This is a genomic window from Microbacterium natoriense (assembly GCF_030816295.1).
Taxonomy (GTDB): Bacteria; Actinomycetota; Actinomycetes; order Actinomycetales; family Microbacteriaceae; genus Microbacterium; species Microbacterium natoriense_A.
Map to the genome: position 1 here is coordinate 3,511,994 of NZ_JAUSXV010000001.1, position 679,392 is coordinate 4,191,385.

The window sequence follows — 679,392 nt, forward strand, 5'->3', positions numbered from 1 at the left end:
GTGATCATGGTGATCCTGATGCTGCTGCTGCGCTCACTGCTCGCGCCGGTCCTGCTCATCCTCACCACGGTGCTGTCGTTCGGCACCGCGCTCGGGGTCTCGGCACTCGTCTTCGACGGCGTCTTCCGCTTCCCCGGCGCGGACCCCGCGGTACCGCTCTATGGATTCGTGTTCCTCGTGGCACTCGGGATCGACTACAACATCTTCCTGATGACGAGGGTCCGCGAGGAGTCGCAGCGGCACGGCACCCGCGACGGCATCCTGCGCGGCCTCTCGATCACGGGCGGCGTGATCACCTCGGCCGGTCTCGTCCTGGCGGCGACCTTCGCGGCGTTGTCGGTGATCCCGATCCTGTTCCTGGTGCAGCTCGCGTTCATCGTGGCATTCGGCGTGCTGCTCGACACCTTCGTCGTCCGCTCGCTCCTCGTGCCGGCACTCGCCCATGACATCGGCCGGTGCATCTGGTGGCCGTCGAGGCTGTGGCGCTCGGGCGACGAGTGAACTCAGACGGCGAGCCTCCGGCGTGCTCGCGCGCTCCAGCGTCCGCCGTCGTGCGCGACGTCGATCGGATGCCGGAACGCCGCGCTGATGGTCTCCGAGGTCACGACGTCCGCGACGGCGCCCGCAGCGAGCACGCGTCCGTCTGAGATCACCATCGCGTGGGTCGTGCTCTCGGGGAGCTCTTCGAGGTGATGCGTCACGAGCACCGAGGCGACCTCTGGTTCGCTCCGGGAGAGGTCGTCGATCGTCTCGAGCAGCTGCTCGCGCGCGGCGACGTCCAGGCCGGTCGTGGGCTCGTCGAGCAGGAGGAGGGCCGGAGAGGCGGCGAGCGCACGCGCGATGAGCGAGCGACCGCGCTCGCCCTGCGACATGGTGGGCCAGTGCGCATCGCCGCGGTCGCCGAGGCCGACCAGAGCCACGAGCTCCGCGGCACGACGGCGCTGGGGATCCGTCGGCTCCCAGCGCATCATCCGCTCGATCGTGCCGGTGAACCCGGTGAGGACGACGTCGAAGGCTGTGAGATCGGAGCGGATCGGATGCCGGGGGTTCACATGCCCGATGTGCCGGCGCAGCTCCTGGAGGTCGACGCGCCCCAGTCTCCTGCCCAGCACGTCGACCGTGCCGGAGGTGGGATGACTCTGCGCGCCGCAGAAGCCAAGGATGGTGCTCTTGCCTGCGCCGTTCGGGCCGAGAAGCGCCCAGTGCTCTCCCGCCCCGACCTGCAGATCGATGCCGTGGAGGATCTCTCTGCCGTTTCGACGGAACGAGACACCGTCGAGCCGCAGCACGTCGTCGCTCATGCCAGTGCGTCCTTGAGCTCGAGCAGATGGTCACGGCTCTCCGCTCGCGCAGCATCCGCGTCGCGCGCGATCACCGTGTCGGCAAGCCGCACGTGCCGGCGATGGTCCTCCGCGCCCCCGAAGTCCACGCGGATCCGGAGCATCTCGATCATGGTCTGCCTCAACCGAGGCGTCAGGCCATCGAAGAGGTCGAGCAGGATCGGATTGTGCGCTGCCGCGATGATCGCCCGATGGAACGCGGTGTCGGCGTCGACGTGCTCCTCGATCGAGGCGACGGCGGCGGCGCGGTGCTCCAGCGTACGACGGATCGCTCGGACGTCGGCGGCGGTGCGGCGGGTCGCGGCGAGAGCGGCCGCCTCGGACTCGATCGCGATCCGGGCCTCGATCACGCTGACGATGTCGGCGCGGCGGAGCACCGCGTCCCAGTCCTCGGGCGCATCGAGAGCAGTCACGAAGACACCGGCGCCCTGGCGACTGGCGAGCACCCCACGGCCGGCGAGCTGCCGGATCGCCTCGCGCACCGTCGACCGGCCGACTCCGAGCTGCGGAGCGAGGGTCGTCTCTCCCGGCAGCTTCTGGCCGAGCTGCCATTCGCCGGCGCGAATGCGACCGAGAAGCAGATCGGCGGCCTGATCGGCGAGCGGAGTGCGGTGGATCTGTGGCATGTCCTCGAGTATAACTTGTCAACTTGTCTGAGGAGTTGATACCGTCTTCACCCATGAGCTCCCGCCCCTTCCCTACCCTGTCGACGCCAAGCGGCCCCGTGCCCTCCGACGCCCCGAGCTGGAACCGCCAGCGCGGCTCCCAGATGCCCTCGCACCGCTACCTCTCCGCCCACGACCGGGTCCCGCTTCCGCTGACAGACCGGATCTGGCCGACACGCCGGCTCACCCAGGCGCCGCTGTGGGTGCCCGTGGATCTCCGCGACGGCAACCAGGCTCTCGCCGAACCCATGGATCCCGCCAGGAAGAGGCGCTTCTTCGAACTCATGGTCGCCATGGGGTACAAGGAGATCGAGGTCGGATATCCCTCCGCATCGCAGACCGACTTCGACTTCGTCCGGCTCGTCGCCGAGAGCGACATCGCTCCCGACGACGTCACGATCGTCGTGTTCACCGCGGCGCGGCGCGATCTGATCGAACGCACGGTCGCCTCGATCGACGGCATCCGCAATCCCGTGGTCATCCACGTCTACACCGCGACAGCGCCGACGTGGCGCGATGTCGTGCTCGGCCGCTCGAGAGACGAGCTGAGGCAGCTGATCCTCGCGGCGGGAGAAGACGTGCTCGCACTCGCCGGAGACCGGCCGAACGTGCGATTCGAGTTCTCGCCCGAGGTGTTCAACCTCACGGAGCCCGACTACGTCCTCGACCTGTGCGACGCCATGACCGCGCTGTGGGATGCGACACCCGAACGACCCGTCATCCTGAACCTCCCCGCCACCGTCGAGATCGCCACGCCCAACGTCTACGCCGACCAGATCGAGTACATGCACCGCAACCTCGCCCGACGCGACGGCGTGATCCTCTCGGTGCATCCGCACAACGACCGCGGCACGGGCATCGCGTGCGCCGAGTTGGCCGTGCTGGCAGGAGCGCAGCGCGTCGAGGGCTGCATCTTCGGCAACGGCGAGCGCACAGGCAACGTCGACATCGCGACTCTCGCGCTCAACCTGCACGCCCAGGGCGTCGATCCCAAGATCGACTTCTCCGACATCGACGAGATCCGGCGGACCGTCGAGTACTGCAACGGCATCGAGGTGCATCCGCGGCATCCGTACGTCGGCGATCTCGTGCACACGGCCTTCAGCGGCACCCACCAGGACGCGATCCGCAAGGGGTTCGCGGAGCACCGGGCGCGTGCGACCGCCGAGGGCGCAGATGAACGCGACCTGGCCTGGCGGGTTCCGTACCTGCCGATCGATCCCGCCGACCTCGGCCGCGGCTACGAGGCGGTCATCCGCGTGAACTCGCAATCGGGCAAGGGCGGCATCGCCTATCTGCTCGAGACGGAGTACGGGGTCGAGCTGCCCCGGCGGTTGCAGATCGACTTCGCGCGCCGGGTGCAGGAACACGCGGATGCCGTCGGCGATGAGCTGTCGGCCGCAGAGCTGTGGGCGCTGTTCGAGAGCAGCTACCTGCTCGGGGCACGAGGGCCGGAGCTCGTGCACTACCGCATCGACGACGAGCAGACGGAGGTCACCGTGCGCGTGGACGACGCCGAGCACTCGCATCGGACCGACGACCTCGGCCCCGTCGAGAGCCTCGTGTCCGCTCTCGCAGCCGCCGGAATCGCCCTCGAGGTGCTCTCCCTGCATCAGACGAGCGTCGGCTCCGGTGCCGGAAGCGACGCGCTCACTCTGGTGGAGTACCGCAGCGCGGCGGCGGTCGGGTGGGCCGCGGGCCGTGCGCGATCGGTGCTAGAGGCGAGCTTCGCGGCCGTGATGCGGGCGGGGGCTCATGTCGCGGGAGTCGGGGTGGCGTGAGGGGAGCCGGGGTCTGGCGGGGGCGGCGTCGGAGGGGAGACGTCGTGCCCCGCTGGGGGCTGGGTCCGGTGGAGGGCGCGGATGTCGTGCCCTCGCGTCCCCATCGGCCACTCGACGCGCCGCGGGTTCTGTAGGCGGGGAACGTGGAGAGGGAGGGCGGCGCGTCGAGCCTCCGGCCGACGGGGCCCCTCTGTCGAGGGAGACTAGACGTCCGAAAGGGGCCGCCTCCGGCGACCCCTTTCGGACGTCGTGCCCTCGACAGGATTCGAACCTGCGACCTGCCCTTTAGGAGAGGGCTGCTCTATCCTGCTGAGCTACGAGGGCCTGCAACAAGCTTAGAGGAATCCCGGCGACGTTCCGCGGCGGCGGCGGCTGCTGCGGCGGCGGCATCCGGTATCTTCGGGTTCGTCGGCGGCATCCGCCGTTCGACGACGACCAGGAGGACGACGATGACAGATCCGTCGAGGCCAGAAGACCACAACCCCTACGCTCCGCCGCCCGCCGGCGAGCCCGTCGTGCCACCGGCAGCGGCGCCTCAGGAAGGGCCCCCGCCCGCGTACCAGCCGCCGGCGGCTCAGCCGCCGCAGTACCCGGCAGCGCAAACGCCTTCGTATCCCGCCGCCCAGCCACCGCAGCATCCCGGAGCGGCCTACCCCGGCGCCCCTGGCGCCGGCCCGCAGTCCGCGCCACCCGCAGCCAAGAACTCGGCCAAGGCCTCGAGCATCATCTCGCTCGTGGCCGGGGCCGTCTCGATCTTCCTGCTGCCGTACATCGCCGGCATCGTCGGCATCGGCACGGGCGTGACGGCGATCCGCATGAACACTGCGGCGAAGAACTCGGGCAGCGGGTTCAACGGCGCTTACACGGGCATGGCCATCGGCGGCATCGTCCTCGGTGCACTCGGCATCGTCCTGAAGCTGGTCCTCGACATCGCGCTGCGCTGAGCGACCGGATCACGCCGCGAGAGCGAGATACGGCTCCCACCGGGGATCGCTGCGCTCGCTCCCCCGCACCGTCCACGACGTCCCGTGCGGGGGACGCGGCGTGAACCGCAACTCCCAGTGCATCTCCTGGGGAGTGCGGTTGCTCTTGACGTTGTTGCAGCGCAGACAGCAGGCGACGAGGTTCTCCCAGGAATCGGCTCCTCCGCGCGACCGCGGCAGAACGTGATCGATCGTCGACGCCGCCTTGCCGCAGTAGCCGCACCGGTGGTTGTCGCGACGCAGCACCCCGCGTCGAGTGACCGGCACCCGCCTGCTGAGCGGCACGCGGACGTACCGCGAGAGGATGATCACCGCCGGCCTGTCATAGACGCCGTGACTCCCCCAGACAGGATCGTCATCGACCCGCTCGATCACCGTGGCCTTGTCGTTCATGACCAGGACCAAGGCTCTCTTGAAAGACACGATCGCAAGCGGTTCGTATCCGGCGTTCAGGACCAGTGTGCGCATTCGTCATCCTCTCGATCCGCCGGGACGGCTTCCCGGCACTCTCGACTCACACGAGGCCGCGCAATCGGCAGAGCGATCGCAGGGACGAAAAAAGGCGCCGTCTTAGAGACAGCGCCTTGCACGCACGGCAGCACCGTGGCGTCCCTGCGGCCGATGCTGAAGGACGTGACGACCGAGGGCATCCATGGTGCGGATGCTCGGTATCTGTTCCATCAGCCTCTCCCGTCAGTGCGACAACGGGAACAGGCTAACCCATTCCCCTGTGGACTGGGCGAAACTCCGGGTGAACGCTCTGAGGCGTGTCCGCGACGGATGCCAGGGATCAGCCGGCGTTGGCGGCGAGCCAGCCGATCGGCTCGACCAGCGTGCCGTTGATCTTGACCTCGAAGTGGAGGTGGTTAGCGGTCGAGTGGCCCGTGCTGCCGACGAGCCCGATGAGCTGGCCCGCCTCGACGGTCTGGCCGACCTCGACCTGACGCGTGCCATAGGTCATGTGGCCGTAGGTGGTCGAGACGCGCTGTCCACCCACCACGCTGTCGATCACGACGCCCACACCGTATCCGTAATAGCTCTCGGAGGAGACGCGGACCACACCGGCGGCGGCGGCGTAGATCGGGGTGAGAGCGGGGCACACCATGTCGGCGCCGTTGTGACCGCTGCCGAGGGTGCGGCTCACGTTGTACGATCCCTGCGGCAGCGGGTAGCGCACCTCGCCGGAGCCGGGCGACACCAGGGCGTATTTGCTGATGTCGAAACCAGTGGACGCGGACGCGGTGGACGCCGCGGCAGCCGCGCGCGCTGCGGCGGCCTCTTCCGCCTTCTTCTTCTCGATCTCTTCAGGCGTCGTGGCCGTGAAGGCCCCGTGCACGAGGGGGGCGGCCGTCGCCTCGGACGCCACGATGAGGGACTGGGCGTCGACGGCGGCGAGCTGCTGAAGGGTCGTCGCCTCTTCGGCCGGCTTCGACTGGGCGTACGCGGGAAGGGCGATGGCGGCGACGAGAGCGCCCACTGCGCCGAAGATCGCGACGGAACGGAGCGGCTTCATGACGCTTCGGGCCGGTGTGCGAGCGCCCGTACGACGGGCGACTGCGCGGTCTTCGGTTGTGTTCGCGGGCGATTCGATGTCTGCGGCCAAAATCATGTCCTCCAGGGCCTGCACGCTCGGGTAGCGCTGGCTCGTCGGCACTCTGCTTCTCGTGGCACGAATGTAGCTCGGGGTACTTTGTGCGTTTTCACCGCGAAGACGACGAGCCTGAAAGGCGACCATCGCGGGTAACCGCCAGCGGGCTTCTTCGCTGGCGACCTGTCCGAGGTTACCGGAAGATAACGATCGTGTCACCCTGCAAAGCTGTTAATCGCCGGGGAGCAGGTTCGCGGAGGGGTCGAAGGTCAGGCGGGTTCTCCGACGAGGAAGATGTGCGAGGCCAGTTCGACGGGAAGCTCGAGCCCTTCTTCCTTGCCTTCCATCTGGATGAGGACGTACCCCTCGTTGAAGCGGTAGTCGCCCTTCGCTCCGGGCATGACGCCCGCATCGCGCAGCTGCTCGAGCAGTTCCGGATCGACCTGCGCAGGCTCGGCGAGACGGCGCACAGTGCCCTCGATGGGTTCGCCCGCCGCAGTCAGCTTCTGCACGAGACCGATGACGCCCTCGTCGAACGTGCGTGCGGGCAGGTCCCCGAGCTGGTCGAGACCGGGGATGGGGTTGCCATAGGGCGACTCGGTCGGATGACCGAGGAGTTCCACCAGCCGCCGCTCGACCTGCTCGCTCATCACGTGCTCCCAGCGACAGGCCTCTTCGTGGACGTATGCCCAGTCGAGCCCGATCACGTCGGAGAGCAGGCGCTCGGCGAGACGATGCTTGCGCATCACGTCGACGGCCTTGCGCCGCCCTGCGTCGGTGAGCTCCAGCGTGCGGTCTTCGGACACGACGACGAGTCCGTCGCGCTCCATGCGGCCCACGGTCTGGGACACCGTCGGACCCGAGTGCCCGAGACGCTCGGAGATGCGCGCCCGCAGCGGCACGATGTTCTCCTCCTCGAGTTCGAGGATGGTGCGGAGGTACATCTCCGTGGTGTCGATCAAGTCGGTCATCTGGCCCTCCGGGTCTTCTTAGGCAAGCCTACATTCCTGCAGGGACATCGGCGCGTCACGCGGCGAAACCCCGCCGGCCGCGCACCCTAGAATCGACCCATGGCGATCGAGATTCCCCGTGACCTCCTGCCCGCAGACGGCCGCTTCGGATGCGGCCCCTCGAAGGTGCGGCCGGAGCAGCTCGATGCGCTCCTCGCCGCGGGGGCGAGCGTTCTCGGCACCTCGCACCGCCAGGCGCCGGTGAAGAACCTGGTCGGGAGCGTTCGCGAGCAGCTCGCGGCCCTCTTCCGCCTTCCCGACGGCTACGAGATCATCACGGGCAATGGCGGCTCCACGGCGTTCTGGGATGCTGCGGCCTTCGGCCTCATCGAGAAGCGCAGCCAGAACCTCGTCTTCGGCGAGTTCGGCGGCAAGTTCGCGTCCGCCGCTGCAGCACCCTGGCTGCAGGCCCCCGACGTCCGCAAAGCCGAGCCCGGATCGCGCGTCGCGGCCGAGATCGTCGACGGCGTCGACGTGTACGCATGGCCGCACAACGAGACCTCAACCGGCGTGTCCGCCCCGATCGAGCGCATCGCGGCGGCAGGTGCGCTCACCGTCATCGACGCCACGAGCGCGGCGGGCGGCATCGACTTCGATGCCGCGCAGGCTGACGTCTACTACTTCGCACCGCAGAAGAACCTCGGATCCGACGGCGGCCTGTGGTTCGCCGCCGTGTCCCCCGCGGCGATCGAGCGGATCGAGCGTATCGCGGCATCCGACCGCTACATCCCCGAGTTCCTCAGTCTGAAGAACGCGGTCGACAACTCCCGGCTGAACCAGACGCTGAACACTCCGGCGCTCACGACGCTGCACCTGCTCGACAGCCAGCTCCGTTGGATCCTCGCAGGCGGCGGGCTCGAGTGGGCCGCCGCCCGCACCGCCGAGTCCTCCGGTGTGCTGTACGACTGGGCGGAGGCCAGCCCGGTCGCGACGCCGTTCGTCGCAGATGCGGCGCACCGCTCCCCCGTGGTAGTCACGATCGACTTCGATGAGACCGTGGATGCCGCTGCTGTCGCGAAGACTCTGCGCGCCAACGGCATCGTCGACACCGAACCGTACCGAAAGCTCGGCCGCAATCAGCTGCGGGTGGCGACGTTCGTCTCCATCGAACCTGACGACGTGCGTCAGCTCACCCGCTCCCTCGACTACGTCCTGGGGAACACCGGCGCCTGACACGCGAGCGTGCCGCAGGGCTCCCCACGGCACGCTGTCGGCGCTTCTTCGCGTGCCGAACGATCAGCGCAGCTGATTCACGCACCGGATCCCGCATCCGGAGAGCGGGTGCTCCGAGGCGCGTCCCTCCCGCACCCGCGGGCGGGGCGCGCCTGCTGTCAGGTGGCTGACGGGAGGTCACTCCTCGTCGTCGGAGTCCCTCGCGGCAGCGTCCGACTCGTCATCGTCGGAATCGTCGTCCTCAGACTCGTCATCGTCGGAATCGTCGTCATCAGACTCGTCATCGTCCGACTCGTCGTCGTCGAAGCCTTCATCGTCATCCGACTCGTCATCGTCATCGTCCATTACGGCCGAATCGTCGAGCTCATCGATGTCCACGCCGTCGAGATCACCCGCGTGCAGAGCGCGCGGCTCGTCACCGTCGAGCAGGTCGTCGTCGATGTCATCATCGTCGTCGTCGTCGTCGTCGAGATCATCGTCGTCGAGACCCTCCGCCTCAGCCGCGACGAGATCGTCGAGCTCGTCGGCGGCGGCAGCTGCGGCCTGCTCGGCAAGCTCCACCTGATGGGCGCGGTATTCGGCGAGCCGCTCGGCCCATGGCACCCACTCGGGCGCCAGCAGCGCCCCGTCACCCGGGAGCAGCTCGACCTCGAGAACGGTCGGCTCCTCGTCGTCGACGCGGGCGACCGTGACGGTCCAGTACCAGCCGGGGTACCCGGGCAGGCGGTTCGCGAAGCGCAGCGACACCGAGCCGTCGTCTTCGAGCAGGTAGCCCGCGGCAGGGCCGATGGACGAGGCCGGCGTGATCTCACGCAGCGCGTTCAGCGCGAGATCATGAGCATCGAGGAGACGCTGGTCGGCGTCAGGCGTCGAGGTCATCGGCGACCTTGCGCAGGACGGCCGCGATCTTGCGGCTGTGGCTGGAGGAGGGGTACCGGCCGCGGCGCAGATCTGCGCCCATTCCGTCGAGCAGCTTCACGAGATCCTCGACGATGATCGCCATGTCGTCGGCCGGCTTGCGCTTCGCCTTGGCGAGACTCGGCGGTGCCTCGAGGACGCGCACCGACAGCGCCTGCAGGCCCCGCTTGCCGTCTGCCACACCGAACTCCACGCGAGCGCCCGCCTTCACCGCCGTACCCGCAGGCATGGCTGATGCGTGCAGGAAGACGTCCTGACCGTCATCGGTGGCGATGAAGCCGAAACCCTTGTCTTCGTCGTAGAACCTGACCTTGCCGGTGGGCATGGGAGAAACCTCGCTGAGTCGGTGTGGAGATATGGCGCGCTCGAACGGAGCACCCTCCTCAAGCCTAGCGGTCGCCGACGCACTAGGCTGAGAAGGATGAGCACGCCGACTTCAGAGCCCGAGATCCGCAGGGTGGACCGCATCCTCGCGTTCACTGCGCTCGGCCTCATCGCCGCCTCGATCCTCGGATTCGTCTCGATCATGATCGGCACCGCGAACGGCATGGACGAAGCAGCCTTCGCGGAAGGCGCCTGGCCGTTCATCGCGAGCATCCTGTACTGGGGTCCTCCGCTCGCCTTCGTGCTGATCGTCACGCTGCTCATCATGAGCTTCGTACGGAAGGGTCGCGCGGCATCGCGATCCTGAGGAATCACACATGAGCACGCACGCCCGACCGCTGGCCGAATGGCTGGCCGCGGCGAGCGATGACGAGCTGATCGCCCTCCTCCGAGCCCGCGGGATTCGCCCGGACGTCGGCTGGCAGGACTTCTTCGACGCCGCAGAAGCGCTTCTGGAGCCCTCGGCCCTGAACCGCGTACTGCCGACGCTCACATCCGCAGAGGCCTCGGCGCTCTTCGCAGCCGCCTCCGGAGCTGATGCCGGACGGCAGCGAACCGCGCTCATCGCGCTCGGTCTGCTGCAGACCGACGGAGCGCCCTTTCCGCCTGTGGCGGCCGCAGTGCGCGACCGCCCGGTTCCGCAACGACCGCAGGACAGCATCCCCCGCGCCTCGACGGAGGATGCCGCGGCGCACGCCGCCGAGCGCGCCCTCACCACGGTGGCTGCCGTCGCCGATCTGCTGCTGCATGCGCGAGACAAGCCGTTGACACTTCTCTCCGGGGGCACCGTGAGCGCCGGAGAGAAGAAGCAGCTGGCCGAGAACGGCATCCCGGCGGAGTCCGTCGACTCCCTCGTCCAACTGGCGGTCGACGCAGGCCTCGCCGCCGCCGACGGAAAGCGCATGGGCACGACCGCCGCCGCAGAGCAGTGGCTGCGTTTCTCGGTGGCGGAACGCTGGAGCGCGCTCGTCGGAGGCTTCCACGACTCGATGCCGCGCGGCATCCGCTCGCCCTCCGGCGGCTGGACTGCACCATCCGCGTGGCCCTCGGCCTATCCCTGGGACCCGGCCTGGCCCGAGCGCAGCGCCGCGTTGCGCGAACGCGCCCGGCTGCTCGCCGTCATCGCGGACGACGGATCGGAGCCCGCCTGGTCGGCGCCGATGCGAGCAGGGGCCGAGCCCGACGCCCGCGAGCTCACCGCGCTTCTGCCTGCGGAGGTCGACCGGATCTTCCTCCAGAACGACCTCACGGCGATCTCCCCCGGACCCCTCGCCCCCGCTCTCGACGTGCGACTGCGCACGATCGCCGATCGCGAATCCGCAGCTCAGGCTTCGTCCTACCGGTTCACCGGCGAGTCGATCGCCCGCGGCGTCGTCGCCGGCGAGACGGAGAAATCGATCCTCGACTTCCTCAGCGGGATCACTCTGACAGGCATCCCTCAGCCGTTGCACTATCTGGTCACCCAGACCGCGCAACGTCACGGACTGGTACGGGTGTCGACGGATCTGGAGACGGGCCGGACGCGCATCGACAGCGTCGATCAGAACCTCATCGAGGCGATCGCCGTCGATCAGGCGCTAAGGCCCCTGGGGCTCACGAAGCACGTCGGGTCGATCACCTCGCGCGTGGGGCGCGACACGGTCTACTGGGCGCTCACCGATGCACGCTACCCGGCGACGCTGGTCGACGAGAACGGACAAGCCATCGCAAGCGACCGGCATCCGCTGGCCCCCTCGGCCACACCGTTCCCCGACTACTCGGCGCTGATCGGAGCCCTGCGAGCGCATCAGGGCCCAGACGCGGATGCCGCATGGCTCGACAGAGAACTCGATGCGGCCGTACGAGCGCACGCCGTGCTCAAGGTCGTCGTCGGGATGCCGGACGGATCGACCAGAGAGCTGATCATGGAGGCCACAGGACTCGGCGGAGGACGTCTGCGCGGCAGGGACCGGGCCGCCGACGTGGAGCGGACGCTTCCCGTGTCCAGCATCCGATCCGCCACCATCGTCGCGCAGTAAACTGGACAGCTATGTCTGATGGCCCTCTGATCGTCCAGAGCGATCGCACAGTCCTGCTCGAGGTCGCCCACGCGGATGCCGAGAGCGCCCGCCACGAGCTCGCGATCTTCGCCGAACTCGAACGCGCCCCCGAGCACATCCACACCTATCGGATCACCCGCCTCGGCCTGTGGAACGCCCGAGCCGCGGGACACACCGCTGAGGACATGCTGGATACCCTCGAGCGCTGGTCGAGGTTCCCGGTGCCGCCCTCGGTGTCCGTCGACCTGCGCGAGACGGTGAACCGCTACGGGCGCCTCGTGATCGAGCGCGACGACGAGGGCACCCTGATCCTGCGCTCCAGCGACCCGGCCGTGCTCACGCAGGTCGCGAACAACAAGCGCATCCAGCCGCTGCTGATCGGGCATCCGGCCCCGGACGTCTACGCGGTCGATGCCTGGGCGCGCGGCCAGATCAAGCAGGAGCTGCTGAAGATCGGCTGGCCCGCCGAAGACCTCGCCGGGTACACCCCGGGCACCCCGCACGAGATCGATCTCGACGAGGACGGCTGGCAGATCCGGCCGTACCAACAGGATGCCGTCGACGCGTTCTCGAAGGACGGCTCCGGCGTCGTGGTGCTTCCCTGCGGCGCGGGAAAGACGATCGTCGGAGCAGGTGCGATGGCGGCGACAAAGACCACCACCCTGATCCTCGTGACCAACACCGTGTCGGCGAGGCAGTGGCGAGACGAGCTGCTCAAGCGCACCTCGCTCACTCCGGAGGAGATCGGCGAGTACTCGGGCCAGGCCAAGGAGGTCCGGCCGGTCACGATCGCCACCTATCAGATCCTCACCGCGAAGCGGAAGGGCGAGTACGCGCACCTCGCACTGCTCGACGCCCTCGACTGGGGACTCATCGTCTACGACGAGGTGCATCTGCTCCCCGCCCCCGTGTTCAAGCTCACGGCCGATCTGCAGGCCCGTCGACGCATCGGCCTGACAGCCACGCTGGTGCGCGAGGACGGGCGCGAGGGCGACGTCTTCAGCCTCATCGGGCCCAAGCGCTTCGACGCCCCATGGAAGCAGATCGAGGCGCAGGGCTTCATCTCCCCCGCCGCCTGCTACGAGGTGCGCGTCGACCTGCCGCCGAGCGACCGGCTCGAGTACGCGGCGGCGACCGACGACGAGCGGTACCGCCTGGCGGCATCCGCCCCCGCGAAGATCGACGCGGTCAAGGAGCTCATCGCGAAGCATCCGGACGAGCGGATCCTCGTGATCGGCCAGTACCTCGACCAGCTCGACACCCTCTCGGAGGCGCTGGACGCGCCGCAGATCACGGGTGCGACGCCGGTCGACGAGCGCGAGGAGCTCTACCGGCAGTTCCGCGTCGGCGAGATCCAGCTTCTCGTCGTCTCGAAAGTCGCGAACTTCTCGATCGACCTCCCTGAGGCCTCGGTCGCGATCCAGGTGTCGGGTTCGTTCGGCTCGCGGCAGGAGGAAGCCCAGCGGCTCGGGCGGCTGCTGCGGCCCAAGCAGTCGGGTCACACCGCCAGCTTCTACACGCTCGTGGCGCGCGACACGATCGACCAGGACTACGCACAGAATCGACAGCGATTCCTCGCCGAACAGGGGTACAGCTACACGATCATGGACGCCGACGCGATCGCCGCCTGACACCCCCGACCTCGCCGCTCCGGCAGATAATCAGCATCTGCATGTGCGAAGTCACCATAATGGGGACATGACAGCTGCCCGCATCCTGGTCGTCGATGACGAACCGAACATCCGCGACCTGCTCTCCACGGGTCTCAGCTTCGCCGGATTCCAGGTGAAGACGGTGGCCAACGGCGCCGCCACCATCTCCGCCGTCCTCGAAGAGGAGCCCGACCTCATCATCCTCGACGTGATGCTGCCGGACATGAACGGCTTCAGCGTCACCAAGCGCCTGCGCGGCGCCGGCTTCACGGCCCCGATCCTCTTCCTGACGGCCAAGGACGGCACGGAGGACAAGATCGAGGGGCTCAACGCCGGCGGTGACGACTATGTCACCAAGCCGTTCAGCCTCGACGAGATCGTCGCCCGCGCTCAGGCGATCCTGCGCCGCACGATGCAGGCCGACGAGGAGTCGATCATCCGGGCAGGCGAGCTGTCGATGGACCAGGACACGCACGACGTCCAGGTCGGCAAGGAGTCGATCGAGCTCAGCCCGACCGAGTTCAAGCTGCTGCGCTACCTCATGCTGAACCCGAACCGGGTGCTGTCGAAGGCGCAGATCCTCGACCACGTCTGGGAGTACGACTTCAACGGCGACGCCGGCATCGTGGAGAGCTACATCTCGTACCTCCGTCGCAAGATCGACCCGCACACCGAGGAATCGGTCATCCAGACCAAGCGCGGCTTCGGATACATGCTCAAGGTCGGCAAGTAGCCACCGCCCCGCACAGACGTCGACCATGGGAGGACCGCATGGCGCACAAGCCTGACGCGGTCACCCGCTGGTGGCAGGGCATCAGCCTGCGCGCCAAGGTCACGGGCGTCACCGTGGGTGTGCTCGCCCTGGGCCTGCTGGTGGCGGGCCTCGGGACCGCGCCTTTCCTGCGCAACTCGCTGATCGACAACATCAACGCGCAGTTGACATCGCTGGCTTCGACGGACCTCGTCTCGCGCTACTTCGACGTGACCGCCTCGGGCGACGAGACCGTCTACACGCAGACCGACACGCCTCGGGACTTCTCGTTCGCGATATACGACCCTGTCACCGGGGTCCTCCAGGCCACCGCCGGGAGCGCGAACGGCGGCGACACCCCGCTCTTCCCCGCCAGCTATTCGCTTCAGGAGGCCGTGGCGAATCAAGACGTGATCATCCCGCTCGAGGGGACGAAGGGCACGAGCTTCCACGCGGCCGTCGCGAACGCGCAGGGCTCCGGCGGCGGAGCGGTGCGCATCCAGCTGGTCGCCATGCCGCTCTCCGCAGCGGACCGCATCATCAGTCAGTACTTCGGCATCTACGTCACGGTGGCGCTCGTCACGATCGTGATCGCGGCCCTCCTCATCCGCGGGCTCGTCACCCTGACCTTCCGTCGGCTCGGCCAGGTCGAGTCCACCGCCATGTCGATCGCGGCGGGCAACTTCAGCCAGCGGCTGACCGACCTCGAGCCCACGACGGAGGTCGGCCGGCTCAATGCGGCGATCAACGCGATGCTCGACCGCGCCGACCATTCGCTCGCCCAGCGCGACCGCACCGTGCGCCACATGCGCCGTTTCATCGGCGACGCCAGCCACGAGCTGCGCACGCCTCTCGTCAGCGTCCGGGGCTACGCCGAGCTGTATCGCATGGGGGCGATCAAGGGCGAAGAAGACACGGCACGCGCCATGGAGCGCATCGAGAAGGAGGCGATCCGGATGGGCGTGCTCGTCGAGGACCTACTCGCCCTCGCCCGACTCGACGAGGAGCGCGAACCCGAGATCACGTCGATCGACCTGCGCCCTGTCGCCCGCGACGCTGCCCTCGATGTGCAGGCGGCTGCTCCGGGGCGCACCGTGACCGTCGTCGACAAGACGCTCGAAGCGCCTCTCACCGCTCCCATCACACGCCCCGTGCTGCCGTCGCCCGCCCCCTCGTCCACTGCGCGCGGCCTCTCCCGGGCATCACTCGCGCGGCTGCGCCGCCGTGCGCGCAACAGCGCGCCCGAGATGCCGGCGATCGACTTCAGCGAGGTCGAGGACGTGCCGGTGCGCACACCGCCGATCGTGCTGGGCGAGGAGAACAAGGTGCGACAGGTCGTCGCGAACCTGCTCGGCAACGCACGCCGATTCTCACCAGACGAGAGCCCGATCGAGATCGTCGTCGACGCCGACCGCGTCCGCGGCACCGGGAGCATCGCGATCGTCGACCACGGCGAGGGAATACCACCGCAGATCCGCGATCAGATCTTCGAGCGCTTCTGGCGAGCGGACACCTCGCGAGCACGCGAGACCGGCGGATCGGGCCTCGGACTCGCAATCGTCGCCTCGATCGTGAAGGCCCTGCACGGCAGCGTCGCGGTGACCGAGAGCCCCGGCGGAGGTGCGACGTTCACGGTGACGTTCCCGCTCGCCCCCTCGCGCGCGACTCCCGAGCACCTTCTCGAAGACACCCAGCCCCTCGAGCCGCTCGAGCTCTGAGACCTCCCCTGCACATCGGCGGCACTTCGCCGATTGTGCACACCTCGTGGCGATCGGAGCGGAGAGAGCCGATGCCGGCCTCCGCCCTTCTCTAGCGTCGGAACCCACAGATCGAAAACCTCGCAGATCAAAGGAGTTCCCATGTCCGTCTTCACCGTCGACACAGAAGCCGTCGCCACCGCGCAGGGCTCGACCCGCGCCACCATGGAGCGGCTGCAGAGCGAGTCCGCGACTCTGATGGCTCAGCTCACGCAGCTCGAGTCGTCGTGGTCGGGTGCCGCGTCGGTCGCGTTCCAGAACTGCGCGCAGCAGTGGCGCGGTGCCCAGCTCCACGTCGAGCAGGTCCTCGAGTCGATCGGCACCGCCCTCGGCGGAGCGGCGACGCAGTACGCCGACGCCGATCAGTACTCTGCGAGCCTGTTCCGCTGACCCCCCGAAAAGCAGAAACGCCCCGGCCGGAGCCGGGGCGTTTCTGTCTACTGAACTCTGGGTTCCTGAGCCGGGGCCCCGCGCCCGGAGGCTCCGGGCAGCGCGCTGGCGCTGTCTGGAGTGGGGCGTGGGGATCGAAGGATCAGAAGTCCATGCCGCCCGACGGGTCACCCATCGGAGCCGAAGCCTTCTCGGGCTTGTCGGCGACGACGACCTCGGTGGTGAGGAAGAGGCCGGCGATCGAAGCGGCGTTCTGCAGAGCCGAACGCGTCACCTTGGCCGGGTCGATGATGCCCGCGGCGAACATGTCGACGTACTCGCCGGTCGCGGCGTTCAGACCGTGCCCCGACTCCAGCCCGGCGACCTTGTTCGCGACGACACCCGGCTCGAGACCGGCGTTGAGAGCGATCTGCTTCAGCGGAGCCTCGATCGCGACGCGGACGATGTTCGCGCCGGTCGCCTCGTCGCCCGTGAGCGAGAGAGCGTCGAGGGCCTTGGTGCCCGACTGGATCAGCGCGACGCCACCACCGGGGACGATGCCCTCCTCGACGGCTGCCTTCGCGTTGCGGACGGCGTCCTCGATGCGGTGCTTGCGCTCCTTGAGCTCGACCTCGGTCGCCGCACCCGCCTTGATGACGGCGACGCCGCCGGCGAGCTTGGCGAGACGCTCCTGCAGCTTCTCGCGGTCGTAGTCGCTGTCGGTGTTCTCGATCTCACGACGGATCTGCGTGACACGACCCTCGATCTGGTCTGCCTCACCGGCGCCCTCGACGATCGTGGTCTCGTCCTTGGTGACGATGACCTTGCGTGCACGACCCAGCAGGTCGAGCGTGGCGTTCTCGAGCTTGAGGCCGACCTCTTCGGTGATGACTTGACCACCGGTGAGGATCGCGATGTCCTGCAGCTGCGCCTTGCGGCGGTCGCCGAAGCCGGGAGCCTTGACGGCGACCGACTTGAAGATGCCCTTGAGCTTGTTCAGCACGAGGGTCGCGAGAGCCTCGCCCTCGACGTCCTCGGCGATGATGACGAGCTCCTTGCCGTCCTGGATCACCTTGTCGACGATGGGCAGAAGGTCCTTGATGTTCGAGATCTTCTGGTTCGCGATCAGGATGTAGGCGTCCTCGAAGACCGCCTCCTGACGCTCGGGGTCCGTCACGAAGTACGGGTTCAGGTAGCCCTTGTCGAAGCGCATGCCCTCGGTGAGCTCGAGCTCGGTGCCGAAGGTCTGGGACTCCTCGACGGTGACCACGCCTTCCTTGCCGACCTTGTCGATCGCCTCGGCGATGAGCTCGCCGATGGCGGGGTCAGCAGCCGAGATCGATGCGGTCGCGGCGATCTGCTCCTTCGAGTCGATCTCCTTGGCGCTGGACAGCAGCTCCTCGGTGATCGCGGCGACGGCCTTCTCGATGCCGCGCTTGAGCGAGATGGGGTCGGCGCCGGCCGCGACGTTGCGCAGGCCCTCGCGGACGAGTGCCTGAGCGAGGACGGTGGCGGTGGTGGTTCCGTCACCTGCGACGTCGTCGGTCTTCTTGGCGACCTCCTTGACGAGCTCCGCGCCGATCTTCTCGTACGGGTCGTCCAGCTCGATCTCCTTGGCGATGGACACACCGTCGTTCGTGATCGTGGGAGCGCCCCACTTCTTCTCGAGCACGACGTTGCGACCGCGCGGGCCGAGCGTCACCTTGACGGCGTCGGCGAGGATGTTGAGGCCGCGCTCGAGGCCGCGGCGGGCCTCCTCATCGAAAGCGATGATCTTTGCCATGAGTTTTGTCGTCCCTCCTGGACGTAGACGTTGGGTTTAGCACTCAGAGTGAGAGAGTGCTAACGCCATTCTGGCACTCGACACCTTCGAGTGCAAGCCGCCGGAGAGGGAGACGGGCACCGCCTCAGGGCGCCGGCGTGTCCTCAGGGGCGGCCGGAGCAGAACTTACGCGGTCGAGGCCGATGACGACGGTCATCTGCTTCTGGTCGGTGGTGTTCTGATCGGCGTAGAAGTCGCTCTGCTCGACCTCTGCCCCGCCGAGGAGGTTGGCGAGTCCGATCGCCGCCAGCTCGTCAGCTGCGTCGACGTAGTACACCGTCGTCGTGGAGAAATCCTGGCTCGTGCTGTCGCTGGCGAACACGATGCCCGCCGGCCAGCCGCTGTTGATCAAGGTGTCGCGCATCTGCGTGTCGAGCCCCTCGTCGGTCGTCGCGTTCAGGATCACGACCGAATAGCTCGTGTCGACCACGCCGGTCTCGATCGGCGTGGGAGTGGAGCTCGGCACCGCCTCGGGGAACAGGCTGATGCGCCCCATGACCACGAGAGAGCCGAAGATGCCGCCGATGATGAGCACGAGAGCGGCCACGAACGACCACAGCAGAACGACCCAGCCGTTCATGCCCGGAGCCTCGGCACGGTGCGCCCCTACTCGTCCAGTCGAACGGGGGACGTCATCGAATCGGTCTCGAGTGGGCTTGGACACCCCTCGATGCTAGCCGACGAATCCTGGAGACCGTGTGGAGCGCTGGAACGCCCGGGCGTCGCGGATGCGACGGAGTCGGGCGACCAGCATCGGGTCGTATCTCAGCGCCTCTTCCGAGTCGATGAGGCGGCCCAGCAGCTGGTAGTAGCGTGCCGCGCTCATTCCGAGCTGGGCGCGGATCGCCTCCTCCTTCGCGCCGCTGTGCCGAGGCCACAGGGTCTCGAGCGCGAGGATGGCGCGGTCGCGCTCCGTCATCTCACCCAGCATGGGAACAGACTAGATCGCCGTGGCGTGCATGCCTGCGCGCCACTCCCATCGGCGCCCGAGCGGGTCGGATGCCGCGCGCACCGCACCGTCGAGGGCGACGACGAATCCCGGCCAGGTCGCGGCGTCGACCGCGGGTTCCCATACATCCAGGAGCCCTGGTGGATCGATCGTGATCCATCGGGCGGGCAGCCCGCGGATGCGCTCGACGAGCGCCGTCCTCGGCTCGCGCGGGATGTGCACGAGCACACCCGGCGTCGTGATCACGAGAGTCGCGTCGGCGGGCGCCGAGCGCGCGAGCGCGTCGACTTCGGCGAGCGCGTCGCCCGCGATCAGCAGGGGCGGATCGGATGCCGCGATGTCGAGTGCCGCGGTGAGGCGCTGCTCGCGCCCCTCCTCCCCCGGCCACACGAGTCCCTGCAGCCAGCGCCGGTCGCGGTCGTCAACCGCATCGAGAGGCGTGAGGTCGATGCCGGCGCGCCACACGACTCGCGGCAGGCGCATGGGCGGCAGGGCTCCCGTGACGACGCTCTCCAGCACCACCGGCGACGGGCCCGATTCCGGATCGAGCGTCCGCCGCACAGCGCCGGCCGCATCGATGAACCGGTACGAGTAGCGGTCGGGGTACAGGCACAGCCCTGCCGACGCCCCGATCTCCAGCAGCGCGATCGGCCCGTCGATCTCGCTGAGGACCGGGAGCAGCGGGGAGAGCCGCAGCGGCTCGTTGGTCTGCAGCCGCCTCGCCGTGCACTCGGCGACGATGTCGTCCGCGTGTGCGAGCACGAAGTCGCGCCACGCGCCGAAGCCGTCCAGGCCTGCCCCGAGCATCCGGGTCACGGCGAACACCAGCGGCGGCTGTCGCCTGTTCTCGGGTATCCGTTCGATAACCCGACTGACCGCATCATCCGCGGCGACGCCGCGCGCCCACTCGGCGTACAGTTCGCTGCGCCCTGGCGCCTCCTCCTCGGCGAAACGCGCGTATCGTCGCTGCACGGCATCCGTCATCCCTCCATTCTCGTCGCACTGCGCCCGGTCACAGGCAGACGCGAGAGAATGGGTCCATGTCGTACAGCGTGGACAAGACCGAAGAACAGTGGCGCGAAGAACTCGGCGCCGATCAGTACGCAGTGCTGCGCCAGGCCGCGACCGAGCGTGCATGGACCGGCGAGCTGCTCGACGAGAAGCGCGCCGGGCTCTACACCTGCGGCGCGTGCGGTGCCGAGCTCTTCAAGAGCGGTACGAAGTTCGACTCGGGGTGCGGCTGGCCGAGCTTCTACGAGTCGATCCGCCCCGAGGCGGTCGAGCTCATCGAGGACACGAGCTTGGGCATGTCGCGCACGGAAGTGCGCTGCAGGAACTGCGGTTCACACCTGGGCCACGTCTTCCCCGACGGCTTCGGCACGCCCACCGGCGACCGCTACTGCATGAACTCGATCGCCCTGAACTTCACGCCGGACGCCGAGTGAGCGCGCTCGAGGCGGTCCGCTCTCGCCAGTCCTGGTCGAAGGTCACCGAGCTCGCACCGGGCCGAGAGGAGCTCCTGCAGCTCGTTGCGGCCGCCGGCCGGGTCGCCGACCACTCCTCGCTGCGGCCCTGGCGCCTGATCGAGCTCCGCGGTGCGGATCGCGAAGTGCTGGGCGCTGCGATCGCGAAGGCCGAGGGCGACTCGTCTCCGTCATCGAAGCCGCTGCGCGCCCCGCTCCTCATCGCCGTGGTCGCGAGCTACCGCAAGAGCGAGAAGGTTCCGCGGTGGGAGCAGGAGGCCGTGGCCTCCGGTGTCGCGCACACGCTGAGCCTGCTGCTCGACGAGGCCGGCTGGGGCGTGCTGTGGCGCACAGGGCACTACACGCGCTCGAAAGCCGTCGCCAAGGCGCACGGCCTCGGCAAGGATGAGGAGCTGCTCGGCTGGCTGTACGTCGGCGGCAAGCCCGCCGGCAAGCGTCCGGGCCGCCGCAAAGCTGTCGACGCCCGTCGTCTTCTGACGCGACTGCCGAATCCCGAGAAGGCGTCAGCGAAGGCCGACAAGCCTTCCAAGAAGTCCAAGAAGAAGAAGTAGCCGCTCAGCCGCCCAACGCGGCGAGGAGATCGGCGAAATGATCGAGGTCGTCGGCTGACCACACGCGCAGACGCTCGCCGAGTCGCTCCTCGTAGCGCGCCCGCGCGGCGGCGACCCGCTCCTGAGCGAGGTCGGTCGCCACGAGAACCCGCGCACGGCGGTCATCGGGGTCACGGACGCTCTCGACCAGCCCCAGCTCCTCGAGCTGGCGCACCTGGCGGCTCACCGCCGACTTGTCGGTCTGCAGGCGCTCGATGATCGCCCCCGCAGAGGTGGCCTTGCCGGTCGCGATCGACGTCAGAACCTGGTAGCCGAGCGGCTGCAGGTCGGGATGCACGGTGACTGCGGCTTCACGCCAGCTCACACGGATACGCGCGAAGAGTCCGGCGAGCTCGTGCTCGACCCTGGCGACGGCGAGATCGAGATCGGACGGTTCTTCGGTCATGCTCGCCAGTGTAGAGCGCGTCGCCTCAGGCCTCGGCCAGAAGGCGGAACACCTTGGACGCCGTCCTGATCTCGTCGGCGGTCAGCTCGCCGATCACGGCGCGCAGGCGCAGGGCGTATTCGCCCCGCACCTGCGCGAGCACGGCTCGCGCCTTCGGCGTCACCGTGAGCACCCGCAGGCGGCCGTCGCGATCATCCGGGCGCGACTCCAGAAGGCCGTGGCACTCCAGCATCCGCACCTGACGACTGATGACCGACTTGTCCATCTCGAAACGCTCGGCCAGCTCGTGCGCGCTCGACGCCCCTGCACCGTCGAGGAAGGTCAGCAGCTTGTAGCCGGCCACCTGCAGCTCGGGGTCGACTCGGGCGGCGGAGTCCTTCCACAGCAGCCGGGCCTTCGCGAAGATCAGGTTCAGCTGGCCCTGGAAATCCGCCAGGGCCGCATCGACGTCCGACGGCATCGCGAGTTCCGAAGTGGACATGTCAGCGCCGCGAGGACCCGGCGCCGATGACGCCGATGGTGCCGGTCGAGGCTCCCATCTCGGCCTCCGCGACCTCGATCGCCGACTCCTCCGCCTGCTCCAGCAGCTGCTCGGCGGCGTTCTTGGTCGACAACGGCTTGTTCTTGATGAACGCGATCGCGATGATCGCGATCAGCGCGAGCGGGATCGCGATGATGAACGCGTCGGCGATGCCGTGGCCGTACGCCCCCTCGACGATCGCGCGGATCGTGTGCGGCAGCTCGCCGACCTTCGGCACGTCGCCCGAGGCGAGATGCTTCAGAGCGCCGATCTCTTCGGGTGTCGTCGGCGTGAAGCCGGCGAGCGCGTCGGTGATGTAGTTCGCCACGCTCGTCGAGAGGGTCGCCCCCATGACGGTCACGCCGATGGTGCCGGCGATCGTGCGGAAGAAGTTGACGTTCGACGAGGCGGCACCCAGCTGCTGCGGAGCGGTGTCGTTCTGCACGATGAGCGTGAGGTTCTGCATCACCATGCCGAGGCCGGCTCCGAGGATGAACATGAACGTGGCGACGAGCGGGAACGGGGTGTCGTAGCGCAGCGTCGCCATCAGGGAGACGCCGACGGTGGTCAGCACGGAGCCTGTGAGCATCCATCCCTTCCACTTGCCGAAGCGGCTGACGAGCTGGCCGATGATGATCGACGCACCCATCTGCCCGATGATCATCGGGATGGTCATGAGGCCGGACTCGGTGGGCGTGGCGCCACGGGCCAGCTGGAAGTACTGCGCGAGGAACACCGAGGTCGCGAACATCGAGACGCCGATGGCGATCGAGGCGATGACCGACAGGGTGAAGGTGCGGTTGCGGAACAGCGACATCGGCACGATCGGTTCCTTGACGAAGAACTCGACGGTGATGAAGGCGGCGATCGCGACGCCCGCGGTGACGGCGAGCATGATGCTCGTCGAGGAGTCCCAGTCGAACTGGCTCGCCGCCCATCGACACCCAGATGAGCAGGGTCGAGACGCCGACGGCGAGCAGCACGATGCCGAAGTAGTCGATCGACACCTTGGTGTCGCGCTGTGGCTTGGGCAGGTGCAGGGTGAACTGCAGCAGCACGAGGGCGAGGATCGCGAAGGGCACGCCGACGAAGAAGTTGGAGCGCCAGCCCCAGACGTCGGTGAGGAGTCCGCCGAGCAGCGGGCCGCCGATCGTGCCGAGGGCCATGATGCCGCCGACGACGCCCATGTACTTGCCGCGCTCGCGGGGCGAGATGATGAGGGCGACCGCGATCATGACGAGCGACATGAGTCCACCGACGCCGATGCCCTGGATCACACGGACGGCGATCAGCATGTTGGTGTCGGTCGAGAAGCCGGCTATCACCGTGCCGACGGTGAAGATGACGAGCGAGAGCTGCACGAGGATCTTGCGGTCGACGAGGTCGGCGAGCTTGCCCCAGATCGGGGTGGAGACGGCGGTCGCCAGCAGGCTCGCGGTGATGACCCAGGTGTACTGGGACTGGGTGCCGCCGAGGTCGGCGATGATGACGGGCATCGAGGTCGACACGACGGTGCCAGAGAGCACCGCGACGAACATTCCGACGATGAGGCCGGAGATCGCCGTGAAGACCTCGCGCGCCGAGCGCGCGGTCTCGAGGGGCGTGGAAGAAGTGGTGGTCACAGTGGAAGACTCCTGCGTAAATAGTTGATCTCCATCAACCATACGCCATTAGTTGCAATAAGGCAACTATCGATGCAGGTCAACCATTCTTGCGGTGCCCACGCCGTCGCGGAACCGCCACGACGACCGAGAGCACGGCGACGACGATCATCGTGATCAGCTGCCACAGCTGCGGGCCCGCTTCGGCAGGCCAGAGCAGATCGATGATGACGGATGCCGTGAGCTGCCCGAGCACCGATCCCAGCCCCATCAGCAGCACCCCGGTGTGCGCCACGATGAAGGCGCCGAGGAGGATGTATGCGAAGCCGAGGAGACCTCCCAGATACAGCCAAGGCTCGGGAGGCGGCGGCTGCGCCGGCCCTCGGAGCACGACGCTCACCCCTGCGGCGACCGCGAGGGCGATCACTCCGCCGACGAAGCTCATCAGCGTGGCCGCCATCGGCGACTGCACCCTCTGGGCGAGCCGCCCGTTGGCCGCCGCCTGCCAGGCGATGCCAACCCCGGCAGCGAACGGCAGCAGCAGCATCCACAGCGGCGCAGAGGCGAGCACGTCACCGGAGAGCGAGATCGCGACCGCCGCGAGGGCGAAGACTCCCCCGAGCACGCGTCCGACCGTCACGGCGACGACACCCGCAGGGCCGACGCCCAGCCGATCGAGCACCAGGCCGTGCAGAGCCTGACCCGCCACGACTCCCACCGTGAACAGCGACACCCCGAGCACTCCGGCAGTGATCCCCTGCGTGGAGACGGTGAGCGCGCCGCACGTTCCGCCCAGGAGCATCCAGAACGGGATCGTCCGTCCGCGCACTCCTCGCCACAGCCGCGCAGCACCCTGCCTCGCCGAGGGGATGCACGGGATGACCACGATCAGGATCAGAAGTCCCACCGCGAAGGATATGAAGCCCGCCACGATCCCGTTGCCGACCTCGACGCCGAGGACGCCGTTCACGCGCGCCTGCACGGCCGTCATGACCCCGATCGCCACCGCGCCGCCGAGCGCGACGGGGGCGGGCAGCGGGCGCTTCTCGATCACCTCTCGACCCTAGCCGAGCGGCTGTCCGCGGCCAGGACCCCGAACCGAGGAGCTTCTGGTCGCCCAGGGGGCGCAGGTCGTGTTCGCAGGTGCCACGCCCCGGCAGCACATGGACTGGATGCAGACCGTCGACCAGACCGGATGGCCGCACGCGATGGTGATCACCGTGCTGTCGGAACGAGCGATATCCGAGGCCCTGGCAGTGATCGGCGCACTGCGTTCCGCGGGCGTGCGGGTACTGGCGGTCACCCAACCAGGCTCGCGGACGATCGCGCGTGCGCTGGGCGTCGCGGACGCAGCGGCCCGTATCGGCGTCCGTCACAACACGGCCCGCAAGTACCTCGCTCGGATCAGGGACAAATACACTGCGGCTGGCTACCAGGCTCGGACGAAGCTCGAACTCGCCCGCCTCGCGTACGACGAAGGCTTCCTCATCCGCTGACTCCCGCTCCTGACGCGACGAAGGCTCTCACCCCAGGGGTGAGAGCCTTCGTCGTGTCAGCCTCGGATCAGCTCATCCGACGGCGGGCGATGATGAGCACTGCCGCACCCGTGAGCAGAGCAGCCGCGCCGGACAGCACCCAGATGCTGTTCAGCTCGCCACCCGTGCTCGCCAGGCCGGTGGCCACGACGGGCTTGACCGTCGGCACCTGGGCTGCGGCGTCAGCACTCTCGACTGCTGCCCCACCAGGGGTCACCGCCGAGGCGGACGCCGTGTTGGTGATCGCGTCGCCGGTGAGGTCTTCCGCGAGCACGGTGTAGACCGTGGTGCAGGTGACGCTCGCGCCCGGACTCACAGGTTCGGCCGGGCAGGTCGGGTCGGCCAGGTCGCCCTTGCCGCTGAAGGATCCCTCATCGATCGCGATCTCACGGAGATCGATGTTTCCCGTGTTGGTCACGACGAAAGAGTAGGTGACCTTCTGACCGACCTGCGTCGCCTTGGCGAGGTCGGCCGTCTTCACCAATGCGAGAGACGGGGCGGCGGGATCGACCGTCGCGCTGGCCTCATCATCGGTGTCGTCCGTCGCTCGGTCGGAGATCGTCACGGTGTTGGTCACGGGTTCGCTCCCGGCCACGACGACGTCGTACACGAAGGTCGCGCTCGCCCCCGCGGCAAGACCCACAGGGCGCTCGCCCTGCTCCTCGCCGAGGTCGACGAGATCGTAGGCCTCGATGTCGCCCGTGATCTCCTCGCCGACAGCGGGCTCGCTCGCGCCCAGCCCGTCGACCGAGACCAGGGTTCCGCCCACGGCGAGCTCGTCCGACAGAGAGACGGTGTCGCCCACGGCCATGTCGTCGGGGCCGTTGTTGGTGACGGTCACCGAGTAACGCACGATCGCGCCGTCTTCGAAGACGGGTGCGCCCACGACGCTCTTCGAGACTGCAAGGTCGTAGTCGCACATCACCCAGTCGAATTCGACGAATGCGGCGAGCGCAGCACCGCTCTCGGCATCACGGTTCTTGTCCAGACCGAGGGCGCTGATCAGTGCGTCGTCGGCAGAGTAGCTGGCGCCACCGCCGCCACCACCGCCGACGAAGTAGCCGGTCGTGGCGTTGCCGACCTCGCCGTCGGTCGCAGCGCCGCCACCACCGCCGAAGTACCCGCCGCCGCCGGCTCCGCCGGCGTCCGCGAAGTTGTCTGGACCGCCGTTGCCGCCCAGCAGGGAGGATCCGGCGAATCCGTTCCAGTCGAACCCGGGCAGTTCGGCGTCGGTCTGGCTGCGCGGGTTCGTTCCCGCCGCGCCCCCGACGGTCGAGCCGCCCTGGCCTCCGCCGGGCGCCGTCTGGACATCCTCGAGCACGCCTTCGTCCTGCCCGTTCTGGCCGTTGCCTCCGGCATAGACGAATCCGCCGTCGAGCGCGACCCCGCCGCCGAGGGCGAATCCACCGTCGCCACCGCTGCCGAAGTCCGCGGTGTGACCGCCACCGGTGCCGCCGCCACCGCCGGCGAGGAGCAGCAGCTCACCACCGAGGCTGACCTCGCTGTATCCGCCACCGCCTGCACCGCGGTGGGTGCCGGCGCCGCCGACGCCGCCGCCAGGCAGGCCCGCTGCGCCTCCGTTGGCACCGGCGCCGCCCACCGCGCCGGTGAGCGTCTGCCCCGCCTGCACGGCGAGCCTCGCGCTGAAGAGCGCTCCGGAGCCGTTCGGGCCACGAAGATCGCCAGGGTCGCCCTCGGGATCCGGCTCCGTGTCGCCAGCGGAGACCGCGCTGCCGCCCGGCGCTCCCGCGACGCGCACGTCGACGGAGCACACGCCGTCGGGCACGACCTGCGTGAATGCCCCCGCGCGCGTGATCGTGGTGAGTTCGGCATCCGCTGCAGGCGCCGCCTGGGCGGCCATCGGAACCAGGGCCGGGACGATCAGCATCGCCATCGCGCCGCTGAGCAGGAGCGGTGTCCGGGCTCGATTGGTGGTTCTCGGATTCAGGTCTGACATTCTTCTCCCTCTTGGTGCACGCGCGCACCAGCGCCATCTGCCTGGGGAAGGCGGTGACGAGGCGCTGGGGTCGCGCTCACAATCGCATGTGGCTCGAGCGCGGCCTTGCTGGAGTCACCGCCGCACTCGTGTCATTTGTAAGGGCTGAGAACCCCGTCACTGCGGGCGGCGGCGAAGATGACCCCCTAAGGAGGTCATCTTCACGCGACGCGTCACTTGACCCGGGCTAATCTGTCTGCATGTGCGCGAGCTACGGGCTGGATCCCCGGTTCACCGACGACGAGCTCCTGGCCGAGGCCGATGAGGCCCTGCTGGAAGGTCTGCGAGAGTGGGCCGCGGCCAACGCCGGCGAGACACTGCGGCCCACAGGCAAGAACCTGCGCAACCTCAGCCCCATCGTCGTCGATGACGGCGGCGAGGCGACGCTCGAGCCGGCGTGGTGGGGCTTTCTCGTGAACGGGGAGCCCGCGAAGTTCCCGTCGATCAACACCCGTTCGGAGCGACTGCAGGAGCGGCCGGGCGCGATGAAATCGCGGGCGCTGGTCCCGGCGACCGGGTGGTACGAGCTGAAGAAACCCGAACGAGCGTGGCACGAGTTCGGGCTCGACACCTCAGCCCTGTTCGGCATGGCCGCTGTGACCCAGCGCGGCCGGACGGCCGACGGCCAGTGGTTCACCTGCTACTCGATCGTCATGCGTCCGGCACCGGCCCATCTGGCAGAGGTCCACGATCGGATGCCGGTGCTCATCCCCACCGCCTTCGCCCGCGACTGGCTGAGCGCGCAGGGCGACCGCGAGCTCATCGACGAGGCGCTGCTGGCCGCGGCCTCCCTCGACGACCGAGTGGTCACGGTCCCCCGCGCGGATGACAAGGGCGCCGAGCGGCTGTTCTGAGGATGGATGCCGCAGATCTGATCTCTCTCGCCGCGGAGCGCGCCGACGAGCTCCCGGGGGCGACGCGCGAGAATCCCTTCGGCCCGGAGTGGGACGTCTACAAGGTGCGCGGGCGCGTGTTCCTGCTCATCCCGCTCGACGGCACGGGTCGCGTGACTCTCAAGTCCCACCCCGATGATGCGATCGCTCTACGGGAGGCCTTCGCCGACATCGCGCCGGGGTACCACATGAACAAGAAGCACTGGATCACGCTGACGCCCGGCCCGACGCTCGAGACGGGACTGGTGGCCGAGCTCGTGACCGAGTCGTATCTTCTCGTCGTCGAGAAGCTGCCTCGGGCCGTGCGCCCGGTCGATCCGGAGCTCTTCGGGCGCCCTCCATCCTGACCGTGTGGGGGTCGGCCATGACCCCCACGTCACTTTTCGCCTCCGAGATGCACTTCGTCTATGACGGAGCTCCTGATGCCTCCGAGAACAGTGGAGGTGCGCGGTGCGGAAAGACCGTGTCGATGTGCGGCGAGTGCGCCGCGCAGCAGTCGTCGAGGAGTTCGTCATGCAGCGCTCGCGAACGGTGCAGCTGCTGCGGGACGAGCTCGGCCTCGATGTGGTGCACGTCGGCGGATCGCTGCGGCCGTTCGTGGCGTGGTTGCAGCGTACGGACCGGACGCGCTGGCCGCACCTGCTGATCCTCGATCTGCCTGCCGATGCGGAAGCGCTCCGACAAGTCGAGGTGATCAGCGCACTGCGCGACGCCGGCATGCGGGTTCTCATCCTCTCGTCGTTGCGCTCCCGGCACACCGCCCGGCACGTGATCTCCATCGGCATCGACGGCATCGTGTCGACGACCGACAGCGAGGAGATGTTCGTGTCGGCGGCGGAGAGCGCGCTTGCAGGCAGGCTAACGATCACGGCGCGCGCACAGACCGCCATCCATGGGCCTGCCGATGCTCCGCAGCTCAGCAGACAGGAGGAACGCGCACTCGCTCTGTACGCCAGCGGACTGTCGATAGCCGACGTCGCCGATCGCATCGGAGTCAAGCAGGACACGGCGCGAAAGTACCTGCAGCGCGTCCGGACGAAGTTCACCGTCGCCGGCCGTCCCGCTCGCAGCAAGCTCGACCTCGCCAGGATCGCGTGGGCCGACGGCTACATCATCTCCGAGACGGAATGGTCGAATCGTGCCGCGGCAGGAGACCGCTGACAGCAGTCGGGTTCCTTCTTGACCCCCGGCGGGGGTCAAGAAGGCAGAACCTTCGATCGAATCGATCGAGGGTTCCTGTCCGTCGCGCGACGCGATCCCCGGCCCCGAGGGGAGGTGGTGCCGGGGACGGCGTCTCACCGGGCGAGATCGTCGCGGGAGAGGCGCTCCTCGGAGTCGATCGCTCCGCTGCGACCCGTTCAGATTGGCGGGTGGACCGTGCGAACGGTGAGAAATCCGCAGTTCTGACCCCCAAATGGGGCCAGAACCCGACTGTGCGTCACGGACTCCCGCCGCGCCGCCGACGCTGATCGCGATCGCTCTGCACCGCGTCGCTTCAGACACAGGTCGCACCCGTCGGTGCCGGAGTCCGCGCGAAGGGGGCGTCGCCTCTCGAGCCGCCTCCCCGCGCGCATGGCCCAGGACGAGGGGCGCCTCCGAAGGCGAGTCCTCTACCTCGCGTCTATCATTGGCTGTGTATACCGGTATGGGGGGCTCGATTCGCGTGGAGGATCCTCGAAGCGACGCCGAGCTGCTCCGCGAACTTCGCGACGGACAGCGCGAGGCGTACGTCATCCTGTGGGAGCGTCACATCGGCGCGGCTCTGCGCTACTCTCGCCGGCTGCTCCCCTCTCGTGCCGAGGATCTCGCCTCGGAGTCGTTCCTCGCGATCTATCAGCAGGTGACGACGAACGGCGGCGGACCCGACTTCGCGTTCCGGTCGTATCTCAAGGCTGTGATCCGCAACACTGCGATCCGCTGGCGCAAGGAGGCCAGCCGATTCGACGACACGGTGGAGGCGGATACGGTCGACTTCCGCGATGCGCTGAGCCTGGTCGAGCGGGAGTCGAACGCCAACGAACTGCTCGGAGCTTTCCAGGACCTCCCTGAACGCTGGCAGAAGGTGCTCTGGCTGTCCGAAGTCGCAGACGTCGCACGCCCGCAGATCGCCCGCGAACTCGGCATCAAGCCGAACGCCGTATCCGCGCTGCACCGCAGGGCGCGCACGGGCCTGAAGGTGCAGTGGTTGACCCGGCAGGTGCCGGCCCCCCTGCGCGACGACGAGTCCCATGCCGCGCGCCTCCTCCCCCGGTACCTGTCGGTCCCCGACGATCCGGACGTCAGCGTCGAGGTCACGACGCATCTGGAGAACTGCATGATGTGCAGCGATCTTCTCGTCGTCCTCCGTACCGACGCACGGCGTCTGCAAGGCGTCACGCTGTCCGCGGTCGGCTTCGGCGCACTGGGCGTCGCTCTTCCTGCCACCAGCGCACTCGCACCGGGAACGGCCGTGGCCGCAGGTGCACTCCTCACCGGCGCCGGAGCAGGCATCGCGAGTCTGCTCGCGGGCGGCGTCGGCGTCCTGGCAGTCGGCGGGATCCTGCTCGGCTCCTTCCTCGTGCACCCGGGCGAGGCCGACGGGGCACCGCTCACCGATGCGAGGAGCAGTGTCGCGACGGCCTCCCCCGCCCCCGGTGGGCCATCCACCGGCCAGACGGGTGCGACCTCGCCACCCTCGACGACCGCTCCGGCGCAGCCGGATCCACCCCGACTCGGGCGATGGAACTCCGATCCCGGCATCGAGTCGGTGGACCTCGTCGATGATCCGGACGCGTTTCCGGGCTACCCGACGCGGCCTCAACCTGCGACGCAGCCGGTGGCCGATCCGGGCGATGATCCGGATGCCCCGCTGACTCCCGGTGTGACGACTCCGGCGGCGTCCGCCGGCTACATCGCCCCCGCGATCGCGGGCACCGCGACACCGGGATCTGCCGTCGCCGTCGAGCTGAACGGCCGACGTTACACGCCCGCCGTCGGCGACGACGGCAGCTGGTCCTTCGATCCGCGTGGTCTCGAGCTGCCGGCGGGAACCTACGACTATCAGGTGTGGGCGGATGACGGGACGACGCAGTCCACGGCCACCATCGGCTCGTTCACGATCGAGTCGCCGGCCGTCAAGGGATTCGAGGACATCACCGGCAACTGGGACATGCAGGTGACGGAGGCGAGCACGACCGGACTCGTCATCGACGTCACAGGTCCGGCGAACGGCACGATCTCTGTGTCGTCGATGACGGGCCACACGGCGGTCATCACTCTGGACTCGGCCGGACACGCGGTCAAGCGGCTGCGGATGAACTCCCGTGGCTGGTACTGGTTCTACTTCCGAGCCCTCGATGCGGACGGGTACTGGGGACCCGCCTACGAACATCCTCTCGACGTCTACGACCCCGAGATCATCTTCGATCCGTGGGGACCGTCGCCAGAAGAGATGATCTTCGAGTTCGTCGACCCGTAGACCCGTAGTCCGCCGATCGGGGGATGCCGGAGCACCCGAGATGGGTACCTGAGGAGGACGCGCCCGGCGGATGCCCACGCCTAGCGTGGAGGCATGATCACAGCTGAAGGCCTCACGAAGCGATTCGGAGACAAGACCGCCGTCCAGGACGTGTCGTTCACCGTCAAGCCCGGAAGCGTCACGGGCTTCCTCGGACCCAACGGCGCCGGCAAGTCCACGACCATGCGCATGATCGTCGGCCTCGACCGCCCGACCTCGGGTCGTGCGACCGTCGGCGGTCGCGAGTACCGCAGACTCCGCGCCCCGCTGACCGAAGTCGGCGTGCTGCTCGACGCCAAAGCCGTGCACACCGGTCGCACCGCCCGCAACCATCTGCGGGCGATGGCGGCCACGCACGGCATCCCCGCGTCCCGCGTCGACGAGGTGATCGACCTGGCAGGCATCGGCCCCGTCGCCCGCAAACGCGCCGGCAAGTTCTCACTGGGCATGGGGCAGCGACTCGGCATCGCCTCCGCCCTGCTCGGCGACCCGCACACCCTGATCCTCGACGAGCCGGTCAACGGCCTCGACCCCGAGGGAGTCCGGTGGGTGCGCCAGTTCGTACGGCACGCGGCCTCCGAAGGACGCACTGTGCTGCTGTCGAGCCACCTGATGAGCGAGATGGCGCAGACCGCCGACCACGTCATCGTGATGGGACGCGGCCAGGTCCTCGCCGACGCGCCTCTCGAAGAGCTCGTGCGCGCCTGGACAGTCAACACGGTGCGCGTGCGGACGCCGCGCGCTGCCGATCTGGCAGCGGCGGTGGGCGGCCCGGCCGTCGAGATCGTGAGCACCGCCCCCGATCTGCTCGACATCGTCGGCCTTCCGGCCGCGCGCATCGGAGACCTCGCCGCCGAGCGCGGCATCCCCCTGCACGAGCTGACCCCGACCACCGGATCGCTCGAAGACGCCTACCTCGCGCTCACCGGCGATTCCGTCGAGTACCGCACCAAGGAGATCTCATGACCATCCAGGCCCCTCCCCTCACCCGACCGCGAGTCGACACGGGTCACCGCCCCTCCTTCCCGCGTGCACTGCACGGCGAGTGGATCAAGCTCGCCACGCTGCGGTCGACCTGGTGGTCGATCGGCATCGTCGCCGTGCTCACCATCGGGATCGCCGTGCTGATCGCTCAGGCGGTCGAACAGCCCGGCTTCGATCCGATCCAGGCCGTCGTCATGCCGATCCAGTTCACGATGCTGCTCGCGGGCATCCTCGGCGCCATCTCCGTCACCGGCGAGTACTCGACCGGGATGATCCGCTCCACTCTCGCCGCGAATCCAGTACGTGGGTCGGTCCTCGCGGCCAAGGCCGCCGTCATCGCCCTGTTCATGTTCGTGTCGTCCCTGGTGATCTTCTTCGCGGCGGCTCTCGCCGTCACAGCGGTCGTCGCATCGCGTGACCAGAGCATCGACTGGTCCGAGCCGTCGGCATCCGTCCTCCCTGTCGTCGTGTCGTCCTTGGCGATGGCAGTGTTCGCGCTGATCGGAGTGGCGTTCGGTTTCATCCTCCGCTCGGGCGCGGGGGCGATCGCCGCCACCGTCGGCCTGCTGTTCGTGCTGCCGATCGTGGCGAACTTCTTCATGCTGGCCGGAGAATCCTGGGCCTGGGTCACGGACGCCGCCGGCTACCTGCCGGTGGCGGCAGCACAGAGTGCGATCCTCACCGAGAATGCCGCTCTGGACACGCCTGTCGCCTACCTGACGCTGGGCGCCTGGGTGATCGCGGGAATGCTCGGCGCCTGGGCCGTGCTGCGCACGCGTGACGCGTAGAGTCGCTCCGTGAGCAAGCCGCGCAGCCGCAGCGCCGTCGCCCTCGAGGACGACGGTCTGCGGCTGCCGCGTCCCCCCGGGGTGTTCCGGAGGTTCTGGGCCCGGCATCCGCTGTTCGGCGACATCCTGATCGCTCTCTTCTGCCTCGTCCTGTCGCTGACGCCGGTGCGGGCCGGCGAGCACGATCTCCCCGAGCCGACCGCGATCCTGCTGGCGGTCCTCGTCCCGATCTCCGTCGTCGCCGCTTGCGGAACCCTGCTGCTGCGCCGACGGCATCCGCTCGTCCCGTTCGTCGCTGCTTTCCTCGCCGAGGCGTTCTTCCTCTTCCTCGGGGCGCCCGGCGGCACGCCCATGGTGACGGTGGCGGCATACTCTCTCGCCGTCTACGCCTCGAGCCGCGCCGCATGGCTGGGGCTCGGAATAGGCCTGGGCGCCCTCGCAGCTCTGTCGGCAGCGCTCATGGCGGTCGGGACGATCACTCTTCAGATGGCCGCGAACGGTCTCATCGGCAATCTCGTGGTCGGGCTGATCGGCGTGCTGATCGGCATCAACGTGGGCGGACGCAAGCGCTACCTGGCCGCGCTCATCGACCGATCCCGGCAGCTGCTCATCGAGCGCGATCAGCAGGCGCAGCTGGCCGCCGCCGCGGAGCGCGCCCGGATCGCCAGAGAGATGCACGACATCGTCTCGCATTCGCTCACCGTGATCGTCGCGCTCTCAGAGGGTGCGGCGGCGACGTCGGATGCTGCCCGGGCCCGCGAGGCCGCGACCGCCGCTGCCGCCACCGCCCGCTCGGCGCTCGGAGAGATGCGATCGATGCTCGGCGTGCTCCGCGACGACGGCGCCCCCCTCCCCCTGTCGCCGATGTCGGCGCCGACGCCGCACGACACCGTGATGAACGCCCAGCGGGCCGGGTTCCCGGTCAGCCTCTCGAGCACCGGGGGAACGACGTTCGGCCCCGGCGTCGAGCACGCCGTCGCGCGCATCGTTCAGGAGGGAGTGACGAACGCGATCCGGCACGCGCCCGCCGCGACCGCGATCGCCGTGCGGCTCGAGCGGTCCGCACGCGGAGTCGTCGTCGAGATCGTGAACGACGGAGTCGGCGATGCGAGCGGCCCGTCGGGCTTCGGCCTCAAGGGGCTCGCCGAGCGCGTCGCGCACGTGAACGGCGACATCGAATACGGGCGCACGGAGGTCTCGCGGTGGCGGCTGCGCGCGACGATCCCCGGTGGCGAGCCCGGCGTGGAGCAGGAACTGGAGCAGTCATGACAGAACAGATCAGGATCCTTCTTGTCGACGATCAGGAGCTCATCCGGCTCGGGTTCCGCATGGTCCTCGAAGCCGAAAGCGATCTGGTGGTCATCGGCGAGGCGAGCGATGGTCGCGCGGCGATCGCACAGGCCGGAGCCTTGCAGCCCGATCTCGTCCTGATGGACATCCGGATGCCGGGGCTCGACGGCATCGCCGCGACAGAGGCGATCGTGCGCGAGCATCCGGGAACGCGGGTGCTCGTGCTCACCACCTTCGATCTCGACGAGTACGCGTTCGGCGCGATCCGCGCGGGGGCGAGCGGGTTCCTGCTCAAAGACGCGCAGCGCCACGAGATGATCTCCGCGGTGCGCGCCGTGCATCGCGGAGATGCCGCGCTGTCACCGCGGATCACCAGGATGCTGCTCGACCACGTGTCCTCGCGGCTGCACACGCCGGCACCCGAAGGCGCCGAACTGCTCGAGACGCTCACCGACCGCGAGCACGACGTGTTCCTCGCGATCGCGCGGGGACTCAGCAACGCCGAGATCGGCGAGACGCTGTTCGTGTCCGAATCGACAGTCAAGACGCACGTGAGCCGCGTGCTCGCCAAGCTCGGTGCGCGCGACCGCATTCACGCCGTCATCCTCGCGCACCGGCTCGGCTACGGCGACGACTCGCCGGCGGGCGCCTAGCCTCGAGCGGGAGTCCACTCCGAGACGCGGTCGAGCGCGGCGATCTCATCGGCTGTGAGCTCGAGGCGCGCTCCGGCGAGCAGATCGGGCACCTGGTCCACTGTGCGCGCGCTGGCGATCGGGGCGACGACCGTCGGCTGCGCACGGAGCCAGGCCAGCGAGGTCGCGGCGATCGATGCGCCGTGCGCTGCGCCGATCTCCTCGAGCGAATCGATGATCCGCAGGCCCGCCTCGGTCGCGTACTTGGCGGCGCCGGTGGCGCGCGGAGACGACTGATCGGCCGCATCCGTGGAGCGGTACTTGCCCGTCAGGAAGCCGCTCGCGAGCGAGTAGTAGGGAACGAGTCCGAGACCGAACTCCTCGGCCACGGGGATGATCGTCTCCTCCACGTCGTTGCGGTGCACGAGGTTGTAGTGCGGCTGCACAGCGACCGGGCGTGCGACGCCCAGACGGTCCGCGATCTCCACCCACTCGCGGATGCGGTCGGCGCTGTAGTTCGACACGGCGACGTGGCGAACCAGGCCGTCGGCCACCAGCTGTCCGAAGGCGGCGACGGTCTCCTCGAGCGGAACGGTCTCGTCATCGAAGTGCGCGTAGTGGAGGTCTATGGCGTCGACTCCGAGTCGTGCGAGCGATGCCTCGGCCGCCGCGCGCACGTTCGATGCCGAGAGACCCCTGAAGTCGGGGTGCTGACTCACCTTCGTCGCGACGACGACGTTCTTCGGCGTGCGCGAAGCGAGCCACTCGCCGATGATCGTCTCGCTCTCGCCACCGTGGTTTCCGGGCACCCACGCGCTGTAGGCGTCGGCGGTGTCGATGAAGTCGCCGCCTCCGGCGACGAACGCGTCGAGGACGGCGAAGGAAGCATCGCGGTCGGCCGTCCAGCCGAACACGTTGCCGCCGAGAGAGAGCGGGAAGACGTCGAGATCACTGTTTCCGATGCGGGTCATGCTCGGGACAACGTGCGGATGGTCCCGCTGCATTCCCCGGATGACGCCGTATTGCGGATCCGTCGTGGAGCCGACTACGGGATTCGAACCCGTGACATCCTGTTTACAAGACAGGTGCTCTACCAGCTGAGCTAAGTCGGCGGATGCCACCAGCATAGCGATGGTGGCGGGGCGCCCTGAAACCCGCTCCGACTACTGCGCGGGAGTCTCGGTCGGCGTGGGAGTGGGAGTGGGCGTCGCCTCGTAGTACGCGTCGCTGGCGACCGTGAGCACGAACTGCGAGAACTCGGTGGCGTCGTCGAGCGCACCCACGTACTGCTCGCCGTTCACGACCACCATCGGCGCCGACGTCAGAACGAGCTCATCCGATCCGACCAGCGGTCCGGCGAGTGCGCGGTTGGTTGCTTCCTTCGCCCAGGCGACGTAGTCCTGATCCTCGATGCACGACTTCACGTCCTTGGCGTTGCTCACGCCGACCGCTACTGCGGCATTCGCGAGGTCGGCATCACTGCGTCCGTCGCTGTTGATCTCCGGCTGGTCGTCGAGCAGATCGTGATTGAAGGCGTAGAACTGATCAGGCGAGTGCGTCGCGACGCACGCGGCCGCAGCTGCGGCGCGGAGCGAATACTTCGTGCCGTTGGAGCTCGCCGTGAGGAGCGCGACCGGGTGGTACGTGACGGTCGCCGCGCCCTCGGTGATCCAGTTCACCAGCTGGCGTGCGTTCGCGCGCTCGAAAGTGCCCGCGTCGGGCGACAGGTAGTCCACGTAGATGTGGATGTCGACGGCGTTCCCCGTCGCGGTGGGCTCAGGCGTCGCCGTCGGCTCGGTGGCGGCGTCTGTGGGCTCGGCGCTGGGCGTCGCGGGAACCTCGTCGGACGACGCGGTCGCCGAGATGTCGGAGATGAGGATGCCGTCGCCATCCATCCCGCTCGGGGAGAGCTGCGGCTTGGTCACCTGCGCCGACACCGCAAGGGTCACCGCCGTGCCGATCGCACCGACGGCGACGATCGCCACCGCTCCGATGATGATCCGTCGCATCAGACGCGCCCTCGACTGCTGGGCGTGCACCTGCTGTGCCTTCTCCCGCACGGCCTCGCGCGAATTGCGAGGGGTGGGGACGTTCGGCGTCTCGTCGCTCGACATCGTTCCTCTTGCCGTCTCACGGGGGCAGGGTGGCCCCGGACGCCGCTCGACGCGGCGAACGCCGCGAAACGCGGCCGGGTTCGATGCTAGCCAGACAGTCTGAGAAATACCCAGGTGCGACGTTTACCGATCGGCGTCTGCTCTGCCATACTGAACCCGACCCAATGATGGGTCACGGCGGGTGCTCCCCGCCGCTCTATCACTACGGATCGTCCGGCACGTACCTGCCGGTGAAGGAGAAACACAATGGCATCTGTCACTTTCGATGACGCCACCCGCCTGTACCCCGGCGGCACCCGTCCCGCCGTGGACAAGCTGAACCTCGAGGTCGCAGACGGCGAGTTCCTCGTCCTCGTCGGCCCCTCCGGTTGCGGTAAGTCCACGTCGCTGCGCATGCTCGCAGGTCTCGAAGAGGTCAACGCCGGCCGCATCCTCATCGGCGACCGCGACGTCACCGACGTGCCCCCGAAGGACCGCGACATCGCGATGGTGTTCCAGAACTACGCGCTGTACCCGCACATGACCGTCGCCGAGAACATGGGCTTCGCCCTCAAGATCGCCGGCGTCGGCAAGGAAGAGCGCGCCACCCGCGTTCTCGAGGCCGCCAAGCTGCTCGACCTCGAGGAGTATCTGACCCGCAAGCCGAAGGCGCTCTCGGGCGGCCAGCGTCAGCGTGTCGCCATGGGCCGCGCGATCGTGCGTCAGCCGCAGGTGTTCCTCATGGACGAGCCGCTGTCGAACCTCGACGCCAAGCTCCGCGTCCAGACCCGTACGCAGATCGCATCGCTGCAGCGTCGTCTGGGCGTCACCACCGTGTACGTCACGCACGACCAGACCGAGGCGCTCACCATGGGCGACCGCATCGCGGTCCTCAAGGACGGCCTGCTCCAGCAGGTCGGATCGCCGCGCGACCTGTACGAGAAGCCGAACAACGTCTTCGTCGCAGGCTTCATCGGCTCGCCGGCCATGAACCTGTTCGCCGCAGACCTCGCCGACGGCGGCGTGAAGTTCGGCACCGAGATCGTCGCGCTCGACCGCGACACCGTGGGCCGCGCGAACGGCTCGCAGGTCACGGTGGGCGTTCGCCCTGAGGACATCACCGTCGGCCCCGCCGACGGCAAGGGCCTCTCGGTCGTCGTCGATCTGGTCGAGGAGCTCGGCGCCGACGGCTACCTGTACGGCCACACGGAGATCAACGGCAAGCGCGCCGACCTCGTCGCACGCGTCGACGGTCGCAGCCACCCGAACGCGGGCGAGACCGTCACCCTGGCGGCGAACGCGGGCCACGTGCACGCCTTCGACATCGAGTCGGGCGAGCGCCTGAACGACAAGCCGGTGGTCTCGGCTTCCTGAGTTCTGCAGCATCGCGGCGCGGGTCGACCTTTCTGGTCGTCCCGCGCCGCGTCGTTTCCCCCGGCATCCATCACTTCAGGAGAACCATGCAGGACGCACTCCGCATCACCGCCAGCACGGTCGACCCTGGTCTGCTGACGCTGCCCTGGTCGACGACTCTCGCGAAGTGGCCGTCCGAGCAGATCGTGTCGCTGCCGAAGGGTCTCTCCCGGCATCTCGTGCGCTTCGCCGACCTCTCGGGTCGGGTGGTGGCGGTCAAGGAGACGACGGACGAGATGGCCAAGCGCGAATACGACATGCTCGGAAACCTCGCCCGCCTCGCCGTCCCCTGCGTCGATCGAGTCGCGGTGATCGCCGGACGGACGGATGCCGCGGGCGATCCTCTTCCCGCTGCTCTCGTGACCTCGCATCTGCGCTTCTCGATGCCGTACCGCGCTCTGTTCACGCGCGTCCTCCGCCCCGACACCGCCACGCGTCTCGTCGATGCGCTGGCTCTCCTGCTCGTTCGTCTGCACAACGTCGGCTTCTACTGGGGCGACGTGTCGCTGTCGAACACGCTCTTCCGTCGAGACGCCGGCGCCTTCGCGGCCTATCTCGTCGACGCCGAGACCGGCGAGCTGCACGAGGAGGGGCTCACCGACGGACAGCGCGCATACGACCTCGACCTCGCACGAACGAACATCGCCGGCGAAGTCATGGATCTCGCCGCAGGCGGCAGGCTCGAGCGCGGCGTCGATGCGATCGCGATCGCCGACGGCATCGTCTCCTCCTACCGCTCCCTGTGGGCCGAGCTCACCGCGCAGGAGTCGTTCTCGGCCGCGGAGACCTGGCGTATCACCGAGCGGGTCGAAAGGCTGAACGCTCTCGGGTTCGACATCGACGAGATGTCCATGTCGACCACGTCCGACGGCACCGTGGTCGAGATCCAGCCGAAGGTGGTCGACGCGGGTCATCATCAGCGCCGGCTGATCCGGCTGACGGGCCTCGACGTCGAGGAGAACCAGGCCCGTCGTCTGCTGAACGACCTCGACGAGTTCCGCGCTCGCTCCACCAAGCAGTGGGCCGACGAGGAGATGTACGCGCACGAATGGCTCACGCGCGTCTTCGAGCCCGTGGTGCGGGCGATCCCCTACGACTTGCGCGCCAAACTCGAGCCCGCCGAGGTCTTCCACCAGGTGCTGGAGCACCGCTGGTACCTGTCGCAGAATCAGGGGCGGTCCGTGCCGCTCGCCGAGGTGCTCACCAGTTACATCAACGAGGTGCTCCGGCACCGCCGCGACGAGGCCACGATCATGGGGCCGCCCACCGAGACCATGAGCCTTCCCGTGATCACGGGCGTGACCCCCGTGGCGGATGACGACGAGGATGTCGACTGGCGCGACCTCGTCTGAGCGGGCGTACGACGACCGAGAAGAGCCGGCCGAGATCCCTCGCGGCCGGCCCTTTCCCGTCAGCTGATCAGAGCTCGCTGTGCGCTTTTCGGCGTCTGATGAGGAACATCGCCCCGAGCAGCACGGCAGTCACCGCTACGGCGGTCAATCCCACCGGGAGCGCGCTGCCGGTGCTTGCCAGGCCAGTCACGGTCGGAGCGGTCCCGGCCGGCTGCTTTTCGACCGCGACGGTCTGCGCCGCGTCGTCGATGTCCTTGTGCTCGGCCATCGGAGTGCCAGATGCCGTCGAACCCGTGTAGAGCGTCTCGAACGCGACGAGGGACTCGCCCGCATAGCCGTTCGGCACGGTGAACCTGACCGCGATGCTGCCACTCGTCGAGGTCGGAGTGAAGGACGCCGTCGCCGTGATGCCGGTGGCGGAGCCGTCGGACCTGCGCATGAGCTCGCCCGACACGGTGTACTCGATTCCTGGGGTCAGCCCGGTGTAGGCGATCGTGTCGATCACCGTGCCGCCGTTCCAGGCCAGGGTGTGATCCTGGTCGGCGCTGTCGAGCAGGGTGGTGCCGATCGCCGGCATGACCGGCTGCTCCTCCAGCGTGACCGTCTGGTTCACGTCGTCGATGTCCTTATGCTCGGCCACCGGAGTGCCCGTCGCCGTATCACCCGCATACAGCGTCTCGAACGCGACCAGCGCCGCGCCCGCATAACCCGACGGAACCGTGAAGGTGACGTCGACCGTCCCTGCCGCAGAGGTCGGTGTGAACGTCGTCTGACCCGTGATTGCGGTGGACGAGCCATCGGACTTCACCATCAGTTCACCCGACACCGTGTACTCCTGACCCGCGGTCAGACCCGAGTAGGAGATCGTGTCGACCAGCGACCCGCCGTTCCACGCGAGAATGTGATCCTCATCTGCAGCATCCGTCAGCGTCGTGCCGATCTCCGGAACCGCCGCTGCCGCCCAGGTGCCCGACGCCGCGGCGGAGGTCGTCGCGGTCGAGGCCGCGACGAGGATCTGCGACTGACGGTGCGAGGCGGCGGTCGGTGTGGTGCTGCCGACCTCCGGCGTGGAGACGACGAGGCCCGTGCCGTCGGCGCCGGCCACGGTCGCCGTGACCGTCGCAGAGCCGGCCGCCGCGACCCCCCGCAGGTCGAGATAGACCTGCTGTCCGTCGACCACCGCGTTCGGATCGATGGGGTCGCCCGCGGCGTCGGTGAACGCGTACGCCGGGTTCGAAGCCACACCAGCCGTCGCCTGGTTGGTGGAGACCGTGAACGGGCCCACGAGCGTCCCTCCAGCGCCGGGTGCTGCCGGACCTGCGACGGAGACGTCGATGTCCGCGGGCGCCGGAGGCGTCGCCCCGGCGTTCGCGTGCGCACCGTTTACGAGGTGCCAGTAGACGGCTTCCGAATTCGGCGAGGCCCAGTCCCAGCTGGCGTCGAACGTCAGGTCTGTGAAGCGCCAGATGGCGTACTGCGCACCCTCGATCGCGTCGTTGAGCGTGAGGCCGGGTGCGCCGGCGGCGATCGCGAGATCAGCAACTGAAACCGACGGATAGGCGTGGGTGACGATCCAGTAGACCTTCGCCTGGATGGCAGGATCGGTGAAGTAGTTCGACCCCAGATAGCTCGAGAAGTCGCCGATCACGGCGCTCGTGCTCGGACGCAGACTGACATCGTGCTCGATGCAGTACGCCCAGTAGTCTGCTGTTCCGGGATTGCCGGTGTCCGCGGGCACCGGAATGTACACCGGTGTGATGTGCGTTCCCCCGCCGACGGAGGGCCCCACCCACACCGCGTCTCCCGGTGCGATGTCTGTGGCCGCGGAAGCCGACCCCGCAAATGCGGAGGGCACGACGGCGGCGACGGCGAGCAGGAGCGCGGCTGCCGCCCGCCCCATCCTCGTCGGGCGCGACGATACGGTCTTGTTCACGATTGGTTCCGCTTCCTTCTCCCATGCGCGCAGGCTGACGCCGCGCTCCCCCAGAAGACTCCCCTCGTATCGAGTCCCCTGCGATGCCCAGTCTGGAAGCGGTGCGGAGGGCGAGCAATGCCCGCACCGTTCTTGACCCCTCCGAGGGGTCAGGAAGACGCCTGCCCGTAATGGACGCCGGCGTTCCCGGGCACACGAAAGGCCTGATGCGGTTCTCGGCGGAGAGCCGCATCAGGCCTTTGGATCGTGATCAGTACCCGACCGTGAACCGCTCACGATGGTGGTTGCCCTGCTCGATCTCGTCGACCACGGCGACCGCGAAGTCTGCGCCGGAGATGTACGACCTGCCCTCGGCGTCGCGGACGAGCACGTCGCCGCCGTCGCGGTAATGCCCGGTGCGCTCGCCCTCGGCCCACGGACCGAACACCTCGGCGGGGTGCACGAAGAACCAGTCGAGGCCGGCGTCCGTCGCCTCGAGCATCGCGAGCGAATCGATGCCGACCTGCGCCTCGTGCTTGTACTCCTCGGGGAAGCCCTGGTCGAACAGGCGAGGCCCTCCGGCGGCGACGAGGCTTCCGCCGGCGCCGCCCACCACGCCGAGACGCGTGGAGGTGCCGCTGAGCAGTTCTGCGACGTCGGTCACCGCTTCGAGGGCTCTGTCCGTCATGTCGCCCCGCGGCGAGAGCGCCGAGACGACCGCATCCGCGCCGGTCAGCGTGTCCGCGAGCGGTGTGAGGTCGAGGGCCGAACCCTGCACGTACTCCGCCCCGATGACCTGGTCGGACGGGAGCGAGCGAGACACGGCGACGACCTCGTGCCCGCGGCTCACCGCCTCGGCGACGATGTGACGACCGGCATAGCCGGTCCCTCCGAGAACGACGATGCGGGTCATGACGTGCCTTCCTACTTCTTTGCGTTGCGGACGGTGGAGACCTGATACAGCGCGACCGAGGTGGCGATGCCGGCGTTGAGCGACTCGGTCGCCGCGGAGATCGGGATCGACACGATCTGATCGCAGGTCTCGGCGACGAGACGCGAGAGCCCCTTGCCCTCGGAACCCGTGACGATCACGACAGGACGATCGGCGAGCTGCAGCTCGGGCAGGAGCACATCGCCGTCGCCGTCGAGCCCCAGGACGAACACGCCCTGCTTCTTGAACTCCTTGAGCTGCGTGGTGAGGTTCACGGCCAGCGCCACCGGAACCCGCGCTGCTGCGCCGGCACTGGTCTTCCACGCTGCCGAGTTCACGCCCGCCGAACGACGCTGCGGCAGGATGATCCCGTGTCCGCCGAAGGCGGCCGTCGAGCGGATGATCGCACCGAGATTGCGGGGGTCCGTGATGCCGTCGAGTGCGACGAACAGAGGCACCTGGCCCTTGTCGATGACCGCTTCGAGCAGGTCCTGCGGGTGCGCGTACTCGTACGGCGGAACCTTGATTGCTACGCCCTGGTGCACGCCGTCGAACCCGGCCATGCGGTCGAGCTCCTGACGGGTGACCTCGAGCACGGGGATGCCGCGGTGCGTCGCGATCGCGAGCATCTCCTTGGTGCGGTCGTCCATCTCCACGCGCTGAGCGATGTAGAACGCGGTTGCGGGGATCTTCGCGCGAAGCGCCTCGAGCACCGAGTTTCGGCCCGTGACGATCTCGGTGTCCGTGGTGTTGTCCTTCGCCCGAGCCGAGCGGTTCGGGTTGCCGCCCGAGTTCCGCTGCTGACCCGGCCTGCCCTTGCCGCCGGCGGCGGCGAAGCGCTCGGCTGCGGCCTTGCGCTTGCCGGCCGGGTGCCAGGCGCGGTCCTCCGCCTTCGGAGTCGGTCCGCGTCCCTCGAGCGCCTTGCGTCCGAGTCCACCGGTGCCCTTGCTGGGCCCCTTCTTCTTGCCCTTGCCCGCTGAGGGGTTGCCTGGCTTAGCCATCGATACTCCAATGAGTTCCGGCCGGAGTGTCCTCCAGCGTGATTCCTGCGGCGGCGATCGCGTCACGGATGCGATCCGCCGCCGCCCAGTCCTTGTCAGCGCGCGCCTGCGCACGCTGGGTGATCATCGTCTGCACGAGAGCGTCGAGAGCGGATGCCGCAGCCCCCTCGTTCTCGGCTCCCCCTGGCCCATCGTCCAGGCCGAGCACGCCGACCATCGCGCGTACTTCATACAGCGCCCGCTCGGCGGCCGCATCGTCTCCGTCGTCGATCGCCTGGTTGCCGCTTCGGACGCGGTCGTGCAGCACGGCGAGGGCCTGCGGCACTCCGAGGTCGTCATCCATCGCGCGACCGAACTCCTCGGGGAGCAGGGGGATGTACTCCCACTCCTCCGCGGGCGCCTCGAACCGGGCGCGCCGATCCTCGTTCCGCTCGGAGGCTCGTTCCGCGCGCTCGAGGAAGGTCCGGATGCGGCCCAGTGCGGCCTCCGCCTCCGCCCACGACGACTCGGTGAGGTCGAGGCTCGAACGGTAGTGCGCGGCAGCGAGCGCGTAACGCACGACCTGCGGATCGTGCGCCTTCAGCACGTCTGCGGCGAGGGTGAAGTTGCCGATCGATTTCGACATCTTCTGCCCGCCGACGGTGACCAACCCGTTGTGCACCCAGTACTGCGCGAAGCCGTCGCCGGCCGCGCTCGACTGGGCGAGCTCGTTCTCGTGGTGCGGGAAGCGCAGGTCGAGACCCCCGCCGTGGATGTCGAACTCCGCACCGAGGTAGCGCTTGGCCATCGCCGAGCACTCGATGTGCCAACCCGGGCGGCCCGTGCCCCACGGCGAGCGCCATGCGGCGTCGGCCGGCTCATCCGCCTTGGCGCCCTTCCAGAGAGCGAAGTCCTGCGGGTTGCGCTTGGCACGGGGATCGGCGTCTTCCGCCGGTTCCATCGCATCGATGGACTGGTGCGTCAGCGAGCCGTACTCCGGCCATGAACGCACGTCGAAGTACACGTCGCCCGAGCCGTCCGACGCGGGATAGGCATGGCCGCGCTCGATGAGCGTCGTGATGATCTCCTGCATCTGCGGCACCGAGGCGGTTGCCCGCGGCTCATAGGTCGGCGGAAGGATGCCCACGGCGGCATATGCCGCCGTGAACTCCTGCTCGATCCGGTAGGCCAGCGCCCACCATGGTTCGTCGGGGGTCGCGTTCGCCAGGGTCTTGTCATCGATGTCCGTGACGTTGCGCACGAATGTGACGCGTCCGTACCGCAGAGCGAGCCAGCGCCGGAGAAGATCGAAGCTCAGCGCCGCCCGCACGTGGCCGATATGCGGGCCGGACTGCACGGTGGGTCCGCACACGTACATCGTGATGTTCTCGGGGTCGAGAGGCACGAAGTCGCGCAGGGTCGCAGCGCGGGTGTCGTAGAGGCGGAGTGTCACTGCTCAAGACTACCGGGCGACCGCCCGCGAAGCCTGGGCACGCCGCTTTGCTACGCACCCGGGTCGTGTGCGTGCTCAGTCGACCGGAAGGACACGTCCGGTCTGCACGCCGAGGACGCTCTTCGCGTACGCCTGACCGACCCGGTGCGAGGACACCGGAATGAAGCCGGGGAACGAGGAATGATACGACGGCGCATCCGCCAGCACAGAGGGGCTGACGGCGTTGATGCGGATGCCGCGCGGCAGCTCAGGAGCTGCTCCGAGGACGAATGCCTCGAGCGCGCCGTTGGCGAGAGAAGCGGCGACCCCTGTGGCGATCGGCTCCCTCGCGAGGATGCCGCTGGTCAGAGTGAAGGACCCGCCGTCGCGGACGTGGGGCGTCCCGATCCGCACGATGTCGAGCTGCGAGAGCACCTTGCCGCGGAACGCCGACTCGTACGCGTCGCGTCCGAGCTCGCCCAGCGGCGCGAACGGCACGCTCCCGACGGCGGCGATAACGGCGTCGACGGTGCCGACCTCGGCGAACAGGCGCTCGATCGACGCGGGATCCGTCACGTCGACCTGCGTCCGGCCGCTGCGGGACGCGGCGACGATCTCGTGCCCTTCCAGCGCGGCGGCCGCTGCCCGCCCGACGTGTCCTGTCGCTCCGATGATGAGGATCTTCAACTCGACTCCTTCTTCCGTGGTCACCCCATCAGGCAACGAGGCGACACGGCGGGGCATTCCCGCGAGGCGACGTCGAGGTCAGACGGGGACGACCATCGCGATCGCGGTGACCGAGATCCCTTCGCCCCGACCGGTGAAACCCAATCCGTCGGTCGTCGTGGCCGTGACCGACACCGGCGCTCCGAGTATCTGGGTCAGCACGGCCTGCGCCTCAGTCCGCCGCGGGCTGAACTTGGGCCGGTTCCCCTGGAACTGCGCGGATACGTTGCCGATCGCGAAGCCGTTCTCGGCGAGGATCTCCCGGGTGCGGGCGAGGAAGACGGATGCATGTGCACCGGCGTACTCGGGGTGGGCAGTGCCGAAATGCTCGCCGATGTCGCCGAGACCCGCCGCTCCCAGCAGCGCATCGACGATCGCGTGGGCCACGGCGTCGCCGTCGGAGTGTCCCGACAGGGGCTGCTCCCCCGGCCATTCGAGGCCGGCCAGCCACAGATTCCCCTCGCCGCCGAAGGCATGCACGTCGGTGCCGATGCCCACGCGCGGCAGCGCGGGAGCGAGAGCAGCGGCGGACGCGGCGAGCAGGTGCCGCGCGCGCTCGAGATCGGACTGCGTGGTGATCTTGAACCCGCGCTCGGAGCCGGGGATCCGCTGCACCGGGTGCCCTGCCGCGGCGAAGAGCGCTGCATCGTCGGTGTATTCGACACCCGCTTCGCCCGCCGCCGCATACGCCGACTCGAGAAGCGCGCGCGGGAACCCCTGCGGGGTCTGCGCGGCGGCCAGCTCGGCACGGTCGACGGCGGCGACGATGGCCTCGCCGTCGACCCGCTTCAGAGTGTCGACGACCGGGAGCATGGGGAGCACGCCGGTGCCGTCGTCGACCGCGTCGACGACGGCGTCGATCACGGCGGGCGGGATGTGAGCGCCCTGGCGGCGTCGTGCACGAGCACCGTGTCGATGTCGCCCCACAGCGCGGTGATCCCGGCCTTCACCGACTCCTGGCGAGTCGCACCGCCCGTGACGACACGGGCGAGATCGGCGCGGTCACCCGCGGCCGCGCGCAGATCGCTCTCGGCCTGCCCTTCGAATCCGGACGGGGCGACGACGACGACCTGCATGGGCGCCGCGGCGAACACGCCGTCGAGCGCATGGCGCAGGATCGAGCGGGCGTCGATGCCGACGAACGCCTTGGGCGCTCCGCCGGCCAGGCGGGTGCCGGACCCGGCGGCGACGACGATGATCGCGGTGTGCGGAACGGGAAGCATGCACACACGCTACCGGGCGCACGAAAAAGGCGGATGCCGAAGCATCCGCCTTCTCCAGGATCTTGAGCTCTCAGCGCGCAGGGCGCGGCGCTCAGGAAGCGAGGACCTCGTCGAGCAGTGCGCCCGCCTTGTCCTCGTCGATCTTCTCGGCGAGAGCCAGCTCGGAGATGAGGATCTGGCGAGCCTTCGCCAGCATCCGCTTCTCACCCGCGGACAGACCGCGGTCCTGGTCACGACGCCAGAGGTCGCGGACGACCTCGCTCACCTTGATGACATCGCCCGAGGCGAGCTTCTCAAGGTTCGCCTTGTAGCGACGCGACCAGTTGGTGGGCTCCTCGGTGAACGGCGCACGCAGAACCTCGAAGACGTGATCGAGGCCCTCCTTGCCGATCACATCGCGAACGCCGACCAGGTCGACGTTCTCGGCCGGAACCTCGATGATCAGATCGCCCTGGGTGACGTTGAGCTTCAGATACTTCTTCGCCTCGCCCTTGATGATGCGCTCCTTGACCTCGATGATGGTCGCAGCGCCATGGTGCGGATAGACGACTGTTTCGCCAACCTCAAAAAGCATAAAAACGTGTCCTTTCGGCAACCTCAAGGATACCACAGGGGATATGCGCTAAGGTTCGCGCCCCTGCGTCCGGGAGTCGCGCGCCCGTACCCATAGAATGGATGCGGATATCCCGCCGGACCTCAGGAGGACCAGTGAATTCGCGCCTCGTCGCAGCTGCTGCCGTCAGCGCCCTCGTGCTGCTGGGCACGACCGGATGCACTTTCATCTCGCCCCAGGCGACGACGATCAACTACTCGGCGTCCGACGGCGTGAACGTCTCCGATGAATCCGGCCCTGTCGTCGTCCGCAACGCGTTCATCGTCGCGAACGAAGACGGCTCTGTGGGCAACTTCGTCGCCGCGATCGTGAACCCGAGCGACGAGAAGGCCACCCTCACGATCACGGTCGAGGGCATCGACCCGATGGCCGTGACGGTGCCCGCAGGCGGAACCGTGAGCCTCGGCGCCGACGAGGCTCCGCTGCGTCTCGTCGATCTCGACACGATGCCTGGCGCCACGGTCGAGGTGCACTTCCAGTCGGGTGACAGCTCGGGCGTGAAGGCCAGCGTCCCCGTGCTCGACGGCGCCCTCCCCTACTACGCCGATCTGGTGCCGTCGGAGGAGAAGCCGAAGCCCACGGCCACGCCGGAGCCGACTCCGACCGACACCGCAGCTCCCGCGCCGTCGAACTGACCTCATACGAAGAAGGCCGGCACCCCGAGGGGTGCCGGCCTTCTTCACGTGCGGCCTCCGGGCCGGCCTGGAGGGGTCAGCCCTCGAAGCGGTAGCCGAGACCCCGCACGGTCACGAGCATCACGGGCTCACCCGGGTTCTGCTCGATGCGCGAGCGGATGCGCTTGATGTGCACGTCGAGCGTCTTGGTGTCGCCGAAGTAGTCGCTCCCCCACACGCGGTCGATCAGCTGCCCGCGCGTGAGAACGCGGCCCGAGTTGCGCATGAGCACCTCGAGAAGCTCGAACTCCTTGAGGGGCATGTTGATCTGCTCGCCGTCGACCGAGACCGTGTGGCGGTCGATGTCGAGAGAGACGCGTCCGCCGTCGAGCACGCGCTCGTCGAGCTCGCTGTCGGCCTGCACCACGCGGCGCAGCACGGCGCGCATGCGCGCCAGCAGTTCTCGCGAAGAGTACGGCTTGGTGATGTAGTCGTCGGCGCCGAGCTCCAACCCCACGACGATGTCGACCTCCGAGTCCTTGGCGGTCAGCATGATGATGGGCACGGCGGAGGTCGAGCGGATCTGGCGGCACACCTCGGTTCCCGGCATACCCGGGAGCATCAGGTCGAGGAGGACGATGTCGGCCCCGCGCTCCCTGAACGCCGCGAGCGCGCCGGGTCCGTCTTCGGCGATCTCCACCTCGTATCCCTCTCGGCGCAGCAGGTACGCCAGCGGGTCGGCGAGGTCGGGCTCGTCTTCGACGAGAAGGATGCGGGTCATGCTGTCTCTCCGTTTCGGACGCGAGCAGCGACGGCCGTCTTGGCCGCCTTCTTCTCGCGCTTCTTCTTGCGCTTCTTCTCCTTCTTGCCCTCGCCTGCGACCGGCGAGTCGATGCGGGGAAGTCGGACGGTGAAAGTGGATCCACGACCGGGGCGCGACCACAGCAGCACCTCGCCGCCGTGACGCTGTATGGCGTGCTTGACGATCGAGAGGCCGAGCCCGGTACCACCGGTGCGGCGCGAGCGGGCTTCGTCTGCGCGGTAGAAGCGCTCGAAGATGCGCTCCCGGTCGGCCTCTGCGATGCCGATGCCCTGATCGGACACGGCGATCTCGACGAGGTCTCCGTCTGCCCGCACGCCGATGCCGACGCGGGATCCCTTCGGCGAATACACGATCGCGTTCGCGACGAGGTTGCCGATCGCCTCGATGAGGATCTGCGCGTCGCCGCGCACCCATACGCCGCGGTCGCCGCCGCGGGCGAGATCGACTCCGGCGGAGTCGGCCTGCACCGCGTGGGCTTCGATCGACGCCGCGATGACCTCGTCGATCGACACCGGGCGCACGTCGCCGAGCCCGTCGTCGGCCTGCAGGCGAGAGAGGCTCATGATGCGCCCCGTGAGCTGGCCGAGCCGGGCGGCCTCCGCCGAGATGCGGGCGGCGAAGATGCGCACCTGCGCGGGGTCGTCGGCGGCCGACTCGATCGCCTCGGCGAGCAGCGTGACCGCGCCCACCGGCGTCTTCAGCTCGTGGCTGGTGTTCGCCACGAAGTCGCGGCGCATCTGGTCGAGACGTTCCTGCTCGGTGACGTCCCGGATGATGAGGAGCGCCATACGAGGGCTGATCACGCTGGCACGGGCCGAGACGAGCCGCGGGTCGAGGCTCAGCCCTCCCCTGGTGATGCGCAGCGACTCGGTGGCGGTGCCGCCCGTCGCGCGCACGCCGCGCACCAGCTGGCGCAGCTCGGGGTTGTCGAGCGTCGAGCCGACCGAGATGCCGAAGCGGGCAGCCGCGAGCGACGCCGCCAGCACGAGGCCGGAGGTGTCGATGACGCACGCGGCGTCATCCATGCTGCCGAGCACATCCGTCACGCCCTCAGGGACGATCGTCGAGGTCTCCTCGTCCAACCGCGCCCGCGCCCGGTACGCCCAGACCACGACCAGCGAGAGCGCGATGCCGATCAGCAGGCCGATGGCGAGCGAGATCAGAGCGATCTGGGGCAGGGTCATGCCTCAAGAGTAGAGTGCGTTCACCTGCGCTCCGGCGGGTTTCCGGTGCTCGGCGGCATCCCGCGAAGTACTATTCACGTGCTGGGCACCGTTCGTTAACCTTCGGGGCACACAATCGCATCGGGCCTGTGCGGAGCGCGGCCCTACCCTCTCGCGGACCTTTCCGACGAGATCCGAATGAAAGGTTGCGCCCACCATGCGCGAAGTCTTCCACCAGTCCCTCGAGGACCTGCAGAACCGCCTCGTGGAGATCGCGGACCTCGTCACGGTCTCGATCGACAAGGCGACCCGCGCGTTCGCCACGAGCGACGTCGCGCTCGCCGAGGAGGTCATCGCAGACGACGCGAAGATCGACGAGCTGGCTGTGGCCCTCGACGAGCAGGCCATCGAGATCCTCGCCCGCCAGCAGCCGGTCGCCCGCGATCTGCGCATCGTCGTCACGGCGCTGCGTGTCAGCGCCTCCCTGGAGCGCATGGGCGACATGTCGGAGCACATCTCCCAGCTCGCGCGCCTGCGCTTCCCCGAGCGGGCCGTCCCGAAGGGCCTCAAGGGCACCTTCACGAAGATGGGCGAGCTGGACGTCGAGATCGCCCGCACGCTGTCGGCCCTGCTCCGCACGCAGGATCTGCGACTCGCCGACGCGATCCGCAACACCGACGACGACATCGACGAGCTGCACGCCAGCGTGTTCGAGAAGGTCCTCAGCGACAACTGGAAGGGTGAGGCGACCGCGACGGTCGACGCCACTCTGGCCAGCCGGTACCACGAGCGCTTCGCCGACCACGCGGTCGCGGTGGCCAAGAAGGTCGTCTACCTCGCCACCGGCGACTGGCACGTCGACGAAGAGGACATCGCCCTCGCCGTCGAGCAGCAGGAGCTCGGTCAGCAGGAGCACGGGCACGCCTGAACCCCGGCCTGATACGCAGAACGGGGCGGATGCTGTCAGCATCCGCCCCGTTCTGCGTATCGGCTACTTCTTGCCCTGCGCGGCGACCGCTGCCGCGCCGGCGGCCGCGGCCTCAGGGTCGAGGTAGCGACCGGGTCCGGTCGGGACGTTGTCGTCGTCGAGTTCGTAGACCAGCGGGATGCCGGTGGGGATGTTCAGCTCGGCGATGTCGTCGTCGCTGATGCCCTCGAGGTGCTTCACCAGGCCGCGCAGCGAGTTGCCGTGCGCCGTGACGAGCACCGTCTTGCCGGCCTCCAGGTCGGGGACGATCGCGCTCTCCCAGTACGGCAGCAGGCGGTCGATCACGAGCTTGAGCGACTCGGTGCGCGGAACCTCGCCGTCGATGCCTGCATAGCGCGGGTCGTTCACCTGGCTGAACTCGCTCGCATCGTCGAGCACGGGCGGCGGCACGTCGAACGACCGACGCCACAGCTGGAACTGCTCGGCGCCGAACTCCTCGAGCGTCTCGGCCTTGTCCTTGCCCTGCAGCGCACCGTAGTGACGCTCGTTGAGTCGCCATGAGCGGGTCACCGGGATCCACAGCCGGTCGGCGGCGTCGAGGGCGATGTTCGCGGTCTGGATGGCACGGCTCAGCAGCGACGTGTGCAGGACGTCGGGAAGGAGGCCTGCCTCGGCGAGCAGCTCGCCGCCGCGCTGGGCCTCGGCCTTGCCCTGCTCGTTCAGGCGGACGTCCACCCAGCCGGTGAAGAGGTTCAGTTCGTTCCACTCGCTCCGGCCGTGGCGGAGCAGGATCAGGGTGCGGGTCATGGTCCCAGCTTATCGACAGAGGCGTCGGCCGCTCGGCCTGGGCGTCCTGGGCAGGGCGAAGGACTGCAAGGATTGACATATGGCGTCATCTCCCCTCGGCAGGCCCACGCGCGGCACCACGGGGACGAACCGGCTGCGGCGCAACGACCGCTGGATCGCGGCATCCGAACCCTTGCGCACCGCTGCCGACCCCCTCGTCGTCGACCTGGGGTACGGGGCGAGCGGCGTGACCGCCTTCGAGCTCGCCGCCCGGCTCCGCCGGATCAGGCCGGATGCCGAAGTGCTCGGTCTCGAGATCGACCCCGCTCGGGTCGCGCTCGCCACATCGCAGCTCGAGGAGGTCAGGGCGGGCAGGACGCCATTTCCCCCGGATCTGAGGGTGTCTTTCGCTCGCGGCGGTTTCGAGGTGCCTCTTCCGACAGGACGGCGGGCAGCCGTCATCCGCGCCATGAACGTGCTGCGCCAGTATGACGAGTCCGAGGTCGCAGGGGCCTGGCGCACGACGGCGGCACGGTTGGCGCCGGGGGGTCTGCTCGTCGAGGGGACGTGCGACGAGATCGGTCGCATCTCCAGCTGGGTCGACGTCGGACCCGACGGTACGCCGGTGCGCTTCACGCTCTCGCTGCGGCTCGCCGACCTCGATCGGCCCGGCATCGTCGCCGAGCGGCTGCCGAAGGCGCTGATCCATCGGAACGTGCCCGGGGAGCGCATCCACGCGCTGCTCGTCGACCTCGACCGGGAATGGGAGCGCGCCTCACCTCTGTCCGCCTTCGGCGCGACCCAGCGCTTCCTCGCCGCAGTCGCGGGGCTCAAGGCTCAGGGGTGGCCCGTGCAGGGCGGCCGGACGCGGTGGAAGCTCGGCGAGCTCAGCCTGCCGTGGGACGCGGTGGCGCCGCTCGCCTAACCGCGAGGATCGGGGGCGGAGGGGCGTCGCGAAAGCCGAGTGAGTCGAGGGATGTCGGCGGTCGCGCCGGCGTCCGCAGGCACGATCACCTGCTGCGCTGCGGCGATGTCGCCTTCGGCCGTGCGGACGACGAGGTCGCCCTCCGGTGCACGTCGCGACAGGATCGCGAGTGCGATCGGGCCGTCCTCGAAGTGCCGTGCCACGGACGTGATGTGCCCGAGTTCGTCGTCGCCGAGGAGCACGGGATCCCCCGGCGCGGGGAGGACCGCATCGCTGCCGTCGAGATGCAGGGCGGCGAGCCGCCGTGGCGGATGACCGAGGTTGTGCACCTTCGCAACGGTCTCCTGGCCGCGATAGCAGCCCTTGCTCAGGTGCACGGCGGTGCGGATCCAGTCGGATTCGTGCGGCAGCGAGCGATCGTCCACTTCCGCGGCCCATCGCGGGCGCCACGCCGCGACGCGGAGAGCCTCGGCGGCGAGCAGGCCCGCGAGCGATTCGACAGGCGTCGACGCGGCGAGCGCCGCAGCAGCATCAGCCGTCACGACGGCGACCCGCCACGCGAGGGCCGAACCGGGGTGCTCGGCGACCTCGGCGTACTGATGCCCGCCCGCGCTCACCCGCTGCCAGGGGTCGCTCCACACCAGGGCGACGCCGTGAGGAGCGGATGCCGCCGCGCCCGCGAGCTCGGCCGCCGAACCGCCGTCGACGAAGCCGATCAGCTGCAGGTCGTCGCGGACCGCGACCGTCGCCTGGGTGCGGAACTTCATGCGGGTGAGCCAGGCGGCCAGCGGCTCGACGTCCGCGGCGTCCGCGATCAGCCAGGTCGACGCGCCGTCGTCGAGAACGGCCGCAGCGTGCTCGACGCGTCCCTGCGGGTCGAGAACCAGAAGCTCCGTGCTCTCGCCCGGGGCCAGGTGACCGACGGCCTGCGAGGTGATCGAGTCGAGCCAGCCGAGTCGTTCGGGGCCGGCGACCTCGATCACGGCACGGTCGCCGAGCGGAACGAGCGCCTCAGCCGCAGCGAGTCGACGCTGCTCGCGGAAAACGTCGCCGAAGTGCGAGATGACGCCGTCGCTCGAGACGGCGCCGTCGATGTCCGCGAACCCGGCCATCAGACCCTCGCCAGGCGCGCCGAGGCGTGCGAGCGCAGCTGCGTGCCGAGCGCGGCGATGTCCCACGCCCAGAGCAGGTGGTTGTCGACCAGGCCGTACATGCGTGATGCTGCGCCGTAGGCCTTGCCGCCCGCCGGACGCACGATCGCATCGGAGGCGATGTCGACGCGCGGACCGTTGATCTCCCCCAGGTACAGCTCGAGGGTGCCGTCGGCGTGCGCGAGGGACACTTCGAGAGGGAAGCCCCCCGCGGTGCTGCGCAGCGCCTCGACGTCGTGGACGTCGCGGATCACGGTGGGGGCGGTGGGAGGAAGCAGAGCGGGACCGGCATCCGACTCCCCCGCAGGACGCGACAGGCGCCAGAATCCGCTCTCCGCGACCAGGGGAACGGACGCTGATCCGTCATCGCCGACGAACGTCGCAGTGGCCGCGTAGTTGAGGAAGGGGCCGCCGTCGTGGCTGAAGCTCACCCGATGCGTGAACTCGCCCTGCAGCCGTTCGTCGCCGACGGGGTAGTCGATGACCCCGGTGCCCTCCCAGACGCCGATCAGCCAGGAGAGAGGGGCGAGGTCTGCGGGAAGATCCGCAGGAAGCTCGAGCATGCGCTCAGCGCTGGCCGCGGAAGAGGTTGCGCAGCACCACGACCGAGACGAAGGCGATCGAGAGGCTCGCGAGACCCAGCAGGCCGATGAAGAAGAATTCGAGGGCGACGAGATCCATGCCTCCAGCCTACCCCCCGAATGCGGGTGGTCAGGCGGGGATGAGAGCGGCGAGGCCGAACCCCGTCGCGATGAGCCCGGTCAGCACGAGGGCGCCCGTGACACTGCAAGCGACCCGGAAGATGAATCCCTGCGTGCTGCCGTACCAGAGCTGTACGGCGAACGAGAGCAGTACCAGACCGCCGAAGACGACGAGCATCCACGAGACGCGCCACTCCTCCGGGACGAACACTCCGACGGCGATCGAGGCGAGGAATGCCACGGCCCACACGACGAAAACACCGACGAAGGCGTTGCGCGGGGCGAGTGCGGGTTCCGACATGTCTCCATTGTCACCTATCCGGTGCCGGTATCATTGCGTCACGGCGACATCCGTCGGCCGAGAGGAGAGCGTGTGGCCCAGGTGCTGGCGTTGACCAACGCTCCGATCACGGAGCTGGTGCTCCCCGCGCTCGAGCTGCTCAGCCACGGCGTCCGCCAGATTCCCGCGGAGCCTGCTCAGCTCGTGAACGCCCCGGAGTACGACATCGTGATCGTGGATGCGCGGACCGACCTGGTCGGGGCGAAGTCGCTGTGCCGGCTGCTGCGTGCCGCGGGGCAGGATGCTCCGCTGCTGCTGGTGGTCACGGAGGGCGGCATGAGCGCGGTCTCGGGCGAATGGGGCATCGACGATGTGCTGCTCGCCACGGCGGGACCCGCCGAGATCGACGCGAGGCTGCGGCTCGCGCTCGCTCGCCACGAGGCGGCGGCAGAGCCCTCCCGCGTGCAGGCGTCCGGCGTCACGATCGACGAGCAGTCGTATTCGGCCAAGCTCCACGGTCGCCCGCTGGATCTCACGTACAAGGAGTTCCAGCTCCTGCACTTCCTCGCGACCCACCCCTCCCGTGTCTTCACCAGGGAGCAGCTGCTCAGCGAGGTGTGGGGGTACGACTACTTCGGCGGCACGCGGACGGTCGACGTGCACGTGCGACGACTGCGCGCCAAGCTCGGCGATCAGGAGCAGATCATCGGCACCGTGCGCAACGTGGGCTACCGCTTCAACGTCTACGAGGACGAGACCGTCGCATCGCGGTAACGGAACCGCCGCCGTTCACACACGTGACACCTTGCGGTGCTTAGATGTACCCCATGATCGATCCCGCACTCGCCGATGCAGGTCTCGGTGACGCCGAAGACGACGACTTCGATGCCGTCGAGGCCCCCGACGCTCTGCTCCCCGACCACCGCTACCTCGATCGTGAGCTGAGCTGGCTCGCCTTCAACCAGCGGGTGCTGGAGCTCGCGGAGGACCCGAGTCTTCCCGAACTCGAGCGGGCGAACTTCCTCGCGATCTTCGCGAGCAACCTCGACGAGTTCTTCATGGTCCGCGTCGCCGGACTCAAGCGCCGCATCATGACCGGCCTCGCCGTTCCCACGAACATCGGCCGTTCCCCCGGGGACGCGCTCGCGGACATCTCTCGCGAGGCGCACGCGCTGCAGCTGCGTCATGCGGATGCCTGGACCAGCAAGGTGCGCCCCGCTCTGGCGGATGCCGGCATCGAGATCACCGACTGGGACGCTCTGACGACAGACGAGCGAGCCGCGCTGTCGGAGTACTTCCAGGCGCAGGTCTTCCCCGTGCTCATGCCGCTCGCGGTCGACCCCGCCCACCCGTTCCCGTACATCTCCGGCCTGTCGCTCAACCTCGCGATCCGCATCCGCAACGCCCGCACCGGACGCCAGGAGTTCGCGCGCCTCAAGGTGCCGCCGATGCTCCCCCGCTACGTCGAGGTCCGCGGAACCAGCAAGATCACGCGATTCATCCGGCTCGAGGATCTGATCGCGAACCACCTCGGCGATCTGTTCCCCGGCATGGAGGTGCTCGACCACCACGCCTTCCGCCTCACCCGCAACGAAGACATGGTGATCGAGGAGGACGAGTCCGAGAACCTCATCCAGGCCCTCGAAGCCGAGCTCATGCGACGCCGCTTCGGCCCGCCGATCCGACTCGAGATCACCGACGACATGGACGACCTGACCCTCGACCTGCTGGTGCGGGAACTCGACATCACCGACCAGGAGGTCTACCGCCTCCCCGGTTCGCTCGACCTGCGCGGTCTATTCGACCTCGGGCGGATCGACCGCCCCGATCTTCGCTACCCGCCGCACCTGCCGACCACCTCGGTGTCGTTCCAGCCGGGAGACAGCAACTCCCGCCCTGACATGTTCAAGGCGATCCGCAAGGCCGACGTGCTCGTGCACCACCCGTACGAGTCGTTCACGACCAGTGTCGTCGCCTTCCTCGAGCAGGCGGCCCGCGATCCGCACGTGCTCGCCATCAAGCAGACCCTCTACCGCACCTCGGGCGACAGCCCCATCGTGCAGGCGTTGATCGACGCCGCCGAATCCGGCAAGCAGGTGCTCGCGCTGGTCGAGGTGAAGGCCCGTTTCGACGAGGCGAACAACATCGTCTGGGCCCGCAAGCTCGAAAAGGCAGGCGTGCACGTCGTGTACGGTCTGGTGGGCCTGAAGACGCACTGCAAGCTCGCTCTCGTGATCCGCGAGGAGGACGGGATGCTGCGTCATTACTCGCATATCGGCACCGGAAACTACAACCCGAAGACGAGCCGGATCTACGAGGACTTCGGTCTGTTCACCGCGGACGCGCAGGTCGGCAAAGACCTCACCCGCCTGTTCAACGAGCTCAGCGGCTACGCGATCGAGAAGAAGTTCAAGCGTCTGCTCGTCGCGCCGCTCCACCTGCGCAAGGGACTGATCCGACAGATCGACCACGAGCGCAAGAACGCCGAGGCCGGCAAGCCCGCCAGCATCCGCATCAAGGTGAACTCGATGGTCGACGAGGAGATCATCGACGCGCTGTACCGTGCGAGCGCGGCGGGCGTGAAGGTCGAGGTGTGGGTGCGCGGCATCTGCAGCCTGCGCACCGACCTCGAGGGCATCAGCGACAACATCACCGTACGCAGCATCCTCGGACGCTATCTGGAGCACTCCCGCATCTTCGCCTTCGAGAACGACGGCGACCCGCAGGTATACATCGGCAGCGCCGACATGATGCACCGCAACCTCGATCGCCGCGTCGAGGCCCTCGTGCGCGTGACGGATCCGAGCCACCTGCAGGAGCTCCTGTCGTTCTTCGACCTCGCGATGGACCCGGGTACGAGCTCGTGGCACCTCGGTGCCGAGGGCGTCTGGTACCGCCACGCCGAGGACGCCGAGGGCAACCCCCTCGTCGACCTGCAGGATAAGACCATGGGGTTGATCCAGCGGCGGCGCCGCGCACGGGCGGTGCGATGACCTCGACGACCGGCGCGGCCCCCGAGCGCGCGAAGCGAGAAGACCAGGCGTCGCGCGCCAAATGGACGGACAAGGCCGTGTACGCGGCCGGGGCCGTCGTGTGGCGCATCGTCGACGGGAAACTGCGGATCCTGCTGATCCACCGTGGCAAATATCGTGACGTCACCCTGCCGAAGGGCAAGGTCGATCCCGGCGAGATGCTCGCCGAGACGGCGGTGCGCGAGGTGCACGAGGAGACCGGCATCCGCGTGGTCCTCGGCGTTCCGGTCGGAGTCAGCCGCTACCACATGGCCTCGAACAAGCAGAAGGTCGTGCACTACTGGGCGGCCGAGGCGACGGACGACGCGATCCGGGAGTCGACGTTCGTTCCCAACCGCGAGATCGCGGCACTCGAATGGGTGAGCCTCAAGAAGGCCCGCGCGCGGCTGAGCTACCCCGTCGATCTCGAGATCATCGACTTCTTCCAGAATCTCGTCGACGACGGTGTCCTGCGCACCTTCCCCGTGATCGCGCTGCGGCACGCGAAGGCGCTTTCGCGCTCGGACTGGGAGGGAGCGGATGCCGCTCGCCCGCTCGCCGAGCGGGGGCGCCGGCAGGCCAAGTCGATCGTCGGCCCGCTCCGCGCCTTCGGAGTCAGACGGATCGTCACGAGCGACGCGGTGCGGTGCGTCGACACCGTCGTCCCGCTGTCGCGTGCGCTGGGTCGCAAGATCACTCAGACCACGAAGATCAGCCAGGATTCGTGGGACGACGACGCAGCTGACCTGCGCTCGGTGATCGGCCGACGGGTGAGAAGCGGCAAGGCGGCGGTCGTGTGCAGCCACGGCCCGGTGCTTCCCGGCATCCTCTCGGAGCTCGCGCTCGCCACCGGCACGATCCACGGCTCCTACATCGACAGCGCCGCCGATCTCGAACCCGCCGCGTTCTCGGTCGTGCATCTGTCCGCCTCCAACCCGGGCTCCGGGATCATCGCGATCGAGACGCACATCCCCAAGGTATGACCCTCGCGGCGGAGGTCCCGCTCGGGCGACGGCGTGCTCCGATGCGCCTCAGGCGCGCCGGCAGGCGAATCCAGAGAGACGTCCGTCGTTCACCTTCCGTTCACCTGACCGGGAGAATCTCGTTAACCGCCGCGCATAGCGTCACTGTGTGCCCTGCACCGGGCCCATTCCCATTCCCGATCGAACGGATCCACAGTGAAGATCTCCCGCATCGCCCGTATCGGCGCCATCGGCGCCGTCGCTGCCCTCGCTCTCGCCGGCTGTGCCGCGAACGAAGGCGGCACCGGCGGTTCCACCGACGCTCCCTCTTCCGAAGCCGCCCTCTCGGGCTCGCTGGTCGGCTCCGGCTCGTCGGCGCAGCAGGTCGCCATCCAGTCGTGGACGGCGGAGTTCCAGAAGACCAACCCTGACGCCGTCATCGAATACGACCCCGCAGGCTCCGGCGCCGGACGCGAGTCGTTCCAGCAGGGCGCTGTGAACTTCGCCGGCTCCGACCGCGCGTTCAAGACCGACGAGATCTCGGCCGGCGGCTTCGGCGCCTGTGTCGACGGCTCGGACCTCGTCGAGGTCCCCGCGTACGTCTCGCCGATCGCGATCGTCTTCACGCTCGACGGGATCGACTCGCTCGACCTCGACGCCGAGACCATCGCCGGCATCTTCGCCGGCAAGATCACCAAGTGGAACGACCCGGCGATCGCCGCCACCAACGACGGCGTCGACCTCCCCGACCTCGCCATCTCGCCGGTGCACCGCTCCGACAAGTCGGGCACCACGGGCAACTTCACCGACTACCTCGCACAGACGGCTCCCGACGCATGGACCTTCGGCAGCGTCGAGGAGTGGCCGGGCGAGCTGGGTGGCGAGTCCGCCGAGAAGACCTCGGGCGTCGCGAACGCCGTCAAGGGCGGCCAGGGCCTCATCGGCTACATCGACTCCTCGCAGGCCGCCGACTTCTCGGCTGTGAACGTGAAGGTCGGCGACGAGTTCGTCGGTCACTCGGCCGAGGGCGCTGCGATCACGCTCGACGCCTCGACGGTCGAAGAGGGCCGCACCGAGGGCGACCTCGCATTCGCGATCGACCGCACGACCACCGAGAAGGGCGCATACCCGGTTCTGCTCGTCAGCTACCTCATCGCCTGCGCCGAGTACGAGGACGAGAACGTCGCCGCTCTGACCAAGGCGTTCTTCACCACCGCCATCAGCGCCGAGGGCCAGGACGCCGCCGCGACCAACGCCGGCAGCGCCCCGATCTCGGACGATCTGCGCACCAAGGCGCAGGCCGCGATCGACCTGATCAAGTAATTCCTGTGGACGGTGTCCGGGGTGCGATCCGCTCCCCGGACACCGTCTGTCCGCACCCGATACCCGATCCATCGAGCAGGAAGCAGCTCCAATGACAGCCACGACAGTGGAGGCCAAGGCTCCCATCGTCGCGAAGAGGCGCGCGGGAGACATCTGGTTCTCCGGCACGGCGGTCGCCGCCGGCTCCATGATCATGATCACGCTCGCCGCGGTCGCGATCTTCCTCATCGTGCAGTCCATCCCCGCCTTCACCGCCGACAAAGAGACCGCGTCGCTGCTGACGAGCAACTTCTGGGACTACGTCGGTCCGCTTCTCTTCGGCACCCTGTGGGCCGCCCTGCTCGCTCTCGTGATGGCCGTGCCCCTGTCGCTCGGCGTCGCACTCTTCATCACCCACTACGCGCCGCGCAGGCTCGCGCAGACCATCGGCTACATCGTCGACCTGCTCGCCGCGGTGCCGTCTGTGGTCTTCGGCCTGTGGGGCATCTTCGTGCTCGCCCCCGCTGTCCAGCCGGTCTACGTCTGGCTGAACGCCAACCTCGGCTGGATCCCGTTCTTCGGCGGCGTCGTCTCCCCGACCGGTCGCACGATCATGACCGCAGCGATCGTGCTCGCGGTCATGGTGGTGCCGATCATCACGGCCATCTGCCGTGAGATCTTCCTGCAGACACCACGCCTGCACGAAGAAGCCGCCCTGGCCCTCGGGGCCACCCGGTGGGAGATGATCCGCATGGCCGTGCTGCCGTTCGGCCGCTCCGGCATCGTCTCAGGCGCAATGCTCGGCCTCGGTCGTGCGCTCGGCGAGACCATGGCCGTCGCCATGGTGCTCTCGGTGAGCAAGACCATCACGATCGAGCTGCTCACCTCGGCGAACCCCTCGACGATCGCCGCGAACATCGCGCTCACCTTCGCCGAGGCCTACAAGACGAACATCAACGTCCTCATCGCGACGGGTCTCATCCTCTTCGTCGTGACCTTCGCCGTGAACGCGATCGCGCGGTGGTTCGTGGACCGCCGCAAGGAATTCTCGGGAGCGAACTGACATGACCACTCTCGCCCCCGAAACACCGCTCACGATCTCCACGTCGCGCGCCCCCCTGTCGTCCGGCCATCTTCCGCGCTGGGCGCCCTGGGCGCTCCTCGGCGTGTCTCTCCTCATCGCTGCGGCGCCGTTCGGACTGTCGGCCGCAGCATCCGGCTCCGAGTTCAACATCGCGGGCAGCCTCATCGTCGGCGCCCTGCTGTACCTCGTCATCATCTACGTGACCTCGCGGATCGTCGAGGGGTCGCGCAAGGCGCTCGATCGCTTCGTCACCGGCATCGTCACCTCGGCGTTCCTCATCGCCATGGTCCCGCTCGTGTCGGTCGGCTGGACCGTGATCTCGAACGGCATCGCGCGCATCGATCCGCTGTTCTTCAACTCGTCGATGCGCGGTGTGCTCGGCGAGGGCGGCGGAGCGCTGCACGCCATCATCGGCACGCTGATGGTCACGCTCGCCGCGACAGTCATCTCCGTCCCGATCGGTCTGATGACCGCCGTCTATCTGATCGAGTACGGGCAAGGCACGCGGATGTCGCGCATCATCACCTTCCTCGTGGACGTGATGACCGGCATCCCCTCGATCGTCGCCGGTCTGTTCGCCTATGCGGTGTTCGCGCTGATCTTCGGACCGGGCGTGCGCATGGGCATCATGGGCTCCGTCGCGCTGTCGGTGCTGATGATCCCGGTCGTCGTCCGCTCCACCGAGGAGATGCTGCGGCTCGTGCCGAACGACCTGCGAGAAGCGTCGTACGCCCTGGGTGTGCCGAAGTGGCTCACGATCGTCAAGGTCGTGCTGCCGACGTCGATCGCGGGCATCACGACCGGCATCATGCTCGCGGTCTCGCGCGTCATCGGCGAGACCGCGCCGCTGCTGCTCACCGCCGGCTTCACCGACGCGATGAACTACAACCTGTTCAGCGGTCGAATGCAGACGCTTCCCGTGTTCACGTATTCGCAGTACGCCTATCAGGGCATCCCCGCCGAGGCCTACGTCGACCGCGCCTGGGCTTCCGCCCTCACCCTGATCGTCATCGTCATGGTGCTGAACCTCGTCGCGCGCTTCGTCGCCCGAGTGTTCGCCCCGAAGACCGGCCGCTGAGCCACAACCCGAAGGATCATCCTGTGTCCAAGAGCATCGAAGTCAACGACCTCAACGTCTACTACAGCGACTTCCTCGCCGTCGAGGGCGTCTCCCTCGACATCGAGCCGCGCAGCGTCACCGCGTTCATCGGCCCCTCGGGCTGCGGCAAGTCCACATTCCTGCGCACCCTCAACCGCATGCACGAGGTCATCCCCGGCGCCCGCGTCGAGGGCCAGGTGCTGCTCGACGGCGACGACCTGTACGGTCCGTCCGTCGACCCGGTGACCGTCCGCCGTCAGGTCGGCATGGTCTTCCAGCGCCCGAACCCGTTCCCGACCATGTCGATCCGCGAGAACGTCCTGGCCGGCGTGAAGCTGAACAACAACCGCATCACGAAGTCGGATGCCGACGCGCTGGTCGAGAAGTCGCTGCAGGGTGCGAACCTGTGGAACGAGGTTAAGGACCGCCTCGACAAGCCCGGATCCGGCCTCTCCGGCGGTCAGCAGCAGCGTCTGTGCATCGCCCGCGCGATCGCCGTCTCCCCCGACGTGCTCCTGATGGACGAGCCGTGCTCGGCCCTCGACCCGATCTCGACCTACGCGATCGAGGAGCTCATCGGCGAACTGAAGAGCGAGTACACGATCGTGATCGTGACGCACAACATGCAGCAGGCGAGCCGCGTCTCCGACAAGACCGCGTTCTTCAACATCGCCGGCACCGGCAAGCCCGGCAAGCTCATCGAATACGGCGACACGACCAGCATCTTCACGACCCCGAGCGTTCAGGCCACCGAGGACTACGTCTCCGGCCGCTTCGGGTAACGGCCGGGGGCTTCCCCTGCAGCACTTCTCGTGTGAAAAGTCGGAGTCTCCCGACGACACGCCGGTGGCGGATGCCACGGCACGGCGTGTCGGCCCGAGGCTCCGACTTTTCGCGCACGGGGTCGGCTCGCAACTCCTCCTGCACAACAGACGCGAATCGCGTCTTCTCCCCCGCTCCCGACTGCCATGCGGGTCACCTCGAGCAGACGACCACGGCGCCGGGCAGACTCACGGGATGTCCTTCCGCACCGCCGTCCACGCTCTCACGGCCGAGGGCGGCATGGCACGCACCCATACCCTCCTGGCGATGGGAGTGACCGCGCGCGAACTGAGCAGAGCCCGCGAAGCCGGCGAGATCGTGCGACCGCGTCAGGGACTGTACGCGCTTCCCGCCACCTCTCCGCAGGAGTTTCACGCAGCCTCTCACGGCGGTATTCCCGCCGCGGGCACGGCAGCGCGACTGCACGGCCTGTGGGTGCTCGACGACGACACGATCCACGTCTGGATGGGTGCTGAGGGACGCCGGCTCAGCGCTTGCGAGAACTGCTGCCTGCATTGGTCGGCGGGCCGGCCAGAAGCGGGGAACCTGCCGTCGATTCCGCAGACGCTGCTGCAGATGCTCCGCTGCGGCGGTGAGGAGTCCTTCTTCGCCGCGCTCGAGTCGGCGTTGAGGCAGCGCCTCCTCAGCGATCATGATCGAAGCCGTCTGCGTTCCGAATTGCCGCGTCATCTGCGCTGGCTGCTCGACTTCGCGCGCGAGGACGCCGACAGCGGCCTCGAGTCGATCGTCCGCCTCCGGCTCCATCGCTTGGGGATCGATGTGCGCACGCAGATCGTCATCCATGGAACCGGACGCGTCGATCTCCTCATCGGCGATCGGCTGCTCATCGAGATCGACGGCAAGCAGAACCACGATGGCAGGGCCGAGCGACACAAGGATCTGATCCGCGATGCCTTCTCCGCGATCTGGGGCTACGAGACTCTGCGCTTCGACTTCGCCATGGTCATCTACGAATGGGACCTCGTCGAGCACGCGATCGTCGCGAAGATCGCCGCGGGCGCGCACCTCTGGCCGCGCAGCTGATCCTCGGGGCCCCAGCCTCGACTCCGCCACACGATGTCGCGCCCCTGGGATGCCGCGAAGCGGTGCGAAAAGTCGGAGTCTCCCGACGACACGCCGGTGGCGGATGCCACGGCACGGCGTGTCGGCCTGAGGCTCCGACTTTTCGCGCACGCGGGGCCGGGGACGGGGCGGGCGCGCCGTGCGGGGCCGGGCGGGAGCGCCTCAGTCGCGCGGCGAGAGCAGGTAGGCGTTGAGCTCGGCGGTGAGGACGTGGTCGACGGGCAGGGACTCACCGTCGACGGTGGTGATCGGAGCGGCGAGGCGCACACTCGAGACCAGCCACGCGGCATCCGCCTTCGGCAGTTCGGCTACAGGGATCTCCGCATATCCGACCTCGAACCCGCGCGCGGAGAGGTGCTCGTAGACGCTCAGCTGCGTGGTGCCGTGCAGGATTCCGCCGTTCGGCGCGGGCGTCACGAACCGGTCGCCGACGCGGAGGATGAGCGACGCGGTCGGCGCCTCGAGCACGAATCCGTCGCTGGAGAGGAAGATGGCGTCATCCGCCTCCCTGCGATGCGCTTCGCGCAAGGCGGCCATGTTCACGGCGTACGAGAGCGTCTTGGCGCCCAGCAGAAGCCAGGGCGCCCGTTCGGCGACGTGCAGATCGTAGCCGCGGTCGAGCGTCACGACGCGGATGCCGTCGACCCGAGCGGCGGTGAAGTCGGATGCCGGCGACGCCGTCACCCAAGCCGTCGGGGTGGGTCCGTGCTCGACACCGCGGCTCAGGATCAGTTTGATGACCCACTCCCCCTCGCCGCACTCGGCCGCGGCGACCGCGATCGCCTGGAGCCACTGCTCCTGATGCGGCACGGGCAGATCGCACAGCCGCGCGGAGTGCGCCAGGCGTTCGAGGTGCGGAACGACCTCTTGCGCGTGCGAGTCGACCACACCGATCGACTCGAACACACCGTCTCCGCGCTGAGTGCTGAGCTCGCCGACGCTGAGAGCCGGAGCGGCGGCATCCACCATCGTGAACGTGCCGGAGAAGTCCGCCCGTTCCTCGAAGGCGGCCACGGGATCGATCATCAGAGCAAAGCGCCGGGTCATGTTCCGAGCCTAGAGGTCGGGAATAGCCTCGGCATGATCGCGTTACAATTGAGTGGCCGGGCCGCATAACCCCGGGCTCCAATTTTTGCCGCTGCGAGCGGCCTTCCGCCGAGAGGCGTTCTTGCGGCCCGGTCTTTCCATGTCCGGCTCGGTAGTGTCGTCGGACTCAGACCAGGCCGTCGATGCGCCACAGGACTGCGCTTGCCGACAGGTCCTGCGCGAAGGAACTGAGCCGCAGCGCCCGCGTGGTCAGCTCGCTCGCCCGCCGAGGCTCGGTCGCCTCGTAGTCGTCAGCCACGTGCGTCGCGCCGGACGCCTGCACGCGGCAGAAGGCCGCAGCCCGGTCGAGGGCCACGGCGAAATCTCCGCGGAACGCGCCACGAAGGATCGTGTCGATCAGCACGACGAGCTCGTCGGGGTCGGCAGGCACCGGAGCGCCGGCGACGACGGCATCCGGTGACGCCAACTCGACCCGCCCGCGCTCGTACAGCAGCGCAGCCGTCTGGGGATCGCTGTGGATCGCGAGCTGCAGCACGTACAGGCGCCAGAGCGCTCCCGGGAGTGTGCGCGAGGGAGCCTTCGACCACAGTTCCGCGATCTCGTCGATGCCGTGCTCGGCTGTGAAGGCGACCAGACGGTCAGCGCTCGCACCGCTGTCGTCCGCGCGGACACGGGTGAGCAGAGCGGATGCAGTGGCATGCGCGATCCGCGTCTCCTCGGCGGGGTCGTGCGAGCCGACGATGTTGTCGAACGCCGTGGTCGGTCGGCGGATCGGGCGGTGGTGCTCAGGCATCACACCAGGGTACGCGCGTTGCGAGGAGTCAGGCCGTGGGGATGACGATGAAGGGGTCGGAGCTCGGCCGTCCCGTCGGCGATCCGCCGTCCGGCTCGAGCGTCACCGCGATCGCATCGCCCGGTCGCATCTCGCCCTTCAGCTCGGCGATCGCATGGCCGCCCTCGACGGAGAAGGTACCGGCGGAGACGGCTCCGTCGCCCCGAACGAACCAGAGCTCGTAGGTGTGGCCGTCGGCGGGAGCGGCGATGTCCTCGGTGACCAGCACCGCTCTGCCCAGCGAGGCCGACCAATGGGCGATCGCGGTCCCTCCCCCGTCGAGCGAGACGGAGGCCTGTTGCGCATCGTCCGAGCCCTCGATCTGCTCGAGAGCGACAACCGGAGCCGGACGGTCGAGGATTCCGTTCACAACGACGGTTCCCACCCCGATTCCGACGAGAAGCACGATGCAGGCGGCGAGAACGAAGAGAAGTCGGCGTCCTCGACGGCTTCCTGCAGGCGTGCTGTCGATGTCCGACGAGGAGGGAGATGGTGCAGCCGGTTCGGCGACGCCGCTGGTGCTCAGAGTCCCGGAGCCGGCGTCTCGGTCGTCGTCTTTCTGGATCGGGCGCGCCGACCCGCGAGGCGCCTCGACATCGGCGATCGGTGTCTCCCCGTCGGCCTGGGGAGTCTCTGCGATGCGGGCGAGCAGTGCGGAGCGGATGCCGTCGGGCGGAGACACCGGCTCGACAACCGAGGCGAGAGCAGCTGCGGCATCCGCGTCGTCTCTTGCCACGCTTCGCCATTCGGGGTGAACGGCCAGCGCCGCGCGGAACCGGCGCTCTTCGTCGGGCGACAGCGCGTGCAGCGCCGCCCCTGCGGAGAGCTCCGCGAACTCCTGCTCGTTCATGCCGTCACCCCCATCGCGCTGCGGAGACGAATCAGTCCGTCCCGCATCCGCGTCTTGATCGTTCCCAGCGGCGCCCCTACGAGCACCGCGATCTCGTTCTGACTGTATCCGCCGTAGTAGGCGAGGACGAGAGCCTCCCTCTGCGCCTCGGGAAGCCCCGCCAGCGCATCGACGACCTTCTCACCCTCGATGCCCAGTTCCACCTGTTCCGCGACGCTGTCGTGCGCCACCCCGATGTCCTTGAGCCCCGCTCGCACATCGCGATCGGTGCTGGACTGCGAGGCGCGGACCCTGTCCACTGCCCGGCGGTGGGCGATGGTCATCACCCAGCTTCTTCCCTGTCCTCTGTTCGGAGCGAAGCGGTCAGCGGATTGCCAGATCTCCAGGAAGACCTCCTGCAGCACCTCTTCACTCTGAGAGCGGTTGACGAGCACCCGCAGGATGAGACCGAACACGCGGGAGGACATCATGTCGTAGAGCCGGGCGAAAGCGCTCTGATCACCCGAGGCGATGCCGACGAGGAGATCGGCGACGGCGTCGCGCGCCGTGCCGTCCTCCGGTACGTCAATCCCGTCGATGACCATCTCCACCAGCATGCCGCATCCCCTCACGATCCGTTGCAGGCGTCACCCGAAGGTGAAGGAATAGACCTGCACACCCGCGGGGATCTCGAGTGTGAACGACCCTGCGGCGACCGCATCGGCCTGCTGCAGACCGTACGACCGCGGCGTCCCGTCGACGCGGATGCTCTGCTCCGGGCCGTTCTCATCGCGTACGATCACCTCGCCCTCTCCCGCGACGACCATCCGCACCTCGGCGGCGTGGTAGTTCAGCCTGATCCTCGCGCTGCCTTCCGTGGGAGTGGCGAACTGCGTCTCGACCGTCCACTCGCCGTCGAGGGCGAAGCTGTCATCGGGTTGCGCTTGTGGGAACGAATACTCGTGAGCGCCCGCGCGATACGCCGCCTCGCCTCCGAAGTTGACGTCCTTGGACGAACCGAGGAAGGTCTCCCTCGTGGTCGACCCCACGTCGGGCGTCTCATCGACGACGTCCGTCGCGCCCGGCAACTGCACATCGGGATCGGCGTCTTGGAGCAGTTCGCGGATCAGCTGCTCTGTGGCGGCGTAGTTGCCCTCGCCGAACGAGATGTGCCGCACCGTGCCTTCCGCATCGATGAGGTAGTGCGCCGGCCAGTACCTGTTGCGATAGTTCGTCCAGGTGGCGAGGTTGTTGTCGAGTGCGACCGGATATTCGATTCCGAAGTCGGCGATCCCCGCGGCGACGTTTCCCGGGTCCTTCTCGAAGGCGTATTCGGGCGAGTGGATGCCGATGACGTCCAGCCCCAGGTCACGGTAGGTCTCATCCCAGGCGACGACGTGCGGGAGAGAGCGCTGGCAGTTGATGCACGAGTACGCCCAGAAGTCGATGAGCACGACTTTTCCGCGCAGGCTCGCCAGATCGACGGCCTGGCCGTCAGGAGTGTTGAGCCACTGCTCTATGCCCTTTATCGACGGCGCCGTGCCGCAGGATTCGAGCTCTTCTGCGCCGTTGGTGCACTTGTCGAGGTCTTTGTTCTCGTCGGTGACCAGTCCGCCGAGATCGAGGGCGTCCGACACCTCCTCCGAGTCCGCGAGCTCCTGCTGCAACGGAGAGGTGTAGTCCGGAAGCAGACGCTGCAGGGCCTGCGGCACGTTGAAGACGAGCCCGACGGCGAGAGCGATCATCGCGATGCCTGCGGCGATGCGCAACGCGCGCTCCTTGGAGCGGAAGGCGCGGATGCGCTCGATCACTCCCCGCCCAGCCAGCGCGAAGACGAGGAGCGGCACAGCGACTCCGATCGCGAACGACACCGTGAGCGCGATCGTGCCGAGACCGATCCGCCCCGTGGACCCTGCGACGATGATCGCGGCGAGCACCGGACCTGCGCAGGGGACGAAGACGGCGCCCAGGGCCAGGCCCACACCGAATCCGCTTCCCCGGTTCTTCACCTCGCGCTGACCGAAGCGTTGGAAGGGCCGTTCCAGAATTCGCTCGAGCCTCGGCACGATCAGTCCCGTGCCGATGATCACCAGCACCGCGATGCCGACCCAGCGGATGATGTCCTGCGGCAGGTTCAGCAGCCCGAGAAGAAGCGAGCCGCCCAGCGTCACGAGAGTGAAGCTCAGGACGAGTCCCGCGATCACCAGGTACGGCCGGCTGCGCTTCGCCGGCACGACTTGTCCGTCGAACTTCGCCGACTGGGCTCCCCCGGTCAGGAAGATGACCGGGAGCACGGGCAGGATGCACGGCGAGATTCCGGTGATGAGCCCGCCGAGCAGGCCGATGATGATCAGGTCCATGAGGTCCTCGCTTCTTGTCCTCTCCTGTTCGCGTCCGACCGCCGGACGGATTGGATTCAGGGATTTCCCATCCGATGCGTCGGGGGCTCCGAACAGAGGTCGACGCCACGGAGAGGCCGTGGCTCAGTTCTGAAGGAGCTCGAGATGTTCAGCACCAAGAAGAAGGTCACTGCGGCACTCACCCTCACGCTGGCGAGCGCATTCCTGCTGTCCGCGTGTTCGATGGGCGGTGCCCCTGCTGCGGAGTCGCCGAAGCCGTCGGCTGCCGAGTCGTCTGAAGCGACACCGGAGACGATGGACCCGGCCGCGAACCTCATCGGCCCCGGGTGCGCGGCGTACGCGGAGGCTGTTCCGGACGGCGCCGGTTCGATCCAGGGCATGTCGCAGGACCCGGTGGCGGTCGCAGCATCCAACAACCCGATGCTCAAGACGCTCGTCGCTGCGGTGAGCGGGCAGCTCAACCCCGACGTGAACCTCGTCGACACCCTCAACGGCAGCGAGTTCACCGTGTTCGCGCCGGTCGACGACGCGTTCGCGAAGATCGATCCCGCCACGATCGAGGCGCTCAAGACCGACAGCGCGACCCTGAGCTCGATCCTCACGTATCACGTGGTGCCCGGTCAGATCGAGCCCTCCGACATCGCAGGGATGCACACCACGGTCCAAGGAGCCGATCTCGAGGTCACCGGCAGCGGGGACGACTGGATGGTGAACGACGCCAAGATCGTCTGCGGCGGCGTGCAGACTGCGAACGCCACGGTGTACCTCATCGACACCGTGCTCATGCCCCCGGCCCAGTGAGGCGGGGTGCCGGGCTGGGGAGCTCGGCGATCTCGCCCATCGGGGGATGACGGCGAGAGGGATAGAGTGCCGTCGGCGACCCTCGTGTCGCCGACGGCACTTTTCACTCCCACTAGACTGGAACGACACGGGCCTCTAGCTCAGTTGGCAGAGCATCGGACTTCAACAAAATAGGAGCGCCTCGGGGGAAACTTCGAGGATGACACCACTCAAAGTCGGGGAACCCTCGCTGGGAGACCAGTTGGCAATCCCGAGCCAAGCCGGACGCGAGTCCGGAAGGTGTAGAGACTGGACGGGTGGCACCTACAGCGAAAGCCATGGTGAAGGGACAGTCCAGACCACGAACGCCCTTCGGGGCGGCGGCGAAAGCCGAAGTGGCAAGTTAATCCGCGGGTCGAGGGTTCGAGCCCCTCGGGGCCCACCGTGAAGAGCAGGATGTCGGCACCGGCAGCTAGGTTTCGATCCATGAAACGCTGCGGAACATGCGGTGTCAGCAAGCCGCTCGATGAGTTCAATCGGAAGAGTTCGAGCGCCGACGGGCGTCAAGCCGTGTGCCGGGACTGCAATCGAGAATCCTCTCGTCGCTACTACGCGCGAAATCGCGAGCATCACATCGCCGTGATCCGTGCGCGCACCAGGGCGCAGCAGGCGGCGAGCATTTCCTTCGTGTCCGAGTACCTGTCCGCGCATCCGTGCGTGGACTGCGGCGAAGCGGACCTCCGTGTTCTGGACTTCGATCATCGCCCCGGCTCACCCAAGCGAGACGACGTGATGCGGCTCGTGCGCAACGGCCACAGCATCGCCGTCATCACGAGCGAGGTCGAGAAATGCGATGTGCGATGCCGGAACTGCCATGCGATCGTCACCTACGCTCGCATGGGGGCGAACTGGCGGTCGGCCGCGTGTGAAGCTCAAACAGCTGAATGATCCGCGGCGCGCGCGCGATGCCGACGCACGGCGGCCCGGTTCGCGCAGCGGACAGAGCAGAACCGCTGTCGGCCGTTCCGGGTCACGTCGACCACGACGTTCGTGCACGGTGAGGCCTCACAGCGCGACAGGCGATCCATGCCGCGCGTGACCAGGTGCAGTGATGTTCCGACGTTGATGACCGCTCGCAGAACGTGCGGCAGCGACTGCACGTCGTCGCGGTAGTGCAGGTGCCAGCCTTCACCATCGTGATCGGTGAGCCGCGGGTACGCGCCCACCGATGCCATCTGCAGGTTGAGCATCTCAGCCCGCCGCGCCGGATCGCTCTCGTCCACGATCCGCAACCAGTCATCGATGACCTCGCGGACCTGCGCGTGATCGTGCGGCTCGGGCGGGAACACCATCGTCATGCCGCCGTCGAGCGTTCGCGCCTCGATCCCGTCGCGGTCGGCGGGCCAGTCGTTGGCGAGGGATGCGGCCAGCAGGACCGCATACTCGCCGTAAGGGTTGAGATGCATAAGGCCATTACATCACGCTGGACACATGACCGCATTGCATACCCGCCCGATCCCCCACCAGGCCACCGCCGCGCACGAGCATGCATGGTTGGTCGAGTCGAGGCATCCGACGAGCGAAGGCACGGTGCTCTACGTCCGTTGCGGAGGTTGCGGCATCCGCCGCGTCGACGTGCAACAGCATCCGATGGCTCCGCCGACTGCGCTGAGCCGCCCTCTCACTCCGTGAGCTCTGCCAGTGTCCGAACCGTGCGCAGGTTGCGCGCGGTTCCTGCCACTCCCAGCGCTTTGTCGAGCACGGCCTTCGTGAGCTTCGAGCTGTGCACACCCGCCTCGGCGTAGTCGATCCAGAGGTCATCGCCGACGAGAGAGATCCTCTCCCCCGGCAGCAGCCGCTGCTCGAGCGCCTCGATCGCACCCGGCGCGGCAGGGCCCTCGAGGAACATCACGTGCAGGAGCTTGTCGGCCGCCGCATCCGGGAACGGGTTCTCTTCGAGGGCCGCGACCAGCTCGGCGTGGGTGCGCGCGATCACCGGCGTATCCACTCCGAAGGCAGCAGCGATCAACGCTCGCACCTCGGACCGGGCGCTGTCGATGTCTCCCGGGTCATCGCAGATGATGTTGCCGCTCGCGATGAAGGTCGACACCCCCGTGAGCGCAGTGCGCTCGCTCAGCAGCGTGCGCAGCTCGGCCATCGGGACCCGGTTGCGTCCACTGACGTTCACCGCGCGCAGCAGCAGCGCGCAGCGCTCAGAGGTCATGCCTCCGAGCTCTCGACGAGCTCTGCCCCGGCGTGTGCAAGCTCGGCAAGAGCGGCCTCGCTGGGCTCGGGGGCGACACCCGCGATGAGGTCGGTCAGCACTCGAACCCGCACGCCGTGCGCGAGCGCATCCAGTGCGGAGGCCCGCACGCAGTAGTCCGTCGCGATGCCGACGACGTCGGCGCTCAACACGCCCGCCTGCGCGAGCACCGCGCTGACGGTGCCGCCGGCATCCGTCACGCCCTCGAACATCGAGTAGGCGGGCTTCCCCTGTCCCTTGCGGACGTGGTGGGTGACGGCGTCGGTCACGAGCAGCGGGTCGTAGTCGGCTCCGTCGGTGCCCTCGACGCAGTGCACCGGCCAGGTGTCGACGTAGTCGGGGTTCTCGGCGAAATGCCCGCCGTTGTCGCCCGTCGCGTCGTGCCAGTCGCGCGAGGCGATGATCACCTCGTAGTCGGCGGCGTGGACCTCGAGGAAGGCGGACACGGCGGATGCCACGGCATCTCCGCCGGCGACGCCCAGGGCGCCGCCTTCGGTGAAGTCGTTCTGGATGTCGACGATGAGAAGCGCTCTGCTCATGCTTCGAGCGTACGCCCGGACGGGGCCATTCCGGGGGAAACCAAAAGGCCCCGTGATCTTCATCACGGGGCCTGCTGGAGCCGCTTGTCAGAATCGAACTGACGACCTTTTCATTACGAGTGAAATGCTCTGCCGACTGAGCTAAAGCGGCGCGATCTCCGATATTACATGGTTCGGAGCGTGCTCGCGAATCGAGCCGAGGTCACTCGCAACGCAAGCCGTCTTCGGGCACCGTGCCGTCGACGAGGTAGGCCTCGACGGCGCTGTCCACGCACGTGTTTCCCTTGTTGTACCCGGTGTGGCCCTCGCCGACGCGGGTGATCAGAACGCCCTCGTCGAGCTGTCCTGCGAGCGATTCCGACCACTCGTAAGGCGTCGCCGGGTCGTTCGTCGTCCCGACCACGACGATGGGAGCCGCGCCCGTGGCGTGGATCTCTCCGCGCGTTCCCGTCGGCGGGTACGGCCACACCTCGCAGGAGTCAGGGCCCTCCCAGTACGGGGCGATCGTCGGCGCGCCCTCGGCGATCTTCGCCTTCTGGGCGGCCTCGGCGTCGGGGTCGTCCTCGACCGGATAGTCCATGCAGTTGTATGCGCGGAACGCCTCGCTGGAGTTGTCGGTGTAGGCCCCGTTCTCGCGGCCGTTGTAGAAGTCGGCGAGCACGAACGCCGTCGACGGGTCGCCCTGGAGCGCCTCGTCGAGCGCCTGCGTGAGGTACGACCAGCTGTCTTCGGAGTAGAGCGCGGCGATGATGCCCGTCATGAGGGCATCGGCGCCCAGCATCCGTCCGTCGCCGTTCTTGAGCGGCGTCGCGTCGACGCTCGCGAGCAGCGCTCCGAGATCGGTCATGGCCTCGTCGACCGTGCCGCTGAACGGGCAGTCACCGGAATCGAGACAGCTCTGCATGTAGGCGCGCAGTGCCGATTCGAAGCCGAGCGCCTGCGTCGTGCCGACCTCGAGCCCGGAGACCGCCGGGTCGATCGCACCGTCGAGCACCAGGCTGCCGACGCGGTCGGGATACAGCTCGGCGTAGGTCGCACCGAGGAAGGTGCCGTAGGAGTAGCCGAGATAGTTGAGCTTCTTGTCGCCCAGCACCGCGCGGATCAGATCCATGTCGCGCGCCGAGTTGATCGTCGTGATGTGCGGAAGGATGCCTCCGCTGTTCGCGTCGCAGGCCTCGGCGAACTTCTTGTGGGCATCGAGCAGCTCGGCTTCCCATTCCGCCGATCCTCGCGGCGAAGACGGGATCGAGTACAGGTATTCGTCCATGTCGGCCGCGTCGTAGCACTTCACGGCGGTCGATCGGCCGACCCCGCGCGGGTCGAACCCGATCACGTCGAAGTTGTCGATCAGGTCCTGGCCGACCGCGAACGTGAGGCTGTCGTGGATGAGATCGTAGCCGCTCGCGCCCGGCCCGCCGGGGTTGGTCAGCAGAGAGCCCTTCGCGGTACCCGAGGCCTGGTGGCGTACCACGGCGAGGGTGATCTCGCCGTCGGCAGGGTTCTCCCAGTCGAGCGGAGCGGTCACCTCCGTGCAGTCGAGGCCGGCGCCGCAGTTCTCCCACGCGAGCGCCTGCCCGTAGAACGGAAGGAGGTCGTCGGCGACGCCGTCGGTGTCGGGCGCGTTGGTCGCCGAAGGCCTCTGCTCGGGGATCATCGAGTACAGGCAGCCGGTCAGGGCGACGGATGCCGCGGCGAGGCCGGCGATCACCGACACGGCGCGGCGAAGGCGAGAAGTCGGTCGAGTGTTCACGGGGTCCTCCCGCTCGTGACAGTCACGAGCAAGCTCTCCAGGGCGAGCAGTGGTGCGACGTTGCGCTCCAGCGACTGGCGCGTCTCGGCAAGGTGATCAAGTACGACAAGAGTACGGGTCTGCGACCAGGCATCGGCGAGCGAACTCAGCTCGGCGCGAAGCTCGCGGTTGATCAGATCTTCTGGGCGTCCGAACTGCAGCATCACGACGTCGCGGAACATCGACTGCAGATCGGTGAGAACGCGGTCGATGCCGTCGCGCAGACTGCGCGTGGCCCGCTTCTTCTGATCATCTTCGAGAGCCGACAGCTGCGACCGCAGCGCGGGTGGCACGGCTTGGCCTTCGGCGACGCCGACCGTGCGCAGCAGAGATGCCCGCTCCGAGGCGTCGCGTTCGGCGGTGAGAGCCTTCGCGTCTTCGGTCGCGGCCTGGATGATCTGCCCCGCGACCTCGACGGCGTCGCCGACTCCGCGCACCCCGATGACGGAGCGGAGCGTCTGATCCCGGCGACGGCGGGCCGCATCATCGGTCGCGAGCCGCTGCGCCATGCCGATGTGTCGTTGCGCGTGGCGCGCCGCCTGCTCGGCGACCTCCTCGTCGACTCCCGTGCGCAGGCTGATCAGCCGCGCGACGTCGGCGACATCGGGCTCACGCAGTCGCAGCGAACGGACCCGCGAGCGGATGGTCGGGAGCAGATCGGCTTCGCTCGGAGCGCACAGGATCCACACGGTCTGCTCCGGCGGCTCTTCGAGGGCCTTCAGCAGCACGTTCGAGGTGCGCTCGACCATGCGGTCGGCGTCTTCCACGACGATCACGCGGTACCGGCCGGCTGAAGGAGCGAAATACGAGCGCTCGACGAGCGAGCGGGCCTCGGCGATCGTGATGATGACCTTGTCGGTGCGCAGCGCCGTGACGTCGGGATGAGTGCCCGCGAGCACCTGGCGCATCGCCGCTTCATCGTCCGGTCGATCGGCGACCAGCGCGGCCGCGAAGGCGTACGCGAGGGTCGACCGGCCCGACCCGGGAGGGCCTGTGATCAGCCACGCATGCGAGAGAGCCGCGGGATCGGATGCTGCGTCGCGCAGCGTCTCGACCGCGGCATCCTGCCCCCAGACATCGCCCCACGGGAATGCGGCGGCGACGGTCTGGGTCATGCACCCAGCGTAACCTGCGGGACGGACGTCGCCTCTCGCGGGAAGCTGCGCCCGTGCGGGCGTGGTCCGCCACCACGTTGCTGACGCGCCACCCCGCTTGCGACGTCGAGAACATGGTGGCGTGTGAAGAACGTGATGGCGTGCCGAAACAGCTGGCGGCCGGGACCGGGCGTTGCGACCCGCAGGCGCCCGTCTCAGCTCAGGAGCGCTTCGACCCGGGCTCTGATCGCGGCGGCGATGTCCTCGACGGATGAGTCCGCGTCCAGCACGAGGAACCGCTCGGGTTCGGCGTCTGCAAGGGCGAGGTACGCGTCTCGGACGCGACCGTGGAACTCGGCCTTCTCGGCTTCGAGACGATCGAAGGGCTTATCGGCCGAGTCCAGTCGTTCGCGGGCCGCGGCAGGGTCGAGGTCGAGCAGCAGCGTCAGGTCGGGCAGCGCACCCTCTGCAGCCCAGAGCGACAAGTCGCGGATCTCGGTGCCGTCGAGCACGCGACCTGCTCCCTGGTACGCGACCGAGGAATCGAGGTAGCGATCCTGTAGCACGATCTCGCCGCGTTCCAGCGCGGGGCGGACGACCGTCGCGACGTGGTGCGCGCGATCGGCCGCGTACAGCAGTGCTTCCGCTCGCGGTGCGATGTCGCCGCGGTGGTGCAGCACGATGTCGCGGATGAGCTGGCCGACCTCGGAGCCGCCGGGTTCACGCGTGCGGACGACGGTGCGTCCGGCATCCGTCAACCAGTCCGCGAGCAGGTTCGCCTGCGTCGTCTTCCCCGAGCCGTCTCCACCCTCGAGCGTGATCCACGAACCGCGGCTCGGCGTCACGAGCCGGCTTTCGCCGCAGCGTTGGCCGCACGCGTCGCTGCGGCCTTCTTGGCCGCCGCCGAGCGGGCCGCGGCCTTCTCGGCATCCGTCGGCGCCTTCTTCGCAGCCGCCTTCTTGGCGGGAGCCTTCTTCGCGGGAGCCTTCTTGGCTGCGGCGCCGCGCTTGGGGGCCGGCCCCTTCGCACGCTTGTCAGCCAGCATCTGCGCCGCGATCTCGAACGTGATGTCGGTGACCTGCTGGCCCCGCGGGATCGTGACGTTCGTCTCGCCGTCGGTCACGTAGGCGCCGAAGCGCCCGTCGCGGATGCGGATCGGCTTGCCGCTCACCGGGTCTGCCTCGAACTCGGCGAGCGCGCTCGACGCACGACGAGAGCCGGCGCCGTACTTCGGCTGCGCGTAGATCTCGAGGGCCTGTTCGACTGTGACGTCGAAGATCTGGGACTCGCTCTCGAGGGAGCGGGAGTCGGTGCCCTTCTTCAGGTAGGGACCGTACCGGCCGTTCTGCGCGGTGATCTCCTCCCCCGATTCGGGGTCCTTGCCGACGACCCGCGGCAGGCTGAGCAGTTGCAGCGCGGTCTCGAGGTCGATCGTGTCGACCGACATGGAGCGGAACAGCGAACCTGTTCGCGGCTTGGGGGCCGCTTCCTTCTTCGCGCCTCGCTTCGGCTTCGGGGCCTCGACGACCTCGCCCGTGGTCTCGTCGACAGCCGCGTCGTCGGAGACAGGGTCGTTCTCCTGCACATACGGCCCGAATCGGCCGTCCTTGACGACGATGATCTTGCCGTTCTCGGGGTTCTCGCCGAGCACGCGGTCGCCAGCGACCGGAGCATCGATGAGCTCCTGCGCCTTCTCGGCGGTGAGCTCGTCGGGAGCGAGGTCTTCGGGCACGTTGACGATGCGCGGCTTCTCGTCGGGCGCGTCGGGGTTGGCCACCTCGAGGTACGGCCCGTACTTGCCGAAGCGAAGGGTCGCGGTCTCGGTGATCGGCGTGGAGTTCAACGCCCTGGCGTCGATCTCTCCGAGGTTGTCGACGACCTGACGCAGCCCGACGTGTGAGTCGGATCCGTAGTAGAAGGACTTGAGCCATTCCACGCGCTTCTGCTCGCCTCGGGCGATCGCGTCGAGGTCGTCTTCGAGAGCGGCGGTGAAGTCGTAGTCGATGAGATCGGCGAAGTGCTCCTCGAGCAGACGTACGACACTGAAGGCCAGCCAGGTCGGCACGAGGGCCTGCCCGCGCTTGGTGGCGTAGCCGCGGTCGATGACGGTGCCGATGATGCTGGCGAACGTGGACGGACGGCCGATGCCGTGCTCTTCCAATGCCTTCACCAGCGACGCCTCGGTGTAGCGGGGCTTCGGAGTCGTGCGGTGGCCCTTGGCCTCAGCATCCGACATCCGCAGCTCGTCGCCCACGGCGACGATGGGCAGCGACTGGTCGTCCGACGCGTCCTGCGAGTTGCGCTTCTCGTCACGTCCTTCTTCGTACGCCTCGAGGAAGCCCTTGAAGGTGTAGACGGTTCCGGATGCCGTGAACTCGACGTTCTGCCCGGCGGCGTCGACCGCGATCGTGACCGTCGTGGTCTCGTACTTCGCATCTGCCATCTGGCTGGCGACGGTGCGCTTCCAGATCAGGTCGTAGAGACGCATCTCTTCACGATCGAGCTGGGAGGAGACGGATGCTGGGGTGCGGAACTTCTCGCCCGACGGACGGATCGCCTCGTGGGCCTCCTGCGCGTTCTTGCTCTTCGACTTGTAGACGCGCGGCTTGAGCGGCACCGCGCTGTCGCCGTACAGCGATACGGCCTGACTCCGCGCCGCCTGCACCGCTTGGGTGCTCAGCGCCGTGGAGTCGGTGCGCATATAAGTGATGTACCCCTTCTCGTAGAGGCGCTGGGCGACGCTCATCGCCTGCTTCGCGCTCATCGAGAGCTTGCGGCCTGCCTCCTGTTGCATCGTGGAGGTCGTGAACGGGGCGTAAGGGCTGCGCGTGCCGGGCTTCGCCTCGACCTTGGTGACCGTGCCGACGCCGGTCGCCTCGACGGCGTGCGCAAGGGCTGCCGCCTTCTTCTCGTCGAGGATGACGACGGCCTTCTTCAGCTTTCCGAGGTCGTCGAAGTCGGTGCCACGGGCCAGCTGTCCGCCGTCGACGCGCACCAGACGGACCTTGAAGGCGGAGGCCGATGACGCGAGAGCCTCGACGTCCCAGTACTCGGCCGAGACGAACGCCATGCGCTCGCGCTCACGGTCGACGATCATGCGAGTGGCTGCAGACTGGACGCGTCCGGCGGAGAGGCCGGTCTTCACCTTGTACCAGAGAACCGGCGAGACGTCCCAGCCGTAGAGACGGTCGAGGATGCGTCGGGTCTCCTGCGCGTCGACCAGGTCGATGTCGAGTTCGCGGGTGTTGCCGACCGCTGCCTGGATCGCGTCCTTGGTGATCTCATGGAAGACCATGCGCTTCACAGGGACCTTCGGCTTCAGCGTCTCGAGCAGGTGCCAGGCGATCGCCTCGCCTTCGCGGTCCTCATCAGTGGCGAGCAGGAGCTCGTCGGCGCTCTTCAGTGCGCGCTTGAGCTCGGCGACGGTCTTGGTCTTGCGGTCGGAGACCACATAGTAAGGATCGAAGCCGTTCTCGACGTCGATCGAGTACTTCCCGTAGGCCTCCTTGTCGGCGGCCGGGATGTCCTTCTTGTCTGCGAGGTCGCGGATGTGCCCGACCGAGCTCAGCACCTCGTAGCCGTCGCCGAGGTACCCCTGAATAGACCGCATCTTCGTCGGGGACTCGACGATGACGAGTTTCTTGCCTTGAGCCAAGGGTGCATCCTTTCTTCGAAGCACACCATACACACCACTGTGACGGGCCTGCCGCAGTGATCCGTGTACGAGCCGCCGTCAGTTCCCCTCGGGTGGCCCTGCTCGGGCTCGGGAGACGGCAGCCAGTCCAGCGTACGCCGCCTCGACCTGCACGGTCGCCACGAAGCCCTCGAGCACGCAGCCGGTGAGCGAGGCTCCTGAGGCAGCGGCGACCCTGGCGGCGAGCACGCAGGGGTCGTCAGATGCGGCGATCGCGCCGCTCGCGGCATCCGCCGCCGCCAGGGCCGCCGCATCCGCCGCACCGGCCGCGCGCTGTGCGGTGACGGCCGCTCCGCCGACCGCCGCGAGACCGATCGACAGCGCCCCGGCGACGACGAGGACTCCGGCGGCGAGCGCCGAGCCCGCCATCAGAGTCCTCCGCTGAGCGCGCAGCTCGACGCTCGCATCGGCAGCGTGAGGAGCCCGCCGATCGCGATGTCGACGCTCGCAGTGACGCAAACCAGATCGCCCTCGCTACGGCTGCTGAGGCCCGCACCGGGCACCGCTGCCGCGACCACTCCCGATGCGGCATCCGCCCCCTCCCCTCGTCCGAGGAGGCGCGCGGCGTCTGCCGCTGCGTCTTGCAGCGATACCTGGCGCGAGGCCGCGCCGAGGGCGCCCGCGCCGAGCAGGAGCGTGAGGACGACGGCGGGCAGCGCGAGCGCGAGCTCGGCCGCGACCGATCCTCTGTCGCACCCGACGCGACGGCGCATCATGAGACCGTGAGAGCCCGGCGCACCATGTCGGTGAGGATGCCTCGCACCTCGTCGGAGCGCAGGACGAAGACGAGGGCGCCTGCGAAGGCCACTGCCGCCATGGTCGTGATGACGTACTCGGCGGTCGCTGCCCCGGTGTCGTCTCCGAACAGCTGTGCGGCACGACGGCGGGTGAGGGTGGGGATGGTGTTCATGGTCGTTCCTTCTTTCTTAGGTGGGTGGTTCCGGTCGGTTACAGCGGGAGGGAGGTGGAGGTGATCACACTGAGGAGCAGCGGAGCCACGCCGAGCAGCATGAAGGCCGGCAGCGTGCACACGCCCAACGGGATCAGCAGGCGAGTCGAGAGAGCTGCGGCCCGCATCCGTCCGGCGATGCGAGCTGCGTGCCGATCTTGGGCGGCCGATGCGCGCAGCAGCTCGCCCGCGGGAACACCGGCGGCACGAGACAGCTCGAGCACGGTGTCGATGCGCTCTCGTCCGCCGTGCCGCGACGCCGGGCTCTCGGCGACCAGGCGCAGCGCGCGCTCGACCGAGGCCCCGCCGGCCAGCGCCACCGCGACCAGCTCGGCCTGCATGCCCGGAGTGCCGGGGGCGGGCTTCGCGCGATCGAGCAGCCTCTTCGTCCACATCCGCGCGGCGAGCATGAGCAGGAGTCCCAGCACCACGCATACGGCGCCGATCGGGTTGCCCACGATCACGCTGATCGTGTCGAACCCGAGTGCGAACCCGAGCAGGAGCCCGGCGAACGGCATCAGCAGCAGAAGCCGCGCGGTACCCGCAGGCTCCGCCAGCGCGATGCGCACATCGTCGGCGGCCGAGGCCGCGTCGCGCAGCGTTTCGGCGATCATGCGCAGCACCTCTGCGAGCGGCGCACCGACCGTCGTCGCGATCTCCCAGGCGGCGGCGAGATCGAGCCATGCTCCACCCTCGGCTTCGATCGCGGCCGTCAGCAGCATCCCCTCCTGCGCGCGGGAGACGACGGCTGCCGCATGGGCATCGCCGGTCTCGGCCAGGTGCTTCCAGGCGACGAGCGGCACCGCTCCGGCCTGAAGCAGCACAGCGAGGGTCTGCACGCTGGTCGCGGCATCCGCCGCCCCTTGGTCGACTGCGGCGCGACGACGCAGCCTCACCACGGCTGCACCTCTTCGATGCCGAGCCGGTCTCCGACCAGGGTGAACCGCCCCGCCTGGGCGATGCGGCGCGTGCCACCGGGTGCCCGCGCCAGGTGCAGCACGATCGTGAACGCGCTGACCACCTGCCGGGCGAGAGCCGTCGCGTCCATCGCGGCGAGCGCACCGAGCGCTTCGAGCCGGGCTGGCACGTCGAGCAGACCGCTGGCATGGAGCGTGCCGGCTCCCCCGTCGTGTCCGGTGTTCAGAGCGGTCAGGAGTTCGCGCACCTCTTCGCCCCGGCACTCGCCGACGATCAGCCGGTCGGGCCTCATGCGCAGAGATTCGCGGACGAGCCGCGCGAGGCTGATCCCTCCGGCGCCCTCGAGGTTGGCCTGTCGCGCCTCCAGCGCCACGTGGTGGGGATGGCGCGGTCTCAGCTCGGCGACATCTTCGATCGTGACGATCCGCTCCGCCGTCGGCGCCTCGGACAGCAGCGCCGACAGCAGGGTGGTCTTGCCCGTACCGGTCCCTCCGGTGATCAGGATGTTCGCCCTCTCGCCGACCAGCTGCAGGAGCCACGCCTGCTGTCGAGCGTCGAACGCGCCCAGCGCGGCGAGCGCGTCGAGATCGGCCGCGCGCACCCTCGGGATGCGGATCGACAGCGCGGTGCCGGAGGTCGACACCGGCGCCAGCACGGCGTGCACGCGGATGCCCGACTCGAGCCGTACGTCGACGCACGGAGCCTGATCATCGAGGTGCCGCCCGCCGAGTCCCACGAGCGCGACGGCGAGATCGCGCACCTCGCGCTCTGATGCCGCCCAGTCGGTCACCGCTTCGGCACCGTGGCCGCGGTCGATGAACAGACCGGCGGCGCCGTTCACGAAGATGTCCGTCACCTCGTCGTCTGCGCAGTGCACGGCGAGCGGGCCGAACGCGGGATCGACGGTGAGCGGTGCGTTCGTCTGGGCGAGGTCAGGGCCTTGCCCTCGAGGTCGGATGACGAAGGACTCGGGCATGCCCTGACGGTAGGCGGATGGACTCTCACGGCGTCAGGAGATCGGCCGCGAATCCCCCAACGTGTGCACAACTTCTCATCGAGACCGATTGTGCAGGCCGAGCCCGGGGACCGCTCCCACATGGAGAAGGGCGGCACCTCGCGGGGGGAACGAGATGCCGCCCACGGCGGCTGCCGATCGGGGGAATCGGGCGCGCCAAGGCCGGAATGAGAATTCGGCTGTGGTCGAGTGTACGCAAGGCGACCGTCCTGACAAAACCCACAGCACTACCTACTTTCGGCAGTATGCGACTCCCGCGCCCGAGACTAGATTGGCGCCTGCCGGGGCCCGATCTCCTCGTGGTCCGGCGCGCACGACACCCCATCGCCGCAAAGGAGCGCCTGCCGATGAGCAGCCAGATCGATCATCTTCTCGATGAGACCCGTCAGTTCCCGCCGTCCGAGGAGTTCGTGGCGCAGTCCATCGCCTCTCCCGCGCTCTACGAGCGCGCCGCCGCAGATCGCGAAGGATTCTGGGCCGACCAGTCCCGCGAACTCTTGCACTGGCACAAACCCTTCACGCAGGTCCTCGACTGGTCAGCACCGCCGTTCGCGAAGTGGTTCGACGACGGCGAGCTGAACGTCTCGTACAACTGCCTCGACCGGCACGTCGAGGCGGGCAACGGCGAGCGGATCGCGCTGCACTGGGAGGGCGAGCCGGGTGACTCGCGCGCCATCACCTACGCCGAGCTGACCGACGAGGTCAAGCGCGTGGCCAACGTCCTGCAAGGTCTCGGCGTGGGTCAGGGCGATCGCGTCGCGATCTACCTGCCGATGATCCCCGAGGCGATCGCTTCGATGCTCGCTGTCGCGCGGCTCGGCGCCACCCATTCGGTCGTGTTCGGCGGGTTCAGCGCCGACAGCCTGCGCTCACGCATCGACGACGCCGGGGCGAAGGTCGTGATCACGGCAGACGGCGGCTACCGCAAGGGCAAGGTGTCGCCCCTCAAGCCGGCGGTCGATCAGGCGCTCGCCGACCGCGGGGAAGGAGAGCAGCAGACCGTCGAGCACGTCCTCGTCGTCAAGCGCGGCGGCAACGAGGTGGAATGGAACGACGATCGCGATCTGTGGTGGCACGACGTGGTGCCGACGGCATCCGCCGATCACGAGGCGCAGCCGTTCCCCGCTGAGAACCCGCTCTTCATCCTCTACACCTCGGGCACGACCGGGAAGCCGAAGGGAATTCTGCACACCTCCGGCGGATACCTGACTCAGGCCGCTTACTCGCACAAGTACGTGTTCGACCTGCACCCCGAGACCGACGTCTACTGGTGCACGGCCGACATCGGCTGGATCACCGGACACAGCTACGTCGCCTACGCCCCGCTCGCGAACGGCGCCACCCAGGTGCTCTACGAAGGCACGCCGGATGCTCCTCACCCCGGTCGCTGGTGGGAGATCATCGAGAAGTACAAGGTGTCGATCTTCTACACCGCCCCGACCGCGATCCGCTCGTTCATGAAGATCGGGCGGGCGGTGCCGAACAAGTTCGATCTGACGTCGCTGCGCGTGCTCGGCTCGGTGGGCGAGCCCATCAACCCCGAGGCGTGGATGTGGTACCGCGAGGTCATCGGCGCGGGCAAGACGCCGATCGTCGACACCTGGTGGCAGACCGAGACCGGCGCCATGATGGTGTCGGCCCTCGCGGGTGTGACCGCCACCAAGCCGGGATCCGCTCAGGTCCCCCTTCCCGGAATCTCGATCGATGTGGTCGACGAGTCGGGTTCAGAGGTCGGCAACGGCAACGGCGGGCTGCTCGTGATCACCGAGCCGTGGCCCAGCATGCTCCGCGGCATCTGGGGAGACCCCGAGCGCTACAAGGAGACCTACTGGGAGAAGTTCGAGGACCAGGGCTACTACTTCGCCGGAGACGGCGCGCGACTCGACGACGACGGCGACCTGTGGCTGCTCGGACGTGTGGATGACGTCATGAACGTCTCAGGGCACCGGCTCTCGACCGCCGAGATCGAGTCATCGCTGGTCGCGCACGAGGCGACAGCAGAGGCCGCTGTGGTCGGGGCGTCCGACGAGACCACAGGGCAGGCGGTGGTCGCCTTCGTCATCATCAAGGAGAGTTATCTCGCCGAGCACGATCCTGCGGGCCTCGCACAGCAGCTGCGGCTGTGGGTCGGTGAGCAGATCGGCGCGATCGCCCGCCCCCGCGACGTGTACGTGGTCGGCGAGCTGCCCAAGACGCGCTCGGGCAAGATCATGCGGCGCCTGCTGCGCGATGTCGCGGAGGGACGAGAGGTCGGCGACACCACGACGCTCGCCGACACCGCGGTGATGAGCATCATCTCGGCGCAGGTGAAGTAGCCGCCACCGCTCGACCACCGGTCGTCGAGCGAGCGAAGCGAGACGAAACGCCTCATGTTCCGTAGAACATGAGGCGTTTCGTCTGGATCTCGGATGCCGTCAGGCGAGGATGAAGGTGACCTCGACCTCGACCGGGCTGTCGAGCGGCAGCACGGGAACGCCGACGGCCGCACGCGCGTGCCGACCGGCGTCGCCGAAGATCTCGCCGAGCACGGTGCTGGCGCCGTTGATGACGCCGGGCTGGCCGGTGAAGTCGGGAGTGGACGCCACGAAGCCGCCGACGCGAAGCACACCGGCGATGCGATCGAGGCCTCCGGCGGCATCTGCGGCGGCGGCGAGGGCGTTCAGCGCACAGGTGCGAGCGTAGAGATTCGCGTCTTCTGCGGAGACTTCGGCGCCGACCTTGCCGGTGGTCGGCAATGATCCACCGGAGAACGGGAGCTGTCCCGAGGTGTAGACGAGGTCGCCGTGGACGACCGCGGGAACGTAGGCCGCGACGGGCGCCGCGACGGCGGGCAGCTCGATGCCGAGCTCGGCGAGACGATCGGAGATGGTGGTCATGCCGCACCGCCTTCGAACTGGCGAGCCGCCTCGGCGGCGGCCGCGAGACCCGCGTTGGCCGAAGAATCCGCGACCACGGGGCGCTTGAAGTAGGCGACCAGTCCGCCCTCGGGTCCGGTCACGACCTGCACGAGCTCCCAGCCCTGCTTGCCCCAGTTGTTGAGGATCGCAGCCGTGTTGTGGATCAGCAGGGGCGTGGTGAGGTATTCCCACGTGGTCATGGCACTCCTATGCGCGGTCGGTCCGTCGAAAGCGGTTACTCAGGGAACTCCCTTACGATCAAGCGTATGCCCCAAAAGAATCGCACGGTGAAGAGCGTGCTCGGCGGCCTCGTCGGGCTCGTCGGCCTCAGCGTCGTCGCCGGACTCCTCGTCACGGCCAGCGTCACCCCCGTCCTCGCAATGACGGGCATCACCGGTTCGACCGCCTTCTCGCTCTTCGAGAAGCTGCCGGAGAACCTCAAGGTCAACGCTCCGATGGAGCAGTCCACGATCTACGCCACAGGGACCGACGGCAATCCCGTCGCACTGGCGTCGTTCTACGAGCAGAACCGCGTCCCGCTGAACTTCGACCAGGTCGCTCCCGTGATGTTCGACGCGATTCTCTCCAGCGAGGACAAGAACTTCTACTCTCACGGCGGCGTGAACCTCGGCGCGACGATCAAGGCCGCGTTCGGCAACGTGGTCGGCTCCACCGACCGCGGCGCCTCGACGATCACGCAGCAGTACGTGAAGAACGTGCAGATCCAGGAGTGCGAGCAGAACGTCGACACCTCTTCTAAGAACGCCGAGAACTACGACGCGCAGGTCAAGAAATGCTGGAGCGACTACGCCGTCGCCACCGGCAGCGAGGGCATCGAGCGCAAGCTGCGGGAGATGCGCTACGCGCTGCAGATCGAGAAGGACTACTCGAAGAACGACATCCTGCTCGGCTACCTGAACATCTCGAGCTTCGGCGGGCAGGTCTACGGCATCGAAGCCGCAGCCAACCGCTACTTCTCGACGACGGCTGCGAACCTCACCCTTGCGCAGGCGGCGACGATCGCCGGCATGGTTCAGGAGCCGAACACGCTCCGCATCGACCTGCCCAACGGGACCTGGACCGATAAAGACGGCGTTGCGCACAACAGCGCAGCCGACGGCTATGCAAAGACTCTCGAGCGCCGCAACTACGTGCTCGAGCGCATGCTGATCGACGGCAAGGTCACCCAGGCCCAGTACGACGAGGCCTACGCGACGCCCATCACACCGGCGATCAAGACGACGACGCAGGGCTGCACCACGGCCGGCGACAACGCGTACTTCTGCCAGTACGTGAAGTCGGTCATCGAGAGCGACCCTGCGTTTGGCGACAGCGTCGAAGAGCGCCGCGCCAACCTCCGCCGCGGCGGCATGCAGATCTATACGACGCTCGATATGCGCGTGCAGCAGCCCGCGATCGATCAGGTGCACGCACGGGTTCCTCAGACCATCCCCGGCATTCTCGTGGGCGGCACCGGCGTCTCGATCGAGACCAGCACGGGACGCATCCTTGCCATGGCACAGAACACCGCGTTCAACGAGACCACGACCGCCAATCTCGCCGCCGGTGAGACCTCTCAGGTCTTCGCCGCCGACAAGGCGCACTACGGCAGCACCTACGGCTTCGAGACCGGATCGACATACAAACTGTTCACCCTGCTCGAGTGGCTCAACAAAGGTCACTCGGTGAACCAGGTGCTCGATGGTCGTATCCGGACGATCAGCCCTTTCACGGCATGCGGCGAGAAGGTGACGAACAAGGAAAAGATCAACAACTTCGGCAATGGCGGCGGTTCGATCAGCAGCGTCGCCCGTTTCACCGCGCAGTCGCTCAACACCGGCTTCCTGGCGATGGCGCAGCAGCTCGACCTGTGCGACATCAACGAGGTGGCCAAGAGCCTGGGCGTGCACTACGGAAACGGTGACGACATCACCGTCGGCGGCACGAGCGCCAACACCTCGCCCAACGCTCCGTTCCCCTCCGTGCTGGGGTCGAAGAGCGTCGCTCCCCTGCAGATGGCGGGCGCTTACGCCGCCGTGGCCAACAACGGCATCTTCTGCGAGCCCAAGGCAATCGACCGCGTCGTCGGCAGCGATGGCCAGGACCGCAAGATCCCTGACACCACATGCACGCAGGTGCTTACGCCCGAGGTGGCCGCGACAGCAGCGTTCGCCCTGCGCGGCGTGATGGAGGGCGGCACGGGTGGCCAGGCCAAGCCCAACGACGGCATCCAGGTGATCGGCAAGACGGGTACCGCCGAGAAGGAGCACACGATGCTCATCGAGTCGAGTACCAAGGTCACGACCGCCGTCTGGGTCGGCAACATCGACGGACGCCAGAACCTCAGCCGGTTCCGCAACGGCGATGGCACGCCACTCAACAACATTCGCTACGGTCTGGCCCGCGCCATTCAGACCGCCGCGAACGCCACCTATGGCGGCGACCCGTTCCCGAAGCCGGATGACAAGCTCACGAAGCAGGTCATGGCCGATGTGCCGAATGTCGTCGGCCAGACCATCGAGCAGGCGACGGCGACCCTCGAAACTGCCGGCTTCACCGTCGCTGTCGGCGCCCCGGTCGACAGCGACCAGCCGACGAACATCATCGTCGCGCAGGACCCGTCAGGCCAGGCAGCCACCGGGACGACCATCACGATCTCGCCGAGCAACGGAACCGGCGCGACGATCCCGGCCTCCGTGATCGGCGAGTCGAAGGCGAACGCGCAGAACACCCTGTTCGGTGCCGGGTTCACCTCGATAGCGTTCGACAACTCGTGCAACCCGCCGAACGCGAAGGTGGCGACGACCGATCCCGCCGCAGGCACCGCCGCGAACAAGAGCACGACGATCCAGATCACGTGCCAGTGACCTCGATCCGCTCGGCCCACCCGGCCCTCATCGCGCTCGGCGCGGTGGGGGCCGCTGGCGCTGCCGCCGCGGTCTGGGGCATCGGCATCGAGCGCTACCTGTTCACCGTGCGGGAGGCGACGGCATCCGCTCTCGCTCCCGGCTCGATGCCCATCAAGGTGCTGCACATCTCCGACGCGCACATGGCTCCCTGGCAGCACCGCAAGCAGGATTGGCTGGCGTCACTGGCGCAGCTGCAACCGGATCTGATCGTCAACACCGGCGACAACCTCGGGCATCGTGACGGGCTCGAGGGAATCCGTCGGGCGTTCGAGCCCTTCGCCGGCATCCCCGGCATGTTCGTGCACGGGTCCAACGACGTCACCGAGCCCTCGCCGCGCAACCCGCTGCGGTACTTCTCGGGTCCCTCGAAGAAGCACCACAAGGCCCCCGAACTCGACACCGCCGCAATGGACGCGTTCTTCACGGACGAGCTCGGATGGACCGGTCTGAACAATACGGCCGCCCGCCTACAGGTCGCCGGCAACACTGTCGACTTCTTCGGCGTCGACGACGCGCATCGCAACTGGGACCGCCTCGACGATCTTCCCGCCGCGATCGATGCTCTCGGCCCTCGTCCTGACGGAGCCTCGGTCATCGGCGTGACGCATGCGCCGTACCAGCGGGTGCTGAACAGGTTCGTCGATCTCGGTGCCGAGGCGATCTTCGGCGGCCACACGCACGGTGGCCAGGTGTGCCTCCCCGGCTTCGGCGCGCTCGTGGCGAACTGCGACATCCCGCTGAAGCAGGCCAAGGGGCTCAGCACCTGGACCCATGATCACCGCACCGTGCCGCTGAACGTCAGCGCCGGCTGCGGGCACTCGATCTATGCGCCGGTGCGCTTCGCCTGCAGGCCCGAAGCGACATTGCTGACGCTCACGGCGCGATGACGCAAACGCCGGCAGACCGCGAGCCCAGCGCCCTGCCGCTCGGTGGCTACTGGCTCGGGTTGCTGTTCGCCGGCGTGCCCGCACTCTTCGCGAGTCGCATCGTCTACTCGGTGACTCTGCCGTCCGGACCCGATGTCGGGCTGGCCGACAGCATCCTGACCGCGGTTATGCTCTGCGTGCCGCTGATCGCGGTCGTCGCCTATTACCGCTCCGCCCGCCGATGGGGGTATTCAGCATCACTGGCGCTCGCGGCGCTCGTGGTCCTGCTCATCTGGGCCGGCACCGCTGTGGCTCTCGTGATGAACTCGTTCGGCGAGATGTCTCTCGAGAGCCTCGACCCGGAACCGGTCGCCGTGGCCCGCGACCTCTCCGAATCGTTGCTCAGGGCAAGCGCCTGCCTCCTCACAGTCAACGCGGCCTGTGCCCTTGCTCTGAACGCCGAGGACTGGCCCGGCCGTGCCGCGCGCGTCCTGTTCATCGCTTCAGCGTCGCTCTGGGGAATGCTCATCGCCCTTCCCGTCCTCGTCGCGATGCTGACCGGACGGTGAACACGATGCCCTCTCCCCCGATTCGCCCTTTCCCCCTCCTCTCTTGTAGACTCGGAGGGTTGCAAAACGGGGTGTGGCGCAGCTTGGTAGCGCGCTTCGTTCGGGACGAAGAGGTCGCAGGTTCAAATCCTGTCACCCCGACCAGTAACACCGGAAGGCCGCCCTCAGGGGCGGCCTTCTCTGTACCGGGATGTGTGAGAGGAGAACGTGGCGATGAGCTCACGACGACGCTTCGTCCGCATCGCGACGATCGCCATCGGCGTTCCGTTCCTCGCCGTGATCGCCTTCCTCGCCCTGACTCCACGACGCATCGAGGAGCGCATCCCGAACGTGCTCGACCTGGTGCTCGCGACCGCGCATCGACTCGGCTGGACGTCTCTCGATTTCATGACCCTCGAGATCCTCGCGAACGTTCTCGTGTTCATCCCGGTCGGCATAATCGCCTACGTCTTCGCACCGCGCAGACTCCGGTGGCTGGCGCTGCTGGCGGGTCCTGCAGCATCCGTGTCCATCGAACTCGTCCAGCTGCTCGCGCTGCCGAACCGGGTCCCTTCGATCGCCGACGTCGCCGAGAACGTGCTCGGGGCGACGATCGGCGTCGCCCTGTGCGCACTGGCGAGCAGAGTTCTCAACTCCCCCGCATCCGCATCTCCTACTCTGGAAACATCATGACTACGCCTGCCCTCGTCGCCTTCGACCTCGATGACACGCTCGCTCTCTCGAAGAGTCCCATCAGCCCCCGCATTGCCGAATTGCTGCGTGCCCTGCTGCACCGGGTCGAAGTCGCGATCATCTCGGGCGGCAACGAGGCCCAGTTCCGCACACAGGTCATCGCTCAGCTCGGAGAGACGGACGCCGCCGCGCTCGGCCGCCTGCATCTGCTCCCCACCTGCGGCACACGCTACCTGCGCCACGACGGCACCTCGTTCGCACCGCTCTATGCGCACGATCTCACCGACGACGAGAAGACGAGAGCACTCACCGCACTGCGCGAGGAAGCCGATCGGCTCGGGCTGTGGGAGACGGAGCCCTGGGGCGAGATCCTCGAGGACCGCGGCTCACAGATCACGTTCTCGGCCCTCGGGCAGAAAGCCCCGGGCGACGCCAAGCACGCATGGGATCCCAGCGGCGCCAAGCGTCTGACTCTGCGCGACGCCGTCGCGGCCCGCGTACCCGACCTCGAGGTGCGCGCCGGCGGTTCGACGTCGATCGACATCACCCGCGCGGGCATCGACAAAGCCTACGGTATGACGCAGCTGGCCGAGTTCACCGGCATCCCCCTCTCCTCGATGCTGTTCTACGGCGACCGTCTCGATGAGGGCGGCAACGACTATCCGGTGCTCGCCCTCGGCGTGCCCTCGGTGGCGGTCGACGGCTGGGAAGACACGGCCGACAAGCTCGACGAGCTGCTGAAGGCCCTCTGAACTCGTAGGGGCCTCGACCTCTAGCATGGCGTCATGGATGCTCTGCTCATCGTCGTCATCACAGCCGCCGTCGCGAGCATCGCGTGCTGGGTGCTCTCTCTGATCACCCGAGACACCTCATGGGTCGATCGCGCATGGTCGATCGTTCCTGTCGTCTACGCCTGGATCTTCGTCGTCGGCGGGTTCGCCCGCGGCGACGGGTCGGCCCGCATCGTGGTCATGGCCGTGCTGATCACCGCCTGGGGCATCCGCCTCACCGCGAATTTCGCGCGCAAGGGCGGCTACACGGGCATGGAGGACTACCGCTGGGCGATCCTGCGCAAAAGGATGAGGCCTTGGCAGTTCCATATCTTCAACCTGCTGTTCATCGTCGGGTACCAGATGACGCTCCTGGTGCTCATCACCCTGCCGGTCGATCTCGCCGCGCGGCACCCGAGCGCATTGACGATCTGGGATCTGCTGTTCGCCGCCGCGTTCATCTTGTTCCTCCTGGGCGAGACCGCGGCCGACCAGCAGCAATGGAGCTTCCACCAGCGCAAGAAGCAGGCGGGAGGGGTTCTCCCGCCCGGCTTCGCCACTCTGGGGCTGTTCCGCTACAGCCGCCACCCCAACTTCTTCTTCGAGCAAGCCCAGTGGTGGGCGCTGTACGCGATCGGTGCGACAGCGGCGGTGGCCTCCGGAGCCGGTGCACTCGGCGTCGTGAACCCGACGGTCGTCGGCCCCGCGCTGCTGTCAGTGCTCTTCATCGGCTCGACGATCTTCACCGAGTCGATCACGGCGTCGAAGTACCCCGACTACGCGGTCTACCGGCGCACCACATCGATGCTGGTGCCCTGGCTGCCACGCCGGGCTGCATCCCGAGACGCCTGACGGCTCTCCTGCCGGATCAGCGCGCCGCGATCTCCGACACCGAACGCGACACCGGCACCAGTCGGGTGAGCTGCGTGACGTGCGTGGGCTCGAGTTCTGCGAGGGACGAGACGCCGAGCAGGCGCATGGTGCGCTCGATTTCGCCGCGCAGGATCGCGATCGTCCGGTCGACTCCCTCGCGTCCGCCGGCCATCAGGCCGTACAGGTATGCCCGGCCGATGAGCGTGAAGTCCGCGCCGAGCGCGACCGAGGCGACGATGTCGGCGCCGTTCATGATTCCGGTGTCGATCATGACGGTGAAGTCGCCGCCGACCGCTTCGCGGACCTTCGGCAGGAGGTGGAACGGGATCGGCGCACGATCGAGCTGCCGCCCGCCGTGATTCGACAGCACGATGCCGTCGACACCGGCGTCTTTCAATCGCAGCGAGTCCTCGACGTTCTGCACGCCCTTGATCACGATCTTGCCGGGCCAGAGGTCGCGGATGACGGCGAGGTCGTCGTAGCTGATCGTGGGATCCATGGCGGCGTCGAGCAGTTCGCCGACGGTGCCGCCCGTGGTGCTGAGCGAGGCGAACTCCAGCTTCGGAGTGGTGAGGAAGTCGTACCACCACCACGGCCGCGGAATCGCGTTGACGATCGTGCCGAGGGTCAGCTGCGGCGGGATGCTGAACCCGTTGCGCTTGTCGCGCAGACGCGCACCGGCGACCGGAGTGTCGACCGTGAAGTGCAGGGTGTCGAAACCGGCTGCCGCAGCGCGCCGGGTGAGCTCGTAGGAGATCTCGCGATCGCGCATGACATACAGCTGGAACCAGTTCCTTCCTGGAATGGGTCCCTGAGGCTCTCGAAGGGTGACGGCCTTGACGCCCTCGATAGACGTCGTGCCGAGCGTCGACAGGGTGAACGGGATGCCGGCAGCGGCCGCGGCTCCCGCGCCAGCCACCTCGCCCTCGGTCTGCATGAGGCGGGTGAAACCGGTCGGCGCGATGCCGAAGGGCAGCGCCGATGGTCCGCCGAGGATGTCGACGGAGGTGTCGACATGAGGCGCCGGTCGCAGGATGCCGGGGTGGAACTCCACGTCCTGGAAAGCCTGGCGGGCGCGTGACAGCGACAGCTCTCCCTCGGCCGCACCGTCGGTGTAATCGAAGGCGGCCTTGGGCGTGCGACGCTTGGCGATCGTGCGGAGGTCGGCGATCGTCAGGGCGGCGTCGAGACGGCGCTTCTTGCCGTTCAGCTCGGGCTTCTTGAACTTCATCAGTTCGAGCAGCTCAGCGGGATTGGGTACCTGGCGCTGGACCATGGCGCTCCTTCAGTGCGTGGTGGGGGTTTCTCGGGTCAGGCCCGTGGCGGTGTAATAGCCGGTGATGTGGCGTCGGACCAGAGTGCCGGCGACCTCGGCCTCGCCGGCGTCGACGGCCGAGACGATCGCGCGGTGCTCAGCCCGCAGGTGGGCGGCCATGGCCTCCCAGTCGACGACGGATGCCGCTCCCGCCTGCACGTAGGATTCGATCGCCGTGCGCAGCCCCGCCATCATCGCCGAGATCACAGAGTTGCCGCTGGCCTCGGCGAGGGCGAGGTGCAGCTGCGCATCGAGGGCGAGGAACTCCTCTGGCGCGAGACCCTCTGCATCCATCGCATCCAGCAGACGGTGGACGGTCGACGTGTCTCGATCGACGGATCGCGCCAGCGCGGTCACGACCGCGTCTTCGAGCACGAGTCGCGTCTGCACGACGTCGGTCAGCGGGAATCCCTGAGCGGCAACCTGGAGCCTCAGCAGGGCGGACATGCCACCGGAGGGTGTGGCGATGACGATCGCCCCGGACTGCGGTCCGGAACCGGTCGCCGTGCGGATGAGACCCATGACCTCGAGCACCCGCAGCGCCTCGCGGACGCTGGAACGGCCGACGCCGAGATCGGCTGACAGGTCGCGCTCGGAGGCGAGACGGTCGCCCGGTCCGAGCCGGCCGGCGAGAAGGTCGCGCTCGATGTGCTCGAGCACGATGCGCCATGCACGGCGCTGCTCCGGCATCCGCTCCCCCTCGACTCTGTGGTCTGACCACAGTAGCGTGTGTGGTCAGACCGCGCAACAGTCTCTGGTCATTGAGCGAGCGCAGCGAGACGAAACGCGCGATCGACCGTACGACAGAAGTCGAGAGAACGGTTCCGCGTTTCGTCTCGTCGCTCCGCTCCTCGCTCAACGACCGGGCACGGGACAGGCTGCCGTACCCGTCGGCGCGGGTTGGCGGGCTCAGCCCAGGCGGCCGCCGGACTCCTGCAGGTAGCACGAGCCGCAGAGCGACTCGTAGGTGGTGACCTCGGGGGCTGCCTCACCCTCGGCACCCTCGTCGATCGCGACCTGGTCGCCGTCGAAGACGAAACGCCCTCCGACCACGCGGCCGTTGAACACGGCCTTGCGGCCGCAGCGGCAGATCGTCTTCAGCTCCTCGAGCGAGTGGGCGATCGCGAGCAACCGCGCCGAGCCGGGAAAGGCATGCGTGAGGAAGTCGTTTCGGATGCCGTAGGCGATCACCGGGATGCCGTCCTCCACCGCGATGCGGAAGAGGTCGTCGACCTGGGCTGGCGTGAGGAACTGCGCCTCGTCGATGAGCAGGCACGCGATGTCTTTGCCCTCGGCGTGCTCGGCGAAGAGCACTCTGGCGTCAGCATCCGCCTCGACCAGGAAGTCGACCTCTCGCGTCATGCCCAGACGGCTGGAGATCTCGGATGCGCCCTTGGTGTCGATCGCGGGCTTCGCGAGCAGCACGTGCTGGCCGCGCTCTTCGTAGTTGTACGCCGCCTGCAGCAATGACGTCGACTTGCCCGAGTTCATCGCTCCGTAGCGGAAATAGAGCTTGGCCACGATGCGGTCAGGCGTTGATGCCGAGGACCTCGGCGGTGGCCGCGGTCGAGGTCGCGGCTGCGGCAGCATCCGCATTCAGCTTCTTGCCGAACGTCGGAATGAGAGAGCGCAATTCCGGCTCCCAGCTCGGGTACTCCTTCGGGAAGCACTTCTTCAGCAGATCGAGCATGATCGGCACTGCCGTCGACGCGCCCGGCGATGCGCCCAGAAGGCCTGCGATCGAGCCGTCGGCCGAAGAGACGACCTCGGTGCCGAACTGCAGGATGCCGCCCTTCTTCGGGTCCTTCTTCATGACCTGCGCTCGCTGACCGGCGTCGATGAGGGTCCAGTCCTCATCCTTCGCGGTCGGCATGAAGGTGCGAAGGCTATCGACCTTCTTGCGATGGTTCTTCAGCAGCTCGCTGACCAGGTACGTGATCAGGTCGGGGTTCGCGAACGCGACCCGCAGCATCGGCCACAGGTTGTGCGGGCGCACCTGGGTGACGATGTCGAGCATCGACCCCTTCTTCAGGAACTTCGGGCTGAACGTCGCGAACGGACCGAACATGAGCGACGATTCGCCGTCGACGACGCGGGTGTCGAGGTGCGGCACCGACATGGGCGGAGCGCCGACCGACGCCTGCGAGTACACCTTGGCCTTGTGCTGCGCGACGACCTTCGGGTTCGTTGTCTTGAGGAACTGGCCGCCGATCGGGAAGACGCCATAGCCCTTGATCTCGGGGATGCCCGAGCGCTGCAGCAGCTTCAGCGCCCAGCCGCCCGCGCCGACGAAGACGAAGCGCGCCTTGATCTGGTTCGGGGTGTGACCGAGCGTGTTGCGGTAGCTGAGCAGCCAGCCGCCGTCCTTCTGCTTCTTGAGGTTCTTGACCTCGTGGTTCAGGCGCAGATCGACACCCGAGGCCGTGAGGTGGTCGAAGAGCTGGTGAGTGAGGGCACCGAAGTCGACGTCGGTACCCGCGGGCACGCGGGTGGCTGCGAACGGCTCGCCCTTGCGGCGCTTCTGCATGAGCAGCGGCGCCCACTTGTTGATGACGCGAGAGTCTTCGCTGTACTCGATGCCCTCGAACAGGGGCTGCTTCTTGAGCACCTCGTAGCGGTCCTTGAGGTACGCCACGTCCTTCTCACCGCGCACGAACGTCATGTGCGGAGTCGCGTTGATGAACGTCTTGGGTTCGTCGAGCACACCCTTCTCGACGAGGGACGACCAGAACTGGCGGCTCTGCTGGAACTGCTCGTTGATGCTCACGGCCTTGGCCGGGTCGAGCGGCTCGCCCTTCACCTGCGGCATGTAGTTCAGCTCGCACAGGGCGGCGTGACCGGTGCCGGCGTTGTTCCAGGGGTTGGACGACTCCTGCGCCACATCGGAGAGCCGCTCGAAGGCGACGATCTTCCAATCCGGCTGCAGAGCGTGCAGCAGCGTACCCAGGGTGGCGCTCATGATGCCACCGCCGATCAGGACGACATCGACGTTTTCAGTCACCGCACCATTCTAGTTCGAGGGCACAGCACGACCGACCACGCCCACGGGCGCCACCAGAGCGGATCCGCATCGGGCGGATGCGCTCCGGCTATGACAGTCAGAGGGTGACGCTCAGACGGTGACGCTCAGGCGCTCCGCGAGGATCTCCGCGATCTGGACCGCGTTCAGCGCAGCGCCCTTGCGCAGGTTGTCGTTGCTGATGAACAGCACGAGACCCTTGCCCTCGGGTGCGGACTGGTCTGCACGGATGCGGCCGACGAAGCTCGGGTCCTTGCCTGCGGCGTACAGCGGCGTGGGGACTTCTTCGAGCTCGACTCCGGGAGCAGAGGCGAGGATCTCGGTCGCGCGAGCGGGCGTGATGTCGTTCGCGAACTCGGCGTGGATCGAGAGCGAGTGGCCCGTGAAGACCGGGACGCGCACGCAGGTGCCCGCCACGCGGAGGCCCGGCAGCTCGAGGATCTTGCGGCTCTCGTTACGGAGCTTCTTCTCCTCGTCGGTCTCGTTGTCGCCGTCGTCGACCAGGTTGCCCGCGAACGGGATCACGTCGAAGGCGATGGGAGCGACGTACTTCTCGGGCTGCGGGAAGTCGATGGAAGAGCCGTCGTGCACGAGACGGAGGGTGTCGCCCTGAGCGAGCACGCCCTCGACCTGGCCGAGGAGCTCCTGTGCGCCGGCGAGCCCTGAGCCGGAGACGGCCTGGTACGTCGACACGATGAGCCGCTCGAGGCCGGCCTCGGCGTGCAGCGCCTTGAGCACCGGCATCGCGGCCATCGTGGTGCAGTTCGGGTTCGCGATGATGCCCTTGGGGCGATCGTCGATCGCGTGCGGGTTGACCTCGCTGACCACGAGCGGAACCTCGGGATCGTTGCGCCATGCGCTGGAGTTGTCGACCACGACGGCGCCGGCCTCGGCGAAGCGCGGGGCATACGCGCGGCTGGCTGTCGCACCGGCGGAGAAGAGGGCGATGTCGATGCCCGCGGCATCCGCCGTCTCGACGTCTTCGACGATGACGGTCGCTCCCCCGAACTCGATCGCCGTACCCGCCGAGCGCGACGACGAGAACAGCCGCAGCTCACGGATCGGGAACGACCGCTCGGCGAGAATCTCGCGCATCACGGTGCCCACCTGGCCGGTGGCGCCCACGATGGCGACGGAGAGTCCTGAGTCGGAGATGCGGGTCATGAGGTTTTTCCTTGGCGTCGAACGAAAGCTGCGTTGCGAGACGCGAGGCGCGACGTCGGGGTGCGGATGCCGCGCCTGGCGCCGATGTCAGGGTTTCGGTGAGTCTACCGTGCCGCGAACGGCGCCTGGGTCGTGGTGACGACCCTCAGCGACCGGTGCCGGCGTGCACAGTCGCCTCGGCCTCGCCGTCGAGCCCGTACGCGGTGTGCACCGTGCGAGCGGCGTCAGCGAGGTCGGAATCGCGCAGCACGACGGAGATGCGGATCTCGGAGGTCGAGATCATCTCGATGTTGATGCCGGCATCCGACAGCGCTTCGAACAGCGTCGCGGAGACGCCGGAGTGGGTGCGCATTCCCGCACCGACCACCGAGAGCTTGCCGATCTGATCGTCGTGCACGAGGCTGGCGAAGCCGACCTCGGTCTGCTCACCCGCGAGAGCCTTCAGCGCCGCCGGAGCGTCCGCCTTCGGAACCGTGAACGAGATGTCGGTGCGCCCGGTCGCCGACACGTTCTGCACGATCATGTCGACGTTGGCGCCGGACTTCGCGACGATCTTGAAGATCTCTGCGGCCTTGCCCGGCACATCGGGGACTCCGGCGACGGTGATCTTCGCCTGGCCGAAATCGGTGGCGACGCCGGCGACGATCGGTTCTTCCATGGCTGCTCCCTTGGATTCGCGAGGGTTCTTCATGCCCTCGCCCAGAACGTAGGTGCCCTCGGACGACGAGAACGTCGAACGGGCGTGGATCAGGACGCCGTGACGGCGTGCGTACTCGACGGCGCGGATGTAGAGCACCTTGGCGCCGTTCGCGGCGAGCTCGAGCATCTCTTCGCTCGAGACGTGATCGAGCTTCTGCGCCTTCGGGATCACGCGGGGGTCTGCGGTGAAGATGCCGTCGACATCGCTGTAGATCTCGCAGACGTCGGCGTCGAGGGCCGCCGCGAGCGCGACGGCGGTCGTGTCGGAACCGCCGCGGCCGAGGGTCGTGATGTCGCGGGTGTCGCGGTTGAAGCCCTGGAAGCCGGCGACGATGACGATCGCCCCCTCATCGAGAGCCTCGCGCAGGCGCACCGGGGTCACATCGACGATGCGCGCGGCGCCGTGCTGCGAGTCGGTGATCATTCCGGCCTGGCTGCCCGTGAAGGAGCGTGCTTCGAATCCCATCGAGTGGATCGCCATAGCGAGCAGCGCCATCGAGATGCGCTCACCGCTGGAGAGCAGCATGTCGAGCTCGCGCGGGGCGGGGATCGGCGCGACCTCGTTCGCGAGGTCGAGCAGTTCGTCGGTGGTGTCGCCCATCGCGCTCACGGCGACGACGACGTCGTGACCGGCGCGACGCGTGTCGACGATGCGCTTGGCGACGCGCTTGATGCTCTCTGCGTCGGCGACGGAGGAGCCGCCGTACTTCTGCACGATGAGGGCCACGTTCACTCCCTGGGATGTCGGGCGGATCCGCCCACGCTTATTCTACGGAGGCTGCGTATGCGTCGATGCGCATGTGACGGTGGGCGGGCGTGACGGCGGGGGCTGCGGGCCCGAGGGCGAACGGGTGCGCGGCGTCGCGCGTCAGGGCGCGGGCGGCAGCGGTGCCGGAGCGGATGCTGTGGGGCGGAGCCGTCCGCCGGTGCCGGCGAACCAGCATCCGGCGATGATCAGCGGGAATCCGATCAGGAGGCCCGGTGTCAGCGGCTCGGCGAGCACGATCGCGCCGAGGATGATCGCGACGACCGGATTGACGTATGTGAACAGCGGGGCGCGCACCGGCCCCACCTCGCGGATCAGGGCGAAGAACACCAGGAACGCGACGGCCGTGCAGATCACCGCGAGCGCGAGCATCGCTCCGATCGACGGCAGAGTGGGCACCTGGTGCTGGGTGAGCAGGCCGATGGGCAGATACAGGATGCCGATCATCATCAGCGACAGCGTGATCGTGCCGAGCGAGGGCACGTCGCCGAGCTTGCGAGCGACGATGAACGGCGCGATCGCGTAGAGCACGGCGACGAGCAGGACTTCTCCGGCCGCGAGCAGGCTCACATCTCCGCCGAACAGTCCGGGGCCCGCGACGACGATCGCGACGCCGATGAAGCCGATCACCAGGCCGATCGCGCGAGCCGGGCGAAGCACTCCCCTGTCGCCGCCCCCGAGGGCGATCAGCGCCGCGAACAACGGCACGGTGGCGACGAGCAGTCCCGTCATACCCGAGGGCAGGGTCATCTCGGCGTGCCCGAGCAACACGAAGGGTCCGGCCATCTCGACCAGTCCGAAGGCGAGCACCCAGGGCCACATCTTGAGCGCAGGCCGCAGCGCCCCGGAACGGATCGCGAAGGGCAGCAGCAGGAGGGCGGCGATGAGAGTACGGCCCGCGACGATGGCTGGAGGCGAGAACGACTCGACGGCCACACTGATGAACAGGTACGGAACGCCCCACAGCAGGCACATGGCCGCGAAGAGCAACCAGCCTCGGCGCGTGAAGCCGGACTGCACGATCACAGGACGCGCCGGCCCTCGAAGGCACGGCCGAGGGTGACCTCGTCGGCGTATTCGAGATCGCCGCCGACGGGGAGTCCGGATGCCAGTCGGGAGACCGTGATCTGCATGGTGGTCAGCAGGCGGCTGAGGTAGCTCGCGGTCGCCTCGCCCTCGAGATTGGGGTTCGTCGCCAGGATGACCTCCTGCACCGTTCCGTCGGCCAGGCGCGTCATCAACTGGGCGATGCGCAGATCGTCGGGACCGACGCCCGCGATCGGGCTGATCGCCCCGCCGAGCACGTGGTAGAGGCCGCGGAACTCCCGGGTCCGCTCGATCGCCGCGACGTCCTTCGCGTCCTCGACGACGCAGATCAGGGCGGGGTTGCGCCGAGGATCACGGCAGATCGCGCACCGGTCCTGCTCGGCGACGTTGCCGCACACCTCGCAGAACCGCACGCGCGTGCGGATGTCGGAGAGGAGCTCGGCGAGACGCGCGACATCGAACGTCGGCGTCTGCAGGATGTGGAACGTGATGCGCTGTGCCGACTTCGGTCCGATGCCGGGGAGCCGGCCGAACTCGTCGATCAGCTCTTGGACGATTCCGTCGTACATCAGGAGAACCTCGTCGGGGGCTCGTAGGGCTCTTCGCGCACGAAGGTCGCGCCGAGCACCTGGCGGATCACGGCCTCGCCGTAACGCTGCACTCCCCCTGCCGGGGTGCGCTCCGTCAGCACCGGAGCGGACTGCGGGCGGGCCGGCGCAGAAGGCGCAGGGGCGGATGCTGTCGCCGGAGTGGATGCTGTCGCCGGAGCGGATGCTGGTGTCGAAGCCACCGCCCGAACAGAGGCCGCCGGAGCGGAGGGCACGGCAGCCGGCTCGTATGCGGGATCGTATGGCGGCTCGTCGTCGAAGTACGGCGGTTCATCGTCGAAGGGCGGCGCATCGTCGACGACGACAGAGGCAGGCTGCGCCGCGGCCTGTTCGCCACTCCGCGGGGCGGCCGGGGCGGAAGCATCCGACCGCACGGCGGTGCCCGACGGGAGCGAGGTCTCCGGCGCAGACGCGGAACCCGAACCCGCAGACGTGCTGACAGGCACGCCGGATTCCGCGCCTGCAATCGGTGCAGATTCGGCGCTGGGCTCCGCCGACCGCCCGGAAGTCGCGGCAGTCGGCATGGCCGCCGGTATCGACGCGACCGCCCACTCCGTCACGGGCGCTGAAGACTCGGAACGGGACTGCGGGCGGGGAGACCGCGCTGACGCAGGCTCCGATGTGGAGGGCGCGTCACCTGTGGAGGGCGCGGACGCCGAGGGCTGGCGCGGTGCGCCCCCGGCCGGCATCGGGGCCGGACGGTACTTCACCTTGATGCCGAGCTCGTGCTCGATCGCGGTGCGCAGGTGATCGGATGGCCCGGAACCCGGGACCGTGCCCTTGAACTTCTGGACGTCGTGCTGGCTCGTGAATCCGAGCGTCAGTACCTCGCCTTCGGTGTCGTACGCGAGCGGCTGAACCGCGGTCGCCAGCAACCATGACGTGCGGCTGATGTCTTCGAGGCGCTTGAGGATGGCCGACCACGACGCCGAGATGCGGTCGAGCGTCACCGGGCCGGAGGGGGCCGGTGCCGGTGCGGGCGAAGCGGGTGAGGGCTCACCGGACGCGGATGCCGGAGCCGTCGACGAGGGAGTCGCGGCAGGAACGGCGCGTTCCGTATCGGTCGCTGCGCTCCCTCGAGGGGCGACCGGAGAGGTCACAGGCGAGGCAGCAGGCGCGATGACGGCAGGCGCTGTGGCCGGAGTCGGGGCAGGATCAACGCGTTTCGTCTCGGTCGCTGCGCTCCCTCGCGGGGCGACCGGCGCGGCAGCAGGCGTGGCGACCGAGGAGGTGACCCCAGAAGAGGCGACAGCAGGCGCGGAGGAGGCATCTGCTCCCGAGGCGAGCACTCGCGCGACCAGCAGTTCCAGATGCAGGCGCGGCGACGTGGCCCCCGACATGTCGTCGAGCGCGGCGCTCACGATGTCGGCTGTGCGCGAGAGCCGCGCACCTCCGAAGACCGCCGCCTGCCCGCGCATGCGCTCGAGCTCATCGGCGGCGACACCGCGCAGAACGGCGGCGGCACCCGCCCCCACGGCGGCGATGACGATGAGGTCGCGCAGCCGCTCGAGCAGGTCGTCGACGAATCGCCGCGGGTCCTGACCGGTCTGCACGACCTTGTCGATCGCGGGGAACGCCGCGGCGGCATCGCCGGCAGCGAGCGCGTCGACGATCTCGTCGAGCACGGTCGCGTGGGTGTACCCCAGCAGAGAGACTGCGCGCTCGTACTTGACCTCGACGACGTCGGAACCTGCGGGCGAATCGGAACCTGCGATCAGCTGGTCGAGCAGAGACAGGGTGTCACGGGGAGAGCCACCACCGGCGCGCACGACGAGCGGCAGCACGCCCTGCTCGACGACCACGCCCTCTTCGGTGCACAGCTTCTCGACGTACTCGAGCATCGCTGCCGGCGGCACCAGCCGGAACGGATAATGGTGCGTGCGCGAGCGGATGGTGCCGAGCACCTTCTCGGGCTCGGTCGTCGCGAAGATGAACTTGACGTGTTCGGGCGGCTCTTCGACCAGCTTCAGCAGGGCGTTGAATCCCTGCGGCGTCACCATGTGAGCCTCGTCGAGGATGAAGATCTTGTAGCGATCACGGCTGGGGGCGAAGGTCGCCCGCTCGCGCAGGTCGCGGGCGTCGTCGACGCCGTTGTGGCTCGCGGCATCGATCTCGACCACGTCGAGCGATCCGCCACCGGCGCGTGAGAGCTCGACGCAGCTCGGGCAGGTGCCGCAGGGCACGTCGGTCGGACCTTCGGCGCAGTTCAAGCACCGCGCGAGGATGCGCGCCGAGGTCGTCTTGCCGCAGCCGCGAGGGCCCGAGAAGAGGTACGCATGACCGACCCTGTCTCCGCGCAGCGCGGTCATCAGCGGATCGGTCACCTGGGACTGCCCGATCATCTCGCCGAAGGACTCGGGCCGGTAGCGGCGGTAGAGGGCTGTAGTCACCATGACAGCCTACGGCGTGCCGCCGACGTTGCGGTCGGCCCGGGAGACGACAGTTCCCACCACCTCGCCGAAACCCCTGGTCGGCGCCGACACCCCGCCCTTGTGGCGTTGCTGAGACGGGGTCTCGGCCACAGGACGGGGTCTCGGCGACATGGCAGGTCAGTCGATCGGGTCAGCCCCGATGATCGGGATCGCGGTCGTGATGACGGGGACGGATGCCGACAGCGGCGTGCCGTCCTCGCGCAGCGCGTCCTCGAACTGGCGCAGCGTGGGACGGCCGGGGATGACCGGACCCTGGTCTGCGAGCGGGACGACCAGGGGGTCGCCCGCGACGGCGATGTAGGCGTCTCCGCGCACCGTGAACGGCACCGGTTCCCCCGAGCGCACCTCGACCGTCAGCGCGCCGCGGGTCACCGTGACCTGCACGGCCGAGCCCTGCCACTGCAGCGGGAAAGACAGCCTCGGCCAGTCGGCGGGAAGGCGCGGATCGAAGCTGAGCTCCCCCGCGTAATCGCGCATGCCGCCGAACCCGCTCACCAGCGCGGTCCACACGCCGCCGGCCGATGCGACGTGCACACCGTCTGCGGCGTTGTGGTGCAGGTCGTGCAGGTCGACGAAGATCGACTGGGCGAAGTACTCGAGGGCGAGATCCTGGTAGCCCACCTCCGCCGCGAGGATCGACTGGACGACAGCCGACAGGGTCGAGTCGCCCGTGGTCAGCGGGTCGTAGTAGTCGAAGTCGGCGCGCTTCTCCTCAGCGGTGAAGTGGTTGCCCTGCAGGAAGAGCGCGAGCACGACGTCGGCCTGCTTGAGCACTTGGAAGCGATAGATCACGAGCGGGTGGAAGTGCAGCAGCAGCGGGCGCTGCGAGTCGGGCGTGTGGGCGAGATCCCACACCTCGCGCTCGAGGAACAGCGAGTCCTGCGGATGGATGCCGAGGGCTTCGCTGTACGGGATGAACATCGCCTCGGACGCCCGCTCCCACTCGTCGGCCTCCTCGGGGCGGAGCCCTGTGCGCTCCACGAGCCGGGCGAAGTCCTCCGGGTGCCTCTCCGCGATCTCGTGCACGACCTTGGCCGCGTAGCGGAGGTTGTAGCGCGCCATCACGTTCGTGTACAGGTTGTCGTTCACGACCGTCGTGTACTCGTCGGGGCCGGTCACGCCGTGGATGTGGAACGTCGAGATGCCGTCGACATCCGCTCGGTTCGTCACATCCCTCGAGGTGCGCCAGAATCCGAGGGTCGCCCACAGCCGGGCGGTCTCGATCGCGATCTCCGCACCCTCGCGGCGCAGGAACTCCTCGTCGCCGGTCGCCCGCACGTACTTGCCGAGCGCGAAGCTCACGTCGGCGTTGATGTGGTATTGAGCCGTTCCCGCCGCGTAGTACGCCGAGGCCTCTTCGCCGTTGATCGTGCGCCACGGGAACAGGGCCCCCGCCTCGTTCAGCTGCGCCGCACGTCGCCTGGCGGCCGGCAGCATCAGCACCCGGGCGCGGAGCGCGTTGCGCGCCCACTGCGGCGACGTGTAGGTGAGGAACGGGAGCACATAGATCTCGGTGTCCCAGAAGTAGTGTCCGCTGTAGCCGGAACCCGTGACGCCCTTGGCCGCCACTCCGGTGCCGTCCGAGCGGGCGGAGGCCTGCGCGAGCTGCAACAGGCACCAGCGGGTCGCCTGCTGCAGATCGTCGTGGCCGTCGATCTGCACGTCGCTGCGCTCCCAGAACTCCGCGAGCCATTCGGCCTGGCGCTGGAACTGCACGTCGACGCTCTCGACCACGACCCTGTCGAGGGAGCGGCGGCAGCGGTCGACGAGCTCCCGCGGCGGCACGCCGCGGGAGGTGTGATAGCTGACGAGCTTGGTGACCGTGATCGGCACGCCGGCCTTCGCCTGCACACGGAACACGTTCTTCGCGATGTCCGCCTCGATCAGGGTGCGGGCGCTGTACTCGTTCTCGGTCTCGATGACGTGATCGGCGACGACCGCCACCGTCATCCCCGATGCCGCGACCCGATACGACAGAGCCGAGCGGAGGCCGTCCTGCCAGTGCTCGGCGGGCTGGAGCACGCGGTCGGCGATCTTCTCTGCCTTCCGCGGGTCGAACCCGGCTCCCTGGGCCTCGACGGGCGTGCCGGCGTAGACGCCCGCGCCGTCCTGACGGTTCAGCAGCTGGCAGCTGATCGTCACAGGGGCGTCGGAGTTCTCGACCACGACCTCCAGCCTCAGGACGGCCAGATGCCGCTCGGCGAAGCTGACGATGCGTTCGTCGCGCATGCGCACGCGCTTGCCAGACGGCGTCTCCCACACGACGACGCGCTCGAGCACTCCCGTGCGCATGTCGAGGGTTCGGCGGTACTCGCGCACGTCCGCATCGTCGAACGAGATCGGCTCGTCGTCGACGTACACGCGCATGACCTTGGCGTCAGGGGCGTTGACGATCGTCTGCCCCACCTCGGCGAAGCCGTAGGCCTGCTCGGCGTGGCGGATGGGCCAGGTCTCGTGCAGGCCGTTGATGAAGGTGCCGTGCTCGTGCGCGCCGCGGCCCTCGATGTGGTTGCCGCGGAGCCCGAGGTAGCCGTTGCCGACGCCGAACAGCGTCTCGCCGACCCCGTCTTCGGTGTAGCGCGTCTCGATCAAGGCGCCAGGGGTCGACGGGGAAGCGGTCGCGGTCGATCATGCGGTCTCCTCGGAGTCGGATGCGGAGTCGGATGCGGTCAGGAAGGCGTCGAGATCGTTCACGACCACGGTGGCGCCTGCGGCGCGCAGCGCATCGGCGCCGGTGCCGCGGTCGACGCCGACCACGGTGGCGAAGCCGGCGGCGGCCGCGGAGGCCGCTCCGGAGGTCGCGTCCTCGACAGCCGCGCTGAGCTCGGGGTCGACCTCGAGCGCGGCGGCGCCGGCGGCGAACATGTCGGGGGCGGGTTTCGATGCGAGCCCGTCGTTCTCGGCGACCACTCCGTCGACGACGACGGAGAAGAACGAACGGATACCGGCAGCGGCCAGCACCTCCTCGGCGTTCTTGGAGCTGGAGACGACGCCGAGCGGCACCCCGGCCGAGCGCAGCTTCTCGAGGAGCGCGAGCGAACCGGGATAGGGGGCGATGCCCTGGCTGCGCAACGAGGCGGCGAAGGCGGCGTTCTTGCGATTGCCGATGCCGCAGATCGTCTGTGCCTCGGGCGGATCGTCGACGCTCCCCCACGGCACCTCGACGTTGCGGCTGTGCATCAGGCTCGCGACGCCGTCGTAGCGCTTCTTGCCGTCGACGTAGTCGTAGTAGTCGGCATCCGTGTAGGCGGGCTCGATCTGCCAGGCGGCGAAGACGTCGTCGAAGACGGCCTTCCACGCTCGCATGTGCACCTCGGCAGTGGGCGTGAGCACACCGTCGAGATCGAAGAGCACGCCCTCGGCGCCGAGCAGATCGGGAAGAGCGTCAGGCACAGGAACCTCCGGGAGAAGGACGAGGGGGGTTCGGCACCTCTCCGTGCCACGGTGCAAGCGTAGTCGCGCGGCGCGTGCAGAGGTAACCCCATGTGGTCACATGAAGGGCGGCCCTACGCCCGGCATCCCCACCACTTTCGCGACCAGCCTCGCTGCGCGGTCACATGAGTGGCGACTTCGTACCCCGCATTCCACCACTTCTGTGACCGACCCGGCCGCGCGGTCGCGCCTCAGGCGAGCATCCGCGAGTCGACCCCGCCTCACGCGCAACCGCCCACTGAACGCAGTCGCACCAGTGGCGGAGGCACCATGCCGCGCGATCAGAGCAGCGAAGCCGTCTGGCGCGCGATCTGCAGCTCTTCGTTGGTCGGCACGACGAGCACGGTCACGCGCGAGGCATCGGTCGAGATTCTGCGGATTCCGCGCTCTCGCGCCGTGTTGCGGTCGTGATCGATCACCACGCCGGCGAAGCCCAGTGTCGCCATAGCCTCCGCACGCACGGCTGCCGCGTTCTCGCCGACCCCCGCCGTGAACGAGATGACGTCCACCCCGCCCAGCTGAGCGATGTACGCGCCGGCGTATGCGCGCAGCCGGTGGACGTAGACGTCGAAGGCCAGCGTCGCAGCGGCATCCCCCTGCTCTCGCCCAGCGAGGATGTCTCGCATGTCGCTGCGCCCGGCGAGGCCCTTGAGCCCGCTGCTCGTGTTCAGAAGCGCGTCGAGATCGTCGATCGAGAGGCCCGCACGGCGGGAGAGATGCACCAAGGCTGCGGGGTCGATGTCGCCCGACCGCGTGCCCATGACCAATCCCTCCAGCGGAGTGAGCCCCATCGAGGTCTCCACCGAGCGGCCGCCGTCGATCGCGGTGACCGAAGCGCCGTTACCGAGATGGAACACGAGCTGGCGCAGCTCGGAGAGATCGCGATCGAGGAACGCGGCGGCCGACTCGCTCACGTACTGATGGCTGGTGCCGTGGAACCCGTAGCGACGCACCCGGTGCTCGCGGGCGAGTTCGGCGTCGATCGCGTAGGTGTATGCGGCGGGCGGCAGCGTCTGATGGAACGCCGTGTCGAACACGGCGACGTGGGGCACGTCGGGGAACACAGCTCGTGCCGCGACGATACCCGCGAGGTTGGCGGGGTTGTGCAGCGGGGCCAGCACCGAGAGCTCCTCGATTTGGCGCTCGACGTCGTCGTCGATGAGGGTGGGAGCGAAGAAGCGCGCCCCGCCGTGCACGACGCGATGCCCGACGGCCACGGGCGGATGCTCCTCGAGCGAGGGCCCGTGTTCTGCGAACTGCTCCAGCATCACCGCGAAGGCGGCATCGTGATCGGCGACCGCGCGCTCGGAGGGGTACGTCGCATCGAGCATCGTGACGACGGCATCCGTCCCTGCCTGTGGTCGCACCTTGTGCTCGACCGGGCTGAGGTCCTGGCCGATCCGCTCGATCAGACCGTTCGCGAGCTCGTGCTCGTGCTCGATGTCGATCAGGCTGTACTTCAACGAGGACGAACCGCTGTTGATGACGAGGATGGCGCTCACGATTCCTGCCCCTGTGCCTGGATGGCGGTGATGGCCACGGTGTTCACGATGTCGTCGACGAGAGCGCCGCGCGACAGGTCGTTGATCGGCTTGTTGAGTCCCTGCAGCACCGGCCCGATCGCGACGGCGCCGGCCGACCGCTGCACCGCCTTGTACGTGTTGTTGCCGGTGTTGAGATCGGGGAAGACGAACACGGTCGCGCGGCCGGCGACCTCGGATCCGGGGAGCTTCGCCTTGGCGACGGCCGCGTCTGCGGCGGCGTCGTACTGGATCGGCCCTTCGACCAGCAGCTCGGGCGCCCTCTCGTGCACGAGTGCGGTCGCCGCCCTGACCTTGTCGACGTCGGCTCCCGTTCCCGACTCCCCCGTCGAGTACGACAGCATCGCGACCCGTGGTTCGATGCCGAACTGCCGAGCGGTCGCCGCCGACGAGATCGCGATGTCGGCGAGCTGCTCGCTGGTCGGGTCGGGGATGACCGCGCAGTCGCCGTATACGAGCACGCGGTCGGCGAGCGCCATCAGGAACACGCTCGACACGACGTTCACGCCCGGTTTCGTCTTGATGATCTCGAACGAGGGACGGATCGTGTGCGCGGTGGTGTGCGCGGCACCCGAGACCATGCCGTCGGCGAGCCCGAGGTGCACCATCATCGTGCCGAAGTACGAGACGTCGGTGACGGTGTCGGCGGCCTGAGCGAGAGTGATGCCCTTGTGCGCTCGCAGCCGCGCATACTCGGCGGCGAAGCGCTCGACCATGGCGGGGTCGTTGGGGCTCAGCACCTGCGCCGCGCCGATGTCGACCCCCAGCTCGACCGCCCTCGCACGGATCGCCCCCTCGTCGCCGAGGATCGTCAGGTCGGCGACCTCTCGGGCGAGCAGCGTGGCCGCAGCCTGCAGGATGCGGTCGTCGTCGCCCTCGGGGAGCACGATCCGCCGTCGATCGGCGCGGGCGCGCTCGATCAGCCCGTACTCGAACATGAGCGGCGTGACGACGGTCGACTCGGCGAGGCCCAGCTGCGTGGTGAGATCGGTGATGTCGACGTGCGCCTGGAAGAGACCGAGCGCACGGTCGTAGCGGGTGCGCGACTCGGGCGAGATGCGGCCACGGGCGTTCATGACGCGGACGGCGGTGTCGTAGGTGCCGAGATCGGTCGTGATGATCGGGGCGGTGGAGGCGAACCCGTCGAGGAGCTGCACGATGGGCTCCGGCAGCGGGAACGGACCGTTGAGGATGATGCCCGCGACGCGGGGGAAGGTGCCGGAGGCATCGGCGAGGAGCGTCGCCAGCAGCACCTCGGTGCGGTCGGCGGGGATCACGACGACAGCCTCCTCGGTGATGCGCGGCAGCACGTTCACCATCGACATGCCGGCGACCACGATCGTGAGAGCCTCGCGGTCGAGCCGGTCGGGATCGCCCTTCAGGAGCCGGCCGTCCACGGCCGCCAGGATGCCGCGGATCGAGGGCGCCACGAGCGTGCGGTCTTCGGGGATCGCCCACACCGACATGTCGCGGGCGGGACGCACGGACGCCACCGCGGCGGAGACCTCGGCGAGCGCATCAGGGGCCGCCCGATTCACGATGACCGCGAAGAGCTCGGCGCGCTCCGCTTCGAGCTCCGCGAGCGCGAGGGAGGCGATCTGGCCGACGGCGGATGCGGTGCGCGCCGTCGTGGTGCCGAGCTGCTCGGCCTGCCGCTGCTGGTCTCGGCCGGAGAGCACCAGCAGCACCGGGGCCCCGAGGTTCGCGGCGATGCGCGCGTTGAATCCGAGTTCGGCGGGGCTCGCGACATCGGTGTAGTCGCTGCCGACGATCACGACCGCATCGCACTGGGCTTCGACGGCCTTGAAACGAGCGACGATCGTCGACAACGCGCGGTCGGGGTCGTCTCTCACGTCGTCGTAGCTCACGCCGACGCAGTCGTCGTAGTCGAGCTGCACGCCGTCGTGGGCGAGCAGCAGTTCGAGGATCTCGTCGCGCTCCACCACCGACCGGGCGATCGGGCGGAACACGCCGACTCGCGGTGTCACCCGCATGAGCGCGTCGAGCACTCCGAGCGCGATCGTCGACTTGCCGGTGTGACCTTCGGCCGAGGTGATGTAGATGCTCCGCGCCATGGGTTCAGCCTAGGCGGCCCGGCCCTGCGACGCTCCCGTCGCACGTCGTGCCGCCGTCGCGGGATTCCTCAGCGTTCCGGTCGCAGTTCGCGCCGCCGACTGGCTGTGCGAGCGGCAGAAACTGCGCCCGGAAGGCCTGCGGGGGCTCAGCATCCGCTCGTCAGTGCGTCGACCACGGCCGCCGCGTCATCCTGGTACCGCGAGTAGTAGTCGGCATCGGTGTTCACCTGCACGCGGTGGATCGCGTGCGAAGGCGGCAGCTGCGGCCAGTCGGGCAGGGTCGAGAGCTTCCGGTAGAACAGGGTGGCCGCCGTCGCGGGGTCCATCCGCTCTTCGACGCTCCCCCACCAGTCCTGCTGCTGGAACAGGCCGATGCTCGTGGTCCGCGAGCCGTCCGGGTTCGTGAAGCCCGTCGTCTCCCAGTCGCCGTAGTCGATGTTGCGCAGACTGCTCTCGCCCATCGCGGTCATCACGCCGAGGATCTGCCCGTCCCTCCCGAAGCCGAGAGCGGATGCCGTCGTCATGATCGCTGCGGCGTTCTGCAGCTGCTCACCGCTCCAGCCCTCGATGTCGGCCTCGGCGAGTTCGGCGGGGTCGGCGGCGCAATAAGTCGGCGCCGCCATCAGCTCCGGCGCCCAGGATGCCAGTCCCGGCGCCGCGAGCACCGCGACGCCCGCGACGACGGCGACCACGGCGGCGGACACGCCGACGCGACGCAGCATCCGGCGCCTCTGCATCCGCTTCCGCGCCCGCTGCCGGCTGCTCGGCCGCCTTCGCCTGCTCACGGCCCGGCGCCGACGCGCCGTCATTCCCGTCGTGGCGCGCGTCGAGCGGCGAAGGCGGCGAGACCGCCCCCGATCGCACCGAACAGGTGCCCCTGCCAGGAGACGCCTGCACCGGCCGCGAAGACCCCGGTGAGCATGGTGGCACCGTAGACGCCGATGACCACGAGCGCGACGATCGCGTAGAGGACGCGGTGCGCGACCCGCCCCGGTGCGAAGACCCGTGCGACGAGATAGCCGAAGTAGCCGAACACGAGCCCGGAAGCCCCGACCGTCAGCGTCCCCGGGGCGTTGACCGCCCAGGTGCCGACCCCGCCGATCACGACGATGATCCCCGTCACGGCCCAGAACCGACGTGCGCCCTCTGCCGCGACGAGACAGCCGAGCACGAGGAACGGCACGGAGTTGCCGATCAGGTGCGGCCAGCTCGCGTGCAGGAGCGGAGCGAACAGGATGCCGACCAGACCGGCCGGATCCCAGGAGCGGATCCCGAAGCCGGAGAAGGACCCGGGCAGGATGCTGTCAGCCAGTTGCACGGCCCACATCACCGCGAGCAGGGCGATCGGCGCACCGAATCTGCGGAGTGCGCTCGGCGTTGCCTGCTGCTCGGTGACGGTCACGGGTCGATTCTTCCAGGGGCGTCTGTGAGTCCCTCGACAGGCTCAGACGCCCACAGGCGACAGGCTCGGAAACCCGTGGGCAAAGAAAATGACCCTCCGCGCACCCAGCAGAGCCCGGTTACCCTTGCTGCGTTTCCGCCCTGGGGGAATTGGCCTGGATGCCGCCACGCGGAGAGCCGTCGACAAGTCTAGCCGATCCCGGGACCTGCTCTTTGACAGACTGGGGAAGCCATGGACCTGCCGACGACCTCCGCCCCGCTGCTCGGATGGACGTTCGACGGGACTCTGCGCACCTATCAGACCGAGGTGCTCGAGCGGATCCCCGTGGGCACGGTCGGTCCTCTGCATGTCGTCGCCCCTCCCGGCTCGGGGAAGACGCTGCTCGGTCTGCTCCTCGCGACGCGGGAGGGCGATCGCGCTCTCGTGCTCGCCCCCACCGTGACGATCCGTCAACAGTGGGTGCGCACGGCGGAGTCCTTGGCCCCGACGCCGGCGAGCGTGTCCGACGACCCGGAGCGCATCTCGGACCTCACCGTGATGACGTACCAATTGCTCAGTGTGACGGGAGACGGCTCGCCCTTCGACGATCTGGCGAGGGCCGTCTGGGCCGAGGAGCTCATCGCGACCGGCCGCACCGAAGCGGATGCCGCGACCTGGCTCGCCGAACTCGCCGTCGACAGTCCCGCCGCCTACCGTTCGGGCATCCGCAGCCGGGTCCGCCGGCTGCGCAGGCGATTTGCCCGACGCAACCCCGACGAACTCGCCCGCGTGCTGCACCCGAATGCCGTCGCACTCATCGACCGGCTCGTCGACGCCGGCGTCCGCACCGTGATCCTCGATGAGTGCCACCATCTGCTCGATCACTGGGCTCTCGTCGTCGCCTATCTGGCCGGACGGATCCGCGAGCGAGGCGGATCGCCGCGATTGATCGGGCTCACGGCGACGCTGCCCTCGCCCGACGACGAGGCGGAGTACGAGAACTACACCCAGCTCCTCGGCGAGGTCGACTATGAGGTACCGACTCCGGCCGTCGTGAAGGAGGGCCATCTCGCCCCTTACCGCGACCACGTGATGGTGATCGAGCCGACGCCGGCCGAGATCTCGTTCATCCGTCACCACGAGGAACGGCTGCACGACCTCGTCATGCAGCTGCTCACCACCCCCGACGCCGTGTCGTACCTCGAGAGGCAGTTGCAGCCCGAAGACGAAGACGAGGACGAGCCGGGTGCAGGCGCGGAGGCCCTGCTCGAGCGCGCCTTCGCGAACGACTTCCCGCTGACGCGCTCGTGCGCGGTGGTGCTCCGGGTCGTGCAGCCGCAGCATCCGCTGCTCGCCGCGATTCCGCCTCTGCTGCTGGACCGCTGTACGAGCGAAGACCTGCTCATCGTGCTCACCCGTTTCGCCCAGACCCGACTGCTCGGGAATCCGGATGCGCATCGCCAGTGGGACTACGTGCGCCGCGCCCTCGCCGACTTCGGATACATGCTCACCGACCGGGGGCTGCGCCGCGGACGCGATCCCCTCGACACGACGCTCGCCTACTCGGCCGCGAAGGATCATGCCGCCGTGGAGATCCTCCGCCTCGAGCTCGAGTCCGAGGACGCCGACCGCGTCCGCGCGGTCGTGGTCACCGACTTCGTCGAGCACGGCAACAGCCGCGGGATGATCGGGGATGCTGCGGCAGGCGCATTGCGCGCATTCGAACTCCTCGCCGCCGACCCCGTGACGGTGAGGCTGAACCCGGTGCTCGTCACCGCGCAGCATCTGCGGGCCTCGGCAGGGGATGCCGCGGATCTCGCCGCAGAGCTCACCGACCTGCTCGCCGAACCCGTCCTGGTGCGGGAGGGCTCCGGCCCGACGCGCGAAATGCGCGGCCCCGGCATCGGGAGCGGACGGATGGTCGCCGCGCTCTCCGAGTTGATCCGACGAGGCCGGATCAGGCTCCTGGTCGGCACCCGCGGGCTGCTCGGCGAGGGCTGGGACTGCCCGGCGGTGAACACCCTCATCGACCTCACGGCCGTCGCGACCTCGTCGGCCACTCAGCAGCTGCGCGGACGCACGCTGCGTCTCGATCCGGAGTGGCCGGACAAGGTCGCTCACAACTGGTCCGTCGCATGCCTCATTCCCTCGCAGGTCGACCTGGACGACACGACAGAGCCGCGACGGCTCCGTCGCAAGCACTCCCATCTGTGGGGGCCGAGCGCCGACGGGGACGGCAGCATCGTCAGCGGTCTCGGACACGCGCTCCCGCCGTCCGCCATGCAGGCGTTCGACCGCGTCCTCGACAAGGACCCGGCCGCGTCCGTCGCCGACGTCGAAGCGTTCCTCGCCGAGAGCCGGCCGACGCGCACGCAGACGCGGCGGCAATGGCACATCGGCGAGCCGTACCTCTCTCACGAGCGCGAAAGCGTGAGGATTCAGCGCGTCCCGCACGCGCCGCTGCTGCACACCGCTCGGGCGGCCGGCGCCGGCTCCATCGGCGCCTTCATCACGGGCACGGCGATCGCCGGAGGGCTCGTCGCGCTGGTGGACGTTCTCGGCGCCCTGAGCATCCCGCTCGTCGGCGGCCTCGCACTCGCGCTCCTCTGCGGTGTCGGGGCGGCCGTGGCCGCCGCGGTGCCGGTGCTCGGTCGGGCGTTGCGCGATCGTCGCAGACCGGCCGAGGTGTACCGGAACGCGGCGGTCGCGATCGCGCGCACCCTGCATGAAGCCGGCCGGATCAGTCCGATCGACGAGTCAACGATCCGTGCCCTCCGCCAGGACGGTGATCGTGTACGCATCGAAGTGGGCGGAGAGCAACGGGATCGGGCGATGGTCGCCGACGCCGTCGAGGAGCTGTTCGGACCGGTGCGCACACCCCGGTTCCTGCTGCAGACCGGACGCGCGGAATCCGGCAGGATGCGCCTGTCCGAGCGCATCGCCGACCGTCTCTCCCCCGGGCGGACGCTGCTCCCCATCCCCCGCGCGATCGCCCGACGTCGAGCGGACGCCGAACTCCTGCACCGGCACTGGCAGCGCCTGATCGGCCCGTGCGCGCTGCACGAGTTCCAGGGCGCAGCGGGCCTCGCGCTCCTGCGCGTCGCACGCAGCAGCGAGGGCCGCCTCGACGGGACCGAATCCCGCACCCGAATCTGGGGGTGACACGCACCCGATCGGGTTACGATCGGTTCACGCGCGCACCGCTGCGCCCACGCGAGAGGCAACGCATGTCAGAGATCTCCCACTCGTCTCCGATGACGGCCGATCAGTTCGCCGCGCGGACCGACGCGATCGCCGCCTCGATCAGCCAGGTCATCGACGGCAAACCCGAAGCCGTGCGCAGCGCCCTCATCTGCCTGCTCGCCGAAGGGCATCTGCTCATCGAAGACGTGCCGGGCGTCGGCAAGACCATGCTCGCCCGTGCCCTCGCGGCGAGCATCGACGCGACGGTCCGCCGCATCCAGTTCACCCCTGATCTGCTGCCGGGAGACGTGACAGGGGTGAGCGTCTACAACCCCGTCGACCAGGAGTTCGTGTTCAAGCCGGGTGCCGTGTTCGCGCACATCGTGATCGCGGACGAGATCAACCGTTCCTCCCCCAAGACCCAGTCGGCGCTTCTCGAGGCGATGGAAGAGGCCCAGGTCACGGTCGACGGCGCGACCCACATGCTGCCCGAGCCGTTCCTCGTGGTGGCGACTCAGAACCCGCTCGAGATGGAGGGCACCTACGCGCTGCCCGAAGCACAGCGCGACCGTTTCATGATGCGGATCTCGATGGGCTACCCGGATGCCGCTGCCGAGGCCCTCATGATCCGGCAGCGCGACACCGTGAATCCGCTCGCCGGCGTCGCGGCCGTCACCGACGCGGCGTCGGTCTCGGAGCTCATCGCCTTCGCCCGCTCCGTGCACGTCGCCCCGGCGATCGAGGAGTACACGGTCGCTCTCTCGCAGGCGACCAGGGCCGACCCCAGTCTGCACCTCGGCGCGAGCCCCCGAGCCACCCTGCAGTTGATCCGTGCCGCCAAGGTGCGGGCCGCGCTCGACGGCCGCGACTTCGTGATCCCCGACGACGTCTCCTCGCTGCTGATCCCCGTCTTCGCGCACCGTCTGCTTCCGGCGCGGGGTGCACACCGAGCTGGAGCCCAGCCCGTCGAGGCCGCGCTGCGGCAGATCGCGGTGCGCGTGCGAGTCCCGGTCGCCGCACGCGTCTGAAGCGGTCATCTCATGCGACGTCGACGTGCCCTCACCTTCCGAGGCACCGGTGCGCTGCTCGCGGGCATCGGCTGCCTGATCGCGGCCAACCTCATCGGCGCGCCGATCCTCGTCTACGTGGGCATCCTGCTCGTCGCGGTCACGCTGATCGCGTTGCTCGTCGTGCGGCTTCCCCGTCGCAGCGGCAGCGTCGCGCGTCAGATCTCCACCGACCTGCTCACGGTGTCCGAGACCTCGCTGGTGACGGTGCGATTCGACCTGCGAGCGCTGCGGGTCCCCCACGGTCTCTGGCGCGATGTGCTGCCGGACGCTGTGTCGGGTGATGCGGCGGGCGAATACCCGGGCGAGGACGGGCGGCTCAGCTATCCGATCACGGGCGTTCGGCGCGGGGTCTGGGCGATCGGCCCTCTGATGCTGCGGACGGTCGATCCTTTCGGCCTCGCGCAGCGCGAGCAGAGTTTCGGCGAGACGCGCACGATCACCGTCGTGCCTGAGGTCTTCGCCCTCGCCCCGCTGGCCGTCAAGGTGGGCGCCTCGGGCGGCACGGCGCACACGTCGTCGAGCCGACTCGGGCAGGGCAGCGACAACCTCTCCCCGCGTCGCTACGTCTCGGGGGACTCGATGCGCCGCATCCACTGGCGGGCCACTGCGCACCGCGGACAGCTTATGGTCCGGCAGGAGGAAGAGGAGTCCAGCCCCGACGCTCTCGTCATCCTGGATCGGAGCTCCCCTCGTTGGGAGAATCCCGGCGACGACGCGGATCCCGCGTTCGAGGCGGCGGTGTCGCTGTGCGCCTCCGTCGCCGTGCACCTGGTGCAGGAGGGCTACGGCGTCGACGTGATCGACAGCGCGGGCAACGCGCTGGGCACTCTGCGTGGACACGAAGACGACCGCGAAGGGCTGCTCGTGGCGCTCGCGATGGTGTCGCCCCGGGGCGGTGCGCGAGACATCACCACGCTCGTCGGCGGCACGCCACCCGGCCCCCTCGTCTACATCACGGGAGCCCTCGATGAAGACGGCGCCGAGACCCTGCGTCCGGCCGGCGCCGCGGCCGCCATGCTGTTCGCCACGGGGCTCGGCGACGGCGCCGCACAGGCCGCCGCCCGCCGTGGGTGGCGCGTCGCCACACTCGGCGCCGACGTCGCCGACGCCTGGGCCGAAGCCTCTCCCGAGGGGATCGGAGTCGGCGATGTCCCGCACTGACACGATCGCCGAGCCGGCTGCAGAGGCCGCACAGACGCTCGATGCGCTGGTCGCACTGGGCTCGAGTGGACCGCGACGGCGCCGACGGCCGCCCACCCTGAGCTGGCATGGTGATGACGAGCGCCACGAGGCGTTCTTCGCCCCGGCTGTGCTCGCGACGGCATCCGCTCTCGTTGCGCTGTGGCCCTACACCTCGGTGATCTCGCCCGGGACATGGTCGTTCACCGTCCTCTCTGTCGTGCTCACGGTCGCGCTCGTGGGTTTCGGAATGCGCATAGCGCTGCGCTACCGACCCATGTGGGTCCGCGAGCTCTCGGCCCTCGTCGCACAGGTGCTCGCCTCGATCGGCGTGGTGACGCTGCTGGTCGCCGGCGACACCGCCGTGTTCGGACTCGTGCCCACGCCCACCTCCCTGAGGATGTTCGAATCGCTCACCGCGACGGCCTGGGAGCAGGTGGTCTTCGGATCGGCGCCCCTCGACAGCACTCCGGGGCTCCGCCTCCTGATGGGTGCCGGATTCGCGATCCTGACGATCCTGCTCGATCAGCTCATCGCGACACGCGGAGCCGTGCTCGCGAGTCTGCTCGTCGCGGTGGTGGGCGCGGTCCCGATGATCGTGACGCTCGGCGAAGCCAACGTCGTCTGGTTCGTGCTGCTGGCGATCGTCGTGCTCCTCCTGTTCCGCAGCACGGCCCGCCGTCACCCCGATGCACCGCGCCGAGACTCGTCCTTCACCGCCATCGCAGCGGGAGCCGCGGCCGTCGTGGCCGCTCTCGTCGTCGCCCCCGTCGTCCCGGTGTCGGCGACGCTGGCTGGCAGCGGCATTGGCGTCACGGTCGACGCCTCGTTACGCCTGGGTGAAGACCTGCGCCAGCCGAACCCGGTCGAGGTGCTCACGCTCGCAACGAGCGGCAAGACCGCCCCTTACCTGCGCCTGACGACGCTGTCGGACTTCAACGGCCGCACCTGGGTACCCGATCGCGGTGAGCTGCAGTCGACCAGCACCGGCTTCGGCCCTGCGGAATGGGGCGAGGATGTCTCGGTCGCCGAGCAGACCACGTCGATCAGGGTGCTGCGCATGTCGAGCTCGTGGCTGCCGGTGCCGTATCCGGCCACGAGCGTGCAAGGCGTGGGGGCCGCGTGGATGGTGATGCCCGAGAACCGCACGCTCGTCTCGCGCAACGCGGATGCCGTCGGCAACGACTACACGGTCGCGTCCTCGAGCATCACCCCGTCGCTCGAGCAGATCCGGGCACTGTCGGCAGCGGAGACGTCCGCCGCCGACGACGAGGTCGAGCTACCCGAGATCATCGCGCAGACCGCTGCGGAGGTCACGGCCACGGCGACGACGGACTACGACCGGCTGATCGCCATGCAGAGCTGGTTCCGCACGCAGTTCATCTACTCGCTCGACACTCCGGTCGAGGAGGACTTCGACGGCACCGGGGCGCAGGCCGTGGCGAAGTTCCTCGAGGTGCGTTCGGGCTACTGCGTCCACTTCGCCGGAGCGTTCGCGCTCATGGCGCAGAGCCTGGGCATGGAGACCCGCATCGTCGTCGGCTATCTGCCCGGCACACGCACGCAGGAGAAGCGCGGAGACGAGGCCGTCTACTCGGTCTCCAGCGATCAGCTGCACTCCTGGCCCGAGGTGCTGTTCCCCGGCATCGGGTGGGTGCCGTTCGAACCGACCGCGACGCTGGGCACGCCGACGGCCTTCTCTTCCGCCGCGACCTCCGGAGGAACAGGAGGCTCGGCCACGCCCGCGCCGACCACACGGCCCGACGACGAGGAGACCCCGGCTCCCGAGGTCGATCGGAACGACGCCGGCGGCGGCGCGACGGGTGCCGACGGACTGCGGCGTCTGGACCCGACGCCCGTGGTCCTCGGCGGCTTCGGTGTGCTGCTGATCGTCCTGCTGCCGATGCTCATCCGCCTCGCGGTCCGTGCGATGCGGCTCGGACGAGCGCGCCGTGGAGACGCGGGAGCGGCTTGGACCGAGCTGCGTGCGACCTTGATCGACTTGCAGATCGCGGTCTCGGATGCCGATTCGCCGCGTCGACGAGCCCGCGGGCTCGTGACGGAGAACGGCGTTGACGTGCAGGCGATGAAGACGCTGACGGATGCCGTCGAGCGGGCGAGCTACGCGAGATCGGCCGAGCCGGCCGATCTCGCGCCGGCGCTCGGAGACGTGCTGCATCGTCTGCGCGCGAGCGTCGACCGGCCCGCGCGAGTCAGAGCGCTGCTGATGCCGAGGTCACTCGTCGCCGGACGCGCCGGTGACGCTCCTCTGCTGGCCTGACTCCTGTCGCTGTGGTCAGGCCGGCGTGCCCGGTGGTCAGGCGGCGTGCGCGGTGCAGCGCACGGCCTCGCAGGACTCGCATACGACGGCCTGAGTCTGGCACGAAGGATCGGGGCAGTTGGCCGTGCGTTTCGTCGCCGCGCCGCATCCCGCGCACACCCCGATGACGGCGGCATGGTCGGAGAAGTCCATCGAGCGGCGCTTGTCGAAGACGTACAGCGATCCCTCCCACAGGCCGTCGTCGCCGTACTGCTCTCCGTAGCGGACGATGCCGCCCTCGAGCTGGTACACCTCGCCGAACCCCCGGGAGGTCATCAGGCTCGACAGCACCTCGCAGCGGATCCCTCCGGTGCAGTAGGTCACGACGGGCTTGCCTTTGAGGTCGTCGTAGGCCCCGGAATCGAGCAGCGACACGAAGTCGCGCGTGGTCTCGGTATCGGGCACCACCGCGTTGCGGAACCGGCCGATCTGCGCCTCGAGCGCGTTGCGGCCGTCGAAGAAGACCACCTCGTCGCCCCGCTCGTCGATCAGCTCGTGCAGAGCCTCCGGGGTCAGCCGGGTGCCCCCGCCGACGACGCCGTTCTCGTCGACCTGCAGTTCACCCGGTGCGCCGAACGACACGATCTCGTCGCGCACTTTGACGCTGAGCTTGGGGAAGTCGAGGCTGCGGCCCTCGGCATCCACTCCGGTGCCCTCGCTCCACTTGATGTCGGCGTCTTTGAAGGGCGCGTATCCGCGGAACTTGCGCACCCACTTCTTCAGCGTGATCACATCGCCGCCGAGCGTGCCGTTGATCCCGTCCTTCGAGATGAGCAGACGCCCGCGGAGCCCGAGCGATTCGCCGAGGTCGCGCTGCCACAGCCGGATCGCCTCGGGATCGGCGAGCGGGGTGAAGACGTAGAAGAGGATGATCTTGGGTGTTGCCACCCAAGGATTTTACGCGGTGCGCAGTTGTGAGATGAGCGGGTTGCGGTCTTCGCGATCGGTGATGATGCCGGAGACCTCGTCGAGGGAGAGCACGGGGAAGCGCGAGACCGCACCGATCTTCTCCGCGCTGCCGAGCACGTAGGTGTCGGCGCTGCGCGCGGCGAGCGCACGCTTGGTGACCGCATCATCGAGCTCTCCTGTGGTGAGTCCGTGCTCGGGGTGGATGCCGGTGACGCCGACGAAGAGGACGTCAGCGGCGAGCCGGGCTATCGATTCCTGCGCGAGGGCTCCTCCGACGACCGCCGAGTGCCGGCTGAGCTCGCCGCCGATCATGATCACTCGGGCTCTCGAGCTCTCCATCGCGGCGAGCGCGACAGCAGGGCTCGGCGTGAGGACGGTGACGTCGTCTGGGAGCATCCGCGCCATGGTCAGCGTCGTCGTGCCCGCATCCAGGATGATCGTGGATGCCGGCCGGATCAGCGCGACCGCCGCTCGGGCCACACGGTCCTTGCTGTCGGTGGCGATGCCCAGTCGCTGGGCGACGGGCGCGTCTGCCGCGGGCATCGGCAGGGCGCCGCCGTACACGCGGATGCATCGGCCCTCATCGGCGAGTTCGCGCAGATCCCGGCGTATCGAGTCCTCCGAGATGCCGAGGTCGGCGGCGACGGCCTTGGCCACGACTCTGCCGTCGGCGGCGAGCAGAGCCATGAGGTGTTCTTTGCGTTGCGCGCTCAGCATCTCGTTTCTTCCCGTTCTTTCATGTTGTTGCACGGTTAACGCTACAGTGTCCGACATGAACAATCCACTTCTCATTCTCATCGCCGGCCCCTATCGCTCCGGCACCGGCGGAGACCCCGTCGCGATCGCGCGCAACCTCGAGCGCCTCGAGGAAGCGGCGGCGCCTCTGCACCGCCTCGGTCATGTCCCGATGATCGGCGAGTGGGTCGCGTTGCCGACGCTGCGCGGCCTGACACCGGGCGAGACCGGGCAGTCGGACGTCATGTACGACGTCGCGGCCCGACTGCTGCAGCACTGCGACGCGGTACTCAGACTTCCCGGCGCCTCCTCGGGTGCCGACAACGACGTGAAGATCGCCCGCGAGCGCGGCCTGCCCGTGTACTTCTCGCTGGATGAGGTTCCCGCGGCCTAGGCCCATGTCAAAGGACGCCCGGGCGATCGGATAGACTGTTCAGGTTGTTCCTTGGTGACGTGTCCGAGCGGCCGAAGGAGCACGCTTGGAAAGCGTGTGTTGTGCAAGCAACCGCGGGTTCGAATCCCGCCGTCACCGCCAAACGTCAAACGGCCCTCGCGAAGCGGGGGCCGTTTGACGTTTATCTGATGCTGTGGGATTCGGGGAGGACCGAGCGCAGCGAGGACCGGAGTCCCGCCGTCACCGCCAAACAGATGAAGGGTCTCCGCGCCAGCGGGGGCCCTTCATCTGTTTTTTGAGTGCTGGGGAATTCGGGGAGCCCTGAGCGCAGCGAAGAGCGGAGTCCCGCCGTCACCGCTGCACAGATGAAGGGCCCCCGCGCCGACGGAGGCCCTTCGGCTGTGTCAGACCCGCGGCAGTCGCAGCGTCACGAGCTGGAACGGACGCAGCGCCAGCCTGATGCCATCGGCATCCTGACTCGTCAGGGCGGCCCGTTCGATCTTGCGCTCGAGCAGGTCCACCTCGCTGGCGTCACCGCTCGGGAAGCCCACGGTGACAGTCGCCTCGGCACGACGCCCGAGGGCCTCGTACAGTCGGACGACGACGTCGCCGCTGCCGTCTTCGGCGAGCTTGACCGCCTCGACCACAACGCCCGGGTGGTCGATCGAGACGAGAGGCTGCACATCGTCGGCACCCTCGATGCGGCGCTCCGCGAGGTTCGTGCGGTATCCCTCGGCGATCGCGTCGACGAGCTCGCCGCCGATGACGATGCCCACCTCGAGATGGTGCCGGCCCTGGTCCTGCTGCGGATCGGGGAACAGCGCCGCCCTGACGAGCGAGAGCCGCACGGTCGAGTACGTGCCGCCCGTCTCACGCGGGTGCCGGGTGATGTCGTGGCCGTAGGTGGAGTCGTTGGTGACCGCGACGCCGAAGTCGCTCTCCCCCACTCTGACCCACCGATGCGCCACGGTCTCGAAGCGCGCAGCATCCCACGAGGTGTTCGTGTGGGTCGGACGCACGATGTGCCCGAACTGGATCTCGGAGGCGGCGTGATCGGTGTGCACGTCGACGGGCACGCTGAGCTTGAGCAGCTTCTGCCGCTCGTGCCAGTCGATGTCGACGGCGAGCTTCAAGGTCCGCGACCCCTCATCGAGGCGGATGCTGTGCACCAGCGTCGATGCTCCGAATGAGCGCGAGATCACCACGGCCCCGTCGACGACCTCCATGACGTCCACGTCGAGGAGATCGGTGACGTTGCGGCGGTAGTGCTCGTCGATGTCCCAGGCGTCCCACTGCGTCGGGGTGTCCCGGTGCAGCTGGAAGACACCGGCGCTCTGCCCTGCGGGCACGACCTCGCGGCCGCTCGCCAGGTCGACGATCGACGTCAGCGCACCCCGCGCGTCGATCGTCGCGCGCACGAGCCCGTTGTCGAGCACGAACCCGCCGTCCACGGCGACCGGTTCGACGGGAGCGACGGCATCCGCCTCGCCGATCGCCAAGGCGCCGACCGCGGCATGCCGGTGCGGGGCCGCATTGGCCACGAGGCTGCGCGTGCCCTCGCCGACCAGCGCGAGCAGCGAGTCGGTGATGATCTGCTCGAGCTCTGCGGCGATCGCCGCGTAGTTGCGTTCGGCATCCTGATGGACCCAGGCGATCGACGACCCCGGCAGGATGTCGTGGAACTGCTGGAGGAGCACGAGCTGCCAGAGGCGCTTGAGCTGCTCGGCCGGGTAGGCGCGTCCGGTTCGGACCGACGCCGTGGCGGCCCAGAGCTCGGCCTCGCGGAGCAGATGCTCGCTGCGACGGTTGCCCTGCTTGGTGCCCAGCTGGCTCGTGTAGGTGCCGCGGTGGAACTCGAGGTACAGCTCACCGCTCCACACCTCGGGCGACGGGTACTCGGTCTCAGCCTGCTCGAAGAACGCCCGCGGCGTGGAGTGCCGGGCGATCGGCGATCCTTCCAGCGACGCCGCGCGCTCGACCTGCGCAGCCATCTCTCGGGTCGGCCCGCCCCCGCCGTCGCCGTAGCCGTACGGCAGCAGCGAGAGCCGGGCACGTCCCTTGTCCTGGAAGTTCCGCTGCGCGTGCGCGAGATCGGCCTGCGACGCATCGGAGTTGTACTTGTCCACCGGAGGGAAGTGCGTGAACACGCGCGTGCCGTCGAGTCCCTCCCAGAGGAACGTGTGGTGCGGCATCCGGTTCGTCTCATTCCAGGAGATCTTCTGGGTGAGGAACCACTTCGATCCTGAGGCCTTGATGATCTGCGGAAGAGCACCGCTGTACCCGAAGGAGTCGGGCAGCCAGACCTCAGGGGTGTCGATCCCGAACTCTCGGAGGAAGAACCCCTTCCCCTCGACGAGCTGACGAGCGAGGGCTTCGGAGCCCACCATGTTCGTGTCCGACTCGACCCACATGCCGCCGACCGGAACGAAGCGTCCTTCGCGCACGCGCTCGACCAGACGCTCCCAGATCTCCGGGTAGCGCTCCTTGATCCAGGCGAACTGCTGCGCTGACGAACTGGCGAACACGACGTCGGGGTTCTCGTCCATCAGCGAGAGCACGTTCGAGAAGGTCCGCGACACCTTGCGGGCCGTCTCGCGCACAGGCCACAGCCAGGCCGAGTCGATATGCGCGTGACCGACGGCATGCAGCACATGTGCGCTCGCATGTGCTGGGCTCGCCAGCACCGCCCGCAGCGCCTCGCGACCCTCTGCCGCCGTGCCCGCGACGTCATGCGGGTCGACGAGGTCGATCATCCGATCCAGCGCCTGCACGATCTCCGCCCGTCGTGGAGACGAGGCATCCAGTTCGGCCACGAGTCCGCGCAGGATCACGGTGTCGTCGAGCAGGGACTCGACGGTCAGGTCGCGCAGGGCCACATCGACGACGCGGAGCACGTAGACCGGATCGACACCGGCGGTCTCGGGGTCGCCGAGGTCGGTGGGGTCGAACGTGAAGATGCTGCCCACGTCGGGGTTGGAGGCCGCCTCGAGCAGCACGTCGATGCGGCCGTCCGGCTGGACCGCCGCGGCCACCGTGTTGTTGAACGGCGAGATGCCCTTGATCGGATTCCCGTCGAGACCCCAGACGAGAGCCTCGGCCTGGAAGCCGCTCTGTCCGGCCGTGAAGCCGAGGTCCACGACGAGCTCTGCCCGGGTGCCGTCGGGAAGATCGCCGGATGCCGTGCGCCACTCGGTCGGGATCTCCCCGCTGACACGGAACCAGGTCGTACCCCAGGGGCGCCCCCACGGGGCTCCGACTGCGGTGGGCGCGTAGTCAGCCCGGAGTGCATCGGCGAAGGGCACCGGCTCCCCCGGCACCTCCCAGGCGCGAACCTCGAGCGGGTGGCTCAGCCGGTGACGCGCCGGACGGAGGCGCTCGCGGATGAATCGGTCGATGCGCATCTCGATGAGCGCGGTGCGGTCGTGCATGTGTGGTGCTTTCTGGATCGTGGGGTTGTGCGCGGAGGTGAGGATCAGCCCTTGACGCCGCCGGCCAGCGCGAAGCTGCTGCCGGAGAGGCGCTGCACGAGCAGGTACAGGACGAGGATCGGCACGGAGTACAAGGTGGCGAACGCGGCGAGCTGCCCGTAGGCGACGGCGCCGTGGTTGCCGAAGAACGTGAAGATCGCGACGGCCGCCGGCATCTTCTCCGAGCTGAACAGCAGGACGAACGGGACGAAGAAGTTCCCCCACGCCTGTGTGAACACGAAGATGAAGACGACGCTGATGCCGGGGCGCATGAGCGGCAGGACGATGGTCCACAGCGCCCGCATGGCGGAGGCTCCGTCGACCCATGCGGCCTCCTCGAGCGAGACCGGCACCGAGTCCATGAAGTTCTTCAGCATCCAGATCGCCATGGGCAACGACGTCGCGGCCATGAAGAGGATCACGCTGACCTGCGAGTCGAGCATCTTCAACTGCACGAAGAGTGCGTACACCGGCACCATCATGGCCGTGATCGGCAGGCACGAGCCGAACAGGACCGAGTACATGAAGCCGCGCTGGAAGCGCGAGTTGTGCCGCGAGAGCGGATACGCGGCGAGCACGCCGACGACGACGGTGATGAGGGCCGTGCCGAACGAGATCAGCGCCGAGTTCCACAGCGGCAGCAGCGTCATGGACCAGTCGAACACCGAGACGAAGTTGTCGAAGGTGAGGCTCTCCGGCACCGAGATCGACACCGTGGCCGACGGGGACACCGCAGAGAACACGATCCACGCGATCGGCACGAGGAACACGATCCCGATCACGATCAGGACGGTGTTGGCGAGCCACGTCGAGCGGCGCTTCGCGGGAGAGGCGACGGAGATCCGCTGGCCGCGCCCGACGACGGGGCGGACGAGTGCTTCAGTGGCGGTCATCAGTCGACCTCCGGCTTGAGGATGCGGATGTAGAAGATCGCGAAGATCGCGCCGAGCACGAGAGTCACCGCGGCGATCGCCGTGCCGTAGCCGATCTGGGAGTACTGGAACGCCTCCTGATAGGCGAGGACGGGAAGGGTCGAACTCGATACGCCCGGCCCTCCCTTGGTCATCACCCAGATGAGACCGAAGGTCCCGAGCGTCTGCAAGGTGGTGAGCATCAGGTTCGTCGAGATCGAGCGGCGGATCATCGGGATGGTGATGAGGAAGAAGCGCTGGGCGGCGTTCGCGCCGTCGATCTGCGCGGCCTCCATTACCTCGGGCGGCACCTCGTTGAGAGCGGCTCCGTAGACGAGCATCGAGAAGGCTGTGCCCCGCCAGACGTTGGCGAGGATGACGGCGAACATCGGGTACTCGATGAGCCAGCTCACCGCAGGGATACCGACGGCCTCCAGCAGCGCGTTGAGCGTCCCGTCCTTCGAGAAGTAGGCGTAGAGGGCGAAAGCGGCGACGATCTCGGGCATCACCCAGGCGACGACGACGAGCGCGCCGACGACGCTGTTGACCGACTTCGAGCCGATGCGCATGAGCGCGGCGACGCCGAGGCCCAGCACGTTCTGACCGATGATCGCGGAGAACAGCACGAAGACGACCGTGAGAACCAGCGCCGTCCAGAAATTCGGGTCGGTGAACAGCGAGAAGTAGTTCTCGAGTCCGACGAACTCGGGCTTCGCCGCCCGATAGCCCGTGAGGGCTCGGTTGGTCAGCGAGCCCCAGATCGCATAGATGATCGGCCCGAGCAGGAACACGACCAGCAGCACCACGGCGGGCAGCAGCGGGACGGAGCGCATCAGGTCGCGGAAGCGGGCGCGCCGCCCGGGCCCGGTATGCACCGGGACCGGGCTGCGCGTTGCGGAGGCGGAGGTCACTGCGGGTTTCCTACTCGACCTTGTCCGTGCCGACGATCTGGGTGAGCGCATCGTCGTAGGTCTTCGCCGCGTCCTCGGGTGTGGCTTCTCCGGTGATCACCGATTCGGTCGCCTGCTGAAGCGCGCTGGTGATCTGCGAGTAGTCCGGTGTGGTCGGACGGAAATGCGTGTACTTCACGAGGTCGGAGAAGAACGCGAACGTCGGGTTGTACGAGAGGTACGCGTCGTCGGTCGCGACGTCCTCCCGGACGGCGATCTGACTGTTCTCCGTGTCGTACTTGAGGGAGTTCTCCTGGTTCAGCGCCATCGCGATGAAGTCGAAGGACGTCTGCGGATGCTTCGTCTGAGAGCCGACCGCGAGAGTCCAGCCCCCGGACATCGACGTGTAGCCGGGGTCGCCGCCGTCCTGCGTCGGCATCTTGGCGAGACCGATCTTGTCCTCCCAGCCGTCCCAGGCGCCGTCGCCGCTGATCCAGCCGCCGGGCAGCCACGATCCGTCGATCGCCATGGCGAGCTTCCCCTCGGGCAGCAGCTCGGTGGAGACGCGACTGCCGATGGTCGCGTCGAGGGCGAGATCGAGCGGAGTCGCCAGATCGTTCTTGTAGAGCGTGTCGTAGAAGCCGAAAGCGTCTGTAAGGCCCTTGGAGCCCACGGCCCACTTGTCGGAGTCGGCGTCGTACAGGGTGGACTCGGTGCCGTAGAGCAGCATCTCGAGCCCCTGCATCGACGTCTGCTCACCGGCGCTCTTGCTGCCGTAGATGTTCAGCGGGATCAGGTCGGCGTTGTACGCCTTCACCGCTTCGGCGGCGTCGAGGATGTCCTGCCACGAGGTGGGCTGCCAGTCTGCGGGGAGTCCTGCCGCGGCGAAGATCTCCTTGTTGTAATAGATCGCGCGGGTGTCGGTGCCCATCGAGACGCCGTAGGTGCTGCCGTCTCCACCGAGCCCCGCCTCCTTGGCGGCGTCGTAGAACTGGTCCCAGTCGTCCCAGTCGGCGAGGTAGTCGTCGATCGGGAGCAGATAGCCGGCGGCGGCGTCGGAGCGCAGCTGGAACGTGTCCTCGTAGATCACGTCGGGTGCGGTGTCGGGCGAACCGTTCATCAGGGCGAGCTTCGTGAAGTACTCGTCCTCGGACTCGATCGGCTGGAGCTTCACCGTCACACCGGGGTTGGCGGCCTCGAACTCGGGTTTGACCTTCTGGAAGAGGTCGTCGAGCTGGTGGAACGCGGACGTCATCTGATAGGCGACCGTGATGGTGCGGTCTCCGCTGTCGGACGTCTCCGCGTCCCCGGACGCGCTGCATCCCGAGAGGACGACCGCGCCGACGGCGATCGCGCCGATGGCGGCGAGTGGCTTCGTTCGCATCTGCTTTGCTCCTTTGCATGCGGACCTCGCTGTTGAGGCCCTCAGACGGATAATCCTATCAAATGGGATAAATAGGTCGATACGACCCTATAACAGTTCCGTCACAGAACGCTATGCCGTTCGGCGATGACGGCAGACCGCCGTCAGTGGCTGATCATGAGCCGCGACGCCCGCGCGGTGAGCGCGTCATCGAGTACGAGGCAGGCGGCCCCCACAGCGGCGGAGTCCGCGCCGATCTGCGAAGGGCGCAGAAGCACGGGCTCCGTGGAGGTGCTCACCGCGGTGGTGTGCACCCAGTGGTCCAGCACTGGGAAAAGCCGCTCACCGAGCCTCGACCACGCGGGACCCCCCAGGACGACGATGCCGAGATCGAGGAGGTTGTTCACCTCGACGATCGCCGTCGCGAGATGCCTCCCTGCGCGCTCCAAGGCCGCAAGCACTCCCCCGTCGCCGGCGGCGGCCAAGGACGACAGCAGCTCGAGCTGCCTCCGCGCATCTCCCATGTCGCTCGGCGGAGTCGCCCGCTCCGCCTGGGCAAGGAGCATCCGCGGTTCCATGATCACTCCGATGCAGCCGCGCGATCCGCAGGTGCAGACCGGCCCCTCGGGGTCGACGACGATGTGCGCGATATTGCCGGCGTTGCCAGTCCTGCCGTGCACCGGCGCCCCCGAGACGGAGAGCCCGAGCCCGAGTCCGGCGCCGTAGTAGAGGAACATCGCGTCGGCGAGCTCTTGCCCTGCATCGAACCACTGCTCCCCGACGACGGTCGCCACGACGTCTTTCTCGAGCAGCGTCGGCAGCCCGCTGACCCTTTCCAGCTCCTTGCGCACCGACACGTTGTGCCAGGCGGGCAGGAGCGGCGGATTCAGCAGGCGACCCGCGTCACGGTCGAACGGCCCCGGTGCCGCCACACCGATCCCGAGCACGCGCTCGGCGGGAAGGCGCGCCTCGACGATGAGTTGTCGGACGCTGTCTCCCAGACGGCCCACCAGTTCATCCGGCGACGCATCGGCGCCCCCGGGGGTCTGCTCGGTCCGAGCGACCACAGCGCCGGCGGCATCCACCACCACCACGGTGTCGACGGCCGGATCGAGATGCACGCCGACCGCGTAGCGCGAATCCGACCGCAGCGCGAGGAGCGTCCGGGGCTTTCCGGGCCCGGAGATGACCTTGCCGGTCTCCTCGATCAGCCCCTCGTTGGCGAGTCGGCGCGTGACATTGCTGAGCGTCTGCGTCGACAGGCCCGTGCGTTCGGCGAGTTCGCTGCGGCTGAGCCCTTCCTCGGACCGGCGAATGAGGTCGAAGACGAGCGCCTGGTTGTAGACGCCGACAGCAGGGAGGTTCGACCCACGCTGCATATCCCGCTCCTCACCCGTGCGCCTCCATCGGCGCGTTGATGTTCATGATCGCCGCGCAGCACGGCAACGGTCAAACCCGGCCCGCGAGTTCGGGTCCGCAATGGACGCCGGCAGATCAGCCGAACGCGACACCGTAGCTCTTTCCGCCCGGCGCCGTTGGCAGCTCCACCATTCCCAACCGCTCGTAGAAGGCCGCGGCCCCCGTGTTGTCGGGATCCATGCCGAGGTGCAGCCCTGGCACTCCCCGTCGCTCGAGCTCGGCGAACAACGTCTCGATCAGCCGGCGCCCGAGCCCCTGACCCTGCGTCTCCGGGAGCAGATCGATATGCAGGTGCGCCGGATAGGCCGCCGTGTTCTGATCCGCTCCGGGACCGCGGGTGTAGCCGTACTCGATCATGCGCTCCTCGCGCGTGCGGGCCTCGGCCGGCCGTGGATATCGCGCGTGGAATGCGGGCCACCACTCGTCGCGGAACCACGTGTAGAACGCGTCGGTGTCCTCCGTCGCGACGATGTAGCCGATCGCCCGTCCGTCGTCGGCCTCGACGATCCACGCGAGATCGGGGTGGCGTTCGACGTACGGCACCGCGAAGAGATCCCCCCACAAGGAGTCGTCGGAGAGGATGCCGGTGGCATCCTCTCCGGCATCGGCCGTCTTGAGACAGATCTCGTACATGGCGGCTCGATCACTCGGGCGATAGGGACGGATGATCGGCATCTCAAGCTCCTCGGGGCTGTGACGAAGTACGGATGCCGCGCACCCACGGCAGCATGCCGGCGGCCAGGAGCAGCACCACGGCCGAGCCGACGAGTGCACCCCCGAGAGTGTCTGTGGCCCAGTGCACCGACAAGAACGTGCGCGACAGGGCCATCGCGATGATCCACACGGCACCGGCGACGGCCGTCCACACCCGGGGGAACAGGACCCAGACGACGAGGGCGATCGTCGCAGCGTTCGCTGTATGCCCCGAGGGGAATGATCCGAAATCGCTCACCACGATCATGTCGTCAGGACGCGCGCGGCCGAACAGGTGCTTGAGGATCTGCACGGCCCCTGCGCTGGCCGCGAAGCAGATCGCCGCGAACACGGCCGCGCGCCAGCGCCCGGCGAGGAGCAGAATCGTGATGGCGAGCAGAGGAACCCCGAGGATCGCGATCCATCCGCCTCCGATCGCATTGAGCACCAGGGCGAAGTGCACCATGGCGTCAGCGCGATGGGCGGACACGAACTCGTTCCACCATGCGTCGAAGGCGGGCGGCTCGGAGAAGCCGAACACGATCAACGCGCCCAGCACCACCGAGGCGGTGAGCAGACCGGCCCCCCAGCCCCATAGCATCCGTCGTCTCATCGCTCCATTCTCCCTATTTCAGGGTGCGAGCATGCCGACCGTGCGCGGACGCACGATCAGCCACAGGGACAGCAGGCCGATCACGGCACAGCCCACCATGACCGAGGCCATGGTGGTCGCGGTGATACCGGCGCCCTTCGAGATCCAGCCGACCACGGGCGAGATGAGGCCGGCGACGCCGAAGTTCGTCGCTCCGATGACGGAGGCCGCGGTGCCCGCCGCTTTGCCGTGGCGGTCGAGGGCGAGCACCTGCACGTTGGGGAACGTGAAGCCGCACGCCGTCATGAACACGAACAGCGGGATGACGGTGCCCCACAGTCCGAGGCCCAGCTGATCGGTGACGATGATGGCGACGCCCGCGAGCAGCAGGACGGCGGTCGAGTAGGCCATGACCCATTGCGGGCCGAAGCGCGCCGCGAGCCGCGAGGCGAACTGCACGCCGGTGACGACGCCGAGGGAGTTCACGGCGAACAGCAGGCCGTACTGCTGGGCGTCGAGTCCGTGCGTCTGCTGGAACAGGAACGGCGAGGCCGACAAGTACGAGAACAGTCCGGAGAAGGTCATGCCGCCGATGATCAGCACGCCGATGAAGACGCGATCCGAGAACACCGAGCGGTACCGCTGCAGGACCGTGGCCCCGCCCTTGTCCTGCCGTCGAGCGGCGGGGAGGGTCTCGGGGATGAACACGATCGTCGAGATCAGCATGATCACGCCGTAGACGGCGAGGAACACGAAGATCCCTCGCCACGGCATGAGCGTCAGCAGCCACGAGCCGATCAGCGGCGCCGCCACCGGCGCGACGCCGGAGACCAGGGCGAGGCGCGAGAGCATCACGACCAGCCGGCGGCCGCCGAAGAGATCGCGGACGACGGCCATCGCCACGACACCGCCGGCTGCGGCGCCGACGCCCATGAGCACGCGTGCTCCGCTGAGCAGCGGCAGCGTCGGCGCGAGGGCGGCTGCAACGCTCGCCAGGACGTGCAGGGCCGTCACGACGATGAGCGGAATGCGCCGCCCGACCTTGTCGCTCAAGGGGCCCACGACGAGCTGGCCGAGGGCGAAGCCGATCATGGTTCCGGTCAGGGTCAGCTGGATCGCCGCCGCCGAGGTGTCGAAGTCCTTCTCGAGCACCGGGAACGCCGGAAGGTAGAGGTCGATCGTGAACGGGCCGAGAGCTGTGAGCGCGCCCAGCAGCACGATGTAGAGGATGCGGCGCCCGTTCGAGATCGAGTCGCCGGGGTGCAGCATGATCGGCGCGGTCGCGGGGTTCGAGCCGAGAGTGCGGATCGCGCCGGTCGCCGAGGGCACGCGGATGCTGCCGGTGGCAGTGCGTTCGGGAACGGTCAGGAGGGGATCGGTCGTGGGCGCGTCAGACACAAAGAGCTTTCAGAAGAGGAGCGGATGCCGTCGAATCGATTCGACTGAAGCATCCATGTTACCGCGATCGTACGACCTCACATGCGCCGGTCTGACAGATGTCGGCTCAGAAGACAGATGTCGGCCGAGATGACGGATGCCGACCGACATCCGTATTCTCGGCCGACATCCGTATCGGCGCAGCTCAGCGCGTGATCTTCGCGAGTCCCTGCTCGACGTCGGCGATCAGATCGTCGACGTCTTCGATGCCGACCGAGAGGCGCACGACGTTCTCGGGCACGGCGAGTTCGGTGCCGCGCACCGAGGCGTGCGTCATGTCAGAGGGGTAGCCGATGAGCGACTCCACTCCCCCGAGCGACTCGGCGAGCTGGAACAGCTCGGTCGACTCCGCGAAACCGCGCGCGGCATCCGCTCCTCCGGCCAGAGCGAGCGAGAGCATCCCGCCGAATCCGCTCATCTGGCGGGCGGCGATCTCGTGACCGGGGTGTGAGGCGAGCCCCGGATAGTAGACGCGCTCGAACTCCGGGCGCCCCTCGGCCCACTCGGCGATCGCCTGTGCGTTCGCGGAGTGCTGGCGCACCCGTACCGCGAGAGTCTTGATGCCACGGGTCGTGAGCCATGCGTCCATGGGCGCCGACACGGCGCCCACCGCGAACTGCTGGAACTTGACCTGCTCGTACAGACTGTCGTCGCCGAACACCACGGCGCCGCCGAGCACGTCGGAGTGTCCGCCGAGGTACTTCGTCGTCGAGTGCACGATGAGATCGGCGCCCAGCGCGAGCGGCTGCTGCAGCGCCGGCGAGGCGAAGGTGTTGTCGACCACGAGCACGGCCCCGGCGGCCTGGACGATCTCGGCGATGGCCGCGATGTCGACGATCTTCAGAAGCGGGTTGCTCGGGGTCTCGACCCAGACGATCTTCGTCTCGGGCCGGATCGCCGCGCGCAGCGCGTCGGCATCCGACATCTCCACGGTCGTCGTCGCGACTCCCCACGGTGCGAACACCCGGGTGAGGAGACGGTAGGTGCCGCCGTAGGCGTCGTTGCCGATCACGACATGGTCGCCGGGCTTCAGGATGCCGCGCAGCAGCGCGTCTTCGGCCGCGAGCCCCGAGGCGAACGACAGTGCGTTCTCGGCGCCTTCGAGCGCCGCGAGCTGCGTCTCGAGCGACGACCGCGTCGGGTTGCCCCCGCGGTTGTACTCGAAGCCGTTGCGGAACCCGCCGATGCCGTCCTGCACATGCGTGGAGGCCTGGTGGATCGGCGGAATGATCGAACCCGTTGTGGGGTCTGGCGCCTGCCCGGCGTGGATGGCTCGGGTGGCGAATGCGTGATCGGACATGTCTTTCAGACTACGTCCGCACCCGCCACCCGAGATCCAGGGTTACGCCGGTGGTCAGCCCTTCGTCGATCCCGCGAGCAGGCCGCGCACGAAATACCGCTGCAGCGAGAAGAACACGATCAGCGGAATGATGATCGACACGAAGGCGCCGGCGGTGAGCAGGTACCAGTCGTTTCCTCGCGTACCGGTGATCTCGGCCAGCAGCTTGGTGATCGGTGCCGCCGCCCCGTCCGCGAAGACGAGGGCGACGAGCAGGTCGTTCCAGACCCAGAGGAACTGGAAGATCGCCACCGATGCGATCGCCGGCATCGTCAGCGGCAGCACGACCCGGAAGAAGATCTGCCCGCGTGATGCGCCGTCGACGCGTGCGGCCTCGATGATCTCGCCGGGGATCTCCGACATGAAGTTGTGCAGCAGGTAGATCGCCAGGGGCAGCGCGAACATCGAGTGCGCGATCCAGACCTGCGCGTAGCCCTGCGACGCCCCGAGCGGCGTCGTGATCTGGAGGCCGAACAGGTTGATTCCGCGGGAGAACGAGCTGAGCAGCGGCACCAGGGCCATCTGGATCGGCACGATCTGCAGCGCGAACACGAAGATGAACAGCGCGTTGCGGCCCTTGAAGTCGATCCATGCGAAGGCGTATGCCGCCATCGAGGCGATCATCAGAGGGATCAGCGTCGCCGGAATCGTGATGGCGATCGAGTTCACGAACGACTCGATGATCGTCAGCTGCGTCGTGCCCGATTTCAGCACCTCGACGTAGTTCTCGAGCGTCACCTGCGGGTTGGCGAAGAACTCCCCACCAGCCGCTGGAGGAGATCTGGTCCTTCGGACGGAACGACGAGATGAACAGCCCGAGGGTCGGAATCGTCCACAGCACCGCGATGATGATCGATGCGATCGATGCCCAGGGGCGCGAGAGCCGCTTGCGGGCGCGCCCTGCGGAGGCCTCGAATCCGCCCCCGGTCGTGATCGCCCGTGTGCTCTGCGAATCGGTGGTCGCTGTGGCCATCATCGGATCTCCCGCTGCTTCTTGATCTGCCGGGCGTTGTAGATGACGATCGGCAGCACCAGGATGAACAGGATCACCGACAGCGCCGCGCTGCGCCCCGCCTCGAACTTGGAGAATTGGGTGTACATCTCGTTCGCGAGCACGCTAGTGCCGTAGTTTCCGGCGGTCATCGTGCGCACGATGTCGAACACCTTCAGCGAGGCGATCGAGATGGTGGTGAGCACCACGATCAGCGCAGGACGGATCGACGGCACGGTCACCGACCAGAACCTCTCCCAGGCGTTCGCTCCGTCGAGCTCGGCCGCTTCGAGGAGCTCCATGGGAACGCCCTTGATGGATGCCGAGAGCACGACCATCGCGAAGCCGGTCTGCACCCAGATAAGCACGACGATCAGGAACAGGTTGTTCCACGGCTCGTTCAGCAGCCACTGCTGCGGGGTGCCGCCGAACCACACGAGGATCTGGTTGAGCAGACCGATCTGCTTGAACTCGCCGCCGCGGTACTCGTACATGAAGCGCCAGATGATGCCGGCGCCGACGAACGAGATCGCCATCGGCATGAACACGAGCACCTTGTAGATCTTCTCGCCGCGGGTCCTGTCGATGAACACCGCGTAGGCGAGGCCGACGAGCGTCGAGACGAGTGGCACGAGGAGCACCCAGATGATCGAGTTGACCACCGAGGTAATGCCGTCGGACTGCGTGAAGATCCAGATGTAGTTCGTGAATCCGACGAACTCCTTGCCCGTCGAGTTCCAGAACGAGGAGTACATCGTCTGGATCGACGGCAGGATCAGGCCGACGAGCAGCAGCAGCATCGCCGGCGCCATGAAGGCGACCAGCTGGATCAGATATCCCGCACCGTCGCGGGACCTGTAGTCGAGGAAGAAGAACACGGCGCCGACCAGGACGGCCACGCCCATCGCCCAGTAATACGACTGGAAGAACCACATCACCGCGAGCGGGATGAGAAGGCACATCGCAAGGCGGATGCCGGTGTACAGGGCTCCCTTGCGCGGAGCGATGTCCACGAGGAGCAGGATGATGGACACGACCACCGCGAAAGCGATGACGACGGCCACGGCCTGGAGGATCGGCGGAAGTGTGCCGATCCATTTGAAGAACAGTTGCGCGGTCACGGATTCCCCTTCATGACGCAGTGCGGAGGATCGGGTCCGCGCGGCATTGCGCGGACCGCGGAAGAAAGAGGGCCGCCCCGCGGGGCGGCCCTCTTCACTCGATCAGCTGGAGGGCCAGCCGGTCTGGATCTGCGTGAGCACGTCATCCGTCGACGCGCCGTTGACCCAGTCGACCATGCCCTTCCAGAAGGTTCCCGCGCCCACTGCGCCGGGCATCAGGTCGCTGCCGTCGAACCGGAACGTGGTGTCCGGGTCCTGAAGGATCTTGATGGTCTCCTGCAGGATCGGGTCCTTCGCGTTCTCGGGGTCGAGACCGTTGTTGGCGCTGGTCACACCGCCCAGGCTGACGCGGCTGTTCGCCCACTCGGGGCTGGACAGGTACGCGAGCACCTTCTGCGTGGCCTCGGACTCGCTGAACGCTCCGACGATCTCGCCACCACCGGTGACGGTCGTCTCGTCGGCGGTCTTGCCCGGAAGCATGAACGCCCACACGTCGCCGTCCTCGGAGATGTTCGTGCCCTTCGGGTAGAAGCCCGAGAGGAACGACGCCTGGTGGGTCAGCGCGCACGATCCGTCGGCGACCTTCGGCGCGACATCGCCGAACGCGGTCGAGTTGATCGAGCGCACGTCGCCGAAGCCGGCGTTGACGTAGCTCGGGTTCAGCAGGATCTGACCGACCGAGTCGAATGCGCCCTTGATCGCGGGGTCGGTGAACGGCACGTCGCCGGCGACCCAGTTGTCGTAGACCTCGGTGCCCGAGGTGCGCAGCACGTAGTCCTCGATCCAGTCGGTGCCCGGCCAGCCGGTGGCCGTGCCGGACTCGAAGCCGGCGCACCACGGTGCGGTCCCGGTCTTCGACTGGATCGTCGCGGTCAGCGCGTTCAGCTCGTCGAGCGTGGTCGGAACCTCGACGCCCCACTCCTTGAACTTCGCCGGCGAGTACCAGATCCAGCCCTTGACGTTCGCCATCAGCGGCGCGCCGTAGAAGGTCCCGTCGACCGTGCCGTACTTCACCCAGTCCTCGGTCCAGTACTCCTTCGCGTTCGCCTCGACGTCGGCCGGGGCCGGCTTGAGGTAGTCGCGGCTGGCGAAGTCGGCGAGTAGACCCGGCTGCGGGAAGATCGCGATGTCGGGCGGGTTGCCGCCCTGTGCGCGGGTGCCGAGCTGCGTCTCGAAGTCCTGGCTGCCCTCGTACTTGATGGTGATGTCGTTCTCCGCGGCCCAGTCCTTCCAGGACTCCTGGAGGAGCTTCGCCTCGTCGTCGACGATCGTTCCGTAGATGGTGACGGTGCTCGAGTCGCCACCGCCGTCTCCACCGCCTCCGCCGGGTGCGCCCGGTGCCCCACAACCCGCCAGCGCGACACCCGCGACTGCCAGGAATGCGAGCGGCACCAGCCGCCGTGAACGCTGTGACAGACCCATGTGGTTCCTCCTCTTCGAGTAACTGTCCCCAAGTCTCGGCGCCCCTCAGCGACGCGATCGGGAACCGATTCCAGGCCAACCTACCGGCGGCCCCACCCCCGGCACAATGCCTCAGGGTCACAAGTTCGCATCCTCTTCCACGATCGGGCGCGTTCCTTTGGGAGCGCTCCCTCGGCTTTGGTGTGGAACCGGTTCCCTTCTGCGCCCGCGCGCACTACGATGTCCAACGGCATACGTCGCAGAAGGTCGAGGAGGACCGGATGAGCACGATCGCGGACGTCGCGGCACGCGCAGGCGTGTCGAAGGCGACTGCGAGCCGCGCCCTCAGCGGTAACGGATACGTCTCGGAGGCGACCCGGAAGAGGGTGACGGATGCCGCGACGGAGCTGCTGTATGTCGCGCACTCCTCGGCGACCAGCCTCGCCACCGGGCGCACGCAGACCGTGGGCGTGATCATGCCGGCGGTCGACCGCTGGTTCTTCTCCGAACTGCTCGCGGGCATCCAGGAGGCGCTGTTCGACCTCGACTACGAACTCGCGCTGTACGGCATCCGCGAGGGCACGACGACCAGGGATCGGCTCTTCGACACCGTCCTCCCCCGTCGGCGCTTCGACGGGATCATCGCGGTCGGCATCCAACCCAGCGCTCACGAGCTCGAGCGCCTGCAGCGATCGGAGCGCCCGCTCGTGAGCGTGGGTCCGTACAGCGAGGGGTCGAGCGCCGTCTCGATAGACGACGCGGCCGCGGCCCGCATCGCCACGGAGCACCTCATCGACCTCGGCCACACCGATATCGCGTTCATCGGCGGGGCGCCGGATGCGGCGTCGCTGAGCTTCGGCGATGCGCGGCGCGCCGACGGTTATCTCGAAGCGCTGCGCGCGGCGGGCCTGGCCGACGCCGCACGGCTGATCGACGCCGGCCCGACCATGCCCGGAGGATACGACGCGGCTGTGGAGCTGCTGGGAGACCGACGCCGGCGCCCGACGGCGATCGTGGGGGTGTGCGATGAGGCGGCGATCGGCGCCACCATCGCCGCACGCCGGCTGGGCATCTCCGTTCCGGCCGAGCTCAGCGTCGTCGGCATCGACGACCACCAGCATGCGGCGATGTTCAGCCTCACGACGATCAGGCAGTCGCCCCGCGAACAGGGGCATGAAGCGGTGAGACTTCTGCAGGAGCAGATCGAGAGGCCGGATGCCGGCATCGAGCGGGTGGTGACGGCATCCGCTCTCGTGGTGCGCAACTCGACATCCGCACCTCGTCCCTGACGCTGCCGGAACGCACGAAGGCCCCGGGAGAACCCGGGGCCTTCGCAGAAGCGTCAGACGAGATTACTTGAGGGTAACCGTCGCGCCGGCCTCTTCGAGAGCAGCCTTGGCCTTCTCGGCGGTCTCCTTGTTGGCGCCCTCCAGGACAGCCTTGGGAGCGCCGTCGACGACACCCTTGGCCTCGCCCAGGCCGAGCGAGGTGAGCTCGCGGACGACCTTGATGACCTGGATCTTCTTCTCGCCAGCAGCCTCGAGAACGACGTCGAACGAGTCCTTCTCCTCCTCGGCCTCGGCAGCGCCTGCGCCACCAGCGGCACCGGCGACGGCGACGGGGGCAGCAGCGGTGACCTCGAACTTCTCCTCGAACGCCTTCACGAAGTCGTTGAGCTCGATGAGGGTCAGACCAGCGAACTGCTCGAGCAGCTCTTCGGTGGTGAGCTTCGCCATGATTTATCTCCTAGATAGATGGTTTTTGTAGAACGAGAACGCTGGTCGCTTACGCGGCCTCTGCGGTCTCCAGCTTTTCGCGAAGAGCGTCGATGGTGGCGGCAGCCTTGCCCATCGTCGCCTTCATCATGCCCGCAGCCTTCGCCAGCAGAACCTCACGGCTCTCGAGCGCGGCGTACTTGTTGACCTCGTCGGCAGAGAGGGCGTTGCCCTCGAAGATGCCGGACTTGATCACGAGAAGCGGGTTGGCCTTGGCGAAGTCACGAAGAGCCTTGGCAGTGGCGACGAAGTCACCGTGCACGAACGCGACGGCCGACGGACCCTTGAGGTCGTCGTCCAGCGCGGTGATGCCTGCCTTGTTGGCGGCGATCTTGGTCAGCGTGTTCTTCACCACGGCGTACTCAGCGTCCTGACGGATGCTGTTGCGCAGCTCCTTGAGCTGGGCAACCGTCAGACCGCGGTACTCGGTCAGCAGAACGGCGGACGAGTTCTCGAATGACTTCGTGAGCTCGGCAACCGATGCATCCTTCTGCGCCATGGTCACTCCTTGGTGTGTACGAGGCGCCTCACGGAGGTGAGACGCCGCCTCGACCACTCGCTCTGAAAATGAGAAGAGCTCCGGCGCAAGCGCACGGAGCTCTGAAAGTTCGTGACACCTGCGCGGGCCCCTGCATTGCAGAGCTTCGATCACCATGTGCTTGCGCACACGACGACGACCAGCGGTCTTCGGTTGCATCCACTGTACCTCACGGCCTCCCCCGTCCCCAAATCCGGGCTGCCGCCCTCCCGCCCGCCCCGTCCGTCCGCCCGTCGAGTTCACGTGCACTCGCCGACCGCACGGCTTGTTGACGCGAAGAAGCCGTGCAGTCGGCGGCAAGGCGTGCGCTCGGGGACGGACGGCGCTCACGACCCCGGCCGGCGCTCAGGGTGCCGCGATACCGAAGGACGCCAGCCTCGATTCGAGCGCTCGCGCGGTCTGGATGTGCGGCGCCTCCCAGCGTGCGAAGCGCCACTGGGTCGTGCCGCGTATCCAGTCTTCTCGCCGCTTCTCCTCGAGGAGCACCTGCTCCAGCGGCTTCCCGGAGCGCAGAGCTTCATCACGGTACTTCCCCTGGCCGTCGAACTCGCCGAACACCCTGATGCCCTTCAACCCGAAGTCGACGAAGTACCGCGAGCCGCCAGGTCCGTCGACGGGCACCTGCAGCTCCGGCGGCTCGAACCCGAGCCGGAACAGCTGAAGCCTGCTGACGCTCTCGCCCGGCAGCTGCGCGCGGCCATCCGCGAAGTCGCTGACCCAGCGAGCCTGCCGGATGCCTCGAGCACTTGGTGCGGCATCGAGACGCTCCTGCATTCCTCCACGCCATGAGGTGACGGCATCCAGATCCCACTCCCATCCGCGCGCGGCCATCTGCCTTTCCGCGGCGTCCGCCACCGCCACGGCTGCCTCCACCGGAACCACGCGGATCAGATCGAACACGGTGCGAGCGAGACTCGTGCATCGGATGCCGTCGATCACGTTCACATCATCCGGGCCCAGCGCCGCCACATGCCGGTGCACATCGGGCGAACTCGAGATGCGATGTGGGGCGTCGGTCGTCATGTGGACCCGGGTCAGCCGCATCCCCCAGAGCGGGAGACGCCACAGCACCGCTGCCGATGAGTGCGACATGACCCCAGGACCGCGGGAGTCGCGCGCCACCGCGATGACGTGCACGCGGTGCTTCTCCTCTTCCCACAGCGCCTTGCGCTCGTCTGCCGCGATGAACCACCCTCGACGGATCTGATGAAATGCACCTCCCCGGATGGCATTCGCGATCCTGCGATCCGTCCAGCCGTTCAGGAGGAGGTCCGCCCGTGATCGCACGAGATGTTCGAGTGTCGGAGCCGTCGTTCCGTTCATGCGCCTCATGTTGCGTTCGTCCACGCCCGCACCGTTCGTCACCAGGGCAGAATCACCGAAAGATGTGGAAGATCCGCTGCTCCCCTCGTTTGTGCAGGAGGAGTCCAGGGGTCGGCGCGCTCACCGAGTGCACTGCTTGTCGCCGAACGCACGGGAACCTGGCGTCAGGATTCCGTGCGTTGGGCGAGTGGACGTGATCTCGACGCGTTCCTAGCGGCTGCGGATGCCGCACAGCGGCGTGTATGGGACGGGAGGGTCGGATGCCGGGGTTAGGGTCGAAGGGTGAATCCCGAACTCCAGGCGCGCATCGTGGCGGACTCCCGCGACCGCGTCGCGTGGATGCGTGCGCGCTCGCGCGGGATCACGGCGACCGACGTCGCCGGACTCACCAGCGAGAACTCGATCGCGCGTGCCGCAGACTCCAAACTCGGCGGCGGGCCGCGCTTCGGGGGCAACGCCTACACCGATCACGGGCGTCGCCGTGAGCCCGAGATCGCCGCGTGGGTGGCGGCGACGCATGGGATCCTGCCCTCATCAGCCCTGTTCCGGGCCGAGGTCGAGCACCGCCATCTGGCCACACCGGACGGAATCGCGGTCGACGCCGACGGGCGCATCCGGCTGGCCGAGATCAAGACGACGAACAAGCCGTTCCGCGGCATCCCCCGCACCTACCTCCGGCAGGTCTGGTGGCAGCAGCACGTGCTCGGCGCCGAGCGCACCCTTTTCGTGTGGGAGGAGCACGTCGACTTCGCTCCCGTGCACGATGAGCCGAAGTGCGTGTGGATCGACCGCGACGACCGTGAGATCGGCAAGCTCGTCGGCCTCGCGACCGCCCTGATCGACGAGCTCTACCGCCGCACCACCGGCCAGGCCGTGCCGACAAGAACGGCGGATGCCGCAACCAGCCGCCGTGAGCAGCTCCGCGAGCGCGACGCGTTCCGGGCCTTGGCGCTCGCGGACTGAGCACGCACCAAACATCAGCTGCACGCTGCGCCGAGGCCCGCCAGGGTCATCGTCAGGGTCTTGGTCTGCGAGGAAGACACCCAGTTCGTCCCCGCCACATTCGTTACCTTGAATGTCGTCGTGCTGCCGAGAAGATTGGTGACCAGACTTTCGAGGAGCGCCTGAGTCAGGGTGACCGAGTGCGTGTACGGGCCCGTTCCTGTCGTCGTGACCCCCGCCACCGTGCTGGTCTTCGTCGAGGAGCTCGCGGTCAAGGTGCTCTTGGGCCCGCTAGCGGGCGCCCACGCATAGGCGGACACCCATGTGATGGTGACGCTCTGGAACGTCAGGAACAGAGGCGGGGCGTTCGCGACCGTGCACGTCATGTTCGTCGGGCTGGAGAGTGTCGACGCCGTGAACGTCCCGGCCCCGAACTCCGAATCGGCCCACGCGGCGTCCGTCCGCTGCACACCCGGGGCCGCATTGCACCCGATGAGCACCGCGAGAACCGCGAGTGCCGCGATCAGGCGCCGGCGCCTCATGACTCCTCCTCGTCGTGCGGGCGTCGTCGACGCGCGAGGAGGAGCAGGCAGCCGAACAGCAGCAGCACGCTGCCTCCGCCGAGCACCCAGAAGACGACCGGCGGCATCCCTGTCGTCGCGAGCCCCCCGTCCTCGCCGATGACCACCGACTCGCCTGCCCCCGTGGCGTGGACGAGCACATCTGTGCGCCCGCCTTCATCGCCCGCGGCGAGCGCGATCGAGAGCCGGACATGCGCAGTCTCCGTGTCCGCCATCCGGGTGAGGACGACCTCGGCGCCGTCGCGCGGCAGACTCCAGTCGGATCTCAGCACGGTCTCACCGCCGGGGCATCCGCTCGCCGCCCAGGGCTGCATGCACAACGTCGCGTCGACGACGAGCTCCGCATCTCCTGTCGCGCTCACGCCGATCGTGACGGTGCCGGGATCGGGAGCATCCGCGCTGACGGCGACGTCCCACTGCACGGGCTCGCCCGGAAGCAGCGAGCCCGCGGCATCCCAGTCGGCCACCGACACGAGTCGCAGAATCTGTCCTTGGACGACCTGCGTCGTGGACGCGGCCCATGCCGGCTGCGCCGACAACGCACCGAACGCGACCAGCCCGACCAGCAGGAGCGCGCGTTTCATGGCGCCCCCTTCTCTCGGGGCCAGAACGCCCACACCACCAGTACCGCCGCGGCGATCGTGATGCCGCCCAGCACGAACGGGTTGCCCATGCCGACGATGACCGTGGCGATACCCGCGACCGAGAACAGCACGATCCGACCGGATGTCACGGTGTACGGCGCGGGATCCTCGACCGCGTTCGCGTCGCCCTTCATCGTGATGACCCGCTCGCCCGGGATCGAGCCGTCGCCGATCGAGGTCACACGGTGCGTGACAGGCAGGTCACCGGCGCGGTCGACGGTGATGACATCGCCGATCTCGATCTCGGAAGCCGGAATCCGCTGCACGACGGCCACGGACCCGGCGGGTATCGTCGGGGACATCGAGCCGGTTTTGAACATGATCAGAGTGATCCCCGCGGTGTAGGCGAGGATCACGAGCACGATGCAGATCACGCCCCCGATAGCCGCGATCCACAGCAGCACGTCGGCGAGAAGCTTCGCGAGCCCGCGACGACGAGGAGCGGATGCCGTCGGCGCCTCCTCGGCGCGCAGTTCCCTCCTCGTCATCCCGGTCGTCGTCATCGCCTCTGCTCCCGCGCTACGAGGAGGTCGCCACGAACGACCATTTCGCGGTCAGGCTCGTGCCCTGCGCAGCGGTGTTCGCCCCCGTGGGCAGCGTCACCGCGAAGCAGTAGTTGAGCGCCGTGCCGCCGTTGGCAGCGAGAGCGCGAGGCGCAGACGACCCTACGGTCAAAGCGGCGTTCGCCGGCAGGCCGGTGGCATCGCCGCCCGTGAACGTCGTGCTGTCACAGGTCGTCGTGCTGGCCACGGTGCGCACGCCGTACGTGAGGTACTGTCCCAAACCGGCGTTGTTCAGAGGGTCGGCGACGAGCTGCAGCGTGCCAGTGGTGGACGAGGCGATCGTCTTCACACTGAACAGCACGTACACGGTGTCTCCGGGCGTCATCGCCGCAGCGGTCGCGGGCAGCTGGAACGCGAGCGATGCGGGCGCGGCCGCCGTGTTGTGCTCGGCGAACGCACCGCCGTTGACCGACCCGACGATGCCGAAGCGGCTTGCGGTGAACGTGCCCGATCCGAACTCCGAGTCGTTCCATGCAGCGAGGGTCGCCGCCGCCCCCACGCCGAGGACGAGCCCGCCGGCGAGAAGGGCCCGTATCCGCCGGGAGCGCAGCCGCTTCGCGTCTCTCGACTGTCTGCGGGTGTGCATCTCAGCCTCAGTTCGACGTCGCCGCGAACTCCCAGACGCCGGTCGCCGTGCCGCCCTCTGTGAGACCTGCGCCGGCTGTGGCGATGATGCAGATCTTCTGCGCGACGCCGGGGTCGGGATCGACAGGTGCCGCAAGGGTGAACGTGGATCCGGCGGTCGACGCGCTGAGGCTCGTCCCCGAGAGCAGCAGCGTACCGCCGGTGGCCGAACTGTCGCAGGCCGCGGCCGCGCCGATCGCGTAGATCGCGTACGAGATGTTCGCAGCATTGGCACCTGTGCCGGACTCGAGCGACGTCGTGACGACGGCACCGGTGGTCGTCGCCGCGTCGAGACGCACCCAGAACGGCGCGTACACGACGTCGGTGGGCGAGAGGTTGTCGAAGTCGGTGGAGAAGGTCACATCTGCGGCCGTGCCTGCCGTGTCATGTTCCGCGTACGCGGCGCCGTCGATCGACCCTTCGAGGTTGAACGATCCCGCCGTGAACGTGCCGTTCGCGAACTCCGAGTCGTTCCACACCGCGAGTGTGACCGCCGTACCGATGCCGAGCACGAGCCCGCCCGCGAGAACCGCGAGGACCTTGCGCTGAGTTGCCGTTGTACCCATGTGATTTCCCCCTCAGGAAGTCCGATGATCGAGGCGGAATGCATCTGGGAACGGCCACCCCCTCACGTGACCGGCACCCGCTCTCGTTCCACATCATCACCCACTCGACGTCCACCCACAAGGCCTTGCGCATCACGATTGCATACCCGATATCCCGATATAACTATGACGCGCCTCCCCGTCATCGGCGTCGGTCCTGCCGCAGCACCCGCCGCGCCTCGGCGGCGATCTCGGCCGCGACGACGTCGAGCAGGGCCGACCGCAGGTTCCACTGCTGCCAGTACAGCGCGACCTCGAGCGTCGGCCCCCCGAGCGGCACGAGCTCTGCGGAATCCTGCAGCACGGGCACCATCCCCCACCCGAGTCCCAGCTGCACCGCGAGGGCGTAGTCGTGCGAGGCGGGCACGTAGTGCCGCGGAACACCCTGATGCGTCACCCCCATGGACTCGAGCCATTCGTGCTGCAGGGCATCGCGGCGATCGAAGTCGACGAATGGCGCGCGGTGCAGGGCCTCGACGGTGACACCGTCGCGGAACCAGCGATCGACGTAACCCTGCTCCGCCATCGCCCGATACTCGAGCACGCCGAGCGGCGACACCGAGCATCCGGCGACAGGCGTGCCCTCGCTCGTGACCGCCGCCATGACGGCGCCCGATTCCAGCAACCGTGCGGTGAAGTTCTGATCGTCGCGGTGCAGGTCGACGTCGATCGCGTGAGAGGCCGACAGTCGGGCGAGCGGCGCGAGGAACCACGTCGCCATCGAGTCGGCGTTGACCGCGAGCGGGATGCTTGTGCGGGCCCCGTCCGCTTCGAGCCCCAGGCCCGCGAGGGCATCGTGCTCGAGCAGGGCCATCTGCCTGGCGAACCGCACGACGGCCTCTCCCGACTCCGTCAGCTGCGCGGGCTTGGAACGCACGACGAGCACCCGGCCGAGCTGCTCCTCGAGCGCCTTGAGCCGCTGGCTCACCGCGGACGGAGTGATGGCGAGCCGCCTGGACGCCGCATCCAGGGTGCCCTCGTCGGCCACTGCGGCGATGGTCGCGGCGAGTTCTGGATCGATCTTCACATAAGCAATGCTAATGCTGCTGAAGAAATCATCGCTGGTGCTGTTGACTGATCCTTCCTACCGTGGGAGACATGCTCACCGCTCTCGCCGGTCTCGGACTCGGCCTCTCCCTCATCGTCGCGATCGGCGCGCAGAACGTGTTCGTGCTGCGCCAGGGCATCCGCCGAGAGCATGTGCTGGCGGTCGTGACGATCTGCGCCCTGTCTGACGCGGTGCTCATCATCGCCGGCGTCGCCGGTCTCGGCTTCCTCATCTCGGCCGCACCTTGGCTCGTCGTCGTGGCCCGCTGGGCGGGCGCTCTGTTCCTGCTCTCCTACGGCGTCCTCGCCGCTCGCAGAGCGTGGCGAGGCGGAGAGGAGCTCGAGGTGGATGACACGGGCGCCGCGGCATCCGCTCCCGCGGCATCGGCCGCCACCCTCACCCGCACCCGTCTCGCGCCGGTGATCCTGACGACCCTCGCCCTGACCTGGCTGAATCCGCACGTGTACCTCGACACGGTGCTGATGCTCGGATCCATCGCCGCGACGCACGGCTCCGAGAGGTGGCTCTTCGCCGCAGGGGCGGTCGTCGCCAGCATCCTCTGGTTCAGCGCCCTCGGGTTCGGCGCCCGCTACCTCGGCCGCTGGCTGCGCACCGAGCGCTCGTGGCGCATCCTCGACGCGGTCATCGCCGTCGTCATGATCTCCCTCGCTGTGACGCTCGTCGTCCCGGTGCTCGGCGCCTGAACCCCGACCGCCGAAGGCACTCCGATCACCGGAACAAGCGGACGATCTCGTCCATCCGCGCCTCTTCCAGGGCGGGATCGAGACGCTCATGCCGTTCGAGTTCGCTGACGCCGTGAAGCATCGACCACAGCAGTTCCGCACGCACTGTCGCGTCTGCCCCGCCACCGGCACTGCGTCGCATCACCTCGAAGCCGTCCCGCAGCACCTGTGGCGTCTGCTCCGCGGCGAACACGATGCTCGTGAGCGCCGTCGACATCGCCTGGTAGACCGCGGCGTTGCATCGCGCGAACCGAAGGTAGGCGTCGACCACGCGCGGCAGAGCGTCGTCGGATGACGCGGATGACGCCTCCTCGAGATCATCCAGCAATCGCGAGAAGCCGTCGAGCACGACCCGTTCCACCATCTCCTCGCGCCCGCGAGGAAAGTGCTTGTAGAGCACCGGCTGGCTGAATCCGATCACGTCGGCCAGTCGGCGTACGGTCACCGCAGTCCAGCCCTCGTCCTCGGCGATGCGGCGCACCGCCGCGACGATGCGCTCTTCACGTTCGGCGAAATCGGAGGCTTGCGTCCTTCGGCTCATGCAGCTAGGTTAGCAGCGCTAACCATTAGCACTGCTAACTATAGAACGGGACTCATCATGGACATCGTCTTCACCATCGCAGCCATCCTCGGCATCCTGAGCGTAGCTGTGATCTTCGGCACGGATGTGCTCGCCGCCGCCGTCCTGCGCAGCGCGTACGCCGACGTCGACGACCGCACGCTCGTGCAGTCGGCAGGGCGCGGTCACTACTACGGTGACCGCCGCCTGCCTGCAGCGGGGATCACGGGCGTCGTGATGTCGGTCGCGGCCTGCGTTCTGGCGTTCGCGGGAGGCTCGCCGACGGCGGGCGTCCTCGCCGCCCTCGCCGTCGCCCTGCTGCTGGTCTGGCTCGTGCTCTTCGCCCGCATAGCGAAGCCGATCAACAAGACTCTGACGGACGCCGCCCTGGCGGACGTCGTTCCGGCGAACGCACGAGTGCTGCAGAGACGATGGGAGTCGATCATCGACGTCCGGGCGGTGCTGCAGGGTCTCGCTCTTCTCGCGATGTGCGTGTCGCTCGTGGTCTGATGAGAGCGGGGCTCAGGACCCGTCGAGAGGGCGCAGTATCCGTTTCAGGAACCGTTGCGTCCTCTCTTCGCGCGGAGCCTCGAAGATCCGGTCCGGAGCCCCTTCCTCGACTACGACCCCGCCATCCATGAAGAGCACGTGATCTGCGGCCTCGCGCGCGAAGTTCAGTTCGTGCGTCACGACGACCATGCTCCAGCCCTCGTCCGCGAGTTCCTTGATCACGAGGAGCACTTCGCCGACGAGCTCCGGATCCAGTGCGCTCGTCGGTTCGTCGAACAGCAGCAGATCGGGCTTGAGAGCGAGCGCCCGGACGATGCCCACGCGCTGCTGCTGCCCGCCGGAGAGCTGATGAGGCCGAGCATCCGCCTTGTCGACGAGGCCGACCCGTTCGAGGAGCGCGTGCGCCTCCGCGACCACCTCATCCCTGGGGCGCCGCTGCACCCGCCACGGCCCCTCGATCACGTTCTCGAGCACGGTGAGGTGCGGGAACAGGTTGTGGTGCTGGAACACCATGGCCGAGCGGTCACGCAGGGCGAATCGCTGCTTCTGGGTCACTTTCGCCGAGAAGTCGAGCTCGGGGCCGCCGTCGACGGCGATCACGCCGGCGTCTGGCGTCTCGAGGCCGTTCAGCGAGCGCAGCACGGTGGTCTTGCCCGACCCGCTAGGGCCGATCAGCACGACCACCTCGCCGCGGTGGAGGGTGAGGTCGATCCCTCGCAGCACCTCGTTGCGGTCGAAGCTCTTGTGCAAGGCGGTCGCCGCGAGCAGCGGCGCCGATCCGTCAGTGCGCGACACGGCTGTCGAGCCTCCTCTCGATCAAGCCCTGCCCGGAGGAGAGCACCAGGCAGATGACCCAGTAGACGAGTGCGGCGGTGAGGTACACGACCATCACCTGATATGAGGCGGAGGCGATCTGCTGCGCCACCCGGAACAGCTCGGTCACGAGGATCGTCGAGGCGAGCGAGGTGTCTTTCACGAGCGAGATGAACGTGTTCGACAGGGGCGGCACCGACACCCGTGCGGCCTGCGGAAGGATGATCCGCGTCAACGTGCGGGAACGGTTCATGCCCACCGTGTATGCGGCCTCCCACTGCCCCTTCGGCACCGACAGGATCGATGCGCGCACGATCTCTGCACCGTAGCCGCCGACGTTCAGCGACAGCGCGATGATCGCGCTCGGCCACGGGTCGATCGTGAGACCCACCGCGGGCATGCCGTAGAAGATCACGAACAGCTGCACGAGCAGAGGCGTGCCGCGGATGACGGAGATGTAGAACCTTGCGATTCCCGAGAGCACCGGGTTCACCGAGATCCGCATCAGAGCGATCCCGATCGCGATCACGAGCCCGAGGGCGAAAGAGGCGAGCGTCAGTGGAATGGTGCCCAGCAGCGCCCCCAGAGCGATCGGCCCGAGGGAGTCCAGGAACAGCTGCCAGGCATCCATCCGTCGAATCTACTCGGAGACGTCCTCGCCGAAGTACTTCTCGCTGATCTCGGCGAGCGTGCCGTCGGCCCTGAGCTCCTCGAGGGCGCCGTCGACAGCCTCGACGAGGGCTTTCTTGTCCTTCGTGAACGTGAAGGCCTGCTTGCCCGCGTCGTCGGTCTCGGCGGCGATCTTCAGTCCGGTCGGGCCGTCGGTGGTCTCGTAGTCGAGGAAGGTGAGCTTGTCGTTGATCGTGGCATCGACGCGGCCCTGGCGGAGCAGCGCAACGGCCTGCGACCATCCTTCGACGGCCTCGACCTTGGCGCCCGACTCGACGGCGAGGTCGTTCCAGTTGCTGGTCAGCGACTGAGCCGAGGTCTTGCCCTCGAGGTCGGCGAAAGAGCTGATCGAGTCGTCGTCCTCGTTGACCACGATCACGCCGGGCGAGACCGTGTAGGGCGTGCTGAAGAGGTAGCTCTTCTCGCGCTCGTCGTTGATCGTGACCTGGTTGGCGATCACGTCGAAGCGTCCGGCGTCGAGTCCTGCGAAGATCGCATCCCACTGCGTCTCCTGGAACTCGACCTTCAGGCCCAGCTTGTCACCGACGGCCTGGATGATCTCGACGTCGTAGCCCGTCAGGTCGCCGGTCCCGTTGTCGCCGTGGAAGCTGAACGGGCGGTACGTGCCCTCGGTCGCGACGGTGAGCGTGCCGTCTTTCACGAGGCCGAAGTCGGACCCGGACTCGCTCGAAGAGCTGCTCTCGGCGGGGGCGGTGGAGCCGCTGCAGGCGGTGAGCGCCGTTGCGGCGAAGATGAGCGCCGTGACGGCGATGAGACGACGGGACATGTGAACCCTCCTGGGGTGTGGGATGTGCGCGAGTGCTGTGGCGCGCGGAACTCATTCACAGTACGCGGTTCCGGCCATGGGACCGCCCCCGATGACGCCGGGTTTCGCGGATGACGGGGAGAACGTGAAAGGCCCCCGCCGCGGCGGGGGCCTTTCGGTGCGATGCCCTACAGGGTCGCTGGAGTGCCGAAGCGTCAGATGGCGTTGACATCCAGCGGGATGCCGGGGCCGAACGTGGTCGACACGGCGCCCTTCTGGATGTAACGGCCCTTCGAGCTCGACGGCTTGAGGCGGACGATCTCCTCGAGAGCTGCGTCGATGTTCTCGTTCAGCTGCTCGGTGGTGAAGGATGCCTTGCCGACGACGAAGTGCACGTTGGCGTGCTTGTCGACGCGGAACTCGATCTTGCCGCCCTTGATCTCCTCGACGGCCTTGGCCGTGTTGGGGGTCACGGTGCCGGTCTTCGGGTTCGGCATGAGTCCACGCGGACCCAGGACCTTTCCGAGACGACCGACCTGGCCCATGAGCTCCGGGGTGGAGACGGCCGCGTCGAACGCGGTCCAGCCGCCGGCGACCTTCTCGATGAGCTCGGCGCCGCCGACCTCGTCGGCGCCCGCGGCGATCGCAGCCTCGGCCGCGGGGCCGGTGGCGAACACGATGACGCGAGCGGTCTTGCCGGTGCCGTGGGGCAGGATGACGGTGCCGCGCACCATCTGGTCTGCCTTGCGGGGGTCGACGGCGAGCTTCAGCGCGACCTCGACGGTCGAGTCGAACTTCGCCGAGCCGGTCTCCTTCGCCAGGGCGACAGCCTCAGCGGGAGTGTAGAAACGGTCTGCCTCGATCTTCTCGGCGGCAGCCTTGTAAGCCTTGGACTTCGTAGCCATGATTATTCTCCTCAGCCCTCGACCGTGATGCCCATGGAACGGGCGGTGCCGGCGATGATCTTCGAGGCGGCCTCGATGTCGTTCGCGTTCAGGTCGGCCTGCTTGGTCTCGGCGATCTGACGGACCTGGTCCTTGGTGATCTTCGCGACCTTGACGGTGTGCGGGGTCGCGGAGCCCTTGGGGACGCCTGCGGCCTTCTTGATGAGCTCCGCCGCCGGCGGGGTCTTCAGGACGAACGTGAAGCTGCGGTCCTCGTAGACGGTGATCTCGACGGGGATGACGTTGCCGCGCTGCGACTCGGTCGCGGCGTTGTACGCCTTGCAGAACTCCATGATGTTGACGCCGTGCTGACCGAGCGCAGGGCCGATCGGGGGCGCCGGGTTGGCTGCACCGGCGTTGATCTGAAGCTTGATCAGGCCGGTCACCTTCTTCTTGGGTGCCATTTCCTCTTCCTTTCATCGAACAGATGCCGATTGCATCCGCTCTCCCGCGGGCCCGGCTTCTCCGGACCGCGGTCGTCCGCGCACGCCGAGGGCGCGCACAAACCAGACAAGTCTACCTGATCCTGCATCCTTCGCTCGACCTGCCGCCCGCGCGCGCGACCACTTGCACGATTCGGGCACAGTTGCACGACCGAGCAGCCGGAAAGGTCGTGCAGGTGATCCCGGATAGTGCAGGTGATCCCGGAGGGGCGCGCCGCATACGCGAGAACGGCCACCCCCGGAGGGGCGGCCGTTCTCGTGAGACGTGATGTCAGATCATCTTGGTGACCTGGTCGAACGACAGCTCGACCGGGGTCTCGCGCTCGAAGAGCGAGACGAGGACCGTGAGCTTGCCGCTCTCGGGCTTGATCTCGCTGATCGAGCCGGGAAGGCCTGCGAACGAGCCCTCCTTGATCGTGATGGTCTCGCCGATCTCGAAGTCGACCTCGGCGGGCAGCGGGCGGGCGACGGCGACGCCGCCCTTGGCTGCGATGTTCTTGGCGGTCGGGACGTCCTTGACCTCGACGAGCGCCTTCAGCATGTTGAAGGCCTCTTCGAAACGCAGCGGCGTCGGGTTGTGAGCGTTGCCCACGAAGCCGGTGACACCGGGCGTGTGACGCACGACAGACCAGGTGTCTTCGTTGAGCTCCATGCGCACCAGCACGTAGCCGGGGATGCGCACGCGGTTGACCATCTTGCGCTGGCCGTTCTTGATCTCGACGACGTCCTCCATCGGGACCTCGATCTGGTAGATCTCGTCCTCGACCTCGAGCGTCGACTTGCGCTGCTCGATGTTCGCCTTCACCTTGCGCTCGAAGCCGGCGTACGAGTGGATGACGTACCACTTGCCCGGCAGCATGCGCAGATCGGCGCGGAAGGCCTCGTAGGGATCTTCCTCGGCGTCGTCGTCGGGCTCAGCGGCGTCTGCGGCGTCGACAGAGGCCTCGACCTCGTCGACCACGTCGGCCGCCGCAGCGATCTCCGCGACCTCGGCAGGATCGAGCACGGGCTCGTCCTCGTCGCCGTTCACGTCGGGGCCGTCGTAGGGGGCGACCTGCGAAGCGGCAGCCGCCTCGAAGTCTGCCGCTTCCTCAGCCACAGAATCATTGAGGACTTCAGCGGCAGCCTCAGACTCAGCCGCTTCGTCCAGGTTGAGAGCGTCGTTCACGATCGCGTCCGCCTCCGGGTCGTCGATGTCGATGTCGTCGTCTGCGCCATCCTCGTCGGCATCCTCATCCTCGATGTGGATCGCGACGTGCTCTGCCGAGGTGACCGAGAACTCCTCTGCGGCGAGCACGTTGCCCTCCTGGGCCTCGTCCTCCTCGCTGGACTGCTCTGCAGCGGTCGCCCAGTCGGCGTCGTCGGAATAGCGTTCAGACACGTTTTTCTTCTCCATGTGTGCGGCCGGGGCCGCGGTGGCATCAGGTGCCCGGAACCCCGAACACCACGTGCGTCAGCCACGCGAACAGGGTGTCAAGTCCGTAGACGATGCCCATCACGATCAGGACGAAGACGAGGACCACCGCGGTGAACTTGATCAGCTCCTTGCGGGTCGGAGTGACGACCTTGCGAAGCTCAGCGATGACCTGGCGGAGGAACAGTGCGATGCCTCCGAAGAACCGGGCGAAGAAGTTGCGCTTCTTCTCTCGGGTGGCACCGGTCGCGACGACCTCGCCACGCGGTTCTTCCTGATCCATCCTGAATGTACCTTTCGTGTGCCAGCGATGCGCTGACGCGCAGGGCGGACAGGAATCGAACCTGCAACCTGCGGTTTTGGAGACCGCTGCTCTGCCAATTGAGCTACCGCCCTAGAGGCCAGATGACCTCGGGTTGGTCGTCTGCTCCCGTTCCCCGAACCCGGATCTGTCGAACCGGGGCACAGCGAAAGATTGCAGACAACAACTGCTCCACCAGCATACGGCATCTGCGGGACGCTCTCGAACCAGGGGATCGAAATGCGCAGTTGTTAGGCTCGGGGGCGGGCGAAAGCCGGGAGGGAGCGCACGTGAGCGCTGAGGTGCAGCAGTTCCAGGTCGACCTGCGCGGCGTGGTCGACCTGCTCAGCCGGCACATCTACTCGAGTCCGCGGGTGTACCTGCGCGAGCTCCTGCAGAATGCCCGCGACGCCATCACGGCGAGACGCGAGGTCGACGGCGCCGGTGGCCGGATCACGATCACCCCTCTCAGCGACGCCTCAGGCGAGTTCGTGCTGCGCGATGACGGCGTCGGCCTGACCGCCGCAGAGGTCGCCGACCTGCTCGCCACGGTCGGGCGGTCGTCGAAACGAGACATCTTCGACATGCCGCGCAGCGACTACCTCGGACAGTTCGGCATCGGCCTGCTCAGCTGCTTCATGGTCGCCGACACGATCGTCATCCGCTCCCGCAGCGCCCGCGGCGGTGCTGCGGTGGAGTGGACAGGCAGTGCCGACGGCACGTTCCAGGTGGTCGAGCTCGACGAGGAGCTGCCGATCGGCACCAGCGTGCACCTCGTGCCGCGTTTCGATGCCGACGACCTGCTGCGCCCCGCCGCCGTGCGCGAGCTCGCCACGACGTTCGGCGAGTTCCTGCCCGTGAGTGTGACGATCGACGCGCCGAGCGGCGCGGTCGACGTCACTCACCCCGCACCGTTCCTCGGAGCCGACCCCGACGAGGTCGCACAGTACGGACGCGAACTGCTCGGGGCCGGCCCACTCGATGTGATCGAGCTGTCTGAGCCGGCCACGGGAACACGCGGCGTCGCCTATGTGCTGCCCTTCGCTCCCCCGCCCGGCGCCCGTCAGGCCACGCGCATGTATCTGGGGCGCATGCTGCTCTCGGAGCGCGTCGACGACGTGCTGCCGGAGTGGGCGTTCTTCGTTCGCGCCGTGATCGACTCGACGGGTCTCGCACCGACGGCGAGCCGCGAATCGCTGGTGGAGGACGCAGCGCTCGAGCGCGTCCGCGAGCAGCTGGGAGCCGGCATCCGGCGCTGGGTGCTCGAGCTCGGTCTCACCGAGCCCCACCGGCTCGCGCAGTTCGTCGCGATCCACGAGGTGGGCTTGAAATCACTCGTTCGGCATGACGAGGAGCTCGCGCGGTTCATCACGCGCTGGCTGACCCTCGAGACCACACACGGGACGATGCGCGTCGGCGAGCTCGTCGAACGCTATCCGCACGTGCGCTTCGCCGCGACCGTCGACGAGTTCCGTCAGGTCGCCGGCATCTCCCCGGCATCCGAGATCCTGGTCAACGGCGGCTATCTCTACGACGCCGACCTCATCCGCATGCTCCCCGAACTCCATCCCGAGGTGACGGTCGAACAGGTCGACGTCACGGGAGAACTCGACCGGCTCGATCCCCCGCCGCTCGACGACCGCGACGCCGCGGTGGCGCTCGAATCCCGCGCCGGCGACGTGCTCGCGGCATCGGGCTGCACGGTGGTCGTCCGCTCGATCGATCGCCCCGACCTCGCGGGTCTCTATGTGGCCGATCCCGAAGTGCTGCGCACGATCGACCGGCGCCGTACCCGGGGTGTGACCGGCTCGCTATGGGGCGGCGTGCTCGATCGCATCGACAGCTCCCTGTCCGCAGCGCGAGACGACGATCTCCGTGCGCGGCTCTGCCTGAACTGGTCGAACAGAGTCGTGCGCGCACTCGTGCGCGTCCAGGACGACGCCGTCTTCGCGCGGACGGTGCAGTTGCTCTACATCCAGTCGCTGCTCGCGGGACATCACCCGCTGAGCGACGCCGATCGTGCGCTGATGACCAGCGCGCTCACCGACCTCGTCTCGCTCTCCGCCGGCATCGAAGGGGACGCCGTTCCCTTCGACACACTCTGAAAGGCCCGTGATGGCACGACCGAAGAAGCGCTTCCCGCAGCTGCTCGAAGAGATCGACCGCACCCCGTGGGGCCCCGCGGAGCAGGCGCTCGTCGCCGAGGCCGTCGCCTTGGCGCTCGAGATCGGCGACGAGCAGCTCGAGTACCAGGCGCGCATGCGCCAGACCGCCTCGGCCAACATGGGCGGCGCGACAGATGTGATGCTGAACTCGTTCGCGTGGTGCCTCGCGCATCACGACGCCGACCCGCAGCGCTTTCCCGCCGACCTCGACAACGGCGGCGCCGATCTGATGTGGCAGTTCAAGTGGATGGCCTCGGCCCTGCGCTCCTCTCCCGCGTTCTCGGGTGAGCAGATCTCGGCGGTCCTCGACGATATGGAGTCGCACTACCGGGCGGCAGGGCTCGGACTCAGCGGCGTGCTCACGGCGCGCTTCGAGGACGCCTGGGATGCCGGACGCATCGACGACGCCGAAGCGCTGCGTGTGCAGCTGGAGGCCACCCCTCGCGACGAGCACAGTCACTGCGACGCGTGCGGCCGCAGTCAGTTCGCGGGATTCTTCGCGGACACCGACCGGGATGCCGACGCCATCCGTCTCGTCGAGGAGATGATCGAGGGCGGCTTCTCCTGCGGTGAAGAGCCGGAGCACGCCCTCTCCCGCGTGCTGCTGCCGTATCTGCGGGCCGGACGCTTCGATGAGGCGAAGAGCGCCCACCTGCGCAGCTACCGACTCGCCAAGGACAATCCCGACAATCTGCGCATCGTCGCGAACAACATCGTGTTCACCGCGCTGACCGGCAACGAGGCGCGCGCGCTCGCCCTCATCGAGCGCCACATCTCCTGGCTCGCCCACGACGGTCTCAACGTCGACGCGCATTTCGCGGCGTTGTCCGCTTTCGCGGTCGCCCTCGACCGCGTGACGGCCACCGGGCACGGCAGCACCCCGGTGCGTGGTGCCGATGCCGCCGACCTGGTGTCTCTGTTCGGCGAGCATGACGGGCCGTGGAGCGCCGAGGACCTCGCCGGCGCGTGCTGGGATGCCGCCGAACGCATCGGCGCGGCCTTCGACGAGCGCGACGGGACCTCCGGCCATGCCCGATCGCTCGAGCGCATGCGCGCTCTGGCGTCGGAGCAGTACGACGTGCCGATCCGCTCCGACGCGTTCGTGGCCGCGCCGGCGGCATCCGTGCCGCTCGACGCCGACGGCTGGTTCCAGCGGGCGAGCGATCTGGCGCAGTACGGCGCGGAGAAGGAGACTCTCGCGGCCCTCCCCCGCGCCCTCGAGGTCGACGATCCGGCGAAGCGGGCGCAACTGCAGTCCATGCGCATCGGCATCCTCGTCGCCCTGGACCGTGCCGAGGAGGCTGCGGAGCTGCTGCCGGCTCGCATCGGAGCGCTCCGCGAGGCCGGGCTCGAGGCCCAGGCCGACCTCGAGTCGCGACTGGGTCTGGCCACTTTCGGGCTGAACACACCGGAGGCGGCGGAGATGCTCGAACAGGAGCTCACGGCATCCGACTCCCTGCCCGCGTGGTCTCGCGGCGATCTCGCCCTCAGCCGCGCCTCTCTGCACCTCATGGCCGACGAGCCGGGTGCGGCGCTGGATCTCGTCGAGCACGCCGCTCGGCACTTCACGGAGGCCGCCGACGCGCGCCTCGTGAACACCACGACCCTCGTCGCGCTGTCCTCACTGCTCAGCGCAGGCGACGTCGATGCGGCATCCGCTCTGCTCGACCGCTTCATCGAGCAGGACGACCTCAGCACGGGCCATCGCGCACGGGCTCTCTCCATGCGCGCACGAGTGCGCGGAGGTGGCGATCGATTCGCCGAAGGTGCGACCGACGCCGACGAAGCCTGCCGCCTGCTCGCCGGGCTCGGCGCCACGTCGGCCCTCGCCTCGACGCATCTGCTCGCCGGTGCACTCTGGGAGGACGCGGGCGATCCCGAGCAGGCCGTAGCCCGCTACCGCGTGGCCGCGCGGTTCGCGGAACAGGACGGCGATGACGCCACGGCGGTGAACTTCCGTCTCGCTCGAGGCATGCTGGCTGCAGGCGACGCCGAGGAGGCCGCAGAGCTGTTCGGCACGGTGCTCGACCAGGAGGAGCAGTCGGAGGTACCCGCGGGTTCCCGCGCCATGACCGCCTCGATGCTCGCTCGGGCGCTGACCGCGTCGGGCGAGTTCGGGCAGGCGGTGGGCGCCTACGGCTACGCGGCCGAGCTCTTCGGGGAGGCCGAGCAGCACGCCGATCAGGCGCTGGCGCTGCTCGAGCGTGCGAAGATCCTCGCCCGGTTCGACGAGCACGAGGACGCGATCGAGATGCTCGAGTCCGCCGCTGACGCCGTACGCAAGGACCCTGAAGCCGTCGGCACTCTCGCAGACGTGCTGCACAACCTCGGCCAGGCCTATGGCGGGCAGGGCGACGAACGCGCCTTCGCCCTGTTCGACGAGGTCACAGCCCTCGCCCAGCAGCACGACGCCGGCTGGTTGCTCGCCGACGTCACCGACTCACGCGGACGTGCACTGGGCGCACTCGGTCGTATCGACGAGGCGGTCGCTGCGGCGCTCACCGCGGCCGACGGCTTCTCCGCTCTCGGCGACGAGGGATCCGCGGGGGGTTCCGAGCTGTACGCCGCGAGGCTCCTCAGCGGCAGCGAGCGCGAAGCCGACGCGGTGCCCGTGTACCGCGCGGCGCTCGATCGGGCGGCGCAGTTCCCGCCGCTGCGCGAGGTCGCAGCTCTCGAGCTCGGCACCGTCCTTGAGTCTCTCGGCCGCCACGGCGAAGCAGCAGAGGTGCGCGCCCTGCTCGACTGAGCCAGCATGCCTCGTTACGATCCGGGGGGGGCGACACGCCAGATCGGGGGACGAAACGTGGAATTCGTCCCCCGATCTGGCGTGTCGGCCCCGGAAGTGGTGTGTCGGGATCGTCCCAGAACAGGAAGGAGGGGACGGATGCCGCGGCATCCGTCCCCTCCTTCCGTACGCGATCAGGCGACGCGGATCAGCTTCTTGTTGACGAACTCGTCTGCGGCCAGCAGCCCCATCTCACGTGAGGTGCCGCTGCGCTTGACACCCCCGAAGGGCAGTTCGGGGCTGTCGGCGAGCACCACGTTGACGTAGACCATGCCCGCGTCGATGTTGTTCGCGACGCGCTCTGCCTGATCGGCGTCGGTCGTGAACACATAGGAGCCGAGACCGAACGAAGTGTCGTTGGCGATCGCCACGGCCTCGTCCTCGCCCGCGGCGCGGTAGACGACCGCCGCGGGGCCGAAGAGCTCCTCGCGGTACACGTCCATGTCTGCCGTGACGTCGGCGAGCACGGTCGGGGCGAAGAACGCTCCCTCCCGAGTGCCGCCGGTCAGCAGCGTCGCGCCCTGCGACACCGCGGTGTCGATCTGCTTCTGCAGATTCTCCGCTGCGGCCAGCGAGGAGAGCGGGCCGAGCACCGTGTCCTCCTGCGTCGGGTCGGTCGCCGTCACGGCGGCGAGAGACGCGGTGAACTTCTCCACGAAGGCGTCGTACAGCTCGTCGGCGATGATGAAGCGCTTCGCACCGTTGCACGACTGGCCGTTGTTGTCCAGACGCGCGTCGACGGCCGCCTGCACCGTCGCCTCGAGATCGTCGGTGGACAGCAGGATGAACGGGTCGGATCCGCCGAGCTCGAGCGCGACCTTCTTCAGGTTGCGTCCGGCCACCTCGGCGACGGCGGCGCCCGCGCGCTCCGAACCGGTCACCGACACGCCCTGCACGCGCGGGTCGGCGATGATCGTCGCGGACTGCTCGTTCGTGGCGTACACGTTGACGTAACCGCCGTCGGGCAACCCCGCGTCACGGTAGATCTCCTCGAGCAGCGCCGCCGACTCGGGGCACTGCGGAGCGTGCTTGAGGATGATCGTGTTGCCGAGAACCAGGTTGGGACCGGTGAAGCGCGCGACCTGGTACGCGGGGAAGTTCCACGGCATGATGCCGAACAGCACGCCGAGGGGTGCGCGACGGATCACGGCGGTGCCCTCCCCCAGGATGTCGATCGGCTGGTCGGCGTTGATCTTCTCGGCGTTGTCGGCGTAGAACTCGATGATGTCGGCTGCGAAGTCGACCTCGCCGACGGCCGCGGCCAGCGGCTTGCCCATCTCGCGCACGATGATCGCTGCGAACTCGTCGCGGCGGGCGCGGTGGCCCTCGGCGATCCGGCGGATCACGGCCGCCCGCTCGGCCACGGGAGTGCTTCCCCAGACGGATGCCGCGGCGTGTGCGCGCGCGATGGCGTCGTCGATCTGCGCGTCCGTGAAGGTGTCGTAGGTGGCCACGGTCTCGCCGGTGGCGGGGTTGATGACTGCGTAGTCGGTCATGTCATGTCCTCTCATTGCGTTTCGTCTCGCTTCGCTCGCTCAACGACCGGGCGGGGTGCGTTTCAGCGCGCTCAACGACCGGGCGGGATCTCAGCTGACCGGGATCAGCGTGTACTTGGTGGACAGGTACTCGTGGATACCCTCGAGACCGCCCTCGCGCCCCACGCCGGACTGCTTCACGCCGCCGAAGGGGGCGGCTGCGTTCGACACGACGCCCACGTTGAGACCCATCATGCCGGTCTCGAGCTTGTCGATCATCCGCTGTCCGCGCTGCAGGTTCTCGGTGAACACGTACGACACCAGTCCGTACTCGGTGTCGTTGGCGAGGCGCACGGCCTCATCCTCGTCCTCGAACGTCGCGATCGCGAGCACGGGGCCGAAGATCTCCTCGCGGAGGATGGCGGAGCCTGCGACGACGTCGGTGAGCACGGTCGGCTCGTAGAACGTGCCCGTGCCCTCGAGGGCCTTGCCACCCGCGAGCAGAGTGGCGCCGCGGTCGACGGCGTCGCCGACGAGCTCGGCGGCCTTGGCGACGGCATCCGCATCGATGAGCGGGCCGATCGCGACGCCGTCCTCGGTGCCGCGGCCGATCTTCATCGCGTTGACGCGCTCGGTGACTTTGCGCCCGAACTCGGCCGCGATGTCCTTGTGCACGATGAAGCGGTTGGCCGCCGTGCAGGCCTGGCCGATGTTGCGGAACTTGGCGGCGAGCGCGCCCTCGACAGCCTTGTCGAGATCGGCGTCCTCGAACACGACGAACGGCGCGTTGCCGCCCAGCTCCATCGACACGCGCAGCACGCCCTCGGCGGCCTGCGCGATGAGCTTGCGGCCGACCTCGGTGGAACCCGTGAACGAGAGCTTGCGCAGACGGGGGTCGGCGATGATCGGAGCAGACAGCGCGCTCGAGCGCGAGGTCTGCACGACGTTCACGACGCCCGCCGGAAGATCGGCCTTCTCCAGCAGCGAGGTGAAGAACATCGTGGTGAGGGGCGTGAGCGCCGGGGGCTTGATCACGACCGTGCAGCCGGCGGCGAGAGCCGGGGCGATCTTGCGCGTCGCCATCGCGAACGGGAAGTTCCACGGCGTCACGAAGAACGACGGACCCACGGGGCGCTGCGACACGACCATGTGGCCGGTGCCCTCGGGGTTCAAGCCGTAGCGACCGGCGATGCGCACGGCCTCCTCGCTGAACCATCGCAGGAACTCGCCGCCGTAGCCGACCTCGCCGCGTGCTTCGGCGAGCGGCTTGCCCATCTCGAGGGTCATCAGCAGCGCGATGTCCTCCTTGTGCTCCTGCACGAGGTCGAAGGCACGGCGGAGGATGTCGCTGCGCGTCCGCGGCGCAGTGGCCGCCCACGACTCCTGTGCCGCGACAGCGGCGTCGAGGGCGCGGATGCCGTCGGCCGGGGTGGCATCGGCGATCGTGCGGATGACCGCTCCGGTCGACGGGTCCTGCACGTCGAAGGTCGCGCCGGTCTCGCCGTCGACCCACTCGCCGCCGATGAAGAGGCCGGTGGGGATGCTGTCGAGCAGAGCCTGCTCTGTCTGAGTGCTCATGGGTTCTCTTTCTGTGAGTGCGTGCGGGGGTCAGCGACGGCGCAGGCTGGGCGGGGCGTCCGCGCCCAGCGTCTCGCCGCGGAAGAAGGCGGGTCGGCGGATCGCCTGCCACACCATGATCACGATGCCGACGCCGATGATGCCGACGCCGAGCACGAACACGAGGCCGACGCCGCCGATGCTCGACCCGCTGCCGTAGGCAGGGTCCATCGAGTCGATGAGGGTCGTCACGAACAGCACCGCGAGGATGGCGCCGCCGACGAGCGGGAACAGGAAGGTGAAGAAGAAGCTGCGAGCCGAATCGAACCACTGCCTGCGGAAGTACCACACGCACGCGAAGGCGGTGAGGCCGTAGTAGAAGCAGATCATCATGCCCAGCGACAGGATCGTGTCGGTGAGGACGTTCTCGCTGACCAACCGCATCACGGCGTAGAAGGCGGATGCCACCACTGCCGAGACGATCGTCGAGTACCCGGGGGTGAAGAATCGCGGGCTGACCCTGGCGAACTTCTTCGGCAGGGCGCCGTAGTGCCCCATCGCCAGCAGGGTGCGGGCAGGACCGACGGCCGTCGACTGCAGCGACGCCGCCGAACTCGACAGCACGGCGAGCGAGACGAGGAACGCCAACGGGCCGAGGATCGGATCCGACAGCGCGAAGAACACGTTCGCCGAGATGTCCTCGTTCGCGAGGCCGTACTCGCCCGTGCCGACGCCCGCGAACATGATCAGGCCGATCGCGAGCAGCAGGTACAGGGCCACGACCACCACGACCGTGACCATGGCGGCACGGCCCGGGGTCTTCGCCGGGTCCTTGGTCTCCTCGTTCATGGTGAGGACGACGTCCCAGCCCCAGAAGATGAAGATCGACAGCGACAGCCCTGCGGCGAAGGCGCTGAACGACGGCACTTCGAACGGGTTGAACCACGACCACGAGAACGCGGTGGGCTCGGGGGCGTCGCCCGAGACGGCCTTGACGATCGCGACCGTCGCGAAGACGATGAGCACGAGCACCTGGAAGCCGACGAGGACGTACTGGAACTTCTGCGTGGTCTGCATGTCGCGGTACGACACCAGCGTCGCGCCGAGCATGAAGAGCAGGCACACGAACACGTTGATGAACGGGTTGAACGCGAGGTCCGCGATCCCCGGGTTGCCACTGACCTGGGCGATCAACAGGAAGAGGAACTCGACGGCGATGCCGGCGAGATTCGACAGCACGATGACGGTGGCGGCGATGAGGCCCCATCCGGTCATCCAGCCGATCCACGGGCCGAACGCCCGCACTCCCCAGGTGAACGAGGTGCCCGAGTCCGGCATCATGCGGTTGAGCTCGCGATAGCCGAAGGCGGTCAGGAGCATCGGGATGAATCCGACGAGCATGATCGCGGGCACCTGCGTGCCGACGACGGCGACCGTCGGTCCGAGCGACGCGGTGAGCGTGTAGGCCGGGGCGATCGTGGAGACGCCGATGACGACTGCTCCGACGACGCCGACCGCCCCTGCGCTCAGTCCTTTCTGGGAGATGCCGGTCGTCACACCGGATTCGGGCTCCGTCGCCCGGTTCGAGCTGCTCATCAGCGGACTCCTGCTTCGGCGCGGGTGCGCGGGACGACGATCATGGGTACGGGCAGTTCGTGCAGCATCTTCGCTGCGGTGGAGCCCAGGAACAGACGACGCGGCTGCGCCAGTCGGCTGGAGCCGACGAGCACGACCTCCCCGGGGAGCCACGAGAGATTCGCGACCGCATCCTCGACGGTGTCACCAGGGGCCTCTTCGACCTCGGCCTTCAGTTCGTCGGGCAGAAGGCCCTGTGCCACGGTCAGCACGTCGTGGGCGTGCTGGTCGCCGACCAGGCGGATCGCGCCCGTGTCGAGACCGGGTGGCACGTCGAACGGCACGAGCGACACCAGACGCAGCCCCACCTGGGATTCGGTCGCGATCGCGGCGGCCTCGTCGAGGAGGTTGTCGGCACCGGCTCGGTTGCCGACGGCGGCGGTCACTCGCGGCAGGACGTGGTCATCCTGGTCTGCGGTGCCGGCGGGTGCGAGGGCCACGGGGATGGTCGAGGAGTGCAGCAACTCGGACGCCACGCTTCCGAGACGGTGACGGCCGAAGATGCTGCCGCTCGCCGTGCCGATCACGATCAATCGCGCGTCGAACTCCTCGCCGGCGGCGATCAGCCCCTCGGCGAACGAGTCACCGAAGCGCACATGCGCGGTGCGGGTCAGTTCCTGCGGCAGCCGGACGACGGCATCCTCGAGCCACTCCTTCGCCTGGCGGCGGATGTGATCCTCGTATGCGCGCTCGGGAGGCACGGCGGCGCTGCGGGTGCCCTCTGAGGGGAGCACGATCACCAGGTGCAGCACCGCCCCAAGGCTGCGCGCGAGCCGCGCGCCGAGGGCCGCGGCATCGGCCCCGGCATCCGTCGCCGTGTAGCCGACGACGATCGCGCCGGCCATCAGCCTGCGTCGCGGCTCGAGGCCACGATGTTCGATGCGGCGAGGTGACCCATGCGGATCGCGCCGTCGACGTGCTGGTAGCCGGCGCCGGCCAGGTCGCTGCAGGCGAAGTGGATCGGCCCGACGGGCGTGCGCAGATCGGCGCCGTAGCGGTGCAGACCGCCCATGTCGAAGCTGGCGGCGTATGCGCCGCGGGTCCACTCCTCCGTGCCCCAGTCGCTCTCGTAGTACACGACCGGGTTCTTCGCCTCCGGACCGTAGTAGTGCGACAGCGACTCCAGGATGCGCTCCTTGCGCTCCTCGGCCGTGAGGGTGAACACGTCGTCGGCGTTCTGGTCGGACACGAAGCCGACCAGGGTGCCGCGGTCGTCGCCGTGGTTGGTGTTGTCGTACGCCTCGTGCACGAGCTCGTACGGGCTGAACGCGGTCGCACTCAGGCCGCTCTCACGCCAGAACGGCCGCTCGTAGACCGCATGGACCTTGATCACGAAGCCCATGGAGATGTGCTGGTGCATCTGGTGCTGGCGGCGCGGGAGCGCGGGCACGAAGGAGATGCGGTTGTAGAGCACGGGCGCGAACGCGAGGATCGCGTATCGCGCCTTGACGGTCATCTCGTCGGTGGTCGCAATCACGAACTGGGTCCCTGAGCCTGTCGAAGGGTCGGACCATTCGAGCGTGCGCACCGGCTGGTTCAGGAAGACGTCGTCGCCGAGACGCTCGGCGAGCAGCACCGGGACCTGCTGCAGACCCCCGACGACGCGCTTGTCGAGGATGAAATCGGCGTCGACGAGGTTCGAATAGGAACCGGCGGATGCCGCCATCAGCAGCGACTGCAGCAAGGAGAACGCGTGCGTCGGCTTGGTGAGCATGGCGGAGCCCGTGGCGAAGGCGAGGTTGCGGACGGCCTCGTCGTCGTCGGTCTGCTGGCGCAGCCACGCGTCCCACGTGATCGTGTCCCACTCCTGGGCTCTCGGGTGCGCCCACGGCTGGTCGGGGTCGATCTCTGCGACCATCGCGTCGAGCAGCGAAGTGATCTCGGCGATGACCTTCTCGGTCTCGGCGGACACGGGGAACATCTCACCGGTGAAGCGGTGGGTCTGCCCGTCGGGGCCCACGTAGACGCTGTCGCCGTCCCGATAGCGGCTGTACGTCTCGAGACCCAGCTCCTCGATCGTGTCCTTGAGCGCGTCCTGGTCGGGAGACACCCACTGTCCGCCGATCTCGAGCATGGCCCCGTCGATGACGTCGGTCCACAGGCGTCCGCCGACGCGGTCTCTGGCTTCCAGCACGGCGACCGACAGGCCGGCTCTGCGCAGGTCGTTGGCGGCCGTGGTGCCTGCGGCACCGGCGCCGATGATCAGTACGTCGCGAGTGATCTCAGTCATCGTGCAACTCCTTTGTCGTGAAGAGAATGTGCCGGCCGCGACTCGAAATCCCCCGACACGAGTCGCGGCCGGACGTCTTGATATCGGCTCAGAGTGCCGAAAGTGCCGCTGCGACGACGTCGACGCCCTCGTTCAGGAGGTCGTCGCCGATCGACAGCGGAGGCAGGAAGCGGATGACGTTGCCGTAGGTGCCGCACGTGAGGACGATCACGCCCTGCGCGATGCACGCCTTGGCGACGGCCGCGGTGAGCGCGGCATCCGGAGCCTTTGTCTCGGGGTCCACGAACTCGGCCGCGATCATCGCGCCGTGGCCGCGGATGTCGCCGATGCGGGCGTCGCTCTGCTGGATCGCCGCGAGACGGGTCTTGAGGATCTCGCCGATCTCGCGGGCGCGCTCGATCATCCCGTCGTTCTCGAACACATCGATCGCGGCGAGCGCCGCGGCGCAGGCGATCGGGTTGCCTCCGTAGGTGCCGCCGAGACCACCGGAGTGCGAGGCGTCCATGATCTCGGCGCGGCCGGTGACCGCGGCCAGCGGAAGACCGCCCGCGATGCCCTTGGCCGTCGTGATCAGGTCGGGCTCGATGCCGAAGATCTCGCTGGCGAACATCGCACCGGTGCGGGCGAATCCGGTCTGGACCTCGTCGGCGATGAAGACGACGCCGTTGGCGCGGCACCAGTCGACGATCGCGGGGAGGAATCCGTCGGCGGGGACGATGAAGCCGCCCTCGCCCTGAATCGGCTCGATGATGACGGCGGCGAGGTTGTCGGCGCCGATCTGCTTCTCGAGCTGGAGGATCGCGCGGGCCGCAGCCTCAGCTCCCGTGAGTCCGTCGCGGAAGGGGTACGACGCGGTGGCGCGGTACACCTCGGGTGCGAACGGGCCGAACCCGCTCTTGTAGGGCATCGCCTTGGCGGTCAGCGCCATGGTGAGGTTCGTGCGGCCGTGGTAGCCGTGGTCGAAGGCCACGACGGCCTGGCGGCCGGTGTGCTTGCGGGCGATCTTGATCGCGTTCTCGACCGCCTCAGCGCCGGAGTTGAACAGCGCGCTCTTCTTGGCGAAGTCGCCGGGGGTGATGCGGTTGAGGGCCTCGGCGACCTCGATGTACGACTCGTACGGCGAGATCATGAAGCAGGTGTGCGTGAACTGCGCTGCCTGAGCGGCGACGGCGGCCGCGACCTTCGGGTGCGCGTTGCCGACCGTGGTGACCGCGATGCCGGATCCGAGATCGATCAGCGAGTTGCCGTCGGCGTCGACGACGACTCCGCCGCCGGCGGCGACGGCTGCGACGGGGACGGTGTGACCGACGCCGGCGGCGACCGCATCCGCCTTGCGGGCGAGGATCTCGGCCGAACGGGGGCCGGGGAGCTCGGTCACGAGGCGACGCTCCTGCGGGAGGTCGGGTCCGCCGAGGGGAACTGCAACAGCTGCGGTGTCGAGGAGTGCCATGTCCGCGAGCGTATGCCGCAGCACTTCCTCCACGCATTCGCCGCTCTGTACAATCTTGATCAGAGATTCACCGATGTGTACAACCAAGGAATACATGCCTGACACCGATCACCCCACGCTGCGCGCTCTGCTGCACCGGCGCGATCTCGACCTGACGCTCGTCTCCGATGAGCAGGCCCTGCCATCGGGCGCCCTCGATCGTGAACTGCGCTGGGTGCACAGTTCGGATCTGGCCGACCCGACGCCGTTCCTCTCCGAAGACCTGGCGCTGCTGACCACCGGCACGCAGTTCGACGTCGACACCGAGATCGACGTGTACGTGCGCCGACTGTCGGATCGAGGCGTGCTCGGCCTCGGCTTCGGCACCGAGGTGCACCGCTCCGGAATCCCCGATGAGCTCCTCGCAGCGTGCGACGCACACGCGATGCCGCTGTTCGAAGTGCCGTACCGCACGCCCTTCATCGCGGTCGCGCGGGCACACTCCGAGGCGATCGCAGCGCAGGCCTACGCGCGCCGCTCCTGGGCCCTCGACACGCAGCGCGCTCTCGCCCTGGCCGCTCTCCGTCCGCACGGGCTCGACGCGACGATCTCAGAGCTGGGTCGCAGGCTCGACGCCTGGACGGGCATGTACGACGCCGCCGGCGCTCTGCGGTTCGCTCACCCGCGCGACGGCCTCGACCTCGAGACCCTCGCTCTCCTCGGCGAGCGCGTGATGGAGGTGCTCACCCGGGGCCTCGAGGCCGGGCAGGCCCTCACGATCGGCACTCAGACCTTCATGCTGTTCACCGTGGGGCGCGGGGGCCACCTGCGCGGGGTGATCGCGCTCGCGCTCGACGCCCTCGACCCCGAGGCCCGCACCGTGGTCACCTCGGTGATCGCGATGGCCGGCCTCGCGCTCGAGCAGAGCGAACAGCTCGCGCGGAGCCGTCGGCGTCTGCACACGCAGCTGCTCGGATCGCTGCGAGATGACGATCCCTCCTTAGCCCGGCGGGTGCTCGGCAGCATCCCTGCCGCCCCGGTGGTGGTGGCGGTGGCCGCCGATGCGCCCGCGGGGCCCCTCGTCGACTGGTGGGAGCGCCGGCGCTCCGAGCACGGCACAGCGTCCTTCGTGGCGGAGACCGACGATGGCGTGGTGATCTGCGTGTCGGCCGGCGACGAGGCGCTGTTCGACGAGGTCGCCGCGCGTTTCGGCATCCGCATCGGCATCTCCGCACCGGAGCCGTACGACGCCTTCTCCCGCGCACACGCGCAGGCCCTCACCGCGCTGCGGCAGCAGGGGAACTCCGCAGCCGTCCGCTACGCGGATTCGGTGGGCTCGAGCATCCTCAGCGCTCTCGCGACCGACGAGGCGCGCGTCGTGGCCGAGTCGAGACTCGCGCCGCTGCGTGCGCACGATCAGCGGCACACCGGAGACCTCGAGAAGTCGCTTCGCACGTGGCTCGAACACGATGCCAAGGCCGAGTCCGCCGCTGCCGCGCTCGGTGTGCATCGGCACACCCTGCGCTCGCGGATCGCTCAGGCCGGCGGGCTGCTGGGAATGGACCTGGCCTCGTTCCCCGCCCGTGCTGAGGTGTGGACGCTGCTGCAGACCGCCAGAGACTGAGTCGTGCTCCCCCGGGCCGAGGGGAGTTCACCCACGCCTGTCGAGCTCCTCGAGCAGCGCGGCCACGGTGCCGTGGTACTCCGGGCCGTGACCGGGGAAGATCCGCGACTCGGGCAGGCCGCGCAGCGTCTCGAGGCTTCGCCTGGTCTGCGGCGCATCGTCGCTGAACGGCGCGAGGCGTGCCCCCGCTGCACCGGTGAGCACGTGACGGGTGGTGATGGCGTCTCCGAGGAAGAGCGCCTCGACCTCGGCGACCCTGATGGCCGCGGACCCCTTCGTGTGGCCGGGGATCGAGATGATCTCGGGGCGACCGGGCAGATCGAGGACGTCGCCGTCGGCCATCGCGGTGACCACCTTCGGATGCGTCTTGCGCAGCGCTCCTCGGCGCAGTCCCTTCCAGATGAAGCCGAGCGACGGGCCGAGACGCCAGGCGTCGGGCTTCACCCCTCGTGCAGGAACCGCGCCCGTGGCCAGATCTGCGTCGGGTTCGAGCACATGCACCGGAATGCCGTGGCGCGAACGAAGCTCTTCGGCGATGCCGATGTGATCGTCGTCTCCGTGGGTCAGCACGACACCGCGGATGTCGGCGATGTCGCGCCCGACCGTTGCGAGGGCCTTGCGGAGGATGCCGAGGTCGCCGGAGAGTCCGGCGTCGATGAGAGTCACGCCCTCATCGGTCACGATCGCGTGGATGGCGATGATGTCGTCGCCGATGCGGAGGATCTGAGCTGTCATGTTGGCTACGATACATAGCCTTGATGGCTACAGTCAATAGCCATATGCTGGAGTCATGCCCGCCCCGCAGAGAGTCAGCGCCGAGACGCTCGTCACCGCCGTCCGCTCCATCGCGGAAAAGGACGGAGTGGATGCCGTGACGATGAGCGCCGTCGCAGCCGCGGTCGGGGTGCGCGCACCGAGCCTCTACAAGCGCGCCTCCAACCGTCATGAGCTGCTGCGGCTCGCCGCTGACGACGTCGCCCGTGAGCTCGGCGAAGAGATCGCCGAGCTCTCCCGGCGGGTCGACGACCCCCGCGAACTGCTCGTCGGGACCGCCCGCGCCCTGCGCGGCATATCTTCCCGCTCGCCGAAGGTCACCACTCTGCTGTTCTGCGCCCCTGCCCCGCTCGCGGGCCCTTCGCCGGAGCTCGTCGCGCCGCTCATGGCCACCCTGCTCGCCGCGGTCACACGGCTCTCCCCCGAAGACCCGCTCTCGGCCGCACGCACGCTCACGGCGTGGGCGTACGGCTTCAGCACCATGGAGCAGAACGGCGGTTTCCGTCAGGGCGGCGATGTCGACGCCGCCTTCGAACGCGGTCTCGACATCGTGCTCGCCGGCATCGGCGCCTGAGCCGGCTCTCGATGTTCCCGTCGCAGAAAGTCCCGGTATTCGGCGGCGATACCGGGATCTTCTGCGACCGGAACGCGCCCGAGGAGACGGCGCTCACACCGGGGCGTGCGCCTCGAGGAACTCGTACACGTCGGTGGTGTCGACGCCAGGGAAGGCGCCGGTAGGAAGAGTCGCCAGCAGGGTTCGAGGGGTCTTCACGTTCGGCCAGGAGTTCTCGCGCCACCGCTCCTCCAGGTCGGCCGGAGCCCGTCGGCAGCACACCTCGACCGAGTGCTTCGACACTCCGCGATGCGGGGTGTCGCGACCGACGAACCACTTCGTGTCGTCGAAGCGCACGCCCACGCTGACCGAGTGCAGCCCTTCGCTCGACGCCTCCACTCGGGCCGTGCACCAGTACGTGCCGTTGCCGGTGTCGGTGTACTGGTAGTAGGGATTGAAGCGGTCGTCCTCGTCGAACACGACGCGACTCGTCCATCGACGGCAGCACATCTGCCCCTCGATCGCGCCGAGCCTGTCGGTCGGGAAGTTGACGTCGTCGTTCTCGTAGGCCTTGGTGATCGTGCCCGACTCGTGCACCTTGAGGAAGTGCACCGGGATGTCGAGGTGCCGGGTCGCGAGGTTCGTGAAGCGATGCGCGGCCGTCTCGTACGACACGGAATAGGCGTCGCGGAGATCCTCGATCGAGATCGCCCGGCGGCTCTTCGCCTCTTTCAGCATAGGCACGACGTGATCCTCGGGGATCAGGAGCGCTCCGGTCAGATAGTTCGTCTCGACGCGCTGGCGCAGGAACTCGGCATAACTGCGCGGTTCGGAGTGACCCAGCATCCGGCTCGACAGCGCCTGCAGCACCGAGGTGCGCGCATCGCCCTTGGCCTGCACCTGGCTGGAGAGATAGAGACGCCCGTTCGCGAGATCCGCGACGCTGCGCGTGGTCTGCGGGAGGTCGGGTGCGTAGTGCAGCGTGAAACCGAGATAGGCGGCGATCTCGGATGCCGCGCGCTGGGTCAGTGGTCCGCCCGAGTGCCCGACCGCGGTGAGGATCTCGGATGCCTTGGCCTCGAGATCTGCGAAGTGGTTGTCCTGCCGGCGCATGAGGTGCCGGAGCTCCACATTCGCCCGCCTCGCCTCTTCCGGCGTGGCGGCACGTTCGTCCTTGAGCCGGTCGATCTCGCCGTGCAGGGCGAGCAGAGCCTTCAGGGCGTCCGTCGGGAGGCTCTTCGCGATGCGGAACGGCTCGATGCCGAGGGACTGGAACGTCTGCCCCTTCATCGCACGCTCGAGCGCGATCTCGATCGCGCTGCGCTCGTCGAGAGGCTCGCCCTCCAGCAGCGCGTCGATCGACACGCCCAGGGCGCGGGCGATCGCCTGCAGCTGCGTGAGCTTGGGCTCGCGCTTGCCGGTTTCGATCATCGACATCTGGCTCGGGGCGCGATCCACCGCCGCCGCGAGGGCGTCGAGGGTCATGCCGCGAGACGTGCGCAACTGACGGATGCGGCGGCCGATCGTGAGGGCGTCGGCGTCTTCTTCGACGAAGGAAGCGGTCATGGCCGTGATTCTGTCACAGAAACAGAATTTTGATCAATCTTCACACGCCGTTTGGTCGGTCGAGGTGCGGAAGTTCACCCAGAGTGGTGTTCAAGCCACCCGGCGTCGAGGCCGGATCGACCGAAGAAAGGACTTCTGATCATGAGCACTCCCACCATCACCGCACCGATCCAGACGGCGCAGCAGGGGCCGGCGATCGCAGTCACGGGCCCGATCCGCGAACGCTACGACGAGGTCCTCACGCCCGAGGCCCTCGCGTTCCTCACCGAGCTGCACCACCGATTCGGCGGACGTCGCCACGACCGCCTCGCCGACCGGATGCGACGCCGCTTCGAGATCGGCAACGGGCACGACCCCCGGTTCCGCGACGACACCGCGCACATCCGCGAGGATCGCGACTGGCGTGTGGCCGGCGCGGGCCCCGGCCTCGAGGACCGCCGCGTCGAGATCACCGGCCCCACGGACCCGAAGATGACCATCAACGCCCTGAACTCCGGTGCGAAGGTCTGGCTCGCCGATCAGGAGGACGCGACGAGCCCCACGTGGCAGAACGTGATCGAGGGACAGCTGTCGCTCAGGGATGCGATCCGCGGCGAGCTGTCCTACACCGCCCCCGCATCCGAGACGGGTCCTGGCAAGGAGTACCGCGTCACCGCCGAGCGCACCCCCACGATCGTGATGCGTCCTCGCGGATGGCACCTGCCTGAGAAGCACATCGACTTCACCGATCGCGCGGGCCGGCGGATGTCGGCATCCGGTTCTCTGGTCGACTTCGGCCTCTACTTCCTGCACAACGCTCAGGCGCTGATCGACGCGGGCCGCGGACCCTACTTCTACATCGCCAAGCTCGAGTCGAGCGAGGAGGCGAAACTGTGGGACGACGTGTTCTCGTTCGCCGAGGAGTACGTCGGCATCGCCCACGGCACGATCCGCGCGACTGTCCTGATCGAGACCCTGCCTGCGGCCTTCGAGATGGACGAGATCCTCTACGAGCTGCGCGACCACTGCGCGGGCCTGAACGCCGGGCGCTGGGACTACATCTTCTCGATCATCAAGAACTACCGCGGTCGCGGCGCACGCTTCGTGCTGCCCGACCGCAGCGAGGTCACGATGACCGTGCCGTTCATGCGGGCCTACACCGATCTGCTCGTGCAGACCTGCCACAAGCGGGGCGCCTACGCGATCGGCGGCATGAGCGCATTCATCCCGAACCGGCGCGACCCTGAGGTGACCGCGCGGGCGATCGAGAAGGTCTCCGCCGACAAGAAGCGCGAGGCCGGCGACGGCTTCGACGGCACCTGGGTGGCCCACCCCGATCTGATCCCCACCGCGCAGGCGGAGTTCGACGCCGTGCTCGGCGAGCGGCCGAACCAGGTCGATCGTCAGCGCGACGACGTGCACGTGACGGCATCCGATCTGCTCGATCTGCACATCGGGCGTCCGATCACGGCACGGGGCGTGCGCGACAACGTGTCGGTGGCGATCCGCTACCTGGAGGCCTGGCTGCGGGGCCTGGGAGCCGTGGCCATCGACAACCTCATGGAGGATGCCGCGACCGCCGAGATCAGCCGCTCGCAGGTGTGGCAGTGGATCCACCAGGACCGGACGACCGAAGACGGCACGGCGATCACACCCGAGTACGTCGAAGGCCTCATCCGCGAGGTGCTCGCCCAGGCCACCCGTTCCGCGGGCGACCGTTTCGAGGATGCAGCGGAGATCTTCCGCGAGGTGGCGCTGCGCGAGGAGTTCCCCGCTTTCCTCACTCTCGGCGCCTACTCCCGGTACCTCACCGAGACCGACTGACCGCTCACCGACGACGAAGGACCTGACATGACCCAGTACGAGAACGACATCGACGCGATCCAGACGCTGAAGGACGCGAACGGCTCTGCATGGCGAGCCATCGACCCCGAGTCGGTCGCGCGGATGCGGGCGCAGAACCGCTTCCGGACAGGACTCGAGATCGCGCAGTACACGGCCGACATCATGCGCCGCGACATGGACGACTACGACGCCGACTCCTCTGTCTACACCCAGTCGCTCGGGGTGTGGCACGGCTTCATCGGGCAGCAGAAGCTCATCTCGATCAAGAAGCACCTGAAGTCGACGAACAAGCGCTACCTGTACCTCTCCGGCTGGATGGTCGCGGCGCTGCGCTCCGAGTTCGGCCCGCTCCCCGACCAGTCGATGCACGAGAAGACGGCCGTCCCCGCCCTGATCGAAGAGCTCTACACGTTCCTCCGCCAGGCCGACGCACGCGAGCTCGACCTGCTGTTCACGCAGCTCGATGCGGCTCGTGCGAGCGGCGATGAGACCGCGATCGAGTTCATCCAGTCGCAGATCGACAACTACGAGACCCATGTGGTGCCGATCATCGCCGACATCGACGCAGGCTTCGGCAATCCCGAGGCGACGTACCTCCTCGCCAAGAAGATGATCGAGGCCGGCGCGTGCGCGATCCAGATCGAGAACCAGGTCTCCGATGAGAAGCAGTGCGGCCACCAGGACGGCAAGGTCACGGTGCCGCACGAGGACTTCATCGCCAAGCTCAACGCGGTCCGCTACGCGTTCCTCGAGCTCGGCATCGACAACGGCGTCATCGTCGCCCGCACCGACTCGCTCGGCGCCGGTCTCACCCAGAAGCTCGCGGTCACCCGTGAACCCGGCGATCTCGGCGATCAGTACAACTCGTTCCTCGACGTCGAGGAGATCTCGGAGGCGGAGCTCGGCAACGGCGACGTGGTCATCAAGCGCGACGGTGCGCTGCTGCGGCCGAGGCGCCTGGCCAGCAACCTGTACCAGTTCCGCCCGGGGACCGGTGAGGAGCGCGTGGTCCTCGACTGCATCACGTCGCTGCGCAACGGCGCCGATCTGCTGTGGATCGAGACCGAGAAGCCGCACGTCGAGCAGATCGCGGGCATGGTCGACGCGATCCGCGAGGAGATCCCGAACGCGAAGCTGGTCTACAACAACAGCCCGTCGTTCAACTGGACGTTGAATTTCCGTCAGCAGGTGTACGACCTGCTCGCGGAGCAGGGTGAGGAAGTCTCGGCGTACGACCGCGACAAGCTGATGAGCGTCGAGTACGACGACACGGAGCTCGCGCGGCTCGCCGACGAGAAGATCCGCACGTTCCAGCGCGACGGATCGGCCCGCGCGGGGATCTTCCACCACCTCATCACGCTCCCGACGTACCACACGGCTGCACTGTCGACGGATGACCTCGCGAAGGGCTACTTCGGCGACGAGGGGATGCTCGCCTACGTCAAGGGAGTCCAGCGCCGTGAGATCCGCGGCGGGATCGCGACGGTCAAGCACCAGAACATGGCCGGAACCGACATCGGCGACAACCACAAGGAGTACTTCGCCGGTGACGCCGCTCTCAAGGCGGGCGGCCAGCACAACACGATGAACCAGTTCAACTGACGCCCCCGGCGAACCCAGCCGGTCCCCGCGAGCCCCTCGCCCCACCAGGGCGAGGGGCTTCGTCATGCCTGTGGATAACTCCTGCGGGCCGTCGACGGCCGCACGTACTCTGCTGGCATGACCGATATCGTCGCTCCCCGGGAGACCAGGAGCATCCGCCGCACCGTCGGCATCGTGCTCCTGATCGTCGCCGCTCTGACGACGGTCCCCGCTGCCGTCGCCGGTATCGCCGAGGCTACGCTGATCCCCGACAGGGCGCCGCCCGAGGCGTTCCTGCTGCCGGGGCTCGCGGCGTGGCTGATGACGTACACGTGGTGGTTCCACGCGGCGCTGATCGTGATCGGCATGATCCTCGTGTTCGAGGCGCCGCGAAGAGCCTGGGCCGCGCTCCTCGGCGTCGCAGTCTCGGTCAGCTGGGTCGTGGCGATGGTGTTCCTGATCACCTCCGGCATGCTGTTCCCGCAGGGGGCATAGCCTGGAGGCATGAGCGACGTCTGGGCCGGGATCGCCGGCGAGTTCCTCCACCTCTATCCGCGCGGATGCCGGATCCTCGCGGTCGCGGGAGCGGATGCCGCTCGCTCCCGTCGCGCCGCGGACGACCTCGCCGAGGCGCTGCGCGCCGCGGGTCAGGAGGTGCGGCGCGTGCACAGCGCCGACCGAGACGAGCAGGCTCTGCGCGACGACGTGGTCTCGCCGTTCCGCGCCGCGCAGGAGCCCGCGGTGCTCGTCGTCTCGGGCCCTGGCATCCTGCTCGGCGCCACCGCTCGCGGAATGTGGAACTTCGCCGTGTGGCAGCTCGAGGGTGATGAGCCGCCGCACACGGTCGCCGATGCGATCGTGGACATGACAGACCCCGACGCCCCGACGCGTCGCTTCGCGGACTACTGCGCGGCGCCTGCGGCCTGGGGCGCCTGACTCAGCGGAACGACGCCGCGACTGAGCCCCGGTGGTAGTCGAACACGATGCTCGTGCGCGTCGAGGCGACGCTCGACTGCGCCGACAGGTGCTCGAGAACGAACTCGCGCATCTCCGAGGAGTCGGCCACCGCGATGTGGAGCAGGAAGTCGTCGTCGCCGCCGAGGAAGAACAGCTGGATCACCTGCGGCAGCACGCGTACCCGCTCGGCGAACTCGACGATGCTCTCGCGTCGCCCGCTCGGGCGCAGTGTCACGCCGATGACCGCTTGGAGGCCGGCGCCCAGCATCCGCTCGTCCACGCTCGCGTGGAACCCGGTGATGACGCCCCGCTCGAGAAGCGATCGCAGGCGCGCGTGGGCGGTCGACGGAGCGACGCCCAGGGTGCCCGCGAGCTCGGCATTGGTCATGCGACCGTCAGCCGCGAGCAGACTCACGATCCGGGCGTCGATCGGGTCGAGCGCGGGGGCTCGCAGAGTATTCGGTCCGGGGGCTTGCGAAGGCATCTCCATCCGAACGATTATTCAGGATTCGACCGCCGGGCGAATAGTCTTCAGCGAATCTTCCCGTGAGCCGACGTTTCTGCGATCCTGACTTCACCGCCATCATCTCAGGAGGATCGATGAAGATCGCCGTGCCCACCGAGGTCAAGAACAACGAGAACCGCGTCGCGCTCACCCCCGCCGGCGCCGACCGCCTCGTACACGAGGGGCATCGCGTGCTCGTGCAGTCGGGCGCAGGGCTCGGCTCCGGCATCGCCGATGACGACTATCACGCCGTCGGCGCGGAGATCGTCGCCACCGCCGACGAGGTCTGGCACGATGCCGAGCTCCTCATCAAAGTCAAGGAGCCGATCGCTCAGGAGTACGGCTTCCTGCGCCCTGATCTCACGCTCTTCACGTACCTTCACCTGGCCGCCGACCGCGCCCTCACGACCGCGCTCGTCGAGGCCGGCACCACGGCCGTCGCCTACGAGACCGTGCAGCTGCCCGACCGCAGCCTCCCGCTGCTGGTGCCGATGAGCGAGATCGCCGGCCGCCTCTCCGTCACGATGGGCTCGTATTCCCTGCTGCGCTCGAACGGCGGCCGCGGCATGCTGCTCGGCGGCATCGCGGGCGCCCCGCGTGCGAAGACCGTCGTGATCGGCGGCGGCGTCGCGGGCGAGCACGCCGCGGCGAACGCTCTCGGTCTCGGCGCGCAGGTCACCGTCATCGACATCTCGCTGCCGCGCCTGCGCGAGCTCGAGCACCGCTACGGCGGCGCTCTGCAGACCCGGATGTCCAGCCGATACGACATCGCGGAGGAGCTCGCCACGGCCGACCTCGTGATCGGCTCGGTGCTGATCCCCGGTGCTGCGGCCCCCAAGCTGGTCACCGACGCCATGGTCGCCGCGATGAAGCCGGGGTCTGTGCTGGTCGACATCGCGATCGACCAGGGCGGATGCTTCGAAGGCTCCCGTCCGACCACGCACGACGATCCGACCTTCGCCGTCCACGACTCGATCTACTACTGCGTCGCGAACATGCCGGGCGCGGTGCCCGCGACCGCGACGAGGGCGCTCACCAACGCGACGATCCCCTACGTGTCGGCGATCGCCGGCAAGGGCTGGGAGCGCGCAGCATCCGACGATCCGGCCCTTGCGAAGGGCCTGAACGTCCACGGCGGCCGCGTCGTGCTCGAGGCTGTCGCCCGGGCGCACGGCCTCGCCGCCTGAGGACTGCGTCACGCTCGCGGCGACGGCCGTGCCCGAGATCGGATGCTTCGTTACAGCCGTGTTTCGTCTTTCTCTTGCGCGGCGCGTCGCCGCGGTGATGGAGATGTGACGCCCCCGTAAAGTCCCTGCCGCACGCCCGGAACACCTCCCCCCTAGCGTGGCCGATACGCGAACCAGCGTGAAGCGCCACCCTACGGAGGTCTGCCATGGCAACATCCACCGACACCCTGCGCACGATCGATGCGGCATCCGGGGCCCTCGCCGAGCGCCCCGGCCGCTGGCTCGACGGCTGGAACGCCGAGAACGGCGAGCAGTGGGAGTCGCAGGGCCGCGCGATCGCGAAGCGGAACCTGGGCTGGTCGATCTTCGCCGAGTTCCTCGGCTTCGTGATCTGGCAGCTGTGGAGCGTCGTCGTCGTCATGCTCCCCGCCGCCGGATTCGCCCTCACCAGCGGCGAGCAGTTCTGGCTCATCTCGCTGCCGACACTCGTCGGCGCGACTCTGCGCATCCCCTACACCTTCGCGGTGGCCCGCTTCGGCGGCCGGAACTGGACGATCGTCTCCGCCGGCCTCCTGCTCATCCCCGCCGTCCTGCTGGGCATCGTCGTCCAGCATCCGGAACTCCCCTTCGGCGTCCTGCTCCTGGTCGCCGCGCTCGGCGGAGTCGGCGGAGGCAACTTCGCAAGCTCCATGGCGAACATCACCTACTTCTTCCCGCAGAAGGAGAAGGGCTGGGCGCTCGGCTTGAACGCGGCCGGCGGCAACCTCGGCGCCGCTGTCGCGCAGTTCACGGTGCCGATCGTCGTCACTCTCGGGGCTGCGGGCACGCTGAACCTCAGCCTCGCCGGCTGGTTGTGGGTGCCGCTGATCCTGCTCGCGATGTGGGGCGCGTGGCGGTTCATGAACAACCTCTCGACGGCGAAGACCGACTTCGCGGGGGTCGCTGCGGCCCTCCGAGAGAAGCACCTGTGGATCATGGCGTTCCTCTACATCGGCACCTTCGGCTCGTTCATCGGGTTCGCCGGAGTCTTTCCGAAGCTGATCGCCGACCAGTTCCCCGAGTTCTCCACACTCTCGATCGGCACCGCGAGCGTCGGGCTGGCGTTCCTCGGCGCGCTGACCGGATCGCTGGCCCGCCCCTACGGCGGTCGGCTCGCCGATCGCATCGGCGGCGCCCGGATGACGATCGCCGCGTTCACGTTGATGATCGCCGCGACGGTCGCGGTGATCCTCACTCTCCCACTGCACAACTTCTGGCTCTTCCTCGGCCTGTTCCTGCTGCTGTTCATGGCGACGGGCATCGGCAACGGCGCGACGTACCGCATGATCCCCTCGATCTTCGCCGCCCGGGGCGCGGCACAGGCTGGTACCGAGCACGCGGTGTCCACTCAGCGCCAGGGTGCGGCCGCCGTCGGGATCATCTCGGCTGTCGGCGCATACGGCGGATTCCTCATCCCGCAGGTGCTGAACGCATCGCAGGCCACCACCGGCCGGTACGACTCCGCGTTCTGGGGCTTCGTGGTCGCTTACGCCGCGATGGCAGCGGTCACCGCCGTGATCTATCTCGTGCCGCGGGCGTCGCTCGACCGCCGGATCGTCTGAGGGCGTGCGCGTGTCGCCGCACAGAATCGTGCTGATCGGATTCGGGCCGGTCGGCGCACGGTTCGCGGAGGAACTGCTGCCCGCGGTCGAAGACGGCCGAGTGGACCTCACGATCGTCGGCGCCGAGTCGCACGATCCCTACAACCGGATCATGATCGCGGAGTACGCCGCGGGTGAGATCGAGCGCGAGTCGCTCACGACCGCGGTCGCCGCCGACTTCACCGCGGCCGGTGCCTCGGTGCTGCGCGGTCGACGGGTGACGCTGATCGACCGCGAGGCATCCGTCGTCGTGCTCGACGACGGATGCCGACTCCCCTACGACCGCGTCGTGCTCGCCACCGGCGCCAGGGCGAATCTCCCCGCGCTGGACGGGATCGACCGCCTCGGACCCGACGCCTCCGGGCTCGATCACGCGCTCACCGAGGGCGTGTGCGCCGTGCGCAGCCTGGAGGACGCGGAGCGTGTCAAAAAGGTCGTGGATGCCGGGGGCCGCGTCGTGATCCTCGGCGCCGGTGTGCTCGGGATCGAGTTCGCGCTGCTGCTGGCCGCAGCCGGTGCGATCCCCCGGCTCGCCCACTTCGGACCGATCCCGATGCCTCGGCAGCTAGACCGGGGCGCCGCCCACGTGCTCGCGGGATCCCTCGATCACGCGGGGGTCACGGTCGTCCCGCACATGCGCGCGGAGGGCGTCGTCGTCCGCGAGGTCGACGGCATCCGCTCGTTCCGAGCTCTCGTCTCCAGCGACGGCAAGCGCATCGAGGGCGACCTGCTGGTGCTCTCCTGCGGTGTGCAGGCGCGCACTGAACTCGCGGTCGACGCCGGTCTCCGGGTCGCTCGGGGTGTTCTCGTCGACGACCGGCTGCGCAGCTGGACCGACCCTCGGGTCCACGCCATCGGCGACGTCGCGCACCTCGCCGACCCGATCGTCCACGCGCATGAGCGCGAGGTTCCCGGTGGCCCCTCCGGGCTGATCGGTCCCGGCTGGCGCCAGGCGGACTGGCTGGCTGCGGCGATCGTCGCCGAGCTGGGGGGTCTGGAGGTCGAGCCGTTCGCCGAAGAGGTGCCCGGGGTCGTGCTCGTGAAGGCGAGCCAGGTCGATCTCGTGTCAGCCGGCGATGTGCAGGCCGACCCCTTCGCGCCGACGCCGGTGGGTGAGAAGCCACGCGAGGTCGCGCTGTGGGCCGATCCGCAGCACGGCACCTACGTGAAGATGACGACGACCGACGGTGTGCTCGACGGCTTCGTGGCGGTGGGGATGCCGCGGGCCGCCGCCGAGCTGGCCGTGCTGTACCAGCGACGAGGCGAGCTTCCGAGCGACCGATCACTGCTGCTGCGGCTCGATGCGGCCGAGGCGGCCCTTCCCGTGCCTCTGGGACGCGAAGCCACGGTCTGCATGTGCAACGCCGTCACGGCCGGCCAGATCGAGGACGCGGTGACCGAGCACTCCTGCACGAGCGTGGAGGACGTCGGCAGGTGCACCCGGGCGGGTACCGGATGCGGTGGTTGCCGTGCGCGGATCGCAGATATGCTGACCGCTCTGGAGGTCGCCCCCGCATGACCGACACGCACTGCCCGTACTGCGCGCTGCAGTGCGCCATGACGCTCACCGCGACCCCCGGCGAGCGCCTTCCCGTCGAGGTCGCCGGTCGCGATTTCCCCACCAACCGGGGCGGGCTCTGCAAGAAGGGCTGGACCTCTGCCGAGCTGCTCGGCAGGGCCGACAGGATCACCTCCCCGCTCGTGAAGCAGGCCGACGGGACCTTCGTCGAGGCAGGCTGGGCGGAGGTCCTCGACCGCATCGCCGCCGCCGTCACGCGACTGAAGGCCGAGAGCGGCCCCGACGCGATCGGCGTGTTCGGCGGTGGCGGCCTCACGAACGAGAAGGCGTACCAGCTCGGCAAGTTCGCGCGCATCGCGCTGGGCACCCGCCTGATCGACTACAACGGGCGCTTCTGCATGTCTTCCGCGGCCGCGGCCGCGAACCGCGCCTTCGGCCTCGACCGGGGTCTGCCGTTCCCGCTCTCCGACCTCGACACGGCCGACGCCGTCCTCGTCCTCGGCTCGAACATCGGCGACACCATGCCGCCGTTCGTGCAGCACCTGCAGGGAGCCAGAGGCCGCGGCGGGCTCATCGTCGTCGATCCGCGGCGCTCGACCACGGCCCGGCTCACCGAAGACGGCGCGGGGATGCACGTGCAGCCCGTCCCGGGGACGGACCTGGCACTCCTGCTCGGCATCGCCCACGTCGTCGTGGCCGAAGAGCTGTACGACCGCGACTATCTCGACGAGCGCACCGTCGGCTTCGAGGCTGTTCGACGCTCGGTGTCGTCGTGGTGGCCGGCCCGCGCGGAGTCCGTCACCGGGGTTCCTGCCGAGACGATCCGCGCCGTCGCGCACCGTCTGGCCGGTTCCTCTTCGGCGTACATCCTGACCGGGCGCGGAGTCGAGCAGCACGTCGACGGCACCGACACCGCGACGGCCGCGATCAACCTCGCCCTCCTGCTCGGCCTCGTCGGGCGCCCTGGGTCCGGATACGGCACGCTCACCGGGCAGGGGAACGGGCAGGGTGGCCGCGAGCACGGTCAGAAATCCGACCAGCTGCCCGGCTATCGCAAGATCATCGATCCGGCCGCCCGCGCTCACGTCGCCCGCGTGTGGGGTGTCGACCCCGCGATCATCCCCGGCCCCGGACTGCCCGCGGTGCAGCTGCTCGAGCGATGCGGAGCTGCCGACGGAGTGCGGATGCTGCTCGTGCACGGGGCCAACGTCGTGGTCTCTGCGCCGGACGTGTCGCAGGTGCGCGCCGCACTCGGGCGGCTCGACCTCCTCGTCGTGAGCGACTTCTTTCTGTCGGAGACGGCGCAGCTCGCCGACATCGTGCTCCCTGTGCTGCAGTGGGCCGAAGAGGACGGCACCATGACGAACCTCGAAGGCAGAGTCATCCGCCGTCGCCGCGCCGTCGATCCGCCTCCCGGAGCCCGCAGCGAGCTGTGGATCATGCGCGAGCTCGCCGAGCGGCTCGGCGCCCCTGGTACCTGGTCGCTCGACCCCTCCGAGGTCTTCGACGAGCTCGCCCGCGCGTCGGCCGGCGGCATCGCCGACTACTCCGGCCTGTCGCACGCGCTGCTCGACACCGGCGTCGAGGCGCACTGGCCGTACCCGGCCGGTTCCACCGGCACTCCGCGGCTGTTCCGCGAGCGCTTCGGCCACGACGACGGCCGCGCGCGTCTGGTCGCGGTACGAGCGCGTCAGCCGGAGACTCCGCGAGGCGCGGAGCTCAGCCTCATCACCGGCCGCCTGCTCGCGCACTACCAGTCGGGCACGCAGACCCGAAGAGTGGCAGAGCTGAACGACCTGCACCCGCGCATCGTCGCCCAGCTGCATCCCCTGACCGCGCGCGACCGAGGTGTGGCGGAGGGGTCCCGCATCCGCCTGTCGAACTCCCGCGGCGCGCTCGAGGCCGATGTCGAGCTCACCGACGGCATCCGCCCCGACACGGTGTTCCTGCCCTTCCATTACTCTGGAGCGGAGAGTGCGAATCTGCTCACGAGTGCCGCGACCGACCCGCACAGCTCGATGCCGGAGTTCAAGAATGCCGTGGTCACCGTCGAAGCGATCCGGGCCGGCGCCGAGTAGCATTTGACGTGTGACCGAACGCGCACCTCTCTCCCGCAAACTGTCCGCAATCGCCGAGTCCGCGACTCTGAAGGTCGACGCCAAGGCGAAGGCCCTGAAGGCCGAGGGCAAGCCCGTCATCTCGTACGCCGCCGGCGAGCCCGACTTCGCGACGCCGCAGTTCATCGTCGATGCCGCGGCCGAGGCTCTCGCCGACCCCGCGAGCTATCGGTACACGCCGGCCCCTGGCCTTCCGGCCCTCCGCGAGGCGATCGCGGCGAAGACGCTGCGCGACTCGGGCCTCGAGGTCTCCCCTGCCCAGGTCATCGTCACGAACGGCGGCAAGCAGTCGGTCTACCAGGCCTTCCAGGCTGTGGTGAACCCGGGCGACGAGGTGCTGCTTCCGGCGCCCTACTGGACCACCTACCCCGAGGCCATCCGCCTCGCCGACGGCACTCCCGTCGAGGTGTTCGCCGGCGCCGACCAGGAGTACAAGGTCACCGTCGAGCAGCTCGAGGCCGCCCGCACCGAGCGCACCACCGTGCTCGTGTTCGTGTCGCCCTCGAACCCGACCGGCTCGGTGTACACCGCCGAGGAGACCAAGGCCATCGGCGAGTGGGCCCTCGAGCACGGCATCTGGATCGTCTCCGACGAGATCTACCAGAACCTCACCTACGAGGGCGTCAAGGCGACCTCGATCGTCGAGGCCGTGCCGGACGTCGCGAACCAGACCATCCTCGTCAACGGCGTCGCGAAGACCTACGCCATGACCGGCTGGCGCGTGGGCTGGATGGTCGGCCCCGCAGACGCCATCAAGGTCGCAGGAAACCTGCAGTCGCACCTGACCAGCAACGTGAACAACGTCGCCCAGAAGGCCGACGATCGCCGCGCTCAACGGCCCGCAGACCGAGGCCGAGCAGTTCCGCGAGGCGTTCGACCGCCGCCGTCGGCTGATCGTGTCGGAGCTGTCGAAGATCGACGGCCTCGTGGTGCCGAACCCGCTCGGCGCGTTCTACGTGTACCCCGACGTGCAGGGCCTGCTCGGCCGCACCTGGGGCGGCGTGACGCCGACCACATCGCTCGAGCTCGCCGACCTCATCCTCGACCAGGCCGAGGTCGCGGTCGTCCCCGGAGAGGCCTTCGGCCCGTCCGGTTACCTCCGCATGTCGTACGCGCTCGGCGACGACCAGCTCCTCGAGGGCGTGCAGCGCCTGCAGCGGCTGTTCTCCGCCTGACGCGTCTCGTCGCTTCGACTCGATGATCGCTCGATGACCGGAACTCCGGTCGTCGAGCGATCAGAGCGAGACGGGACGCTGCGAGATCCGTCAGTCCTCGGGGTGGAAGCCGATCAGCCAGCGGATGCCGTAGCGGTCGACGACTGTTCCATCGAAGTCGCCCCAGGGCCGCTCCTGCAGCGGGTCGATGACGCGTCCGCCCGCGGCGAGCTGGTCGAACCAGCTGGTGAGGGTCGTGGCATCCGCGGTGCCGAGCAGCGACAGGAACATGCCGGCCATCTGCACGGCGTCGTCGTCGGCTCCGGCATCCGCTCCGGCGATCTCGACGGGACCTGCGAGCTGGCCGTGCGCGATCGCGTCGCCCGGGCCGTCATGGCGACCGGCTACCGCGTAGTCGAGCAGCTGAAGCTCTCCGCCGAAGACGGCCTGATAAGAGCCCAGCGCCTCGGCGGCGTTGCCGGGGAACAGCAGGTAGGGGATGAGTCCGCTCATGCCGCGAGTGTACGCCGGGCTAGAGCTCGACGCCCACGAGCACGGGCTCTGGCTGCAGGACGAGACCGAACTCCGAGTGCACGCGGCTCTGGATGAAGCGGGCGAGTTCCGAGACCTCCGCCGCGCTCGCTCCGCCGCGATTCGTGAGGGCGAGAGCGTGCTTGGTCGAGACCGAGGCACGCGAACGCGGCAGCTTGAAGCCCTTGCGGATGCCGGCCTGCTCGATCAGCCAGGCCGCGCTGACCTTGACCTCGGCACGCTTCTGCATCTGCACCGGCTGCGGGACCAAGCCGTCGTACGACGTGAGCGGGATCACGGTGACAGCGTCGAGGTCGGGTGTCACCGGCCACTGCGGGCACTCGGGCGGCAGCGCCCTGGCGACGCTCTCCGGCACGATCGCGTTCTGGAAGAACGAGCCGACGCCGTGCGTGTCAGGATCGTTCGCGTCGAGCAGCATGCCCTTCGATGCGCGGGTCGAGAGGATGCGCTCCCGCACCCAGCTCAGCAGCACCGGCTCATCGCTCTCGAGGCCGAGCGCGCGACGCAGCTGCGCGCCTCGCACCACGCGCTCCCCCGCCACGGCGAGGTCGACCGTGATCGAGAGGATCACGGCTCGGCGCTGCGGCTCGCTGCCGTAGTGGTGTTTGAACACCGAGGTGCGGAATCCGAGTCCGAGGTCGGATGCCGGCACGGTGACGATCTCGGACGTGTGCTCATCGAGCAGCTCGACCTCGGCCAGGGTCTCCTGGATCTCCTGGCCGTACGCCCCGATGTTCTGCACGGGGGCGGCGCCGACCGTTCCCGGGATGCCGCTCATCGCCTCGAGCCCCGCGTAGCCGTGCTGCACAGCGTAGGCGACCAGGTCGTCCCATCCGTGCCCGGCCTGTGCGCGCAGGCGGATGCGACCGGGGTGCGGAGAAGGCAGCTCCTCGATGCCTCGCGTGAGCACTCGGATCACGGTGCCCTCGAACGGCTCGTCGCCGACGAACAGGTTCGACCCGCCACCCAGGACGAACCAGTCGTCTCCCCGCGCCCAGACGTCCTGCAGCGCGTCGACCAGTTCGGCGGTGGTGTTCGCCTCGAGCATGCGCTCGGGCGCCGCGCCGGTCTGCAGCGTCGTGAGCGCGGACAGGCGGATCGGCTCGACCTCGCGCATCAGATCGCGACGCGCAGCTGCGCTTTGACGAGCACGGTCGCCTCGCCGAAGGTGACCTTGAGGTCGATGCGCGCAGCGGTCTCGTCGACGGCTCCGACGGTCGCGAGGACGTGGACGTCGGCACCGCTCTCAGGATCGACGACGACGGGCTTGGTGAATCGCACGCCGTAGTCGAGGATGCGAGCGCTCGGGTCGAGCGCCGCGACGACGACGGACGAGGCGATTCCCATCGTCAGCATGCCGTGCGCGAGCACTCCGGGCAGTCCCACGGCCGCCGCGACGTCGTCACGGTAGTGGATGGGGTTGAAGTCTCCCGAGGCGCCTGCGTACCGCACGAGCGACTCCCGGGTCAGATGCACGGTGCGCTCGGCGACCACGTCTCCCACGGTGAACGACATCAGGAGGCCCCTTCTTCCGAGCCCACCAGCAGCACGCTGGTGGCCGTCACGACGTGGCTGCCCTCGGCATCCGTGATCTCGGCCTCGCTCGTGATCATGGCGTTCCCGCCCATCATGCGGATGCCGGTGACCTTCAGACGGCCGGTCAGTTCGTCACCCGCGACGATCGGCCGCGTATAGGCGAAGCGCTGCTCGGCGTGGATCGTGCGCGCCAGCACGATGCCGGAGTCCGGCTCGGCGAGCAGCTGCTGCAGGGTGTGGTCCTGGATGACCATCGCGAACGTCGGCGGCGCAACGACGTCGGCGAAGCCTGCGGCGCGCGCGGCGTCCACGTCGGTGTGCTGCGGGGCGTCGGCGAAGACGGCGCGAGCGAACTCGCGCACCTTCTCACGTCCGACCAGGTACGGGGCGGTCGGCGGGTATTCCCGGCCGACGAGATCTTGGTTCACTGCCACCCCTCGATCCTACTTTCCCGAACCGACCGGCCTGTCTACTTCTGGGTCCCTGACCCTGCCGAAGGGCGGCCTTTGATCGCCTTCATCGCCATCTGCGCCGCGATGACGACGAGGTATGCCGCGAACAGGATGTTCCCCGTGAGGGGATCGATCAGAGTCGCGAGCCACGCGCCGAGCGCCGTGGTCGTGCACGCCGAGACTCCGATGAGCGCGGCCGCCACGAGGTCGACGTTGTGGTTGCGCAGGTTGCCGATCGTTCCGGACAGTGCAGTCGGGATCATCATCAGCAACGAGGTGCCCTTTGCGACGAGGTCGCTGGTGCCGAAGGCGATCATCATCGCCGGAACCACGATCACGCCGCCGCCGACGCCGATGAGGCCCGCGATCACACCGGTGGCGACGCCGAGCACGACGAGCGATATCCCGCTCAGCCAGTTGAGGTCGAAGTCGGCGTCGCGGGAGGGGATCACCAGGAAGAGCGTCACGATCACGACGAGGAGGAAGATCACGAACGCCCATCGCAGCACCGTCTGCGAGATCTTCGGCAGCAGCCGCGTGCCGATCTGCGCTCCGACCACGGATCCCGCGGCGAGGATCAGCGCCGGAACCCAGGCGACCGAATCGTGCACCGCATAGGAGATCACGCCCACCGTGGCCGTGGGGATGATCGCCGCGAGCGACGTGCCTGCTCCGAGGCGCTGGTTGAAGTGCAGCAGCAACACGAGCAGCGGCACGATGACGGTGCCGCCTCCGACTCCGAAGAGTCCGGAGAGAAGACCGGCGACGAGGCCGATCCCCACGAACGATGCGTAGGCGCGAGGCCCTCGGCTCAGGCTCTGGACGTCACTCACCGTTTCAGCCTACTCGCGGGCAGCGCTCGCCCCCGGATGCGGGTGAACCCTGGGACTGGGTGCCATTGTGTGCGACACTGGATCGCATCGGACGCCGGCGTCCGCAGACCCGGATCGAAGGAGATCTCATGGTTCGCAGTTCCTACCCCGACGTGGAGATCCCCGACGTCTCCATCCACGAATTCCTGTTCGGAGACCTCGATGAGTCGCGGCTCGATGCCATCGCACTGGTCGACGGCATGAGCGGCGCCACCACGACCTATCGGCAGCTTCTCGGGCAGATCGACCTGTTCGCCGGCGCCCTCGCCGCGCGCGGCGTCGGCGTCGGGACGAAGGTGGGCGTGCTCTGCCCGAACGTCCCCGCTTTCGCGACCGTGTTCCACGGCATCCTGCGAGCAGGGGCGACCGCGACGACGATCAACTCGCTGTACACCGCCGACGAGATCGCGAACCAGCTGACCGATGCCGACGCCACCTGGCTCGTCACCGTCTCTCCTCTGCTCGCCGGGGCACAGGCCGCGGCCGAGGAGCTCGGGATCGAGGCGGATCACGTGATCGTGCTCGACGGCGCCGAGGGGCACCCCTCGCTCCCCCAGCTCCTCGGAGAGGGGCACAGCGCCCCAGCGGTCTCCTTCGATCCCGCGACCCACATCGCGGTGCTCCCCTATTCCTCCGGCACCACGGGACGACCGAAGGGAGTCATGCTCACCCACCGCAACCTCATCGCGAACGTCTCCCAGTGCCGCTCCACGATCTCTCTCGCCGACGACGACCGCGTCCTCGCTGTGCTCCCCTTCTTCCACATCTACGGCATGACGGTGCTGCTGAACTTCGCTCTGCGCCAGCGTGCAGCTCTCGTGACGATGCCGAAGTTCGACCTCGTCGAGTTCCTGCGTGTGGTGCAGGAGCACCGGACCAGCTGGGTCTTCATCGCTCCCCCGATCGCAGTCGCCCTGGCGAAGCACCCCCTCATCGACCAGTACGACCTGTCGGCGATCAAGGTGATCTTCTCCGGCGCCGCGCCTCTCGACGGCACCCTGGCCACGACCGTCGCGAACCGGCTGGGCTGCGTGGTGTGCCAGGGGTACGGAATGACAGAGACGAGCCCGGTCACGCACGCCATCCCCTACGACCGCCCCGACATCGACCGCTCGTCCGTGGGCATGCTGCTCGCGAACACCGAAGCGCGGCTCCTCGCCGAGGACGGCGCCGACGTCGAGGTCCCGGCATCCGGCGCCAGCGAACCGGGCGAGCTCCTCATCCGCGGGCCGCAGGTGATGCAGGGCTACCTCAACCGTCCAGACGCGACTCAGGAGATGCTGGACGCCGACGGCTGGCTGCACACGGGTGACGTGGCGACCGTCACCCACGACGGGGTCTTCCGGATCGTCGACCGCCTCAAGGAGCTCATCAAGTACAAGGGCTACCAGGTCGCCCCCGCCGTGCTCGAGGCGGTGCTGCTCGAACACCCGTCCATCGCCGATGCCGCCGTGATCGGCACACTCGACGACGACGGCCAGGAGGTGCCGAAAGCGTACATCGTGGTGCAGCAGGGCGCCGAGCTGGATGCGGATGCCGTGATGGCCCACGTCGCCGCGCATGTCGCGCCACACGAGAAGGTGCGTCAGGTGGAGTTCATCGGCGCCATCCCGAAGTCGGCCTCGGGCAAGATCCTGCGCAAGGACCTGCGCGCCCGCGCGTGATCGCACGACCGACTCCCCAGGCGCCAAAGACGAAGCCCGCCACCTCCGAGGAGGTGGCGGGCTTCGTCGTACGCTGGGCGCTTACTCGGACTTCTCCTCGGCAGCAGCCTCGACGGTCTCCTCAGCGGGAGCCTCGGTCTCGGCGACCTCAGCCTCGGGAGCCTCCTCGACAGGAGCCTCCTCGACGACCTCGGCCGGCTTCTCAGCCTTCTCGGCCTTCGGAGCGGAAGCCTTCTTGGTCGACTTCGCCTTCGGGGTGACGGGCTCGAGGACGAGCTCGATCACTGCCATGGGCGCGTTGTCGCCCTTGCGGTTGCCGATCTTCGTGATGCGGGTGTAGCCGCCCTCACGGTCGGCGACCAGCGGAGCGATCTCGTTGAACAGCACGTGAGCGGCGTCCTTGTTGGAGCGCAGCACCGTCATCGCACGACGACGCGCGTGCAGGTCGCCGCGCTTGCCGAGCGTCACGAGACGCTCTGCGAGCGGACGCAGGCGCTTCGCCTTGGTCTCGGTCGTGGTGATCGACTTGTGGGTGAAGAGCTGCGCGGCGAGGTTGGCAAGCAGCAGGCGCTCGTGGGCGGGGCCGCCTCCGAGGCGGGGACCCTTGGTGGGCTTGGGCATAATCGTCTAACTCCTGGTCAGGAAAGGTCGGGTATCAGAAGGACTCGTCTTCGCTGCCGCCGTAGAAGTGGGCGCCGTCGAAACCGGGCACCGAATCCTTGAGCGACAGACCGAGCGAGATGAGCTTGTCGCGCACCTCGTCGACCGACTTCTGGCCGAAATTGCGGATGTTCATGAGCTGCGTCTCCGAGAGGGCGACGAGCTCCGAAACGGTGTTGATGCCCTCGCGCTTCAGGCAGTTGTACGAGCGCACGGACAGGTCGAGGTCCTCGATCGGCATCGACAGCTCGCTGGAGTTCACAGCCTCCACCGGTGCCGGGCCGATCTCGATGCCCTCAGCCTCGACGTTCAGCTCGCGTGCGAGGCCGAACAGCTCGGTGAGCGTCTTCGCAGCCGAGGCGACGGCGTCGCGGGGGCTGATCGACGACTTGGTCTCGACATCGAGCACGAGCTTGTCGAAGTCGGTCCGCTCACCGGCACGAGTCGCCTCGACACGGTAGCTGACCTTGAGGACCGGCGAGTAGATCGAGTCGATCGGGATCTGACCGGCCTCTGCGTACTCGTTGCGGTTCTGCGTCGCCGAGACGTAGCCACGTCCACGCTCGATGGTGAGCTCGAGCTCGAACTTCGCGGTGTCGTTGAGCGTCGCGATGACGAGCTCGGGGTTGTGCACCTCGACACCGGCCGGAGCCGAGATGTCGGCGGCGGTCACTTCGCCCGCACCGGTCTTGCGCAGGTACGCCGTGATGGGCTCGTCGCGCTCGCTCGAAACGACGAGCTGCTTGATGTTGAGGATGATCTCGGTGACATCCTCCTTCACGCCGGGGATGGTGCTGAACTCGTGCAGCACGCCGTCGATGCGGACGCTGGTGACAGCGGCGCCGGGGATCGACGACAGCAGGCTGCGACGAAGCGCGTTGCCGATCGTGTATCCGAAGCCGGGCTCCAGAGGCTCGATGATGAACCGGCTCCGGTTCTCGACGATCTTTTCCTCGGTCAGTGTGGGACGCTGTGCAATAAGCACTCTGTGTTCCTTTCGATCACATGCCCGCTATATGACATGTGGTGGGGTGAGGTCTTGAGTTGTGACGTTGCCGTCGGGCCCGCAGCCCTGGCGCGATGCCCCGGGGCGGGCAGTGAGTCGCCCGCCCCTCACAGGGCGAGCGACTCATGGAGCCTGATCAGACGCGGCGGCGCTTCGGCGGGCGGCATCCGTTGTGCGCCTGCGGAGTGACGTCCGAGATCGAGCCGACCTCGAGGCCGGCGGCCTGGAGCGAGCGGATCGCGGTCTCGCGGCCGGAGCCCGGACCCTTCACGAGGACGTCGACCTTCTTGACGCCGTGCTCCGCAGCCTGACGGGCAGCGGACTCGGCAGCCATACCGGCGGCGTACGGGGTCGACTTGCGGGAGCCCTTGAAGCCCACGCCACCCGACGATGCCCAGGCGATGACGGCGCCGGACGGGTCGGTGATCGAGACGATCGTGTTGTTGAACGTCGACTTGATGTGGGCCTGGCCCAGCGCGATGTTCTTCTTTTCCTTGCGGCGCGGCTTGCGCGCGGCGGCCTTGGGTGCAGCCATGAAAGTGTTCTCCTAGTCCCTGGGGCCGCTGCTTAGCGGGCCTTCTTCTTGCCGGCGACGGTGCGCTTCGGGCCCTTGCGGGTACGGGCGTTGGTCTTGGTGCGCTGACCGCGGACCGGGAGACCACGACGGTGGCGGATGCCCTCGTAGGAGCCGATCTCGACCTTGCGGCGGATGTCTGCTGCGACCTCGCGGCGCAGGTCACCCTCCACCTTGTAGTTGCCTTCGATGTGATCGCGAAGTGCGATGAGCTGGTCGTCGGTGAGGTCCTTCACGCGGATCGACTCGTCGATCTCGGTGGCCTTGAGGATCTCGACCGAGCGGGTACGGCCGACGCCGTAGATGTAGGTAAGGGCGATCACCACGCGCTTGTCGCGCGGGATGTCAACGCCGGCAAGACGTGCCATGCGGTTCTCCTGGATGTTGTGGAGGTGTGGAGCAGGATCGGTGCTCGGGCCTCCGCCCCGAGGTGTCCCCCACTCGCGTGGGATCTGATCCTGCCGTTGTGTATTGAGTTGTGAGTCGGATCTGTGCTGATCAGCCCTGGCGCTGCTTGTGGCGCGGGTTGCTCTTGCAGATCACCATGACGCGGCCGTGGCGGCGGATCACCTTGCAGTGATCGCAGATGGGCTTGACGCTGGGATTGACCTTCATGATGTGTTCCTGTTCGCTGTCTTCACCGGGCAGGCAGGGATGCCTGGGGTGTTACTTCTCGACCGATCAGCGGTAGCGGTAGACGATGCGCCCGCGGGTCAGGTCGTAAGGGCTGAGCTCCACGACCACGCGGTCCTCGGGGATGATGCGGATGTAGTTCTGCCGCATCTTTCCTGAGATCGTTGCCAGAACCTTGTGTCCGTTGGTGAGCTCAACGCGGAACATCGCATTGGGCAACGCCTCGGACACGACGCCCTCGATCTCGATGACACCGTCTTTCTTAGCCATAGCCTCGCTGACGCTTCTGCAGACCGGTCGATCTGCGGTGGGTGATTTGGATTGCGGTGCCGCACCGACTCAGACACGCCGAATCAAGGCACAAGGCACCAAAGATCTATGATATCCGACGGCGCCGGTTCCAGCAAGCTGGGGCCGGCGCCGTCGGCGGAGATCACTTGGCGGAGTCGTCGCCCTCTGTGCCGGTCGTCGCCGCGCCGGCCTTGGCGAGGACGTCCTCGAGCTTGGTGATCTCTCCCGCGTTCAGGTCGAGACGTTTGCCGTTGACCTCGACGGTCGGAGTGCCCTTGATGTCGTGGCTCGTGGTCTGCGATGCGACGAAGTTCTTGTACGTGCCGTCCGCGATGCAGTCCGCCGCTGCGCCGGCGCCCGCCTGGTCGGCGAGCGAGGCGAGCTCGTCGTCGCTCAGGCCGACCGAGTTCTCCTCGGGCTGATTGGCGAACAGCGAGTTGAAGAACGTCAGCGCAGCGTCCGGAGCTTCGGCGGCCACGCAGTACATCGCGCTCGCGGCACGGGTCGAGTACTTCGTGTTCTGCGAGTACCGATCGAGGATCGAGACGGGGTGGATGTTCAACGTGATCGCGTCGTTCGCCGCGGCTGTCTGCAGCTGCTCGCCGTACTGCGTCTCGAAGGTGCCGCAGATCGGGCACATGAAGTCGACGTAGGTGTCGACCTCGTCATCGCCGGTGCCGAATGTGATCGCACCCGTCTCCTGGTTCACGATCGCGCTCTGCGGTGCGGTGCCGGGGCCGGTCGCCAGCGAATTCGCCCACCACACGGCTGCTCCGATGGCGACCAGTACGACCACCACGGCCGTGGACACGCCGACGACGAACCAGTTCGTGCTCTTCTTGGCGACTGCCATTGCTTTCCGATCTGTCGAGGCTCACGCGCGTGAGTCCGGCCTGAAGTCTTCGGGTGTATGCACACCCATGCAACCATTCTGCCTGGTCTTTCCTATGCAGTGGTTGTGTTCGTCTCAACCCGCGAGATGACCCGCATGCCGCCTGTCTAGGCGATGGGAGTGGGGACGACGCCGAAGGGTGCAAGGCCCGCGGCTCCGCCGTCCTCGGCAGTCAGCACCCAGATTCCATCGGCGTGCACCGCGACGCTGTGCTCCCAGTGCGAGCCGTCGGAGCCGTCGATGGTCGAGACGGTCCAATCGTCGTCTTCGACGAAGGTCTCCTCACCGCCGGCGGTGACCATCGGCTCGATCGCGAGAGCCAGGCCCGGCTTGATCTCGGCGCCGGGGTCGGGCGTGCGGTAGTTGAAGACGCTCGGCGCTTCGTGCATCTTGCGACCGATGCCGTGGCCCACGTACTCCCGAAGGATCCCGTAGGTGCGCCCCGAGACCTCCGAGACGCCCTGCGCCTCGATGTACTCCTGGATCGCTGCGCCGAGATCGCCGATGTGCGAGGCGGACGCCATCGCGGCGATGCCCGCCCACATCGACCCCTCGGTCACGCGCGAGAGCTCCTGCCGCCGGGCGACCAGCCCGGCATCCGCCTCGCCGGGAACGATGAAGGTGCGGGCGCTGTCGCCGTTCCATCCCTGGAACTGCGCTCCCCCGTCGACGGAGACGATGTCGCCGGCCTCGAGCACCCGGTCGCCCGGGATGCCGTGAACGACCTCTTCGTTCACCGAGACGCAGATCGTGTGGTGGTATCCGCGCACGAGCTGGAAGTTCGACTCGCCTCCGCGCTCCAGGATGATGCGGTTCGCCTCGGTGTCGAGCTCGAGAGTCGACACTCCAGGCCGGATGAGCGGAGCCACGGCATCAAGCGCCGCTGCTGTGATCAGCCCCGGCTCGACCATCGACCGCAGCTGTGCCGGGGTCTTGTAGATCGAACGACGGAACATCTCAGACGGCGACGCGGAGACCGCGTGCGTCGAGAGCGGCGAAGATGCGCTCGGTGATCTCGTCGAGGCTGCCCACGCCGTCGATGGTGTCGACGATGCCGCGGGGACCGTACACCGACAGGATCGGGGCGGTCTCGTTCTCGTAGATGTCGAGACGGTGCGCGATCGCCTCGGGGGTGTCGTCGGTACGCCCCTGCTCGGTGGCGCGAAGCGCGAGACGGGCGATGCTCTCTTCACGCGGCACGTCGAGCAGGATCACGGCGTCGAGTGACTCGCCACGCCCTGCGAGGAACTCGTCGAGGTGCTCCACCTGGTGGGTGTTGCGAGGATACCCGTCGAGCAGGAAGCCTGCTGCCGCGTCGTCCTGGGAGAGGCGGTCGCGCACGATCGCGCTCGTCAGCTCGTCGGGGACGAGGTCGCCCGCCTCGAGGATCGCCGTGACCTGCTGGCCGAGCTCGGTGCCCTCTTTGATGTTGGCGCGGAAGATGTCACCGGTCGACACCACCGGGATGCCGAACGACTCCGCGATGCGCACGCCCTGCGTGCCCTTGCCGGAACCCTGCGGGCCGACGATGAGGAGACGAGCGGATGCAGTCATCGGAGGAGCCCTTCGTAGTGACGCTGCTGCAGCTGCGCATCGATCTGCTTGACCGTCTCGAGTCCGACGCCGACGATGATCAGGATCGACGCACCACCGAACGGGAAGTTCTGGTTGGCGCCGACCGTCGCGAGGGCGATGAGCGGGATGAGGGCGATCAGACCCAGATAGATCGAGCCGGGGAGCGTGATGCGGGTGAGCACGTAGTCGAGGTACTCGGCGGTGGGCCGACCGGCGCGGATGCCGGGGATGAAGCCGCCGTACTTCTTCATGTTGTCGGCGACCTCGACCGGGTTGAACGTGATCGCCACGTAGAAGTACGTGAAGCCGATGATCAGCAGGAAGTACGCGAGCATGTAGATCGGGTGGTCGCCCTTGGTGAAGTTCGTGGTGATCCAGGTCACCCACTCCGCCGGCGTCGAACCGTCCTGCGGCGTGTTGAACTGGGCGATCAGCGCCGGGATGTACAGCAGCGACGACGCGAAGATCACGGGGATCACGCCCGCCATGTTCACCTTGATCGGGATGTACGTGTTCGTGCCGCCGTACGTGCGGCGTCCGACCATGCGCTTGGCGTACTGCACGGGGATCCGTCGCTGCGACTGTTCGACGAATACGACGAGTCCCATCACGACGATGCCGACTGCGATCACCATCAGGAAGATCTCGAAGCCCTTGGTCTGCCAGATCAGGGACATGGCGCCGGGGAAGGTCGCGGCGATCGAGGTGAAGATGAGCAGCGACATGCCGTTGCCGATGCCGCGCTCGGTGACGAGCTCGGCGAACCACATGATGAGGCCGGTGCCGGCGGTCATGGCGATGATGATGAGCAGCTGCGCCCACCACGCCTCGTTTGTGAGCAGGGTCTGGCAGGCGGCGACGTCGGTGTTGCCGAAGAGCTGACCGCTGCGCGCCACCGTGACCAGCGTGGTCGACTGCAGCAGTGCCAGAGCGATCGTGAGATAACGCGTGTACTGGGTCAGCCTGGACTGTCCGGCCTGACCCTCCTTGTGCAGCGCTTCGAAGTGCGGGATGACGACACGCAGGAGCTGCGTGATGATCGTCGCCGTGATGTACGGCATGACGCCCAGCGCGAAGATCGACAGCTGCAGCAGCGCGCCACCCGAGAAGAGGTTGACGAGTCCGAGCAGTCCGTCGGTCCCGTTGTTCTCGGCAAGACATGCCTCGACGTTCGGGAAGTTCACGAATGGAGCCGGGACGTTGGATCCGAGGCGGTAGATGGCGACGATCGCCAGGGTGAAACCGATCTTCCGACGCAGGTCGGGCGTGCGGAAGATCCGCGCGATGGCGCTAAACAAGGGCGTTCCTCCTGAAAAGGTTGCCAATCCCGAGAGATGGCTGAAAGACCAGGGTAACTCAAAAGAGGGGCCGGATTTCTCCGACCCCTCTTTCGCAGTGGTTACTTGACGGTTCCGCCCGCGGCCACGATCTTCTGCTCGGCAGAACCCGAGACCTTGTCGACCGAGACGGTGAGCTTCACGGCGATGTCGCCGTTGCCGAGAACCTTGACCTTCTCGTTCTTGCGAACGGCACCCTTGGCGACCAGGTCGCTGACGGTGACGTCGCCACCGGCGGGGTACAGCTCCGCGAGCTTCTCCAGGTTCACGACCTGGTACTCGACGCGGAACGGGTTCTTGAACCCGCGCAGCTTCGGGGTGCGCATGTGCAGAGGCATCTGCCCACCCTCGAATCCGACGCGAACGGTGTTGCGAGCCTTGGTGCCCTTGGTACCACGACCGGCGGTCTTGCCCTTGGAGCCCTCACCACGACCGACACGGGTCTTCGCGGTGTTGGATCCGGGGACCGGACGCAGGTGGTGCACCTTCAGGACGCCCGGACGGGAAGCCGGAGCATCCTTCTTCGGAGCGGCCTTCTTGGCAGCAGCGGTGTCGGCCTTGGCGGAGGCAGCAGCCTTCGCGGGAGCCTTCTTCGCGGCAGGCTTCTTCTCGGCGGCAGCCTTGGGCGCTGCAGCCTTCTTCGGGGCCTTCTCGGCCTCGACGGCTTCGTTCTTCTCAGCCATTAGTCGATCTCCTCAACCTTGACGAGGTGGGCGACAGCGCGGACGTAGCCGCGAGTCTGGGCGTCGTCAGGGCGGACGGTGCTGTCACCGATGCGCTTCAGACCGAGCGAACGCAGCGTGTCGCGCTGGTTCTGCTTCTCGCTCACCTTGGACTTGATCTGCGTGACCTTGAGCCGGGCGGCCATCAGGCACCTACCTTCTGTGCAGCGAGAGCCTCGGCCTCGGCACGGACGAGACGCGCAGGTGCGACCTGGTCGAACTCGAGGCCACGACGCGCGGCGACCGCACGGGGCTCCTCGAGCTGCTTCAGAGCCGTCACCGTGGCGTGCACGATGTTGATCGTGTTCGACGAGCCGAGCGACTTCGACAGCACGTCGTGGATGCCGGCGCACTCGAGCACGGCGCGCACGGGACCACCCGCGATGACACCGGTACCGGCAGCAGCCGGACGGAGCAGGACCACACCGGCGGCCGCCTCACCCTGCACGGGGTGCGGGATCGTGCTGCCGACGCGCGGAACGCGGAAGAAGTTGCGCTTGGCCTCTTCGACGCCCTTCGCGATCGCGAGAGGTACCTCACGGGCCTTGCCGTAGCCGACGCCGACCAGACCGTTGCCGTCGCCGACGACCACGAGAGCGGTGAAGCTGAAGCGACGACCACCCTTCACGACCTTCGACACGCGGTTGATCGTGACGACGCGCTCGAGGAACTGGTTGTCGCCGCGGTCGCGGGAGTTGCGGTCACGACCGCCCTGGTTGCGGTCACGGCCACCGCGGCGGCCATCACGCTGATCGCGAGTCGGCTCTGCCTGCGTCGTGCCGGCAGCCGTCTCGGAAGTGGCAGCAGCCGCTTCGGTCACTTCGTTCTCCTTGTTGTCACTCACAGTGCCAGGCCCCCTTCACGAGCGCCGTCGGCGATGGCGGCGACGCGACCGGCGTAGCGATTGCCACCACGGTCGAACACTGCCTCGGAAACGCCTGCGGCCTTCGCGCGCTCGGCGACGAGCTCGCCGACCTTGCGGGCCTTGGCGGTCTTGTCACCCTCGAACGAGCGCAGGTCGGTCTCGAGCGTCGAAGCCGACGCCACGGTGTGACCCTTGCTGTCGTCGACCAGCTGCACGAAGACGTGGCGGGCCGAGCGGTTGACGACGAGACGCGGACGCGACTCGGTGCCCACGACCTTCTTGCGAAGGCGGGCGTGACGACGCGCGCGGGCGTCAGACTTTGACTTGAGAGCCATGGTTACTTACCACTCTTTCCGGCCTTGCGACGCACGACCTCGCCGGCGTAACGCACACCCTTGCCCTTGTACGGCTCGGGCTTGCGGATCTTGCGGATGTTCGCAGCTGCCTCGCCGACAGCCTGCTTGGAGATACCGCTCACGGTGAGCTTGTTGGTGCCCTCGACCGTGAAGGTGATGCCGGCGGGCGGGTCGATCAGGACCGGGTGCGAGAAGCCGAGGGCGAACTCGACCGCGCTGCCCTTCTGGGCGACGCGGTAACCGGTGCCGACGACCTCGAGACCCTTGGTGTAGCCCTGGGTCACGCCGATGATGTTGTTGTTGATGAGCGTGCGGGTCAGGCCGTGAAGCGACCGCGACGCGCGCTCGTCGTCGGGACGAGTGACGAGAACCTGGTTCTCCTCGACCGCGACCTCGATGGGGCTGGCCACCGTCAGGGTGAGCTCACCCTTGGGGCCCTTCACCGCGACCTCACGGCCGTCGACCGAAACGGTCACGCCCGCGGGAACATCGATGGGAAGTCGTCCAATACGCGACATTTCGAATTACCACACGTAGGCGAGAACTTCTCCGCCCACGCCCTTCTGCTCAGCCTGACGGTCGGTGAGAAGACCGGAGGAGGTGGACAGGATGGCCACGCCGAGGCCGCCGAGAACCTTGGGAAGCTCCGTCGACTTCGCGTAGACACGAAGGCCGGGCTTCGAGACGCGCTTGATGCCGGCGATCGACCGCTCGCGGTTCGGGCCGTACTTCAGCTGCAGCGTGAGGTTCTGTCCGACGCGGGCGTCAGAGGTCTCCCAGCCCGCGATGTAGCCCTCCTGCTGGAGGATCTCGGCGATGTGCGTCTTCAGCTTGCTCGACGGCAGAGTCACGGAATCGTGGTGCGCCGAGTTCGCGTTGCGCAGACGGGTCAGCAGATCTGCGACCGGGTCTGTCATTGTCATGTGTGTTTTCCTTTGTTCATGAGGTTCCGGCTGTCGTTACACGACAGACGGCCTGCGATGACACGCAATCTTCAATTGTACGGCACCGCGAAGGCGATGCCGGACGCTTCGACAGGCTCAGCGACCCGCTGGGTCCCTGAGCCTGTCGAAGGGCTTACGCCTGGGCGTCGTCCGAGCGGAACGGGAAGCCGAGTGCGCGCAGCAGGGCGCGGCCCTCGTCATCCGTCTTCGCGGAGGTCACGACGGTGATGTCGAAACCGCGAACCCGGTCGATCTTGTCCTGATCGATCTCGTGGAACACGCTCTGCTCCTGGAGACCGAAGGTGTAGTTGCCGTTGCCGTCGAACTGCTTGTCCGACAGACCGCGGAAGTCGCGGATACGGGGCAGGGCGAGCGAGACCAGGCGGTCGACGAACTCCCATGCGCGGTCACCGCGAAGGGTGACGTGCGCACCGATGGGCTGACCCTCGCGCAGCTTGAACTGTGCGATGGACTTGCGCGCCTTGGTGACGATCGGCTTCTGACCGGTGATCTTGGTGAGGTCGTCGACCGCACCATCGATCACCTTGCTGTCGCGAGCTGCCTCGCCGACACCCGTGTTCACGACGACCTTGACCAGGCCGGGGATCTGCATGACGTTCGCGTAGCCGAACTGCTCCTGCAGAGCCTTCTTGATCTCAGCGTTGTACTTCGCCTTCAGGCGGGGCTGCACCTTGACAGCCTCCGCAGCGTCAGTCGTTGCCATCAGAGGTCCTTACCGCTCTTCTTCGCGTAACGCACGCGGACGGTGCGCTTGACGCCGTCCTTGGTCTGCTCCTCGACCCGGTGGCCGACCTTGGTCGGCTTCTTGGTCGAGGGGTCGACGACTGCGACGTTCGAGATGTGGATGGGAGCCTCGACGGTCTCGAGGCCACCCGTCTTGGTGCCGCGCTGCGTCTGGCCGACGCGCGAGTGCTTGGTGACGTAGTTCACACCCTCGACGATGATGCGGTTCTGCCCGACAAGGATCTCGAGGACCTTGCCCTGCTTGCCGCGGTCGCCGCCCTTGGCCTGGGTGCGGCCGGTGATGACCTGAACCAGGTCGCCCTTCTTGATCTTCGCCATGATCAGATGACCTCCGGTGCCAGGGAGACGATCTTCATGAACTTCTTGTCACGAAGCTCACGGCCGACCGGGCCGAAGATACGGGTGCCGCGGGGCTCCCCGTCGTTCTTCAGGATCACGGCGGCGTTCTCGTCGAACTTGATGTACGAGCCGTCGGGACGGCGCGTCTCCTTCTTGGTGCGGACGATGACCGCCTTGACGACGTCGCCCTTCTTGACGTTGCCGCCCGGGATCGCGTCCTTGACGGTCGCGACGATGGTGTCGCCCAGGCCCGCGTAACGGCGGCGCGAGCCACCGAGAACGCGGATCGTGAGCAGTTCCTTCGCGCCGGTGTTGTCGGCGACCTTGAGGCGGGACTCCTGCTGAATCACTTGGCCTTCTCCAGAATCTCCACCAGACGCCAGCGCTTGGTGGCGCTCAGCGGGCGGGTCTCGTTGATGAGGACCAGGTCGCCGATGCCGGCGGAGTTGGTCTCATCGTGCGCCTTGACCTTCGAGGTGCGGCGGATGACCTTGCCGTAAAGCGGGTGCTTCACGCGGTCCTCGACCTCGACCACGATGGTCTTGTCCATCTTGTCGCTGACGACGTAGCCACGACGCGACTTGCGGTAGCCACGGGCATCCACATCGCGCACGTCGTGTGCGGCGTGCTCAGCCTCGACAGCGGCTTCCTTCTTGGTGGCCATCACTCAGCCTCTTCCTTCACGGCGTCGTCGGCGGCATCCGCCTTCTTCGCCTTCGACTTGGTCGCCTTCTTGGCCGGAGCCTCGACCGGAGCAGGCGTCGCACGGATGCCCAGCTCGCGTTCGCGGATCACGGTGTAGAGACGCGCGATGTCGCGCTTGACGGCGCGGATGCGGCCGTGGCTCTCCAGCTGGCCGGTGGCCGACTGGAAACGGAGGTTGAACAGCTCCTCCTTGGCCTTGCGCAGCTCCTCAACGAGGCGCTGGTCTTCGAACGTGTCGAGCTCTGCCGGAGCGAGCTCCTTGGTGCCGATCGCCATTACGCGTCGCCCTCCTCGCGCTTGATGATGCGTGCCTTGAGCGGCAGCTTGTGAATTGCTCGGGTCAGTGCTTCACGAGCGAGCTGCTCGTTGACACCCGCGACCTCGAAGAGGACACGGCCCGGCTTGACGTTGGCGACCCACCACTCGGGGGATCCCTTACCGGAACCCATTCGGGTCTCAGCCGGCTTCTTGGTGAGCGGGCGGTCGGGGTAGATGTTGATCCACACCTTTCCACCACGCTTGATGTGACGGGTCATCGCGATACGAGCGGACTCGATCTGACGGTTGGTCACGTAGGCCGAGGTGAGCGCCTGGATGCCGTACTCGCCGAACGACACCTGGGTGCCGCCGGTGGCGTGGCCATCACGCTTCGGGTGATGCTGCTTGCGGTACTTGACCTTGCGGGGAATAAGCATCAGGCAGACGCTCCTTCTGCGACGGGGGCCTCGTTGCGCGGCGCGCGGCGGCGGTCGCCACCACGGTCGTCACGACGGGCCTTCGGTGCGTTGGCCTGCTCGCGAGCAAGCTCCTTGGCGGTGAGGTCGCCCTTGTAGATCCAGACCTTCACGCCGATGCGGCCGAAGGTGGTCTTCGCCTCGTAGAAGCCGTAGTCGATGTTCGCGCGCAGCGTGTGCAGCGGCACACGACCCTCGCGGTAGAACTCCGAACGGCTCATCTCGGCGCCGCCGAGGCGGCCGGAGACCTGGATGCGGATGCCCTTGGCGCCAGCGCGCTGCGCGCCCTGGAGACCCTTGCGCATCGCGCGACGGAACGCCACACGAGCAGACAGCTGCTCGGCGATGCCCTGGGCGACGAGCTGAGCGTCGGCCTCGGGGTTCTTGACCTCGAGGATGTTCAGCTGGATCTGCTTGCCCGTGAGCTTCTCGAGGTCGCCGCGGATGCGCTCGGCCTCGGCGCCACGACGACCGATCACGATGCCCGGGCGGGCGGTGTGAATGTCGACGCGGACGCGGTCACGGGTGCGCTCGATCTCGATGTTCGAGACACCGGCGCGGTCGAGCTGCGTCTGCAGCAGACGACGGATCTTGATGTCCTCGGCCACGTAGTCGGCGTAGCGCTGACCCTTCTTCGTCGAGTCCGAGAACCAACGAGAGACGTGATCAGTGGTGATACCGAGGCGGAAGCCGTACGGGTTTACCTTCTGTCCCATTACTTGCTCGCCTTCTTGTTGCTGTCGCCTGCGGCAGCCGGAGCGGCCTCGGGCGTCGAGAGCACGACCGTGATGTGGCTCGTGCGCTTCTTGATCTGGAAAGCGCGACCCTGTGCACGGGGCTGGAAACGCTTGAGCGTCGTGCCCTCGTCGACGTACGCGTTCTTCACGTACAGGTCCTGCTCGTCGAGGTACTCGCCGTCACGATCCGCCTTGACCTGCGCGTTGGCCATGGCCGACGCGACAAGCTTGTAGATCGGCTCACTGGCGCTCTGCTGTGCGAACTTCAGGATCGCCAGAGCCTCCTGGGCCTGCTTGCCCTTGATGAGCGCGACGACACGACGAGCCTTCTGAGGGGTCACGCGGATGTGCTTCACGCGTGCGATCGATTCGACCATTAGCGGCGCCGCCCCTTCTTGTCGTCCTTCTCGTGGCCGCGGAAGGTGCGGGTGGGCGCGAACTCGCCCAGCTTGTGACCGACCATGGTCTCGGACACGAACACAGGAATGTGCTTGCGTCCGTCGTGGACCGCGATCGTGTGACCCAGCATGGCCGGGATGATCATGGACCGGCGAGACCAGGTCTTGATGACGTTCTTCGTGCCGGCTTCGTTCTGCACGACCACCTTGCGAAGCAGGTGCTCGTCGACGAAGGGGCCCTTCTTAAGACTGCGAGGCATCTTCTCTTACTCCTACTTGCGCTTCTTGCCGGCGTTACGACGACGCACGATGTACTTGTCGCTTTCCTTGTTGGCGTGGCGGGTACGACCCTCAGCCTGACCCCAAGGAGTGACGGGGTGACGTCCACCGGAAGTCTTGCCCTCACCACCACCGTGGGGGTGGTCGACCGGGTTCATCGCGACACCACGCACGGTCGGGCGGACGCCCTTCCAGCGCATGCGGCCGGCCTTGCCCCAGTTGATGTTCGACTGCTCGGCGTTGCCGACCTCGCCGATGGTCGCGCGGCAGCGCGCATCGACGTTGCGGATCTCGCCCGAGGGCAGACGCAGCTGGGCGTAGGGGCCGTCCTTGGCGACGAGACGGACGGATGCACCGGCCGAACGCGCCATCTTCGCGCCGCCGCCGGGGCGGAGCTCGATCGCGTGGATGACGGTACCCGTCGGGATGTTCTTCAGCGGCAGGTTGTTACCCGGCTTGATGTCAGCCGAGGGACCCGACTCGATGATGTCGCCCTGCTTCAGCTTCGCCGGCGCGAGGATGTAGCGCTTCTCGCCGTCGAAGTAGTGCAGCAGCGCGATGCGCGCGGTGCGGTTGGGGTCGTACTCGATGTGAGCGACCTTGGCGTTGACACCGTCCTTGTCATTGCGACGGAAGTCGATGACACGGTACTGGCGCTTGTGGCCACCACCGATGTGACGGGTCGTGATGCGGCCCTGGTTGTTACGACCACCGGTCTTCGAGAGCGGGCGCAGCAGCGACTTCTCCGGCGTCGATCGAGTGATCTCGGCGAAGTCAGCCACCGACGAGCCGCGACGGCCCGGGGTCGTGGGCTTGTACTTGCGAATAGCCATTATTTGTCCTTATCCCCCGGGTCAGCCGACTGCCGTGAAGATGTCGATGGTGCCCGACTTGAGGGCCACGATCGCGCGCTTGGTGTCCTTGCGCTTGCCGGTGCCGAAGCGGGTGCGACGGGCCTTGCCGACGCGGTTGATCGTGTTGACCGATGCGACCTTGACGCCGAAGATCTTCTCGATGGCGAGCTTGATCTCGGTCTTCGAAGCGCGCGGGTCGACGAGGAAGGTGTACTTGCCCTCGTCGATGAGTCCGTAGCTCTTCTCGGACACGACCGGCTTCAGGATGATGTCGCGCGGGTCCTTGTTCAGGGCCGTCTGGAGAACAGATGCCTGCTCGCTCATGCGGAGACCTCCTGGTTGGCGCCGGTCTTGGAGGCGATGAAGCCCTCGAGAGCGGCCTGGGTGAAGACGATGTCGTCGGAGACGAGCACGTCGTAGGCGTTGAGCTGGTCGAACGTCAGCACGTGCAGGTTCGACAGGTTGCGAATGCTCTTCAGCGTCACGTCATCGTTGCGCTCGATCACCACGAGGACGTTCTTCGACGAGACGACGTTGGTGAGGAAGCTCACCGCGGTCTTGGTCGAAGGCGCACCGTCGATGCCGAAGGACTCGATCGCGTGGATGCGGTCGCCGCGGAAGCGGTCGCTCAGCGCGCCCAGCAGGGCGGCGGCGATCATCTTCTTGGGGGTGCGCTGCGAGTAGTCGCGCGGCTTCGGGCCGTGCACGATGCCACCACCGGTCATGTGCGGCGCGCGGATCGAGCCCTGACGGGCGTTACCCGTGCCCTTCTGCTTGAAGGGCTTGCGGCCTGCACCGGAGACCTCACCGCGACGCTTGGTCGAGTGGGTGCCCTGGCGCGCGGCAGCGAGCTGCGCGACGACGACCTGGTGGATCAGCGGGATGTTCGTCTTGACGTCGAACAGCGCGGCGGGAAGCTCGATCGAGCCAGCCTTCTTGCCGTCTGCCTTGAGGACGTCGAGCGCGAGAGTCGAGTCAGCCATGATCAGGCACCCTTCACTGCGTTGCGGACGTAGACGATGCGGCCACGAGCACCGGGGACGGCGCCCTTGACGAGCAGCAGACCCTTCTCGATGTCGACGGCGTGCACCGTGAGGTTGAGAACGGTCACGCGCTCGCCACCCATACGGCCGGCCATGCGCATGCCCTTGAAGACGCGGCTCGGGGTCGACGATGCGCCGATGGAGCCGGGCTTGCGGTGGTTGCGGTGCGAACCGTGCGAAGCCGAGACGCCCTTGAAGTTGTGACGCTTCATGACACCGGCGGTGCCCTTGCCCTTGCTGGTGCCGACGACGTCGACCAGCTGGCCGGCCTCGAAGGTCGCGTCCACGGTGAGCTCCTGGCCCAGCGAGTAGTCAGCGGCATCCGCGGTGCGGATCTCGGTGACATGGCGACGCGGCGTGACGCCGGCGGCCTCGAAGTGGGCGGTGAGGGGCTTGTTCACCTTGCGCGGGTCGATCTGACCGTAGGCGATCTGAACAGCGTTGTAGCCGTCCTTCTCGGGGGTGCGGATCTGGGTGACCACGTTCGGCGCGAGCTCGATGACGGTGACGGGAACGAGCTTGCCGCTCTCGTTCCACACCTGGGTCATGCCGAGCTTCGTGCCGAGCATGCCCTTGGAAATCTTTGCGTTGATGTCAACCATGGCGGACCTCAGAGCTTGATCTCGATGTTGACATCAGCGGGCAGGTCGAGACGCATCAGCGAGTCGACGGCCTTGGGCGTCGGGTCGACGATGTCGATCAGACGCTTGTGGGTGCGCATCTCGAAGTGCTCGCGGCTGTCCTTGTACTTGTGGGGCGACCGGATGACGCACACGACGTTCTTCTCGGTCGGAAGGGGCACGGGGCCGACGACGGTTGCGCCCGCACGGGTCACGGTGTCGACGATCTTGCGTGCGGACGTGTCGATGACCTCGTGGTCATACGACTTCAGGCGAATGCGGATCTTCTGTCCCGCCATTGTCTGCTCTCTCTCTTTAGGCGTCTTACCGTCCGGGGCCGGGTGACCCTGGGGCATTGGACGCACGATGGCGCTGATTTCGCGCCAGGCACTACGGACGACTCCGGAGAGTCGTTCTGCGCACCACTGTTCTGCTGTCATCCCGCACGTCTTGCAACGGACGGATGCCGACCCTCCGTCACGCATGACGGAGCCTCTGCGAAGAGGTGTCGGGGATGTCCTGCCATCCGCGGCCTAGGTCCCTGCGCTGCATCTCTTGCGAGACGACGCCGCCTATGCACTGCCGTGATGGTGATCCGGCACGCGGAGCGCGCCGAAATGTCGAACCTGTCTATTCTGCCATGCCGGATTTCACTTGTGCAAACCCGGGCGTGTCGCGCTTCCGAGAGCGCCGCGCCGAAGGCGCTGCGGCAGGGTCAGAAGAGCGGGGCGAGGCATCCCCATGCCTCGCCCCGCTTGGGGAGGGCGTCCAGTGCGAGGGGGCGCACCGAACGCGAGGAGGGCAGCGTGAAGGGACGCCGCTCCCCTCGTTCGAGGGCGCGGCGAGAGACCCGCCGCGCAGGCAGGGAGTAGCCGAGGTGCGCAGAGCGCACGCATCGCACGATGATCCCCAAGATCGTTCCCCAGTATCGAACGCGGGTGCCCCGCGTGTCGTCGGAACGTCGAACCCCTTCGACGTTCCCGGCCGTAAGATCCCCAGACGGCCAGAAGTCATTCTACGGGATGATCGCCGAGGAACGCGATATCGGGCGACGGAATACCGGGTCTCAGTCCCCGCGCGCGGATATGAGACGAGCGGCGGCCCTTCCCTGAGGAAGGACCGCCGCTCGGAGTGCGTGCGAGGGACTACTCGTTTCCGACGGCCTTGTCGGCGCCTTCGCGGATCTCGTCGATCTTGTCCGCCGCACCAGGTGCGATCTTCTTGGCGAAGTCGGCGACGCCGTCGAGCACCTTGTCGCTGACGTCCTCAGCCTGCTCGCTCTTGACCGCCTCTTCGATCTTGTCCTTGTTCTGCTCGAAGAGTTCCTTGCCCTTGTTGACGGCGTCCTCGATACCCATGTGAAAATCCCCTTCTGAGGTGTGTGCTGCCGGCCGACGGGCCGACAGCACTCATTCTGCATCGTCGCACCGGTATACGGAACCCCGTGCGTCGTTTGCGACACCGAGTGTCATCCAGTGGGAAGCACAAAGGGGCCGAGCCCGAAGGCTCGACCCCTTTGCGAAGGAAGCAGATGCTTACTTGATGATCTTCGTGACCGTACCGGCGCCGACGGTGCGTCCACCCTCACGGATGGCGAAGCCGAGGCCCTCCTCCATGGCGATCGGCTGGATCAGCTCGACCGTCATGTCGGTGGTGTCGCCGGGCATGACCATCTCGGTGCCCTCAGGCAGCGAGATGACGCCGGTGACGTCGGTGGTGCGGAAGTAGAACTGCGGGCGGTAGTTCGTGTAGAACGGGTTGTGACGGCCACCCTCGTCCTTGGACAGGATGTACGCGGTGCCCTCGAAGTTCGTGTGCGGGGTAACCGAACCCGGCTTCACGATGACCTGGCCGCGCTCGACGTCCTCGCGCTTGGTGCCGCGGAGGAGCAGACCACAGTTCTCGCCGGCCCATGCCTCGTCGAGCTGCTTGTGGAACATCTCGATACCGGTGACCGTGGTCTTGACGGTCGGACGGAGTCCGACGATCTCGACCTCGGAGTTGATGGCGAGCGTGCCACGCTCGGCGCGGCCCGTGACGACGGTGCCACGACCGGTGATCGTGAAGACGTCCTCGACGGGCATGAGGAACGGCTTGTCGCGGTCGCGCTCCGGGTCCGGAACGCTGTCGTCCACGGCCTGCATGAGCTCGAGGATCTTCTCGGTCCACTTCTCGTCGCCCTCGAGCGCCTTGAGCGCCGAGACCTGCACGACGGGAGCGTTGTCGCCGTCGAAGCCCTGGCTCGAGAGCAGCTCGCGGACCTCGAGCTCGACGAGCTCCAGGATCTCCTCGTCGTCGACCATGTCGCTCTTGTTCAGCGCGACGAGCAGGTAGGGAACGCCGACCTGCTTGGCGAGCAGCACGTGCTCACGCGTCTGAGCCATCGGGCCGTCGGTGGCGGCGACCACGAGGATCGCGCCGTCCATCTGTGCGGCACCGGTGATCATGTTCTTGACGTAGTCGGCGTGGCCGGGAGCGTCAACGTGCGCGTAGTGGCGCTTCGGGGTCTCGTACTCGATGTGCGAGATGTTGATGGTGATTCCACGCTGACGCTCTTCCGGCGCCGAGTCGATGGAAGCGAAGTCGCGCTGCACGTTGGTCGCGGACGGGAACTTGTCAGCAAGCACCTTCGAGATCGCTGCGGAGAGCGTGGTCTTGCCGTGGTCAACGTGACCGATGGTTCCGATGTTGACGTGCGGCTTGGTCCGCTCGAACTTGGCCTTAGCCACTTGGTCCTCCTCAGGACGTCGTGTAGAGGTGACCGGGCACTGGATTGCGACCGGTTCTCTACGGGTTAGGTTCTCAGTTTAGTAGAGAGGGAATGTGAAGTTGTAGGGGACCTGGGAGCCGGGCCGGAACCCGGCTCCCAGAAGTGTTACTCGCCGCCCTGGTGCTTCTGGACGATCTCGTCGGCCACTGCACGGGGAACCTCAGCGTAGCTGTTGAACTCCATGGAGTAGACGGCGCGGCCCGAGGTCTTCGAGCGCAGGTCGCCGATGTAACCGAACATCTCGGACAGCGGGACGTGTGCACGGACGACCTTGACGCCTGCGGCGTCCTCCATCGACTGGATCTGGCCACGACGCGAGTTCAGGTCGCCGATGACGTCGCCCATGTACTCCTCCGGAGTACGCACCTCGACGGCCATCAGCGGCTCGAGCAGAACGGGGTTCGCCCGACGCAGAGCCTCCTTGATACCCATGGAGCCGGCGATCTTGAACGCCATCTCCGAAGAGTCGACGTCGTGCGCGGCGCCGTCGACGATGGTCGCCTTGACGCCGACGATCGGGTAGCCGGCGAGGACGCCGACGTTCATCGCGTCCTGGAAACCGGCGTCGATCGAGCCGATGTACTCACGAGGGATGCGACCACCGGTCACGGCGTTCACGAACTCGTAGGTCTTGTCGTTGTCGAGCTCGAGCGGCTCGATGTTGAACTGGATCTTCGCGAACTGACCCGAACCACCGGTCTGCTTCTTGTGCGTGTAGTCGTGCTTCTCGACGGCCTTGCGGATCGTCTCGCGGTACGCCACCTGCGGCTTGCCGACGTTCGCCTCGACGTTGAACTCGCGCTTCATGCGATCGACGAGGATGTCGAGGTGCAGCTCGCCCATGCCCTTGATGGTCGTCTGACCGGTCTCGGGGTTGAGCTCGGTGCGGAAGGTCGGGTCCTCCTCAGCGAGCTTCTGGATGGCGACACCCAGCTTCTCCTGGTCGGCCTTGGTCTTCGGCTCGATCGCGACCTCGATGACAGGCTCGGGGAACGTCATCGACTCGAGGACGACGGGCGACGTCGGGTCGGTCAGCGTGTCACCGGTGGTGGTGTCCTTCAGACCGATGACGGCGTAGATGTTGCCCGCGGTGACCGAGGGGACCGGGATCTCCTTGTTGGCGTGCATCTGGAAGATCTTCCCGATGCGCTCCTTCTTGCCCTTGGTCGAGTTGATGACCTGGGCGCCGGAGTCGAGCTGGCCCGAGTAGACGCGCACGTAGGTCAGGCGACCGAAGAACGGGTGCACCGCGACCTTGAACGCGAGAGCCGCGAACGGGTCGTTCGCGTCGGGGTGACGCTCGATGATCGTGTCGTAGTCCTTGGGATCGTGCGCCTCGATCGAGCCCACGTCGAGCGGGTTCGGGAGGTAGTCGACGACCGCGTCGAGCATCGGCTGCACACCGCGGTTCTTGAACGCGGAACCGCAGAGCACCGGGTAGATCTCGGATGCGACGGTGAGCTTGCGGATGGCGCCCTTGATCTCGGCGACCGTGAGCTCCTCACCGCCGAAGAACTTCTCGAGCAGAGCGTCGTCGGTCTCGGCGACGGTCTCGAGGAGCTGCTGACGGTACTCGTCGGCCTTGTCCTTGAGATCGGCCGGGATCTCCTGGATCTCGTAGGAGGCGCCCATGGTGACGTCACCCTTGGCATCGCCGGCCCAGACCAGCGCGCGCATCTCGACGAGGTCGATCACGCCGATGAAGTCGTTCTCCGCGCCGATGGGCAGCTGGATGACCAGCGGCTTCGCGCCGAGGCGATTGATGATGGTGTCGACGGTGAAGTAGAAGTCCGCGCCGAGCTTGTCCATCTTGTTGACGAAGCAGATGCGGGGGACGTTGTACTTGTCGGCCTGACGCCACACGGTCTCGGACTGGGGCTCGACGCCCTCCTTGCCGTCGAAGACGGCGACAGCACCGTCGAGGACGCGGAGCGAGCGCTCCACCTCGACCGTGAAGTCCACGTGACCGGGGGTGTCGATGATGTTGATCTGGTTCTTGTTCCAGTAGCAGGTCACGGCGGCAGACGTGATCGTGATGCCGCGCTCCTTCTCCTGCTCCATCCAGTCGGTGGTCGACGCGCCGTCGTGCGTCTCGCCGAGCTTGTGGTTGACGCCCGTGTAGAACAGGATGCGCTCGGTGGTGGTGGTCTTGCCAGCATCGATGTGAGCCATGATGCCGATGTTCCGAACCTTGCTCAGGTCGGTGAGCACGTCTTGTGCCACAGGAGTGTCCTTATCTTTTTGGCAGTCGTACTGCGAAGAGTGGGGTGCCCGCCCCCGGCGAGTGGCCGGGGGCGGGCGAAGCTGTTACCAGCGGTAGTGAGCGAACGCGCGGTTCGACTCGGCCATCTTGTGCGTGTCCTCGCGGCGCTTGACCGCGGCGCCGAGGCCGTTCGACGCGTCGAGGATCTCGTTCTGCAGACGCTCGGTCATCGTCTTCTCACGACGACCCTTGGCGTAGCTGACGAGCCAGCGCAGCGCGAGGGTGTTCGCGCGGTGCGGCTTGACCTCGACCGGCACCTGGTAGGTCGAGCCACCGACGCGGCGGCTCTTGACCTCGAGGGTGGGACGGACGTTGTCGAGCGCCTTCTTCAGCGTGGCGACGGCATCCTGGCCGCCGTTCTTCGCCTCGACGCCCTTGAGGGCGTTGTAGACGATCGACTCGGCGAGGGACTTCTTGCCGTCGACGAGGATCTTGTTGACCAACTGGCTGACGATCGGAGCGCCGTATACCGGGTCGTTGACGACGGGACGCTTAGGTGCGGGACCCTTACGAGGCATCTAACTCAACCCTTCTTCGCACCGTAGCGGCTGCGAGCCTGCTTACGGTTCTTGACGGCCTGGGTGTCCAGGGCGCCACGGACGATCTTGTAACGCACACCGGGGAGGTCCTTGACACGACCGCCGCGGACGAGCACCAGCGAGTGCTCCTGCAGGTTGTGGCCCTCACCGGGGATGTACGCGGTGACCTCGGTCCCGTTGCGGAGCTTCACACGAGCGACCTTGCGCATCGCCGAGTTCGGCTTCTTCGGGGTGGTGGTGTAGACGCGGGTGCAGACCCCGGCCTGCTGCGGGTTCGACTTCAGGGCGGGCGCCTTGGTCTTCGAGACCTTGGGCGAGCGACCCTTGCGAACCAACTGCTGAATGGTTGGCACGTTCTCTCCTCATAGTGCTGCACGGTGACAGCGTGATGGATTCACATCAGACCCACCGGCGCGCCGGAACCGACGTGCTTTTGTGGTGGTGGGTATGCCGTGGGGGCGGACCGGCAAGGTGCCGACGCCCAGCGCGCACGTCAAGACGTGCACACACCTGATCAAGTGTAATGCCGCGTAACGTGGCGGTCAAATGGATCAGCGCAGATCGCGGATCCGCGCCGCCACCGATCCGCTCTCCCCCGTCCGCCGTTCGGCGGTGACCGCGATGATCAGCAGCACGGCGCCCATCACCGCGAGCGTGATCCACCACGGCATCGACTCGATCCCGCGACCGATCTGCACCGAGAACACGAACACGTTCTCGATCGGGAGCACGATGAGGCCGATCAGGAAGGGTGCGGCGAGCCGACCCCTCGAGCCGACGAGGATGGCGGCGAGTGCGAGGACCATCACCAGGATCGCCCGCCAGGTGAGCGGATCGGTGAACGTCGACACGATCGACGCGCTCATCATCGTGACGATGCCCGGCGCGAGCAGCGCCCAGGAACCGGTCCAGCGACCGGGCCAGCTGTCGAGCGTGGGCCTGCGCTTCGACGGGCTCAGCGACCCAGGGGTGAGGCTCGGCGACCCAGGGGGGAGGATCGGCGACCCAGGGGTGAAGTTCAGAGCTCCGGCGATCAGCAGGAATGCGCCCAACGGGAGCGAGAACCACTCCACTCTCAGGTCGCGCGGACTCCACGCCACGACGGCGGTCACGAACGCGATCGCGAACAGGAACCAGACCGGCGGCATCAGAGTCGCCCTGCTGCGGAGAGTGGACGCCGTCGACACGACCGCGAGCAGATAGGCGAGCATCAGCGCCCACATGGCCCAGATCGAGAACCAGTCGCGCTCGATCGCGAACCACGTGCCCGCGGCGAGCGCAAGAGCCGCTGGAGCCCCCAGCCACCGGCTCGACTGCAGGGGCGCGCTGTCGGAGGTTCTGCGGATGCCGCGGCCTGCGAGCATCAGGGCCAGAGCCGCCACCGCGCTGGCCCCGAGGCACGCCAGGAAGAGACCGGCGCCGCGGAGCGAGGGGAAGTCCCATCCGAGACCGATCCTGATGGCCTGGATCGTGCCGACGCTCGCCGCGAGGCCCGCGGCGAGCAGGGTCGGGGTGCGCAGCATCCGCAGCCGGCGCACGCGCCCCGCCGCTTCGCTCCGCCCGAAGAAGCGCGCGAGTGCGAGCAGCAGCCAGCCCGCCGCGAGCAACCCGCCCACGCGCCACGGAATCGAGGTCTGCCCCGCCGGGTCGGGCTCGACGACCGCGACGATCGCGAGCAGCGGTCCGATCGCGACGACCAGGCCTGCGGCGTACAGGGCGACCGCGCGCGCTCCACGCAGAGTCAGGAGCACGGCGACGAGCGCTGCGCCCAGAGTCGGCGGCAGCAGATACGCCTCGAGCAGGTCGACGCCGATGAGGCCCCACACGCACCACAGCGCTCCGGTGAACGCGGCTGCCGAGACCGCCCACGCATACCGGCGTCCGGCGAACAGCGCGGCGGCCGCGGCGCCGAGACCGAGGATCAGCAGCACGAGGAATGCCGTGCCGAGTCCGGCCGCATCGCGCCAGAGCGCGAGGAGGATCGCGATCGCGCCGGTCAGCAGCGACGACGCTTCGATCGCGACCCGCGCGGCGTCGGCAGCGCCGACGGCGTGACCTCTCTCGAGCAGTGCAGCGCGTATCAGCGGCGTCGCCGGCAACGCCAACGCCACCAGCATCGCGATGATCGGCAGGGTCACCGGAGAACCGCTCGACGGCAGCAGCTGCGCGCCCAGGCACACGATCACGACGGCGAGAGTCGGGACCAGCATCCCCGCGGCCATCGTGCGCACGGTGACCGTGAGACCGGGACGGCGCGTGACCAGCAGCGAGACGGCCAGCACGAACATCAGCCCGGTGGACAGGGCCGTCCAGCCGCTGCGCTCGACGACGACCTGCAGGACTCCGATGCCGAACGGCACCGCCGAGACCACGAGCACCGTCTGCCATGCCCGCGCCCCGATGCGGGGCAGGTAGGTGGCCGCGATCGCGACGGCGAGACCCGCGGACGCCGTCAGACACAGCTGGGCGATGCCGTCGACGCCGCTCTCGCCGAGCGCGGTGGAGACGAGCGTCAGCGCGAACGCGAAGCCGACTCCGACGTACACGAATCGCAGCCGGGCCGGGAGCACACCGGCCAGGACGGCGAGCGCGAGAAGCGTGCCGACGCCGGCGAGCGGGACGATCGACGGCTCACGCCAGGCGATGACGGCTGAGGCGATCAACGCCACGTGTGCGGCGACGATCAGAACGATCCGAGTGCCGGCAGCCGAGACCCTCACGTAGCGGAGGACCAGGGCGACCACGACGACAGCGACGGCGAGCACGGCCACAGACACGGGCAGCGGCAGCACCTTCGCGCAGCCGAGCACCAGAACGGCGGCGGCCGCCATGACCGACGACACACGAGCGGGGGCGGTCGCGAGCGAGCGGATGCTGTCACGTCGCCGCGCGAGCGCACTGAACACGGCGAGCCCCGTGCTGACCGCGGCGAGACCGACGATCAGGCCCCATTCCATCGCTCCGCCCGTGACTTCCGCGCGGGGACTCCGCTGCATCACCTCGGTGATCGCGACCACGCCGTTCAGCGCGGCGAAGCCGAGCAGGACCAGAGCCGGGAGAGCCAGCACGGCGAACGAGCCGCCGACGACGAACCCGCGCGGCACGGTGCGCGGAAGCGGAACGACGGCCCCGACGAGAACGAGGGCGACTGCGGCCGCAGCCGGGATGATCGCGAACATCCACGACACGTCGACCGAGGCCGCGCCCGCGAGGGCGTACACCGCCAGCACGACCGCCGCGGAGCCCGCACCGCCTGCCCCGATTCCCCAGAGCGGTCCGAGCATCCGCCGCGACGCGATCGTCGCGTGCGCCGCCATCAGGACCAGGAGGCCTGCGGCCGTCAGCAGGAACGGCGTGAAGCTGCCGCCGATCCGCCACAGGAGCACGAGCGCGACGAGCGCGCTGATCAGCTGCAGCGCCGTGAGGGTGATCTGCTCGACCCTCGGCGGACGCAGCCACTCGATGAGACCGGCCGCAGCGTAGGCGACGCCGATCGCGCCGAGCACGGCCCAGAGCGGTGCGCCGACACCTGCGCCGATCATCGCGGGCACGAGCGACAGGGCGACGAGCGAGGTCCACTGCCAGATGCGGATGCCGCGGGCGAAGCTCGCGAGCAGCATGACGGTGCCCGCGACAGCCGTCGCCGCCGCGGAGGTGAGCCAGGGGTCGATCTCCGGAGCGGCGAGTTGGGCGACTGCGTGCACGTCCAGTCCGCCGAACACGAGCCCGAGCCCGCCGACCGCCTCGGCCGAGAAGCGCAGGCCCCGTCGCGACAGCAGCCAGGCTCCGCCGAGGAACAGCAGGGTGATGAGTCCGACGATGACGCCGCGCAGCGCCTTGTCGGCGAGATCGGGGTTGAAGTAGGTGAACACGATCGCCGCGACGGCGAAGAGCCCGGCCCCCGCGGTGGCCAGCACGGACTGCAGCGTCGCGCTGCTCTGCGGGGCCGATGCGGATGCGGTCGCCGGATGCGAACCGCGCGGTGCCGACGACGGAGTCTGTGATGAGGCCGTATGCGGGCGGGGAGCCGCTCCGACCGGTGCGAGCGGGATGACGGGCAGGCGTCGCAGCAGCTCGTCACGGGCGCGCAGCGCGTTCGCGGCGGCGACCGAGGCGTTCCACACCTCGATCGCGACGGGACCGCGGAAGTCGGAACCGCAGCGGGCGCAGCATCCGTCTGACAGCATCCACTGGCACACCGGGCAGTTGGCGTCGTCGAGCAGCTGCCGGGCGACCGACTCGCCCCAGGTCGATACCTGCGTCGTCGTCATCACGGCTCCTGTCCGTCGGGCACCCAGCGCAGGATGTCGCCCGGCTGGCATTCGAGCACTCGGCAGATCGCGTCGAGAGTGGTGAAGCGCACGGCTTTGGCACGACCGTTCTTGAGGACGGCGACGTTGGCCGGGGTGATTCCGATGGCGTCGGCGAACTCCTGCACGCTCATCTTCTTGCGGGCGAGCTGCACGTCGAGGTCGATCACGATGGGCATCAGACGACCTCGGAGAGATCCTGCTCGAGCTCGAGCGCCTTGCGCAGGAGTCCGCGGAGCACGACCACGAGCAGCGCCAGCGCCGCGCTCACCACGACCCCGAGGACCGCGAGGAGCGTGAGCGAGAGCGACACCGCCCGGCTTGCGACGATCACGATGTACGAGGCGAGGATCAGCACGCCTGCCGAGATGAGCGCGGCGAGGATCACGTCGACATAGCGGAAGGCCTCGACGCGGAAGATGCGGTCGGCCTGCACGAGGGAGAGCAGGAACCAGATGCACACCAGCGTGACCTCGACGAGGCCGAGGAAGACGACCGCCCCGATGATGCCCGGGATCTCGAGCTGGGCGACATCGGGGTTCCGGCTGGCGGTGATGCGGGCGACTTCGGGGATCACGAGGACCTGACTGGCCACGAGGAGTCCGAGCAGGACGAGGATCAGCACCTGGAGGATGACGGTGACGCGAGGCTGCATGACGACCCTATCGATCAGCAATGGATATCTATCGAAAAACGATAGTGACTGTGCCGGCGCGGATGCTGCGGATCGGCTCTTCTCACAGCGGATCCGCAGGTCGGATGACCTCGGCCGTGGGGCCCGGAACCTCACGTCGGGTCGTCGTCCTATGCTTGCCAGGTGATGCAGCGCACTCCGCGGGTCGCCGTGCTCGGCCCGGTGAAGGTCGCCGCGGCCGACGGCATCCCGCTCGACATCCCCGGCGCGACGTCGCGCGCCCTCCTGGCGTCGCTCGCGCTCGGCGGCGGCGCATCCCGCAGCGTCGACGCGATCGCCGCCGACGTGTGGGGCGACGACCTGCCCGCAAATCCGCGCGGAGCAGTGCAGACCCTCGTGTCCCGGCTGCGTTCCCTGGCCGGAGCCGACATCATCCGCAGCGACGCGATCGGCTATGCGCTCGGCGTCGCCGTCGACAGCGACCTCGCGATCGCGAGAGACGCGGATGCCGCCGCCGCGCGTCTCCCGGAGGGCGATGCGGCGCGACTGCCGCTGCTGGAGCACGCCCTGTCGCTCTGGCGCGGAGAGGCGGGGGCGGATCTCGCCCACTCCCCCGTCGCGCTCGACCTCGCAGCCGCCGTGAGCGCACTGCACGATCGCCTCCGCGCGGCGCGCTCGCGCTCGCTCATAGTTCTCGGCCGCGCGGCCGACGCGATCCCGGCGCTGGCCGCTCTCGCCGACTCGAAGCCATACGACGAGGAGGCGCACGCTCAGCTGATGACGGCTCTCGTCGAGGCCGGGCGCGAGCAGGAGGCACTGGCCGTGTTCGCGCGGCTGCGGACCCGACTGCGGGATGATCTCGGCTCTTCTCCGAGCAAGGACACGAGCGCGTTGAACGCCCGCATCCTGCGCGGCGACGAGGCGACTGCGCCCGCGCGGGTGCGCATCGGGCTGCAAGCCGCTCCGAACGAGCTCATCGGCCGCGATGACGACGTCGAGCGCATCGAGGCACTGCTGGCGACCAGCCGGCTCGTGACGATCCTGGGCCCGGGCGGCCTCGGCAAGACCCGGCTGGCGCAGGCGGTGGCGGCGGCATCCGACGCGCCGGTCGTCGCGGTCGTCGCCCTGGCCGGCATCCGCGCCGATGCCGACCTGGAACCCGCCATCGGGGCGGCGCTGGGCATCAGCGAGAGTTCTGCCGGCAGCCGGCTGTCCGACGCGCGATCGCAGCCCGACCTGCGCACCCGCATCGTCGCGCTGCTGGGCGAGCGACCGGCGCTGCTCGTTCTCGACAACTGCGAGCAGATCATCGACGCGGCCGCGGCCTGGGCCGCCGACATGCTCGGCGCAGTGCCGACGCTGCGGATCGTCACGACCAGTCGGACGCCCGTCGCGATCGCCGCCGAAGCGGTGTACCCGCTCACCGCGCTGAGCGCGGGCGACGGCGAGGGCCCGGCGGTGCGGCTGTTCCTCGAACGGGCGCGTGCGGCGCGCCCCGACGCGAGACTCGACGGAGCGACCGTCGCCCGGCTCTGCGACCGCCTCGACGGACTGCCTCTTGCGATCGAGCTCGCCGCCGCACGCGTGCGCACCATGACCGCCGAGCAGATCGAGTCTCGCCTCGAGAACCGCTTCGCCCTGCTGACGAGCGGCGACCGCGCCGCGCCCGAACGCCATCGCACCCTGCAGGCTGTGATCGAGTGGAGCTGGGACCTGCTCGACGACGACGCCAGGAACGCGCTCGTCCGGTTGTCCCTTCTTCCGGCAGGCTTTTCGACGGTCTCGGCGTCAGCAGTGCTCGGCGAGAGCGCCGTCGACGACCTGCTCGACCGGCTGGTCTCCCAGTCCCTGCTCGCGGCGACCGATACCGGCACGGGTGTGCGGTTCCGCATGCTGGAGACGGTGCGCGAGTTCGGCCTGGCCCGGCTTGCAGCCTCGGGCGCCGAAGACGACGCGTGGCATGCCGTGCTGGCATGGGCAGGCGGCTTTTCCCGGATGCCGGGGGCTGCGCTGTTCGGCGAGTGCGCGCCGGTGCGCCCCGACGTTCTGGCAGAGCTGAACGCCGAGAACGACAACCTGGTCGCGGCGCTGCGCTACGCCGCAGAGAGCGGACTTTCCGCCGATGTCGTGCGGATCTTCTCTGCGCTGATGTCCGCGTGGGTCGTGCGCGGCGCGTTCACGGAGTTCTTCGGATTCACACCGATCGTGATCGCGGCGCTCGACGGGCTCGACCACGACGCGGTGTCCGCCGATCTCCTCGTGAGCGTCCTGCTGCCGTGCGGGCTGATGGCCCTCGTCGGCGAGGACCCGCGTGGGCTCGGCGCCATCAGCCGCCTGCGCCGCATCGCCCGCACGCCCGGCGTGATCTTGAGCCCAGCCTTGGCGGCGCTCCTGTCGGTGACCGTGCAGGTGTCGCGTCCGGAGCGGATGATGGCGGTCCTGCGGGCGTTGCGCGAAGAGCCCGAACCGGCCGCGCGCCTGGTCGGAGAGTTCCTCACCTCGCAGACGGCCGAGAACACCGGCGACACCGTCACGGCCGCTTCGTCGGCGCAACGCGCCTGGGAGCTGGCAGGAGAGATCGACGACCGGTGGATCGGCACGCTCGCGGCGAGCGCGGCGGCACAGGTCGCCGGCCAGTCGGGCCATCACGCGGATTCTCTCGTCTGGCTCGACCGTGCCCGACGCAGCGCCGAGGGTTTCGACGTGTCGGAGGAGCAGGTGCAGCAGGACTGGACGCGAGGCATCGCTCTGCTCGGCCTCGGCCGCCTGGACGAGGCCGAGAGCGTCTTCGAAGACGTGTCCCGTACGGCCGAGCTCACCCAGCAGGGGGTGGAGTACGCGGCGCTGGGCTGGTTCGGCCTCGCGGAGGTGGCGCGCACACGCCGTGACCTCGAGGGGGCGGTGGCAGGCTATCGACGATCTCTGGCCGGCTTCCCGTCGGGCGATCAGCGCGCCACCCCGTGGTACCTGGTGCTGCTGGCGACCCTCATCACGGCCTCGGTCGCCGACGAGCTGCTCCCCGCTGCTGACCTCGCGCGGTGGGCGAACCGCCTGCGGACACGGACCCTGGCTCTGCACCGTATGAATCCGACCTACGTCGACCGACCGGTGATCGGCACAGCGCTGGCGGGCTGGTCGTCGTGGGCGCTGACCACGCCGACCGAGCAGGATCGCGGTCTGCGGGGGCTGGCACTGGCCGAGCTTCTCGGCGCTCGACAGGATCTGCCGAGCCTGTCGCTCACGGCGCTGTTTGCACAGGCGCGAGGAGTGGTCGGAGCCGAGGCCGTCGCCGCGGCGCGCGCCGCGGCATCCGCTCTGCCATCCGAGCAGCTCGTCGATGAAACGCTGCGCGTGCTGACGCATCGAGTCCCCGGCCGCTGAGACCCCCGGGTTCGCGTCGAGACCCCCGGCTGGCGGGGTGCGCAGCAGGGGGTCTCGACGACAGAGCGGGGCTCGGCGGAACGGTGGGAGTCAGGCCCGGCGCATGTACGCCCGGACCGTGAGCGGGGCGAAGATCGCGACGATCACCGCGGCGCCGAGGATCGAGATCCAGGCGTCCGCTCCGAACACGCCGTTGTTGACGAGGTCGCGGACAGCGGTGACCAGGTGCGACACCGGATTCACGTTCACGAAGCCCTGAAGCCAGCCGGGCATGGTGTCGACCGGCACGAAGGCGTTCGACAGGAACGTCAGCGGGAACAGCACGAGCATGGAGATGCCCTGCACGCTCGACGCCGTGCGCGCGATCACTCCGAAGAAGGCGAAGATCCAGCTGATCGCCCAGGAGCATCCGATCACGAGCAGCCCTGCCGCCACGACCGCGCCGATGCCTCCCTCGGGGCGCATGCCCATGATGAAGCCCATGACGAAGGTGAGAGTCGTCGCGATCGCATAGCGGAGGGTGTCGGCGAGCAGCGCACCGGAGAGCGGTGCGATGCGCGCGATCGGCAGCGAGCGGAACCGGTCGAACACGCCCTTGTCCATGTCCTCCCGCAGCTGGGTGCCCGTGACGACCGAGGTGGTGATCACGGTCTGCACGAGGATGCCGGGGATGATCACGGGCAGGTACGACGCGACATCGCCCGAGATCGCCCCGCCGAAGATGTAGGTGAACATCAGCGTGAAGATGATCGGCTGAAGGGTCACGTCGAACAGCTGCTCTGGCGTGCGGCGGATCTTCACGAGTCCGCGGTAGGCCATGGTGAGCGTGTTCTGCACGCTCTGGCCGAGGCTGGTGCGGTTCTTCAGATGGCGCTCGGATGCCGGGACGATCATCCTGGCCGTCGAGGGCGCCGTGGCGATGGCGGTCATGCGTGCACCTCTTCCTTCTGTGCGTCTGCGTCTTCGCCGACCGTGGCCGGCTTTCCGGTGATGGTGAGGAACACCTCGTCGAGCGTCGGCTTCTGGACACTGAGCTCGGTGACCCGGATGCCGCTCTCCCGCAGGGTGATCAGGAGATCGGCGATACGGTTCGGGTCGGCCATCGGCGCCGTGATTCGCGCGGCCTCAGGCGAGAGCGTGCCCCGCACGCCCAGCATCCGCTCGATCGCGGTGAGCGCGTCAGCCGTGTCGGCGGCGTCCTCGAGACGCAGCTGCAGGCTCGAGGCTCCCACCGACGCCTTGAGCTCGTCGCTCGTGCCTTCGGCGACGACCTTGCCGTGGTCGATCACGGCGATGCGGTCGGCGAGCTGATCGGCCTCGTCGAGATACTGCGTCGTGAGGAGGACGGTCGAGCCGGTCGCCACGAGCTCGCGGATCGTGTCCCACATCTGGCCGCGTGTGCGCGGGTCGAGGCCCGTGGTGGGCTCGTCGAGGAAGATCAGGGGCGGCTGCGCGATAAGGGATGCGGCGAGGTCGAGGCGACGGCGCATGCCGCCCGAGAAGTCCTTGAGCGGGCGTCGGGCCGCCTCGGCGAGACCGAAGCGCTCGAGCAGCTCCTCCTGCTTGCTCTTGGCCTCACTGCGGCCGAGGCCGAGCAGCCGGGCGAAGATCATGAGGTTCTCGGTCGCCGAGAGCGTCTCGTCGACCGAGGCGAACTGCCCTGTGACGCCGATGAGCTGACGGACGATCTGCGGGTCTCGCACGACGTCGTAGCCGAAGATGCGGCCCGAGCCGCCGTCGGGTCGCATGAGGGTCGCGAGCATGTTGATGGTCGTCGTCTTGCCGGCGCCGTTCGGGCCCAGGACTCCGTAGACGGTGCCGGTCTTCACTCGGAGGTCGACGCCGTCGACCGCGCGGTTCTGTCCCGAACACCTTCACGAGTCCATCGGCCTCGACGGCCCAATCTGCGTTGTGATTTGTCATGGGGACAGCATCCGCTTGCCCGCTTGCACGACGCTGTCGCGGCGCTGTCGCCCGCTGTCAGGCGCCGCCCTACGATGAAACCGTCAGACCGAGTCGGGGCCGAAGGGCGAGTCGAGCGACTCGGTGAGCTCCGCCAGCATCGCCTCGATCTGGGGCTCGACGTGCTGCGAGATCGCCGCCTGGATGTGCAGGCGGTGTCGGAGCATCAGCCCGCAGATCTCCCGGCCGACCATGTTGGCGTACTCGTCGGCGAGGGCCACCTCCTGCCGGAGCGCGGCCTTCGCCTCGTCGCTCAGGGGCGGCAGCGGCGGCAGCTCCTCGGCTGCGTCATCGGCCATCCCCGCGATCGTGAACAGGAACGGCGCACCGGGCACCGGATCAGGATCGAGCGGGAGTCCGTCGAACTCGGGGTCGAGGTTCTCGGCCGGCCGGTAGCTGCGCGCCCTGTTGCGTGCGGCCTGCTGGTCGAGCTCGCGCTGCAGCATCGGCAGATTCCGCGCCGTGTACTCGGCGACCGCGCTGTCGACGATCGCCTTGATGCGGGTGGAGAGCCCGTGCTGAACCCCGTGCGGCGTGTTCGACGCGATGCCCGCTGCCGAGAGCACGGGGGAACCCAGGCAGCGGCGGCACGGCGCGACGCGACCGCGGTGGGTTGCCGGCTCCCAGCGCGGCACCCAGCGCAGCCAGGCCTCCACGGCCTGGTCGACCTGCGTCTCCAGTGAGCGCTCCACTCCTCAAGCGTAAGGCGCGCCGGGCGTGTCGTGCGCGATTCGCCGCGTCACTCGTCGCCGTGTTCCTCCCACGGCCAGCGCGGATGCTGCGCTCTGGTGCGCCGGAGCGCCACCCCGCTCCACGAGGCGACGGCGGCGGACAGCACCAGCACGGCACTCGCGCCACCTCGTACCAGGTCGCCCGCGACTGCGGTGGAGACGATCAGATCGCCGGTGCCCAGCAGCACCGCGATCCAGACGGCAGCCAGATGGACCAGCCCGGTGAGGATCGCGACGGTCGGAACCGAGAAGAACGACGGCCGCGCCGGACGCACCGCGAACCAGAGAGACAGGGCGAAGACCCCGACTGCTGCCGCCATTCCGATGATCCCCGGACCCTGACCGAGGTCGGTGACGGCGATGATGTCGGCATCGGTCGCGAAGCTCAGCGCCCCCAGACCGAAGACGGCCAGGGCGAAGAACCCGATCGTCGCGAGGGCGAGGGCCAGCAACGCAGAGACCCCCGCGGACGGCGGTCTGCGGGGGTCTGGCGAGGACATGCGAGTCTCAGCGGGCGAGCGTCGGGCCCGCCTCGAGCGTGCGCTCGTACTCGCGCTGCGCCTCGGCGTTCAGCTCGGTCTTGCGAGCGCCGCTGCGGGCGACCCAGGCGCCGAACCAGATCGTGAGCTCGCGCCCGAAGACGAACGCGGCGATCGCGAGCGGCGCGAGCAGCTGCTCGTTCACGAGCTGAGCGCCCTCAGAGGCGGTGAGCCGCCAGAACGGTTCCTGGACGAGCTGCCCGAGGATGTGGCCGCCGTAGGCGATGACTCCGACGATGATGCCGAAGATCACCCAACGACCCCACTTGCCGCGGTTGATGAAAGCGCCCAGCAGCCAGAAGCCGAGGTAGAAGACGACGACCGGCACCCAGAACCCGAAGGTCGTCAGTGGTGCGAGGGCCGCTTCTCCGAGGTTGTCGGCGGTCACGTCGCCGGCCAGCGCTCCGAGACCGAGGATCGTGCCGAGGTAGAGGATCGCGAAGGAGAGAGCGGCGAGCAGGCCGATCGCTCCGGCGGTGCCGCGGTTTCCGCGCTCACGCGGCGGCTCAGGAGCCTGCACGAAGATGGGCTGCTGCTGCAGCGGCACGACGATCGGCGTCTCGGCGGGCACCGGTTCGGATGGCACGATGCGTGTCTCGGTGTCGTCGGCCGTCGAATAGGCGTTGTCGGCCATCGTGGACTCGCTGTGCGAGACCGGAGTGTCGAGCACCGTGGTCTCGTCGTCCTGTGCCGCGATCTCGTTCAGCGCCGGAGTCGAGAACGTACCGGGGTGGTCGCGCTCGGCCTCTTCGAACGCGGCGAGATCGGCGTCGGCTGCGGCCGTCGCATCGGCGTCGCCCGCGGGTGCCTTGTCGGCGTCTTCCGCTGCCGTGTCTTCCACGGTTTCGGGGGTCTGGCCCGGCACCGCCGCGCTCGCCGCTGCGGCCGCGTCGAGACCGGCGTTCGCGCTGTCGACGACGTCGTTCACGTCGGCCGGCTGCTCGTGCTTCGGAACCTCGGGGTCACTCATGGGGTGCGCCTCTCATCGGATGTGATCAGTGCGAGGGTACCGCCGCGCGTTCGAGCGCCGTCGGAGGCGTGCCGACGTGTCGCTGAGCCCGGCGCGGATCAGGGCAGGATGCTGCGCATCCCCTCTCCGACGAACTGCGCCATCGCGGGCACGATCGGCAACGCGAACCACACCAGCCCGACGATGACCCCGGCGCACAGCATCCCCGCGATCCAGCTGATCGCCAGATTGCGTCCCCCCACTCGTGCCATGCCTTCACGCTACGGCTGCTCGTCCACCCGGGACGCACGCAACGCCGGGCGATGTATCAGTCGTGCACCATCGCGGGCGACGAGGCGTCCTCGGCGATCAGCTCCGGCTGCCCGGCGCCGTCGGCGGACACCGACCACACTCCCCCGTCGACGCCGTAGGCGACGGTGTCGTCGTCGATCCACGCGGCCTGATCGTCGACGTTGCGGTCCTCGGCAAGCGGCGTCTCCTGCATGGTCGCGAGATCCAGCACGTACAGCCGCCACGGATCATCGACGCTGTCGTTCACACGCTTCTTGAAGACGATCCTCGTGCCGTCGGGCGACAGCGACGGACACTCGACATTCTCACGCAGGGCGGTGGCAGACCACTCGCTCACGTCGCCCTCGACGAGGTACGTGGTCCCCGCCGTGGAGACCGTCGCGAAGAAGGTGTCGTCGTCTTCCGCGAACGTCACACCCCAGTAGTTGACGTCGACGCGGTGCACGCGCTCACCGTCGATGTAGAGCGGGATGCCCTCGAGGGAATCGACGATTCGTCCGGTGTCACGGTCGTAGATGCCGGTCCGCGTAGAGAAGTTCGTGCCGGCGTAGTTGTCGCCCGTGACGAAGACGGTCCAGGCCACCATCCGGCCCGAGGGCGAGACGCGAGCACGCGTCGGCACGCCGCTGTACGTGAAGGTCTCGGTCGGCGTGAGATCGGCGTCGAGCACCTCGACCTTGGTCGTCGGCTTCAGGCTGCCCTCGACGCTCACGCACACCGCGGTGTCACCAGCCGCGTAGAAGCGATTGCATTCGAGTCCCGTTCCCGTGCGCCCCGGGGCTCCGCCTCCGTCCTGCAGCACGACGGAGCCCTCGGAATCACGGACATAGAGTCCGTGGTCGGTCGCAGGCACGACGTCTCCGGCGGCGTGCACCCTGTCTCCGCTGCGGGCCACGGCGTAGAGCGAGTAGCCGATCCCGACGCCGGCGAGCACGAGCGCCGCGGCGCCCACGAGCACGACGCGCTTCCTCATCGATGTCACGCGAGCTCCTCCGCAGGGTGGCGATCGGGACGGATCAGCACCGCGGCCGCGATCAGCACCGCGAGGAGCGCGAGTGCAGCGGCGGCGAATGCGGCCGTCATGCCCCAGAACGTCCACGCCGCGCCGAACATGATCGCCGCGAACAGTCGACCGGTCGCCTGACCGGTCTGCAGCAGGGCCATGCCTCCCGCGCGCCGCTCGCGGGGAATACGGGGACCCGCGAGCGCCATCAGCACGCCGTCCGTCGCCGCGTAGAAGACGCCCAGCAGCGCGAGCATCAGCACCAGCAGGAACGGACCGTCGATAGGCAGCAGCAGTGTCGAGTACGCGCCGATCAGGGCGAGGTTGCCGAGCAGGAACGGCAGTCTCCGGCCGATCCGATCGGCTAGACGCCCCATCGGCACAGCCAGCAGGAGATAGACCAGAGCGCTGCCGAGCGGAAGCAGCGGGAAGAACGCGGCATCCAGCTGCAAGCGCTCCTGGAGACCGAGGTAGAGGAAACCGTCGCCGACCGTCGCGAGGCCCAGGATCGTGGCCGCGATCAGGAGCCGGCGGAAGACCGGCTCGCCCAGGATCCGCACGGTCTCGCGCAACGTGGGCCGGGGAGCACCGACGGGCATGGAACTGCGACCGGGCACGAAGGCGATCAGCACCAGCACGCCCAGGCTCGCGACGCAGAAGCTGACGATGAAGACCGCGTCGAAGGCATCCGCCAGCATCCACAGCAGTCCGAACGCGGCGAGTGGACCCAGCAGCGCACCCGCGGTGTCCATCGCGCGGTGCACGCCGAAGGCCCGCCCCTGGTGCGCGTCGTCGACGGAGAGGGAGATCAGTGCGTCGCGTGGAGCGGTACGGATGCCTTTTCCGATCCTGTCGACCGCGAGGGTCGCGGACAGCGCCACGGTCGAGGCTCCCGCGAGCAGGAGGAACGGCTTGCAGACCGCGGACAGTCCGTAGCCGATGCCGGCCACGAGCTTGTGCTGCGACCAGCGGTCGGCGACGTGTCCGCCGAGCAGGCGCACGAAGGCCGTGACGCCGTTGTACAGACCATCGAGGAAACCGAAGGCGAGCGGGGTCATGCCCAGCCCGATGACGAGGTACAGCGGGAGTACCGCCGTGACCATCTCCGAGGAGAGATCCGTGAGCAGGCTCACGACTCCGAGTGCGATCGCGGTGCTGCCGACTCCGGCCGCGCGGCGGCCCACCTGAGGGTGGACCGCCGCGCCGCCTTCGTCCTGCCGCGCTTTGCTGCCGGCGAGATACATGTCGTCAGTGGCAGGTGATCGTGCTGGTGTCGGCCACTGCACCGCCCACGGCGATGAGCTTCGTCGTCACCGAGGAGTCGGTGAAGTCGAGCTGCAGCACGCCGTACTTGTCACCCACGCGCTTGACGCTGTTCGGCTTGACGTTCTCGTAGCCGGTCAGGTTCACGCCGCCCATGCCGGCGACGATCTCGACCGTGCCGTTCGCCGCTGCCGCACCCGTCGCCGACTGCGGAGCGAAGCGCTCGTAGTCGTGATCGTGGCCGTTGATGACCAGTTCGACGCCCGCGTTCGCCATGAGTCCCCAGACCTCATCTGAGACGCCCTCGTTGCCGTGGGTGCCGGAGGTGAAGGCGGGGTGGTGGTAGTACGCCACGGTGCACTGCTTGGTGCTGGCGGCGAGATCGGCCTTGATCCAGTCGATCTGCGCCTGCTCGTCGAAGCGGTTGGAGTTCAGCGCGATGAAGTGCCAGTTGCCGTAGTCGTAGCTGTACCACATCTTGCCCTGCGGGGTCGCGCGGGCGCCGAAGTAGTCGCGGTACGCCTTCTCGTCGCCCTTCTCGGTCTCCTCGTTGTAGTCGGTGTCGTACGACTCGTGGTTTCCGGGCACCGGCCAGGTGTTGTTCTTGAACTTGCCCCACGACTTGTCGTAGTTGTTCATGAAGTCCTCGAAGTGGCCGTCGTCATAGGCCATGTCGCCCATGGTGATGTAGAAGGCGGGGTTCAGGGACTGTGCGAGCGTCGCCGTGGCGAAGTGCTGGCAACCGGAGCTGGGCGCCGAGCAGCCCGTGCCCGCGATGTCGCCCGCGCCGACGACGCGGAACGTCGTGCCGCCGGGGTTGCCTCCGTCGGTGCCGGCCGTGCCGTACGCCTCGACCTCGAACAGCGAGTAGCCGTAGGCGGTGCCGCGGGCGGTGCCGTAGATGCGCAGGTAGCGGCCGGTGCCGTTCAGATTCGTGAACTCGTCGGTGCCGCCGTTGCCCGCCGCTTCCGTGGCGAGCGTGCTCCAGGTGGCGCCATCGGCCGACATCTCGATGCGGTACTTGCTCGCATAGGCGGCCTCCCACTTCAGCACGACCTTCGAGACCGCGGCTCCGGTGCCGAGGTCGATGCGCACCCACTGCGGGTCCACGCCCTCGACGCTCGACCACCGGGTGGTCGCGTTGCCGTCGACGGCCTTCGCGGCTTCGAAGCCCGTGCCCTCGACCGTCGACGCCGTGACCGGCTTGTTCTTCGAGATCAACGCGGCGGTACCCGGCGTCGTGGTCGGGGTCGGAGTAGGGGTCGATGTCTGCGTGGGTGTCGGGGTCGGGGTCGGCGTGGAGCCTCCGCCGGTGCCTGCCGTGCCGTAGACCTCGGCTTCGTAGAGGGAGTAGCCGTAGGCGGTGCCGCGTGCGGTGCCGTAGATGCGGAGGTAGCGGCCGGTGCCGGTGAGGTTGGTGAACTCGTCGGTGCCGCCGTTGCCTGCGGCTTCGGTGGCGAGGGTGGTCCAGGTGGTGCCGTCGTTCGAGGTCTCGATGCGGTATTTGGAGGCGTAGGCGGCTTCCCATTTCAGGACGACCTTGTTCACGGTGGAGCCGGTGCCGAGGTCGATGCGCACCCACTGCGGGTCCACGCCCTCCACGCTCGCCCAGCGGGTGGTCGCGTTGCCGTCGACCGCCTTCGCGGCTTCGAAGCCCGTGGCCTCGACCGTCGACGCCGTGACCGGCTTGTTCTTCGAGATCAACGTCGCCGTGCCGGGGTTCTGCGTCGGAGACGCCGTCGGCGTCGGAGAAGACGTAGGGTTCGGGCCGCCGATCTCATCGAGCGGCCAGCGGGGCGTCGGGTTCGACGGGATGCTGAAGGCCTCGCCGTAGACCGACCAGTTCAACGGGGTGTCGAGGTTGAGGTTGCCCGCGCGGAGCCACACCCGCTGAGCCGTCTCGATGCGCGTGACGTCTTCGTGGGCCGCCTCCTTCTGCATCTCGATGACGCGAGCGTCGAGGAAGGCGTTGAGATACGTCGTCTCGTTGCCGCCCTCCGCCGGTGTCTTGGCCTTCTTCCTCGCCTCGGTGCGGATGTCCTGCATGCCGTCGAAGCCGTGCACGACCGCGGCGTCGTAGTAGATGAACTGGCCCAGTGCGCCGATCTTGTCGCTGAGTCCGAGATCGACCGAGGGGTCGAAGTACCATTCGCGGGTCAGGTCGCGCTGCGCACGCTGGAACGCGGCTTTGGCGCCCTCCGCCTTCCACGCCGCCTCATACGCGGACCCGAGACCGGCGTGCGAGTCGGTGCCGTCGACGCTGCGCAGCGCGGGGAGGTACTTCGCCAGCCCGTTGCTCGGGTACTTCTTCGTGTACCGCTCGACGAGCTCCAGCATGTCGCTCGTTCCCGAGGTGAACCCGATGATGCCGCCGGTGTAGCCGCGCCCGTCGTCGATGTCCTCGATGTAGTCGTACCGGTTGTACCAGTCGAGGACCGAGTTCTCGGCCGAGGTGACGATCTCCTGCGCGATCTCCCGCTTGACCGGGTCGCGCAGGCTGACGGTGGTGGCTGCCTGGGCTGAGGTGGCGATGAGGCCGCTGAGCGGTATCACGATCGCAGCAGCCAGCAGAGCCAGCAATGGTCGACGTTGACGCATGATTCCTCCGTGAGGGTTGGGGGGTAAAGAATGTTTAGGAAAGATTCTTTACGAAGAGTTATACCGGAGGAACGTTCGTCACGCAATGGGCGGATGGCGCGGTTCTCCTGCCGTTCATCTGCGCTGCAGGTCTGTAGCATGCGGAGTACCCGACCATGAGACATCGAGGACATCGTGCCCACTCCCCCGACCGGAACCAGCGTCGTCCGAGCCATCAACGCCCGTGCCGCCCTGCGGCTGCTTCTCGACCGCGGTCCCTTGAGCCGTCCCGAGATCGCGGCCCTGCTCGCGGTGTCGAAGCCCACGGCCTCGCACCTGCTGACACAGCTCCGCGAGAGCGGCCTCGTCAAGAGCGACGGCAATCGCGACGGGGCCGTCGGACGCGCGGCCGAACTGTTCAGCGCGAACGAGACCGCGGCGTACGCCGCCGCCATGGATGTCACTCCGGAGCGCACGGAGGCCGTCGTGATCGACTTCGCGGGCTCGGTGATCGGCGCTTTCTCCCTCGACACGCAGGACGGTGTCGAGGTCGACCCCGCCGCGCAGGTGCAGCGCGCCTTGACCGGCGCGTGCGCGGATGCCGGCATCGCCGCAACCGCTGTCCGCAGAGTCGTTATCGGCATCCAGGGCGCGATCGATCCGACATCCGACCGCCTGCGCTTCGCCGCGCATCTGCCCGGTTGGCAGCGGCCGGGACTCACCGTCGCCCTGCAGGACAGCGTCGGCGCTCCCGTCGACATCGAGAACGATGTGAACCTCGTCGCGATCGCCGAACGTGCGCACGGTGTCGCGACCCGCGACGACAGCTTCGTCGAACTGTGGGTGTCGGACGGCATCGGCATGGGGCTGATGTTCGGAGGACGCGTTCATCGCGGCCTCACGGGCGGGGCCGGCGAGATCGCCGAGCTGCCGGTGCCCGGCGCGCCCGTGCCGCAGGAGACGAACGAGTTCGGGGCGAGCGGCATGCAGGCGCTCGCCGGCGCACCTGCGCTCGGCCGCGTGCTGGCCGAGCACGGGTTCTCGGCCGACACTGCGGTCCAGGCCATGACAGAGGCGGTCGCCGCCGGCGGCGACGGCGCAGCATCCGCCCTCGACGAGATCGCCTCGCGGCTGGCACTCGGCCTCTCGGCGGTCGTCGCGATCGTGGATCCCGATCTCATCGTGCTCGCCGGCGACATCGCGCTGGCCGGCGGCGAGCGGCTGCGCAGCCTGGTGCAGCATCACCTGCACGCGACCGTCGTCGCCCGCCCTCCGGTGCTGCTGTCGAGCCTGGACGGCAACCCGGTGCTCGACGGCGCATTGCGACTCGTGCTCGAGCGCGTGCAGGACGAGGTTCTCGACACCGTCAGCGGCGGCCAGTCGAAGCCGGCGGGCGACGACTGACCGCGATCGCGGAGATCAGCCCTTGGTCGCGCCGGCGGTCAGCCCGCCGACGATGTACTTCTGCAGGAACAGGAACAGGATCATGACCGGGACGGCCGCCATCACCGCGCCGGCCGAGAACGCCGACCAGTCCGCGTAACGCGGGTTCGCGACGAGCTTCGTGAGCCCGACCACAAGGGTCTGCTTGTCGACGTCGACGAGCATGATGCTCGCGATCACGTACTCGTTCACGGTTCCGATGAACGACAGCAGCGCCACGACCGCCAGGATCGGAGCGACCAGCGGCAGGATCATCGTGAAGAAGATGCGCGCGTGACCCGCACCGTCGATGCGCGCCGCCTCGTCGAGCTCGATCGGCAGCGTGTTGAAGAAGCCGTACATCAGGTAGGTGTTCACGCCCAGCGCTCCACCGAGGTACACGAGGATGAGGCCGGTGTGCGTGTTCAGGCCGATGGCCGGGAACCAGTCGCCCAGCGTGGTCATGAGCAGGAAGATCGCCACGACCGCGAGCAGCTGCGGGAACATCTGCACGACGACGATCGTCACGAGTCCGACACGACGGCCCGTGAACCGCATGCGCGAGAACGCGTAGGCGGCAAGCGCGCCGATGAACACGGTCGACGCACCCGTGATCACCGCGATCAGGAGCGTGTTCAGGAACCACAGGCCGTAGGGGTTCTGCGGGTCGCTGAGGATGCGCACGTAGCTGTCGATGCCGATGGCCGAGAACAGCTGGTTCGACCCGGTCAACGTGCCCCGCGGGTTCAGCGAGGCCGACAGCACGTACAGCAGGGGGAACAGCGCGAACGCGCTGACCACGATGGCGACGAGGTGACGCCATCCGGTGTCGGCGAACCACTGTCCGAAACTGCGCTTGCGCGGGGCGAGGAGCTGCTCGTTCGTGACGGTGCGGGCGGTGCTCATCAGTTCAGCTCCTCGAGTGCCTTGGTCTTGCGGAAGCTGATGATCGAGATCGTCGCCACCACGATGAAGATCAGGATGGTGAAGGCGGAGGCCAGACCGTAATCGCGGTTCTGGCCGGTGAAGGCCACCTTGTAGACCATCGAGATGAGGATGTCGGTGTGCCCGACCGGGATGTTCACGTCGTCGAAACGGGGTCCGCCGTTGGTGAGCATGTAGATCAGGTTGAAGTTGTTGAAGTTGAACGCGAACGACGAGATCAGCAGGGGCGCGACCGTCACCAGCAGCAGCGGCAGCTTGATGCGGCGGAAGATCTGCCACGGGTTCGCGCCGTCCATGACGGCCGCCTCGTTGACCTCGGAGGGGATGCCCTGCAGCGCGCCCATGCACACGAGGAACATGTAGGGGAAGCCGAGCCACAGGTTCACGATCAGCACCGACACCTTCGCGAGCGTCGGATCCGTGAGCCACGGGATCTCGGCGCCGCCGAAGATCACCTGGTTGATGAACCCGAAGCTCTCGTTCATCATGCCGGCCCAGACGAGGGCGGAGAGGAAGGCGGGGAACGCGTAGGGCAGGATCAGGATGATCCGGTAGCCGTTGCGGAACCGCATCCTCGTGTTGTTGAAGACCAGGGCGAGCAGCAGGCCGAGGAAGAAGGTGGAGGCCACGGAGACGAGGGCGAACACGAACGTCCAGATCGTCACGGAGATGAGCGGACCGCGGATGGACTCGTCGCTGACCGCGCGCACGAAGTTGTCGAAGCCGACCGTCGTCTGCCAGCCGGGCAGCAGCTGCTCGCCGTCGTCGGCGGTGAAGGCCCCGGTGCCGAGATCCGAGTACACGGTGCCCGTGTCGGAGTCGGTGATGGTGTCGGCATCCGCGTCGTACTCGAGCGTCGAGATGTACAGGTACCCCTTCTGACCGTCAGGGGCGCGAAGGCTGCCGTCGTTGGGGTCGTCGCTGAAGGGCACCGACAGCTTCTCGAGCTCGGCCGACAGCGTGAACACCTTGGCGAGCGGAAGCGTGGTCCATCCATCGGTGGCGACCGCCTGACCGCCCTCGAAGTCGGCGTCGACCTCCTGCAGAGGCTGTTCCGCGGTGCCGAGCAGGGCGTCACCGGAGTCGGGGTCGGTGACGAGAAGGCCGTAGGTGCCGAACTGCTCGACGACGGTCACGGGGTATGTCGGCGAGTCCTCGACGCGTTCCTGTGCAGACGCGAGCAGCGAGGAGATCGCCTGATCCTTGGTGCCGTTGTGTCCGGTGCCGTAGTTGGTGAAGCCGATGTACCCCGTGTAGAGCAGGGTGAACACCTGGAAGATCACGAGGAAGATGATGCCGGGTGTGAGGTACTTCGCCGGGATCATCTTGCGGGAGAAGTAGATCCAGTTGACGAGCACGGCGACCACGACGACGACGCCGAGGATCAGCCACTCCTGATGCGTGAAGAGCACGTACGCCGCGTACAGTGCGATCGCGTCGACGACGGCGAGCAACAGGATCTTCAGCAGAGTCCAGCCGATCGGCGCGGATGCCGCTTCGGCGATCTTCGCGGCCTGACGCTGGCGCTTGGTCGGAGGAGCCGTGGGCTCGGCGGTGTCTGTCATCTCGTCCCCGTCGTGGAGCTGCCGGGGCGGACGGCTGCGTCCGCCCCGGCAGGTGGTGCTGGTGGTGTCTTACTTGATGGCCGCGGTCACGTCGTCGACGAGCTTCTGCCACGTCGTCTTCGGGTCCGCACCGTTGATGATCGCAGCCTCGGCCACGCCCCAGAACTGCCACACCGAGCCCATGGCCGGGATGGCCGGCATCGGAACGGCGTCGGCGCCGACGGCCTGGAAGCCGGCGATGATCGGGTCGGAGGCAGCCTCGTCTGCAGCAGCCGTGAGTGCGGGCAGGACGTTGCCGGCCTTGAACAGCTCGAGCTGGACGTCCTTCGTGCCGATGTAGTTCACCAGGAAGTCGTTCGCAGCGACCTTGTTCTTGGACTCGGCGCTGACGAAGAAGCCCTTGACGCCGGCGAACGGCGACGCGGTCTCACCGGTGGGGCTGGGGACGGGGTCGATCGCCACGTTGATGCCCGCGTCGACTGCGGCGCCGACGTTCCACGGACCGGTCAGCCAGAAGGCCGCCGTGCCGTCGAGGAACTGCTGCTTGGCGATCTCGCCGTCGACGTCGGTGTTGAGGTTTCCGGTGCCGTTCTTGCCTTGGGCGGCGAGCCAGTCGGCGAAGGCGAAGCCGCCCTCGCTGCCGAGCTGCAGGTCAGCCGAGTCGTAGCTGCCCGAGTCGTCGGTGCCGAAGACGGGGGCGCCGAATGCGGTCTGGAACGGATACAGGTGGTACGGGTTGCCCTCTGCGCCCTGTTCGACGACGAACTTGCCCTTGGAGATCATGTCGTCGAAGCTCGTGGCGGCCGCCGGAACGAGGTCGGCGTTGCGCAGCACGGCGATGTTCTCGACCGCGTAAGGAAGCATGTAGACGGTGCCGTCGTAGGTCGCGGCCTGGAGCGCGACCGGGAGGTAGTCGGACGCCGAGTCGCCGAGTTCGAGAGGCGCGACGACGCCGTTGGTGGACAGCTCGCCCAGCCAGTCGTGCGCGCCCATGACGATGTCGGGGCCCTTGCCGGTCGGGACCTGCTGGATGAAGTCGTCCTTCATGTCGTCGACGGACTTGCCGACGAGTTCGACCTTCACACCGGTCTTCTCCTCGTAGGAGTCAGCGGCGCCCTGCAGCGCGTCGACGCGCTCGGAGTCGACCCAGACGGTCAGGGCGCTGGCGGCGTCGTCGCCCTTCGAGTCGTCGTCGCTGCTCCCGGTGGAGCAGCCGGCGAGCGTCAGAGTCGAAACCATGGCGATCGCGCCGAAGGCGGCGATGCCCCTCTTGTTCACCTTCATTGGTGTGAGCCTCTCTCAGTGCGTGTGGCCTGCAGGACTGCAAGCGCTTACAGTATGCACCGACATCAGCCTGATGCGCAATGGAAGTCCGTGTCGATACCAGACTGTGACCGCATGCGAGTACATGCAACAAGGTGAAAGCGCTTCCAAGACTGCGCGGAAATGGGCGGGTCGCTAGACTTTTGCCATGGCTGACAGTTCCTTTGACATCGTCTCGAAAGTGGATCACCAAGAGGCAGAGAACGCCCTGAATCAGGCCCACAAGGAGATCGAGCAGCGCTACGACTTCAAGGGCACCGGTGCGTCGATCGCGTGGAGCGGCGAGCAGGTGCTGATCATCGCGAACACCGAGGAGCGCGCGAAGGCGGTGCTCGACGTGTTCCAGTCGAAGCTCATCAAGCGCGGCATCTCCCTGAAGAGCCTCGACTCGGGCGAGCCCTTCGCCAGCGGCAAGGAGTTCCGCATCGTCTCGAGCCTCAAGGACGGCATCTCCTCCGAAAACGCGAAGAAGATCGGCAAGCTCATCCGCGACGAGGGCCCCAAAGGCGTGAAGAGCCAGATCCAGGGCGACGAGCTGCGCGTGCAGTCCAAGAGCCGCGACGACCTGCAGGCGGTGATCGCATTGCTGAAGGGCAGCGATCTCGACATCGATCTGCAGTTCATCAACTACCGCTGAGGCGGGCTCGATCGGCAGGGAAACCGGCCGGATGCCGCGGGAACAGTCCGCGGCATCCGGCCGGTTCTCGTTTTCCCCACCTGCGATCGAATACTGATATACGGGTTTAGTTCGGAAAGACTGGGTACGTCGCATCCGGAGCGACAGACGATGTGTCTCGTGCATGATGCGCTGTCGGCTCAGCGCTGCGATCTCTGATCGCGGTTCACGCCTTGTGGGGACCGGGCCGGCTGACAGCTCCGTGCAATGCATCGACCATGGTCGGCGGGCGCCCCCTACGCTCGCCGACCACGGAAACATTTATTACGAACCATCTGGGAAATCCCCTGCCGCAGGACTCGTGTTGGCAATGCAGCGCACTTCGTGATGTAGTTGCCATCCGGGCGATTCATGGGGAACCCGGATATGGACATGCAACTGGGGGCGATCCATGAATAGAAGAGGACTGGGGTCCGGGCGCGGCGAGACGAAGCAGCTGCTCGCCGAGGAGGTCTTCGCGCATATCGCGTCGCAGATCGTCGACGGCACACTCGCGCCTGGGCAGCGCATCCGCGACGTCGAAGTGGCGGACGAGCTGCACGTGTCGAGGACGCCGGTCCGCGAGGCGCTGCAGCGCCTGGAGCGCCTGGGCATGGTGACGATGTACCCGAGCCGGTACACCGAGGTCACGGCGGTCACACCCGAGGTCGTCGCGCAGACGCTGGAGTTCGCCGGCTACCAGGCGGGAGTGACCACGCGCATGGGACTTGCCAGGGTCGACGACGCCGAGCGCGTGCATCTCGCCGGACTCGTGGAGGAGATGTACGCGGCGCAGGGCGGAAGCGACATCTCCCGCACTCGTTGGGCGGTGTTCTCTTATCTCAGCGATCGCTGCGACAATGCGCAGCAGCGATCCCTGATCCAGGACGCCGGCATCACCCTGTTCCGCAATCTGCGGGACTGGGATGTCCCGGAGGACGACCGGCAGCGGATGCAGCAGATCTATCGCGACTTCCGCGACGCCGTTCTCGACGGCGATGGCGACCGGGCCGAGCTCCTCGCCCGCGCGATGCACTACGTCTGATCGGCAGCCGCCCACCCGCGCACCCAGCGGTCGAGCCTCGCGTAGGCCTCCTCGCGGGCCTCGTGCCGTGAGAGGAACACGTCGTGAAGGGCGCCGTCGATGCGCTCGACCGTCACGGTCGGACCGAGTTTCAGCGCCGCCTTGGCGATGTCGTCGACGACCAGCACCGTGTCGGCGGACGTGAGATCGGCCGACCATCGGGTCGGTGTCGCGGAGCGCGCCGACAACAGCACGCACACCGGCACGGCGATCGAGAGGCCGGCCGCGACTTTCGCGTGTCCGGCCAGGATGGCGCGGAACCACCCGGCGTGCACCGCCATGGTCTGCACCGGGCGCCAGGCCAGATTCACGTCCACCGGATCGTCGGGATCGGCGACTTCCTGCTGTGCCCGCGTGTAGAAGCCGAGATCGACCTGTGGTGCGGCCTCGAGAGGACGCAGCCGCGCCTGAAGTTCGGCCATCGGCGTGATCAGCGGACGGACCGACGCCACCTGGAACTCCAGCCACGGACTGTTCAGGATGACGGCATCGGCGGCGCCAGGGTGCCGCGAGGCCCACAGGCTCAGCGTGAGTCCGCCGGTCGAGTGCCCGAGCAGGACCAGACGACGGCCGGATGCCGTCCCTTCGGAGCCGCGGCCCATCGCCACGAGAGCCGCTTCGATGTCCTCGTCGTAGGTGGAGAGATCAGTGATGTAGCCGGGCGTCTGCCCCTGACGCAGGCTGCGGCCGTACTTGCGCAGGTCGAGAGCGAAGAACCGCGCACCGCGCGCTGTCCAGAAGCGGGCGAGGCGCTTCTGGAAGAAGTAGTCCGACCAGCCGTGCACATAGAGCACGTCGACATCGTCGAGCGGGCGCCGCCTTGTCAACGGGTTCCTGAACCTGCCGAAAGGTCTGTCCCACCAGCCGGACTCAGTCGGCAGCGCTCTGACCAGCGTCGCGACCACCGGGCCTTCGTGATCGTCTGCGAGTTCGAGCGTCCGCTGCGCGAACTCGTCGCCGAGGACGTCGGGGATCCACTCAGACATGCGGCCAGGCTAGCCGACCGCGATCACTCCCCGCGGGAGACCCGCACCATCACGTCGCGCGGGACGACCTTGACCCGTGCGCGCTCCTGTGGGGCGCCCAGCGCGATCTCATGCTCGTCGAGTCGGTGCCAGCCCTCGAGGTCGGTCCACTTCACGCCACGCTCCTCCAGGAGCGCGGTCACGGAGTCCTCGGAGGGATCTTCAGGCTGCCACCAGGAGCCCTGGTCGTTGATGATGTGACGGACAGTCTCCATGGCGTCGGACTTGGTGTGGCCGATGAGGCCGACCGGTCCGCGCTTGATCCAACCGGTCGCGTAGATGCCGGGAACGCGCTGGTTCGAGTCCTTCGCGAGGACCTGACCCTCGCGGTTGGGGATCACGCCGTGCTTCTTGTCGAACGGCACACCGGGCAGCGGCGAACCGAAGTAGCCGATGGCACGGTAGAGCGCCTGCATCGGGACCTCGCGCAGCTCGCCCGTGCCGATCGCGCCGCCCTGACCGTCGGGCTGTGTGCGCTCGTAGACGAGGGCTGCGACCCGGCCGCTCTCGTCGGTGCGCACCTCGACCGGACGCGCCCAGAAGTGCAGGTGCAGTCGACGGGATGCCGTACCGCCCGCGTTGTTCACGGAGTCGCGCTTGCGCCACGACTGCAGCACGCGATCGATGACCATGACCTGTTTGTTGCTGGCGACGGCATCCTTCGACGCCTCGTCGTAGTCGAAATCCTCGTCGTACACGACCATGTCGACGTCGCGCAGTTCGCCGAGCTCGCGCAGCTCCAGCGGGGTGAACTTCACCTGAGCGGGCCCGCGTCGACCGAACACGTGCACATCGGTGATCCGGCTCGCCGAGAGCCCCTCGTACACGTTCTCGGGCACCTCGGTGACAAGCAGATCCTCCGCGTGCTTCGCGAGCATCCGCGCGACATCGAGGGCCACGTTGCCGTTGCCCAGCACGCCCACGGATTCGGCGTCGAGCGGCCACTCGCGCGGCACGTCGGGGTGGCCGTCGAACCAGCTGACGTAGTCGGCCGCGCCGTAGGAGGCGACCGCGTCGATCCCGGGGATGTCGAGCGCGGTGTCGCGGATCGCGCCAGTCGCGAAGATCACCGCGTTGTAGTGCTTCTTGAGATCGTCGAGCGTGATGTCCTCACCGAAGCGCACGTTGCCGAACAGGCGGATGTCGCCGCGGTCCAGCACGTCGCGCAGAGCCGTGATGATGCCCTTGATGCGCGGGTGGTCGGGGGCGACGCCGTAGCGGACGAGCCCGTAGGGCGCGGGAAGCTGCTCGAACAGGTCGATCGACACGTCGAACTTGCGCTCGGCCTTGAGCAGGATGTCGGCGGCGTAGATGCCGGCGGGGCCTGCGCCGACGATGGCGAGTCTGAGCTTGGTCATGAGGGTCCTTTCCTCACGCTGCGCGTGCGCGCGGCGGCATGGGGTCAGCGGGAGCGCTCGGCCAAGGACTCGGCGAAGCGGGTGAGTGCTTCTCGCACCGTGCCCTTGGGCAGCGGGGCGAGCGCGTCGATGGCGTCGCGGGTCCAGGTGAGGGGCGAGCTCGAGGGTCTTCTGCGTCGAGCCGTGATCGCGCAGCTCGGTGAGCGGTCCGTCGAGGATCGAGGGGTCGGCGCCGTCGGCGATGCGCGCGACTCCGTCGTCGATGCGCGCCGCGAGTTCGGCGGATGCCGCGTCGGGCTCGGCCTTCAGCAGCAGGTAGGGCATGGTCGGCACACCGGCACGCAGATCGGTGCCCGGCACCTTGCCGGTGTCCTCTGGCTTCGCGGAGAGGTCGATCACGTCGTCGAGGAGCTGGAATGCGACGCCGATCTTCTCGCCGTAGACCCGCATCGGCTCCTCGTACTCGCTGGGCGCATGCGAGAAGATCACGCCGGCCTGCGTGGCTGCGGCGATCAGCGAGCCGGTCTTGTCGGCGAGCACCTGGATGTAGAACTCGATCGCGTCGTCACCGGGCTGCGCGCCGAGCGTCTCGTGCATCTGGCCGAGGACGAGCCGCTCGAAGGTGTCGGCCTGCAGGCGGATGGCCCGGTCGCCGTGACGGGCCATGAGCTGGCTGGCACGGGAGAACAGGATGTCGCCCGTCAGGATCGCGATGTTGTTGCCCCACACGGTCTGCGCGGCGGGAACGCCGCGGCGCCGATCGGCGCCGTCCATCACATCGTCGTGATACAGCGAGCCGAGGTGGGTGATCTCGAGCGCCTTGGCGATGTCGATCACGGCATCCGTGTTGCCCTCGCCGAGCTGAGCGGCGAGCAGGGTCAGCACGGGGCGGATGCGCTTGCCTCCGGCCTCGTAGAGGTAGCGGCTGGTGACGTCCGCGAGCGGGTCGGCGACGCGCACATCCTCGGCGAGCCCCGTCTCGACGAGCTCGAGCCCGTCCTCGATGGAGCGGGCGACGCGGCGCGCGGCCGGGCCGATGAAGATGCGGTCGCTGAAGCCGAGACGGCTCGCCAGTCGCGAACCCGGGGCGATGGGGCTCGAAGTCACGGATCCAGCCTACCTGGGTGCGATCACTCGGGCTTGCGGGCCCGGTGCAGGGCGACGATGCCGAAGGACAGGTTGCGATACGCCACGTCGGTCCAGCCCGCCTCGCGGATCCATGCCGACAGAGCGCGCTGGTCGGGCCAGTCGCGGATGGACTCGTTCAGATAGTCGTATGCATCGCCGTTCGTGCCCGCGACGCGCGCGACGCGGGGCAGCACCTGAGCGTTGTAGAACCGGTAGGCGCCGCGGAAGAGCTTGCCCGGTGGCGTCGAGAACTCGTTGATCACGAGCCGCCCGCCGGGCTTGGTGACGCGGAAGAGCTCGCGCAGCGCCTTCTTCGGGTCGTTCACGTTGCGCAGCGCGTATGACATCGTGACGGCGTCGAACTCGGCGTCGCCGAAGGGGAGGTTCGTGGCATCTGCTTCGACGAACGACAGATTGCGCATGCCGCCGTGTCGGCGCTGGCCCTCTGCGAGCATCCCGGGCGAGAAGTCGGCCGCGACGACCTCGGCGCCGCTGCGGGCGAGGGAGGCCGACGACGAGGCCGTGCCCGCACCGAGGTCGAGGATGCGCTCCCCCGGCTTCGGGGCGACGGCGCGCGTCGTCGCGGCGCGCCAGAGCGCGTCATTGCCTACCGTCATGGCCGTGTTCGTGCGGTCGTAGCCGGCCGCGACCTGGTCGAACATGCCGCTGACGCGGGCGGGGTCCTTGCCGAGATCTGCGCGATTGGGCTCTGTCACGCCTTCAGTCTAGGCGGGCCTCGCTGGACGCTCCCCCGCCTAGGCGGGTCGGTCGAGGCCGAGGGCGACCAAGCGGTCGAGCCAGACATCCGCGGTGGCATCGTCGAAGGGCGGGAGCTGTTCACGCACCTGCTGCTCCAGCTCGAGCGCCAGCGCTTCGAGGTGGGTCATGATGTCAGCCGGGTAGCCGAACTCGGCACTGTGCTGCGCCCACTCGTCGCGGTCGTCGACCCAGGTTCCCCGCTCGCCCACCACGCGGACGACATCGAGATCCATGTCGACGCCGGTCGCGAGCAGCGGATCGTCCGACCAGCGCACATCCCACCCCAGGTCGATGTAGATGCGCATGCCCTTGGGATGATCGCGGTTCACCGTGAGCGCGTAATCCTGCCGGCCGGCGGGGATCAGGGTGACGTTGGGGCTCCAGGTCGTGAACTCGCGCCCCGGCCGCGCGCTGTGCCATCCGACCGGCTGGCCGATCCAGTCGCCCCACTCGTCTGCGCCGAGGTAGACGCACTCGTGCCGCCAGTGCGGCGAGTCGTCCCATTTGCGCCACTGCGTGATCATCTCGGTTCCGGGTGCGGGACGTCCGTCGCTCATGCCTTCAGCGTACGTTCCCGTGCCGGAATCGCGATCTCGCCTCGAAGGTAGGCTGGAAGGGTGAGCACGAGGCTGGTCGTGGAGACCCGCGAGATCGACCCGGTCGAAGACCTTCTGGCGTACGCCGACCCCGCTGTACCCCTGGCGTGGCTGCGCCGCGGCGACGGCATCGTCGCGGTGGGTTCCGGCACCGTCGCCGAGATCCGGGTTCCTCCTGGCGAAGACGTCGCACGCTCGGCGATCATCGCCTCGGCCTGGCAGGAGCTCGTGCGGGACGCCGAGATCGACGACCCGCTGGGCCTCCCCGGCACCGGCCTCATCGCATTCGGTGCGCTCACGTTCGATGAGGACTCGAGCGCCGACAGTGTGCTCCTCGTCCCCTCCACCGTCATCGGGCGCCACCGCGGGCGCAGCTGGCTGACCCGCATCCGCTCCTCCGATTCCGACGCGTCGCATGTGGCGGATCCGCAGACCTACGGCCCGCACTGGGCGGGAACCGTCGGCCCCGGCGCACAGAGCCCCCAGGGGTATCAGGACTCGGTGCGCGGCGCGCTCTCCCGCATCGCCGACGGCGAGCTCAGCAAGGTCGTGCTCGCGCGCGACCTCACCGGCAGCATCCCCGCCGGGTCCGATCTGCGCCGACTCGTGCGCGCCCTCTCGAGCGGCTACCCCGACACCTGGGCGTTCGCGGTCGACGGATTGATCGGTGCGAGCCCCGAGACGCTGGTCACCGTGCAGAACCGCACGGTGACGGCCCGCGTGCTCGCGGGCACGATCGGCCGCGGACCGGATGCCGACGCCGACACCGTCGCCTCGGCCCACCTCGCATCGAGCACGAAGGATCTCGATGAGCACGAGTACGCCGTGCAGAGCGTGCTCGCCTCGCTGCGCCCGCACACGCGTGTGCTGGCAGCGAGCGAGCAGCCCTTCCTGCTGAAACTGCCGAACCTGTTCCACCTCGCGACCGATGTCGAGGGAGAGCTCGCCGAGGGCGAGTCGTCGCTCGACCTGATCGGCGCGCTGCATCCCACCGCCGCGGTCGCCGGCACCCCGACCCCTGCGGCGATCGCCGCTATTCGCGAGCTCGAGCCCTTCGACCGTGGCCGCTATGCCGGGCCGGTCGGCTGGGTGGATGCGTCGGGCAACGGCGAGTGGGCCATCGCGCTGCGCTGCGCCCAGTTCACCGCCGGCGCCGAGGACATCGCGGTCACGGCCTATGCGGGTGCGGGTATCGTCGCCGGGTCCGACCCCGAGTCGGAGCTGCTGGAGACGCGGGTGAAGTTCCGCCCGCTCGTCGACGCGCTCGCCTGACGCCTAGGACCGCAATGGTCGTTGAGCGAGCGAAGCGAGACGAAACGCGCTTCTCCGGCCCGCGCCACGGGATTGAAACCGCGTTTCGTCTCGGTCGCTGCGCTCCCTCGCTCAACGACCACGGGGGCGACGGGCCTCAGCTGGCGGCGAGGCGCTTCTTCTCGGCCGCCACGTCGAAGTCCGCCTTCGGCCACTGCGGGTCGATGTCTTCGAGGGCCGCGAGCAGCAGCTCCTGCACCGCGAGCCGGGCGTACCACTTGGCGTTCGCCGGAACCACGTGCCAGGGCGCGACCTCGGTCGAGGTGCGCTCGAAGACCGTCTGATACGCGGCCATGTACTCGTCCCACAGCAGCCGCTCGTCGACGTCGCCCGGGTTGTACTTCCAGTGCTTGTCCGGCCGCTCGAGCCGCTCCATGAGGCGTTCCTTCTGCTCGTCGCGGGAGATGTGCAGCATGACCTTGACGATCCGGATGCCGGATGCCGCGGCATCCGCTTCGAACTGATTGATCGCCGCGTATCGCCCCTCGATCTCCTCCGGCGCCGCGAGTCCCCGCACTCGTCCGATCAGCACGTCCTCGTAGTGTGAACGATCGAACACCCCGATGAACCCGGGCTCCGGCAGGCGCTTCGCGATGCGCCAGAGGAAGTCGTGCGAGCGCTCCTCGTCGGTCGGCGCCTTGAACGCGGTGAGCGAGACGCCCTGGGGGTCGACCCCGCCGACGACGTGACGCACGATGCCGCCCTTGCCGGCCGAGTCCATCGCCTGCAGCACGAGAAGCACCGCGTCCTTGGCGACGCCGGCGCGGCTCTCGGCGAACAGTCGCTCCTGCAGCTCGTTCAGGTCGTCGAGCCCGGCCGCGAGAGCGCGGGCGCCCTCGGCTTTGCCACCGGAGAACCCCGGCTTGCTTTCAGGGTCGACATCGGCGAGACGGAATCCCTCACCGACCTGCAGCTCGCGTGTCCAGGCATGTGCGTTCATGCACACATCATGCCAGTCAGCGCGGCAGCGGCACCTCGATCAGCTGCCGCCCCGCTGCAGGCGTCGTGAGCACCTGATCGAGAGCGGCCCTGGTCGTCACGCGGTGGTAGGCCCAACCGTAGGCGAGAGCGAGATGCTCGAGGTGCACGTCATGCGGAGTGTAGAAGGCGCGATCCAGGTCGGCTGGCGGAGCGGATGCGGCGACCTCGAGGCCGTCGAAGATCGTGCCGCCACCGTCGTTGCCGACGATCACCTGCAGCCGGGGCTGCGGTTCGTCGGGCGGCAGCAGCAGTGCGCCGACGTCGTGCAGGAAGGCGAGATCTCCGAGCAGCACCCGGGTGATGCCCTGCGCGCCCTCGGCCTGCGAGGCCGCAGCGATGCCGGTCGCCGTCGCGATGATCCCGTCGATGCCGGCGAGTCCGCGGTTCGCATGGACGGGCACCTTCTTGCCGCCGAGCACCGAGTCGGCCACGCGGACGAGGCGCGAAGACCCGAACACCAGCCGGTCGTGCGGCCATGTCGCCCGCCACACGGCGTCGACGAGCAGCTCGCGGTAGAGCGGGCGGCGCACCGCCTCGAGTTCGGCCTGCACGGCGTCGCGACGCGCGGTGAAGTCCTTGGAGGCGAGCCCGTCGACGTCCGGAGCGCGCTCGCTGAGATCGACGGCGAGAGCGGCGGATGCCGCCATCCATGCGCCGAGCCACTCGCGATCCGCCTCGCCGGGCGCGACCGAGACGGATGCCGCTGGCGTGGTCCGTCCGTTCAGATCCAGCGCCTCTCCCCCACGACGCACCGCGATCACCTCGACCTCGGAGCGGGAGAGCAGGCGGGCCGCTTCGCGGCTGAGGGTCGGGTGCCCGAGCACCACCGCGCGTTCGATCCGTCCGCCCAGCGCGGGGTCGTTCAGCAGCGCCCGGTATCCGTGCACGACGCGGCGTCCGAAGCGCGCCCCGCTCACGATCTCGGCGATCAGCGGCCACGAACCCTGGTGCGCGATCTCCTCGGCGTCGGCACCGGCGTCAGCCCCGGCGATCACGACGGTGCGCGGTCCCTGCTCGAGCACCCTCGCGGGCTCGGCGACGCGCAGGGGCACGGAGCCGGGTTCGACCTCGAAGAGCGGCACCGTTCCCGACAGCGGCTCACGCGCGGGCAGGTTCAGATGCACGGGGCCGGCGACGCCGGGCAGTCCGCCCTCGGCATCCGCTCCGCACGCCACCGACACTGCACCGGCCGCGAGACCCGACCAGTCCCCGTCGCCCGGCACGGGCGCGTCGAGCGACAGGCGCACGAACGGCGTGAACACCCCTGGTTGGATCGTCGCCTGATTCGCCCCGACACCGCGCAGTTCGGGCGGCCGATCGGCGGTGAGGAGCAGCAGCGGGACGCCGGCGTGAAAGGCCTCCATCACGGCAGGGAGCAGGTTCGCCACGGCGGTTCCCGAGGTGCAGACGACGGCCGTCGGAGCGCCGGTCTCGCGCGAGAGCCCGAGGGCAGTGAAGCCCGCGACCCGCTCGTCGATGCGCACGTGCACGCGGAGCAGGCCGCGTCCGTGGAAGTGCACCGCCGCGAGGGCGAGTGCCTGGGACCGGGATCCCGGCGAGAGCACGAGATCGCGCACGCCGTGCGCGATGAGGTCTGCAATCAGGGAGGCCGCGGCATCCGTCGCCGGAGAAGCCCTCACGGACGCGCGTCCGGGGCGTCGCCCTCGTCCTCGAGACGCGCGAGCTCGGCCTCGAGCTCGGCGATGCGAGCGTCCTGTTCCTTCTTGTCGATGCTCCGCAGGAACGCGGGGTCGTCATCGGGTGCGTAGGGCCGCGCGTCCTGGTCATCGGCGCGCCGGCGTCCGATCGTGAACCAGAGGATCCCGCCGATCACCGGGACGACGATGACGATCGCGATCCACACGCCCTTGGGCACGCCGCGGTGCCGCGTCGCCGGCTGCACGGCGCAGTCGACGATGCTGAACACCCAGAACACGGCGGCCAGAAATCCACCGACGATCAACAATCTCGCCACCCTTTCAGTGTAGGCGCGTCACGACGCCCGGGGACCGCGTACCCCGCGTTGTTAGACTGCGCGGATCATGCCTCGCCCGCAGCTCTCGCACCGGACCGAGCGGATGCTGATCGTCAGGGTCGCCATCGCTCTCGGCCTCGCCGTGCTGCTCCTCGTGGGAGCCTGGTCGAACTCCCATGGCGAGAGCCGCGCAGGTTCCGCCCTCTGCCTGGCGTCGGGCGTCTCGGCGAGTTCGGTCTCCGATCATCAGGAGATCGCGGCGACCGACACCGCCATGCCGGACGCGGGCCTCGTCGGCATCTGCGCGCTCGTCGTCTTCCTGCTGGTGCTGGTCGCGCTGCGGCTGCTCAGCCCGCGGACGGCGTTCTGCCTCGGACGGAACGCCGTCGCATCCGCTTCTCCTCGCGCCGGCCCCACGACGTTCCCGCCTGCCCTCACTCTCGCGCAGCTCTCCCTCTCACGGACCTGATTCCGGGCGCTCCGCGCTGCCCCGATTCACTCACCCCTGTGTCTGGAGACCCCATGAAGACCTCGTTCAAAGCCGTCATCATCACCATCGCCGTCATCGTCCTGCTCGCCCTCGCCGCCATCGTCTACGCCATGAACCAGCAAGCCCAGAAGCCCACCGGAGACGGCGAAACCGTCCGTCCCGATTCGCACGTCCTCGACGAGGGAGGAGCGGATGCGGTCACCCTCGTCGAGTTCCTCGACTTCGAGTGCCCGTCGTGCGGGCAGTTCTTCCCGATCGTGGAGGACCTGCGCGAGAAGCACGACGGCGACATCACGTACGTCGTGCGCTACTTCCCGCTGCCCGGCCACATCAACTCCACCCAAGCCGCGCTCGCTGCGGAGGCCGCGGCTCAGCAGGATCGCTTCGAGGACATGTACCGCACCCTGTTCGAGACGCAGCAGCAGTGGAGCGGGCAGCCGACCGAGACACCCGAGGTGTTCCGGACGCTCGCCGAGGACCTCGGTCTCGACATGCCCGCCTACGACGCGGCGATCGCGGATCCGGCCACGCTCGAGCGCGTCCTCTCCGACAAATCCGACGGAGAGGCCCTCGGCGTGCAGAGCACCCCGTCGTTCTTCATCGACGGGGAGCTGCTCGAGCTCACCGCGTGGGGCGACCTGGAGACCGCGATCGAGAAGGCGCTCCAGGACTAGGCCTCGACGGCGACCGGCTGCCCTGCCACGCCGAGCGTCTCGCGCAGCGTGGCACCCTCCTCGTACGACGTGCGGTACGTTCCGCGTTCCTGCAGCAGCGGGATGACCCGGTCGGTGAACTCGTCGAGACCGTGCGGAGTGAGGTGGCCGACGACAGTGAACCCGTCGGTCGCCCGTTCCTGCACATAGCGGTCGATGTCGGCGGCGACCTGGTCAGGCGTGCCGACGAAGGTGTGGTTCGCGGTGAGCCGGATGATGAGATCGCGGATGCTGAGCTTCTCGGCTTCGGCGACCTCGCGGAGCTTGGCGATCCGGCTGCGCACCGCCGCGTGCCGGTTCGCGAAGCCCTGCGCCGACTCGGCCCCGGTGTCGGGCTCGACGTCGGGCAACGGTCCGTCGGGATCGTAGCCGCTGAAGTCGCGGTTCCAGACCTGCTCGAGGTAGGTGATCGCCGTCTCCGGGCGCACCTGGGCGAGAGCGATCTCGCGCGAGCGCTCGCGCGCTTCCTCCAGAGTGTCTCCGAGCACGAACGACGCCGCGGGGAGGATCTTGAGGTCGTCCTCCTGACGCCCGACCGCAGCGAGGCGTCCCTTCACATCGCGATAGAACTCCTGCGCATCCTCGAACTCGGTGTGCAGCGAGAAGATCACGTCGGCGTGCGCGGTGGCGAAGTCGCGGCCGTCGGCCGAGTCGCCGGCCTGCACGATGAGCGGGCGATGCTGCGGCGATCGCGGCACGTCGAACCGCGCGTCGATGTCGAACAGGTCGCTGCGGTGCGCGACCTGCTCGATCGCGTCCCGGCGCAGGAACTCTCCGGTGTCGGCATCCGCGAGGATCGCATCGTCACGCCACGACGCCCACAGCCGCTTCGACAGCTCGGCGAACTCGGCGGCCCTGCGGTAGCGGTCGCCGTGGTCGAGGAACCCGCCGCGGCGGAAGTTCGCCCCGTGGAACGCGTCGGAGCTGGTCACGGCGTTCCACCCGGCACGGCCGTTCGAGAGGTGGTCGAGGGTCGCGAGTTGGCGGGCGAGCTCATAGGGCTCGTTGAAGGTCGTGCTCAGCGTGCCGACGAGCCCGATGTTCTCTGTGACCGCGGCCAGCGCGGCGAGGATCGCCAGCGTGTTCGGGCGCCCGAGCACGTCGAGATCGTGGATGCGGCCGCGGTGCTCGCGGAGGCGCAGGCCCTCCGCCAGGAACAGATAGTCGAACAGCCCCCGCTCGGCGTTGCGTGCGAAGTACTCGAACGACGAGAAGTCGATCTGGCTGCCTGCCGTGGGGTCGGTCCATACGGTGGTGTTGTTCACGCCGGGGAAGTGCGCGGCGAGGTGGATGCGACGGCTCATGCGGAGACCTCCTGTGCGGCGAAGCGACTGGACCGGAGCGGCAGGCCCAGACGCTGCCGCAGAGTGGGCGAGGCATCGTCGTCGTGCAGGATGCCGGCGGCGCGCGCCACCGGGATCACCTGCTCGGTGATCGCGGTGAGATCGGCCGGCAGGCGAGCCGGGCGCAGGCGGATGCCGTCGACTCCGGCCGCGGCGAGGGTGCGGATCTCGTCGATGATCGTGGCCGCCGTGCCGATGGCGATGTGGGCATCGGTGGCGATCGGCGCCCGTTCCTCCAGGCGATCCCAGGCCTCGACGGCGGCCGCTTCAGTCGCCTCGATCAGCACGAGAAGGTCGGCGAACACGCGCAGCCTCTCTGGTTCGTCACGCACCTCGGCGGCGGCCTGCTCGACCTCGGCGACGATCACCGCCGCCTCCTCGGCGCCGCCAGGGGTGATGAACACCACGTCCGCGTGCTCCGCGGCGAACCGGTGCGGGATGCTCTGATGTGCCAGGGCGGTGATCAGGGGCTGACCCTGCGGCGAGCGCGGCACGATAGAGGCGCCGGTGATCGAGAAGAACTCCCCCTCGAAATCGGCGTTGTGCACCCGTTCCCGATCGAGGAACCGGCCCGACTCGACGTCGCGGATGATCGCGTCGTCCTCCCAGGAGTCGGCCAGGCGACGGATCGCGTCGACGACCTCTCCAGCCTCGCGGAACGCCGCCTGCCACGCGGGGTCGTCCTCGACGTGGCCGGAGGCGGGGAACCCGACGGGTCCGTCGCCTCGCCGGCCGAAGTTCGCCCGCTCCTGCGGAGAGGAACCGGCGACGATGCGGGCACCGGCCCGTCCGAGGCTCGCGTGATCGAGGGTCTGGAGGCCCGTCGCCAGGTGGAACGGCTCGGGATGCGTCGTGGTCACCGTGGGGATCAGCCCGATCCGACGGGTGAGCGGCGCGAGGAACGACGCGACGAGCAGTGCGTCGAGCCGTCCGCGCACGCGGTCGCGGCGGATGCCGGCATCTGCCTCTGCGGTCCGCCCCTCGAGCGTGAGCGCGTCTTCGATCGTCGCGAACACGACCCCGGCGTCGTCGGCCGCGCGCACCAGGTCTCGCCAGTATCCCGCCGTCGTGAGCTCGGTCGGCCTCGCCGTGGGCTCGCGCCATGCGGCAGGGTGCCAGCCCGCTCCGTCGAGCGCGACGGCGATGTGCACCTTCTCAGTCATCTGTGGTTCCTTTCGATCACGAGGACGCATGTCCCGCGAGGGTCTTGTCAGCCCGCGAGCACGCGGTCGTCGACGGGCGTGCGCACCGCGAGGAAGGTGGTGTGCCGACGGAGGGTGAAACCGAGACGCTCGTACACGCGGATCGCACCGATGTTCGCCGCCGCCGCGTGCAGCAGGGCGCGGTCGCCGCGCTGCTGGATGTGGAAGGCCACGTCGAGCACGAGCCTCGAAGCGATGCCCTGCCCGCGGTGCTCGGCATCCGTGGCGACCGCGCTGATCTCGGTCCATCCCTCCGGATGCAGCCGCTCCCCCGCCATCGCGATCAGTCGCCCCTCGCGGCGGATGCCGACGTAGCGACCGAGCTCGTGCGTACGAGGGCGGAACGGCCCCGGCTGGTTGCGCTCCACCAGCGCGAGCATCTCGGGCACGTCATCGGCGCCCAGCAGCACCGCCTCCTCGTCGGGCCGAGGGCGCAGAGCATCCGTCTGCACGAGCTGCACGCCCGCACCACGACCGAGCTCCTGCCACCCCTCGGGAAGATCCGGGTCCGCACCTGATATCCCGATCTCCTCACCCGGACCGACGAGTTCGGTGAGCGCCTGCCACACCCTCGGGTGCTCCCAGGTGCGGACCGCGACGAACGGCGCGACCTCCGAGGGGTAGCGCCGAACGAGGTCGTCGCCGATCGCGAAAGACGAGTGCGGCCCCGTGAGCGCATGCCACGCGGGGTTGTCGAGGACGTCGTCTCCTGGTGCCGTGTGCGACATGGGATCGTTCCGTTTCATCGAGTGTCGAGATGGGTGTCCCCACGTTAGGAGCACACCGTCGGGTCAGGGGCCGCCAACAGCCGACTGTGTCGCCTCATGACCGAACACGTCGGCGCGTAACGATCGGCGTCGGTCTTTGACCACGCGCGTCAGCGCATGACCACCGGCGCCCGCGGCACCTCGGGGCGGTGAGAACATCGCCCATCGGCATTCCGCCGCCCCCTCGCTGCAACCACGGAAGGAGCCCTGTCATGCCCGCCACGCCCACATCACGCTCGACGATCGTCCGCTACATCGCGTCGAGGCTCGGCCAGTCGCTGATCGTGCTCTGGGCGGCGTACACGGTGTCGTTCATCGTGCTGTATGCGCTGCCGAGCGACCCGGTGGCCCTGCTCGCCGGCGGCGACGCGAGCGATGTGACGCCGGAGCAGCTCGCCGAGCTGACCGCGCAGTACGGCCTCGACAAGCCGCTCGTCGTGCAGTACCTCCTCCGCCTCGGCGGAGTGCTCCGGGGTGACTTCGGCACCTCGATCGCGACCGGACGCCCCGTGTCCGAGGTCATCGGCGAAGCCGTCTCCCCCACTCTGCAGCTCGTCGGGCTCGCCTTCCTGATCGCCGTGCTCGCGGGCGCCGGTCTCGCGGTGCTCGCCACCTATGTGCGAGGGCGCGCACTCTCGACCTTCCTGCTGGGCCTGCCGCCTCTCGGCGTCGCGATCCCCTCGTTCTGGTTCGGGCTGATGCTCATCCAGTGGTTCTCGTTCCAGCTGCCACTGTTCCCGGCGATGGGCGACAAGAGCGCCGTCTCGCTCGTCCTGCCGTCGATCGCCCTCGCGCTGCCGACCGGCGCCATGATCGCGCAGCTGCTCTCGAAGAGCCTGGCCACAGCCCTCGGCGAGGCCTACATCGACACCGCGCGGGCGAAGGGCGCCGACCGTCGTCGAGTGCACCTGCGACATGCGCTGCGCAACGCGGCCCTCCCCGCCATCACGATGACCGGCCTGATCGTCGGTCAGCTGCTCAGCGGCACGGTCGTCACCGAGACCGTCTTCTCACGCCCCGGCGTCGGCCGGGTCACGGCATCCGCGGTGCAGCAGCAGGACATCCCCGTCGTGCAGGGCATCGTGCTGTTCGCGGCCGCCGCCTTCGTTCTCGCCAACCTCGCGGTCGATCTCGTCTACCCGCTGCTCGATCCGCGCATCCAGCTGACGGCGGCACCGCGCCGCCGCCGTCAGACCCCCGTCCCCACGCACGCTGAGGCCCCCGTGGCCGCGGAGGCCGCCACCGACTTCGACACCGACGCCGTACTGGAGGCAGCACGATGAGCGAGACCACCGCCCTGCTGCCCCACACCGCACAGCATCCGGTCGACGGATTCGGTGCGACGGCGGGCGACCGCTTCCAGGACGCGGTCGCCGACCGCGCATCCCGCGCCGCCGCTCGACCGACGTGGACGAGCAGGTTCGGCTGGTTCGCCCGGCGGCCGGCAGCAGCGCTCTCCCTGCTCTGGCTGCTCGTCGTGATCGTCGCCGCGCTCTGGCCGAGCGTCATCGCGCCGGGCGATCCGCTCGTGGGCGTGCCCGCGGAGAACCTGCAGGGGCCGTCGGCGGCGCACTGGTTCGGCACCGACCAGATCGGCCGCGACCTGTTCACGCGCGTCGTGCACGGCACCTCGCTCACCATCAGCGCGGCGTCGATCGCCGTGGCCGTCGGCCTCGTCGTCGGCTCGGTGCTGGGCCTCGTCAGCGGTTTCGCCGGCGGCAGGACGGATGCCGTCATCATGCGCGCCGCCGACGTGCTGCTCGCGATTCCCGGGCTGCTGCTGTCGCTCGCGATCATCACGGCTCTGGGCTTCGGCACCGTCAACGTGGCGATCGCGGTCGGCATCGCCAGTGTGGCGTCGGTGTCGCGCATCATGCGCTCCGAAGTCATAAAGGTGCGCAGTTCCGCGTACATCGAGGCCGCACGCGCCTCGGGCAACGGGTGGCTGCGCGTGCTCCTGCGGCACGTGCTGCCGAACTCCACGGGGCCGGTGATCGTGCTCGGAGTGCTCGAGTTCGGCGGCGCGATCCTCGCGGTGTCGGCGCTGAGCTTCCTCGGCTACGGCGCCCCTGCTCCCGCGCCCGAATGGGGAGCGCTCGTCTCCGGCGGCCGCGACTTCCTGCGAGGCGCCTGGTGGCTCACGACGCTCCCCGGCCTCACCATCGCCCTCACCGTGCTCGCCGCCAACCGGCTGGCGCGAGGGCTCGACGACGAAGGGACGGGCAGACGATGAACGCCCTGCAGCCTCTGCTCGAGATCGATTCGCTCTCGGTCGCCTACCGCACCCCTCGCGGCAGCATCGACGCGGTGCGGGAGGTGAATCTCTCGATCGGCGAAGGAGAGACCGTCGCGGTCGTCGGCGAATCGGGATCCGGCAAGTCCACGACCGTGCACGCGATCATCCGGCTGCTTCCGGATGCGGCACGCATCACCCGCGGATCGATCCGCTTCGAGGGCGCCGACCTCGCGCGAGCCTCGGGTTCGGCGCTGCACGCCGTGCGCGGACGACGGATCGGGTTCGTGCCGCAGGACCCGACGGTGAGTCTCAACCCGGTGCAGCGCATCGGCGTGCAGGTCGCCGAGGTTCTCCGGGTGCACGGGCTCGCCGATCGCCGCAGCAGCGCACGGCTCGCGGTCGAGGCGCTCGAGCGGGCAGGCCTGCCCGACGCCGCCGTGCGCGCGCAGCAGTATCCGCACGAGCTCTCGGGGGGAATGCGTCAGCGTGTGCTGATCGCGATCGCCATCATCGCCGACCCTCGACTGATCATCGCCGACGAGCCGACCAGCGCGCTCGACGTCACGGTGCAGCGGCAGATCCTCGATCACCTCGACGAGCTCAAGCGCGAACGCGGCTCGAGCCTGCTGCTCATCACGCACGATCTCGGCGTCGCCGGCGACCGTGCCGACCGCATCGTCGTGATGTCGCAGGGTGAGATCGTCGAGCAGGGCACTCCCGAGCAGGTGCTGCTCACGCCCCAGCATCCGTACACCCGGCAGCTGATCGCCGCGGCACCCAGCCTGAACGCGCGCGGTGCCGGAGCCCATCGCGAGCCCTCACCCGAGGCGAGGCGGTCTTCGCTCGTGCTGCAGGGGCGGCCCGGCGATCCGTTCGCGGAGCGCGAGGCGGAGACGGCGGCTCTCGATGCCCTGGCCTCCTCCGTCGTCGATCCGGTTCTGCGCGTGGAGCGGCTCGTGAAGGAGTTCGCGCTTCCCGGTGCGGCTCGCGGAGTGCAGCGCGCGGTGGACGGTGTGAGCTTCTCGATCGAACGGGGCCGCACCCTGGCCCTCGTCGGCGAATCCGGATCGGGCAAGACCACGACCGCGCGACTGGCGCTGCGCCTGGCCGAACCGACGTCCGGCGCCGTGCTGATCGACGGCGTCGACGTCACTGGGCTCCGGGGGTCCGCCCTCCGCCAGCTGCGCCGCCGCATCCAGCTCGTGCAGCAGAACCCGTACGCCGCTCTCAACCCGCGTCTGAGCATCGAGGCGATCATCACCGACCCGCTGCGGGCGTACCGACTCGGCACGGCCGCACAGCGCCGACGCCGGGCCGCGGAACTCGTCGACGTCGTGGCCCTGCCGTCGTCGGTGCTGCAGCGCAGGCCGTCGGAGCTGTCAGGCGGCCAGAGGCAGCGTGTGGCGATCGCGAGAGCGCTGGCCATCTCGCCCGAGCTCCTGGTTCTCGACGAGCCGGTCTCGGCGCTCGACGTCTCGATCCAGCATCAGATCCTCGAGCTGCTGAGCGGCATCCAGCAGGAATTCGGGCTCAGCTATCTCTTCATCTCTCACGACCTCGCCGTCGTGCGCCAGATCGCGCACACCGTCGGTGTGATGCAGCGCGGACGACTGGTCGAATCGGGCACCGCCGATGAGGTCTTCCAGAACCCGCGCGCCGAGTACACCCGCACTCTGCTCGACGCGATCCCCGGTCGCCTCACGACCGCCCTGTAACCCCCGCACCCGCACCCGCACCCGCACCCGCACAAGGAGTCTTCATGAACCGCACCCGCATCATCCTCGTCGCCGCGCTGGCGGTGACGACCGGACTCGTCCTCAGCGCCTGCGCCGGCGCCGCCCCAGCCGGCACCTCCGACTCCGACGCCGCAGCGACCCCCGTCGACGGCGGAGACCTCACGTTCGCGATCGCGAACGACCCGATCTCGCTCAACCCGTCCGGCATCGGCTCGGGCAACGACACCTGGTACGTGACCCGCCAGCTCGTCGACTCGCTGCTCTACCAGAACCCCGACACCGGCGAGCTGGAACCGTGGCTCGCGACCTCGTACACGGCTAACGACGACGCGACCGCGTTCACGTTCGAGCTGCGCGACGACGTCACGTTCTCTGACGGCACGCCGTTCACGGCGGCGAACGTCAAGGCGACCTTCGACGACATCATCGCAGCAGGCGCTCTGAGCCAGTCCGTGAGCAGCTTCGTCGGCTACCAGGAGACGAAGATCATCGACGACGACACGGTCGAAGTCGACTTCAGCACCCCGAATGCCGCGTTCCCGAATTCGACGGCCGCGGTCGGCCTCGGAATCGTCGGAGACGCCACCCTCGCGGTGCCCTTCGCCGAACGGGCGGACGGGAAGTCCGTGGTCGGCACCGGCCCGTTCACGCTCGACACGTACACGAAGGATGTCGAGACCGTACTCACCGCACGCGACGAATACGCCTGGGCGCCGGAGGCGCTCGGCAACGACGGTCGCGCCCACCTCGACACCGTGACGTTCCAGATCGTGCCGGAGGCGAGTGTGCGCACGGGGAGCCTGACCTCGGATCAGGTCGACGTGATCGGCGGCGTGCAGCCGAACGACGTGCAGACCCTCGATGATGCCGGGTACCCGCTGGTCTCACGAGGGAACCCGGGCATCAGCTTCGGCCTGTCGTTCAACCTCGCGCGTCCCGTCGTGTCCGACATCGCGGTGCGCGAGGCCATCTCGACCGCCATCGACCCGAAGGTCGTGCGCGACACCGCGCTGAACGACCTCTTCCACGTGGCCACGAGCGCGCTCGCCAAGAACACCCCGTCGTGGGCTGACGAGAGCGAGCACTTCTCCCACGACCCGGACCACGCATCCGAGCTGCTCGACGAGGCGGGGTGGACCGAGGGCGCCGACGGCATCCGCACCAAGGACGGCCAGCCGTTGACCCTCCACCTCGCCTGGATCACGAACTTCGGCCCCAACCAGACGTCGCTCGAGCTGATCCAGCAACAGCTCAAGGCCGTCGGCATCGACGTCGTGCTCGAGGGCAGCACGGTTCCCGAGTTCCTCGAGAAGCAGGCCTCCGGCGACTTCGACATCGTCTGGGGCAACCTGTCTCGTGCGGACGGAGACGTGCTGCGCACGCAGTACTCGGTGGCGACGACCAAGCTCAACATCGACGATCCCGAGCTCGAGGCGCTGCTGCAGGGCCAGCTCGCCGCGGGTGACAAGGCGGCGCGCGACAAGATCCTCGCCGAGGCGCAGGCCCGAATCGCGAGCCAGTACTACCAGATCCCGGTGCACGAGCTCACCTCGATCCTCTCGACGCAGTCCTCCGTGCACGGCGTGTCGTTCGGCGCCGACTCCCGGCTGGATTCTCTCGTGGGCGCGTGGAAGGACGCGAACTGATGACCGAGCAGAAGATCATCGACGCCGGTTTCACACTCGCCGGAAACTACCCCGAGGCCGACCCGGTGGCCGGTCTCGAAGAGACGTTGCAGCTGTTCGAGTTCGCTGAGGAGATCGGCCTGCAGGTCGCCGGCATCCGCCAGCGCCACCTCGAGCGCGGTGTCTCGTCGGCGCTCACGTTCCTCGCAGCCGCGACCCAGCGGACCCAGGCGATCCGCCTGGAGACCGCGGTGGTACCGCTCGGCTACGAGACGCCGTTCCGGCTGGCCGAGGACTTCGGCACGGTCGACGCGCTGTCGAAGGGGCGGCTCAACGTCGGGGTGAGCTCGTCCGCCCCGCACGGGGCGCTGCTGCGCCACCTCGGCCGCCTGGAGGAGGACGGCGACATCGACGCCTATGTGCTGATCTCCCGGTTCCTCGAGGCGCTCGAGGGTCGCGCGCTCGGCGAGGACATCTACACCCCCTACGGCCCGCAGACGCCGCGCGTGCAGCCGCACATCCCGGGGCTGCGCCAACGGGTCTGGCTGGGGGGCGGCTCGGCGCGCTCGGTGCGCTGGGCGGCTGAGCAGGGTCTGAAGCTTCTGCTCGGCAACATCACCTCTGCCGACAACGGCGACGCGTTCGAGACCGCGCAGCGCGTGCACATCGACGACTACTACGCGCATTTCGCGGGCCCCGGCGAGCCGGCTGTCGGCGTGGAACGCGTGATCCTGCCGATCGACAGCGCGACTGCCGATCAACGCGAGCGATACACCGCCTTCGCCGACAGTCGCCACGAGCGCACGACGCAGCCCGTGAACGGGCATGTCTTCCAGCGCGACCTGTTCGGCACCGCCGACGAGATCGTCGATCGTCTGCTCGCCGACCCGGCGATCGACGGACGCACAGAGCTGCGAGTCGCCCTGCCCTATGCCCTCGCACTGGAGGACTACCGGCAGATCCTCTCCGACATCCGTCATGCCGTCCTCCCCCGCCTCGGCTGGGCGCCGACAGCATCCGCTCTCGCAAGCAGCAGCCCCGTGAGCACCGCCGCCTAGACCACCGCCGTACCCACCAAGGAGCACACAATGAGTTCACGACTTCGCATCGGCGTCGCCCTCGACGGCGCCGGCTGGCACCCCGCCGCCTGGCGGGAGCCGTCATCGCGGCCCGCCGAGCTGTTCAGCCCCGACTACTGGGTCGACCTCGTGCGCATCGCCGAGGAGGGCCTGCTCGATTTCGCCACCATCGAGGACTCCCTCGCCCTGCAGTCCTCCGAGCGCAGTGGCCCCGACGACCGCACCGATGAGGTGCGCGGCCGGCTCGACGCGCTGCTGATCGCCGCGCGGGTATCGCCGGCGACCTCGCACATCGGTCTGATCCCCACCGTCACGACCACGCACACCGAGCCGTTCCACGTGTCGAAAGCGGTCGCGACTCTCGACTACACGAGCGAGGGGCGCGCCGGCTGGCAGGTCAAGGTCTCGGGCCGTGCCGACGAGGCCGCGCACTTCGGCCGCCGGGAGCACCCCGGCACCGAAGTCTCCTGGGGCGATCCGGCGTTCGATGTCCTCGTCGCGGAGTTGTTCGACGAGGCGGCCGATGCGGTCGAGGTCGTGCGTCGGCTCTGGGACAGCTGGGAGGACGACGCCGAGATCCGCGATGTCGCGACCGACCGCTTCCTGGATGCCGACAAAGTGCACGAGATCGACTTCGAGGGGCGGTGGTTCAGCGTCCGTGGCCCGTCGATCACGCCGCGTCCGCCGCAGGGGCAGCCCGTCGTCGCCGCCCTCGCGCACGCCGAGGTTCCCTACCGCCTGGCCGCGCGTGCGGCCGACGTGGTCTTCGTCACGCCGACGGATGCCGCGCACGCACGCGCGATCCTCGACGATGTCGGCGCGGCGGCGACAGCCGTGAGCCGAGAGGGATCGCCTCTGCAGGTGTTCGCAGACATCGTCGTCTTCCTCGACGAGCGCGACGGCGAGAGCGCCGCCGACCGCCTGCGCCGTCTCGACGCCGTGGGCCGACCGCTCACGAGCGATGCCCGGATCTTCACCGGCTCGGCATCCGAACTCGCCGACGTCATCGCAGAGTTCGGTGCCCTCGGCTACGACGGAGTCCGCCTGCGGCCCGGCGTGCTCACCGATGATCTGCCGCGCATCGCCGGCGATCTCGGCGCGGAGCTGCGTGCTCGCGGGCTCTTCCACGACGCCTACGAGGCCGACACCCTGCGCGGCCTGCTCGGGCTGCCCGAGAACATCCCCAGCCGCTACGCGGCCGTCTGACCGAACCGGAGGAGAACGACATGACCACCAGATCACGCAAGCAGATCATCCTCGCCGCGTATGTCGGCGGGGTCAACGAACACACCCTGTGGGAGCACCCGGATGCCGGGAGCCAGATCGACTTCTCGACGTTCCGGCACGTGGCCCAGACGGCCGAGCGGGGCCGCTTCGACTACTTCTTCCTCGCGGAGGGCCTGGCACTGCGGGCGCGCGCCGGACGCATCTTCGAGCACGACATCGCCGGCCGCCCCGACACCCTGCCGGTTCTCGCCGCGCTCGCGGCCGTCACCTCGCACATCGGACTCGTGGGCACGCTGAACGCGACGTTCAACGAGCCCTACGAGCTGGCCAGACAGATCGCCAGCCTCGACCACCTCTCCGGTGGCCGAGCGGGGTGGAACGTGGTCACCTCGTTCGACGCGTTCACGGGCGCGAACTTCCGACGTGGCGGTTTCCTGCCGCACAGCGAGCGCTACGTGCGCGCCGAGGAGACGGTCGCGACGATCCGTCGGCTGTGGGACTCGTGGGCCGAGGACGCGATCGTCGCCGACAAGGCCTCGGGCGAGTTCCTCGCCGATGCCGACGCCGGAGCATTCGTGCAGACGAGCAGTCAGTTCGACATCGCCGGCCGCTTCACGGTGCCTCGCAGCCCCCAGGGCCGACCGGTCATCGTGCAGGCGGGCGTCTCACCCCAGGGGCGCGACTTCGCGGCATCCACCGCCGACGCCATCTTCTCGCCCTACGCGACTCTCGCGGAGGGCAAGGCGTTCTACGCCGATATCAAGGAGCGGGCCGCCCGGTTCGGCCGAGGCCCGGAGGAGATCAAGATCCTCCCGGCCGCCGGATTCGTGCTCGGTGATTCTCAGACGGATGCCGAGGAGAAGGCTCGGCACATCCGCGAGCAGCAGCTGACCGACAAGACCATCCAGGTCACGTTCGAGCAGGTGTGGAACCGCGACCTGTCGGCGTACGACCCCGACGGACCGCTGCCCGACATCGATCCCGACCCGGAGGCGGCGCCCATCATCCAGGGCCGCGCCTTCGTGTTCCAGGATCGGTTCGAGACGGTGCGGAAGTGGCGGGAACTGGCCGATGAACGCGGCCTCACACTGCGCGGGCTCGCGCACGAGGTCTCGGGCAAGGCCGCGTACGTCGGCACCGCCGCGCAGATCGCCGATCAGCTCGACGCCTTCGTGCAGGAGGACGGCGGAGATGGCGTCGTGATCGGATCGCATATCGTGCCGGCCGGTCTCGACGAGTTCGTCGACCAGGTCGTGCCGCTGCTGCAGGAGCGCGGTTCGCTGCGCACCGACTACGAGAGCACGACGCTGCGTGACAATCTCGGGCTTCCGGTTCCCGCACGCGACGCCGAGCTCGCCGGAATCGAGGCCGTGCGATGACCCTGCAGGCCGAGGTCGACACGCACGACGACTTCGCTCAGGAGTGGGAGGCCTGGCATCAGACGCACGAGAAGAAGCGCGCGGACCCGCACGGCTTCCTCGCCGTCACGGGCCTGTTCTGGCTGACCGACGAGCCGACCAGGGTGCCGGGGCTGCCCGGCCTGTGGAGCACCGGGGTGGACGGGCCTGTGGTCGAGCTCGGGCCCGGCGAGGCGCTGCGGTTCGGCGAGACGCCGATCAGCGGAAGGCACGGATTCGGGCCGATCGCGGAGCGCGACGGCATAACGGTCGCGTTCGACGGAGGCGTGGTCGAGATCGCCAAGCGCGGCGGTCTCGACATCCTGCGTCCGCGTCGCGCCGACTTCCCGTTCCTGCGCTCCTACGACGGGACCAGCGTCTTCACGGCCGACCCGAAGTGGCGGATACCGGCGAGGTTCGTGCGGTTCATCGCGCCGCGGGCGATCGAGGTGGGAGCGGCGGTCGACTCGCTGGCGCACGTGTACGACTCGCCAGGCTACGTCGAGTTCGAGGTCGACGGCGAGACGTTCCGGCTGCTCGCCTTCCCCGGGTACGCCGCGGGCTCGCTGTTCGTGCTGTTCACCGACGCGACGAGCGGCGTCACGACCTACAAGGCGAACCGCACCGTGACGATCGAGGTGTCCGACGAGAGCGACGAGACCGTGATCGACTTCAACCGGGCGGTGAACCTGCCGTGCGCGTACACGGACTTCGCGACCTGCCCGCTGCCGCCGGCCGAGAACCACCTGCGCATCGAGGTCGTCGCCGGCGAGAAGACCCCGACGGCGAGGGTCGAGGGCGTCGTCTCCGACGCGGGGATCGTGCCTGCGGCATCCCCCACCATCTGAGCTCTCGCTTCAGCTGTCGTCCCGAGTGCGCGTTTGTCGTCGCGTTTCGGCCCACGCCCCGAGGTGCGTGTCCTGGTCGCCTGCCACCTGAAAGGCGGCATCAACACGCACCTCGGCGCCGTGGCAGAGGCGCCCGCGAAGCTGCACCACATCCTCACCTCCCACCACGCCCCGAGGTGCGCGTCATCGTCGCCTCCCACCGGAAAGGCGGCACCAACACGCACCTCGGCGGGCGAAGGACGGGCGCTCAACGGACGTCAAAGTCCCCCCTCTGCGCCCACGCCCGAGGTGCGCGTCATCGTCGCCTCCCACCGGAAAGGCGGCATCAACACGCACCTCGGGCGCCATGCCGGCGCGAGCATGCTCGTGCGAGGGAGGGTCGACTCAGAGATCCAGCCCGAAGGCCAGCAGGTCGAGGAACCGGCCCGGCTCGACCTCGATGCGGTGTTCGCGCTCGTGCAGTCGGCGGAATCCGAGCTTGGCGTACAGCGCGTGGGCGCCGAGCATCTCCGGGCCGCTGTTCATCACGACCCGCTCGACGCCGCGCTCCTCCGCGAGCGCGATGACGTGCCGGGTGAGAGCTTCTCCGATGCCTCGGCCGCGCGCCGACGGCGCCACCGCGAGCTGCCGGAAGTCGAGTTCGCCCTCTCGCGCGAGTTCCGACAGGCGTTCGCCCGGACGCGGGACCCACACCGTGCCTATGATCGCGCCGGCGGCGTCTTCTGCGACCCAGACATCTCCAGACTCGACCCGCGCGGCGACGTCTCGCAGTGAGTGCAGGTACGCCGGCGACAGCTCGGAGTAACTCGAGCTGTACGCCTCTTCGGTGACCTGTCCGGCGACGTCGTAGTCGTCGGCCGTCGCGATCCTGATGACGAGGGTCTGCGGTGCAGCGGATGCCGTCATGAACGGGCCGCCTCGAGCGGCCGTTCGGCTGCGGCGTCGAGCCCCCACACCTCGGCGAGCAGCTCGAAGGAGCGCACACGGTCGCGGGGATCGTGCGTGATCGTGGTGACCAGCAGCTCGTCGGCCGCAGTCACGCGCTGCAGCGTCGCAAGCCGTTCTGCGACAGCATCCGGATCCCCGACGAAACGGGTATCGAGGCGATCGGCGACGACGTCGAGCAGGTCGGGCTCGAACGGTTCGACGAGCGCATCTTCGGGGCGGGGATAGGCGATGGCGCCCTGGCCGGCGCGGATGCTGTGCACCCATTCAGCGTAACCGCGCCCGATGCGTTCGGCGTCGGACGCGGTGTCGGCGACCAGCACATCAGCCGAGACGATCACGCGCGGCTCTGCGAGCGCACCGGGACGGAACGCACGACGGTACGCGTCGACGGCGTCGAGCACGAAGCTGCCCGCGACATGGTAATTGGCGCCGAAGGGCAGCCCGAGGCGTCCGGCGAGCTCAGCGCTGATGCCGGCGGTGCTGCCGTGCAGCCACACCTGGATGTCCTGTCCCTCGGCCGGGGTCGCGTGAATCGGAACACCCTCGGGTGCGGCATAGTTGCCGTCGATCAGGGCGAGGATGTCGAGGACGTCCTGCTCGAAGCGGTCGGCGTCGCCCGCCGTGCGGCGCAGCAGACGCGCCTGAGCGGTGAAGCGTGCGGCGTCGAACGCGAAGGGCTTCGCCGCAGGCAGCAGCAGCCCGTCGACCACGCGAGCTGCGCCCGCGGCGGGAGGTGGCGTCGCGGCGGCACCGCTGGAACCGGAGCGTCCGATGCCGAGATCGAAGCGCCCCGGATGAAGAGCGGCGACGACTCCCGCAGCCTCGACGACCTGGAGGGCCGCGTAGTTGCCGATGATCGTCGCTGCGGTCCCGATGCGGATGCGCTCGGTGGCCGCGGCGATCGCGGCGAGCAGCACATGCGGAGCCGACCCCGCCACGCCGGGGTTCAGGTGATGCTCCGCGAGCCAGAACCGGTGATATCCGAGATGCTCGGCGGCACGCGCGAGTTCGATCGTGTCCCGCAGCCCCTGCCCCGGGGTCGACCCTTCGCCGAACGGGGAGAGATCGAGGATGCTGAGTGGCGTGCGGTCGGTCATGTCTGTGTCCTTCTCGGTGGCATTGTTGCGGGGAGGCGGCGGCGGGAGGAGAGCAGTGCGGACCGGCGCCCCTCACGCCGGCCCGCACCATCCGCTCAGGACTTGGGCAGCCCCTGCGGGTTGACCTCGGACTTCTCGATCCCCTCGGAGTCGAGGCCCCAGGCATCGAGGAGCTCGGAGTACGTGCCGTCGGCGATGAGCTGGTTGAGGACGATGCTGACCGGCTCGATCAGCCCGTTGCCCTTCGCCGTGCCTGCGGCGATGCTGGCCGCGAGCGGCCAGCCACCGGGGACGATGCCGACGAGTTTGGTGTCACCGGTCTCGCGCGCCGCCCACGCGGAGGTGGCGTTCGGGCCGAAGGTGACGTCGACGCGACCTGACTGCAGGGCGAGGACCGATGCCGCGTAGTCGTCGTAGTACTGCAGCTCGGCGGGCGCCTTGCCATCGGCCTCGAGCTCTTCGTTCCACTTCAGCAGCACCTGCTCCTGGTTGGTGCCGGAGCCCACGACGATCTTGAGGCCCGAGATGTCGGCGGCCCCCTCGATCTTCTCGATGTCGCTGTCGGCCTTCACGTAGAAGCCGAGCAGGTCCTGCCGATAGCTCGCGAAGTCGAAGAGCTCCTTGCGCTCCTCGGTGACCGTCACATTCGAGGTGATCAGGTCGTACTTGCCGGATTGGATGCCGAGGGGCCAGTCGGCCCAGGCCACGACGACCGGGTTGTACTCCAGGCCGAGTCCTTCTGCGATCAGGCTGCCGATGTTCGGCTCGGTGCCGGCGGGCAGCGTCTCGCCTTCCGGCACGTACGCGAGCGGCGGCACGTAGGCGGCGACCGCCACGGTGAGCTTGCCCGGCTCGATCGGCTCGAAGCCGCTCTTCTTGAGCGCCTCGACGGCTTCCGGGACGACGTCTCCCTCGATCCATTCGATGTCGTCCGCCGAGACGTTGGCCGATGTCGCCGCAGGTGTCGGCGTCGCGTTGTCGGCGACCGCCTCGGCCGGACGGTTGAGGGTGACGGCGGCCACGACGCCGACGATCGCGATGACCGCTGCCGCGGCCACTCCGATCGCGACGCCCTGCTTCTTGCTGAGTGCCATGTGAATCTCCTTGGTGAGTGGTGCTGCGGCGCCTGCTGTCAGGCGCCGCGTCGGGTCGTGCGGGTCAGCCCAGAACCTTGGCCAGGAACTCCTGGGTACGCGGATGCTGGGGAGCGGTGAGGACCTCGGCGGGCGGGCCCTGTTCGACGATCACGCCGCCGTCGAGGAACACCACGCGATCGGCCACCTCACGGGCGAAGCCGATCTCGTGGGTGACGATGATGAGCGTCGTGCCCAGCTGGGCGAGATCGCGGATGACGTCGAGCACCTCTCCGACGAGCTCGGGGTCGAGTGCGCTCGTCGGCTCGTCGAACAGCAGCACCTTCGGCTTGAGCGCGAGGGCCCTGGCGATCGCGACGCGCTGCTGCTGGCCGCCGGAGAGCTGACGCGGATAGGCGTCCGCCTTGTCGGCGAGTCCGACCCGGTCGAGCAGGCCGAGAGCCAGCTCACGGGCGTCGTCCTTTGTCAGCCGCTTGAGGGCGATCGGCGCCTCGGTGACGTTCTCGAGCGCCGTGAGGTGCGGGAACAGGTTGAAGTTCTGGAACACGATGCCGACCTGCGTGCGCCGCCGGAGGATCTCGCGCTCGTGCAGTTCGTGCAGCTTCTCGCCGCGGAGCTCGTAGCCGATCAGCTCGCCGTCGACCGTGACCGATCCCCGGTCGACGCTCTCCAGGTGGTTGATGGTGCGCAGCAGCGTCGACTTGCCGGAGCCGCTCGGTCCGAGCAGGGCGATCACCTCGCCGGGCCTCACGGTGAGATCGATGCCGGACAGCACCTCGACCCCGCCGTAGCTCTTGTGGACGTTGTGGATCTCGACGAGTCCGCGGGTGGCGGTCTCTGCGACGACGGTGGTCATCGGACTTCCTTTCCTGCAGAGGCGACGACGGGCGCGGCATCCGCTCCCCCTGCTGACGGCGGGGCGTCTCCCAGCCGCGCCCACTGCACACGGATCCAGTGCCGAGCCTGCTGGAGCGGGGTCGGCGGCAGTGCACGCACGGAGCCGCGGGCGAAGTGCCGCTCGATGTAGAACTGCGCGACGCTGAGGATGGTCGTGATGATCGTGTACCAGACCACCGCGACGAGCAGCAGCGGGATGACCCGGCTGTTGCGGTTGTAGATGACCTGCACGGCGTAGAACAGCTCGGGGATCGCGATCACGAACACGACCGATGCCCCCTTGACCAGGCCGATCACCTCGTTGGTCGCGTTCGGGATGATCGAGCGCATCGCCTGCGGGAGGATGATGCGGAACAGCCGCCGGGCCGCCGGGATGCCGAGGGCCGCCGCGGCCTCCTGCTGGCCGTGGTCCACCGAGATCAGCCCTCCGCGGATGATCTCGGCCGAGTACGCGGCCTGATGCAGGCCGAGCCCGAGGATCGCCGCCGCGAAGGCGCTGATGAGCTGCACAGTCGGGAACTCGACGATCCAGAAGTCGGTCGTGAAGGGCGTGCCGAGTCCGAGCGTCGGGTACAGGTAGCCGAGGTTGTACCAGACGATGATCTGCACGACCAGCGGCACCGAGCGGAAGAACCAGATGTATCCCCACGCGGCCGAGCTCAGCAGGGCCGACTTCGACAGCCGCCCGAGCGCGATGATCGTGCCGAGCACGAAGCCGACCACCGCCGAGACCGCCGTGATCGACAGCGTGTAGCCGATGCCGATCAGCACAGGGCCGGAGAAGAAGTACTCGGCGAACGTGCCCCACATGTAACGGTCGTTCGTGACGAGGCTCCAGGCGAACTGGGCGACGGCGAAGACGATCACCGCGGCGATCGTCCACCGCCACCAGTGGCGGGTGTGCACCACGGTCACGGCGCCGAGATCGACCTTCGTGCGGTTCTCGACGGGACGGTCGATCTCGGGATCGACCGGGGCGCCGACGGGCGGAGCGGCGGTGTCAGTCATGATGATCCTCGTGTTCCCCGCAGCGCCCGGTGCGCCGCGTGAAGCCAAGCTAGGGTCATCCGCGCCGCCCGTCCCAGCCGCGATTCACACGTCGCAACCGGCCGACGCACGCCGTAACCGAGAGGCTCGCCCCGTAACACGACGAGGCGAGCGGTCAGGCGTTCCGGAGGATCTGGTCGGTCACCCTGACCGAGAAGTACAGGGCGTCGACGGGGATGCGCTCGTCGGCGGCGTGGAACTCGCCGAACACGTCGAAGTCATCGGGCACGCGCAGGGGCACGAACCCGTAGCCGCGGATGCCGAGCTGAGCGAGGTGCTTGTTGTCGGTGCTCGCGGGCAGCAGATACGGAACGACGAGACCGCCGGGATCCTCCGCCGTGATCGCGTCCTGGAGGACATCGAGCAACGGTGCGTCCAGGGGCGATTCGATCGCGGGAACCGGACGCCCCCAGGCGATCTCGACGTCGTCGCCGACGATCCCCGCCAGCTCCTCGTGGAGCGCGGCATCGGCCCCCGGGAGCACCCGGATATCGAGGCGCGCGATCGCCTCGGCGGGGATCACGTTGGTCTTGCCGCCCGCGGCGAGCACGGTGGGTGAGACCGTGTTGCGCGCCGAGGCGCCGACCAGAGACGCGACGAAACCGAGGGTCTCGAGCTCGGCGTCGAGGTCGGCTGCGGAGAAGCGGATGCCGCGGTGTCGCCCGAACACGTCGAGGAAGCGGTTCAGGGCGGGAGTGCGCACGACGGGGAACTCGTGCTCCCCCACCGCCGTCACCGCACGAGCGAGGCGCACGACGGCGTTGTCGGGGGTCGGCCGCGAGCCGTGCGCGGCATGACCCCGAGCCGTGATCGTGGCCCAGGTCACGCCCTTCTCCGCCGTCGCGACGAGGTAGGCACGGCGGTCGTCGGCGAGCGGAACCGAGAAGCCGCCGACCTCGCTGATGGCCTCGGTCGCACCGGCGAACAGCTCGGGACGGTTGCGGACGATCCAGCGCGCGCCCCACACTCCCCCGGCTTCCTCGTCGGCGAAGAACGCGAAGATGAGGTCCCGTCGGGGCACGATGCCCTGTCTCCGGTACTCGCGGGCGATCGCGAGGATCGTGCCCGCATAGTTCTTCATGTCGACCGCGCCCCGCCCGTACAGGACGCCGTCGTGGATCTCGGCGCCGAACGGCGGGTGGGTCCAGTCGGCCTCCGCCACAGGCACGACATCGAGATGCGCGTGCACGACCAGGGCACCGGCATCCGGATCCGACCCTGCCAGCCGTGCGACCACGCTCGCCCGGCCTGCCTGCGGCTCGACGAGTTCGACGCGGTAGCCGACCTCCTCCAGCATCTCCTTCACGAACAGCGCAGCGCGGGTCTCGCCGTCGCCGATCGTGGCGGCCTCGCCCGTGTTCACACTGTCGATGCGGATGAGCGCTCGGATGAAGTCGAGGGCCTCGTCTTCGAGAGGAGTGGTCATCTCGGGACTCAGTGCTGGTGCTCTGCGCGCGCGTCGCCCGCGAGCTTGAAGGCGAGCCGGCCGTGCGCGTAGCCGCCTCCCGCTCGGATCGCCGTGGCCACCCAGGCCGCCTCGGCGAGCTCGGCTTCCGTGGCTCCTGCTCGCACGGCGTTCTGAGAGTGACCGTCGATGCAGTACACGCACTGGGTCGTGATCCCGACGGCCAGCGCGATCAGCTCACGGTACTTCAGCGGGATCTCCCGGCCCTCCGTGGCGAACACGGCCTGATCGAAGGCGGCGAACGCGGCGAGGATGTCGGGCGTCTCGTTCTTGTAGACGCGGGTGAAGGTCTTGTCTGCGGCGCGATCGAAGTAGTCGGACACGTGCTCTCCTCAGGATTTCTGGCCGCGCGGGCGCCCGGCGCTCCCTCACGGTAACCGCGGCGAGGAGAGCGGATGACACGCGATGACGCGGATCGTCATCCCGCGTCTCGGAGCGTCTTCGACGATCGTTCATTGCGTCGCATGTCGCCAGGTTGCACGACGGCCCACCGTGCCACCCCCAGGGGCGAGACTCGTCGCATGGCAGATGTGATCGGCACGGGGACCCTGCTGCGCGACCGCTACGGCGTCGACGCGGATGACGAAGCGCTGCACCTCGACGACTCCGGCACGATCCGGGGTCTACTGGCCCACCATTCGGTGCGCGCGTTCGAGCGGCGTCTCGTGTCACCGGCGATCGTCGACACTCTGATCGCGGCGTCGCAGTCGGCGTCGACCTCGTCGAACCTGCAGTCGTGGAGCGTGGTGGTCGTCCGCGACGAGGCCCAAAAGAGCGCGGTGGCCGCGCTGGCCGGCGATCAGCAGTTCATCCGTGAGGCGCCGCTCTTCCTCGTGTTCGTCGCCGACTGGGCCCGGGGAGCGGCGATCTCGCGCAGCCGCGGCGAGGCGTCCGAGGGCATCGACTACTTCGACAGCACACTCGTCGCGACCATCGACGCCGCGATCGCGGCGCAGAACGCGGTCGTGGCCGCCGAGTCGCTCGGTCTCGGCGCCGTCTTCGTCGGCGCGGTGCGCAACCGCCCCGACGAGCTCTCCGCGCTGCTGGAGCTGCCGGACGCGTCCTACCCGGTCGTCGGCGTCGCGGTCGGCTGGCCTGATCCTGCGAACCCGGCGCGGGTCAAGCCCCGCCTCCCGCAGTCGGTGGTCCGCCACGACGAGCGGTACTCCCCGGCATCCGTCGACGACCTCGCCGACTACGACGACGCCCTTCGGGTCTTCAACGAGTCGCAGGGGCGGACAGGGAGCTGGCTCGATGCGGTGGTCGCCCGCGTGCGCAGTCGATCAGCGCTGCACGGGCGTGAACGGCTGCGCAGCATCCTGTCTTCCCGCGGACTGCCCTCGGCATGAGCGGCGGGGCCGCGGTGACGGAGTGGATCGCCCGGAGCCCTGCGCTCGAAGGGCAGTCTCCGCCGCTGCTCGAGCGAGTGTGGGCGAGCACGCTGCCCGAGCTCTCACGGCCGGTCGCGTCGGCGCACACCCCGCGACCGCGGCTGTTGACCCTGAACGAGGAGATCGCGCGTGAGCTGGGTCTCGCTGCGGAGTACCTGCGATCGGATGCAGGCATGCGCTTCCTCACCGGCGAGGCGTACGATCCGGGATCGACGCCGGTCGCGCAGGTGTACGCGGGGCACCAGTGGGGTGTGTACAAGCCGATCCTCGGCGACGGCCGCGCCGCGCTCCTCGGCGAGCGTCGCGACCGCCAGGGGCGTCTGCGCGACGTGCATCTGAAAGGCATCGGCCCCACGTCGATGTCGCGGGTGGACGGCTTCGCCACTGTGGCGCCGATGCTCCGCGAGTATCTGATGGGCGAGGCGATGCACGCTCTCCGGGTCCCCACGACCCGCGCGCTGGCCGTGGTCGCGACCGGCGCGCCACGCGAGCTCGACGGGGTCGTGGCGCCGGGAGCGGTCCTCGCACGCACAGCGGCGAGCCACATCCGCTTCGGCTCCTTCGAGTACGCCCGCGCGCACGACGACCCCACGCTGCTGCGCCGCCTCGCCGATCACACGATCACCCGCCACCACCCGCACGCGGCGTCCGCCGAGCATCCGCATCGGTCTCTCCTCGACGGCATCGTCGAGGCCGTGGCTGCTCTGACGGCCGACTGGATGAGCCTCGGGTTCGTGCACGGCGTGCTCAGCACCGACAACGTGCTCGTCTCGGCGGAGACCATCGACTACGGCCCTTGCGCGTTCCTCGACGAATACGAACCGGGGGCGCACTTCAGCTCGATCGACCGGTTCGGCCGATATGCGTACGATCAGCAACCCGCCATCATGCGTTGGAACCTCGAGCGATTGGGCGACGCGTTCGCGCCGCTGCTCGCCGATGATGCGGATGCCGGCGAGCGGATCGCTCAGGAGATCGTCGCGTCGTTCGACGCGCGCTACCGCGTTCATCGTGGGCGGGCGTTCCACGCGAAGCTCGGTCTCGATCACCGGGTCTCCCCCGCTGTCGCGTCGGATCTCGCGGACGACGCGCTCGCGCTGCTCGCCGAGCATGCCGTCGACTTCACCGGGTTCTGGCGCGACCTGGCGGCCGCCGCGGACGGCGACGAAAGGCCGCTGCGCTCCCGCTTCCTCGGCCCCGTCGCAGAGCTCGACGGATGGCTGATCCGCTGGTCGTCCCTCGATCCCGATGCCGACCTCATCCGGGCGGCCAACCCCGTCTACGTTCCCCGCAACCACATCGTCGAGGAAACCCTCGAGGCCGCCACCGCAGGCGACCTCGAGCCCTTCGAGCAGCTGCTCGATACGCTCCGCGATCCGTACACCGAACGGACCGGCGGCGAGTACCGGCGCTTCGCCCTGCCCGCCCCTGAGGGAGCCGCGCGCCACATCACCTATTGCGGGACGTGATCGACGACCGGATGCGCCGCCTCAGTCCATCGGGATGAGGATGATCCGATCGTCGCCATCGCCCGGATCTCCGCGGCCATCCGTGTTGTTCGTCAGCATCCAGACCGCGCCCTCCGCGACCAAGACGTCTCGCAGCCGCCCGAATCGGCCGAAGTAGTCCTCGGTGCTCGACGCGAGATCGTCGAGCGGCACGCGACGCAGCCGCTCTCCGCGGAGGTTCGCGATCAGGATGTCCGAACCGGTCACCGCGATTCCGCTCGGGCTCGCCTCAGAGGGTCGCCACTGCTGCACGGGATCGATGAAGTCGCCATCGCCGGCGGTCCCTTCGACCTCCGGCCAGCCGTAGTTGCCGCCCGGTTCGATGACGTTGAGCTCGTCCCAGGTGTCCTGCCCGAACTCGCTCGCGTACATCATGCCTTCGGCATCCCACCCGATGCCCTGCGGGTTGCGATGGCCGTAGCTGTACACCGGCGAATCCGGGAAGGGATTGTCTGCCGGGATGCCTCCCTCGGCGGTGAGACGCAGGATCTTGCCCGACAGCGCCTCGACGTCCTGCGCGCTGTCGCGCTCACCTGCGTCGCCCGTCGTGATGTACAGCATCCCGTCAGGTCCGAATGCGATGCGCCCGCCGTTGTGGTTCGACGCGGACGGGATGCCGTCGATCACGCTGGTGGGCTCCCCCAGCGAGAGCTCGCCGGGCTCACCGAGAATCGTCCTGCGCTCCACGCGGTTCTCGTCCACGCCCGTGACGTAGGTGAAGAGCTCGTCATCGCGCACGGCCAGACCGAGCAGCCCTCCCTCGCCGCCGGGCGCGACGCCGTCGATCACTCCGACCTCGTGCCGCTCACCGTTCTCATCGAACTCGAGCACTCGGGCGCTGTCGCGTTCGCTGACGAGCAGAGCGTCGCCGTAGAACACCATCGACCAGGGGGTGTCCAGCCCGTCGGCGAACGTCACGGGAGCGGGTGCGGACGCCGAGACGACCGGGGCCTGCGGCGTACAGGACGTGAGCAGCAGTGCGGATGCCGCGGCGAGCGCCCCCGTGATGATCGATCGTCCCCGCGTCCGTCTCCCGCTGGTTCTTGTCATACCCCCATCCAACGCGTGCGGTCGGCGTGACGGAAGAGCCTTCGCGGCCTCTCGACGTAACCTGGCATCGACACCCGAGGACTCACGGCACGAGGAGGACACGTTGACCGCCATCACTATCCGGCCGATCTCACCGTCCGACGCGGGCGAGGTGCTGACGCTCCAGCGCGCCGCCTTCGTCTCGGAGGCGCAGATCTATGCAGATCCCGACCAGCCGCCGCTCACGCAGTCACTGCCCGAGCTGGAGGCAGAGTTGCGCACCGCGAAGGGCGTCGTCGCCGTGCTCGACGGAAGGATCGTCGGCGCGCTGCGCGCCCGTGAAGGCGACGGTCTGCTGCAGATCGGCAGGATCGCGGTCGCCCCCGACGTCCAGGGCGAGGGAATCGGAAGGCGGCTGCTCGACGCGATCGAGGACGACACCGACTGCGAAGAGGCCGAGCTGTTCACCGGCAGCCTGAGCGAGGCGAACATCGCGCTGTACGAATCGTGCGGATACCGCGAGACGGAACGCATCGACCAGGGCGACGGCACGGCGCAGGTCTTCATGCGCAAGCGGCTGCGCTGAGCGGCATCCGCCATCGCTACGCTGGGCGCATGATCGAGGAGCGCTCCCCCGCGACGGGAATCCTCGCCGTGCTGCGACGGATACCGGCCACGCTGTGCATGGTCGCCGTGATACTGGCGGTGGGCGTCGTCTCTCGCGGACTCTGGGCTCCGTTCGAAGACGCCGACCTGTTCGAAACCATCGCCTACGGTCTCCCCGCGTTCAGCGAGGGCAGATGGTGGACGCCCCTGACCGGCACGTTCTTCGTGAACCAGCCCTGGGTCTACGTGTTCACGATCTCCGGTTTCTGGGGCATGGCCTATCTCGAGTTCCGTCGGGGAGCAAGAGCGGCGCTCGCCTACTACTGGGTCGGACAGCTCTTCGCGATCCTCGCGACCGCCGCGCTGCTCCTGATGCTCTCGCAGTTCGAATGGGAGTGGGCGCAGACCCAGGCCGCCGCTCTCGATGTGGGGGCGTCCGGCGGCACGATGGCGTGCATCGCCGCCGCAGTCGGCCTGTTCCGCCCGCCATGGCGCGTGCGCGGCTGGCTCGTGCTGCTCGGCTTCGTGTTCATCGCGATGCTGTTCTGGGGTGCGATCGCCGATCTCGAGCATCTGCTCGCCGTGCTGCTCATCCTCGCCGTCGATCGGACGCTGCGTGTGCGCCGCACGACCGTGCGCGAGCAACGGCTCATCGCGGTGATCGCGGTGCTCGTCCTGGGTGCGATCGAGATCATCACGATCCTGGTGCCCACCGACGGCCCTTTCGGCCCGACTTCTCCCGCCTCCGGCGGCTTCATCGACCTGGCGATCGATGTCGTCGTGATCGCCGTCCTCGTGAGCGGACTCCGCAGAGGTCGCCGCTGGTCATGGGTCCTCGTCATCCTCCTCGGACTGTTCAACATCCTGGTGGCCGCGCTGGTGCTGACCTTGATCACCCTGACCAGCCAGACCCAGGTGGATCTGCGCTGGGACGGCGAGACCGAGCTCGCTCTCGCGAACGGATTCCTCTGGCTCGTCCTGCTCGTCTACCTCGTCTGGGTGCGGCGCGCGTTCCGGGCGAGGCGCCGGTCAGGGATCGGCATGTCACCGGCCCCGACCGTCGAGGACCTCACGGCCGAGCTGCGCGCGCACGGCGGCGGAACGCTGTCGTGGATGGCGACCTGGGAGGGCAACAGCTACGCCCGTACCAGCGGAGGGATCGTCGCATATCACCGTCGGAACGGCGTCGCGCTCGCGCTCGCCGATCCCGTCGGACCTGCCGAGACTCGGGCCGCGGCGGTGCAGGAGTTCGTGCACGCAGCCGAGCAGGCGGGCCTCATCCCCTGCTTCTTCAGCGCCGACGATGCGACGCGTGCGGCTGTGCCGTCGGGCTGGCGCAGTCTCGTGGTGGCGGACGACACGATCGTGGATCTGCCGGGTCTGACCTTCACCGGCAAGCGCTGGAACTCCGTGCGGACCTCGTTGAACAAGGCCGGTCGTGAGGACATGACCTTCCGCCTCACCCACCTCAAGGCCGAATCGTGGGGCGTGCAGCAGCAGCTGCGCGCGATCTCGGAGGCCTGGGTCGGCGACAAGGACCTCCCCGAGATGCGCTTCACGCTCGGCACGCTCGAGGAGGCGGAGGCGCCGGAAGTGCGTCTGGCGTTGGCCGTCGCACCGAACGGCGACGTCGACGGATTCCTGTCGTGGCTGCCGATCTACGGCGAGCACGGCGTCGTGCGCGGCTGGACGCTCGACCTCATGCGGCGCAGGGACGGCGGATTCGGTCCCGTCATGGAGTACCTCATCGCCTCATCGGCGCAGCAGTTCTCCGACGAGGGGTGCGAGATCATGTCGCTCTCCGGCGCTCCGCTCGCCCACGACTATCCCCCGGACGCCGGAATGATCGCGGCACTGAGCGAGCGGCTCGCCGAGGCTCTGGAGCCGGTATACGGCTTCGGCTCGCTGCACCGCTTCAAGCAGAAGTTCCACCCGCGCTACGAGACCATGTACCTGCTGTTCCGCGACGAGAGCGATCTCGCCGCGATCGGCGGGGCGTTGACCAGGGCCTTCCTGCCCGACGCGACGCTGCGGCAGTTCGCAGGTGCAGGCCTGGAGCTGGTGCGCGGGACGCGCGACTGAGCGGTTCAGATGTCGCGAGGCCGGCGGCGCATCTGCTTGACATCGGTGCGACGCTGCTTCGCCTTGAGCCGTCGCTCCTTCGACCCGCGGCTCGGCTTCGTGGGTCGACGCGGGGGCGCCGGCGGCCGGAGAGCCTCGGCGATCAGCGCGGCGAGACGCTCTCGCGCAGCGTCGCGGTTGCGCAGCTGCGCCCGGTGCTCGGATGCCGCGATCGTCAGCACGCCGTCGACCAGCCGCCCGCCGAGACGCTCGAACAGTCGCTGCCGCTGCGCCGGAGACAGTGCCGATGAGGACGCGGCGTCCCAGACGAGCTCGACACGCGAGTCCGCCGTGTTGACGCCCTGCCCGCCGGGCCCGGACGACCGCGAGAACCGCCACGACAGCTCGGACTCGGGGATCACGACCCCGACCGAGACCCGTAGTCCTGGGCGGTGAGAAGCAGGCATGGGTCCATCATCCCCGACAGGAGGTGCGCATGGATCGTGTGGACGCGACGGCGGGAGTCGAACCCGCAACGCCTTCAGTTATGAGCCGAGGCCCGGGACCGCCCGGATCGCCGCGATGATGACCCCGACGCTACCGCGCGGATCGGGCTCTGGCCAGGAGCGTTGCCTGGGATAACGCTATGAGTCCGGCGATGACCGCGACCGTCACCCGACGACATCCGGCGCCGGAGCGTCGAGGGCGCGCAGCATCCTCTCCACCGCCTCGCGGAGTTCTGCACGCCACGGCTCGGGGAATGTCGTGGTGTACTCGACGCCCTCGGGTATCCACAGCAGCGCGTACATGGCGTCGCGCCAGTCGGACCCGCCGAAGGGCCAGCGGGTGCGCTGTGCGTCCTCTGCCGTCGCGCCCTGCGACCAGACTCCGAAGCGCTCCTGCATCTCGTCCAGGGGCAGGTCCATCACGGCATCCGCCTCGACCTTCTGCGGCGACCAGGAGGAGGCGACAAACACCCGCTCCTCGATCTCCTCGGGGGTGATCGGCCTCCTCGCGAACAGCACGCGCGTGTGCTCCACCGTCTCGATGCGATCGACGCGGAAGGTGCGCCAGTCGTCTCGATCGAGATCCCAGCAGAGCAGGAACCACTTTCGTCCGGCGGGAGCCAGCGCGTGCGGCTCGACCCGGCGGATGCTCTCGACTCCGACCCCGTCGACGTACCGCAGCCGCAGACGCTCCGTGTCGCGGGTGGCGAGCGCGATCTCGCCCAGGACCTCGGGCGAGACGACCGGGGCGTCGCCGATGCGCGGAGGCTGCACGGACTCCGCGAGCGCGTTCACCCTCCGACGCAGCGCCGAGGGCAGCACCTGCTCGAGTTTGGCGAGGGCGGTGAGCGTGACCTCGGCTCCCCCGACGAGCTGCTGGGTCGCGGCCACGCGCAGCCCGATCGCCATCGTCACGGCCTCGTCGTCGGTGAGCAGCAGCGGAGGGACCGCGCTGCCCGCCTCGAGCCGGTACCCGCCGGCCGCACCGGGCGTGGACTCGACACGGTATCCGAGGTCGCGCAGCCTGTCGACGTCGCGCCGCACGGTGCGCTCGGTGACACGGAGCCTGCTCGCAAGCTCCGTGCCGGGCCAGTGCCGGTGCGTCTGCAGCAGATTGAGCAGGGCGAGTGCGCGGGACGTGGTGTCGGACATGTCTCAAGAGTCCCAGATATTGCGGACAGTATCTGTCCTGGTTGCCTTCTAGCTTCGAGTCATGGCAACTGAACCCATCATCGAAACCGAGGGCCTGACCAAGGTCTTCACCGTCAAGAAGACGTCGGTCGACGCGGTCACCGATCTCTCCTTCTCCGCAGCACGCGGCGAACTCGTCGCGTTCCTCGGCCCCAACGGCGCCGGCAAGTCCACGAGTCTGCGGATGCTGACGACGTTGATCCCTCCGACGTCGGGCACGGCACGGGTGGTCGGGCACGACATCCGCACCGACCCAGCGGGAGTCCGCGCCCGCATCGGCTACGTCGGCCAGCTCACGAGCGGCAGCTTCTCCCAGCGGGTGCGCGATGAGCTGATCAGCCAGGGGGCTTTCTACGGCATGTCCAAGCGCGACAGCGCCCGCCGGGCCGATGCGCTCATCGAGTCGCTCGACCTCGGCTCCTTCGCCACCAGGACGGTGCAGCAGCTCAGCGGCGGGCAGAAGCGCCGTCTCGACATCGCGCTCGGGCTCATGCACGCCCCGCCCCTCATCTTCCTCGATGAGCCGTCCACGGGCCTCGACCCGCAGAGTCGGGCGAATCTCTGGGATCACATCCTCGACCTGCGCGCTCAGCACGGGACGACCGTCTTCCTCACCACTCACTACCTCGAAGAAGCCGACCGTTACGCAGAGCGGGTGATGGTCATGGACAAGGGTCGAATCATCGCCGACGACGCCGCCGCAGCCCTGAAGGCGACTCTCGCGGGAGATGTGCTGACGTTCGGCTTCGCCGACGAGGCGGATGCGGCGCTCGCTCGCTCCGTCGTCGCGACCCTGAGCACCGCCGCGGTCTCCCTCGACGGAGACTCGGTGTCGCTCGCGGTGCCGGAGGGCGATCGCCTGCTTCCGGTGATCGTGCGGGAGCTGGACGCCGCAGGCATCCTCGTCCGCCGCGCGACCGGGGTTCCGCCGACCCTCGACGACGTGTTCCTCGCCCTCACCGGTCGCACGCTGCGCGAAGCCGGCGAGGGTTCATCCGACGCCGCATCCGAGACCACCCCCGAGATCGAGACCACCCAGACAGGAGTCCTCTCATGACCACCACCGACACCCTCGTACGTCCGAACCTCACCAGGGACACGAAGAACGTGCTGATCAGGGAGCTCAAGCCCGTGCTCCGAGATCCCTTCACGCTCATCTTCAGCCTGCTCCAGCCGCTGGTTTTCCTCGGCCTGTTCGCGCCGCTTCTCGTGGGCAGCTCGGGTCGTCCAGCCGACGAGACGCTGGCGTGGTTCGTGCCGGGAGTGCTCGTGATGATCGTGCTGTTCGGCACCGGCGCCACCGGATCCAACCTGCAGTACGAGATGATGACCGGCTCGCACGAGCGCACCCTCGTCGCTCCGCTCGCCCGCTCATCGCTGCTGGTCGGCCGTGCACTCAAGGAGATCGCGCCGATCGTCGTGCAGGCGCTCGTGATCTCCGCTCTCGCCTGGCCGTTCGGCTTCGCGATCGATGTGCCGGGGCTCATCGTCGGGCTCGCACTGCTCGCCGTGTTCGGGGTGGGGCTCGGCTCCCTCTCGTACTCGCTGGCGCTCGCCACCAAGGATCGCGAATGGCTGTTCTGGGGCGTGCAGCAGGCACTGATCTTCCCGTTGCTGATCCTGTCGGGCATGCTGCTGCCGCTCGACGAGGGACCGGGGTGGATGCGCGCGGTCGCGTCGGTGAATCCGGTGAACTGGGTCGTTCAGGCCGAGCGGGCGCTGTTCGCCGGCGATCTCGGCGACGTCACGGTGCTGTGGGGCTGGGTCGCCGCCCTCGCGGTCGCGGTCATCGGGATCACGGTCGGCGTGCGCGCCATCCGTCGCAGCAGCTGATCGAGCCCAGCCTTGCACCCGCGCCTCCCGTCCCGGATAACGGGCGGGAGGCGCGAGTGCTGCGAGTTCGGACCTATGCGGTGCGCAGCTGCGGGTAGAGCGCCTCGATCGGCGCGCTGAGGCCGGCCTTGAGCTGCACCGAGGTTTCGTCGGCGAGGACCTCGTACTCGCCGCGCTCGGTGGCGTCGAGAACCGCGCCGACGAGGTCCGCCGGGTCGGTCTTCGGGTCGTCGACGTGGGCCGCCATCGCCGTGTCGACGTAGCCGACGTGCACTCCGACGACGTGGACGCCGGCGGGCGCGAGCTCGAGGCGGAGGGAGTTCGTCGCGGACCACAGCGCGGCCTTGGTGGCGCTGTAGATGCCGCCGACCGCGAACCAGGCGAGCGCGGAGTGGATGTCGATGATCGCCGCACCCGGGCGTCCGGAGAGCAGCGGCGCATAGGCACGGGCGAGGAAGAGCGGGCCGAGGAAGTTCGTCTCCACGTTCCGGCGGATGTCCTCGTCGGAGTGCGTGAGGATGCCGGCCGAGGGCACGGATGCGCCCGCGTTGTTGATGAGCACGGTCACGTCGGGGGCGGCCTCGACGACCGCGCTGATCGAGGCGGGGTCCGTCACGTCGAGAGCAAGGGGCACGACACGGTCGTCGTTCCATTCGCGCGGGCTGCGGGCCGTGGCGTACACCTTGGCCGCTCCGCGCGCCAGCGCCTGTTCGACGAAACGGGTGCCGATGCCCCCGTTCGCTCCGGTGATGAGGACGACGGCGCCGGTGAGTGAAGGCATGAGCGGATCTCTTCTCTTGTTGCGACAATGGGTGATGAGGAATCGCGTAAGCGACTCAACTCATAACTGAGTCAATTCAGTTTCTATTCCCAGAGTCCCTGATCCCCAGAGATCGCTCAGCGCCGGATCGAGTCGTGGAACGGATTCGGCTCGAGCGTGTAGTCCGTCGAGGCGTCCGACCAGGTGCCGAGCCCCGGCGCACGGCGCCGATCGCGCACCGCGGCCATGGCACGTGTCGCCGGCACTCCGAAGGCGAGGGCGGCGCGACCGCTCAGGGTGCGGTCGTCGCGCCCGAGGACGCTCGCCCGGTGCCACGCGGCCTTGACCGCTCCCCCGCGCCCGTACCGCACGGGTCGCGCCGGAAGCGCGCCCGCCCGTCGTTGCGCCACCAGTTCCTCCACCCGCTGCCACCAGGTCGACTCGGACTCGGGGTGGAAGTAGTTGTCGCGCAGCCAGTTCGGATGCGGATGCCGGAACCGCCCCGCGATGACCTCGCTCCGCCCGCCCAGCAGACCGCTGCCGACGAACACGGTGTTCAGCAGCGACTTGCTGACCCCGAACGAATCGAGGGCGATCACCGGCACGCCGAGCGCTACCGCCTCGATCGCCGCGGTCGAGCTCACCGTCACAAGGCCCGCGGCCGTCGACAGGGCGTCGGCCATCGAATCGTAGGAGACCACGAGATTCGACGGCCTCCTGCCCTCAAGCAGGTCGATGTAGGCGTCGTGCTCGAGATGCGTCTCGGCCTCGCCGGGCCGTGAGCGCAGCTTCACGACGACCCGACGGTTCGGATCCGCGTTCGCCGCCTTCACCAGGGTCGCCGCGATCTCCGCCCGCTCTTCGCGCTCCATCGGCACGAGCGCCTGCGAGGCGAACACCAGATCCGTGGCCGGTGGTCGGAGCACCTGGCCCGCCGAGCGCTCAGCGACGAGAACCCCGCGCGCCCCCGCGGAGCGGACGAGCTCGGGCGACAGCATCCGCGCCCTGGTCTTCGCGAACGGCAGCGTGGCGAGGGCCGTGGGCACCTGCACCCCGATGCGACGGCCGAGCTCTTCGAACGCCCACTCCTCCCGATGCGAGTGCACGACGAGCAGGTCAGCGTGCCGCCGGTACTCGAGCGCTCCGCGTTGCGCGGGGATCGCCATACCCGGGAGCCCCGCGACCGTGACAGGCCGTCGGGACAGCGTGTCGATCACGCGTCCCATCAGACGCACGAACGGGCCACGGCCGGCGAGCAGGACGACATCGGGGCGCTGAGCCTCGAGCCACGGACCCGCTTCGCGGAACGCGATGCGCGACACCGACGACGCGTCGAGCCCTGCGCCGGCGAGCGCAGTGCGCTCCTGCGCAGCGCTCGCCGTCAGCGGCGTCTTCACCAGCAGCAGATGCGCACGGATGCCGGGCACGCTGCCGAGCAGGGATGCCGACCATTTGACGAACGAGTCGGCATCCGCGACCGCGACGACCCGCAGCGGCTCGCTCATGCCGGAACGCGACGCAGCTTCGCCATCGGCGCGCGCTCGCTGTCGAACACGCGCTTGACTCCGTCGCCGAGCGCCTTCTCGATCACGCGGATGTCGCGCACCAGGTGCTCGAGCCCCGCGGGCTCGAGCGAGGCCGCATGATCGGAGCCCCACATCGTGCGGTCCAGCGTGATGTGCCGTTCGACCGCGACGGCGCCGAGCGCGACGGCGGCGAGGGAGATCTGCAGGCCACGCTCATGACCGGAGTACCCGACCGGGATACCGGCGTAACGATCGCGCAGCGTGGAGATCACGCGCAGGTTCGCCTCTTCCGGCTCCAGCGGGTACGTCGAGGTCGCGTGCATGAGGACGACACGGTCGGTGCCCAGCGCCTCCAGCGCTCGGTCGATCTGCTCGATCGTCGACATGCCCGTCGAGAGGATGATCGGCTTGCCCGTCTCACGCAGGCGGACCAGCAGCTCGGTGTCGGTGAGGCTCGCCGAGGCGACCTTGTGGGCGACCACGTTCAGGTCCTCGAGGAAGTCGACGCTGGGCACGTCCCACGGCGAGGCGAACCAGTCGAGGCCGAGCATGGTCGCGTAGTCGCCGATCTCGATGTACTCGTCGCGGCCGAACTCGACACGACGGCGGTAGTCGAGGTAGCTCATGGTTCCCCACGGCGTCTCGCGCGGCACGTCGCGCATGTGCTCCGGCGTGGAGATCTCCGGCGTGCGCTTCTGGAACTTCACGGCGTCGGCCCCCGCCCGCGCGGCCACGTCGATGAGCTTCTTGGCGATCTCGACGTCGCCGTTGTGGTTGAGGCCGATCTCGGCGATCGCATAGGCGGGATGGCCGCCGCCGATCACGTGCGATCCGATGCTGACAGTCATGATTCCTCCGGTCGTCGAATGCCTTCTCTCCTGGGTACGCGCCGAGAGTGAACATCGCGCGACGCCGGGGTTACCGGAGCGCGTCAGCTCGACAACACGCGTTCGACCAGTTCGCGAACAGCTCCCCTACCGCCCTCGCGGGACAGCACGGCCCTCGCCTCCGCGATCACGAGCGGATGCGCGTTCGCCACTGCGACCGGCCAGCCGACGATGCGCATGGCAGGCAGGTCGTTCACGTCGTTGCCGAGGTAGGCGACGTCGGCGAGGTCGAGGCGGTTCTCGGCGGCCCAGGCACGCAGGGCTGTCGCCTTGTCGTCGATGCCGTGCAGCACCGGCACCTGCAGCTTCTCGGCGCGCGCGCGCACCACGGCGTTCACCTCGGTCGAGAGGATCAGCATCGGCACTCCAGCCTTGCGCAGCAGCGCGACCCCCATACCGTCCTCGCGGCTCACCTGCACGCGCTCTCCGCCGTCCGCGTCGATGATCGCCGTGTCGTCGGTGTGGACTCCGTCGAAGTCGGTCACGACCGCCTTCACCGGGATGGGATGCTCCGCCTCGTGCAGTGCAGCGAGGGAGCGGGCGATGCGCAGCTGCTGCTCGTCGTCGATCTCGATCGCCGTCCACTCCGGGACTTCTGCGATGGCCGTGCGGCCGAAGAACCGATGCCCGCTCTGGCGGAACCCGGCCGCCGAGAACACGTAGAACGCGCCGGTCTCGAGATAGTGCGGTTCGCGGTCCTGGCGCCGAAGCCGGTACGCGGCGTCGTGATTGATCGCCAGTGCCGCGCCGTCGGCATCCCTCCGCCAGAGGAATCCGTAGGTCTCGAACGCCGAGAAGACACTGTCGGCCTCGCCATTGCGCACCTGCGCGACCGCCGCGGCCAGGGCGTCGGGCGGGATGAACGCTGAGGTCGCCTGCAGGAAGGCGATCACGTCGACCTGTTCTCCTGCGGAAGCGAGCTCGTCGAGAGCATGCATGATCGCGCTCTCGGACGTCGCCGTGTCCCCGGAGATCTCCGCAGGGCGGCGGATGACACGCGCGCCTGCGGCCGCGCTGACTCCGGCGATCTCGTCGTCGTCGGTCGACACCACGACGAGATCGATGCCGTCGGCGGCGAAAGCCGCGCGCACCGCCCTCGCCACGAGAGGCACCCCGCCGACCTTCTGCACGTTCTTTCGCGGCACCTGCTTCGACCCGCCGCGCGCGGGGATGATCGCCACTGTCGTCATCGTCCTCGTATCGCCTTCCATGCTCGTCCAGCCCGACGTCTGACGCCGAGCGCGGTCAGCCGCAGCTCTTCGGCCCGTCCGATGCCGCCCGCCGGCCGGAGCGCGCGCTGCACCGGAGTCGGCGCGGGGGCGCCTGGTAGACGCAGCGCGGCCAATCGTGCGGGCCCGAAGTAGCGATCGCGCTCGGTCTGCTCCAGCGTTCCGAGCAACCGCTCGGCCCGAGGGCGCAGGTGGGCGGCGATCTCGGGCTGCATCGCGTATCCGACCGCATCGACGAGGAGCTGCAGCGCCCCGACATCCGTCCACCTGCCGTCCGTACGGGTGAGTGCGTCGACGATCGTGGCGGGTATCCGATTGCTGTTCTCGAAGGGGGTGAGGCGGGAGAGCACAGTTTCGTTCCCCGCCGATCCGATCTCGCGCCCCTGCAGGGCGCGGACGGTCGGGAGAGCGGTGGAGAAGCCTGCGACCACCGCAAGCGCGTCGAGACGTTCGGCGAGGAGCTCCGCGGCGAGCGGGCCCCGGTACTCGACGAACTCGACGTCGTGGAACGCGGCCCTGCTCCGAAGGGCATCCGTGAACCGAGGCGGCGCAGAGGGGTGGGGCTTGAAGACGATGCGCTCCGGCGACCAGGAGACTGCGCGATCGATCATCTCGACCTGCATCGCCACCTCCTCGGTCTCGGTGGCGAGTCCGAGCGCAGCCAGGTACTGGCCGAGGACGAGCACGGTCGACGAATCCGTGTCGAGCGATTCGCGATCGGCCGTCTCATCGGCCGTCTCGGCGAGCGCCGCGCCGAACAGCGCGGCCGGCACCGGCACCGCGGAAGCCAGCGGCGATCCAACGAGCGGCGTCACGCCCGGCACCACGTCGGCGTAGACCACACGCACGATGCGAGCGGCGATCGTGTGCGGCAGCTTCACCCGCATCGGCGAGTAGGTCATCAGGCCATCGCCGACGATCGTGACGGGCGCTCCGGGGAACAGCGTCATGAGGGTCCGAGCCGGTGCCACCTGCGGGCTCTGCACGAACAGCTCGACCTCTCCCCGATCGAGACTCCACGCCCTGGTCAGCAGACGCTCGAGCACGGGCAGGTCGGCGTCGCGCGGCCTCCACGAACTCGGATGCGTGGCTCCCAGCAGCTCATCGAGGTCCTCGATGCGGTCGAACCGGTCGCGCAGCGACCGCAGGGCGGGATCGGTGCGGATGCTGCGGCTGATCTCGGGTATCCGCGACGAGGTGAACGGCACGAGCACCCGCTCGCCCCTCGTGCCGAGCAGACCGCCGTCGATCGCCGCCGCGGCAGTGGCAAGCCCATAGGCGCTGTGCACCGCGAAGATCTGCGTCATGCGCGACTCCTCGCCCTGCGCAGCAGCGGTGCGAGCACACGGCGGCGCGGTCCGTCCAGACGTCCGACGACGGCATCGACCTCGTCGACGGGCAGGCGGCCCAGCAGCTCGCGGATGCCCGACCGCATCTCCCCTCGCAGCGAGGGCGTCATCCGTCGCGCACGCACGAGGTGCCGCGAGCTGAGCGCGAGCACCGTCCAGGTGGCCTTGGGCAGGAATCGCCCCGCATCGGCATCCGCCTCGACCACGTCGATGACTTCTCTCATCGCACGCACGAAATCGAGCTGCCGCCGATCGCGCACCTGGGTGAGCGAGGTGGGGACACCGCGACGGTACAGCAGAGCCGGCGCGTCGACGACGGCGAACGACTGCGCCTGCAGATGCAGCCGCCAGATCCACGGTCGGTCCTCAGCCGTGAACAGGCCGGGCGAGAAGCCGGCGAGGCCCTGGTCGATGACCCGGCGGTGGAACATCCCGGCCCAGGCGAACGGGTAGTCGACCATGGTGGGCTCGTGCTCCGGAAGAATCGCGTCGCGCGGGGAGGCGACCCGTTCGCGCCACGGGAACGGTGCGCGTTTCACCATCCGCTTCGTGCCGGTGACCGTGACGTGGTCGGTGCGCACGAAGTCGCAGTCCAGTTCGCGCAGCCTCGCGGAGAGCACCTGCAGCCGCAGCGGCTGCATCCAGTCGTCACCGTCGAGGAAGCAGAAGTGATCTCCGTCGACGTGGTCGAGTCCCTGGTTGCGCGCACTGGCGAGCCCGAGCGGGCGAGGATTCGTCAGCACGACGGCGTCGTCGAAGCGATCCGCGTAGCGGCGCATCAGCGCACCGGTGTCGTCACGCGAACCGTCATCGATCATGATGACCTTGAGGGCGGAGGTGTCCTCGAACTGCCGGGTGAGGGTCTCCAGCGTGGTCCCGATGTACGGGCCGGCGTCCTTGGCGGGGACGATGACGGTCACAAGTGGCGTACGCATGGTGCCAGGGATGGTCGCACGCGTTCGTGGCCGATCGGGGACGACGAGGTGAACGCCGGGTGTCCTCGCCCTGGTTCCCAGGTCGATCGGCGACGATGGACGCATGCCGCACCCGCACCGCCCCTCGTGGAGACCCGTGCTGCGCCATGGCTCCGACGTGCGCTGGCTCACGGCGCGGTCGTGGACGAACCGTTGGTATCCGCAGGGCGTCGACACCGGCCTGTTGCAGGGGCGGCGGATGCTGGCGATCAGCTGGTTCCGGCAGGATCGGAACCGCACGCACCTCGCCTCACGGGTCTCATTCATCGACCTCGCCCGTCCGCGGCGCTTCGACGTCGCGCTCGCGATCGAAGGCGACGACGGGGCGCTCGAGCCCGCGCGGATCCACGTCGGCGGGCTCGCATGGTTCGGCGATCGGCTTTTCGCCGCCGCGACCAGGCAGGGCGTCTGGGAGTTCGATCTGGCCGGCGTCCGACGTGTCCAAGGGACGACCGCACGACGCCTGACCGGCGGCTCCCGCTCGAAGACGCTCGTCGCCGTGCGCGCCCGCGAGCATCCGATCGATCTGCGCTGTTCGTTCGTCGGGCGCGTGTTCGATGAGGCGGGGCGTTCGCTGCCACGTGTGCTGATCGGCGAATTCCGCTCAGGCGAGGAGGGCCGGATCGGGGAGTTCGAGCTGACTGCGCACGGGTTCGCTCCGGTCCGAGAGTTCACCCCAGGTGTCCGTCATATGCAGGGCGCGGCGCTCTGGGGACAGGACATCCTGATCTCGCAGTCCGACGGCCTGCGGCCGGGTGCGCTGTGGCGCGGGAGTTTCGGCGCAGTCGAACCAAGCGCGACGGCACTGCCCGCGGGGTGCCAGGACCTCGCGCTCGACCCGCACCTTGGCATGCTCTGGTCGCTGGGTGAGCACCCGTGGCACCGAGTCGTACGCGGCGTCCCCTTCGCTACGCTGGGAATCGGAGAGGATCGCGCATGACCGCTACACGACAGCGCCTTGCAAGGCGCGCGATCACGGCTCTGCTCGTCGGCCTGATATGCGCCCTGCCGCTCACCGGATGCTTCGTGATCCCGCTCATCGACGACCGATCGCCCTTCGACGATCCGTTCGGCACCAGCACGACCGACGTCGCGAACGCGCTGCCCGTCGTTCAGGAGGCTCTCGAACTCGTCGACACACAGGACGGGCTGTGGCGATACGAGGTCCTGCGCGGGCAGGGGAACTGCGAAGGCGCGTGCGATCTGCACGTCGAGGTGCGCGTCGTCCCCTCCGGCATCCTCTCTGCATATCCGGAGGTCGATCTTGAGAGCGACCCTTCGCTGATCATCGTTCCCGAGCAGGTGCTGCGCGATGTGCTCGTGGCCGTCGTCCCGGCCGCGGAGCAGCAGCGGGTCGATGTTCGTGTGGTGCCGGGCAACGGCGACGCCGGCAGCAGCGATCTCGGCGACGCAGCCGATGCTCTGTTCGGGCCGCTTCCCACCGATGGGCTCTCCGAGGAAGCGTTCGAGGTCGACGTGAACCACTCCGATGAGGTGTCGGTCAACGCGAACACCCGGGATCAGCAGAATGTCCTCGAAGCGATGGGATTGGCCTGACTGCGGACGCTGCCGCGCCCAGGCGAAAGTAGACTGAAAGAGTGAAGCCCGCACCGATCCTCGTCTACTCCGTGCTGCGGTTGCTGGCGTTCCTCCTCCCGCTCGCGATCCTCTGGTACTTCTTCCCGATCTTCCGCGAGCTGTGGTGGCTGGCCGTGATCTTCGCCGCGCTCATCGGTGTCAGCATCTCGATGCTGTTCCTGCGCGCGCCGCTGTCCGAGGCGTCGGCCGACCTCTACGAGCGCCGGCGCACCCGCACCACGACGGGCCAGGAGGACGCCGAGGCCGAAGACGAGGTTCTCGACAAGGACGCCGAGGCCTGAGCCCCGGCGTCAGCCGACGAACGCCCAGAACAGCGCGCCGGCGTACAGCAGCGCCGCGAGCGAGGTCAGCGCGAGCGCGATGACGAGTTCCGCCGGCTTGCGGTACGTCCACACGATCAGCAGTGCGGGCAGGGCCGCGAGCAGGGCGAGCAGCGCGATCCACGCGATCGGGAAGAGCAGCGCGAGCAGCACGGCGATCACGAACGGCGCGAGCACGAACAGCGTGAACAGCACCTGCGTCGCGCGCTTGCCGATCAGCACCGTGAGGGTGCGCTTTCCCACCAGGCGGTCCTGATCGATGTCGCGGAGATTGTTGGCGAGCAGCACTGCGCACGCGAACAGCCCCGCGGCGATCGCCCCGAGCCACGCCTGCTGCGGCAGCGCGAAGATCTGCACCCACGTCGTTCCCAGTGTCGCGACGAGGCCGAAGAAGACGAACACGAAGACCTCGCCGAGGCCGAAGTAGCCGTACGGGCGCTTGCCGCCGGTGTAGAACCACGCGGCGATGATGCACACGGCGCCGACCGCCAGCATCCACCACTGCTGAGTGCGGATCACGATCGCGATGCCGACCAGCGCGGCGAGCGCGAAGAACACCAGTCCGATGATCAGCACCGTGCGCGGCCTCACGCGACCCGACGCGGTCAGTCTCGCAGGACCGACGCGGTGGGCGTCGGTGCCGCGGATGCCGTCGCTGTAGTCGTTCGTGAAGTTCACGCCGATCTGCAGGAACACCGCGACCGCGAGACAGGCGAGCGCGATGACCCAGTGGAACTCCGGCCCGGTGCTGCGGGCGGCTCCGGTGCCGATCACGACCGGCGCGATCGCGAGCGGCAGCGTGCGCAGACGGGCGGCGCCGATCCAGTCACGGGCCGTCACCGGGCCCGCCTCGACGATCGGCTTCTTCGCCGGGTTGCCGCTCGTGCGGGTCGCCGTACGAGTGCTCTTCTTCTTGCTCGCGCTCTTGTTCTTGCGCTGTGAGGATGCTGCCACGGAGGAATCCTAGTAGGCGTGGCTTTGCGGGCCGCGTTCAGTCCTCGATCTCGAACGGCATCCGTTCCGGAGGAGAACTCGCGTTCAGAAGGAGGAATCCGCGCAGATCCTCCTCCACACCGCGAGTTCTCCTTCCGAACGAGCGCGGCGGATACGACAGCGGGTGGCTTAGCGCCGGGTGAACGTCGCGTGGGTGACGCCGCTCTCGGCCACCTCATTGCGGACGGCGTAGTCGTTCTCGAGCCCACGCAGGCCGTCCCAGATGCGTTCGCCGCTGCCGATCACGAGCGGGGCGACTGCGAGGTGCATCCGATCGATGAGCCCTGCGCGCAGGAACTGCCGCACGACGTCCACGCCGCCTCCGATGCGCACGTCCCCGTCGCCGGCGACTGCGGTCGCCTTCGCGAGCGCCTCCCCCGGCGTCGCCTCGACGAAGTGGAAGACCGTGCCGTTGGCGAACTCGATCGACGGTCGCGCTGTGTGCGTCAGGACGAAGACCGGCACGTGGAACGGCGGCTCATCACCCCACCATCCCTTCCAGTCCGGCTCATCGCCGTGCTCGTGCAGGCCGAACATGCCGGCGCCCATGATCTCGGCGCCGACCTCTTCGAAGTACGCGGCCGCGTAGTCCTCGTCGAGCCCGGTCGTCCCCTCCCCGGAGGAATCGCCGAGCACCCGGGCACGGAAGGTACGGGTCGACACGTAGGCGGCGACGAGGCGGCCCCAGTCGTCTCCGAAGGGGTTCTCTGGGGTCTGGTCGGTGGTGGTCGCGAATCCGTCGAGTGAGACGTTGAGGTCGGCGCGAACGGCCATGATGCTTCTCCTTGCCGTGGAGTCAGAGAGCGGGCTTGGTGTCTTTGCCGTCGAGCCACAGGGTGTCCGAGGCGTCGGCGTGCGCACCGTCGGTGCCGACGTGCTTGGCGCTGATCTGCGGGCCCTTGGTGATGACGTGCACGAGAGCCATTCCGTATCCGCGCGAGAGGTCGTAGTCGGCCTTCAGCCACTCGAGAATCGGAGTGGCTTTGGTCTGCGGACCGAACCCCTTCTCGGTGGCGAGGTCGACGAACTGGCGGGGTGTGAGCCCGGTCTTGGTCTCGATGTTGTCGAGGTATGCCTGGAACGACATGCTTTCTCCTGTCCTATGCCTGCACTGAGCGTGCCGATTCGTCCTCGTCGAGGAACGTCTGGATGATCGTGGGGGATGCGTGGATGCCGATGAGTCGCAGCATCCCGTCGCCGACGTTCGTGAAGCGATGCGGCACGAACGCGGGCCCGGTGGCGGTGTCACCCGCCTCGGCGAGGAAGGTGTCGTCACCGACCGTGATGCGAGCGGTGCCCTCGAGCACCACCCAGGTCTCAGAGTATGGGTGCCAATGCAGTCCTGGGCCCTGACCTGGCTGGTTCTCGACGTAGAAGTACGAGACATGCGCGCCGTGCTCTGCGCCTTCGAACTTTCGGCTGAGGCCGGTGCCGATTCGGATGTCGGCGCCGGCGACGACCGATGCGGGAAGCGGTGTCCTGTTCATGCCACCAGTCTCGACAGCCGCACGATGAGTCCCTAGAGTTTCGATGTGGGTCGAAACATGCCGATCGAAGGCGTCGAGCATCCCGATCACCGGGTCGAATTCGAACTGAGCCCTGGCGACATCCAGGCGGTGCGGTTCGGCATCTCCCCTGGCCATGAACTCGCCCATGCCGTGCGGGTGCTGCTGCGTCCGGCGCAGCATCCGCTGCAATGGGGCTGGCTGCGCTCGGTGCGCGAGAACCTTCCTCGCGACAGCTTCGCGGTGCTCGCCGCCGTGATCGGCGACGACGGCTACCTGCCCGACTTCCTCACGGCGACCGCGAGCTGGGAGATGACCCCGGAAGCCGAACTCGACGCCCGCGTGCGGCGTCGCTCGATGGCATGCGGGTCGACTTCGGCAAGATGGTTGTGCGCTCGACGGGTGCACGACGGCAGGCCCTGCGCGAGATGCAGGAGCACCCGACCCGGGCGCGGGCGATCATCGCGGACGCCTGGTCGGAGGTGTGGGAGGCCGCGCTCGCACCCGCGTGGCCCCAACTCGAGCGCATCCTGCGCGCCGACATCGTCGTGCGTTCGCGCGCGATCGCGACCGGGGGCATCGCCGGCATGGCGGGTGATCTGCACCCGAAGGTCGGCTGGGGCGACGGCGCCGTGCGCGTGTCGCTGCGGCGGCACAGCGAGCAGGTCGACTGCCGCGGCAGCGGTCTCGTGCTGGTTCCCTCGGTCATGTCCTCGTGGGGTTGCATGGTGCTCACCGAGCCGCCGGCGCAGCCGACGCTCTTCTACCCCGCCCGCGGGGTCACAGCGGGATGGGCTAAGGACGCGATCGAGATCTCCGCCGCGCTGAGCGCATTGCTCGGTCCCGCCCGAGCGGAGATCCTGCTCGAGGCCGGCAATGCGCGCACGACGTCGCAGGTGGCGAAGGATGCCGGCATCGCGGTCTCGACGGCATCCCACCACCTCACCGTGCTCCGTGGCGCGGGTCTGGTCTCTTCGGAAAGAGACGGCGCCCGAATGCTGCACCTGCGCACGCCGCTCGGCGAGGCGTTGGTCGGCGCGACCCTGTGACGAAAGGTCGCCTACCCGTGGCGGCGAAGAAACTCGATGACAGCGCGCCCCGCGGCTTCAGGCTCTTGCTCCAGCGGGTAATGACCGGAGTCCTCGAGAACGACACCGGTCACGTCCTCGGCGAAGAGACGGACGCCGTCGGCGACGGCGGAGCGAAAGCGAAGCGTCCGCCGAGCGCGAGTACTGGCGCGGCGACCTGATCGGAGACGAGCGCACGGACATCTCCGAGGTCATCGCTGCCGGTGCGGTAGTAACCGAGGCCGGCCTCCAGAACGCCCGGTGCGGAGTATGCCTCGATGTATGACCGGACTGTGTCGGGATCGAGCCCCGCCGGACCCGCGCTCTGCTCGAGGAACATGCCGTAGTACGCGGCTTCACGCCCGGGGACGAGCTGTTCGGCGAGACCGATCGTGCGATTGATGGGCCCGTGCCAGGTCGGGTAGTGGCTTCGACCCGGCTCAGGAATGTGGATGTCGATCCCGGGAAGGATCTCTTCCTCGACGACCAGGGCGGTCACCGCGGAAGCCAGCTCGGCGGCGAGAATCACGGCAACTGTGGCGCCCCAGTCATGACCGATCAGCGCGAACCGCGTGATCCCCCGCTGAGCGAGCATGTCTTTCAGCCAGTGCGCAAGATCGGCCTTGCGGAAGCTCGTGGCTTGAACGGGCTTCGCGCCGAGACCCGGCAGCGTGATCGGCACCGCGGCGAAGCCCGCCTGATCCAGAAGGGGGAGCAGATGCCGCCAGTGCGCCTCGGTGACGGGCCAGCCGTGCAGCAGCACGACCGGTAGACGGGATGATCCTGCAGTCATCGTTCTATGATGCCCGCATCCTCGGGCGGCGATCGAGGTCGTCATCCTGAAAGCCGCCGCCGTCACGCGGAGCGCCGGGCAGGAACGCCTATGGAGTGTTCTCGACCGGGATGATGGGCCGATGCTCGTAGTAGGTCTGCAGCACGACGGTGGTGCGCGTGCTGACATTGGCTTCCAGCCGGATGTCGCGAACCAGCTCCTCCAGGGCGCGCGGCGACGGAACCCGGACGAACAGCATGTAGCTGGCGTCGCCGGCGATCGAGTGACAGGCTTCGATCGCCTGCAGATGCTCGAGCAGCTCGGGGGCGTTGTCGGGCTGAGCGGGATCGAGCGGAGTGATCTCGATGAAGGCGGACAACGGGGTGCCCACCTGTTCGGGGTCGACGACCGCCCGGTAACCCGTGATGACGCCGCGGGTCTCGAGGCGCTTGAGTCGCGACTGAACGGCTGACACAGAAAGCCCGACGGCGTCGGAGAGCTGGGCGAGTGTGGCGCGCCCGTCGCGCGAGACCGCGGCGAGGATGGCGCGGTCGACAGAGTCATCCATACATGGAATAATATCGGGAGAACCCGGCTATCACCGGAATATTTCCTGCATTTCATGATCGGAGGTCCCGATGTCCCTCACCACCACTCACAGCAACGCTCTCATCGGCGAACCCGAGGTCGTCGAGGACGCGTCGACTGCTGAGCAGTCCGCCGCCTGGGCCCAGCTCAAGGACGCCGCGATCGCGATTCGCGAGATGCAGATCAAGGACGGCTCGATCCCGGACGCTTCGCTCCCCACGCCCACTCCGGGCATCGCTGACGCGCTGTCCGGAGCCTCCGGGCGCGGGGGCCCCCGCTCAGCGACCCATGAGAAGGCCCGCCAGCTCGTCTCCGCGATCATCTCCGGCATCCGCGCGCTCTCCCCTGCCTTCCCGCACGACGCCGAGTATCTCGCCGCGTCCATCGTGGACTTCGAGCGCTGGGCGGACTCCGGCTTCGGCGTGCCCGACTTCCTCGACTCGCTGATCGCGTTCCAGCCGCAGCAGCACCGCGTCGACGGCATCCGTCACCTCGTCGTCTTCCCGATGTACACGCAGAACGGCTCGAGCGACCGCCTGGTCGAGGCGCTCATCGTCGAGACGATCTGGCCGGAGTTCATCGGCGCGCTCGAGGCGGGCGACTACGGCAACAAGCTGTTCGTCTCGCTGCGCCTGATCGACTTCACCCCCGGCTACGACACGAACTCTGCGGTGCTGTTCCCCGAGACCGTCGCGATGCGCGAGATCCCCTCGTTCACGTGGGGAGCGATCTTCCAGGACCGCGAGGCCGCCCGCTACCGCCGCGTCGTGCGCGCGGCGTCCGAGATCACCAACCTCGAGCTGCCTGAGCGCGCCGCGGCGATGCTCGACGACCAGGCGCTGACCGAGCGTGCGTTCGTGATGTGGGACATCATCCACGACCGCACGCACATGCGCGGAGACCTGCCGTTCGATCCCTTCATGATCAAGCAGCGGATGCCGTTCTTCCTCTACTCCCTCGAAGAGATGCGCTGCGACATGACCGCGTTCCGCGAGTCGGTGAAGATCGAGCGCGCCCTCGCGGCGCGCATCGAGGCCGGCGAGGAGCTCACGGCGAGCGAGCAGGAGATGCACGACCACGCCGGGCTGGTGCAGTACGCCGTGATCTTCGACCGGATCTTCCGCTTCGCGATCACGGGCAACCGCACGCGCAACTACGACGCGGTCGGTGGACAGCTGCTGTTCGCCTGGCTGCACCAGCGGGGCGTGCTGCACTGGACCGACACCGCCCTCGCATTCGACTGGGACAACGTCCCCGACGCGGTCGTCGCGCTGGGCGACGCGATCGACGACCTGTACTGGCACTCGATCGACCGCCCGAAGGTCGCGCACTGGCTCGCCGCCTACGAGCTCGTCCGCGGCACGCTCACCCCGCACCCGGCATCGCAGTGGGCTCGCGGTCTGAGCGACGAGATCCTCGCCGGAGCCCCCAAGGGCTACACGGATGCGGTGATGGACGACGAGTTCCCGCTGTCGATGTTCTTCGAGACCCTCGACAAGAAGATGAAGCCCGTCATCGAGTCGACCGTCGGCATCCGCGGAACCGACGACTGAACCGCTCCCCTGCCCACGTCACGCCCACGGGCGAGCGTGACGTCTCGCGGAGGATGTGACGGGCATCGGAGATATCCCAGGGAGACCTCCGAAGCCCGTAACATCCTCCGCAGTGCGTGACACCCTTGAGGAGGAACCCCATGAACGCTGCAGGGCGCACGATCGTCCTCGCCGGAGCGACGAGCGACGCGGGACTCGTAGTGGCCTCCCGCCTTCTGACCGCCGGTGCGCGCGTGGTCGCGACCGGCCGCTCTGCCGGGCGCCTCGAGCCGCTTCGCGAGGCAGGCGCTCAGGTCGAGGTCGCCGACGCGACATCTCTGGAGTCGATGGCTGGGTTGGCTGCGCGCCTCGACAGTGTGGACGCCGTGATCCCGCTGGTCGGCGGGTGGCGCGGAGGAGGCGGCCTGTCGGGGCAGACGGATGCCGACTTCGACGCGCTGATGCCTGCGCTCCAGGCAGTTCGCGCCACGAGTCGCGCATTCAACGGTGCCCTGCAGGCCTCGGATGCCGGCCGGTTCGCGATCGTCTCGTCGTCTGCCGTCGCGCGACCTCTGGCCGGCGGTGCGAACTACGCCGCGATGAAGGCCGCGAGCGAGGCCTGGACGCGGTCGGTCGCGCACGGATTCGCGAAAGCTGCTCGGGATGGGCAGGAGCCCCTGCGGGCGGCATCCGTCGTGTTCCGAGTCAAGGCGCTGGAACCGGAGGCGCTGGCCGCCGCCGCCGTCGCTCTGTGGGACACGGACGCCGCCGAACTGAACGACACCATCATCGAGCTGTAGGCCCGCGCTCACGCGCCGGCGGCGAGCAGGCGGTCGGCCGCGGCCCGCACCCGGCCGCGCAACTCCTCCGGGGCCTCGATCACGGTCGCGCCGTCGACAGCCGCGATCACGGCAGGCAGCCAGTCCAGCCTCTCGGCGCGGATGTCCGCGCGGTGCCAGCCCACCTGCTCGCCGGCGAGAGGGGTGAGCCTCGCGACGGACTCCGGCAGGTGTCGCCTGATCTCCTCGTGCTCGGCCCGGATGCGCAGCACCACATGCCACCGGTAGTCGGCATCAGCGAAGCCCTCGACCAGCCGCGCAGCGGCATCCCGCGGCTGCGCAGGGACGGGGAACGTCTCGACCAGCGCACGGGCGGTGCGGATGCGGTCGACGCGGAAGACTCGCTCGGCGGCGCGCTCGAGGTCGAGTCCCACGACGTACCAGCGGCCGCTCCGGGCGACCAGGTCGTACGGGTGCAGCACTCGCCGCGACGGCTCGTCAGCAGCGTTGCGGTATCGGATGTCGAGGGCTCGGCGCGTGCGCACCGCGTCGGCGACCGTGAGCAGGATCGACGCATCGGGTACGTCTTCTGCGGCCGGCTCCCGAACCACGGTGCCGGCGAGCAGTGCATCCAGGCTCCGGGTTGCCGTAGGCGGCAGAGACCGCACGATCTTGGCGAGCGCGGTCCGCGCCGGGAGCGTCTCCCCCTCGTCGGTGGACTGCGCGCGGAGCAGGCTCAAGGCGACAGCGACCGCTTCACCCTCCTCGAGCATGAGCGGTGGCACGCGGTACCCGGGCGCGATGCGGTACCCGCCGTAGCGCCCTCGCACCGACTCGATCGGAATCTCGAGATCGATCAGCTGTGTCACGTAGCGGCGGACGGTGCGCTCTCCCACGCCGAGGCGCTCGGCGAGCTCGGCCACCGTGCGGGTCTGGCTCGACTGCAGCAGCTCGAGCAGCTGCAGCACACGGCCTGTCGTCCCCGTCATGAGTCCTATCATCTCGCAATACCGGACAGAATCAGCCCGGTATCTTTCCTAGCCTTCTGACGGGCTCGAGGTCCCGGGCCGAACATCACAAGGAGAGAAACCATGCAGCTTGCCGCCACCCGCATCATCACCGACGACGTGGATCGTCTGGTGGACTTCTACGAGCGCATCACCGCCCTGAAGGCGGTTCGACTGCATCCGCTGTTCGCGGAGCTGCGCACGGCATCCGCGACCCTCGCCATCGCGAGCTCCGCCACCGTGCCTCTGCTCGGCGAGAACGCCGCGGAGGCCGGGGCGAACCGCTCCGTGATGCTCGACTTCCTCGTCGAGGACGTCGACCACTCGGCGTCGTCTCTGCGATCGGTCGTGACCGAGTTCGTCAGCGGCCCCGCTGACATGCCATGGGGCAATCGCTCTCTGCTGTTCCGCGATCCGGATGGCAACCTGATCAACTTCTTCTCGCCGACGGGCGCCGAGGCGAGGTCGCGATTCGAGCGCTGAGGGCGACGACGACGGCGACGGCGACGGCGACGAAGATCGTGGCAGTCTGAGACGACGGATGCTGCGGCGTCCAGTCACGTCTACACCGAGGAGTCCGATGAGCGACAGCGCCGAGACCCCGGCCATCTCCCGCCGCGCGCAGAGCGACCGGCTCAAGGAGCGCATCTATCTGGCGTTCGTGGCCCTCGCCGTGGTGCTCGCACTCGGATCGCACGAGGTCACCGCGGCCGATGCACTGACGACGCTCGCCGTGACGACCCTGGGCACCCTGCTCGCGGTTCTCGTCGCCGACGTCATCTCGCACATGATCATGACCGAGCGCACCATGACCCGCGGCGAATTCGCGCACGCCGTCTTCGCGAGCTTCGGCGCGCTGTCAGCCGTCGCCGTACCCGTGGTCGCGCTGCTCATCGCGTTGATCGGATGGTGGTCGACCACGATCGCGCTGCGCGTCTCGGCTGCGGGGCTCATCCTGTCGCTCGTCGTGATCGGATTCGCCGGCATCCGGCGCGTGCCGATGACCTGGTGGCAGCGCCTCCTCGCGCTCGGCGCCGAGGCGATCGTCGGACTCGCCGTCGTCGGGCTGCAGACGCTCGCCCACGGCTGATCAGGCGCGGTCGTCGCCGGGAGCCTCGATGCCGTCCGCTCCCGCCCTGCCGCCACGCGCCGACACCGGGTCGATGGGCGCCGAAGCGCCAGACGGCGCTGCCTCGAGGGAGGGCGAGGCAATTGCATCCACCTCCCCCTCCCCCGCTTCTTGGGCCGGTGCATGCGCGTAGAGGTCGGTGAGCTTGCGGTACGAGCGGGTCAGGAAGGCGAGGCCGCCCGCGACGACCATGATGAGACCGGCGAACAGGCAGATCAGCGCGATGCCGCGCGCCTCTCCTTCGCCCAGCAGCCACCCCCACTGCCGGTTGCCCTCGGGGCTGCGCATGTACGGGATGATCAGGAACTCGGCGATCGGCGCGATGAGGAAGGCGGTGACCGGAGCGGCCGCAGCTTCCATCGCGGCGGCGACCCCGAACACGCGGCCCTGCCGGTCGAACGGCACCACTTTCTGGATGATCGTCTGCTCTGCGGCCTCGGCGGGCGGCACGAGAGCCATGTACATCCACATGCCGATCACGTACAGCGGCCACCACTCGCGCAGCATGAACACCGCGCCGAGCAGACCCATCGCCATGACGATGAGAAGCAGCGTGCGCATCGGTTTGGCTCCGAGCCCGAACTTCGCCACGAGCCCGCCGCCGATGAGGAATCCGGTCGAGGCGAAGGCCAGTGCAAATCCCCATGTCTGCGCGTCGAAGAGAGTGAGGCCGTAGGGGTCCATGAGCGCCATGTAGACGCCGCCGATGAGGTTGTTGAACGTCGAGAAGATGATCAGCGCGAACAGCCCTGGCGCCAGCCTGATCGCCTTCACGCTGCCTCGGAAGTCGAGTGCGCTCGACGCAGTGGGGTCGGGTTCGGGTGCGCCCTCGGGGATGCGGATGAACAGGAGGTGCACGAAGGTCAGCGCCATCGCGGCGATCGCGATCGCGAGGGTCCAGCCCATGCCGAGAAATCCGATCGAGAGGCCGGAGAACACGCTGGTCACCAGGAACGCGAGCCCCTGCACCGTGCCGACCAGTCCGTTCGCGTTCGCGCGCTTGTCTTCCTCGACCAACAGCGTGACCGTGGTCGACAGCGCGATGTTGCGCAGCTGCTCGATCACGCCGCCGAACAGGATCACGAGGGCGAAGAGCCAGAACCACGGACCCCCGAGGTCGAGCAGCGCGGCCTCGGGCTGCCAGAGGTACAGGACCCCGGCGACGAGGAACGCGGCGGCCGAGATGACACTCGAGAGCAGCATGACGGTGTGCTTGCGGTGACGGTCGACGATGGTGCCGAAGATCATGGCGAAGAACGCGATGAACAGCATGTACGCGCCGCCGATGATGCCGGTCGCGAGCACCGACCGGGTCTCGATGTACACCCAGAACGTGAGGGCGAACCAGAGGAAGCTCGTCGTCACGTTGGCGATGAGCGTGTTGAGGAGGACGTTCGTGAACGCCGTCTTCGCTGCGGTGCGCTGCATGATTCGAGGGTAGGCGGGGCCGCCGACATCCGGTAGAGCCCGTTGCGGCGGATCGCGCGGGCGGCGAGCCCAAATAGACTTGGGAAGTGAGCATTCAGCATGACCCCGCGATCCGGGGATTCGCCAGCGACAACTACTCCGGCATCCACCCCGATGTCCTCTCCGCGATCGCGGCCGCCAACGGGGGCCACCAGGTCGCCTACGGCGAAGACGCCTACACGGCGCGCCTGCAGGAGGTCTTCCAGTCGCACTTCGGTGAGACGGCGCAGGCATTCCCGGTCTTCAACGGCACCGGCGCGAACGTCACCGGCCTGCAGTCGATGCTCCCGCGTTGGGGCGCGGTGATCGCGGCGTCCACCGCGCACATCAACGTCGACGAGGGCGGCGCCCCCGAGAAGATCGGCGGCTTCAAGCTGCTCGCCGTGCCGACCGACGACGGAAAGCTCACCCCCGAGCTCGTCGACCGCGAGGCCTGGGGCTGGGGCGATGAGCACCGTTCGCAGCCGCTGGTCGTCTCGATCACCCAGTCGACCGAACTCGGCACCCTGTACACGGCGGAAGAGATCAAGGCGCTCGCCGACCACGCGCACGAGCACGGCATGAAGCTGCACCTCGACGGCGCGCGCATCTCGAACGCGGCGGCTGCCCTCGACCTGCCGCTGCGCGCATTCACGACGGATGCTGGTGTCGACGTTCTCAGCTTCGGCGGCACCAAGAACGGTGCGATGCTGGGTGAGGCGATCGTCGTGCTGAATCCCGCCGCGTCCGACGGCCTCATCTACTCCCGCAAGTTCAACATGCAGCTCTCGTCGAAGATGCGCTTCGTGTCGGCGCAGCTGATCGCTCTGCTCGAGGGCGACCTCTGGCTGCGCAACGCGCAGCACGCGAACGCGATGGCCCAGCGCCTGCGCGGCGAGATCGACGCAGGCATCGCCGACGGCTCGATCACGGGCGTCGCCTTCACGCAGCCGACGCAGTCGAACGGCGTGTTCGCGACCCTCCCCGACGGTGTGGCCGACCGGTTGCGCGAGAAGTTCCGCTTCTACGACTGGGATGCCGCGCGCAACGAGGTCCGCTGGATGTGCGGCTTCGACACCCAGGAGGAAGACGTCGACGCGTTCGTCGCCGAGTTGTCGCGCCTCACCCGCGCCTGATCTGATTCAGCCCTCCGCGGTGCGGGTGTCGACTTCGTAGACGTCAGACGGGGTGTTGCGTAACTCATATACGCAGAAGCGAGTCGGTGATCTCCACGCTCGACCCAATCGAAAATCGGAGCTCTCCGGCACCATCGTTCCAAATCGAGGTCACGATCACATGAATCGTTTCGCTGAACTTTGACACCGACACCTTAGAAAGGTTCGCTCGATACATCTCGACGAATCTCCGGGACTCGTTCCCCCAGGTCACTCTCACGGTACCCGCGACTTCATCCCAGGAGACCGTGGCCACATCACCGTCTCTGACTGTGGCTTGCACTTGGAGTTGCCAGGGCTCCTGGGTCTGCTGTAGGAACAGGTGACAGTTCCAGTTAGGCCGCGAGGGCCAGGTTCTTGGTCATGATGGTCTCGAACTCGACCGGTGTCAAACGGCCCAGTCGGGGTTGCCGGCGTCGCCGATGGTAGGTCCGCTCGATCCAGGTCACGATCGCGATGCGTAGGTCCTCCCGAGTGGTCCAGACTCGGCGGTTGAGGACGTTCTTCTGCAAGAGCGAGAAGAAGCTCTCCATGGCGGCGTTGTCGCCGCATGACGCGACTCTGCCCATCGATCCGAACAGGCGGTGACGGGTCAGAGCGGGCCGGAACCTCCGGCTGCGGAATTGAGACCCGCGGTCGGAGGGCGCCACGCAGCCAGCAACGTCCCCGCGCATCGCGACGGCGTTCTCGAGAGCCTGGACGGCCAGGCTCGACTTCATCCGGTCGCTGATCGAGTAGCCGACGATCCGACCCGAGAAGACGTCCTTGATCGCGCAGAGGTAGAACTTGCCCTCAGCGGTCCAGTGCTCGGTGATGTCGGTCAACCACAGCTCGTTCGGTGTCGCCGCGGCGGACACGTGCCGGGACCGCCCTTTCTCGTCGGTGACGATGCAGAGATCGTCGTGCACCGCGGGGCCAGCTTCTTACCGTTCTTGCCCCGCTTCTTGCCGAACGCGCTCCACCAGCCATTCGCCGACGTGATCCGCCATGCGGTCCGATCCGACATAGACTCGCCGGCGTCGCGGGCCTCGTCCGCGAGGAGACGGTGGCCGAACTCCGGATCGTCGCGATGCGCGTCGAACAACGCGTTCGCCCGATACGCCTCGTCCAGTTCCCGGTCGGCGACAGGGACAGCGAGCCAGCGGTAGTAGGGCTGACGGGAGAGCTTCAATACCCGGCACGACACCACCACGGGGATCCCGTCAGCGGCGAGCTCTTTCACGAGCGGGTAACTCATTTTCCCGGCAAATGCGCCTGCGCGAAATACGCCGCAGCCCGCCGCAGCACCTCGTTCTCCTGCTCCAGCAGACGATTCCGCTTCTTGAGCTCGCGCAGCTCCACCGCTTCCGTGGTCGTGGTGCCGGGCTGCTCCCCGGCATCGACCCGAGCGGTGCGCAACCAGTTGTCGAGAGTGCCGGGATGGATCCCGAATTCTTTCGCGATCTGCGCGATCGTCACACCAGGTTCACGATTCTTCGCGACCCCGATCACTGAATAGGCGCGACTCGAATGACTCAGTTCAGTCGCCGAATCCTTTGATTTCATACTTATCCCGTCCACTGGCTGCAGGTTGGGACGATTGTCTTCCCATCCTTGCGGTTCAACGACTGGGGACAGACCAGGGGTCTGCGCCACGGCACCCCTGATATTCGACTGCGCCTTCACTCACTCAGCCATTGAATACGTCGTCGCTAAGAGGAGGGCCACTCTGCACCGGGTTGCCCGCCAGCACCCATCGCACGGATTTCACCCAGTCTTCCCAAAAGTTCCCAAGTTCAGCAGAGCTGACCGACGCTCTCAGGATAGATACAACATCGGCGACCTGATTGGCACCTCGGCGGTTTGCGAATCTCCAAAGATACTCGGTCATAGCGAGGAAGGCTTCGGCGCGGCTGAGCTTGTCGACCTGGGTTTCCAGCTCTCTCCGCGCTGTAGGAATCTCGAACACTCTGGCTTCCCCGACCCACCACTGACCAGTCGGGTCTGACCCTGACTGTGGTTCGTTGCCCGATGCAATCCAATCCAGGCTTGCGAGCCAATCGAACCATGATGCAGGGTCGGTCGGATAGCCATCGAACGAAACATCAGTATCCCCCAACAGGGTGAGCAAGTCATTTCCGTCAGCCCGGTTCGCGAACCGCCACACGAACTCAGACATCACACGCGCAGCCTCTCGAATCGAGATTCGAGCATCATCGTGGGATGGCATTAATTCCTGCATTAGTGATTTCACCGTTTCTGACTTCAGCCCAAATTTGGCTCCCGTTAGGCAGCGTACTTCGGTACGTCGTAAGCGAAGACCCGTCGGCGAGATACTTCACGAACGGCGAGTTTTCAGGCTTGATTATCCCCTGAATTAGCTGACGGTTCGCGAATGTATCCCACGAAGTGGCCCGGCGCATCACGGAAGATGTGCGATACGTCTTCGCCTGTTTCAGGCCCCACAGGGTGGGACTGTAGGCCCGAATCCGCGCCACCCGTGCTTGTCGAATTATGTCGGTCGAAACATCACCTAAGCCGGTTGTCGCAGCTGCAATGACACCTATCACGCTCATCGGAAGAGCCCCGCCGACACATGAATCACTCACGGGATGAACACCACCCCTATGCGCGGAACTCCACTGACAGCAGCCCTTCATTTCTCCCCGGTGCGTCATGGATGTGGTAATGCGGACTTCGCCGCGGGGAGGCCGCATAGCCGTCTCGAACGCTGCGACGACAGATGAACTAGGTGTGAGCGTCAGAGCACAACTCGCCGCAGTGCGTCCCAGTCTCCTCATATCCCCCGCCACCGGCGGCGCTCTTGCAGGGCGTACTCATCGGGACAAGTAGCCCCTCTGAGCTCGCGCATCCTCGAGCGACAACTCATGGATAGGCGCGGTACCGCCCTGTTCACACAACACTGCACCGCCTGCATAGAAACTCTTGTCAAAGGGTCTGATACCTAAAGCGGCGCAGTATTCTTCAAGCAGCTGCGGAGAGAACCGGTCGACAACACGTCGATTCTTATACGAATCCACATCCTCGAACGACAAAGTCTCACCATGCGCTTCAAACCTCCACCGACCGGAGGACTCCTGAGATACCGACACCGAGCGCACGTAGTTCAATACTCCGGATTTGACAGGTCGTCCGAAGACCTCCAACTGCACCACGCCAAATCTCTTGGGAGGTGCGGCTCCTTCGTCTGAGGACACATACGTGGCTACAACTCCGTCAACATCGAGTCGCTGCGAAAGGTAGCCCACCCACGAGGCATGGTCACCCCCCTTGGCACCACAATCCACGGTTGCGGTCCACTCATTCCCATCGGTGCGCAACAGAAGCCGACGAGGATAGGCGCCGAGCGTTAGAGGTTCAAGCAGACGCGCGTTCTCTTCCAGCCCTCCCTCAACAGGCCGGGCTTGAGCAGACCGTCCAAGTTCTGTCGACCAGTCCATCCACGCTGCCACGAGGGCATCGACTGGAGCACGTACGAAGCCAATGGAGGAAGTAATGGGAGCAAGGCGCTCATCTAGTAGGGTCATGCCGTCCTAAGGAACGATGAAGAGGTTGACAATACCATTGGGGTCGTTAGCGAGCAAACGGTCTGAGTGAGCCGGGCCACGTCCCGACGTGGGAACGTCATACTCCTCGTAGTACCTCCGCCCGTTCAGGGTATATTGCAGGTCAGGACGGTTCACGCCGACCCTGTCGCCGGAGATGTTAACTTGCTGCTGGTTGACTCGCAGGTCAGTTGCGCCGCTAGCGCGCAACGACTCAATGCGGCTTTGAACGAAAGCATTTTGACTGACGCTTCCCCCCACTGGGCGATTCAACGGAAGCGCGAACGGAGCGGCGGGGTTCACGGCGACATCCTGCGGGAGCCGAACCAGAGTGGGGGTTCTTGTGCCGGTGGCAGTGCCGACACCTCCGATTCCTATGCCCACGCCGATGGTGAGTAGTGGTACGGCGGGGCGCAGCACGCGGTCGATGCTCTGGCTCGCGTTCCACCAGTCCTCGGCCCATTTGGGCCCTTTCTTTACCTGCTGCTCTGCGAATGCTCGTCCGCATGCCTCGTTGATAGCGACCTGTGCCGGATTCATCCCGACTTTCATGTCGGTGGCGCAGTTGATAGGCCGTGGTTTAGGCGCTGGCACGACATGTGGCTGGGACGGCCCACAGGGGTCATAGGTGTATCCGCAACCGGGCAGTGAGTCATGTGCGGCGGAGATAAAGGTCCCAGAGCGAAGCGCGGGTGCCCTCATCGGTCGAACAGGGGACGCACCACCAAATTTCGACCCAGTTCGCTTTCCCGCGGTCTGATTTGCGTTCGTGTTCAGCGTGGTCGTAGCCGCCTTCACGAGCGCAGATTTAGTCATCTTGGCAGCGACGCTCTTGCCACCGTCTACCATCGGCATTGCCTTGATGACGTATCCGAGGTCATCGCTGAACGAGACTGGTGTGTTCTCGATGTAGGCATATCGGTTCAGCGACTGAGGGCGTTCGAGGAGGCCGCGCCATTCGTCGGGCTGGACCCAGGAACCTGTCCCCGTGTCGTAGTCGCGGGCGTAGTAGTTGTCCAGGCCCAAGGTCGGGTCACCTGGCTGCTGGTCGTTTCCAACGAGGCTGGACCATCCCGTGGACTCGTAGTTCGCACCCCCGAAGTCCGCGTAGTCGACGAGGTCGGTAATCTGTCCATCCGCTCCCGCGGTCGCGGTCGCGTTGCGCTGGTCACCGAGAACCCACTCGTTCCCGTACGTACCGTCCTGGAACGCGACGGCCCCGTACGGGTCGCGGTACAGGTCCGTGGCCCCATGCAGGTCACTGGATGTCGCGGCGGGGTCGAATCCGTCCCAGACCGTGCCGGTCGTGTTCGTCCCGTACTCGGTCTGGTCGGTCATCGAGGTGCGTCGGTCGAGGCCGTCGTAGGCGTACGATGTGGAGCGCCCATCGGCCTGCGTCGACAGGAGACGCCCCGCGGGGTCGTGGACGTACGAGGTCGACTGACCGTTCACCGTCTGCGACGCCCTGTTCCCGGCCCCGTCGAATCCGTACGACGCGGAGCCAGCGCCGGCACCTGTCGTCGTCATCGCAGTCAGCTGCCCGGCGGCGTTGAACTGCGCTGCCAGCTCTGAATCGCCCGCGGGGGTGCCGGTGGTCGTCACGCTGGTGCGGTTGCCTGCCGGGTCGTACCCGTACTCGTTGACTTCGCCGTCGGAGGCGGTCGACGACGCGAGCCGCCCGACCCGGTCATACGTGTACGTGTGCTCGAGCACCTCCGGCACGGCGGCTGCGGGCACTGGAGCCGCTGGTGCCTCCGCAACGGGCTCTTCACTGCCCGGGGTCCCCGGCGTCTCCGGTTCGGTGAGGTCGGGACCGGTGATGGTGCGGACCGTGTCGGTGACGTTCCCCGCCGGGTCGTAGTCGTAGTCGTACTGCAGTGAGGCACCCGCAGGGACCGGGGACACCGGCTCCGGGAGCGTGCGACGGTTCAGGTAGTCCCATGTCTTCACACACGGCTTCTGTCCACCCGCCGCCGGGATATCCCGGTCCGCGTAGTAGTCGGATGCCGCGCACTGGTCGGTCGTCATCTGCAACGGCACCACCGGCTCCGGTGCGACCACCGGTGCAACCTCGGGCTGCGGGGTCTCGTGCCGCACCTGCGTGACCCGACCTGTCAGGTCATACGCGACGGACGTCGTGACCTGGTTGGGCCGGGTGACACCGGTGAGCCTGTTGTTCGCATCCCAGGTGTACCCGAGGTCCCCGTCCGGGGTGGACTGAGTGACCGGGTTCCCGGCATCGTCGAACGTGTACGCGGTCGTCGCACCATCGGGGTACGTCAGCGACTCGCGAAGGCCCGCCGCCGTGTATGTGGAGGTGAGGGTGTTCCCGTGGGTGTCGGTCTGCTCCAAGAGCCTTCCGACCTCGTCGTACACCCACCCGGTGGTGCCGGTGGGGTCGTCCATCACGATGGGCTGCTGCTCCCCGTCGTACTGGAACGTTACGTCACCGTCAGCGCGAGTCAGGGTCTTCACGTCGCTGCGTGCGTCGTACGTGTACGCCGCGACCAGACCCGCGGGGTTCGTGACTCGGGCCACCCGCCCCGCCTCGTCATACGCGGTGGTCGTGGTGATGCCGGTTGGTCCGGTCTCCCCGGTCGGGCGGCCCGCCGCGTCGTATGTGAACGACGTGACCGCATCGAGCGGGTTCGTGACCTTTTCGAGCAGACCAGTCGCGGTGTAGGCGTACGCGGTCACGAGATTGGTGTCGGAGCTGTTGTCCGCGTTCGCGTCGAATCCTTCTGTGACCTCGACGAGTTGGCCGGCTGGGTCGTATCGGAAGGCGGTGACTTCTCCCACCGGGCTGGTCGTGGACGTCTGGCGTCCCGCATCGTCGTATGCGTAGCTGGTGACCGCGCCGAGCGCGTCCGTGGACGAGGTGACGCGGGAGGCCTTGTCGTACGTGTAGGTCGTAACCGCGCCGAGGGGGTCCATCTCGGAAAGCAGTCGCCCGGCTGCGTCGTAGGAGTACTCGGTACGTGCTCCGCCGGGGGCGATGATGGCCGTCGCTTGGCCGTTGCGGTCGTACTCGATACCTGTGACTCGACCGTCCGCATCGGTGATTGATGTGATGCGGCCGGCGGGGTCGTAGGTGAAGCTCGTGACTGCACCGGTCGCATCCGTTTCGGCCAGCACCTGGCCCGCGGCATCCACGTCGTACAGGGTCGGGTTGCCGTTGCGGTCAACCGTTCCGACGAGGTACCCATCGACGTCATACAGGTACTTCGTGACGAAGCCTGCCGGGTCGGTGATCTTCGTGACCCGGTCCATGAGGTCGTACGCGTACGTCGTCTTCTCACCGGCGCTGTCCGTCTCGGAGACGACGCGGCTCGCGCTGTCGTACGCCACTTCCGAGGAAACACCGGTCGCATCGGTCGTCGCCGTAGGGCGACCAGCTGTGTCCATGTCGAATGCGGTCGTCGCTCCCAGCGGGTCAACGGTGGACGTCTGCAGCCCGGTCTCGTCGTAGGTGCGCTTCCACTCCCCACCGTTGGGGTCGACGATGCCGACTGTGTTGTAGGTGTCGTCGAGTAGGAACTTGGTGGTTCCGCCCTCGGGGTCTGTCGTTCCGGTCAGGTTGTCTTCCGCATCGTAGGTGAACGACGTCGCCCCGCCTTCTGGGTCAGTGACCGTGACCAGACGCGCCATCGAGTCCCACGCGTACGCGGTCACGGCCCCGGTGGGGTCGGTCGCAGACGTCAGCTGTCCGTTTGCGTCATACGCGTACGCCGTGACCCCGCCCTCGGCATCGGTCGACGCGAGTAGCCGGTCAGCAGCATCCCACCCGAACGACGTGACCCCACCTGACGGGTCAGTGACGGAGGTGAGTCGGTTGCCTGCGTCGTACGCGAAGGTCGTCACCCGTCCCAACGGGTCCATGGAAGTGACGAGGTTGCCTCGAGCGTCGTACGCGTAGGTGGTCGCGGAGCCGGAAGGGAGGATGCTGCGGGTCAGGTCCCCGGCTGTGTCGTACTCGAACCGGACCGTGGTGCCATCGGCCTGCTGAACCTCAGTAATGAGCCCACGGGCGTCGTAGACGCTCGTCTCTGTACGCTCCCCATCGAGGTCGGTGACCGTGGCGACATCACCGTCGGCGGTGTAGGTGTACTCAGTGACGGCACCTGCCGGGTCGGTCTCCGTCGTCAGGTTCCCGTCGCCGTCGTAGTCGTAGGTCCACGTGCGGCCGGCCTCATCGGTGTGAGACTCCACTTCGCCCGTGGACGTGAATGCCCATTTCGCCGTCTCACCAGCAGCGTTCGTGATACCCGTGATGCGCGAGCTGTCATCGAACTCGAAGACTGTCTCCTGGCCTTCGTTGTCCGTGTATGTAGTCTCGCCGTCTCCGTACTCGAACGTGCGGACGTTCTGCTTCGCATCCAGCTGTTTCGTCACACGACCCGCGCCGTCATACTCGTTCACGAGATAGGTGACGCCGTTCGGGTCGACCGCGGTCAGCATCCGATGTGCCGCGTCGTAACTGAACGACCGGCTCGTCCCGTCCGGGTACGACATCGAGACAAGGTCACCCGTGGCCGAGTACGCGAGTCCCCAGACGCGACCATCCGGGAGGGTGAACCCCGTGATTCGCCCCACCCCGTCGTTCGTGACCGTGATGGTCTGGCCCGCGGCATCCGTGACCGACGTGAGCGGAGTGAACTGATGCACGTTCCGGTCCGCCGGCCCGTATGTCAGAGTCGTCGCGTTGCCCTGCCGGTCGACATGGCGGACGAGCTCGCCGATGCCCCAGACATCCGCCGCGTCGAACACCCACGTCTCACCTGTGTCGCTGTCCAGCCGCAGTTGCCCTGCGCCGGCTTCCGCGAGCGTGAGCCCGAGACCGTCTTCACCCTCGTATCCCCCGTTCCCGTCGGGTGTGAACACGAACGACGCACCGTCACCCCGCACGACCATGACCGAGTCGTCGTCAAAGCGCTGCGCCCTGGCGCCGAGTCCGAACGTCCACCCCGCGCCCACGCGAGACAGCCTGCCGTCCTGAGAGTTATAGACCAGTGATGCGCCGATGCTGCTCTCTCCAGGGCCGGTGAGGTCGAAGAGCGGGAAGGACTCGACGAGGTTTCCCGTCGAGAACGACACAGGGTCGGCACCGTAAGTCTGATAGTTCTGATAGCCGAGTTGCCGCCAGCGCGCGAGTTCGGCCTGCGACGGCGGTGACGGCCAGCCGCCCACGACCGGGTCGGTGCAGTCGAACCCCGCACCCTCCAGATACCCGCCGAGGCTGCGGAAGGCGCCATCGACGATGCTGAGGAACCCGTTGTCGATAACGGGGCGGTCGAAGTTGTGGTCGAGGAACAGCGTCTCAATATGTGCATACGCGCCAGGAAGACCCGCATACGCAGTGAAAGGGAAGTTCGCGTCGGACGGCTTCGCATTCGCCGGCCGGCCCGTGTAGGTCGGCATGTGGGTGAGGAACGAATCCCGGAGCGCGTTGTCAGCTCCGGAGCCGCGGGAGTACCCCATGGTGCCGCCGTTGCTGGCAGTTCCCCAGGCGTTCCCCTGGTTGGTTGCGAAACCGAATCCGACCGTCGCGACCGGATTCGCCGCTGCGGCGACACCCGTACGCGTCGCTCGGGACACGAACGGAACCCCAGGCGGACGAGTGACGACGACCTGCGCGTTGCACTGCAGGGCCAGGTACGCGCTCAGCCCCTCCACGAGATTCCAGTTGTACGGGAATTCGGTCGCCGGGGACGGAGTGGTCACGATGCCTTCGTCGTTGTCGGGGTCCAGCACCACCACAGGTCCCGGCGGAACAGGGAACGGGGTGCCGATCACCACGAACTGCGACAAGTGCGTGGACTCGCCCTTCACCGTCTTCGTCTCCGCATCGAAGTACGACGGCAGCTCCGTCCACGCCTCATCCGGCGTCGACCGGGTATAGATCTTCAACGTAGAAGGGGAAACTCCCGTCTCCTCTACCCGCCCCATGTCGACATCGAACTCGAGGCTGATACCCGGGATGACGTCCTTCACCACCGGGCCATGCTCGGGGTCCTCATCCGGAACGTCGATGAGCTCCGCCGGGAATGACGTCACCATCTCGCCTGCAGCGTCAACGGCGACGATCTCGATCGGGTCACTCACCACGATGCCGGAGGTATCGACGACCGCAGACCGGCGCGCCTGCACCTCCGAAGGCGCTTGCGTGAGTGTGAGCGACACGGGGCTCTTCACGTCGTGCCCAGAGAACACCGCATTCACCCCGAGATCGTCCGACGAAAGCTCGGCGCTCTCACCCGGCGTGAGATCGGATTCCGCCGCTTCCTTGACCGACGTCGCTACGGACAACCCGCCCGGTACAGCCGGCGGCGCATTCGACGACGTCGGTTCTGGCACCGGCGACTCCGAGGGGTCCGCGTCTTCAGGCTCGCCGTTCGCGTTGAGCCCCGCGGCGGCATAGACGCGCTGCAGCACCTCGTTGCGGGCCGCTTCCATAAGCTGAGCCGGCGTCATCGGAGCCGGCGCCACCGCTCCAATGCCGAGTACAAGCGCCGCCGCCGTCGAGGCGGCCAGCGAACGGAACCACATCAGAGCTCAGCCTCAGCCGGCGCTGCGTCGTCGCTCGGTTGTGCCGACTTCCGACGCCGCCACCACCACAGGCCCCCGCCGGCAACAAGAAGCACCACGGCGAGGATCACGAGACCCCACGCGATCATGCCACCGGTGATCGCGAGATCATCGATCCGCACCACGCACGCTGCGAGCTCCGCCGCATCCGACACCCCGTTCGCGTCAAAGTCCTCAGAACCGTCTGCACACGTACGAGCGCCGCAGATCACGAACTCGACCCAGTCACCGATACCGTCACCGTCCGCGTCCTCGCGGGAATTCGAGCAGGTGTCCGTGTCGCAGACGAGGCGCTCCGCGAAATCGGGGATGCCGTCCTTGTCCGCATCCTTCGTCACCGACGCGCACGTCGCCGAATCACACGAGAGGACCTCAGTCCAGTCCGGGATGCCGTCGGTGTCGCGGTCCTCCGTACCGTTCGCGCACGTCGCTGTTCCGCACACCTCACGCTCGACGACATCCGGAATCGTGTCTGAATCCGCGTCCTTCTCCGTCGCCGCTGATGCAGCGACAGACGCGGTTGTCGGCGCAGCCGCCGCCGCAGGAGAAACCCAAAGGAGCCCACCCAATGCAACCGCCACAAGAACTGAAGCTGCCGTCCATCGACGCAACGATGCCATCACGAAGTCCCCCCGGAATCGCCGACCCGGCTCATTCGGCGACGGGTTCAGGTGTCACTGTGGCGTACGACACCGAATCAGCGCAAGCGTTACCAGCAAAGAAGAGTGATAGCGAGCGAACTTCGAGATTTCGCGTAACGAATGCGGGATTGCAGACTCTTTGCGGTAGCGAGCAGCCCGTCCCGACCATGACGAGAGACGTGTCGCTCGCACATTCCGTTTGGCCAGGAGTCGCCGAAACGGTCTCGGCGACCGGGATGGCTACCGCAGCAGCCCGAGGTTCGCGAGCGCCTGTCGGATAAGAGTCCCGCGGCCGCCTTCCATCTCGGCGGCGACGGCATCCGACCCTGCCTCCTCGGGTGTGAACCAGGTCACCTCGAGAGCGTCCTGACGCGGCTCGCACGTGCCGGTGACCGGCACGACGTAGGCGAGCGACACGGCATGCTGACGGTCGTCGTGATAGGCGCTGACCCCGGGGATGGGGAAGTACTCGGCCACCGTGAACGGCAGCGGCTGCGGCGGCAGCAGCGGGAACGCCATGGGGCCGAGATCGTTCTCGACGTGCCGGAACAGGGCGTCGCGGATCGTCTCGCCGAAGCGCACCCGACCGGAGACGATCGTGCGGGTCATCTCGCCCATCGGTGTGGAGCGCAGCAGGATGCCGATCTCGGTCACGACGCCCGAGCCGTCGGTGCGCACAGGGATCGCCTCGACGTAGAGCATCGGCAGGCGGCGCCGTGCCTCCTCGAGCTCGAACTCGCTCAGCCAGCCCGGATTCGATCCCGGCGCGGGTGTCGCCGCGGCGTAACCGGCGAGACCGTCGTCATCGGGCTCGGGATCAGGATCAGGTGTGCGGACCGCCATGTGTCCTTTCTACCAGGCAGGATGGAGGAGTGAGCGAGAACCTGACGATCGACGACACCGCGACGCTCTGGTCGACGCAGGCCACGGAGCGGATGCCGCTGCTGGTGCTGCTGCACGGCTACGGCGCCGACGAGAACGACCTGTTCGGACTCGTCCCGTACCTGCCGGAGGGCATCGCCGTGGCATCCGTCGCCGCTCCCCTCTCCCCTCCTTGGCCGATGCCGGGCCGATCCTGGTATCCGATCGAGGGACTCGACGGCCGCGACGCCTCGCACGTGACGGCCGCCGCCGAGGCGTTGCTGCGCTGGCTCGACCAGACCGGAGCCGAGAAGATCGCCCTGCTCGGCTTCTCCCAGGGCGGTGCTGTGTCGGTGCAGGCTCTGCGGCTGGCGCCCGAGCGCATCAGTGCCGCGATCGTTCTCAGCGGCTACGCCACCCCTGGCGATCTCCCACGCGATCCCGAACTGCAGGAGCTTCGCCGTGCGGTCTTCTGGGGACGCGGCACGCACGACGACGTGATCCCCCCTGAGCTCATCGCCCACACGGCCGACTGGCTGCCCGCCCACTCCGATCTCTCGGGTCGGGTCTACACCGGCCTCACGCACAGCATTTCGGAGGAGGAGCTGCGCGATGTGACGCAGTTCCTCACCAGGTGGCTGGACGGCCTGGCCGACTGAGGGGAGTCAGCGCCTGGCTCCCGGAACGTCCGCGTCGAGCCACACCAGACGGTGATCGCTCGACGGGAACGGATACGTGCCGGTCAACGCCGACAGCGGGTCGCCGGAGGCGGGCCAGAACACACCGGAGTCGAGGATGCGGATCTGCCGACTGGGCAGCACATAGTCCACGCGCAGGTTCCCGGGAGGCTCGGAGAAGTCGGCGGTGTCCTGTCTCGGGTCACCGAGATGGGCTGCGTTCACACCGCCCTGGAGTTCCGCCGCTTCTGGGGCGCCGACGCTCGTGGGCACTGAGCCCGTGTTGATCTTCGGATTCTCGAGCAACTGGTGGATGGCGCCGGCTGTCGAGTCGCCGTCGTTCGGGTCGGCGTTCTGGTCGCCCGCGATGACGAACAGCGAACCGCCCTTCAGCCCTCCGGTCCGACCCGCGTCGTCGGCGATGTAGGCCGCCGTGCGGCCGCCGGTGACGTAGTCCGCCCAGAACCGGATCTCGTCGTGATTGCGGTTTCCGTTGCGATCCTCGGCTCCGTCGAAGGTCGGCGGCGTCGGATGCGACACGAGGAAGTGCACGGTCTTGTTCTTCGAGACCCGGATCGGCACATCCCAATGCGACTTGCTCGACAGCGGCAGCTGCTCGAGCTCGTCGGGCGAGTACCAGTCGCCCGACGCAGCCGTCGCGGGGTCGTCGGGCAGCAGCGCACCAGGCATGTCCGCCCAACGGAAGTTCTGGAAAGTGCGGATCGCGGCCTCGTCGATCGGCAGTTTGGAGTAGACGGCCATGCCGTACTGCCCAGGGAAGAGCCCGAATCCCCAGGCGTCATCGCCTCCGCCGATCCTTCCGTCGTTGTTGAGGTCGAAACCGCTGGGCACTCCCGTATTCACGGGCGCGGTGTATCGATAGGGGTACTCGACGGGCGCCGCGTCTCCGTGCGGCACGGAGAGGTAGTTGTCCTGGAACAGGCGCAGCGCCTCGCCACCGGCGACGTAGTCGAACTCGTTGATGAGCAGCACGTCGGGGTTCGCGCGCTGGATGATCTCGGCGACGGCATCCGCCTGCGCGTTGCCGGGCGCTGACAGATCGCTGACGAGGGCGCCCTCGGCTCCGCGGTTGAGCGAGGCGTTGAACGTGGCGAATCGCACGTCACCCGCGGTGTCCCCGGCGCTGCCGGCAGACGGAGCAGAGGAGGCGAGCGCCGGGGCGGCCGCGGCCATCCCGGCCGCGGTGAGGAGCAGTGCGGCGATTCCGGCGGTGCGCACGCGGCGATGCGTTCTGATCATGCAGCCACGCTAGACCCGGCAGGTGACGACCGGGTGAACGATCTCGGTGCATCGGATGCCGTCGGCTCAGCCTGCGGACCGATCGTCAGGTTCGTCGGCCGGCGCGGCATCCGATTCCTGCTCCCGCCCACCCTGTGCGAGTCGCGATGCCGCCACGGCGAAGGCGATCATGACGACCGTGCCGAGAGCGATGCCGAAGCCGATGCCCAGCGCCATGTTGTCGAGTGCCACACCGAGCGCCACGCCGACTCCCATGCCGATCGAGAGCCCGGTGCCGAAGCCCACCCGCCGCATCATCTCGCCGGAGCTCGGGTTGTCGTGTGCCATGCCTCCACGGTAGGTGCTGAAGGTCTCGCGGGTATCCCCCGCAAGGCGGATCATCCGCGACACGCCCGGGTTGCAGGCTCCGCTCCGGACGGGTAGCCTCGTGGAGTCCTGTCCGCCGTGTCTGGAAGTCCTTTGATCTGATCCGTCGCCTCCGCGCCCCTTTTTTCGCGCGCTGACCCGACGATCGCCGACTCCACGGCCACCCTCCCTGTTCCGGGAACCCCTCGATACTCCGGGGGATCGGTGTCAGTGCACCCTCGCACTCGACAGGAGACACTCATGTCATCACCCACCCTTCACGCATCGGTCGTCCTCGACCGCCTCACCTTCACCTGGCCCGACGGATCGACTGCGCTGAGCGAGGTGTCCGGATCGTTCGGAACCGGACGCACCGGGCTCGTCGGACGCAACGGCGCCGGAAAGTCCACACTGCTGCGCCTGATGGCCGGCGATCTCACTCCGACGTCGGGAGTCATCACGGCGACCGGTGAGATCGCCTATCTGCCGCAGCGGTTGACCCTCGACGTCGAACGACGCGTCGCCGAGCTCCTCGGGGTCGCGCCGGCACTCGACGCTGTCCGCGCGATCGAGGCCGGCGACGTTGACCCCGGCCATTTCGACGCCGTGGGAGACGATTGGGACATCGAGGCGCGAGCCGAGGCGTCCCTCGCAGAAGCCGGCCTCTCCCCCGACTTCCTCGATCGCCGGGTCGGGGAGTTGTCCGGCGGTGAGGCCGTGCTGGTGGCGATCGCCGGCATCCGTCTTCGCCGCGCACCCATCACCCTGCTCGACGAGCCCACGAACAACCTCGATCGCGATGCCCGCGCGAAGCTCGCGGCGATGGTCGAGTCGTGGAGAGGCGCCCTCGTCGTGGTCAGCCACGACCTGTCGCTGCTCGAGCTCATGGACGACACCGCAGAGCTGTACGGCAGCGAGCTGAGCGTGTTCGGCGGCCCCTACTCGGAGTGGCGGGCGTGGCTCGATGCTGAGCAGGATGCCGCGAAGCAGGCCGAGATCGCCGCGAAGCAGGTGCTCCGCAAGGAGAAGCGCCAGCGCATCGAGGCGGAGTCGAAGCTCGCGACCCGCGCGCGGATGGCGAACAAGGCCGAGGTCGAGAAGCGGGTGCCGAAGATCGTCGCACACGGACGGAAGATGGCGGCGGAAGTCTCGGCCGGCAGATTGCGCGTCGAAGTCGGGGCGAAGGAGGACGCCGCACGGTCGGCCCTCGACGAAGCGGGGCGCCGGGTGCGCTCCGACGCCTCGATGAAGATCGAGCTGCCGGATCCTGGCGTCTCGCGGGCTCGCCGCATCGCGACGATCGGCGACGCCGAGCGCTCGTGGGTCGTCCAGGGTCCCGAGCGCGTGGCACTGATCGGGCGCAACGGCGCCGGCAAGACGACGCTGCTCGAACGGCTGGTCGGGAGCGCCGCCCTCGGAGAAGAGCATCCGGATCGGATCGAATCCGCGGATTCGACCGAGCCGGGCGCTCAGGGCCGAGAGATCGGCACGGATGCTGTCGCGCACACCGCACAGATCGGCTACCTGCCGCAGCGCGTCGACGGCCTCGACGAGGCCCGCACCGTCTTCGAGAACATCTCGGATGCGGCACCTCAGGTGCCGGAGAAGGAACTGCGCAACCGGCTCGCGCGGTTCCTCATCCGCGGCGCGACCGCAGAGCGACCGGTGGCGGCCCTGTCCGGCGGCGAGCGCTTCCGCGTGGCCCTGGCGAAGCTGCTGCTGAGCGATCCGGCCCCGCATCTGGTCGTGCTCGACGAGCCGACCAACAACCTCGACATCGACACCGTCGATCAGCTCGTCGAGGCGCTGCGGGCCTACCGCGGAGCGGTGCTCGTCGTGAGCCACGACGACGCGTTCCTCGCCCGGCTCGATCTCGACCTCACACTCGAGATCGATGCCGAGGGGGCCCTCCGCGCTGTCTGACCGGCACCGCGCGGCCGGACCGGGATCGATTCCCGGTCCGGCCGCGCAGCCCCTCCTCCGGCTGCGCCCTCCCCCTTCATCCGACCGCGCCTCACCCGAACGGCACTGCCCACCACGGCACCGCCCCGACCTCGACGTGCCGCAAGGAGCCGTCGGATCCGAGCACACGGAGCGAGTCGGGCTGCCACGAGTCCGGCTCGGCCACGATCACGGCCGTGGTCCCCGACGGGCCCGTGACCGCCCGCAGAGCGTCGGCCCCCATCTCGACCGTGTCGACGATCTCGCCCGTCGCGACCGACACGCTGCTCACCAGCCTCCGATCGGCGTTCACCGATTCGCGATGCTGCACGAGGACGTATCCCGACCCGAACCCTGCGGGCGACGCCGTCGCCTCTCCTGAAGAGGCCTGGGCTCTCGCCTCCTCGAGCAGCGCCTCGATGTCGTCGTGGTCGACATCGCTGAAGTCGCCCTCGATGAACTGCCCTGTCTCGAGCATCACGCCCAGAGGCGCCGCCTCGGAGACCGGGAGTATCTCCGCATCGACCAGCTCGGTGCGACGGACCGTGCGGCCGTCGGCCGACGTGATCACGAGCGCGCGTCACGACTCACAGCCTCCGCGATCGTCTCGATCTCGACCGTCGTGCCATCCGCGCCCCGTGCCGTGTCCACGAGACGCGTGAGGGCGGTGGTGTCGAGGAGCGCCGTGGCACTCAGCGCACCGCGCCAGCGACCCGCGACAGCGGAATCCGCCGGAGACGCCGCCGACGTGCCGACGGGGATCTGCATCACCGCACCCGAGCCCGTGAGAGCCACCACCGAGTTCGACTCGGCATCGAAGCCGTAGGCGGATGCGGCGAGCACCGCGTCAGCCCCGATACCTGCCACGCCTGTCCCCTCGGCGACGATGCCGCCGGTCACCGCGTCCAGGATCACGAGCCCGTCGTCTGTCGCGACGTAGACGAACGTCGAGTCGCCCGCGAGTGCCGCGGCATCACTGCCGAGGTCGTCGTTCAGGCGCTGATCCCAGAGCGTGTCGCCGTCGGAGAGCCGGATCGCCGCCGCTCGATGCTGGAACATCGGCTCGCCGAATCCCGGGCGGGAGTTGTCGGCGTAGACGACGATCGCCACCTCCTGCTCGTCCATGCTGATCACCGCCGCTCCCGGCAGGATCTCCAGGTCCCGCATCGGCGGCGCGAGCGCTGACGTCACGACGATGATCAGGCCGCCGATCAGCACGGGGGCGAACAGGAAGCCGAGAAAGCGGAATCGGATGCGCTGCCGCACCTTGTGCGGGTCGTGCGGTTTCCGGGGCGGAACCGGCGTCGATCCCAGGGGAAGAACCGTGCTGCCGTTCAGCACGTACCCTCGCGACTCGTTCGTGTTCATGATGTCAGCATCCCGTCGCAGCCGTTCTCCCGATCACGGGTTTCGACGCACCGTCGCAACCGCTCTATAGGCTGGCCGTCATGAGCGCGCCCACCGATCTCTCTCCCGAGGCGCCGGCCGTGGAGTCGGGCCGGGCGCGGCATCCGCGCGCTCAGGTGATCGCACAGGCCTGGATGGAGCTCGGGGCATCCGTCGCCCCGCTGAGCAACGGATCGGGGCGCCCCCTCGCCCGCACGTCGAAGTTGATCCTCGATCCGCTGGTGATCAGGCCTCTGCAGAACCCGGGACTCGCCGCCGGGACGCTGACGGACGATGCCGCGGTCGAGCTTCGGGAGCGCATCCGCGCAGCCGGCCCAGATCTCTCGGCGGCGGCCGCCTGGTTCCTCGAGTTGAAAGCCGCGCGGCGTCGGCTGCGCATCACCGACGGCAATCCGCAGGAGAAGTACTTCCAGCGTTGCTACGAGCTTGCCCGCACCGCGGGCTCGCCCGCCGCGGATGCTGTGGCCGTGGCCGCCGGGGCCGTGTCGGAGATCGCTCAGTCCTCGGGCGGCTCCCTGCTCGCCCGAGTGCGTCAGCTGCTCGCAGACGAGGAGCACGCGGCGGTTCTCGGCCGAGAACTCGATGACGCCTGGCGCCGGCGACCGGCGTCGATGACGCCGCCGGCACCGGCCGAGACCGTCGCCGCGGCGCTCGACGAGTGTCCTACCGGCGAAGGCTCCGCTGCGTTCGACGCCCTCGTCGCCGGAGCGGCGGGAACAGCCTCGGGCGCCGGACTCGCCGGCGAGGGGATCGCACAGGGACTCGGGCTCACCCGGCATCCGCTTCCTCCCCTGCCCCGGATCGGCGAGACGGCCTCGAAGCGCGACCTGCCCCTGCCGTTCGACCGCTCCATCTTCGAACGCCTCTTCGCGGCGCTCTCCGGAGGAGTGCCGCCGGACCTCGCCGTCGACGCCGAGGGGCTGCTCTCCGAGGAGATCGTCCGGTCCGCGCGCGTGTGGCAGCTCGGCGAGGAGGAGGGCCGCGTCGCGATGCTTCTGGGCGCAGAGGCGAGCAGCGCTCTCGAGGAGAACGGCCCGGCGCGACCGACGGCGGCGCACCGGCTGCTCGCGGCGCGCTGGCACCGCGAGGCCTACGTGCGGCGGGCGCTGCGGCTGCCCGCCGATCTCAGCGGTGTGCCGGCCGCCGTCGTCGACGACGTGCGCGCCGTGCGCCGCGGCTATCTGCGCCGGCTCTGGGTGAGGCTGCACGGCAGAGAGCTGCGCGATCAGCGCGTCGAGGGTCGTGACGTGTGGGATCTCCTCGACGGCGTGCTGCGGTCGGTCGTGATGGATCAGCGCCAGCGCCTGAAGACGGCCATGACCCGCGGGGCCGACAATCGGGAAGCGACGGAGGCCGCATGAGCGTGCAGATCCGTGTGCAGGGAGACGCCGTGCGCGTCTCTTCGTCCGAGGCTCTCCCCGATCGGATGCCGTATCTCGTCGCCCTCGTCGAGGTCGCTGGCGGGCTGCTGCACTGGGATCCGACGGAGCACATCGACCTGCCGGACGCGGATGTCGACGACCTGCACGCAGCGACCGGCTGGCTCGCGGAGATCTACGGGCAGGAAGTGGCGGATGCCGTCGGCCAGGGCGCCGACGCGACGCTGCCTCTCGGCGACGGCGATCCGGCCATCGTCGACGCCGTCCTCCGGTTCGGGCATCTGGCCTGGGCGCGGGCCTGGTGGCCTGCCGGAGCCCGGTTTCCCGCCCTCGACCCCGCGCTGCTGGCCGCCGAGGCGGCGGTGACCGCGCACGATGTCGAGCACCTCCTCGACGATGATCGGGCGATCGAGCGGGCGCTGGCGGATGCCGCGGACGCCCCCTCGGCGCTGGCTGCCCTTCCTCCGGCCTTCGCCGCGGAGGCTGAACGGCTGCTGTCGACGCTGACGGACCTCTCCGAGGACTACGGAGTCGCGCTCGAATCCGCAGAGCCCGTCGCTGTCCGCGAGGACTGGGCCCTCGCGGCGAGCGGAGTCCACGATGTCCGGGAAGGGGTCGAGATCGCGTCCGGCCGCGCCACGGTGAGATGGAGCGACGTGCCCGCGCAGACCGTGGATGCCGAAGCCGAGGCTCGGTGGGTGATCCGTCAGCGTGCCGGCGCCGCTGTGCTGCGCGTCGAGGCGGCGGCCGTCGATTCCCCGCTCGCAAGCCGCTCACTGATCGCTCGATTCGGTCCGGCGGAGCTCGGCGTGGAGGTGGTGCTGCGGCGCGAGACGACGCTGTTCCAGGGAGAGGCCGAGGTCCCCGCATCCGCTCTGTTCCTCCCTTCGGCCGAGCACACGCTCTGGGTACGCGACCCGGTTCTGAGTCCCGAAGACGACGGTGCCTCCGATCCGCACGACGCTCGCGAACAGGTGCTCTCCTTCGCGGCCACGCGGCTGCTCTCGCCCGCGGCATCGCTGGCAGAGCGCACGGCCGGAGCCCGGCGGTGACGTCTCCTGAGGAACGGCCCCCGAGCGCCGTGCTCGGTCGCATCCCGGCGACGCCGCGATGGAAGCCCGGACGCGACAAGAACAACGAAGCGGCGATGATGCTGCACGCCGGGCGCGTGGACGAGGCCGCTGCCCTGCTCGGCGAGGTCGTGGCGCTCACCCGCGTCGCCGACGTCGACGGCGAGGGGCTGGACATGCGCGCCAGGGCGCTGCTGAACCTCGCGGCGGCGCACGAGTTCCGAGGCGATCTGGTCGAGGCTCTGCGCACCGCCGATGAAGGCCTCGCCGCAGCATCCGAGGCTCTCGAGCTGATCGGCGACGAGCGGGCCACACGCACCGTGCAGCTCAACGGGATGCTCGCGAGGGCGCAGACGCTGACGCAGATGGATCGTCTGGACGACGCCCTCGCCGGCATCGACGACGCCGAAGCGCTGCTGGACTCCGAGGGCCTCGACCAGCGCGAGCTCCTCCAGTTCTCCGTGCACAACGCGCGCACCGCGGTGCTGATCGTGACCGGGCGACTGCAAGAGGCGGACGACGAGGCCCAGCGCGCGCTCGCGGTCGCGCTATCCGTCGGACCTGCTCTCTCCGGACACGCATACGCGAACCTCGGCGTGATCGCACAGCGCACCGGAGACGACGAGGCGGCGCGCGAGTACCTGCAGCTCGCGTATCGCGCGCAGGAGCTCTCCGGCGATGCCACCAGCCGCCAGCATGCGGTGGAGAACCTCGCTCGCGCGGCCCTGCAGGAGGGGCACATGCGAGAGGCGGAGGAGGGCTTCCGCAAGGCCGCAGAGCTCGCGCAGCAGATCGGTCTCACGACGCGGCTCGCCGCGAGCAGGACGGGCCTCGCGGCGGTGCTGCTGCAGTCGGGACGGGCAGGAGCCGCGGCGAAAGCGCTGCGCACCCTGCTGGACGAACTCGATCCGGATGCGGCCGTGCACGAGCGACTCGAGGCGTACTCGTTCCTGGGCGACGCGGAGTCGACGCGCAATCGCTACCCGGCGGCCGACGACGCCTACAGGGCCGCCCTCGACCTCGCCCGATCACCGCGCGACCGCGGCAGGATCAACCTGCGCCGCGCCGAGATGCACGCCGAGTGGGCGTCGATGTCGATCACCCCTCGCTCACGACGCGCCCGCCTCGAGAAGGCACGGGATCTCGCGATCCCCGTGCTGCTCGTCACCGAGGCACTGCGCGACGGATTAGCGCCCGGGGGCACCCGCGAGCGCTGGAGCCTGCAGGTGGCCGCCCCTGCGCGAGAGCTCGCGTTCCGTCTCGCACGCACGCTCGGCGACTCGGCGCTGCTCTTCCAGCTCGTCGAGAACGCTGCAGCCTCCGTGACCCTGCAGGCGAGTGCCGCGGCAGACACCGCCGTGATCCTCCCCTTCGAGCGTCCGAGCGGCCCTCGTGATGACGTGTGGGAGCGCGATGAGCTCCCCGCGGCCGCTGCGGGGCTGGTCGGTGGCGAAGGCACGGCGTCCGTCCGCTTCGCCCCGCCACCGCGGGTCGTCGCCGTGCCCGGCGGCGAGCCGGTGCTCGACGAATGGATACGCACGGCCGAGGCCGAGTACGGCATCCCTCTGCGCACCGAGACGATGGTGCCGGCGTGGTGAACGGCTGGCGCGATCTCACCGACCTCGGTGCGCCGTTGCCCCTGGCCCGCACCGAAGGAGCAGCGGTGCTGGTCGACCTGCCGGAGGGGCAGCGCCCCGTCGCCCGGCTGCGCTTCGTCGACGGGGACGACCTGTTCGTCAGCTGGGTCTGGGAGCATCAGCGCAGCTCGCCGAGGATGACCCTGATCGGACGGGAGCTCGTGACGCCGGCACTCGATCGGCTCGCCAGAGCGCTGCCCTCGCCGCTGCCGGGCGAGAGCGGGATCGACGCCCTGACCAGGGCCCTCACGCGTGGCGACCTCGTCGACCCGGATCGCGAGCAGGAGCTCGCCGGCCTGCTCACCTCGGCGCTGATCCCGCAGTGGCTGGGCGCGGAGCTCGATGCGCTCGAAACGGCCGGACTGCGCCCCCACCTGCGCATCCAGTTGTCGCCGTCGACCGCGCAGCTGCCGTGGGAACTACTGAGCACGTCGGGCCGAGAGCGCGGCATCGACATGGCCGATGCATCCGTTCTGCTGCCTGCCACCCTGCGCAACGATCCGTCGAGGACGGTGTCGCCGTGGTCGCCCCTGTCACCCGTGGCGACCGCGCTGGACCCGGCGGTTCCCGGCTTCTCGGCCACGAGCGAACTGGGAAGCGTGCTCGGCGAGGTCGCGGCCGATTCGAGCCTCGCGCGGGCCGTCGACGACCTCGGCACGCGGCGCCTGCCGCGCGGCGAGGCATTCCGCCGGGCGGACATCGACCGACTCGCGCTGGCTGAGGCGGTCGCGGATGCGGGGCGGCTTCTGTACGTCGGGCACGTCACCGCCTCGACACACGCTCTCGACGCGCGGCTGCATCTGTCCGACGGTGCGGACGCCCCCGGTACGACCCCTCCCGTCGGATCGCACCGTCCGTACTCCGCCGCCGAGATCGCGCTGGGCGGAGCGGGCCTCCCACCGCTGCGCGCTCCGAACAGGGTGGCGCTGATCGCCTGTGATTCGGGCACCGATCTGCGTTTCGCAGAGCCCACCGGGCTCGTCGCGGCGTTCCTGCACCGCGGCGCCGAGTACGTCACGGCCACTCGATGGACCCTGCCCACCGAAGCGGGGCTGCGCCGTCTCGTCCCTGGTCTCGGCGATCGGGCCGAGGGGATGCTGACGGATGCCGTCATCGCGGTGAATGCCGCTCACGAGTCGGACGACCCGATCAGCGCGCTGGGCGCGTGGCAACGCGATCAGCGCAGACTGTGGACGTCGACCGGAGACCCGCGTCACTCCCCGATCATGTGGGGCGCGTTCGCGACGGCCTGGGCTCCGGAGCCGGTGCGGCTCTGACACCGTCTGGTGCCCTCAGACGCGCTTGCTCCGCATCACCCCTCGTGTGCGCGAGCGCGGGAACTCGCCCCTTCTTTCCGACAGAGTGAGTCATCGGGACGGCCCACCAGGGGCAGGATGGAGTCATGAACCCTCTCGTGCGCCCGCGGAACGACCGCGTCATCGCCGGTGTCTGCTCGGCTGTCGCCCGGCGCTTCGGCATGAAGGCCTCCACCGTCAGACTGCTCAGCGTGATCCTGGTGCTGTTCGCCGGGCTCTCGCTGTGGGCCTATGTGCTGCTCTGGGTCGTCATCCCGAACGAGTGAAGATCGATACGTGGCCGAAGTGAGGCGCTGGCCTCTGCAATATGGACGCGCCGCTGTCATCGGCGACCGTCACCTGAGCCGATCGTGCCAGGGATGGCCGGGGAGCGTCGGTTCCAGGGCATCCTTAAGCCAGGATCGACGCCGCGCGTCGAGGTACGGCATCGTGGCATCGAAGTCTGACGCGTCTTTGTCCCGCAGTCCCTTCGCCTTGTACAGCAATTGAATCTCAGGCTGCAGATATCGGATGCCGTCCCGCTCCCAGAGAGCGTCGGCCATCGGCATCCGAATGCTGGTCTCGCGTTTGTACTGCCACTGCTGCGCCGTTCCCGGGCTCAGCAGGATGTCGTATTCCCACGGGTCTGAGGCGCTGCGACGCGTCCAGAGCTGTCCGCACCCGTCTGGCAACTCTGCCGTGTCGTCGGACGCTACGGGCCGGAGCGCCCCGGAGAACGCGGCCCACAGGTCGATCCGCTCGTGCGCATGCGTGCGCAGCATCGACAGATCTGCTCGCAGGACGCCCGCATCGATGTCGTCATGAGGTCGCTCCACGCCCGTGAACGCCTCGAGCGCCCAGCCGCCGGCGATCCACCAGACGCCAGGATAGCCTGCGAAGAAATCGCGGACATCGCTCGGCGTGCGCGGTAACCACCGCCCGTACAGACGTGTGAACTCGGCTTTGTCCATCCCGTCACGCTATCCGAGCACGCAACCCCGCTGCGCCCGCCGCGGCTGCCCAGAGGAGGGCGGCGCCGTTGCAGCGCACCTATCGCGTTGCTGGCCTGCGGGGAGGCCGATGCAGTGCAGTCCGCCCGAGGAGCCGATGTCCGTGCATTGGCCCATGATGGAGGGATGGGTGATGTGCTCGATCGGTTCACTCCCGCCACGCAGGACTGGTTCCGGGGTGCTTTCAGCGCACCCACACCGGCGCAGGCAGGCGCGTGGCAGGCGATCTCCGCCGGCAAGCACGCCCTCGTCGTCGCGCCCACAGGCTCGGGCAAGACGCTGTCGGCGTTCCTGTGGGCGATCGACAGCGTCTTTCGCGAGCGGATGCAGATCACGGATGCCGCCCCGAGGAAGGATGCCTCGCGCACCCGCATCCTCTACATCTCGCCGCTGAAGGCGCTCGGCGTCGACGTCGAGCGGAACCTCCGTTCTCCACTGATCGGCATCGGACAGTCCGCCCGCCGTCTCGGCGTGACCGCCCCGAGCGTCACGGTCGGCGTGCGCTCGGGCGATACGACGTCGAGCGACCGCCGCAAGCTGGTCGCCGACCCGCCCGACATCCTCATCACCACTCCCGAGTCGCTGTATCTGATGCTCACGAGCCGCGCAGGCGAGACGCTGCGCGACGTGCACACCGTGATCATCGACGAGGTGCACGCGGTCGCGGCCACCAAGCGCGGGGCCCACCTCGCGGTGAGCCTCGAGCGCCTCGACGCGTTGCGCAGTGCGCGCGGCGCACAGGCTCCCGCCCAACGAATCGGCCTGTCTGCGACTGTGCGGCCGATCGACGAGGTCGCGCGCTTCCTCGGAGGCTCCGCGCCCGTCGAGATCGTGGCGCCTCCCGCATCCAAGACGTTCGAACTCGGCGTGATCGTACCGATGGACGACATGACCAACCCTCCCCCGCCACCGGGCGTCACAGCTCCTGTCGACGGCGAGCCGGCGGAGTACTCCGAGGTGACCGGCTCGGTGTGGCCGCACGTCGAGGAGGCGATCGTCGACCGCATCCTGCAGAACAACTCGACGATCGTGTTCGCGAACTCCCGCCGCCTGGCCGAGCGGCTCACGGGGCGTCTGAACGAGATCTACTCCGAGCGCAACGGCATCGCGCTGCCCGAGGCGTCGGTACCGGCCGCGATGATGGCGCAGGCCGGAGCGACCGCGGGCGCCGACCCGGTGCTCGCGAAGGCCCACCACGGCTCGGTCTCGAAGGAGCAGCGGGCGCAGGTCGAGGAGGAGCTGAAGTCCGGCATCCTGCGCTGCGTCGTCGCGACCAGCAGCCTCGAACTGGGCATCGACATGGGCGCCGTCGATCTCGTGATCCAGGTCGAGGCGCCGCCGTCCGCGGCGTCGGGTCTGCAGCGGGTCGGCCGCGCCGGACACCAGGTCGGCGAGATCAGCCGCGCCGCGCTCTTCCCCAAGCACCGCGGAGACGTGCTGCACACCGCGATCGTCACCGAGCGGATGCTGGCGGGCAAGATCGAGGCGATCCAGGTGCCGCGCAATCCGCTCGACATCCTCGCGCAGCAGACCGTGGCCGCAAGCGCACTCGGCGAGATCAGCGTCGAGGAGTGGTTCGAGACGGTTCGGCGTTCGGCGCCGTTCCAGTCGCTCCCGCGCTCGGCATACGAAGCCACCCTCGACCTGCTGGCCGGGCGCTTCCCCTCCGACGAGTTCGCCGAGCTCCGACCCCGTCTCATCTGGGATCGCGACGCCGGCACGCTGACGGGCAGGCCGGGAGCGCAGCGCATCGCAGTCACCAGCGGCGGCACGATCCCCGACCGAGGACTGTTCGGGGTCTTCGTGGCCGGCGAGACCACGGGGGCGCGCGTCGGAGAGCTCGACGAGGAGATGGTCTACGAGTCCCGGGTGGGCGACGTGTTCACCCTCGGTACCACGAGCTGGCGCATCGCCGAGATCACCCACGATCGCGTGAACGTGATACCCGCCTACGGCCAGCCGGGCAAGGTGCCGTTCTGGCACGGCGACGGCATCGGCCGCCCGTTCGAGCTCGGCGAGGCGCTGGGCAGGTTCTCGCGCGAGGTCTCCGCGGCGACCCCCGAGAAGGCGGCGCAGCGACTGATCGAGGCGGGTCTCGACGAGCAGGCCAGGGCGAACCTCATGGCGCACCTGACCGAGCAGCGCGAGGCCACCGGGACGCTCCCGACCGACCGCACGCTGACCGTCGAGCGCGGCCATGACGAGGTGGGCGACTGGCGAGTCATCCTTCATTCCCCGTACGGCATGAAGGTGCATGCGCCATGGGCGCTGGCGATCAACGCGCGCGTGCGCGAACGACTCGGCGTCGAAGGATCGGCGGTCGCGAGCGACGACGGCATCATCGTGCGCATCCCCGACGCCGACGCCGAGCCACCCGGTGCCGAACTGTTCGTGTTCGATCCGGACGAGCTGGAGCAGCTCGTCACGGACGAGGTGGGCGGGTCGGCCCTGTTCGCCTCGCGGTTCCGCGAGTGCGCGGCCCGATCGCTGCTGATGCCGCGCATGAACCCGAACAAGCGGACGCCGCTGTGGCAGCAGCGGCAGCGCTCCGCCCAGCTTCTCGAAGTGGCGCGCCGGCATCCGACCTTCCCGGTCATCCTGGAGACCCTGCGCGAGGTGCTGCAGGACGTCTACGACCTGCCGTCGCTGCGGCGCCTCGCCACCTCGATCGCCGACCGGCGGGTCCGTCTCGTCGAGACCGAGCCCGCCCAGCCGTCGCCCTACGCACGCGACCTGCTCTTCGGCTACGTCGGGGCGTTCATGTACGAGGGCGACTCGCCTCTCGCCGAGCGCCGCGCGGCGGCGCTGTCGGTCGATCCGGCACTGCTGGGCGAGCTTCTCGGCACGGTCGAGCTGCGAGAGCTGCTCGACCCCGACGTGATCGCCCAGTTCGAGCGCGAGGCCCAGCGACTCGACCCAGAACGCCACGCACGAGGACTCGAGGGGGTGGCCGATCTGCTGCGGATGCTCGGGCCGCTCGACGCGGCCGAGGTCGGCGCCCGCCTCGAAGAACCTTCCGAGGCGCGGGACCACCTCGACGCTCTCATCGCCGCACGCCGCGCGATCCCCGTGACGATCGCCGGGGTTCCGCGGATCGCCGCGATCGAAGACGCCGGCCGCCTGCGCGATGCGCTGGGAGCCGCTCTCCCCACCGGCATCCCCGTCGCCTTCCTGGAACCGGTGGCCGATCCGCTCGGCGATCTCGTCGCGCGGCATGCCCGCACGCACGGACCATTCACGACGGATGCCACAGCTCTCCGATTCGGCATCGGAACCGCTGTCGCGCGGCACACGCTGCAGCGCCTGGAGCAGGCCGGACGGATCACGAGCGGATACTTCCTGCCCACGGCCGCAGGCTCCGCCGACGATCTCGAATGGTGCGACACGGAGGTGCTCCGGCGGCTGCGGATGCGCTCGCTCGCCGCGATCCGCGGGTCGGTCGAGCCGGTCTCCCCTGAGGCCTACGCGCGGTTCCTGCCCGACTGGCAGCATCTCTCCCGGCCGCTCGAAGGACTCGACGGCGTGCTCACGGTGATAGAGCAGTTCGCAGGCGTGCCCATCCCGGCGAGCGCCTGGGAGTCGCTGGTCCTCCCTTCGCGAGTGCGTGATTACACCCCGGCCATGCTCGACGAGCTCACCTCCTCGGGCGAGGTCGTCTGGGCCGGCAACGGCTCGCTCCCGGGACGAGACGGGTGGGTGTCGCTGCACCCGGCAGACCTGGCCCCTTTCACGCTGCCCGAATCGGATGCCGAGATCGGCGACGATTCGCTCGAGGAGCAGCTGCTCGCAGCTCTCGGCGCGGGAGGCGCGTACTTCGCCGCCCAGCTCAAGGAGATGACCGGAGCCGAGAACGAGCAGTCCGTGCTCGAAGCCCTGTGGAGTCTCGCCTGGTCGAGCCGCGTGACGAACGACACCTTCGCGCCGATCCGTTCGCTGCTCGCTGGCGGTTCCCAAGCCCACAAGGTGACCCGCCGCGCCCCGCGCACCCGCACCTATCGCGGCGTCTCGCTCGCGCGCACCGCACCCCGCCCGACATCTCTCGGTGGGCGGTGGTCGCTGCTTCCGGCGCTCGACGCTTCGACCGGCTCATCGGCCCAGGATGCGGCGAGGCGCGCGACCGTCACCGCGGGGCTGCTCCTGGACCGCTACGGCGTGGTCACGCGCGGCGCGGTGCAGGCCGAGGGCGTGCCCGGCGGCTTCGCCCAGGCGTACCGCGTTCTCGCCGGATTCGAGGAGGCGGGGCACTGCCGCCGCGGATACGTGATCGAGCGACTGGGGGCTGCGCAGTTCGCGGCATCCGCCACCGTCGATCGCCTCCGCACGTTCGCGGGTCTCGCCGACCCGCCCCCGCGGCACGCAGTCACCCTCGCCGCGACAGATCCCGCGAACCCGTACGGCGCCGCGCTCGGCTGGCCCCGCCGCGACGGCGTCTCGCATCGTCCCGGCCGAAAAGCAGGAGGGCTGGTCGTGCTCGTCGACGGCGCTCTCGTGCTCTACCTCGAGCGCGGAGGGCGCACGGTGCTGTCGTTCAGCGACGATCCGGACCTGCTGCGGGCCGCCGCATCCGACCTGGCGAGCACCGCTCGAACGCGGCGCCTTGAAACGCTCACCGTCGAGAAGGTCAACGGCGAGGGCGTGTACGGCACCGAGTTCGCACTCGCGCTGCACGAGGCAGGTTTCGTCGTGACGCCGCGCGGATACACGCTCCGCAAGGCGGTGTGACCCCCGTACGCTGAGACACATGATCCAGGAATTCGGCGCCGGAATCCGCACCCTGATCCGCGGGTTCGGGCTGTGGCGCACCCGCCCTGGCCTGATGAACCTCGGTCTCATCCCGGCAGTCATATCGATCTTGCTCCTGGGCGCCCTGCTGCTGCCGCTGATCTTCGGAATGACCTCGATCTCGGCGTGGCTCACTCCCTTCGCCGAGGAGTGGCCCGCGCCGTGGAAGGGTCTGCTGCGCGGCGCCGTCGGCTTCGTGATCGTCGCCGCCGCGATCGCCCTGTCGACCGCGGTGTTCAGCGCGCTCACGCTGACGATCGGGGACCCCTTCTATCAGCGCATCTGGCACGCGGTCGAGGTGGATCTCGGCAACCCGCCACCCGAGGACGGCGGCGGTTTCTGGACAGCGCTGGGCGAGGGGCTCCGGCTCGTCGTCCTCGGCATCCTCACCGCGCTGCTGGTGCTGCTGATCGGGTTCGTCCCGCTGGTGGGTGGCATCCTCGGCGGAGTGCTCGGCGTGGTGCTCTCCGGCAGGCTGCTCGCCCGAGAGCTCACCGGGCGCTCCTTCGACGCGCGCAATCTCAGCCCCGCCGATCGCGCGGCCCTGTTCTCGGGGAGCAGAGCGCGGGTGCTGGGGTTCGGAGTCGCCACGCAGCTGTGCTTCCTGATCCCCGGCGGGGCGGTCGTGGTCATGCCTGTCGCCGTGGCCGCATCGACCATGCTCGCGCGAGACATGATGGCTCGGACGCCACTCGCGGCCCTGCCCCCGGCGCTTCCCCCGACCCCCGGGCAGGCCTGATGCCCGAGGGCGACACCGTCTTCCGCACCGCGCACCGTCTCGACCATGCGCTGGCGGGCTCCGACGTGACCCGGTTCGACCTGCGCGTTCCGCAAGCGGCGACGGTCGATCTGACGGGCCAGGTCGTGCAGGGCGTCGCCTCCCGCGGCAAGCACCTGCTGATGCGCATCGGCGACTTCACGGTACATTCGCATCTGCGCATGGACGGCGCATGGTTCGTCTACCGGCCGGGTGAGAAGTGGCGGCATCCGGCCTTCAAAGTGCGCGCGATCGTCGGCACGGACGCCTGCGAAGCCGTGGGCGTCGACATCGCCGAGATCGAGGTCGTGCCGACACACGATGAGGAGTCACTCGTCGGCTATCTCGGCCCCGATCCGCTCGCGCCCGACTGGGACGCGGAGGAGGCGGTCCGCAGGCTCGGAGCGGATGCTCGCAGCATCCACGTCGCTCTGCTCGATCAGCGCAACGTGGCGGGTTTCGGCAACGAGTACGCGGCGGAACTCCTGTTCCTGCGCGGGATCCTTCCGACCACCCCGACGCCGGATGTCGACGTCGCCGCGCTTGTCGACCTCGGCGTGCGCACGATCCGCGCCAATCGCGATCGCGTCGATCGCACCTTCACCGGCGTGAATCGTCGAGGGCACACGACCTGGGTCTACGGCAGAGCCGGACGCCCCTGCAGGCGCTGCGGGACGCCGATCAGAAAGGGCTCGCAGGGCGCAGATCCGACCCGCGAACGCGTCACGTTCTGGTGCCCGAACTGCCAGCGATCCCCTCTGGGTTCCTGAGCTTGTCGAAGGATCACCACCCGGGAATGAATCCGGATGATCCGTGGTTGTTGCTATATCCGGAGAACTCCGGAACACGGGAGGAATCGTGGGCAAGAACTACGTCGACATCGAGAACGACCAGGGTGGCACGCTGCGGTACCGCAAGCACGCCAACGGTCGCGGCCTCGTCGCGCACGGCGCGAAGGTGCATCCGATGGCGCACATCGAAGCAGGTGCGTACATCGAGCCCGGCGCCCGCGTGGGTAAGGGAGCGACCATCGCACGAGGTGCGTGGATCGACGCGGATGCCGTAATCGGCGACAACGCGCACATCGACGCGCACGCGCATGTGGGTCAGGGCGCCGCGATCGGCGACGGCGCGCATGTGGGAGTCCGCACGGAGATCGGCCCGGGCGCGCGCATCGTGCGCGGAGCCCGCATCGGCGACGACGAGACCGTCGCGGCAGGGCTCACCGTCGCCACCGACCCGAAGGGCCTCTGGCTCGCCGCCTGAGCACGGGCGCGCACTCGCGAACAGCGAGCGCCGGCTACAGCAGTCGGCGCTCCGACGCCCAGACCGTGAGTTCGTGCCGCGATGACAGCTGCAGCTTGCGCAGCACTGCCGAGACGTGGGTCTCGACCGTCTTGATCGAGATGAACAGCTCGGCAGCCACCTCTTTGTAGGCGTAGCCGCGAGCGATCAGGCGCATGACCTCCTGCTCTCGTGCGGAGAGGCGGTCGAGTTCGTCCTGAGCCGTCGCCGTCTCACCGGACACGGCGCCGAAGGCGTCGAGCACGAACCCTGCGAGACGCGGCGAGAACACCGCGTCTCCTCCGGCGACTGCGTGCACAGCGCGGCTGACCTCGGCTCCCGATGAGCCCTTCGTGATGTACCCGCGGGCGCCGGCTCGGATCACCCGCACGACGTCTTCTGCGGCATCCGACACGCTCAGAGCGAGGAAACGGGTCGCGGTCGGCTGCGAGCCGCGGAGGACCGCTTCGCCGCCCGTCGCTTCCGCCCCGGAACCGCCAGGAAGGTGCACGTCGAGCAGAACGACGTCCGGCGACGTCTCGCGGATCACCGCGATCGCGCTGGGCACGTCTGCGGCCTCGCCGACCACGTCGACGCTCGCATCGAGGTCGGCGCGCAGCCCCGAGCGGAAGATCGAGTGATCGTCCACGATCACGACGCGGATGCCGTCAGACACGGGTTTCTCCTCCTGCCGGGAGGTGCAGGTGCACCTCGGTGCCGTTCTCATCGCTGCGCACGCTGCCCGAGCCTCCGGAGCGGCGCATCCGGCCCACGATCGACTCGCGCACGCCCAGCCGATCGCTCGGCACCTCATCGAGCGTGAATCCGCGCCCGCGGTCGCGGATGAACACGTCGACCCCGGCCGCGCTGCCTTCGATGTACACCGAGATCTCCCCGCCCGCATGCCTCGCGGCGTTCAGCATCGCCTCCCGAGCGGCCGCTGCCAGGCCGCCGCTCGCGCGCTCCGCCGACATGCCGGCCGAGACCACGTCGATGCGCACGGGGAAGTCGAGTTCGAGAGCACCCGCGTAGTCGCGGAGATCGGTGGGCAGGTCGCCGTCGGCGGGTGCGTCGCCGTCGTACAGCCAGGCGCGAAGCTCGCGCTCCTGCGCTCGGGCCAGCCGCGCCGCCTCGCTCGATGCGCCGGCGCGGTTCTGGATCAGCGCGAGGGTCTGCAGAACCGAATCGTGCAGGTGCGCGGCCATCTCGCTGCGCTGCTCCTCGCGGATGCGTCGTACCCGCTCGCCGGCGAGCTCGCGCCAGCGATGCACGAACGTCGAGGACAGCACTGCAAGGAGCCCCGCGAGCGGGAGCAGCACGAGAGCGGGAGCGGCGCCTGGCCGCATGACGAGCAGCAGGCCGAACACCCCGGCCAGCAGCAGAGCGGCCAGCACCAGGACGATCATCGAGTGGCGCGGCCCGCGCGCGGTGTCGGTGCGGTCGATCAGCGCGGCCCAGAGGCCTGCGCCGGCGGCGAGAGCGGATGTCGCTCCGACGACGACAGCTGCCGTCGGCGACGATGCGACGTATCCACTGAGCCCCCACGTGAGCACTGCGAGAGCTCCGACAGCGGCGGCGACCACGAGCATCCACGCCACCGGCATCCGTCTGGTCGGTGGGCTCTCCCCGTCGGCCCACGGCGTGAACAGCCAGCACCACGCGTACAGCAGCACGCCCGCGCCGCCGCACAGGGCGAGCGCGATGAACAGCGCGCGCACCGTCCAGAGCCTTGCCCCCAGGTGCCTGGCCAGCCCCGCGCTCACGCCCGCGACCACGCAGTCCCGGTCGCGCTCCAGCGGCGGCCGCGTGCGCGCGGGCGCCGGAACGGTGGAAGAGGGCATGACGCCATCCAACCATTCGCCCCGCCCCGAGCGCCGCGTCAGGGGTCAGAATCAGGGGTCGCTCAGGGGAACACCCCATGGCGGCGTGCGAGCGGATGCCGGGAGGATCGACTCATGACGATTCCCACCGAGCCGCCGATCGCGGAACCGGACGCCGCTTCCGCGCCACCTTCGCCTTCTCCTTCTCCCTCTCCCGCCCCGCACAGCAGCGACCGATTCTTCCTGTGGGTCGCCGGTCTGGGCGTGGCACGCTCGGAGGGCTGGCTCGGCGGCGTCGCCGCCGGTATCGCCGCGCGGTTGCGCATCGACCCGCTGATCGTGCGGGGAGTGCTCGTCGTCGCCGCGCTTTTCGGGTTGCCCGTGATCTTCCTCTACGCCCTCGCCTGGGCTCTACTGCCGGATGCCGACGGTCGGACTCACGCCCGAGACCTGATGCGCCGCGACTATCAGCCGGTGCAGCTCGGCATCCTCGCGATGGCGGTCATCGGCCTGATCCCGACCGCGCCTCTCACCGGCACCGTCTTCGGCCTGGGCTACGTCAACTGGTCGGCCCTGTCGATCCTCAGCTGGATCGCCGGCCTCGGAATCGTGGTCGTCCTGCTCGTTCTCATCGTGCGCGCCGCAAGTCGCGCCCCGGGTGCTTCTGCGCCGGATCTGCCGATGGCTTCTGCAGACCCGGCGGCCCCGGCCGCGCCCGTCACCCTCGGCGTTTCGGGTACGCCCGAGGGTGCGGGCGCCCCTTTTTCGGGTGCCGGTCTGCCACCCGCATCACCGTATGGTGCGCCCGTCGTCGACCCGTCCTGGGCTGCGCCGTCGGCAGATTCTCCGCAGTTCGTCCGCCCCGAGCCCCCCGCCGCGCCGGCCGCGAACGACGCGGAATCCGTGGCGGCCTGGCGTGAGCAGCACGCGGCCTGGCGGAACCAGGATCAGGCGTGGCGACGGCAGCAGCAGGATGCGGAGCGCGCGGTGCGCGACCAGTTGCGCCGCGAACGGCAGGCCGAAGCGGCCGTGTTCGCCGCTGCAGCCGCGGAACGACAGCGCATCCGCCGTGCGTCGAACCCACGTGCGAGCTTCGCCTACGTCGCCGCCGTGATCGGCCTGGCGATCGTCGTCGGGGCCGGTGTCGGCCTCTGGGGAGGCTTCGGCGCCACCGCCGGAGCGATCGGCGCATTGGCCGCCGCGCTCGTTCTGGCGATCGGCATGATCGTCGCGGGACTGTGGCGTCGGCGCAGCGGGTTCCTCGCCTTCGCGACCGTGGCGACTCTCGTCGGCGGTCTGATCGCCGGAGCGGCGAGCACCGTCCCGCAGGTGACGTGGGGCACAGCCGGGATCTCGAACTATCCCTCGACGAGCATGGTGCATGTATTCGGCGACTTGCACATCGATCTGATGCCGCTTCCCGGAACGGTGCGACAGATCGAAGTGACCAAGGGCACCGGACAGACCACCATCGGCGTGCAGCCCGGGGTGCGGCTGGATCTCCGCGCTTCGGTCGGTGCAGGCGCAACAGTCGACTGGATCCGCGTCGACGGAGAGACAGGGCAGGTCATCGACAGCGGGGCATGGACGCCGGAAACGCGCGCCGGCGAGCGGATCGTCGACGCGCAGATCTCCGCCGAGAGTGCGAGCACGACGACGAACCAGCCCGTGATCATCGATCAACGCCGCGGCGATATCCGCGTCATCATCTACGAATCGGAGAAGGCAGAATGAGTAGCGACCTCGCAGGCGTCGAGTACGCGGCAATCACCCCCGCGGCATCCACGCCTGAGCTTCCCTCGACGGCCCCGACTCCCCCGCGCACCCGCTGGGCCGCGATCATCTGGGGAGCCATCTTCGCCGCGATCGCCGTAGTGGCGATCGGTCTGCTCGCCGACGGTCGCCGCAGCGACGACGTGAGCGACTGGATCCTGTCGCTCACTCCGGCGTCGATCACCGCGATGGCTCTGCTGGCGCTCGGGGGCATCGTGCTGATCTGCGGGGCGATCGGACTCATCCGGCGTGTTCAGCGGCGTGCGGCAGCCTCCTGGTCCCCGTCGCAGCGCGGGGTGGACGGCGATACCCTGGCCTGATGGCGAAACAACCTCGGCGTCCCGCCGGCCCCGTGCGCAGGAACAAGGCAGCGCCCGCCGAGCGGTTCCCGCCGCGCAAGCCGCCGAAGAAGACCGCCAAGGTCGTGTTCGACGCTCGGGCCGCAGCCCCCGACGAACCGCGCAGCTTCCGGCTGGGCGTGGTGGCCGGAGCGACGCCCGGCAAGTGGATCGATGCGTGGAAGGAGCGGATGCCCCGGGTGCCGCTCGAGCTCATGCCGATCGAGGTCGCAGACCAGCGCTCGGCGATCGACGCGGTCGATGCGGCCCTCGTGCGGCTGCCCATCCCGGACGAGGATCTGCACGTCATCACGCTCTACGACGAGAGGCCGGTGGTCGTGGCCGGGATCGACTCGCATCTGCTCGCCGCCGACGAGCTGACGGTCGCCGACCTCGACGGGGAGGTCGTGATCGGATTGATCGACGACGTCCTCGGCCCGCTCGACCTGCCGGGCACGACGCCCGCCTCCTTCGCTGCGCTGCCCGCCGCCGAGGCGATCGCGACGGCCGCCTCCGGAGTGGGGATCGTGATCGTACCGATGTCGCTCGCGCGGCTGCATCACCGCAAGGATGCCGACTACCGCGTGCTCGCCGACGGCCCCACCTCGACCGTGGCGCTGGTGTGGCCGCGCGACCGCACGACCGCCGACGTCGAGACCTTCGTCGGAATCGTCCGGGGGCGCACCGCGAACTCCTCGCGCTGAGCGCCGAACCCCGCTGTCATGGCCGCCTCTTCGAACAAGCCCGAGCTCCACGTCGATTCTGTCGCGGAGTGGGAAGCCTGGTTGAGCGCTGATCCCGACCCGAACGGCGTGCGGCTGCGTGTGCGGAAGAAGGCGTCACGCCTGTCAGGGATCTCCTATGCGGAGGCGCTCGACGTCGCCCTGTGCTTCGGGTGGATCGACGGACAGACAGCATCCCTCGATGCCGACTACTACCTGCACACCTTCACGCCCCGACGTCCGCGCAGTCTGTGGTCGAAGGTCAACATCGGTCACGTCGCGAGGCTGATCGCCGAGGGGCGCATGCGCCCGGAGGGTCAGCGCGAGATCGACCGCGCGAAGGCGGACGGACGCTGGGATGCCGCCTACCGGCAGAGCGACGGCGAGGTGCCGGTCGAGCTCCAGGATGCTCTGGATGCCGACCCGGAGGTCGCCCGGGCGTACGCGGCACAGTCGGCGCAGAACCGGTTCGCGATGGCGTTCCGGGTGTCTCAGCTCAAGCGGCCAGAGTCGCGCGCCTCGCGGGTCGCCCAGTACGTGGAGATGCTCAAGCGGGGCGAGACCCTGCACTGATCCCCGCCTGGTCGCCTGGTCGCCTGGTCGCCTGGTCGCCTGGAGTAACGATTCGACCCGCGCCGGAGCTCACGCGCCGCGCTCAGTAGAATCTCCGAGTGGCTTCGCTTCTCTACGTCTGCGTGCGACCCGAGATCGGGGCGGCGGATGCCGAGCACGCCTCGTTCCGGAGGGCGCTCGGCGCAGACGTCGTCGACAGGCTCGATCTGCTCGACGAGAGGCTCGACCTCGACCGGCTCGAGCGGTATCGCGGAGTCGTGGTGGGCGGCTCGCCGTTCAACGTGAGCGACCCGTCGAAATCGTCCGCGCAGCTGCGCGTCGAGGCCGATCTCGAGCGCATCGCCGGCGCGGCGATCGATGCGAGGATCGCCGCGTTCTTCACGTGCTTCAGCATCGGAGTCCTGACGCGGATGCTGGGTGGAGAGGTCGCGAACGACACTCCCGAGTCGGCGAGCGCGACAGTCATCGAGACCACGGCCGAGGGCGACGCCGATCCGGTGTTCGGCCCGAGTGCCCCGGCGCTCACCGTGTTCACCGCCCATAAGGAGAGCGCGGTCGCGGTACCTGACGGCGCCGTGCTGCTCGCCACGAACGAGGTCTGCCCGGTGCAGGCGTACCGCGTCGGAACGCATCTGTACGCCGCGCAGTTCCATCCCGAGCCCACCCCGCGCGATTTCGCCGACCGGATGACCTTCTACCGCACGACCGGATACTTCGACCCTGAGGAGTTCGACCTCGTGCAGGGCCAGGTGCTCTCGGCATCCGTCACCGAGGGTGCCGCCCTCCTGCGCCGGTTCGCCGAGCAGTTCGCCGCCTGACGCGACCGGTATCGCTCACGGCTGCCGGTCGTTGAGCGAGCGCAGCGAAACGCACCGCCAAACCTTCACACCGGTCGTTGAGCGAGCGCAGCGAGACGAAACGCGTCCTTCGTCTGTTCGTCGTCAGTCAGTCATGCGGTCAGGTACGCAGCACTGTGCGCCGGGCCGGCTTCGCTGGGGTGGAGTGTCGTGGGGTGCGCCATCGCTGAGCAGGGTCCCACCAGGCGGGACCGCGGATCTGGGGGATGCCGTCGTTCATGCGGATCTCCCACCCGGAATGATCGAGGGACCTGTGGTGCCACCAGCACAACGGGACCCCGTTGTCGGTGTGCGTGGGGCCGCCGCGGGCGTGTTCGGTGACGTGGTGGATTTCGCACCATGAGGCGGGGACGTGGCATCCGGGGATGAGACATTCCCGGTCCCGAGCGACGATCGCCCGCCGCTGATGCGCGTTGAAGATCCGATCCGTCGTGGTGATGCCGACGATCCGGCCCTCGTCGAACAGCACCCGCTGGACCGCCCCGGTGCACGCGGTGTGCGCGGCCACCGACAGCGGCACCGGCGCCCCGTTCCCCGGAAGCGTCGCCCACCCCGTACCCGCGGCAAGATCCTTCGCGTCCACATGCACCACCAGCGTCGGCGCCGCGCCACCCAGCGACGGCATCTCCTCATGCCGCGCCGCGATCCCCAACGCCGCCGCAAGAGCGTCATGACGCTTCTGGCCGGGCGTGCGCGGATCGATCACATTCCGCGGATCCACATTGAACTCGTCGACCTCGTCGTCTCCCGCGGTCTCGGTGAACGCGACGCCGGGGGCGGGAGCGCCGCCGACTTTCGGGTTGTTGAACGCGTCGAAGATCTGCTGCAGCTGCGCCGCCACCTCCGGGGTGATGTTCCCGACGAGGCGATGCGCGCCCTTCTGCAACCGCCCGAGGTTCAGAAACCGCCCCTGCTGCGCGTCGCGGTCCGTGGGCTCCGCCCCATCCGGATCCAGAATCATCGCCAGCGTCGACGCGAGGTGCCGCAGATCATCCGCGGTGGCCGGAGGACCAGGCTGCTTCCCACCCGCAGCGGTGTCCGCATCCGCCTCCACGGAGGGATCCGTGTCACCCGCGGCATCCTCTTCGAGTTCTTGTGCGGCCCCGTCGGTCGCCTCGGTGTCGCGGAGTCCGCGGGCGTGCCCAGCGAGGACCTCATCCACCCAAAGGCGTTCGTCGGTCCCGATGCGGGCGCGGGCGTACTCGATCGGCGCGGTCGCGGCCAGCAACCCAGGGATGCCGACCGCCCCGTCCAGCAGCGCGTCCCGCAGCGCCGGCCATCGAGCGGGCAACCGCTCCCCCGACACCAGGTTCACGTCCCGCGCCACCAGGCCCGCCGCGCGCGTGAACTTCGACGCCGACGGTGCATCGGTCAGCAGCGCTCGCTGCAGCAGCTCGTTCATGCCCCGGCATCCGAACCGATGACCGAACTCCACCTCCGCCGACGCCACCGCCTCCACCACGACCGCATCGACCAGCCGCGACACCTCACCGGCACCCCGCAACGCCTCGGCCCGCTCCGCATCCGACAGGCCCGCGAGGGCATCGTCGGACAGCACCGCACGCAGGTCGGTCGCGACCCGGGCGAGAGCGGAAACCGTGCTGTTCATACCTTCAGTATGAACAGGGCCACCGACATTCCGACCCCTGAATGAGCCTGATCAGAGAACTTTTCCCACCCTTTCACCGACGCCCCTGCCGAGCGACATCAACACCGCACTCCGGTCGCTGTTCATGCCGCCGAAACCGACCGCAAACTGCACCAAACGCGACCGGAACGGGCACCTGGGGGGACCCCGGATCGGTCACCAACCTGCCGTGAATCTCACGACGTTTCGTCTCGTCGCTGCGCTCCTCGCTCAACGACCGGTGACAGAGGCACGCCTCGTCTCGCTCCGCTCGCTCAACGACCGGAAACACGCGCGGCGCCGGCGCCGAATCAGCCGAGCAGTTCCACCCGCTCCCGCAGATACCCGCCCAGGGGCACGAACCCGCCCGCCGCGCTCCAGCGCACCGAGGGCACTCCGTCGATCAGGGAGAGCGGCCCTGAAGAGCCGCCGGCATCCACTGCCTCCACGTCGATCACGCTCCAGCCGACGTGTGCGATCTCCCCTTCGCGGAAGCCGCCGCGCAGGGCCAGCGCCCGACGCTCTGCCCGGTCGCGCGCCGACTCGGCCGTGTACCCTCTCCGCCCGGGCTCCGCGGCGCGCAGCACCTCGGCCGTGGCGAGCGCGTGAGTGTCGGTGAGCAGCAGCACGCCGAGGTGCCAGGCCTCGCCGACGCGCACGATGCGATGCCCACGCCACCGCGAGCTCCGCTCTTCGCCGAGCCCCTCTTTCGGAACTCCGGCGAGAGCCGATCGGGCATCGTCGAGAAGTCGTGCGGCAGTGTCCACGACTCCAGGTTAGGAGCCGATTCGCCCGGCACCGGCATCCACGGCAGAATCGATGCACACCCTCGAGGAGCCCTCATGTCTCAGCCTGATACCGCCCGTCTGCTCATCGCCTGCGACGACCAGCCAGGCATCGTCGCCGCCGTGGCCGGCGTGCTCTCTGAGCACGGGGCGAACATCATCTCCCTCGACCAGCACTCCACCGACTCCGAAGGCGGCCGGTTCTTCCAGCGCACGGTCATCCATCTGCCCGGCCTGTCGGCCGCCCGCCCCGCACTCGAGGCCGATCTCGAGAAGGTCGCCGAGCGCTTCGGCATGGAGTGGTCGCTGCACGACACGGCCCGCCGCAAGCGGGTCGCGATCTTCGTGTCGAAGTACGACCACTGCCTGATGGAGCTGCTGTGGCGCACGCAGCGCGGCCAGCTCGACATCGACATCACGATGGTCGTGTCGAACCATCCGGATCTCGCCGAGGCCGTCCGTTCCTTCGGAGTCCCGTTCGTGCACATCCCCTCCGGCGACAAGCAGGCCATGGAGCAGCGGCAGCTCGAGCTCCTTCGAGGCAATGTCGATCTCGTGGTCCTCGCGAGGTACATGCAGATCCTCACCGACGACTTCATCGTCGGCCTCGGCGCACCCGTGATCAACATCCACCATTCTTTCCTGCCGGCGTTCATCGGGGCGAATCCCTATGCGCGCGCGAAGGAGCGCGGCGTCAAGCTGATCGGCGCGACCGCGCACTACGCGACGGCCGACCTCGACGAGGGACCGATCATCGAGCAGGACGTGACGCGCGTCACGCATTCCGAGTCCGCCGCCGAGCTGCAGCGTCGTGGGGCTGACGTCGAGCGCCTGGTGCTCGCCCGCGCCGTGCAGTGGCACGCCGAGGACCGCGTGATCGTGCATGGGAAGTCCACCGTCATCCTGTAGCCCACCCGGATGCCGGCGCGGATCACCGCCCGTCCGGAACCCCGGCCACCAGCTCTTCGAAGGCCTCTCGCGCTGATGCGTACCGTGCGAGGGGTGCGGCCTGCCCCATCCACAGCGACTGCAGCTCGCCGAGATTCTGCTCGCCGGCCGCAGCACGGAAGCGGCCGGTGAGCCAGTTCTGCATCGGGAAGGGCGCGATCGTGCCGCTCGCCTCGATCGCTCGCACGGCGCGGTTGCGGGCTCCTCTCGCGAGGCGTCCGCTCATGGCCGTCGTCAGCACCGTCTCATCAGCTGCGGTCGAGCCGATCGCGGCTCGGTGCCCTTCCGAAGCGGCCGATTCCGCCGTCGCGAGGAACGCCGTGCCCACCTGCACTCCGGCGGCCCCCAGAGCGAACGCTGCGGCCACACCGCGCCGATCCGAGATGCCGCCCGCCGCGATCACCGGAACGTCCACGGCGTCCACGGCCTGGGGCAGCAGGGCGAACAGACCGACCAGCGAGTCCTCGGCCGGCTTCAGGAACGACACACGATGGCCTCCCGCCTCGGCGCCGGTCGCGACGATCGCGTCGACGCCGGCATTCGACAGCGCGACGGCCTCGGCGACCGTGGTCGCGGTACCCACGACGCGGATGCCGCGGCCGTGCGCCTCCTCCACCAGCGACTCCGAGGGCACGCCGAACACGACGCTGAGCACTGCCGGTGCCGCCTCGAGAATCGCTTCGGTCTGCTCATCGAGAGACGGCAGGTACTGCTCCGGTCGCTGGGGGACGTCCACTCCGACCGCGGAGTAGAACGGCTCGAGCGCCTGGGCGAAGACGGCGTGCTGCGGGTTCGGCGCGACCTCGTCGCCCCTGGGCAGCCAGACGTTCACCGCGAACGGCTTCGAGGTCGCGGCCCGGATCGCGGCGATGGTCGAGCGGATGCGGTCACCGTCGTAGCCGTACAGGCCGTACGACCCGAGGCCTCCTGCTTCGCTCACCGCCGCAGTCAGGGCGACGGACGACATCCCGCCGAAGGGGCCGAGGACGATCGGATGCTCGAGGTCGAAGAAGCTCATGAATCCGACGTTACGCCTGCAGCGCACGGGAAGGATCGACGATGACGGGGGTGATAGCGTCGCTTCCGAAAGGGGTGCGCGCATGAGCGAGTGGTTCGGCGAGATGCTGGGCTTCGTCGCGGCCGCGCTCGGACTCGTCCAGATCCCCGATGCCGCAGCCCTCGGGCTCGCGATCGCCCTCGTCGCCGTCACCGTTCTCACGATCGCCGTGACGCTCACGCTGCTGCCGCTGCGGACCGCGGGCAGACCGCATCCGCATCGCGCCATCAGCGCCGGAACCCGACTCGACCAGAGCGATCCGGATGCCGCGGGCCACCCGCGTCCTCGTGCGCCGGGAGTCGCCGTACCCGCGTAGTCCCTGATCGGGAGTGCGCGGTCTTCGCCGACCCTCCCGACTCATGAAAAGGACAACGTTGTGGACATCTTCGCCTTCCCTCCCCTGAACTGGCTGCTCGACGCCGCCTACCGCGGCCTCGCCGGCCTCTCCGACCTCCTTGATCCCCTGAGCACAGCATCCGCCGCCCTGGCCGTCGTGCTGGTGACTCTGCTCGTTCGGGCCCTGCTGATCCCGGTGGGCATCTCGCAGGCGAAAGCCGAGCAGACAAGAGCCCGGCTCGCGCCCCAGCTGCGCGCGCTGCAGCAGAAGCACAAGAAGAACCCCGAGAAGCTGCAGGCCGCGATGCTCGACCTGTATCGCCGCGAGAACACCTCGCCCTTCGCCGGGATGCTCCCGGTGCTCGCGCAGGCGCCGGTCGTCGGCATCCTGTACACGCTGTTCATCCGCCCTGAGATCGCCGGGCATCCGAACGAGCTGCTCACGCACGACCTGTTCGGCGCACCGCTCGGCACGAGCCTCGTCCACATGCTGACGGCCGGGCCGTTCTCGGGAGCCACACTGCTCGTCACTGGCGCGCTCATCGTGATCATGATCGTGGTCGCCGACATCACGAGGCGGGTGTTCCGACCCGCTCCCGTAGACGACTCCCCGATGTCGTCGCCGGGGATGCTGCGCGTGATGAGCGCTCTGCACTACCTGACGGCGGTGTTCGCGGTCTTCGTCCCGCTCGCCGCAGCGCTCTACCTCACGGTCACGGTTGCGTGGACTCTCGTGCAGCGCGTCGTGCTCCGCCGGCGCTACCCGATGCCCGTGCCGGTCGCGGCCTGACGCGTGCTGCTGCCCGCACCGGACCGGTTCAGTCGGGCAACGGGATCGGAGCGGTGAAGGGGCCGTCGGAGCGACGGTCCCTTCGCACGCCGAGAGTCGTGCCCACGCTCGCAGCGATCACCAGGGCGACCGCCAACATCCGCAGCACCGTCGCGTCCTGTCCCAGGATCATCCAGCCCGCCAGCGTCGCGAAGGCGGGTTCCAGGCTCAGCAGCACACCGAACACCCGTTGCGGCAGCCGCCGGAGCGCGGCGAGTTCGAACGTGTACGGGATGACGGACGACAGCACGGCGGTGATGGAGGCGAGCAGCAGCAGGTCAGGCGCGCCGGCCACGGTGACGGATGCCGGTACTCCGACGGGAAGCAGAAGAACCGCGGCGACCAGCAGCCCGATGGACAGGCCGCCGTGCCCCGGGATGAGCGAACCCACGCGCGCGCTCATCCGGATGTACATGATCCAGAATCCGGCCGCGACGAAGATGAACAGCAGCCCGAGGGGATCGAGCGGCTCGGCGCCGATCATGCCGTCCACACCCAGCAGAGCCATGCCGAGGAGAGCCACTCCCACCCAGATCGCATCCGCCACCCGCCGCGTCAGCACGGCGGCGAGCACGAGCGGCCCGAGGAACTCGATGGCCACCGCGGGCCCGAGCGGGATGCGGTCGATCGCGGCGTAGAAGAATCCGTTCATGGCGGCGAGCGAGACGCCGAACAGCACCGCCGCCAGCCACTGCTGACGGGTCCATCGCCGCGGTCGCGGTCGCACGATGACGAGCAGGAGGAGCGCCGCGATCGCCACGCGCAAAGACGTGACGCCCCAGGGCCCCCAGCACGGGGAACAGTTGCGCGGCGACCGCGGCGCCGAACGGCAGAGAGAGGCACGAGCCGACGACGAGGGCCACACCCACGAAGGGGCGGGACGACGTCGGCGGCTGCACCTCTCCAGCCTAGGGGCGCGCTGCGGTCAGAGCGGCTTGCCCCCTGTCACGGCGAGCACCGAACCCGAGACATAGGACGACTCGGCCGAGGCCAGATACACGTACGCGCCGGCGAGCTCGGCCGGCTGGCCCGCTCTGCCCAGCGGCGTGTCGGCCCCGAAGGACTTCAGCCGCTCGGCATCCCACCCGGTCGCGGGGATCAGCGGCGTCCAGATCGGCCCGGGGGCCACGGCGTTCACCCGCACGCCCCGCGGGCCGGCCTCCTCGGCGAGCGCCTTCACGAACGCCACCTGAGCCGCCTTGGTCATGGCGTAGTCGAGCAGACCGGGTGAGGGGTGGAAGGCCTGGATGGATGCGGTCACGATGATGCTCGCACCCGGCTCCAGATCGGGCAGCGCCGCTCGCGTCGTGAACAGCTGCGAGACGAGGTTGGTGTCGAAGACCCGGCGCATCCGCTCGGTGCGCAGGTTCTCGATGCCGTCGATGTCATGCTGATAGCCGGCATTGAGAACCAGGACGTCGAGTCCTCCGAGCGCCTTCCGCGTCTCGAAGACGATGTCCGCGGCGAAGGACTCGTCGCGGATGTCTCCCGCGAGGCTCACGCCATTGCGGCCGGCCTCTCGGATCAGGGCGACCGTCTCGTCGGCATCCGCCTGTTCCTCGGGCAGATGCACGATCGCGACGTCCGCGCCCTCACGGGCGAAGGCGATCGCCGCCGCCCGGCCGATGCCGGAGTCGCCTCCCGTGATGAGCGCTCGCCGGCCCTCGAGGCGCCCGTGGCCCACGTAGCTCTTCTCACCGTGGTCCGGCCGAGGGATGGTCTCGTCCGTGTGACCCGGCTGGTCCTGGTGCTGCGGAGGGAATCCCTCCTCGCGGTGTGCGTGGCGGGGGTCGTTGGTGGCGTCGCTCATCGAATCTCCTCCTCAGTCGTCTGCGGAGTCTCCAGCCTGTGATCTGCGCCTCAGCCGTTCCAGGGGGTTGACACGGCACAGCGCCCGCCACTGCTATCCGGCATCCACCGCTCTCAGCCAGCGGAAGCCGTAGGCCTCCAGATCGAACACGAACCGCCCGTTCTCGGCAACGACCGCAGGGCTCGACGAGACCAGCTCGTGGAGCGGGCTTCCGCCGACGTCTCCCGCCGAGAGCACGACTCGCCGCGGTTCGTCGCCGAAGTTGTGCAGCGCGAGGAAGACGACTCCCTCGGCGCTCAACGTGTGGGCCAGAACCGCGGGATCCTGCGTGTCGAGCACGGCGACCGAACCCCAGGCGATCTCCGGAGCCTCGCGGTAGCGGGTGATGAGCATCCGCAGGAAGGACAGCAGAGAATCGGGGTCGCGCTGCTGCTCGTGCACGTTCACGTGCTCCGGCCCGTAGCCGCTCTTCGCCAGTTCCCTCCGCTGCCGAGAGACCGGCGCCGTCGAGAAGCCGCCTGTGCGGTCGGGCAGCCACTGCATGGGCGCGCGGACCGCCATCCGGTCGCCCAGACCCGGCACCTCGCCCATCCCGATCTCCTCCCCGTAGAAGAGCGCGGGGGTTCCCGGCAGCGCGAACATCAGGCTGTACGCCATTCGCAGTCGGCGAGGATCGCCGCGCAGCATCGGGGCGAGGCGGCGCACGATCCCGCGCCCGTAGACGCGTTGCCGCTCGTCAGGCGCCAGTTCCTCGAACACCTCCTGCCGCTCCTCCTCGCTCAGCTGATCGAGCGTCAGCTCATCGTGGTTGCGGAGGAACATCGCCCATCCCTGGCTCACATCGATCTCCGGTCGCGCGCGCAGCGCCGCCGCGACCGGGCCGGCGTCGTGCCTCACGAAGGCGAGGAAACACGCCTGCATGGTCGCGAAGTCGAACTGCAGATCGAGTTCCGCGCCCTTCGCGCCGAAGTACTCCAGCTGCTGCTGATGCGGGAGATTCACTTCTCCGAGCAACGCGGCGTCGCCGCGACGACGGGTGATGAAGCGGTGCAGCTCTCGAAGGAAGTCGTGCGGGTCAGCGGTCTGGGGCCCGCCGGGCTGCTGGATGAGGAACGGCACAGCGTCGATGCGGAACCCGTCGACCCCGAGCTCCAGCCAGAACCCGACGATCCGCGCGATCTCGGCACGCACAGCGGGGTTCGCGAGATTCAGGTCGGGCTGGTGCCGGTAGAAGCTGTGGAGGTAGTACTGACCGCTGCGCTCGTCCTTCTCCCACACGCTGTTCTCCTCGCCGGGGAACACGAGGTTCTTCGGCCCGCGTGTCGGCTGGTCCCGCCACACGTAGTAGTCCCGGTAGGGCGAGGTGCGAGAGCGTCGCGCAGCGACGAACCACGGATGCCGGTCGGATGTGTGGTTCACGACGAGATCGACGATCACCCGCAGCCCGCGGCCACGCGCGATCCGCAGCAGCTCGACCACGTGCCCGAGATCGCCCAACCGGGGATCGACCCCGTAGAAGTCGGTGATGTCGTACCCGTCGTCACGGTCGCGTGTCGGCTGGAACGGCATCAGCCACAGGCAGGTGACGCCGAGATCCGCCAGATAGTCGATCCGGTTCGCGAGCCCTTCGAGGTCTCCGACACCGTCTCCGTCGGAGTCCTGGTAGGTCTCGATGTCGAGGCAGTAGACCACAGCGGTGCGCCACCAGAGATCGCTGGTGTCCGCCGGCCTCATCGCTGGCTCGTCTCGGTGCCCAGCAGTCCCCGCAGGGCCGGCAGCAGCTCCGCCCCACACCGGTGCAGGAACGGAGACTGCGCGCGACCCACGTGGTGCAGGTAGACCTCGTCGACGCCGCGCGCGAGCTCGGCGATCCGTTCGGCGAGCTCCTGGGTCGAGGCGGTGATGATGACCGATCGTCGCAGGTTCTCGTCGGTCGGGTCGGCCAGCGCCTCGAACTCCTCCGGCTGCTCTACATCCCACATGAGCTCGGCGGGCGCGGTGGAATGCGACCACTGCTCCCGCGCGGTCGCCATGGCTTCGTCGAGGGTGTCCTCGAGGCTGATGTGCACCTGCAGGACCGTTCGCCCGGGGCCGCCGGCTCGGCGGTACGCCTGGAAGGTCTCGCTGCTCGCCGCGGCGTCCGTCCCCACCGTGATGACCCCGTCGGCCCATGCGGCCGCGCTGCTCGCCGTGTGAGGGCTGACAGCCGCGGCCAGAAGAGGAGGCGGAGTCGACGGACGGCTCCACACCCTCGCCTCGTGCACGCGCACCTCGGCGTGGGCGCTGACCCGCTCGCCGTCCAGCAGACTGCGGATGACGCGGACGCACTCCCGTAGCCTCCGATCCCTCGCATCCTTGTCGGGCCAGGGATCTCCCGTCACGTGCTCGTTCAGCGCCTCCCCGCTGCCGAGCGCCGCCCAGAACCGCCCGGGGAACATCTCCGCGACCGTCGCGATGGCCTGCGCGGCCACGACGGGGTGATATCTCTGCCCCGGCGCCGTGACCAGCCCGATCGGGAAGCGGGTCGTGGCGAGGGCGGCTCCGAGCCACGACCATGCATAGCCGGATTCTCCCTGGTTGCGTGTCCAGGGAGCGAGATGGTCCGAGCACATCGCCGCGTCGAAACCCGCGGTCTCGGCCAGGCGAACGGCCGCCAGAAGCCGTCCGGGCGGCACCTGTTCGTGCGAGGCGTGATAACCGATGACAGTCACTGAACGCTCCTTCCCGAGCGCCAGGAAGAAGCCGGCGCCCACCCCCGATGCTCTCGGGGATGGGCGCCGTTGGCACGGGGGTTGACAGCCCTGTGCGGTGATCGGATGCGGCTCAGAGCGGCGGCGTCACCGGCGTCTCACCCGTGCCAGGCGTTTCGCCCGCCTCGGGGGGCTCCGGAACGAGGTACAGCCCGCTGGGCGCGTTCGCCGTGAACGCGAGGGCTTCGATCCAGGCGCGGTTGATGGCGGGCTGGCGGCTGCCGAAGTACTTGAAGACCAGGGCACTGCCCGGCTGGATCCACACGGTCGTGCGTCCGCCGCCGACGCTGGCGTCCTCGCGCCAGCTGAACGGGAACGGTTCGCCGCGGCGCAGCTTGGCCGTGATCACGAGCTGAAGATGAGTGAGCGCTCGGTCCTCGATCTCCGTCTTCACTCCGTCTTCGTAGATGAACTTGCCCATCGAGAGCGCTCCTTCTGGCTTGCGTGTCAGTCCGACGAGGACTGTCGAAAACATCCCCCCATGCGTAGCGTATTCGGTATGGGCCTGCTGTATTACGACGACTCCGAGGAACCCGTTCAGATCGACGACCTCGCGCTCGCCCATCTGAAGGTGGTCATCGCCGCGAAGCTGCGTCGAAACGAGAGCTTCACGCTGTCATGGCGCCATCCCGACGGCGAGAGGGCCGGTCGATCGACGATCTGGCTGCATCCCTCGATCCCGTTGCGCTTCGTGTTCGACGAGCCGACGCCGCCGCCTCTGCAGCAGGAGCGGATCACTGCGATGGCCGACTCCGCGAACTCGACCGGCGGCATCATGATCGCAGCCGCCGACCTGCTCGCCGACGAGACGACGGCCACTCGGGGGAACTGAAGTCAACCCCCTCGGCCAGGCATCCGTTCCCCTCTAAGCTCGGCACTCCGACACGAGGAGGCCGCGTTCCATGGACGAACGACACATCGACGATCGCCCCGATGAGGGGTACACCCCCACGACCACGCACGCCGAACGAGGCGCGGGTTCTCCGCGCCTGCGCATCACGCGCGATGACGAGCGCACCGAGTTCGCGTTGGACGCGGACGTCGTGCGCATCGGCTCGGCCGCGGGCAACGAACTGCAGCTCGCCGACACCGATCCGGTGCACGCGACCATCACGCACGACGATCGCGACGAGTACGTCCTCGAACTCCACGGCGAGGGCGAGATGAACGCGAGCGCCGGTGTCGCGGCGACCCACGGAGGCGACCGCACCGAGACGCTGCGCACGGGAGCGCGATTCACGACGGGCCCGTGGACCCTCGTCTTCGCCCGCGAGGAGTTCGCGGATCACGGTCGCCCGTTCGGGGGTCGGCTGGGCGGCGAGTACTCGGATCAGCCCGTGCAGCCTCCTCGCCCCGAGTACGCAGGCGATGAGCGCGTGCCCGCCGAGGCGGGCACCGATGAGACCGCGACCACCGCGACAGGCACGGACGCAGCCCGTCAGTCGGATTCCAGAGCTGACACGTGATGCGGCACCCCCACCGGCTTCGACTCCGCTGAGCCGCGCTGGCGAAGGTAGATCGAGAACGCCACCATCGTCCCGACCGCGAGGAACTCCGACTGCCAGTTCTGCAGGGTGCGGTCCCAGAAGTCCGCCGAGACCACGTAGTCGAGCCAGGTGATCGCGGGCGCGCCATGCATCGAGTTCTCCTCGTTCATCACGACGACGCCACCGAGCGACTGTGCGAGCCACGAGAGGACGAACACGGCGCCCATCACGATCAGCAGGGAGTTGCCGTACACGACCGTGCGCCAGCCGCCGAGGCGCGCCCAGCGAGGGGAGTCTCCGCGGGCGTGCGCGCCGATCCGCTGATCCTCGTCGCTTCCCGGCCCCCCGTCCCCGGGTTTCTTCGACTCGGGCGAGCCGCGCTGCACGAGCCAGACCGTCGCCGCGATGAACAGGAAGAACTGCAGGAACTCGGACTGCCAGTTCTCTGCGACGTCGACCAGGAAGCCCGACGACGTCACGAACTCGCCGAAGCCGATCGTGGCCATGCCGTGGTCTGCGAGTTCGGAGTTGTTGCGGAAGAAGCCGGCGATGGACTGCCCGACCAGCGCCAGCACGAACAGCGCGAGGAAGAACAGGCTCAGTCCGTTGTCGCGGATCGCTCTGCGCATGCTCACCTCCCGCTCAGCGGCACGAGGATCATGGCGGCGAGCCCCGCGACGATGATCGTCATCCAGCTCCAGAACGTCCACCGCATCCCCGCGGTCTCCTCTTCTCCGGGCATCGAAGCCCTCCCTTCCCTGTGCCGGCATCCTGATCGCGCTCGTGACGGCGCGCCAGGGGCTTGACGGGCGCTCCTCCGGTTTGTCAATCCCCCTCCAGAGGCTTCCGGGTGCGCCTATCGTCGCCGACACGGAACGTTGACACGACACGAGAAGGAAGACCGATGACTACCGCAGCCGAGATCATGACGCCCAGCCCTCGTTGCATCGGAGTGAACGATTCGCTCCGCATCGCCGCATCCGTGATGGCCGACCTCGATGTCGGCGCCCTGCCGATCTGCGGCGAGGACAGCAAGCTCAAGGGCATGCTCACCGACCGCGACATCGTGGTGCGCGGCATCGCGATGGGGATGGACCCGGAGACGACAGCAGCCGGCGCGCTGGCGCAGGGCAAGCCCGTGACCGTCGCCGCCGATGACGACGTGCGGGTCGCGCTCGACCTGATGCAGGAGCACCAGGTGCGGCGGCTGCCGGTGATCCAGGATCGTCTTCTCGTGGGCATCGTCAGCCAGGCGGACATCGCCCTCTCGCTCTCTGCCGCGACCACGGGCAAGACCGTCGAGAGCATCTCCCGCTGAGCACCGCGATGGACGAGGTGCGCCGCCTTAGTGAGATCGCCCGGGAACGGGGCCTGCGAGTCTGCGTGGTCGAGTCGCTCACGTCGGGTCGGCTGGCCGCCACCGTGGGCGCGGGCGAGGATGCGTCCTCGTGGTTCGCGGGCGGCATCGTCGCCTATCTCACCGAGGTGAAGGAGCGGCTGCTCGGGCTGACGCCGGGCACGGATCCCTGCTCCGCCGCATGCGCGCAGCAGATCGCGGAGGGCGGGCTGGCTCTTTTCGATGCGGATGTCTGCGTCTCGACGACGGGTGTCGGCGGGCCGGGTCCCGAGGGCGGTCACCCGCCTGGCGAGGTTCACCTCGGCTGGGCGACTCCGCTCGGCACCGGCCACCGGGCGCTGAGCCTGACGGGCGAACCCGAGCAGGTCATCGACGAGGCGTCGGACGCCGCGCTGCGGCTGCTCCTCTTCCATGCGGAGGCGGTGCGGCCTGCAGGCCCGCTTCGAGCACCTGCGGGGCTTCAGCCCGGCACGAGTCCGATCCGCAGCGGAGCGTCCGGTGCGGATGCCGCAGCGAGCGCGTCATCGAGCTCGCTCAGCGGTCGCACTTCGCCGACCGCTTCGGCGAAGGGGTAGGCACGGCCCCGACCCGACAGGAAGGCGATCGCCTCGGCCAACTCCGATCCGGTGCAGCCTTCCACACCGCAGATCGTGACGAGTCGTCGAGTGATGCTCTCGAGGTGGACCGGAACAGGCTCGGCGGAGAGGGCGCTCCCTGCCAGCACGACCATGCCGCCGACCGCCACCCCCTCGATCGCTTCGGCCACGGCGCAACCCGATGTCTCGACGACGATGTCGGGATCGCGGGAGATACTGCTGGCGCCGAACCTGGCCGCGAGGGCCCGCCGGGCGGGATTCGGGTCGACCACTTCGACCGATGCTCCGAGCTCCGCCGCGATGGCCGCGGCGGAGAGGCCGACGAGCCCGGCACCATGGATCCGCACCGCAGCGCCGTCGAGGTCGCCTCGTGCCCGGGCGAGCGCCGCCCAGGCCGTCGAGGTCGCGCACGCGGCGGGTGCGAGGACGGATGCGGGCAGGGTCTCGGGCACCCGCACGATGGATGTGCCCGATCGCAGCTGCACGTGACTTCCGAACGCGCCGGTGAGGTCGCCGTGCCCGCCGATGCGATCGTGTCCGTATCGGCCGAGTGTCCGGCACTTCTGCGGGAGCCCTGCGGCGCATCGATCGCATGATCCGCACGAGATCGTGACGGACCACACCACTCGGTCCCCGATCCGCAGCGCAGTGCCGGAGACGTCGAGTGCACCGGCATCGCCGATCGCGATCACGCGCCCGACGCTCTCGTGGCCGAGCACGAGCGGCACGGGCGTCGCGCGGCGCCCGTGCACCGTGTCGACGTCCGCGTCGCAGATCGTCGACATCTCGACCGCGACGAGGACGTCGCGGTCGCCGAGCGCGACTCCAGGGACCGCGATCATCTCGTGACGATGACCCTCCCCGATCCAGACCATCGCAGTCGCGGCAGGGCGAAGAGCGACATCACGGCGGTGCCCCGGCGGACGGACCAGCAGAGTTCCCATCGTCGCACTCAGACCGTCGCGACGAGGGGCCGCAGTCCGCGCTCTGCGAGGACGCCGCGCAGCGCGGTGGCATCGGTGGCGGCGGAGAGATCGCGGCGCTTCATCGCGGTCCTTTCGAGGATGTGGGGATGGATCACCCACGACTCTCTCAAGGGAATGCGGCGCGACCGCGCCCGACCCGGAAGAGTTCAGCCTCCGTTCACCCGAGGTTCCTGCTGCGCATCGTGCAGTGCGCGTCCGCTGCCGTGGATTCGTGTGCGCAGCGAGGCGCAACGTGCGGCAGCCGGAAGCGGCCGCGAAGCGACGTGGGCGACGACACAGCCCTGAACACAGAAACGCGATCGCGAGCGCAGTGGTTCAGAAGCCTAAGAAGATCGCGCTCGCGATCGCAGCGCTGGGGACGCTTTTCTGGGGAGATCCCAGACTACGAGGAATGGGGGGACATCACGTAGAGCCATACGGCGAGACATATATGGACTTTCGTCTAGTCCTCGTTTTCGCTCGTGATCAGGACATCGGTAGCCTGGCACGCACCTGCCAGGCGTCTTCGACGACGCCCGCGCTGAACTCGCCGCTCGCGCCGATGACGCGCTCGGCCATCCGCGTGAGACCTGTGCCGCTGGACGGGAGGTCTCGCCGCGGCGTGGCGGGCAGAGGACTCCGGATCGTGAGCGTGGCGGCATCGTCGTCGATCTCCATGTGGATCTCGACGGGCCCGGGCCCGGCATGCTTGAGGATGTTGGTCGCCGACTCGCGGACGATGCGGGCGAACACGATCTCGGCGACGCGCGGTATCCGCTCATCACGAGGGTCGCCGTCGATCACGACCGGGTGCCCGGCTGCGTCGATCTCGCCCTCGGCTTCGTCGATCGCCTCGCCGAGGTCTCCGGTCGGCATGCCGGACGAACGCGGTCCGTCGTCGGCGAGTTCGATGACGAAGCGCAGATCGGCCATGGCTTTGCGCGCTGCGACCCTGATCGCCTCCTGCGATTCGGTGCTGGCCGCGGGCTCGTCGAGCATCTGCACGTGCAAAGCCACGACGGTGAGGTGGTGCGCGATGCTGTCATGCAGTTCGCCGGCGATCCATCGCCGCTCGGCGAGAACCGCCTGACGCTCCTGCTCCGCGCTCTCGGCGAGTTCGTGCTCGAGCTTCCGGCCGCGCGCGAACGCGATTCTCAAGGTGAAGCCCACCGCTCCGGAGACGGTGGCGATCACGAGGTAGGTGCCGACGTTGACGGGACCATCGACCTCGACGAAGGCGGCGATGGCGACGGCGACGAGGAAGCCGGCGGCGTAGGTGAGGATCAGGGCGAATCGCCCCAGCCGCAGCACGAGGCCTGCAGCCACAGCGGTGGCCAGCAGAGCCGCGACGGCCGTGTCTGCGGCGAACGACAGCGCGAGTACCACTCCCAACAGGAGCGTGGCGACAGTCGGCGACCACAGGTAGGCGGCGAAGACCGCCGTCGTCGCGATGCTGAACACTTTGGGGACGACGGCGAGATCAGGCGTCGTGAAGGCGCTGATGACATCGAGGGCCAGGAGGATGACGATAATCGCGAGAAGCGCGATGCGTTCGAGGGCGCTGGGCTTCTCTCCGCGCCCGAGGCGGAGGATGCCGGGGTCGTCCCGGGTCGAAAGACCAAGCGGCATCTCTTCAGTATCCCCTATTAGCCAGGTAGATTAGCGGTAAAGACCAAATGCGCGTGCGAGCTGCTCCCAAACGGACATGCGATTCACCTCCAATATCAGGTCGTTTGTCCAGGTATCTATTGATCTTCTCGGCTGGCTGCTCGGGGCACATCTGTCTCTTGTCCAGACCTTGTTGGCCAAAGGTCTAGAGATGCCCGGGACCTGTCGCCCAACGCCGTTAGGCTTCGTTCATGCCCGAAATCCGTGTGCTCATCGTCGATGATGACCCTCTCGTGCGCTCAGCCCTCTCGCACTTCGTCGCCCGCGATCCGGAGATCACGGTGATCGGTCAGGCCGAGGACGGATATGAGGCGATCGACTTCATCGAGCACGACCGCCCCGACGTCGTCATGATGGACGTGCAGATGCCGGGCATGAACGGCATCGAGGCCACCGCGGCGATCGCCGAGCGCTGGCCCGAGGTGCGGGTTCTCGCGGTCACGACGCTCGACGGCAGCGACACGGTGCTGCCGATGCTGAGCGCTGGTGCCTCCGGCTACCTCCTCAAGGACTCGAGCGCCGAGAGCATCGTCACCGGCGTGCGCGAGGTGCACAGCGGCGCGAGCTCGTTGTCGCCTCGCATCGCCTCGCTGCTGGTCAAACATGTCCGCAGCACCGAGCCCGCCGGCGGCGGCGCCGAGCTCGAGGTGCTCACCGATCGCGAGTCGGAGGTGCTGGAACGCCTCGCCCAAGGCATGTCCAACGCCGAGATCGCGCAGTCCCTCATCGTCTCCGAGGGCACCGTCAAAGCGCACCTCGGTCGAATCATGTCGAAATGGCAGGTGCGCGACCGCGTGCAGATCCTGGTCACCGCCGCCCACGCGGGCCTCGTCGACTTCCGCTGAGTCGTCCACGGCGCAGCGTTCGGAGTCAGGCCCAGCGCTCCTGCAGCCACGCGATCCCGGTCAGAGCCTCCTGCCGCTGGAACTCGCGCAGCGTCGGCATGCCGGGAGGCGCCGGCAGACGAGACTTGAACAGGTACCCGCCCGTCAGGGCCGCGATCAGCGAGTCGATGTCGGCATCCGCCACGCCATCGAAGAGCGGATGCCGCCCCAACACCTCCTCGACGTCGATGGCCTCACCTCGCATGCGCACATCGAAGAGATAGCAGGCGCCGTCGGTCCAGCGCGCACCGATGCCTGCCCACGGCCAGTCGATGATCCAGGCGACGCCGTCACGGTCGAGGATCACGTTGTCGGCGCGGCAGTCCAGGTGCTGAAGGTGCTCCCCCGCGGTGGCCTCCGCGACACGATCCGCCGCCGCGAGGATGCGGTCGTATGCTCCCTGCACCCATTCGGGCAGCTCACCGATCACGCCCTCGGCCTCGAGCCGGCGCCACCCCTCGGCGTCGCCGGCGAACTCCGCGGCGGCGTCCGGCAGAACCGCGGGGTCTCCGGCAGCGCTGCGAGGGAAGCCGGCCAGAGCATCGAGGACGGCATCCACGTCGCGCCCGTCAGCCGCGGCGCCGGGATGCGCTCCCTCGATGTCCTCCAGCACGAGGCCCACCCACTCGTCGGTGACGTACGACCCCAGCAGTCGCGGTGCGCTCACACCTGCCGTTATCCGCTCCATCACCGCGAGTTCCCGTCGATGGAGGTCGTACGTCCCGCTGTGGCGGAGCCGGTCCACCGCCTTCACGAAAGCGCGGGAACCCGATGCGGTGCGGACACGATCGGCGCTGCCCGGTGAGAAGCCGTCGCTCTGGCTGCTCGCCTCGATCACGACGTCGCCCAGCACGTCCTCGACCGCGAGATGCAGGCCGGAGGGCAGTTCGTCCCAAGCGGCTCGGGTCTTCGCGTCCTGATGCATCGTCCCACCGTATCGGCGAGGAAGCGGCCGAGGGCGCGACCCCTGCTTCCATCGCGGGATTCCGGTCCTGCCACGAGACCCGCCGTCCGCGCGTGGCTCTCACGGCGAACGGCGGGTCTCACGACCGGAGGCGGATCAGATCGCGGCTTCCCGGCGGCGGACCCTCGCGACGAGCAGCACCAGCGCGCCGATCGCGAGCAGAGCGAGCGCCCAGCCCAGCCCGGTGACAACGCCACCTGTGGTCGCGAGGACCTGCAAGTCGACGGATGCCGTCGCCGCTGCCGTCACGGTGACCGCGCCTGCGGCGCCGCTCACGGTCGCGACGTTGACGACCTTGCCCGCGGCGACGTCCGCCGCGGTGAGCGCATACGTCACGGGTCCGCAGTCGGTCGCCGCGCCAGGAGCGAGGTCTGCGATGTCGCAGTCGATCGCGCCGCCGAGCATGGGGTCCGTGATCACGATGCCGGTGAGCGTACGGGAGCCCGTGTTGGTCACCGTGAAGCGGAACTTCACCGTGTCGCCCGCGTTGATCCTGCCGTCGCCGTCGGCGTCGGCGTAGTCGCCACCCGTCTTGGTGAGCGCGATGGCCGGCTGCGCCTCGATCGGCGTCACCACGGTGTCTTCGATCGTGGGCGGCTCCTCGCCGGTTCCGGTGCCCGTCGCGGTGGCGGTGTTGATGATCTCGCCGGCGTCGACCTCGGCCTGCGTGAGCACAGCGGGCTCGCCCGCGCACACCGTGGAGGCGCCGGGCGCGAGCTCGGTCGTGTCGCACACGATGTCGCCGGTCAGCCGAGGATCGGAGACCGAGACGCCCGTGAGCGTCGTGGTTCCGGTGTTCCTGACGGTGAACGTGTAGGCGATCGTGTCGCCGGCGTCCGTGCGTCCGGTGTCGTTCGCGTCGACGATGGCCGCCGCCGACTTCAGCAGGGAGAGCGCGTCCGTGCCGATCACCGCGACGTCCGCCTCATCCGTGGCCTCGGCGACCTCTCTCCACGACTCGCCCTCGACGCTCGCCGTGTTGTGCACGGTTCCGGCGTCGACATCCGCCTGCGTCAGCGTGTAGTCGATCGGGCCGCAGGTGGCGTCCCGACCGGGCATCAGCTCGAGCCCGTCCAGAGCGGGGCACTCGAGCTCTCCGCCCAGCAGCGGGTCCGTCAGCACGATGTTCCGCAGGGCCGTGGTTCCGGTGTTCCTTACCGTGAACGTGTAGGGCACGGTGTCGCCCGCGCCGACCATGCCGTCGGCACCCGGGTCGATGGAACCGGGGGTCTTGGTCAGTGCGATCGCCGTCGTGCCGGCGAACATCACCTCGGCCGAACCCTCGTCGCCGACCTCGCCGATCGGGCTGTCGCCGGTCGCGGTCGCGGTGTTCGGGCGACGCTCCGCCTCGATGTCCGCCTGAGTCAACGCGTAGGTGAAGGGGCCGCAATCGGCGCTCGCACCCGGCAGGAGCTCAGCGATCGTGCACAGGGCACCGGTCCCGAGGAGCGGATCGGTCACGGCGACATCAGTCAGAGTCGTGTTACCGGAGTTCTGCACCGTGAACGAGTAGTCGATCGTGTCGCCGGCGCCGACGAAGCCGTCGTCGTTCGCATCGGTGACCTGACCGGCCTTCTTGGTCAGCTCGATGCCGGCCGTCTGATCGATGTCCGCCGACGCGGACGCGGTGTCCTCGACGAAGCGGTTGTCGGGTCCCTGAGCGATTGTCGAGGCCGTGTTGCGCACCACCCCGTTGTCGATGTCGTCCTGCGTGAGCGTGTACGCCACCGGGTCGCATGTCACGGACTGTCCCGGCGCCAGCACTGCGCCCTCGAGCGCGTCGCAGGTGACTGCTCCCCCGAGCATCGGGTCGTCGATCTGTCCGTTGTGCAACGTCGTCGTCCCGGTGTTGGTGAGCGTGAAGGTGTACTGGATCGTGTCGCCCGCGTTCACCTGGTTGTCGCTGTTGATGTCGACGACCGTGCTCGGGGTCTTCGTGAGACTGACGCTGTTCACGCTCGGGACGATCACGTTCGCCTCCGCATCGTCGGTCGCGGTGCCTCGAGCGGACTGTCCTGTGACGGTCGCCTCGTTGTGCACGGTGCCGTTGTCGATGTCCTGCTGAGTGAGCGTGTAGGTCACCGGCGCACAGGTGACCCCGGCTCCGGGCGCGAGCGGTGCGCCGAGCGCCGCACAGGTGACGGCGCCGCCGAGCTTCGAGTCGGTGATCTGCGTGCTCGTGAACGTGGCGTCTCCCGTGTTGCGCACGGTGAACGTGTACGCGACGGTGTCGCCCTGGTCGATCCTGCCGTTGCCGTTCGCGTCGACCGGAGCGGCCACCGCCTTCTCGAGCTCGATCCGCGGGGTTCCGGCGACCGGGACCGTGCTGGTCGAGCTGTTGTCGGACGGATCGGGATCGGGCGTCGTCGAGGTCACCGTCGCGGTGTTCGACAGCTGTGCGTCGGGCGTGGCCGGGTCGACGGTGCCGGTCACGGTCGCCGTGAACGTGGCGCCGACGGCGAGGGTTCCGACCGTGCAGTCGAGCTGAGCCGTGGTGATCGTGCACCCGGAGGTGGGCGTCGTCGGATTCAGCAGCGCCGCCGGGAGCGGATCGGTGACCGAGACGGCGGATGCCGCGCTCGGCCCGTTGTTCGTAACGACGATCGTGTAGGTGATCGGCGCGTTCAACTGCGCCGGGTTCACGGATGCCGTCTTCACGATCGACAGGTCGGCAGAGGGCGTGCCGTCGATCGTCGATGTACCCGTGTTGTTCGAGGGATCGGGATCGGGCGTCTGCGACGTGCCGGTGGCGGTGTTCGTCACTGCCCCCGTCGCCACCACGCGCGCTGTCACTGTGAGCGTCGCCGACTCTCCGGGGAGCAGCGTGCCCACGGTCCAGCGGGCGTCGGCGGCCGACCAGGTGCCGACCGACGGCGTGGCGTTCACGATGATGAGGCCGGGCGCTGCCGCCTCGTCGACGACGACACCGGCTGCCGTGGACGGACCGTCGTTGCGCACGGTGACGACGAAGCTCGCCTCGCCCTCGAGCGGAACGCTCGGGGTGCTCGTGGTCTTCGTGACCACGACGTCGGCGCTCGGGGTCAGCGGCTTGTCGACGGTCGACGTGTTGTCAGAGGGGTCGGGATCGGGCGTCGGCGATGTGACCGTCGCCGTGTTGCTGAGGGTCCCGGTCGCGCTCTCGGCGAGTGCGCCCTCGATGCGGATCTGCACGACCTGGCCCACGGTCAGGTCTCCGACCGCGCACGTGAGGGTGCTGCCGGAGAGCACACAGCCCGCGGGCGTCGCGCCGATCACGAATCCGGCCGGAAGGGTGTCGCTCGCGACGACCCCGCGCGCGACCGAAGGGCCGCCGTTCGAGACGGTCAGGGTGTAACCGAATCCGCCACCGGGCACGGCCGAGGCGTCGGCGGTCTTGACCACGCTGATGTCGGCGCTCTGCACGACCTCGACGTCGGCCGAATCGGAGTTGTTCTCGGGGGTCGAGTCCTGGGCGGGCGAGGCCACGGATGCCGTGTTCGTGAGCGTGCCGGCCGGGGCGTCAGCCGCGACCAGAGCCTGCACGGTGACCGTGCTCGACGCACCTTCGGCGAGTGTCGGCCATGTGCACTCGACGCCACCCGACGTCGTCGTGCAGCTGCCGGAGGTCGCCGTCGCGCTGATGACGGTCAGTCCCGTCGGAAGCGTGTCGCTGAGAACGGCGTTGACCGCATCCGAGCTTCCGTTGTTCGTCACCACCATGGTGTACGTGACGGTGCCGCCGGCGGCGACCTGCGCGGCCGATGCCGTCTTGGTCACGGCGAGGTCGGCGATGATCGTCGGGTTGAAGCTGGTGGAGTCGACGTTGTTCGACGGGTCGGGGTCGGGCGTGCTGCTGGTGACGCTCGCCGAGTTCTGCACGACGGCGCTCGCTCCGGAGGCGAGCGCCACGGTGACGGTGATCGTCGTGGTCGCGCCGGGGGCGAGAGTGCCGACGAGGCAGCCCAGGGTCTGCCCCGTCATCGAACAGGAGCCCTGCTGAGGGCTCACGCTGACGAAGGTGGTCGCGGGGTCGAGCGGATCGGTCACGCGCAGGTCGCGAGCCTCGGACGGGCCGTCGTTGTGCACGGCGAGCGTGTAGGTCACGTTCTGCCCTGCTACGGGCGCCGCCGGCGCGTAGGTCTTGATGATCGAGACGTCGGCCTCGGCCGTGAGGGTTCCGGATGCGGAAGCCGTGTTGTTCGAAAGGTTCGGATCGGTGAGGGTCCCCGACACGGACGCCGTGTTCGTGAGCGCTGCGCCGGGGCTCATCGACGCCGAGACGGTTCCCGTGACGGTGATGGTGCTGCTCGCGTTGACCGCGAGGGACCCGAGCGTGCAGCTGATGCTCGCACCGATCGTGCACGTGCCCTGCGCGGGAGTGACCTGGGTCACCGCGAACCCGGCGGGCACGGCATCCGTCACCGACACGCCGGTGGCCGTCTGCGGGCCGTTGTTGGTGACGGTGATCGTGAAGGTCGCCGGCTCGCCGGCCACGAGCGGCGAGGTGTCGAGCGTCTTGGCGATCGCGAGATCGGCCGCCGCGTTGACGGGCGTCTGCACCTCATTGCTGGTCGAGGTGCGGTTCTGGTTCACCACTCCGTCGTGGAAGGCGACGTTCGCCTCGTTGAGGACCGTGGTGGCCGCAGCAGACACCGCGACCTTCGCGTCGAACGTGTAGCTCGTGCTCGCTCCCACGCCGATCGATCCGCCGACGGTGGCGCTGCCGTTGTCGCCGAGGCGCACTCGCACCGTTCGGGACCCGGCGGCGTACTCGCCGCGGTCGTCGCCGGACGCATCCGTCAGGGCCCCGGCACCGGCGCCGGCGGTGATCTTGACCGATCCGGGGACGAAGTCGATCCCGGCGGCCAGCTGGTCGGTCGAGACGGCCTGCGTCGCCGGGTTTCCGCCGTTGTTGACGGTGGTGACCGTGTATCGGAGGACGTCGCCGACCTCGGCCGTGGACCCGCCCCGCGTGAGGTTCGTCACGCTCTTGGTCGTCACGAGGCACGGGCCGGTGCCGAAGGTGATGTCGTCGAGGAAATTGCCGACAGAGGCGTTGCCCGAACCCGCGCTGACCGCCTCGAACCCGAAGCGCGTCACGGTCTGGCCCGCCGGCACGGTGTAGGTGCCCGAGTGCGCTCCCCACGCGGCCGTGGTGTCGGAGAGATTGGGCCCGCTCTGCACGAGCGTTCCCCCCGGGACGCCGATCACGACCCTCATGACGTCGGTGCCCTGGCGCGCGCGGTGCTTGAGCGACCAGGCCAGCGTCTGGCCCGGTGTCGTCGCGACGTCCTGGTAGAGCATGCTGGCGCTGTTCGCGTTGAGTTCGGCGAACTGCCGCCCCTGCGCCGCAGACACGCCCTGGAATCCGCTCGACCAGACCTCGATCTGGTTCGCGCTGTCGTTCGTGAGCCACCCGGGGACCTGAGCCTCGGGTATCAGTCGGTAGGTCGCGTTGCCGATCGCCGGCGATTCGAACGAGCCGTTGGTCAGCGAGACCGTGCCCTGGCACTGCGTCGGGTTCTGCGCCGCCGACGCCGACGTCGGCGCGATTGCCTCGGTCACGACCGTGAGTCCCGCCGTGAGCAGCAGAGTCGACGTGACCGCCGCGATGGTGCGCCGAAGGCGCGCGTGAGCGTGTGAAAACACAGCCGTCCCCTAATTTCTCCCCAGAGGCTCCCCGCATCGCTCGGGCGATGCACCTCTCCGCATCCGACACTAACGGAGTCGTCAGCGCAGAGCCATACTCATCCCGTGCTCCGATGCGGGATCGAGACCCGATTACGATCGAAGGTGCCCGCCCGCAGGAAGGTCGCCATGCCCGTCTCCACGCACGCCCTCGCCCACGCCGAGGATCTCGCCGACTTCGTCGCCGCATCTCCGTCCAGCTACCACGCAGCCGAGGAGGTGGCCCGCCGGCTCGAGTCGGCGGGTTTCGCCCGGCTTCGCGAAGAGGACGCCTGGTCGGTGCAGCCGGGAGGCCGCTACGTCGTGGTGCGCGACGGTGCCGCCATCGCCTGGACGGTTCCTTCGGATGCCGTCGCCACGACGCCCGTTCACATCCTCGGCGCGCACACCGACTCCCCCGGCTTCAAGCTCAAGCCCCAGCCGACGACCGGGTCGGCCGGCTGGCTGCAGGCGGCCGTCGAGGTCTACGGCGGCCCGCTGCTGAACTCCTGGCTCGATCGGGAGCTTCGCCTGGCCGGGCGCCTCGCCCTCGCCGACGGCCGGGTGGTGCTGGCCGACACGGGCGCTCTGCTGCGTCTGCCGCAGCTGGCCGTGCACCTCGATCGCGAGGCGAACACCGGTCTCGCACTCGACAAGCAGTTCCAGACCCAGCCCGTGTGGGGCCTGGGAGATCCGACGCAGAACGACATCCTCGCGGAGCTCGCCGCGTCCGCCGGGGTCTCGGCATCCGACATCCGCGGGTACGACGTCGTCATCGCCGACTCCGCACGGGGCGCGGTGTTCGGCAAGGACAGCGCCTTCTTCGCATCGGGCCGCCTCGACGACCTCGCCTCCGTGCACGCGGGCGTGGTCGCCCTCTCTTCGCACTCCACGGACGCGGGCCCGATCGCCGTGCTCGCGGTCTTCGATCACGAGGAGCTCGGCTCCGGTTCCCGCTCGGGAGCCGGCGGCCCCTTCCTCGAAGATGTGCTCGAGCGCGTGTACGCCGGGCTCGGCGCGGACTCCTCGGCGCGCCGGCGCGCCTACTCGTCGTCGTGGTGCCTGTCGAGCGACGTGGGTCACTCCGTGCACCCGAACTACGTCGGCAAGCACGACCCCGTCGTGCACCCGGTGCTCGGCTCGGGGCCCATCCTCAAGCTCAACGCGAATCAGCGCTACGCGACGGATGCCGTCGGCTCCGCCGCCTGGCGGGCCTGGTGCGAGAGTGCGGGTGTGCGCCCCCAGGAATTCGTGTCGAACAACAACGTGCCGTGCGGGTCGACGATCGGTCCGATCACCGCGACGCGTCTCGGCATCCGCACCGTCGATGTCGGCATCCCGATCCTCTCGATGCACTCCGCCCGCGAACTGGCCGGTGTCTCCGACCTGCACGATCTGACGCGCGTCGCCGGAGCGTTCTTCGCCGGCTGAGCCTCCGAGGACCGCCCGCCACCACATCGTCGACGCGCCACCGCCGAATCGGCGTGAAGAACATGGTGGCGCGTCGCGAAAGTGGTGGCAGAGCGGGCGACGCGATGCCGACCGATTCCCCACCGGCGCTCGCGGTGCCAGGATGTGCACATGAGCGACAACAGGAGTGCGCTGATCGAGCGCGCCGGCATCGAGATCATCCCCGAGTCCGACCGGGGCGCGAAGCCCCGCGATCTGTTCTGGCCGTGGTTCGCCGCGAACGTGTCGGTGTTCGGCATGTCGTACGGCTCGTTCATCCTCGGTTTCGGCGTCTCCCTGTGGCAGGCGACCCTCGTCTCGGTGATCGGCATCGTCGTGTCGTTCTTCCTGTGCGGGTTGATCGCGATCGCCGGCAAGCGCGGATCCGCCCCCACCATGGTGCTGTCGCGCGCGGCTTTCGGGGTGCAGGGGCAGAAGCTTCCGGGCATCGTGTCGTGGCTGACCTCGATCGGCTGGGAGACGTCGCTGGCGATCACGGCCGTGCTCGCCACGGGAACGATCCTGCGCAGGCTCGGATGGGTGAGTGGGAACGACGACACCGCCGTGAAGATCATCGCGACGATCGCGGTCGCCGCACTGATCGTGGGCGCCTCGGTGCTCGGATACCACACGATCATGAAGCTGCAGTCGGTGCTTACCTGGCTCACCGGTGCGATGACGGTGCTGTTCCTGATCTTCACCTTCCGTCACATCCAGTGGGACGTCGCGTTCTCCCGCCCCGACGGCACCTTCGCGCAGACCGTGGGAGCGCTGGTCATGGTGATGACCGGCTTCGGGCTGGGCTGGATCAACATCGCCGCCGACTGGTCGCGGTATCAGAAGCGCACGGCATCCGACGGGCAGATCATCGCCTGGAACACGATCGGCGGCTCGGTCGCTCCCGTCATCCTCGTCTTCTTCGGCCTCCTGCTCGCGGGTTCCGACGACGAGCTGTCGGCAGCCGTCGGCGGCGACCCGATCGGCGCCCTCGCGACCCTGCTGCCGCCGTGGCTGCTGTTCCCGTTCCTGATCGTCGCGATCCTCACGCTCGTGTCCGGCGCGGTGCTCGGCATCTACTCCTCCGGCCTCACGCTGCTGAGCCTCGGCATCCGCATCCCCCGCCCTGCCGCGGCCGCCGTCGACGGTGTCATCCTCACGACCGGAACGATCTTCGTGGTGTTCTTCGCGACGAGCTTCATCGGGCCGTTCCAGTCGTTCCTCATCACGCTGGGCGTGCCGATGGCGTCGTGGGCGGGCATCCTGATCGCCGACATCCTCCGCCGCCGCGCCGACTACGACGAGGCGGCCCTGTTCGACTCGCGCGGACGTTACGGCGCGGTCGACGGGCTGTCGATCGGCACCATGCTCGTCGCGACGGCGATCGGCTGGGGCTTCGTGATGAATCAGATCCCCGGCACCCCCTGGAATGACTGGCAGGGCTACTTCCTCGATCTGTTCGGCTGGCGCGACGACTGGGGCTACGCGAACCTCGGCGTGCTGTTCGCCCTCGTGCTGTCGTTCCTCGTGACGTGGTTCGGACGGGCGGGAACGATCCGGCGGCAGGAGCAGGCGTGACACAGTGGCTGGTCGTCATCGACCCGCAGAACATCTTCGCCTCCCCCGAATCGGCCTGGGGATCGCCGTTCTTCGCGGCGGCGATGCCGCGCATCAGCGAGCTGGCCGACGCCTTCGGCGAGCGCGTGATCGTGACGAGATGGATGCCGACAGCCGATCGATCGACCTCGTGGGGCGACTACTTCGCGGCATGGCCGTTCGCTGATCGACCGGCGACGGATCCGCTGTACGACCTCGTCCCCGAGGCCGCTCACCTGACTCCGCATCCGACGCTCGATCTTCCGACCTTCGGCAAGTGGGGTGCCGAGATCGAGGCGATCGTGGGGCACGGGGCGCACGTCGTGCTTGCCGGAGTGTCGACCGACTGCTGCGTGCTGTCGACCGCGCTGGCGGCGGCGGATGCCGGTGCGCACGTCACGATCGCGGCCGACGCCTGTGCGGGGTCGACGGCGGAGAACCATGCGGCCGCGCTCCACGTCATGGGCCTGTACCCGCCGCAGATCACGATCGCCGACACCGCGAGCGTCCTCGCCACACTCTAGATCCGCCCCTCGCCACACGAACCGGAATACTGCCACACTGTCGGTGGGAGGGGTTCCATGAGCACGCACGCCGCAGAAGAGCGCACCGACGACGTCGTCCACCCGAAGAAGCGACGCCGATGGCGGCGCACGAGGATCGCGCTCGGCATCATCGTCGCGGTCGTCGCCGTCGTCGCGATCATCGGATCGATCACACCGTGGCCCTCGGCCATGGTGATCCGCTCGGTGTTCTCGAAGGGCGGGGACGACACCGCCGCCGAGATGGACAAGCACGTCCCCGACACGAAGCTCACCGAGACGCTCGACGTCGCCTACTCGGACGACGGCGTCGACACCACGATGGACGTCTTCTCCCCGGCATCCGCCACGGGCCCGCTGCCGACGATCGTGTGGATCCACGGCGGCGCCTGGATCTCAGGCTCCAAGGAGAACGTCGACCCGTACATGCGCATCCTCGCCGCCGAGGGGTACACGGCGATCGCGGTGAACTACACGATCGGCCCCGAGGGCGTCTATCCCCTCGCAGTGCACCAGCTCAACGACGCCCTCGCCTACATCGACGAGCACGCGGACGAGCTCGGAGTCGACCCGACGCAGATCGTGCTCGCCGGGGACTCCGCAGGCGGGCAGCTGGCCAGCCAGATGGCGACGCTGATCACGAACCCCGAGTATGCCGAGATCATGGACATGACCCCCGCGCTCACGGCGGATCAGGTCGTCGCGACGGTGCTCAACTGCGGCGTCTACGACCTCTCGGCGCTCGCCGAGCTCACAGGCCTCGTCGGCTGGGGCTTCAAGTCATCGATGTGGGCGTACGCCGGCACGAAGGACTGGGCCGAAGGCTCGACCGGAGCCACGATGTCGACGATCGACTGGGTCACCGCCGACTTCCCGACCACCTACATCTCCGGCGGCAACGGCGACGGGCTGACCTGGCTGCAGTCCATCCCGATGGCGAAGCGCCTCGACGAGCTCGGCGTCGAGGTCACGACGCTCTTCTGGCCCGCTCCCCACGAGCCGTCGCTCCCGCACGAGTATCAGTTCCACCTCGACACTCCCGACGCACGGACCGCGCTGCAGAAGACGATCGACTTCCTGAACGCGCACACCACGCACTGACGACATCCGTCTTCCGGCTTCCGGCCCTTGCAGTTCGGGGGACGACACGCCAGATCGGGGGACGAAAGTCGTGTTTCGTCCCCCGATGTGGCGTGTCGTCCCCCGGATCGGAACGGTGCGGCACGGGTGCAGGCGGACGGATGCCGCGCGCGTCACTTCATGGTGTCGAGGATGCCCACCAGATCGTCGAACGTCGTGAGCGGGTTGAGGATCGCGAATCGGGTGTTGGGGCGGCCCGCGTGCGAACTCGGCACCACGAAGGCGTGCTGCGTGTCGAGCAGTTGATCCGACCAGCGATCGTAGTCGGCGCGGTCCCAACCGTTGCGCTCGAACACCACGACCGACAGCTGCGGGTCGCGCACCAGCGTCAGCTCGGGGCGTCGGGCGATCTCCTCGGCGATGCGCTGCGTGAGCGCGAGCGTCGCGCTCACCGCCTCGCGGTAGGCCGTGACGCCATAGGTCGCGAGCGAGAACCACAACGGCAGGCCGCGGGGACGCCGGGTGAGCTGGATCGAGTAGTCCGAGGGGTTGAAGTCGTCGGCATCCGTCAGCGTGTCGAGGTACTCGGCGTGCTGCGTGTGGGCGCGGCGACCGCTCTCGGGATCGCGGTACAGCAGTGCGCAGCAGTCGAAGGGAGCGAACAGCCACTTGTGCGGGTCGACGATCATCGAGTCGGCGCGTTCGACGCCCGCGAAGATGTGCCGGGCTTCGGGCGCGAGCATCGCGGTGAGCCCGTAGGCGCCGTCGATGTGCAGCCAGAAGTCGAACTCGTCTTTCAGGGCGGCGATGCCGGCGATATCGTCGACGATCCCGAAGTTCGTGGATCCCCCGGTCGCGACGACGGCGCACACCTCGTCACCGTGCTCGGCGAGGGCCGCACGCACCCCCTCGGGGTGCAGCCTGCCGTCGGCGCCGGCCGGGACCAGCAGCACGTCGGCATCCATCACCTTGGCGGCCGACTTGTTCGAAGAATGCGCCTCAGTGCTGCACACGATCTTCCAGCGCGTCGGGAGCTCCTTGCCCGCAGCGATCAGTCGAGCCTTGGTGGCCTCTCGTGCGGCCACGAGAGCCGACAGGTTGCCGATCGTGCCGCCCTGCACGAAGACGCCGCCGGCGGTGTCGGGCAGACCGAACTCGCGGGCGAGGAAGGCGAGCACCTCGTTCTCGGCGTGCACGGCGCCCGCGCCCTCGAGCCAGCTGCCGCCATAGAGCCCGGAGGCCGAGACGACGAGATCGAACGCGATCGCGGCCATGGTGGGCGCGGTCGGGATGAACGACAGGTAGAGCGGATGACTCGTACTGAGGCACGCGGGGGCGAGCACGTGCTCGAAGGTCGCAAGCGCCCTGGTGGCGCCGAGCCCCTCGTCGGTGATCGTGCGTCCGCCCGTCAGCCGGGTGAGCTCACCCGGTGTCTGCGGCTTGTCGAGCGGCACGAAGTCCGACAGCATCCGTCGCCTCGAATAGTCGAGGACGGCGTCGACGATCGCCGTGGATTCGGCCGAAGCCGCGTGCATGCGTTCAGCTGCCATGCGCTTTCCTGTTCTGTGTGGGGTCAGCCGAGGACGGCTGCGAGTGTGCGGCGGGCGAGGTCGGCCCGGTCGTGCGGAGTCCACTTGACCAGCGAGTGGGCGCTCATGCCGTCGACCATCGCGAGCAGCAGCCACGCGGCGGGCTCTGGATCGACGGCTCCTGCGGATGCGCGGCGGATGACGTCTTCGAGTCCGGACTGCCAGAGATCCATCTCATGACGGACCCGCTGCCCGAGCGCCTCGTTGCGAGCGCCGAGCGACCAGGACTGCACCCAGACCAGCGCGACGTCTTCGCGGGTGTCGTCGAGCAGCGTCTCGATCAGGCGCTGCAGGTTCTCGCGGAGGTCCCCCGAGAAGACGAAGCCGCCCAGAACCTCTTCGCGTTCGGCGGCGACGATCTCTCCGAACACCTCGGCGACGAAATCGTCCATCACCGGCCGGTAGTGCGCGATGAGCGCGGGCGTCACTCCCACGCGGCTCGCTACGGCGCGCACGGTGAGCGCGTCGATGCCGCTCTCGCACGCCAGCGCCTTGGCGCCGTCGACGATCGAACGCTCGCGCTCGGCGGGCGGCAGCCGCTTCGCCGCGGCTCTTGACGTGTTGTTCATCACGGGATACCGTAGCACCTGTTGGCCACCCGTTCAATAGGCATCCGCCGCGGTTCCGATCTCGGCGAAGCACGGCACCCCGAGGAGACCCCATGACCTGGCGAATGCCGGCAGAGACCGCCCGCCACGATCGCATCTGGATGGCGTTCCCGGCCGAGGGGCAGACCCTGGGCGAGAACGCAACCGAACGCGAAGAGGGCTACGCCACCTGGACCGCCGTCGCGCACGCCGCCGCCGAGTTCACCCCGGTCTCGATGCTCGTCGACCCGAGCGAGCTCGACAGGGCGCGCCGCATGCTCAGCAAGACGATCGAGATCGTCGAGGCGCCTGTCGACGAGTTCTGGATGCGCGACTCGGGGCCGAGCTTCGTCGTCTCCGACGACGGCCGCCTGGGCGCGGTCGACTGGATCTTCAACGGCTGGGGCGCTCCGGAATGGGCGCAGTGGAGCAAGGCCGCTCAGCACGCCCGCATCATCGCGGGCGCCGTCGGGGCCGAGCTCGTCAGCTCCGTGCTGGTGAACGAGGGCGGCGGCATCCACGTCGACGGGGAGGGCACCGTTCTTCTCACCGAGACCGTGCAGCTCGACAAGCGCCGCAACCCGTTCGCCGACCGGCAGCGGGTTGAGGCCGAGATGCTGCGCACGATCGGCGCGACCGCAGCCGTCTGGCTGCCCAGAGGCCTCACCCGCGACTACGACGACTTCGGCACGAACGGCCACGTCGACATCGTCGCGACCCTCGCCTCCCCCGGCCGCCTGCTGCTGCACGAGCAGCAGAACCCCGAGCATCCCGACTTCGAGGTCAGCCGGCAGCTGCGCGCGCACCTCGAGCAGCAGACGGATGCCGCCGGCCGCAGCTTCGAGATCATCGGGCTCCCCGCACCCGCCACGCTGCGCGACGACGAGGGCTTCGTCGACTGGAGCTATGTCAACCACCTCGTCACGAACGACGGTGTCGTCGCCTGCGGATTCGGCGACGAGCAGGCGGATGCCGCGGCCCGCGCCATCCTCGCCGACGCCTATCCAGGGCGCACCGTCGTCACAGTCGACGCGCGCCCGCTGTTCGACCGCGGGGGCGGCATCCACTGCATCACCCAGCAGCAGCCGTCGCTCTGACCCGACCGCCCGTCTGCGTTTCGTCTCGCTTCGCTCGCTCAACGACCAACTTTCGCGGGTCGTTGAGCGAGGAGCGAAGCGACGAGACGAAACGAAACGCATCAACCGACAAGGACTCACGATGTTCAACGTGCATGAAGCCTCCATCGCCGATCTGCGGCGCGCGCTCGAATCGGGTCGGACCACGGCGGTCGAACTCGTCGAGGCGTACCGGGCCCGCATCGCCGCCTACGACGCACCCGGCACCGTGACCGCGCTGAACGCCGTCGTGGTGCACAACCCCGACGCACGCGCCGAAGCCGAAGCGTCCGATGCCCGCCGTGCGGCCGGCCAGACGCGCGGCCCGCTCGACGGCATCCCTTACACCGCCAAGGACAGCTACCTGGTCACGGGGCTCACGGCCGCATCCGGCAGCCCCGCTTTCCGGGACCTCGTGGCGCAGCGCGACGCCTTCACGATCGAGCGCCTCCGCGCCGGAGGAGCGATCTGCCTGGGTCTGACGAACATGCCGCCCATGGCCAACGGCGGCATGCAGCGCGGCGTCTACGGTCGCGCGGAGAGCCCGTACAACGCCGGCTTCCTCACCGCCCCCTTCGCATCGGGCTCGTCGAACGGGTCCGGCACCGCGACGGCGGCCAGCTTCGCGGCCTTCGGCCTCGGCGAGGAGACGTGGTCGAGCGGCCGGGGACCTGCGACGAACAACGCGCTGTGCGCCTACACGCCCTCGCGCGGCGTCATCTCGACGCGCGGCAACTGGCCGCTCGTGCCCACGATGGACGTCGTGGTGCCGCACGCGCGCACCATGGCCGATCTGCTCGAGATCCTCGACGTGATCGTCGCCGACGACGCCGAGACCCGAGGCGACTTCTGGCGCTCGCAGCCGTGGGTTCCGCTGCCGTCGGCATCCGACATCCGCCCTGGCTCCTACCCGGCCCTCGCGGCATCTGCGTCGCTGAGCGGCGCCCGCATCGGCATCCCGCGCATGTACATCAACGCGGATCCGGATGCCGGCAACGCCGAGAATCCCGGCATCGGCGGGCCGACCGGGCAGCGCATCGAGACGCGGGCGTCGGTGATCGAGCGCTGGGAAGCTGCGCGCCGCGACCTCGAAGCGGCCGGCGCAACGGTCGTCGAGGTCGATTTCCCCGTCGTCTCGAACTACGAGGGCGACCGCCCGGGGGCTCCGACGATCGCGACCCGCGGTCTGGTGTCTCCCGAGTATCTGAGGCGCGAGATCGTCGACCTGTCGGCATGGGGCTGGGAGGACTTCCTGCAGGCCAACGGCGACCTTGACCTCTCGACGCTCGCCGACGTCGACGGCGCCGCGATCTTCCCGCACCCGGCGGGCGCGCTGCCCGACCGCTACACCGGCTTCGACGACGACATCGCCGAGTACCCGGGCTGGGTGCGCGAGCACCCGGGCATCGGATTCCTCGACATGCCGGAGCTCGAGGGCGGGCTGCGCGGTCTGGAGGAGACCCGTCGCGTCGATCTCGAGGAGTGGATGGATTCTCTCGGCCTGGATACCGTCGTCTTCCCCGCCGTCGCCGACGTCGGCCCCGCAGACATGGACGTGAACGAGGCGTCGGCCGATCTCGGCTGGCGCAACGGCACCTGGATCGCGAACGGCAACCTCGCCGTGCGCCATCTCGGCATCCCGACGGTCACGGTGCCGATGGGACTGATGGCCGACATCGGGATGCCGATCGGCCTCACCTTCGCCGGCCGCGCCTACGACGACGTGAAGCTGCTGGCTCTGGCCGCGGCGTTCGAGGCGGCAGGCGCTCCGGGTTCCCGCCGCACTCCCCCGCCCCGCACGCCGGCGCTGTAGTCCGCTGGCGGGCACTGCGCGTCTCGAGCCCCGGCGTCTACGCTGAGCGCATGGCCCTCAGCGCGTTCTTCTTCACGCTCTTCCTGAACGTCGTGTTCTGGAGCGTTGTCGCCGTTCTGCTCCTCAGCGCCGCCTTCGCCGTCGTCTGGCTGATCACGGCGGTGATCCTCGGCGTCCTCGAGACCCGTCGGATGCGCCTCGAACCCGAAACGGAGCACGACGTCGACGTGGAGGATCTGTTTAACATTTCACCTCTGTGACGCTCGCCACGAAAGTGATATGTTCGGGGCATGAGCACTGAGAACGAGCGCGCGCTCGAAGACGGCATCGTCACCGACCTGACGGGCCGGATGACCTACGGGTCGTATCTGGCTCTCGATCAGCTGCTCACCGCGCAGCACCCGGTCAGCACCCCCGAGCATCACGACGAGATGCTGTTCATCATCCAGCACCAGACAACCGAGCTCTGGCTCAAGCAGCTGCTGCACGAGCTGTCCTCCGCCCGCCGGCTGCTCGCGAGCGACGATCTGCGAGAAGCGCTCAAGCGGGTCGCCCGCATCAAGAAGATTCAAGACGTGATGACCCAGCAGTGGTCGATCCTGGCGACCCTCACCCCCACCGAGTACGCACAGTTCCGCGGCTCGCTCGGCAGCTCCTCCGGCTTCCAGTCCGTGCAGTACCGCGCGGTCGAGTTCGCCCTCGGCAACAAGAACGAGAAGATGCTCAGCGTCTTCCGCGATCACCCGGCGAACCTCGCGCTGCTGACGGCCGAGTGGGAGAAGCCGACGCTGTACGACGAGTTCCTGCGGTACGCATCGCGCCGCGGCCTGCCGGTGCCCGCCGAGATCCTCGACCGCGACGTGCACGAGCCCTACCGCGAGACCCCCGAGCTCGTGCCCGCGATCCGCGAGATCTACGTGAATCCGCAGCAGCACTGGGACCTGTACGAAGCCTGCGAGGACCTCGTCGACCTCGAGGACAACTTCCAGTTCTGGCGCTTCCGTCATCTCAAGACGGTCTCGCGCACGATCGGCATGAAGATCGGCACCGGCGGGTCGAGCGGCGTCGGTTTCCTGCAGCGCGCGCTCGAGCTGACATTCTTCCCCGAGCTGTACACCGTGCGCACCGAGATCGGCGGCTGATGCAGACCCTCCCGCACGAGGATGGCACGGTGATCGGCGGCTTCACCGATCACCACGTGCATCTGCAGCTCGTCGACCACACCCTGCTGGCCGGATCGCGGCTCGGGAGGGTCGTCGATCTGGGCGGGAATCCGCGTTTCGTCTCGTCGCTGCGCTCCTCGCTCAACGACCAGTCACACGTCCGCAGAACGTCGATCGAGTTCGCCGGCGCGTTCCTCACTGCGGTCGGCGGCTATCCCTCCGACCGCTCCTGGGCACCCGCAGGCTCGTTCCGCGAGATCGCGGACAGAGCGGATGCCGCATCCGCCGTCGCCGAGATGGCGGATGCCGGCGCCTCCCGCATCAAGGTCGCGAGCAACAGCACCGCCGGGCCCGTCTTCGACGACGACATGTTCCGCGCCATCGTCGGACTCTCCGCGGCACGCGGCCTGCCGGTCGTCGCCCACGCGGAGGGCGTCGGCGAGGCACAGCGCACCGTCCGCCTGGGGGCCGCGATCCTCGCGCACGCTCCCTTCACCGAGCGGCTCTCGGACCACGAGATCGGAGAGCAGGCGGCATCCGTCTCCTGGATCTCGACCCTCTCGATCCACGACGAAGCCGCCCTGGCGACCGCGATCGACAACGTCCGCCGCTTCCACGCGGCGGGCGGCGCCGTGCTGTACGGCACCGACATGGGCAACGGTCCGACTCCGGTCGATCTGAATCGCTACGAGATCGACGCGCTGCGCGAGGCCGGCATCGACGGCGCCGACCTGCTGCGGACCCTCGATCCCGTCGATCCCTCCCATCCGGCATCCGTCCGCCTGCTCCTCCCCGCCGGCGATGCCGACCCGTTCCACGCACAGATCCTGAAGGTGTGACATGACCGACCTGCTCACGACCGCCCGCGCCCTCGACGCCGCCGACCCGCTGGGCTCGCACCTCGACGCCTTCGCCGAGATGCCCGGTGTCACGGCCTACCTCGACGGCAACTCGCTCGGCCGCCCGCTGCGCGACATCGGCGAGAAGATCTCCGACTTCGTGCGCGGCGATTGGGGCACCCGCCTGATCCGCTCGTGGGACGAGCAGTGGATGGATCTGCCCGTCGCTCTCGGCGACCGCATCGGCGCGGCCTGCCTGGGTGCCGCCGCAGGGCAGACTGTCGTCGCCGACTCGACCACCGTGCTGCTGTACAAGCTCTTGCGCTCGGCCACCGCGGAGCGCAAGGACCGGTCCGAGATCGTGATCGAGCGGGGCAACTTCCCCACCGATCGCTTCGTCGCCGAGGGCGTCGCGGCCGAGTCCGGCATGACCGTGCGATGGATCAGCGCCGATCCGGTGCAGGGCGTGCAGATCTCCGACATCGCCGATGCCGTCACCGCGCGCACGGCTCTCGTGGTGCTCAGCCACGTCGACTATCGTTCGGGTGCCCTCGCCGACATGGAGGGCATCACGGCGAAGGTCCACGAAGCCGGTGCGCTGATGCTGTGGGACCTGTGCCATTCGGTCGGCGTGATTCCGATGCGGCTCGATGAATGGGGCGTCGACCTCGCCGTGGGCTGCACGTACAAGTACCTGAACGGCGGACCGGGCGCCCCGGCCTTCGCCTACGTGCGCGCGGCGCATCACGGCGTGCTTCGTCAGCCGATCCAGGGGTGGATGGGCGCCGCCGACGTGTTCGCGATGGGACCCGCCTACGTCCCCGACGCCACGATCCGCCAGTTCATCAGCGGAACCCCTCCGGTGCTCGGGATGCTGCCCATGCAGGGGATGCTCGACCGCATCGAGCAGGCGACGATCGAGGGCGTCCGTGCCAAGTCGAAGACGCTCACCGATCTCGCAGTGCAGGCCTTCGACGAGGTGCTCGCCCCGCTCGGTGTGCGCCTGCTGAGCCCACGAGATGCAGAACTCCGCGGCGGCCACATCACGATCGGCCATCCCGACTTCCGCGCCGTGACCCAGCGGCTGTGGGCCGACGGCGTGATCCCCGACTTCCGCTTCCCCGACGGCATCCGTCTGGGTCTCTCGCCTCTGAGCACCTCTCACGTCGAGACCGTGACCGGCGTTCTGGCCGTGCGCGATGCGCTGCTCCAGGGACCCATCCAGGAACCCACGGGATGACCCCCGTCTTCGATGACATCGACGCGCGCCCTGGCAGCACCGCCTCGCTTCTGCGGACTTTCGTCGGCCTGTATCTGCGCCGGCTCGGCGGGTGGATCTCAGCGTCCGCGCTGGTCTCCCTGGCGGGTTCGCTCGGAATCCCCGAGTCGCAGGCACGCACCGGCGTCACCAGACTCAAGCAGAAGGGCCTGCTGCTCGCCGAGCGCGACGGCGTTCCCGGGTACCTGCTGAACCCCGAGGCCGTGCCCATGCTGGAGCGCGGCGATCGACGCATCTTCGAGATGCGCGAGATGACGGATGCCGACACGTGGTGCCTCGTGTCGTTCTCGATTCCGGAGAGCGCCAGGAACGTGCGCCATCAGCTGCGCAAGCGGCTGCAGTTCATCGGGGCGGGAGTCGTGTCATCCGCTCTGTGGATCTGCCCCGGTCATCTGCAGGGCGAGGTGGAGCAGATCCTCGACGACCTCGATGCGCGACCCTGGGCGACCCTGTTCTCCGCGGCTGCCCCGGTGCCGTCCGGCTCGCTCGTCGAGGCCGCGGCCGACTGGTGGGATCTGACCGCGCTCCGCGCCGCGCACGAGAGCTTCCAGACGTCCCTCTCGACTCTGCCGGAGGAGCCGTTCGCCGCGTACGTCCATCTGATCGACCGCTGGCGCGTGCTGCCCTACACCGACCCTGGACTGCCGCCGGCGATGCTCCCGGCCGATTGGCCGGGAGCATCGAGCTTCCGCGCGTTCGCGCGGCTTGCGACAGAGAACGCGGGCCCCGCGTGGGAACGGGTTGAGGCGGCTACCCGCTGACCTCCGTGAGGAATCCCGAGACGTGCTCCTGCAGGCGCAGGATCCGCAGGTCCCTGGCCAGCTCGCGGTCGTAGCCCTGATACGCCAGCGGCGGCAGCATCCGGACGTTCCGCGAGCAGCCGAACTCGGCGCAGACCAGAGTGCCGACCGCATCGCCCTTGCGTCCGGCGGCGCCTGCCTTGCGGGCGACGAACAGCTGCACGTCATTGCGGAGCGTCACGTCTTCGCACCAGGAGCACTGGCCGCGCGCAGCGAGCCGCTGCTCGGCTCGCTGCAGGAAGATGCCGACGGGGTCGTCTTCGAGCCGGGCGACGACATAGGCGCGGCGGGGCAGCTTGGGATCGACCCAGCCGAGATAGTCGAGCTTGTCGAAGTCGATGTCGGCGAAGCCGACGGGAAGGTTGAGGTCTGCGACCTCTTTGCGGGAGGCGTTGATGAAGGACGCGCGGATGGCGCGCTCGTCGAGGGGACGCATGAGTGATGAGTGCTTTCGTGAGAAGGATGGAGGTGGGTACGTCTCAGCGCCGGCGACGGGGGTTCCGCCTCCGGCTGATCCTCAGCCTCTGCCCGCGGCGCTGAACGCGCCTGCGGCTCCGTTCCGCGCCGGGAGGGCGCTCATCGAGAACAACACGCGTCGATCCTACGCCTCTTTGTTTCACTGCGTGTCGGATGCGCTTCCCGATCCGACACGCCCGACCTACTCTTGCGGGAACGCCTCGACCGACAGGAGAAACCCGTGTCCACGCCGCAGAACTTCCTTCCGCCCCTTCAGGTGCGTGAGCGTTCGGCGTGCATGTGCTCGCGCGGTGAGATCTGCTCCTCGTTCGCCTCCGGTCACGGCCTGCACCTGATCCAGGCGCGGCTCGCCTCGGCGACGCCATCGGAGTGGGTCGACGCGATCGTCGAGCGAGCGGATGCCGCGACCGGCGAACTCGTCGTACGCACGCTCGAGGGCGACGCGCACGCGCTGTGGAACGCCACCGGCGCTGCGCTCGAAGCAGCGCCGGGCAGCCCGGTCGCTCTGCACGTGCGCTACGGCGTGCTGGCGGTCGGCCGCACGCAGTTCAACGTCGCCTCCGTCTGAGGGCTCGTCAGGCGGACGCCATCATCATGTCCTTCATGGCCATGCAGGCGTCCATGCAGGCCTTGCACGACTGAGCGCACATCCGGCAGACGTCGCTGTCATCGGCATGCATCATGCACATGTCCATGCAGGTCTGGCACATCGCGATGCAGGCGTCGAGCATCGACATCATCGAGGCCGGCGTCATGCCCTGCATCCGCATCATGGAGCGCATCATCGTGTTGCACATGTCTGCACAGTTCATGCATGCGGGGGCGCAGTCCATCATCTGCGTCGAGCAGACGGTGCACGCCTGTTCACACGCCGAACACGCGTCCATGCACGCCTGCATGACAGACATGTCCATCATCGCCATGTCAGGCATCGACATCATGTTCTTGGACATGGCGCCCATCATCATCGAGTCCATCGCACACCGCTCTCGTCTCGGGTCAGCGGGCGGAATCGTCCGCTTGCCGCCAGAGTAGTCCTCGCCGCTCGCCGCGTCGATGGGTGATCCCTAGACGGACGCGAAGCCGGATGTCAATCCCGTCGTGATCACGCGAGTCTCGTGCGACAGTGGCCGTTCCACTGATCGCTTCGCGAAAGGAGCACACCATGGGCGTCGGAGACGACATGAAGAACGCTGCCGAGAAGATGGGCGGAAAGGTCAAGGAAGGCGTCGGCAAGGTCACCGGCAACGAGGACCTCGAGGCTGAAGGCCGGGTGGATCAGGCCAAGGCCGCAGCCAAGCAGGCGGGCCAGGACGTGAAGGACGCCGCGAAGAAGGCGCGGGCGACAACGTCCGAGACGCCTTCGACAAGTAGGTGCAAGCAGCTCCCCGCGCGTCGGCAGGGCGCTCCCTCGGGAGGTCGCCCTGCCGGACGCCGCGTGGAGCACGGGAACAGAGAGGAGATTCTGATGCCAGGACGCAGGAACAACTCGTTGAAGGACCCGAAGCTGTACGAGGAACTCCGCGACGACGGTGCCTCCAAGGAGAAGGCCGCACGCATTTCGAATGCCGCAGCGCGAGACGGTCGCAGTGCGGTCGGGCGGCGAGGCGGCGAGCACGGCGACTACGAGGACTGGACCGTCGACGAACTCAGGAAGCGCGCGAAGGAGCTGGGTCTGCACGGCTACAGCGGCAAGCGCAAGTCGGAGCTGATCTCCGACCTGCGGGATCATTAGGTCCTGATGTCCGCGCGCTTCGGCGTCGAGGAGGAGTTCGTCGTCCTCGATCGTCAGACCCTCGCACCGATCGGGATGGATCACGGAGCGCGCGAACGCATCACGGGCCGCCGCGGTGGCGGTGAGGTGATGCCGGAGTATCTGACCTGTCAGCTCGAGTGCGCCACCAGTCCCGCCGAGACGCGAGCGGAGGCCGGGGAGCAGTTGACGAGGATGCGGGCCCTGCTCGCCGTTCACGCCGCTCAGCAGGGAGCGATCGCTGCCTCGTCCGCGACGCCGTTCATCGCTGCCGGCGGGTTCGTCGTGTCGACCTCGACGCACTACGACGAGGTCGCAGATCAGCTCGGCGAGATCACACGAGATCATGAGGTCAACGGCCTGCACGTCCACGTGGAGGTGCCGGACGACGAGGAGCGCGTGCGCGCTCTCAATCGCGTGAGGGAGTGGCTTCCGACGCTGCTGGCGCTCACCGGAAACGGTCCGTACGCGCACGGCAGGCACTCCGGGTTCTCGAGCTGGCGCAGCATCCTCATCCGCCGCCTGCCCTCGTCGTGGTGTCCGCCGCGATTCCACGACCTCGACGACTACACCGCGCGTATGGATCGTCTGGTGGCGCTGGGCGCCATCGGCGACGCGGCCTCGATCGCCTGGGCGGCGCGACTCTCCCGGCGTTTCCCCACCGTCGAGGTCCGGGTGTTCGACGCACAGCTCACGACCGATGACACCCTGTTCGCCGCCGCGCTCGCGCGAGCGCTGATCCTCTCGGAACCGGCGAGCGCACGCCCCGCCGAACCCGACGCCATCGACGCATCGATGTGGACCGCCGCGCGGCGAGGCACGCAGTCACGTGTGATCGACCCGACCACCGGCGAGGTGGGCCCGTTCTGGGAGGTGGCCTCGGCCATGCTCGCTCATACGCGACCCGTACTCGCCGACCTCGGGGACGAGGAATTCGCGGTCGAGCAGTTCGCACGCATCCGTGCCGACGGCACGGGTGCCGAACGCCAGGAGCGCGCCTATCAGCGCGGCGGCGTGGCGGGCCTGCGCGACCTGTACCTCTCCGGCATGAGCGCCTGACCGGCATCCGCCCCTCGCGTCCGCTCACGACGGTAGTGTTCCGATCGTGGCTTCTTTCGCTCCTCTGCAGCGGCTCGTGATCGCGATCGCGGTCCTCGCCTCGTTCGTGACCTTCCTCGACGGCACCGTGGTCAACGTGGCCCTGCCCGCGATCAGCCGCGAACTCGGCGGCGGCATCACGACGCAGCAGTGGGTGGTGGATTCCTACCTCATCACCCTGAGCGCACTCATCCTGCTCGCCGGCTCCGTCTCCGACGCATACGGACGAGTGCTCGTGATGCGCATCGGCCTGATCGCCTTCGGCGTCGCCTCCGTCGCGGTGGCCGCAGCCCCCGATCCCCTCGTCCTGATCATCGCGCGCGCTCTGCAGGGCGCGGCCGGAGCCCTGCTCGTTCCGAGCTCGCTCGCCCTGATCACGGCGACCATGCGCGCCGACGTGCAATCGCGGGCGATCGGCGTGTGGACCGCGTTCACGACCGCAGCCCAGCTCGTCGGCCCGCTGCTGGGCGGACTCTTCGTCGACTATCTGTCGTGGCGCTTCGTCTTCCTCATCAACGTGATCCCGATCGCGGTGAACCTCGTGCTGCTCGCCCGGTTGAAGCTGCAGGAGCACCCGAGCGGCGTGCGCGTGGACTGGTGGAGCGGAGCACTGTGCGCCCTGGGTCTCGGTGCCGTCGTGTTCGCGCTCATCGAGCAGCCGACCAGGGGTTGGACGTCGCCGGTCATCTGGATCCCCGGGGTCGCCGGGGTCGTGCTGTTCAGCGGATTCCTCTGGCGGCAGCAGAGCTCGACCTCGCCTCTGCTGCCGGTGTCGCTGTTCCGTGTGCGAGACTTCGCCTGGGGCAACCTCGCGACGCTGTTCGTCTACGCGGCGCTGTCGCTGAACGGTTTCGTGGTGGGTGTGTACCTGCAGCAGGGTGCTGGTCTTCCGGCCACCGCCGCCGGGCTCGCGAGCCTTCCCATGACGATCCTGATGATCCTCGTCAGCTCTCGCGCCGGCGCCTGGGCCGGTCGTCTCGGCCCTCGGCTGTTCATGACCATCGGCCCGCTCATCATGGCGGTGGGCGCAGTGATGCTGCTGCTCGTCTCGGAGCGCTTCGACTACTGGTGGCAGGTGCTCCCGGCGATGATCGTGATGGGCCTCGGCCTGTCGCTCACCGTCGCACCGCTGACGGCGGCGATCCTCGGCGCGATCGACGAGGCGCACTCCGGCATCGCCTCGGCCGTCAACAACGCGGTCGCGCGGGTCGCGGGTCTGCTCGTCGTCGCGATGATCTCGACGATCGTCGGCGGCACCCTGAACCTCGCCGGCTTCCACAGCGCGGCGATCGTGACCGCTGTCCTGCTCGTGCTGGGTGGAGTCGTGTCATGGATCGGCATCCGCCGCAATCCCGCGCAGGAAGCCGAGGCGACACCCCGTTGACCCTGTCGGCGACCCGGCGCAGACTGAGGGCATCGTCGCCCGTCACCAACGGAGGTCCACCGTGAGCACGGCTCCCCTTCCCCCTGTCGTCGACGCCGCCACCTGGCAGCGCGAACTCGACGCCCTGCGCGTGCGCGAGAAGGCGGCCACCCGCGAACTCGACGCGATCGCTGCGCAGCGACGCCGTCTGCCGATGGTCGAGCTGCCCGAGTACACCCTCGTCGGCGCGGACGGCCCCGTGCGCCTCGCCGACGTCTTCGACGGGAGCTCCCAGCTGATCGTCTACAACCACATGTGGTCGGACGGCAACGAGTGGCAGTGCCCCGGATGCACCGGCTTCACCTCGCAATTCACCCGCCTCGATTTCCTCGAGCGCTACTACGACGCGAAGTTCGTGATCGTGAGCAACGGCCCGATCGACGAGCTGCTCGCCTACCGCGACCGCGTCGGCAATCGGATGCAGTGGTTCTCGAGCGCCGACAGCACCTTCGGCGCCGACGTGGGCGCGCCTGCGAACGCGGGCTTCGCCCTCAACGTCTTCCTCCGCGACGGCGACACGGTCTACCGCACGTGGCATTCGAACGGACGGGGCACCGAGCGCCTCAGCCATCTGCAGGCTCTCGCCGATCTGCTGCCCTACGGACGCCAGGAGGAGTGGGAGGAGTCCCCCGAGGGCTGGCCGCAGCATCCGACCTATTCGCAGGGAATGGGCTCCAAAGAGATCGGCGCACTGTACGGGGCACGGAACTGAGACGTCGACCGGCCTCCGCTCTCGCGCTCGCCCTGGTCCTGACCGTGGCCGCCGGGCTCGGCGGGTGCGCCGCGGATGCCGCAGACGTCGCACTTCCGCCGGCCGGGGCCGAGCCCGACTACCAGCTCGGCGGCGCGTATCCGCCCGCCGGCGCGGTGGGCGTCGTCGCCCGCGACCGCTCGGAGCTGCCCGCCGACGGCGTGTACTCGATCTGCTACGTGAACGGCTTCCAGACGCAGCCAGGAGAGCTCGCATCCTGGCCAGACGACCTGCTGCTGCAGCGCGATGGAGAGACGGTGTTCGATCCCGACTGGCCTGATGAAGCCCTGCTCGACACGTCGACGCCCGATCGCCGCGAACGCGTGGCGGCGATGATCGAGCCCTGGATCGCGGGATGCGCGGCCGCCGGCTTCGACGGGGTCGAGTTCGACAACCTCGACTCCTACACCCGGTCGGACGGGGCGCTCACGCTCGACGACAACCTGACCCTGGCGACGCGCCTGGTCGAGCTTTCCCACGACGCCGGGCTCGCCGCCGGTCAGAAGAACGCCGCAGAGGACGCCGCCACCCTGCGAGACCGCGCAGGGTTCGACTTCGCCGTGACCGAGGAGTGCGCGGCGTACTCGGAGTGCGAGGCGTACACAGAGGTGTACGGCGACCACGTGATCGACATCGAGTACGTCGACGAGCTGCCGCGGCCGTTCGCCGAGATGTGCGCCGATCCGGAATCGCCGCCGTCCATGGTGCTGCGCGACCGGGAGCTGCGCACCCCCGGTGATGCGGGCTACGCCTTCGAGACCTGCTGATCCGCGAGGAACGCGCGCACCTCGGCGACGACGGGATCGACCGGCCGAGTGGGAACGTCGTACCCGCGTTCAGCGAGCCACTGGTCGTCGTAGAGCTTGTCGAGGTAGCCGCGGCCGTGGTCTGGCAGCAGCACGACCACGAGGTCGTCTTCGTCGAGCTCGGCCGCCGTGCGCAGAGCCGCGACGACCGCCATGCCGCTGGATCCGCCGACGAACAACCCCTCCTCCGCGGCCAGGCGACGCGTCATCGCGAAGGATTCGGCATCTGAGATCCGCTCATAGCCGTCGACGACCGAAGGGTCGAACGTCGGCGGCATGAAGTCCTCGCCGACGCCCTCGACGTGATAGCCGTGGATCGGTCCGCCCGAGTAGATCGACCCCTCAGGATCGGCGCCGACGACGCGAACCCGCCCTTCGCTGGCCTGCTTCAGATACCGGCCCGTGCCCGTGATGGTTCCGCCGGTGCCGATGCCCGCGACGAAGTGGGTGACCCGGCCGTCGGTGTCGGCCCAGATCTCGGGCCCTGTGGTCTCGAAGTGCCCGCGCGGACCGTTCTGATTCGCGAACTGGTTCGGGTTGAAAGCGCCGGGGATCTCTGCGGCCAGGCGGGCGGCGACGCTGTAGTACGACCGCGGGTCGGTCGGTTCGACGCTGGTCGGTGTCACCACGACCTCGGCGCCGTAGCCGCGCAGAGTGGCGACCTTCGCGCCGGCGAACTTGTCGGGGACCACGAACACCATACGGTAGCCGCGTTGAAGGGCGACGAGCGCGAGGCCGGTGCCGGTGTTGCCGCTGGTCGCCTCGACGATCGTGCCGCCGGGCGCGAGCAGTCCTTCTCGCTCGGCCGCGTCGATGATCGCGCCGGCGATGCGGTCCTTCGCGGATCCGCCGGGGTTGAAGTACTCGACTTTGGCCAGGACGGTCGGACGGATGCCGGCGGTCACGGAGTTCAGACGGACGAGGGGCGTGTGGCCGACGAGTTCGGCGATGTGCTGGGCGTAGCGCACGGAAGTTGTTCCTGATCTTCAGGGGCGCGCGTCTCGAGACGCGCGCAGGTGTCGGGGGTCAGTCGAAGGTGAGCGGAGCGCTCAGCGACAACAACGACACGTCAGGGACACACCCGAACTGTAACCCGCGCAGGCGCGGCCTGGCAACTCACGCCACTCGATCAGACGAGATCGGCGTCGTCGTCCGTCGCGCCTCGCGCGATCTCCACCCAGCGACTCAGATAGCGGGCGCCGGCTTCGTCGTGGATGAGCGTCGGATGCTGGCGCACGGGGTACGGGGTCGCCGGCACCCCGTCTGCGGGCCGGACGTCGACGTGCACGACCTCGTGCCCGTTCTCGTGCAGCCAGTCGGCCATCGCGTAGTCGGTACGCGAGTCGCCCATGGTGCGCCATGCGCGCGGAAGGGGGACGCCCTCGTCCGCGAGGAAGGCGAGCATGAGGCTCGCACCGAGATCCTTGCCCACGCGGTTCGACTCGATGTCGGTGGAGATGATGGTCGGATCGATCCGGTAGTCCACGCGGCCGTCGGCATCCGGGACGCGCTTCTCTCCCCACTCGTAACCGAGGCCCTGATCGCTCATCGCCTGGGCGATGGCCCGGTTGAGAGCAGGCTGACCTGCGAGGAAATCATCGTTCTCGATCTCGGTGCGCTGCTCGACCGAGACCATCGCCCGCTTCGTGTCGTCGTAGAAGACGAGGTCTGCGAAATCGTCGTGGACGATCCGCTCGACGTCGCGGCCGAAGGCCGCCGGCATCCGCAGCTCCTCGTCGACGGTCACCTCCTGAGCGCCCGCGGCCGTGATCCGCATCCACACCGCCCCCTTCTCGCAGATGCCCCACACCCGCACGCCGGCGTCGAGCCCCGCGGTCAGCAGCGGCGGGACGACCTGCTCACGGAGGAACGCGTCGGAGCGCCCTGTGTTGAAGGCGATCGGTACGCCGAGGTTCGCGAGCGCGGCGAGGTCGGCGGCGATGCTCGGGATGGCGATCGAACGCGTCACAGGGCTGGCGATGGGGCCGTCGACGTCGAGGAGGAGGCCGAGCGGCGGCGTCGAGTCAGTCACGGATCGATCCTATGCGCCGCGGCACCACCGGCCTGAGCCCATGACATGCCGGAGCGGTCCCAATAGGCTGGGCGGGTGATCGATGTACGGGGCGCCCGCGACCGCGCGCGGGCGATCGCAGCGCGCGGGTTCCGCTCGGTGTTCTCCCGTCGCGCGCTTCCCGCCTGGATCACGGTCGGCACTGTGGCCGCCGCCGCAGCCGCGCTGATCGCCGTGGGCGCGTTCGACACCGCCGAGAACGAACCGGCGGCGACGGCTCTCGGCGAGGAGGTGCGCCTGCCGACGTACTCGATCACGGTTCTCGACGTCGAGGTGACGGATGCCGTGGAAGAGCAGTTCCTCGAGGCCGATGAGGGCGAGAGCCTGCTCCTCGTGACGATGCGGCTCGAGAATCTCAGCGACAGCACGATCGGCGTCGACGGCAGCGCAGACGAGGTCTCGTCGAATCTGCTGAACACGGCCTCTCCGATGCTCGACCTGTCCGGTGTGACAGAGATCGGCAGCGCGCGGTACTGGCGCGACGTCACGTCATCACGCCGACCGCTCCTGCAGCCTGAGGTGCCCGCTGTCATCACCGTGGCTTGGACGGTGAAGACGGCGGACCTCGGCTCCGACGGGATCGTGCTCGACGTGCACGAGGCCGACCCCCGCCACGGCAATATCGTCGTCGCGTCGAGTGCAGTGACGTGGCGGCAGGGCGCCTTGGTCGCCCGCATCGACCTGGAGGCGGGTGGATGAAGAAGGTTCTCCCCTGGCTCACCGGCGCGGCTCTCGTCCTCGCGGCCGGTACCGTCGCCGCCGTCACGCCCGATCCGGTGGCGCAGGACGGCCCGTTCCTCATCCGAGGAGCAGCCGATCAACCGGTAGCCTCGCGCGACCTCATCGTACGAGTCGGAGAAGCGCGCTTCGCCGATCGTGTCACGGTCGACGACGAATGGCACGCCGATGGCAACTGGTTCGTCGTGAGTCTGTCGGCCGCTGCGACACAGACCGAGGTCGACGCCGCCATACGGTTGATGAAGCTCGTCGTCGACGGTCGGGAGTTCATCGCGAGCGAGCGGCCGTCGACGTCTCTGATCGGCGTCGGCCTGCGTGTCGGCACCGACACCGAAGGGATGGTGGCGTTCGAGCTGCCAGAGGACATCACGACCGGAGACGCGGAGATCCGGGTGTCGACGCCTCACTCCACACCGCACCTGGATGACGTGATCGTGGTGCCGCTCCACCTCGACGACCTGCCTCGTGAACACAGCATCGAGATCGCTGAGCCGTCGATCGAGGAGATGCCGTGACCTGGCTGCGCACGCATCGTCTCGCGCTCACAGCGCTGATGTTCTGCGTCGCGGCGGTGGCCGGCGTGCATCTGTGGCTCGATGTGATGCCGATCGCCGAGCGGCAGGAGAAGACCATCACCGTCGTCGAGGACGACACGACCGAGATCGCCGGGCAGGAGCTCACGCTCGAGGATGCCCGCTGGGACGAATACCCCTCCCCCGACGGCACCAGGGTCGTGAGCGTCCACATGCGAGGATCGGGCGGTCCCGATTCGGCGAGCTGCGGCCGTGTGACGCTCTCGGAGGTGCACGGTTCGCGCACCTGGCTCGACGCTGACGACGTGATAGACGTGCCCTACGACGCAGGCGCGGCGTACTGCATGAACGAGTCAGAGCCCTACGACATCATCTCTGTGTTCCTCGTGCCCGACGACGCCGAGGGGCCCTTCTTCCTCGACATCGACGGCGAGGATCGCGCCGTCACCCGTTTCCTCATCGAGCCCTGACCCTGCGTCCAGTCCGGCTTCGGGTCTCCCGATCACGGCGTCGTAGGCCGTGGCCATGAGCGCGACCCGGAGCGGCTCGACCACCGCGGCCACGGCGACGAGGATGACAGGCAGATAGGCCTTCCAGAAGTCCGTGTCATGCCCGCCGATCAGTTGCAGCACGCCGCGCGTGCCGGCGTGGTCGACCAGCATCCAGAGGGCGTAGGCGAGTGCGGTGGTCCCGAACGTCACCGGGCCCCCGCGCCAGATCACGGCGGCTGCGGCCCACAGGCTCTCGAGACGCACGACGAGCGTGCGTGCGAGTGACCGCGCGGTTCCGCGAAGCGCCGTGTCGCTCCATCTGCCGAGCCCTGACTGCACGTCGAAGGTCGTGCCGTAGATGACGCCGACCACCGCGAGCCAAGCCGCCGGCACGATGAGCACTGCGATCACGATGCCGATGAACCAGCTCCCGCCCTCCCAGAGACCGGCCACGGGCGGCAGCTGGGCGGCGAACCAGTCGCCGACATCCCGCAGCCAGTTCGCGCCCGTGCGCTGCGACAGCCATTCGCTGACGCCGCGCCACCATTGACCGACCAGCGTGACCAGCATGAAGGTCCACAGCACTTCGGCATACGTCGCGAGCACTCGCAGTGGCGCGGACAGCCGATCTTCGAATCGCGCGAGCACGACCCGCACCGCCAGCGCCACGAGGAGCACCGTGACCGGAAGCACGCCGACGCTGATCAGACCGGCTCGATCGCCGATCTCCTCCTCGCCATATCCGGACTGGGCGACTCCGACGTAGATGGCGATCTTCAGGAACGCGCTGCGATCCGCATCCAGCATCCCCCACGCTTCGTAGAACGCGAAGAACGGGAGGATCGATACGAACACGGTGCGCGCGAATTCCCGGTAGCTGATGCGCTCGTCGGTCGCGGCATGCGGGAGCGAGGGGCGCACGGTGAGGTACATCGCCACGTACGACACCAGGCGGGCCGCCACGGCGATGGGGAGGATGAGCAGTCCCCCCAGGGTCGTGTATCCGCCGACGATGCCCGCGACCTCGATCGTGAGCCGATGGACGACCTCGCCGCCCAGGTACCACGCCATCAAGGCAGGCCAGTGCTCGGCCAGGATGCGGCCGAACGTGCGGAGAGCCTGCTGCATGCCTTCACGGTACCGGGCCGAGTCGCGCCCGCGCACGAAATCCACCTCCCCTAGGCTTCTCGCATGCCCGAGAGCGACGCCACCACCGTCTGGAACGGACGGGTGCGCGTCGTGTGGGCGAGCGGAGCGGATGCGCGGAACGCCGTGCTGCGACGGCTGCGGGAGGATGCGGGGGTCCCCGACGACTCGATCGCGCATGAGTGCCCGACGTGCGGCTCGACGATGCACGGCCCCCTGCGGACCTCGTCGGGGACGACGGTGCTGAGCCTCAGCCACGCCGGGGACCTCACCGTGGGAGCGATCGCCCGAGCGGATGACGCGGCATCCGTCGGCATCGACGTCGAGGCCGACCGCGGCGCTGCGCGCCTGACCGAGCTCGCCGCGCTCTTCGCGCCGCGCGAACCTCCCACGCTGCGCGAGTGGACGATGATCGAGGCCGTCGTCAAGGCCGACGGACGCGGTCTGCGCATCGCCCCGACGGATATCCGGTTCGATGGCACGACCGCACGCATCGCCGGTCGCGCGCCGATCGAGGTCTCGACCGCTGCTGCGCCCGAGGGCTATCTGATCAGTGTCGCGATCGATCCCATGGGACGGTTCCGCCGAGCCCCAGGATGGGCCCGGTGATCGGGGCCGCCTCGGTGTCGGCGGGACCTGCGGGCAGCGGCGGCACCGCCGACTGGTCGAGCCATGGAGAGAACACCGCGTCGAGCGCAGACCCGCTCACCGCCGATGCCAGCGCGATGAAGTCGGCCGTCACCGCTGTCGCGTAGGCCCGTTCGGCCGTCCACGTGCGCAGCACCCGGAAGAACGCCTCGTCGCCGATCGTGAGCCGCAGCGCATGCAGCGTCAGCGCCCCGCGCTTGTAGACCCGATCGTCGAACATCGCGTCAGGGCCGGGATCTCCGAGGACGACGTCCTGTTCGAGATCTGCGAGTCGCGCATGGTGCGCGAGGGCTTTCGCATGGGCTGAGGGGCCTCCCGATGCCTCCGACCAGATCCATTCGGCGTAGCAGGCGAAGCCTTCGTTCAGCCAGATGTCCTGCCAGCGCGCCACGCCGACGCTGTTGCCGAACCACTGGTGCGCGAGTTCGTGCGCGATGAGGCGTTCGAGTCCGTGCTCGCCGTCGATGTGGTTCGCGCCGAAGATCGCCGACGCCAGCGCCTCGAGCGGGATCTCGAGTTCGTCCGCAGTGACGACGACCGTGTACTCCGCGAACGGGTAGGGTCCGAACGCCTCCTCGAACACGGTCATCATCCGGGCGAGATCCTCGAGATCCGCGTGGACCCGCGCGGTCAGCCCGCGCGGGAAGAACACCCGGCCGGCCACGGCGCCCAGCGGCATCCGCTCTTCGTCGTACTGGCCGATCTGCAGCGTCATCAGATACGTCGCCGTGGGCACCGCGATGTCGAAGTCCCACACCGCCCGGCCCTTCGACGTCGAACGCTTCGGCGGCACCGAGCCGACGACCGCGTAACCGGGGTCGGTCGTGACGCGCATCCGGTACGTGGCCTTGTCGTAGGGCACGTCGTTGCAGGGGAACCAGGTGGGCGCCCCGGTGGGCTGCGAGGCGACCAGGAGGCCGTCTTCGAGCTCCTCCCAGCCGAGCGCGCCCCAGCGGGTGCGACGCGGCTTCGGCGCGCCCGCATAGTCGACGGCGACCTGCAGCACCGTTCCGGCTTCGACAGGGGCGCCGAGAGCGATCTTCAGCTTGCGATCGGTCTGGCTGAATCCCGCCTTCGGGAGCCCCTCGACGCGCACCTTCTTCGCGCGCAGGCCGACCAGGTCGAGGCCGAAGGTCGTGGTCTCCTGCGCGATGCGCACGTCGATCACAGCCGTGGCCGTCAGCCGGTTGGTCGAGAGCTTGTAGTCGAGGTCGAGGTCGTAGTGCTCGACGCGGATGCGGGCATCACCCGCGTGGGGCGTGTACGGGTCGACGTTCATGCGCCTTCGGCCTGGTAGGCGCGCACGGTCACGGCCCGCCACGGCCCGATCGGGTTGCCGCTCCAGCGGCTTCCCGCGGGGACCGTCTCGCCGCGCATCACGAGGGATGCCGGACCCACCGTGGCGTCGGCCGCGATGGTCGCGGCTGGCAGCACGACGGAGTGCGGGCCGAGTGTGGCGCCCGATTCCAGGGTGACCGTGTCGATGCTCATCACACGATCATGGAACAGATGCGTCTGAACCACACATCCGCGGTTCACGGTCGCGCCGTCGCCGAGGCGCACGAGGTCGGGTTCGGGAAGCCAGTAGCTGTCGGTCCAGACGCCCCGCCCGATCTTCGCGCCGAGGCTCCGCAGCCACACCACGAGCGCCGGAGTGCCGGCCGCCGCATTCGCGAACCAGGGCGCGGCGACCATCTCGGTGAAGGTGTCGGCGACCTCGGTGCGCCACACGAAGCTCGACCAGAGCGGATGCTCGCCGGCGCGGATCGGGCCGACGAAGATCCACTTCGCGGCCGTGGTGATGGCCGCCGCGAATGCCCCGGCCGCGAGCATCGCGCAGCCGGACAGGAGGATCGCAGCTCCCAATCCCCAGGTCTCGGTGAACCAGGCCAGCGTCAGCATGACGGCGAGTCCGAGCGCACAGGTGACGAACACGGGGAGGATGCGGCTGAACTCCCACAGTCCTCGCGCCCAGCGCAGCGACTGCCTGGGCCGATAGGTGCGCTCGAGGTCGGAGTCGTTCACGACCCGGCGCAGCCGCACCGCGGGCGACCCGAGCCAGGACGAACCGGGCTTGGACTTCTCCGGGGCGACGGAGAGCACCGCGATCAGGCCATCCTTCGGAACCCGGTGCCCGCCTGCCGCGAGACCGGAGTTGCCTAGGAACGCGCGTTTGCCGATCCGGGCGGTCGCGATGCGCATCCATCCGCCGCCGAGCTCGTACGTGCCGACCATCGTGTCGTCGGCGAGGAAGGCGCCGTCGTCGATCACCGTCATGCAGGGGATCAGCAACACCGTCGACGCCTCGACCTCCCGGCCGACCTTGGCGCCCAGCATGCGCAGCCAGATCGGGGTGAACAGGCTCGAGTAGATCGGGAAGAGCAGCGTGCGGGCGGAATCCAGCAGCCTCTCGGTCGTCCACGCCTGCCACGCCACGCGCCCGTGCACAGGGTGCATCCCCTCGGTGAGACCGATCGAGAGCAGCCGCACGAACAGCACCACAGCACCGGCGAAGACGAGTCCGGTGACGAGCACGGCCGGCACGAGCCACGCGGCGAACGCGCCGATCGCCGCGTTCAGGGTGTCGGCGCCGCGGACGCCGGAGGCGAGCACGAGCACGCCTGCGGCGAACGCGACGAACGGGAGGAGTCCGAGCAGAGCCGATGAGGCTCCGTACGCCCACAGCCAGCGACGACGCTTCGGCGGCGCCTCCGAGGCGAACGGAACGCTCTTGCCGCCCACCCGCACGGCGGGCGATCCTGCCCAGCGCTGGCGGGCGCGCACGCGTCCGAACACCGCGGAACCCGGCGCGATCTCGGCGCCGCGACCGATCTTCGTGCCCGGTGCGAGGGTGCTGCGCGCGCCTACCGTCGCGTCGGCGCCGATGCGGATCTCGCCGATGCGCACGGTGTCGCCGTCGATCCAGTAGCCGGCGAGGTCGACCTCCGGCTCGATCGCGGCGCCGTCGCCGATGTGCAGCATGCCGGTGACCGGCGGCAGGGAGTGCAGGTCGACGCCCCTGCCGATGCGCGCGCCCAGGGCGCGCGCATAGTGGATCACCCAGGGGGCGCCGGCGAGCCCCACGGCATCGACCTGGTGCGAGACCTGCTCGGCGAGCCAGAGGCGCAGATGCACCGAGCCGCCGCGCGGATAGTCGCCGCCGCGCACGCCTGCCAGCAGCAGCCGCGCGACGAGCGCCGAGAGCGCCATACGTCCGAAAGGGGTCGTGAACACGAGGAGGCCGATGACGATCGCCCAGAGCGGCGCGTCGGGCAGGAAGTCGAAGCCGGGCACGAGCTGCAGCAGCCAGCTCGCCGTGAGCAGCCAGGTGATCCAGCGGGCGCCCGAGAGGATGAACAGCGGGATGCCGAGCAGGGTCTGCACCCACTGCATACGCCTGGGGGTCGGCGTCGCTGCGGTGAAGGAGTGCACGTCCTCGTCGACCGAGGCCGCCTCCACGGCATCCGACATCTGAGCCAGCTTCGGGAGGTCGTAGACGTCGGCCATCGTGAACTCGGGGGCGCGGGTGCGGATGCGGGAGACCAGCTGCGCCGCCGCGAGCGAACCCCCGCCGAGCTGGAAGAAGTCGGCGCTCTCCTCGGTCGGGCGCATGCCCAGCACCGAGAACCACTGCTCGGCGAGCCAGGCTGCGGTGCCCGACAAGGTGGAATCGCCCGCATCGGTGTCGATGAGCGGCCAGGGAAGAGCCGCCTTGTCGACTTTGCCCGAGGTGCGCACCGGCAGATCGTCGACCACGGCCAGCAGCGGGATCAGCGGCGCCGGCAGGGCCTCCGCGAGCTGGGCGCGGGCACGCTGTCGGTCGAAGCCCTCGGCGGGGACGACGTAGCCGACGAGCAGGGCGATGCCGGCATCCGTCCTGCGCACCGCCACTGCGGCGGCCGTGACGTCGTCGATCGCCTGAAGAGCGGCCTCGACCTCACCGAGCTCGATGCGCCGGCCGCCGATCTTGACCTGGTCGTCGACGCGGCCCTGGAAGATGAGGCCCTCGGGGTCGGCGCGCACCATGTCGCCCGAGCGGTAGGCGCGCTCCCAGCCCAGCGTCGGCATCGGGGCGTACTTCTCGGCGTCTTTGAGGGGATCGAGATAGCGGGCGAGGCCCACTCCCCCGATGATGAGCTCGCCGGTCTCGCCGTCGGCCACGAGCTGCCCTTCGGAGTCGACCACGGCGAGCGCCCAGCCGTCGAGCGGCAGGCCGATGCGCACAGGGCCGTCGCCGCGCATGACGGTGGCGCAGGCGACGACCGTGGCCTCGGTGGGCCCGTAGGTGTTCCACAGTTCGCGCCCTTCGCCGACCAGACGCGCGACGAGCTCGGGCGGACACGATTCGCCGCCGAAGATCAGCAGGCGCACGTTCTCGACCGTGTCCTGCGGCCAGAGGGCCGCGAGCGTGGGCACTGTGGAGACCACGGTGATGCCGTGGCCGACGAGCCACGGGCCGAGGTCTTCGCCCGAGCGGACGAGGGCGCGCGGAGCCGGCACCAGGCAGGCGCCGTGACGCCAGGCGAGCCACATCTCCTCGCACGAGGCGTCGAACGCGACCGACAGCCCTGCGAGCACGCGGTCGCCCGGACCGAGCGGTGCGTCCTGCAGGAACAGCCGCGCCTCGGCATCGACGAAGGCCGCGGCGGATCGGTGCGAGACCGCCACGCCCTTCGGGGTGCCTGTCGAGCCCGAGGTGAAGATGATCCACGCGTCGTCGTCCGGCGTGGGCGGCTCGACGATCGGCACGGCCGAGGTGCTGGGGTGCGGGGCGTCGCCGGCGAAGAGGTCGCTCGCCCCGTGTTCGTCAGACGGCGTGAAGACGCCCCCTGCACCGATGATGCCGCGCACCTTCGCCTCGCCGAACACGAGGTCGGCGCGCTCCTGCGGGTCGTCGGCGTCGACCGGGACGTAGGCGGCCCCGGCCGCGAGGATCGACAGGATCGACGTGTACAGGGCGCGCTCGCCCGACGGCATCCGCACGCCGACGCGGTCTCCGCGGCGCACGCCCTGCTCGTGCAGGCGGGCGGCCGTGACGTTGATGCGGGCGATCAGCTCGGCGTAGCTGACGGCGCCGACCGCGTCTTCGATCGCCGAGGCGTCGGGGAAGCGCGCTGCGGTGTCGCGGAGGATGTCGATGAGGGTCCGGGGATCCGGGGCCAGGTCGGTGCGGTCGTAACCCTGCTGCGCGTCTGCCACTGTCGGTCTGTCTGCCGTCTCTTCTCGACGCTCAGGCCGAGAGCAGCGCGATCAGCTGCGCCTTGGTGAGGCGGGAGTAGCCGGTGCGTCCGCTCTCGCGTGCGCGGTCACGGAGGGCGGCGACGGAGAGCGCGGCGAGATCAGCGGATGCCGATGAGGTGGTGGCCTTCGCGGGTGCGGTGCTCGCGGCGGGCTTGCGGGCGGGGGACTTTCGTGCCGGCGTCGTGGCGTCCGTCACCGAGTTCGAGGGCTTCTTCGTCGGCGCCGCGGGCTTCTTCGCGGGTGCCGCGGGCTTCTTCGCGGGTGCTGCGGCTCGCCTGCGGGCGGGTGCCGCGGCGCGCTTCGGTGCGGTGGCCGAATCCGCATCTCCCACGGCAGGTTCCGGTGCATTTCTGACCACCGCTGCCGGAGCGGATTCCGCAGTGGCCGCTTCGGCATCCTCCGATGCCGTCGCGGGTGCGGTTTCGACCACGGCTGCGGGCGAGGACTTCTTCGAGATGGTGACGGTGGCGACAGCATCCGTCTTCTTCGACGCCTGCGTCTTCTCGCTCTTATCCTTCGCCGATGCCTTGCCCGCGGCATTCTGCGCTTTCTTCTCGGAAGCCTTCTTCTCGGCAGCCTTCTTCTCGGCAGCCTTGGCCCCGAGCTTCGCCGCGGTCTTCTCGAGCCGCGCCGTCGCGGCCACCGCGACCTTCTCGACCTTGCGGGGCTTGGCGGCGAGCTTCTTCTTCGAGGGCTGGGCCGCGTCTTTCGCCTCATCTACGAGCTCGCGGAGCTTCTTGCCGTCCTTCTTCGGGAGGGACTTGCTGAGCTTCTTCGCGTCCTTGGCGGCGATCGCGGCGGCATCGATCGCAGCTTCCGCAGCCTTCTGCGCTTTGGTCTTCTTTGCCATGGGGTCCTCACGATCCGTTCGGGCAGCACTGATCGGGGTGCCGCAGGGCGCTAATCGTACTGAGGGCCGGTGAACGGATGGAGAACTGCGACGCGACGTGACACGCAGGCGGTGCCCCAGACCCTGCGGCGGGGTCGGCGGAGTGAACCGATAGCCTGCCAGTGACAGACCGGAGTCGGGGGGATTCTGATGAGGGGAAGAAGCCGTCGCGGCCGGATCGGCGCGACCCTGCTCGTGGCGCTCGCGCTGGTCGGATGCTCCACGATGCCTAGTCCTCCGAGCGCGGTGGGCGAGAACTTCCCTGGCACCTGCACGCCGCCGCAGTTCGCATGGCCGTCGGACTTCATCGAGAGCCTTCCCGGTGAGACCGAGGGCATCGGGACGATCGTCGGGCTGCGCCTGGAATACCTGGACGACGACTCATGGGCCTGGCGCGTGCGCTCCCCTGACGCGCGCGAGGACTTCTTCGGCGAGCGGGTGAACGACCCGAGTCACGGACGAGAGGTGTTCCTCGACGCCCAGACGCTGGGGGTCATCGCCACGCAGGAAGTCGAACTCACCGAAGCCGAGCAGAACCTGACGAAGAGCGCATACGACGCCGCACAGGAGTCCGGTGAAACCTGGCCGAGTCCGCTGATCGTCGAGATGGCGCGGGTCATGGACGACGGGCGAGCCGTGTGGCAGCTGACGATGTGCGACACCGCGACGACCGAGCTGAGCGTCGTCACCGTGCGGTGACGAAAGTCAGACCTGCGACCACAGGCTCGCGATCGGGATCTCCCGCCCGATGATCCGCTCGGCCGCGCGATGCCCCGACAGCATCGCCGCGGGGACGGTCGCAGGATCATCGGTCCAGGTCGCCTCGCCGGCGATGTGCAGGATGCCGCCGATCGGAGTTGCGAGATCGTCGTGATCCGCGGTCGTCGACCCCACGGTCATGTAGGCGTAGGAGCCGTGGGCGAAAGGGTCGTCCTGCCAGGCGGTGCGGTGCACGCTGACGGGCGCAGGGATGTCGCCGCCGAACAGTCGCCGCAGCGGCGCCATCACCGCATCGGCGACCTGGGCGTCATCCAGATCGCGGATGCCGCGGGCGGCGGGACCTGCGGCGAAGGTGAGCAGCGCGGGCTCATCGTGCAGCGGAGTGAGGTCGTACCAGGAGTGCCACAAGCGCCCAGCGGGGCCCTGCTGTCGGATCGCGTACACGTCTTCGTCCCAGAACCTCACCGGGAAACGAAGAATCACCTTCTCGAAGGCGTTCATCTCGAGGCGAGCCAGCGCATCGGCGTTGATCCGAGGCAACGACGGCACGATCTCCACGTCGCCGGACTTCAGCACCCCGACGGGCAGCGTGAGCACTACGGCATCCCCTGTGAGATCCTGCCGTGCCGTGCTCACCCGCACTCCGTCGCTCCACTCGACGCGCGTGACAACGTGGCCGAGGCGGACGTCGAGGCCGTCTGCCAGGTGCGTCGGCAGTTCGTCGTACCCGTTCGGGAAGACGACTTCGTCGCCGTCGATCGAATCGTCGTCGAGCCCGTGCGCCGCGAGATCCTCGATCCACACGCCGTACTGCTCCTCGGCGCGATGCTCGAGGTATTCGCGCACGCGCTGCGTGCGCTCGGCATCCCAGCGCATGCCCTCGAGAGCCGCCTCCGTGACCTCGCGGTACGAGGCGTCCGGCGCCGAGGACGCGACCACCATGGCCAGGGCGGCATCGACCTCGTGGATGTCGGCGGCGAAGCGGGCGGCCTCGGCATCCGAGAGCCTGGTGCCCTCGGGGCCGTAGTAGGCGATCGGCCGGCTGTCGGGTTGAAAGCCGCCGACCGTGAACTCGACGGTCGGCATGCCGAACGCCTCGGCGGCGGCCGCGACGGGGCTGTCGGTGATGCCGTGGATCCAGGAGGCGCCGAGGTCGGTCACCCGCCCGTCGCGCATCGTGTGCACGCGTCCACCGACGCGATCACGTGCCTCGAGCACGATCACGGTCAGCCCCTGCTCCTGCAGCAGCCGTGCGGCAGTGAGCCCCGCGACTCCCGCCCCGACGACGATCACGTCCGCGTTCTTCATGGGTTCCTTCCACCGGGTCACGTGCCCTCTCAGTCTGGATGCGGCGGCGGCGATCGTCCAGCCCGGTGCCGTTCCTGGGTCGTCCGTGTGCCGTCCGTGTGCTCAGAATCCGTCTGCATGCTCGGATCGCCGTTCTCGGCATGCGGAAGGGATCTCGGCCTGCAGACGGGACGGGCGGGAGCCTGCGCATGGTGAGATGGAGTCATGACCGCTCCCGAGAACGCACTGTCGCTCACGATCGCCGGCAACCCGGACCTCCCGGGCGAGGTGCTCAAGGCGCTCTACCGCATCACCGGACGCTCCACGATCGAACTGCGGAACTCGATCCGCGCCGGCGAGCCGGTCTACACCGCGGCACTGTTCGGCAACGACCACATCGACGTCGTGCCTCGCCTTGAGAAGACCGCCGCCTACCTCGACGAGATCGGCGCGGCGTTCGTCGTGCACGAGTGGGCCGACGGCGGGCGCGAGCAGATCACCCGCGACGTCATGCGCGAGATCATCGAGTCTGCGGATGGGGACTTCCGCTGAGCATCCGCTCGTAGCCCTCTCGGAACGAGGGGAACTCCAGCGCGCCGACCAGCCCGTGCATCCGGCTTCCGTCGAGAACCGTTCCCCCGCCGACCTCGGGAACCATGTGCGGGGGCGGTTCGACTCCGAGCCGCTCGGCGATGAAAGTCACCACGTCGCCGAGCCGCGAGGGCGCCTGATCGACCGCGTGCACCAGAGCGGGCGGAGACTCGGCGGTCAGCATCATGTGCAGGAAGCCCACCAGGTCGTCCTGGTGCACGCGATTCGTGCGGCGGGAGTAGTCGACGGGTGCCTGCTCGCGCACCTTGCGGATCAGCGACTCGCGCCCTGGCCCGTAGATGCCCGCGGGCCGGACGATGCACGCTCCGAGGAGCTCGGTGGCCACCAGCTCGCCGTCCCGCAGCTCGCGCGCCCGCGGGCTGGTGGGTTGGGGCCCGGTCTCCTCTGTGAGGGGCGTCTCGCCGGCGGAGCCCTCGAGGACACGCGTCGACGACACGAAGACGAAACGGGAGGGACGCTCGGGCAACGCCTCGGCGAGCGCGGTGAGGGATGCTCGATAGAAACCGGCGCCCGGAGGAAGTGTGATCACCACCGAATCGCAGCCGGGAAGCTCCCGCGGGCGCGGAACGCTCAGGTCGTCGGTGATCACGGCGAACTCGGCCGGGAGCCCCTCGGTCGTCCGGCGCAGCGCGATGACCTCGTTGCCCTCGGCGACCAGCCGGAGTCCCAGCTGCGTGCCAAGCGATCCGCATCCGACGAGGAGCGTCCGGCCGGGGCGTCTGCCGCCGACCGCGCCGGACTCGCTCATGCCTCTCGACGCTTCGAGGCCGTCGCGAGCACGGCGCCGAACGACGGCCAGAGCGCGTCGGCGACGGATGCCGCATCGCCCAGGTAGCCGTTGACCATGGCCCCGTCGCGGAGCATCATGAGGCGCCGGCCCGCGGCCTCCGCGTCTTCGACACCTGCTTCTGCGGCGATGCTGGTGAACTCGTCGAGCATCCACCGTCGGTGCCTGGCGACGACCCCTCTCACCGGATCGTCAGGGTCGGAGAACTCGGCCGCCGCGTTGATGAACGCGCAGCCGCGGAAGCCGGGACTGCAGCTGGCTGCTCCGATTCCCTCGGCGATCGCGCGCAGGGATGCACGGGGATCGCCCGCGACCCGCACACCGGTAAACCAGGCCTGCTCCCTCGCGGCCTGGACTTCGAGGTAGGCGACCACGAGATCGCTCTTGCTCGGGAAATGGCGGTAGAAGGTCACCTTGGTGATGCCCACCTGCTCGATGATGCGGTCGGCGCTGGTCGCACGGATGCCGTGGGCGTAGAACACGCCGTTCGTGGCTTCCAGGATCCGCTCGCGCATGCCGGTGCGCGTCGTGGACGGTGTTTCCGACTGCATGACTGCCTCCGAATCGAGTCGCGCGGCTTGCGCAGGTATACGAAATAGTCTACCGTCATCTCGGTAGACGAACTAGTAACTCTACCTACGATCCAGACAGGAAGACACCATGGCCGACCACTCGTTCACCCGCTCGCTTCGCTCCCTCTACTTCGTCCGCTTCGCCTTCGCGATCATCTGGGTGGGCATCATGTTCGCCACCTCCGCGAAGACGACCGAGCCGAACGCGCTTCTCACGATCCTTCTGATCGTCTATCCGTTGTTCGACGCGGGCGCCGTGCTGTGGCAGCTGCGCTCGAACCCCGATCGCCAGCGCTCGAAGACTCCCGAGTGGATCGGTGTCGCCGTCAGCATCATCGTCACGATCGCGCTGGGCGTCACCTCGTCGATCTCGCTCTCCGCCGCCCTCGCGGTGTGGGGCGCGTGGGCGATCGTCTCCGGCGCCCCTCAGCTGATCACCGCGATCCACAACCGTCGCAACGGCGGCCAGATCGCGCAGATGCTCTCCGGCGGCATCTCCCTGCTCGCCGGAGCCGGGTTCCTGTTCCAGGGCCTGCAGGGCAGCAGCATGATCATCGGCGTCGCCGGCTATGCCGCCGCCGGCGCGATCTTCTTCCTCGTCTCTGCTGTCGTGCTGAGCGTGAGACTGAAGAAGGCGGCGTGATCAAGCCACAGCGTGCGGCACTGCCAGGTTCACGAGACTCACCACGAACTTCCCCGGCTCTTCGAACATGCACAGGTGCGCCGAGTCCTCGAACCAGACGACGTCCTTCGACGGCGCGGTCACTCGCTCGAACCAGCGCGTCACCGGAGCCGTCGGAGTCGTCCAGTCGTGGCGGCCGAGGAACTGCAGCAGGGGAACCTCGAACGCGGTGCGCTCCCGGGCGTCGAAGGACAGCAACGCGGGGAGGACCTGCGGCATGGTCACCTGCTGTCCGACGCCGATCAGACCCAGGTCCTCGTCCGTGTAGTACGGCGAAAGGTCCTGCGATTCCATGAAGTACGCGGAGTCGGATCGATAGGCAGACAGCCCTCCGTAGTGCTGCGCCCATCTCCTGCAGGTCACGATTCGCTCCGTCGTCAGCGGCTGGGCTCCCGGATACTCGCCGAGCGCCTGCAGTTCCGCAACGGCTTCCGCATTCCGATCCGCAGTCGCACTGCGAACAGCGAACTGGAAGCTCTCCGCCTCGTTCTCCACGCCGGAGATCACCTGCCCGACTCCGACGTAGCCCCAGAGCAGGTCGGGTCGCCGCTCGGCGACAAGGAGACCGATGATCGTCCCCCAGCTGTGGCCAAGAACGCCCACCTTTCTCACGCCGAGCTCGTTCTGCACCCAGGCGATCAGTTCGATGAGATCGTCCACGTACCTGTCGATGCTCAGATCGATCTCGCCGCCTGCCCGTGCCGCGGACTTGCCGCTGGCGCGCTGGTCGTAGTTGACGACGGTGAAGTAGTCCTCGACCGCTCGTTGCCAGATCCAGGACGAGGGCAACGAGGGAAGAGCCGGCCCACCGTGGCACACGATGAGCACCGGATTGGTCGCGCGTCGGCCGCGGATCGAGACGAACTGCGACACACTCCCGAGTTCCACGAATTCCGTGCGGTCGATCGCGTCGGGATTGGGGATGCGGCACAGATCCGCGATCACCGCTCGGCCGGTCTCGTCACTCATGGGAGCCAGCTTAGAAGGACAGTGGATCCGGATCTCTGCGGGATCTTCGGCAGACTGCCGAAGTCACGCATGTCCGCCACGCCGCCCTCCGGAAGCCGGATGACTCCGGGCCCATGCCGGACGGCGAGCCCTCCCGACGCCTGTTAGGGTTGCCTTACCAGGTTCCCCATACTTTCCCGTATCCCCTTCAGAAAGACGATCCGTCATGCCCTCACGTGCCCGCCGCCGCTCCAGTGCGCTCCTCGCCGCTTCGGCTTGCGCTCTGCTCCTGCTGTCCGGTTGTGCTGTCGATTCTCCCGCCGAAGAGGATGCCTCGCCCGAGTCCACCGGCACGCACGACGTCGAGCACGCGCGGGGAACGACGGCTGTCCCCGACGACCCTCAGCGGGTGGTGACTCTGGAGCCGCTCGAACTCGACACTGCCGTCGCGGTCGGCATCGTGCCGGTCGGCGCGGCCGTCGCGAGCAATGTGACGGGGGCGCCGGAGTACCTGGGCGCAGACGGAGTCGAAGCCGTAGGCACCGTCCCCGAGCCCGATCTCGAGGCGATCGCCGCTCTCAAGCCCGATCTGATCCTCGGCACCGAGGCGCGGCATTCCGAGCTGTACGACCAACTCGCATCGATCGCTCCGACGGTCTTCATCGCGACGCAGGCCGATCCGTGGCGCGACAACGCGCTGCTCATCGGCGACGCGCTCAACCGCGAGGACGAAGTCGCCGATCTGCTGTCCGCTGTCGACGACCGCTGCGCATCGCTCGCCGACGAATACGAGGTCGGGGGTGAGACGGCCCAGCTGATCCGTCCCCGTGATGAGACGACCCTCAGCCTGTACGGACCCGTGTCGTTCTCGGGCAGCCTGCTCGAGTGCGCCGGCTTCACGATCCCGGAGCAGAACTGGGCCGACGGTCTGCAGGCTGACATCTCGCCCGAGAACATCCTGTCCGCGCAGGCCGACCACGTGTTCATCACGGTGGCCGATGTCGACGACGAGTCGGCGATCCCCGCGGCGATCACCCAGAACGCCGGCGCCTTTCCGTCGGTGACCCTCGTCGACACGAGCTACTGGGTCTCCGGGGTCGGACCCAAGGGCGCGCAGGCCGTGCTCGACGACATCGAGTCCTTCCTCGAAACGAGCCGTTGACCTCTCGCTCCGACACCGCGGCGCCACCGACGCGGCTTCCTCGACGCGGCGCGCGTGCGGCCGGGGGGATGTTCATCCTCCTCGCCGCGCTCGCGCTGACCGTCGTGCTCTCGCTCTCCGTCGGCGCCAATCCTCTCTCTTTGGAGGCCGTGTCGACCACGCTGCGCGGCCAGGGCACCGCCGAGACCGACTACATCCTCTTCGATCTGCGCATACCCCGCACCGTCACCGGCCTCGTGGCCGGCGCCGCCCTCGGCGTGGCAGGCGCGCTCATCCAGGCCTTCACACGCAACCCGCTCGCCGATCCGGGGATTCTCGGCGTGAACGCCGGCGCCGCGCTCGCAGTCGCCCTCGGAGTGAGCGTCCTCGGACTGCGCGACGCGTCGCAGTTCGTGTGGCTCGCGTTCCTCGGGGCGCTGGTCGTCACGATCGCGGTCTATCTGATCGGGTCATCCGGGCGGGGCTCCGCCGACCCTCTGAGGCTCACCCTGGCCGGGGTCGCGCTCGGCGCCGTGCTGTCGGGCATCACCACCGGCCTCTCTCTCAGCGATCCGGACGCCTTCGAATCGATGCGCAGCTGGAACGCGGGGTCGCTGCTCGGACGCGGCTACGACGTGATCCTGCCGGTGCTCCCGTTCGTGGTGACGGGCCTCGTCCTCGCCCTCACCCTCGCGCCCGGCCTGAACGCGGTCGGCCTCGGCGAAGACGTCGCGCGCGCGCAGGGCGCGAACGTCGTCGGCATCCGCATCGGCGTCGTCATCGCCGTCACACTCCTCGCGGGTGCCGCCACCGCTCTCGCCGGCCCGATCTCGTTCATAGGACTGATGGTGCCGCACGTGATCCGCTGGACGTTCGGCGTCGACCAGCGAAGGATCGTCCCGCTCTCTGCAGTGCTGGCTCCCGTCATCCTTTTGCTCGCCGATGTTCTCGGCCGCATCATCATCGCCCCGGCAGAGGTGCCGGTCGGGATCGTGGCGGCGTTCATCGGCGCGCCCGTACTGATCCTCCTGGCTCGTCGTCGCTCCGCGAGCGCACTGTGAGGGGGCCGTCGCCGATGAAATCGACAGCCGATGCGGGTTACCGTCGCGTGCTGCTGCGGTGCGGTCCGCTGCGCATGCCGGTGCGCCTGCGCAGCATCGTCGTCGGACTCACGGCTGTCGTCGCGCTGGGCGTGCTGGGCGTGCTGTCGCTGGGCCTCGGCACGTATCCTCTCTCACCGCTCGAGGTCGTGCGGACCCTCATGGGCGGCGGCGACGCCATGGACCGCACGGTCGTGATCGACTGGCGGCTCGCCCGGTCGATCGCCGCGATCACGATCGGCGCGCTGCTCGGCGTCGCGGGCGCGCTGTTCCAGACCGTGACGCGCAACCCGCTCGCCAGCCCCGACATCCTCGGGCTATCGAACGGCGCATTCACGGGGATGCTGCTCGCGCTGGTGCTCTTCTCGGGGAGCTGGCCGACCCTGACCGCCGGCTCCCTCCTCGGAGGGTTCGCGACGGCTGCGCTCATCTGGATCCTCTCCGCGCGGGGCGGCATCCAGGGCTTCCGGCTCATCGTGGTCGGCATCGGCGTCTCGGCTGTCCTCGCCTCGCTGAACACGTGGATGCTGCTGCAGATCGAGCTGGAGACGGCGATGTTCGCCTCGGCCTGGGGAACCGGCTCCTTGAACGGCGTCACGGCGGGTCCGCTCGTAGGGGCGCTCCTGTGTGCGCTGCCGTTCGTCGTCCTCGCGCTGATGCTCGTGCCGCGACTGCCTCAACTCGGGCTCGGTGACGACATGGCCGCCTCGACCGGCGCAAGGCCCACCGCGATCCGTGCGACCGCGCTGCTCACCGGAGTCGTGCTCATCGCAGCGGCCACGACGGTAGTGGGTCCGGTCGCCTTCGTCTCGCTCGCCGCACCGCAGATCGCCCGCCTCACCGCTCGGACTCCGCACCTCTCGCTCGTGCTCTCCGGGCTGCTCGGGGGCGTGCTGCTGCTCGGAGCAGATCTCGTCGCACAGCATGTGCTGCCTGTCGCCCTGCCCGTCGGCGTCGTGACCGTTTCGGTCGGCGGCGCCTATCTCATCCTCATGATCATCCTGGAGATCCGCCGCCGTGCCTGAGACACCGCCACACACCTCGACCTCTCGGCTGTCCGCCGAGGGGATCACTCTGTCATACGACCGCGCCGAGGTCGTCCGCGACCTGACGGTGACTGTGCCTACCGGCGGATTCACCGTGATCATCGGCCCGAACGCCTGCGGCAAATCCACGCTGCTGCGCGGGCTGTCCAGACTGCTCGCTCCCTCGAACGGACGCGTCGTACTCGACGGACAGACGATCAGCTCGTACCCGGCGAGGAGGTCGCCCGCCGACTCGGCCTGCTGCCGCAGAGCGCGACGGCGCCCGACGGCATCACGGTCGCCGATCTGGTGGCGCGTGGCCGCTATCCGCATCAGAATCTGCTGCGCCAGTGGTCGGATGCCGACGAGCAGGCGGTCCGGCGCGCTCTGGACGCGACCGGCACCACCGACCTCGCTGCCCGGCCCGTCGATGCGCTCTCCGGTGGTCAGCGCCAGCGCGTGTGGGTGGCGATGGTGCTCGCGCAGGACACCGATCTGCTGCTGCTCGATGAGCCGACCACGTTCCTCGACGTCGCGCACCAGGTGGAGCTCATGGAGCTGTTCGCCCGGCTCAACGCCGAGGGGCGCACGCTCGTCGCCGTGCTGCACGACCTCAACCACGCCGCGCGATACGCGAGCCACATCATCGCGATGCGCGACGGGCACATCGTTGCCGAGGGGACGCCTGGGGACGTGATCACCAGCGAACGGGTGCACGAGGTCTTCGGCCTCGCGAACGTCGTGATCCCCGATCCGGTGACCGGTGGACCGCTCGTGGTGCCGCTGCGCGGTTCCGCCCCGGCGAGGTCGCGATCGTGACTGCGGAGCGCCCGTGGGCCTACAGCGCGTTCCCTGTCGAGGTGCGCGCCCGCCGGATGCTCAGCCCGCACTTCGTCCGGCTCACGCTGGCCGGTTCGAGCCTCGTGAATTTCGCCGACTGGGGCACAGACCAGCGGATCAAAGTCGTGCTGCCGCTCCGTGGTGGCGGCATCGCCGACTTCGGGCTGCTCGACGAGCCGACCCCGCATCCGTCCGATTGGTACTCCCGATGGCGCAGTCTTCCCGAAGAGCAGCGGAATGTGCTCCGCACGTACACACCGGCGGCCATCAGGGCGGACGAGGGCGAGATCGACGTCGACTTCTTCCTGCACGACCCGGCCGGTCCCGCATCCACATGGGCCGCCACGGCCGTTCCCGGCGATCGCCTCGTGGTGACCGGACCGGACGCACGCATGGGGTGGACCGGATACGGCCTGCACTGGCAGCCGGGCGACGCACGGAGGTTCCTGCTCATCGCTGACGAGACGGCTTTCCCGGCCCTGCTCGGCATCCTCCGTTCGCTGGCACCCGATGTGCGCGCCGACGTCATCATCGAATGCGGGGATGCCGCAGATGACCTCGTCTCAGCAGCGGCACTGTCCACCGCCCGCATACAGCGAGTGCGACGCGACAGCGGCGACTCCGCGGCGATCGAGCGAGCGGTGCGAGCATGGGGCGCCGAACACGGCGAGGGCGCCCGCTCCGACGCCGCCTTCTATGCATGGATCGCCGGGGAATCCGGCACGACGACGACGATCCGCCGGTACCTCACCGCCGATCTCGGAATCGAGAAGGAACATGTGTCGTTTCTCGGCTATTGGAAGCGGGGCGGCCCCCTGGTGGGGTGAGCAGCATCCGTCATCGCGATCTCCGCGCTCTGAGAAGATGAACGACATGATCACTGTTCACCTGCGCTACGAGATCGACCCCGACAAGCTCGACGTCTTCACCGAGTACGGCCGCGCGTGGATCCGGCTTGTGGCGAAGCACGGAGGAACCCACCACGGGTATTTCATGCCGAGCGAAGGCGACAGCGACGAAGCATTCGCGCTGTTCACGTTCCCCTCCTTGGCAGCGTACGAGATCTACCGCACAGCGTCGAAGACCGACCCCGAATGCGTGGAGGCCTTCGAACTGGCGCGCAGAACGCAGTGCATCCGCCGCTACGAGCGCCGCTTCCTCAGCCCGGTCTTCTCAGCAGACGCGGACTGAGGCTCACCGACATCATCGCGATCGAGCTGGCCGCGCGAGCATGGGCTGCGCGAGCATAGGGCGCTGATTCTACGCATGGACCGTCGGGGGCTGGAACTTCGGCGGCCGGCGAAGGAAGATGTCCCCATGACCGACACGACCTCCTCCCCCGCCAGCGAGATCCCGAACGATCCAGGCAACCCGCCCGTGCCGCCCGGTGCGCTGTTGCTGGAGCTCGTGCCGGTGCCGGTCACCGACATCGAACGGGCCAAGGCCTTCTACCAGGACCAGCTCGGGTTCCGTCTCGACGTCGACGTCAATCCGAAGCCCGGTGTCCGAATCGTGCAGCTCACTCCGCCCGGTTCCGCGTGCTCGATCACGCTCGCCGAAGGCCTGCCGACGCTCGACATGCCGGCCGGAACACTGCGAGGCCTGCACCTGGTGGTCGCCGACATCGAGGCCTCCCGCGCTCGACTCGTCGAACGCGGTGTCGACATCAGCGAGGTCGAGGACCTTGGCGGAGTGTTCTACGCGTTCTTCGCGGATCCCGACGGCAACACCTGGTGCCTGCAGCACATGCCCTGGCGCTAGTCGTCCTGCAGGCGGACGCACGCCGAACACGAAGAAACCCCCGATCTCTCGGGGGTTTCCATGGCGGTGACGGTGGGATTTGAACCCACATGACCTTTGGAACCGAGCGACGGCTTTACTATAAGGGGACGCGCCAGTAGCCCCGTCAGTGGCCACCTCCCGCATCAGAGTTCTCGGTGTGGTGGGCGCTGTAGAGCTTGGCGAAACTCTGGCCAGTTTGCAAGGAACTGTCGTACGGCATTGTCGTGCACATACTCCTGATGGCGCGTCTGAAGCTCGGCCTCAGAACACAGACCCTCAGCAGCTTCACGGTGGAGCATCCCCTCGTGGATCACGCGGATGATCATCAATCCTGCTTCGGCGTCAGTCACGTCCAGGCCGTCGCGATTGTCGCCGAAGCCCTCGTTGATGAGCCTGTCCAGCCACAGCGCGAAGGAGATGCGGATGAACTCTTCGTCAATAGATGCAGTCATGGGAGGTCCCCCTACGCCGCGAAGTTGAACTGACGCGGATCATCGATACCTGAGAGCAGTCGCGATCCGGCGGGCGGTGTTCCTACCCCAGGCGCGCTTGAACTTCTCGGGGCGACCTTCCCAGCGGTACTGGTACCAGCCCTTCGTGACGATCTTCCTCACGACGATGAGAGCATTGACCATCTGCACCCACGCTGCGAAGATCGTGGCCTTGCGTTCCCTGCGTCGCACCATTACGGTGGCTTGATTGAACCAGGAATGAGCGGACTCGACGCGCCACCGCTGTCCTGCCTGGAGCGGCATGCCCTTCTTGCTAACCTCGTACCTATATCCGCGTTCCTCGACGGTCTTCAGTGTCTTCGGGTAGTCGTATCCGGCGTCGAGGTGGACTGTGATGTCGCCGGGCTCAGGGAGAAGGTCCGCGAACGGCTCCAGGCCGTCGAGACTGTCCGCGAGCAACGTGCTATCGTTGACGTTCGCGGCCGTCACTACCGTGTGCAGCGGAATCTCCCCTGCCACCATCAGATGACGCTTCACGCCTCCCTTTCCACGATCCACCGGCGACCTGCCGGCCAGCTCGCCACCGTTCGGAGCCTTGGTGATGCAACCGTCAATCGACAGGTTCGAGAAGTCCAGACCGAACATCTTGTCGTAGGCGCGGAGCGTGATCATCTTCAGCTCCCCGAACACGCCCAGCTCAACCCACTCGTCACGTCGACGCCGCAGCGTAGTCGCGGAAGCCTCCTTCACAGCGGCCTTCTCGTATGACAGCCCGTTGAAGACGACCTCGATCAAGCGCTCAAAGATCAACCTGTCATCGGTGCGCGGATTATGGCCGCCGTAGCGATGAGTATCGACATACTCAGGCAGTAGAGCACTGAACGCAATCCAGAGCGGTTCGAGGAAGTCGGGATGGATCGTAGGCAATGTGGCACTCCTAAGAGTTGCCAACTGGAGCTGAACCACTCCGCTCTTGCGAGTCCAGTGATTTCGCTAACAGACATCGACCGTTGGAACTGGAGGCGAACTGTCGTGGTTCGCGATCGATGTCGCAGCTGCACAGCCATCTTGACTGCCGCTATCTACCGTTGCTCCTCTGCTCTTAGGGAGGAGTCGAGATCGCCTTGCTCCGAGCGATCACCGGAGTGTCTATCTGCTAACTACTTCTATCTAACACCGTCCAGAAGAGGCTCAAGACGTCTGCTTTCTATGAATTAGCTGAGAGTAGAATCGATCTATAGAAGCCCAAGGAGACAACATGGCCGATCGCCCGTTGCGCGTGATCGAGGCAGCAGCCCTCGCCGGAGTACCGCGCGCCACCTTCTACCTCTGGATTCGCAAGGGCAAGGTTCGAACTGAACCAGCACCGGGCGGGCAGATGCGTGTGCGCGAATCCGAAGCACTACGAATCCGCGCGTGGCTTCGTGGCGAAGACCGTGAGTAATGCCGGATCGAACACCGGCGCTATGCTCCCGGAATGGCAGGCATCTCGAAGGACCGGGCGATATACCACGCGATCCACTCCTCGAGGCTTGCCGGACTGCCACCTGAGCCCGACGAACTCGCGATCCTCCAGGACTTCGCTGAAGACCGGATCGACCGTGCCGAGTTTCGCGCCGCCATGCGCGCCGCCGGAGCACGAAAGGCCGGCATTGGGCGACCTCGCCAAGGGTCTGCTCGGTGAGGTCTATTGAGACCGCCAAGGACATGGCCTGCTCAGCTACGGCTGGTCATCGGTAGCGGCGCTCAGGGTTGCATCGAGTTGAATCTTTCCTAGTTCGAACTCGTGTCGCGTGTAGGTGTTGTGCACACGAATGACGAAGCGAACCACGGTGAACGCGCCGGGCCAGAAGGAGAGGAAGAGGGCCAGTGTCGCGAGCATGGTCACGGCAGTGAAGGGCAAGTAGTACGGCGTATCGTTCAGCGCTGCGTACGCAAGCGGCGGGATGGAGGCGAGGGCGGACAGGGCAATCGCAACACTGATCCATGTCCAGAGAATCCACCATCGGAACCAGCCTCGTCGTATCTCGATCCCCGCTCGGCGAAGCGCTCTGTATTTTCCGATCCATCCGGCAACGCTGAAGATTGCGTTCAGCAGGCCGAAGAAGGCGATCACATGCCCGGTGGCGTAGAGCACGGGCAACACGACCTCTCTCGGGGCATCGAAGATGAAGAGGATCAGGAGTACGCCCATCGAGGTGAAGAAGATTGCCGCGCCTACAGCGGTGATGCGGTCACTCACCTTGATGCGTTTTGCCCTTGCCCACTGAAAAGAGCGATAGATCATGAACATGATCACGGCAATGAAGAGAATCTTCCCAACCCAGTCGCCCGCAGGAGTATCCATCAATAGCTCTGTGAGGAACTTGCTCGCATCACGTTGCCACTGCTCCCACGCTCCGGTCCTGACCAGGGTGATCATGCCGGCCGTGAACCCAAAGAGAAGCGCGGCGCTCATGATGCCTTTTCTCGTCCAGGTATGAACAGGGCCGATTACGGCGACGGCGACCTGCCAGAACTGCCGGCCCACGGCGAGAACAAGAGCGACAACGGTGCCCACGGTCACGACGACGCCGACGAAGTTCACCCACGCGATGCCGCCTTCCTTCGACTCGCTGAGGTCGCGGCTGAATCCCCAGACGAGCAGTCCTCCTGCGATTCCCAGGATGGTAGCTGCAGCCATGTAGCGTTCGATCACCCTCGCGACCTGCCTGAAGCATCGCGGGAGGAACCATTTCAGACCGTGCCAAAGAACTACTGACAAGGCGGCCCAGCGGCGAAGTACCCACACCCGGCTTGCTACGTTGAGGTTGGAGATGTTCTCGACCGACCTGAACACGCTGGTCAGTGCCGTCATGAGCAACTCATGGCTCCGTGTGTCGAGCTGTGCCTGGAGAGCGTCGTGGTCGTTGGATCCGATGAGCACGGCGATGGTGCGTACGATGCGCCCTCGTTCTTCAAGGTCCGGCTCTTCCGCCACCTGCTTGTGACCGATGTACCGCTGCATGTGAAGCTCCTCGGACATCGAGTGCTTCCGGTCTGTCAGCCCACGTCTGGTCCAGTCGTGGTAGGCGAGCGCCAGGAACTCCAAGTCCCAACTGGGTGCTTTCAAGGCCAGTGAGCCGAACAGCCCAACGGCGACCATAAAGAACAGAACCACAACGGTGCAGAACCAGCCGATCCAGAGCAGAACATCCATGCAAGGAAGATAGTGGCCGCATCCGACATCCGCCCCGGAAAGAACCTGCAACTGCATCGAGGGGCGTGTGCGTGAGAGTTGCACAGACCTACCAAATCCCCAATGAATTAGGCAGAGTGCGTTAGTGATTCGGTCGAGCATCGAAGGATGCCCTGGTCGAAGCCCGCTGCCCGCGTGTTGGGCGACCGTATTCGACAACTACTACACCCACGGCGGGGAGCGCCCGACATTCCTGCCACGACGTGACTATCCGTTCGGCAGCAGGGCCGGGCGGTAGCGCGACTAAGGCTGGTCTTCCTTGCCGGCGCTTCTCCTGGGAGAAGAAAGCTTGTTCTTCGAGAACGGGTCTGGCGTGCGAGTTGTCACTGTCGTTTCGGTCCAAGCGAAGGCGCTGTTGATCAGCAATGCCGTCGCGATTAGTGTCATGAGCATCAGCGGAATGGTGAATCCGAGGACGAACCGCGTCCAAATCTGATCGGCCCAAAGCACAGAGACTGCGCATAGGAGCGAGGCCGCTACAAGAACCGTAAAGCCCCCGAAGAGCACGAATCGGATGACAGAACCATACTTTCCCAGCACACGCGATGTATACCTACCGCTCAAGGCAAGAACCGCGGTTCCGCTCAGGGAGAGTCCGCTGACGATGCCACCGATAGTCGCAACGTTTGTCAGACCTGCAGCGAGACGATCGCTCTTCACATCGAGGATTCCCCATGTGAGCAGTGCACCCAAGCCAACGACGATAGCTCCCGCGGTCGTGAGGACGATCACGAGCTGACGACGTGCTTCGCGATCGACCATGTGCTACCTCAATCCTTGTTGTACCGAAGTTTGAGTAGTTCGGCCCTGTCGATGCCGAACGCCTCGACGATAGCGCCGACCGCCGACGTTGACCGGAACGCCCTGGTCGTGCCAAGTGCGAGTGGGACTCGAACCTTCCTAGTCAAGCGATGATGTAGCAGGTCGACCTCTGAGGCCGGAGCGTCTTCGGAGGCTGGAAGAGAAACCTGGGCCTTGCTCACCTCGCCATCGAGGGAGCCAAATGTATCGTTGAACCAGTCCAAAAGCACCTGCTCATCCTCGTGAGGCGCGCTCTTGCCGCGCACAAGGCTCGCTTTCACCTCGATGCGAATAGCAGTGGGGCGCTTCCGGTTAGGGCCGACGAAGATCGCCTTCGCTCCTGATGCTTCGTTGACTGCCTCACCCATCTCTCCCGCATAAACGAACGACCTAAGACCGTGTGCCTTCCGGATCAGATTGGCACGGGCCATGTCAATCACGGGTCGTGCGGCCCAGGCGAACCCCGGATCGTCATCGTAGAGTTCGCGGGTGGCGCGCGTAAGCCAGTCAGCGTACTTGCCTGCCTTCGAAGATGAGGTGGACTCCGCGAGCACGCCGATCATGTTCCCGAAGGGAAGGTGCCAAACGAACAGATTGTCGACCGGAGACCAATTGTCCCCGTCCAGTCCCATCGGCTTCTGCGCTCCTGAACCCACGTCCTCCTGGTTCGGCACGTAGTCCTTCCCGGCGGCGATCACTACGCCATGTGTCAGTTCTTCGTTCTCGGGCGCCTGCGCGTCTGGCACGTCGGCTACTCCGATGAAGTCGGACCACTCATGTGGCACGTTTACGGGCACTATGGTCCCGGCGTGCTCGCGTCCGTCGATGCCGAAGGTTCGCCTCTCGCCGTAGAGGTGTCGCAACACAGTGTCCCAATCCACCTCGGCGACAAGGGAGTCGTCGCGCGCGTCTACCAATCGCCAGAACTGGACGGTACGAGGAACGTCGCTTCGTTTTGCCATGTGAACGCCTTTCGCGTTGGTGCATCGAACCCAAGTTGACGTTACCGGGCGTCGAAGGCTCTCTGCTCACAAGACACGTCGACAAGGTTGCCGTTGCTTCAGAGTCGAGGCTGTCGCTTGCAGCGAATGTCCGATGTCAATGCGAGACTCCGAGCATGCAACTACATGAGATTTGGGCGAAGATCAGCGAGTCCTGGGACGAGTGGTGGAACTACATTCCCGAAGGGCCGCTATACAACTACAACCTGGGCACCTCGAACGGTGGGGCGTCCGTGTTCGGGTGGCACGATGCGCGAGCGATCCTGAACGAGGACGTCGACATCGCCATCGAGTGGGGAATGTCAGAAGACCCGTTCGAGAACCGAAGAGACTACAAGCCGGAGTGGGCTCCTTTCCCCGACCCGACTGCTCACCTCTGCTACGCCGACATCTTCTACCGCGGCGCTCTGGTCGATCGTGTGCTTATGGCGAGCGTCGACGGCGGGCGGGCCTACCTCCCGGCACCCGAACACAAAGATGGCAAGCTCATCGTGATGGATCGGCCGTATCAACTCGTGCGACTCATCAACGACATCACCGGAACCCGCGATTTCGAGTCGTACTTCGAGCGCAGCGGCATCTACAAGTGGCCCGCGTAGACGACGCGAGCGGGAGTCTGTAGGGACCTACTGGCGCGTCCCCTAAGCCGGAATCATGCGGGTTCTGGATCACTAGGATCACCCTGGATCAGCCTCAGCCATGAGCCCTGTTGCCACGCAATTACTTGGGTGTCACCGCGGAAACCGAGTTCCACGCGGACGGCAAGACGTACAGGTGCTGGATATGGGGCAACGCCGTCACGATCCACGACACTTCCGGATGACGACAAAACCTCTCAACATATCGACCTGTTTCGATGCTGTCTGTAGGTAGAAGAGGGGACAGCGCGGAGGAGCGTTGCGTCAATAGGGTGTGCCTGTGAACTCACTGATAGGGACCAAGCGTCCAGGACCATCATTCGCCCGTCGTCTTACGGCTACCGCCGCGGCAGCCGCAGTCGTCCTTGCGGGAGTACTCATACCTGCCACTGCAGCATCCGCGACTGCGATCGAGCCGGGAACGCAAGCCCTCGCACAACAACTTGTGAACAGCGGCCGCCTGTCGGGAACCAGCGAGACGATGGCGCAGATCCAGGCTTATGCGAACGGAGCAATGCGCGTCAACCCGTCAACTGGCCGCGAGTGCCTCATCGACGCCGCGATCCTTAAAGCGCTGAAGACCGTCGTCGTAGACAAGAACTTCTCCATCAGCATCTCGTCACTGAACCGCTACTGCACCAACGAGCAAGTCGGTACAGGAACGGCTAGTTACCACTACCGCGACGGCGGCGGTCACGCTGTCGACATCAACAGGGTCAACGGCGTTACCGCGACCGGTAGCACCCCTCAAGATCTTGCTCTGATCACCGCGATGTTCTCTGCGCTTCCCGCACCGGCCGGCCTCGGGCAGATCGGTTGCGGCGGCCGGAACGTCACCGTGCCCTCCGGATGGGTGCAGTTCAAGGACGGGTGCAACCACAACCACTTCGAATACCGCGGCGGACCCATCTCCGTCCCCATCGAGGACCTCGACCGTTCGTTCAGCATCGCGACCGACGGTACGCTGCAAGCAAAGACTGGCATGTACCAGCCCATCGTGAATCTCCGCACCGACATCGTGGCGCTCGACGTCGACGGCACCACCACCGCAGCCGTCGACACCGCAGGCAACGTCTGGGTGCAACAGGGAGCCTTCGACAGCGGCTGGGTAGGGCTGGCAGGAGGAGCGAAGGACGTCGAAGTCGACGGCGAACGCTTCGTGGTCCTCAAGACCGACGGCACCGTGATCGCCAAGGACGGCCTCTACTCCACGGCATGGACCACCCAGCTCAGCGGCGTAGACAAGATCGACGCCGACGGCGGTCGCCTGGGCGTCCTCAAAGGCGGACACCTCTTCGTGAAAGAGGGCAACCTCTGGGCGAGCTGGGTCGACCAGGGCGGCGGTATGACTGATTTCGACCTCGACGGCAACAGGGTTGGCGTCATTTCTGGGGGGACTGCCTTTGTGAAGGAAGGCGACCTATACGCCTCATGGGTCACCATGCGCAACGGCAGCCGCGTCGAACTCGAAGGTACGCGTGTCGCCGTGCTCACACCGGAGGGAATCGTCACAGTGAAGGAGGGCAACCTCTGGGCCAGCTGGGCTGACCTGACGGGTCCCGGCGTATCCGATTTCGACCTCGCCGGGAGTCGCGTCGCCGTCGTCAGTGGCGGCTCCGTCCTGATCAAGTCGGGGCCGCTGAACGCCGGATGGATCGGCGCGTACTCCAATTCGAAGGGCGTCAAACTCTCGTAAGGGCAAGAACTGAGAAGTGCCCCCGCCCCATTCGCGGGCGGGGGCTTCGACTCCGCGGGCCCCAATCGGCAAATCACCAGGCAACGCCCGAAACCTCTCAACCTATCGATGTGAGCCAGCCCTGTCTGTAGGTAGAAGAGGGGACAGACAGCGAAGGCTGGCGGTTCTCTGACAAGATGACCGCCATGGGCGACGGCGCCCATGACGATCGGAGAGAAAGTTGAAGAACAAGATTAAGGCATCGGGCGCGTCGGCGCTCGCTCTCGCGTTGGTGCTTCTCGGGGGAATGGCACCTACGGCGGCATCGGCGGAATCGTCGGCACCGGGCGATTCAGCCACGGCCGAAGACTCATCAGCTCGCTGTACAGCAGGGTGGAGGTATCAGGCGGTCACGCGGGTGAGCAACTCGCTGATCAAGGTCGGTCCCACGTACTCGAACTACAACGGGACCGGTAGTAGCGCCTCGATGACGTTGACGAACTCGGTTTCCGGAACGGTATCGGTCACATACTCGGGCAGCTCGAACGTCTCCGGAAGCGTCAAGCTCGTTACGCTCGGCGCGACGTTCGGCATCAGCGCGCAAGCGAGCATCACCGCCACTGTGGGCAACTCGATCACAATCACTGTTCCGGCAGGCAAGACCGGAAACGGCGACTACGGCGTATGGAGGGCCTACGTGACAGGAAAAGAGGTTTACTACCTGAACAACTGCACATCAGGTGGAAGCTCGGCATCGAACGTGTGGGCCCCGTACCGCGTCGGTTGGAACACGTGGATCAGTTGAAGCCCGCCGCCGTCATCAGCGCCCTCGTTGTGGTGCTGATGACGGCGACAGGGTGCACCGCCGAGAGCGGAGTCGGTCCATCGCCGATTCCGTCCAGCGGGTCCGCCTCGACGGAGACAACACCTACCGAATTGTTAGCGTCGTATCCCGACCAAGAGGCGTTGATCGAGAAGATCGATTCTGGGCGCGGGACGGCAGAGGTTGGTCCGTTCGATCGAGCAAATGATCGCGTGGGCGTGTACGTTCGGTGTTTTGGTGAGGGAAGTGTCCATGTTGAGGTCGTGGGAGCTGCTGAGTTTGACCAAGACTGCTTGACCGATCCTGACGATCCGGGCACGCGCAACCTGATCGATGTGAGGTACGTCGAACAGGTCACCGTGAAGGCCAGCTCTGACTCTACGAATATGTGGTCGCTCGCGGTCACCGCCATCACAGATGGGTAGGGATGAGACCATGAAGTAGTGCCGTCCGCGCGGAATAGAACAACGACCCCCACCCCGTCGAAGGGTGGGGGTCTTGTTCCGCTCGGATAGATGACAACTGCTCCGCCGGGATCGCGGCTCTCGACACGTACGCCGATCTCTTCGACGATGACCTCGACGGCCTTGCAGCCTCGCCCGATCAGGCACGACGCGCAGCAAGTGCCGTCGTGGCGTTGCCCCGGGACAAAGAGAAATCCCGCCCTCCCCAGTGGTTCCTAGGGAGAACGGGCTTCTGTAGTGGCGGTGACGGTGGGATTTGAACCCACGGTAGGGGGTTACCCTACACAACTTTTCGAGAGTTGCACCTTCGGCCGCTCGGACACGTCACCGCGGACAAGCTTAGAGGAGATACGGCCCGGATGCGAATCGGGCCTCGCACACGGACGGGACGCCCGCGGACAGCTTCACGCGACGGTTCGCCCCGATTCCAGCCGCACGACCCGATCGACCGCGCCCTCGGGCGGAGCGACGTGCGAGATCAGCAGCACCGACTGCTCCCCCGCGGCGCCCAGCAGGTCGCGGAGCAGGGCGTCGGATGCCGCAGGGTCGACACCTGCGGTCGGCTCATCCAGCACGAGCACCGGGAATCCGCGCAGAAGCGCCCTCGCGAGCGCGATCCGCTGGGCCTGACCGCCCGACACGAGGGCTCCCCGATCGCCCACCCGGGCATCGAGGCCGCCACGTTCACGCACCCACCCGCCGAGACCGACCCGCTCCAGAACCTTGAGGAGTTCAGCATCGGTCGCGGTGTCTCTGGCGAACAGCAGGTTCTGCCGAATGTCCTCGTCGAAGAGCTGCGGGCTCTGCTCGCACAGACCGATCGTGCGGCGGAGGGCCTCACCCGACAGTTCGGAGGCGTTCATGTCTCCGAGGGAATACTCTCCCTCGACGCGAAGGAATCCCACCAGCGCGGCGGCCAGCGAGCTCTTGCCCGCGCCGCTCGGGCCCGCCACGAGAACGCGCTCCCCCGGTGCGAGATCGAGGTCGACACCGGCCAGCGCCTGTGCTCCACCCGGCCAGCGCGCGCTCAGCCCGCGCAGCCGCACGGGCGGCACGGAGTCGAAAGACACGTCCGCTCCGTCGTCCGTCCGCAGTTCCGCCGGGAACGACGAAGGCAGCACCTCGTCGATGCGCTGGGCGCTCGCCCGTACGCTGCGCCACGATGCGGCGGCGATCGGCACCGCTCCGAAGATCTCGAACACCACCATCGGCACCAGCACAACGACCGCGAGCCACGGTCCGTCGATCCCACCGGAAGCGAGGCCGGGAGCCGCGGCGGCGAGCGCCCACGCCGAGGCCGCTCCCGCGGCCGCCGAGACGACCCCGGCGGCGACGGCCTGTGCGACCGACGCGCGGCGCACTGCGAGGCGCAGAGCCCGATCGGCGACGGCGATGCGCTCGCGCGCCTGCGGTTCCGCCCCGTAGGCGATCAGCACGTCGAGGCTGCCGAAGTAGTCGACGAGCGCGGCCGACAGATCCCCGCGGTGTGACGATACCGACGCCTCGGCTCTCGACCCCAGCAACCAGCCGAGGCCGATCGATGCCGCCGCCGCCAGCAGCAGGCAGGCCGCGAGCGTCAGGGCGGCCACTGGGGAGACGAAAGCGACGAAACCCACGGCGCCCACGGCGACCAGCGCCGCGACGACCAGGGGCTGCACGACGCGCAGCGGCAGATTCTGCAGGTTCTCGACATCGTCGACGAGCGCCGTGAGCACGCGCCCGCGATCGGTGCCGCCCAGCCCCGCGGGAGACAACGGGATGAGCCGGCGCACCATGTCGGAACGTGTCGTCGCGAGTTGCCGCAGGGCCGCATCGTGCCCGCTGAGCCTCTCGAGGTACCGGGTCACGGCCCGCGAGACGGCGAAGAAGCGCACCCCGACCACCGCGATCGACAGCGGCACGAGCGAGTCAACGATCGACGCGCTCACGATCAGCCAGCCGCTCACGGCGAGCAGGCTCACGGCGGCGGCCGACGACAGCACACCCCAGACGAGCCCGGGCAGGAAGCGGCGGAGCGACGGCTGGGCCGCTCTGAGCACGCGGTTCATGCGCTCACCCCCAGCGTGACGATCTGATCGGCGATCTCCCTCGCCGATCGGCGGTGCGAGACGAGCAGGATCGTGGCCCCGGCATCCGCCCTCTCTCGCAACGACGCCCACAGTCGCGCCTCGGTGTCGGCGTCGAGAGCGCTGGACGGCTCGTCGAGCGCGAGCACCCGCCGGGGATCGGCGGCATGGCGGTAGAGAGCGCGCGCGACCGCGACGCGCTGCGCCTGCCCGCCCGACAGCCCGCTCCCCTGCACGCCGAGTTCGAGCGCGGGGTCGAGATCCGCGCAGGCCGCGATGAGAGCAGAGCGGATGCCGTCGGCATCCGGTTCCGCATCGCCGAGGGCGACGTTCGAGGCGATCGTGCCGCGCATCAGCTGCGGACGCTGATCGGCCCAGGCGAGCCATTCGGCCGGGCCCACGTCGCACACGTCGACGTCGTCGATCGTCGCCGCGCCGTCGAACGCTGTCGCGCCGCGGAGGGCTGCGAGCAGGCTGGACTTGCCGACGCCGCTCGGCCCCTCGATGAGCGTGATCGCGCCCGGACCCGCGGTGAACGAGACAGGCGGGAGTTCGCGCACCCGCACGTCGCGGACAACGAGCCTCCCGCTCCCCCGGGACGTCTGCAGGACCGGCGCACGTCTGCGGGACGACACGCCGTCGTCGGCTCCTGCATCCGTGCCCGAGTCCTGCAGACGTTCCGATGATGAGGAGGAGGAGAAGGAAGAAGACGCGGTACCGGGCTCATCCAGCACCGCGAACACATCCTCGGTCGCGGCGACGCCCTCGGCCGCCGCGTGGAACTGCACGCCGACCTGCCGGATCGGCAGGAACGCCTCGGGGGCGAGCAACAGCACGAACAGCCCGACCTCGAGCGTGAGGTCGCCCGCGAGCAACCGGAACCCGATCGACACCGCGATCAGGGCGACCGCGAGCGAGGCCAGCAGCTCCATCGCGAAACCCGAGAGGAACGAGAACCGCAGTACCTTCATGGTCTCGCGGCGATAGTCGTCGGCGGTCTGCTCGATGCGGTCGGCCGCGCGACGATCGCGTCCGAACAGGCGGAGGGTCGACAGCCCCTGCACGGTGTCGGCGAAGCGCACGGCGAGCGTCTGCAGCGTGTTCCACTGCCGCTTCTGCACCGTGCGGGTCGCCATGCCGATCAGCACGAGGAACAGCGGGATCAGCGGCAGAGTGACGAGCGCCGTCAGCCCGCTCAGCCAGTCCTGCCACCACATCACCGCGACGATCACCGGCGTCGCGATCGCGGTGAGCACGAGCTGCGGGATGTATCGGGCGAAGTACGCATCGAGGGCGTCGAGCCCGTGCCCGGCGGTGACCGCCAGCGCCGCCTGATTGCGCTGTGCGAGCCATCCCGGGCCCAGCTTCCCGACGGCGGCGATCAGGGCCGATCGCAGCTGCGAGCCGGTGGATGCCGCGGCTCTCGTGCCGGCGGCATCCGATGCGGCGATCAGCAACCCGCGCAACAGGGCCAACCCCAGCAGCCAAGCCACCTGCGCCCCGACGGCGCGGCCGTCAAGAGCACCCGTGACGGCATCGGTCAGAACCCAGGCGAACGCGACCGTGACAGCCGTCTGCACCACCCCGATCAGCGCGGATGCCGCGACGAACCGCCGCGCGGCGCTCGCGTACCGCAGCAGACGGGGATCGAGGGGTTTCATGGGTGCCGCGCTAGTGCGCGGCCGCCGCCTCGATCGAGACGCGGGTGACGCGCTTGCGGAACACCCAGTACGTCCATCCCTGGTACAGCAGCACGAGCGGGATCGCGATGAGCGCCGTCCAGCTCATGATCGTGAGCGTGTACGGGGTGCTCGAGGCGTTCTCGATCGTGAGGCTGAAGGCGTCGTCGATGGTGGACGGCATCACGTACGGGAACAGCGCGCTGAACAGCATCACGACGGCCGAAGCCACCGTGACGGCCGCGGCCGCGAAGGCCCGGCCGTCGAGACCCCGGATCGAGAAGAGCACCGCGGTGATCAGTGCCACGGCGGCGATGGCTCCGCACGCGATGACGAGCGGCAGCAGCGGCGCTTCGCGCCCGGCGGCCATCGGAACGGTCCACACCACGGTCCCCGCCGCGGCGAGGATGGTGGGGCCTGCGAGCAGCTTCGCGAGGCGCCGGGCATCGGCGTGCACCTGGCCGTCGGTCTTCAGCGCCACGAACAGCACGCCGTGCAGGAAGAAGATCAGCAGCGTCGTCACGCCGACCAGGAGCGCGTACGGGTTCAGCAGGGAGAGCAGCCCGCCCACGAAGATGTGATTCTCGTCGAGCGCGACGCCCTGCACGATGTTGCCGAAGGCGACGCCCCACAGCAGCGCGGGCACGACCGAGCCGATCACGATCATGCGGTCGAAACCCGCCCGCCAACGGGCCGATTCGCGCTGGTGGCGGTACTCGAAGGAGACTCCGCGAAGGATCAGTGCGAGCAGGATCAGCAGCAGCGGCAGGTAGAAGCCGCTGAACAGCGTCGCGTACCACTCGGGGAACGAGGCGAACAGGCACGCGCCCGCGACGATGACCCACGTCTCGTTGAGATCCCACACCGGCCCGATCGAGTTGATCACCTGGCGCCGTGAGACGTCGTCCTTGCCGAGGATCGGCAGCGACATGCCCACTCCGAAGTCGAATCCGTCGAGCACGAAGTAGCCGACGAAGAAGAAGGCGACGATCCAGAACCAGAGGTATTCCATGGTCTTCTCCGTCTCTCAGTACACGACAGACGACAGCTGGGCCGTCTCCTCGTGGGGCTGCTCGGTGGTGTCGGGGCCCTTCTGCGCCGCGCGGATGATCAGTCTGATCTCCACGACCGCGAGGGCGGCGTAGATCGCGGTGAAGGCGATCAGCGAGATGAGCACCTCGAGGCCGCTGACCCCGGGTGAGACGCCGTCTCGCGTGGACATCAGCCCGAACACGATCCACGGTTGCCTGCCCATCTCGGTGAAGACCCAGCCGACGATGTTCGCGCCGAGTGCGAGCGGGAACGACCAGATCGCGAGCTTCCACATCCACGGCGCCGGCTCCTTCTTGGCGCTCTTGCGGGTCAGCCACAGACCGATCACCGCGACGAGTGCGGCCAGCATCCCGAGGCCGATCATCCAGCGGAACGCCCAGTAGGTGACCCACAGCACGGGCGCGAAGTTCGTCAGGCCCGTGTCTGCGAAGGTCTGCGCGTACTCGGCGTTGAGGTCGTTGATGCCGTGCACGCACTCGTCGAGCGAATGCGTCGACAGCAGCGACAGCAGGTAGGGCACGCGGATCGAGAACAGCTCGGACGTACCGTCGGGCGTCCCCAGGGTGAACAGGCTGAAGGATGCGTCGGCGCCGCACACCGTGTTGAACGTCGCCTCGGCGGCCGCCATCTTCATGGGCTGCGCCGCGTACATCGCGAGTCCCAGCTGGTCTCCGGAGAGCACGACGCCCGCGGTGGAGACGAGCATCCCCCACAGCCCGAATTTCAGGGACTTGCGCATCGTCTCTTCGTGCTGCTTGCGGGCGAGGTGCCAGGCCGAGACCGAGATGACGACGCCGGCGGCGAACATGAAGGCGCCGAAGATCGTGTGCGGGAAGGCCGCGAGCGCCACGGGGTTGGTGAGCAGGGCCCAGAAGTCGGTGAGCTCGGCGCGGTTCGTCTCCGGGTTGAAGACGTAGCCGACCGGATTCTGCATGAACGCGTTCGCCGCGATGATGAAGTACGCCGACAGGATGCTGCCGACCGCCGTGCACCAGATCGTGGCGAGGTGCAGCTTCTGCGGCAGCTTGTCCCAGCCGAAGATCCAGAGCCCGATGAACGTGGCCTCGAAGAAGAACGCGAACAGACCCTCGAAGGCGAGCGGGGCGCCGAACACGTCGCCGACGAATCGGGAGTAGTCCGACCAGTTCATGCCGAACTGGAACTCCTGCACGATGCCGGTGACCACACCCATCGCGAAGTTGATGAGGAAGATCTTGCCGAAGAAGCGGGTCAGGTGCAGGTACTCGATCTTGCCCGTGCGCACCCAGACCGTCTGGAAGATCGCGGCGACCGTGACCATGCCGATCGTCAGCGGCACGAACAGGTAGTGGTAGACCGTGGTGAGACCGAACTGCCATCGGCTCAGGATCAGCGGATCAAGCCATTCCATGTGTCACTCCTCCTGCGTCCACCAGCTGCGCTCGCGTGTCGCTCAGATGCACCGTGCACTCCGACTGCTCGCCTCGCACGCACGACGCCGTGAGCGGTCCGCCGGCTTCGGCGAGCACGCCCTGCATCAGACTCAGATGCACCTGGCACAGCACCGGCCGGTCCTCCGGACGCGCCGCCGCGTGCGGGCACGGGGTGAGCTCCACCGTGAGGCGCGTGCCGTCGACGACGGGCTCGAAACCGCTCTCCTCGAGGTGCTCGATCAGGGCGTCGAGCTGGTTGTCGGCGGCCGGCCCCAGATCGGATGCTGCGCCGGGGACGATCCGTCGCATGATGTCGCCACGGACCGCAGCGGCCTTCGCCTTCTCTCGGGCGACCGGGCTGGACGCCCCTGGCGCACCGGTGGCCGCGCTGTACAGGGTGCGCGGGCGACCCCGAGTCGCACGGCGCTCGATCTGGGCGATCACGTAGCCGCCGTCGATCAGACGCTGCAGATGCTCGCGCACGGTGTTCGCGTGCAGACCGGTGGCCTCGCACAGCTCGCCGATCGTGCGATCGGCTCGGCTCTGCACCAGGTGCAGGATCTGCACTCTGGAGAAGCTCGAGATCGGCCCGCAGACGGGCCCGGCGCTGGCCATGTCTCCATTATGTTCTGGGCATCATCCGCAATCCGCCTGTTGGGCCGTGAATAACGTCTCCAGGCGATAGGGATCTCGGATTCCGCCGATAGCGCCCGCGCATCACTCGGCCGGAGGCGCCGCTGACGCGGCCTTCCGCACCTGCAGAAGACGGGCGGCCGGGCACATCGGATCCCGTGTCGGATGCCGCCACTAGCCTTGTGTGATGGCCACCCGCAAACCCGCTCCCCCTGCTTTCGTCTGCACGGAATGCGGCTGGACGACCGCGAAGTGGGCGGGCCGATGCGGCGAGTGCCAGCAGTGGGGCACGATTCAGGAGCAGGGCACACAGACCGGCATCGTCCAGCGCGTGACAGCGGTGGCGCCGGCATCCGATCGGGCCGCCCGCCCGATCACGCAGATCACGACGATCGATTCGCCTCGCCGCACCAGCGGGGTCGGTGAGTTCGACCGCGTGCTGGGTGGCGGCATCGTCCCGGGAGCGGCGATCCTGCTCAGCGGCGAGCCCGGCGTCGGCAAGTCGACGCTGCTGCTCGAGGTGGCCGCGAAGGCCGCGATCGCCGGGCGCCGGGTGCTGTACGCGAGCGCCGAAGAGTCGCCCGCCCAGGTGCGTCTGCGCGCTGAGCGCACGGGCGCACTGCACGACGAGCTGTACCTCGCGAGCGAGACCGATCTGGCGACCATCCTCGGGCACATCGACGAGGTGCAGCCCCAGCTCGTGATCGTCGACTCGGTGCAGACCGTGGCGTCGTCGCTGATCGACGGGGCCGCGGGTCAGCCCAGCCAGGTGCGAGAGGTGGCCTCGACGCTGATCCGCATCGCCAAGGAGCGCGGCCTGCCGATCGTCATCGTCGGGCACGTCACGAAAGACGGTCAGGTCGCCGGCCCTCGCGTACTCGAGCATCTCGTCGACGTCGTATGCCATTTCGAAGGCGACCGGCAGACCTCGCTGCGTTTCCTGCGAGCGCTGAAGAACCGCTTCGGCCCGACGGACGAAGTCGGATGCTTCGAGATGACGGGCGACGGCATCGCCGAGGTGCCCGACCCCTCCGGGCTGTTCCTCTCGCAGGGCGCGACAGAACCCGGAACGTGCGTCGCGATCGCGCTCGAGGGGCGCCGTGCGATGCCCGTCGAGGTGCAGGCGCTGACCATCAGGACCACGGCGCCCAACCCGCGGCGGGTCGTGCACGGGCTCGACGGGTCACGGGTCGCGATGGTGCTCGCCGTGCTCGAGCGTCGTGCCGGCATCAAGGTCAGCGACCAGGACGTGTACGTCTCGACGGTGGGCGGGGTGCGCTTCACGGAGCCCGCGGCAGATCTCGCGATCGCGATCGCGGTGGCGGGATCTCTGAGCAACAGCGCGGTGCCACGCACGGTCGCCGCTGTGGGAGAGCTGAGCCTCGCCGGCGAGGTGCGCCCGGTCACGCAGTTCGCCCAGCGCCGATCCGAGGCCAAGCGGCTCGGTTACGAACAGGTGATCGACGATCGCTCGAAGACACTGCGCGCGGCGCTCGGCGACGTGCGCTCGCGCAGCACGCAGCGTCGCGACGAAGACGACATCCCGCCGTTCTGATTCGGGCGGAAGCTCAGGCGTCGAGCGCCTTCAGCAGTTCCTCGGGCGACGCCTGCATCGGGTGCGGGCCGGCGATGTCGAGGAAGACCGTCGTGATGGGGTGAGTGGCGAGGAACTGCCTCAGCCAGTCAGCGGTGTAGATCCCGACGCCCGGAGGCAGATTGTCGGGCTTGTGCTTCGCGTCGCTGAACAGGAGAAGCGCGAGGTCGCCGGTGCGGGAATCCCGATACGTCCATACTTCGCCGGTGTCGAGCGGGTTGTCGCGCGCACCGGGCTTGACCAGGGGAACGACCGTGGTTCCGTGGCGGAGCGCCAGGGCGACCGCGGCGACATCCTGTTTCTCCAACGCCGCTGCCAGAGCATCCGATCGGAATTCCTCTGGTGCCGGTTTCTTGCTGCCGGGCTTAGCCTTCTTCGCTGCCATGACTCCAGCTTATTCACGGCTCATCGGGCCGTGCGCGAAAAGACGACCTGGATAGAGTTGGGGCCCTCTCGAGTCCCACATTGGGGACTGGGGTACTCGAGAGGGCCCTTGGGCTCTCGAGCGGCGGTGTCGAAGCGCTGGGGACGCTGTAAGTCGACGCCACTGGGGATGGCATGATGCCGCGTGTTCAGAGAGCCAAGTCAATGGTATCCCAAAGAACGGATGCTGTGGGCACCAATTCTGAGTACGAGTCTGTATTCGCGCTCAGTAGAGCAGGATCTGCTTCGACACCGTTCCCTCGAACCCGCCGATCTGCACGTCGACGTGGTACGAGGCGCCGCCACCAGGGGCGTGCGGACGGTTCTCTGAGGCGCAGGATTCGACGCTCGATCGGGTGCGGTCCCAGGTGACAGGCGTCTTGCTCTCGACAGTGGCGCCGGCCGCGAGGGTCGCGATCATGCTGCTCGGATTCTGCTGGCAGTCTGTCGAGCGCCACCACACGTCGTCGCCGCTGGACACCGTGAACACCTGAGTGCTCGATCCGACGTCGATCGTGCAGTCGGTAGAGCCGTTGTTGGTGAGCCGGATCGACAGCTGCGGCAGCACACCCGCCTCATAGGTGTCGGCGTCGGTGAGCGCTTCGATCGCGACGTCCTTCGCCTCGCAGGCGACGATGCCGGGAGTCTCCTCGTTCGTCGGCTCGGCGCTGGCCCCGGTGGTGTCGGTCGCTTCGGGCGATGCCGTATCGGTCGCGGGCGCAGTCGGCGTCGGGGTGTCGACGGCTTCGGCCGCGTTCGCCCAGGGCTTGGCGACCAGGAGCCAGATCGAGACGCCGATGACGGCGACGACGACGATCAGCGCGAGAAGCAGGACGAACCGCCGACGGCGATAGACGGCGGCGGAACGGCGGGGCATTCCTCCAGGCTAACCGAGCTTCTTGAGCATCCGCGTGTTGCCGAGCGTGTTCGGCTTGACGTGCGCCAGGTCGAGGAACTCCTCGACGCCGGCGTCACCGCTGCGCAGCAGCTGGGAGTACACATCGGAGTCGACGACCTGCTCGCCGATGGGCGTGTAACCGCGGCGACCGAAGAACTCGGTCTCGAAGGTGAGGCAGAACAGTCGGCTGAGGCCGAGGGCTTTGGCGTGCTCCTCGAGCCGGTCGACGATCGCCCGGCCCACGCCGTGGTGCAGCCACTCGTCGCTGACCATCAGCGTGCGGACCTCGCCGAGGTCTTCCCAGAACACGTGCAGCGCACCGCATCCGATCAGCGCGCCGTCGGCCTCGGCGACGACGAACTCCTGCACGGCGCCGTAGAGCACCGCGAGGTCCTTGCCGAGGAGGATGCGACGTTCGACCATCGGCTGCAGGAGGTTGCGGATGCCGACGATGTCGGTGCTGCGGGCCGGACGGACGATGTAGTCGCTCACGTACTCAAGCCTAGGTCCACGCGCCTGCCAGGATGCTGCGCGCGCCCGCCCGGCCCCGTCCCGCGCGCGCCACCAGGTTCTCGACGCGCCACCAGGTTTCAGGCGTTCACTCCGCGGTGGGACGCGTATGGCGTGGTGGCGGACGTGTCTCCCCTGGCACGACGTCCCCGCACACGACGCCCCCTCACACGACGAAGGGGCGGATGCCGCAGCATCCGCCCCTTCTCAATTCCTGAGCCCGCCCGAGGCGGACCGGAGGTCACTCCCCGCTGGCGACCGCCAGGTCGGGGGTGGCCGTGATCTCGCCGCCGGTGTTCACGCCGACCGCGATCTTCTCGCCACGCGGACCGTGCTCGAAGAGGAACTCTCCGTTCTCGGCGTCGACCTTGACGTGGTCGCCCGAGGAGAGCTCGCCGTGCAGGATCTTCTCCGACAGGCGGTCCTCGATCTCATGCTGCATCGCGCGACGCAGCGGGCGCGCGCCGAGAGCCGGGTCAAACCCGATCTCGATGAGACGCTCCTTGGCGGCGGTCGACAGCTCGATCGTCATGTCGCGGTCGAGCAGCCGCTCGCCGAGGCGCTTGGTGAACAGATCGACGATCTGCACCAGCTCCTCCTTGTTGAGCTGCGGGAACACGATGATGTCGTCGACGCGGTTCAGGAACTCGGGCTTGAAATTGCGCTTCAGCTCCTCGTTGACCTTGCCCTTCATCCGCTCGTAGGTCGTGGCGTTGCTGCCCTCGATCTGGAAGCCGACGGGACCACCGGCGATGTCACGAGCACCGAGGTTGGTGGTCATGATGATGACGGTGTTCTTGAAGTCGATCACACGACCCTGACCATCGGTCAGGCGACCCTCTTCGAGGATCTGCAGGAGCGAGTTGAAGATGTCCGGGTGGGCCTTCTCGATCTCGTCGAACAGCACCACGCTGAACGGCTTGCGGCGCACCTTCTCGGTGAGCTGACCGCCCTCTTCGAATCCGACGAATCCAGGAGGGGCGCCGAACAGACGCGAGACGGTGTGCTTCTCGCCGAACTCGCTCATGTCGAGCGAGATGAGCGCTGCCTCGTCGTCGAACAGGAACTCGGCGAGCGCCTTGGCGAGCTCGGTCTTTCCGACACCCGTGGGGCCGGCGAAGATGAACGAACCAGAGGGGCGCTTCGGGTCCTTGAGGCCCGCGCGCTGGCGGCGGATCGTCTTGGAGAGGGCGGCGATCGCCTCCTCCTGACCGATGACGCGCTGGTGCAGGGCCTTCTCCATGAAGACGAGTCGGCTGGACTCCTCCTCGGTGAGCTTGAAGACCGGGATGCCGGTGGCCTGAGCGAGCACCTCGGCGATCAGACCCTCGTCGACCACGGCGGGGCTGGAGACGTCACCCGAGCGCCACTGCTTCTCGAGGCGCAGACGCTCCGCGAGGAGACTCTTCTCCTCGTCGCGCAGCGACGCGGCCTTCTCGAAGTCCTGCTCCTCGGAGGCGACCTCCTTCTGCTCGCGGACGTCGGCGATCTTCTCGTCGAACTCCCGCAGCTCGGGCGGGGACGACAGGATGCTGAGGCGCAGGCGTGCGCCGGCTTCGTCGATCAGGTCGATCGCCTTGTCGGGCAGGAACCGGTCGGAGACGTAGCGGTCGGCGAGGTTCGCCGCGGCGACCAGGGCGCCATCGGTGATCTGCACCTTGTGGTGCGCCTCGTAGCGGTCGCGGAGTCCCTTGAGGATGTTGATCGTGTGCGGCAGCGTCGGCTCGTTCACCTGCACCGGCTGGAAGCGGCGCTCGAGCGCAGCATCCTTCTCGAAGTGCTTGCGGTACTCGTCGAGCGTGGTCGCGCCGATGGTCTGGAGCTCGCCTCGTGCGAGGAGCGGCTTCAGGATGCTGGCGGCGTCGATCGCGCCTTCGGCGGCACCCGCACCCACGAGGGTGTGGATCTCGTCGATGAAGACGATGATGTCGCCGCGGGTGCGGATCTCCTTGGTGACCTTCTTCAGGCGCTCCTCGAAGTCTCCGCGGTAGCGGGATCCGGCGATGAGCGAGCCGAGGTCGAGCGAGTAGAGCTGCTTGTCCTTCAGCGTCTCGGGCACGTCGCCCTTGACGATGGCCTGCGCGAGGCCCTCGACGACGGCGGTCTTGCCGACGCCGGGCTCGCCGATCAGGACGGGGTTGTTCTTGGAACGGCGGGAGAGGATCTGCATGACCCGCTCCGCCTCCTTCTCGCGCCCGATGACCGGGTCGAGCTTGTTGTCGCGGGCGGCCTGGGTCAGGTTGCGGCCGAACTGGTCGAGCACGGCGGATCCGCCCTGGGCGCCGGCCGGCGAGTCGTTGGTCTGTGCGCCGACGGCGGCGGGCTCGCGCCCGGGTGCGCCGGAGAGCAGCTGGATGACCTGCTGGCGGACCTTGTTGAGGTCGGCGCCGAGCTTGACGAGCACCTGGGCTGCGACACCCTCGCCCTCGCGGATGAGGCCGAGCAGGATGTGCTCGGTGCCGATGTAGTTGTGGCCGAGCTGAAGGGCCTCGCGGAGGCTGAGCTCGAGCACCTTCTTGGCGCGCGGCGTGAAGGGGATGTGACCGGTCGGCTGCTGCTGACCCTGGCCGATGATGTCCTGCACCTGCTCGCGGACGGCGTCAAGGGAGATGCCGAGACTTTCGAGCGCCTTGGCGGCGACGCCCTCGCCCTCGTGGATGAGGCCGAGCAGGATGTGCTCAGTGCCGATGTAGTTGTGGTTGAGCATCTTCGCCTCTTCTTGGGCGAGGACGACCACTCGACGGGCTCGGTCCGTGAATCTCTCGAACATTGTTGACTCCTTGGTTCGTTCCTCGCATTCCGGGTGCCGGGACACGGAGGGTCGAAGCGCTGATACATCGAGAGTAACCACCGGGCGGATGCTGTATGCCCGTGTTCGCCGTGGGCATAGCGCGGTCAGGGGGCGGCGCGGATGCTCTCGGGCGGCAGTCGCTCCGTGCTGGCGCGAGCACGACGACTCGCCGAACAGCTACGACGATGCCGCTGCCCGCAACGCGTCCATCGCCATCGGCCACGGCAGGCGCTCCTTTGCGAGTCGAACGCCGCCTCCCGCAGTGATCCGCTCGAGCGCGACCTGCTCGGACGCATCGAGCATCGGCAGCGCTCGCACCCTGATGCCGTTCGGGTCGAACACCTAGAGCTCTCGATACGCGAGCAGCGCGCGCTCGCCCATCAGCACGCTGACGGCATCCACGCCGTTCGCGCGCTCCCAGTCGGGCAAGAGTCTGATTGGAGACAGGGCGTGCGGTGAGCGGCATGGTCGGCATCAGGCTCACCATGAGGGCGATGTCTGACACTTCGGATATCAACGTCGTATGGCGTCAACCTCCAGACCTGTGCACCCGTCCCGACTCCGCCGCATCTATGTTCCGGTGTTGCACGGCATCGGAACGAACGACCATGAAAAGTTCGCAGAGAAGTCCGTCGAACGGTTGGCCGCTCATCTGTCCACCTCCGGTTCGGGCTGGCGATCGACCGAATGCGAGCACGATTGCGAGGAGTTCGCGCCAAAGCACAAGCATGTCGAACACCCGTCAGGCGCGCAGGCGGTCATCGACCCCATCAGTTGGTATGACCTCATCGGGACGCCTGGACGTTGGACGACGGCCTTCTGGCTCATCCGGACGCTGCTCACTCTGTGCGGCGTACATGCTCTCGTAAACGGGTGGGCCATCATGAACGTGCTCTCAGGGCTGCCCGGCGTAAGCCAATCGATCCGCCACCCATGGCGCTCGACGATGAGTGTCGCGGCGGGCATCTGGAGAGTCTTCCGCAGCATGGCGTGGATCCTCGTGATCAGCGCGCTGACCCTGCTCGCGCTTGTGTTCGGAGTCCCACTGATCTTCATATCACCACACACGCGCAGGCTTGCGTCGGATGCACTGGGGTGGACAAGCGATGAGGATACTCGCGAAGCCGTGATCCAACGGGTCTCCGAGGCCATCAGAAGACCGCCCGATGAGCACGTCGTCCTCATCGGACACTCCCAAGGCGGGGCGATTGCCTCAAGCGCCGCACACCGACGTTCGAAGCGCCGCACGAGCCTCATCACGATGGGGAGCGGGCTAGCCGTACTCGGTGCGATTCGAGCCGCGCGCGACGTCTCGCTCGGTTCGACGATCGCGCTGCTGGTCGCGATGCTCCTGTACGTGATCACCGCAATACTCGCGGTCTGGCAGGTCATGGTGGTGACCGCCCATGCCGCATTGACGCTACTTCTCACCTCCGCCTCCACGGGTATCGCCCTCTGGTCCGTGGTCATCGCGCCTGGAGTGTCGCTCCAGCATTCGTTGATGTCGGCGCGACTAACCACGCAATCTGCGGCGCTGATCTCGGCGACGTCACCGACGCTTGATTGGTTGATAGTCGCAATCATCATCGCTCCGGTCATAGTCATCATCTACAGTCGCTCCGTCAAGCCGATCACAGAGCGCATCATCGCCGAGTGCCGATCAGAGCTTCCAGGTGTCGATCTCTGCGCGACTTTCGATCCCGTGTCGTACCCGCTCGCCGCGTTGGCGTCATCTGACCGCGTCCGACGTATCGCACAGTCCAACGCCTTGTGGGATCACACCACCTACTTTTCGAACCGCGTGGAAACCCTTCGCCACGTTGAGAGGCACCTTTCGCAGATCGCCACCGGATCGACCTCCCCGAAGCAAGTACTCGCATCGGCACACGACGCCATGTGCAACGACGAGGCAAGCGCATCGGCCCGGATGGCCCGCACCGCGCGAGGAGCGACAACGCTGATCGCTGTCATCATCGCGGTAGCATCTTGGCCGTCTGCGCCCATCATCGCGTGGGCCGCCGGCGTGTGCACTTATGCGCTTGGGACCGTCGCCAAGCAGCGAACGTGGACACGACGACAATCACAACCCGTGTCGCGAACGATCCGTCGATTCATGCATCGTCCTCACTATCCGTGGGCGTATGCGACCATCGCGTTTCTGGCCGCGACGTCGATGCTGGGAGCCATGCTCGTGCCCGCATTCCCGGGCGCGGCGATTCTGGCCTTCGCTACCTACCTCGCGCTCATGACGGCAACTGTTCTCGCGTTGGGACGTTCTGTGTGGACAGCGTGGGCGGCCGCCGTAGGCCTCGCCGCCTGCGCCGCAGTATGGATGACGCAAGCGACCGTGTATGGGTTTGCAGTTGCGATCGGCTGTCTCGTGATCGCCGGGTCGTTCGTCGCGTTCCAGGTGAATCGGACTCGGGACAGCCGCAGCCTGTCCACCATTAGTGGTTGAGGCCAAGGCGGGACCGTCCGCATCGTTCAGCTGGTATCCGCCCCCACGGTGCCTACTACGTAGTACGCCACCAACGAATCATGTAATACGCGGAAGGCGAGGAGCGGTGATGAAGCTCAACAGCAAAGGACAGGTGACGATCCCGGCGGAACTGCGTCACCGGCACGGTCTCGTCGAAGGCGACGAGGTCGACGTGATCGGTGGCTCCGGAGTGTTGCGGATCGTGCGCAATCACGAACTCACCCGTGGTCAGCGTGCAGTGCCGCACGTTCGCGGCATTCTGGGGCCTGGCCGCAGCACGGACGAAGTGATGGCGCTCACCCGTGGGGAGTGAGTCCGGCACGCTCGCCGACACGAACGTGCTTCTCCACGTCTTCACCGATGATCCGAACTGGAGCGACTGGTCAGCCACCGCCCTCGCCGATGCTCAAGGCACCCGGCCCGCTGATCATCAATCCGCTCATCTATGCAGAGCTGTCGATTCGGTTCGGTTCGGAACATGCGCTCGACTCCGCACTCCACCCGCTGAGCATTCGCCGCGACCCGCTACCGTACGAAGCAGGATTTCTCGCTGGCATCGCATTCGTCGAGTATCGACGTCGGGGCGGCTCGAGAACCTCTACCTTGCCAGGCTTCTTCATCAACGCCCATGCCGCAATGACCGGCCTGCGATTGCTGAGCAGAGATGCCAGCCGCTACAACGCGTACTTTCCGGAACTCGCACTCATCTCACCGCGAGGTGGATGACGGGCTACGCCGAGCGGCGGGCGAGCGCGGTCACGCCTCCATCGCCACGACCGTGTCGTACAGACCGTAATGCCGTAGCCCCTCGTGGGATTCGACCCCGGTGTACGACAGTGAAGCATCTTCATATCGGCGGAAAGCGAACACCGCTTGGTTCATGTGACCGGCGTTGAAGACGCCGAGACCGACGAGAAGATTGAAGTCATCGACCGTGAGTCCTGTGACCGCCTGGAAGAGGTCGGGTTCGATCTTCGTGATCACGTCGTACAGGGTGTTCTCGCGGTAGTCCGTGAGGTACATGAACGCGGGAATCCGGGTGGCGAATTTGATCAGCTTCTCCTGGATCTGCTTCCGCTTCGACTTGTACTCCTTCTCTTCCGCTGAGAGCTCCCTCTTCTCCGTCGGCGTGATGTCGTCGCCCTTCTCCTTCTTGGTCTTCGACACCGCCTCACTCTTGTTCACCACCGTCTCGAACACTGCCGAACCCAGCGCGCGGAAGCCCTCGATGTTCATGACGGCGGCCATGGCCTTCTCGTCGGACATGATCTTCTTCAGCGTCGCGTTGTCGACGTTTACGAGCACCGCGGATTCCCACTTTCGGGCGAGCAGGGTCGCCGAGGTACCCGCCATCGCCATATCCAGAATGCCGGCGGCATCTACCTGCGTCATGTTCGAGCCGTCGTAGGCGAGTACCGGCAGGAACGAGACGAGTTCTTCGACAGCGCGCTCAGGGTTGTCGGCTTTCGGGTCGAGCCCGAGCCCGTACTCGCTGATCTGCTTCAGCGCCCTGGTCGGCGCGAAGTCGAAGACGAAGCAGACCGGTTTGAGTATCTCCTCCGCGTTCGGATCGTCGCCATTCGGGTTGCGGATCGTCCACGGCGACTGCACGCGGAAAGCGGCCTGGAAGTAGGTCTCCGGCGCCTGGAGGTTACGCAGCATGAGGATCGACGACCACTGCGGAACCGTCACCCCGGTGGTCAGCTTGCCGACCGTGAGCGTGATGGTCTTCGTGTCGTGTCCGTTGCCGATCGCATCCGTGACTGGCGGAAGCGCGGCGAGCCCGACGCCGACGCCCGGGGCTGACACGTTCACAACCGTGTAGTCATGCCAGAAGACGTTCTGTTTCTCGGCGAGCAGGTTCGCCATGGCCGCGCACGATGCTGTACGCGGCAGCATCCACAGCGAATGCTGCAAGTACGGCAGCAGACGCGTATCGGAATAAGGGAACGGAGGCTTCTCGCCGGTTTTCAACGCGTCCACCTGCGTGGGCAGATACGAGCCGCGGATGATGTCGAGCCACTTCTGCACTTCGTCCTTGTGTACGAACTCGGCTTCCGCGCCGCTGCCCTTGGCCTCGAAGAATGCGTTCAGGTCGAACTCGTCGAACTCTCCCTGGCTGGCGATCGCGAGCAGCTCGTCTGGCATCTGATAGGTGAACAGGCGCATCTCGGGAAGTGACGCGTATGGGTTCTTCTGGTCCGGATGCTGACGCGCGAACTCCCCCTTGGCGCGCTGCTCGTCGGCATAGGTCCAGTTGAAGATCTGCTCCTCGATGAACCGCCCCTCGTTCAGCACTTTGAAGGGGGTGCCGGATAGATAGAGGTAGGCGTTCGCCTTGATCGGGACGAACGCGTCTTCGTCTGCTCCCTGCTCCTCGAGTTCCTCAGCGAAGGTCTGCTCAGCAGCCGTGAATTCGGCAGCTTCTTCCTTCTTCGCCTCTTCCTCGCCTTCGAACAGCTCCTTGGCCGCATCGCGCCAGGCTCCGAAATGGTACTCGTCGAACACGACGAGATCCCAGGCGAGTTCGGTGAGCCACTTGTGCTTCGCTTTGAAGTTGCCGGCCTTGTCGGTGCCCATCAGGTCCTGGAAAGAACCGAAGAAGACCAGCGGATGCTCGGCATCGACGGATGCGGGGTCGCTCCCTGTCGTCTTCGAGATGTACTGCCAGCCGTCGAAGTCGACGTGACTCTTCAGATCGGTCTCCCAAGCCTGCTCGACGGCCGGCTTGAAGGTGACCACCAGGACGCGTTTCGCGTCGAGCTTCTTCGCGAGCTGGTAGGTCGTGAACGTCTTGCCGAAGCGCATCTTCGCGTTCCAGAGGAACTCCGGAACCGCATCGGCGTCTTCTGCCCAGCGGTCCTGGAAATACCAGTAGGTCTTGTCCACGGCGGCCCGCTGCTCCACACGGGGCGGGAAATCGAGGTGATGCGATCCCTGGTAGATCGCGCCGTCACGGAGTTCGGCGATCGCGGTGCGGACGTCGTCGACCGAGCATTCCATCCACTCGAGCGTGGGATTCTTGAAACCCTTCTGCTTCAGCCGGGCCCGCACGTCATGGTCGCTGAACGTCGACCCGTCCAGCTTCTCTGCTAGCTCATCGAGCACGATCTCGTAGTTCTGGATCGCAGCCGTCTTCACCTGTTGCGCGATGCGAGCCCTGACGTCCTGCGTCGTCTGGCCGACCTTGAGCAGGCCTGCGTGGGCGTCGTCAGCGATCGAGTATGCGTAGATGCGGAGGCGCGAGCTCGACTTGGGCCGGAAGAGATCTTCTGCGTTCCGACTCACGAGAAGGCCCCTGCCCATGCGACCGGCTTCACGAACCGGGCGATGAATGCAAGGTCCTCTGCTGTGAGGCCATACTTCTCCGCGAGGTCGTCGTCAGTCCACGCGCGGGTGAAATCCTGCGTTGGCGCGAACGCGTAGACGCTTCTCGTCACGTGCTGAGAGATTCGCAGGAGTGTGAGCATGAATCGGAAGAACTGCGTCCCCATGTACGCGGCCGCGTTTCGCGCTTCGGCGTCGCTCGCAAACGGCCCGATCGCGAGGTAGGTCTCCGTTGCGACCTCACCGGGACCCGCGATGATGGGCTTGGACAGAACGAGGTGCGGATAGTCATCGCTTCCGGGACTCGCATAGGAAACGAAGAGCTTGGTGGTATCGATGAGTGCCGCACCCACGGTGACGTCCGCCCGGGAAACGAAGGCTGTGCCGCCGTTTCTGTACAGCGTGAGGTCCTCGGGCCGTCGGTCGTTATGCCCGGTGAAATTCGTAGCCAGGCCGAACGGCTTTCTCGAGCTGACCATCTCTGCGAACCGGACGTTGCTAGGCAGGGATACATCCGTGGCTGAACCGCCCTCCGTCGCAACGACCTTGCGGAGAATCTCCAGGCCCTCGTTGTAGCGGATGAATGTGTCGGCTCCTGGCTCGAGCAAGGGCCTCGACAGTTCCGAGATGACCTGACCCCCCTCGTGGGTACGGACGAGAACATCACCGTCGGAGCCGTCTTCCCAGAGGAACGTGCAGATGCCTCCACGGTTGTTCACACCCGGAAAGACATCCGTTGTGCTGGGATAGTCATCGAGCACCCTCATGCGACGGTCCTGCAGCATGGCCGCACGGAACTCAGACAGCCCTTTTCCCCCCGCGTACCACCTGGCCGGGATGACCATCGACAGGATCCTCGGCCCGAGAGCCTTCGCCTGCTCCACGAACAGCTGATAGATCGGCGCCGCGCTTGAACCGAACCCGCCGTCGTCGAGTTGGTACGGCGGGTTTCCGATGATGACGTCGAACTGCATGTCGGCTCCGAACAGCTCGTTGACCCGAGCCTTGATGTTGTCTGTGTGGATGAAGGCGTACGCATGGGATTCAAGACCAGAGCCACGGGAGTATTCGTCTTCTGAGGCGCTGCAGAATCTGCACCGCCTTCCGATGACAACCGGTGAACCGTCTGCGTCCAGCAGGTCATGCTTCCGGGTTCCACCGGTCCATGTGTGCTCGGTCCGCTCGAACCAGATGTTGCCCCAGTCGCGGTCGAAGCTCTTCGCGATCGAGTGTTCTCCCGTGGCATCCTTCGAGCAGTAGACGCTCCGCCTCGCGAGGAGCGACGTCAGGCGAGTAACGCCGATGCCGAAGACCTGATTCGTGAGGATGTGGTCGACCCTCTCCTCGAGGCCCGAGATCTGAGACTCGAGCCCCATCGTCAGCCGCCGCGTGATCTCGCGGAGGAAGACGCCCGACTTCGTGAACGGATCGAGGAACGTGACGTTCGGGTCGGCCCAGATCGAGGCGCCGTCGTTCGACTCTGCCCACGCCTCCTCGAGCGTGTCGAGCATCTGGTTCGCGAACTCGGGGGGCGTGAAGACCTCGTCGTTGGAGAGGTTCGCGATGCACGTGAGAACGTCGGGATTGTGTCCGCGAAGGGCGAAGGCTGCCTGCCGGGTCATGCCGCGAGCTCCTTCACTGTCATCGCCGGGTAGGTCTTGACGGGGGTGAAGATCTCGTGCTCCTCGAAATGCGTGAAGAGACCCTCGGAGGCCGCGGCGCGCTGCGTGAGGCTGCCGTAGTGAAAGTCCCGCCGCTGGAACTTGCCGCGCCCGAGGTATCCCCATTCCGGGAATGCGATCGGATCACCAGAAGGCGCCTTCGTCATCGCCAGCGCATCACCCTGGATGATGTTCGAATCGAGGACCACCGACGCGGCTCGAAGCCAGTCGGAGTCATCGGCCCGTTTCGTCTCGTCACTGCGTTCCTCGCTCAGCACTCGAGTATCGAGTCGTAGATACCGGGTGAATGTACCCTTGAGGTTTTCGCGGCACTCGACAGCGTTGTCTTGGAGCAGTTCGATCCCATAGATGCACATCAGCGCGAACAACGCATAGTGACGCTTTTCGAACTCGCTTCGCCCATGGCGAGCCTCGACGGCCGCGAGCTTCCGCTCGAGCACGGGCACCAGGAAGTTGCCCGACCCGCACGCGGGCTCGAGAAACCGTGAGTCTATGCGCTCGGTCTCCCCCTTGACCAGATCGAGCATGTCGTCGACCAGCCATCGCGGAGTGAACACCTCGCCATGATCAGCCACACGCTTGCGCGACTTCACCAGCTGCTCAGGCGCAGCATCCGTCCCCTTGTTCACATCGTGAGTGTACAAGTACCCGGGGACATGCGCCCTGGCGTCAACGACCGGGCGCGATCAGGCTTGTCGGGTGCCCCGAACCCCCTCCGCCGCTGCCGCCCTGATCGGCAGCCGAATCGCTGAGGAGCGCAAGAGCAAAGGGCTCACACAGGACCAGCTGGCGGTGCTCAGCGGCATCGATTCCTCGAACATCCGCAGCTACGAATCAGGACGCTCGATGCTCAGCATCCTGACACTCGTGCGCATCTCGGAGGCACTCCACGCGTCGCCGGGCGCGTTCATCGACGAGGTCTCTTCCGCCGACTTCGCGACGCCGCTCACCGACGCCCGCCGCCGCGCCAGCTGATCGAGCAGCTCACCCATGGGCACTTCTCCCCACCGCATCGTCCTATCGATCCGCTGTGCCCGGCGTACGGTGTAGCCATGAACATCGACCGGAATCTGCGCCTCCCCGCCCGCCTGCTGCTCGCCGTGCCCGTCGCAGCTCTCGCGTTCTCGCTCGCCGCCTGCAGCGCGAGTCGCCCCAGCGTCGACCAGGTCTCCGACGGCCTGATCAAGTTCTTCGAGTCGCAGGATCAGGGCGACGTCTTCACCGATGATGCCGCCGACTGCTTCGCCGGCTATCTCGTCGACTCTGATCTCAGCAACGACACCTTGAACTACATCGCCCAGGGCAAGGACCAGGCGTCGAGCACCGAAGACGCCACCCTGACGCAGAAGATCCTCCAGGACAACTACGACGAGTGCACCGCCTGAGACGCTTCGTCTCGCTCCGCTCGCTCAACGACCGGAGAACAGGCTCCACCGCCTGAGACGCTTCGTCTCGCTCCGCTCGCTCAACGACCAAGCGGACGAGGAAGATGACGGATGCCGTCGGCATCCGTCATCCTTCGTCATCTCCATCCAGGGAATTCCCAGCCAGACGTAGCGTTGAAACATCCCGCGTGCACTCGGCACGCCGCGCTTCTTGGAGTCTTCCCACTGCTATGAGTACTGCCACGCGCGCCGCCAAGGCGCCCGACACCCGCGGACCCGTTCGCAAACTGCTGACCTCGTTCGGCTTCCAGATCATCGCCGCCCTCGTCCTCGGCGTCGTCGCCGGCCTGATCGCGCGGAACGCGGGCGCCACCGTGGAGGCGCCGAACGGCTTGTCCGCCACCCTCGACACGATCGGCAGCTCGTACGTGACGCTGCTGCGCGCCGCCGTCATCCCTCTGATCTTCACCGCGATCGTCGCGAGCATCTCGAACCTGCGCCGCGTGCAGAACGCGGCGCGCCTCGCGGGCCAGACGCTGCTGTGGTTCGCCTACACCGCGTTCATCGCCGTCGTCATCGGCATCGGTCTCGGCTTGATCATCCAGCCCGGATCCCGCGCCGGCGAAGGCCTGCAGGAGGGCGACCCGTACACGGTCGGCACCTGGTGGAACTTCCTCACCGGCCTCATCCCGCAGAACTTCCTGGGCCTGACCGTCAGCACCTCCGTCGATCCGGAGTCCGGCAGCGCGACCTCAAGCATCGGCTTCAACGTGCTGCAGATCATCGTCGTCGCCGTGGCCGTCGGCATCGCCGCTCTGAAGGCCGGCAAGAAGGCCGAGCCGTTCCTCGCCTTCACCGAGTCGCTGCTCAAGGTCATCCAGCGCGTGCTGTGGTGGATCATCCGCATCGCCCCGCTCGGCACCTTCGGCCTGATCGGCGCGGCCGTCGTCAAGTACGGCTGGGAGAAGCTGGCCTCGCTCGGCTGGTTCGCGATCGCGATCTACATCGGCCTCGCCCTCGTGCTCTTCGTGGTCTACCCGATCATCATCAAGACCAACGGACTGTCGATCAAGCAGTACTTCTCCGGCGTCTGGCCCGCCGTGCAGCTGGCCTTCGTCAGCCGCTCCTCGATCGGAACGCTGCCGCTGACCGAGCGAGTCACCGAGCGCAACCTCGGCGTGCCCCGCTCCTACGCCTCCTTCGCCGTGCCGCTGGGCGCGACCACGAGAGATGGACGGCTGCGCCGCCATCTACCCGGCCATCGCCGCGATCTTCGTCGCCCAGTTCTTCGGCATCCAGCTGGAGTGGTGGCAGTACATCATGATCGTCGTGGTCTCGGTCGTCGGCTCCGCAGCGACCGCCGGCACCACGGGCGCGATCGTCATGCTCACGCTGACGCTCTCGACCCTGGGCCTGCCCCTCGCCGGAGTGGGTCTGCTCATCGCGATCGACCCGATCCTCGACATGGGCCGCACTGCGGTCAACGTCGCCGGCCAGGCGCTCGTCCCGACCATCGTCGCCAAGCGCGAGGGCATTCTCGACGAACACCTCTACAACGCGCCGCGCGAGGGCCTGCCCTTCGCCGACGACTCGGGCGACGAGGCGCCGGAATCGGACGCGGACAAGGAGACGGTCGGCGCGCGCTGATCACCTCCCCACGAGCGCCTCGCCCTGTTCAAGGACGAGGCGCTTGTGCGTTACCCCACTGGATCGAACCGATACGTCGCTGCCGGCGATCCGCCCAGCTGATGCGGCCCACCGAGGTGCGCCAAAAGGTCGCCTCCCGCACGAAGCGCGACCACAACGCACACCCCGGGGAGTAGTTGCTCAAGGGGGCGGGGCCCTGAGCGACCCCGACACCACCTCTACCGCTGCTGCCGCGTCACGCTCCGGGTGTCGAGAGCGAGTTCTTCGGCATCCATCGCGGCGAGCAGCTCGCGCATGACCTCTTCGTCGAGGTTTCCCGCGTCGCGCTCGGCGAGCACGATCTCGCGCCGCACCTTCAGCCATCCGCGCGACAGTACGATGAGCTCGTCGAACGAGGGCCGGGTCACGGCGTCCTCCACCTGCTGCGCCTCGTCGGCATCCTTCTCGACCCGCGTCATCCGCTTCGCGAACGCGTCGAACAGGCCGAGGTCTACCCGCCCGTGCGTCGACTCCCACTCCACGCGCCGTGCTGCGAGGAACTCCTTGCCCGCCTCGCGGGTCTTGGCCTGCACAGCGGCGAGGGCCGCGGCATCCTCCTCGTGCTCGCTGTCGCTCGCGATGTCGAGCCTCGTGATCAGCATGGGCAGTGTCAGCCCCTGCAACAGGAGTGTTCCGACCGTGACGATGAACGCGACGACGACGATCGCGTGCGAGGCTTCAGTCCCCAGGGTCGCGAGATCGGCCGCGGCGAGAGCGGTGGCCAGCGTGACGACGCCGCGCATGCCGGCCCAGGAGATGACCGCGTTGTCCTTCCACGTGAGCTGGAGCCCCGCCATCCGCTCGCGCACGATCTGCGTCCGCAGCTCATCCGCGCTGTACTGTCGCCAGCGCCGGGACTTCTTGCGCCGCTGGTCGAATACGCCGGACTCGATGCCCCGATCGACCCGGGCGAGCCGTCGCCGATCGGCGCGGTTCGCCCAGGCGTTCACCGGGAACACGTACAGCGGGCGCACCAGCAGCACCACCGCGAGCACCGCCGCCGACAGCCACAGGATCTGCGCGACCGACTCGCTCCCCAGATCGCTGAGCACGCGCGGGAACTGCAGACCGATGTACGCGAAGACGAAGCTCTCGAGCAGCAGATCGGCCGACGACCACAGCGGCTTCTCCTGCTGTCGCGTCGTGTAGTCGGTGCGCGGCGAGTTGAAGCCCACGTAGATGCCCATGGCGACGACGGCCAGCACACCCGACCCGCCCAGATGCTCGGCGATCGCGTAGGCGCCGAACGGTGCGAGCAGACCGAAGGTGCCGATCACGACGGCGTCGCCGATGCGCATGCGCAGCTGGTGCAGCCCGATGCCGAAGACGAGCCCGATCGCCACGCCGATCACCACGGCCAGCACGAACTGCCAGACGCCGTTCGGGATCGTGACTGTGGCCCCCGCCAGGATGAGCGCGAACACGCGGTACAGGGTCAGCGAGGTCGCATCGTTGATCAGGCTCTCGCCCGACAGCACGTTCATGATGCGCCGAGGCAACCCCAGCTTGCGTCCGATCGCGGCCGCCGACACGGCGTCGGGCGGGGCGACGATCGCCCCGAGCAGCAGCGCGCCGGGCAATGTCAGCGACGGCAGGATCAGCCAGGCGACCAGCCCGACTGCGAGCGTCGTGAGCAGGACGAGCCAGATGCCGAGGCGCTGGATCTGCGGCAGGCTGCGCTTGAACCCGACGAACGACACGTCCAGCGCCGCCGAGTAGAGCAGCGGCGGCAGCACGAGGTTGAGCAGGACATGCCCGTCGATGTCGAGATCGGGCACGAAGGGGAGGAAGGATGCCGCGAGGGCTGCGACGGTGACGACGAGCGGCGCCGGCCAGCCGCGCCAGCGCGAGATCGCCGCGACGACGACGCTGCCGACCAGTATGTAGAAGAGCTCAGCATCCATGCCCCCACGGTACTGGGGTGCGCAGGCTCAGGGAGAGCGGCGCAGCAGCTCGACCGCCTCGCCGTCGCCGACCTGGCGGAAATCGAGGTAGTGCATCCCCACCGCCATGAAGTCCTCGGGCACCTGCAGGACCACGACGTCGTCGGCATCTCCGCTTTCGACGAGCCATCGCGCGGCGTCGGGATCCGCGACCGGCACGGCCACGACGACGGATGCCGCGCCGCGCGCCCGTGCGATCGCGCACGCCGCGCGAACCGTCGCGCCGGTCGCTATGCCGTCGTCGACGAGGATGGCGGTGCGACCGCGCAGGTCGGAGATCGTGCGTCCCTCACGGAACCGGCCCGCGCGCTGCTCCACTTCGGCGCGCTCCCGGCGCTCGACGCGCTCCAGGTCGGCATCCGACACCCCAGCGGCCTCGAGGACCGCCGGGTTGAGCACGCGCGCTCCTTCTTCGCCGACCGCGCCCATCGCGACCTCCTCGTGCCAGGGCACGCCGAGCTTGCGCACCACCAGCACGTCGAGCCGCGCTGCGAGCGCAGCCGCGACCTCAGCGGCGACCGGCACCCCGCCGCGCGGCAGCCCGAGCACCACGGGCTCGGGCGGGGGATCCTCGGCGAGGCGGGCTCCGAGCATCCGCCCCGCCTCTCTTCGATCCCTGAACCTGTCCACGGCGTCCTCCTCCTCCGGACTACCTCGCCGCGCGGCGCGGGTCAAGACCCCGCGTCGTCGGCCTGATCCCGCAGGCTCGCGTTCTCCTCCTCGAGATCGAGACCAGCTGCAGCGCCGCATGGCACATCAAGTACCGGCTCGGGCGCACGGCTCTCGCCGACGCGTTAGAGCCTCGTCAGCCGGTCGCCGCCTGACGCGCAGCGGCCACCGAGGGAGAGCGGGAATTCCCCGCCCTCCCTCGCCGTTGCGGTAGGTGATGACTTCCACCTCGCTCTCCGTCCTCGACCTCGTCCCGGTGCGCACCGGGCAGACCAGCGCTGAGGCGATCTCCGCATCGCTGAGCCTCGCGCAGATCGCCGACCGGCTCGGCTACCGTCGCTACTGGTTCGCCGAGCACCACAACATGCCGGCCGTGGCATCCACGACTCCCCCTGTGCTGATCGCAGCCGCGGCGAGCCGCACCACGAGCATCCGTCTCGGCTCCGGCGGAGTCATGCTGCCCAACCATGCGCCGCTCATCGTCGCCGAGCAGTTCGCGGCGCTCGAGGCGATCGCCCCCGGCCGGATCGACCTCGGCCTCGGCCGCGCGCCGGGCAGCGACCCCGTGATCACGCAGCTGCTGCGCGGATCCGGAACGACCAGCGACGTCGAGCAGTTCCCCCGGCACGTGCAGGACATCGGTGCACTCCTGGGCGGCGAGGGCGCGACCGTGCGGTTCACCTCCGGCGGCGAGTACACCGTGCACGCGACGCCGGCGGCCACCGGAGCCCCCGAGATCTGGCTCCTCGGCTCGAGCGACTACTCGGCGCAGCTCGCGGCATCCGCCGGCCTGCCCTACGTGTTCGCGAACCACTTCTCGGGCCAGGGCCTCGAACGCGCCCTGGATCTGTACCGCTCCAGCTACCGCCCGAGCGAAGAGCACCCCGAGCCCCGGACGTTCCTGACAGTGAACGCGGTCGCCGCCCCCACCCAGGAGGAGGCCGAGGCCAGGGCGCTGCCGCAGCTGCGGATGATGTCCCGGCTGCGCCTGAACAAACCGCTCACCCCGCTCGAGACGGTCGAGCAGGCCGTCTCCGCAGAGTCGGATGCCGCGACCGACCAGGTCGTCTCGGCGGCCCGCGAGCGGTGGTTCGTCGGCACGGGCGAGTCGGTGGCTGCAGAGGTGAACGCGTTCGCCGAGCGCTACGGCGTGGACGAGGTCATGCTCTCCCCCGTGGCCGCGTCGTACGAATCGGAACCCCGGGATTCCTCGCCGGGCCGCGCACAGACGCTGGAGCTGATCGCCGCGTCGATCTGACGACCCTCGGGCGGCGACGTGTCAACCCCTGGCCTTTCCCCGAGGACAGGGGTAGCGTCGGGCCCGACGGAAGGGGTTCGATGATGAGCACGACGAAGACCCTGGCCCTGTGGGTCGCTTACGGCACGAACGGAGTCGTCGGGAGCATCCGCCACGACGACGACGGGTACACGGTGGTGATGGCGGGCTCGGATGCCGCTGTGGGCACCTACCCGAGTCTGGCGTCGGCGAAGGGAGCGTTGCACGCGCACATGACGCCGGGCAGCTCCTGGCCGATGTTCCGCGAGCACTGACGAGAGCATATTTTCGTGGGTGGTCAGATGCGCATCGGATTTTCCTGGCAGGGATGCTGATTCGACCACTCACGCGCCACGACAGCCTATCCACAGGCGCGAGTTATCCACGGTTCGCGGGAAAGCGTCAAAGTTCGGCTCACGGCTCCGCCGTCGCATCGCGCACCATGGGGCGATGCGACACCGGATCCCCCTCCCCGAGAGCCTCGGCGGCAGCTTCACTGTGCAAGACGCTCAGGAAATCGGCATCCGCCGAGGCCGCATCTCCTCGCGCGATCTCGCGCGTCCCTTTGACGCGGTTCGTGCGCGCAGGACTCCGAGGACTCCGATGGAGAGAGTGCTCAGTCTCGCACCTCGCCTGCGCAGCGAACAGCGCGTCGGCGGCAGCACCGCCCTCCAGGTGTGGCGATACCCTCATCCGAATCTCTGGCTGATCGAAGACGACATCGAGATCGTCGTGCCGACGGATGCTGCGCGCCCCCGGCTCGTGGGGGTGAAGAGCACACGCCTCGCCCGCTCTCGCATCCGGGGCTGGATGCTGGACGGCATCCCCATCGTCGATCCGATCGGGGCGTTGTTCATGTGCGCGAAGGATCTCACCGAGGACCAGATCGTCGTGCTCCTCGATTCGATGATCACCACGTCCGAGAACTACCCCGATATTCGCGAGAACCGACCGATCTTCACGCCGGCCGAGATAGCGGTCAGGCTTCGCGAATGGCGACGGTTTCCCTCTTGCGGTCAAGTCCGTGACGCTCTTGCTCGGATCCGACACCATGTCGAGTCTCCGAAGGAGACGGAGACTCGCTTGCTGCTCATCGCGAGCGGGTTGCCTGAACCTGCCGTTCAGCACTCCGTATACGATCGCGGACGCTTCGTGGCACGAGTCGACCTCGCGTATCCGGGTCTCAAGATCGCGATCGAATACGAGGGCGACGGACATCGGCGCAGCAAGTCGCAGTGGCGGCACGACATCCAGCGACAGCGCGACCTCGAAGACCTCGGCTGGATCGTGATCCGGGTCACCGAACTCGACCTCCGCCACGGCGGCGCTCCCTTGCTCCACCGCATCCGCAACGCGATCGCGGCCCGCTGATCGCGCTCGCCAGACCCTCGCGCATCCGGCCGTGGTGCGTGGTCAAGATCGCACCGCGAACCCGACGCCGAGAAGCTGAAGTGACCACCCACCAGAACGGCGAGGCGAAGACGCGACAGAGACGAGAGGGTCAGTCCTCGGGCTCGCCCGACAGGATGCCGCGCAGCCAGTCGCGCGCCTCGACGAACACGTCGTCCTCGTACCTCTCCGGGTACTGGACGATCTGCCGATCGGCACGCGGATACGACCCGAGGAAGACGACGCGGGGGCTGAAACGGCGGATGCCGAGCAGCGCGTCGGCCATGCGCTCGTGGCTGACGTGCCCGTCTGCGTCGATCACGAACCGGTAGCGGCCGAGCTCGTCGCCGATCGGGCGCGACTCGATGAGCGACAAGTTGATCCCTCGTGTCGAGAACTGCTCGAGCATCTCGAGCAGCGACCCCGGATGATCGTGGGGCAGCTCGACGATCAGCGACGTCTTGTCGGCGCCCGTCGGCTCGGGCGAGCGCATCGTGCGGGTCACGAGCACGAAGCGGGTGACCGCCTGCTTGTTGTCGCCGATGTCTTCGGCGAGCACATCGACGTCGTAGTGCCGGACGATCCCCGGAGGCGCGATCGCGGCCTGGGCGGGGAGCGTGCCGTCGAGCACCCCGATGGCGGAGGCGACGTTGGACGCGGCCGGCACGTGCGAATGCTGAGGGAGATTGGCGCCCAGCCAGCCGTGACATTGCGCGTAGGCGACGGGGTGGGCGGCGATCACCTGAACGTCGGACAGCTGTGTGCCGGGCGACGCCACCAGCACGAAGTTCACCTGCACCAGGTACTCGCCGACGATGCGCAGACCCGGCAGCGTCGCGAGGGCGTCCTGTGTGGTCGACACGCCGCCCTCGATCGAGTTCTCGATCGCGATCATGGCGGCGTACGACCGACCGGAGAGGACGTCGTCGAGCGCCTCGCCGACGTTGTGCACCGCACGCCACTCCTGGCCGCGGGCCTCGGGAACCTGGTCGAGCGCCGCTTCGGTGAACGTTCCTGCGGGTCCCAGATAGCTGTACGTGCGGCGTTCGGTCACGCGTTTCACCTTAGCCCTCTCCTCCCGACGGGCGAGACGTCGCTGGATCGGCCCGCCGAGAACGTCCGCGAAGACCGAATGCCTGCGCTCCTCAGGAAACCCAACGTGCGCTTACGGCCCGGTCGGTGCAGACTGTCTGCATGACGAGCCGCGCCGGCCTCCCTGCGGAGGACACTGACCTCATCGATGTCGACGAGCTGATCGCCGCCTACTACGATCGCCAGCCGAATCCCGATGTCGCCGCCGAGCGCGTCGTGTTCGGCACGAGCGGTCATCGTGGCTCGTCGCTGTCGAACAGCTTCAACGAGAACCACATCCTCGCCACCACGCAGGCGATCGTCGACTACCGGAACGGACAGGGCATCTCGGGCCCGCTGTTCCTCGGCCGCGACACTCACGCGCTCTCGCTCCCCGCCGAGCGCAGCGCGATCGAGGTGCTCGTGGCGAACGGCGTCGACGTGCGGGTGGATGCCCGTGACGCCTGGGTGCCGACCCCCGCGCTCAGCCATGCGATCCTCACCTACAACCGCGCCCTCGCGGCCGACGCCGCCGGACGCGCAGACGGCATCGTCGTCACTCCGAGCCACAATCCCCCGCGCGACGGGGGCTTCAAGTACAACCCCCCGCACGGCGGCCCCGCGGACACCGACGCCACCGGATGGATCGCGAATCGCGCGAACGAGCTGATCGCCGCCGGTCTCGACGGCGTCAAGCGCATTCGCCATGCAGACATCGACGCCGACAAGCTCGGCAGCTACGACTTCCGCGACGCCTACGTGCGCGACCTCTCCTCGATCATCGACGTCGAGGCCATCCGCAACGCGGGTGTGCGCATCGGCGCAGACCCGCTGGGCGGAGCATCCGTCGAATACTGGGCGTTGATCTCGGAGGTCTACGACCTCGATCTCACGGTCGTGAACCCCGAGGTCGATCCGACCTGGCGCTTCATGACGCTCGATTGGGACGAGAAGATCCGTATGGACCCGTCGTCTCCGTCGGCGATGGCGTCGCTCGTCGCGAAGAAGGGCGACTTCGACGTCCTGACCGGCAACGACGCCGATGCCGACCGTCACGGCATCGTGACGCCGGATGCCGGTCTCATGAACCCCAACCACTACCTCGCCGTCGCGATCGACTATCTGTTCTCGCACCGCGCCGAGTGGCCGCGCGATGCCGCGATCGGCAAGACCTTGGTGTCGTCGATGATCATCGACCGGGTCGCGGAGTCGCTGGGCCGGCGGCTGCTCGAGGTCCCCGTGGGCTTCAAGTGGTTCGTGCCGGGGCTCCTCGACGGTTCGGTCGCGTTCGGGGGCGAGGAGTCCGCCGGCGCCTCGTTCCTGCGCAAGGACGGCTCGGTCTGGTCGACCGACAAGGACGGCATCCTGCTCTGCCTGCTCGCGGCCGAGATCATCGCCGTGACGGGCAAGAGCCCCTCGGAGCGGTACCGCGAGCTCGAAGAGGCGTTCGGCGCCTCCGCGTACCAGCGCGTCGACGCCCCGGCGACGCCGGAGCAGAAGGCGACGCTCGGCAAGCTGGCCCCGGATGCCGTCAGCGCGACGACCCTCGCGGGTGAGGCCATCACCGCCAAGCTGTCGCATGCCCCCGGCAACGGCGCTGCGATCGGCGGGCTGAAGGTGCAGACCGAGCACGCGTGGTTCGCCGCGCGCCCTTCCGGCACCGAGGACGTCTACAAGCTGTACGCCGAGAGCCTGCTCGGACCCGAGCACCTCGCCGAGGTGCAGACCGAGGCTCGCGCCGTGGTGTCTGCCGCCCTGGGCGGTTGACCCGGCTCACCGTGTCTCGTCTCGTCGCTCCTCGCTCAACGACCAGTGGGAGAGGCACCGCTCGTTGAGCGAGCGAAGCGAGACGAAACGCCCGCCTCCGACCGCGACTTCGGCCGACCGCGGCTCATCGCGTTTCGTCTCGTCGCTGCGCTTCTCGCTCGACGGCCGGTCAGCGGGACTCGGCGAGAGCTGCACCGGCGACGCGCAGCCAGCGCGCGGGGTCGGCGAGGGCGGAGTCCGACGACCCCGCGAGCTCGGTGAGAGATGCGGATGCCGTGAACAGCGCGATGTCGGCATCCGCCGTGATGCGGCCGGCCGCCAGCATGGCGACGGTGTTCGACTCCGCCGCGACCGCGGCGATGAACGAGGGCACCTTGCCGTCGCCGGACTGTCCGTCGTAGGACCCTTCCCCGGTGATCACGACGTCGGCGTCGGCGATCGCCTCGGCGAGTCCGATCAGCGTCGCGACCTCGGCGGCGCCGGGGGCGAGCGTCGCTCCCCACGCCACGAGCGCTCCTCCGACACCTCCGGCCGCACCCGTGCCGGGCAGCTCTGCATCGAGCCCGAGCAGTGCGGCCAGCCGTGCGAGCGCGATGTCGACCGCCGGGATCTCCGCAGGCGCGAGCCCCTTCTGCGGGCCGAAGACCGCCGCGGCGCCCCGCGGGCCGGTGAGCGGGTTGGTCACGTCGGTGAGGACTCGCACCTCGGGCGCCGACCGGAGCCCGCTGAGGTCGACCGAGACGATGTCCGCAAGCCCTCGGGCTCCGCGTGCGACTGGCGCGCCGGCGGCGTCGAGGAACCGAGCCCCCAGAGCCGACAGCATCCCGGTGCCGCCGTCGGTCGAGGCGCTCGATCCGATGCCGACCACGACGCGCGTGACGCCGTGGTCGAGGGCGGCGACGAGCGCCTGTCCGAGACCTGTGGTGTCCGCGTCCCATGGGCGCAGTTCCCTGAGAAGCTCGATGCCGCTGGTCGACGCCAGATCGATCACGGCCGTGCCGTCGGGGAGCAGCAGCCAGGACGTCTCGACGGGCACGCCTGCCGGCCCGTCGACTGTGACCGGCATCCGCTGAGAACCCGGCACCGCCGCGGCGAACGCCGCAACCGTGCCCTCACCGCCGTCGGCCATCGGCCGATGCACGAACTCCGCGGCGGAGTCGACGGACGCCCAGCCCTCGGCGAGCGCCGCGGCGGCGTCCGCGGCCATGATCGTGCCCTTGAAACTGTCAGGCGCCAGCACGACCCGCGTCACGACAGACCCGGAGTGCTCGCGCGCACGACGACCTCGAGGGGCAGCGGAGGCTGCGTCCAGTCGGCGTCGACGGTGGCCCGGAACGCCTGGTAGCCGACCTCGGCCAGCGGGATGCGCACGGTCGTGAGCGCGGGTGTGACGTCGATGCTGGAGGGCACGTCGTCGAAACCGCACACGGCGACGTCCGTTCCGATCTCCCGCCCGGCCTCGCGCAGCGCCGACATCGCGCCGATAGCGACGACATCGCTGATGCAGAACACGAGGGTGCCCGGCTCCACGCCCTCCGTGAGGGCCTGCGTCATGCTGGCTGCCCCCGATTCTCGACGGAAGTCGCCTCTGAGAACGCGCCCGAGCGTGCCGCCTCCGCTCTCGAATCCGGCGCGGAAGCCGGCGAGACGGTCGTCGGAGGTGCGGACTCCGGATGCTGCGCCGATCGCGATCGCCGAGCGGTAGCCGAGCGCCGCCATCTGCCGGCCGAGATCCTCGGCACCCGAGCGGTTGTCGATCTCGACGTGCCGGTTCTCGACGCCGCCGGCGCCGAACGTCACGATGCGCCCGCCGAGGGCCGCGAATCCCGCGAGTTCCCGCGCGGTGTCGGACTCGGTGTCGTCGGTGCGAGAGGCGGAGAGGATGAGTCCCTGCGGCCGCTGACCGCGCAGCGCTCTGATGATGCGCGCTTCGCGTTCGGGGTCGCGCTCGGTGATCGCGACCGTCACGACGAGACCGTGCTCGTCCGCACCGCGGGCGACGCCCGAGGCGATCAGGCCGAAGTAGGGGTCGGCGATGTCGGCGACGAGCAGGGCGATCACGGGCGAGGTGCCGCGCGCGGTCGCCTGCGCCGAGACGTTCGCGGTGTAGCCCAGCGTCTTCGCCGCCGCCTCGACCCGTTCGCGGAACGACTCGGCGACCTTGCGCTCGGATCCGTTGAGAACGCGGGATGCGGTGGCGAGCGACACTCCTGCCTCGCGGGCGACGTCATGCAGCGTGGCTGCGGCGCCGCGCGCCGATCGGGCCTGCCGATGCCGGGAAAGGCTTTCCGGTGAGCTCATGCTCAGAGCATACTGTCCGCCCTTCTGCCGACGCCGACGCCTCCGAGGGCGGCGACTGTCCGTCGGCGCGAGCGTGGGAGAAAGGACGCTGGCAACCGGTTGCCTCTCAGGCCGTCCGAGCGAGCGCCTCCCGGGTGATCTCGTGCCTCAGCGACCCGCCCTCGATCAGCCGCTCCAGCTCATCGCAGACGAGCTGGCCCATCCCGGCACGGTCGGCGCCCATGGAGCCGGCCACGTGCGGTGTGAGCTCCACGTTCTCGAGCGCCCAGAGGGGCGAGTCGGATGCCGGCGGCTCCGTCACGGTGACATCGAGCAGTGCCGTCAGATCTCCCCGCCGCGAGAGCACGTCGATCAGCGCGGGCTCGTCGATGAGCCCGCCGCGAGCCGTGTTGATGAGGGTCGCGTCCCGCGGCATCCGCTCGAGCAGCGCCGCACCGATCATCCCCGTCGTCGACGGCAGCAGCGGCGCGTGCAGGCTCACCACGTCAGAGTCCGAGAACAGCTCCTCCAGCGGGACGAGTTCCACACCGAGCTCGGCTGCTGTTTCCGCTGACGCGAAGGGGTCGGCCGCGAGCATCCGCACGCCCGTGCCGCGCAGCCGTTCGGCGACGCGTCGGCCGATCTCGCCGAGGGCCACCAGGCCGACGACGCTCCCCCGTGCACCCGAGGCGACCCGAGACGCGGCCAGTGACCGCTCGGCCCGGTACACCCGGCGAGAGGCCTGGACTCCACGTGCCGCGAGCAGGATCTGAGCCGCCGTCATCGCCGCGACCGGCTCGGCGTTCGCCGACGCCGCCGAGACCACGACGACGCCCCGCTCCCATGCGGCGTCGGTCACGATGTGCTTGACCGAGCCGGCTGCGTGCAGCACGGCGCGCAGCCGCGGCGCCCGCTCGAGCAGGGCGGCATCGATCACGGGCGCCCCCCATCCGGTGAGCAGCACCTCGGTGTCCCGCAGCGCGTCGGGCTGATCCGCCAGCTCCTGCGCGGTGAGGAACGGCCTGGCCAGGTCCGCGATACGGTCGATATCAGCCAGCACCTCGGCCGGATAGACGTCGGGTCGACGCCGCTCCTCCATCACCAGACGCACCTTTACACGTTCCATACGATCTCCTTCGAAGGCGAAACATCCGATCAATGATTGACAGTGCTCGCGTCCCTAGGTTAGATTCGCCAACGACGTCTTGCAAAGTGGCAAGCGTTTGCCAAACCCTGGAGAACCCATGCACACAAAGATGAAAGCAGCCGCCGTCCTCGGCGTCGTCACCCTCGCGCTCGCCGGCTGCACCAGTGCGGCTCCCGCCACGGGCGGCGGATCCGGCGTGAAGCAGGATGAGGAAGCCGTCCTCGAGGTCTGGACCCGGACCACACCGGGCAGCGCCAGCGAGGCGGCGACCATCCGGCAGGTCGAGGCCTTCACCGAGGCCACCGGCTACAAAGCCGAGGTCACCGCGATCTTCGACGACTTCGAGACCAAGCTCGCGCAGCGCGCAGGTCAGAAGGACCTGCCCGACATCGTCCTGAACGACGTCAGCCAGCTCGGCACCATGCAGACGCAGGGCATCCTGCGCGAGATCGACCTCAAGGACGTCGAGAACTCGAAGGATCTGTCTCCGCAGGCCCTCGAGGCGGGCCAGGCCGTCGACGGAAAGACCTACGGCATCCCCTACTCCGCGCAGGCCAACGCCCTCTACATCCGCAGCGACTGGTTGCAGAAGCTGGGGCTGAAAGCGCCGACGAACTGGGACGAGATGCTCGAAGTCGCCACGGCGTTCACCCAGAACGACCCCGACGGCAACGGCCAGGCCGACACCTACGGGCTCGCGGTACCCGGCTCGACCAAGCGCGGGTACGCCTCGTGGTACTTCTCGAACTTCCTGTGGTCAGCGGGCGGCGACTTCATCAGCGGCTCGGGTGACGAGTGGCTGCCGTCCATGAGCTCGGATGAGGCGGTCGAGGCGACCACTTGGTTCCGCGATCTGCAGTGCAAGGCGGGGGTCATCCAGCCCGGCGCCGTCAGCATGGACACCCCGCCGACGAACGAGACCTTCGAGTCGGGCGTCACCGGGATGTACGTCACCGGCCCGTACATGATGCCGCGCTTCGACAAGGTGCTCGGCGCCGACAAGTACGAGGTCGTCCCGATGCCTGAGGGCCCGAAGGACGACTCGGTGCTCGCCGAGGGCGGCACGGTCTACCTGATGGCCGGCTCTGAGAACGAGAAGGGCCAGACCGCGTTCGCGGACTGGTACATCAGCCCCGAGGCCCAGAAGTTCGGCATGGAGGGCACCGAGGCGTTCGCCATCCAGCTGCCGGTGAACGAGAAGGTCGACATCGCCGAGGTTCGCGACGACGCCCGCTGGCAGACGTTCGCCACCGCCTACAAGGAGAGCGGTCACTACGCGCCGACCATCCCGAGCTGGACTCCGGTGCGCCAGATGAGCGCCGACACGATCAACGCCCTCCTCGCCGACTGTTCTCTCGACGTCGAAGAGGAACTCACCAAGCTCGACGGCAAGCTGACGGCCGAGCTCCTCACGCAGGGAATCCTCAAGCAGTGACCATCCACGCAGCCGACGCCGCCACGGCGGCCGACGCTCCCAAGGCAGCGGCGGGGACCATCGCGTCCCCGCCGCCCGCCCGGCGGCGTCGCCGCCACCGCACGCAGGGCCAATGGTGGATCCCGTGGGCGTTCCTCATGCCCGCCCTGCTGCTGTTCCTCGTGTTCCGCTACATCCCGATGGTGCAGGCCATCCAGATGTCCGTGGAGAACGTGCGCCCGTATCTCGGCAACGAGTTCGTGGGCGCGCAGAACTACCAGGTGATCCTGTCCGACCCGGCATTCCGCGACGCGACGATCAACACCGTGATCCTCGCCGTCGGCCAGACGGTCGGATGCCTGCTGCTCGGCTTCCTCCTCGCGCTGCTGCTCGAGGGTCAGACCCGCAAGCTCTCTTTCATCCGATCCGCGGCCTTCCTGCCGGTCGTCGTTCCCATGGCGGTCGTCGCCGAGCTGTGGCGCATCATGTACTACCCGTCGGCCGACGGGTTCCTGAACAACATCATCGGCGTCGTCGGCCTCGGCCCCAGCGAGTACATCAACAGCCCGGATTCGGCCATGTGGTCGGTCATGCTGATGGGCATCTGGCGCGGCGGTCCGTACGACATGATGATCATCCTGGCCGGTCTCGCCGGCATCGACCGCGGACTCTACGAGGCCGCGACGGTCGACGGGGCGAACCGCTGGCAGCGCATCGTCCACGTGACGCTCCCCGGGCTCCGTCCGGTGTTCACGATCCTGTTCATCCTGGCCGCGATCCGCGGGTTCCGGGTGTTCACCGAGGTGTTCCTGATGACCAACGGCGGCCCGAACGGCGCCACCGAGGTCGTGATGACCCTCCTCTACAAGCTCGGCCTGGAACAGGGCAAGCTCGGAGTCGGCTCGGCCGGCGCCGTGCTGCTGTTCCTGGCGACCCTCGTGCTCACCCTCGTGGTGCAGCTGATCACCCGCAGGAAGAAGGACGCATGAGCGTCGGAACAGACACCGCTCTCGGACTCACCGAGAGCCGCACGGTCGTCGGGATCGCCGTCAAGGTCGTGATCTACGCCGTGGTCGTCGCCCTGTTCGCTGGTCCTCTGATCGCCCTGCTGTCCGGAGCGTTCAGCGAGGTCTCCGACCCGACCGATCTCAGCGTGATCCCGAACCGTCCGACTCTCGAGAACTTCGCGATCGCCTTCGACTTCGGAGTGCTCGGCTACCTCGCGAACTCGTTCTTCGTGGTGGGCTTCGGGCTGCTCCTGCAGGTGATCGTCTCGGTCCTCGCCGGCTACGCCCTGGCACGCAAGAGGTTCCGCTTCTCGGCCCTCGTCATGGTCGCGATCCTCGCCACCATGATGCTCCCCGAGGAGATCCTCGCCCTGCCGCTGTCGATCCTGCTCGCCGACCTCCCGATCCTGCACATCAACCTGATGGGAACCCTCGCCGGAATGATCGTTCCGCTGGGGGCCTGGGCGTTCTCGATCCTCGTGATGACCGAATTCATGAAGGACGTGCCGCTCGAACTCGAAGAGGCCGCCCGTATCGACGGCGCCAGCGAACTCCGGGTGTTCGCGCAGATCATCGTGCCCCTGTGTAAGCCCGCGCTGGGTGTGATCGGCGTGTTCGGCTTCACGATGATCTGGGACCAGTACCTGCTGCCCCTGCTCGTCTCGCAGTCGAGCGACACGTACACGCTTCCACTCGCTCTGCGCACGCTGCGCATCGAGCCGGAGGTCACGCCCGGTGTGGTGATGGCGGCATCGCTGCTGGCCCTCGCGCCCTCGGTGCTCGTGTTCCTGCTGTTCCAGCGTTCCTTCGCCCGCGGACTCACGTCCGGTGCGCTCAAGGGCTGAGCGATGACGGTGATCGAACTGGACGGGATCACCGGGTTCCGCGACGTCGGCGGAATCCCGGCAGCGGGCGGGGTGATCCGCACCGGGCAGCTGTTCCGCTCCGGGCACCTGGCCGGACTCGGCGAAGAGGCAGCGGATGCCGTGCGCGCCCGCATCCGCCGGATCATCGACCTGCGCGCCGACGACGAGGTGGCGGAGGACGTCACGGCCCTCGAGGGCATCGCGATCACGCGGCTGCCGCTGTACCTCGGATCGACCAGGTCGTTCTTTCTCGAGGACTACAGCCTCGGCGAGATCTACGCGCACCTGCTCGGGCGCTCGTCCGTGCAGCTCGTCGCAGCCGTGCGGATCATCGCGGCGGGCGAGCCCACGCTCGTACACTGCACCGCCGGCAAGGACCGCACGGGCGTGACCATCGCCCTCGCGCTCGCGGCGGCAGGCGCCGATCGCGAGGCGATCGTCTCCGACTACGCGCTGACGGCACAGCTCATCCCCGATGAGCACCGTCGCGCGACCTCCGAGCGCCTCGCGGCCAAGTATCCGCAGTCGCGGCACGCCTGGATGCTCGCGACCGAATCTCCCGCCGAGGTGATGCGCGCCTCGCTCGCCTCCGTCGACGCCGAGTGGGGATCGGCCGCCGACTACCTGCTCGCCCACGGCTTCTCGATCGAAGAGCTCGCCGCCCTCCGCGCAGCCCTCGTCGCCCCGGCATCCGCCGCGCCTTCCGAAGGAGACCCCTCATGACGGCATCCGCTGACCTGACCTGGTTCACCGAGGCCCGCCTCGGCATGTTCGTGCACTGGGGCGTGTACTCGCTGGCCGCCCGGCATGAGTGGGTGAAGAACCACGAGCGGATGACGGATGCCGAGTACGAGCCGTACTTCGCGCACTTCGATCCCGACCGCTACGACCCGCGGGCGTGGGCTCGCACGGCGAAGGCCGCCGGAGCCGGCTACGTCGTGCTGACCGCGAAGCACCACGACGGCTTCTGCCTGTGGAACTCGAAGCTCACCGACTACACCTCGGTGAACACCCCCTTCGGTCGTGACGCCGTCGCCGAGTTCGTCGACGCCTGCCGCGCAGAGGGCCTGCGGGTGGGCCTGTACTACTCGCTCATCGACTGGCATCATCCGAGTTTCCCCGTCGACGGCACGCACCCCCAGCGTGACGACGAGGAGTTCAAGGCCGCCGCCGCGAACCGCGATATCCGCGACTACCAGCGCTACCTGCACGGTCAGGTGCGCGAGCTGCTCACCGGGTACGGGCAGATCGACTACCTGTTCTTCGACTTCTCCTACACCCACCGCCCCGACTACTGGGGCGGCAAGGGCGCCGCCGACTGGGACGCCGAGAACCTGCTCTGCATGGTCAGGGCGCTGCAGCCGCACATCATCGTCAACGATCGACTCGGCATCCCCGGCGACATCGTCACACCCGAGCAGTACCAGCCGCTCGAGCCGATGACGCGCGACGGCGAGCGCGTCGCCTGGGAGGCCTGCCAGACCCTCGACGGCAGCTGGGGCTACGACCGCGACAACCTCGACTCGAAGAGCCCGGAGTCGCTGATCAAGCTCCTCGTCGACGGCGTCTCGAAAGACGGAAACCTGCTGCTGAACGTCGGCCCCGACGGCCGCGGGCGCATCGACGCCACCGCGCAGCGCACCTTCGACGAGATCGCGGCCTGGATGGACGATCACGCGCGTTCGATTCACGGCGCGGGCCCCGCTCCGTGGCAGGCGCCGAGCGACACGCGCTACACGCTCAGCGGCGACCGGCTCTACGTGCATCTGTTCTCCTGGCCGTTCAAGCACCTGCATCTGCCGGGCCTGGCGGGCAAGGTGCGCTACGCGCAGCTGATGGCGGACGCCTCCGAGCTGGTGCCGCTGCACGTCGATCCTGACCGCGTGGCGCAGAACACGCTGATGGGCGGGCTACCCGACGGGACCCTCACCCTCCAGCTGCCCATCCAGCGACCCGACTCCCCCGTGCCCGTGATCGAGCTCTTCCTGACCGACGCTTCCTGAACCGACCTGACCCCTTCCCCTCGCACCATCCCTCAGGGATCGTGCACCGCGGGGCCCGGTCATCGACCCCTGCCATCCGCACCCATCCCTCAACGAGGAGGAACCCATGAAACGCAGAACCTTCATCCTGTCGGCCGTCGCCGGCGCAGCTGCGGCGATCACGCTGCCCCAGCAGGCCGGCGCGACCGTGCTCGGCCGCCCGGCGGCATCCGCTCGTGTCGTCCCGATGCTTCCGGGCCGCGGCCCGTACTCGCACGTCTCGAGCGTCGACGAGCTTCGCGCGGCGATCGCGTCGATGACCAACGGCGGCACGATCATCGTCGCTGACGGCACCTACGCGGTCCCCGAGGGAGCGCCCATCGACCTGACGGGCGCCGGTGGCCGGTGGAACAAGCCGCTGACGATCATGGCCGCGTCCATCGGCGGCGTGACCCTCACGGGCGCGCAGAGCTTCCTGTTCCAGAGCGCCCACGACATCGTCATCAGCGGCTTCGTGTTCACCCAGTCGACGACCATCGAGATCGCACCCACCTGCAACGCGATCACCCTGAGCCGCAACGAGTTCACGCTCGCCGACATCGAGGGCATGCACTGCATGATGGTGCGCGCCGACAACACGGTGATCGAGTACAACCACTTCCACCACAAGTCGACGCTCGGCATCTTCCTCGGCGTCGAGGGCGCGAACGCGACCGAGATGGCCGAGAACGTGCACATCCATCACAACTACTTCTCCGACCACAGCTTCGCCGGCGACAACGGCGGCGAGCCGATCCGCCTCGGCGTGAGCCCGCGCGCGCTCAGCAGCGCGCGAGCGACCATCGAGTACAACCTCTTCGAGCGCACGAACGGCGACCCCGAGGCGATCTCAGTGAAGTCCAGCGACAACACGATCCGGTACAACACGATCCGCGACAGCGGCGGCGGCATCGTGCTCCGGCACGGCAACCGCACCAGGGTCGAATCGAACCACATCATCCGCGGCGAGCGCGGCATCCGCATCTACGGCAACGACCACGTCATCGTGAACAACTACATCGGCGAGACCGCCGACACCGCGATCGTGCTGGGAGCAGGCACCGTGCGCGACCACTACGAAGGCGAACCCGCGAACTCCCGCAACAAGAACGACGCCGTCGACCGCGTGCGCGTCGCCCTCAATACGATCGTGGGGAACGCCGGCGGCATCTCGGGTGAGACGCACCGTCCGATCCCGCCCGCCGATTGCGTGATCGTCGACAACATCGTGGTGGGCGACGCGGGAACCCTCGCCACGGTGCCGACGGGCACGGGATTCACCTGGGCGGGCAACATCCTGTGGGGCGCGGCACCCGACGGCGATCTGCCCGTCACGGGATTCACGCGCGTGAACCCGCTCCTCGCCCGCGACGCGGCCGACGTACTGCGCATCAGTGCGGGCAGCCCCGCCGTCGACGCGGCGACGCAGGACCACTCCGCCTGGGTGCGCGACGACATCGACGGGCGCAAGCGCAAGGGCGCCGCCGACGTCGGAGCGCACGAGCTCACCCCGGCGCACGCCATGCGCGAGCCGCTGACAACCGCAGACGTCGGGCCCTTCGCCCCCTGATCCGGTCCCCACCGGCGGCCGGTCGCGCTCACTCCGAGCGCGACCGGCCGTTCTTGGCGGTGCGCAGAGCGGGTACTGGTCAGCGCGCGGCGGGTCCTGTCGAGCCGCGCACCACGAGAGTGGTCGCGAGATCGAAGCCGTCGCCCGGAACCTCGTCGCCCGTGACCCGGGCGAGGAGGGCCGCCATCGCGTGATCTCCACCCTCTCGGAGCGGGGATTTGACCGTGGTGAGGGCAGGCGAGGTGAAATCCGCGCCGAAGATGTCGTCGAAGCCGACCACGCTGATGTCGGCGGGGATGCGGATGCCGGTCTCGACGAGCTCCTGCATGAGGCCGATGGCGATGAGGTCGTTGTAGGCGAAGACCGCTGTGGCGCCGCTGTCGCGCACGGCCACGGCGGCGCTGCGCCCGCCGACCACGGTCGGGGCGACGGGTTCGAGGGTCACGAGCTCGATGTGCGCCCATTCGCACCGCTGTGCGAGCAGCTCGCCGCGGCGACGGGCCATCCACGACAGCGCGGGACCGGGCACGTACGCGATGCGGGAGTGCCCGTGCGATCGCAGATGCCGCACCGCTTCGGCGATGCCGTGCTGCACGTCGGGCACGACCGAGAGCACGTCGTCGACGAGACGGTTCACGACGGCGACCGGCTTCTGCCTGGCCAGCGCCGTGATCTGCTCGTCAGACATGCGCGGCGTCGCCAGCAGCAGCCCGTCGACCATGCGCAGCATGCGCTGCGCCCTCTCGTACTCGCGCTCGTCAGACTCCTCCGACTCGGTGAGCACGAGGGTGTATCCGGCGCTGGTGGCAGCCGCCTCGGCCCCGCGGATGACATCGAAGAACACGGGGTTCGTGATGTCGGAGACGACGAGACCGACGATCGACGTGCGCCCGGTCGGCAGCGCTCGAGCCATCGGGTTGACCTGGTAGTTCAGCGTCTCGGCTGCGGCGCGGATCCGGCGCTCGGTGACCGCGTTCACCCGTCCCGGCCGGTTCAGCGCCCGCGACACGGTCGACGGGTTCACGCCGGCGAGCTTCGCGACGTCGTAGATGGTCACGCTCTCCGTCGGAGTCGCGTCGCCCTCGCCGAGGGCATCGACCGCGGTGTCGTCTGCCATGGTCTAGCTCCTCACTGCATCGCCGCGCACCGCGCGGACCGTGCTGTCCTCCAGCCTACGGATTCCGCGGTCGACCGCGGTTCGCATTGCACGCGCGGCGGCATCCGCTTCTCCGAGCACCTGGGCGATCTGTTCCGACGAGCGCCCGTCGCGCACCGCCCAGGCGGCGATCGCGGATGCCGCGGCATCCCCTCGGTCACCAGAGGCGAGCGCGTTCGCGAGCACCGGGACGATGCGCACCGGCAGTTTGTGAGCACCGTCCAACGCGATCTGCGCGAGCCGGTGGCGGATGCGCGGATTCGCGAACCGCGCGCGGGTGGCGGCGATCGCCTCGTCGATCTCCCCGCGCGGCAGCTCACAACTCGCGGCGGCGCTCTGCCAGTAGTCCTCGACGAGTTCGCGCAGTTCGGGGTCGGCGAAAGCGCCCGCGACGTCGTCGAAGCCGCGGAGCAGCCCCTGGTACGCCAGCAGCGAGTGCGCGCCGTTGAGGATGCGGAGCTTGCGCTGCTCGAAGGGCGCGAGATCGCGGGTCGTGCGCACCCCGACCTGATCCCAGGCCGGTCGGGGACCGACGAAGCCCTCCTCGATCACCCACTCGGAGAAGGGCTCCGTCACGACGGTCCCGTGATCGCGGATGCCGGCGATGCGCTCGACCTCGTCGATGTCGGCATCCGTGGTCCGGGGAGTGATCCTGTCGACCATAGAAGAGAGGAAGACGACGTTGTCGTCGATCCAGTCGGCCAGGCGGTGATCGATCGCCATCGCGGCGTCGAACACCACGGCGCGCGTGATGCCGCCGTTGTCGGACAGGTTGTCGCAGCTGATGACGGTGAGCGCTCCCCCGCCCGCAGTCCTCCTCGCCTGCAGGCCCCGCGCGATGCGCGTCGCAGCTGTGCCGTCGCGGTAGCCGGCCTCGGTGATCGTGAGGGTGAGGATGTGGGTGTCGGGGTCGGCCATGGTCGTCTGCCAGGCGTGGGCGTCGGCCCCGTCGTGGACGGAGCGGATGCTGCGCACCTCGCTGATCTCGTCGCCGTCGGCCGCTCGGGTGATGAGTGTGTACGTCCCGCCGCGAGCCTCGAGCAGACGGGCCTGCGTGGCCGATCGCCCGGTGAAGGCGGCGATCCGCCACGGTTCCCCCACTGCGCCGGCGCGGTCGGTGTACCAGGCCTGATGAGCCCGGTGGAAGGCGCCGACGCCCAGGTGCGCGATGGTCGGTGGCATGCGGTCTCCTCATCTCAGCGCCGACGGCGTCGTCGGCACACGACATTCTATGGCAAACGGTTGCCATATCGGAGGGAATGACGGTACGGTCGACTCAGGGACCACGCATCCCCGCACGACCGCAGAAGGACATCATGCCGACCACGAAGATGCATCCGGATCGGCTGTTCCCCAGCGATCCCGCCACCCGCGACATCGCCCGCGAGCTCTACGCCGCGGTCGCCGACGCGCCGATCTGCTCGCCGCACGGCCACGTACCGGCATCCCTGCTCGCCGACAACGAGCCCTTTGCCTCGCCCACCGAGCTGCTCATCACGGGCGACCACTATGTGACGCGGGTCCTGCACGGCGCCGGCATCCCCCTCAGCACTGTGCAGGCGCCGGCGGGAGAGCCGGCTGTCGACCCCCGCGAGGCCTGGCGCGTGCTCGCCGCGCACTGGCATCTGTTCCGCGCGACACCGGTGCAGTACTGGCTGGAGTACCAGCTCGGCGAGGTGTTCGGCGTGACGACCCGTCTCTCCGCCGAGACCGCCGACGCCGTGTACGACGAGGTCGACGAGAAGCTGAGGGACGAGGCGTTCCGCCCTCGCGCCCTGTTCGAGCGCTTCGGCGTCGACGTGCTCGCGACGACGGACGATCCGGCCGATGACCTCGCCGCCCACCGCGCGCTCGCGGCCGATCCGAGCTTCGCGGGTCGCGTGCTGCCGACCTTCCGCGCCGACCGTGTCATGGATCCGTCGGCCCCCGGCTGGCTCGCCGCCGTCGACCGACTGGCCGCGGCATCCGGAATCCCCTGTGACACCTATGAGGGCCTGCTCGCCGCGCTCCGCGCACGCCGCGCGTTCTTCCGCTCCGTAGGCGGAACGTCGAGCGACACCGGTGTGCCCGACGCCTGGGCGATCCCCCTCGACCCGGCGGAGGCTGCTCGCATCCATCACGCCGCCTTCCGCGGGCGCGCCACGGCGGCCGAGGGCGTGGCGTATCGACGCGACATCCTGTATCGCTTGATCGAGATGGCAGCGGATGACGGCATGGTGATGCAGCTGCATCCGGGCGTGCACCGCAACCACCACGCGCCGACCCTCGCCAGGCACGGAGCGGACACCGGCCACGATATGCCTCTGCCGACCGGGTTCACCGAGCCGCTGCGGCAGGCGCTGAACGACTTCGGCACGGGCACGGCTCTGCGGCTCGTGCTCTTCACGGTCGACGAGACCGCGTTCTCCCGCGAGCTCGCACCTCTCGCCGGTTTCTACCCGAGCGTGTACGTCGGGGCCCCGTGGTGGTTCCTCGACACCCCCGACGCCATGGAGCGCTACCGCCGCGCGATCACCGACAGCGCCGGTTTCGCGAAGACCTCGGGCTTCATCGACGACACCAGGGCGTTCTGCTCGATCCCCGCGCGGCACGACATGGCCCGGAGAGCGGATGCCTCGTATCTCGCGTCGCTCGTCGCCACGCATCGCCTCACCGAGGCGGATGCCGCGGAGATCGCCGTCGAACTCGTGAGCCGGATCCCCTACGACACCTTCCGCATCCCGCGCTGAGCCGCGTGGCCCGCGGCCGTGCGTGGCGGGTGCGCGGCCGAGCGTGCGCGAAGATGCCGTCCCCGAATGAAATGGCGACCACAACGCGCACCCCGATACCAGCATCCGATCGCTCTGCCCGAAATCCTGCTCGGGGTGCGCATCAATGCCGCTCGCCGCGCCCGAAGGCGACCACAACACGCACCTCGGTGCCGTGCCAATGCCGCACCGGAGCGAGCGCACAGAGGCGCCGGGCGAGAGCCTCGCCCGGCGCCTCCACCTCAGGTCAGGGCGCGGTCGGGCCGACCTTCGCCGTCGTCAGCGGGGCACGGGTGGCCGCGTTGCTTGTCACCTCGTGCGCACCGACGTCGTAGACGCCTGCCCGCTGGCGGCCCTCGATGTCATCCGTCACCCAGGTGCCGTGGTCGGTCATGAAAGCCGCATTCACGGCGGGGCTCGACGAGCCGATCTTCCACACGCCCGCCGCGTCCTGCGCGAGCTGCGGATTCACCCGCGTGTAGCCCACGGTGGGGATGTTGCCATTGGCAGCCGAACCCCACAGGATGTTGCCGCGCCAGTAGAAGTCCTGCATGAGCGGGACATCGGCGAGCTTGTTGGTGCTGCCCTGGAAGATGTTGTCGACGATCGTCACGTTCCGCGGCTCGACCGTGCGGTGCGTCTCGCCTGCCAGGCCGTTGACGTTGTTCACCACGGTGTTCAGACCGATGCGGATGCGGTCGGGAGCGTCGTACTGCTTGCGCGATTCGGTGCTCTCTCCCACGAAGTGGTCGCGCACCGTGCCGGAGCCGACGACGATCGCACCGTCGATGTTGCTGATGCCGCTCACGTAGTTGTTCATGATGACGTGGTCGTTGCCGTAGATGCGGATGCCGTTGTCGCCGTTCAGGATGTAGTTCGACAGCACCTTGTTGTTGTTGCCGTGACGCAGCACGATGCCGCCCTTGCTGTTGCGGATCGTGTTGTACCTGATGGTGTGACCGCTGGATTTGACCGAGATCGCCTCGGGGTCGCCGTCGGCGTCCTCGAACAGGTTGTACTCCACGATCGCGCCTCCGCTGGAGAGCGCCTTCGGGCTGGTGCCGAGCCGGATCGACTCGCCGCCGTTGCTACCCGCGAAGGTCTGGTCGGAGAAGTAGTTGTGGTGGATGTGCGAGTTCTTCGCGACGGTGTCGGTGCCCGGCCCCTCGATGCCGAGGTAGACGCCGATCGTGCTCTTGCCGTGGAACCAGTTGTACGCGACCTCCGAATCGTCCGAGCGGACGATCAGGTTGTGCTCGGCCGACTGGGCGAAGACGAACTCGTTGCGGATGAAGTCCACCGCCTTGCTGCTCGAGCCCACGTCGATCGTCGTCGACTGGGTGAATTTGAACCCCTGGATGCTGACGTCGTGCACGCCGGAGAAGGAGAAGCTCGATGATCCGGTCAGCGTCACGCCGCCGACGGTCTCGGCCTTGATGGTCACCGGTTCGGATGAGGTCCCCGAAGCGCTGGAGCCGAGACTCACCGCCGAGGAGACGCTATAGCTGCCGTTCTTCAGCACGATCGTGTCACCGGCATCGGAGTTGTTGATCGCGCTCTGCAGCGCCGAGATCGAGGTGACTGTGGTGGTCTGGCCGGTGCTGCCGCCCGGCGTGCCCGGCGTGCCGTAGATCTGGACCTCCCACAGCGAGTAGCCGTAAGCGGTGCCGCGCGCGGTGCCGTGGATCCGCAGGTAGCGGCCGGTGCCGCTCAGGCCCGTGATGTCGTCGGTGCCGCCGTTGCCCGCAGTCTCGTCCTTGAGCGTGGTCCAGTTCGTGCCGTCGGCCGAGATCTGCACGGTGTACTTCGACGCGTACGCCGCTTCCCAGTTCAGCAGCACGCGTGAGACCGTCGCCCCCTCGCCGAGATCGACGGTGATCCACTGGGGGTCGACGCCCTCTTGGCTGGCCCAGCGCGTGGTCGAGGATCCGTCCACCGCGGCGGATGCCGGAAACGCGGACGTCTCCAGCGAGGATGCCGTCACCGGACGCCCCTGCGAGATGAGCGCGTCGGCGAGCGGTCCGACTTCCGCGGCGATCAGCGGACCCGCCTGCCCGGACGGAAGCGCGGGCGCGGCGGATTGCGGGGCAATCTCGGCGGCGCTCGCGGCAGCCGGCACGCAGGTCAGCGCGAGAGTCGCGGCGGCGAGCACCGCGATGGCCCGATGTGTGGTCTTCATCATGCAGTTTCCGATCTTCATTGATGGGGGTAGGGGTTGCTGCGTCAGGATCACGGTGTGACCGTGATGTTCGTGAGCCCGTTCACGGCGCCGGTCACGGTGTTCGAGGCATAGACCTTGTTGGGGTTGCCGGAGCACTTCGACGTCGAGGAGACGAACACGGCGTAGCCGCCGACGTCGCCGAGGTCGGAGTCGTTGCCGCGCCAGATGTTGCCGCATCCGTACCCGGTCAGCGGATTGTGCGTCTCATAGCCGTTCGCGAACGTGCCGGGCGAGGAGAACGTTCCGGTGTTGTCCTCGAAGAGATACCCGTTTCCCTTCACGTCGATCCAGGAGTCTGCCGAGTTCTGACCGGAGAGCCCGGTGCCGTCGAAGCTGTTGCCGCGCACGACTCCGCCCTCGGTGCCCTCTTTGATGTCGATGTGCTCGGCGGCGATGCCGGGCCCGAAGGCGTTGCCGATGACCTGCACCCGATCGGAGCGATCGCGCCCTGAGGAATCGGCGTAGCAGGTGAAGTTCGAGTTCGCCGAGCCGAGGTAGAGGCCCTCACCGTAGCCAGGCTGAGCGAGTCCGGTGCGTGTGATCTCGGAGTTCTTGATGACCCCGTCGGCCGAGGACTTCCGGAAGTGCACGCCTTCGTCTTCGATGTCGCGCACGAGCACGCCGTCGATCGTGACGTGCGTCGCGGTGTCGAGCACGATGCCCTTCTTAGCGTCGGCGACCGTGAGCCCGGTGATATTCCAGTACGAGGCGCCGTAGAGCCAGAGCCCGTACCCCGAGTCCCAGCCGTCTCCCGGGTGCGGGCATCCGTTCAGGGTTCCGCTGGGGCCGTCGTTCGTGATGATGGCGGTGCGAGGGCCGGTGATCGTGATCGGAGCGGATGCCGTGCCCGGCGTCGTCGCGACGAAGCTGCCCTGGTAGGTGCCGGGGGCGAGCCGGATGGTCTGGCCGGGAGTCGCCGCCGTGAGGGCTGTGCTGAGCTGGGCGGCGGTGGAGACGTCGATGACCGTGCCGCCTGTGCCGCCGCCGGGTGTGCCGGCGGTGCCGTAGACCTTGACCTCGTAGAGCGAGTACCCGTATGTCGTGCCGCGGGCGGTGCCATAGATGCGCAGATACCGACCGGTTCCGCTCAGGCCCGTGATGTCATCCGTGCCGCCGTTGCCCGCGGTCTCGTCCTTGAGCGTCGTCCATGACGAACCATCGGCCGAGACCTGCACCTTGTACTTCGACGCGTAGGCCGCCTCCCAGTTCAAGACCACCCGTGACACCGATGCCCCGGCGCCCAGGTCGACCTGAATCCACTGCGGATCCACACCCTCTACGCTCGCCCACCGGGTCGACGACGACCCGTCAAACGCGGCCGACGCCGGGAACGCCGACGTCTCCACAGACGACGCCATCGCCGGGCGCCCCTGCGAGATCAACGACTCGACCGCAGCAGTGACGGCCGCCGCCTCGGCAGGACTCGGAGCGGCGGCGGTTGCAGCCGTCGCGGTCGCCATGCCGAGGGGCAGAGCCAGTGCTGCGGCGGCGCACACAGCGAGCAGCCGTCGGTGGAATGTGGTGCGTGCGTGTGACATCGTCGTCTCCTGCGCGTTCGGAAGAGCATCCGACAGGGCCGGTCGGCCCTGTTCGTAAAACTTCTTACCATTACTTGATCATGACGCGCCAGCGCTTTTGGCAAACGCTTGCCAGATCGAGTGGAATCACTCTATGCCACGAGATCGCTCCCACGCCAGCACCGGGAGCGGAGGCGATCTCCGGTGCAGATGTGCGACCATGGCCCCGAGCGCACGAGGAGGTGACCCGATGCAACGAGATGCGGCTGAGCGCCGACGCGACCACGTCGTGATCGCGGTCACCCTCTACGTGTTCATCTCTCTGACGGCCGGGCTCTTCACGTTCATGCGGGGCTTCGAGTTCACGGGATGCAGCGGCAGCTGCGACCTCCCAGTGATGGGCTGCGCGAGAATCCTCTTCCTGTTGGCGGACATCGGGCTGCTGGCTCTGGTCCTGCCGACCCTGCTGATCCTCGGGCTGCTCCGTCGCCCCGTCCTCTGGCTCGCAGTGTCAGCGCTCATCGCAATCAGCGCGCTGGCTATCGCCTCGAACGTCGTGTTCACCGTGGCTCAGGCCACGGGCAACAGCTGACGACTACGCGCCGAGATACCCCCGCAGGCTCGCGGCCTCTGATGCGAGCATCGCCGGGTCGTCGCCGGGCACGAACTCCAGCAGCGCATCGCGGGGCGGGTTCTCAGCCGCGGAGGCCTCGACGAAGAACCGCGTCCACAGGGCGTCCCTGGCGCGCAACGGCAGACGCTCCTTGCTCGGCCACCAGGAGAAGACATGGGCGGCGCTGGTGTGCGCGCCGAGGGCGCGATAGTCGTCGAGCACGGCGTCGACGGATGCCGCGACGGTCGGCTGCCAATAAGTGCGCAGATGTGGGCTCGCGACCTCGTCGAGCAGGCGGAGCGTGGCCAGAGCCGTCGCCGCGAGAGTGCCGGAGTGGAACTCCAGGGCGAGCTCGATGCCCCGCTCCCCCGCTTCGGCCGCCGCGGACCGCAGACGATCCACGGTCTGCGCCCAGTCGGCATCCGTCGCCTCGGCCGCGTCCACGGAACCTGCCCAGATGCGCACCCGATCTGCGCCGAGCGCTTCCGCGCTGTCGAGGATCGGCGTGAGCTCCTCGTCGGTCCCGGCACGGAAGTACGAGCCGTAGGAGGCGACGGCGAGACCGGCATCCGTCGTCGCCTGGGCGACCTGCTCGGCACGCGTGACGTCACCCGGCGGCACGTGCACGTCGCCGCCCCACTCGATGGCCTCGAGCCCGGCGGATGCGGCGAGCGCGACGATCTCCTCTGGCGCGAGCGCGCGGAACGTCACCGAGCAGAGGCCTGGACGGATCGCGATCATGTGTTCATCCTGTCTGTTTTCCGGTCGGGTCGGAAGCCGGGCGGATCGGGTCCACGTTCGTCTCGCTTCGCTCGCTCAACGACCAGATCCCTCCGGTCGTTGAGCGAGGAGCGAAGCGACGAGACGAAACGCGATCCGGGAGCCGTTCTCAGCGCAGGTGCGGGGAGACCGCGGAGCCGAAGGTCTCGGCGGTGCGCCGGACGACGTGCTCCGGAGCATCCGCCCAGATGTCGGCGTTGAAGATCTCGACCTCGATGTCGCGGTCATATCCCGTCGCGATCACGGCCTTCGTGAGCGAGCCGAAGTCGATGACGCCGTCGCCCGTGTAGTGCCGCGACAAAAGCACGTCGGCGGCGAGCGGGGTCTTCCAGTCGCACACCTGATAGGTCGCGATGCGCCCTTCTCGCCCTGCGCGGGCGATCTGATCGAGCACCTGTGGGTCCCACCAGATGTGAAAGGTGTCGACCGCGGCGCCCACCACCGCGGAATCGAAGTCGGCCGCGATGTCGAGCGCCTGGCCGAGCGTCGAGACGACGGCGCGATCGGAGGCGTACATGGGGTGCAGCGGCTCGATCGCCAGGGTCACTCCGGCTTCTTCCGCGAACGGCGCCAGGGCGCCGATCGCGTCGCGGACCCGCTCACGCGCGCCGATGAGGTCGCGCGATCCCGCCGGCAGGCCTCCCGCGACGAGAACGAGAACGGCCGTCGAGCCGTCGGCTCCGGCGGCCGCGAGCGTCGCAGTCTCCTCGATGGCGCGACGGTTGTCGTCGAGAGCCGCGACCCGCTCCGGCCCCTCAGGCAGCGTGAAGAACCCGCCACGGCAGTGCGTCGTGAAGCGAAGCCCCGAGTCGGCCAGCATCTGCGCCGCCACGTCGAGGCCCACCTCGTTCACCGGTTCGCGCCAGAGTCCGATGGCCTGGATACCGGCATCCGCGGTGACCCGCAGGGCCGTCTCCAGGTCCGCGTGCTTGATCGTGGCCTGATTGATCGACAGGCGGGGGTCGACGCTCATGCGTCCACCCCGTTCAGGCGCAGCATCCCGTGCCAGCGCTCACGCGCGAGCTCTGGTTGCTCCAGGGCGAGCGACGCGTTCGCGAGCTCGACGATGCGGCTCAGATGCGGAAGGCTCCGCGCCGAGTGCAGGCCGCCGACCATCTGGAAGGCGGGCTGGTGTCCGTTGAGCCAGGCGAGGAACGCGACGCCCGTCTTGTAATAGAACGTGGGAGCGGCGAACACCTGGCGACTGAGCTCCTCGGTCGGTCCGAGGATCTCGAGGTAGCGGGCGGGGTCGCCGGCATCCAGCGCCTGGATCGCCGCCGAGGCGACCGGCGTGATCGCGGCGAAGGCGCCGAGCAGTGCGTCGGAGTGCCCGCGCGCCGGCCCGCCGAGTTCACGTGTTGTCGCCGACTGCACGGCCTGTTCGTGCGAAGTTCCCGTGCTCTCGGCGAGATCACGTGCTGTCGATGCAGAGGAAGGAATCTGATCGCCGCCGATGAGCGAGACGTAGTTGAAGTCGTCGCCCGTGAACATCCGCACACCCTGACCCGAATCGGCAGAGGGCAGCTGCGAGCGCACCGAGATCTCGGACTCGGCGTTCAGCAGGCTCATCTTCACACCTGCGACCTTGTCGGGATTCTCGCCGATGATGTCGAGCAGGACTGCGGATGCCGTCTGCCAGTCGTCCGCGCCGAAATAGCCGGCCAGCTCCGGATCGAATGCCGTGCCCAGCCAGTGCAGCACGACCGGCACTGTCGCCGAATCGAGCACCGTGCGATACACGCGCCGGTAGTCGTCGGCCGACGACGCGACCCGTGCCAGGTGACGGGACGCCATGAGCACGGGCCCCGCGCCCTGCTCCTCCGCGAAGTGCAGCTGCTCCTTGTAGGCGTCGATCACCGCGTCGAGAGAGATGTGCGACTCGAGAACGTGGTCGGTGTTGACGCCGACGACGACCGATCCGCCCTCCTCACGGGCGACCTCGGCGCTGCGAGCGATGAGCTCGCGCGTCGCTGCGGCGTCGAGTCCCATGTTGCGCTGCGCGGTGTCCATGGCGTCGGCCACACCCAGGCCCCACGAGTACACGTTGCGACGGAACGCGAGCGTCGAGTCCCAGTCGATGTCGGCGGGCTGGCCAGGGGTGTTGTCGGCGTGCACCTTCGGCACCACGTGAGCTGCAGCGTAGGCGACGCGGCTCTGCAGAGCGGATGCCGGGCGCGAGTAGCCTCCGGAGTCGTTCAGCGGAGCATCCGCCACCGCCCCGTCGGCGGCGAGAAGTCGGAGCGCGCCCATCAGAGCGACAGCTGCTCGATCGCGACCTTGCGGCCTTCGGCGCTCGACGTCAGCCCCGCCTCGGCGAACTGCACGCCCTTCGCTCCGGCGAGCAGGTCGAACGGGTATTCGGTGCCCGAGACATACGAGACGAGGTACTCCTGCCACTGCTGACGGAAGCCGTTGAGGAAGACGTCGTTCGTGGGCACCTTCTGCCAGTCGGCGTCGTAGTCGTGGCCGTCTTCGAGGTCGGGATTCCACACTGGCTTCGGCGTGGCGTTGCGGGGCTGGATCTTGGCGCCGAACAGTCCGACGACGGCCGATCCGTGGGTGCCGTCGACCTGGAACTCGACGAGCTCGTCACGGTTCACGCGCACGGTCCAGGACGAGTTGATCTCGGCGATGATGCCGCCCTCGAGCTCGAAGATGCCGTAGGCCGCGTCTTCGGCGGTCGCGGTGTAGTGCTCGCCCTTCTCGTCCCATCGATCAGCGATGTGCACCGCAGCCTGCGCGTAGACGCTCTTGACCTCGCCGAACAGGTTCTCGAGCACGTAGTTCCAGTGCGGGAACATGTCGGAGATGATGCCGCCGCCGTCTTCCGTGCGGTAGTTCCAGCTCGGGCGCTGCGCGGGCTGCCAGTCGCCCTCGAACACCCAGTAGCCGAACTCCCCGCGGACGGACAGGATGCGGCCGAAGAAGCCCGAGTCGATCAGGCGCTTGAGCTTCTGCAGACCCGGCAGGTAGAGCTTGTCGTGCACGACGCCGGTCTTGACACCTGCCGTCTTGGCGAGGCGTGCGAGTTCGAGGGCTTCCTCGAGGGATTCGGCGGTGGGCTTCTCGGTGTAGATGGCTTTGCCCGCTGCGATGGCCTTGCGGATGGCGGATGCGCGCGCCTTCGTGACGAGGAAGTCGGCGTAGATCTCCCACTTCGGGTCGGCGAGGGCCGCGTCGAGGTCGGTCGTGTAGTCGTCGATGCCATGGAGGGCCGCGAGTTCGGCGAGCTTCGCCTCGTTGCGCCCGACCAGGATCGGCTTGACCGTGACACGAGTGCCGTCGGGAAGCTCGATGCCGCCCTCCTCGCGGATCGCGAGGATCGAGCGCACGAGGTGCTGGCGGTAGCCCATGCGTCCGGAGACGCCGTTCATGATGATCCCGATCTCGCGGGTCGTCGCCTGTGACATTGCTGGTCCGTTCTCTGGGAAGCTGTCGCGCGACCCGATCGGGTAAGCGCTTTCCGACAGCATGGCACGGAAGTCGTCGAGCATGCAAGCGCGCGTGGAGGTTCGGCGTGAACTCCCACTTCCCACGTGACTTCCGGCTTCCGCCGTGAACTCACGCATGGCACGGTGGGTCTCGCGACGGATGCCGGACCTCACGCTCGCGCGCGTGCCCGCAGTTCCCAGGAACGCGCGCCGGACCGCGGCGCGAACAGGATGCGCGACACCTCCGCGCCCCAGGAGCGTTCGAGGTGCGGGTCCCCGGCGGCACGCGTCTTGACCTCGACGTCGGCAGCGTCATGCGCGAGCAGCAGCGAACGCGATCCGTGGCGCCCTGGCACCAGAACACCCTCGCCGATCCGCTCGGGGACCCCGGCGCACACGACCGAGATACGGGTGCCCTCGGCGCCGACCGCGGCTCCCTCGTCGCGCACGACCAGCTCGCCGTCGCGGAGGCGGATCTCCCGCGTCCACTGGCGATCGGCGCCGACCGGCCACGCATAGGCCGCGCTCAGGTCGATCGACCAGCCGTCGTCGAGCGACCTCATCGGCGCCTCCCACTGTCGGCCAGGCTGCTGCTCGAGCCCGTGCGGGTGCGGGAGACTGTGCCAGGCGCTGCCCAGGTACCACAGGGAGTACCGCTGATCCGAGAACGTCGTGGCCGTGTACACGCCTCGGCCGAGGTCGGCGAGCAGCGGGACGCCGTCCACCGCGACCGCGACGGATCCGAGATCGTTGTGATTGTGGCTCTCGGCGTTGTGCCCCGCCTTGGCGATGACGGCGAGCCCGCCGCTGTCGCCCGCATGCTCGCGCCGGATGCCGACGGCGATCGAGGCGAACTCGACCTGCGCGGGAAACGGCGCCCGGCGCGGTGCCGTCGCCCTCCATCGCGCATCGAACGACTCGGCGACCATGCGCCCGATCCCGCCGATCGTGTCAGCCTCCAACCCGAGGATCGTTCCTTCGCGTCGTCGGCCGGCGGCGAAGGCGGCCGTGTCGTCGAGGCCGCACAGGCGGGCGGCGCGGAACAGCGAATGCCAGGGCGCATCGGCGCCGATGCGCGCTTCGGCGTCGGAGTAGCTCGCGACCCAGTCGTCTCCCAGCAGCATCCGCTCGGGAAAGCGAGCGAGTTCGCGCAGGCCGCCGAGTGCTCCCTCGGCGATCGCCGCTCCGATCGCCCCGACAGAGACGGCGTCGAGAAGCGCCAGGGCGTCGAAGGCCCGCCCGGCTCCCTGCCACCAGTACGCGAACCCCTCGTCGATGCCGCCGTCTGCGGGAAGCTGCGCGAGATATCGATCGACGCCGTCGACGCATCTGTCGAGCACCTGCCGACGGCGTTCTCCGTCGGTGAAAACGAGGGCGGCGGGGATGACATTGCCGACGATCCACGCCAGCCAGTTATTGATCTCGCGGTTCTCCCACCACCAGTCGTGGCGATCCATCAGGGGCGACAGGATGCGGCGTTCGACCTCCGATCGCAGTCGTGGAATCAGGCCCGGCACGTCGGTCTCGAGCGCGTCACCGAGGACGAGGGCCGCCCATCCGGCGAGCGCCGCGGCCTCCCCCGCCCCCAGATCGAGATACGGGCGGGCGATGTCGGTGGCCATCAGCCCGCGGGAGAACGAGTCGTCGTGTGCGGACCAGCACCAGGTGGACTGCTCGCACAGGGTCCACAGGCCGTCGGCGGCCTCGAACACGCGGGCCGACGTGGGATCGATCCCCGCTGCGAGAACGGCGATGCGGATGCGGCGCTTGTGCGCGAAGTCGACGTCCTCGTATGCGCGGCGGTCGCCTGTCCGTCCGAAGGCCGACCACTGCGACAGTCGAGGAAGGATCCACGGCGTGCCGCTCTCCGCATCGGCGGCCGCGAGGATCAGGTCGCGGGCCTCGGGGGCGATCGACTTCCAGCCCTCGCGGTCGGAGACTGACGGAACCAGAACCGGCAGGTCGTCTGCGTGCGCCGCCTGCCAGATCCCTCGCAGGGCTCCGCGCTCGATCAGACCGCCGCACGTCCGGACGCCGGTCTCCGCCCCGCCGTTCATGCCAGTCCGGCCCCGCTGCGAGGCGCCGCGTCGAGGCGCCGCGTCCGGCCGAGACGGGCCGCGGGTTCGGGTCGATGAACGCCACGCGGCCGGTACCCGAGGGCGTCCGAGATGCCGAGCAGGTCGCTGAGATACCACACGATCGCGAGCCACATCTCGGTGCCCTGAAGCCCGGGTTCGGTCGCGACCAACCCCTGACTCACCGGAGACGGCTCGCGGAATGAGAAGCCGGCATCGGGGACCCACGTTCGCAGAGCGTCCCATAGAAGACGCGTCGCGAGCTCCTGCACCTCCGCCGCGCGGTGCCCCGTGCCGCGGGTGAGCCAGAGCGGATGCACGATGTCGAGCACGTTGCACGCGTCACGTGCGCCCGGTGAGAACCAGCGGGGTTCGCGCGCGTGGCGGAGGACCGTGTCGACCACGCGCTCCGGATGCGGCACGGAAACTCCGAACTGGGCGAACGTGCCTCGCGAGGCCCGGTAGAAGCCGTTGACGACCGGGAGCAGACCGCGGTCGGGCGTCGCCGATCCCCACATTCCCGTGTGCGGATCCGCGTTCAACAGGAGCCAGCCGAACAGCGCCTCCTCGACACCCGCCAGCACTGCCGCTCCTGCGCTCTTCTCCCACAGCAGCGCAGTCCCGAAGGCGTCGACGTGGTGACCGGCCGTCCAGGCGTCACTGTCCCACGGCAGGCTCTCGCAGAGATCGACGACCCGTTGCGGCGTCGCGTCGGTGACCCAGGTGAGCATCGCGGGGAACTCGGAGCCCAGCAGCTCGAGCGCGTATCCCACGCTCAGCACGTGATAGGCGACGTCGTCATGCGAGAAGTCCAGGCCCTCGAGCTGCCGGCCGTCAGGCCCGAGCGGCGCGACCGTGCCGGTCTCGGCGTTCTGCCACCCCTGCAGGAGGGCGATGTGCTCGGATCGCTGGCGCTGCGGCGGCACCGCACCGAGCAGCAGATCCGCGATCTCGATCGCGTCGGCCTGGGCGCGCACCGTGGGGGCAGCACCCGGACGGTCGGCGAACAGCATCCGCTCTTCGTTCCATGTTCGGTCGAGGATCGCGGCGGCCTCGCCGCGTGCGCGGGCGCCGAACTGCGCGACGCGCTCCGCCAGACCAGCAGCAGCAACCGACGCGGGGCCGCTCGCCGGCTCGACACGCCAGCGGATGAACTTCGCAGGATTTCCGCCGACGATCGCGCCGGCCGCGACGTCCTTGGTGACGACCGCGCCGGCCGCCAGCACGGAATGCGAGCCGACGGTGACGCCGTCGAGGATCACGACGTGCGAACCGATCCAGACATCGTCGCCGATCGTGATGCCCTGCGCCGTCAGAGGCTGGCGGAACACCGGCGTGCCCGGCTCCATCGAGTGATTGAAGCCGAGGATCGAGGTGTGGGCGCCGATGCGCACGGCGTCGCCCAGGGTCACTCGGCCACGGATGACGGTGTACGCATTGATGCTGCAATCGGCGCCGGTGACGAGCTCGCCGGTCAGGTACGCCCCGGCCGCGATGTACGTGCGGTCACCGAGCCGGAGGACGTCGTGATCGACGGACGCCAGATCGGAGACGAAGCACTGCGCGCCGAGCTCGCGATCGGCGCGCCCGTCGACGAGAGCCCGCAGACGTCGACGCTGCGCCTCCTGTCGTTCGGAGTCGGCGTCGCGCCAGAAGCTCCAGGGCGAGAACTCCTGCGGATCGACCGGGGCGGTGTTCACGCGCTGAGCTCCATGTCGGGCTGCGTGATCACCTGCGACAGAGCTCCTCCACGCAGCAGCGTCTCGACGTCGTCGAGCGCCGAGTCCGCGAGCCGGCGCGCCTCGGTGCCCATGGACCCTGCGATGTGCGGGGTGAGCGCGACGTTCGGCAGCGCCCGCAGCGGTGAGTCCGCCGGCAGCGGGTCGGGTTCGGTCACGTCGAGCACGGCGTCCAGTCGCCCTGAGGCGCATTCGTCGAACAGGGCGTCGTGGTCGAGGATCCAACCGCGTGCCGTGTTGATCACGGTGGCGCCGTCGCGCAGGGTCGCGAGCTGCGGTCTGCCGATCATGTGGTGGGTCTCGGGGAGCGCCGGGGCGTGCAGCGACAGCACGTCGACGCGCCCGAGCAGCGTCTCGAGCGAGACGAGCTCGGCACCTGCGGCGGCGACGACCTCCGGCGGGACGAAGGGGTCGGACACGAGGATGTGCACGTCGTCGAGCTGGCGCAGCATCCTCACCACCCGTCGCCCGATCCGCGAGAAGCCGACGATGCCGACCGTGCGGCCGACGCTGCCATACTTCGGCGAGCCCACCAGGTCGCCCCAACCCAGCACCTCTGCGGGCGTGCGCATGTGCACGAAGGCGCGCTTGAACGCGAGGATGATCGACGCGAACGTGTACTCGGCGACGGGCACCGCGTTGGCATCGGCCGCCGAGGTCACGGTGATGCCGCGCTCCCAGAGCTCATCGGAGACGAGACCCTGCACGCTCCCCGCGGCATGCACCACGGCGCGCAGCCGCGGCATGCGGTCGAGCAGGTCGGCGTCGAGTCGCGGCGCGCCCCACGAGGTCAGCAGGATCTCGGTGTCTGCGAGGTCGCCGTCGTCGATCGGCAGCGGCGCAGACGAGGTGAGGGCGCGCAGGCGCTCGAGGCGGGGGGCGTCGAACAGCAGATCGAAGACCTCGGGACTCATCGCCGTGCGCACCCTCACGCGCGCACCTCTTCGAGATCGAGGACCGGGCGCAGCGTGTAGCGGCCGTTCGCCCAAGCCACGTACAGCGCAGGGGCGCAGGTGAGCCCGATCGCGATCGCGGGCATGGTGGTGAACAGCGCGAACTGCACGCTCAGCACCGCGAACGAGAGCGCGGTCAGATACCAGCGCCGCACGCTCAGGTAGAGCGCCGCCTTGACGATGTCGCGCAGGCGCGCCTGCGGCGCCTCGGCGAGCGCGACCAGGGCGACGAGTGCCGTGGCCACGGCGATCACCGTGAGAAGCGCGAGCACGGGGACCACGACGACGGATGCCGGCAGCGCCGCCACCGCGCGAACGTCGACGAGCAGGACGACGACGGATGCCGCGGCCGCGGCGCCGATCAGCATCCCCTTGCGCCAGGTCGCCCTCCAGCCGCGCAGGAACGACCGCACCACCTGCGGCTCACCACGTCCGAACTCGCGGAACGCGGCGAACGCGCCTGTCAGCGCCGGGGCTGACAGCGGCGCGGCGAGAGCCAGCAACGGCCACGACAGTCCCGGGTCGGTCGTGATCAGCAGCACCACGAACGGGGACGCCGCGACGAGCACGAGGAAGTTCGTCATCAGGCCGAGGTAGACGACGCCCAGGATCGTGGCCCAGGTGTCGTGCGAGATGCGTGTCATCGGTCAGCCCTTCATCCCGCTGGTGGCGATGCCCTCGACGAAGTACTTCTGGCCGAGCAGGAAGATGATCGCGATCGGCAGGACCGAGATCGTCAGACCTGCGAACAGCAGCGCGTAGTTGGTGTCGAACAGATTCGAGACGAAGCTCTTGAGGCCGAGTTGGATCGTCCACAGATCGGGGTTGCGCAGATAGATCAGCGGCCCGAGATAGTCGTTCCAGGTGTTCACGAAGGTCAGCAGGGTGAGGCTCGCGATCGCCGGGATCGACAGCGGCAGCATGATGCGACGCCAGATCCCGTACTCGCTGAGCCCGTCGAGGCGGGCGGCTTCGCTGAGCTCCTCGGGGATCGTCTCGTAGTACTGCTTCATGAGGAACACGCCGAAGGCGCCGAACGCCTGCAGCAGGATGATCGCCCACAGCGTGTTCGAGACCTTGAGGTTCGACAGCAGGATGAACTGCGGGATCATGTACGACTGCCACGGCACCGCGATCGTGCCGATGTAGGCGAGGAACAGGATGTCGCGGCCGGCGAAGCGCATGCGGGCGAAGCCGTAGGCGGCGAACGACCCGGTGAGCACCTGGAGGAAGGTGACGCTGACCGCGAGGAACAGCGTGTTGCGGATCCAGACGAGCATGTTCGACTTCGTCCAGATGTCGACGTAGTTCTGCCAGACGAACGTCTCGGGCACCCAGACGACGGGCACGGAGAAGACCTCGTTGGCGTTCTTCAGCGAGCTCATCACCATCCAGGCGAAGGGGGCGAGCAGGCCGATGGCCGCGATGATCAGGGCGATGTAGCCGACGATGCGTCCGGCGGTGCGACCCGCGCGCACGCGGCCGGCGGGGGCGGGCGCGCTGAGCTTTCGCAGCGTGCCCCCGGTGACGAGAACCTGTGTCTCGGTCATCATGCGCTCCGCTTCTTGTTCCAGAGGAACTGGCCGATGGTGACGAGGATGCAGAGGAAGAACAGTGCGACGGCCGCCGCGGATGCGTAGCCGAACTGCGATTCCTCGAAGCCCTTCTTGTAGATGAACTGCGACAGGACGAGCGTCGACTGCCCGGGGCCGCCGTCGGTCATCACGAGGATCAGGTCGAAGATCTTGAAGGAGTTGATCGTGAGCATCACGGTGACGAAGAACATCGTCGGCCGCAGGCACGGCAGCGTGACGTTGACGAAGCGCTGCCACACGCTCGCACCGTCCACCCTGGCTGCCTCGTGCAACTCACGCGGCACGGTCTGGAGCCCCGCGAGGAACAGGATCATGTAGTACCCCATGTCGCGCCAGGTGCTGACGATGACCACTGCGGGCATCGCCCACTCCGACGAGGTGAGCCACCCCGGGGGTGAGGAGATGCCGATCGTGCGGAGGATCTCGTTGATGGGTCCGTAGTCGGGGCTGAAGAGCAGATTCCACACGACGGCGATCGCGACGATCGAGGTGATGTAGGGGAAGAACGCGGCGGTGCGGAAGAAGGCGACACCGCGGAGCTTGTTGTTCAGCAGCAGCGCGAGTCCCAGCGAGACGACGATCGTCAGCGGGATGTGCATGACCGAGTAGTACAGCGTGTTGAGGAACGCGATGCGGAAGCTGCCGTCGCCGACCAGGCGCTGGAAGTTCGCCAACCCCACCCAGTCGGCCTTGCCGAAGACGTTCCAGTTCGTGAACGCCATGTAGAAGAGGATCAGCACCGGCAGCAGGGTGAGGAACCCGAATCCGATGAAGTTCGGCAGGATGAAGCTCCAGCCGATCAGTGCGTTGCGGCGACGCAGCGCCGAACGGCGCCGGGGCGGCGTGGCCGGCCGCACGTCCGTGCCGTGGGGCGGGGCCTCGGTGATGGTCATGTCTCTCGTCTCCTGTGTGCGGCGTGGGGTGCCTGCTCGGGGGCCGGCCGTCGGCCGGCCCCCGAGAGGATCAGCCGACTTCGTTCTTCACGCGGTCTTCAGCCGTCTTGATCGCGTCGTCGATCGACGCCGAGCCCGACATGACGGCGGTGTGCAGGTCTGCGAGGATGCCCTGGATCGTCGCCGTCTTGCTCGACGTCGGGTTCTCGGGGAGGACCTTGTGGGTGGACCACGCGAACTTCGAGAGCTCGTCGGACGGCGCACCCTCGACGGCGAAGTAGCTGTCGACCACGGCGTCGTTCGTCAGAGCCGGCGTGATGCCGATCTCGGCGAGCGCCTGCGCGCCCTCCTCCGACGCGGCGAACTCGAGGAACTGCTTGGCCGCATCGGCCTTCGCGCCGTCGATGTTCGCGTTGATGCCGAAGCCGGTCGGGTCGCCGAAGGTCACCGGGGTGTTGTCGGTGCCCGCGGTCTTGGCGTCGAGCTGCGGTGCAGGAGCGATGCCCCATTCGAAGTCGTTCGCGTCTCCCGACGCCTGCTGCGCGATCAGGGTCGCCGTGTACCACGTGCCCATCAGCATCATCGCGGCCTTCTGGGTGCCGAACTCACCCTGGTAGGTGAGCTGGTTGGCGGTGGAGGTGTTGAAGTCGACCTGGTCTCCTGCGTCCTGCAGCGCCAGCGTGTTGTCGTAGTAGTCCTTGAAGTTGCCGTAGTCGCCGTCGAGGACGCTGGTGCCGGTCTGCGCGTTCGCGAAGCCCTGCACGGTGGACTGCCAGCGGTGCAGGTACGCGCCCTTCACGGTGTCGGTGGTCAGGGCCGCAGCCGCGTCGGCGTAGTCGTCCCAGGTCCACGAGCCGTCCGGGTATTCGACGCCTGCTGCGTCGAACAGATCCTTGTCGTAGAAGAGCACCCAGGAGTCCTGCCGGTAGGGCACCGCATACGAGGCGCCGTCGACCTTGTAGGAGTCGGCGCCGCTGATGCCGTCGGGGAGCTTCACGTCGGAGACGTCGAGAAGCTGACCGCCCTCCTGGAAGGTGGTGACGTACTTGACCTCCTTCTGGGTGATGATGTCGGGGCCGGACCCGGCGGCGAGGTCGGCGGTGACGAGAGTGTTGTACTCGGCGGCGTCGTACTCCTTGAGTTCGATCGTGACGTTCGGGTGCTCCTTCGTGAAGGCGTCGGCGAGCGTCTGGAACTCCGGGGTGGTGTCGATGCTCCACCCGGAGAGCGTCAGAGTGATGGGCGCGTCGGGGTCGGCGCTCTCAGCGGCATCGGTGCCGCCCGAGCAGCCGGCGAGGGCCAGGGCCGCGACTGCGGCGATGCTGCCGGCGGCGAGGATCTTGCGGTTCATGAGGGTACTGCTCCTTTGCAATTGCGGGTAGGTGCGTCCGGCTCAGACGAGCCGGTGCATGGTGGTGGTGGAGTCGGGCCAGGTGATGACGGCGTCTGCGCCGTCGATGCGGACGGAAGGGTCGGATTCCGGGACGCGGTCCGACAGGTGCAGCGCCGAGGCGATCCACTCGCCGGTCGCGACCGGGTAGGTGAGGACGGGGACGGATGCCGCGGCGCCGAGCGGGCTCGCGTCGCGGCGGGACTCGGTCGACGCCGCACCTCCCGGCGTGAGTGCGACGATCGTGCTGCAGCGGTCGTCGGTGAACGCGGCGGCGCGTCGGTCAGACACCGAGACCTCGACGGCGTCGGCCGCGATCGCCCAGCCGCCGATGCGCAGCGCGGTGGCTGCGGCATCCTCCTCGATCGTGTCGATGCGCACGAGGCGGACCTCCCATGCACCCCGCACGATCGACCACGTCGTGACGGTGCCGGCGATCTCGACCTCACCCGTGATGCCGGAGCCGTGCCTGGTCTGTGTGGCGGCCGGGGCGATCCAGTGCGCGGTCGCGGTGGACCCGGCGATCGCGGCGTCTTCGTCGATGCGGATGCCGTTCACGCTCATGCCGGCGCGATGACTCGCGCGGCCGTCGGCGTGCAGAAGCGCGACCGACTGCTCGAGCGGCTCGGCCCAGGCGTCGCCGTTCAGCAGCGGGCTCGCGGCAGTCGAGTAGCCCAGGCGAGCGTACAGGGGCGAGTCGCCGACGAGGTTGCCGGGGTGCGCGTGATCGGCGCCGTGGTTGATCACCCGCACGATGCCGTCATCCGCGGTGGTCGAGATGATCCATGCCGGAGAGAGGGCGACGCGCAGAGTGTCGGCGGTCTCGGACGGGAGCAGCGCCTGCGGAGCAGACCACACCGGGTGGTCTTCGGGCAGGGCGAGGCCGAGAAGCCCCTTCGCCGCCCAGTAGGGAGAGCCGGTGCCCGAGTAGTTCTGTGCGAGGCGACGCCATTCCTCGTGCCAGCCGAGGTCGAGCAGCCCGTCGCGGTTCGGGACGCCGTGCGCCGCGAAATGGCGGACGATGCCGGATGCGGCTCTACGCAACTGACCTGCGGGAACCAACGGCACCTCGGCGATGATGCCGGCCCAGTAGGGGGCGGCCGCGGCGAAGCGGTAGACGAGGCTGCGACCCTGGATGAGCGGTGAGCCGTCGGCTCCGACTAGAGCGATCGCGTCCTGCAGGAAGGCGTCGAGACGCGCGACGTCGTCCGGGGTCCGGCCTTTCGCGAGTTCGGCCGCTCCCTGCATGCGCGCCCACAGCACGGGGTACAGGTGCAGCGCCCACCCGACGTAGTGGTCGTAGGAGCGTTCGTCTCCGTCGGAGATCCAACCGCCCTCCCGCACGAAGGAGTCGTGAAGCGCGAGGTCGTCGTCGATGTCGGTCTGCGACCATGGGCCGCCCACCGATCGCAGGAACGTCTGCACGACGACGCGGAACCACAGCCAGTTGTTGCGCGGGTAGGTGTCGTCTCCGACCACCGGGGCGAGATAGTCGATCACCCGCCGCTGGGTCAGCCCGTCGAGGCGGTCCCAGATCCACGGACGGGTCATGTCGAGGATGAGTGCCAGGGAGGCGGCTTCGACCTTCGCCTGTGCATGCTCGTCGAGGCGCACCCAGCGGTCGGCCCCGTCGGGGTCGACGCCTGCGACGATGCCCCGCGAGGAGAAGTCGATCAGGTCGTCGACGCCCTCGCCGCGCGCGCCCGTGATGCGGAAGCCTGCGAGCAGAAGCGTGCGCATGAACCCCTCGAGCCCGTCGACGTCGACGCCGTAGCCGCCCGATGCACCCGGGAGAGTGATGCGCGCACCGTTCTCCGATGCCCAGGGGCGAACAGCCGCGAGCAGTCCGTCGGCGTACGCGACGAGATCGTCACGGGTCCATTCCGCGTCGACGTGCAGGCTCTTCGCCGCTTCGCCGGGGGGCACGATCGCCACAGACTTCTCCTTTGAACACTGCTGTGATGGACGCGTCCGGCGCTTCTCCGTTCGCGATCGTTTGGAGATTATCATCCTGTTTCGATCAAGACAACTCTCGAATTAATCGTGTTCGATCATTTTCGATCAGCTATGCTGATTCCATGACCGATCAGCAACACGTGCCCCTGGCGCCGGCGCGCCATGCGCACATCCTCGCCGCTCTGGCACGCGACGGAATCGTCCGGGTCTCGCAACTCACCGAAGAACTCGGTGTCGCCCCGGTCACCCTTCGTCGAGATCTGCAGCAGCTCGAGGAGGAGGGCAGGCTCGAGCGGGTGCACGGCGGAGCAGTGCCGGCATCCACCCCCGCCCTGACCGGGGTCGCCGCCCCAGCGACCGGCGGAGCCATCGCCGTGCTGGTCCCCTCGCTCGCGTACTACTGGCCCGGCGTCTTCCGCGGCATGGAGGCCGAGGCGCAGCGCCGGGGCCTGCGCCTGGTGCTCCGCGGGGCCTCGTACGAGTTGCAGGACGAGCGACCGGTCCTGGAGCGCCTCGTGGCATCGGATGACATCCGGGGCCTGATCGTGGCCCCGAACCCCGACGCCGCCCACGCGCAGGACGTGGTGCAGTGGCTCGCCTCCTCCGACATCCCCAGCGTGTTCGTCGAGCGCGATGCGGTCGTGCTCCCCGGGCGAGAACCGGTCGAGAGCGTCACGACCGACCACGCGTTCGGCGCCGTGCTCGCTGCCAGACACCTTGCGGAACTGGGCCACCGACGGCTCGGCCTGATCGTCTCGCGCGACTCCCCCACCGGCCGCAAGGTCGTGAAGGGGTGGGCGGCTGCGTGCGAGGAACTCGAACTGGGCGCCGACGCCCACTTCGAGAGCCTGATCCCCGATCGCAACGTCCCCGGCTTCACCTCGGCCGTGAACGCCGCGATCGACACCGCGCTCGAGAAGGGCGCGACCGGGCTGCTCATCCACCCCGACCCCGCGGCGATGGCCTTCATCGACATCGCTCTCAACCGTGGCCTCGCGGTGCCGGAGGACCTGTCCGTCATCGCCTACGACGATGAGGTCGCCCAGCTGTTCACCCCGGCACTCACCGCAGTCAGCCCGCCACGCGGTGCGGTCGGCGCTGCGGCGGTCGATCTGCTCGCCCGGCGTCTCGCCGATCCCTCGCGCCCTGTGCACCGGGTCACCTTGAGCCCGACGCTGCATGCACGCGAATCCACGGCGCCCGCGCGCTGACGCCCGAGCACGCCATCTCGACCTGGGGCCAGACGGCACGGCGTCGGTCTCACGATGAAGACCGGAGCGCCCAGCCGGGGCGGGTCAGCGAGTGCTCGTGCGCTCGACCAGGGTCGTCGGCACCACCACAGGGCCTGAGGCCGCACCCGCCCCTTCGATCTCGTTCACGAGCGCGTCGACCGCGCGCTGCGCGAGGGCGGTGAAGTCCTGCCTGATCGTCGTCAACGGTGGTCGGTAGTTCGCGGCATCCGGCACGTCGTCGAAGCCGATGACCGCGACGTCCTCTGGTACCCGGCGGCCGCGCTCGGCGAGGGCACGCAACAGGCCGAGCGCCATCTGATCATTGGCACAGAAGACGGCGGATGCCGCGCTCAGCGCGTCGCCCGCCGCATGACCGGACTCGGCGCTCCAGTCGCCGCGAGCGGGCTCGGGCGCATCGACCCCCGCGGCGGCGAGCGTCTCGAGCCAGCCGCGCTCGCGCTCGGCGGCGGCGAACGAGTCGACGGGCCCGGCGAGGTGATGCACGACCGCGTGCCCCGCGGAGAGCAGATGGGCGGTGGCGGCGGCGGCTCCGCCTGCGTGATCGCTGTGCACGGCGACGAATCCCGCGTCCGTGGCGGCATCGACCACGACGAGTCTCAGCCCGCTCGGCCGCTCAGCCGTCGCAACCTGTGCGGAGGCCTCGTTCAGCACGATCGCGCCGTCGACCTCCTGTTCGGCGAGGCTCTGGAACGCCGAGGCCACGCCGTGCGACGCGGTGACGAGTGTGAGCGCGTAGCCCCGCTCGGCCGCGGCCTCCGCCGTGGCCTGCAGCATGCGCGAGTTGCCGACCGTGGCGAGGGTCGTGACCACGAGTCCGATGGTCTGCGAACGCCCGGTGCGCAGGGCGCGGGCGGCGCGGTGCGGGCGGTAGTCGAGCTCGGCCATGGCCCTCTCGACTCGCGCCCGAGTATCGGGATCGACGCGCGGGCTGTCGTTCACGACGCGCGAGACGGTCTGCCCAGACACCCCGGCCCGCGCGGCGACCATCGCCATCGAGACCCGACCGGTTGCCGCGCGGCGTCGTCGTGGCTCCACCGGGTCAGTACCGAGATCGTCGATGCTCATCGCGTGCCCCTCTCCGTGTTGACGTTATCACGGTGCTGTGCGACCATGTTTACGTGAACACGCACGAACCTTCCGACACGCGGACCGAGACGCTCTCTGCCGGCGTCACCAAGCGCGCCACGACTCTCGCCGACGGCCGCGACCTCATCTACTACGACGACCCGGACACCACGCTCGATGCCGAGCGCTCGGTCGACGCCCGCATCCTCGATCCGCGTCCCGAGTCGGCGACCATGCGACTCGACGTGCTCACCGGCGACTGGATCACGGTCGCCGCGAATCGCCAGAACCGGGTCATGATGCCGAGCGCCGACGCAGACCCGCTCGCTCCGCAGACGCCGACGAACCCCTCCGAGGTGCCGTCGCTCTACGACGTCGCCGTGTTCGAGAACAAGTCGCCGGCCTTCGGCCCCGCACTCGCGGAGGCGACCGGAGGTGCTCCGGCGGCGAGCAACCCGCCGCGCGGCCTCGACGACCTCGCCGCGCTCGGCCTCGGTCGAACCCGCACCTCGGTCGGCCGCTGCGAGGTGGTCTGCTTCAGTCCGGAGCACTCCGGCTCCTTCGGCACCCAGAGCGTCACCCGGGCTCGCACCGTGATCGAAGCGTGGGCCGACCGCACCGCAGCCCTCTCGCAGCTCCCCGGGATCGAGCAGGTGTTCCCGTTCGAGAACCGCGGCGAGGCGATCGGCGTGACCCTGCCGCACCCCCACGGCCAGATCTACGCGTACCCCTACGTGACCCCGCGCACCACCCGACTGCTCGACAGCATCGACCGCACGGCACCGGACCTGTTCCAGCACATCCTCGACTTCGAGCAGGGCTCGGAGCGCGTCGTCTTCCAGGGCGAGCACTGGACGGCGTTCGTGCCGTTCGCGGCGCGCTGGCCGCTCGAGGTGCACCTCATGCCGCACCGCCACGTACCCGATTTCGCGGAGACGACGGAGGCCGAGAGGGACGAGCTCGCTCCCCTCTACCTGCGCCTGCTGCGCGGCGTCGACGCACTGTACGAGACGCCGACCCCGTACATCGCAGCGTGGCATCAGGCCCCCGTCAACGTCGGTCGCGACAGCGTGCGCCTGCACCTGCAGCTGACCAGCCCGCGCCGCGCCGCCGACAAGCTGAAGTTCCTCGCCGGATCCGAGGCCGCCATGTGGGCCTGGGCCGCAGAAGTCACCCCCGAGCAAGGCGCAGCCCGCATCCGCGAAGCCGTCGAGAGAGCACACGCATGAGCGACATCCACGACACCGCCACGGAGCTGTTCACCGAGCTGACCGGCCGCACGCCTGACGGCCTCTGGTCGGCACCCGGGCGAGTGAACCTCATCGGCGAGCACACCGACTACAACGACGGCTTCGTGCTGCCGTTCGCGATCCCGCATCGCACGGTCGCCGCTGTGGGCGTCCGCGACGACGGCATCGGCCGCGTGCGCGTGGCCTCGACGTTCGCCGCCGAGCCGGTCGAGGTCGCCCTCGACGAGCTGGGCACGCTTTTCCCGACCCTTCGACAGGCTCAGGGACCCAGTTCGCAAGGAAAACCCGCGGTGCCCGAATGGGCCGCCTACCCGCTCGGCGTCGCCTGGGCGCTGGCCGAGGCTGCAGGCGCCGCGGGAGCCGGCATCGACATCGCGATCGCCTCCGACGTGCCCGTCGGCGCGGGGCTCTCCTCCTCCGCGGCGATCGAGGGGGCGACGGCATCCGCTCTGAACGACCTGTGGAACGCCGGACTCGACAAGACAGCCCTCGCCCGCATCGGGCGCAAAGCCGAGAACGAGGCCGTCGGCGCCCCGACCGGGATCATGGACCAGATGGCCTCGATGCTCGGCGAGCCGGATGCCGCGATCTTCCTCGACTGCCGCTCGCTCGAGGCGCAGCTCGTGCCGCTCGGCGTCGCCGAAGCGGGGCTCGCAATCCTCGTGATGGACACACGCGTCAAGCATGCGCACTCCACCGGCGGCTACGGCGAGCGCCGCGCGGCCTGCGAACGGGGCGCCGCGATCATGGGCGTGCCGTCACTGCGCGACGTGTCGGTGGGCGACCTGTCTCGTGCCGAGACGCTCATGGACGACGTGACCTTCCGCCGCGTGCGGCATGTCGTCACCGAGAACCAGCGCGTGCTCGACACCGTGCGGGTGCTGCGCGAGCAGGGCGCGCGCGCGATCGGCGACCTGCTCGTCGCCTCGCACGCCTCGATGCGCGACGACTTCGAGATCTCCGTCCCTGAGCTCGACACGGCCGTCGAGGCGGCGCTGTCGGCGGGCGCCCTCGGCGCTCGGATGACGGGCGGCGGATTCGGCGGAGCGGCGATCGCTCTCATCGAGGCGGATGCCGTGGCCACGGTGTCGGATGCCGTGAACGCCGCGTTCGCGGCATCCGGATTCGCCGCCCCCCACCTCTTCACGGTGACGCCCTCGGCAGGTGCTCAGCGCGACGCCTGAAAGAATAGCCACTCCACCTCCACCGTTCTGAAGGAGAAGCATGTCCTGGATCGTCACCGGCGGCGCCGGCTACATCGGATCGCACGTCGTCAGGGCGCTCGCGGATGCCGGGCTCTCCCCCGTCGTCATCGACGACCTCTCCAGCGGTGTGGCATCGTTCGTTCCCGAGGGCGTGCCGTTCGTCCGGGGTTCGATCCTCGATCGGGACCTGGTCGAGAAGACGCTCCGCGAGCACGGGGCGACCGGCGTGATCCATGTCGCCGGTTTCAAGTACGCGGGCGTCTCGGTGCAGCGTCCTCTGCACACCTACGCGCAGAACGTCGAGGGCACCCGCGTCGTTCTCGAAGCCATGCAGGCCGCTGGCGTCGCGAACATCGTGTTCTCCTCGTCGGCCGCCGTGTTCGGCACTCCCGATGCGCCGCTCGTGGTGGAGGGCACCGAGAAGAGGCCGGCAAGCCCGTACGGCGAGTCGAAGCTCATCGGCGAATGGCTGCTGCGCGACCAGGCCGTGGCGACCGCCGAGTCGGAGAAGCCGCTGCGCCACACCTCGCTGCGCTATTTCAACGTCGTGGGATCCGCTGATCCGACGGTGTACGACGTGAGCCCGCACAACCTGTTCCCCATCGTCTTCGAGAAGCTCATCGCCGGTGAGACCCCCCGCATCAACGGCGGCGACTACGACACCGAAGACGGCACCAACGTGCGCGACTACGTGCACGTGGGCGACATCGCGGCAGCCCACGTTGCCGCCGCGCAGCGCCTCGCCGCGGGAGAGCCGATCGAAGCGGCGTACAACCTCGGCTCGGGCGACGGCCTGAGCGTGCGACAGATCATGGACGCCATGGCTCGCGTCACCGGCATCGACTTCACCCCTGAGATCGGACCGCGCCGCGCCGGCGACCCCGACCGCATCGTCGCCACCGGCGAGCTCGCTGCGCGCGACCTCGACTGGAAGATGCGCTACACGGTCGACGAGATGGTGCGCACGGGCTGGGAGGCTCGGCGGGCCGCTTCTGCCTAGTCCGTTTGCCGGCTCCGGGATCCAGGTGCGCGAATGTGCCGCCCTTCGCTTTGAGCGCGACCACGACGCGCACCTCGTCGACACCTCGTCGCCCCACGACCTCCCCAGCGTCCGGCCGGAGCCGCTCGCTGGCAGTACTCAGAGGTCGCGGGTGCGGATCGGGTAGAGCCAGAAGCACAGCCAGGCGAGGGCGGTGAAACCGAGCGGGACGACGGCGAGCATGATGCGGATGCCGCCGTCGACGGTCTCGGCCTGGGCGTCTCCCCGTGACGCGTCGAAGCCGGATGCCGTCAGCACCGCGGCTGCGACGATGGCCTGCAGGACGACCGAGCCGCGCACGACGAAGCCGTTCACGCCGAAGAAGGCGCCTTCGCGCCGGTGACCTGTGCGCACGGCATCCTCGTCGATGATCTGCCCCAGCATCACCTCGAGAAGCTGCAGCAGACCGCCCACGCCCACGCCGACCGCGACGCCGACGAGGGCGGCCGCGAGCACCGATGCGGGCAGCAGGTAGCCGAGCACCGCGACGCCGAAGACGGCGACGCTCCAGAGCACGGCGGTGCGGGGCGAGGTGCGTCTGACGACCGCGCTCCACAACAGGATCGACGGGATCGCGGTGACGAAGATCGCGGCGAGCAGCACGCTGCCGTCGCCCTCTGCCGCGTGCAGCGAGTAGCGCACGTAGAACGGGATCGCCGCGAGGATCACCGCGATCGAGGTCTGCACGAACAGCGAACCGAGCACATACGGAACGAACGCGCGGTTCGCGAACGTGAAGCGCAGTTGGCTCTGCCACGACATCGCCTCGGACGCCGCCTCAGGAACCGCCCGCTCGATCATCCCTCCGGCGAACGACCACAGCAGCATCACCAGGCAGACCCCGCCCAGCGCGAGCGCCATGCCCGGCCACCCGATCCAGCCGTAGAGCGCCGGCGCACCCGCCGTCCCGAGGACCATGCCGAGGATCGCGAAGATCTGCCGCGGCACGTTGCCGCGTGCGCGTTCCTCTGTCGTGCGGAAGATCTCCGGGAACAGTGCCGAGATGTTCAGCACGACCACCACGAACGCGATGTCGTAGACCGCGACGACCACGAGGAACCACACGATCATGCCCCCGGGCGACAGGGCTGGCGGCATCCAGACCAGGGCGAACGCCACTACGAGCGGCACGATGCCGAGGCCGATCCACGGGATGCGGCGGCCCCAGGGAGTGCGGATGCGATCGGAGAGAGCGCCGACCGCCGGGTTGAGCGCGGCGTTCAGAACGCCGTGGACGATCATCGCTCCGGCCACCCAGGTGGGCGGCACGCCGAGATGGGTGACGTAGAAGTAGACGACGAAGGCCGAGAAGGTCTGCGCCATGAGCTGAGTCGGGAAACCGGAGGCCCCGAAGGCGATCGACTGGGCGCGGGTGGGCGCGGCGTCGAGACGGCGGTCGCGGATGCCGGCGAGGCCGCGGGGGCCGGCCGAACCGTTCATCGCGCAGCAGCCCGCTGCAGGTCGCGCAGGTCACGCCAGCCGATGCGCACGAGCCCTTCATCGGCGATGGCCTGGAGCACCGCGGGGTCGGCGAGGAGCCGCCGCTCGTAGCCGCGCTTGGCTGCGGCGAAGTCGACGGCAGCGCGCAGCTCGTCGTCGTCGACCATCGGGTGCAGGTAGATCTCGGTGACGCCGGCGGGCACGGCCCGCAGGAGGGCGATGAAGCCGTCGCGCACCTGCTCGTAGGTCTCCTCGTCCGGCGTCCCCTCGCCGATCAGCTCGAAGGGGTGCGACCACAGCCTGTCGATGATCTCGACGCCGGCCGCCTCGGCGGCCGCGGTGGCCCTGTCGAGCAGGTGCTGAAGCTCGGGATCCACCCCCACTCCGTCCATGCTGCGCGGCAGCCGGAACGGCAGACCGTGCTGCCCGGCGAGCGCGAACACCGGGGTGAGGAAGTCGCGTCCGGTGGCGAGTCCGTACACCGAGCCCATGTGGTTGTCGAGGTGCGTGACGTCGACCCCGGCGTCGAGAGCCGCCTGCAGCTGTGCCGTGATCTCGGCCTCGACGTCTGCCTCGGAGGCGAGCTCCTCGACGGACACGACATCGGTCGGGAAGAAGCCGTCGGCATCGACCAGGGTCGTCGCCGTCCCCGTGAGCGGACGCCAGCGGTAGCGGCGCCACTCACTGGTCAGCACCAGGTGCACGCCGATGTCGAGGTCGGTGCGCGAGGCGGCGAACGCGAGCGCCTCCGGCGACCACGCGCACGGCACCATGATGGTCGCCGAATCCGCGCCGCCCCCGTCCAGCAGCTCGGCGATCGCCGAGTTGGCCGCATGGCACATGCCGAAGTCATCCGCATTGATGATGATGGCGCGCGCCCCGGGGGCGAGGCCGAGACGGTCGGCGAGATCAGAGATCATCGACTGCTCCTGTCGGGAAGGATGCTGGTGAACACGGCCGCGCGAAGAGCCGATGTCGCTTCGCCGATCGCGCCGACCAGAGGGGCCTCCGGGCCGAACTCGGAGACCAGGAAGCGCATCGGCAGCTGGGCGGCGAAGGAGTCGGCCACCTGCCGCACGGCGTCGACGAGCACCGGATGCGCCGCCGTGCCGGCGAGGATGAACGCCTCGGGATCCACGATCAGCGCCACGCTCCCCGCGGCGAGCGTGATTCGGCGCCCCATCTCGGCCGCCATCGCGACCGCCGCCTCATCGCCGGCGGCTGCGGCGTCGAGGTGCTGGTCGACCGTGTCGGCTGGATCGCGGCCGTGCACGAGTGCGAGATCGCCGACCACGGCGTCGCTCAGCACGGGGGCGCCGACCGGCAGCGGCGTCTGAGGCAGATACATCACCTCGCCGGCGACCCCGGCGAATCCGCGGTGCAGGGCGCCGTCGATGACGATACCTCCGCCCAGCCCGTCGTCGAACAGCAGCAGCACGAAACTCGCGAGCTGCGCGCCCGCACCGGAGGTCAGCTCGGCGAGAGCGGCGAGATTGACGTCGTTCTCCACGCGGACCGGGCAGCCGAGGAGCACCGACAGAGCCGAGCGGAACACGCCTCCATCGGGTCCCTGATCATCGCGGATCCCGCCGTCGGCGGTCACGATGCCCGGCACCCCGACGACGGCGAGGCGAAGAGGCCCTTTCGCGAGCGAGCGGCACGACTCCACGAGCCCGACGATGTGCTCGACACGATCGCCGTGCGGAGGGAAGGGCGCATGCTGCTCGGCGCGGACCGTGCCCGTCGCGTCGACGAGGGTGACGTGGGCTGCGTGATGATCGATGTGCACGGCGGCGGCGAGCCCGAGACGCGGATGCAGGGCCACACGCCCCGCGGCAGGGCCTCGCGTGTCGCGGTCGAGGCCGGCGGCGGCGACGGCCTCGGCGTTCTCGAGCATGCGGAGCACCTGCGTGACGGCGGTACGCGAGAGACCGGTCGCGGCCATGAGCTCGGCGCGGGTCAGCGGACCCCGGCGGGCCAGCGTCTCGAGGATCGCGCGACCGTTGAGGATCCTCAGCAGCGACTGCGGACCCGCGATCGGACGTGCCATGGTGATTCCCCCCGGAGTCGTCGTCCGACCAGCCTGACACATCGCGTCATACTTGTCGACGGCGAGCGCTGCTTCCACCGAAACAGAATCAGTTGACCCACTGTGACGACTGAATCGGTTGCCACGCCCCTTCAAAAGTGTCAGTATCGACATATGAGCCCCACCCCGAAGCATCCCGCCCTCGACGACATCTCGAAGCGGATCGTCGAGCTTCTCCAGGAGGACGGGCGGCGCCCCTACGCCGAGATCGGCCGTGAGGTAGGGCTCAGTGAGGCGGCGGCTCGCCAGCGCGTGCAGCGCATGACCGAAGCGGGCGTCATCCAGATCGTCGCCGTGACCGACCCGCTGCAGCTCGGCTTCCATCGCATGTCGATGATCGGCATCCGCGTCGATGCCGATCCGCGCGTCGTCGCGCAGGAACTCACGAAGATCACCGAGCTCGTCTACGTCGTCGTCACGCTCGGCACCTTCGACATCCTCGTCGAGGCCGTCTGCGAGAGCGACGAGGACCTCATCGATCTCATCGCGACACGCATCCGCACGATCCCCGGTGTCGTGCACACCGAGAGCCTGCTCTACGCGGGGCTCTACAAGGACCTCTACAACTGGGGCACGCGCTGACGCGCGCCGCGGGTCAGGAGCACAGCATCATGGGAACCACCGTCTTCGAAAGACAGCAGCCCGCAGAGTCCGTGATAGACGCGTCTCTGCGCGACACCGCCTTCGGCGTCTTCTGGCTGGATGACGTCGAGCGGGTCGAGCATCCGACCCTCTCCGCCGACATCGCCACCGATCTCGCCATCGTCGGCGGCGGCTACGCGGGCCTGTGGACCGCCGTGCGCGCCAAGGAGCGCGACCCGCAGCGCCGCGTCGTCCTGCTCGAGGCCTCACGCATCGCGTGGGCCGCCTCCGGACGCAACGGCGGCTTCTGCGAGGCGAGCCTCACCCACGGCCACGAGAACGGCGTGAACCGCTGGCCCGACGAGATCGACCGGCTCGAAGAGCTCGGGATCGAGAACCTCGACGCGATCGAGGCCACGGTGAAGAAGTACGACATGAAGGTCGACTTCGAGCGCACCGGTCAGCTCGCGGTGGCGGTCGAGCCGCATCAGGTCGAGTGGTACCGCGACGAGCCGGGCTTCCTCGACGAGGCTGCCGTGCGGGCCGAGATCCACTCGCCCACGTTCCTCGGAGGCGACTGGGATCGAGAGGGCTGCGCGCTCGTGCACCCCGCGAAGCTCGGCATGGAGCTCGCACGCGTCGCGGTCGAGCTGGGCGTGGAGATCTACGAGCACTCGATCGTCCGGGCCATCGAGGGCGACGGGGCGGGGCCGATCAGGCTGGTCACTCCCGGTGGAACGGTGACGACGGATGCTGTCGCCCTCGCGACGAACGTGTTCCCCTCGCTGCTCAAGCGCAATCGCCTGATGACGGTGCCGGTGTACGACTACGTGCTGATGACCGAGCCGCTGACGGCAGCGCATCGGGAGTCGATCGGCTGGTCGAACAGGCAAGGCCTCTCTGACAGCGCGAACCAGTTCCACTACATCCGCCTCACCGCCGACGACCGCATCCTGTTCGGCGGCTACGACGCGATCTACCACTTCGGCGGCAAGGTGCGCCCCGAGTACGAGGACCGCGTCGAAAGCCACCGAAAGCTCGCCTCGCACTTCTTCACGATGTTCCCGCAGCTCGAAGGCGTGCGCTTCACGCACCGCTGGGCGGGCGCGATCGACTCGTCGAGCCGCTTCTGCGCGTTCTTCGGCACGGCCCGCCGAGGGCGGGTCGCGTACGCCACAGGCTTCACGGGTCTCGGTGTGGGCGCTGCACGCTTCGCGGCCGACGTCATGCTCGACAAGCTCTCGGGCGAGGTCACCGAGCGGACGGAGCTCGCGATGGTGCGAGAGAAGCCGATCCCGTTCCCGCCGGAGCCGGCCGCCGCGATCGGCATCAACCTGGTGCGGGCCGCCATGAACCAGGCCGATCACAACGAGGGCAAGCGCAATCTGTTCCTCAAGACGCTCGACGCGGTCGGCATGGGATTCGACTCGTGAGCGCACTGGCGGCGGGGCAGGCAGCGGATGCCGGAGCCCTCGAACTCTCGCACGAGCCTCTGCCCACGGCATCCATCGCCTGCGGCGTCCCGACCACCGCGACGTTGCCGCTCGCGACCATCGGTGCGACCGAGGTCGGGGTGTGGGAGATGACTCCGGGCACCGCCACTGACACCGAGGCCGACGAGGTCTTCGTCGTGCTCTCCGGGCGTGCGACGATCCGGTTCGTCTCGCCTGAGCTGCCTCCCCTGGAGGTGGGCCCGGGCTCGATCGTGCGCCTCGCCGAGGGCATGCAGACAGAGTGGACCGTCAGCGAGACGCTCCGCAAGGTGTACGTGGCCTGAGCGGCTCCGCTCCGGCACGACCGGACCGCCGGGGAGAGCGCGGCCGTGCCAACCGCCTCATACCGGCACAGGCACCGAATCGATCAGCAGGCGCGTGTACTCGTGCTGAGGGTCGCTGAGCAGTCGCTCGGTGGGGCCGGCTTCGACGATTCGCCCTCGGCGCATCACGATGGTCTCGGCGCACACTCGGCGGACGACGGCGAGATCGTGACTGATGAACAGCAGGGTGAGGCCCTGGTCACGGCGGATGCCGGCGACGAGATCGAGCACCTGCGCCTGCACCGAGACGTCGAGGGCGCTGGTGGCCTCGTCCATCACGAGCAGCTCGGGCTCGACGGCGAGCGCACGGGCGATCGCGACCCGCTGGCGCTGACCGCCGGAGAGCGTCCTCGGTCGCGCGGCCAGGTGCTCCTCCGACAGGCCCACCGCGAGCAGGAGCTCCCGCGCCCGCTCACGGGCGGCGGCGCCGGTGTGCGCGGTGTGCAGCTTCAGCACGTCCTCGATCGCCCGCCCGGCGGGGATGCGCGGGTCGAGCGAGAGGTACGGGTCCTGGAAGACCATCTGCACGCTCTTGGCACGATCGAGCCGTTCTGCCCGGCCGTGGGGAACGCCGGCCATCGAGCGTCCGCCGATGCGGATCGTTCCGGCATCCGGTTCTTCCAGCCCGACGATCATGCGCGCGAGCGTCGACTTTCCCGACCCCGACTCCCCCACGATGGCGAGAGATCCGCCGCGGGGGATCGTCAGGGCGGCATCCGTCACCGCAGCGACAGGCGTCCTGCCGCGGCGTCGATAGGTCTTGCCGACGCCCGATACCTCGAGCTGTGCTTCGGCGACGGCATGCGCGGCGGGCGCGCTGACCCCTCCCGTGAGTCGCGGAGTGGCCGACACCAGCCTCCGCGTGTACTCGGCCGCGGGTGCCGTGAGCACGACGCGGGCGGGGCCCTCCTCTACGACACCTCCGTCCTTCATCACGACCAGGCGATCACACAAGGAGCCCGCGAGGTTGAGGTCGTGCGTGATGAACAGCATGCCCATGCCGTTCTGTTTGCACAATTCGCGCAGAACCTGCACGATCTCCGCCTGGGTGGTGACATCGAGCGCCGTGGTCGGCTCGTCGCACACGAGCAGCTTCGGCGACGCGCTCAGAGCACCGGCGATCATCACCCGCTGCAGCATGCCGCCGGACAACGCGTGCGGATGCTGCTCCAGCTGCTCACCCGGAGACGGCAGCCGCACGGAGGTGAGCAGTTCGACGGCACGGTCGCGCGATTTCACCGCGGACCATCCCTCGCACAGCCGCAGTGCTTCTGTGACGTGGTCGCCGATCGTGCGCATCGGATTGATGCCGGCGCGCGGGTCCTGGAACACCATGGCCGCTTCGTGACGGCGGATCTCCTGCCGCCCCGCCGCATCGGCGAGCGGCGAGCGGCCGTTCACCGTGACACTGCCCCCGACCACCGCCCGATCGGGAAGCAGACCGAGCACCGAGCGCGCAGTGAGCGACTTGCCCGACCCGGACTCGCCGACGAGACCGACGGTCTCTCCGGCTGCCACGTGCAATGTGATCCCGTGCAGCAGCCGAACGCCGTTCGGCAGGTCGAGGGTCAGCTCGTCGATCTCGAGAAGGTTCATGCGGGGTTCTCCCCTCCGATGCGGTCTGACAGCTCTTCGCCGATGAGGTTCACCGCGACGACGGCGAGAACCACCACGACGGCCGGCGCGATGGCGGGAAGGAACTGCCCGGCGGCGACGCCCGACTGCGCCTCATTGATCATGGCGCCCCAGTCGGCGGTCGGAGCCTGCACGCCGAGGCCGAGGAACGACAGCCCGGCGAGCTCGGCGAGCACGTACCCGAAGTTGAGGGTGGACTGCGCGCCGACGATCGGGGTGATGTTCGGCAGCACTCGGCGCAGAGCGATCCACGCGCCGCCGAAGCCCTGCACGCGGTAGGCGGAGACGTACGGCCTCATACGCTCGGCGGCCACGAGTGATCGAGTCAGCCGGGCTACGAACGGCGCATAGGCGATGCTCATGGCGATCACGGGCGCCAGCAGTCCCTTGCCGAACAGTGCGACCGCCATGATCGCGATGAGCAGTGAGGGGAAGGCGAACAGCACGTCGAAGACGCGGCTGAGGGCCGCGTCGATCCAGCCGCCCCGCCATCCGGCCCACAACCCGAGGAGGATTCCGATCGCCGTGGAGAAGACGACCACGGCGAGCGGACCTATCAGCGCGGTGCGACCGCCCCAGATGATGCGGCTGAGGATGTCCCGGCCCAGCGAGTCGGTGCCGAGCCAGTGCGCGGCGGACGGCGGAGCGAGAAAGGACGCGAAGTCGACCGCATCCGGGTCGTAAGGAGCGACCAGCGGCGCGAGGATCGCGGCGAGCGTGATGGCGGCGAGCACCACGAGCGCCGCGGCGTACAGCAGAGGAGGGCGGGGGCGGCGCGGAGAACGCAGCACCCGCATGGCGAGGGTGGGTGTGGACGAGGTCATCGGGCACCAGCTCCTGCAGCGGACCGAGGATCGATCCAGGGTTCGAGGATGTCGACGATCGCGTTCATCACGACGAAGGCGAAGACGACGAGAAGGACGATGGCCTGCACGACCGGGAAATCGAGGCGGTCGACGGACTGCACGAGCAGTGAGCCGATTCCGGAGAGCCCGAACGCCGCTTCGACGATCGAACTCGCGACGATGAGCCCGGCGACCAACACTCCGCTCACCGTGAGGATCGGCCCGAGCGCGTTGCGCAGCACGTGCCGCCGTATGACCAGGCGACGGCTCACTCCTCTGCTCGTCGACACTTCGACGTGCTCACGGCTCAGCTGATCGATCATCGCCGAGCGCGTCACCTTCGCGACGAGCACGATGAAGACCAGCGCCAGCGCGATCGACGGCAGCGTCAGGTGGCGCACCATGTCGAGGAAGCCATCCCCTGATCCGAAGGACGGGAACCAGCCCCACTGCACCGAGAACACCGCGATGAGCACGATCGCCCCGACGAACGAGGGGATCGCGCCGAGCATCGTGAGACCGATGAGGATCAGCCGGTCGACGCTCCTGCCGCGGTTCAGGGCGGCCAGCGCGCCGAGCACGACTCCCGCGACCGCGATGATGACTCCTGCCATCACCACGAGCATCAGCGTGAGCGGCAGCCGATCGCCGATCACCTGGGACACGTCCTGCCGGTACTGCAGCGACCTGCCGAAGTCGCCCTGCACGACGCCGAGCACCCATCGGACATACTGCTCCCACGGCGGCAGATCCAATCCGTACTGGGCTGTCACGAGCGCGACGGCCTCGGGACTGGGCTTGCGCCCGCGGAGCAGGAAGCTCACCGGGTCACCGGGGACCAGGAACCGCGAGAAGAAGACCAGCAGCGACGCCAGGAACAGCGTCAGCAGCAGACCGCCGAGCTTCCCGACGACGCGGCGTGCGGCGGCCATGGTCAGCGGGCGCCGATCGTGGCGGCCCACGGATAGTAGAGGAACGCCACCGACGGCTGCACGCCCGTGATCCGCTCGCCCAGGTACAGCGAGACCGGCGCCTGGTACAGCGGCAGCCAGGGCAGCTCCTCATTGGCGATCTGCTGCGCCTTCGCGGTCAGTTCGCTGCGCGCCGCCGGATCGTCGACTGCGACCGCCTCGTTCACGAGCGCGTCGAACTCGGGGTTGGACCAGTCGCCGTAGTTGCTGAAGTCGCCGGTGCGCAGAACCGAGTACATCTCGAGCGGATCCGGGCTCGACAGGTACCAGCTCGTATAGAACAGATCGACGCCCTCCCGGGCGCTGGGGTCGGAGAACAGCGCGGTGTAGGCGTTCGGGGTTACGGTCTCCACCGTGACCTTCAGCCCGATCGACTGCGCCGCAGCAACCGTCGCCTGCGAGATCACGGAGAAGTCGTTGCTGATCGGCGCGGTGACGTAGGTGAGCTCCGCGCCCTCGGCGCCCGCCTCGGCGATGAGTCTCTTCGCCTCTTCGACGTCCTTGGCGTAGTGGGTGACGTCGTCGAAGGCTGCCGCGCGCCCGGCGTCCGATGCATCCTGCCACACAGACTCCGTCGTGAGCACGTCGCTGGGCTCACCCACGCCGCGGTAGGCGGCCTGGAGGATGCCGTCACGATCCATCGCGAGCATGAGCGCCTTGCGCACCCGCACGTCTCCGAGCGGTCCCTCGAGGTCACTCACGACGAGGGAGCCGACCGCCGTGTTCAAGCCGAACAGGACGTCTCCCCTGCCCGATGCCTCGAGCGTGGATACCGACTCCATCGGAAGCATCCACGAGCCGTCGACGCTGCCGGACTTGAGCGCGTTGATCCGCGCCGTCGCATCGTTCATGAAGACGAACTTCACCTCAGCCGAATGGGCTGCGAGAGACTTGTCCCAGTAGCCGTCATAGCGCGTCAGAGTGATCGACTCGCCGGACTCCCACCGGGAGAAGGCGAAGGGGCCCGTGCAGTTCACGCCACCGGTCGAGTTGCCGTAGTCTGCCCCCTTCTCGGCGAGCGTGGCAGCCGACTCGATCACACCGGCCGAGCCGCCCATGCCGAGATTGAACTGCGAATCAGCGCCTGTCATGGTGACGGTCACCTCGTCGTCTCCGGTCTGATCGATCGAGGCGACGTTCTGGTAGACCGAATACCAGAACGATCCCACCGCCGGGTCGAGGTGCCGATTCATCGAGGCGACGACGTCGGCCGCTGTCAACGAGGTGCCGTCGTGGAACGTCACGCCCTGACGGATCGTGTAGACCCAGGTGTCGGGAGTCGGGTGGGCGAACGACTCTGCCAGCCCCGGGCTGAGCGAGAAGTCCGGATTCAGCCGGAGCAGCGATTCGCAGACGTTCGCGAGCACCGAGTTGTCGGCGTAGTCGAACGCGTAGGCGTAGTCGAGGGAGTAGGGCTCGGCGTAGCTCGCGAACGTGAACGAGTCGATGTCGCCGCTGGGAACGGCGGTCGTCGTCGTGAGCTTCCAGTCGAGAGGCTCGTCGGAGCCGCCACCGGCGGCGGGGCTGCAGCCGGCGAGGGCGGAGGCGACGAGGATGCCGACGCAGGCGGCGGCTCCGCGGACGACCGTGCGGTTCATCGGGACTCCTTGAGTGTGGTGGCGGGCACGGCCCCGTAGACGAGTCGGCCCTCGATCCAGGTGGATGTGACGCGCGAGCGGTGGATCTCGGATGCGGGCACGGAGAACGGGTTCGGGTCGATCACGACGAGGTTGGCGAGGCAGCCTTCGCGAACGCTGCCCGTGTCGTCTTCGCGACGGTTCACGTACGCGCTGCCCGACGTGTACGCGGCGAGCGCCGTCTCGAGGTCGAGTCGCTGGTGCACGCCGCCGAGTGGCCCTCTGCCGGAGCCGGGGTACGCACGGTTCACGGCGACGTGGATCGCGGCGATCGGATCGGCGGTCGAGACCGGCCAGTCGCTGCCGGCCGCGAACCGGGCGCCGGCCCGCGCGAGATCTCCGAAGGGATACTGCCTCGCGTCCTGACCGTCCTGGAGGAACGGGAGCGTCAGCTCGTCGAGCTGGTCCTCATGTGTGGCCCACAGGGCCTGGATGTTCGCGATCGCGCCGAGGGCGGCGAATCGCGGCACGTCCTGCTCGGCCACGACCTGGATGTGCGCGAGATGGTGGCGTCCATCGGTCGAGCCGTTGACGTCGCGCGCCTCCTGCAGCGCATCGAGCGCTTCGCGCACGGCTCGATCGCCGAGTGCGTGCATGTGCACCTGCTGGCCGGCCGCGTCGAGGGCCGTGACGTAGCAACGCAGGTCGGCCGGTGCGATGAAGCTGAGACCGTGATTACACGTGTCATGGCCGGCCTCGTCGCGATAGGGGTCGAGCATGGCTGCGGTCTGGTTCTCGGCGACCCCGTCGACCATGATCTTCGTGGTTCCGAGATCGAGGCGGCGGTCGGGATGCCGACGGGCGATCTCTGCGCGGCGAGCCAGCATACGCTCCACCTGCTCGATGCCGCCGTCGCGCACCCACCACTGCGCTCCGACGACATGCACCTCGAGGGTGCCCTCGTCGAGTGCGCGCTCGTAGGCGGCGAGCGGGTCGGCGATCCCGGCCACCGCTGCACCGACCATCGCGTCCTGCCAGCCGGTGATGCCGAGGGCGATGAGTTCCTCCTGAGCTCTGAGCAGTCCCTGATAGGCCAGCTCAGCCGAGGTGTCGGGCCGCACATGCTCGAACAGGTCGCCCGCGCCCTCGTGGAACGTGCCGGCCGGAAAGCCGTCGGCCTCTCGGACGATGCGACCGTCGGCGGGATCGGGCGTCTCTGCGGTGACTCCTGCGCGTTCGATGGCGGCGGTGCTCGCCCAGGTGCTGTGATGATCGCGGCTCTGCAGCGAGCACGGGTCGCCCGCCCGCCGCCTCATCGAGCAGCCGCCGCGGAGGATTGCCGCCGGCGAAGTGGTCCATTCCCCAGCCGCCGCCGAGGATCCACTCCTCATCAGGGTTCGCCTCCGCGTATGCGCGGATGAGATCGACGCACTCCTGGGCGCTCTCAGCATCCGTCAGATTGCACTGCAGCAGCTCGATGCCGCCGCCGACCGGGTGGATGTGCGCATCCTGGAACCCGGGGCTGAGCAGAGCGCCGCGCAGGTCGACGAGACGGGCTTCGGATGCCGGATCGAGCTGATCCTCCGGAATGACGGCCGCGACACGACCGTCTCGGACGATCACGGCCCGCCCCTCCAGCGGCCTGCCGCTGCCGGTGAACACGGGACCCCCGTGGAAGATGATCTCGCCTGACATCGTGCGCCTCTCTGCGTCGTCGAAGTTGCTGAATCGGCACAACGGTATCGGGCGTCATCGGCGATGTCAACGCTGTTGTCATTAGCGATGCGCTAGCGTAATCTGCTGCACGACATCGCGGCAGCTCATGGCACGATGGAGCGAGGAGGACCGGAGAGACGATGGCGAGCGACAAGGCAGCAACCAGGGTGCGACTGGATCGCGCGATGATCATCGACGCCGGAATGGAACTCGCCGAGACCGGGGTCGCCTCGATCTCCGTACGCGATCTCGGCGCGCGCCTCGGCGCGGATCCGACCGCGATCTACCGCCATTTCGCCAGCAAGGACGCGCTCATGAGCGCCCTGCTCGACGAGCTCAACGGCCGCGCGGCGGCCTCGGTCGGCATCCCCGCCGAAGACTGGGCGGGCAGGCTACGCGCGCTCGGCGAGGCCACACTCGCCGCGTTCATGCGCTATCCGGCGATCGGCGCGGAGGCGACGACCCTCACCACGCATGGGCCCGGCGAGCTCGCAGCCATCGAGCTCATGCTCGACGCATTGCATCGTGCCGGACTGCGCGGCCAGGACCTGGTGCGCCACTACGCGCTGCTCGCCTCGCACGTGCTCTCCGTCGCCGCGGGCATCGCGCGTGCGAGAGCCGGACGCGAGGTCGACACGGATGACAGCCCGTGGATCGACGCGCCTCTGCTCGCGGACCCGAGGCAGTTCCCGCTCATCGCCGAGCACAGCGTCCTGCTGTCCGACTTGAAGGACCGCGAGCAGTTCCTCCTCGGCATCGACGTGATCATCGATGCGGCGGCGCGGGCCGCCGCGAACGCCTGATCGCCGTACCCCTTGCGCTCGAAGTAGTTTTGTTGCAAAACTACTTCGAGCGCGACTCATGGTGAGTGCGCGCGAAGGAGAGATCGATGAAGATCATCATCGTCGGCGCGGGTATCGCAGGTCTCGCTGCGGCCGTCAGCCTGCACGAGGCCGGGCTCACCGACGTGTCCGTCTACGAGCGAAGCGCGACCATCCGGGGCCTCGGCGTGGGCATCAACCTGCTCCCGCACGCGATGCGCGAGCTCACCGAGCTCGGAGTGGCGGACGCGATCGCCGCACTCGGTGTCGCACCGACCACCCTCGCCTACTTCAACCGCTTCGGACAGGCAATCTGGAGCGAGCCGCGCGGTGTCGATGCCGGCTACCGATGGCCGCAGCTGTCGGTCCATCGCGGCCGCCTCCAACTGGCGCTGAGAGACCTCGCCGAGGTCCGTCTGGCCGATCCGGTCCGCCTGGGCCACCGTCTCATCGGCATCACGAGCAACGCCGACGGCACCGAGACCGCACGCTTCGCCACGGACGATGGCGAAGTCACGGTGACGGCGGACGTGATCATCGGCGCCGACGGCATCCACTCGGCGTTGCGCGCCCTGCGCTACCCGGCAGAGGGCGCTCCCTCGTGGAACGGGCTCACAGTGTGGCGCGGAGTGACCCGCATCCCGGCGTTCCTCGACGGCCGCACCATGATCATGGCAGGCGACGGCGAGCAGAAGTTCGTCGCGTACCCCCTGTCCGACGTCGCCGACGACGGACGGATGCTGGTGAACTTCATCGCCGAGAAACGGATCGGCGGTTCCGCGGATGCCGACTGGAACCGCGCCGTCGATCCGGCGCCGATCGCGGAGCTGTTCCGCGAGTGGAGCTTCGACTGGCTCGACGTCCCCGCCGCGATCTCGGCTGCGGACGAGATCCTCGAATACCCCATGGTCGATCGCGACGCTCTGCCGCAGTGGACCTTCGGTCGCACCACACTGATCGGAGACGCCGCGCACGCGATGTACCCGAACGGCTCGAACGGTGGCTCGCAGGCGATCCTCGATGCCCGGATGCTCGCGCTCCACCTGGCCACCGCGGACACCATCGATGAAGCCCTCTCCCGCTACGAGGACGACCGGCGTCCAGCCATGACGACTCTGCTCGCGGGCACGAGGGCGACCGGGCCCGAGCGAGTCATGCTCGTCGCTGCAGAGCGCGCGCCCGAAGGATTCGAGGACATCGACGACGTCGTCCCGGCATCCGAGCGCGAACAGATCGCCGCCGACTACAAGAAGGCCGCGGGTTTCCTCCCGGAGATGCTCAACGAGCGCTCCTCGCTCAGCCCGGTGCGGCGATGACCAGGTCGGCGCGCGACACCGTCCATGACTCCGCATCGGCGCCCGTGACGCTCGATGCCGCTCGGCTCGCTGCCGTGATCTCCCCGTTGCGCCGTGCGCTGCTGTCGGCCACGCGCGCGTCCGCCGAGCTGCCGGAGCTGCCGGAAGCGCAGATCGACGTGCTGCGCACGCTTCCCCGCGGCACGGCGAAGGGCCCGGCCGAGATCGCCGCCCAGCTGCGGCTCGGCCGCCCGACGATCAGCAACCTCCTCGGCGCCATGGAGTCCGACGGGCTGGTCGAGCGCGGCGCCGACCCGGTCGACGGACGCCGCGTCCTCGTCACCGCCTCGCCGCGTGCTCTCGATCTGTTCGAGCGATTCGACTCGTCCAGCTCCCGCCTCGTCGCCGAGGCGGTCTCTCGCCTCGGCGACGCCGAGCGTTCCGCGCTCAGCGAAGCTCTCCCCGCCCTAGAGCGCCTGTGCGCCGTTCTCACGGGAGCGGATGACTCGGCATCCACTCCCACTTCGACGGAGACACCATGAACCTGCCCGTTCCCGTGCTCGAGCCGGCCTTCGACGTCGTCGTCGAGCTCGGCCCGCTGGAGGATCACCTCGACACCAGCGCCGGGCATCGCCGCGTCGTGCCGATCGTCGGCGGACGGGTGAGCGGCGCCGTCGACGCCGTGATCGCACCGGGCGGCGCCGACTGGCAGGTCGTTCGCCCCGACGGCACGATCGAGATCAACGGCCGCTACACCGCACGGACGACCGACGGCGACTTCCTGCTGCTGCATGCCCAAGGGCTGCGCACAGGAAGCCCCGACGTCCTCGCGCGCCTCGGGCGCGGAGAGGACGTCGATCCGAACGAATACTGCTTCCGCACGACCGTGACGATCGAGACGGCCGCCCCCGGTCTCGCGCATCTGCAGCGGAGCCTGTTCCTCGCCTCCGCGCAGCGACAGACGGATGCCGTGCGCTACCGCGCCTACCGCGTGAGCTGACCCCACCAGGCACGCGCCTCCCGCTCCAGTCGCAGTTCATGCCGCGACGGCATCCGAAGCTGGCGTTCCGGGTGCACTTCGTGCCGCTTGTCGCGAGCCTGAGCGACGCCAACTGCACCCGGAACGGGAGAGGACCCGACCGAGACGACACGAACTGCGACCGGAAACCCGCGCGCGCACGCCGTCACGAGCCGAGAGACCGCAGCGCCTTCACCGAGGCGTACCCGTCGGCGACGTCGCGCACAGGCGTGTCCCACACCCGAACGGTCCCCGCATCGCCGTGATGCGCCGGCCATCCGGGATCACCGTCGACGACCAGCGAGACGGCAGCCGCGTGCAGCTCATCGGCGAGCTCCTGCGGCGGATTCGGCCCGGCCAGCGGCTCCATCGCGGGCCCGTCGAGGCAGTCGAAGAAGAAGGGCACGTCGAGGCAGTGCTCGGCGAAGCCGAAGTGCCCCGAGGGCCACGAGAACCGGTACGCCCAGGTGGGTGCGTCGCCTCGAGCAGCGGCGACGTCGAGCACTGCCGTACGGAACATCCGGTCGGTGAGCACGCGCCCGGCCAGACGGGTCTTGCCGAGCGCGACCACATCAGCGTTCGCGCCGAGGTAGTCGCGCCGAATCGTCTTCGGCACGCCGAGCCTGTTCAGCAGCAGCGCCTGGGGCACCCAGCGCAACGCCTTCGCAGCACCCGTCATCGCCATCGTGAACTCGTCGTCGGTCGACCCGAGCACGAGCGGCTTTTCGGCGCCGACTCCCGCGGCGAGCGCCTCGAGGGTCGGCCGCGGCAACAGGTCGCCATCGACCGACGGGCCCAGCGGGAGCCCCTCATCGATCATCGAGGTGAGCGATTTCGGGCCGAGCTCTGTCGCCTTCTTCTGCAGCTCGAGCACCCGCTCCTCGCCCAACGAGGAGAATCCCGACACCGTCGGCTCGACCCCGCCGGCGATCGCCAGGGCCCGCCCGAACGCCTCCGATCGCGGCGCCGCCACGTCGGCGAGCGCCCCAGAGAGCGCGTACACCCCGTGGAACAGGTGCTGCGCCTTCTCCATGCCGAGCAGGGTGAGCACAGCGCCACCACCCGCGGATTGACCCGCGATGGTCACGCGGCTCGGGTCTCCACCGAAGGCGGCGATGTTCTGCTGCACCCACTCGAGCGCGAGCAGCCAGTCGCGCACACCGCGATTCGAGGGCGCGCCTTCGATCCAGCCGAAGCCGTCGAAGCCGAGCCGGTACGAGATCGACACCGTCACGACGCCGTCGCGGTTGAAGTTGCGCCCGTCGTACCAGGGGCTCGCCGGAGAGCCGGCGAAGTACCCGCCGCCGTGGATCCAGACGAGCACCGGCAGGGCGCCGTCGAGAGACGGCGTGAACACGTTCACGTTGAGCGTGGATTCCCCCGGCACCGACGGCTCGGGGATCAAGGTCACCCCGGGGTCTCCTCGTTGCGCGGTCGGCGCGAAGGACAGAGCGTCGAGCGTGCCCTCCCACGGCTCCTTCGGCACGGGCGCCTGAAAACGCAGGTCGCCGACGGGGGCTTCGGCGAACGGGATCCCCAGGAAAGCGGCCGATCGGACATTGCCTCGACCACCCGTGGTGGGGCGCCAGCATCCGCGAACCCGGCCCGCGGCCGTCTCGACCTCGATGTATTCGGTCATGAGTGCATTCTCGGTCATCAGCGGACTCCCTTGATCGGTGCGGTGGCGATGGCGGCGAGGATCACGAACACGATCGCGAAGACGAACAGCATCGGATATCCGCCGAGCGAGGTGATGATCACGCCGCCGATGGCGGGGCTCAGCGCCTGCGGGACGTTGGTCGCGACGTTGAGGATGCCGAGATCCTTGCCAGCCGACACGCCCTCGTTCGGGAGGACCTCGGTCATCAGCGCGGCGTCCACCGACATGTACAGCCCGAAGCCCACGCCGTTGACGATCGCCATCAGGATCATGCCGGTCATGTTCGGCTGGATCAGCGGCATCGCCAGCCCCGCGATCATCACGACGGATGCCGCGTAGATGAAGACCTTGCGCCTGCCGACCCTGTCGCTCCACCAGCCGGAGAGCGCGATCGCGATCAGGGTGGGGACGAACGCGACGAGCGTGAGGGTGACGACCGCTCCCTGAGCCTCGGCGAGCTCGAGGCCGATGTAGTCGGTGAGCATGTAGAGCTGGAAGGCGCTGACGACGAAGTATCCGAGGATCAGGAGGAACCGCGCGGTGAACGCCCACGCGAAGTCGGGGTGGCGCCGAGGGCTGATCCAGAAGCCCCTGAAGAACGCACCCCAGCGGAACGGCTCGACGGCTGCCTCCTTCGACGACCAGTCGCGGTTGACGAGCGCGAACAGGAGCGACACGACGATGACGGCCGCGCCGAACGCCGAATAGCCGATGCCGACCTGTGCCGCGAAGGCGCCCGCGAGCATGATGCCGACCGTCATGCCCAGCTGCGTGCCGAGGCCGATCATGGCGCTCGCTCCGCCGCGCTTCGATCGCGGGAACCGGTCAGCGGTGATCGCGGTGAGCGGCGCCTGGAAGAAGTTGAGGGCGACCTGGATGATCGTCCAGAACACGGCGATCCACACGATCTCGGTGAGCGAGCCGAGCCCGAACAGGAAGATGCCGCCGACGATCGCACCCAGCACCATCCACGGTGCGCGGCGTCCGAAACGGGAGCGGGTCCGATCGCTGAGTGCGCCGACGATGGGCTGCGCGAACAGCGTGAAGACGAACGAGACCGTGGTGACGACCGCAAGGTTGCCGACTTTGCCTGCCTCGTCGATGAGGAGGATCTGACTCGGCAGGAGGATCGCGATCAGACCGCCGTACGTGGCGAAGAGCGTGAGAGAGGCGACGAGCAGGCTGGGCAGCAGACGCCGGTTCGCTGGCGGGCTGGCAGCGGGCTCGCCCGCGGCGGGGGCGACGGAGCGGATGGTGCCGGTTGGCGCGATTTCGGATGGCGGGATCGAGTACGGACATCGGAGCTCCTCATTGAGCGGGACGGGGCCAATCCCAAACATTGTTTGGGATTGGAGCCATGGTGACAGATCGAACGCGGAGCCCGCAAGCCATTCACGAACTTTGTTCGGTTTTCGAGACGCGGCCGTTACAGTGAAGTCATGGCAACTCGGGGGGCGTACGCGAAGGGCGTCATCAAGCGCGAGGAGATCCTCGACGCGGCGCTCGCAGTCGTCGCCGAGCACGGATACCGCAAGGCCTCGGTGCGCGAGATCGCGGACGCCGCAGGCCTGAGCCCCGCCGGCCTCCTGCACTACTTCGGCACGAAGGAGGAGCTCTTCGTGGCGATCCTCCGCGCGCGAGACGAGCGTGACGCCCGTGTCTACGCCGATGCCGCGGCCGACCCCGTGACGGCGCTCCTCGATGTCATGCGGCACAACGCCTCGGTGCCCGGCCTCGTGCAGCTCTACGCCCAGCTCGCCGCCGAAGCCGGCGACCCCGAGCATCCGGCGCACGCGTACTTCCGGGAGCGCACCGCGACCGTCGAGGGCGCGTCGGTCGCCGGCATCGTGGCCGCGCAGGCCGAAGGAACCGTTCGCAGCGATCTCGATCCGGCGTGGATCATCCGCGCCGTGCACGCGCTCGCCGACGGGCTGCAATCCGCCTGGATGCTCGACCCGAGCGTGGACATGGCGGCGGACATCGAGCAGTTCGTCGCCCTCCTGCGGCCGTGACCGCGCCGGAGAAAGGCCGCTCTCAGGCCGACGGCGCCCCGATGGACTCGCGCCACACGACGCGGTGGACCTCCCCGGGCTTCTCGGGCTCCTCCTCACCACGCACGGCAGCGATCAGCCGACGCATCGAGTGCTCGCCGACCAACGCGCGATCCTGCACGACGCTCGTGAGCGAGGGCACGAGGAAAGCGCTGGTGCCGATGTCGTCCCAACCGGTGACGCTCATGTCTCCCGGCATCGACCACCCGCGCAGCCTCGCCGCCCGCATCGCTCCGATCGCGACGCTGTCGTTCGGGGCGATCAGCGCGAAGGGCGCGGTCTTCTCGGGCAGGCTCCGCACGACCTCGAGTCCGACCTCGCTGGTCCAGTCGCCCTCGATCACGGCGATCGAGTCGAGACCGAGCCGTTCCACTGTCGCGAGATAAGCGTCGCGGCGGGCCACGGCCGAAGGGAAATCGAGCGGACCCGTGATGTGGAGGAAGCGCCGGTGACCCAGTTCGACCAGACGCTCCATCATGACGACGATCGGCTGCGCCTCGGTGAACACTCCGGTGGCATGCATCTCGTCGTCGAACGCCGAGGCCCAGAGCACCACGGGCCCAGCCTCGCGGGAAAGATTGAGGATGCGCTGCGGCAACGGCGTGAACGACAGGAACCCCTCGTACTGTCCGCCGTCGATGAGCTCCTCGACGCGCTCGGCCCGTTCGTCACGATTGTCGGGAAGGCTCAGGATCTCGAGGACGTACCCGGCCTTCTCCGCGGCGAGCGTCGCCCCGCGCAGCATGCTGAGCGGGTTCGGCGCACTCACCGGGAAGACGACGGCGAGGCGCCCCGTGCGCTGCGTGCGCATGGCACGCGCGGCCAGGTTGGGCCGATAGTTCAGCTCGGACGCCGCCTGCAGAACCCGCTCGCGCGTCGCCGGGGCGACGCCGTCACGACCCGTGTAGACGAACGAGACCGTCGATTGCGACACCCCGGCCAGCCGGGCGACGTCTCGACTGGTCGGCCGCTTCTGCATGCTTCCCCGTTTCTGCGCAGTTCGTCCACATTGATCGTTGACGGATCGACTGCTTCTGACCATACTAGGTCAATACGTACTACTACTACGTATTGAAAGCAGCAGCTCAACGAGGACGCAATGCTCAGAATCGGAATCATCGGCACCGGGTCGATCGCCAACGCCCACATCGGCGGCTATCTCGCCTTCGGAGAGGAGTGCGAGGTCGTGGCGCTGGCAGACGTCATGCCAGGGAAGGCCGCGCAGAAGGCCGAGGAGTCGGGGCTCTCCGGAGCGGTCGGCTACGACGATCCGCTGCAGATGATCGCCGAAGCCCGTCTCGATCTCGTGAGCATCGCCACGCCCCCCTCGACCCACGCGGCTCTCTCGATCGCCGCTCTCGACGCCGGCATCCACGTGCTCGTAGAGAAGCCCATGGCGCCCTCGCTCGAAGAGTGCGACGCCGTGCTCGCCGCGCAGCGGCGCTCGGGCGCGCTGCTCTCGGTCGTCGCGCAGAACCGCTTCCGCGACGATCTCGCCACGCTCAAGGCCGTCGTCGACTCCGACCTGCTCGGGGGCATCTCGCACGTGCGCGTCGACTCCGCCTGGTGGCGCGGCCTGCCTTACTACGACCTGTGGTGGCGCGGAACGTGGGAGAAGGAGGGCGGCGGCTGCACCCTGAATCACGCCATCCATCACATCGACCTGCTCCTGTGGCTGCTCGGCCGCCCGAGCGAGATCGCAGCGATGCTCGCGAACGCGCAGCACGACAACAGCGAGGTCGAAGATCTCTCGGTCGCCGTGCTCCGGTATGAGCGCGGTCTGGCGCAGCTCACGAGCTCGGTCGTGCATCACGGCCAGGAGCAGGAGATCGTGATCCAGGGCGAGCACGCTCGCGTCTCGCAGCCGTGGAAGGTGGTCGCAGAGCGATCGGATGCCGCAGGCTTCCCCGCCCAAGGCGGGGACCCCGATCGCGTCGCCGCGATCGAGGAGATCGCCGCGGCCAGGGAGCCGCTCGCGCACACCGGTCACACGGGGCAGATCGGCGACGTGCTCGCGGCGATCCGCGAGGGCCGACCGCCGATCGCCGACGGACACGACGGCCGCAACGCGATCGAGGTCGTGACGGCCATCTACAAGGCGGGCATCGAGCACCAGCTGGTGTCGCTGCCGCTTTCTCCTGACGATCCCTATTACCGCGCCGGGCATCTCGTCGCTCATGCCCCGCGGCTCAACCAGGAGCAGCTCTCGCTCGCCGAGGCCGTGGCGCCATGAGCGTCTCCTCGTTCCCCGGCGGCACCTCGCTGTCGCACCTCGACGTTTATCGCGACGCCGCCCCCGACGGCGTGTGCGGCGGCAGCCCCCACATGCACCTCGTCTCGACCGAGGCGTACGTCGTCGTGTCCGGCACCGGGGCGCTCCAGACCATCGACGGCGACGGGTACCAGGAGACCCCGCTCTCGGCCGGAGCCGTGGTGTGGTTCACGCCCGGCACCATCCACCGCGCCGTGAACCACGACGAGCTCAAGGTCGTCGTGCTGATGAGCAACGCCGGTCTGCCGGAAGCGGGAGACGCCGTCATGACGTTCCCCGCAGCCGTCGTGGCGGATGCCGAGGCCTACGCTCGGGCGGCGGCTCTCGGCGACGCCGAGGGACGTGCGGAGCGCGCGAGGCGACGTCGCGACCTCGCCGTGTCGGGCTTCGAGGCTCTGCGCGACGCGATGCTGGCGGGCGATCAGGCGCCCCTCGAGGCGTTCAGGGCTGCGGCGGGGGCGCTCGTGCGCGACCGTGCGTCCGAGTGGGGCGAGCTCATCCGCGAGCGCCCTCTCGCACAGGCCGAGCAGTCCCTCGCCCTCGCCCGCGCCGTGGCCGAGGGCGACGTGACCCATCTCGACGAAGCCAGGGTGCAGCAGGCCGTGCCCTCAGCCGGCGAACGCGGATTCGGAATGTGCGGACGACTCCGCACGTACGACATGACCGATCAGGAGACCCAGAAGTGAACCACCCCTACACCTTCGATCCGCTGCCCGAGCCTGCGGCGGCACCAGGCGAGTTCAGCTTCGCCGCGGTGGGTCTCGACCACGGCCACATCTACGGCATGGCCGACGGTCTGATCGGCGCTGGGGCGACCGCGAAGTGGGTGTTCGATGCGGATGCCGACAAGGCCGCCTCGTTCGCGAAGCGCTATCCGACCGCCCGCGTCGCCTCCTCGGAGCAGCAGATCCTCGACGACCCGGAGGTGCGGCTCGTAGCCACCGCCGCCATCCCCTCCGAGCGGGCCGCCGTGGCACTGCGAGCGATAGAGGCCGGCAAGGACGCGTTCGTCGACAAGGCTCCTCTGACGAGTTTCGAGCAGCTCGCGGCCGCGCGCGAGGCGACGGCCCGCACCGGACGCAAGTACGCCGTGTACTACGGCGAGCGCCTTCACACCGAGTCGTCGATCCTCGCGGGTCAGTTGATCGAGCGCGGCGCGATCGGCCGAGTGCTGCAGGTCGTCTCGTTCGGCCCGCACCGCATCGGCGGCGGTCGCCCGGGCTGGTTCTACGACCCTGCGCAGTACGGCGGCATCCTGTGCGACATCGGCAGCCACAACTTCGACCAGATCCTGTTCTACACGGGGGCCACGGACGGCCGCATCGTCAGCTCGACGGTCGCGAACTACGCGCACCCCGACACTCCGGGTCTGCAGGACTTCGGCGATGCGCACGTCGTGCTCGACAACGGAGCCTCCGGGTACGTGAGAGTGGACTGGTTCACCCCTGAGGGGCTGGGTGTGTTCGGCGACGGACGCACGATCATCCTCGGCACCGACGGGTACATCGAGCTGCGCAAGTACATCGACATCACGACCGAGAACGGCGGCGGGCAGGTGCTGCTCGTGAACCAGGAGGGACAGTACCGGTTCGACGCGAATGGGATGACCGGCTTCCCCTACTTCGGGCAGTTGATCCGCGACTGCCTCGACGGCACCGAGAACGCGATGACCCAGGCGCACGCCTTCAAGGCGGCGGAGCTGAGCCTGCAGGCCCAGACGTCAGCCGAGGTGCTCGCACCCTGACCCCCGGCGGCGCGCACGCGCCGTCCATTCTCAGAACCACGAGGAGGTGGACCTGAATGCCCGAGATCGTCGAAGCGCCGCTGTCGCTCACCGGCTCCGCGCAGCCCGGCAGCGAGACGCGGGTGATCACGACCGCGCGGCCCCGTCGTCGCGCATTCCGGCGCGACCGGATGCCGCGGGCCCGGCAGTCCTGGCGTCGCGCGCTGACCAAGGACTGGCGGATCTACACGTTCCTGATCGTGCCGATCCTGTTCCTGTTGATCTTCCGCTACGTCCCGATGCTCGGGAACATCATCGCGTTCCGCAGGTTCCGGCCCGGCGGGTCGATCTTCGGCGACGAGTGGGTGGGGTTCTACTACTTCCAGGCGTTCATCTCGAACCAGCAGTTCTGGACGGTGTTCTGGAACACCGTGATCCTCGGCGGCCTCACCCTGCTGATCTGCTTCCCGCTTCCGATCGTGCTCGCGCTCATGCTGAACGAGCTGCGCTCGCGCCGGTTCAAGCGTCTCGTCCAGACGATCTCGTACCTGCCGCACTTCATGTCGATCGTGATCGTCGCGGGGCTCGTGCTGCAGCTGACCTCGCTCAACGGCACGGTCAACCAGATGGTCGAGGCGTTCGGCGCGGACCCCGTGCCGTTCATGCAGCGGCCGGAATGGTTCCGGTCGATCTACGTGTCTTCAGAAGCCTGGCAGACGGTCGGGTGGGGCACGATCCTCTACCTGGCCGCGCTCACCACGATCGACGACCAGCTGTACGAGGCAGCACGCATCGACGGCGCGAACCGCTGGCAGCAGACCTGGCACATCACGCTTCCCGGCATCCGCCCGACCATGATGGTGCTTCTGATCCTGAACATCGGATCGTTCATGTCGGTCGGCTTCGAGAAGGTCCTGCTGCTGCAGAATCCGCTGATCTACTCCACGGCCGACGTCATCTCCACCTATCTCTACCGCGTCGGCATCCAATCCGCGCAGTTCTCCTACGGAACCGCGATCGGACTGTTCGAGGCCCTGATCGGCCTGGTGCTCGTGCTCTTCGCGAACCTCATCTCCCGTCGACTGGTTGGAACCTCGCTATGGTGACCGAAGCTCTGCCTTCCAAGCCCGACATCGCCCATGTGCGCCGGGAGACCGGCGTCATCCGAGAGTCGCTCGGCTATCGCACCTTCCGCGTCGTCAACGCGATCGTGCTCGTGCTGATCTGCATCGTCACCCTCTACCCGTTCGTGAACCTGGTGGCCAAGGCGTTCTCGTCTGAGGGCTACATCGCCGCCGGCGAGGTGAACCTGATCCCGCGCGGTTTCAACATCGACACGTTCCGTGCGGTGATGGGCGACGGACTGTTCTGGACGAACTACGGCAACACGTTCCTGTACACGGTGGTCGGCACGATCATCGCGATGGTCATCACCACCACCTACGCCTACGCGCTCAGCAAGCCGCACCTCAAGGGCCGCACGTTCTTCATCGGCATCGCGGTCTTCACGATGTTCTTCGGCGGAGGACTCATCCCGAACTACATCCTGATCGCGAACACCCTGGGCTGGCGAAACAGCATCTGGGCGGTGGTCGTCCCCGGCGCGCTGAGCGTGTTCAACCTGCTCGTGATGAAGTCGTTCTTCGAGAGCTTCCCGACCGAGCTCGAAGAGGCCGCCGCGATCGACGGACTCTCCACCTACGGCATCTTCTTCCGCATCGTTCTTCCCCTGTCGAAGGCCGTGCTCGCGACCATGACCCTGTTCTATGCGGTCAGCCAGTGGAACTCGTGGTTCAACGCCTTCCTCTTCATGGACGACAAATCGCTCTTCCCCGTGACGATCTACCTGCGCAACCTGATCGCCGCGGCCACCGGCACCTCCGAGATCACGGGCGGCGGTGAGGCGGTGCAGATCGCCTCCAACATCCAGGCCGTCACGATGCTGCTCACCGTGCTCCCGATCATCTGCTTCTACCCCTTCATCCAGCGCTACTTCGTCTCGGGCGTCATGCTCGGGTCGGTCAAGGGCTGACTTCCCGATCCGCGTCGAACGACGACGTTCACACAAAGGAGACACACCATGACCATCACTCGCCGACGCCTGGCGGGCGTCGCAGGCATCGTGACCTTCGCCGTCGCGCTGACGGCGTGCACCTCGGCACCCGTCGACGAGACGGCGGAGGACGGCGGCGTCACGATCGGCGCCGAGCAGTCCGTCGGCGCCATGGACGACTTCGAGGCCGGAACGACCTTCAAGGCCACCGAGCCCGTCGAGTTCTCACTCATGTATCGCGACCACCCCGGGTACCCGGTGAAGGACGACTGGTCCGTCTTCCAGCACCTCGACGCCGACCACAACGTGACGTTCTCGCGCACCGACATCCCGATGTCGGACTTCGATCAGAAGAAGTCGCTGCTGATCGGCAGCGGCGACGCATCTGACATCATCTCGGTGTCGTATTCGGGAACAGAGACCAAGTTCGTCTCGGGCGGCGCGATCCTCCCCGTGTCGGACTACCTCGACTACATGCCGAACTTCCAGGAGAAGGTCTCCGAGTGGGATCTCCAGGACGAGCTCGACAACCGCCGCCAGGCCGACGGCAAGATCTACCTGCTGCCCGGGCTCCGTGAGACGCCGAACGTCGAGTACAGCATCGCGATCCGCGAGGACCTGTGGGAGAAGGCGGGGATCACCGAGGATCCCGAGACCTGGGAGGAGTTCGCCGAGCAGCTCGTGAAGGTGCAGGAGGCGAACCCCGAGCTCAGCTACGCGATGTCGGATCGATGGACCGACGCGACCCCGCTCGGTTCGCTGCTCAACGTGATGGCGCCCAACTACGGCACGGCAGCCGGGTGGCAGTACAACAACACCTGGTACGACGAGGATTCGGACGAGTACGTCTTCACCGGCACGACGGACGAGTACCGTGAACTGATCTCCGATGTCGCGGACCTCGTGGCCGACGGCGTCCTGGACCCGGAGATCACGCAGAGCGACGACCAGGCCACGCAGAAGTTCATCTCCGGCCAGTCGGCCGCGATCGGCAGCAACACCCAGACGCTCTCCGAGTACCGGACGAAGTTCGCGGATGCCGGTCAGCCCGACGTTCCGATCCGCCTGATCTCGATCCCCGGGGGCCCTGCGGGCTCCAACCTCCCGAGCGGCCGCTTCACCTCCGGTTTGATGATCAGCAGCGAGGCGGCGGACAAGCCGTACTTCAAGGCGCTGCTGCAGTTCATCGACTGGCTGTACTACTCCGACCAGGGGATCGAGTTCGCGCAGTGGGGCGTCGAAGGAGAGACCTTCACGAAGGACTCCGATGGCACCCGAACCCTCATGGACGACATCGGCTGGAGCGCCGTGAACGCGGGTGCACCGAAGAAGCTGAACGCCGACTACGGCTACAGCAACGGCGTGTTCCTGCCCGCGAACGGATCGTCGAAGGAGCTCCTGCTCTCGCTCATGACCGACGAGGTCGCCGCGTGGACCGAGAAGCAGCTGGAGTCGAAGAAGCAGCTGCCGGTACCGCCTGCACCGCTGCTCGACGAGATCGAACTCGAGCAGACCTCGCTGCTGCAGACGCAGCTCACGGATGCCGTGCACGCTGCGACGGCCGCCTTCATCACGGGTCAGCGCTCGATCGACTCCGACTGGGACGCCTACGTCGCCGAGATCGAGGGGCTCGGGTCCACCCAGCTCATCGACACCTTCAACACCGCGCTCGCGCGCACGAAGTAGCCGGGGCTTCGCAGATGTCAGGTTCGCGGTCGGGATCATGACATCTGCGAGGTCTCGCCCGCAGCGACAGGAGAGACGCATGAGCGAGAAGAAGAACGAGGCCGTCGACGAGATCGGACGCGGTCCGCTCTCGCGCGGCTCAGTGGTGATCTATCGGATGCTGGTGCTGGAGGCGCAGCTGTTTCTCGCGACGCTCCCCACGAGCCTCGCCGTCCTGCTCCTCGGTCGCGACCCGTCGAATCTGCCGCTGTTCGTCTTGGCGCTGGTGCCGGTCGCCCCCGCCCTCGTCGCGGGTGTCGCCGCGACCCGCGCGGCAGCCGCCGACCCCGACCTGGCACCGGGGCGGCACTTCTTCCGCGCCTACCGGCGTGACCTCGTGGCCACGCTGCGGTGGGCGCTCCCGGCGGCGTTGATCCTCGCCGTGCTGACCGTCAACCTCACCCATCTCGGCGCCGTGGATGGCGGGGCGGCCCTCCGCCCGGCCATCCTCCTTCTCGCAGTGATCGCCCTGATCTGGTGCGGACACATGACCGTGCTCACCGCCACGTTCCGTTTCCGCACTCGCGACGCCGCACGGATCGCGCTCGCGCAGATCCTGCCGCGCTTCGGTTTCTCGCTCGGCGTCCTGTCGCTCGTGGTGATCAGCGCCTTCCTGACCATCGCGTTCTCCGAACTCGTCGTGCTGATGCTCCTGTGGGCCGCAGTCGTCCTCCTCGCGCTCATGGCCCGCCCCGTCATCGCTGACGTCGCGACGCGGTTCACGCGCGACACCTCCGCCACCGAGTCCTGATCGCCCCGCTGCGGGACCGGGTCAGTTGTCGACCCGCGTGACCTCTGCGTGCGGCATCCGCGCCTTCATGACGCGCACCGCCTCGGGGTTGTCGTCGACGAGCACGGCGTCGCGCCCGAGCGCCGACGCGACGGCGCCCGCGGTGCCAGAGCCCGCGAACAGGTCGAGGACGCGATCGCCGGGGCGGCTCGATGCCGCGACTATCCGGCGCAGGATCCCCTCGGGCTTCTGCGTCGGGTAGCCCGTCTTCTCCCGCCCTGTGGTCGGGACGATCGTGTGCCACCAGACGTCGGTGGGCAGCTTGCCGCGTGCTGCCTTCTCGGGCGTGACGAGTCCCGGGGCCATGTACGGCTCCCGATCGACGTCGTCGGAGTTGAACACGTACGTCCGCGGGTTCTTGACGTACACGAGAATCGTGTCGTGCTTGGTCGGCCAGCGGCGGCGCGACTTCGCTCCGTAGTCGTACGCCCAGATCAGCTCGTTCAGGAACGAGTCGCGGCCGAACACCGCGTCGAGCATGACCTTGGCGTAGTGCGCCTCGCGATAGTCCAGGTGCAGGTACAGCGTGCCGTCGTCGGCGAGCAGCCGCCAGGCCTCCTCGAGACGGGGCATCAGGAAGTCGCCGTAGTCGTCGAAGCGGTCGTCGTAGGTGCGAAGCATTCCGCGCACGCGTTCGTACCGGTGGCCGTGGAAACCGTGACGGACCTCCCCCTGAGCAGGGTCCGCAGCCGGCTCGATGTCGGCATCCGCCTCATCGTCCGCGGCCATCCGCCGTGCGGTGACGACCTGTCGTTCGCGCGCGCGGCCCGTGTTGAAGGGCGGGTCGAGGTAGATCAGCGTGAACGACTCGGCGGGCAGGGCTGCCGCGACCGAGAGGTTGTCGCCCTCGATGATCGTGACCGCGCCGCGCTCGGCGTCCCCGCTCACGAAGCTCTGCGCTCAGGGGACGCTGTGCAGTTAGGGAACACGGTGCAGCCACGCGTCTGTGGCGAACTTCGACTCGACGAGGGCTTCCGCATCGGCGTACTCCTCGGCCGAGATCGTGCCGTCTTCAGCCGAGGTCAGCGAGCGGAACGTGTCGATGAACCGGTCGATGATCTCCGCATGGGAGAGTCCGGTCTGGCTGCGGAGCGGATCGACCCTCTTCGCCGCGGAAGCCGTGCCCTTGTCGCTGAGCTTCTCCCGTCCGATCCGCAGCACCTCGGTCATCGTCTGGCCGTCGATGTCGTACGACAGCGTCGCGTGGTGCAGCACGCCGCCGTTCGCGAGACGCTTCTGTGCGGCGCCGCCGATCTTGCCGCTCGACGACGCGATGTCGTTGAGCGGCTGATACACGGCGTCGATGCCGAGCGAGCGCAGCGCCTGCAGCACCCAGTCGTCGAGGAACGCGTAGGAATCGGCGAAGGTCATCCCTGCCACGAGAGATGCCGGAACGTACAGCGAGTAGGTGATGATCTGCCCGGCGGCCATCAGCATCGCTCCTCCGCCAGAGATGCGTCGCACGACGTCGAAGCCGTGGCTGGCCGCGCCCTCGGGGTCGACCTCGTTGCGGTACGACTGGAAGGAGCCGATCACGACGGCCGACTGGTCCCATTCCCAGATGCGCAGGGTCGGGCGGCGGCGGCCCTCTCCGACGCGCGAGGTGAGCACCTCGTCGAGCGCGAGGTTCATGCGAGGCGAGACCGCCTTCTCGTGCACGATCTCCCAGTCGAAGTCCCGCCAGCCGGGAGCCGTGACCAAGGCTCGGCGGACCGCGGTGCCGACGGCCTCCGGAGTGAACCCCAGCAGCTGCGCGCCCTCGGGCAGAGCCGAACGGACCGCGGCTGCGATGGCTGTCGCATCCGTCTCCTCGGGGAGCCCGTTCACCGCCGCGTTGATGTCGTCGAGGGCCGTGTCGGGCTCGAGGAAGAAGTCGCCGGCGAGGCGGAAGTCAGCGAGCTTGCCGTCGACCACCTCGAGGTCTACGACGACGAGCTTTCCACCAGGGACCTTGAATTCACCGTGCACGGTTCCAGCTTAAGGCGCGGCCGAGGTCAGCGGCCGAGGATCACCGCCCGCTCCCCCGCCCTGATCGAGGACGTGTAGGTGTTCTCGTCGAGCGGGAGGGGGCAGAGGAACTGGTCCGAGAAGGCGCACGGGGGCAGATAGGCGCGGTTGAAGTCGATCCACGCGCTGCCGTCGTCCGCCGGCTCCTCGACGACGAGGAACCGGAACCGGTAGGTCTCGATGCCGTTGGTCCCGTCGGCGAAGACCGCAGTGAGGTCGCCATGCGCGTTGCGTGTCACGGTGAGAGTCCGCGGGATGCCGTCGAGTTCGAACCTCAGGCGCCCGGCGACCGCGGATTCATGCCGCTGCCCGTCGACGGCCGTGACCGTGATGTGCTCGCCGGGTGTCGACTCGAACACGGCGCGGAGACGCCAGCCCTTCCTCGGCGGATATGCGTCGATCGCGCTGAACCGCTCGCGCTGAGGTCGCCGCGGATTGAACACCCGCAGAGCCACCACGCCGTTCCGATCGAACACCCGCAGTTCGCGGCGCCCGAACCTGATCGTCTCGCCGCCCCGCAGCGTCACGATCGATCCCGAGGTGCCGAGCTCGCTGCCGCGGATTCCGCCGTCGCCCGTGAGCGCCCAGAGCCCCGGCACCCCCTCGACAGCCGCCGGCTCCGTGATGAGCCAGTTCGTCGACTCCAGCGCGGCGGGGCCGTACTCCGCTCCCGCGTAACTCTCGCGCGCCCGGTGCCACTCGCGCCACTCGTCCTCGAAGCTCATCAGCACCTTCCTCTCGCCGCGAATCTATGGCGAGAGGAAGCGCTGCGGTGCGGGTGCCGTCATGGAGGATCACCCGGCGTAATGCCGGGACTCTGGACGAAATGTTTCAGCGTCGGGGAATGCGCGCGTCGAGCCATGCGAGCAGATCGGCGCGCACCTCCGCCTGCTGCAGCTCCTGGAAGATCTCGTGACGTGCATCGGGGTAGACGAGGGTCGTGACATCGGTGAGGCCCGACCGCGTGCGGTACTCGTCGGCGAGCTTGTGCACGCTGCGGGGTCCACCGACCGGGTCGTCCCTGCCGACCATGAGCAGCATCGGGATGTCGCGCCCCAGGTCTTTGCGAGGCCGTCCGTACAGCCGGGCGGCCTCGATCGGTCCGAACAGCTTCAGCAGCGGCACATCGGTCGTCAGCGGATCCTCGTCGAACTCCTTCCACACGGCGGGGTCGCGGCTGAGCCACTCGAGACCCGTGGCGTCCTGACCCTTCCACCGCGCGTTGAGCGGTGCGGCGTTCAGCGAGGTCGGCGTGCGCAGAGCGGAGCCGGAGAGCACCACGGCGTCCCAGGCCTCCGGGTGGTCGTTCACGAGCATCTGCGCGAGGAACGACCCCCACGAGTGTCCGAGCAGCACGAGCGGAAGGTCGGGCTGCTCAGCGCGGATGATGCCGGTGAGCTGCCAGATGGCCTCTTCGGTCGCGCGGATGCCTCCCTTGCCGAGACGACCCAGCTTGGCCGGATCGTTGTGCTGACGAATGCCCGTGCGCCCGTGACCGCGATGATCGTCGGCGTACACGGTGAAACCGCCATCGGTGAGGGCGGCGATCACCGCACCGTAGCGGCCCGCGTGCTCGCCGACTCCGTGCAGCAGCTGCACGACCCCTCGCGCCTCACCCGCTGCCGGGTGCACGTCGTAGACGATGGCGATGCCGTGGGAATCCGTGAACTCTCTGGTCTCCGTCACCCACCCACCATACTCACGGCTCGGGTGTCACGCAGAGAGCGTCGCGACGAGGGCCTGGGCGGTCTCGAGATCGGTGACCTCGTAGCCGCCGACTCCGTCCGCCGCCGACCCCATCCGCACGCCGCCGACTTCGCGGACCATGCGCTTGGCCGAGAAGTGCAGGGCGTCGACCCCGGTGTCGGCGAGGAGCCGAGCGGATGCCGCGTCCACTCCGCTGCCGGCCATGATCTCGATCTCGCCTTCGGCCGCGGCGACGAGCGCGCGCAGCACGGCGATGCCGTCGACCGCAGTCGATGCGCCACCCGAGGTGAGCACACGGCGCAGTCCGAGCTCACGCGCTGCGACGAGGGTCGCGATCGGGTCGGGGGTGACGTCGATCGCCCGGTGGAGGGTGACGGATGCCGAGCCCGCGGCGTCGCGCAGGCGGCCCATCGCATCGAGGTCGAGGTCGCCGGCGGCGTCGAGCGCACCGATCACGACACCGTGGGCTCCTGCCTCGACGGCCCGGCGGACGTCGAGCTCCGATACGGCGATCTCATCGGCGTCGTAGTGGAACCCTCCGGCGCGCGGGCGCACGAGCACGTGCACCTCGACGCCCGCTTCACGAGCGGCGGCGAGCGACAGCTCGAGCGTGGCCGGCGAAGGCGTGAGTCCGCCCAGGGCGAGGGCCTGGGCGAGTTCGACGCGGACGGCTCCGACGGCACCGGCGATGCGGACTCCGCTCGGGTCCTGCACGGCGATCTCCAGGGCGATGTTCTGCGGCATCCACCCATTGTCGCGCGCGGAGCCCGGCATCCGCACCGTGGATGCCCTGTTCCTCGGTTAGGCTCGGTCTGGGTTCGGTCTGCGGGCCTGTGGCGATCCGGGGGGATGCTGATGACGGACGGGTGGGCGGTCGCGCCTGATTAGGTGGCAGGGGTTCTGGCTGCGGTGGATCGTGAGGGCGAGCCGTTGGCGGGCGCGGTGACGGTTTCGGAGGAGCTGCTGGCTCGGAAGGCGGATCTGTCGGCGGGCGGGCGGTCTGTGTTGTCGGATGCGTGGGCGGATTTCATGGATCTGCGGGTGCTGGTCCCTGGCAAGGTGATCGAGCTGGTGATGTCGTCTTCGCAGGCGATCGTGGAGGGCACAGTGGCGATCGCGGCGGGGGATGAGGCGATGGCGGCGGAGTGGCAGTCTCAGAATTCGAAGTACTTCGTCGATGGTTGGGATGCGCTGCGATGACGCGGGGCGATTTCGTATCGTTCACGCTGGCGGCGGTGCCATCCTCGACGTCGATGGATGCGCTCGGTAGGGATGCGGCGACGCTCGGGCAGACCGTGGATGACACGTTCGACGCGGTGGTGACGCAGTGGAAGCTGCTGGATGATGCGTTCGTGTTGATGCCGGCAGCGCCGGTGTCGGTCATGCTGGTGGTTCCGCAGACGCCGATCGCCGATTTCTCGGATGCGATGTCGCAGGCGAAGACGGTGCTCAGTGACGCCAGCTATCACGAGTTCGAGCCGTTGGAGCGCACGCGGGCCGATCTGCTGGGGCGTATCGACAATCTGAACCTGCGGCACGCGAACCATCAGGCGACGCTGGATGCGGAGATCTCGACGTTCCGCGCCGATCCTGACAACGATCCGGCGATCACCGGGCGCAACCATCCTGATACGGATGCGTATCGCACGGCGAAGGTGAATCTGTCTCTCCTGGATGATGAAGCGGTGACGCTCGCGAACGACGTGGATCGGTTCCACCGCGATCTGGATGACGCAGAGGCTGCCCTCGCGTCGAGGCTGCGCGCAATCATCGGAGGAGACACCGTGACGCGCTCGGATGGGTCGGAGGTGCACGCCTCGCAGCAGTTCTGGGGGATCACGCCCCCGGGTCGTTCGCAGGGGTTCGACAGCGGGCGCGAACCGGTGAGTCTGGAGGACTACTTCGCGCAGGCGGTGACCTCGTCGGTCGACACGCGCATCCGGTGGCTTGCGGATGCCGCCCCGAAGAAGGTCCAGGCGTGGCTGGACGATCACCCGGAGTTCATGGAGACGGTCGGGTTCGTGCCTCCCGCGGCTGCGGCGGCGCTGTTCGCCTCGTTGAAGGCGCGGTCGACGCAGGATACGTCCGGCGCTTGGACGACCGGACCGCTGGGCACCCTGTGGGCCAACGCACCCGGCGCGATCGGCAACCTCAACGGGCTGACGGTCGCGGAGCGGTCGCCGTTCTCCGATCAGGAGCTGCAGCGCCTGCTCGCCGACCCGGACCTCACCGGTGATCAGCGGAGCAAACTGGAACTACTGGAAGAGAAGGCCGCCGCCGCTGACGTGGCTCTGTTGTCCGTGTTCTTAGATACAGACGGCGACCCGCGGGCGTCGCTGGTGTGGGGCGATCCGGACACCGCGGATCAGGTCATCACAATAACCCACGGCATCGCCACCGACCTCGGACAACTCGACGACTGGGGAACGATCGGCGACAAACTCAGCGCGGCTATCGAGAAGCAGACAAGTATCCGAGAGTGGGATTCGTCGACGGCAATCGTGTTGTTCATGGAGTGGGACTCGGGTGACATGGTCACGGTGCAGGGCCAGGACCGCCCACAAGACGGCGCCGCTCGTGAGGTCGCCTTCCTCGAAGGGCTCCGGTTCGTGAACCCGTCCGCCTGGCAGGAAGGATGGGCACACTCGCTGGGCACGACCGCCACCGCCGATGCCGTGCTGCAGTCCCCGGGCCTGTTCGATCACGTGACCCTCTTCGGGTCGGCCGGCCTCACCCCCGATGCCGCGACCAACCTCGACGACCAGATCACCGGTGGCGACCTCACCGTGTCGTCCACGTCCGCAGATCTCGACTGGATCGCGATGTGGGGGCGGGTGCCCGGGGTGTCCGAGCACGCGGTGAACCCCGCCGATCTGCCGGGTGTCGACGTTTTCGGATCCGACGGCGGCCCCGTCGACGGCTACCTCGGCCCCGGTGGCGGCACAGGCCGTCCCACACAAGGGCACAACGAGGGTGCGAGCACCAACCTCCTCTACCGTGTACACCGCATCAACCCCCTGTTCGGCGGTTTGCTTACGATGCCTGGTGACAGTGTCGGCTATCTCGACCCGCGCAGCCAGTCCTTCAAGCAGGCGGTCGCGGACTTCATGACCCGGATCGAGGAGCACGGATGACCCGCCGCATGATGACGACACAACGACTCGCCGTGGCGATCGCGACCGTTCTAGGAGTGACCATGACACTGACCGGATGCTCCCCGACCGGGAAAGACCTCTTCACCCAGGCGCAGACGGTGAACACCACCGCGAAACAGGCCGTCGCCGAATTGCAGCTGTACCTGTTCGACGGCGACTGGGATGTTGACACCTACGGCGAGATCCCGGAATCCTGCGGCGCCGACGGGTACCTGTTCAAGTTCAGCCGATCAATAGTCGGGTCGACAGTCGCACCATGGCGACTACCCGAAGGGACAGTCGACGCGCAGGCCGAAGACGTCACGTCTTGGTTGGAGGAGCACGGCTGGTCGGGGATCGTGTTCCGCTCTTACACCGGCGGCGTCACCGACGTCACCATCACGACCCGCAAACCCGACGCCCACATCGACGACCTCCTCATCACCATCTCCCCGGGGAAAAATCTCGACGCAATCACCCTCGATGCCACCACCACCTGCGAACCCGGGAGTAAACGGGATCTTCGCCATCTGATGTTCCCGGACGGTTTGTCCGAGTACACGTCTCCGTTGTCCGAGCATCCGACCGCCGAACCGTTCTTCGGGATGGCGCCGGACTCCCCGACGCCGGGTCCGCGCCCCGCCCCCGTCACCTACCCCGCACCGACCGACACTCCCACGCCGGCACCCTCTCCGACCCCATGACAGTTCGGCGGTTTGCGCACGATGCCGGGTGACAGTGTCGGGTATCTCGATCCGCGCAGCCAGTCATTCAAGCACGCGGTCGCGGATTTCATGACCCGGATCGAGGAGCACGGATGACCCGCCGCACGACGACCCACCGGATGATGACACGACGACTCGCCGTGGCGATCGCGACCGTTCTAGGAGTGACCATGACACTGACCGGATGCGCCCCCACCGGAAAAGACCTCTTCACCCAGGCGCAGACGGTGAACGCTACGGCGAAGCAGGCCGTCGCCGAACTGCAGCTGTACCTGTATGACGGCGACTGGGACGTCGACAACTACGGCGAGATCCCTGACTCCTGCGGCGCCGACGGGTACCGCTTCTCGTTCACCCGATCCACGACCGGCAACTACGACGCACCCTGGCGCCTGCCGCAGGGAACGATTGACGCACAGGCCGAGGACATCACGGCCTGGTTGGAGGAGCACGGCTGGTCGGGGATCGTGTTCCGCTCTTACACCGGAGGCGTCACCGACGTCACCATCACCACCCGCAAACCCGATGCCCGCATCGACGACCTCCTCATCACCATCGGCTCCGGGCCCGCCTCCGACGGCATCATCCTCGACGCCACCACCACCTGCGAACCCGGTAGTAAGCGGGATCTTCGCCATCTGATGTTCCCCGACGGTCTATCTGAGTACACGTCTCCGTTGTCGGAATATCCGTCGGCCGAGCCGTTCTTCGGGATGGCGCCGGATTCTCCGTCGCCGGGTCCGCGCCCCGCCCCGGTCACCTATCCCGCACCGACCGACTCCCCGACCCCGGCACCTTCTCCGACCCCGTGACAGTTCGGCGGGTTGCTGACGATACCTGGTGACAGTGTCGGCTATCTCGACCCGCGCAGCCAGTCCTTCAAGCAGGCCGTCGCGGACTTCGCTGAACGTGTGAAGGATCACCAATGACTCACCGCACGATGACCCACCGGATGATGACACGACGACTCGCCGTGGCGATCGCGACCGTTCTAGGAGTGACCATGACACTGACCGGATGCGCCCCCACCGGAAAAGACCTCTTCACCCAGGCGCAGACGGTGAACACCACCGCGAAACAGGCCGTCGCCGAACTGCAGCTGTACCTGCACGACGGGCCCTGGCATGTGGGCACGGGCCTTGCCTACGGTGAGCGGCCAGACCCGTGCGGGGCCGACGGATACGTGTTCAAGTTCACCCGGTCCACGATCGGCGACTTCGACGCACCGTGGCGGTTACCCCAAGGGACCGTTGATGCGCAGGCCGAGGACATCACGGCCTGGTTGGAGGAGCACGGCTGGTCGGGGATCGTGTTCCGCTCTTACACCGGAGGCGTCACCGACGTCACCATCACCACCCGCAAACCCGATGCCCGCATCGACGACCTCCTCATCACCATCGGCTCCGGGCCCGCCTCCGACGGCATCATCCTCGACGCCACCACCACCTGCGAACCCGGTAGTAAGCGGGATCTTCGCCATCTGATGTTCCCCGACGGTCTATCTGAGTACACGTCTCCGTTGTCGGAATATCCGTCGGCCGAGCCGTTCTTCGGGATGGCGCCGGATTCTCCGTCGCCGGGTCCGCGCCCCGCCCCCGGTCACCTATCCCGCACCGACCGACTCCCCGACCCCGGCACCTTCTCCGACCCCGTGACAGTTCGGCGGGTTGCTGACGATACCTGGTGACAGTGTCGGCTATCTCGACCCGCGCAGCCAGTCCTTCAAGCAGGCCGTCGCGGACTTCGCTGAACGTGTGAAGGATCACCAATGACTCACCGCACGATGACCCACCGGATGATGACACGACGACTCGCCGTGGCGATCGCGACCGTTCTAGGAGTGACCATGACACTGACCGGATGCGCCCCCACCGGAAAAGACCTCTTCACCCAGGCGCAGACGGTGAACACCACCGCGAAACAGGCCGTCGCCGAACTGCAGCTGTACCTGCACGACGGGCCCTGGCATGTGGGCACGGGCCTTGCCTACGGTGAGCGGCCAGACCCGTGCGGGGCCGACGGATACGTGTTCAAGTTCACCCGGTCCACGATCGGCGACTTCGACGCACCGTGGCGGTTACCCCAAGGGACCGTTGATGCGCAGGCCGAGGACATCACGGCCTGGTTGGAGGAGCACGGCTGGTCGGGGATCGTGTTCCGCTCTTACACCGGAGGTGTCACCGACGTCACCATCACGACCCGCAAACCCGATGCCTACATCGACGACCTCCTCATCACCATCGGCCCCGGCGAAGCCACAGACAGCATCAACCTCCGCACCACCACCACCTGCGAACCCGGCAACGCCACGGCGCTCTTCGATCTCATGTTCCCGGACGGCGGTTGGGACTACACATCGCCCCAGTCCGAGCATCCGTCGACCGAGCCGTTCTTCGGGATGACTCCGGATTCCCCGTCGCCGGGTCCGCGCCCCGCCCCGGTCACCTACCCCGCACCGACCGACTCCCCAACTCCGGCGCCTTCTCCGACCCCATGACAGTTCGGCGGTTTGCGCACGATGCCGGGTGACAGTGTCGGCTATCTCGACCCGCGCAGCCAGTCGTTCAAGCAGGCGGTCGCGGATTTCATGACTCGGATCGAGGAGCACGGATGACCCGCCGCACAACGCATCGCCGCACGGCGACCCACCGGATGACGACACGACGATTCGCCGTGGCGATCGCGACCGTTCTAGGAGTGACCATGACACTGACCGGATGCGCCCCCACCGGAAAAGACCTCTTCACCCAGGCGCAGACGGTGAACGCTACGGCGAAGCAGGCCGTCGCGGAGCTGCAGCTGTACCTGCACGACGGGCCCTGGCATGTGGGCACGGGCCTTGCCTACGGTGAGCGGCCAGACCCGTGCGGGGCCGACGGGTACGTGTTCAAGTTCACCCGGTCCACGATCGGCGACTTCGACGCACCGTGGCGTCTGCCGCAAGGGACCGTTGATGCGCAGGCGGAGGACATCACGGCCTGGTTGGAGGAGCATGGCTGGTCGGGGATCGTGTTCCGCTCTTACACCGGAGGTGTCACCGACGTCACCATCACGACCCGCAAACCCGATGCCTACATCGACGACCTCCTCATCACCATCGGCCCCGGCGAAGCCACAGACAGCATCAGCCTCCGCACCACCACCACCTGCGAACCCGGCAACGCCACGGCGCTCTTCGATCTCATGTTCCCGGACGGCGGTTGGGACTACACATCGCCCCAGTCCGAGCATCCGTCGGCCGAGCCGTTCTTCGGGATGGCGCCGGATTCTCCGTCGCCGGGTCCGCGCCCCGCCCCGGTCACCTACCCCGCACCGACCGACTCCCCCACCCCGGCGCCTTCTCCGACCCCATAACAGTTCGGAGCCGGAACGCCTTGCACCGGCATCCGCGCTTCCCCCGGAACCGGACATTACTTAGACTGTCTAAGTAATGTCTGCTCCTGATGAATCCCTCCCCGCCACAGCCGCAGACCTGCGCATGGCCACGTTCCGGCTGGCCCGGCGCCTGCGATGCGTGCGCGTCGCCGACGCGATGAGCGATGCGCAGCTCGGGGTCCTGATGACCCTCCGGCTGCACGGCCGCCGCACGATCACCGCACTCGCCGAGCGCGAGCGGGTCACCGCGCCGTCGATGACGAGCCTCATCAACGGCCTCGAGGAGCAGGGGCTCGTCACCCGCACTCCCGACGATGAAGACCGTCGGCGCGTGCAGGTCGACGTCACGGATGCCGGCATCGACATCGTCGAGCAGACCATGCGGCGGCGCGACGAGCTGCTCGTCGGCGCGATGCGCGAACTCGAACTCAGCGCCGACGAGGTGCAGACGCTGCGCGATGCATCCGCGCTGATGTGGAAGCTGGCCGAACGATGAGCGCGATGTTCCGGTCGTTCGCGAACGTCAACTACCGCATCTGGTTCGCAGGGGCCCTGGTGTCGAACATCGGCGGATGGATGCAGTCCACCGCCCAGGACTGGGTCGTCCTCACCGAGCTGACGAACAACGACGCCGCAGCCATGGGCGCCACGATGGCACTGCAGTTCGGCCCTCCGCTGGTCCTTGTGAGCCTCACCGGCTGGGTCGCCGACCGGTTCGACCGCCGTCGCATCCTGCTCGTCACGCAGAGCCTGCTCCTCCTCCTCGCCGTGGCCGTCGGCGTGCTGCTGCTCATCGACGTGATGACGCTGCCGATGATGTTCTGCTTCGCCGCGGGCTTCGGCGTCGTGAACGCGTTCGATGCCCCGGCCCGCCAGGCCTTCGTCTCCGACGTGGTGTCGACCGGCGACACCTCGAACGCGGTCGCCCTGAACTCCGCGTCCTTCAACATGGCCCGCATGATCGGCCCCGCCGTCGGCGGCCTCCTGATCGTCGCGATCGGGTCGGGCTGGGTCTTCATCGCGAACGCGGCCACCTTCCTGGCGATGCTCGTCGCGCTGCTCGTCATGCGGCGCAGTCAGCTGGCGCCGCGCCTGAAGAACCGCAGTCGCGGCGGACTGGCCGCCGGATTCCGCTACGTCTGGGCGCGCAGCGACCTGCGGGTGGTGTTCGTGACGGTGTTCCTCATCGGCGCGTTCGGCATGAACTTCCCGATCTTCGCCTCGACCATGGCTCTCGAGTTCGGCGCCGGTGCCGACGGCTACGGAGTGCTGAGCTCGATCCTCGCGATCGGCTCGCTCACCGGCGCGCTGCTCGCCGCTCGCCGCGACCGGGCCCGCGTGCGGGTGGTGGTGCTCGCAGCCGGCGGGTTCGGGGTGTTCGCGTTCGTCTCTGCATCCATGCCCACCTATGCGGCCTACGCCGTCACCCTGATGTTCACCGGCTTCACGATCGTGACGCTGCTCACCACGGCGAACGGCTACGTGCAGACGACCACCGACCCCGCGCTGCGCGGACGCGTGCTCGCGCTGTACATGGCCGTCATCATGGGATCGACGCCGGTGGGCGCACCGATCGCCGGATGGGTGGCGGATGCCTTCGGCCCTCGCACCGCGATCATGCTCGGCGGCACGGCCGGACTCGTCGCCTGCGCGATCGGAGTCACGTGGATGCTCACCAGCGGTCGCCTGCACCGCGACGAGAGCCGGCGCTTCCTGATGACGATCGACGAGACACGACCGATCGACGTCGTCGATCCTGTCGAGTTCAGCGACGAGGCCGCGGCCACCACTCCGATCCGCACCGCGAAGAAGGACTGAGCCGGGCTGGATCGTCGGAAGGTCGTGTCAGCGGCTCACGGTGTGGGCCACTCGTCGTATGCGTAGGTGCGGGCGAACGCGTCGTCGAGACCGTAGCCGAGCTCGTCGGAGATATCCCAGGAATCGCCCCACCACGAGGGAGAGAGCAGCGACACCCTGAGGCCGTTCTCGTTCGAGAAGATCTCGACGACGTTCCCGTCCGGGTCGACGAGGGCGCCCTTCTCATCCTTCATCCACCCCTGTCCGATGAGCTCGCCCTCGATCGCCTCCACGTCGACGGGCCCCTCAGCCAGGGGTTCGTGATGGAAACGCAGGTCGAAGCCGTAGCTGTCGACCGCTTCGGTGAAGCTCGTGCGTCTGTCGATGCCGCGCTGCGAGATCCCCCAGCCGTCGTCCGCGATCATCCCGCGCACCAGCGAGAGCTGCCCCTGCGCCTGCTCGTGCCGTTCGAGGGCCCGCTCCGCCTGCACGCTCAGGGCGAGCGCCTGCACCTCTGCGACGGTCTCTCCCGCAGCATCGCGCTGCTGCGCGGTCACGGCCCCGCCGAGCCAGATCATCGCCACGAACAGCACCGGGAGCATCACGGCGGCGATCCATGCGATGAGCGTCCCCCGCTTCGATGCGGCAGGCGGAGACGTTTTCGTACGCAGCATGATCGCCAGGACGAGAACGGCGATCCAGCACATGACGGCGATCCCGGAGCCTCCGAGCATCACCGCCTGCAGGAAGCCGCCCGAGATCGGGGCGGGCGAGAGCCCTTGCATGACGGCGGGGATCGGGCTGCCGTCGGTCGCCCCCGGTGGCGTGATCATCGCCGCGACCCAGGCCCACCACTGCACGAACAGCAATGCGGTGATCGAAGCCGGCGTGGTCGTGATCCCCGACTTGCGAAGGAGGAACCGCGGGAGTGATCCGAGCAGACCGAGCACCGGGACCAGGACCGGCGAGATCACCAGCAGAATCAGCAGGGCCCAGCCGCCGTTGCCCACCGTGATGATGGCGACCAGGGGCAGTCCCCAGTTCATCCAGGGCCAGATGCCCCAGGCGAACGAGTGGATGTCGCTGCGGCCGCTCCCGGGCGACCTCCACACGGGCTCGTTCCTGATCTTCAGCAGCCACGTCTGATCTGTCATGACACCCCCGAGCACACACTACCGTCCCCGTTCCGATGGCGATCCGAACGGTGTCAACCCCCTCACCCGGGCGGCGCCGGAGGCGTACCGTCGCCGCATGGACGAGAACATGGAACGCACACCGCACCCCGAGGATCCGGCAGAGGGAGCGCCCGATGTCGACGGCGCGACGCATCGCGGCGATCCCGCAGGCATCCCCGAGCACAATTCGGCTCCAGACGGGTATACCGAACAAGACCGCGCCCGAGACGAATCGACCGGTGGGGCAATCCAGGGCGACAGCTCCGACGGCGGAACCGGCGGGGCCGTCCAGGGCGACGCGAACCCCGAGCGCAGGACCTCGCTCGGAGGTGACGCGACCACAGAGAGCCAGCTCGACGCCGACAACGAGGTCGAGGAGGACAGCCTGAAGACGCTCGACCCCGACGATCCGCCGGCCTGAGCCACTCGTCGAGCGGACGGATGAGCCCTGGACGCGCTTGGACTCAGCGCCCCAGCACGAGCCGCAGCTGCTCCACCGCCCAGTCGAGTTCGGTCGCGCGCACCACGATCGGCGGTGCGATGCGGATCGTCTGGCCGTGCGTGTCCTTCACGAGCACTCCGCGCTCGAGCAGCTTCTCGGCGATCTCGCGTCCGGTTCCGAGCGCCGGATCGATGTCGACGCCGGCCCAGAGGCCCGCGATCCGGACCGCGGTGACGCCATGGCCGATCAGCGCGTCCAGCGAGGCCGCGAGGTGCTCGCCGAGCGCGCGGGCGCGCTCCTGGACCTCGCCCGTCTCGAGCATCTCGACCACGCGCAGGCCCACGGCGGCCGCGAGCGGGTTGCCGCCGAAGGTGGAGCCGTGCTCGCCGGGCTGGATGACTCCGAGAACATCGCTGTTCCCGACGACCGCCGACACCGGCAGGATGCCGCCGCCGAGGGCCTTGCCCAGCAGGTAGAGATCGGGCACGACGCCTTCCCGATCGCACGCGAAGGTCTCGCCGACGCGGCCGAGACCCGACTGGATCTCGTCCGCGATGAACAGCGCGTTCTTCTCGTCGCAGATCTCACGGATGCGGCGCAGGTAGCCATCCGGCGGGATGATCACGCCGCCCTCGCCCTGGATCGGCTCGATCAGCACGGCGGCGGTGTCATCCGTGATCGCGGCGGCGACGGCATCCGCGTCTCCATAGGCGACCACGTCGAAGCCCGGCGTGTACGGTCCGAATCCGTCGCGCGCCTGCTCGTCGTCGCTGAAGCTCACGATCGTGGTGGTGCGGCCGTGGGAAATTACCCGCCGCAACGATGATGCGCGCCTGTCCGTCGGCGATTCCCTTGACCCGATAGCCCCACGCACGGGCCACCTTGATGCCGGTCTCGACGGCCTCGGCGCCCGTGTTCATCGGCAGGACCATGTCTTTGCCGCACAGCGTCGCCAGCGCGGCAGCGAACGGTTCGAGGCGGTCGCTCATGAAGGCACGGCTGGTCAGCGTGACCCGGCCGAGCTGCTCGGTGAGCGCGGCGACGAGGGCCGGATGCCGGTGGCCGAAGTTCACGGCCGAATATGCGGCGAGCAGATCGAGATACCTCTTGCCTTCGACGTCGGTCACCCACGCGCCCTCACCGCGGGCGATCGTGACGGGCAGCGGGTGGTAGTTGTGCGCGACGTGCGGCTCGACCTGGGTCGCGGCGCCCGTCGGAGCGCCCTCTACGGACTCGACCACGACCGGCTCGACCGCGGTCATTTCGCACCACGCAGTTCGAGGGTGCAGCACTTGATCCCGCCGCCGCCGAGCAGCAGCTCGGACAGATCGATGAGGATCGGGTTGTAGCCTCGCTCGCGCAGCTGTGCTTCGAACCCCTTCGCTCGCGGCGAGATGATCACGTTGTATCCGTCGCTCGCCGAGTTCAGCCCGAACACCGAGCCGTCCTCGTCCGAGACGAGGATCGCATCGGGGAAGCGCTCCTCGAGGATCGCGCGGCTGGCGTCGTCGAAGGCGCCGGGCAGGTAGGCGATGTTGGCGCGCTCGGGGCCGCCGTTCTCGGCGCCCTGCACCGGGTCGAGCACCGCGATCGCGGTGTCGAGGTGATAGAAACGCGGGTCGACCAGGTTCAGCGACACGACCTCGCGACCGAACACCTCGCCGACCTCGCGGTGGCTGTCTCCGGTGGAGCGGAATCCGGTGCCGGCGAGGACGATGTCGCCGACGAGCAGGAAGTCGCCCTCGCCCTCGTTGACCTCTTCGGGGATGACCGTGTCGTAGCCCGCTGCGCGGAACCACTCCGCGAACGCCGGGGCCTCGCCCTGACGCTCCACGAAGCGGAACTTCGGCACGTAGGCGCGGCCGTCGATGAGGAAGCCGCCGTTGGCCGTGTAGACCATGTCGGGGTAGCCGGCGAGCGGCTCGATGAGTTCGACCTCGTGGCCGAGCTCGAGGTACAGGTCATACAGCTTCTGCCACTGCGCGACGGCCTTCGCGGTGTCGGTCGGTTTGGCCGGCTCCATCCACGGGTTGATGGAGTAGTTCACCGTGAAGAACTCCGGCTTGCACATCAGATAGCGGCGGTGATGCGCGGTGCGGGTGGACGTGACGGCAGCCTCGGGCGTCGACATGGTGCTCCTTGAGAGACAGGTGCGGCGGACGCTGTCCAGGGGCCCGGCGGTCCTTCGACCCGTACGACTAGGCCCTTCGACAAGCTCAGGGACCCAGTAGCGAGGAAGATGCGACTCGGGCACGCCAGCGTCCATTCTGTCACCCGCCCCCTGGACGCCGCCAGAGCGCGCGAGTTCAGCCCACCCGCACGATGAGCTTGCCCGCGACATGGCCCTCCTCGATGCGGGCGAGCGCGGCATCCGCCTCACGGAAGGGGTACTCGTGCTCGATGACGGGCGCGAAGCGCCTCGCGGCGAGCAGTTCGAGCATCTTGGTGATCACCTCCGGTCGGTTCGTCGCGGCGAGCGAGCGGATGCCGGGACCTGCACCGACCGACAGGAGTGCCGCTCTCAGCATCCGCGGGATCGGCCCGAGAACGTGCCCGCCGGCGCCGGTCGCGAGAACGATCACGCCGTCGTCCGTGACGAGCCGCTGCAGATCACGCAGGCCGACGTCGCCCGCGATGTCGATCACGGCGTCGAAATGCCCCCCGGGGATGGCCGAGAGCGGCTCGCGCCGGTGATCGAGCGTGCGCACGGCGCCGAGCCCTTCGACAAGAGCGCGGTTGCGCTCGGCGCAGCTCGCCCACACCTCGGCGCCGCGCAGAGCGGCGAACTGCACCGCGAACGTTCCCACTCCTCCGGAAGCGCCGATGACGAGCACCCGCTCCGCGCGCGAGCGGAGTCCCACTCGGGCGAGATCGAGCGCTTGCCAGGCCGTGCCACCGGCGATCGGCAGCGTCGCCGCCTCACCTTCGTCGATGCCGGGCGGCAGCGGCTGCACACGTGAAGCGGGAACCGCGACGTATTCGCCGAGCCCGCCCCCGCTCTGCAGCTCGCCGACCACGACATCGCCGACCTCGACTCCGATCACGTTCGGGCCCGCCTGCACGACCTCGCCGACAGCATCCATCCCCCGGATCGGGAACTTCGGGCGGGTCATGCCGAACATCGGCCGCACGAGCAGGGGCTCGCCTTGCATGAGCCGCACGTCTCCCGCATTCAGCGCAGTGACGCGCATGCGCAGGAGCACCTCGCCCGTACGCGGCACCGGGATCGGCACCTCGTCGAGCGCCACGTCCGCGGCGCGGCCGTACGCCTCGTTCCGCCACGCCTTCATCGATTCCGTCATCTCGACACCTCCGGGTACTGGAACAGGTCGTCGATCCCGACCCCGAACGCCCGCGCGATCTGGAAGGCCAGTTCGAGTGTGGGCGAGTACCGCTGCTGTTCGATGGCGATCAGGGTCTGCCTGGTCACCCCGATCGTGCGGGCGAGCTCGGCCTGGGTGAGACCGGCGGCCTCACGGTGGGAGCGGATGCTGTTCGAGACGAGCGTCGGTTTGACCATCACACGAGACTCCGACGATACGCGATCACGCGGGCGATGCCTCCCGTCCACGCATTGCGCTCCGCGTAGACCATGACACCTCGCGTGTCAAACATTATTGACACGAGAGTACGCCGCGGCATCCGCGCATGTCAAGAATTCTTTACACTCAAGTTGACCGGCCACCTCGAGTGGCGGCTCTCGACGGAAAGCGAGCCGAGTTCCGGCAACAGACGCCACCCGAACGCGTGTGCGGGGCGTGTTTCTCAGCGCGGACCAGGCGTCTCGGGCGCCGCACGGTTCGGCAGCGCAGGCCACACGACCAACAGGAAGGCGGAGATCGGCCCGAGGAACATCGTGAGCAGGAACCAGAACCACCCCGAACGATTCCGGCTTCGCGCGAAACCGGCGGCGAGCAGCGCCACTGTGAGCCACATGGCGGAGACGGTTGTCGAGAGTGCAGCGACGTCAGACATGCGCTCGAGCCTATGTTCGAACGCTCGCCCGCCCCGCGGCGACGCGCTCAGATGACCTCGCTGCTCCAGTCGTCGGGAACGCCGCCGCGGTGCGCGGTGATCGAGATCGACTGCTCCCGCACGAAGCACAGCAGCTCGATGCGGCCCGCGGAGGTGACCTCTCCATCGTGGACCGATATGTCCGCACCCACCCCCAGCGTCTCGATCAACGTCGCACGCAGTCCCGCCACCGCATCCGCACCGCCCACCAGGCGCACGCGACCGGCGCTCGGCTGGCCGGCGAGCTCGCCGTCGCCCTCCGAGGCCCCGAATCGCAGTCCGCGCTGGAGCCATTCCGCGTCGCTCTCGAGATAGACCGTGGCCCGCAGCTCCGCGAGCGCGTGCCGCACTCCGGCCGGAAGGCCCTCGGCGAGCGACAGCACGAACGGCGACCCGGCGCGCACCGCCGCGATCGCGACGCGCAGCAGATCCTGCAGCCGCGCGTCCGCTGCCACCCGCACCTCGACCGGCACCGGCCGATACCGCAGCAGATTGCGCTCGATGCCGAGCTTCGACACGTCGCGCACCTGCCCGAACTCGCGATCCCAGGCCAGAGCGTCCGAGAGCGCAGCCCTTCGCAGCCACTCGAACTCTTCGTAGCCCAGAGACGGCTGCGCCGCTTCGATCAGAGCCGTGATGCGCGAGTCGAGGCCGCGCAGATGCAGGGTGCTCGACAGCGTGGTCGACCGCTGCGCATGCCACGATCCGAACCCGATCAGACGGTTCGGTCCCCCGCTCTTCGCACACGGGCCTGTCGACGATCGCGCCCAGCCGCCGTCGGGCTGCCGCTGCACCTTCGTGCCGACGGTGCTGCGATTGACGAACAGGCTGCCCGCCTCGACGGCGTCGAGCCACGTCGCAAGCTGCTCGGGGTCGCGCGTGTGCAGGCCCGCCGCGATGCCCACGGCGACCTCATCGTGCAGCTCGATGGCCTTCTCGAGCGTGGGCGCATGCATGATGCCGACGACGGGGACGGCATGGTCCTCGGCGAGGAACCGCGAACCAGGGCGCACTCCGATGCGGATGCCGGGACTCCAGAGCCGGCCGGACGGATCGGTTGTCTCGAGTCGAGGCTGCACGAGCCACTGCTCATCGTCGTCGAGCTCGGTGAGTGCCCGCTCCGCCGCACCCTGCGGCTTCTCGATCATCGGGCCGACCTGAGTACGCGGGTCGGCCGGCTGGCCGACGCGTAGAGACCTGGTGGCATCGGCCAGCTGCCTCGCGAACCTCTTCGAGCGTCCGGCCGATCCGACGAGGATCACGACCTTCACCGCACCGCTCGCCTGGCCGGCGCGCGCGAAAGCGCTGCGCACGACGTCCGAGGCCGCCAGGTCGAGATCCGCCGAGGCGGTCACGATCACGGCACTCGCCCCCTCGGCCTCGGCGAGAACCGGAAGCCCAGGGCGCCAGGTTCGCACGCGATCGACGACTTCTCGCGAACCGTGCAGCACGACAAGACCCACCGCCTCGTGCGCGACCAGATCCTGGTGGAGTCCACCGTCGGCGATGACCAGAGCGTCGCGCGGCACGCCCACCTGCCACAGCGTTTCGGCGACCGCCTCTGCCGAGCGACGTGCGCGCGGATCGGCCGCCAGGACGACGGTCGAGCCCGCGGCGAGAGCGGCGAGCACGCCGTCGGCGGGTTCGGCGAGGGGTGCACGCCACGACGACGAGACGACGACCACGTCTGACGGCACGAAGGCGGCGCCCGAGATGGCATCCAGCTCCCGAGCGGTCGCCGCGTAGTAGCGGGCACAGTCGACGGCTCTGCTCACGTCGGCGTCGGCGTCGGCGAAGAGCAGGCCTGTCTCGGATGCCGCGACCTCGATCAGGGACCCGCGGCCCCCGTCGAGAGCCGCAGCGGCTCTGAGCAGGATCTCTGCTCGCTCGGATGCCGGTCGGGATGCCCATCCGTCGTGCCCGTCGCGCGCACGACGGAGGAGGGCGTCGACGTCCGCTGTCGACTGCGGCGCTGGGGTTGCGTCCGCCGACGCCGCAGTGATCCGCGGGAAGATCCCTTGCGCCCACTCGCGGTTGGCCGGCAGCGCGGGATCGCTGTCAGGGGTGTTCTCGAACCCCGGTGCGCCCCCGGCGCCGGCCTCGATCTCGAGCGCCGAGTACACGGCCGTCTCGAAGAACGACTCGTCGTCGGAGCCTCTGATGATGCCGAGCACAGCCTGGGTCAGCTGCTCTTCGGGCCGCGGCGTCTGCACGACTGGGCGCACGGATTCGTGCACGGGCGCCAGCCGATCCTGCGTGCGGCGGGCGCCGATGCGCAGCGAAGGCTCGCTCGAGCGCCGCAGAGCAGCGCGCAGGCCGTCGGCCGCGGCATCCGATGGCGCTTCCTCGTCGAGCAGGCGGAGGATGCTTCCGATCGCGACGTCGAAATCGGCGGGCGCGACCACAGCCACCCGCCTCATCACGTTCCCGGTCTCGCGCGCGAGCGCCCGGATCCGTCCCGCCTGATATCCGTGCACCATGTCGAACTGCACGGCTGCGGTCACATCGCGATCCTGCGCGAGCAGCCAGGCATAGGCGGCGACACCGAGGTCGTCACCGCTGACACCGATCCGCACCGCCGCCGTGTGCTCGGGGCGCAGTGCCCAGTCCAGACAGCGGAGCCGGTTGGCGTCGGCGTCGAGCGGCGAGTCGTAGGACGCGGGGATCCATCCGTGCAGGGCGGAGTCGGCCCGCTCGAGGGCGAGGTTCGCGCCCTTCGTCAGGCGCACCGTGATCGGCGCTCCTCCGTGTGCGACGCGGTCCTGCGCCCATGCAGTGAGTTCCTGCAGTGCCGGCAGCGCATCGGGGAGCGATGAGGGCAGGGCGATCCCGGCGGCGAGACCGGTCAGCCGCGGGTCCTCCAGAAGACGCGTGAACACCGCGATCGTCAGGTCGAGCTCCCGGTGCTCCTGCACCTCGAGGGTGATCGCCGTGTTCCCGGCGGATGCGGCCTCGTACAGCGGCAGGAGCCGATCGGCGGATTGCGCGACGAGCGCGTCGAACGCCCACTCCGACGCCTGTCCGATCACCGCCGACACCGAGAGCGAGACGTGCTCGACGTCATCGCGGAGGATCAGATCGCGGACGCCCTCGAGCCGCCGCGTCGCCTCGGCGTCGCCGAGAACCTTCGCACCGAGCAGGCTGAGGTTCAGGCTCACGCCGGGGGCCGCGAGCCGCTCGAGCTCGGCTCCGAGTTTCGCCGGACGGCCGTCGGCGACGAGCGGGCGGAGCACCTCTCGCAGCATCCGTCGAGCGATCGGCACGATCGGAGCCGGGAGGATGGGAGCAGCACCGCCACCCCATCGCACAGCTCCGCGCACGTACCACGGCAGCGCGGAGGGCACGACCGGCGCCGAACGCCGCAGCTGGACCGCCGCAGCCGCCAGACTCTCGGGTCGCATCACGCCGTCGGCGATGTCGAGGGCGAACCGCCGGCCGCTCGGATCGTGCAGCAGCTCAGCGAGCCGGGTCTCTTCTGCTTTCGCCTCCGCGCTCGCCGCTTCTGCTGCCCACCGCTCGGCGAGCTGCACCGCCCGCTCGACGAGCGGAGCGAGTGCGGAGGGCGACGGCTCTGACATGGTTTCAGCCTAGGTGCGTCGGATGCCTTTGACCGGGAGCGTCGCACGCGTCGAGCACACGCTCCCTGGAGCGTCGCGGAGCGCCGCTCTAAGCTGTGAACGTGGGGGAGATCGACGCATCCGACGACGACGCCGCGCCTGCCGGCGCGGCCGTTCGACGGCGGCTGTCCCGCGGCTGGATCATCACGATCGCAACAACCGCCGTTCTCGGCTTCTGCGTCGGCGTCATCGCGGCGACCGGCGGCTTCCGTTCGGTGGCCGGTACCGGCCCTGCCGCCTATCGCCTCGGTGACGAGATCTCCAGCGCGGAGGCGACCCTGGTCGTCGAACGCGTGGCCGTCATGGACGAGCTGTGGGGATATGGATCCTCGCCTGATGACACGAAGGGCGAGAGGGTGCTCGCCGTGCTGGTCGACGTGACCAACCTCGACGACGAGCCGCGTCTCGCCTCCAGCAGCGGCAGTCTCGCCGACATCCGTCTCCAGCATCGCCCCGACGACCGCCCGACCGTGTCGATCTACGCGGACGACGATTTCAGCGTCGTCACCCTGCAGCCGGACGTGCCTGCACGCGTGCTGCTGACCTGGGTGGTGGAGGAGGACGAGATCGTCGACGGCGACCCCGTTCGGCTCGTGATCCCCGACGCCGAGAAGAACGACAGCACGATCTTCAGCGGGGAGACGCTCTGGAATCCTCTCGACCCCGCCGGTGTCGTCTCCGTCCGTCCGGAGGATCTCGGTCCCGGCAGCGAGGACGGACGGCTGTGAAAACCGCCATGACATGGCTGCTCGCGATCGCCCTGCTCGGCGGCGCGTGGGCGGTGACTCTTCTCGCACCTTCGGACGATGCCGGGCGCGACGCCTTCGTCACCGAGGTGGCCCTCGGCGAGCGCGGTGTCGGGCGCAACATCGCCGCCACCGTCACCGACGTGAGGGCGGCGAACAGCATCACCGCGGAGAGCGGATGGCACGCGGAGGGCGACTGGCTGGTCGTGGATCTGACGGCCGAGGCCACGGCGAGCCAGTCCTCCGGCATCCTCGGCGCCGCCACGCTGCGCATCGGCGACCGCACCTTCAGCGCGACCGAACGCGGCCCCGATGAGATGACCCTCTACCGCACGCAGCTCGTTCCGGGTGTGCCCCAGCACGGGAGCCTGCTGTTCGAGCTGCCCGACACGGCACTGCACGGCATCGGCGTCCTGCGACTGTCGACGGGATACGGAGACCCGTGGGGAGACTCCGTCCTCGAGATCCCGATCGACCTCGACGCTGTGGAGCATGCGGGAGCGGTCACCGTGGACGACAAGGGTTGGGCGAAGCCGTGAGCCGCCGCCGGTGGCCTCGCAACGCGGCAGCTCTCGTCGCGCTCGCCGTGCTCGTTCCCGCCTCGGCCGCCGCGATCGGCTGGCGGGAATGGGTCGGCGCGTACGACACCAGCGGCCAGCACGTGTACGCGGTGCTGCCCGCGGGCGACGAAGACACGGTCGATCTGGATGACACGACCTGGGGCCCGGTGCGCGCGGGAGTGTTCACCGCGGCCGACGGCCTTCCCGTTCCCGATGGAGCCAAGGTGATCGCGGTCAAGATCACGGTCGACAATCACGACCTCGACGAGCCGTCGGGATGCGGTTCGCCGGTGCTGGTCGAGCAGAGCAGCGGTCGTCAATGGAGCGAGATGTCGCTCGCTCTCGACCTCCCCTACGACCCCGACTCGCCGACGCTGTGCTCGACCGACACCTCCGCCGATTACGGGGTGTCGGGGCCGTACGAGATGCTCGTGCCGTTCATCGTCCCCGAGGATGCCGAGGGACCGTTCTGGTTCGACGTCGCCCCGTACGACACCGAACCCTCGTTCGCACGGTTCTCGATCGCGCCCTGATCGATCGCACCCTGATCTATCGCTCCCTGATCGCGCGGGACCATCTCGACGAATCCGGCATCCACCGCGACCGAACGGAGGGCCGTGTCGTACGCCCCCGCGATCAGGCTCACCCTGAGCGGCTCGACGAGGAGGACCGTGACGAGGGCGATCACGACAGAGGTCGCCTCCCAGAACACTCCCTCGTGCGGGCCGAGCAGGCGCACCAGGCCGAATCCGATCACCGGTTCGAGAGCTTTCACCACGGCGTAGAGCAGCAGATACGAGGCGATCAGCAGGGGGCCCGACCGCCACAGCAGTGCGAGGGTCCGCCCGATCGCCTGCAGCTGCGAGGTCAGCTCTCCGGTCAATCCGGCGACACGCGTGCGGAGCACCTCGGGCACGCGGCCGGTCCGCGCCGCCACGCGCTGGAGCAGTCGGTTCTCGACGCGCAACCTCTCGGCGGCGACGGCCTGACCGTAGATCACGCCCGCGACCACCAGCCAGGCGATCGGTTCGATGATGATGCGTCCCGCGTCGGCGATCACGAGCTCGACACCGCTGACGACCCAGTCGAGAGGGACGAGCTGGTCGGCGATCCACGCCCGAAGATCGGTCAGCCAGGCGGTCGCCGCGCGAGTCTCGATCCATGCGACCGCGCCGTCGAGGACCTGCCCGAACAACAGCAGCGAGAAGAAGACCCACACCACTTCGAGATACAGCGCGAGCAGCGCCAGCATCCGTGGCAGCCGATCTCCCCACCGCTTCCACGCCCATCTGCCCGCGACGGCGAGCACGATGATGAGGATCGTCCAGACGTTGAACGTGAGGTTGAGCACCGCCTCGTTGCTCCCTGGCTCTTCCGGCTGGCCGACCCGCGAGAGGATCTGCGCCGTGCTCACCTCCAGCGCGCGCTGCGCATACTCGATCACATCGCCCTGAAGCTCCCTCTGCGCGGTGTACACGGCGAAGAAGGGAAGCACGCTCGCGAGAAGTGCGGCGACGAAGTCCTGCCGTCGCTCCCTGGCCGTGGCCGGGAGCGGGGCGATGGCCTGAAGACTGCGCAGACCGTCGCGGATCACGAGGAACATGCCGACGAAGCCGATCAGGCGTGCGAGCACGGCGAGCGGCAGGATCAGCAGACCGCCCGTGGCCGTGTAGCCGCCGACGAAGCCGGCCAGCTCGATGAGCAGGTGCCGCACCAGCATCCCGCCGAGCAACCACGCGAGAAGGGCCGGCCAGTGCCTCCACAGCACACGACCGGTCGACCTCAGGATCTCCCGCACGCCCCCAAACTACTACCGGGCCGGTCAGCTCCAGACGCTGGGCGCACTCTTTCGCACGGGTGGAAGAGTCGACGCCGCGGCCCACTCGTGCACCCACTCGTCGATCTCGGGCACGCCGTCGGGACGCCCGACCGCGGCGAACAGCTCTTCATTGCTGACCGTGCCGCCGGTGCGGCGCAGCATCCGCGCCCTCACGATGGCCCGCGCGTAGATCTCGCCGTCGACGACCGCACGATGCTCCATGAACACGGCCTTGTCGTCGTGTCCGATGAACCTCGACTGCACCTCGAACCGCTGCCACAGCTGCAGCGACTTGCGGAACGTGATGGTCTCGCTCGAGACGACGGCGTACCAGCCGCGCTCCTTCATCGCATCGAACAGACCCGTGCGGATGAGCTGGTCCCAGCGGCCGAGGTCGAACAGCGACAGATAGCGGCCGTTGTTCATGTGGCGCAGGATGTCGATGTCGGTGGGCAGGGTGGTCAGCCGGATGGTGCCGACCGCGGCCGGTTCGAGGGTCTTTCCCCGGCGGACGCGGCGTCGAGCGCCGAGGATCACGAGCAGGGTGCGCCAGATCACATTCACGAGCACTGATCGTAGCCTCACGCTCACGAAACGCGAACATCGTTGTGTGCATCCTCCATCCCCGCAGAACGGGTCGTGCACGGCATCCGCTCGATTTCCTCTTCGCGCGAGCCGCGCGTAGAGTCGCGGCATGAGCGCCGAAGCCCACTCTCAGATCACCGTCCGCCCGGTCCGCGACGTGGATGCGGAAGCCCTAGGTCGCGTGCATGCGCAGTGCTGGCACGAGACCTACGATCACCTGATCAGCAAGGCGGCACTCGAGAAGATCTCGCCGCGTCGCATGGCCGAGCTGTGGACGCACTGGGCCTCCCAGGGCGAGGAGTTCAAGATGAGCGCCGCGCTGGTCGACGGCGAGATCGTCGGCTTCGTCGGCTCGGGCCCCGCCCGCGACAAGGACGCCCCCGCGTTCCGCGAGCTCTACTTCATCTACCTGCTCGACGCGTACCACGGTACGGGTATCGGCCAGAAGCTCTTCGACGCCGCCGTCGAGAAGGACGAGCCTCTCTACCTCTGGGTCGCCGAGGACAACCCTCGCGCGCACCGGTTCTACACGCGCAACGGCTTCTCGCTCGACGGCGCCAGCCACACCGAGCCCTTCCTCGGCGAGACGCTGACCGAGGTGCGCTTCACCCGCTGAGCACGACGCGACTCACGAGAATCGGCCGCCATCGTCTCGATGGCGGCCGATTCCGCGTCTCGGGCGGATGCGGTCCTGAGCTCTGAAAGCTCAGCGTCCGGAGACCGTGCCGAACATCTTCGCGATCGGAGCGATCACCAGCGGTCGGGCGGCGGCCCAGCCGGCGGCGATCGCCACGAGCGCGGCGATGAACACCCAGAATCCGGTCCAGCTCACGGCGTCGGACGACGCGAACATGTGGTTCAGGTTCGCGAGGCACCCGGTGAGGAACACGAGCGCGACGTGCGCGATGATGAACAGCACGAAGTAGAGCATGACCGGGAAGTGCACCCTGCGCGCCCACTCGATCGGATAGGCCTTCGACAGCTTCTCGGCCTTCTTCGGCCATAGCCCCGACATCCGGAACCCCGTGACGGCGGCGAGAGGCGCGGCGAGGAACACCGTGACGAAGTAGGCGAGCTGCTGAAGGCTGTTGTAGTTGTTCCAGCCGTTCTCGGTCGGCCAGTCGAACGAGATGTACTGCAGCGCCGCCGACAGCGCGTTGGGCAGCACCTCCCAGCTGGTCGGCACGATCCGCACCCAGTGCCCGGTGACGAACAGCAGCACGAGGAAGATCACGCCGTTCGTCAGCCACAGGATGTCGAGAGCCTGGTGGAACCAGATCGTCAGGCTCACCTTGCCCTTGGGGTTGTTCTTCGGAGTCCAGAAGGCGGTCGGCCGTTTCTCCCGCCGGATCGTGAGTCCCGAGCGGATGATCAGCACCATCAGGAACATGTTGAAGAAGTGCTGCCAGCCGATCCACGGCGCGAAACCGGGCTCTACGGCGATCGAGGGCTCGTAGTGGCCGGGGAACGCGGCGAGGAAGTCCTGCAGGGCGTCGAGGCTGAGCAGCGTTCGCGCGAACGCGACGGCCGCCGCGGCCAGCACGCCGAGACCCGCAGCAGCGAAGAGGACGGCGATCGCCTGCGGCCAGGTCGGGCGCGGACGAGCGGATGCCGGCGCCTCGGGGATGTGCCGGGGAGCCCGTCCGTCCCACACCGTGCGCCGGAATGGGATCGGACCGAGTTCGGCCGCGGGGAGGATGGCGGCAGATGCCGGGGGCAGGACTGCCGTGGCCGACGAGGTCGCGACAGCTGCTGTGACCGCGGTGCCTGCGGCCGATGCCGCCGATACGAGCCCCTCGTCGCCCTTGTCTTCGACGGCCGGAGTCGAGATGCGTGTGACGACGCCTGCGGGCGGCCACCGATCTCCCCCGGCCGTTCGCGGCAGGCCGCGGCGGAGCCGAGTGCCCTCTGCGGGTTCCACTTCGATGGCCGACACGCCACTTCGGGGGACCGATTCGCGATTCCGTCCGATATCTGGCGCGTCGTCCCCCGATGTGGCCGGGGCGGAGACAAACGTGGCACGATCCGTCGCCATCGGCGCTTCGCGCTGGACCGCGGCCGGCGCAGCGGCGCCGGCGGTCGGGGCAGTCTCCGCGGGGGGCCAGGGCTCGCCGCCGGGAGTGCGAGGGAGTCCGCGGCGGAGGGTCGTCGAATGCGGGAACGAACCGACCGGGACCGCTTCATCGAGGGCGGCTTGCGACGTTTCGTCTCGCTCCGCTCGCTCAACGACCGGCGAGGAGAAATCCACTCGCTCGGCGACCGGGGACGCATCCGCTCGCTCAACGACCGGGGGCAAGGAATCGACCGGGGAGGGTGCATCCGCTCGCTCGACGACGGCAGGCGCGCCCGTCGTGCCGGTGACATCCTCGCCCGGCACGTCGACGACCGCCTCGGCCGGAGGCCAGGGCTCGCCGCCGGGCACGCGCGGCAGCCCGCGCCTGAGCATCCGCGTGGCCATGCCTACTTCTTCCGCGCCTCGAGTGCGGCGATGATCTGCGGGACGACCGTGAACAGATCGCCGACGATGCCGAAGTCGGCGACGTCGAAGATCGGCGCGTCGGCGTCCTTGTTGATCGCGACGATCGTCTTCGAAGTCTGCATGCCCGCACGGTGCTGGATCGCGCCCGAGATGCCGAGAGCGACGTACAGCTGCGGAGACACCGAGACGCCGGTCTGCCCGACCTGGTGCGACTGCGGGATGTATCCCGCATCGACCGCGGCGCGAGAGGCGCCGACCGCGGCGCCGAGCGCATCGGCGAGCTCCTCGACGAGCACGAACTTCTCCTTCGAGGCCAGACCGCGTCCACCCGACACGACCGTGGTCGCTCCGCGCAGATCGGGGCGCGACGACGCCTGCTCGACGGCTTCGATGGCGCCGGCGGTCGCTGCCGCGGTGGGCACCGGGATGTCGGAGGTCAGCCCCTCGAACACCGGTGCCTCGACGGCTGCGGCGCGTGCGTCGACGGCTCCCTGCCTGACCGTGATGACCGGGGCTCCGAACGTCGACGCCGAGTCCGTGAGATAGGCCCCGCCGTAGACGGAGTGGTGCGCGATGATGCCCTCGTCGTCGCGTGAGACGCCGACGGCGTCGACCAGGAGCGCGAGCTTCGCGCGCACGGCGAAGCGGCCGGCGACGTCGCGGCCGGCGATCGAGTTCGACAGGAGCACGGCGTCCGGCTGCACCCGCTCGTAGACGAGGTGGAGTGCGTCGACGATCGGCACCGTGAGGCTCCTGGCATCGCCCTCGGCGGTGATCACGACGGGGGCGCCGGCCGCTGCGGCCTGGCCTGCGGCTTCTGGCGTTCCGCCGACGATGAGCGCGACGGGTGTTCCGATGGTCGATGCGGCGCCGATCAGGCCGGCGGTGCTCGATGCCGCCTCACCGGACGGGGTGACGTCGACGACGACAAGGATCGGGTTCTCGGGATAGCTCATCATCACACCAGCCTGTTCTGCACGAGGTACTCCACCAGCTTGTCTGCGGCGTCGCCCTCATCGACGATCTTCACGCCGGCCGCGCGCGGCGGCTTCTCCGCCACAGCGGTCATGATCGCCCGGGGTGCGAGCGACGGATCGGCTGAGACGTCGAGGTCTGCGAGAGAGAGCACTTCGAGCGGCTTCTTCTTCGCCGCCATGATGCCCTTGAAGTTCGGGAACCGCGCGTCCGGCAGGGCCTCTGTGATCGAGATGACTGCGGGCAGGGACGCCGAGACCTCCTGCGAACCGGCATCCGCTCCTCGTGTGCCCTTCACACCTTCGGCGCTGATCTCCACCGTCGTCAGCGCGGTCGCCTGCGCCCATCCCAGGTGCTCGGCGAGCATCGCGGGGAGCACCCCTCCGGAGCCGTCGGTCGACAGGTTGCCCGTGATCACCAGGTCGGGCTCGCCGCGTCGGACGGCCGCTGCCAGCACCTCGGCGGTGAGGGTCAGATCCGCGCCGGCGAGCTGCTCGTCGGCGATGTGGACGGCGGATCCCGCCCCGATCGCGAGAGCCCGGCGCAGGGATGCGGTCGAGCCGGCGGGTGCCATCGAGAGCGCCACGACCTCGGTGCCCTCATTCTTGTCGGCATGGCTCAGGGCCACCTCGAGGGCGCGCTCGGTGATCTCGTCGAGCACCACGTCGCCGGCTGTCCGGTCGGCCAGCCCTGTCTCGAGATTCAGCTTGCGATCGCCATAGGTGTCTGGCACCTCTTTGACCAGGACGAAGATCTTCATCGATTGCTCCTCACGACTGCCTCGATTCTAGTCCCATGAAACTCAGTGTCATTCTGGATGCAACTGAGACTCAAGGCATCCGATGCCCTAGCCTAGAACCGTGGTCCAGCCCCGCCCCTTGCCCGTGGATCCGCTCGCCGAGGCGAAGCGGCAATGGGTCGCGCACGGATGGACGGATGCCGCCGACGGCATGACCGTCGTGACCTCGGTGATGCGCGCACAGCAGCTGCTTCTCGCAAGGGTCGACGCCACCCTGAAGCCCTTCGCGCTGAGCTTCGCCCGCTACGAGGTGCTGCGCCTGCTGGCTTTCAGCCGGTCAGGGCGCCTGCCGCTGTCGAGCGTGGTGGCGCGCCTGCAGGTGCATGCGACGACGATCACCAGCACCGCCGAGCGGCTGGTGCGCGACGGTCTCGTGATCCGCGAGCCGCACCCGCACGACGGCCGGGCCGCGCTGCTCTCCCTCACCCCCGCTGGCCGCGAGCTCGTCGATCGAGCCACGACCGCACTCAACGCCGAGGTGTTCGCGGATCCGGGTATCAGCACGGAGGACGCCGCCGAACTCGTCGCGATCGTCGCGCGCATGCGCAAGGCCGCGGGCGACTTCGCGGATCCGCGCCCGCAACCCGAACCGCTCTGATGGCCGAGTTCGTTCTCGAGACCGTGATCGCGGCGGCGCCCGAGGCAGTGTTCGCCGCATCCCTCGACCCGGCCCTTCATGTGCGCTCCATGGCACAGTACGGCGAGACGATGGTCGAGGCGCCGGCCGGCGGCGCCTTCGCCGAAGGATCGACCGTGACTTGGCGCGCGAAGCACTTCGGCATCCCGTTCCGGCTGCGCTCCGTCGTCTTCGACATCGATCCGCCGCACCGGTTCTGCGACCGCCAGCTGTCGGGACCGTTCGGGGCGTTCCTGCACGAGCACGTGTTCGAGGAGCATCCGCGGGGCACGCTGATGCGCGACACGATCACGTTCCGCTCACCCGCGGGCCCCATCGGCCGCCTCGTCGATCGGCTGTTCATGCGCGAGTACATGCGGCGCCTGATCGCCGAGCGCAACGAGACGCTGGCCGCGGAGATCGAGGGGCGTAGCCTGTCGGCATGACCGAACTCCGGCTTCACACCGTTCTCTGGGCATCCGGGCCCGCGGCCGCGATCGTGCTCACCGACGAGCAGGTCGAGTCCTTCGGGGCCGGCAAGGCGTTCCCCGTGTCCGTGACCATCGGCGACCGCACCGCCCGATTGCGTCTGTCCCGCATGGGCGGCAAGAACCTGATCGGCTTCAGCAAGGCGGTGCGCACCGAACTCGGGGTCGAGGCCGACCAGGAGATCGACGCCGTGATCACGGTCGATACCGGCGAACGCACGGTCGAGGTCCCGTCGGCGCTGGCGGAGGCCCTCGACGCCGACCCCGCGCTGCGCGCGGCGTTCGACGCCCTGTCGTACACGAACCGCAAGGAGCACGCGCGAGCGGTCGCCGAGGCCAAGCAGGAGGCGACCCGAGAGCGCCGCCTCGCCAAGATCGTCGAGGCGCTGCGCGGCTGAATCAGCGGTTCTGGAAGTCGGGGGAACGCTTCTCCCGGAACGCGGCCATGCCCTCCTTCTGGTCGGCCGTGTCGAACAGCGCGGCGAACGCCTGCTTCTCGTGGGCCAGTCCTTCGGCGAGGGTGGTCTCCATTGCGGCATCGAGCGCGGCCTTGGCCGCGTAAACCGAGGGCAGCGACTTCGACGCGATCGTCACGGCCAGCTTCTCAGCTTCGGCGAGGAGATCGGATGCCGGCACGACGCGCGACACGAGGCCTGAGCGCTCCGCCTCCTCGGCGCCCATGAAGCGGCCGGAGAGCACGAGCTCGGCCGCCTTGTAGTAGCCGACTGCGCGGATGAGTCGCTGCGTGCCGCCCATGCCGGGAATGACACCGAGGTTGATCTCGGGCTGCCCGAACTTCGCGGTGTCGGCGGCGAGGATGATGTCGCACATCATCGCCAGCTCGCAGCCGCCGCCGAGCGCGAAGCCCGAGACCGCGGCGATCACCGGGGTGTGCACGGCGGCGAAGTCGCGCCAGATGCCGAAGTGATCGGTCGCGATCATCTCGGCGGCCGACATCGTCTCCATCTCCTTGATGTCGGCTCCGGCTGCGAACGCCTTCTCCGACCCGGTCACGACGATCGCGCCCACACCGTCGTCGGCGTCGAAGGCGACGGCCGCCGCGGTGACCTCTTCGGCCACGCGCCCGTTCAGCGCGTTCAACGCCTCGGGGCGGTTCAGGGTGATCCATCCCACGCGCCCGCGCTGCTCGACCAGAATCGTCTCGTACTCGGTCATCGTGAAGGCCCTCTCCGTTGTGGTCTTCCCAGTATGTCCCGCGCCCTCAGACCAGATCCTCGCGGATGTCGGTGATGATGCCCGAGAAGTCTCGGGTCGCGCCGGGCCCCTCGGCGTACACCGCGTAGAGCTCCTGCGCGAGTCGCCCCATCCTGGCATCCGTCGAGGTCTGCTCGATCGCCTGCAGCGCGAGGCCGAGGTCCTTCGCCATCAGGGCGCCGGCGAAGCCCGGCTGGTAGTCGCGATTGGCGGGACTGGTCGGCACGGGCCCCGGAACCGGGCAGTTGGTCGTGATCGACCAGCACTGGCCGGATGCCTGCGACACCACGTCGAACAGTGCCTGATGCTCGAGACCCAGCCGCTCCCCCAGCACGAAAGCCTCAGCGACCGCGATCTGCGAGACTGCGAGGATCATGTTGTTGCACACCTTGGCGGCCTGACCGAGCCCCGGGCCGCCGCAGTGCACGATGCGCTTTCCCATCGCCTCGAGCAGTGGCAGCGCCGCGGCAAAGTCCTCATCCGTGCCGCCGACCATGAACGCGAGAGTGCCGTTCTCCGCTCCCACCACACCGCCCGAGACGGGCGCGTCGATGTTGCGATGCCCGGCGGCGACCGCGAGCTCGTGCGCGGTGCGGGCCTCGTCGACGGCGATCGTGGAGGATTCGATGAACAGCGTGCCGGGCTCGGCCGCAGCCAGCAGACCATCCTGGTATGCGGAGATCACGTGCCTGCCTGCGGGGAACATCGTGATCACGACCTCGGCGCCGGATACCGCGTCGATTCCGAATTCGGTCACCGGCACGCCCGCTGCCTTGGCCGCCTCCACCGCGGCGTCCATGAGGTCGAATCCACGCACCTCATGCCCCGCGGCGATGAGGTTCTTCGCCATCGGCAGCCCCATGTGGCCGAGGCCCAGGAACGCGACCCTGCTCATGATGAGGCCCGCATCGAAGCAGAGCCGGCAGGGCGCAGCATCTCTCGTCCGACGATGAGTCGCATGATCTCGTTCGTCCCTTCCAGGATCTGATGCACGCGCAGATCACGCACGACCCGCTCGATCCCGTAGTCCTGAAGGTACCCGTAGCCGCCGTGCAGCTGAAGGGCCTTGTTGGCCACGTCGAACCCGGCGTCCGTGGCGAAGCGCTTGGCCATCGCGCAGCGCATGGTCGCGTCGGGGGCCTTCTCGTCGACGGCCTGCGCGCCGTCGCGCACCATCAGCCTTGCCGCCTGCAGGTCGGTGCGCATGTCGGCGATCGCGAACATGATCGACTGCTTCTCGGCCAGCGGCTCGCCGAATGCGACGCGCTCGTGCACGTACTGCACTGCACGATCGAGCGCCCACTGCGCTCCGCCGATCGAGCAGGCGGCGATGTTGAGGCGTCCGCCGTTGAGCGCCGACATCGCGATCGCGAAGCCCTTGCCCTCGTCTCCGAGCATGGCGGATGCCGGTACGCGCACGCCATCGAAGATGACCTGGCGAGTGGGCTGGGCGTGCCAGCCCATCTTCTTCTCGGGAGCGCCGAAGCCGAGGTTCTCCGAGTCGCCCGGCACGAGGAAGGCGCTGATGCCACGCGCACCTGCCTCTCCCGTGCGGGCCATGACGACGTAGACGGCGGCCTCGCCTGCCCCCGAGATGAACTGCTTCATGCCGGTGAGCACGTAGTGATCGCCGTCGCGAACCGCGCTGGTGGAGATGTTGGCGGCATCCGACCCCGCGCCGGGCTCGGTGAGGCAGTACCCGCCGAACTCCTCCATCGCGGTCAGCTTCGGCAGCCATTCGCCGCGCTGTCTGTCATCGCCGTAGGTGTCGATCATCCAGACGACCATGTTGTGGATCGAGATGTAGGCGGCGACGGCGGTGTCTCCCTTGGCCAGCTCCTCGAAGATGGCGACGGTGTCGGCGCGGCTCAGCCCGCTGCCGCCGAAGTCCTCGCGCACGTAGATGCCGCCGAGGCCGAGCTCGCCCGCTCGGTTCAGCGATTCCCGCGGGAAGAGGTGGTCCTCGTCGCGCTCCGCAGCGTAGGGCGCGAGCTCGGTGTCGGCGAAGTCGCGGACGGCCTCGAGGATCGCCTCGCGTTCCTCGGCGGTGGTGGTGACGGTGGTCATTGTCATCGTGGTTCCTTGTGGGCGAGCAGGATCAGTGCATGGTGGGGATGACGAAGCTGGCGCCGTCGCGGATGCCCGACGGCCAGCGGCTGGTCACGGTCTTGGTCTTCGTGTAGAAGCGGAAGGCGTCGGCGCCGTGCTGGTTGAGGTCGCCGAAACCCGATCTCTTCCAGCCTCCGAAGGTGAAGTACGCGATCGGCACCGGGATCGGCACATTGACGCCGACCATCCCGACCTCGACGCGGGCGGCGAAGTCACGGGCCGCATCGCCGTCGCGCGTGAAGATCGCGACGCCGTTGCCGTACTCGTGCTCGTTCGCCATCCGCAGCGCCTGCTCGTAGTCGGCGGCGCGAGCGATCACGAGCACCGGGCCGAAGATCTCCTCACGGTAGATCGCCATGTCTGTGGTGACGTGATCGAACAGCGTCGGGCCGAGGTAGAAGCCCTCCTCGTGTCCGGGCACCGTGAAACCACGTCCGTCGGCGAGCAGTGTCGCTCCCTCGTCGATGCCCTGCTGGATGTAACCCTCCACCCGCTCGACAGCGGCGCGGGTGACGAGCGGTCCGTAGTCGACGTCTGCGGCGAGCGACGGCCCGACGCGCAGCCGCGCGACTCGCTCCACCAGCTTGGCGGCGAGAGCATCCGCCGTCTCCTGCCCCACGGGCACCGCGACGGAGATCGCCATGCAGCGCTCCCCCGCCGAGCCGTACCCGGCGCCGATCAGCGCATCTACGGCTTGGTCCAGATCGGCATCCGGCATCACGATCATGTGGTTCTTCGCACCGCCGAAGCACTGAGCGCGCTTTCCGTGGGCCGCCGCGGTGGAGTAGATGTACTCGGCGATCGGCGTGGACCCGACGAAGCCGACGGCACGGATGCGGTCGTCGGTCAGAAGCGCGTCGACGGCTTCCTTGTCGCCGTGCACGACGTTGAGGACACCCGCGGGCAACCCCGCCTCGAGGAAGAGCTCGGCGAGACGCACCGGCACCGAAGGGTCGCGTTCGCTCGGCTTCAGGACCACCGCGTTGCCCGCGGCGAGCGCCGGGCCGGCCTTCCACAGCGGGATCATGGCCGGGAAGTTGAACGGGGTGATCGCCGCGACCACTCCGAGAGGCTGCCGCATGGAGTACACGTCGATGCCGGCGCCCGCGCCGGTGGAGTACTCGCCCTTGAGCAGGTGCGGGGCGCCGGCGGCGAACTCGATGACCTCGAGGCCGCGCTGGATGTCGCCCTTCGCGTCATCGACCGTCTTGCCGTGCTCGCTCGCGAGCATCTCGGCGAGCGTCTGCATCTCGCGCTGGACCAGATCGAGGAAGCGCAGCAGCACACGGGCGCGCTTCTGCGGGTTCGTCGCCGCCCAGCCGACCTGCGCCGCCTCGGCGTTGTCGATCGCTTCGCGGACCTCGCCTGTAGAGGCCAGTGGCACGCGTGCCTGCACGGCGCCAGTGCTGGGGTCGAAGACGTCCGCGAAGCGTCCTACTTCGGGCGTGAGAAGCGATCCGCCCACGAAATGCGGAATTGTGCGAGTCATTGTGTGACATCCCTTCATGCCGTCGTTGGCACAATGCGATGCTACTCCGAGGGCCGAACATTTACTAGGACGTCCTTGTATACCGGAATGATCATGGAGGCGAACCGCGTCCATCTCGCGCACCCTCTTCCCTTGCACGACAGGAGCACGGTAGACCTTTATCCGTGCGCCTGATCGGCGCACACCCGATCGCATCGTGGCGATGACCTTTCGCACCGATGCGCGCGAAAAGGAGAAACATGTCTCAACGGACGGCTCAAGCACGACGGCGTGCTTTGGCGACGACGACGGCGCTCGCACTGGCGACCACCGGATTCGTGGCCCTCGGCTCCGGCGCGGCCACCGCGGCCCCGCCGAATGCGGATGCCCCTCAGGCTCCGGCAGTGATCGGCGACGACGAGTACTACATGAACTACGTGGCACCGCGGGCGGAAGGCGCATTCGACTCATCCGACGACTCGCTGATCACGAGCGGCAGCGCCAGAGGCCCGTATGGCGGCAGCCCCATCGAACGGGCGAACAAGAACGACGAGAAGTTCGCGCAGGGCAACCCGGTGGCGGCGAGGCAGCTCGCGAAGACCGAGGCTCAATCGATCAAGACCGGCAAGAGCCCCAAGGCGCTGAAGCACTCGAAGACCACGCAGCAGGCGAAGCTGCTCACGATCCTGGTCGAGTTCGACGGCACCGACGACTTCTCCGACCTCTACGTCCCCACCGAGTTCGGCGCCACGACCTGCATGCCGGGCGGTCAGCAGGATCCGACCCTGCACAACAACATCCCGAACCCCGCAGATGCGGCACAGCCCGACAACAACAGCATGTGGGTGTCGGACTTCTCCTCCGAGCACTACAACAAGATGCTGTTCTCCGAGGACGGCATCACCGAGCGGGTGCGCACCGATCTGACGGGGCCCGACGGACAGCCCGGATTCGACATCTCGGGTTACACGATGAAGAACATGTACGAGGAGATGTCGCGCGGCGCATACTCCCTCACGGGCGAAGCGACGGCGTGGGTCTCCGTGCCGCATTCCGAGGGATACTACGGCGCGACGGTCTGCCATCTGAACGACGAGGGCGTGTACGAGGCCGGCCCGATGCAGGACCAGCAGGGCCACCCTGACAACCCGCTCGGACCCGGCCAGCTGCCGATCGATGCTGTCGCAGCCGTCGCCGCGGCCGACCCGGACTTCCCCTGGGCCGAATACGACATCGAGGACCAGGGCGACCGTGACGGCGACGGCAACGTCAACGAACCCGACGGCGTGATCGACCACGTCGTCCTCGTGCACGCCGGCGAGGACAAGTCGGGCGGCGGCGGCAAGGAGGGCACCTACGCGATCTGGGCGCATTCCTCGGCTGTGGCCGGCGGCGCCACGATCCCCGGCACCGACTTCAAGATCTCGAACTACATCATCCAGCCGGAGGACTCGGGCGTCGGCGTGTTCGCTCACGAGTACGGTCACGACCTCGGTCTGCCCGACCTGTACGACACGTCGAACAACGGCAACTCCGACGTCGACTTCTGGGATCTGATGAGCTCGGGATCGCACTCGGGCCCGATCTTCCAGTCGATGCCGACGCACATGGGCATCTGGGACAAGTGGGTGCTCGGCTGGGTGGACCCGCAGGTCGTGAACCCCGGTGACGACCCGACGACGATCAAGGTCGGTCAGTCATCACGGCCGAAGAAGGGCACGAAGGACGGCATCAAGATCAACCTCCCCGACAAGGAGATCGTGTTCACCACGCCGCACAGCGGCGCGGAGGCGTGGTACTCGGGCGCCGATCAGAGCTGGGCGGATGCACGCCTGACCCGCACGATCGACTCCGTGCCCGCCGACGCGCGTTTCTGGATGTGGAACGACTACGTGATCGAGGAGGACTGGGATTACGGCTTCATCGAGGTCTCGACCGACGGCGGAAGCACCTGGACCGAGCAGAAGGTCTATGACGAGTCCGGGGCGCTGGTGTCCACAGATGACGGCTACAACGACCCGAACGGGCGCATGGCCGACTTCGGCGGCAAGAAGTACGGCCTCACCGGGTCGTCCGGCGGCTGGCGCCACGACTACGTCGATCTGACGGCGTTCGCCGGGCAGAGCATCCAGATCCGCCTTCGTCAGGCGACGGATGCCGGCTTCGAGGAGCGCGGCTGGTTCTCCGACGACTTCGCGCTGACGAGCGCCGGCGCCGAGGTCTGGACCGACGACGTCGAGTCGGGCGACAACGGCTGGACCGCAACGGATGTCAGCTGGACCGACACGAGTGGCGCCGGCTGGCACCGCGACACCGGCACGCAGATCAAGGCGCAGTTCTACATGGTCGAGTGGCGCAACTACGACGGATTCGACGAAGGCCTGAAGTACGGATACACCACGGTGTACTCCGCCGAGGGCTGGAAGGTCGAGAAGGTGCCGTACAACGCGCCCGGCGCGCTCGTCTGGTACCGCGACACCGCCTATGGTGATGCGAACGATGTGGTGAACCACGTCGCCGACAACCTGACGAACCTGCCGAGCTACGGAGCCAAGGGCGGTCTGCTGCTCGTCGACAGTCACTTCGATCCGCTGCGCCGCACCGGAGCCGAAGCAGCTCTCGACCCGTCGACGCTGAAGAACGTCTCCACCCGCGCACAGTCGTCGAACGCCGCGTTCGGCCTCGTGCCGACCACGTCGTTCAAGGACTGCCTGGTCGACGCGAACCTCGCCAACGAGGCATGCACGACGTTCGCTCCGCAGGCGCCGGTGAGCACCTTCACGGACGACCAGGGTTGGGTCGCCGGCATCGAGGTGCGGGACGGTCAGCTGTTGAACCGTCTGCGTGACGCCTCGGTCGTCGTGCCCTCGGTGAACGGGGCGCCCTACTCGACGCGAGTGGTGAACCCCGACGGCACCCCGGCGACCGACGCGTACGGTCTCGACCTCGGGTTCACGGTGCTCGGCACCGGCAACCCCGCGGACGCGGGCGTAGGCTACGGCACGGTGGTCACGGTCAAGAAGTCGATGCAGGGCGACACCGCCGCCCTCATCACGGTGACCGCGCCGCGCGCGGGCTGATTCCGAGCAATCGACCGAGAGGCGCCGGCTCTGACATGCGTCAGGGCCGGCGCTTCTGCGCGTGCGATGGTTTCACGGTCATGTGATGTCGTCGAGCTGCAGTGCGCGCACGCCCCTGTTGTGCAGCACGAACTGGGCGCGAAGCGGCACATCGAGGGCGGTCGCCGCATCGAGCATCGCGCGCGACCACTCCCGGTCCTCGACGCCCACCACGCTGGACCCGAGACGCTCCCACACGAGCACGACCGCGGCGTTGCCGGTCATCTCGCGCAGCATGCCGATGCGGTGCATCAGCAGCGTCGCCTGATCGACGTCGCCCAGGTCGTCGGTGCGGGTGATCACGGTCGGATCGTCGGGGTAGTCGTCCATCGGCATCAGCGGGTCGCCCAGGCAGCCACGATCGTCGATGAACAGCAGCCACATCTGGCGCCGATTGGCACGGTCGAGCAGGAGCTCGATCAGCGAGCGCAGGTCTTCGCTGCTCTCGAGCGGACGGTCTTTCAGAGGAGTGGTCGTGTCTGTCATGCCCCGATCCTGCGGCATCCGCGGGATCGCCCTCCGCGGAATTCCGCGGGCTGGGGACAAGTTCCCGGCATCCGTCCTCCGGTGCAGGAAGAGTCGACGCGTTTCGTCACTTCGACTCGCTTCGCTCGCTCAGTACGGCGCTCGGTCGTTGAGCGAGCGCCGGTCGTTGAGCGAGCGAAGCGAGACGAAACGCAGAGACGAAACGCAGAGAGCTCTCAGTACGCGAGCAGCGGCAGCGGGATCCGCGACCGCGATGCCGTGTACGGCTCGGCGCCCTCGAACGTCGCCGTCACGAGGTGCAGACCCCGCGTCAGCCTCGGCAAGGCGATGGCGACCTTTCCGCGATCGGCGGCGGTGATGTCGACCGTCGCGACGACCTTGCCTCGGTCGAGTACTGTGACCGTACCCGCCGGAGCGCTGTCGTCGTCGGCTGACACCCGAACGGTGACGGTCGTGCTCCTGCCCGCCTTGACGAACACGTCGGACGCCGAGAGCCGCAGAGAGGTTCCGACAGGCTGCGCCTGGTCGTCCACGAGCACGGCCACCGAGCGGGCGGGAACCGAGACCGTGCCGGTCGCGGCATCCCACGTCGTCGTCTTCACGACGGCATCCGCCCCGTCGGCCTGAGCCGGCGTCAGCGCGAACGAGCGGCCGGCGAGTTCCGCCACGGTCTGCGAAGCCTGCGACGGCGAGGCGTTGAACACGACCAGCGCGCCGTCGAGCTCGGGATCGACGTCGGACCCCACGAGATCGTCGATCTGCATCACGATCACGCCCGGCGCGGCATCCGCTCCCCCGTTCGGGAACGTGACCTTCTGCTCGATGAGGTCGGCCGAGCCCAGACGCAGCAGGTCGACCTCGTCGCGCACGCGGAGCAGATCGAGAGCGGATGCCTCGGCCGTCGCCATGTCGGCGGCCGCCGGCTTGAGCGCCGGGTTCTCGAGCAGCGGTGCCATGAGCGGCCACTTCTCCTGGTTGTCGGCCGCGGTGGGCAGGCCCGAGCCGAAGGTCGACTCCTGACCGGTCCAGTCGATGCGGTTGAACCAGTCGCCGGAGTTGTAGCTGTTGCGGTCGAGCGACTTCGAGCGCAGCAGCTCGGTGCCGGCGTGCCAGAACGAGGGCGATTGCGACAGCGTTACGGTCGCGAGCTCGAGCGTGTTCATGCGCACCCGGTCGGCCATCGAGGTGCCGACCGGCAGCTTGAACACCGAGAGGTCGTACAGCGTCTCGTTGTCGTGCGCATCGACGTAGTTGATGACTTCGCCCGGTTCCTCGGCGTAGCCGGCGGCCGAGCCGCGATAGTCGATGTCCTCGCCGGCGGTGACCTGCCCATCGCTGGTGACGAACGTGAAGTCGCGCAGGTTGCCTGCGAGCCCCAGCTTCACGAGATCGGTCTCGTGGCCGAGGTCGGCCAGAGCCTGCTCGGTCGAGCCGTTGATCGGGTCGCCGTTCGGGTCGGTGCCGAGGCCGGTGCCGAAGCCCTGCCGGAACGTCGAGGTGCCGTCGACCGGGCTGCCCCCGTGCACGGCGTCGCGCAGCCGGTCGTTGAAGGTGCCGATGCCCGTGCCGCCGAGCTGCCCCTGCGTGGCCTGCTCGAACAGCGCGTTGTTCGCGACCTCGCCGAAGTTCCAGCCCTCGCCGTACAGGTAGATCTTCGACCCGTCGACGCCGTCGTCCTTCACCGTCAGCGCGTCGAGCGCGTCGCGGATCGCCTGCATGTTCGTCGTCGAGTGGTGCCCCATCAGGTCGAATCGGAACCCGTCGACCTTGTAGTCGCGCGCCCAGGTGACGATCGAGTCGACCATGAGCTTCTGCGCCGCGAGGTGCTCGGTGGCCACGTTCTGGCAACAGGTGGAGGTCTCCACCGCACCCGCCGCGTTCAGACGGTGGTAGTAGCCGGGAACGACCTGATCGAGCACCGAGGTGTCGGCCTCGCCCGACGCTGCGGTGTGGTTGAACACCTGGTCGAGCACGACCTGCAGTCCGATCTCGTGCAGCGAGCCGACCATCGAGCGGAACTCGCTGACCCGCGCTCCGCCGTTCGCGTCGACCGCGTACGAGCCCTCCGGCGTGGAGAAATGGTACGGGTCGTAGCCCCAGTTGAAACCGTCCTGATCGGCCATGGCCTGCACGCAGGCCTGCTGCTGATCGGATGCCGGACCGAACGACGCGAGGTCGCAGTCGGGGGTCGCCTGGGCAGCCCGGTCCTCTTCGATCGTGGCGAGATCGAACGAGGGGAGCAGGTGCACGGTGTTGATGCCGGCGTCCGCCAGTTCGCGCAGGTGATCCGTGCCCGCGCTCTTCTCGGTGAAGGCCAGGTAGGTGCCACGTTCCTCAGCGGGAACTGTCTCGTCGCCGATCGAGAAGTCGCGGATGTGCAGCTCGTAGATGGCCCGGTCGACCGACTTGTCGACCGAGGGCGACTTCGTCTTCTGCCATGCCTTGGGCTGCCACGCCTTGTCGTCGAGATCGATCGCGACCGAGCGCTCGGAGTTCAGCGTGAGGGCTGCCGAGTACGGATCGGTCACCTGATTGGTCTCGATCGTGCCGGTGCTCGGGACATAGACGACGACCTCCCAGAGGTACTCGTCGCCCTTGAGGCTCTTCTCGCCCTTGACCGTCCAGGAACCGGATGCCGCATCCCACGTCGCGTCATGACGCTGCGGGTCGCCGGTGGCGCCGGGGTTCCAGGTGAGCAGGGCGGCGCTCTGCGCGGTCGGCGCCCACAGGCGGAACGTCGGCTTCTTGCCGCTGAAAGTCACGCCCAGGTCGACCTCGTCCAGCGCAGTCGCGTAGAGATCGTCGAGCACTCCGGGGATCTGCACCGCGGTGAAGGCGGTGAGCGACCCGGCGGCGTCGCGCTGGGCGACGGCCAGCTGGCCGCGTACGAGGGCTGCGGCATCCGCGTCGTCGACCTTGAGGGCGAGGTAGCCCTTCAGCGCCGGGAAGCGGGCGAGCTGCGCCTCGGTCAGCCCGCCGTCGGTCACCGTGAGGGCGATCGGATCGGCTCCGGCGACCTCGCCGTCGACCACCGCGAGCGAAGCGTCCGCCGAGGAGTACAGCTGGTAGACCGCCTTGTCCGTCGCACCGAGGTTCGCAGGCCAGGCGATCGTCGTGGCGTCGATCCAGTGCGCGCGGGATTCTCCCGTGCCGGGGAGCGGCGGGTCGGTGCTCACGATCTCGAGCACGTGCGTCGCGAGCGTGTAGCGGAACGTCGTGACCTTGCCCTCGGTCGCGCTGAACGAGATGTTCGCTCCCCCGGGTGCGCCGTCGGCGCCGTAGTTCTCGGTCCAGCTGAGTCCGTGCGCGACCTTCAACTCGTACGCTCCGGTCGGCAGCTCGTCGGTGGCGAACTCGTACACGCCGTCACGATCGCCATCGGCCATGAGCGTGGTGAGGCAGTCGGGAGACCAGTCGGCCGCGCAGCCGAGCTCTGACTGCTCGGATCCAGGCAGGGTCACGATGGGTCCCTCGGCAGTCGACTGCATGATGTTCGTGCGCGGGTCGAAGTAGAACGTGATCGGGCCGCCCGCATGGTGGATGGCGATGTTCGAGCCGTCGGGCACGCCGTTCGCCCCGTAGTTGATGGCCCAGCTGCCGTTCACGGCCGCCTTGTACTCGTAGTCGCCGGCGGGGAGGTCGAAGGTTCCGCCCCACACACCGTCGGGGCGGAGCGCCAGCTTCGCCTTCTCGCACGCCGGGTCCCAATCCCCCGCGCAGCCGATCTCGGAGTCGAGGCTGCCGGCCACCGTGACCATGTCGATCGGCGACTCGGGCTCTTCGGGCGCCTCGAGGGTCACCGCGTTGCCGACGGAGGCGTAGGTCGATGCTGCGGAATGGTGGCCGGCGGCATCCGTCGTCACTGCGCGGTACTCGACCAGCGTGCCCTTCTTGAGTCCCGCGATGTCGTGGAACACGCGGGGGTCGGTGTCCTCCGCGGTGCCGAGCGCATGCCATTCGTCGTCGCCTGCGACGCGGTACGCGAAGCTCGTCTGCGTCCACTGGTCGGCGATGCTCGCCTGCACGGCCGACTGGCCGGTGACGCCGGCGCCTGCGGCGGGGACGCTCACGGTGACGGGGGCGGCCTCGGCCGGCGCGGTGACCGTCTTGTCGGCCTTCCAGACGACGGCCGAGAGTGCAGGCACCGTGATGCTGGTGGCGGCACCGGCATCCGTCGTCAGCGCTGCGCCGTCGCCGTAGATCACGCTGTAGCCGGCATCCGAGGTCAGGGTCTTCAGGTCGACGGTCTGCGGAGTCGTCGCGTTGTTGACCGCCACGAGGTACTCGACCTTGTCGGAGGCGTCGACCCGCGAGAAGGCGTAGACGCCGGCTCCGGATGCCGCGTACCGCTCGATCTGCGCGCCGTCGACGAGCGCGGGGTTCGCTTCGCGGAGGTCGGACAGGCCTGCGATGTGCTGGTACAGCTCACCGTCGGTGCCGTAGCGGTCGGCGGAGCCCGCCTGCTCGCCGGTGATGAGCTTCTGGTTCGCGTACTCGGCGACCTGCGTCGCGAACAGGGTCTGGCGGGCGTCTTTGTCGCCGCCGGGACCCGCGAAGCCCTGCTCATCGCCGTAGTACACCACCGGCTGACCGCGGGTGAGGAACATCAGATCATGCGCGAGCTCGTCGCGCTGCACCGCATTGTCGGTGTTCTGCAGGAAGGAGCCGACCCGGCCCATGTCGTGGTTGCCGAGGAAGGTCGGCAGTGCGGTCGCACTCGTGTCGGCGGTCGTGTACCGGTCGTCGCCCGCGAAGAGGCTCTGCAGTCCCCTGGCCGAGTTGCCGGAGGAGTAGCTCACGGCGGACGACTGGAACGTGAAGTCGAGAACGGAGTTCATGTCGGTGTCACGCACGTACGGGGCGAGCTTCACCGGGTCGGCGTCGTATACCTCGCCGAACATGAAGAAGTCGTCGTTGCCCTTCGCGTGGGCGTAGTCGAGCACCTCGGTCGTGAACTGCTCCCAGAACTCGAAGTTCACGTGCTTGACGGTGTCGATCCGGAAGCCGTCGATGCCGAGGTCGACCCACTGGTCGTAGACCTGCACGAAGCCGTTCACGACGGTCGGGCTCTCGGTCATGAGGTCGTCCAGGCCGCTGAAGTCGCCGTAGGTCACGGACTCCCCCGACCAGGTCGAGTCTCCACGGTTGTGATAGAGCGTGGGGTCGTTGAGCCAGGCCGGGGTCTTCGCCTCGGCATCCGTCACGATCGGCGTGTACGGGAAGCTCGTTGCCGCATCGAGCGTCGGGAAATCGCCGGTGCCCGCGTAGTCGGCAGGGTCGAAGGCGGTTCCGTTCGCGTCCTTGTACGGGCTTGTCGCCTGGTCGATGTAGTCGTACTTCTTCTGCGTGTAGTCGATGACGTCGGCGGTGTGGTTGGTGATGATGTCGAAGTAGACCTTGATGCCACGGGCGTGCGCATCGGCGATCAGCGCCTGCAGCTCCTCGTTCGTGCCAAGGTGCGGGTCGATGCGAGTGAAGTCGGTGACCCAGTAGCCGTGATACCCCGCGCTGGCGTCGGCCCCCTCGCCCTGCACCGGCTTGTTCGCGAAGCTCGGTGTCAACCAGATCGCGCTCGTGCCGAGGCCTTCGATGTAGTCGAGGTTGTCGCGGATGCCGGCGATGTCGCCGCCCTGGTAGAAGCCCTTGTCGACCGGGTCGAAGCCGGTCGTCAGGCGGTCGCCCTCGAGGCCACCCGTGTCGTTGGAGGTGTCGCCGTTCGCGAAGCGATCGGTCATCACGAAGTAGAACTGCTCGCCTGCTCCCGCCTGGCGCACGGGCGGCGCGATGAGCGCGTCGTCTTCGCTCGTGTAACCGCCGCGGAGATCCTCCACCGCGACGCCCACACGGTGAACGTTGTCGTCGTAGGTGAAGCGCAGCGTCGCGGGGCCGGCGATCGTGAGGGGGATGTTGTCGCCGCCGCCGTCGAGTCCGTAGGCCTCGTCCCAGCTGTCGTTCAGCGCCACTTTGTACTCGTAGGTGCCGGCCGGCACCTCGAAGGCCGCGCTGTAGATGCCGGCGGCGCCGGTCGGAGTGAGCTCGGTCGCGGCGCAATCGGGCGCCCAGTCGGCGGCGCAGCCCAGCTCGGACTGCAGGTCACCGACGAGGGCGGCCGTTCGGTCGGCGGCGGATGCCGGAGGCGCCGCCACGACCGCGAGACCTGCGGCGATGAGCGTGCTGATGGCGAGGAGGGCGGTACGGCGTGCGGCGGCTGTCGTCTTCGACACTTCTGCTCCCTGGAGGGTGGGAGGGCACGGCGGCGTGCCCGGATGCTGTGGTGCGAAGTTACCAGCTATCCGTCGAGGACTGCAAGCGCTTCCAGTAGTCTTTCCGGGCAGTCAGGCGAAGCAGAATGCCTGGATGTGCCGCAAGCGCAAGCGCTTTCAGTCGCGTGCGAGCACCGCGACGGCGCGCGCGAACTCCTCGCCGCTGGGCAGGGACTCCGGATTCATCAGCCACATGATGCCCAGGCTCTGCACGAGGGCGAAGTCGAGCTTTGCGACCGCCACGACCTCGTCTTCGCCGAGTTCCGGATGCGCGTCGCGCAACTGCTCGGCCACGCCGAGATACCCCTGCTCCGCAGCCTCCCCCAGCGCCTTCGCGCCGTCGGCGTCGCGCAGGACGCGGACCGTGTTCTCCAGGCTCGCGAGCAGCGCCTCGCGATTGCGCTCGAAGACTTCCGGCATGCGATCCCACAACCGCGCGAAGCCGTCGAGCAGCGGCAGCGCGGCCGTCTCGCCGACGATGGCCTCCATACCGTCGCCGATGCCGTCACCCACCGACTCCAGCAGGGCGGCGGTCACGAGCTCATCCTTCGAACCGAAGTGATAGCCGATCGCGGCGAGGCTGACCCCCGCTTCGGCGGCGATGTCGCGGGCTGTCACCTTGGCGACGCCCCGTTCGAGGATCGCGCGGCGAGCGCCCGCGAGCAGGTCTTCACGATTTCCCATGACATGAGAATAACCGATTTCAGACAAATGTATTAGACATGTGTCCCAAACCGTGTTAGACAGATGTTTGAGACATGTGTCTAACTTTTCGATCAAGGAGAATCCGATGAACGCCACCGCTCCCACCACCCACATCCTCGTCTCCGGTGCCGGCATCGCCGGACTCGCCCTGGCTCTGCAATTGGTGCGCGCTGGCATCCGCACCACCGTCGTCGAACGCGCCGACGGCCCGCGACCCGGCGGCCAGGCCGTCGATCTGCGCGGCGCCAGCCGCGAGGTCGCCGAGCGCATGGGCCTCCTGGAGAAGATCGAGCCCTACCGCGTCGACGAGAAGGGGCTCGCCTACGTCGACGCCCGCGGCCGCGTGTTCGGGCGCATGTCGATGGAGGACTTCGACGGCAAGGGCGCCGTGGCGGAGATCGAGATCGCCCGCGGAGATCTCAGCGAGGTGCTGCGCCGCGAGCTCGCGGCTGGCCCCTCCGGCCTGCTCGACCTGCGCTACGGCGACCGGATCACCTCGGTGATGCAGGATGCGAGCGGGGTCGACGTCGCGTTCGCGAGCGCGGCCACCGCCCGCTACGACATCGTCGTCGCCACCGACGGCGTGCACTCCTCTACGCGGCGACTCGTCTTCGGCCCCGAGGAGCAGTTCCGCACCTATCTCGGCGGATACGCCGCCTTCTTCACCCTGCCCACGCCGGCCGACGTCGAGGAGGGCTGGTTCTCGATGCGGTTCACGCCCGGGGCCACCTTCGGCATCCGTCCCGATCTCGACCCGAGGACGTCGAAGGCGATGCTGACGCTGCGCGTCGATCGGGACCCATCGCTGCGCGGCGACCTCGACGCGCAGAAGTCGTTGATCAGGCGGATGCTGGCGGGGGCCGGCTGGCACGCCGAGACGATCCTCGCGGCCATGGAGACCGCCGACGATTTCTACTTCGACGAGCTCATGCGCCTCGAGGTGCCGAACCCCGTGCGAGGGCGGGTGGCGCTGCTGGGTGATGCCGCATCGAGCGGCTCGCCGATGTCGGGCATGGGCACCGCCACCGCGCTGATCGGCGCCTACCTCCTCGCGGCGAGGATCGCCGACGGCGACCGTGACGCCCTGCCCGATGCGCTCGCCCGGTACGCCGAGCAGATCCGTCCGTTCGCCGCACAGGGAATGACGCTGATGGGAGGAGGCGTCGAGCGGATGGTGCCGGCCAGCAGGCTGCAGGCGGCGATCATGCGGGCGACTATGGGCGTCATGCTGTCGCGCCCGTTCCGCCCGATCGTGCGCCGGATGTTCGCCGCCTCGCAGCAGGATCTCCCGCTGCCGGAGTGAACGACGAGTTCGCCCCCCGTTCACCATCCGGACACGTTCGCCGACTACAACTGCTTCTGCGCGGACGAAGGCTTGGACCGGATCGGGTAGTCACGGCATCCGCGCTCTGCGGCCCTTCTTCACGGGCCCGCATACAAAGACCCCCGCCGAATCGGGTCGGCGGGGGTCTTCTCCTGCCCCGTCGCGCAGCGCCAGCGCCAGCGCCGGACATTCACGCTTGGGAAGGAAGGATCGCGGCGCAGCATCCGTCTGAAGTGCGGTTCGCCTTCCGAGGAGAGACCGGGGAGAGACCGGGGAGAGACGGAGGAGGGACGGAGGAGGACCGGGGAGAGACGGAGGAGGGGCGGATGCTCCGCTACAGGCGCTCCAGGACCAGGGCGTTCGCCATGCCGCCGCCCTCGCACATCGTCTGCAGGCCGTAGCGGCCGCCGGTCGCCTCCAGATGGCTCAGCAGCGTTCCGAGCAGGCGCGTGCCGGAGGAGCCGAGCGCATGACCGAGGGCGATCGCGCCGCCGCGCGGATTGAGCCGATCGGGATCCGCGTCGAGCTCTGCCGCCCAGGCGAGCGGCACCGAGGCGAAGGCCTCGTTCACCTCGTAGGCGTCGATGTCGTCGATCGAGAGCCCTGCACGCTCGAGCACCCGCCGCGTGGCCGGGATAGGCCCGGTGAGCATCATCAGCGGATCGTCGCCGACCACGTCGAAGGCGCGGAAGCGGGCGCGTGGCGTCAGCCCGAGCTGTTCCGCGCGCTCCGCGCTCATGAGCAGAGCGGCTGATGCGCCGTCGGTGAGGGGCGACGAGTTGCCCGGGGTGATGCTCCAGTCGAGGTCAGGGAACCGCGCGGCGAGGGCATCGGTGCGGAAGGATGCCGGCAGCCCCGCAAGCTTCTCGACGGTGGTGCCGTCGCGCACGGTCTCGTCGGTCGCGGCATCCGGCGCCTCGGGAACCGCGATCACGGTGCGGTCGAAGAAGCCGTCCTGCCACGCGCGGACGGCTCGCGCATGCGACTCGGCGGCGAAGGCATCGAGGTCGTCGCGTCCCAGTCCCCACTTCTGCGCGATGAGCTCGGCGCTCACGCCCTGGTTCACGAGCCCTTCCGGGTAGCGGTCGCGCAGACGCTGCGACATCGGCGATCCTCCTGTCGCCGACGATCCGAGTGGCACCCGGCTCATCGACTCGACTCCCCCGACGAGCACGACGTCGTTGTGCCCTGCCGCGATGCCGGCGGCCGCGAAGTGCACGGCCTGCTGGCTCGAGCCGCACTGCCGATCGATCGTCGTCGCGGGCACCGACTCGTCGAATCCGGCTGCCAGCACGGCCTGACGCGCGATGTTCATCGACTGGTCGCCGACCTGGCTCACGCAGCCGAGCATGACATCGTCGACTTGCGCGGATTCCAGGCCGTTGCGCTCGAGGACCGCCGCGAGCACTCCGGCGGCGAGATCCACCGGGTGGACGTCCGACAGCGCGCCTCCCGGCTTGCCTCGGCCCACCGGGGTGCGGACGACATCGATCAGGACGGCTTCGCTGCGCGTGCTCATACGTCCATTCTCGCCCCGGTTGCTCGGCTCCGCGCCGCGGCATCCGAATTAGAATCGACCGTGCGCCGCAACCCTGGCGCCGACCGTCTCGACGCGCCCGCGACCCGGGCCGTCCGTTCACCGAGGACCCACCATGTCCAGCGAACCCATCACCGTGTCCATCCGCCGCGAGGTCGACCCCGAGCGAATCGCCGAGGCGACCGCCTGGGTGCAGACCGGCGTGAACCTCGCGCACCGCTATCCCGGCTTCCTCGGCTCGGGCTGGGTGCGCGACGGCGAGGACTCGAACGTCTGGCACATGCTCTACCGCTTCGCAGACGAGAAGACGCTGCTCGCGTGGGAGCAATCAGGCGAGCGCGAGTGGTGGCGGGCGACGGGCGACGGCTTCGTGCGCAGCGAGCGGGCGCGGCGCCGCTCGGGCATAGAGGGCTGGTTCGACGAGCCCACCACCGACACCATCACGATCCCACGCGGCGACGGCACCACGACGACCATGTCGGTCGTGCGCACCCCGCCGCGCTGGAAGCAGGCGATCTCGATCTGGCTCGGCTTCTTCCCCCTCAACGTGGCCTTCACCTATGCGACCAGTCCGATCCCCGGCTGGAGCGAGCTGCCGATCTGGCTGCGGGTTCTCGGGACGACCGTCGTGCTCACCCCGATCATGACCTACTGGGTGCTGCCGTGGGTGACCCGCTCGCTGCGGAACTGGCTGGCGCGCTGAACCGCCCGCGGGTCAGAACTTCGCGACGGCGGCGCGCAGCGCGGTGTCGATCACGTCGATCCCCGTGACCGGCGGACCGGGCCGCCGCACCAGATACAGCGTGTTGATCGGCGGATCATCGGTCGGATGCAGCACGAAGAGGCGCCCGTCGGCGAGCTCATCGGCGATCAGATAGGTCGGCAACACGGTGACGCCCGCTCCTGCGACGGCCGCCGCGGCCACGGCGCGCAGATCGGCGATCACGAGGTCGGGCTCGCGTTCGAGACGCTCACCGAACACGTGGCGCCAGTATCGGCGCAGGATCGGCAGGTCACGCGCGTAGGCGAGCAGCGGATGCTCGAGGCGCGGGCGCTCGGCCGGGTCGATGCCGAGCGAGGGCGCGGCCACGAGCGCGAACTCCTCGTCGCACAGCGCGGATGCCGGCAGCGTCCTGCCGCGGGGACGAACGGCCGAGATCACGAGATCGAGGCTGCCGACACGCAGCTGCTCGAGCAGGTCGTCGGCGAGACCGGGTACGACGGTGAGCCGCAGCCCTGCGGCGATCGCCGGGCCCAGAGCCGGCATCGCGACGCGCTCGAGGAACTCAGCGGCCCCGCCGAGCCTCACCGGGGAGGCCGGGGCCGCCGCACCGGCGACGAGGGCCAGCTGGTCCATGGGACCGGCGAGCCGCGCGGCGAGATCGTCGGCCCGCGGCGTGGGGCGGATGCCGCGCGCGTGGCGTTCGAACAGCGGCTCGCCCATGTGCCGCTCCAGCGTCTGCAGTTGAGCGGTCACCGAGGACTGTGCCAGCCCGAGCATCCGCGCCGCCGCCGAGACCGAACCCGAGCGATGGGCCGCGAGAAAGGTACGCCACAGCGAGACATCGCGTAGCCCATCGATATTCCGATCGCTCATATCGGCAATCTATCGGAATCGTGAACCATCGGCGTCCGTTCTCCCTGAGACACCCTCACCGAACTGGAGCTCCGAAATGTCTCACGTCCTCTTCGTCGTCACCGCCGCCCGCACCTGGACGCTCTCCGACGGCACCGCACACCCCACCGGCTACTGGGCCGAGGAGCTGATCACCCCTTACGAGCAGCTCACCGCCGCCGGTCACGAGGTGTCGTTCGCGACGCCCGGCGGCATCGCTCCGGTCGCCGACGCCGGAAGCCTGCGCGACGGCGACGCCGAGGCGATCGCCGCGATCGATGAGCTCGCCTCCCCGCTCGTGCTCGCCGACGTCGACCCGGCGGCCTACGACGCGGTGTACTACCCGGGCGGACACGGCCCGATGCAGGATCTCGCGACGGATGCCGACTCGGCCGCCCTGATCGCCGCCACGATCGGCGGCGGCCGTCTGCTCGCCGCCGTCTGCCACGGCCTCGCCGCACTGCTTCCTGCGCGCGATGTCTCTGGGCAGCCGATCGTCGCCGGGCGCACGATCACCGGCTTCTCGGACGAGGAGGAGCGCATCGGCGGCCTCGCCGACCGCGCGCCGTTCCTACTCGAGTCCTCGCTGCGCGAGCTCGGGGCCGAGGTCGAGGTGGCAGAGCCGTGGAGCGACCACACCGTGGTCGACGGCCGGCTCATCACGGGACAGAACCCGCAGTCGTCGGCATCCGCTGCCGCAGCGCTGGTCGCCGCTCTCGGCTGAGGCCATCCGCTCCTCCGCACGCCGGAACCGACGCTCGCGTTCCGGTCGCGATTCGTGTCGCCCGCTCCGAGCGCAGGCGGCACGAGTCGCGACCGGAATGGCCTCAGCCGCAGGTCGCTGCGGGGTACCCGACCGTCAGCGTCTGTTCACGGGCCGTGACCGTCACCTCTCCCGCGGAGATGTCCGCCGAGCGTGTCGCGGCGGTCGCCGAGCGGCTGCCGTCGGCGACGATCGACGAGATCGTCTTCGTGCCGTAGACGGTCGCGATGTCGGCATCCGTCGCCTCCTCCCCCGAGTTCTGCACGGTCGTGACGAGCTGCACCTTGCCTGCCACGCACCGCGTGGTGATCGCCGCCGACACCTCGAGCGTGGTCTCGCCCACCGCCAGCACCGGGATCTTCAGATATGAGCCCGGGGTCGCGAAGGTGAGGCGCACGGCCGATGCGAGCACCGGCTCGAACACGACCGACGTGGGCTTTCCGTTCGCGCTCGGCACGACGTTCTGCGCGCCGGTCGCGTGCCAGGCGCCCTTCTCGTCCAGGTACTCGACGCTGATGCCCGCGATCACGCCTTCGATGTTGGTGAATCCGATGCGGTCGACCACGTGCGCCTGAGCGGGCTGCACAGTGAAGGTCGCCGACGGCCGCACCGTCGACGCCCAGGTAGACCACGCGGTCGCCGCACTGCCGTCGCAGGCGTTCGCGGCGGGCAGGGAAGCGTACTCGGTCTGGTGGAAGCTCGCAGACACGGTGGTTCCGGCGGCCGAGCAGATGTCCTGGCTGCTGTCGGCGCCCCAGATCTGCACTTCCGAGATCGACTGCCAGGTGCTCGTCGCCGTGGTCAGCTGCAAGCGGATGCCGTTCGTCTGCGGAAGGGTCGACAGATCGAAGGTCGCCACGGGAGCGGATGCTGCGGCATCCTGCGCCAGGTCGACCGACACATCGGCCGACACCCAGTCGCCTGCGGCATCGAGGTATTCGGCCGCGACCGTCGAGGGCCAGGTCGCGCCGGCTCCGTCCTTGTAGGTGTGCACCACGACCTGGTCGACATCCTGCGCGAACGGCCACGAGAACGACAGCCAGCTCGACTTCGGGTACGCGCCGCCGGCCACCCAGTCGTCCCAGCCTTTGCCCTTGACGCTGCCGTCGACCAGCGTGCCGCTGAGCTCCGGGCGGCTCGACACCGCGACCGCCGACCGCGCAGCGAGGTTCACGATGCCTTCCGTGGCCACCTCGATCGTGCGTGTGAACGCGCGACCTGCACCGAACCGGTCGTCACCCGACAGGGTTCCGGTGATCGTCTGGGTGCCGCGCTCGGCGAACGACGTCGCACTCCAGGTCACCGGCGTCGCCGCGGTCACACCGCCCGCGGCCACAGGCACGGTGGCCGGCAGCGCATCTGCGAAGTCCTCCCCCGGTGCGACGGTCTTCGGCAGCCCGTCGTCGACGACGCTCCAGATCTCCTCGCCTGCGCCCTTGTCGTCCCAGTAGGAGGCGTCCCATCCGCTCGCCCACCGCGTCGGATCCTCGACGGCCGGGTTGCGCATCTCGGCGCGGCCGTTCTCGCCGATCGTGATCGGGAGCCACACGTACGTCGAGTCGGCGGCGCCCGCATTCCAGCGGTCGCCCATGTAGACGAAGCGGCCGCCGCCGAGATCGAGCACGTTGGTCGACTGCGAGCCGAACGTGGTGCGGCGGGTGTCGCCGACCGACAGCAGGCCGTCCCCTCCCTCGGGGATCGAGCTGTACGAGACGTTCTCGTTCGCGTCGCCGCTCTCCACTCCGCGGATCCAGGATCCGAGGATGCTGTCAGCGGTGTAGTAGGTCTGCGGATTCGGGCCCCAACCGGTGGCTCCGGACGCGACGGCGTAGTACCTGCCGCCGTGCTGGAAGAGCGCAGGCGCCTCGAGCATGCCGCACTCCTTGACGATCTGGAAGTCCTCGCCGCGCACGGGCGCATCAGCGGAGCCGTCGGCGAACAGGTAGGGGTAGCGTCCGTCTTCCGAGAACTGGTGCGCGTTCGCCATATCGGTCGACGTGGTGTGCGTGACGTTGGTGTACGAGTCGTCGAGCTCGGCGACGTACAGCGAGCGGTTCTCCTCCGAGGAGTACACGATGTACGCGGTGCCGTCGCCATCCTGGAAGACCGTCATGTCCCGGGCCTGACCGGGAACGGCAGCGGATGTGCAGGCCTTGTAGTCGGTGCGGTTCGGCATCCGGTACACCCCGGTGAGTCGGAACGGACCCGTCGGGCTGTCGGACACGGCGACCCCGGCCATGGACCGCGCGTACATGCTGCCGCCCGGCGTCGTCTGCCCGTCGGAGTGCCACCACAGCACCCATTTGCCGGTGCTCTCGTTGTAGAGCGCTTTCGGGCGCTCGAAGATCGTCGTGAGGTCGGCGGCGTCGTTCGTGTCGAGATGGTAGGCCAGCTCGGCGATGCGGTCGGCCCGTGGCTGGCCGTCGTCGTCGACGGTGTCGTAGAGCGCGTCGAAGTAGTCGGATTCCAATTCGGATGCGGCGGAGACCGACCTCATCACGACGCCCTGGTCCTGCCAGTTGAGGGTGTCATAGGACTTGTAGGCGTGCACTCCGGGGCTGCCGTAGTAGCCGTTGCTGCGGTCTTCGCCGTACCAGTAGTACACCGTGCGCCCGTCTTCGGACCCGGTGACCACGTCGCCGCCGTCGACGCCGAGTTCCTGCGCCGACACGATCGCCCCGCCGTGCGCCTGGATGTGCGAACCGTTGTCGTCGAACCAGAAGGGGGCGAAATAGCCTGCCGCGGTCGCACCGGGATCCTGAATAGCGGGATACGCCGTGTACGTCGTCGGGTCGCCTGCAGGGACCTCGGCCTGCGCGGACGCCGCGGCCACCATGCTCAGTGCGACCGTGAGACAGGTCGCCGCGGCGACCGTCCTGATTCTCTTCATGCCACTCCCTCGTGATCGGAGCGTCGTCGCCCCGCATGTTGACGTCAACTGAGTTGACGTCAACACACATACAACCAGAAGGTTCGAGAGGCACGCAAGGAGACGACCCGTTCCCGAGGGAACAGGTCATCTCAGATCAGAGCGCCCGGATCCGCCAGTCGGCCGAGTGCTCGGCGCCGGGCTCGAGCACCACGAGATCGGTGCCGGAGTTGAAGGCGTCGGGCGGGCACGTCATCGGCTCGACCGCGAGGCCGATGCGGTGGATGTCGTCGAAGCCGGGGTTGTCGGCCGTGTGGATCTGCACCCACGGGCAGCGCTCATCCCAGGTCATCGCGACACCGGTGCCGGCATCCGTCACCAGGCGCACCTCGGCGATGCCGTCGGTGCGCGAGAGTCCGGTGAAGGCGTGATCGATGAACACGTCGCCGATCGGCCGCGACGTCTGGAAATCCCACTCCGGATGCGCGGCGACGGGTTCCACGGAGACCGGGCTCAGGCGGTCGGGCGTGACGGTGAGCACCGCGGATGCCGGGAGCAGCAGAGTCCACTCGTCGACCGGAGGGCCTTGGGTCCCTGAGCCTGTCGAGGGGCCGGCCACGAGATACGGGTGCGGGCCCGTGCCCCAGGGGGCGGCATCCGTCCCGAGATTGCGAGCGGTGACCGTCTGCTGCAGGCCGTTCTCGTCGAGCCGATACTCGGTCTCGACCTCGACCCGGAACGGGTAGCCCGTCTGCGGCTCGATGACGGCGACCAGCACGACACGGTCGTCTTCGATCACGCGGTGGGCGTACTCGGCCCACGACAGCAGCCCGTGCAGCGCCTGACCGCGCGCCGGCTCGGTGAGGGCGAGCTGATGCTCGACGCCGTCAAACTCGTAGCGTCCGTCGACGATGCGGTTGGGCCAGGGCGCGAGCGTGGTGCCCCGATAGCCCGGGCGCACCTCGTCTGCCGCGAAGGGCACGACCAGGTCGCGGCCCTCGTGGGTCAGCGAGCGCAGTGAAGCGCCGACGCTCGCGATGACCGCCTCGTAGCCGTGCGCCGCGATCCGCAGCTGACGGCCGGAACGGGGCGTCATCAGAGCCCCTGGGCCAGGCGGTAGTACGCCTGGTTCCAGCGGACCTGCTTCTGGAACTCGATGAGCGTCGTCTCCTCGTCGATCACGAGCAGCTCGACCTCGGCCATCTCGGCGAAGTCGCGGAACGCCTCGATGCCGAGGGCCGTCGACATCACGGTGTGGTGCGCGGCGCCCGCCGTCAGCCAGGCCGCGGCAGAGGTGTTGAAGTCGGGAGCCGGCTTCCAGACGGCACGGCCGACCGGGAGCTTCGGCAGCGAGGCTCGTGGCTCGACGTTCTCGACGACGTTCGCGGTGAGACGGAAGCGGTCGCGCATGTCGCTGAGCGCGACGACCACGGCGGGACCCGAGTCGGCCGTGAAGACCAGGCGCACCGGGTCATCCTTGCCGCCGATGCCGAGCGGGTGGATCTCGAGCGTGGGCTTCGCGGTCGTGAGCGAGGGCGAGACCTCGAGCATGTGCGCGCCGAGGATGAGCTCGTCACCAGGGGTCATGTCGTAGGTGTAGTCCTCCATGAGGCTCGCGCCACCGGGGAGCCCTGCGCCCATGACGTTCGCGATGCGCACGAGGATCGCGGTCTTCCAGTCGCCTTCGGCGCCGAAGCCGTAGCCCTCGGCCATCAGGCGCTGCACGGCGAGCCCCGGCAGCTGCTTGAGCGACCCGAGGTCCTCGAACGAGGTGGTGAAGGCGCCGAAGCCGCCCTCTTCGAGGAACGAGCGCAGGCCGATCTCGATCGCGGCGCCGTCGCGCAGCGACTGGTGCCGCTCGCCGCCCTTGCGGAGCTCCGGCACGACCTCATACAGCTCTTCGTATTCGGCGACGAGCGCGTCGACGTCCGACTCGGATGCGGCGGCGACGGCATCCGCCAGCTCGTTCACGCCCCACGTGTTCACCTGCACGCCGAAGCGCAGCTCGGCCTCGGTCTTGTCACCCTCGGTGACGGCGACGAAGCGCATGTTGTCGCCGAAGCGGGCGAGCTTCAGATCACGGCTCGCGGCGAGACCGGCCGCGGCGCGCTGCCAGATGCCGATCTCGCGCTGCACGCGCGGGTCGGACGCGTGGCCGACGATCGTCTTGCGCGGCACACCGAGGCGCGTCTGGATGTAGCCGAACTCGCGGTCGCCGTGCGCGGCCTGGTTCAGGTTCATGAAGTCGAAGTCGATGTCGGCCCACGGGAGCTCGACGTTCGCCTGCGTGTGCAGGTGGGCGAGCGGCTTCTGCAGGGCATCGAGACCCGCGATCCACATCTTCGCGGGGCTGAATGTGTGCATCCAGGCGACGAGTCCGATGACGTTCTCTGCCGCGTTCGCCTCGAGCGCCGTGCGCTTGATGGCGGCGGAGTCGGTGAGCACCGGCTTCCAGACGATCTTCACCGGCACGTCGCCCGCCTCGTCGAGCAGACGCGCGATCTCCTGCGACTGCTCGGCGACCTGCGCGAGCGTCTCGGGGCCGTACAGGTGCTGGCTGCCGGTGAGGAACCAGACCTCGTACTGGTCGAGGGAGGTGGTGAGCTTCGGCATGGTGCGTCCTTAGAGTGCGGTGGTGGCGGCGGCCTCGATGGCGAGGCCTGCGCGGTAACGGTCGAGGTAGGCGGTGAACCCGGCCACGTCGGCGGGGTCGGGATCGACGACGGAGACGGATGCGGTGGCGAACACGCTCTCGTCGAGATACGCGGCCAGCGGCTCTGCGTGACCGAGGTAGGAGGCGAGCACGGCGATGCCCCAGGCGCCGCCTTCGGAGGCGAGTTCGCCCACCGCGACGGGTGCGCCGAGCGCACCGGCGAGGAAGCGCTGGGCGACGCCGGCCGTGCGGAACATCCCGCCGTGCGCGAACATGCGGTCGAGTCCGACGCCTTCGGCGGTGAGGACCTGCATGCCCAGCGCGAGCGTGCCGAACACGCCGTAGAGCTGGGCGCGCATGAAGTTCGCGAGCGTGAAGGCGCTGTCGGGCGTGCGCACGAACAGCGGACGCCCCTCGTCGAGCCCGGCGATGGGCTCGCCCGCGAGGTGGTTGTAGGCGATCAGTCCGCCGGCATCCGCTTCTCCGGCGAGCGCCTCGCGGAAGAGGGCGTCGAAGGCGGCATCGTCGCTCACGGGGTTCCCCGCAGCGGCGGCGAACCGGGTGAACAGACCCGCCCAGGCCGCGAGCTCTGACGCGCCGTTGTTGCAGTGCACCATGGCGACCGCGTCGCCGGCGGGCGTGGTCACGAGGTCGAGTTCGTGGTGCACCTCGCCGAGCGGACGCTCGAGGACCACCATCGCGAAGATGCTGGTGCCGGCCGAGACGTTGCCGGTACGCGGCGCGACCGAGTTCGTCGCGACCATGCCCGTGCCGGCGTCGCCCTCGGGCGGGCACAGCGGAATGCCCGCCGGCGTCGCACCGGTGGGGTCGAGCAGCAGGGCGCCCTCGGCCGTCAGCGATCCGGCCGCCGCACCTGCGGGCAGCACGGCGGGGAACAGGGCGGTGAGCGGCGCGGGGAGGCGATCGGCGGCGAGCGCGTCGTACGCCTGCAGCATCCACTCGTCGTATCCGCCGGTCGTCGAGTCGATCGGGAACATCCCCGAGGCGTCGCCCACGCCGAGAATCCGCTCTCCCGTGAGCTTCCAGTGCACGTAGCCGGCGAGGGTGGTCACGAAGTCGAGCTGCGGCACGTGGGCCTCGGCGTCGACGACGGCCTGGTGCAGGTGCGCGATCGACCAGCGCAGGGGGATGTTCACACCGAACAGCTCGGTGAGCTCGGCGGATGCTGCGCCCGTGTTGGTGTTGCGCCAGGTGCGGAACGGCACGAGAAGCTCGCCTTCGGCGTCGAACGCGAGGTAGCCGTGCATCATCGCGGAGATGCCGATCGCGCCGAAGGTCGCAGGCCTCACGCCGTAGCGATCGTGGGCGTCGGCGACGAGATCGGCGAACGCCGACTGCAGGCCCGCCCACACCTCGTCGAGTCCGTAGGTCCACAGGCCCTCTTCGAGCTTGTTCTCCCACGAGAACGCGCCGGTGGCGAGCACCTCGGTGGCATCGGAGCCGATCAGGCAGGCCTTGATGCGGGTCGAGCCGAATTCGATGCCGAGGCTCGTGCGGCCGGCGACGATGTCTTCGCGGCCGCTCATCGGCGGGCGTCCGCGTTCTGGCCGTACACGTTCTGATACCGGTTGAAGAGGCTGTCGATCGCCTCCTGCGGGATCGGGATGAGCGGCCCCGCCTCGCGGGCGAGGTGCACGGTGCGTGCGACGTCCTCGACCATGACGGCGGCCTTCACCGCGTCTTTCGCGTCCACGCCGATCGTGAACGGTCCGTGGTTCTGCATGAGCACCGCACGGCTGCGGTGCCCACGCAGGGTCTCGACGATCCCGCGGCCGATCGAGTCGTCGCCGATGATGGCGAAGGGGCCGACCGGAATCGGTCCGCCGAACTCGTCCGCCATGGCGGTGATCACGCAGGGGATCTCCTCGCCGCGCGCAGCCCAGGCCACCGCGTAGTCGGAGTGGGTGTGCACGACGCCGCCGACCTCTGGCATGTTGCGGTACACGTAGGCGTGCGCCGCCGTGTCGCTCGACGGGCTGCGTTCGCTGCCGGCGGTGCCGGGGACGACGTTGCCATCGAGATCGCACAGGATCATGTTCGAGGCGTCGAGGTCGTCGTAGCTCACACCGGAAGGCTTGATCACGAACAGTTCAGCGCCGGGGACACGGCCGGAGACATTGCCGCCGGTCCAGACGATGAGGTTGTAGCGCACCAGTTCGCCGTGCAGGCGGGCGACGTCCTCCCGGACGGTCTGGATGGCTGCTTCGACCTCGGGGGTGAAGGCGGGGGCTTCGCTGCTCACGGGTACCTCTTCGGTGCTGTCGACGGTCACTGTGACCGGTCACAGAAGTGTGACACGGGGCGGGGCAAGGCGTCAAGGTCGACACGTCGCCGGCCTCGGCGACGCCGGTCACGCACGCGGCGGCGCGACGGATTCGCGCTCGACCAGTACGGGAGCGACCGGGGCGAGGTCGGATGCCGCGGAATCCGACTCGCCCACCAGCGCGGCGACAGCCCTGCGGGCCAGCTCGTCGAAGTCCTGACGCACCGTCGTCAGTTTCGGCCAGTAGTACGCGGCGTCCGGGATGTCGTCGAAGCCGACGACGCTGATGTCAGCGGGCACAGAGAGGCCGGCCTCGTGCAGCCCGCTCAGCAGCCCGAGCGCCATCTGGTCGTTCGCGGCGAACACCGCCGTGACGCCGGACTCGCGCACGGCCGCGGCGGCGGCGTACCCGGAGCCCGCCGACCAGTCCCCCACGATCACGGGTCCGCCCCGCAGTCCGCGAGAGGCGAGCTCTGCGGCGCATCCGTCCGCACGCGACTCGGCCTCGAGCCAGTCGGCGGGCCCCGCGAGGTGCGCGATCCGCGTGTGGCCGGCGTCGGCCAGCGCGGCGACCGCGAGCCGGGCGCCTGCGGCCTGGTCGACCGAGAGACCGCGCGATCCGCGGCCGGCCGAGTGCAGGGTGACCACGGGGACGTTCACGTGCAGGGCGTCGAGTGCGGCCAGGGTGCGCGCATGTGGCGCGACGACGACGATGCCCTCGACGCCCTGGGTGATCAGGTGGTCGACGGCCGCGACCACCGCGGCGGCGTCTCCGGCATCCGCGAAAGCCGCGCTGACCCAGTAGCCCGCCTCGCGGGCGGATGCCTCGATCGCGGCGATGCTGCGGGAGGGGCCGTACTGCAGCGCGTCGGAGGCGAGGATGCCGATGGTCCGCGAGCGACGCGTGCCCAGGGCGCGAGCCGCGTTGTTCATGCGGTAGCCGAGCTCGGCCATCGCGGCCAGCACGCGCTCCTTGGTGTCGGCCGCGACCTCGGGGTGATCGTTCAGCACCCGCGACACGGTCTGCCGCGAGACGCCGGCCAGCGCCGCGACATCGCGCACGCCGGCCGTGCGTCCGGGGGCGCTGCTGGACTCACTCACGCGGATGAGTGTACGGCGTCGGGCGCCCCGGCTCTCGCCGTCGTGCCAGGCTGGTGGCATGCGCATCGCTCTCACCGGTTCATCGGGCAAGCTCGGCCGCGTCGTCGCACGCGAGCTGCGGTCTCAGGGGTACGAGGTCATCGGGATGGACCTCGACGGCCCGCGCGGCGCGGGATTCGTACAGGTCGACCTGACCGACTACGGTCAGGTCGTCGACGCGTTCACCGCCGTCGGCGACCGCCACGACGGCATCGACGCGGTGGTGCATCTGGGGGCGATCCCCGCACCCGGCATCCGCAGCGACGTGGCGACCTTCCACAACAACATGCCCGCGACGTTCAACGTGTTCTGGGCGGCGGTGCGCCTCGGCATCCGTCGCATCGTGTACGCGTCCAGCGAGACGGTGCTCGGCCTTCCGTTCGACGCGCCTCCGCCCTACATCCCCGTCGACGAGGACTACCCCGCGCGCCCCGAGTCGGTGTACTCGCTCGTGAAGACGCTGGAGGAGCAGCTCGCCACCGAGCTCGTGCGCTGGCATCCCGATCTGTCGATCACGGCGCTGCGGTTCTCGAACGTCATGGATCCCGAGGACTACGCCGCCTTCCCCTCGTTCGATCACGACGCCCTCCAGCGCAAGTGGAACCTGTGGGGATACATCGATGCGCGCGACGGAGCGCAGGCGGTCCAGCGCGCGCTCGAGGTCGCCCCGCCCGGGTTCGACCGGTTCATCATCGCCGCGGCGGACACCGTGATGTCGCGCCCGAACGCCGAGCTGATCGCCGAAGTGTTCCCCGGCGTACCGGTCACCCGTGACATCGGCCCGAACGAGACGCTCCTGTCGATCGACAGGGCGCGGCGCGTACTCGGCTTCGAGCCGCAGCATTCCTGGCGCGACGAGGTCTGAGCCGGCCCGGCGCCTGACGATCGGATCGCGCACAGGGGTGACGCCGCTCTCGGCCGACCCGTGTCAGGAGGGCTCGAGAGCCAGTGCACCACGTGCGATGAGCGCTGTCCGATAGGCGTCGATCTTGCCGCCGATCACGGCGCGGCTTGCCATCAGCGCCTGGATCTGCTCATCGAGGGCGGCGGCGTGCGCCTCCATCAGTGCGATGCGTTCGGGCTCGTTCCCCTCGCCGGCGCGCACCAGGGCGGAGTACTTCGCCATCTCGGCGACAGGCATGCCCGACTCGCGAAGCCGGGCGATCAGGGTGAGCCAGCCGACCGTCTCGGGACCATAGGCGCGGCGCCCGCCGCTGGTCCGCGGTACGTCGCGCGGGAAGAGTCCGCGGGACTCGTACCAGCGGAGGGTGTGAACGCTGAGACCGGTGATGTCGGCGAGTTCGCCGATGCTGTAGACCTGATCGGCGTCGGGAGGCGTGTGGGTCATGCGTGCTCCTTGACTTCGAGTCGACTCTAGGTCATATGGTGACGAACATGACTACGAAGATCGACATGCTCGCCCGCCAACAGCCGATGACGTCGCCTTTCGGCTACCGATCGACCGCCGCAGAGGCCATCGCCGGCATCGAGCTCCAGGGGAAGACCGCGATCGTGACCGGCGGATACTCCGGGCTCGGCCTCGAGACGGTCAAGGCCCTGGCGGATGCCGGTGTACAGGTCATCGTTCCGGCCCGCCGCCCAGACGCGGCCAGCGCCGCCCTCTCCGATGTGTCGGGCGTGCGTGTGAGCGCGATGGACCTCGGCGACCTCGACTCGGTCGCGGCGTTCACCGAACGGGTGCGCGCCGATGCGACACCCATCGACCTCATGATCAACGTCGCCGGCATCATGGCATCCCCTTTCCAGCTCACCCCGCAGGGATGGGAGTCGCAGTTCGGCACGAACCATCTCGGGCACTTCGCGCTCGTCGGCGGCGTGGCCGACCTGCTGACGAGCGGTGCGCGCGTGATCGCGTACTCCTCGGGGGCGCATTTTCGATCCCCTGTGCTGTTCGACGATGTCAACTTCGCCGGGACCGCCTACGACCCGTGGGTGGCATACGGTCAGTCGAAGACGGCTGACGCGCTCTTCGCCGTCGGCCTGGATGCTCGGGCTGCGGGCCGAGGCATCCACGCCTACTCGGTGCACCCCGGCGGAATCCTCACCGACCTGCAGCGCCACATGCCGCGAGAGGAGCTGATCGAGCGCCGGTGGATGGATGCCGACGGCACACCCAACCCCCGGTTCAAGACCCCCGCGCAGGGCGCCTCGACCGGCCTGTGGGCCGCGACCGCACCCGAACTCGTGGACCGGGGCGGCGTGTATTGCGAGGACTGTTCCATCAAGGGCGTCGTCCCGGCCGACTTCACCGACATGACCGCCGGCGGAGTCAAGGAATGGGCGATCGATCCCGAGGCCGCCGATCGCCTGTGGGCGCTCTCGGTCGAGGCCACCGGCGTCGACCCCTTCCGCGCCTGACCGTCGAGCGACCGGGGATCGGCTGACGAGCGGGAGAGGGCGTCTGCACGCAGGACGCCCTCTCCCGCTCGGTGGCGTCGGCTAATCCCGTTTGCGGGTCACGGCGCGCTGCAGGAGCACGAACACGAGCAGGATGCCGCCCGTGATGATGGTCGTCATCTCCGGAGGGATGCCGCCGTCGCGCGTGATCAGGACGGTCATGAGTCCGAGCACGAGGGCGCCGACGACCGAGCCGAGCACGTACCCGTACGCCCCCGTGAGCACTGTTCCGCCGATCACCGCGGCGGCGATCGCGTCGAGCTCCCAGCCGATGCCGGTGATGTTCTGCGCAGTGCCGAGGCGCGAGGTGTACAGCACGGCCGCGAGTCCGGCGAGCGACCCGCTGATCACGTACACGAGGACCTTCGTGCGGTGCACGGGAAGGCCCATCAGCAGAGCCGAGTTCTCCGATCCGCCGATCGCGTAGACGGTGCGACCCGTGCGCGTGCGGTGCAGGACGAAGAACGCGGCGAGCACGACGACGATCGCGATGATCACGGCCGGGGTGATGACGAGGTCGTTCACCTTGGGTCCGTCGACGATCTTGATCTTGTCGGAGAGCGCGCGGATCGGCGAGTCGCTGGGCAGCTGCTCCGGCTTGGTGCTCAGAAGCGAAGCGAGACCGCGGCCGAGGAACATCATGGCCAGGGTCGCGATGAAGGGCTGCACGTTGAAGTACCTGATCAGCACGCCCGAGACGAGGCCGAACAGCGCTCCGATCGCGATCATCGTGACGATCACCGCGAGCGGATTCCACCCGGAGTTCGACAGCATGACGCCGGCGACCGAGGAGACCGCGATGACAGAGCCGACCGACAGGTCGATGCCACCCGTGATGATGACGAAGGTGAGGGCGACCGCCAGCACGATCACGTGCGCGTTGTTGATCAGCAGGTTCGACAGGGTGCTCGCCTGCACGATGCGGCCGTAGGCGACCTCGCCGTAGACGATCATGCCGACGAAGATGACGACCGAGGCGATGGTGGGCACCACCGACGGGTTCGACGTGATGAGGCGGCGCACGCGGTCTGCGAAACCCTCCTCCTTGCCCTGCACTGGTGCCGCTGCGATGGCGCTCATGCCGCAGCCTCCTCTTTCACGATCTCGACTCGGGGTGCGGGCGCCACGGTCTTCTTGCGGCGCTGGAACCAGCTGCGCACCCGGTCGGACTGCAGCAGGCAGATGGCGACGATCACGATCGCCTTGAAGGCTGGGGTCGCCGAGGAGGAGACCCCGAGATACAGCACGGTCTTGTCGAGGGTCGCGATCAGCAGGGCGCCCACGAAGGCGCCGCTGAGGGAGAACTTGCCGCCGGCGAGCGAAGCGCCGCCGATCACGACCGCGAGGATCGCGTCGAGCTCGAGCTGGTAGCCGGTTCGGGAGATGTCGACCGTCATGACGCTGCCGACCGACATGACTCCGGCGATGCCGGCGAGGATGCCGCTGAGGACGTACGCGGTCAGCAGCAGCCCCTTGGGCTTGATGCCGGCCATCCGGCTCGCCTTCGGGTTGATGCCGATGGCCTCGATCATGAGGCCCAGCGCGCTGCGGCGCACGACCCAGGCCACCAGGACGACGATGAGCACCGCGAGGATGAACACGACGGGGATGCCGATCACGAAGCCGTTCGCGATCCACCGGAACGGGTCGCTCGAGGCCGCCGTGTTCTGGCCGCCCGTGATCACCTTCGCGACGCCGCGACCCGCGAGCATCAGCACGAGAGTCGCGATGAAGGGCTGAAGGCCCACATAGGCGACGAGGACGCCGTTGACGGCGCCCAGGATGCCGGTGATGAGCAGCGACAGTCCGACCGCGGCGAGCGCGACGCCGATCGAGGTCGAATCGCCGGCGGCGGCGAGGAACTCCATCGAGACGGCTCCGGAGACGGCCATGAGAGAACCGACCGAGAGGTCGATGCCGCCGGTCGCGATCACGAGAGACATGCCGATCGCGATCATCATGACGGGCGCGGCCTGACGCAGGATGTCGATCAGGTTGCCGACCAGGTTGCCGTTGTTCGGGTTGATCGAGATCGCGAGATAGGTCGGGTCCTTGATCACGTTGAGCGCGAGCAGCGCGACGATCGCGACGATGCCCCAGAAGAACGGCTTGTGGATCAGATCGCGCCACAGGGACGCGCGGGTGGGGGCGCTCATCGGATCTCCTCCTCGAGAGTCTCGGACGCGGGTTCCGCGTCGTTCACGACGTTCGCTGCGAGCTCCTCTTCGAGGGTCTCGGCGGCCGCCTCGACGCCGTGGGCGGCGATCACGTCGACGATCTCCTGCGCGGTCACGTCGGGGCCGTTCTGGATCTCGCCGATCTTGCTGTGGTCCTTGAGCACGACGATGCGCTCCGAGAGGCGGACCACCTCCTCCAGCTCGGACGAGACGAACACGACCGCGACACCCGTGTCGGCGAGCTCGGCCACCGCCTCCTGGATCTCGGCCTTCGCGCCCACGTCGATGCCGCGGGTCGGCTCGTCGAGGATGAGCAGCTCGGGCTCGGTGGCGAGCCAACGTCCGAGCAGCACCTTCTGCTGGTTGCCGCCGGACAGGTTCTTGATCATCCGCTCGGGGTCCGCGGGGCGGACGTTGAGCTCGGCGATGTACTTGTCGACGATCGCGTCCTGCTCCTTGCGCGGCATCGGCCGCGCCCAGCCGCGCTTCGCCTGCACGGCGAGGATGATGTTCTCGCGGATCGTCAGGTCGCCGATGATCCCTTCGTCGCGCCGGTTCTCGGTCGAGAACGCGATGCGCTGCGAGAGTGCGGCGGAAGGAGACGTGAGGTCGACCTTGCGACCCTTGACCGTGATCTGGCCGGATTCCGAGCGGTCGGCGCCGTAGAGCAGGCGCGCGAGTTCGGTGCGACCGGAGCCGAGCAGACCCGCGAAGCCGACGACCTCGCCGGGACGGATGTCGAGATCGGTGGCGTTCACAGCCCCGGTGCGGGAGATGCCGGATGCCGACAGGAAAGATTCTTCATCGGCGTCGCGCGGCGTGGTGCGGCGGTTGCCGCCCAGCGACTTCAGCGCGTCGAGGTCCTTGCCGATCATCTTCGAGATGAGGGCGTGCCGGTCGAGTTCGCGGGTGAGGTACTCGCCCACGTACTGTCCGTTGCGCAGCACCGTGAGCCGGTCGCTGATCGCGTAGATCTGGTCGAGGAAGTGCGAGACGAAGAGGATCGCGACGCCCTGGTCCCGAAGCGTGCGTATGACGGCGAAGAGGCCCTCGACCTCGGCGGCGTCCAGGCTCGAGGTCGGCTCATCGAGGATGAGCACCTTCGCCTTGATCGCCATGGCGCGGCTGATGGCGACGAGCTGCTGCATCGCGATCGAGAGCGTCGAGAGCGGCTTGCGGGTGTCGAGGTAGTCGAGCCCCAGTCGGGCGAGGGCGTCGGTGGCGGCCTTGTGGGTGGCCCTCCAGTTCACGCCGAACGGACCGCGGATCTCGTGCCCGAGCATCACGTTCTCGCCGATCGTGAGGTTGGGCGCGAGGTTCACCTCCTGGTACACGGTGGAGATCCCGGCGGCCTGCGCGTCGCCCGTGCCGGCGAAGCTGCGCTCCTGACCCGCCACGACGATCGAGCCGGAGTCGATCCGGTAGACGCCGGTGAGCGCCTTGATCAGGGTCGACTTGCCGCGCGCCGTTCTCGCCCATGAGCGCGTGCACCTCGCCCTGGAAGAGGCGGAAGTCGACACCGTCGAGCGCCTTCACTCCGGGGAACTCGATGGTGATCCCGCGCATCTCGACGATGGGCAGTTCTTCGTTCATCGCTGTCTCTCAGTCTGTTCCGGCCCTGGAGGCGGCGCGCGGTGCGCACCGCCTCCAGGTCACGGGGTCTTGCTCAGTACTTGCGGTCCGCGAGGACGGCCTTGGCCGCCTCAGCCGAGTCGAACGCCTCGCTCGGCACGACGATGTACGACTCCACCTTGTCGCCGTCGAGAGCCTTCTTGACGACGTCGAGAGCGGTCTCGCCGAACAGCGGGTTGTACTCGTGCACGTAGCTGAGCTGACCGTCGGCGAGCGCCTGCATGGCGTTCTTGGTGCCGTCGATCGTGGCGATCTTCACGTCGGTGCCGATCACGAGGCCGGCTTCCTCAGCCGCCTGCGCCGCGCCGAGGCCCATCTCGTCGTTCTGGGCGAAGACGAACTGGATGTTGTTGTTGTTGGCCTTGAGCATGGTCTCGAAGACGCTCTTGCCCTCTTCAGCGGACCAGTTGGCGGTCTGCGCGTCGAGCTTCACGAGCGACGAGTCGCCGAGACCGGCTTCGAAGCCCTCGTTGCGCTCGTTGACGACGCCGACGCCGGCCGGGCCCTCGAGGACGACGTAGTTGCCGCCGTCGGGGAACTCTGCCGCAGCCCAGGTGCCGACCTCCTTGGCGACCTCGACGTTGTCGGGCGCGATGCGGGTGACGTACAGGCTCGTGTCGTCGGGCTCGATGCCGCGGTCGAGCAGGATGACCGGGATCTCGGCCTCCTGAGCGAGCTTGAGCGAGTCCTCCCAGCCGCTGGCCTCGGTGGCCGACAGCAGGATGACGTCGACGCCCTCGTCGACGAACGACGTGAACGCGTCGATCTGCGACTTCTGGTCGAGGTTGGTGGCCGGAGCGTACTTGAGCTCGAAGCCGGCATCCTCGGTGAACGTGTCCTGGATGTTCTGCTCGTTGGCTTCGCGCCATGCTCCCTCAGGGCCGACGGCCACGAAGCCGACGGTCGTGAGATCGCCCGAGTCTCCGCTGCCGCCGTCACCACCGGCGTCGCCGCCGCCGCTCGAGCACGCCGCCAGGCCGAATGCGAGCGCGCCGACAGCGGCGAGCCCCAGAACGGTACGAGTGCGCTTCATTGCAGACATTGATCTCCTCCTCGAGATTCCGGGTCGATCCCCGGGTTGGACCTGACCCGGTCCGGTGTGTGATTACAGAACGACGTGGGTGCGTCGTCTGGTTGATGTTACCGGGAACAATTTCTGGAACACAAGCATCTTCGGAAAACTCCCGCGGTTCGTGACCAATTCGTTGTTACCGGACACACCTCAGACGTCGGAAGGGCCCAGTTCCGCGGCGATCATCTCCACGATGCTGTCGACCGTGACGCCCGGTCCGTTGCTGAGCTCCCCGATCTTGTCGCGGTCCTTGAGCACCACGATCCGGTCGCTGAGGCGCACGACCTCCTCGAGCTCGGCGGAGATGAACACCACACCCACGCCGTCGCCCGCCAACTGGCTCACCCGCCGCTGGATGTCGAGCTTCGCCGCGATGTCGATGCCGCGCGTCGGCTCGTCGAGGATCAGCACGTGCGGTCTGACCGCGAGCGCGCGCGCCAGCAGCAGCTTCTGCTGCGTGCCGCCGGAGAGGAGCTTCGCGGGCCGGGCGAGATCGGCAGGATCGAGATGCAGCGTCTCGATGTAGGTCTCGGCCAGCGCGGCGGTCTCGGCGGGCGACAGCGGTCTGGTCCAGCCACGCAGCGCCTGCAGCGACAGCACGATGTTCTCGCGGGCCGTGAGGTCGCCGATGATCCCGTCTGCGCGACGGTTCTCCGCCGACATGGCGATCCGGCTGCGCAGAGCGGCTGACGGACTCCGCAGCTGCACGTGGTCCCCATCCACGACGATCTCTCCGCTGTCGGCGCGCAGCGACCCGCTCAGGAGCGAGGCCAGCTCGGTGCGCCCCGACCCGCGCAGACCCGCGAGTCCGACGATCTCGCCGCGGTGCACGTCGATGTCGATCGGGTCGAGCTCTCCCCTGCGTCCGACCGCCGTGGCGCGCAGCGCCGGCTCGCCGTCGGCCGCGTAGTGATGCGCCTTGCGTTCGGATCCCAGAGCCCGCAGCGCCTCGAGATCCTTGCCGAGCATCTGCGAGATCAGATCTGCCCGCTCCAGCTCGCGCGTCGGGGTCTCGGCGATCCTCCGGCCGCCGCGGAGCACCGTCATCCGGTCGCTGATCGCGAAGGCCTGCTCGAGGAAGTGCGAGACGAACAGGATCGCCACCCCGCGGTCGCGAAGCCCTCTGATCACGCGCATCAGCACGTCGACATCAGCCTGGTCGAGGCTCGAGGTCGGCTCGTCGAGCACGAGGATGCGAGGGTCGTCCACGACCGAGCGGGCGAGCGCGACGAGCTGCTTCTGCGCCGGTGACAGCACCGTCATCGGCGTCTTCGGGTCCATGTCGTCGAGCCCGAGGCGTGCGAGGGCGTCTGCGGCATCCGCTCTCGTGCGACGCCAGTCGATGCCGAAGCGCCCTCGCCGCTCGCGGCCGAGCATGACGTTCTCGGCGACGCTGAGAGTCGGGCCGAGCTGCGTCTCCTGGAACACCGTGGCGATGCCCGCCGCTCTGGCGTCGGCGACGCCGGAGAACCGGCGCTCCTCCCCCGCGACGACTACGCTGCCCGCCACCGGGGTGCAGGTGCCGGTGAGCACGCCGATCAGCGTCGACTTGCCCGCGCCGTTCTCGCCCATCAGGGCGTGCACCTCACCGGGGAAGAGCCGGAAGTCGACGTCGTCGAGTGCGACGACGTCGGGGAATTCCACGCGGATGCCGGTGAGCTCGACGATCGGGACGACCATCAGCGCACCTCCCGCGGCACCGCATCGAACGTTCGGGCGACCCGTCCGACCGAGAACCGGATGAGCACGACCATCAGCGCACCTCCCGCGGCGCCGCGCTGGATCCGCGGGCGACGAGTTCGGTGGGGATGCGGGTCAGCTGCGGCAGCTCGCGCTCTTCGAGCGCGGCGCGCAGCATCTCGACGACCGCGCCGCCGAGGGCTGTGAAGTCCTGCCGGACGGTGGTCAGCGGCGGAAGGAAGTGGCGGGCGAGCGGCACGTCGTCGAATCCGACCACGCTGAGATCCTTCGGAACCTCGAAGCCCTTGTCGTGGAGGCCGTGGATGAGGCCGATCGCCATGTCGTCGTTCGCGACGAACACGGCCGTGTAGTCGGGCAGCCGATTCAGCCCCTTCGCGAAGTCGTAGGCGAAGTCGGCGGTCCAGTCGCCCACGACGATGGGCCGCTCGCGGATGCCCCACGACTTGGCCCTGGCGTGGAAGGCGCGCTCGCGCGCGCGGGCGTCGAGCCAGTCGAGAGGACCCGCGATGTGGAGGATGTCACGATGGCCCAGCGCCACCAGGTGATCGACGACGAGCCCCGTCCCGGCCTGCTGATCGATCGAGACGGTGAGGAAGGTGGGGTCGGCGTCGGCCTTAACGACGAGCATCGGCACGTTCAGCGAGATGCGGCGCAGCGCCGCCACGGACGACGAGCGCGGGGCGATCACGCACAGCGCGTCGACGCCCTGTGCCGTGAGGTTGTCGACCGCATCCTGCGGCGAGAGCGTGTCACCTTCGTGCAGGGCCACCGCCGTGACCGAATAGCCCGAGGTGCGCGCGGCCATCTCGACCGCACGGAGGATGCTGGTCGGCCCGAACGACACCGCGCTCTCGATGATCACGCCGATGCGCCGGGTGCGCTGGGTCGCGAGCGCCCTGGCGACCATGTTCGGCCGGTAGTCGAGCTCCTCGATGGCCTCGAGCACCCGCCGACGCGTGTCGGGTTTGATGTTGGGGTGATCGTTCAGCACCCGAGAGACGGTCATGTGCGAGACGCCGGCGAGGTCCGCCACGTGGCGGATGCCGGGTTTGTCCGAACCGAGGCTGGCCATGCGCACCTCCGTCGGTCTCGCCTGGAGAGATGTTACCGAGAACAGGCAGGGCGGTGCAATCCGATGGGCGGATGCCGCCCCCACGGGGTGCGCGTCGTGGTCGTCTTCTCACGCGATGGCGACCACAACGCGCACCCGGTGCTCAGTTGATCACCGGCACGCCCCCGCGAGGTACGCGAACTGCAGGTTCTCCGTGATGCGGGTGCCGCCGGCATCCGCTCCCAGCTCCACCTGCGCGGCACCGGCGGGGAAGGCCGTGAGCCTGGTGGCCTGGGCGATCGAGGAGCGGGCGTCCGGCTGCACATCCGACAGCGTCTTGCTGCCGTAGGGCGTGGTCACCGTGATGTCTGTCGCGACATCTCCCGTGTTCGTCACGGTCAGCACCAGCTGCGCCCTGCCGGCGACGCAGCGCACCGAGGTCGACACCGCAGCATCGAGATCGGGCACAGCCGCGGCCGTGAAGGCGAGCGTGTAGGTGCGCACGGCGCCCGACGGTGCGGTGACCACGATGCGCGCCTGGCCGGCGGCATCCGCCTGTGCGACCTCGACGGTCGCGTCGCGGTCGACACCGACGGCACGCACCGTCGGATACTCCGCACCCTGCCACGGCACCTCGTACGCGGTGACGTCGGAGGAGAACCCGGCCAGCGGCACGCCGTCGAGGGTGATCGCGGCGAGGGCGTCGACGGTCGAGGGGCTGGGCGCGGCGGCGTACAGCTCGACCTCCGACACGATCATGTGCGTCGCGGCGCGAGCGGTCATGACCACGCGCACGGCATCCGCCTGCACGCCGTTCATCGGCACCTCGACGATCGGCGCAGTGCCGTCCGCCGGCACCGGCACGTCCACCGTGCCGAGCGAGGTCCACGCCCCCGATCCGATGCGGTGCTCGACCGACAGCGATTGCGGCCAGCTGTTCGACGAGCCGTCCTTGTAGAAGAAGAGCTTCGCGCTCTGCATGGTCGATCCGTGCGCGAGCGTGTAGGTCAGCGTGTCCTGGGTGTTCTTCGTGCCGGACCTCCAGTTCGACCAGCCCTTGTCGGCGGTGAGACCGTTCTTGGTGCGATCGACGCCGTAGCTCGAGCTCTCGGTGAAGGTGGCGGACGCCGTGCTCTGCGGCGCGATGTTCGCCGCCGACGGCGCGGTCACGACGACCGACAGCTTCGCGACGAGGTCCACGCCACCAGGGGCCTTCGCGGTTCCGGCGACCGTGACGACCCCGGTGTCCGCGAACGAGGCGTCGGAGACGCCCGACCAGTCCCACACGACCGGCACGTCGACCCGCTGGTCGGTCGCGCCGACGATCGCCGGAACCGCGGCGGGCGCCGCGGCCTTCACCGTCGATGCCGGAGCCCCGGCGTACGTGGTGAGCGACACCGGATCCGTGAGCGACACGGACCCGACCTCGACGACGGCGATCGCCTCGAAGGCGACGCCGAACAGGTCGGTGCCGGAGCCTGCGATCGTCTGGGTCCCGGCGACCTTCCAGTCGACTCCCGCGGTGTTCCAGGTGACGGGCGCCGTGCGCTCCACGCCTCCGCGATACACGAGCGTGGCGTTCGCCGGCAGGGCAGGGGCCGTGCCTGTGGCGGTGCCGACGGCGACCTGCTCGACCGACACCAGGCCCGTGTCGGCGAGCGTCCACAGCTGGTTCGCACCGTCGTTCGACGTCCACAAGCCCACCCCTGCTCCATCGGCCGAGCTCTGCCCGTTCACGTCGAGCACGCGCTCGTTCGAGACGCTGAGGATCGAGAACCTCGTGCCGTCGGTGGTCGACGAGATCCACTGCAGGGCCGGATCGCTCGCCGCCTGCTCGAGCGTCGCAGTCGCCATCGTGACTGCACCCCCGGACTCGGCGAGGAAGCGTCCGTCTCCCGACTGCAGCGCGAAGCGGTGACGATCCGTGCCTTCGCCCGCGAGGGTGCGCACGGTCCAGGTCTGGGCGGTAGCGGCATCCGTCGTCGTCGCCGAGGTGCGGATGACGGCGGCCGAACCCGACGCGGCGAGCGCCTTGCCGCTCTGCGCGCCGAACAGCTGGTAGCTGTGCCCGTCGCGCAGCGCGGTCGCCTCATCCGACACACCGGAGACGCCGGAGACCACGAGCGTGACGACCGACTTGCCAGGCACCGTGAGGGTGGCCGACCGGGTCGCCGCGTTCACCGGCACCGGAGCGCCCTCGACCAGAGCGTTGGAGGTCGGGTCGGCCTCGGTGGACTGCGTGGTGACGATCGGGGTGACCGTCGCCCCCGGGGAGATGGTGCCGAAGCGCGACAGATCGATCGTCAACTCGCGAGCCGAGGCCTCGGTGTTGACGTGCACGAGGGTCGCGCCGTCGCCGGCGGCCGACACGGCAGCAGTGGTCTGGGCGTTGCCCGAGGGGATCAGCGCATCGCCCGGGTGGATGTAGTGCGTGAAGTTGCGCACAGTGTTGTACTTCGCGTTCGTCTTGACCTGGCAGCTCGGGTCGGCATCGCCGTCGGCGATGCGCCGCTCGGAGTCGCCCTCGGCGTTGCAGTCGAAGTCCACCAGGACCGATCCCCAGTTCAGGTCCTCGACCTTCTCCATGTTGTAGGCGTCTTCGACGGGCTGCCAGAACACCCAGGCGCTCGGCTCGAGCTCGCGCAGGTCGTCGACGATGCGGCCCGCCATGCCCAGACCGTTCTCGATGTTCGTGAGGTTGTGCCCTGTGCCGTCCCAGTCGCCTTCGACTTCGCTCATCCAGAGCGGCTTGTCAGCGCTCTTGGCGATGTCGCGCACGACGAGGCGTCCTGAGGTGCCGTAGGTGTGCACGTTCAGCTGGTCGACCTCGGCCTTCGACGAATCGCTCCAGGCGTTCCAGTTCGTGGCGAAGATCGACGGGTTGGTCTCGTCCATCGCGGAGATCGGCACGTCGGTCGTGGTGCCGGGTTCGGCGAGGCGAGCGGCCAGCGCCTGGATCATCTGATCCTGTGCCGCCGGGCCGACGTGCGCGCCCTCCTGACGGCTGGCCGAGGTCGGCCAGCCGTCGCCGCCGAGGGTCGTCGACCAGTAGTTCGTGTTCGGCTCGTTGAACGGATCGAGGCTGTCGAACTGGATGCCGTGCTCTTGCTCGATGTGCTCGACGACCGTGACGAGGTAGTCGGCGAAGGCGTCCATGTCGGCGGCGGACAGCTGCTCGGTGCTGCCGTTGCCGATGCCGCCCGAGACGTAGCCGCTCTGGGTGAGGAAGTACGGCGGGGAGTTGCTGAACGCCTCCCAGTGCGTGATCTTGCCCTTCAGCGCATCGATCCACCAGCGCTGGGTCGCGTCGGCGTCGAAGTCGTAGCTCGCCGGGTCGTCTCCGTCCCAGGCCGCGCGGTATGCCGCACGGTCGGCGTAGGTGGAGCTCGCGAGATCGGGGTTCCACCATCCGTCCACCGCGCCGCCTGGGCGCAGGTAGTCGGGAACGTCGGTGGCGTTGCCGCCGCCGATGTTGTAGCGCGCGATGTTGAGATTCAGCCCGTCTTCTCCGAAGACCTTGTCGAGCAGATCCTGACGCACATCGTCGGGATAGCCGCCGGTCGCGTTGGCGAACCAGACCAGGCTCGTGCCCCACCCTTCGAAGGGGTCGGATGCGTATCCGGGGTTGGGGGTGATCGTGACCGGGATCGCGGCGGCGGATGCCGCGGGCGCTCCGGCCGCCAGCAGGCCGGCGCCGATGGCGCAGATGCCGAGCGCTGCGATGGACTTCTTCGACTTCATCGTCTGTTCCTCAAAATGTGTTGACGTCAACAGTGAGCGGTAACAGAAGCCTAGAGAAGCCGCGGTCCCCCGTCAACAGCGTCTCCCGCCGCGGCCGCCCCTCGTCGAGTTCACGTGCACTCGTCGAGCGCACGACGTATCGACGCGTCGAAACCGTGCACTCGGCGACAAGCCGTCCACTCGGCGAGGCTCCAGGGCCGGGGCGCCTCGTGGCTCAGGCGCGCGGGGCGGCCGTCGAGGCGCGGACCCGCAGCTCGGGCTGGATCAGCTCGCGGGCCTCGGTCTCGGCGCCCTCGATCGCCGCGAGCAGCTCGCCGATCACGACCCTGCCCAGCAGCGTGAAGTCCTGGCGGACGGTCGTGAGCGGAGGCAGGTAATGCCGGGCGTCGGGCGCATCGTCGAAGCCCACGACGCTGACGTCATCGGGAACGCGGATGCCGCGCTCAGCGAACCCGTGCATGAGCCCGAGAGCCATCTGGTCGTTCGCGACGAACACGGCGGTCGCGTCGCCGAGGTCGAGCGTCTGGCCGAACACGTAGCCGGAGTCGGACGACCAGTCGCCGATCACGGGGGGCACGACGGGCAGGCCGGCATCTTCGAGGGCGGCACGCCAGGCCTCGGTGCGGGCTTTCGCGTCGAACCAGTCGGGGGGTCCTGCGACGTGCAGGATCTTGCGGTGGCCGAGGTCGATGAGGTGCCGTACGGCGGCGGTCGCGCCGGCCCGCTGATCGACGGATGCCGTGTGCATCTGCTCGTCCGGCTCTTCCTTGACGACGAGCGTCGGCAGCCCGATCGCCTGCTGGCGGAGCAGATCGAGCGACGAGGCGCGGGGCGCGATCACGCACAGCGCGTCGACCCCCTGCGTGAGGAGTTCCATGACCCCCGCGTCGACGCGGCGGTCCTTCCCCTCCCCCGCCGAGAAGCTGCTGACGGCGTAGCCGTTCTCGCGAGCGGCGACCTCGATCGCCCTGAGCACGCTGTTCGGACCGAAGAATCCGGGGTTGTCCACGATGGCGCCGATGCGCATGGTGCGGTTGGTGGCGAGAGCACGGGCGATCGAGCTGCGCGTGTAGCTCATCTCGTCGATGGCCTTCATCACCTTGTCCCGGGTGGAGGCGCGGATGTTGGGATGCCCGTTGAGCACGCGCGACACCGTCATGTGCGAGACGCCGGCGCGATCCGCGACGTCGTAGATGCTGGGCTTGCGGGGTCCGCCCACGGGGGCGGCGGAGTCGGTGGTCATGAAAGCCCCCTCCGCGCTACGACCGTGAACGGTACAACGATAGTGCGCTCGGGACTTCTCGTCTGGATGCCGGCCGCGAACCGTGTCCGCGGCCGGCATCCCTTCGGCTCAGCCGCAGGTGCGGGCGTCGTAGAACGTGCTCCCCGAGTACGAGGCGTCGCTCGCTGTGCCGTCGACGGCGACGGATGCCGCGGCGATGGCCGCCTGCCTGGTCGACACGGTCTGCGTCACCGTCTTGCCCGGCTGCACCGCCTTGACGGTCTTGTCGCCGAACGGCGTCGTGATGACGACATCGGACGCCCGGGTGTCCGCGTTCGTGACCGAGACGGCGAGAGCGACCTTGCCTGCCACGCAGCGCGTCGTGACGGCCGAGCTCAGCCTCAGGTCGGGGTCTGTGCCGACGCCGGCGAAGTGGAACATCACGCGCTGGTACTCTTCCGCGGTGATCGGGACGATGCCGCCGTGGCGCTTCTTGATCGCGCCGAGGTTGATGTCGGTCGCCTTGCTCCACACCGAGCTCGAGGTCGAGTCGATGTCGGTCGTGCGGAAGGGAACGTAGCCGCGGCCCGTCGCGTACTGGTCGGCGAGCAGCCCGTAGAGCTGCTGCGCGCCGGCGCGGTCGTCGTCGTTGTACTGGAAGAACTCCGGACCTTCGAGGCAGGCTCCGGTGTAGTTCGTACCGGCGGCGCACGTGCCGCTGCCCGCCAGGATCGACTGCAGCGTGCCGACGAGAACCCACTGCTGGTCGGTGCCGGTGGCGGCTGGCAGGGCGGACGCGGTGGTCGCAGCGAGGTTCTTCGACTTCTCGATCGTGATCTCGCCGTCGCCCGATGCGCGGTAGTACCAGTCGCCCACCTTGATCACGGTGGTGTCGATGATGGAGTGCTCGCGGTCGATCCACTTCACCGGGGTCGAGAAGGTCTGGAAGTCGCGCGTGGTCGACAGGTAGACGTCGACGCTGTCGCCGAACGCGGTGTTCCCGTCGGCGCGGGTGGCCCAGTACACGTAGTACTGACCCGTCACGTCGTCCCAGATCGCCTCGGGCGCCCAGGCCATGCCCGCGTTCGGGATCTCGCTCGCGACGTCGGCGAGCCGCGGCTCGCTCCAGTTCACGAGATCGGTGGATTCCCAGATCACGAGCTCGGTCGAGCCGTCTTCCGTGGCGTGCGCGTTGCCCCAGCCTCCGCGGTAGTAGATGCTCAGATCTGTTGCGATCAGGAAGAACCGGTCGCCCTCCGGCGAGCGCACGAGGAACGGGTCGCGCACGCCGCCTTCGCCCTCGCCCGCGTTCCGGGCTGTGGAGAGCACGGGAGATCCCGCAGGACGGGTGTCGATGAAGGTCTTGGCATCGCGGCTGGTGGCGAAGTAGATCTGCTCGTCGGTCGCCGAGCCCTCGGTGCCCGTGAAGTGCGTGAAGAGGTAGTCGGTCGTCGCAGGCATGTCGTAGGCCTGACGCACGACGAGGGGGATCTCGCGCGTGGCCGTTCCGCCGTCGATCGTCGCGGTGACCGTGAGCGTCACCTTGGCGTCTCCGCCCTCAGGACGGCTGACGATTCCGGGAGCGGTCTGCGCCGTGCCGGTCACGTCGACGATCGCCGGGTCGGAGCTCTGCCAGGTCAGGGTGGAGCCGTATCGGGCGCCGGATGCCGGCAGCGCGATGTTCGAGCGGACGTCGCCGGCATCGGAGATGCTGATCGCGTCGAGGTCGCGTTGCGCCTTGTCGGCCGCGGCGGGGTCCTTGAGCACCGTGACGGAGAAGCTGCGCGGAGTGCTCTGCACGCCTCGCACGGTCGACACGGCGATGAGGGTGACGACCGTGTCGGATGCCGGTTGGGTGACGGTGCCGTCGGAGTCGACGATCCCGGGCTGCGAGGAGGTCCACGTGACTCCGCCCGCGGTGGGCAGCGTGAGGTCGGTCTCCACCGCATCGAGGCTCTGCGTGTTCGCAGCGGCGAGGTCGAGCGCGGCGACCGTCTCGGTCGCCGCGGCTGCGGCGTCGGTCGCGGCGATGTCCGCCAGAGTCGCTCCCGGGAGCGCCTCCTCGTACACGCGGAACGTCGAGACCTTGCCCTGGTACAGGCTGTCGGCCGCGTAGGCGCTCTTGCCGATGTAGTTCATCGTGTGCGTGAGCAGGTCGGTGAGATTCACGGTCGAGTCGGTCTTCACCGCCACCTGGGTGCCGTTGATGAACAGGCGAAGCGTCGACGTGGTGCCGCCGGCGTTCTTCTCGATGGTCGCGGCGACCGACTGCCACTGCCCCTCGACGAGCCTGGTCGCCGAGGTGACGCTCTGCTCTCCCGACCAGTTCGTCTTGGTGATCGCGACACGGGGTGCGACGGGTTGGATGAAGAACTGACCCTGGCCGCTCGTCGAGCTGCTCGAGCCGCCGATGTTCCACAGGAACTTCGCGCCGGTGAGGGCCTGCGGCGAGGTCTCGATCACGACCGTCGCCGCACTGCGGCCTGCGAGCAGATCGTTCGGCATCTGCACGTAGTTGGCACCGGTGAACTGCATGTACCCGGCCCTCCACGCGTCACCGCCGAACACCGTGGCGTCGTTCCCGTGCGCGCTCGCGTCGTGCACGAGCGTGCCGCTGGTCTCCGAGAAGTCGTACAGCGCCAGCAGCGACGACGGCTCCGCTGCGTCTGCGGCCTGGGGCGTGAATGCCGCCAGCCCCGCAACCAGTACTGCTCCTGTGACTGCGGCGACCGATCTGCGGCCCCGTGCTCTTCCGCGCATGCGACTCTCCTGTCGTTCCTGGTGGTGGGTGATGGTGGCGCGAGTCACTGGCATGACCGCGCACTGTAGGTCTGTTCGACGGCGGTGCCGCCGACGGTGACGGTCACGGTTCCTGCGGAGACCGACGCGCTGCGAGTGCTGAACGTCGCCGAGGTGCTGCGACCGTCGGCCAGCGCCATGATCGTCTTGGTTCCGAAGGCGCTGGAGACGACGGCATCCATCGCCTCCCCCGTCTCGTTCGCGACGGTCGCGACGACCGCGGCCCTGCCCGCCACGCACCGGGTCTGCACCGACAACCGCACGTCGATTCCGGCATCGGGTATCGCCAGAGCCGCCGTGGTGAGCGGGTGGGTGCGAGCGGGAGCGGTGCTGTCGTTGTTCCGCACGCCGGTCGCGGATTCGCCGATGCCGCGTGCCGAGATCTCATGCCCGGCATCCGCTGCGGTCACGACGTAGTGCGCGGCGTCGGCGCCGACGATCGGCTCTCCATCGCGCAGCCACGACCACGAGCTCGCGGTCCACCCGTCGCCGAACGCCGCCGTCAGGGTCGAACCGACCGCGGCCGCGCCCTCGACCGAGACCGTCGGCGTGGTCTCCGGCAGGACTCCCTCGTAGGTGACCGGAATGCGCTGGATGAGTGGCACTGCGCCCGCAGCGATCTCTGCCGCCGAAGGCTGCGTATAGGTGAGCCGGGAGATGCGGGTCTCGCGCTTGTTGCCGGTGGCGATCTGCTTTCCGTTGGTCAAATCGACCAGCCGCGGGCGCATCTCGTCGGTGAGGAACGCGTGGTACGCGACATACCAGTCGTCGGTGCCGGGGATCTGCAGCACCGAATGATGCGCGGTGCCGAGGATGCCCTTGGCGACGTCCTTGTTCAGGATCTCGCCGCGATACGTCCACGGGCCCGCCATGCTCGTCGCGGTGGCGTAGGCGACCCGGTAGTCCGGCGAGTTCGTGTCGTCGACCGAGTAGGTGTAGTAGTAGGTCCACCGCCCGAGGTACTCGCGGGCGGTGATGTACGAACCCTCCCGATAGCCGGTGATGGGCTGCTGCACGCGGGTCGCCGGGTCGAAGCTTCGCATGTCGGCGTTCAGCGCGGCGTAGTTGATGCCGCTCTGACCCCAGGCGATGTACCACGTTCCGGTCTGCGGATCGCGGAAGGTCGCCGGATCGATGCTGTCGGCGACGACGCTGTCCGTGAGCTCGAACCCGCCGTCCGGCCGGTCTGACACGGCGACGTTCGTCTGCCCGTCGCCGGAGAAGTACAGGTAGTACTTCCCGTCGCGCTTCGCCATGGCCGGCGCCCAGGCCTTCTTGGTGCGATTCGGCAGGATGCCGCTGTCGGGCGTGCCGTCGAGATTCTGATCCTGCAGGTTCACGACGACGCCCTTGTCGGTCCAGTTCACCAGGTCGGTCGACTCGAACGCGTGGATGGTCCAGCCGCCCCACTCCGAGTAGCCGTCGGTAGTCGGATAGATGTAGTACGTCCCGCCATCGGCGAAGATCTCCGGGTCGGCGAAGAACTTCATGCCCGTCGCCCCGGTCGCGTCGGTCTGGCCGGGGATGCGGATCGGCGTCACGAGCGTGTGCACGCGCACCTCATAGGGGACCGTGGTGCCGTCAGCCTTCGTCAGTGTGAGCCGCACCGGCTCGCTGTAGTCGGATATCTCGGATGCCGGGCTGCCGTCTGCCGCTGTCAGCGTCTCGCCGGTGTGCGTGAGGAAGTCGAATCGCACGTCAGCGGCATCGCTGAGCTCACCCGTGGCGCCGCCGCCGGATGCCCAATGGTCGAGCGTGATGTCGAGGATGCTCGTTCCGCCCTCGGCGCTCACCCGCTGAGTGAGGATCTGCTCGGTGTCCACCGCCTCCGCCACGCCGGAGCCGAGGAGGTCGGCCCGATCGAGCGCCCGGTCCCAGACGGTGATGTCGTCGAACGCCCCGTTGAAGTAGGGATCCGCTGCGTACAGCGAACGGCCGAGATACGCCTGAAGGTTCGTGCCGAGCTCGCTGATGCTGGTCTTCACGTCGGAGTTCGTCGCGACGGGCCGGCCGTTGTAGTAGACGACGATCTCGGTCGGCGACACCGTGAGTGTGACGTTGCCCCAGATGCCCTGGACCGAGCTGTCGAGGGATGCCGTCGCTCCGGACTCCTGCTGCCATGACGCCTTCGTGATCCCCGCGTAGAGATCCTGATAGCGAGTGCGCAGGAACAGGTACCGGTCTGAATCCTGACCGACCGCGAAGGTGAAGAAGTTCCCCGTCGACGAGCGGTTCTTGTAGTTCATCGAGATCGTGAACTCGTCTCGCCCGTCGAACAGGCCGACGGGGAAGGCTGCGTGCTGCGTGCCGCCGCGGGTCGACAGCGCCTTGCCGCCGATGGGCTTGTCGCCGTAAGCCTCGATCGCGGCTCCCCCTGAGAGGGTCAGGTCGTTGCCGTGCCCCGAGGTGTCGCGGGCTGTGCCGTCTTCGAAGTCGTAGGAGGCGATGACCTGGGGGTCGACGCCGGCGGCCGCGGCCGGCGTCGCGAGACACAGACCGGCGGCGGCGATCGCGGCGACGAGCAGCGCGGAGGCCGTCCTCGTGATGCGGGCAGACAGAAGCATCGCACTCTCCTTCGAGTGGTGGCGGTATGCGGTTCCGGTGGACGAGACCCGGGTCGGTCAGTGACGGCGCCGGGTTCGCCGGACGACGATCGCCGTGCCGACGACGATCAGGACGACGGCGACGACGATGAGCAACATGGGGACGTCGACGCCCGTGGTGGCGAGGCCGTCGACCGGAACGTGGGTGGGGAGCTGCGTGATGTCGACGTGGATCTGCACGCCTCCTACGCCGTCGGCTGCGGCATCCGCATCGGAGTTCAGCGTGAAAGGGGCGATCATCCGGTCACTCTCTCTCGGCGGGATTCGTCGAGGGCTTCTTCGCGACCGCGCTCCACGGCCTTCGAGATCAGTTCGTCCACGCGACGGCGCGAACGGATGCGGTTCCACAGCAGCGCCAGCACGAGCAGAGCGACCCCGGCGAGGAGCAGCAGTTGCGGCCAGGGCATCGCCCACACGCTGAGCGACGTGGTCGCCGCCTCGACGGAGAGCTGCTCGCCGTCGAGCGATGCGGCTGTGGGGGCGACCGTGAGATCGCCTGCGAGGAGGAACAGCGGCCACACGTCCGCGACCTGCACGGTGAACGACCTGCTCTCGCCGGGGAGCAGCACCTGCGGGCGCTCGCCCTCGGCGGGGAACGAGGTCTCCTGGCCTGCGATGGCCAGGGTGCCCGCGGCATCCATCCGGGCGTTGCCGGTGTTCTGCACGTCGAAGGTGACGGTCAGCCCGCCCGCCTCGAACGGATTGGGGTTGAGTCGATAGTCGCCGTGCACGTTCTGCACGGCGAAGGCCGGTGCGAGCTCGCCCGCGACGCGCGTGAGCACCTTGACGCCCACGCGACTCTCGACACCGACGCCGGTGGCGCCGGAGTCGTCCTTCTTGATCGACAGGACGGATGCCGCCACACCGGCCGCATGGTCACCTGGCTCCGCGTTCTCGGGAACCGTGATCGTGAAGGCGACGACCGCCGACCCGCCCGCCGCGATCTCGATCTCTTCGGGGATCGTGATCCAGCTGCCGGAGTCGGTCGATTCCTTGTCCGACGAGAGCATGTCGAAACGCCCCGCCTCGGTGTAGAAGCCGTCCGCCGCTGAGAGCGAGAAGACGACGTCTCCCGCCCCGAGGTTTCGGACGATGATGTGCTCTTCGATGCTCTCGCCCGGATCCAGCTCGTGCTGAATCGAGACGCGACCGTCTTCGCCCGTTCCGTCCGCCGGTGACACCGACCACGAGACCGCATCGCTCGGGGCGTCGTCGGCGTGGGCGGCCGACGACAGGCCGAGCACGGCCGCGAGAGCGGCTGCGCACAGCGCGAGCGGTGCAGAGCGGGGGAAGGTCATGATGTCACCGGCAGACGAAGGGGATCAGAACGTGTCTTCGAAGAGCGACAGCGTCAGGGTCGACGTGTACGAACCGGGCGCGACGGTCACCGGGGTCTTGAGCACGAGGTTCGCGTTCGCGGTCCACTGGCCCGAGGTCGCCTGCGCCTCGGAGGAGTCGAGCGCGAGGGCGAGCAGCTCCTGGCCGACCAGGCCGACGCCGTTCGCGCCGCCGTCGATAGAGGTGCCGACCGTGTCGCCCGCGCTGACCTCGCCGTCGTTGGCCGTGACGACGTTCGGAGCCCAGCCGAGGTGGTCCGGGGTGATGCTCGGCTGTCCTGCCGCGCCGACGAAGTCGCCCGCCTGACCGGTGACGTACCAGAACACACCGGCCGGTACATCCTCGCGGGTGTCGGTGACCGTGACGTTCGGCAGCGCGCCGGTGAACTGACGGTATGAAGCGGTGGTTCCGCTCTCGGTCAGGGTGGTCTCGGTGCCGCCGACGGTGAGGCTCAGCGACCCGGTCGCGGTGGAGGCGATGTCGACCTTGACGTCGACGTCACCGGAGCCGTTCTCGCTCGGGTCTGCGAAGGCGGCGACGCCCACACCGGCGAGCATCAGCCCGCCGAGGATTCCGACGGCGCAGCGCGCGGCCATACCTTTTTTGATCATTGTGTTTCTCCAGTTCCTCGGCCGGCGGGTACCGCACCGAATCGACGATCAGCCTGGCGGCTGTCGGGTTCGCTTTTCAGGCATCGGGCAGGAACTGCGTGGGCGCCCTTGCCCGGCGCACTCCCCCAGTGGAGTGCATCCATTCCCCAGATTGTTAGCGGGAACAATTCCACTTTATGGCTCCGTGATCCGCGCGTCAAGAGCGGATCAGCGGCATGTCGTCGCCGCGTACGGAGCAGTCACCTGCACTGTCGCCGTCCGCCCTCCGAGCACGGCCTGCGCCGTGATCGATACCTCGCCGGCCACCACGGATGACTGCCTGGTCGCCTGCGACTTCGACACGGTCTTGCCGGCGCCGACGCTGAGTTGCGACGTGCCGAATGCGGTTGTCACGGTCGCAGTGGCCGCAGCATCCGATCCGTTGTGCACGCTCGTGACGAGAGTCGCCTTGCCCGCCACGCAGCGCACGGCGACCGTGGCCGACACGTCGAGCTCCGACTCACGGACGATCGTGAGCGTGTAGACCTCGTTCGTGGAGTGGTCCTGCGCATAGGACGTGAGCGTGACGACCGTGGGGGCATCACCGGGCTTCACCGCGACCGTGCGGGGTGCGACGTCGTCGATGAGCACACCGTCGGCATACACGAGCCCGCTCGGAACCGCCGGGTCGGCGTCGATCGACGCGGTCGTCGCGTCGGCCGGCACCGTGACGGTGTACTCGGTGACCCCGCTCGTCAGCGCCGGCTCCAGGGCGCCGCCGGCGACCTGGAGCTTCGACAGTGCCGCATCCGTTCCATAGCGGTCGGTGAGAGAGGTGTACACGCCGAACACACCGCCGACGAAGCTGGAGCCGTTGCCCTGGAATCGCACGGTCACGACCGGGATCTTCTGCCCTTCGGCATCGAGCACGTACTGCCCGTTCTGATCGCGCTTGTAGCTGTCCTTCGCCGCGATGCCGTCGAGCACGGTCTGCGGGATGCGGTCGTACTGGATGTACCAGCTCGTCGCACCGTTCGCGTTCGTCACCTGCTCGTGCTTGAGCAGCACGTCGTTCAGGTACACGTCGAAGGTGCGTCCGTTGTCGCCGCCGTAGTACCGCACGCCCAGGTGGTTCGCAGGCGCGGACGGGTCGACGATCATGTCGTACTGGAAGTACGCGTCGGTCGCCCGTTGTCCGTCGCGGTAGCCCTGTCCGTTGAACACCCCGACCGCGGACTTGTTGTACCGGTAGTTCTTGTCGGCCTCGCTGTTGTTGTTGTCGAACGACGTCAGGGAGTCGATCGTCGTCTCGTCGATGCGCAGCTGCTGCTTCTGAGTGAGGATCAGCGCCTGCGCCTCCGGCGAATCCGGCTGCACGAGGGTCATGTACGTGGCGTACCGCGCTCCATAGAGGCTGTAGTACGGCTCGAAGGTCAGCGCCGCGGATGCCGAGTCGACGCCCTGCAGCGCGAAGCGCATGGTCGTACGACCGTCGGCGTTCGGTCCGTCGGCCAGGCGGACGACCTTGTTCGCAGCATCCGCCTTCCAGGCCGCGGGGTCTGCGACCACGACGTTCGAGTTCAGCGACTTGTCGGCCGTGCTCATCTGCACGAGCACACCGGCCGTGTAGCTGGCGCCGACGTTGGTGCGACTGAGCTCGGTGGCCAGCAGCACGGGGCCGTAGGTGAGGGCCACCCAGTTCGGGTTCTCGGTGCCGTCGCTGACCGAGACCTTCGCCGGCAGCGTGTAGACGAGCTCGTCGCCGGAGGCGACCTCGACGGTCAGATACCCGCCCGAGGCGGCGGACAGATCGACGGCTTCGCCGTTGCGGGTCAGGCTCGGCGACACGGCCCAGGACGGCACGCGCAGCTTCAGCGCGGCGCCGTCTGCGACCGCTCCCCCGTCGACGGAATCGATCGAGATGCGCACGACCGGATCGGCCGGCACGTTCGCGTTCTGCGTGACCTGCAGGTTGTGCGCCTCGTCGCGGTACACCGAGCTGTAGAACTGGTTCACCCACACCCCGTCGGGGCCGGTGAAGTACATCGAGTCGCCGATCTTCGTGAAGCTCTCGATGCCGGTGCCGTGGTCGCACCAGAACTGGTCGAGCGGCGTGCCGAACACCTTGGCGTAGCCCGCGGTCTGCGGCTGGAAGTACGTCACCATGCCGGTCTCGGGGTTCTGCGAGGCGAGGATCGTGTTGATGAAGGTCGACTCGTAGTAGTCGGCGTACTTCACCTGATGATCGACCGCGAACAGCGCGTGCGTGAGCTTGAGCATGTTGTACTCGTTGCAGCCCTCGGCCGTGGAGTTCTCGCCGTAGCCGCTGGTCACGCCGTTCGTCGCGAAAGCGTAGAGGGTGTCCGCGCCGTGGAAGTGCTCGGACTGGCTGTTGGCGCCGTTCGCGTAGGTGTGGTCGTCGACGACCATCTGCCAGAAGCGCTGCGCCGCGGTGAGATACATCGGCAGGGCGGTCTTCTCGGCGTCGCTGAGCGTGGCGTACAGCACAGGGTCGTCCATGAAGACCGTGTACCGCTTGAGCGCGCCGATCAGCTTCGGGATCGTGGTGTTCGCGTGCAGACCGTTCAGCACGTCCTGCCCGTTCGCGAGCCGCTGGAAGAGGGCCACCTCGTCGAAGTACTCGGCAGCGCGCTTGTGGTCGGGGCTGCGGGTGATCGCGTACAGCTCGTACAGCGCCTCGTTCATGCCGCCGTACTCGGTGCGCAGGATCGTGGAGGGGTCGGCGAGTGAGGCGGCGTAGTTCTTCACCCAGGTGCCGAAGCCGGAGGCGACGGTCAGCGCGTCGGCGGCCACGCCTGCGGGGGCGTACTGATGGGCGTCGAGCAGGCCGGCGAGCACCTTGTGCAGGTTGTAGAACGGCACGAGCAGTCCGTCGGCGCCGCTAGGCAGAGCGCTGATCGGGAACGGAGCGATGTAGCCGGCGCTGGCGGGGTGCGAACTCGCCCACGCCTCCTGGCAGCGCTTCAGTCCTTCGACTGCCGAGGTGAGCTTCGCGAGAAGCTGCGCCTTGATGCCGGCATCCGTCGTCGTGGCGTACGCCTGCGACAGCGCGGAGATGTAGTGGCCGAAGAAGTGTCCGGTGAACCGCGTGCCGCTCGAGCGCTCCCACCCTCCGTAGCCCGAGTCGGTGGTCGGCGTCAGCCCCGCCTGCGTGTACCAGGAGTAGAGGAACTTCTCCGGGTCGAGACTGAGCAGGTAGTCGATCGTCTTGCCGTTGGCATTGTCGAGATACGCGTCGGTGACCTCGAGGTTCTCGAGCCCGGCGTCACCGAGGAACTGCGACGCGGACTCGCCCTCTGGTGCGACCGTGACGGTGAAGTCACGGGTCACGACGGTGCTGCCGCCGTAGCGGGCGGATGCCGTCAGCGTCACGGTCCTCGCGGAGTCGGCGGGTCGCGTGACGCGGGCGACGGCTCCGTCGACGGCGATCACGCCGCTGTTCGACGACGCCCAGCTGATCGCGCTGCCCGATCCCCCCTCGGTCGCGAGCGCGAAGTCGGCCGCCGCGGCGCCGGGAACCGTGAGCGCGGTCAGGTCGGTCTGCGCGACGGCGGACGGGTCGAAGGTGGCGTCGCCGCGCTGCGTGAGCGTCACGACGTCCTCGATCGTGGCGACTGCGTTGAACAGCGCGTAGTCATCGAGAAGTCCTTTCAGGTGCGATCCGTTGTACTGCGGACCGTTGTAGCCCAGGGTCTTCACCGAGGCACCCTCTGACCCCAGCACGCCGGAGGCCGTGGCGCTCACGGCGTTCTTCACGGTGCTGAGCTGCCGCACGCCGTTGCGATAGAACTGCACCTGCTTGGTGGCGTGGTCGTAGGTCGCCACGACGTGCGTCCAGGTGCCGGCGGGGAAGAATGACGAGCGCGTGCCCGCGACCGCGACCTTGTAGGGCTGGCCAGACGAGGGGCCGATCGACAGCGCGAGCGGGGTGCCGGCGTCCTCACTCGTGAGATACCAGCCGTCGGAGTTGTATGCGGTCTTGCTCCAGGCGAACACCTGCTCGCCCGTCATCGCCGCGCTCGGGTTGTACCAGAACGACACGGTGAGATCGGCCGGCTGCAGTCGCGCATCGGTGCCGAGGCGCAGCGCGGTCGAGCCGTCGAAGGAGAACGCCTGGCCGTGGATGCCGGCGGCGTACGCGGCCGTGCCCTTCTGAACGGTCACGGCGGCGGCGAGGGCGCTCGTGTCGGTGAGCGCGCCGTCGAAGCCGAGCTCGAGCACCTTGCCCGACTCGATGCTGAGCTCCGTCGCGGCCGAGGCGGCAGGAGCGACACTGAGGGCGGCGGAGCCCCCGACCAGGGCGGCCACGGTCAGCACGGCGGCAGCGCGTACGTCTCTTCGGATGGACATGATCTCTCGTCTCTCGCTCAGCCGGCGCAGGTGCGCGCGGCGTAGTCGGCGGTCACGGTGGTCGTGGCGCCCTGCACGGTCGCCGAGACCGAGACCTGGCCCGCCGGGATCGACCCCAGGCGCGTGGTCGTGGTGCGGCTGATCTTCTTGCCGGGGGCGATCGAGCCGGCATCCTGCGTTCCGTACGCCGTGGTGACGGATGCGGTGACCGCCTGGCCGCCCTTGTTCACGACCTCTGTCACGATGACGACCTTGCCTGCCACGCAGCGCGTGCCGGCAGTCGCCGTCACGCTCAGCGCGGGCGCCGTCACGGTGACCTGAGCGGTGACGGTGACCGCGGTGCTGCTCGCGAGCGTGCGGTCGGGCGCGTTCCACGCGGTCGAGCCGCCGGCGCCGGTCCAGGTGTTGAGGTTGGCGCCGATCGTCTGCACCGTGCCCGTCACCGGGTAGGTGCCCGCAGTCGCGAGGTCGACGGATGCCGTGTTCCACGTGACCGGCCGCGTGGCCGTGCCACGGGCGTAGGCGAGCACGACATCGGCGTTCTGGGGCAGAGCCGCAGCGAGCTGGTCCGAGCTGCTGCCGGCGGCGATCTCGACGGCGCCGAGGTCGTTCGTCACGGCTGCGGCAGCATCCGCCGCACGCACCCGGTCGTAGTCGGCCTTCGTCAGCGAGATCACGCCGCCGTGCTTGGTGCTGGGCGTCATGAAGAACGTCGGCGAGTTCAGCTGGCTCCATCCGGCATCGAGGTCGGTGGTGACCATCGGACGGTATCCGGTGCTCGGGATCACGTCGACGTACAGATGCCACTTCTCGTCGCTGTGGCTCTTGAAGACCGCCGGGCCCTCGACGCCGCCTGCGTTGCCGCCGGCCCAGGCGGCGCCGATCTTCGTCTGCAGCGTGGTCCATGCGGTGCCGCTCTCCCACCAGCGTGCGGCTGTGGTCGACTCCATGTAGATGCCGTTGCCCGTGCCGTTGTCCTTCGTGATGCGGTACGTCGTGCCGCCGTCCTGGATCATGGTGGTGTCGATCGTGTTGGCGCCGGTGTTCACGAAGTCGCCGCCGTACGAGTACGTGGCCTGCGTGAAGTCGGTGGTCGCGCCCCACACGACGCGGTTGTAGGAGCTGTCGCTGTGATCGGCGGTCTGGAAGACGTTCGCCGAGAAGTACATGACGAAGGCGCCGCGCCCGTCGGGGTAGTAGTCGTCGACCCACAGTGCTTCGGGCGCCCAGGCCATGCCGAGCTCGGCGACCTTCGCGGCTGCGCTGTTCAGCGCCGTGTCGAAGCTGCGCGGAGCGCTCCAGGTCACGAGGTCGTCCGATTCCCAGACGATGAGCCTGGTGCTGGCGCTCTTGGTCCAGTAGCACCAGCTCGTGCAGGATCCGGAGCCGTTGTCGCCGCCGAAGACGCGGAGGTCGGTGGCGATGATGTAGTAGGTGCCGGTCTCGGGATTGCGGGTCAGGAACGGATCGCGGACGCCGGTGGTGCCCAGGTGCGAGGCGAGGATCGGCTTTCCGCCGTTCAGCGGATCCCACTGCTCGGGGTCGTCGCCGCGCGAGATGTCGAGGTAGATCTTCTCGGCGTAGCCCGCGGAATCCTCGATGAAGTGCACCATCAGGTAGCCGTAGTCGTCGGTCTGCGCGGGGGCGGGTTCGATGGTCACTGGCACCTCTCGGGAGACGGTCACGCCGCGGACGGTCGCCGTCGCGGTGAGCGTGGTCTGGATCGCGGCAGAGCCCGCGGCGGGCTGGCGGACCGATGCGGTGCGGCCGTCGGCCGCCACCGTGATGTCGGGGTTCTGCGACGACCAGCTGAGTGCGGCGGTGCTCGAGGCCGGCAGCGTCGTGGTCGCGTCGTCGAGCGTGAGGGCGTTGAGCGCGTCGACGGCCGACTGGGCGTACTGCTGGAAGCCGCTGGAGTGCAGGGCTGCGTCAGCTGTGGAGACGTCGGCGACCTCGGCGGCTGTGAGGGCGCGGTCGTACACCCGGAAGGCCGACACCTCGCCCTGGAAGAACGGGTCGGGGTAGGGCGAGCGCCCGATCGCGTTGGCGGTCTGGGCGGTGAGGGATGCCGGGGTGAGCGTGGTCGCGGTCGACCCGAGCAGCTGCCCGTCCACATAGAACGAGATCGTGCCGGCGTTCCCGTCGATCACGCTGGTCACGCTGTACCAGCGGCCGGCGGTGAGTGCAGCAGTACCGCGGGCGTTCTTCTCGCCGCCGTTGCCGCTCGTGGTGATCGCCGTGCGGGGGACGTCTTTGAGCGAGGCGAACCAGTAGGACGAGGTGCTGTCGCTGCCGATGTTCCAGAGGAAGTGCCAGGTCGACAGCATCGAGGCGTCGAACTTCGTCTCCACAGTGATGGTGGCCGAGTTCTCTCCGGCGAGGATGCCGTCGGGCAGTCGCACCCAGTCGGCCGTCGTGCTGGTCTTTGCTCCGCCGGTGAAGGCGAGCGAGCTGCCGGTCCAGTGGGCGTCGGTGCCGTTGACGACCGTCGCCGCACCCACGCCCGATCCTGCCGTGTTCGCCACCGAGGCGCCGCTGGTCTGCGAGAACAGGTACTCGGCGACGAGCCCGCTGCGGGGAGCTGCGGCATCGGCGGCCGCGGCCGGAGCGACCGGTGAGACGGTGAGGGCGGATGCCGCCACCGATACGAGAGCGAGGGCGGCAACGGCGCGGAATCGGGACAGCACGGCGTGAGACTTCATCATTGAGAGCTCCAGGAGAGTGCGGCTTGTTACCGGTAACCAGGAAACCTAGCACACGGAGCGAATCCAGCGCCAGACCGAAAGCGGACCCGACTCGGTTTTCGACTCACCCCTGTCTTTCCGCGCATGTGTCCGCTAACATTCCGTTGAGCCCACCCGAGGGCGACCCGAACCGCCGCCTGCTGCAGCGCGCCGTCAACGACGACAAAGGAGTTACCGCTATGAGCGCACCCACCCGACCACCCCGCAGGCGGAGGCTCACAGCCGCCGGTATCATCGGCGCCCTGGCAGCATCCGTCTGCGCCTTCTCCCCCGCACCGGCGTTCGCCGCCGACGTGCCATCGCCGACAGCGCACTACGACATGTCGCACGCCGGCACGACCCTGCTCGATGTATCGGGCAACGGCCGCAACGCCACCCTGGCAGGCTTCACCGATGCGTCCTTCGTCGACGCGGGTGACGATGCCGTGCTGCGGTTCAAGAACGACGGCTATGCCGCCCTCCCGCAGGGGCTCGTCACGGGTGCCGACAACGACTTCACCGTCGAGTACACGGTCGCGACGCAGACCGCGGCGAACCAGTTCGGCTGGGTGCTCGGCAACGGCGTCGGCGCCTGGAACACCACCGCGCTCGGCAACCACGTGTTCGTAAATCCGCGCTCCGGTGAGAGCGCGTACAGCAACCAGGTGCTCTCCGGCATCCGCGTCAAGACCGGAACCAGCAACGGCGAGGTCCGCCTCCCGGCCGGCGGCGGGCTGAACCCGGGCTTCACCACGCTGACCATGGTCGGCAGCGGCAACGCCCTCACGCTCTACCGCGACGGTCAGATCATCTCGACCGTCACCCACACCTACAACCTGAGCTCGATCGTCCCGGCATCCGGCGCTCTCGGCTACCTCGGCCGTTCGCTGTACGCAGGTGATGCGCTGTTCACGGGCGACGTCACCGACGTGCGCTTCTGGGACAGCTCGTTGACCGCCGAGCAGGTCTCGGCGAGCATGCCGACGGCCGCCCAGAAGTCGGCCACGACTCAGGCGCTGCTGCGCGGCGATCTGCTGCCGATCGTCAAGGGCGCGAACGTGTCTCTCGACTCGGTGCGCAGCAACCTCACCTTCCCGGCGTCGTCGAACGGCGTCGCGCTGACCTGGTCGTCGTCCGACACCACGGTCGTCTCGAACACGGGCGTCGTCTCTCGCGCGGTCACCACCGACACCACCGTGACCATCACCGCCACCCCGGCGTCTGGCGCGCCGATCTCGTTCACCGTGACGGTGGCCGCGGCATCCGCGTCGGCCGATCTCGATGCGATCAGCCTCTCGTCCCGCACCACTGAGAACCTGCCCCTCATCACGAAGGGCTCGGTCGACGGCTCGGCCATCACGTGGACCTCGTCGGACGACGCCCTCGTCACACCGACAGAGGTAGGCTACGTCGCCCCGACCGTGGGCACAGCCGATCCCTACCGCGGCGGCGGCATCGTCGAACGGCCCGCGTACGGCAGCGGCGACCGCACGGCGACTCTCACGGCTCACGCGAGCCTGAACGGCACGACACTGTCACGCGCTTTCACCGTGACGGTGGCAGAGCACGCCCGCACGGCGCCCGACGCCGGCTACGCGAGCGCGTACTTCAAGTCCGACAGCGACGAGAAGATCTACCAGGCCGCCACCAGCGGCAACGACTTCTTCACCTTCTCGCCGGTGAACGGCGGCAACGCCGTCATCACGTCGACCGCCGACACGAAGGGCCTGCGCGACCCGTACATCCTGCGCTCGCACGACGGAGACAAGTACTACATGGTCGCCACCGACCTGTGCATCGGTTGCGGCACCGGGTGGGGGCCTGCCCAGTCGGCAGGCAGCCTCAAGATCGAGGTGTGGGAGTCGACCGACATGGTCAACTGGACCCGCACGAACGGCGAGAACACCGGCATCACGATCAACCAGCCCGAGGCGGGCATGACCTGGGCGCCCGAGGCCTACTGGGACGACGCGCTGCAGTCGTACGTGGTGTTCTTCGCCTCGCGAAAGTACTCCGACGCCTCGCACACGAACAGCGACAACCTCTACGCGCGCATGTTCGCCGTGACGACTCGCGACTTCAAGACCTTCACGTACCCGCCCACCACCTGGCAGGACACCGGATACGCGCGCATCGACTCCACGGTCACGAAGATCGGCGACTACTACTACCGGTTCACGAAGAACGAGGAGTCCGGCGCCGCAGGTCCTCTCGAGGCCGGCAAGGACATCTTCCTGGAGCGCTCGAAGGTGCTCACCGCTCCGACGACCTCGTCGAGCTGGAGCGCCGATCCCAGCCAGACCTGGCAGCTCACCGACACCCACATGACCAGCCTCGAAACCGGCCAGGCGGGTGAAGGACCCGAGATCATCAAACTCAATGCGGGCGACCCGAACAACACCGCAGGAGACGGCTATGTCTTCCTCGTCGACAACTACGGCGCGGGCGGCTACCGCGCCTTCGTGACCACGGGCGACGAGATCGCCTCGAGTTCACAGGCGAACCGGCTCTCGCAGCGCTCCAGCTGGAACGTCCGCCCCGCCGGCGGACTCCCGGCGAGCCCGCGGCACGGCGCCTTCGTCAGCGTTCCGCAGACGGTTCTCACGGCCATGAAGAACTGGACCTCGATCGCGGCCGTGGCCTCCACCACGACGCTCGAGGTCACCGGCCGCGACGCCACCGCATCCGTCACGGCCGCCGATGGCGGCGACGTGGCCGGCACCGTGACCTTCACGGGTGGCGCATGGACCTCGACCGTCGCGCTCGTCGACGGAAAGGCCACGGCGAGCATCCCGGCGGGCGTCACCAGCGTCACCGCGACCTATGACGGATACCGCGACAACCTGGTCACGACGTCGGCCTCGTCCGCGGCTCCCGTCGAGGCCCTCACCGTGAACACGGTGGCCGCCGTGCGGTGCGTGGCCGGCAAGGGGCAGGTGCTCGTCACTCTCTCGAACACCTCGACGGTCGCAGCGACCGTCACCGTGACGACACCGTACGGCTCGAAGCAGGTCGCGCTGGCGGCCGGCGCGACCACCACGGCGGCGTTCGCCACCCGACTGGCATCGGTCCCGGCCGGTACCGCCACTGTCACCGCGACCGGAGCGACGGGTCAGTCCTACGCAGGCACCGCCGCCATCCCCGCAGGTCTCTGCGGCTGATCGGAGAAGAAGAACATGACAAGTCTGCTCGCACAGAGCGCCCGGAAGACGGCGGCGATCGTCGCCGCGGCCGCCACCATCGTCGCGATCGGAGCGGTGAGCTCGCACACCGCCTCGGTCGCCGCCGAGGGCCCCGCTCCGCTCATCCACTACTCGTTCGACTCCGCCGCGGGGGCCACGGTCAGCGACCTCTCCGGCAACGGCTACGACGGGGTCATCAAGCAGTCCGGCGCGAGCGTGGCGAATGGCCAGCTCACGCTCCCCGGCGGAGCCAGGGCGACCGCCGGCTACCTCGAGATCCCGACGGCCGGGCTCGTCGGCAAGCAACAGGTCACGGTCTCGACGTGGCTGTCCGGGCGGTCCGGCGCCGCGAACACCGCCGCCGCGTTCATCGGAGCCCCGGTGGCTTCTGGAGCGAGCTACTCCAGCGCCTACTGGCTGCTGAACCCGACGAATCCCAGCGGCTACGTGAAGTCGGCGCTCACCAACGCGGTCAGCGCCACCGCCCCGTGGGGCACCGAGGTCGGCGCGGGGGCGACCAACGCGGCCACATCCGGCATCAAGACGCCCGCCGGCCTGTCGCTGTACACGACAGTCATCGACGGCGCCGCGGGCACCATGACGACCTACGTGAACGGCGCGCAGATCTCGTCGGTGTCGATCAGCCGCAACGTCTCGTCCTTCGGCTCGAACCTCCTGTCCTATCTCGGCCGCTCGACGTACAACGACGCGAACTGGGCGGGAGACGTCGACGACTACGCGGTGTACGCCAGCGCCCTCAGCTCGGCCGATGTACAGTCGCTCTACACCGGCCAGGCCCTCGACCGGGCTGTCGCGGGCGTGACGGTTCCGGGCTCTGCGACCGCCACGTTCACCCTGCCGACCAGCAGCAGCGGCGTCGCGGTGTCGTGGGCCTCCGACAGTGCAGCCATCCAGATCTCCGGAGGAACGGCCGCGGTCACGCGGCCCGCACCGGGATCGGCGGATGCCGTCGCCACCCTCACCGCGACCTTCACGGTCGGCGGCGCCGTGACCACGCGCACGTACTCCGTGACCGTGCCCGCCGAGCTCTCCGACCAGGCCAAGGCGGATGCCGACCTCGCGTCCGTGTCGATCGCGGGAGCGGATGACGTGCGCACCGCTCTCTCGGTCGCGACGACCGGAGCGAACGGTTCGACTCTGAACTGGTCGGTCGTGTCCGGCGCGGCAGTGGCTCAGATCGCCGAGGGTGTGAAGGCCGGTTATGCGACCGTGGCGATCACTCGTCCGGCAGGAGCCGATGCCGCCGCGGTCCTCGAGGTCACGGCGACGAGCGGCGCCGCGACGGCCACGAAGCAGATCGCTCTGACCGTGACGCAGGCGCCCACCGTATCCGACGAGAAGGAGGCCTACGTCTGGGCGTTCTTCACGGGCGAGGGGGCCGGCGCGGAGCGCGTCAGCCTTGCGGCTTCGAAGGGCAACGACGCACTGCGCTGGAACACGCTGAACGACGGCGAGCCGATCTTCACGTCCACGCAGGGAACGACGGGTCTGCGCGACCCGTTCATCATCCGCTCGCACGAGGGCGACAAGTTCTACATGCTCGCCACCGACCTCAAGGTCGACGGCCTCGCTGGCGGCTTCACGACGGCGCAGATCTCCGGGTCGCGCGCCATCGAGGTCTGGGAGTCCACCGACCTCGTGAACTGGTCGTCGCAGCGGCACGTCGAGGTCTCGTCGGCCTATGCGGGCAACACCTGGGCGCCTGAGGCGTACTGGGACGACGAGCTCGGCCGCTACGTGGTGTTCTGGGCGTCGAACCTGTACCCGACGACCGACGTCGCCTCGCGCACCGGTGTCACCTACAACCGCATGGTCTACGTGACGACCGACGACTTCGTGACCTTCTCGGAGCCGCAGATCTGGTCGGACGTGAAGCGCGGCACCGGCCTCGGGCTGATCGATTCGACTGTCGCCGAGCAGGACGGCATCTACTACCGCTTCACGAAGGACGAGGGCTCGATGACGATCCGCGAGGAGAAGTCGACCGACCTGCTCGCGACGATCTCGGGCGCCCTCCCCGGTACGACCGGCTCGGCGGACGAGTGGACGCTCGTGCAGGAGAAGATCGCAACCGGCCTGCCCAACGGCGAGCCGGGCGGCATCTACTCCAGCGGAGAGGGCCCCAGCATCTTCCCGTCGAACCCTGGAGATGCGAACGGCTTCGACTGGTACCTGTTCATCGATCAGCCCTCGTATCACGGCGGCCCGAACCACTACATCCCGTTCGGTTCGACCGACATCACGAACGGCGCCTCCTGGCAGCCCCTCGGCTCGATCCTTCGGGCCAACCTGCCGCAGAACAGCGACGGCGGCAAGCCGCGGCACGGAACCGTGATCCCGGTCACGCGCGCTGAATACCAGACGGTGCTCGAGGGCTTCGCCCCAGAGATCGCCGTCACCGAGGTGGCACCGATCACGGCATCCACCCGTGCCGGCACCGCCCCCGCGCTGCCGAAGGCCACGCTCACGACCGCGAGCGGCGCGACCTCCACGGTCGACGTCGCGTGGGAGGGCGTCGATCCTGCCGACTACGCGACGGCGGGCACCTTCACGGTGCGCGGCACCGCGCAGGACGATTCGCGGATGCCGGTCACGGCGACCGTGACCGTGACTCCGGGTGTCGGCCTCGACCTGTCGACGCGCTGCGTGGCGGGCAAGGTCGTCGTCACCGCGACGGCTGTCAACGCGGCGACCACCGCCGCTCGGGTCACGATCGGCTCGGCCTTCGGCGAGAAGGTCGTCGACCTGGCAGGCGGCAAGAGCACGACCGTCACGTTCAGCACCCGGGCCGCATCCGTGGTCTCGGGCGCCGTGCAGGCGTCCGTCGACGGGGCGGTCGTCGCGACCGGCAGCTACGGAGCGCGCACATGCTGAACCCGGTGCGCAAGGTGCTGCACACCGCTCTGATCGCAGCACTCGCGATCGGCGGGCTGACCGCCGCCGACAGCCTGCAGGCTCCGGCCGCGCAGGCTGTCGGCGAGGACACCTTCACGAATCCGCTCGCGCCCGACACGGCCGATCCGACGATCGAGTTCCACGACGGCAACTACTACATGGTGTCGACCACGTGGGACAACAAGGTCGTGATGCGCAAGGCGCCGACGCTCGCGGCTCTCGGCACCACCAAGCCGGTGACGGTGTACTCCGACACGAATGCGGGCCGCAACGGCAACATGTGGGCGCCGGAGCTCAAGCGCCTGAACGGGCCGAACGGGTGGCGCTGGTACCTCATGTACACGATGGGCGTCGCCGGTGATTACGGCACCCAGCATCTGCAGGTGATCGAGAGCGCGGCCGACGACCCGATGGGTCCGTACACGTACAAGGGCCGCCCGCTGCCGATCGACGACTGGAACATCGACGGCTCGTACCTCGAGCTGAACGGCGAGCTGTTCATGGTGTGGTCGGAGTTCGCCCCCGATGGGCTGCAGAGCAACTACATCGCCCGCATGTCGAACCCGTGGACGGCCACCGGGCCGCTGAACATCCTGTCGCAGCCGGTCGAGTCGTGGGAGACCATCGGTCAGCCGGTGAACGAGGGCCCGATCGCCCTGCAGCACGACGGCCGCACGTGGGTCACGTATTCGGCGAGCTTCTGCGGCACCGCCGACTATCAGCTGGGCACGCTCGAGTACACGGGCGGAGACCCGGTGCTGTCCGCGTCGTGGCAGAAGAGCGACGGCCCCGTGTTCTCGCAGGCGAACGGCGTGTACGGCTCGGGTCACAACGACTTCTTCACCTCGCCCGACGGCACCCAGACGTGGAACCTGTACCACGCCAACGCGCGACCGGACGGCGGCTGCAGCCGCGAGCGCTCGGCGCGGGCGCAGATCGTGACGTGGGATGCCGCGGGCGAGCCCGACTTCGGCATCCCGCAGGCGACGAGCACGGCGATCTCGGTGCCGAGCGGCGAGAACGCCCCGTTGACGGCACACGTCGAAGGTGCGCGCTGGAACCTCGTCAGCCGCAGCACAGGGCAGTGCGCCACGGTGTCGACCGACGAGGACGGCGCCGCGATGGTCGCCGGTGATTGCTCTTCGGCACGGTCGCGGTTCGTGCTCGACACCACGGGCGACGGCTATCTGCGCATCGTGAACGCCGTGAGCGGCAAGGCTCTGGGTCCGTCGTCGTGCACCACCGCTGCGGGGGCTGCGCTCGAGCAGACGCCGTGGCGCACCAAGGGCTGCCAGCAGTGGTCGGTCGCGCAGACGACCGGCGGCTGGTCGACCCTCACGAACCGCACGAGCGGCAAGCTGCTCGCGGCGGGGACTTCTCTGACGCAGTCCGCGGCCGACGGCTCTGCGGCGCAGGACTGGGCGCTGCGTCCCGCCGGCGCCGTGGTCGTGACGTCGATGGTCTCGGGCAAGGCGCTCGAGGTGCCAGGATGCTCGACGGCCGACGGTGCGATCCTGCAGCAACGCGAGTACACCGCGACCGCCTGCCAGAGCGTGACGTTCACGGCCGCCGCCAACGGAGAGTCCGAGATGCACCTCGGTGCGGCGCCCGACAAGTGCCTGGCCGTGAGCGGCGGATCGTCGGCCGACTCGGTCGCCGTGACGCAGGGGGCGTGCGGCATCGCCGGCAGCTCCTGGCGTCTGCTCGTGTCGGGTGAGGGGGTCGTCGAGTTCCGCAACGGCACGAGCGGCAAGGCTCTCGACCTGTCGTTCTGCGCGGCTGCCGACGGCACCCGCGTTCACCAGTACAGCGTTCTGAACAACGACTGCCAGCGGTTCCGCTTCTCGTCCGTAGCCGTCGACCCTGCGGCGGCGCCGGAGATCGCGGCCTTCGCGACCTCGCGCTGCGTGGCCGGCAAGGCGGTCGTCGTGGCTTCGGTGCGGAATGCGGATGCCGCGACCGTCGCCGTCTCGACGACGGCGGGTTCGTACGGATCGAAGTCTCTGACCGTGGCCGCCGGTGATTCCGTTTCTGCGTCTTTCAACGCGCGGACGAGTGCGCTCGCTGCGGGTTCGGTGCAGCTCACGGTGCCCGGGGCGACGTTCTCAGCGGGGTATCCGGCGAAGACGTGCTGAGCGCGTGACAGCGATCGAGTCGCGCAGATGGCCCTGTTTCGAGGTGGAACAGGGCCATCTGCGTGATTCGAGTCCGCATGGTGTCAGTGGATGCTGCCACCATGCGGGGATGGATATCAGACGCTTGCAGGACGAGATCGAGGCCGTGTCAGCGCTCTATGCCGAGCGGTTCGGGATCGAACGCACCGACGACTGGCTGATGCTCAAACTCGGCGAGGAGGTCGGCGAGCTCACCCAGGCGTACCTCTCGCAATCGGGGCGGTCGCGTGATCGGGGTCGCGCAGAGGTCGAGCGCGAACAGGACTTCCGGTCCGAGCTCGCCGATGTCCTCGCCCAGGTGCTGCTGATCGCGCAGAGGTTCGATGTCGACCTCGTCGATGAAGTCGATCGCAAGTGGCTCGCGTGGCGGCGGGACTAGTACGAGAGCGCTCCGACCGTCCCCCGCTGGTTCAGAAGGGTGGCGGTTGGTCGTCTGTCGCCTGTGTGCCGACGATCGGCGGTGGAGGCGTGTCGAGATAGACCTTGCCTGTGGGGCTGGTCCAGGAGAAGGTTCCGCTGTCGACCTGTTCGACGGCCCACGGAGTCTGATGCTTCAGCACATGGTGGCGTCGGCACAGGGCGCCGAGATTCTGCTCCTCGGTCGGCCCGCCTGTCGCCGCATCGGTCGTGTGGTCGATGTCGCAGTCCCGCGCGAGGTAGCCGCATCCGGGGAAACGGCACCGCTGATCGCGAGCTCGCAACCACCGCTTCAGTTCGGCAGAGGGCCGGTATCGGTCGACCGCGAGCACGGCGCCGGTGATCGGATGGGTGAGCACGCGGTCCCAACCGGGAGCCTCCGCCGCGAGGCGGCGGGCGGTGACCGCGTCGATCGGAGCACTGCCGTCTAGTTCGGCGCACGGCCCGTCGATGTCCAGCAGCGCCGTCACCGGGATCGTGACCGACACCGCACCGGTGACGCCGGCGAGCAGTCCGTCCGGGTCGTGACCGGCCGGCGCGCCGGTGAGCAGCAGGTCGAGCGCGAGGTCGGCGCGGATCTCGTCGAGGAAGCGATCGTCGCCGGCCTCGACACGGGCGGTCGTGTCGGAGAGGATGCCGAGCCCCATCGCGGTGATCCGTTCCGACGCCCCGTGGATCAACGCTGCGGGGCCGAGCAGACCGAACTCCGCCATGCCGTCGGCCCGATCCTTCACCCAGATCCTGCGCACTCTGCGGGCGTCGCGGTGCCGAACGTCGAGGCTTCGAGGCCGACGGCGTTCGGCGGCCCGGCGCGCGGCTCGCCCGACGCGAGACGGAGACATGCCCGGAGCCTGCACGAGGCCGATCATCTCGTCGGCGTAGGCATCGCGCTCGGACTCGTCATCGAGGTGGGCGCCCGCGTCGACGATCGACCTCGCCTGACCGGCAGTGATCGCGCCCACGCCCTGCGCGCGCCACACCGACGGGAACTGCGTCACCTTGGCATCGGCATCCGTCATCCGATGCTGGAGGGAACGGTCGCTGGACTGCAGCGCGACCGCGAACTCGGCGGCGACGGCTCGCGCCGCGAGATCCATGGCATCGCCCGCAAACGAATCGGGAAGGCCGGGATCGGCGGCAGCCGCAGCATCCGCCCCGATATCGAACGACAGCCGGGAGCCGACCGCCAGCAGCCCTTCTTTCACAGCGAGGAGCTGGTTGATCGTCCGGTCGACATCGACGAGCATCCCGGTGACCGCGCTCAGCGCACCCACCTGCTCCTCGCTCATCTCGACCAGAACCGTCATACCCTCATCATGCTCGGGGCCACCGACATTTCCGGGCCAGATCAGAGGCGGAAACGCACCCTAAGATCACGGGATGATGACGAACCGGAAACCGCACCCGCCTCGTCTCGCGACGACCCGCGTTGAGCGATCGAAGCGAGTCGACGCGTCGCTCAACGAGCAGGCAGGAACCACGCGTTTCGTCTCGCTGCGCTCGCTCAACGACCAAAGGGGAGTCACCGGCGTTTCGTCTCGCTGCGCTCGCTCAACGACCAGGGGCGGGGCTCCCTCGACGACCGGGGCAGGCTCGCCCCGCTAACGTCGAGATCATGACCGTGCACGCCGACGAGACGCCCATCGATGAGGACACCGCCCGGCAGCTCATCCACGAGCAGTTCCCGGACTGGAGGCACGAGCCCGTGCGCGCGCTCGACGGCGACGGCACCGTGAACACGATTTTCCGCATCGGCGATCACTTCGCGGCCCGCTTCCCCCGCATGGCGACCACGATCGAGTCGCTCCGTGCCGAGGCCACTGCGATGCGCGAGTTCGCGGACCTCTCCCCCATCGCCGCGCCCACGCCGGTCGCCGTGGGCGACCCGGGCGAGGGATTCCCGATGCCGTGGTCAATCCAGACCTGGCTCCCAGGGCGCGTCGCCACATCCGACGCGGTCGCACACTCGACCGGCTTCGCACGCGACCTCGCCGACCTGTTGCGCGCGCTCCGCTCCGCCGACACCCGCAGCCGGCGTTTCTCCGGGAACGGCCGAGGAGGGGACCTGCAGGACTCGGACGAGTGGATGCAGACCTGCTTCCGCGAGAGCGAGGGCCTGCTCCCCGTCGACGAGCTGCGTCGGCTCTGGAGCGGATTTCGGATGCTGCCGCGTACCGCCCCGGACGGCATGACGCACGGCGACCTGACCCCGGCGAATCTGCTCCTCGAGGGCGACCGGCTGCACGGCGTGCTCGACACCGGCGGCTTCGCCGCCGCCGATCCCGCGCTCGACCTCGTGTCGGTCTGGCACCTGCTCGAGGCCGACGCCCGCGCAGAACTCAGGCAGGAACTGCAGATCGACGACCTCGAGTGGCGGCGCGGAGCAGCCTGGGCGTTCCAGCAGTCGATGGGACTCGTCTGGTACTACCGCGAGACCCTGCCTTCGATGAGCGCGCTGGGCCGCAGCACCCTCGACCGCATCCTCACGGCGGAGGGCTGAGCGAGCGAAGCGACGTTTCGTCTCGCTTCGCTCGCTCAACGACCAGGGTGGTGAGTCCCGTTCGTTGAGCGAGGAGCGCCGCGTCGAGCGTCGTACTGAGCGACCGGGGTCGGGGCTATCCGCACGTCTTCGCGGCGAACGCCGCGTCAGCGGCGTCCGTCACCGACACGGTCCCGGCGGGGATCGACGCGAGGCGCGTCGAGAACGACACCGACTTCGACGCGCCCGCATCCACCACCACGCCGGACTTCGTGCCGTAGGGCGAGGCGACATCGACCGTCGCGTCCTCGGCACGCGGGTTGGTCACCGTGACGGCGAGCACCACCTTGCCCGCCACGCACCGCGAGACGACAGCCGCGGTCGGCGGCGCCGGCAGCGCCTCTCCCGTGGCCGCCACCCACGACAGCATCGGCGACTGCGCGTTCGTCGCGGTGAGCGAGAGCGTCACCGCCCCCTCGGCGGCCAGCTCGATGTCGTAACTGAGCACCCGCGAGGGGTTCGCGGCATCCAGCGTGACCGTACCGACGGGGTGCGTCTGCCCGTCGTAGGTCAGCGAGACGTTCGCGGTGCGGGAATTGCTCGCCCACCACGAGTACGAGCCGGCCGCGATCGTGTGCTTTCCGGCGGGCAGCGTTATCGTGTAGCCGACCGAGGCGCCCACCTGATCACTCGTGTACATGCCCGTCGTCGTGGTCTTCGAGTACGGCCCGGCGACGACCCCCTTGTAGTTGACGACGCTCGCGCCCGCCGCGTTCTTGCCCCAGTGTCCCCAAGCGCCGCCCGCGGCCAGCTTCTGGTCGGCCGCCGCGTTGATCAGCTGATCGCCGAGCAACCGCTGCACGGCCAGATAGGCGGGCGAGTCGTAGCCGAGAGAACCGGATGCCGTGCCGTTGACGTCGGCGAAGAACACGGTCCCCGCGGGCACGACCTCGACCCTCGCAGCCGTGGTCGCAGAGCCGTACGAGCCGGTCACCGCCACGGTCGCCCACGCCGTCGAGAAGTCGGCGCCGTCGAGATTCCACGTGATCGGCACCTCGTGCGTGCTGCCGTCGGCCATGGTCGCCGACAGCGTGGCCGGCAACGCGGGAGCCTCGCCCACGGTGGTCGCGAGAGACGGCTGCGGCAGAGAGGAGATCTGCGAGGCGAGAGGGAACGACGCCGTACGCAGCCGCGTCACGAGCTGCTGCGCTCCCTCGCCGTCGAGGCGGTATCCGGCTGGATCGTCGGCCGCGGCTTGCGCGTCGGCGAGCGCCCGCTGGAACAGCACCCAATCGGCATCGGTGTAGTCCTCGGTGCGGGTGATGCCGGATGCCGCGGCCACGGCATCCGCGATCGCCGCCGTCTCTGCGACGCCGGCGGCCGCCGTGCTCGCGACGGCCACTGCGTCGAGTGCCAGGGTTCCTGAGACGACCTCGAAGCGCACTGTGTGTTCGCCCCACGGGAGCCCGCGCAGCGAGTACGCGGCCTGGAAGGACCCGGCCGCCTGCGTCGCGGCGTTTCGCACGAGCTTCTGCCCGTCTACCGTGACATCGAGACGCGCCGAGCCGTCACCCGGCGCGAGCAGATCCGCTCCTGATCCGGTGAACGTGTAGCTGACGCCGGAGCCCGCCCCGGTGTTGCGCGACAGCGAGCGCTGATACTCGAACATGCCGCCGCCGTTCGCGTGCGTCCACCCGCCGTCGTAGACGAGCTTCGTCTGCGGCGCGGCCGAGAGGTCCGTCATCTCGAGCCCGTCGAGGTACTCGCCGTAGTACGGCAGCCAGCCGTCGACCGAAGCGATGCGCAGGTTGTCGAACTGGGTGTTGTAGAAGCCGCTCGCGAGATCGACATAGCCCGACAGGTACGGATTCGCATCGGTCCAGTCGAACACCTGCGCGCCGTCGATCGATCCGGTGATGCGCCCGCCCGTCGCGGTGATCGAGAGGGTGTGCCATGCCGAGGCCGACCAGGTTCCGGTGACGGTCCCGGCCGCGATCTGCGCTCCGTTCCGCTGGAACACCCAGGTTCCGGCCGAGTTCAGACGCAGGGCGTAGGGAGTTCCGGCCAGCGTGTGCGAGTTGCCGCCACCGCTTGAACGGGCGCCGATCGCCGCGTAATTGTCGGACGCCGCAGCGCGCTCGAAGCGCACGTCGACCGAGGCCGTGTAGTTCGTCCAGCGCCGGTCACCGACCGCCGTGATCGGATCGCCGTTGTTCCACGCCCCGCCGACGCCCGTGGTGGCGCGGTCGATCTGCTGGCGGAGGACGTAGCCGCTGTCGGCCGTCTTATACGCCTCGAAGGCGCCGTTGCGGTCCCAGGTGTACAGCGGCGTCGCACCGCCGTCGCCGCCGCGGGAGGCGATGAACGGCTCGGTCTCCGAGGTCGGCTCGCCGTTCTCGTCGAACACCGCGACCGTGCGATCCGAGTAGTCGAAGTCGTCAGCCCAGAGGGCACCGGCGTTCGCACCCTCATCGAGCACGGTGCGCTCTCCCTCGACGGGCAGCGGCGAGGTCCAGCCGGCGTCGCCGGTGACGTCGAGAGTCGTCACGGTGGCGATCGAGAACGGCTTGACCGTGACGGTGTAGACACCGGCATCCGCCTGCACGTCCCCGACGTGCTGCTTGTAGTTCGCGTTGAACGCCTCGCCAGCGTCCGCCGCCCTGGTCTCCCAGACCGCGAGCTGCTGCGCGGCACCGAAGGAGAAGTTCGACGGGGTGATGCGGTAGCTGATGGTCTTCTCGGAGTCGTTCACGAACACGGTCGAGAACTCCGAGCGATCCGGAGCCGCGAGCGTCATGTAGTTCTGCAGGCCATTGCGCCCGTTCACGGGGTTGGTGCCTGTAGCCGTCGTGGCGCTGGCGGAGGGCACGGCACGCCAGATGCCCGCCGTGTTGTCGTTGTTCTCCCACCCGGTCTCGGCGAAGCTCGTGAAGTGCTGCAGCACCGCGAGGGCTCCGTCGTAGTGGATCCAGCCGGACCACGGGTCGCTCGCGCCGACGAGCGACTTGAACGAGTACTGGCCGCCCTCATAGAACGAGGCGATCGCCGGCTGGTAGATGAAGTTCGTGCGGTTCGAGTTCACGAAGCCCTTGACGATCGTGTTCGCCATCTCGAGCGCGCTGCCCGTTCCGCCGAAGCCGGTGCCCGCCGTCGTGGGGTCGGCGGTGTTGTTGTTCGGACGGAAAGAGGAGTTGCTGAAGGTCGCCTGCGCCTCGCTGTTCCACACCTCGATGTCGTACTCCTGAGCGAGCTTCTTGAAGCTGCCGGCGCTGTCGTCGTCGGTGTTGTAGTGGAAGCCCGCGACCTGCACGGCATCGCGGAGCGCGGCATCCGCAACCATCTCGTCGCCGAAGGAGCCCGTGCCGACCTCGTCTGAGATCACGGTCTTGATGCGGTGGAAGAGCTCGGCCTCGCCGTCGCGGAAACCCGCCAGCGACGCATCGGGGCTGACGTAGCCGGCGGAGTCGGTGCGGACCCGGTTCGAGAAGTCCTTGGTCCAGGCGAGGTCGGCGGCGTGCTCGTTGACGCCGGGGTTCACCGAGTCGACCATGTAGCCGTACTCGCGGTACGCAGCGAGGATCGTGTTCTTGTACCAGAGGTAGATCTTGTCGTTCGTGTTCGCCCAGGCGGGGGCGTTCCAGCGCAGGATGCTGACCTTGAGGTCGGGGTTGATCCTGAAGGCGTCGGCGGCGAGCTGGAAGCCCGGGTGGCGGGTGACGTTCGCCTCCTCATCGGCGGTGCGCATGGTCGCGACATCCGAGCCGGTCGAGTTGTTGCGATCGTCGCCCATCTCGATCTTGACCTGGTTCATGAGCGGGTGATCGCCGCCGAACAGCACGTGCAGCAGTTCGGCGTACTTCTCGGGCTGCTGCGCCTTGTAGTCCATGAGCAGTGCGCTCGTGCTGTTGGCCGAGAGCGTGCCGAACCCCTTGAAGGTGAGACCGTTGACGTTGTCGGAGGCGATCTTCGTCGCATCGATCGCGACGTCGTAGGTGGCGTCGCTCTGCACGGCGGACACGGCGGTTCCTCCGGCCGCGGCGGATGCCGGAAGCGGAGCCGCAGCGATGACGCACGTGACCGCGACCAGCGCGGAGAGCGCGGCCGTACGGGCTTTCAGACGGAACATCGTTTCCCTTCCCGGTGCCCTTCCGCGACAGTGCGGTTACGGTCGACCATGACCGTACGGACACAACAGGAACAGATTACGATCGTTTAGCTGTTAGCGCTACCAAGATTGCAGTATCGACCAGAAACGATCATCGCCCGCGAGGCCCCGGGACCGGGGCCGGGCCGGGGCTGAGACCCCGATCCGGGCGTGAGACCCACGGGGGCTCCGTGGGTCTCACGCCCGGATCAGGAGGTCAGCCGCAGCTCCTGGCGAGATACGCAGTGGCGCCGGAGTAGGCGAGGTCACCGGCGGCGCCTGTCACTTGCACCTCCGCCGCGGCGAGCGCCGACGAGCGCGTCGCGAACGACGACGACGAGGTCGCCCCTGCCGCGAGCGTGACCTTCTTCTCGCCGAACGGCGTCTCGATCGTCGCCTCTGCGGCCACGGCATCCGCATTGCGCACCGACACCACAAGCTGAACCTTGCCCGCCACGCAGCGCGAACCCGTCGACACGACGAGGTCGAGCGTCTCTGCGGGTGCGGCCGCGAACGCCCAGTTGTCGACCTCGACGAGGTCGGCATCCGCAGCCGCGCCGTCGGGCGCGGCGAAGACGAAGAACACATCGTGCTCCCCCGTCGCTCCCGTCACGTCCGCCTGCACGGTCGTCCACGCGCCCACCGTGCCGTCGACAGGGATCTCGGCGACCACCTGGCCGTCGACATCGTCGAGACGGACCTGGATGCTGCCGCCTTCGACCAACGGCTTCACCCGCGCCGACACGGTCGCAGCTCCCGCGCCGAAGTCGACGCCGGAGACCCCGGCGAAGTCGCCGTCGTCGACGCTCGAGAGCACCATGTTGCCGCTGCCGTTGTGCTCGGGGAACTCGACCGACGGAGCATCCGTCTTCGCCGTGCTGACCCCGAGCTGCCAGGCGAGCGTCTCGGCTTCGAAGGTGCGGTACGGGTCGAAGCTCTCGACCTGCGCGACACCTGCGCGGGTGCCGACGATCGGCTTGATCGTGCCGTCCGCGTTGAACTCGAGCTTGTCGATGTGCACCGAGCGGTAGCCCTGCGTGGCCCCCGGCGTGCCGAGCGCCGCTGCCCACGCCGCACCGCGCGTCTGTGCGTGGTAGGTGAAGTACGTCTCGCCCTTGTAGGTGAACATGTCGGAATGGTTGTTGCCGCCGTTGCCCGCTCCGAAGAATGTGGCCTGGTTCTGGAACGCGACTCCGGCATATGCCGACGCCGACAGATCCATCGGGTCATCGGTCATCATGTACGCGATCCCGCCACGCGACGGATACTGACCCGGCACCTCGTTCACCTGGAAGTTCGACGAGTACGAGTAGTAGTACTTGTCGCCGTGCTTGAACATGCTCGACGCCTCGAACATGCCGGGGCCGTCGATCTCCACGGGGTCGCCGTCGAGTGTGACCATGTCGTCCTTCAGCTTGACCACGCGGGTCGACTTCGGATTCTGAGGCCCCTGCACGTTCGGCGCGGTGCCGATCTGCGAGTTGCCGCCGAAGTAGAGGTAGCCCTGGCCGTCGTCGTCGATGAACACCTCGGGGTCGAACAGCCACATGCCCGCGGGGAAGCCGCCGCCGGCGATGTACTCGGGCGAGACGGTGTCGGGGATGATCTTCTTGCCCAGAGGATCGGTCCACGGTCCGAGCGGAGATCCGCCGACGACGACGGCGGTGCCGCTGCCGTTGTCGCAGAAGTAGAGGTAGACCTTGCCGTCCTTCTCGATCGCGGCCGGCGCCCAGGAGTTGCGCGACCAGGGCGCGGCTCCGCCTTCGCGCGAGACCGGGACCGTCCCATGATCGACCCAGTTGACCATGTCGCTGGTCGACATCACATTCAGCCGGGTGATCGCCCCATAGCCGTTGGACTGCGTCGGCAGACCGTTGGCGTCCTTGCTGTTCGTCTCGTACTGCTGCGTGTCGTCGGTGGAGTAGATGTAGAGCCGACCGTTGTAGATGAGGTGGTGCGGGTCGGCGCCGAACTTGTGGCCGACCAGCGGGTTGTGGTCCCCGACGGGCTTGGTCTGCACCTTCTCGAGGCTCGTGAACGCCGGCTGCTCCGGTGCGTCCGCGATCTTCACGAGCGACAGCTCATCGACCGCGAAGTCCTGCAGCGCGTTCGAGCCCCACGGCGTCTCGATGAAGAACCAGCCGGCGGCGGCGTGCTTGGCCTCGGCTGTGAACTCCTGGGAGAACGTGCCCCACTCTCCCTGCGTGAAGGTGTGACCGTAGTCGGCGCACCCGTTGAAGTTCGTGGGGCAGAGCGTGAAGTTGAACTGCTGCGTCGCCGCGCCGGTGCTGTACTTCAGCTTCCCGGTCATGCGGTACGTCGCGCCGACCTCGATCTTGCCGGAGACGTTCGCGAACGGGCCGGACTGCGTGTTCTGACGTGCGGCCACCTGCAGCGAGTGTGCTCCGCTCGCCGCGTCGTCGCTCAGCGAGAGCGTGCCGCCCCGGGTGCTCGTCCATCCGGCCGAGTCGGACACGAAGCGGCCGTCTGGCAGGAGGTTCCCCGGCACGGCCGGGGGCTCCGCCACGGCTGCAGTGCGGATGCTCCCGACCGGGTCGGCATACGCGGCACTGGCGCCGGCTGCGGTGACCGACGACGCGATGAGCGCCGCGACTCCGAGCAGGGCTGCGGTACGGGATGCCGGTCGCCCCCGATGCCGGGGGACGCGTGTGTGTGGCGATGTCATGTGCTCACTCCTTGTTTCATGGGTCGCCGAGGGCGCGCTCGAGCAGCGGTATCGACGGATGCCGCTGAGCATGCCGCCTTCGGGCGACGTGATGTGTTTCGTGTGCGACCTGAGACGCGGCCGGCGGTGGATCACCGCGGTCCTGTCGTCGGTCTCCTTGTGGGTCTGGGTGCGCGACCTGGCGTCGTCCGGCGTGCACGCGGGCACGCCGGACACCGCTGTCGAGCGTGAGAACCGTTCGGGTCGATCAGCCCCGGTTCAGATCAGGGACGACCTGGCCCAGCGTTCCCGGGAATCACCGTTCCCGGGGTTTGGATATCGTTTTCGTAAACCGCATAGTGCACTCTCCTCCTTGAGGTACGAGGGAATCGGTGCGCGCGATGCGACCACCGAGATCGTGATCACGAGCTGCCGTCGCACGCCTACCGCCTGCCTGATGTTACCGGGAACAATTCGGTGAGTGCAAGAGGCTGCAAGAGGAGAAGGCACCTCGAATCGCGTGAATGGCGGCATTCCGCCGGATCTTGTCACCATTCACGCGATCCGGGCGAGTGCCGGTTCATTACTCTGGCCCCATGCGCATCTCCGACTTCGCCGTGCCCGACACCCCTGCGGCCCGGGGAGCCCGCGAGCTGATGGACGAATACCACTCCCCTGCGCTGCGCAACCACGTGGTGCGGTCCTGGTTGTGGGCCGAGGCGTTCGCGGTCGTCGAAGGACGCAGCGGCGTCGATCACGAGCTGCTCTATGCGGCGGCCCTGCTGCACGACATCGGGATCGTGCCTGCGTTCGACAACCACGTGCTGGGCTATGAGGAGGCAGGCGGCCATGTCGGCGAGGCGATGGCCGCGGGTGCCGGGTGGCCGGCGGCGCGGCGCATCCGCATCAACGAGGTGATCGTGAGGCACAACTGGCCCGAGGTCGACCCGGCGTTCGACCTCGAGGGCTACCTGCTGGAGACGGCCACCGGCCTCGACATCGCCGGGCGCCGAGATGCGGAGATCCCGCTCGACTTTCGCCGCGAGGTGCTCCACGCGCACCCGCGACTCACTCTCGCCGAGGAGTTCGGCGCCGGCGTGCGGGAGCAGGCGGCCCGCAAGCCGCACAGCCACGCCCGACGGCTGCTCGAGGGCGGGGTCGTCGACAAGCTGGCGGCGAACCCGCTCGAGCGGATCTGAGGATGGATGCGCTCAGAGACCGAGGCGCTCCAGGTACTCGTTCACGAGGCGCCGCTCGGGGTCGTGCTTCGCGACGAGAGCCGCGAAGTCGTCCCATCGCGGGTAGCGCGAGCGCACCTCGGCGCCGTCGAGCGTGAACACCTTGCCCCAGTGCGGACGGGCGGATGCGGGCAGCGCGGCCTCGATGGTCGGCAGCAGCTCGCGCACCGCCGCCTCGTCGGGCTTCCACGTGAAGTGCAGGCCGACGGCATCCGTCCCGTAGGAAGAGCTCAGCCACAGATCGTCTGCGCACACCGTGCGGATCTCATTCACGAGCAGCAGCGGCGCGATGCGGTCGGCGAGCGAACGCACGGCCTCGATGGCGGCCACGGCATCGAGGCGCGGCACCAGGTACTCGCTCTGGATCTCGGCCCCGGCCGACGGGGTGAACTCGAGCTTGAAGTGCGGCAGCCGTTGGAACCACGGGCCCGCGACGCCCTCCTGCTCGGTGCAGGCCTCGGGATCGACTCCGATGATGGGATGCCGTTTGCCCTCGGCCGGCGCAGCGCCGAGAGACACGGCGAGCGCCTCGCGCGCTGCGCGTCGCTCCGCGGCATCCGCCCTCGTGGCGGGCACCCGCTGCTTGATCCAGATCTGGTCGGCGACGTCGGTCCGCTGCCAGGTCGAGAAGATGCTGACGCTGGTTCCGACGCCCGTGACGGCGCCGAGGTCACGGAGGATCGCGTCCCACGACGGGTGCTCGAACACGTGCTGGGCGACCTGGTAGCTGGGCTCGACGTCGAGCGTCAGGTCGATCACCGCGCCGAGAGCGCCGAGCGCCACGACCGCGCCGTCGAAGCCGTCGTCTCCCCGCGCGAGGGAGCGGACTTCGCCGGATGCCGTCATCACCGTCACCGCGCGGACCGCGCTCGCGAGCGAGCCGGTGGCGTCGCCGGAGCCGTGCGTTCCCGTGGCCACGGCACCTGCGACCGAGATGTGCGGGAGAGACGCGAGGTTCGCGAGCGCCAGCCCCTGCTCCTCGAGCACGGGGGCGATATCGCCGTAGCGGAGCCCGCCGGAGACGCGCACCGAGTCGCGAGCGGGCGAGATGTCGATCACCTGGGGCATCCGGTCGAGAGCGATCAACGAGCCGGTCGTGTCGGCGATGTCGTTGAAGCAGTGCCGGGAGCCGAGCACGCGCACGGAGCCCCCCGCGGTGAGCAGCCCGCGGAGCTCGTCGATCGACTCGGGATGCTCGATCGAGGAGGCCCGATAGAGGAGGTTGCCGGCCCAGTTGCGTTCGTCGCCCATGGTGTCAGCGTACCCGCGGGGCCGTGCCTTCAGACGCGCGGGATAGTCTGACCCCATGACAGCGCCGCCCGCTCCTCGAGCGACGATGAAAGACGTCGCGGCTCTGGCCGGAGTGTCACCGAAGACCGTCTCGAACGTCGTCACCGGCACGGTCGTGGTGCGCGCGGAGACCAGGGCGAGGGTCGAGGCGGCTATGGCCGAACTCGATTTCGTGCCGAATCTCAGCGCGCGCGGTCTGCGCAACGGCAGAAGCGGGATCATCGCCGTCGCGCTTCCCGACCTGGGCACGGCGTACTCGGCCCAGCTCGTGCACCGCATCGTCGCCGCCGCGCACGACCGCGGCCTCGCGGTGCAGGTGGAAGAGACCGCGACCGAACCCGAACGCGAGAAGGAGCTGCTCTCTCGCGCCCGCGCCCACCTGATCGACGGCCTGATCCTGAACCCGATCCGCCTCGAGGACAGCGTCGTGAAGTACGCGGACCGCCTGCCGCCGCTCGTCGTGATCGGCGAGGTCGAGCAGAACCGCGCCGACCACGTGCGCATCGACAGCCGTGTGGCCGCATCCGAGGCGACCTGCCACGTGATCTCCCGCGGCGCGCGACGGATCGCCGTGATCGGAGCCGACGACGACCCCGCGTTCGAGACCGCAACCAGCCGGATGCGCCTCGCGGGCGTGCACGATGCGCTGCGCGAGGCCGGCATCGCCCGCGATCGGCGGCTCGAGGTCAACCTGCTGCCCTGGACGATGGCAGGCGGCGCGGAAGCTGCGCGCATGCTGCTGGCGCGCGAGGTCGACTTCGACGCGGTCGTCGCGTTCACCGACTCGATCGCCTTCGGTGCGATGCACACGCTGCACGACGCCGGCATCCGCGTTCCCGACGACGTGATCGTGACCGGCTTCGACGACGTCGAGCTCTCGGCATTCACCTCCCCGTCGCTGACGACCGTGGCCTTCGATCTGGGCGACTTCGCCGAGGCGGCGCTGGGCCTTCTCGAGTCGCGCATGGACGATCGCGTGTCGCCGCCGCGCGGGCTGATCCTGCCGCACCGGCTCATCGCGCGCGCGAGCACCTCGGCCTCGCCGGCCGGGTATCACCCCTGACCGGCAGATCGTCGCGACGGGTATCGCTCTGACTCTTGCGCCGCCGATTACCACGATGTAATGATGGGTGCGCCCCCGACGCAGTCACAAAGGAGTGACCCGATGACACCCCCGCTCGATCTCTCGCGAAGGCAGTTCCTCACCGCCGCCTCGCTGACCGCGGCAGCAGCGCTGCTCGCGGGATGCGCGCCCGGTGCGACGCCCGGCGCCGGCCCGCAGACGCTCCAGTTCTGGCATCTGCTCTCCGGCGGCGACGGCGTGACCATGTCTCAGCTGCTGCAGAAGGTCAACGACGCGCAGGACGCCTTCCGCATCCGCCCCACCGTCCTCGCCTGGGGCACGCCGTATTACACCAAGCTCGCGATGGCCGGCGCAGGCGGGCGCGCTCCCGACGTCGCCATCATGCACGCCACCCGCACGGTCGGCTGGGCTCCGGGCGGGCTGCTCGACCCGTGGGACCTCGCCCGGCTCGAGGAACTGGGCATCGACGCCTCGACGTTCCCGAAGCCCATCTGGGAGAAGGGCTTCGTCGGCGAGCAGATGTTCAGCATCGCCCTCGACGCCCACCCGTTCGTGGCCATGTTCAACACCGACATCTGCGACGCCGCCGGCGTGCTCGACTCAGACGGCGCGCTGCAGGAGACGACCTCACCCGAGGAGTTCCTCGAGCAGCTCCGCGCGATCGGCGGCCAGGCGAGCGGACACGCGCTGTCGTACGGCTACCTGGGCGACGGCGCGCAGATGTGGCGCCTGTTCTACACGCTGTACTCACAGCACGGCTCGCCCATCGAGCTCCCCCCTGGCGGGAAGGCCGTGATCGACAAGGACGTGGCGGTCGAGTCTCTGACGTTCATGCGCACGCTCCTCGACGGCGAGATCGCCGCGGCCCAGGCCGACTACGGCACGGCGGTCGCCGAGTTCTCGACAGGAAAGAGCGGGATGCTGTTCACCGGCGTCTGGGAGCTGCGCACCATGCAGAACGCGAAGCTCCCGTTCGACGCGACGATGATCCCGACCCTGTACGGGACGCCCGCGGTGTACGCCGACTCGCACTCGTTCGTCCTGCCTCACCAGACCCACGCCGACAAGGCGAAGCGCGACCTGACCTATCAGTTCGTCGCCGACATGCTCAAGGGCTCGTTCGGCTGGGCCGAAGCCGGCCACATCCCCGCGTTCCTGCCCGTCACCGAGTCGCCGGAGTACGCGGATCTCGTGCCCCAGGCGCACTACGCCGAGGCCGCGAAGCACGTCGTCTACGATCCGACCGCCTGGTTCACGGGCTCCGGCTCCAACTTCCAGGGCGAGTTCGGTGCTGCCGTGCAGAACGTGCTGCTCAAGGGCGACGACCCGGTCGCCGCGATCGATCGCTTCGAGGCGCGCGTGAACACGATGCTCTCACAACCGAACCCGGCTGACCCCGAAGGGACGTTCGGCTCATGATGACCGCAGCCACCGATTCGACCCGCACGATCGTGACGGGTTCCCGCACCGCCGCCCCCGCACGCCGTGCAGGCACGCGCAGCCGCGAGCAGCTCGTCAGCTGGGCGTTCCTCGCCCCGTTCCTCATCGCCTTCGCGCTCTTCCTGGTCTGGCCGATCATCCACGGCATCGTCCTCAGCTTCACCGACGCCTCGCTCACGGGCGCCGGCGGCGGATTCGTCGGCTTCGCCAACTATGCCGAGGCGCTCAGCGACCCGGTCATGTGGCGTTCGCTGTGGAACACGATCTGGTTCACGCTGCTCTCCACCGTGCCGCTCGTCCTGATCGCCCTGCTGATGGCCGCGCTCGTCGACCGCGGCCTTCCTGGCCAGTGGCTGTGGCGGCTGTCGTTCTTCATGCCGTATCTGCTCGCCTCGACCGTGATCTCGCAGATCTGGGTCTGGATCTTCAACCCGCAGATCGGTGCGGCCAACAACATCCTGAAGGCGCTCGGCCTCGAGCCGCTCGCCTGGCTGCAGAATCCCGAGACCAACATGCTGTCGATCGTGATCGCCACGGTGTGGTGGACGGTCGGGTTCAACTTCCTGCTCTACCTGGCGGCGATGCAGAACATCCCGCCGCAGCAGTACGAGGCGGCGTCCCTCGACGGTGCGGGCGCCTGGCGCCAGTTCTGGTCGATCACGCTTCCCCAGCTGGGACCGGCGACCGTGCTCATCCTGCTGCTGCAGATCCTCGCCTCGCTGAAGCTGTTCGATCAGGCGTACCAGATGCTCGGCGGCGTCGCGAGCGACACCACCCGCTCGATCGTCCAGTACATCTACGAAGCCGGATTCGTCAGCTACCGGTTCGGCTACTCGGCCGCCATCTCTTACGTGTTCTTCGCCCTCATCGTCATCGTGGGTGTCGCGCAGGCCCTGGTCACGCGCCGCCGGAAGGAGCAGCTGTGATGTCCACCGCGACCCTCACCCCGACCGAGGCGGTCGTCACCGCCACGCCCCGGCGCCGCTCGCACCTCCCCGGCCAGAAGCCGTTCGCGCCCCTGCGCGTCGCGGCGTTCCTGGTGCTGCTGCTGCTCGCGATCGGCTGGCTGCTGCCGTTCCTCTGGGCGGTCGCGACCGCCTTCAAGACCGAGCCGGATGCCGCATCGGGCGATCCCTCGTGGATCGGCGCCTCAGGTCCCACGGTCGACGCCTTCACGGCGATCCTTTCGCAGGGCAACGTCTACACCTGGGCGTTCAACAGCCTGTGGACGGCCGCGGCGGTGACCTTCATCACCCTGACGATCTCGGCCCTCGCGGCGTACGCGTTCTCGCGGCTCGACTTCGCGGGTCGCAAATGGCTGTTCGTCGTGATCCTCGCCTCGATCGTGGTGCCGCCGCAGGTGCTGATCATCCCGCTCTTCTACCAGATGCTCGCCTTCAACATGATCGACACCTACTGGGGACTGATCCTGCCGCAGGTGGTGGCTCCGGCGATGGTGTTCATCCTGAAGCGGTTCTTCGACGCGATCCCGATCGAGCTCGAAGACGCGGCCCGCGTCGACGGCGCCAGCCGGCTGCGCATCTTCTGGTCGGTCGTGCTGCCGCTGTCGCGCCCGATCCTGGCATCCGTCGCGATCTTCGTGTTCATCGCCGCGTGGAACAACTTCCTCTGGCCGTTCCTCGTCATCAACGACACCACGCTGATGACGCTGCCGGTCGGTCTGCAGACCGTCATCAGCGCATACGGCGTGCAGTACGCGCAGGTCATGGCGCAGGCGGTGCTCGCAGCCCTCCCCCTCATCGTCATCTTCCTCATCTTCCAGAAGCAGATCGTCAAGGGCGTCGCGACCAGCGGCTTCGGCGGTCAGTGACCCCTACCCGGCTCGAAAGCCACAACCAGGAGAACCATGGCCAACGCCCGCATCACCATCGACCGCGACTTCACGATCGCCGACGTCCCCCGACGACTGTTCGGGTCCTTCGTCGAGCACATGGGGCGCTGCGTCTACACCGGCATCTACGAGCCGGGGCACCCGCAGGCCGATGAACGCGGGTTCCGGCGCGACGTGCTGGAACTGGTTCGGGAGATGGGTCCGACGGTCGTCCGCTACCCGGGCGGCAACTTCGTCTCCGGGTACCGATGGGAGGACGGCGTCGGCCCCGTCGCCGATCGCCCCGTGCGCATCGACGGCGCTTGGCACACCATCGAGACCAACGCCTTCGGCCTGCACGAGTTCGTGGACTGGGCCCGCGACGCCGAGGTCGAGATCATGGAGGCCATCAACCTCGGCACCCGCGGGGTCGAGGAGGCGCGGGCGCTCGTCGAGTACGCGAACCACCCCGGCGGCACCTACTGGTCGGACATGCGGCGCCGCAACGGCGCCGAGGACCCGTTCGACATCAAGCTCTGGTGCCTCGGCAACGAGCTCGACGGGCCGTGGCAGATCGGCCACAAGACCGCCGCCGAGTACGGCCGGCTCGCGCAGGAGACCGCGAAGGCGATGAAGCTCGTCGACGACTCGATCGAGCTCGTCGCTGTCGGCTCGTCGAACCGCGGCATGCCGACCTTCGGCACCTGGGAGCACACGGTTCTCACGCACGCCTACGACGAGGTCGACTACATCTCGATGCACGCCTACTATCGCGAACTCGAGGGCGACGCCGAGTCGTTCCTCGCCGAGGCCGTCGAGATGGACGCCTTCATCGACGGTGTGATCGCCACGATCGACGCTGTCAAGGCCGCAGGCAAGCACACGAAGCAGGTCAACATCTCCTTCGACGAGTGGAACGTGTGGGACTTCGACCGGTACAACAACGAAGAGGAAGCGGCGATCGCGGCAGCCGGATGGCGAGAGCATCCGCGCCTGATCGAAGACACCTACAACGTGACGGATGCCGTCGTGGTCGGCACTTTCCTGAACAGCCTGCTGCGCCACGGCGACCGCGTGCACATCGCGAACCAGGCGCAGCTCGTGAATGTGATCGCGCCGATCCGCTCGGAGCAGGGCGGACCCGCCTGGCGTCAGACGAGCTTCTGGCCCTTCGAGCGGATGGCGCGCCTCGCGCGCGGCCGCATCCTGCAGCTCGCGGTGTCGGCGTCGCAGATCGGCACGAAGCAGTACGGCGACGTGGACTCGGTCGACGCCGCCGCGACGTTCGACGAGGAGACGGGCCGCGTGGTGCTGTTCGTCGCGAACCGTTCGCTCGAGTCGGCGAACGACCTCACGGTCGACCTGCGCGGCTTCGGCGCCCTGCGCGTCGTGAACGCCGAGACGCTCACGATCCCCGACGGCGGCGACCGCTTCACCGCCAACCTCGAGACCACGCCCGACTCCGTGCACATGGTGCCGCTCGCGGGCGCCGAGGTGGTCGACGGCGCCGTGCGGGCGACGCTCCCCGCGCTCTCGTGGTCGGTGATCGAACTCGCCTGAGCTGGCGCGCGCTGCCGGACACGAATGTCGGCTCAGATCACGGATGTCGGTCGAGAATCCGGGTTTCCACTGACATCTGTATTCTCGGCCGATATTTGTGCGGCAGCGCGCTCAGCGACCGTCGACCGTCGGCCAGCCGTCGGTCCAGGTGATCGGCAGCAGGCCGAGGGTCGGGATGCCGTCGGCATCCGCGTCGTAGAAGTGGAAGGCGAGCCGGTCGCCCGACACCGACTGGCCGCCCGGGCCGACGCGTGAGCCCTCGGACGTGAGCACGACAGTGCCCCCGTCGTCGAGCAGCGCCCCGCCGTCGGCATCGAGATAGGGACCGGCCACGTCCTTCGAGCGCCCGACGATGATCTCGTAGGTGCTGTCGACGCCCTTGCAGCAGAAGCCGCGCGAGGCGAACAGGTAGAACCAACCGTCGTGCGCGACGATGTACGGCGCCTCGATCGCGTTCTCGACCAGCCCCCGGTCGGCGATGAGGATCGGCTCGCCGTCTGAGGCGCGCAACCCGCTCGGCCACTCCAGTTCGACCATCTGCAGGCCTGAGAAGAACGACCCGAACGACATCCACGGCACGCCCTCGGCATCCTCGACGATCCCCGGATCGATCGCGTTGAAGTCCTCGCCCTCCGAGGAGATCACCTCGCCCCGATCGACCCATTCGTATGCGGGGTCGTCGGGGTCGAGCGTCGTGTTGGTCGCGAGCGCGATCACCGAGCGGTTGCTGCCGAAGGTGGATGCCGAGTAGTAGAGGTACCAGGTGCCGCCGTGCTCGTAGAGCTCGGGCGCCCACAGGTTGTCGACTCCGGGCACGGCCGCAGGCAGCCACTCGGGCTTCGTCTTCCAGACCTCGCCGACGTACTCCCAGCTCGCCCCGTCGTCCGAGCGGCGGATCTGGATGTTCCCGTCGCCGATCTGACCGTTGCCCGTCGAGTAGATGTAGTCGCCGTCGTCGGTGTGCACGTACGCCGGGTCGTGCACGAACACGTCACCAGACAACGATGGCGCGACCGGGGCGCCCGAGCATCCGAGGAGCGCCGCCGCCGCTGTGACGATCACAGCGGCGGCGACAGGACGGGAGAAGCGACGGATCACGAGAGCGCGAGCGCCGACCAGGAGACGGGCGGGAGCGTGACGGTGAGCACACCGTCGGCCAGCACAGCACCGTCGAGCTGCTTCAGCCCGACGCGATTCTGGTCGGCGAGCGTGTTCTTCGCGTAGACGTCGTCGTCCCACAGCGTGACCGCCTCGTCGATGCTCGAGGCGCCGAGCTCGGTCACGGCGATCTGCACCTCGATCGACTCGGTCTGGCTGCGGTTCACGAGGAACACGGCCGAGTTCACGCCGTCGGTCGTGACGACCGAGTCGACCAGCGGCGCGTCGCCGTAGACGGCGGTCGAGTAGGTGCCGACGTCGATGCGCGGCTTCACGATCTCGCCCTTCGCGAGACGCGAGGTCACCGAGAACGGGAAGAAGGTGGTCTGACGCCACGCGGCGCCGCCCGGCTCCGTCATGATCGGGGCGATCACGTTCACGAGCTGCGCGAGAGAGGCCGACGCGACGCGGTCGTGGTTCTTCAGCAGCGTGATGAGCAGGTTGCCCAGCACCACGGCATCCGCCACCGAGTAGACGTCCTCGAGCTGTCGAGGGGCGACGCGCCATTCGTCGTTGACCTCGTCGGAGGCCTGGTGCTCGTCGAGGTACCAGATGTTCCATTCGTCGAAGGAGAGCTTGATCTTCTTCTTCGACTTGAGCTTGTTGCCGACGTGGTCGGCCGTCGCCACGACGGTCTCGATGAAGTACTGCATGTCGAGCGAGGAGGCGAGGTACGAGGCGAGGTCGCCGCCGCGCTCCTGGTAGTAGGCGTGGCAGGAGATGAAGTCGACGTGCTCGTAGGCCTGCTCGAGGACCGTGCGCTCCCAGTCGCCGAAGGTCGGCATCGACGAGCTCGACGACCCGCACACCACGAGCTCGAGGTTCTTGTCGGCGGTCTTCATGGCCTGTGCCGTGCGGGCGGCGATCTTGCCGTAGTCCTCGGCCGTCATGTAGCCGGTCTGCCATGGCCCGTCCATCTCGTTGCCGAGGCACCACATCGTGATGCCGTGCGGTTCGACGGTGCCGTTCGCGATGCGCTGGTCGCTGAGCGCGGTGCCCGAGGGGTGGTTGCAGTACTCGAGCAGGTCGAGGGCCGCCTCGATGCCGCGCGTGCCGAGGTTCACGGCCATCATCAGCTCGGAGCCGGTGAGCTTCAGCCAGCGGGAGAACTCGTCGACGCCGACCTGGTTCGTCTCGATCGAGTGCCAGGCCAGGTCGCGGCGGACGGGCCGCTGATCGCGGGGTCCGACCGAGTCCTCCCAGCGGAAGCCCGAGACGAAGTTGCCGCCGGGGTAGCGGATCGTGGTCGAGCCCAGCTCGCGCACGAGGTCGACGACGTCGAGACGGAAGCCGTCTTCGTTCGCCGTGGGGTGGCCGGGTTCGTAGATGCCGTCATAGACGCAGCGGCCGAGGTGCTCGACGAACGAGCCGAAGATGCGCCGATCGATGGGAGCGACGACCGCCTCGCGGTCGATGGAGATGCGTGCCTGGGTCACGGGGTTTTCCTTCTCTGAGTGGTGCTGAGGTCTTCAGGCCGCGATGCGTGCGGCCGGATGCTGAGGATCGATCTTCGCCAGCCGGTGGTCGATCAGACGCACCGAGACGGCAAGAGGGAGCGACGCGCCCACGAGCGGGATCACGACGGGGAAGATCGCGGCGATGATGCCGAAAGCGCCGAGGGCGACCAGCACGCCGATCGCCGTCATCGGCGAGCTCAACGGCACCGCCACCGCGTAACGCAGCAGCGCGAGCGGGGTGTCGCGATAGTGCACGAGTAGCGCGACGGTCACGATCGCGGTGAGCACGACGAGCGACGCGACGACCGTCGCGAGCGCGGTGAGGGCGGCGGATGCCGGCCCCGACAGCGCCGGCAGCACGAGGAAGTCGGCGCACAGCAGCACGGCAGCGGCCAGGAACGGGATGCCGGTCAGGTTCGCCCGCCGGAACGATTCCCGGTACGCGCGGACGAACCCGCGCACCGTGCCCTCGTCGCTGCTCCCCCGCAGGAGGACGGTGGCGGACGCGACGGCTGCGGGCATGACGCCGCACACGACGAGGCCGACGATCACGCCGCCCGCGAAGAGCAGATTCACGAGGACCAGTGTCCACACAGCCTGCAGCATCTGCATGACCCGGCCAGTCCAGCCCAGGCCCACCTGCGCTTCGGCGCTCACGACGCGACCGCCTTCGAGCCGCTCCAGACGACGCCCTGCTCGTCGATGCCGCTGAATGCGAGGACGGGCCGCCCCGCCACCGGATCCCACGCGCCGAACACCACCGCGTCGAGGGTGACGATGTCGTGCGCACCAGGAGGCGTTTCGTCTCGGTCGCTGACGCTCCCTCGCTCAACGACCAGTCGCGCTGCCAACGGCTCGCCGTCCGTCACCACATCCGAGACCAGGCGCACGCGCTCGGCGTCGATCATGGTCGACACCTCGGGCGCGAAGCGCACGGCATCCCATTCGCCACAGGCCGGCTCAGCCGCGACGAGCCGTTCGGTGCCGACACCGGCGAAGGGATGCGGTGACACGACCGGCCAACCCGATGCCGTCCAGTGCACACGGCGTACCTGAGCCTCATGCTGGGTCGGCGCTTCGGCGAACCTCACGTGGTGCACCATGAACGTCGCGTCGCCGTCGTGGAAGATCGAGTTGTGACCCGGCGCGATGAGGCCGGTGCCACCAGGGAACCGCAGCCCGCCGAGGATCTTGGTGCCCGAAGCCAGGGCGTCGGCATCCGGTGACACCGTCAGCTCGCGTCCCTGGTGGTCGAGGTACGGGCCGGTGATGTCGTCGGACACCCCGACCCTCACGTTGTAGGTGTCGACGAGCGAGTCGTACGAGACGAACAGGACGTACCGGCCGTCGCGCTCGACGACGTACGCGCCCTCGATCGCACCGTCGACGCTCTGCGGACGCCGGGCGATCAGGGTCCCTGGTTCGTCGCGCACGCGCAGTCCCGTCGACGCCGACAGTTCGACGGCGTGGATCCCACCGAAGAACGAGCCGTAGATCATCCATGGCGAACCCGCGCGATCGAACACGATCGCGGCGTCGATCGCGTTGAACGAATCTCGTTCGTGCTGCGTGGCGATCACGATGCCCTCGTCGGTCCAGGGGCCGGCGAGATCGGATGCGCTGGCGAGTCCGATCGCCGAGGTGCGAGACCCGAAGGTGGACGCGGAGTAGTACATGTGCCAGCGGCTGGTGCCGTCGGCGGTGGGCCAGCGGACCACCTCGGGCGCCCAGAGACCCGCGGCGCCGGACCATTCGGCGGCAGGACGCGGGACGCCGCCGAGAGCGGTGCCCCGGTAGGTCCAGGTCACGAGGTCGGGAGAGGTGCGCACGTGCGCGCCGACCGGGATCTGCTCGGCGCCGGCCACCGCATCCGTCGAGAACATGTACCAGAGGCCGTCGTCGCCGCGCACGACCGTGGGGTCGTGCGCGTGCCGCGCCCCCCAGCCGCTCGTGTCGATGTCGGTCGTCATGATCAGCCCTTCGCTCCGGTCAGCGCGACCGACTCGATGATCTGCTTCTGGAAGACCACGAACACCACCAGCACCGGCACCAGGGCGATGAACGACGCCGCCATGATCAGCGGATAGTCGGTCTGGCTGGCGTAGGTCGCGTTGAAGCTGGCGATCACGAGCTGCAGGGTCTGACGCTCGGGGGTGTTCAGGTAGATGATCGGGGCGAGGTAGTCGTTCCACACCGCCATGAACCACAGGATGAACTGCGCGGCGACCGCCGGTCGGATCGCCGGGAAGATCAGCGTGAAGAAGATCCGCAGGTACCCGGCTCCGTCGAGCTTGGCCGCCTCGATGATCGAGTCGGGGACCGAATCGAGGTACTGCCGGAGGAAGAAGATCATCACGATGTTCCCGAAGAGCCCCGGCAGGATCAGCGGCCACAGCGTGTCGACGAGGCCGGCATCCGCGAACATCTTGAACTGCGGGATCATGATCGTCGGGAACGGGATCATGATCGCCGCCAGCAGCGACAGGAACACGACGTTCTTGAACGGCAGGCGCATCTTCGCGAAGGCGAATGCGGCGATGGCCGAGCTGATGGTGCCGACCACGGTGACGCTGACCGAGACGATGAGGCTGTTGACGATGCCGCTCGCGAGCGGACCCGCCGACCACACCCTGATGTAGTTCTCCCACTGCACCGGATCGGGGATCCACTGCGGAGGCAGTGCGAACACCGCTTCCTTGGTCTTGAGCGAGGTGCTGAAGGTCCACACCAACGGCGCGATCATGATGATGCCGCCGAGCGACAGCACCGCGAACACGATCGCGTTGACGATCCGGTACTGCGAGGTGCGTGTGCGCCCGGTGGCCGCGGCGCGCTTCGCGCGCGGAACCGTGAGCGCGACGGTCTCTGATTCGTTCTGGAACATGATGGGCCTCAGTCGATCGAGAACTGGAAGCGGCGGTTGATCTGGAACTGGATGGCCGTGATCACGAAGACCAGCAGCCCCAGCACGACCGACATCGCGGTGGCGTAGCCCATCTGCAGGTAGTTGAACGCCTTCTGCCAGATGTACCAGACGATGGATGCCGTGGAGAACTCGGGCCCGCCGGTGGGGGTCATGATGTTGATCTCGATGAAGATCTGCGCGCCGCCGATGATGCTCGTGACGACGAGGAAGAAGGTCACCGGGCTGAGCATCGGGATGGTGATGTGACGGAACTGCTGCACCGCGTTCGCGCCGTCGATCGCCGCGGCCTCGTAGAGGTGCCGCGGCACCGACTGGAGGGCGGCCAGGTACAGCAGCATCGAGAAGCCGATGCCCTTCCAGACCGCCATGATGACGATCGCCGGCTTCGCGGTCTCGGCGTTCTGCAGCCAGTTCGGACCGTCGATGCCGAACATCGCGAGCACCTGGTTGATGAGTCCGAAGTCGCCGTTGTACGCCCACTGCCAGAGGATCGCGACCGCCGCCAGCGAGGAGATCACCGGAACGTAGTACACCGTGCGGAAGAAGGTGGTGCCGCGCATCTTGCGGTTGAGGGCGAGGGCGAGCAGAAGAGACAGGACCAGGCCGATCGGGATGCCGATCATCATGAAGACGGTGTTGCCCATCGCCTTCCAGAAGTAGGGATCGGCGAACATCTCGGTGTAGTTGTCGAGACCGTTGAAGACCGGATCGCTCAGCCCGTTCCACTTGGTGAACGAGGCGTAGAACGAGAACAACAGGGGGTAGGCGGTGAAGATCAGGAAGCCGAGTACGGGGATCGCGATGAACGCGGCGGCCACGAGATGCTCGCGGCGGTGCAGTCGGGAGCGCCGGAGGGTCGTCGACATGGTCACCTCTTCTCAGGAAGCAGGGGTTCTTGTGCAGAACGCGGTGGGGTGAGGGATGCTGATGCCCGGGAGCCGCGTTCGCACGCGGCTCCCGGAGCGATCAGCCGATGCCGGCGTCGGCGTTGGCCTTGTCCAAGAGCTCCTGCATGCGCGGCTGCACCTCGGCGAGGTAGTCGGCGGCGGACTGCTTGCCGTCGAGGACGGGCTGGATGTTCTTGAACAGCTCGTCGTACCACTCGGCGGAGTAGGTGGTGTTCGCCGGGAGCGGGCGACCGTAGTCGTTCGCGATGTCGAGGAACTCCTGCTTGTTCGCGGGCGGGAGCGTCGAGGCGGTCACCCAGGAGTCGGCCATGTCCTTCAGGTTCGGGATCTGCACGCCGGCGTCCACGAGCGACTGCTGCGCGGTCTCGTCGGTCGAGAGGTAGATCGCGAGCTTGGTGGCGAGGTCGGCGTTCTTCGAGGATTCCGAGACGGCGATGCCGAGGGTGCCGGTCCAGGTCGCGGTCTCACCCGTGGCGCCGACCGGATAGGGGATCAGATCCCAGTCGAAGTCGAGCTTCTCGTAGGTGGGCACGTCCCACGGGCCGACGGGGAAGAAGCCGATCTCGCCCTGCATCCACCGCTGGTACGTGTCGAGCGTCTGCGCGTCGGAGGTCGACGGGGTGACCTTGGCGACGTTCGACATGTCGGCGAAGAACTGCAGAGCCTCGGCGAACTCGGGGGTGTCGACCGTGACCTTCGTGTGGTCCTCGTTCAGCCAGTCGCCGCCGTTGGACCAGACGAACGACTGCAGGTTCCACTGGACGTTGAGCCCGGTGCCCCACTGGTCGAGCGTGCCGTCGCCGTTCGTGTCCTTCGTGAGCTGCGTCGCGACGTCGAGGAACTCGTCCCACGTGTAGGGCTTGTCGGCGTCGGGCAGCGGGATGCCGGCGGCCTCGAACATGGACTTGTTGTAGCCGAACGAGAAGGGACCGATGTCCTTGGGCATCGCGTAGATGTCGCCCTGGCCCATGATCTTGCCGTCGAAGCGGTAGCTGTCGATGCCGTAGGCCCAGATGTTGTCGAGGTCGGCGGAGGCCTCGACCTCCTTGGTGATGTCTTTGATGATGCCGGACTTGACGTAGGCCTGCACGCTGCCCGGGTCGACGTAGAACACGTCCGGGATCTGCTTTCCGGTGATCGCCGCCTTGAGCTTGGTGCTGTACTCGTCGGCCGTCGTCATGATGATCTTCACCTTGACGTCGTTGTCCTTCTCGAACTGCGTGATCGCCGCGGCGTACGCCTCCTTCTCCGCGTCGTTGCCGCGGAACATGAAGGTGATCTCGTCGGAGCCGGAGCTGCCTGCGCCTCCGGCGGAGCATCCGGTGATGGTTGCCGTGGCGAGCGCGATGGCACCCGCAGCGGCCAGGATCCGTGACTTCATTGTGCTGTGTTTCCTCTCGGGAGCGGACTTCGATGTCGGTCGCGCCGGTGATGAGCAGATACGTGTCGGGGCGACTATCACTCGTTCTACAACGTTGTAGTAAACGTTGTAGAAGTTATTGTCGTCGGAACCCGGCCCGGTGTCAACACGAATTCTCAGCGCACATCATCGCGAACGCACTTGGTCCCGCGAGACCAGGAACGCACGGCGTCAGAGTCGACCCGCTTCGCGAGTCGACCGCCGCCGGTGCCGCCTCAGCTCGCGGGCGCCGACTCGCGCTGCAGGATGCGGTAGTCGGCCAAGAGCGTGCGGGGCGGAGCATCCGCGTCGCCCGCGATCCGCGCGAGAAGCGTCGAGACCGCAGTGCGGGCGATCCACTCGCGCCCCGGATCGACCGTCGTCAGGCTGGGGATCGAGTACTCCGCCTCGTCGAGACCGTCGAAGCCGAGGACGGCGACGTCATCGGGCACCCGGCGCCCCGATTCCTGCAGCACGCGCATCGCCCCCAGGGCGAGCGTGTCGTTGAGGCCGAAGACCGCGTCGAACTCGGCGCCTGCGGCGAGCAGCTCGCGCATGGATCGCGCACCGTTCGCGCGGTGCCAGAGGGTCGTGTAGCCGATGATGCTGTCGTCGTAGGCGATGCCCGCGGCGTCGAGGGCTTCGCGGTACCCCTGGAGTCGCAGGGCCGCCGAGCCGATGAGCTCGCCTTCGTGCGCCCCGACCACGGCGATCCGTCGGCGCCCCTGCGCGATCAGGTACTCGGTCGCGGCCCGAGCGGCCTCGACGTTGCGCATGGTCACATGATCGGTCGGCCCGTCGAAGATGCGCTCGCCGAGCAGCACCATCGGGAAGTTCACGTCGAGGGCCGCCGCGTCGTCCTGCCCCATGCCCAGCGGGCTGAAGATGAGGCCGTCGGTGAGCTTGAGCCGCGGGCTGCGCAGCAGCTCGAGCTCTCGCGTCCGGTCGGCGCCCGTCTGCTCGACGAGCACGACGACTCCGGCAGCCTCGGCCTCGCGGATCACCTCTGCGGCCAGTTCGGCGAAGTAGGCGAGGCTGAGGTCGGGCACGGCGAGAGCGATCGCGCCGGTACGGCCCGATCGGAGGTTTCGCGCGGTGAGGTTGGGGGTGTACCCGAGCTGCGCGATCGCAGCCTCGACCTTCTCGCGCGTGGCGGGCCTGATGTGCGGGTAGTCGTTGATGACGTTCGACACCGTCTTGATCGACACCCCGGCCAGCCCCGCGACGTCATGCAGCGTCACCGCCATGCGCACCCCCTTCACTCGCGCTCACTCTACAACGTTGCAGGTCGCCGAACCGTCGAGAAGAACGCTGCGGGTCCGCGCCGTTCCGAGGAACGTCGCGGACCCGCGGCCGTCACTCCCAGACGACGGAGGGCGTCTCGGCGGAGAAGTCGACCTTCGGGGTCAGCACCTCGCCGCCGAAGAGGACTTCGAACGGCTCGGTCGACGAGCCGTTCGAGGCCTGGAGCGTGATGTCAGCACTCCAGTAGTCGTACGTCGTCACGATCGCGCGCTCGCTCACGTAGGCCTCGAGGTTGTCGAGCTTCGACTGGTTCTCGGCGTCGATCGTGCGGGTGACCGTGCCGTCGACGGGCGTGTAGCCGTCCTGGCTCATGGTGCTCGTGTTCATGCCGCACGGGGTGTCGAGCGTCTTCATCGCGAGGCACTCGGCGAACGAGGCCTTGACCAGCTCGCGGAACGACGTGGTGCCCGCCTCGCTCAGGATCGGCTTCACTTCATAGAGCGCTTCGGTGTCGTCGTCGGAGGCGACCACGAGGGTGCTCTCGCCTTCGATCGCGAACTGCTCGGGACCGACCGCGAGCTGGTAGGTGCCGGGGAAGACGTACACGCTGTCGGTCGGCGCCTCGGCGCCGTTCACCGTCAGGCCGAGCCCCTCGAATCCGTACAGGCCCGAGAACGACACGAGACCGTCGACGATCGTGAGCTCGGTGCCGTCATACGACGGGTTCACGTCGAACGTGCGGTCGACCTTGGTGTCGCCGATGGTGAAGGTGACTGCGACCTGGGTGTCGCCGTACTCCCCCTCGGATTCCTTGCCGACCTTGATCTTGTCGATCTTGCCGAGCTTCAACGACTCCTTGAGGACGTCGGCGGTCAGAAGATCGTCGCCTCCGTAGTTCTCGACGTAGGTGACCGCCTTCTCGGCGTCGCCGTCGGCGAGCGCCGTCAGGTACTGCTCGACGTACTCGGACGCCGAGGGCTTGGCCGGCCGCGTCACGATCGGGACGATCACGGCGGCCGCGATCGCGAGGACCACCACTGCTCCACCGCCGATCAGGCCGAACAGCAGCCCCTTCGACATCGGCTTCTTCGGTGCGGGCGCGAAGCCGGCAGCCGGGTAGGCCCCGGGGTAAGGGGCGTTCGGGTCGCCGGGAGCTGCAGCGCCCGGGTAGGCGGCAGGGCCTCCGGGCGGGTAGGCGTTGGGGTCGCCCTGCGGAGCGGCGGGATACGACGCGTGGGGGTCGGATGCCGCGGCATACGGCTCCGTCGGCGCTGCAGGGTAGGCCTGCGGGCCGCCCTGGCCGGGAACCGCGTAGGGATCCGGCGCTGCGGTGGGAGCAGCCCCCGGGTAGGCCGCCGGCGCCCCCGGGTACGCGTTCGGATCGAACGACGGCGGCTGCACGGGCTCGGGCTGGTACGGCGGCTGCGCGGGCTCCGGCTGATACGGTGCAGGCGGCTGCGCGGGCTCGGGCTGGTACGGCGGCGTGGGCGGTGCCGGCGGTTGTGTCGGCTCGGGCTGGGACGGCTGCGGGTTCTCCGGCGTTTCGGTCATGGCTGCTCTCCGTAGACGCCGTCGACCACGGCATCCGCTCTGCTCTTCGTCACCTGGAAGAGGTGACCCCCTCCCCCGGCCGCGGTGCGTGCGACGGGGAACTCCTTCAGGGTACCGTCAGCCAGGGCAAGGATCGGGTCCTTCGTCATGGGGAGTTCTGCCCATGACGAAGGACCGTCACGGCCGAGCTCAGCGTGCGATATGCCGCTCGTCGACGCCGTCGTAGTGCGAGAGCGGACGGATGAGCGCGTTCGCTCCGGCCTGCTCGATCACGTGCGCCGTCCACCCGGTGACGCGTGCGGCGACGAACAGCGGCGTGAAGGTGAGGGTGTCGAAGCCGATGAGGTTGTACGCCGGCCCCGACGGGTAGTCGAGGTTCGGGTAGATCCCCTTGCGGGCGACGAACTCCGACTCGAGGGCGTCGTACAGCTCCGCCACGTCGTGCCGTCCGTAGTGCTCGACGAGGGTGTCGAGCGCAGCCTTCATGGTGGGCACGCGCGAGTCTCCGCGCTTGTACACGCGGTGCCCGAAGCCCATGATCTTGCGCTTCTCGGCGAGCGCCGTGTCGAGCCAGGACTTCACGTTCGAGGCGTCGCCGATCTCGTCGAAGATGTGCAGCACGGCCTCGTTCGCGCCCCCGTGCAGAGGACCCTTGAGCGCGCCGATCGCGCCCACGACGGCCGAGTACAGGTCGCTGAGCGTCGAGGTGATCACGCGCGCGGTGAACGTCGAGGCGTTGAAGGAGTGCTCGGCATACAGGATCATCGAGCGGTTGAACGCGTCGACCACGACCGCGTCGGGTTCGGCGCCGAAGGTCATCCAGAGGAAGTTCGCCGAGTAGTCCAGGTCGTCCCGCGGCGCGATGGGCTCCTCGCCGCGACGGCGGCGCTGTCCGTAGGCGACGATCGCGGGCAGCGCCGCGAACAGGCGGATGCTGCGCTCGAGGTTCTCGGCGGGGCTCCCGCCTGCGTTCAGCACCGAGCCGCCGGCATTCGGATCGGAGGCGCCGATCGCACTGACCGCCGTGCGCACCTCGTCCATCGGGTGGGCGCTCACCGGGATGAGATCGATCACGGCCTTCACCTCGTCGGCGAGCGCACGGTGAGCACGTTCCGTCGCACGCAGCTCGGCGAGCTGCTCGGCATCCGGCAGCTCACCGTTCCAGAGCAGGTACGCGACGGCCTCGAACGGCTGGGTCGCGGCGAGCTCCTGCACGGGGTACCCCCGGTACAGCAGGCTGTTGGTCTCGGGGTTGACCTTCGAGATCGCGGTCGTGTCGACGACGACTCCGGCGAGGCCCTTCTTGATGTCCGGCTCGGTCATGGTCACTCCTTCGTGGTGTCCCGCTCGACGCGGAAGTTGAAGACGCCCGAGTCGAAGTGGTTGTACGACTCGTAGTCGATCAGATCGTAGAGATCGGCCCGGTGCTGCATCTCGCCGAGCTTCGAGGTCAGATGCCCCTCGTCGTTCAGCGTATCCAGTGCACGGCCGGCCGACCCCATCGCGATGCGCAGCAGCGAAACCGGCCAGATGACCATGCTCACACCGGCATCCCGCAACTGGTCGACAGGGAACAGCTCGCTCTTGCCGAACTCGGTCATGTTCGCGAGGATCGGGACGTCCACGGCGTTCGCCATCGCCTCGAACTCCGCGAGCGTGCGCATCGCCTCGGGGAAGATCGCGTCGGCCCCGGCGTCCACCAGCGCCTTCGCGCGGTCGATCGCGGCCTCCAACCCGTCGATGGCACGGATGTCGGTGCGCGCCATGATGAGGAAGTTCTCGTCCCGTCGGGCGTCGGCGGCGGCGCGGATGCGCTTGATCGCCGTGTTCTCGTCGACGACGCTCTTGCCGTCGAGGTGACCGCAGCGCTTGGGATTGATCTGGTCCTCGATGTGCGTGCCGGCGAGCCCGGCATCCTCGAGCTCCTGGATCGTGCGGGCGACGTTCATCGGTTCGCCGAAACCGGTGTCGGCGTCGACGATCGCGGGGAGGTCGGTCATGCGGGCGATCTGCTTCGCCCGGCCGGCCACCTCGGTGAGGGTCGTGAGCCCGATGTCGGGGAGTCCGAGGTCGGCGGCGAGCACCGCGCCCGAGATATAGACGCCGTCGAAGCCCTTCTCCTCGATCAGCCGCGCGCTGAGCGGGTTGAAGGCGCCGGGCAGGCGCAGCAGCTCGCCGCTCGCGAGACGCTCGCGGAACAGCCGCCGTTTCTCGGCCGGAGTGACCGTGGAGTAGAGCATCAGAAGAGCCCCTTCGGGGCATCCGCGGCCTCGAGCAGGCCGGGCCGCGCGATGATCGAGAGCTCGCCGACCTCGGCGGCGGTGAGTTCGGGCAGCCGCTGCACGAGCTCGAGGAACCGCTCGATCTCGGCGGGCTCGAGCACGGGTTCTGCGAGCAGGCGGAACTTCGCGATGTAGTTCTCACGGGCGAACGGACGGGCTCCCAGCGGATGCGCGTCGGCCACCGCGATCTCGTCGACCACGGTCGTGCCGTCGGTCAGACGGAACTCGACGCGACCGCCGAAGGCCTTCACGTCGGGATCCTCGGAGTGGTAGCGGCGCGTCCACTCGGGATCCTCGGCGGTGGTGATCTTGTGCCACAGCTGGACCGTGTCCGGTCGAGCAGCGCGTTCGGGAGCATAGGAGTCGACGTGGTGCCAGCCGCCGTCCTGCAGTGCCACCGCGAAGATGTACGGGATCGAGTGATCGAGGGTCTCACGCGACGCGGTGGGGTCGTATTTCTGCGGGTCGTTCGCCCCTGAGCCGATCACGTAGTGCGTGTGATGGCTGGTGTGCAGCACGATCGACTCGATGTTCGCGGGGTCGCGCAGCGCCGGGTTCTCGGTGCCGAGCTTGCGGGCGAGATCGATCCACGCCTGCGCCTGGTACTCGGCCGAGTGCTCCTTCGTGTACGAGTCGAGGATCGCGCGCTTCGCCTCGCCGACGGCAGGCAGCGGCACCTCGTATGCGGCGTCATTGCCGTCGAGCATCCAGGCGATCACGCCGTCCTCGCCTTCGTAGATCGGCGAGGGACTGGTCTGCCCGCGCATCGCGCGATCGACGGCTTCGACGGCCATCTTTCCCGCGAATGCCGGCGCGTGCGCCTTCCATGTGGAGATCTCGCCCTTGCGGCTCTGACGGGTGGCGGTCGTGGTGTGCAGCGCCTGGCCGACGGCCTGGTAGATCGTCTCGACGTCGAGGTCGAGCAGCGTGCCGATGCCAGCTGCAGCCGAGGGCCCGAGATGCGCGACGTGGTCGATCTTGTGCTTGTGCAGGCAGATGGCGCGCACGAGGTCCATCTGGATCTCGTAGCCGGTCGCGATGCCGCGCACGAGTGCCCGACCGTCCTTGCCAGCATGCTGGGCCACAGCGAGGATCGGCGGGATGTTGTCTCCGGGGTGCGAGTACTCCGCCGCGAGGAAGGTGTCGTGGTAGTCGAGCTCGCGCACCGCCACGCCGTTCGCCCACGCCGCCCATTCTGGACTCGTGCGGTGGTCGAGGGCTGCGCCGAACAGGTTCGCACCCTGGCCGCCGGTGGACACCGGGTGGCTGAACGCCTGTGCGCGCGCCGCGTTGATCGGGGCGCGGGTGAGGGATGCCGCGGCCACCGAGGCGTTGTCGATGATGCGGTTGATGATCATGTCGACGACGGCCGGCTCGACCTCGACGGCGTCGACCGCGACCTCGGCGATCTTCCAGGCGAGCTGGCCTTCACGGGCCAGATTCTCGTCGCTGCGGTGGACCCGGACGTGGTGGGTGACGGTCATTTCTGTCCTTCGTTCAGGGTTTCGAGGATGCCGGTGAGCGCGTTGTGCAGGTGCACGTGCGTGGCATGGGCGGCCAGCTCGCCGTCGCGATCGGCGAGGGCTTGGGCGATCGTGCGGTGCTCGGCGGCGGATGCTTCGAGCCGGGCGGGCTTGTCGCGAGCCATGCGCCGCACTCTCACGAGGTGCGTGCGCACGGTGCGCAGGGCCGAGGCGATGTAGTCGTTGGCCACCGCCGCATCGAGGGCCGCGTCGAAACGGGCGATCAGGGCGTAGTAGGCGTCTCGCCCCTCGACGGCCGTGAGATCGACGTGTGCGAATTCTTCGGCGAGGTTCCGGAACAGCGCGGCGTCGCCTCGGGCCGCGGCCAGCCGGGCCGAGGTCTCCTCGAGCGCGCGGCGGATCTCGAACAGCGCGCGGATGTCTTCGGCATCAAGGTCCGCCACGACCGTGACCCGGGGCGACTGCTGCACGACGAGGCCGTCGGCAGCGAGGCGGCGCAGCGCCTCGCGCATGGGCGTCCGGCTGACCCCGAGCCGCGCGGCCTGTTCAACCTCGCCCAGCACGAAGCCTGCGGGGAGCAATCCCGATTGGATGCCGTCCAGCAGATCCGCGTAGGCGCGATCGCTCGCGCTGATGCGATCGGCGGCGAGGGTCATTTGATCAGTGTATACATAAACAAACACTGTGCGGCTCGAAAGCCCCGCTCGCGTTCCTCCCCGTATACATTCGAGTCGAGGCGGGGCACGTCATTCACGCCTCAGATACGAGTTCCACTTCACCAGGAACGCGGAGATGATCACCCCTCCGGCCGGCACCACTTCTTCGACGGCGGGCTGCGGGTCACCCAGGGCGGCGAGGTCGACGAGCGCCGCCGTTCGCAGGGCGACGATTCGCTCCTGCTCCTGCGCACTCAGCTTCTCCAGCGTCTCCGCCTGCAGGCGCGCGGCGATGGCATCCACCTCCGGCCGCATCCTGTCGACCGCGACATTGATCGCCGTGTCGATCTCCTCGCGCTCCGCCGGACGGAGCGCGCGCACCAGCAGCGCGAGTATGAGTCCGGCGATTCCGATCGCACCCGCGCCGAACACGAGCGGCGCAACCGGCATCGCAGGGCGCGTCAGCTGGAACGCTGCGGCCACCGCTAGCGTGACAGCGATCCCGATCTGCATCCGCACCATTCCCCAGTTCAGCGGACGCCACCCGACCGCGATCAGCACGATGAGGTCGCCCAGCCCCGAGATCGTCGCCAGAACGAAGAGGATTCCTTCCGTCTCGTACGGATCCGACCTCAGACCGGCGGCGAGCGCCGCAGAGAACGCTCCGCTCAGCACCGCGGCGAACAGCACGAAGGTCGACCATCCGCCGTGGGGGTTCCTCGCCCCGTACTCCCTGCGCAGCCGACGGCGGCACTCGCGCCACGCCTCGTCGGCCGCGTCACGCGCCTGATCCCAGAGATCGAGTGCGACGTCCCGCTGCCCGGCGACGTCGAAGGCCACCCGCTCGACGTCCTTCGCATCGAAGTGCTTCGCCGCGACAGGAAGGCGCGACCGCACGACGACGACCTGCTTCTCGAAGTCGTCATCTGCCACGGACTCAGGGTAGCCACCCGCACCGGGAGCCGACGGACGTGAGAATGCCCGACGAAGGCGAGCGTCGTCAGCGGTCGACAGGCCCACTCCGCTCGACGGGCACCGCTTCGACGACGAGCGAGGGTGCACCGGCATCCGCTTCGCCGAGCTTCACGACGACGACTCCCGCGAGCACGAGCGCGCCTCCGATCGCCTGCACGGGTCCGGGGATCTGACCCAGCATCAGAGCGCTGAACACCATCGCGGCGACCACCTCGGAGAGGGCGACGAACGACGACAGGCGGGAGCCGAGCATCCGCGTCGACGCGATGCCGAGGATGTATGCGAGCGCCGTCGCGATCAGCCCCATCGCGAGCACCGGCACGAACCACGGCACGCTCCCGACGCTGTACTCGACGTCGGCGGTGGTCCACTCGAACGGGAGCACCCCGATCAGTGCGGCGATCGCGAGGCCCACCGCTCCGATCAGCAGGCCGAGGCCCGCGAGCGCGATCGGCGGCAGCCCGGTGTCGGCTCTGCCCGAGAGCACGAAGTAGGTCGCCGCCCCGATCATCGCACCGAGCGCGAACAGGATGCCGCCCAGATTCACCTGCGCGCCGGTGAGGATGTCGAGCATCAGCACGAGACCTACGAAGGCGACGGCCGCGCCGAGCAGGCTGCGCCTGGTCGGCTTCTCGCCGCGCCGGATCCACAGCCAGAGCACGACGGCGATGGGGGCGGTGTACTCGATGAGCAGGGCGATGCCTACGTCCATGACGGCGACCGCCTGGAAGTAGCAGAGCTGCGCGAGCGTCACCGCGAGCACTCCGTAGACGAGGACCATGACGGCGTTGCGGCGCACGATCCGCCACTTTCCCCGCAGCGCGAGAAGGGTCGGCACGAGGAGCACGAGCGCCGCCACCCACATCCGCACCGTGACAGCCGCGCCGGGGCTCCAGCCTGCATCGATGAGCCCGCGGGCGAAGACGCCCGACATGCCGAACGACACGGCCGCGCCGAGCGCCACCAGCATCCCGCGGCTGACGCCCGGGCGCGACGCGATTCGAATGCTGTCATCGGCAAGTGTGGTCATGACATGTGACGCTACGCGTATGCGATGTAAGATGTCAACATGATCTTCACCAATGACACGGAAGACGCGCTCCGCTCGGCCGTCTGGCTGGTGAACACCGCGGAAGCGCCGGACACGCTGACGGACGCCGCAGACGAGGCCGAATTCCTCGAGGAGTTCCCGTTCACCGGGCGCGTGGATCGGGATGCCGTCGAGCTCGACGCGCTGCGCCGCATCCGCTCGCAACTGCGTGCCATGCTCATCGCGCCGCGCGACGAGATGGCCAAGGCCGTCAACGAGGCCCTCGCGTCGGTGACGCTGACGCCGCGGTTGACCAGGCACGGCGACATGGACTGGCACCTGCACGCGGTCGCCGACGACCGCCCTCTCTCCGAGCGCGTGCTGATCGAGACGGCCATGGCCCTCGTCGACGTCATCCGCACCGACGAGGGCTCACGCATCTCCGTGTGCGACGACGACTCCTGCGAGGCCCTCGCCCTCGACCTCTCACGCAATCGCTCGAAGCGCTACTGCTCGACGACCTGCGCCAACCGCAACGCCGTCGCCGCCTACAGGGCGCGGCGTGCCTCCTGATCGATCCCCCGCCGCCTCCAGGTCGATCCTCCCGCGCCACCGCGTTCCCGACGCGCCGCCCCCGAATATGCGCGAACAACGTGGTGGCACGTCGACATCGTGGTGGCGGGGCATCATCGCACCACCCGGGGCACTCTTCACACTCTTCACAAACTTCTGAAATCGGCGTAGCGTGCCGTGCATGGACACAGTGATCCGCACGAGCGATCTCACCAAGCACTACGGCCGCGTGCACGCTCTCGACGGCCTCGATCTCTCCGTCACAGCGGGTCAGGTGCACGGCTTCCTCGGCCCGAACGGCGCCGGAAAGACGACCACGATCCGCATCCTCCTCGGTCTCGCACGCAAGACCTCGGGCGACGTCGAGGTGCTCGGGCGAGACCCCTGGAGGGACGCGACCGACCTGCACCGCCGCATCGCCTATGTTCCGGGTGACGTCAGCGTCTGGCCCAACCTCTCCGGCGGAGAGGCGATCGACCTGCTGTCGCGCCTGCGCGGGGCATCGACGAAGAGCGCCGACTACCGGGCGAGCCGCGCACGGCTCGAGGCGGCGTTCCAGTTCGATCCGCGCAAGAAGGGCAGAGCCTATTCGAAGGGCAACCGGCAGAAGGTCGCCCTCATCGCCGCGTTCGCGGTGCCGGCCGACCTCTACATCCTCGACGAGCCGACCAGCGGGCTCGATCCGCTGATGGAGGTGGTGTTCCGACAGGAGATCGCACGGGTGAAGGATGCCGGCGCCACGGTGCTGCTTTCGAGCCACATCCTGTCGGAGGTCGAGCTGCTGTGCGACCGGGTCTCGATCATCCGTGCCGGCCGCGTCGTCGAGTCCGGCACGCTGCCGGAACTGCGACACCTCACCCGCACCGAGGTGTCGTTCGCAGCAGCCGACGTCTCGGCCACCGACGGGATCGCTGCGGCCCATGATCCGACGTTCACCGAGGGGCGCGCGCGGTTCACGGTCGACAGCGACGCCATGGCATCCGTCCTCCCGATCCTCGCCCAGCGCCAGGTGACCGGCTTGCGCATCGAGCCGCCCTCTCTCGAGGAGCTGTTCCTGCGCCACTACGGCGACGAGAGCGCATCATGATCCCCCTGCTCCGCCAGCGTCTGCGCCGCGACTGGCTGCAGCTCTCGCTGTGGGTCATCGGCGCCGTGCTGCTCGCCTACGCGGGCTACGCCGGCGTCACGCAGTCGTACAGCACGGTCGCCGACCGTCAGGAGGTGCTCGCGGCGGTCGCCGCGAACCCGGTGATCCTGATGTTTCGGGGGCTGCCCTCCGGCACCTCCGTCGGCGCGTTCCTCGCATTCGAAGATCTGCCCTGGCTCGCGATGCTCGCAGCTCTCATGAGCACGTTCCTCGCTGTGCGGCACACGCGCGGCGACGAGGAGGCCGGGCGCAGCGAACTCGTCGCGGCCACACCCGCCTCGCGCACGCTGCCGCTGCTCGCCACGATCGTGCACGGACTCGCGGCCAACGTCGTGCTGGGCCTGCTCATCGGCCTGTCGCTGATCGGCGCGGGGATGGACGCCGCGGGCTCGCTGCTGCTGGGAGCTGCGGCAGCCGCCACGGGCGTCTCGTTCCTCGGCGTCGGTCTCGTCGCGGCGCAGCTCATGCGCACGTCGCGGGGTGCGAACGCGCTCACCGTCTGGCTGCTGGTGGCGACGTTCCTGATCCGGGGCATGGGCAATCTCGCCGGCACGCCGAGCGACGACCTGAGCCGCATCGACAGCGCGTGGCCGGTCTGGCTGTCGCCGTTCGGCTGGGCCGAGCAGATCCGCCCCTTCGACGAGAACTCGCCGTGGCCGCTGGTCCTCGGGTTCGCGTTCGGGATCGTGCTCGCGGTGACCGCCACCGTGCTGCAGTCGGCTCGCGACCTGGGCGCGAGCTTCATCGCCGAGCGGGGCGGCCGGGCGAGCGCACGCGCCGCGCTCGCCTCTCCGCACGCTCTCGTCTGGCGGCTGGCGTGGGGGTCCCTCCTGGGCTGGGTCATCGGCGGTGTGCTCACGGGGTTCCTCGCCACGACCCTCGGCGGCATTGCAGGGCAGGTGGCCGGGGAGAACCCTGCCGTCGCGCAGATCCTCGAGAAGATCGCCCGCGCCGGCGACCTCGACGAGGCGATGATCACGGTCTTCTTCACGATGCTCGGGGTGCTCGCGGCCTGCGCCGGCGTGCAGACGATCATCCGCGCGCGCCAGGAGGAAGCGCACGGCACCGCCGAGCCGGTGCTCGCGGCCGCGGTCGGCCGCGTTCGCTGGCTCGCGGACTACGCGATCGTCGCGACGATCGGGGTAGCTCTGGTCGTGGCCGCGGCGATGGTCGCGGCATACGTCGGCCTGGCGGCCAACGGCGCCCCCGCCGACCTGTTCCGAGTCGTCACGGTCACCGGGCTCGGGCAGTTCATCGCGGCATCCGTCTTCACCGCCCTCACCGCACTCGTGTTCGTCCTCGCGCCGCGCGCGACGCTCGGGGCGGGGTGGACGCTGGTCGGCGTGGCAGCGGTCCTGGGCATGTTCGGACCGCTCATGGGCATGCCCGAGTGGCTCACGAGCATCTCGCCGATCGCGGTGACACCCGTGGTGTCGCACGGCGACGTGGACCTGCGGGGACTCTGGTGGCTCGTGTTCGCCGTCGTGGTCGCCGGTGCCGGAGCGCTCACGCTCATGCGCCGTCGGGAACTCGCGTCAGACGGCTAATCTGGGGCTGAGGAGCGCATGGAACACCGAGGAACCGAAGCCGCAGAGCAGGCCGCCGCGATGATCACGGCGGCCGGCATGCCGAGGATGCCCGCGCGCGTGCTGATGGCGCTGGTCGCCGCCCCCGCCGGCGGATACACGGCGGCCGAGCTCGCCGAGCGCCTCGAGGTGAGCCCCGCCGCGGTGTCGGGCGCGGTTCGCTACCTGCAGGACGCGCATTTCGCACGGCGTCTGCCCAGCGCCGGCCATCGCCGGGACCGCTACGACCTGGTCGCCGACTCGTTCCACTCCGTCGTGATCGGCAACCTGCCGGTGTACACCCGCATGGCCGACTACGTCGAGAAGATCGCAGCGGAGACCGGCGAAGAGCCGGCCGCCGCCGAGCGCGCCGCCCAGATGGCGGGCTTCCTGCGGTTCATGGCCGAGCGGATGCCGCAGCTCGTCGACGAGTGGATCGCTCAGCGCGACGCGAACCCCGCGTAGGGCGGGGCGCCAGGTCAGCCCCCGACCACGCCCTCGAACAGCCCGATGTGATTGCCGTCGGGGTCGACGATCACCGCCCACCAGCTGCTCTCGGTGATCTGCTGCTTGCCCTGGGCGACGCTCGCACCGGCGTCCTGCGCGCGAGCGATCGTCTCGTCGATCGAGTCGACCTCGACGTACGACCGCGGCTCGACGAACCCCTCACCGCGGGGCGCGAGGCCGCCGCCCGAGATGCCGTTGGGAGCCTGCCACATCGGGTAGCCCTCGAAGCCCGGCATCTCGGCGATCTGCCAGCCGAACAGGCTCGAGTAGAACTCGGTCGCCGCTTTCATGTCGCTCACCGGGATGTCGATGTGCGTGATGTCTCCGTGCGCCATGGTGGCCCCTTTCGCCGTTCTCGTCGTCGTGCGGACGCGGCCAGTCTTCTCGCCCGACCAGGCGACTTCAAGGGGTTGTGCTCACACTCCGGAACGCCCGACGACGCCCTTGCGCAGCAGTGCGTTTCCGTACGCACGGGTCTCCCCGGTTCGCACCATCAGATAGGCGCCCCTGGCGACGTCGTAGTACGCGAAGCGCTCCACGAATCGCGTGGTGCCGGCATCCGTCCCGGCTGCGGCCATGAGCTGGTGCTGCACGTCGAGCACCTCGCCATCAGCAGAGGTCATGAGGTCGATGCCGGGCACATCATCGAGGGGCAGCACCGTGCGGATGGCGGCGACGACATCGGGCGTGGTGGTGCCGGGCAGGTCGACGACCCGCTCCCCCAGCGCCCACGCCGGGAAGTGCGCGTCGGCGATCACGACCGCGTCGGAGTGTCCCATCCGGTCGAGGTGCAGCAGCAGTTCACCGGTGAGCAGCGGGTCGATTCCTTCGAGCATGAGCGTTCCGTTCGTCAGGAGATGAAGCCCTCGGCGGCGAGGGCCTGCCAGAGGGCTGCCGGGATGTCGAGGGCGGCGTACTCCGCGTTCTGTCTCAGCTGCGCGGGGCGGCTGCCGCCGACGACCACCGAGTGCACCAGGTCGGACTGCAGCGGGAACTGCAGCGCCGCGGCAGGCAGCGGCACGTCGTGATCGGCGCAGATCGCGGCGATCCGGACGAGGCGCTCCCACAGCTCCTGCGGGAGCTGCCCGTACTCGTACCGGCCGTCGCGGTGCGGGGTGCTCTGGGCGAGAAGCCCCGAGTTGAACACAGACGCGGCGACGATCCCCGTGCCGTTCTCGCGGCAGGCCGGCAGAACGTCGGCTGCGGCAGGCTGCTCGAGCAGCGTGTAACGTCCGGCGACCATGATGAGGTCGAGGTCGGCCGCCCGGACGGCGGTGGCGAGAGCATCCGACACCATCGATCCGATGCCGATCCGACCGACCTCCCCGTCCGCGCGCAGCTGCTCGAGAGCGGGCAGCGCCTCGGCGAGCGCGAGGTCGAGGTCGAGGTTGTGGCGTTCGGGATCGTGCAGGTACAGCAGGTCGATCCGGTCGATGCCGAGCCGCTCGCGCGACTCGTCGAGGGACGAGCGGATGCCGCCTGCTGAGAAGTCCCAGACCCGCTGCAGGTCGTCGAGCACGTGGAAGTCGTTCGCGGTGTCGAGCCCTCCCCGCTCATGGTCGGGGTTCGGACGCAGGAGGCGGCCGACCTTCGTGGAGAGGAAGTACTCCTCCCGCGGCTTGGTCGCGAGGAACGCGCCCAGCCGGCGCTCGGACAGGCCGAGGCCATAGTGCGGTGCCGTGTCGTAGTGGCGGATGCCGGCATCCCACGCCGCATCGAGCACCTCCCAGGCCTCGTCATCCGTGAGCGGACGGAAGAGGTTGCCGAGGTTGGCCGCGCCGTAACCGAGGCGGGGCACGCCGCGATCAGACGAAGACATGCTGCCCCTTCCACGTGTACTCGGCGATGCTGTCCGCCTTCATCTCCATGCCGCTTCCCGAGGCGGACGGCGGCATGTACGAGCCGCCGCGGATCGCGGTCGGGGTGACGAAGTGCTCGTGCAGGTGATCCACGTACTCGATCATGCGCCCCTCGCGGCTGCCGCTCACCGCGACGAAATCGAACATCGACAGGTGCTGCACAGCCTCGCAGAGTCCGACCCCGCCCGCGTGCGGGCACACCGGCACCCCGAATTTCGCGGCGAGCAGCAGGTTGGCAATGTTCTCGTTGACGCCGGCCACGCGCACGGCGTCGATCTGCATCACCTCGATCGCGTTCGCCTGCAGCAGTTGCTTGAAGATCATCCTGTTCTGCGCGTGCTCTCCGGTGGCCACCCGGATCGGAGCGACGCCGCGCGCGATCTCCGCATGCCCGAGGATGTCATCGGGACTCGTGGGCTCTTCGACCCAGGCGGGGCGGAACTCGGCGAGCGCGTTCACCCACTCGATCGCCTCGGCGACCTCCCAACGCTGGTTCGCGTCGATCGCGATCGGGAAGTCGGGTCCGCATACCTCGCGGGCCTTGCGGAAGCGCCGGATGTCGTCGTGCAGGTCGGCGCCGACCTTGAGCTTGATCTGGGTGAAGCCCGCGGCCATCGCCTCGCGCGCGAGGCGCTCCAGCTTCTCATCGGAGTAGCCGAGCCACCCCGGGCTGGTGGTGTACCCGGGATAACCGGTGGCGAACAGCTGCTGCTCTCGCTCCGCCCGTCCTGGCACGGCGTCGCGCAGGATGGCGAGGGCGTCATCGCGCGTGAGCGCGTTGCCGAGATAGCGGAAGTCGACGAGACCGACGATCTCCTCGGGCGTCATACGAGCCAGCAGCTGCCAGAGCGGGAGCCCCGCGCGCTTGGCCTTGATGTCCCACAGCGCGTTGATGACGGCGCCGATGGCCATGTGCATGACGCCCTTCTCCGGGCCCAACCAGCGCAGCTGCGAGTCGCGGATGAGCTCGCGGAACGTGCCGCCCATGTCGTCGAGCAGCGGCTCGATCTCACGCCCGACGAGGTGGCCGGCCAGAGCGTCGATCGCCGCGACCTGCACGTCGTTCCCACGTCCGATCGTGAAGACGAAGGCGTGACCGGCGTCGTCGACGTCGGTCCTGACGACCGCGTAGGCCGCCGAGTAGTCGGGGTCGGGGTTCATGGCGTCGGAGCCGTCGAGGCTCAGCGATGTCGGGAAGCGGATGTCGGTGGTGTCGAGGGCGACGATGCGGCTCACGGGATTCCTCTCAGAGTCGGCTTTCCTGCACCGACCTCTTGGAGCATAAACATCGGATGTCTATACTGTCAACGAACCCGGCCCACACGGTGACGAATCGACCGTCTCTGTCGTGCGAGCCCCCGGAATCCTCGAGGAGAGTCATGAAGTTCGCACGATTGGGAGAACCAGGGGCCGAGATCCCCGTACTCGTCGAGGGAGATCGTCACCTCGACCTGCGGCCGGTGACATCCGACCTCCACGGCGATTTCCTCGCATCCGATTTCCGCTCCCGCGTCGCCGCGGCTCGCGCGGCTGACGAGCTCCCCGAGGTGGCGGACGCCGCGGCGATGCGCATCGGCGCTCCGATCGCACGCCCGAGCGCGGTGATCTGCATCGGGCAGAACTACGCCGCTCACGCCCGCGAGTCGGGGGCGGAACCGCCCACAGTGCCGATCTTGTTCCTGAAGACTCCCAACACGGTCGTCGGCCCGAACGACGCCGTGACGATCCCGCGCGGCAGCGAGAAGACCGACTGGGAGGTCGAGCTCGGCATCGTGATCGGCGCTCGCGCGGCGTACCTCGATTCGCCGTCGGAGGCCGACGCACACATCGCGGGATACGTCGTCGCCAACGACGTGTCCGAACGCTCCTTCCAGATGGAGGTCTCTGGCGGGCAGTGGTCCAAGGGCAAGATCGCGCCGGGCTTCAACCCGACCGGCCCGTGGCTCGTCACCCCCGATGACGTCGACGCCGCCGATCTGCGCCTGCGCAGCTGGGTCAACGGCGAGCCCCGCCAGGACTCGAACACGAACGACATGATCTTCGACGTGCGCGAGATCGTGCACCATCTGTCGCAGTACGTGACCCTCGAGCCCGGCGACCTCATCCTCACCGGCACTCCGCAGGGCGTCGCCTTCGGCGGGAAGTTCCCGTACCTGACGGCCGGAGACGTCGTCGACATCGAGATCGAAGGACTCGGCCATCAGCGGCAGGAGTTCGTGGCGTGGAAGGAGCAGCAGTGAGCGCAGGACTCGACGGGCTCGTCGCGATCGTCACCGGTGGAGCATCCGGCATCGGCGCCGCCATCGCGCGTCGCCTGCAAGCCGACGGTGCGCGGATCGCGGTTCTCGACCGCGACATCTCGGGGGCGGATGCCAGGTTCGCAGCGTTCACCGCCGACGTCTCGGACCGCGCCTCGGTCGACGCCGCGGTCGCGGCCGTCGCCGAGCGGTTCGGACGCATCGACATCGTCGTGAACAACGCCGGCGTCGGCGCGCAGGGCGACATCTCCGCGAACGACGACGACGAGTGGGCGCGCGTGCTGTCGATCAATGTCACCGGCATCGCGCGGGTGACCTCCGCAGCGCTCCCCTGGCTGCGGCGGTCACCCGCGGCATCCGTCTGCAACACGGCGTCCATCGCGTCGACCACCGGCCTCCCCCAGCGCGCGCTGTACTCGGCGTCGAAGGGCGCGGTCTCGGCCCTGACGCGCGCGATGGCGACCGACCACTTGCGCGAAGGCATCCGGGTGAACGCGGTCAACCCCGGCACCGCAGACACTCCCTGGGTCGGACGCCTGCTGGATGCAGCATCCGACCCCGCAGCCGAGCGCGCCGCCCTCGAGGCCCGGCAGCCGCACGGGCGTCTGGTCAGCCCCGACGAGGTCGCCGCCGCTGTGGCCTACCTCGTCTCCCCTGCCGCAGGTTCCACGACCGGAACCTTCATCGAGGTCGACGGCGGTATGGCGCAGCTGCGTCTGCGCCCCGAGTAGCCGGCTTCGGTTCCGCGGGCTCGCTCCCGTCGCGAAACATCCCGGTCGGCCGCTCCGCGTCGCTCGCGCCGGCCCGCTTCCGCTTCCGCTTCCGGTCGCAGTTGTTGCCGTCAGCGCGCTCGGACTCGGTGTTCCGGGTGCAGTTCGTGCCGCTCGATCGGCGGCGGAGCGACACCAACTGCGCCCGGAGTAAGGCATACGGCTGCCGCAGCGACACCAACTGCGCCCGGAACGACGCCCCCAGCCTGTGGATAACTTCCGCGAACATCCACGTGTGATGCGACGGTTGAGCCATGGGAAATCCACGCCCCCTGCCCGCGGAGCTCGGAAGACGCTTCAGCGTGCAAGATGCGCTGCGCGCCGGAGCGAGCAGCGGGCGCCTTCGGCGCTCGGATCTCGAGACCCCCTTTCGCGGCGTGCGCTCCACAACGGTCGCAGCGGATCTCAGCGCACTCGATCCGTTCGAGAGGCAGGCCGCCGCGAGGCGGATCCGTGCGAGAAGGTATGTTCCGCGTCTGCGAGATGACCAGTTCCTCAGTCATGAGAGCGCGGTCGCCCTGTACGGAGGCCCGCTCCCGCTCGTCATAGACCGAACTGGTCCCGTCGATGGCATGGAGCTCCCCGTGCACGTCGCCACTCTCGGCCGCGGCACACTCGTCCGGGCCAACGGCGTAGCAGCGCATCGGGCGAATCCGCTGAACACCCGTATCGCGAATCGCGACGGCATCCGCCTCGCCTCGACAGCCACCGCGTGGGCGCAACTCGGAGCCTGGAGCGTGCTCGATCTTGTCGCGCTCGGCGACTTCTTCTGCCGTGTCTGGCGATCAGGGCCGGGTCGACGTGACGTCGGCAGACGTCCTCTCGCCACGGTCGACGAGTTGAGAGCCGCGATCTCTGCGGGGCGACGCACGGGAATCGCTCGTCTGCGCGAGGCTGTGGAACTGATCCGTGAAGACTCCTGGTCCCCGCGCGAATCGATGATCCGTTTCCACCTCATCGCCGCTGGTCTTCCGGAGCCCTCGCTAAACCACGACGTCTACGACTCGAACGGACGCTTCCTCGGCTGCGTCGATCTGGCCTACCCCGAGCAGAAGATCGCGATCGAGTACCAGAGCGTCCTCCACCACTCCCGCTATGCCGCGGATGTCGAACGCATCGCCGCCCTCCGCGCCGCGGGCTGGGTCGTCATCGAGATCACGAGCGACCTCTTCGCCAGGCCCGACGTCATGATCGACCGCGTCCGCCGGGCGCTTCGCGCCTGAACCGGAAGCAGCGCTCCCCCGTTGCCGCGTTCCGGTCGCAGTTGCTGCCGCCGCTCGTTCTTTCGGTCCGTTCCGGTCGCAGTTGCTGCCGCGTAACGACGCATCCGACGGCATCAACTGCGACCGGAGTGTGGCGAGCGGATGCTGCGGCGGCATGAACTGCGACCGGAACGGCTTTGTGGGAACCCCGACGCGGGACCGACCCGATCAGCCCTTCAGACCCGAGTGGGCCAGGCCCTCGACGAACTGCCGCTGGGCCACGATGAACACGATGAGCATCGGCACTACCGTCATGGTCGCGGCCGCGAGCTGCGTGTTCCACATCTGCCCGCCGTAGGCGTCGGTGTAGCGGGTGAGCGCCTGGGGCAGGGTGAACAGCTCGGGCGAGGTCAGATACACGGTCGGCTCGAGATACAGGTTCCACGACGCGAGGAACGTGAGGATCGCGACGGCCGACAGCGCGGGCTTGGACAGCGGCAGGCAGATCCGCCACCAGATCGCGGGCCTGCCGAGTCCGTCGATGCGCGCCGCCTCCTCCAGCTCGACGGGCAGCGACAGGAAGAACTGCCGCATGATGAACGTCGCGAGCACGCACGGCGCCGCGAGCGCGGTGACGAGGATCAGCGGCCAGTGGGTGTTGATCATCCCCCACTGCTTGAACATCTGGAACAGCGGCACGATGGTCACCTCGCCGGGGACGAGCAGCCCCACGAGCACCACGAGGAACACAGCGCGTTCGCCCCGCGGAAGCGGATGCGGGCGAAGGCGTAGCCGGCCAGGCTCGACACGATCATGACGATCGCCGTGACGATGACCGCGATGTACACGCTGTTGAAGTACTGCCTCGCGAAGGGCTGGAACGCGAACGCCTCGGCGTAGGCCGCGAACGTCGGGTTCTCGGCCAACAGGGCGGGCGGCGAGCGGAAGATCTCGGCCAGCGGCTTGAACGACGACGTGATCATCCAGATGGTCGGCACCGCGAACGGCACGGCGAGCAGGATCAGGGACGCGATCAGGATCGCCTGGCGGATGCGGTGGCTCCCCGTCATCCGTCTGCTCTCAGTCTTCATAGAACACCCACTTCCGTCGCAGCTGCCACTGCAGCAGCGTGAGCAGCATCACGAACGTCAGCAGCATGAGCGCGAGTGTCGATCCGTAGCCGATGTCGTTGAACTCGAACGCCTGCTGGAACACGTAGTAGACGAGCACAGTGGTCGAGAGTCCCGGGCCCCCTCCGGTCAGCACGGCCACGTTCGCGAAGGCCTGGAGCGCCCCGACGATCGTGATCACGGCAGTGAGCATGAGCGTGGGAGAGATCAGCGGCAGCGTGATGCGGAAGAAGATGCGCCCTGAGCCCGCGCCGTCGATGCGCGCCGCCTCGTAGAGCTCGGACGGTACGCCCTGGAGAGCTGCGAGGAAGAGCACCATGTTCACGCCGACGCTTCGGATGACCTGCGTGACGATCACCGAGATCATCGCGGTGTCGCCCGACAGCAGCCAGTTGGGTCCGTCGATGCCGAACACCGCGAGCAGCGCGTTGATGCCGCCGTTGTCCTGCAGGAGGAATCCCCACACGAGCGTCCAGGCCACGACCGAGACGACGACCGGCGAGAAGAACACCGTGCGGAAGAACGTCACCCCGCGGAACCGCCGGTTCAGCAGCACCGCGAGGCCGAGACCCAGCGCGATGTTCAGCACGACGATGCCGATCGAGAAGATCGCGGTCGCGCCCAGCACCGCAGGAAGCTGCGGGTCGCTGAAGAGCGCGGCGTAGTTGTCGCCGCCGACGAAGGTGAGCTCGCCTCGGAAGATGTTCCACTCGTTCAGGCTGTACCAGATGCCCAGTCCGACGGGCACAAGCACGAAGAGCACGACCCCGACGAGCTGGGGCGCGATGAAGAGGTAGCCCGTGAGCTGGTCGCGCCGCCTCGTCGTCCAGAACGGGCGGTGCGGGTCCCGGGGCGCCTGCGCGCCCCGGGACTCGACGACGGTCTCGACAGCGGTCACTTCGACAACAGCGGCGTGAGCGCGTCGCAGGTCGCGCCGAGCACGGCCTTCACATCGGCATCCGCCGTCCACATGGCGTCGAGGGCGGTCTTGCCCGCCGCCTTGATCTCGGCGGGGCCGGTGTGGTTCGGGAGGGTCACCGCGTCGGGCAGCTGGTCGACCACGACGGTCTGCAGCTGATCGGCGGAGAGCGTCGGGTTGTTCTCGGCGAGCTTCTCGCCCGTGAGCAGGGATTCGCGGGGCGGCGGGAAGTACTGCGCGAGCTTCTCGGCGTTCTCGGGGTCGGTGAGGAAGGCGAGGAAGTCCGTCGCCTCCTGCACGTGAGAGCTCGAGGAGAGCACGCCCACCCCTGCCTGCCCGATCACCGAGTAGTCGCCCTCCGGGCCGCTCGGCAACGGGACGACGTCGTAGGCGAACGACCCGTCGAGCAGCGCCGCACGCGAGACCTGCGCCACGGTGAACGCGGCGTCCCCCGCGAAGAAGTCGGCCGTCGTGCCCGGACCGGGCATGGACTGGTCGGCGAAGGCGGCGTCATGCAGGAACGTGAACGCGTCGACCATCTCGGGGCTGTCCATCGTGCAGGTCTTGCCGTCGGCGCTCCAGGCGCTCGCGCCCCAGCCTGCCCACACCGTGGCGAGCTGGCCCCAGTTCGCGTAGTCGAAGTCGCGGATCACGAACCCGGCCTTGCCCGTGGTCTGGTGCACGGCGGCTCCCAGTTCGCTGACCTCGTCCCACGTGACCTCGTCGTCGAGAGCGACGCCGGCCTGCGCCAAGAGGTCTTTGTTGACGTAGAGAGCGAAGGGCGAGTTCGAGAACGGGTAGGCGTACAGCTCGTCATCGGCGCTGAACTCTGCAGTGACGCTGCCGAGCAGGTCGTCGTAGCCCCAGCCCTTCGTGCCCTTCAGCGCGTCGGTCAGCGGAACGAGCGCGTCGGCGTCGATGAGGTCGCGCGACAGGTCGCCCATCCACGCCAGATCGGGTGCGTTGCCGCCCGCGATCTGCGTGGTCAGCGTGGTGTTGTAGTCGGCGAACGGGAGGGACTCGTAGGTGATCTCCCCGATCTCGGGGTGGTCGGCCTTGTACGCGTCGGCGATCTCGTCGAACAGCGCGAGCTGATCCTCGTTCGAGGTCCACACCGACATGCGCAGATCGACGCTGCCCGGTGCGGCCGTGGTCTCGACGGGTTCAGGAGCGGATGCTGCGCACCCCGCCAGCGCCAGGCCCATCGCGGCGACCGCAGCCGCCGCACCCAGCTTCTTTGCTGATGTCATGCTCTTCTCTTCTCTAGTAGCCGATGATCTCGGGCCAGTGGATCTCGATGCCCGCCTCGACGAGCCGGGACTGGAATGCGGCGACGAGCGCGTCGTCGCCGACGACCTGGGCGGGTTCGAGCGAGCGTTCGGCGCAGAACGCCGCGAGCTCGCCGACCGATTCGCCGATGTTCCACTCGACGGGGTGCAGCCGGTAGGCGCCGTTCGTGATGTGGGTCGTGCCGATGTTCTTCGCGGCGGGGAGCAGGTTGCGCATCCGCACGGGGACCAGCGCGCCGAGTGGGATCTCGAACGGCGCGCATTCGACGTCGATGTAGTTGTCGCCGCCGGTGGAGGGGTGGATGTCGATGCGGTACATGCCCACGCCGACGGTGTCGTCGAACATCGCCGGTCCGCCGTGTCCGCGCAGCTGCACCGAGATGTCCTGTTCGACGATCGTGCGCCGGGCGACGATGCGACGGGACTCGCGGATGTACGGAGCCTGCGCGAAGCCGTCTTCGGTCCCTGCGACGTCCGGCCGCAGCCGAAGACCCGGGAACCCGGTACCGCCATCGGGGCGCGGCGCCTCGGTCTGCAACCAGTACACGTAGGACCGCGCGAGCTCCTTGGCCCCGACGAGGTGCGCCTCGGCATCCGGATCGTCGATGATCGAGCCGTCGAGGTAGTCGAGCATCGGCCAGTTGGCCACCACCACATCGCTGTCGAGGAAACCCGCGCGGAAGTTCTCCCTCGCGAGGATGCGTCGGAACTCCCACAGGTCGCGGTCGCCGGCGTCCGTGCGCTGGTCCGACGCTCCGCGCTCGACGATCGGCGGATTCACGTGCATGGTGCGGACGACGGGTTCCAGCGTCCGAGGATCCGGCGCGGTGAACGAGAGCAGGGGGGCGCCCCAGAACTCCGGCTGCATCCGTCGGAAGCGCTCGTACTCGGCGGGGCGCTCGATCGTGTGGTCGGCGCCCTCCTCGTGATCGAACGCGAAGCACCACGTGACCGCCTGTACGTTGCGCGGGTCGGCCGTCTCTGCCGCGCTGGGCTCTCCCGTGTCGGTGCGTGATTCGGCGCCGAGCACGTACTCGGTGCCGGTGAGCGGCAGGAGGTCGCCGGTCTCGGTGGCATCGAGGACGAAGGATGCCGCGATCTCGCGCCGCACGCCGTCGTGATCCACGGTCACGGAGGTGACGACGTCGCCGTCGACCGACGCCGCGACCGGGATCGCAGGCTGCAGCACGGTGAGGCGGCCGCTCGCCCGATGCGGGGCGAGCATGGCGTCGATCACGGCGACCGCGACGCGCGGTTCGTGGCAGAGCCGGCTGACCCGGCCGAGGCCGGGGTTGAGGTGACGCTCGGATCGGGCGCCCTCGGTGAGCGGGTAGTGCTCGCGGTAGTAGTCGCGGATGCCGTCGCGCAGAGCGCGGTACGAGGCCGTGACGCCGAACTGCTCGACCCAGTACGACTCATCGGGAGGGACGATCTGCGAGGTGAGCTGGCCACCCAGCCAGGCGTATTGCTCGGTGAGCACGACCCGCTGTCCGCGGCGGAGTGCGGCGAGCGCGGCGGCCACGCCGCCGAGGCCTCCGCCGACGATCAGGACGTCGGTCTCGACACGGCTCACCGGCGCACCTCGAGAAGGGTCGCGCCGTCGACGATGTCTCCGGTCAGCAGCACCTGCTTCTGAAGATCGGCGTGCTCTGCGGGGTCGGCGAGCACGATGTCCTGCAGAAGGGACAGCGCCTTCGAGGCCACGGCTTCTCGGCGCAGGTCGAATCCGCTGAGCGGTGCGGATCCGATCGAGTGCCCCGCGACATCCGCCAGGGCGACGTAGCTGAAACGGATCTGCGGTGCGGCGCTCTCGAGCGCCGCTGCCGCGGCCTCTGCGAGGAAGGAGTCCTCAGCGATCACGGCCGTGACGTCTGCGTCGACAACTCGACGGGCGATCGCCGCGGCATCGAGCCCGCTGACGTCGACGGAGGTGACGGCGATGCGCAATCCCGACGCGGCCTGGGCGATTCCGGAGCGGCGGTCGGCTGCAGCGGGGGCGATCGTACCGTGATGCAGGTAGACGGCGCGCTCGTGCCCGAGCTCGTCGAGCCGGCGGATGATCCGGCCGGTGAGGGACAGGTAGTCGATTCCCACGTAGGGCACGTCGGGTTCGTCCCGACGTCCGATCGCGACGAAGGGGAAGTCCTCGGCGACCAGCCGCGCGAGCTCCGCACTGTTCATCTGCTGTCCGAGGAGGAGGCAGCCGTCGGCCAGACGGAACCGCGTGTTCTTGTGGAAGAGGCTCCGCGACCCGTCGACGAGAGGAGAGGCGGTGAAGAACAGCAGATCGCAGCTCAGCCGCTCGGCCGCGCGCTCGATGCCGTTGAGGAGAGGCCCGTAGAAGTCCATGCTCTCGGCGGAGAGCGCCGGCTCGTACGTGAAGATGCCCAGGATCTTGTTGTCGAGCCCGGCGAGCCGGCGAGCGGCCGGATCGGCGACGTACGTGGTCTGCTCGATCGCGCGCATCACGCGCGCTCTCGTCGCCTCGGGGATGCGGACGTTGGAGTAGTCCCTGTCGTTCAGCACCATCGACACGGTCGCCTGGCTCACGCCGGCGATCTTCGCGATCTCGCGCTGGGTGACTCGCCCGTTCTTGTTCGTCGTCATCGACCTCTCCTGATAGTTCGGATTATCAGAATCCGAACTTGACGATAACAGACCACACCGGATCCTTGTCAAACACTTGTGAAGGAAATCCACCTCGGTGCATAGTGCTGTGATAATCCCTATCATCATGGAAGGACGATGATGTCCCCTGATCCCCTGCACCTCAACCTGTCCCGCCGCCATTTCCTCGGCGCCGGCATCCTCGCGGGAGCACTGATCGTGCTGCCGCCGAGCGTCGTGAGCGCGGCCGCCGCCGCCGGCGACGTCACGCTCACCGCCGACGGCATCCGCGTGGTGGCCTCTGTCGGCGGTCGCATCGCCGTCTACTCCGGCGCCGGAGTTCTGCTCATGGCAGGCTCCCGCTTCCAGACCAAAGACACCGTGTACGGCATCCAGACGTCCACGGGCGGCACCCCATCGTTGACCAGCGCCGACGGGCAGCCTGCCATCCGCATGGAGTACACCATGCCCGCATCCGCCGGCGGAGTCGTCGTCTCTGCACTCATCCGCGTGCAGACCGCTCAGGTCCACCTGGAATGGACCGTGTCGGGCTCGGCGACGCTCAATCCTGCCGGGTTCATGTTCAGCCGCGCCCTGACCGCACCCACCGCTCCCGACGAGTACATCCCCACGTCGGAGTGGCAGCGGGACGGCGCAGGCGGAATCCCCTACGAGGTGCCGACCGGTGTCGTCTACCGCTCGTCCTGGGCATCCGGACACGGTCTGCTCCTCCTTGACTCCAGCCGCAAGGCGTGGACGACCGCGACCTGGGTGCACGCCCCGGGAACTCAGGTGGATGCGACGACGGCGGCCACCTCGGCGAGCCTGATCCTCACCGAGGCGCGGCCGGCGTCAGGAGCCGCCATCGGACGCGGAGACGGCATGGCGGTCGAGCTCTCGACGACCCGCCCCTACAACGTGTGGGATGCAGCCGGCGATGCCGCAGCGACCGTGACCGTCACGAATGCACGGAGCAGCGACGAGGTCTTCGCCCTCTCCTGGTGGGCGCGCACCGACCAGGGCGCGGTCGTGTCCTCCGGGACGACCTCGCTCACGGTCGCCGCGTTGTCAGCCGCCGACGCGACGATCTCGGTGCCGCTCGAGGCGCAGGGAATGGTGCTGCTCGAAGCCACGGCGACGGCCGCATCGGGCGACACCGCGTTCGCGCGAACGACGCTGGCAGCGCTCACCCCCTTCGCCTACTCAGCCGGGTCGTCGAGCATGTTCGGCATCGCGAACTACCCGTGGCTGCTGAACGCCGGCGAACAGGCGACTCTGGATCTCTGGCAGAAGGTGGGCATCCAGTGGGTGCGGATCGCCTACGACGGCGGCCCCGGCCTGCCCCCGTCGTCGTACGACGCCCGCGGAATGGACCACAACCTCGAGCTCCAGCCCGACATCACGGCGACGGATGCTGCGCTGGTCGCGTGGGCCGAGGCCAGCTGCACCACGGCGAGCGCCGCCGGAGCCTCGTGGTTCGAAGTGGGCAACGAGCTCAATCGCCCCTTCAACACGGGCGACGCCGCACCAGGGTACGTCGAGCGCGTGCTCAAGCCGGTCCACGCGGCGCGGGCGGCGCAGGGCGGCGCTTTCCAGCTCATGAACAACGGACTCGCCGGCATGGACCGCCCATGGATCGAGGCCTTCCACGCGGCGGGCGGCTGGGACCTCGTCGACGGCATCGCGTTCCACCCGGGTCGCGGCAACTTCACACCCGATTTCATCCCCGATGGCGAGGGCGGGGAATGGGGCACGGGCGCCACGGGCGCCTACTGGAACTTCCTCGGCGGACTCCGTCAGCTCAAAGAGCTGATGGTGGAGTACGGCGAGAAGGAGATCTGGCTCACGGAGGCCTATGCGTGCACGCGGCCGAATGCGTGGTGGAACGACACCTACCGGCATGCCGCCGAGAACGTGCTGCTGTCGCTCGCGCTCGCCAAGGCAGAGGGCGTGCGCGCGGTGTGCTGGTACCAGTTCTTCGACTCGTACACGATCAGCCCCATGGGGGCGAGCCCCGACGATGTCGAGTACCACTTCGGGCTCGTGAACCGCGATCTCGGGCCCAAGCCGTCACTGCTCGCATACGCGACGGCCGCCCGCGCTCTCGACCAGGCGACGTTCGTCCGCTGGGTGCACCTCGACGACGGCACGACGCACGGCTTGCTCTTCTCCACGCCGGACGGCCCGCTCGCCGTGCTGTGGAACCGTGCAGACGGCTACATCCTGAACACGGACGGCACGCGGACCGACTGGCGCTTCCCCGCACCCGAGATGTGGCAGGATCCGTGGCCGACCAAGACGCAGGTCTCGCTCCCGGCCGCGTCACTCGTGACGGAGACGGATGCCTTCGGCCGCACGAGACAGATCGCCTGCGCGGGAGGACAGGCGCAGCTCACGCTCGACGGCGCTCCGCGCCTCTACCGCGGCCTGCTTCTCGACGACTGACGGCTCCGCTCCCGTCGCGAAAGATCCCGGTATCGCGCCACACAACCGGGATCTTCTGCGACGGGAGGACGCCGCCGGCAGGCGGGTGTGTCAGCGGATGCCGTAGAAGGCGAGCGGCGTCGACCAGAACAGTCCGTCAGACGAGACTCCGCGCGACTGCGCCCACGAGTCGACGAACCGGAACCAGCGGGCACGACCGCCCGGCTGGTACGCGGTGTCGAACGACGAGACCGGCCAGTCGCTCCCCCACATCAGCCGCTCGGGACCGAACGCCTCGAGAGCGGCGTCGAGGAACGGAGTCAGCTGCGCCTCGGCCCAGCGCCCTCCGGCCTCTGCCGGCAGCCCCGACAGCTTCGCATGCACGAGGGGCCGTGCCGCGAGCTCGTGCACGTCTCGCAGCCATTCCGCCGAGGGGCGCAGCGGCGCAGCATCCGTCCCGACCCGAGGCTTGCCCAGATGATCCAGCACGACCCGCAGCTCGGGCACGGCGTCGGCGAGCGCCGTGACATCGGAGATCCCCTCCGCTCGCACGCAGGCGTCGAACGTCCATCCGCGCGCGGCGACCAGCTTCGCCCCGTCGACGAATGCCGGCGAAGAGGCGGTTCCGTGCGGCTCGTCCTGCAGCAGGTGCCGCACGCCGATGACGCGCTCGTGCGCGGCGAGGCGCTCCAGATGCTCTGCCGTCGCCGCACCGGAGTCCAGCCGAGCGCCCGCCGTGATCGCGACGACGCCCGCGGCATCCGCGACGCTCTCGACCCACGCCACCTCGTCGAGGAACGCACGCTCGACCGTCCCGGCCTGCACGAAGACCGACACCTCCTCGGTGACGCCGGGCAGCTGCTCCTCGAAGAGCTCGTCTTCGGCGAAGCGGGCGGCCATCGGGCCCTCCAGCCAGTCGTACTCGAGCGTCCACGGATCCCACAGGTGCAGATGACTGTCGACAACGCGCATGCTCCCATCTTGCCTCAGACATCCGATCAATGTGCGAGGATGACGCCATGGCAGTGACAGATGAGGCGATCGAGAAGATCAAGGCGATGATCGTGTCGGGCGAGCTCGGCCCCGGCGACCGCCTGCCCCCCGAGAAAGAGCTGTCCGAGCGCCTCGGCCTGAGTCGCAACTCCATGCGCGAAGCCGTGAAGGCGCTCGAAGTCATCCGAGTTCTCGATGTGCGCCGCGGCGACGGCACCTACGTCACCAGCCTCGAGCCGCACCTGCTGCTCGAGGCCATCGCGTTCGTCGTCGACATGCACGACGACGACTCGATGCTCGAGATCTTCGCGGTCAGGCGGATGCTGGAGTCCCAGGCCACGGGTCTCGCGGCCACGCTCGGCACCGACGACGAGATCGCCGAGCTCGTACAGGAGGTCGACGGGGTGGATGCCTCGGTCGGCATCGAAGAACTCGTGGAGCACGACATCCGCTTCCACCGCGAGATCGTGGGGATGGCGCGCAACGCCTACCTCTCGAGCCTGATCGAGCACCTCAGCAGCCAGACGGTCCGCGCGCGCGTCTGGCGCGGACTCACCGAAGGCGGCGCGGTCGAGCGCACCCTCTCGGAGCATCGCGCGATCGCCGACGCGATCGCGCAGCACGACGCCGCGCTCGCGACCTCGCTCACGACCGCGCACATCGCCGGAGTCGAACGCTGGCTGCGGCAGGCCGCGTCAGCCTGACCCGCCGAGTACCCTCGAGATCATGACCTCCTGGACCAGCACCGCGATCGCCCTGCTGGAGGCCGATGCCAACCGCAGCGCCGACACGCACCTGCATCTGTTCCCGCTGCCTGCGCAGTGGGGCATCGACCTGTACCTGAAAGACGAGTCGGTGCATCCGACCGGCTCCCTCAAGCACCGCCTCGCGCGCTCGCTGATCCTCTACGGTCTGGTCAACGGACGCATCACCGAGGACTCAGTGCTCGTGGAGTCGTCGAGCGGCTCGACCGCCGTGTCAGAAGCGTATTTCGCGCGGATGCTGGGACTGACGTTCATCACCGTGGTGCCTCGCTCGACCAGCCAGGAGAAGATCGACCTCATCGAGTTCTACGGCGGCCGCTGCCATTTCGTCGACCGCGCGGAGGACATCTCCCCCGAGGCCAGGCGACTCGCGAGCGACTGCCGCGGCCACTACCTCGATCAGTTCACGTTCGCCGAGCGCGCGACCGACTGGCGTGGCAACAACAACATCGCCGAGAGCGTGTTCAGCCAGCTGTCGCAGGAGCGGCATCCGATCCCCCGCTGGATCGTCGTCGGGGCGGGCACCGGCGGCACCAGTGCGACCTTCGGCCGGTACGTCAAGTACCGCAGGCACGAGACGCAGGTCGCGGTCGTCGACCCCGAGGGCTCGGCGTTCTACGACGGCTGGGCCGGCACGACGGACGCTCCGGCGGGACGCCCGAGTCGCATCGAGGGCATCGGCCGCCCGCGCGTCGAGCCCTCGTTCGTGCCGAGCGTGATCGACGAGATGCTGCGCATCCCGGATGCCGGCTCGATCGCCGCGATCCGGCTGTTGAAGGAGCGCACGCTGCACTGGGCGGGCGGTTCCACCGGCACGAATCTGTACGGCGCGTTCCAGCTGATCGCGCGCATGCGGGCGGCGGGCGAGACAGGAAGCGTCGTCACGCTGATCTGCGACAGCGGCGTCCGCTACGCCGGCACCTACTACTCCGACGAGTGGGTCGCCGAGCAGGGGTGGGATCTCGCGCCGCACCGCGCCCGGCTCGAGCGGTTCCTCGAGACCGGCGACTGGGTGGAGTGAGTCGGCGGGGCTACGCTGTGGCCATGACAACTCTGATCCTCACCGTCGCGGGTGCAGACCGTCCGGGCCTCGTCGCCGCCGTCGCCGATGTCGTCGACGCGCACGGCGGCAACTGGGAGAACAGCAGCCTGGCTGAGCTCGCCGGCACCTTCGCCGGCGTCATCGAGGTCTCGGTCGCGGCCGACCGGGCGACCGAACTCGAACAGGCGCTGCACGCGCTCGAGGGGCTGCTCACGGTGGCGGTGCACACCGGATCGGATGACGTGGCATCCGATGACCGTCTGCTCGGGATCCAGGTGCTCGGCAACGACCGCCCCGGCATCGTGCGCGAGATCTCCGGGGTGCTGAACGCCCATGCGCTGAGCATCGAGGAGCTGGCGACCGAGACCCGCGACGCCGCGATGGCGGGCGGGCGCCTGTTCGAAGCATCCGTGACCGCGAAGGTGCCGGCATCCGTCGACCTCGAGACCCTGCAGGCCGACCTCGAGCGCCTGGCCAGCGAGATCCAGGTCGACATCACGGTCGACTGAGTCGCAAATACCTCGAGACCCCCACTTACCGCCGAGACCCCCACCTGCTGACGTCAGCAGGTGGGGGTCTCGGCGATAGATGGGGGTCTCGGTGCGAGGATCCGCGTCAGACCAGTCGAGCCTTCGGCGACACCGAGTACGTGTCCTCGGGGTCGCGGTTCGGCACGTCGCCGAGAGCGGTGTCGATCGCGGCCATCGTGTCGGCATCGAGCTTCACGCCCGATGCCTTGACCGTGTCGGCGAGCTGCTCGGGGCGCGATGCTCCGACGAGGGCCGCGGCAACGTTCGGGTTCTGCAGCACCCAGGCGATCGCGAGCTGCGGCATCGTGAGGCCCGCTTCGGCCGCGATCGGCTTGAGCCGCTGCACGGCCTCGAGGATCTCGTCGCGCAGGAAGCCCTTGATGAAGTCGGCACCGGAGTGCGGGTCTGTCGCGCGCGACCCATCGGGCACCGGCTGACCGGGCAGGTACTTGCCGCTCAGCACGCCCTGCGCCATGGGCGACCACACGATCTGCGAGATGCCGAGCTCCTCGGATGCCGGCACGACCTTGCCCTCGATCACGCGGTGCAGCATCGAGTACTGCGGCTGGTTCGAGATGAGCTGCACACCCAGCTGCTTCGCGAGGGCGTGGCCATCTCGCAGCTGCTCCGCGGTCCACTCCGAGACGCCGATGTACAGCGCCTTGCCCTGGCGGACAACGTCGGCGAAGGCCTGGAAGGTCTCCTCCAGCGGGGTCTCGTAGTCGAAGCGATGCGCCTGGTACAGATCGACATAGTCGGTGCCGAGTCGCGTGAGGGAACCGTTGATCGACTCGAGGATGTGCTTGCGCGAGAGACCGGTGTCGTTCGGCCCCTTCGGACCGGTCGGGAAGTAGACCTTCGTGAAGATCTCCAGGCCCTCGCGGCGCTGGCCCTTCAGCGCGTCCCCGAGCACGACCTCGGCGGCCGTGTTGGCGTAGGTGTCTGCGGTGTCGAAGGTGGTGATGCCGGCATCCAGAGCGGCGTGCACCGTCTTGACCGCCGCGTCGTCGCCGACCTGCGAGGCGTGCGTGACCCAGTTGCCGTAGGTGATCTCAGAGACCTTGAGACCGCTGTTGCCGAGATAGCGATAGTTGACCATGATTCCACGCTACCGGCCGTCAAAGCCCCCGGGGTCGGTCACGACTCACAAGGTCGCCCGATACTCCCGCCATGCATCCCCCAGCCGGGCGATCGCCTCGGTCAGCACTTCGTCAGGGGCCGTGAACGGGATGCGGATGTGATCGTCGGGGGCGACGGATGCTGCGAACGCAGCCGAGCCCGCGACCGAGACGCCGTGAGTTGCCGCAACCCTCGCGAGCGCTGCCGCCGAGCCGATCGGCAGCTGCGCCCACAGCGACAGGCCTCCCCGCGGGGGCACGGTCGTCCAGTCGGGCAGGTGCTCCGCCATCAGCGACTGCAGCAGTCGAAGCCGCGCGTGGTGCACGCGGCTGTTCTGCCGGCGCAGTTCGTCGGCGTGCGCGAGCAGATCCATCGCGAGCAGCTGGGCGGGAACGCTCGTGGACTGATCGGCGAGCTGGCGTGCACCGCGCAGCCGCCGCACCAGCACGGGGTCGGCGCGCAGCCAGCCGATGCGGAGCCCCGCCCACGCCCACTTCGACACCGACTCGACGACGATCACGGGAGCGTCGGGCCGCTCCGCTGCGAGAGACGGCGGCACGACCCCGTCGAACGAGATCCCGGCGACGACGCGGTCTTCGATCACCGGCACCCCGTATTGCGCGGCGAGCTCCGCGACGCGATGCCGCGCCTGAGCGGGAAGACGGGTTCCGGTCGGGTTCTGGTGATGCGGGTTGAGAGCGACGAGGGCGGGTCGCAGCCTGGCCATCGCGATCTCGAGCGCGTCGACGTCGAGCCCGTCGGCGGTCATCGGTATGCCGTGCACGACGCCGCCGCGCAGGCCGACCGAGTCGGTGACACCCGGCCAGGTGATCTCTTCCGCGAGCACGACGTCGCCGGGCGCCACCAGGGCGTTGATGACGAGGCTGATCGCCTGCTGCGCGCCGTGCGTGACGAGGATCTGCTCGGGCGTGGTCGGCGTGCCCTCGGCGCGGAACAGCTCGGCGATCTGCTCGCGCAGGGCGGCGAGGCCGGCGGGATCGGTCTCCGGGAGCAACGCGAGATCGAGCCTGGGGGTGTGCGCGGTGATCAGCTGCACCGCGAGGTCGGGTATCTGCGGCACCGTGCGCAACAGGTCGATCGCGTTCGGCAGCGCGGAGAACAGTGCCTCGCCGCGTCCTGGTCGCTGCATCGGAACGGCGGATGCCGCAGCCCCGGCGACCCGGGTACCGCTGCCCTGGCGGCGCTCGACGAGGCCATCGTCGGCGAGATCGGAATAGGCGGCGACCACCGTGCCCCGCGAAACCGACGTCACCGCGGCGAGCGCGCGCTCGGCGGGCAGCCGGTCTCCTGGGCGCAGCTCACCCCCGGCGATCAGCGCGCCGACGGCCTGCGACAGGCGCGAGGCCAGCGTGCCGTCGCCCTGCGTCCAGCGGCCGAGGCGTGCGGCGAGGCGCTCGACCGAGACGTCGCCGGCGTGCACGAGTGGTCCATCTGCCGATCGCTGATCCACCCGGCGTGAATTGGCCCTGTCCGTGATGCCCATGAAGCTCGATTCTGGACCAATGAGCATCCCCATCGCCACAGAAGCGTCGGTTCTTGCGCCAATCAACCCCGATTGGACCATCGCCGAGCTCGTCGAATGGCTCGCCGACGACTCCCGTCAGCACGACGTGGCGTTGCAGCATCCGCTCGCGCTGATCGAGCGAGCCGTCACCGGCGAGACGTGGATCCGCACGCCGTCGACCGTGGCACTCGTGCGCTCGCTGACCTCCGCCGCACGCACGCACGGTGCCGTCGTGATCGCCGACCTGACGCCGTTCGAGTCGCAGTTCGTGCCGCTCGGAGGCACGTCAAGCGGCACGAATCGCGACCGGAAGGAGCGGATGCCCGAGCCTCAGGTCGCCTGAGCGGGAGCGGGAGGGGAAGCGGGAGCGGGTGGGGGAACGGGAGCCGGTGCGGGAACGGACGTCTCGGCCGGAGCGGCTTCCGCCAGGGACGAGTCCACGGCCTGCGACTGGGCCGACACGATGTCGGCGCGGTCGCGGAACCCCTCTGCCGTGACCTTGTCGAGAGCGACCTGCTTGCGGATCGCCGCGGCCTTCTCGTACAGCGTGGGCTCGCCGTACGAGGTGAGCACCTTCACGAGCACGGGCAGCAGCTCGATCATGAAGAACAGCGCGGCGATCAGCCAGTGCGCCCACAGGATCGTCGGCTCCTTCTCGCTGAGCCGGTTGAGCCCGCTGATCTGGCTGAGCAGACCGGTCGCACCCGCGTTGCCCTGGGCGACGGCATCCGCTCTCGCGTTGTACGCGGCGAGCGCCGCGTCGTAGGTCTTCTGCGCCGCGGGCAGCTGCGACTGGGCCTCCGTGCGGTTCTGCTTCTCGGACGTCGCCGTGTTCTCCTTGGCCGAGCTGCCAGCGGCCGCGAGCTCCTCGTTGGCGGTGCGCAGCTGTGCCGCGAGCGCGTCGTAGGTCTGCTGAGCCTCGGCGAGCTGAGCCTGAGCGGCGTCCGAGCTCGCGCCCTCGCCGTTCACTCCGGTGCAGCCGGGCACGGTGCCAGCGCCCTCACCTGTGAGCTCGCACTGGTAGAGCACCCTGGCCTGGTCGATCACGGCTTGCTGCGCGGTCATCTTCGCGGTGAGGTCGTCGACGGTCGACTGCGCGGCGGCCTCGCTCGCCGACGAAGAGTCGGTGCCGGCGACGATGCCGGTCGCGGCCTGGTTCTGGAGTTCGGCGAGATGCGCGGACGCCGCATCCAGCGCCTTCTTCTCGGGGCCCGTCTCGAGAGCGTCCTGATCGGACTGCGCCTGCGTGATGTTCGTGGACGCGACCTCTCGGGCGATGTCGTTGTGGAAGATCTGCAGCACGAGCGGCTCTGCCACCACGAAGCCGATGATCGCAGCCATGATCACGCGCGGGATCGCGAGCCCGATCAGCCGCCAGATGTTCTTCGTCGACGCCATGGTCGAGGTGAGGAAGCGATCGAGGTTGAAGATGATCAGCGCCCACACGATCGCGAGCGGCACAGCCAGCCAGATCAGGGCGCCCACGCCGGTCGTCAACGCGAACAGCATCGAGATCGCCGAGACCAGCGCGGTGCCTGCGAGCACGAAGAACATCTGGACGAAACGCGGGGTCTCGCCGGGAACGCGGTCGAGGATCTCGCCCTCGGCGCCGCCGAGGATCGCGAGGGTGCGCAGGCGAGATCCGGGGACGCGCGGCTTCTTGTCGCGCTTCGGACGTGGCGTCCGCTCCTTCTTCTCTCGGATGGTGGATGCCGGAGCCGGCTCCGCTTCGAGAGGGTCGATGACCTCGATGGGGTGCGTCGCGGTGTCTGCTGCAGACTCGCTGCCGGACGGCTCGAACGCCCGCAGGAAGTCGAGGTCGTCGTCGGTCACAGAGCCCTGAGGGGCGTCGGTGTCGAACGAGATCCGCCCCTGGGAATCCATCCGGCCGGGGCGATGCGCGGAATAGGCCATCCTTCGAGGGTAGGGAACCACGCCTGTGCATCCCCCGGACGATCCCTGCGAGGCATTCACAGGTTCGGGGTGCGCGTTCGCATCCGCGATGCCAGTCTTGACCCATGAAGACCCTGCTGCTCGCCCGCCACGCGAAGTCGGACTGGGATGTGTTCGGCGCCGCCGATCATGACCGGACCCTGAACTCCCGCGGTCGTCGCGACGCGCCAGCGATGGCGCGGCGACTCATCGACGACGGCCTCCGCGTGGACCGCATCGTCTCGAGCAGCGCCGCCCGCGCGCGCAGCACGGCCGATGACTATGCCGCCGCATTCGGACTCGCCGTGGTCGAAGAGCCCCTGCTCTACGAAGCATCCTCTCGCTCTATCCTCGCGATCGCGGCGGCGTTGCCAGACGAGAGCGAGGTCGCGATGCTCGTCGGCCACAACCCAGGGATGAGCGACGCGGTGGGCGAGCTGACCGGCGCCTTCGAAGGCCTGCCGACCTGCGCCGTCGCCGAGTGCGCGGTCGACGTCGGTTCCTGGGCCGAGCTCATCGAAGGCACCGGCCGCCTGCTGCGCGTGCGCACGCCCCGCGACGACGAGTAGCGCTGCCCGACTCCGACATCGCGAGGACCGGTGACGCGCGGCGGATTCGACGAGTGCACGGCATCTCGCCGAGAGCACGGCTCACCGCCGCCGACCGCCCGTGCACTCGTCGACAGCACGGGAACTCGATGCCGGACGAGATCGCTCGAGGTCAGCCTGGCAGCATCCGCCGGATGCTCGCGTCGTATGCGGCGAGCGCGGCCTCCAGAGGGAAATGCCCGGCCGCGCACAGTGTCGCGAGGCCATGCATGAGCCCCCAGACCCCGAGGAAGTCCTCCGCGTCGGCGAGACCTGCGGCGGCGGATGCGGCGCCCAGGAGGTTCTCGAGGTCGACGATGAGCGGCGCCATGACCTCACTCGGATCCCCCGGGATGCAGACCGTGGGGTCGTAGATCACGTCGAAGCTGTTCGGGCGCTCGACCGCGAAGCGCAGATACGCCGCCCCGCCTGCGATCAGAGCGCTGACGGGGTCGACGTCGGCCGTGGCCGTGCGCACCTCGGAGACGAGGTCGGCCATGCTCCGCTCGGCGAGAACCTTGAGCAGCCCGCGCCGGTCGGCGAAGTGATGATAGGGCGCGTTGTGGCTGACATCGGCAGCGCGAGCCACTTCGCGCAGGCTGATCTCGTGAGCCGGCTTCTCCGCGAGCAACTGCATCGCGGCGGTCTCCAGCGCGTGCGCGAGGTCGCCGTGATGGTAGCCGGCGCGAGAACTTGACACGAGCAACATTGTCTCCTATCTTGACAGTGTCCAGCAAGTTGACACTGTCCAGATAGGAGACATCATGGCATCCGCACTCGTCATCGACGGCCACCCCGATGCACGTTCCCTCACCGCCGAGCTCGCTCGTCGCTATGCCGAGGCTCATGGCGACGCCCGTGTGCTCGCGCTGCGCGACCTCGAGTTCGATCCCTCGCTGCGCTTCGGCTATCGCGAGCGCATGACGCTCGAACCCGACCTCGTCGATGCGAAGAGCGCTCTTCACGAGGCGGCGACGGTCGTCGTCTTCACACCGCTGTGGTGGGGATCGGTGCCTGCGATCCTCAAGGGATTCTTCGACCGCGCTCTGCTGCCACAGCAGGAGTACCGCTATACGAAGCTCGGATTGCCCGAGGGGCTGCTGCACGCCCGCAACGGCCGGTTGTTCCTGCTCGCGGACACCCCGTGGTTCCTCGCGCCGTTCACCGGCCTGCCCGCGCAGACCCATGTCGCCCGAGGGACGCTGAAGTTCTGCGGCGTCCGCTCCGTGCGCACGCATCGGATGCTGGGCGTCAAAGACGCGGCTCCCGAGCGGGTATCGGCATGGCTGGATCGAGCCGCGGCCCTGGGCGCACGCGACGGCATCCGCGACGCAGCACGAGACGGGGGCCACCGGGGCGCGTCCGTCATCACGCAGGAGTTCGTGGGGTCCACGGCCTCCTGAAATCGAACCGGGGCAGCTCTCGAGCCGCGGCGCCTCAGGCCATCGCGGCCGAGGCCGCCTCGTCCTCGGTCGTCGCCACGAGCTGACCGCAGGCGCCGTCGATCTCCTTGCCGCGGGTGTCGCGGAGCGTCGTCGGGATGCCGGCGTCGTTGAGACGGCGCACGAACTCGTTCTGCACATCCTTGTCGGACGACGTCCAGATCGAGCCGGGCGTCGGGTTCAGCGGGATCGGGTTCACGTGCACCCAGCCGCGACCGCGGGCGTTGAGCTTCTCGGCCAGAAGATCCGCACGCCAGGCGTGATCGTTCATGTCCTTGATGAGCGCGTACTCGATCGAGACGCGGCGGCCGGTCTTGGCGTAGTAGCCGTAGGCTGCGTCGAGCGCCTCGTCGACCTTCCAGCGGGAGTTCACCGGGATGAGCTCGTCGCGCAGGTGGTCGTCGGGAGCGTGCAGCGAGAGCGCGAACGTCACCGGGATGCCCTCGTCGGCGAGCTTGTTGATCGCGGGCACGAGGCCGACGGTCGAGACGGTGATGCCGCGGGCGCTCATGCCGAGGCCGTCCGGCTGCGCGGCGACCATGACGCGCACGGCGTCCATCACCCGCTTGTAGTTCGCGAGCGGCTCACCCATGCCCATGAAGACGATGTTGCTCACGCGCTCCATGCTGTGATCATCGGCCTTCTTGCCGCCGAGGCCGCCCTCGGCGATCAGCCGGTTCGCCCGGACGATCTGCTCGACGATCTCTGCGGTCGACATGTTGCGCGTGAGTCCGGCCTGGCCCGTCGCGCAGAACGGGCAGTTCATGCCGCAGCCGGCCTGGCTCGACACGCACAGCGTGATGCGGCCGGGGTAGCGCATGAGCACCGACTCGACGAGGGCGCCGTCATGCAGCCGCCACAGGAACTTGATGGTGTCGCCACGGTCGGTCTCGAGGCGGCGCACCTCGGTGAGCAGCGAGGGGAGCATTCCTCCGACGAGGTCGTCGCGGATGCCGGCGGGCAGATCGGTCATGTCGGCCGGGTCGGACGTGTAGTGCGTGAAGTAGTGCGTCGACAGCTGCTTCGCACGATATCCAGGCAGCCCCAGTTCTTTGACCTTCTCGATGCGCTCGGCGGGGGTGAGGTCGGCGAGGTGCACGGGCGGTTTGCCGCGCTTGGGGCTTGCGAACTGCAGCAGCGGACGCCCTTCGGCATCCTTCTGCTGGGTCCAGCCCTCTGTCTGGGGCCGCACCTGGGTGCCGGTCGCGCGGACCTTTCCCTGCGCGGGCGCTGTCGCGGGGCGCGTCTCGCGCGCGCGGGGATTCTCGGTCATACCCTCCAGGGTACGCGGTGACGGATGGGAAGCGCCTGGGCCGAAGGGAGCCGCCTGCCTAGACTGAGCACCATGGAGCTCGTGCTGCTGGTCGGAATCGCCATCGTGGTCGTCGTCGGCCTCGTCATCCTCGTCGCCGCGCTGCGCAGCATGCGGCCGAAGGAGCCCGAGGCGCAGGTGTACACGCCATCGCCGACGATGGCACGGACGGCCGCGGCGACCTCGCTCGCGAGCCCGGCATCCGGCCTCACGCCATCGGTGATCGCCGAGATCGACCGGCTCGTCGCAGCCGGCCAGAAGATCCAGGCCATCAAGCTGCTCCGCCAGCGCACGGGCGTCGGCCTGAAGGACGCGAAGGACCGCATCGACCACTGGTCGATCAGCACGACCGCGCCGCACCTCGCGGCCGTCTCGCACGCCTCGGCGGTCGCGACCTCGATCACACCCCAGCCCGGCTCCCCGCGTGGCAGCGTCCCCGTATCCGTCGCTGCCGAGATCGATCGACTGATCACTGCGAACCAGGCCATCCATGCGATCAAGCTGTTCCGCGAGCACACGGGCGTGGGACTCGCCGAGTCGAAGCGCGCGATCGATCACTGGCGGTGAGCTCGGCGCAGCCCATCCTCCGCGCTCGTAAGAGACGATCCGATTCTCAGGAAGATTTGGTATACCAGAAGGATGGGAATCCGACGGATGCTGCTCGCCCCTGCCATCGCGACGACGGTTCTGCTCGCGACGAGCGCGTGCACAGCATCCAGCCCGTCATCCGAGGAGGCATCCGTGTCGAGCGCCACACATGACCTGCTCGCCGCGACCACGGTCGATGCGGCCCGGGCCGCGCTCGACGCAGGGGCCGACATCGAGGCCCGCGGCGACGGCGGCATGACCGCGCTGATCGCCGCGACAAAGAGAGACGACGTCGAGATCGCCCGGCTGCTCGTGGATGCGGGTGCGGACGTGAACGCGAAGGATGACATCCAGGACTCGGCTTTCCTCTATGCCGGCGCGCGCGGACACGACGAGATCCTTCTCCTGACGCTCGAGAACGGCGCCGATCCGACCAGCACGAATCGCTTCGGGGGGACCGCCCTGATTCCGGCGTCCGAACGTGGACTGCTCAGCACCGTGCGGATCCTGCTCGACGCCGGAGTCGATCCCGACCACGTCAACGACCTGGGATGGACCGCTCTGCACGAGGCGATCGTGCTCGGCGACGGCTCGCAGGACTATGTCGACGTCGTCCGAGCGCTGATCGACGGCGGCGCCGACATCGGGATCGCCGACGGCGACGGCGTGCTGCCGCGCGATCTCGCTCTCGCACGCGGGTACGACACGATCGTCGCCGAGCTCGACCGATGATCGATCTCAGCGTCTGGGCCTGGATCGCACTGGGTCTCGCCGCCGCGATCACCGGCCTGTCGAAGGCCGCCGTGCCCGGCGGCGCGACGCTCGCCGTCGTGCTGTTCGCCGCCGTGCTTCCCGCTCGCACCTCGACCGCAGCCATGCTGCTGCTGTTCATCGTGGGCGACGTCTTCGCGCTGATCGCCTACCGCCGGCATGCGCATTGGCCGACGCTGCTCCGCCTCGCTCCCGCCGTGATCGCCGGGCTGCTCGCCGGGTTCGTGTTCCTCGCTCTCGCCGACGACGGCATCGTTCGGCGCGCAGTCGGAGTGATCCTGCTGATGATGATCGCGATCACGCTGTGGCGACGGTGGAGACAGGACAGAGCGGATGCTCCGCCACCGGTCCACGGCGGCATCGTGCTGTCGTCGACCTATGGCGCACTCGGCGGATTCACCACGATGGTCGCGAACGCGGGTGGGCCCGTCATGGCGATGTACTTCCTGGCGACTCGCGCGCAGGTGCAGGTGTTCCTCGGCACCTCCGCCTGGTTCTTCGCGATCGTGAACCTCGTGAAGGTGCCGTTCCTTGCGGGCCTCGGGCTGTTCACGCCTCACGTGCTGCTGATGGACCTGGCCCTCGCACCGCTCGTGGTCGCTGGTGCTCTCGTCGGCCTCCGCATCGCGAAGCGCATTCCGCAGCAGCTGTTCGATCGACTCGTGATCGTGCTCACCGTGGTCGGGGCGGCGTACCTGCTGTTCTGAGAGCGCGTCAGCGCCCGGCCGAGCCCGCGAGCAGTTCCAAGACGCAAAGAGCCGCCAGCCGCACCGTGCGTCCGTCGTCCGCATCGACCGTGGCGTCGACCTCCGCGAGGTCGGCGCTGACGAGCCGATCATCTCCGGCGAGAGCACGCACCAGGGCACGCAGCTCCCACGCGGCGAGCCCGCCGGGAACGCTCGCGGGGCACCCGGGGGCGACCGAACGGTCGGCGGCGTCGACGTCAATGTCGAGATGGATACGGGCGCGTGCGCCGGCCCCGGCGATCTCGAGCGCTTCGGCACTGATCTCGTCGATGCCGCGGCGACGCAGCTCGTCGAGCGTGATCACGCGGATGCCCCAGTCCGCCGCACGCCGCGCGTACGCTGCGGAGTTCGCGAAGTCGGCGATGCCGATCTGCACGATGCGCGCCGGATCGATGCGCTCGGCATCCGGGGCGTCTTCGACCAGGCGCCGCACGGGAGAGCCGTTCGACACCCCGTCGCGCAGGTCGAAGTGCGCGTCGATCGTGATGAGGCCGGTGGCTCGCGCTCCGCGAGCTACCGGATAGGTCAGCGAGTTGTCGCCGCCGAGCGCGACGACGAGGCGTGCGGCATCCGTCAGCTCGGCCACCCGTGCGACCGTCTCGGCGATGCCTGCATCGCCATCGGGCTCGACGATGTCACCGGCGTCGACGATGCGCAGCGCCTCGTTCAGGTCGAGGACGGGCGGGCCCATCAGGGTCGCGCTGTAGCGCTGCAGAGCCTCCCGGACGGCGGCTGGAGTGGCATGGGCGCCCGTGGGCGACAGCGAGGTGCGCCATGTCGGAACTCCGAGGAGGACGGCATCCGCTTTCTCCCCGTCGAACGCGGGCCAGGCCCCGGCCCGCGGCCAGAGCTCGTCGTGAGCCAGCGGCGCATGCACGCCTTTGTTCAGTGCCATGATTCTCCGTTCCGGCGCAGGTCAGGCGACCTGCACGCCGTCCTTCCACACGCGTTCGACCAGCGGCACCCCCGGCCGATAGGCCAGGTGGATCCGCGTCGGCGCCTTCAGCAGCACGAGGTCGGCACGGCGCCCCGGCGCGATCACGCCGATGTCGTCGCGTCGCAGTGCGCGGGCCCCGCCGGCGGTCGCGGCCCAGATGGCCTCGGCGGGGGTCATGCCCATGTCGCGCACCGCGACCGCGATGCAGAACGCCATCGAGCTGGTGAAGCTCGACCCCGGATTGGTGTCGCAGGCGAGCGCCACGGTGACCCCGGCATCGATGAGCCGGCGCGCGTCGGGGTACGGCTGGCGGGTGGAGAACTCCACGCCGGGGAGCAGCGTGAGAACCGTGTCGGATCCGGCGAGCGCCTCGATGTCGGCATCCGTGAGATAGGTCCCGTGGTCGATGGATGCCGCCCCCAGCTCGACGGCGAGCAGAACGCCCGCGCCAGGACCGAGCTGGCTGGCGTGCACGCGGGGCACGAGCCCGCGGGCTGTGCCGGCCTCGAGCACGCGGAGCGACTGCTCGACCGTGAACGCTCCCGTCTCGCAGAACACATCGATCCATTTCGCGTGCGGGGCGCACGCCTCGAGCATCGATCCGATGACGAGGTCGACATAGCCGTCGGGGTCGTCGACGTACTCGACGGGCACCACGTGCGCACCGAGGAAGGTGACCTCGGGCGTCACCTCGGCCGCGAGGCGCACCAGGCGCTCCTCGGTCTCGACATCGAGGCCGTAGCCGCTCTTGATCTCGACGGTGGTCGTGCCCTGCGCGTGCATCTCGTCGATGAAACCGCGCAGCCGGGCGCGCAGTTCGTCGTCGGTCGCGGCGCGGGTGGCGGCGACGGTCGAGCGGATGCCGCCCGCCGCATACTTCTGGCCGGCCATCCGGGCCTCGAACTCGGCTGCGCGATCGCCGCCGAACACGAGATGGCTGTGGCTGTCGACGAAGCCGGGGATCACTGCCCGACCGTCGGCGTCGACGATCGCGTCGGCGTCCGGTGCCTCATCGGCTCCGCCGACCCAGGAGATCAGCCCTTCTTCGAGGAGCACAGCGGCGTCGCGCAGCACCGGCCCCTCGTTCGTCGTCAGTTCGCCGATGTTCGTGATGAGTGTGCGCATGCTGCCTCCTCGACCTCGCCGGGATGTCGCGTCCCGCTCTGCTCCTCATAATCCCCCGACCAGAGGAGGCAGAGCGGGACGCAGTCCGGTGTCAGAGTCCCATCGGGACCTTGAGTCCGCGCTCGCGCGCGATGTCCTTCGCGTGGTCGTAGCCCGCGTCGACGTGGCGCATGACGCCCGTGCCGGGATCGTTGGTCAGCACGCGCTCGAGCTTCTCGGCGGCGAGAGCCGTGCCGTCGGCGACGGTGACCTGGCCGGCGTGGATGGAGCGGCCGATACCGACGCCACCACCATGATGCAGCGACACCCAGCTGGCCCCCGACGCCGTGTTGAGCAGCGCGTTCAGCAGCGGCCAGTCGGCGATCGCGTCGGAGCCGTCCTTCATGGCCTCGGTCTCACGATACGGCGAGGCGACCGAGCCGGAATCCAGGTGATCGCGACCGATCACGATCGGCGCCGACAGCTCCCCCGAGGCGACCATCTCGTTGAACTTGAGCCCGGCGAGGTGGCGCTCCTTGTAGCCGAGCCAGCAGATGCGTGCGGGCAGCCCCTCGAAGTGCACCTTCTCGCCGGCCTTGTCGAGCCAGCGGTGAAGAGCGGCGTCTTCGGGGAACAGCTCGGCGATCGCACGGTCGGTCTTGCGGATGTCCTCGGGGTCGCCCGACAGCGCCGCCCAGCGGAACGGGCCGCGGCCCTCTTCGAACTGCGGGCGGATGTACGCGGGCACGAAGCCGGGGAACTCGAAGGCCCGGTCGAAGCCACCGAGCACGGCCTCGGCGCGGATCGAGTTGCCGTAGTCGAAGACCGCGGCCCCGCCATCCTGGAAAGCGACCATGGCCTCGACGTGCGCGGCCATGGCTTCGCGCGAGCGACGGGTGAACTCCTCGGGGTCGCGCTCTGCCTCGGCCTTCCAGTCCTCGACCGAGATGCCGATCGGCAGGTAGGCGAGCGGATCGTGTGCGCTCGTCTGATCGGTCACGATGTCGATAGGCACACCGCGGCGGAACAGTTCGGGGAAGACCTCTGCCGCGTTGCCGACGATGCCGACCGAGAGCGCCTCGCCGGCGTCCTTGGCGGCAACCGCACGGGCGATGGCCTCGTCGAGGTCGGTGTAGTAGACGTCGAGGTAGCCGTGGTCGACGCGACGGGCGAGACGGCTCTCGTCGACGTCGACGATCAGCACGGCGCCGTCGTTCATGGTGACGGCGAGCGGCTGCGCACCGCCCATGCCGCCTGCACCGCCGGTGAGCGACAGCGTGCCCTTGAGCGACTCCCTGCCGAGCGAGCGGGCGACGGCCGCGAAGGTCTCGTAGGTGCCCTGCAGAATGCCCTGTGAGCCGATGTAGATCCACGAGCCGGCGGTCATCTGGCCGTACATCGTGAGTCCCAGCTGCTCGAGACGGCGGAACTCGGGCCAGGTGGCCCAGTCGCCGACGAGGTTCGAGTTGGCGATGAGCACGCGCGGTGCCCATTCGTGAGTCCGGAAGACGCCGACGGGCTTGCCCGACTGCACGAGCAGGGTCTCGTCGGGCTCGAGCTCGTCGAGCGTGCGCACGATCGCGTCGTACGCCTCCCAGCTGCGGGCGGCCTTGCCCGTGCCGCCGTAGACCACGAGGTCCTCGGGATGCTCGGCGACCGCGGGGTCGAGGTTGTTCATCAGCATCCGCTTGGCGGCCTCGGCGCCCCAGCTCTTGGCCGTGCGCTGATTGCCGCGCGGGGCGCGGACCGTGCGTGCTTCGACAGGCTCAGCAACCCAGTTCATCATGATGTGTGCTCCTTTGCGATGCGTGCGACGGCGCCGGACTGCACGAGCGCGGTCACGGCCTCCATGTCGGGAGAGAGGAAACGGTCGGGGCCGGGGCCGCCGGCGACGGTGCGGACGAGATCGCGGACGGCCCCCGTGGCGGGTCCGGCCTGCAGCGGTGCGCGCAGGTCGAGCGCGCGGGCGCCGGTGAGGATCTCGATCGCGAGGACGCGGCCGAGGCCGTCGATGGCCCTGCGCAGCTTGCGTCCGGCGGCCCAGCCCATCGAGACGTGATCCTCCTGCATGGCCGACGAAGGAATTGAATCGACGGATGCCGGAACCGCGAGGCGCTTGAGCTCGGAGACGATGCCGGCGGCGGCGTACTGCGCGATCATGAGACCGGAGTCCACGCCGACCTCGTGCGCGAGGAAGGGCGGCAGTCCGTGGTTGCGCGCCGGGTCGAGGGCACGGTCGGTGCGGCGCTCGGAGACCGACGCGACGTCGGCGACGGAGATCGCGAGGAAGTCGAGGACCGCGGCCACGGGGGCGCCGTGGAAGTTGCCGTTGGACTCGATGCGACCGTCGAGCGTGATGACAGGGTTGTCGATCACGCTGGCGAGTTCACGACCCGCGATCGTCGCGGCGTACCCGGCGGTGTCGCGGGCGGTGCCGTGAACCTGCGGGGTACAGCGCAGCGAGTAGGCGTCCTGCACCCGGCCGTCCTCGGGGCCCTTGTGGCTGTGCACGATGGGAGAGTCGCCGAGGAAGGAGCGCAGGTTCGCAGCCGACTCGGCCTGCCCCACCTGCGGACGCAACGCCATCAGGTCGGCGGCGAACACGGCGTCGGTGCCGAGCTGCGACTCGATCGACATCGCGGCGGCGATGTCGGCCGTGAGCAGCAGCTCCTCGAGATCGTGCAGCGCCAGCACGAGCATGCCCAACATCCCATCGGTGCCGTTGATGAGTGCGAGGCCCTCCTTCTCGACGAGGGTGAGGGGCTCGATGCCGACTGCGGCGAGGGCATCGGATGCCGGGATCACCTCGCTACTGGGTTCCTGAGCCTGTCGAAGGACGCGCACGTCGCCCTCTCCCATGGTGGCGAGCGCGATGTGCGCGAGAGGGGCCAGGTCGCCAGAACAGCCGAGGGAACCGTACTCGCGGACGATCGGCGTGATGCCGGCGTTCAGCAGCGCGGCGTAGGTCTCCACGACGATCGGCCGCACGCCGGTGCGGCCCGAAGCCAGGGTCTGCAGGCGCAGCAGCTGGAGCCCGCGCACGACCTCGCGCTCGACCTCGACGCCAGTACCCGCTGCGTGCGAACGGATCAGGCTGGCCTGCAGCTGACGCCGGCGATCGGGGGCGATGAAGGTGGTGGCGAGGGCGCCGAATCCGGTGGATACGCCGTAGTGCGGGTTCGGGTCGGCGGCGAGACCGTCGATGACGCTGCGAGTGGCGGCAACGCGATCGAGCGCCTCGGGGGCGATGGCGACGGGAGCGCCGTGGCGCACGACGGCGACGACATCAGCGGCGCTCAGGGGTGCGGCGCCGACCAGGACTGCGGGCAGATCTCTCATATCTCGATTCCACACCTTCACAGTCGCGGTGAGGAGGGGATCATGGCATCCTTTGTCTGTGATCCCAGACAACACGGATGCCTCCGCCTCCCAGGTGCCGGCAGCGGAGAACACCCTGCGGATCCTGCGCTACCTGGCAGGACGGCCGGCTCCGGTGGCGGCCTCAGCGATCGCCAGGGAACTGGGCCTTCCCCGGTCGACGGTCTATCACCTGTTGACCACGCTCGCCGCTCACGGATTCGTCCTGCATCTGCGGGAGGAGCGTCGATGGGGTCTCGGCACGTCGGCGTTCGAGCTCGCCGGAGGTTACGCCAGGCAGCAACCGCTCGCCCGGGTGGGGCGGCCTCTCGTCGCCGCGTTGTCCGACAGGCTCGGCGAGAGCGCGCATCTGGCCGTGATGAGCGGCGGAGACGTCCTGTACATCGTCGAAGAGCGTGCGCCCCGGCGGCCCGCACTGATCACCGACGTCGGGGTGCGGCTGCCGGCGCATCTCACCGCGTCCGGTCGCGCCATGCTCGCCTCGCTTCCTCGCGAGCAGGTCAGAGCGCTCTATCCCCATGCATCGGCGTTCCCAGATCGCACGGGTCTCGGCCCGCGGAAACCCGCTGAGCTGCGAGAGCTGCTCCGCGAGGTCCGTGCCCGCGGCTACGCCACGGAGGACAGCGAGGTCGCCGACGGCCTGCGCAGCGTCGGAGTCGCCGTGCACGATCACACCGGCTGGCCGATCGCCGCGGTCGCGGTGACGTGGGCTGGCGGAGATCTCGACGAGGCGGGGCTGGCGGATGCCGTGAGCGCCACGGCATCGACTCTCGAGTCACGGCTGAAGCGCTGAGAAGCGTCGCTAGTCCGTAGCTGCGCTGCGCCCGTGCGTGAACGGCCCTTAACGCAAGAAAGACCACCCAGCGTTGGGTGGTCTTTCTTGTT

General features: G+C 68.4%; 613 protein-coding genes, 8 tRNA genes, 1 other RNA gene and 14 pseudogenes (1 of these 636 running past the window's edge). 250 read left to right on the top strand and 386 right to left on the bottom strand.

Features of this window, described 5'->3' with window-relative positions; translation table 11 throughout:
• Window positions 1-501: the 3' portion of an MMPL family transporter gene (locus tag QFZ53_RS16625; RefSeq protein ID WP_307298290.1), read on the top strand. Its footprint begins 1,677 nt before the window's first position; only the last 501 of its 2,178 coding nucleotides appear in the window; its start codon lies off the left edge, out of view; the stop codon is at window positions 499-501.
• Between the two features lie 2 nt (window positions 502-503).
• Here the strand turns inward: QFZ53_RS16625 and QFZ53_RS16630 are convergent, their stop codons facing one another.
• Together QFZ53_RS16630 and QFZ53_RS16635 are read right to left on the bottom strand one after the other, a co-directional pair.
• Window positions 504-1,301, bottom strand: coding sequence for an ABC transporter ATP-binding protein (locus tag QFZ53_RS16630; RefSeq protein ID WP_307298292.1), 798 nt, complete (start codon window positions 1,299-1,301; stop codon window positions 504-506).
• Window positions 1,298-1,966, bottom strand: a complete 669-nt coding sequence (locus QFZ53_RS16635) for a FadR/GntR family transcriptional regulator (RefSeq protein WP_307298293.1) — start codon at window positions 1,964-1,966, stop codon at window positions 1,298-1,300. The genes QFZ53_RS16630 and QFZ53_RS16635 overlap by 4 nt, the downstream gene beginning before the upstream one ends.
• Before the next feature lie 53 nt (window positions 1,967-2,019).
• Between QFZ53_RS16635 and QFZ53_RS16640 the strand changes: the two genes are divergently transcribed.
• Window positions 2,020-3,786, top strand: coding sequence for a 2-isopropylmalate synthase (locus QFZ53_RS16640; protein ID WP_307298295.1), 1,767 nt, complete (start codon window positions 2,020-2,022; stop codon window positions 3,784-3,786).
• Between the two features lie 250 nt (window positions 3,787-4,036).
• On the opposite strand, the gene QFZ53_RS16645 is transcribed toward QFZ53_RS16640, so the two are convergent.
• A tRNA-Arg gene (locus tag QFZ53_RS16645) sits at window positions 4,037-4,110 on the bottom strand.
• Between the two features lie 125 nt (window positions 4,111-4,235).
• Here QFZ53_RS16645 and QFZ53_RS16650 point away from each other — a divergent pair.
• Entirely contained in the window at window positions 4,236-4,730 is a 495-nt protein-coding gene (locus QFZ53_RS16650; protein ID WP_307298297.1) for a hypothetical protein, read from the top strand.
• Between the two features lie 9 nt (window positions 4,731-4,739).
• Here QFZ53_RS16650 and QFZ53_RS16655 read toward each other — a convergent pair whose 3' ends face one another.
• The 3 genes from QFZ53_RS16655 to QFZ53_RS16665 form a co-directional block, all read right to left on the bottom strand.
• Window positions 4,740-5,237, bottom strand: coding sequence for an HNH endonuclease (locus QFZ53_RS16655; RefSeq protein ID WP_307298300.1), 498 nt, complete (start codon window positions 5,235-5,237; stop codon window positions 4,740-4,742).
• 322 nt (window positions 5,238-5,559) lie between these two features.
• On the bottom strand, window positions 5,560-6,423 hold the full coding sequence (locus QFZ53_RS16660; RefSeq protein ID WP_307298302.1) for a M23 family metallopeptidase: 864 nt from the start codon (window positions 6,421-6,423) through the stop codon (window positions 5,560-5,562).
• A gap of 203 nt (window positions 6,424-6,626) precedes the next feature.
• On the bottom strand, window positions 6,627-7,328 hold the full coding sequence (locus QFZ53_RS16665) for a metal-dependent transcriptional regulator (RefSeq protein ID WP_292906391.1): 702 nt from the start codon (window positions 7,326-7,328) through the stop codon (window positions 6,627-6,629).
• A gap of 99 nt (window positions 7,329-7,427) precedes the next feature.
• Here QFZ53_RS16665 and serC point away from each other — a divergent pair, with 99 nt between their 5' ends.
• Complete coding sequence (gene serC / locus QFZ53_RS16670) at window positions 7,428-8,540, top strand: phosphoserine transaminase (protein ID WP_307298304.1); 1,113 nt, start codon at window positions 7,428-7,430, stop codon at window positions 8,538-8,540.
• Between the two features lie 177 nt (window positions 8,541-8,717).
• On the opposite strand, the gene QFZ53_RS16675 is transcribed toward serC, so the two are convergent.
• A complete protein-coding gene (locus QFZ53_RS16675; protein ID WP_307298305.1) occupies window positions 8,718-9,419 on the bottom strand; it encodes a DUF3027 domain-containing protein in 702 nt (233 codons plus the stop codon).
• Window positions 9,403-9,783 (bottom strand): cold-shock protein, encoded by a 381-nt coding sequence (locus tag QFZ53_RS16680; RefSeq protein WP_292906397.1) that lies wholly within the window; start codon window positions 9,781-9,783, stop codon window positions 9,403-9,405. The genes QFZ53_RS16675 and QFZ53_RS16680 overlap by 17 nt, the downstream gene beginning before the upstream one ends.
• Before the next feature lie 96 nt (window positions 9,784-9,879).
• On the opposite strand from QFZ53_RS16680, the gene QFZ53_RS16685 reads away from it, so the two are divergent.
• The 6 genes from QFZ53_RS16685 to QFZ53_RS16710 all read left to right on the top strand — a co-directional run bounded on the left by QFZ53_RS16685 (window position 9,880) and on the right by QFZ53_RS16710 (window position 16,431).
• Window positions 9,880-10,149, top strand: coding sequence for a multidrug ABC transporter ATPase (locus QFZ53_RS16685; RefSeq protein WP_292906399.1), 270 nt, complete (start codon window positions 9,880-9,882; stop codon window positions 10,147-10,149).
• A 10-nt stretch (window positions 10,150-10,159) separates the two neighbouring features.
• Window positions 10,160-11,860 (top strand): helicase-associated domain-containing protein, encoded by a 1,701-nt coding sequence (locus tag QFZ53_RS16690; protein ID WP_307298308.1) that lies wholly within the window; start codon window positions 10,160-10,162, stop codon window positions 11,858-11,860.
• Window positions 11,861-11,871: 11 nt separating this feature from the next.
• Window positions 11,872-13,512 (top strand): DNA repair helicase XPB, encoded by a 1,641-nt coding sequence (locus QFZ53_RS16695; protein ID WP_307298309.1) that lies wholly within the window; start codon window positions 11,872-11,874, stop codon window positions 13,510-13,512.
• A gap of 67 nt (window positions 13,513-13,579) precedes the next feature.
• Window positions 13,580-14,266: a response regulator transcription factor gene (locus tag QFZ53_RS16700; protein ID WP_292906405.1), complete on the top strand. Its 687-nt coding sequence runs from the start codon at window positions 13,580-13,582 to the stop codon at window positions 14,264-14,266.
• A 38-nt stretch (window positions 14,267-14,304) separates the two neighbouring features.
• Entirely contained in the window at window positions 14,305-16,002 is a 1,698-nt protein-coding gene (locus QFZ53_RS16705; RefSeq protein WP_307298312.1) for a sensor histidine kinase, read from the top strand.
• A gap of 141 nt (window positions 16,003-16,143) precedes the next feature.
• Entirely contained in the window at window positions 16,144-16,431 is a 288-nt protein-coding gene (locus QFZ53_RS16710) for a WXG100 family type VII secretion target (RefSeq protein ID WP_292906409.1), read from the top strand.
• A 142-nt stretch (window positions 16,432-16,573) separates the two neighbouring features.
• Here the strand turns inward: QFZ53_RS16710 and groL are convergent, their stop codons facing one another.
• The 4 genes from groL to QFZ53_RS16730 form a co-directional block, all read right to left on the bottom strand.
• Complete coding sequence (gene groL / locus QFZ53_RS16715; RefSeq protein WP_292906411.1) at window positions 16,574-18,193, bottom strand: chaperonin GroEL; 1,620 nt, start codon at window positions 18,191-18,193, stop codon at window positions 16,574-16,576.
• 124 nt (window positions 18,194-18,317) lie between these two features.
• Complete coding sequence (locus QFZ53_RS16720) at window positions 18,318-18,812, bottom strand: LytR C-terminal domain-containing protein (RefSeq protein WP_307298315.1); 495 nt, start codon at window positions 18,810-18,812, stop codon at window positions 18,318-18,320.
• A 93-nt stretch (window positions 18,813-18,905) separates the two neighbouring features.
• Window positions 18,906-19,163: a DUF3263 domain-containing protein gene (locus QFZ53_RS16725; protein WP_307298317.1), complete on the bottom strand. Its 258-nt coding sequence runs from the start codon at window positions 19,161-19,163 to the stop codon at window positions 18,906-18,908.
• A 9-nt stretch (window positions 19,164-19,172) separates the two neighbouring features.
• Window positions 19,173-20,165 (bottom strand): DUF2332 domain-containing protein, encoded by a 993-nt coding sequence (locus tag QFZ53_RS16730; RefSeq protein WP_307298319.1) that lies wholly within the window; start codon window positions 20,163-20,165, stop codon window positions 19,173-19,175.
• Between the two features lie 56 nt (window positions 20,166-20,221).
• On the opposite strand from QFZ53_RS16730, the gene msrB reads away from it, so the two are divergent.
• Together msrB and QFZ53_RS16740 are read left to right on the top strand one after the other, a co-directional pair.
• On the top strand, window positions 20,222-20,626 hold the full coding sequence (msrB, locus tag QFZ53_RS16735) for a peptide-methionine (R)-S-oxide reductase MsrB (RefSeq protein ID WP_292906414.1): 405 nt from the start codon (window positions 20,222-20,224) through the stop codon (window positions 20,624-20,626).
• Window positions 20,623-21,216 carry a nitroreductase family protein gene (locus tag QFZ53_RS16740; protein WP_292906415.1) on the top strand — a complete coding sequence of 198 codons (594 nt, stop codon included), beginning with the start codon at window positions 20,623-20,625 and terminating at the stop codon, window positions 21,214-21,216. The genes msrB and QFZ53_RS16740 overlap by 4 nt, the downstream gene beginning before the upstream one ends.
• 4 nt (window positions 21,217-21,220) lie before the next feature.
• Here QFZ53_RS16740 and QFZ53_RS16745 read toward each other — a convergent pair whose 3' ends face one another.
• The 5 genes and pseudogenes from QFZ53_RS16745 to QFZ53_RS16765 all read right to left on the bottom strand — a co-directional run bounded on the left by QFZ53_RS16745 (window position 21,221) and on the right by QFZ53_RS16765 (window position 24,833).
• Window positions 21,221-21,661, bottom strand: coding sequence for a MarR family winged helix-turn-helix transcriptional regulator (locus tag QFZ53_RS16745; RefSeq protein ID WP_307298323.1), 441 nt, complete (start codon window positions 21,659-21,661; stop codon window positions 21,221-21,223).
• 25 nt (window positions 21,662-21,686) lie between these two features.
• Complete coding sequence (locus tag QFZ53_RS16750; RefSeq protein ID WP_292906419.1) at window positions 21,687-22,142, bottom strand: MarR family winged helix-turn-helix transcriptional regulator; 456 nt, start codon at window positions 22,140-22,142, stop codon at window positions 21,687-21,689.
• Window position 22,143: 1 nt separating this feature from the next.
• The gene (locus tag QFZ53_RS16755; RefSeq protein ID WP_307298325.1) at window positions 22,144-23,076 is read right to left on the bottom strand and encodes an MFS transporter; all 933 of its coding nucleotides are present in this window, start codon (window positions 23,074-23,076) and stop codon (window positions 22,144-22,146) included.
• A gap of 88 nt (window positions 23,077-23,164) precedes the next feature.
• Window positions 23,165-23,845, bottom strand: a pseudogene (locus tag QFZ53_RS16760) (MFS transporter); the annotation flags it as partial.
• A gap of 37 nt (window positions 23,846-23,882) precedes the next feature.
• Entirely contained in the window at window positions 23,883-24,833 is a 951-nt protein-coding gene (locus QFZ53_RS16765) for a DMT family transporter (RefSeq protein WP_373426335.1), read from the bottom strand.
• Window positions 24,834-24,915: 82 nt separating this feature from the next.
• Between QFZ53_RS16765 and QFZ53_RS16770 the strand changes: the two genes are divergently transcribed.
• A complete protein-coding gene (locus QFZ53_RS16770) occupies window positions 24,916-25,278 on the top strand; it encodes a hypothetical protein (protein WP_307298329.1) in 363 nt (120 codons plus the stop codon).
• A gap of 67 nt (window positions 25,279-25,345) precedes the next feature.
• Here QFZ53_RS16770 and QFZ53_RS16775 read toward each other — a convergent pair whose 3' ends face one another.
• Window positions 25,346-27,274 carry a DUF7507 domain-containing protein gene (locus QFZ53_RS16775; protein ID WP_307298331.1) on the bottom strand — a complete coding sequence of 643 codons (1,929 nt, stop codon included), beginning with the start codon at window positions 27,272-27,274 and terminating at the stop codon, window positions 25,346-25,348.
• Window positions 27,275-27,513: 239 nt separating this feature from the next.
• Here QFZ53_RS16775 and QFZ53_RS16780 point away from each other — a divergent pair, with 239 nt between their 5' ends.
• From QFZ53_RS16780 to QFZ53_RS16815, 8 genes are all read left to right on the top strand, one after another.
• Window positions 27,514-28,167, top strand: coding sequence for an SOS response-associated peptidase family protein (locus tag QFZ53_RS16780; protein WP_307298333.1), 654 nt, complete (start codon window positions 27,514-27,516; stop codon window positions 28,165-28,167).
• A 2-nt stretch (window positions 28,168-28,169) separates the two neighbouring features.
• Window positions 28,170-28,553, top strand: coding sequence for an MmcQ/YjbR family DNA-binding protein (locus tag QFZ53_RS16785; protein ID WP_307298335.1), 384 nt, complete (start codon window positions 28,170-28,172; stop codon window positions 28,551-28,553).
• 166 nt (window positions 28,554-28,719) lie between these two features.
• Window positions 28,720-29,367, top strand: coding sequence for a helix-turn-helix transcriptional regulator (locus QFZ53_RS16790; protein ID WP_307298337.1), 648 nt, complete (start codon window positions 28,720-28,722; stop codon window positions 29,365-29,367).
• 502 nt (window positions 29,368-29,869) lie between these two features.
• Window positions 29,870-31,663: a sigma-70 family RNA polymerase sigma factor gene (locus QFZ53_RS16795; protein ID WP_307298339.1), complete on the top strand. Its 1,794-nt coding sequence runs from the start codon at window positions 29,870-29,872 to the stop codon at window positions 31,661-31,663.
• 93 nt (window positions 31,664-31,756) lie between these two features.
• Complete coding sequence (locus QFZ53_RS16800; protein WP_292906435.1) at window positions 31,757-32,668, top strand: ABC transporter ATP-binding protein; 912 nt, start codon at window positions 31,757-31,759, stop codon at window positions 32,666-32,668.
• Complete coding sequence (locus tag QFZ53_RS16805; protein ID WP_307298340.1) at window positions 32,665-33,474, top strand: ABC transporter permease; 810 nt, start codon at window positions 32,665-32,667, stop codon at window positions 33,472-33,474. Before QFZ53_RS16800 ends, QFZ53_RS16805 begins: the two co-directional genes overlap by 4 nt.
• A gap of 9 nt (window positions 33,475-33,483) precedes the next feature.
• Entirely contained in the window at window positions 33,484-34,743 is a 1,260-nt protein-coding gene (locus QFZ53_RS16810) for a sensor histidine kinase (RefSeq protein ID WP_307298342.1), read from the top strand.
• A complete protein-coding gene (locus QFZ53_RS16815) occupies window positions 34,740-35,417 on the top strand; it encodes a response regulator (RefSeq protein ID WP_307298344.1) in 678 nt (225 codons plus the stop codon). The genes QFZ53_RS16810 and QFZ53_RS16815 overlap by 4 nt, the downstream gene beginning before the upstream one ends.
• Here the strand turns inward: QFZ53_RS16815 and QFZ53_RS16820 are convergent.
• The 3 genes from QFZ53_RS16820 to QFZ53_RS16830 form a co-directional block, all read right to left on the bottom strand.
• Window positions 35,414-36,367, bottom strand: coding sequence for an aldo/keto reductase (locus QFZ53_RS16820; RefSeq protein ID WP_307298346.1), 954 nt, complete (start codon window positions 36,365-36,367; stop codon window positions 35,414-35,416). The genes QFZ53_RS16815 and QFZ53_RS16820 overlap by 4 nt on opposite strands.
• Before the next feature lie 65 nt (window positions 36,368-36,432).
• A tRNA-Thr gene (locus QFZ53_RS16825) sits at window positions 36,433-36,508 on the bottom strand.
• Window positions 36,509-36,559: 51 nt separating this feature from the next.
• Window positions 36,560-37,510, bottom strand: coding sequence for a DsbA family protein (locus tag QFZ53_RS16830; protein WP_307298348.1), 951 nt, complete (start codon window positions 37,508-37,510; stop codon window positions 36,560-36,562).
• Window positions 37,511-37,756: 246 nt separating this feature from the next.
• On the opposite strand from QFZ53_RS16830, the gene QFZ53_RS16835 reads away from it, so the two are divergent.
• Both QFZ53_RS16835 and QFZ53_RS16840 read left to right on the top strand, forming a co-directional pair.
• A complete protein-coding gene (locus QFZ53_RS16835) occupies window positions 37,757-38,863 on the top strand; it encodes an ABC transporter ATP-binding protein (RefSeq protein ID WP_292906447.1) in 1,107 nt (368 codons plus the stop codon).
• Window positions 38,864-38,949: 86 nt separating this feature from the next.
• Window positions 38,950-40,254, top strand: a complete 1,305-nt coding sequence (locus QFZ53_RS16840; protein WP_292906449.1) for a DUF4032 domain-containing protein — start codon at window positions 38,950-38,952, stop codon at window positions 40,252-40,254.
• 67 nt (window positions 40,255-40,321) lie between these two features.
• Here the strand turns inward: QFZ53_RS16840 and QFZ53_RS16845 are convergent, their stop codons facing one another.
• From QFZ53_RS16845 to QFZ53_RS16875, 7 genes and pseudogenes are all read right to left on the bottom strand, one after another.
• Window positions 40,322-42,187: a VaFE repeat-containing surface-anchored protein gene (locus tag QFZ53_RS16845; protein WP_307298351.1), complete on the bottom strand. Its 1,866-nt coding sequence runs from the start codon at window positions 42,185-42,187 to the stop codon at window positions 40,322-40,324.
• A 250-nt stretch (window positions 42,188-42,437) separates the two neighbouring features.
• Window positions 42,438-43,079 (bottom strand): NAD(P)-dependent oxidoreductase, encoded by a 642-nt coding sequence (locus tag QFZ53_RS16850; protein ID WP_307298353.1) that lies wholly within the window; start codon window positions 43,077-43,079, stop codon window positions 42,438-42,440.
• An 11-nt stretch (window positions 43,080-43,090) separates the two neighbouring features.
• A complete protein-coding gene (rlmB, locus tag QFZ53_RS16855) occupies window positions 43,091-44,098 on the bottom strand; it encodes a 23S rRNA (guanosine(2251)-2'-O)-methyltransferase RlmB (RefSeq protein ID WP_292910803.1) in 1,008 nt (335 codons plus the stop codon).
• On the bottom strand, window positions 44,091-45,530 hold the full coding sequence (cysS, locus tag QFZ53_RS16860) for a cysteine--tRNA ligase (protein ID WP_307298355.1): 1,440 nt from the start codon (window positions 45,528-45,530) through the stop codon (window positions 44,091-44,093). The genes rlmB and cysS overlap by 8 nt, the downstream gene beginning before the upstream one ends.
• Before the next feature lie 75 nt (window positions 45,531-45,605).
• On the bottom strand, window positions 45,606-46,220 hold the full coding sequence (locus QFZ53_RS16865; protein WP_307298356.1) for a short chain dehydrogenase: 615 nt from the start codon (window positions 46,218-46,220) through the stop codon (window positions 45,606-45,608).
• A gap of 54 nt (window positions 46,221-46,274) precedes the next feature.
• Window positions 46,275-47,458: pseudogene (gene ispD / locus QFZ53_RS16870) on the bottom strand (2-C-methyl-D-erythritol 4-phosphate cytidylyltransferase).
• Window positions 47,459-47,549: 91 nt separating this feature from the next.
• The gene (locus QFZ53_RS16875; RefSeq protein ID WP_045255828.1) at window positions 47,550-48,032 is read right to left on the bottom strand and encodes a CarD family transcriptional regulator; all 483 of its coding nucleotides are present in this window, start codon (window positions 48,030-48,032) and stop codon (window positions 47,550-47,552) included.
• A gap of 134 nt (window positions 48,033-48,166) precedes the next feature.
• Here QFZ53_RS16875 and QFZ53_RS16880 point away from each other — a divergent pair, with 134 nt between their 5' ends.
• The gene (locus QFZ53_RS16880) at window positions 48,167-48,706 is read left to right on the top strand and encodes a DNA modification methylase (RefSeq protein ID WP_307298360.1); all 540 of its coding nucleotides are present in this window, start codon (window positions 48,167-48,169) and stop codon (window positions 48,704-48,706) included.
• Window positions 48,707-48,782: 76 nt separating this feature from the next.
• On the opposite strand, the gene QFZ53_RS16885 is transcribed toward QFZ53_RS16880, so the two are convergent.
• Complete coding sequence (locus tag QFZ53_RS16885; protein ID WP_292910813.1) at window positions 48,783-49,466, bottom strand: response regulator transcription factor; 684 nt, start codon at window positions 49,464-49,466, stop codon at window positions 48,783-48,785.
• Window positions 49,463-50,692 carry a sensor histidine kinase gene (locus tag QFZ53_RS16890; protein WP_307298363.1) on the bottom strand — a complete coding sequence of 410 codons (1,230 nt, stop codon included), beginning with the start codon at window positions 50,690-50,692 and terminating at the stop codon, window positions 49,463-49,465. The genes QFZ53_RS16885 and QFZ53_RS16890 overlap by 4 nt, the downstream gene beginning before the upstream one ends.
• A gap of 196 nt (window positions 50,693-50,888) precedes the next feature.
• Here QFZ53_RS16890 and phoU point away from each other — a divergent pair, with 196 nt between their 5' ends.
• On the top strand, window positions 50,889-51,599 hold the full coding sequence (phoU, locus tag QFZ53_RS16895; RefSeq protein ID WP_292910817.1) for a phosphate signaling complex protein PhoU: 711 nt from the start codon (window positions 50,889-50,891) through the stop codon (window positions 51,597-51,599).
• Between the two features lie 63 nt (window positions 51,600-51,662).
• Here phoU and QFZ53_RS16900 read toward each other — a convergent pair whose 3' ends face one another.
• Window positions 51,663-52,406, bottom strand: a complete 744-nt coding sequence (locus QFZ53_RS16900; RefSeq protein WP_307298366.1) for a phosphoglyceromutase — start codon at window positions 52,404-52,406, stop codon at window positions 51,663-51,665.
• A 79-nt stretch (window positions 52,407-52,485) separates the two neighbouring features.
• On the opposite strand from QFZ53_RS16900, the gene QFZ53_RS16905 reads away from it, so the two are divergent.
• On the top strand, window positions 52,486-53,310 hold the full coding sequence (locus QFZ53_RS16905) for a class I SAM-dependent methyltransferase (protein ID WP_307298369.1): 825 nt from the start codon (window positions 52,486-52,488) through the stop codon (window positions 53,308-53,310).
• Here QFZ53_RS16905 and ygfZ read toward each other — a convergent pair.
• The 3 genes from ygfZ to QFZ53_RS16920 all read right to left on the bottom strand — a co-directional run bounded on the left by ygfZ (window position 53,307) and on the right by QFZ53_RS16920 (window position 55,463).
• Window positions 53,307-54,422, bottom strand: a complete 1,116-nt coding sequence (gene ygfZ, locus QFZ53_RS16910) for a CAF17-like 4Fe-4S cluster assembly/insertion protein YgfZ (RefSeq protein ID WP_307298372.1) — start codon at window positions 54,420-54,422, stop codon at window positions 53,307-53,309. The genes QFZ53_RS16905 and ygfZ overlap by 4 nt on opposite strands.
• Window positions 54,422-55,024: an FABP family protein gene (locus QFZ53_RS16915; protein ID WP_307298374.1), complete on the bottom strand. Its 603-nt coding sequence runs from the start codon at window positions 55,022-55,024 to the stop codon at window positions 54,422-54,424. The genes ygfZ and QFZ53_RS16915 overlap by 1 nt, the downstream gene beginning before the upstream one ends.
• Window positions 55,025-55,172: 148 nt before the next feature.
• Complete coding sequence (locus QFZ53_RS16920) at window positions 55,173-55,463, bottom strand: hypothetical protein (RefSeq protein ID WP_292910827.1); 291 nt, start codon at window positions 55,461-55,463, stop codon at window positions 55,173-55,175.
• 72 nt (window positions 55,464-55,535) lie between these two features.
• Between QFZ53_RS16920 and QFZ53_RS16925 the strand changes: the two genes are divergently transcribed.
• The 8 genes from QFZ53_RS16925 to QFZ53_RS16960 all read left to right on the top strand — a co-directional run bounded on the left by QFZ53_RS16925 (window position 55,536) and on the right by QFZ53_RS16960 (window position 64,766).
• A complete protein-coding gene (locus QFZ53_RS16925; protein WP_292910829.1) occupies window positions 55,536-56,216 on the top strand; it encodes a winged helix-turn-helix transcriptional regulator in 681 nt (226 codons plus the stop codon).
• Between the two features lie 53 nt (window positions 56,217-56,269).
• Window positions 56,270-58,435, top strand: coding sequence for an RNA degradosome polyphosphate kinase (locus QFZ53_RS16930; protein ID WP_292910831.1), 2,166 nt, complete (start codon window positions 56,270-56,272; stop codon window positions 58,433-58,435).
• Window positions 58,432-59,436: an NUDIX hydrolase gene (locus tag QFZ53_RS16935; RefSeq protein ID WP_292910833.1), complete on the top strand. Its 1,005-nt coding sequence runs from the start codon at window positions 58,432-58,434 to the stop codon at window positions 59,434-59,436. Before QFZ53_RS16930 ends, QFZ53_RS16935 begins: the two co-directional genes overlap by 4 nt.
• A gap of 195 nt (window positions 59,437-59,631) precedes the next feature.
• Complete coding sequence (gene pstS, locus QFZ53_RS16940) at window positions 59,632-60,738, top strand: phosphate ABC transporter substrate-binding protein PstS (RefSeq protein ID WP_292910835.1); 1,107 nt, start codon at window positions 59,632-59,634, stop codon at window positions 60,736-60,738.
• A 91-nt stretch (window positions 60,739-60,829) separates the two neighbouring features.
• Window positions 60,830-61,780 (top strand): phosphate ABC transporter permease subunit PstC, encoded by a 951-nt coding sequence (gene pstC / locus QFZ53_RS16945; RefSeq protein ID WP_292910837.1) that lies wholly within the window; start codon window positions 60,830-60,832, stop codon window positions 61,778-61,780.
• A gap of 1 nt (window position 61,781) precedes the next feature.
• Window positions 61,782-62,879: a phosphate ABC transporter permease PstA gene (gene pstA, locus QFZ53_RS16950; RefSeq protein ID WP_307298384.1), complete on the top strand. Its 1,098-nt coding sequence runs from the start codon at window positions 61,782-61,784 to the stop codon at window positions 62,877-62,879.
• Between the two features lie 23 nt (window positions 62,880-62,902).
• Entirely contained in the window at window positions 62,903-63,682 is a 780-nt protein-coding gene (gene pstB, locus QFZ53_RS16955) for a phosphate ABC transporter ATP-binding protein PstB (RefSeq protein ID WP_292910841.1), read from the top strand.
• A 235-nt stretch (window positions 63,683-63,917) separates the two neighbouring features.
• The gene (locus QFZ53_RS16960; protein ID WP_307298387.1) at window positions 63,918-64,766 is read left to right on the top strand and encodes a type IV toxin-antitoxin system AbiEi family antitoxin domain-containing protein; all 849 of its coding nucleotides are present in this window, start codon (window positions 63,918-63,920) and stop codon (window positions 64,764-64,766) included.
• A 201-nt stretch (window positions 64,767-64,967) separates the two neighbouring features.
• Here QFZ53_RS16960 and QFZ53_RS16965 read toward each other — a convergent pair whose 3' ends face one another.
• The 5 genes from QFZ53_RS16965 to QFZ53_RS16985 all read right to left on the bottom strand — a co-directional run bounded on the left by QFZ53_RS16965 (window position 64,968) and on the right by QFZ53_RS16985 (window position 69,873).
• Window positions 64,968-65,852: an aminodeoxychorismate lyase gene (locus QFZ53_RS16965; protein WP_307298389.1), complete on the bottom strand. Its 885-nt coding sequence runs from the start codon at window positions 65,850-65,852 to the stop codon at window positions 64,968-64,970.
• Between the two features lie 166 nt (window positions 65,853-66,018).
• Window positions 66,019-66,645: a DNA-directed RNA polymerase subunit beta gene (locus tag QFZ53_RS16970; protein WP_292910845.1), complete on the bottom strand. Its 627-nt coding sequence runs from the start codon at window positions 66,643-66,645 to the stop codon at window positions 66,019-66,021.
• A gap of 28 nt (window positions 66,646-66,673) precedes the next feature.
• Window positions 66,674-67,534 carry an anti-sigma factor gene (locus QFZ53_RS16975; RefSeq protein ID WP_307298394.1) on the bottom strand — a complete coding sequence of 287 codons (861 nt, stop codon included), beginning with the start codon at window positions 67,532-67,534 and terminating at the stop codon, window positions 66,674-66,676.
• On the bottom strand, window positions 67,531-68,130 hold the full coding sequence (gene sigK / locus QFZ53_RS16980; protein WP_307298397.1) for an ECF RNA polymerase sigma factor SigK: 600 nt from the start codon (window positions 68,128-68,130) through the stop codon (window positions 67,531-67,533). The genes QFZ53_RS16975 and sigK overlap by 4 nt, the downstream gene beginning before the upstream one ends.
• Window positions 68,131-68,160: 30 nt before the next feature.
• Window positions 68,161-69,873, bottom strand: coding sequence for a cytochrome c biogenesis protein DipZ (locus QFZ53_RS16985; RefSeq protein WP_307298400.1), 1,713 nt, complete (start codon window positions 69,871-69,873; stop codon window positions 68,161-68,163).
• 144 nt (window positions 69,874-70,017) lie between these two features.
• Here QFZ53_RS16985 and QFZ53_RS16990 point away from each other — a divergent pair, with 144 nt between their 5' ends.
• Complete coding sequence (locus QFZ53_RS16990; protein WP_307298403.1) at window positions 70,018-70,674, top strand: fasciclin domain-containing protein; 657 nt, start codon at window positions 70,018-70,020, stop codon at window positions 70,672-70,674.
• Window positions 70,675-71,139: 465 nt separating this feature from the next.
• Window positions 71,140-71,601 carry a hypothetical protein gene (locus QFZ53_RS16995; RefSeq protein ID WP_292910855.1) on the top strand — a complete coding sequence of 154 codons (462 nt, stop codon included), beginning with the start codon at window positions 71,140-71,142 and terminating at the stop codon, window positions 71,599-71,601.
• On the opposite strand, the gene QFZ53_RS17000 is transcribed toward QFZ53_RS16995, so the two are convergent.
• Window positions 71,586-72,119, bottom strand: coding sequence for a CGNR zinc finger domain-containing protein (locus QFZ53_RS17000; protein ID WP_292910857.1), 534 nt, complete (start codon window positions 72,117-72,119; stop codon window positions 71,586-71,588). The two genes, QFZ53_RS16995 and QFZ53_RS17000, sit on opposite strands and share 16 nt — an antisense overlap.
• Window positions 72,120-72,144: 25 nt before the next feature.
• Here QFZ53_RS17000 and QFZ53_RS17005 point away from each other — a divergent pair, with 25 nt between their 5' ends.
• The gene (locus QFZ53_RS17005; protein WP_307298407.1) at window positions 72,145-72,345 is read left to right on the top strand and encodes a hypothetical protein; all 201 of its coding nucleotides are present in this window, start codon (window positions 72,145-72,147) and stop codon (window positions 72,343-72,345) included.
• On the opposite strand, the gene QFZ53_RS17010 is transcribed toward QFZ53_RS17005, so the two are convergent.
• The 12 genes from QFZ53_RS17010 to QFZ53_RS17065 all read right to left on the bottom strand — a co-directional run bounded on the left by QFZ53_RS17010 (window position 72,335) and on the right by QFZ53_RS17065 (window position 82,875).
• Window positions 72,335-72,877 (bottom strand): DUF1697 domain-containing protein, encoded by a 543-nt coding sequence (locus QFZ53_RS17010; protein ID WP_307298409.1) that lies wholly within the window; start codon window positions 72,875-72,877, stop codon window positions 72,335-72,337. The genes QFZ53_RS17005 and QFZ53_RS17010 overlap by 11 nt on opposite strands.
• On the bottom strand, window positions 72,874-73,455 hold the full coding sequence (locus QFZ53_RS17015; RefSeq protein ID WP_307298412.1) for an isochorismatase family protein: 582 nt from the start codon (window positions 73,453-73,455) through the stop codon (window positions 72,874-72,876). Before QFZ53_RS17015 ends, QFZ53_RS17010 begins: the two co-directional genes overlap by 4 nt.
• A gap of 75 nt (window positions 73,456-73,530) precedes the next feature.
• Window positions 73,531-73,606: transfer RNA gene (locus QFZ53_RS17020), tRNA-Thr, on the bottom strand.
• 51 nt (window positions 73,607-73,657) lie between these two features.
• Window positions 73,658-75,205 carry an alpha/beta hydrolase gene (locus QFZ53_RS17025; protein WP_307298414.1) on the bottom strand — a complete coding sequence of 516 codons (1,548 nt, stop codon included), beginning with the start codon at window positions 75,203-75,205 and terminating at the stop codon, window positions 73,658-73,660.
• Window positions 75,202-76,359: a DNA polymerase III subunit delta' gene (locus QFZ53_RS17030; protein ID WP_307298417.1), complete on the bottom strand. Its 1,158-nt coding sequence runs from the start codon at window positions 76,357-76,359 to the stop codon at window positions 75,202-75,204. The genes QFZ53_RS17025 and QFZ53_RS17030 overlap by 4 nt, the downstream gene beginning before the upstream one ends.
• 194 nt (window positions 76,360-76,553) lie before the next feature.
• Window positions 76,554-77,183 carry a dTMP kinase gene (gene tmk, locus QFZ53_RS17035; RefSeq protein ID WP_307298419.1) on the bottom strand — a complete coding sequence of 210 codons (630 nt, stop codon included), beginning with the start codon at window positions 77,181-77,183 and terminating at the stop codon, window positions 76,554-76,556.
• A complete protein-coding gene (topA, locus tag QFZ53_RS17040) occupies window positions 77,180-79,993 on the bottom strand; it encodes a type I DNA topoisomerase (protein WP_307298423.1) in 2,814 nt (937 codons plus the stop codon). Before topA ends, tmk begins: the two co-directional genes overlap by 4 nt.
• Window positions 79,994-80,071: 78 nt before the next feature.
• Window positions 80,072-80,401 (bottom strand): helicase, encoded by a 330-nt coding sequence (locus tag QFZ53_RS17045; RefSeq protein WP_307298425.1) that lies wholly within the window; start codon window positions 80,399-80,401, stop codon window positions 80,072-80,074.
• Window positions 80,401-80,745: a TadE family type IV pilus minor pilin gene (locus QFZ53_RS17050; RefSeq protein WP_292910261.1), complete on the bottom strand. Its 345-nt coding sequence runs from the start codon at window positions 80,743-80,745 to the stop codon at window positions 80,401-80,403. The genes QFZ53_RS17045 and QFZ53_RS17050 overlap by 1 nt, the downstream gene beginning before the upstream one ends.
• Window positions 80,745-80,942 carry a DUF4244 domain-containing protein gene (locus QFZ53_RS17055; RefSeq protein ID WP_292910259.1) on the bottom strand — a complete coding sequence of 66 codons (198 nt, stop codon included), beginning with the start codon at window positions 80,940-80,942 and terminating at the stop codon, window positions 80,745-80,747. Before QFZ53_RS17055 ends, QFZ53_RS17050 begins: the two co-directional genes overlap by 1 nt.
• Window positions 80,943-80,980: 38 nt before the next feature.
• A complete protein-coding gene (locus tag QFZ53_RS17060; protein WP_307298432.1) occupies window positions 80,981-81,880 on the bottom strand; it encodes a type II secretion system F family protein in 900 nt (299 codons plus the stop codon).
• Window positions 81,874-82,875, bottom strand: coding sequence for a TadA family conjugal transfer-associated ATPase (locus tag QFZ53_RS17065; RefSeq protein WP_292910255.1), 1,002 nt, complete (start codon window positions 82,873-82,875; stop codon window positions 81,874-81,876). Before QFZ53_RS17065 ends, QFZ53_RS17060 begins: the two co-directional genes overlap by 7 nt.
• A gap of 386 nt (window positions 82,876-83,261) precedes the next feature.
• Here QFZ53_RS17065 and acs point away from each other — a divergent pair, with 386 nt between their 5' ends.
• A complete protein-coding gene (gene acs / locus QFZ53_RS17070) occupies window positions 83,262-85,229 on the top strand; it encodes an acetate--CoA ligase (protein WP_307298435.1) in 1,968 nt (655 codons plus the stop codon).
• Between the two features lie 99 nt (window positions 85,230-85,328).
• On the opposite strand, the gene QFZ53_RS17075 is transcribed toward acs, so the two are convergent.
• Together QFZ53_RS17075 and QFZ53_RS17080 are read right to left on the bottom strand one after the other, a co-directional pair.
• Window positions 85,329-85,790, bottom strand: coding sequence for a RidA family protein (locus tag QFZ53_RS17075; RefSeq protein ID WP_307298437.1), 462 nt, complete (start codon window positions 85,788-85,790; stop codon window positions 85,329-85,331).
• Window positions 85,787-86,011 (bottom strand): hypothetical protein, encoded by a 225-nt coding sequence (locus QFZ53_RS17080; RefSeq protein ID WP_292910249.1) that lies wholly within the window; start codon window positions 86,009-86,011, stop codon window positions 85,787-85,789. Before QFZ53_RS17080 ends, QFZ53_RS17075 begins: the two co-directional genes overlap by 4 nt.
• A 66-nt stretch (window positions 86,012-86,077) precedes the next feature.
• Here QFZ53_RS17080 and QFZ53_RS17085 point away from each other — a divergent pair, with 66 nt between their 5' ends.
• The 7 genes from QFZ53_RS17085 to QFZ53_RS17115 all read left to right on the top strand — a co-directional run bounded on the left by QFZ53_RS17085 (window position 86,078) and on the right by QFZ53_RS17115 (window position 92,449).
• Window positions 86,078-88,678 carry a transglycosylase domain-containing protein gene (locus tag QFZ53_RS17085; RefSeq protein ID WP_307298440.1) on the top strand — a complete coding sequence of 867 codons (2,601 nt, stop codon included), beginning with the start codon at window positions 86,078-86,080 and terminating at the stop codon, window positions 88,676-88,678.
• On the top strand, window positions 88,675-89,607 hold the full coding sequence (locus QFZ53_RS17090; RefSeq protein ID WP_373426336.1) for a metallophosphoesterase: 933 nt from the start codon (window positions 88,675-88,677) through the stop codon (window positions 89,605-89,607). The genes QFZ53_RS17085 and QFZ53_RS17090 overlap by 4 nt, the downstream gene beginning before the upstream one ends.
• Window positions 89,604-90,155 (top strand): hypothetical protein, encoded by a 552-nt coding sequence (locus QFZ53_RS17095; protein ID WP_307298442.1) that lies wholly within the window; start codon window positions 89,604-89,606, stop codon window positions 90,153-90,155. Before QFZ53_RS17090 ends, QFZ53_RS17095 begins: the two co-directional genes overlap by 4 nt.
• Before the next feature lie 67 nt (window positions 90,156-90,222).
• Window positions 90,223-90,299 (top strand) — tRNA-Pro (locus QFZ53_RS17100).
• Window positions 90,300-90,368: 69 nt separating this feature from the next.
• Window positions 90,369-90,827 (top strand): VanZ family protein, encoded by a 459-nt coding sequence (locus QFZ53_RS17105; RefSeq protein WP_307298444.1) that lies wholly within the window; start codon window positions 90,369-90,371, stop codon window positions 90,825-90,827.
• Window positions 90,824-91,579, top strand: coding sequence for an HAD-IIB family hydrolase (locus QFZ53_RS17110; RefSeq protein WP_307298448.1), 756 nt, complete (start codon window positions 90,824-90,826; stop codon window positions 91,577-91,579). Before QFZ53_RS17105 ends, QFZ53_RS17110 begins: the two co-directional genes overlap by 4 nt.
• A 33-nt stretch (window positions 91,580-91,612) precedes the next feature.
• On the top strand, window positions 91,613-92,449 hold the full coding sequence (locus QFZ53_RS17115) for a DUF1295 domain-containing protein (protein ID WP_307298450.1): 837 nt from the start codon (window positions 91,613-91,615) through the stop codon (window positions 92,447-92,449).
• Between the two features lie 16 nt (window positions 92,450-92,465).
• On the opposite strand, the gene QFZ53_RS17120 is transcribed toward QFZ53_RS17115, so the two are convergent.
• The 17 genes and pseudogenes from QFZ53_RS17120 to ffs form a co-directional block, all read right to left on the bottom strand.
• Entirely contained in the window at window positions 92,466-93,746 is a 1,281-nt protein-coding gene (locus tag QFZ53_RS17120; RefSeq protein ID WP_307298452.1) for an alpha-hydroxy acid oxidase, read from the bottom strand.
• Between the two features lie 9 nt (window positions 93,747-93,755).
• On the bottom strand, window positions 93,756-94,475 hold the full coding sequence (locus tag QFZ53_RS17125; protein ID WP_307298454.1) for a FadR/GntR family transcriptional regulator: 720 nt from the start codon (window positions 94,473-94,475) through the stop codon (window positions 93,756-93,758).
• A gap of 219 nt (window positions 94,476-94,694) precedes the next feature.
• Window positions 94,695-95,306 carry a thymidine kinase gene (locus tag QFZ53_RS17130; protein ID WP_292910234.1) on the bottom strand — a complete coding sequence of 204 codons (612 nt, stop codon included), beginning with the start codon at window positions 95,304-95,306 and terminating at the stop codon, window positions 94,695-94,697.
• Between the two features lie 7 nt (window positions 95,307-95,313).
• A complete protein-coding gene (locus QFZ53_RS17135; RefSeq protein ID WP_373426299.1) occupies window positions 95,314-96,786 on the bottom strand; it encodes a malate:quinone oxidoreductase in 1,473 nt (490 codons plus the stop codon).
• Between the two features lie 111 nt (window positions 96,787-96,897).
• Entirely contained in the window at window positions 96,898-97,968 is a 1,071-nt protein-coding gene (locus tag QFZ53_RS17140) for an aspartate-semialdehyde dehydrogenase (protein WP_307298456.1), read from the bottom strand.
• Window positions 97,969-98,113: 145 nt separating this feature from the next.
• Window positions 98,114-99,394, bottom strand: a complete 1,281-nt coding sequence (locus QFZ53_RS17145) for an aspartate kinase (RefSeq protein WP_292910231.1) — start codon at window positions 99,392-99,394, stop codon at window positions 98,114-98,116.
• A 141-nt stretch (window positions 99,395-99,535) separates the two neighbouring features.
• Window positions 99,536-100,459 (bottom strand): DMT family transporter, encoded by a 924-nt coding sequence (locus tag QFZ53_RS17150; RefSeq protein ID WP_307298460.1) that lies wholly within the window; start codon window positions 100,457-100,459, stop codon window positions 99,536-99,538.
• On the bottom strand, window positions 100,456-101,049 hold the full coding sequence (recR, locus tag QFZ53_RS17155) for a recombination mediator RecR (protein WP_292910227.1): 594 nt from the start codon (window positions 101,047-101,049) through the stop codon (window positions 100,456-100,458). Before recR ends, QFZ53_RS17150 begins: the two co-directional genes overlap by 4 nt.
• Window positions 101,049-103,481 (bottom strand): DNA polymerase III subunit gamma and tau, encoded by a 2,433-nt coding sequence (locus QFZ53_RS17160; RefSeq protein ID WP_307298463.1) that lies wholly within the window; start codon window positions 103,479-103,481, stop codon window positions 101,049-101,051. Before QFZ53_RS17160 ends, recR begins: the two co-directional genes overlap by 1 nt.
• Window positions 103,482-103,487: 6 nt before the next feature.
• Window positions 103,488-103,631, bottom strand: coding sequence for a hypothetical protein (locus tag QFZ53_RS17165; protein ID WP_307298465.1), 144 nt, complete (start codon window positions 103,629-103,631; stop codon window positions 103,488-103,490).
• 6 nt (window positions 103,632-103,637) lie between these two features.
• Window positions 103,638-106,152: pseudogene (locus tag QFZ53_RS17170) on the bottom strand (glycoside hydrolase family 65 protein).
• A complete protein-coding gene (locus tag QFZ53_RS17175; RefSeq protein ID WP_292910219.1) occupies window positions 106,149-106,913 on the bottom strand; it encodes a beta-phosphoglucomutase family hydrolase in 765 nt (254 codons plus the stop codon). The pseudogene QFZ53_RS17170 and the gene QFZ53_RS17175 overlap by 4 nt, the downstream one beginning before the upstream one ends.
• A 320-nt stretch (window positions 106,914-107,233) precedes the next feature.
• Window positions 107,234-108,454, bottom strand: a complete 1,221-nt coding sequence (locus QFZ53_RS17180) for an acetate/propionate family kinase (protein ID WP_307298469.1) — start codon at window positions 108,452-108,454, stop codon at window positions 107,234-107,236.
• Complete coding sequence (gene pta, locus QFZ53_RS17185) at window positions 108,451-110,568, bottom strand: phosphate acetyltransferase (RefSeq protein WP_307298472.1); 2,118 nt, start codon at window positions 110,566-110,568, stop codon at window positions 108,451-108,453. The genes QFZ53_RS17180 and pta overlap by 4 nt, the downstream gene beginning before the upstream one ends.
• Before the next feature lie 146 nt (window positions 110,569-110,714).
• Complete coding sequence (locus tag QFZ53_RS17190) at window positions 110,715-111,290, bottom strand: hypothetical protein (protein WP_307298474.1); 576 nt, start codon at window positions 111,288-111,290, stop codon at window positions 110,715-110,717.
• 83 nt (window positions 111,291-111,373) lie between these two features.
• On the bottom strand, window positions 111,374-111,970 hold the full coding sequence (locus tag QFZ53_RS17195; RefSeq protein ID WP_307298477.1) for a rhomboid family intramembrane serine protease: 597 nt from the start codon (window positions 111,968-111,970) through the stop codon (window positions 111,374-111,376).
• Between the two features lie 84 nt (window positions 111,971-112,054).
• Window positions 112,055-112,151, bottom strand: an RNA gene (ffs, locus tag QFZ53_RS17200) — signal recognition particle sRNA small type.
• Between the two features lie 50 nt (window positions 112,152-112,201).
• On the opposite strand from ffs, the gene QFZ53_RS17205 reads away from it, so the two are divergent.
• From QFZ53_RS17205 to QFZ53_RS17220, 4 genes are all read left to right on the top strand, one after another.
• Window positions 112,202-115,111, top strand: a complete 2,910-nt coding sequence (locus QFZ53_RS17205) for a DEAD/DEAH box helicase family protein (protein ID WP_307298479.1) — start codon at window positions 112,202-112,204, stop codon at window positions 115,109-115,111.
• 65 nt (window positions 115,112-115,176) lie between these two features.
• Window positions 115,177-116,160 (top strand): AAA family ATPase, encoded by a 984-nt coding sequence (locus tag QFZ53_RS17210; protein ID WP_307298481.1) that lies wholly within the window; start codon window positions 115,177-115,179, stop codon window positions 116,158-116,160.
• 12 nt (window positions 116,161-116,172) lie between these two features.
• Window positions 116,173-117,363, top strand: a complete 1,191-nt coding sequence (locus QFZ53_RS17215; RefSeq protein WP_307298483.1) for a DUF58 domain-containing protein — start codon at window positions 116,173-116,175, stop codon at window positions 117,361-117,363.
• Window positions 117,350-119,662: a transglutaminase family protein gene (locus tag QFZ53_RS17220; RefSeq protein WP_307298485.1), complete on the top strand. Its 2,313-nt coding sequence runs from the start codon at window positions 117,350-117,352 to the stop codon at window positions 119,660-119,662. Before QFZ53_RS17215 ends, QFZ53_RS17220 begins: the two co-directional genes overlap by 14 nt.
• Before the next feature lie 36 nt (window positions 119,663-119,698).
• Here QFZ53_RS17220 and trhO read toward each other — a convergent pair whose 3' ends face one another.
• Window positions 119,699-120,589 (bottom strand): oxygen-dependent tRNA uridine(34) hydroxylase TrhO, encoded by an 891-nt coding sequence (gene trhO, locus QFZ53_RS17225; protein ID WP_307298487.1) that lies wholly within the window; start codon window positions 120,587-120,589, stop codon window positions 119,699-119,701.
• 9 nt (window positions 120,590-120,598) lie between these two features.
• A complete protein-coding gene (locus tag QFZ53_RS17230) occupies window positions 120,599-121,384 on the bottom strand; it encodes a DeoR/GlpR family DNA-binding transcription regulator (protein ID WP_307298489.1) in 786 nt (261 codons plus the stop codon).
• Between QFZ53_RS17230 and QFZ53_RS17235 the strand changes: the two genes are divergently transcribed.
• Both QFZ53_RS17235 and QFZ53_RS17240 read left to right on the top strand, forming a co-directional pair.
• Window positions 121,383-121,739: a DUF4406 domain-containing protein gene (locus tag QFZ53_RS17235; RefSeq protein ID WP_307298492.1), complete on the top strand. Its 357-nt coding sequence runs from the start codon at window positions 121,383-121,385 to the stop codon at window positions 121,737-121,739. The genes QFZ53_RS17230 and QFZ53_RS17235 overlap by 2 nt on opposite strands.
• Window positions 121,740-121,792: 53 nt before the next feature.
• A tRNA-Ser gene (locus tag QFZ53_RS17240) sits at window positions 121,793-121,880 on the top strand.
• Between the two features lie 263 nt (window positions 121,881-122,143).
• Here the strand turns inward: QFZ53_RS17240 and QFZ53_RS17245 are convergent.
• The 12 genes and pseudogenes from QFZ53_RS17245 to QFZ53_RS17300 all read right to left on the bottom strand — a co-directional run bounded on the left by QFZ53_RS17245 (window position 122,144) and on the right by QFZ53_RS17300 (window position 137,384).
• Window positions 122,144-125,167 carry an alpha-mannosidase gene (locus QFZ53_RS17245; RefSeq protein WP_307298494.1) on the bottom strand — a complete coding sequence of 1,008 codons (3,024 nt, stop codon included), beginning with the start codon at window positions 125,165-125,167 and terminating at the stop codon, window positions 122,144-122,146.
• 44 nt (window positions 125,168-125,211) lie between these two features.
• Window positions 125,212-126,099, bottom strand: coding sequence for a carbohydrate ABC transporter permease (locus QFZ53_RS17250; RefSeq protein WP_307298496.1), 888 nt, complete (start codon window positions 126,097-126,099; stop codon window positions 125,212-125,214).
• The gene (locus tag QFZ53_RS17255) at window positions 126,099-127,028 is read right to left on the bottom strand and encodes a carbohydrate ABC transporter permease (RefSeq protein WP_373426300.1); all 930 of its coding nucleotides are present in this window, start codon (window positions 127,026-127,028) and stop codon (window positions 126,099-126,101) included. Before QFZ53_RS17255 ends, QFZ53_RS17250 begins: the two co-directional genes overlap by 1 nt.
• Window positions 127,029-127,038: 10 nt before the next feature.
• The gene (locus QFZ53_RS17260) at window positions 127,039-128,391 is read right to left on the bottom strand and encodes an extracellular solute-binding protein (RefSeq protein ID WP_292910195.1); all 1,353 of its coding nucleotides are present in this window, start codon (window positions 128,389-128,391) and stop codon (window positions 127,039-127,041) included.
• Between the two features lie 143 nt (window positions 128,392-128,534).
• Complete coding sequence (locus tag QFZ53_RS17265; protein ID WP_307298498.1) at window positions 128,535-129,749, bottom strand: ROK family transcriptional regulator; 1,215 nt, start codon at window positions 129,747-129,749, stop codon at window positions 128,535-128,537.
• Between the two features lie 115 nt (window positions 129,750-129,864).
• Window positions 129,865-130,464: a GNAT family N-acetyltransferase gene (locus QFZ53_RS17270; protein WP_307298500.1), complete on the bottom strand. Its 600-nt coding sequence runs from the start codon at window positions 130,462-130,464 to the stop codon at window positions 129,865-129,867.
• A gap of 1 nt (window position 130,465) precedes the next feature.
• Window positions 130,466-131,095: a phosphatase PAP2 family protein gene (locus QFZ53_RS17275; protein WP_307298502.1), complete on the bottom strand. Its 630-nt coding sequence runs from the start codon at window positions 131,093-131,095 to the stop codon at window positions 130,466-130,468.
• Window positions 131,096-131,113: 18 nt separating this feature from the next.
• Window positions 131,114-132,472 (bottom strand): multidrug effflux MFS transporter, encoded by a 1,359-nt coding sequence (locus QFZ53_RS17280; protein WP_373426301.1) that lies wholly within the window; start codon window positions 132,470-132,472, stop codon window positions 131,114-131,116.
• Window positions 132,473-132,656: 184 nt separating this feature from the next.
• Window positions 132,657-133,811, bottom strand: a complete 1,155-nt coding sequence (locus QFZ53_RS17285; protein ID WP_307298504.1) for a cystathionine gamma-synthase — start codon at window positions 133,809-133,811, stop codon at window positions 132,657-132,659.
• A 54-nt stretch (window positions 133,812-133,865) separates the two neighbouring features.
• Window positions 133,866-134,823 (bottom strand): annotated as a pseudogene (locus tag QFZ53_RS17290) (carbohydrate ABC transporter permease).
• Complete coding sequence (locus tag QFZ53_RS17295) at window positions 134,823-135,962, bottom strand: carbohydrate ABC transporter permease (protein WP_307298506.1); 1,140 nt, start codon at window positions 135,960-135,962, stop codon at window positions 134,823-134,825. Before QFZ53_RS17295 ends, QFZ53_RS17290 begins: the two are co-directional and overlap by 1 nt.
• 102 nt (window positions 135,963-136,064) lie before the next feature.
• Window positions 136,065-137,384, bottom strand: a complete 1,320-nt coding sequence (locus QFZ53_RS17300) for an ABC transporter substrate-binding protein (RefSeq protein ID WP_292909379.1) — start codon at window positions 137,382-137,384, stop codon at window positions 136,065-136,067.
• A gap of 260 nt (window positions 137,385-137,644) precedes the next feature.
• Between QFZ53_RS17300 and QFZ53_RS17305 the strand changes: the two genes are divergently transcribed.
• Window positions 137,645-138,652: a LacI family DNA-binding transcriptional regulator gene (locus tag QFZ53_RS17305; RefSeq protein WP_307298509.1), complete on the top strand. Its 1,008-nt coding sequence runs from the start codon at window positions 137,645-137,647 to the stop codon at window positions 138,650-138,652.
• A gap of 63 nt (window positions 138,653-138,715) precedes the next feature.
• On the opposite strand, the gene rplL is transcribed toward QFZ53_RS17305, so the two are convergent.
• The 3 genes from rplL to QFZ53_RS17320 all read right to left on the bottom strand — a co-directional run bounded on the left by rplL (window position 138,716) and on the right by QFZ53_RS17320 (window position 140,999).
• A complete protein-coding gene (rplL, locus tag QFZ53_RS17310; RefSeq protein WP_292909382.1) occupies window positions 138,716-139,099 on the bottom strand; it encodes a 50S ribosomal protein L7/L12 in 384 nt (127 codons plus the stop codon).
• 49 nt (window positions 139,100-139,148) lie between these two features.
• Window positions 139,149-139,637, bottom strand: a complete 489-nt coding sequence (gene rplJ, locus QFZ53_RS17315) for a 50S ribosomal protein L10 (protein ID WP_045255761.1) — start codon at window positions 139,635-139,637, stop codon at window positions 139,149-139,151.
• A gap of 384 nt (window positions 139,638-140,021) precedes the next feature.
• Entirely contained in the window at window positions 140,022-140,999 is a 978-nt protein-coding gene (locus QFZ53_RS17320) for a hypothetical protein (protein ID WP_307298512.1), read from the bottom strand.
• A 282-nt stretch (window positions 141,000-141,281) separates the two neighbouring features.
• On the opposite strand from QFZ53_RS17320, the gene QFZ53_RS17325 reads away from it, so the two are divergent.
• Window positions 141,282-141,962, top strand: a complete 681-nt coding sequence (locus tag QFZ53_RS17325) for a YqaJ viral recombinase family protein (RefSeq protein ID WP_292909386.1) — start codon at window positions 141,282-141,284, stop codon at window positions 141,960-141,962.
• A 14-nt stretch (window positions 141,963-141,976) separates the two neighbouring features.
• Here the strand turns inward: QFZ53_RS17325 and QFZ53_RS17330 are convergent, their stop codons facing one another.
• From QFZ53_RS17330 to QFZ53_RS17355, 6 genes are all read right to left on the bottom strand, one after another.
• Window positions 141,977-142,483 carry a hypothetical protein gene (locus QFZ53_RS17330; protein ID WP_307298513.1) on the bottom strand — a complete coding sequence of 169 codons (507 nt, stop codon included), beginning with the start codon at window positions 142,481-142,483 and terminating at the stop codon, window positions 141,977-141,979.
• On the bottom strand, window positions 142,480-143,106 hold the full coding sequence (locus QFZ53_RS17335) for a hypothetical protein (RefSeq protein ID WP_307298514.1): 627 nt from the start codon (window positions 143,104-143,106) through the stop codon (window positions 142,480-142,482). The genes QFZ53_RS17330 and QFZ53_RS17335 overlap by 4 nt, the downstream gene beginning before the upstream one ends.
• Complete coding sequence (locus QFZ53_RS17340; RefSeq protein ID WP_307298515.1) at window positions 143,103-143,669, bottom strand: signal peptidase I; 567 nt, start codon at window positions 143,667-143,669, stop codon at window positions 143,103-143,105. The genes QFZ53_RS17335 and QFZ53_RS17340 overlap by 4 nt, the downstream gene beginning before the upstream one ends.
• A 16-nt stretch (window positions 143,670-143,685) precedes the next feature.
• Window positions 143,686-144,315: a SipW-dependent-type signal peptide-containing protein gene (locus QFZ53_RS17345; RefSeq protein WP_292909394.1), complete on the bottom strand. Its 630-nt coding sequence runs from the start codon at window positions 144,313-144,315 to the stop codon at window positions 143,686-143,688.
• A gap of 7 nt (window positions 144,316-144,322) precedes the next feature.
• Window positions 144,323-144,919, bottom strand: a complete 597-nt coding sequence (locus QFZ53_RS17350; protein WP_307298516.1) for a SipW-dependent-type signal peptide-containing protein — start codon at window positions 144,917-144,919, stop codon at window positions 144,323-144,325.
• A 181-nt stretch (window positions 144,920-145,100) separates the two neighbouring features.
• On the bottom strand, window positions 145,101-145,985 hold the full coding sequence (locus tag QFZ53_RS17355) for a LysR family transcriptional regulator ArgP (RefSeq protein WP_307298517.1): 885 nt from the start codon (window positions 145,983-145,985) through the stop codon (window positions 145,101-145,103).
• Between the two features lie 71 nt (window positions 145,986-146,056).
• Between QFZ53_RS17355 and lysE the strand changes: the two genes are divergently transcribed.
• Window positions 146,057-146,710, top strand: a complete 654-nt coding sequence (gene lysE, locus QFZ53_RS17360; protein WP_292909400.1) for an L-lysine exporter — start codon at window positions 146,057-146,059, stop codon at window positions 146,708-146,710.
• A 25-nt stretch (window positions 146,711-146,735) separates the two neighbouring features.
• Here the strand turns inward: lysE and QFZ53_RS17365 are convergent, their stop codons facing one another.
• On the bottom strand, window positions 146,736-147,290 hold the full coding sequence (locus QFZ53_RS17365; RefSeq protein WP_292909402.1) for a TetR/AcrR family transcriptional regulator: 555 nt from the start codon (window positions 147,288-147,290) through the stop codon (window positions 146,736-146,738).
• A 57-nt stretch (window positions 147,291-147,347) separates the two neighbouring features.
• On the opposite strand from QFZ53_RS17365, the gene QFZ53_RS17370 reads away from it, so the two are divergent.
• Window positions 147,348-147,818, top strand: coding sequence for a DUF1772 domain-containing protein (locus tag QFZ53_RS17370; protein WP_307298518.1), 471 nt, complete (start codon window positions 147,348-147,350; stop codon window positions 147,816-147,818).
• Between the two features lie 12 nt (window positions 147,819-147,830).
• On the opposite strand, the gene QFZ53_RS17375 is transcribed toward QFZ53_RS17370, so the two are convergent.
• The 8 genes from QFZ53_RS17375 to QFZ53_RS17410 all read right to left on the bottom strand — a co-directional run bounded on the left by QFZ53_RS17375 (window position 147,831) and on the right by QFZ53_RS17410 (window position 153,263).
• Window positions 147,831-148,613 carry an amino acid ABC transporter ATP-binding protein gene (locus QFZ53_RS17375; RefSeq protein WP_307298519.1) on the bottom strand — a complete coding sequence of 261 codons (783 nt, stop codon included), beginning with the start codon at window positions 148,611-148,613 and terminating at the stop codon, window positions 147,831-147,833.
• Window positions 148,600-149,262 (bottom strand): amino acid ABC transporter permease, encoded by a 663-nt coding sequence (locus QFZ53_RS17380; RefSeq protein WP_292909408.1) that lies wholly within the window; start codon window positions 149,260-149,262, stop codon window positions 148,600-148,602. Before QFZ53_RS17380 ends, QFZ53_RS17375 begins: the two co-directional genes overlap by 14 nt.
• A gap of 9 nt (window positions 149,263-149,271) precedes the next feature.
• On the bottom strand, window positions 149,272-150,087 hold the full coding sequence (locus QFZ53_RS17385) for an amino acid ABC transporter substrate-binding protein (protein ID WP_307298520.1): 816 nt from the start codon (window positions 150,085-150,087) through the stop codon (window positions 149,272-149,274).
• 194 nt (window positions 150,088-150,281) lie between these two features.
• Window positions 150,282-150,971 carry a 50S ribosomal protein L1 gene (gene rplA, locus QFZ53_RS17390; RefSeq protein ID WP_307298521.1) on the bottom strand — a complete coding sequence of 230 codons (690 nt, stop codon included), beginning with the start codon at window positions 150,969-150,971 and terminating at the stop codon, window positions 150,282-150,284.
• 11 nt (window positions 150,972-150,982) lie between these two features.
• Window positions 150,983-151,414, bottom strand: coding sequence for a 50S ribosomal protein L11 (gene rplK, locus QFZ53_RS17395; RefSeq protein WP_091027467.1), 432 nt, complete (start codon window positions 151,412-151,414; stop codon window positions 150,983-150,985).
• A gap of 310 nt (window positions 151,415-151,724) precedes the next feature.
• A complete protein-coding gene (gene nusG / locus QFZ53_RS17400) occupies window positions 151,725-152,834 on the bottom strand; it encodes a transcription termination/antitermination protein NusG (RefSeq protein ID WP_292909413.1) in 1,110 nt (369 codons plus the stop codon).
• A 40-nt stretch (window positions 152,835-152,874) separates the two neighbouring features.
• Entirely contained in the window at window positions 152,875-153,150 is a 276-nt protein-coding gene (gene secE, locus QFZ53_RS17405) for a preprotein translocase subunit SecE (RefSeq protein ID WP_045256173.1), read from the bottom strand.
• Window positions 153,151-153,190: 40 nt separating this feature from the next.
• Window positions 153,191-153,263 (bottom strand) — tRNA-Trp (locus QFZ53_RS17410).
• Between the two features lie 195 nt (window positions 153,264-153,458).
• Between QFZ53_RS17410 and QFZ53_RS17415 the strand changes: the two genes are divergently transcribed.
• Window positions 153,459-155,273, top strand: a complete 1,815-nt coding sequence (locus tag QFZ53_RS17415; protein WP_307298525.1) for an HSP90 family protein — start codon at window positions 153,459-153,461, stop codon at window positions 155,271-155,273.
• A 10-nt stretch (window positions 155,274-155,283) separates the two neighbouring features.
• Window positions 155,284-158,079 (top strand): hypothetical protein, encoded by a 2,796-nt coding sequence (locus QFZ53_RS17420; RefSeq protein ID WP_307298527.1) that lies wholly within the window; start codon window positions 155,284-155,286, stop codon window positions 158,077-158,079.
• A gap of 173 nt (window positions 158,080-158,252) precedes the next feature.
• Here QFZ53_RS17420 and QFZ53_RS17425 read toward each other — a convergent pair whose 3' ends face one another.
• From QFZ53_RS17425 to gabT, 6 genes are all read right to left on the bottom strand, one after another.
• On the bottom strand, window positions 158,253-159,614 hold the full coding sequence (locus QFZ53_RS17425; RefSeq protein ID WP_292909419.1) for an NAD-dependent succinate-semialdehyde dehydrogenase: 1,362 nt from the start codon (window positions 159,612-159,614) through the stop codon (window positions 158,253-158,255).
• Window positions 159,615-159,704: 90 nt separating this feature from the next.
• Window positions 159,705-161,171, bottom strand: coding sequence for an NAD-dependent succinate-semialdehyde dehydrogenase (locus QFZ53_RS17430; protein WP_307298529.1), 1,467 nt, complete (start codon window positions 161,169-161,171; stop codon window positions 159,705-159,707).
• 30 nt (window positions 161,172-161,201) lie between these two features.
• Window positions 161,202-162,746, bottom strand: coding sequence for an APC family permease (locus QFZ53_RS17435; RefSeq protein ID WP_307298531.1), 1,545 nt, complete (start codon window positions 162,744-162,746; stop codon window positions 161,202-161,204).
• Window positions 162,746-163,630, bottom strand: coding sequence for a universal stress protein (locus QFZ53_RS17440; protein ID WP_292909425.1), 885 nt, complete (start codon window positions 163,628-163,630; stop codon window positions 162,746-162,748). The genes QFZ53_RS17435 and QFZ53_RS17440 overlap by 1 nt, the downstream gene beginning before the upstream one ends.
• Entirely contained in the window at window positions 163,630-165,015 is a 1,386-nt protein-coding gene (locus tag QFZ53_RS17445; protein WP_307298533.1) for a flavin monoamine oxidase family protein, read from the bottom strand. The genes QFZ53_RS17440 and QFZ53_RS17445 overlap by 1 nt, the downstream gene beginning before the upstream one ends.
• Window positions 165,016-165,103: 88 nt before the next feature.
• Window positions 165,104-166,465 carry a 4-aminobutyrate--2-oxoglutarate transaminase gene (gene gabT / locus QFZ53_RS17450; protein WP_307298534.1) on the bottom strand — a complete coding sequence of 454 codons (1,362 nt, stop codon included), beginning with the start codon at window positions 166,463-166,465 and terminating at the stop codon, window positions 165,104-165,106.
• A gap of 94 nt (window positions 166,466-166,559) precedes the next feature.
• Here gabT and QFZ53_RS17455 point away from each other — a divergent pair, with 94 nt between their 5' ends.
• Window positions 166,560-168,068, top strand: a complete 1,509-nt coding sequence (locus QFZ53_RS17455; protein ID WP_307298536.1) for a PucR family transcriptional regulator — start codon at window positions 166,560-166,562, stop codon at window positions 168,066-168,068.
• A 27-nt stretch (window positions 168,069-168,095) separates the two neighbouring features.
• On the opposite strand, the gene QFZ53_RS17460 is transcribed toward QFZ53_RS17455, so the two are convergent.
• Window positions 168,096-168,803, bottom strand: a complete 708-nt coding sequence (locus QFZ53_RS17460) for an MBL fold metallo-hydrolase (protein ID WP_307298538.1) — start codon at window positions 168,801-168,803, stop codon at window positions 168,096-168,098.
• A 55-nt stretch (window positions 168,804-168,858) separates the two neighbouring features.
• On the opposite strand from QFZ53_RS17460, the gene QFZ53_RS17465 reads away from it, so the two are divergent.
• The gene (locus tag QFZ53_RS17465; protein ID WP_307298539.1) at window positions 168,859-169,416 is read left to right on the top strand and encodes a TetR-like C-terminal domain-containing protein; all 558 of its coding nucleotides are present in this window, start codon (window positions 168,859-168,861) and stop codon (window positions 169,414-169,416) included.
• A gap of 93 nt (window positions 169,417-169,509) precedes the next feature.
• On the opposite strand, the gene QFZ53_RS17470 is transcribed toward QFZ53_RS17465, so the two are convergent.
• Window positions 169,510-170,961, bottom strand: a complete 1,452-nt coding sequence (locus tag QFZ53_RS17470; protein WP_292909437.1) for a helix-turn-helix domain-containing protein — start codon at window positions 170,959-170,961, stop codon at window positions 169,510-169,512.
• A 141-nt stretch (window positions 170,962-171,102) separates the two neighbouring features.
• On the opposite strand from QFZ53_RS17470, the gene aceB reads away from it, so the two are divergent.
• From aceB to QFZ53_RS17490, 4 genes are all read left to right on the top strand, one after another.
• A complete protein-coding gene (aceB, locus tag QFZ53_RS17475; RefSeq protein WP_307298540.1) occupies window positions 171,103-172,764 on the top strand; it encodes a malate synthase A in 1,662 nt (553 codons plus the stop codon).
• A 27-nt stretch (window positions 172,765-172,791) separates the two neighbouring features.
• Window positions 172,792-174,387, top strand: coding sequence for an isocitrate lyase (locus tag QFZ53_RS17480; RefSeq protein WP_307298542.1), 1,596 nt, complete (start codon window positions 172,792-172,794; stop codon window positions 174,385-174,387).
• A 117-nt stretch (window positions 174,388-174,504) separates the two neighbouring features.
• Window positions 174,505-174,861 (top strand): hypothetical protein, encoded by a 357-nt coding sequence (locus QFZ53_RS17485; protein WP_307298543.1) that lies wholly within the window; start codon window positions 174,505-174,507, stop codon window positions 174,859-174,861.
• Between the two features lie 9 nt (window positions 174,862-174,870).
• A complete protein-coding gene (locus QFZ53_RS17490) occupies window positions 174,871-175,302 on the top strand; it encodes a hypothetical protein (RefSeq protein WP_307298544.1) in 432 nt (143 codons plus the stop codon).
• Window position 175,303: 1 nt separating this feature from the next.
• Here QFZ53_RS17490 and QFZ53_RS17495 read toward each other — a convergent pair whose 3' ends face one another.
• Window positions 175,304-175,813 (bottom strand): Lrp/AsnC family transcriptional regulator, encoded by a 510-nt coding sequence (locus QFZ53_RS17495; protein WP_373426302.1) that lies wholly within the window; start codon window positions 175,811-175,813, stop codon window positions 175,304-175,306.
• A 110-nt stretch (window positions 175,814-175,923) separates the two neighbouring features.
• On the opposite strand from QFZ53_RS17495, the gene ald reads away from it, so the two are divergent.
• The 5 genes and pseudogenes from ald to QFZ53_RS17520 all read left to right on the top strand — a co-directional run bounded on the left by ald (window position 175,924) and on the right by QFZ53_RS17520 (window position 183,466).
• Complete coding sequence (gene ald / locus QFZ53_RS17500; RefSeq protein WP_307298546.1) at window positions 175,924-177,015, top strand: alanine dehydrogenase; 1,092 nt, start codon at window positions 175,924-175,926, stop codon at window positions 177,013-177,015.
• 206 nt (window positions 177,016-177,221) lie between these two features.
• Window positions 177,222-178,616 carry an MFS transporter gene (locus QFZ53_RS17505; protein WP_307298548.1) on the top strand — a complete coding sequence of 465 codons (1,395 nt, stop codon included), beginning with the start codon at window positions 177,222-177,224 and terminating at the stop codon, window positions 178,614-178,616.
• 10 nt (window positions 178,617-178,626) lie between these two features.
• Window positions 178,627-180,174 (top strand): FAD-dependent oxidoreductase, encoded by a 1,548-nt coding sequence (locus tag QFZ53_RS17510; protein ID WP_307298551.1) that lies wholly within the window; start codon window positions 178,627-178,629, stop codon window positions 180,172-180,174.
• A complete protein-coding gene (locus QFZ53_RS17515; protein ID WP_307298553.1) occupies window positions 180,171-182,252 on the top strand; it encodes a molybdopterin oxidoreductase family protein in 2,082 nt (693 codons plus the stop codon). Before QFZ53_RS17510 ends, QFZ53_RS17515 begins: the two co-directional genes overlap by 4 nt.
• A gap of 10 nt (window positions 182,253-182,262) precedes the next feature.
• Window positions 182,263-183,466 (top strand): annotated as a pseudogene (locus tag QFZ53_RS17520) (pyridoxal phosphate-dependent aminotransferase).
• Between the two features lie 90 nt (window positions 183,467-183,556).
• On the opposite strand, the gene QFZ53_RS17525 reads toward QFZ53_RS17520, so the two are convergent.
• Genes QFZ53_RS17525 through QFZ53_RS17545 form a run of 5 tightly spaced genes read right to left on the bottom strand, consistent with a single transcriptional unit; the run spans window position 183,557 to window position 186,818 of the window.
• Window positions 183,557-183,958: a VOC family protein gene (locus QFZ53_RS17525; RefSeq protein ID WP_307298555.1), complete on the bottom strand. Its 402-nt coding sequence runs from the start codon at window positions 183,956-183,958 to the stop codon at window positions 183,557-183,559.
• 19 nt (window positions 183,959-183,977) lie between these two features.
• Complete coding sequence (locus QFZ53_RS17530; protein WP_307298558.1) at window positions 183,978-185,114, bottom strand: UDP-N-acetylmuramate dehydrogenase; 1,137 nt, start codon at window positions 185,112-185,114, stop codon at window positions 183,978-183,980.
• Window positions 185,114-185,512: a MaoC/PaaZ C-terminal domain-containing protein gene (locus QFZ53_RS17535; protein ID WP_307298561.1), complete on the bottom strand. Its 399-nt coding sequence runs from the start codon at window positions 185,510-185,512 to the stop codon at window positions 185,114-185,116. The genes QFZ53_RS17530 and QFZ53_RS17535 overlap by 1 nt, the downstream gene beginning before the upstream one ends.
• Entirely contained in the window at window positions 185,512-185,967 is a 456-nt protein-coding gene (locus QFZ53_RS17540; RefSeq protein WP_307298564.1) for an FAS1-like dehydratase domain-containing protein, read from the bottom strand. Before QFZ53_RS17540 ends, QFZ53_RS17535 begins: the two co-directional genes overlap by 1 nt.
• Window positions 185,968-186,002: 35 nt before the next feature.
• On the bottom strand, window positions 186,003-186,818 hold the full coding sequence (locus QFZ53_RS17545; RefSeq protein ID WP_292909472.1) for a sulfite exporter TauE/SafE family protein: 816 nt from the start codon (window positions 186,816-186,818) through the stop codon (window positions 186,003-186,005).
• Window positions 186,819-186,946: 128 nt separating this feature from the next.
• Here QFZ53_RS17545 and QFZ53_RS17550 point away from each other — a divergent pair, with 128 nt between their 5' ends.
• Window positions 186,947-188,521 (top strand): AMP-binding protein, encoded by a 1,575-nt coding sequence (locus QFZ53_RS17550; protein ID WP_292909474.1) that lies wholly within the window; start codon window positions 186,947-186,949, stop codon window positions 188,519-188,521.
• 81 nt (window positions 188,522-188,602) lie between these two features.
• Here QFZ53_RS17550 and rplQ read toward each other — a convergent pair whose 3' ends face one another.
• The 39 genes from rplQ to QFZ53_RS17745 all read right to left on the bottom strand — a co-directional run bounded on the left by rplQ (window position 188,603) and on the right by QFZ53_RS17745 (window position 215,387).
• Window positions 188,603-189,142, bottom strand: a complete 540-nt coding sequence (gene rplQ / locus QFZ53_RS17555; protein ID WP_307298567.1) for a 50S ribosomal protein L17 — start codon at window positions 189,140-189,142, stop codon at window positions 188,603-188,605.
• A 34-nt stretch (window positions 189,143-189,176) separates the two neighbouring features.
• The gene (locus QFZ53_RS17560; RefSeq protein WP_307298568.1) at window positions 189,177-190,166 is read right to left on the bottom strand and encodes a DNA-directed RNA polymerase subunit alpha; all 990 of its coding nucleotides are present in this window, start codon (window positions 190,164-190,166) and stop codon (window positions 189,177-189,179) included.
• 157 nt (window positions 190,167-190,323) lie between these two features.
• Window positions 190,324-190,722, bottom strand: coding sequence for a 30S ribosomal protein S11 (rpsK, locus tag QFZ53_RS17565; protein ID WP_050722515.1), 399 nt, complete (start codon window positions 190,720-190,722; stop codon window positions 190,324-190,326).
• Between the two features lie 32 nt (window positions 190,723-190,754).
• The gene (gene rpsM / locus QFZ53_RS17570) at window positions 190,755-191,129 is read right to left on the bottom strand and encodes a 30S ribosomal protein S13 (RefSeq protein WP_292909482.1); all 375 of its coding nucleotides are present in this window, start codon (window positions 191,127-191,129) and stop codon (window positions 190,755-190,757) included.
• Between the two features lie 130 nt (window positions 191,130-191,259).
• Window positions 191,260-191,376 carry a 50S ribosomal protein L36 gene (gene rpmJ / locus QFZ53_RS17575; protein WP_005050492.1) on the bottom strand — a complete coding sequence of 39 codons (117 nt, stop codon included), beginning with the start codon at window positions 191,374-191,376 and terminating at the stop codon, window positions 191,260-191,262.
• Window positions 191,377-191,442: 66 nt separating this feature from the next.
• Window positions 191,443-191,664, bottom strand: coding sequence for a translation initiation factor IF-1 (infA, locus tag QFZ53_RS17580; RefSeq protein WP_005050493.1), 222 nt, complete (start codon window positions 191,662-191,664; stop codon window positions 191,443-191,445).
• A 163-nt stretch (window positions 191,665-191,827) separates the two neighbouring features.
• On the bottom strand, window positions 191,828-192,538 hold the full coding sequence (locus QFZ53_RS17585; RefSeq protein WP_292909484.1) for a DsbA family protein: 711 nt from the start codon (window positions 192,536-192,538) through the stop codon (window positions 191,828-191,830).
• Window positions 192,539-192,684: 146 nt separating this feature from the next.
• Window positions 192,685-193,533: a type I methionyl aminopeptidase gene (gene map / locus QFZ53_RS17590; protein WP_307298577.1), complete on the bottom strand. Its 849-nt coding sequence runs from the start codon at window positions 193,531-193,533 to the stop codon at window positions 192,685-192,687.
• Between the two features lies 1 nt (window position 193,534).
• Complete coding sequence (locus QFZ53_RS17595) at window positions 193,535-194,131, bottom strand: adenylate kinase (protein WP_292909489.1); 597 nt, start codon at window positions 194,129-194,131, stop codon at window positions 193,535-193,537.
• Window positions 194,128-195,450, bottom strand: coding sequence for a preprotein translocase subunit SecY (secY, locus tag QFZ53_RS17600; RefSeq protein ID WP_292909491.1), 1,323 nt, complete (start codon window positions 195,448-195,450; stop codon window positions 194,128-194,130). The genes QFZ53_RS17595 and secY overlap by 4 nt, the downstream gene beginning before the upstream one ends.
• A gap of 101 nt (window positions 195,451-195,551) precedes the next feature.
• Window positions 195,552-196,172, bottom strand: a complete 621-nt coding sequence (gene rplO, locus QFZ53_RS17605; protein ID WP_307298579.1) for a 50S ribosomal protein L15 — start codon at window positions 196,170-196,172, stop codon at window positions 195,552-195,554.
• Window positions 196,172-196,357 (bottom strand): 50S ribosomal protein L30, encoded by a 186-nt coding sequence (gene rpmD, locus QFZ53_RS17610; RefSeq protein ID WP_130498108.1) that lies wholly within the window; start codon window positions 196,355-196,357, stop codon window positions 196,172-196,174. The genes rplO and rpmD overlap by 1 nt, the downstream gene beginning before the upstream one ends.
• Window positions 196,357-197,031, bottom strand: a complete 675-nt coding sequence (gene rpsE, locus QFZ53_RS17615) for a 30S ribosomal protein S5 (RefSeq protein WP_268748601.1) — start codon at window positions 197,029-197,031, stop codon at window positions 196,357-196,359. The genes rpmD and rpsE overlap by 1 nt, the downstream gene beginning before the upstream one ends.
• 20 nt (window positions 197,032-197,051) lie before the next feature.
• Window positions 197,052-197,411: a 50S ribosomal protein L18 gene (gene rplR / locus QFZ53_RS17620; protein ID WP_292910337.1), complete on the bottom strand. Its 360-nt coding sequence runs from the start codon at window positions 197,409-197,411 to the stop codon at window positions 197,052-197,054.
• A gap of 2 nt (window positions 197,412-197,413) precedes the next feature.
• Window positions 197,414-197,950 (bottom strand): 50S ribosomal protein L6, encoded by a 537-nt coding sequence (gene rplF, locus QFZ53_RS17625; RefSeq protein WP_307298584.1) that lies wholly within the window; start codon window positions 197,948-197,950, stop codon window positions 197,414-197,416.
• A 6-nt stretch (window positions 197,951-197,956) separates the two neighbouring features.
• Window positions 197,957-198,355 carry a 30S ribosomal protein S8 gene (rpsH, locus tag QFZ53_RS17630; protein ID WP_207482440.1) on the bottom strand — a complete coding sequence of 133 codons (399 nt, stop codon included), beginning with the start codon at window positions 198,353-198,355 and terminating at the stop codon, window positions 197,957-197,959.
• A gap of 154 nt (window positions 198,356-198,509) precedes the next feature.
• A complete protein-coding gene (gene rplE, locus QFZ53_RS17635; RefSeq protein ID WP_045256211.1) occupies window positions 198,510-199,100 on the bottom strand; it encodes a 50S ribosomal protein L5 in 591 nt (196 codons plus the stop codon).
• The gene (gene rplX / locus QFZ53_RS17640; RefSeq protein WP_292910329.1) at window positions 199,100-199,459 is read right to left on the bottom strand and encodes a 50S ribosomal protein L24; all 360 of its coding nucleotides are present in this window, start codon (window positions 199,457-199,459) and stop codon (window positions 199,100-199,102) included. The genes rplE and rplX overlap by 1 nt, the downstream gene beginning before the upstream one ends.
• A gap of 2 nt (window positions 199,460-199,461) precedes the next feature.
• The gene (gene rplN / locus QFZ53_RS17645; protein ID WP_025102399.1) at window positions 199,462-199,830 is read right to left on the bottom strand and encodes a 50S ribosomal protein L14; all 369 of its coding nucleotides are present in this window, start codon (window positions 199,828-199,830) and stop codon (window positions 199,462-199,464) included.
• Window positions 199,827-200,144, bottom strand: coding sequence for a 30S ribosomal protein S17 (gene rpsQ / locus QFZ53_RS17650; protein ID WP_292910327.1), 318 nt, complete (start codon window positions 200,142-200,144; stop codon window positions 199,827-199,829). Before rpsQ ends, rplN begins: the two co-directional genes overlap by 4 nt.
• Complete coding sequence (gene rpmC / locus QFZ53_RS17655) at window positions 200,144-200,461, bottom strand: 50S ribosomal protein L29 (RefSeq protein ID WP_067121112.1); 318 nt, start codon at window positions 200,459-200,461, stop codon at window positions 200,144-200,146. Before rpmC ends, rpsQ begins: the two co-directional genes overlap by 1 nt.
• Window positions 200,461-200,880 carry a 50S ribosomal protein L16 gene (gene rplP / locus QFZ53_RS17660; protein ID WP_292910324.1) on the bottom strand — a complete coding sequence of 140 codons (420 nt, stop codon included), beginning with the start codon at window positions 200,878-200,880 and terminating at the stop codon, window positions 200,461-200,463. The genes rpmC and rplP overlap by 1 nt, the downstream gene beginning before the upstream one ends.
• Complete coding sequence (gene rpsC / locus QFZ53_RS17665; protein WP_045256216.1) at window positions 200,880-201,635, bottom strand: 30S ribosomal protein S3; 756 nt, start codon at window positions 201,633-201,635, stop codon at window positions 200,880-200,882. The genes rplP and rpsC overlap by 1 nt, the downstream gene beginning before the upstream one ends.
• On the bottom strand, window positions 201,635-202,033 hold the full coding sequence (gene rplV, locus QFZ53_RS17670; protein WP_050722498.1) for a 50S ribosomal protein L22: 399 nt from the start codon (window positions 202,031-202,033) through the stop codon (window positions 201,635-201,637). Before rplV ends, rpsC begins: the two co-directional genes overlap by 1 nt.
• Window positions 202,033-202,314: a 30S ribosomal protein S19 gene (gene rpsS, locus QFZ53_RS17675; protein WP_017201589.1), complete on the bottom strand. Its 282-nt coding sequence runs from the start codon at window positions 202,312-202,314 to the stop codon at window positions 202,033-202,035. The genes rplV and rpsS overlap by 1 nt, the downstream gene beginning before the upstream one ends.
• A gap of 12 nt (window positions 202,315-202,326) precedes the next feature.
• On the bottom strand, window positions 202,327-203,166 hold the full coding sequence (gene rplB / locus QFZ53_RS17680; RefSeq protein WP_292910317.1) for a 50S ribosomal protein L2: 840 nt from the start codon (window positions 203,164-203,166) through the stop codon (window positions 202,327-202,329).
• A gap of 21 nt (window positions 203,167-203,187) precedes the next feature.
• Window positions 203,188-203,511, bottom strand: coding sequence for a 50S ribosomal protein L23 (gene rplW / locus QFZ53_RS17685; RefSeq protein WP_292910315.1), 324 nt, complete (start codon window positions 203,509-203,511; stop codon window positions 203,188-203,190).
• Window positions 203,508-204,170, bottom strand: a complete 663-nt coding sequence (gene rplD, locus QFZ53_RS17690; RefSeq protein WP_307298599.1) for a 50S ribosomal protein L4 — start codon at window positions 204,168-204,170, stop codon at window positions 203,508-203,510. Before rplD ends, rplW begins: the two co-directional genes overlap by 4 nt.
• A gap of 2 nt (window positions 204,171-204,172) precedes the next feature.
• The gene (gene rplC, locus QFZ53_RS17695; protein WP_292910311.1) at window positions 204,173-204,832 is read right to left on the bottom strand and encodes a 50S ribosomal protein L3; all 660 of its coding nucleotides are present in this window, start codon (window positions 204,830-204,832) and stop codon (window positions 204,173-204,175) included.
• An 8-nt stretch (window positions 204,833-204,840) separates the two neighbouring features.
• On the bottom strand, window positions 204,841-205,149 hold the full coding sequence (rpsJ, locus tag QFZ53_RS17700; RefSeq protein WP_017201594.1) for a 30S ribosomal protein S10: 309 nt from the start codon (window positions 205,147-205,149) through the stop codon (window positions 204,841-204,843).
• A gap of 416 nt (window positions 205,150-205,565) precedes the next feature.
• Complete coding sequence (locus QFZ53_RS17705) at window positions 205,566-205,742, bottom strand: hypothetical protein (protein WP_307298603.1); 177 nt, start codon at window positions 205,740-205,742, stop codon at window positions 205,566-205,568.
• Window positions 205,743-205,995: 253 nt separating this feature from the next.
• Window positions 205,996-206,208 carry a hypothetical protein gene (locus QFZ53_RS17710; RefSeq protein ID WP_292910309.1) on the bottom strand — a complete coding sequence of 71 codons (213 nt, stop codon included), beginning with the start codon at window positions 206,206-206,208 and terminating at the stop codon, window positions 205,996-205,998.
• 177 nt (window positions 206,209-206,385) lie between these two features.
• On the bottom strand, window positions 206,386-207,579 hold the full coding sequence (gene tuf, locus QFZ53_RS17715; protein WP_045256223.1) for an elongation factor Tu: 1,194 nt from the start codon (window positions 207,577-207,579) through the stop codon (window positions 206,386-206,388).
• Window positions 207,580-207,725: 146 nt separating this feature from the next.
• Window positions 207,726-209,843 carry an elongation factor G gene (gene fusA, locus QFZ53_RS17720; RefSeq protein WP_292910305.1) on the bottom strand — a complete coding sequence of 706 codons (2,118 nt, stop codon included), beginning with the start codon at window positions 209,841-209,843 and terminating at the stop codon, window positions 207,726-207,728.
• An 84-nt stretch (window positions 209,844-209,927) separates the two neighbouring features.
• Window positions 209,928-210,401, bottom strand: a complete 474-nt coding sequence (gene rpsG, locus QFZ53_RS17725; protein WP_045256225.1) for a 30S ribosomal protein S7 — start codon at window positions 210,399-210,401, stop codon at window positions 209,928-209,930.
• 5 nt (window positions 210,402-210,406) lie between these two features.
• On the bottom strand, window positions 210,407-210,775 hold the full coding sequence (gene rpsL, locus QFZ53_RS17730; RefSeq protein WP_013584051.1) for a 30S ribosomal protein S12: 369 nt from the start codon (window positions 210,773-210,775) through the stop codon (window positions 210,407-210,409).
• 198 nt (window positions 210,776-210,973) lie between these two features.
• On the bottom strand, window positions 210,974-214,693 hold the full coding sequence (locus QFZ53_RS17735; protein ID WP_307298608.1) for an SCO7613 C-terminal domain-containing membrane protein: 3,720 nt from the start codon (window positions 214,691-214,693) through the stop codon (window positions 210,974-210,976).
• Window positions 214,693-214,911, bottom strand: a complete 219-nt coding sequence (locus QFZ53_RS17740) for a helix-turn-helix domain-containing protein (RefSeq protein WP_292910300.1) — start codon at window positions 214,909-214,911, stop codon at window positions 214,693-214,695. The genes QFZ53_RS17735 and QFZ53_RS17740 overlap by 1 nt, the downstream gene beginning before the upstream one ends.
• A complete protein-coding gene (locus tag QFZ53_RS17745) occupies window positions 214,911-215,387 on the bottom strand; it encodes a DUF2975 domain-containing protein (RefSeq protein WP_307298611.1) in 477 nt (158 codons plus the stop codon). The genes QFZ53_RS17740 and QFZ53_RS17745 overlap by 1 nt, the downstream gene beginning before the upstream one ends.
• Before the next feature lie 165 nt (window positions 215,388-215,552).
• Between QFZ53_RS17745 and QFZ53_RS17750 the strand changes: the two genes are divergently transcribed.
• A complete protein-coding gene (locus QFZ53_RS17750) occupies window positions 215,553-218,747 on the top strand; it encodes an ATP-binding protein (RefSeq protein WP_307299437.1) in 3,195 nt (1,064 codons plus the stop codon).
• Window positions 218,748-218,837: 90 nt separating this feature from the next.
• Here the strand turns inward: QFZ53_RS17750 and QFZ53_RS17755 are convergent, their stop codons facing one another.
• The 9 genes and pseudogenes from QFZ53_RS17755 to QFZ53_RS17795 all read right to left on the bottom strand — a co-directional run bounded on the left by QFZ53_RS17755 (window position 218,838) and on the right by QFZ53_RS17795 (window position 228,104).
• Window positions 218,838-219,677: an ABC transporter permease gene (locus QFZ53_RS17755; protein ID WP_307298612.1), complete on the bottom strand. Its 840-nt coding sequence runs from the start codon at window positions 219,675-219,677 to the stop codon at window positions 218,838-218,840.
• A pseudogene (locus tag QFZ53_RS17760) lies at window positions 219,674-220,670 on the bottom strand (ATP-binding cassette domain-containing protein). The gene QFZ53_RS17755 and the pseudogene QFZ53_RS17760 overlap by 4 nt, the downstream one beginning before the upstream one ends.
• A gap of 83 nt (window positions 220,671-220,753) precedes the next feature.
• Complete coding sequence (locus tag QFZ53_RS17765) at window positions 220,754-221,401, bottom strand: spermidine/putrescine ABC transporter substrate-binding protein (protein WP_307298616.1); 648 nt, start codon at window positions 221,399-221,401, stop codon at window positions 220,754-220,756.
• A 47-nt stretch (window positions 221,402-221,448) separates the two neighbouring features.
• Window positions 221,449-221,940 carry a hypothetical protein gene (locus QFZ53_RS17770; RefSeq protein WP_307298617.1) on the bottom strand — a complete coding sequence of 164 codons (492 nt, stop codon included), beginning with the start codon at window positions 221,938-221,940 and terminating at the stop codon, window positions 221,449-221,451.
• Between the two features lie 7 nt (window positions 221,941-221,947).
• Window positions 221,948-222,949 (bottom strand): ABC transporter, encoded by a 1,002-nt coding sequence (locus tag QFZ53_RS17775; protein ID WP_307298619.1) that lies wholly within the window; start codon window positions 222,947-222,949, stop codon window positions 221,948-221,950.
• A gap of 98 nt (window positions 222,950-223,047) precedes the next feature.
• Entirely contained in the window at window positions 223,048-223,200 is a 153-nt protein-coding gene (locus tag QFZ53_RS17780) for a hypothetical protein (protein WP_307298621.1), read from the bottom strand.
• Between the two features lie 56 nt (window positions 223,201-223,256).
• A complete protein-coding gene (locus tag QFZ53_RS17785) occupies window positions 223,257-224,222 on the bottom strand; it encodes a TolB family protein (protein WP_307298624.1) in 966 nt (321 codons plus the stop codon).
• Window positions 224,219-225,487: an MFS transporter gene (locus QFZ53_RS17790; protein WP_307298625.1), complete on the bottom strand. Its 1,269-nt coding sequence runs from the start codon at window positions 225,485-225,487 to the stop codon at window positions 224,219-224,221. The genes QFZ53_RS17785 and QFZ53_RS17790 overlap by 4 nt, the downstream gene beginning before the upstream one ends.
• A gap of 4 nt (window positions 225,488-225,491) precedes the next feature.
• Window positions 225,492-228,104 (bottom strand): chitosanase, encoded by a 2,613-nt coding sequence (locus QFZ53_RS17795; protein ID WP_307298626.1) that lies wholly within the window; start codon window positions 228,102-228,104, stop codon window positions 225,492-225,494.
• A 174-nt stretch (window positions 228,105-228,278) separates the two neighbouring features.
• On the opposite strand from QFZ53_RS17795, the gene QFZ53_RS17800 reads away from it, so the two are divergent.
• A complete protein-coding gene (locus tag QFZ53_RS17800; protein ID WP_307298628.1) occupies window positions 228,279-229,487 on the top strand; it encodes an ROK family transcriptional regulator in 1,209 nt (402 codons plus the stop codon).
• Window positions 229,488-229,502: 15 nt separating this feature from the next.
• Here the strand turns inward: QFZ53_RS17800 and QFZ53_RS17805 are convergent, their stop codons facing one another.
• From QFZ53_RS17805 to QFZ53_RS17815, 3 genes are all read right to left on the bottom strand, one after another.
• Entirely contained in the window at window positions 229,503-230,411 is a 909-nt protein-coding gene (locus QFZ53_RS17805; protein ID WP_292908617.1) for a sugar ABC transporter permease, read from the bottom strand.
• Window positions 230,411-232,015, bottom strand: a complete 1,605-nt coding sequence (locus QFZ53_RS17810; RefSeq protein WP_292908619.1) for an ABC transporter permease subunit — start codon at window positions 232,013-232,015, stop codon at window positions 230,411-230,413. Before QFZ53_RS17810 ends, QFZ53_RS17805 begins: the two co-directional genes overlap by 1 nt.
• 69 nt (window positions 232,016-232,084) lie before the next feature.
• Entirely contained in the window at window positions 232,085-233,299 is a 1,215-nt protein-coding gene (locus QFZ53_RS17815) for a sugar ABC transporter substrate-binding protein (RefSeq protein WP_292908621.1), read from the bottom strand.
• Window positions 233,300-233,486: 187 nt separating this feature from the next.
• Here QFZ53_RS17815 and QFZ53_RS17820 point away from each other — a divergent pair, with 187 nt between their 5' ends.
• Window positions 233,487-233,975 (top strand): YajQ family cyclic di-GMP-binding protein, encoded by a 489-nt coding sequence (locus QFZ53_RS17820; protein ID WP_307298631.1) that lies wholly within the window; start codon window positions 233,487-233,489, stop codon window positions 233,973-233,975.
• A gap of 430 nt (window positions 233,976-234,405) precedes the next feature.
• Window positions 234,406-235,038: a GntR family transcriptional regulator gene (locus QFZ53_RS17825; RefSeq protein WP_292908733.1), complete on the top strand. Its 633-nt coding sequence runs from the start codon at window positions 234,406-234,408 to the stop codon at window positions 235,036-235,038.
• Here QFZ53_RS17825 and QFZ53_RS17830 read toward each other — a convergent pair.
• The 5 genes and pseudogenes from QFZ53_RS17830 to QFZ53_RS17850 all read right to left on the bottom strand — a co-directional run bounded on the left by QFZ53_RS17830 (window position 235,029) and on the right by QFZ53_RS17850 (window position 239,904).
• On the bottom strand, window positions 235,029-236,063 hold the full coding sequence (locus tag QFZ53_RS17830; protein ID WP_307298635.1) for an alpha/beta hydrolase: 1,035 nt from the start codon (window positions 236,061-236,063) through the stop codon (window positions 235,029-235,031). The genes QFZ53_RS17825 and QFZ53_RS17830 overlap by 10 nt on opposite strands.
• 23 nt (window positions 236,064-236,086) lie before the next feature.
• On the bottom strand, window positions 236,087-237,460 hold the full coding sequence (locus QFZ53_RS17835) for an FAD-dependent oxidoreductase (protein WP_292908625.1): 1,374 nt from the start codon (window positions 237,458-237,460) through the stop codon (window positions 236,087-236,089).
• 44 nt (window positions 237,461-237,504) lie between these two features.
• Window positions 237,505-238,567, bottom strand: a pseudogene (locus QFZ53_RS17840) (polyprenyl synthetase family protein).
• Between the two features lie 23 nt (window positions 238,568-238,590).
• Window positions 238,591-239,250: a ubiquinone/menaquinone biosynthesis methyltransferase gene (locus tag QFZ53_RS17845; RefSeq protein ID WP_373426337.1), complete on the bottom strand. Its 660-nt coding sequence runs from the start codon at window positions 239,248-239,250 to the stop codon at window positions 238,591-238,593.
• A 93-nt stretch (window positions 239,251-239,343) separates the two neighbouring features.
• On the bottom strand, window positions 239,344-239,904 hold the full coding sequence (locus QFZ53_RS17850) for a hypothetical protein (RefSeq protein ID WP_307298640.1): 561 nt from the start codon (window positions 239,902-239,904) through the stop codon (window positions 239,344-239,346).
• A gap of 60 nt (window positions 239,905-239,964) precedes the next feature.
• Here QFZ53_RS17850 and QFZ53_RS17855 point away from each other — a divergent pair, with 60 nt between their 5' ends.
• Complete coding sequence (locus QFZ53_RS17855) at window positions 239,965-241,215, top strand: isochorismate synthase (RefSeq protein WP_307298642.1); 1,251 nt, start codon at window positions 239,965-239,967, stop codon at window positions 241,213-241,215.
• A 136-nt stretch (window positions 241,216-241,351) separates the two neighbouring features.
• On the opposite strand, the gene QFZ53_RS17860 is transcribed toward QFZ53_RS17855, so the two are convergent.
• Genes QFZ53_RS17860 through QFZ53_RS17870 form a run of 3 tightly spaced genes read right to left on the bottom strand, consistent with a single transcriptional unit; the run spans window position 241,352 to window position 244,210 of the window.
• Window positions 241,352-242,194 (bottom strand): PPK2 family polyphosphate kinase, encoded by an 843-nt coding sequence (locus QFZ53_RS17860; protein WP_307298643.1) that lies wholly within the window; start codon window positions 242,192-242,194, stop codon window positions 241,352-241,354.
• A gap of 16 nt (window positions 242,195-242,210) precedes the next feature.
• Window positions 242,211-243,875 carry a 2-succinyl-5-enolpyruvyl-6-hydroxy-3-cyclohexene-1-carboxylic-acid synthase gene (gene menD, locus QFZ53_RS17865; RefSeq protein ID WP_307298644.1) on the bottom strand — a complete coding sequence of 555 codons (1,665 nt, stop codon included), beginning with the start codon at window positions 243,873-243,875 and terminating at the stop codon, window positions 242,211-242,213.
• On the bottom strand, window positions 243,872-244,210 hold the full coding sequence (locus QFZ53_RS17870; protein ID WP_307298646.1) for a PLDc N-terminal domain-containing protein: 339 nt from the start codon (window positions 244,208-244,210) through the stop codon (window positions 243,872-243,874). The genes menD and QFZ53_RS17870 overlap by 4 nt, the downstream gene beginning before the upstream one ends.
• 67 nt (window positions 244,211-244,277) lie before the next feature.
• Between QFZ53_RS17870 and QFZ53_RS17875 the strand changes: the two genes are divergently transcribed.
• Both QFZ53_RS17875 and QFZ53_RS17880 read left to right on the top strand, forming a co-directional pair.
• Window positions 244,278-244,679, top strand: coding sequence for a hypothetical protein (locus tag QFZ53_RS17875; RefSeq protein WP_307298647.1), 402 nt, complete (start codon window positions 244,278-244,280; stop codon window positions 244,677-244,679).
• A 38-nt stretch (window positions 244,680-244,717) separates the two neighbouring features.
• Window positions 244,718-245,374, top strand: a complete 657-nt coding sequence (locus QFZ53_RS17880) for a DsbA family protein (protein ID WP_307298648.1) — start codon at window positions 244,718-244,720, stop codon at window positions 245,372-245,374.
• Here QFZ53_RS17880 and QFZ53_RS17885 read toward each other — a convergent pair.
• From QFZ53_RS17885 to QFZ53_RS17895, 3 genes are read right to left on the bottom strand one after another with little or no spacing between them, the layout of a single operon-like run.
• Window positions 245,371-246,717, bottom strand: a complete 1,347-nt coding sequence (locus QFZ53_RS17885; RefSeq protein ID WP_307298649.1) for an NtaA/DmoA family FMN-dependent monooxygenase — start codon at window positions 246,715-246,717, stop codon at window positions 245,371-245,373. The genes QFZ53_RS17880 and QFZ53_RS17885 overlap by 4 nt on opposite strands.
• A complete protein-coding gene (locus tag QFZ53_RS17890) occupies window positions 246,714-247,919 on the bottom strand; it encodes an LLM class flavin-dependent oxidoreductase (RefSeq protein ID WP_307298651.1) in 1,206 nt (401 codons plus the stop codon). Before QFZ53_RS17890 ends, QFZ53_RS17885 begins: the two co-directional genes overlap by 4 nt.
• 47 nt (window positions 247,920-247,966) lie before the next feature.
• Window positions 247,967-248,686 (bottom strand): GNAT family N-acetyltransferase, encoded by a 720-nt coding sequence (locus QFZ53_RS17895; RefSeq protein WP_307298653.1) that lies wholly within the window; start codon window positions 248,684-248,686, stop codon window positions 247,967-247,969.
• Between the two features lie 251 nt (window positions 248,687-248,937).
• Between QFZ53_RS17895 and QFZ53_RS17900 the strand changes: the two genes are divergently transcribed.
• From QFZ53_RS17900 to QFZ53_RS17935, 8 genes are read left to right on the top strand one after another with little or no spacing between them, the layout of a single operon-like run.
• Window positions 248,938-250,008 carry an ABC transporter permease gene (locus QFZ53_RS17900; RefSeq protein ID WP_307298654.1) on the top strand — a complete coding sequence of 357 codons (1,071 nt, stop codon included), beginning with the start codon at window positions 248,938-248,940 and terminating at the stop codon, window positions 250,006-250,008.
• Window positions 250,005-250,958 carry an ABC transporter permease gene (locus tag QFZ53_RS17905; protein WP_307298656.1) on the top strand — a complete coding sequence of 318 codons (954 nt, stop codon included), beginning with the start codon at window positions 250,005-250,007 and terminating at the stop codon, window positions 250,956-250,958. The genes QFZ53_RS17900 and QFZ53_RS17905 overlap by 4 nt, the downstream gene beginning before the upstream one ends.
• A complete protein-coding gene (locus QFZ53_RS17910; protein ID WP_307298658.1) occupies window positions 250,955-252,676 on the top strand; it encodes a dipeptide ABC transporter ATP-binding protein in 1,722 nt (573 codons plus the stop codon). The genes QFZ53_RS17905 and QFZ53_RS17910 overlap by 4 nt, the downstream gene beginning before the upstream one ends.
• A gap of 44 nt (window positions 252,677-252,720) precedes the next feature.
• The gene (locus tag QFZ53_RS17915; protein WP_307298660.1) at window positions 252,721-254,343 is read left to right on the top strand and encodes an ABC transporter substrate-binding protein; all 1,623 of its coding nucleotides are present in this window, start codon (window positions 252,721-252,723) and stop codon (window positions 254,341-254,343) included.
• A complete protein-coding gene (locus tag QFZ53_RS17920) occupies window positions 254,343-255,380 on the top strand; it encodes an LLM class flavin-dependent oxidoreductase (protein WP_307298662.1) in 1,038 nt (345 codons plus the stop codon). The genes QFZ53_RS17915 and QFZ53_RS17920 overlap by 1 nt, the downstream gene beginning before the upstream one ends.
• A 30-nt stretch (window positions 255,381-255,410) precedes the next feature.
• On the top strand, window positions 255,411-256,607 hold the full coding sequence (locus QFZ53_RS17925) for an LLM class flavin-dependent oxidoreductase (RefSeq protein ID WP_307298664.1): 1,197 nt from the start codon (window positions 255,411-255,413) through the stop codon (window positions 256,605-256,607).
• Window positions 256,608-256,627: 20 nt separating this feature from the next.
• On the top strand, window positions 256,628-258,007 hold the full coding sequence (locus QFZ53_RS17930; RefSeq protein WP_307298666.1) for an NtaA/DmoA family FMN-dependent monooxygenase: 1,380 nt from the start codon (window positions 256,628-256,630) through the stop codon (window positions 258,005-258,007).
• Window positions 258,004-258,873, top strand: coding sequence for a DUF1684 domain-containing protein (locus QFZ53_RS17935; RefSeq protein ID WP_307298668.1), 870 nt, complete (start codon window positions 258,004-258,006; stop codon window positions 258,871-258,873). The genes QFZ53_RS17930 and QFZ53_RS17935 overlap by 4 nt, the downstream gene beginning before the upstream one ends.
• A gap of 384 nt (window positions 258,874-259,257) precedes the next feature.
• Here the strand turns inward: QFZ53_RS17935 and QFZ53_RS17940 are convergent, their stop codons facing one another.
• From QFZ53_RS17940 to QFZ53_RS17970, 7 genes are all read right to left on the bottom strand, one after another.
• On the bottom strand, window positions 259,258-259,779 hold the full coding sequence (locus QFZ53_RS17940; RefSeq protein ID WP_292908660.1) for a GNAT family N-acetyltransferase: 522 nt from the start codon (window positions 259,777-259,779) through the stop codon (window positions 259,258-259,260).
• The gene (locus QFZ53_RS17945) at window positions 259,776-260,918 is read right to left on the bottom strand and encodes an LLM class flavin-dependent oxidoreductase (protein WP_307298670.1); all 1,143 of its coding nucleotides are present in this window, start codon (window positions 260,916-260,918) and stop codon (window positions 259,776-259,778) included. Before QFZ53_RS17945 ends, QFZ53_RS17940 begins: the two co-directional genes overlap by 4 nt.
• Before the next feature lie 95 nt (window positions 260,919-261,013).
• Window positions 261,014-262,012: an ABC transporter substrate-binding protein gene (locus QFZ53_RS17950; RefSeq protein WP_307298672.1), complete on the bottom strand. Its 999-nt coding sequence runs from the start codon at window positions 262,010-262,012 to the stop codon at window positions 261,014-261,016.
• A 64-nt stretch (window positions 262,013-262,076) separates the two neighbouring features.
• The gene (locus QFZ53_RS17955; RefSeq protein ID WP_045256264.1) at window positions 262,077-262,868 is read right to left on the bottom strand and encodes an amino acid ABC transporter ATP-binding protein; all 792 of its coding nucleotides are present in this window, start codon (window positions 262,866-262,868) and stop codon (window positions 262,077-262,079) included.
• A complete protein-coding gene (locus QFZ53_RS17960; RefSeq protein WP_292908668.1) occupies window positions 262,865-263,917 on the bottom strand; it encodes an amino acid ABC transporter permease in 1,053 nt (350 codons plus the stop codon). The genes QFZ53_RS17955 and QFZ53_RS17960 overlap by 4 nt, the downstream gene beginning before the upstream one ends.
• Window positions 263,918-264,071: 154 nt before the next feature.
• Entirely contained in the window at window positions 264,072-265,382 is a 1,311-nt protein-coding gene (locus QFZ53_RS17965; RefSeq protein ID WP_307298675.1) for a M20/M25/M40 family metallo-hydrolase, read from the bottom strand.
• Between the two features lie 8 nt (window positions 265,383-265,390).
• The gene (locus QFZ53_RS17970) at window positions 265,391-265,744 is read right to left on the bottom strand and encodes a carboxymuconolactone decarboxylase family protein (protein ID WP_045256266.1); all 354 of its coding nucleotides are present in this window, start codon (window positions 265,742-265,744) and stop codon (window positions 265,391-265,393) included.
• A 198-nt stretch (window positions 265,745-265,942) separates the two neighbouring features.
• Here QFZ53_RS17970 and QFZ53_RS17975 point away from each other — a divergent pair, with 198 nt between their 5' ends.
• On the top strand, window positions 265,943-266,770 hold the full coding sequence (locus tag QFZ53_RS17975; protein ID WP_307298677.1) for a nitroreductase family protein: 828 nt from the start codon (window positions 265,943-265,945) through the stop codon (window positions 266,768-266,770).
• Entirely contained in the window at window positions 266,767-268,281 is a 1,515-nt protein-coding gene (locus QFZ53_RS17980; protein WP_307298679.1) for a protein adenylyltransferase SelO, read from the top strand. The genes QFZ53_RS17975 and QFZ53_RS17980 overlap by 4 nt, the downstream gene beginning before the upstream one ends.
• A gap of 21 nt (window positions 268,282-268,302) precedes the next feature.
• Here QFZ53_RS17980 and QFZ53_RS17985 read toward each other — a convergent pair whose 3' ends face one another.
• Window positions 268,303-269,370, bottom strand: a complete 1,068-nt coding sequence (locus QFZ53_RS17985) for a PQQ-dependent sugar dehydrogenase (protein ID WP_307298681.1) — start codon at window positions 269,368-269,370, stop codon at window positions 268,303-268,305.
• Between the two features lie 103 nt (window positions 269,371-269,473).
• Between QFZ53_RS17985 and QFZ53_RS17990 the strand changes: the two genes are divergently transcribed.
• Window positions 269,474-269,935 (top strand): GNAT family N-acetyltransferase, encoded by a 462-nt coding sequence (locus QFZ53_RS17990; RefSeq protein ID WP_307298683.1) that lies wholly within the window; start codon window positions 269,474-269,476, stop codon window positions 269,933-269,935.
• 29 nt (window positions 269,936-269,964) lie between these two features.
• Window positions 269,965-272,037 carry a bifunctional lysylphosphatidylglycerol flippase/synthetase MprF gene (locus QFZ53_RS17995; RefSeq protein WP_292908678.1) on the top strand — a complete coding sequence of 691 codons (2,073 nt, stop codon included), beginning with the start codon at window positions 269,965-269,967 and terminating at the stop codon, window positions 272,035-272,037.
• A gap of 5 nt (window positions 272,038-272,042) precedes the next feature.
• Here the strand turns inward: QFZ53_RS17995 and arfB are convergent, their stop codons facing one another.
• The 3 genes from arfB to QFZ53_RS18010 form a co-directional block, all read right to left on the bottom strand.
• Entirely contained in the window at window positions 272,043-272,483 is a 441-nt protein-coding gene (gene arfB, locus QFZ53_RS18000) for an alternative ribosome rescue aminoacyl-tRNA hydrolase ArfB (RefSeq protein ID WP_307298686.1), read from the bottom strand.
• A 39-nt stretch (window positions 272,484-272,522) separates the two neighbouring features.
• Window positions 272,523-272,598: transfer RNA gene (locus QFZ53_RS18005), tRNA-Met, on the bottom strand.
• Window positions 272,599-272,687: 89 nt separating this feature from the next.
• Window positions 272,688-273,674, bottom strand: coding sequence for a helix-turn-helix transcriptional regulator (locus QFZ53_RS18010; RefSeq protein ID WP_307298688.1), 987 nt, complete (start codon window positions 273,672-273,674; stop codon window positions 272,688-272,690).
• Window positions 273,675-273,735: 61 nt separating this feature from the next.
• Between QFZ53_RS18010 and QFZ53_RS18015 the strand changes: the two genes are divergently transcribed.
• Together QFZ53_RS18015 and QFZ53_RS18020 are read left to right on the top strand one after the other, a co-directional pair.
• A complete protein-coding gene (locus QFZ53_RS18015) occupies window positions 273,736-274,770 on the top strand; it encodes an ATP-binding cassette domain-containing protein (protein ID WP_307298690.1) in 1,035 nt (344 codons plus the stop codon).
• A complete protein-coding gene (locus tag QFZ53_RS18020; RefSeq protein ID WP_307298692.1) occupies window positions 274,767-275,546 on the top strand; it encodes an ABC transporter permease in 780 nt (259 codons plus the stop codon). The genes QFZ53_RS18015 and QFZ53_RS18020 overlap by 4 nt, the downstream gene beginning before the upstream one ends.
• A gap of 73 nt (window positions 275,547-275,619) precedes the next feature.
• Here the strand turns inward: QFZ53_RS18020 and QFZ53_RS18025 are convergent, their stop codons facing one another.
• The 6 genes from QFZ53_RS18025 to QFZ53_RS18050 form a co-directional block, all read right to left on the bottom strand.
• Window positions 275,620-276,327 carry an SDR family oxidoreductase gene (locus QFZ53_RS18025; RefSeq protein ID WP_307298694.1) on the bottom strand — a complete coding sequence of 236 codons (708 nt, stop codon included), beginning with the start codon at window positions 276,325-276,327 and terminating at the stop codon, window positions 275,620-275,622.
• A gap of 116 nt (window positions 276,328-276,443) precedes the next feature.
• Complete coding sequence (locus QFZ53_RS18030; protein ID WP_307298696.1) at window positions 276,444-277,811, bottom strand: DUF6716 putative glycosyltransferase; 1,368 nt, start codon at window positions 277,809-277,811, stop codon at window positions 276,444-276,446.
• Window positions 277,808-278,680: an N-acetylneuraminate synthase family protein gene (locus QFZ53_RS18035; protein WP_307298698.1), complete on the bottom strand. Its 873-nt coding sequence runs from the start codon at window positions 278,678-278,680 to the stop codon at window positions 277,808-277,810. The genes QFZ53_RS18030 and QFZ53_RS18035 overlap by 4 nt, the downstream gene beginning before the upstream one ends.
• A gap of 83 nt (window positions 278,681-278,763) precedes the next feature.
• On the bottom strand, window positions 278,764-279,909 hold the full coding sequence (locus tag QFZ53_RS18040) for an acylneuraminate cytidylyltransferase (RefSeq protein WP_307298700.1): 1,146 nt from the start codon (window positions 279,907-279,909) through the stop codon (window positions 278,764-278,766).
• Window positions 279,906-281,255, bottom strand: a complete 1,350-nt coding sequence (locus QFZ53_RS18045) for a polysialyltransferase family glycosyltransferase (protein WP_307298702.1) — start codon at window positions 281,253-281,255, stop codon at window positions 279,906-279,908. Before QFZ53_RS18045 ends, QFZ53_RS18040 begins: the two co-directional genes overlap by 4 nt.
• Window positions 281,252-282,232 carry a glycosyltransferase family 2 protein gene (locus tag QFZ53_RS18050; protein ID WP_307298703.1) on the bottom strand — a complete coding sequence of 327 codons (981 nt, stop codon included), beginning with the start codon at window positions 282,230-282,232 and terminating at the stop codon, window positions 281,252-281,254. Before QFZ53_RS18050 ends, QFZ53_RS18045 begins: the two co-directional genes overlap by 4 nt.
• A gap of 103 nt (window positions 282,233-282,335) precedes the next feature.
• On the opposite strand from QFZ53_RS18050, the gene QFZ53_RS18055 reads away from it, so the two are divergent.
• The 3 genes from QFZ53_RS18055 to QFZ53_RS18065 are packed head-to-tail and all read left to right on the top strand — an operon-like array spanning window position 282,336 to window position 284,151.
• On the top strand, window positions 282,336-283,211 hold the full coding sequence (locus QFZ53_RS18055; RefSeq protein WP_292908708.1) for a hypothetical protein: 876 nt from the start codon (window positions 282,336-282,338) through the stop codon (window positions 283,209-283,211).
• A complete protein-coding gene (locus tag QFZ53_RS18060; RefSeq protein WP_307298706.1) occupies window positions 283,208-283,828 on the top strand; it encodes a hypothetical protein in 621 nt (206 codons plus the stop codon). The genes QFZ53_RS18055 and QFZ53_RS18060 overlap by 4 nt, the downstream gene beginning before the upstream one ends.
• 41 nt (window positions 283,829-283,869) lie before the next feature.
• Complete coding sequence (locus QFZ53_RS18065) at window positions 283,870-284,151, top strand: DUF4229 domain-containing protein (protein ID WP_292908711.1); 282 nt, start codon at window positions 283,870-283,872, stop codon at window positions 284,149-284,151.
• Window positions 284,152-284,160: 9 nt separating this feature from the next.
• On the opposite strand, the gene QFZ53_RS18070 is transcribed toward QFZ53_RS18065, so the two are convergent.
• The 4 genes from QFZ53_RS18070 to QFZ53_RS18085 form a co-directional block, all read right to left on the bottom strand.
• Complete coding sequence (locus tag QFZ53_RS18070; RefSeq protein ID WP_307298707.1) at window positions 284,161-285,144, bottom strand: 1,4-dihydroxy-2-naphthoate polyprenyltransferase; 984 nt, start codon at window positions 285,142-285,144, stop codon at window positions 284,161-284,163.
• A 168-nt stretch (window positions 285,145-285,312) separates the two neighbouring features.
• On the bottom strand, window positions 285,313-285,960 hold the full coding sequence (locus QFZ53_RS18075; protein WP_307299438.1) for a dihydrofolate reductase family protein: 648 nt from the start codon (window positions 285,958-285,960) through the stop codon (window positions 285,313-285,315).
• 19 nt (window positions 285,961-285,979) lie between these two features.
• Complete coding sequence (locus QFZ53_RS18080; RefSeq protein ID WP_307298708.1) at window positions 285,980-286,270, bottom strand: DUF4287 domain-containing protein; 291 nt, start codon at window positions 286,268-286,270, stop codon at window positions 285,980-285,982.
• A 13-nt stretch (window positions 286,271-286,283) separates the two neighbouring features.
• Window positions 286,284-286,670, bottom strand: coding sequence for a cupin domain-containing protein (locus tag QFZ53_RS18085; protein WP_307298710.1), 387 nt, complete (start codon window positions 286,668-286,670; stop codon window positions 286,284-286,286).
• A gap of 380 nt (window positions 286,671-287,050) precedes the next feature.
• Here QFZ53_RS18085 and QFZ53_RS18090 point away from each other — a divergent pair, with 380 nt between their 5' ends.
• On the top strand, window positions 287,051-287,737 hold the full coding sequence (locus QFZ53_RS18090; RefSeq protein ID WP_307298711.1) for an ArsR/SmtB family transcription factor: 687 nt from the start codon (window positions 287,051-287,053) through the stop codon (window positions 287,735-287,737).
• Between the two features lie 109 nt (window positions 287,738-287,846).
• On the opposite strand, the gene QFZ53_RS18095 is transcribed toward QFZ53_RS18090, so the two are convergent.
• Window positions 287,847-288,548, bottom strand: coding sequence for an alpha/beta fold hydrolase (locus QFZ53_RS18095; protein ID WP_307298713.1), 702 nt, complete (start codon window positions 288,546-288,548; stop codon window positions 287,847-287,849).
• Window positions 288,549-288,636: 88 nt separating this feature from the next.
• A complete protein-coding gene (locus tag QFZ53_RS18100; protein ID WP_292908721.1) occupies window positions 288,637-289,095 on the bottom strand; it encodes an Lrp/AsnC family transcriptional regulator in 459 nt (152 codons plus the stop codon).
• A 70-nt stretch (window positions 289,096-289,165) separates the two neighbouring features.
• On the opposite strand from QFZ53_RS18100, the gene QFZ53_RS18105 reads away from it, so the two are divergent.
• Both QFZ53_RS18105 and QFZ53_RS18110 read left to right on the top strand, forming a co-directional pair.
• Window positions 289,166-290,668 (top strand): DUF6421 family protein, encoded by a 1,503-nt coding sequence (locus tag QFZ53_RS18105; RefSeq protein WP_307298716.1) that lies wholly within the window; start codon window positions 289,166-289,168, stop codon window positions 290,666-290,668.
• A 140-nt stretch (window positions 290,669-290,808) separates the two neighbouring features.
• A complete protein-coding gene (locus QFZ53_RS18110) occupies window positions 290,809-291,447 on the top strand; it encodes an SDR family NAD(P)-dependent oxidoreductase (RefSeq protein ID WP_307298718.1) in 639 nt (212 codons plus the stop codon).
• Window positions 291,448-291,455: 8 nt separating this feature from the next.
• Here QFZ53_RS18110 and QFZ53_RS18115 read toward each other — a convergent pair whose 3' ends face one another.
• Window positions 291,456-292,415, bottom strand: coding sequence for a helix-turn-helix transcriptional regulator (locus QFZ53_RS18115; protein ID WP_307298719.1), 960 nt, complete (start codon window positions 292,413-292,415; stop codon window positions 291,456-291,458).
• A 102-nt stretch (window positions 292,416-292,517) separates the two neighbouring features.
• Between QFZ53_RS18115 and QFZ53_RS18120 the strand changes: the two genes are divergently transcribed.
• The gene (locus QFZ53_RS18120) at window positions 292,518-292,916 is read left to right on the top strand and encodes a VOC family protein (protein WP_307298721.1); all 399 of its coding nucleotides are present in this window, start codon (window positions 292,518-292,520) and stop codon (window positions 292,914-292,916) included.
• A gap of 97 nt (window positions 292,917-293,013) precedes the next feature.
• The gene (locus QFZ53_RS18125; protein ID WP_307298722.1) at window positions 293,014-293,523 is read left to right on the top strand and encodes a hypothetical protein; all 510 of its coding nucleotides are present in this window, start codon (window positions 293,014-293,016) and stop codon (window positions 293,521-293,523) included.
• Here QFZ53_RS18125 and QFZ53_RS18130 read toward each other — a convergent pair whose 3' ends face one another.
• Window positions 293,524-294,990, bottom strand: coding sequence for an MFS transporter (locus tag QFZ53_RS18130; RefSeq protein WP_307298724.1), 1,467 nt, complete (start codon window positions 294,988-294,990; stop codon window positions 293,524-293,526).
• Between the two features lie 86 nt (window positions 294,991-295,076).
• Between QFZ53_RS18130 and QFZ53_RS18135 the strand changes: the two genes are divergently transcribed.
• Complete coding sequence (locus QFZ53_RS18135; protein ID WP_307298725.1) at window positions 295,077-296,144, top strand: threonine aldolase family protein; 1,068 nt, start codon at window positions 295,077-295,079, stop codon at window positions 296,142-296,144.
• Window positions 296,145-296,518: 374 nt separating this feature from the next.
• Here the strand turns inward: QFZ53_RS18135 and QFZ53_RS18140 are convergent.
• From QFZ53_RS18140 to QFZ53_RS18160, 5 genes and pseudogenes are all read right to left on the bottom strand, one after another.
• Window positions 296,519-297,728: pseudogene (locus QFZ53_RS18140) on the bottom strand (IS3 family transposase).
• A gap of 124 nt (window positions 297,729-297,852) precedes the next feature.
• Window positions 297,853-298,341, bottom strand: coding sequence for a hypothetical protein (locus QFZ53_RS18145; protein WP_307298728.1), 489 nt, complete (start codon window positions 298,339-298,341; stop codon window positions 297,853-297,855).
• A 1,375-nt stretch (window positions 298,342-299,716) separates the two neighbouring features.
• Complete coding sequence (locus QFZ53_RS18150; protein ID WP_307298730.1) at window positions 299,717-306,274, bottom strand: DUF6531 domain-containing protein; 6,558 nt, start codon at window positions 306,272-306,274, stop codon at window positions 299,717-299,719.
• A complete protein-coding gene (locus QFZ53_RS18155; protein ID WP_307298732.1) occupies window positions 306,274-306,651 on the bottom strand; it encodes an LPXTG cell wall anchor domain-containing protein in 378 nt (125 codons plus the stop codon). Before QFZ53_RS18155 ends, QFZ53_RS18150 begins: the two co-directional genes overlap by 1 nt.
• A gap of 543 nt (window positions 306,652-307,194) precedes the next feature.
• Window positions 307,195-307,797: an NUDIX hydrolase family protein gene (locus QFZ53_RS18160; RefSeq protein WP_292904084.1), complete on the bottom strand. Its 603-nt coding sequence runs from the start codon at window positions 307,795-307,797 to the stop codon at window positions 307,195-307,197.
• A 29-nt stretch (window positions 307,798-307,826) separates the two neighbouring features.
• Between QFZ53_RS18160 and QFZ53_RS18165 the strand changes: the two genes are divergently transcribed.
• The gene (locus tag QFZ53_RS18165) at window positions 307,827-308,474 is read left to right on the top strand and encodes an alpha/beta hydrolase (protein WP_307298735.1); all 648 of its coding nucleotides are present in this window, start codon (window positions 307,827-307,829) and stop codon (window positions 308,472-308,474) included.
• A 6-nt stretch (window positions 308,475-308,480) separates the two neighbouring features.
• Here the strand turns inward: QFZ53_RS18165 and QFZ53_RS18170 are convergent, their stop codons facing one another.
• The gene (locus tag QFZ53_RS18170) at window positions 308,481-309,752 is read right to left on the bottom strand and encodes an endonuclease/exonuclease/phosphatase family protein (protein WP_307298738.1); all 1,272 of its coding nucleotides are present in this window, start codon (window positions 309,750-309,752) and stop codon (window positions 308,481-308,483) included.
• Between the two features lie 66 nt (window positions 309,753-309,818).
• Complete coding sequence (locus QFZ53_RS18175; RefSeq protein WP_292904090.1) at window positions 309,819-310,079, bottom strand: hypothetical protein; 261 nt, start codon at window positions 310,077-310,079, stop codon at window positions 309,819-309,821.
• A gap of 279 nt (window positions 310,080-310,358) precedes the next feature.
• Between QFZ53_RS18175 and QFZ53_RS18180 the strand changes: the two genes are divergently transcribed.
• Entirely contained in the window at window positions 310,359-312,020 is a 1,662-nt protein-coding gene (locus QFZ53_RS18180) for an ABC-F family ATP-binding cassette domain-containing protein (protein WP_307298741.1), read from the top strand.
• A 91-nt stretch (window positions 312,021-312,111) separates the two neighbouring features.
• Here the strand turns inward: QFZ53_RS18180 and QFZ53_RS18185 are convergent, their stop codons facing one another.
• Together QFZ53_RS18185 and QFZ53_RS18190 are read right to left on the bottom strand one after the other, a co-directional pair.
• Window positions 312,112-312,609, bottom strand: coding sequence for a hypothetical protein (locus QFZ53_RS18185; protein WP_307298742.1), 498 nt, complete (start codon window positions 312,607-312,609; stop codon window positions 312,112-312,114).
• Window positions 312,606-313,406 carry a PA2928 family protein gene (locus QFZ53_RS18190; RefSeq protein WP_307298744.1) on the bottom strand — a complete coding sequence of 267 codons (801 nt, stop codon included), beginning with the start codon at window positions 313,404-313,406 and terminating at the stop codon, window positions 312,606-312,608. Before QFZ53_RS18190 ends, QFZ53_RS18185 begins: the two co-directional genes overlap by 4 nt.
• Before the next feature lie 80 nt (window positions 313,407-313,486).
• Here QFZ53_RS18190 and QFZ53_RS18195 point away from each other — a divergent pair, with 80 nt between their 5' ends.
• The 5 genes from QFZ53_RS18195 (at window position 313,487) to QFZ53_RS18215 (ending at window position 319,113) form a co-directional block, all read left to right on the top strand.
• Window positions 313,487-314,806, top strand: a complete 1,320-nt coding sequence (locus QFZ53_RS18195) for a hypothetical protein (protein WP_307298745.1) — start codon at window positions 313,487-313,489, stop codon at window positions 314,804-314,806.
• Window positions 314,803-315,876 (top strand): hypothetical protein, encoded by a 1,074-nt coding sequence (locus tag QFZ53_RS18200; protein WP_307298746.1) that lies wholly within the window; start codon window positions 314,803-314,805, stop codon window positions 315,874-315,876. The genes QFZ53_RS18195 and QFZ53_RS18200 overlap by 4 nt, the downstream gene beginning before the upstream one ends.
• Entirely contained in the window at window positions 315,873-317,492 is a 1,620-nt protein-coding gene (locus tag QFZ53_RS18205) for a tetratricopeptide repeat protein (RefSeq protein WP_307298748.1), read from the top strand. Before QFZ53_RS18200 ends, QFZ53_RS18205 begins: the two co-directional genes overlap by 4 nt.
• Window positions 317,486-318,808: a CHAT domain-containing protein gene (locus tag QFZ53_RS18210; protein ID WP_307298750.1), complete on the top strand. Its 1,323-nt coding sequence runs from the start codon at window positions 317,486-317,488 to the stop codon at window positions 318,806-318,808. The genes QFZ53_RS18205 and QFZ53_RS18210 overlap by 7 nt, the downstream gene beginning before the upstream one ends.
• 125 nt (window positions 318,809-318,933) lie before the next feature.
• The gene (locus tag QFZ53_RS18215; protein WP_292904108.1) at window positions 318,934-319,113 is read left to right on the top strand and encodes a PspC domain-containing protein; all 180 of its coding nucleotides are present in this window, start codon (window positions 318,934-318,936) and stop codon (window positions 319,111-319,113) included.
• A gap of 69 nt (window positions 319,114-319,182) precedes the next feature.
• Here QFZ53_RS18215 and QFZ53_RS18220 read toward each other — a convergent pair whose 3' ends face one another.
• Window positions 319,183-319,797 (bottom strand): hypothetical protein, encoded by a 615-nt coding sequence (locus tag QFZ53_RS18220; protein WP_307298753.1) that lies wholly within the window; start codon window positions 319,795-319,797, stop codon window positions 319,183-319,185.
• Between the two features lie 165 nt (window positions 319,798-319,962).
• Here QFZ53_RS18220 and QFZ53_RS18225 point away from each other — a divergent pair, with 165 nt between their 5' ends.
• The 4 genes from QFZ53_RS18225 to QFZ53_RS18240 all read left to right on the top strand — a co-directional run bounded on the left by QFZ53_RS18225 (window position 319,963) and on the right by QFZ53_RS18240 (window position 326,641).
• On the top strand, window positions 319,963-324,558 hold the full coding sequence (locus QFZ53_RS18225) for an ATP-dependent helicase (RefSeq protein ID WP_307298755.1): 4,596 nt from the start codon (window positions 319,963-319,965) through the stop codon (window positions 324,556-324,558).
• Window positions 324,559-324,577: 19 nt separating this feature from the next.
• A complete protein-coding gene (locus QFZ53_RS18230; RefSeq protein WP_307298756.1) occupies window positions 324,578-325,357 on the top strand; it encodes an EI24 domain-containing protein in 780 nt (259 codons plus the stop codon).
• Window positions 325,357-326,145 (top strand): DNA-formamidopyrimidine glycosylase family protein, encoded by a 789-nt coding sequence (locus QFZ53_RS18235; protein ID WP_307298757.1) that lies wholly within the window; start codon window positions 325,357-325,359, stop codon window positions 326,143-326,145. The genes QFZ53_RS18230 and QFZ53_RS18235 overlap by 1 nt, the downstream gene beginning before the upstream one ends.
• A gap of 88 nt (window positions 326,146-326,233) precedes the next feature.
• Window positions 326,234-326,641: a DapH/DapD/GlmU-related protein gene (locus QFZ53_RS18240; RefSeq protein WP_307298758.1), complete on the top strand. Its 408-nt coding sequence runs from the start codon at window positions 326,234-326,236 to the stop codon at window positions 326,639-326,641.
• Between the two features lie 34 nt (window positions 326,642-326,675).
• On the opposite strand, the gene QFZ53_RS18245 is transcribed toward QFZ53_RS18240, so the two are convergent.
• Both QFZ53_RS18245 and QFZ53_RS18250 read right to left on the bottom strand, forming a co-directional pair.
• Window positions 326,676-327,335 carry a LuxR C-terminal-related transcriptional regulator gene (locus QFZ53_RS18245; RefSeq protein WP_307298760.1) on the bottom strand — a complete coding sequence of 220 codons (660 nt, stop codon included), beginning with the start codon at window positions 327,333-327,335 and terminating at the stop codon, window positions 326,676-326,678.
• Window positions 327,328-328,500: an ATP-binding protein gene (locus QFZ53_RS18250; RefSeq protein ID WP_292904120.1), complete on the bottom strand. Its 1,173-nt coding sequence runs from the start codon at window positions 328,498-328,500 to the stop codon at window positions 327,328-327,330. Before QFZ53_RS18250 ends, QFZ53_RS18245 begins: the two co-directional genes overlap by 8 nt.
• Before the next feature lie 114 nt (window positions 328,501-328,614).
• Between QFZ53_RS18250 and QFZ53_RS18255 the strand changes: the two genes are divergently transcribed.
• The 5 genes from QFZ53_RS18255 (at window position 328,615) to QFZ53_RS18275 (ending at window position 332,703) form a co-directional block, all read left to right on the top strand.
• A complete protein-coding gene (locus tag QFZ53_RS18255; RefSeq protein ID WP_307298761.1) occupies window positions 328,615-330,213 on the top strand; it encodes a PspC domain-containing protein in 1,599 nt (532 codons plus the stop codon).
• Window positions 330,210-330,572: a hypothetical protein gene (locus QFZ53_RS18260; RefSeq protein WP_307298764.1), complete on the top strand. Its 363-nt coding sequence runs from the start codon at window positions 330,210-330,212 to the stop codon at window positions 330,570-330,572. Before QFZ53_RS18255 ends, QFZ53_RS18260 begins: the two co-directional genes overlap by 4 nt.
• Window positions 330,572-331,294: a LysR substrate-binding domain-containing protein gene (locus QFZ53_RS18265; RefSeq protein ID WP_373426303.1), complete on the top strand. Its 723-nt coding sequence runs from the start codon at window positions 330,572-330,574 to the stop codon at window positions 331,292-331,294. Before QFZ53_RS18260 ends, QFZ53_RS18265 begins: the two co-directional genes overlap by 1 nt.
• An 18-nt stretch (window positions 331,295-331,312) precedes the next feature.
• Complete coding sequence (locus QFZ53_RS18270) at window positions 331,313-331,885, top strand: YdeI/OmpD-associated family protein (protein ID WP_307298765.1); 573 nt, start codon at window positions 331,313-331,315, stop codon at window positions 331,883-331,885.
• 98 nt (window positions 331,886-331,983) lie between these two features.
• Complete coding sequence (locus QFZ53_RS18275; RefSeq protein WP_307298767.1) at window positions 331,984-332,703, top strand: glutamine amidotransferase-related protein; 720 nt, start codon at window positions 331,984-331,986, stop codon at window positions 332,701-332,703.
• A 139-nt stretch (window positions 332,704-332,842) separates the two neighbouring features.
• On the opposite strand, the gene QFZ53_RS18280 is transcribed toward QFZ53_RS18275, so the two are convergent.
• On the bottom strand, window positions 332,843-334,351 hold the full coding sequence (locus QFZ53_RS18280) for an HNH endonuclease signature motif containing protein (RefSeq protein ID WP_307298769.1): 1,509 nt from the start codon (window positions 334,349-334,351) through the stop codon (window positions 332,843-332,845).
• A gap of 329 nt (window positions 334,352-334,680) precedes the next feature.
• Window positions 334,681-335,136 carry a glutaminase gene (locus tag QFZ53_RS18285; protein ID WP_307298771.1) on the bottom strand — a complete coding sequence of 152 codons (456 nt, stop codon included), beginning with the start codon at window positions 335,134-335,136 and terminating at the stop codon, window positions 334,681-334,683.
• Between the two features lie 75 nt (window positions 335,137-335,211).
• Here QFZ53_RS18285 and purU point away from each other — a divergent pair, with 75 nt between their 5' ends.
• Window positions 335,212-336,063 carry a formyltetrahydrofolate deformylase gene (gene purU, locus QFZ53_RS18290; protein WP_307298772.1) on the top strand — a complete coding sequence of 284 codons (852 nt, stop codon included), beginning with the start codon at window positions 335,212-335,214 and terminating at the stop codon, window positions 336,061-336,063.
• A 22-nt stretch (window positions 336,064-336,085) separates the two neighbouring features.
• On the opposite strand, the gene QFZ53_RS18295 is transcribed toward purU, so the two are convergent.
• On the bottom strand, window positions 336,086-337,120 hold the full coding sequence (locus QFZ53_RS18295; RefSeq protein WP_307298775.1) for an NAD(P)H-dependent flavin oxidoreductase: 1,035 nt from the start codon (window positions 337,118-337,120) through the stop codon (window positions 336,086-336,088).
• 82 nt (window positions 337,121-337,202) lie between these two features.
• Between QFZ53_RS18295 and QFZ53_RS18300 the strand changes: the two genes are divergently transcribed.
• The gene (locus tag QFZ53_RS18300) at window positions 337,203-337,475 is read left to right on the top strand and encodes a DUF6412 domain-containing protein (protein ID WP_292904138.1); all 273 of its coding nucleotides are present in this window, start codon (window positions 337,203-337,205) and stop codon (window positions 337,473-337,475) included.
• A 60-nt stretch (window positions 337,476-337,535) separates the two neighbouring features.
• Window positions 337,536-338,285, top strand: a complete 750-nt coding sequence (locus tag QFZ53_RS18305; protein ID WP_307298777.1) for a YidC/Oxa1 family membrane protein insertase — start codon at window positions 337,536-337,538, stop codon at window positions 338,283-338,285.
• A 28-nt stretch (window positions 338,286-338,313) separates the two neighbouring features.
• Here the strand turns inward: QFZ53_RS18305 and QFZ53_RS18310 are convergent, their stop codons facing one another.
• The 5 genes from QFZ53_RS18310 to QFZ53_RS18330 all read right to left on the bottom strand — a co-directional run bounded on the left by QFZ53_RS18310 (window position 338,314) and on the right by QFZ53_RS18330 (window position 343,305).
• Window positions 338,314-339,084, bottom strand: coding sequence for an EamA family transporter (locus QFZ53_RS18310; protein ID WP_307298778.1), 771 nt, complete (start codon window positions 339,082-339,084; stop codon window positions 338,314-338,316).
• Between the two features lie 165 nt (window positions 339,085-339,249).
• A complete protein-coding gene (locus tag QFZ53_RS18315) occupies window positions 339,250-340,134 on the bottom strand; it encodes an SDR family oxidoreductase (protein WP_307298779.1) in 885 nt (294 codons plus the stop codon).
• Window positions 340,135-340,227: 93 nt separating this feature from the next.
• Window positions 340,228-341,868, bottom strand: a complete 1,641-nt coding sequence (locus tag QFZ53_RS18320; protein WP_307298780.1) for an alpha-amylase family protein — start codon at window positions 341,866-341,868, stop codon at window positions 340,228-340,230.
• Window positions 341,865-342,845, bottom strand: a complete 981-nt coding sequence (locus QFZ53_RS18325; protein ID WP_307298782.1) for a TIGR03885 family FMN-dependent LLM class oxidoreductase — start codon at window positions 342,843-342,845, stop codon at window positions 341,865-341,867. Before QFZ53_RS18325 ends, QFZ53_RS18320 begins: the two co-directional genes overlap by 4 nt.
• A gap of 112 nt (window positions 342,846-342,957) precedes the next feature.
• Window positions 342,958-343,305 carry a DUF7882 family protein gene (locus QFZ53_RS18330; RefSeq protein WP_292904150.1) on the bottom strand — a complete coding sequence of 116 codons (348 nt, stop codon included), beginning with the start codon at window positions 343,303-343,305 and terminating at the stop codon, window positions 342,958-342,960.
• A gap of 78 nt (window positions 343,306-343,383) precedes the next feature.
• On the opposite strand from QFZ53_RS18330, the gene QFZ53_RS18335 reads away from it, so the two are divergent.
• Both QFZ53_RS18335 and QFZ53_RS18340 read left to right on the top strand, forming a co-directional pair.
• Complete coding sequence (locus tag QFZ53_RS18335; protein WP_307299443.1) at window positions 343,384-343,716, top strand: DUF7882 family protein; 333 nt, start codon at window positions 343,384-343,386, stop codon at window positions 343,714-343,716.
• A 70-nt stretch (window positions 343,717-343,786) separates the two neighbouring features.
• Complete coding sequence (locus QFZ53_RS18340) at window positions 343,787-344,350, top strand: FHA domain-containing protein (protein ID WP_307298784.1); 564 nt, start codon at window positions 343,787-343,789, stop codon at window positions 344,348-344,350.
• Here the strand turns inward: QFZ53_RS18340 and QFZ53_RS18345 are convergent.
• Window positions 344,323-345,000 (bottom strand): DUF6766 family protein, encoded by a 678-nt coding sequence (locus QFZ53_RS18345; RefSeq protein WP_307299445.1) that lies wholly within the window; start codon window positions 344,998-345,000, stop codon window positions 344,323-344,325. The two genes, QFZ53_RS18340 and QFZ53_RS18345, sit on opposite strands and share 28 nt — an antisense overlap.
• 275 nt (window positions 345,001-345,275) lie before the next feature.
• On the opposite strand from QFZ53_RS18345, the gene QFZ53_RS18350 reads away from it, so the two are divergent.
• On the top strand, window positions 345,276-345,689 hold the full coding sequence (locus tag QFZ53_RS18350) for a CBS domain-containing protein (RefSeq protein WP_292904156.1): 414 nt from the start codon (window positions 345,276-345,278) through the stop codon (window positions 345,687-345,689).
• 8 nt (window positions 345,690-345,697) lie between these two features.
• Window positions 345,698-346,303, top strand: coding sequence for a CinA family protein (locus QFZ53_RS18355; RefSeq protein WP_307298788.1), 606 nt, complete (start codon window positions 345,698-345,700; stop codon window positions 346,301-346,303).
• On the opposite strand, the gene QFZ53_RS18360 is transcribed toward QFZ53_RS18355, so the two are convergent.
• From QFZ53_RS18360 to QFZ53_RS18370, 3 genes are all read right to left on the bottom strand, one after another.
• Window positions 346,189-347,268: an alcohol dehydrogenase catalytic domain-containing protein gene (locus QFZ53_RS18360; RefSeq protein ID WP_307298790.1), complete on the bottom strand. Its 1,080-nt coding sequence runs from the start codon at window positions 347,266-347,268 to the stop codon at window positions 346,189-346,191. The genes QFZ53_RS18355 and QFZ53_RS18360 overlap by 115 nt on opposite strands.
• 8 nt (window positions 347,269-347,276) lie before the next feature.
• Window positions 347,277-347,405, bottom strand: coding sequence for a hypothetical protein (locus QFZ53_RS18365; RefSeq protein WP_307298793.1), 129 nt, complete (start codon window positions 347,403-347,405; stop codon window positions 347,277-347,279).
• Window positions 347,406-347,775: 370 nt separating this feature from the next.
• Entirely contained in the window at window positions 347,776-348,918 is a 1,143-nt protein-coding gene (locus tag QFZ53_RS18370) for a sensor histidine kinase (protein WP_307298794.1), read from the bottom strand.
• Between the two features lie 230 nt (window positions 348,919-349,148).
• Between QFZ53_RS18370 and QFZ53_RS18375 the strand changes: the two genes are divergently transcribed.
• On the top strand, window positions 349,149-349,802 hold the full coding sequence (locus tag QFZ53_RS18375) for a response regulator (RefSeq protein ID WP_307298797.1): 654 nt from the start codon (window positions 349,149-349,151) through the stop codon (window positions 349,800-349,802).
• Between the two features lie 25 nt (window positions 349,803-349,827).
• Here the strand turns inward: QFZ53_RS18375 and QFZ53_RS18380 are convergent, their stop codons facing one another.
• Window positions 349,828-350,766 carry a phosphotransferase gene (locus QFZ53_RS18380; protein WP_307298799.1) on the bottom strand — a complete coding sequence of 313 codons (939 nt, stop codon included), beginning with the start codon at window positions 350,764-350,766 and terminating at the stop codon, window positions 349,828-349,830.
• 135 nt (window positions 350,767-350,901) lie between these two features.
• On the bottom strand, window positions 350,902-356,433 hold the full coding sequence (locus QFZ53_RS18385; RefSeq protein ID WP_307298800.1) for a DUF7507 domain-containing protein: 5,532 nt from the start codon (window positions 356,431-356,433) through the stop codon (window positions 350,902-350,904).
• Between the two features lie 168 nt (window positions 356,434-356,601).
• On the opposite strand from QFZ53_RS18385, the gene QFZ53_RS18390 reads away from it, so the two are divergent.
• From QFZ53_RS18390 to QFZ53_RS18405, 4 genes are all read left to right on the top strand, one after another.
• Window positions 356,602-357,882 (top strand): M18 family aminopeptidase, encoded by a 1,281-nt coding sequence (locus tag QFZ53_RS18390; protein ID WP_307298802.1) that lies wholly within the window; start codon window positions 356,602-356,604, stop codon window positions 357,880-357,882.
• 150 nt (window positions 357,883-358,032) lie between these two features.
• Window positions 358,033-359,475: a purine-cytosine permease family protein gene (locus QFZ53_RS18395; protein WP_307298803.1), complete on the top strand. Its 1,443-nt coding sequence runs from the start codon at window positions 358,033-358,035 to the stop codon at window positions 359,473-359,475.
• A complete protein-coding gene (locus tag QFZ53_RS18400) occupies window positions 359,472-360,017 on the top strand; it encodes a cysteine hydrolase family protein (RefSeq protein ID WP_307298808.1) in 546 nt (181 codons plus the stop codon). Before QFZ53_RS18395 ends, QFZ53_RS18400 begins: the two co-directional genes overlap by 4 nt.
• A 57-nt stretch (window positions 360,018-360,074) precedes the next feature.
• Window positions 360,075-361,136 carry an alpha/beta hydrolase gene (locus tag QFZ53_RS18405; RefSeq protein ID WP_307298810.1) on the top strand — a complete coding sequence of 354 codons (1,062 nt, stop codon included), beginning with the start codon at window positions 360,075-360,077 and terminating at the stop codon, window positions 361,134-361,136.
• A 152-nt stretch (window positions 361,137-361,288) separates the two neighbouring features.
• Here QFZ53_RS18405 and QFZ53_RS18410 read toward each other — a convergent pair whose 3' ends face one another.
• Window positions 361,289-362,665: a pyridoxal phosphate-dependent decarboxylase family protein gene (locus QFZ53_RS18410; RefSeq protein WP_307298812.1), complete on the bottom strand. Its 1,377-nt coding sequence runs from the start codon at window positions 362,663-362,665 to the stop codon at window positions 361,289-361,291.
• 23 nt (window positions 362,666-362,688) lie between these two features.
• Window positions 362,689-363,273 carry a TetR/AcrR family transcriptional regulator gene (locus QFZ53_RS18415; RefSeq protein ID WP_307298815.1) on the bottom strand — a complete coding sequence of 195 codons (585 nt, stop codon included), beginning with the start codon at window positions 363,271-363,273 and terminating at the stop codon, window positions 362,689-362,691.
• A 92-nt stretch (window positions 363,274-363,365) separates the two neighbouring features.
• Here QFZ53_RS18415 and QFZ53_RS18420 point away from each other — a divergent pair, with 92 nt between their 5' ends.
• The 7 genes from QFZ53_RS18420 to QFZ53_RS18450 all read left to right on the top strand — a co-directional run bounded on the left by QFZ53_RS18420 (window position 363,366) and on the right by QFZ53_RS18450 (window position 370,261).
• Entirely contained in the window at window positions 363,366-364,388 is a 1,023-nt protein-coding gene (locus QFZ53_RS18420; RefSeq protein ID WP_307298817.1) for an agmatine deiminase family protein, read from the top strand.
• Window positions 364,389-364,509: 121 nt separating this feature from the next.
• Complete coding sequence (locus QFZ53_RS18425) at window positions 364,510-366,219, top strand: amidase (RefSeq protein WP_307298819.1); 1,710 nt, start codon at window positions 364,510-364,512, stop codon at window positions 366,217-366,219.
• A 50-nt stretch (window positions 366,220-366,269) separates the two neighbouring features.
• Window positions 366,270-366,479: a hypothetical protein gene (locus tag QFZ53_RS18430; protein WP_307298821.1), complete on the top strand. Its 210-nt coding sequence runs from the start codon at window positions 366,270-366,272 to the stop codon at window positions 366,477-366,479.
• A 30-nt stretch (window positions 366,480-366,509) separates the two neighbouring features.
• The gene (locus QFZ53_RS18435) at window positions 366,510-367,361 is read left to right on the top strand and encodes a tryptophan 2,3-dioxygenase (protein ID WP_307298822.1); all 852 of its coding nucleotides are present in this window, start codon (window positions 366,510-366,512) and stop codon (window positions 367,359-367,361) included.
• Window positions 367,361-368,221, top strand: coding sequence for a hydrolase (locus QFZ53_RS18440; protein WP_307298825.1), 861 nt, complete (start codon window positions 367,361-367,363; stop codon window positions 368,219-368,221). The genes QFZ53_RS18435 and QFZ53_RS18440 overlap by 1 nt, the downstream gene beginning before the upstream one ends.
• Before the next feature lies 1 nt (window position 368,222).
• Complete coding sequence (locus QFZ53_RS18445; protein ID WP_307298828.1) at window positions 368,223-369,461, top strand: kynureninase; 1,239 nt, start codon at window positions 368,223-368,225, stop codon at window positions 369,459-369,461.
• Entirely contained in the window at window positions 369,458-370,261 is an 804-nt protein-coding gene (locus tag QFZ53_RS18450) for a PaaX family transcriptional regulator (RefSeq protein WP_307298831.1), read from the top strand. Before QFZ53_RS18445 ends, QFZ53_RS18450 begins: the two co-directional genes overlap by 4 nt.
• On the opposite strand, the gene QFZ53_RS18455 is transcribed toward QFZ53_RS18450, so the two are convergent.
• Window positions 370,251-370,736: an FBP domain-containing protein gene (locus tag QFZ53_RS18455; protein WP_292909582.1), complete on the bottom strand. Its 486-nt coding sequence runs from the start codon at window positions 370,734-370,736 to the stop codon at window positions 370,251-370,253. The genes QFZ53_RS18450 and QFZ53_RS18455 overlap by 11 nt on opposite strands.
• Before the next feature lie 261 nt (window positions 370,737-370,997).
• Here QFZ53_RS18455 and QFZ53_RS18460 point away from each other — a divergent pair, with 261 nt between their 5' ends.
• Window positions 370,998-371,345 (top strand): hypothetical protein, encoded by a 348-nt coding sequence (locus tag QFZ53_RS18460; RefSeq protein WP_307298834.1) that lies wholly within the window; start codon window positions 370,998-371,000, stop codon window positions 371,343-371,345.
• A 7-nt stretch (window positions 371,346-371,352) separates the two neighbouring features.
• On the opposite strand, the gene QFZ53_RS18465 is transcribed toward QFZ53_RS18460, so the two are convergent.
• Window positions 371,353-371,730, bottom strand: coding sequence for a hypothetical protein (locus QFZ53_RS18465; RefSeq protein WP_307298837.1), 378 nt, complete (start codon window positions 371,728-371,730; stop codon window positions 371,353-371,355).
• Window positions 371,731-371,981: 251 nt separating this feature from the next.
• Here QFZ53_RS18465 and QFZ53_RS18470 point away from each other — a divergent pair.
• From QFZ53_RS18470 to QFZ53_RS18495, 6 genes and pseudogenes are all read left to right on the top strand, one after another.
• Window positions 371,982-372,053: pseudogene (locus tag QFZ53_RS18470) on the top strand (CsbD family protein); the annotation flags it as partial.
• Between the two features lie 192 nt (window positions 372,054-372,245).
• Complete coding sequence (locus QFZ53_RS18475; protein WP_292909574.1) at window positions 372,246-372,512, top strand: DUF7218 family protein; 267 nt, start codon at window positions 372,246-372,248, stop codon at window positions 372,510-372,512.
• 6 nt (window positions 372,513-372,518) lie between these two features.
• A complete protein-coding gene (locus tag QFZ53_RS18480) occupies window positions 372,519-373,589 on the top strand; it encodes a carboxylate-amine ligase (RefSeq protein ID WP_307298839.1) in 1,071 nt (356 codons plus the stop codon).
• 46 nt (window positions 373,590-373,635) lie between these two features.
• Window positions 373,636-375,012 carry an MFS transporter gene (locus tag QFZ53_RS18485; RefSeq protein ID WP_307298841.1) on the top strand — a complete coding sequence of 459 codons (1,377 nt, stop codon included), beginning with the start codon at window positions 373,636-373,638 and terminating at the stop codon, window positions 375,010-375,012.
• Between the two features lie 61 nt (window positions 375,013-375,073).
• Window positions 375,074-375,763, top strand: a complete 690-nt coding sequence (locus QFZ53_RS18490; RefSeq protein ID WP_307298842.1) for a DUF899 domain-containing protein — start codon at window positions 375,074-375,076, stop codon at window positions 375,761-375,763.
• A gap of 44 nt (window positions 375,764-375,807) precedes the next feature.
• Complete coding sequence (locus tag QFZ53_RS18495) at window positions 375,808-376,569, top strand: endo alpha-1,4 polygalactosaminidase (RefSeq protein WP_307298844.1); 762 nt, start codon at window positions 375,808-375,810, stop codon at window positions 376,567-376,569.
• Here the strand turns inward: QFZ53_RS18495 and QFZ53_RS18500 are convergent.
• Window positions 376,548-377,576, bottom strand: a complete 1,029-nt coding sequence (locus tag QFZ53_RS18500) for a PLP-dependent cysteine synthase family protein (protein ID WP_307298847.1) — start codon at window positions 377,574-377,576, stop codon at window positions 376,548-376,550. The genes QFZ53_RS18495 and QFZ53_RS18500 overlap by 22 nt on opposite strands.
• 161 nt (window positions 377,577-377,737) lie before the next feature.
• Window positions 377,738-378,640 (bottom strand): hypothetical protein, encoded by a 903-nt coding sequence (locus QFZ53_RS18505; protein WP_307298850.1) that lies wholly within the window; start codon window positions 378,638-378,640, stop codon window positions 377,738-377,740.
• A gap of 75 nt (window positions 378,641-378,715) precedes the next feature.
• Here QFZ53_RS18505 and QFZ53_RS18510 point away from each other — a divergent pair, with 75 nt between their 5' ends.
• Genes QFZ53_RS18510 through QFZ53_RS18520 form a run of 3 tightly spaced genes read left to right on the top strand, consistent with a single transcriptional unit; the run spans window position 378,716 to window position 380,420 of the window.
• Entirely contained in the window at window positions 378,716-379,378 is a 663-nt protein-coding gene (locus tag QFZ53_RS18510) for a hypothetical protein (RefSeq protein WP_307298852.1), read from the top strand.
• Window positions 379,375-379,932 carry a hypothetical protein gene (locus QFZ53_RS18515; RefSeq protein WP_292909558.1) on the top strand — a complete coding sequence of 186 codons (558 nt, stop codon included), beginning with the start codon at window positions 379,375-379,377 and terminating at the stop codon, window positions 379,930-379,932. Before QFZ53_RS18510 ends, QFZ53_RS18515 begins: the two co-directional genes overlap by 4 nt.
• On the top strand, window positions 379,929-380,420 hold the full coding sequence (locus QFZ53_RS18520) for a hypothetical protein (protein WP_307298854.1): 492 nt from the start codon (window positions 379,929-379,931) through the stop codon (window positions 380,418-380,420). Before QFZ53_RS18515 ends, QFZ53_RS18520 begins: the two co-directional genes overlap by 4 nt.
• Here the strand turns inward: QFZ53_RS18520 and QFZ53_RS18525 are convergent.
• Window positions 380,304-381,614: a hypothetical protein gene (locus tag QFZ53_RS18525; RefSeq protein ID WP_307298856.1), complete on the bottom strand. Its 1,311-nt coding sequence runs from the start codon at window positions 381,612-381,614 to the stop codon at window positions 380,304-380,306. The two genes, QFZ53_RS18520 and QFZ53_RS18525, sit on opposite strands and share 117 nt — an antisense overlap.
• 18 nt (window positions 381,615-381,632) lie before the next feature.
• On the opposite strand from QFZ53_RS18525, the gene QFZ53_RS18530 reads away from it, so the two are divergent.
• Window positions 381,633-382,196 carry a hypothetical protein gene (locus tag QFZ53_RS18530; RefSeq protein ID WP_307298858.1) on the top strand — a complete coding sequence of 188 codons (564 nt, stop codon included), beginning with the start codon at window positions 381,633-381,635 and terminating at the stop codon, window positions 382,194-382,196.
• On the opposite strand, the gene QFZ53_RS18535 is transcribed toward QFZ53_RS18530, so the two are convergent.
• From QFZ53_RS18535 to QFZ53_RS18545, 3 genes are read right to left on the bottom strand one after another with little or no spacing between them, the layout of a single operon-like run.
• A complete protein-coding gene (locus QFZ53_RS18535) occupies window positions 382,138-383,514 on the bottom strand; it encodes a M1 family metallopeptidase (protein ID WP_307298860.1) in 1,377 nt (458 codons plus the stop codon). The two genes, QFZ53_RS18530 and QFZ53_RS18535, sit on opposite strands and share 59 nt — an antisense overlap.
• Complete coding sequence (locus tag QFZ53_RS18540; protein ID WP_307298863.1) at window positions 383,511-387,434, bottom strand: Pls/PosA family non-ribosomal peptide synthetase; 3,924 nt, start codon at window positions 387,432-387,434, stop codon at window positions 383,511-383,513. Before QFZ53_RS18540 ends, QFZ53_RS18535 begins: the two co-directional genes overlap by 4 nt.
• 31 nt (window positions 387,435-387,465) lie before the next feature.
• Window positions 387,466-388,326: a hypothetical protein gene (locus tag QFZ53_RS18545; protein ID WP_307298866.1), complete on the bottom strand. Its 861-nt coding sequence runs from the start codon at window positions 388,324-388,326 to the stop codon at window positions 387,466-387,468.
• Between the two features lie 189 nt (window positions 388,327-388,515).
• Between QFZ53_RS18545 and QFZ53_RS18550 the strand changes: the two genes are divergently transcribed.
• Window positions 388,516-389,064 (top strand): hypothetical protein, encoded by a 549-nt coding sequence (locus QFZ53_RS18550; protein WP_307298868.1) that lies wholly within the window; start codon window positions 388,516-388,518, stop codon window positions 389,062-389,064.
• A 6-nt stretch (window positions 389,065-389,070) separates the two neighbouring features.
• Here QFZ53_RS18550 and QFZ53_RS18555 read toward each other — a convergent pair whose 3' ends face one another.
• On the bottom strand, window positions 389,071-390,393 hold the full coding sequence (locus QFZ53_RS18555; protein ID WP_307298871.1) for a flavin monoamine oxidase family protein: 1,323 nt from the start codon (window positions 390,391-390,393) through the stop codon (window positions 389,071-389,073).
• 204 nt (window positions 390,394-390,597) lie between these two features.
• Here QFZ53_RS18555 and QFZ53_RS18560 point away from each other — a divergent pair, with 204 nt between their 5' ends.
• Window positions 390,598-390,924, top strand: coding sequence for a hypothetical protein (locus tag QFZ53_RS18560; RefSeq protein ID WP_292909541.1), 327 nt, complete (start codon window positions 390,598-390,600; stop codon window positions 390,922-390,924).
• Here QFZ53_RS18560 and QFZ53_RS18565 read toward each other — a convergent pair.
• Both QFZ53_RS18565 and QFZ53_RS18570 read right to left on the bottom strand, forming a co-directional pair.
• Window positions 390,893-391,732 (bottom strand): SDR family NAD(P)-dependent oxidoreductase, encoded by an 840-nt coding sequence (locus QFZ53_RS18565; protein ID WP_307298875.1) that lies wholly within the window; start codon window positions 391,730-391,732, stop codon window positions 390,893-390,895. The genes QFZ53_RS18560 and QFZ53_RS18565 overlap by 32 nt on opposite strands.
• Window positions 391,729-392,322: a TetR/AcrR family transcriptional regulator gene (locus tag QFZ53_RS18570; RefSeq protein WP_292909537.1), complete on the bottom strand. Its 594-nt coding sequence runs from the start codon at window positions 392,320-392,322 to the stop codon at window positions 391,729-391,731. Before QFZ53_RS18570 ends, QFZ53_RS18565 begins: the two co-directional genes overlap by 4 nt.
• Window positions 392,323-392,431: 109 nt before the next feature.
• On the opposite strand from QFZ53_RS18570, the gene QFZ53_RS18575 reads away from it, so the two are divergent.
• Window positions 392,432-392,986 carry a DUF308 domain-containing protein gene (locus QFZ53_RS18575; protein WP_307298879.1) on the top strand — a complete coding sequence of 185 codons (555 nt, stop codon included), beginning with the start codon at window positions 392,432-392,434 and terminating at the stop codon, window positions 392,984-392,986.
• Here QFZ53_RS18575 and QFZ53_RS18580 read toward each other — a convergent pair whose 3' ends face one another.
• Window positions 392,987-393,994: an alpha/beta fold hydrolase gene (locus tag QFZ53_RS18580; RefSeq protein ID WP_307298882.1), complete on the bottom strand. Its 1,008-nt coding sequence runs from the start codon at window positions 393,992-393,994 to the stop codon at window positions 392,987-392,989.
• A 205-nt stretch (window positions 393,995-394,199) separates the two neighbouring features.
• On the opposite strand from QFZ53_RS18580, the gene QFZ53_RS18585 reads away from it, so the two are divergent.
• The 7 genes and pseudogenes from QFZ53_RS18585 to QFZ53_RS18615 all read left to right on the top strand — a co-directional run bounded on the left by QFZ53_RS18585 (window position 394,200) and on the right by QFZ53_RS18615 (window position 399,840).
• Entirely contained in the window at window positions 394,200-395,135 is a 936-nt protein-coding gene (locus QFZ53_RS18585) for an ABC transporter substrate-binding protein (RefSeq protein WP_307298885.1), read from the top strand.
• Window positions 395,132-396,175, top strand: coding sequence for an iron chelate uptake ABC transporter family permease subunit (locus tag QFZ53_RS18590; RefSeq protein WP_307298889.1), 1,044 nt, complete (start codon window positions 395,132-395,134; stop codon window positions 396,173-396,175). Before QFZ53_RS18585 ends, QFZ53_RS18590 begins: the two co-directional genes overlap by 4 nt.
• A gap of 14 nt (window positions 396,176-396,189) precedes the next feature.
• Window positions 396,190-397,239 carry a FecCD family ABC transporter permease gene (locus QFZ53_RS18595; RefSeq protein WP_307298892.1) on the top strand — a complete coding sequence of 350 codons (1,050 nt, stop codon included), beginning with the start codon at window positions 396,190-396,192 and terminating at the stop codon, window positions 397,237-397,239.
• A 43-nt stretch (window positions 397,240-397,282) separates the two neighbouring features.
• A pseudogene (locus QFZ53_RS18600) lies at window positions 397,283-398,058 on the top strand (ABC transporter ATP-binding protein).
• The gene (locus QFZ53_RS18605; RefSeq protein ID WP_307298895.1) at window positions 398,055-398,906 is read left to right on the top strand and encodes a siderophore-interacting protein; all 852 of its coding nucleotides are present in this window, start codon (window positions 398,055-398,057) and stop codon (window positions 398,904-398,906) included. The pseudogene QFZ53_RS18600 and the gene QFZ53_RS18605 overlap by 4 nt, the downstream one beginning before the upstream one ends.
• 46 nt (window positions 398,907-398,952) lie before the next feature.
• Window positions 398,953-399,270, top strand: coding sequence for an NIPSNAP family protein (locus tag QFZ53_RS18610; RefSeq protein WP_307298897.1), 318 nt, complete (start codon window positions 398,953-398,955; stop codon window positions 399,268-399,270).
• Between the two features lie 126 nt (window positions 399,271-399,396).
• A complete protein-coding gene (locus QFZ53_RS18615) occupies window positions 399,397-399,840 on the top strand; it encodes a VOC family protein (protein ID WP_307298901.1) in 444 nt (147 codons plus the stop codon).
• Between the two features lie 164 nt (window positions 399,841-400,004).
• On the opposite strand, the gene QFZ53_RS18620 is transcribed toward QFZ53_RS18615, so the two are convergent.
• Window positions 400,005-400,313 (bottom strand): hypothetical protein, encoded by a 309-nt coding sequence (locus tag QFZ53_RS18620; protein ID WP_307298904.1) that lies wholly within the window; start codon window positions 400,311-400,313, stop codon window positions 400,005-400,007.
• A 39-nt stretch (window positions 400,314-400,352) separates the two neighbouring features.
• Window positions 400,353-401,240: an IS5 family transposase gene (locus QFZ53_RS18625; RefSeq protein WP_307298907.1), complete on the bottom strand. Its 888-nt coding sequence runs from the start codon at window positions 401,238-401,240 to the stop codon at window positions 400,353-400,355.
• 331 nt (window positions 401,241-401,571) lie between these two features.
• On the opposite strand from QFZ53_RS18625, the gene QFZ53_RS18630 reads away from it, so the two are divergent.
• Entirely contained in the window at window positions 401,572-401,757 is a 186-nt protein-coding gene (locus tag QFZ53_RS18630) for a helix-turn-helix domain-containing protein (RefSeq protein WP_307298910.1), read from the top strand.
• Window positions 401,758-401,790: 33 nt separating this feature from the next.
• The gene (locus tag QFZ53_RS19890; protein ID WP_373426304.1) at window positions 401,791-401,997 is read left to right on the top strand and encodes an antitoxin VbhA family protein; all 207 of its coding nucleotides are present in this window, start codon (window positions 401,791-401,793) and stop codon (window positions 401,995-401,997) included.
• 36 nt (window positions 401,998-402,033) lie between these two features.
• Here QFZ53_RS19890 and QFZ53_RS18635 read toward each other — a convergent pair whose 3' ends face one another.
• The 3 genes from QFZ53_RS18635 to QFZ53_RS18645 all read right to left on the bottom strand — a co-directional run bounded on the left by QFZ53_RS18635 (window position 402,034) and on the right by QFZ53_RS18645 (window position 405,314).
• Window positions 402,034-403,512: a hypothetical protein gene (locus QFZ53_RS18635; protein ID WP_307298913.1), complete on the bottom strand. Its 1,479-nt coding sequence runs from the start codon at window positions 403,510-403,512 to the stop codon at window positions 402,034-402,036.
• Between the two features lie 282 nt (window positions 403,513-403,794).
• Entirely contained in the window at window positions 403,795-404,313 is a 519-nt protein-coding gene (locus QFZ53_RS18640; protein ID WP_307298914.1) for a hypothetical protein, read from the bottom strand.
• An 8-nt stretch (window positions 404,314-404,321) separates the two neighbouring features.
• Window positions 404,322-405,314, bottom strand: a complete 993-nt coding sequence (locus tag QFZ53_RS18645) for a hypothetical protein (RefSeq protein ID WP_307298916.1) — start codon at window positions 405,312-405,314, stop codon at window positions 404,322-404,324.
• Between the two features lie 155 nt (window positions 405,315-405,469).
• On the opposite strand from QFZ53_RS18645, the gene QFZ53_RS18650 reads away from it, so the two are divergent.
• The 4 genes from QFZ53_RS18650 (at window position 405,470) to QFZ53_RS18665 (ending at window position 408,914) form a co-directional block, all read left to right on the top strand.
• Window positions 405,470-405,952, top strand: coding sequence for a hypothetical protein (locus tag QFZ53_RS18650; RefSeq protein WP_307298918.1), 483 nt, complete (start codon window positions 405,470-405,472; stop codon window positions 405,950-405,952).
• A 520-nt stretch (window positions 405,953-406,472) separates the two neighbouring features.
• Complete coding sequence (locus QFZ53_RS18655; protein ID WP_307298919.1) at window positions 406,473-407,687, top strand: hypothetical protein; 1,215 nt, start codon at window positions 406,473-406,475, stop codon at window positions 407,685-407,687.
• A gap of 397 nt (window positions 407,688-408,084) precedes the next feature.
• A complete protein-coding gene (locus QFZ53_RS18660; protein ID WP_307298920.1) occupies window positions 408,085-408,471 on the top strand; it encodes a hypothetical protein in 387 nt (128 codons plus the stop codon).
• On the top strand, window positions 408,459-408,914 hold the full coding sequence (locus QFZ53_RS18665; protein WP_307298921.1) for a hypothetical protein: 456 nt from the start codon (window positions 408,459-408,461) through the stop codon (window positions 408,912-408,914). The genes QFZ53_RS18660 and QFZ53_RS18665 overlap by 13 nt, the downstream gene beginning before the upstream one ends.
• 277 nt (window positions 408,915-409,191) lie before the next feature.
• Here QFZ53_RS18665 and QFZ53_RS18670 read toward each other — a convergent pair.
• The 6 genes from QFZ53_RS18670 to QFZ53_RS18695 form a co-directional block, all read right to left on the bottom strand.
• A tRNA-Ser gene (locus QFZ53_RS18670) sits at window positions 409,192-409,282 on the bottom strand.
• Between the two features lie 75 nt (window positions 409,283-409,357).
• Complete coding sequence (gene cydC / locus QFZ53_RS18675) at window positions 409,358-411,001, bottom strand: thiol reductant ABC exporter subunit CydC (RefSeq protein ID WP_307298922.1); 1,644 nt, start codon at window positions 410,999-411,001, stop codon at window positions 409,358-409,360.
• A complete protein-coding gene (gene cydD / locus QFZ53_RS18680; RefSeq protein ID WP_307298925.1) occupies window positions 410,998-412,680 on the bottom strand; it encodes a thiol reductant ABC exporter subunit CydD in 1,683 nt (560 codons plus the stop codon). Before cydD ends, cydC begins: the two co-directional genes overlap by 4 nt.
• 10 nt (window positions 412,681-412,690) lie before the next feature.
• Window positions 412,691-413,710: a cytochrome d ubiquinol oxidase subunit II gene (gene cydB / locus QFZ53_RS18685; RefSeq protein ID WP_307298928.1), complete on the bottom strand. Its 1,020-nt coding sequence runs from the start codon at window positions 413,708-413,710 to the stop codon at window positions 412,691-412,693.
• Window positions 413,711-413,725: 15 nt separating this feature from the next.
• The gene (locus QFZ53_RS18690; protein WP_307298930.1) at window positions 413,726-415,141 is read right to left on the bottom strand and encodes a cytochrome ubiquinol oxidase subunit I; all 1,416 of its coding nucleotides are present in this window, start codon (window positions 415,139-415,141) and stop codon (window positions 413,726-413,728) included.
• Complete coding sequence (locus QFZ53_RS18695; RefSeq protein ID WP_307298932.1) at window positions 415,128-415,778, bottom strand: helix-turn-helix transcriptional regulator; 651 nt, start codon at window positions 415,776-415,778, stop codon at window positions 415,128-415,130. The genes QFZ53_RS18690 and QFZ53_RS18695 overlap by 14 nt, the downstream gene beginning before the upstream one ends.
• Window positions 415,779-415,983: 205 nt before the next feature.
• On the opposite strand from QFZ53_RS18695, the gene radA reads away from it, so the two are divergent.
• Window positions 415,984-417,351 (top strand): DNA repair protein RadA, encoded by a 1,368-nt coding sequence (radA, locus tag QFZ53_RS18700; RefSeq protein WP_307298935.1) that lies wholly within the window; start codon window positions 415,984-415,986, stop codon window positions 417,349-417,351.
• 13 nt (window positions 417,352-417,364) lie between these two features.
• Here radA and QFZ53_RS18705 read toward each other — a convergent pair whose 3' ends face one another.
• The 5 genes from QFZ53_RS18705 to QFZ53_RS18725 all read right to left on the bottom strand — a co-directional run bounded on the left by QFZ53_RS18705 (window position 417,365) and on the right by QFZ53_RS18725 (window position 422,354).
• The gene (locus QFZ53_RS18705) at window positions 417,365-417,775 is read right to left on the bottom strand and encodes a dehydrogenase (RefSeq protein WP_292909505.1); all 411 of its coding nucleotides are present in this window, start codon (window positions 417,773-417,775) and stop codon (window positions 417,365-417,367) included.
• Window positions 417,776-418,039: 264 nt separating this feature from the next.
• Window positions 418,040-418,690: a hypothetical protein gene (locus tag QFZ53_RS18710; RefSeq protein ID WP_307298937.1), complete on the bottom strand. Its 651-nt coding sequence runs from the start codon at window positions 418,688-418,690 to the stop codon at window positions 418,040-418,042.
• Window positions 418,691-418,699: 9 nt separating this feature from the next.
• Window positions 418,700-419,203, bottom strand: coding sequence for an amino-acid N-acetyltransferase (locus tag QFZ53_RS18715; protein ID WP_292909503.1), 504 nt, complete (start codon window positions 419,201-419,203; stop codon window positions 418,700-418,702).
• Between the two features lie 259 nt (window positions 419,204-419,462).
• Window positions 419,463-421,991 (bottom strand): ATP-dependent Clp protease ATP-binding subunit, encoded by a 2,529-nt coding sequence (locus QFZ53_RS18720; RefSeq protein ID WP_307298939.1) that lies wholly within the window; start codon window positions 421,989-421,991, stop codon window positions 419,463-419,465.
• A 198-nt stretch (window positions 421,992-422,189) separates the two neighbouring features.
• The gene (locus QFZ53_RS18725) at window positions 422,190-422,354 is read right to left on the bottom strand and encodes a hypothetical protein (RefSeq protein WP_307298940.1); all 165 of its coding nucleotides are present in this window, start codon (window positions 422,352-422,354) and stop codon (window positions 422,190-422,192) included.
• Between the two features lie 181 nt (window positions 422,355-422,535).
• Between QFZ53_RS18725 and QFZ53_RS18730 the strand changes: the two genes are divergently transcribed.
• The 3 genes from QFZ53_RS18730 to QFZ53_RS18740 all read left to right on the top strand — a co-directional run bounded on the left by QFZ53_RS18730 (window position 422,536) and on the right by QFZ53_RS18740 (window position 425,217).
• Window positions 422,536-424,470: a hypothetical protein gene (locus tag QFZ53_RS18730; RefSeq protein WP_307298941.1), complete on the top strand. Its 1,935-nt coding sequence runs from the start codon at window positions 422,536-422,538 to the stop codon at window positions 424,468-424,470.
• Between the two features lie 109 nt (window positions 424,471-424,579).
• Complete coding sequence (locus tag QFZ53_RS18735; RefSeq protein ID WP_307299447.1) at window positions 424,580-424,804, top strand: AbrB/MazE/SpoVT family DNA-binding domain-containing protein; 225 nt, start codon at window positions 424,580-424,582, stop codon at window positions 424,802-424,804.
• An 89-nt stretch (window positions 424,805-424,893) separates the two neighbouring features.
• The gene (locus QFZ53_RS18740; RefSeq protein WP_307298942.1) at window positions 424,894-425,217 is read left to right on the top strand and encodes a DNA-binding protein; all 324 of its coding nucleotides are present in this window, start codon (window positions 424,894-424,896) and stop codon (window positions 425,215-425,217) included.
• A gap of 30 nt (window positions 425,218-425,247) precedes the next feature.
• Here the strand turns inward: QFZ53_RS18740 and QFZ53_RS18745 are convergent, their stop codons facing one another.
• The 3 genes from QFZ53_RS18745 to QFZ53_RS18755 are packed head-to-tail and all read right to left on the bottom strand — an operon-like array spanning window position 425,248 to window position 430,093.
• Window positions 425,248-427,779, bottom strand: coding sequence for a GIY-YIG nuclease family protein (locus QFZ53_RS18745; protein WP_307298943.1), 2,532 nt, complete (start codon window positions 427,777-427,779; stop codon window positions 425,248-425,250).
• A complete protein-coding gene (locus QFZ53_RS18750) occupies window positions 427,776-429,440 on the bottom strand; it encodes an Eco57I restriction-modification methylase domain-containing protein (RefSeq protein WP_307298944.1) in 1,665 nt (554 codons plus the stop codon). The genes QFZ53_RS18745 and QFZ53_RS18750 overlap by 4 nt, the downstream gene beginning before the upstream one ends.
• On the bottom strand, window positions 429,437-430,093 hold the full coding sequence (locus QFZ53_RS18755; RefSeq protein WP_292911012.1) for an N-6 DNA methylase: 657 nt from the start codon (window positions 430,091-430,093) through the stop codon (window positions 429,437-429,439). Before QFZ53_RS18755 ends, QFZ53_RS18750 begins: the two co-directional genes overlap by 4 nt.
• A 106-nt stretch (window positions 430,094-430,199) precedes the next feature.
• On the opposite strand from QFZ53_RS18755, the gene QFZ53_RS18760 reads away from it, so the two are divergent.
• From QFZ53_RS18760 to QFZ53_RS18770, 3 genes and pseudogenes are all read left to right on the top strand, one after another.
• A complete protein-coding gene (locus QFZ53_RS18760; RefSeq protein ID WP_292911010.1) occupies window positions 430,200-430,475 on the top strand; it encodes a helix-turn-helix domain-containing protein in 276 nt (91 codons plus the stop codon).
• 77 nt (window positions 430,476-430,552) lie between these two features.
• On the top strand, window positions 430,553-430,885 hold the full coding sequence (locus QFZ53_RS18765) for a hypothetical protein (RefSeq protein WP_292911008.1): 333 nt from the start codon (window positions 430,553-430,555) through the stop codon (window positions 430,883-430,885).
• Window positions 430,886-431,115: 230 nt separating this feature from the next.
• Window positions 431,116-432,532 (top strand): annotated as a pseudogene (locus QFZ53_RS18770) (dicarboxylate/amino acid:cation symporter).
• A gap of 218 nt (window positions 432,533-432,750) precedes the next feature.
• Here QFZ53_RS18770 and QFZ53_RS18775 read toward each other — a convergent pair.
• The gene (locus tag QFZ53_RS18775) at window positions 432,751-434,475 is read right to left on the bottom strand and encodes a cation:proton antiporter (RefSeq protein WP_307298947.1); all 1,725 of its coding nucleotides are present in this window, start codon (window positions 434,473-434,475) and stop codon (window positions 432,751-432,753) included.
• A gap of 27 nt (window positions 434,476-434,502) precedes the next feature.
• A complete protein-coding gene (locus QFZ53_RS18780) occupies window positions 434,503-435,144 on the bottom strand; it encodes a phosphoribosyltransferase (RefSeq protein WP_307298949.1) in 642 nt (213 codons plus the stop codon).
• Between the two features lie 256 nt (window positions 435,145-435,400).
• Between QFZ53_RS18780 and QFZ53_RS18785 the strand changes: the two genes are divergently transcribed.
• From QFZ53_RS18785 to QFZ53_RS18795, 3 genes are all read left to right on the top strand, one after another.
• Entirely contained in the window at window positions 435,401-436,441 is a 1,041-nt protein-coding gene (locus QFZ53_RS18785) for an LLM class flavin-dependent oxidoreductase (RefSeq protein ID WP_307298951.1), read from the top strand.
• A gap of 83 nt (window positions 436,442-436,524) precedes the next feature.
• Window positions 436,525-436,734 (top strand): methyltransferase, encoded by a 210-nt coding sequence (locus QFZ53_RS18790; RefSeq protein WP_292910994.1) that lies wholly within the window; start codon window positions 436,525-436,527, stop codon window positions 436,732-436,734.
• 328 nt (window positions 436,735-437,062) lie between these two features.
• Window positions 437,063-437,830, top strand: a complete 768-nt coding sequence (locus QFZ53_RS18795; RefSeq protein ID WP_307298953.1) for an endonuclease domain-containing protein — start codon at window positions 437,063-437,065, stop codon at window positions 437,828-437,830.
• A 130-nt stretch (window positions 437,831-437,960) separates the two neighbouring features.
• Here QFZ53_RS18795 and pheA read toward each other — a convergent pair whose 3' ends face one another.
• Window positions 437,961-438,911 (bottom strand): prephenate dehydratase, encoded by a 951-nt coding sequence (pheA, locus tag QFZ53_RS18800; protein ID WP_292910992.1) that lies wholly within the window; start codon window positions 438,909-438,911, stop codon window positions 437,961-437,963.
• A gap of 131 nt (window positions 438,912-439,042) precedes the next feature.
• Between pheA and pgm the strand changes: the two genes are divergently transcribed.
• The gene (gene pgm / locus QFZ53_RS18805) at window positions 439,043-440,686 is read left to right on the top strand and encodes a phosphoglucomutase (alpha-D-glucose-1,6-bisphosphate-dependent) (protein WP_307298955.1); all 1,644 of its coding nucleotides are present in this window, start codon (window positions 439,043-439,045) and stop codon (window positions 440,684-440,686) included.
• Between the two features lie 169 nt (window positions 440,687-440,855).
• Here the strand turns inward: pgm and QFZ53_RS18810 are convergent, their stop codons facing one another.
• The 3 genes from QFZ53_RS18810 to QFZ53_RS18820 form a co-directional block, all read right to left on the bottom strand.
• Window positions 440,856-441,938 (bottom strand): glycerate kinase, encoded by a 1,083-nt coding sequence (locus QFZ53_RS18810; RefSeq protein ID WP_307298956.1) that lies wholly within the window; start codon window positions 441,936-441,938, stop codon window positions 440,856-440,858.
• Window positions 441,935-442,987 carry a LacI family DNA-binding transcriptional regulator gene (locus QFZ53_RS18815; protein ID WP_292910986.1) on the bottom strand — a complete coding sequence of 351 codons (1,053 nt, stop codon included), beginning with the start codon at window positions 442,985-442,987 and terminating at the stop codon, window positions 441,935-441,937. Before QFZ53_RS18815 ends, QFZ53_RS18810 begins: the two co-directional genes overlap by 4 nt.
• 106 nt (window positions 442,988-443,093) lie before the next feature.
• Window positions 443,094-444,092 (bottom strand): hydroxyacid dehydrogenase, encoded by a 999-nt coding sequence (locus QFZ53_RS18820; RefSeq protein ID WP_307298959.1) that lies wholly within the window; start codon window positions 444,090-444,092, stop codon window positions 443,094-443,096.
• Between the two features lie 118 nt (window positions 444,093-444,210).
• On the opposite strand from QFZ53_RS18820, the gene QFZ53_RS18825 reads away from it, so the two are divergent.
• From QFZ53_RS18825 to QFZ53_RS18850, 6 genes are all read left to right on the top strand, one after another.
• Window positions 444,211-445,548, top strand: a complete 1,338-nt coding sequence (locus QFZ53_RS18825) for an ABC transporter substrate-binding protein (RefSeq protein ID WP_292910982.1) — start codon at window positions 444,211-444,213, stop codon at window positions 445,546-445,548.
• On the top strand, window positions 445,545-446,516 hold the full coding sequence (locus QFZ53_RS18830; RefSeq protein ID WP_307298962.1) for a carbohydrate ABC transporter permease: 972 nt from the start codon (window positions 445,545-445,547) through the stop codon (window positions 446,514-446,516). The genes QFZ53_RS18825 and QFZ53_RS18830 overlap by 4 nt, the downstream gene beginning before the upstream one ends.
• Window positions 446,513-447,379 carry a carbohydrate ABC transporter permease gene (locus tag QFZ53_RS18835; RefSeq protein ID WP_292910978.1) on the top strand — a complete coding sequence of 289 codons (867 nt, stop codon included), beginning with the start codon at window positions 446,513-446,515 and terminating at the stop codon, window positions 447,377-447,379. Before QFZ53_RS18830 ends, QFZ53_RS18835 begins: the two co-directional genes overlap by 4 nt.
• 3 nt (window positions 447,380-447,382) lie before the next feature.
• Complete coding sequence (locus tag QFZ53_RS18840; RefSeq protein WP_307298964.1) at window positions 447,383-448,123, top strand: tyrosine-protein phosphatase; 741 nt, start codon at window positions 447,383-447,385, stop codon at window positions 448,121-448,123.
• Window positions 448,120-449,403 carry an alpha-L-fucosidase gene (locus QFZ53_RS18845; protein ID WP_307298965.1) on the top strand — a complete coding sequence of 428 codons (1,284 nt, stop codon included), beginning with the start codon at window positions 448,120-448,122 and terminating at the stop codon, window positions 449,401-449,403. Before QFZ53_RS18840 ends, QFZ53_RS18845 begins: the two co-directional genes overlap by 4 nt.
• 106 nt (window positions 449,404-449,509) lie before the next feature.
• Window positions 449,510-450,991 carry a polysaccharide lyase 6 family protein gene (locus QFZ53_RS18850; protein WP_307298967.1) on the top strand — a complete coding sequence of 494 codons (1,482 nt, stop codon included), beginning with the start codon at window positions 449,510-449,512 and terminating at the stop codon, window positions 450,989-450,991.
• Between the two features lie 79 nt (window positions 450,992-451,070).
• Here QFZ53_RS18850 and QFZ53_RS18855 read toward each other — a convergent pair whose 3' ends face one another.
• Together QFZ53_RS18855 and QFZ53_RS18860 are read right to left on the bottom strand one after the other, a co-directional pair.
• Complete coding sequence (locus QFZ53_RS18855) at window positions 451,071-452,108, bottom strand: LacI family DNA-binding transcriptional regulator (RefSeq protein ID WP_307298969.1); 1,038 nt, start codon at window positions 452,106-452,108, stop codon at window positions 451,071-451,073.
• A gap of 3 nt (window positions 452,109-452,111) precedes the next feature.
• Window positions 452,112-453,329, bottom strand: coding sequence for a mannitol dehydrogenase family protein (locus QFZ53_RS18860; protein WP_307298972.1), 1,218 nt, complete (start codon window positions 453,327-453,329; stop codon window positions 452,112-452,114).
• 134 nt (window positions 453,330-453,463) lie between these two features.
• Here QFZ53_RS18860 and uxaC point away from each other — a divergent pair, with 134 nt between their 5' ends.
• A complete protein-coding gene (gene uxaC, locus QFZ53_RS18865) occupies window positions 453,464-454,876 on the top strand; it encodes a glucuronate isomerase (RefSeq protein WP_307298974.1) in 1,413 nt (470 codons plus the stop codon).
• Between the two features lie 265 nt (window positions 454,877-455,141).
• Here uxaC and QFZ53_RS18870 read toward each other — a convergent pair whose 3' ends face one another.
• Window positions 455,142-457,076, bottom strand: coding sequence for a chondroitinase-B domain-containing protein (locus QFZ53_RS18870; RefSeq protein ID WP_307298975.1), 1,935 nt, complete (start codon window positions 457,074-457,076; stop codon window positions 455,142-455,144).
• 47 nt (window positions 457,077-457,123) lie between these two features.
• A complete protein-coding gene (locus QFZ53_RS18875) occupies window positions 457,124-458,653 on the bottom strand; it encodes a discoidin domain-containing protein (protein ID WP_307298978.1) in 1,530 nt (509 codons plus the stop codon).
• A 229-nt stretch (window positions 458,654-458,882) separates the two neighbouring features.
• On the opposite strand from QFZ53_RS18875, the gene QFZ53_RS18880 reads away from it, so the two are divergent.
• Window positions 458,883-459,224 (top strand): hypothetical protein, encoded by a 342-nt coding sequence (locus tag QFZ53_RS18880; protein ID WP_307298981.1) that lies wholly within the window; start codon window positions 458,883-458,885, stop codon window positions 459,222-459,224.
• Window positions 459,225-459,227: 3 nt separating this feature from the next.
• Here QFZ53_RS18880 and QFZ53_RS18885 read toward each other — a convergent pair whose 3' ends face one another.
• The 12 genes from QFZ53_RS18885 to QFZ53_RS18940 all read right to left on the bottom strand — a co-directional run bounded on the left by QFZ53_RS18885 (window position 459,228) and on the right by QFZ53_RS18940 (window position 474,036).
• A complete protein-coding gene (locus QFZ53_RS18885) occupies window positions 459,228-459,986 on the bottom strand; it encodes a sugar phosphate isomerase/epimerase family protein (RefSeq protein ID WP_307298983.1) in 759 nt (252 codons plus the stop codon).
• 148 nt (window positions 459,987-460,134) lie between these two features.
• The gene (locus QFZ53_RS18890; RefSeq protein WP_307298986.1) at window positions 460,135-460,998 is read right to left on the bottom strand and encodes a sugar phosphate isomerase/epimerase family protein; all 864 of its coding nucleotides are present in this window, start codon (window positions 460,996-460,998) and stop codon (window positions 460,135-460,137) included.
• Window positions 460,995-462,275: a dihydrodipicolinate synthase family protein gene (locus QFZ53_RS18895; RefSeq protein ID WP_307298988.1), complete on the bottom strand. Its 1,281-nt coding sequence runs from the start codon at window positions 462,273-462,275 to the stop codon at window positions 460,995-460,997. Before QFZ53_RS18895 ends, QFZ53_RS18890 begins: the two co-directional genes overlap by 4 nt.
• Complete coding sequence (locus tag QFZ53_RS18900) at window positions 462,275-463,435, bottom strand: Gfo/Idh/MocA family protein (RefSeq protein WP_307298989.1); 1,161 nt, start codon at window positions 463,433-463,435, stop codon at window positions 462,275-462,277. Before QFZ53_RS18900 ends, QFZ53_RS18895 begins: the two co-directional genes overlap by 1 nt.
• A gap of 191 nt (window positions 463,436-463,626) precedes the next feature.
• Window positions 463,627-465,513: a heparinase II/III family protein gene (locus QFZ53_RS18905; RefSeq protein ID WP_307298992.1), complete on the bottom strand. Its 1,887-nt coding sequence runs from the start codon at window positions 465,511-465,513 to the stop codon at window positions 463,627-463,629.
• Window positions 465,510-467,231: an acyltransferase gene (locus QFZ53_RS18910; protein ID WP_307298994.1), complete on the bottom strand. Its 1,722-nt coding sequence runs from the start codon at window positions 467,229-467,231 to the stop codon at window positions 465,510-465,512. The genes QFZ53_RS18905 and QFZ53_RS18910 overlap by 4 nt, the downstream gene beginning before the upstream one ends.
• Window positions 467,228-468,202 (bottom strand): hydroxyacid dehydrogenase, encoded by a 975-nt coding sequence (locus tag QFZ53_RS18915; RefSeq protein WP_307298998.1) that lies wholly within the window; start codon window positions 468,200-468,202, stop codon window positions 467,228-467,230. The genes QFZ53_RS18910 and QFZ53_RS18915 overlap by 4 nt, the downstream gene beginning before the upstream one ends.
• The gene (locus QFZ53_RS18920) at window positions 468,199-468,867 is read right to left on the bottom strand and encodes a DUF624 domain-containing protein (protein WP_307299001.1); all 669 of its coding nucleotides are present in this window, start codon (window positions 468,865-468,867) and stop codon (window positions 468,199-468,201) included. Before QFZ53_RS18920 ends, QFZ53_RS18915 begins: the two co-directional genes overlap by 4 nt.
• A 3-nt stretch (window positions 468,868-468,870) precedes the next feature.
• A complete protein-coding gene (locus QFZ53_RS18925) occupies window positions 468,871-469,776 on the bottom strand; it encodes a carbohydrate ABC transporter permease (protein ID WP_292910948.1) in 906 nt (301 codons plus the stop codon).
• Window positions 469,773-470,711 carry a carbohydrate ABC transporter permease gene (locus tag QFZ53_RS18930; RefSeq protein WP_292910946.1) on the bottom strand — a complete coding sequence of 313 codons (939 nt, stop codon included), beginning with the start codon at window positions 470,709-470,711 and terminating at the stop codon, window positions 469,773-469,775. Before QFZ53_RS18930 ends, QFZ53_RS18925 begins: the two co-directional genes overlap by 4 nt.
• Window positions 470,712-470,781: 70 nt before the next feature.
• Window positions 470,782-472,062 carry an extracellular solute-binding protein gene (locus tag QFZ53_RS18935; RefSeq protein ID WP_292910944.1) on the bottom strand — a complete coding sequence of 427 codons (1,281 nt, stop codon included), beginning with the start codon at window positions 472,060-472,062 and terminating at the stop codon, window positions 470,782-470,784.
• Window positions 472,063-472,104: 42 nt separating this feature from the next.
• On the bottom strand, window positions 472,105-474,036 hold the full coding sequence (locus QFZ53_RS18940; RefSeq protein ID WP_307299005.1) for a DUF2264 domain-containing protein: 1,932 nt from the start codon (window positions 474,034-474,036) through the stop codon (window positions 472,105-472,107).
• Between the two features lie 143 nt (window positions 474,037-474,179).
• Here QFZ53_RS18940 and QFZ53_RS18945 point away from each other — a divergent pair, with 143 nt between their 5' ends.
• A complete protein-coding gene (locus tag QFZ53_RS18945) occupies window positions 474,180-475,268 on the top strand; it encodes a substrate-binding domain-containing protein (RefSeq protein WP_307299007.1) in 1,089 nt (362 codons plus the stop codon).
• Between the two features lie 84 nt (window positions 475,269-475,352).
• Here QFZ53_RS18945 and QFZ53_RS18950 read toward each other — a convergent pair whose 3' ends face one another.
• Complete coding sequence (locus QFZ53_RS18950) at window positions 475,353-476,303, bottom strand: LacI family DNA-binding transcriptional regulator (protein ID WP_307299449.1); 951 nt, start codon at window positions 476,301-476,303, stop codon at window positions 475,353-475,355.
• 125 nt (window positions 476,304-476,428) lie between these two features.
• Between QFZ53_RS18950 and galT the strand changes: the two genes are divergently transcribed.
• Genes galT through galE form a run of 3 tightly spaced genes read left to right on the top strand, consistent with a single transcriptional unit; the run spans window position 476,429 to window position 479,830 of the window.
• A complete protein-coding gene (gene galT / locus QFZ53_RS18955; protein ID WP_292910934.1) occupies window positions 476,429-477,604 on the top strand; it encodes a galactose-1-phosphate uridylyltransferase in 1,176 nt (391 codons plus the stop codon).
• Window positions 477,601-478,809 carry a galactokinase gene (galK, locus tag QFZ53_RS18960; protein WP_307299009.1) on the top strand — a complete coding sequence of 403 codons (1,209 nt, stop codon included), beginning with the start codon at window positions 477,601-477,603 and terminating at the stop codon, window positions 478,807-478,809. Before galT ends, galK begins: the two co-directional genes overlap by 4 nt.
• A 40-nt stretch (window positions 478,810-478,849) precedes the next feature.
• Entirely contained in the window at window positions 478,850-479,830 is a 981-nt protein-coding gene (galE, locus tag QFZ53_RS18965; protein WP_307299011.1) for a UDP-glucose 4-epimerase GalE, read from the top strand.
• A gap of 138 nt (window positions 479,831-479,968) precedes the next feature.
• Here the strand turns inward: galE and QFZ53_RS18970 are convergent, their stop codons facing one another.
• From QFZ53_RS18970 to QFZ53_RS18980, 3 genes are read right to left on the bottom strand one after another with little or no spacing between them, the layout of a single operon-like run.
• Entirely contained in the window at window positions 479,969-481,309 is a 1,341-nt protein-coding gene (locus tag QFZ53_RS18970; protein WP_307299013.1) for an MFS transporter, read from the bottom strand.
• Complete coding sequence (locus QFZ53_RS18975) at window positions 481,306-482,229, bottom strand: polysaccharide deacetylase family protein (protein ID WP_307299016.1); 924 nt, start codon at window positions 482,227-482,229, stop codon at window positions 481,306-481,308. Before QFZ53_RS18975 ends, QFZ53_RS18970 begins: the two co-directional genes overlap by 4 nt.
• Window positions 482,226-483,359, bottom strand: coding sequence for an ROK family transcriptional regulator (locus tag QFZ53_RS18980; RefSeq protein WP_307299017.1), 1,134 nt, complete (start codon window positions 483,357-483,359; stop codon window positions 482,226-482,228). The genes QFZ53_RS18975 and QFZ53_RS18980 overlap by 4 nt, the downstream gene beginning before the upstream one ends.
• 153 nt (window positions 483,360-483,512) lie before the next feature.
• On the opposite strand from QFZ53_RS18980, the gene QFZ53_RS18985 reads away from it, so the two are divergent.
• Genes QFZ53_RS18985 through QFZ53_RS18995 form a run of 3 tightly spaced genes read left to right on the top strand, consistent with a single transcriptional unit; the run spans window position 483,513 to window position 485,757 of the window.
• Window positions 483,513-483,980, top strand: a complete 468-nt coding sequence (locus QFZ53_RS18985) for an Lrp/AsnC family transcriptional regulator (protein WP_292910923.1) — start codon at window positions 483,513-483,515, stop codon at window positions 483,978-483,980.
• A 29-nt stretch (window positions 483,981-484,009) separates the two neighbouring features.
• On the top strand, window positions 484,010-485,413 hold the full coding sequence (locus tag QFZ53_RS18990; protein ID WP_307299021.1) for an NAD(P)/FAD-dependent oxidoreductase: 1,404 nt from the start codon (window positions 484,010-484,012) through the stop codon (window positions 485,411-485,413).
• A complete protein-coding gene (locus tag QFZ53_RS18995) occupies window positions 485,410-485,757 on the top strand; it encodes a cupin domain-containing protein (protein WP_307299024.1) in 348 nt (115 codons plus the stop codon). Before QFZ53_RS18990 ends, QFZ53_RS18995 begins: the two co-directional genes overlap by 4 nt.
• Before the next feature lie 57 nt (window positions 485,758-485,814).
• On the opposite strand, the gene QFZ53_RS19000 is transcribed toward QFZ53_RS18995, so the two are convergent.
• The 6 genes and pseudogenes from QFZ53_RS19000 to QFZ53_RS19025 all read right to left on the bottom strand — a co-directional run.
• Complete coding sequence (locus QFZ53_RS19000) at window positions 485,815-487,392, bottom strand: ABC transporter ATP-binding protein (protein ID WP_307299027.1); 1,578 nt, start codon at window positions 487,390-487,392, stop codon at window positions 485,815-485,817.
• A complete protein-coding gene (locus QFZ53_RS19005) occupies window positions 487,389-488,255 on the bottom strand; it encodes an ABC transporter permease (RefSeq protein WP_307299030.1) in 867 nt (288 codons plus the stop codon). Before QFZ53_RS19005 ends, QFZ53_RS19000 begins: the two co-directional genes overlap by 4 nt.
• Window positions 488,252-489,208 carry an ABC transporter permease gene (locus tag QFZ53_RS19010; RefSeq protein WP_307299451.1) on the bottom strand — a complete coding sequence of 319 codons (957 nt, stop codon included), beginning with the start codon at window positions 489,206-489,208 and terminating at the stop codon, window positions 488,252-488,254. The genes QFZ53_RS19005 and QFZ53_RS19010 overlap by 4 nt, the downstream gene beginning before the upstream one ends.
• Before the next feature lie 2 nt (window positions 489,209-489,210).
• Window positions 489,211-490,845 (bottom strand): ABC transporter substrate-binding protein, encoded by a 1,635-nt coding sequence (locus tag QFZ53_RS19015; protein ID WP_307299032.1) that lies wholly within the window; start codon window positions 490,843-490,845, stop codon window positions 489,211-489,213.
• Window positions 490,842-492,140, bottom strand: a complete 1,299-nt coding sequence (locus QFZ53_RS19020; RefSeq protein ID WP_307299033.1) for an amidohydrolase — start codon at window positions 492,138-492,140, stop codon at window positions 490,842-490,844. Before QFZ53_RS19020 ends, QFZ53_RS19015 begins: the two co-directional genes overlap by 4 nt.
• Window positions 492,141-492,159: 19 nt before the next feature.
• Window positions 492,160-492,519: pseudogene (locus tag QFZ53_RS19025) on the bottom strand (amidohydrolase family protein); the annotation flags it as partial.
• Window positions 492,520-492,680: 161 nt separating this feature from the next.
• On the opposite strand from QFZ53_RS19025, the gene QFZ53_RS19030 reads away from it, so the two are divergent.
• The 4 genes from QFZ53_RS19030 to QFZ53_RS19045 all read left to right on the top strand — a co-directional run bounded on the left by QFZ53_RS19030 (window position 492,681) and on the right by QFZ53_RS19045 (window position 495,656).
• On the top strand, window positions 492,681-493,343 hold the full coding sequence (locus QFZ53_RS19030) for a TetR/AcrR family transcriptional regulator (RefSeq protein ID WP_292907654.1): 663 nt from the start codon (window positions 492,681-492,683) through the stop codon (window positions 493,341-493,343).
• 86 nt (window positions 493,344-493,429) lie between these two features.
• Complete coding sequence (locus QFZ53_RS19035; RefSeq protein WP_307299036.1) at window positions 493,430-494,677, top strand: flavin-dependent oxidoreductase; 1,248 nt, start codon at window positions 493,430-493,432, stop codon at window positions 494,675-494,677.
• A complete protein-coding gene (locus QFZ53_RS19040; RefSeq protein WP_307299038.1) occupies window positions 494,674-495,198 on the top strand; it encodes a MarR family winged helix-turn-helix transcriptional regulator in 525 nt (174 codons plus the stop codon). The genes QFZ53_RS19035 and QFZ53_RS19040 overlap by 4 nt, the downstream gene beginning before the upstream one ends.
• On the top strand, window positions 495,195-495,656 hold the full coding sequence (locus QFZ53_RS19045) for a DUF3237 domain-containing protein (RefSeq protein ID WP_292907660.1): 462 nt from the start codon (window positions 495,195-495,197) through the stop codon (window positions 495,654-495,656). Before QFZ53_RS19040 ends, QFZ53_RS19045 begins: the two co-directional genes overlap by 4 nt.
• Window positions 495,657-495,840: 184 nt before the next feature.
• On the opposite strand, the gene QFZ53_RS19050 is transcribed toward QFZ53_RS19045, so the two are convergent.
• On the bottom strand, window positions 495,841-497,313 hold the full coding sequence (locus QFZ53_RS19050; protein WP_307299039.1) for a carboxylesterase/lipase family protein: 1,473 nt from the start codon (window positions 497,311-497,313) through the stop codon (window positions 495,841-495,843).
• 17 nt (window positions 497,314-497,330) lie between these two features.
• The gene (locus tag QFZ53_RS19055; RefSeq protein WP_307299041.1) at window positions 497,331-498,674 is read right to left on the bottom strand and encodes an MFS transporter; all 1,344 of its coding nucleotides are present in this window, start codon (window positions 498,672-498,674) and stop codon (window positions 497,331-497,333) included.
• A 99-nt stretch (window positions 498,675-498,773) separates the two neighbouring features.
• Between QFZ53_RS19055 and QFZ53_RS19060 the strand changes: the two genes are divergently transcribed.
• Window positions 498,774-499,346: a TetR/AcrR family transcriptional regulator gene (locus tag QFZ53_RS19060; protein WP_292907666.1), complete on the top strand. Its 573-nt coding sequence runs from the start codon at window positions 498,774-498,776 to the stop codon at window positions 499,344-499,346.
• Window positions 499,347-499,368: 22 nt separating this feature from the next.
• Here the strand turns inward: QFZ53_RS19060 and QFZ53_RS19065 are convergent, their stop codons facing one another.
• Complete coding sequence (locus QFZ53_RS19065) at window positions 499,369-500,364, bottom strand: LacI family DNA-binding transcriptional regulator (protein ID WP_307299044.1); 996 nt, start codon at window positions 500,362-500,364, stop codon at window positions 499,369-499,371.
• A 120-nt stretch (window positions 500,365-500,484) separates the two neighbouring features.
• Here QFZ53_RS19065 and QFZ53_RS19070 point away from each other — a divergent pair, with 120 nt between their 5' ends.
• From QFZ53_RS19070 to QFZ53_RS19100, 7 genes are all read left to right on the top strand, one after another.
• Window positions 500,485-501,618 (top strand): Gfo/Idh/MocA family protein, encoded by a 1,134-nt coding sequence (locus QFZ53_RS19070; RefSeq protein WP_307299045.1) that lies wholly within the window; start codon window positions 500,485-500,487, stop codon window positions 501,616-501,618.
• Window positions 501,615-502,343 (top strand): cupin domain-containing protein, encoded by a 729-nt coding sequence (locus QFZ53_RS19075; RefSeq protein WP_307299046.1) that lies wholly within the window; start codon window positions 501,615-501,617, stop codon window positions 502,341-502,343. Before QFZ53_RS19070 ends, QFZ53_RS19075 begins: the two co-directional genes overlap by 4 nt.
• Window positions 502,340-503,401, top strand: coding sequence for a Gfo/Idh/MocA family protein (locus QFZ53_RS19080; protein WP_292907674.1), 1,062 nt, complete (start codon window positions 502,340-502,342; stop codon window positions 503,399-503,401). The genes QFZ53_RS19075 and QFZ53_RS19080 overlap by 4 nt, the downstream gene beginning before the upstream one ends.
• A gap of 170 nt (window positions 503,402-503,571) precedes the next feature.
• Window positions 503,572-504,486, top strand: coding sequence for an ABC transporter permease (locus QFZ53_RS19085; protein WP_307299453.1), 915 nt, complete (start codon window positions 503,572-503,574; stop codon window positions 504,484-504,486).
• Window positions 504,480-505,412, top strand: coding sequence for a carbohydrate ABC transporter permease (locus tag QFZ53_RS19090; RefSeq protein ID WP_292907678.1), 933 nt, complete (start codon window positions 504,480-504,482; stop codon window positions 505,410-505,412). The genes QFZ53_RS19085 and QFZ53_RS19090 overlap by 7 nt, the downstream gene beginning before the upstream one ends.
• A gap of 48 nt (window positions 505,413-505,460) precedes the next feature.
• Window positions 505,461-507,119, top strand: a complete 1,659-nt coding sequence (locus QFZ53_RS19095; protein ID WP_307299051.1) for an ABC transporter substrate-binding protein — start codon at window positions 505,461-505,463, stop codon at window positions 507,117-507,119.
• 79 nt (window positions 507,120-507,198) lie between these two features.
• The gene (locus QFZ53_RS19100) at window positions 507,199-507,909 is read left to right on the top strand and encodes a DUF624 domain-containing protein (RefSeq protein WP_307299054.1); all 711 of its coding nucleotides are present in this window, start codon (window positions 507,199-507,201) and stop codon (window positions 507,907-507,909) included.
• Window positions 507,910-507,930: 21 nt separating this feature from the next.
• Here the strand turns inward: QFZ53_RS19100 and QFZ53_RS19105 are convergent, their stop codons facing one another.
• The 5 genes from QFZ53_RS19105 to QFZ53_RS19125 all read right to left on the bottom strand — a co-directional run bounded on the left by QFZ53_RS19105 (window position 507,931) and on the right by QFZ53_RS19125 (window position 512,406).
• Entirely contained in the window at window positions 507,931-508,836 is a 906-nt protein-coding gene (locus QFZ53_RS19105) for a DNA-methyltransferase (protein ID WP_292907684.1), read from the bottom strand.
• A 30-nt stretch (window positions 508,837-508,866) separates the two neighbouring features.
• Window positions 508,867-509,916, bottom strand: coding sequence for a lipoate--protein ligase family protein (locus QFZ53_RS19110; protein ID WP_307299057.1), 1,050 nt, complete (start codon window positions 509,914-509,916; stop codon window positions 508,867-508,869).
• A 26-nt stretch (window positions 509,917-509,942) separates the two neighbouring features.
• Window positions 509,943-510,680, bottom strand: a complete 738-nt coding sequence (locus QFZ53_RS19115) for a DUF1684 domain-containing protein (protein WP_307299060.1) — start codon at window positions 510,678-510,680, stop codon at window positions 509,943-509,945.
• A gap of 106 nt (window positions 510,681-510,786) precedes the next feature.
• On the bottom strand, window positions 510,787-511,641 hold the full coding sequence (locus tag QFZ53_RS19120; protein ID WP_307299062.1) for an alpha/beta fold hydrolase: 855 nt from the start codon (window positions 511,639-511,641) through the stop codon (window positions 510,787-510,789).
• Window positions 511,642-511,668: 27 nt separating this feature from the next.
• Entirely contained in the window at window positions 511,669-512,406 is a 738-nt protein-coding gene (locus tag QFZ53_RS19125) for a copper homeostasis protein CutC (RefSeq protein WP_307299065.1), read from the bottom strand.
• Between the two features lie 144 nt (window positions 512,407-512,550).
• Here QFZ53_RS19125 and QFZ53_RS19130 point away from each other — a divergent pair, with 144 nt between their 5' ends.
• The 9 genes from QFZ53_RS19130 (at window position 512,551) to QFZ53_RS19170 (ending at window position 520,714) form a co-directional block, all read left to right on the top strand.
• Window positions 512,551-512,862 carry a hypothetical protein gene (locus QFZ53_RS19130; RefSeq protein ID WP_307299068.1) on the top strand — a complete coding sequence of 104 codons (312 nt, stop codon included), beginning with the start codon at window positions 512,551-512,553 and terminating at the stop codon, window positions 512,860-512,862.
• Window positions 512,859-514,796, top strand: coding sequence for an alpha/beta hydrolase (locus QFZ53_RS19135; RefSeq protein WP_307299071.1), 1,938 nt, complete (start codon window positions 512,859-512,861; stop codon window positions 514,794-514,796). Before QFZ53_RS19130 ends, QFZ53_RS19135 begins: the two co-directional genes overlap by 4 nt.
• Window positions 514,793-515,500 carry a hypothetical protein gene (locus tag QFZ53_RS19140; protein ID WP_307299074.1) on the top strand — a complete coding sequence of 236 codons (708 nt, stop codon included), beginning with the start codon at window positions 514,793-514,795 and terminating at the stop codon, window positions 515,498-515,500. The genes QFZ53_RS19135 and QFZ53_RS19140 overlap by 4 nt, the downstream gene beginning before the upstream one ends.
• 113 nt (window positions 515,501-515,613) lie before the next feature.
• Entirely contained in the window at window positions 515,614-516,333 is a 720-nt protein-coding gene (locus QFZ53_RS19145; protein ID WP_307299077.1) for a hypothetical protein, read from the top strand.
• 113 nt (window positions 516,334-516,446) lie between these two features.
• Window positions 516,447-517,208, top strand: coding sequence for a hypothetical protein (locus QFZ53_RS19150; RefSeq protein ID WP_307299080.1), 762 nt, complete (start codon window positions 516,447-516,449; stop codon window positions 517,206-517,208).
• An 81-nt stretch (window positions 517,209-517,289) separates the two neighbouring features.
• On the top strand, window positions 517,290-518,018 hold the full coding sequence (locus QFZ53_RS19155) for a hypothetical protein (protein WP_307299082.1): 729 nt from the start codon (window positions 517,290-517,292) through the stop codon (window positions 518,016-518,018).
• 113 nt (window positions 518,019-518,131) lie between these two features.
• Entirely contained in the window at window positions 518,132-518,875 is a 744-nt protein-coding gene (locus QFZ53_RS19160; protein WP_307299084.1) for a hypothetical protein, read from the top strand.
• A 76-nt stretch (window positions 518,876-518,951) separates the two neighbouring features.
• Window positions 518,952-519,392, top strand: coding sequence for a MarR family winged helix-turn-helix transcriptional regulator (locus QFZ53_RS19165; RefSeq protein WP_307299085.1), 441 nt, complete (start codon window positions 518,952-518,954; stop codon window positions 519,390-519,392).
• A gap of 5 nt (window positions 519,393-519,397) precedes the next feature.
• Window positions 519,398-520,714 (top strand): MFS transporter, encoded by a 1,317-nt coding sequence (locus tag QFZ53_RS19170; protein ID WP_307299089.1) that lies wholly within the window; start codon window positions 519,398-519,400, stop codon window positions 520,712-520,714.
• A 35-nt stretch (window positions 520,715-520,749) separates the two neighbouring features.
• Here the strand turns inward: QFZ53_RS19170 and QFZ53_RS19175 are convergent, their stop codons facing one another.
• Window positions 520,750-521,847 carry a hypothetical protein gene (locus tag QFZ53_RS19175; RefSeq protein WP_307299091.1) on the bottom strand — a complete coding sequence of 366 codons (1,098 nt, stop codon included), beginning with the start codon at window positions 521,845-521,847 and terminating at the stop codon, window positions 520,750-520,752.
• Window positions 521,848-521,944: 97 nt separating this feature from the next.
• Between QFZ53_RS19175 and QFZ53_RS19180 the strand changes: the two genes are divergently transcribed.
• Window positions 521,945-522,289: a hypothetical protein gene (locus tag QFZ53_RS19180; protein WP_307299095.1), complete on the top strand. Its 345-nt coding sequence runs from the start codon at window positions 521,945-521,947 to the stop codon at window positions 522,287-522,289.
• A gap of 43 nt (window positions 522,290-522,332) precedes the next feature.
• On the opposite strand, the pseudogene rocD reads toward QFZ53_RS19180, so the two are convergent.
• The 6 genes and pseudogenes from rocD to QFZ53_RS19210 all read right to left on the bottom strand — a co-directional run bounded on the left by rocD (window position 522,333) and on the right by QFZ53_RS19210 (window position 529,902).
• Window positions 522,333-523,572, bottom strand: a pseudogene (rocD, locus tag QFZ53_RS19185) (ornithine--oxo-acid transaminase).
• Complete coding sequence (gene ddaH / locus QFZ53_RS19190) at window positions 523,569-524,441, bottom strand: dimethylargininase (protein WP_292907701.1); 873 nt, start codon at window positions 524,439-524,441, stop codon at window positions 523,569-523,571. The pseudogene rocD and the gene ddaH overlap by 4 nt, the downstream one beginning before the upstream one ends.
• 175 nt (window positions 524,442-524,616) lie before the next feature.
• Window positions 524,617-525,612, bottom strand: coding sequence for an NAD(P)-dependent alcohol dehydrogenase (locus QFZ53_RS19195; RefSeq protein ID WP_307299099.1), 996 nt, complete (start codon window positions 525,610-525,612; stop codon window positions 524,617-524,619).
• Window positions 525,609-525,830: a helix-turn-helix transcriptional regulator gene (locus tag QFZ53_RS19200; protein ID WP_292907705.1), complete on the bottom strand. Its 222-nt coding sequence runs from the start codon at window positions 525,828-525,830 to the stop codon at window positions 525,609-525,611. The genes QFZ53_RS19195 and QFZ53_RS19200 overlap by 4 nt, the downstream gene beginning before the upstream one ends.
• A 245-nt stretch (window positions 525,831-526,075) precedes the next feature.
• Entirely contained in the window at window positions 526,076-526,285 is a 210-nt protein-coding gene (locus tag QFZ53_RS19205) for a hypothetical protein (RefSeq protein ID WP_307299102.1), read from the bottom strand.
• Window positions 526,286-526,332: 47 nt separating this feature from the next.
• Window positions 526,333-529,902 carry a proline dehydrogenase family protein gene (locus tag QFZ53_RS19210; RefSeq protein ID WP_307299104.1) on the bottom strand — a complete coding sequence of 1,190 codons (3,570 nt, stop codon included), beginning with the start codon at window positions 529,900-529,902 and terminating at the stop codon, window positions 526,333-526,335.
• Window positions 529,903-530,003: 101 nt separating this feature from the next.
• Between QFZ53_RS19210 and QFZ53_RS19215 the strand changes: the two genes are divergently transcribed.
• Together QFZ53_RS19215 and QFZ53_RS19220 are read left to right on the top strand one after the other, a co-directional pair.
• A complete protein-coding gene (locus QFZ53_RS19215; protein ID WP_307299107.1) occupies window positions 530,004-530,669 on the top strand; it encodes a hypothetical protein in 666 nt (221 codons plus the stop codon).
• 8 nt (window positions 530,670-530,677) lie between these two features.
• Complete coding sequence (locus QFZ53_RS19220) at window positions 530,678-531,226, top strand: hypothetical protein (protein WP_307299109.1); 549 nt, start codon at window positions 530,678-530,680, stop codon at window positions 531,224-531,226.
• A gap of 421 nt (window positions 531,227-531,647) precedes the next feature.
• On the opposite strand, the gene QFZ53_RS19225 is transcribed toward QFZ53_RS19220, so the two are convergent.
• Together QFZ53_RS19225 and QFZ53_RS19230 are read right to left on the bottom strand one after the other, a co-directional pair.
• Window positions 531,648-533,045 (bottom strand): hypothetical protein, encoded by a 1,398-nt coding sequence (locus QFZ53_RS19225; RefSeq protein WP_307299111.1) that lies wholly within the window; start codon window positions 533,043-533,045, stop codon window positions 531,648-531,650.
• A gap of 24 nt (window positions 533,046-533,069) precedes the next feature.
• Window positions 533,070-533,630: an acyl-CoA thioesterase gene (locus QFZ53_RS19230; protein WP_292907794.1), complete on the bottom strand. Its 561-nt coding sequence runs from the start codon at window positions 533,628-533,630 to the stop codon at window positions 533,070-533,072.
• Window positions 533,631-533,760: 130 nt separating this feature from the next.
• On the opposite strand from QFZ53_RS19230, the gene QFZ53_RS19235 reads away from it, so the two are divergent.
• On the top strand, window positions 533,761-534,267 hold the full coding sequence (locus tag QFZ53_RS19235) for a GNAT family N-acetyltransferase (RefSeq protein ID WP_292907717.1): 507 nt from the start codon (window positions 533,761-533,763) through the stop codon (window positions 534,265-534,267).
• 90 nt (window positions 534,268-534,357) lie between these two features.
• Here the strand turns inward: QFZ53_RS19235 and QFZ53_RS19240 are convergent, their stop codons facing one another.
• The 3 genes from QFZ53_RS19240 to QFZ53_RS19250 are packed head-to-tail and all read right to left on the bottom strand — an operon-like array spanning window position 534,358 to window position 537,865.
• Entirely contained in the window at window positions 534,358-536,109 is a 1,752-nt protein-coding gene (locus QFZ53_RS19240) for a cytochrome b/b6 domain-containing protein (RefSeq protein ID WP_307299115.1), read from the bottom strand.
• 2 nt (window positions 536,110-536,111) lie between these two features.
• Complete coding sequence (locus QFZ53_RS19245) at window positions 536,112-537,089, bottom strand: electron transfer flavoprotein subunit alpha/FixB family protein (protein ID WP_373426305.1); 978 nt, start codon at window positions 537,087-537,089, stop codon at window positions 536,112-536,114.
• Complete coding sequence (locus QFZ53_RS19250; RefSeq protein ID WP_307299116.1) at window positions 537,089-537,865, bottom strand: electron transfer flavoprotein subunit beta/FixA family protein; 777 nt, start codon at window positions 537,863-537,865, stop codon at window positions 537,089-537,091. The genes QFZ53_RS19245 and QFZ53_RS19250 overlap by 1 nt, the downstream gene beginning before the upstream one ends.
• Window positions 537,866-537,965: 100 nt before the next feature.
• On the opposite strand from QFZ53_RS19250, the gene QFZ53_RS19255 reads away from it, so the two are divergent.
• The 3 genes from QFZ53_RS19255 to QFZ53_RS19265 are packed head-to-tail and all read left to right on the top strand — an operon-like array spanning window position 537,966 to window position 539,406.
• Window positions 537,966-538,502 (top strand): MarR family winged helix-turn-helix transcriptional regulator, encoded by a 537-nt coding sequence (locus tag QFZ53_RS19255; RefSeq protein ID WP_292907723.1) that lies wholly within the window; start codon window positions 537,966-537,968, stop codon window positions 538,500-538,502.
• Window positions 538,502-538,966 (top strand): SRPBCC family protein, encoded by a 465-nt coding sequence (locus tag QFZ53_RS19260; RefSeq protein WP_307299118.1) that lies wholly within the window; start codon window positions 538,502-538,504, stop codon window positions 538,964-538,966. Before QFZ53_RS19255 ends, QFZ53_RS19260 begins: the two co-directional genes overlap by 1 nt.
• A complete protein-coding gene (locus QFZ53_RS19265) occupies window positions 538,963-539,406 on the top strand; it encodes a YdeI/OmpD-associated family protein (protein WP_292907727.1) in 444 nt (147 codons plus the stop codon). Before QFZ53_RS19260 ends, QFZ53_RS19265 begins: the two co-directional genes overlap by 4 nt.
• Before the next feature lies 1 nt (window position 539,407).
• Here the strand turns inward: QFZ53_RS19265 and QFZ53_RS19270 are convergent, their stop codons facing one another.
• Genes QFZ53_RS19270 through QFZ53_RS19285 form a run of 4 tightly spaced genes read right to left on the bottom strand, consistent with a single transcriptional unit; the run spans window position 539,408 to window position 543,821 of the window.
• Window positions 539,408-540,184, bottom strand: a complete 777-nt coding sequence (locus QFZ53_RS19270; RefSeq protein WP_307299120.1) for an enoyl-CoA hydratase-related protein — start codon at window positions 540,182-540,184, stop codon at window positions 539,408-539,410.
• A 46-nt stretch (window positions 540,185-540,230) separates the two neighbouring features.
• Window positions 540,231-541,118, bottom strand: coding sequence for a 3-hydroxyisobutyrate dehydrogenase (mmsB, locus tag QFZ53_RS19275; RefSeq protein WP_307299122.1), 888 nt, complete (start codon window positions 541,116-541,118; stop codon window positions 540,231-540,233).
• Window positions 541,115-542,296 (bottom strand): acyl-CoA dehydrogenase family protein, encoded by a 1,182-nt coding sequence (locus tag QFZ53_RS19280; RefSeq protein ID WP_307299123.1) that lies wholly within the window; start codon window positions 542,294-542,296, stop codon window positions 541,115-541,117. The genes mmsB and QFZ53_RS19280 overlap by 4 nt, the downstream gene beginning before the upstream one ends.
• A gap of 25 nt (window positions 542,297-542,321) precedes the next feature.
• Window positions 542,322-543,821, bottom strand: a complete 1,500-nt coding sequence (locus QFZ53_RS19285) for a CoA-acylating methylmalonate-semialdehyde dehydrogenase (protein ID WP_307299125.1) — start codon at window positions 543,819-543,821, stop codon at window positions 542,322-542,324.
• Between the two features lie 239 nt (window positions 543,822-544,060).
• Here QFZ53_RS19285 and QFZ53_RS19290 point away from each other — a divergent pair, with 239 nt between their 5' ends.
• Window positions 544,061-546,880 (top strand): immune inhibitor A domain-containing protein, encoded by a 2,820-nt coding sequence (locus tag QFZ53_RS19290; RefSeq protein ID WP_307299126.1) that lies wholly within the window; start codon window positions 544,061-544,063, stop codon window positions 546,878-546,880.
• 78 nt (window positions 546,881-546,958) lie between these two features.
• Here QFZ53_RS19290 and QFZ53_RS19295 read toward each other — a convergent pair whose 3' ends face one another.
• From QFZ53_RS19295 to QFZ53_RS19305, 3 genes are all read right to left on the bottom strand, one after another.
• Window positions 546,959-547,405 carry a hypothetical protein gene (locus QFZ53_RS19295; RefSeq protein ID WP_292907739.1) on the bottom strand — a complete coding sequence of 149 codons (447 nt, stop codon included), beginning with the start codon at window positions 547,403-547,405 and terminating at the stop codon, window positions 546,959-546,961.
• Window positions 547,406-547,620: 215 nt separating this feature from the next.
• Window positions 547,621-553,629, bottom strand: a complete 6,009-nt coding sequence (gene pulA, locus QFZ53_RS19300) for a pullulanase-type alpha-1,6-glucosidase (protein WP_307299128.1) — start codon at window positions 553,627-553,629, stop codon at window positions 547,621-547,623.
• 156 nt (window positions 553,630-553,785) lie between these two features.
• A complete protein-coding gene (locus QFZ53_RS19305; protein WP_307299130.1) occupies window positions 553,786-554,352 on the bottom strand; it encodes a TetR/AcrR family transcriptional regulator in 567 nt (188 codons plus the stop codon).
• Between the two features lie 106 nt (window positions 554,353-554,458).
• On the opposite strand from QFZ53_RS19305, the gene QFZ53_RS19310 reads away from it, so the two are divergent.
• Window positions 554,459-555,676: an FAD-dependent monooxygenase gene (locus QFZ53_RS19310; RefSeq protein WP_307299133.1), complete on the top strand. Its 1,218-nt coding sequence runs from the start codon at window positions 554,459-554,461 to the stop codon at window positions 555,674-555,676.
• Between the two features lie 355 nt (window positions 555,677-556,031).
• Here the strand turns inward: QFZ53_RS19310 and QFZ53_RS19315 are convergent, their stop codons facing one another.
• Complete coding sequence (locus QFZ53_RS19315; RefSeq protein WP_307299135.1) at window positions 556,032-557,216, bottom strand: thiolase family protein; 1,185 nt, start codon at window positions 557,214-557,216, stop codon at window positions 556,032-556,034.
• 133 nt (window positions 557,217-557,349) lie between these two features.
• On the opposite strand from QFZ53_RS19315, the gene QFZ53_RS19320 reads away from it, so the two are divergent.
• Window positions 557,350-557,937: an antibiotic biosynthesis monooxygenase gene (locus QFZ53_RS19320; protein WP_292907749.1), complete on the top strand. Its 588-nt coding sequence runs from the start codon at window positions 557,350-557,352 to the stop codon at window positions 557,935-557,937.
• A 12-nt stretch (window positions 557,938-557,949) separates the two neighbouring features.
• On the opposite strand, the gene QFZ53_RS19325 is transcribed toward QFZ53_RS19320, so the two are convergent.
• Entirely contained in the window at window positions 557,950-558,831 is an 882-nt protein-coding gene (locus QFZ53_RS19325) for a LysR family transcriptional regulator (protein WP_307299138.1), read from the bottom strand.
• Window positions 558,832-558,907: 76 nt separating this feature from the next.
• Here QFZ53_RS19325 and QFZ53_RS19330 point away from each other — a divergent pair, with 76 nt between their 5' ends.
• Window positions 558,908-559,573: a type 1 glutamine amidotransferase domain-containing protein gene (locus QFZ53_RS19330; protein ID WP_307299141.1), complete on the top strand. Its 666-nt coding sequence runs from the start codon at window positions 558,908-558,910 to the stop codon at window positions 559,571-559,573.
• 103 nt (window positions 559,574-559,676) lie between these two features.
• On the opposite strand, the gene QFZ53_RS19335 is transcribed toward QFZ53_RS19330, so the two are convergent.
• The 6 genes from QFZ53_RS19335 to QFZ53_RS19360 all read right to left on the bottom strand — a co-directional run bounded on the left by QFZ53_RS19335 (window position 559,677) and on the right by QFZ53_RS19360 (window position 568,519).
• Window positions 559,677-562,502, bottom strand: a complete 2,826-nt coding sequence (locus QFZ53_RS19335; RefSeq protein WP_307299143.1) for a glycoside hydrolase family 43 protein — start codon at window positions 562,500-562,502, stop codon at window positions 559,677-559,679.
• Between the two features lie 136 nt (window positions 562,503-562,638).
• Window positions 562,639-563,577 (bottom strand): aldose 1-epimerase family protein, encoded by a 939-nt coding sequence (locus tag QFZ53_RS19340; protein WP_307299145.1) that lies wholly within the window; start codon window positions 563,575-563,577, stop codon window positions 562,639-562,641.
• Complete coding sequence (gene araA / locus QFZ53_RS19345) at window positions 563,577-565,094, bottom strand: L-arabinose isomerase (RefSeq protein ID WP_307299148.1); 1,518 nt, start codon at window positions 565,092-565,094, stop codon at window positions 563,577-563,579. Before araA ends, QFZ53_RS19340 begins: the two co-directional genes overlap by 1 nt.
• A 9-nt stretch (window positions 565,095-565,103) precedes the next feature.
• Entirely contained in the window at window positions 565,104-566,681 is a 1,578-nt protein-coding gene (locus tag QFZ53_RS19350; protein WP_307299150.1) for a xylulokinase, read from the bottom strand.
• The gene (locus QFZ53_RS19355) at window positions 566,678-567,397 is read right to left on the bottom strand and encodes an L-ribulose-5-phosphate 4-epimerase (RefSeq protein ID WP_292907764.1); all 720 of its coding nucleotides are present in this window, start codon (window positions 567,395-567,397) and stop codon (window positions 566,678-566,680) included. Before QFZ53_RS19355 ends, QFZ53_RS19350 begins: the two co-directional genes overlap by 4 nt.
• Before the next feature lie 108 nt (window positions 567,398-567,505).
• The gene (locus QFZ53_RS19360) at window positions 567,506-568,519 is read right to left on the bottom strand and encodes a LacI family DNA-binding transcriptional regulator (RefSeq protein WP_292907766.1); all 1,014 of its coding nucleotides are present in this window, start codon (window positions 568,517-568,519) and stop codon (window positions 567,506-567,508) included.
• A 58-nt stretch (window positions 568,520-568,577) separates the two neighbouring features.
• Between QFZ53_RS19360 and QFZ53_RS19365 the strand changes: the two genes are divergently transcribed.
• Window positions 568,578-569,423, top strand: coding sequence for an NAD-dependent epimerase/dehydratase family protein (locus tag QFZ53_RS19365; RefSeq protein WP_307299156.1), 846 nt, complete (start codon window positions 568,578-568,580; stop codon window positions 569,421-569,423).
• Between the two features lie 63 nt (window positions 569,424-569,486).
• Here QFZ53_RS19365 and QFZ53_RS19370 read toward each other — a convergent pair whose 3' ends face one another.
• The gene (locus QFZ53_RS19370) at window positions 569,487-569,906 is read right to left on the bottom strand and encodes a MerR family transcriptional regulator (RefSeq protein ID WP_307299159.1); all 420 of its coding nucleotides are present in this window, start codon (window positions 569,904-569,906) and stop codon (window positions 569,487-569,489) included.
• Window positions 569,907-569,953: 47 nt separating this feature from the next.
• Here QFZ53_RS19370 and QFZ53_RS19375 point away from each other — a divergent pair, with 47 nt between their 5' ends.
• A complete protein-coding gene (locus QFZ53_RS19375) occupies window positions 569,954-570,937 on the top strand; it encodes an oxidoreductase (RefSeq protein WP_307299161.1) in 984 nt (327 codons plus the stop codon).
• 81 nt (window positions 570,938-571,018) lie between these two features.
• Here the strand turns inward: QFZ53_RS19375 and QFZ53_RS19380 are convergent, their stop codons facing one another.
• From QFZ53_RS19380 to QFZ53_RS19450, 15 genes and pseudogenes are all read right to left on the bottom strand, one after another.
• Window positions 571,019-572,056 carry an ABC transporter permease gene (locus QFZ53_RS19380; RefSeq protein ID WP_307299163.1) on the bottom strand — a complete coding sequence of 346 codons (1,038 nt, stop codon included), beginning with the start codon at window positions 572,054-572,056 and terminating at the stop codon, window positions 571,019-571,021.
• Window positions 572,053-573,132, bottom strand: a complete 1,080-nt coding sequence (locus QFZ53_RS19385; protein ID WP_292907776.1) for an ABC transporter permease — start codon at window positions 573,130-573,132, stop codon at window positions 572,053-572,055. Before QFZ53_RS19385 ends, QFZ53_RS19380 begins: the two co-directional genes overlap by 4 nt.
• Window positions 573,129-574,746 (bottom strand): annotated as a pseudogene (locus tag QFZ53_RS19390) (sugar ABC transporter ATP-binding protein). The gene QFZ53_RS19385 and the pseudogene QFZ53_RS19390 overlap by 4 nt, the downstream one beginning before the upstream one ends.
• 73 nt (window positions 574,747-574,819) lie before the next feature.
• A complete protein-coding gene (locus tag QFZ53_RS19395; protein ID WP_292907780.1) occupies window positions 574,820-575,827 on the bottom strand; it encodes a substrate-binding domain-containing protein in 1,008 nt (335 codons plus the stop codon).
• 180 nt (window positions 575,828-576,007) lie between these two features.
• Window positions 576,008-577,537, bottom strand: coding sequence for a sugar ABC transporter ATP-binding protein (locus tag QFZ53_RS19400; protein ID WP_307299164.1), 1,530 nt, complete (start codon window positions 577,535-577,537; stop codon window positions 576,008-576,010).
• A 73-nt stretch (window positions 577,538-577,610) separates the two neighbouring features.
• Entirely contained in the window at window positions 577,611-578,630 is a 1,020-nt protein-coding gene (locus QFZ53_RS19405; RefSeq protein WP_307299166.1) for a LacI family DNA-binding transcriptional regulator, read from the bottom strand.
• A 150-nt stretch (window positions 578,631-578,780) separates the two neighbouring features.
• Window positions 578,781-582,350, bottom strand: a complete 3,570-nt coding sequence (locus tag QFZ53_RS19410) for a glycoside hydrolase (protein ID WP_307299168.1) — start codon at window positions 582,348-582,350, stop codon at window positions 578,781-578,783.
• A gap of 214 nt (window positions 582,351-582,564) precedes the next feature.
• Window positions 582,565-583,593: a LacI family DNA-binding transcriptional regulator gene (locus tag QFZ53_RS19415; protein ID WP_307299170.1), complete on the bottom strand. Its 1,029-nt coding sequence runs from the start codon at window positions 583,591-583,593 to the stop codon at window positions 582,565-582,567.
• Between the two features lie 108 nt (window positions 583,594-583,701).
• Complete coding sequence (locus QFZ53_RS19420) at window positions 583,702-586,332, bottom strand: immunoglobulin-like domain-containing protein (protein WP_307299174.1); 2,631 nt, start codon at window positions 586,330-586,332, stop codon at window positions 583,702-583,704.
• Window positions 586,333-586,376: 44 nt separating this feature from the next.
• On the bottom strand, window positions 586,377-588,935 hold the full coding sequence (locus QFZ53_RS19425; RefSeq protein WP_307299177.1) for a family 43 glycosylhydrolase: 2,559 nt from the start codon (window positions 588,933-588,935) through the stop codon (window positions 586,377-586,379).
• A 57-nt stretch (window positions 588,936-588,992) separates the two neighbouring features.
• Window positions 588,993-589,214: a hypothetical protein gene (locus tag QFZ53_RS19430; RefSeq protein WP_307299180.1), complete on the bottom strand. Its 222-nt coding sequence runs from the start codon at window positions 589,212-589,214 to the stop codon at window positions 588,993-588,995.
• Complete coding sequence (locus tag QFZ53_RS19435; RefSeq protein WP_307299184.1) at window positions 589,211-590,272, bottom strand: COG1470 family protein; 1,062 nt, start codon at window positions 590,270-590,272, stop codon at window positions 589,211-589,213. Before QFZ53_RS19435 ends, QFZ53_RS19430 begins: the two co-directional genes overlap by 4 nt.
• 24 nt (window positions 590,273-590,296) lie before the next feature.
• The gene (locus QFZ53_RS19440; RefSeq protein ID WP_292907079.1) at window positions 590,297-590,923 is read right to left on the bottom strand and encodes a hypothetical protein; all 627 of its coding nucleotides are present in this window, start codon (window positions 590,921-590,923) and stop codon (window positions 590,297-590,299) included.
• A 207-nt stretch (window positions 590,924-591,130) separates the two neighbouring features.
• Window positions 591,131-595,273, bottom strand: a complete 4,143-nt coding sequence (locus QFZ53_RS19445) for a beta-L-arabinofuranosidase domain-containing protein (protein ID WP_307299187.1) — start codon at window positions 595,271-595,273, stop codon at window positions 591,131-591,133.
• Window positions 595,274-595,290: 17 nt separating this feature from the next.
• Entirely contained in the window at window positions 595,291-597,978 is a 2,688-nt protein-coding gene (locus QFZ53_RS19450) for a LamG-like jellyroll fold domain-containing protein (protein WP_307299190.1), read from the bottom strand.
• A 218-nt stretch (window positions 597,979-598,196) separates the two neighbouring features.
• Here QFZ53_RS19450 and QFZ53_RS19455 point away from each other — a divergent pair, with 218 nt between their 5' ends.
• From QFZ53_RS19455 to QFZ53_RS19470, 4 genes are all read left to right on the top strand, one after another.
• Window positions 598,197-601,157 carry an immunoglobulin-like domain-containing protein gene (locus QFZ53_RS19455; protein ID WP_307299193.1) on the top strand — a complete coding sequence of 987 codons (2,961 nt, stop codon included), beginning with the start codon at window positions 598,197-598,199 and terminating at the stop codon, window positions 601,155-601,157.
• A 15-nt stretch (window positions 601,158-601,172) separates the two neighbouring features.
• On the top strand, window positions 601,173-604,073 hold the full coding sequence (locus QFZ53_RS19460) for an immunoglobulin-like domain-containing protein (RefSeq protein ID WP_307299196.1): 2,901 nt from the start codon (window positions 601,173-601,175) through the stop codon (window positions 604,071-604,073).
• Window positions 604,067-606,229 carry an RICIN domain-containing protein gene (locus QFZ53_RS19465; RefSeq protein WP_307299199.1) on the top strand — a complete coding sequence of 721 codons (2,163 nt, stop codon included), beginning with the start codon at window positions 604,067-604,069 and terminating at the stop codon, window positions 606,227-606,229. The genes QFZ53_RS19460 and QFZ53_RS19465 overlap by 7 nt, the downstream gene beginning before the upstream one ends.
• Window positions 606,230-606,338: 109 nt before the next feature.
• Entirely contained in the window at window positions 606,339-606,647 is a 309-nt protein-coding gene (locus QFZ53_RS19470; RefSeq protein ID WP_292907068.1) for a MazG nucleotide pyrophosphohydrolase domain-containing protein, read from the top strand.
• A 31-nt stretch (window positions 606,648-606,678) separates the two neighbouring features.
• Here the strand turns inward: QFZ53_RS19470 and QFZ53_RS19475 are convergent, their stop codons facing one another.
• Complete coding sequence (locus QFZ53_RS19475; RefSeq protein ID WP_307299204.1) at window positions 606,679-607,992, bottom strand: HNH endonuclease signature motif containing protein; 1,314 nt, start codon at window positions 607,990-607,992, stop codon at window positions 606,679-606,681.
• Window positions 607,993-608,300: 308 nt separating this feature from the next.
• Between QFZ53_RS19475 and QFZ53_RS19480 the strand changes: the two genes are divergently transcribed.
• Window positions 608,301-609,185 carry an aminoglycoside phosphotransferase family protein gene (locus QFZ53_RS19480; protein WP_307299206.1) on the top strand — a complete coding sequence of 295 codons (885 nt, stop codon included), beginning with the start codon at window positions 608,301-608,303 and terminating at the stop codon, window positions 609,183-609,185.
• Window positions 609,186-609,300: 115 nt separating this feature from the next.
• On the opposite strand, the gene QFZ53_RS19485 is transcribed toward QFZ53_RS19480, so the two are convergent.
• Both QFZ53_RS19485 and QFZ53_RS19490 read right to left on the bottom strand, forming a co-directional pair.
• Window positions 609,301-613,290, bottom strand: coding sequence for an Ig-like domain-containing protein (locus QFZ53_RS19485; protein ID WP_307299207.1), 3,990 nt, complete (start codon window positions 613,288-613,290; stop codon window positions 609,301-609,303).
• Between the two features lie 235 nt (window positions 613,291-613,525).
• Window positions 613,526-615,994: a glycoside hydrolase family 43 protein gene (locus tag QFZ53_RS19490; RefSeq protein ID WP_307299209.1), complete on the bottom strand. Its 2,469-nt coding sequence runs from the start codon at window positions 615,992-615,994 to the stop codon at window positions 613,526-613,528.
• A gap of 575 nt (window positions 615,995-616,569) precedes the next feature.
• Here QFZ53_RS19490 and QFZ53_RS19495 point away from each other — a divergent pair.
• Window positions 616,570-617,172: an HD domain-containing protein gene (locus QFZ53_RS19495; RefSeq protein WP_307299212.1), complete on the top strand. Its 603-nt coding sequence runs from the start codon at window positions 616,570-616,572 to the stop codon at window positions 617,170-617,172.
• Between the two features lie 12 nt (window positions 617,173-617,184).
• Here QFZ53_RS19495 and QFZ53_RS19500 read toward each other — a convergent pair whose 3' ends face one another.
• The gene (locus tag QFZ53_RS19500) at window positions 617,185-618,462 is read right to left on the bottom strand and encodes an FAD-binding protein (protein ID WP_307299215.1); all 1,278 of its coding nucleotides are present in this window, start codon (window positions 618,460-618,462) and stop codon (window positions 617,185-617,187) included.
• 55 nt (window positions 618,463-618,517) lie between these two features.
• On the opposite strand from QFZ53_RS19500, the gene QFZ53_RS19505 reads away from it, so the two are divergent.
• The 5 genes from QFZ53_RS19505 to arfA (QFZ53_RS19525) all read left to right on the top strand — a co-directional run bounded on the left by QFZ53_RS19505 (window position 618,518) and on the right by arfA (QFZ53_RS19525) (window position 624,416).
• Window positions 618,518-619,564: a LacI family DNA-binding transcriptional regulator gene (locus tag QFZ53_RS19505; protein WP_307299216.1), complete on the top strand. Its 1,047-nt coding sequence runs from the start codon at window positions 618,518-618,520 to the stop codon at window positions 619,562-619,564.
• A gap of 102 nt (window positions 619,565-619,666) precedes the next feature.
• Window positions 619,667-621,004 carry an extracellular solute-binding protein gene (locus tag QFZ53_RS19510; protein WP_307299218.1) on the top strand — a complete coding sequence of 446 codons (1,338 nt, stop codon included), beginning with the start codon at window positions 619,667-619,669 and terminating at the stop codon, window positions 621,002-621,004.
• Window positions 621,001-621,951 (top strand): carbohydrate ABC transporter permease, encoded by a 951-nt coding sequence (locus tag QFZ53_RS19515; protein ID WP_373426306.1) that lies wholly within the window; start codon window positions 621,001-621,003, stop codon window positions 621,949-621,951. Before QFZ53_RS19510 ends, QFZ53_RS19515 begins: the two co-directional genes overlap by 4 nt.
• Window positions 621,951-622,856 carry a carbohydrate ABC transporter permease gene (locus QFZ53_RS19520; protein WP_307299220.1) on the top strand — a complete coding sequence of 302 codons (906 nt, stop codon included), beginning with the start codon at window positions 621,951-621,953 and terminating at the stop codon, window positions 622,854-622,856. The genes QFZ53_RS19515 and QFZ53_RS19520 overlap by 1 nt, the downstream gene beginning before the upstream one ends.
• A 36-nt stretch (window positions 622,857-622,892) precedes the next feature.
• Window positions 622,893-624,416 carry an arabinosylfuranosidase ArfA gene (arfA, locus tag QFZ53_RS19525; RefSeq protein WP_307299222.1) on the top strand — a complete coding sequence of 508 codons (1,524 nt, stop codon included), beginning with the start codon at window positions 622,893-622,895 and terminating at the stop codon, window positions 624,414-624,416.
• Window positions 624,417-624,527: 111 nt separating this feature from the next.
• Here the strand turns inward: arfA (QFZ53_RS19525) and QFZ53_RS19530 are convergent, their stop codons facing one another.
• From QFZ53_RS19530 to QFZ53_RS19605, 16 genes are all read right to left on the bottom strand, one after another.
• Window positions 624,528-625,514 (bottom strand): arabinan endo-1,5-alpha-L-arabinosidase, encoded by a 987-nt coding sequence (locus tag QFZ53_RS19530; RefSeq protein WP_307299225.1) that lies wholly within the window; start codon window positions 625,512-625,514, stop codon window positions 624,528-624,530.
• Window positions 625,511-627,010, bottom strand: coding sequence for an arabinosylfuranosidase ArfA (gene arfA / locus QFZ53_RS19535; RefSeq protein ID WP_307299226.1), 1,500 nt, complete (start codon window positions 627,008-627,010; stop codon window positions 625,511-625,513). The genes QFZ53_RS19530 and arfA (QFZ53_RS19535) overlap by 4 nt, the downstream gene beginning before the upstream one ends.
• Window positions 627,011-627,043: 33 nt before the next feature.
• The gene (locus tag QFZ53_RS19540; RefSeq protein ID WP_307299230.1) at window positions 627,044-627,688 is read right to left on the bottom strand and encodes a YesL family protein; all 645 of its coding nucleotides are present in this window, start codon (window positions 627,686-627,688) and stop codon (window positions 627,044-627,046) included.
• Window positions 627,685-629,001, bottom strand: a complete 1,317-nt coding sequence (locus QFZ53_RS19545; RefSeq protein ID WP_307299233.1) for an arabinan endo-1,5-alpha-L-arabinosidase — start codon at window positions 628,999-629,001, stop codon at window positions 627,685-627,687. The genes QFZ53_RS19540 and QFZ53_RS19545 overlap by 4 nt, the downstream gene beginning before the upstream one ends.
• Window positions 629,002-629,003: 2 nt before the next feature.
• Window positions 629,004-629,915, bottom strand: a complete 912-nt coding sequence (locus tag QFZ53_RS19550) for a carbohydrate ABC transporter permease (RefSeq protein WP_307299236.1) — start codon at window positions 629,913-629,915, stop codon at window positions 629,004-629,006.
• A gap of 8 nt (window positions 629,916-629,923) precedes the next feature.
• The gene (locus tag QFZ53_RS19555) at window positions 629,924-630,823 is read right to left on the bottom strand and encodes a carbohydrate ABC transporter permease (protein WP_307299239.1); all 900 of its coding nucleotides are present in this window, start codon (window positions 630,821-630,823) and stop codon (window positions 629,924-629,926) included.
• Between the two features lie 100 nt (window positions 630,824-630,923).
• Window positions 630,924-632,246 carry an ABC transporter substrate-binding protein gene (locus QFZ53_RS19560; RefSeq protein ID WP_307299244.1) on the bottom strand — a complete coding sequence of 441 codons (1,323 nt, stop codon included), beginning with the start codon at window positions 632,244-632,246 and terminating at the stop codon, window positions 630,924-630,926.
• 254 nt (window positions 632,247-632,500) lie between these two features.
• On the bottom strand, window positions 632,501-633,511 hold the full coding sequence (locus tag QFZ53_RS19565; RefSeq protein ID WP_307299246.1) for a LacI family DNA-binding transcriptional regulator: 1,011 nt from the start codon (window positions 633,509-633,511) through the stop codon (window positions 632,501-632,503).
• A 109-nt stretch (window positions 633,512-633,620) separates the two neighbouring features.
• Window positions 633,621-635,060 carry a hypothetical protein gene (locus tag QFZ53_RS19570; protein ID WP_307299249.1) on the bottom strand — a complete coding sequence of 480 codons (1,440 nt, stop codon included), beginning with the start codon at window positions 635,058-635,060 and terminating at the stop codon, window positions 633,621-633,623.
• Window positions 635,057-635,209, bottom strand: a complete 153-nt coding sequence (locus QFZ53_RS19575; protein ID WP_292907030.1) for a hypothetical protein — start codon at window positions 635,207-635,209, stop codon at window positions 635,057-635,059. The genes QFZ53_RS19570 and QFZ53_RS19575 overlap by 4 nt, the downstream gene beginning before the upstream one ends.
• 40 nt (window positions 635,210-635,249) lie before the next feature.
• The gene (locus tag QFZ53_RS19580) at window positions 635,250-636,383 is read right to left on the bottom strand and encodes a bifunctional 2-methylcitrate synthase/citrate synthase (RefSeq protein ID WP_292907029.1); all 1,134 of its coding nucleotides are present in this window, start codon (window positions 636,381-636,383) and stop codon (window positions 635,250-635,252) included.
• A 2-nt stretch (window positions 636,384-636,385) separates the two neighbouring features.
• Window positions 636,386-637,300 carry a methylisocitrate lyase gene (prpB, locus tag QFZ53_RS19585; RefSeq protein WP_292907027.1) on the bottom strand — a complete coding sequence of 305 codons (915 nt, stop codon included), beginning with the start codon at window positions 637,298-637,300 and terminating at the stop codon, window positions 636,386-636,388.
• Window positions 637,300-638,826, bottom strand: coding sequence for an MmgE/PrpD family protein (locus QFZ53_RS19590; protein WP_292907025.1), 1,527 nt, complete (start codon window positions 638,824-638,826; stop codon window positions 637,300-637,302). The genes prpB and QFZ53_RS19590 overlap by 1 nt, the downstream gene beginning before the upstream one ends.
• The gene (locus QFZ53_RS19595; RefSeq protein ID WP_307299257.1) at window positions 638,823-639,482 is read right to left on the bottom strand and encodes a GntR family transcriptional regulator; all 660 of its coding nucleotides are present in this window, start codon (window positions 639,480-639,482) and stop codon (window positions 638,823-638,825) included. The genes QFZ53_RS19590 and QFZ53_RS19595 overlap by 4 nt, the downstream gene beginning before the upstream one ends.
• A gap of 90 nt (window positions 639,483-639,572) precedes the next feature.
• The gene (locus tag QFZ53_RS19600) at window positions 639,573-640,415 is read right to left on the bottom strand and encodes a hypothetical protein (RefSeq protein ID WP_307299260.1); all 843 of its coding nucleotides are present in this window, start codon (window positions 640,413-640,415) and stop codon (window positions 639,573-639,575) included.
• Between the two features lie 67 nt (window positions 640,416-640,482).
• Window positions 640,483-641,487 carry an EamA family transporter gene (locus tag QFZ53_RS19605; RefSeq protein ID WP_307299262.1) on the bottom strand — a complete coding sequence of 335 codons (1,005 nt, stop codon included), beginning with the start codon at window positions 641,485-641,487 and terminating at the stop codon, window positions 640,483-640,485.
• A gap of 39 nt (window positions 641,488-641,526) precedes the next feature.
• On the opposite strand from QFZ53_RS19605, the gene QFZ53_RS19610 reads away from it, so the two are divergent.
• The 4 genes from QFZ53_RS19610 to QFZ53_RS19625 all read left to right on the top strand — a co-directional run bounded on the left by QFZ53_RS19610 (window position 641,527) and on the right by QFZ53_RS19625 (window position 645,237).
• Window positions 641,527-642,060 (top strand): CGNR zinc finger domain-containing protein, encoded by a 534-nt coding sequence (locus QFZ53_RS19610; protein ID WP_307299264.1) that lies wholly within the window; start codon window positions 641,527-641,529, stop codon window positions 642,058-642,060.
• A 181-nt stretch (window positions 642,061-642,241) separates the two neighbouring features.
• Entirely contained in the window at window positions 642,242-643,147 is a 906-nt protein-coding gene (locus QFZ53_RS19615; RefSeq protein ID WP_292907015.1) for an ABC transporter ATP-binding protein, read from the top strand.
• The gene (locus QFZ53_RS19620; protein ID WP_307299268.1) at window positions 643,144-644,754 is read left to right on the top strand and encodes an ABC transporter permease; all 1,611 of its coding nucleotides are present in this window, start codon (window positions 643,144-643,146) and stop codon (window positions 644,752-644,754) included. The genes QFZ53_RS19615 and QFZ53_RS19620 overlap by 4 nt, the downstream gene beginning before the upstream one ends.
• 18 nt (window positions 644,755-644,772) lie before the next feature.
• Window positions 644,773-645,237: a GbsR/MarR family transcriptional regulator gene (locus tag QFZ53_RS19625; protein WP_292907011.1), complete on the top strand. Its 465-nt coding sequence runs from the start codon at window positions 644,773-644,775 to the stop codon at window positions 645,235-645,237.
• Between the two features lie 14 nt (window positions 645,238-645,251).
• Here QFZ53_RS19625 and QFZ53_RS19630 read toward each other — a convergent pair whose 3' ends face one another.
• From QFZ53_RS19630 to QFZ53_RS19645, 4 genes are all read right to left on the bottom strand, one after another.
• Window positions 645,252-645,614 (bottom strand): VOC family protein, encoded by a 363-nt coding sequence (locus tag QFZ53_RS19630; RefSeq protein ID WP_292907009.1) that lies wholly within the window; start codon window positions 645,612-645,614, stop codon window positions 645,252-645,254.
• Between the two features lie 81 nt (window positions 645,615-645,695).
• Window positions 645,696-646,115, bottom strand: a complete 420-nt coding sequence (locus tag QFZ53_RS19635; RefSeq protein ID WP_292907007.1) for an RbsD/FucU family protein — start codon at window positions 646,113-646,115, stop codon at window positions 645,696-645,698.
• Window positions 646,116-646,129: 14 nt separating this feature from the next.
• On the bottom strand, window positions 646,130-647,098 hold the full coding sequence (locus QFZ53_RS19640) for an aldo/keto reductase (protein ID WP_307299272.1): 969 nt from the start codon (window positions 647,096-647,098) through the stop codon (window positions 646,130-646,132).
• The gene (locus QFZ53_RS19645; RefSeq protein ID WP_307299275.1) at window positions 647,085-648,374 is read right to left on the bottom strand and encodes an enolase C-terminal domain-like protein; all 1,290 of its coding nucleotides are present in this window, start codon (window positions 648,372-648,374) and stop codon (window positions 647,085-647,087) included. The genes QFZ53_RS19640 and QFZ53_RS19645 overlap by 14 nt, the downstream gene beginning before the upstream one ends.
• Before the next feature lie 143 nt (window positions 648,375-648,517).
• Here QFZ53_RS19645 and QFZ53_RS19650 point away from each other — a divergent pair, with 143 nt between their 5' ends.
• From QFZ53_RS19650 to QFZ53_RS19660, 3 genes are all read left to right on the top strand, one after another.
• Window positions 648,518-649,378: a fumarylacetoacetate hydrolase family protein gene (locus QFZ53_RS19650; protein ID WP_307299277.1), complete on the top strand. Its 861-nt coding sequence runs from the start codon at window positions 648,518-648,520 to the stop codon at window positions 649,376-649,378.
• Window positions 649,375-650,127, top strand: coding sequence for an SDR family NAD(P)-dependent oxidoreductase (locus QFZ53_RS19655; RefSeq protein WP_307299279.1), 753 nt, complete (start codon window positions 649,375-649,377; stop codon window positions 650,125-650,127). The genes QFZ53_RS19650 and QFZ53_RS19655 overlap by 4 nt, the downstream gene beginning before the upstream one ends.
• Window positions 650,128-650,738: 611 nt before the next feature.
• Complete coding sequence (locus QFZ53_RS19660; RefSeq protein WP_307299283.1) at window positions 650,739-651,389, top strand: hypothetical protein; 651 nt, start codon at window positions 650,739-650,741, stop codon at window positions 651,387-651,389.
• A 207-nt stretch (window positions 651,390-651,596) separates the two neighbouring features.
• On the opposite strand, the gene QFZ53_RS19665 is transcribed toward QFZ53_RS19660, so the two are convergent.
• From QFZ53_RS19665 to QFZ53_RS19690, 6 genes are read right to left on the bottom strand one after another with little or no spacing between them, the layout of a single operon-like run.
• A complete protein-coding gene (locus QFZ53_RS19665) occupies window positions 651,597-652,118 on the bottom strand; it encodes a carbohydrate ABC transporter permease (protein WP_307299286.1) in 522 nt (173 codons plus the stop codon).
• The gene (locus QFZ53_RS19670) at window positions 652,073-652,438 is read right to left on the bottom strand and encodes a hypothetical protein (protein WP_307299288.1); all 366 of its coding nucleotides are present in this window, start codon (window positions 652,436-652,438) and stop codon (window positions 652,073-652,075) included. The genes QFZ53_RS19665 and QFZ53_RS19670 overlap by 46 nt, the downstream gene beginning before the upstream one ends.
• A 10-nt stretch (window positions 652,439-652,448) precedes the next feature.
• Window positions 652,449-653,396, bottom strand: a complete 948-nt coding sequence (locus tag QFZ53_RS19675; RefSeq protein ID WP_292906993.1) for a carbohydrate ABC transporter permease — start codon at window positions 653,394-653,396, stop codon at window positions 652,449-652,451.
• Window positions 653,393-654,667 carry an ABC transporter substrate-binding protein gene (locus tag QFZ53_RS19680; protein WP_307299291.1) on the bottom strand — a complete coding sequence of 425 codons (1,275 nt, stop codon included), beginning with the start codon at window positions 654,665-654,667 and terminating at the stop codon, window positions 653,393-653,395. Before QFZ53_RS19680 ends, QFZ53_RS19675 begins: the two co-directional genes overlap by 4 nt.
• A 13-nt stretch (window positions 654,668-654,680) precedes the next feature.
• Window positions 654,681-656,279, bottom strand: coding sequence for an FAD-dependent oxidoreductase (locus QFZ53_RS19685; protein ID WP_307299292.1), 1,599 nt, complete (start codon window positions 656,277-656,279; stop codon window positions 654,681-654,683).
• Window positions 656,276-657,313 (bottom strand): LacI family DNA-binding transcriptional regulator, encoded by a 1,038-nt coding sequence (locus QFZ53_RS19690; RefSeq protein WP_307299294.1) that lies wholly within the window; start codon window positions 657,311-657,313, stop codon window positions 656,276-656,278. The genes QFZ53_RS19685 and QFZ53_RS19690 overlap by 4 nt, the downstream gene beginning before the upstream one ends.
• A 138-nt stretch (window positions 657,314-657,451) precedes the next feature.
• Here QFZ53_RS19690 and QFZ53_RS19695 point away from each other — a divergent pair, with 138 nt between their 5' ends.
• Window positions 657,452-659,758, top strand: coding sequence for a hypothetical protein (locus tag QFZ53_RS19695; RefSeq protein ID WP_307299296.1), 2,307 nt, complete (start codon window positions 657,452-657,454; stop codon window positions 659,756-659,758).
• A gap of 90 nt (window positions 659,759-659,848) precedes the next feature.
• Here QFZ53_RS19695 and QFZ53_RS19700 read toward each other — a convergent pair whose 3' ends face one another.
• The gene (locus tag QFZ53_RS19700) at window positions 659,849-660,709 is read right to left on the bottom strand and encodes an amidohydrolase family protein (protein ID WP_307299299.1); all 861 of its coding nucleotides are present in this window, start codon (window positions 660,707-660,709) and stop codon (window positions 659,849-659,851) included.
• 47 nt (window positions 660,710-660,756) lie between these two features.
• Between QFZ53_RS19700 and QFZ53_RS19705 the strand changes: the two genes are divergently transcribed.
• From QFZ53_RS19705 to QFZ53_RS19715, 3 genes are read left to right on the top strand one after another with little or no spacing between them, the layout of a single operon-like run.
• Window positions 660,757-661,434 (top strand): FadR/GntR family transcriptional regulator, encoded by a 678-nt coding sequence (locus tag QFZ53_RS19705; protein WP_307299300.1) that lies wholly within the window; start codon window positions 660,757-660,759, stop codon window positions 661,432-661,434.
• Window positions 661,435-661,456: 22 nt separating this feature from the next.
• Window positions 661,457-662,515 (top strand): PLP-dependent cysteine synthase family protein, encoded by a 1,059-nt coding sequence (locus QFZ53_RS19710; RefSeq protein WP_292904170.1) that lies wholly within the window; start codon window positions 661,457-661,459, stop codon window positions 662,513-662,515.
• Window positions 662,516-662,538: 23 nt separating this feature from the next.
• On the top strand, window positions 662,539-663,045 hold the full coding sequence (locus tag QFZ53_RS19715) for a glycine cleavage system protein R (RefSeq protein ID WP_307299303.1): 507 nt from the start codon (window positions 662,539-662,541) through the stop codon (window positions 663,043-663,045).
• A gap of 106 nt (window positions 663,046-663,151) precedes the next feature.
• Here QFZ53_RS19715 and QFZ53_RS19720 read toward each other — a convergent pair whose 3' ends face one another.
• Together QFZ53_RS19720 and QFZ53_RS19725 are read right to left on the bottom strand one after the other, a co-directional pair.
• A complete protein-coding gene (locus tag QFZ53_RS19720) occupies window positions 663,152-664,165 on the bottom strand; it encodes an aldo/keto reductase family protein (protein ID WP_292904173.1) in 1,014 nt (337 codons plus the stop codon).
• Between the two features lie 45 nt (window positions 664,166-664,210).
• Entirely contained in the window at window positions 664,211-665,689 is a 1,479-nt protein-coding gene (locus QFZ53_RS19725; protein ID WP_307299306.1) for an aminotransferase-like domain-containing protein, read from the bottom strand.
• Window positions 665,690-665,708: 19 nt separating this feature from the next.
• On the opposite strand from QFZ53_RS19725, the gene QFZ53_RS19730 reads away from it, so the two are divergent.
• Window positions 665,709-666,053 carry a hypothetical protein gene (locus tag QFZ53_RS19730; protein WP_307299308.1) on the top strand — a complete coding sequence of 115 codons (345 nt, stop codon included), beginning with the start codon at window positions 665,709-665,711 and terminating at the stop codon, window positions 666,051-666,053.
• Here the strand turns inward: QFZ53_RS19730 and QFZ53_RS19735 are convergent.
• The gene (locus tag QFZ53_RS19735; RefSeq protein WP_307299310.1) at window positions 666,041-667,624 is read right to left on the bottom strand and encodes a DUF4407 domain-containing protein; all 1,584 of its coding nucleotides are present in this window, start codon (window positions 667,622-667,624) and stop codon (window positions 666,041-666,043) included. The genes QFZ53_RS19730 and QFZ53_RS19735 overlap by 13 nt on opposite strands.
• 104 nt (window positions 667,625-667,728) lie before the next feature.
• On the opposite strand from QFZ53_RS19735, the gene QFZ53_RS19740 reads away from it, so the two are divergent.
• Window positions 667,729-668,211, top strand: a complete 483-nt coding sequence (locus QFZ53_RS19740; protein WP_292904177.1) for a SixA phosphatase family protein — start codon at window positions 667,729-667,731, stop codon at window positions 668,209-668,211.
• Window positions 668,212-668,362: 151 nt separating this feature from the next.
• On the opposite strand, the gene QFZ53_RS19745 is transcribed toward QFZ53_RS19740, so the two are convergent.
• The gene (locus QFZ53_RS19745; protein WP_292904178.1) at window positions 668,363-668,929 is read right to left on the bottom strand and encodes a TetR/AcrR family transcriptional regulator; all 567 of its coding nucleotides are present in this window, start codon (window positions 668,927-668,929) and stop codon (window positions 668,363-668,365) included.
• A gap of 64 nt (window positions 668,930-668,993) precedes the next feature.
• Here QFZ53_RS19745 and QFZ53_RS19750 point away from each other — a divergent pair, with 64 nt between their 5' ends.
• The gene (locus QFZ53_RS19750; protein ID WP_307299313.1) at window positions 668,994-669,632 is read left to right on the top strand and encodes an NAD(P)H-dependent oxidoreductase; all 639 of its coding nucleotides are present in this window, start codon (window positions 668,994-668,996) and stop codon (window positions 669,630-669,632) included.
• Between the two features lie 34 nt (window positions 669,633-669,666).
• On the opposite strand, the gene rlmN is transcribed toward QFZ53_RS19750, so the two are convergent.
• The gene (gene rlmN, locus QFZ53_RS19755; RefSeq protein ID WP_307299315.1) at window positions 669,667-670,944 is read right to left on the bottom strand and encodes a 23S rRNA (adenine(2503)-C(2))-methyltransferase RlmN; all 1,278 of its coding nucleotides are present in this window, start codon (window positions 670,942-670,944) and stop codon (window positions 669,667-669,669) included.
• A gap of 72 nt (window positions 670,945-671,016) precedes the next feature.
• Here rlmN and QFZ53_RS19760 point away from each other — a divergent pair, with 72 nt between their 5' ends.
• From QFZ53_RS19760 to QFZ53_RS19770, 3 genes are all read left to right on the top strand, one after another.
• On the top strand, window positions 671,017-671,550 hold the full coding sequence (locus QFZ53_RS19760; RefSeq protein ID WP_307299316.1) for a hypothetical protein: 534 nt from the start codon (window positions 671,017-671,019) through the stop codon (window positions 671,548-671,550).
• A 72-nt stretch (window positions 671,551-671,622) separates the two neighbouring features.
• Window positions 671,623-672,303 (top strand): ankyrin repeat domain-containing protein, encoded by a 681-nt coding sequence (locus tag QFZ53_RS19765; protein ID WP_307299317.1) that lies wholly within the window; start codon window positions 671,623-671,625, stop codon window positions 672,301-672,303.
• The gene (locus QFZ53_RS19770; RefSeq protein WP_307299319.1) at window positions 672,300-673,049 is read left to right on the top strand and encodes a sulfite exporter TauE/SafE family protein; all 750 of its coding nucleotides are present in this window, start codon (window positions 672,300-672,302) and stop codon (window positions 673,047-673,049) included. Before QFZ53_RS19765 ends, QFZ53_RS19770 begins: the two co-directional genes overlap by 4 nt.
• A gap of 7 nt (window positions 673,050-673,056) precedes the next feature.
• Here the strand turns inward: QFZ53_RS19770 and QFZ53_RS19775 are convergent, their stop codons facing one another.
• The 4 genes from QFZ53_RS19775 to hutH all read right to left on the bottom strand — a co-directional run bounded on the left by QFZ53_RS19775 (window position 673,057) and on the right by hutH (window position 678,468).
• A complete protein-coding gene (locus QFZ53_RS19775) occupies window positions 673,057-673,983 on the bottom strand; it encodes an arginase family protein (RefSeq protein WP_307299320.1) in 927 nt (308 codons plus the stop codon).
• Window positions 673,984-674,004: 21 nt separating this feature from the next.
• Window positions 674,005-675,150, bottom strand: a complete 1,146-nt coding sequence (gene hutI / locus QFZ53_RS19780) for an imidazolonepropionase (RefSeq protein ID WP_307299321.1) — start codon at window positions 675,148-675,150, stop codon at window positions 674,005-674,007.
• 91 nt (window positions 675,151-675,241) lie between these two features.
• Window positions 675,242-676,915 (bottom strand): urocanate hydratase, encoded by a 1,674-nt coding sequence (hutU, locus tag QFZ53_RS19785; protein ID WP_307299322.1) that lies wholly within the window; start codon window positions 676,913-676,915, stop codon window positions 675,242-675,244.
• Entirely contained in the window at window positions 676,912-678,468 is a 1,557-nt protein-coding gene (gene hutH / locus QFZ53_RS19790) for a histidine ammonia-lyase (RefSeq protein ID WP_307299323.1), read from the bottom strand. The genes hutU and hutH overlap by 4 nt, the downstream gene beginning before the upstream one ends.
• A 58-nt stretch (window positions 678,469-678,526) precedes the next feature.
• On the opposite strand from hutH, the gene QFZ53_RS19795 reads away from it, so the two are divergent.
• The gene (locus QFZ53_RS19795) at window positions 678,527-679,300 is read left to right on the top strand and encodes an IclR family transcriptional regulator (protein WP_373426307.1); all 774 of its coding nucleotides are present in this window, start codon (window positions 678,527-678,529) and stop codon (window positions 679,298-679,300) included.
• The last annotated feature ends 92 nt before the right edge of the window (window positions 679,301-679,392 follow it).

What these genes read in the sequence shown, in the direction of transcription:
- QFZ53_RS16630 (WP_307298292.1), bottom strand. Translation starts at nt 1,301, where the DNA reads ATGAGCGACGACGTGCTGCGGCTCGACGGTGTCTCGTTCCGTCGAAAC.
- QFZ53_RS16635 (WP_307298293.1), bottom strand. Translation starts at nt 1,966, where the DNA reads ATGCCACAGATCCACCGCACTCCGCTCGCCGATCAGGCCGCCGATCTG.
- QFZ53_RS16640 (WP_307298295.1), top strand. Translation starts at nt 2,020, where the DNA reads ATGAGCTCCCGCCCCTTCCCTACCCTGTCGACGCCAAGCGGCCCCGTG.
- QFZ53_RS16650 (WP_307298297.1), top strand. Translation starts at nt 4,236, where the DNA reads ATGACAGATCCGTCGAGGCCAGAAGACCACAACCCCTACGCTCCGCCG.
- QFZ53_RS16655 (WP_307298300.1), bottom strand. Translation starts at nt 5,237, where the DNA reads ATGCGCACACTGGTCCTGAACGCCGGATACGAACCGCTTGCGATCGTG.
- QFZ53_RS16665 (WP_292906391.1), bottom strand. Translation starts at nt 7,328, where the DNA reads ATGACCGACTTGATCGACACCACGGAGATGTACCTCCGCACCATCCTC.
- serC (WP_307298304.1), top strand. Translation starts at nt 7,428, where the DNA reads ATGGCGATCGAGATTCCCCGTGACCTCCTGCCCGCAGACGGCCGCTTC.
- QFZ53_RS16675 (WP_307298305.1), bottom strand. Translation starts at nt 9,419, where the DNA reads ATGACCTCGACGCCTGACGCCGACCAGCGTCTCCTCGATGCTCATGAT.
- QFZ53_RS16680 (WP_292906397.1), bottom strand. Translation starts at nt 9,783, where the DNA reads ATGCCCACCGGCAAGGTCAGGTTCTACGACGAAGACAAGGGTTTCGGC.
- QFZ53_RS16685 (WP_292906399.1), top strand. Translation starts at nt 9,880, where the DNA reads ATGAGCACGCCGACTTCAGAGCCCGAGATCCGCAGGGTGGACCGCATC.
- QFZ53_RS16690 (WP_307298308.1), top strand. Translation starts at nt 10,160, where the DNA reads ATGAGCACGCACGCCCGACCGCTGGCCGAATGGCTGGCCGCGGCGAGC.
- QFZ53_RS16695 (WP_307298309.1), top strand. Translation starts at nt 11,872, where the DNA reads ATGTCTGATGGCCCTCTGATCGTCCAGAGCGATCGCACAGTCCTGCTC.
- QFZ53_RS16700 (WP_292906405.1), top strand. Translation starts at nt 13,580, where the DNA reads ATGACAGCTGCCCGCATCCTGGTCGTCGATGACGAACCGAACATCCGC.
- QFZ53_RS16705 (WP_307298312.1), top strand. Translation starts at nt 14,305, where the DNA reads ATGGCGCACAAGCCTGACGCGGTCACCCGCTGGTGGCAGGGCATCAGC.
- QFZ53_RS16710 (WP_292906409.1), top strand. Translation starts at nt 16,144, where the DNA reads ATGTCCGTCTTCACCGTCGACACAGAAGCCGTCGCCACCGCGCAGGGC.
- groL (WP_292906411.1), bottom strand. Translation starts at nt 18,193, where the DNA reads ATGGCAAAGATCATCGCTTTCGATGAGGAGGCCCGCCGCGGCCTCGAG.
- QFZ53_RS16720 (WP_307298315.1), bottom strand. Translation starts at nt 18,812, where the DNA reads ATGAACGGCTGGGTCGTTCTGCTGTGGTCGTTCGTGGCCGCTCTCGTG.
- QFZ53_RS16725 (WP_307298317.1), bottom strand. Translation starts at nt 19,163, where the DNA reads ATGCTGGGTGAGATGACGGAGCGCGACCGCGCCATCCTCGCGCTCGAG.
- QFZ53_RS16730 (WP_307298319.1), bottom strand. Translation starts at nt 20,165, where the DNA reads ATGACGGATGCCGTGCAGCGACGATACGCGCGTTTCGCCGAGGAGGAG.
- msrB (WP_292906414.1), top strand. Translation starts at nt 20,222, where the DNA reads ATGTCGTACAGCGTGGACAAGACCGAAGAACAGTGGCGCGAAGAACTC.
- QFZ53_RS16745 (WP_307298323.1), bottom strand. Translation starts at nt 21,661, where the DNA reads ATGACCGAAGAACCGTCCGATCTCGATCTCGCCGTCGCCAGGGTCGAG.
- QFZ53_RS16750 (WP_292906419.1), bottom strand. Translation starts at nt 22,142, where the DNA reads ATGTCCACTTCGGAACTCGCGATGCCGTCGGACGTCGATGCGGCCCTG.
- QFZ53_RS16755 (WP_307298325.1), bottom strand. Translation starts at nt 23,076, where the DNA reads ATGCTCGCCGTCACCGCGGGCGTCGCGATCGCCGCCTTCATCACCGTC.
- QFZ53_RS16775 (WP_307298331.1), bottom strand. Translation starts at nt 27,274, where the DNA reads ATGTCAGACCTGAATCCGAGAACCACCAATCGAGCCCGGACACCGCTC.
- QFZ53_RS16780 (WP_307298333.1), top strand. Translation starts at nt 27,514, where the DNA reads ATGTGCGCGAGCTACGGGCTGGATCCCCGGTTCACCGACGACGAGCTC.
- QFZ53_RS16785 (WP_307298335.1), top strand. Translation starts at nt 28,170, where the DNA reads ATGGATGCCGCAGATCTGATCTCTCTCGCCGCGGAGCGCGCCGACGAG.
- QFZ53_RS16790 (WP_307298337.1), top strand. Translation starts at nt 28,720, where the DNA reads ATGCAGCGCTCGCGAACGGTGCAGCTGCTGCGGGACGAGCTCGGCCTC.
- QFZ53_RS16800 (WP_292906435.1), top strand. Translation starts at nt 31,757, where the DNA reads ATGATCACAGCTGAAGGCCTCACGAAGCGATTCGGAGACAAGACCGCC.
- QFZ53_RS16805 (WP_307298340.1), top strand. Translation starts at nt 32,665, where the DNA reads ATGACCATCCAGGCCCCTCCCCTCACCCGACCGCGAGTCGACACGGGT.
- QFZ53_RS16815 (WP_307298344.1), top strand. Translation starts at nt 34,740, where the DNA reads ATGACAGAACAGATCAGGATCCTTCTTGTCGACGATCAGGAGCTCATC.
- QFZ53_RS16820 (WP_307298346.1), bottom strand. Translation starts at nt 36,367, where the DNA reads ATGACCCGCATCGGAAACAGTGATCTCGACGTCTTCCCGCTCTCTCTC.
- QFZ53_RS16830 (WP_307298348.1), bottom strand. Translation starts at nt 37,510, where the DNA reads ATGTCGAGCGACGAGACGCCGAACGTCCCCACCCCTCGCAATTCGCGC.
- QFZ53_RS16835 (WP_292906447.1), top strand. Translation starts at nt 37,757, where the DNA reads ATGGCATCTGTCACTTTCGATGACGCCACCCGCCTGTACCCCGGCGGC.
- QFZ53_RS16840 (WP_292906449.1), top strand. Translation starts at nt 38,950, where the DNA reads ATGCAGGACGCACTCCGCATCACCGCCAGCACGGTCGACCCTGGTCTG.
- QFZ53_RS16850 (WP_307298353.1), bottom strand. Translation starts at nt 43,079, where the DNA reads ATGACCCGCATCGTCGTTCTCGGAGGGACCGGCTATGCCGGTCGTCAC.
- rlmB (WP_292910803.1), bottom strand. Translation starts at nt 44,098, where the DNA reads ATGGCTAAGCCAGGCAACCCCTCAGCGGGCAAGGGCAAGAAGAAGGGG.
- QFZ53_RS16875 (WP_045255828.1), bottom strand. Translation starts at nt 48,032, where the DNA reads ATGCTTTTTGAGGTTGGCGAAACAGTCGTCTATCCGCACCATGGCGCT.
- QFZ53_RS16885 (WP_292910813.1), bottom strand. Translation starts at nt 49,466, where the DNA reads ATGACCCGCATCCTTCTCGTCGAAGACGAGCCCGACCTCGCCGACCCG.
- QFZ53_RS16890 (WP_307298363.1), bottom strand. Translation starts at nt 50,692, where the DNA reads ATGACCCTGCCCCAGATCGCTCTGATCTCGCTCGCCATCGGCCTGCTG.
- phoU (WP_292910817.1), top strand. Translation starts at nt 50,889, where the DNA reads ATGCGCGAAGTCTTCCACCAGTCCCTCGAGGACCTGCAGAACCGCCTC.
- QFZ53_RS16900 (WP_307298366.1), bottom strand. Translation starts at nt 52,406, where the DNA reads ATGACCCGCACCCTGATCCTGCTCCGCCACGGCCGGAGCGAGTGGAAC.
- QFZ53_RS16905 (WP_307298369.1), top strand. Translation starts at nt 52,486, where the DNA reads ATGGCGTCATCTCCCCTCGGCAGGCCCACGCGCGGCACCACGGGGACG.
- ygfZ (WP_307298372.1), bottom strand. Translation starts at nt 54,422, where the DNA reads ATGGCCGGGTTCGCGGACATCGACGGCGCCGTCTCGAGCGACGGCGTC.
- QFZ53_RS16915 (WP_307298374.1), bottom strand. Translation starts at nt 55,024, where the DNA reads ATGCTCGAGCTTCCTGCGGATCTTCCCGCAGACCTCGCCCCTCTCTCC.
- QFZ53_RS16920 (WP_292910827.1), bottom strand. Translation starts at nt 55,463, where the DNA reads ATGTCGGAACCCGCACTCGCCCCGCGCAACGCCTTCGTCGGTGTTTTC.
- QFZ53_RS16930 (WP_292910831.1), top strand. Translation starts at nt 56,270, where the DNA reads ATGATCGATCCCGCACTCGCCGATGCAGGTCTCGGTGACGCCGAAGAC.
- QFZ53_RS16935 (WP_292910833.1), top strand. Translation starts at nt 58,432, where the DNA reads ATGACCTCGACGACCGGCGCGGCCCCCGAGCGCGCGAAGCGAGAAGAC.
- pstC (WP_292910837.1), top strand. Translation starts at nt 60,830, where the DNA reads ATGACAGCCACGACAGTGGAGGCCAAGGCTCCCATCGTCGCGAAGAGG.
- pstA (WP_307298384.1), top strand. Translation starts at nt 61,782, where the DNA reads ATGACCACTCTCGCCCCCGAAACACCGCTCACGATCTCCACGTCGCGC.
- QFZ53_RS16960 (WP_307298387.1), top strand. Translation starts at nt 63,918, where the DNA reads ATGTCCTTCCGCACCGCCGTCCACGCTCTCACGGCCGAGGGCGGCATG.
- QFZ53_RS16965 (WP_307298389.1), bottom strand. Translation starts at nt 65,852, where the DNA reads ATGACCCGGCGCTTTGCTCTGATGATCGATCCCGTGGCCGCCTTCGAG.
- QFZ53_RS16970 (WP_292910845.1), bottom strand. Translation starts at nt 66,645, where the DNA reads ATGCCTGAGCACCACCGCCCGATCCGCCGACCGACCACGGCGTTCGAC.
- QFZ53_RS16975 (WP_307298394.1), bottom strand. Translation starts at nt 67,534, where the DNA reads ATGAACGAGCAGGAGTTCGCGGAGCTCTCCGCAGGGGCGGCGCTGCAC.
- sigK (WP_307298397.1), bottom strand. Translation starts at nt 68,130, where the DNA reads ATGCTGGTGGAGATGGTCATCGACGGGATTGACGTACCGGAGGACGGC.
- QFZ53_RS16985 (WP_307298400.1), bottom strand. Translation starts at nt 69,873, where the DNA reads ATGGACCTGATCATCATCGGCCTGCTCGGCGGGCTCATCACCGGAATC.
- QFZ53_RS16990 (WP_307298403.1), top strand. Translation starts at nt 70,018, where the DNA reads ATGTTCAGCACCAAGAAGAAGGTCACTGCGGCACTCACCCTCACGCTG.
- QFZ53_RS16995 (WP_292910855.1), top strand. Translation starts at nt 71,140, where the DNA reads ATGAAACGCTGCGGAACATGCGGTGTCAGCAAGCCGCTCGATGAGTTC.
- QFZ53_RS17000 (WP_292910857.1), bottom strand. Translation starts at nt 72,119, where the DNA reads ATGCATCTCAACCCTTACGGCGAGTATGCGGTCCTGCTGGCCGCATCC.
- QFZ53_RS17005 (WP_307298407.1), top strand. Translation starts at nt 72,145, where the DNA reads ATGACCGCATTGCATACCCGCCCGATCCCCCACCAGGCCACCGCCGCG.
- QFZ53_RS17010 (WP_307298409.1), bottom strand. Translation starts at nt 72,877, where the DNA reads ATGACCTCTGAGCGCTGCGCGCTGCTGCTGCGCGCGGTGAACGTCAGT.
- QFZ53_RS17015 (WP_307298412.1), bottom strand. Translation starts at nt 73,455, where the DNA reads ATGAGCAGAGCGCTTCTCATCGTCGACATCCAGAACGACTTCACCGAA.
- QFZ53_RS17030 (WP_307298417.1), bottom strand. Translation starts at nt 76,359, where the DNA reads ATGACCCAGACCGTCGCCGCCGCATTCCCGTGGGGCGATGTCTGGGGG.
- QFZ53_RS17045 (WP_307298425.1), bottom strand. Translation starts at nt 80,401, where the DNA reads ATGGCGGGCTCGGCGCTCGCCGCCGGAGTCCTCGTCGTCGCCGGGGCG.
- QFZ53_RS17050 (WP_292910261.1), bottom strand. Translation starts at nt 80,745, where the DNA reads ATGCGCCGTCGCGTCGGGTGCGACAGAGGATCGGTCGCGGCCGAGCTC.
- QFZ53_RS17055 (WP_292910259.1), bottom strand. Translation starts at nt 80,942, where the DNA reads ATGAACACCATCCCCACCCTCACCCGCCGTCGTGCCGCACAGCTGTTC.
- QFZ53_RS17065 (WP_292910255.1), bottom strand. Translation starts at nt 82,875, where the DNA reads ATGCCCGAGTCCTTCGTCATCCGACCTCGAGGGCAAGGCCCTGACCTC.
- acs (WP_307298435.1), top strand. Translation starts at nt 83,262, where the DNA reads ATGAGCAGCCAGATCGATCATCTTCTCGATGAGACCCGTCAGTTCCCG.
- QFZ53_RS17075 (WP_307298437.1), bottom strand. Translation starts at nt 85,790, where the DNA reads ATGACCACCATCTCCGATCGTCTCGCCGAGCTCGGCATCGAGCTGCCC.
- QFZ53_RS17080 (WP_292910249.1), bottom strand. Translation starts at nt 86,011, where the DNA reads ATGACCACGTGGGAATACCTCACCACGCCCCTGCTGATCCACAACACG.
- QFZ53_RS17085 (WP_307298440.1), top strand. Translation starts at nt 86,078, where the DNA reads ATGCCCCAAAAGAATCGCACGGTGAAGAGCGTGCTCGGCGGCCTCGTC.
- QFZ53_RS17095 (WP_307298442.1), top strand. Translation starts at nt 89,604, where the DNA reads ATGACGCAAACGCCGGCAGACCGCGAGCCCAGCGCCCTGCCGCTCGGT.
- QFZ53_RS17105 (WP_307298444.1), top strand. Translation starts at nt 90,369, where the DNA reads ATGAGCTCACGACGACGCTTCGTCCGCATCGCGACGATCGCCATCGGC.
- QFZ53_RS17110 (WP_307298448.1), top strand. Translation starts at nt 90,824, where the DNA reads ATGACTACGCCTGCCCTCGTCGCCTTCGACCTCGATGACACGCTCGCT.
- QFZ53_RS17115 (WP_307298450.1), top strand. Translation starts at nt 91,613, where the DNA reads ATGGATGCTCTGCTCATCGTCGTCATCACAGCCGCCGTCGCGAGCATC.
- QFZ53_RS17120 (WP_307298452.1), bottom strand. Translation starts at nt 93,746, where the DNA reads ATGGTCCAGCGCCAGGTACCCAATCCCGCTGAGCTGCTCGAACTGATG.
- QFZ53_RS17125 (WP_307298454.1), bottom strand. Translation starts at nt 94,475, where the DNA reads ATGCCGGAGCAGCGCCGTGCATGGCGCATCGTGCTCGAGCACATCGAG.
- QFZ53_RS17140 (WP_307298456.1), bottom strand. Translation starts at nt 97,968, where the DNA reads ATGACCCGCATCTCCGACTCAGGACTCTCCGTCGCCATCGTGGGCGCC.
- recR (WP_292910227.1), bottom strand. Translation starts at nt 101,049, where the DNA reads ATGTACGACGGAATCGTCCAAGAGCTGATCGACGAGTTCGGCCGGCTC.
- QFZ53_RS17160 (WP_307298463.1), bottom strand. Translation starts at nt 103,481, where the DNA reads ATGGTGACTACAGCCCTCTACCGCCGCTACCGGCCCGAGTCCTTCGGC.
- QFZ53_RS17165 (WP_307298465.1), bottom strand. Translation starts at nt 103,631, where the DNA reads ATGTCGCCGAGACCCCGTCCTGTGGCCGAGACCCCGTCTCAGCAACGC.
- pta (WP_307298472.1), bottom strand. Translation starts at nt 110,568, where the DNA reads ATGGCGCGGAGCATCTACATCACCTCGGCCGAAGGTCACACCGGCAAG.
- QFZ53_RS17190 (WP_307298474.1), bottom strand. Translation starts at nt 111,290, where the DNA reads ATGCTGCGTCGCGTCGGCGTGTCCGCCGCCGTGGTCGCCGTCGTCGCG.
- QFZ53_RS17205 (WP_307298479.1), top strand. Translation starts at nt 112,202, where the DNA reads ATGGACCTGCCGACGACCTCCGCCCCGCTGCTCGGATGGACGTTCGAC.
- QFZ53_RS17210 (WP_307298481.1), top strand. Translation starts at nt 115,177, where the DNA reads ATGTCAGAGATCTCCCACTCGTCTCCGATGACGGCCGATCAGTTCGCC.
- QFZ53_RS17215 (WP_307298483.1), top strand. Translation starts at nt 116,173, where the DNA reads ATGCGACGTCGACGTGCCCTCACCTTCCGAGGCACCGGTGCGCTGCTC.
- QFZ53_RS17220 (WP_307298485.1), top strand. Translation starts at nt 117,350, where the DNA reads ATGTCCCGCACTGACACGATCGCCGAGCCGGCTGCAGAGGCCGCACAG.
- QFZ53_RS17235 (WP_307298492.1), top strand. Translation starts at nt 121,383, where the DNA reads ATGAACAATCCACTTCTCATTCTCATCGCCGGCCCCTATCGCTCCGGC.
- QFZ53_RS17230 (WP_307298489.1), bottom strand. Translation starts at nt 121,384, where the DNA reads ATGTCGGACACTGTAGCGTTAACCGTGCAACAACATGAAAGAACGGGA.
- QFZ53_RS17245 (WP_307298494.1), bottom strand. Translation starts at nt 125,167, where the DNA reads ATGCACGACCGCACCGCGCTCATCGAGATGCGCATCGACCGATTCATC.
- QFZ53_RS17250 (WP_307298496.1), bottom strand. Translation starts at nt 126,099, where the DNA reads ATGACCGCCACTGAAGCACTCGTCCGCCCCGTCGTCGGGCGCGGCCAG.
- QFZ53_RS17260 (WP_292910195.1), bottom strand. Translation starts at nt 128,391, where the DNA reads ATGCGAACGAAGCCACTCGCCGCCATCGGCGCGATCGCCGTCGGCGCG.
- QFZ53_RS17265 (WP_307298498.1), bottom strand. Translation starts at nt 129,749, where the DNA reads ATGCAGCGTGGGTCGAACCTCCCTGCTGTCGGCGTCTACAACCAGGCG.
- QFZ53_RS17270 (WP_307298500.1), bottom strand. Translation starts at nt 130,464, where the DNA reads ATGCCGATCATCCGTCCCTATCGCCCGAGTGATCGAGCCGCCATGTAC.
- QFZ53_RS17275 (WP_307298502.1), bottom strand. Translation starts at nt 131,095, where the DNA reads ATGAGACGACGGATGCTATGGGGCTGGGGGGCCGGTCTGCTCACCGCC.
- QFZ53_RS17285 (WP_307298504.1), bottom strand. Translation starts at nt 133,811, where the DNA reads ATGTCCGATCACGCATTCGCCACCCGAGCCATCCACGCCGGGCAGGCG.
- QFZ53_RS17300 (WP_292909379.1), bottom strand. Translation starts at nt 137,384, where the DNA reads ATGGGTCTGTCACAGCGTTCACGGCGGCTGGTGCCGCTCGCATTCCTG.
- QFZ53_RS17305 (WP_307298509.1), top strand. Translation starts at nt 137,645, where the DNA reads ATGAGCACGATCGCGGACGTCGCGGCACGCGCAGGCGTGTCGAAGGCG.
- rplL (WP_292909382.1), bottom strand. Translation starts at nt 139,099, where the DNA reads ATGGCGAAGCTCACCACCGAAGAGCTGCTCGAGCAGTTCGCTGGTCTG.
- rplJ (WP_045255761.1), bottom strand. Translation starts at nt 139,637, where the DNA reads ATGGCGCAGAAGGATGCATCGGTTGCCGAGCTCACGAAGTCATTCGAG.
- QFZ53_RS17320 (WP_307298512.1), bottom strand. Translation starts at nt 140,999, where the DNA reads ATGAACGGAACGACGGCTCCGACACTCGAACATCTCGTGCGATCACGG.
- QFZ53_RS17330 (WP_307298513.1), bottom strand. Translation starts at nt 142,483, where the DNA reads ATGAGGCGCCGGCGCCTGATCGCGGCACTCGCGGTTCTCGCGGTGCTC.
- QFZ53_RS17335 (WP_307298514.1), bottom strand. Translation starts at nt 143,106, where the DNA reads ATGAAACGCGCGCTCCTGCTGGTCGGGCTGGTCGCGTTCGGTGCGTTG.
- QFZ53_RS17340 (WP_307298515.1), bottom strand. Translation starts at nt 143,669, where the DNA reads ATGACGACGACCGGGATGACGAGGAGGGAACTGCGCGCCGAGGAGGCG.
- QFZ53_RS17345 (WP_292909394.1), bottom strand. Translation starts at nt 144,315, where the DNA reads ATGCACACCCGCAGACAGTCGAGAGACGCGAAGCGGCTGCGCTCCCGG.
- QFZ53_RS17350 (WP_307298516.1), bottom strand. Translation starts at nt 144,919, where the DNA reads ATGGGTACAACGGCAACTCAGCGCAAGGTCCTCGCGGTTCTCGCGGGC.
- lysE (WP_292909400.1), top strand. Translation starts at nt 146,057, where the DNA reads ATGCTCACCGCTCTCGCCGGTCTCGGACTCGGCCTCTCCCTCATCGTC.
- QFZ53_RS17365 (WP_292909402.1), bottom strand. Translation starts at nt 147,290, where the DNA reads ATGAGCCGAAGGACGCAAGCCTCCGATTTCGCCGAACGTGAAGAGCGC.
- QFZ53_RS17370 (WP_307298518.1), top strand. Translation starts at nt 147,348, where the DNA reads ATGGACATCGTCTTCACCATCGCAGCCATCCTCGGCATCCTGAGCGTA.
- QFZ53_RS17380 (WP_292909408.1), bottom strand. Translation starts at nt 149,262, where the DNA reads ATGGATGCCTGGCAGCTGTTCCTGGACTCCCTCGGGCCGATCGCTCTG.
- QFZ53_RS17385 (WP_307298520.1), bottom strand. Translation starts at nt 150,087, where the DNA reads ATGTCCCGTCGTCTCATCGCCGTCACGGCGCTCATCTTCGCCGCAACG.
- rplA (WP_307298521.1), bottom strand. Translation starts at nt 150,971, where the DNA reads ATGGCTACGAAGTCCAAGGCTTACAAGGCTGCCGCCGAGAAGATCGAG.
- rplK (WP_091027467.1), bottom strand. Translation starts at nt 151,414, where the DNA reads ATGGCACCCAAGAAGAAGGTGACCGGCCTGATCAAGCTTCAGATCAAC.
- secE (WP_045256173.1), bottom strand. Translation starts at nt 153,150, where the DNA reads ATGGATCAGGAAGAACCGCGTGGCGAGGTCGTCGCGACCGGTGCCACC.
- QFZ53_RS17420 (WP_307298527.1), top strand. Translation starts at nt 155,284, where the DNA reads ATGGCACGACCGAAGAAGCGCTTCCCGCAGCTGCTCGAAGAGATCGAC.
- QFZ53_RS17425 (WP_292909419.1), bottom strand. Translation starts at nt 159,614, where the DNA reads ATGACCGACTACGCAGTCATCAACCCCGCCACCGGCGAGACCGTGGCC.
- QFZ53_RS17430 (WP_307298529.1), bottom strand. Translation starts at nt 161,171, where the DNA reads ATGAGCACTCAGACAGAGCAGGCTCTGCTCGACAGCATCCCCACCGGC.
- QFZ53_RS17435 (WP_307298531.1), bottom strand. Translation starts at nt 162,746, where the DNA reads ATGAGCAGCTCGAACCGGGCGACGGAGCCCGAATCCGGTGTGACGACC.
- QFZ53_RS17440 (WP_292909425.1), bottom strand. Translation starts at nt 163,630, where the DNA reads ATGGCCGGCGCGATCGTCGTCGGCTACACGGCGACGGATGCCGGGGCC.
- QFZ53_RS17445 (WP_307298533.1), bottom strand. Translation starts at nt 165,015, where the DNA reads ATGACTGAGATCACTCGCGACGTACTGATCATCGGCGCCGGTGCCGCA.
- gabT (WP_307298534.1), bottom strand. Translation starts at nt 166,465, where the DNA reads ATGGCACTCCTCGACACCGCAGCTGTTGCAGTTCCCCTCGGCGGACCC.
- QFZ53_RS17455 (WP_307298536.1), top strand. Translation starts at nt 166,560, where the DNA reads ATGCCTGACACCGATCACCCCACGCTGCGCGCTCTGCTGCACCGGCGC.
- QFZ53_RS17460 (WP_307298538.1), bottom strand. Translation starts at nt 168,803, where the DNA reads ATGACAGCTCAGATCCTCCGCATCGGCGACGACATCATCGCCATCCAC.
- QFZ53_RS17465 (WP_307298539.1), top strand. Translation starts at nt 168,859, where the DNA reads ATGCCCGCCCCGCAGAGAGTCAGCGCCGAGACGCTCGTCACCGCCGTC.
- QFZ53_RS17470 (WP_292909437.1), bottom strand. Translation starts at nt 170,961, where the DNA reads ATGACCGCTTCCTTCGTCGAAGAAGACGCCGACGCCCTCACGATCGGC.
- aceB (WP_307298540.1), top strand. Translation starts at nt 171,103, where the DNA reads ATGAGCACTCCCACCATCACCGCACCGATCCAGACGGCGCAGCAGGGG.
- QFZ53_RS17480 (WP_307298542.1), top strand. Translation starts at nt 172,792, where the DNA reads ATGACCCAGTACGAGAACGACATCGACGCGATCCAGACGCTGAAGGAC.
- QFZ53_RS17485 (WP_307298543.1), top strand. Translation starts at nt 174,505, where the DNA reads ATGACCGATATCGTCGCTCCCCGGGAGACCAGGAGCATCCGCCGCACC.
- QFZ53_RS17490 (WP_307298544.1), top strand. Translation starts at nt 174,871, where the DNA reads ATGAGCGACGTCTGGGCCGGGATCGCCGGCGAGTTCCTCCACCTCTAT.
- QFZ53_RS17495 (WP_373426302.1), bottom strand. Translation starts at nt 175,813, where the DNA reads ATGGAGATGCCTTCGCAAGCCCCCGGACCGAATACTCTGCGAGCCCCC.
- ald (WP_307298546.1), top strand. Translation starts at nt 175,924, where the DNA reads ATGAAGATCGCCGTGCCCACCGAGGTCAAGAACAACGAGAACCGCGTC.
- QFZ53_RS17505 (WP_307298548.1), top strand. Translation starts at nt 177,222, where the DNA reads ATGGCAACATCCACCGACACCCTGCGCACGATCGATGCGGCATCCGGG.
- QFZ53_RS17515 (WP_307298553.1), top strand. Translation starts at nt 180,171, where the DNA reads ATGACCGACACGCACTGCCCGTACTGCGCGCTGCAGTGCGCCATGACG.
- QFZ53_RS17525 (WP_307298555.1), bottom strand. Translation starts at nt 183,958, where the DNA reads ATGAGCGGACTCATCCCCTACCTGCTGTTCCCCGGCAACGCCGCCGAG.
- QFZ53_RS17530 (WP_307298558.1), bottom strand. Translation starts at nt 185,114, where the DNA reads ATGCGCGAGGTCGAGCCGATCCGCCTGTCCGCGCTCACGACGCTGCAG.
- QFZ53_RS17535 (WP_307298561.1), bottom strand. Translation starts at nt 185,512, where the DNA reads ATGTCGTTCACCGTGGGAGACGTGGTCGCCGAGCGCACCGTGCATCTG.
- QFZ53_RS17550 (WP_292909474.1), top strand. Translation starts at nt 186,947, where the DNA reads ATGGTTCGCAGTTCCTACCCCGACGTGGAGATCCCCGACGTCTCCATC.
- rplQ (WP_307298567.1), bottom strand. Translation starts at nt 189,142, where the DNA reads ATGCCCAAGCCCACCAAGGGTCCCCGCCTCGGAGGCGGCCCCGCCCAC.
- rpsK (WP_050722515.1), bottom strand. Translation starts at nt 190,722, where the DNA reads ATGGCTGCACCCAAGGCCGCCGCGCGCAAGCCGCGCCGCAAGGAAAAG.
- rpsM (WP_292909482.1), bottom strand. Translation starts at nt 191,129, where the DNA reads ATGGCACGTCTTGCCGGCGTTGACATCCCGCGCGACAAGCGCGTGGTG.
- rpmJ (WP_005050492.1), bottom strand. Translation starts at nt 191,376, where the DNA reads ATGAAGGTCAATCCCAGCGTCAAGCCCATCTGCGATCACTGCAAGGTG.
- infA (WP_005050493.1), bottom strand. Translation starts at nt 191,664, where the DNA reads ATGGCTAAGAAAGACGGTGTCATCGAGATCGAGGGCGTCGTGTCCGAG.
- QFZ53_RS17585 (WP_292909484.1), bottom strand. Translation starts at nt 192,538, where the DNA reads ATGGCAGTCGCCAAGAAGAGCACGAACTGGTTCGTCGTCGGCGTGTCC.
- map (WP_307298577.1), bottom strand. Translation starts at nt 193,533, where the DNA reads ATGTTCCGTCGTTCGATCTACAAGACCCCGGCACAGCTGCGGTCGATG.
- QFZ53_RS17595 (WP_292909489.1), bottom strand. Translation starts at nt 194,131, where the DNA reads ATGACTGCATCCGCTCGTCTCCTCATCGTCGGCCCGCAGGGTTCCGGC.
- rplO (WP_307298579.1), bottom strand. Translation starts at nt 196,172, where the DNA reads ATGGCTGAGAAGAACGAAGCCGTCGAGGCCGAGAAGGCCCCGAAGAAG.
- rpmD (WP_130498108.1), bottom strand. Translation starts at nt 196,357, where the DNA reads ATGGCCGCCCGGCTCAAGGTCACGCAGATCAAGTCCAAGGTGAGCGAG.
- rplR (WP_292910337.1), bottom strand. Translation starts at nt 197,411, where the DNA reads ATGGCTCTCAAGTCAAAGTCTGACGCCCGCGCGCGTCGTCACGCCCGC.
- rplF (WP_307298584.1), bottom strand. Translation starts at nt 197,950, where the DNA reads ATGTCGCGTATTGGACGACTTCCCATCGATGTTCCCGCGGGCGTGACC.
- rpsH (WP_207482440.1), bottom strand. Translation starts at nt 198,355, where the DNA reads ATGACAATGACAGACCCGGTCGCAGATCTGCTGACCCGTCTGCGCAAC.
- rplE (WP_045256211.1), bottom strand. Translation starts at nt 199,100, where the DNA reads ATGGCAACGACTGACGCTGCGGAGGCTGTCAAGGTGCAGCCCCGCCTG.
- rplX (WP_292910329.1), bottom strand. Translation starts at nt 199,459, where the DNA reads ATGGCGAAGATCAAGAAGGGCGACCTGGTTCAGGTCATCACCGGCCGC.
- rpsQ (WP_292910327.1), bottom strand. Translation starts at nt 200,144, where the DNA reads ATGGCCACCAAGAAGGAAGCCGCTGTCGAGGCTGAGCACGCCGCACAC.
- rpmC (WP_067121112.1), bottom strand. Translation starts at nt 200,461, where the DNA reads ATGGCGATCGGCACCAAGGAGCTCGCTCCGGCAGAGCTCGACACGTTC.
- rplP (WP_292910324.1), bottom strand. Translation starts at nt 200,880, where the DNA reads ATGCTTATTCCCCGCAAGGTCAAGTACCGCAAGCAGCATCACCCGAAG.
- rpsC (WP_045256216.1), bottom strand. Translation starts at nt 201,635, where the DNA reads ATGGGACAGAAGGTAAACCCGTACGGCTTCCGCCTCGGTATCACCACT.
- rplV (WP_050722498.1), bottom strand. Translation starts at nt 202,033, where the DNA reads ATGGTCGAATCGATCGCACGCGTGAAGCACATCCGCGTGACCCCTCAG.
- rpsS (WP_017201589.1), bottom strand. Translation starts at nt 202,314, where the DNA reads ATGCCTCGCAGTCTTAAGAAGGGCCCCTTCGTCGACGAGCACCTGCTT.
- rplB (WP_292910317.1), bottom strand. Translation starts at nt 203,166, where the DNA reads ATGGCTATTCGCAAGTACAAGCCCACGACCCCGGGCCGTCGCGGCTCG.
- rplW (WP_292910315.1), bottom strand. Translation starts at nt 203,511, where the DNA reads ATGAGCGAGCAGGCATCTGTTCTCCAGACGGCCCTGAACAAGGACCCG.
- rplD (WP_307298599.1), bottom strand. Translation starts at nt 204,170, where the DNA reads ATGGCTGACTCGACTCTCGCGCTCGACGTCCTCAAGGCAGACGGCAAG.
- rplC (WP_292910311.1), bottom strand. Translation starts at nt 204,832, where the DNA reads ATGGTTGACATCAACGCAAAGATTTCCAAGGGCATGCTCGGCACGAAG.
- rpsJ (WP_017201594.1), bottom strand. Translation starts at nt 205,149, where the DNA reads ATGGCGGGACAGAAGATCCGCATTCGCCTGAAGTCGTATGACCACGAG.
- QFZ53_RS17710 (WP_292910309.1), bottom strand. Translation starts at nt 206,208, where the DNA reads ATGGGTATCGAGGACGCCGTCAACAAGGGCAAGGAACTCTTCGAGCAG.
- rpsG (WP_045256225.1), bottom strand. Translation starts at nt 210,401, where the DNA reads ATGCCTCGTAAGGGTCCCGCACCTAAGCGTCCCGTCGTCAACGACCCG.
- QFZ53_RS17735 (WP_307298608.1), bottom strand. Translation starts at nt 214,693, where the DNA reads ATGACGACGACGCAGGTATCGACCTGGGGCGAGTCGGTCGCCCGGCAG.
- QFZ53_RS17740 (WP_292910300.1), bottom strand. Translation starts at nt 214,911, where the DNA reads ATGCCCATCGTGATCGACCTCGACGTGCAGCTCGCCCGCAAGAAGATG.
- QFZ53_RS17745 (WP_307298611.1), bottom strand. Translation starts at nt 215,387, where the DNA reads ATGCAGCCTCGCGTCACCGTCATCCTCCAGGTGCTGATCCTCGTCCTG.
- QFZ53_RS17750 (WP_307299437.1), top strand. Translation starts at nt 215,553, where the DNA reads ATGCAGCGCACTCCGCGGGTCGCCGTGCTCGGCCCGGTGAAGGTCGCC.
- QFZ53_RS17755 (WP_307298612.1), bottom strand. Translation starts at nt 219,677, where the DNA reads ATGACCGCCATCGCCACGGCGCCCTCGACGGCCAGGATGATCGTCCCG.
- QFZ53_RS17770 (WP_307298617.1), bottom strand. Translation starts at nt 221,940, where the DNA reads ATGTCCTCGCCAGACCCCCGCAGACCGCCGTCCGCGGGGGTCTCTGCG.
- QFZ53_RS17775 (WP_307298619.1), bottom strand. Translation starts at nt 222,949, where the DNA reads ATGAGTGACCCCGAGGTTCCGAAGCACGAGCAGCCGGCCGACGTGAAC.
- QFZ53_RS17780 (WP_307298621.1), bottom strand. Translation starts at nt 223,200, where the DNA reads ATGGCACGAGTGGGGGGACGCAATCTGGCGATCAGCTGGATCGCGGGG.
- QFZ53_RS17790 (WP_307298625.1), bottom strand. Translation starts at nt 225,487, where the DNA reads ATGTATCTCGCCGGCAGCAAAGCGCGGCAGGACGAAGGCGGCGCGGCG.
- QFZ53_RS17795 (WP_307298626.1), bottom strand. Translation starts at nt 228,104, where the DNA reads ATGCGTCAACGTCGACCATTGCTGGCTCTGCTGGCTGCTGCGATCGTG.
- QFZ53_RS17805 (WP_292908617.1), bottom strand. Translation starts at nt 230,411, where the DNA reads ATGAGCACCGCCCGCACCGTCACGAACGAGCAGCTCCTCGCCCCGCGC.
- QFZ53_RS17810 (WP_292908619.1), bottom strand. Translation starts at nt 232,015, where the DNA reads ATGACAGACACCGCCGAGCCCACGGCTCCTCCGACCAAGCGCCAGCGT.
- QFZ53_RS17815 (WP_292908621.1), bottom strand. Translation starts at nt 233,299, where the DNA reads ATGAAGGTGAACAAGAGGGGCATCGCCGCCTTCGGCGCGATCGCCATG.
- QFZ53_RS17820 (WP_307298631.1), top strand. Translation starts at nt 233,487, where the DNA reads ATGGCTGACAGTTCCTTTGACATCGTCTCGAAAGTGGATCACCAAGAG.
- QFZ53_RS17825 (WP_292908733.1), top strand. Translation starts at nt 234,406, where the DNA reads ATGAATAGAAGAGGACTGGGGTCCGGGCGCGGCGAGACGAAGCAGCTG.
- QFZ53_RS17830 (WP_307298635.1), bottom strand. Translation starts at nt 236,063, where the DNA reads ATGTCTGAGTGGATCCCCGACGTCCTCGGCGACGAGTTCGCGCAGCGG.
- QFZ53_RS17835 (WP_292908625.1), bottom strand. Translation starts at nt 237,460, where the DNA reads ATGACCAAGCTCAGACTCGCCATCGTCGGCGCAGGCCCCGCCGGCATC.
- QFZ53_RS17845 (WP_373426337.1), bottom strand. Translation starts at nt 239,250, where the DNA reads ATGTTCGACCAGGTCGCGGCCGGCTACGACCGCACGAACACGGCCATG.
- QFZ53_RS17850 (WP_307298640.1), bottom strand. Translation starts at nt 239,904, where the DNA reads ATGAGCGACGGACGTCCCGCACCCGGAACCGAGATGATCACGCAGTGG.
- QFZ53_RS17860 (WP_307298643.1), bottom strand. Translation starts at nt 242,194, where the DNA reads ATGAACGCACATGCCTGGACACGCGAGCTGCAGGTCGGTGAGGGATTC.
- QFZ53_RS17875 (WP_307298647.1), top strand. Translation starts at nt 244,278, where the DNA reads ATGCCTCGCCCGCAGCTCTCGCACCGGACCGAGCGGATGCTGATCGTC.
- QFZ53_RS17885 (WP_307298649.1), bottom strand. Translation starts at nt 246,717, where the DNA reads ATGAGCCGTCGCATCCACCTCGCCGCGCACTTCCCCGGCGTGAACAAC.
- QFZ53_RS17890 (WP_307298651.1), bottom strand. Translation starts at nt 247,919, where the DNA reads ATGACTGAGAAGGTGCACATCGCCGTCGCGCTCGACGGAGCGGGCTGG.
- QFZ53_RS17895 (WP_307298653.1), bottom strand. Translation starts at nt 248,686, where the DNA reads ATGTCGCACACGGCACCAGGAGACGACGTCCTCGACAACCCCGCGTGG.
- QFZ53_RS17900 (WP_307298654.1), top strand. Translation starts at nt 248,938, where the DNA reads ATGCCCGCCACGCCCACATCACGCTCGACGATCGTCCGCTACATCGCG.
- QFZ53_RS17905 (WP_307298656.1), top strand. Translation starts at nt 250,005, where the DNA reads ATGAGCGAGACCACCGCCCTGCTGCCCCACACCGCACAGCATCCGGTC.
- QFZ53_RS17910 (WP_307298658.1), top strand. Translation starts at nt 250,955, where the DNA reads ATGAACGCCCTGCAGCCTCTGCTCGAGATCGATTCGCTCTCGGTCGCC.
- QFZ53_RS17915 (WP_307298660.1), top strand. Translation starts at nt 252,721, where the DNA reads ATGAACCGCACCCGCATCATCCTCGTCGCCGCGCTGGCGGTGACGACC.
- QFZ53_RS17920 (WP_307298662.1), top strand. Translation starts at nt 254,343, where the DNA reads ATGACCGAGCAGAAGATCATCGACGCCGGTTTCACACTCGCCGGAAAC.
- QFZ53_RS17925 (WP_307298664.1), top strand. Translation starts at nt 255,411, where the DNA reads ATGAGTTCACGACTTCGCATCGGCGTCGCCCTCGACGGCGCCGGCTGG.
- QFZ53_RS17930 (WP_307298666.1), top strand. Translation starts at nt 256,628, where the DNA reads ATGACCACCAGATCACGCAAGCAGATCATCCTCGCCGCGTATGTCGGC.
- QFZ53_RS17935 (WP_307298668.1), top strand. Translation starts at nt 258,004, where the DNA reads ATGACCCTGCAGGCCGAGGTCGACACGCACGACGACTTCGCTCAGGAG.
- QFZ53_RS17940 (WP_292908660.1), bottom strand. Translation starts at nt 259,779, where the DNA reads ATGACGGCATCCGCTGCACCGCAGACCCTCGTCATCAGGATCGCGACG.
- QFZ53_RS17945 (WP_307298670.1), bottom strand. Translation starts at nt 260,918, where the DNA reads ATGACCGACCGCACGCCACTCAGCATCCTCGATCTCTCCCCGTTCGGC.
- QFZ53_RS17950 (WP_307298672.1), bottom strand. Translation starts at nt 262,012, where the DNA reads ATGGCACTCAGCAAGAAGCAGGGCGTCGCGATCGGAGTGGCCGCGGCA.
- QFZ53_RS17955 (WP_045256264.1), bottom strand. Translation starts at nt 262,868, where the DNA reads ATGACCACCGTCGTCGCAGAGACCGCCACCCGCGGACTCGTCGAGATC.
- QFZ53_RS17960 (WP_292908668.1), bottom strand. Translation starts at nt 263,917, where the DNA reads ATGACTGACACCGCCGCTCCGCCCGTCGGCGCCCCGGTCGATCCCGAG.
- QFZ53_RS17965 (WP_307298675.1), bottom strand. Translation starts at nt 265,382, where the DNA reads ATGACCACTCCTCTCGAAGACGAGGCCCTCGACTTCATCCGAGCGCTC.
- QFZ53_RS17975 (WP_307298677.1), top strand. Translation starts at nt 265,943, where the DNA reads ATGGCAGATGTGATCGGCACGGGGACCCTGCTGCGCGACCGCTACGGC.
- QFZ53_RS17980 (WP_307298679.1), top strand. Translation starts at nt 266,767, where the DNA reads ATGAGCGGCGGGGCCGCGGTGACGGAGTGGATCGCCCGGAGCCCTGCG.
- QFZ53_RS17985 (WP_307298681.1), bottom strand. Translation starts at nt 269,370, where the DNA reads ATGACAAGAACCAGCGGGAGACGGACGCGGGGACGATCGATCATCACG.
- QFZ53_RS17995 (WP_292908678.1), top strand. Translation starts at nt 269,965, where the DNA reads ATGATCGAGGAGCGCTCCCCCGCGACGGGAATCCTCGCCGTGCTGCGA.
- arfB (WP_307298686.1), bottom strand. Translation starts at nt 272,483, where the DNA reads ATGCCTGCTTCTCACCGCCCAGGACTACGGGTCTCGGTCGGGGTCGTG.
- QFZ53_RS18010 (WP_307298688.1), bottom strand. Translation starts at nt 273,674, where the DNA reads ATGTCCGACACCACGTCCCGCGCACTCGCCCTGCTCAATCTGCTGCAG.
- QFZ53_RS18015 (WP_307298690.1), top strand. Translation starts at nt 273,736, where the DNA reads ATGGCAACTGAACCCATCATCGAAACCGAGGGCCTGACCAAGGTCTTC.
- QFZ53_RS18020 (WP_307298692.1), top strand. Translation starts at nt 274,767, where the DNA reads ATGACCACCACCGACACCCTCGTACGTCCGAACCTCACCAGGGACACG.
- QFZ53_RS18025 (WP_307298694.1), bottom strand. Translation starts at nt 276,327, where the DNA reads ATGCCTTCACTCACCGGCGCCGTCGTCCTCATCACCGGAGCGAACGGG.
- QFZ53_RS18030 (WP_307298696.1), bottom strand. Translation starts at nt 277,811, where the DNA reads ATGAGCGAGCCGCTGCGGGTCGTCGCGGTCGCGGATGCCGACTCGTTC.
- QFZ53_RS18035 (WP_307298698.1), bottom strand. Translation starts at nt 278,680, where the DNA reads ATGACTGTCAGCATCGGATCGCACGTGATCGGCGGCGGCCATCCCGCC.
- QFZ53_RS18040 (WP_307298700.1), bottom strand. Translation starts at nt 279,909, where the DNA reads ATGACGACAGTGGCGATCATCCCCGCGCGCGGCGGGTCGAAGCAGGTG.
- QFZ53_RS18045 (WP_307298702.1), bottom strand. Translation starts at nt 281,255, where the DNA reads ATGACGCAGATCTTCGCGGTGCACAGCGCCTATGGGCTTGCCACTGCC.
- QFZ53_RS18050 (WP_307298703.1), bottom strand. Translation starts at nt 282,232, where the DNA reads ATGCGTACGCCACTTGTGACCGTCATCGTCCCCGCCAAGGACGCCGGC.
- QFZ53_RS18055 (WP_292908708.1), top strand. Translation starts at nt 282,336, where the DNA reads ATGCCGCACCCGCACCGCCCCTCGTGGAGACCCGTGCTGCGCCATGGC.
- QFZ53_RS18060 (WP_307298706.1), top strand. Translation starts at nt 283,208, where the DNA reads ATGACCGCTACACGACAGCGCCTTGCAAGGCGCGCGATCACGGCTCTG.
- QFZ53_RS18080 (WP_307298708.1), bottom strand. Translation starts at nt 286,270, where the DNA reads ATGTCGTTCCAGGCATACCTCGACAACATCGAGACCAAGACCGGGCTC.
- QFZ53_RS18085 (WP_307298710.1), bottom strand. Translation starts at nt 286,670, where the DNA reads ATGAACAGGACACCGCTTCCCGCATCGGTCGTCGCCGGCGCCGACATC.
- QFZ53_RS18090 (WP_307298711.1), top strand. Translation starts at nt 287,051, where the DNA reads ATGCGGGTCGACTTCGGCAAGATGGTTGTGCGCTCGACGGGTGCACGA.
- QFZ53_RS18095 (WP_307298713.1), bottom strand. Translation starts at nt 288,548, where the DNA reads ATGACTGCAGGATCATCCCGTCTACCGGTCGTGCTGCTGCACGGCTGG.
- QFZ53_RS18100 (WP_292908721.1), bottom strand. Translation starts at nt 289,095, where the DNA reads ATGGATGACTCTGTCGACCGCGCCATCCTCGCCGCGGTCTCGCGCGAC.
- QFZ53_RS18105 (WP_307298716.1), top strand. Translation starts at nt 289,166, where the DNA reads ATGTCCCTCACCACCACTCACAGCAACGCTCTCATCGGCGAACCCGAG.
- QFZ53_RS18110 (WP_307298718.1), top strand. Translation starts at nt 290,809, where the DNA reads ATGAACGCTGCAGGGCGCACGATCGTCCTCGCCGGAGCGACGAGCGAC.
- QFZ53_RS18115 (WP_307298719.1), bottom strand. Translation starts at nt 292,415, where the DNA reads ATGACGGGGACGACAGGCCGTGTGCTGCAGCTGCTCGAGCTGCTGCAG.
- QFZ53_RS18120 (WP_307298721.1), top strand. Translation starts at nt 292,518, where the DNA reads ATGCAGCTTGCCGCCACCCGCATCATCACCGACGACGTGGATCGTCTG.
- QFZ53_RS18125 (WP_307298722.1), top strand. Translation starts at nt 293,014, where the DNA reads ATGAGCGACAGCGCCGAGACCCCGGCCATCTCCCGCCGCGCGCAGAGC.
- QFZ53_RS18130 (WP_307298724.1), bottom strand. Translation starts at nt 294,990, where the DNA reads ATGCAGCGCACCGCAGCGAAGACGGCGTTCACGAACGTCCTCCTCAAC.
- QFZ53_RS18145 (WP_307298728.1), bottom strand. Translation starts at nt 298,341, where the DNA reads ATGTCTGAGTTCGTGTGGCGGTTCGCGAACCGGGCTGACGGAAATGAC.
- QFZ53_RS18150 (WP_307298730.1), bottom strand. Translation starts at nt 306,274, where the DNA reads ATGTGGTTCCGTTCGCTGGCCGCCTCGACGGCGGCGGCGCTTGTACTC.
- QFZ53_RS18160 (WP_292904084.1), bottom strand. Translation starts at nt 307,797, where the DNA reads ATGGCGGTCCGCACACCTGATCCTGATCCCGAGCCCGATGACGACGGT.
- QFZ53_RS18170 (WP_307298738.1), bottom strand. Translation starts at nt 309,752, where the DNA reads ATGATCAGAACGCATCGCCGCGTGCGCACCGCCGGAATCGCCGCACTG.
- QFZ53_RS18175 (WP_292904090.1), bottom strand. Translation starts at nt 310,079, where the DNA reads ATGGCACACGACAACCCGAGCTCCGGCGAGATGATGCGGCGGGTGGGC.
- QFZ53_RS18180 (WP_307298741.1), top strand. Translation starts at nt 310,359, where the DNA reads ATGTCATCACCCACCCTTCACGCATCGGTCGTCCTCGACCGCCTCACC.
- QFZ53_RS18190 (WP_307298744.1), bottom strand. Translation starts at nt 313,406, where the DNA reads ATGAACACGAACGAGTCGCGAGGGTACGTGCTGAACGGCAGCACGGTT.
- QFZ53_RS18195 (WP_307298745.1), top strand. Translation starts at nt 313,487, where the DNA reads ATGAGCGCGCCCACCGATCTCTCTCCCGAGGCGCCGGCCGTGGAGTCG.
- QFZ53_RS18200 (WP_307298746.1), top strand. Translation starts at nt 314,803, where the DNA reads ATGAGCGTGCAGATCCGTGTGCAGGGAGACGCCGTGCGCGTCTCTTCG.
- QFZ53_RS18215 (WP_292904108.1), top strand. Translation starts at nt 318,934, where the DNA reads ATGAACCCTCTCGTGCGCCCGCGGAACGACCGCGTCATCGCCGGTGTC.
- QFZ53_RS18220 (WP_307298753.1), bottom strand. Translation starts at nt 319,797, where the DNA reads ATGGACAAAGCCGAGTTCACACGTCTGTACGGGCGGTGGTTACCGCGC.
- QFZ53_RS18225 (WP_307298755.1), top strand. Translation starts at nt 319,963, where the DNA reads ATGGGTGATGTGCTCGATCGGTTCACTCCCGCCACGCAGGACTGGTTC.
- QFZ53_RS18230 (WP_307298756.1), top strand. Translation starts at nt 324,578, where the DNA reads ATGATCCAGGAATTCGGCGCCGGAATCCGCACCCTGATCCGCGGGTTC.
- QFZ53_RS18235 (WP_307298757.1), top strand. Translation starts at nt 325,357, where the DNA reads ATGCCCGAGGGCGACACCGTCTTCCGCACCGCGCACCGTCTCGACCAT.
- QFZ53_RS18250 (WP_292904120.1), bottom strand. Translation starts at nt 328,500, where the DNA reads ATGCCCTCTTCCACCGTTCCGGCGCCCGCGCGCACGCGGCCGCCGCTG.
- QFZ53_RS18255 (WP_307298761.1), top strand. Translation starts at nt 328,615, where the DNA reads ATGACGATTCCCACCGAGCCGCCGATCGCGGAACCGGACGCCGCTTCC.
- QFZ53_RS18260 (WP_307298764.1), top strand. Translation starts at nt 330,210, where the DNA reads ATGAGTAGCGACCTCGCAGGCGTCGAGTACGCGGCAATCACCCCCGCG.
- QFZ53_RS18265 (WP_373426303.1), top strand. Translation starts at nt 330,572, where the DNA reads ATGGCGAAACAACCTCGGCGTCCCGCCGGCCCCGTGCGCAGGAACAAG.
- QFZ53_RS18270 (WP_307298765.1), top strand. Translation starts at nt 331,313, where the DNA reads ATGGCCGCCTCTTCGAACAAGCCCGAGCTCCACGTCGATTCTGTCGCG.
- QFZ53_RS18280 (WP_307298769.1), bottom strand. Translation starts at nt 334,351, where the DNA reads ATGAACAGCACGGTTTCCGCTCTCGCCCGGGTCGCGACCGACCTGCGT.
- purU (WP_307298772.1), top strand. Translation starts at nt 335,212, where the DNA reads ATGTCTCAGCCTGATACCGCCCGTCTGCTCATCGCCTGCGACGACCAG.
- QFZ53_RS18295 (WP_307298775.1), bottom strand. Translation starts at nt 337,120, where the DNA reads ATGAGCTTCTTCGACCTCGAGCATCCGATCGTCCTCGGCCCCTTCGGC.
- QFZ53_RS18300 (WP_292904138.1), top strand. Translation starts at nt 337,203, where the DNA reads ATGAGCGAGTGGTTCGGCGAGATGCTGGGCTTCGTCGCGGCCGCGCTC.
- QFZ53_RS18315 (WP_307298779.1), bottom strand. Translation starts at nt 340,134, where the DNA reads ATGAGCGACGCCACCAACGACCCCCGCCACGCACACCGCGAGGAGGGA.
- QFZ53_RS18320 (WP_307298780.1), bottom strand. Translation starts at nt 341,868, where the DNA reads ATGAGGCCGGCGGACACCAGCGATCTCTGGTGGCGCACCGCTGTGGTC.
- QFZ53_RS18330 (WP_292904150.1), bottom strand. Translation starts at nt 343,305, where the DNA reads ATGGGCAAGTTCATCTACGAAGACGGAGTGAAGACGGAGATCGAGGAC.
- QFZ53_RS18335 (WP_307299443.1), top strand. Translation starts at nt 343,384, where the DNA reads ATGGGCCTGCTGTATTACGACGACTCCGAGGAACCCGTTCAGATCGAC.
- QFZ53_RS18340 (WP_307298784.1), top strand. Translation starts at nt 343,787, where the DNA reads ATGGACGAACGACACATCGACGATCGCCCCGATGAGGGGTACACCCCC.
- QFZ53_RS18345 (WP_307299445.1), bottom strand. Translation starts at nt 345,000, where the DNA reads ATGCGCAGAGCGATCCGCGACAACGGACTGAGCCTGTTCTTCCTCGCG.
- QFZ53_RS18350 (WP_292904156.1), top strand. Translation starts at nt 345,276, where the DNA reads ATGACTACCGCAGCCGAGATCATGACGCCCAGCCCTCGTTGCATCGGA.
- QFZ53_RS18355 (WP_307298788.1), top strand. Translation starts at nt 345,698, where the DNA reads ATGGACGAGGTGCGCCGCCTTAGTGAGATCGCCCGGGAACGGGGCCTG.
- QFZ53_RS18360 (WP_307298790.1), bottom strand. Translation starts at nt 347,268, where the DNA reads ATGGGAACTCTGCTGGTCCGTCCGCCGGGGCACCGCCGTGATGTCGCT.
- QFZ53_RS18370 (WP_307298794.1), bottom strand. Translation starts at nt 348,918, where the DNA reads ATGCCGCTTGGTCTTTCGACCCGGGACGACCCCGGCATCCTCCGCCTC.
- QFZ53_RS18375 (WP_307298797.1), top strand. Translation starts at nt 349,149, where the DNA reads ATGCCCGAAATCCGTGTGCTCATCGTCGATGATGACCCTCTCGTGCGC.
- QFZ53_RS18380 (WP_307298799.1), bottom strand. Translation starts at nt 350,766, where the DNA reads ATGCATCAGGACGCGAAGACCCGAGCCGCTTGGGACGAACTGCCCTCC.
- QFZ53_RS18390 (WP_307298802.1), top strand. Translation starts at nt 356,602, where the DNA reads ATGCCCGTCTCCACGCACGCCCTCGCCCACGCCGAGGATCTCGCCGAC.
- QFZ53_RS18395 (WP_307298803.1), top strand. Translation starts at nt 358,033, where the DNA reads ATGAGCGACAACAGGAGTGCGCTGATCGAGCGCGCCGGCATCGAGATC.
- QFZ53_RS18405 (WP_307298810.1), top strand. Translation starts at nt 360,075, where the DNA reads ATGAGCACGCACGCCGCAGAAGAGCGCACCGACGACGTCGTCCACCCG.
- QFZ53_RS18410 (WP_307298812.1), bottom strand. Translation starts at nt 362,665, where the DNA reads ATGGCAGCTGAACGCATGCACGCGGCTTCGGCCGAATCCACGGCGATC.
- QFZ53_RS18415 (WP_307298815.1), bottom strand. Translation starts at nt 363,273, where the DNA reads ATGAACAACACGTCAAGAGCCGCGGCGAAGCGGCTGCCGCCCGCCGAG.
- QFZ53_RS18420 (WP_307298817.1), top strand. Translation starts at nt 363,366, where the DNA reads ATGACCTGGCGAATGCCGGCAGAGACCGCCCGCCACGATCGCATCTGG.
- QFZ53_RS18425 (WP_307298819.1), top strand. Translation starts at nt 364,510, where the DNA reads ATGTTCAACGTGCATGAAGCCTCCATCGCCGATCTGCGGCGCGCGCTC.
- QFZ53_RS18430 (WP_307298821.1), top strand. Translation starts at nt 366,270, where the DNA reads ATGGCCCTCAGCGCGTTCTTCTTCACGCTCTTCCTGAACGTCGTGTTC.
- QFZ53_RS18435 (WP_307298822.1), top strand. Translation starts at nt 366,510, where the DNA reads ATGAGCACTGAGAACGAGCGCGCGCTCGAAGACGGCATCGTCACCGAC.
- QFZ53_RS18440 (WP_307298825.1), top strand. Translation starts at nt 367,361, where the DNA reads ATGCAGACCCTCCCGCACGAGGATGGCACGGTGATCGGCGGCTTCACC.
- QFZ53_RS18445 (WP_307298828.1), top strand. Translation starts at nt 368,223, where the DNA reads ATGACCGACCTGCTCACGACCGCCCGCGCCCTCGACGCCGCCGACCCG.
- QFZ53_RS18450 (WP_307298831.1), top strand. Translation starts at nt 369,458, where the DNA reads ATGACCCCCGTCTTCGATGACATCGACGCGCGCCCTGGCAGCACCGCC.
- QFZ53_RS18455 (WP_292909582.1), bottom strand. Translation starts at nt 370,736, where the DNA reads ATGCGTCCCCTCGACGAGCGCGCCATCCGCGCGTCCTTCATCAACGCC.
- QFZ53_RS18465 (WP_307298837.1), bottom strand. Translation starts at nt 371,730, where the DNA reads ATGTCCAAGAACATGATGTCGATGCCTGACATGGCGATGATGGACATG.
- QFZ53_RS18475 (WP_292909574.1), top strand. Translation starts at nt 372,246, where the DNA reads ATGCCAGGACGCAGGAACAACTCGTTGAAGGACCCGAAGCTGTACGAG.
- QFZ53_RS18480 (WP_307298839.1), top strand. Translation starts at nt 372,519, where the DNA reads ATGTCCGCGCGCTTCGGCGTCGAGGAGGAGTTCGTCGTCCTCGATCGT.
- QFZ53_RS18515 (WP_292909558.1), top strand. Translation starts at nt 379,375, where the DNA reads ATGAAGAAGGTTCTCCCCTGGCTCACCGGCGCGGCTCTCGTCCTCGCG.
- QFZ53_RS18530 (WP_307298858.1), top strand. Translation starts at nt 381,633, where the DNA reads ATGCCCGAGAGCGACGCCACCACCGTCTGGAACGGACGGGTGCGCGTC.
- QFZ53_RS18535 (WP_307298860.1), bottom strand. Translation starts at nt 383,514, where the DNA reads ATGAACGTCGACCCGTACACGCCCCACGCGGGTGATGCCCGCATCCGC.
- QFZ53_RS18545 (WP_307298866.1), bottom strand. Translation starts at nt 388,326, where the DNA reads ATGGCAAAGAAGACCAAAGCGCAGAAGGCTGCGGAAGCTGCGATCGAT.
- QFZ53_RS18550 (WP_307298868.1), top strand. Translation starts at nt 388,516, where the DNA reads ATGAGGGGAAGAAGCCGTCGCGGCCGGATCGGCGCGACCCTGCTCGTG.
- QFZ53_RS18555 (WP_307298871.1), bottom strand. Translation starts at nt 390,393, where the DNA reads ATGAAGAACGCGGACGTGATCGTCGTCGGGGCGGGAGTCGCGGGGCTC.
- QFZ53_RS18560 (WP_292909541.1), top strand. Translation starts at nt 390,598, where the DNA reads ATGACCGCTCCCGAGAACGCACTGTCGCTCACGATCGCCGGCAACCCG.
- QFZ53_RS18565 (WP_307298875.1), bottom strand. Translation starts at nt 391,732, where the DNA reads ATGAGCGAGTCCGGCGCGGTCGGCGGCAGACGCCCCGGCCGGACGCTC.
- QFZ53_RS18570 (WP_292909537.1), bottom strand. Translation starts at nt 392,322, where the DNA reads ATGCAGTCGGAAACACCGTCCACGACGCGCACCGGCATGCGCGAGCGG.
- QFZ53_RS18575 (WP_307298879.1), top strand. Translation starts at nt 392,432, where the DNA reads ATGGCCGACCACTCGTTCACCCGCTCGCTTCGCTCCCTCTACTTCGTC.
- QFZ53_RS18580 (WP_307298882.1), bottom strand. Translation starts at nt 393,994, where the DNA reads ATGAGTGACGAGACCGGCCGAGCGGTGATCGCGGATCTGTGCCGCATC.
- QFZ53_RS18585 (WP_307298885.1), top strand. Translation starts at nt 394,200, where the DNA reads ATGCCCTCACGTGCCCGCCGCCGCTCCAGTGCGCTCCTCGCCGCTTCG.
- QFZ53_RS18595 (WP_307298892.1), top strand. Translation starts at nt 396,190, where the DNA reads ATGAAATCGACAGCCGATGCGGGTTACCGTCGCGTGCTGCTGCGGTGC.
- QFZ53_RS18610 (WP_307298897.1), top strand. Translation starts at nt 398,953, where the DNA reads ATGATCACTGTTCACCTGCGCTACGAGATCGACCCCGACAAGCTCGAC.
- QFZ53_RS18615 (WP_307298901.1), top strand. Translation starts at nt 399,397, where the DNA reads ATGACCGACACGACCTCCTCCCCCGCCAGCGAGATCCCGAACGATCCA.
- QFZ53_RS18620 (WP_307298904.1), bottom strand. Translation starts at nt 400,313, where the DNA reads ATGACTGCATCTATTGACGAAGAGTTCATCCGCATCTCCTTCGCGCTG.
- QFZ53_RS18630 (WP_307298910.1), top strand. Translation starts at nt 401,572, where the DNA reads ATGGCCGATCGCCCGTTGCGCGTGATCGAGGCAGCAGCCCTCGCCGGA.
- QFZ53_RS19890 (WP_373426304.1), top strand. Translation starts at nt 401,791, where the DNA reads ATGGCAGGCATCTCGAAGGACCGGGCGATATACCACGCGATCCACTCC.
- QFZ53_RS18635 (WP_307298913.1), bottom strand. Translation starts at nt 403,512, where the DNA reads ATGGATGTTCTGCTCTGGATCGGCTGGTTCTGCACCGTTGTGGTTCTG.
- QFZ53_RS18640 (WP_307298914.1), bottom strand. Translation starts at nt 404,313, where the DNA reads ATGGTCGATCGCGAAGCACGTCGTCAGCTCGTGATCGTCCTCACGACC.
- QFZ53_RS18645 (WP_307298916.1), bottom strand. Translation starts at nt 405,314, where the DNA reads ATGGCAAAACGAAGCGACGTTCCTCGTACCGTCCAGTTCTGGCGATTG.
- QFZ53_RS18650 (WP_307298918.1), top strand. Translation starts at nt 405,470, where the DNA reads ATGCAACTACATGAGATTTGGGCGAAGATCAGCGAGTCCTGGGACGAG.
- QFZ53_RS18655 (WP_307298919.1), top strand. Translation starts at nt 406,473, where the DNA reads ATGGCGCAGATCCAGGCTTATGCGAACGGAGCAATGCGCGTCAACCCG.
- cydC (WP_307298922.1), bottom strand. Translation starts at nt 411,001, where the DNA reads ATGAACCGCGTGCTCAGAGCGGCCCAGCCGTCGCTCCGCCGCTTCCTG.
- cydD (WP_307298925.1), bottom strand. Translation starts at nt 412,680, where the DNA reads ATGAAACCCCTCGATCCCCGTCTGCTGCGGTACGCGAGCGCCGCGCGG.
- cydB (WP_307298928.1), bottom strand. Translation starts at nt 413,710, where the DNA reads ATGGAATACCTCTGGTTCTGGATCGTCGCCTTCTTCTTCGTCGGCTAC.
- QFZ53_RS18690 (WP_307298930.1), bottom strand. Translation starts at nt 415,141, where the DNA reads ATGGAATGGCTTGATCCGCTGATCCTGAGCCGATGGCAGTTCGGTCTC.
- QFZ53_RS18695 (WP_307298932.1), bottom strand. Translation starts at nt 415,778, where the DNA reads ATGGCCAGCGCCGGGCCCGTCTGCGGGCCGATCTCGAGCTTCTCCAGA.
- radA (WP_307298935.1), top strand. Translation starts at nt 415,984, where the DNA reads ATGGCCACCCGCAAACCCGCTCCCCCTGCTTTCGTCTGCACGGAATGC.
- QFZ53_RS18705 (WP_292909505.1), bottom strand. Translation starts at nt 417,775, where the DNA reads ATGGCAGCGAAGAAGGCTAAGCCCGGCAGCAAGAAACCGGCACCAGAG.
- QFZ53_RS18710 (WP_307298937.1), bottom strand. Translation starts at nt 418,690, where the DNA reads ATGCCCCGCCGTTCCGCCGCCGTCTATCGCCGTCGGCGGTTCGTCCTG.
- QFZ53_RS18720 (WP_307298939.1), bottom strand. Translation starts at nt 421,991, where the DNA reads ATGTTCGAGAGATTCACGGACCGAGCCCGTCGAGTGGTCGTCCTCGCC.
- QFZ53_RS18730 (WP_307298941.1), top strand. Translation starts at nt 422,536, where the DNA reads ATGGCGTCAACCTCCAGACCTGTGCACCCGTCCCGACTCCGCCGCATC.
- QFZ53_RS18735 (WP_307299447.1), top strand. Translation starts at nt 424,580, where the DNA reads ATGAAGCTCAACAGCAAAGGACAGGTGACGATCCCGGCGGAACTGCGT.
- QFZ53_RS18740 (WP_307298942.1), top strand. Translation starts at nt 424,894, where the DNA reads ATGCTCAAGGCACCCGGCCCGCTGATCATCAATCCGCTCATCTATGCA.
- QFZ53_RS18750 (WP_307298944.1), bottom strand. Translation starts at nt 429,440, where the DNA reads ATGACCCGGCAGGCAGCCTTCGCCCTTCGCGGACACAATCCCGACGTT.
- QFZ53_RS18765 (WP_292911008.1), top strand. Translation starts at nt 430,553, where the DNA reads ATGAACATCGACCGGAATCTGCGCCTCCCCGCCCGCCTGCTGCTCGCC.
- QFZ53_RS18775 (WP_307298947.1), bottom strand. Translation starts at nt 434,475, where the DNA reads ATGGATGCTGAGCTCTTCTACATACTGGTCGGCAGCGTCGTCGTCGCG.
- QFZ53_RS18785 (WP_307298951.1), top strand. Translation starts at nt 435,401, where the DNA reads ATGACTTCCACCTCGCTCTCCGTCCTCGACCTCGTCCCGGTGCGCACC.
- QFZ53_RS18790 (WP_292910994.1), top strand. Translation starts at nt 436,525, where the DNA reads ATGAGCACGACGAAGACCCTGGCCCTGTGGGTCGCTTACGGCACGAAC.
- QFZ53_RS18795 (WP_307298953.1), top strand. Translation starts at nt 437,063, where the DNA reads ATGGAGAGAGTGCTCAGTCTCGCACCTCGCCTGCGCAGCGAACAGCGC.
- pgm (WP_307298955.1), top strand. Translation starts at nt 439,043, where the DNA reads ATGACGAGCCGCGCCGGCCTCCCTGCGGAGGACACTGACCTCATCGAT.
- QFZ53_RS18815 (WP_292910986.1), bottom strand. Translation starts at nt 442,987, where the DNA reads ATGAGCTCACCGGAAAGCCTTTCCCGGCATCGGCAGGCCCGATCGGCG.
- QFZ53_RS18820 (WP_307298959.1), bottom strand. Translation starts at nt 444,092, where the DNA reads ATGGAACGTGTAAAGGTGCGTCTGGTGATGGAGGAGCGGCGTCGACCC.
- QFZ53_RS18825 (WP_292910982.1), top strand. Translation starts at nt 444,211, where the DNA reads ATGCACACAAAGATGAAAGCAGCCGCCGTCCTCGGCGTCGTCACCCTC.
- QFZ53_RS18835 (WP_292910978.1), top strand. Translation starts at nt 446,513, where the DNA reads ATGAGCGTCGGAACAGACACCGCTCTCGGACTCACCGAGAGCCGCACG.
- QFZ53_RS18840 (WP_307298964.1), top strand. Translation starts at nt 447,383, where the DNA reads ATGACGGTGATCGAACTGGACGGGATCACCGGGTTCCGCGACGTCGGC.
- QFZ53_RS18845 (WP_307298965.1), top strand. Translation starts at nt 448,120, where the DNA reads ATGACGGCATCCGCTGACCTGACCTGGTTCACCGAGGCCCGCCTCGGC.
- QFZ53_RS18850 (WP_307298967.1), top strand. Translation starts at nt 449,510, where the DNA reads ATGAAACGCAGAACCTTCATCCTGTCGGCCGTCGCCGGCGCAGCTGCG.
- QFZ53_RS18855 (WP_307298969.1), bottom strand. Translation starts at nt 452,108, where the DNA reads ATGGCAGACGACACCGCGGTCGATGCCCTCGGCGAGGGCGACGCGACT.
- QFZ53_RS18860 (WP_307298972.1), bottom strand. Translation starts at nt 453,329, where the DNA reads ATGCCACCGACCATCGCGCACCTGGGCGTCGGCGCCTTCCACCGGGCT.
- uxaC (WP_307298974.1), top strand. Translation starts at nt 453,464, where the DNA reads ATGCCGACCACGAAGATGCATCCGGATCGGCTGTTCCCCAGCGATCCC.
- QFZ53_RS18870 (WP_307298975.1), bottom strand. Translation starts at nt 457,076, where the DNA reads ATGATGAAGACCACACATCGGGCCATCGCGGTGCTCGCCGCCGCGACT.
- QFZ53_RS18875 (WP_307298978.1), bottom strand. Translation starts at nt 458,653, where the DNA reads ATGTCACACGCACGCACCACATTCCACCGACGGCTGCTCGCTGTGTGC.
- QFZ53_RS18880 (WP_307298981.1), top strand. Translation starts at nt 458,883, where the DNA reads ATGCAACGAGATGCGGCTGAGCGCCGACGCGACCACGTCGTGATCGCG.
- QFZ53_RS18885 (WP_307298983.1), bottom strand. Translation starts at nt 459,986, where the DNA reads ATGATCGCGATCCGTCCAGGCCTCTGCTCGGTGACGTTCCGCGCGCTC.
- QFZ53_RS18890 (WP_307298986.1), bottom strand. Translation starts at nt 460,998, where the DNA reads ATGAGCGTCGACCCCCGCCTGTCGATCAATCAGGCCACGATCAAGCAC.
- QFZ53_RS18895 (WP_307298988.1), bottom strand. Translation starts at nt 462,275, where the DNA reads ATGGGCGCGCTCCGACTTCTCGCCGCCGACGGGGCGGTGGCGGATGCT.
- QFZ53_RS18900 (WP_307298989.1), bottom strand. Translation starts at nt 463,435, where the DNA reads ATGTCACAGGCGACGACCCGCGAGATCGGGATCATCATGAACGGCGTC.
- QFZ53_RS18905 (WP_307298992.1), bottom strand. Translation starts at nt 465,513, where the DNA reads ATGAACGGCGGGGCGGAGACCGGCGTCCGGACGTGCGGCGGTCTGATC.
- QFZ53_RS18920 (WP_307299001.1), bottom strand. Translation starts at nt 468,867, where the DNA reads ATGACACGCATCTCGCACGACACCTGGGCCACGATCCTGGGCGTCGTC.
- QFZ53_RS18925 (WP_292910948.1), bottom strand. Translation starts at nt 469,776, where the DNA reads ATGATGACCGAGACACAGGTTCTCGTCACCGGGGGCACGCTGCGAAAG.
- QFZ53_RS18930 (WP_292910946.1), bottom strand. Translation starts at nt 470,711, where the DNA reads ATGACCATCACCGAGGCCCCGCCCCACGGCACGGACGTGCGGCCGGCC.
- QFZ53_RS18935 (WP_292910944.1), bottom strand. Translation starts at nt 472,062, where the DNA reads ATGAACCGCAAGATCCTCGCCGCCGGCAGCATCGCCGCAGTCGCGGCC.
- QFZ53_RS18945 (WP_307299007.1), top strand. Translation starts at nt 474,180, where the DNA reads ATGACCGATCAGCAACACGTGCCCCTGGCGCCGGCGCGCCATGCGCAC.
- QFZ53_RS18950 (WP_307299449.1), bottom strand. Translation starts at nt 476,303, where the DNA reads ATGGCGATGGTCGCCGCGCGGGCCGGGGTGTCTGGGCAGACCGTCTCG.
- galK (WP_307299009.1), top strand. Translation starts at nt 477,601, where the DNA reads ATGAGCGACATCCACGACACCGCCACGGAGCTGTTCACCGAGCTGACC.
- galE (WP_307299011.1), top strand. Translation starts at nt 478,850, where the DNA reads ATGTCCTGGATCGTCACCGGCGGCGCCGGCTACATCGGATCGCACGTC.
- QFZ53_RS18970 (WP_307299013.1), bottom strand. Translation starts at nt 481,309, where the DNA reads ATGAACGGTTCGGCCGGCCCCCGCGGCCTCGCCGGCATCCGCGACCGC.
- QFZ53_RS18975 (WP_307299016.1), bottom strand. Translation starts at nt 482,229, where the DNA reads ATGATCTCTGATCTCGCCGACCGTCTCGGCCTCGCCCCCGGGGCGCGC.
- QFZ53_RS18980 (WP_307299017.1), bottom strand. Translation starts at nt 483,359, where the DNA reads ATGGCACGTCCGATCGCGGGTCCGCAGTCGCTGCTGAGGATCCTCAAC.
- QFZ53_RS18985 (WP_292910923.1), top strand. Translation starts at nt 483,513, where the DNA reads ATGAGCCCCACCCCGAAGCATCCCGCCCTCGACGACATCTCGAAGCGG.
- QFZ53_RS18990 (WP_307299021.1), top strand. Translation starts at nt 484,010, where the DNA reads ATGGGAACCACCGTCTTCGAAAGACAGCAGCCCGCAGAGTCCGTGATA.
- QFZ53_RS19000 (WP_307299027.1), bottom strand. Translation starts at nt 487,392, where the DNA reads ATGAACCTTCTCGAGATCGACGAGCTGACCCTCGACCTGCCGAACGGC.
- QFZ53_RS19005 (WP_307299030.1), bottom strand. Translation starts at nt 488,255, where the DNA reads ATGACCTCGTCCACACCCACCCTCGCCATGCGGGTGCTGCGTTCTCCG.
- QFZ53_RS19010 (WP_307299451.1), bottom strand. Translation starts at nt 489,208, where the DNA reads ATGGCCGCCGCACGCCGCGTCGTCGGGAAGCTCGGCGGTCTGCTGCTG.
- QFZ53_RS19015 (WP_307299032.1), bottom strand. Translation starts at nt 490,845, where the DNA reads ATGAACCGCACGGTCGTCCGCGGAGCCGCCGCCTGCGTCGGCATCCTC.
- QFZ53_RS19020 (WP_307299033.1), bottom strand. Translation starts at nt 492,140, where the DNA reads ATGAGGCGGCGGGCGGGCGACCCGTGCTCGCTGCAGAGCCGCGATCAT.
- QFZ53_RS19030 (WP_292907654.1), top strand. Translation starts at nt 492,681, where the DNA reads ATGGCGAGCGACAAGGCAGCAACCAGGGTGCGACTGGATCGCGCGATG.
- QFZ53_RS19035 (WP_307299036.1), top strand. Translation starts at nt 493,430, where the DNA reads ATGAAGATCATCATCGTCGGCGCGGGTATCGCAGGTCTCGCTGCGGCC.
- QFZ53_RS19040 (WP_307299038.1), top strand. Translation starts at nt 494,674, where the DNA reads ATGACCAGGTCGGCGCGCGACACCGTCCATGACTCCGCATCGGCGCCC.
- QFZ53_RS19045 (WP_292907660.1), top strand. Translation starts at nt 495,195, where the DNA reads ATGAACCTGCCCGTTCCCGTGCTCGAGCCGGCCTTCGACGTCGTCGTC.
- QFZ53_RS19050 (WP_307299039.1), bottom strand. Translation starts at nt 497,313, where the DNA reads ATGACCGAATACATCGAGGTCGAGACGGCCGCGGGCCGGGTTCGCGGA.
- QFZ53_RS19055 (WP_307299041.1), bottom strand. Translation starts at nt 498,674, where the DNA reads ATGTTTGGGATTGGCCCCGTCCCGCTCAATGAGGAGCTCCGATGTCCG.
- QFZ53_RS19060 (WP_292907666.1), top strand. Translation starts at nt 498,774, where the DNA reads ATGGCAACTCGGGGGGCGTACGCGAAGGGCGTCATCAAGCGCGAGGAG.
- QFZ53_RS19065 (WP_307299044.1), bottom strand. Translation starts at nt 500,364, where the DNA reads ATGCAGAAGCGGCCGACCAGTCGAGACGTCGCCCGGCTGGCCGGGGTG.
- QFZ53_RS19070 (WP_307299045.1), top strand. Translation starts at nt 500,485, where the DNA reads ATGCTCAGAATCGGAATCATCGGCACCGGGTCGATCGCCAACGCCCAC.
- QFZ53_RS19075 (WP_307299046.1), top strand. Translation starts at nt 501,615, where the DNA reads ATGAGCGTCTCCTCGTTCCCCGGCGGCACCTCGCTGTCGCACCTCGAC.
- QFZ53_RS19085 (WP_307299453.1), top strand. Translation starts at nt 503,572, where the DNA reads ATGCCGCGGGCCCGGCAGTCCTGGCGTCGCGCGCTGACCAAGGACTGG.
- QFZ53_RS19090 (WP_292907678.1), top strand. Translation starts at nt 504,480, where the DNA reads ATGGTGACCGAAGCTCTGCCTTCCAAGCCCGACATCGCCCATGTGCGC.
- QFZ53_RS19095 (WP_307299051.1), top strand. Translation starts at nt 505,461, where the DNA reads ATGACCATCACTCGCCGACGCCTGGCGGGCGTCGCAGGCATCGTGACC.
- QFZ53_RS19100 (WP_307299054.1), top strand. Translation starts at nt 507,199, where the DNA reads ATGAGCGAGAAGAAGAACGAGGCCGTCGACGAGATCGGACGCGGTCCG.
- QFZ53_RS19115 (WP_307299060.1), bottom strand. Translation starts at nt 510,680, where the DNA reads ATGAGCTTCGAGGACGAGTGGCGCGAGTGGCACCGGGCGCGCGAGAGT.
- QFZ53_RS19125 (WP_307299065.1), bottom strand. Translation starts at nt 512,406, where the DNA reads ATGCCGCAGAACATCGCCCTGGAGATCGCCGTGCAGGACCCGAGCGGA.
- QFZ53_RS19135 (WP_307299071.1), top strand. Translation starts at nt 512,859, where the DNA reads ATGACGCGGGGCGATTTCGTATCGTTCACGCTGGCGGCGGTGCCATCC.
- QFZ53_RS19140 (WP_307299074.1), top strand. Translation starts at nt 514,793, where the DNA reads ATGACCCGCCGCATGATGACGACACAACGACTCGCCGTGGCGATCGCG.
- QFZ53_RS19145 (WP_307299077.1), top strand. Translation starts at nt 515,614, where the DNA reads ATGACCCGCCGCACGACGACCCACCGGATGATGACACGACGACTCGCC.
- QFZ53_RS19150 (WP_307299080.1), top strand. Translation starts at nt 516,447, where the DNA reads ATGACTCACCGCACGATGACCCACCGGATGATGACACGACGACTCGCC.
- QFZ53_RS19155 (WP_307299082.1), top strand. Translation starts at nt 517,290, where the DNA reads ATGACTCACCGCACGATGACCCACCGGATGATGACACGACGACTCGCC.
- QFZ53_RS19160 (WP_307299084.1), top strand. Translation starts at nt 518,132, where the DNA reads ATGACCCGCCGCACAACGCATCGCCGCACGGCGACCCACCGGATGACG.
- QFZ53_RS19165 (WP_307299085.1), top strand. Translation starts at nt 518,952, where the DNA reads ATGTCTGCTCCTGATGAATCCCTCCCCGCCACAGCCGCAGACCTGCGC.
- QFZ53_RS19170 (WP_307299089.1), top strand. Translation starts at nt 519,398, where the DNA reads ATGTTCCGGTCGTTCGCGAACGTCAACTACCGCATCTGGTTCGCAGGG.
- QFZ53_RS19175 (WP_307299091.1), bottom strand. Translation starts at nt 521,847, where the DNA reads ATGACAGATCAGACGTGGCTGCTGAAGATCAGGAACGAGCCCGTGTGG.
- QFZ53_RS19180 (WP_307299095.1), top strand. Translation starts at nt 521,945, where the DNA reads ATGGACGAGAACATGGAACGCACACCGCACCCCGAGGATCCGGCAGAG.
- ddaH (WP_292907701.1), bottom strand. Translation starts at nt 524,441, where the DNA reads ATGTCGACGCCCGAGGCTGCCGTCACGTCCACCCGCACCGCGCATCAC.
- QFZ53_RS19195 (WP_307299099.1), bottom strand. Translation starts at nt 525,612, where the DNA reads ATGACGGAATCGATGAAGGCGTGGCGGAACGAGGCGTACGGCCGCGCC.
- QFZ53_RS19200 (WP_292907705.1), bottom strand. Translation starts at nt 525,830, where the DNA reads ATGGTCAAACCGACGCTCGTCTCGAACAGCATCCGCTCCCACCGTGAG.
- QFZ53_RS19205 (WP_307299102.1), bottom strand. Translation starts at nt 526,285, where the DNA reads ATGTCTGACGTCGCTGCACTCTCGACAACCGTCTCCGCCATGTGGCTC.
- QFZ53_RS19210 (WP_307299104.1), bottom strand. Translation starts at nt 529,902, where the DNA reads ATGTCAGAGCCGTCGCCCTCCGCACTCGCTCCGCTCGTCGAGCGGGCG.
- QFZ53_RS19220 (WP_307299109.1), top strand. Translation starts at nt 530,678, where the DNA reads ATGACATGGCTGCTCGCGATCGCCCTGCTCGGCGGCGCGTGGGCGGTG.
- QFZ53_RS19235 (WP_292907717.1), top strand. Translation starts at nt 533,761, where the DNA reads ATGAGCGCCGAAGCCCACTCTCAGATCACCGTCCGCCCGGTCCGCGAC.
- QFZ53_RS19240 (WP_307299115.1), bottom strand. Translation starts at nt 536,109, where the DNA reads ATGGCCACGCGGATGCTCAGGCGCGGGCTGCCGCGCGTGCCCGGCGGC.
- QFZ53_RS19245 (WP_373426305.1), bottom strand. Translation starts at nt 537,089, where the DNA reads ATGATGAGCTATCCCGAGAACCCGATCCTTGTCGTCGTCGACGTCACC.
- QFZ53_RS19250 (WP_307299116.1), bottom strand. Translation starts at nt 537,865, where the DNA reads ATGAAGATCTTCGTCCTGGTCAAAGAGGTGCCAGACACCTATGGCGAT.
- QFZ53_RS19260 (WP_307299118.1), top strand. Translation starts at nt 538,502, where the DNA reads ATGGCCGAGTTCGTTCTCGAGACCGTGATCGCGGCGGCGCCCGAGGCA.
- QFZ53_RS19265 (WP_292907727.1), top strand. Translation starts at nt 538,963, where the DNA reads ATGACCGAACTCCGGCTTCACACCGTTCTCTGGGCATCCGGGCCCGCG.
- QFZ53_RS19270 (WP_307299120.1), bottom strand. Translation starts at nt 540,184, where the DNA reads ATGACCGAGTACGAGACGATTCTGGTCGAGCAGCGCGGGCGCGTGGGA.
- mmsB (WP_307299122.1), bottom strand. Translation starts at nt 541,118, where the DNA reads ATGAGCAGGGTCGCGTTCCTGGGCCTCGGCCACATGGGGCTGCCGATG.
- QFZ53_RS19280 (WP_307299123.1), bottom strand. Translation starts at nt 542,296, where the DNA reads ATGACAATGACCACCGTCACCACCACCGCCGAGGAACGCGAGGCGATC.
- QFZ53_RS19285 (WP_307299125.1), bottom strand. Translation starts at nt 543,821, where the DNA reads ATGACTCGCACAATTCCGCATTTCGTGGGCGGATCGCTTCTCACGCCC.
- QFZ53_RS19290 (WP_307299126.1), top strand. Translation starts at nt 544,061, where the DNA reads ATGTCTCAACGGACGGCTCAAGCACGACGGCGTGCTTTGGCGACGACG.
- QFZ53_RS19295 (WP_292907739.1), bottom strand. Translation starts at nt 547,405, where the DNA reads ATGACAGACACGACCACTCCTCTGAAAGACCGTCCGCTCGAGAGCAGC.
- QFZ53_RS19305 (WP_307299130.1), bottom strand. Translation starts at nt 554,352, where the DNA reads ATGGGAAATCGTGAAGACCTGCTCGCGGGCGCTCGCCGCGCGATCCTC.
- QFZ53_RS19310 (WP_307299133.1), top strand. Translation starts at nt 554,459, where the DNA reads ATGAACGCCACCGCTCCCACCACCCACATCCTCGTCTCCGGTGCCGGC.
- QFZ53_RS19315 (WP_307299135.1), bottom strand. Translation starts at nt 557,216, where the DNA reads ATGAGCACGCGCAGCGAAGCCGTCCTGATCGATGTCGTCCGCACCCCG.
- QFZ53_RS19320 (WP_292907749.1), top strand. Translation starts at nt 557,350, where the DNA reads ATGTCCAGCGAACCCATCACCGTGTCCATCCGCCGCGAGGTCGACCCC.
- QFZ53_RS19325 (WP_307299138.1), bottom strand. Translation starts at nt 558,831, where the DNA reads ATGAGCGATCGGAATATCGATGGGCTACGCGATGTCTCGCTGTGGCGT.
- QFZ53_RS19330 (WP_307299141.1), top strand. Translation starts at nt 558,908, where the DNA reads ATGTCTCACGTCCTCTTCGTCGTCACCGCCGCCCGCACCTGGACGCTC.
- QFZ53_RS19335 (WP_307299143.1), bottom strand. Translation starts at nt 562,502, where the DNA reads ATGAAGAGAATCAGGACGGTCGCCGCGGCGACCTGTCTCACGGTCGCA.
- QFZ53_RS19340 (WP_307299145.1), bottom strand. Translation starts at nt 563,577, where the DNA reads ATGACGCCCCGTTCCGGCCGTCAGCTGCGGATCGCGGCGCACGGCTAC.
- araA (WP_307299148.1), bottom strand. Translation starts at nt 565,094, where the DNA reads ATGCCGAAGCTCACCACCTCCCTCGACCAGTACGAGGTCTGGTTCCTC.
- QFZ53_RS19350 (WP_307299150.1), bottom strand. Translation starts at nt 566,681, where the DNA reads ATGAGCGGCCGCGAAGACATCGTCGCCGGCCGCACGAGCCTCGGCATC.
- QFZ53_RS19365 (WP_307299156.1), top strand. Translation starts at nt 568,578, where the DNA reads ATGCGCATCGCTCTCACCGGTTCATCGGGCAAGCTCGGCCGCGTCGTC.
- QFZ53_RS19370 (WP_307299159.1), bottom strand. Translation starts at nt 569,906, where the DNA reads ATGACCCACACGCCTCCCGACGCCGATCAGGTCTACAGCATCGGCGAA.
- QFZ53_RS19375 (WP_307299161.1), top strand. Translation starts at nt 569,954, where the DNA reads ATGACTACGAAGATCGACATGCTCGCCCGCCAACAGCCGATGACGTCG.
- QFZ53_RS19380 (WP_307299163.1), bottom strand. Translation starts at nt 572,056, where the DNA reads ATGAGCGCCATCGCAGCGGCACCAGTGCAGGGCAAGGAGGAGGGTTTC.
- QFZ53_RS19385 (WP_292907776.1), bottom strand. Translation starts at nt 573,132, where the DNA reads ATGAGCGCCCCCACCCGCGCGTCCCTGTGGCGCGATCTGATCCACAAG.
- QFZ53_RS19395 (WP_292907780.1), bottom strand. Translation starts at nt 575,827, where the DNA reads ATGTCTGCAATGAAGCGCACTCGTACCGTTCTGGGGCTCGCCGCTGTC.
- QFZ53_RS19400 (WP_307299164.1), bottom strand. Translation starts at nt 577,537, where the DNA reads ATGGTCGTCCCGATCGTCGAGCTCACCGGCATCCGCGTGGAATTCCCC.
- QFZ53_RS19405 (WP_307299166.1), bottom strand. Translation starts at nt 578,630, where the DNA reads ATGGCCAGCCTCGGTTCGGACAAACCCGGCATCCGCCACGTGGCGGAC.
- QFZ53_RS19410 (WP_307299168.1), bottom strand. Translation starts at nt 582,350, where the DNA reads ATGAAGTCGAAGAAGTCCATCGCAGCGCTCGGCATCTGCGCCATCGGC.
- QFZ53_RS19415 (WP_307299170.1), bottom strand. Translation starts at nt 583,593, where the DNA reads ATGACCACCGACTCCGCCGCCCCCGTGGGCGGACCCCGCAAGCCCAGC.
- QFZ53_RS19420 (WP_307299174.1), bottom strand. Translation starts at nt 586,332, where the DNA reads ATGCGCGGAAGAGCACGGGGCCGCAGATCGGTCGCCGCAGTCACAGGA.
- QFZ53_RS19425 (WP_307299177.1), bottom strand. Translation starts at nt 588,935, where the DNA reads ATGCTTCTGTCTGCCCGCATCACGAGGACGGCCTCCGCGCTGCTCGTC.
- QFZ53_RS19430 (WP_307299180.1), bottom strand. Translation starts at nt 589,214, where the DNA reads ATGATCGCCCCTTTCACGCTGAACTCCGATGCGGATGCCGCAGCCGAC.
- QFZ53_RS19435 (WP_307299184.1), bottom strand. Translation starts at nt 590,272, where the DNA reads ATGACCTTCCCCCGCTCTGCACCGCTCGCGCTGTGCGCAGCCGCTCTC.
- QFZ53_RS19440 (WP_292907079.1), bottom strand. Translation starts at nt 590,923, where the DNA reads ATGATCAAAAAAGGTATGGCCGCGCGCTGCGCCGTCGGAATCCTCGGC.
- QFZ53_RS19445 (WP_307299187.1), bottom strand. Translation starts at nt 595,273, where the DNA reads ATGTCCATCCGAAGAGACGTACGCGCTGCCGCCGTGCTGACCGTGGCC.
- QFZ53_RS19450 (WP_307299190.1), bottom strand. Translation starts at nt 597,978, where the DNA reads ATGATGAAGTCTCACGCCGTGCTGTCCCGATTCCGCGCCGTTGCCGCC.
- QFZ53_RS19455 (WP_307299193.1), top strand. Translation starts at nt 598,197, where the DNA reads ATGAGCGCACCCACCCGACCACCCCGCAGGCGGAGGCTCACAGCCGCC.
- QFZ53_RS19460 (WP_307299196.1), top strand. Translation starts at nt 601,173, where the DNA reads ATGACAAGTCTGCTCGCACAGAGCGCCCGGAAGACGGCGGCGATCGTC.
- QFZ53_RS19465 (WP_307299199.1), top strand. Translation starts at nt 604,067, where the DNA reads ATGCTGAACCCGGTGCGCAAGGTGCTGCACACCGCTCTGATCGCAGCA.
- QFZ53_RS19470 (WP_292907068.1), top strand. Translation starts at nt 606,339, where the DNA reads ATGGATATCAGACGCTTGCAGGACGAGATCGAGGCCGTGTCAGCGCTC.
- QFZ53_RS19475 (WP_307299204.1), bottom strand. Translation starts at nt 607,992, where the DNA reads ATGACGGTTCTGGTCGAGATGAGCGAGGAGCAGGTGGGTGCGCTGAGC.
- QFZ53_RS19480 (WP_307299206.1), top strand. Translation starts at nt 608,301, where the DNA reads ATGACCGTGCACGCCGACGAGACGCCCATCGATGAGGACACCGCCCGG.
- QFZ53_RS19485 (WP_307299207.1), bottom strand. Translation starts at nt 613,290, where the DNA reads ATGTTCCGTCTGAAAGCCCGTACGGCCGCGCTCTCCGCGCTGGTCGCG.
- QFZ53_RS19490 (WP_307299209.1), bottom strand. Translation starts at nt 615,994, where the DNA reads ATGACATCGCCACACACACGCGTCCCCCGGCATCGGGGGCGACCGGCA.
- QFZ53_RS19495 (WP_307299212.1), top strand. Translation starts at nt 616,570, where the DNA reads ATGCGCATCTCCGACTTCGCCGTGCCCGACACCCCTGCGGCCCGGGGA.
- QFZ53_RS19500 (WP_307299215.1), bottom strand. Translation starts at nt 618,462, where the DNA reads ATGGGCGACGAACGCAACTGGGCCGGCAACCTCCTCTATCGGGCCTCC.
- QFZ53_RS19505 (WP_307299216.1), top strand. Translation starts at nt 618,518, where the DNA reads ATGACAGCGCCGCCCGCTCCTCGAGCGACGATGAAAGACGTCGCGGCT.
- QFZ53_RS19510 (WP_307299218.1), top strand. Translation starts at nt 619,667, where the DNA reads ATGACACCCCCGCTCGATCTCTCGCGAAGGCAGTTCCTCACCGCCGCC.
- QFZ53_RS19515 (WP_373426306.1), top strand. Translation starts at nt 621,001, where the DNA reads ATGATGACCGCAGCCACCGATTCGACCCGCACGATCGTGACGGGTTCC.
- QFZ53_RS19520 (WP_307299220.1), top strand. Translation starts at nt 621,951, where the DNA reads ATGTCCACCGCGACCCTCACCCCGACCGAGGCGGTCGTCACCGCCACG.
- arfA (WP_307299222.1), top strand. Translation starts at nt 622,893, where the DNA reads ATGGCCAACGCCCGCATCACCATCGACCGCGACTTCACGATCGCCGAC.
- QFZ53_RS19545 (WP_307299233.1), bottom strand. Translation starts at nt 629,001, where the DNA reads ATGACGACCGACATCGACACGAGCGGCTGGGGGGCGCGGCACGCGCAC.
- QFZ53_RS19550 (WP_307299236.1), bottom strand. Translation starts at nt 629,915, where the DNA reads ATGTTCCAGAACGAATCAGAGACCGTCGCGCTCACGGTTCCGCGCGCG.
- QFZ53_RS19555 (WP_307299239.1), bottom strand. Translation starts at nt 630,823, where the DNA reads ATGTCGACGACCCTCCGGCGCTCCCGACTGCACCGCCGCGAGCATCTC.
- QFZ53_RS19560 (WP_307299244.1), bottom strand. Translation starts at nt 632,246, where the DNA reads ATGAAGTCACGGATCCTGGCCGCTGCGGGTGCCATCGCGCTCGCCACG.
- QFZ53_RS19565 (WP_307299246.1), bottom strand. Translation starts at nt 633,511, where the DNA reads ATGGCGGTGACGCTGCATGACGTCGCGGGGCTGGCCGGGGTGTCGATC.
- QFZ53_RS19570 (WP_307299249.1), bottom strand. Translation starts at nt 635,060, where the DNA reads ATGACCGAAACGCCGGAGAACCCGCAGCCGTCCCAGCCCGAGCCGACA.
- QFZ53_RS19575 (WP_292907030.1), bottom strand. Translation starts at nt 635,209, where the DNA reads ATGACGAAGGACCCGATCCTTGCCCTGGCTGACGGTACCCTGAAGGAG.
- QFZ53_RS19580 (WP_292907029.1), bottom strand. Translation starts at nt 636,383, where the DNA reads ATGACCGAGCCGGACATCAAGAAGGGCCTCGCCGGAGTCGTCGTCGAC.
- prpB (WP_292907027.1), bottom strand. Translation starts at nt 637,300, where the DNA reads ATGCTCTACTCCACGGTCACTCCGGCCGAGAAACGGCGGCTGTTCCGC.
- QFZ53_RS19590 (WP_292907025.1), bottom strand. Translation starts at nt 638,826, where the DNA reads ATGACCGTCACCCACCACGTCCGGGTCCACCGCAGCGACGAGAATCTG.
- QFZ53_RS19595 (WP_307299257.1), bottom strand. Translation starts at nt 639,482, where the DNA reads ATGACCCTCGCCGCCGATCGCATCAGCGCGAGCGATCGCGCCTACGCG.
- QFZ53_RS19605 (WP_307299262.1), bottom strand. Translation starts at nt 641,487, where the DNA reads ATGACCACACTTGCCGATGACAGCATTCGAATCGCGTCGCGCCCGGGC.
- QFZ53_RS19610 (WP_307299264.1), top strand. Translation starts at nt 641,527, where the DNA reads ATGATCTTCACCAATGACACGGAAGACGCGCTCCGCTCGGCCGTCTGG.
- QFZ53_RS19615 (WP_292907015.1), top strand. Translation starts at nt 642,242, where the DNA reads ATGGACACAGTGATCCGCACGAGCGATCTCACCAAGCACTACGGCCGC.
- QFZ53_RS19620 (WP_307299268.1), top strand. Translation starts at nt 643,144, where the DNA reads ATGATCCCCCTGCTCCGCCAGCGTCTGCGCCGCGACTGGCTGCAGCTC.
- QFZ53_RS19625 (WP_292907011.1), top strand. Translation starts at nt 644,773, where the DNA reads ATGGAACACCGAGGAACCGAAGCCGCAGAGCAGGCCGCCGCGATGATC.
- QFZ53_RS19630 (WP_292907009.1), bottom strand. Translation starts at nt 645,614, where the DNA reads ATGGCGCACGGAGACATCACGCACATCGACATCCCGGTGAGCGACATG.
- QFZ53_RS19635 (WP_292907007.1), bottom strand. Translation starts at nt 646,115, where the DNA reads ATGCTCGAAGGAATCGACCCGCTGCTCACCGGTGAACTGCTGCTGCAC.
- QFZ53_RS19640 (WP_307299272.1), bottom strand. Translation starts at nt 647,098, where the DNA reads ATGTCTTCGTCTGATCGCGGCGTGCCCCGCCTCGGTTACGGCGCGGCC.
- QFZ53_RS19650 (WP_307299277.1), top strand. Translation starts at nt 648,518, where the DNA reads ATGAAGTTCGCACGATTGGGAGAACCAGGGGCCGAGATCCCCGTACTC.
- QFZ53_RS19660 (WP_307299283.1), top strand. Translation starts at nt 650,739, where the DNA reads ATGGAGCTCCCCGTGCACGTCGCCACTCTCGGCCGCGGCACACTCGTC.
- QFZ53_RS19670 (WP_307299288.1), bottom strand. Translation starts at nt 652,438, where the DNA reads ATGACGGGGAGCCACCGCATCCGCCAGGCGATCCTGATCGCGTCCCTG.
- QFZ53_RS19680 (WP_307299291.1), bottom strand. Translation starts at nt 654,667, where the DNA reads ATGACATCAGCAAAGAAGCTGGGTGCGGCGGCTGCGGTCGCCGCGATG.
- QFZ53_RS19690 (WP_307299294.1), bottom strand. Translation starts at nt 657,313, where the DNA reads ATGACGACGAACAAGAACGGGCGAGTCACCCAGCGCGAGATCGCGAAG.
- QFZ53_RS19695 (WP_307299296.1), top strand. Translation starts at nt 657,452, where the DNA reads ATGATGTCCCCTGATCCCCTGCACCTCAACCTGTCCCGCCGCCATTTC.
- QFZ53_RS19700 (WP_307299299.1), bottom strand. Translation starts at nt 660,709, where the DNA reads ATGCGCGTTGTCGACAGTCATCTGCACCTGTGGGATCCGTGGACGCTC.
- QFZ53_RS19705 (WP_307299300.1), top strand. Translation starts at nt 660,757, where the DNA reads ATGGCAGTGACAGATGAGGCGATCGAGAAGATCAAGGCGATGATCGTG.
- QFZ53_RS19710 (WP_292904170.1), top strand. Translation starts at nt 661,457, where the DNA reads ATGACCTCCTGGACCAGCACCGCGATCGCCCTGCTGGAGGCCGATGCC.
- QFZ53_RS19715 (WP_307299303.1), top strand. Translation starts at nt 662,539, where the DNA reads ATGACAACTCTGATCCTCACCGTCGCGGGTGCAGACCGTCCGGGCCTC.
- QFZ53_RS19720 (WP_292904173.1), bottom strand. Translation starts at nt 664,165, where the DNA reads ATGGTCAACTATCGCTATCTCGGCAACAGCGGTCTCAAGGTCTCTGAG.
- QFZ53_RS19725 (WP_307299306.1), bottom strand. Translation starts at nt 665,689, where the DNA reads ATGGGCATCACGGACAGGGCCAATTCACGCCGGGTGGATCAGCGATCG.
- QFZ53_RS19730 (WP_307299308.1), top strand. Translation starts at nt 665,709, where the DNA reads ATGAGCATCCCCATCGCCACAGAAGCGTCGGTTCTTGCGCCAATCAAC.
- QFZ53_RS19735 (WP_307299310.1), bottom strand. Translation starts at nt 667,624, where the DNA reads ATGGCCTATTCCGCGCATCGCCCCGGCCGGATGGATTCCCAGGGGCGG.
- QFZ53_RS19740 (WP_292904177.1), top strand. Translation starts at nt 667,729, where the DNA reads ATGAAGACCCTGCTGCTCGCCCGCCACGCGAAGTCGGACTGGGATGTG.
- QFZ53_RS19750 (WP_307299313.1), top strand. Translation starts at nt 668,994, where the DNA reads ATGGCATCCGCACTCGTCATCGACGGCCACCCCGATGCACGTTCCCTC.
- rlmN (WP_307299315.1), bottom strand. Translation starts at nt 670,944, where the DNA reads ATGACCGAGAATCCCCGCGCGCGCGAGACGCGCCCCGCGACAGCGCCC.
- QFZ53_RS19760 (WP_307299316.1), top strand. Translation starts at nt 671,017, where the DNA reads ATGGAGCTCGTGCTGCTGGTCGGAATCGCCATCGTGGTCGTCGTCGGC.
- QFZ53_RS19765 (WP_307299317.1), top strand. Translation starts at nt 671,623, where the DNA reads ATGGGAATCCGACGGATGCTGCTCGCCCCTGCCATCGCGACGACGGTT.
- QFZ53_RS19770 (WP_307299319.1), top strand. Translation starts at nt 672,300, where the DNA reads ATGATCGATCTCAGCGTCTGGGCCTGGATCGCACTGGGTCTCGCCGCC.
- QFZ53_RS19775 (WP_307299320.1), bottom strand. Translation starts at nt 673,983, where the DNA reads ATGGCACTGAACAAAGGCGTGCATGCGCCGCTGGCTCACGACGAGCTC.
- hutI (WP_307299321.1), bottom strand. Translation starts at nt 675,150, where the DNA reads ATGCGCACACTCATCACGAACATCGGCGAACTGACGACGAACGAGGGG.
- hutU (WP_307299322.1), bottom strand. Translation starts at nt 676,915, where the DNA reads ATGATGAACTGGGTTGCTGAGCCTGTCGAAGCACGCACGGTCCGCGCC.
- hutH (WP_307299323.1), bottom strand. Translation starts at nt 678,468, where the DNA reads ATGAGAGATCTGCCCGCAGTCCTGGTCGGCGCCGCACCCCTGAGCGCC.